Here is an 857825-nt window from a genome sequence, read left to right as displayed (position 1 = left end):
CTATCTTGGTGGCCTCATAGGCGAGGATGGTTTTGGCTTTGTTTAAATCAGCCCCTTCAAGGGAATTGACCGTTTCTATCTCTTCCATGGGAAGAAAAGTAAATAGTGCCAGAAAACGGGCCACATCGGCATCATCTGAATTGACCCAGAACTGGTAGTACTCGTAGGGAGAGAACCGTTCTGGATCCAGCCAGACAGCTCCTTTGTGGGTCTTACCCATTTTAATGCCGGCTGCCGTGGTGATCAGCGGAAAGGTTATGCCGTAGGCCTGTTTTCCGGTCATCTTCCGGACCAGGTTAATGCCGGCAACAATATTGCCCCACTGGTCGCTGCCCCCCATCTGGAGAAAGCAGTCGTAATCCCGGCTCAAACACATAAAGTCATAGGACTGCAGCAGCATATAGTTAAACTCGATAAACGTCAGGCCGTCTTCAGCCTCCATGCGCGCCTTGTAACTCTCGGCCTTGATCATCCGGTTGACGGAAAAATGACGTCCGACATCCCGTAAAAAAGGGATGTATTTCAAATTATTGAGCCAGTCGCCGTTATCCACGAGCAATGCCTTGTCATCGGAAAAATCAATAAACCGTTCCAACTGCCCCCGGATGCCGGCTTTGTTTTCCTCAATCTCTTCGACTGTGATCACCTTTCGCAACTCGGTTTTCCCGGACGGATCGCCTATCATGCCTGTTCCGCCGCCCACAAGGGCTATGGGCCGATGCCCGTGGCGCTGCATATGGGCCAGAGCCATGATACAGACCAGACTGCCGACATGGAGACTGGATGCGGTAGGATCAAACCCGATGTAACAAGTCGCCCTATTGTTCTCCAGATAGTCTTCAAGTTCCTCTGTATGCGTCGTTGCCTCTACAAATCCGCGCTCTTTAAGTACCGATAAAACACTCATTCCCGTTTGAATTCCTTATTATTTCTTTGTGTATTCAACTGCTCTGGTTTCACGTATGACAACGACCTTAACCTGGCCGGGAAAGGTCAGATTTTCTTCAATCTGACGCGCAATATCCCTGGAAAGGAGTACGGCGTCTTCGTCGTTAATTTTTTCACTTTCAGTAATCACTCGAATCTCACGCCCGGCCTGGATTGCGTAAGTATTGGTTACGCCGTCAAACCCGTTGGCAATGTTTTCAAGATCTTCCAAGCGTTTCACATAATTTTCAAGGCTTTCCTTCCTTGCGCCGGGCCGGGCACCGGACAATGCATCCGCCGCCTGAACGATGAAATCGTATACAGTTTCAGGCATCCGGTCTTCATGGTGTGAGGCAATTGCATTGACCACACCTTCAATTTCACCGTACTTTTTGGCCAGCTTGGCACCGATAATGGCATGGGCACCGTCAACTTCATGATCCACGGCCTTACCGATATCATGGAGCAGCCCCATCCGCTTGGCCAGCTTTATATTGAGTCCCAGTTCAGCAGCAATAACACCGGATAGGAATGCCACTTCAACGGAATGCTGGAGGACATTCTGTGCATAGGAGGTTCTGAACTTTAGTTTGCCCAGCACCTTGATCAGTTCAGGATCAATACCGTGAACGCCAAGATCAAAGGCTGCCTGCTCGCCCGCCTCTTTTATGGCGGCCTCGACCTCCTCCCCGGCCCGTTCGACCACATCCTCAATGCGTGCAGGATGGATACGCCCGTCGGAAATCAGTTTTTCAAGAGAGAGCCTTGCAACCTCCCGGCGGACCGGGTTAAATCCTGACAGGATAACGGCTTCAGGAGTATCATCGATGATAAGATCAATACCGGTAGCAGCTTCAAGCGCCCTGATATTCCGCCCTTCCCTGCCGATAATCCGGCCTTTCATTTCATCACCGGGCAGATGAACAACAGAAACGGTCCGCTCGGCCACATAATCCCCTGCATAGCGCTGGACCGCTGTGGAGATAATTTTCTTGGCCTCTTTATCCGCCTTTTCCCGGGCTTCGCTGGTAATTTTTTTGATCAGCTTGGCCCCTTCATGCTTTGCTTCATCCTCCATGGCCTTAAGCAGAAGTTCTTTTGCCTCGTCTAAAGTGAGGCCGGAAACTTTCTCAAGCTCACGCTTGGTCTCCTCAAGTAAATTCTTATATTGCTCCTCCCTGCGGGTCGCCGTCTCCAGCTTCTTACGGGATTCTGATTCATTCCTTGAAATTTCTTGTTCTCGCCTTGAAAACTGATCTTCAACACGGTCTAGCTTTTCACTCTTTTTGGCCAATCGCCGTTCTTCCTTTTTAAGCTCCCTCCGGGTCTCCTCGGTCTCTGTATCAAAAGTGCTTTTCATTTCCAGCAGTCTTGAACGGGCTTCGAGCTTAGCCTCTTTAAGAAGAGTTTCGGCTTTACGGCCGGCCTCCTCAACTATCCGCTTCTGTTCTTCTTCTATATTAAGATTTTCCAGGGTCACCTTTTTTTTAATGATGAAAAAGGCGACGGCAGAACCGCCAAGAAGGACAACCAGTATTGATGCGAGCATCACCATAAGGTCCATTCAATTATTCTCCTCAATTTATCGGTATCTATGATGTAACGCATTACTTTATAAAAATTATGGAATGGGATAATGCGTATGGGGGAGGGAGTCTGGAAGAAATCAATCGTATAACAAATACCCCCCACAAACTGCCGTGTTGCTCTTAAGGCTTTGAACCAAGGGTTCAAAAGGTGGGGTGTCCAATAATACCTTTAGGCTTTTCCTTACTGTAGAGGAACCTGCTCACCAGTATCAGCGTGAACTCCCTTTTACTAATGCGTTAGGACAAAGTCTGTATTACAATCACGCACATTGCAGGGGGTTGTTGTCATATGGGATAAGTAAATTTTATTTATTCAATTTCCTCATCTATTTTTTTCAATAAGGATGAAATTCTCTTTTCAACATCGCTTTCAAGTTCGGAATACTGAAGCTTTAGTTCGTTAAAATCCTTAGATAAATTCATGGCAGCAAGAAGTAAAATGGCCATTTTATTTTTACCGGTGGTTTTATTCTGGAACGCTCCTTCCGCTTCCTTAATGTATTCCTTTACATGTTCTGCAACGATTCCGGGGTTGATCCTCTGGCCGGTGTCCGGCTTGAATTTAAATTCTTCCCCGAAAAGCTCAATTTTAACAATTTCATCCAAAGAGATCCCTTTATCGCGTCTTTATGCTACACGCTTGGCAGCCCGTCACTGCTCAGGTTGTTTGAAAATCCGTCCAGTTTTTCAAGAAGCCCGTCTATCTTTGACTTTACCAGGGTTTCTTGCTCTGCGTAGATTTCTTCACTCCTTGATTTCTCGTCCAGTTCCGTTTCCAGCGCTTGTATTCTGGAAACCAGCTTTGTATTTTCCTCCTGAAGGGACTGGCAGAATTCAATTAAAAAATCTACCCGGATGTCAATATCGTCAAACTTGTTTTTTATACCCTCATTACCCAATTTCATAGTCTCATAAAGTCATTTATTGGAATTCAGTATAGTTCACATTCTTAAAGAAAGTCAAGGTAATTCATTTTGCCTTTCCATGAAGAGTTTTTCCGCATGGCCCAGTTGTTCCAGGGTATTTACCCCCATCACCTGATCTGAATCATCAATTGCCAGAACACGGGTGACGGCGTGTTGCGAGGCGGCTATTTCCACCAGGTCCGTCAAATAATATTCGGCTTGATTATTATTGGTTCCGATCAATTTAATACCGTTTTCAAGGAAATTGCGGTTAAAACAATAGATGCCTGAATTGACCAGTTGTATCGTTTTTTCAACGTCGCTGGCATCGGCTTCTTCCCGGACCGCCACAAGGCCTCCCCGGCTGTCCAAAATGATGCGGCCATATCCTTTTGGCTCATTTACCGTCACCGCCAGAAGAGTAAGATGCGCATTGGACGAGATATGGGTACGAACCAACTTATCAATAGTCGCGGCACAGATGAGGGGAACATCCCCGCAGAGCACCACAACACTTGACACCTTATCGCCAAGGTCTGGGATGGCGGCCTTTACGGCATCACCGGTTCCCAGCAACTCCCTCTGCATGGCATAGCAGACCCGATGGGATCTGGAGATTTGCTTTTTAACCGCGTCGGCCTGATGTCCAACCACAACGTGAATATGATGCGGCGACACCCCCTTGGCAGCCTCAATCACATGATTCACCATGCTCTTTCCGGCAACAGGGTGAAGCACCTTGGCCAGATTGGATTTCATCCGGGTGCCTTTCCCGGCTGCCAGAATGATTATTGCAACATCATCCATAGTAAACATTTTCCGTATTCAATATTCAAAGAAAAAGGGGATGCCGTTTTACAGGCATCCCCTTATATTTTGCGTCAACCGGACAATTCAAACCGCCCGGCCATGTGCTATTGGCTTACGGCAGATTCTGCCAGAATGGTCACTTTATCCGGCAATACTTCTGCAAAGCCGCCGCTGACAGTAATGGAATGCTCCTTACCTGCGGTGTCTTTATACCGGACAGTCCCTTCCTTCAGGGAGGTCAGGAAAGTGGTGTGGCCCTTGAGGGCACCGAATTCACCTTCGGTACCCGGTGCAACCACCATCTCCACTTCTTCACTGACCACTGCCTTTTGTGGTGTAACTACTTCAAGAAATAGTTTATCAGCCATGATAATCCTCCCAATGCTTATTTAAGCTTTGGCTTTCTCGATGGCGTCTTCGATGGCACCTACCATGTAGAAAGCGTTCTCAGGCAGATCATCATGTTTACCTTCAATAATTTCCTTGAATGATCTAACTGTGTCTTCAACCTTTACGAAGATACCGGCCATACCGGTGAATGTTTCAGCAACATGGAAAGGCTGGGACAGGAACTTCTGAAGCTTTCTGGCCCGCTGTACGGTAGTCTTGTCTTCGTCGGACAGCTCGTCCATACCGAGGATGGCGATGATATCCTGAAGTTCTTTGTATTTCTGCAGGGTCTGCTGAACAACCCGGGCTACATTGTAATGCTCTTCACCAATGTAGGCGGCATCCAGGATTCTGGAGGTGGAGTCAAGCGGATCCACAGCCGGGTAGATACCCAGCTCGGCGATCTGACGGGAAAGTACAACGGTACCGTCCAGATGGCCGAAGGTGGTGGCGGGCGCGGGGTCAGTCAAGTCGTCGGCAGGTACGTATACGCACTGGACAGCAGTGATGGAACCTTTGTCAGTGGAGGTAATACGTTCCTGCAGTTCGCCCATGTCAACCGCCAGAGTCGGCTGGTAACCAACGGCAGAAGGCATACGACCCAGGGTTGCAGACACCTCTGCACCGGCCTGGGTGAAACGGAAGATGTTGTCAACGAAGAGCAGCACGTCCTGGCCTTCTTGATCACGGAAGTATTCCGCGCAGGTCAGGCCGGAAAGGGCTACACGGGCACGGGCTCCGGGAGGTTCAGTCATCTGACCGTAAACCAGGGCACACTTGGGAAGTACGCCGGAGTCCTTCATCTCGTGATAAAGGTCGTTGCCTTCACGGGTTCTTTCACCAACGCCTGCAAATACGGAGATACCGCCGTGCTGCATGGCGATGTTGTTAACCATTTCCATCATGATAACGGTCTTGCCAACACCGGCGCCGCCGAACATGCCCATTTTACCGCCACGGGGGAAGGGAACCAGAAGGTCGATAACCTTTACGCCGGTTTCCAGTACCCGGACAGAGGTGTCCTGCTCGGTAAAAGCAGGCGCATGTCTGTGGATGGGAAGGGTTTTTTCCATGGAGATGTCGCCCAGGCCGTCAACGGGGCGGCCCACAACGTTGAGAACCCGGCCCAGGGAAGCTTCGCCGACGGGCATCATAATGGGAGCGCCGGTGTCTTTTACAACCATGCCCCTCTGGAGGCCGTCGGTTACGTCCATGCCGATGCAGCGGACAACATTGTCGCCCAGGTGCTGGGCAACCTCGATTACCAGGTTGTCTTCCATGTCCCCGATGGTGGGGTTGGTTACGGTCAGAGCGGTAAGTACCGGAGGAAGTTTGCCAGGTTCAAACTCAACGTCAACGACAGCGCCGAGAACCTGTGAAATTTTACCTATATTTTCAGCCATTTTTTTCTCCTGTAAAGCTGTTTAATTATGCGTATAATCTATTTGATTTACCCTTTAAGTGCTTCAGCACCGCCCACAATATCCATGAGGTCTGCCGTAATGGCTGCCTGACGGGTTTTATTGAAGAGCATCTGCAGTTCGCCAACCATGTCCTCACATGCCTTGGTGGCATTTTCCATGGCCCGCATACGGGCGGCATGTTCAGAGGTTGAGGTCTGAAGCAGTGCGTCATATATCTGAATGAAAATGTTCTTGGGCAGCATTTCACCCAGCAGTGCATCAGAGGAAGGTTCGCAGATGTGTTCCGGAAGGAAGGGTGCATCGGCGTCAGCCTCTTGTTCTTCTCCCACCATGTCGTTCAGGGACGGAATGGGAAGGATCTGTTTCACTGTGGGGATCTGTTTTGCCATACCCTGGAATTCAGAGTAAATCAGATATACTTCATCAACAGCTCCTTCAAGGAAACTGTCAATCAGTGTCTGGCCTGAGCCGGAAGCCACTGAGAATTCCACATTGCCGCCCACAACCCCGATGTATTCATCGGCAATTGCAAGCTCCTGCTTTGCGGCCCAGTCGCGCCCTTTTTTGCCGAAGCAAACAAAGGAGACTTCCTTGCCTTCAAGCTCAGATTTGAGCATTTTTTCAGCTTTATCAATCAAATTGATATTAAAACCGCCACACAGCCCTCTGTCCGAGGTACAGAGGAGCAGGGCCACCTTTTTAACTTCTTCTTTAGGCACCAGAAGGGGTGAGGCATCCTCACCGGCCTTGCCGGCAATGGAACCCAGAACTTCCGCAAATTTGGAGGCATAGGGCATAAATGCCTCCATGGCGTTCTGGGCACCGCGCAATCTTGAAGTGGCGACCATTTTCATGGCAGAGGTAATCTGTTTAGTCTTTTTTACAGAGACTATTTTCGATTGTACTTCTTTTAAGTTTGCCATATGATCTACCTTTTCGCCTATTTATTAATTATTTTCCGATATTCAGTTTAACACGAACTAATTTTAAAATTAGACGGTTTCCTTGAATTCTTCGTCATAGGCTTCCAGGCATGCTTTCAGCTTGGCTTCGACTTCGTCGTCGATTTTCTGCTTTTCTTTCAGGCCGGCAAATACTTCGGGGAACCGGTTTTCAACGAAGGGATAAAGGCCTTCTTCGTATTTTGCAACCGCTTCTCTGGGGTATTTGTCAATATAGCCCTTGGTACCTGCATAGAGAGCAGTAACCATTTTTTCCATGGGAAGGGGCTGGAACTGGGGCTGTTTCAGCAGTTCAACCAGTCTTTCACCACGGGTCAGCTGTTTCTGGGTGGCTTCGTCAAGGTCGGAACCGAAGGCGGCAAAGGCCTCCAGCTCGCGGTACTGGGCCAGATCCAGACGCAGGGTACCGGCAACCTGTTTCATGGCTTTAACCTGGGCGGCACCACCAACCCGGGATACGGAGAGCCCAACGTCGATGGCCGGACGAATACCGGCAAAGAACAGGTCCTTGTCCAGGAAGATCTGACCGTCGGTGATGGAGATAACGTTGGTGGGGATAAAGGCGGAAACGTCGCCTTCCTGGGTTTCGATGATGGGCAGTGCGGTCAAGGAACCGGCACCCAGCTCATCACTCATCTTGGCGGAACGTTCCAGCAGGCGGCTATGGTTGTAGAAAATGTCGCCGGGGAAGGCTTCACGTCCGGGGGGACGTCTCAGCAGCAGGGATACCTGACGGTAAGCGGCGGCCTGTTTTGAAAGGTCATCATAAACGATGAGGGAATGCTCGCCTTTGTCACGGAAGTATTCGCCCATTGCGCAGCCGGCGTAGGGTGCCAGGTACTGCATGGCAGCAGACTCGGAAGCGGAGGCCACAACAACGGTGGTGTATTCCATTGCGCCGTGCTCTTCAAGGGCAGCAACAACCTGGGCAACCGTAGATTTTTTCTGGCCGCAGGCAACGTAGATACATTTGATGCCGGATTCTTTCTGAGCGATGATGGCGTCAACCGCAACGGCAGTTTTACCGATCTGACGGTCGCCGATGATCAGCTCACGCTGGCCACGGCCAACAGGGGTCATGCCGTCAACAGCCTTGGCACCGGTGTAGCAGGGTTCGTGCACACCCTTTCTGGCGATAACGCCGGGGGCAACCAGTTCCATGTTCATGTAAGTATCGGAGTTGATGGGACCCTTGCCGTCAACGGGCTCGCCTGTGGTGGTTACAACGCGGCCCAGCAGGGCTTCGCCAACGGGAACGGAGGCAATACGGTCGGTTCTTTTTACAACGTCGCCTTCTTTGATCTGCTTGTCATCACCCAGGATGGCAACACCGACGTTGTCGGCTTCCAGGTTGAGCGCCAGGCCCAGGATGCCGCCGGGGAACTCAACCAGTTCCATTGCTTTAACTTTTTCCAAACCGTAAACGCGGGCAATACCGTCACCCGCAGACAGAACAACACCTGTCTCACTCAGATCAACTTCTGCATCAAATCCTTTAATTTGATCTTTGATAATCTGGCTTATTTCTTCTGCTTTAATTTCCATTAGACACTCTCACCTTTTTTTAAAGTTTCCCTCATATTGAGCAACTGGGTTTTTACGCTGCCGTCAAGTACAAGATCGCCGATTTTTGTAACGATGCCGCCGATGAGGCTTGAGTCCTGTTTCACATTCAGCACGATGGTCTTGCCGGTCTTTTTAGACAGACCGTCTTTGATCTTGTCGATATTTTTCTTGGACAGTTTTGTAGCCGATGTAACGGAAGCTTTGACAATACCGTTCAGCTCGTCTGCCATCTCCCTGTAATAGGAAGCGATATCCCTTAAACAACCGATTCTACCCTTATCAAACAGCAATATCAGAAAGGATTTCATGATATCGGAAAAAGTGGCGGAAGCGATCACGGCCTCCAGCAACTTTTTTCTGTCGTTTTTGTTGATCAGGGGGTTGACCAGGGCCTGTTCGAATCCTTCTTGGGCGTCAAAAAGCCCGACCATTCCGGTCAGCTCTTTGTTGTATTGCTCTGCCTGGCCGTCTTCCTGGCCGATCAGCAGCAATGCCTTGGCATAACGCCTTGAAACCGCGAGATTTTTCATTATGCCTCCACCTTTTTCAAGTATTCGTCAACAAGTCGATCCTGATCCTTCGCTTTGATGGATTTTTTGATGACTGCCTCTGCCTTGTCCATTGCTTTTTCAACGATCTCCTGTTGAAGAACAGCTTTGGCAGCTTTGAATTCCTGTTCGATATTCCGTTTGGCCATATCTTCCAGTTTATCAGCCTGCGCCCCAGCTTCTGCAATGATTCTCTTTTTGGCTTCCTCACCCTGTTTGATGTAATCTTCAACAATCTGTGCAGATTCCTGTTCAAGATTTCTGAAACGGGTTTCGTATTCAGCCAGTTTCTTTTCCGCGTCTGCTTTTTTCTGCTCCAGCTCGCTCAGTTCTTCTCCAATATCCTTTGCACGGGTAGAGAAAAACTGGGACACCGGTTTCTTGGCAATAAAAAACACACCTACGGCAAGGAGGCCGAAGTTGAGCACCTTCCAGGTATCTTCAGTGATCCAGGTATTGTGCACTTCACCGTGGCCGCCTCCGGATGATGCCAAGGCCACGGCCGCAGCCCCGCCCACCAGCGCCATTACCGTACCGGAAACTTTAAGGTGTTTCTTCCAATTTAATTTTTTCATCAGCACGCCCTCCCAAGAATCTTCTCACCGATGGCTTTTGCATAGGCATCCACCTCGGCTTCCAGGGCTTTACGGGCCTGCTCGGTCTCTTCTGCCACCTGTTTCTTGATCTGGGCAAAATTGGCCTGAGCTTTCTTGTTGATCTGCTCGATTATTTCCTTTTCCTCTGCAGATGCCTCTTCAATGAATGCCTCTTTTTTCTTGAGACCTTCACCACGGGCCTCTTTCAAACCATTCTTGTAGGCATCTTTCTGGGTGCCGAGATCCGCCGCAGCTTTTTCAACGCCGTTTTCAAGGCCTTGTACTTTGGCTTTTCTCTCCAGAATGACATTACGGATTGGTTTGTAAAGAACCGTGTTGAGGACAAAAAGCAGGATAAGGAAATTGATCATCTGATATACCGCTGATATATCAGGAATCACAGTTATCATAAAATTCCCTCCGCCAGTTAATGATTACTAAAAAATCAACCACTTATATCCTAGCGGCCGAATTCTTCCGAATTCGACCTAAATTCTTGAATGATCGAGACTTGAGTACCATCCGGCACACCATTTGTCAACATTGAATCAGAAATATTTTCAAGGTTTGAAAACCCCGGAATCAGGGACTTTCAGCCTGTATCTGCCCGAAAAAAAAACAATAAAAATTGTAAAGATTTTTGATTAGTTCAATAAAAAAAACTTAACGAGGCGTAATAAAAAATAAAAACGTAATTTTGCCCCTTCGGGATCGGGTTCAGGAGCTAGTAAACTTTCTCATACTGATGTTCAGTAGAATGCCGAATCCGACCATATTGGTGACAACCGAGGAACCGCCGTAGGAAATGAGAGGCAAGGGCACACCGACCACCGGCATCAGCCCCATGACCATGCCGATATTAATGAAAATCTGCCAGAATATCATGGCCGTGATCCCGAATGCCAGGATGGAGCCGAACATATTCCTGCAATTGTAGGCAATATTCAGTCCCCAGAACAGGAGGACAAAATATAACAGGAGAAGTACCACACATCCCGCAAACCCCCACTCCTCAGCCAGGACGGACAGGATAAAATCCGTGTGCTGCTCGGGCAGAAAATTCAATGCATTCTGGGTGCCTTTTAAAAATCCTTTACCGGTGAGCATGCCCGACCCAATGGCGATCTTGGACTGTATAATATGGTAACCGGCCCCCAGGGGGTCCCGGTCAGGATCCAGAAACGTCAGGATCCGCCCCTTCTGGTAGTCTTTGAGCCCGAAGAACCAGACCAGGGGAACAATGGGCAGTCCCACCCCTGTAAAGGTCAAAATTACTTTTTTCTGCACCTTCACAAACAGGGTAATCGTTCCGGCAATGAGCAGCAGAAGAAGGCCTGTGCCGAGGTCCGGCTGGTTGACGATGAGCCCGAAGGGGATCAAACAAAGCGTAGCCGGTTTTATAAGGTTGCGGAACCCCAGCCCCTCCTGGGAAACACTGCCGGCATAAACGGCTGCCAGGCTGATAATCAATGAAATTTTCATCAGCTCAGAGGGCTGCATCCGTATGGGCCCCAGCACCAGCCACCGCTGGGAGCCGCCCCCCACCTTCCCGAAAAGATAGGTGGACACCAATAGTCCGACACAGAGGACATAAAAAAAGAGATGGAGCTTTCCGAGTTCTCGGAAATCCACCACCAGGCTGACCAGGATAATAAAAAACCCGGCCCCCATCCACACCGCCTGTTTTTTAAACAGACCGTGGAGGACAGCACCGTCCGCACCTGCCGTAACCGCTGAATAAAGAATCATCATCCCTGCGGCGCAGATCAGAATGATGACACCTAAAAAACCCCAATCAAAGTTCTCAATTAACCGGCGGTCAAACATAGCTACTCCTGTTGGTCTTTGCCGTGCTCCGACAGCATGGCCATGGCCGGATCAGGCGCTCCCAGGTAAGAACGTATCAGCTCCCCGGCCACAGGAGCAGCCGCACTTGACCCGTGCTCTCCATGCTCAATCATGACGGAAACCGCAACTTTCGGATTTTCAGCCGGCGCATAGCAGACAAACCAGGCATGGTCCTGGAGGGTCCGGCCCAGCTTTTTATTATCGAATTTTTCTCCGGCCTTTCGGCTGAACACCTGGGCGGTACCGGTCTTCCCGGCGATAGTGATATCTTTGAGCCGGATACGCCTGGCCGTTCCCCTGCTTCCATGCACCACCTTCAACATCCCCTTTCTCACCAGGGCAAGATTCTCCGGAGACACCGGCAGGCCGCCTGTTATTTCAGGCTCGATTTCTTTAACCATTTTCCCCCGGTAATCCCGGACCGCCTTCACGATACGCGGCCGGTAGAGGGTCCCGCCGTTTCCAACGGCAGCGATGAACACGGCCATCTGCAGGGGCGTCACCAGGTTAAACCCCTGTCCGATACTGATGGACAGGGTTTCCCCGGCCTGCCAGGATTCCTTGAACCGCTTCTTTTTCCAGGCCGCGGTGGGGATCAGTCCGTCCCGCTCGTGGGCCAGACGGATACCCGTCAACCGGCCCAGTCCGGCCCCGTTTGCGTACTGGGCCAGCTTATCCACCCCGAGCTCTTCGCCGGTTCTGTAGAAAAAAACATCACAGGATCGTTCTATGGCCCCCACCACATCAAGCTCCCCGTGTCCGTGCCGGTTCCAGCAGTGGTAACGCCGATTTCCGAACTTATAAAACCCGGGGCAGAAAAATGTACTGCTCCGGTCAATGACCTTCTCTTCAAGCCCAGCCATTGCCGTTATAATTTTATAGGTGGAGGCAGGGGGGTATTCCGCCTGGATGGCCTTGTTATTCATGGGCCTGCCCGGATCGTCCATGAGGGCCCGCCATTTTTTGCTGGAAATTCCCCCGATAAAATCGTTCTGGTCAAAACTGGGGGTGGAGGCCATAACCAGCACATCTCCATTGGACGGATCCAGGACGACCACCGCACCGTCCTTGCCGGCCAGCAATTCTTCGGCCCGCTGTTGCAGTTTTAAATCCAGGGTAAGATACAAATCTTTTCCGGGAACGGGATCCACGGTCTTGAGCACCTTGATCACCCGGCCGTTGACATCCACTTCCACCTGCCGGCCGCCCCGCTTGCCCTGAAGAAAGGGTTCGAAACTTTTCTCCACCCCGTATCTGCCGATGGAATCCCCGGTTTTAACATTGGGATATTTCCCGCTCTGCAACTCTTCTCGATTTATTTCCCCCAGATAACCCAGCAGATGGGCCGCTGTTTTTTCATATATATAATGTCGGGTGGGCTCGATATCAATATAGACACCGGGCAGATCAAACTGATGGGACTCCACCATGGCCAGCAGATCCCGGGAGATATCCCGTTTCAGGACCAGTGGCTTGTAAAAAGCTGACCGGCCGGCCTTTTTGATACTCGCCATAAGCTCATCCTGGGGTTCGCCGGTGAGTCCTGACAAATGCGCCACCGTCTCCTTTACCGGTTTGGCATCCTCCAGCACGATACTCAGATCAAATGCCGGCCGGTTGTCCACCAGCAGGGTATTGCTGCGGTCATAAATCAGCCCCCGTGAGGATTTAATGCTTTTGAGCCGGACACAATTAGTTTGGGAAAGCCGCCGGTACTCTTCCCCCTTGATCATCTGAAGATAAACCAGCCTGAGCAGCAACAGGGAAAAAACCAGGACAATACAGAGGCTGGCCCCCATAAGCCGCTGCTTGAGCCAGTCCCGGTCCGGGTTTCTATTAATGTCGCCCATACTATTTACTCCCTGTATCTGCGTGCCAAGGAACGCCTTAACTGCCGGAGGAGAACGATCCAATTCTGCCGCATCACATTCATCAGCCAGACACCCGCAGGGATGCACAGACTTCCCAAAACCATCTGCTCAAGCACCAGAGAGTAATCAACCCCCAGCCACCCGGCCTGCCCATGGGAGACAAACACCGAAAAAAGAACAAGTCCCTGCTGAATGCCCACCGCCGCAAAACTCACCGCCATGATAAACAGGGCGCTGCGATGAAAAACAAACTGCCGGAACAATTTAACAATGAGGTACACCCAGAGGTAGGAAAAAATATGGATAAAAAAAGGCCCGCCTGAAATGCTGTCCATGACGGTACCCAGCACAATAATGGCGACCACAACCCCGTAATGGGAAAAGGCAAGGCTCATATGCAGGACCACAATCAACAGAATATCGAAGCCATGGGAAAAGAGAACCGTTCCCGGTAGAACAATGGTCTGGCAAAGAATCAGGGTAAGGGCGGCAATAAAAAAAAAGGTTAAATTCATCATACCCGCAGGGTGAGAAAATTAATGACCATTTTTATAGACAAGCACTTCTTCAAGTTTATCGAAATCCACACTGGTCTCAATAATAATATCCTGGAACAACTGAGAGTGGACTTTTTTTACATCAAGGACCCGGCCGATTTTAAGGCCTTTGGGGAAAACCTGGTCCATCCCCGAGGAAACGATCATTTCACCGGGGTTTACCTCGTCCTTGCGCAGGGCATATACAAAGGAGCAGGTATCTTCATTATTGCCCTTGACCATCCCCCGGACCCTGCTATTCTGCACCAGGGCATCCACGGCTGAATTGCGGTCAGTAATAAGCAACACCCTTGAAAAACCTGTGGAGACTTCGATGATCTGCCCCACGATGCCTTCGGATACCAGCACCGGCGCCCCTTTTTCCAAGCCGTCTGCGCTGCCCTTATCGATCATGATGGTCTTGAACCACGGGGAGGGATCCCGGGCAATGACCTGTGCCGCTACGTAGGTGGCCGGTACAGATCCGGTGAAATTGACAAACTTCTTCAGCCGGGCATTTTCCAGTTCAAGTTCTTCATACCTGTTTTGGATTTCAATGGCCCGGGCCAGTTCCCTTCGCAGTTCGTGGTTTTCCTCGACCGCCAGGACCGCAGCGAAATAGGTGGTCCACACCGACTCCCCGAATCCGACAACCCGGGTCACCACATACTGGAAGGGCGAGGTCAGGGAAATGGCCAGACGCTCTGCTCCGCTAACCGGAAGGGACTGGCGGCTGGTCATGGTGATAACAGTGAAATTCACCGCAATAAACAGCCCCACACCGATGATAATCAACACCCGCCTGGAAAACATCTATCTTAGCTGATGACCACTTCTTTAAGGATTTCAATGCTGTCAAGGGATTTCCCGCACCCCAGTGCCACTGTGGACAGGGGATCATCCGCTACAACGATGGGCAGGCCGCTTTTTTCCTGCAGCAGCTTATCCAGGTTTTTCAAAAGTGCCCCGCCCCCGGTGAGCACAATGCCGGAATCCACGATATCGGCGGCCAGCTCCGGCGGGGTCTGTTCCAGGGCGATGCGCACAGTTTCGACAATGGCGTCGATCTGCTCTGAGATAGCCACCCGGACCTCTTCGGAATCAATGGCCAGGATTTTGGGAATACCGGACACCAGGTCACGGCCCTTGACTTCAATGGTCTCCAGGTGCTCTGTATCGGGATAAGCATTGCCGATGGTGGTCTTGATAATCTCGGCGGTTCTCTCCCCGATGAGCAGATTATATTTGCGTTTGATATGCTGGCTGATGGAGGAATCCATCTTGTCTCCGGCCACCCGCAGGGACCGGGTATAGACCACGCCGGCCAGGGAAATCACAGCTACTTCTGTGGTGCCGCCGCCGATATCCACAACCATGTTGCAGGTGGGTTCGGTAATGGGCAGTCCCGCCCCTATGGCGGCCGCCATGGGTTCTTCAATGAGGAAAACCTCCCTGGCACCGGCAGACTCAGCACTTTCCTTTACCGCCCGCTTCTCCACCTGGGTGATGCCCGAAGGCACGGCAATAATAATTCTGGGCCGTACCAGAGTTTTTCTATTATTATGAACTTTCCGGATAAAATGCTTGAGCATGGCCTCTGTGACGGCAAAATCGGCAATAACCCCGTCCCGCATGGGGCGGATGGCTACAATATTGCCCGGCGTACGCCCCAGCATCCGTTTTGCCTCAAGCCCCACGGCCAGCACCTTGTTCTTGGACCGCTTATCCGTTCTTACCGCCACCACAGAAGGCTCGCTCAGTACGATGCCCTTCCCTTTCACGTAAACCAATGTGTTTGCCGTCCCCAGGTCAATGGCAAGATCATTGGAAAAGGCACCGAGCAAAGTATCAGTTATAAAGTTCATTTGTCCTCTTTCACACAAAAGTTGGGTTGAAATTCCACATCATTTGGATAAAACATTATTAAAAGATATTTGCTAACAAACTTATGGTTTTTTTACAAGAATAAAAGTGTTTCACAGCCGTTTATTTCCTTCCTTTTTGGTTCGCTGCCGCCTGGTGGATCAGATCATGGATAAAGGGCCTGAATTGCCTGATTCTCACATTCTCCCTTGAAGGGTGCACCCGGTTGGTCAGCAACACCACCATCAGGCCGTCCGCGGGGTCCATCCAGATTGAGGTGCCGGTGAATCCCAGGTGCCCCACGGCCCGGTCTGAGAAATGACGGCCCGCCGATGAATTTTCTTTGGCCGGCGTATCAAAACCGGCCACCCGGCCCATGCAGGGCCGTTTTTTGAAAAATATTTTGATCACCTCAGCATCAGGCACCCGCACCGGGCGCCCCATGGCAGCCGACAACACACTGCTGCCAAGCCGGAACACAGACTCCCCGTCACCAAAGAGCCCAGCATGGCCTTCCACACCTCCGGCGGCCCAGGCATTTTCATCTTCCACCTCGCCTTTGACCAACCGTCCCCTCCAGGGGCATCTGGAGGTTGCCGCCACGGCTCTGCCCCCTGCCCGCTCCGGCTCGCCCCCGGGGAAGTAAAGGCCGTCAATTCCCAGGGGATTAAAAACCGTTTCCCGCACAAGGCGGTCCAGGCGCATCCCTGAAATTGTTTCAAGGGCCCATGCAAGCAGGATGAACCCAAGATCGCTGTATACCTCTTGCCGTCCTGGGAGATGATCCAAGGGCTCATCCAGAACCCTTTGCCTTATGGCCGCCCTGGCCCCGTCAACAGGCCATGGGCAGGACCGGCCCAGCATTTTAAAATACGCCCGGTGCGCAGGCAGGCCGGAGGTGTGGCGCAGCAACATATCAATGGTGATGTCGGCCTTGTCCGTCCCCTCTGCCCCGGGCAGGATCTGCCCCAGAGCGGTATCCGTATCCATCTTCTTTTCCCTGATCAGCTCAGCTGCGGCCAGGGTTGTGGCCAGGGGTTTGGTCAGGGAGGCCAGGTCAAAAACGGTCTCCAATGAAACAGGTTCTCCCGTGGTCAAATCCGCCTGCCCGTAAGCACCGTGAAACATGATCCTATCCGGCGTCCCCCACACCAGCACGGCCCCTGGAAAGATTTGTTCCGCCACGGCCTTTTCCATGGCCAGGTGAACCCGGTGATATTCAGTTTGCCCCGACATCACACATCCTCCCAGGAAATCCGGACCCGGTCCGCATCCAGCCCAACAGGACGCCCCATGGGCATGGCCAGATTGATACTGCCGTGGCCTGCAGCCAATCCCATGCAGACCGGAATCCCCTTGGCGCCGAAAATCTCAGATATGATCTCCGGGATATATTCGGGATTGGCACATTCTTCAAATGAACCTGTCACCACGCCTTTCAGGCGGTCAAAGCACCCGGCCATCTCCATCTGGGTCAGCATGCGGTCTATTTTATATGCCGGTTCCCCCACATCTTCAATAAAAAGGATGCCCTCCCTGAAATCCGGCTGGAACCGGGTGCCCACCAGATGCACCAGGGTGGCCAGATTACCGCCCACCAGCCTTCCGACCGCCTTTCCCGGCACCAGACATTCTCCGGTGCCGGATTCTATTGCAGAAAGTCCGCCGGTCACCGCCCGGAAAAATCCGTCCAGGGTCTCCTGTCCAGCCCTGGCAAGGGAAACCAGATTGGGGCCGTGTACTGCAGCCAAGCCGGCACGGTCCACAAGGCCTGAAATCAGGGAAGACGCATCGGAAAATCCGACGAACAGTGTCGGATTGGCGCGGATCATATCCCAGTCCAGATACTCTAGTATCCGCATGGCACCGAATCCCCCGCGTACCGAGAGGATCCCTTTGACCTCTGGATCGGCAAACAGATCATTCACCACCCCGGCCCGTTCCCGGTCGGCCCCGGCAAGATACCGGTGTTGCCCGAAAATCCCCCCGGGGACCTTCACCTTGAACCCCATGGATTCAAGGCAATGAATCCCTATATCAAACAGGCCGCGGTCAAACCGGGCCGAAGGGGCGGCCACGGCCACCATGTCTCCTTTCTCCAAAAAAATTCCCATATGCTATTCCGTCAACCCCATATATGCATTGTAATTATACGATTATTTTAAAAAATGGCGGTTCACCGCCCCCATGCCTTGACAAGCCCCCCTTGAATTACATACAAGAGTCAGTACATACGCGGTTTGCAGCCCGATTCTATACATTTTCACACGAGAAAGGGGTAATTAAATGAAAAAAATTATCATTGGCGGTCTGGCTGCCCTCATCGGGGTGGCAGGTATATCTCAATTTTTCTTTTCTTTTTTGGGCGTTATGGCAGGTGCCCTGCCCGCTCTCCTGATACTGGGCGGAGCACTGGCCTTTTATCTGGGTTTTACCGACGTTCAGGAAGCCAAAAAAGATATAATGCCCGAACCCGATCCGGACATCCCGATGACGTCCGATGCCACAGCCCCATCCGGAACCGCTCCTGAAAAGGATGCACCCGGGGCTGCCCCGCCTGCCGCGCCGCAGTTCAAAGGTAATGCCGAAACCCTGGTATTCCACAGCATTGACTGTAAGTTTGCCCAGGGGAAAAAATGCACAGCCGAATTCGCCACCCGGGAAGCGGCCCTGGACCAGGGGTATAAACCCTGCAAGGTCTGCAACCCTTAAATTTTCAGCCCCGATTCTAAGGCAGATAGTCCTCCCTCACCGGTGAAAACACCTCCAGGGCGACGCTGTCTTCCAGAATCTGCGCCCGGTGTTCCACACCGCCGCCGATACACCAGCTGTCCCCCGGTCCCGCCTCAAAGGTCCGGTCGCCGATATGGAGAATGATTCTGCCGGAAACCAGAAACCCGGTCTGCTCCTGGGGATGGGAGTGGACCGGAAGTTCTGCCCCCCGGGCCAGTTCAAACCGGGTCATCAGTGTGTTTTCCCCGTAGACCAGGGTCTTCATCCTGATACCCGGCACCGGTTCCGTAAACCCTTGTTTATCATTCTGTACAAACATCGATTTTTCCATTGGTTGGTTGATTAATTTCTAACTTATGCCCGAACCCGAATCCGGCAATGGGAGATTGAAGGATTCCCGGTCGAACACAGGGTTTCATTATCCGCTATTGCTTTTACGGGTATCATTATTATAATACCCACTAAACTTGCAAGCGAGATCTATAATTTAATCCCAACCCATAAGCAGACATATGATATCCCATACAGATTTTACCCCGATGATCCTGGCCCCGGCCGGTGACAAAAACTCATTTCTGGCCGCCATTGCCGCAGGCGCAGATGCCGTTTATTGCGGATTGAAAATATTCTCAGCCCGGATGGAGGCGGACAATTTTTCCGTTGAAGAACTGGGCCGCCTCACCCGGCTGGCCCATTCAAAAGGGGTGAAGGTTTATGTCGCCATGAATTCCATTATCAAGGAATCCGAAATTGACAAAACCAGACGGATACTGGCCAAACTGGCTAACTTTGCCGATGTGGATGCCCTGATCATCCAGGACCCGGCCGTAGTCCGGCTGGCACAGCAGGCAGGCTATGAAGGGGAATTCCACCTTTCCACCCTGGGCAACTGCACCCACCCCGAGGGACTTGGGGCGGCCGCCAAAGCCGGATTCTCACGGGTGGTGCTTCCCCGGGAATTCAACCTCGACGAAATCAGGGCCATGGCCAGTGCTGTTCCTGGGGGTATGGATCTCGAAGTATTTATCCACGGCGCCCTTTGCTATTCGGTTTCAGGCAGATGTTACTGGTCCTCCTGGTTCGGCGGAAAAAGCGCGCTGCGGGGGCGGTGCGTCCAGCCCTGCCGCCGGATGTACGAACAAAAAAACCAGAAGCAGCGCCATTTCTCCTGTATGGATTTTTCCGTCGATGTCCTTGCCAAGGTGCTGCGTGAAATCCCGGAAGTCACCACCTGGAAAATAGAGGGCCGCAAAAAAAGTCCCCACTATGTTTATTACACGGTAAAGGCCTACCGCATTCTCAGGGACGATCCCAAACGAAAAAAAGAAGCCCTTTCCTGGCTGGATTATGCAATGGGCCGGGAATTCAGCCATTACAACCTGCTTTCCCACCGGGTGATGAATCCCCTGGACCACGGGTCGGAAACCGGATCCGGTCTTTTTCTGGGCCGGGTAAAAAATCCGGCAGAGCCATATATTAACAGTCGGGAGGAGCTTTTCACCGGAGACCTGCTGAGGATTGGTTACGAAGATGACAATTTCCACGATATCCAGCGGGTGACCCGTGCCGTACCCAAGAAAGGCAAATTCTTCCTCTCCAAAAAGGCAAAGGGCAGAATAAGGAAAGGGACGCCTGTATTTATGATCGACCGGCGGGGCAGCGAACTGGACGCCGTGATCAAGGACCTTGACACAGAACTTGCCGCCATTGAACCGGTCAGCGTACGTCCGGTAACGGATAAAAAAAAGAACGCCCCGTACAGCCCTGCGGCCAAACCCACAGGGGGCCGCTCCCGGAAAAAACGCCCCCCCTTTGAGATGGAAGTATTCCGGGGCAGGACCCGTCCGGGCAAAGGGTACAGGGATACGGGCCTGTGGATCTCCGCCGGGGGGTACGGCATCAAGCCCGCCGGCCGGACCTGGCTCTGGCTGGATCCCCTGCTATTCCCCGAAGAAGAGGAACTTTGCCGCCGCTATGTGGCCGCAGCCGTCAGGAAAGGCGCAAGGAACTTTGTCCTCAACGCCCCCTGGCAGATTGAGATGTTCAGAAATCCGGGCAGCCTGAACCTCTGGGCCGGCCCCTTCTGCAATATCACCAACGCCAGAACAATTGGATTCCTAAAATCACTGGGCTTTGCCGGCGCCGTTGTCAGCCCGGAACTGGATAAAGAAAATTTCCTTGAACTGCCCCGGGCCGCCTCCCTTCCTTTGGGAATAGTGGTCCGGGCCAACTGGCCCCTGGCCGTCTCCCGGATTGTTTCCCCTGCCCTTGACCTGGGCAAACCTTTTTTCAGTCCCAAGGGCGAAGGGGCCTGGACCTCCAAATCCAATAACACCTATTATACCTACCCGACCTGGATGCTGGACCTTTCCGCAAAAAAGGAAGAACTGGCCCAGGCCGGATACGCCATGTTCGTGAATTTGAACGAAAGAATCCCCAAGGGTGTCAAAATAAAAAACCGGCCCGGGCTGTGGAATTGGAACCTCAAACTCTTATAGGGGGGGCACACCTGGGAAGCGGACTTCATAAAAGATCATGGATTAATTGCTGATAAATCCACGCGCCAGGTGGCTGTCCACATAGCGGGCCAGGATCTCTGCGGTCTGGGAGGGAGGTCTCACGGCCAGGTAGTGGTCGATGATGGAATGGGCCAGTTCATGGGCCAGTATACCCTCGTGGAGATCCCGGACATTGAGGTAGACCGTATTGGTCTTGAAACGGTACCAGGCCCTGAGACGGCATTCCCCGGAATAGATCCGTTCATAGGCCCGCTTCAGCGAGGCGGTGCCACTGTGGAGGTTGACATTCACCGGCGCAAACCGCTTTTTCATGTCCAGGATTTCCGCCGCGCGCTCAAAGACGGCATCCACCTTCTCCCGGACCATCTCTTCAAGCTGCTGGCCGGTAATGGTTTCAAGGGCCAGGGGCCGGTTCCATTTCACCGGGCCGAATTTAACGCTGGTGTGAAACCGCTCAAGGTCTTCCCTGGATTTATATTTGATAAGCGTAAACCGGGTAATAATGATTTTCCATGGGCTGAGCGCCAATCCTGTGCCCGCCCATGCCGACCGCTGCGGCCCGGTTCCCATAGCCAGAAAAACAGCAGCGACCAGTATCAGTCTTGAAAGAAACCGCACGGGCAGGGACAATTTATTGGTCCAGATGAAACAGCTCTCTGATTTCCGCCCTCAAAAGGGAAATTTCCCTGCCGGCCTTTCCCCCCTTTTCAACAGCCGCCTCTATTTCCCCCAACCGCTCATCAACGCGGGATACCTTTTGATGCATGGACAGGACCATATGGTTCAGTGCCGAGGAGAGATCGGTGAGCTGGTCCTTTTTCCTCAAATTGATATTCACGCTTAGATCGCCGGCGGCCACCCGCATGAGGTCTTTTTCAAACCGGAACAATGGGCCGGCTATCCTGTGGGAAAAATAAACCATGACGACCACGGCGCCCAGGGAAATCAGCCCCAAAGTGATCAGGTTGGTCAGGATCACCGAGGGCATGATGGCCTGTCCCGTACTCCTGATCTCGAGCCGGGAATTAGCATAGGAGGAGGTCAGGGTATCCTGTGATAAGGCCAGCAGCAGGGCCGTTGACAGGAGAATACCGGCCAGAAGGACCAGGCAGAATTTAAGAATAAAGCCCGTCTGGAATTCTTTCTTTATAAAATAGGTGCGCCGTTTGTACAGACCCTGCTTCCCAACTGCCTCAGCCACGTTACCGTCCTCATCGTATTCGGGTTAAAGGCGTTTCTCAAACACCTTGATTTTCGCCTCTTTTTTCAGCCGTGAGACCCACTGCTCCATTTCTGCTGTCTGTTTTTCCTCTTTGAGAATATCCGCGATCTTTTTTTCAACCCGGTTCAGGGGCGGCATATTTTCTTTGCCGGTCTTCAATTCCTGATACCGGGCTTTAATTTCCCCCTCGCTGACCAGGGTCGTCTGGCGGATCTCCTCCATCTTTGCCGCCATGAGGTTCTTGATAAGGGTGGCTTCCCAGTATTTCTCAATGGCCGCCATAAACTCGGGCGCCTTATCCAGGTTCCGGTTCACCGCCTCCTGGATGAGCACCTCCTGGCGAATGAGCCGGTCCAGAAAGTCCTTCCTGGCCGCTGCTGTACATTTATACTCCCGGTCATACTCCAGTTCCCGGGCCAGCTTGGCCTGATACTCCCCCTGGGTCAACTTGTACTTATTGATTTTGGCCACCACCTGCCCGGCTTCGGCGGTCTGCTCCGGGGAACAGCCGCATATATACAATGAAGCAATCAGGCAGCCCGCCGCACAAAACAGGGGCCATATTGTCATCGTTGGTTTGGATGGCTTTGTCTTCATGGGGTGTCCCTCCCGACTAGTGATTCACGTCACCATTTATCTAAAGGAGCCGACGGGAAAGGTCAAATTAGGATGGTGTTAGCAAAAATAATTACTGCCATTTTCGCCTAAATCAGATGAATTCTTACGCCACGAAACTAAATCTTCATAATTATCACACAAAGTGAAAAAATTTTAAGTCAAGCCAAGGTATTTTCCCCTCAAACAGGGATATACTTTTCCTAAATCTATGAAAAAAAATCTCTATTAAAAAAAGAAAACACGGTAACACACTGAATAATCAATCAAAATGAATCCTGCTTCAATCTTAATTTCCGAGTAATAACCGACTAATAAATCAGGGATATAACTGCATCGTTCCTAAGAAAAGCCACACCCCGGGCGACCGGGGGCCGGAAAGCCATGGGTCTCGCTGAACAAAAGAGGGATGAGCAGGGCAACCCAAATTAAATACGCCCAAAATCCAAAAACCTTTAGCGAATCGAGACAGCCGGGCCGCCTCATTAATTTTTGCAGCATGTTCATGAAACACACTTGTTTTAAATTGCAGTCACTAAAAAATTAACTGAGGAGAAGAAAAGCAAATGAAGAAAGTTCTTTTAACCCTTGTTGCAGCATTCATGGCTGTGACGTTCAGCAGTTCCGCCTTTGCTGCAGTAAGCATTGCAGATGCAGATCTTTATGCGGTTGTCTATGACACCACCGACGGAGGTGTTGAGATGGCCATCAACTTGGGGAACGCGTCCACCTTTGATTATGGTACCAGCAGAGATCTTGGTGTGAGCTTTAACATCAATGAGTTTAACGGAGCCGAATGGAGTAGCCTGAATGTGGGCATGTTTGCCGCCGGTAAAGATTCTGTATTTGACCTGACGATTTTTGATACTGTCGATAATTCTATCTTTTATATGGGCAAATCCCAGGCAGGTTATCCCGATTCCAGCACCAACCCCTCTATCATGACCAATTTTGCCAATAATGCTGCAGGTATTTACGGTTATCATAATGCTGCCCCTGTTTCCACTGGTGTGAATAACGCCAACACCTCATACAACGCTTTGATGAACCAGGGTACCGCTGGTTTCTATAGTGGGCTCAATGACAGCTCTGCAGGTGAAATCTCTCTTAACGCAAATGACTCCACCGATATGTACCTGTACGAATATACCCGTTATGTTGGCGGCGGCCAGGATATTTTCACCGCCCCCCAAGATTATCTGGCAAAATTTACCTTCACCAATGACGGCACCATAGGCACCATCTCCATGGAAGCCGCTCCTGCGGTTGTTCCCGTACCGGGTTCCGTGCTGCTTCTGATTTCCGGTCTCCTGTCCTTTGTCGGCCTGAGCAGAAGAAGAGCCGCTTAAGTTGTACTCTAAAACGTTAAACAATCAGGAAAATCAAAAAATAGGAGAAACAAAAATGCTTAAGAACATTATTAAAGGAGCCGTTATCGGTGGCGCTGCGCTGACCATGATGGCCACCGCCGCCCAGGCTCAGACTTACCAGATTAACATCTACGGCGCATCTGCACAGTACAAATTCTGGAACGATGCGGCTCCCGAATTCTTAAAATCACAGGGGTGCGCTGAAGGTAATATCTACACCGCCAAGTCCGCAAAAGGTAAAGTGGCCGGGGTTGACCGGGACACCGGTATCTCCGTATGTGTGGGTTCCGGCGGCGATGCCATTGATGGAATGACCGGCGCAGGGTTTACCCACAACGGTGTTGCCGGCAATTCCCTGATCGTCCGTTACACCTCCAAGGCTTCCTATGACGGTGTCCGCTCCATTCTCGGCGATGTGGACCCCTCCCTGGTTCCCACATCCGACCAGGGCTGCGCTACAGGCGAAAGACTCCAGGCCGGCGTTGCCGGCAATGACTGGAAGGCCTATGGCGCCACCGCTGAAGATGACGACGTCGCCAGCGTAACCTGTCTGCCTGTAACCGTGGGCGCCTCTGACGTATCCGCCAGAACGTTTCAGCAGAGCTCCAAAGGGATGAAAGAAGGCCCCCTGGGAGGCGATTATATTGAACGCAACATCCAGTACGGCGTAAACCTGGGCGATCCCGAAGATGAACCCAATCTGTATACTGCGGCCCAGCCCATCGTTGTGCCCTTCGGTTTCTTTAACAATGTGAACAACACCGCATTCAACAACATGACCCGCCTCATGGCCACCTCCATCTACTCCGGCACTGTAAACAACTGGGGCCAGTTTACTGATCCCATTGATGGGGACGGCAAGTACCTGCCTGAGGCAGACGGCGGCGTACGCCCCGTGGATCTGCCCATGGTTGTCTGCCTACGCCATGCCGGTTCCGGCACCCATGCCACCCTGGACGCAGCCATCATGCGCGGTGTTCCCCTGGTAAAACAGGAAGCGTTTGACGGTGCCTGGTTCGTGGGGAAAGGGTACAACACTACAAACTACTACCAGGAAGTATCCAACGCAATCAGCGAGTACAATAACAATGGCAACATCAAGATCTTTTTCAACGACGGTTCTTCCGACCTGGTGAGATGCGTAAGAGAATTCGACGGAGCTGTCGGTTACGCAGACTACGACAAGTGTAAAGAACCCTCCACTGACCCCACCAGTTCCTGTTACAACGTAGACCAGATGACCTACAATGGTCAGGAAGGTACTGCAGACAACATCCGTAACGGTAAGTATGAATTCTGGGCAGCCCAGTACCTTTACTACAAAAATGCGGATACTGCTAAAGACCTCATTGACGATCTGGTTGCTTTCACTGCTGACAACACCCTGATTCCCGATTCCAAACAGCCCTACTGGTCCTCCAATGCGGCAATGGAATGGAAAAAGGCCGATGACTTTGCCTGGCCTGTTAAAAAATAAGCCAGGAATTAACTTGAAGAATATGCCGGGCATTGTGTGATTGGTTCGGCATCTCAAAGCAAGCGGGTCTGCGCAGGCAGACCCGCTTGCTTATAATGTAAACCTCATGATGCAAATACAGTTTTAATATGCTGTTAATGGTTTCGTAATATAAAGCTGAAAGATCTTATCTTCAGAAAATATCGGGATGGGAATAGATGGGACTGACGAATAGAAAAATGTTGTTGGGAAAACACCGTTGGAAAACCCGCTGTCTTGGACTGGCAACCGGTATCCTGGTTGCACTGGCAGTGACAGTTGCCGGAACGGAAACCGCAGTTGGCAAAACCATACAGCAGGGGGATACCGTTTTGGTGAATTATACTTGCAGGGCGCCAGGATACGGGATATTTGACACAACGGACCCGGCGGTGGCAGACAATGCAGCAGAAAAAAAAGCCCGTATCTTCATTGTCAATCGCGCTTTTGCACCGGTGCCCATGGTGGCCGGACATCCTGTGGCTGAAACCCCTCCCAATGAAATTGAATTTTTTGCCGATGCCGTCCTGAACAGGCTGTCCAAAATCATCGTGGGCAAGCAGACCGGAAAATCCTATGCAATAAACCTTGAGGCGGACATCCCGCCAAACCTTCAGCAGAGCCAGCGGTATTTAAATTTTAACAAGGTTGAAAGGTCTCCCCGTAACAGGACCGCGGAAAAAGAGAAAATTTATCCCTTTCTCAGAGGCCGGGCGTTAAAAACCGGCACTGTACTCACTGACCACACAGGCCATGACTTTGCAAAGATATACGGAATAGAGGGAGACACGGTCTCTTACAGGATGATCAACGCGGAAGGCTTGAGGCAGCCCCATACGGTTGGAGAATCCTTTTTCTCAGAAGATGGTGACGATATTGTCATGACCATAGAAACTAAAATCGGCCTGCCTGTCAGAAGCGGCGGCCTGCTCGGACAGGTGTCCAGAATTACCGATGAAAAGATTGTTGCAGATTTCGCCCATCCCTTTGCAGGCAAGACCCTGGCATGCGATGTGGTGGTAAAGGAAAGGGTCCGATAATGCAATCAAATATACGAAGAAAAATGCAATGCATGGGCATGGTGGCTGTTTGCTGTATCCTTATTTTTTTGTGCGCATGCAAGAGTGTGGACATGAATCCGGAACCGGTATCAACCGGTGCCAATGGCGGAGCCCAAACCGCTGTAGCCCCCCAGGCCCGGCAGAACCAAACAGACCATGAAAAGCAAAAGGCTGAAGTATTTAAAAAAGTCCAGGCGGCCATTGATGAGGCCAGGCGGGAGGGAAGAACCACTGTAGATGTATATTTGGACGAAGACCCGGAGAAAGTTCAGACCATGGACCTGGTCAGGATCGCCTACCTGGCCCGGATGGAAGACGGAAGGGAAATACCGCCACAGGCGGATGCACGGACCGATGGGGCGGGCAGAGTTGTAGAAACCCTTATTGCAGGAGAGCCGTCAAGAATCCCCGGCCTGGGAAAGGCTATTTTGAATATGGGCCTGGGAAAAAAGCCGGTAACCATTCCTGCGGAAGATGCCTTTGGAGCGTATAAAGAAGATGAGCTTCTAGAATTTCATTCTGTACGCACGTTTCCCGTGGTCATGGACCTTGATGCCAAAGCCTATGAAAACCGGTTTGGAAAACGCGCCTCCATCGGAGAGCGTGTGAAGTTGAATCCCTATTTTGATTCCCGGGTGACCGGCGTTCAGGACGGGACCGTCCGCATAGAAAATTTTGCCCGAAATAATTATAAGGAGAAATCGGACATCGGCATAACGACGGTGACCGTGGATTCAAAGATAATTACCCTCACACTGGCCCCCGTCATCGGTGCTCCTTTCAGCGCCGGTCAAAAAAAGGGGCGGATCATTTCCAAAAATGCTGACAGCTTTATCGTAGACTTCAATCCCCCCCTGACCGGCAAGGCCATCCAGGTAGATCTGGAGGTCATGGAGATCATAAAACCGTCTTTGTATCAAGATGCACATATTACCTGGATTGATGACCATGACAAGGGTGTTGATACAGCATTGGCAGACAGGAAGAACAAAGTCCTGGTGTTGTATGCAGATTGGTGCACCTGGTGCAAAAAGCTTTTAAACCAGACATTTAATGATCCAAGAATCGGAATGCTCAAAGACAGGTTTGTCTTTGTAAAGGCCAATTCCGACGAAGACCGGAGCCTGAAAGAACTATACGACCAAACCGGTTTTCCCATGGTGGTCATCACGGACTATAAAGGGAAGATATATAAAAAATTTGAAGGGTTTAAAAATGCACAATCCATGCTAGGCATTCTTGAACAGATCATGAATGCGGGACCTGTTGACGCTGACTCTTAATGAATTCTGAAACTCTAATGGAACAAAACAAAGTGGCCGGTTTGAAATCTGCAGTGTGCGTCCTGGCAATATGCCTGGTGCTAATTATTTCATTACCCTTCCAGGGGCGTTGTTCAGAGCCCGGGGAGGCAAGGTTTGTAATTTACTCCTTTGCCATTGAAGGAAACACCTTGCTGGAAAGGGAGACCATGATCTCGGCGTTGGAGGAGTTTACCGGAGACGGCAAGGCTGCCCAGGATGTTGAGCAGGCAAGGGACGCCCTGGAACGCGCATACCACGGCGAAGGGTTTCCAACTGTGCTGGTCAACATACCTGAGCAGACCGTGGATAACGGGGTGATCCGTTTAGAGGTGATTGAAAGCCGGATAAAACGGGTGCTGATATCAGGAAATAAGTATTACACCATGGAAAAAATCAAGGATGAACTGCCAAGCATCCGGCCGGGTAAGGTATTATATCTGCCCAAGGTCAGGGAGGATCTGGGTCGGCTGAACGGCAAGGCTGGCATTTTTGCAGAGTTGGTATTGATTCCCGGCAGGGAACTGGGAACCATAGATGTCGAACTGAAGGTCAAAGATGAACTTCCGCTGCATGGCAGTTTGGAGCTTAACAACCGCTCGACCCATTCCACCACGGATTTCAGACTGAACGGTGCCATCCGCTATGACAATCTCTGGCAGAAAGACCACTCTATCAATGCGCAGTTCCAGACCTCTCCTGAAGATACCCAGGAAGTACGTCTGTTTTCCGGATCTTACGCCATGCCTGCACCGTGGCGTCGTAACCACATGCTGATCGGTTACTATGTGAACTCCAACAGCGATACTGCCAGCGGGGAAGGAATAAATGTCATCGGCAAGGGCCAGATTGCCGGCCTGAGGTATATGATTCCTCTGGGTGGGACACCGGTCTACAGCCATAATCTGACACTTGGGATGGACTGGAAGGATTTTAAAGAGACCACCCTGGATAGTACTGTTCCCATTGAGTACATGCCGTTGACTTTTGGATATGCGTCCTCGTTGTACGGTAAAACAGGGACCACTCAGTTCAGTGCCGGCGTCAATCTGCTGTTAAGAGAAATTCTTTTTAACGACATGGATGAATTTGAACGTAAACGAACCGGGGCGACGGGCAATTATGTGTATATAACGGCAGGTGTGGAACGAAGACAGCAGCTGCCCAAAGGTTTCTCACTATTTACCAAAATCGATGGCCAGCTTGCAGACCAGCCCCTGGTCAACAATGAACAGTTTGCCGCCGGCGGCGTTAACAGCGTCAGAGGGTATAAGGAAGCTGAAATACTTTCGGATAACGCACTCCATGGCACCCTGGAACTATTCACCCCGAGCCTGCTCAAGAAGATGCCCCTGGTGCCCTATGCATTTTATGACTTGGCCTGGCTTTCAAAAAGGGAAGCGTCGGAGGATGACATGCCCCACGGTTTTATTCATGGTATCGGACTGGGGCTGCAGGGTGCCGTTTCCAAGGGCTGCCTGGAATATAAACTGGACTGGGGCATGGCCCTGGAGGACACCGACGATACGGATTCCGGCGATCACCAGTTTTATTTCAAAATTGCATATCGGTTTTAACCCAGGTGCCACAAGAAAAGGACGGGACAGATGAAATATATAGTACACCATAAAATCAGCAGGCTGATTATACTATTTTTATGCACCCATTTGGTAATCCTGCCGACATGGACCGGGGCAAAGTCTTTTGGCTCACGGTCAGCCGCCACCAACCTTCCCGCGGTGGGTTCGGGACAGCTGCCTGTTTTGAATGACCCGGCCAGCCAGATTGCCAACAATGGCGGCGCATGGAACTATACTGAAAACCAGGCAAATCATTATGCCCAGATTACCCAGTCCGCAGACAGGGTGGTGATTAAATGGGATTCCTTTGACGTGGGCACTGATGCGCATATCCATTTCAAACAGCCGGAAAGCGGCACCGCACTGAACAAAATAACTGCCCAAAGCAGCCCCAGCCAGATCCTCGGTCAGATGACGGCAACAGGGAGTCTCTATCTTGTCAATCCCAACGGGATCGTATTTGGAAAAAACTCACGTACAGACCTTAACTCTCTGGTGGCAAGTTCCCTGGCAGTCCAGGACTTCTACGATACACTGGGGGAGAATAACGTGGGGGAGCCTGTGGGCGCCTGGTCCTTTAAAGCGGAAGACGGAACCACACCCGGGCCCGTTGTCAACCAGGGCACCATCACTTCCAGAAACGGGGGAAGGATTCTGCTGTTGGGCGGTAACGTGGAAAACAGCGGCACCATATCATCCGAAGGCGGCAATGTGACCCTGTCCGCCGGCAGTTCATTTGCCTTTGTTCGAGATAACGATCTGGATAGTACGCCGAACCCGGATTATGCCGGCAATGTGACAAATACAGGCAATATTTACGCCGATGTGGGAACCGTCGGTATCTACGGGCAGATCGTCCGCCACGAAGGCGTGATCCGAGCCCTGTCAACCTTACGGCAGGGCAGTTCAATCCGCCTGGTGGCTGCCTCTGATACAGATGCAAATGAAACCGGCAAGATCATCACCGGACCGGACAGTGTGATTGACTCGGGTGTGGAGGAACTGGATGATGAATTTGTTATTGACTCCCCCTTCCTCGGCCGGGAGCTTGAGATAACAACACCCGAAGATCAGGATGATCCCATCATCATATCCCATTCCGGAGGTATTGTTTCTCCCGGTGGAGAGGTAACGGTTGATGCCGGGGACGGTGGAAGTATCTACCTTGCCCCCGGTTCAAGCATAGACGTCAGTGGGTCATGGATCACAAAAGAGGCCGAGGACCTGGTGTATTCGGTGCAGTTAAACAGCCTTGAACTCAGGGACGAATTCCTTCAAAAAAACGGCATCCTCAAGGGTGAAACCGTTTACTTTCTGCTCAATGAAGGGGTGAGCATCGGCAATGTGAGTGAGCATCTCCTGAACCGGGTGCTGTCGGCCAAGGAATACAGCGGTGCCGGAGGCCTCATATCCCTGTTGGCAGGTCACGGGGATGTTATTGTTGATAAGAATGCTAGTATCGATATTTCCGGCGGCGGTGTTGAGTACCTGAGCGGTTCTGTCCGGACCACCAAGCTGATGTATGATACGGACCTGTATGACATCTCAGATGCACCGGATTACCTTGAATATGAAAAAGCCATCAATGTATCTGATTCCTTTAGCGACGATAACTGGGACTATGTCGACGGGTTTAAAGAGGGTTCCGATGCCGGAAAACTCAACATAGAAGCAAAACGTGTTGCCTTTGAGGGAAACCTGTCAGCCGGGTCGACCCGGGGCAGGTACCAGGTCTTGAGCAGCGTCGATTACGATGACCTGGGCTATCTTCACTCCATGGGGAATGTTATTCCCCAGGCCGGCGCCCTAAGCGTCCACGGAGATCTGAACGGGGTGAGCTATGAGGATATTGACCCATTGGTGAACATGATCGTCATTAAGGATGCCACCCCTGGATTCGGCACAGCCATTGACCCTGAGAACCCGCTGTTTCCAGCGAATAGAAACGGGGAAACATGGCTGTCCGACGATCTGCTGAGCGGATCAGGACTGGGGCGGGTCAGTTTGGGTGCGACCACCGCCATAATCACCGAAGCCGATACGGAGATTTCCCTTGTCCCCGGTTCTGACGGGTATCTGAATTTCACTGCCAGACGGATTTTCCACCAGGGGGATATCCGTCTGCCGGGCGGTGATGTGAGCTTAACAATCATCAGCAACACTTCGTCGGAGGATACGGTCCTGGATGATCCGGAACGGATTGAACTGGCTGCGGACAGCAGCATCAGCACTGCAGGAGAGCAGATCAACAATTATCTGCTTTACTGGACCCACTCCCCCCCCCGGATTTACGGACAGATGGATGCCGGCAGCATATCCCTTGCCGACCAGTCCATGCATGGTGAAGGGGTGGTGGTCAGGGACGGAGCCGCCCTGGATGTCAGCGGCGGATACATGCTCGGCAGGGATCTTTCCTTAACAGATTCCGGGGATGCCGGATCTTTGACAATCAGCGGACGGGCCATTGCTCTGGACGGGGATATTTCCGGATATTCCATGCTGGGAAAAGATGGCGGCACAATTAACCTCCACGCCTGGCAGACCACGGTGGTGAAGGGCCGAGCGCCGGAGACTGCAGCGGGCTATTCCCACGAAGATCCCATGGCATACCAGAAGCAGTTGATTCTGGGCGATGACTTTCTTGACGGTGCGGGTTTCACCCATATTACGCTTTCCGCCTATACGGACCTTGACGTTGAAGCCGGGGCGACACTGGCTCCTTCCCTGATCAAGCAGCAGGTAACAAGGGGTGTTGTGAAAAAGGTGGATATGTCAGGCTCCAAAAGGGATGATGTCGGCGGCTCATCCGTCACCCTTAAGGCAGCGGATCGAAGCGATATCGTCCTGGATATTACCGGTTCAAATACAGCCGCTCAGACAGAGGAGGATACACCCGACGATAAACTAACCATCGGCAAGGGGGCCTCGGTCAGCGTTGCCCGGGGCGGCGACATCACTGTCAGCGGGTATAAGGTGGATGTATCAGGCCTGTTCCAGGCACCGGGCGGCCGGATTGCCATTGAGGCCAACTCAGGCAGCGGACTGGTCAGCCCTGAATTAACAATCAACAGGGACGCCCGGTTTTATGCCAATGGCTACATTGTTGATACCGGGTCCAGAATCAGGAACCAGATTGTCTTGTGGGACATTAAAGACGGCGGCGATATCACCTTTTCCTCTGACGGGTCACTTGAAATCCAGGAAGGGGCAGTGGCGGATGTATCCGGAAGTGATACCAATACCCTCTATCTTGTTTCCGATGACCATAGAATAGAATCCGTCTATACCGGAGCATCAGAGCCGGGAAGTATTACCCTGGCATTCAAGAATGCCGTGGATGAAAACGGGCTTTCAACCATCCAGGGACGCTTCATAGGGAATAAAGGGATGGACCGGCTCAGGGGCGGGGAATTTAATATATACAACAACAATGATAATGCGGTGTATGGCCTGCCTGCCGGCCTGATTCCCGGCATAGAAGCAAACGGATTTGATAACTTGTATATACGTTCCGGGGGGGGGCTTTCCTTTTCTGGCCCCCAGACGATTAACATGGGACGGGGAATCCGCATTGACAGCCCTGTAATATACGGCAGCCCGAATGCCCGGATCACCATTGCCGCCCCTTGGATTCAATTGGAAAACAGCAACACCTACCGGCCGGGAAATATTGAAACCGGCACCGCAGCCCTGGCCATCAACGCCGATTCTATTGATATCACCGGCGATATTGCTTTGGCCGGTTTCAGAAATGTGAATTTAAGTGCCCGGGAAGATATTCGGCTGGCTGATAAATTGTATCGAACACGGTCCGGTGATGAAGACTGGGATGGTACTGCCCGAAGTGTCTGGTCGGGGAAACTGTCAGGCGCCGATGCCCTGACCCTGACGGCGGCAAGAATTTATCCTGTGATGGATCCGGCGTACGGTACACCCTCTGCGTTTAAATTAAAGGCAGTGGATACCATCACCGTGCTTCCCTCCGGGGTCACACGGACCGATCCCATTTATTCTGCCCTTGGGACACTGACCCTTGAGGCTGAAAACATTGATCACAAGGGATACCTTGCTGCGCCGCTGGGCCGGATTTACCTGATTGCAGATACGGATAAAGGCAGGGTGTATCTGGATGACCAATCCGTCCTGACAGTTGCAGGACAAACCCTGGTCAACTACGGCAGTATTGATGCCTCAAACCTGGAATGGTACGGGTTTGACACATCAAGCGGCAGCGCCACAGCAGATACGCTGATTGAAACCTATCCGGAAACGGTCATTGACATCCGGGGATACGAAGTGATCGGTCAAAAAGCATCGGTGATCGACATCAGCGGCGGCGGAGGCATATTCGGTTATACATTCCAGGGCAGTACAAAAGGCTCTAAAAATCCATTGAGCGACGCCAAACGGTATGTGATCCTGCCCGGTGGGGCCGGAAATCTTCCCGGGGAAGCCATTTACCTGACTGAGAACGGCCTGGTTCCCCAAGGATTATACACCCTGCTGCCTGAATCTTATGCCTTCATGGACGGTGCCGTGGTGATTGAATTCCAGGATGGCATTGATCCGGGAACCATACTGGCGGAGAGTAACGAGGGGTATGAAATTGCGGTGGGATTTATGGGGGACAAAAATTCGGGCCGGGTCAGCACCGATGCCGGGCTTTACACGCTCCGATATGCCACCGATGTCCGGTCTGAAGGCCAGTTTGTTACAGCCGCCCTTGAAACCGGCCATGCGGGAAGTGCCGCTGTAAACGGTTCGCAAACCAATATACTCAACAGCCAGATACGGGCACAGGCATTGCCTGGCGATTATCTGGCTGGCGCCCTGACACTGGCCGGCAACCATGTAATTATCGGAAAACGCCAGGCGGACCTGGGGAAATCGTTTACCTTCTCGACCCGTCTGCAGGACGATCCGGAGCTGGCAGATCTTTCCGGCACACTGTATCTGGACGCAACACAATTTTCAGATGCCGGGCTGCGTGAGCTCACCATTGTATCTGAACAGGAAGACGGGAAAATTGAACTTGAGGCGGGCAGCCTGTTATCCGGCACACAACTCAGCCTATTGGCCCAAGGCAATATTGAAATAGGTGAAAACGCAGCAATTGAAGGCTACGGCGATTCAGCCCTGATCAGGCTGACCTCTGCCGGCGGAGAAATTAACCTGGCCCAGGGGGCGCATATCCGGTCAGACCGCATGGTTTCCATTGATACCCAGACCATGGCCGTGGCCGGCGAAATTGAAACCCAACACCTGGCTGTGGCATCTGACCGGCTATATCTTTCAGAGGGCAGTGCCGGAACACAATCCCTGGACGGGCTGGTTCTTGACCAAGGGTTCTGGTCCGGCTTCAAGGATATGAATTCTGTCAGTCTCACGGGCCGCTCTCTGATCGGTTTTAAAGGACATATCGAATTGGCTGCAACATCATCAATTGTACTTGACAGCCCCGAGGTAGTGGGTCTGACAGGGACAACGGCAATTACAGCCGGGCAGATTGCCCTGGTAAATTCCGGAACCGATACGGCCGGATGGAATCCCGGCGGCATCGACCCTGCAGGCAAATTTACCGCTCTGGCCGATGAGATCCTGATCGGCCAGGGAAATATTCAGCTGAGCAATTATCAGTCCGTAGACCTGAATGCCCGGGGAAACCTTGTTTTCCGAGGCCAGGCAAGGGTTGAAACCGAAGGGGATATTGAAACGACCCAGGGCGTTTTCAGCACCTCGAATACCGACCTCAACATATCCGCGGCCAGGGTGACAGGCACCTATATCAGCCATGCGGATGGGAACAGCCTGAAATACGATGCCCTGGATTTCAAAGTGGATGCCGGTATCGGAAACATTACCATCACCGGCAGCGGTGCTGCGGCTGCCGGTTTAAACAATATCGGAGGCAAACTCTCATTTGTCGGCGGACGTATTGAAAATTCAGGGACCGTTGATCTCCCTTCAGGGGTTATTTCATTCCGCGCCACCGGAAACGGCCCCGATGACGGTGTCTTTATGATGTACGGCGCTCAGGTCTCGGCAAACGGAAGTGAGGCCGACGGTATCTACTATGATGGCGGCATCGTCTACTACGAGGCGGATAACGGCAATGTCAAACTGGCGTCAGGCTCAGTGACCGATGTCTCTGCAGACCCTGCAGGAGCTGACGGGGGATTGGTGTGGATCAACGCCGCCCAGGGAAGCTTCTCCGGCGGAGGAAAAGTATTGGGAACGGCTTCAAATGGAACCGGGGGATCGTTCTGGTTGGATGCAGGCTCACTGGAACAGAACGGAGCTGCGGTCACTGACATCTCCTCTGTGCTGGGCAACCTGAACATGGCAGGAGCAGACAACCGCGCCGGGCAGATTGACCTGAGGGTGCGCAGCGGGGATGCCTTTCTGGCTGATAATGTCGCCGCCCACGAGTTCCGGCTGTCCCTGGACCAGGGCAGTCTGAGCGTGGATGCCCAAATTGATGCCTCCCGGGATACAGGCAACGGCAGGATCGAACTGTACGCCGGGAATGACCTGACATTATCAGAAAATACACGGCTTGTGGCCCAAGGTTTGGCTCAAGACAGTCCGGGCGGGAAAATCATATTGGGCAACGCCACAAAACAGGGCGGGTCCATGGATTTAGGCGGGGCGGTGTTTGACGTTTCCACAAGTGATGGAACCGGCGGCAGCATTTACCTGAGGGTGTCCAGAAATGACGGCAATGACGGCATCAACCTGGTGCCGGATGCTTTATTCACCGGCGCATCGTCTGTGGTGGCTGAAGGGGTGATGTTCCATGATAATCTGAATTTTTCAGACTGGAAATCCAAGGCCAATGGATTCATGGCTGCAACCGGAGGATCGGTGAACGCCATATCTATTATCCCGGGGATGGAATATCAGACTCAGGGAGATTTAGCCCTTTCGGGCATGGATATGACCGGCTGGCGTTTTGGCGCCGGTAAAACAGCCGGCGCCGTGACATTCAGGGCAGGAGGAGATCTATCCATCAACGGCGATATCGTGGATCACCCGACAGACCTTTGGGATCTGCCGCTTGTTGCACAGAGCACCACCATCAGCCTGGCGGCCGGATCAACCCTTTCCAGTTCAGACATCTTTGCCGTGGACACCGGCACAGGTCATTTAAGTCTTGGGGACAAGGTGCTTGTCTATACGGAAAGCGGAAATATCCATTTTGCATCGGGCGGGACGACCACCATAGGCAACATTGAAGCCAATGCCGAAACAGCCAAAGATTATATGACCTATTTTAATATGAATTATAATCTTGGGTCCTATTCCGGAGAAATAAGGGGATATACCGGAGAGGATCTTGTCCTTGACGGGGGGGTGGTCCAGACCGCCACAGGAGATATTGAACTGAATATCAATGGCGGAGTGAAGCTGGTGCGTACCAAAATCAGCGGGGATTATTACACCGGCAGCATCCGCACCACGGGACGGCCGATTACTGCCGAAGACGAACCTGAGCTTGCCGATAACGGGAATCTGAACCCCTTCTGGGTATTAATATTTGGGGAGGATTTCTATAATAACATTTTTGCAGAAAAGCGGCAGACACTGGTCCCCCAGGGATTTCACAACGGTGGAAATATAGATGTAAACGCCAGGGGCGACATTAAGGTACAATCCGTCTACGGGGGATCTTTTATCTCACAGATTACGGATGGGGCCTGGGATGATCATTCCGGACAGGCCGATTTCAGCAACGATACGGCTCCCGGCGCCGATTTTCCAGTTATTTCGGCCGGAATCACCGAAGGAATATGGTCGGCTAATTTCAATAACCTGTCTGCGACCCAGGGCATTGCCGCCATGGGCGGGGGAAATGTCAATATCAACACCGCAGGTGCATTTTTTGCTGCTGCCGGCACCTTTGGTGCCGGCAGCCTCACCGTGGCGGCCCAGGGCGAGATAGACGGGCGCTTTCTCAATAAGGAGGGCACCCTGGAACTGTCTACCATGGATAATTTCGGAATGATGGAAGGCAGTACCGGCCAGGTGATCGAAGTCTTTGATTCCCAGGTTCAGGTAACGGCCCAGGGAGATCTAAAACTCGGGTCGGCGGTAAATCCGACCATCACCGGGGACTATTACGGGGCTGAAAACAAGTGGGACCTCCAATACAGCCAGACGGCCTCCCTTTCACTTTCGGCCAGAACAGGGTCTGTCACCCTCACCGGTAATCTGGACGACGGCCTGGAACTGGACGCCAGCGTGGACGTTCGGGAACGGGTCCATGTACTGCCGCCCAGTCTATACATAAACGCCGGTTCAGATATCGTTCTGGGCAGTACCTTTTACCTGCCGCCCATAGCGTCGGGTCAGATGAGCACCGAAACCGGCCAGATTACCCTTTATGCCGGTCGGGATATCAGGTCCCAGGGTACGAGTCAAAACGGAATTTATCTGTATAACATGCATCCGGACGATATCTACGGCAATCACGATGCAAACAAGGCCATTGATGTGTTTAATGTCGCCGCCCTCCACGGCAATCCCATTGACCGGGAACAGGACTACCTGCCGTCGGTGGTATCTGCCGGTAACGATATCAGTAATATTATTCTGTCCCTGCCCAGGGCGGCCACCATCACTGCCGGCAACGACATTATTGATACCAGAGTGACCGGCCAGAATATCCGTTCTACCGATATTACAAGTATTACCGCCGGACATGATATCATGTTCACAACGGAGAAAAGCGATTCAACAAATTACAGCGAGAAGTGGATCATGGTCGGCGGACCGGGCCGGACCATTGTCCAGGCCGGAAATGCCATCAACCTGGGCACGTCCTTGGGAATCCAGTCCATTGGCGATTTTGACAATCCCGCTTTATCTGACGGGGAAACCGAACTGGTCAATGACCTGGTCGTTATCGCGGGAATTGACGCCCCCCTGGAACTTGAAACGATCCGCGAATTGTTTTTAGGCAATTCAGAGGTTGCCGGGGATGGCCCGGAAGGATTTGTCCTGGGGGAGGACGGGCTCATGCAGGTTGTGGATAAGATCAGGGAGCGTACAGAGGCCGGGGACAAGGCCCTTGCCGATCAGATTCTGGCCGATGCCCGACAATTTTTGATTGCCCCTCTATGGTCCGGAGCATCCGGTACCGGAGACATCAGCCTGATCAATTCGAAAATATACTCAAGCGGCGGAGCTGGGAATATTTATGCAATTGCCGCAGGCAAAATCGATGTCGGTGTTTCCTCCATCCCGGCGGCCAAGGGGGAAAACGCCCCGGATACAAGCGCAACTGATGATGCTTCCGGGCTTTATACGACATCCGGCGGAGGCATCCATCTGCTGACCTATGGGGATGTCAATGTGAACGAATCCAGGGTGATGACCTTTGACGGCGGGGATATCGTGGTCTGGTCGGACCAGGGAAACATCAATGCGGGTATGGGCTCCAAGGCGGCCACTGCATCCGGGAAATTTAAAACCGTTGAGGTCAACGGCGTAAAGAAACGGGTGTACATCGCCCCTGCGGTGGGCAGCGGCATCAGGGCCACCGCCACCGATATCGAGCGCGCGGGGGACCTGTATATCATCGCCCCTTCCGGCATTATTGATGCCGGGGAGGCAGGAATTGCTGGACAGAATGTCACCTTGATTGCAGATCAGGTCATAAACGCCCAGAATATTGAAGCCAGCGGAAACAGCTTTGGGTTTACCAAACCATCGGAATCGTCTGCAAATGTGTCCGGTCTTTCAGGGGGAAGCGGACTGGCTGATGCAGCCATGCTGGACGAAGAGTCCAGCGCATTGGCATCCAGCCAGGACCGGATGAATGAGGAAACGCCCGAGGGGTACAGCATGGAACCCAGGTGGGTGGACGTTGAAGTGGTGGGATTTGAAGAAGATGAAGAAGAGAACAGCTGATACTATTTTAAACAGGAGTCGGAGGAAAACAGTGGGTCAAGCAAGGTTGGGGAAAACAATGTGGCTGTCACTGGCGATGATGCTGGTGACCTGGGCGGTTCTGGTCTCTGGTGCCCACGCCTGGTGGAATGAAGAATGGCAGTACCGGAAAAAGGTAAGTCTGAATACCACGGGTGCCGGAGCAGATATTCAACAGAATCTCATGGAATTCCCGGTTCTGATCCGGCTCCATTCAGGGAATTTCGACTTCACCCGGGTTAAAGAAAACGGGGAAGATCTCAGGTTCGTCAGCGGAGACGACACGACCCTGCTTAAATATCATATCGAAAGTTTTGATTCCATTGACGAAATTGCCCTGGTCTGGGTCAAGGTACCAGCACTTTCAGGGAGTGCGGCCCAGGAGGCGGTCTGGCTTTACTACGGCAATGAAAATGCTGTTGCCGGCGGGGACAGCAAGTCGAGTTTTGATGCAGTCTACCAGGCGGTTTACCATTTTAATGAATTCGAAGGAACGCCTCAGGATTCGGCCTCCTTTGCCATGCACTCAACAGAGTACACCGGCGGTCTGGGCCTTGCCGGGGCCATCGGCAACGGGGCCACCTTCAGCGGCGCCGGCAATGTGATGCGGGTCCCCGAGAATCCTGCCTTTAATTTTTCAACGGGGTTCACGTTTTCCACCTGGATAAAGATGTACCAGTCCCAGGAGGATGCCTGGCTCTTTTCGAGAAGGGTCGGCGATGTGGGGCTGGTCTTAGGAATAAGGGGCGCCAATGTAGTGGTCCAGGTCAATGACGGGGACCAGTTTCTGGTCACCGATGATGCGGCGGAGTTGCCCCTGGAAGGATGGCACCATTTGGCCATTACCATAGCTCCCAAAGGGGAGATTGCCATCTATATTGACGGCAGCCAGGTCCATACCGCCCACACCGAGGCCAGCCTGGCAAATATTACGGGCGACATCCGTGTGGGCGGCGATGCCCTGGGCGGACATTCCTTTGCCGGTGACCTTGATGAAGTACGAATCTCAGGCATCGCCCGTTCGCCGGGATGGATACGGGGCATCTTTGCTTCCCAGGGTGCCGGGGCCCAGCTCTGCAGCTACGGGATTGAAGAAATCAGCGAAGGGGGCAGCGGCATGCCGGTCTTCTACCTGGCTACAATCTTTAAAAATATCACCCTGGACGGCCTGGTGGTCATTGGGCTGTTGTTGCTGCTGGCAGCCTGTTCCTGGGTGATCATGCTCAGCAAAGGATTTTTTCTATGGGCAACCGCCCGGGGGGACCGGCAGTTCCTGGAATCCTATAATCAGACCCAGGATCCCGTGGCAGTAGATACTGGCACGAAAAAAATCAACGGCTCCGGCATCTTCCGGATATATGAAGCCGGATGCCGGAGCCTGAATCTTCAAAATACAAAAGTCTGCGAAAATCCGGACGCGCCCCCTGAAAAGGCATTGGTCAGCCCCAAGATGATTGAGACCCTCAAAGCGACACTGGAAAAGGGACTGATTGACGAAAGCAAGCGGATGAACTCCTGGCTGGTGGTGCTGACCATGTCCATTTCGGGCGGTCCTTTTCTGGGACTGCTGGGGACGGTGTGGGGGGTGATGAACACCTTTGCCGCCATGGCCGAAGCCGGTGAAGCCAACATCATGGCCATCGCCCCGGGGGTGGCATCGGCCCTGTCCACAACGGTATTCGGTCTCATCGTGGCCATCCCTGCCCTGTTCGGCTACAGTTACCTGGTAAGCCGGATCCGGGATATTACCGCAGATAACACGGTGTTTGTCGATCAGTTTGCCCTTAGGGTCGATGCAGTGCACGGAGGCGAGTCGTGAGACGGGAATTATACCAGAACGAAAATTTTGACGACATCAACCTGAGCCCGCTGCTGGATCTGGCATGGACCCTTCTGGTGGTGTTCATCATCGCGGTGACGGCATCGGTCCAGGGAATCAAGGTCAATCTTCCCAAGGCCAGCAATGTGCCCAGCCTGGTCAAACCCAAAACAAAGGCCATCACCATTGACGACAGAGGTCAGCTTTATTTGGATGCCTATCCTGTGACCATGGCGGAACTGGAGCAGAACCTGCGGGCACATAAGGCCGTAGATCCTAATTTTCCGGTGGTAATCAAGGGCGATGCCAAAATTTACTACCAGAATGTGATGGATGTGCTGGATCTGATGCAGAAGCTTGAAATCTCCCAGCTGGGCCTTGTGACCCAGAAACTGGTGAAATAGACCATGGCTGATTCTGAGAATTCCGGCGGGAAAAAAGGGTTTAAAAACAAAACCCTGATTATCGGTGTTTCCTGCCTGGTGATGCTGTGCCTTCTTTTTTCGGCATTTTTTGTGTTGAAACGTCTGCTCAAAGATGACGGGAAGCGCAGAAAGCGGCAGATCCAGCGGGTCACCCTGGTCAAACCGCAGCCTCCGCCCAAGATCAAAGAGAAACCGCCCGAACCGGAGATTGAGAAAAAAGAGGAAATTGTGGAGCCTGAGCCCGAGGAGGCTCCGCCTGAAGATGATCATACCAGTGACGAGCCCCCGCCGGGAGAAGACCTGGGCCTTGATGCCGACGGCTCCGGTGGCGGAGATGGGTTTGGTTTGAAGGCCAAGAAAGGGGGGCGCTCACTCATCGGCGGCGGAGGCGGGGGAAAAAAATCACTTATGCGCAGATATGCCTGGTATACCCGGATTCTCCAGGATGAGATCCGGGAGAAGGTGAACAAGTATCTGGAGGATGTGGAGCGGCTGCCCGGGGGTAAGCACAGGATCATGCTGAAGCTGAAACTGGATGACGGCGGGGGGATGCTAACCTGGGCCATTTACAAATCATCCGGAGATACGCTGGTTGATGAAGCAGTAAGAAAAGCCATGGCTGGATTCCGGGTGAGTGAGGCACCGCCCGGGGATATGCCGAGAACATTAAAAATTAAAGTGACATTTAAAAGCTGAGACTAAAAATGAAGCCGTGCAAGATGGAGGTTGGGTTGAAACGAAAAGGTGTGGTTCGCAGGCTCCGGGTGCTCCCGGTATGGGTGATATTAATGGTGGCACTGTCGTGGGGCACAGGTGTTGCCGGACAGGCAGGGGACGGTTCGGATATGAACACCACAGAGGCGCTGATTGAATTGTTAAAGGCCAAAGGGGTGATTGACGAGGCGGAAGCCAAAGGTTTTTTAGAACGGCACAAGCTTAAGACCAAAGCCAGCCAGCAGGTGATCGAGATTCTTCCAAGGAAAAATAAAGACGCCTATATGAAAGAATTGACTGAAAATGTAACCCAAAATGTGACGAGGCAAATTAATGAGGTCAGGAAGGATTCAGTATCTTCTAACCAGTATCTTGCGAGACGATCGGTCCTTTTGGAACAGGAGGTGGAAAAACTTTCAGACGCATTGGAAAAGGAAAAAACGGTCAGGAGAAATTCCTGGTCCGAGCGGATCCGGTTCGGCGGGGATATCCGGGTTCGGCATGAATCCGTCCTGCTTGACAGTGATAATGCGTTGAATATTGAGGATAAAAACAATCCAGGGACCTTCATGAATACAACCAATGATAAAAACAGGCAGCGTATTCGCCTGAGAGTCGGCATGAAGGCTAAAATCATAAAAGCAAAAGATGTCAGTGAACTTTTTGGGTTGAGGGAGCATGAGAAAATACATGTCGGGGAAGTGGATGCGGAGATCCGGGTGGCCACCGGCAGTGTGGGGAATCCCGTATCGACCAATCATACCCTTGGGGATGATTCAGACAGCCGCTCGGATATTGTTTTGGACCGGGCCAATTTAAAATGGTCCTACAAACCCAGGGAAGAGGTGTGGGGAGGAAAATTCCCCCAGGCGTCCGCCACCTTCGGTATAATGGAAAACCCCTGGTTCACTGCTTCTTCATTGGTCTGGGACAGTGACCTCGCCTTCGAAGGTGTTGCCTTGAATTTTAGAACCGATACCGTAAAAATTAATCCCTTTAAGGCATTTCTAACCATGGGATATTTTCCCATTCAGGAATCTGAATGGAGCCAGGATGATAAATACCTGTTAGGTGCCCAGGCCGGTATTTCCCACAAGCCTTTTTATGGATGGCAATATAAACTGGCTGCAGCGTATTACGATTATTACAATGTGGAAGGGAGCCCTTTCACAGGCGATCGTTTCGAATCTGATTTAAGGGAAATGCAGCATATGACACCCAAATTCAGGCAAAAGGGAAACTCTGATTTTCAGATGGACAATACAAATGAATCAGAGAAATATGACGGTTTGGGTCTGCTTGCTGATTTTGAGCTGCTGAATTTAACCGGACAGCTTACCAACACCTTCTTTTGGCCGGTCCATGTGACAGTATACTGGGATTGGGTAAAAAATTTAGGATACGATTCAGCTAAAATGGCCGAAAAGTCGTCGCTTGTCAGCACAACAGCAGTGTCTGCTGCAGATATAGAAGAGGCATCGGGGGATACAGGTTACCAGCTGGGGCTTAGGGTCGGATACCCAAAGGTCAGGGACCGGGGACAATGGAGTCTCTCTCTGGCCTACCGCTATGTTGAAAGCGATGCGGTGCTGGATGCATTCACGGATTCAGACTTTCACATGGGCGGTACAAACAACAAAGGGTTCATTTTTGAGGGGGAACTGGGGCTTTTCAAAAACGTGTGGCTAAAAGCCCGGTGGATGAGTGCCAATGAAATTACCGATATGCAGGAAGACGAACTTCTTCACCTGGCCCCCCAGGACGAAGACCTTGCAGTGGATACCTTTCAGCTGGATTTGAATGCGGCCTTCTAAAAGGAGAGCATTATGCTTGAGAAATTATTAAAGACCATAGTGGCCCTGCTGATGTTAGCGGGACTGGCTGGAAGCGCTTATTTCTGGAATGAAACTCAAAAGCGCGACACGGAAATTGCCGCATTGAATGATGATATTGATGCAGTAAAAAAAAGGATGCGGGCCACCCAAAAAAAGTATACCCAGGAAAAGGCGAAGCTGGGTACCTGCTTGCGGATGAAAATGGCCGAGGAGTCAAAGCGGATCAAATTCCAGAAACTGGCCGAGGCCATGGTCGTGGAAAATCAGGCACTGGCTGCACGAAAGGAGGCCGCCGAGAATAAATATAAAAATGCTGCAGCGGTATATGCCCAAAAATTAGAAGCATTGAACGCATATAAAGAAAAGCTGACCAAGCGCTACGATACCCTGGTGGAAAAATATAAGGCACTGGCGCTGGCGGACCGGGAAAAAACCGGGGAAATCCGCATGTTGGAGGGGGATAAAAAAGGGTTGGAATCGGAGATGGCGGCACTTGAAAAACGCCTTGAACGGAACCGGAAGCATAATGAACGCCTGTGCGTGATTACCGAAGAGCTGACCGAGAAGTACAGGGAAAAGACCAAAAACAGTGCCGATCCGTTTACCAAGCTGGGGATGATTGAGATTGAGCATATGCTTCAGGAATATATTAAACGCATTGACAAGGAAAAGTTGGTGGCACAATGAAACATCTGTCAAGGATTTGTTTTTGCTGTTTGCTTTGTACCTTTTTTTTCACGGCCCCGGGCCAGACTGCTGCCCGCGGGGGCAGGCTCAGCATAGACAGCCGTGGATTTGTCAGTTTTAAGGCGGGCAATGACTCTCTTCTCAAACTCCTTGGACAGCTTGCGTCGGCTGCAGGGGTGGACATTTTTCTGCCGAACAAAATACCTGGAATGCCCATGGCGGGCTCCTTTGACCATGTCTCGGTCAAAGATGCGCTGGACCGCCTGTTGAGAGGGTATAGTTATGCGGTTATATATTCAGGTGCTGCAAACGGCCAGGTGCGTTTCTACGGGAATGATAAGTTACCATTTCAACCCATTTCCGTGGCTCCAGATACACAGGGGCAAGCTCAAACCGGTTTCGGGACAGGGACAGCTGCACGCCGTGAAGGATCACAGTTTTCTGTTAAAGAGTCAGGCGATGAATTAACCTGGGTCCATGAAATTGAGGATATGGCCGTTTCCCCTGAGACAATGGACACCAATACCGCCCGTGCTGTTAAAGCTTTGGAATCTCAATCATCAAAAAATAATATTTCAGCTGTACCTGTTTCATCATCGACAGAAGACGCAAGTACAAAAGAAAATGAATCCTCATCCTTCGCGCCAGAGGCCTTCGGCACCAACGTTCATGCGGGCACTTCATCCGATGACGATTCCTCTGAGGTCGAAAACGGAGTGTTGACTCAAGCAGAGACGGGGACTTTATTTTCAAACAGTTACGATAATCTGAGCGATGCTGAAAAGGAAATTGTCAGGCTCGGATATCAGATCGCACAACTTGAGGAGGAGATTGAAAGCGGCAGGGCCGATGCCCTTTATGAGCATTGGGCGGCTTATATGGACCCTAAAAATATCTACAACCATCGCAAGGAACTTGAATACAAGCAAAAACAGCTGGAAGAGCTTCTGGCAAATCAATAGATAATAGAAAAGAACAATGAAAGGAAAAATGATGGTCAAAAAGGGAACCTGTAACGGGGTTTTGTTTCTTGTAATTTTAATTATTTCCGTCCTGGGGGCCTCGCTTTGTTCGGCGTCCAGCCTCTGGGCCAGCGGCGGTAAGGTGGGTTATATCAACCTGCAGCGCCTTGTAAAAGAATCCAAAATGGGCAAGGCCGCCTCAGCCGACATTGACCGGCTCCGGGAGCAAAAGCAGGCGCAGATCACAGAGAAACTGCGAAAGATCAACCAGATCAAAATTGATCTTGAAGCCAATGATGAACTGCTCAAGGACGAGGAAAAAAAGGACAGGATCGATTCTCTCAACAGTTTGATCAAAGAGTACAAGCGGATGGTGGCCGACGCCAAAGAGGCAATCAAAAAGCAGGACCGGGATCTTGTGGCCGAAATTCTGAAAAAAGCCGACGGCGCCCTTAAAAAAGTAGCCAAGAAGAAGAAATACGATATTATACTCAAGGACCCAAACGCCATCGGATTTCTTAATCCCGATGTGGATATCACCGATGCCGTTCTCAAGGAACTGAATAAAGGATAGTAATCTTGCTTTTTTTTTCAGGGCTGATCATCCTGGTCAGCCCTGTATTTATTCCTGCCGGTTTTAATTTATTCTTTTTCTTTCTGGATGTTGCCAAAACACATGAATGTACTGGTGCAGGCTTCCTGGAAACAATCCGTACGGTCATGCTTGGCCATTTTGTCTATGGTTGCGCATTCTTTTTCCGCATTGGATTTTGCCACGCTGAACAATGCCTTGCCGTGTTTAAAGGTGACAAATTCCCCGTCCGACGAGGCGGGGTACATGGCGCAGCCGGTTGTCAGCATGATCATCACACATAAAATTATCCTCATCTTGATATCCTTCTCCATTTTCATTTGAGTCGCCGCAGACTATTAACAATAAGGCATTTTATAGCCCAATGGGCCCGAAAAAACGAATTAGGAATTAGTGAGTAAGTTGTTAAAGGGAAAATCAAGGATCCCCCGCTGCCGGCGGGGGATCCAAAGCGTCCTGGTCCGGTTCAGAATTAAATTCCGGGATCAGGGTTTGATGCGGATTGACGGGTAGATGCCAGCATTCTCTCCGGACCGGTAGGGCTGAAGGGTGTTAAAGGCAATCTGCTGGTCATCCTGGGCATGGCCGCTGAGTTCGCCATCATAATTGCAATAGGCGCCGTTGGCTTCCAGGATATGCTCAATGCGTGACGCAAAGGCGTCGACAAACTCTTCACCAGAGCCGGTAAAGGTCATGTTGCCGATGGTTTCGCTTCCCCGGATACCCTTGACTTCATCCAGTGACAGGCTATTGGTGGGCAGGTCGTTGGCGGACCGGATATGCCCCCAGACCAGCCTGTTTTCCGGTATATCCAGGGGTTCGTTAATATCGATGATGGTATGTGGCATGACAATGCAGCCCTTGCCGATGGTGAGCCTGGCATCTTCCTTTCCATATAGGAAGGAGTTGAAGCCCACAAAGGTTTTCAGGCCCACAAAGGCATTGATGATTTTGCCGCCGTGGGCCGTCACATTCATCCCTTCAAGATGGGAATTGACAATATAGGTATTTTCCTGGGCATTGGATCCGTTGCCCATCCGGGCATTGTCCAGATAGGCCCGCTGGGAAACCAGGACATTTTCTCCGATCTCCGATTTGGGCTTTATCACCGCATACCGGTTGACGGCGGAGCTTTCCGGCGCCTTGATGGGTTCTATCTCCATCACCTCAAAAAGCCGCTCGTAATCGGCTTCCTTTTCGCTTACAAAGTCATAAATGATCCCCCTGGGCTGATGGGAATCATTGACGCCGATATAATCGTCCAGCACCCCTTTCTGAAACCGGAACTTAAATTCAAAATCATCGCTCCTGATCCAGACGGTCCCGGGATCAATTCTCCGGTGAAACAGCTCCCCGACCTGAACATAGGAAAATTCACCCACGATGCATGAATGAAGGTTCATCAGGTCCACCGTGGAAAAGGGACCGAGAAAACAGCCTTCCAGGGTGGAGCCGTGGATATTGGCATAATGGGCAGAAACGGTATTCCGGATACCGAATTCCTCCGGGCATTCAGGGTTGTGCGAATTGGAATGGACCAAGGTCTTATACAGAAGGCTGTCACGGATAAAAATAATTTCATCCTCGACCAGGGGAATCTGCTTGGCACATTTGATGTTATCCCCTTTCCGCTTCAGTTCATCCCCCCTCACATCACTTTTATAGATGGCGGACCGGCTGACAATACATTTACCCAGAAAATAACTGCCGGCAATATTGGAATTTTTAAAGTGAAAATAAATGGGATGATGGGCGGTGATCCCGTAAAAGGCATAAAACTTGAGCATCTTCTCATGGTCAAGGGTGTTCATCACAAAATCTTCCGTATCGAACTCAAACTCTGCAAGATTCACGTTGACCCGGCTGATAATTCTATCATTAAGACGACTTAACTGACTCATTTATTTACCCTTATCTATTATCTAAATTTATATTAAGAAAAAGGTATACCATAGGGATACCCAGGTGACAAGCACCGCATTTTAAAGGGGTCCGATTTTTATTTGGCAGGCAGAATCAATTGGAAAAGAGATCCTTGCAGAACGGGCTTCCCTCAGATACCCCCAGAGTTAATGCCGGTAAACAACCGGGTGTCCTTCGGGATCAATATCAATACCGATGGTATCATCTGTTTTAAATCCCAGCCGTTTGAAATCCTTAATCATCTCGTCATGGCGCTTGGCATGCCAATAGGCCGACCAGAGGGGATTTCTCACCGTATCAATGCCGTAGGCATCATGGCTGCAAAGATTAAGGCGGAACTTGTCCCGGGCGATGAGGGTATCGGCTTCAGCTAGAAAAATGTCTATTTTATATAAATTGTTATGAAGCGCCTTTGATACTTTTTTCTGGTATTCGGGGTAATCGTCAAGATAATGATTGGCGATTTGGTAAATATCACCGGTGTCATGGATGGCATAGCCAAGGATGGCAAACCGCTGATGCCTCAATGCAAATGATTCAAGGGCTTCTTCGTAGGCACCCACCGCATCCAGTATTTTCTGCACACCGGCCTGGGGGGCATTTTCCTGGATAAAATCCTCGCACAAATCGATGATTTTCAGATAAAAGGCTTTATTGTCCATGACGTAAAGGGGGCGCTCCCGGTAGCTTCTCCGTTTGCGGATCCGCCGGATACCGTCCAGACGGATGGAGGCCTGGCTCTCCTTTTCCTCCAGGGTTTCAATGTTGGAAATATCCTTGGCCTGCACCACATAGATATCCCCTTCAACGGAAACAATGTACTCGATCTCGCACTTGAAGCCCAGGCACTCCTGAATTGCCTTGGAAAGCTGCACAAGCTGCCGGTCATGGGGCACCTTTGTGATATGGGGATCTTTTTGGACCTTGTGGTTTCGGTTCCGGCAATATCCAAACTCCCAGTCCTCACCGATCATCTTTGCCATAACACTGACGCCGTTGACAAAGGGCATAACGATGACCCCCATCTCCTGGAAATCGATTTCCGGCGCATGGTTGAAAATCTGTTGACGGCGGATGGAAAGCCCCCTGGCCTCCCGGGCCATCTTGATGATCTTGTTTCGGGCATAAATAATACCGGCGGTATCCGCATAGGTCTCAAGCGAATCAAAGGTGCCCCCCTTGAACTCCGATTCTTTCGGATGGGCGCTTCTGGCGATCACCTTATAGCTTTCGCGGTGGGTGTCCAGAAAAGTTTCCAGCTCAGAGAAGTCCTCTGTTTCGAATTTTTCCGCAGGCACATGGATAAAATCGGGAATTCGAAATCCATTTCCAATGAGTTTTTCCAGAAGCTTTGCTTTTTCAGGCAATTGATACTCCGTGTTTCATCTTGACTTTTAGAACAAATTAAATGATCATGCTTAGGACCATCTGGGTAATAAACAGAATTTAACTTAATAATATTGGTAACATATGCCCACCGTAAAATCAAGATCCGCCGTTGACCACACCGATCGACTCAACCACCAAAACGAGACAGCACAAGTGATGACTCCCCATCAAACTGAACTTGAACCATCGGAATTGTCATTGAAAATGATGAATTTCATGATGATGTTTGTCTCTGAAATAGCAATGTCGGTTACCCATGATATGAAAAACTATCTGGCCATTATTAATGAAAATGTAGGATTTCTTGAAGATCTGTTCCAGAGGGACCTCCAGCGTACCCTTGCCCAGGATCTTGATAAAACCGTCACAAAAAAAATTAAAACAGAAATTGGCCGAAGTGATCAAATCTTAAAAAAGCTGAACCGGTTTGCCAATAATCTTGCCCCGGGACGGGTGGTGACAGACCTTGAAGCCTCACTTGACCTGGTGATTGACCTTTGCGCCGGAATTATCAGAAACCACGGTGCTGAAATTCAGATCACGCCGCCTGAAAACAAAATTTTCCTCAATGCGCCCCCGTTCTTATTGAACTTATTGTTGTTCAGGGCCGTAAAAACAAGCCTGGCAGCAGTGGAGGGGAATAAAACGCTGAACATTTCCTTTGGTTCAACAGACAGTGGCAACCGGGTCTTTTTTATGGTCGACCGGTTGAAACAGGACGGTCTGGCAGCCCCATTGGCCGCACCGGAAGAAATTGAATTGATGCAGTTTCTGAAGATAAGGCCAGTTATGGATATCAAAGACGGCTTTGCCATTGAGTGGACCGGTTGAGAGAAAACCATTGGATCGAATCCCATGCCTGGATGGCAACCGGGCAGATACAGGGGAAGGAGTAAAAAATGTCCGAAAAAGTATTGCTTGTTGACGATGAAAAAGAGTTTCTGGAAATCATGTCCCTGCGCATGTCAGGCATGGGAATGAAGGTGACGACTGCCGGGTCCGCTGCAGACGCCCTGGACATCCTGGCAAAAGAATCCTTTGATGCCATTGTAATGGATTTCCAGATGCCGGAAATGGATGGACTGGAAACATTGAAAAACATCAAGAACAAAAGCCCGGAGCTTCAGATCATCCTGCTCACCGGTTATGCCACCGTTGAAAAAACAGTTGAAGCCATGAAAATCGGTGCGGCTGATTTCCTGGAAAAGCCGGCGGACCTTGAAACCCTCTCCCAGAAAATAAAACAGGCCAAAGCCGACAAAATGCTGATCGTTGAAAAACAGACCGAAGAAAAAATCAAAGATATCCTCCAGCGGTACGGAAACTAGGTCACATCCCGCGGCCGTATTTATCAAAAGGATGACCCGTCAGAATGTATAGGTCCGAGCTTCCCTGTATTCATTCACTCATGAACAATCCGCTGGATTTTGCCCATCTCCTGGATGAAATCCCCATGGGGATACTGATTCTTGACAAAGACCGGCGGGTGGTCCATTTAAACAGGGCATTCCAGGCCTTGTCCGGATTTTCCGATGACATGGCCTACGGCATCCAATGCAGGCATATCCTGAGAAGCGCCGCCTGCATCACGGGCTGCCCGGTAAAATCCAGCCCCATAAAGAGCCGCTCTGTTTCATGCGCTACGGATATGATTAACCTGGACCGCCAGAAACTGCCCATCAGGATAACTGCATCCCAGATTCTGGATACAGAGGGTCAGGTCACCGGCTATATTGAGACCATTGAAGATCTGAGAAGCATTGGCACCAATGACCCGGGAAAAAATGTGGCTTACAGTTTTGCCAACATCATTGGCAGAAGCCGAAAAATGGAAGAAATTTTCCAGACCCTGCCCATGCTGGCCCAGAGCGACACTTCCATTCTCATTACCGGTGAAACCGGGACAGGCAAAGACCTGGTGGCCGAAGCCGTCCATCAGACCTCCCAGCGCGCCGTGGGGCCTTTTATAAAAATAAACTGCGGGGCCCTTCCGGCAACACTTTTGGAATCAGAACTCTTCGGCCATAAAAAAGGGGCCTTCACCGGAGCAGTTGAAAATAAGCCCGGACGGTTCAAACTGGCCCACAACGGCACCATTTTCCTGACAGAAATCGGAGACCTCCCCCTGCCCCTCCAGGTCAAACTGCTCACCTTTCTGGATGACAAGGTGGTCTACCCCCTGGGGGCCACCAAGGGGTTTAATGCCGATGTCAGGATCATTGCCGCCACCCACAGAAACCTGGAAGAGATGGTGGCGTTGGGCAAATTCCGCAAAGACCTGCTCTTCCGCCTGAATGTCGCCAGGATTCATCTGCCGCCACTGCGAGAGCGGGAAGGAGATATCCGCCTGCTGCTGGATCACTTTTTCAACAGCTACGCGGCAAAAAACGAAAAAGATCTTACCGGATTCTCCCAGGCCGCCCTGACCTGCCTGATGAATTACACCTATGAAGGCAATATACGGGAGCTTAAAAACATTGTGGAATATGCAGTAAACGTCGCCCAGGGACAATTGATCCAACCGGAAAACCTGCCGGCCTATATCGTTGAATCAGGCCCGGCATCCGCCTTCCCCCCCTCCCCGTCCGCCGGTAATTCAGCCCCTTCTCCGAATCCCCGTTCTGTGTTGACTCCGCCCGGGACTGCACCGAAACCGGACCAGACCACATGGGCATCGGTGGAACGGGAAATGATCATGGACGCCCTGCGCAAATCAAAGGGCAAAAAGGCCAGGGCCGCCCAGCTCCTGGACATGAGCCGCAGTACCCTGTGGCGAAAACTCAAACAATTTGGAATTGAGTAACCCCCATGCCCGTACATAAAATTGCCATACCTGTTCACGGTGACGACATCATTCCCCGGTTTGATCTGGCTACGGAAGTGGTGATCCTCCAGACAACGGACCGCTCAACTGTCACCAACAAGCAGATCATCGTACTCCCCCAATCATCTGCCGATGAGCTCTGCCGGCTTCTATTGTCGGAAAATATCAATACCCTTATTTGCGGCGCTGTTGAAGGCGAATACTATGAATTCCTGGAATGGAAAAAAATGAAAATATTCGACGCTGTGGTGGGTGACTGGCAGCAGGCCTTTGAACGGTGGCAGAACCGCGCGCTGTCGCCGGGGGACATTCTTTCCACCCGTATGGTTGAGGGAAACCTGATTTAGCATTCAGTCATTTCATTTTGTTTCATTTTGTTACAAATTATTTCCAATAATAATGTTTTAAAACGTTTCATTTAGTATCATATCATAAATCATTTCGAACACCATCCCTTCACCACAGGGGCGTTACGCCACTTGGCATACTCCTTGCTCATAAGCTAACCGTATTACGGCCAGAGCCTGGGCACCATTGGGTTGTCCATAGATTGATAACAAATTTGCAAGCGTAAGCCATGCCGGTCATTGCCATTACATGCGGGCTGCACACGGCCCCAAGACAATTAATAGAGATCCTGGCGGAAACCTACGGAGCCACGGTCTGCACCGACACCGACCTTGTGGAAGCAACCAGCCTTACCCAGGGGCTGCCCGACGATCTCATTTTCAAGGTGGTCCACGGTAAACCCGTCCCCCATAATGAGTTTACCCATGACCGTGAGCGCTGCGTCTCAGGCTTGAAAAAGACCCTGTCCGACGCCATTGCCAGGGACAATTGCATTTTCATCGGCATTATCAGCCACCTGATCCCCGCAAGCATCTCACATGTATTCAAAATTTTATCCACGGCCCCGCAACCGGTCCGCATCCGGCGGGCCGTGGAAAACGGCAGGCTGTCCGAGTCTTCGGCCGAATCCATTCTTGAAAAGGCGGACCGGCGGGCCGAATGGTGGGTTAAAAACCTGACCGGCAAACTGCCGCTGGATACCAGCCAGTATGATCTGGTGATCGCCCACGAAGATGCCTATACCAACCATCTGAATATGGACGAAACGCTTGCCAGGTACCTGGCCGAACAAATTAAGGCCGCCCTTGCCGCTCCGCCCTTCAATCAGCCAGCCCCCAATAAAATATCGGACTTCTGCATCAACTCAAATGTGGAAGTGGCCTTGTCGGCCTTTGGCACGGGTCTATTGGTGGACACGCAATCGGGAAATGTTACGGTTACCCTTGACAGAAAAGTCATGAATCTGTCAAAAATTCAACAGCAAATCATGGCCGCCGCAACCGCAGTGCCGGGGGTTGAAACCGTAAAAACAAAAATCGGCCCCAATTATTATAAAGGCAGCATAGTCAAAAATTTTAATATCGGTCCGCCCCGGGGATACCGGAGCAAGCCATAGAAACATCGGAGACTTCTTTGCCGTCACAGGAAAGGGGTTCCAAAAATAAAGGTAAAATCTACTAATTAGTACTACAAAGGAGCGTAAGCCACAAATGACAACCGAAAGCGCAACACCATCAAACGTGGATTGGAAACGAATCCTATTTATCCTTATCGGTGTAACATTATTTGCCATTGTTAATTTTTCACCCCCATGGCCCGATGCCGTGGATCCCCTAGGCAAGCATTTTACCCTCAGCCAGCAGGGCAAAGGTGCCATCGCCATATTTCTTCTGGCCGGTACATGGTGGGTATTTGAAGTCGTGCCCATCGGCGTAACCAGCCTCACCCTGGGGGCCATGCAGGTGCTGTTTATGGTCCGCCCCGCTGAAAAAGCACTCAAGGACTTCATGACCCCTTCCGTCCTCTTTATCTTCGGCTCCCTTGTCATCGGCATGGTATTCACCAAGACCGGGCTTACCAAGCGGCTGGCTTACAAGATGCTGGCCATTGTGGGGGAAAAGACCTCAATGATCTACCTGGGATGTTTTGTGGTAACGGCCGCCCTGACCCATATCATGGCCCATACGGCCGTGGCCGCCACCATGTTCCCGCTGCTCTTAACCATCTACGGCATGTACACCGAGGAAGAAGGCCCCACCAAATTCGGCAAGGGCCTGTTCATGGGGATGGCCTTTGTGGCCGGTGCCGGTTCCATCGTCACCCTGCTGGGTGCTGCCCGGGGTGCTGTTGCCATCGGTTTCTTCAAAGACATCGTGGGAAAAGATATTTCTTTTTTCGAACTGTCCTATTACATGTTCCCCATTGGCTGGGCCATGACCTTCATCCTCTGGGGATTTTTCATGATTTTCTTCAAACCCGAGAAAAAAGAAATCCCCGGGCTGAGGGAAAAGGCCAAAAAGCTGAGTGCAGCCATGGGAAAAATCACCGGCACCGAGATACTGGCGGCCCTCATCATTTTTTCCTGTATCGGCATCATGTCCATCAAACAGTTTATACCGGCCATTGCCCCGCTGGATAAAAACGCCATCATGCTCATCGCAACCGCCCTTTTCTTTGTCGTTAAAATCCTTGACATAAAAGACCTTGAGTCAATCCCCTGGAACATTATATTATTGTTTGGAGGGGCCATGAGTATTGGGTTCTGCCTCTGGGAAACAGGTGCGGCAGAATGGCTGGCCATCAACTGGCTCAGCATGTTCAAGGAATCCCACTGGTTTGTCTTTGTCATGAGTATTGCCTTTTTTGTCATGATCATGACCAACTTTATCATGAACGTGGCAGCCATCGCCATCTCCCTGCCCGTTGCCCTGGTCATCGCGCCTTACCTGCATGTGGCACCTGAAGTCATCCTGTTCAGCGCCCTGGTAACCGCCGGTATGCCGTTTCTGCTTCTGGTCGGCGCAGCCCCCAATGCCATCGCCTATGACTCCAAACAGTTTACCACAGGGGAATTTTTCATGTACGGCGTCCCCGCCAGTATTATCCTGATGATCGTTGTGGCCGGTGCCATCTGGCTGTGGGGTCTCATGGGAATGCCCATTACCCTGGCAAGCTAATTGCCGAAAGGAAGGTATGAAATGAAAGCAAGAAACGTCAGCGAATTTATGATACCCCTGTCGGATTATGCAACGGTTTCCCAGGATGCCACACTGGCCGATGCCATCAGGGCATTGAAGGCGGCCCAGTCCGATACCAAATTCCGCCATAAACACCGTGCCGTACTGGCCCTGGGCAAAGGCGATACAGTGGTGGGGAAACTCGGCATCCGTGAAATTCTCAAATCCTTAGAACCCAAATACCGTCAGTTCGAGCACTCGGAAGATGCGGGCTGCATCGGGCTGTCCAGATTCGGCTTCAACAATGATTTCCTCACCTCCCTGGTGGACAAGCTGGAGCTCTGGGATGAAACCATGGAGGAATTGATCGCCAAAGCCGGCCGCCTGAGGGTGAAAGATATCATGTATTCGCCCTCCCAGGGCGAATACGTCGACCAGGACGCACCGATTGCAGAAGCCGTTCACCAGTTCATACTGGGCTGTCACCAGTCGCTTTTGGTGCTGGACGGGGATACGGTTGTGGGCATCCTTAGGCTTGCCGATATCTTTGACCTGGTGTGTGAACTGACCGAATAAATCCTTGCCGGCCGGCCCCGCCAGCGGGCCGGCCGGTCCATTTTTCACCGCATCACCTCAACCCAAATGATCCGCAGTGATCCGCCAGTGGCCCGTCAGCGGTCCAGCACCTCACGGATCACCGCACACAGGGCGCTGGCCGAAAAGGGTTTTTGAATAAATCCGGCCAAGCCCTTTTCTCTGGCCCTTTCCTTACTCATTTTTTCGCTGTACCCGGTGCACAGGATAACGGGGATGTCATTGCGGAGGGCCATGACTTTATCGGCCAGTTCGTCCCCGGTCATCCGGGGCATGGTCACGTCGGAAATAACCAGGTCAAAGCCGCCCGGATCACGGGAAAACGCCTTGAACGCCTCTTCACCATCCTTGAAAACCATTACAGAATAGCCGTATTTTTTCAGGATATATTCCCCGAATGTCCGTATGCTCTCTTCATCATCCACAAGCATGATGGATTCGGTGCCGGTCAATTGTTTTGATTCCGGCAGCCTTTCCCTGGGTGTTTTTTTCTTTTCAACCACCGGGAAGCGGATGGAAAACCGGGTCCCCTCGCCGGGAACACTGCTGACACTGAGTTCGCCGCCGTGCTCGTCAACGATGGCATGGACCAGGGCCAGGCCCAAGCCGGTCCCTTTTTCCCTGGGTTTCGTTGTAAAATAGGGTTCAAAGGCCTTTTCCAGGGTGACCGCATCCATGCCGTGCCCGGTGTCGGCCACCTTCAGTTCAAGGTATTTTTTCCCCTTTGCATCGACCTCATCCAATGCAATGGTCAGCTCGCCCCCTGAATCGGCCATGGCATGGGAGGCATTGGTACACAGATTCATGATCATCTGATGCATCTGGGTAGGGTCGGCCATGATCGCTGCCGTTGAATTGATGACCTCCCGTATTTCAATGGTGGCCGGAATGGTGGACCGGATCAGTTTGACCACCTCTTTTGCAACGATGAACAGAGATAGGGGCTGCTTTTCCGGATCGGCCCTTCGGCTGAAGGTCAGAATCTGATGCACCAGCTCCGCTGCCCGGGAAGCCCCTTTCACTATATTTTTGATATCCACCATGGCCTCGTTGGGCCGCTTGAGATGCATTTCCGCCAGCTGGCTGTACCCGTAAATTCCTGACAGAATATTGTTGAAATCATGGGCAATCCCCCCGGCCAGGGTTCCCAGGGCCTCCATTTTCTGGGAATGCTGAAGCTTTTTTTCCATTTCTTTTTTCTCTGATTCAGCCTGAACCCGGGCGGTAATGTCCCTGACGATGCCGATGCCGTACCACTGGCCCTTCATCTTCACCGAGGACAAAGAGACTTCAATGGGAAACTCCTTGCCGTCCTTTTTTAGGCCGGACACCTGGATGTTGCTGCCGACCAGTCTCCCGCTGCCCTCTTCCCTGAACCGGTGGAACCCATTTTTAAAATCAGAATAGTATTTCTCCGGTGCCAAAACCCGGTGAAGGTCTTTTCCCAGAATCTCACCGGCCTCATATCCGAAAATTTTTTCAGCCGCCCGGTTCCAGAACGACACCCTGCCCCGGCTGTCCATCATAATAATGCCATCCCGGGCAGATGCGGTAATCTGCCGGAGTTTTTCTTCACTTTCCGCCAGGGCGGCCACCGCCTCCTTTCTTCCGGCAAGTTCGAATCGCAGTTCCTGTGTCCGCTCCCGGACCACCCGCTGCAGGGACCGGTTCCATACCAGCTCCAGCAATGTGCCGCCGATGACAACGGCTAAAAGAATCAAAAAGGGACGGCTTCCGATGAAAGAATGGCCCTCCATGCGGATCCATCTGTCCAGGACAGCCTTGCTCTCACCCGGATCTATATCTGCCAATGCCTTCCCAAGTATGGCGGCCAGCACGGGCCAGTCATTTCGCACAGCAAATGAAAGATAGCTATGGTACCCGCTTTCCCCGGCAACCCGAAGATTGGTGATTCCCTCCTTCTGCAGATAATAGGTTGCCGTTGCCAGGTCGCCCACCATGGCATCCACGGATCCGAAGGAAACCATCCTGAGACAGGCGGCGACCCCGGGCCCGGGATAGAGGCGAATCTCTGGATAATCCCGTGAAAGATAGTCCTCCCATACATACTGGGAAACCACGGTGGCCTTTTTCCCCCGAAGCTCGGCAAGGTTCACAGGCCCCATCTGGTCCTCTCTGACAAAAATCAGACCGGGCAAAACAATATGGGGTTCGGTAAAATTCAGGTATTCCCTGCGCTGGACCGAGGGAGATGCGGCAGAAAGGACATCCACTTTTCTGTGTTTCACCGCCGCTATCACAGCGCTCCAGCTTGACAGCTTCACGACCTTGAAACGGATACCCAGCCGGTTTTCGACCAGGCCCGCAAAATCCGCAGCCAGCCCTTGAAATTGCCCCCGCTCATCTATCCATTCAATGGGAGGGAAATCCGGATCCGGGGCCAGGCGAATCTCAGGGTGGGCCTTAAGCCATGCCTTTTCTTCCGGGGTCAGCCAGCCGGCATTGCCGCCCAGTCCGGAATTTCCGGCGCCGCCGGTCAAGGGAAATAAAAAGGTCAGAACAACAATCATTACCCACATTTTTCCTGGGATTTTGATCATATTTTTCTCCCGTTAAAGGATACGGGCACCCCCGCTGGAATCGCCCGGCGAATATGATTTCAGGATTCGCTACAGCTTACAGCAAATCACTGAGAAATCGCAATGCAAAACCGCCCATGTTGACATAAAAACATGAATATAGTACTTTTTGCGCCTCATAAGAAAGGCTTATAAAAGCTTTTGAAAGGAGATACCCCATGAAGATAGTGATTATCGGTGCTGGCCAGGTCGGCTACAACATTGCAAGCCGCATGGCACAGGAAAGCAAAGATGTCACGGTGATAGACCAGGATCCAGGGGCCACCCGCAGAATCACAGAAGACCTTGATGTGCATGTGGTGACAGGGTCGGGCTCAAGCCCGGCCGTGCTCAAGGAAGCCGGCATTAAGGATGCGGACCTCCTGCTGGCGGTGACGGACAGCGATGAAATCAATATTGTGGCCTGCCTCATTGCCAACCGGATCTCTCCGCTGACCCGGAAACTCATCCGCCTGCGAAATGAGGAGTTCATCCCCTTTCACGCCACATTTAAAAATGAAACCCCCAGCATCGATACCATTATCAACCCGGAAGTCGAAGTGGTCAAAACCATCCGCAAACTCATGGAGGTGCCCTGGGCCAAGGATATCGGAGATTTTCTGGACGGGAAAGTCAAATATGTGGGTATCCGCATCAACCCCTCCTCGCCCATCGCCGGTATGCCCCTGTCCAAGTTCTATACGGCTTTCGGCGACGACCGGCCGCTGATCGCCGCCATTATCCGTGGAAATGAGGTCATCGTTCCCCGGGGCAAAGACAAGGTAAAAGCCAATGACCTGGTCTACTTTGTCTGTGAGACCCGCAGCCTTGAAAAAACCCTTAACCTGCTGGGCATCGGCCTTACCCCCGTACGAAAAGTATTGATCGTGGGTGGGGGGCGTATCGGGGTCCAGCTTGGCCGGGCCCTTGAACAGGAAAAAATCCAGGTCAAAATCATTGAATCCAACCTGGACCGCTGCCATGAACTTTCCGAGCAGATGAACAGGGCCGTCGTCCTCCATGGGGACGGGTCAGACCAGAAGCTTTTCATGGAAGAAAACATCGGGGAGATGGATGCAGTGGTCTCGGTTACCGACGACGACGAAACCAATATCCTGGTCTCCCTGCTGGCCAAAAACATGGGGGTGACCAATACCATCACCCGTATCGGCAAATCCGACTACTACCCCCTGCTTTCCACCATCGGCATTGAAAAGATCGTCTCCACCCGTATCTCGGCGGTCTCCTCCATCCTCCAGGATATCCGCCAGGGCAACGTGGTATCGGATATCTCCATTTTCGGGGAACGGGGGGAATTCATCGAAGCCATCGCCCTGGAAACATCGGATATCACCAAACGGCCCCTCAAGAAAATGACATTTCCCAAAGGGGCGCTGCTGGTCTGCATCATCCGGGATGACACTGTCATCATCCCCAAGGGGGACAGCCAGGTCGCCCCGGGGGACAGGATCATCCTCTTTGCCGTCCAGCATGCCGTCAAAAGGCTTGAAAAACTGCTCACCGTTAAACTGGGGTTTCTCTGATGCGCTGGCCATTTATACTTAAAATCATCGGTATCCTCCTCTTTGTCCTGGGATTATCCATGGCCGTGCCCCTGGGCTGCAGCCTTTACATGGGAGACGGGGCACACAGGGGCCACGGCATTGCAATGGGGCTGACCATGGCCATGGGCATGGTACTCACCCTGGCCTCGGTCAGAGCCCAGGGTCATACCTATATCAACCAGAGGGAAGGCATGGCCGTGGTGGCTTTAGGCTGGCTTTCCGTAGGATTGTTCGGCGCCCTGCCCTTTTTCATGGCCCCGGATTTTGCCAATTATACCGATGCTTTTTTTGAATCCGTATCCGGATTCACCACCACCGGTTCTTCCATCATGACAAACATCGAGGGGGCAGCCCCCAGCCTTCTGCTCTGGCGCAGCCTCATCCAATGGCTGGGGGGCATGGGGATCATTGTACTCTCTTTGGCCATTCTCCCCTTCCTGGGTGTGGGCGGCATCCAGCTTTACAAGGCCGAAGTGCCCAGCCCCGTCCCGGACAAGCTTGCACCCAGGCTGTCGGAATCGGCCAAAATTCTCTGGATGGTCTATGCCGGCATGACCCTTTTGCTGTGCGTATTTCTCTACCTCGGCGGCATGCCGCTTCTGGAATCGGCCTGCCACGCCCTGACCACCCTGCCCACGGGGGGGTTTTCCCCAAAAAACGCCTCTATTGCCCATTATGATTCAGCCTATTTTGACTATGTTATCAGCGCTTTCATGATCCTGGCCGGCATCAATTTTTCCCTCCACTACCAATTGCTCAGGGGCCGCCCCCTGGCCTTCTGGCGGGACAGTGAATGCCGTTTTTTCCTTGGCATGGTGGTGCTGCTCACCGTCTTTGTCACCTTGAACACCCTGGGACCGGTGTATAATACCCTTGAAGAGGCATTCCGGTTCGCCACCTTCCAGGTGGCCTCCATTGTAACCACCACAGGATTTGCCACGGCCGATTACGAACAATACCCGGGCTTTTCCCAGGCCATCATCTTTTTCCTCATGTTCATGGGGGCATCGGCCGGCTCCACCGGCGGCGGCATGAAATGCGCCCGGATCATGGTCTGCTGCAAATACTGCTACCGCGAGCTGTTCAAGCTCATCCATCCAAGATCCATCAGCCATATCAAGGTCAACAACACCATTATCCCCGAGGATCTGCTCAGGTCCATCTTTGGCTTCCTGGCCCTGTATATCCTGATTTTTGTTGTGGCCGCCATGTCCCTGGCCGCCATGGGGGTGGACCTGGTTACGGCCTTGGGCGCCACTGCCTCCTGCCTCGGCAACATCGGCCCAGGATTCGGCACCGTCGGGCCGGCGGAAAATTTCGCCCACCTGCCCCAGCTGGGCAAATGGCTGCTCTCCTGGTGCATGCTGGCCGGCCGCCTGGAAATATACACGGTGATCATCCTGCTGGTTCCGGAATTCTGGAAAAAATAATCCCTTACGGATTGAAATTTCCAAATTTCTTTTATATGACATATAGAAGGTTGTTTTGAGCCTTGACCAACACTGAATTTTTCTGAGCAACACATGATCTGAACACCATCCGGCCTGAATCGACAGGGCGAAGCTATGCCTGCAGGCCGGACCCTCCACCCCAAAAAAATGCCTTTACATTCTCCCAAAAACGTATTGACGCGCTGATGAACACGACACGTCACACTCACCAATCCCCCGAGATCTATCCGTTCTCCTTTGCACCTCCTTTTCCAATCACCACCATCCCATTACACCTGTATTAAGATTGATTTGTATTTTTAACCAGACACCATTAACCCAAAACACCTGAGTCGCCCATTACCCAGTACCCAACCACAATGACATCCCACCGCTGATCCCACACAGAGCTGCCTGTTCCTGATTCTGTTCTGAGACGCGCCGTTGCACTTCCATCTCCGCCGACGACGTACCGCCTCCTTGCATAATCGCGACTTCAAACAGGGGAACACGCATCTTCACCCATTCCCTCATCCATACAATAAACATCGGCCTCCGGCCTTTGTTTTTGCCACTTCAAAACAAAGCCAAGGGAACCCCCTCGCCCGCCCCGGCCAAAGGGACCTTATTGTCCGCTGCCGGCACCTGGCTGTGGGACTGGTGACAGCTTTGAGACATCCCCCCTGCCCGAGAGTCAACAGGCCCGAATCATAAGAGGAAAACACCTATGAGCATCAAAATCAAAGAATTCAAAAACCAAAAATTTGAAGTCCTGGAACACGAAGAGGTTCCGGGTTACCGAACCGTTTTCCACATCATTCTAAGTGTGGCTGTTATTTATTTCATCTTAATCTTCGCCCATTGAATTGATAGACAGATAAGGAAAGGACCTGAATATGAAAAAGGAATTGACGATATTTGACAAACCGGAAAATGTACGACGGCTGAGAAGAGGATTTTTCATAGCGCTGGTGCTGGTGCTGCTGGCCGAAGCTTTTGTAGACATGCACGGGGAATTCCATGTGGAGCATTATTTCGGCTTCTATGCCGTATACGGCTTCATCTCCTATGTTTCCCTGATTTTTGTTGCCAAATTCCTCAGGAAACTCTTAATGCGAAAGGAGGACTACTATGACAACTAATCTTGTTCCTCCTGCATTTATTCTGATATTCGGCGCCCTGCTTGTCCCCTTTCTCAGGGGAAAACTCAAACAGGGATATATGCTTTTCCTGCCTGCGGCAGCCCTGGTTGTTCTGATGAGCCTGCCCCTGGGCGTACACTTTACCACCCAGTTTTCCGGGTTTGACATCATCCTGGGACGCCTGGACAGGCTTTCAAGGATATTCACCCTTATTTTCATTATCATGGCCTTCCTCGGCGTGCTTTTTGCCCTGCAGGTGGACGACAATCTCCAACAGGTGTCTGGCCTGGTTTATGCCGGCGCCACCCTGGGCGTGGTCATGGCGGGGGACTGGCTTTCGCTGTATGTATTCTGGGAAATCATGGCCGTGGCCTCCACCTTTCTGGTCATTGCCTCACGGACAAAGGAGTCGCGGGAGGCAGGATTCCGGTACCTGCTGGTTCATCTGGCAGGGGGGCTTTTCCTTCTGGGCGGCATCATTTTCTATATCCATAAAAACGGCACTGCCGCATTCGATTATGTGGGGCTGTCCGATCTGGGCTCCTGGCTGATCTTCATCGGCATTGCCCTGAACGCCGCCGCCATTCCCCTGCATGCCTGGCTGCCCGACGCCTACCCCATGGGCACCCCGACATCCACGGTATTTTTAAGCGCCTTTACCACCAAATCAGCGGTTTACCTGCTCGTACGTACCTTTCCGGGCACGGAACTGCTCATCATCATCGGCGGCCTCATGGTGTCCATGCCTATTTTTTACGCCGTTCTTGAAAACGATATCCGGCGGGTGCTCTCCTACAGCCTGATGAACCAGGTCGGCTTCATGCTGGTCGGGGTGGGTATCGGCACGGAACTGGCCCTGAACGGGGCGGTGGCCCACGCCTTCTGCCATATCATTTACAAGGCCCTCCTATTCATGGCCGCCGGCTCAGTACTCCAGATGACGGGAAAAATCAAATGTACGGAAATCGGCGGGCTGTACAAAACCATGCCTTTGACCTGCCTGTTCTGCTGTGTGGGGGCGGCCTCCATATCCGCGTTTCCGCTCTTTTCAGGCTTTGTATCAAAGTCCATGATCGTCTCCGCCTCCGGCCATGAAAAGATGTTCATGATATGGCTGGTGCTGCAGTTTGCCTCCACCGGCGTTGTGGACCATGCAGGGATCAAGGTGCCCTTCTTTACCTTTTTCGGCCATGACTCCGGCATCCGGGCCAAGGAACCGCCTAAAAACATGCTCCTGGCCATGGGCATTGCCGCAGCCCTGTGCGTGGGCCTGGGCGTATTCTACCAGCCCCTGTATGCCCTCCTGCCCTTTCCGGTCCATTATGTCCCCTATACCGGCGCCCATGTGGTGGGGCAGCTCCAACTGCTGCTTTTCGGGGCCTTTGCCTTTACCCTCCTGATCCTATCGGGATACTACGTTCCTGAAATCAGGAGCCGGAACCTGGACGCAGACTGGATTTACAGAAAAATCGGCAGCCTCTCCTACACTGCCATGGACAAGGTATTCAACAGCCTTAATTCAGCCAGTGAGGGTGTCCTCATGGCCATGGTTAAAGGTGTCAGCGGATTTGTCAGGGAGTCGGCCACCCATGTAAGTATGTTTTCAGCCGTTAATTTCTGGCTGATCCGGGGCTACCGGGGCCGCCACCTGGCCTTTAAAAAAGAGCAGCTATACCATGACCTCACCCACGGCACCTTTCCCATAGGAATCGGTGCGGCCATTGCGGTTTCATTTGTTATGCTGATTTTTGCACTCACATAAACGCCCCTTTTAACAGCAGAAAGCGGCCCCTGGGTTCACCTCAGGGGCCGCTTTTTTTTATGAATGAAAGGCGATATGCCCGCCATGGGTGTCGGCCAGTTTTTTGAGCATATTGGCCAGCCCCGTCGCAAGGGTGTAAATGTTTTCAACGGGCAGGTTTTTATCGGCCGTATTATCAAAAAAAAGATTTAAATCCGATTCAAGACCGTCCTCCGGGTAGTTGTAGCAGATGAGCATGGGCAGCAGAGGCAGCGGATGAATCACCAGGGCAATATCTGCCTCATAATGATTTTTTACCGGTCTGCCGTTAAACAATTCAATGATGTCTTCAAAAAAGGTGGGGCTTGCGTCTGCCACCTGCTTTAGGGACCGGATACATTGATGTTCAAAAAACCTGGCCCAGTCCCCGGCGGTTTCAAGCTCCCTGAAAGGCACCCAAGTCTGGGTGGGCGTCAGCCCTTTGCCGGAAAGGATATACCGCATCACCGGCGGGGCGATCCAGGGATTGACATGGATATCGGTTGAGATTTCCCCATTTGCATCTACACTGAAATCCTTGCCGAGAATTTTCAGGGTCAGCCGCCCCTTTGAAAATTCGGCACCCAGCAGATGGGCCCTGGCCTCAATGTCTGTCTGCCTGATTTTTGCCTTCAGTTGCTTCATGGCCTCGTCATAGCCCTGCTCCAATCGGGATTCGCGGCGGTTATTCCCTCCGCCATAGGTCTTCAAGGTTTCTTCATCGATATGGGGGCACTCCTCCAGGGGACTGCGCCCCTGGAAGACGGCTGCGGCAAAGGCCAGACAGGTGGGTTTGTTGCACTTCCGGCAATTGGTTTTCTCAAGCAGTTTGAATACGTCCATGGCGCTGTTGAATTTCTCCATATCAGGCATCCTTGTTTTCTTTGTCAATATCCACGAGCCGGCCGGCCAGCCGGGCCCCGGTCCCGGCCAGGGATTCAGGATCCAGGTAATGCTCAGCCTGTCTTTGAAAAAAAACCTGGCAATAGGCAGGAAATTCTTCGTCTCCATCGTTGAATGCCATGAGCAGCTGTATCCTGGGCAGGGCATCAAAGGCCATGGACAGGTCATATGAGGTATCAAGGCTGGCATCGTATCCGCCGATGGCCCGGCCTGCGGCATAGAGGTCGTCTAACCTGCCCGAAAACCGGTTCACAATCCTGTTGAGGGTATCGGTTTGAAAATAATTGACGTTGTTAAAGGCCGACTGCTTCTTAAAATCCCTGAAGGTGCACCATTCCGCATCCGAATGAATCCGCTCAGGGCATAGAAGGAGGTACTTGAAAAGAATAACACTGGTGATGTAATCTGCGGTTTCTCCATCCTTATAGAAAACGCCGGCAGAGGAAACCCCGTAGATACGATCCAGAAAACGGACCTGACAGGTCTGGCCGTCAAATTCCAGGCCGAGCCGGGGGGCCGCCGCCTTCCAGTCCACTGTGTCAAGCTGCCTGCAGTATTTCCGGTAATGTTCCTGATAGACTTGCGACGATATAGCCATTGCAGTTCTCCTTGTTTGAATTGACAGGACACCATCCTTATCCCGGCGTCAAATTAACCTTATGGCAGGCCGGGCGCATCACCCATTTGGGGGATATATCCATTTTTTTAAAAAAATTTTGGGAGACACCGCGGAAGAAACGTTGACATTCGGTAGTACGGGCCATATGATCGGGCTAAAATAGATCATCCGGGAAGTATCATGAATTCGAATTCTCAAAAGAAACCCATTGTCATCGGATGCCACCGCCTGAAAGTCCGCGCCCAGGGACAGGGCCCCCTGACCCATCCGCCCGAAACCCTGGAAAAAAGTATGATGGCCGGTTTTGACCTTTCCATTGAGGTGGAATTTTTATTCCCCTATATCAACGCCGTGGCCGAAGATTCAAGGCTGTACGACAATCCTTCCCGTGTCAGCTTTCGCCTGGGGCAGGTTGTCTGCGTTCTCTACCCCCAGAAGGGGGTCGCCTCCCCCATCACCGACATTGAGGACGCCCGGGCCTTTCTCAACCGCCTTCTGGAATTTCTCAATGAAATCAACCGCAGAAAAGAGAGAATCATCCCATGGCACCGGCGGTTCAGACAGACCAATATGATCCGGATTCTGAAACTGCTGCCCATGACCAACTGCAAGGCCTGCGGGTTTAACACCTGCACGGCCTTTGCCGCCATGCTGGGCAAACAGCAGGCCCTGCCCGAGCAGTGCCCGTTCATCAGGCCGCCTGTTCGCGAAAAAGCCGACTTTCCCGTACACGACCAGGAGGGGAACCTGGTATCCACCATCCCCGTTGATGTTGATTACTCCGGAAACAGATCGGCCCTGGCCGCTGCCAACCGGCAGATCCGGGAACTGGAAGACCGACTGGCCCGACATGCCGAAGCCCGTCAGGCCCGGCAGAAACAGGCCAATGACGGACTCTCCACCCCCTTGAGCCGGCGGGAGATACAGGTACTTGAAATGGTGGCCAGGGGGGCGACCAATATGGATATCAGCCGATCCTTAAGCCTCAGTCCGCACACGGTGAAAAGCCATATCACCCATATATTCAACAAACTTGGCGTGAACAGCAGAACCCAGGCCTCTGTATGGGCCTCCCGTCATGAATTCGTCTAACCCCGTTATTTCAACCGGTGCAATAGAAAAGCGGCCTTTGGGAATGATACCCAAAGGCCGCTTTATCGTTTTACCGCTGGTGTCCAGTCACGGTTTCTTCACCGTCAATGGACACGGGAAGGTCTCACCCGATGGCCGGATGGCTGGCCAGGGCGTCCATGAAACGCTGGGTATGCTTTCCCATACGGTTTTTGAATTTTTCCACCACCTTTTCCATGAACCGGTATCCGATGCTGTAGTCCGATTCAAATACCTGGAGCAGCTGCGCGGAAGACAGCGTGATGACAGCGCTCTCCTCGGCGCAGATGGCCGTGTAGGTGGACGGGGAATTTTCCAGAAGGGAAGAGAGGCCGCAGGTCTGGCCGGCGGTGAGTTCGTCCAGCGTCAGGGCCTTGCCCGATGCCGCCCGGCAATTGATGAAAATTTTACCGGAAACCAGCATATAGATCAGACTCTGTTCCTGGCCCTGGCGCAGAAGGATGGCTTCCTCGCCGAAATTTTCAAGCTGGGCCACGGCCGCCACCTTTTCCAGAACATCTTCCGGCAGGTCTTTCATGAAATTTATCTTTTTAAGGTCTGCAATTTCAACCATTGTTATACCCTTGTCCGTAAAATGAATTAATATGTCGGCGTCAGCTGGTTAATATCATCGATGCCCTGTCTAAGGTCGGGCCGCTCTTCCAGGGTTTTCATAATCATCCTGGCCCGCTTGTCCATGGTCCGCTTGTACTGGCCGGCCACCCCGGTCATAAAATGGTAGGCCAGTTCAGGGTTGGTCTTGAACCGCTCCCGGAGGTCCGGGCCGTAGAGGGTGATCACTTCGCAGGGTTCCTGGCATTCCGCTGTATAGGAGGCCACTGCGCCCTCCATAAGGGCTGAGGAACCGAAGGAGCGGCCGGACTGCAGGTTGTCCAGCACCACGTCGATATCATCGTTTAGGGCCACTTTCAAGGCCACCTGCCCCATGATCATCATATAAAAGGTATGGATATCCTCCCCCACCGAAAACAACCGGGTATGGGTGCCGTAAATATTGAGCTGGGCCTCCTGGCTGATGATCTCAAGCAGGTGGTCGGGCACCCTGCTGAGCATGTTAATCCGTTTCAGATCTTCTATTTTTACCATCTTGCTTTTTTCCTCTAGGTTAAAATAAACACCAGGATAATAAATGAAACTGCGATTGCCGCCCCCATGCCGATGGGCAGGGTTTCCTGCAGCACATCGTTGTACAGGCGGTTCTTTTTAAGCTCTAGCCGTTTTCTCTTCATCCCCGACATCAGCCAGACATTCACGGAGAGAAAAAGGGCAATCCGGGCACCGGCATCCTTAAAGAACCGGGTGGCCCATGCGATCACCCGCTGGAAAACCGACTCGCTTTTGGCATTCATGGGATTCAGGGTGTTGGCCAGCAGGGCGTAAACGCCCCGGCCGCCTTTGCGGTATACCCAGTCGGCATCCAGGTTGACGGCCCGCTGTTCCGCAGGGTAAATCCCGCCCAGCAGCAGCAGGGCAAATGCCAGGGCTGAGAAAAAGAGCAGTTCGGTCTGGGTCAGCACGTGGGAGATGGTATAGGGCTGGTAATCCGTGGCAAAGGGGAGCACCCGGTAGAGGAACTTGGGAAAGGTCCCGATGAAGATGCACAAAAAGGCAGCCATGCCCATGGCAATGAGCATATTTTTGGGCGCTTCCTTGACCCTGATGCCAGAGTCATGGCCGAAAAAGGCAAAGAAGGGAATCTTGATCCCGGCATGGTGAAACACGCCGGCAGCCGCAAAGAGCAGCACCAGCCATACGGCCACCAATGCCCCCTGTCCGGGCAGATGGGAATTTTCAGCCACAGCGGACATGACCATGGATTTGGATACAAAGCCTGAAAACAGCGGGAAGGCCGAGATGGACGCGGCACCGACAATGCAGAAGGCGCAGGTCCAGGGCATGCTTTTATACAGGCCGCCCAGGTCGGTGGCGTTGATTTTGCCCGTCCGGTACATCACCGCTCCCATGGACATGAACAGCAGGCCCTTAAAAAGGATATCGTTGAATGCATGGGCCACGGCGCCGTTGATGGCCAGTTCCGTGCCCACGCCGATACCCACGACCATGAACCCGACCTGGTTGATCAGACTATAGGCCAGTACCCGTCTCAGGTCATTTTCAATTACCGCGTAGAAAATGGGAAAGGCTGCCATGCCCACGCCGATCCAGATCAGCAGTTCGGTGCCGGGATAGAGGCGGGCCAGGGCGTAAACCGCCGTCTTTGTGGTAAATGCGGAAAGAAACACCGTGCCGCCGATGGTGGCTTCGGGATAGGCGTCGGTGAGCCAGGGGTGGACCAGGGGCCAGGCACAGTTAATACCGATGCCGAAAAACATCAGGTAGGAGGCCAGGCCGTTGAGGGTAAAGTGGGCCATTTCCAGGGAACCGGTCTGGGAATAATGGATCACGATGCCGGCCAGCAGCACCAGCCCGCCGAAGGCATGGACCATCAGGTAGCGGAAACCGGCCGCCTGGGCCGCCTTGGTCTTCCGGCTCCAGATCAGCATGACAGAGCCCACAGTAAGGGATTCCCAGAACACAAAGAAGGTGAACAGATCCCCGGCAAATATGGTACCCAGGGCGGCCCCCGCGTAAAAGAAGCCGGCCACAAACTCCACGTTATCCTTGAAGTTCAGGATATAAATGGTGGTGATGAATGCAATGATGTGGAAGATGTACCCGAAGACCAGATTCAGCCGGTCGATGTTCAGGAGCACCAGGTTGAAATCCCCCATGGTCCAGGCCAGGTGTTCACCCATGGGCAGATTCAGCAGGTTGATAAACCCGACCACAGGGATGAGCATCATGTAAATTGATTTTGCCTTCCCCCTGAAAAGGGGAATCAGCAGTCCGCCCAGCATGAAAATCAGGGCGGGCATGTGGCTAATTGTCATAATAGTTCTCCTTCCGCTTCACCAGGGGACGCAGTATGTACTTGGACACCAGCACCAGCAGCACGCAGGCCACAAACCCGTAAATAGAGTAGAAGCTCCAGTATTTTTCCCATTCATATTCCACATGGCGGTGGATGACATGGTTTTCAGAGAGCAGAATATAAACAATGTCAATGAAGAGCAATGCAACCACGGAGGAGAAAAAAATGCGCAGCAGTTTTTTCACATTGTCCGGGTTGTCGAAGATATGTTGTTTTTCAGCGGGGGTTTCCCCGTTTTTTGTATGATTATCCATGGTCGGTATCTACCTAAAAGTTCAGATTAGTCCTCAGAAACAGGGTTGAGACAGAATATAGCCCATATAGACGCATGCCAGGGCGAATACCACCAGAAAAACCGGCCGGTATCCGGGCACTGCATCGTGTTTCAGCTCCATGAGTTCTTTGTGTTTGTGATCTGTTTTCACAGCGGTTAACCTCCGATAAATCCTTTAACGGCAAGGGATGCCAGGTCCAGGAAGGGCTGGGGCGCAAAAAAGAGAACAAAGGAAATCAATGCGGTGATCACCAGGGGGACCACACACATCATGGGTGCTTCCTCGACCTTCCGTTCAAACATGGCCTCCTCCGGGGTGCAGAAAAAGGCCTTGTAAAAGATGGGCATAAAATAGGCAGCATTAAGCAGGGATGAGGTCAGCAGCACAAAGAGCATGACCATCTGGTCCCCTTCAAGGGTGCCCAGCACAAGATACCACTTTGAAATAAACCCGCCGGTGGGGGGCAGCCCGATAATAGACATCGCGCCGATGAGAAAAGCGCTCATGGTCACCGGCATGCGGTAACCGATGCCCACCATCTGGGAGATGTATTTTTTGCCGGTGGCGACAAAGACGGCGCCGGCAACAAAGAAGAGGGTGATCTTTCCGAAGGCGTGCATGGCGATGTGAAGCATGCCGCCGGTAACCCCCTTGGGGGAAAGCAGGGCCGCGCCCAGAACGATGTATGAAAGCTGCCCGATGGTGGAATAGGCCAGCCGCCGCTTGAATTCATCCTGGGACAGGGCGATTGCCGATGAGACCAGGATGGTCACCGAGGCAATGCAGGCCACCAGGGTACCGAACTCCATCCAGTTGAGCAGTTCAAGCCCGAAAATACCGGTAAGCACCCTGATAATGGAGAAAACCCCCACCTTTACAACGGCCACGGCATGGAGAAGGGCCGAAACCGGGGTGGGCGCCACCATGGCTGCGGGCAGCCAGGAGTGGAAGGGCATGATGCCGGCCTTGGCAAAGCCGAAGACAAACATGAGCAGCAGGACCATGGCCTGGGGCCGGGGCATTTCATTGGTGAAAATGCCTGAGGCGGTAAATTCCAGGGTGCCGGTGACATGGTAGCAGTAAATCATGGCCGGCAGGACCAGGCCGATGGAAGTGCCCAGGATAAAGGTCAGGTACCTGCGCCCTGAAATCCTTGATTTGGCATCCTGATGATGGGCAACCAGAGGATAAGTGGCAAGCGACAGAATCTCATAAAAGAGATAGAGGGTCAGCAGGTTGGCGGAAAATGCCGCCCCGATGGTGGCTGAAATGGCCAAAGCGAAAAAAGAGACAAACCGGGTCTGCCCGTGTTCGTTCAGGCCCCGCATATACCCGATGGAGTACATGGAGGTAATCAGATACAGGGAAGAGGCCACCAGAGCGAAAAGCATGCCCAGGGCGTCCACCCTGAAAGCAATATCCGCCCCCGGAGCAATCTTAAACAGGGTCAGTACCACCTGGTTCCCTTTGAGGATCGCCGGCAGCATAGAGACCACAATCAAAAACTTGATGGCGCCGGCAACAAAAGTCCAGGCCTCCCGGACATTGGGCTTTTCCGATGAGGAGACCAGAACCGGAATCACCAGCAGAGAGACCAGCACAGCCAGAAGAGGTTTAAACGACGTTATTAGTTCCATGTATTCCTTAGCCTTTTATCAATTTATATTCATTCATTATTCTAGTTGAGCAGGGGGGTGATCACCGTATCCACAATGGTGCCGGAGTAAAGTCCGACCACCACCAGGGAGACACAGACAATCCCCAGAACGGCCAGTGAGGACACCGGCGCCTCTTCCATGGCAACGGCGGCATGGCCGTGATCACCGTGGCCCTCTGACATGGGCTCGAAAAAACAGACTTCAAAAACCTTGAAGAAAAGCACGGCACAGATCAATGATGAGATCAGCAGGGCCGCTGCAAAGTGGTATGCTCCGGCTTCAAAGGCACCCAGAATCAGGTACCATTTTGAAAAGAACCCGCAGGTGGGGGGAACCCCCACGATGCTGAAGGCGGCCAGGACAAACCCGCCCATGGTCCAGGGCATCTTGGCGAACAGCCCCTGGAGGTCCGATATGTCCACCCGGTCCAGCTTGTACACCATATTGCCCACGGCCAGGAAAAGGGCAAAGGTCATCAGGGCATCATTGAGAATATGCAGGATGGCGCCGGTCATTCCCAGGGTGTTCCCCAGCCAGGCGCCCCCCACCATGTATCCGATTTCACAGACAATGATGTAGGTGAGCATTTTCTTGAGGTTTTTCTGGGACAGCGCCATGATGCCGCCGGCCAGGACGGCGATGGTGCCCATCCATACCACGCCTTCGGCCAGGCTCAGGGTATTGAAGATATAATCAAAGCCGAACACCGTGATCATCAGTCTTACCATGGCATAGACCATCACCTTGGTCATCAATGGGGCCACAATGCGGGCAAAGCCCACGGGGGCGTAAGAGTACGCATTGGGCAGCCAGACATGGACCGGAAACAGGGCCATTTTGATAAATACACCCAGGATGCAGAGGATGAATGCCGCCAGCATGGTGGAGGACTCGGCCATGGCCGGCATCATGGATGCCACATCGGCCATGTTCAGGGAACCGGTCTTAATATAGATATAGCCCACCCCGAGCAGGTAGAAGGAGGCGCCGATGACCCCGATGAAGATATAGTTCAGGGAGGCCAACGCCCCCCGGTCCTTGTCTCCCAGGGCGATCATGGTATAGGAACTCAATGAGGTGATCTCAATGAGCACATAAAGGTTAAACAGGTCGCCGGTGGAGACCACGCCGGTAAGCCCCACCACAAAGAGCAGATACATCACATAAAAGGCACCGGTCCGGTCCGAAGTTTCCTGGCGTACATTTTGATAGCTTGCCACCAGGTTTAAAAAGGCGATGCCGGTAACCAGGACCAGGACCATGGCGTTGAGTGCGTCGATGCGGTACTCAATCCCCATGGGCGGTGCCCAGCCGGCCATTTTGTACTGGATGGGGCCGGAGGTGAGTACGATGCACAGGTCCCCGATGGCCGCACAGCAGGCAATGCCCAGAGCCATGAGGGCAATGGGGTAGGTAAACCGGTCTTCCACCCATGCGGTGATCCCCGCGAAAAAGGCCCCAAGCAGCGGAGCGATGACAACGATTGCTGGATAATTATTCATGATTTACTTTTCCGATAAGCGCATTCTGAGTTCATCTTCTTCCAGGGTCTGGTACCGCTGGTAAATCTTAACACACAGGGCCATGGCCACACCAAAGGTGGCCACGGAGACCACGATGGCCGTGAGCATCAGTACGTGGGGCAGCGGATTGATATAGTCTGCTGCCTTGATGGCGGCATGGGCCGCTCCGTGGCCGTGGTCCCCCTGGATAATGGGGATGGTGGCGTCATGCTTGAATCCGATGGACACATAGAACAGGATAATCGCCGTCTGGAAAATATTCATGCCCACCAGTTTTTTGATCAGATTGTTCTTGGCGATCATGGCATAAAGCCCGATCATCATGAGAACAATGTAAAGCCAGTAATTGTATTTTGCCGCGATAAGGGCCAGAAAGTCAGTCATTGTGCGCCTCCTTTACAATCCTTCGTCGTGTCTGCCTTCGGAGACGATGTTAATATAAATGATGGCCATTACCGCAGTCACGGCCATGCCCACCCCGATCTCAACCCCCAGCATGCCCAGGGCCCGGATATGGTGCTCACCGAAAATGGGGGCGTACTTGGAATAATCCAGGAAATTGCCCCCCAGCAGCATGGCAATGGCACCGATGCCCACATAGACCAGGACCCCGAGGGCTGAAAAGATGCCGAGGAATTTCTCGCTCACCCGTTTCAACAGGGTTTTCAGGTTATAGGAGATGGCCAGGAGAATCAGGCTGGAACCGAAAATAACACCGCCCTGGAATCCGCCCCCCGGGGAGAAGTCACCGTGGGCCACAACGTAAAGGGCGTAAATCTGAATAAAGGGGATCAGAATCCGGCACACGGTTTTGATGATGGTATCCGAAGGCACCCAATCCCTATCCATATCCTCAAACTCTTTTCCGACGGCCACGTGCCTTTCCGGATTCTTCACATGGAGGACAACCCCTGAAGGCACATGCCGGTAATACTGCTCCTTTTTGGGCCTGAAATCCCGAAGCAGCAGGAAACAGGCAAGCCCGGCGCAGAAGACCACGGCCGTCTCGAACATGGTGTCAAAGCCCCTGTAGTCAGCCAGAACCGCAGTGACCAAGTTGGGCACCTCGGTTTCTGCCACCGCATGTTCGATGTAGTGGTTGGAAAGATGCAGGGATGCCGGTGAGTTGGGATCCCCCCAGTTCGGCAGTTCGCCGGTGCCGTATAGCAGAAGCCCGCCGGTGAGGCAGACCACAATGAAGCCTAATAGTCTCAATCTTTTGTCCTCCTGCTGGTTCTAAATACCGCTGCAACAAAAAATACGGTGCTCACGCCCGCCCCCACCGATGCTTCGGTAAAGGCCACGTCAACCGCCCCCATTACCGCCCAGAGCAGACACATCATAAAGGAATAAGCGCCGAATAAAATGGCGGTTCCCAGAAGGTCCCGGACGGAAATAGCGGCGATGGCACAGAAAATAACAAAGGTCAGTACAATCAAATCAATGGGCCAATACATGGTTATTCCTTTCCTTGGGCCAATTCACCGTTGCTGGTCTGCCCCTGTTTACCCTTTTTGGTCCAGGGCCGCAGACCTGCCCGCATGCCGGCATCCACGATGGAATGGGTGGCGGTCGGGCTGGACATGAAGACAAAAAAGACAATGAGCATCATTTTGACGGACAGCAGAACTGCGCCCCATGAAAAATGGTGGAGGTTGTACAGGGCAAGCCCGGCCACCATGGCCATAATCCCCAGGGTATCCAGCTTGCCGGCCGGATGGAGCCTGGAATAAAAATCAGGCATGCGGATGATGCCCACGGCGCCGCCCAGGAAAAACATAAATCCAAACAGCAAAAATATGATAACAAGTATATTCATGAAAACTCCTTATCTCTCCGGGATTAATCCATGAAGGATTCTTCGTAGAGGCCTTTTCTTTTATGGAAGTACCTGGACGCGGCAATGATTGCCACAAAGTTCAGAAAGGCATAGGCCAGTGCAATGTCCACAAACATATCCACCCGTTCATACAAAAAACCGATGAGCAGCAGCAGGACAACGGTTTTACTGCCGATGGCATTCACCCCGATGAGCCGGTCCAACACCGTGGGACCGAAGAGGCAGCGGTACAAAGACAAGAACATGAGCAGGCAAAGCCCGAGGGCGATGCATAGAAAAAACGTATTCATTATTTTTCTCCGTAAATATCAGCCACCTTGTCCAGCATGGTGCCCGGAAGGGCATCGGCAGACGGCTTGTCAATGGCATGCACCCTGTAGGTTCCGTCGGATCCCGTGGTCACGGTAATGGTACCGGGCGTCAGGGTGATGGAGTTGGCAAGGGTGGTAACAGCAAGGTCCGATTCCAGATCGGTTTTGAAATTGGTAATATGGGGGTCAATCAGATCCTCCATCCGGGGATGAAAGACCAGATAGAGCAAATGGAAATTCGCCTTGATGATTTCAATCACCAGCCAGGGAATATAGGCGGTGAACTTAATAAAAATCCTGATATGGCCCAGGGTGATGGCTGGGAAGAGCAGGTCGTGGAAGAACCAGGCCACAAGAATGCTGGAAATCACCCCCAGGCTGAGCAGCAGCGCGGAAAAATTCCCCGATAACACCACCCATGTTGCAAACATGAGGATAAAGGTGATCAAAAATGAAAAAACAGAAAACGAGGGTTTGGTTTCAGGGGCCGCAGCAGAACTGCCGTGGCCGGGATTGGATTGCGTCAATGCAGGTCTCCTTGATCAAATGAGTCGTGTTGTCACGTGCAGTGATACTACCGGTCAACACCGTAAATGCCGCGGAACTTGTCATAGAGCTTTGATAAGGTGCCTTTCTTTCTCGGTTCCGTGCTGTTCTCCACAGGTGCGTCGCTCCTGCCTTCCAGCTTGAGCCTGTGGGCATAGGCTGCTTTGATGGTTTCGATGAGGGTGTCCATGTCAACGGGTTTGGATAAAAACTTGAAGGCATTGTACTTGCCGCTTTCAAGGGCGTTTTCAACGCTGCCGTGGCCGGTGAGCACAATGCAGGGAAGGGTCGGCTGGAGGTCTTTTAAACGTTTTTGAACCTCAATGCCGTCAATGCCGGGCATCTGAAGGTCAACCACGGCCACATCAAAGTCTTCCTTTGATGCCGCTTCAACCCCCTCTTCTCCTGAAAAGGTTGTCTTTACAGTAAATCCATCCAAAACCAGTCGCTTGGCCAAGTATTTCAAAAAAGTCTGTTCATCGTCTATGAATAGGAGTTTCATAATAACCCTTTGCAACCTAATTACGTGTTTTTTCTCTAAACTTCAGATCTGTTCACATGAACAAAACCTGAGTTTAGTACCAAAACCCCTAATGGGAGTCAAGGCGTTTCTTTCCAGCGCTATACCTATTTATTAAGGCGATTCCGGGATTTTCCCAATATGCTAACCCTCTGCATTTACTTTCAATTTCACCTTATTATTTATTTTCCACCTTGCCTTTACATTTTTTTTACCGTTTGTCAACCGGGAACAAGAGGCAGGGATAGACAGATTTATCAGCAACATTTCTGGAGATGGATCCCATCCATCTCTCCACAATGGCATTGCGTTCACTGGTCCCTAAAATGATCATGGAGGCCTGGTATTCCCTTGCCGCCTTGAGGATTTCCTTTTCAGGATCACCCACATAGACATGGGGCTTGGCATCGATGCCGGCATCCTCAAACTCGTCACAGAGATCGTCCAGCCGCCCGCGCTCAAACTTTCTAACCTTCTGCACCTCGTGGGTATCGGAACTTTTCAAATCTTTTTCACTGACCACATGCATCACATGGAGCTGGCCGATAACCCCGGACAAGCCCTTGAGGCAGTCCACCGCCGCCTGGGAGCTGCTGGACCAGGAAGTGGCCAGCAGGGGCCGTTTAAATATTTCCTCAGGCACCACCTGGTCTTCAACCATGTGCTTGAACACCAGGATGGGGATATCCACCCGCCGGGTCAGCTCCGTAATATCCGAGCGGGAATAAAGCTGCTCCAAGGTGCCCTTGTGGGAACGGCCGATGACGGCCAGGTCCGGACGTTCTTTCTCAATGACCTTGAGGATTTCGGGAATCAGGCTGGAAACCTCAATATAGGCCCCGACCTCCATGCCCATTTCAAACAGGTTTTCCGCCCAGTCAATGAACCGGATATTGGCGGTTTCCTTGAGTTTGACCTCCTCCTCTTTCAGATATCCGGATCCCCGCTTCAAGGCCACCTTGTCGCGTTCTATCACGTTGAGAAAGACCACATGGTCAAGGTCGGCATTCCGCAGGCTGAGCAGGGAATTTAAAGCGTCGTAGCAAAGCTCCTCAAATTTGGTTACAAACAGCAGTTTTTTTATCTTCATGATCTCTCCTCACCGGCCCTGGCCAAGCCCCGGCCGTGTCCGGTGGTTTTCCGGCGAACCGGTCTTGGTTATCGGAAATCTTGCGCAACCGATCTTTTTTACCCGATCTTTTTTTTCAGGGCCTGGACCAGTTCTTCGGGTTCCACCGGTTTTTCAAGGTAGATGTCGGGTTTGGGCACCTCACCGTTGAACTCTTCCAGCGCCTTTTGCGATTTCAGAAAGGAGCGCAGGGCGATACCGGTAAACATGACCACGGGAAGATCCTTCAAGGACTCGTCGGTTTTCAACTGGCGGTAAAGGCGGATGCCGCTGCCCCGGGGCATGAGTACATCCAGAATTACCAGATCCGGCGATTCCGCTTTTATTTTTTCCAGCCCCTCCACCCCGTCATGGGCGACCAGGGGGCTGTACCCGTTTTCCTCCAGCACTGTGACCACGAATGACCTTACGTCAGGATCATCATCTACCACAAGTACCTTTTTGTTCATTATTTATCCTCCTTGGCCGGTTTCTAAAGTTTCCTGCGCAACGGTTTCAAATGGAAGTCGAATGGTGAAACGCGTGCCTTTTCCCAACTCGCTTTCTGTATCAATCCGCCCTTTATGTTCTTCCACCAATTTTCCTGTAACCAATAGCCCAAGCCCCGTGCCCTTGCCCCCTTTGGAGCTGAACATGGGGTCAAAAAGCCGCGACATTGTATTGTCATCCATACCGCAGCCGTTGTCCCGGACCTCCAGACAGAGGGTATTGTCGGGCTCTGTATAGGTGCGGACCTCAATGAGAAAATTCTTGGACGTATCTTCATCCTCAAGACAGGCATCCATGGCGTTGGAAACCAGATTCAGCAGGGAGCGGTGTATGGTTCTGGGGTCCGCCGTCACCTCGCCCAGGTCCGGCGCCACATCTGCCTTTATTTCAATATCCTTGCCCTTTGCCGCATCGTAAACCAGATTCACCACATCCTGGACAATCTCATTGGGAAAACAGGGCTCAAACTCCGGTTCCCGCTCCTTGGAATAGGTGAGCAGATCCTGGGTCAAATCCGACACCCTGGCGATATTTTTCTTTATGGTGCCCCACCCGTCCTTGAGCTTCTCCATATTGTTTTTTTTCATGCCCACATCCACCACATAGGAACCGCCCTTGAGGCCGATGAGGATATTTTTCACATAGTGGGCCAGGCCGCTGACGGTCTGCCCCACTGCGGCCAGCCGTTCGGACTGTACCAGTTCATTTTCCAGCCGCTTGATTTCGGTCAGGTCCTGAAAAAAATTCACAATACCCACAAATTCGCCTTTTTCATGGAGCACGTTAACCGCATACCGTACCGGGAACTGCCCGCCCTGTTTCAGGTTCAGGGTCATTTCCTTCCAGGGCATCTCTCCCTGCCGCTTTTCTTTTTCGGCCTCGGCCTTAAACATCTTGGCCAGGTCGGGCAGGTAAAGGTCTTCTATGGTCATCTTGTTCCGCACATCTCCGGCCGGTACATCAAAAATCCGGGCGGCTTCGGGGTTGAATACCACGATCTTCCATTCACGGTCAAAGGCCACGATGGCATCGTTGGAAGAGTGGATGAGCAGCCGCTGAAAACTGGCCCTCCGGCGGATCTCCTCTGTGGCTTCCGCCACTTTCTGTTCAAGGTTCTTGGTATACCCTTCCAGCTGTTCCCGGATATGGATCTTGGTTTTGGCCCGCTCCAGGGCAATGGCCAGGGCCTCGTCCCGTACCGGTTTGTTAATGAAATCGCTGGCCCCGTACTGCAGGGCCGTGATGGTGGAGTCGATATCCCCGTGGCCGGTGACGATGATGACCTCTTTTTCCCCGTCAAGCTCCTTGATTCGCTTGAGCAGTTCCAGTCCGTCCATCACCGGCATTTTGATATCGGTGACCACAATATCCGGCGCCTCCTTTTCAAGCACCTCAAGGGCCTGTTGCCCGTTTCCTGCGGTCACGACCTCATAGCCGTCGCTGCGCAGCGACATGGCCAGCAGGCGGACAATGATATCTTCATCATCGACAATCAGTATTTTATTGGCAGACATAAGCTGTTTTTTGCTCTCCTTTTCAGGCTCAATTAATGGCTGGAAATCTGATGGTGAACTCCGCCCCCTGGCCCTCCACGCTCTGGATCTCAATGGTCCCGGAATAATCCTTGATGATCCCGAAACTGATGCTGGTGCCCAGGCCGGTACCCTTGCCGGTTTCCTTGGTGGTGAAAAAAGGTTCAAAAATTTTGCGTTTCACCGTATCGCTCATGCCCACCCCGGTGTCGGCAACGCTGACACACACCTTGCTGGCTTCATGCCAGGTTTTTATGGTCAGATTTTTGTCCACCTGGCCGTCGGCCTTTTCCGCCTTTTCGTCCATGGCGTCGATGGCATTGGTCACCAGGTTGATAAACACCTGCTCCAGGCGGTTATGCTCGGCCCGGATCTGGGGCAGGTCGTCATTGAGATCCAGGTTGACCTTGATGGAGTGTACCGTAAGCTGGTGGCCCAGCACCTTGAACACATCGTTTACCGGGTCGTTGATATCCAGTTTTTTCAGGCTCCGCTCCGATTGGCGGGCAAAATCCCGGACATGCTTGATCACCCCGGCCGCCCGGGCCACATTGTCTATGATATCCTTGGCCATCAGCTTCAATTCGTCATCTGGGATATCGATTCCCTTTTTAATCATCTTGAGCATGAGATCGGCACAGATCTGGATCACGTTCAGGGGCTGGTTGATCTCATGGGCCATGCCGGCCGCCATGGTGCCCAGGGTGGCCAGTTTCCCGGCCTGGATGAGCTGGGTTTCCTTTTCAACGCTTTCGGTGATATCCGTGGAGGATGCAATGAGCACGTCCCGGTTGGAATAGGTGGTATTCACCACCTTGGTATTGGCAAAAAACGTTTCCCCGGATTTTTTCAGGTGCTTTTTCTTGGCAAAGAGAAGGGCCTGGCCCCGGTTCAGCTCTCTGAGCCCCATTTCCACGGTTTCATCGTCCCTGTCGCAGATATCCAGAAAGGGCTTTCCCAAAAGATCGGTCTTTGAATATCCGTAATCCGCCTCCACCCTGTGGTTGATATCCAGAATCTCAAGGGTCTGGGAATCAATGATGAAAATGGGATTGGGATTGTTGTTAAACAGCGACCGGTATTTTTCCTCTGATTTTTTGTACTTTTCATGGAGCTTGACCAGTTCCTGGTCCTGGAGCGCGATCTCTTTCTGGGCGGCCTTGTCCTCGGTCCTGTCCCTCAGGGTCTCAATGGCTCCGATCACCTCTCCGTCCGGGGATTTGATGGGGGCGGCCGTAAAAAATATCCATTTGCCCTTTTCCCCGATGTGGGGGAAAAACTCTTCAGCCTCCAGGGCCTCTTTGACAATCATGGACCACCGCCAGGAACTGCCGTAGTATTTTACGATCTCTTCCTCATCCAGGCCGTCCACCACGATATCGGCCAGGGTGGGCCGCTTGGCCGATCTGAAGGGCACCCACTGCCGGTCCGTGCCCACCAGTTCATAGGCATTATGCCCGGTGAGCTCCTCGCAGGCCCGGTTCCAGTGGGTCAGGATATGTTCATTGTTAATGATGAAGGTGGGAATCATGCTGCCCTGGATCACCTGGGTGAGTTCCTTTTCCATCTCCAGCAGCTCTTCCCGCTCGTTTTTAAGGAATTCCGTCTTTTTCTCTGAAATCTCAGAAATACGGCTTGAAAAGGTGTTAAAAAGGCAGGCCAGGTCCCCCCGGCAGACATCCTTGTCTGAGATTTTCTCAAGCACCCGGGCTTTTTCTTCCTCGGTCTTCAGCAGTCCGATAAAGGCTACAGCATGAAAGGGATCCAGGTCTGCAACCTGCACGCCGCGCCCTTCCAGCTCCTTTAATATGGGGGCAAGGCTTTCATCATTTTTAAGCTTGAGCACCAGATCCATCCCTTCCAGCTCCAGGAGGTCCGAGTAGGTCCTGGTTGTCGGGATATTCAAATTTGCGGCACAAACCGTTCCCTGATTCCTCACCAGGGGGTCGGCCACCATCAGCACCCGGCAGCCCAGGGCGGACAGCACAGGGTCCGACAGCCGGTTCAATATTTCGCAACAGGGATCGTTGCCGCCGATAATGCCGATCTTCCGTTGGTTCAGGTCAAGGTCCATGGATGACTCCTTTAATTTCTCCTTATTCGTATATTAGAAGAAAAATACCACAGTGACAACCACAAAGGTAGGGATGAGAAAGACCAGGGAATACTTAAAAATATAGCCGAAGAAACTAGGCATTTCCACCCCTGACTCGGAGGCAATGGACCGCACCATAAAGTTGGGGGCATTCCCGATATAGGAACAGGCGCCGAAGAATACGGAACCGGCCGACACCGCCTTCAGGTAGATGGCATTCTCGGTCATGAGCAGGGGGACGGACTGGGCTTCGGGCAGGCCGGCATAGAAGCTGCCCAGGGCGGTGTTAAAGAAGGTAAGGTAGGTCGGCGCATTATCCAGAAAAGCCGAAAGCATCCCTGTAACCCAGAAATAGTGCCAGGGATCCTGGACCGCGTTGATCAGGAAGGCAAAGGCCCCCTTGGATCCGGCTTTAAGCAGAAGCAGGCAGGGAATCATGGTGATGAAAATCCCGATGAACAGATAGGCCACTTCCACAATGGGAAACCAGGAAAACTCATTTTCCTCCCGCAGGGGCCTGGGGGTGGAGGCCAGGGAAGCGATGCCAAGCACAATGAGCAGTCCGTCCCGGAGCCAGTCCTGGGTGGCCCGGTGAATGCCGAAGGTGGATACCTCCCCCAGATCCAGGATGCCGCTCATGAGTACAGCCCCCACCACTCCCCCCAGAAAGATAAAATTATAGGTACCCACCAGTCGCAGGGGAGCTTTTTCCCCGTCATCCGGCGGTGCCCCCCCTTCTTTTCTGTAATAAAAGGAATCCAGCAGAAAATAGCACACCAGCAATACCCCTGAGGCCAGCAGCATATGGGGCAGAATTTTCATGGTCCAGAAAAAGCTGACCCCGTGCAGGAATCCCAGAAACAGGGGCGGATCCCCCAGGGGCGTCAGCGCCCCCCCCGCATTGGCCACAAGGAAAATGAAAAAAACCACCATGAAGGTTTTGTTCTTGCGGTGGGCATTGGCCCGGATAAAGGGGCGGATCATGAGCATGGCCGCCCCGGTGGTGCCCATCCATGATGCCAGCACCGTGCCGATCAGAATAATGATAGTATTCACCACCGGGGTCCCCCGAAGCGTCCCCCGAAGCAGGATGCCGCCGGACACCGTGAACAACGCCCAAAGCAGAATAATAAAGGGCACATAGTCGGCCAGTATAATATGCAGGATTTCATGCACGGCCTGCCCTTTGTAGGCGGCCACAAAGGGGATGGCCAGACAGGCGGCCCAGAAAGCTGAGATCTTGCCGAAATGGTGATGCCAGAAAGTGCCTGCCACCAGGGGCAGCAGGGCAATGGACAATAGCATGCAGGCAAAAGGGATGCAGGAATACAGGGGCAGGGTCTCCCCTAAATTCACGTGGCCGTGGCCATGCCCCCCTTCATGGGCCTCCTGGGCATGGTCGGTCTGAACGGAAGCGGCTTGGGCATGGCCCTCCCCTGGATGGGGCTGCACCTCAAGGGTGTATGTGCCGGCGTCATCTCCTTTGGCCCCCTCGGCCTGGGCCGCAAAACAAAAAAACAGAGAGATAAAAACGATTAAAAACGAAATGAGTGCTGCATGTTTATCCAACTTCATGATCCAATCCCCTCGTTTTTCGGGTGCGATACTAAACTGAATCAAATCGTAACCGGACAATAAACACTAACAGGGCAGATATGTCACAGGCGTTAGGCTAATTGACTAATAAATATAAGTTTAATTGTCAAGCTGAAACCCCTGCACCAGACCGGCAGGTTCGTTCCTTACGCCTTTAACAGTTCAGCCAAGGCCTGGCGGGCATAGGCGGTCATTTCATTGAACCAGATGGCGATCCCCCCCTCTTCAATCCTGACAACCTTTCCCTTTAACTTGAACGGAGGCGTTTTGCCCGGAATGGAAAGTACCACCCGTGCCGGCATGCCCGGCCGGGCCCCGACTCCGGTGTTGACAAACACCCCTGCGGCACTGAGATCCCGCGAATGGGACTGGATGAGTTTGTCATCAATGACGACATCAATGTCCACTTTTTTTTTCGCCCTGGGAAAGGAACGCATATCCTTATGCTTGAGGGACCGGATATATTGAAGAACGCTTTCCTGCTGATCTGCCGTCAGCGCACCGGCCTCCTGTAGAATTTCATCCAACATGACTCATGCCCCCATTCCATGGATGGTTAACTTTTACGACCGCTTTTCTGTTTCCCCGTTCATATTCAATACCAGATCCGCCCCCTTGCCATCAAGTACCTTTCTCACCTTCGCCGCCAATTGAGCTTTGGAAAAGGGCTTGGCGATAAAGTTGACCCCATCGTCCAGCACCCCGCGGTGGGCGATGATGTCGGCGGTGTAACCGGACATGAAAAGCACTTTCAGCCCCGGTCGGGCCGCCTGGAGTTTTTTCGCCAGCCTGCGGCCGTCCAGCTCCGGCATGATAACATCCGAAAGCAGGAGATGAATCTCATCTTCATTCTCTGCGGCCCGCTTTAGGGCGGTTTCGGGCCTGCCGGCCGACAATACCCTGTAGCCAAGTTCTTTGAGCATGACGGTCCCCAGGTCAAGGATATCCGGATCGTCTTCAACCATTAAAATCAGTTCGCCTTGACCGGCCGGCATTCCTTCGGTCCGGCCGGAGCCGGCATCCGCGACCTCTCCTTTGTAGCAGGAAAGATAAATCCTTAAACGGGTACCGTTTTCCGGCTCACTATCCACATCTAAGTATCCATTGTTTTGCTTCACAATTCCGTAAACCGTTGCCAGTCCGAGGCCGGTGCCCCGGCCCACGGCCTTTGTAGTGAAAAACGGTTCGAAAATTTTGTCCAGGGTTTCCGGGGCCATGCCTTTTCCGTTATCGGCCACGGCAATCATTGAATACTCCCCCGGGATGGCGCCTTCATGGGCATCACAATAAGCCCGGTCAAGCCGCACCGCCTTGGTTTCAATGGTGATCCTGCCGGTGTCCGGAATGGCATCCCTTGCATTCACGCATAAATTGGCCAATATCTGATCGATCTGTGAGGGATCCATCTTCACCGGCCAAAGGTCCCGGCCGGGGGTCCATTCAAGGCGGATATTTTCTCCGATGAGCCGGCCCAGGATCTTTAACATGCGTTCAATGGAGTTGTTCAGGTCAATCACCTTGGGGGAAACGGTCTGTTTTCTGGCAAAGGCCAGCAACTGCCTGGTAATATCCGTGGCACGCTTTGCCGCCGAAAGGATTTTTTCCAGATTGCCGTACAAGGGGTGGTCCTTGTCCATTGTCTCCATGGACAACTCTGAATAACCGATAATAACGCTGGATATATTATTATAATCGTGGGCCACTCCTCCGGCCAGGCGCCCCACGGATTCCATTTTCTGGGCCTGGAGCAGCTGGGCTTCCAGTTTTTCTCTCGATTTCAGGCTTTTTTGAAGTTTCCTGTTGGCATCGGTGAATTCCTTTGTCCGTTCAGCCACCCGCCGCTCCAGCAGGGCATTCATTTCCCTTGCCTTTCCCTCTGCCCGTTTCAGCAGATTATTGAGCATATAATCCCGCCGGGAAAAAAGTTCCAGGGCATAGCAGACCATCATCCCCAGCAGGTTAATGCCGAACATATAAAAAAACTCATTCAGGATCACTTTGGCCGGCACCTGGAAAAACAAAAAGACGGCAGCGGAATACCCAAAAACAATCAAAGTACCGGCAGCGGTGGCCCATAAAAAGGTCAGGCGGATAAAGGCGTAGCAGAAAAAAAGGCAAAAGATAATCCCCACAAAATTGTGCGCCGGATATTCAGGCCCCGATGCAACGGAGATCACGGCAAACCCGCCTCCGGTTACGATAACGTAAAAGGCAAACAGCGGCTGCCAGTACCGGGCGTAAAATCCAGGGATGTAAAAAGAAGAAAAAAAGCCTGTGGTAAATACCAGACAGACTGCCGCCAGGACCCACAGCCAGGCCCCTAGATGGGCCGGATCAAAAACAAGGCCGTCCCATAGTCCCACAAGACCGTAAAAAAAAACGGCGATAAGGTGGCAGGCCCGCCCTAGAGACAGATTGGCCCTGAAATAATCGGCTTTGAACGCGGTTTCCAGCCCTGGGTCCAAAAATAGCAGGGTTAGGGGATTAATCTTAAAATCAATCCCGTCTTCTTTGCTGTTCCGGCTGAATAATCTGTACAAAGCCCCTCCCCCAGGTGGGCCGCCACCGCCCATGGGCAACCGCGGCTGACACCCCATTCACCGCGGCGGTGATGACCCGATTCAAATACAGATTTTGTTCTCAGAAGTTTTGCGGCATACAGGCAGAATAATAACGGAAAACAGGGCAAATGGCAAAAATATAATCCGCCAATTTAAGGCGAAGTATCAGGCTTTCCCGGGCTGCGACGGCATGTTCACGGCAGAGAGTACGCTGCGCGAGGTCACTGCCACCAGAACCAGGCTGCCACCGGCAAGGGCCGATGGGCCCGGCAGTTCACCCAAAAAAAGAAAGACCCACAGGGGATTGATAAAGGGTTCAATGCTGCAGACCAGCACGGCCTCCAGGGCAGGTACATTTTTGATGGCATAGGAAAAAATCGCATATCCTGCGCCGATGGACACCACCCCAAGCCCAAGAAGGCCCAGTCCGTCCGTTATTCCGGGCATCTGTCCGAACATGAAGGGAAGGCAGCACACGGCTGCAAAAAAATTACCCAGTCCAAGGGGCCAGGCCGTGGACCCGTCCTTGTTTTTCCGTAGAAAAAGCATGGTCCCGGCAAAGAGCAAGGCGCCCAAAATCCCCAAAAAAATTCCCCACCGCCCTTCCATGGACAGATCATCCATGAAAAATAGGCAGACCCCGGCCACCACAAGCACCAGCGTCACCCAGTCAATGGCCCGGGTCTCTTCCTTGAGTACCCAGGGTGCCAACACCGCGACATAAGCGGACGCCGAGTATTGAAGCACGATGGCATTGGCGGCCGTTGACAATTTTGTGGCCCCCACAAAACAGATGCAAAAGGCCCCCAGACAGAAGGCCGCCCCCAGGGTATACCTGTCCCAGGTTACATCAACGCTTTTTCTGCAGACCGCAACAATAAAAACCCCGGCAATAAGGCTGCGCCACCCGGCAATTGCCAGGGGGTGAAGGGACACCATCTTGATAAGAATTCCGGAAGTGCTCCAGCACACCGCCGCAGCCATCAGCAGCAATATTGCCGCATAATTCTTTTTCATCTCCTGCGCCCCCTTTAATTACGCCATGTGTTAGCCTGGCAGTAAGATACAATGGGGTATAAAAAAAGGACAGTCACAAAACTCTGATTTTGTATTCATTACAATTATGATATTGAAGGAACTGTACTTATTGTCTCGGATAGAAACTGTACCCTTATTCCTGGAACACGGCAGTATGAAAAAAACACCCAAATACCAAAAAGTAGCCGACCGCCTGGTCAAACTCATTGAAGAAGGGGTTCTGGGGCCGGGCGCCGCCCTGCCCTCGGTACGAAAACTCAGCCGCCAGTGGAATGTCAGCATTTCCACCGTGCTCAACGCCTATTACCGGCTGGAAGCCCGGGGGCTGATCATTCCCAAACCCAGGTCAGGCTTCTATGTCAGTCCCCGGCTGCCTGCCACCCCCCCGGAACCCGGCCTGTCACGGCCGGCCCCCGACCCCTCCACCGTGGGTATGCGGGAACTGATCCCCCTGATCATCCTCAGGGACACCACCACCCCCGGCCTGGTCCAGCTGGGTGCGGCCCACCCGGCCGAATCACTCTGCGCCACCGGCAAACTCAACCGCCGCATGGCTGCAGCGGCCCGGCGCATGGGCGACCGGGCAGGCTGCTACCTGCCGCCGGATGGTGATCCTCGGCTCCGCCGCCACATCGCCCGCCACGCCATCAATGCAGGCTGCAGCCTTGAGCCCGACGACATCATGATCACGGCCGGCTGCGGCGAAGCCGTCTACCTCTGCCTCAAGGCGGTCTGCCGGCCCGGGGATACCGTTGCCGTGGAATCCCCCATCTGCTTTGACGTCTTCCAGTATATGGAAAATCTGGGGCTCAAGGCCCTGGAAATCCCCACCCACCCGAGGGAGGGCATCAGCCTTGAGGCCCTGGAATTCGCCCTGGCCCACCATTCGGTCCAGGCCTGCATTGTAATCTCCAACTTCAACAACCCCCTGGGCTCGTGCATACCTGACAGCCGGAAAAAAGAACTGGTCCGCCTGCTGGCAGCCAGGGAGATCCCCCTCATTGAAAACGATATCTTCGGGGACATCCATTACGGCCAGCGGCGGCCCGTCACCGCCAAATCCTTTGACACCCGGGGCATGGTTCTCTGGTGCAGTTCATTTTCAAAAACCCTCTCTCCGGGCCTCCGGGTGGGCTGGACCGCCCCGGGCCGGTTCAGGGAACAGGTCCAATGGCTTAAGTTCAGCGCCAGCCTGGCCACAGCCACCCTGCCCCAGGCCGCGCTGGCCGACTTCATGGCCGACGGCGACTACCGCCAGCACCTGCGCAGAATCCAGCGCATCTACCACCAGAAAATGACGGAACTGAGGCAGGCCGTATCCCGATTTTTCCCTGAAGATATCCGAATCACAGATCCTGCCGGGGGCTACCTGCTCTGGGTGGAACTGCCTGAAACGGTTGATGCCCTGGACCTTTACCAGGCGGCCCTGACCAACGGCACCGCCATCACCCCGGGCCACCTCTTCTCCGCAGACCGAAGGTACACCAATTTCATCCGGCTCAACGCAGCCAATTGGTCGGCCAAGGCCGCACCGGCCATCCAGCGCCTTGGCAGAATTGTTCAGGAGATGATATGAAAAAACTCAGGAAATACGGGCCAGGGCCACGGTAATATTATCCTTACCCCCCCGGTCGTTTGCGGCCCGGATGAGCTGTGCTGTTTTATCCGCCAGCCCCGCTCCCGACGCCAGGAGGGCCTTAATCTGATCGTCCGGGACCATATCGGTGAGACCATCCGAACACAACAGGAAAATATCGCCGGCATAAAGATTGCCCCTTAACACGTCCAGGGCGATTTCTTTTTTTATGCCCACAGCCCGCGAAATGACGTTTCTGAATGAATGCCGGTCGGCCTCTTCCCTTGTAATCAAGCCCTGTTCCAATTGTTCCTGGACCAGGGTATGGTCTGATGTCAATTGCTTTAACTCTCCGTTGCGGAGCCGGTAGGTCCGGCTGTCGCCGATGTGTCCCAGCACAAACCGGCCAGGGCTTACGGCCAGTAATTCCGCGGTGCACCCCATCCCCTTGCAGCCGGGATTGTGGTTGGCGTATTTCAGTATCTGCTCATTTGCCATTAAAAACACCGACTGGATATTGGTATACTGCAAGGCTTCCGTCACCTGGGGCCGGGAAAAAATTTTTTTGGCCGTATCAGCGAACATCCGGCTGGCAATGTCGCCTGCTGCCGAACCCCCGATTCCGTCGGCAACCAGGCAGAACCCTCTGCTTTCGTCAATCACCAGTGCATCTTCATTTTTTTTCCTGCACAGGCCCTGGTCTGTCTTTCCGGAAAATGAAAATTTAGTCATCTTTTAAAAATCTCTCTGCCATGAAATTTACAAGATTTGATTCATCATAGGAAATGTTCAGCCTGCTCTTGAGTGCTGACAGGTCATCATTAATTTCTTTGCCGGAGTGATATCTTTTATCTTTGTCTTTTTCAAGACACTTCATGACGATCTCGTTGAGCCCTTCCGGAATATCCTTCCGCACCTCAATAATGGGTTTGACAACGGTTTTGGGAAGGGCGGTCAGGGCTTCAATCTCATTGTTGAATTTATACAGCCGCTGGCCGGACAGGATTTCGTAAAAAATGATGCCCAGGGCATAGATATCGGACTGGTGATCGGTTTCTTTTCCCAACGCCTGTTCAGGGGAAAGGTAGGACAGCTTCCCCTTGATGACGCCGGCCTGGGTGAAGCTGGGTTCGGACCGGGCTTTGGAAATGCCGAAGTCACTGATTTTAACCTCCCCTTTAAAGGAAATGAGCATATTCTGGGGGCTCACATCCCGGTGGACAATATTCAGGGGTTCCCCTGTATCTTCATTTTTCTTGGTGTGTGAATAGTATAGGCCTGCACTTATTTTCTGGATGAGGAAAACGGACAGATCAACGGGCAGTCCTTTTTTCTCGTGGGCCAGGATCTCCGCCAGATTTTTGCCGTTGACGTATTCCATGGCGATAAAATTGGAATTATGCGCTTTGATCAAATCAAATATCTGTACGATATTCGGATGACGCAGGATGGCAGCCAGCCGCGCTTCCCGGATGAACATATCCACGAAATCCTGATTTTCCACCAGATGGGGCAGTATTTTTTTTATGGCCACGGTCCGTTTAAACCCGTCTTCCCGGGTGTAATCGGCCAGGTAGAGTTCTGCCATCCCGCCGGTTGCAATTTTCCTGGTAAGGCGGTAAGGGCCTACGGTTTCGGCATTTTTAAAGGCTTCAAGCGCCCTCTGCCGCTTTTTCTTAAGATAAATGTCCGTAATGACAATGATGAGAATAACGCCCAGGATACCGGTTATCCAGAGTATCATCAAAAAACGGTTGGCCTGATTTGCCAGACTGTCCAGCTGGGCGGCATCAATGGCGAATACGATTTTTCCTATTTTTATTCCGGAATAGAGAATCTCCTTTGTAAAACCGATCACCTGATTTTCCTTATAGGAGAACCGGTCGATTGACACATTCTCAAGTTTCTGCAGGTGGAGGACCGCCTGGGGCAGGCTGAAGGTGTTGCCGATGAGGTCGGGGTCGCTGTGGGCAACAATTTTTTCGGCGTGGTCGAGAATGGCCGCAAAAACCGGATGGCTCTTCTTTTCCAGTTCACCGACCGCGACATTAAGGGTAAGAAAATCTTTTTCCAGGAGGGGGGAGTTTATTTTTTCCCCCATGTTATGGGCAACGGTGGCCCCGCCTTCAAACAGATTGCTGATCTGTTTTTCCCGGTTGTTCACGATAAAAAAATGTCCCACCCCCATGATCAGGATAAAACATACCAGATAAAGCACCACAGGCTTTTTATTCCTGGCCATAAAGGATATTGTTGTTTTAGCCGATGCCTGCGAGGGCTTTGCCCATGTAATGGTGGCCGTTTTTTTCTCATCCGAGGACATAAGACTTCTCCAAAAATGACTCAAGCTATTGTTCGGTTTCCAGTTTTGTGATGATCTTGGCAGACCGGGCGATAATACGCCGCTTCAACCATTCAAGTTCTTCAACCGTGTTTAGATTTTCAAGCAGCACCTCTTTGTATTCTCGTGAGTAATTTTGTATGACCGGGAAATCCTCAAGCTTTTCCCCGCTGCATATGCGCTGCGAAAATGATGATTGACGACTGCACATGGGACAGAAAAAACGCGCCCCCTCTTCTGAATTTATTTCAGGTTCCCCAGGGGCAGATACGGAATAGGCTTTTGACTTCCACCACGCCAGGAAATCCTGGTATCTGACCAGGCCAAAACTGATGAAAATAGCCAACACCCCCATTGCGGCAACCATAAAAAAAATTTTCCGGATGAATCCGATGCCGTTGGCGGCAAGGGAGATGAAGACCTCGCCGACACGGGTCCCTGAAAAGGTAATATCCGAAGAAAAGTTCATGATCTTTTTATTGTTGGTATTGGATATTTTCCAGTAAATCACGCCGTCCTGTTCCCCGGACTGATCCCTGTTCAGGGTGAAAAACTGATCCTGGTCCGTATAGGCGATCAGCTTGTTCTTATGGTCGATTATGGAGGCAAAGATCACTTCAGGTTTTTGTTTGATATTCTCGATTCTCTGACTCAAAAGGTCGAATTTTTTTTCCAGCAGGGGAAGGCCTGACTGGCTGGAAATATCTTTTGAGATGGCCACCCCTGTTTTTATCAATCGCTGTTTCTGCCGGGTTTCGGCCAGATGGATCCCCAGATAAAGAATAAAGCTGATGATAAACCACACCCCAAGGAATATTAAACAGCGTTTGCCGGTAAATTTTGCCTTCCACTTACCGTATAGAATCATCGTATTCGCATCCTCCCTTTATGCCCGCTCACCTGCGGATTTGAGATGGTAAACAGGCCGTTACTGACGGGTGGCAGTTAAATGGAGCTTGAACAGAGCAATTCATTTTCACCTATATAAAAATGCGCGGGATGTCAAGGTGTCTGTATGATTAAAATCCCCTTAAACCATTGGGTTATATTTAACCTTTACCTGGCGTCAAAAGGATTGTATTGTCAGAAGATCAGTGTTTGTTTTACCCCAAATCCGAGTTAACCGAGTGCTTATAACTGGATGAATTATGAAATACAGCCGGTTTGCATCTATTCTTTTTTTCGTACTCTTTTCCTGTGCCGTAAGTAAACCACAGGTTCAGCAAGGGCCTGTTGCCTATCGCTCTGCTTCCTATGCCATCCTGGAAGCAGATGGGAAACACTCCTTTTCAGATATGGCCCGCATTGTTTACGGCGATGAAAAAAAATCGTGGAAAATAGAAGACAGCGGAGTTATCCGCGAAGCCACCCCGGGAGGATTGATCGCGCTCCCCTTAAAGGAGAAAAACCGGGGCGGAATTTACGAAAACGGGTATCAGAGCGTGCCAATATTGTGCTATCACAAATTCGGGGAAAAAAAGACCTCGGAGATGAATACCCCTGCCCGGGTTTTCAGGCAGCAGATGAAATACCTCAAAGAAAACGAATACCGGGTCATCTCTCCTGAAGCACTCCTGGATTTTCTCGAATACCGGCGTCAGATACCAAAGAAAGCGGTGATGATCACCATTGACGACGGGTTCCGGTCAGCTTACGAAGTCGCCCTGCCCATTCTAGAGGAGTTTGGTTACACCGCCACAGTTTTTGTATATACCGATTATATCGGAGTCTCTAAGAAAGCCTTGTCCTGGGCGGATCTACGCATATTGAAATCCAAAGGCTTTACCATCGGCTCCCATTCGGTTTCCCATAGTAATTTGATCGTCAGGGACAAGGGGGAAACCCGGGAGGCCTTTTTAAAACGAAGAAAAAAAGAAATCTTTTTATCCAAACAGATCATTGACAAAAAACTGAATCAGGAGACCCGTTTTTTTTCTTTCCCCTATGGAAAGTATGACTCGGGCATCATAAAAATGGCTCACCAGGCCGGCTATAAACTTGCCGTCACGGTTGACCGGGGAAGCAATCCTTTTTTTACGAATCCCCTTGCATTAAAGCGGGATATGATATTAAAAAAAGACATGGCGTCATTTGTTTCAAGGCTGAAAACATTTAATAATCTTTCGTTAAAATAAAGGAAAATGAATATGAATAGAGCCGTTTTATTTATTCTCATCTCCTTATGGCTGGTTTCAGGGTGTATTTCGCTCTCTCCGGAAAAAGAAAGATCTGCTGCGCCCAGTCCGGCGCAGCAGTACATCGCAAAGGGGGTTGCCCTTGAACAGCAGGATTCTCTGCCCAAAGCGCTGGAACAATATGAACTGGCATTGACGGTTGAACCCGACAACAAATTGGCCGCAGATCATAAATCCCGGGTTGTAACCGAACTTCAGGACAGGGCCCGGCAGCATTATGAAAATGGACTGGCCTTTGATGAACAGGGAAAATATGAAGCGGCAAGAAAAGAGTATTTAGCCGCCCTTCAAAACTGGCCGGACCATAAACTAGCCAGGGAGAAACTGTCCCCGGGCGGTGTGACCAAAGAATCAAGCGACTATATTGTTCACGAACTTGGGCCGGGAGAAAGTGTCTCAAAGCTGGGACTGATTTACTACGGCGACCTGAAAGCCTATCCCATTATCGGCAAATTCAACAATATGAAAGACGTGACCCGGGTGCGCATCGGCGATAAACTAAAGATACCGGCCACTGAAGCGTTTCCCCTTGCCAGCCTCCAGCAGAAACAACAGGCATACCTTGATTCCAAACGCGCAGAAAAAAAGCTGTCCGGGCAGCCAGATACCGCCCGTACCGAATATGAACAGCCGTTGACAGAAGAAAAAACGGCGGCACCTGAATCCGAGGAAACGCAGGAGGAACCCGCCCCCGAGGAAAAACAGGCGGAACCCGAACCCGAGGCCATTCCCGATATAGCCTCAAAAGCGCCTGTGTCCCCGGCAGCGCCAGTGTCGTACGACAAAGCCCTTGCACTGTTCAACAAAAAAAAATATGCCCAGGCCATCCCGCTGCTTGAGGCTGCCCAAACCGAGGCGCCTGACAATGAGGCCATCAAGGATCAGCTTTTCAAGTCCCATTTTCAGCTGGGCTTATCCCGCTACGATGCGGAAAAGTATCTGGCCGCAAAATCAAGTTTTGAATCGGCCCTTTCACAGAATGCCGACTGCGACAAATGCCCGGATTATATCAAAAAATGCGAGGATACGTTCAAAGAAAAGCATTACAATCTCGGGATTCATTATTTTGGCAAAGAGCAGTTGGAAAAAGCCATTAATGAGTGGACCAAGGTACATCAAATTGATCCCGGCTATAAAGAGGTCAGCGCAAATCTGAAAAAAGCCCAGATGCTGCATGAAAGGCTGGAAAGTATTAAAAAGGGCAGCGCCCAATGAACCAGCCCCTGGCCATAATTGTTCAGCTGGTTCATATCCACGGCCCGCTGAAAGGGGGCATCCAGGAATTTGACGGCAGCGAGATTACCATTGGCCGCCATCCCTCATCAGACCTTGTCTTTCCAAAGGACCTTGTCGTCATTTCCCGCAACCACGCCCGGATCCAACGGGAGGGAAACCGGTTTAAAATAATTGACACCAGTACCAACGGCACCTTTGTCAACGGCAGCCGGGTCACAGAGGCCTGGCTGAAAAACGGGGATGTGATCTTCTTCACCGAAGGGGGACCGAAAGTCAGTTTCCTGACCCGGGAGGGCGTACTGGAAGATTCAAAAAAAGACCAGGGTATGGCCTCTGGGCCTGCAGCATCGGTTCCCCCATCCTCTGAAGCCTTGGAACCCAACCCCCCCGCTCCGTCCATTGAACCGAAGCCGCGAATTATACGCCCCCCCCGCCTTGCACCGGAACCTGAGCCCATGGAGGCGGCGCCCTCCCCTGCGGCCCAGGGGCCCCATCAGCCCATAAGCGGCCACGCCCCCGTGGATCAGGCGGCGGCCCCTGGTGTGCATCAGCCGCCGCCCACGGTGACCCCGCCTCCGGCCCGGCCATCCCCAGCACAGCCGCCTGTCCCCCCGGCCGGCAGGACGGCACCAGACCACATCCAGGTGGCGCCGGTTAAAATACCTTTGGTGATCCAATATGGCGCCCTTTTAAAATCATTTTCCGAACTGCCCATTACACTGGGAAAAGGGGCGGATTGCGACCTTGTTATCGATCACCCCTCTATTTCAGGCCCCCAGGTCCAGATTTTTTTCAGCCAGGGCTGTTACATGGTTAAGGACCTTACCGGTAAACGCCATGTACTGATAAACAGCCAGCCCTTACCGTCTCCGGTCCCCCTGGCCCCGGATGACCAGCTTTTTCTAACAAAAACCGGACCGGCATTCACCTTTCTTGAAGGAGGGCGCATGATGGAAATCGATCTCCCCAAACCGCCTCAAAACGCAGCAGCAGACGATACGAATCAAGATGCCCAGCAAGAGGAGGCCGCCCCAAAAGAAAAGTCAAAATCCCTGTTTGGGAAATTATTCAGGTAAGATGGTTTACGCCTGGCCCAGGCCGGATAATTGGTTTGAAATAACAGGTATTATAAATTGACTTTTAAATGAAAAATTTATAAAAAATGGGAATGTGTTCAATATTGTTTTTTTCCCTTTTCTCAATTTTCTGATCTGGCCTGTTCCGAGCACCATCATTCTTTCTGTTCTGATTTTTCTGCGACTGAGTACTCTGTAAGTAATTGATCGTCCATATAACGCATTAAAACAAAGGGGAGATATTCCCTGTTAATTATCCTAAGGAGGATTTAACAATGGCTTCGGATGCTTTTTTGGAAATTGACGGTATCAAAGGCGAAAGTACGGATAAAGAATACAAAGACCAGATCGAGATTCTTTCTTACAACTGGGGCGTTTCCCAGATGGCCTCGGGGACAGCCAGTTCCAGCGGCGGCGGCACCGTGGCCCGGGCGGATTTCCAGGACCTGAGTGTTGTCAAGGAACTGGATTCGGCCTCCCCCCTGATCAACAAGGCCTGCTGGAGCGGCACCCATATTTCGAAAGTGACCCTCCGGCTCAACCGGGCCGCCGGTGAAAAAAGAGTGAAATACATGGAGTACAAGCTTGAGAACGTGGTGATCTCCTCTGTCAGCATCGGCGGTGGCGGCGGCGGGATCCCCACCGAGTCGGTGACATTCAACTACGGCAAACTCACCACCACCTACACCAAGCAGGCCCGCCCCGGCGGCGGCGGTGCCGGTGATGTGCCGACGGCATATGATCTTGAGCAAAACTGCAATATTTAATCGGCTGTTTTTTCGGAGAAACAGCTCCCGGGGACAGCAAAGGTATCATCCCCGGGAGCGTTGCACCATTGTTTTAGATGTTTACCCGCTTTGTATAATTGCCACCGCCGTCCCTCAGGCCGTTGCCGGAAAAAAGGGGCGGTGAAGGCACCGTATCCCCCCCCCGGGAGGGATAACAGCCATAGGGTTGTTATATTTCGGTTTTTATACAGTCACATATTAGGGTGATCCTATGCTGACGCAGGACAATAAAGAGTTTTCAATTGAAACCCCATTAGGTGAAAATGCCCTTCTTCTGACCGGTTTTACCGGCCGGGAAGGCATCTCTGACCTGTTTCAGTTTGATCTAACGCTGATTTCCGAAGAGCAGTCCGTCAACTTTGAAAAAATCGTCGGCCAGAATGTCACCATCACGGCTGTGCTTGACGAAGCCTATCGATTTATTAACGGAGTGGTTTCCAGATTCAGCCAGGAGTTCAGCGGCAGCAAGGATCAGGGGATTTACCGGTATGCGGCCACCATTGTTCCATGGTTCTGGCTGCTGACCCGGACAAGTGATTCCAGGATATTCCAGAAAATGTCTGTCCGGGAAATCATTGAAAAAGTCTTCTCCGATAATCAGTTTGAAGATTACAGGATGGACCTGACCGGTAAACTCCCAAAACGGGAGTATACGGTCCAGTACAATGAAACGGATTTCAATTTTGTTTCCCGGCTTCTGGAAGAGGAAGGGATTTTTTATTTTTTCGAGCATGAGCACGGCAAGCATACCATGGTCATCGCGAACCATGCCGGGGCCAACGCATCCTGCTGGGACAAGGAGGGGTTCAACTTTTTTCTCAGCGGCCGGGAAGATTTCACCGACCAGATTGAACAATTGACATTGAAAAAGCAGATCCGGTCAGGGAAATATACCCTTAAAGATTATAATTACGATATTCCCGATACGGACCTGGAAGTCACCTATGATACCACAATCGGTCTGGGCCCCGGTATAAGGGAGCGGTATGATTATCCCGGCGGATATGAAAAAAGGGATGCCGGGGACAGCCTGGCAGCCATCAGAATGGAAGAAGAGGAAGCCCGGGTGGCCACCTTAAGCGGGACGGGCAGCTTCAGGGAGTATACGGCCGGGGCCAAATTCACTCTCAGATGTCCGGAACAGGATGTAAAATGGAACAACACAAAATACCTGCTGACCCGTGTTGCCCATAGAATGGACCAGGAAGCGACATATACCAGCGGTGTATCCGCCGGTCCGGGAATGAAAATATATGAAAACCAGTTTGAATGCATCCCCCATGACGTCCCTTTCAGGCCCCCCCGGAAGACGCCTGTTCCTGTCATTAAAGGGGTACAGACCGCCGTTGTGGTTGGGCCGGCAGGGGAAGAGATATATACGGATGAACTGGGCCGGATAAAAGTCCAGTTTCACTGGGACAGGGAAGGCGAGTTAAATGAAAACTCGACCTGCTGGCTGAGGGTGGCCCAGTCCATGGCCGGACTGGGCTGGGGGGCAGTTTACCTGCCCAGGATCGGCCATGAAGTCATCGTTGAATTCCTCGAAGGCAACCCGGACCGCCCCATTGTCACGGGCCAGGTTTACCACGGGGTAAACACCCCGCCCTACGCCCTGCCTGACGAAAAAACAAAGACCACCTTCAAATCCAACTCCAGCCCGGGCGGAGACGGATTTAACGAAATCCGGTTTGAGGACAAGGCCGGCGAGGAACAGGTCTTTATCCATGCCCAGCGCAACCAGGATATCCGTACGAAAACAGACCGGTATGAATGGGTCGGCAATGAAAGTCACCTTATCGTTCAAAAAGACCAGATTGAGGCCATCTATGAAAATAAACACCTCTCTGTTCTGGGGAACAGGAATGAAGCGGTTGACGGCTCTTATTCCCTGGAAACCGGCGGGGATATTCAGGAAAAGACCGGCGGCAACCATGCCCTTGATGCCTCAGGAGCGATCCACTTAAAGGCGGGGATGACAATTATCCTGGAAGCAGACACCCAGATCTCCCTCAAGGTGGGCAGTAATTTTATCGACATCGGTTCATCCGGTGTCACGATCCAGGGCACAAGTGTAATGATAAACAGCGGCGGGGCGCCTGGGTCGGGGATGGGATCAAATCCTGAACCGCCTGAAACCCCAAGGGAAGCAGACACGGCAGTACCCGGAAAGAGCGCGAAAATTCTCATGAAACCGCCTCCGCCGACGTCCACCCCCCAGGTCCAGGCCTTAAAGGATGCGGCGAAATCCGGAAAACCGCTGTGCGATACATGACCGCAATAACCCAGCGCCCGTGAGGCACTTAAGAAAAAACGACCATGGCATCAGTTAACATCGATAAAATTGTACATCAATTATGGCCGCCCGTGGAAGGACAGGCCCCGCTCCATGTTTATGCCCTTGTGGATGCCGCCAGAAGTGAAAGCATCTATCCCAAACTCTCCCAGGTTAAATCTGACTGTATCTGCCTTCACAGGGGAGACAGGGCCCGGGAACTTGCCTGGGTGTCACCGTACCTTGCCCGGGTTCGGGAACAAGATCCCTTTTTCCGTTGGCTGTTGGAAGAGGGATGGGGAAAAAGCCGTGCCACCTTTGTCCGGTCCCGGGCCTCCCTGAATGAGCTGGTGCAACATTTTCGGACCTGCCTGACCGTATATGATGAAAAGGGGAAATCTTATTTTTTCCGCTTTTATGACCCGAGGGTGCTCAGGACCTATCTGCCCATCTGTAATGAAGAAGAACTCAACACCGTATTTGGCCCTGCGCAACGCTTTATTGTGGAAGATGCCGATCCGTCCGTATTATTGAATTTTCACCGGGCAGGAAACCAGTTGCAGCAGGATAAGGTATCCCTTTCCTGATCCGTCTTTTTTTTGGAGGAAACCATGCTGAAGATCCGCAATGAACAGATGAAAATTTTCCGGCAGGTGGCGCTGCGGAACTTTGAGGACGGTATGGTTGAACACTGCCTGGACTTTGCCCCCCAACACAGCCTGGCTTTGGGCGAAAAAGGAATCCGCAAGGTTGTTCAACTCGGCATCAGCCAGGCTGAAGCATACGGGTTTACCAACTATGGGCCGGTACAGTTCTACATTGAAATGATGTTCATGCTGGGCAGTTATTTTGATACGGACTGCCAGCTGCCCTGGGCCGGGCAAATTCTTGCTGACCCGGGTATTAAAAACCAGGAAAAACGGGCGGACAGGCTTTTTGAAAAAACCATGGACTACCTGGAAAGGGTGGGCGGGCCCAACCGGGAATATGCCGTGGCATCCCTTGGGCGTGCAAGCGGAGAAGCGTTTGAATCGGCATGCAGAAGCAGCGGTCCCCTTGAAACAGATATATTGCCCCGGCTTAAACACAACTTTCCTGAAAAATGCAGCTATGTCGGAGACACCGCCCTGATGGAGCTGATTGCCAGGGGTAAAAAAGAGGCTGCCACCTATTCAGTTTCAAGCGATCCAGGCATTATCTGTTTTATTTTTTTCATGTTTATGATGGGAGAAGGATTTGCACGGGATCCGCTGTATCCCTGGTGCGGTGACACCCTCAACGACGAGACCGTTGATGATCCAGAAAAACGGCCGGAGATTCTGTTTAGAAAAGGCCTTGTTTATATCAATAAAGCACTGGAAAACCTTGGCAATAAGGGGAGGTAAGCCGGACCATGTCGCTGAGCGGAACGAAAAAACCAAAAAAGCCAAGCACGAACAAAGGCGGGTCAATATCCTCGGAAAGCCAGTCATGCGAAAAAATCAAATATAAGCTGGTTGATTTTGTGGAGGTGGTTACCCGGGGATCCAAAAAGATGTGGGTTGAGGGGCTCACCGATGCCCCCGGTGAGACAAAGGTTTTCAACGGTAAGGTGACACGGCCGAAAATCCAGAATAAAGACTACAGGCAGTATATCAATCTGAATCCGGATACCGAAGGCGGGGATAAGCGCCACCCGGAATACGGCCGTAAGATAACATTCAGGGCCCGTGTTGAACGGGAGGATAAGAAAAAAGACAAACTGAGCGGGATTCAGGTTTTACTGAAGCGGAAACTGACCAAGGCGGCCAACAGGGCGACCTCTGATGATAAAATCTGGAGAAACGATGAATTAACCGGGGCCCAGAAAGATGGATTCGGCGCCAAAGCCGGGCCGGACAAAAAGACAATAACGACGGGGAACGACGGATGGACACCGGAAATTTCCTTTTACACCTCGCAATACGGGGGAGATCAGTTTGAAATAAGTGCTGAACTGAAACCGGCGCCCAATATTGACATCTCAGGCAGTTCAAAAAAAATAAAGACCAAAAAAATCGAAGTATGGCGCAAATTCTGGTATCAGATGACCTATGCCAATAATTTCGCCGCAAAAGAGCCTAAGAAGGCAGCAAAAGCCTTTGCCAAGGTATTTGCCGAAATGGTCCTTGCCAATGAGAAAAAATTCAGAAAAGAGGATTTTGACGCCGATTTCCAAAACCGGACCTTTTATAAAGAGTACCAGCTAAAAAAAGGGGGGCACGCGACCAACATCGTTGCCAATGTGGGCACCGGAAATATCATTCAATTCAGAAACAAGGCCAAGCTGAAACTAAAAAAAGAAAATGAACACCCGGTGAAGGACAACCTTATTGTCTGCGAATTCCAGTGCGACCCGCTAAATGAGGCCATGGCCTCCCCAATACACAGCTTAAAGGCAAACGGGGGCAAGGTCACCTTCCCCCTTGGAAATATAAAGTACAGCCCCATTGTATCAAAACCGGCCCTGGCCGCAGGCGCAGCCCTGGTGATCGAAGGTGAGTGGAGCAGGACCCAGCGGCCCTGGGCAAAAGGCGGAAGCATTGCCGACGGATGTGTTGAGGTCTACCACGGACGGGAAACCACCTATACCGTTAAAGTGGACCTGTCCAAGGGGGCAACCGGCAATCCGCCGGTGCCCACCCAGACCGCGCCCGTCTATATCAAACTGAAGGTAAGGTGGGGCAAAGCATGGGCAGGCTGGGCTGACCCGGCCGGTATTGTCGCAACCTATGTCCCTCCGCCGTCATCCTCGACGTCAAACAAGAATGAGATAGAATTCAACAATACCACAGCCCATGAATTCGGTCATAAGGTGGGGCTGACCCCCAGAAATGCCGCCACAAAACTCCCGTCACTGAAAAATCATCCCAAGCAATATGTGGCCCATGGCGGTTCCGGTTCCCATTGCCGCTCAGCCGTGACCAAATATACCATGGGCAAATGCAAAGGCTGGTCTGAGAATCAGTTGACATTTCAAACAAAAACCAAGACGGAACCGTCAACCACCAGAAACGACCATGAGGTGACGGATCCGGCTAATTTTGACAAGCTGGTGGGCCAGGCCATCAAGGTAAACGGGACCAACAGAACACTGAAGGGGGTCAAGGGAAAGAAACTTGTCTTTACCCAGAAATTTCTCTCGGCAAAAGACCAGGTTGTCAAACACAGCATTAAAACAAAAATAAAAAAAGCCGAAACCACGGCCAAAACGATCCACGAGGTGGTGGATGCCAATGCCTTGAAAAAGGTTGAAGGGCTGGATGTTTTCGTCAACGGGGTGAAAAAGACCCTGAAAAAAGTCAATCCCGGCAACAAACTGGAATTCACCTCCGGTTTCACCAGTACCAAAGATGCCGCCGTGGAATTTAAAATTCAGACCACCATAAAAAATGATCCCACCAAAAATACAGATACCTATGAACTGGACGACCCAACTGATTTTAAAGACCTGGGCCCGGGCAGCACCGTCTGGATTGCGGGGGTGGAACGAAAGCTGAAAGCCGTCAATGGCAGCCGGCTTGTGTTTGAAGATGAATTTGATGCCCCTAAAGGCTCGGATGTTAAGAAAAAAGTGAACTGGCAGAATGCCGGTGAAAAGGAACCGGAACCCGAGGACAGAGGCAGTGTATGTATCATGTTCCATAGAACGACGGACAAAGAGAGCAGGGACTTTTGCAAAATGTGCCAGCCCTGCCTTCAGCTTGCAAAGATGAAAACGCTGTAACAGGACGGTGCCGCAGATGCAGGACAAGCCAGAATCAACCCAGGTGCACACTGGACGGAGAAGACTATGGTTTCAATAGAGGACATTGTCAAGGAAATCCTTAAATTTAATGAATCAGAATTTTTTGATGCAGATCAAGCCGTTCATGACTCCCGTGAATCCCGGTTGCTGGATGTGGACTATACGGGGATGGCTGTGAATGCGCCTGGAAAAATAGACACCAGGATACGGGGGAAAATTCCCCTTGTTATGGCGGTCCGCCTCAGCGGTGACAGGGATTGGGAGATGAGACTGGGAGCCAATTGCCAGGTGGTGGGAACCAATATGGCAAACGGTGCGGTCTGTTTTGCAGAGGCATTTATCCAGGATGAGCAGGAGAGAAGCCCAGAACCGGAAAAAACCGAAGAATCAAGGGGGCCGAAACCGCCCGGGCTGGCCCTGGCCCTGGCCCAGCTCAGGGAAATTGATGCCAAAGAGCGGCTGAATATCCCCTGGGAACCCGGAAACTGGACCTTTGGACTTATTTATTATGACTGGGCGTCAAATACCGTGCCCGTTGAATTGACTGGAGAAGGCCCGGCCCAGTATATGCCGACCCGGCCGATATTTCCGGACCCCTTCCTTGAAGGGGGCGGCGAAGCCCCCTGTTACCTGCCCATTGATAAAACCCCCCGGCCGCCGGCCTACGGCGTCTCCTTCACCTATGAACAGAGCAGCGACCCTGGGTATCCTTTTTTTTATGTTTACGGATCCTTCAGGTTTGCATTGAGAGTGTTTCACCTGCCCGACGATCAGGTGACCCATGATTACCAGGGCGCTGGCCCCCAGAATGTCGCGGCGGTCGTTCCTGTGACAATGGCTGTCCTGGGCGTGGACTGGGACAAGCCCCTGACCTTTGAATGGGGCGTCCCCGTCTATGGAAATCCCATGGATCTGGGAACCGTATTCCAGGGATATTTTTCCATTGATGCCGATGAAAAAGGAAAGATACGTGAGCTGCCCCCCGGGGACTATGTTTTTTACATCATCGCCGACGGCGGTATCTATGGTCCCCATTCTTTCCGGATATCCTGATTAAAAGTTTAAAGGGGCATTATGATTAAAGGACGCTGCATTTTCATACAATTGATTTGGCTGCTGGTCTGGGCAGCCCTGGTTTTTGCCCGGACGGATGAAAGCATTGAGCCATTGATGGCATTCAGTGATGATGAATTTTTCAGTTCCGATTCTCTGGTGCTGCGGACCCGGGAAGCAGGGCTGCTGGATAAAGATTTTTCAGGGGTGGCGGTCAGTGCGCCCCAACACATATGGACCACGGATGTGGATTGGCTGCCCCTGGTCATGGCCATTGCCCAGAGCGGGGACCGGGACTGGGAAATCCGCCTGCCTGCAAACTGCATTCTGGCCGGAACGAACATGAGGACCGGGGCTGTCCGGTTTGCAGCGGCCTTTGGCCATGAAACAGGAAACAAGACCCCTATAGACGGCAGCCCGGATCTGGACGGCCCAAAACCGCCGGGGCTTGCATTGAGGATGGCCCAAATGACCCGGCTGGATGCCCGGCGGCTGCAAATGGACTGGGATACGGGGACATGGTCTATCGGGGTAATTAATTTTGATCAGGCGTCCAACACGGTTGTGGTTGAACTGCACGGGGACAGGGAGCCTGTCCCCCTAATGTCAACGCCTGTCCATCCGGAGCCGGCTTCCCGTGCAATTGGGGGAATGCCCTGTTATCGGCCCACAGCCAAAACCCCAGATCCCCCTGAATACGGACTCAGGTTTTCCAGTGAATATTCAATGGAGGGGAATACACCCCGTCTCAATATATTCGGCGCCTTCACCCTGTCAATCCACGATTACCACCTGGCCGGGGAAAAAAGCATGCACCATCTTAAAGACGGCGGCCGAACCGACATTGCAGCCGTCATTCCGGTTACCCTGGCAGTTGTCGGGCTTAACCGGGAGGCCCCTGTCCGCTTTGACTGGGCGGTGCCGGTGTATGGAAAACCGCTTGCACGGGGCATGCTCGGCCGGGGGTATTTTTCCATCAACGCCCTGGCCGGGGGAGAAAAGGCTGTTTTTCCTCCGGGAAAAAACCTGTGCTACATTATCATGAACGGTAAGATTTTCGGACCGGAACCCATTAAGGTGACGGACGCCAACCGGAAAACAAAATAAATCTTTCGAAAGGACATTATTCAATGCCGAAACAAGTCTGTGCAGGCGCCATGCTTCAATGCAGCTTCGGTACAACCCCCAGCGCCCTTGCGGTCACCCCTGAAAAGGGAGTCTCCAGCACCACGCCCATGGCCAACATCATGGATCATCTGCCCTTAAAGAATATCGTATCATTCGGCATGTGCAACACCCAGTCCAATCCGGCCGTTGCCGCCGCCACCTCCGCTGCGACCACAGCCGCACTCGGTGTATACACCCCGACGCCTGCGCCCTGTGTGCCGGCAACGGCTTCTCCCTGGAAACCCGGCGCCCCCACCGTGCTCATTGGCAACCAGCCTGCCCTGAACGATACCGCCACCCTGACCTGCACCTGGGGGGGGACCATCACCATTCAAAGTCCGGGGCAGACCCGTATTGACCTTCCCTGATCCGGGGCCGCCAAAAGGTTACCGGACAGGGGCTTGGCCGCTGCACCATTGACTATTCCAGCCTGAATTCAAATCCTGTTTTACCCAGGGCCACCTCAACCTTGCTCACGGGTTCCCCTTTGGCCATGCGTGACAGAAGCTCCCGGCTCATCTCGGGCAAAAGGGTGTTGGTCAGGATATGGTCCACATTCCTGGCCCCGGAGTCCACCTCGGTGCAGCGTTCGGCAATGGCGTCGATGATGGCGTCCTCATACCTCAGTTCAATCTGCCGGTTGCCGGCCATGCGTTTGACAATCCGCTGGAGCTTGAGCCGGATAATCAGCTTCATATTGTCGTCGGTGATGGGGAAATAGGGCACGATTTTCATCCGTCCCAGAAAGGCCGGTTTAAAATGGGCCTGGAGATCAGGGGTGAGCATTTCCGATAAAACATCCGGTTCAGGTATGGATTCCTGGCCCAGGCAGGCCTTCATAATCAGATCCGTGCCCAGGTTGGAGGTCAGTATGATCAAGGTATTTTTAAAATCAATGACCCTGCCCTCCCCGTCTTCCATATATCCCTTGTCAAATACCTGGTAAAACATTTCCGTGACATCGGGATGGGCCTTTTCCACCTCGTCCAGAAGCACCACGCTGTAGGGTTTACGCCGGACCGCCTCGGTGAGGACGCCGCCCTCGCCGTATCCCACATACCCCGGGGGGGACCCTTTGAGGCTGGACACGGTGTGGGCTTCCTGGAATTCTGACATATTGATGGTGATCATATTCTGTTCACCCCCGTAAAGCATATCGGACAATGCCAGGGCGGTTTCGGTCTTACCGACGCCGGAGGGGCCGACCAGCATGAACACGCCTGTGGGCTTGGAGGGGTCTTCGATGCCTGCATGGGCGGTCTGAATCACCTGCTCAATGGCTTCAAGGGCATGGTCCTGGCCGATGATACGCTCCTTGAGGCGGCGGCTCAGGGAGAGGACCGTTTCAATCTCATCGGTGAGCATGGACCCTGTGGGAATACCTGTCCATCCGGAGATGACGGCAGACACCGTATCGCAATCCACGGCAATATGCACCAATGCCTCCTCCTTTTGAATCTCTTCAAATTCTGCCTCCAGTTTGGCCAGCTGGCTTTGTTTATCTTCAAGCCCCTCATTGTCCTGGCTCTCATGGCGGTCCCGAATGTCGGCGTGGATCTCCCGGATACCTTGAGCCACAGCCATCTCCTTTTCAAACTGGGAGCCAAGGCGGTCCAGTTCCTGTTCTGCCCTTTCTTTTTCTTCGGCGATCCGGGCAAGCCGCTCACCATGATCCCTGCCCAGGGCGGTTTCCTTTTCCAGAATGGTTTTCTCCCGGTCCAGCTGGTCCATATACCGCCTGGCATCTTCAATGGCCGCAGGCTCTGTTGTCAGCCCGATGGCGATCCTGGCGCAGGCCGTATCCAATACGCTGACCGCCTTGTCCGGAAGCTGACGGCCGGAGATATACCGGGATGAGAGCCGGACCGTTTCCTGGAGCGCCTCATCGGTGATCATGACCTGGTGATGTTTTTCCAGAAAGGGCGCAATGGCCCGCATCATGACCATGGCCTTTTCCTCGTCCGGCTCTTCAATTTTTACCACCTGGAAACGCCGGGCCATGGCCGCATCCTTTTCAAAGTATTTTTTATATTCCGCCCAGGTGGTGGCGGCGATGGTTCTCAGCTCTCCCCTGGCCAGGGCGGGTTTCAGCAGGTTGGCCGCATCGCCGGAACCGGCGGCCCCGCCCGCTCCGATGAGGGTGTGGGCTTCGTCAATGAACAGAATAATGGGAACAGGAGAGGCCTTGACCTCGTTGATGACCGATTTAAGCCTTTCCTCAAATTCGCCCTTGATACCGGCACCGGCCTGGAGCAGCCCTAAATCCAGGGTGTGTACGGCCACCCCCTGGAGCACCGGCGGCACATCCCCCTGGGCAATCCTCAGGGCAAACCCCTCCACAACCGCAGTTTTTCCGACCCCTGCCTCGCCAGTGAGAATGGGGTTGTTCTGACGCCGCCGGATCAGGATATCCACCATCTGGCGGATTTCAAAGTCCCGGCCCAGCACCGGGTCAATTTCCCCGGCCCCGGCCTTTTCGGTCAGGTTGATGGTGTATTGGGCCAGGGCCTGGGCGCTGCCGCCCGGGCCAGATGCGGAAACGCTGCTGTCCGGCACAGGGCCGGCAGCTTCCCGGGCGCCCTGCTCCTGGTCTTCAACAGAGCCCGATGTCAGCTCCATAAAGGATTCCTGCAATGTTTCAACCGATATTTTTTCAAACAAAGACGAACTGGAGACCAGGCTTCTTGCGGATTCCGGATTTGACAACAGGGACAGCAGAATATGGCCCGACCGTACCGAGGGGGCGGTGAAATCAACCGAGGCCGTAAGCCAGGCCTGTTTTATCATTTCCGGTATCCTGGGGGACAGGGCCGGAGTCCTTGCATTCCCTGTTTTAAATTTTTCCATGACATCGGTGAGATCCCGGATCAGGTGGGATTCGTTGACTTCAAAATACTTAAGAATTTTGTTGAGATCCGTATTCTGGATATCAAAAAGTTTCAGGAAAAAATGCTCCAGTTCCACATCATAATGGGTACGGGACAGGCACAGCCCTGCCGCGGATTCCAAGCTCTTCCTGCATGCGGTATTCAGTTTGCCGATAAGTGATTTTAGATTGGATACTGCCATCCTTGCTCCTTTCCTTAAGATTAAACCTGGCTTTTTTCCCGGCCGGGTGGTGGCGCGGATTTTTTAACCTGGCGGAGATCCGCCTCCTGAAAGGTAATGTACTGATCTTTGTCAAACCGATGTTCAGGGGACGCCGTCCAGGTGGTCCAGCCAAGACAGGCCCGTTCCGGTCCGGGTTCCCCGAGTCTGCATCCCGGGACATCCTCTTTTTTCAGAAATATCCTGAGTTCAAATTCAAACTCCACCCCCACCATGAAACGGGTCAGTGAAAACACCGGACCAAGGAGGTCGCCTGAGGGGATAAACCGACGGTAGTCCCTGTATGATACGGGTCCGAGGTTGACCCTGAATTTGGTCTGGCATTCTTTGACACGGCTGCCGCAGACCGCATCCAGCCCAAGGGAGGCATTGGCGGCCCCAAGGCGCGTGCAGTCCGCGTCTTCCAGGGGAACTTCCCTTTCCACAAATTGTTGCACCCGGGTGGGCGCCCCTGAAAAATATTCAATGGCGGCTTCAATTCCCGTGGCCGATGCCACGGGCAGGGAAAGCAGCCCCGCATAAAAGGTCAAGGATTCCCTGGGCAGCCCAAGAAGCCCGACCATCCCGGAAGTGCCAAGCCCGGCAAGGCTTAAAAGGTACCGCGACAGCCTGTCTCCGGCACCGGGGATGTAGTTTTCCGGAAACCGCTGTTTTTTCCAGGCCAGGTAAAACAGGGTAATCAGCCTGTGGTGAAAAAGATTTAAAAAATCGGTAAAGGTGTGGTCTTTTTTTTTAATCCGGTCCATGGCCAGCTGATTATACCAGTCGGGGAGGAGGCCCGAAGGCCCGATAAGGCCCATGAATGCCACCGCCATATCAGCGCGGCCGTTTTCCCGGTCCTTTTTTAAGCCGGCAATATCACTGGCCGGAAAGGAAAACCCAGGGTTGACGGAAAACCGCACCGGTTCTTTCTCAGGCTCCAGCGCCTTGCCAAGCGCCTCCTTTTCCGGGGCAAGCTTTTCCAGCAGGGCGGCGGCCCTGAAAAACGAAAATTCATAAAAGGCATCATAGAGCGTTTCCTCTATGCTTGTGCCCATTCCGGATATCAAATCAGGATCTGATTGCCGCTTCGTGGAGGCCACCGTTTTAATTCCTCTTTTTTCTGGATGGTTTTCAATACAAGCTGGGAAAAAGAATTCACGGACACGTATTGGGCGAAAAAGCGCTCCAATACGGCGCCGAAAAGATAAAGGCCTGACCCTACAAATTTATCCCCGTCCATGGTGATGGTAATTTCAACCCCCCTTGCAAAGGCATGACGGACCCGTTTGGTTACATGGCGGCAGGCCACAGAAACAATACCGCTGACCTGTTGTTTGGTGGTGGCGGAGCCCTGAAAATCGTAGAGGTTTAATATTTCCTTTAAGGCATCTTCCCCCCCTTCCACGATGGAGATGTAGTTCAGGGACAAATGGGAAATCATCCGCCATTGCAATGACCTGCCCATGAAGGGCCGGAGGGTGGGGGTGGGTTTGACCAGGCAGATGATTTTATCCGCTGGAGCGGCAAGCTCCATGGTAAAATCACCCCGTTTATCCCCGAAGGGCAGCCGTGAGGGCAGGTCCCTGTTGGTGCAGGTCTGGTGGATGGTGAGAATCTCTGTATCCGGATCTGCAGGGGTCATATTCAGATCGGTAAAAGAGAGATACACCTCTGTCCCCTTATCCTCCTTCTTCCCCGACGGCCTGCGCTGGCTGTGCCAGAACACATGTTTGGTTCCGGTCTCTTCAAAGGAAAGGTGGTGGCGGATGGAGTAAAAAGGCCGGTATTCCTTTTCAGTATCCCCGGACACCGTGGCCGGGGTCACCCGGTCCACGGTATAAACTTCAGTGGCATTGGCCCGCCTTAAATCCGGCACGACCCGGTATTCGGTTTTCCGGTGCTCCACCCGCATGGGTTCGGCAATTTTCTTGAACAGGTTAACGGCAGGAGCGGTATACAATGCAAAGGTTTCCGTATTCACCACCACTTCGCGTTTAACAGCCTCATCCAGGTAAATGTTTAATGAAATGGCTGTGCCTTTACCGCCTCCCCTGAGTGTCTCCAATCCTGCCAGGTCAAAATACAAAAACTTCTCCGGAAAGGTGAAGTATTCAAACAAAAGCAGATAGCCCGGAAAGGAACGTTTGCTGAAGGGCAGCATTTTGTCTTCCGGATCGAACCCCACAGGGCTGATGGCGCCGGCATCCAGTTGAATGCGTTGCTTTGCGCCCTTTGTATCCGTATAGGCGAGTTCAATGCCGCAGCTGTTGTTAAACAGCCTTTGGTAGAGGTGGAAAACATGCTGGGCCTGGCCGTTGAGGAAAAAACGCAGGGAATCACATTCCAGGTCGCAAAAATCAATATCATTTACGGTTTCAAGCCCGATATGGAGGCATTGAACGGCCCTGCCGGCCTCGGGACCGGGATCTTCAAGGGAGACGGCCCCTATTTTCACCGGCCACAGGGATACAGGGGAACAAAGGGTAAAGGTGCAGGGCACCCCCTTTACCGGCCGTGAAAACAGGGTGACGTCCTTTGGAATCCCGTACCCCTTCTCCGTGATGCTTTTTTCATTGGGCATAAACCTGACAATGGTCATGGACGGGATGGGGTTGTTGTAATGGGGATAGGTGATTCCCATAATGGATTCGGTAATCTCAGGAAAATCATCATCTATTTTTTTATGAATCCTTCCGCTGATATAGGCAAACGCCTCTATGAGGCGCTCGGTGTGGGGATCATGGCAGTTATCGGGCTCCAGTTGAAGGCGTCCTGCGATTTTCGGGTATTTGGCCGCAAACTGGGCCCCCATTTCCCGGATAAAGGTCAGTTCCCGCTCATAATAGCTTAATAAGGTATCGTCCATGTCAAGGTATCATCGCTCGATTTATATGAAAATGATTACAGCGGCCCGTCTCTTTCTCTTTGCAGGGGCCTATTTTGAAATCACGTACCGGCCCCGGTTCAGGTCAAAAAAAGTGTCAAAGGAGACCGGTTCGGACAAGGGTTCAATCACCAGGATTCCGGATATTCTGAAATAGACCCTCCGGTTTTTCTGCGCCTCGGTCTCAAGGCGCACAACAGGCCGCTTCAGCCGGGGTTCAAAGATTGAAATGGCCGCCTCGATCTCCTTGCACAACTTCTGCCTGGCCAGACTGGTTTCCGGATTCTCAGTTGAAAAATCCCTGATGCCGTACCGGATAACCGACTTTCTCAAATGGGTAAATGCAACCGGAATCCTGATGGGGCTGCACCGGGTATTTAAAAGATTTTCAATATCCCTGACCACAGCGTCCAGTATCTGTTTTTCCGATATAACCCTGAACTGGGCAGGCTCCCGTCCCGATTTGGGGTCATTATCCAGAAGCCTGTCCAGAAGGGATGCCGTAAGATTAACCTGATTTGTCATAAGTCACGGTCACCGGTATATTGTCCTTAACCCTGGGCTGGCGGCGGCAGCTCAGCCACCAGGCGCAGGGACACGGACAATTCGTCCAGCTGGAAATGGGGTTTGAGAAAACTGACGGCCCTGTACGCCCCGGGCTTACCCGGGATTTCACTGACATCGATCCGGGCTTCCCGCAGCGGATACTTGGCCTTCATTTCCTGGGACGCATTATCATCCAGCAGAACATAGTTGGAGATCCAGCGGTTGAGGTAATCTTCTGCATTCTGCCGGGTCATGAAACTGCCGATCTTGTCCCGCATCATGGATTTCAGGTAATGGGCAAACCGTGATGTGGCCATGATATACTGAAGCTGGGATGACAGCCGTGCATTGGCATTGGCGGCATCGGAATCGTATATCTTTGGCTTGTTGGCACTCTGGGTGGAAAAAAAGGCGGCATAGTCGGTGCCTTTGCAGTGAACCAGGGGAATAAAGCCCAAGTCGGCGAGTTCTTTTTCCCGCCGGTCCGTTATGGCAATTTCTGTCGGGCACTTCAACGCCACATCCCCCTCATCGGTCCTGAAGGTATGTACCGGAAGATCCTCCACAAGTCCGCCCCCTTCAACCCCCCTGATGGCGGCACACCAGGAATGCTTGGCAAAGGCATCCGTCAGGCGGGTCCCCAGCGCGTAGGCGGCATTGCCCCACAGGTACTGGCTGTGGTCGGTGCCGTCCACTCGTTCTTCAAAGTCAAAGGCTTCCACAGGCACGTTATCTTCTCCATAGGGAAGCCGCATAAGGATATGGGGCATGGCAAGGGCCACATACCTTGAATCCTCAGACTCCCTGAAGGATTTCCACTTGGCATATTCCGCACTTGAAAAAATCTTGGACATATCCCGGGGCTCTCCCAGTTCGGTAAAGCTGTCCATGTTGAACAATTCCGGGCCCGCCGCGGTGAGAAAAGGGGCATGGGCAGCGGCGGCCACCTCGGACACCTTGCTTAACAGGGCGATGTCCTGGGGATGGCTTGTGAATTCATAATCCCCGATCAAAGCGCCGTAGGAGGCCCCTCCGAACATGCCGAATTCCTCTTCATACACCTTTTTGAACAGGGCGGACTGGTCAAATTCAGCAGCCTTTTCCATATCCTTGAGCAGGTCTTTCTTGGATACGTTCATTACCCGCAGCTTCATTCTCTCGCCGGTCTCGGTTTTGTCCACCAGATAAGCCAGGCCCCGCCATGAGGCTTCCAGCTTTTTGAATTCTTCATGGTGCATGACTTCGTTGAGCTGGTTTGAAATCAGCTTGTCGATTTCGCTGATTCTGGCATTGATCATGGCCTCCGTATCCTTGGATACGGTGATTTCCCCTTCCATGATCTGGGATACGAATTCCCCCAAAAGATCCTTGGCCCATGCTTTCTGGCTGTCATCCCTTGCCAGGCGGCCGTCTGATATGATCTGGTCGAGCAGCCCGGCCTCCTGGGTGGTTTCCTGGGCAGCGGCGTCTTCGGGCTGGACCTGTTGTTCTTTTTCAGCCATTGGATGTCTCCTTTATTCTCCTAAGGTTACTCGTCTTTTTTCACTCCGGCTTCCCGGCCCAGTTTCTCAAGTGCATCCGTACTGGAAATAACATCCTGAAGCAATTCGTCCAGTTTGTCGTTTCCATCCAGTTTATTGAGCAGTCCTGTCAGCTTTTCCCTGGCTTCCACCAGTTTCCGTATGGGATCAATCTGCCGTGCGACCTTTTCCGGGTGGAAATCATCAAGGGATTTGAATTTAATCTCCACGGCCATGGACGAATCGTCTTCTGTCAGTTTGTTGTCCACCCGATAGGCCAGTCTCGGCGCCATTCCCTCAAGGACATTGTTGAAATTGTCCCTGTCAATCTCAATTAATTTTCTTTCCTTGAGTTTGGGAAGGGGCTCTTCGGGTTTACCGGACAGGTCCGCCAATACGCCTACGGTAAAAGGGATTTCTTTCATTTCAATGGCATCACCCACTTCAACGTCATAGGTGATCTGGACTCTCGGGGATCTCACCCGGTCCAAGGTGTGCTGTAAACTTTCCTTGGCCATCACAATCTCCTTTTGGTTTGGTTTATAGGTTTTTGTTTTTCATTGGTTATTCCATATCTCGGTTTGAATACTCCATGGCCTTGGTCACATCCAGGGTACACAACCGGGTTAATATCTCATGGGCCCGGTAGCGGTCGTCATCGGAACTGCCTTCGGCCGTGAGGCACTGGTAGAGTGTCCCCAGCGCCTCTGCAATCCAGATGGGGGATTCCCACCGCTCCAATTGCAGATCCTCAATCAGGGTATTCAATTCTTCGACAATGGGCCTGGCCAGATCCGGCCGGTTGGCTCGCAGGCAGAGCCGGGCCATGAGCAGGCGGAAATTGGTTTTATCACGGACCGACTGGGCGCTGCAGGATGCCCCAAGTAACTGCTCCAGGGCAGGTTTTATTCCTTTTGTACCCAGTTTCTTCAAGGCATCCTGCCAAAGGGCCTCCTCCAGCCCGGCACTGCCCAGCAGCCGGTTGACATGATAGGTGGCCACCTGGGCCGGGGGAACACGCCCCCCCTGCCCTTGGGCAGGCGGCGTGACGCCCTGGCGGATTTCCGGTACCTCCTGGGCCGCCCCGGAAATGTCCCCATCCGTCCCGTCCCGCGCCAAATCAGGTTCAGGTTCAGGTTTAGGGTCGGGATCAGGCTCGACCTGGCGTTTTTCCTTCACGGCCCTGGCGGCAAAATCATGACAGTCCTCCAGTGAAGATTTCAGCTCAGCCAGCCGAGGGGCATTCCTGCCGAATTTCTCATCCACAATGGCGTCAAGCGCCTGGAACAATTCCAGGCACCGGGCCGTCTGTTCAAACAGATTTTCATAAAAGGCCCTGGAAGATGCGGTCACGGCGGCGTCAAAGTCTTCCGCCGCAAGTTTGCCCTCGGCCAGCTGTTCGTCCCGGGCCTTTTTTTTGTCGTCAATCACATCGCCATATTGGTTCTGGGTATCTTTTTCATACCCAACCTGGCGGGACTCCTGCCATTTCACCCAGGAAAACCCCTGGCCAACGGCCGGGTCCGTCACCTGGATCTCCTTGATTGGGAACCAGAGCTTGTCATTGACAAACTCAAGGGGCCCCACCCTGTAGTCCAGATCCCCATCTTCAATTTCAGGATAGATGGAATCCCAAAATGCCGCCATCATCCGGTTAATGATGTCAAGGCCCAGGATCACCCCTTCAAATCCCTGGGTAACGGTGAGGGATTCCAGGAGCCAGGCCGCAATCTGCAGATCCTTTGTTTTTTTTGTCAGGGCATCAATGCACAGCGTCTTTACAGCCCCCCAGTCCGAAGTCTTTAACTCATGCTGCCAATCTCCCTGCTCCAGCACCTCATCTGCCCGCCTGGCCTCCTGGATCTCGTCATACACAGAGGTATACCGCAGGTTTTCTCCGGAGGGATTGTCCCCGGGAATCGGGATAAGAATGGCCTCTATATCCATGATTTTTTATCTCCTGATATTAATGTCTGCCGCCGGCCTCTGCCCGGAAAAGATCGATGAAATCAGCGGCCTTAAGGGGGCGGTTATAAAAAGCCGCCCTGGGGCGGTCCGTTACGCCGCCCAGAAAAACCGTGCTGGGCATTTCCGTTCGTTTAAAAAGCCCCCATCCGCCCTCCTGGCGGACAGCCCCTGTGTACCCGGTTTCCAGTTCAGTGACGGGGAGGATCATGGCCTCTTTGTCTTTTTCTTTTTTAAACCAGCCCATCAGCGTCAATGCCAGCCTTGATGATTCTTTCTCTTTTGTTTTGGGTCCGGCAAAACCAGGCCTTGAAATTGCGGTTTCAAATGCCCTGAAGGTTTCATGCCTTGCAGCCGCCACCTCTTCGAACCGCCTGAATACCGGGTCAAACCAGGTGAATATATTGTGCCACTGCCGCTCCCTGTCCTTCATCCGGAAGGTTGACATGACCAGCAGCGGATACGGCCGGCCCATGCTGTCGCTGCTGTCCCTGACAATCCCCAGGACAAGGTCTTCTTTTTTTATCCCCTTTATCCAGAACCGGAATGCACAGGTATTTGTCTTGGCTCCCAGAAATTTTTCCAGTTTAACCCCCTGCTCTATCCAGGCGGATAAGGCCCCCGCCAGGGGGGAGGCTTCCATGTTAATGCTGAAATAATCCCCAAAGGCAGGATGTTTCCCATGGGCGGTGATTGTCTGGTCCCGGCTTTTTTTGCCTATTCCCAGCATCTTGTAATCTCCATGGGGGTTTTCCCCGGGGTTGCGCTTACCAGCCCGGCAACGGGTTCATGGTTGCTGAACCGGTATCTCACCTTTATAAATTTGATGCCCATGCGTTTGAGATCATCCTGATCATCCGGAAAATTTGCAGGCACAAAACTGTGTTGACCCTTGGGAAAATCCTTAAGAAACTTTGGAAATGACAACCGGCCGGTGTATCTTTTATTCAGTTCAAGGCTGCCCACATGAATGGAAAAACTGACTTCGCATTCGGAATCAGGCGCCCAGGAGAACACTTTTCTGACCGGATAGTTCAGATTTTCAAGCAGGGTGGTTTTATCGGCACAGATCAACTCCAGGCGGGTGGCATGGGGCTGCACCCGGGCCGTGTCGTTTGCACTTGTGGGAAGCCCGCTGATTTTAACCGAATAATTTGATTTAGCAGGCTTTGAGACGCTGACGCCCCGGGTAAGGAATTTGAAGAAATAAGGCCTCAGGGCCATGGTTTTACCGTCCAGTTTCTTCGGATAAAATCCCTTTTTCAGCCCCCGTTTGATAAAGGGGTGGCACGGCCCTTTTATAAACCGGGTAACAAAGCCCTCAGGGCCCAGGAGCATGGTATTTATATTGGCATCGTCGGATACATCGCGCATTTCCACGAGTACATTATTTTCCCATTTTTTCTGAAGTTCGCAGGCCGCCTCCTTCATGGCAAATTCATGGTAAAAATTTAAGGGGCCTTCAACAAGTTCCCAGACCGCTGAGGATGCATCTCCCTTGGCAGGCACCATCCGTTTCAATTTCTTAAATTCCCGCCTTGCCTTAAAAAACGCCGTGTCACTGGTGGCCGGATCTTCAGTATACAATTGGGTGGCCAGTTCAAATGCGGCACGCTGGGATGCGGTGGACGCAATCAGCATGGCCATGGAATCCTGATACGCCATAAATGATTTGGCGGCCTTGAGCATGGCCTCGGCATCCATGCGGCTGCTGCTATCCAGCCCGGGGGCCAGTTTGGATTTGATTTTTTTGGCGGCCTGCCCCAGCATGCCGGTTGAGCCGGCCTTCTGGGCCCGCAGCACCCCGGCCTGGTTGTGCAGCTGGTTGATATCCGCCACCAGCACCGCCCACCCGGGCAGGTTACCCCCCTCTGCAAAGGGCGCCACCTGGCCGGGGATCAGGTGAAGCAGGGAAAAATAGGGGCCTGACTTGTTGCCGGCATGGGTTGACACGGCCTGCCAGTCTTCCCTGCTGTTCATCATTTCCAGCCCGGTGCCGAATTGTGAAACAAAACTGATCCAGGATTCAAGATAGGCCGCCCGGTACCATATGTAAAACTCCCGTTTCAGCCCGGCCATGACCAACGGATCGGTGAGGGCGTTTTCAATTTCGGCAATAAATTGGTCAATGGATGTTTTGCCATCAAGGGTAAATGCCGGGGCGACCTTGGGGCTGCTTTCCTCCTCCGGTATGTTGCCCCAGAAATGGCCCAGGCTGTAGCCTGAAAGGTCCGGATCCGAATTGGCCCGGTCAACCACCCATTTCAAGGTGGCGCCCTTCATGGAAATAAGCCGGGCCAGCCATTTTTGCAGCCCGTTCATCCGCTGGTTCATGGCCAGGGTATCCTGTTGCCAGAGCAGGTAATGCAGATACAGGTCATTCATTTTAATCCTGACCTCCTCTGCGATGTCCTGGCGTGCCCCAATGGCGACGGTATTGAAACGGGGCTGTTTCATCTGCCGCAGTTCTTCAATGGGGCGCTGGACAAGTTTGGCCTTGATCACAGTGATCCTTTTGACAAGGTGCTCTATATACGGGATGGACTGCGCCACCGGCGTTACCGCTGAAAATCCCGCCATTTGGTCCGCCATTTGCTTATCCAGCGGATCGAGAAAGCGTTTTTCCATGAGTGTGCAGTATTTCTTTTTGAGTTTCTCCTCAACATGGATACTCTCATGCAGCCCCAAGCGGGGAATCCACCAATTCCCGTTGCTGGTTTCAATTTTTTTAATGGCAGCCCTGAATTGTTCAAGGGTTGAGACATCGGAAATCAGTTCCCCTTGAAGGATCTGTGGGCCTGAGAACTTTGCCGAAGCTGTTTTGATTGTGTGCAGATTCTTCACAAAGGAAAAGCTCAAAATGCCGCAGACGGCCAGGATAATGGTGGTCCAGGCGGCAAAACCAAGATTCCGTGTCAACCTTGCCCAGGCCGCTCCGCGCATGGTTTTTGTAAACATCCCCCTGTCCGAGGGCAGCAGGCGGGTGAAAAAATCATGCAGGAACAGCCCCCGGCTGGTGCCGGGCAGGACCTGTGCTTCCCCGATCAGTCCCATATCCTTTAAAAAATGGGAAAAGGGGGTGCCTTCCTGGCGGCCGGAACTGAAAAATATACCTCTGAAAAAGGGCGTTTCCTGATAAGGGTTTTCCTGGAACAGGGAATTGACAAATAATTCCAGGCCCGGCTTTATTTTTTCCAATTCATCGGGAAAGAGCATGAGTTCCGGGGAGGTTTCCCTGGCTTTCTGGAGTATGAGCAGACGGATATCCCGGATCCGTTCACCTACGGTTTTAAAACACTCCCCTAAAAGGGTGCCGGCGTTTTTTTCCAGCCCCGGGTTGACCATTCCCATGGCCTGCCCCAGGGCATCCTCGTCCAGCCCCTTGCAAAACTGGGTCATGCCCTGGATGAGGTCGCACTTGGTGACCATGACGTAAATGGGAAACTTGGCGTCTAAAACGCGCATCAGTTCATCCACCCGCGACCGGATATCCCGGCCGTATTCTTCCTGGTCCTGTGCCGGGGCATTGTTTAAAAAGTCGGCGGAAACCGTGACAATAAGACCGTTAAGGGGTTCTTTCTTCCGGTATTTTGCAAGCAGGCCCAGAAATTTCTGCCATTCGTCCCTGTCCTTGTCCTGGTCCACTGGTACAGCGTAGCGGCCGGCGGTATCGATGAGAATGGCCTGTTCGAAAAACCACCAGTCACAATTCCGCGTGCCGGATATTCCGGATACGCTTTTGACCTCCGAAAAGGAGGAGGAGAGATTGGCACTTTTAATGGCCGTTGTTTTTCCGGTGCCGCTCTTGCCGATGATCAGGTACCAGGGAAGCACGTAAAGGGGATTGCCCTGTTTTTTCAAATGGGACTTCTTCAGGGAATCCATGGCCTCCTTCCATTTGGCCTGCATTTCCCTGGAAAGCGCCTGCTCCTTTTTGCTCTTCTTTTTTAATGCGGCATTGTCCTGCTCAATGATCTGGCTGACAAATTTCTGTTCTTTTTTCCGCAGCAGCAGTTTGTAAATAAAAAAGGCGCCCAAAAGGATGCCGGCCAGGCCAATAAGGATGAATGCACATACCCACAGGGGCCATTTGGCCCAAACCACGGCGGCAAATACAGCAATGCCGACAAGGCCCAAAAGCGCGAGTACCAGAAAGATCTTGAACACAAGTGCAAACCGTTTTTTCATTATGGTATCCTGCTGATTAAAGTGTCACCGATATTGCCCAGAACAAATTTGTAGACCACGAACAACAGGCCGTAAACGCCCACGGGTATCAGGAACGCCAGGGCCGTAAGCAGTGAAAAAGGACTGGAACGATCCGTTTCCCTGGCCTCAGCCTCCAGATCATAGGCATCGGGGAAAAGGGTCATCCGGTCCAGGTCGGGAAGTTCCATTGCACTTCCGGTCAGAAGCTTTAAATTGGATATTCTCAGCTGATCCAGGAGCATATCGTCCCCCTGGTTATGGTACTGCCCGGTAAACCCCAGGGCCAGGCAGAGATAATAGACCTCCCTGACATGGTTTTGATGGGGGCCGATGGTATTCAGTTTCTGGAAAAACAATTCCCCTGCATCAGAAGTCTGGAAAAAGATGCGCTGAAGCTGTTCTCCCTGCCAGTAGCCCCGTCCCTCCCAGGCACTTTTCATTATGGTCTCATCCACCCAGGCAAAAACGGCAAAACGGGCAAGGTCAAAATCTTCCATATTCCCCCTGAAGGTTTCGAATAAGCCTTGGCTCTCCCTCACCAGGCGGTCCATGTGGGATTTTGCCTGGTCAAAGGGAATCTGTTCTGTGCCTGAATTTTTGGCAAGCATGATGGTATAGGTCATCATGTCCGTAAAACAATCTGCAAGCCTCATGCATCAGCTCCTTTTTACAATCATCAATTCTGCCGAAAGATCCTGGGGGGCGGTATCCCAGTACAAGGCCATGTTATTTCCGTTCTGCACCGGTTCCCACTGCTTGCCGTGGTGGTCAAGCATGAAATAGCTCGCCCCGGCCCTGCGCGGCAGTTCCTGGGGAACGGCCTCAAGGTGGGAGAGCCTTACCCCGGGCAGGGACTGGGCAATGAGTATGGGAAGCGATTCCCTGGCACTGAGTTTGGCAATGTGCTGCACGGCATCAATGATTGAAGGCGGGTCCTGTGCGGACTCAAGGACAAGATAAAACCGGTTTGCGCCTTCAAAAATGGCCGGTGGCAGCTCCGCCGCAAAATAGGTGCCGTCAAAATGAAGGGGAATGATGTATTCCGGGCCGGATGTAATTTCATCCAAAAGCCTTGTTATCAGCCGCTGGGCACCGGTGAAGCATTCCCACAGTTGTTTATGGTCATACTCGGGCAAAAGGCTGGTGCCGTCTTCCAGCTCGCCGCTCGCCGAAACCTCTGCAGAAAAGGAGGACAATTCCCCGATGATCTGCCGGAAAATGCCGTATACCGTCCAGGGCTGCCCCTGAACACTGCCTGTAATATGCGCCAGCAGGGGCACATACCGGTTCAGGGAGCGCAGGGTCATCATATAGACCATATCCCTTGAACCGAATTCAGCCGTATGGACGCCTTTCTTGCTTTTCACCGCCTCAAGCTGACGGGTTTTTGAAAACAGCTGGTCTTTGACTTCCTTGACAATGTCCCACAGGGTCCCGGATCCGGCAAGGGTGAGGCAGGGGGGGATAAATCCCCTGTCAATGGTGATGTCCTCAAGGTTGCGAACCAGCCGTGCAATGGGAATGATGTGATAGTCCCCCTGGTTGGCGATTTCAGTTTCCCAGAACACTTTGACAAGAAACATCATCTGCCTGACCTCTGCGGCCGGCCCGTCGCCGTGAAGATCCACATATTCCGTGGGGGTGCCCGAAGAGGCAAACCGGCTGGATACATGGGAGAGGTCTGTCAGGTCGTCTGCCACAGACACGTTCCCCCCCTTGATATCCCACTTTTTCAGGCCCAGGTATACCATGAAGGGTTTGCCCCTGTCCTCCCAGGCGGTTTCAAATGAGCGGCCCTGGACAATCCCATTCTCCCCTATGGTGACATGGGAATTGTCGGGAAAGATAAATTCCCCGGACTTGATGTCGAATACATAATTGGCAAGAACGCCTTCATCAATGTCAACACTGCCGACGCCCCATAGAAAGGGCGCCATGAACCTGTGCCAGGGTTCCATCAAAGACTGGATATACACATCGTTCAGCTGGAAATGATGGGGCTGGAGAAATAATCCTTGATGCCAGAAAAGCGGTTTTGCCATGCCTATTGCCCCTCGATTTTTTCAATCTGTTCAGGCCCCAGAAAAAGGGTGATGTTAAGGGGGCCGGGCTTTTGTTTCCTCTCTTTGGCAATAAAGCCTTTTTCCTCGATCACCACCGGAATCTCAACAAGCCGCGTAATGCGCTCTTTTACAATGCCGTAATACCCTGCCACCACCGCCAGGTATTTTGCATTTTCAGCCCGGTCCATCAGCAGGGCGGTGTCATCACCGGGGTTGACGATAACCCGTTTCGACGATGCCACGCTCCCGTCAAAGAGACGGCATTCCAGCAGCTTGTACAACCCGCTCTGGTCCCCTGACAACTGGTTGAACCCGTTGGGGTCCTTCAGTTGATAGACGCATACATACAGGGTGTGGGCCTTGCCGCTGTCCAGATTCAGCATGGGGTCCGCCTTTACCTGTACTTTTATGGCATCTTTTTCATAGGCCCACTGGGGCGGGGGAAGTTCTTTTTTCGCACAGGAAAACAGCGCCAGGGCAAAAGCCAGTGAAAGCAAGGTGAGTTTTTTCAATTTTACCTCCTCTTAAATTGATATTTTGCGGCAGTTTTTTTCAAACTCCCTTAAAAAAGATTCCATAAAGCGGCCTGATTCAAACCAGTTTTCAAATTTCTCATACTTGGTCTCATAGACCTCATAGTACCGGGATTTACGCATGGGGCTCAGCTTGGAGACATCTGTTTCCTTTTCGATTTTTGCAGGGGCCAGCTCTTCCAGGATCTGCTTGACCTTGGCATGGGCGGCTTTTTTGCTGGCTTCCTGGGATTCAAAGAATGCTTTTCCGATCTGCCCTATGTAAGTTTCAAGGGGCCGGGCCCGCTCGCTGCCTTCAAGGTGGTAACCGATGACCTGGCGGATGGTCTGGTCGGCATCCTGCTTTCCCACAAGGGTGGTGTTGATGACGCCTATCAATTGGTTCAAGGACTCAAAAACTGTGTTAATCGACTGTGCCAGACTCTCTAAAAGCGCCTGGGAATCGAATCCGGCCTCTGCAATATCCTTTCCCAAAAGCAGCTTGATCACCCTGGCCAGCACATGGTCATCAATGGGAATGGCCGCTGCCGTGTCCACGGCCTGGTTCCGGGCCGGGCTTTCAAATCCCTGGATCAGACGGTCCAGGGTTTCCAGGCGGTCTTCCGGGGCAAGGGCTGCCAGCCTATCCCCAAGCAGCGCCTCAATATGCATCCGGCTGCCCTCTCCATGGGCCTGGTAGGTTTTTGTAATTTCAGATTCCAGACCGGCGTATTCTATTGTCTGCTCCATAGGTTCAACCTTTTTGATGTTATTCTTTGGGCGGAATGATCATGGTTTTTTCCAAATCATCTTCCTCCTGGAAAAACTCCGGTTCTTCTGAAGGCGGGGAATCCGGTGTGAGAACCATTGTTTTCTCCATCTCGTCAAACCCATCTTCCCCCCCTGCCGGCTCCTTCTGCGGCGCCCCATCAATGACCATGGTTTTTTCCATGTCGTCAAAATCGCTTGATCGGGAACTCTCCCTTTCGGGGGGAGCTGTGGCCTGTCCCTGTTCAGGGTCCGTTAGGGGCAGCCGGTCCTCACCGGGTATGGTTGTGGCGTCTGCGGAAGAAAGAATAATGGTCTCCAGGGAATCCTCCTCTTCCATGTCCGCAGATAAATCCGGTGCTGCGTCCCGGGGCCGGGTTTCTGCCTGCCAATCCAATTTTACCTGCTTCAGGATATTGGCGATTGCCCTGCGGTCCTCCGTGACAGCCTCAGGCATGGTCGTCTCTTTGGCCCGGGGTTGGGGGATTTCTTCCCTGGGGATATCCCCTTCAGCCGGTGTTGAGGCATCTTTTTGTGCAAAAAGTTCAGCCTGAACCTCTTTTTTAATATGGGCGATATCCTCCGATAACCGCTGCAGTACATCGCCCAAACCGATCCCCTCGGGTCTGCCGAAAAGCCCTGCGCCGGTTAAAAGCGTTTTAAGCCAGGCACCGTGGTATGCATCAGGCACCTGGAACCGGTCAGGCGTATCAAAAATATGCCGGGCGTCGAACTCCGGGACAATTTCTATCAGCCTGTTATAATCCTTGAAAATCTCCTGGGGCCATTGGAGATCCCGCAGTCTGTCGAGGGCCTGGAAAACCATCTTGGTGGTTTGGATGTTGTTGGACAAAAAAACGTAGAACCAGAGCCGGGTAATAAAGTTAAGGTTGCGGCTCCCCCCCAGGGACACCGCCCGGGGCGTCTGTGATGAATTGGAAATAAAATCAATGATCTTTAAATCAAAATCCCAGAAAAATGGAAGCGACCCTCCTGGCCGAAGGGTAATCCAGATGCTTTGGATGGACAATTCTATCCGTGATTTAACCTCCCCCATGGGCGGCCTGGCAAGCAGGTGGACCACCTTTTCCATGAACCTGAGTTTCAGGAAGAGGACTTCAAGGAAAAAGCGCGGTTCCCCTTTGAAAAAATAGCCGTCCTCTTTGCGGTTCCAGAAGGCCTGAATGGCGCCTCCCCTGCCGTCCCCGCCATGGGGAGCATCATCCCCCCCGCCTGCCAGCAGGGCAAGGAAATCATCGGCCCGGATGGCTGCCGCTTCAAAAAAAAGCATATAAAAAGGATAAAATGATAAAAAGCCGATCCGCGATCCTGCTTTTTCGCCGGTGAGATAGCATTCCGGGTGGTCAGGGCAATCAAGGCAGGGAAAGTCCTTCGCAGACCTGAGCTTTGCGAAATCCTTGATCAGGCCAAACCGGTCCCTGACAAATGGCGGGTCGCCGGCGGAACGGGCGTATTGGTAGAAGACAGGCGGTTTCCCCGCATCATGGCAGTGGACACAATAAAGATAGCGGTTCAGCGATGTAAAGTAAGGTAAAAGACCGGCATTTTTCAATGTATTGTCGTCTGTGCAAAGAGCCAAAGGAGCGCCGCATTCAGGGCATGGCGGCTGGAAAAAACAATGTGCTTTTTTACAGAAAAAAAGAGGCTTGAACATGGGCGGAAGATCCGGGCGCAGGGGATCCGGAATAAAGAAGGCATGGTCTGCAGATGAATACAGGTCGAAGGTCTCCTGCCAGGCCAGGTCCAGTTCGCCGTTTGTCATTGGATGAAGGGGATCCCCGGTGACATGGTAGTGATCTTTTTGAACAAGCATCAGCAGCGGCCTGAACGGGGCGCAGCCGTTTACTTTGAGCCCGGCCTTGACCAGAAATGAAAAATCCTGTCCCTTTTCCTGAATGTGGAAAGGATGCGCATCATCTCCTTGATCAGATACAGGAAGGTCAACCAGAAAACCATTCTTTTCTGACTCGATGAACGGAAGCAATGAAATCGTTGTATCCATTTCTCCCCGCAATAAAGAGATCACTTTGGTTGAAATCAAATATGGGCATGGGGGAATCGGTGTGAGCGCGAGAAAAGAACTGTTTTGATTTGAGTGCTCCCCAGTATACGCAGCCCGAAGACCGTGGTTCAGCTTAGTATCGATCCTAAAAGAGGTTATCGTCTAACTTGGATAAAATCAACCCTTTTTATGAGCTTTACCAAGGTGTAACAAAGCAAATACCCCCCTCTTAAAGCGAAGGCAAATAAAAGAAGATAATCCGCCACCGGGGTCTTTTCTCCAAAAGATCAAGGGGTGGCGAAATCGCTTACAGGGCAAAGACACACCTAAAGCGGCAATTCCAAGGGGCAGGCATTATAGGCCTACACCACTGGAATACCTGACATCGCGATACAGCGATGCCAAAGAGAGTATTGAAAGCCATGGAAGCCGGGCAGAAACTCGGCAGCAGGTTCGTCATGGAGGGGTCAGGATCGCCCCTGTTCTTGCATTTTCTGCATCATTTCCATCATCCGTTTCATCTTTTCGGCATCCATGCCCTTGAAAGGCACCCGGGGAAACTGCCTTTCAAGCAAATACCTGCGGTAGTCGGCAACCGGGGTATCGTTCTGCCAATACCCGGTATACCGGGCGGCACTGACGCCCACAATGAATAATGCAGCCATGGCCAGCGCCACCCCTTTAGGTGAAACCGGCAGCCTGGGGGCGAGGGAAAAACCAATGACCTCATTTTTGGGACAGGCGTCAACACACTTCAGGCAGGCGGAGCATTCCATGGTATTGACCCGGGGCTTGGCAGTGATACGGATACGGCCGGGGCAGACGACTTCACATTTTCCGCAGTTGATGCATGCATCTGGATCCCGCCGGATCCGCCCGAGGCTCAACAGCCCCAGCAGGCCCAACAGGGCGCCGTAGGGGCATAAATACCTGCACCAAAAATGGGGAATGAAAACCGACAACACAGATAAAACCAGTATCACCGCCAGGGAGGGGCAGGAAATATGGGTGAAAAACGCCAGCATCTTTAGATCTGCAAACCGGTTGTAGGGGCTGTAAATAAATTGTTCAAGGGCTTTTACCGGCATGTTGACAAAGATGCCCCAGATAAAAAAGCCGGCTAGCAGGTATTTGGCCGGTCGCAGAATCAGGTCCGCCCACCGGGGAAATGCCAGCGTCTTTTTAATCAGGACCCCATTCAGCCTGGAGAGCATTTCCGACAGAAATCCCACCGGGCAGACCCAGGCGCAGAATCCTTTTTTAAAAATCAGGGCCGTGGTGCAGGCGATGAAAAAAATGACCAGTGCCGAGGGGTGAACCCGGTTAAATACCCCGGTGCACAAAAAATATTTCAGGCTGACCAGGGCGCTGATGGGCAGAAAGGCCTCGACACCGGGCGGCCTGACTACGGAAGAACTGGCACCGGCTTCAAGTTCTGCCACAAACCAATAAAACTGAATCCCCACATACAGCGTGATGAGGAAAAAAAGAAGCTGGACTGCGGCCCTTGGACGGAAAACTGACTTTATAAAATTTATCTTGGAGTTAGATCCTGTATGGGATTGCCCTTCCATTAACACCTCTGAAATCCAAATTTTTCATCCAACCGGAATATCCCACTGGCGGAATCATCCCTTGCCATTCATCATGGTTGGACGGATATAAACCAAGGACAATAACTCATGGATAAGGAAATTCAAGGGGCCTGTCCCGGCGGAGTATCAAAACATTTCAGCCCTGGCCAGCTGCTTTTTTTGTTTTTTTTTCTTGACTGGGTCCTGAATTTTAAGTATAAGCATCGGGCCTTGATTGAAGGCCATGTTCCCCAGTAGCTCAGTTGGCAGAGCGAGTGGCTGTTAACCACTAAGTCCGCGGTTCAAGTCCGTGCTGGGGAGCCAAACAAAAAACAAAAGGCTTTCACCGGTTTCGGTGAAAGCCTTTTTTAGTTTCAGCAGGCGCGTTATATGGTTCCCCTCACCGGATCAAAGCGACACCGGTGACCACCAGGGCAACACCAAGCAGCCGCTGCCAGTTAAACAATTGCACCGGAACCCCCAGCAATCCGTAATGGTCCAGGATAACGGCCATCAAAAGCTGACCGGCCACGACCAGGCTGAAGGTCAGGGTTGAGCCGAGCTTAGGCATCAGGACAATGGTGGCGCTGACATAAAACGCCCCCAAAAGACCGGCCAGCCATACTGCCCAGTGAAGGGAAAAGGCATTGCGGATGCTTTGAAACTCAACCCGGCCGGCAAGGGCATAGCAGAGAAGCCCCATGGTTCCCACGGCAAAAGAAATCAGTGCCGCGTAATACGGGTCCCCAAGAGCCCTTCCCATTTTTCCATTCAATCCGGCCTGCAAAGGCGCCATCATCCCCGCGACCAATGCCACAACCAAAAGTATCAATTCCACGATATGGTGCCCCTTTCTTTTTTTGCCTCCCCCTCAAACCAGGTAAATCATACACCATACAGACCGATGCCCAAAGCAAAAAAGGCCCTGGGCTGATTCAGCCAAGGGCCGTTGTGTTTTCGGGTGGCCGGGACACCAGGATCTGATATGGATCTGACGGCTTAATGCATTCTCTTTTCAGGATTGGCGGACCTTAAGTATCACCGGGCTTTCTTTGATGAACAGCGCCAGAACCATGTTGACAAGGGTCAGGCCAAGAAAGGAAAGCATGGCCGGCCATACCCCTGTAAAATTCATGAACAGGATGAACAGGATGCCGGAAACCTGGCCTGTAAAAAGAAGTAGTCCCTGGGAGATGGGTTCAGGGGCCGGGCGGGTAATCTCCGCACAGTATTGAAATCCCACCGGGGCCCCGGCCCCTAAAAGGAAAAACCCCATGGTGGAAGCGGCGGCCAGCAGCCAGCCATAATCCGTAAAAAAAACAAGGCCGGCTATGCCGGGTACAGTGCCGGCCATGGCCAGGCAGATGAATAGTTTGCGCCTTTTAAATTTATCTGAAAGCAGGGGCAGAATCACCGCGCCGATGATGCCGGCAACAAGCATGATGCCACCGATGATGCCGGTTTGCTCCATGGTCAGCCCCTTGGCCTGGCAGATCTGGTCAATGCAGGTGGACACGGCATTGAATACCCCAAGGCCGATAAAAAACAAGGAAAATATATAGGGCATGTCCGGTTGTTTTATAATATGGCGGATACTTTGGCCCACACTGAACTCTTTGTGGGATTCGATTTGCTCGGGCGGGGTCAGCGGTTTTTCCCTGAAAAAAACCAGGAAGATAGCCGCCCCGGCAACCGAAACCAGCCCGTAGGTCATAAGCATGCCGCCAATATCGTATTGTTCCGGGGTGCTGGTGACGATCATGAAAGGGGTGAGGACCATGACAATGATAATGCCTGCAAATTGGGCCAGGGTGGCCACCCCAACGGCAATGGCCCGCTCATCAATGGGAAACCAGTTTACGGCCACCTTGGTGGCGGCGTTGAGAATAAAAGGCTGGGCCACAGCCAGTCCGGTCTGGGCAGTGACCACCATGGCGTAATTTTCAGGAAAAAGGCCCTTCATCAGGCCGAACACACCGGTGAGAACCGCGCCGATGCTTAAACCGGCCTTTACGCCAAAACGGTCAATGGCCCAGGATGCAGGAATGCAGACCACAAGAAAAACCACCATAAAAATCAAAGAAAGAATATCAATTTCAAGGGCAGAGGCATTGTAGAATATCCGGGCTTCCCTGGCCACCGAGGCAAAGGCCAACCACTGAATCTGAATTATGGCTGTGATCAAAGAAAAAACCAGGAGAATAACCCACCGATACCCATATACATGGCATTTTGTTTCCTGCATAGTTTCCTCCAATTTCGGATGAAATAAAACTGACTGGTCAGTACAACCATACTTACAGGGAGGAACGCCCCTTGTCAACCTTAGGGCTGGGTGCAGAAAACATAAAGCGAGCTGCCCTTTGATTCCCATTTAAAACGTGTTGGATGGAGGCCGGAAAGCAAAAAAGGCTTTCGGCAGAGTGCCGAAAGCCTTTATTCTTAATGATGGTCGGGACGGCAGGATTTGAACCTGCGACCACTTGTCCCCCAGACAAGTGCGCTACCAGACTGCGCTACGCCCCGAACAAATGCAGGCGGGTTTTACCACTTTAACACCCAGGTGTCAACAAAGAATTCCAGGAAAATAAACACCCTGAAATCCCAGTTAAACGCATAGATATAAAAATACATACGTGCTATGCAGGGTGTTAATACGTTATTTGCTTTGTGCTTTTAGCCTCCCCCTTCTATTAAACTATCATGGAGTGTCTATTCAAAAAAAAAAGCAGAGTCAGATGAATGACCCTGCTTTTTTATATTATCTTATTTCTTGAATGAACTTGCTATTTTTTTCTGCTCACTCCGGCAAGTCCGAGAAGGCCTATACCAAAAAGAAGTATAGTGTTTGGTTCAGGCACTGCGGCCCTGTTAAATGTGAAGTTATCCATAACAAAATGGGTTCCGACCCCACCGTCAGAAGATGAAAAATCCGTTCCGCCATAAGAATTAAAAACAAGTTCATCTATCCCACTAAAATTAAAATCAAACCATGTGGGAGCATCAGTGTCGACCACAACAGTTTGACTGTAGAGCTCTGCACCGCTAAGAAAACCTTTTATTTCTATTGAGAGACCAGTATTCCATGCAGCAGTCAAATACGCACCTTCAAATGTAAAGAGACTGTCTGAGGCAGAAGCCACATTAGCCCATTGATTAAATGCTACAAAATCTCCAGAGACCTTTCCATTACCATATCCAGAAGCTGAGTTATTTGTATACCCAAATGCGTCCCAGTCAAATCCACCATACCCGTTGTAAATCGTACCGTTACTAGTACCGATATCATCAAATGTCAACACGTCAGCGCTTGCATTTCCGTACAATAAAAAACTGGCCATCAGAATCAATAATCCAAAACAAATTTTTTTCATAGCATCTCCTTAATTGATAATTAAGTCCACTTAGCCACCCAACGTAAACTCTCTTTAAGTTGCCTCACACAGGATTGCCAAGCAAACAACTCCTACACAATAATGCAAGATACATACCTCAATCAAAAACAAACCATAAAACATCTATATTTATTATGAATAATTCACACTCCACCACATAGAACAACATCTCACTTCTATGACATATATTTCATAATAGTAGCAAATTTTGTAATACACTTAATATAGGCCACACCAGACTAAGAATCGGAAAGTAACGTTTTGCCTTTAGCCGATTATCCATTGATCAACGACAAATATTTTTTTCCTTCAACGACAATTAAAACTCCCGTTCCCCAACCTGCGTAACCATTTAATTTCATTAAAAAATACTTGCAAAACAATTCTGATTATGTTTTTTAAGACCATCCTTCCGGAGGATAAGGCTATGCTGGAGAGCAACCTGAGCGCCGAGAAGGTGACTGAAGTATGAGGGGCCGTATTTTCCACGTACGGCCTTTCGCTTTTTGCTCTCATACTTTGGTCTATAATGCGCTAAACTCCGGGGGTTTGGGGGCTGGCCCCCATTATAATCCGGTAAAAAGTCCTTTTAATTACCATCACAAAACCCGGTTCTTCCATGGGTTAAGCCCTCTATCGATAGTATCCGTCCGATAGTGCTTGCTGACGGCATTGGTTCAATATTTTCCGCTTCCATCTCCTTGCTGATAGCACCGGCACCGCAGTTCAGGCCTCGATTGTATAAATCCAGTCGGATCATTTTAATAATCTCAACAATCTCCTGCCTGGTATATCTGGTCTCGATCATTATTCGGCCTCCATTTTAGCCTGTTCCATGCGATAGCTTTCCACATTCAATTCAAGGATGATACTGTGATGAACGAGTCTGTCGATGGCTGCTGCCGTTGTCATAGGGTCCTTAAAAATCTGTTCCCACTTAGAGAACGGAAGATTGCTCGTGATCATCAGGCTGCCCTGTTCATACCGTTCCGCCAAAAAGGTAAACAGCACTTCCATTTCTCCCCGGCTTTGTTGGACATACCCAATGTCATCTATAATCACAGCATCAAACCTGGAGAGGGATTTGAGTTTTTTGGTTAGCTCAAGATCCCTTTTGGCAATCAGCAGATCCTGGACGAGCTGACTGCATGAGATAAAAAGAACCTGCTTACCCTTTGCAATTAATTCATGGCCAATGGCACAGAGCAGATGGGTTTTCCCGCTACCCGGATTACCAAAGGCCAGGATGTTTTCACAGCGCTCTAAAAAAGCGCCGTTGACCAGGACACTTAAATGATTGGCAACCTTTAAGGGGAGGCGCTTTTTATCAAAATTCTCAAATGTCTTGGAAGATGGCAACTTGGATGCCCTCAGGTTACGTGATATCCGGTTCTGCCAGCGGACTTCGCATTCGAGACTCAACAATTGTAAGAGGTACTTTTCATATCCCCATGCCTCCGCCCTGGCCTGATCCGCCATTTCTTCATAACTGCGGCGCATGGTCGGCATATGGAGGCTTTTAAGATTGGTGTCTATCTGATCCCGATCATTGATCATGCCGCCACCCCCTTGAGCAATTGGTCATAACGAGTCAAATCAACTGCCTGGATATGAACATCATCCGGCCTGCTGACAGAGGCGTTGGACTCAATAAGGCGTTTAACAGCCTCTTTGCTGATTTCCTGATCCTCGTTTATTAGAACCATCAGGGCGCTGTCTACTGCCACCTCGCTTGTCTTTGCTGCCAGGTATAATATTTTCAGATACCTTGCTGCTGAGCTTTTAACGGTATAACGCTTTCTTAAATGATCGTAGGCAATCCGGAACCGGCTGGTGGGGAACATGGCATTACGATAACGATAATTTTCAAATGCCCCCGGTTTTTTGACCAGGCTGTCAATGATATGCCGGTAATTGATTTTATATTTGCCCTCACCCCGCAACCTTGGCAAAGTATCGACCTTTCTCTGGCCGTACCAGACCTCCAGGCATTCCATGTAGAGGCGGACCTGGATATTTTCTCCTATGAGCCTGCTGTCTACAGAGTAAACGTTGTGATTGACCCGAATGGTACTGCTGGGACCAACCTTTAAATCCATCTTTTTACATGCATCAAGCCGGCGTTTGGGCAACCGGTGTAGGAGATCCAGTTCTTGTGTAAACCGTTTCCTACGACCGGCATTTAGCTGTGCGAACAGTTTGGCCAGGAACAAGTCATATTCTTCCCGGTCTTTAAAATCCCGGTGTCCTCTCAGCATCAGGGCCTGGTCAACGGCTTTTTTGAACCGATAATTGCGCTGCTCCACGTCTCCATTTTCATTGGGGCTGGCAGGGTTAGTTTTGCAAGGAATGATACCGTAATGGTCAACAAGATCCTGATACCTGCTGGTGAACTCCTCAGGGTGACTTACCTTGTTAACAGCGGATGTCAGACAATCGGTGCGATGTTGCTGCGGCACACCACCAAGTTCCCATAGGGCATTTTGCAGGCCCTGGCTCAGGCTTTCGAAACTCTCTGAAAAACAGACTGTACCTGTCTCCCAATTGGAATAGGTCAAAACAAAATGGTAGATCAGGTGGTCAAAAGGGACGCCGCCTATAGTGACGCCCAGTTTATCCATGTGGGTGAAGTCTGACTGGCATAATTCGCCAGGCTTATGAATTTGAGCAAAAAAGATTTCTTTGGGCGGCCCCTCTGTAGCACGCCATTGCTTTATTCTCCGTTGCAGGGTCCGTAATTGTCCATCGGCGAACCGGCCGGGGTGTCTGCGTTGCAAATCCTCAAACAGTGTCTTGGCCTCCAGACCTGGATTTATGGTCAACATGCCTTTGATACCATCCCAGGTCTCCTCAAACGGATCTTTGCGTGTGCGCCATGTATGATCCGTTTTGAGTTCACTCGGCAACTTCCCGTGTTCACGGTACTTTCGAGCTGTTTTTTCATCCATTCCAGCTTTCATTGCTGCTATCCCGAAACTCTTCTCTGACTGAATCAACTTGAACAACCTCCTCACTTGCTGGTCCGTTACCATCCAAATCTCTCCTTCTGTTCAATTTGGATGTTTCTACCATTTTTTTTGATTCTTAAATTTCGGGAATTTTAATTGTCGTTTGGCGGGAATTATAAATGACGCTGATCAATCCATTTTACATGGCTATCATTTTTCCATAAACGCCCCCCCAATTAATATAAATAAATATAGCCGCTAAGAATAAAGCAATAAAGACTCAAACAAAAAATTCAAGCAATTTACAGGGAAGCCTTTTGAGGACCTTATGATTTCAATAAGGTTGAGCACCAATGGAATATACTTAGATGGATTGATTGGTATTCGCAATGGTGCGAGGAAATCTATTTTTATAAATCTACTGCTGGAATTGAAATGAATGTCGCAATAACAAAAAAGGCCCTTGGCTGAATCAGCCAAGGGCCTTTGTATTTTCGGGTGGTCGGGACGGCAAGATTTGAACTTGCGACCACTTGTCCCCCAGACAAGTGCGCTACCAGACTGCGCTACGCCCCGAACAAGACAGACGGGGTTTTACCACTTTCACTTTTGCATGTCAATAAAGAAATTTTAAACTAAATAAATTTAGTTTGAACTCGAAAATAATCTTTGCGTATCGTTCAATTTTTTTGATGCAAAATTTAAAAAAAAGTTCACAACTATTTTTCTCAGGTTACGATGGTCTTTTTTTTAAAAAAAATTTTTCTCCCATCATGGTTTTCAAAACCTAAACGCTGTTTTTATATATTATTACAGAAAGTTAAATTTCCCATCAAAATCGTAGGGTTTTCGTCCTTTCGTATAGACAGCCCCTTGACTTCTCAAAAAATACCTGCTAAGGCTTTGGCTTTTTCTTAAAGAAAAAAAGAGATAAGCAGTAAGTATAATTGAATAGCGATTGCTATTTTTAATAAATTAAATTTATGAAGTTTTGGAAGAATTTAATGACTGCACAAGTCTATAATAAGCAATATTTAGTTTTCGGTTGTGGCAACACGCTGTTCGGCAACGATGGTTTTGGCCCTGAAGTTGTCAACGAGATCAATGCGAGCCACACCTTTCCGGATTCTGTCCTGGTTCTGGATGCCGGCACCGGCATCCGGGACCTTATCTTTGATCTGCTGCTGGTGGACACCCCCCCGGAGCTGATCGTTGTCATAGATGCCGTGACGGTGGAAGGCCGCCGGCAGGGAGAAGTCTTTGAAATCGACATTACAAACGTCCCCAGGGAAAAACTGGCGGACTTCTCTCTTCATCAGTCCCCCTCCTCCAACCTGCTCCAGCAGCTTGCCGATCGGGGAACCCGTATCGAAGTTATTGCCATGAATACAGAATCTATTCCCAATGAAATTTGTCCCGGACTCTGTCCGGCGGCCAAAGAGGCTGTAAAGGAGGCCGCAGCCCTGACCTTGGAGAAATTAAAAAGCCGAAATGCTTTTAATTCATAAAAAACATATTAATCTTTTAAGCAAGAGAGGTGTGTATGGCAAGACAACCAAAAGGCTCCGTGCTCATGGCAGGGGGCGGAATTGCCGGTATCCAGGCAGCCCTGGATATGGCGGATTCAGGATTCTACGTTTACCTTGTGGAGAAAAGCTCGGGGATCGGGGGGGCCATGTCCCAGCTGGACAAGACCTTCCCCACCAACGACTGCGCCATGTGAATCATCTCACCCAAATTGGTTGAGTGCGGTCGGCACTTGAATATTGAGCTATTGACCCTCTCCGAGATCGAGGCTGTTAAAGGCGAGCTTGGAGACTTCACAGTAACGGTAAAGAAAAATCCCAGATACGTAGACGAAGAAAAATGTATCGCCTGCGGCCTGTGTGCTGAAAAATGTCCCAAAAAGGTGGATGACCTTTACAATGCGGGACTCAACAAGCGGAAAGCCGCTTACATCAAATACGGTCAAACCGTTCCCCTCAAATACGCCATTGACCCGGAAAACTGCATCAAACTCACCAAGGGGAAATGCGGTGTCTGCGCCAAAGTCTGTCCCACCGGCGCCATCAATCACGAAATGAAAACCGAGTACATCGACATCAATGTCGGCGCCCTCATCCTTGCCCCGGGCTTTGAACCCTTCTCCCCCAAGGGCATTGACTATTACGGATACGACACCATCCCCGACGTGGTCACCAGTCTTGAATACGAGCGGATGCTCTCCGCCTCCGGCCCCTTCATGGGCCACCTTAAAGCCTCCAACGGCCAGGAGCCCAAAAATATTGCATGGATCCAATGCGTAGGCTCCCGGAACAACAACTGCGGGGACAACGGATACTGCTCTTCTGTATGCTGTATGTACGCCATCAAGCAGGCGGTGATGACCCAGTCCCACATGGCAGACGGCAACGGGGAACAGTCCATCTTCTATATGGACATCCGGACCCCGGGCAAGGAATACGAGCGGTATTACGAAAGCGCCCGGGACGGAGGGGTTTCCTTTGTAAGGGCCCGTCCCCATACCCTGCTGGCAGGTCCCGGCGGCCAGGGCGTCACCATGAACTGGGTGGATGAAAAAGGCCAGACCCAGGAATCCTTCTTTGACATGGTGGTACTCTCCATCGGCCTTCAGGCACCCAGCGACGCCAAAGCCCTGGCCCAGACCTGCGACATTGAGCTGGACGATTACGGGTTTGCCAAAACCACCAGCTTTGATCCCTCCAAAACCACCCGTGACGGCATCTATGTCACCGGCAGTTTCCAGAGCCCCAAAGCCATTCCCCAGTCCGTTGCCATCGCCTCCACGGCAGCTGCCCGTGCCAAGGCGGCCCTGGCAGAGGCCCGGGGCACCCAGACCGTTGAAAAACGCTTTGTGGAAGAATTCGACATCTCAGGCCAGGAACGGCGCATCGGCGTTTTTGTCTGCTCCTGCGGCACCAATATCGCCTCGGTGGTAGATGTAAACGCCGTGGCTGAATACGCCAAAGCCCTGCCCCATGTCGTCCATGTGGAAAACAACCTGTTCACCTGTTCTTCGGACACCCAGGACATGATCGCCCAGACCATTAAAGATCATAGCCTCAATGCCGTGGTGGTGGCGGCCTGCACCCCCAGAACCCACGAGCCCCTGTTCCAGGAGACCCTCCAGAGCACCGGGCTGAACAAGTATATGGTGGAAATGGCCAATATCCGGAACATGAACGCCTGGGTCCATCCCAATGAACCTGAAAAGGCAACGGCCAAGGCCAAGGAACAGGTCAAAATGGCCGTGGCCAAGGTCATCCGGAACTATCCCCTCCAGGATATCAATGTGAACATCACCCCCAGGGCCCTGGTGGTGGGCGGCGGCCTCTCCGGCATGAGTGCGGCCCGGAACCTGGCCAACCAGGGGTATGAAACCATCCTGGTTGAAAAGGACGACCACCTCGGCGGCCAGGCCAACACCCTGCTCCAGACCTGGAAGGGCGAGGATGTGCCCGCCGCCGCCAGGGAGCTGGCCGATGCGGTAATGGCCCATGAAAAGATCCAGGTCAAGACCTCAACAAAACTCACTGCCGTATCCGGATTTGTGGGCAGCTTCACCGGTGAACTCACCTGCAACGGCGAGACCGAAGACATTGAATTCGGTGCCTGTGTCATCGCCACCGGTGCCCATGAGTACAAGCCTGCCGAGTACCTATATAAAGAGGATGACCGGGTGATGACCACCATGGACCTCAATGCCCGGATGCAGGCGGACCCCGGATTTGCGGACACCCTCAACTCCGTGGCCTTTATCCAGTGCGTGGGCTCCAGGAACCAGGAACATCCCTATTGCTCACGGGTATGCTGCACCCAGTCCATCAAAAAGGCCGTGCGCTTCAAAAAAGCCAACCCGGGGATGGATGTATTCATCCTCTACCGAGACATCCGGACCTATGCGGATAAGGAGGCCCTCTACCAGGAGGCCCGGAACCTGGGTGTGATCTTCATCAAATACACCCGGGATTCAAAACCGGTTGTGGAAAATACCGGCGGAGAACTGGCCGTCACCGTATTTGACCCTGTCCTCCAGATGAAGGTGCAGATCAACCCCGACGCCCTGGTCCTGGCTTCGGCCATTGTTCCCAATGCCACTTCGGGCTTTGTGGACCTGTTCAAATGTTCAGTCAATGCCGACGGATTCCTCATGGAGGCCCATCCCAAGCTGAAACCGGTGGATTCCACCGTGGACGGGGTTTTTCTGGCCGGCATGTGCCATTATCCAAAACCCGTTGACGAGGCCGTGGCCCAGGGCCGGGCCGCCGCATCCAGGGCTTCGGTGATCCTGTCCAAAAAGACCCTGAAGCTGGACGCCATCAAGTCCGCGGTCACCCATAACTGCGACGGCTGCGCCCTGTGCGTGGACATCTGCCCATACAACGCCATCGAGCTTGTGGAATTCAAGGGAGAGGACGGCAAGCGCCACCGCAGGATCAAAACCCAGGAAGCCCTGTGCAAGGGATGCGGTATCTGCGCGGCCACCTGCCCCAAAGAAGGGGTGGTGGTCAACGGATTTACCATCGGGCAGCTTCGCGCCCAAGTGGATGCCATCCTTGAAAAGGCCTGATGAATACCCCTTTGTGTACTTCGTGGTTCACGTACCCCCATATTATTTGCCACGAAGTACACAAAGGTCACCCAAATTCATAAATGAATGATAATATGCGCAAAAGCGTTTAAGGAGAATTATATATCATGCTTGATACCTTTGAACCGACCATCATCGGATTTCTCTGCAACTGGTGTTCCTATGCCGGCGGCGACCTGGCCGGCGTCTCCCGACTTGAATATCCCTCCAACATGAAGGCCATCCGGGTCATGTGCACCGGCATGGTCCATCCGGACCTGGTGCTGGACGCCCTGAAAAAGGGGGCGGACGGCATCATGGTTATGGGTTGACATCCCGGTGAATGTCATTACCAGGATGGTAATCATAAAGCAAAATCACGTATCTCCGTTGTCAAACTCCTGCTCCAGGATGCCGGCATCAACCCGGAACGGGTCACCATCGAATGGGTATCCGGTGCCGAAGGCCCCAGGTTTGCCGAGAAGGTAACCGAGTTCACCAACAAAATAAAAGCCCTTGGTCCCAATGGGTTTACCACCCGGGAAAAGGATCTTGAAGGGTTAAAGGAGGTGGTCACATGCCGGTAAAAGTATCCAGTGACTGGCTCAATTCCTGTTCAGGATGCGAGATTGCCATACTCAACCTGGGAGAGACCCTGCTGGATCTTCTGCCCCAGATTGAGTTCGTTCACATCCCCGTTCTCATGGACCACAAGCACCTGGGCCAGCTGGGGGACAAAAAGGAAATCGATCTTCCCAAGGCCACGGTGGGCCTGCTCTCCGGCGGCATCCGCAACGAGGAGCACCTGGAGGTGGCCAGGGAAATGCGCAAAAAATGCGACATCATCATCGCCCTGGGCACCTGTGCCACCCACGGCGGCATCCCGGCGCTGATCAACGCCTACACCAACCGGGAACTATTGGACTATTACTACACCACGGACAGCACAGACCCCGGGGCCCGAGTGCCGGACAAGGGCATCTCTCCCCTTCTGGAACGCTGCTATGCCCTGGATGAAAAAATCGACGTGGACATCTACCTGCCCGGCTGCCCCCCCCACCCCGACCAGATTGCCGCGGCCATTCTGGCCCTGCTCAACGGGGAGACCCCGGAGTTGCCCTTCAGGTCGGTCTGCGACACCTGCCCGGCCATCAGAAAGGGGAAAGGGTCTGTCACCGCCATTAAACGGTTCACGGACAAACCCGATTTTGACCCGGACCAGCCCATCGACCAGATGCGCTGCCTGTTGGAGCAGGGGTATCTCTGCGCCGGCCCCGTCACCCGAGCCGGCTGTGCCGGAGCCAACGGCGAAGCCCCCAGATGCATTTCCGCCCGGGTTCCCTGCCGGGGCTGCTACGGCCCGGTAAGGCAGGAGGGCAACCAGCTGCTGGACATGCTCAACGCCCTGGCATCCAACGGCATCGACATTGACAATATTCCGGACCGGGACAACCTGCTCCGGTTCTCTGGGGCCCACAACCGTCTGGTCCCCCATAGCAAAGGAGGCATTTAAATTGGGAAAAACCATTAATATACAGCCGCTGTCCCGGATCGAGGGGCACGCAAATGTAGAGATAAAGCTCAACGACCAGGGGGAGGTGGCCTCGGCCATCACCCATTTCAACTCCATCAGGGGGTTTGAAAAATACGTCCAGGGCAAACCTGCCGAAGAGGTCACCCGCATCGTCACCCGGATCTGCGGCATCTGCCCCTGGCACCACCACCTCTCCTCCACCAAAGCCGTGGATGCCTGTTTCAGCGCAGAGGTGGCCCCGGCCGGCCATATGCTCAGGGAATGCATGCAGAACATGGCCCACATCAATGACAAAATCCTGCATTTTTATTTCCTGGCCGCCCCGGACTTTGTCCTTGGCCCGGACGCCGATTACAAGGTCAGGAACGTCATCGGCATTGCCCAGGCCGCCCCGGACCTGGCCAGACAGGTCATCAAAATGCGCCAGCTGGGACAGATGATGATGGAAAAATTCGCCGGCAAGGTGATCCATCCCATTGCAGCCGTGCCCGGCGGTTTTGCCAAACCCATGTCCGACAGCCAGAGAAAAGAACTGGTGGAGGACACCAAAGAATTATTGGAATTTGCCAAGTTCTCCATGGCCCATGCCAAGGAAAACATCTTCCCCAACTACCTGGAAGAGGTCACCACCCTGGGCACCATTACCACCGGCTTCATCGGCACGGTGGAAGATGACGGGGCCCTGAATTTCTACGACGGCAAGATCCGCCTCATGCGGCCCGACGGCAGCTTTGATGATTTCGAAGACACCGACTACCTGGATTACATCGGCGAACATGTGGTGGACACCTCCTACGGCAAGTTCCCCTATGCCAAGTCCTGGGACGAAGGCTTCTCCATGGATCTGGCCGCCCCCAAGGGCATCTACCGGTCCAACTGCCTGGCCCGGCTCAACGCCTGTGACTATATTTCCACGCCCCTGGCCCAGGCCGAGCTGGAAGAATTCAGAAATCAGTTCGGCCGCCCGGCCCAGCACACCCTGCTCTACCACTGGGCACGGCTCATCGAACTGGTCTACGCCTGTGAAAAAACCCTGGAACTGCTTTCCGACACCGCCATCTGCGGGAAGGAGACCCGGTTCGAGGTCACCCCCAAGGCCGGCCGGGGCGTCGGTCATGTGGAAGCCCCCAGGGGGACCCTGATCCATGACTACACCACCGACGAAAACGGGCTCATTGAAAAGGCCAATATGATCGTGGGCACCACCCACAACCTGGCCCCCATCTCCATGAGCGTGGAGCAGTCGGCAAAACTGCTGATCAAAGACGGCCATGTGGACGAAACCATCCTCAACAAGGTTGAAATGTCAGTCCGGGCCTACGACCCCTGAGTATCCTGTGCCACACACCGCCTGGACGGCGCCAAAGCAATTGACATTAAAGTTGTTGATGCAAACGGAAACAGAATCAACTAATCCGGATCAACGTACCGGATTAAACTAAGACCAAAGGCGGGGGCCATCCCCCGCCTTTTTTTTATACCTTATATATAGGGTGCCATTTATTTCTTGCCAACCGGCCCCCAAAAAAGCAGAATGAAAAAACGACCGGATGACAGCGGGCTGAATTCGTAAAGGAGCCATGGAAAAAGGAGCGGGAGTATGGTATAGCGGCTCCATCACAATAGATGAAATAAGGATTTTTCCATGAAACCATATGATTTTTTCTCCCCCCGTCGCCTGGTCTTCGGGCCCGGCCGTATCCGCCTGTTGCCCGGTCTGGCCGCGGCCTTTGGCAAAAAACTGATCCTCGTGACCGGAAAAACCTCCTTTTTGGATTCCCCGGAATGGGACACCCTGGAAAAAGGATTTGCAGAACAAAAAATTAACGTCAACCATGTCACGGTATCAGGCGAGCCCTCCCCCGATGACATTGATCCCGTGGTCCGCCGGTACAGCGACCGGGGAATTGAACTGGTGGTCGCCGTGGGGGGCGGCAGTGCCCTGGACGCCGGGAAATCCATTTCAGCCATGATGGGCCAGGACTGCCCTGTGACCGATTATCTGGATGACATTGGCAAGGGTCCGCATCCCGGGAGTAAACTGCCATTTATCGCCGTCCCCACCACCTCGGGCACCGGCAGCGAGGCCACCAAAAACGCCGTCGTCAGCCGGCCCGGTCCCAAAGGCTTTAAAAAATCCCTGCGGCATGACAATTTTATTCCGGACATCGCCCTGGTGGACCCGGCCCTGACCCTGGCCTGCCCCCCCGAAATTACGGCGGCCTGCGGCCTGGATGCCCTGACCCAATTGATTGAGGCCTATGTATCCGTCAACGCCTCTCCCATGACCGACGCCCTGTGCATCTCGGGGCTCAACGGATTCGGCAACGCCCTGGAAACAGCGGTTAAAAAAAATCCCAAAGACCTGGATGCCAGAACCCGCCTCAGCTATGGGGCTTATCTTTCGGGGCTGGCCCTGGCCAATGCCGGCCTGGGCACGGTCCACGGCTTTGCCTCGGTGATCGGCGGATTATGCCGGATGTCCCACGGCAATGTCTGCGGCACCCTGCTGGCCGAAACCACCCGGGCCACCATGGATATTCTCAGGGAAAACGAAAAGGGCCGGCCGGCCCTGGAAAAATACGCCAACACCGCCCGGCTGCTGGGCCTGGCCCCATCCTCACAAAACCATGATGATGCCTGCCGCAGCCTGGTCGAGGGCCTGTACCGCTGGACGGAAATCTTCAAAATACCCGGGCTCTCCGCCGCCGGCATCACAGAGGAAAATCTCATGGGCATTGCCGGGGCCGCAGGCCAGAAAAACAATCCGGCCCCCCTTCCCCGGGAGACCTGCCGCCGGGTCCTTGAAGCCCGGCTGTGAACAGGCTGCGGATAATATGAGATGCCCTGAACAATAAAGGACACCCCCATGGAAAAAACAAGCCCCTTCCCCCTTGCGCCGCGCATAGCAGGCCCCTTGTTTATGATAGGGGCGGCGCTCCTTTTCACCCTCATGTCCGTACTGGTCAAGCTGCTGCCCGGAACATATTCAGTATGGCATATCGGTTTTGTCCGCTTTTCCGGGGGACTGGTGCTCATCCTTCTCCTGTTTTCAAACAAGGGGAATCCCTTTAAGGGGCATAATATCCCCTTGCTCATTTTCAGGGGATGCACCGGCACCATGGCTTTTTTAACCGTGGTGGCGGCCATGCGCATCCTGCCTTTGTCAACGGCATCCATCCTGTTTTATTGCTACCCGGTGTTTGCCGCTTTTTTTGGATTCATGGTATACAGGGAACGGATTAACACCGGCCAGTTATTGTGCATGGTCTCCCTGGTGGCAGGGGTGGGGGTGCTCTTTGATTTCGGGATCACCGGCAGTATGTTCGGCCAGGCCATGGCCGTTGCCAGCGCCCTGTTTGCCGGATTCACCGTTACCCTGATCCGGTCCCTCAGGGAACACAACGGGGTGGTGGTGATCTATCTTTATTTTTGTGCGGCAGGCACCGTGGTGACCCTTTTTCCCTGCATTGCGGACCCGGTCCTCCCGGCAACGCCCATGGAATGGATCATGCTTGGAACCATCGCTGTTTCCTCATTGGGGGCCCAGCTCATGATGAACCAGGGGTTCTTTTTCTGCAGGGGATTTGAGGGTGGGGTATATATGTCCACGGAAACCGTCTTCACCGCCATGGTCGGCATATTCATGCTAAATGATCCGGTATCCTGGCAGTTTTTCCTGGGCGCCTTCCTCATCCTGGGATCAGGCCTGGCCCTTAACCGGTTCTCAAGCTGAACCGTCCGGTTAAAAACCGGTCAGAGGAGAGAAAGATGATCACATCCTATGCATTCGGAAAAATGGAAATTAACGGAAAGACCTTCAGCTCAGACCTGATCATCTTTCCCGGCGGAGGAATCAGGGACAATTGGTACCGCCAATCCGGCCATCTCCTCACCCTGGAAGACCTGTCTGAACTAACAGCGGCCCGGCCAAAACTGATCATTGCCGGCACCGGTGCCTACGGGCGGATGACCCTGGCCCCGGGCCTGATCCGGGCCCTTGCACAACTGGGAACAGAAATCCGGGCAATGGAAACCGCTGCCGCCGTCAGCCTCTACAACCAGATAATTAAAGAAAGCAAAGGGTCAGGAAGAAGCACGACTGCCTGCTTTCACCTGACCTGCTGAACCGGATGCAGATGAAAACAAACCCCAATATCCACAAATTTAAATTCTGTCCCGGCTGCGGCAGGAAGACGCTGACCCCGGACGGCATCAAGGCCTTTGAATGCCCCGTCTGCGGATTCCAATTTTTTCTCAACTGCGCCGCCGCAGCCATGGCACTGATCACAGATGAACAGGGGCGCCTCCTTGTCACCCGGCGCGGCAGGGAACCGGCCAGGGGGAGCCTGGATCTGCCCGGGGGATTTGCCGAACCCGGGGAAGGCATTGAGGACTGCCTGGTCAGAGAGGTCAAAGAGGAATTGAACCTCACCGTGACCACACGGACCTTTTTTGCCTCCTTCCCCAACACCTATCCCTACCGGGGGGTGGACTATTTCATCACCGACATGGCCTTTATCTGCAGCGTGGACAGCTTTGAGGACATCAGGGCCATGGATGATGTGGCCCGATTCTCATTCATCTCCCTTCCGGATCTTAAACCGGAAAAATTCGGCATGGCATCGGCCAGGAAAACCGTTGAATCCTTTGTAAATTTTCAGCACATCCTTTCTTGATTTTGCTGATCCATATTGCTTATTCCGTTAATTTGTGGTTTAACCGGGACCATGAAAAAGAAAGATTACCGCTCTCCACGGAGACCTTCACAAAAAAAAACGGGCAACAATTCCAATCGCCAATCCGACCGCAGGGATGAAAGTAAAAGGGCCAGGCGCCCCAAGCTTCAGCCCGGTGTGGACAAGGGGCTGAAAAAAACCTTCGGACAGATCGGCATCCCGGAAAAGCTGCCCTTTACCCCGGATCCCTTTCAGCTGAAGGCCGTTGCGGCCATTGAAACCTCCGACTGCCTGGTAACGGCTCCCACGGGCGCCGGCAAAACCTGGATCGCCGAACAGGCGGCCAGAACCGTCCTGGAAAAAGGCGGCAAAGTCTGGTACGCCACCCCCCTCAAGGCCCTGACCAACTCCATCCATGCCGGATTTTCAAAAATCTTTGGCAAGGAACACGTGGGCATCCTCACCGGGGACATCAAGGAAAACACCGGTGCGGAGATTATCATCGGCACCACGGAGATATTGAGAAACCAGCTTTACGACGCCATGTACACCGGGGAAAACATGGCCTGCGACCTGATCATCCTGGACGAAGCCCATTACCTGGGGGACGCCGAGCGGGGGGTGGTCTGGGAAGAAATCATGATATACCTGCCCGTACGCATCCCGCTGCTCCTGCTGTCGGCCACCATCGGCAATCCCGACCAGATCGCGGGCTGGCTGGCCGAAATCCGGGGCAAACCCTGTGAAATCATCGAAAACAAGGAGCGGCCCGTACCCCTTCACCCGGTGTTTTTCCACCCCTCGGGCACCCTCTTTCCCCTGCTTGAAAAAGAGGAGGGACGCAGGCGCCCCAGGCTGCACAAAAAGGTTTATAAGTTTGTCAACGCCCGGCGCCGCCCCATGCTGGCCCCGCCGGGAAAACTGCCCAGATTTGCTGACGTCCTGGAGGTCATGGCCCATTTCGACCTGCTGCCCGCCATCTTCTTTTTAAAATCCAGGATGGAATGCGACCAGGCGGTGAAACTGTGCAGCGGCAAATTATTGAAAAGAGACCCGGAACGGAAACAGCGGCTGCTGGACCGGCTGGATGAACTGACCCGGGACAATCCCCATCTGGCCAATCACCCCCAGCGCAGATACCTGGAGGAAACCGGCGCCGCCGGCCACCATTCCGGCCACCTGCCCGCCTGGAAGGTGGTGGTGGAGACCCTCATGGCCGAGGGGCTGCTGGATGCCATGTTCGCCACCTCCACCGTGGCGGCCGGGGTGAATTTTCCGGCCCGCACCGTGGTCATCCTCAACTCCGACCGGTTCAACGGCAGGGATTTTCTGTCGCTCACCCCCAGCGAATTCCAGCAGATGGCAGGGCGTGCCGGCCGCCGGGGCATGGATAAGATCGGCTTCGGCATGGTTCTGCCGGGCAAATTCATGGACCTCCCCCTCATCGCCAAACTGGTGAACGCCCCTCCCCTGAATGTGGATTCCCAGCTTAAAATTGATTTTTCCATGGTGCTCAACCTGCTCCTCTCCCACACCCCGGACCAGATCAAAACCCTGCTGGAAAAATCCTTTGCCTCCTACCTTATTGCCGCAGGCAACGAAACCGGCCAAAGCGGTAAAAAGGCCAGAAAAAAATACGGGTATGAGATGGAACACCTCTGGCTGGACTTCATCGACCATATGAATTTCCTCATCCAGGAAGGATTTGTTACCCCCGAGGACAAAAAACCGGCCGCCCTCACCGAGGACGGAATTTGGGCGTCCAAGCTGCGCATCGATTCCCCCCTTCTGGTGGCCCAGAGCCTGAGGGACAACCTGATGCCGGAACAGGACCCGGCCCTGCTGGCGGCCATCATGGGCTCCTTTGTCAATGAAAAGGAGTTCAAGGACGATCCCCTCTACCAGGCGGCCCTGCCCAAGCGGCTCAAGGAAACCTTTATGAATATCCGGCGGGGCCTTAAACCCTTTGCCATCACCATGCTCAAAGCCGGCTTTCCGGCTCCCAACCTCTATATCCAGCCGGCCATCCTCCTCAATGCATGGGCCCACGACACCCCCTGGGACGAACTCATGCAGGGGTCGGACTATGCCGAAGGGGATTTTGCCCGGCTGATCCTGAGAACGGCTGAAAACCTGCGGCAGATGACCAAACTCACCGAGGATTTCCCGGTCATCGCCAAAACCGCCCGGGAAGCCATTGACATGATCCTCAAGGAACCGGTAGTAACACAGTATAATTAAAAATTCACATATAAGGAATCACCTATGAAATCCATTGTATCCGATAAAGCACCGGCCGCCGTCGGCCCCTATTCCCACGCCGTAATCCACGGCGGCATGGTCTATTGCTCCGGACAGATCCCCCTGGATCCGGCCACCATGGCACTCAAGGGTAGCACCATTGAAGAACAGACCGCCCAGTCCATGGCCAATCTGAAAACCGTGCTTGAAGAATGCGGTTCCGGCCTTGACCGCATCGTAAAAGCCACTATATTCCTGGATTCAATGGAAGATTTTGCAGGGATGAACGGGGTATATGAGGCGGCCCTGGAAGGCCACAAACCGGCCCGTTCCGCCTTTGAAGTGGGCCGGCTGCCCAAGGACGCCCTGGTGGAAATTGAATGTATTGCCGCCCTGAACGAATAAAAAGGACGACATGCCCGGCTGCCCGGGCCAAGGAGTAATAATGAGCGAAGATACTAAAAAAGTTATTTATTCAATGATCAACGTGAGCAAATTCCACGGCAAACGCCAGGTGCTCAAGGATATTTCCCTCTCCTATTTCTACGGGGCCAAAATCGGGGTGCTGGGGCTCAACGGCTCGGGTAAATCCTCCCTGCTGAAAATCCTGGCCGGGATAGACAAGGAGCACACCGGGGAGACCATCCTCACCAAGGGCTTTACCGTGGGCTACCTGGAGCAGGAGCCCCTGGTGGATTCGGACAAAACCGTCCGAGAAGTCGTGGAAGAAGGGGTCCAGGAGACCGTGGACCTGCTCAACGAATATGAGCAGATTTCGGAAAAATTCGCCGAGCCCATGTCCGACGACGAGATGGACGGTCTGATCCAGCGCCAGGGACAGCTTCAGGAAAAGCTGGACCACATGGATGCCTGGGACCTGGATTCCCGGCTGAAAATGGCCATGGACGCCCTGCGCTGCCCCCCCGGCGACACCAAGGTATCGGTGGTTTCCGGCGGTGAAAAACGGAGGGTGGCGCTGTGCCGCCTGCTGCTCCAGAAGCCGGACATCCTCCTTCTGGACGAGCCCACCAACCATCTGGACGCCGAGTCCGTGGCCTGGCTGGAGATGCATTTAAGCCGGTTCGAAGGCACCATCATCGCCGTTACCCATGACAGGTATTTTCTGGACAATGTGGCCGGATGGATACTGGAACTGGACCGGGGCGAAGGCATCCCCTGGAAGGGCAACTACTCTTCCTGGCTGGAACAGAAGCAGCGGCGCCTGGCCACGGAGCAGAAGAGCGAAAGCAAGCGCCAGCAGACCCTGGCCCGGGAGCTGGACTGGATCAATATGTCCCCCAAGGGCAAACGGAGCAAGTCCAAGGCCAGGATAAAGGCCTATGAAGAGCTGCTGAAAAAAGACGTCAAACAGCAGGAACAGGAGATGGAGATCTTTATTCCCCCCGGGCCCCGGCTGGGTTCCAAGGTCATTGTGGCGGAAAAGGTCTCCAAGGCATTTGAGGACAAACTGCTGGTGGACGATATGAACTTCGTCATCCCCGCCGGCGCCATCATCGGTGTGGTCGGCCCCAACGGCGCCGGTAAAACCACCCTGTTCAAGATGATCACGGGCAAGGAAACACCGGATCAGGGCTCCATTGAACTGGGCCAGAGCGTCAAACTGGCCTATGTGGACCAGGAGCGGGATACCCTGGATCCTGAAAAGACCATCTACGAGGTGATTTCAGGGGGCAGCGACAAACTGCTCATCGGCGGCCGGGAAATCAACGCCCGGGCCTATGTGGGCAAGTTCAACTTTTCCGGTTCCGACCAGCAGAAAAAGGTCAAGGACATCTCCGGCGGCGAGCGCAACCGGGTTCACATGGCCACCATGCTTCAGCAGGAAGCCAACCTCCTGCTGCTTGACGAACCCACCAACGATCTGGACGTGAACACCATGCGGGCCCTGGAAGAGGCCCTGGAAAGCTTTGCCGGCTGCGCCGTGGTCATCAGCCATGACCGCTGGTTCCTGGACCGCATCGCCACCCACATCCTGGCCTTTGAAGGGGACAGCCAGACCCTCTTCTTTGAAGGTTCCTACTCGGACTACGAAAAGGACCGCAAAAAACGGCTGGGCATCAAGGAAAACCAGCCCACCCGCATCAAATACCGGCAGCTGACCCGTTAGGCGACAGGCCGTCGAAAATAGATGAGGCACAGGGAATTTACTTCCTGTGCCTCTTTTATTTCGCTCTTTTCTTCAGGCGCCTTCTAACCGGCCCCTATTTTTTTCCATTTCCGCCGCCGTTTCCGCCTCCTTTGCCTCCGCCTTTACCGTTGCTGCCGCCTTTGCCGGATGATCCTTTGCCCGAGGTGCCTTTGCCGGCATTCCCTTTTCCGGAACTTGCCCCCCGGCCATCCCCTTTTGCACCATGTCCCTTGGACAGGCCGCCCTGGACATCCCTTGCAGTGGCCTGGCTGAATTCATTTGCATGCGTGGCTTTATGGTGGCCCAGCCCCAGGTTCCCGGGATGGATGCCAAGTGAATGGGCGATCTGGCCCCAGCCCATGCCATCGTCCCGCATGGCTGCGATCTCGCCCGCCGGTACCCCGCCGAGGTTATCCTCGGCCGCGGCCAGCCGGTCAAGGGCCAGGTCCCTGGCTGCAACTGCCGCGGCATAGGCGTCTGGATCCTGGTCCGCATCAATGGCTCCCAGGGCGCTTTCGGCGTCCGCCACATCATTCTGGGCCGTGTCGTAGTCGGCCTGGGCCTTATCGGCGCTGACCGCGGCCAGGTTTTCCGCCCGGTCAACCTGGGCCTGGCTGGTCAGGGCCGGAGAATCGTCATCCCCGGTTGGTTCCTCAGCCGCAGCAGGGCCCGCCCAAACCAGAGAGCAGGCCATTGCCAATAATAGTATACACATCCTTGCCTTTAATCCTGTATAATATGCCATGGGCACCTCCTTGTTTCTATACAGCCGTGATGAACCTGACGGACTCATCCAGGTCATACCTTTTTTTATTCAGTTTAATCTTTTCCGCCTGATCGAACCAGCTGGCCTTCAACATTGCCGGATCAATCCCCGGATATTGTTCCAAGAGATATGCCTTGATTTTTTTAGCCTTTTTCTCGGCCAGGGAGGGATTGTTCTTCTGGTAGGCAACGATGTGAATGACCAGATTCCTGTCCTGATCCAGAATTTTTCCCAGGCGGTTTAAAGAAAAGCGGGCCTCTTGGGTCAGGTCCAGAGAAAAGGGGGTGAACTCAACGGCATGCATGGCAAGGGTGCGGACACCGATCAAATAATTCCGAAAGGCAAAATCCCCGGCATGGTTCAGATGCCTTACCGCACTGACAGCCATGGCCCCCTCCCAATACTGTTCCAGGTAGATTTTCCACCCGCTTCTGGCTTCGCCGGAGCGGCCCAGTATATCCAGGATCAACGCCCTGTTGTACAGGGCAGATGCCTCCTGGGGCCGTTTTCCCAGCACCTGGCCGTAATTGGACAGGGCCGCTTTGTATTGCTTTCTTTCCAGCTGGGTATGGGCCAGGTAAAGCCTTGCATTGACATGGGCGGGATTGATTTTAAGCGCCGCCTCATAGCTCTGCCATTCCGCTTTTTTCGCTTTATTGGCGCCGTAGGCCACCCCCTGCCAGAAAAGGTAATCCGGATTGTAAGGATCAAGTTTCACCGCTTCATTGATATGCTTCAGTCCTTTTTTAACTTGGTTGTCGCCCAGGCAGTACCGGGCCATGTAGTAGTGGTTTTCAGGGGAATCGGGCTGTTCTGCCAGCGCTTGCTCAAAGGTTTTAATGCCGGTTTTATACGCCCTGCCGGCCAGATAATACTCCCCTGTGACGATATTCTTTACAACACAGGAGGTCAGCAGCAGGCAGATGCCGATGGCCAAAGAGATATGTCTCATCGAAATTCCCCCTCCCGACCCCAGGGCGACTGTTACATGCCGGTTGCCCTGGCCGGAATTCGCATTCTTAACTGTGTGATGGTTTATATTACTTTGCCAAAAATTACCTCAATCATCAACCCATTTAAAAGGAACTGCAGGCGTCGCCCCCCAATTTGGCTTGAATTCCCGGCACGCCTCTTATATGAAGGACAGGATTATCAACATCAAGGAGAGAGAGATGGCAGAACAGCGGGCGGCCCGGGATGGCCATACCCTGGGCATGATCCAGATTCACACGGCGGTTTTTCTTTTCGGTTTTGCAGGCCTGTTCGGAAAATTCCTCACCTGCAGCCCCCTGTACATTGTGCTGGGCAGGACCCTGTTCGGTGGGGCGGCGCTGTGGATCTATGCCAGGCTCGTCTCCGATACCAGACTGGGCGGTTTCGGAAAAACGGATCTTCTCTTTTTCACCCTCCAGGGCATCCTTCTGGCCGCCCACTGGGTACTCTTCTTCCTGTCCATCCAGGTCTCCTCGGTGGCCGTGGGCCTGGTGACCTTTTCAAGCTTTCCGCTGTTCGTCACCTTTATGGAGCCGCTGTTCTTCAGGGAGAGGCTGAAACCGGCGGATGTGGCCACGGCCCTGGCCGTATTTGCCGGCATCATCCTGGTGGTGCCGGAGATCGACCTCTCCAACCGGGTGACCCTGGGGGCGGTATACGGGGTGCTATCGGGCCTGACCTTTGCCATCCTGGGCCTGGTGAACCGGCGGAACGTGCGGGGCGGCGACGCCGTGGCCGTGGCCTTTTACCAAAACGCCTTTGCCGCCCTCTTCCTGACCCTCCCCGTTTTGATCACCGCTCCGGAACCGCCCGGCCTTGCGGCCCTGCCCAAGCTCATGGCCCTGGGGGTGATATTCACGGCCCTGGCCCACACCTGCTTTATCCGGTCCCTGGCTGTGATCCGGGTCCAGACCGCCAGCGTCATTGCCGGGCTGGAACCGGTTTACGGGATTATTTTCGCCTTTCTCCTTCTCAAGGAAATTCCGGCCGCCAGCACCCTGGCCGGGGGGGGGCTCATCATCGGAGCCACCATTGTTGCCGGGATTCTGAGTCGAAGATAACCCTGCCCGGATGCGTCCACCCGGGCAGAAGGGTTAATACCGGCCCAGTATGCGAAGGTACTCGGACTTTTCCTCCAGGGCGGCCATCATGGGGACCAGTTCCGCTTTAAGGATATCGGCCTCCAGGTCGGCATAGAACATGTATTCCCAGGGTTTACCGGGTACGGGCCGGGATTCCAGCTTCACCAGGTTGATCTTGTACCGGGAAAAAATCTCCATCACGGAGAACAGGGCGCCGGGGCTGTTGCCGGTGGAAAAAATAATGGAGGTTTTATTCACCTTCTTGGTTCCCTTGTATTCCCTGGCGATCACGGCAAACCGGGTATAATTCCTGGGGTTGTCCTCAATGGTTTCGGCCAGGACCGCCATCCCGAAAATTTCTGCAGCCATGGCCGGCCCGATGGCGGCAACGCCGGTATCACCGGCTTCCCGGATTTTACGGACGGCGGAAGCCCCGGCCTTTACCGGCACCCGCTTGGCATGGGGATATTGTTCCAGGTAATTGCTGCACTGGGACAGGGCATAATCCGGGGCCAATATGGTTTCAATGGTGTCCGGTGCCGTATCCGGCGGGGCAATGAGGGCGTGCTTGATCCGGGTGGTTACCTCGCCGATGATTTTCAGATCATATTCCTGGAGCAAATCGTAATTTTCATGGATGGAGCCGGACAACGAATTTTCCACGGGGACCACCCCGTATGCCGCCCTTCCTTTTTCCACTGCGGAAAACACCTCCCTGAAGCTTTTCACCGGCACCGGGGCGACCTCATCACCGAAATAGGAGAGGGCCGCCTGATGGCTGTAGGCGCCCTTTTCCCCCATGAAGGCAGCAGTCTTTTCCTCTGCGTCCGCCATGCCGGCAATCACTTCCGACTTTTTAAGATAATCGAAATCCATCTGTTTCCCCACCACCGGTGCAATGACGTAAATATCCCGGGTCAGGTTGCCGAACTGATCGGGATAGAGGCTCTGGGGGCCGTCGGACAGGGCCTTGTCCGGATTGTTGTGCACCTCCACCATGAGGGCGTCTGCGCCGGCGGCCACGGCAGCCCGTGCCATGGGCGCCACCTTCTCCCGGATGCCCGTGGCATGGCTGGGGTCGATGATGATGGGCAGGTGGGTGAGTTTTTTAAGCACTGGAATGGCCGAGAGGTCCAGGGTATTCCGGGTATAGGGTTCAAAGGTCCGGATTCCCCGCTCGCAGAGGATGATATTGGTGTTGCCCCCGGAGGCAATGTATTCGGCGGACATCAGCCATTCCTGGATGGTGGCGGCCAGGCCCCGCTTGAGGACAACGGGCTTGCTCATCTTCCCCACACATTTGAGCAGCTCGAAATTCTGCATATTCCGGGCCCCGATCTGGACCACATCCACATATTTTTCCATGAGGTCCGCCTGGGTGGGGGATGTCATTTCCGTGACCACGCCCAGCCCCGTCTTTTCCCTGACCTCTGCCAGAATTTTCAGCCCCTCCTCCTCCAGGCCCTGGAAGGAATAGGGGGAGGATCTGGGTTTATAGGCCCCGCCCCGGAAGAGTACGGCCCCGTATTTCTTCACCTCTTTTGCAATGGCCATGGCCTGTTCCCGGCTTTCCACGGCGCATGGGCCGGCCACCACAACGATGCGGTTTCCGCCCACCGATACATTGCCGATTTTCACCCGGGTATCTTCGGATTTGAATTCCCGGCTCACCAGTTTGTGGGCCGTTGAAATGGTGCGCACATCCACCACCCCGTCAAGCCCCCTGTAGTCATCAGGGGTCTTTTTTACCCTGGCCCCGGTGATGCAGATAAGCTGCCTGCCCCGGTCCGTGATTTCCCGGGTGATGCATCCGTCCCTGTCCAGTGCGGTTTCCAGTTTTTCCCGCTGGGGGTCTGTGATCTTGCTGTCAAGTTCAAGTATCATTTTACCTGTCTCCTTTTTATCCGTCTTTTTAGGCCATCCCTGTGTCTGGATGACCAATCAAATAAAAAAAGCCCCGGAGAGTCCCCGGGGCGGCAGGCCTGAAAACAAAAAAGGCCCCGGGTGGTCTCTTCGTCCACCCGGGGCCTTATAAATATCACTCTTTATATGGCGCTACACCGGATGAACGCTCCTAAAAAAGAAGAAGCGTCCAAAACTAAAAAAGAAAAGCTGTCCTTTATTTTCTGTCACAGCGGTGCGTGCCTTTAAATTCATGATTAAAATTATTTTTAAACGGTACAATGCGAATTCCCTGTTGTCAAGACAAAATTCACCCCAGCCCCGCGACATGAAATCTTAAGGTCAGGAAAGGCCCTTTTCTTTAAAAAAGGGTACATAGGCCTTGTCGGTTTTCAAAATATGCTCCCTGAGCCAGCGGGTGAGGAATTCCATCAGTTCCATGGACAGGGCTGCCTTTCCCTGGTTGAAATCCTCCTGAATCTCAACCACTTTTGCCACCAGATCCTGATGGATTTTCTTATGGGCATCTGTTTCAGGATAGCCATGGGCATCAAACAGCTCTTCTTCAAACCCGAAATGGTAAACCGTATAGTCGGCCAGGCGCTTTAAAATCTGCCCGGCCTCCCGGGCGCCGGCTTTCAGCTTCATGGCCCGGTGCAGTTCATTGACCATGGCCACCAATTCCCTGTGCTGCTCATCCACATCGGACAGCCCGATCATCATCCGCTCCCCCCAGGGCATGAGGTCTGGGATATCATGGGAACTGACTGCTGACGGGGAAAGGGTTGCGCTCCCCTCGGCGGCCACCTTGAAGACGCCGATCATATCCCGGAGGCGGCCGGAAAGCTCTGCCAGTTCCCGGGCGCTGTTCTTCATCCGCCCGCTCTGTTCGGTCATCCCGTCGGACACGTCCTTCACCCGTGAGATGTCCTGGGCAATTTCGCTGGAGACCAGGGAATTCTGAGCCACATTTTCGTTCACCTCTCCGATGCCGCCGGAAGCCTGTTCAATATTTTCGGCCACCTGGGCCGCAGCAGCCGACTGTTCTTCTATGGCGGCGGCAATGGCGGAAACGATTTCCCTGACCTCTGAAATCACCCGGTTAATCTCTTCCACATCTTTTACCGTGTCATCGGAGGCACTCCTGATGCCCTGGATTTTTTCTTTAATATCCTTGGTGGCATCGGCCGTCTGGGCGGCCAGACCCTTTATCTCGTTGGCCACCACTGCAAATCCCTTGCCTGCCTCGCCGGCCCGGGCCGCCTCAATGGTGGCGTTCAATGCCAGCAGGTTGGTCTGCTCGGCAATATCCGTTATCACCTCGGTGACCGCGGTAATATCCCGTGCCGAATCCCCGAGACGCCCCACCCTGAGGGTGGCACGCTCGGCACCGGCTTCGGCATTTTCAGACACCGACCGTGCCCGGTCGCAATTCACTGCCACCTCGTTGAGGGTCAGCTTCATCTGACCGGCCGCTTCGGCCACGGTTGCCAGGTTGCCCGCGGCCTGTTCACTGGCAGCGGCAACCGAGGTCATCCCCGAACTCATCTGGTCGGCGGCAGCGGCAACGGAGTTTGACCGTTGGGCCAGGTCCCCTGAGTCTTCGGCCATGGTTTCCGATACGGTCAGCAGTTCCCCGGAAGCCGCCGTCACGGTTTCGGAATTGGTCCCGATATCCACGATGATATGGTTCAGCCTGGAGATAAACCGGTTGAACCATTTGGCCAGGTCCCCGATCTCATCCCGGGTATCAATGTCGATGCGCCGGGTCAGGTCCCCCTCGCCCTGGGCGATATCCTTCAGGGCCTCCACCACCTGCCTGATGGGCCCGATGATCATCCGGGCCAGCACCAAGGCAATGATAAACCCCGCAGCAACGGCAATCAGGCTGACGGCGGTGATAACGGCCGTGGAGGTTGTGATCTGCCCTGCCATCTGTTTTTCCATCCCATCCTTTTCCCTAAGGCAGGCCGCCTGGACTTCGGCGGCGGTCTTTTCCATGGCAGACTTGGCGGCCTGCTGTTCACCCATCAGCCGGGCATAGGCCTTAAATGAGCGGGCATAATCATCCACCGCAGCCTGGATTCCATCCAGAACCTGTGTTTTTTCAGGATCGTCAATGGCCTCTTTTATGGCGGGTATGCCCTGGTCGATCCCCTGGAGTTTTTCAGTGATCTGCTGGAATAATTCAGGATCTTCATTCCGGATAAACTCCTTTTCCAGAATACGGACGCCCAGCAGCGTATTGGCAACCTGGTCGGCCCCCGACGAAAGCGCCATGATCTGGCCGGAGAGGATCCGCACATCCTCAATATAGAATTCCAGCAATTCCTGGAGTTCCTGGCTGAAACGGGTCACGGCCCGTTCCATATCCTGGGACGCCTTGATAAGGGCCTTGTTATTGTCTGCGGTTTTTTTCCTGAAATAGGTTTCAGCCGCCTCGATCAGTTTTTCCTGGGAGAGCCCCACATTTGAATGCCATGTTTTGGCCGTTTCTTCGTCCATCATTGAAGCCGAACCATCCAGCTCCTTTTTAATGTTGGCGTGGTACCGCTTCCACTGGGTAACCATGGAAATGCTTTGGTCCGCCGACCCCGCCAGCACCATCCGGTAACCACCGGCCTGGAGGAAATTCTCCTGTATCCTTGATGCCGCCCCCACCCGGATGCGCATCTGTGACATCCGGATGTCACTCTCTTCCATGAGCGCGTCGTATCCGGCTTTTTGCTCATCCCTGATCTTTGTGGCGATCTCCATGGCCGACCCGGCCTTATCATCCATCCCCGTCATGAGGCTGTCTTTCTGCCTGGCCATGTCGGCATATTGATCAACAGCCCCGCCGTAGGCTTCCAATCCATCTTCAATACGCCGGATACTTTTTTTCAGCTCCCCCTTTCCATTGGCCCCGGCGATCTTGGAAATTTCCGCCTTAATGGCGGTGATATCTGTTTTGACCTTTTCAAGGGTGCCGGCATCATTGGTAAGAATAAACTGCTTCTCATTCTGACGGGCATCTAAAATGAGATTGGCCATGGCCTGGAACCGGCCGGCCGCCGCCACCCGGTCCACCACACGGGTCAGTCCCATGCGGCCGGCAACGGCGAGCAATACGAGTAACACCAAAATAACGGCAAATCCACCCGCAATCTTTTTGGCAAGACTTATTCCTTTAAACATAGCGACCTTATATCTCCTTCCCGTTGGACTCTAAACAAAACATCGATTTCTGATCTTCTAAACGGCGTTGCCATCAGCGCTTCTTTGTCCATCCGCCGATGAGGTGGAGGTGGAGGTGAAAAATTTCCTGCCCCCCGCCCTTTTCCACATTAAAAAGCAGTTTATATCCGGACCGGTTCACCCCTTGTTCCTCAGCCATTTTTCCCGCAAGGGTGAAGAGACCGCCCACCAGAGCCTCCTGGCCGGGCTCAAGTTCATTGACACTCCGGATATGCTGTTTGGGCACTATAAGCAGGTGAACCGGGGCGGCCGGATTAATATCCCGAAACACTACGTAATCATCATCTTCAAATAAAAATTCGCTGGGAACCTCTCGGTTGACAATCTTGCAAAACAGGCAATCGTCAGTCATAGATTTCTCCTCATCCTTGTCAGGCAATTAAGGCATCAATTTCGTCCATCAGCCGCTCCATGGCTGAGGTGGCTTTATCCTGAAGAAAAATATCCGTCACGTTCCGGGTATACTCCGAGGGGACGGGATTGATTTCAATAATCGCGGCATTGGTTGCCTTGGCCCGCGGGGGAATCATATTGGCCGGGGCCACTGTGCCGGTGGTGCCGATGAGCACCATGCAGTCGGTCTTTTCTGCCGCCTCAAAGGAGCGGGCGGCGGCCAGTTCGGGAATGGGTTCCCCGAAAAAGATCACATCCGGCTTTAAGATCCCTCCGCAGGCGGCACAGGGCGGGGGCAGGCAGTTCATATCCACATCCGTCACCGGCACCCGGGAACCGCAGTCCAGGCAAAGGATCTGTTTGAGGGAACCGTGGAATTCATGCACAATGTGGCTGCCGGCATCCCTGTGAAGATTGTCCACATTCTGGGTGATCACCTCCTTGACCACTTCCCTTGCCTCAAGCTCGGCCAGGGCATAATGGGCGGCATTGGGCAGCACCCGGCCGAAAAGCTCATAAAATATGTCCCGGATGGCCACCCAGGCGCCTGCGGTATTTTCCATGAAATAAGAAATGTCAAAAGTCACAGGATCGTATTTGTTCCATAAGCCCCCTTCCCCCCTGAAGGGCGGAATGCCACTTTCAACGGAAATGCCGGCACCGGTAAACGCCGTGCAATGCCTTGCGTTGACCATGAGTTCAGCGGCCCTGCGGTATTCGTTCATATCAGATCCATGACCTCCATCGTGTTGGTCCATAATTCTGCAATGAGCAGCTTGTTCCTCAGCACCTCTCCTTTACCGGTAAGCACTTTTACCGCCTCACTGGCCTGGAGGGATGCAATAAAATGGGCGCAGAAGGAAAGGTTGCCGGTTTGGGTTTCGATTCCCCTGTCTTTGCGGAGATCCGGCACCTCCCCGTAAATCAGCTCAAATCCGGGATCGCCGGGGTATATCACCGTGACCTGGCCGGTCACACCGGCAATGGCCCCTGAAACCAGGGGAATCCCCAGATCCCGGGCCGCATCCTGAAGGGTAAACCTGGCCCGGATGGTATCCAGGCAGTCAACGGCCAGGTCCGCCCCCCGGATCATTTCGCTTATATTGGCGGGATCGGCAAAAACCGGGCAGATTGTCACATCAACCTCCGAATTGATTGCCTGCACCCGTTTTCCGGCCTCCTGGGCCTTGCCCTGGCCGATATTGTTTTCCCGGCTCAGGAACTGCCGGTTCAGATTGCTGGCATCAAATACATCGCCGTCAATAAGGACAAGTTCCCCAACCCCGGTCCGGGCCAGCAGTTCACAGACCCCGCCCCCCAGGCCTCCCAGGCCCAGCACAGCCACCCGGCTCTTCCCAAGTTTTTCCTGGTCCCCCCGGCTGAGGGTCTCAAAATTGCGGGCATACCGCTGTGGAAATTTCTTTTCAGGCCCTTCCGGCTGGGCCGAAGATTCTTCAGGGCCAGGCATTTTCGAGTCCCAGGCCATGGGTTACCCCCCTCCCACCGGCGGGAAGAGCCCCACCCGGTCGCCGTCCCGGATCACATCCCCGGCCCCCGCTTTTCTGCCGTTGATGAAAATCAATTTCACCTCTTCTTCGGGAATGCCGCAGTTTTTGATTAAATCGGCGACGGTGGTTCCGTTTTCAATCTCGAGCCGCCCTTCTCCGGGGTGGTATTGGGCCAGGGTGACAAAGAGTTTAAGGTCGATGCGGTTCATTATTGGGTTTACACTTTCCCTTCAGGCTGTTATCTATTGGCGGGCGCTTGTCCCAATGTAAAAGGGTTTAATGTAAAAGAATACAGCAAATTGTATAGGAGTTAAAGGTAAAACATTACCCATGGATAAACCGACAAACAATACAGCCGCCACCGGCAAGCTTTCTGTTGAGGATCTGGCCCGGAACCTGGCCAGCTTTGCCATTGACCGCACCGACCTCAAGGAACTCATGGCCGCCCTGCCCGGGGAAAACGACCTGAATATGACCACCCTGGAATATGAGCTGGGTATATTGAAAATTCTCAGCGTGGGCTGGGGGATTGCCTTTTACATGGCGGCCACGGACAAACACAAGGCCCCCCTCACCGAAACCTACTGGGAAATGATCCGGGAAATTTCAGAGAATATCTCCACCCTCACCGAAACCACCACGGGCACTAAAATCGATTATTTCAACATCCTCAGGGAACGGTTGGACACCTTTGTGGGACAGATGCAGGAAAACCAGGACGGGGCGTCCGAACCCACGGCAGTCATGGGGCCGGCCTTTGCCGCCGTCTGCGGCAGCCCCGGGGACCCCATGGCCATCCTCACCGGCACCAAAATGTTCACCCTGACCCTGGGGGCGGTCAAGGAATACCTGGCCGCAGTTAAAATTAAAGACATTACCATCCACTAGGATTCAGGACGGATATTTCCGCAGCAACATGCCAGCCATTCCCCCGCGAACATTCATCAACAGTATTATATGGGTCAACGGGATTCTATACCTGATCTCCCTTGTTTTTTCCGGTGCCGGACTGGGCCTGACCCTGAATCCGCTCAATGCCCTTTCCCCCTCCATTGAAGCACTGACCTTCCTGGGGGCGTCGGGCACCATCCCCATAGACCATTACCAGGCCTGGTGGACCCTGCTGACGGCCAACTGGCTCCACGGCAGCCTGTTGCACATCATTTTCAACATGATCGCCCTGCGCAACGTGGCCCCCCTGGTCATCCATGAATTCGGAGCGGCCAGGATGTTTTCCATTTACACCCTCACCGGGGCAGCGGGTTTTTACCTTTCCTACCTGGGTCGGGTGCCCCTGACCATCGGCGCCTCGGCAGGGCTTTGCGGCCTCATCGGGGCACTGCTCTTTTTCGGGAAAACCCGGGGGGGCACCTGGGCCGGCCAGGTTTTCGGGCAGACCAAAGCCTGGATTTTCAGCCTGGTAATCATCGGCTTTCTCATCCCCAACATCAACAACTGGGGGCACGGCGGCGGCCTGGCAGCCGGTGTTGTCCTGGCCATGGTCCTGGGATACAATGACCGGCGACGGGAAAATGCAGCAGATAAACTCCTTGCCTCAGGCCTCGGCCTGGCCACCCTCTTTTTCATCCTCCGGGCGGTGGTGGAAGGCGTCGGCCTCATCCTTTTCGGATAGGCCCGGGCACCGGCGTCCGAACGCCCCCTTTGCCCGTCATATCCGGCCATAGCCCCTGCTGCTTATGGTTGCATTTACTGAATTTTACACAAATTTTACACTGCTGCCTTGCAATGGGGCGGTGCTCTGCCTTATATGAGGCCAATGAATTTAACCATGAACCCACTTCATATAAAAATGCCACACATCGCAGTCGTATCCATCTCCGGTATTTTTCCGGGCGCTGACACGGCAGACCGGTTTATCACCAATGTCCTGGAAAAAAAGAGCGCCGTGATACCGGTGCCGGACCACCGTTGGCCGGCGCCGGTATCCGCCATGACCGCCCATGGCGGGCCGGTTCCGGACCGGGCGGCATCGGACCGGGCCGGACTGATAACGGATTTCAGCTTTGATCCCCACGGTTTCAGCGCACCGGCCGACCTGCTGGCCGGCCTGGACCCGGTTCACCAGCTGGTCCTATCCGCCGGCCGGAAACTCATGGCCAACGGCTGCCTCAGCCCGGAGACCAGAAAAAAAACCGCCGTGGTCCTGGCAGCCATTGCCCTGCCCACCCCCGGCGCAGACCGGCTCACAAGGGAAATTTTCTGTGCGGCCCGCCCCGCCCCCCTGTCCAGGACAGACGCCATGGCCGCGGCCATGGTGGGTACCCCCGCCAATATCCTGGCTGCGGCACTTGGACTTGAAGGCGGCGCCTATACCCTGGATGCCGCCTGTGCCTCCTCCCTGTTCGCCGTCAAGCTGGCCTGCGAGGCGCTTATCCACCACAGGGCCGACGCCGTAGTGGCCGGAGGGGTCTCCCGGCCCGACGCCCTATACACCCAGGTAGGATTTACCCAGCTCCAGGCCCTGTCCCCCACAGGAAGATGCGCCCCCTTTGATAAAACCGCCGACGGCCTGGTGGTGGGCGAAGGGACCGGCCTTGTGGTTCTCAAACGGCTGGAGGATGCCGTGGCAGACAAGGACACCATCCACGGGGTGATACAGGGCTGGGGGGTATCCAACGACATTGAGGGCAACCTGGTGGCGCCGGCTTCAGACGGCCAGGTCCGGGCCATGGCTGCGGCCTATGAAATGGCCGGGTGGTCCCCGGCGGATATCCAGTACATGGAATGCCACGGCTCCGGCACAGCAAAGGGGGACCAGGTGGAATTATCCAGCATCAGAGCCCTGGGCGACCATTTCGGATGCACCCGGGCCCCGCTGGCCATCGGGTCGGTGAAGTCCACGGTGGGACACCTGCTCACCGCAGCCGGCGCCGCAGGATTGATCAAAACCCTTTTGGCCATGGACCGCCAGACCCTCCCCCCCTCACTGAATTTTACCGATCTTCCTGAAGGCAGCCCGGCAAGGGGGACGGGCATCAACGTCCAGTCAGAACCGGCGCCATGGGAAAATCCGGGCAGGTCAGAAGCCCGCCGGGCAGGCATTTCAGCCTTTGGATTCGGGGGGATCAACGCCCATATCCTGGTGGAGGAATGGGGGCGCCGGCGCACGGTCCATCCCATACCGGACATGCCCAAGCCAAAAACCGTTCCCTGCGCCATCATCGGCATGGGCGCCCTGTGCGGAGCGGCAGACAATCTGCCCCGGCTTGCACAGGTGCTATCTGGAACACAAAAACCCATCCCCGCCCCGGCCGGCAGCCGCTGGCGGCGGTCCGACCACCTTACCGCCGAACAGCAGCAGGCGCCGGCCCTGTACATGAATGAAATCGCCATGGATCTGGGGGAATTTCAGATCCCCCCCAACCAGCTGGGAGATATCCTGCCCCAGCATCTGGCCATGCTCAAAGCGGCCAAGGAAGCGCTGATTGATGCCGGCATCTCTCCCCGGCCGGACCGTTCCGAGCCCCTGCGGCACACCATGGGGGGCGCCGTGGGAATTGATTTTGATTTCGGGGCCACGGATTTTTATCTGCGCTGGCACCTCCACCGCCAACCCGATGCGGTGCTGGACCGCCTGGGCCCCGGTCTGAACTTCGACCGGACCCTGGGCGCCCTGGGGGGCATCGTGGCCTCGCGTCTGGCCAGGTCCTTTAAGCTGGGCGGCCCCTGCTTTACCCTCTCCGGAGGCGAAACTTCCGGCATCCGTGCCGTTGAAATCGGCTGCCGCTCCCTATCCGCCGGAGAAACGGATATTTTCCTTTGCGGGGCCGTGGATATGGCAGGCGACATCCGCAGCGTCACAAAAAACCTGGGACTCTCTCCCATGGATCCGGGCATCCTGCCCTCGGAGGGGGCTTGCGCCGTGGTACTCAAACGCCTGGACCGGGCCCTGGCGGACGGTGACAGGATCTACGGTGTGGTGACAGGAACCGGCGCGGCCTCGGGCGATGGACCGGGCCAGTACGCCGCCTCCCTGACCCGGGCAATGGCAGATGCCGGAACAGCCCAAGGCGACATAGACCTGGCCGCCACATTGTATACCCAGGCCCATCCCATGGGCAGGACGGAAGATGAGGGGATCACAGCATCCGGAGTGAACGCTGAACGGTTCTGCCAGGCAGCAGCCATGGGCGGCACCGGCGCCGCCTCAGGGCTGTTTTCAACCATTGCCGCCTGCCTGACCCTGAACCGCCGAAAAAGGAACCAGGCCGCCGTGGGCACCCTTACCCCGGACGGCGCCTGTGCCCACCTGATCCTCTCGGCCCCGCCTGCCGAGGGCCGCCAAAAAACCTTAACTGATCCCGGGAACCCATCTGATGCCCGGGGCAAGGTGCCGGTATCACCGCCCCCCCTGGCCCCGGACCTGTTACAACACATCCGGGAAGAAACCCCTCCGGAACAAAGAAAACGGGTCGCGGCTGATCCCGAAACGCTTTCAGGATTGCCTGCTATTCTGGCCCACAGCCATGAGGCGGCCACCCGGGCCCATGAGCAGTTTCTTGAACTCTCAAGCCGGAACCTGGATGAAATGGCCAGGCAACTGGGTGCCATTGCCCGTTGCATGGACGATGCCCCCCAGGCGGATACAGGGAGCCCAGCCCCCATGGCGAATGCAGGCATGCCCCCCCGGCCCGTCTTCCTGGACAGGGACCAATGCCTGGAATATGCGGTTGGAAAGGCCGGGAATGTGCTGGGACCGGCCTTTGAAATCATCGACACCTATCCGGTGCGGGTCCGTCTGCCCGACGCGCCCCTGATGCTGGTGGACCGGATCATGGAAATAGAGGGAGAGATGCTCTCCATGACCTCGGGAAAAATCGTGACCCAGCACGATGTCCTGCCCGGTGCCTGGTACCTGGACGGTGGCAGTGCCCCGGTCTCCATCTCCATTGAGGCGGGCCAGGCGGATCTTTTCCTCTGCGCATGGCTGGGCATAGACCATTTGGTCAAGGGGACCCGGAAATACCGTCTTCTGGATGCCAAGGTCACCTTTCACCGCAGCCTGCCCCGGCCCGGGGAAACCATTGAATACCACATTGAAATCGACCGGTTCCTCCGGCAGGGGGACATCTACCTTTTCTTTTTCCACTACAAGGGGTATATTAACGGGCTGCCGCTGATTTCCATGCGGGACGGATGCGCCGGCTTCTTTACTGAAGCGGAGGTAAAAAACTCCGGCGGCATCATATTGAAACCGGAGGAACGGGAGCCCATGCCCGCTGTCAGAACCGTGACGCCCCCGGCCCCCCTGGCCAGGGAAGCCTACCACGACGCGCAGGTGGACGCCCTCCGCCGGGGAGACCTTGAAACTGCCTTCGGACCGGCGTTCAGGGAAAAAATCCCCGGCCGGAACCAATGGCTGCCAGGGGAACGGATGACCCTGATTCACCGGGTGCTGGACCTGGATCCTGCCGGCGGCCGCTACGGTTTGGGGCGGATCATTGCCGAGGCGGACATCCACCCGGATGACTGGTTTCTGACCTGCCATTTTGTGGATGACATGGTCATGCCCGGAACGCTCATGTACGAATGCTGCGCCCATGCCCTGCGGATCTTTTTCCTGCGCATGGGATGGATATCGCCGGATGAGGCGGCCCACTTCGACGTGCTGCCGGAAAATGAAAGCGACCTGAAATGCCGGGGCCCGGTGACCCGGGAGACCCGAAAAGCCAGGTACGACATAGAGATCAAGGAGATGGGGTACGGGCCTGAACCCTACGTTATTGCCGACGCCCACATGTTCTCCGACGACCTGGAAATCGTTTTGTATAAAAATATGGGAATGAAGCTGGCCGGGGTGACCGCCGAGGACATCCAGGCCTTTTGGAAACAATAAGATCATTGAATAGGGACCAATGAAGTACACCAAGGTATTTATCGAATCGTTCGGATACGAGCTGGCGCCCCACATTGTCACCAGCCAGGATATTGAAGAAAAGCTGGCCCCCTTTTACAACGCTATGGGCTTTGCCCCGGGGCAGCTTGAAATGCTCACCGGCATAAAGGAGAGGCGGTACTGGAACGAAGACCATACCCTGGCCGAACATGCGGCCGTGGCCGGCCGCAGGGCACTGGAAGAAGCCGATATCCTTCCGGAGGATGTGGGAGCGGTGGTTTTCTGCGGGGTGGGCCAGGACGGATTTGAACCGGCAACGGCCTGTGCCGTGGCCAGCGAACTTGGGGTCGGCCCCACGGCCATGGTCTATGACGTAAAATCCGCCTGCCTGGGCATGGTCACCGGCATGGTACAGGTGGCCAACGAAATCCAGCTGGGCAATATACGGGCCGGCCTGGTTGTCTCCTGTGAAACGGCCCGGCAGATCGTGGACGCCACCATTGAAGAGATCAACACCCGCAAAAATATCGATTTCTACAAGGAGACCATTGCCACCATGACCGGCGGTTCCGGCGCCGCCGCCATCCTGCTCACCGACGGAAGCCTTGGCCGGCCAGACACCCGGCGGCACCGGGTCCTGGGCGGGGTGCTGCGAAACAGCATCCAGCACTTCGGGCTGTGCCACTGGGGATTTGAAGCCAGCGGCATGCCCACCGACGCCAAGGTGGTCATGCGGACCCACGCCCAGGAGGTGCTGGACAACGGCACGGAACTGGCCGTGGCCACCTATGCGATGTTCAGAAAGGAACTGGATATCCCGGCGGACAAACCGGATAAGTTCATCGCCCACCAGGTGGGGGAAGGGCACCACCAGCGGTTCTACTCCACCATGGGGCTGGACCGGCAAAAGGATTTCACCACCTTTCCCTTCCTGGGCAACACCGGTTCTGTGGCCCTTCCCATTACCGCGGCCATAGCCGACGAACGGGGATTCATGGATCCCGGAGACCTTGTGGCCTTCCTCGGGGTGGGCTCCGGCCTCAACTGCTATTTCATGGGGGTGGAATGGTAAGCCGGATCATCAACAATAAACGGACATCCACCCGGGGATTTGAGGATCTCTATCCCTTTGAGGGAAAATATCTGGACATCGACGGGCACAAGCTCCATTACCTGGATGAGGGGGAAGGCAGCCCCGTGCTCATGGTCCACGGCAACCCCACCTGGTCCTTTTACTTTAGGAACCTGGTCACCGCCCTGTCCAACACCCACCGGGCCATTGTCCCCGACCACATCGGCTGCGGATTTTCCGACAAGCCCGGCGCCCATGAATACGATTATACCCTGGCCAGCCGGGTGGCCGACCTGACCCGTCTGGTGGACCGGATCTGCCCAGAGGGCAAAATATCCCTGATTGTCCACGACTGGGGGGGGATGATCGGTCTGGCCTGGGCCCTGGACCACCTGGACCGCATTGATAAAATTATCATCACCAACACCTCGGGCTTTCTTCTGCCCCGGTCCAAACAGTTTCCCATACGCCTGGGGCTGATCAAATACCTGAAATGGTTTGCCGTCCCCGCAGTGCTGGGGGGAAACTCCTTTTCCAGGGGCGCGGCCTGGGGAATGGGATCACAGACCCCCCTTTCCCCCCAGGTCAAAAAGGGGCTCACCGCCCCCTACAATTCCTGGAAGAACCGCATTGCCACCTTAAAATTTGTCCAGGACATACCGATAACCTGTAAAGACAAAAGTTACGGCATCGTGGACCGGGTGGGTAAAAACCTCCACCGGCTGGATCCCAGACAACTTCTATTTCTCTGGGGCACCCGGGATTTTGTATTTGACGTCCACTTTCTCAATGAATTCAGGCGCAGGTTTCCCGAAGCCCGGGCCCATGTATTTGAGGATGCCGGACACTATCTGTTTGAAGACAAACCCCGTGAGACCCTGGCGCTTATTCAATCCTTCCTGTCACTTAAGTAAGGACAAAGACGCACAGGGATATGTTAGGATCTGCCCATGCTCGGATTTCTGAAAAAGAAAAAAAAGACCGATCCTGAACCATCCGGGGAGGCTGCTGCTCCCGAAAAGACCGACGGCAAGGAGGCCGCCTCCACGCCCGCCCCCAAAAAGAAAAAAAAAGGCGGGGGGATAAAAAAATGGATTTTCATCGTTCTGGTGCTGGCGGCCTTCGGCGGTGCCGGATATTTTGTCTATGCAAAATATTTTGCCGCCCCGCCCCCGGGCACCCGGATCTACAGGCCGGTGCCCATGGCACATGTTCAGCTGCCCGAAGAAATGATGGCCTTTTCCTTTCAGCATTTCCCCGACCTTTACGATGCCATGGCGGTATACAATTCGGAGATGGATCTATTTGAAGCCGAAATAAAGCGCATTGAGGCGGTGGCGGCCAAGTATCCCGACCAGAAGAAAATTGCCGAGGGCCAAAAAAAAGTTTGGGTAAAAGGTAAAAATACGCTATCTAAAGCCTTTACCAAGCTTGAAAAGCCGGTAAAAGAGGCCTATGTCCTTTACCAGGTCAATCAGGCCAGAGGCCGGGAGCAGATTAAGGCCAAATCAGAAGAACTGGCCGACTCGGCCCGGGATGCCCTGAAGACAGCGCAGGAATTGACTGCCGTACTCAAAGAAAATGCCCCCAAGCCCCCGGAAGGATGGGTCGGCGGCACCATTTACAAAATTAAAAAGATCTTCCAATGACACGTTACAGCAATATTTCACTGGGGCTGACAGCCTCCGCCGAAAAATACCCCTATAAGCGGGCCGTGGTCTATCCCGCCGGCCGGGACAGGGCCGGCAGGGTCATGTACAGCCACCTGACCTTTGCCCAGCTGGATAAACAGTCCGATGCCCTGGCCTACGGCCTGGAAAGCATGGGGATTTCCCGGGGCATGCGCACCATTTTGATGGTCAACCCGGGCATGGAATTTTTTCTCACCGTATTTGCCATGTTCAAGGTAGGGGCCGTGCCCGTTGCCGTGGATCCGGGCATGGGCCTGGACCGGATGCTGCAATGCCTTCAGCAGAGCCGTCCCAAGGCCTTTATCGGCATAGAAAAGGCCCATGTGCTCAGAACCCTGCGCCCCGGATATTTTAAGACCGTAAAACACTGGATCACCGTGGGCAAACGGTGGTTCTGGGGCGGATACACCCTGGACCAGCTCCTGGCTGCCGGCCGGGACGAGCCCTTCCACCGTGCCCAGACCACCTGGGACGAAACCGCAGCCATTGCATTTACCACCGGTTCCACGGGCCCGGCCAAGGGGGTGGTCTACACCCACGGCAATTTTGAGGCCCAGATCCGCCAGATCCAGGCCCATTTCCAGGTCGGCCCCGATGAGGTGGACCTGCCCACCTTCCCGCTCTTTGCCCTCTTTGATCCGGCCCTGGGCATGACCGCCGTGATTCCGGATATGGATCCGACCAAACCGGCCTGTGTGGACCCCACCAAAATCATCGAGGCCATTGAAAACCAGGGGGTCACCAATATGTTCGCCTCCCCTGCCCTGCTCAACCGGGTGGGCAGCTACGGAAAGGAACACGGGGTGAAGCTGCCCTCCCTGAGGCGGGTGGTTTCGGCGGGTGCCCCGGTGAGCCCGGCCAACATCGAGCAGTTTTCCACCATGCTTTCGGAAAACACCCAAATCCACACCCCCTACGGGGCCACAGAGGCCGTGCCCATCATCTCCATCGGCTCCCATGAAATCCTGTCGGAAACCAAAAAGCTGTCGGAACAGGGTTTCGGCATGTGCGTAGGCCGGCCCATCTGCGACACCGCCATCAAAATCATCAAAATCAGCGACGATCCCATCACCCAGTTCCGGGAGTCCCTGGAAGTGCCGGAAAACCAGGTTGGTGAGATCATTGTCAAGACAGAACTGGCCACGGCCCATTATTTCAACAACCGGGAAGCCGACCTCCTGGCCAAGATCCCCGACCCCGACGGTAAATTCTGGCACCGCATGGGCGACCTGGCATGGAGGGATTCCAAGGGAAGAATCTGGTTCTGCGGCAGGAAAGCCCATAGGGTCGAAACGGGCAAGGATGCCCTGTACACCATCCCGGTGGAAGCCATTTTCAACAACCACCCCAGGGTATTCCGCAGTGCACTGGCAGGGGTCGGCCCCAGAATCAGCCAGATTCCGGTGGTGTTCATTGAGCCTGCTGAAAAAATCAGGGATACCAAAGCCTTTATCCGGGAACTTCGGGAACTGGCCAAATCCAATCCCCTCACCCAGGGAATTGAGCATATTTTCATCGAACCTGATTTCCCCGTGGATATCCGGCACAACTCCAAGATTTTCCGGGAAAAACTGTCGGTTAAGGCCAAATCCCTGTTAAAGATGTAATGACGATGACCACCGGGCGCACAATAAACAGATTTTCCCACGGTCCCGTCAAGCTGCTGGCCGCGGTTCTGATGCTTCAATGGCTGTGCCTGGGCAGCCTGTTTTGTGCCGGCGGGATCTGCCCCCTGACGGCAGCCCACGGGTTATCCACATCCTGCTGCCTGCAGGCCTCCCCTGGCGGAACCGGAGCACCCGCATTGCACACCGCCCCGGGCCGCCATGCCGGACAGCATTGCTGTGAGGAAAATACCTGCGCCCTCCCCGTACAGACTGCCGGCACCCCGACGGATCAGGTGCGGGCCAACCTTTTTGCACTTATTCCGGCGGCAAGCTGTCCGCAGCCGGATCTCCCCCAGCGTTACCTGTCAATGGCGGCCAGGCCCCGAAGCCTTTTGGCCATCCCCATATTTTTACTAAACCAGTCATTCTTGTGTTAACCCGGACTCCGCTATCCCATCTTTTGTCATTTTTTAATTGATCTCCAGCCTTTTAAACGGCCAGGGGATACCTGTATCACCCATACACGACAAACGGAGTCACCATGAATAAAAAACAATTTTCACGCCATTCCATGGTATTTATCATCATCACCATCGCAGTCGCCAGCTTCATCGGCGGCGCCGCCCTCAGTTCATTTCAGCTGGGCAGCAGTCCTTCCCCTGCCGGGCAGCCCGTGCCCTCGCAGATGGACAACCGGATCACCGCCCTGGAAGCGGCGGTAAAAAAAGCACCGGACACCCCTGCCGCCTGGATCGAACTGGGTAACGCCTATTTTGATTCCGACCAATACCAGGCATCCATTGACGCCTATGCCAGGGGGCTGGCGCTGGATCCCCTTAACGCCAACGCCCTCACAGACATGGGGGTGATGTACCGGCGCAGCGGCCAGCCCCAAAAAGCGGTGGACGCCTTTAACCGGGCCATTGCTGCGGACCCCAAACATGAGACCGCCCGCATGAACAAGGGCATTGTCCTGATCAACGACCTCAATGATACCAGGGGGGCGGTGGCGGCCTGGGAAGGCCTGCTGGAAATCAATCCCTTTTTCATGGTAGGGGGCGGCAAAAGCCTTAAAGAGGTGGTTGCCTCCTACAAATAAAGACATGGCTGCCCCCCTCATATACGGGGGGCAGCCGGAACTTAGAACTCAGGGTGCCCACGGTTATTGAAAGCATTTCCATCCAGGGGAAACCGGTTCGGGGCATCCTGAATCTTTTTCGATTCCAATTTTCGGCATCCAAAATCCCCGCCTTTCTTTTGATTGTATATCCCCTGCTGCGTCGGCAATTTTGTTGCAATTCAACCAAGCGATTGATACTATAATTAAACACCGTGCATCCCGCTTTTCTCTTGTAGATTTGATAACGATCCTGTCATTTTAGTTAATCCGGCCACGAAAGATATGATAATTATGAAATATCTAAATCAAATTATTCTTATCGCTTTCATTGTCTGCTGTACTGGGACACACCCTATTTATGCGGAATCCATTACGATTGCAGCCGAAGATGACTGGATCCCCTATGCCAGACAAGATGGTACGGGGCTGGCCAATGAAATTATCAGGGCGGCCTACGAAAGTATTGGAATCCGGGTCAAGTATGATGTAATCCCCTATGCCAGAGTTCTTCTTTATCTTGAAATCGGGCGGTATATCGGTGGATTCAATGTCCCGCTTGATAAAACAAGTGTCAGCAGGTATATCCTGGGGAAAAAACCGCTTTTTAACGCCGTCTCGGCATATTATGAAAATATAAACAACCCGTTAATTGCAAGAAACCGGGACCAGCTCACACATGGTGAAAAAATTGGTGTGGTGCGCGGCTACGGTTATGGAAACCATTACCTCGACTCCGTGGGAGAGGGGCTCATCATTGAAGAGGTGAGCAATTCTGAAATCTCCAATTTAAAAAAACTGGCTCTTGGGAGAATCGACGGTACCATCATTTACTCAAAAACGGCAGACATCCTGATAAAACAACTGGCCTTGGATACCAAAATACGGTTTGCTTTTATCAATGAATCGACGCCGATTTATCTTGCCTTCTCAAGGGCGCATCCAAAAGGGCAATATTTTGCCGATAAATTTGACGAGGGGATGATAAAAATACAAACAAATGGTGTTTATCAAAAAATCATGAACTCATACTGACAATCAAATTCCCGGAGGATATCCGGGATAATAACCGGGAATTTGATTAAAAAGCCCCGCCCTAATCCGGCAGAAGGTCGTAAAAGTAGAGCATGGCATCGGACCGGGTAATGATGCCGATAATCTTTCCGCCCTCCATCACCGGAAGCCTTCCGATATCGTGCTTTATCATGAGCCGTGCCGCTTCAATGGCGCTCTTGTCATGGGAAATGGTGATCAGATTCCGGCTCATGATGGACTTTACCGGAGCCAGCATCTGCTTGCTTTTGCGCACCTTTTTAAAGTCCCGCCTGGAAATCACCCCCACCAGATTGTCCTCGGCATCCACCACGGGCATCCCGGTGCAGCCGATGTCCCTGAGCAGCATGGCCACCTCTTCCACCGGAGTGGTGTCCACGACGGTGACCACGGGATAGGACATGATGTCAGAAAGCATCACCGAGGTATATTGGTTGCCCTTGAGCAGTTCCAGGATCATCTCCTTCACCGTATCCGGATTGGCGGACTTGAGCAGGGCCGATCCGGCACCGGGGTGTCCCCCGCCGCCCATGGATCTCATCATAAAGCCGATATTCACCTCATCCACCCCGCTGCGGCCGATGATCATGCACTTGTCCCGTTCCGTATCCTTGAAAATGCCAAAGGCCACATCCACGTTGACGATCTCCCGGTACATCTGGAGCACCATGGCCAGATTCTGGACCCGGCCGCTGATTTCCATCTCCGAAAGGCTCAGGGTGAACCCGTTGATCTCGCTGCGTTCGGCCCGCTGGATCATTTCAAAAAGGATGTCTTTCTGTTTTTTGCCGTAGGCGGGCTTTAAAAAGGTGGATAAAATATTCAGGTCTGCCTTGCGGTCCAGCAGGAATCCCGCAGCATAGGCGTCTTCCGCAAGTGTGGAGGGAAAAGACAGGTTGCCCGTATCCTCGTAGAGCCCCATGAGAAATAGGGTGGCCTGGATGGGGGTGAGCAGTTTGCGCTGTTTTTCCATCTCCTGGACCAGCATGGTGATGGTGGCCCCGGTTTCCCTGATATGGGTTTCGGCCCCTTCCATATCCCCTTTGACATGGTGGTCCCAGATAATAATTTCCAGATCCTGCGCTTTGGCAAGGGGGGCCAGGCGCTGATCCAGCCGCTCCCAGCTATGGGTATCCACCACAATGAGGGTCTCAACCCGGTCGATGTCGATCTCCTTTGGATCGTAGAGGTTGAACAGGTCCTTGTGAATGGATAAAAAGGCTTTTAAGTTGGCGTTAATGGAAGCCGGCAGCACCGGCTTGGCATCGGGGTAAACCAGGGTGGCGCCCACGAGACTTGCCAGGGCATCAAAATCAGATCCTTTATGGGTGGTGATAATCTTCATATTTCCTCATAATTTCATACAAACCTTAAGCAGGTATTATAACAACAGGCTTTTGAAAATCAACATCAAGCCCCATTTATAATACCGGCGGCCCGGAACCGGGCCAGTATCCGGTCGTGGTGGGATCCTTTCCAAAAAACCTGCCCGCAACCGGGGCAGCGTAGGAAATCATGGAAGTATTTTTGGGTTTTGGGCTCCAGAAGGTGGTAGACCTTTGCTTTTCCGACCGGTGCCAGGGGCCGGTTGCACCGGACGCATCGGGTAAAAAAACGATGGGGGGCGGGAGACAGGCCGAAAAAATGGAGGGTTTCCAGCAGCTGGGCCATGGGCAGGTTCTCCCGTATGCGCCGGGCAAACCTGTTTTTTTTCCGGAAAAGCAGCCGGGTGTCCCGGGTCAGGACGATACGGCCCTGGGCGTCCGCCTGTTCAGCGATCTGTCCGTCGGCCATGGCCCGTGCAAGACAGACATCAAACCCCAGCAAAATCATATACCGGCCCAGCTTCATCACATTGAGGTCGGCGATGAACCGGAACCGTTTTAAAGGCCGTGGCCGGAGCAATGAAGGCCGGAACACCTCAAAGGGCGGATCAATACCGGTGACCTCAAGTGTGCCTGGGGGGCCAGGAATAAAGTTAAAATCCACGGCCCCTCCGTTGAACCGGATCTCCCCCACCTCTGTATGGGGAACGCCCAAGGACTCTATGATATCCTTTACCGATGCCCGCCGCCGGATATCAGGCGTCCGCCACGGGGTCCGGTGCTTATGGCGGATAAAAAAGAAAAGGTCCTCGGAGAATCGGATGCGAAGTCCCGGAGGATGGTCGGGCGACAGGGCGTGTTGCCGTGGGGTTTTTCCGACATGCGTCATCTGCAGTTTCCCTTTTATCCCGTGGGGCTCAAAACGTGATTTTTTCCCGGCAATTGCCGGCAGATTGACCCCCATTGTGTTTCCAGTATCCACCTTGCAGCAGCAATAATAATATTTTCCAGGAAAAACGTCATATGAAAAATTATTCCCCGGTTTATCACTATATCCGAAAACAATATCCGGTTTGCTCTTCCCCCCCGCTGGCTGGGCGATTTTCATATCAGGCGGGTCACCCTTTTAGGGGGATTAAACCGGAATCCCTTGACATTGGTCATTTGATAGGAGAGAAATAAGAACAAAATTGAAAGCCGGTGTGCTGTCGACCCGGAGTTTCAATGTCATGTCACCCGAATAAACAGATTTCATCAGGCGGTCAGCGCCCTGGAATCAAAGGCTGGTACAATGCTTAAGCGAGAAAATCTTTCTGATAAACTGGTTGATATTTATGCCAAAAAAATCATTCACAACGAATTAAAATCCAACGACATTATCGTCGAAACACAGATTGCCAAAGAGTGGGGGGTCAGCCGCAGCCCGGTCAGGGACGCGCTTCACATTCTTGAACGGCAAAAATTAGTGGACAAGCATAAAAGCGGCAGTTATATCGTGAGGGAACTGACACTTTCCTACCTGAGGAATTTCCATGACATGGTCACCATGTTTTACCAGTATTCCCTCCTAAAAGCGGCAAAAAAACACACACCCAAAGAGTTGGCCTACCTACTTTCCCTCGTTGAAACGGTTGAAGCCAGTGTGCCCAACCAGGATTTTGACGCATACGTTGACGCCATTACCGGTATTGGCATGATTCTGCTGAAAATCGCGGACAACCTGCTCATCGAAGAGTTCGCACAGGAAATGCAGTCGGCCCAGGAACGTATCCAGTATTTTGCCATTTCCCTCTGCCCCGACCACCTTAATGAGACATCCAGACACATCCGGCAGGTCTATGAGCATCTGGCCAAAAACGACTCCCAAAAAGCGGCAGAAGCATTCAGCCGATTCTTAACCGCCATCACCGATGTCTTCAACCAGGCCTATGAGGCCAACACCGTATCCTCCTAAAAACACCTTTCCAGCACCAAATCCAAGCTCTTTTTTACCAGCAAATACAAATATATAACCTGTTTTTAACGCAAATTCAGCAACTTGCCCCTGCGCTATACAAATATTTACAAATTTAAAAACTTCTTGACATCTATAAAAATATCCTTTAAGTCCAAAATCAGTAGACGGTCGACCATCGACCATAGTAACGCCGTTATCTTTCCGGATAACACATAGATTGCGCTGACTAACTGACCTGACTCTCAACAGTGATTACAACCTGAACCTGAAAGTATTCTCCGGAAAACGGCTCAAAAGCGGGCAAACATTGGTCTTATTTATCGAAAAGGGGGCAATGATCCGATTAGAGAGAACAAAAGAGCATCAGGATTCAGCCGTAAAGGCCGTGTTAAACGGCCGGGGCTTTTCTACCCAAGACCTCCGTTACCGGGAAAAATATGTAGCGCTGATGGAAGCGCTCTTTCCCGTTGTTGACAATTCAGACATTTTTACCCGCATCGTGATGATATCCAACACCCTCTTTGGTGCGGAACGGGGGGCGCTGTTCTGGTTTGAGGGCGGCAGGTTCACCCGGACCCCCGTCATGAAATCAGGTGTCAACCTCACGGAACAAGAGGTGCTCAGCCCCCAGTTTAAATCCAATTTCAACCTGGTGCTCTCTGCATTCAAAGAGAGAAATTTTGTTAAAAAGGTGCTCAAGCCCGCCATCCGGTCTATCATCGAAGAAACAAAAGACTGGTCTGCCGTGGGGGTGCCTTTAAAGATCAGGGGTGAAATCAAGGCGGTGCTTTACCATGACCGTTTCCATTCAAAGGCCGGGCTGGACTTTTTTGCCGGGAGGAATAACAGCATGCCCGGCCTGATCATCCGCCACTTAAGCTCTTTTGTGGAATACGGGCTCAATCTCCAGGAGAAGGGGACGGGCCGCCGGCCCAGCGCAATCAGGAGAGTGGCACCGGCCCTTCCCGGTCACCCGAAAATCCTGTACCAGTCCCAGGTCATGACGGACCTGATCCATGAGGCAGACCAGGCCGCCAGATCTGATACATCGGTCCTGATTCTCGGAGAAACCGGTGTGGGCAAGGAGCTTTTAGCCCGCCGCATCCACAGCAGCAGCCTGCGCAGGGAAAATCCCTTTGTCACCATCAATGCCACCACCATTCCGGAGGGCCTGTTTGAAAGCGAATTGTTCGGCCATGAAAAGGGATCGTTCACCGGGGCGGAACGGCGGAAGAAAGGACTCATTGAGGTGGCGGACGGAGGGACGCTGTTCATCGACGAAGTCGGGGAAATGCCCCTTCACATGCAGGTCAAACTGCTCCGGGCCATCCAGGAAAAAACATTTTACCGGGTGGGCGGCACCCAGATCATTCATTCGGATTTCAGGCTGATTACGGCCACCAATTCGGATTTAATGCTGGAAGCCTGCGAGGGCCGGTTCAGAGAGGACCTCTACTACCGCCTGAACCTCTTTTCCTTCACCATACCGCCTCTGCGGGACCGCTCTGCAGATATCACGGTGATTGCGAATTATTACCTTGAGCACTACTCACGAAAATACAGCAAGGAAAACCTCTCCTTGGATGAAACAGCCAAGAATCTGCTGCAGGCCTATTCATGGCCCGGCAATATCAGGCAGCTTAAAAACGTGATTGAAAAAGCGGTGATCATGACCGCTTCCGGGGAACCGCTTCAACTGAGCATCGCTGCCAACAGTGCCAAGACGGACTTGCGAACCCCCTTTGCCGATACCCCAACCCTCAACGAAATCAACCGCAGATATATCCTGCATATACTGGATAAGACCAAGGGAAAAATCAGCGGTCCGGGCGGGGCGGCCGAATTGCTGAATATAGGGCGGACAACCCTGACAGCCAGGATGAAACGGCTGGGGATTAAATAATCGTAAATCCGTTATGATAAGGAGAATGATGCAGGTTAAAACCGACAGCCCGGGTAAAAAAAAATCGGGGAAAAAAACATCGTTTGTGAAGCTGTGTATTGTTTTACTGGTTTCCGGATGGCTGGGTACAGCCCTGGCCAGTCCGTCTGACACCTCACCCTTTACGGAAAAGGCAACCTCCCTATGGCGGCTGCAGGGGGACTGGCAAATCTTTCTGCCCTCGCTGAAGGTGGCACGGGGGGCAGACAAATTTGCAGTGGTGGCCAAAAACAGCAGCGGGTTTGCCGTCATTGACGGCCAGGGCGATCCAATCCCCTACGACTCCATTGGAAAAGGCACCCCGGTATTCAGTCCCGACGGCCGGCGCACCGCCTATACCGCGAAAAAAGACGGGAAATGGCACATGGTTGTGGACGGCGCCATGGGCCCGGGATACGACGCGGTAACCAGCCCACGGTTCAGCCGGGACGGGGCACGGTTTCTCTACATCGCACAGGCCAACGACCGTCAGCACGTCGTGGTGGACAACAAGGCGGGCAAAGAATGGGCGGGCATTGTCAGTAAATTCACCAGCCCCTGTTTCAGCCCGGACGCAAAGCATGTGGCCTATGTGGTCTATGAGGATAAAAAATTTAAAATGGTTAAAGACGGCCAGGCCGGCCCCGGTTACGATGCGGTAAATCCGCCTGTATTTTCCCAGGATTCCTCCAGGCTGGCCTATACGGCACAGGACCAGGGCAAATTCTTCATTGTGGACAACGGCGCCCCCGGCTCCAGGTTTGACAAACTGGGGATGTTCTCCTTCAGTCCGGATTCCAAAAAGCTGTGCTATGCCGCCCAGACCGGTAAAAAATGGGCCATGGTCAGCCAGGGGGAGAAGGGCCCGGCATTTGACCGGGTGGCCATGCCGATTTTTTCACCGGATTCAGCCACCCTTGCCTATCTGGGCATCACCGGCAAGGAGTGGACCATGGTGGTCAATAATAAAGTGGGGCCGTCCTTCGACGAAATCGCCGTGCTCCAGTTCAGTCCGGACGCCAGCCGTTACCTTTACAGCGCCCGCAAAGGCAAGGCCTGGCATCTGGTCTCCCCCGAAGGCCCGGGCGCTGCCTATGAGCGTGTCGGCCTGGCCAGTTTCAACCCGGACGCCAGCCAGACTGCCGCCGTTGTTCTTGATAACGGCAAGGCCAGCGTGGTGGCCAACGGAAACAAGGGCCAGGCCTACGACGCTGTCCGGCCGGTCATTTTCAGCCCCGACGGCAAGCGTATGCTTTACATGGCCAAAAAGGGCCACCAGTGGACCGTTGTGGTGGACGGCAAGGAAGGCCCGCTATATGACGGTGTGACCCTGCCGGTATTCAGCCCGGATTCCGCCCATGTGGCCTACCTGGCCAAAAAAGACCGGTTATGGCTGCTCAGCGTTGACCACCAGGAAGGGCGTGCACGGTTTGCCGGTGCCCTGAAAGGGGCGGGGATCGTGTTTGACGACGCCAAAAAATTCCATACCCTGGTGCTCTCCCCCGGACACCTGGAATTCTACCGCATGGACGTTACCATCCATGACAGTTAACCCTTTTGCCCACGGGAGCCCGGTATGCATATTCTGGTAGCATTCATCGTCATCGGCGCACTTTTCAGCCAGTTTTACCCCATGAGTGAAACGCCGAAAAAAGAGATCACCCTGTTGAGCAGCACGGACCAGGCCAGCGCCATCCGCACCCAGGTCACCCCCCAGAAGGAGTTCGCCAACCGGGGCATTACCCAGCAGTCCCACGACTTTTCCTGCGGCTCGGCTGCCCTGGCTACCCTGCTCAACGGCCAGTTCGGAGAATCCTTTTCGGAAAAACAGGTCATCAAGGGCATGCTCACCTACGGGGATGCCCAGCTCATTGCCAAACGCCGGGCATTTTCACTGCTGGACATGAAGCGCTTTGTGGTGAAGCTCGGTTACCAGGGCAACGGATACAAGGCCAGCCTCCAGGATCTGGAGGAGCTGGAACAGCCGGGCATCATCCCCATCAAAATTTTCAGCTACCGCCATTTTGTGGTGTTCAAGGGGATGGCCGGGGGCCATGTCTTTCTGGCGGACCCCTGGCGGGGCAACATCAGCTTTCCCCTAAAAGAGTTTGAAGAGGCCTGGTATGACCATATCGTCTTTTTGATTACCGACGGGGTGCCGGCTTCCTGGGGGGCGCTGCGCCTGACTGAGAATGAGTTGCGGATCGTGGATGAAGATGATGTCAGAAAACTGGCCTCCGATCCCATGTACACCCCGCGCCTTCCCGACCGGAGCATTCACAACGGCCCCGGCGCCATGGATGTGTATAAAAGAAACTAAAATCTAAAGAGAAAGGATCCAATTGCCGTGCATTTACTCAAACTGAACTCCTATCTTCCCCGGATGGCCGGCATGGCCGTGATCATGGCTGCCCTGAGTATGCTGATTCTCCCCATGGCCCAGGCCCAGGACAGCAAGGCTGATGCCCTTGAACAGCGGATCGAATCCATGGAAGCCGAAATCAAGCGCCTCAAGGAAGAGGCCGACGTCCGCAAAAAACTGACCCCCACGGAATCCGAACAGGAAGAAGCCGAAACCGAGGCCCTGTTTGCCGCCGGCCGGGAGTACGCCACCCTCAAGAAACACACCCTGGGCGTGGAATACCGGTTCAACTACGCCTATAATTCCTATGACATTATCAGCCAGGCCGTATCGGTGGAGGAACAGGTGGACCACACCCTGACCAACACCATATTTGCCGAGTACGGCCTTAGGGATAACCTGGCCGTGAACATGAGCCTGCCCATTGTCTACAAGTACGACCGGCTGGGACAGAGCGACGAGGACAGCGTCACCGACCTGGGCGACCTCTCCCTGGGAGTCACCTACCAGCCCTTCAAGTCCAGCGACACCTTTCCCACCACCCTGTTTTTCGGCAACCTCACCCTGCCCTCGGGCCGCAGCCCCTATGAAATAAACGTGGACAACGATATCTCCACGGGCAACGGGGCCTGGGCAGCAACTCTGGGGGCAAGCTTCTCCAAAACCCAGGACCCGGTGGTGCTCTTCGGCAGCCTCTTTACCACCTACTACCTGCCCATCAAGGACCTGAACCAGAACCGGGGATCAGATATCCTCAGGGAAGTGGAGCTGGGCTCCAGTGTCGCCGCCTCGGTGGGGTTTGCCTTTTCCCTCTCCTACACGGTGTCCATGAACATCAGCTACGCCTATACCTACACATTTGAAAATGACTATGAATGGGCCTACGGCGGCACCAGCTCATCGGGCACGGCCACCCATTCCACCTTCAGCCTGGGAACGGGCTGGCGGATCTCCCCGAAAACTTCGGTGAGTGTCAAACTCACGGTGGGCCTGACCAGCAACGATTCGGATTTTGCCTTTTCCTGCCGGATCCCCTTTAACTTCGACCTGTCAAAGAAAGAGGAATAATGACAGCCCCGGGCGGGTCCATTACCATCAAGGGTGCCAGGATGCTTTTCCTGGCCCTGATCTTTACTCCCGGACTGGTTTTATTTTTGTGTCCGCCCCCCGCCCGGGCCTCCATGCACGAGCAGCTGCTCATGGACGCCCGGTCACTGGCCCTGGGCAACGCCGTGACCGCTGACCCGCCCGGAATCATGTCCATGCATTACAACCCGGCCGGCCTCTCCAACATGGCCGAGGACTTCCAGGTCATCAATTCCTTCGGCGGCCTGAGCATCCATGCCGAATCCCGGTTTGGCTATGACGGCCCATTTGCCGATTTTCTCCCCGGCGAATACGTGGATCCCCTGGCCAACACCGCCGGTAAGGCCACGGGCTTTGTGCTGTACATCCCGGGATACGGAGACTCGGTCACCCTGCCGGCCACCGTGGCCCTGCCCACTAACGCGGGCATCTCCTACCGGGGCAAGGATTCCAAATTCACCTTTGCCACCGGCCTGTACTCGCCTCTGATCGGCGGGTTTGACCGGGCCGGGGCGGACAATCCCCTTCGCTACGGTACTAACAGCTACTATTGGCAGCATTTGATGATCTCTCCGTCGGTGAGTTACCAGGCCACCCCCACCCTCTCCTTCGGGCTGTCCGTGGGCCTGGGGTTCGGAGCCATGGGTATCTCAACCGACGTACGGCTGCCCAATATCATGGTGGCAATAACCGATATCCTGGGAAAAAACACCGAAGGCCTGGAGATCCCGCCCTGGACCGACCTGACCCTTCCCCCTCCCTGGTTCGCCGGTGGGCTTCACCCCTATGAAAGCCCGGCCTCCCTGGACTTCGGCGGGGTGGACAACTTTGCCCCCAGCTACAACCTGGGGGTGCTCTGGGAACCCTGGAACTGGTTTTCATTCGGCCTGGTCTACCACAGCCCCATCCGCCAGGAGATCACCGGGAATTATACCATGGCCTACTCTGAAAATTTCCAGGACATGGTTTCCTGGTTTGCCTCCAGCCCGCTTCTCATCGTCGGCTCGGCCATCCTGGACCTTCCCACCCAGCGCACGGCTGCCCAGACCGGCACATTTACCACGGACATGACCATCCCCAGGATGGTCCAGACCGGCATCAAGATCAAGCCCTTTAAATTCATCAGCATCCTGGCCGACGTCAACTGGGCCCAGTGGTCCATCCGCACAGAGGACAGAATCGTTTTCGACCAGGACCTCCAGGCCCTGCAGCTGGCAAAACTCATGGGATACACCCACGGGAACCGGGACTTTGTGCTGAAACGGAACCTCAAGGACAGTCTCAATTACAGTATCGGAGTGGAAATCTTTCCCACGGACTGGCTGACCCTGCGGCTCGGGTACCAGCGGCGGAACTCCTCGGTGCCCCTGGAGTACATCGACACCATATGGAACTTCCCGGACTGGGACGTTTACAGTGCCGGATTCGGCATCAACCTCACTAACGGGATGGTCATCGATGTGGGCGCGGCCTGGGCCAAATCCGAAACCCTGAAAGTCTCTCCGGGCCAGAGTGAGCATCTGAACAACACGGAATTCACCTATCCCATTTACAACCCCTACGCCGGCCTGGACTATGAACAGGATTTTGACATCTACCTCTTTGGTGTCTCCGTATCCATGCCCCTGTCCCTGGCCCACCACATGGCCGAAGAGACTTTCGGGCACCTGGGGCACCTTTTCTCCCTGCTCAATCCCTTTTGACCGGGGAAACCGCATTTCGCCCGGTTTACTTTCCATAAAGGCAAAAAATTAAAAATTTCAAAGACATAGGCAGAAGGTAGGGATTACATATACAATCTTATAATAAGTTGCCTTACACCCGGCCTTGAACGGGAAGGGGACGCCACTAAATCTCCGCAGGTCGTCCTGACCTGCTGCGAAGCGAGCGGTCTGCCGCCTGTGCCGTCCTGGCGCCGTCAGCCCTTCACGCCGCGGAGCCCCCTTCCCGCCCAAGGCCTGGACACCCAGATTTGCCAAATGCTCTGACAAATGCCAGGTTCGGCCCCATTAAAAACAATCCGAATTTACTCTGTTCCAAAGTCTGCACTGAGGGCCGGATGTGTTCCGTAACACGGCGTCAAAATGATCTGTTTTTAGAAAGCGTTATGCGCCGGAACGAAAAAATACGTTTTGTTTGAGGCGCAGCCGAGTTTAACGGATTGTTCGTGGAGGTGTATTACGATTTCTTAAACAGATCACTCGCCGCGTTCCGGGGCATCCGGCCCGGTCTCTCAATTTCTTATAAATTTTATAGACAATACACCGGTAAGATAATCCGTCGCAAACTTTATATCTGTTTGCCAGGTAACGGACTGCTCTATGGAGAAAAAGTGACGGTCAGCCGGTGGGCCGTGATACCGTCCAGGACCACGGGGCCGAATGAATTGCCGCCCAGGGAGATGTCCTCCATGCGGATGGAGCCGGAAAAGGGGAGGGAAAATACAAGGTGGGTGGTGCCGTTGATATCGGTGCCCACATCAATGCTTGCCGGCGAAGTGTCGAGGTTCCCCAGGCTGAACTGGCCGTCCATGGCCCAGGTTGATGGATCTTCGGCAGCGCCGGTGGCGGTCTGGCCGACGTGGATGCCGCTGAGGGACAGCATGCTGCCGGCCGTATCATAGGTGTAATCAAAGGAAGATATGTCCAGGGAGATGCCGGCGTCGAACTCCACCCCCGAGGACCCGTCCAAATGGTGGGAAAACCGCAGGGAGGAATCCGGAGAGAGGGTAACGCCGTTCAGGTCCAGGGCCCCCAGAGATTGACTGCAGAAAACAAAATCCTCGACATGGTAGGAGATAGGATTGGCAAAGGGACTCAGGTTCATAGACAGGATGGTCCGGCCATCGGCCGTGGTGCCCGCATCCATAATAAAGGGAATGCTGTCAATGTTGGATATCTTTACCCCGCCAGCGGCCCCATCATCCACTGAAAAGCCGTTGAAGGCCATCCAGTTAACAGGATCAGAGTCGGTATCGGAAATGGCAATGGTGTCAAAATAGACGGCGAACCGGGTGTCCATGACAACGGTGATGCCGGCCTGCCCCGAGATATCTGCAAGGGTATCCTCTCCGAGCAGTTCCATCTCGGCCCGGACCGAACCTGATGGGACTACAGCCACCAACATTACGATCAAAATCAGGAGTATTCGCACCAAAAAACATCTCCTTGCAAAGCGGGTAGGGGTAAAAACGCCTGTTAGAAGAATAAAAGGGGCGTGCCGGAAAAGCTTTTCCGGCACGCCGCTCTTTTTAAGGTGGGCTGCCATAATTTACATGGCACTCACCATTGAGCAAAGGCTTAATGGGCAGAAATGCTGACCAGACCGTCTACAGCGACTTGGGCACCGGCCACGTAGATGTTACCCAGGACAGCGTTGTTTGCCATATTCACGTCAGAACCGATGGCGGCAGTGGCTTCAAGGGAACCCATGGAAATATTGATGGCAGTGTCATCACCCAGCCATACTTCGTTGGTTGCATCCCATGTCAAAGCGGCAGTACCGTCGGCATCACCCAAGGACAGGATCACCTGGGTAGCGGACAGGTCGCCAGGATTGGCTGCCATGAGGCCGGCCAGTTTGTGCAGAACATGCTGTTTGTAATCGGTAGACAAAGCCAAATCTGTGGCCACACCTGTAGTGTCAAGAATGGTTGCCACATCAATGGCTACTTTACCATCAATCTTCAGATTATCGATGTCCAGATCGGCCAAACCAACATAACCGCCTGTTACGTCGGTATCAACATCATAAACAGTATCCATGCCGTCTGAATCACCCCACGCCAGGGATGCGATATTGATCTGATCGAGGTGAACCCCCATATCCAGTGTTACACCGGACTTACGGCCTTCTGTGGTGATATTCACAAAATTGCCGGCTGCGCCACGGACGACCATTCCCTGGATATCCAGGGTGCCAAGTTCCTGACCCAGAGTTTTTTCGCTGCCCAGTTCAAAGGTCATGTCCATGTTACCGCTGACCTCAAAGGTTCCCAGTCCGATACGGACGTAGGCAACATCTTCACCAGTACTATAGGTGTCATATTCAGAGCTGCTGGCAACGTCAATGGTCAGCACTTCCAGAGCAGTCTTATCAATCCCCACAGCAAAGTCATTATAGGCATTATAGGCGGCTACGTCATCAGAATCACTGGAAGTAGCAGCCGCACCGACCAGACCTGCGACAGCATCAGCGTATTCCGTTTGATATGTGGTGTTTGAAGGATCAGACTCAAGATTAGCCTTGGCAGTAGCGAAGGCTCCCGCGGCAGTCAATACAGCAGTATCAGAAGAAGAGGCGGCTCCGGTGGCTAACGCTAAAAATTTCACTTCTTTGTTACCGGAGTGGTCACTTCTCAGACCAACAAAAAATGACCCGTTCATGTCGCTGACACCGACCCAGCCGCCGTCTTCTGCGCCTGCTCCGTCAGTACCGTCTGAGTCGCCCCAGGCGATGGTGTCCACATGCAGAGCCACGTGGGTATCAATGGCGATGGAAACACCGGCCTGGCCGGTGACGTCGTTCATCTGGTCGTCCTGCATGGGGGTCAGGGCGAGGGCGGTGAAGGGGAACAAGAAAAGAGCTGATACGATTGCGATCAATTTCTTCATAGTTAATTCCTTTTTTTGAAAATCAGGTTTAAAAAAAGAATCATAGGCAACCCGACTATCCCTTATCCTGATATAGGTCCGGGACTCGTGGTTTTCCGCTGCCGCAGGGTTGTTTGCCCCGGCATTGGCTTTTTCTATGAAGGGTAACGCACTACCTTTTTACAACGCTGGTCCATCACCTCCTTTCATGTCTTTAATATGTATGTTGAAAACTGTGTAAAAATACAGTTTACCACCCGATTTTAAAGGAGACCCCGTTGTCCACTTCCAGGGTGACCAAAAAGGGCTCGTTGGCCAGGGAAATGACCATGGGACCTAAATTCTCCCGCTGGTGCGCCGTCCCTTTGATGGTGCCGGTGAAGGTCCCGATGGTGGTTGAGATGGTGCCGGTGACATTGTTGAACCCCATGGTGATGCTCTGCAGGGTTCGTCCGGAGGGATTGTCAATATCTGTGAATTTTGCCTCCAGCACAAAGTCTTTGAGCACCAGGTCCGAGCCCAGGTCGCCCAGGGAGACATTCTGCCAGTTCTGGTCCCAGCCCTGGCCGCTGCCGTTGTCCCAGTTCCCCATCTGCATGGCATCCATTGTGGTATAGGTGGAAACATTGAGGTTCAGGTCAAGGCGGGCCTCGTCAAGGGCCCCCCGGGTCAGGGTGAACTTGGAAAAGCCGGCTGCCGTGACCTCGGAAAGTTCGCTGTCCGCCATAATCTTCATTTCGGCCAGGGCCGGCGACGACAGGGCCACCATTAAATACAAACCGATGAATACCGTGAACACCCACCTGAGACTCAAGGGGGGGATGGTTTTTATAAAACTGACAATCCGGTCCATTGAAAAACGCCTCCCTGGTTAAAATAATGGAAAGTAAAACTCAGCTGTTTTTTGTGTTTCAATTGGTATTTTGCAAATGGCATACCGTCGCTTTTATTTTTTTTTTAACACCTTGAACTCAAAAGAAAATTATAGTTTGCTAAGTTTCCTATCCGGTCTGTGTTGGCAATATGGTGGCAACAAGTGAAAATATGTTGGAATCCATCAGGGTCTGGTTTCGGTAACGCTGACTTTGCCGTCCACCACTGCGGAGGTGCCGCCCATGTAGATTTCACCCAGCACCGGCTGGCGGGTCTGGGGGGCACCTGTGCCGATGGTGGAGGTGGCCTTGAGCATTCCCGGCCGGATATTGCCGCCAGGATCCATGTCAGAGAAGATGGTTTCCATGGTGCTGTAGGCGGCCACCGGGGCATTTTCAAATCCCTCCAGGGTGAAGACAAACCCGGTATCGGACAGGCTGCCGAGACTGGCGGCCAGGATGGCGGCCAGGCCGCCGAACACATCACGGCCCGTCAGGTACAGTGTACTTACCGATGATGTCATCTGGTCGATGTAAATCCCCGTCTGGTTCAGGCGGGCAATCCCGTTGAGGCCCAGTTTTGCCAGAAGATCCAGTCCGTCCACATTTAGACCGTCCAGGTTCAGGGCCCCGGTTAAATGGCCGCCACGCCCCCCTGGGGTGTCAGAATGGCTGCTGCCCCCATCGTCCGGGTCCCCCCATGCCTGGGGCCTGGTGTGAATATCACCGAGAAGGGCTTCCAGGGCAAGGGTCACTCCCGGAACAAGGTCCCGGGGAAGGTGCCCCCCCTGGCTGCCGCCATAGGTGATCAGCATCCGGTAACTGTCGGCATCCGTTTCAGGGTTGACGGCCTCTTCTTCCCTAGCAGGGGCTGCCGCAAGGTCGCCGGCCCCGATCCACCCCGCAGCCCTCCCGGTTTTCCCCGCTTCGGGGCCGCCCCAGGCATCGGTCTCAAGATGCAGGGCCGCGTAAACATCCAGGACAATTGAAACGCCGGCCTGGCCGGACGTATCCTGCATATCCTTCTCCTGCATGGGCGTAAGGGCCAGGGCAGCCAGGGGAAAAAAAACGGCGGCCATTGCAAAAAATCTGTTCATGGTCGGTTCCTCGGCCTTATCTTCCTTTTTTTAATTTGCCTTGGCTTGCACCAGGAATATTCCTGGATTCAGCCTATATCAGGTTGCACAGATGGAACATGGTCACAAAGCCCTTGATGGGGACCCGGCTGTTGTGCACCGCAAAGGTCGGCTCCTCTGTCCCCCTGAATCGGGATTTGGTAAAATCAATCCCCTTGAAATTATAGAGAAAATTGAGGCGGCGGAGGGTGAATTTAAGCATCCGCCGCAGGGCGGTGGATTCGCCTTCCATGGGCGCATCATACAGGGCCAGGGGGGAAAGCCCCAGGTGGATAAAAGGGATCCCTTCTTTTTTAAACTGCTGCATGGCCTTGACCATCAAAAGATAAAACACCCCCTGGGGAAAGGTTTCAGATGCCCTGCTCACATTGGGAACATAGGATATGACCCGGTTGTTTTCATACACCGGATCAAAGAAAATAAACCCGATCAGCTCGTCGCCCCGGTAGGCAAAAAACCGTCTCATCCCTTCGGTATATGCCATCTCCATGGGCCGGATCAAAAAAATGATTTCACGGCTTTTGCACCGCCTGGTTTCAAGCCAGGACTGGGAAAGGGCCCTGCAGGATGCGTCCTCCCGGCCCTCGGTCACCACAATCCCCTGTTTGGCGGCCCGGTTCACCGCCGTCCGGATCACCTGCTTTTTTTTGCCCGACAGGGTCCAGTCTGACAGGTCGATCACGGTTTCCTTTCCAAAGCAGGTGGCATAAAATCCGGTTTTCTTTCTCAGTTGCCCGGCCACCGCCGGCGACACCTGGATAAAAACCGGATTGGGATATTTTTTTAAAAATGCATCCAACAGCCGGTCCAGCTCCCCACTTGCACAGACCGGGTCGCCCAGGCAGACCGCGGTGCCCCATTTTTTCCGGTAGGCAATATACCCCGCCCCCTCAAGGTCAAAATAGCGCATCTTGGGCTGAAGGGCGGAAAAGGACATGGCATGACCGCCAAAGGCCTTTAGGTAGTGAATGCGTTCTGAAAAGGTAAAGCCCTTTGCCTCATCCGATGCCCATACCCCCGAGGGAGTCCGCCTGAGTTCTAGTCCCGCATCAATATTGAATGCCCCCATACTAGGCCCCCCCCTGTTCCGGTTTCACGGCCCGGACAGACCAGAACAGCGGCAGGCCGAACATATTAAAATAACGGGTCCGGTCAATGGAAAGACCGATTTTTTCAAGATGGCTGGGATAGTTGTATATGCTGTGGAAGGCATTTTTCGCAAAGACAGTAAACAGCAGGACCGCAAGATACCAATAAAGGTTTTGAAGGCTGCGGGTGAAAGGGCTGCCGCAGGGATAGCAGAAATCGCCCACCACGAAACCGCCCCCGGGTTTCACAAGTTCTGCCATATGGGTAACCACCTCCTGCATGGCGGTTTCTGAAAAGACGTTCAGAAAGAAATTGGCCACCACCTGGTCATACTTCCCCGGTTCGCTGACATCCAGGATATTGCTGTGAACAAGGCGGATGGGATGGTCAAACTCCCTGTTGCCGATATTCTTTTCAAGGTGCCTGAGCATGGTGGCGGACAGGTCCACCACGGTAACCTTTGCCCCGCGCATGGCTGCATCAACGGCATCCCGTCCGTGGCCGGCGCCGGCGAACAATACCCGCTGCCCGGGCCTCAGATGACTGTTCATTGCTATTTTTGTATTGTGGATCTGACGGCCGCTGTACAGGGTGCTTAAAAAATCGTAGGCCGGGCCGATAAATTTGTACCGGTCCTTTCTACCTGGGGTGCTGCCCGAAATCGCCGGGTCTCCAAAAATCACTGATCCTGATTTTTTTTCAACAAGGGGTGCAATGGCCATCTGGGATTTCCTTTTAATTGGGGTTGTATCATGGGTGGACTGCCGGCTTTTTAACCTGTCGCCCAGGAGATTATCCTTAAAAAGCCTGACTTTATGGCTATGCAATGGGCATACCAGAAACCACCGCCGCCCAACCTGCTGATTTAATGGCACAAAATAACACCGCCATCATTATTCCCAATAAATGATATGACAATATAGTGCCGACCCTGAAAACATATTGGAAAACCCATGTCCTGGTTCCGGCAGGCGTCCCCTGAACTTCAATTAAAATCGTACTATAAATAAAGATGCCGGTGATCCAGATAATACCGGGCCTTTGCCTTGGCCAGTTCGTTGAACAACACACCGGTTTCCAGGGCCGAGGCGTCGGTCTCAAGGATGCGGTTAAGCAGAAAGTCAAACCGCCGGGCATCATTGGTGCCGGCAGCAAGGAAACGGGCCTCGAAAAGGTCGATGAGCAGCATATGCCCGTCATCCACGGCCCTGGCCGCCCGGAACATTTTTGCGGCGTTTTCCGGACCGCAGTCCGGATCCAGGGCCTGGGGCACCATGGCGTAGTAGCAGCCCAGGAATGCTTTGGCCACCCCGTGGAAATAGGTGCCGTCCAGGCGGTCGGCCTGACGGACCATGGCGGTGGCATCGGCCATTTCCAGAAGTGCCAATGGGTCATCAAGGTTCAACATCACCCACATCCCCGTATTCAGCCCGGCCCAGCAGAGTGCCGGTGCCTGGTCCGGCCCCATTTTTTTAACAAGTTCATGCACGGGCACCCCCTCTTTCCGGCCCTGCCTGAACATGGAGTCCTGGGCCAATGCCTGCATGCCGTAGGCTTTTCCGGCAAGAAATAATTCCTTTGCATGGTCCGGATCTGTATCCTCCACAAAAAGGCCGTAGGCAAAATACATATAGGCGCAGTCGGCCAGCAGAACCGGGTTGTCAGGGGAGAGTCCGGCCATTCCCGAGGCCAGCAGAATACCGCCGGGCAGCCCCTCCAGGGCCAGTTTATAGCTTTTGACCCGGCCCATCTGGTTGATAATTTCAGACATGGTGGGCGCCCCGATATAATCCACCCCCAGTTTCATGCAGCCGCCGGCAATAAAAAGAAAGGTGATGAGGATGGATGCTGAAATTTTCCGCATAGCTATTTCTCCCTGGGGTATCAAATCTCCAGCAGGAGTTCCCGCCGGCCGGTTATCTCTAGTAAAAACAGGCTGATATCGGGCAAATACGAAATCAGCAACAATGCCGCCACAAGCAGCAGCAGAAAGGGAATCACGGTTTTATACAATTGGACCACTGGGATATTGAACCTGAGGTTGGCGATGAACAGGTTGATGCCCACCGGCGGGGTGAGGTATCCCACCTCAAGGTTGGCAAGAAATATGATGCCCAGATGCACCGGATCAATGTCAAATACCTCCGCTGCCGGTGCAATGAGGGGGGCCACCACCACAATGGCCGAAAAGATATCCATCAGGCAGCCCACAATGAGCAAAAACAGATTCAGCATCAGAAGGAAGACAACTTTATCGGGAATCCGGGAAATGATCCCGGCCATTATTTTCTGGGGAATCTGCCGGTCCACCATAAAATTGGTCAGGGCCAGGGCCGTACCCAGGATGATCAGGATCGCCCCCACCATTACCATACTTTTCACGGCGACTTCCCCAAGCTGGGACCCTTTAATTTCCCTGTAAATGGTGCACTCGGTGACCAGGGCGTATACTGCTGAAACGCAGGCGGCTTCGGCCACTGAAATCAGGCCGCCGTAGATGCCGATAAGGATCAGAAACGGCAGGGGCACCATCCATTTTATCTCCCGGATACTCGCCTTGAGTTCCCCCAGGCAAAATGGCTGGACCGGCACCCTGCGGCAGATCCCGTAAACCATGCCGAACCCAGAGAGAAAAGAAATAATCAAGGCCCCGGGCAGCACCCCGGCCAGAAACAGATTGCCGATATCGGTGCCCGTGACCATGCCGTAAATGATCACGGCAAGGCTGGGCACAAAAAGCACCCCAGAACTGCCCGAGGCGGTGATGATGCCCGTTGAAAATTTTCTGCCGTACCCCTGGCGGACCAGGGAGGGCATTAAAACCCCGCCAACGGCAACAATGGTGATGCCGCTGCCGCCGGTAAGGGCCGTAAACACCGTGCAGACCAAGACAGCCACAACCGCAGCCCCCCCGGGAATCCATCCGAACATGGCATTGGACAGCCGGATCAGGCGGTGTGAGGCATTGCTTTCGGATAATAAAAATCCTGTAAATATGAATAAGGGGACCGCAACGATTCCCGGGGCATTGGCCAGGCGGTTCATCTCAATAATCACATTGGCCGTGCTCACATCGGATACCAGGGCAAACAACAGGGCGGCACCGCCCCCGATCACGGCAAAGACAGGGGTGCCGCAGGCCAGTGCGGCCATAAAAAGAAGGATCAGCGCGGCTGCAGGCAATGGGCTCATTTCTGACTTGTTTTTCCTTGACCGGCCTGTGATGGGGATATCAGTGAAAGGATCTGAAGGAGGGCACGCACCGCCATCATGAAAAAGCAATAGGGGATGATGACCTTGAGGCACCAGTCCGACACCCCCGGGATCGCCGTCCCCCTGCCCTCTTCCACGGTCATGATCATGTATTCAACCGAGGCGGCCAACAGGACCAGGCACACCCCTGCAAAAAAAAGACGGCCCGCAATTGCAGGTGCAATTTTGTGTTTTGCACCGGCGAGATGATGAATCACATCAATTTTAATATGGCCGTTGTACTCCGTTGCCAGGGAGGCGCCTGCAAATGCGATCCACAGCACACACACCCTAAGCACCTGGTCAATCCATACAAATCCCATGGAGAAACAATACCGCAACAAAATCTGCCCGAATGAAAGAACCAGGATGGTTAAAAGCAGGAGCGATAAGAGTTTTTTTTCCATGGCAACCAGCCCCTGGTTGGCGGCACCAACGCCCCGGGTCAATGATAAAAGCGTATCAGTCGGCACGTGTTGACCTGTAATCGTCCAGGTGGGCCAAAAGCTCGTCAAGCAGGGAACGGGGGAAATCCTTACCGGCCATCTCATACCACACCGGTTTGACAAGGCGTCTGAATTTATCCAGTTCCTCTTTTTCCATACTGATTTTTTTGACCCCCGCCTTCGTCACCATGGCATCAAGGGCCCTTTTGCTGTCCATCCTCGATTTTTGCGTAAATTCCTTAAGCTCGTTGTCACGGATGGCCAGCAGCTTGTCCTGATATGTTTGCGGCAGTCTGTTCCAGGCCTCAATATTGATAAACAGCGCCACCGGGGAATACCTTATTTTCACCGGATTCACATATTTAATGGTCGTGTACAGCTGGCTGCCCAGAATCCATACCGCTGGGGCAATAATGGTATCGGCCATGTTCTGCCGGAGGGCCGGAGAGATTTCAAGCACGCCCATGGGGATGGGCCGCACATCCAGCCTGGCCAGCACCTTATGCTCCACCGGCCCGTACCAGGTCAAAAATTTTGCCTTTTTAAAATCTTCCACCCGGGCCATGGGATATTTGCTGGAATAGATCTGGTCAAAATCCTGGTCCGCCCATGCCGTAATGATGTATCCCCGCTTTCGGGCAAGGGCGTCAAAGGTCGGGAACATCCGTTTTCTGACATAGTCCACTTCATCGTAGCTGTTGAACATAAAGGGAAGCTCCAGGACAGACATTTCCGGCAGGACCATGACCACGCCCTGTCCGGTAAAGGCCGCGCCGTCCAGCTGCCCGATCTTCATCTTGTCGATATAGTCCCGGTCCTCCCCCATGATCCCGCCCCAATACCACCGGGGCGTGAGATTACCGCCGGTGGCCCGGGAAACGGCGGGGTGGATGATCTCGCGGATATGTTTTGCCCACCCCACATGCTTGGGGGCAAGGGAGGCAAGCTTCCAGGTCTGCCGGTCCGACTCGCCGGCACTGTGGCCGGGGGCCGGAAACGCAGCAACGAAAACAAGGCCAAAGAGACCCATAAAAAAATAAAAAGGTTTCATACCGCCCTAAATATGCAAACCCTGCACCAGGGCTTTCAGCAGATTACAGCCCATTGATTTTAAAAAGAATTTACAAAAACCGCCACCGGCATGGCTGCCAAAATATTCGCAAGGGATGAAAATATATGGTCAAACAGCCGGCCGGCGGACTGCAATTTCAATTATCCCAGGTTCGATTTGCAGTGTCTCCGTGGATGGGGTATGATACAGCAATCCCAGAGAATCGCGACAAAAAGACACCAGAAAACAAGGAGCATACAAATGGATTTGGAACAATACAAACAGGTGATTTCAGATGCTATTCAGAGCGAAATTGATGCCAGGCAGTTTTATGAAAAAATAGCGGCAGGCATAAAAGATGATGTCTTAAAACAGACCTTTGAGGAATTTGCAGGAGAAGAGGCAAAACACGAAAAGATCCTCACCCGCATCCTGAACCAGGAACAGGTGACCACTGCCCATTTCAACTGCAACAAGGATTTCAAGGTGGCTGAGACCATTGAACTGCCCCAGGTGACTCCGGACATGGATCTTAAGAACGCCATCGGCCTGGCCATGAAAAATGAAGAAATCGCCATGAAAAAATACACGGCCCTGGCCGAAAACTGTGAGGACCCTGAACTGAAGCTGGTCTTCCAGGATCTGGCCGCCATGGAACGGGGCCATAAGTTCAAGATGGAAGAAAATTTCGTGGATGTGGCCTATCCGGAAGTGTGGTAGGACCGCCTCTTTGTATTGCCGTGGCCTTGGCTCCCCATGGATTCAAGGCCACGACAGTCGTATTAGAGCACCCCGTCCAGTTCGTGTTTTAGGGAACGGTTCATGAGCCGTGCCACGGTTTCCTCCACGGGCCGGCCGTCAAAGAGTACCGAATACACCTCGTTGCAGATGGGCAGATCCACCCCCAGTTTCCGGGACAGATTGTACACTGACCGGGTGGTCTTCACCCCTTCAGCCACCATGCGCATTTCAGATATAATATCGTCCAGGGCCTTTCCCTGGCCGATCTGCTTGCCCACGGTGTAATTCCGGCTCAGTTCTCCGGTGCAGGTCAGCAGCAGATCCCCCACCCCGGCCAGGCCCGACAGGGTCAGGGGATCCGCCCCCAGCCGGGTGCCCAGGCGGTTCATCTCGGTCAGTCCCCGGGTGATCAGGGCCGCCCTGGGGTTCAGCCCCATGTTCATCCCGTCACAGATGCCGGCGGCAATGGCCAGAACATTTTTCATGGCCCCGCCGATCTGGGTCCCCACAGGATCGTCATTTACATAGACTCTGAAAGTGGGGCAGGAGAATACGGCCTGGACAAACTCGGCCACCTCCCGTTCAATGGCGGCGGCCGCCACCACCGTGGGAATCTGTGCTGCCACTTCCTTGGCAAAACTCGGGCCCGAGAGTACGGCAAAATTCTTTTTGGGCAGGTGGTCAATCACATTGGAAAGGATGTCCGTCATGGTTTCGTGGGTTTTGTTTTCAATCCCCTTGGAAGCCGTTACCACCACGGTATCCTTCCCCATAAACGCCTTCATCTGCGTGGCTACGGCCCGCATGCAATGGGAGGGCACCACCACAAGGACCAGGTCCTTATCCGCCACCGCCTGTTTCAGGTCATTGGTGGGTATAATGCGGTCAGGCAGGGTAAACCCCGGAAGAAATACCCGGTTTTCCCTTAAGTTTTCAATATCCGCCTTCACCTCGGGCTCAAACACCCAGAGATCCAGCCCGTATCCCTTGTCAGCCAGCAGTTTGGCCAGGGCCGTGCCCCATGAGCCGGCCCCGATTACCCCTATCTTCACGTTCTCAATATTCATTCGCCTTTTGAGAGATCCGGTGCGGATCCTTTCCTATCGTTTTTCTGGTAAATGGATTGCAAATAGCTGTCTATATATCAAATTTTGTCCGGTTTCAATACCGGGTTTCAGTACTTGGTTTTAATAAGGGGTTCCAATACCGGATTCCAACCGGTCCCCCAATTTATACGGCCAGGCCGCCCCTGACCTCCTCCACCTTTTCCCGGGAATAGAGAATCTCCACCAGTCGGAGGGCAAAGGCCAGCACCGTGCCGGCGCCCCTGGAGGTGATGCAGTTACCGTCCATTACCACATCGGCGTCCTGGGTGTTTCCCGAATCTATCATATGGGTAAAGCCCGGATGGCAGGTCACGGCCCCGGGCCGTACCAGGCCGTGGTGGTGCAGGACCACGGCCGGAGAGGCGCAGATGGCGCCGTAATACCGCTTTGACGCGGCCTGGGCCTTTAGCAGTTGTGCCAGCTCCGGGGAGGCCTTCAGGTTTTCCGCCCCTGGAATCCCCCCGGGCAGGGCAATGAGATCAAATTCTTTATCCATGCAGTCCGAAATCAGACAGTCTGCGATAATCCGGGTCCCCCGGGCCGCCAGGATATCCTCCTGATCCACGGATGCCGCCGTGACCTCAGCCCCGGCCCTGCGGAGCACGTCAATAATGGTGATGGCCTCCATCTCTTCTATCCCCTGTGCCAGGGGGACCAATACCTGTTTTGACATAGACACCTCCTTTATGAATGGGAAATTGTATGGCCGGTAAGATTTTCCCGGCCCCCGGGCGGTCCTGCGGCCGAAACCTAAATAATTTCAGCCTCGCCGCCCCCTATCCAGCCTACCTTTCCCCCGGCAAACCGGATCTTAAAATGATTATTTTTTTTATCCAGCACCCTCACCCGTGTGCCGGCATGGAGATCAAACAGCAATGTGGCCGTTTCCATGGTGCCGGAGCGGACAGCAACGGTTTCCCCAAGGATCACCGCCCGGTGCTCGGAGTTAAGACGCCAGGCCTCAAGCCCTGTGGTCGTCAAAAAGAGAAAAAACACCAGAGCCATGGCCGTGCCCGCACCTGAAAAGATATTTTTTTTAAGGGCCCGCCGTCCACCGGCCCAGGCAAAAAATACAAAAGAAGCGCCGATGGATAAAAACTGCAGCCATTTCAGGGAAACCAGCCCCTGCCAGAAAAAGAGGACGTCCCTGAAAGAAAACTTCTCATCGGCCTTGTCCCTGACCTGCTCCAATGCATGGGCCAGGTTGAAATTTAAATCAGGGTCATTGGGTGCCAGGCGCTTTGCCCGCTCGTACCATAGCACGGCCCGGCCCAGTTCCCCGGCCTTGAAATAGGCATTGCCCAGATTGTAGAACAGATCCGGGTTCTTTACCCCTGCGGCGGCAATGGCCTCAAAATTCTCCGCAGCAGCCCCGTATTCACCCGCCTGGTAGGCACGGGCCCCGTCAATAAAATGCCGGGCATGGTCCGCGGCCCCGGCCGGGGTGGGCATGAGACTCACCGCAGGCAAAAGGCATAAAAACAGGACCAGGGTTTTAATGACACTGCGGACGCCGGACAGGCAGCGGCCGGCGGTTTCTTTATCCATTGCAGCACCGCCGAACCGGGCGCCGTCCAGGGTATCCATGACCTCCAGTACCTGATCTGTAAACTTTGGATCATTCCCCGGACCGGACAGAATCTCCCGGGCCTCGGTCCGGGTCAGGCTTGCCCCCTCTTTCCCGCCTTTGGCCAGCAGGCCTGATGTCAGGGCAGACTGAAGCAGGCCTGAAAATTCAGGGCTGTCCACCCCGGCCTTTTCCGCCGCTGCCAGTTCTGATCTGGCCCGGACACGGTATTGTTCAGCAATGGTTTTTTCCCGGCCCCTGTATTGGAGGAAGGTTGAAAATCCGGCAAATCCCAGCCCAGGGACCAGCACCAGCGTTAAAAACCAGTGCAGGGGCAGATGGTCGTCGGGGCGGATACCGGAAATGTCCTCCCGGATGTCCAGTATGTCCTTATTTTTAAGGACCACCGCCTGTTTTGCCCCGGCCATCGGCCCAGCGGCGGTATCTGGTGCCCCCTGACCGGACTCAACCAGGGTGGCCGGTTCTCCCGGCAGCACCCTGAGCCCTATGGGAGCCGTGGAAATGGTCTTATAGGTATTGCTCTTCACATGAAAAAATACCAGGGAGAGAGGACCGATGGTCACGTCCCCGGGCTTTGAGGGCACCAGGGCCCGCTTGAAGATTTTTTTGCCGGCCAGCCCCTGTTCCGTGGCATTGATTTCTTCCACCGGACTGTCCTCATAAACCTTGAACCGGCCCTCGGGGAGATTTAAGGACGGCATGGCCGCATCCATGATGTTTCCCTGGCCCTGCACCGTGAGGGTGAGGGTGGCTGATTCTCCGGCTTTCATCTCTTCTTTATCCAGGGCGGCAGCCATGGTGAAGTCTCCCACAAGCCCGGAAAATGCGGTATTGCCTGTGTATTGGGGAAGGGGGGAAACCGCCAGGGTCACTGGGTTGGAGACCACCCGCACCGGCCTTGTGGGCGTGGTATTGAAAAAGGAGTCATTGAAAAAAGAATCAAAGGGATCGGCCGAGCGCCGTGAGCGTCCCACAGGCTCTTTAACCACAAATACAGCCGGTGCAATGTCAAAGGTACCGGGCGATTCCCCCTGGATCAGGTATTTGACTTCACTGACCATATAGGTCTGGCCTTTCACCTCTTCCCTGTACTTTTTCCACTGGGTCAGTTCCCTGGCCGCCACGCCTTCAAATCCCGGCGGGTCAAAGGAGGCGCCGGCAAACGCCCTGGCCGCGTAGAGTTTAAGGGTGTAAACCGTCTGCTGGCCGGTCACCGTTTCGGCATCCTCCAGGCTTGCCCGGGCGAAATAGGTGCGGGGTTGCCCCGCGGCCCCGGTATCTTTTGAGACAAGAATCCTGATCTCCCGGGTCATGGCCCGCTCCCCGCCCCGAACCACGGCAAGGGGGGGGACGGTCAGCACCCCTGTTTTTTTGGGCACCAGCATATACCGGTGGATCGCCTGGCGGGACCACTTGCCGTTAATGGCGTTGATACTGGTCTGCGTCCCCGAAGAGACCACCTCAAAATCCGTTATGGGCGACAGATCCACCTCGCCCTTGCCGCCGTCCACGGTAAGTTCCAAGGAGACGGCTTCTCCGGGGCTGATCCGGGTCCGGTCCACCTGGGCCGTGACCGTAAAACAATTGCCCAGGGCAGGCAGACAGAAAACAAGGCCGAGAATGAGTAAAAAACGGTATTTTCGTAAAGAATTTATCATCTTATCTCTGATTTTTGATTTGCTGTACGCATGTTTGACAGATGTTTCTTCCATCCTTATGCCAATGGTATCCATTTTACCAGTCTTTTTCTATTTTTGACGGGCCGCCGCTCTGGATGACGCCCCCCATACCGGGTTTGTCTTCCAGCCGGTTGAGTTTATTTTCCAGCAGGGTTGCCCCGGGTTGCCCCGGGCGCTTTTCTTTTTCTCCTTGGGATGCCTGTCCCGGTCCGGCCTTGGGATGGGCTGCATCCTGGGCATTATCCCCGCCCTGCTCTTTTTCCTGGTTTTTGGGCTCAGGAGGCGGGCCGGCCGGGTTCTGTTGTTTTCCTTCCGGCGGATTCTTTTCTCCCCCGGTCGGCTTCGTATTCCCCCGGGAACTATCCTGACCCGGCTTTTTTGAAACCTGTTCGGCCTGATTTTGCTTATTCCGGTCCTGGTTGCCCTTATTCTGCTTGTCGCGGTTTTGGTTGTCCTGGTCCTGGTCTTGGCCTTGGTCCTGGCTTTGGCCTTGGTTATTCCGGTCTTTTTCGTTTTGGTCTTTTTTTCCGGAATCCTTATCACCCGCCTGTTTTTTCTGTTCCTGCTCCTTTTGTTCTTCCAGCTTTTTCTTTACGAATTCCAGATTCTCCTTGGCCTGGGTGTCCTCCGGGAATTCCTTGAGCAGGGTTTCAAAATCCGTGACAGATTGTTCCAGGTTCCCCTGGCGGTACCGGGTATTGGCCAGATTGTACAGGGCATTTTTGCGCAACACCTTGTCCCTGGACCGGGACGCCTGTAAAAAATTGGTCTCGGCCAGATCATATTCCCCGGCCCCGTAAGCCGCAGCACCGATATTGTAGTAGAGCCGAAGCTCCTCGGGCCGGGCAAGCTGGGCATCAATAAAGGCCTTTTGGGCTTTCTGGTAATCTTTCTTTTCCCAGGCGGCCATTCCCTCCTTCACCGGAGATGAAAAAAGGCCGGCACGGGCAGGGCCGGGCAGGACCATGCCTGCGGCCAGTGCGAAAACCAGGATTCCCATGAGCATGCGCGGATCGCCCCCGGATTTGGCTGAAGCCGGCCTGTTTGCCAGCATCAGTTCAAGGAGCAGGAACAGGAGCGCCGGCACCAGAACCCATTGAAACCGCTGGGCCCAAACCTTTTTCTTTCCCTGGGTCAGCCCCCGGCGCTCCATGGTTTCAAGAATATCCTTGGTATAAATCAACTCCAGATCCATGTCACCGGCCACGGAACGGACATACCGCCCCCCTGTCATGGCCGTAATTTTTTTAAGCAGGGTTTCATCCACCTTGGAGAGCATGATATTGCCCCGGCTGTCTTTTTCAAATCCCCCTTCCTTCCTGGGGATGGGGGCGCCGGCCGGGTCCCCCACACCAATGGCAAAGACCCTGATCTTCTCCTTGGCAAGGGTCTGGGCCAGCTCTGTGAGGGCCTCGCTCCCCTGGGCTGTATCTTCACCGTCCGTAATCAGGATGATGGCTTTTTCCGTGTCGGATTCAGAATCAAATCCTTTGTAGCAAGTCATAAGCGCGGCCGTCAAATCCGTTCCCCCCACGGGCAGATAATCGGGCGTCAGGGCATCCAGAAAAATATGGAATGCCGGATAATCCAGGGTCAGGGGGCATTGGAGCATTGCCTGGCCGGAAAAGGCCACGAGTCCGGCCCGGTCCGAATGGAGCAGGCGTGTCAGGTCGATGATCTCCCGTTTGGCCCGGGTCAGCCGGGTGGGGGGGACGTCCTGGGCCAGCATGCTCCGGGAACAGTCCAGGGCCACCATGATATCCACCCCTTTCTGGGTGATTTTTTCCCAGTGAAACCCTGCCTGGGGCCCTGCCAGCGCAACCAGAGCCAGGCTGAGTCCGGCTGCGACAAGGCAGGCCTTTATCCATTTGCGGGTATAGGTAAACCCCGGCAGAATATAGGGAAGCATCCCGGGGTCGGCAAACCGGGAAAGGATTTTTTTGTGTCGCCGTATACCATAGACCAGCAGCCCAATCAGGGGCAATACCCCCCAGAGCAGAAAAAGATAAGGGGGATGGGAAAACTTCATCTTGCTTGAATTTCCATTATTAAATTCATTATACCCCGCATCAGGGGATCCGGATCAACCGGGTATTGGCCAGGATCAGGCAGGCCAGGTAGATCAGCATGCCGGCGCCCAGGAAAGGGGGAAACAATTCCTTGTACTCCACCCACTTGTCCACTTCCACCCGGGTTTTCTCCAGGCCGTCAATCATTTTATAAATATCTTCAAGCGCCTCGGTGTCCTTTGCCTTGAAAAACTGGCCCCCCGTGGTCCTGGCAATGGCATCCAGGGCCTCCCAGTCCATATCCACCTGCCGGTAGACATACTGCTGCCCGAAAAGGCCATCCACCAGGAAGGGGGCTTTACCCTTTGAGCCAACCCCCACGGTGTAAATTTTCACCCCCCTCTGGGCGGCGATCTTGGCCCCGTCCTCCCAGGCCAGTTCTCCGGCATTGCTTTTGCCGTCGGTGAGCAGGATGATGATATTGGATTTGGCTTTGACATCCTCAAGGCGCTTCAGGGAGATGCCGATGGCGTCTCCAACCGCCGTATTGGGTCCAGCCGCCCCGATCTTCAGGTGATCCAGCATAAAGGAGATGGTGTTGTAGTCCCGGGTCAGGGGCAGTTGGGTAAAGGCGTGGGTACCGAAGACCACCATACCGATGCGGTCCCCTTCCCGTTTGAGGATAAAGTCCCCAACCACCCCTTTTACCGCCCCAAGCCGGGTGACGATCTTGCCGTCACGCTTAAAGTCCAAGGCCCGCATGGATCCGGAAAGATCCAGGGCCAAAATAATATTTATCCCTTCGGTGTTGACCCGGACCTTACGGTCTCCGGCCTGGGGCCGGGCCAGGGCCAGGATCATCAGACTCAGGGCAACCGCCTTGAACAGCGGCAGACTCCGGGCCGCCCAAAGCCCCCAGGCTGCGGGGGAAGGGCCCATGCCTTCCAGGGAGGACACCCTGATATGGGGATCCGATTTCCGCCCCTGCCAGGCCCGGAAAAGCATCCAGCCCCAGGGCAGGGCCAGCACCATGAGAAACCAGGGAGAGGCAAACCGGAACATCAGCTGCCCTCCCCTGTGTTCAAGGCCTGTTTTTGCAGGGCCTGTGCCTTGGCCCGCTCCACGGACTCGATCAGCTCCCGCCCCCGGCCCAGGTCCTTATCCATCCGGGCCCGGTCCGGAACCAGGTCCGGTGCATAGCGGAAAGGGTCGCAGATATCCTGGAAAAGGGAAATCTCGGATTTCAGGGGGCCGGGCAGATCAGTAACGGATTTAAGCTGCTTGCCCAGTTCCTGGGTGGTCATTTCCAGGCCGTTGAAATCCCAGGTCGCCCCCAGATAACGTTTAAGGATCCGGCCCAGCTCAAAGTAAAAGGATTTTGCCCCCTTGACTGAATGCTCTGAGGAGGCCGTTCCCAGGCGCTCCAGGGCCCCTAGGGCTATTTCATAGGGCGGGATCACAGGAATTGCCGTAAGCTCGGATTTGGACTTTTTCTTTTTGAGCAACCGGCGCACCAAAATAAAAATAAGGGCGGCAGCGGCAAGGCCTGCGGCCACCCACAGCCCCATGCGGATCAGGGCGGGATCCATGCCCACCATCACCGGCGGCCGGATGTCATGGATATCTTCCATCATCACATCCGCCTTTCCCTGAGCCGGAAGTACCGGGTCAGGACCGTTGAAACAGCATCCGAGGTTTTGACATCCACCAGATCGGTGGATGCCCTGGAAAAAAGCGCCTCCGTCTTGGAATGTACTGCTTCTTTCATTTTACAGAACCACTCCCTGGTCTTTTTATCACCGGCATCCACCAGCCGGGCATCAAGGGTTTCAAAATCCCGGATCGCCACGATGCCCTCCCCGGGCAGGTCAAAGGCCCCTTCGTCGTAGACCCGCAGCCCCACCACCTCATGGCGGCGGCCCAGGATTTTCAGGCTCTTTTCATAATCCTGGGAAAGAAAATCCGAAAGGATAAAGGCAAAGCTTCTTTTTTTGGAAATCCGTGACATGAAATCCAGGGCGGCCCGGATGTCGGTCCCCCGCCCCTGGGGCACAAAGGTGAAAATCTCCTTGATCACCCGCCAGACATGGGCGGACCCTTTTTTCGGCGGAATATATTTTTCCACCCGATCGGTGAAGAATATCACCCCGACCTTGTCATTGTTCTTCACGGCATTAAAGGCCAGGACCGATGCCAGTTCCGCTGTTTTTTCAAGCTTGCGGCCGGACCGGGTGCCGAATGCCAAAGACGCGCTCATGTCGACCAGGAGCATGACAATGGATTCCCGTTCCTCCCGGTAGCGCTTCACAAAAACCTTGCCCGTGCGGGCGGACACATTCCAGTCAATGGATTTGACATCATCGCCGGGGGCATATTCCCGGACTTCCTCAAATTCAATGCCCGCGCCCCGGAATACGGACCGGTACTGCCCGGCCATCACCGTATTGACGGTTTTCCTGGATTTGATGTGGATCTGCCGGATTTTTTTTATGATATGGGCCGGAATCATGGCAGGCTGTTAGGGCACCTCCACTGAATCAAAGAGGTTGGCCACCACCTGGTCGGCGGTGATCTCCTCGGCCTCGGCCTCAAAGGAAAGCAGGATACGGTGCCGGAGCACGTCAGGTCCGGCCACCTTGATGTCCTGGGGGGTGACATAGGCCCGGCCGGCCAGAAAAGCCGTTACCCTGGCGGCCTTGGCCAGAAAAATCGTGGCCCTGGGAGAGGCCCCGAATTCGATATACCGCCCCGTATCCATGCCGTATTCTTCCGGCTTCCGGGTGGCAAATACCAAATCCACAATATATTCCTTGAGCTTTTCATCCACATAGATCTGGTTCACCAGCGAAGCCATCTCCGCCAGTTCTTCGCAGGTAATCACAGGAGTAATCTCATCTCCACCTGAAAAGCTTGTCTTTTTGAGGATTTCCAGTTCCTGGGCCCGGTCCGGGTAATCCACCAGGACCTTGAGCATGAACCGGTCAACCTGGGCCTCGGGCAAAGGATAAGTGCCCTCCTGCTCAATGGGATTCTGGGTGGCCAGAACCAGAAAGGGTGAGGGCAGCCCGTAGGTGGTGTCCCCGATGGTTACCTGTTTTTCCTCCATGGCCTCCAGCAGGGCCGACTGGACCTTGGAGGGGGCCCGGTTGATTTCGTCTGCCAGGATGATGTGATTGAACAATGGGCCTTTCCGGGTGATGAAATCCGTGGTTTTGGGCCGGTAGATTTCCGTGCCCGTGAGGTCTGCGGGCAGCAGGTCCGGAGTAAACTGAATCCGTTTGAAATCCGCCCGGATGGCTGCGGCCAGGGCCTTCACCGCTGAAGTTTTGGCCAGGCCGGGCACCCCCTCAATGAGGACATGCCCGCCGGTGAGCAGGCCTGTCAGCAGCCCGTCCACTAATTTTTCCTGGCCCACAAGGGCCTTGCCCACCTCCTGCCGGATCCGGCTGACTTTGAGGTGGGCCTGCTCAATGACTTTGGTAATTTCTTCCATATGCGCCTTTCCCTAAATTAGAACAGTCCATGGCAACCAGCTGGCACGCCGGCCGCCTGGTTACGATATTTTGCAGATAATATAGTCAGCCCTGTTCGGGTGTCAAGGTGGGGCGCATTCCCTGCCGGACGCCTGGAATCAGGCGTCCAGAAGCTGTTTTGAATATATGGATGAGGTGATTTTTATAATCTTTACGATATGTTCCCTTACTGATTTCTTATCCTTGAGGGGCGAATTCCGGAAGGTCATGATAATACCGGTGATGGATGCGATAAAGGACTGGGAATACAGCCGTGCGTCCTCCTCGCCCATGCCGTGGCGCTCAAGGAGCTTGGCAAACATGACGAAGAGCACCTTGGTCACGGATTCAAACTTTCCCATTACCGGGTGGGTGAGATTATCCTTGAGCATCAGATAGGTGATCATCTGAAAAGTGGATTCGTTTTCAATCAGGTGGTCGGCCAGTTTGACGGCAAAGTCTTCGATGCTGGCAGGTTCATCGTTTTCCACCAGCCGCTCGAACTCGGAACTGGCCGAAGATATATCCTGGAGAAAAGCCTCGTTGAACAGCTCTTCCTGACTGGGAAAATACCTGTAAATCGTTGCCGGGGAAATACCGGCTTCATCGGCCACCTCCCGCATCCCCACTTCATAAAACGGCTTTTTGGCAAACAATGCCAGCGCGGATTCGATCACAATCTGTTTTCTTGCCTGTTTTTCCCTTTCCTTCAACTCTGCAAATCTTGATTCAGCCACAGCTATAACCTTAATGTTTCGTTTGTTTTTCGTTGATTTTTTACATGTACCGTGTTTTCTTTACAATCCCTTAACATTTGTATTGCTTGCTGACAAGAAAAAAGCCCGTGGCCATTTTTTTTTACATTTACCGCCCTTAGTTCCATTCCGGCCCTGCCCCGGAGGGCCGTCCGGCCGATTCAACCGGATGAAGACAGAAGAATCATTGACGGTGGCGCCCCTGAAATGGTATAAGATGCTCCACCTTATATAGTAAAAAAGTACGGCATAGACACCGCAAAAAATGGATAATCCAATTAAAAGAGACCTATTTGATTTTGAGATCGGCTACCTGACCAAAAGCCCCTGCCAGAACTGCGAGTTCAGAAAGGAACTGCCCAAGTGCCATGCCGAATGCACCATCCTCGACCAGATTCAGACCCGCCTGGCCAGGGGGGTCTCCTCCCAATCTTCCCGATATGACAGTTGACTCCAGGCAGAACGCCGAACCTGGAATTTTCCATAAGGATTCCCGGGCGCTGGTTAAAAAACATTTATCCCCGGCTTTGTACCAGGCGCTGCTGCCGCTGAAAACCGCCTCCGGCTTCACCATTGAAAAAGCCGTTGCCTCGGGGGTGGCCAATATTGATTCCAGCATCGGCATATATGTGGGAGACAGTGAAACCTACCGGCTCTTTGACCGGATATTTACGCCCATTATAAAGGAATACCACGGGCTTGAAACCGCCCCGTCCCACCAGGACGCCTGCCAACCCGTTGACCTTCCCCTTCTGGACCCCGAAAACCGGTTCATACGGTCAACACGGATACGGGTGGCCCGGAACCTGGCCGCCCTCCCCTTTCCCCCGAACATGACGGCAGACCAGCGGCGCCAGGTGGAAAACCTGGCGTCCCAGGCCGCAGGGACCCTTCCCGGAGACCTGGCAGGCACCTATACCAAATTCTCAGACCTTGGGGCAGAAGCCTACCAGGAACTGTTGGCTGAAAGACTGGCCTTTCCCAAAGGAGACCGGTTTCAGGATGCCGCCGGCATCAACAGTGACTTCCCCCTGGGCCGGGGGGTATTTTTAAGTGCAGACAGGGGATTTCGCATCTGGATAAACGAAGAAGACCACCTGCGCATCATGGCCCTTTCCCCGGATTCGGATATTGCAGGGGTATTCAACCGCCTGGTCCGGGGCCTTGAAGCCCTTGGCCGCCAGCTTGACTTTGCACAGGATCCGGATTTGGGCTTTTTAACCGCCTGTCCCACCAACATCGGTACGGCAATGCGTGCCGGGGTTCATATCTGCCTTGAAAAACTGGAAAAGCGCCCGGCCCTGCTAAAAAGAATTGTTTCTTCCCACCACCTTCAAATCCGGGGGACGGCCGGGGAAAAAACAGCGGTGGACAACGCGGTCTTTGACATCTCAAATGCCCGCCGTCTGGGCGTTTCAGCCAGACAGATCGCCGAAGACCTCCACGCCGGCCTCAGGGCCGTCATCCAAGCCGAAAAAGACCTTTAAACCGCAACGCGTCCTTATTGAAAAATCAATTCGCCCCCGGAAAATCCAAGACCGGCAGCAAAGAGAATCATCAGAAAATAGGCCCCTGTAATCCTGTTGAAGCCCGGATTTTCAGTATCGTCTTTAATGGCGATGAACAGCATGAGTGCCGCAAGCAGTACGGCCAATACCATCTTTACAATGATCAGGGTCTCCCACTCTCCCCCATACTTGTGCTGCCAGTCCATGATCCCGGTCACCGCCGTGGGGAAGAGCCCCAGAAATCCGAGAATCACACAATGGTATGCCGTTTTGGCAAGGGGCTTGAATTTGGGGATCAGGGAGCAGAAACGGAACACAATGGCGCCGATTAACATGCCCATGGGAATATGGGTGAAGGCGGGGTGCAGGGGATGCATAAAGCCGATCTGGTTTAAATAGTTGAAAATCGTCTCAATGGTCTCAGTCATGGGATCACCTTTAATCTATAAAATGGTAAAGTAAAATAAGCTGCAACGACAAAATAGTATCCCCCTGCCGTCCGTGGCCCATGTGCACTCCCTGTGAATGCCCATAAAAGACGCCTTGCCTCTGGAACCCGGCAAAACAGGCGCCGGCCTTTTCCGGCAACGCTCCGGCCGGCTTTGGAACATGGGTAGTTATAAAATCCGCGCAGACACAAGTCAAGGGGCTAGTCCCTGATCTTCTCCCGCACGGCCCGGATGATCCCGGAACAGACCTGGTTGGCGTCTGCAACAATGGCCACATCCGCCAGCTTCATCATGGTGGCGTTGGGGTTTTTGTTCACGGCCACGATAAAATCCGCATCGGTAAGGGCGGCGGTGTGCTGGATGGCCCCGGAGATCCCGAAGGAAAAGAGTACTTTGGGCCGGATATGCTTGCCGGCCTGCCCCACCAGGGATTCATGGCCGATCCAGTTGGAATAGACCACCGGCCGGGTGGCGCCCACCTCCCCGTTCATGAGCCGTGCCAGTTCAAATAATTTTTTGAATTTTCCCTTGGAGCCCATGCCCCGCCCGCCGGTGATGACGATATCGGCCTTTTCAAGTCCGGCAGCCGTTGCCGGTTTATACGCAGACCGGACACACCGCACCCTGTCTTCCGGGATGCCTTCCGGCAGGTCCAGATTCACCACCTCTCCTGTTGCATCATAGTCGTGGGGCAATTCATGGAAGGTGCCCGGCCGGACCGTGGCCATCTGGGGCCGTGCCCTTGGCGTGACGATTCTTGCGATGAGGTTGCCCCCGAAACTCGGGGCAATCTGTACAAGCCGGCCGTTTTCATCGATTTCCAGATCAATGCAGTCCGCCGTCAATCCTGTATTCAAGGCCTTGGCCACCCTGGGGGCAATTTCCTGGCCGAACCGTGTGGCCCCCACCAGGAGAATATCCGGCTGTAACCTTTTTGCAAGGCCGGTGAGCAGAAAACTGTAGGTTTCAAGGGAATATTCCTTGAGCCGGGGCTGGTCCATGACATAGACCCGGTCCGCCCCGTGGGCGATATATTCCCCCACATACTCATCCACCCCGTGCCCGAAGACCAGGGCACAGACCCTGCCGCAGTTTTTTGCTGCCAGGGATTTTGCCCGGGCCAGAATCTGAAGGGTGACCCGGCTCCTGAAATAATTGCGGTAATCCCCCAGCACCCAAATATCTTTGTTTGTCGTCATACCCGCCACCTTTTGCCTATTCCCCCTTTAAATCCTTTCCCATGGCAGAACTGATAATTTTGCCATATTCCTTAAACAACCGGTCCACCACGGTTTTTGCCGTCCCCTTGAGCACACGGTTTTCCTTTTGGGCGGCCGGGGTATACACATCCACAATCCGGGTAGGGGAATCTTTCAGCGCATTAAAGCCCCTGCCCAGGCCAAGCCGGTCCGCATCCACAATCTCCACACTGGAGGATTCAAAGGCGGCCTGCACCCCGGCCAGGCCGGCATACTCAGGTGCACTGCCCCCATGGTCAATGGTGACCAGCCCCGGCAGATCCATCTCCAGGGTTTCAAGAAAATCATCCACATGGCGCTCCGCCGTTAGAACGGTGCCATCCAGGCGAATGTCTTTTGCCCACCCCACTGCCGGAATATCCAGTTCGCAGGCCAACTGTGGGCCCACCTGGGCCGTTTCACTGTCGCTGGTCTGGGCACCGCAGAGCACCAGGTCCGTGCCCGGTTCAAATTTGCGGATATATTCCCCCAGGATAAAAGAGGTCAGGCAGGTGTCCGCTCCGGCCATCCGCCGGTCCGTGAGCAGCACCCCCCTGTCCGCCCCCAGGGCCACGGCCTGGTGGAGGACTTCCTCGGCCATGGGGGGGCCCATGGACAATGCCGTGATCCGGATATCCTGAGCCCCGTCTTCCCTTTGGCCTTCCGGGGCCGGTTCCTGCCTCAACCCCAGTCCGGCCTCAAGGGCGGTGCGGGAAGACGGATCCATCATGCCCTGGGCCAGTTCCCGCTTCAGGGTCCCGGTTTTGGCGTTCCATGGCAGCTCGGACACCATGGGCACCTGCTTGATACACACAATTATATTAAAGGTTTTCTTTTCCATTGCTTTTTTCCCTTAAACTGGCGTCAACTGGGCTGGGTGAGCAGATGCCTTGCAATCACCAATTTCTGGATTTCGCTGGTGCCCTCATAAATCTGGGTCACCTTGGCATCCCGATAATAGCGTTCCACATCGTATTCCTTGGAATACCCGTATCCCCCGTGGATCTGTACGGCCAGGTCGGTCACGGATGTGGCCGTTGCCGAACAATGGAGCTTGGCCATGGAGGCTTCGGCGGAAAAAGGGCCGCCCCTGTCTTTGGCCGCAGCGGCCCGGTAAAGCAGCAGCCGCGAAGCGTCTATGGAAGTGGCCATCTGGGCCAGATAATTCTGGATGGTCTGGAATTTTGAAATGGGGGTGTTGAACTGCTGGCGTTCCTTTGCATAGGCCAGGGCGGCTTCAAATGCGGCCTGGGCAATGCCCAGGGCCTGGGCGGCGATGCCGATGCGGCCGGTATCCAATGCGGTGAGACCGATCTTCAGCCCCTGACCCGGCCGGCCCAGCAGGTTGGTTTCAGGTATGGCGCAGTCTTCAAAAAAAAGGGAGGATACCGGGTTGGCCCGCATCCCGCACAGATCTTCGATCTCACCCACAGAAAAACCGGGCCGGGTTTTCTCCACTATAAACACATTGGCTGCGGGCCGGCCGGCGGCCTCATCTTCCAAAAAATCAACGGCAAAGATCAGGACGATATCACAGACCCCGCCGTTGGTTACAAATATCTTGGTGCCGTTGAGCAGATATTCCCCCGCCACCTTCCTGGCCGTGGTCTCCACCCCCCCGGCATCGGACCCGGCGTTGGCCTCGGTGAGGCAGAAAGCGCCGATATGTTTCCCGGAGGCCAGGTCGGGCACCAGCCGCTCAATCTGCTCCCGGGTTCCAAAGGCCAGGATGGGATAAATCCCCACACTGTTATGCACGGTCACGCAGAGCCCCAGGGATGCCGACACCCGGGAAAGCTCCTCAACGGCAATGGCATAGGAGATGGTGTCCAGGCCGGCACCGCCCAGTTCCCGGGGCACCTGGAGTCCGAAATAATTCAAAGGGCGCATCTTTTCCACGATTTCTTCCGGGAACCGCCCTTCCCTGTCCATCTGCGCCGCATGGGGCCTGATTTCATTTTCCGCAAATTCCCGCACCGTCTTTCTGACCACCTGGTGCTTCATACAGGGATTAAAATCCATTGTTTACATGCCTTTGTAAGGTTTTCGGTTTCAAAACGGGACTATACCTTATTTCATTCCTTTTTCAAATCTTTTGGGGGAAGGATTTGAACACGGTGCCGATTCCTGTTACAAATTCAGATACAATAACCCACAACCCAAAGGAATTCGCCATGAAAATAAAAATCACCTATTGTTCCGTCTGAAACTACCAGCCAAGAGCTGCCGGTCTGGCAGACCTGATTAAAAACGAAACAGGCATTACCCCGGAGCTGGTTCCCGGGTCAGGCGGTGTCTACGACATTATCGCCGGGGAGACCCTGGTGTATTCAAAAAAAAATACGGGTAAATTCCCCGAGAACAATGAAATCGTCGACAAGATCAAATCACTGAAAGAGGGATAACGCTTCCCCTGAAACCAAAAAAGGCTGCCGGGTTACCCTGGCAGCCTTTTCCGGAAAAGGAAAAAAAGATGAAAAAACTATTTGTTTGAAATTTTACTATTGCAACTGTGATGCCACCCTCTAAAAAAATATCAAAAAAAAGGACAAGTATCGGATTTATCAACCAAAACAAACCATGGATTTATTTTAACCGAAATATTCCCCTGTCCCCGGCCCTGTCAAAAGTTCAAAATTTTGAACCCTCGACCAAGAGAAGAGCAAGGCCAAACAAGATAACTGCCTGATTTAATGAGGAAACAATCACAATTCACACCCATAAACCCACCCCAGACCACCGGGTTCACAATTTTGAACTTTTGCCATTTTAATGGCAATCCGTTTCCATTTTCACTTAAGGATATCTCTAATAATCAGGATTTTGGTTTGAGTTCAAGGCGCAGTAAAATTTTAACCAGAGGAATATATTGAATATTTCGAGGATTAAAATTTTACTGCAACGAAGAAATCGAAACAAAAGACGATTATTAGAGGTGGCCTTAAATCTTCGCTGTTGCATTTTTCAGCAGAAGGCTATTTAATTTCCCCGTTGCCAGGCATTGTCGAAAAATGCATCTGCACAAGAAAAGGGCTTTCCCAGAATAGAACCGCCATTGGCTGGTCCATGGAAGGGCACCGGGCAAAGCCGTATTTAAAATGGAAGGAGGAGCCGGCAGGGCAAATATGAATCCCCATGAATTCGACCTGGAAAGCTATCTGCACCGCATTAATTTCAGCGGTCCCCTTGATATATCCGCGGATACCTTGGCGAGACTGCATCACGCCCATTTTCACAGCATCCCGTTTGAAAATTTCGATATTCTGCTGGGGCGGGGCATTGACCTGGACCCGCAGGCCGTTTTCAATAAACTGGTTTTAAAAAAAAGAGGGGGATACTGCTTTGAACTGAACGGATTGTTCTTGCAGGCGCTGCTGGCCTTGGGATTCAATGCCCGGGCCCTGCTGGCCCGCGTGCATGTCACGGGGACGCCTTCGGGCCGCGGCCACCAGCTGGAACTGATTTCCATTGACGGCAGGGAGTGGCTGGCCGATGTCGGGTTCGGCGGAACCTCCCCCCGCATGCCCATGCCCATGGAATTGGACACCCCTGTCAAAAATGAGGGACAGACCATACGGCTGACGGACGGGGGAAAATTCGGCACCATGTTTCAGACTTTTGAAAACGGTAAGTGGAAGGATCTCTACAGCTTTGATCTGGGCCATGTATGTCCCGCGGACATTGCCTACGGGAACCATTATACCTCAACCAGCCCCAAGACATTTTTTACATTTTCCCGTGTTGCCGCGCGCCCCCTTTCCGGCGGCGGAATCACGTTGCTCGACAGGACATTGAAAATAACCACCAGCGGCAGGGAAGAGGTGGTGACGCTGCCGGACAGTCCAGCGTATCTTGATGCGGTAAAAAGGCACTTCAACATAGAACTTGATGCACCCTACCATGATCTGAAACCGCTGCCGCCGGGTTAGAAAAAAGAATACAGGCGCACCGGCTTAAATGGGCAGAGGTATTTAAAGGGCTTCAAATAATGCTTCGATCTGGGGGGCCAGCCGGTTGACGTCCGGATAGTCTATTCCGGTAAAAAGTACGCCGATCCCCTCTTCCGTTATTCTGGCCACGATGCCGGAATGTTTCACCGGGTTTTGGCCGGGCAACTGAAATGATAAGGCAATTTCGTCGAAAACATGATAATTTTCACGGCATTTTGACTTCAAAAAAATGCCTGTATCACTTATGTCCACGGCTTGTTCTTTGTAAAGACGGCCGTCAACAACGACATCGACAATACAATGACATGGGGTTCTCGGTGCATTGCGGCGTTCTTCCGGCGGGAGATATGCATTTTCTATGGCCATCGGTCTCAGATCCTTTTATGAATGCCCTTTCCAGAGTCAGATTAAAGATAGCCCTCTCAATAGCATTACGGAATATGGGTTGTAAATCGGGAAAACCCTGAATTTTTGAAAAAATTTGTTAAATCCCACCCGGCCCTTCCCGCGCCCCCCAGGATGATCCGCTGTATAATAAAAAATGACCCGGCGGGGGCCAGGTATCCGGGCCCTGGACGGAAAGAGGTGGTCAGGCTGATTCAAAAAACAAAAGAGGGCGGATAAGGAAATCCGCCCTCTTTTATTTATAACCCTATGACGGCTTAGTATCTGTAATGGTCCGGTTTAAAGGGGCCGTTCACAGGGACGCCAAGGTAATCCGCCTGCTCCTGGGAGAGCGTTGTCAGGGAAACAGAAAGGTTCTTGAGGTGAAGCCTTGCCACCTCCTCGTCCAGTTCCTTGGGCAGGGTGTACACCTTCGCCTCCAGCTCTTCCTTGGCCAGCTTGATCTGGGCCAGGGTCTGGTTGGAAAAGGAGTTGCTCATCACAAAACTGGGATGGCCGGTGGCGCAGCCCAGGTTGACCAGGCGGCCTTCTGCCAGGACAATGACCGAACGGCCGGAACCCAGAACCCATTTGTCCACCTGGGGCTTGATCTGGATTTTTTCTGCCTTGGGATGGTTCTCCAGGTAAGCCATGTCGATCTCATTGTCAAAGTGGCCGATATTGCAGATGATGGACTCGTCCTTCATCTGTTCGATGTGCTCGCCTTTGATGACATGGTAGTTGCCGGTGGCCGTGACAAAGATATCGCCCCGGGTGGCGGCTTCTTCCATGGTGACCACCTCATACCCTTCCATGGCGGCCTGGAGCGCACAGATGGGATCGATTTCGGTGACCAGCACAATGGCGCCATAGCCCTTCATGGAGGCGGCGCAGCCCTTGCCCACATCCCCGTAGCCGGCAATCACAACGGTTTTGCCGGCAATCATCACGTCGGTGGCCCGCTTGATGCCGTCGGCCAGGGATTCCCGGCAGCCGTAAAGGTTGTCGAACTTGGATTTGGTCACGGAATCATTGACATTGATGGCCGGGAAAAGCAGTTCGTTGCTGGCAGCCAGCTGGTAGAGGCGGTGAACCCCAGTGGTGGTCTCTTCGGAGACGCCCCGGATGCCCTCGGCAATCTTGGTCCAGCGCTGGGGATCCTTTTTATGGCTGACGGCCAGGCGCTCCATGAGGCAGCGTTCGTCGGCACTGTGGGTGGGATTGTCCAGGATGGCGGGATCTTTTTCCACCTTCACTCCCTGGTGGACGAAAAGGGTGGCATCCCCGCCGTCATCCACAATGAGGTCCGGTCCTGAACCGTCGGGCCAGATCAGGGCCTGTTCCGTACACCACCAGAACTCCTCCAGGGTTTCGCCCTTCCAGGCAAACACGGCGGCGCTCCCTTTTTCCGCAATGGCGGCGGCGGCATGGTCCTGGGTGGAAAAGATGTTGCATGAGGCCCAGCGGATATCGGCGCCCAGTTCATAGAGGGTGTCGATGAGCATGGCCGTCTGGATGGTCATGTGCAGGCTGCCCATGATTTTCAGTCCCTGCAGGGGTTTTTCCGGGCCGTATTTTTCACGGATGGCCATGAGGCCGGGCATCTCTTTTTCAGAGAGCTGCATATCCTTGTGCCCGTCTTCGGCAAGGGAAATATCCTTGACCTTGTATTTCAGGGAAAGGTCAAGCGCAATGGCGTTTTGGTCTGACATGGAATAACTCCTTATTATTTTGCTTAAAGCCCGGCCAGGGTCCTGATCTGGTCAGCTTTGTCGGTTCTTTCCCAGTAGAAATCCGGATCCTTGCGCCCGAAATGGCCGTAGGCGGATGTTTTTCTGTAAATGGGCCGCAGCAGGTCCAGCTGTTCGATAATGCCGGCGGGCCTCAGGTCAAATACTTCCCTGACGATATCGGCGGCACGGGTTTCATCAATTTTGCCGGTGCCCATGAAATCCACCATCAGGGAGACCGGTTCGGCCACGCCGATGGCATAGGCCACCTGGACCTCGCATTTGTCTGCAAGCCCTGCTGCCACCAGGTTCTTGGCCACGTAACGGCCCATGTAGGAGGCGCTTCTGTCCACCTTGGAGGGATCTTTTCCGGAAAAGCAACCACCGCCGTGGCTGCCCTGGCCGCCGTAGGTATCAACGATGATCTTTCTGCCGGTGAGCCCGCAGTCGCCCATGGGGCCGCCCACAACAAAACGGCCGGTGGGGTTGATGAAAAAGCGGGTATCCCCGTCAATCATGTTCTCGGGAATCACTTTTTTGATGACTTCCTTGATAATGGCGGCTTTCAGATCGTCATAGTTGACATCGGGAGAATGCTGGGTGGAGACGACCACGGTGTCCACTCTTTTGGGTTTGCCGTCCACATATTCAATGGTGACCTGGGATTTGCCGTCGGGACGGAGGAAATCCAGGGCGCCGTTCTTGCGGACCTGGGTGAGGCGCCGGGTCAGCTTGTGGGCGTAAATGATGGGCATGGGCATGAGTTCTTCGGTTTCATTGGTGGCAAAGCCGAACATCAGGCCCTGGTCCCCGGCGCCCTGCTCCTTGAACAGGCCGGTACCTTCGTCAACGCCCTGGGCAATATCTGCGGACTGCTGGTCGATGCTGGTGATCACCGAGCAGGTCTGCCAGTCAAACCCCATGTTGGAGGAGTTGTATCCGATATCCTTGATGGTGTTTCTGACCACTTCGGGAATGTCCACGTAGCAGTCGGTGGTAATCTCGCCGGCCACCATGGCCAGGCCTGTTGTGACCATGGTCTCGCAGGCCACGCGGCAGTTTTTATCTTCCGCCATAATTGCGTCCAGGATGCTGTCCGAAATGGCATCGGCCACCTTATCGGGATGGCCTTCGGTAACAGATTCAGAAGTAAACATAAATGACTTGTTCTCTGACATACCGTCTCCTTTTATTTATCTGTGAATTATGTGTATCAGTTCTTTGCACCAGGTACGTTGAAACAAATAGATTTTGAAACAATCTGCCTAAAATACCCCACATTAATAGGCCTTTATTTACCCTTTGTCAATGGTTGTCAAAATAATATATCAATATATGTTCATATTTGTATAACCACCATAAAAAGCCTTGACAATTCACTCCCGGATTTTATGATGCACCATACAAAACACAACACTCATCAAAACGGAGACCCTAATGAGCAAGACAAGAATTACCGGTATCGGTGCAGCCCTGGTGGATGTGCTCATCAATGAAACAGATGCCTTCCTGGAAACCTTGGGCAAGGAAAAGGGCGGCATGACCTATGTCACCGATGAGATCCAGCAGGAGATCATATCAAAGGCCGGCAGCGATCCTGTGATCGTCCCCGGCGGGGCCGCCTGCAATACCATCGTGGGAGTGGGCAACCTGGGAGGAGAGGCCAGGTTCATCGGCCGCAGGGGCAAGGACTCATTCGGTGAGACCTTTGAATCCCAGATCCGGGCCTGCGGGGTGGAGCCCGAACTGAGCCTGTCCGATACCGCCACCGGTAAGGTGGTCTCCGTGGTCACTCCCGACGCCCAGCGCTCCATGTTCACGGATCTGGGTGCATCCGTTGAACTGGACCCGGCAGCCGTGACCCCTGAACTCTTCAAGGACACCGCCATTGCTGTGGTGGAAGGCTACCTGCTGTTCAACCCGGAACTGATGAATGCGGCCGTAAAGGCGGCAAAGGCAGCCGGCGCCCTCATTGCCCTGGATCTGGCCAGCTTTGAGGTGGTGGCGGCAGCAAAGGAAATCCTGCCCGGCCTGATCAAAGAATATGTGGACATCCTCATTGCCAATGAGGATGAGGCCCGGGCCTATACCGGCCACACCGATGAGCAAAAGGCCCTTAAGGCCCTCTCCGCTGATGTTGAATATGCCGTACTCAAAGTGGGGAAACGGGGCAGTTACATTTCCCGGGCCAATGAGACCACCCGCATCCAGCCGGTAAAAGGAAAGGATCCCGTGGATACCACAGGGGCCGGAGATCTCTGGGCTGCCGGTTTCCTCTATGGCATTGCCCACGGATTTACCATTGAAAAGGCCGGTCGCCTCGGCTCGGCCTGCGGATATGAGGTCTGCCAGGTCATGGGGGCCCAGATTCCTGAATCCGCCTGGATAAAAATCCGGGCGGATATCTGATGGCGATCACCAAATAAAATCCCGGGGCTGCACGGCAGCAGCCCCATTTTTCCTTGACCCTCCCGGCCGTTCGCGCTATTCAGAATTAACCAATCACCCAAAATCTGCAAGGGAAACGGCAGCGACACCAAAAAAGGTGCCGCCGTTATTTATCTATGGAACGGATACGCCTGCTCATCGCCGGGCTCAATCGCCTGTTCAGGGAAAGCCTTGCCCATTTTCTGAACAGCCGGCCTGATATGGCGGTGGTGGGCAAAACCGAGTCCGCTGCAGAAACCTTGGAAACGGCCCAGGCCCTTGAACCCGGTATTATTATCCTGGACACCCGCCTGCCTGATACCGGCGGCATCGAAGCTGCCCGGCAGCTTATCGCCCTTCAGGGGAATATAAAAATCATTGCCCTGTCGGAATCCTCAGCCCCCCATTATGCATGGCGGATGATCAACATGGGGGTATCGGGCTACCTGCTCACATCCGCCCCCTTGGGTGAACTTGTCAAAACCATTCGGTCGGTGGCCCGAGGCGAACTCCGGCTCAGCCCGGAGATTGCAGGAATTGTGGTAAAAACCATGGCGGAACGGCCGTTCCCGGATAAAGCGGCAGGCAAATTATCAGGCCGGGAACGGGAGGTGCTCCAGCTCATTGCAGAAGGCTACAAACCCGGGCAGATTGCAAAAAAACTCTATATCAGCCCTAAAACCGTGCAGATCCACCAGGCCAGCCTGAAAAAAAAATTAAATCTGACCACCACGGCGGCCCTTACAAAATACGCCGTATCAAAGGGGATCACCCCCCTGGAAATCATTCCGCCCCGGTTCCCGGAACCCCAATAAGGTGAAATATCACTGGCCCACTAGGTAATTTTACCTATAAAAATAGGGCATTCCCTTATTGTTTTATATATTTTTATATTGTTTTATGGGAACATACCAGGGGATCCCAGCCGGCCCGGGAAATCATTCCAGGTACCTCCCCCGGCCACCTTCCCCGGGCAATAAAGGGCCGACGCCCTTTGCGCCCATCGCAAAACACTGCAGGAACCTTAATTCTTACGATGAGCCTGTTAAATCGCCTTTTCCTTTTCACGGCTCTTTTCCTGCGCAACAGGATAAGAAAGGAGACAGGGTCATGAAATACATGGTTTGTTTTTTGGGAATTATTTTTATAATGGCATGTACAACAGCCGTCTGGGCCGGGGATTCCCCATACCCGCCAGCTTCTGCGGACGGCTACTATGATATTGCCACCGGCCATAAATATATAAAAAACCAGGACAGCACCTATACTGAATATTCCAAAAGGGGAAAACTGCTGCGGGCGGATGTTCCCAGCACCTCTTCCCTGCTGGTTTCCGGCAAATATATATACGAAATGACCGACAGCCACTACCTCGTGTATGAAAAAAGGCAGAACAACACCGTCACCCAACAGGTCCTTCCCGCATCCAGCAACCATCCAGAAGGCTGGCGGTGCAAACATATGCTTTCCAGAATACAGGGGAATGAAATGTCCATTGCAGAGGCGTACGAGGCGGCGAAATAAAGGCATCCGCCTCCCCCGGGAGGTGGGAAGGCGTGGATGCCATGAGGGGGGGCCGGGCTAAAATTAACCCGGCCTTTTTTATTTAAAAATAATCTTATACACGTCCTTATAGGTTTTTACGAAATGAAATAAAATTCCCTCTTTAATATGCTCTGGCAATTTTTTATGGTCGCTGCTGCATCCGTCTGGCAGGATAATTTCTTTAATGCCCACCCGCCGGGCCGCAATGATCTTTTCTTTTATCCCGCCCACGGGCAGCACATCCCCGGTCAGGGTGATTTCGCCGGTCATGGCCAGGGGCCGGTCAATGGACTTGCCCGCAGCCAGGGAAACCAGGGCCGTGCTGATGGTAATGCCGGCACTGGGACCGTCCTTGGGGGTCGCCCCTTCGGGCACATGGATATGCAGAAAACTTGAATCAAAAAATTCTTCATCAATGCCGTAGGCTTTTGCATTTGCCCTCACATGGGAAAGGGCAATGGAGGCGGATTCCTGCATCACATCCCCCAGTTTTCCCGTGAGTTTGAAGCCGGGATTTTTTCCGTGGACCCGGACCGCCTCAATGGAGAGGGTGGCACCGCCCATGGCGGTCCAGGCCAGGCCGGTGACGATGCCCACCCCCCGCATCTGTTTTTCAGCTTTGAATATGGGCGGCCCCAGGAGGTCTTCCAGGGATTTGATATTGATCCGGATCTTTTTTTTCTTTTCTTTTAAAATCCGGACGATGCTTTTGCGGATGATCTTGTTGAGCTGCTTTTCAAGGGTCCGCACCCCGGCTTCCCTGGCATACCCCTCAATAAGGTGGCGGATGGTGGGATCGGTGATGGTGATGGTGGCAGCGGAAAGCTTATTCCGGCGCAGCAGTTTGGGCCAGAGGTGCTTTCTGGCAATTTCCAGTTTTTCTGCCGTGATATAGCCGGAAAGGTTGATCCGGTCCATGCGGTCCAGCAGGGGGCCCGGAATGGTGTCCAGGGTATTGGCCGTGCAAATGAACAGCACCTTTGAAAGATCCACCCGCAGGTCCAGGTAGTGGTCCAGGAATTCGGCATTCTGCTCCGGATCCAGGACCTCCAGCAGGGCTGACGCCGGATCCCCCTGGTAGGAGGCCCCGATCTTGTCAATCTCGTCCAGCATGATCACGGGATTGGCCACTTCGGTATCCTTCAGGGCCTGGACCAGCTTGCCGGGCAGCGCGCCCACATAGGTCCTGCGGTGCCCCTTGATTTCCGCTTCGTCCCGCATGCCGCCCAGGGAGAATCGGTAGAATTTGCGTCCCAGGGCCTCGGCAATGGATTTGCCAATGGAGGTCTTGCCCACCCCGGGAGGGCCGACGAAGAGGATAATGGAACCGGAGATATCCTTTTTATATACACCGGCGGCAAAGAACTCAATGATCCGCTCCTTAACGTCAGACAGGCCTGCATGGTCACGGTTCAATACCTGCTCAGCCCGTTGGATGTCAATGTTATCCTCGGAATATACCCCCCAGGGAAACGAGGTCACCCAGTCCAGATAATTCCGGGTCACCCCGTATTCGGAGGAACCGGTTTCAAGGATGGACAGCTTTTCAATTTCCTCTTCAAAGCGCTTGACCACATGTTCTGGCGGATCCAGGGCCTCGAACTTTTCCTTGAACTTGTCCACATCCGAGGTCTTGTCGTCCTTTTGCATCCCCAGCTCTTTCTGGATTGCCTTAAGCTGTTCCTTGAGGAAAAACTTACGCTTATTGTCGTCCACCTTTATGTTGATGTCCCGCTGGATCTTGGTCTGGAGCTTGGCGATCTCTATCTCCTTTTGAAGAAGCATCATCACCTTTTTCATCCGGGCAAGGATGGACTTGGTTTCCAGGATATCCTGAAGATCATCCCCCTTTGCCGTGGTGATGCCGGCGGCAAAATCCGTAAGGGGTGAAGGCTGGTCCGGGGAAAACCGTCCCAAATATTGTTTGAGATCTTCTGAATACAAGGGGTTCAGGGAAAGCAGCTGTTTAATGGCCGCGATAATGGAGATCCCATAGGCCTTGAGTTCATCCTCGCTCTCTTCCAGGGGGGAGAAATATTCCACCTGGACAACAAAGGGCGGTTTATCCGAGAGGAATTTTTTGATCCGGAACCGCTCCAGGCCCTGGGCGATGAACTGGATATTCCCCTCCACATCCACCACATTGAGCATCCGCACCACACAGCCCACTTCCGGGAAATCTTCTTTGTACACATATTTTCCCCGGACCTCGCTGAGGTAAGAGAGCCCCAGGAGGTTCTTGGATTCCTTGGACGCTTTCATCAGGGTCTCTTCCCATCTCTCTTTGCTGACGATCAGGGGCTGGACCTGGGCCGGAAGATGCGGCCGCCCCGTGATGGGAACCAGGTAAAGGATATCGGGCTTCACGCTCTGGGTGACCAGATCGCCCTTGGGTTTTCCGTTTTCTTCTTCATCAATCACGATTTCCGGTTCAATGGGTCTATTCTCATCGCTCATGGATCACCTCAATATATATCATTTTTCAGGTATTACAGATGTGTTAAAGATCGTACCCATATACTATAATCAAAAATAACGGTAAGACAATACCTCTTTTCAGCATCAGCCTTTCCATCCCCCGGGATAAACAAACAAAACCGCCCCGGAAAAATTTGCTTTTCCCCGGGGCGGTGTATGCTGAAGGTATACTGTTATACTGAGTTTTACTTAAACAATGTGGGATTCTGGTTGCAGGAACCGGCGCTTCCGGGACATCCCCCGCAACCGCCTGAACAATTGCATCCGCCCTCCCCTTTCCAGGTTTTGACAAGGCCCTTGATGACATAGGCAAAGGCAGCGGCCACAACCAGGCCAACGATAATATTTTCCATATCCATCTCCTTTATCCGAAAATAGCCGACCCGACCTGGTAGGTCACCACGGACAGACCGAATGCAAGGGCTGTATTGAAAACCACGGAAAACCCCGCCCATTTCCAGGATCCGGTTTCCCTGGCAATACAGACCACGGTGACAAAACAGGGGGCATAAAAAATGGTGAAAATAATCAGGGCAAAGGCCGTTACCGGCCCCCATCCGGGAGCGGCGGCCAGCCGGGTGCCCAGGGACCCGGTCTCTTCAGGGTCCACTTCGCCCAGTGAATAGGCCGTTCCCAGGGTGGAGACCACCACTTCCTTGGCCGCAAATCCGCCCACCAGGGCAATATTGGTCCGCCAGTCAAACCCGGCGAATTTTGATATGCCCTCCATGGCCACACCGATTTTACCGGCAAAGGAATTCCGCAGGCCGTCCTGGGCCGCTTCACCGTCAATGGCCCCGAGGGCGTCCTTGACAGCCAGGGCCTGGGCGGAAAGCCCGTCTTCACCTTGGGCCGCATCAATTTGGGCCATGATACCGGCAGGGGCCGCCTGGATAACGGCATCCCGTTTTGCCTGGTATGAGGCAGCCTGGTCTTTGTCAAGCCCGGGAAAGGTCATCATGGCCCAGAGCAGAATTGAAATCCCCAGAATCACCGTACCCGCCTTTTTCATATACTGCCAGGTCCGCTCCCAGGTGTGGGTGAGCAGGCCCCGGAGGGTGGGCAGGCGGTAGGGAGGCAGCTCCATCACAAAGGGGGTGGCCTCGCCCCTGATAATGGTGGACCTCAGCAGCCGTGCCACCAGCAGGGCCCCCAGCCAGGAGATCAGGGTGATGACCAGCATGACCCGGGCCTGGTTTTCGGAGAAAAAGGCCCCCACCAGCAGGGCGAACACGGGCAGTTTGGCTCCGCAATTCATGAAGGGCACCGTCAACAGCGTTGCCAGCCGTTCCTTGGGAGACTTCAGGGTCCTTGCCGCCATCACGCCGGGCACGGCACATCCGCCGGCAATGCCGCCGGAAACGATAAAGGCCATGACCGAACTGCCGTGGAGGCCGAACATTCTGAAAACTCGATCCAGCATAAAGGCCATTCGGGCCAGATACCCGGAGTCTTCAAGAAAGGAAATCCCCAGGAACATGAACATGATCAGGGGAACGAAACCGAGTACTCCGCCCACCCCGTCAATGACCCCTGAAACAATCATGGACTTGACCAGGCCGTCGGGCAGGGCCGCGTCAGCCATGCCGCCGATCCATCCGAACAGGGTTTCCAGCCATTGGGTCGGAAGCGCGGAGTAGGTAAAGGTAAAATTATACAGTCCCATGAGAACGGCCACCATGATCAGGGGGCCGACGAACCGGTTGGTGAGCACCCGGTCAATCTGGTCCGACCGCCGGATCCGGTTCCGGTCATGGGCATAGGTGACCACATTCTGTTTAATCAGGGCCGAGATGAACCCGTAGCGCTGGTCGGCAATCATGCCTTCGGGGTGGACATCCTGGGTCACGGCCAGGTGGCCGGCCACCCTGGCCGTAATCTCTGCCAGTTTCCCGGCCACACCGTGGTTTTCCCCCATCCCCTTCTCAAGTATCTGTTCGTCATTTTCAAGGTATTTGAGGGCCGTCCACCGGGCCGGATAAATCTGGGTCATAAACCCGGCGGAAAGAATGATTTCTTCCATTTCATCCAGGGCCGCATCAATGTCCGTCCCATAGGAGATTTTCAAGGGCCTGGGCGCCTCCCCGGCCTTGTCCGCAACGGTTCTCAATAACTCAGCCCGGCCCCTGCCCGCCCGGGCGACCATGGGAATCACCGGCACCCCGAGTACCGCGGACAATTTTTCCACATCAATTTTGATCCCCCGCTTGTCCGCAACATCCATCATGTTAAGGGCCAGGCATACGGGAATACCCATTTCCATGAACTGCACCGTGAGGTAAAGGTTTCGCTCCAGGTTGGAGGCATCCACGATATTGACAATCATATCCGGCCGTTCGTTCACCAGAAAATCCCTGGCCACCACCTCTTCAAGGGAGTAGGCTGTCAGTGAATAAGTCCCCGGAAGATCCACCACCTCAAAGGTGCGGGTATCGGAAATGCAGGTCCCCTGTTTCTTTTCCACGGTAACCCCGGGATAATTGCCCACATGCTGCCGGGCGCCTGTCAGCGCGTTGAAAAGGGTGGTTTTGCCGGAATTCGGGTTGCCGGCCAATGCAATTGCAGTCCCCATATCAATTCACCTCCACCTCAATATGATCGGCTTCGTTGTTCCGCAGGGTCAGGGTAAACCCCATGATTCTCAGGGATACCGGATCGTAAAGGGGGGCCCTGCCCTGAACCTTGATTTCCTTGCCCGGTACCAGCCCCATCTCCCGGATTCGCAGTCCCAGCTCTCCGGAGGCTTTCACCGATGCGATCACACCGGTTTGATCAACTTTCATTTGTCTTAAATTAATTGTCCCCATCACATTCTCCTGTTTGTTAAAACTTTGTTTTGGATAATAAAAGCGAAAGTTTTATACACATAACTTTTACCCAAGTCAACAACAATATTGAAAAGCCGAATTAAATAACCAATTGACTTACTAATTAAAGAAATATAATAAACATTAAGAATTTTAATGGAGATTAGCGATGACAAAAGAACTTGACCTTTCTGAAAGCCTGGAAGACTACCTGGAAACCATACTCGATCTGCAGACCACCAAGACCGTTGCCCGGTCAAAGGATATTGCGGAAAAACTGGATATAAAACGGGGCTCGGTCACCGGCATGCTCAAAAAACTGGCGGCCCAGGAATTGATCAACTACGAACCCTACGGCTATGTCACCCTGACCCCCAAGGGAGAAAAAATAGCCAAGGAAATCGAAAAACGTCACCTTGTTTTTAGAGAGTTCTTGTTCAAACATGTGGGCGTGGATGAAAAAACGGCAGACGAAACCGCCTGCCGCATGGAACATGCCATGACCAACGCCACCTTTAAAAAATTCAAGGCATTTATCGCCGGACTGGAAAAATAAGGTCTTAATTAATCTAAAATCCGGCATGCGGGGAAAAGGGCCCTTTTTCCCGCATTGACGCCAAATCTCGTCAGGCCGCTGCCACAGCCTTTTTCTTCTTTACCTGAATCCATACCCACCCGGCCGGTATGACAGCCAGTACCATTGCCTGTCCAACCAGGGTCTCCAGGGTGGGGAATATACCCAGCCAGGTGATCATGGGCCAGCCCTGCAGCCGGGAGGTGGGGATCATGGTTGAAACCTGCAGTTCCATAATTCCCTGCCCCGTGAACACAAAGGCCATGGCGAAAAGCAGCGCCGCCGTACCCCCGAAAAAAAGGCCGATGGGAAGCCGGATCGAAGCGTACCGCACCAAAAGGTAAACCGCCACAAGGCCGGCGGCCGCAATGGCCATGCCCGACCAGATGGCAGTAAGTTCCCCGGTGGTGCCGGCGATCAGTGCCTGGTAAAATAAAATGGTCTCCGCCCCCTCCCTGAATACAGCCAGAAAGGAAACCAGCCCCAGGGCAAACAGACTGCCTTTTCCCATGGCATCGTCCATCTTTTCTTTGATAAAGGCCTGCCACCGGTCCGCATCCTTTTTGGCCGTGAGCCAATAACTGACATAAACCAAGACAAAAGATGCAATAAGCATGGTCACCCCTTCAATGGCCTCCTGGCCGGCCCCGGAGGCATTGATCAGGGAATTCAGAGCCCAGGCCGCTGCCACGCTGGCTGCCAGGGCCCAGGCCACCCCGTGCCAGATAATTTTCACCTTGTCCGAGTAGCCGGACCGGCGCAGGTAAGCCACCAGGGCCGCCACCACCAGCATGGCTTCGATCCCCTCTCTGAAAAGGATAATAAAGGACTGCGTGGCCCGTCCCCAGAAGGTCTGCATCTTTTCCCCGGAGGAATAATGGTCCACCGCATAGGTGAGATCGGTCTTCAATTCTCCCCATGAGGCCATCAGTTTCGCCTTATCGTCCCCCCGCATGGCCTGGGAGATGAGCATGGAAAATTTGGATTCGATCTGGAGCATGAAGGCGTTGTCCTTGAGCCCCAGGGTAAATTCCATGCCCGTGGTTTCAAATACGTCAAAATAGAGCCGGGAAATCTTGTTACCCGTGATCACCCCGCTGGCCGGCGAATAGGCTTCCAGTGCGTTCTCCCCCTGCTCAATAATATAGGAAACCACAGGGGCGTAGTCCTCGGTCACACCCTGTTTGGGTTTGGCCCAGGCCGGAACGGTTAAGGCCGAACATGCCAACACAGCGGCCAGCAGGAACAATATAATAATCTGTCTCATCTTTTTTCCTTTGTCGCGTCTTTTTTAAGTCATGGAAATAAACCGGTCCACCTGGCGCCGGAACAGGGCTGACGACTCTGGGGAATGGTTGTTCCCGTACCGGATATCAATATACCGCTGGATGATATCCCCTGTGGCATCTGCCAGTTCCGGCTTTTCACTGCCAACACGGTCCATGTAAATTCCCGGGCACTCCCGCAGGCCCATGCCTGCATCCAGTTTTTCCATTCGGTTGCGGAACTTGACCCAGCTTTTGCCCACCCGGTCGATTTCGGCCCGGTTCTTCCACCAGGCCGCCCCCAGGTAAGCCATAAGGACCAGGGCCACGCCGGCCACGCCGGTGATCATGAGATCCAGCCAGTCCGAACCTTCCATGCCCACCCCTTTAAGGATGTCCATCTGGCGGTCCGGGTTATAATTGATCACCCATTTCTGCATATTGCCCAAAAGGGAGGACCAGTCGGGCAGGGTCCATTTGTCCGCCCTGGGGACCGCCGGCGCCGGCACCTTCCTGGATTCCGGGGACCGGTCTTCTTCCCTGATATTCAAGGACCGGTCGGTTTCAGCCTTTTTCATCTCCACGGCGGAGGCAGCTTTGGTCTTTTCCGCCCCGGGATCGGCTTTCTTTTCCTCAGGAGGCAGCACAATATCCTTGGGCTCCACCCTTACCCAGCCTTTGTTTTCATTCCAGACCTCCACCCAGGCATGGGCATCGGAGCGCTTGACAATGACAAAGTTCGTCAGGGCGATGATGGTTCCCCCCCGGTATCCGCTCACCAGCCGTGCCGGCACCCCGGCCGCCCGCATGAGCATGGCAAAGGATCCGGCCAGGTATTCGGCCCCGCCCCTTTTCTCCTCAAAAAAATAGCGGTCCAGCAGATCCGGCCCCGGCTGAATGATATGGCCGTCCTCATACCTGTATTCTCCCCCGGCCAGGATTTCATAGGCCCGGTGGAGAATCTCTTCACAGGTTTTATATTTTTCCCCCAGCTCCCTGCCCAGGGCCAGGAGCCTGGGGTTGGTGTTCTCCGGCCAGGCCAGGCCCCGCTGCCGCTGTTCACGGGTAAGCTGGACCCCGAAGGCATAATCCAGATAGGAGGTCATTTTAAACTTGGGTTCGTGGTCGTCGATCTTCCTGATACTCAGCAGCTGGAATTCACTGGAAATAAAAGCCTCGGGGGCAGGCCCCGCCGGCACGTCCAGGCCGTAGAGCCAGCGCCCCCCGTTGGGCATGGTCCTCAGGGTATAGCGCACCGGGTTCTTTTTATACCGCAGTTCGTAATCCAGCCGTTTTTTGGATTTAATGGCGGTTCTCAGCAGCTTTGTCCGATTGTCCCACCCCTCGGGAAGCGTCCAGGTCTCCCCGTCAAACTCCCAGAACACCGGGCCCCGCCAGTACATCCGGCTTTTAAAGGGCACGGCCCCTTCGAACTCGGCCACCAGTACATTCTGGTCTTCCTTTTTGGCCCGCTGGATGCCGCCGGGCTGAAGGGTTTTGACCTTGCCGAACTCCCCGTTGCCCCGGTCCATCATGGCCTTGATGGGCAGGCCAAAGGCCAGGCCCAGGTCCCAGAGGGGCCCGGGAATCCGGGGAAAGGTCATGAAAAGAAGGAGCATCAACGGCAGGCCCAGGAAAAACAGTTTCCCCGCCGACCGGACCAGAAAAATCTGCTTCAGCCCGGCGCCCTCCATGTGGATGGCCACCAGGCTGATTGTCAGGGCGAAAACCACCACCAGCATATGGATCAGGCTCATGAGGTTTTCCCAGTACAGGGCCCCCGCCGCCGCAAGGATGACGGCGGCAAATATCAGCAGCAGATAATCCCGCCGGGTTCGGGATTCCCCCCATTTGAGAAAGACCACGGCAATGAAAAAGCTGAGTACGGCGTTTCCCGTGAAGAACCCGCCGAAACTGAGCCAGATCCCGGCCGAGGTCCCGGCCAGCAGCAGGACGGAAACCAGTTTCCCCGGCAGCCTGGTCCGCCAGGGCCCGGCATAGTGGAGGATGCCGCCGGCAAGGGCTGCCCCCCCCACCCACAGGGGCAGCCGGACCAGGCTGGGCAGGGCAGCAAGGATCAAGGTGATCAGCACCCAAATATGGTAATAATTCATGATGCCCCCCCTTTTCCAAATCGTTTCCACTGCTTTTTCCCACCAGATTTTCCCTTCCCCTCCCCGCTTCCCTTCCTTATCCCATAGAGGGCCAGGGCCGCCAGACAGGTACCCAGGTGTTCTTCATCCCGGGCCGGTTCAATGCGGGTGCCCGGGATCTCAAGGCCGTATTCCAGATTTTTTTTATGGGTGTCCAGGATCCAGCGGCAGAGCTGGGAAATCCTGGCCTCGGTATCCTGCACATGGACATCCTCCCACCGGAACCAGAGGGCCGTATCCCCCCTGGCCCCGTCAAACACCTTTGTGTAAAGCTGGTCAAACCGGGCAAAGGCCTTCCAGTCCACCCGGGTTAAAGGGTCACCCGGCGCATACCGCCGCATATCCTTGAAGGTGCCGGATTCTGCCGACATATGGGCCTGGGTCCCGGAGGGCTGCTCGGGCAGGGGCTGGTTTCCGGCGGGGGCCGGATAAACCAGGGTTCCGGGCAGGTCCCCGGATATGAGCCGGGCCCTGAACACGCCCAGGGGAAACCCGCTGGAAATATCTGCAGGAGCCGGCCCCAGGGGCCCCCGCCTGGGAGCCTGCCGTTTCAGGACCAGTCGGACCCGGGCCCCTTTTTCAAGGTGAATCTCCTCCCCCTGTATGGCCCTGCCGGTTCTAGGGGCCAGGGCAAACCGGTTCCGGCCGCAGGTTTCCCCAAGTGAAAGGGTGTAGAGGGCCTCTCCTCCGGCAAAGACCGGCTCGGTGCGCCAGTCCGACAGAGTAAGCCCTGCCAGATTGACCCTTGTGGCATACCCGCCCACCAGTGCAATGGCGACCAGCAGAAAGGTCATGGCAAAGATCAGATTGTTTGAAAAATTCACGGACATGAGAAACCCGCAGAGAATCAGGCCGAAAAAACCCAGGCCCGGGGAACTCACCCCCAGGCGGATCTGTCCCGGAACCCGGGGCCGCCGTCGGAAAGACAAGGGCCGGTCCAAAAACTTTTTCACCGCCCCGGCCATTATTCCACATCCACCTTGGAAATGATCTCTTCTCCGATGCGGTCCGCATCCATTGTCCCTGCCAGGGGCACCAGCCGGTGGGCCGCCGCCGAAGGCAGCACCGCCTGGATATCCCCGGGGAGCAACAGGTCCCGGCCGTGGACAACGGCCCATGCCTTGGCCGCCTGCAGTATGCCTAACCCTGCCCGGGTGGACAGCCCGGTCTGGAAACTTTCGCTGTTCCGGGTAAATTCAAGGATGCGGTGGAGGTATTCAAGAACAGCCCTGGAGGCATTGACGCATTCCACCCGTGTCTGGAGAACAATCAGCTGTTCAGGAGAAAGCACCGGGTCCAGGTCCTCAATGATCCGGCGCCGGTCCTCCCCGGCCAGCAGATCAAGTTCCGCCGCCTTATTGGGATATCCCATGGAAATCCTCAGCAGGAACCGGTCCAGTTGGGACTCGGGCAGAGGGAAGGTCCCCGTCTGTTCGGTGGGATTCTGGGTGGCAATGACGAAAAAGGGCCTGGGCAGTTCCTTGGGCCGCCCCTCCACAGATACCTGGCGCTCTTCCATGGCCTCCAGCAGGGCGCTCTGGCATTTTGGCGTGGCCCGGTTGATCTCGTCGGCCAGAAGCAGCTGGGTGAATACCGGCCCCCGGCTGAAATGGAACGCCCCCCGGTTCCGGTCGTAAATGGACGCCCCGATGATATCCCCGGGGAGCAGGTCCGAGGTAAACTGCACCCGCTGGTAATCCAGCCCTAAAGTCTTGCCCAGGGTGTGGGCCAGTACGGTCTTGCCCAGGCCCGGCACATCCTCGATGAGCAGATGCCCCCGGGCCAGCAGGCAGGCCACTGCCAGCTTGATCTGTTCTTCCTTGCCCAGCACCACCTGGCTGAGGCGCTCCATCACCGGTGAAAAATCCGCTTTCTGCGGTACCAAATCCATTTTCATTTTCGTCTCAGTTTCCGTTTCTATATATCTGTTAAAATTCATAGGAAAACCCAAGGCTAACCCCCCAGGATTTCCATTGGACTTCGTTTAACCCAGTACTTCCCTGACTACCGTCTGAAAAATATGTTGTATCTGTCCCCGGATCGGTGTCCAGGGCACGGTAATTCCCGCTTAAATTCAGCTTCCATCTGTCAGAAAGCTTGTACCAATACCCCAGGGAGAAAAAACAGCCTTCTCCGTCTGCCCTGTGGCGGAAGCTGACCGGATGGGCAAAACTGGTCCTGAGGTTCCAGTCGGCTTCTGCTTCGTAACGGATCCTGTGGTATTCAAAACCGGCAGTAATCCCATGATGATCCCCCATGGGCACCTCTATATCAAAACCGATCCAGGGCCCTTTCCATTGTGCGTCGTACTCACTTTGAAGCCCTGGAAACGGTCCCAGGGGCATGGTATTTCCATGGGCGGAAACGACCTGCACCCCGTTGGTATTCTCAAGTTCCTGATTATGAAAGGAGTAGCCGGCAAGGGGAATGATCCGCAAAGGGGCAGGACTCAACCGCCAGGGGATGTCAAACCGGAACCCGACTCCCAGGCTGGCGTCAAACATAGAACCGCCGGTATCGGCATGGGATCTGGAAAATTCTTCTACCCTGTTGCTTTTTCCATAATCGGAATCCTGATTTTCCCCTCCTGCAATGGCACCGATCTCAATTCCCCCCCGGATATAAAGGTGCCTGGAATTGCTCCATCGAAACTGCCCCGAAACAACCGAACTGTGAAGGTTATCCCAGATGAGTTCCGACAAGATGTTGGGCTCGTTATCAGAATCGGCAATGGTCCAGAACAGTTTATCATTTCGGTATCCGGCATTCAGGGAAAACCGATTGGAATATTCGTGGGCATCCTTGGGCAGATGCGGTTTAACCGGAATGGTTTCACCCCCTCTCTTATCATGGGCCGGCAAAGGCTCCTTCCCGGCGGAAGGCTTCTTTGTCCGGTTAACCGATGCAATTAGGCCAGACATGGCCCCAGAGAGATCCATTGTTTGTTTTCTAACCGTTTCCCCGGCAGGAAAAAAGGACACGGTACGGCTGACGGGCGTGCCCGGATTCAAAACCAGGGTCATGGCCCGGGGCAGGCTGCCGGCCCAGATGCTTCCCCTGCAGGTAAACAGGATAAAAGCCAAACATAAAAAGCAATGGAAGCGGGCGGCCCCTTTCCCGTTCAGTACGTTCATTTCGTATGCCCCGTTAAACGGATTTCCTGCTCAAAGGACCGGCTGGAAATCAGGTAGAGGTAAGTAAAATCCCCGGCCTTGCCCCGTCGGGCCAGTTCCTGCTTTTCCAGGGTGGCGGCCAGCCAGGGGCGGTTGAGGGCGGCCACATCCAGGGGATGGGCAATGGGGGTTGTATTGGTAACCTTCAGGGCCGTGGTGTATTGCCGGCCGTCGGTCCAGGCGGCAATGGGCTCAGTGGTGATCCCCCTGTAGTCAAAGACCCGGACATGGCCCAGGGCCGCCATGTGCACCGGCCGGACATTCCCCTTTGGCTGGCGCAGATCAAAGGGAAGACGCAGCTGCTTTACAGCCACGGAGGTCATATCGATGAAGCGTTTGCGGTCATCTGCCCCATCTGCCGGCACACCCATGGCGGGCAGACCGGTCAGGGCCTCTCCGGCACCCTCCTTTACACCGACGGGGAAAGCCTCGACGCTTTCACTGGAATAATCAAGTTCGCTCAAACGATCCCGGGAAATGTCCTGGCCGTCTTTCGGCGCCGTAAGTACATGGGGGGTGATCAGCAGCACCAACTCGGTTTTCTTTTGAATTTTCTGTTGGTTTTTAAAAAAGAAACCCAGGCCGGGGATATCGCCGAGCACCGGCACCTTGGATTCGGTATCCGTATAGGAGGTCCGCATCATCCCGCCAACGGCCACGGTCATCCCGTCCTGGGCCAGGACCGTGCCTTCCAGGTTGGAGGTGTCAATGGTGTCGATGGGGACATTTTCCACAGATCCTCCCACCAGCAGGGGGATTTTCCCCCCGTTCACATTCACCGTGGAATTTTCATGGGCAATGCGCATAACCACAGAGCGGTCCGCATTGATTGACGGCAGGATGGTCAGGGTATTTCCCACATTCTCCTTCTCGGTGACCGGCACGGGGTATACATTATTCACCACCACTCCGGTGGTGGTGGTACTTTCGACCACCTGGGTCCTGAACCCCGTGGTAATAATGGTTTCCTCCCCAATGAACAGGCGGGCAGGATGGTTGTTTGCCGCCAGGAGCATGGGGGTTGCCAGGGACCGGATATTGTTGTTGTCCTGGAGCAGCTGCAGCCGCATGCGCAGATTCCCGGACAGGACCTGAAAAATCATGGTGGACCCTTCCTGGACATCAAAATTTCCCAGGCCCAGAAGGGTTCGTCCCGATGAAGTCGCCTCCTGATTCAGTGGGTTGGCGTTATGCCCGTCGTCGGGGCCGGTCTGCTGGCTGCCGGAAATCTGGGAAAGGTCAAATGCCGATTCAAACTGATCCGTCAGTTCCACCTCCAGCACCTTCATCTCCAACAGCACCTCGGGCACCTGCTGATCGGAATCTTTGATAATACCGGCGATCTCGGCCATGGCCTTTTCATCGGCCGTGCGCACAAAAAGCATATTATGCATCCGGTTTACGGTGACATAAATTGGGGCTTCGGTTCGCTGGGCTACCTGGCCCACCACCCCGGCGGAGATCAGCGAATTCCCGGCCACGCCGCTGCGGCTGAGCCGGGCCAATTGTTCCGGGGTCAGTTCCAGGCCCTGGACCCCCAGATCCTTTTCATTGGTTTTATTTTTACTGCTGCTCTCTTCATCATCATCGTCGTCGTCTTCCTCATCCCCCATTTTCCCCTCGTCATAATTGGAAGTGAACCGGGTATAGGTATTCGACACCACATAGTCGTCCCCCAGATGGCGGTCGGCTTTGCCCTTGAGTTCCACCCGGTCCCCGAACAAATCGGCAATGGTCCGGGCCGCGACCCCCACATTCATGTATTTTAGCTTGAACATCCGGGTGGGTTCGTCCCGGAACACCACAATGTCCCGCTGGTATTCCTCGGTGGTCATGACAACGTAAATCCCTGTTTTTGGATTGTGCCGGTACCATAGCCCTGCGATGCGGCAGACGGCGTCCACCACGTCGGTGACCCCCAGGTTCCGCACAAACAGGGTAACCATTTTTTCACCGGCTTCCGTGGTGGCCACAATATTTTCCCCGGTGAGTTCGGACACCACCCGCACCGCATCCTGTACCGTGGCGTCCTTGAACTCCAGTTCGGAAATTACGGGTTTGTTTTTTTTAACCGCTGCGGACGCCTTCAAAAAAGCGCCGCCGCCGGCAATACAGGCCAGAATGAAAATGCCATACAAAATTGAAAAAAACAGCCGTTTCCAGTATGTACCAAACAAGATCTACCTCTCCTCAATGGGTTTAAAATTAGGCAGCATGCCTTTTAACGCACGATGATCACGGTGCCCAGGGTGCCGGACTCCACCACCAGGTGCCGGCGGCTGATTTCCTGGATCCGGATCACCGAATCAATGCCCAGGTCGTGGAGGCCCACGGTATCCCCCTCCCGGACGATATAGACATCTCCGCCCTTGATCTCCAGCAGGGCCACCACTTCGCCGTTCCGGCCCTTGAGATGACCCTTGAGCTTCATTTTGGGCATTTCCTTGGGCTGTTCGGCCCGGGGCTTGAAACCGAATCGTTCCGGACGGGGCCGGGCAGCCGGCTGGAGCGGCCCTTCCTTTGCCCGTCTCAGCTTTTCCGACGCGCCAAAGGGATCCCGACGGGCCGTTGGGACGTTCTCTTCTTCCGGGGCCCCGGTGTATGTCTGGGCAAATCCATTGAATGTTGATACCACGGCCCTGCCGGCATCCACTGTCTTGTCCGCGGCCTTTGCGGCGGCCTTTGTTATTTTTTCTTTTACCGCGGCCGCTTTATCCGTCCCGGCACCATTACCGGAATCCCCCCGGGCCGGGGGCAGCCCGGCCAGACAGAGGCCCAGGCTCAGTACAGCGGCGGTTCTAATAATCTTCCCCATAAAATTTACATCCCTCCTTTTGACACGGCCATAACCGACTGGAACAGTGCCAGGTAGACAAAAAGCACCAGCAGCCCCACCCCCAGGATCATCACCGGCTCAATCATTGTGGCCATGAGCTTGACCCGGCCGATGAGTTCCTTCTGATAAAATTCCCCCACTTCCTGCATCACCGAATCCAGCTGGCCCGAACTTTCCCCCACGGCGGCCATATGCCGCATGAGTACTGGGATATGGGGCTGTTCAAAGGTTTTTGACAAGGGCCGGCCGTCCAGCAGCCCCTCGGCGGCCCGGCCGAAGCAGTCGGCCACGGCCAGGTTTCCGGTCACCCCCGAGGTCACCCTCAGGGAATCCATGGCCGTGACCCCGCTTTTAAGCAGCATGGCCAGGGTCCAGGCGGCATTGGCCATGGCCGCCAGTACCAGGGTGGAGCCCACCACCGGCACCCTTACCAATACCTTGTCCACGGCCCGTTTGCCCGGCACCGTGGTATAGGCGGCAAGGACGGCAAACAGCCCCCCGCCCAGCACAATGCCCAGGGGGCCGCCCCAGGTGAGAAACCAGTCCGAGATCCCCAAGAGCATGAGCATGGACCCGGGCAGTTCCGCATGGCGGGCCGCCAGAAAGGTGGAAAATTTGGGAATCACGTAAACGAGCATGAGTACAATCACGGCCAGAGAGGAGAGCAGAATGAAACAGGGATAAAACATGGCCGTGATAAATTGGAGCTTCAAATCCTTTGCCCGTTCCAGGTTTTCGGCCAGCCGTTCCAGGATGGCATCCAGGTTTCCGCTCTGCTCTCCGGAAGCCACCAGGTTGGCGGTCATGGCCGGAAACACCTTTTTTTCCTTTGCCAGGGCATTGGAAAAGCTCTCTCCCCGCCGGATTTCGTCGTTAAGCCGTTTAATCACCCGGCGCAGCCGGTGCTTGTCCTGCATATCGTGGCTGGCCTCCAGTGCCGAGACCAGCGTAAATCCCGCCCTGAGCATCAGGGCCAGCTGCCGGAAAAAAACAATAAGATCACCTGATCTCACCGGCATAAACCGGCTGGGCCTGAGCATGGACAGCCCCCTGCCGGCCATGCCAAGAAGGCCGCCGCCCAGGTCAGCCCCCTCCCCTTCCTTTGCCTTGAGCAGGAACACCGAGCGCGCCCTCAGGATCCCGGCCACTTCCTTGGGGCTCTCCGCCTCAAGGACGCCCTGCACCTCCTTGCCCGAGCCGTCCAGCCCGGTATAAGAGTATACCGGCATTTACCCCTCCTCCGGACGGTAATGGAGAAGGTCGGCCAGGGCCGCATCCCCGTTGAGCACCTTGGCCCGGCAGTCCTCCCACAGGGAGGTGAAACGGGTCGCCTTCCCCCGGATTTCCCGCTCCCCTGCCCCCTGGGCAATGGTCTCTGCCAGGCCCTTTCCGATCCACAGGGCCTCGAACAAACCGATGCGGCCCTTGTATCCCGATCCCAGGCAGAAGGAACATCCATCAGGCTCGTATAATTCCACGCCTCTGCCTTGATCCAGGCCCAGGATTTCCAGCTCCTCCAGGGTTGCAGCCCGTTTTTTCCGGCATCTGGGACAGAGCCGCCGGGCCAGGCGCTGGGCCAGGACCCCGATGAGGGTGGAGCCGATGAGAAACCGCTCGGCCCCCACATCGGCCAGCCGGGTTACGGCCCCGACGGAATCGTTGGTGTGGAGGGTGGAGAGTACAAGGTGGCCCGTCATGGCGGCCCGCAGCCCGATCTCCACGGTTTCCCGGTCCCGGATTTCCCCCACCAGGATCACATCCGGATCATGGCGGAGAAAGGAGCGCAGGGCCTGGGCAAAGCTGACCTTGGTGGAAACCTGGACCTGGGAGACCCCGTCAATAGTCTGTTCCACCGGGTCTTCCGCCGTGAGCACGTTGAGCTGGCCCACGTCCAGTTCCCGGATACCGGCGTAGAGGGTGGTGGATTTGCCCGACCCCGTTGGCCCGGTGACCAGGATCATGCCGTGGGGGCTGGCGATGGCCTTTTTAAAAGCGGCCAGCATATGGTTGGGCATGCCCAGCTGGGAGAGGGTGAGGTCCCCGGTGTCCTGGCCCAGAATCCGCATGGTGCAGCGCTCCCCCCACTTGGTCGGGATGGTGGCCACACGGATGTCTGTTTCGGGCAGATCCCAGCCCATGATCTTATATTTCATGGCCCCGTCCTGGGCCATACGCTGCTCGGCAATATCCAGGCCAGACAACACCTTGACCCGGTTGAGCAGGGCCTCTTCGTCGGCCTTGGTCAAGGAACGCTGGAACGCTTCCATCTGCCCGTCCACCCGCAGACGCACCCGCATCCCATCCTCTTCGGGCTCAAAATGGACATCCGTAACCCGGCGCAGGTAAACCTCTTTCATGATATCGTCCAGCAGGGTGACCGGATCAGCCGTTCCCCCTGCCCCCGCAGCCGCCGGTGCAGCCCCCCGCCCGGATGAGGCAAGCTGCGTCTCCCGGAACCGGGCAATGGCGGATTTCAGGGATTCGGGATCGGAGAGGCCAATCTTCCAGTGCCGGCCCGTGGCCTGCCGCACCCGGTCCAGGCTCAGCCGGTCATCGGGGTCTGACAGGACAAGCACCGGCTCATCCCCCTGGCGCTTCACCGGCAGCATGAGCCGTTTAAGCATGAGGGTGTGGGGCAACAGCCCTGCTGCCTCTGCATCAGCCACCAGGTCCCGGGGGTGGAAAAAAGCAAGATTACGGGTATCGGCCAGGGCCTGGTAGAGGGCGGTCTCGGGAAACCGGTTCTCCCGGGTCACCACCTCCAGCAGCTTTAAACGCTCCCGCTTGGCCCTGAGGCGCAGGCCGGAAAGATCCCCGTCCGGCACCAGGCCCACCTTTACGCCGGCATCAATGAGGGCGGTCTCGCTAACAGGCATAGTCCGCCACCTTCCACCCCCTTGCCGCATCCACCAGGCGGTCAAACCCCATGGGGTTGGCGCAGATGTCCAGGGCAGACTGCCGGGCGATTTTCTTTTCAAAAACCAGCCGGGCCAGATCCTGGTCCAGGGTCCACATGCCCTGGTTGGCCCCCGATTCCATCATGGAATACAGCTGCCTTGTCTTGGCCGTGCGGATGAGGTTGGCGCTGCCGTTGTTCACCCGGAGCATCTCCAGGGCCGGCACCCGGCCGCCCCCGCCAATGACCGGCACCAGGCGCTGGGCAATGACGGCTTTAAGCACCATGGAAATCCGGTGCCGCGCCACCTCCTGCTCCCCGCCGGAAAAATGGCCGATGAACCGTTCCACTGCACCCACGGCCTCCCCGGTATGGAGGGTGGAAAAAACCAGGTGGCCGGTTTCCGCCGCGGTGATGGAGGCCTTCATGGTCTCCAGGTCCCGCATCTCGCCGACCATGATCACGTCGGGGTCCTCCCGCAGGGCCGCCCGCACCGCCGAGGCAAAACAGGGCACATCCGCCCCCACCTCCCTGTGGTGGACCAGGGACGCCTTGTTTTCATGGATGAATTCCACCGGGTCCTCCACCGTGAGAATGTGGCAGTTGCGGTTCTGGTTGATCTCATCCAGGAGCATGGCCAGGGTGGTGGATTTGCCCGACCCCGTGGCCCCGGTGATGAGAACCAGGCCCGAGGGCAGGTAGGCCAAACGCTTGAGCACCTGGGGAAGGCCCGCCGCCGCCATGTCCGGGAGATCCTGGTTCAGGTAGCGCACGGCCATGGCGGGCCTTCCCGTTTCCATATAAATATTGAGGCGGAACCGGGTGCCGGCACCTGTTGTATAGCCCAGGTCCACCGTGGATTTTGCCTTAAATATTTCCCGCTGGGAATCGCTCATGATCTCCTGGACCATGGCGGTTATGGTTTCTGCCTCCAGGATCTCTTCGCCGTTGGCGGTGAGTTTTCCGTGGATCCGGTAGCCCGGCGGCCGGCCGGAGGTCAGGTGCATATCTGAAGCCCCCCTTTCAACGCAGAGGGCCAAAAGGGTGTCAAATTGACGGATAAAACGGGTCTGGTTCATTTTTAGATGGATACCTCTAAAGAAACGTATAAATCCCCGGGGTGCAGTTCTTTTACCTTGCCGTCCTTGGGAGGGGTTGCGTACAGATTCAGGTTCATGACGGAAACGTAAAAGGAAAGATCCTTGAGCCCCTGGAAAAAATCCTTAAGATACCAGAAGGGGGCCGCGGCCTGGATGAGCAGCAGGGGGCGGCCCAGCTCCGGATCCACCGGAGTCATGGTTTTACCATCCTGGTAGCGAATGCCCTTGACCGCCACCGAAAGCAGGGTTACCCCGGTGCGCTCGGCCAGGGTGGACACCTCCAGCAAAAGCTGCTGACGCACCTCGGCCGATGCCATGGGGGCAAAGCCCGTATCCAGTTCGTCAAACCCCTGCCGGGTTGCCTGGATCTGTTTTTCAATCCTGGCGATTCTGGATTCCAGGGATTTGGGAGAAGAGGAGGACCCTTTGAGATTATCAATGCGGGTCTGGGTCTCCACACGGTTTTTGCACCGGTTGAGCATTTTCTGTTTTTCCGCCAAACGGCCGGAACTGATGGGATAGAAGACAAAGGTGTAAAGGATAATGATGCATCCGCCGGCCAGGCCCTGCCACTGCAGCCGCTCGGACCGGCTCATGGCCTTCCATTTTTTAACCATTTTTCCCCCCTTTGGCCCCGGCACCTGCCCGGGACCGGACAATGTGAATGGCCAGGATATATCCGGAAAGCCCTATGGGCCCCGGCCCCTGAGTCAACTTGATATCCCCCACCTTGTACTTCCAGTCGGCCAGGGCCTGGTTAAGCTTTGTCCCGAACTCCTGGCCCTCGGTGTCCTTCAGGGCCCAGGCCTCCAGGTAGAAACCGGACCGGTCTTCATTTTCCATGAATTTATCCAGAACCACCCCGTCGGTGACGGCATTGCCGATGGCCTCCATCATCCCGGGCACCAGGTCCTGGCGGTATCGGATCACCGTATCCAGAATCTCCTGCAGCCGCTTCTGCTCGGCCAGTTCCTTTTCCTTTTCCGCCAGGGTCTCCTCCAGTTTATTGGCCCGGGAAATGGTGGACATGGCCTGCTGTTTCATCTTTTTGCCGTTTTGCAGCTCAATCTCGCACAGGTCCAAATCCCAGGCATATTTATCACCCTGGGCGCGGATGTAGCCATCGTATCCCCCGAGCCCGGCCAGAAGCAGAACCAGCAGGGCCCAGGGCCAGAAGTCCTTATCCTTCCACAGGGGCGGTTTGGGCTCCTGGGCCTCAATGCGCACCAGAGTGCCGGCAGGGGTCCGGCCCAAGGCATGCCGGGCCGCCCCTTCCATGGAAGACCGGATAGCAAAGTGGCAGGTTTCCGTATCCATATCCCCGCTGGCAGCAACCATGGCCAAACCCACCTCCCGGCCCTCCAGCCCCCGGTAAAAGGCCTCTGAAACCGGCGCCTCAAGCTCTGGATCCATGGCAAAAAAGACATGACCGGTTTTCGGGGTGAGACATCTCAGGACTTCCTGGGCCAGGTTTTGGGGATCAAAGGCCCCGCCCTGCCCCGGCTTGACGGTAAATGCCTGGATATGGCCGTCTTCCACCCGGACCAGGCCGGCCTGTTCCTGGCGGACATGGACCAGGACCCAGCCGCCCCCACCGGGCTGCCGGCCTGAAACCAGGGGGAGCACCGTTCCCAGCTGGGGATAAATCCAGGATAGAAAAATCTTATTTTGCTTAAAGGCCTCCTGCCACCGGCTCCTGATACCGTCGCCGATGCCGGCGGCCAGCCAGGCAAAGCGGCCGTCGCCCTCCCCCCCCTGGGCGCACCATCCCGTGGCCAGATCGTCATCCATTTCCGCCAGGATCTCCTGGGCCTGGAGGCATTGGGCCACCTGCTCCTTGGCCGCCAGCCCCCCGTAGACATCCGGCCCCGTGCCATCAGCCGAGGCCTCGGCCTCCCGGCGCTGCTCCGCCGTGATATGCCCGGCCCCCTGGAGCAAACTGCCCAAAGACCACAGTTCCCCCTGGCGGAAAAAAACCTCCTCCAGCTCCCAGCGGACCATTTCGGCCATCTGGGGCCTGGGCCTTGGCTTTTTGGGGTTTACGGGAAGGGAAAGCAGGTCCGAAGCCGCCGAAGGGGTGATGAGCACCGCGGTTTTGGGCAGCCGCTTTTTTTTGCCCTGTTTCAGCCCGGCCACCACCTCGGCCACGGCATCGCCCATCTCCGGCGCCGTGGAAACGGCAACAGCCCCCATTTTACAGTCCGGGCCCAGCCCGCAGGCCGCCACGGCCCCGTACAGGGCGCTGCCCGTGGTTTCAAATACCAGGATCCGTCCCGGCCTTTTTGGCAGGTTTAATTTTTTGCGGATGCGGGGCGATTTGTTTTTTTTCTTCTTTCTTTTCCCGCCGCCGCCCGCCGGCGCACGGAATTTGAGCTTCTTTAAAATTTTATTCAATATCCCATTCCAATTCCGGAATTATATTGCCCGGTACAACAGTAAAGTGCCGCCACTGAGTTCCCGTCTTGGGAAAGGGGGTGTCGGTACATGCATTAGCTGTTTCGTCGAATTCATAGAGTCGGTATCCCGCTCTGCCCTGGGGCAGGGAAAAGGCTGTCGACTCACTATTCATTGCAAATTCAAGCCGCTGCCGAGTGCCGTCCCAATTAAAAAAAAACGGACGGGAATCCTGTTCTGCAATGACACCTGAAACCCTGTGGGCAATTGTCATACATACGGACTCAGACAGAGCGGACAAATACCAGGTTTCGCCAGCCACAGTGCAGGATGCTTTATCGGTAAATGATGTATCCGTGCAGATCCCAACACCGTTGTACAATTGAATCCAGGAGCCGAACGTCCCGGAGTTGTCGCCGCTGTAGTCCTTTGTGGTGCAAGTAGATAAATCCCTTGTAAAATCAATGCACTTGTTGATCGGGTTGCCGTCAATATCAATTCCCCCCCAGACTCCGTTGATACCGCCGCCGTATTCCGTACCGGAACATGAGGCTGAGTCCTTTGTTGAATCCTCACATCCGGCTCCAACATGGCCGGGGGGTAACCATACCCCGCCAGCGACTCTGCATGCCCCATATGTATCCGCACCTTGAACAGATTCCCACACCCCAGTGCCGGAAGGCACTTCACAGGCTCTTCGGGTACTGCTGCTGCCGCTACTGCACTTCCAGCAAGGTGCCGGTGCATCAATATCAACGGGGAGTCTACCGTTGCCAGAAGCATCTGTAACTTCAACAAAATATTCATTCCCAGACACCAAGGGAGGTGGAGTATTCGGGGCAGCAATTGTATAATCTGGATAATCTTTTTCGTATATACCGGTACCTCCTGAGGCATTATCCAATCCTTGGCTGCCTACTGTTAAATCACCGGTTCCGACATCCACATTAAATTGCCATCCATAATTATCAGTTCCATCATCGTTACCCCAAGCATCGGGAAAGCGGGCTCCACCTGTCATGGACGAAGCAGAAATGTATGGGCCGTTCCACCCAACCCTAAGACCGTAAGTGGCACTATAATTGTTGGCCACATGACTACCTTGAGACACCAAATCACGAAGACTACCGGGCAACGACCCCATATCCGCCACATACCCCCGGACTTCCGGGGCACCGTTCACCGTACGGGAGACATCCCCGATAATGGCCCGGCGGATGGCGGCCAGCCGGTTCTTGGTGTCCTCAAACCGGACCTGGTTGTTATTATTGCCCACGGTATCCAGGGTCATCCAGGCCACGGTGGAGAGGATAGCCACCACCATGAGCAGCTCCAGGAGGGTGAAGCCCTGCTGGCTTTTCCAGACGGGAAGTTGTTTTTTATGGAAAGATGGTTTCATAGCTTTCAGGGGCGGCTACCTGGCCGTGGGGTAAAAATCCACCACAAGGATAGCCGGGCCTTTGGCATAGGAGTAAACATGGTATCCCAGGAACCTGGCGGCGCATTCCTCCTGGAGGCCGGATTTCAGTTTGGCCGCGGCCCCTTTTTCAACATAGACCGGAATGATCCGCCCTTCCCCGGACTCCACGAACATCCGATGCCCCACCTCGGGCATGGGGCTGATCCCGGCCATCTGCATGGCCGTGTACACATAGCTCATCTTTTTGGCTTCGGGGAAACGCTTCATTTTGGCTTCGAATGAGACAGGCACGGCCATCTTAATCATCCGCCTGCCCTGGCCGGCCACTGCCTTTTTTTCCTGTTCAATGAATTGGTCCAGCTTTATTTTCTTGAATTCCTCGTCCCTGGCCCCGGAAGCCGGGCTCCAAACGGTCGTCATCAGCACCAGGCATGTTGCCAGCCGCAGTATAAATTTTAATCTTTTCACTTAGGTCTCACTTTATATTCAGTTGAATGTCGTCACTGCTGCCGTAGGTCCCGTCAAGCCCCATGCTGACCAGGTGCCATTCTCCGGCTGATGAATCATAAAATAAAAGATAGGGCCGGCCCCATACCCGCCGCTCAGGCGCCCCATTATTGGGACTGCGGCACCAGTCCAGCAGGGTATTGCCCCCCACCTCTTCGGCCGGGTGTTCAAAGGGATCGGCAATGCCTTCCACATCCGGGATATTGGCGCCGGACAGGGGGCTGCCGTCTTCTTTCCCGTAGGGGGTCCCTTCCACCGTATCGTTAACCCCGGAACGGATATCCAAATACCCCTCCTGAAAACCGGCAAGATAAGGACCCCGCCAGCCCCGGCCCGTTTCAGGGTTCCAGTCTTCCAAAGCATGGCCGGAGTCCTCCAGGGGATTTTTAAATAATTGGTAAAAATTAGCCGGGGAATTAAACCATAGCGCACATTCGGAATCATTATTTCCGGCATAGCCCGGCAGCCGGGCATAGGAAACCTTGCCTCCCGATGCGCTTGTTAAATTAAAGGGCCCGGTCTTGGGGAAATACCCGGTGTCGGCCTTGAACTGCCGCAGGGCCTTGGCAATGGCCTGCATCTCCATGCGGGCCACCTGCTCCGCCGCCCCCTCCCTGACCCTGAAAAAGGTGGTGGCCCCCACCGAGGCAACCGCCGCAAGGATGGCCACCACCACCAGGAGCTCCAGGAGGGTAAAGCCCCTGCTGCCCAGGGGCATTATGGGGGGCCTATTGGACACAGGTTTTTCTGGCCGCATCCATAGGGGTTTTAAACTCCGCAGTGAATTTGCGGCGGGTCCGGTTTACGGCATCTTTTTCCGAAGCCCCGTTGTTCATCAGGGCGGCCATATAATTATAGGGCTCGGCTTCCATGCCCTCTTCAATCATTTTCTCGGCAAAGCAGGCAGCCTGGTCCGAGGCCATCCCGGTTTTGGCCAGGGCGGCCTTCATGGCATCCTTATCGCCGCCGCAACCGGATACCATGGCCGCGACCAGAGAGATCAGGCAGACGGCGCAAAAGGAACTTAGGGTCATCTTTGTTTTCAGCACAATACTTCTCCTTATCTTGTGTTGGATATAAAACCTCAGGCCCGGGGCCGGAACCGCCTTGGCCGGCCCCGGGTCTCAAATCTCATATACGGTTTCCCTCCCTGTCCATTAAGGAGGCCGGAGCGGAACCGGAAGAGACCTGTTTTCCGATTCCGCCCCGGCCGGGGTCACACGGCATTGCGGAGGCCAGCCAAGGGGAGGAGTGCCGTCCGCGGCCGGTGGGGTTTAGATGGTGTTACGGGTGCCGTCCCATTCGCCAAGCTCTTCTTCCTTGGTATCCAGGGCGCCGTCAACGATGGCGATGAGTTCAAACTGGTCGGCTGCGTCATATGTGCACAGCGTTCCGGAATCGCCTGAAGGCGCAGTGCCGTCGGCATTGCAAACACCCACCTGCCATACGGCAATAAACCGGTTGTACTGGTCGGGTTTCACATGACGGTATACGGGAACTGTAGTCATGCCGCCCAGAGAACTGGCATCAAACAGAGTGGAGGCAGGACCGACTCCGGTCAGAAGATAAACAGGTTCGCCAGTTGCAAACGGATTAGCGTCGCCGGGTTGTCCGGTCAAACGTTCTTTGCCACCGTTCCAAAAAGTTGCTTCGGAGCCGTCTACGAGTTCAGTGGAAATACCGCATCCGTTACCCCCAACGCCAAGGAAAATATTGCCTGCAACAACAGCATTCGCCCTGCTGCGGATCATCGCATTAACATCTGCGCACGTATTTGCGGAATCAGTACCATCAGCATCAAGACTGGTATCAATATACTGCATATGGGTCAGACCAGCATCGCCCATAATCCCAACAGCAGCAGCAGTTAATGGAGCGGTAACTGCATCAGCAGCATCCCAGCCAAGAAGACTGTCACCAGAAGTTGCGGTAGAACCTGCACGAACACCATCAGTACTGTCTGTTGCACCAAGCTCCATTAGCGAATCAAAATGGTTGGGCAGTTCATTCCGCTTAATAACCCTATAGGTCCGGATGCCCTTATTCAATTCATCCATCATGGCCACGTGGGCGGCGGCCGAGGCCCGGGCGTCGGTGTCTTTCAGGGCGATGGTGGCGGTGCCGGCGATGGCGGCCATGATGGCCACGACAACCAGGAGCTCAAGCAGGGTGAAGCCACTCTGGTTGGATCTTTTCTTGGCATTGTGCAGTCTTTTAACGGCTTTTTTAAACATGGTTTTAATCATTTTCTTGTTATCCTTAAAATTTAATTTGAAGGTGGGGGCCGTTCCAGGCCCGGGGATCGTTTACGACCCCGCTGTACAAAATAGAACTAGATGGTTTCGGCATCGATGGTCCCACACCATGGACACTCCTCCTTCTTGCGTCCGGGGCGGTTGCGCCCCGCAGGTGAGTTTCCTCCTTTTTAAGCTGTTGAGATCCGTATATTGACAATGCATCGAAGTTCACCTCCGCATGCCCCTTTCCTATTCACAGGCGGCCAGGGGGCCGCGCTCTGCCTTATTGGCGAAATCCACCACAAACCGGTACTGCTTGCCGCAGTAAACAATGACCTCCTTCTGCCCCCGGCGGAGAATTTTCATTTCCACCCGCAGATCGCTGTGGCCGTCGTGGGCAAACATATCGTGGTATAAGTGAACAATGCGGTTTAATACATCCTGGTTTGTGACAGTGCTCATTTCTCTTTCTTTCGCTTAAAGCATTTTAAGTTCAGACTAACTTTTACCTGCTTTATATCCCATTCCGGGATAAGTTTTGTGACAGGAATCACGGTTTATTAAAAAATTTTAATCTTTATATTTTCCCCGGTGATCCATGGGCGCAAATATACACGGGATGGCAGAAGGGGTTGTGACGATGATCACAATTTCCACTTTATTTTCCACTCTTCATAAAATTAGTGCTTGACTATAAATTTAGTTTATCCTAATTGAGTTACTCACCATGCAACCTGGCGATTTTTCATTTGCCGGGAATCAGATAAATTTTTCCAAGTTTCATTAATGATGAGGTGCCATGAATTATAAAGCAGCTACGGAACAATCCGGTATTAAAATTCCGGGGCTCCCACTGACCGAGGAAAAACGCCTGCTCTACTCCCCCCTCATGTACGGACTTGCCCCTGAACTGCAAAAGGAGCTGATCGGCATAGGGCATGTCAAATCCCTGAAACGGGGGGGACTGCTCTTCATGGCCGGGGATCCGGTGGGCCATGTTTACTGCCTCTTGTCGGGCAAACTCAAGGAATATTATTCCACCATCACCGGGGACATCTGCCTGAGGAAAATCCTCATGCCCGGCTCCTGTATTTCCATGCACATGGTTTTTACGGGGCAGGAGACCTATCCCTATACCGGCGAGGCGGTAAAGGCGGTACGGTATTTTACCTGGCCTGCAAAGCGGTTCATGAAACTGGCCGCGGCCCGGCCGGAACTGAGCCTCCAGGCGGCCCGGGTGCTGTCAGCCTATGCCGAGGAAACCTGCCGTCTGCACTGCATCTGCCGAAAACACCAGGCCGTCTCACGGGTGGCGGGCTACCTGCTGCGCCAGTGCAGCCCCGACCGGATCTGCCCTGCTGTCCCGGGCTTCTGCCCCAAAGCCAGGTGCCCCAGGCGGGCCAATATCCGCCCCCTGGAATTGACGGCCAACGACATCTGCCTGGCCAGGGAGACCTTTTCAAGGGCCCTGTCAAGTCTTCAGGATAAAAAAATCATCCGCATGGAAAGCGGGGAGGTGGAGATCATAGACGAGGAGGCACTCAAGGATATTTCAGGGATGTAAATTAAATCTGCTCTCCCGCCCAAACCGGGCGGTAACGCTTTGGGATACCCGGGGGCCATCCGGCCCCTGGGTGGTTTTATGCGGCTTCGTCCAGGGCCCGGTCGATGAGCGCAGAAAGCGCCTCAAAAGAGGCGGCGCCGGTCATGACCCGGCCGTTGACAATGATGGTGGGAGTGGCGTTGATGCCGGATTCAAAAGCGTCTCCCGTTTCCCGGTCCAGGCGGTCCAGGCGGTCTTCGTCGGCCATGCAGGCCCCGAACTTCTCAGGGTTCAAATGCATTTGGGCGGCGATCTTCAGGGCATCTTCCGGTGTGGGCTTTTCCTCCCCTTCAAAGAGGCGGTCCTGGTATTCCCAGAACAGGCCCTGGTCTCCTGCACACCTGGCTGCCAGGGCAAGTTCCCGGGCGCCGGGATGGATTTTCAGGGGAAAATCCCTGAAGACCCACCGAATCCGGCCCTTGTATTTTTCCTTAATCTTTTTTACGGTATCGTGGTTGGCCCGGCAGGAGGGGCAGAGGTAATCTGAAAATTCCACCACAGTGACCGCAGCGGTCTCCGGGCCCTGGACCGGACTGCCCTCAATGACCACACCGGCCACGGGAAATCTGGGTTTTTCCAGGGCAACGCTGACCCCGTATTTATCCCAGAGCCCCAGGGTGTGGTCCAGGATCTGCCGGTCCGCCCGCTTTTTTTCCAGCCAGGATTTGATTCCGGCCCGGACCTCTTCCCCGTTTCTGCCCCGGATACCCTGGCGGCGGTAGGTTTTGGATTTAAAAATATAATCCACCTCAGCCCGGGAAACAGGGGGCAGATGTCCGGTCAGTTCGGCCCTGAGCTCATCGGCGGTGATATTTTTCTCCCGGGCCTCTTTTTCCAGGATAATCCTGGCTATCCGCCCCGCCAGTGCCATCTGCTTCATATCGTGGATGGTCTTTTCCAGTTTATAGATCCGGGTGGCAAGGGGGCCCTCGATCTCATCCCTGGACACGGTTTCGCCGGCCACATCGGCAAGTACCGCCGGGGAGCGTTCTTTTGCCCCCCCCTGCTTCACGGCATGGGCATGGGATATCATGGTGTTGGACAAAAGGAAAAAGGCCAGGCCCGCCGCGGCCGTCTCCGACAGGCGACGGGGGTCGAACACCAGGGCGGCAAGGGCCGTCATGACCAGAAGGTTGGCGATGCAGAGCACACAGGGCAGTTTCATCTGGATGAGGATGACCACCAGGGCAGCCTCCACCCCGAGCCCGGCCATGACGGCGTGGAAAAGGAGACGGGGCCTGGACAGCCAGACCAGCCCCAGGGACAGGTAATACCCGATGCCCAGCCAAGGGATGGGTATGCCGAACATCCGGTACTGCACCGTATCCCGGCACCCGTCTCCGATCATGCCGCAAAAGGCGGCGATCCATTCCACCCGGGTTTCCAGGGAGGAGGCCACGGCCACGGCAATGCCGGCCATGATCACAATCCCCAGGACGCTTCGTTTATTTTTAGACATGGAAATCTTTGTATTTAAGGTATCCGGTTTTTCCATAATTGATATTTTCCCAGTCAATGGGCTTCTCCAGCATTGGCAACCATATCCCATCTATAATATTTTTTTGTGACAACAATCACGCCTGGCAGAAAAAAAGGCCTTAAAAGGAAAACCGGCATTGAAATCCATTAAAATTCAAATACCGGTTCATACCTTTTTTTCAAACGTCTATGTTTTTTTTATTACCGGAACATGCAGGCCCATTTATTGAGTTTATCCGGATATTCCAGGGGGCCGCAGTCCCGGTATGCGGGCAGCACATAAACGGCACTGTTTTTCAGGGCATTGACCCCGGCCAGCCGGGGATGCTTTGCAACGGCCCTGTTCAACGCCTTGTGCACGGCAGGGGCATCTCCTGTGATGACAATGATGTCGGGATTGACTGCGGCCAGGCTGCCCAGCTTTCTGATGGTAAAATGCCCCTTTGCCCTTTTGGCGTTTTTGGCCATTGCATCCCCAACATTTTCAGCCTTCAGGGGGGCAAGGAGGTATTTATCCGTATACCCGCCGGCAGCTTCCACCCGGAGAAAGCTTTTGCCCGTGCTTTTCTGGAAGGTGCCCGTAAGGATCACCACCCGCTTGCCCGGCGCCACCTTCTGCACATTCTGCCGGGCAATCTCCATATCCTTGCGGTATGCATCCATAACGGCTGCGGCCCTGTCCCCGGATACGCCCAGCAGGGAGGCCGTCTGCGTCACCGCGGCCTCAAGCCCCTGTGAAAAATCCACGGTGTCAATGGTCAGCCCCTGTCTGCCCTCAATCCCTTTGCGGATACACTCCGGGGAAACCCCGGGTTTATACAGGCAGTATTCCGGAGATTTTTCAATGATCACCTGGTGGATCTTCATCCGTTCCAGGGCATTGGGGACCGTTGAAGGCGACTTTTTGCACGCCTTGACCGGGCATCCCAGCAGTTGGGTCACTTTTCCCAGGTACCCTCCCCCTTCCCAGAGGGAATACCGGCCCACAAAAGCCCTTGGGGCCACCCCCAGGGCGGCGGCAATATCCATGACCCGCTCCCCGGCAATCAGGAGGTCCGCCTTTTTCAGGGGGGGATCGAATTTCTTTGCCCAAGCAGCGGGGGCGGCAGCAAGGAGTCCCAGACATATGACCGATACAATTATTTTTTTACTCATTTTTATTCTCACTTATTTTTTTAATTCGTTTATTTCTATCAGAACTTCACTGCCAGCTTGGCCACAAACTGGTATTTTTCAGACAGCTGCTCGCCGTTCAGGTCCCTGAGAACAAGGATGGGCACGCCAAAATCAAGGTGGACATTGGGCTGTTTTTTCAATTTAAAATGGACACCCGGGGTGATATATCCCCAGTGGCCGCCGGAATTTTCAACTGCCGCCCCGTGGTCTTCGCTTTTATCCTTCCAGATGCCGTTGTATTCCAGCTGGAGGTCAAACCAGTCATTGAGGGCCACGCTGGAACCCAGGTTATACTGAAAACAGTTCCCATATTCGTACTCCCGGTCCCCCTCGGAGGGGAAGGTGGCCATGATTGTCGCATCGATTCTCCAGTTGCGAATCATCCGGTTGGCTGCAATTTCAAATTTCGGATCCCAGGACCCGGTCCCGCACTGGAACCCCATGCCAAAGCAGCTCTCATCCTTCTTGGAATCATCCGGGTCGTCGGAATCCCCGGAAGGCATTTTCACGCCGGCACCCAGGGCCAGGTTGAACAGGCCGCCCTTTTTCTGGGACAGAATCTTATACCGGCCCATGAGAACCATATCACCAAAGCCGTCATTGGAACTGTCCACATTGGTAAGGGTGCCGGATTTCATCATTCCCCGGACCATATCTTTCTGCCAATAGGGAAGCATCAGCCGGACATCCATGTTGTCAAACAGACCGTATCTCAGGGTCAGCTGGGTCACCAGCCGCTCCTGTTCCCGGGGACCTGTACCTGCGGGTTTTCCCGTGTAATCGGCGATACTGCCGGAACCGCTGTAGATATCGTCCTTTTTAAAATACCTGGTTTTAAGAATGATGCCCATCTTCCCCCTGGCATAGACGCCGCCGTTGGTCATATTAATCTGGCCTATGGGCTTGGGGCCTTTGTAGCCGCATCCGCCACGGGCGCCGCCCTGGCCGGCAAATGCGGGTGAATAAAAGCAGATCAGAGCAGCCGCCGTTAACAGAATCAATAATTTCCTTTTCACAAGAATCTCCTTTTGAAAAAATTGCCCCTAAAGTTATTAACCACTAACTTTATTTGTCTCACCCCTGAGCAGGACGGGATATATACCCCGATATAAGGAAAGTCAACATTTTATTTCCATAACTAACTTTATAAGTGAATGGTGCAAAAAAATAAGCTGGTCAACTGCCTTTATATTGTCTATAGAATTCCATCACCCGGCTGACATAGGCCCGGGTCTCAGGATAGGGGGGGATGCTGCAATGTTTGTCCACGGCCGAGGTTCCGGCATTGTAGGCGGCCAGGGCCAGGGCCGTATTTTTATGGTACCGGACCAGCAGTTGCTTGAGGTGGCGGGTGCCGCCCATGATGTTCTGGACGGGATCAAATGGATTTGAAATATCCAGGGCGGCGTTGTTTGCAGGCATAATCTGCATCAGCCCCCGGGCGCCCTTATGGGAAACCGCCCCGGGCCTGAAGTTGGATTCCGCACGGATCACAGCCTTTATCAGTGCGGCGTCCACCCTGTATGCCCTGCCCGCCGCCTTGATGATGCCCTCATAGGATTGGGGAGCCGGGCTGAACCGCCTCTGGGTACCGTCTGCCATCTTAATAAAAATGGCAGGTACCGAAGGGACCGGAGGGGAGCAGACGTGCGTTACGCCATTGGCGTCAACATACCTGCAGATGGGGCCTTTTCCAAAACAGGGGGCGGCAGTGGACAGCAGGGCCAGCAGAGACAAAATGAGTAGGACGCTATTTTTCAACTGCCCCTGCCATTCGGCCGACATCCCGGGCCAGTTCCAGAGACTGCTTTTCATTGAGCCTGGGATCGCAGGTGGTCAGATAATTCTTTTCCAGATCACAGCTGCGTATCCCGCAGCTTCCGCCGGTGCACTCAGTGACATCCTCCCCGGTCATTTCAAGGTGAATGCCGCCGGGCACGGTTTTCTCCTGTGCGTGTATCCTGAAAAAGCTTTGGATCTCGGAAAAGATATCCCCGTATTTCCGGGTCTTGTATCCGGAATCCGAGGTAACGGTATTGCCGTGCATGGGATCGGAGATCCAAACCACCCTTCGGCCGGCATCCGCTATTTCCCGGATCAGGGGGGGGAGGCAATCCCGGATTTTATCTTTGCCGAACCGGGTGATCAACGAAAGCCGTCCCGGCTCGTTGTTGGGGTTGAGCATGCCGCACAGCCGGCTAATTTCCTTTGTGCTGTGGTCCGGTCCCACCTTCACCCCGATGGGATTGGACACCCCCCGCAGCAGTTCCACATGGGCGGAGTCAAGTTGCCGCGTTCTTTCTCCAATCCACAGCATATGGCCGGAACCGGCGTACCACCCGTCCCCGGCGGTCCCCCTTCTCAGCAGCCCGGCCTCATAGGGAAGAAGCAGGGCTTCATGGGAGGTATAGACCGGGAAAAATGCCCTGAATTCATCATTCCAGGCTTCCGGATTCAAAGCGGATAAAAATGTGGATGCATCCAGGGCTTTGAGGATGGCGAGGGTATCCCTGGCCATGGCATATCCCTTCAGGATGCGCCGGGGGTCGGGAGTCCTTGCCGCCAGGTCCAGGGCGGCATCATTAACAAGATCCCCCCTGTAGGACGGATAAACAATCCCGGCCACGGTCTGGGTGTCCGATGACCTGGGCTTGGCAAACTGGCCGGCCATTCTCCCGATTTTCACCACGGGCCGGCCCATGGCATTGCTGAGGGAAAAGGCCATTGAGGCAAGGGTCTTACATGTTTTAGAAATCTTCTTGGCATTGTTTTGGGCAAAATTTTCGGAACAGTCCCCGCCCTGGAGGACAAAGGCCTTCCCCTCCGCCGCCAGGGCCAGGTTCTCTTTCAGGATTCTCATTTCCCGGACAGGGACAAGGGGAGGCAGAAACTCAAGTTCTTGCTGGGCCTGCGCGGCCCCGGAAGGGTCCGCCCAGGCCGGCTGCTGCCTTGCACGATACTTTTTCCAGCTGTCCGGGCGCCAGCCTTGCACCCTGGAATAATCCGTCATAATGTTAAAATGGAGCGCCCATTCCGGATGTCCGCCCTCAACAGCCGGTATGGTTTCCGGGGTTTTTCCGATGGGTTCGAGCATGGGGCACCTCTTAAGCGGGAATTAGAAATTGCCGTATTCCGGTTTTGTGATGTCCTTTATGGCCACACATTCAATTTCAATCAGCCATCCGGGCCGGCAGACCGGGGCAAGGACCGTTACCCGGGGAATGTCAGGGTAAACCTCATCCAGGTATTGTTCGATTGTCCCGGCATCATTGACGTCCCTCAAATAGACCACCATCTGGGCGATGTCCGAAGGAGCGGCGGCGGCATCGGCAAGCAAGGCGGTTATATTTTCAAAGGCCCGTCCCACCTGCCGGTAAACATCCCCATCGTGGACCACATTGCCCCTATTGTCGATGCTGGCCGTCCCGGAGATGTATATATGCCGCCTGTCCCCGAAATCGACCGCCGTCCCCCGTTCAAAGGTGACCCCATATTCATGGGTGGGGTTGAGATGATCCGGGGCTTCAAGATGTTTGACCTGGTCCGGGCGGATGCCCCCCAGGGAGTAAGCATCCATGATGACATTGGTGTTGGGATCTGCCAGGCGGCCGTCGATGCCGGTGGAGGCGATAAAATGCGTATCCTTGGTCATATTGATGCCTTCAAAGTACGCTGTCCTCGCACCCACCACCCCACTGTAATTAAAGTCGATATCCTTTACAAACAACCAGGTCCGGATGCAGTTATCCTTGACGTTGAGTTTCTTTCCACCCAGAAATGACCCGAAATTGTTGAAGATCTCCTGGGTCTGGCATGCCGAATCCGGATTGCCGTTGGCGGATTTCAACTGGGTATTCCAGATATGGACATAGTCCCCCCTGCGGCAGACAAAACCGCCGTTTTCCCGGTCCACTTCCTTATGGACCATGCCGTTTCTTTCGTCCTTTGCCGCATACACCCAAGCAACCAGTTTCCGGCCTTCCAGGGGCGGCTGCTGGACAATGGATACGGCACAGCCTGAAAAATCGGTCACCAGTGTTTCACTGAGGGCCCTGAGTTTATCGTCCTGGTTGGCATAATCGCTTGTAAAAAGCCGGACGAAATTCACTGAACTGGTGGGGAATATTTTTTCTTCAAGATATGACTGAATACCGGACCGTATCTGGCCGACCTGTGCGTCAAAGGAAGCACCCTTTATCCCCTTGACATAAAAATGAAGCTCTTCAACATCATTTTTATGAAAGCTTGAGGCCTCAATGAAGGCATCTGATATTTGTTTACTGTGAAATTGCATAATTTAGCCTATTCGTTCTTCAGAATTTTTTAAGGTTATCCGTCTGGGCGAATTAGTTTTAAGAACATTATAATGAAAGGAATATTAAGAAATAGTTAAAATATCCAAAAAAAGTTAGATGTATCTAAAAAATATATCCACATGTTATTTATTGATACAAAGCACGGCCTTGTGCCCTGCCGGTCCGTGCTCGTTTTGCCAGGACCAGTCCATTTTACTGATGAGCTTTGAGGTCAGGCTCAATCCGAAACCGAAACCGGGGCTGCCGGAGCCGCCATCGCCGCCCCCGTCGGTTTCAAGGTTGATGATCGTGACCACATTGCCGGACTGGGTGACGGCCACGCTTCCCCGGGAGGTGTGGAGAAATGCATTCCTGACCAGGTTGGACAGAACGATGCGCAGGGGGGCTTCCGGTGCGCCGATGACAACCGGAGAGGTATTCAGGTCCAGACGAACCTCTTTTCCCTCCAAAAGATATTTTAAACTTTCAACGATCTCATTTAAAACAAGGTCAAGCTGTATTTCTTTTCTGGGAAGATCGCCGGTTGTCTTACGCCCCATCCAAAGCAGGGTTTCCATGAGCGTGCCCATGTTGTCCGCAGCCCTGGAAAGCCGTTTCAAGGCGTTTTTCTCCATTTCCCTTGCCCGATCTGTGTTCAGTCCCCCGGCTTTTTTAAGCACTTCTATGTTCTGGGCAATAACCGTGACGGGGGTTCTCAATTCATGGCTGGCATAATGCAGAAACTGCCGGTCCCGTTCAATGCGCTCCTGCTCAGCCCCTATCTTTTCCCTGATCAGCGCGGCAAGTTCATTGAGTTCCCGGTAGTAGAAATCCGGAAGGTCCTCGCTGACCCGTTGTTTGTCCAGCCCCTTTGCCCAGAAGCTTAGGGCCGCCATGGGGGTGGCGATCCGCCTGATAATCAACCAGAGCACCGTGGCCAGAGCCATGCCGATGCAGCAGCTGATAACAATCAGCACTTTTATGTTTTCATTGGAATTCCACCCGAAAGTGCCGGGGGGAGTGGAAAACCCGATCCACTGGCAGACATAATATATGATCCCCCCCTTGGGAACTGCCAGTATATAGTAATTGGGATCGGACCGGTTTAAAATACCGGACTCCTTTGTCATATACAATTTCCCCGTCGCCGGAACAGGTGATGGAAAGGTTCGTCTAACCACCGCGGGCACCTGTTTCCAGTCCCTTGTGATCATCAGGTTGCCGAAATAATCAACGCCCTTGGTGCTGTTTCTGGCCATGGACCTGTGGTAGGTGTCCACGCCGTTGACCATATTATCCGTGATCACCCGGATCACCCCCTGGCTGAAAAACCGGGCACTCAATAGGGAATAGCCGAGAATGAGCGATGCGCTGAAAAAAATAACGGCAAAAATAAAAATGTTTTTTATGGAAAACCGGCTTTTCACCGCCTTATCCCGCCGCCCCCTGGCACAGGGAAAATCCGTGTCTTGACACCGTGTGTATCAACTGCTGGGAAAAAGGGCCGTCAACGGCTTTTCTCAGATGATGCATGTGGACATTGAGACTGTTGCTCTCCGGTATGTCCTCCCCCCATAAGGCCCTTTCAAGCTCAGTCCTGGATACCACCCCCGGCGATGCCCTCAACAGGGCCTCCAGAAGCGTCCAAAGACTGGGCGAAAGCCGGATATCCATATTGCCACGGACCACGGTCCGGGCCTCAAGATCCATTTCAAGGGAGCCGCAGGCAAGTTTTGTGATCTGGCCGCTCCGGCGCTTGGACAGGGCAATAATCCGGACTGCTAATTCTTCAAGGGCAAAGGGCTTTATAAGGTAGTCATCGGTGCCGGCCCTGAACCCGTCGATCCTGTTGGCCAGACTGTCCCTGGCGGTGACCATGAGTACGGGGGTGTCAACCCCCTTTTGGCGGAGATGCCTGCAAATGTCCAGCCCGTCCATTTTCGGAAGGTTGAGATCCAGCAGAATCACCTGAAAATAATGTTCAAGTGCAAATGACAGTCCTGCTCTGCCATTGCCGGCGTGGTGGCATATCAGCCCTTCCATTTCCAGGTATTCACATATGGTTTCGGCAAGATCATAGTCATCCTCCACCAGGAGGATATTCAATTTAAATTCGTCTTTTCCAGCACCCATGCAGTTTTTTCAATCCCGTTGTCCATCAGGTTTATTGTTTTTATTCCAGCGTATCACTGATTTTAAAACTATTCTGTGACAGAAATCACTTGTCCCAAAGGGACGAAACAAACCAGCCTTTTTAAATCCAATCTGTGATCCAGGTCACAATTTATTACCCCATTTCAGTTAAATTTGCCCCATGTGCGATTTTTATGACACCACCAACAATATAAAAAGAGGACCCATGTTCAGATATGCAATAATATGCCTGGCAATATTACTGGCCACCGGATGCAGCCCCGTCACCCCCCTGATATCGGCCCAGCTGGGAGCCGGCAAAACCGTTATTTTCATTGTCAGCGACCGCAAAGGCATTGAGGCTGCCGTGGCCAAACAGCTTGAATGGCATTTCACAGGGGGGGACTATACGGTAGCAAACCTGCTCACATCGGAATTTCCCGACACTCCCCGGCCCGGCCGCCATATTGCCATATTCCTCAACGCCCTTTCCCGGGGCACCATCCCGCCGGACATCCTCGACACCCTCCGGGAGGAATCCGGCGACGGCCGCATTCCGGGCCATGTCTTTATCAGCACCATATCCGGCGGCTCAATTGATGCCGAGGAGAGCCTGGTGGACGGCGTCACCGCAGCGTCGGAACTGGAAAACGCTGAGTTCATTGCCCAGCGGATCATATTCAATATCCAAAAAAGGCTGGAACGGGGCCCGGGGATCGGCGACGCAGAAACCAAAGACTCTCCGCCCAAAAAACAATAGACGCACATTCCACTGATTTATTTGATACAGACACACCTTACCCGGTGGCTCCCGGTCTTGGGGTATGCAATGCTGTCGGCCACGGAAAACCCGATGGTCGCGGCTTTTTCCGGATGCCTTTTATGGGGAGTGGCGGTCCAGTAGCTTGCCGCATGATAGGAGAAGGCCCTGCTCATCTCATACTGGCTCCGGCCGTATTCGGCAACGGTTTCCAGCTCTTTGAATTCGGGCATCCGCCACCCGGAATGCCCGCCCAGTTCCAGGGCGCTGCAATAATCTCCCGCCGCCTGCCAGGACCGGTCCTTGCCGTCGTCGGCCTGCTGCCAGAGATAACCGGTTCGCAGATCCATTACCGTACCGTCACCGTTATCAATGAGAACCGCCGTCCCCTTTTCAGCCCCGGCGCCAGGGCAAGGTACGTCAAGGCCGTATTCACTGTAGCATGTTTTCTTGTCCGAGGCCGGAAGCATTGAAGGAAGCAATGCCCCCGTAAAAACCAGTGCCAATGCCAATACTTTGAATTCAATCGTCATCTTTCATCGTCCTTTGCTGTTAGATTTTATTATAACCAGAGACCTGTTGACCCGCCCATATCCCCCGGGCTGTCACCGGACACACTATATACCGGAATGAAATCGCTTTTGTGATTCTGGTCACAGAAATGATTTTCACAATCTATATACTCCAGCTAATTTTTTTAGGGCGGGCAGATTTTTTTCTGACCTGCCTTCAATCTGTAACAGCGGCTGCCCCCTGCAGGAAAAATGAGTCTCCGGGAAAACGAACCAGATACCAATAGAATAAAGCCCGGGCATGCCATGGCCTGCAAGGGCAGCCCGCCTTATCTTTAACGGAGAATGCAACATGAGAAAGATGAGTCCATTCAAGCGTATGGTACACGCTGCCGTTATCCTTGCCGTCTGCCTCACCATGGTCCTGGGCGCCCTCGGTGTGTCTGAGGCTAAACTCACGGAGCCCGATGTCCTCGCCTCCCTTGCGGACAAAGGGATTACGCCGAACCTCTCACGGGTGTCCCAGACCGCTGCCGACCTTCACCGGGCTGTGGAAAGGCTTTGCCAAACCCGTGATACAGCCGGCCTTGAAAGGGCCCGTGCCGCCTGGCGCAGTGCCCACCTGGCCTGGTGCCAGGCCGACCCTTTCATGTTCGGCACAGCGGCAAAATTAGAAAGGGAAATCGGCAGATGGCCGGCCAATGGCATTGTAATTGATGCGGCGGTAAAAAGTTCAGACCTGTCCCATATGCTTAAAAACGTCGACACCAGGGGATACTCAGGTGCCGAACACCTGCTGTTCACCCCCAGAGATGCGGCCGCGGCCACGGCGGACAAACGATGCGCCCACCTGCTGGACATCACCGGGGAAATTGAGCAGCGCACCGCCCAACTCCTGGAGGAATGGCAGGCAGACAAAGCCCAAAAGTTCAAACAGGCCGGGAACGGCAAGCCGTTCCTTGTCCCCGGTGACGCATTGAGCCTGATTCTGGCGAGGGTGCTTAATGTCACCGAAGTACTGCTCCGGGACCGGATCTCCGTTCCCAGCAATTTTTTTAAAAAACCCAGCCGGCCTGACACGCTGGAAGCCTGGGAGAGCCTCAGCACAAGGGACAGCTTCAGGGCAACAGTTCAAGGCCTCCGCCAGGCCTTTGTCGGAGACGGCAGTACAGGAATGGCCACCCTGGTGGCCACAAAAGACGGGCTTTATGAATCAAAGGACCCTGGCCTTGCCAAAGAGATCAAAAAGCAGTTCAGAAAAATTGACACCACCCTGTCCAAACTGGGGAAAAAGGACCTTGATCTCCATGCCAGGGTAAAAAAGAATCCCGCCACCCTGAAAAAACTGTACAACCAGTTGAATACCCTCCAACAACAGATTGTTGAGGCCGCACTGGTGCTGGAACTGGATGTCCGTTCCGGATTAGAGGTGCAGCTTTCGGAATAATAAAACCATATAATTTAATTATTAGGAGAAGGAAATGAAACATCCTTTATTATCCACAGCGGCGGGACCGGTCCTTGCCGCCCTCATCAGTGTAACCCTGCTTCTGGCATGCGCCCTGCCGGTACAGGCCGGCATCAAAGAGGGGGTCCAGGACTTTCTTTATGAAAAAAAGGCCTTTGACACAGTGGAAGATTACACGGAAAATGCCGTACTCCCGACCCTCTCACTGATGGTTGAAGAACTGAGTATTTTTAAACAGGCCTGCGACGGCCTGGAAAAAAGCCGCACCGATGAGGCCGTTGCCAAAGCAGCAAAGGCCTGGCATGCTGCCATGAACCGGTTCAACATTGCCTGGGTCTTCAATTACGGGCCAGGGGGCCACTATGATTTCCACAAACAGCTGGCCACCTGGCCCTTTGACAAATACCTGGTGGACTATTACCTCAAGGATATCAAAGCTGGCAAACTCAAGGTGGATGCCACCTTTCTCCGTACCAACAAGCATTCCGCCACCCGGGGGCTGCACACGGCAGGCTACCTGCTTTTCCGGAAGGGCAGCGCCCGGAAAGCAGCCGATATCACCGATGCTGAAATAAGTTACCTTGGGGCTGTCTGCCAGGCCCTTGTGGAAGAAGGCATCGACTATGAAGCCGCCTGGCGGGGCACCGCCAACCTGACTGTTGCCAAAAAAGAGATCCTGAAAAAAGCGGGCATTACCAGGCAGCGCCCCTCCTACGCCTGGGAATTTGCCAATCCCGGTGAAAAAAATAGCCGCTATGTTTCAGTGTCCGTTCCCCTCCAGGAAATTTTCCAGGAAGCCACCACCGTTGTGGAGGATATGATCCCCGCCATCGAAGAACTGCTGGATTATACCCCGGAAACCGCCCCCTACTGGGTGTACGTGGATCCCTATGCCGATATCCTGAGCCGGTTCCAGGGAGTTGAAGAGGCCTATTACGGCGGCCTTGAAGGATCCCGGGGGGCAAGCCTTTCAGACCTGGTGGCAAAAAAAGATGCGGTCCTGGACCGCCGGGTAAAGGCTGCCCTGGCCCATGTGAAAAAACGGATCCAGTCCATCAGGGACCTTAACGCCAACACCCCCAAAGAAACAAAGGAACTGATGATCCGCATCGCCGTGGGGGAAGCGGAAAAACTCATGGAGCGGCTCACCACGGCCACCCCACTCGTTACCGCAGACCAGGTGCTAAAGCCCTGGGCCGCCTATGTCCATTACGATAAATAAACGTTGAAGATATAAGGAAGAAACCCACCCATGAAACATATATGGAATATGATCCCCAAGAAAAAAACGGCCGCCCTTGGCCTGGCCTTGCTCACGGCAGTTCTGGGCAGCGCCCCCCCCCTTTATGCCCACAGGGCCATCGGCGGTATTCCCACCGGGCTTTCCGAGGAATATTTTTCCGGCGGCCGCAACGGCACGGTATTTTCAACCACGTCCAGGTGTTTTGAGCTTCCGGCCCCGGCCATTGCCGCCGACGAAAGACTCTCGGAACAATTTGCCCAAGGCGAAGCCATTTTCGAAGCCGACTATGTCACGGACCGGAAAGCGCCATACGGGGGCCTGGGTCCCATTTACAACAACAATTCCTGCCGGAACTGCCACCCCAACTATGCCCGGGGCCGCCAGGTGAAAAACTGGAACGAGCAGTTCGGCAATTCCTACCTGGCCTTTGTCCATACCCCGGAAGGCAAATTCGTCAAAGGGGTGAAATTCATGTTCCAGACCATGGCCACCCCGCCCTACAAGCCCCTGGCCCAATCCGTGGAACTCAAGTGGCACAAGTATGTGGATGAGCACGGCAATAAATACCCCGACGGCTCTCCCTACAACAAGGGCTCCGAATACGAGGGCACCCTGGTTTATCCCACGGCCAGAATCGTGGATCCCCTGATCGAACTGCCCAAGGGCCACAAGGTCAGCCTGGAAGGCACCATCGGCATCATCGGCACAGGGCTTCTGGATGCCGTCAAGGACGAGGACATCATTGCCGAATACAAGCGGCAGCAGGCTTTGGAAGGCCCGGTCAAAGGCCAGCACGGCCGGTGGATCACCGAGCCCTACGACGGCAAAAAGCATTTGGGCAAATTCACCACCCACAACGCCCGGGCCACCCTGATGAACGGCCCCGGTTTCAACGGGTCCTGGTCGGTTCCCAATATCACCCGGGAGGACCGGCCCAAACTATTCGCCACCCAGGAGTGGATCGACAAACAGGATGAGATGGGCCTGGACACCGACCTGCTCACCGCCCACCAGCCCGCTGAGATGAGCCGGGACGACCTGGACAACCTCATGGTCTGGTCCCGGGGCCTGGCCGTGCCTGCGGCAAGGGACCTGGACAAACCCATTGTGAAGCGGGGCAGGGAAATGTTTTATGAAGCCAACTGCCAGCAATGCCACAAGCCCTCATGGACCACCGGCAAATACGACTATATCCCCGGATATGAGAACCAGAAAATCTGGCCCTATACAGATCTTCTGATGCACGACATGGGCCGGATCAATGACGGCCTGAAAAAGACCTACCGGACCCCGCCGCTGTGGGGGAGAGGCCTGATGAGAAATGTGGTTGACCACTCGGACATGATGCACGACCTGAGGGCCAGAAATTTTGAAGAGGCCATCCTCTGGCATTTCGGGGAAGGCAAGGACTCCAGGGAGGCATTCCGAAAGATGAGTGCCAAGGACCGCAAAGCCCTCATCGAATTCTGCAAATCAATTTAATCCGGCCCGAACCGGATTAACCCAGCGCCGGACCGGTATTTCTCTCCACCGGTCCGGCGTTTTTCCATAGCCCATCTGCCGGACCACCTCGGTGCAGAAGGTCAGGCCTTTGATAATGAGTCCACGGCCCTCAGTAACCATCACCCAACGGCACCGGTCCTTGATCTGGTTGCGCCATGCTTAGCTTTTGCTAGGCCGGGAGTTTATTGCCTCCCGGATAATCTGGTCGATCTTTTCAACGGCATCGCACTGAGTTTCCTTGTTTTTCCTTAACATGATCATACAAAAACATATTGGAACAAACAAAATAATTTAAAATACTAAATATTGTTATGTTTAACTTATTTTTCTTGACATCATTATTTATTCGAGCTATTAGCCATTGCTAACAAAATTATTAAAAAACATACAATATTAGGAGAATATATGAACTCATCGCAAATTTCAAAGGCTTTGACCTCCCTTTTTTCCATTGGGCAGCCCGCCTTTGTCTGGGGCCCCCCGGGCATCGGGAAGAGCCAGGTGGTCAAACAGACCGCCGAAGCCATGGATCTCGAACTCATCGACATCAGGGCCATCCTCCTGGATCCGGTGGACCTGAGGGGCCTGCCCAGGATCAACGGAGAGGGGCTTTCCCAGTGGTGCGCCCCCGCCTTTCTTCCCCAATCGGGCAAGGGGGTGCTCTTTCTGGATGAACTCAACGCCGCCCCGCCCCTGGTCCAGGCGGCCTGTTACCAGCTGGTTCTTGATCGCCGCCTGGGGGAATATGAACTGCCCCAGGGCTGGTCCGTGGCCGCCGCAGGCAATAGGGAAACGGACAGGGCCGTCTCCCACCGCATGCCCTCAGCCCTGGCCAACCGTTTTGTCCACATAGATTTCGAGGTGGATGCAGACCAATGGCTGGGATGGGCCGCCGGGGCTGGGATAGCCCCGGAAGTCACCGCATTCATCCGGTTCCGCCCGGGGCTTCTCCACGATTTTGACCCCAAAACCGATACCAAAGCCTTTCCCTCCCCAAGGTCATGGGAATTTGTATCCCGGCTCATGGCTGGGCGGCCGGAAACGGAAATCCTGAAAGCCCTTGTCGCCGGGGCCGTGGGACCTGGGGCCGGTGCCGAATTCTGCGGATTCCTGGATCTGTGGGACCAGCTCCCTTCGGTTCAAACCATCCTTTCGGATCCGCGCGGGATCAAGATTCCTGAGGATCCGGCCGTGCGCTACGCCCTCTGCGAAATGATGGGGGCGGTCCTGACCCCCGAAAATGCGGAGGCTATCCTCTCCTGGGCCGCCCGGCTGCCCGCTGAATTTTCCGTACTGCTCATGCGGGAGGCCGTGCGCAGGGACGCCGGCGTGGTCAACACGCCTGCCTTTGCCGGCTGGGCAAAACAAAATGCTGAAGTGCTGGTGTAACCCATGGATGACAGCCCCAAAAAAGATGGACGCTCCGGCCCCGACCCAAAAGCCCGGGGAAAACTGCTGAGGGCCAGGGCGGCAATGGTCCTTGACCATCCTTTTTTTGCCTCCCTGGCCCTGCGCCTGGACCTCAAGGAAGACAGGCGATGCGCAACGACCTGGACAGACGGAAGAACCTTCGGGTACAACCCTAACTATATCAATATCCTTCCCCGGGAAAAGCTGGTGGGCCTCACGGCCCATACAGTGATGCATCCGGCCTGCGGCCACCACCAGCGGCGGGGAGAAAGGAATCCGGACCTCTGGAACCGGGCCTGCGATTACGCCATCAACCCCATCCTCCTTGAGGCCGGCCTCACCCTGCCTGACGGATTTCTCAACGACCCGGCCCATGAGGGAAAATCGGCAGAACAGATATACACCCGCCTGGCCGAGGGAGAGTCCGACACCGCCAAGGGAGAACGGGAGCCGGACAACGCCACTAAGGGAGAGCGCCCGGACACGGAAGAAACACAAGAGGACATATCCGGAAAATCGAACCCGGATGAGGCAAAAATGACGGACCGGGATACCCCCGATCCGGAAAAACCGGAACCCGGCCCGGCCGGCGAGGTCCGGGACGGCGACACCTCCCCCGGCGCAGGTAATGAAAGGGAAACAGACTGGGAACAGGCCCTGGTCCAGGCGGCGGCCAATGCCCGGTCCATGGGCCGACTGCCCAAGGGGGCAGAACGATTTGTAAAAGACCGGTTTTCTCCCGCCCTCCCCTGGACCGACCTGCTGGCCCGATTCATCCAGCAGTCCGCCCGTTCTGACTACACCTGGTCCCAGCCCAACCGCCGCTATATCCACCAGGACCTCTATTTTCCGGCCCTGGTATCGGACCAGCTGCCGGAAATGGCCGTAGCCGTCGACACCTCGGGCAGCGTGCGCCCCGAAGAACTTGAACGTTTCGGCGCCGAACTGTCGGCCATTCTCGCCATGAACCCGGCCCGGACACACCTCCTTTACACTGACCTGGGAGTAAACCGTCACCAAAGCATATCCCCCTGGGACCTGCCCTTTGATTTTACCCCCAAAGGGGGCGGCGGAACCGATTTCAGGCCGGTCTTTAATTTCATAGAGAAGAATCATATCACTCCCTTCTGCCTGGTCTTTTTTTCAGACATGGAATGCCGGCTATTTCCGGAACAGGCACCGGATTTTCCCGTACTCTGGGTAAAAACCGGAGACGGGGGGCATAAACCGCCTTTTGGGGACCTGATTGAACTAACTGAGGAAAAATGATGAAAATCAACTGGAAGATAAGAAAAAAAAGAGGCAACTACAGGCCTGTTCTGAACTACACCATGACATTGGAGCCCTTTGAAAAATCCCTGGCCATCCAGGCCGTATCCATCCAAAGCTTCATTCCCGAAATCCCCCGGCCCCATGAAAGCTTCTGCCTGCCCGGAAAGAATGAACGCCATCAGGCCTGGATTCCGGACCGGTTCCATTGCCTTCAGGTTCCTTATTTTAAATCCGGGGAAACCAGGGGATTCATCCGCCTGCCCTACAGGGCATCCGGCGAGTATCCGGAAGTGGAAGCCTCCTTCAGGGAATTGAGGGACAAATATGAAGAAAAGGTCTGCATTGCATACGGCCAGGCTCCCTTTGAAACCGGGGGGGAACTGGATATCAGTTCCCATACCCGGGAAGTGGTGGCGGCCAGGGTCGCCGCCGACCGCCTCCTTGCGGTTTTCAATTAGCTATCCACTCCAAACAAAACAGACCCATTAATTCAGGAGTAATCATGAAATCCAATTTCCACCTGGAAACATCAAAAAAGAACAGCGAATTCCATATCAACCTCCACGGCATATTTGACGGGGCCTCGGCCTTTGAACTCCTCGGCGTGATCCGGGACGGGGAAAAACAGGGACTGACCATGTTCATCGATACCAGCCACCTAAAACAGGCCCTTCCCTTCGGCCGGGCCATCCTTGAGTCCAACCTGCCCAGGAACGAAATGCGCACCAAACTCAACTTTAAAGGGGCCCGGGCCGGGGAAATCCTTCCCGAGGGATGCACCCTGCTCATCCAGGGCCATAAAAACAGCCATACGGGCGGCCATAAATGCACCGGCCAATGCAAAAACTGCCGGTGCCGCCGGGCCATATCCCAGGCCTCTTCGATAAAAGTATCCTAAACTTTAAGATCTGCGGCGGTCCAGTCCGGACCGCCGGTCGGGATTGACCCGACGTTCAAGCTTAAAATCCCGGGGGATATCCTTTTGGCGGCGCTGGTAGGTCCGCCGATCCTCCCCGGAGCGCCGTTCCGGACCGGTATAGGCCGGTTTGTCCCCTTCCGCAACAGCCTCATCTACCATGACCTTATACGAGGGCCAGAGATTGTCCTCCGGAATATCGATCCTGAAACGGTATTCCCGGCCGCAGAGCAGCCGAATTTCTTTCTGACCGCGCTTTGCCAGCCGGATATTGATTGCCATATCGCCGTACCCGTCGTGGGCCAGCAATTCCCGGTAAAGGGTGATAAATTTTTCCAGAAAGGCCAGTGGATCACTCATTTCAATATACTCCAGACATTAGCGTCCAATTAAAAAAAGACAATCTATACCCCGCCAGATTTTTTTTTGTGATGAAGATCACAAAACTGAAAAAAATCCCGGGTTAGGATAGCGGCCGGACATTTTCAATTTCCCACTATGAACATGAAAGGAGAACACCAATGGAAATGATTTCCTGGACCATCCCCCTGGCCATAATGACCGGATTGACTATTACGGCATACAAATACCCTGAGGCCTTCAGGAGCCGGGTTGCCTACCCCCTCCTGGCATTGTCCATACTGGCCATTGTCTTTGTTTCGGTCTTTAACCTGGGCAGCCTGGGGTCCAATGTGGGCAGCCTGGTGGAAGAGGTTACGCGGTCCGATGCGCGGACAGCGGTCATACAATTCTACGCCGGCCGGGTCAGGGAAAGATACAGCCTGCAGGTCACCACTCTCCTGGGGGGGATGACCGTAGCGGCCTATATCAGCCTGTTGATTTACCTGCCCGGAAAGCTGAACTTTAAAAAATAAAAAAACGCTTGACACTTTCACACAACGCTTCTATTGTTAGGCAAAACTAAACTTTACTCCACATCCAAACAGTCGGAGTCTTTAATAAACACATGAATAGACACGGAGAATATAATGAGCAAGGCATTGATTATCTACGGATCCACCACCGGAAACACTGAATTCACAGCAGAAACAATCGAATCCGTTCTTTCGGACAAAGGCTATGAGGTGACCCTGACCAATGTCACGGATGCGGAAGCCGGACTTCTCAACGACCCCTACGATCTATATCTTCTAGGCGCCTCCACCTGGGGGGATGCGGAAATCGAATTCCAGGAAGATTTCGAGCCTTTCTATGACAGCATGAACAACGCAATTGACCTGACCGGAAAGGCATTTGCCATTTTCGGGTGCGGAGACTCATCCTACACCTATTTTTGCGGGGCCGTGGACGCCCTGGAGGATAGGGTCAGCAAACTCGGGGGCAAGGTCATCTGCGAATCCCTGAGAATAGACGGCGAACCCGAAGAAGAAGAAATCGATGAATGGACCCAGGACGTGACCAATGCCGCATAAAAGACAGACTGCAGAAACCCGCCGGGAGAAAACGGTTTCCAAAAGCACCTTGAGGTCCCTGCTAAAGCTCATCGGCAACCTCAGCCGCACCGGCATGAAAGCCGGAAATAACGGAGACTTTAACAAAGCTTTCTTAAATCTTGAAGATGCCCTCTCCCTGTCCCGGGAACTGGATAAAAAATGCCTGGAGGCCAAGCTCCTGAACAATATAGGGATTCTTCATACCATGAACGGCAGATGGGACAAGGCCATGGCCGCCTATGACGAATCCATGGACCTTGTCTGCGACCATTACGGAACAGGCAATTTTCTATATAAAACCCTGCAGAAAAACATCGGTTACCTCTTTAACCTGGATGTTGCAGCCTAAACCAGAACAATGGATGCCCGGCCGGTTCCCTCAAGATGCCCAACCCACTGCCGGCCGGTGCATCACCAAAATAAAAGGATATAGACCATGTCCGGAAATTCATCAAAATTCTTAAACATGTGGGAAATTGAATCACATTTTAAATGCCCGGTGGCAGGCGCAATCCTGAGCGTTGAAAAGCACAGGGACATTCTGAAAAAATGCGGATACGATGTCTCCGGACTCAAATCCTATGAATATCACCAGCTCATCATGTCCCAACTCAATGACAGAAACCCGATCTCCGTAAAGGTCAACAATGTCATCCGCAGCCGTGCAAAGAAATGGATGGATATGATCGAGGGCATGGATGAGACGCAGATGCGCCGCCTGTGGGACCAAAACCTGGAATCCGGCCAGGTCGGCCCCCTGATGTACGCCATCGTCTCCTACGAAGACAGCAATCTGGATCTCCTCCAGGACGTATACGGCGAGGTTCATATGATGGCCCACGCCAACATGACCGGCATTTTCAAGGTACGCAAGGACCTGGCCGGCAACCGGGATGCCCTGGACCGGGAGAAAAAAAAGCTGAAGATAAAAACAGGGGAAAACAGGGATCTGGTAAAGCTAAGAAAAAAAGACACAAAGCGGATATCAGACCTTGAAACGGAAAACATCCGGCTGAAAAAACAGGTGGGGGTCCTCGAGCAGCGCCTGGCGCCGGAAACCCCGGCCAATGCCAACCGTATAAAGGGGCTTGAAGCCCGGGCGGCCGCCCTTGAATCCGAGCTTGAATCCGAGCTTGAAGCCCGGGCCCTTGTCCTTACCGATAAAAATGCTGAAATCCAGGCCCTCAGAATGGAACTGGCCCGGGTCCGAAATGAAAACCAAACCACCCGCCGGGAAATGGAAGCCTTTATTTCCGCCCTGGGGGATACGGCACCGCCCCCCTGCCGACAGACAGATTCAGGATGCAGAAAAGAGGCCTGCAGCCACTACCGCCTATGCGCCCGCCGGATTTTCATGATCGGCGGCATCACAAAAATGAAAGCCTATTATAAGGATATCGTTGAAAAAGCCGGCGGACAATTTGAATACCACGACGGGTACATCAAAGGAGCCGGAATGGACATTGAGGCCAGGGTCAAGCGTTCCGACCTGGTGCTCTGCCCGGTCAACTGCAACAGCCATAACGCCTGTATCCAGGTCAAAAAACTCTGTAACCAGCACAAAACCCCCCTTAAAATCCTCAGCAGTTCCAGCCTTTCCGCAGTCAGCCAGGCGGTCTTCTCCCAGGAAAAAACAACAACTCTCAACTAAGGCTCACCATTTTTTCCCTCTCCCCGCCAGGCAACAGTGCCGCCCCGGTTTCCCTTCCGGGGCGGCACTTTCTTTTTCCGGTTCTCCTGCCCTTTTGCTGCCTGCTCTCTGGACAAGGCAGGGAGTATTCTCTGGGCGATGGCCCCAAAACTGCGGCGAGAACAAATTGCCGGCCACCGACGACGACCGGCCACACCGCTTTACATTTCTATGAGAAACGCATCCTTGATCTCATCAAATTCCTTTATTTTCGCCACCAATTCCTCGGGCACATTGTTGTCCACCGAGAGGAACATGAGTGAGTCATCCGCCCCGTCAGAAACAATCATCTTGGAGATATTGACGTTGTATTCAGCCATCTTGGTTCCCACTTTGCCGATGACGCCGGGCACGTTCTTGTGGGGGGCGTAAAGCAGCCTGCCCTTGGGGTCCAGATCGAACCGGTACTCGTCTATCTTCACTATTCTGGGGTACTTGCCGTCAAACACGGTGCCTGATATTGAAAGGATGTTGCCGTCCTCTTCGTGGGCATTGAGGGTAATGAGATTGCTGAAGTTCTTGTGGCTCATCTTAAGACTTTCCACGATCTCGATACCCTTCTGCTCTGCAATGAGGGTGGCGTTCACGAAATTCACTGTTTCGGGAACGCTTCTTTCAAGCATGCCCTTGATGGCCATAAGAGAAAGGATTCTCACGTCCTCTTTATCCTCTATCTCGTTTCCGGAAAAGCTGATTTCGATTTTCTTCAGGCTGGTCTTGCTGATCTGGGAATAGAGCTTTCCGATCTTGCCGGAAAGTTCAATGAAAGAACGGAGTTTTTTGAATACCGAATCGGAAACAGAAGGGATGTTCACGGCGTTCTTCACCATCTCGCCCTTGAGGCCGGCCAGGACCTCGCTGCCCACTTCCATTCCCACCCTGAGGGCGGCTTCATGGGTGGACGCGCCCAGGTGGGGGGTGCCAACCATCGTATCGAATTTATAGATATCATTGGCATCCTGGGGCTCGTTGTCCCAAACGTCCAGGGCCACGGAAGCCAGCTTGCCGCTTTCAAGTCCTTTCACCAGGGACTGCTCATTGAAAAGGCCGCCGCGGGCAACATTGACAAGCCTGACACCGTCCTTCATCATAGCGATTTCCCTGTCGGCTACGATATCGATGGTTTCCTTTGTCCTGGGTGTATGGATGGTGATGATATCCGCTTCCTTGCATAACGCTTCCAGGGATGTCATCTTCTCAGCACCGTATTTTTCGAACCTGGAATCCGAGATATAGGGATCATAGGCAATGATCTTTTTGGGATCAAAGCCGGCCAATCTTTCGGCCACCAGTCCGCCGATCCTTCCAAGTCCGATGATACCGATCACCTTGTCCAGGAGTTCGCTTCCGGAAAACCGCTTTCTGTCCCAGCTTCCGGATTTGATAAACCTGTCGGCCCAGACGACATTGCGGGCGCTGGACAGCATCAGGGCCATGGTATGCTCTGCCGCAGAAACAATATTCGACTCCGGGGTATTGGCAATGATGACCCCTTTTTTGGTGGCGTAATCGATATTGACGTTGTCCAGACCGGAGCCGCCGCGGCCCACGATTTTCATGTTTACGGCCGTGTCGAGAAATTCCTCGTCAATGATGGTTTCACTGCGGATGACTATGGCATGATATTCCGGAATTATTTCCAGAAGCTCCGCCCTGGGCAGTTTATATTTCACGTCCACCTGGCAGCTCTCTTTAAGAACGGCAATGGCCTCTTCATCCATAAGTTCAGCGATAAGAATTTTACACCCGTTTAAGCCCATAGAAAAACCCTCCTGGATTTTAGAATTAGGATACGTCTATAATTATGGAAATCAATACCTGCGGACAAACGCCCCGATTTTTCCAATGGCGTCTGAAGCCTCCGCCAGAAAAGGGGCAAACCCTTGAAAGACATGGGGCATTCCCTCCCATACGTCAAGGGTCACATCGCACCCCTGCCCGGCTGCATGCTTTGCCAGCCGGGTGGAATCGTCAAGCAGGACTTCCAGATCACCCACCTGCAACAAGATCGGGGGCATGCCCCTGTAGTCACCAAACAATGGAGATGCATAGGGATCCGCCGGTTCAGCATTCCTGCCCAGGTATACCGGGATGAGCGCAGGTAAAACCGCCGGATTGATGATCGGGTCTACCAAAGCCCGGGATGCCAGCGAAGGGCTTCCACCGGTGAAATCGGTTGCCGGTGAAAGGGCAATCACTGCCGTTGGTAAATTCATTTCTGAGTCTTTGATTTTCAGGAGGGCGGCCAATGCCAGATTCCCCCCTGCGGAATCCCCCATTAAAAAAGCGGCCGAGGCGGGTGCCTGTCCGTCCGGCCCGTTTTCACGCATCCATTGGTAGGCCTGAACACAATCTTCCAGTCCGGCCGGGAACTGATGCTCTGGCGCCAGGCAGTAATCTACGGAAAGGACGACGGCGCCGGCCGCCCGGGAGATGCGTGACAAAAAGGCCCGGTATCCGGAAAGCGAACCCGAGACCCATGAACCGCCATGGATGTAGAGAATCCGCCGGTGCGGATCAGCACCCTCCGCGATCACCCATTCCATTGAAATGCCCCCTGCCTCTACCGGATACCACTTCCCCTGAACCATCGAGGTAGAAGGGTGAACTCGAAAATACTGGTCAATCAATTTGCGCCGGGCATCCATATCAATATCATTGATCAGCTCGAATGCCCGAGCGGCTATTGCCCTCAGATGCGCCAAAACTTTATCAATATTACCCACATGATCACCTATCGATTGCGTCTATAACTGAATCCGTTTTTATAACAAGATTTCAGATATTTCAGTATCAGGCAAGTAAAATCATTGTGATATTGTCACGCACCCTTGAATTTATAGGATTGCCGGTTAATGCCCCTGGGCCTTTGGGGTTTTGCGTTCATTGTCAATCTGGAAGGTCAGGGTGGCGGTGAGCTTCATCTGAAGGTAGTTGTCCCTGTCCGCTTCAGGGGCATCCTTTTTAATAAAGTAGCGTACAAACCACCGGCCCGCATGGGGGATGGGGATGGAAAGCCGGCTGCCTTCCACCGGGGTTTTGGGGTAGAAGTTGTCTTCGGCAAGGGTGGAGAATCCCAGGTAGGTGGCGTCCCAGGTCCCTTTTCCGGCATAGGGTTTGCCGTCCAGCATGACATCCAGTTCCAGGGGGTCACCGGGTTTCAAGGTGAAAATATCTTTCACCGGCACCAGTTCCAGGGGCAGGCCCACGGCAGCCGGAAATTCCTGGGACGGGGTTTTGCAGTTCACGTAGGTTTTGGCGTACTGCTTGGCAAAATAGCTTTTATGGACTTTTCTGGCCCTCTCTTTAATCCTGGCCATGGGTTTGATGGTGTGCCGTTCCCTGCCTTTTTTATCGGTGTAAACCGTATAATAGCCCGGGGTGGTTTCCGCGGTCAGGGTCCAGGTGCCCGGGGTGTTGTAATCCACCATATAGGAGTGGAGCCCGGTCTCGTTGCGGACCGCCATGGGGGTGGCGGTGCCGTCGGGGGCGATGACATTGACCCTGTTGAGCTTTTTCCCCCGGATGCCGTCGGCCACGGGTACATAATGGCCGTAGCAGAAGAACAGAGGCAGGGATTTGCCCGGGTCGGCAAAATAGCGGGTGGACTGGATATACAGGGAATGGGCCCGGACCTGGGGGGCGGAAAAGAGCAGGAGGCCGGCCGCCAGGGCCAGGGCCGGTTTCATTAAACTTTTGCAGAGGGGTACGCGTCTCATTTTGCATCCTTTTTTTACAGGGTTGCCTGAATAAAAAAGGTGCCGGATTCCCAGCGGAGAATTTCACTAAAGTTGGGGACAATGTGAAACATAAGGGGGAACCCGGCACCCGGGGAGTAAGGGATAAATGAGAGGTTATGTCCGTCTTACTCCATAGTCGTATTTACGAATCTGCCTATCGCTTTATTACAGGCCTTATTTACATATCCTGGGCGTTGATCCAGATCACCGCATCCCTGGAGCATTCTTTGCCCTTGTACTTGTAATCGGGATCCAGGCCCAGGGCTGCAAATCCCCACCAGCCGGCCTTGGGGATACCGAAGGTGAACACCCCGTTTTCATCGGCGAAAATGGTCTGGAGCACAAAGGCATCCTGGGGGGCTTTGGCCTTGGCTTCCTTGGCAAAGGCTTTTTTGGCCAGATCGGGCGCGTGGTTCAGGTATTCAATTTCGATTTCCGCGTTGGGAACGGGCTTGCCGTTGAACAGCACCCTGCCCTGGAAAACATTGCCGGTCCAGCGGTCATAGGGTTTGCACAGGGGAACGATTTCTGTGGGCAGCCCAACGGGCTCCATCCAGGCGCCGGGCTCTCCGCCAACGTTCACGATAACCTTGGTATTCTGTTTGATATAAGCGCCTTCTTCGGCTTCAAAATAGGGTTCCGGAACCAGGCAGAAGATATGGTCACCGCCCCTGGCGCTGTACTCGGTTTCAAAGGCTGCACCCGAATTGGTGAGGCTGGTCCAGGTGATGGGTTTGAGGGTAGGCAGCAGGTCGGTTTTCTTGGGCGCATTTTCGCCCCGGCTGCGGACCACAAAAAACTGCTCGGGTTTTCCCATATCCATGGTGTGGCCGGCCTCAAAGGGATGGGTGAAAACCAGGGCCAGGGGGATTTTACCCCCCTTGTCCATGGCGGCTTCCGGGGTGTAGATCATCTGGAAGTGGGCAAATGCAGGGGCGGTCATGGCCATGATGGCGACGCCGGCTGCGGCAGCAATCAGTTTTTTCATCTTTTTTCTCTCCTAGGTTATTTTATGGTTTCCGGCACAACGGTACCGGCTATTCGGTAATTTCCTTGCCGTCAACAACCACCTTATGGCCTTCACCGGCATCAAACACCACCTTGTAGGCAGCGGCGGGTTTGTCAAAGGTGTACTCACTGTCTTGGCTCATCTTGCCTTTGACCAGCACCTTGCCGTCCTTGTCTTCCACCCGCATCTCAACGCCCGAGGCAGAGGATCCGTCTGAAAATCCGCCTTCGCAGGTGATGGAGCCGTCTCCGTTGTCATAGCAGGAGCATAGGGGGGTGTGGGCCTGGCAGACCGGTGCACTTAAAATGCCAAGGGCCAGAAATGCCGTGATAAGCAGCTTAATTTTCATTACTCTCTCCTTAGTTAATTTAATCCAGCGTACAATTACAAAAAATACTAATTTTTGATATAAGATCATATTTGTTAGACATGACTTACTCGAAGGAACGGATCTTATTTTTCATGAAAACCAACCATTGTCAAGAACTTTTTTAAGAAAAGTTAGGAGAAAATAACTATCCCTGATCAGAGGACTGCCAGAAGAAAGAGGATGCCCATTGAAGCGACCCCGAGCCCGGCCAGGGATTCGAGACAGGATTCCATTCGGGCGGCGCCGGCACCGGCCGATACACCGCCTTTGACAAGGAGCCCTTTGCCGAATATCCCTGCAAGCACCACCGAGGAAAGGGTGGCGGCCATGCCCAGGGAAATGGAAAGACCCATGAGTACGCCGAAAAGGGTAAGATCCATGGAGATGCAGAACAGCATGGCCATGACCACACCGGGACAGGGGATGATTCCCATGGCAAGGGCGGAGAGAAGGGAGGGGGCGGTCATGCATTCAGACGCCTGCGCCCCTGGCGGAAAAATCCATTTTTTAAGGGAGCGGGCAAAGAGGAAGAGCCCGAGCAGGGCGATCAAACTATAGGAAAGAATCTGGGTGGCCCGGGTCACCGACTCCAGGGAAGATCCCACCGAGGCCTGGAAGATAAATTTTACGGCCAGGACCAGGAGTACCCCGGACATGCCGTGGCTCAAGGCCAGTACATTTCCGAAAAGCAGTCCCCGGACCACCCCGGGCCGGAATCCGAAAATATAGGAGAGGGCCACGGCCTTGCCGTGGCCGGGGCCGGCCGAGTGGACCATCCCATACACCAGGGCCGCCCCCAGCACCCAGACCAGGGGCATGGGATTATCCCGGGTCCGGGCCTCCCGGATCCATCCCGCCATTTTTGCCCGGATCTTCTGCTGGGCCATGGTGATTTTCATGAGAAAACCGGGTTCGGCACCGGCCTGGGGGGGGCGGACCGCCTCAGTCCTGGGCGGAGCAGCCCCTTCTTTTTTCTGGGTAAAGGGGTTGGCCCATGCAGTGGAGAACAGGGCCGTCGCAATCAGCATCGACAGCAGAAGAACAATGCCTGGTTTTTTCATTATTTTAACCTGAAATTCAGAAACACGGCCCAGGGATTGACCATGTCAAAGTAAATGGATGTGGATTTATCAATCTTTATGGCGTGGTTCACCTCAAATCCGCCGGCATTAACCAGGGTCACGGGTGATTTCTGTGCAAAATAAATATCCGAGTAATATTCGGTGTCATAGGGAGACACCACGATTTGCTTGGTTGTGGGAACGGCGCTGACATGGCAGGGGATAAAAAATTCATACCGCAGCTTTCCCTGTTCCAACACGGCATTGAACTTTGTTGTGAACGTCACCGGGAAGGGCCTGCCCTCTATGGAAATATGAATATAATACCCGTACTCGGCAATATACCCGAAGGCCTTTTCACGGATCACCGCCACCTCTTCAGGGCTCAGGCTGCCGTTTTTGTCCGTGTCAAAATCCTCGGCAATCATCACGGAAAACATTTCATCAAAGGTCCAGTTCACCTTAAAACCGGCCAGCCCCCTGTCGTCGAAACAAATGTCCATGCGCTGTTCTATAAAGACATGGGGATGGGCATTGATGACAGAGGGCATCACAAAAAGAAGACATGCGGCCAGTCCGGCAGCCAAGTGCCGGGCCATGGAAGTATAAAATCTCATGGCCCGGTTTTATAGTATAGTTTTCCTTTTTTTTCCACCCCGGCCGTGGCCGCAACACCTTGCCGATGCCGGCGGGCGGCCGGGTAAAAACCCCACCGCCCCCCAAAAAAAGATGATGCCTGAAATGGAATATCCATAAAATCATTTGGCTTGACAACCCCTCCATTCTATGAGAATTAGTCACCCCACTTTTTTTACACCCAAACAACAAACAAAAGCTACAATAAAATAAGTTAGGAAAGCAATCAAAATGAAGAGATACCGTATTGTACATAAGATATCCGGTGGGTTTGCCGTTTTACTGGCCTGTACCCTGCTCATAGGCGGGGCCGCACTCTATACCATGTTCATGGTGAAAAAAAAGATGGAAGTAAAGGATGGAATGGACCGGGTGGTCGCCGTAAGCGTCCAGGCCAGGCAGGCGGCCCAGCACTGGATGGTCCACAGGGAATCCCTTGCCCGGCAGGCCGAGAATGAAAAAAAGAGGGTTGAAGGGGATAAAACAAAGGACGGCGGCCCCCTGGCCCGGTATGACGGGTTAAAAAAGCAGATGGCCGACCTCAGGACCGGAATGGAAGGTTCAGGGCTTTCCTCCCTGGACAGGGCCTCCCTGGATCAGATTCTCAACGCCTTCCATGGCTATGATGCGGCATTTACATCCGCCCAGGAACAATTTATCCGGGGTGTATCCCTCATGGACCGGCTCAGGGAGCAATACCTGGCCATACTGGGCAAATCCCTCTCCCTTGAAAAAGCGGTGAAACGCCAGGAAAAAAAGCTGGAAAAAAAAGCCGCCGCCCTCAGGGAAGAAACAGCCGGCAGTACAGAAGCCGACGGCAACGGCCTTGCCCGGGCATTTGAAATTATGGACGGCATGAATCAGATATCCCAGCGCCGGGCATTTGCCGCCCTATTGATAAACAAACCCCTGGGCTTCCAGGAGATGGCCAAGGATTTTGTGCTTTACCAGGACGACACCAGCGGCCGGGGGCTGATATCAGACATGGAAAAACTGATGGGCATCGATAGGGCCGCCACCATGGGGGCCTCCCTCCCCCAGATAAAGCCCAGCTTCCCATCGGGGCGCGAGGCAAAGCTATTCGCCGGCATCACCCGTGATACCGGTATCTACCTGGAGACCTTCAAGGCCTACTTTGACCTGAATTTCACCATCCGGGACACCATGGAAAAAATGGATGAACAAAGCCGGAACCTGGAAAAGATTGTACAAGCCGTCCGGGAAGAACAGATGGAAAGGCTGGGTGCATTCCAGCGCAATGCCGCATTCTGCCTGGTGGGGCTTATCTTTCTGGCCCTGGCCGCAGGGGGAACGGCCAGTTTGAAAATCGTTGGAAATATTGTCCCCCCCATCCAGGCCCTGGCCGATATGGCCCAGCAGCTATCAACGGGAAACGCCGCAACCGATGACCGCAGGCGGGGCATCCTGGACAGGATCAAGGCCCGGGGCGATGAACTGGGGGATACCGGCAGGGCATTTTCGGCAATGACCGATTATTTTAAGGCCAAGGCGAATCTGGCTGCCGATATTGCGGACGGGAATTTACAGGCAGAGGCGGCAAAGGCTTCCGGCCAGGATATGATGGGGCATGCCTTTGAGAAAATCATTGAACGGATGGGCGCACTGCTCAGGGAGGTCAAATCATCGGCCTGCAAGGTGAATGAAGATGCGGCCAAGATCAATTCGGCCAACATGACCCTGTCAGAGTGGACCGGAAACCAGGCCCTATCCATCCAGTCCCTGCGGGAGACCGTCCGGGAAATCTCGCTTAAAAACACCGAGAATGACCGGATCGCCCGGGAGGCTGACCGCATTGCCGTTCAGTCGTCCACCCTCACCAGGGAAGGAAAAGAACAAATGGGAAATATGATTAATGCCATGTCGGATATTGACCGGTCCAGCCGGCAAATATCCGACATGGTCACCGCCATCCAGGACATTGCCGACCAGACCCGGCTGCTGGCCCTGAATGCCACCATTGAGGCGGCCAGGGCCGGGAAGGCCGGCCGGGGATTTGCCGTAGTGGCCGGAGAAATCCGCAATCTTGCGGCCCAGAGTGCGGAATCGGCCATGGAAAGCAGCCGGCTGGTGGATGAAACCCTGGAAAAGGTGGCCAATGGCAACCGGAATGTCGAAAATGCCTCGGCCGCCCTGGACCGGATTGAGGGCATCATCCGGGAGATCAATGGCGCCATGGGCCAGGCCAGAACCTCTTCCCAGCTTCAGGTCAAAGAGATCGAAAAAACCCTTTCGGAATTGGAAAATGTGGAGACCGTGGTGCAGAATACCGCAGCCAGTGCCGAGGAAACCGCCCAGATTTCAGGGTATTTGAAAGAGCAGGCCGGCCAGCTTGAGCAGAGCCTTGAAACCTTTAAAATGAAAGATCAATAAAAAATTAGCCTAATCAAACAAAAATATCTTTCTTTAATTTTGTTATTGATATCGTTTCCAGTTTATTATATCTAATGAAATCATTTTTCCAATAAAGATTAGTGGAGGACAAAATGCCCGGACAAAAAAAAACAATGTGTGGAAGAAAAAGATGCTGCAGGCTCAAGGATATCAAGCCCGGCCGGCGGGCCAGAATCCGCTGCCACCATGCCAGGGGGGCCGTTCGGCAGCGCCTGCTGGATCTGGGGTTTGTTCCGGAAACCGAAATTGAAGTGATCCGCAGGGCCCCCTTTGGCGATCCCATTGAATGCTGCGTTGCCAATTACAAGGTGGCACTCAGAAATTCCGAAGCCGGCCTCATCGAAGTCGAAAGCGATTAATCCAGATCCCAATAGAGATATAACCCAATGACAGATACCTCCCAATCCGGCCCCCAAAAATTATTGGTGGGCCTGGCCGGCCAGCAGAATGCCGGAAAATCAACCACATTCAACATGCTCACCGGCGCCAACCAGCACATTGCCAATTACCCCGGCGTCACCGTGGATAAAAAATCAGGGTCTTACCGCCACCGGGACATCCGGGTGGAAACCGTGGACCTGCCCGGCACCTACAGTCTCACCTCCTTTTCCCTTGAAGAGCGGGTGGCCCGGGATTTTCTTATATCGGAAAAGCCCGACGTGATCGTCAATGTGGTGGATGCCTCATCCCTGAAACGAAGCCTCTATTTTACCTTCCAGGTGCTGGAAATGGGGTTTCCCGTTGTGGTGGCCCTGAATATGATGGACGTGGCCCGACGCAATGGCACCAGTGTGGATCTTTCCGCCCTGGAACATAGGCTGGGCGTCACCGTCATCCCCACGGTGGGCCGCAAGGGCCGGGGAAAGACGGAGCTGAGAAACGCCATTGCGGACACGGCTGCCCGCAGGGCCCACCATCCCCTGCACATCACCTATGAAGAACTTGAACCCGCCATTGAGGCGCTGAAGCAGAGACTTGAAACAAGTCAATTGGCAGAAAACTATCCCACCCGATGGCTGGCCGTAAAGCTCATCGAAGGGGACAGCGAGGCGGAACGCATTGTCTCCCAAGGCCTGGGGGAATACTGCGAGCCCATCAAAGCCGCCCTGGAAATCCGGAAAAAATTCGAAGACAGCCATTATATGAGTGTCCCGGACTACATGGTGGGCTGCCGGGACCGGCTGGCCACGGATATCATCTCCACCTGCGTCGCCGAGGCAAAGGACGGCCGGGACAGAATTACCGAGGCCATCGATAAAATTGTCCTCAACCGATTTGCCGCCCCCCTCTTCCTCATTGCCACGGTATTTGTGATCTACCAGCTTTCCATCGTCAAGGGGTACGAGCTGACCACCTATTGGTGGCCGGTGCTGGCAAAGCTCCGGGCCATGGCGGCAGGCGTCCTGCCCGCAGCCGGCCTGCTGGAGGATCCCTATATCCGTTCCATGGGCCTGTGGATGGTGGATTCCGCCAATGCCCTGCTCAACTATATCCCCATTTTCCTCATCCTCTTTTCCCTGATCGCCATCCTTGAGGACAGCGGCTACATGGCCAGGATCGCCTTTATCCTGGACAAGCTCTTCCATGCCTTCGGGCTCCACGGCCAGTCCACCCTCCCCTATATCCTGGGCGGGGTTTTTGCCGGGGGGTGCGCCGTGCCCGGGATCATGGCCACCAAGGGCATCCCGGATGAACGGTCGCGCATGGCCACCATCCTCACGGTGCCCTATATGAACTGCCTGGCAAAAATCCCCTTTTACACCCTGCTCATCAATGTGTTTTTCGCCCCGTACAAATCCTGGGCCATGCTCTTTTTATCCACCATCACCATTTTTGTGGCCCTGCTGGTGGCCAAACTGCTCACCGCCACGGTGCTGAAACACAGGGAAACCGCCCCCTTTGTCATGGAACTGCCCAAATACCACCCCCCGACCCTCTTCGGCGTGGGCCAGCGGGCCGTTGAACGGACCTGGCAGTACATCAAAAAGGTGGGCTCCATCGTCATCGCTGTATCCGTCTGCGTCTTCACCCTCCTGCAGTTCCCCGGCATCTCCCAGGAAAAGCAGGCCAATTTTGAGGGGCAGATGGACAAGGCCGTGGCCACCTTCCACAAAAAAATCGCCCATACCCAATATGCCGACCGGTTCAGGGACGAGGCCGCCATCGTCTCCATGATCAATGTATACAACGATTTTAAAACGGCAAGGCTCACCACAAAGGGGGCTGAGGCTTCCAAGGCCCTGGCTGAAAAATTCCGGGCCGATTACCCGGAGCAGTTCAAATTCCTCAAACCCAAAAAGGACAAGGATGCAAAAGCGGTGAACAAGGCCCTGCGGGGACTGGTATCCAAACGCAAATCCCTGCGCCGCCAGATCAAGGAAGAACAGATCAGCACCAGTTTCCTGGGCATGGTGGGCCGCTCCCTGGAACCCGTCACCCAGTGGGCCGGGTTCAACTGGAAGATCAATGTGGCCATTCTCTCCTCATTTGCGGCCCGGGAATCCTCGGTGGCCACCATCGGGGTGCTTTACCAGCAGGGGGCTGATGAAAATAAAAGCCTTGAAGACCGCATGGGCGCCGAGGCGGGCCAAGGGGGACTCTCTCCCCTCCACGCCCTGGCCGTCATGGTCTTTTTCGCCCTCTACCCGCCCTGCCTGGCCGCCACCATCATGATAAAGGTCCAGACCGGTTCCTATAAATGGATGGTCTTTTCAATGGTCTTTCCCACCACCCTGGGATTCATCACAGCCTGTTTGATCTATACCGGCGGCAAGGCCCTGGCCCTCTCCGGCATCCAGATGATGGGCGTGTTCTACGGAGCAGTGGTGCTCACGGCGGTGTGTACGGGCCTGTTCAACTCCTGGAAAGGGCAGCCCCTGCCCGCCCCTGAAGAGGCCCCCGGGCTGCTCTAAAAAAACAAAGACGGGGAGTCCTGGCAATTGGTGCAGGCCTCCCCAAATCCATACATCACCAGCAAAGGAAAAAAGATGACCCGATTACCCCAAATCCAGACAGAATACAGAACACTGCACAACCTGCTCAATCTCAGCTATCTGCCGGCCATCCTCAATGCGGCCGTGGATATCGGCCTTTTCCAGGCCCTGGACGGTAATGAAAGCGATATTGACCGGCTCTGCGAGAAACTCAACACCGAAAAAGGAATCACGGCGGCACTGTGCAATGTCCTCATGGCCATGGACCTGATCCGGATCAGTCAGGGAAAATACCGGCTGGCAGCGGTGGCCCAGGAATTTCTGGTGGAATCCTCCCCGGTCAACCAGCTTCTCGGGATCCGGCAGTACTCCGGCAGTTCAGGGCCCTTTGACCACCTGGTTAATGCGCTCAAGGGCGAAATCCCTGAATTCAACCCGAAGATGTGGGCAAACAAAGCGGCGGCCCAGCGGATGGAACAGGGCGCCAAAGCCGGGGCCATACAGAATGTCGTGGAATTTGTCACCGCCCTGCCCGGATTTCAGAGCCTGCACAGCCTCTGCGATCTTGCCGGTAATATCGGCCATTATTCAGCGGCCATCTGCGCGGAAAACCACACCCTTACCGCCCATGTCTATGACCTGTCCGAGGTGGTGGCCCTGGCCCCCGGGCTCAGGAAGGGAAAAATTGCAGAGCGGATCCGTTTCCATGCCTGCGATCTCTCCCGGGAAATTGATTTAGGCCGGGGATACGATCTGTTTTTCGTCTCCCATTTTCTTTACGGCCACGGTGCCGAGAATACCCTGATACCGCTTCTGCGAAAGATCAACCAGGCCATGGCCCACAGCGGCTATTTCGTATCCCATCACATTTCCGGAGACGGGGACGGGCCCCTGGCCCTGCCCATGGCCATGGTCGAACTGATGACAAAAGCCATGGGATATCCCACCCACACGCTGCCGGTGGACCGGTTGAAAGGGGCCCTGGCCGAAGCGGGATTTGGCGAATTCATAGTCAAGGAGCCGGATCAAACGCTGGATTATCCCACAACCTTGCTGGCCGCAAAAAAGATAAAAGAATCAGAATAACCTGCTGCAGGGCAGCCGGAATCCCGCATCTCCGGCTGCCCCAGCCGATGGCGGTCTTTGGCCGCCCCCTCCTACCCCCTTGCCAGCAGCAGGCTTTTTCCCCCTTTTCCCCGGGGCCTGTCAGCGATGGAGAGCCCATTCTCCTCTGCCGCCCCGGCAATTTCCTCGAACCGGGCCCCTGAAACATGGAAAGGGGGCTCCACAACGAGGAACCTGCCCCCCGGTGCAAGGTGGGGGGCGGCCTGGGCAAAAAAGGCGTTAAAATCCGGGGTCTCGTGAACCATATAAAAAGCCAGGATGAAATCGGCTGAAACGGCCGGATCAAGGGCCAGGTCTGTTGAATGGCACTGATGGAGGCGGATGACATGGGACAAATTTTCAGCCTCTGCCTTGGCGCCCACCTTGGCCAGCATCTCTTTCTGGAGGTCCACCGCAATCATCCGGCCGCCCTCCCCGACCATTTTCGCCATTTCCAGGGAAAAGAACCCGGGGCCGCAGCCAAGGTCCAGAACGGTATCCCCGGATGAGATATAGGGGCCGACGATCTTCCGGGGATCCTGAAATAACCTGCGGATAAAATTATCCAGAAAAAATGAAATCCTGTGGCTGCATACATCGCCTTTAAATGCTGAATTATACATGGTGAATTCCTTTTAATATATTGTTTAGGTAGTATACACTTTAGGCAAAAAAAATCATCCGGCTGCGCCGGTTCTGCGAACCAGAAAATCCTCCACCCGGCCCAGAAAATCAAGAATCACCTTAACATCGTTCCCATCCAGGGCATGGAGGTATTCACTGAACCCCCCGTCCATGGTTTCATGCCAGTGGCGATGGGCCCAATAGGCGGTCTTTCCCTTGGCCGTCAGGGTCACCACCACCCGGGCCAGATTTTCAGGATCGGGGGATTTGACGGCCAGCCCTTTTGTTTCAAGCCGCTTTAGGTTTTGGGAGACCGCGCCCTTGGTCACGCCGAGGCACCGGGCCATGTCCGTCACCCCCATGCCCCTGTTGTCGCCGATGATTTCAATGAGATGGATTTCCGAATGGGAAAGGTCCTGGTCGGTTCCGAATTTTTTGGGCGCCCTGTCCAGTTTCAAGGCCAGTTCCATGAGGGACTGGAATTTACCGTGGATCTTGAGGATATCGTTCTTCATGGCAAAAACGTATACCAGCTAAACACACATGTCAACACAGGAAAAAACTTTTCCGTAAAAACAGCAGGCAGGCCGGGATCACCGGCCGTCGGATCCGGACCCCCGGCCTGCCCTCAGCATATCAGCAGCTGGGTATCAATAATAGGATGCCAGCTTGTAAATCCGCTCCAGGCGGCTGAGGAACCCGTCATTTACCTCGGGATAGTGGGCCAGCCCTTTGAAATATTCTTTTCCGTCCACTGCGGTCATGGGGCAGTCCACCTCAAAGCCCTGCTCTTCCAGCGCGGTTCGCCAGCTGTCTGTGTCCCCCATGAGGTCCTCTTCGGCATGGAGGCCGGCAAAATACATCATGGGGATGATTTTGATCCGCCGGTATTTGCCGGCAAGGTCCTCCCGGGCCATCCTGGCGAACACGGCCCCATGGTCGGGCACCCCTTCAACGGCAGCCACCCCCACATTGGGGTAGCGGTCGGCCAGCAGCCGTTCCAACCCCAGGTAAATGATATTGGCAGGATCCGCCGCCAGGGGGGTCCCGTGGATGGCCATCAGGTTATACCCCTCCTGGGGGCTTAAGAATTCGGGTTCAATGGCGTCAAGGATTTCATTTACAAACTCCCAGCGGTGGAGCAGGCTCTCTCCGAGGAAGACCCGCATTCCCGGAAAAAAGCTGCAGGTCTCCGCCAGCTGCTGGTACTCGGTTCCCGGAAAAATATGAAGGGCCTGGACCACGGCCTTGCGGTACCCGTCGGCCTCCACCCGGGCAAGGGTCTCCTGGAGGCTGGGCAGGCCGAGTTTTTTGCGGATGATCTCAGAGGTATAGGCCCAGTAGATTTTCTGGTCCGGGTAATGCTCGGCCAGTTTCCTGGAGAAAAGGTCAAGGGCGATTTTTGCCCGGCTGGTACTTCCGAAGGCGGCAATGACAATGGCCGGTTTGGGCTGCAGTTCAGGCAGCCTCATCTTGCGTGCGATATATCCGTTCTGGTGCATACAGTCTCCCTTTGTTTGGGGAAACCGTTTTTATTCCCGGATTAATGAAAACACCTTTTACCATGGATGCTTTGCAATTATTCAGGCAGGTCTTCTGACTTCCGGATCATTCTACTTGCTGCGCCTTCCCGACAGGTGTCAGTGACCAAATGCAGCCCTCGTCCCCGGTTACAGCGGCGGGCCCGTTCCGGAATTCAACCGGATTCCCTTTTCATCCCCGGAATGGGGAACCTGAATACATACCGGCGGTTTATAGGATGCAGCATCTGTTTTGTCAAGAACAACCCATGATTCCAAGTGAAAAGGCGGCGAATATGCCAGGTAGGCCTCCGGGTTCAAAAAAATGGGGGAATGATACGGGTATCAGCTAGTGCCCGGTAGGAATGGCGGCCTGAATCACCTGCCCATAGGACCCGTCTGCCTTCATTTCAGCCAGGGCGGCATTGAATTTTTCAAGAAGGGCTTTCCTCCTGGCCTTTTTGGCGAAGACAAGATAGGTCCCGTTCACTGCCACCGGCTTGGGCAGGGCGACCACCTGGTCCTGGATGCCCGTCTGCCGGATGATCAATTCTCCTGTCAGTTTAATGGAAAACAGGCAGGAGATATTTCCATTCAACAGCCTTTTAAAGGTGACATGGTCATTGACGCCGGCCCGGATCATTACATTCCCCTCTTTTCTGAAGCGGTCAAAGGCATCGCCGTAGCTCCATCCCTGTAAGACACCGATGGTTTTCCCTTTCAGATCGGAAAGGGTGTTGAAGCGAAAGGGGTGATCTTTTCTCACATAAATCAATACATTTTCCGTATAAAGGAGATCGGAATAATCGAAGATTTTCAGGCGCTCCCGGGTTTTATAAATCCCCCCGACCCCGGACAATCCATCCCTGCACATCTTCAGTGCCCGTTTCCATGGATAGGCTTTCACCGCCACCCTTCCCCCCATGCGCTTAAATACGGCAGCAATCAGTTCCGGGTAAATTCCGGCAGCCGCATTGTTTTCCTGGTACATAAAAGGGGGGTTGCCCTGGTCAACGGAAACAACAATCTTCTCTTTTCCAAGAGCAGTGGAAGATGAAAGAACACCTAAAACAACGCAGATAAAGGGAATTATTTTTTTAAGGACTATCATTCCGGTGTCTGGTTAACCGCTCCTCCCCAACCAAGGGTATTTTAAGACGCCATTAATAATTATGGAATCATTCCGGGGGCCCGGCAGGATTTAAACCTATCAATTTCCTATGTTTTCGTCAATCAGGCAAAAATTTTCGGCCAGGTGAAAGGGCCGGCCTCTATGGGCGTCCCGATCGGTAGAGGCGTTCCTGCACTGACCGGGGCGTGGTCTTATCCAGCACAACGGCAATGAGGATGATACCCATGCTGTTCACGGCCAGCCGGATCAGGGTATATTTCAGGCCGATGCTGGAGGCCTCAAAAAGGATCATGGGCAGCTTTGTGGTGGACCAGGCCCCGATGAATATGAAAATATTAATCAGGGAGGCCCCTTTTTTCAGGAGCACTCCTGCAATGGGGAAAGCGATATACAAGGGACCTGCTGCGGCAGACCCCATGACATAGGCCAGAACCGCCCCTCTTATGCCGGATCCCGGCCCCATGTGCGGCATGAGCTTCTCCCGCTCCACCCACACATCCAGCAGGCCCAGCAGGATAAAAATCGGCGGAATAAAGGTAATCAGGTCCAAAACCGCATTCCATTCAATGCTGAAGGCGGCAATCCCCTTATCGGGAAACACCAGGACCAGGCCGGCGTTCAACGCCAGCAGTGCCATTGCAAACCGATACCGTTTCATCACAGCAGCCATTACATCAGCACTCCCATCACGATTGCACAGACAACTGAATGCCCGAAGGCCAGCATTGTCCGCCGGATGGCGATTCCTTTGCCAAAATAATCGATTTCCATGGGGATGGTGATAATGCCCACCATCATCAGGGCGGTGATGAACATGGTAATCTGCATATATCCGGCCCCGGCCGCAAGCAGAGAGGCCGCCAGGGGATAGGCCACAAATGCGGGGATAAATACAATGGATCCCACCACTGCGGCAATGCCCATTCCGAGTATTCCGGAGGACTCTCCCAGCAGCCTGGAGATGGTGGACTCATCCAGAAACGCCAGGGATATTCCCATGAGAACAATGATGCACAAGAATTGCGGCAGGATATTCTCCAATGACTTCCAGGCCTTTTTCAGGGCCATGCGGGTCTTGGTTTTACTTTTCCTGAAAGAGAGCACAAGGCAGACGGCGGCCGCACCGTAAAGCGCCAGGGTAAACATATTCGGTTCCTTGACCTTTTTCGTTAAATGCCATCCTCCAGCTTGGGAGGTAGTGCATTATTTTGCGTTTCCCCCCTAAAGTCAAGGCGATAAAACCGGTGGCCGTCCGGGGCCCCCTGGACATTGGTCCGCGTCCCAGGGCTGGGGAGGGTTGGGGATTTTTGGAATGGCAGGCGTTCCGGCCGGGATAATCAATTAAACTTTTTTAAAATTTTTTCATAGGCATTGCTACGTTTCAGTTTTCCCAGTGCCCTGGAAAAAGTCTCAGACAATCCGCCATGGTTTTTCTTCTTTGAGAAACCTAAATAAAGCGGTTCCTTTGATACGACTGGAAATAACGGGGCAACCCCATTCTCAACGCCCATTTGCTTTACCAGCATTTCTATCACCCGGTTATTGCCAATTATAAGGTGGCATCTCTTTCCAAGAAGCGCCTTGATCAAAGAGGTTTCCGTTTCCAACCGATAAATATTGTCCAGCTTGGCGCTGTCAAACACCGGTCCATAGCTGTAATTCCGTATTGCCCCGATTTTAAGGGATGACAAGGCCCCAAGATCTCCATCATACGTGAGGGACGTATTGTTCAATTTGAAAAACTGATTGATTTCATATGCAAGAATATTGTTAGAAAAATGCATAAACCGTTCTCTTTCCGCAGTTTTAAAAAGATTCATCATGGCATCGGCATTTCCCGATTCCACCATGCGGAGGCATCTTGACCACGGGTATTGCTTGAACTTGATTCCAATATTTATATCCTCAGCAACGGCCTGAATAACCTCAATTATGAATCCCGTCTCATGGCCTGATTCATCCATAAAATGATATGGGGGGAAATCCTGGCCGCGAACGATGGTTATTAAGGATTGCGCATTCGCCACCTGGGTGGAAACGAACAACAAGACAGACACCAATAAAATGTGTTTCATGTTTTTATCCCTTGTGCACCTGTACTGCCTTGGTCTTTGCCCATGGCGGACTGCCGGTTAAGATGGAAGTGCCATAAGAACAGGGGAGACTCCCCTCTTTTACGAATTGCTCAGTCCGGCCGTAAAATTTTCATCGGTACGCCACTGGACATGTCTAATGTGCTGTGTAAAATTATGGATCATTGTAGATGCTTGCAACATTTTTTGCAACAATGAGGTCAAGGCGGCTTAAACGGCACCCCATCAACTTATGTGATCCGGAGAATTCAGTGAACAATATTTTTAACGGTATTCCAGAACAGATTCCCGAGGAAATCTTCGAGGATATTATCAGAACAGATAATATCAGAATCGAAAGAATCGTCTCAAAAGGGCAGAGCTCTCCGGAAAAGGGGTGGTATGATCAACCTGAAAATGAATGGGTAATGGTGCTTTCGGGCTATGGGATTATTGAATTTGACGATGGCCGAATAATCACCATGACCAAAGGGGACCACCTCAATATAAAGGCAAATGAAAGGCACAGGGTGAAAGCGACATCACCGGATGAAGCAACCATCTGGCTGGCCGTATTCTACACCCCATCCTGAAAAGCCAAGGATTTGACACACCTGGAAAAAAATGCCGTATGGCCCAAAAATTGTTAAAACACTTGCCCCCTGCAGGGTTTGTGGTTATCGGTTATACTCATTCGGGCCTGGGCTCCGCCCTTCTTTCAATGGTATAGTTGACAGGATACTCGGTTTCATATTCCAGGTATTCCCTGGTCTGATGGACCAGATCAGGAGAGACATAGTTCTTTGCCGCCAAAGTAAACACCGCTCCTTTCATACCCGGGTTATAAAAAATAAGGTTTTTTTCCAGCATTTTTCTTTCCATAGACACCTCCTTATCACATGCAGAGGGCAAGCATGCCATGGTAACACCATGCATAGACATTCCAGGAACAGATTCATTTTTAAGGTTAATAAGGACTTCGGGAGGGAAACGCTTTGCGTAATTTTGTTTTTTCGACCCAATTCCAAATCGGCTGGAATTTCAGCAGGGTGTCACCTATATCCATCATACCGCCGTGGAAAAAATTGTCAAGAATTGAAAAGGGTTGGACACATAACAAGAAAAATTCCCCTGTAATCCACCTTGTAATCCAATTGCAACCGACTTGCAACCTACTTGCAACCGACTTGCAATATTTGAACAATCAGCTTAATTAACAATGGAATCAACCGCAGCCCCCAAATGCCCGATTCCGGCGGCGGTGTAATTTCAATACAGAACCTGACCAGGGCGTTTACCGGTGATTGCCATGCACATTGACTATTTGAAAAACAGCCCCCATTTCGCAGAAGAACTAAACCGCCTTTGTTTCAATGAGTGGGGCTATTTGTTTCCGGGCTCCACATCAGAAGAATGGCTTGCCAGATTGAAGGATCGAATGAATGACAAGGCCATTCCTCTGGCACTGGTTGCCAGCAGGAAGGATGAATTTATGGGGACGGCCTCTTTGTTCCAGTGCGATATGGAAGACAGGCAGCATCTCTTCCCCTGGCTTGCCGCTGTCTTTGTAAAATCCGAATTCAGGAATCAGGGAGTGGGAACGCGGCTGCTCAACTCAATAGATGCGGAATGCCTCAAACTTGGATATGACCGCTATTACCTGTATACCGGCGAAGCCAGAAACTTTTATCTAAAGCGCGGATGGGCCGTGATCGAAGAACGCAGATACCATGGGGAAGAGGTTGTCGTCATGGGTAAAACCATCAATTCGCCGCCTGTGTAAAAGCGTTTTTACTCCGGCCCCTGAAAAACCGGCTGAGGGGTGAATACAACGGGGACACAGGGGTAACGCATTTAAGAACCGGAACAAAAAAAGGGATAGGAAAACATAGGCACCGGCCTTGAACGGTGACAGATTTCGGCTTGCGCTTTTTATTCCATGGATTTAAACTATAACCAGTCCGGCACAATGCGGCGATGTATCAAGAAAAACACCTTCAGTGCGGCGGCTCTCTTTTCAAGTAAAATCTCCAGGGACCATTCAACTCCATCTGATGTGTCGGGCTTGGCCTGACAGGCTGTGGGATATACATAAAAAGGAGAGGGCCCATGATACCATCAACAAGCCTAGGGCGCTTACACGAATTATTCTCCAACGTAGCCCATGATGAATGGGCATTATTTGCATGCGGCATTCTTGCCGGTATGACCCTGTGGATTATTTTCTACCGGCGATTCGTAAAGCAGTTCTTTCACCGGCTGGAAAAACGGATAAAAAAAGAGGTGCTAAACATACTTGCCCAATCTGCCGTGGGCGCTGTGATCATCTTTTTCAACGTATTGCTGGTCAACCACGGCGAGCTGAATCGTAATTTTCTCTTGGCAGCGGTTGGGCTGACCGGTTTTTTATTCGGCTTATGGGTGTTTATACCGGCGGAAAAGAGTTCCGATCAGCGCCTGGATTCCTAAGGGATGCCGGGGTAACGAACATGAGTTTTAACGAGGGAGGCTGCATCCATGATACAAGTTGATTTGCCGGCCGCATTTGCCATCGGCCAGACCTATGCCCTGCTTTCAAAAAACTATCTAAAGACGGAAGACCATCTATTCACCAGCAAGCCCCTGGGGATACTGAATTTCTATCTTGGCTGCGGCTTTGTGCCGGGCGGACTTTATCTCATCTCCGCATATCCGGCATGGGAAGCCATGTACAAAACAGCCTGGCTGGACACCCCGTTTAATAATCCCCCGGTGGCCTATTTTACGGTGATCTTTGTGATACTGATGATACTGCTGGGAAACATGGGGTATATTTTCGGCCATTGGTGTTACAAAACCGGCAAAGACAGCCTCGTCCCCCTGACAATGGGGGCGGGGTATGTTTTTACGGTATTGCCTTTTATCCTGGACTGGGGAGTATGGATGAAAATAGGCACCTATGAAGAGGTGGTCATAAAAGGGGGCGGGTACAGTTTCTGGGAGCCCCCGTTCTTCTTCGGTTGGGCCATTATCATGGCCTGGCTTGGTCTAACCACAATTGGGACCGGCATCTGGTTTAAAAAGAGAGCTGATACATTCCGCACCCGATCAATCCATATACGCTCCTCATCCTAGATGAGCCCAGCCGCTCCCTCTGGCAGGCAGTGGGGATTTGTGGTACAGTCAACCCACCGGTTTAACCAGACGCAAAAGGAACACATATGGAGCTTCACCGCCTGTCCGAATTGATTGTTGAATTCTATGAAAAACTCTCCTCCTGGGAGGAAGCCGTGGTCCGGGACAGCGGATTGACCACGGCCCAGGCCCATACCATTGAAATGGTAGGCCATTCAGGTCCCATCAAGATGAAGGACCTGGCTGAAAAAATCGGAGTGACCACCGGCACCCTCACCGTGGCCGTGGACCGGCTGGAGAAAAAGAACCTGCTCAAAAGAAAACCCCACGAAACAGACCGCCGTTCCTTTATCATTGAGCTGACCCCCGAGGGGGAAAAGGCCTTTGAAGAGCACCACAACTTCCACATCCAAATGACCCAGGAACTGGTCTCCGGCCTCAGCCCCGAGGATCAGGACCACTTTTCCCGGATCATCAAAACCATGCTCACAAAAATTTAATCCCCGGTCAAATCAAAGGATCCGTCAGAAACACCGCCGTGGCCGTCAGTCCGATCTGCTTTTTGCTCAGGTGGTTGTCCCTGGCCCGCCCGGCCAGGTATTGGCGGATCAGGGGGCGCAGCTCCTCTTCGGGCCGGCCGCTGACCCGGGTGAAAAAGGCCAGCTGGTTGTCCAGTTCATTTTCCAGGGGAATGGTCTGGTCCCATTCCACCACGTCGAAACAGATCTCCGGGAACAGCCCCCGGGAGAAAAGCAGATTAATCTTGTAAAGGATGCTCTGGGGCTTGTCGTCCAGGGGGCGGTCCATGATTTGTTTCCAGAGGTCCATGAGGATGGGATGCTGGCGCCGGGCGGCCCAGCCCCGGACGGCACAGCCTTTGGATGCGCATTGGATCATCTTGTCAAAGGCCTCTGGGGTGGCCACCCCCGGGGACATGAAGGCCACCACCAGGTCAAAGGCCTTTTCCCAGCCCCGGGCGGCGATATCCACATTGTGCCAGTCTTCCTGGATCAGGGTAATCCGTTTCTCCAGCGCCGGTGTCAGGTCCGCCCGGACCCGGTCCAGCATGCCCTGGGAAAAATCCATGGCCGTCACCCGGGCCCCCCGCTGTGCCAGTTCAATGGCCATCATGCCGGTGCCGCAGCCGATGTCCAGCACCTTCATGCCTTCAAACAGCAGCCCCTTGGATTCCAGCATGTTCAAGGCCTTTTCCATGCGCCGGTCCCGGACCTCCTTGGGGTTGGTGTTGTAGGTGGCCGAGGCCTTGTCCCAGTACTGGGGGGTGGAGAACCCCTTGTGCACCGCATAGGTGTCCCCTGCCCGGTCCCCGGTCCAGGCCTTTATCCAGAATTCATCATTAAATATATTATCCATTTATTTCCTTTGGCACTTCGGTGGTTTCCTTGCCGGCAAAAAGGCCGGTGACATCTTTTACCACAACATAGAGGGCCGGCACAAACACCAGGGTCAACACCGTTGCAGCAATGAGGCCGAAACTGATGGACACGGCCATGGGGATGAGGAACTGGGCCTGGAAACTGGTTTCCGTCAGCAGGGGAGCCAATCCCGCCACGGTGGTCACCGAGGTCAGCAGCACCGGCCGGAACCGGTTCTGCCCCGCCTCCATCACCGAATCATAGATACCCATCCCCGCCCTCACCTTTGAATTGATAAAATCGATGAGGATGAGGGAATCGTTGACCACGATGCCCGAGAGGGCAACGATGCCGAAGATGGAGATCATGGTGATGTCCAGGTCCATGATGAAGTGCCCCACAATGGCCCCGATGAGGCCGAAGGGGATGGCGGTCATGATAATCAGGGGCTGAACATAGGACCTGAACTGGCTGGCCAGCAGCACAAAGATGACCATGGCGGCAATGGGAAATGCCCGGATAAGGCTGTCGATGGATTCCTTGCTCCGCTTGGCCTGGCCCTCCAGGTCGTATCGGATCCCGGGATACTTATGCACCAGGCCGGGCAGGAAGTCACCCTGCAGGTCTTCCACGATTTTCCGGGCATTGGCCACGTCCTCGTTAAGATCTGAGATCACGGTGATCACCCGGTGGCGGTCCACCCGTTTGACAGCGGAATATCCCCGGCCCGTCTCAATATGCGCCACCTGATTCAGGGGAATTTCCCTGCCGTCCCGGGTCCGGATCCTCAACTGGTCGATGCTGGCTTCGGTTTCCCGCTCTTTTTGGGAATACCGGACCATGACCTTGATGTCGTTTTTTCCCCTCTGGACCTTGAGTACTTCATCCCCGTAGAACCCCTGGCGGATCTGGCCGGCAATATCGGCCATGGTGACCCCTAAATTTTCCGCCCCGGGTTTAATGTAAATCTGTTTTTCCATTTTCCCGGGGCGGAAATCATCGGTGATGTCGTAGGTGCCCGGGTATTTGGCGATTTCTTCCTTGAGTTCCTGGGCCGCCGCCTCCAGCTGGTCAAAATCCGTGCCCTTGAGGCGGATCTCGATGGGGTTTCCCCCGGGGCCGCCGCCGATGATATTGAAGGTGAGCTGCTCGGTACCCAGAATATCCCCGGCAAACTCCCGCCACTTGGCCGCCACTTCCGGGGCGGAGATATCCGGCCGCATGGCTGCCGGCTTGATCTCTATCCAGGCTTCCCCGCAATGGCCGCCGTATACCGGGGGTTTCCAGTCCCGTCTCGGAATGACACCCACCAGGGAAAAGGTGTTTACAATGAGATCTTCACCGTTTTTCACCCGGTCCCTGAAATAATCATTGAGTTTAAATGCCCCCTCCTCAATTTGTTTGATGGTATTTTCCGTATTGGCAAAAGGGGTGCCCAACGGATAGATGGTTTCGGAAATGACCCAGTTGGAGTCACTTTTGGGAAAAAAGGTAAAGGGGACATGGCCGCCGGCGATGAGCCCCAGGCAGACAATGAGGCAGCCGGCACCCATGGAAAGGGTGAAATACCGGTTTTTCACGCAATAGGCCAGCATGGGCAGGTAGAGGCCGTGGATGGTGCGGTTGAACACCTGCTCCACCCGGGTGCGCAGGGCGGTGTGGATAAAGAGGATATCCTCCTTCAGCCATCCCATGCGCAGAAAGGCCAGTTTCCCCGCCCGTTTTGGTTTCGGTTTTCCGGGCTTGAGCGCCCCCTCCAGGTGGGCCGGCAGGATGAGAAAGGCCTCCACCAGGGAAATGGTCAGGATGCAGATCACGGCCTGGGGCATGATGGAGATGAATTTGCCCATGATGCCCACGATGAACATCAGCGGGGTAAAGGCCACGATGGTGGTGGCCACGGCCATGACCACGGGCCAGCCGATCTGGTCCATGGAGTCCATGACAGCCTTTTTGGGGGATTTGCCCATGGAATAGTGGTAATAGACATTTTCCCCCACGATGATGGCGTCATCCACCAGGATCCCCAGGGTCATGATAAACCCGAACATGGAGAGCATGTTGATGGAGGCATCCATATAGGCCAGGACCAGGAAGGCACCCATGAAGGTGATGGGAATCCCCGAGGCCACCCAGAAAGCCAGTCCCAGGTTCAAAAACAGGGCAAGGACCACAAAAACCAGGATAAATCCCTGGAGGCCGTTTTTAAGGAGCAGGTCGATGCGGTCCTGAACCATGTCGGCCATATTGTACCAGTGGCCCAGGGAGATCCCCTTGGGCATCCGGTCCTTATTGGCCTCCAGGTACTGGAATACCCGATTGGATATGGTGATGGTATCCTGGGAATCGGTCCGCTTCACCACCACCATGGCCGCCGGCTTGCCGTTGAACCTGGGCTTGATGTCCCTGTCCTCGAACCCGTCCGTAACCTGGGCCACATCCCCCAGCCGGACAATGGTGCCGTCGGCCCGTGTGACAAGGGGGATTTCGGCAAATTCATCCCCTGTATATTTTTTCCCCTTGGCCCGTACCAGGAATTCACCACCAAGCGTCTTAATCTTTCCGCCGGGCAACTCCAGGCTGCCGGTCTTCACCGCACCCACCACATGGTCAAAGGAAAGCCCGTAGGCCCTCAGGGCTTTTTCAGACACTTCAACTGAAATTTCAAAATCCCTTACCCCCACCAGTTCAGCCTGGGAGATCTCATCGGTCTCCACCAGTTCGTCCCGGATCTTTTCAGCGGTATCCCGGAGGATCCGCTCCCCCACATCCCCGTATACGGCCACGTACACCGCCGGTTCATTGTTTTTTATTTCCACGATCACCGGGTCTTCGGCCTCCTCGGGAAAGGAATCAATGAGATCAATCTCTGTCCTGACCTCATCCAGCTTTTCATTGATATCCGTTCCGGCGGCCAGCTCCAGGGTCACGGAGCCATGGCCTTCGATGGCCGTGGAATACATGCTTTTCACATCTTCCAGGCTTTTGAGCTGTTCCTCAATCTTGACACAGATGCCCTCTTCCACCTCCTCGGGGGTGGCCCCCGGATAAACCACCGAGACATCAATCATGTCCAGTGAAAACTGGGGAAACATCTCCCGTTTCATGGAGATGGCCGTAAAAAGGCCGGCCACGATGAGAAAAACCATCACCAGGTTGACGGTGACCCGGTGTTCCACGGACCATTTTCCCAGGGCTCTCATGGTTAATCCGCCTCCGTTTTAATGGTGACCGCCATCCCCTCCCTGGCCACGGGCAGGGGGGAGGTGACGACCTGGTCACCCTCCGAAACTCCGTTACGGATAAATACATGGCCCTCGAATTTTCTGATCACATCCACACGGCGGATTTCAAGCTTATTGTCACGGACGGCAAAGAGGGTGTTTTCAGACCGGAGCAGGTGCCGGGGTAACATAAAGATATCGGCCAGGGTCTCTCCTGAAATCCGGCAGCGGACAAAGGTGCCGGGTTTGAGACTGGCCAGGGGGCTCTTGCCCAGGTCCCGGTTTTCCGGCCGCCAGATCTCAATGGGGCCGATCTCAATGGTGAGGGGAAGGGTCCTGGTCTTCTCATCCACCCGGGCCTTAATCCGGGCCACCCGGGCTGTCCACACCGGGCTCACCCCGCCTTCCAGGTTGGCAATGGTAATCTCGGCATCGGGCATTTTTCCGGCCTCAAACACCGGCCGAAGCCATCGTATCTCCTCAAAGGGGATCCCCACGTCCACATCCAGGGCACCGGCTTCATAGACCACCCCCATCACCTGTCCGGGGTTTACAAATTCCCCCATTTCCGCCTGTTTGGACAGGACAAAACCGTTGAACCCCGCCCTGATCTCAGACTTTTCCAGAACCAGGTCCGCCTTGGCCAATTCGTTTTGGGCCGCAGCCAGGGCTGCTTTTTTCAATGCCATCCGCGACGGACTCAGGGCCAGGCCGTTCTCCACGGACTGGAGCTGGCGCCTGGCCGCCAGGTACTGCTGCTCGGCCTTGTCCAGGTTCGCCTTGGAAGCAAACTGGCTTTTGCTCAGGGCCTTGACCCGCTCCAGTTCCTTGAGGCTCAGCTTCATATTGGTCCGGGCCAAATCCGCATCGGCCTTTAGATTCTCTATTTCACGGGTCAGATTCCGGATATCGGCCCGAGCCTGTTCCAGGCGCACCGCCGCGCCCTGCCGGTTCAGAAGAAAACTGCGCCGGTCAATGCGGATGAGGAGGTCGCCGGTGTGGATACGCCCCCCTTCCCGGAAGGAGGGATGAAGGTACTCAATGCGTCCGCCCACTTCTGCGGCAAGGTTCACCCGGGTTCTGGGGACGACGGTGCCAAAGGCGTCCACCACCATCGTATGATCCTGGGAATGTACCGGGGTTACATTTACCCCCGGCGGTACTTTTTCCACGGCTTTTTTATCCGGCGCCTCCCTGGCCATGAAAAGCCAGAGCGCCAGGCCAAAGGCAATACCAAGAACAATGAACACCCGTAATAGCCGGAACAGAAATGAACCCATAACGACAGCTCCCTTTGAATGGAGTTGAATGTTTTTATATGAAAACCGATTGGCTGTGTACAGCCAGTCTCTTATATACCACTGAGAATGCTTTGAAAAGACAAGATATTTTTAACTATATATCTTCGGGTATCCTGATCCCGTATTTTTTTACCCGCTTCCACAATGTGACCCGGCTGATCCCCAGCCGGCGTGCAAGTTCCGACTGGTTTCCCCGGGTTTGCCGGAGCTGGGCAATGAGGGCGGCCCTTTCCCCTGCGCCTTCCGGTGCCGGGGACTCAGAATCCAGGGACTGGCAGATGTTCTCGATCCGGAATGAAGGCGGCAGATGTTCGGCTCCGATCCATCCCCCCGGACAAAGTACACAGGCATACTCAATGGCATTTCTTAATTCCCGGACATTGCCAGGCCAATTGTACGCCGCCAGCAATTCCATGGCCCCCGCCGACACCCCCAGGATGGGCTTATTGCTCTTTTCATTGTTCTGCCGGATGAATTCATTGATAATCAAAGGGATATCCTCTTTCCGGCGGTTCAGGGGCGGACAGGACAAGGGAAAAACATTGATCCTGAAAAAAAGATCTTTTCTGAACAGCCCCTGGCGGACCATCTGCTCAAGGTTCCTGTTGGTGGCGGAAATAATCCGGATATCAACGGGGAATGGGGCATGCTCCCCCACCCGTTCCACCTCTTTTTCCTCCAGAACGCGAAGCAGCTTCACCTGGGTGGACAAGGGGATATCCCCAATTTCGTCCAGAAAAATAGACCCTGAATTGGCGGCCTCAAAACGCCCTACCCGGTTTTTATCCGCCCCGGTAAAGGCCCCTTTAACATGGCCGAACAATTCGCTTTCAAATAAATTTTCATTGAGGGCGGCGCAGTTAACCTTTATGAACGGCTGCCCCTTTCTCGGGCTGTTTTCATGGACAGCCAGGGCCACCATTTCCTTTCCCGTGCCGCTCTCCCCCTGGATCAGCACCGGGGCATCGGAATCTGAAACCTGGCGGATCAGGTGGAACATGGTCTCCATGACCGGTGTTTTTCCAAGGATGCCGTAAAATCCGTTCTCGAAATGGAGAATCTTTTTTAAGGTATCTATTTCTTCCTGTTTGCGCCTGAGTACCGTCATATCCGTCAGCACCTCCACGGCACCAATCATCTTGCCCCGGTCATCGGTAATGACAACCCCTTTTTTCAGGATATAAACGGCGTGGTTATCTTTATTGGTAATGGTACAGTTTTTCAGCTTGGACTCTCCCACCGTGAAAAGCTTGCAGAAGTCAGGCCCTCTGCCCTTTCCGATAATTTTACATCCCGTACAATTGAGGATCCTGCAGGACTGCCCCAGCAGTTCATCTTTAGGGTAGCCGGTGAGCTTTTCAACCGACGGATTGACCGCCCGGATGATGCCGCCGGTATCCACCACCATAATTCCATCCTGCAACGAATCCACAATGTTCTTCCAATACCGGGAAATGTCCATGGGCACCTGTGTTCACTTAGGATTAACGATTGATACCTTAACACCTGTTAAGGTGTTAACAGATTCCGCCGCCGTCCACAAGCCCCTTTTTCCTGTTATGGCCTGAATTTAAAGGAGAAACAATGCGGACAGCCTTTTTCGGTATGCATTTTGCTCTTTTTTGGCCCTGCAAGGAAACAAGGGCGTCCTGCTGCCCAAAAAAAGCAGAAAAATAATACTACGTTTGGATGAAAAAGGAGAATTGGATGAAAAAAAACAGGCAAGTGATAAAAACGATTTTTTTATTGGCATTCTTGAGTTGCTTCCTATGGGCCGGCCCCGGTTCTTCGCCCCTGTGGGCCGATACCGAGGTGGAGACGCTGAAAAAGCAATTGGCCCAGTTGACGGAAATGATGACCCAGGTGCAGCAGAAACTTGCGGATATGGAGGAAGAAAAAGCCGAAGAAGCAGAGGCGATGGAAGAGATGGATGAACGCCTCAACCAGGCCGAACTGCACACCGCCACAGACAAGCTCTCCCTGGGCATCGAATTGAGAAGCCGGGGGGATTCCATACATTATGACGATGTCCTGACAGCCCCCGCTTCCATGATGACAAATTTTTTCACACCCGTGGGAAGCGGCGGATTCAACGGTGCGACGGCCACCCAGATCCAGACGGCACTGAACAATATGGCAGCCACCAATACCATTCCCGCAGCCGAAAAAAGCGATGTGGACAATGACGCGATTTTCACCAACCGGTTCCGCATCAATATGAAGGCGAAAATCAATCCCCAGCTCAGTTTCGCAGGCAGGCTGGCCGCCTATAAAGTCTGGGGGGACAGCTCCGAAGTCCAGTATTACAACGGCAGCATGAGTAATATTTCCCTGGACGGGACCACCTCAAGCCTGCCCAGCGGGGACACCATCCACCTGGAGAGGGCCTATTTCAATTATAAGCACCCCCTTGAAAACCTGCCCCTGAACTTTTCCCTGGGCCGCCGCCCCTCCACCGACGGCCCTCCCCTTGAATACGGGGAATACAGCCTTGAAGGCGGGTCTCCCCTGGCCCACATCATCAACTGGCAGTTTGACGGAGCCTCCCTTAATTTCGGCCTTGAAGACCTGACAGGCATTCCGGGGGCGGCATTCAAACTATGCTACGGCGTGGGATTTGAAAGCGGCTTCGGCAACAGCAGTTCCATGTCGGCCACCTCCCCGGTGGACGATGTCAACATGCTGGGCTTCATTGCCACCGCCTATGACGACGACACCACCAGTGCCGTCATTAATGTGGCCCATGCCCCGGACATCACCGACGGGTTCACAGGCCAGACCGTCATGCCCTTTACCGTCACCCAGAACGCCGACGGCACCTATACCTTTGCCCAGAACACGGGATCCTATATCAGCCGCACCGAGCCCACAACCAACATCGGGGACTGGACCGCCGCCACCCTGCTGCTGAGAACCAATCTGTCCGAGAGATTTGACAAGGACATTGATTTATTCCTCTCTTTTGCCTGGAGCCATACCAGCCCGGAGCAGACCTCCCAGCATCCCTTTTACAATCTTCTGGGCTACGGCCTGCTGAATTCCAACGGGGAACTTGAAAGCCGGGACGGCTACAGCATCTACGCCGGCGCCATTTTCCCCATGCCCTACGACGGTCGCCTGGGCCTGGAATACAACTGGGGGTCAAAATACTGGTTTAATTTTTCAGGGGCCGAGGATTCCCTGGTGGATTCCAAACTGGGGGCCCGGGGCCACGTATTTGAAACCTATTATATTCAGCCCGTTTTCGCGGACAATTTTTTCGTGAAACTCGGCGGACGCTATTACAACTATGAATACACCGGCAGCGGCAATCCGTTAGGTGCGCCGGTCGCCATATCCGATGCCAATGCCCTGGACACCCTGTTCCCGGTTGTTGATAAAGTCTGGAATGTATACCTGTCAGCCACAGTTAAATTCTAAACACTTAATTCAGGAGAAAAACAAAGTGAAAAAAATCATCCTTTTTATGGTGCTCAGCCTGTCCATGATCTGTTTATCCGTTGCAGCGGTTTCCGCCGGCGACGGCAACTACCGCAAAGGAAAATATTCCTTTCGAAAAAGCTGCCGCACCTGTCACAGCGACAGCGGTACAGCAGAATCCCTAAGCCCTGACAGCAAAACCCAGGCCCAGTGGAAACGGGTGTTCAAGCCCAACAAGTATAAAAAACTGGAATGCGCGGCAGAATGGGAAAAACTATCCGAAAAAGACCGGAACAATATTTTTTCCTACCTTCATAAATATGCATTTGATTCGCCGACCCCGGCCAAATGCAAATAAGGGATAGACAGCGTTAAAGGAAATCAACCGTGCCGCCGGCATTGAAAAGCAGCGGCACGGCATTCCCCCCTTCCGATCCAGCCCCATCACACAGCCGTATTGCCCGAATACAGGGTTACCCCCGGCGGCACTTTATCCAGGGAGAATCCCTTGGGCTTGGTCATCCTTGGATCCTCATAAATGGTTTTCAGCAGCCGCTCCCTGTGGTCGGGGTGGGAAATGCTGGCAATGGCAAGCCCCTTATACCCCCAGGGCAGGTCGCGCAGGTCGGCGATGCCGTATTCGGTGACAATGACCACCCCGTCGTAGGCCGAGGCGGTGAGGGTGATGCCCGAGGGGCAGGCCGTCACGATCTTGGATTCCCCCTTATGGGTCAGACTTTTCATGGCGATCACCGGGGTGCCGTATTTTTTATGGCTCAGGGCCCGGACAAAATCGGGCTGTCCCCCCACCCCGCCGTAGTAACGGGAAGGATCAATGAAATCCGCCCATACATTGCCGGAAAGATCCACCCCGATGGCCGTGTTCACCGATAAAAACGGGGCGCAGTCCTGGACGGTCCGGGCCGCATTGGTGTAGGTGCAGGGCCGCATCTGGACCTGGGCCCGCATGTCCACATAGTCGTACAGCGCTTTTGAGCCCATGATCAGGCTGGTGGTGGAATAGCCGGTATTGATCTTCTTTTTCTTATTGGTGATGATGCCCCTCTCCTGGAGATACATGAGCCCGTCCCCGTACAGCTCGGTCTGCACCCCCAGATCCTTTACCCCGGACCGGGCAATCACCCCCACCACCGCATCGGGGATTTTGCCGATGCCCACCTGCAGGGTGGTGCCGTCCGCCAGAAAATGGCCGCAGATCAGTTCCCCGATCCGTTTTTCCTCATTGGTGAGCTTTTCAAAATCCGGTGCATCAAAGGTATACACGGGCCTGACACCCTCCTCGATGATATAGTCAATGTCCTGGGCCGGTATGATGCTCTGCCCGTGGGTGAAGGGCATGGAAGGGTCCACTTCGGCAATGACCAGTTTTGCGGTCTCAAGGGCCGCATGGACGGCGTCCACGGAGAGACCCAGGCTGAATTCCCCGGTGGCCGGGTTCTGCCGGACCTTCATGATCACCATGTCCATCTCGTACCCGCAGCCTTTGCCCATGAGCCGGTCCATATTGGCCAGGGTACAGGGCAGGTAATAGGCACGGCCCTGGTCTGCCGCCTGCCTGACATCCCCGCCGGAAAACATGGAATAGGCAATGACCCGGTCCTGGAGTCCCGCCTCAACATAGGGCACGGGTCCATGGAGAAGAATGTGGAACATGTTCATGAAGGGCAGTCTGCACTCCTCGTCTTTAATGGCACGGGTAAGCGCGTCTATACTTGCCGTTGGCGTAGCCGCATTGGAACCGATATAGCAGTTGATATGGTCCAGACGGCCAAGGCGGCGGGCCACCACCTCGCCGATATCTTCCAGTTTAATTGAAACCGGTTTTTCTTTCATAGGATTTACCTCTAATGGAAATAGGGTTCTTACTTATGGAGACCCCAAGTATATTCCCATCCCCTTCCCCGATCAACCCCGGATTGGATGGACCGGGGCCCAGGCATTATTTTATTTTCGAGCATAATCCTGCCGTGGCTCGGGGAAACGCTTCCGTTTCAGTATTCCCGCCCGTCCTCAACGGGAATGCAGTAAATGGCCTACCCTCTTCGCCGTCCTGGCAGCCGGCAGCCCATACACCAATACAGCGTTCTTCCGCACCACGGCCTATCCCCCCAGACACCCCGGACCTATTATCGTATTTCTTTCCCCTTGCATTCCCGGTACGGATCAGGATATTCTTCCAGTTCGATTTCCAGATTCAACTTCTTACTATTCGGATACAGGGAAAATGGAAAACATATTGTTCTAACTTTCACAGATATCTCAACAAACGGATTAATTTTATGTCTATACGGTTTATTATTATGGATTTTTTTTCATTTACCATAGCTGCTAAAAAGCTGAAAAAAAGAGGGGAGGTAATATGAGCATCACAAAAGCGATTGAAATTTTAGGAGACGCGTATCGTTTTTCGGCGGTGGATACAGATAAAGTGATAAAAGAATTACACTTGCCCAAACCCGCTGAAATTTTAGAGGTCGGAACAGGGATGGGCAGTCTGTCAATAACCCTTGCCTTGAATGGTTATAAAGTGATTACCGGGGAACCGGGGGATGATGACACCATTTACGCCAATCAAAACTGGCGTCAGAATGCAGAAAAAGTTCAAGTTGATCATCTGATTGAGTTTCACCCTTTTAACGCCAATGACATTCCATATGATGATCATACTTTTGATGCCATTTTTTGCCAGGGGACACTTCATCACATTGAAGAATCCCAACGGATAAAGGTTATTCAGGAATTTATCCGCACCGCCAAATCCAACGGAGTCCTCTGCTTTTTCGAGCCGAATCAAAAGTCGATTGAGATGATAAGAAAAAGTGATGCGTCACATCCCGACGCTGCCGATCCGAACAGGTATACAACCGATTGTAATCTGGTTTCCCAAAAAATTGAGGGATTAAATTTTGATGCGTTTATCTTTCATAAACAGTGAAGGCACATTGCAAAAAGCATTCGGCCCAAGCAGAGGGCCCCGCGGCTGAAGCCCCCTTATCCATTGATATGATATGGCACTGTTTTAACAGGAGGTGACCTTGCAAAAAGCCCCAAATATTACCCAGAAAGAGACTGTGGATCTTCTGAACAAATGCTGGATGACCCATGACGGCATGTGGTTTTTCCACTGCCTGCAAGAATTTGGGATTGAGGTGGCAAACAAGCTCAACAAATCAGCGATAAAGTCGCTGTCTTCAATTGAAATTAAACGGGTGAGAAACACCTTGGATTGCATTCAGCCGATTGAAGACTATGATGAATTTAAATCGTTTTTTGACGAAGCCGCCCAATTAATGATTCCTGAATTTATGAATGTGAGATTCACCTATCCTGAACAAAACAAAATGGCATGGGAATTTAATCAAAATAAATGCTTCGCTTACGCAGGGATTAAACGGCTGGGCGTTATTGAACGGTATGACTGCGGTGTTCTATACAGAATCAAATGCTGGTTAGATGCGCTTGGAATAACGCATCGGTTTATCCCTGGAATCGGCAAATGCCATATGCATGTCAACGGGAGCTGCTCGGGGGAAATTCAATTATTTCTTTGCTCTGAACAAGAGTAGCACTGTAGATTCAGACGGCCCCGATGCCACCCGAAGCAGATATAAAAGCCTGGACTTGATCTAAAATGAGATGTCAGTTAATCTCCAATTTTGTCGACTAAAAGATGCTTTCCATAAACATCTTGATAAAATGGGCTATCATGGAAAGCTTAAAACAAAGTGATCACCTGGAATATTTTTTTCCAGGACGGAGTTGATAGTACGAGATAACATGGGAATTTTTTACAGTTATAGGGTATGTAAAATTTCCAGTTATCACCACTTTTATACACATCAAAGACCAACGTAAGAGGCCAGAATGGAAACTGATGATAAATCGAAATGGATTAATACCATTTTGCATGAATTAAATTTAGTTGGTGATGAAGTTGCAATTAAAATTGTTGAAAATTGTGGTAGAGAATGCATTAAATCTTCAAACGATTACAGTAAAATTCTGAAAGTTCGTCAGTCTGTTAGTACTTTCTCAGACGATGATTTAATATTTGAAATTTGCCACCGCGAGCTATACCAAAACAAACCGACCATTCAGAAACAAGGCAGTGATATTGTAATAGAATATCAACAATGCTCGTGTGGTATGGTAACAAGTGGAAAAATAAACCATCCTTTTCTTTGTAACTGTACAGTGGGCTATACAAAACAAATATTCGAAACTATTTATAACCGTCCAGTAAAAGTAGAATTGCAAAAATCAATATTAAACGGAGATGATATTTGCAAACAGGTAATAACAATATAATGTGTATAAAACGCTGGAGAGGAACCAGGCTTACTGCGCGGCCTTTCGGAAGGGTTTTACATTAACAAATTTTGTCTCTTTTCAACTGCTTCCGGTGTTCACGCCCGGCGGGTGAAGGGCGGCGCTAACGTCTTAAACCACATAGGATTTAAATAATGTTCGATTATACGTTTTCACATTGGGTTACCTTTTTTACAGCGGCCTTTTTGTTAAATTTATCACCAGGACCAGACATGGCGTTTATCCTTGGGCAAACAGCCAGGAGGGGCATCTCTTCAGGCTTTTCGGCCATGTTCGGCATCTGGTCCGGCGCGTTTATTCATGTTCTTTTTGCCGCCTTGGGTTTATCTGCGATCCTGGCCACATCTGCCATGGCCTTCCTGGTTGTAAAATGGGCGGGAGCAGCCTATCTCATCTGGCTCGGAATCCATGCACTGTGTTCGAAAGGCGTATTAATCTCCACAACAGATCATGCCGCTTCCAAAGGTCTGCTAAAAATTTTTAAACAGGGGATTTTAGTGTCGGTATTAAATCCGAAAGTTGCGGTATTTTTCCTCGCTTTCCTCCCGCAATTCGCGGTGGAAGGCGCCGGCCCGGTCAGTGCGCAATTATTCCTTCATGGGTTTCTTATCATAGCTACCGCCGCCTTTGTTGAACCGCCTCTCATTCTTATCGGGGGAAAACTGACCTCATATCTCAGCAACAATAAAAAAGTATCCCGTTGGATGGATCGCGGGTTGGGGGGACTATTTATCGGCCTGGGCGTCAAATTGGCGACTACCGATAAAATGTAATCCCAATCACTTCAGAGGAACGCATCGTGAAACCGTATTTTATCCTTATTCTGGCATGTCTGAATATCATCTCCTGCACCGCTACCACGCAGTTTGACAGGGCAGTGCAGGACGCATCCGTGGTGGCGCCCAAGGATGTGTACGACAACCTGATACCGGTCCGGCCAGATAATCCCGACCTTATCTTTCACCCGGATGGCAACCGGGTGCTGGTGGTCATGTGGAAGAGCCGGAACAGTTACGAGCGCTTTTACAAGGGAAAAACCCGGACGGATGGCGCGGAAGCCTATGTCACCTGGGTGACAACCGCCCCCCAGGTCCGGGCATTCGGCAGGAACTACCTTAAGACCCACCCCGGCACAGAACAGGCCGCCCTTGAGCTTCGGCTCAAGCAGTACCTGGGGCTGAAACCGGATTGGACCTATGATGTGTTTATCGAACTCTGGGTGGATCCGGCCGACATGTTCCGTCCCTGCATGGACCCGGAAGTGGACGATAAAAAATGCGACCTTTCATTTCCGGATCCCCTGCCCCGGGTGGCCGGAATCTCGGACTATGCCAATTTCTACAAAAACCTATATTTCCAGGATTTCAGGACCCGCCCCGGGATCCCCTGGACCGGGCTGGGCTATACCTATGACTGGGGCAATCCCAATGCCCCCTTCGGGGCCAGCGAGTTTATCCTGAGGCCGGGCGCCCCCTACACCATCCACCGGGTGGTGGACACCCGGGCATACTTTACGGACATCCCCTGATGCCTGACAGGCCCCGATGTCCAGGCAGGGGGGGGCAAAGGGGCAGAGCGGCGTCGGAGGCCGGACTGTCATGGACGACAAAGGCCGGCCGGATCGCGCTTCAGCGGTCAGGAAGACCGCTGAAGTTTAGCGGCGCGCCTTTGCCCTGCCCCTGCCGGGTTCCTCCATACGTTCATGGGATCACCCTGCAAGCGCGGCGGTGGTCATTTGATTTTTTGGTTAAAATCTGGTAGGTTTGCCACCCTTTTGAATATTTAACCCGGCGGTCACAGCTACCCGCCTCAACAAAACTGGAGAATTAACTTGAACGAACTTCTCTGGGCGGCCATGCTGGCCGTCAACTTCGGATGCATCCTCATCGCATACCGTTTTTTCGGACGCACCGGGCTGTACGCCTGGGTGCCCCTGGCGGCCATCGTGGCCAATGTACAGGTCATCAAACTGGTGGACCTTTTCGGCATCACGGCAACCCTTGGCAATATTGTCTATGCCTCATCTTTTCTGGTGACGGATATTCTCTCGGAAATTTACGGTAAAAAGGACGCCAGAAAAGCGGTTTACATCGGTCTCTTTTCCCTGGTGGTGATGACGGGGCTCATGAACCTGGCCCTGGCCTTTGCCCCGGCAGCCGATGATTTTGCCCAGCAAAGCCTTTCCACCATTTTCGGGTTCATGCCCAGGATTGCAGGCGCCAGCCTCCTGGCCTATCTCATCTCCCAGACCCACGATGTATGGGCATTTGAATTCTGGAAAAACAGATTCCCGGCCAAACGCTTCCTGTGGCTGCGCAACAACGCATCCACCATGGCCAGCCAGTTCATTGATTCTTCCCTCTTCACCATTGTGGCCTTCTGGGGGGTATATCCGACCGGGGCGCTGATAGAAATTTTCTGGACCACCTATATTCTCAAATGGGTGGTGGGGGCGGCGGACACCCCCTTCATCTATGTTGCCCGCCGGTGGTTCGATAAAGGAAAGATACCGGCAGGCAGCTAAAGGTTACCCTGCTGTTTTCTTTGCTGCGGAAGCGGCCTTGGCAGGCTTTGCCGGCGCCTTTGACTTACCGGGGGCAGGTTTGGCGGCGGATGCCTTTTTTGCCGGAGCTTTTTTAGCCGGCGCCTTTGCAGCGGGCTTTTTAGCCGGGGCCGCCTCTTTTTTGGGTTTCATCCCCCTTAAAAGGGGCATGATCTCATCCCTGCGCTGGGCCAGGAGGAGGGATATTTCTTCCTGCTGGTTCTCGTCAAGGTTCAGGTCTGCGTCTCCGAGGAAATTAAAAAGATTGTCGGCAATATCCAGCATCTTGTCATAGGCGTCTGCCTCTTTCTTTGTCACAAACGTCATTTTTTCCTCTCCATTCCTGACAACAATATATTTGACGATTACAGCCATATTATCTCCTTGCGGTTCTCTCCTTCGGGTTCTGTTTCCGGTGATGGACCCAAAACGGGGCGTTCAACTCATTTGTACTATCTCATAATAAAAAAAGAGGCCCCGGTAAAGGATTTTCCTGAACCGGGGCCGTACTACAGCCTAACGCATTTTGTCTAACACATATATTCCATTTATACTTCGGGCCGGGGATAGAGCCCTGCCCGCTCAACGATCTCGGGTACTTTTTCTTCCCATTCAATGGCCATGACATGGAAACCGGCCACGCCATCCACCTCCTTGAGTTCCTGGATGTGCTCAACGCAGATGTCGATGCCTTCCTGGGCCTGCTTGCCCTTTTCCACACCCGAAAGCCGCTTGATGATCTCATCGGGCACGTCCATGCCGGGCACCTTGCTCTTCATATATTTGGCCATACCCACGGACTTCATGGGGGTCATCCCGGCCATGATAAAGGCCTTTTCCGTCAGCCCCCGGTCCACGGCCCTGCGGATCCATTCCTTGAACTTATCTATATTGTAGATACACTGGGTCTGGATAAATTCCGCGCCGCAGGCAATTTTCTTGGCCAGTCTCGGGATCCGGATCTCGAAGGGGTCGGCAAAGGGATTGGCGGCCGCGCCCACAAACATCTTGGGCGGCCGGTGTATATCATCCCCGCCCAGGAACTTGCCCTCGTCCCGCATATACCTTACGGTCTGGACCAGCTGCATGGAATCCAGGTCATGGACGTTCTGGCCCTGGGCACAGTCGCCGAAACTCTGGTGGTCGCCGGAGAGGCAGAGCATATTGTTTATATTAAATGAGGCCGCCCCCAGAATATCGCTTTGGAGCGCCACACGGTTTCGGTCCCGGGTCACCATCTGGAGAACCGGTTCCAGCCCCTCCAGTTTGAGGTGGACACAGGCAGCCAGCGATGACATGCGGGTCATGGCAGTCTGGTTGTCCGTCACGTTGACGGCATCCACATGGTCCTTGATCAGTTTGCCCTTGTGCCGGACTTCTTCCGGGTCACTGCCCCTGGGGGGACCGCATTCCGACGTCACGCCCAGGTGGCCTGCTCTCATCACCTTTTCCAGCCTGCTTTCAGTCTTTACCTCGCTCATATCTTCACATCCTCCCTGGTTACGGTTCTGGGGCCGCCAGCTCTGTCGGTGGACCAGTCTTTGATAGGGGTAACCACTTCATAGTCATCCATCTTGCCCAGCGCCTTTAGCCGGTCGACGATGAGCTGCCATGCGCAGTCCGTATCCTTGCCCAGCTCGCATTTGCCGTTGGTGGAACCGCCGCAGGGGCCGTTGAGCACCCGTTTGGCGCACCTGGACACCGGGCAGATGCCGCCGGTTCTCGCCAGGATACAGGAGCCGCAGGCCTGGCATCGTTCGGTCCACAGCCCCCGGTCTTCATTGGCCCCAAGGCAGACGGTGTTCACCCCGGGCAGAATGGGGGTGGTCAGGTATTTTTCTGCGGTAAACTGAACCCCCACCCCGCAGGCCAGGGAAACCACCGCATCGTAATCGTCAATACTGCTCCGGATTTCTTCTAAGTATTCATGGTCGCACTGGCGTTCAAGGGTCCGCTCATCAATCACTTTTTCATTGCCCTGGGTGATGAAATACATGCGCAGGGCAGATGCAAGCACCTCCACTTCCTTTTTGCCCCCGGCCTCGCACACGGTGACGCATTCGTTGCACCCGAGGATGAGAAGGCGGTCATAGCCCTTCACCTCTTCAATGATCTCTTCAATGGGTTTTTTCTCTGCTATTATCATACCTATACCTCATATCAGCGGTTAATAAGTCATCTGCTTGATCATGCGTCTCAAGCGGCCGCACTGCTGGCCGTTTTCTGCTTTTGCAGCCGGATGGGGCTGGGCCCCATTTCCCTTATGTGTTCCACCATTTCCGTGGCATACTGGGCAAAGAGCGGTCCTTCGCCGGAGGAGAGGTTGTACATTCTCACCCGGTCTCCGCCCACGCCGACCGTGTCCAGCAGCCGGGCCGCCTGCTCAATTCGCTTGCGGGCCCTGAAATTGCCCTGGTTGAAGTGACAGTCCCCTTCCATGCATCCGACGCAGAAGACACCGTCGGCGCCTTTTTCAAAGGCCCGGAGTACATGAATCAGGTCCAGCTTACCGGTACAGGGAAGACGGATAATTCTAAAGCTTGTGGGAATCTTCAGTCTCATGGAACCTGCCAGGTCCGCGGCTGAATACCCTCAGTAATTACAGCAAAAGGCCAGGATCACCGGATCGAATGTGGCCGGATCGAATTCTTTTGTCATATTACCCCCTCCAGCAGGGATTCCACCTTGCTGAGCAATGATTCGTCTTCATACCAGTTCAATTTTATGGTTTTGGCCGGACATTCCGAGGCGCAGACCCCGCAGCCCTGGCAGAGCGCCGGGTCGATATAGGAGACCCCTTCCTCATTGATCACCGGCACATGGTAGGGACAGGACCTGACGCAGACCAGGCAGGATGCGCAATGGGACTGGTCCACTTCCGCCACCACCGCCGACAGGGTCAAGTAATCCTGGGCCAGGAAGGTGGTGGCACGGGAGGCCGCGGCCATGGCCTGGGACACGGTCTCGGTGATGAGCTTGGGACCGTGGGCCGTGCCGCAGATGAACACCCCTTCAGTGGCGGCATCCACGGGCCGCAGCTTGACATGGGCTTCCATGAAAAAGCCCTCGGGGTTCCGCTGGGTCTTGATAATGGTGGAAAGTTCCTCGGTGTCCGAGGCTTTCACCCCGGCACTCAGCGCCACCATATCGCAGGAGGCCTCTATGTGCCGGCCCAGGACATGGTCCCTGAAGGTCACGGTGAGGCCTTCGTCGGCCTGGGCCACCTGGGGCGGATCATCCCGGTCAAACCGGGAGAAGATCACCCCCAAGTTCCGTGCCTGGGTGTAGAACTCTTCCATCATGGAATACATCCGCATATCCCGGTAAAGAATAAATACATCCGTCTCAGGGTTTCTTTCCTTGAGGGCGATGGCGTTCTTCACCGCATTCTGGCAACAGATCCTTGAGCAGTTGGGATTTTCCTCGTTCCGGGATCCCACGCATTGGATCATCACCACCCGGTCCAGGTTGTCGGCCCTGCCCTCTTCGATGAGATCGGCCAGTTCCAGCTGGGTGACCACATTATCGCTCTCGTTGTAGAGGAACTCCTTGGGTTTATACTCGTTGGCGCCGGTGGCCACGATCATGACACCGTGGTCTATTTTCACCTCTTTCATGGCGGGTCCCACCAGAACCTCGGTTTTAAAGTTGCCCTTGTAGCCGCCGAATCCCACCACCAGGGCCTGTTTAAGCACGTCAATCTTATCGTGGTTTTCCATGGTGCTGATCAGATCCTTGACAAAGGCCTGGATGTCGTCCCCCTCAATGGTGTGGTGGAGCCGGTTGCCAAGTCCCCCTAAGCGGTCTTCCTTTTCCAGGAGGGTCACATGGAACCCCTGATCGGCCAGGCCCCTTGCCGCCGTCATGCCGGCGATGCCGCCGCCGATGACCAGGGCCTTGTCAATGATGGAAATCCGTTTATCGTGCAGCGGCCCCAGGGTGGAGACCCTGGCCACGGCCATGCGGATGAGGTCCTTGGCCTTGGCTGTGGCCTGCTCAGGTTCGTGGAAGTGCATCCATGAATCCTGGTTCCGGATATTGGCCATCTCAAAGAGGTATTTATTGAGCCCGGCCTCCTCCAGGGTATCCATGAAAATGCCCTCATGGGTCTTGGGGGTGCAGGAGGCCACCACCACCCGGTTGAGTTTATGCTCGTCGATCACCTCCTTGATGGTCACCTGGGTATCCTGGGAACAGGTAAAAAGGTTCTCGCCGGTGTAGACCACATTGGGCAGGCTTTTGGCGTAATTCTCAATGGCATCCACATCAATGATGCCGGCAATATTGATGCCGCAGCGACAGACAAAAACACCGACCCTGGGTTCTTCACCCAGGACATCCCGTTCTTCGGGCATGGTCACGGTTTTGGTCAGTGTGTGGCGGGCCGGGGCCAGGTGGATACCGGCGGCACCGGCGGATCCCGACGCCTCGGTCACCGAGGAGGGGATATCCTTGGGGCTCTGGAAGGAGCCGGAGACATAGACTCCCGGCCTTGAGGTTTCAAGGGGATTGAATGTGGCGGTCTGGACAAACCCGTATTTGTCCAGGTTCACACCGATGCGGGAGGCAAGGGCCTTGCTCTCTTCGGGAATGGTGAGCCCCACCGAAAGGATAACCATGTCAAAAATCTCTTCCTGCATCTGTCCCGCTTCATCGGCATACTTGAGGACCAGGTTGTCCGTGCCCGGCTCCTCGGTCACCGAATGAATCCGGGATTTTACGAACCGCACCCCGTCCTGTTCTGCGGCACGGTTGTAGTATTTTTCATAATCCTTTCCAAAGGCCCGCATATCCATATTGAAGATGGCCGCATCCAGGTCTTTTTCCGAATGTTCCTTGGCGATCATGGCATCCTTGATGGCATACATGCAGCAGACCGAGGAACAATACCCATTGCCGCAGCGGTTGGTGTCCCTGGAACCGATACACTGGAGCCAGGCGATTTTTTCCGGCTCTTTTTCGTCCGAGGGCCGCACCAGATGTCCCATGGTGGGACCGCCGGCGGAGAGGATCCGCTCAAATTCCAGAGAGGTCATCACATTCTTGGACCGGTGGTACATATAGGTATCAGACATGCCGGAGGGATCAAAGGTGGTGGCGCCGGTGGTCATTATCACCGCGCCCACGCTGACATCCCTGACCACGGGTTGCTGCTCGTGGTCGATGGCCCCGGCCAGACAGGCCTCCACACACTGGTAGCACTCGGAACAGATGCCGCAGGAAAGGCATCGTGCCGCTTCCTGGTCCACCAGTTCCTTAACCAGGCCCTGGGTGACTTCCACAAAGTTGCCTTCCCTGCCCGCCACGGGGACATGTTCGGGTTTTACCCGGTCAAGTTTGGGTACATCAATGATCTCCGGTTTTTCAAAATCATAGTTCTTTTCCCGGCCCGCTTTCAGGTTCTTGCCGTTGATGAACCGGTCAATGGATTCCGCCGCCTCCTTGCCCGAGGCAATGGCATCCACCACGGATTTGGGGCCGTAATAGGCGTCGCCGCCGGCAAACACCCAGTCAATGGGGGTCTGAAGGGTCACGGGATCGGCCTCGTATCCGCCGGGCGGGGTCAGGCGGATTCCTTCCTTGTCCGCGAAATCCGTTTCCCCCATCTGGCCGATGGCCACGATGACATTATCTGCGTCGTGGGAGGTGAGCTTGCAGTCGTCGAACTGTGGGTTAAACCGGCCGTTTTCGTCGAATACGGCAGTACATTCCTGGAAGGCGACTTCTTCGACTTTGCCGCCGGTGCCGTGGAACCCTATGGGGCCCAAAGAGTTGACGATTTTCACTCCTTCTTCCAGGGCCTCTTCGATTTCGTAATCCCAGGCCGGCATCTCGTCCCGCTTTTCCAGGCAGACCATGGTGACATCGTCCGAGCCCAGCCGCCTTGCGGTAAGGGCCACGTCCACAGCCACGTTGCCTCCGCCGATAACCACGGTTTTGCCGGAGAGTTTTTCACCGTTGCCCATGGCGGCGTTTCTCAAAAATTCAGTGCCTTTCAGCACGCCGTCCAGATCTTCACCCTTGACGCCCAGCCCCCTGGACCCGTGGAGGCCTGTGGCCATGAAAACAGCAGAATATCCGTCGGATTTAAGGCTGTCCAGGGTGATGTCCGTTCCGAATGCCACCCCGGTCTTAATATCAACCCCCAGCTTTTCTATGACGGCGATTTCCTTTTCCAGCTCCGCCTTGGGCAGACGGTATTCGGGAATGCCCACGGCCATCATCCCGCCCTTGACGGGCAATTTTTCAAATACCGTCACCCCGTACCCCTTCTGGGCCAGGTAATAGGCGGTGGTGAGTCCGGCCGGGCCGGAGCCGACAATGGCGACTTTTTCGTCCCGTTTTTCCGGTACTTCAGGAATCCAGGGATCCTCCCCTTCAAAATCCAGATCCGCAAGATACCTGTGAAGGTATTGGATGGCCAGCGGCTGGTCCGCATCCCCCCGGGTACATACGGATTCACAGGGATGGTGGCAGACCCTGCCGCAGGAGCCCGGAAAGGGATGCTCCTGCTTGAATAGCTTCAAGGCCTCATGGTATTTTTCCTGCTGCATCAGGGCGATAAATCCCTGGATGGAGACATGGGCGGGACATGTGGCCTTACACGGTGCCATGGATCGTTTGGAGATTCCATAGGCGCCTGGGATGGCCTGTTCATATTGTTTAAAAATGGCTTTCCGGGGTGCCAGCCCCTGGTTGTGTTCGCTGGGAGTTTCCACCGGACACACCTTGGCGCATTCCCCGCAGGAGGTACATTTTGCAAGATCGACATAACGCGGACGCTCTTTTATCTTGGCCGTAAAGTTCCCCTGCTCTCCGTCCAGTTCCAAAAGTTCTGTGTTTGTCAACAATTCGATGTTCAGATGCCGGCCGACCTCGACCAGTTTGGGTGAGATTACTCACATGGTGCAGTCGTTGGTCGGAAATGTCTTATCCAGCCGGGCCATCATGCCGCCGATGGCGTAAGATTTTTCAACCAGATAGACATAATAGCCGGAATTGGCCAGGTCGATGGCGGACTGCATCCCTGCAATGCCCCCGCCCAGCACCATTACGGCTCCTGCCAGATCCTTCTGTGATGTTACCTCTCGAGTCATTCCATACCTCCTCACCGTTTTAACAGCCATTGGCCATTTTTCCGGCCCGTCACTTACCGGGCACGGATAATAACAAAAACCCGGTTACCGTATACCGGCAACCGGGTTTAAAATTTTAATCCGCCTGATTGAATGCATCCGTACCCTGGCCCGTTGTGGGACAAGATATAAACGGGGATCCTGCGGCCGCCCAAGCATCCTGTCCAATGCAGATGCCGGCCTTCGACAAAACTCCCCTCCGGTCTGTGACCGGTTTCCTGTCCGATGCAGATGCGTTTATTCTGTACGAACTTCACAAGTCTTATACGTCACCTCTCCATTTGATAAAGCGGGTCTACGCATACACATTGTTTTATTCTTTGGGCGGATACCCTATCTTACCTTTTTCGCTTGCGGATGCTCCCGGCCGGTATAGGAAGCGGTGTGATGTGAGAAACCGGGTTTTCATCCGGATGCGGCCAACGGTTTATCCTGAAATCTTCAGGGTCGAGGCTCAGGGAGGACAGGTCGCAGTGGCTCGTCCTTATGGATACAGGTATCAGGATTTTTTTGTTGGCATTCCCCAAGTTCTAAGTAGGAAAAACTATTTTCTTTGTCAAGAGTTATTTAGCCTTGTTATTTCCATACTTTTCGCCGATCCTCCCGTACGGCGCCCGTTACGGTCCGCTTTTCACGCCGGGCGATTTTTTCGAAAATTTTTGCAATAAGTGAAATACCTATAAGTTTCGAAGATCCGCCCGGTGGGATATGTATTCTTATGAATGGTGAAAGAAAGGATTTATTCCAAATATAAACGGTTAAAAATCAATTTAAGATAAAAATTCAATCCATCCGCCGTGATTCGGCCGGTGTGAGAAAGCGTCCGCAGAGAACGATAAGAACCAGTACAGGCAGCCCCATGGCAGCAGTAAGCATGAAAAAAGAGGAGTATCCCAGGCTGTCCACCAGGGTGCCTGAATATCCTGAGAACACTTTGGGGATCAACGTCATCAGCGAAGAAAACACGGCATACTGAATCGCTGTAAACCGGATATTGGTCAGGCTGGACAAAAAGGCCACAAAGGCCGCCGATGCCAGACCGGCGGCCAAATTGTCCGCAGAAATCACAAGATAGAGCAGGACAATGCTGGGCCCGGACTGGGCCATGGCCACAAAGAGCAGGTTGGTCAGGGCCGACAGCAGGGCCCCGGCAAATAGAATGGGCATGACGCCGTATCTTAAGGTCAGGCCGCCCCCGAGGAATCCCCCGGCAATGGTCATCAACAGGCCGAAGGTTTTCACCACGCCGGCAATCTGGGTCTTGGTAAAGCCCAGGTCCTGGTAAAAGACATTGGAAATTACCCCCAGAACGATATCCGAAATCCGGTAAAGGCCGATGAGTGCCAGAATCAGCCAGGCGGCGGCGATGCCGTAGCGGCTGAAAAAATCAGATACAGGTTCGATATAGGTCGCTCTGACCATCTCACGGTTCACCAGCCCTGCAGCGGCAAGCCCCCGGACAATGGCCAGGGCCGTTGCAATTCCGCCGGAAAGCCTTAAAGCTTCCACCAGAAACCCTGAAAGGTGCCCGTTTATCATCCAGCCGCCCAGCATGGATTTCAGCCAGGGGGCCGCATCCCGGGTCAGGTAAAACCAGCCCACAAAGCCGCCGGCCGCCAGAATAAAAAGCAGAAATGCCCTGGCATGGCCCCCGGCCTCCAATGGCGGCGCACCGGTGATTCCGGTTTCCGGCTCATGGATCACCAGGGTGGTGACCATCCCCACCACCATGACGCCGGCCATGATCCAGTAGGTGGCCTGCCAGGCCGGGTAATGGTAGAGACCCTTTGACGAACCGAACAGGTCTGCCAGAAACAGGGCGCCGGCACCCGCCACCACCATTCCCACCCGATATCCTGCGATATAGGCCGAGGCCATCATGGCCTGGAGTTCTTCTCCGGCCGACTCAATGCGGTAGGCGTCGATGGCGATATCCTGGGTAGCAGAAGAGAATCCCAGCAGTACGGCTGCCGCAGCCATGAGATGGAGGCGGGCCTGTCCGCCTGCAGGGTCTATCATTGCCATCCAGCCGATGGCCGCCATGATGGCAGCCTGGGCAGTCAGGATCCAGGCACGGCGCCGGCCCAGCCGCCGGGTCAAAAACGGGATGGGCAACTGATCCACCAGAGGGGCCCATACAAATTTAAAGGAATATCCCAGGGCGGCCCAGGAAAAAAAGGTCACCGCAGACCGGTCCACCCCGGCCTCCCTCAGCCACAGGGAAAGGGAGGAAAAAATCAAAAGGATGGGAATCCCCGCAGAGAACCCGAAAAAACACATGGTCACCACCCTGGGGTGGCAGACGGCCTGGAGTACAGGCTTAAAGGGAAATTTCAAAATCGCAGGAAACTCCGAAACATCTGGTGGGTTTATTCTTGTCTTTAAAGAAACGCCGGCATTGCTCCACCATCTCATCCACCTGGACGTCGATCCGGTCCTGGTTGAAATGGATCAGGCCCAGCTGCCCCACATTGGCCCTCAGGGCGAGATCAAGCACCTGGGAAACCGAAGAATGGCCCCAGCCTTTTTTGCCGTCGTATTCCTCATCCCGATACTCGGTATCGTGGTATAGGACATCCGCGTCCCTGCAAAAATCAATATAGTCGTCCAGGGACCGGCTCTGGGCATGGGCAAAGCCCAGTTCGTTGTCTGTAAGGAATACAAAGGTTTTCCCGTTCTCCGTAAATTTGTACCCCAGGCTGTCCTTTGAATGGGAGGTGGGGATGCTTTCAACGGTGATGGGACCGATGGAAAAGCGCCCGTTCAAGGACGGGTCAAACCGGATGTCGGCCCGATAATCCTTCAGGCCGACGGGGAAAAAAGGGTGTTTCATCACCTCGCCGAACACCGCCCGGGTATTGAGGCCGTCAAAGGTACGGTCCTGGACGATGATGCGGCAATCCTTGCATAGCATGGGATGAAAAAAAGGAATACCGATGATGTGGTCCCAGTGGGTGTGGGTCAGCAGCAGGTGAGACTCTTTTACCTTGCGCCGGACCAGGGATTTGCCCAGGCGGCGGATACCGGTGCCGGCATCGACAATGATGATTTCCCCTGATTCCGACTGGATTTCGAAACAGGTGGTATCACCTCCATACCGGTTATATTGGCTGCCGGATACGGATATGGACCCCCTGGATCCCCAACATTTTATTCGCATGTTCCCCCTGCATCCCTCAAGTTAGAATAACCCCACAACTGAGCACACTTTTATAGATATGGTATGAATCGGGCCTAAAATCAATATTTTTTTTAAGAATCATCCCGAATCCCCTTATTTTATGGGGTCGGACAGCCGGTTAAACCGGGTTCATTTTATGTTTGTTAATCATTTTCAAAAATAGTTTGAAAATATCAAACTTTTTGGCATACATATATTGACAATCATTATTTAATCTGCTTAGGAAGCAGGTATATCAACCCGTAACCAAATAACGAAAAAGGGGATGACATATGGCACAGCTTATCGCAGACAGGCGTGACGTGGACTTTGTATTGCACGAACAGATCGGGACAGTTGACCATGAATTGTTTGAGGAATTCAATAAAAAGACCATTGACCTGATTGTTTCCGAAGCCAGGAACCTGGCCGTAAAGGAAATCCTCCCCACCTTCAAGGAAGGGGATGAAATCGGCTGCACCCTGGAAAACGGGAAAGTCACCACTCCGGACTCCTTCAAACGGGCCTGGGAGCTGTTCTGTGAAGGCGAATGGCTGGGCATGTGCGATGATCCCGAGGTGGGGGGCCAGGGCATGCCCAAGACCGTGGGCTGTGCCGCCCTTGAATACATGGTGGGGGCCAACTCCGCCTTCATGCTTTACTACGGGATGACCCACGGGGCCGCCAAACTGGTGGAGGCATTCGGGGACGAGACCCAGAAAAAACTGTACATGAAAAAAATGTTTGCCGGCGAATGGGGCGGGACCATGCTCCTCACCGAACCCGATGCCGGTTCCGATGTGGGGGCGCTGACCACCACGGCCACCCTCAACGATGACGGCACCTATTCCATCCAGGGCACGAAAATATTCATCTCCGCCGGCGAACACGACCTCTGCGACAACATCATTCACCCGGTTCTGGCGCGTATCGAAGGCTCTCCGGCCGGCACCCGAGGCATTTCGCTTTTCCTTGTCCCCAAATACAAGGTCAATGAAGACGGTTCCCTGGGTGAATTCAACAACGTGGTCTGCACCGGCCTGGAAGAAAAAATGGGCATCCACGGCAATGCCACCTGCACCCTGTCCCTGGGAGACAAGGGACCGGCCATCGGCACACTTCTGGGCGAAGTGAACAAGGGCATGCCCGAAATGTTCCAGATGATGAACGAAGCCCGGGCCTTTGTGGGCTTGCAGGGATTTGCCGTGGCTTCCGCCTCCTACATGTACGCCCTGGATTATGCAAGAAACCGCATCCAGGGCCGGAACATGGCGGCGGCCAAAGGCGATTTCAGCAGCGTGGCCATCATCAACCACCCCGACGTGAAGCGGCAGTTGCTCAATATGAAGTCATACACAGAAGGCATGCGTTCCCTCCACTACTATTATGCCAAATGCCAGGACATTGTGGAAACCACCGAAGACGAGGCCCTCAAGGCCCAGACCGCCGCACTCATTGAAGTGCTCACCCCCATCGTCAAGGGCTATATCACCGACAAGGCCCTGGAAGTCTGCTCCCACGGGGTCCAGGTTTACGGCGGCTACGGATACTGCAGTGAATTCCCGGTGGAACAGCTCATGCGGGATTCAAGAATCTTCATGATCTACGAAGGCACCAACGGCATCCAGGCCATGGACCTTCTGGGCAGAAAGCTTTCCATGAACAAGGGCGACAGCTTTGCCTACTTCATTAATCAGATGAAGGCCACCATAGAAGAAGCCAAGGGCGTTGAAGGGGTTGAGGTATTGGCGGACAAGGTGGCCCAGGCCGTTTCCCGCCTGGAAGAACTGGCTGCGGATATCGGCGGCCGGTCAAGGTCCGACAAGGCCCTGAATGCTTATGCCTTTGCCCACCCCTTCCTGGAAATCACAGGGGATGTCACCTTTGCCTGGATGCACCTGTGGCGGGCCATGACCGCCGCACCCAAACTGGCTAAAAAAGCCGGTTCCCTGGACAGGGAGGCCGTTGCCGCCAAGGCCGCCAAAAACAAGGATGCCGCCTTCTACGCCGGCACCATGGCATCGGCCAGATTTTTTATTAATACCCTTTTGCCTGCAACCTATGGTAAGATGGATGCCATCCTGGAAGGGGACACCTGTGTAGAAGATATTCTAAACGTCTCCTTCGGTTCAAAGTAAACACACGCCGGCCCCGGGATGCCCGGGGCCGGCTGCTGAAACTTCGGAGGTATCACCATGCTTGAAACCATCAAAAAAAGCCTGCTCACCGGCGTTGGAATGGCCCTGCGGTCCAAAAAGGAAATCGAAACCCTGGCAAAGGAATTTGCGGAGCAATCTGAAATGAACCAGCAGGAAGCCAAGGAATTCCTGGATGACTGCCGGAAGCGTTATGACGACGCTAAATCTGATCTGGATACGAAAATTGAAAAAACCATCGAATCCATCCTAAAGCGACTGGACCTGCCCTCCAGGTCAGACATCGACGCGTTGAACAAGCGCATGGACGACCTGACTGCAAAATTAAAAGAAGAACAAGACTGATCTCCCGGTCTCTTCTTTACCCATGCTTTCCATTAAAACCGTAACACGGATCACCAAGCGGTACCGGCACCTGGTCCGGTACCAGCAGATCATCGGCATCATTCTCAAATACGGATTTGAGAACATCATTGATGCCATGAACATCAATTACTATATCGAGTCGGGGCTGCGTCTCATTCCCTTTGCCAAGCCCCATGAAAAGGTTGAAAAGCTTTCCCGGAACCAGCGCATCCGGATGATGCTGGAGGAACTGGGCCCCACCTTTGTCAAGATGGGCCAGGTGCTCTCATCCCGGCCGGACCTGGTGCCCGTGGACCTGACCCGGGAATTGACCCGGCTCCAGGACAAAATCCCCTCATTCGGGTTCGACCTGGTCAAACAGATCATCCACAGCGAGTTCGGCAAACCCTGGGACCAGGTTTTCCACTCCATGGAGGAACGCCCCTTTGCCTCAGCCTCCATCGGTCAGGTCCACCGGGCCATGCTGGACCGGGACACCCCCATCGCCGTAAAAATACAGCGCCCGGGCATCCAGAAAATCATTGAGGTGGACCTGGAAATCATCCATTACCTGGCCCAGGTGATGGAAAACAATATCGAGGAAATCGCCATTTTCCGACCGGTAAAAATCGTTGAGGAATTTGCCGCCACCCTGGAAAAGGAACTGGACTATACAGTGGAGGCCGCCAACATGGAACGGATGGCCGGCCAGTTTAAAAAGGACGACACCATCCGGATCCCCAGGGTCTACCGGTCCTGCTCGGGACAGCGGGTATTGAGCATGGAGTTTATCCAGGGTATCAAGGCCGACGACATAGAGGCCATTGACCGGGCCGGGCTGGACAGGAAACAGATTACCCGGGCCGGGGCCGATTTCATCATGCGCCAGGTCTTTGAATTCGGATTTTTCCATGCCGACCCCCACCCCGGCAATATTTTCATCCTCAAGGATTCAAAAATCTGCGTGGTGGATTTCGGCATGACGGGATTCGTGGACCAGGCCACCCGGGAATTGTTCATCGATCTTCTCCACGGCCTGGCCTCCAAAAACATACGGATGACGGCCAGGCTGCTCTGTGAGCTGGCGGAGTTCGATACCCCCCCCAGGATGGGTAAGCTTGAGAAGGATATTGCCCTGTTCTCATCCATCCACCTGTCCCGGGCCCTGAAGGAGATCCATCCCGGCCGCATGGTCCACCAGTTCCTGGAACTGTGTGCGGAGCACGGGCTGCGCATCCCACCGGACCTGTTCCTCATGATAAAGGCCTTTATTTCCATTGAAGGGGTGGCCCGGAAACTGGACCCTGAATTCGACATGGTGGGCCACGCCCGGCCCTATGTGCGGGCCGCCACCCTGAAAAAATATTCCTTCCCCAGGGTGTCCAGTGACATTGCCGGGATTGCCAAGGAAACCTTTGCCCTGCTCCAGACCCTGCCGTCGGATACGGCCCAGCTCATTTCACTGGCCAAACAGGGCAAGCTCAAAGCCGTGGTTCAGATGGACGGCCTGGAAAAACTGATGACCACCCAGGACCAGACCTCCAACCGGATATCCTTTGCCATCATCATCGCGTCCCTGATTCTGGGTTCGGCCATCGTGCTCAACTCGGCCATCCCCCCCCTGGTATTCGGGGTTTCCGTTATCGGTATTGCAGGATTCATCACGGCGGCGGTGATGGGAATCTGGCTGCTGGTGGCCATTATCCGGAAAGGGAAGCTGTGACCTGCCGGTACCGAAAGCCAATTTTGCAACCATTAGACGGCATGGGCTGCGACCCGCCGCTAACCAAAGGAATTGAATCGGCTACCGGTCTCCGTCATAGGGATACCAGTCGGATTCCCTTAGCCGGTCTACCTTGAGGATACCGATTTCGTAGGAGTTGGTATTAAATACCACCTTCCGCCCCTTAATTCCCCCCACATCCTCTGAAACGATTTTAATCTGCTTTCTGGTGAGGATATCCCTGGCGGTCCTTAGATTATCCCGGCCGATATCCATGGGTGAAATTTCCTGGTTAAAGGCCCCACCGAAAATCTGTGCTTCAAGGTGGGCGCGTTTTGACCCGTTTTCCATCATCATCCGGATTAAAACAGGAACAGCGATGTTGCCGTACAGGGCGGTGGTTTTCTGTCCGGTGCCGGCATGGGGGAAAAGAAAGTGGTTCATGCCGCCGGTTTTCAGCCGTTTGTCGTAAAGGCTGACGGAAACCGAAGAGCCAAGCACCGTTGAAATAACGGTGGGTTTTTCAGGCAGGTAAATAAAACCGGGCCTTAGGAAATAATCCAGAACAGCCGGTGAATCTGAATGTGTGGTCATTAAAAATTATCTATTTTTTTCAGGTTTTACGCCCTGGTTGTATCCTATTTGCAGCCCTGAATCAACCCCCCTTTTTTACCATTCTCACCCTCCCGTTTCACCTGAACTTGCCAATTGCCCGACGGCTGTGGTAATAAATGGATTTACACTGAAAATATAATGTAAAGATAGAGGATTGCAGTCATTTGTGGATATCCGCATCGGACATTTAAACATTCTTGACCATTTAATACTGGCCCCGGCAGGTGCCTGCGGGGAACCACCGGGTAACCGGCCGGCCGCTCCCAGGCTGACCGGTTCTGTGCCCGAAATCTATCTTCAGCCCCTGAATTCCTGGGAGCAGGTCGCCCGTGGCCTTCAGTCCGGAGATATCAACGCCGCCTTTATCAGCATCCCATTGGCCATGGCATTGTCCCAGCAAAAGCAGGATATTGCCCTGGTCATGTTCACCCACAGGGGGGGAAGCCGGATGGCGGCCGCCACCGGGGTGAAGCAAATCAAAGATTTCAGGGGAAAAAGCGTCCTCATCCCCCACGCCCTGTCCATCCAAAACATGCTGCTGCACCGTTTTCTGGATGCCAGAAACCTGATCCCGGAAAAGGCCGGCGACCGGCGGGGGGTCTGCGCCGAATCCATCCCCTCCTTTCTCATGCCGGAGATGGCAGCCAGGGACCATGGGGAGATTGCCGCCCTTATCTGTGAAGCCCCCTTCGGCACCGAAGCAATTGACCGGGGCGGTGCCAGGCATCTGCTGGCCACCCAGGATCTCTGGCCTGACCATCCCGGCTCCGCTTTTGTGGTGCACCGGGATCTTCTCAAGGGCCGGGAAGCCGATATAAGTGCCCTTGTCAGCTTTTTTTTCCGGTGTGCAGAATTTATAGACGCCCGCATCCAGGCCCAGGATGACGCGTTGGTTCCGCTGGCCGCAGACTTTTTGCAGAAACCGGCCGGCCTGGTCCGCCGGGCCCTGGCAGCGGCCTGTATCCGATATACACCGGAGCTATTGGTTCCCGAACCGGAGCTATTAAGCGTTATTGCCCGCTACATGGGAGAGAACATGGGCCTGCTGCCCGGCCCCATTGATATGGAAAATTTTGTTGTCCCAGGCTTTGCACGCCAAGCCCTTGAGGAGTTCAATTGCTGAAAATAGAAATCGAAAAACTGAGCAAAGCCTACCAGCGCAAAGGAGAAGCCCCCCACCTGGTACTCAAGGACATCTCCTTTGACATTGATCCCGGTGATTTCGTTATTATCCTGGGCGAATCCGGCTGCGGGAAGACCACCCTGCTCAACCTGATCGCCGGCCTTGAGCCCGCCACTTCAGGCACCATCCGGGTAAACGGCAAAGAGATATCGGGCATCCACCCCTCGCGGTCCATGATTTTCCAGCAGCCCGTGCTGATTCCCTGGCTCAGTGTACGGGAAAACGTAGCCTACGGCTGCAAACTCCGCAAAGACATCCAGGACCTGGATTACCGGGTCAGCCAGTTTCTGGAAATCATGGGACTGACCGGGGCGGCAGAAAGCAAGCCCCGGCATCTTTCCCTGGGCATGGCCCAGCGCGTCTGTCTGGCCAGGGCGTTGGTTGGCCGCCCTTCCGCCCTGCTTCTGGACGAGCCGTTCGCTTCATTGGACACCTTTACCCAGGCCCATATCCAGGAAGAACTGACCAATCTCTGGCTCTCTGAAAAATTCACGGCCGTATTTGTCACCCATGACATTGATGAGGCGGTCCGTCTGGGCAATAAAATCGTCCTTTTGGGCGGGGATCCGGCAACAGCGACCGAAATGATTGAAATAAATGCGGAATATCCCAGGGAAAGGCACCATCACCAGATAAAAGGATTCAGGACCAAAATACTGGAACGCTTTAAAAGCGCCTATCAGGTGAAGCGGAGGTTGATCTGATGCCTGAGATGACACGCAGGGATTTTTTGAAAACAACGGCCAAGGCTGCAGGGGCTGCCGCCGCAGGTCCTTTGTTCCTGCCCGGAGCGGGGCTGGCCAAGCAAAGCCCCCTGAAACTGGGCTACCTGCCCATCACCGATGCCACCCCCCTTTTGGTGGCCCACGGCCTGGGTTATTTTGCCCAGGAGGGGCTGAATGTGGAACGGCCGGTCATGGTCAGGTCCTGGAAGGTGCTCACCGAGTCCTTTCTGGCTGGCAAATTCAACCTGACCCACATGCTCTTTCCCATCCCGGTATGGATGCGGTTCAGGCAGGGGGTGCCGGTGAAGGTGCTGGCCTGGGACCATACCAACGGCAGTGCAGTGACGGTCCGGGGCAATTCCGGAATAAGGGGATTCAAAGACCTGAGCGGCAGACAGGTGGCTGTGCCTTCCTGGTACTCCATGCACAACCTGCTCATGCAGATGGGACTGCGGACCCAGGGACTGACCCCGGTCATCCGTCCCCAGTCCGCCCCCCTCTCCGACAGGGAGGTCAACCTGTTCATCCTGCCTCCGCCGGACATGCCCACCGCCCTCTTGGGCAAAAAAATAGATGCCTTTATCGTGGCAGATCCCTTCAACGCCCTGTCCCAGGAGAAATTCTCGGCCAGGATCATGCGTTATTCAGGGGATATCTGGAAAAATCACCCCTGTTGTGTTATCGTCACCCATGAAAATTTGATCCGTGAAAACAGTGCCATGGTCCAGAAGGCAATGAACGCCATTGTCCGGGCCCAGGCCTGGTGCATGGCCAATCCAATGGAGACGGCCCACCTGCTCAGCCGGGACGGGGAAGGCTATCTTCCCGTCCCCCAGAAGGTGCTGAACCGGGTATTCGGGACGATAGATAAACAGGAACTGGTTCACCCCCAGTGGGGAGTGGAACGGATCGGTTTCCAGCCTTACCCATTTCCGTCTGCCACCCGGTTTATAGTGGACCGGATGAAGGAGACCCTGGTGGAAGGCAGCACGGCATTCCTATCAGGGCTGGATTCAGGCGCAGCCGCCCGTGAGCTGGTGGATGACCGATTCGTGAGCCGGGCATTGGATGGCATCGGCGGAATCAAACGGTTCTGCAATTGTGACATTGAAAAACCATTTACCAGGGAAGAAATTGTTGAAATCAGTTAACCCATTTTCCCAGCGCGGATCTCGCCAGGCAGGCCTTAGCCCTTATTTCACCCGCATCTGGCTGGGGTGGAAATACGAGCTGGCCGGATTGGGAATCTTTGCAGGCCTCTGGGCACTGATTACCGGCGTCCTTTTCTCCCGTCCGGATTATGCCCAGTTTACCGGCTTTCTGCCCGGCCCCACCCTGGCGGCCCTGGCAGATGCCGCTGGTGACGGCAGATTCTGGCTCTCTGTATTCACCAGCTTGCGGCGGATCGTTGCGGGCATTGCCCTGGCGGCGGTAATGGGACTTCCCATTGGGATCATCGTAGGCTTTTATCCGCGGCTGAGGGGACTTTCATATTCCGCCATCCAATTTATCAGGATGATCAGCCCCCTCTCCTGGATGCCGATTGCCCTGCTTTTATTTACCAGCTTTGAATCTGCCGTATATTTTTTGATTGTAATGGCCACCATTTGTCCTATAATACTGAACACGGCCATCGGCGTCATGGACATCAATCCCCAGTGGATACAGATGGCCAGAAACCAGGGCGCCGACAATATTCAGATCATACGGACCATTATCGTACCCTACGCCGTTCCCCATATGATGACCAGCCTGAGACTGGCCCTTGGGGTGGCCTGGATTGTCCTGGTGCCGGCAGAATTCTTAGGGGTGTCGTCGGGACTGGGTTACCTGATCAACGACGCCAGGGATACTATGGAATACGACAAGCTCATGGCAATGATCATTGCCATCGGCATGCTGGGTTTTATACTGGACCGGACATTTCAAAAATTTCAGAGTATGCTCAGCCGGTCCTGGAAAGGGTAAACCCCCAATTTAAGAATAATAAACATAGATTTAAGTATACATATATCATTTAAGGAGCTTTTTTATGGCGGTAGATCCTAACATCAAAATTGTTGTGGCGGACGACTCCGGAACCATGCGGATCATGTTCAAACAGATCCTGGCAAAAGCCGGATTTACCAACCTTGTTATGGCCGTCAACGGTGCCGACGGTATTGAAAAGGTCAAAGCTGAAAAACCCGACCTGGTTATTTCCGACTGGAATATGCCCCAGGTGGACGGCCTGGACTTTTTAAAGGCCCTGCGGGATATGGAAGAATTCAAAACCCTGCCCTTTATCATGGCCACCGCCCAGTCGGACAAGGGACAGCAGCTGGCCATCATGGAAGCCGGCGGCAACGCGCACTGCCCCAAGCCCTTTGATGAAGCACAGATCACCCAGGCCATTGAAAAGGCGTTTTCCGGCGACTCCGGACCGGCACAGCGGGTGACCAAACAAAGAAGTGTCATCGGCGGACGGGTGGAGTTGAATGTGGCCCATATCCAGATCACGGACCACCTGGCCCTGGGCGCCCTGAAACACCGTATCCAGCAGGGGGAGGTTGAACCCCAGCATTTTGACCTGACCACCAGCCTCATGGCCGGCTGGAATCCCATCCAGGAAGGCCTGGAAAGCGGGGAAATTGACTGTGCATTTGTCCTGGCGCCCATTGCCATGGACCTATTTGCCTATGACTCCCCCATCCAGCTGGTGCTCTTTGCCCATAAGAACGGTTCCACCTTTGTACGGTCCCGGCACTACGATCATCGGTTCGACTCCCTCCAGAGCTTCTATAAATATAAGGTCGTGGACATCCCCCATAAAATGTCCGTCCACCACATGCTGGCCCACAAATTCCTCAAGGAACTGGGTCTCAAGCCCGGCGTTCCCGGCAAAAAGGCCATCAACGTCCGGTTCGAGGTTGTGCCGCCCATCAAGATGCCCGGCATCATGAAGGAAAATGAAGATGTGGCCGGATTCATGGTGGCGGAACCTGTTGCCACCAAAGCCATCAAAGGAGACATCGGCAACCTGGAATTCTATTCGGCCACCCGGTGGGAAAACCACCCCTGCTGCATTGTGGCCATGCAGAAGGATTTTATCCAGGACCACCCAGAAGCGGTCCAGGAATTTGTATCCATGCTGGTGGAAACCGGCGAGTACATTGAAAATGACAAAAACAGGGCCGCCCAGATCGCCGTTGATTTCCTGGATCCCCAGGGCAAATTGGGGCTGAACCCCCAGGTGCTCCAGAATGTATTTTCCCAGCCCATGGCCATCCGCTGGGACGGCCTATACCCGGAAGCGTCGGACCTGGACAAAATCCAGCGCTACATGCATGATGTCATGGAAATCGGCAAGATCATCGACCTTGAAAGCTTCATCGAAACCAGCTTTGCCAATAGCGCCTACAATATTTAGCACGAGGAGTTCCAATGAAAATCACAGATCCGGAAGTCATTAAAAACGGAGAAAAAGATTTGATCGCCTCGGTCCAGGAAGACCTGGATCCGGGGACGGTGAGGGAAATCCTCAAGGAAAGGCTGGCCATGGCGGCCATGGAACCCAAGGGCGGCAAGATTGTTGTCCATGACAATGAAATTGCATTCAGGCTGGACTTCCAGGTCAACCTCAGCGGCAGCCTCCTGTTTGACCGGAACGGCAATTTGATTGAAGAGCCGCCGGCAGCAGAGGCCGACGGGTCTGAACCGGAAGACGCCCAGGCGGCGGAACCCGGCACGGAACAGGCACCGGTGCTTGATCCGGCGGAAACACAGGCTCTGGAGGCGGATGTTGAAGAGGAAGACATACTTGAAGACCTCCAGGCCATTGCCCCGGACCAGGCGCTGACCGGCGATGAACCGGTCGACCTTGACGCCGGCGCCACAGATGACCTCTCCATTGATCTTCCTGATTATGATCTGGAGGATGAAGAGGAAGAGAATCTGGAAAATATCCTTGACAACGGGCTTGACGCGGAACCGGAGGATGATCTGAACACGGATCTGGCAGCCGAACTGGCGGCAGAATCCCTTGAAGACGAAGAACCGACGGCAGACACCGGCGGGGAGGGTGCCGACTCCGGAGACCTGGATGACGACATCAACGATCTCCTCAAGGAAAGCCGGGAATTCTGGGCCCAGAAAAAGAACTCTTAAGGGGAGTAACGGACAAATGACCCTGTCCCCGGTGAATATGGATTCACTCAACGAGATCATGGACAATGATGCAGAACTGATCCAAGAGTGTTTTGAGGATTTTCTGGCTGATTACCCGGGAATGATTGGGAACCTGAAATCAGCGGCGGCGGACCTGGATTTTGAGGAAATAGATAATACCGCCCATACGCTCAAGGGCACCCTGAGGTACCTGGCGGCAGAACCGGCAGCCCAGTCGGCCCTGGCCGTTGAAACCGCCGGCCGCCACCAGGACCCGGAGAACCTGGAGCAAAAAATTTCTGCACTTGAGGACCGATGCCGCGCCGTAATTCAATATATTAAAGAGTTTCTCGCCTGATCCCCCGCCCCGCAGCCGGTCCCCCAGGGGACCCGGCGCGGGGTTTTCTTCTGCCCGCCCCCTTCCCCCCAAAAATCAGGATGTCCAGTACATGGCCGATTCAACGGCCAGCACCAATCCTTCAATATCCTTTGGAAAAATATCTCCGATGTTTCCGATACGGAAGGTGGGCAATTCAGTGACTTTACCCGGATAAATCACAAACCCGGCTTCCTTGAGCCGGTTGTAAAACCGGTAAAACTCATACTCAGGATGGTCCGGACTGTAAAAGGCGGTAATAATAGGAGACTGATACGGCCCCGGCAGCAGGGGCGTAAATCCCAGGGATGCCATCCCGGTTACCAGGATCTGCTGATTGGTCCTGTAGCGTTCCCAGCGGCGGAGTACGCCCCCCTCCTGTTCCAGTTCATCAAGCGCGGCAGCAAAGGCACGGACCACATGGGTGGGGGAGGTAAAACGCCATTTGCCCTTTCCCTTTTCCATGGTTTCCCACTGGTCATAAAGATCCAGGCTCAGGGATCTTGAATTCCCCCGGGTCCGGGACAGGGCCGCTTCCCGGGCGATGACAAACCCGAAGCCCGGCACCCCCTGGATACATTTATTGGCACTGGAAACCAGGTAATCGGCACCGATTTCGGCCATATCCATGGGGATGCCGCCGAAACTGCTCATGGCATCGACAATAAATGATTTTCCGTGTTTCAGGACCACCCGGCCGATATCCCTGACCGGATTGAGCATCCCGGTGGTGGTTTCGCAGTGGACCGCGGCCACATGGGTAATTTGTTTGTCCTGTTCCAAAATCCGGTTCAGCGCCCCCAGATCCGGGGCGGCGGTATCCCCGGCATCCTGAATGGCCCAGGCCAGCCCCATGCGGTCAGCAATGGCGGCCATCCTGCGGCCGTAGGCCCCGTTGGCCAGGACCAGAAGCTTGCCCTCCTTGGGAACGGCAGTCCCGATACAGGCCTCAACGGAAAAGGTGCCGGAGCCCTGCATGGGAACGGCGGTATACCCTGGGCTGTCCGTGGCCAGGGAGACTAACTTTTTCCGTATATTTTCAACGATATCATTATACTCCCGGTCCCAGGTACACCAGTCCCGGAGCATGACGGATTTCACCGATGCTGTGGTGGTCAGGGGGCCGGGGGTCAGCAGCAGATAGGGTTTTTCAGGTATGGCCGTATGTTCATTCATCTTTAGATTTTCCTTAAGGCTTCATGGGTAAGTGCATTGGTGATAATATCAAAGGCCTGTTCCAGTTCCTCTTGTTTGACGGTGAGGGGCGGGGTCAGGGTGAGAAAACTGCCCCTGGACACCTTAAAGCTCAGGCCCTGTTCAAGGCAGGCGTACATGATCCGGTCCGCGGCCTGGGCTGCCGGCTGCCGGGACTGACGGTCAATGACCAGATCCGCACCAAAGAGCAGGCCCTGGCCCCGGACATCTCCCACCAATGGAAACTGTTCTTTTAAATAGCCAAGCCGGGCCATGGCATGGGCTCCCAGGCGCCGGGCCCGGGACAGCAGCCCATTCGCCTCAATTATATCCAGGGTGGCCAGGGCCGCGGCACAGGCCACGGGATTTTTCTCATGGGTATAGTGCCCCAGGGCCCGGTCCCCGGCCAGATCCAGATCCCCCCGGGCAATGAGGGCGGAAAAGGGAAAGATGCCGCCTCCCAGCCCCTTGCCCAATACCACCATGTCCGGCAATACTTCATAATTCTCAAAGGCAAACATCCTGCCGGTCCGTCCCAGGCAGACAGCGGTTTCGTCAAAAACCAGCAAGGTGCCGTGGCGGTCGCAGGACGCCCGTACCGCCTCCCAGTAGCCGGGCGGGGGCGGTACCACGTAGGTACACCGGATGGGCTCGGCCACCAGGGCCGCCACATCCTTTTCCTGGTCCAGGACGTAATCGATGTATCCCGCACACCGCAGCCCGCAGTTCCCGCAGTCGCCGTCGGGATTAAAGAGGCAGCGGTAAGGGTCGGCCGGGGGCAGGTGTTCGGTGCCGGGCATCAGCGGCCCCATATTCCGCCTAAAATGGGACTCGCCGCCAATGGAAATGGCATCAAGGGAGGCGCCGTGAAAGGATTCCCACATGGACAGGGTCTTATGCCGGCCCGTTGCCACCCGTGCCAGTTTCAGGGCCATTCCCACAGAGGAGGTGCCGCCCGGGGCAAAAAGCACCTTGTCCAGGTCCCCCGGCGCAAGTTCCGTGAGCCGTTCGGCAAGGGCCACGGCCCGTTCATTGGTGTACCTGCGGGTGCAAAAGGAGAGGCGGTCCATCTGTTCCTTTATGGCATCCACCACAGCCGGGTTGGCAAACCCCACCTGGTGCACGGAATTGCCGTGGAAGTCCAGAAAAAAACGGCCGGACAGGTCGCGGATTTCTGATCCACCGCATTGGGCCAGTACATTAATGCAGGGGGTGGACAGACTCTGGTGGAAAAAAACCTTTTCGTCCCGTTCCAACAGGGCCCGGGTGGCCCTGTCCAGCCCGCAAAGCCAGTGAGCCCGGTTGGGGGAAAGGTTGGAATCCCCCTCCGAAAGATCGGCGACCGGCAGACTGCCGGCCCCGCTTTTATTTAAGATCTCTGCCATGGAACGCCCATTATCCGGCCAGGGGCTGCGCCCCTGCAGCCAGGCGTTTGTTAATGTCATCAATGACCGGAATAAGATCCGAGGTTCGATCCAGGACATAGTGGACGCCTGCCGCCTCAAACCGGTCCCGGATCTCCTGGCTCCGCCCTTCCCTGTCTTCGGGATCAAGGGCTTCAAGATCGGCCGGGTTCAGCCCCATTTCGTTACCGGTTTTCACGATCCCCACGGTCCACATGCCTGCGTTGAGACCTTCCTCAATGTCTGCAACCGTATCCCCGACCTTCACCATGGCCTCCATGGGATAGACCCCCAGTGCAATGGCGTTGAGATAGCACATCCAGGGATAAGGACGGCCCGCAGGGGCATCCGAAGAACAAAAAACAGCATCCGGGGCATAGCCCTTTTCCCTGGCCGCCGGCACCAGCACATCCATCATCTCCTGGACGTACCCGGTGCAGGAACCGATCTTAATCCCCCGTTCCCGAAGCTCAGCCACAGTGTCCAATACACCGGGGATGGGATCGGCATGGTTGGCGATGGCAGCCACCATCAGGCCTGCCGTCCGGTCGTATAGGGAATCCACATCGGTTTCGTCGGGAAGGCGGGCGAACCGTTCCTGCCAGGCGGCGGCCACGGTATCCAGGGCGCACATTTTCCGGATATGTTCCTTTTTTTCAATGCCCATAAACCTCCGGGCGTCATGGACACTCACCTCAATACCCTGTTCCCTGAACACCTCCACAAACACGGCAGCCGGCCCCATGCACCCATAGTCAACGGCCGTTCCGGCCCAATCAAGTACAACGGCCTGCACCGGCCCTGTATATGGCTGTTTCCTTATAAATACCGACATCTTTTTTCCTTTCGTTTCTAGCCCAGGATCCAGGCCTGGGTCCTTTTTTTCAATTTCCTTGTTCCCAGCACATAAACGAGCCGTACAAGTATATTGGTACACACAACCAGCATCGACATGGCACAGGCCGGTGCAATGTCCCCGGCATCATCCATGTTGGCAATGGCCACCGAAGCCAGGGGAATATCCGCCGAATAGAGAAAGATCACTGCAGAAACGGTTGCCATGGAATTGACAAAATAATAGGAGCCCACCTCCAGTATGGCCGGCAGCGAAACCGGAACCGTCACCCGGAACAGGGTTTTATAAAAGGGGACACCCATGGAATCAGACACCTGTTCAAACTCGATATCCATCTGCTTTAAGGCCGTGGACGCCGTTAAAAACCCCACGGTATAAAAATGGACAATATTTGACAAGACCAGGATCCCCATGGTGGCATAGAGGAAGTTAAAGGGATTGGGAATAAAATTCCCCATAATGGTCCATCCTTTTGCGTTGAAAAAAAAGATATAGGATAGCCCGATGACAAGCCCGGGCAGGGCCAGGGGGAGAATGGACAGAAAATAAACCCCGTGCCTTGCCGTATCCGCAACCCGGATTTTTTCCACCAGATATGCCGTGGCAAAGGTAATCCCCGTCCCCAGCACTGCGGAATACAGGCTCATGCGGATGGAATTAAAAAAGGCGGCATAACCGCCCCCGCCGGTCCCTGAAAATTGGTAATGCCGCAGCCCCAGGCTCAGATCATAGGGCCAGACCTTGACCAGGGAGGCGAACATGGCCGTGGCATAAAAGGCCAGGACAACAAAGGCGATCCCCCCGCAAAAAAACAGGGCCCCATTGTCCCTGAGCCGGTCGGGCCGGTTGACCAGCGGCACGGATTTGGCGGCAATCATGGCAACCTGCCTTGCCTGGACCATGCGGTCAACAACAAATGCAATGGCCGTAGGAATCAGCAGCACCACCGATACCACAGCGCCCATGGCGAAATTCTGCTGGCCGATGACCTGCTTGTAGATATCAGTGGCCAGGATGTTGAAACTCCCCCCCACCACTTTGGGGGCACCGAAATCGGTGAAGGCCAGGATGAAACAGACAAAAAAAGCCGAAACCAGTCCGTATTTAACCCCCGGCAGGGTCACCGTAAAAAAGGTCCGGATCCGGCCGGCCCCCATGGCATCGGCCGCCTCGTAGAGCCGGGCATCGGTGACGGCCAGGGCAATACTCAGTATCAGCATGGCCTGGGGAAAGGTATACATCACTTCAGAGACAATGATGCCAAAAGGGCCGTACAATGGGACCTTAATCCCGGGCAGCAGTCCGAAAAAGCCCTTGGTAATTATCCCTTTGCGGCCGAAGAGGTAGATCAGTGCGATGCCGTTGAGCAGGGTCGGCGCAAACAGCGGCATCATGGCCACGGATTTTAAAATGCCTTTTCCCGGCATACAGGTCCGGGTCAGGGACCAGGCAAACCCAAATCCCAGGGGCACGGCAATGCAGGTGGTGGCCAGGGCTGTCAATAGACTGTTGAAAATGGAGCGGGACAGGGCCGGGGAGGAAAAGTATTCCGCGTAATTGGCCAGCCCCACATACCCTCCGTTGCCGTCTGTGAGGCTCTTGACCAGCAGGGTGCCCACGGGCAGCACCACGACGGCCAGCAGCCATACCAGGGCCAGGCAGATAAGCAGGCGTTTGAGCCCCTCTTCTCCCGTGATCCGGAAAATTTTCAACCGGGTTGCTGCGGGCAGACTGATGCTAACCATGGAGACGCCACTCCCCCGTCCCGCCGTCCCGGTTGGTGCCGCCGCTGCCGGGAAAGTCCCGGGGCACACTCCGCCCGTAAACCAGCAGCCGCTCAGGAGGGAAAATAACATGGGCGGGACGGTCCAGTTCAAGTTTCAATTTCCGGATGATCTCTCCGGCCACATCGGCCCTGACCCGGGGCAGCCCTTCCACTTGGAGGGAAAACTCCAGCCGGTAAAATGCCCCCCGGTATTCCATGGCCCGGACCACGGCTGAAAACCGGTTGGTTTCTGGACCTCCCAGGCCTGCCACCCGCACATCCTCCGGCCGGATGGCCAGGGTGGCCCGGTCGCCCACGGCCAGGGGGGCATCTCTATTTTCCTGCCCCGCGGTAAAATATTTCCCGGCGGTGACATAGATTCCTTTGTCCACCTTCCGGGCCTGCTCAAAAAAATTCATGGTTCCGATAAAAGAGGCCACAAAGGGGGTGGCAGGACGCTGGTAGATCCGGGTGGGACCGCCCGCCTGCACCAGCCTCCCCCGGTCCATGACCAGGATCCGGTCAGCCATGGTCAGGGCCTCCTCCTGGTCGTGGGTCACCATAATGGTGGTCACCCCCAACCGCTGCTGCAACGCCCGTATTTCCCGCCGCAGGCGAAGCCTGACCTTGGCATCCAGGGCGGATAACGGTTCATCCAGCAGCAGCAGGTCCGGGGAAAGCGCCATGGCCCGTGCCAGTGCCACCCGCTGCTGCTGGCCGCCGGAAAGCTGGCTGGGATATTTATGGCCCAACCCCTCCAGGCCCACAAGGGCCATGAGCTCTTCCACCTTGTCCTGCACCTTCCATTCTGCCAACCGGCCGTGGAGGCCGTAGGCTATATTTTTTGACGCCGTAAGGTTGGGGAACAGGGCATAGGACTGGAAAACGATACCGATATTCCGCTTGGAAACAGGGAGCCCTGAAACATCCCTGCCGTTGATCATAACCCTGCCGCCGCCCAGGGGCTCAAGTCCTGCTATCACCCTCAGGGCCGTGGTTTTGCCGCACCCGCTGGGCCCCAGGATGGATAAGAATTCCCCTTTGCCCGCCTCAAAACTAATCTGATCCAATGCCTTTACCGGTCCAAAGGTTTTGCTGACCCTGTCCAGTGTCAGATATGCCGTGGTCATCATCCCTTCCTTTATATTCCCCGGCAGGTATATCTGCCGGGGAATATGTTAATGTTACCCGTTACTTCGTATCGCTCTTGCCGTCATAGCGTTTAGTCCATTCTTTGAGGATACGCATCCGGTTCTTGGCCGCCCACTGGAAATCATTTGCAATGAGCTGGGCCGCGGGGTCCCTGGGAAAGCCATCGGGAATGGGTGCGCCGGTGTCATAGGCCGTCACAGGATAAACCTTTGCATATTCCTTCATCACCGGTTCGGAAATGGCCCAATCCAGAAAGGCCTTTGCCTCGGGCTTGATATGGGCCTTTTTGATCAGGCAGTTGGCCTCAACATCCCAGCCAGAGCCCTCTTTTGGGAATACTGTGAGTACCGGTTCCCCCTTGGATTTCTGCATAAATCCCCTGTAGGCGAATGAGAGTCCGATGGGCAGTTCTCCGGCACCGGCCAGCTTACAGGGCTTGGAACCGGAATGGGTATACCGGGCCATATTTTTATGCAGCTTGTCCAGATAGGCCCAGCCCGCATCCTCCCCCTTCATCTGGAGGATGGCGGATACCGTGAGAAACCCGGTACCCGAAGAGGCCGGGTTGGGCATGACCAAATTATGTTTGTACACCGGATTGAGCAGGTCTTCAAAACTCTGGGGAACAGGCAGATTCAAGGCCTTGCATTCAATGGTGTTTACACAGAATCCGGTCATCCAGGCCTTAATCCCAACCCAGTGGGGCACCGTATGGGTATCTTTCATTTTGGGCACCACCCGGTCAATGCCTTTGGGGGCATAGGGCGCCACCATTCCGGCCTGGTCGCAGAGCATAAGACTGGTGGCGGCCGTGCCCCATACCACATCGGCCCTTGGGTTATCTTTTTCCGCCAGCAGCTTTGCCGTTACAATCCCCGTGGAATCCCTGACAATCTTGACATCAATCTGGGGATGGCTTTGCTTGAGCAGGTCCAGATATCTTGGAATCTCATCATCCTCCAGGGCCGTATACACCAAAAGCTCCCCGGCACAGGCCTGGTGGGGCAGAAACAGACAGAACAGAGCCGTTACGGCCAGAATAAACTTTGGAACACCTCTCATTTTTCATCTCCTTTGCTAAGCTGTTTAAAAATTCTATTTTTCTCTTTTTCTTTTTCCGCAATATCCAGAAATGCGGATATCACCGCCAGTTCCCGGTATTCCGGTTGACACACAAAATACTGTCCTGCCGTAAGATCCGCACCGGTGAGCCGGATCTTTGCCAGGCGCGGATCCGGCCCGAACTCATCCTCCAGGGCGATGCCGAATCCCACACCGGCCGCCACCACCTCTTTCATGGCATCCCAGTTGTCCAGCTCCAGCATGATTTTCGGGCAGATATTCTCCTCATCTAAGCGCCGGTTGAAAATCTGCCGGGTCATGGATGGGCTGTGCAGGGCCACCATCCGCTCTCCGTGAAGGGCGCGGATATCCATTTTTCCCTTGGCGGCCCAGGGATGGGTTGAGGCAATAAAAAGCAGGATTTCCTGTTCACTGTATTTGAAATGATGAAGCCGGGGATCCGGCTGCAGGGCAGTGACTTCCGCCACATCCATCCGGCAGTCCAGCACCTCAGCCATCAGGCTTTCGGAATGGCCGATACTGGCCTTCACCCTTACGCCTGGATAACAGCCCATGAATTCGGCAATGAGTCCCTTTACAAAATAATGGCAGGAGAGCCCGATATGGATGCGGCCGGTGAGCAGATCCCCGGCCTCCTTAAGGCTGGCGTCCATTTCAGCCAGCAGGCCCAGCACCTTTCTGCCGGTTTTAACCAGTTCCACTCCCAGCTCCGACAGGTGGATCTGTTTGCCCCGCCGAAAATAAATCCCCACGCCGTAACGCTTTTGAAGCTCCCGAAGCTGAAGGGATACGGCCGGCTGGCTGATCCCCAGATACTGTGCCGCCCGGGAAAAATTTTTCTCCCGGTCAACGGCATCCAGAATTTTAATTTGGGCAATGCTGATATGGTCCATTGGGTCACGCTTTAAGTTGATGTTTCGCCCACCCTATTAGACCGGGATTAGGCAACGATTACCCAAACATTAATGTTGTATTAATAAAATTTATGAAAATTTATGGCTTCCAAAATAACGCTTATACTCCGTTGGACATCCGCCCCATCCGGCACCCCCCCATTCCTTTCCCATTCCGGTATAGTGGATTGCATATGCAAAAACGCTTCAGCCCCATTGAAAATTGGAAATATTTAGCCGGGTGTGGTATTTCATAAACCGCTGGGACATAAATTTCAGGCAGGGGAAAATAAAATGGAAAAAAGCGATAAAAGATACCAGGCATACCTGGACGTACTCAAAGAAGAGCTGGTGCCGGCCATGGGATGCACCGAGCCCATTGCCATCGCCTATGCCGCGGCAAAGGCCCGAAAGGTTCTGGGACAAATGCCCGACCGCGTGATCATTGAAGCCAGCGACAACATCATTAAAAACGTTAAAAGCGTTGTTGTGCCAAACACAGGCAATCTGAAAGGCATTGAGGCATCGGCCGTGGCCGGCATCGTTGCCGGCGACCCGGACAAGGTTCTGGAAGTCATCTCCTCGGTTGATGACAAGGGAAGGGATGCCATCCGCACCTTCCTGGAAACCAAAGAGGTCCGGGTAAAAAACGCCAGCAGCGGTTTTATCTTTGACCTGGAAGTCCGGGTCTTTTCCGGAGACAGTAATGCCTCCGTCCGTATTTCTCATTTCCATACCAATATTGTCAGCATCACCAAAGACGATAAAAAGATTTTTCAGGACACCCATTGCGACACCCTTGAAACCAGCAAGCTAACGGACCGGTCCTTCATGAGGGTGGAGGATATTCTGGATTTTGCCGATTCTGCGGACCTGTCCGACGTGGACGGGCTTATCCGCCGCCAGGTGGAATACAACACCCGTATTGCCAAAGAAGGCATCAACGGGGACTGGGGGGCCAACATCGGCAGCATTCTCCTGGAGACCTGGGGGGATAATATAAAGACCCGGGCAAAGGCCATGGCCGCAGCAGGATCCGATGCCAGGATGAGCGGCTGCGAACTGCCCGTGATCATTATTTCAGGTTCGGGCAACCAGGGAATCACCGCTTCGGTGCCCGTGTTTGAATATGCAAAGGAACTGGGAAAGGATGAAGAGGCATTGTTCAGAGCCCTTCTGGTATCTAACCTTGTCACCATCCACCAGAAAACCGGTATCGGACGGCTGTCAGCCTACTGCGGAGCCGTCAGTGCTGGCGTGGGCGCCGGCGCCGGCATCTGCCGTCTCCACGGGGGCGGGTACAAAGAGGTGGCGCACACCATTGTCAACGCCCTTGCCATTGTCTCGGGCATCATCTGTGACGGGGCCAAGCCGTCGTGCGCCGCCAAAATCGCTTCTGCCGTAGAAGCCGGGATCCTGGGCTTTCACATGTACCAGAAAGGCCAGCAGTTCTACGACGGTGAAGGCATCGTAACCAAAGGGGTGGAAAATACCATTGCCAACATCGGCCGGCTGGGACGGGACGGGATGCGGGAGACAGATAAAGAGATCATCCGTATTATGCTGGGGGACTAAGGCCTGCCTGCAACCGGGGCCCCAACCGGACCAATCCCTATACAGATTTTATAAAGCAGCCATAATACAGCAGCCGAATCCCTTGACTATCCCCGGGTTATAAAGGGCGGCGGCCGGGAGGATAGCTATACAAAAAAACTGCCAGCAGGGTTGCCCACAAGCGCCATTGACAAAAAACCGCAAGCTATCTATCCTTGCACAGGAGACTAAAGGAGAAAATACCTGGGCAAAACCATGATTATTGATCACATCATACCTTTCATTGATGCGTTCGCCTATGTGATGGACAAGTATGTGAATCTGAAGATCAAACCCGGGGAACCTTTTTATTCCAATGGCATGGAAACATTTTTCCAGGAGTCTGTAACCAGTGTGGTGGCACTGCAGGGTAAGGATCTCAGCGGATTCGTTTCCATCTCTTTCCCCCATGTTCTTCTTTTTGATGCAGCCTGCGAATTGTTGTCAGGAGATAAAAAAGAAGCAAGGGAAAGCTGTGAAAGCCTCGGGGGGGAAATCGTCAATATGGTTTCAGCCAGGGGGAAAGATGTCCTGAAAAAAAGTAAAGGCATCGTATTCAAGACATCCGTACCTTCCATTGGTAAAACGGGATTTAAAGACAGGCTGTCCAAAAAGAAGACCCCTGCAGTGGTTATACCTTTCCGTGTGTTGGGAAAGGAACACATTTATTTTTCTTTTCAGATTGAAAAAGAGTCAAGGAGTGCTTAGATGGGAAAAAATCACGATATCAATATTCTGATTGTCGATGATTCCAAGATGATGCGGACCATGATAAAAAAGAATTGTGTCATGGACGGATTTTCAAATATAGATACGGCTTTAAACGGTAAAGATGCCCTGACAATGCTTCAAAAAAAACAATACCAGCTGGTGACTCTGGATGTTGCAATGCCTGTGATGGACGGCTTTGAATTCCTTGAAACCCTGAGGCAGTTCGAAGAATTCAACGATGTCTTGGTCATGATGGTAACGGCAGAGGCTGACCGGGAGCTGATCATAAAACTTATCGAACTGGGGGCCAATGATTATATTGTGAAACCCTTCAGCAGCCAGACATTTACCAAAAAAGTACACTATATGCTGGAAAACAGGAACAGAAAAAAGGAAGAAATCCTGGCCGATCTCGACAGAGACAAAGAGACTCAGGAAGACCTTCTTTCCCAGGTTAAGGATCATCTGAGTTCCAAATCCTGGGAAGATGAAACCCCTGGGCGGGCAGAGTTCTGTCCCAAGTGCGGCACAAAGGCAATGGCGGACTCTAATTTCTGCTATAAATGCGGTAATCCCTTGACCCTCAAGAGCTAACCCGTTCAAAATGCCGATGTCACCTTTTGGCAGCCCCCATCAGTGGTGCAACCCTCATACCTAAGCTGACACACCAGCGAAGACGGCATCCAAGGCCGGCAGGCACAAATCCCGTCCCCCCCTGTCTAATCACGCCCCCGGGTGGGGCAGATATCATAGAGAAAACATTCGCCGCAACGGGGGTTTCTGGCATCACATATTTCCCTTCCCAGGTAGATAAGCTGGAGTCCGATATCATTCCATGACGACTCGGGAATGATGTCCATGAGTTCAAACTCCACCTTTACCGGATCTTTGCTGCGGCTCAGTCCCAGGCGCCGGGAAAGTCGGTGGACGTGGGTATCCACCACAATGGCCTGGACGCCGAAACTCACCGACCTTACCACATTGGCGGTTTTCCGGCCCACCCCGGGCAGGGATGTCAGCCCGTCTATATCCTCGGGGATCCCGCCCTGAAACTCATCCACAATCTTTCGGGCGCAGGCTTTGATGTTTTTGGCCTTATTGTTGTAAAACCCCGTGGAATAGATAATGGACTTGATCTCCTCCAAAGGGGCAGCGGCCAGTGAGGCCGGGTCGGCATATTTCCGAAACAACACCCTGGTGACCCGGTTTACCTGGGCATCGGTACACTGGGCCGACATGATGGTGGCAATGAGCAGCTGAAAAGGGGTGTCGTGATCGAGCTGGGTATTGACAACCGGGTAGCGGGCACTTAATCTTTCCAGAATAATTGAAACAACCTTAGCATCCATAAAGCAATATATATATGAACGAAAATAAAACCACAACAGGGATAAAGGCCCTGGGGCTCTGCTCCGGGGGACTGGACAGCATATTATCGGCCCTGGTCCTCCGGGAGCAGGGCATTGAAGTGACCTGGGTCAGCTTCGAGACCCCTTTCTTCAATGCAAAATCAGCAAAAAAGGCTTCAAAACAGACCGGCGTTCCCCTCATTGTAAAAGACATTACCCCGGAATACCTGGAAATGATGCGGGCCCCCCATGCCGGGTTCGGCAAAAACATGAACCCCTGCATGGACTGCCATGCCCTGATGTTTGCCCAGGCCGGAAAAATAATGGAAGAACAGGGCTTTGACTTCCTTTTTTCCGGGGAGGTCATGGGGCAGCGCCCCAAATCCCAGACCAAGAACGCCCTGCGCTATGTTGAAAAAAACTCTGGATATGACGGATACATCGTCCGCCCCTTGAGCGGGAAGATTCTGCCCGAAACCCGGGCCGAGCAGGACGGCCTGGTGGACCGGGAACAACTCCTGGACATCACCGGACGGGGCAGAAAGAGACAGATGGAACTGGCCGACAAATTCGGCATCACCGAATTCCCCTCCCCTGCGGGCGGCTGCGTGCTCACCGACAAGGGATTCTCCATCCGGCTGAGGGACCTGCTTTACGTCCAGAAAACCGAGGATCCTGTGCAGCTTCGGCTGCTCAACCACGGCCGACACTTCCGCCTCAGCGACAGCGCCAAACTGATTGTCGGAAGAAATAAGGGGGACAATAAGCGGATCATGGCCCTTTACGATCCTGACTGTCACATCCGGCTGCGCCATGCCGGCCTCCCCGGCCCCGACGCCATTTTCTACGGCAGTGCCGCCGAAGAGGATATCCTCCTGGCCGCCCGGATCACGGCCGGGTACACCAAGGCCCAGCCGGGCGATGTTTCTCTGGTCAGGGTATTCGAAGGGGATCAAACCCGTGAGGTAAAAGTCACCACCCCGGAATCCGGCGCCTTCCATGACCTCCTTGTGCCGCCCCCGACCTGATTCAGGAGCGTGTTTTTGCCTTGAGCTGTCCGCAGGCAGCGGAGATGTCATCCCCCTTGCTTTTTCTCACAATGGCGGTCATATTCCGGTCCAGCAGAATCTTTAAAAAACGGTTAATCCGGTCACGGGAGGGGCGCTTGAACGGTGCCCCGCCGTGCTCGTTGAATGGAATGAGATTGACCTTGGCCCGGATGGGTGCCAAAACCTTAACCAGTTTTTTGGCATGGGCGTCGCTGTCGTTGACCCCGGCCATGAGGATGTACTCAAAGGTAATCTTGTCACGGGATTTCATTTTATACTGCCGGCAGGCATCCAGCAGTTGTTCCATGGGGTATTTATTGTTGACGGGCATGAGCTGTGACCGGCTGTCATTGTCCACGGCATTGAGGGAAACCGCCAGGTTCACCTCTGTATCCTGCCCCAATTGTATGATCTTAGGCGCCAGGCCCGAGGTGGAGACAGTGACCCTGCGGGCGGAAAACTTCATTCCGAAATCCGTGTCCAGGATCACGCCTAAGGCCTGTAGCAGGTTGCCATAGTTGGCCAGGGGCTCACCCATGCCCATGAAAACAATATTGGAGAGTTTCAACGGATCCAGCCCCTTTTCCACCATCACATACCGCCTGGCGGACTGGACCTGGCCCACAATTTCCCCTGCGGTGAGATTCCGCTTGATGCCGGCTTTGGCCGTAAGGCAGAACCGGCAGTCCATGGCGCAGCCCACCTGGGAGGAGACGCACAGGGTATAATGGTCCTTTTCAGGAATCAACACCGTCTCCACATACTCGCCGTCCTGGAGACGGAAAAGAAATTTTTCAGTGGTGTCGGCGGAAACCTCCTTGTTTTCCACGGCCATGGCCCCGATGGTAAAATGGGTTTTCAGGGTCGCCCTCAGGTCCTTGCCAAGGTCGGTCATCTCATCAAAATCATCGGCCAGTTTCAGGTAGAGCCACTTAAAGATCTGCTTGGCCCGAAAAGCTCGAATCCCTTTATTCTCAAGCCATTCCCCCAGGTCTTCCCGGGTCAGCTCCAATATATTTTCCATTGTGTATTTCCTGTACTTTTTATTACTTTCTTGACATTACATGGATTATAGTTTAAAATCAATGATTTGATTTGATATTAGAAGGTGATCTATTTATGTTTGAAAATCTGAGCGACAGACTGGATACAGTCTTTAAGAAGTTGAAAGGTCACGGCACCCTTAACGAGAAGAACATCGAAGACGGTTTAAAGCAGGTCAGGATGGCACTTCTTGAGGCTGATGTCAATTATAAGGTTGCAAAAAATGTCATTTCAGATATAAAGACCCGAGCCCTTGGTCAGGAGGTAATGGAAAGCCTTACCCCGGGCCAGCAGGTAATCAAAATTGTGAACGAAGAGTTTACAAAGATGATGGGGTCTTCCCACCAGGATCTGAACTTTGCCAAAACAGGGGCAACGTCAATCATGCTGGTGGGCCTGCAGGGCTCCGGTAAAACCACCACGGCGGGCAAGCTGGCCCGGCATTTGCGCAAGCAGGGGAGAACCCCCTATCTTGTGCCCGTGGATGTTTACCGCCCGGCCGCCATCGACCAGCTCACCAAGCTGGGCAAGCAGATGGATGTGCCGGTATTTCCGTCCACAACGGAAATGGCGCCCTTAAAGATTTGCCAGGACGCGCAATTGGCTGCAAGGGAAGCGGGATGCGACACCCTCTTACTTGACACGGCCGGCCGGTTGCACCTGGACGATGAATTAATGGCGGAACTTGAAGGGATTAAAACAGGCATAAACCCATCAGAAATCCTCCTGGTGGCGGACGCCATGACCGGTCAGGATGCGGTCAACATAGCCGGAGAGTTTGACAAACGGCTGGACATTAACGGTTTCGTACTGACCAAGATGGACGGTGATGCCCGCGGTGGGGCCGCCTTATCCATCAAAGCCGTTACTGGTAAACCCCTAAAGTTCATTGGTGTGGGCGAAAAAACAACCGCCCTTGAGCCCTTCCATCCAGACCGGATGGCCTCAAGGATCCTCGGCATGGGAGACACCCTCTCCTTTATTGAAAAAGCTGTGGAATCGGTTGACATGAAAGAGGCGCAAGCCTTAGAGAAAAAACTGCGTAAAAATGCATTTACCCTTGAGGATTTTAAAAACCAGATGCAGTCGGTCCGGAAAATGGGATCCATTAAGGATCTTCTGGGCATGCTGCCCGGGGTAAATAAAAAAATGCTTAAGGACCTGAATATCAGCGACCGGGAGTTTGTCAGAATCGAGGCCATCATCAATTCCATGACCCCTGAGGAGCGTGAGAAACACGCCATCATCAAGAGTTCACGGAAAAAGAGGATTGCCGCAGGGTCCGGGACCACGGTCCAGGATGTGAACAAATTGCTGAAAAGCTATACCCAGTCCATGAAAATGGTTAAAAAGTTTAATAAAGGAGGCATGAGATCCCTGAAGGGCATGCTTCCGTTTTAAGGAGAAACAGACACAATGGCCGTAAAAATAAGACTCACCCGCAAAGGCACCAAGAAAAAACCCTTTTACAGAATCGTTGCAGCAGACATTGAAGCCCCCAGAGACGGCAAATTCCTGGAAGCCCTGGGCACCTATGATCCCTTGCAGGACCCCGCAGTCATTACCCTGAAGGAAGACCGGGTAAAATACTGGCTGGGAGAAGGTGCTGAGCCCACCACCACGGTGAAGAGCATCCTGAAAAAACAGGGTGTAACCGGCGCTGACGCGGCTTCCGCTTAATCTTGGTTGGGCATCGCGGCCCTGGCCAGGCTTTGGCCGTTCTATGGACACCTCTATACCATTGAAAAGGAGATGTTTTTATGAAAGAGCTGATTGAGTACATTGCAAAGGCACTGGTAGACAATCCTGACGATGTTCAGGTATCTGAAGTTGTGGGAGACCAGACTTCCGTACTGGAACTCAAAGTGGCAAAAGAGGATCTTGGAAAGGTAATCGGCAAACAGGGCAGATCCGCCCGGGCCATGAGAACCATTTTAAGCGCTGCATCCACCAAGCTGAAAAAAAGAACCGTTTTGGAAATCATCGAGTAGTCCATGACTGGCAGCACCTGGCTCACCATAGGCAAAATTACAGGGGCTCACGGCCTGGCCGGGAATCTCAAGGTCTGGTCATATGCAGACTCTCCGGACACCTTTGCCAAGGGGCGCAAAATTATGCTCCGGGACGAGGGCGGGGACAACGGCGGGACATTCACCATTGTCAAAGCCTCTCCCCGGAAAAAAGGAATTCTCCTGGTCCTCAAAGAGGTCAGCGACCGGGATACGTCCGAGTCCCTTGTGGGCAAGGAGATCCTCATGGACAGGGCCCAGCTGCCCGAACTCGAAGATAATACCTGGTACTGGGAAGACCTGACAGGGCTCCAAGTCACAGACCATGAACTGGGAAACCTGGGAAAGGTTGACCGGCTTTTTTCCACAGGGGCGGATGATATCCTGGTGGTTTTGGGAGCGGACAAGACAGAAGTCCTCATCCCCATGAACAGCCACTTTGTGGACGAAGTGAATCTGGACGCCGGTAAACTGACCACCACCCTGCCCGAAGGATTCATTACGGAATAGGCGGCTTCATGGAGTTTACCGTTTTAACCCTTTTTCCGGAATTTCTGGAGGCCTTTTTTGCCAACGGCATCATTGGCCGGGCCATTGAATCCGGCGCAATACAGGGCAAGGCCGTCAATATCAGGGACTTTTCCACGAATAAGCACAACAACGTGGATGACAGGCCCTACGGCGGCGGCAGCGGCATGGTCATGCAGCCGGCCCCCCTGGAAGCGGCCATTGAGTCGGCCAGACAGGGCAGCCCCGGCGCCAAGGTCATCTGCATGAGCCCCCAGGGCCAGCCTTTTAGTCAGGCCAAGGCCTGTGAGCTGGCCGGAGAGAATCAGGGACTGATTTTCATCTGCGGCCGGTACGAAGGGATTGACGAACGGGTATATGCCCGGCTGGTGGACGAGGAAATCTCCATGGGAGATTTTGTCATGACCGGCGGGGAAGTGGCGGCCATGGCCATGATTGATGCAACGGCCAGAATGCTACCCGGTGTACTGGGAAGCGATATGTCCTCCCAGTCCGATTCTTTTATGGATCACCGGCTGGAACATGCCCAGTATACCCGGCCGGAAGTCTATAAAGAAATGGCCGTTCCCGGGGTGCTTTTATCCGGGAACCATGAAAAAATCCGGCAGTGGCGCAGGCGGTCGGCACTTCAGAGGACCTTTATGAAGCGGCCGGACCTCTTTGATATCCATAAACCGGATAATGAGGAAAAGGCCATTCTCCGGCAGTGGTGCCGGGAGCTTGAAGGGATCATCAATGGCTGATTTGTATATCGCCCTGATTCACCATCCGGTGGTCAATAAAAAAGGGGATACCGTGGGATCGGCTGTGACGAACATGGACCTTCATGACATCGCCCGGGCGGGCAGGACCTTCGGGGTAAAAGGCTACTATGTGGTCACCCCCTATGAAGACCAGACCCTTCTGTGTAACCAGATAATGGACCACTGGGTAACAGGGGCCGGGGCAAAGGCCAATCCGGCACGCAAATCCGCCCTGGAGCGGGTTCGCCTGGCAGACAGCTTTGAAGGGGTATGCCAAGCCATTGAAGCAGAGACAGAAAAGCCCCTGGTGAAAGTGGCCACCAGCGCCCGGAAATATGAAAACACCGTCAGCTGCAGCAGCTTAAAACGGAATTTAAATGAAAATATGCCCCATGTCATCGTGTTCGGCACGGCGTGGGGCCTGGCGGAAGAGGTCATTGAGCAGTGCGACCATATCCTGGAACCCATACAGGGGGCAGGATCATACAACCATCTTTCCGTCAGGTCAGCGGCATCAATATATTTAGACCGACTTATAAATGGCTGAGATTCAGCCAAAAGGGAAGGAATTAGACATGACAAACGTAATTGCAAAACTTGAAAGAGAACAGATGCGCATGGACATCCCGGAATTCGATTCCGGCGATACCATCAAGGTCCACGTAAAAATCAGGGAAGGTGAAAAAGAACGTATCCAGGTATTCCAGGGCGTGGTCATCAAGAAGACCAAAGGCCTGGCCTCCGCCAGATTCACTGTCCGGAAAATCTCCGGCGGCATCGGCGTGGAAAGAATTTTCCCCCTGTACTCCCCTGCCATTGACAAAATCGAAGTGGTTACCCGGGGCCGGGTCAGAAGATCCAAACTCTACTACCTGAGAAACCTGCGGGGCAAAGCTGCCAGAATCAAAGAAAAACGCTTTGCCTAATTGCCACAAAAAAGACCTGTACCCGATGCGGCACTTCGAAGAGAAGGCCAATGCCGCCGGGTACAGATATATTGCAGGCATTGACGAGGCCGGCAGGGGACCCCTTGCCGGCCCCGTTGTCTCTGCAGCCGTGATCCTGCCCGAGGATTTTGTTTGCTCTGAGATAACGGATTCAAAAAAATTAAGTGAAAAAAAACGGGCCGCCCTGTTTCCCTTCATCAAAAAGAATGCGCTGGCCGTCGGAGTCGGCATTGCCGATCACCTGGAAATAGACCGGATCAACGTGCTCCGTGCCTCCCTGCTTTCCATGAAACGGGCGGCTGAAGACCTGACGCTTCCTCCCGACTACCTGCTCATCGACGGGAAATTCACCATTGATATGGAAACCGACCAGGAAGCCATTGTCAAAGGGGATGCCAAGAGCATTTCAATTGCAGCGGCCTCCATCATTGCCAAAGTGACCCGGGACAGGATCATGGAAGAGATGGCTGTAAAATATCCGGAATATGATTTTCACCGTCACAAAGGCTATCCCACCAAGGCCCACAAAGCCGCCATTGCAGCCCACGGCCCCTGCCCCATCCACAGGAAAAGCTTTAAAGGGGTGGCATGAGCCTGGCCGGCAAACAGCTGGGGCGGACCGGTGAAGACGCGGCCGCCCAATTCCTGGCGGCCAGGGGCTATACCATCATCCAACGGAATTTCAGTACCCGCCGCTTTGAAATCGATATCATTGCAAAGGACGGCGATACGCTTTGCTTTGTTGAAGTTAAGACCCGTTCAAATCTTAAAAAGGGGCTGCCCAGGGAGGCGGTGCTGCCGGCAAAGCAGCAGAAAATCATTATGGGCGCCAGCTTTTATCTGAAAAAACACAATTGCATCAACCAGCGGGTCCGTTTTGATGTGGTCGAGGTCCTCCTTGCCGGCGGACCGCCGGAGATCACCCTGATTCCCAACGCATTCCAAGGAGTTTAATAATGGCGGGCACCCTCTATATTGTGGCCACCCCCATGGGCAATCTTGAAGATATCACCTTCAGAGCCCTGCGGATACTCAAAGAGGTCGATCTCATTGCCGCAGAGGATACCCGCCATTCCAGGCGCCTCCTGGATCACTACGGCATCACCACCCCCATGACCGCCTGCCACGAGCACAATGAGGACCGGAAGTCCGAAGATATTCTGGACCGAATTGTCGAGGGCCTCGATGTTGCCCTGATCTCAGATGCCGGTACCCCCCTGATCTCCGATCCGGGTTACCGCCTGGTAAACCGTGCCGCCGCCCGGGAAATCAAGGTCGTACCCATCCCCGGATGCAATGCCGCCGTCACCGGCCTGAGCGCTTCGGGACTGCCCACGGACAGTTTTCTGTTCTGCGGCTTTCCCCCGAAAAAGCAAAAGGCCCAGGAAGCATTTCTGGATGGACTCGCCCAAGGATCCGCCACCCTGATTTTATACGAATCCCCAAAACGGATAAAAAAGCTGATTTCAAGGGCAGTCGACCGCCTGGGGGACCGGCATGCATGCCTGGCCAGGGAAATGACCAAGCATTATGAAGAATTTCTAAGGGCGCCCCTTTCGAAACTCCTCTCCGATCTCGAAGACCGGGACCAGATCAAAGGGGAATGTGTCCTTTTCATTCAGGGCGCTGGCAAAACTTCTGCCCCCCCCTCCCCCGATTCCCTTGAAGACCTGATCCGGGAACGGCTTAAGGAAAATCCCAAAACATCGGCCCTTGCAAAGGAGCTTGCCGGTAGATTCAACCTGCCCAGAAAACAGGTCTATGACGCCATCCTTGCCCTGAAAAAAAGCGGCGCCTGATCCCACTCTGAGCCCACCCCATTTTATGACCCGGGTTTATTATTTTCTAATTGTTAGCATTGTGTTAGAATACCGGCCAACATCTTGATAAATTAGGTAAAATAGCTTAAATACGGCAGCAAATTGTTAATGTTTAATTAGCAACACTAACCCGGAAACCGCTATTCATTTCTCCAGGTGGAGACCCTAAATCCCAACATAAAAAAAAGGACGTAAAACGCCATGGGCATTGAAATCTACTATGGTATCGTAGGTATGCTGATCCTGTTTGCCATTTTTGACCTGGTCGTGGGGGTGACCAACGATGCGGTCAATTTCCTCAATTCATCCATCGGTTCCAAAGCCGCCCCGTTCATCACCATAATCATTGTTGCCAGCTTCGGTATTCTGGCCGGAGTAACGTTTTCAGGCGGCATGATGGAAGTGGCCCGGAAGGGAATATTCCATCCGGAATTCTTTACCATGCCGGAACTGCTCACCATCTTCCTGGCCGTGATGATCACGGACATTCTTCTGCTGGACCTGTTCAACACCCACGGTCTGCCCACCTCCACCACGGTCTCCATTGTATTTGAACTCCTGGGTGCTGCCGTGGCCCTTTCCCTGATCAAAATAACGGCCCAGGCCAGCAACGGCCTTGATCTATGGGACTATATCAACACGGCCAAAGCCCTGGCCATTGTGGGGGGCATCCTGCTCTCCATTGTGGTGGCCTTTGCCTCGGGGGCTGTGGTCCAGCTGATATCCCGCCTGATCTTCACCTTTGACTACAAGGAAAGGCTCAACCGCTACGGCGCCGTCTGGGGCGGAATCGCTATGACCGCTATCACCTTTTTTATCCTGGTTAAGGGCTCAAAGGGAGCCACGTTCATGGACGCCCAGACCGTGGCATGGATAAAAGGCCATTCCTTAATCATTATGGCCGGCATATTTGCCGTTTCCGCCGTGATCTTTCAGATCCTGCTCAGCTTTAAGGTGAATATCCTCAAACCCATTGTTCTCATCGGCACCTTTGCCCTGGCCATGGCCTTTGCCGCCAACGATCTGGTGAATTTTATCGGGGTCCCCCTGGCAGGACTAAATGCCTTCCAGAGCGCCCTGGCCTCGGCCGACCCCATGACCGTTACCATGGAGGCCCTGAGCAAGAAAGTCCAGTCCCAGACCTTTATCATGCTCATTGCCGGTACCATCATGGTGATCACCCTCTGGCTCTCCAAAAAAGCAAGAACAGTAACGGAAACGGAAATCAGCCTGGGCCAGCAGGACGAAGGAATGGAACGGTTTGAATCGGTATGGCTCTCCCGCCGGATTGTCAACCTCTTTGACAGCCTGTTCAACTCCGTGAAAAACATCACCCCCCTGCCTTTGAGGGAAGCCGTGGCAAAACGGGTCACCCCATTGAACGAAACCACCCATGTCCACCATAAGGAAAAACCCTCCTTTGACCTGATCAGGGCCTCGGTGAATTTGATGGTGGCCTCGGCCGTGGTCTCCTTTGCCACCTCCCTGAAGCTGCCCCTGTCCACCACCTATGTCACCTTCATGGTGGCCATGGGCTCTTCCTTCTCAGACCAGGCCTGGGGCCGGGAGAGTGCCGTATACCGGATTACCGGTGTGCTGACCGTCATCGGCGGATGGTTCATGACGGCCCTGATCGCATTCGTGGTCTCCTTTATCGCCGCCAACATCATCTTTCATTTCAAGCTGCCCGGCATCATCGGCCTGATGGTCTTTGTGGCGGTCATGGTCTGGAAAAATAAAAAGCGCCACGAAGGCAAAGAAAAAACCAAGGAAGAGATCAATATTTTCCATCTTGAAAAGGTGGAAAACTTCCAGGATTCAGTATCCGACACCTTTGACCACCTGTCATACCAGCTCAAGGGCATCCGGGATTCTCTGGACGTTACCTTTGACGCCCTCTTTGCCGAAGACCTGGATATGCTGCGGGCCCAGCGCAAAAAAACCAAGCAGTTCCAGCTGGGCAGCAATATCATTATTGCCAACGTGTTCAAGGTGCTTCGGCTCCTCCAGCGGGAGGACAACGAGGTCTCCTACAACTATTACCAGATCATCCGCAGGCTGCAAAAATTCACCGACGGCCACCGGGATACGGTGATCCGCTGCACCATGCATGTGGCCAACCGCCACAAGGGCCTGCTGCCGGTTCAGATTGAGGAACTCAAGGCCATTAAAAAGGTGTTTATAGACATTCTGGACCAGGTGGAAACCGCTTTCAGCCACAAGGATATTGTGGACTGCAACCACATCGGGGCCCAGTTCCATTACCTGCGGGAACTGGTGGACGATTATAATGCCAACCAGATCCGGCGGATCCAGTCGACCTCGTCCAAAACACGGCTCAGCATCATGTTCTACGCCATCTCAGGCAATTGTGTAATGATGGCAAAACAGGTGGTGAAACTCCTTGAAATCTTCAACGAAGCCTTCCCCCTGGAAGATCCCCATAAATCCTGCCACAAGCAGGTGAACTAAGAATAAAAAAGGCCGGTATGACAGATCATCATACCGGCCTTTCAGTCTCTATTTCTGCCTACCGTCTCGTTAGGTCCTTATGGCTGTCAATCAGGCTGTCAACCACCTCAGGCTCGGCCAGGGTGGAGGTATCTCCGATGCCGTCGAACTCATCCGTGGCGATCTTGCGTAAAATCCGGCGCATAATTTTGCCCGACCGGGTTTTCGGCAATGCCGGTGCACTATGGATGATATCAGGGGTGGCAATGGGGCCGATCTCTTTTCTGACATGCTGCCGCAGCCCCTTGAGCAGTTCCTCGCCCCCGGCGGCACCGGGTTTGGGTGTGATAAAGGCATAAATCCCCTGCCCCTTAATATCATGGGGAAAACCGATGACAGCGGCCTCCGCCACCCCGGGATGGCTTTCAAGGGCACTTTCCACCTCAGCGGTCCCCATCCTGTGCCCGGAGACATTGATGACATCATCCACCCGGCCTGTAATCCAATGGTATCCGTCTTCATCCCTCCGGCATCCGTCTCCCGTAAAATAATACCCGTCAAACATCTGGAAATAGGTGCTTTCAAAGCGTTCGTGGTTGTTGAATACCGTCCGCATCTGGCCGGGCCAGGGTTCTTTCACGGCCAGAATCCCCTGGCAGGCACCGGAGAGTTCATTCCCCTCCTCGTCAAGCAGGACCGGGTTGACGCCAAAAAAAGGCAGGGTTGCAGATCCGGGCTTCTGGCCGATGGCATAGGGCAGCGGGGTGATCATGATCCCTCCGGTCTCGGTCTGCCACCAGGTATCGATCACCGGGCATTTTTCTTTGCCCACATATTTGAAATACCACTGCCACGCTTCGGGATTGATGGGCTCGCCGACAGAGCCCAAAACCCTCAGGGAAGTCAGATCATACTTTTCAACCCATTGTTCCCCCTGGGCCATCAGCGCCCTGATGGCCGTGGGGGCCGTGTAGAACTGGTTGACCTTCCATTTGTCCACTGTGGCCCAGAACCGCCCGGGATCGGGATAATTGGGAATTCCCTCAAATATGAGGCTTGTGGCCCCCTGGGAAAGGGGCCCATAGACAATGTAGCTGTGCCCGGTGACCCAGCCGATATCCGCCGTGCACCAGAAAATATCATTATCATGGTAGTCGAATATGTATTTAAATGTAATCCCTGTATATACCATGTACCCGCCCACATTATGCTGGACGCCTTTGGGTTTCCCGGTTGAGCCGGAGGTATAGAGAATAAACAGGGGATCTTCGGCATCCATCCACTCCACCGGGCAGTCCGGTCCCTGCCTTGAGACCTCATCCGCCCACCACAGATCCCTGCCCGGCTTCATTTCAACCGCAGTCCCGGTTCTGTGCACCACAAAACAGGTATCCACGGAATGGCCTTTTTTTTCGCATTGTGCCATGGCCCGGTCGGCATTTTCTTTCAGGGGAATGGCCTTGGCCCCCCTCATCACACCGTCCGTTGTGACAAGGACCCTGGAATCACTGTCAAGTATCCGGTCGCAAAGGGCGTCGGGACTGAAACCGCCGAACACAATGCTGTGGACAGCGCCGATCCGTGCACAGGCCAGCATACTGATGGCCAGTTCCGGCACCATGGGCAGGTATATGGCCACCCGGTCCCCCTTTGAGACCCCTTTGGATTTCAGGGCGTTGGCAAACCGGCAGACCGCTTCATGGAGATGCCTGTAAGTGATCTCACCATCTTCCCCGACATCGTTTCCTTCCCAGATAATGGCTGTCTGGTCCGCCCTGGACTCAAGATGCCGGTCCAGGCAGTTATAGGCCATATTGGTTCTGCCGCCGGTGAACCATTCAATGCGGACAGGCCCTTTGGACAGGCTGTAGTTAAAGTCCCTCACCTTGTCCCATTTTTTTTCCCAATAAAACGCCTGGGCTTTTTCAGCCCAGAATTCATCGGGATTTTCAATGGAATATTTGTGCATGCCTTTATACTCATCCAGGGATTTCACCCAGGCGTTCTTCCGGTGGTCATCAGGTGCGTGAAATACAAACTGGCTCATCATTTTCCTTTCAGCATTATCATAACAACGGAGACGGGCAGGGATTAAAGATCTCATCCCCTGCGGCCAAATTAAAAAACGATAGGATTAGGATAAATGACGAGTTGTTGTCAAGAAAACTATGTAAAAATTGTGTTAAAGAAAGAAATCGGGAACCCGGGATGCTTAGCAAACGGCACCGGATAGTATCCACCGGCACAACAAAAAAACGGCTTCCCCCTTTCGGAGGAAGCCGTTTTAATCTATATAATCTAATCGAATCTTATGGATTCAATTCAATTACATCTTGGAGCCTTCTGCATGGCTCTGCAGTTTAACTTCTACTTTTTCTTTCAGGCCGGCATAGTATTCTCTGAGGATAACCAGGACTTCTTCACGGCCGAAGTGGTCAACAACTTCTTCGTTGTTGGACAGGGCGTGACGCAGTTTGGTACCGGAGAGGATTACGCGGTCTTCTTTGCCGTGGGGGCAGGTTCTCATGGAAGCCATGCCGTCACATTTGTGGCAGTAGAAAGTCCAGTCGATTTTCAGGGCTTCGCACAGCAGGGCTTTGCCTTCTTCTTCGGGCTGGGGAATGATGTCGAAGATTTCCTGGGCTTCGAACAGGGTGTAGAAGTCACCAACACCTGCATGGTCACGGCCGATGATCATCTTGTTGACGCCGTAGTTCTGGCGGAAGGTGGCGTGCAGGAGGCCTTCACGGGGACCGGCATATCTCATATCCAGGGGATAGCCGCCGTTAACAACATGCTCGGGTACGAAGTAGTCCTGAATCAGTCTGTCGATACATTTGATCCGTACTTCTGCGGGGATGTCGCCGGGTTTCAGGTTACCGATCAGGGAGTGGATCAGAACGCCGTCACACACGTCAAGGGCGATCTTGCACAGATGTTCGTGGGAACGGTGCATGGGGTTTCTCAGCTGCATGGAAGCAACGTTGGCCCAGCCTCTTTCGTCGAAGATAGCGCGGGTTTCTTTGGGGGTCAGGTATACGCCTTTGAATTTTTCGGGGAATTCGCCTTCGGAAAGGACTTTTACGGGACCTGACAGGCAGAATTCTTTTCTGGCCATAACAGCCTGAACGCCGGGATGATCTTCCAGGGCGATCTTCCAGAATACGTCATCTTCAGACTCTTCGCCATGGCCTTTGTATACTTTCTCGCATTCCCATTTTTTTTCATCTTCGGTCATTTCGAATTTTTCTTCGACCTTCATGGTAGCGTATACTTCGCCGTCTCTTTCAAGGGCAATTTCGTCGCCTTCGTTGATTTCAGCGGCGTCGGCAGCAGCAGCGTCCAGCATTACGGGTACCGGCCAGAAAGTACCGTCGGCCAGCAGGAAGTCGGCGCAAACGCCTTTCCAGTCAGCCTTGGTCATGAAACCGTTCAGCGGAGAGAAACCGCCGATACCGAGCATGATCAGGTCGCCTTTAACCTGGGAAGAGATTTCGATCTTCTTCAGGCCGGCAGCTTTTTTAATTTCAGCTTCCAGTTCTGCGCCTTCGAGTTTGCAGCAAACAAGACCTTTACCACCGTGGGGTGCAACTAATTTAGACATATACTTCATTCTCCTTAATTATGGTTAAATTACCATTTATGGGTGTCAGATGTTTACCCCCATCTGACTTCAATTTTATTTAAAAATCTCATAAGATTTAATGATGATCAGGACATTTGTCAAGAGTTTATTCTTTTATATTTAAGAGGTCTGCAATCTCATCCATGGCCCCCACATGGAAGTGGGCGTCCAGCTTGGGGGACTTGAATGCCGCAAACCAGGTCCCGGCGCTGTGGGCGGCGTTCTGGTCATAGGTTGAATCCCCCACAAAGAGGATTTCCTTGGGGTCGAATCCCTGGGCATCCATGATTTTGATCAATTGGTCCGGGGCGGGCTTGGGGTGTTCCACATCTGCGGCCGTCACCACCATTTCAAATGAGGCGGTGAGGTTATTTTCCGCGAGGACCCCCTCCATGGTATTGGTCCGGTTGGTGGCCACCCCCCGGAAGAGTCCGGCCTTTTTCAGGTCCGCCAGCAGCTCGGGCAGCCCCTGCTCCATTTCCATATAGGGGATGAACTTGGCGTACCCGATTTCCTTGATTTTCAGATAGACGGGCCTGAGATCGCCCATCTCGGGAAAAAGGTATTCAATGGCGGCCTTGACCGTCATCATATGCACATTGATAAATTGTTCTTCGGTGAGGGAAGTCTTGCCGAATTCGGCAAGGATTGCATCGTAAAACTTTCGATTGGACAGGGCCGTGTCAAACATGACCCCGTCACAGTCAAATACCACGGCCCTGATCTTTGAAATATCCATATTACTCTGGTCCATTATGAATTACTGCCGCTTTTTTCAAAATAAATAGCGTATACCCTGACCTTTAGTCTCGGTTTCAGGGGATTGTCGGTTTTCAAGGTGAGGATATCGTAAAAATCATCAGCCTTATCTGAGAACGTGTTGATTTTAACCTGCCACTGCCGCTTGCCCTGCTCCGGAGCCACCAGCTTCGCCTTGATATTGGTATTGAATTTCTGGGTCATTTCCAGAATTTTCATATCGTGATTTTCCGCCGGCGTAATGGTGACAAGGGCTTCCAGGGATTGTCCCGGGGTGCCGCTGAGGCTGACCACGGCGGGTTTAACCTCGACGATGCTGATCACCTTGCCGGTGATGGTCAGATAAAACTGCCGTTTTGCCGGGTCATCGGTTTTCACCAGGATTCTCTTATTCATCCGGTTACCGCCGTATCCGTGGGTGTCCACACCGATCTTTATTTTTCCTTCCCCGCCCGGGGGAATCTGCTTGTCAAAGGCACGGCTGTCACAGCCTCAGGGAGGAAGGACACTGAGAATATTCAGTTCGGTGTCCCCTTCATTTTTGACGATGAATTCGTGGGTCAGTTTCTGCCCCTCGGAGGTGGGAGGGAACTCGTAATTTGAATCGGAGACCACGGCTTTGGGCGCAGCCCCTGCCAAACCGGTCCATAGCGCCAGCAATGCCGCCGCTATTAAACTAATGGATCTTGTTTTCATTTTTCTGTTCCGTTTCATATTATGGTTATTCCAAGGTGTATCCTATCACAAAATGAAAAACAAGTTACCAAATGGTTATTCCGCCCCCTCCAGCAACCTGTTTATCATGGGGCAAAGCGCCGGGTCATGGAGAATTCCGATCTCCCCTATCCGGTCCACCGGCACCGCCCCCATCAGGGAATTGGCCGCCATTACATTGGGAAGGGCGGCCAGCCGCTCTACACTTAGCGGTTCATGTTTTACCTTGTACCCCCGGCCGGCCAGGGCGCCTGTTACGGCCGCCAGGGTCACCCCGGGCAACACATGTGTGGATTGGGGAATAACCAGGGTGTTGCCCTCAAGGGCAAAAATACTGCAGGTATTGGTTTCGGAGACACTGCGGTCCGGATTGAGGATCAGCGCTTCATCGGCACCGTTCTTCCTGGCCCAGGCCCCTGCCCGCTCGTAAAAAAAATAATTCATGGTTTTGTGATCCGCAAGGAAAGTTTCCCTGGATTCCGGGAATACGGCCAGATCCAGTCCGCTTTTACCCAGGACCTCCAGCCGATGGACATAGGGCCGGATATAAGCGGCGGTATACACCCTATGCCCGGGCCTGCCGTCCGGGGCCATGATCAGCTTTACGGCCGCGGTCCGGCCAGCCAGCCCGTTTTCCCGGACCAGTTGGTCAATCACCCTGTCCCAGGTAATGTCGGGCAGGGGCAGGTCAAATAATTGATCCCAGGATCTTTCCATCCGCCGGATGTGTTCGGCCAGCAGCACCGGGCGCCCCCGATCCACACGGAGGGTCTCAAAGAGCCCGGCACCGTACTCATATGCCGGGCCTGCAGCCGGAACCACAGAGCGGTCTTGATCGGTCAGTTTCCCGTTAATCCAAGCCTTTAGAGGGGCGGTATCCGGTTTCGAGGATGCGCTGAGCAGGGTTTCCATGATGGTCTTTCCCTTGTCCAGGGTCTCCTGGAACTCTTTTTCGGGATCGGAATCGTAAACAATCCCACCACCCACGGAAAAAATCAGCCGCCCGTCAAAAACCGTGGCCGTTCGGATGGCAATGGAAAGATCCATGGTGCCGTGAAAGCTTATGTACCCGATGGAGCCGGTGTAGACATGTCGTTTTACCGGTTCCAGCTCATCGATGATTTCCATGGCCCTGATCTTGGGGCAGCCGGTGATGGACCCCCCGGGAAAGGTGCCCCGGATGAGGTCCACAGCCGTCTTATCCGGCTGTAATGTCCCCTTTACCACGGAGACCAGGTGAAAGACGTTTTCATAGGGTTCCAGCCGCTTGTGCTCGACGACCTCCACAGAACCGGCTTCCGTCACCCTGGAAATATCGTTTCGCATGAGGTCCACGATCATGGTCAGTTCGGCATCATCCTTTAGGCTTGAGGAGAGCTTCCGGCCATTGGCTTTATCGGCGTCAGGGTCGGCACATCGGGCAATGGTCCCCTTGATGGGACGGGTTTCCACAGCCCTGTCCGCCACCTGGATGAATCGCTCGGGGGAGGTGGAAACCACCTGGTGGTTGCCGGCATTGATATAGCTGAAAAAGGCGGCAGGATTCCGCCGGAACAATTCCAGAAAAAGGCTGTAGGTATCCCCGCTGAATCCGGTTTCAAACCGCTGGGAAAGGTTGGCCTGGTAGATATCCCCGGCCCTGAGGTATTGGATGACCTTTGCAACGGCGTCCATGTACTCATCCCGGGAAAAAGAGGAGGTAAACCCCCGGAAATCTATGGAAAATCCAGACGGTTCCCAGGGATAATCCATCCGGGCGAGAAAGGTCTCGGCACAGGTTCGGGCACGGGCCATATCCTTGTCCAAGACCGGTACGGACAAAGTCGTCTTGCCGGATCTTTGATCCTGGGTCAAAACAGCGGAAGGCAGATAAAGGCAGATATCGGGCAAAAACGTTTCCGCGCAAGTTCTGGGCAGCGCTTCGATCTGATCCTTGAGATCATAGCCGAAATAGCCGAACAGCCCTGCGGCGCAGGGCAGATCGGTCTGAAAATTACTGAGTGTCAGCCGGGCGACCAGGTCATTGAGCAGGTCGAAGGGATTCTGGGTAATCCGGGTTCTTGTGACCGTTCCATCGGCAGACCTTATCTCCAATGCCATGCGGTCCCGGTATCCGGTCAATTCCAGCCAGGGATCCACGGCCAGGCAATTATACCTGGCGCAGTCCATGTCCGAACCCGAAAGCAACACCACGGTGCCGGGGTCTCCGGCAAACCGTGCTGCTGCCAGTTCAAAGGGAAATCCAGGGGAAATTTCCTGGACGAAAATATCTGTTATTGCGGGGAGGTCAGGCAGCGTTCCCATCATCTGAGGAAGGGGTTCATCCGTTTTTCGTTTCCGATATTGGTTTCAGGGCCGTGACCCGTATAGACCATGGTATCTTCCGGCAGATCAAGCAATTTGGTCTTAATACTGGAAATCAAGGTGTCGTAGTTCCCGCCGGGCAGGTCTGTGCGGCCGATGGACCCCATGAAAAGGGTGTCACCGGCAAACAAATGGCCCGGGGTATACAGGCAGATTCCCCCTGGGGAGTGGCCCGGGGTGTGGATCACCTTTAAAGTAATCTCACCGAAGGAGACCTCATCCCCCTCTTTGAGCAAAAGATCGGCAGGGGGAGAATTCTCGGCGGAGAGGCCGAACATGGCGGCTGACCTGGAAAGTTCCACCAGCATGGGTTCATCCTCAGGGTGGCAGGCGATGTCGGCGCCGGTGGCTTCCTTCATCCGCTTGTTGGCCCCCACGTGATCAAAATGGCCGTGGGTGTTGATCAGATACTTTACTCTCAGTTCGGACTTGGCCAGGGCCATCAGTATCCTGTCGGCATCATCCCCCGGATCAATCACTGCCGCTTCCTTGGTTTTTTCACATCCGAGAATAAAACAATTGGCCATAATGGGGCCGACTTCAAGCTTCTGTATTATCACATCAACCTCCTGCTGAGGGATTAATGCCGCCCGAAAACCACAAATTTTATCGATGACGTCCTTGGGTTAAATTTCAATCCTGAACATACTTAAACCTATGTTTCCGGTTGAAATTTATCCCCCGCTTGTACTCGAAAAAAATTGCAGATTTTCAACCCCGGCATTGGTTATAAACTCTCCTGAATCCTGATCCGGTCCAGCACCCCGTTAATAAAAGGGCCGGAATCCCGGGTGCCGAATTTCTTTCCGATTTCAACGGCTTCGTTGATGGAGACCGAAGCGGGGATATCGGGCCGGCGTATCATTTCGAAGACAGCCAGGCGCATGATGTTACGGTCCACCACCGGCATCCTGGAAATTTTCCAGTTCTTGGCCCATTTGTTCAAGAGGCGGTCGATTTCGTCCTGGTCGGCCAACGCCCCGTTGACCAATTCCAGAAAAAAGGGTTTCACCTCCTCACTGATCTCCCCTTCATGCTCGGTACAAAACGCTTCAATACCCGTTTCGGGATCAGCACCGTTCACGTCCAGGAAAAACAGGGCCTGGAGCGCCAGTTCCCGGGATTTTCTTCTGTTTCCCATTTTTTATTTGCCCATATCCTGGCAGAGGTTGGCCATTTCAACGGCACCAAGGGCCACATCAAACCCCTTGTTACCGGCTTTGGTACCGGCCCTTTCAATGGCCTGCTCAATGGTTTCCGTGGTCAAGATGCCAAACATAACAGGAACCTCGGCATCCATGCTGACTGCGGCGATCCCCTTGGAGACTTCGGCGCAGACATAGTCATAGTGGGTGGTGGCACCGCGGATCACCGCCCCAAGGCAGATGACGGCGTCGTATTTTTTCTGGCCGACCATTTTCTTGGCCACCAGGGGAATTTCAAAGGCACCGGGGACTTTAAGAACGGTGATATCTTTGTCTTCGGCGCCGCTTCTGACCAGGGCGTCCACGGCCCCGTCAACCAGCTTTCCCACAATGAAATCATTAAACCGGGAGGCAATGATTCCGAATTTCTTCCCCTTGGCACTCAGGCCGGCTTCAATTAGATTCGGCATATCTTTTTATCCTTTCAAAATTACATATGAAGAAGGTGGCCCATCTTGGCCTGCTTGCATTTCAAATAGCCCTGGTTGTGGCAGTTGGCTTCCACTTCAATGGGCACCTGCTCCACCACGGAAAGGCCGTAACCTTCCAGGCCGATCATTTTTTTGGGATTGTTGGTCATCAGACGCATTTTCTTAACGCCGATGTCCACCAGCATCTGGGCGCCGACCCCGTAGTCACGCAGGTCCGCGTCAAACCCCAGCTTTTCATTGGCTTCAACCGTATCCAGTCCCTGGCGCTGGTATTCATAGGCCTTGAGCTTGTTAACCAGGCCGATGCCCCGGCCCTCCTGGCGCAGGTAAAGGATAACGCCCATGCCCTCTTCATCCACCATTTTCATGGCCCGGTGGAGCTGGTCCTGGCAGTCACACCGCTGGGAAGAAAATATATCCCCGGTCATGCATTCGGAATGGACCCGGACCAGGATTTCTTTTTCAGGGTCTATCTCCCCCTTGACCAGGGCAATGTGGGTGAGATTGTCCATATCGTTTTCATAGGCAATGATCCTGAACTCGCCGCCCACTTTGGTGGGGATAACGGTTTCAGCAGCACGCTTCACAAAACTTTCGGTTTTCATCCGGTACTTGACCAGATCGGCCACGGTGCAGATGCCAATGCCGTGTTTCTTGGCAAATGTCTCAAGGGCGGGCATCCGGGCCATGGTGCCGTCTTCGTCCATGATCTCGCAGATAACACCGGCGGGTTTGAGGCCGGCCAGCCGGGCCAGATCCACAGATCCTTCGGTCTGGCCGATTCTGACCATGACCCCCCCGTCGCGGGCCCGCAGGGGGAAAATATGTCCGGGCCGTGCAATGTCGGCCGGGGTGGTGTCATCGGCCACGGCGGTGAGAATGGTAGTGGCCCGGTCCGCTGCGGAGATACCTGTGGTCACGCCCCGTTTGGCTTCGATGGAAACCGTGAAACCGGTCTCAAACTGTGAGGTGTTGTTTTCCACCATCATGGGCAGATCCAGGCGGTCGGCAATGGAAGAGTCCAGGGAAAGGCAGATCAGCCCCCGGCCGTAAGTGGCCATAAAATTAATGGCTTCGGGCGTAACCGCCTCGGCCGCCATGGTCAGGTCGCCTTCATTTTCCCGGTCTTCATCATCAACGAGGATGACCATTTTACCGTTTTTAATATCTTCAATTGCCTGTTCAATGGTTAAGTGCGGCATATCTATACTTTCCCTATAAATTATAAAAATCCATTACGGGCCAGGAGTGACATGGAAATATCGGAATCATTGGACCCCGGAGAATTCACGCTCCCCCCGCCTGTGTTTAAAATTTTTCTGACATACTTGCCCAGCATGTCCGTTTCAATATTGACCTCGTCCCCCACCTGCTTTGTGCCGATGGTGGTAATCTGGGCGGTGTGGGGAATAATGCTGACCTGAAATCCGGTCTCCCAGCATTTATTGATGGTCAGGCTTATCCCTTCAATGGCCACCGATCCTTTTTCAATCATATCTGCGGCCAGGTTTTCCGGCACCGTCACATCTATGATGACAGCATTGCTCATTTTTTTTATGGCGCTGATGGTGCCGGTACCGTCAATATGCCCCGACACCAGATGGCCGTCGATGCGGTCGGACAGCTTCAATGCCCGCTCGATATTCACCCGGCTGCCCGGTCCCATCTTTTTAAATGTGGTTCTTGCAACGGTTTCCGGGGCCATATCCACACGAAACTGGTTGGTGCCAAGACTGACAGCGGTAAGGCAGGCGCCGTTGACGGCAATGGAATCGCCGATCTTGCTCTGGGAGAGGTCCAGGTCGCATCCGATAAGCAGCACCTTCCCCTCTCCATTGGATTCAATGCGCTTGATGGTGCCAAAACTTTCTATGATACCGGTGAACACGGGCGGTCTCCCTGATGGTTATTTTTGGTAATATAGCCGGTGACCAGGATATCAGAGCCAAAGCTCATTGTCGTCACCCGGGTCAATTCACAGACATCCTTGATTTTCTCAGGTCCTTCTCCGGAGAATACGGGAAGGCCGTCGCTGCCCCCTAGAATTTTGGGGGCGATAAAGTAGCAGACCTTGTTGACAATACCGGCTTTCAGGGCTGAGGCAGCCACCCGGCCGCCCCCTTCTATGAGGATGCTTGATATGGACATGTTTCCTAACTTAATCACAAGTTCATTTAAATCAAGCTTTCCGTCAATAAGATTCACCCGGATGATCTTCACCCCTTTGGCTTCAAGCCTTGAGGCTTTTTTGGCGTCCGCATGGGGACCCGCAACGATGATGGTGGGCGCCTGGGAATCCTGGGTAATAATTTTGGCATCTTCTTTCACTGTCAGCCGGGAATCCAGAACAACCCGGGCCGGGTCCACGGTGGTTTCCCCGGGTATCCTTGCCGTCAGCGATGGATTGTCGGCATGGAGGGTGCCGGAACCGATGAGGATGGCGTCGGCCTCGTGGCGAAGCCTGTGCCCGTACCCCCGGGAGAGTTCATTGGTAATCCACTGGGAATCCCCGGATCGGGTGGCAATGCGGCCGTCAAGGGTGGCCGCGCACTTGAGGGTGACAAAGGGACGTTTTTCATTCTGGTTGTACCAGATAAAATCTTCGATGAGGGTCCGGGCCCGGTCCTGTAGAATCCCGGTTTCCACATCAACCCCGTTTTCCCTTAAAAGATCAATGCCGCCGGCAGCCACGGGATTGGGATCTGTGCAGCCCACCACCACACGGGTGATGCCTGCAGACAAAATTTTCCGGGTGCAGGGCGGGGTTTTTCCGAAATGGTTGCAGGGTTCAAGGGTAACATAAATGGTGGAACCGGCAAGCCGGCCCGGCGCATGGGCATGGGCGTCGTCAATGGCCACCACCTCTGCGTGGGGCCCGCCGGCCTTGGGATGGTATCCGCGGCCGATAATATCGCCGTCTTTCACCACCACTGCCCCTACGCAGGGATTGGGTGAGGTAAACCCCTTTCCCTTGGCCGCCAGCTCCAGGGCCAGTTCCATATACCTGTTATCAGTCATGGTTCCTGTCCGTCGAGCCCAGCTGGTCCAGTTCTTCAGGGCGGCAGTCATCGGGCAGCATCCCCTTGAGTTCCTGGATAAAATCGGCCACATCCTTGAACTCCCGGTATACAGAAGCGAACCGGACATAGGCCACATCATCCACTTCCTTCAAGGCCGTGATAATCTTCTCCCCGACCACCTTGGATAAAACCTCCCGGTCCGCACCTTCACGAAGATCCCGCTCAATGGAGGCCACCATTTCTTCAATCTGATCCACACTGATGGCCCGCTTTTCGCAGGCTTTCTGGATGCCTTTGAGGATTTTTTCTCTGTCGAATTCCTCCCTGCGGTTGTCTTTTTTGACAATCATCACAGGGACCTGCTCCACCCGTTCATAGGTGGTAAACCGCTGGGAACATCCCTGGCATTCCCTTCTTCGCCGGACTTCAAACTCAATTTTGCCCGGCCTGGAATCAACCACCCGGGTATTCAGTTTTCCGCAAAAAGGGCATTTCATGTCAGCCTCTCAATTCTCAATTCAGGTACTCAGCCGGACCAGTTCCACACCGGCCTGGGCAAACATGTCCATGGAAAGGGGATCGTCATACCCTTCCTTGTAATATACCTTTTTTATACCTGCGTTAATAATCATCTTGGCACAGATGGAACACGGCTGGGTGGTGCAGTAAAGAACGGCCCCGTTAACGGGAATGCCGTGGAAAGCCGCCTGGATGATGGCATTCTGTTCAGCATGCACCCCCCGGCACAACTCGTGTTTCTCCCCGGAAGGGACCTTGAGTTGTTCCCTCAGACAGCCGGTTTCCCGGCAGTGGGGCACCCCCGAGGGCGCCCCGTTGTATCCGGAACAGAGAATCCGTTTTTCCTTGACCAGCACCGCCCCCACCTTTCTCCGGGTGCAGGTGGCGCGGCCGGCGACCAAATCGGTGATCCCCATGAAATATTCATTCCATGAAGGCCGTTTTCCGGGTGACTGATCCATAATATGATCCATGGCGGGTTCAGGAATCTGGGTCATGGCCAGCGTCCTAAGCGTAAAGGGGATACTTGCTGCAGAGGTCTTTGACCTCCTGGGCCACCCGGGCAATATTGGCGGCATCGTCCAGGATATCGCAGATGAATCCGGCGATGGTCCGGGTTGCATCTTCCTTCATCCCCCTGGAGGTGACCAGGGGCACACCGATACGGATACCGGAGGTCACAAAGGGGCTGCGTTTTTCATTGGGCACAGTATTTTTGTTTACCGTGATATTGGCCTGGCCCAGCCGCTCTTCAGCTTCTTTTCCGGTGATATCCCGGCTGGAAAAATCCACCAGCACCATATGGTTGTCCGTACCGTTGGAAACCAGTTTGTAGCCGCGGTCCATAAGCACACCGGCAAGGGCGGCGGAATTTTTCACCACCTGTTTCTGGTAGTCGGCAAATTCCGGGGAAAGGGCTTCTTTAAAGGCCACAGCCTTGGCCGTGATCACGTGCATGAGCGGCCCGCCCTGGATGCCCGGGAATATCTGGCTGTTGATGGCCTTGCCGAATTTATCCGAGGACAGGATCAATCCGCCCCTGGGTCCCCTGAGGGTCTTATGGGTAGTGGACGTAATGACGTCGGCAAATCCCACGGGGGAAGGATGGAGGCCGGTGGCCACCAGTCCTGCGATATGGGCCATATCCACCATGAACAGTGCATTGTGGCGCTGAGCAATCTCCGCAAACCCCTTAAAATCAATGATCCTGGGATAGGCGGAGGCACCGGCCACAATCAGTTTGGGCTGTTTGGCCTTTGCCAGGTCTTCCACCTGGTTGAGATCAATCATTTCTGTCTGGGGATCCAGGCCGTAATGGGTGAAGTCAAAAAGCTTGCCTGAGAAACTGACACCGGCGCCGTGGGTGAGGTGACCGCCGTTGGACAGATCCATGGCCAGGATCCGGTCTCCGGGTTTCAGCATGGCAAAATAGGCCGCCATATTGGCACCGGACCCGGAATGGGGCTGGACGTTGGCAAATTCCACGCCGAAAAGTTTTTTCACCCGCTCAATGGCCAGGTCTTCGGCCTGGTCCACAAATTCGCACCCGCCATAATACCGTTTGGCGGGATACCCTTCGGCGTATTTATTGGTCATGATGGAGCCCTGTGCTTCCATCACGGCCGGGCTCACCGTGTTTTCAGATGCAATAAGGTTCAGGCCGTACTCCTGGCGTTCAGCTTCGTTAGCCAGAACCCCGGCGATTTCAGGATCATTCTTCTCAATATAACTCATTTTGCGCGTATCCATCTCCTCACACGGTTATTTGGATTTCTGGGGTGTTCCACCGGGCTGATCCGCCCGGCTATACATCCAGGGATTTAATGCGGTCAAGGTGGCGGCCGCCTTCAAACTCAGTATTCAGCCACGTCTTGACCAACTCAAAGGCCAGGATGTCGCCAACCACCCGGCCGCCCATGACCAGTATATTGGAGTCGTTATGCTGCCGGCTCATCTGCACGGAAAAAATATCCGAACAGAGGGCGGCGCGGACCCCCTTATACCGGTTGGCCTGCATGGACATGCCAAGGCCCGTTCCGCAGAGCAGAATGCCTTTGGCATATTCACCTGATGAGACCGCACCAGCCACTTTTTTGCCGTAATCGGCATAGTTAACGGACGCTTCGCCATGGGTCCCGGCATCTTCCACGCCGTAACCGAGGTTAAACAAAAGGTCCTTGATCTTTTCCTTCAGTCCGAATGCGGCATGATCGCTGCCGATAATAATGGTCTTTTCCTTATCCATCCTGCCTGATCCCGATTAAAATTTAAGATTTTGCCTTGATGTAATCGATGGCATCCTGCACCGTCACAAGTTTTTCGGCGTCGTCGTCATCGATTTCAATTTCAAAGACTTCTTCCATGGACATGACGAGTTCAACAATGGTCAGGGAATCCGCACCCAGGTCTTCAATCAGGGATGCTTCCGGCACCACGTCATCAATATCAATATCCGGAATCTTTTCAGCAATCACTTTTTTAATTTTGGTTTCAACGGTCATGCCCGCACTCCTCTTTAAGGATTTATTCGTCTTCAGCACTGTCGTTTACGTTTCTATCCTTGTAGGCGCCGCACTCAGGGCAGGCGGTGTGGGGGAGCTTGGGCTCCTGGCACTCGGGGCATACGCTGACGGTGGGAGCGCTGGTTTTGTAATGAGTTCTTCTTTTTCTTCCTCTTGCCTTGGAGCTTTTCTGCTTAGGTACTGCCATTTGATTTTCTCCTAACTATATCTTTTTATTTACATTTCAATTATTTTTCACCAAAATAATAAAACAAACATATCTACCCCAATTTTCACAACCTGTCAAGAATAATAGAAATTCTTTTATTGCCGGAGTCCACATTTTATGGTAGATAAGGCGTCGATTTTACACCATTTATTTATACTAACTAACCGATCTATTTATAGAATATTGGAGAAAATATATGGATCCCATCATTACCCGTTTCCCCCCCTCCCCCACGGGCTACCTGCATATCGGCGGGGCAAGAACCGCATTGTTCAACTGGCTCTATGCCCGGAAAACCAATGGCAAATTCGTTCTGCGCATCGAAGACACCGACGAGGTCCGCTCCACCAAGGAGTCCGTGGACGCCATCCTGGAATCCATGGAATGGCTGGGCATGGACTGGGACGACGGCCCCTACTTCCAGACCCAGCGCCACGATATTTATAATGAATACATCGACCGGCTGGTGGAATCCGGCCATGCCTATTATTGCGACTGCTCCCCCGAAGAGGTCAACGCCATGCGCGAGGAGGCCAAGGCCAAGGGACTCAAGCCTATGTACAACGGAAAATGCCGGAACCGCGGGCTTAAAAAAGGGGAAAACACCGTGGTGCGTCTAAAAACCCCGGACACCGGGGTCACCGTGGTGGAAGACATTGTCAAGGGCAGCACCGCCTTCCAGAATGCAGAAATCGACGACTTTATCATCCAGCGGAGCAACGGGGTGGCCATGTACAACCTGGCCGTGGTCATTGATGACATCACCATGGGCATAAACACCATTGTCCGGGGGGATGACCACCTGGTCAACACCCCCAAGCAGATGCTCATCTATCAGGCCCTGGGGGCAGACATGCCGGTATTCGGCCATGTGCCCATGGTCCTGGGATCGGATAAATCCCGGCTGTCCAAACGCCACGGCGCCATGTCCGTGGGCGAATATAAAAAGATGGGATTCCTGGCCGACGCCTTGATCAACTACCTGGTCCGCCTGGGCTGGTCCCACGGCGACCAGGAGTTCTTTGAGCGGGAGGAGCTCATTGAAAAATTCGACCTGGAGCACCTGGGACGGTCCGCCTCCATGTTCGACATGGACAAGCTGTACTCCCTCAACGCCAAACACATCCAGAAAAAAAGCCCGGCAGAACTGGCCGCCCCCCTTCTGGACCACCTGGCCGAACTGGGAATAGACGCCCAAGACGACACCTTCACCCACGGGGTTATCGAAACCCTCCAGCCCAGGAGTAAAACCCTGGTGGAAATGGCCGAAGCCGCTCAATTCTACTATAAGGATGAGGTTGAATTCGAGGAAAAGGCTGCCAAAAAATTCCTCAAGCCCGAGGCCGCTTCCCTGCTGACCCGGTGCGCCGAGGGCATCGCCGCCCTGGACGAGTACACCCATGAAAATCTGGAAACCCTGTTCAAGGCCGTAATGGAAGAAACCGCCCTGGGCTTCGGGAAAATCGCCCAGCCCCTGCGGGTGGCCGTTACCGGCACCACCGTCAGCCCCGGCATATTTGAAATGCTTCTGGCCCTGGGCAAAGAAAAGACCGTTCAGCGCATCGAAAAAGCAGCCGCCTTTGCCGGCAGCAACGCTGAATAACTATACAGGATACACCATCCCGCAATACCCCACAAAGCTTGAGGCGCGGGAGAGATCGTAACTTGAGGCGTAGTCAAGACAGATTCCCTTGGCTGCGCCTATTTTTTTACAGGCCGCCACTGCGGCAGCCGCAGCCCCTGCGCAGCACATATTATGGTTGGACAGGCCCTGCTCAATAATGCCGGACACATCCATCCGGATCAACGCCCCTATGGCAGCGGCATCATTCTCCTCTTTCACCCATTCGACAGCCTTCGGCCCCCTTCCGGCCGGTTCAAACCCGAAATTGGGGCCGTAGTGGGTCATGTCCGTGGATCCCAGGATGCGGATGCGCCGCCCAAGTGAGGTTGCCCCGTCCACAGCCGCCTCGCCCATTAGGGCTGCAAGGCCCGAAGGCGGCACCCCGCATGCAACAAGCTTTGTATCGGGGAAAAAATGGCGGATAAAGGGATACTGGAGTTCCAGGGTATTATCATCCGGAAATCTTGACGGGGGAATGGATCGGATATCATGGCCGGTATCGGCAAGTAGTTTCCCCATATAAGCCGCCAGGTCCTGGTCGGCCTCAATCGGACCCACAGGGGTATCCACGGCACCGGACCCGAGGATAAATGCCTGGGAACCGGGGTGCATATGGGCCCCGAATAATACAATGGTATCCGGAGCCTCTGCGGTGGGGGATACCAGGGAAGCGATGACCCGGCAGGCAATGGCGCCGGAATAGACCCATCCGGCATGGGGAACGATCCCGCCGATATGTTCTCCCGGATCGGGTGCCGGATCCGAAAACTCACGGATGGCCGCCTCACATTCATCCGCCGATCCCGGGTACCATGATCCTGCAAATGCCGTGGGTTTTATTTCCATGATATCCCTCCTTTTACATCACTAACCTAGTTTTTCCTTAACCTTTGTTCTCAGCCATTCCAGCCAGGGTTCAAACCCCTCCTCGGTCTTGGCTGAAATTTCAAATACCGGCATCCCCGGGTGGACCTGCTTCATGTTTTCCACAGCCAGGGGCGCGTCAAAATCCAGGTAGGGCAGCAGATCGATTTTATTTAAAATGGCAGCATCGGCCACCTGGAACATCAGGGGGTATTTCAGGGGTTTGTCTTCCCCTTCGGTGACGCTGAGCACGACTGCCCGGGCATCCTCTCCGATATCAAACTCCGCCGGACAGACCAGGTTCCCGATATTCTCAACAATGAGCAGATCCAGGTCATCGCAGCCCAGTTCCCGGGCCGAGGCGTCAATGAGGTGGGCGGCCAGATGGCAGTCCCCGCCGAACTGGTCCGTATTGATCTGGGTGACCTTGGCGCCTGTCACCTCCAGTCGGTCGGCGTCGTTGGTGGTGCAGACATCCCCCACAATCACCCCCACCCTCACCCCGGGCATAAGCCGGGCCAGGGTTTTGCACAGGGTCTCGGTTTTTCCGGAGCCCGGAGACGACATCATATTCAGAACAAACACCTTCTGCTCTTTAAAAAAGGCGCGGTTTTTTTCCGCATCGGTCAGATTTTTTTCCAGTACACGTTTTTGAATATTTATTTCCATTGGATTTTCCTCGATTCTATCAGTCGTCGGCCAGCTCCATGGAGGAGATTTCAATTTCCCGGCCCGTCAGCATCTTCACTTCCCCGTCCCCGCAGTCCGGACATTTGAACATGGGGGCGTCGGTTTCCCATTCCTTTTGGCAGTTGAGGCATTGGATTTTCACCGGCACCTGTTCAACGGCCAGTTTCACCCCGTCCAGGGGGGTATCCTTGGTGATAATTTCCATGCAAAAGGTCAAACTGTGCTCCACCACGGCGGCCAGCTTGCCGATACGCAGGTTCAGAATCTCCACTTTGGGATTTTCAATATCATCGGGAATGGCATCCAGCGCAATCTTTACCAGTTGTTCGGCAATACCCATTTCATGCATAATCAGTTCCCCTATGACGTATTTCTATTTGGAAAGTTTTTCCATGGCCCGGTTAAAGCCAGGCATGGCTGCAGTAATGGTACGATCGTCAACGCAGAAGGCCAGGCGGAAATAACCGGGCCCGCCGAATCCGCTGCCGGGCACGGCCAGGATCAGTTCTTCCTGGAGTATCCTGACAAATTCCACGTCATCCTTTAAGGGAGATTTCACAAAGAGATAAAAGGTTCCCTTGGGCACGTCAAACTCGTAACCTGCACCCTGCAGTCCCTCTACCAGCAGGTCCCGCTTCCGCTTATAGGCATTGATATCCACGCTGGCGTCCTGGAGATCCGGCAGCACCCGCTGGATCATGGCCGGCGCATTGACAAATCCCAGGGTCCGGTTGGCCAGGGTCATGGCGCCCACCAGGGCGCCCCGGTACTGTGCTTCTGGATTCACCGTTACATACCCGATGCGCTCACCGGCCAGGGAGAGATCCTTGGAGTGTGAGGTGACCACAATGGACTCCTCGTAGAACTCAAACACCGGCGGCACCTCGGTGCCGTCAAAGATAATCCGGGTATAGGGCTCGTCGGAGACCAGGTAAATCACCCGGCCCAGTTCCTTTGATTTTTTCCGGAGCAGGTCGCCCAGGGCCGCCAGTTCCTCACGGGTGTACACGGCACCGGTGGGGTTGTTGGGGGAATTGATGAGCACAATCCGGGTCTGTTCCGTAATGCCCTTTTCCAGGGTATCCATATCCAGGCCGAACCCAGCCCCTGTGGCAACGGTTTTAAGCACCCCGCCGTGGTTGTCGGCGTAAGCGCCGTACTCCACAAAATAGGGGGCGGGCACCAGCACCTCTTCACCGGGGTTGAGCAGGGCCTTGCAGACGATGTTCAAACCGCCGGCCGCCCCGCAGGTCATAATAATATCGTCGGCGGTCACATCCTTGCCCTGGTAGGCACAAACGGTTTGGGCAATGGCTTCCCGCACATGGGGATATCCCGCATTGGGCATATAGCCGTGGAGACCGGGGGTGGTATCCTGTGCCGCCGCAGCCATGGCCGCCCGGAAGGCTTCAGGCGGCTCCAGGTTGGGGTTTCCCAGGGAAAAATCAAATACATTCTCCGCCCCGTGCTCCGCCTTGAGCCGGGCACCGGCTTCAAACATCTTCCGGATCCAGGAAGAGGTTTCAATTGTTTTTTCTATTTTTTTAGCAATGGTCATCCCTTTGCATTCCTTTCAGCAAAAAATTCCCTTTTGAATTCCATAAAACGATCTTCTTTTATTGCATGGCGTATTTTTGCCATGAGGTCAAGGTAATAATAGAGATTGTGAATGGTGTTCAGCCGGTAGGCGAGCAGTTCCTTTGCCTTGTACAAATGGCGCAGGTAGGCCCGGGTGTAGTTCCGGCAGGTGTAGCAATTGCAGTTTTCATCAATGGGCCGTTCGTCCGTGATGTATTTGGCATTGGGGATATTGATGTCCCCCTTGCTTGTGAACAGCTTGCCGTTCCTGGCGTTCCGGGAGGGCATGACACAGTCGAACATGTCGCAGCCCATGCCCGCCAGGGTCACCAGATTTTCCGGGGTGCCCACCCCCATGATGTACCTGGGCTTGTTACGGGGCAGCAGCGGCAGGGTATGGTCAGCCATCTCGTACATCACCTCGGTGGGTTCGCCCACGGAAAGGCCGCCGATGGCAAAGCCGGGAAAATCAATGGCCGTGATCTGCTCGGCGGAAAGGGAGCGCAGGTCCTTGTACATCCCACCCTGGACAATTCCGAAAAGGTTATTGACCCCGCCCTTTTCCTGCCAGTAGTCATACCCCCGTTTGGCCCAGGCGGTGGTCATATTCAGGGCGTCCACAGTCTGCTTTTCAGTGGCCGGCTGGGCAATGCACCAGTCCAGGGACATCATGATATCCGATCCCAGGATCATCTGGATTTCCACGGCCCGCTCCGGGGAGAAGAAATGGCGGGACCCGTTAATATGGGACTGGAAATGAACCCCCTCATCGGTAAACTTGGCCAGCTTGGCCAGGGAAAAAAACTGGAACCCGCCGGAATCGGTGAGCATGGGCTTGTCCCAGGCAATGAACTTATGCAGGCCGCCCATGGGCTCAATCACCTCGCACCCCGGGCGCAGGTAGAGATGATAGGTATTGCCCAGGATAATCTGGGCACCGCAGTGATCCAGGTCCTCCTTGGACACCGCCTTTACCGATCCCACCGTTCCCACGGGCATGAAAATCGGGGTTTCAATCTGGCCGTGGGCCGTGGTAATTTTCCCCAGCCGGGTCCGGTCCTCCCCCCGACCTTCCCTGCCGTTGTCCTTATACAAATCAAATGTCAGCATTTTATACTCTCTTTACTCAATAAACATGGCGTCACCGTAACTGAAAAACCGATATTTTTCATCCACGGCAAGCCCATAGGCGTCCAGAATTTTCTTGCGGTCGTAAAAGGCGGAAATCAACATGAGCAGCGTGGACTTGGGCAGATGGAAATTGGTCACCATGGCATCCACACACTTAAACCGGTACCCAGGATAAATGAACAGGTTGCACTGGCCAGCCCCTGCCGCCACCCGCCCGTCCTCACCGGCAATAAATTCCAGGGTCCGCACCGAGGTTGTTCCAACGGCGACCACCCGTCCGCCCCTGGCCTTTGTCTCATTGATCATCCGGGCCGCCTCTTGGGATACTGTAAAAAATTCGGAGTGGATCTCATGGTCCCGGATATCCGCCACCCTTACCGGCACAAAGGTGCCATACCCCACGTGCAGGGTAATCCGGGCCACCCCCACCCCTTTGGCTTGAAGCCCGGCCATGAGCCGTTCCGTAAAATGCAGGCCGGCCGTAGGGGCGGCCACAGCCCCGTCGGCCTCAGCATATACGGTCTGGTAATTCTTCTTATCCTTTTCAGCCTGTTCCGGATCTCCATACCGCTTTATATACGGCGGCAGGGGAATCTGGCCGTTTCCCTTCAGGCGGTCGATGAATGCCGGACCGTCTTCAAAGGCCACCGCCGAGACCCTTTCCCTGTGGGAGACCACCCGGGCCCGTATCCCCCCTTCCATGAAAAGCACGGTCCCCGGTTTGGGCCGCCGGGATGCCCTGAGCAGGCAGTCGCACTGAAACACCCCGGTCTCATCAAGATGCTTCATGCCGGCGGCATAATCGATGATCAGCACCTCCACCCGGCCGCCGGATTCCTTCTGCCCCATCAGCCTGGCCGGAATCACACGGGTATTGTTGACCACCAGCAAATCCCCGGGATTCAAAAAGCTCTCAAGTTCAAAAAACTTATGATGGGAAAACCGGCCAAGTTCCCGCTTTACCCGCAGCAGCCGGGACTGGCTCCTCTCACCGCAGGGCCGCTGGGCGATGAGTTTCTCGGGCAGGTGGTAATCATAATCGGACAATTGAAACATCAGGCCCCTCCCATGGCGAGGTAAACCACGCCCAGCCCGGCCAGCATCATGAAAAAGCCGAACCGCCTCAAGGTCCCGTCATCCAGGCCCAGCACCACAGCAACCATCTGCCGCATCTTGTCCGGACAGGCAAAATAGGGCAGGCCCTCCACAATCATGACCATGCCCATGACGCAAAAAAAGAATTTCATGGAAATTATTCCTTATCATTCCCTAGGGTTATCGTCCCAAAAGGTCCTTGTTTTATCTGTTCAGCCCCTATTTTGCAAGCACAAACCCGGTCAAGCTGAAAATACTTATAAAAATCGGCCGCCGGCGTTTCACCATCCACTTCCGCTCCCTGGGTAAAACAATTATATTGATTATTCAAAGTATCAAGGTTATAAAGGAAGGCTGTTAATATTTCAAGTAATGGAAAATATAAGGAATCAACAAAGATATGCCTTTTGAACCAGTGATCGGGCTTGAGGTCCACGCCCAGCTCAAGACCCGGACAAAAATCTTCTGCAACTGCTCCACCGAGTTCGGCCGGTCGCCCAACGCCAACACCTGCCCGGTCTGCACCGGCATGCCGGGAGTGCTCCCCGTCCTAAACAAACAAGCCGTCACCTTTGCCATCAAAGCGGCCCTGGCCACCAACTGCCAAATCAATGAAGAGAGCCGGTTTGACCGTAAAAACTATTTTTACCCGGACCTGCCCAAGGGCTACCAGATCTCACAATACGCCCAGCCCATAGCGGAATTCGGCCATCTTGACATTGAAACAGAGGCCGGTGAAAAGCGCATCGGCATCACCCGTATCCACATGGAAGAGGATGCCGGCAAGCTGATCCACGACCCGGCCCGGGCCAAAAGCATGGTGGACCTGAACCGCACCGGCGTGCCCCTCATCGAAATCGTATCCGAGCCGGATATACGCACGGCAGCCGAAGCAGGTGCTTACCTGCGCAAGCTCCACGCCATCCTCAAATACATTGATGTCTGCGACGGCAACATGGAACAGGGCAGTTTCCGCTGCGATGCCAACGTCTCCCTGCGCCCGGTGGGCCAGGAAGAATTCGGCATCCGCACCGAACTGAAAAATCTTAATTCATTCAGAAACGTGGAAAAGGCCATCCGGTACGAAATCGAGCGCCAGACCTATGTACTTGAAAACGGCGACAAGGTCATTCAGGAAACCCGGCTCTGGGATCCCAACAAAAACTGCACCGCCTCCATGCGGGGCAAAGAAGAGGCCCACGACTACCGGTACTTCCCCGACCCCGACCTGGTCCCCCTCATCGTGGACCAAGAATGGATCCAGGATGTACAGGCCACCATGCCCGAACTGCCCGATGAAAAAAAAGAACGGTTCATCAACGAGTACAAGCTCTCCGCCTATGACGCCGGCGTACTCACCGCCAGCCTGGACATGGCCAATTTCTTCGAGGAAACAGTGCACCCCCTTGAAAACATCAAACAGGCCGCCAACTGGACCATGACCAACCTCATGGGAATGCTCAATGCCAAGGGCCTGGATATTGCCGACTCCCCGGTAACTGCCGCAGACTTTTCCAAACTCCTTGCCCTCATGGAAAAAGGCAGCATCAACGCCAGGGCCGCCAAATCCGTTTTCGAAGAGATGGCGGAAACCGCCAAGGATCCGGAAGCCATTGTCAAGGAAAAAGGCCTGGAACAGGTATCCGACCAGGGCGAACTGGAAGTCATGGTGGAGGATGTCATCAAAGAAAACCCGGACGAAGCTGAAGCCTACAGAAACGGCAAAACCAAATTGTTCAGCTTTTTCATGGGCCAGATCATGAAAAAGACCAGGGGAAAAGCCGACCCCAAAATCGTCACCCCCCTGCTTAAATCAAAACTTTAGAGGTATAAAAGTGAATATGATCCATTCAATCCGTAAATATATGATAACGGCCGCTATCCTGGCCGCAACCGCCCTCCCCCTTTCCCCGGCCGTTGGCCAGACTGGACAAACGCTGGCTGTTCTGCCCTTTACCATCCATGCCGATAAAAACATGGATTATGTCAAACCCGGTATCTGCCGCATGCTCTACTCCAGACTCACCTGGCCCGGAAAGGTGGCCGTGGTCCCGCCGGCCAAAATGAATGACGCTCTGGACGAAATCGGCAGCCTGTCAGGCAATGAATTGATCAAAACCGTTTACCAGAAAGAAAAAACCGACTATATCCTCACCGGCACCATCACCGGGCTTGCCGGCGCCTTCAGTATTGACGCCCGGGTCTACGACATGACCAACAAACGGTTCATGGCCTTTTTCGAACAGTCCAAGAACGCCGACGAATTGATCAATAGGGTGGACCGCATCGCAGCCGCCATCAACCACCGGATCTTTGAAAGAACCACCCTCACCTGGGAAGAAATGGAACAGGAAAAACAAAAGATGCTCAACGACCTGAAACGGAAAAACCCGGAGCACCTCATGCAGGTCCCCCAGGGCTGGCAGCCGGAGGAAGAAGTCGGCTGGAAGGTCTGGAAATATCTATTCTAACCTGCTGCTATCCTTTTGCCACCTCTTGCCGCCGGGGAATCCGTCCTCCCCGGCGACGAACCACCATAAGCGTATTCAATAGCCGTTATCAAAATTACGTTCCGAAAGAATCTCAAATAAAGCTAAACATTCTTACTGAAGTATGAATAGATATGAATGTATGGCCCGCTCACTCATTCATCCCAATCCCGAGAATGTTACAATTAAGGAGTTAAAGGAAGCTTCTCGGGTTGGATTAAGTTAAACTTCTCAAATATGCACGGCCATACAATTCTTATTGACCGGCGTTCCAAGACCGAATGTTTGTCAAGCTCTTATGGTGGGAGATAGAGCTGTCAGGAACTGGATTAACTTTTTCAATAAAAAAGGTGCTGATGGTTTAATTGTGAAAAAGCGGCCTGGCCGAACTGCTATTCTAAAAGGAGATGAAGCAAAGAAATATGCGTATTTAATCGCAAACCCCAAAGAAGCTAACCGGGAGTTTTGGACTGCAAAAGCATTCCATGAATATATCAGCGAGGCCTATGAGGTCGAATGTAGTTATCAAACCGTGGTTCGTTTTTTCATGATCAGGGCTATGCTCTGAAAGTCCCACAACCTTTTCCGGATCGCAATGATCAAGAAAAACGCCAGAAATTCATTAAAGATCTGGATTTGTAATATAACGAAAAAAATATAGAAATATGGTTTCGAGACGAATCTGGATTTGAAGACGATCCTAGGCCAAGAAGGCGCTGGGATAAAAAAGGAAACAAATCAAAAGTTGTGAAAAACGGAGATCATCTGCGTATGAACGTAATGTGAATTAGTTTAGATAAAATCTGACAGTCCTCTTGAAAAAAAGAGGGTTACCGGTTTTGATAAAGGTGACCAAACCAAAATATCAAAACAAGGAGTAACCCTCATGCTGCATGGTAGCAAAAAAATCATTAAACACAAAGTAGGACTTTTAAATCTGGCAGAAGAACTCGGTAATGTTTCTCAGGCTTGCAAAATTATGGGGCTTTCAAGAGATACGTTTTACCGATATAAAAATGCCGTAGATGATAATGGTCTCGATGCTCTCTTTGATCAAAATCGCAGAAAACCGAACCTTAAAAACAGAGTAGATGAAGCAACGGAAGACGCTGTTGTTGAATATGCTATTGAACAACCCGCACATGGCCAGGTCCGTGCAAGCAATGAGTTGCGAAAACGGGGTGTATTTATCTCACCAAGCGGTGTTAGAAGTGTCTGGCTTCGGCACCAGTTAGAATGCTTTAAAAAACGCCTTATAGCGCTTGAAAAGAGGATGGCCGACGAGAAGATGATTCTGACTGAAACACAGGTCCAGGCACTTGAACGCAAAAAGCAGGATGATGCAGCCCACGGAGAAATTGAGACTTTCCACCCTGGCTACCTCGGATCCCAGGATACGTTTTACGTTGGGACGTTGAAAGGTGTTGGGCGAGTTTACCAGCAGACATTTGTTGATACATATTCCAAGGTCGCTTTTGCTAAACTCTATAACACCAAAACACCTATAACGTCAGCCGATCTGCTCAATGATCGGGTCCTCCCTTTTTTTGAAAACAACAAACTTCCAATGTTGAGAATTTTAACAGACAGAGGAACCGAGTACTGCGGTAAGGCCGAAAAGCATGATTATCAGCTATATTTGGCGATTAACGACATTGATCACACCAAAACCAAGGCACGCCATCCACAGACAAATGGGATCTGTGAGCGATTTCATAAAACGATATTACAGGAATTTTATCAGGTGACTTTTAGAAAAAAGATTTACACCGATATTCAAATGTTGCAAAGTGATCTGGACTCGTGGCTTTACTACTATAACAATGAGCGAACTCATCAAGGTAAAATGTGTTGTGGTAGGACTCCAATCGAGACCCTTGAAGAAGGAAGAACTATTTGTCAGGAAAAAATGATAGCTTAGATTTGACCTGACAGACACCTTTTCAAAACCGGTATTTGTCAGATCAAGTCTGAACTACTACACGTAATGTGACTGGTCTGCCCCAGGACTCGGGGATTTTTTGTCTTGGACAACGTCTCACTCAGACGCAGATACATTTCAAGCCTTTCTTGGAGAAGCTTCAGAGATGATTTCCTTTTCTCGGAAGCGCAATGTTTTAATTATGGATAATGCATCCTGGCACAAAAAGAAAACAATTGATTTTTACAATTTCAAACCAATGTTTCTGCCACCGTATTCACAAGATTTAAATCCAATAGAACAGATCTGGGATACTATAAAAGCACGATGGTTTAATAATCATGTCTGCCGTAAAATTCAGCAACTAATTGACGGATTGGACACAGCAATCCTTGATGTTATCGACAATCCAATGAGAACTCGGAAAACTACGTCAATTGGAAAGTTATTTTGAAAATCACTATATCCATAACACATACTTATCCAGCAACCCCCTTAAATTACAAGCCACGTTCGGCTTTTGTTAAGAGCCTATTTGTTCTACCGGTATCCCCCCTGGCTACCATGCAATACACCATTTTTCAAGCTTTTCCAAACTCTGACAAGGCCGCCGGCAGCCTCCCCCCCCCCCCCGACTACACACATAGCAGACTAACGAATTTTCCAGGTTTACAATTTTATAACCTTTCACCTAAAGGGCCGCCCTAAGCAAAAAAAGCTCGACAGAAACGCTTCTGCCGAGCCTTTTATTTTTCAGGCGGAGATGGTGGCTAAAATCGACTTTATTTTAGAAGTTAATCTGCCATTTGGCACCGTAATAAAAGATATCCGGATCACCTGTCTGTTTACCGTTGAATCCGCCGATTTCCGGGGTGATAAATACGCCGGGGGCAAGGAATATGGTAGATTGGACATACCAGGTCTCTGCATCATCTTTTGTGGCACCACCAACATCAAGTTCTGTCCTGGTGTATCCGTAACCAGCTTCTACATACAGCCCTTTTCTGATTTCATAACCGGCAACAATCAGGCCAGCAATAGCATCGTTATTTGTAACGCCTCTTGCGACGCCTGCCGCTCCAGCAGTTGCAGTATAAATATTACCATCACTCCACCGGGCAAAGCCAAGCCCGGCACCGTCCAGATCCCCGCCACCAGCGGCCGCCATAGTACTAGCGATACTGCCGCTAACAAGAATATCTGCCAGGTTGCCAACATTCTGCCCGCCCCAAATATCACCCTTGAAATAAGCTTTACCGACATTCAACCGGCCGCCCAGTGCAAGCACGTAGGACTCTACCTTGAATTCTTCGCCGTTGTCGAGCAAATCATAGGTCTGATAGCCGCCAGCAAGATTAATGTGGCCGCAGTCAAAATCAATCTTATACTTGGCTTGAATGTTAGGCAATTTAACCTGGGAATTCGGTTGATCATTGTAGTACGCAGCAGTTCCGCTGACAGCTGTACTTCCTGCGGTACCAATCGTAGTAGCATACGAATAAACCCTCAGCCGGGGCGCAACAGCAGCGATCTGAAAATTGCCGAATTTCAATCGGATCATGGGTTCCCGTTTTCCGTACAGCATACCAAAAAGACTCATATTTGTATCGCCGTCCTTACGGGCATAGATATTATAGACCTGATTAGAATACGGCATGAGAAGCGGGGTGTAATTCTGGCCGACCCCCAGAGAGCCGGCGCCGAAGTCCCATTCACCCCAGAGGATACGCAGGTTGATATCCGCATTCTTTGCACCAAACTCAAAACGGCCGGTTAAAGTATCACTGACCTTTATATTGGCGCCGACACGGGCATTACCATTGTTATCCATCTCAAAATTGTCCGTATTCGGCGTGCCAGTCAAAAACGGATTATTTTCAATATCCGAATAAAAAGTCGAAATCCTGGCACTGCCGTAAAAATTCCACTCGGCGGCGGCCCAGGCAGAGCCGGTCATAAGCAGCATCAACACTGCAATTGCCATTAGTTTTTTCATCTTTTCTCCTTTTGTTAAAAGTTGATCCTCTTCCCCGCCTGACAGACCACCGGTGGTCCTTTTAAACACCGGTGGTCCCTGAAGGAAAGACCAAACATCTGTTTGGTGAACATTGTTCAGGATCTACTTAATCAAAATTCGCATATCCTTGTCAACACCTTTAACAACATTTTTTTACATTTGACAAACATTGACAAACTTTCTGGAGACTGAACCATTAAAGATTGACTTGCACACAAAAAAAGGGCTGATGGTTTTATCAACCATCAGCCCTTTGTAAAATTCAGGCAGTGTTATCTGGGATAACTTCTAAATTAGAAGTTGATCTGCCATTTAGCGCCGTAGTAAGTGATCTCGCCGTCGTTGTTTTCTTCGTAATCGTAAACACCGATTTCGGGAGTTACGGTTACGCCGGGAGCCAGAGTGATGGCAGCCTGAACATAGTAGTTGGCAGCTTCATCATCGGCAATAGTTGCGTCATCAGAATCGGCTTCCACATAACCGTAACCGGCTTCCAGACGGAACATGTCGTTTACAGTGTATGCAGCAACCAGCTGGTAACCAGTTACGTCAGTATCAAAAACCTGAGTACCGTTCCAAGTGGCATAGCCATCGTTGGTATTGGTAGCAGCAGTAAGGCCGTCAAGATCAGTATCAACACCGATGATGTTACCGGCATTCTGACCGAACATGATGTTACCAGCCAGCATAACAGCACCGAAGGTAGCTTTAACACCGGCACCTATAACATAGGAGTCGATATCATATTCTACGCCGCCAGTAGTTTCTTTGTAGGTGTTGTAACCGGCTGCCAGGTCGAGGGTAATGTTATCGAAGGCGTGGGAGTATTTAACTTCGATGGTGGGAAGGTCAACTTCCTGGGTTGCGCCAGGGATTATAGCAGTAGTGTCCGGGGAAACAGCGGCAATTTTGAAATCGCCGAAGGTCAGCTGGATCATGGGAGCGCGGAGAGAAGTCACATCACCGGTATCGCCCATGCCGTCATCGCCGTACACCTGAGAAGAATAAGCAATATTACAGGGAGTCCATTCCTGGCCTACCAACAGTTTACCTGCACCAAAGTTCCATTCGCCGAACAGACGACGGAGAGTGATATCGCCGTCGACAGCTCTGAACTCAAAGTTACCAACGAGCTCATCGGAAACGGTGACGTTGGCACCTACACGGGAAGTACCCATGAGAGATTCAGCAATATTAGTTTCGCCGTTAGCACCGTTGATAACGTCAGTGGAACTGTAAAAAGTGTCAACACGGGCATCGCCGTAAAAAGCCCAGTCTGCTGCAAAGGCAGAACCGGTCATCATTGCAAATGCTGCAATGGCTACAATAAATTTTTTCATCTTTTTCTCCTTTTGAATTAAACACACTACCTGAAATCTGGTCCCAAGCCATCCTTTTAAAGGCCTGGAACCAAATATTTACACTCTTAAATCAATTTATAATTGATTTGTCAATTAATTTTTAAATTTCCAATTACTATTTTAATTTATAAGAGATAATGTTCGAGGTCTTATCCTTGGCCAGAATGGCCAGTTTTGTCCTGGTCACCGCTGAAACCACCAGTTCTTTTTCTCCGTCGCCGTCCAGGTCGGCAATGGCAAAATCGGATATCCAGCCCTGCACAGGGACTGTCTGAAACAATGGGGCCATGGCAATTCCGTTCCATGCCATCATCTGTATATGCCCCTCTTTGAATTTTTTGTACCTGCCGAAAGCACCTCCGCCGATCTCGGTATTTTTAATGACAAATGCCTTTTTCTTACCCTCTTCTCCGACATCATGGAATCTCACCCTCGGATTGAGATAGACCCGTTCCCTGTAGGTGGCATCGCTGTCAACCTTGGGCATGAGCCAGACATTGGCCGTCCCGCCGTATTTATTTGTGCTTTCCCATTCCATACTGCCGGAGTCGCTGATGGCCACAAGCCGCTGGTGGCGGTTGATGCTCAGGTATTCTTCTCCGCCTTCTGTCATTACAGGTCCCCTGGCCAAAGACAACACAGAAGTATTCCTCGGCACCCGGATTCTTTTTTCCTTGTCATAAGAGTTATTTCGTGAACTCATGATATAGATATTGCCGTCATAGGGATCTTCCCCCTTATCCTGGCCCAATAAAAGCTGGCTTCCTTCGGCTGTGGTCACCACCCGGTAGTATATGGACTGATCATCCTCCAAAGTGGCATATGTACTTCCGTTGTACTCAACCACGAAGGAGGCCATGGTGTCGCCGTGAACCGTCAGGGCCGACACAAAAATCTCCGGATATCCGTTCCCGTTGATATCAGCAATATCGATACCGACAATTTTCAAGTAAGAGGCATACTCCAATTCCTTTTCCAGGGCAAGGATGGTTCCTTCAAGGTGGTAAATCGAAAGTTTATCATCTGTGGCAGCAATCACCTGGACCCGACCGTCGCCGTTCAGATCGCCAGCATCCATGGCACGTATGGTATCTTTTAGTTTCAAGTGGGTGGAAAATCCCTGTCCGCCTCTCATAGCCATCATTCCGCCACCGCCATAGGTGCCAGGTCCGCCGGCGTACTGGAGTCCGCCGGGAGCCTGGGGCTGCTGATCTTGGGGCCGGGCGTAAAGTTTGTTGTCGATGCGGCGGTTAAACATCTTATAGTTAATATCCCCGGCAAAGGAGTTGACCAGAGGGATAACATCGCCCATGGTGTTGCTCTGCTCGAAGAATGCAAGGGTTTCCTTCTTGCCGGTTATGTCCACCATCTTGGCGTCCAGACTGACGCTCTCTCCGAAATTGGTAAGGCTGCCGAAGAGGACGTAATCCACGCCCAGGTCAGCACCGATTATTTTGGCCTTGGCTTCGGTGAGTGCCCCCTGGGTGGCGGCATTGGTCTTGGCTTTTGCCAGGGCCCTGTCAACGGTTTCCCGGTCCAGAACGTCCACCTTTCCGGCGTCGGAGAGCCGGGAGGTGAGCATGGAGAACAGGCCGTTCTGGAGAAAACCTAAGTCCTGCTGGGTATTCATTTCAAAGGGGAAGACCGCTACGGTTTTCGGGCCTTTGCAAACCCCGGTACCGGCAGCAGCCAGCACGATCAGGGCCGCCAATGCCGCTGCGGCCAGTCCTTTTGAAAAAGAGGGAGAAGGGGATCTAAACATGGATTTTCCTTACTTTCAGTTAACGTATAAAATATCACAGGCCCGCCAGCGGTCTGCCGGTGCCCTGCGGTTTTTGTTTATTGGGTTTCAGCGTATCATTCAAGCTGAGAATCGTTAAAAATTGTACCGGGTTATATACATTATCCACCGGGTTCACACAACCCTTTTAAAGAGCTTTTCCAGCCGGTACCGGTCAAAGGCCACCATGATGGGGCGGCCATGGGGGCAGTGCATGGGATTCTGGCATTCCATGAGATCGGCCATTAGCGCCTCCATTTCACTTTGGTTCATGGGCTGGTTGGCCCGGATGGCCCTGTGGCAGGCCATGGTGGTAAGGCAGGCATCCAGCCAGCCGTCCCGCTCTCCGGTTTCATTATCCACGCTCAGGGTTTCCACCATCTCCATGATCATCTGCCGGACCTGTTTTTCCTCCACCAGGACCGGCACGGCCTTGATGACAAAGCTTGTGCCGCCGAAGGGCTCGATCTCCACCCCCAGGCCGGAGAGTTCCTCCCTCACCGATTCCAGAATATCTGCCTCCCTGTGGGTCAGTTCCAGCACCTCGGGCACCATGAGGGTCTGGCTTTGAACATCCAGCCCCTCATGGCGTTTTTTCAACTGCTCGTAGACAATGCGTTCGTGGGCCGCGTGCTGGTCCACAAGAACCAGATGATTTTCCCGTTCCACCACAATATAGGTGCCCATGACCTGTCCGACAACCTTCAGAGGAGAGGGTTGGGACTGGGGCATGGCCGGCTGCTCCGGTTCGGGTGTGGGCCGGACCGGAAGTTGTAATTCGGGTTCAGATATAAATTCCGGCCCGGAAGGTCTCTCCTTCTTTATCGGCAGGGATGTTTCCCATTTAATCTCCTGCTGGGCCACGCCGGAAGGCGACCGGGAGGATGCGGGCCGGACCTGGTAAAAGGTTTTGGCCGCCACCTCGGGCTGGGCCGGCCCCGGGTCAGGCTCACCACCCGGGATATCCGCAAAGGTTACAGGGCCGGACATGGAATAGGCCAGGCTGTCGGACTGGGCGTCGGCCAGGGCCCGGGACACGGCCTGCCCCAGCACCTGGTACACCGGCTGGGGCATGAGAAACTTAATTTCCCGCTTGGTGGGGTGGACATTGACATCCACCTTATCGAAGGGCAGATCCACACAGACCACCCCCATGGGGTAGCGCCCTTTCATGATCCGTCCCCGGTACCCCTGAAACAGGGCGGAGACCAGCCCCCGGTCATGGACCAGCCGGTTATTCACAAAAAGGTAAATCCGGTTGGCCGTGCTGCGGGTAACGGCCGGGTTGGCACAGACCCCGGAAATCCGTATCTCAGATTTCTTGCCGTCAAAGGGGTATTCCAGGGGATAAAGATGGTCGGCGGCATCGCGCCCCAGCACCATCTGGGCCCGCTTAAAGAGGTCCTGGCCCGGGGGAAAATTTTTCACCAGCTTTCCATTGAGAAAAAGGCGGAATCCAATCTCCGGGTTGCCCATGGCCAGGCCGGATACGGCATCGGAAATATGGCCGGCTTCGGTACTCTCGGCTTTGAGGAATTTGCGGCGGGCCGGTGTGTTGAAAAAAAGTTGCTTGACCTCCACCATCGTACCGGGAGGCGCACCGGCATCAGCTACTTTGGCCAGTTTTCCGCCGTTGATGTCAATGCGGGTGCCCGTATCGTTGTCCCGGGTCCTGGAAACCAGGGTGAATTTGGACACCGATGCAATGGAAGGCAGGGCTTCCCCCCGGAACCCGAAGGTGGAGATGGAAAAAAGATCCTCCTTATCAAAAATCTTGGAGGTGGCGTAGCGCTCAATGGCCAGCATGGCATCGTCCCGTTCCAGGCCCATGCCGTTGTCGCTGATGCGGATCAGGGAACGCCCGCCCTTCTCGATTTCCACGGTGATCCGGTCGGCGCCGGCGTCCATGCTGTTTTCAACCAGCTCCTTGACCACCGATGCCGGCCGCTGAACCACCTCGCCTGCGGCAATCTGGTTGGAGAGAATCTCGGGAAGAATCCGGATTTTGCTCATGAAGCAGTATCTGTCCCTGGGGTTTTATCTTCCTTGACAAACCTGAGCAAAAATTCACTGTCCTTGGGACTTAAATCGAACCGGAACCCGGCCTCATCGGCCAGAACGGCCGGGGCTTTGGCTGGATCTTTTTTCCGCTGTTCGGAAATCCATTGTATGGCTTTTTTCAATGCGTCGCCCTGGGGCTGGACACCTGACATGGCTACTCCTTATTATATAATGTTAGCTCAATTCGGGCAGGGGAGCGTCAAGGCCGATACTCTGCTCGAAACCGAAACCGGCGCGGATCAGGGACAGCTCGTCAAAGTGACGCGCCATCATCTGGATCCCCATGGGCAGCCCCTTGGAAGAGACGGCCGCCGGCACGGAAATCCCGGGCACCCCGGCCATATTGGCGGAAAGGGTAAAAATATCACTCAGGTACATGGTCAGGGGATCCTCGGTATTTTCACCGATTTTAAAGGCCGGTGTCGGTGCCACAGGGGATAGGATGATGTCACACTGGTCAAAGGCCTTGGAAAAATCCTCCATGATCAGGGCACGCACCTGGGAGGCCCGGCCGTAATAGGCATCGTAATAACCGGCGGACAGGGCATAGGTGCCGATGATGATCCGGCGCTGAACCTCCAGGCCAAAGCCCTGGGACTTGGTCTTTTTATACATGTCGATGAGATCCTCCGGGGCCTTGTCCCTGTACCCGTATCTCACCCCGTCAAACCGCGCCAGGTTGGAACTGGCTTCGCAGGGGGCGATGATATAATAGGCCGCCACAACGTATTCACTGTGGGGCAGGGAAATTTCTTTGATTTCCACCCCCAGTTCCCGGAGGACCTGCTTGGCCTGCTCAAACATGGCAGCCACCTCGGGATCGATTCCCTCGACCCCGGAAAACTCCTTGGGAATACCGGCGGTCATCCCCTGGAGACCGTTCTTACGGAAAGCTTCCAGACCGGCCGTAAAATCCGGGACCTCTTTAGGTGCAGAGGTGGAGTCCTTGGGGTCATGGCCGCAGATGAGGTTCATCATCATGGCCGCATCGGGGACATCCCGGGTGATGGGACCGATCTGGTCCAGGGAAGAGGCATAGGAAACCAGACCGAACCGGGAAACCCGGCCGTAGGTGGGCTTGAGCCCCACAATACCGCAATGGGAGGCGGGCTGGCGGATGGAGCCACCGGTATCCGTGCCCAGGGAACCGGCACAGAACTGCGCGGCCACGGCAGCAGCGGAGCCGCCGGAAGAACCGCCGGGCACATGGTCCGTATTCCAGGGGTTCCTGGTGAGCTGAATGGCGGAGTTCTCCGTTGAGGATCCCATGGCAAACTCATCCAGGTTGGTTTTGCCGATCATTACGGCACCGGCCTTGTTCAGCTTTTCAACCACCGTGGCGTTATACCGGGGAATAAAATCCCCTAAAATTTTGGAGGCGCAGGTGGTTTTCACCCCGTTGGTGCAGAGCAGATCCTTTAGAGCCAGGGGGATGCCGGTAAATGCCTGGTGATTTCCCGCGGCAATGACCTTGTCCGCCGCTTCGGCCTGGGCCAGGGAATACTCCGGGTCCACGGTAATAAAGGCACCGATTTTTTCATCATGGGCGGCAATCCGGTCCAAAAAGGCCCGGGTCAGTTCTGTTGAAGATATCTCTTTGCCGGCTAAGAGCTTTTCAGCCTGGGCAATGGTCAGTTTATGAAGTTCCATGGTCTATCCTTAATGTTAAGCCGTCGGCTTTATACCTTTTATTTTACTACCCGGGGCACTGTATAAAAGTCATCATCCCGCTCGGGGGCATTGGCCAGTGTCACCTCCGGCCCCGGTGAAGGAAGATTTTTGTCTTCCCTGAGCACATTATTCATAAATGCCGCCCCAGACGCCGGGGTAACCCCTTCCACATCCACCTTCTGAAGGGTATCAATATAGTCCAGAATGTGGCTCAACTGGCCGGCCAGGGTTTCCTTGAGGTCATCCTCAATGTCCAGGCGCGCCAGATGGGCGATTTTTTCAACTTCATCTATGGATATCTTCATTTTTATTCCTTTTTTATGATCATGCCTTTGACCTTGGCATTTTTCAGCGTTTCAAGGGCATCCTGGGCGGCCTTGTAATCGGGGTAGGCGCCGGTCCGGATCCGGTACCAGGTGACCCCTTTTTTTTCACCCTTCACCCTGTAGACCTCAATCCCTTTTTTTTGGAGCCGGGCCATCTCCGAAGCGGCATCCTCAGCCGCCTTGAACGCAGCCACCTGTATGGTGTACTTTCCGGCCTGGGCAGCTGCCCCTCCCGGCGTCCCGGTTGCTGCCGGCTTTGGCTTGGCCCCAGTTTTTTTTGCTTTGACCTTACCGGATGCAGAAGATGGAGCGGGAGACGCGGGCTTTTGCTTTACCGTCCTGGGCGCATCCTGGTAGGCTGCCAGCAACTCAGAGTTTAAAGAGGCCATTTTTTTACTCAACTTCACCGGAACACCGTCGGGGCCGACGGCAGCCGGCGGTGCTTCAGCCTTTGGCACCGATTCCCTTTTGGGCTGGATTTCATCGGCTTTTCTGGCTTTGGGCCGCATCCCCACAGGTCTGTTGAGTACATCGTAAAATTTCAGGTCGACTTTTTGCTCAGCCTTTTCCAGGTTTCCCTGTTCCCGAACGATGGTTTCAAGCCGGGCCTGGAATTCCCTGGTATCAAATGTGACCGGGGAATTCCCCCGGCCCACCATCACTCCCAAGGCAAACATCCACAGGCCCGCAAAAAAATAGAGGCCGTATCTGAGGAATCGCTTCAGCACCTTTTGCTACATTCTCTCCGGTGCGGAAACACCCAGCAGACCGAGGCCGTTGCGGATGACTTTTTTCACTGCCAGCACCAGGGAAAGGCGGGCGGCGGACAGGGCACCATCCTCGGTAATAACCTTATGTTTGTTGTAATAGCCGTGGAAGGCCGCTGCCAATCCGTTCAGGTAGGTAAAAATCACATGGGGATGGAGGGTGGCCGCACTTTTTTCCACCTGCTCCCTAAACCCTGCAAGCTGCTTGATCAGCTTAAGTTCCTCGTCTGTGGTGAGCAGTTCCAGATTTTTTCCGACGGCAAACTCAATATCATCAATCAGGCCCTGCTCCTTGGCCTTGGACAAAATGCCGGTGATTCTGGCATGGACATACTGGACATAATAGACAGGGTTATCGGAACTTTTCTGTTTGGCCAGTTCAAGATCAAAATCCAGTCCGGAATCATAGCTCCGGCTCAAAAACATGAACCGGGCGGCATCCCTGCCCACTTCATCCACAATATCCTTGAGGGTGACAAACTCCCCTGCCCTGGTGGACATCTGAACCGGTGCCCCGCCCCTGAGCAGGTTGACCAGCTGGACCAGGATCACATCAAACTGTTCGCTTTTCCGGCCCGTTGCCACAACAGCGGCGTCGATTCGCTTGATATAGCCGTGGTGATCCGCTCCCCAAACGTCTATGACCCGGTCAAAGCCCCGCTCGAATTTTTCATCATGGTAGGCAATATCCGAAGCAAAATAAGTGGTCAATCCATTATTCCGGACCACGACCCTGTCTTTTTCATCTCCGAAATCTTCAGTCCTGAACCAGAGCGCACCGTCCTTTTCATAAATCAGATCTTTGCCTTTGAAATTTTCAATGGCAGTCTGGACCCGGCCGGAATCATAAAGGCTCTGCTCGCTGAACCAGTTGTCGAATTTTACGCCGAAACCCTCAAGGTCTTCCCGGATGCCGGACAGGATTTCACCGGCGGCAAACCTGGCACAAACCTGGATACCATCGGCCTCTTCCTGTTCCAGAAGCCCGGGCCCTTCTTTTTCCAAGACTTTTCCGGCCAGGTCCCGGATATAGTCTCCCTGGTAGCAATCCCCGGGGAATTCAACATCTTTGCCCTGGGCCTGCTGGAGCCTGAGCCACACCGAGGTGCCCAGGGTCCGGATCTGCCGGCCGGAATCATTAATATAGTACTCTTTCTGAACATCAAATCCGGCAAAAGAGAGAATGTTGCCGACGGAATCTCCCACTGCCGCCCCGCGGCCGTGGCCCACATGGAGGGGCCCGGTGGGGTTGGCGGAAACGAACTCCACCTGGACCTTTTCACCCTTACCCATCCCGGAAGCGCCGAACCGCTCATTTGCTTCCAACACCTGGTTCACCACAGGGTGCCAGGCGGCAGGAGACAAAAAGAAATTGATAAAACCGGGGCCGGCAATCTCGACCTTTTCAACCATGGCGCCAAAACCGTCTTTATCTTCCAGGGGCATTGAGTCCACGACAGCCTGGGCGATCTGCCTTGGGGCCATCTTCTGGATTTTTGCGGACACCATGGCAAAATTGGTTGAAAAATCCCCCTGCCCGGCATGTTTGGGGGTTTCGATTTCCATATCCGGCACCTGGTCCGAAGGCAGCAACCCGTCTTCAAACGCTTTTGTGGCAGCGCCAAGCACCATTTCTCTGATTGTTGTTTTCATAAAGGCTTAATTCTCGTGTTCGGAAGTGTCTTCAGGGGTGAACGTGGGGGTATCATCATCGGAATCGATTTCTTTCATCTCGTCTTCCTTGGTATCACCGTCTTCTTCCAGCAGGGCATCCAGTTCGACATCATCATCTTCCAGATGGAAATCCTCCTCCCCAGGGAAGGCTTCGGTATCATTATACTCAACCACAACCTTTTCGGCTTCGGGGTCGGTGAAAAAATCAGTGACATTTTCAAAGAGCTTTTCACACAAATCCCGGGTGGGAAAAAAGCTGCGCCGGCGCAGAGCAGCAAGAAAGGCATCAATGCCGTCTTCAACGGCCTGGGCCATTTCTTTCAAATCGTACTCTTCTTCAATCAGGGGCTGAACCACTCCGGGATCAACCTCACTGGACTCCATTACGGTGAGAATCCCGTCTTTTGTATTTTTCTCAAACCTGATTTTCTGCTTCATTATTATCTCCTGTTAAAATCTATTGACCTAAAACTTCTTAATATAGCTCAACTGCTTTCCATGTCAATAATTTATCCACCTACTAAACCACTCACCGGCAAAAGAAAGCAGACAGGCAGACAGATCTCCTAATTCTCCAGATCCAAACTTTTTGCGCAGCCCTCATTTTCCCCGTGTTTTCCTATTGACCACGCAAAATCAATCTGCTATATTGCGCTGGTTAATTTTTGGAGGAGTGGCCGAGCGGCTGAAGGCGGCGGTCTTGAAAACCGTTAGGTGTCAAAGCCTCGTGGGTTCGAATCCTACCTCCTCCGCCATTAACATGGAGAAGTGCATGAGTGGCTGAAATGGACCGCCTGCTAAGCGGTTGTGGGGGGAAACTTCCACCGAGAGTTCGAATCTCTCCTTCTCCGCCATAAAACAAATCAAGGCCGAAAGTTTGAATCAAACTTTCGGCCTTTTTTTATTTTGCCTCTTAAAAAAAGGGATCTTGGACAGATGCTTCCAAAATCCCTTTTTTGCTTATTTAACCAGCGGGACTAGAAAAACCAGGTCAGGGTGCCGATTAGGATGTCGATACCGTCGTTGGGCGCCCTAAGAGATGCATTGGAATAGTGCATATACCTGAAATTCAGATCCAGGTTATCAAACCTGAACCCGGCGCCGATGCGGTCTTCAAACTGAAGATTGGAGGATAGGTTTCTATCCCCTATAAAATACTCATCAAGGTAAGCCACCCCGATGCCGCCCTCTATATAAGGATACCAGGCATTGCCGCCGGGATTGAATGCATACTGAAACACCGGGGAGACGGCGATGGCATTAATATCTTTATTTCCGTCGTCCCAGCGGTTATAGGAGAATTCAAAATATCCGTCCACATAACCGGCACCGCTTTTAAGCCATTGGACGCCCCATTTTTTCACCAGGCCCACCCGGTAGATATCCGTACTGTTCTGGGCCTGTCCGTATCCCAGTGAAAGGCCGAATCCCGAATCCTGGGCCATTGCCGGGCAGGCAAAGGTCAACAGGCAGGCTATAATCATCACTGCTTTTTTCATCATTTTCCTTTCCTAAAAATGCTAACGATCAATTACTTGGAATATTAGATCCTTTTAAATTATGTTCAGATGGTCATACACTATTTGGCCTGAAAAATAAACTCTTATTCAAACTGCCGAAACCCTTTACATAAAAGGCATAAAGCACTAAAGGCAGCGGTGGTCTCCATTCGGAAACTAAACCGTCTTTACCCTTGACATAAAATTTAAGGAAGTTTATATCCTTCTATCAATTGAGAGGACAATCCGGCTGGTATTTATATAAATAGTAGAGATTACGGAACTTGAAACAGACTATCAAAAAAAACAGGGACCAGATTCTTCAAGCCTGGTTCCGCGCCACTATTGAGACCTACCCATCCCAATCTGCAAGGGTTCTGGGAAAAGACGCCAACCGCTTTGACAATCCGGTGGGCGCCGTTACCCGGGAAAGCCTTGAAGATGTCTTAAACCTAATCATTGAAGGTTTTGATCGCCAAAGCCTTGAAAAAGCACTCGACCCGGTGATCCGCATCCGGGCGGTTCAGGCATTTGAACCGGCTGATGCAGTCGGTTTTATATTTGCCCTGAAAACAATCGGCGGCGAATTCATTGATCCGGCTAAATCAACGGAATTCGACCGAACGGTGGACGAAATTGCCCTGGCAGCGTTCAACCGGCTGATGAAATGTAAAGAGGATATTTTCCTTTTAAAGGCAACGGAGAGCAAACGTCGCATCCACCGGGCCTTTGAAAGGGCAGGTTTAGTAGCAGAGCTTTCGGAAGAGGACCTTCTGGGCTCTAATAAATCTTAACATGTATGATGCGATCTATGGCGGGTCATACATACAATAATGAGGTGGTTATAACATGAATCAAAGGTACTTGATCCCCCTTACAGCTGTCTTTCTGCTTTTCCTTATGGCCTACATAGGGGTTGAGGGACTTGGGCTTCAGGTGGTCTTTGGTGTGATCTTTCCCTATCTTGCGGTTTTGCTTTTCCTGATCGGCTTTGTTAAGAAAGTCATGGGATGGGCTGCATCTGCCGTGCCGTTCAGGATTCCAACAACCTGCGGCCAGCAGAAATCCCTGCCGTGGATAAAACAGAACACCATTGACAACCCGAACACATCTGCAGGCGTTTTCGTGCGCATGGTATTTGAAATTTTCCTTTTCAGATCCCTGTTCAGAAACACTAAAGCGGCTTTTAACCGGAATGCGGACAACCGGCTTTCCTACTCCTGGGAAATTTTCCTGTGGGTTGGCGCCCTGGCATTCCATTACGCTTTTCTAACGGTCCTGCTCCGGCACTTCCGTTTTTTCACGGCACCGGTGCCCTCCTGCATCCAGTTTCTGGAATACATTGACGGCATCGTCCAGCTGGGCCTGCCCGGCCTGTTTGTTTCAGGTCCGGTGCTGCTTCTGGCCGCCCTTTTCCTTTTGGGACGGCGGATTTTTGATGCAAAGGTCAACTATATTTCCCAGGCAGCCGACTACTTTCCCTTGTTCCTGATCATCGGCATTGCCGCCACCGGCATTGCCATGCGCTACTTCACCAAAGTAGACATCATCGGAATCAAGGAATTGACCATGGGCCTTGCCACCTTCTCCCCGGTGATTCCCGAGGGCGTGGGCGGTTTGTTCTATGCCCATGTATTCCTGGTCAGCGTTCTCTTTGCCTACTTCCCCACGAGCAAGCTCATGCACATGGGCGGTGTGTTCCTTTCACCCACCCGGAACATGGCCAACAACACCCGGGCCAAGCACCACGAGAACCCCTGGAACTATGATGTGGATGTCCATACCTACGCTCAGTATGAAGATCACTTCAGAGACAAAATGATTGAAGCCGGCCTGCCGGTGGATAAGAAGGAGTAATAAATGTCTGACGAACTTACACCGGATGAAGCATTAGATAAAATAGACTATAGTCCCCGGTCGAAAGGCGAGCCGAGCAATTGGCTGGACACCACCAAGTCCGTTCAGATCAGGCCCGGCATGTACTGCTACGCGGCAAAGGCTGATAGCGTTAATACCCTCGGTCTGCCCAACGCCCGTGAATGGAACCCCCTTGACGACGACTGGAAGCTGCCCGAAGACTGGAAGGAAATCCTTCACAACGGCATCAAGGAACGGCTGGAACGGTTCAGAACCTTTAAGGTGTTCATGGACGTCTGCGTCCGCTGCGGCGCCTGCGCCGACAAATGCCATTTCTTCTTAGGCACCGGCGATCCCAAGAACATGCCTGTTCTCAGGGCCGAACTGCTCCGCTCCATCTACCGGAACGATTTCACCACCGCCGGCAAGATCATGAAAAAAATCCCCGGCGGCCAGCGCCTGCTCGGTGCCAGGGACCTGAGCCTGGAAGCCCTGAAAGAGATGTGGTATTACTTCTTTCAGTGCACCGAGTGCCGCCGCTGCTCCGTGTTCTGTCCCTACGGCATTGACACGGCTGAAATCACCATCATGGGCCGTGAGCTGCTTAACCTCATCGGGCTGAACATCGACTGGATTGCCACACCGGTTTCCAACTGTTACCAGACCGGTAACCACCTGGGCATCCAGCCCCATGCCTTCAAGGATATGCTGGAGTTCTTCGTTGAAGACATCGAAGACATCACCGGCGTGGACTGTACCCCCCAGTTTCAGAAAAAAGGGGCGGACATCCTGTTCATCACCCCCTCCGGTGACGTATTTGCCGATCCCGGCACCTATACCTGCCAGGGTTACCTGATTCTGTTCAAGTACCTCAAAGAAAAATACGGACTGGATGTGACCTGGTCCACCTACGCCTCTGAGGGCGGCAACTTCGGTTTCTTCACCTCCCATGAGACCATGAAACGGCTGAATGCCAAGATGTACGCCGAAGCCAAACGTCTGGGCGTCAAATGGATCCTGGGCGGCGAATGCGGCCATATGTGGCGTGTCATCCATCAGTACATGGACACCATGAACGGTCCTGCCGACTTCCTGGAAGTCCCCGTGAACCCCATCACCGGCACCCGGTTCGAGAATGCGGCCTCCACCAAGATGGTCCACATCACCGAATTCACCGCCGACCTGATCAAACACGGCAAGCTGGAACTGGACAAGAGCCGTAACGCCAACCGCATCATGACCTTCCACGATTCCTGCAACCCCGCCAGGGGCATGGGCCTCCTGGACGAACCCAGGTACGTGATTGAGAACTGCTGCGACAATTTCTATGAAATGCCGCCCAACACCATCCGTGAGCAGACCTTCTGCTGCGGTTCAGGTGCAGGCCTCAACGCCGGCGAAAACATGGAACTGAGAATGGCAGGTGCCCTTCCCAGAGCCAATGCGCTGAAGCATGTCCATGAAAAATACGGGGTCAACACCCTTGGCACCATCTGTGCCATCGACAGGGCTGCACTTTCCACCCTCTGCGAATACTGGGTACCCGATGTTGAGGTTGCCGGTGTTCACGAACTGGTGGGCAACGCCTTGATTCTGCCCGGTGAAAAGGAAAGAACCGAGGATCTGAGAATGGAACCCTTACCTGGCGTGGAGGAGGAATAACAATGACTAAAAACATGATTATTGCAGGACTTGCGGTTTTTGTAATCGCCGTTCTCTCCCCCTTCTGGTTTAACATGGCCACTGAAACCCAGGCTGCGCCCAAACCGGAACTTCTCGGCAAGGCCGCCCAGGCAAAAAAATGCGTCCTGGACAAATACGACATGCGGGCCAACCACATGTCCCTTCTGGACGAATGGCGGGATTCCGTGGTCCGTGACGCTGACCGCAAATACACTGCGGCCAACGGCCACACCTTCAACATGAGCCTGTCCACTGGTGAAAACTCCTGCATGGGCTGCCATGAAGACAAGGAAAAATTCTGTGACTCCTGTCACAATTATGCATCCGTAAGTCCCTATTGCTGGGATTGCCACACAAACCCCAAGGAGATTCAATGATGGAAAAGAGCAGAAGAAGCTTTTTGAAAGTAGCGGGTATCGCTGCCATCGGGTTGGGTGCTGCTCCGGCAATAAACTTTGCCGCATCTGATTCCCACGGTGCAGCCCATGCCGTGAAAGAAAAAAATGAAGAGGCCCTGCACGCTCACCGCTGGGGCATGGTTATCGATTTGAACAAGATGAACGAAGACGTGGCTGAGGCCATTAAAGAGGCCTGTCACAAGGCCCATAATGTGCCGGACTTCAACCACGAAGTGGATGGGGAAAAATTCCCCAACACCCGCCCGGTGGACCACCACCAGGAGATCAAATGGATCTGGTCCGAGGAATTCGATTCTGCCTTCCCGTACAAGGAAGATGAATTCCTGGCGGAAAAATTCCATCATCTGCCCATTCCGGTGACCTGCAACCACTGCAAGAACGCTCCCTGCACCCAGGCATGCCCCACCCAGGCGACCTTTAAACGGGAAGACGGCATCGTCATCATGGACTACCACCGGTGCATCGGCTGCCGGTTCTGCATGGCGGCTTGTCCCTTCGGCGCCAGAAGTTTCAACTTCCGGGATCCCCGCCCCTTTATCGAGGAAACAGATCCCAGCTTCCCCACCCGGACCAAAGGTGTTGTTGAAAAGTGCAACCTCTGCGCTGAACGCCTTGCCAAGGGCGAACGCCCCCATTGCGAAGAAGCCAGTGAAGGTGCCATTGTGATCGGTGACCTGGAGAATCCGGAATCTGAAATCCGTCAGCTGCTGGCCGAGAATTACACCATCAGGCGCAAGCAGTCCTATGGCACTGAACCCAGTGTATATTACATCGTTTAAGAGAGGCGAGTATGCTTGAGATAGCTATAAAAGGAAGTAAAAATTATTGGTTATGGATCTTGTGCCTGCTCGCCGTCATCGGCGCAGGGGCAATTGCCTACATCGACCAGTTCATGAACGGTCTGATGATCACCGGCATGAGCCGGGATGTCACCTGGGGATTCTATATTGCCAACTTCACATTTCTGGTCGGTGTTGCGGCTGGTGGTGTAATGGTGGTGATTCCCTATTACCTGCATGACTATGAGAGATTCCACAGGATCACCATCTTGGGTGAATTCCTGGCCGTTGGCAGTCTGGTCATGTGCCTGCTGTTCATCGTGGTCGACCTTGGTCAGCCCATCCGTATGCTCAACGTGATTTTCTACCCCAGCCCCAAATCGATGCTCTTTTACGACATGATCGTTCTCAACGGTTACCTGTTCCTGAACATCGTTGTGGGATGGAAGGTGCTGGAAGCGGAAAGAAACCAGGTGGCACCGGTATGGTGGACCAAACCCCTGGTCTATCTTTCCATTCCCTTTGCCATCGGCATCCACACGGTTACGGCATTCCTGTACTGCGGTCTTCCCGGGCGTGGATTCTGGCTCACCGCCATCCTGGCCCCCCGGTTCCTGGCTTCGGCCTTTGCTGCAGGCCCGGCCTTTTTGATCATCCTGTGCTACATCATCAAAAAGTTCACCAAGTTTGATCCGGGCTGGGAAGCCATTCAGACGCTGTCAAAAATTGTCTGCTATGCCATCATCGCAAACATCTTCTTCTTTTTCTGTGAGGTGTTTGTGGCGGTTTACTCCGGCATCCCCAGCCATTTGACCCATCTGAAGTATCTGTTCTTCGGATACCACGGACATGACATGATGGTGCCCTGGATGTGGACCTCTTTCATCCTCATGGGTACTGCCGCCGTATTCCTGGTGATCCCCAAGCTGAGATCCAACCCCACCCTGCTGCCCATCACCTGCGGCATGGTTTTTGTTGGCGCCTGGATTGACAAGGCCCTGGGTATGATCGCCGGCGGTTTTGTTCCCTCACCCCTGCACCATGTGACGGAATACGCCCCCACAGGACAGGAGATTCTCATTTCCCTGGCCGTCTGGGCCACAGGATTTTTGGTAATCACCATCCTGTACAAACTTGCAACAACCGTTAAAGAAGAGGTTCGTGGCTAAGCGTTACGCCCGAATCTTTATTTAATACCCAAAGGGGGCTTTATTCAAAAAATAAAGCCCCCTTTATTTTTCAGGCATATGAGTTATACCCGGATCATTCCCACCCCCACCCTCCCCCTGGAGGAACTGAAAAACAGGTTCCTTTCAGCCCTGTACCGTCCTAGAGACCTGTCCGGGCTTTTTGAAGAGGCCGCATCTGCAGCATCATCCAGCGAAACCGATGAAAAATATCTGAGACAGATCCTGACGGCCTGCAGGCGGTTCAACAGAAGAGACCATAAGGGCTACAGACAACTACAGAAGCTGCTGAGGGACAGAACCCGCAACACAGCCAATAGGTATACGGCAGCCGATGCATGGGCAGCAGAACTTGATCTAACGGAATGGCAGATGGATGAGGTCTTTCGTCAGGCCATCACCTTTCAGCTGACCTCCGGATGCTCCAATTACTGCCGGCGCTGCAATGAATGGGCCCTGCCCGGCGTCCGGGGGCATTTTTCCCGGGATGCCGTGGTGAAACTGCTGGGGGAACTGCTGGCCCGGGGGAATGATGATCTCGCCCTCTACGGCGGTTCAGACCCCCTGGACTGGACCGATCCGCCCCATGATCTGGGCCATGTTCTCGCCAGCATTCAAAACCGTCTTCCAGATCACCGGGACGGCCAGGTCCGATTCAGCATACTGACCAAAATTCCCAAAGGGAAACAGGAACTGGCCGTGCAACTGGTTAAACAGGGCATTCCCCTTTCCGTCAGCCTTACGGACCGGAACAGAGGGCGGATCGAAAAACTGGAACAGACGCTGGGCAGCAAACTGTCCAAACAGCACGCCACCTCAGACCTGCTCATCCCGGCCTGCCTGGATGAGGACTTCCAGACGGTGAAACCCTCCATCACCGATTCCTATGGTACGGAAATATCAACGGACGGCGCCTTCATCATCATCCCGGCCTTTACCTCCGCCCTTTATCCCTTTGGCCATAAAAAGATTCCAATAACCCGGGATACCCGATTCTTTCCTGTTAAAAAACTGGGCCGCCCTGCCCTGCTGGTAGATTATTTCAAACCCCTGGAGGCGAAGGGGCCTGATGGTATTTTCCATTTGGAGGGACTGCTGGATGTCCAGGTTGAAAACATCCTGCTGGACAATGGGGAATACGAACTGACCCCGCCGGGGATGCGCAGCATTAAGGAATATTTTGAAATTTTTGACGACCGGGCAAGGGTGCAGCGCAAAAAGATGACCCTTTCGGTCATCCGGCGGCTGAAAAAAGAATTTATCCGGAACGGGTCGTTTTCCGGGCTGCCCCCGGGAGTTAGACAGGCCTACCTGAACAAGATCGCCGCCCATTTGGATTTTACCCGGAAAACCAAGGTGGCTGCCGCCCGGGTATCTGCTGCTGCCTATCTCCTTGCCGCCGTCAGGGAATACCTCTCCGTCCCCACCCCTAAAACAGAGATCATCGGCCACTTAACCCAAAGGGAATTTAAACGGGTTAATACGGATCAGTGTTCGGCAGAGACCCGCCCCCTGTCAAATCTTTTCTCAGATCCGGCCCAGGATGCCTGGCAATTGTTCAGGTACCAGGCCCTGGCTCTGGTGCACGGTGAGTCTTCCGCCGCTGTGGATGAATTCATTGCCACCCAGCCGGCCCGGTATGACCCGGGCAATGACAGATTTATTCCCCAATTGGATTGCACCTCATCCTGACATGAATGATCTGATACACAAGGCCAGGCAACTCTGCGAAACCCTTGAAGGGCTGATTCACAACAGCCCCTGGGCTGACAGGGCCATGGAATTTATGACCACGGCGGGGCCGGTCCAGCTCACCGCACTCTTCCTGGTCTCTTCCATGGTCATGGTATGGCGGCTCAACGCCGTGGAGCAGAAGGGTTTTGAAGGCACCATGGTGGGGACCCTGATCATGCCCTATTGCTCGGGGTTTGCCAACCTGGCCTTTGCCTTTGTCATGGGGCGTTCCGGCGGGGCGGGCAGCCTGGTGCTGGAAAACTGCATCGTCAACAACGTCACCAATCTCACCCTTATACTGGGCATCACCGCCCTTTTCGGCGGAATGCGGGTCTATGGAAAATCCGGGGGCAACTCAAAGGACAAAACCGCCCGCATCGGATGGATTTCCCTGCTTCTGACCATAACGGCGCTGTTCTTTTTCACAGGCGCCGTCTGGACCCTGGCCCGGGACGGACAGCTGGACTTTTATGACGGGCTCATGCTCTGCGGACTCTTTGCCTTCTGGCAGGTGATCCATCTCTTTGAGGTGATGAAAAACAATGTCCGAAAAAAACAGCGCCTGCCGGCCTCACTTATCTTTGACCTTGCCCTGGCAGGGCTGGCGGCCTGGGCCTGCCTGTACAGCATTGAGGGGCTTGTGGCCTGGGTGACCGTCCACGGCAAAGGATGGCTGTCAATCAAAAACCTGGGCGTTCTCAGCGGCATCCTCATGGTGATTCCCAATGGACTGCTGGCCTTTTATTATGCCGGCCGGGGGCGGGCCGACATTGCCTACTCCTCCCAGATCGGGGACTGCCACATCTGTATTCCCCTGTGCATCGGGCTGTATGCCCTGTTTACCCCCATCAGCCTGCCGGCCAGCTTTATGCCCGGAATCATCGCCATACTGGCGGCGGGATGCGCCCATCTTGTTTTCACCACAGTGACGGGCCGGATCCCCAGGCTCATCGGCGGGGGGCTGGCCCTGGGATATGCCATTTTTATTTACAAAGGCGCTAGTTTTTAGATTTCGCTGATAATGGTCCGGTTGCGGCCCTGTTCTTTGGCCCGGTAAAGGGCCTGGTCAGCCCGGGAGATCCACTCATCCCGGGAAAGGGCAGCGGCCCCCTCTTCAGTGAGGCTGTTCTCTGCAATGCCGAAAGAAAGGGTGATGGAGAGATGTTTGCCCGTCACCGGCGCACCGGATCCGTCAATTTTTGTGAACTGATGGGCCTGGATTTTCTTCCTGATCCGCTCCACAATTTCAAGGGCGGTGGTGCCGTCGGTCTCATCGAAAATCATGAGAAATTCCTCCCCCCCGTACCGGCCGGCCACGTCGAAATTCTCCCGCATGGAGGATTTTAAAATACCGCCCACCTCCCTGAGGATCATGTCCCCCTGGAGGTGGCCCCAGGTGTCGTTCACCGCTTTGAAATGGTCGATATCGCAGAGGGCCAGGCTGGCAAAGGAACCGGCGCGGCGCTTGAACCGGCGGCAGACCCGTTCAACCTCTTCCTTGATTTTCCGGCTGTTGAACAGGCCGGTGAGGTTGTCGTTGACGGCCAGTTTTTCAAGCTGCCCCTTGATGAGGATGGTGGACAGGTAATTGCACATGATCCCGCAGACGCTGGCCTCGTAATCCTTTACCTGGGCCTCCTCGCCGGAGAAATCCCCGCCGAAAAGATATCCGCCCCCGAATGAATCGGGCAGAAAGATAAATCCCATGATATCGCAGCCCTGGCCCGGCACATTGATGGATGAGACGCTCCGGGTTTCAAAGGCAATGGCCTCATTGATAAATTTATAGTCCGGAGAGGAGAGGCAGAGCTGAAACCGTTTGCCCTCGTACAGGTCCGGCCGGAACCCGCCGGGGTCCGAAAGGCGGACCACCCTGAGCAGCAGGGAATCCTCCACGGCATTGGTGATCTTGTACAAAACGCTCACGTCAAAGGACATGGTCTTCTGCATGATCTCCAGGGGTTTGTCAAAGGCCTGGTCAATATCCAGCTCCCCGCCGGGGGCTGCCAGAAAGGAAGACAGCTCATTGAGCTTATTCAATACATGTTTGGCATCGGTTTCGAGTTTATCCATGTCATCTATTATAGCGGAATCCGGGCTGGACCTGAATCAGTTTTTTAGTATAGGGATGCTCCGGGCTTTTGATAATCTTTTCCGCGGTATTCACCTCCACGATATGCCCGTCCTGGATCACGGCCACCCGGTCGCAGAGATAATTGGCCGCGGCCAGGTTATGGGTGATAAACAAAAAGGTCATGTTGAACCTCTCCCGTATGGCGGTGAGCAGCCTGAAAAGCTGAATGGCAATGGTGGCGTCCAGCATGGAGGTGGGCTCGTCCGCCACCACAAACTGGGGCTCCAGGATGATGGCCCGGGCAATGGCCACCCGCTGGCGCTGCCCCCCTGAAAGCTGGTGGGGATACCTGGAATAAAAATCAGCCCCCGGGCGCAGCCCTACGGTTTCCAGCATTCTGACCACCTTGTCCCGGCGGCTTTCCCGGGTGCCGATGCCGTGGACCATCAGGGGCTCCATGACGGTCTCGGCCACTGAAAGGTGGGGATTCAAAGACTGGTAGGGATCCTGGAAAATCATCTGGACCTTTGACCGGAAGGCCTTGAGCCGTTCCCCGCACAGATCATTGACCGGCTTCCCTTGCAGCAGAATTTTACCACGGGTGGGGGACTCCAGTTTGACCAGCAGGCGTCCTGCGGTGGTCTTGCCCGACCCGCTCTGGCCCACCAGGCCGAGGATCTCTCCCTGGTTGATGGAAAGATCAATGGCATTAAGGGCAAGCACCCGTTCTCCCTTGGAAAACAATCGTTTCCTGGGATGGTAGACCTTGGTCACCCCCTTCATTTCAATCAGCGGCGTTCTGCCTGCGGAATATAGGCTCACGGCGCCTCCTCCTGGCCGGCCCGGCCGATCACCCCACCCTGGCAGCACAGGGCCCTGTGGGTGGGAGTAATCTCGATCCATTGCGGAAGGGCCGCCGTGCAGGCCGGCGAGCAGGCCGTGCAGTTCACCGCAAACCTGCAATGTCTCCCCTTCATGGTCAGGTCGGGCATCTCCTGCATCTTAGGCACCACAATATCATCGGCGTTGTCCAGGCTCAGATAGGAGCCGAGAAGGGTTCGCGTATAGGGGTGCCTGGGATCTGAAAAGACCTCCCGGGCCGGGCCGGTTTCAACGATCTGCCCCCCGTACATGACACAGATATCGTCGCAGATCGAAGCCACAACGGCAATGTCATGGGAAATAAAGATCAGGCCCGTGCGGATCCTGGCCTGGATGGCTTTCAGCCCCTTGAGGATCTGGTCCTGGACAATAACGTCCAGGGCCGTGGTGGGCTCGTCGGCAATGATGAGCCGGGGGGAACATGCCAGGGCCATGGCAATCACCACCCGCTGCTTCATGCCCCCGCTGTATTCATGGGGATAGTCCCGGCTCCTTTCCAGGGGGATTTCCACCAGTTCGAAGAGTTCCCTGATCCGCCGGTTGAGGTCGCGGTCCGAAATATCGGGCTCATGGGCCAGGATGGCCTCCCGGATCTGCTCATCCACCCGGTAGACCGGATTCAGGGCATTCATGGCTGCCTGGAAGATCATGGCCACTTCCTTTCCCCGCACCGACCGCCACTGGTTTTCGTTCAGCAGGGCCAGATTCCTGCCGCCGAACTCAATACTTCCCCCCATGAGCAGGCCATTGTCCGGCAGCAGGCCCATGAGGGCCATGCCCAGGGTGGTTTTTCCGCACCCGGACTCCCCCACAAACCCCAGGGGCCGCCCCTGCTCCAGATCAAAGGAAATGCCGTCCACCGCCTTGACCAGCCCCTTTTTTGTTTCATATCCCACGCTGAGGTTTTTAACGGAAAGCAACGCCATATCAGGACCCGTCCTCCTTTCTCAGCCTGGGATCCAGCACCTCGTCCATGGCCCGGCCCAGCATGTAAAAGGCCAGGGTGAGAAGGGAAATACTGATCCCCGGCGGAATCAGCCAATAAGGCGCCTGGAACATATGACCGGATTTCCATACCCATTGGAGCATCATGCCCCAGCTTACCTGGGAGGGATCCCCGAACCCCAGAAAGGAGAGGGCCGCTTCCACCAGGATGGCCGAGGTGACCCTGAAGGTCATGTACAAAAAGGCCAGGGGCAGGACGTTGGGCATGATGTGGCGGAAGATGATCCGCATGTGTGAGGCTCCGGCCACCCGGGAGGCCTCGATAAAGGGCCGCTCCTTGAGAGACAGGGTCTGGGACCGGATCACCCTGGATACGGCAGGCCAGCGCATCACGGCGATGATCAGGACAATGAGCCAGATATTGAACTGGCCGAACAGGGAGGCCAGGATCAGGAGAATCACCAGGGAGGGCATGACCATGATGATGTCTGCCGTCCGCATGAGAAAGGCATCCACCCAGCCTCCGGCATAGCCCGATACCATTCCGATCACCGTTCCCAGGACCACAGAAAAAAAAGCCGAGGTCAGCCCCACGATAAAGGCCACCTTGGCCCCTTCCAGAAGCTGGGCCAGAATATCCCGGCCCACATTGTCCGTGCCCAGCCAGTGACTAAGGCTGGGCGGGGTTGAAATCTTGATATTCGGGTCAATCCCGGTCATGGGGTCATACATGGGGCCCAACAGGGGCAAGAAAAAGCTGGCCAGGGCCATGACCATGAAGATGCCCAGGATAACCACCCCGGCCCTGCCCACGGCATTCTGGCTGAAAATCCGCCATCCCCTTGCAATCCGCCGGATATAATGGGTATTCAACACAGGCCGCGCCTCCTATCCAAAGGTGATCCGGGGATCCAGCCAGGCATAGAGCAGATCCACAATGAGATTGGCCGTGAGCACCACCAGGGCAATGAGCAGAAAACAGGCCTGGGCCAGGGGGTAATCGTTGTTGCTTACGGCGAAAATCAACTCCCGGCCGATGCCCGGCCAGGTGAATATCTGCTCGGTCAGGGCCCCGCCGTTGATGGAAAAGGCAAGGCTTAGGCCCACGCTGGTGATCACGGGAAGGGCCGCATTCTTGGCCGCATGTTTGTCACGGATATCTTTCTCGCTCAGCCCCTTGGCCCGGGCCGTGATAATATAATCCTCCCGGAGCACAGAAAGCATGGAAGAACGCATGAGCAGCAGGTACGCCCCCAGGTTGATGATGAACAGGGTCATCAGGGGCAGCACCATGTGGTGGATAAGGTCCAGCAATTTTTCCCAGAACGTGGCAGGCCCCACCCAGAGTTCCGGGGTCAGTACCCCTCCCAGGGGAAACAGCCCCAGTTTATACCCCAGGGCCCAGAGCAAAAGCAGGGCAAACCAGGGAATGAACAGGGTATAGCAGACCAGGGCGGAAATGGACATAAGATTGTCCAGCCGCCCCCCCTTGCGCCATGCCGCCACCTTGCCCAGGTAAACCCCGGCCAGAGCCGCCAGCACAGTGGAGGTGGTGAACAATAAAATGGTCCAGCCCAGCCTCTCCTTGATGATCTGGGCCACGGGCTCCCCGTAATGGAAAGAGACACCGAAACGGCCGGTAAAAAAATGCTTAAGATAAATGAAATATTGATCCCACAGGGGCCGGTCCAGCCCCAGCTGGGAGATCATATGCGCCATGTCCTCGGGGGTGAGCATGGGATCCACCACCTTTGAAACTGGATCACCCGGACTGAGGCGGAAGAGGAAAAAAAGCAGGGTAAGGATAATAAGAAAGATCACCCCGATCTCAAATATTTTGGCAATGATATATCCCGGTCTCATGGCGGCATCATTCCCCTCTTATGTTCCCCACGGTCGCTGACACTGGCCTATTCCACCGGCTTGACCACACACAGGGACCAGATGTTCCCGATGCCGTCCACCTTGGGCACCCATCCCCTGAACCGGGTGTTCATTGTGGCCTCGATAATGTGGGGATTATACAACGGCAGGTAGGGGATATCCTCAAGAATCATTTCCTGCATTTTAAAAATCAATTTCTTGCGGGCGCCCGTGTCCGTGAGGGTCCGCTGGAGATCGGCCATGGCATCGAACTCAGGATTGCTGTACCCGCTCATATTCCACCCCCTGGGCTTATCGTTTTTAGAGTAAAAAAAGGACCGCAGGTAATCGGGATCCAGATTTAACTTACCATACCCCAGCACAAAGGCATCAAAGTCATGCTTTCCCTTAACCGTGTCAAGCAGGGAATTAAAGGCCATGGGCCGGGAGAAGGCGGGCAGTCCAAGTTCCCTGAGCCATTCCTGGATCATGGTGCCGGCAAAGGCCCGCTTGGGATCATAATCCGCCGGCGGGGTGAGGATCACGAATTTCCCCATTTTGGTGCCGGCAGGGGTGATGATATCCGTGGGCGCAACAAGGTTGCCGTCGGCTTCCAGGGGCGGGGTTTCCCAGGAATACCCGGCCTCTTTCAAAATTTTTACGGCCTGCTGAATCCGCTGCGCTTTGGTTTTGCCCGCACCATATTGCCGGACCCCGGGGTTGTGCCAGAAATGGTTCCCCGATGGGATGACGGAACACATGGGCGTGCCGAAATTCTGGAGGATCCGGGTGAGGATGAATTCCTTGTCCACCACCGTTGCAACGGCCTGTCTTACCGCCTTGTCGTTGAACGGCGCCCGCCGCAGGTTAAACCCCAGGTAATACAGGGCGCTTTTTTTGTTAAAATAGAGATCAACATTATCCTGTTCTTTAAGATCATGGATATAGCCGGGCTGGATATCCCACCAATAATAATCGATATCCCCTTTTTTCAGGGCCAGGACCGCCACATCCGATGTCCCGTAGACCCTGAACATGACATCGTCCACATGGGGCCCCAGCAGATGTCCGCCCAGGGTCTCTCCCATACCGAAAAAATAAGGATTCTTCTTCATGAGAAGATAGGCCCCCTTTTTATACTCCTTAAGCATGAAAGGGCCTGTTCCCAGGGGATTGACCACGGCATGGTCCTGGAGTGACCGGAGGGGTTTTTCCCTGTCCAGGGCCTGCTGGGCAACTTGCGCCCATTCCTTTTTGGAGACAATGGGCGCGGTGAGCACCCTGGACATGAATATCGCCGACGGCTCTTTCAAATGGAAGACCACGGTATGGGCATCCAAGGCCTCGATTTTTTTTATTATTTTCCAGTTCGAATAATACCTGGGGACTTTGAAATCAAAAAACAATTGTTTGGTGAACAGGACATCCTCACTGGTAAACTCACTCCCGTCCGACCACTTGGCATGGCGGAGCTTGATGGTATAAGAGAGCGCCTCCTTGTCCACCACAGGCGGCTGGGCCGCCAGCCAGGGAATGATGTCAAGGGTTTCGGGATGGCGCCGGAACAGGGGCTGGTAAATCAGACTCAGAATTTTCCTGGAATTGGCATCGGTTCCCAGCCAGAGATTCAAAGACCTGGGATCTTCAGGCAGGCCGATCCTTAAAAACCGGGTATCCCCGCCCTTGTGGCAGGAAAAAAGCAATAGGACGGAAAAGGCGACTAAGAGGGCCGACAGAATAAATCCGGCCCAGTCCTCAGCGCCTCTCTTCAGTTTCCGGATGATCCACGGGGTCTTTATGGACACGGATTTCCTCCTCTATAAAGTCAACCACTTTTTTTTCAAGCTTCACATTGTCAAATTGATTAATCCTGGGTATGCCCCCCGGGCTGACCACATTGACCTCAATCAATTTGTCCCCGATGATATCAATCCCCACAAAATAGAGTCCGTCTTTCAGCAGCCGTGGCTTAAGCCTTTGGCAGATGGCTTTCTGGGCCTCGGTGACCCGGTGGCGGCAGGCGGTGGCGCCGGCATGGACGTTGGTCCTGAAATCCCCGGGACCGGACTGACGCCCCATGGCGCCGATGATCTCACCGTTAAGCAGAAGGATTCTGACATCCTCCCCCTCTTTCACGCCTTTGAGATATTCCTGGACCATGATGGGGGTCCGTTCCGGGTAGGGCCGGCCGGCCTGGACATAGAAATTGATCAGGGAATTGAGGTTTTCCGGATCCTGATTGCTGACCTTGATCACCCCCTGGCCGCCGTAGCTGTGAAGGGGCTTGATCACCATGTCGCCGCCGAATTCGTCGATGATTTTTCTCAGGCGCCAGGGGTCCCTGGAAACATGGGTATTGGGGATGATCTCCGGAAAGTTCAGAATATAGGCCTTGGAGCTTGCGCTGATCTGACCGTGGATGTCATTGACCATAAACACCTTATCGCTGATGGGGCCCAGAAAGGTCATGATCTCGTAATTCAGGGGGGGGTTCTTCCGTAAAAAGAGCACATCCAGGTCGGTGACAATTTCAAATATCAGCTCTTCACGGTCGAGACATTTTACCAGGGCCTGCCAATAGGCTTCGATGCCCAGGTCCGGGTCCACGCTGATATTCCTCATCCTGGCTACCACGGCATTATGCCGGATATACAGGTCATGGGGCTCCAGAAAAAAAACCGTGTATCCCCTCTGGTTGCACTCGTACATGATCTGGGAAGTGGTTTCCCACACCGGGTCGATCTGCCGTAAATCATCCATCAGAAATCCGATTTTCATTCCAACGCCTCCGGCCGACAATTATTCAAAACAACCAGGTACAGCCCCCTCTCCAGAACTTTGTAATGAATTAGGATCAATTCTTTTTATGCCATGGGGAAAGAGTTGTCAAACCGTTTTAAGGGAGAAATCCCTTTGCTCCCGGCCCCCTTTAGCCCGCCTTTTTGTTGACAAAAATCCCCTGGTGTACCATTTTATCTAGTTATAATCATGGAGGAACAAAATGGGAAACACGATTCTGGGAGATGATATCAATGCACGGGTCAGCCTGGACCCCCTTCTGGATTTCTGGAAAAAAAATTTCATGGGCCACGGCTACCTTGGGGACCTGTTTCACCGCCTGAAAGCTGGATTTGATAAAACCCCCGCCCTGCAGGGCAAAATAGACGACATCGGTATCATAAACGAACATTACGACCTTATCCAACCGCTGATGTCCGCGGTCTTTCCGCCGGCCACCTTTGAAAAGGAGATCGCCGGCGCCCTCACCCCCTGCACCCTTGAACCCTTTTTCGTCACCCCCGATTTCCAGCGCATATTCATAGATAATGACAATTTTTTCAAATCAGTAATTGAAAAGAATCCACGGGCTGAAATCGAAAAGAAACGGCTGAAAATCTATCTTCTCGTCCTTGAACGGATTTACGGCATATCCAGCAGGGATATTGCAAACCTGGACATCATCGCGCTGCCGGACCAGGAAACCGGGCTGCAACGGTATTTTGGGATTACAACCGATGCCCAGTTCATCAGAATCCGCCCCCTTGCCCCTCCGGCCAAGCTGTCGGCTGCCGATGAAATCCGGATTCAGGATCATATCACCGACATCGGCGTACTCAAAGAATACATCGATCTCACCCAATACGAATTTACCGGATTCACCCTGGTCCGTGCCATGGATGTGACGGAATCCCAGGTTATCTCCGCCCTGGAAAGGGATCTCATCGACCAGCAGTCCATTTTTTCCTCCGCCGGCATCAGCCTTCTGGAGAAACGGCTGCAGACCCTGTTCCAGAAGCCCCAACTGGCCATGGGCATCGGTGCGGTGCGGGGCGAACAGGTGATGATCATCAAAAATGACTGCAGCCCCACCATTGACTGCCTATTTTCCAATTCCGAACACATCAGCCTGGCCGACCTTGAAGGTTCCATCTGGATGGAGGCGGCCCTGGGCGACAAGGTGATGAGAATCGGGGACCTGGCCAAAAGAAAAAATATCCTGACATCGGAGGAACAGGCCCTTGCCGCAGGCATCCGCGCCATGCTCATCGCCCCCCTGACCTACCAGGGAGAGCCCATAGGCATCCTGGAAGTCTATTCGGCAACCCCCAATGACCTGGATCCCACGGATGCGGTTCTTCTGAAACAGGTGGCGCCCATATTTTCAGTGGCCCTTAAACGGGGGCTTGACGAGATGGATAAGCAGGTCCAGTCCATTATCAAGGAAAAATGCACGGCGGTCCATCCCTCCGTGGAGTGGCGGTTTGAGCAGGCGGCCCTCAGCCATATGGAACGGCTCCGCCTGGGTGACACCGCCTCGGAAATGGAACCCATCATATTCAAGGATGTCATCCCCTTTTACGGACAGTCGGATATCCGCGGATCATCCCTGGCCAGAAACAAGGGCATACAACAGGATCTTACCCGCCAGCTCGGCCTGGCCCTGGACATAATGAAAGCCGGTGAACAATTGCGGACCTGGCCCATTCTCAAGGAATATAAATTCCTGATTCAAACCCTTCTGGACCGAATTTCAAAGGGCATCACCTCGGGTGACGAAAGCGCCGTATACGGGCTGCTCAACCGGGAAATTTTTCCCTCCTTTGACGAACTGGGCACCCTGGGTCCCGAGGTGGACCGGGCAATTGCCGCCTATAAGAAGGCGCTGGATCCCGCCGCCGGGATGATCTACGACAAACGCAGGGATTATGAAGAAAGCGTATTCAAAGTCAATCAGGTTCTGTCAGCCTTTCTTGACCGGGAAGACGGACAGGTCCAGCAGAACTTCCCCCATTATTTTGAAAAACGGCAGACCGACGGGGTCGACTATATGATGTATATCGGGGCTTCCATGAATAAAAGCGGCCGCCTGGCCCCCTTCCACATCCAGGATATGACCCTGTGGCAGATCATGCTGGCCTGCGGCCTGGCCTGGCGGACCGAGCAGCTCAAGCCGGATCTAAAGGTGGCCCTGGATACCTGCCATCTCATCCTTGTCAACCACTCCCCCCTGTCCATCCGGTTCCGATTCGATGAAAAGCGGTTCGATGTGGACGGGGCCTACGATGTCCGGCAGGAAATCATCAAATCCCGCCTGGACAAGGCCCTTGTCAAGGGGACGGGAGAACGCCTCACCCAGCCCGGCCGGATTGCCGTGGTATACAGCACGCCGGAGGAGGGAAAGCAGATCCGGCGCCACATTGACTTTCTCACCACCCTGGGCAACCTCCGCAATGACATGGAACTGCTGGAACTGGACGACATGCCCGATGTCAGCGGACTCAAGGCCCTGAGGGTGGGGGTGGACCTGGCCGCAGCCCAGACCGGCAATATCATTGAAATGCGGGCCTGCTGAGCCCTGCAGCCCTTGAAAAAAGACATGCTTGACAATACCGATGAATTGTAATTGGATATCCAGACACCCTCAGTTGTTTAAGGATAAACCATGGCGGGACATATGTATTGCATCAATTTAAAGGGGATTGTTTTAGGCATTGCAGCAGTCTGCCTATGGTGCCTGATGCCGGCGCCCCAACCGGCCGCTGCCGGTGAAAACAGGATTTCCAACGATATGGGCATGACCTTTATCCGGGTGGAACCGGGCAGTTTCATCATGGGCAGCCCCATTACGGAGCCGCTCCGGGACAGGGATGAAATCCTACACGAGGTGACCATTCCTTCGGCCTTTTACCTCCAGGAAACGGAAGTGACCGTCAAACAGTGGCGGGCCGTCATGGGCACCCCCTGGATCGGCAAACGGAAAAGCGGGGAGGATATGCCCGTGACCCGGGTTTCCTGGTATGACTGCATCAAATATATTAAAAAAATAACCCTGAAAACAGGACAAAAACATCGCCTCCCCACCGAAGCCGAATGGGAATATGCCTGCCGGGCCGGTTCACAAACCGCCTACAGCTGGGGCGACACCATTGATTGTTCCAAGGCCATGTACGGCAACAACGTCAAAAAGAACAACAGCTGCACCCCGTTTTACAAGACCATGGACATTACACCGGATTCGCCGGCCCCGGTGAAATCCTTCCCCCCGAATCCATGGGGGTTTTACGACATGCACGGCAATGCATGGGAGTGGTGTGCCGATCCCTACCGGGATTACATGGCAGGCCCTGTCTCAGACACATATTCGGCAGCGGATTCAAATTCCCGCGTACGGCGGGGGGGCAGTTGGTACAAGCACGCCTCCTATCTGCGAAGCGCCAACCGCACCTACGCCCATCCCGCAGCCAAGTTCAAGACAACTGGATTCAGACTGGTACTTGAGGCGGATTAATGCGCAGACGGCTTCTGGACCTTTTAAAAGTATATGAAGAAGAGATCAGCCTGCTGCTGTGGACCATGGCACTGCTCTTCATTGTCCGAAGCTCGGGCATCATCCTGAACAATTACGCAGAAACCGCATTCCTCAAACGCTACGGTGTGGAGTTCATGCCCGTAGTCAGCATGGTCAATGCCGTGGCCACTCTCTTTATCACGGGATTTCTGACGGCCGGACTCAACCGTATCTCCGGTGCCAGGCTTCTCACTTACATATTTCTGGCATCGGGCCTTATTATCACCGCCATCCGCCTGCTTATCCCTTATGGATTTGAAGTGCTTTACCCCCTGCTTTTTATGCTTAAAAGCCAGTTTGAACTGCTCCAGGCCATGCTTTTCTGGAATATGTGCAATGACCTTTTCAACACCCGGCAGTCCAAACGCCTCTTTCCCCTGCTCACCGCCGGCGGGGTGGTGGGAATGATCCTGGGCTCCGTGTGCACGCCCTGGTTTGCCAAGTGGTTCAATCTGGACAACCTGCTCTACCTCTATCTTTTAACAACATTTACCGGGGCCGCCATCGTCCAGGCCATGGGCAGGAGTTATTCCGCCCTGATTTATCCGGAAAAAACCGGCAAGGGCGCCAAAAAGAAAAAATCCATGGCAGCGGAAATCCGGGAGGTATATCCCCTGGTCAAAAAATCAGCTCTCATGAAAATCGTCCTGGTCCTCACCTTTATGCCCAATGTGGTGGTCCCCATCATGAATTACCAGTTCAATTACGCCATTGACGACCAGTTTGCATCGGAATCGGCCATGATTGAATTTTTCGGGTATTTCAGGGGCGGACTTAACATGATCAGCCTCTTTATCCTGCTCTTTGTGGGCCGGATCTACGGCAGGTGGGGGCTGCCCGTGGCCCTGATGTTCCACCCCTTTAATTATATGATTGCATTTTCCGCCTTTCTTCTCCGGTTTGATGTGTTTTCCGCCATGTACGCCCGGATGTCCACCAACATCATCCGCACCACCATCAATGTACCGGCCAACGGGATTATCATCGGCCTGTTCCCCGAATCCTACAGAAATATGATCCGCCCCTTCCTGCGGGGCACCGTGGTGAGAATCGCCCTGTTTACCGGATCCACCCTGATCCTGGTCTCGGAGAACCTGTTTCACCCCAAATACCTGACCCTGGTGGCCCTGCCCTTTGTTCTGGCCTGGCTGGCAGCCCCCATTGTACTCAAGGCAAAATATTCAACGATTCTCAAGGATCTGATTTCCAACAATCTTTTAGATATTAAAAGCTTTTCCGTTAAAGAACTGGGCCAGATCTTCAACCAGGGGAAGGTATTGGAAGACCTGGAAAAATCCTTCCTGGCCGCCCGGGGAAAGGATGCCATCTGGTACGGGAAACTTCTGAGCAACTTTTCCCAGGAGAAACTTGACCACCACATCCTGAACAACCTGGAAGGGCAGGACGAGGCTACCCAGGTGGCCCTGATCAAAATGATTTCCGAAAACGCCCGGCCCAGGGCGGTAAAATCCCTGATCAGATTTCTGAATCCCCACCGGCCGGAGACCACCATTGCCATCCTGAAACTGGTAAGCCGGGAAGGATTCCTTGCCGTCAGGGGAAAAGACCTCACCCCCTATATTGAAAGCAGCCATCCGGTGGTCCGGGGCTTTGCCATGGGCTGCCTTTACTTCCAGAACCATGAAAAACAGATACCGGTGATCCGCCAATGGCTGGCCTCAAAGGAGATAAATCTAAGGCAGTCGGGCATTATCGCTGCGGGGTTAAGCCGGAAACATGAATACATCGACACCCTTCTGGCGATTCTTTCGGAAAAAGAGATTGACCCCATTATCCCCGATATCATCATTGCGCTCTCAAGATTAGGGGCCAGGGAACTGAATACGGTCATCTTTTCCTATCTCTCCCATGACCTCAAAGAGGTCCGACAGGCGGCCCTGGATGCACTGATAATCGACAATGACAGCGCTCTGAAACAGGCCGCCCTGATGCTGGGGGACATCTCAGAAGAGATCCATGAATTTGCCAAGGAAAAAATCAAAAATGCGGAATACCAGAACAACCGGGTGCTGGTGGAATGCCTCGCCCTGCCCGGCACCCGGATCCGGCGCGGGCTGTTCGAACTGCTGGAACAGATGGATATCAAAGGCTTTGACATCATTGTCTTTGCCAAGGAACAGATCGCCCGAAGCTATGCCTGCCTGGCCATGGGGGAAAATATCCGTGCCCTGCCCGGCACCCCGGTGCGGCGCCTGGCCGTTGAACACCTGAACCAGAAAAAAGAGCTCATCCTGGAAAACATCATCCGGGTCCTGGCCATCCAGGATAAAAGCGGGCGGATGAAAACCGCCTGGCGGGGGATTTTCTCCCCGGACACCCGGCAGCGGGCCAATGCCATTGAGCTGCTCAGCGACGTGCTGGACCGCAAAACCTTCAACGCCATGGTCCCCCTGCTGGAAAGCCCCACAGCCGAATCCGCCCTCAATGAAGGCAGAAATCAGGTCAAACTGCCGGCCCTTGATCCGGCCGGGAAAAAGGCCCTGGCCGCCCTGCTGGCCTCGGAGGACTGGGTGGATGTGGTCATGGCCCTGGACATCATCGGAGAAACCCGGGACATCATGGATATCCGCACCATGGCGGCATCCCTTGCCACCCGGGCCGACACTAGGATTTTAAAGGAACTTGAAATGGTGCAAGATCAATCTGAAAAAAGAGAAAAACACGGGAAACGGGTGAAATCCACTGAAATCTCCATGGGCGAAAAAATCCTGCTTCTCAAGGAGATTGAGATATTTTCCGGCCTCAGCGCAGCCGAGCTTGCCGCCATTGCAGCAGAGACAAAAGAACTGGATTATCCTGAAGAGGCAACCGTAATCCGCCAGAACGAGATGGGAGAAACCGTATTTTTGATCATCGACGGCAGGGTGGAAGTGATCAAGGAACTGGACCACGGTGAAGAGGTGGTATTGGACCATATCAGCGCAGGCGGCGCCTTCGGTGAAATGGCCCTTATAGATGATGCCCCGAGGTCCGCCACCATTCGGACCACAGAGCCCAGCCGATTCCTCATTCTCCACAAGCAGGAGTTCAAAGAAACCGCCATGGAATTCCCCAGAATATCACTGCAGATATGCTCGGTATTGAGTCAGCGTATCCGCTTTCTCCACGGCAAATTCCAATCGACGTAAACAAATTAGGATACCGCCTGCCCGACTATGGACTTTGAGGGCGGCCCCCGATGTCCGACGCGGTCATTCCGCCTTTTTCAGCTTCCGCTCAATGGTATCTGCCAAATCATCCCGCCCCCGCTCCCGGAGCAAGGGCACCATGGGCCGGTAAAACGGCGGCCGTTCCCGGATGGTGATATCGTACTGTGAAATATCCTCGGGCCGGACATCGTCAGCGGCAAAGGCACGGGTTCTATCCAGAAGCCCCAGGGCGGTGAGTTCGGTCATGGTACGCACGCATTTTTCGCATTTCCCGCAGTTGAGAAGGTCCGGTACATTGGCCAGGCAGACCCTGAAATTCTGGAAAGCCGCATCCCATTTTGACACAATCTTTATCTTTTCCAGCCGGGACAATTCATAGTCCCTGTGGCGAATGCGCAGACCGTAGGAGGAATACTCCGGGTCCAGCAGGGGATGGGAGCCGCAGGGATGCAGATTGGGGATGTCATAGGAAGAGCCGATGAACATGAGGCTGATGCGGCTGGCAAAGGAATGGGCCATGGCCGCCAGCACCGCCCCGAAAAAGGAATCCAGCCAAAGCTCCCGCTCATCGCAGAGATGGCGGATGTTGGTATATACCGGGATCAATGCGGTGCCGGCATCATCGGTGATCTTAGTAATGGCCTTGATGGCCCGGTCAAATACATGGTATTTGGCGCCCCGTGCCACCACCCCGCCGATATCAAAACCATGGAGAAAAAAGGAATCTTTCACATAGGCGGGATGACCCGTGGGATAATTCAGCCGGTTGAGCCTCAACGCGGCCAGGGAATCCATGCCGCCGGACATGACCATGCCGGCCCTGGGGGCGTCCGGGGCGGACACTGCCGACCGGGTCCCGGCCTCCACCGGGATGGGGGCATACCGGCCGCCGGTCCAGTGGGAAAGAATGTTCATGGCCACGCCGATACCCTCCTTTAAAAAGGGGCAGACCTCCCCTTCCACAAAGATCCGTTTTTCGCCCAGGTGGAGGGCCGGCAGCAGGCAGCCCACCAGGAAGGCATCGGGGTTTGCCGTAAACCCGCCGGCATATTCAGTCGTGGTTCTGATAAACAGGGTTTTATCCGGCCGTTCCGAGTCCTCAAACACCACATGCACTGATGCGGTAAGTGCCCCGGCCTCCGCGGCCAATTCAAAATCTAAAAGTTTCATCCCCCCTCCTTTCCGGCTGGTTTATCTGCAAAAGAAAGGGCATGATCCAGAATCATCCCGGCGATGTTCAGGCCCGTGGCCGACTCCAGCCCCCTGAATCCCGGGGAATAGTTGACTTCGCCGATAACGGGTTCCCTCCCGGGCAATACCATCATGTCCACCCCGGCCACCTCAAGGCAACAGGCCCGTGCAGCGGACACCGCCATCTGCTTTAATTCACCGGCCAGTTCCATGGCCCTGGCACGGCCCTGCTGGTGGACATTGGCCTTGAACTGCCCCGGCGCCGGGGTCAGGGCCATGGCACCGGCCACCCTGCCGCCAATGACCAGGGCACGGATATCCGTCCGTCCCTTGGGGGGCAAAAACGCCTGAACCACCAGCCCTTTCCGGGGGGTAAAATGGGCGTCCAGATAGGCCAGGGCCGCCTCATCCGTCTCAAGTTTGGCCACGCCCTCCCCGCCCATACCGTCCACCTGCTTGGCCACAACGGGGAAGCCCCCCAGCCGTTCCACTGCAGCAAAAAAATTATCCCTGCAATTGACAAAAACGCAATCCAGCACCTGAAGCCCTGCCAGGGAGAGCTGCTGAAGGCTGATAAACTGGTTCCTGGCGATGGCCACCCCTTTAATACCGTTCACCAGGGGAATATCCATGGCCGTAAAATGCCTCAGCAGCACAAATCCGTATTCGCCCATGGGTGCCCCCTGCCTGGGCATAACCAAATCCGGAAGCCCGGCCTTATCCCCCATAAACACACTGGCGCCGGCACGGTTCAAAACGCAGCCCATGCCGTAGGGATCTATGAGCTGAATCCTGTGCCCAAGTTTAGCGGCCTCTTCCTTGAACCTCATATTGGGGTGGAAGTCAAAGCCGTTCACGGTCATGATGCCGATGTTCACGACCCAGGCTCCTTCATGGACCCGGCCCCCGGCCCCTGAATCCAATCTGCCGGAACCATGTGCTCGGGCATCCAGACCCCCATCTCTTTTCCCAGCTTGTCGCTGAGATACGTGGTAATCTTCCGGGTGTTGTTCCGGATGGCGATCTTCTGGGTGGCCAGATTGTCTTCGGAAATAATGGAAAAGACCCTGACATCTGTTGCCCTTGCGGTGAGTCCCTCCAGGAGTTTTGCCCCGATGCCCATGGCCCGGTACTCCGGACGCACCGAGGTGTATCCCCGCTCCACACATTGGGAGAAATCAATTCCCGTCATTTTTTTTAACCGGTCGATGAATACCTGCCGGGGGTGCTTCAGGCTTGAGTTGCCTGCAATAATTCCCTTTTCAACCGCATAACCGATGAGGTAGGCCCGTTCCAAATTGGCCCGGACATGGGTAATGTCCACGGAACCGCCGGCATCCACCATGGCGACCAGCGTTTCCATGAGCCGGGGCGGGATCTCTTCAGGGCGCTTGAAAAAATACTCAAGCCGGGTGCCGGTTTCCCATATCTCGCCGGTCTCCCTGTCCTTGCGCAGGCGCAGTAATTTCTCCTTGCCATGGGCGGCCACCAGATCCAGCAACTGCCCGGGAGTCTGTGCGTCCCGCCACAATGCCCTCCCCGGTACCCGGGGCAGCGTATTATAGCTGAACAATTCGGCCGGTGCAGCCGTCGAAACATGGTGTGATTCGGCACCTTCATTTTTAAAGGAATGAACAATATTGGGATTATTGGCAATCCAGTCCCTGTCCGGCATATCCGGATCAAACAGTCCGCTGCCGGACACATGGTTCCAGAGCCCAAGTTTTGAGGCCCTCCAGAGCAGTTCTCTGGGCAACCCGCCGCCTTTCACCTGCCAGTTGACCATGGCGACGCCCTGATCAATAAATTGGGATACGCATTTCGCCACAAACCCGATGTCTGTTTGCGGGCCTATATCAATCGTCTTTTTCTTCACGGAATTATTCTTTTTGAACGCTATTCAGATTTTGGAGTTTCCTGGGCCGAACTCCCCCACCCGCTCAAACGGAACCGGTATTTATAGCCCAGTCCTTTCATGCACTGCCGGGCATGGTTCACTTCATCGACATAATCGGCCTGGTCCCTGACCAGTCGGGCATATTCCCTGGCCTGATTTTCACAATAGGCCTTGTCTTTAAGAAATTGTTCATGGGATTTTTCAGGGTGCTCGGCCGCATATCTGAGACACCCCGTAACAATCAGGCTCCCGGATGCAAGGATAACGACAGGTACAAAAATGCTTGCCAAAACGGCACTGAATTGTTTCATGGGACCTCCGTGGGGATTGACAACGGTTGGCTTTCTGTCGAAAGTCTATTTTACCTGCCGGATGAAGTCAAGACGGTATTTTCCGGGCCATTTTTGCACCAGGTATGGACAAATCCCCTGAAAAGATGTATTTACCTTTCCGTCTCTTCTCCACAAACTAAAAAAATATTGACAAATTAAAGATATAATTATAGAATTCAGAGTTTTTTAGACTTGATAAAAAGTATTGAGATAATAAAGGAGAGTTTAAACATGTACGCAGTAATCAGAACCGGCGGAAAACAATACAAGGTTCATGAAGACCAGGTACTGAGAGTTGAGAAGCTGGAAGGATCCGAAGGGTCTGAGATTGAATTCAACGACATCCTCATGTACTCCGACGGAGAAACCGTTACCCTGGGCGCCCCCCAGGTTGAAAATGCAGTAGTAAAGGCCCACATCATCGAGCAGGGCAAGGGTAAAAAACAACTGGTTTTCAAATACAAACGGCGCAAAGGTTACCGGAAGATGAGAGGCCACAGACAGCATTATACTGAAATCAAGATCGCTTCCATTTCAGCATAAGGTCTTTTAAAGGCATTATTAAGGTTTAACCTAAAAAGATATAAAGAGAGTAAGACATGTCACATAAGAAAGCAGCAGGCAGTTCCAAGAACGGTCGGGATTCAAACGCGCAGCGGCGCGGTGTTAAAAAATTCGGCGGAGAAAAAGTCACCGCCGGCAACATCATCATCAGACAGTGCGGTACCAAGATCCATCCGGGCAACAATGTGGGTATGGGCAAAGACTATACCATTTTTGCCAAAATGGATGGTGTCGTTACTTTTGAAAGAAAAGGCCGCGACAGAAAAAAAGTCAGCGTTTATGAAGCGTGAAATTTGTAGATGAAGCAATTGTCACCATCAAGTCCGGGGACGGCGGTGCCGGATGTACCAGCTTCCGCAGGGAGCGGTTCATTGAAAAAGGCGGACCTGATGGAGGAGATGGCGGCGATGGGGGGAACGTCATTCTCCGGGTAGACCCGGGAATGCGTACCCTGTTTGAGTATCGCCGCCAAAAGCTCCATAAGGCCAAGAACGGAGCACCCGGCCTCGGCCGCCAGAAACACGGCAGAAACGGCGCTCACTGCTATCTTGAACTTCCCCAGGGAACCCTTGTATCCAATGCAGAAACCGGGGATTCCCTTGTAGATCTCACCGATATCGACAGCGAGTTCATCATTGCCCGGGGCGGCATGGGAGGCCGTGGAAACAAACGGTTCGCCAGTGCCACCAACCGGGCGCCGCGGTATTCCCAACCCGGCCTTCCCGGAGAAGAACTGAAGATCCGCCTGGAGCTTAAACTGCTGGCGGATGTCGGCCTTGTGGGCCTGCCCAATGCCGGCAAATCCACATTGATTTCCGCCATGTCCGCCGCACGGCCCAAAATCGCCGACTATCCCTTCACCACACTCACCCCCACCATCGGCATGGTGGAAGCCCCATTCGGCGAACCCTTTGCGGTGGCCGACATTCCGGGGCTTATTGAGGGTGCCCACGAGGGAATCGGGCTGGGGATCAAATTCCTTAAGCACATTGAACGGACCGGTATCCTGGTCCATCTCATCGACGCAGGGGGAATTGACCCCGAAGATCCCCTGGTTGCCTATACCCTCATCAACAATGAATTGTCCATGTACTCCGACAGCCTGGCCGGCAAGACCCAGATTCTGGTCCTGAACAAGATAGACCTCACCGGAACGGACAACCGGGTCCAGGCCTTCAAGGCCGCCCTGCCCGACCGCAAGATCCTGACCATCTCGGCCGCCACCGGCGAAGGGGTAAGACAATTGGTCAGAATACTGGCTAAAAAGCTGCTCAAAGAACAGGCGAACAGCCAAACCGAAGATAAAAAAACAATACAAGATTAGGCCGGCCATGGATGCAGGACTTTTTGGAGGGACATTCAATCCGCTTCACAATGGTCATCTTGACATTGCCCAGTATGTAAAAGACCATTGCGGCCTGGACAGAATTTTCCTCTATCCCTCCTCTGTCCCGCCCCATAAATCCCAGGCCGGCCTGGCTCCGGCCCGGGACCGGATGAAAATGGTGACAGAGGCGGCAGCACCGCGGCAGGGATTTTTTGCCTCCGATATTGAGTTGCACCGACGGGGTCCGTCATTTACCATTGACACCATACACGAATTCCAAAAGGCATGGGGCAAGGAGATCAGGTTTCACCTTCTCATGGGCTCCGATGCCTTTTTCGACATCACCACCTGGAAACAGAATGACAAAATTTTCAAAACCGTTCCCATCATTGTCATGATCAGGGGGGAGAAAAGAGATGTCGCACCGTTTGCCTCCTATATTGACGAACGGATTTCAAAAGGCTACAAGTTAGAAGAAGACAATATTTTTATTCATGATTTTTTAAAACCCATCCGCATCTGCAACGTACCCAGGATCGATATTTCCTCCACCCAGATCCGGAACCGGGTTAAGCGGGGAGAGTCCATCACGGGACTGGTCCCGGAACATGTAGAGACACTCATCAGAACAAAGGATTTATACAGATGACATCCCTGACCCAGGAATACCGCCCCTATATTGAAGCCATCTTCGGCAGAAAACCCAAAAGCGTCACCGCCCTCCACGTAGAGGACCTCACCTCCTACACGGATATGGTGGTGGTGGTGGAAGCCGGTTCCCGGCGCCAGGTCACCTCCCTGGCCGAACATATGATAAAAACCCTGAAGGGCAATAAGATAAAAGCCCTGGGGGCTGAAGGGGTAAAAGAGGGGGAATGGGCCCTGCTGGACTACGGCCATATCATTGTCCATGTCTTCGAGTCCGGGGCAAAGGATTTTTATGACCTTGAAGGCCTGTGGAGCGATGCCCCCAGGGTGGATTTGGAAGAATTCGGCCCCCTGGCCCCCGAAGAAGATGACGAGGACGACGATGACTTCTAACCCCTCCCCGGTCAATATACTCATGATCCTGGACGGATGGGGGATCAATCCTTCCGATAAAGGCAATGCAGTGGCAGCCGCCCAGACCCCTTCTCTGGACCGGCTGGCAGCCGATTTCCCCCATTGCCGCCTGAACTGTTCCGGCCCGGATGTGGGCCTGCCTCCCGGGACCATGGGGAATTCCGAAGTGGGCCATATGAACATCGGTGCCGGGCGCATGGTGCCCCAGGACTTCGTCCGGATCAATACAGCCATTGAAGACAAGCACTTCTTTGACAACCCGGAACTGAAGGGAGCCATGGAAGCCGCCGTGTCCCGGGACTCGGCCCTCCATCTCATGGGCCTGCTTTCCGACGGCGGTGTCCATTCCCACATCACCCATCTTTTTGCCCTTTTGGAAATGGCCAAGGCCCAGGGGGTAAAAACGCTCTATATCCATCCCATCATGGACGGCCGGGATACCTCCCCCACCTCTGGCATCACCTTTATCCGGCAGCTTCAGGATAAAATCAAGGCCCTCGGCCTGGGCACCATCGCCACACTCACGGGGCGGTACTGGGCCATGGACAGGGACACCCGCTGGGACAGGGTCCAGAAAGCCTATGACCTGTACACCCGGGGAACCGGGCATACCCAGGAAGGCCTGACGGCTGAAGCCGCCATGCAGGCCGCCTACGACAGGGGGGAAACCGATGAATTTATCAAACCGGTATTCCTGGGGCAAGGGGAACAGGGTGTTATCCGGGATCAGGATGTGATGGTCTTCTTCAACTTCCGGGCCGACCGGGCCAAGGAGATCACCCGGGCCTTTACCGAAACGGAATTTAAGGGATTCAACCGGGGAATACCATTGGCCCTCTCCGCCTTTGTCGGTATGACTCAATACGATGCGACCTTCGGCCTGCCTGCGGCCTTTGGCCCACAGCACCTGGATAATATCCTCGGGGAAGTGCTCAGCCGAAATGGCATTCCCCAGCTGCGCATTGCAGAGACTGAAAAATACGCCCATGTCACCTATTTTTTCAACGGAGGCGATGAGGCTGTTTTCGAAGGGGAAGAACGGATTCTCATTCCCTCACCCAGGGATGTGGCCACCTACGATGAAAAACCTGAGATGAGCGCCGAATCCGTCGCCGCCGCCGCCTGCGAACAAATTGAATCCGGCAGGTTTCAATTCATTGTACTCAACTTTGCCAACATGGACATGGTGGGCCATACCGGCATTTTCGACGCGGCTGTCAGGGCCTGCGAAACCGTGGACAGGTGCGTTGAACAGGTGGTAAACGCCATCTGGAAGACCGGCGGCACCGCCTTTATCACCGCAGACCACGGCAACTCGGAACAGATGCTGGCCCCGGACGGCTCTCCGCACACCGCCCATACCCTGAACCAGGTCAGATTTATCCTGGCAGGACACCGGTTCAAGAACAGCGGCATCAGGGACGGCCGGCTCGGAGACATCGCCCCCACCATCCTCAAAGCCACTGGACTGGACCAGCCCGCCGAGATGACAGGAAAAAGCCTGATTACAACAGACCGCTGAATAAAAGAGAAAATATTATGCTTGACCAGATCACCGACTACATCACCGGACGCGAAATCGACAATGTGGGCGCAGAAGCCAGCCGCCAGATTTTTGAAAAATTTTTAGTGGAAGCCAAGGGGTTTGCCAAAGAAGAGGTCCGGGTGGATGTCCCCCTGACGGTTAAATTCAAAGGCGAAGACTACCATTCGGTTATAGACCTGATTGTATCGGTGGATAACCGTCCCGTCATGGCCGCAACCTGCGTTGCCGGCTCCATCGGCTCCTATGAGAGGGAAATTTTGGCCGGTGCCCGGCTGGTGGAGAAATACCTTGTCCCCCTTGCCGTTTCCACGGACGGCAGAGATGCGGTTGTCATGGATACCGTCACCGGCGAGACCAGGGGGACTGGCCTTGATGCCATTCCCTCAAGGCAGGCCGCAGAACAACTATTGAACGCCACCGAAAACACCCCTCTGGCTCCGGCCAAACGGGAAGGAGAAATGATTATCTACCGTTCCTTCAACCTCGAAAAAATCAATAAATAATAAAAAAGGCCTCAGCGGCAAATTAAATTTGCCGCTGAGGCCCTTCAACAGCTTTTATGCGTTAGCATATTGGGCCCGGGTAATTAAGCCCTGCTGACCTCTTTATTGCAGTGCTTGCAGACCTTTGCCCGTTTTTTGATGATTTCGGCGCAATAGGGACATTCCCGTGTAAAGTGGCGCTCATGGAGCTGGTCAACCGCCTTTGCCACCGCCTCTTTGAGAACCGGTGTGGGGAAATTATGGTTGAGCAGGTTCTCTGTGGCCTCGGGCCCGCCAAGTTCGCCGACCATATCAACCGCCTTGAGCCGAGCCTTGGGCGGGATATTTGGATCCAGGCAGATCTTGAGAATCTCGTCCCAGTCCTTGTTTATATAATAATCCGTGAGCAGAGAAAAGGTCTGTTTCATCAGCTCTTTCTGCGCTTCCTGCTGAATCAGTGCCGCATCATCCAGCTTGGACCCGGTGGCACCGATGGGACTGAAAACAGGCATGTATTCAAAATTTTTGGCGCCGGGCTCACAATAACACCGGTAGGAAGCAGGTGCTTCCATGGTATCCATGAGATGTTCCCAGCCCCCTTTATAGGATGAACACTCATCGTTAAAGCAGACAAACAGATAGGGGGTCTGCCATCCCAATCCATCGGAAAAATTGATGGGAGGGACTTCCCAGAGGGTCATCTCCTGATTGCAGTCGGGGCAGACCGGCTTTTCCATTTTAATATATTTTTCCAGAAGTTCTTCTTTGGTTTCAAACGCCATTCTTCAACTCTCCTTTTGGTAATCCGCATGTTCAGTTTACCAAAGTAAGCACAGGGGGATGGATGTCAAATCCGTCCCCCTGTTCTTGTGTAATTATTTAATTTTCAGGACGTCGATTATTCTATGGTTGCAAGGACATCGTCCTTGGCAACGGAATCGCCGGAGCTGAAATTGATGGCGGTAATTTTGCCGCTGGCCGTTGCCGGCAGGGCGTTTTCCATTTTCATGGCTTCAATGACCACAACGGTATCGCCTTCGTTCACCGTATCGCCCACATTCTTTTCATATTTGATGACCATGCCGGGCATGGGGGCTTTCACCGGGGTGCCTGCACCGGATGCTGCGGCAGGGGCAGGTTTAGGGGCCTCTGCTTTAGGCGCCGGAGCCGGTGCGGCAGGCGCAGCAGGGGCGGCAGGCGCTGCTGGAGGCGCAGGCGCCACTGGTGCTGCCGGCGCTGCCGGTGCGGCAGGCACTTCAGCGGCCAGAGCGGCATAGGTAATCACAGGAGATCCGCCCACCTCATCAACACCGACCTCAAAGTATTCCCCTTCGACAAAGACGTTGAAGGTCCGGGCAAACTCGCTTTTTTCAGGCATATCACCCTGAGGCTCAATGAGTTTGCCGGCCTTGGCCTTTTTAATGATCTCATCCTGTTTTTTTACATCGTCCAGGGTGATGGGTCTAAGGGAATCAGGCACCTGTTCCTTGCCGTATTTTTGCATGAGATATTTCTTGCCGGTGACAGGAAAGAGGGTGTAAAGGACCAGGTCCTCATCATCCATGGCCAGATCGCCGATCTGTTCCCTGGCCTTTTCCAGTTCAGGTTCAAGCACTTCGGCCGGACGGCAGGTGATGGGTTCCTCTCCGCGGTCATATCCCTTGAGGGCTTTTTTCTGAACGTCCGCATCAATGGGTACGCTGGTTTTGCCGTAAAGGCCGTAACACAGATCCTTTACCTGGGCGGTGATCATCTTGTACCGCTCGTCATCCGTGTCAAAGAGCACGTTGTTCACGGTCTGGGTGCCCACGATCTGGCTGGTGGGGGTGACCAGGGGAATCTGGCCCAGTTCCTTTCTGACCCGGGGCAGCTCCTTGTAAACCGCGTCGATCTTATCGAGGGCGTCCATTTCACGGAGCTGATTCACCAGGTTGGAGAGCATGCCGCCCGGGGTCTGGTGCAGCAGCACGTTGATATCGATCATTGAAACCTTGGTGTCGTCCAACAGGTGTTTGTATTTGGGCATGACATCCTTTTCCAGGGTGTCGTTGATGGCAGCCAGGCGCTTGATGTCAAAGCCGGTATCCCGGTTGGTTCCCAGGAGGCTCATGACCAGGGGTTCCAGGGCGGCATGGGAGGTCCTGTAGGCATAGGGGCTCATGCAGGTATCAATGATATCAACACCGGCTTCCACGGCCTTGAAATGGGTCATGGGAGACATGCCGGAGGTAAAATGGGAGTGCAGGTGGATCAGGGGTTTTACCTTGGCCTTCAGGGCCTTGACCAGGTCATAGGCATCGTAGGGGGACATGAGGCCGGCCATATCCTTGATGCAGATGGAGTCGGCGCCCATGGCCTCAAGTTCCTGGGCTTTTTTCACGTAGTATTCCAGGTTGTATACATCTCCGCCCAGGCGGGGTTCTGTCAGAGTATAACAGATGCAGCCCTGGAAATGGGCGCCGCATTCCTTGATCACGGGCACCACGGTCTCAAAGTTCCGGTAATCGTTGAGGGCGTCAAAGGTTCTGAATACTTCCAGGCCGTTGTCCACGGTCTTTTTCACAAAAAGCTTGGCCACATCATCGGCATAGTTCCGGTAGCCCACCAGGTTCTGGCCCCGAAGCAGCATGGAAAAGGGGGTCTTTTTGAAATAGCGTTTCAGGGTCCGCAGCCGCTCCCAGGGATCTTCCCCCAGGAACCTGTGCATGGTATCAAAGGTGGCGCCGCCCCAGACTTCCACGGCCCAGAACCCGACTTCATCCATCTGCTCGGCCACGGGGATCATGTCCTCGGTGCGGCCCCGGGTGGCAAACAGGGACTGGTGCCCGTCCCTCAGTGACAGGTCTTCGATTTTCAGGGGATTGGCCGCCTTGGGACGGTCTGCGGCGTAGTTCATCTCAACCATTTTTACTTCGTTGTGTTCGCTCATAGTGTCCTCTCTTATATAAACTATTTTTTTGTCTTTATTTAAACATTCTAAGCTGCATCATATTGCCGGCATTCATAATGGCCTGGCGGCCGGCAAGCCCCCAGACATTGATATTGGCCACGGGTTGCGGCCCGGCAGGCTCGGGAACAGGATCGGCGGGGGCAGGCATTGAAGCGGCAGCCGCCTCTTCCCCGGTTCTGATATACATGTATACGGCCGCCATGGCCGCAGCCAGTTTCTTGTTATCCATAAGTAAATTCTCCTGAGGTTAAACCGGGATATTTCCGTGTTTCTTGGCCGGGCGCAGTTCACGCTTGGTGGACAGGGCTTCCAGGGCGTCAATCAGACGGGGGCGGGTTTCAGACGGTACAATGACCGAATCCACATACCCCCTGGCGGCCGCGCAATAGGGATTGGAAAAAAGCTCGTTGTATTCGGAAATCTTCTCCTTGCGGGTGGTCGCGGGATCTTCCGCTGCCTTTATCTCACGGGCATGGATGATATTTGCCGCCCCCTCGGCGCCCATTACGGCGATCTCAGCGGAGGGCCAGGCAAAGGCCATATCCGCCCCCAGGTGCTTGGAGCACATGGCAAGGTAAGATCCGCCGTAATCCTTCCGGGTGATGAGCAGGAGCTTGGGCACGGTGGCTTCGGAGTAGCACCAGAGCAGTTTGGCCCCGTGGCGGATGATACCGCCCCACTCCTGGTTGGAACCGGGCAGGTACCCGGGAACGTCGGCAATGGTGAGCATGGGAATATTAAAGGCGTCACAGAACCGGATAAACCGGGTGGCCTTGTCCGAGGCGTCAATATCCAGGCAGCCGGCCATGACATTGGGCTGGTTGGCGATGATGCCGATGGTGCGGCCGTTGAGCCGTGCAAAGCAGATAAGGATATTCTTTGCAAAATATTCATGGGGCTCAAAGTACTCCCCGTTGTCAACAATGGAGGCAATCACGTTTTTCATATCATAGCCCTGGTTGGGGCTGTCCGGGATGATGGTATCAAGGGCCGGGTCCATGCGGCCGGGAGAGTCCCCGGTATCCACGATGGGGGGATCTTCCATGTTGTTGGCCGGCAGGTAGGAAAGGAGCTGCTTGATCCGGTTGATGCAGTCTTCGTCAGACTCGCAGGCAAACTGGGCCACGCCTGATTTTTCATTGTGGGCCATGGCGCCGCCCAGGTCTTCAAAGGAAATTTCCTCACCGGTGACCGCCTTGATGACGTTGGGGCCGGTGATGAACATATAGGAGGTATTCTTGACCATGAAAATGAAATCGGTCATGGCCGGGGAGTAGACCGCGCCGCCGGCCGTGGGGCCCATGATGGCGGAAATCTGGGGGATCACTCCGGAAGCCGCTGAATTTCTAAAAAAGATCTCACCGTATCCGGACAGGGCGTCGATGCCCTCCTGGATCCGGGCGCCGCCGGAGTCGTTCATCCCGATGATGGGGGCGCCGGCCTTCATGGCCAGGTCCATGACCTTGCAGATTTTCTTGGCCTGCATCTCCCCCATGGAACCGGCACGGGCCGTAAAATCCTGGGCATAGGCAAAAACCGTACGCCCGTCAACCCGGCCGTAACCGGTGACCACGCCATCCGCCGGAATTTCCTTGGTTTCCATGCCGAAATTGGTGCACCGATGGGTGACGAACATATCCACTTCCCTGAAAGTGCCGGCGTCAAAGAGCAGGTCCAGGCGCTCCCTGGCATTGAGCACGCCCTTCTCACGCCGCTTGGCCAGGGCTTTTTCACCGCCCATGCCCTTGAGTTTTTCTTTTCTCTGCTTCAAATCCTGGATCTTGTCAGAAATGACTCCCATAATTCAATCCCTTCCTTATATTTTTACAGGTCTACTTTAGTATTTTTAAAATCAGGTTTTACAAAATCAATCATCTAGGATAAACCGCCAGGCACAGAACCAGTCCTCGGGGTGGGCGTCGGGGGGACACCCGATGCATTCGGTTCGTATCCGCGGGTCTACGGCCCGGGCAAAATAGGTATATTCCACAAGTCCGGCCGACTTGCAGGGGTAATCATCAAGCCCTTTTCTCAGCCGTGCCTGCTGGACCCGGCATTCACTCATCTCAAATACAAAACTTTTCGGTCCTTCGTCAACCATTGTCTGCCGGTTTATAAAGGCATACATTCTGAAATTCAACGCTTTTTTCAATCCCTCCAGGCCGGGACGCTCCCCCAGGCCCAGGATATTTTTTATGGCATGGGCCTCGTAGGGGGAAAATCTCGTCCAGCAGGAATCGTTGCACCGCTTGGCATCGTTCATGCCGTGGTCGAATTCCACCGCCTGAAACCAGACCCCGTCATTGGCCAGCCAGGATTTGGCCACGGCCGGCAACAGCGTTTCCAGGGTGTTGTCATCCAGCTGTGCCAGGGCTTTGGGCATCCCGTTTTCAAGTTCAAACCCAAGGGCGCCGGATAAATGCTTCATGGCAATGCCCAAACTGTTCTTGGTGGCCTTGTCCAGGGCGGACAGCGCCCTTTCCATCCCCAACTGGTGCTGGACCTCATTAAACCACAGGCCGTAATGCACGATGATGCGGGTGAGCATGTCAACCACCAGGGCCTGTTTTTCGTCCCGGTTCAAATCCTGCGCACTACAAGATTCCTGATCAGTGAACGGAGCATCTGCCATGGAGAAACCTCCCTATGTTTGGATTGTCCCTGACGGGTAATTTTCCTACCTAATCAAGCCCCCGTCCAATTGTCAAGCGCCTTGTGCATATCTTTTTCCCTCCTGCGGCAATTACCGGAACCTGCCGGAGTCACAGGAAAAACCGTTGGGCCCAAAAAACACGATTCACCTTTACGCTTTTCGTTTAATGCGATTTTGCGTATCCGGCATATGTATCATATATATCAGACCGGGACAGACTGTTACCCCACCATCCTCCGGGCCTTTTACGATATTTTTACCTGACCGCCCGACCCGGCCCAAAAAAATTGATCAATTCCCATAAGTATTGTATGTAAATGATCAATAATAATAACCGAACCACGACGTGACGGAGGCATTCTATGGCAGCATATCTCGGAGCACTGGACCAGGGCACCACCAGTACGCGCTTTATCATATTCGACAAGAACGGGGCCATCATCGGCCTGGACCAGATGGAACACGACCAGATCCTGCCCAGACCCGGCTGGGTGGAACACGACGGACGGCAAATCTGGAAAAATACCCAGACCGTGATCCGGGGCGCCCTGGAAAAAGCAGGCATTACCGGAAAGGACCTGGCGGCCATCGGTATTACCAACCAGCGGGAAACCGTTGTGGCCTGGAACAAAAACACGGGAGACCCCCTGTACAATGCCATTGTCTGGCAGTGCACCCGGTCGGATAAAATCTGCCGGGAACTGGACAGGGCCCACGGCAAGGATGCCTTCCGCCAGACCACCGGCCTGCCCACAGCCACTTATTTTTCAGGCCCCAAAATCAAATGGATGATCGATAATGTTCCCGAGGTCAAGGCGGCTGTTGACAAGGGAGAGGCCTGTTTCGGCACCATGGACACCTGGGTGACCTGGAATCTTACCGGCGGCCCGGGCAAGGGGTCCTATGTCACGGACGTGACCAACGCCTCCCGGACCCTGCTCATGGACCTGAAAACCCTGGCCTGGGACCGGGATATCCTTAAGACATTCGGAATCCCGGAAACCTGTCTGCCCAGAATCGTCCCCTCTTCCGACCCGCAGGCATACGGCAGAACCGAATACAGCGGCCCCCTGAACACGGAGGTTCCCATCGGCGGGGCCCTGGGGGACCAGCAGGCCGCCCTTTTCGGCCAGACCTGTTTTGCCCCCGGAGAAGCTAAAAACACCTACGGCACCGGCTGTTTCCTTCTGTTCAACACCGGCAGCGATATCCGTTTCTCCCAGAACGGCCTGCTCACCACCCTGGGATACCAGATCGGGGACCAGGCACCGGTGTATGCCCTGGAGGGCTCCATCGCCTATGCAGGGGCGCTGGTGCAGTGGGTCAGGGACAACCTGGGGCTGATCAAGGAGGCCCCGGAGATAGAAGCCCTGGCCAACACGGTTGAAGACAACGGGGATGTGTATTTTGTACCGGCCTTTTCGGGACTCTTTGCCCCCTACTGGCAGTCCGATGCCCGGGGCGTCATCGCAGGGCTCACCCAGTTTGCCAACCGGGGACACATTGCCCGGGCCGTCCTGGAAGCGTCGGCCTTTCAGACCCGGGACATTGTGGAAGCCATTATCCAGGACCTGGGGGATGAACTGGATCTCAAATCCTTAAAGGTGGACGGCGGCATGGTGGCCAACAACACCCTGATGCAGTTCCAGGCCGATATTCTGAATACGGCCGTGACCCGGCCCAAGGTGGCGGAGACCACCGCCCTGGGCGCAGCCTATGCCGCAGGGCTTGCCGTGGGATTCTGGCCTGACACCGATGCCCTCAAGGAAAACTGGCATGTTCATACCACCTGGGAACCGGGCATGGCCGAAGAAAAAAGAGATAAATTCTACAAAGGATGGAAAAAGGCCGTGGACCGGACCTTTTCCTGGAAAGACGAAGATTAAACGTACAGACGGCAAAACAGCCGCTGCCCTCAAAGGCGGGCAGCGGCTGTTTTGTGTCCTGGAGTATCAGCCCTGGAGCCAGGACTTTATTTCGTCTTTCTTGGGCACCTTGCCCGAACATTTCACCTCCCCGTCAACAATCACCGAAGGGGTGCCGAACACCCCGTAGGAGGCGATCTGCATCATATCCGTCACTTTTTCCACATCTGCATCCGCCCCGAGTTCAGCCACCACTTCCCGGACCAGTTTATCGGTTTTCTTGCATTTGGCACAGCCCGGTCCCAGTACTTTTATTTCCATTATCCTGTCTCCTGAATCATAAAATCATATTAAACAAATAGCCGACCAATAAAATGCCGCAGGCCACCACAGCGATAAACACGCCGATGAGCCTGGGCTTGAGCACCTTGCGCAGGATCACCATCTCCGGCAGGGAAAGGGCGATCACACTCATCATGAATGCCAGGACGGATCCCAGGGCCGCCCCCTTGCCCAGCAGGGCCTCCACCACGGGGATGACCCCGGCGGCATTGGAATACATGGGCACCCCGATGAGTACTGAAAGGGGCACGGACCACCAGGCCCCCTTGCCCATGACCGATGCCATGACACCTTCGGGCACAAACCCGTGGATGCCGGCCCCCACGGCAATGCCCAGGATCACAAAAATCCAGACCCGGCCGATGATCTCTTTTACCGCATCCCATCCATATACCATGCGGTCCTTCCAGCTCATCTTTTCCTCTTCCATTTCCACGGCAGCGGCAGTGGCCTGGGTGACCCAGTCTTCAATATGGCCTTCCAGCTTCATCCGGCCGATGACCCATCCGGCGGTTACAGCCACAAAGAGCCCGGTTCCCATGTAAATGGCCGCCACCTTCCAGCCCAGCAAACCGTACAGCAGTCCCACGGCGATCTCATTGACCATGGGCGCGGCAATCAAAAAGGAAAAAGTCACCCCCAGGGGGACCCCTGCCGTGACAAACCCGATGAACAGTGGCACGGCGGAACATGAACAAAAGGGGGTGACAATCCCGAGCAGGGCCGCCAGCACATTGCCGGCAAATTCACTTTTACCGGAAAGAAAAGCCCGGGTCTTCTCCGGTGTAAAAAAGCTTCGGATGATCCCCACCCCGAACACCACCAGAACCAGCAGCATCATCACCTTAGGGGTATCGTAAAGGAAAAACTCGATGGAATCCCCAAGATGGGATCCCCGGTCAATGGGCAGAAGACTGTAGGTCAGCCATTTGGACAAGGCAGGCAGCTGTCTGTATACCAGCCACCACAGGGCCATACCTGCGGCGCCTGTGAGCAGATAACGCCCCAGATGTTCTTTTTTCCTTCCCATGGCCTCGGGAACGGCTTGTGTACTCATTATGAATTACCTCATGTTAGATGTTTTATTTTCCCACAATATCGTGGCGGTCGATTCCGGGCAGGGCCTCGTTGAGGGCCCGGATATCAGGATCATCATCCAGCCAGTTTTTGAGCTGCCCGATGAGATTGGCGGAATATTGCGATCCGCTCCCGTCGGCCAGGGAATAATTCACCCATAGTCCATCCTTGAATCCCCGGACCAGATCGGCATCCTCCAGAAGTTTAAGGTGTTTGCTGGCCGTGGGCTGGGCAATCCCTAACGCTTCCTTGATCTCACAGACACACAATGGGCGGACCTGGAGCATTTTCATTATTTTCACCCGGTTGGGATCGGACAAGGCTTTCATCACCCTGATAAATGTTTTCATATGATTCCCATCTCTTATGTTGATCCACGCTTACCATATAGCTAAAATGGAATATAGCGATTCATGAATATAATGTCAACATCCCCATCCAATAAAATTTCCCTTGACAATAAATAATTGGCGGGTTGTATTAAGGACATATTTTTGACGCGACCTAAAACAACCTGGGCAAAAATGGTATGACTAAAAGAATCAGCATCGGCTGCATCGGTCCCTCGGATTCGCTGGATCTCATAAAAGAGGTGGCCGCCCGGTATTTTCCCGGAATCACGCTGACCCCCTATGTGGAAGAAGAGATATCCATGGCTTTCAGGCCCCTTGACAAATGCCAGAATGAAAACCAGGGCATTTTGTTTTCCGGCATCGGCGTGCAAGTATCAGCCATGGCCAGGGGCGGTGTCCACCTCCCCTACGAGCATGTTCCCAGGGGCGGGTACAGCCTGCTCAGAACCCTGTGGGAGATGCTCAGCCATGACGGTTCTGTCAGCCGGATCAGCATTGATGTGGTGGAAGATGATATCATCAGGGACACCATCCGGGAGATGGGAATCCAACTCGACAAGATTCACTCCATGCCCTTTGCCCTGGCCCTTGAAGAAAAGGCATACCTGGACCGCCACAGGGAGTTATACCAAACAGGAAAAGCGGATGCACTGATCTCCGGTTTCGGGGCGGTTTACGACGGCCTGAAACAGGAAGGCCTGCCCGCATTCCGGCTCTACCCCAGCAGAATCCAGATCCGGGAGCGCCTGGACCGGCTCCTGGACAGAATCACCGCCAGGGACCTGAAATCCGCAGGCATCGCCGTACAGATCATCCGCCTGTCAGGGGTGAAGCGGGGCACCGGTTACGAATACGGCACCATGAAGACCCAGGGCAGATTCTACCTTGAACTTTTGGACTATGCCCGCTCCCTCCAGGGCAGCCTGTTCCACATGGGCAATGAATTCGTCATTTATTCGACACGGGGTGCCATCAGGACCCGGGTGCATACAGAACATTTCCAGACCCTTTTAAAATGGGGAGAAAAACGGCGGATCATCATCGCCTCGGGCATCGGCCTGGGCACAACGGCCTTTGAGGCTGAAAAATCCGCCCGGAAAGGCCTGGCCGAAGCAGTGGCCAAAAAGCAGAACTGTGTCTTTATGGTCAACCGGGAACAGATACAGGGGCCCCTTGGCACGGAAAAAGAACTGGCCTACTCCATGCAGGCATCGACGCCGAAAGACATTGACACGGCCGGGGAAATCGGTATCGCACCGGGGTATCTGGCCAAGATAAAGGCGCTTGTGGCCAAAACCGGCAGGGATACCTTTGACGCCCATGACCTGGCAGCCTGTTTGGATATCAGCCCCCGCAGCGCCCGGCGCATATTAAAAAAATTCACAGACGCCGGCTTTGGCCGCATTAAGGCAAAGGAAACCGCCGGCAGTGCAGGCCGGCCGAAAAATTTGATCCAGTTAAAGATATAACAGGTGGTGCGCAAGGGGCGCACCATTTAATTTTACCCAATTACGGTCATATTTATGACATGACCAAAAAAAATCAACCCCAATTTAAAGGAGAAACTCCATGTCCGACATCCCAGCCGCCCGTCCCCTGACGGAAGCGGAACTTCTCAACACCACAAACCGCATCCCCGTGTTTGCCAGACTCTTTCTGACGGTTCTGGTCATTGTCATGGTATCTGAAACCTTTGGCATCAAAAAGATCCCCATGGGTCCGGGTGCCGTCGTCCTGCTGCCCATGCTCTACGCTGTGATCATCGGCCTGCTCATCACCCCGGATCTGCTGGGGAAACCTTTGGCATTCCTGAAAAAAGCCGTGTCCAAGGATGAAATCGAGCTGGCCGGAGTCATGGTCATGATCTCCCTGCTGCCCCTGGGCGTGAAATACGGCACCCTTGTGGGGCCCAATATCGTTAAAATCATCCAGGCCGGCCCGGCTTTTCTCCTTCAGGAACTGGGTAATCTGGGCACCATTATTATCGCCCTGCCCATGGCCATGCTGCTGGGCATGAAACGGGAAGCCGTCGGGGCCACGGTCAGCATCTGCCGTGAACCCACCCTGGGGGTCATCGGCGAGCGCTACGGCATGAACTCCCCCGAGGGGACAGGGGTTCTTGGCACCTATATGATGGGCACGGTATTCGGCACTATTTTCTTCGGTCTGCTGGGCTCCTTTGCCACGGGTACAGGCCTCCACCCCTACGCCCTGGCCATGGCCTCGGGCATGGGATCCGGCTCCATGATGACAGCGGCCTCATCCTCCCTGTCCATGGCAGTTGATCCGGCAATGAAGGAGACCATCCTGGCCTATGCCGCCACCTCCAATATGCTCACCGGTGTCACCGGCATGTATTCGGTGATTTTCCTGGCCCTGCCTGCCACCAATTTCTTTTACAAAAAATTTGACGCCCTGAGAAACAGATAAGGAGGAGGACCCGATGGATATTGCAAAAACACTTAATCAGCTTAAAATGATGATCCTGGTGGGAATGATGATCCTGGCGGGACAGAAAATCGGCTTCGGCCTTTCCGTTGCCGAGGCCATCCCCGGTGTCATCCTTATTATTATCATTGCCATGCTCTCCCTGGTGATCAAGGACCTGACCCCCAAGCTCCAGTTTCCCGCCTTTGCCTGGGCCACCATGATCGCCCTGATTCTGAGCATGCCCTTCATGCCCACGGCCAAAATATTTTTGGATTATACGGGTAAGGTCCATTTTCTGGCCACCACCACCCCCATCCTGGCCTTTGCCGGCATCTCCGTGGGCAATAAAATCCAGGAACTGAAGCAAATTTCCTGGAAAATCGTTATTGTTGCCATGACCGTTTTCTGCGGTACATTTTTCGGTTCCGCCATCATTGCCCAGATTATACTCAAGTTCCAGGGGATCATTTAAATGGCAGCATCGAAAACCGACCTTAAAAATGAAGTCCTGAAAGCAACCGACCGGCTTGCCCCGGCCATCCTGGATGTCGGCGACTTTCTTTATACCCACCCGGAACTGGGATACAAGGAAACAAAGGCAACGGCCCATGTGGCCGGGCTTCTGGAAAAGGCCGGGTACACCGTTCAAAAAGAGATCGCCGTCACCGGGCTCACCGCCCGGCTTCCCGAAAAAAAACAGGGCCCCACACTGGCCCTGATGGGAGAACTGGATGCCATTGTCTGCAAGGACCACCCCCATGCCGGTCCCGGCGGTGCCGTCCATGCCTGCGGCCACCACATCCAGGCGGCAGTGATGGCCGGCGTGGCCATGGTGCTCAGGGAAATAAACGCCTTCCCGCAATTGGGAGGCAACCTTATTTTCATGGCTGTACCCGCCGAGGAATTCGTGGAAATGGAATTCAGGTCCCGGCTCAGGCAGGAGAGAAAGATCAGATGGTTCGGAGGGAAACAGGAACTGACCGCCAAAGGGGCCATGGACGATGTGGACATGGCCCTGATGATGCACGCCCTGAACCTGCCCCCGGGCAAAAAGGTCTTTTCTGCGTCTTCAGGCAATGGATTTATCGGAAAAACCATTAAATTCACAGGCAAGGAAGCCCATGCAGGATCCGACCCGGACAAAGGGGTCAATGCCCTGAATGCCGCCATGCTGGCCATAAACAACATCCATGCCCAGCGGGAAACCTTCAAGGATACAGACCGGGTCAGAATTCACCCCATTATCACCAAAGGCGGCGATGTGGTCAATGTGGTGCCTGCGGACGTCCGAATGGAAACCTATGTCAGAGCCGGAACCATCCAGGCGCTCAAGGCGGCCAATGCCAAAGCCGACCGGGCCCTGAAGGCCGGGGCGGCGGCCGTGGGGGCGGGAATTGAAATCCGGGACATCCCGGGCTACCTGCCCCTGGTCAACGACACGGGGCTGGAAACCATTTTCCAGGACAATATTGCCGCCCTGTGCCGGCCGGAAGAGACCATTCAGGGGGGAGATTTTTCAGGTTCTCTGGACTTTGGGGATATCTCCCATATCATGCCCGGGCTTCACCCCTTTTTCGGCGGAATTGAAGGCAGCCTTCATTCCAAGGAATTCCGGGTTGCCGATCATGATACCGCATTTTTGATTCCTGTCAAATCACTGGCCATGACCATCATTGACCTGTTGTGGGGGGATGCAAAGGCGGCCAGGCAGGTTCTTGAAAAATTCACCCCCCGGATGGATAAGCCAAGTTATCTGTCCTGGCTTGAAACCGTTGAAAAAGAAGAGATCATCGCTTTAAAATAATTCCAAACCAGGAGCGGCCCTGCGGGGCCGCCCCATCCATTTAGAACCGCCCTGCCCTCTTTGTATTACAAGGCCCTTTGCCGCATTATTTTTGCAAAGGCAGAATGATTTTCGAGACTTTAACCTAGTATGTATTGCTATGATTTCTTCCGCCGCCAACTGTCAATTCCGGTTCTTCTTGCATTTCGCGTCGCATGGAGATAAACTGGTGCCAAATTTCAACGGACGCATTCAGTTGGGATCACTTAACGTGAGGATCATGTTTCCATGGACCAGATCAATCCGCTGGAACAATACACCCATAAAGTATTAACCGTGGGCAACATTCAGGAACAAAGCAGGGATGTGGGACCGGTACTCCAAGGGCTGGGCATTGAATCTGTCCATGTTGACACGGCGGACCAGGCGGTCAGTACAATTGAAAAAGCGCCCAGGCCATTTTCCATCGTCATCTGCGACCAGCGCCTTGAGGGAATGACAGGCAGTGAACTGCTGGCCCATGTTAAAAAGAATACCCCGGAGACCATCCGGTTCCTTATCACCCGGTATTCAGACATGGAGACCATTATCAGTGCCGTGAATACCGGCGCCGTCCACCGCTATATCTCCATGCCCTGGAACGAGACCCAAATGGAAGATGCTGTCTCCTGGGGTACCCGCAGCTATGAGCACCATCTGGAAAGCAAAAAGCTATTTACCATGGCCAAGGCCCAGAACGGGAAATTATATGAGTTGAACTGCGAACTCGTTGAAGCCGCCAAGCGCAACGATACTGAGTCAAAAACCCTTGAAAGGGAAATCGCAGGACTGAAGGCCGCGCTCAGTGAAAAAAGTGCCAGCCGCCCCATGTCCCAGAAAAAAATTATCACCCTTATCCTCCATGCCATCCAGAATACCGACAAAGACCCCGGTGAAATGCTGAACGCCTTATACACCCAAAGCATTATGGATCTTTATTCCGCCTTCACCGACCTTGCGCTGCGCAACGGAATTGAAATGCCGGAACAGGCCCGCGGAGGTGCTGATGACTGATTCCGACCGGCCTAAAATTCTCATTCTTGAAGACAATGCCGCCACCAGCGACCGGGTCATGCAGATCCTTGAAGAGCGGGGCTGGGAAGCGGTCTGTGAGCATGTATCGAAATCGGCCCTGGAACGGCTTGAACAGGCAATGCCGGACTCCCCTTTCCATCTCCTTATCTCCAACTTCAGGCTGCCGAAAATGGAAGGGGATGACATCCTCAAACAGGCAAAAGCCATTTCGCCCATGACCCGGAGGGTGCTCACCGTTCCCTCTGACCAGCCAGATATGGTGATCCGGGCCATCAACAAGGCGGAAATCCATGCCTGCATCGTCACTCCGGCCACTGACCAGGAACTGGTGGACAGGGTAAAATGCTGCATTGAGGCATTTGACAAGGAAATGAAGCAAGAAAAGCTCCGCCGGGTGGTCACCCATCAGAACAAGCAGTTGTTCGTTATTGCCCAGCGGCTTAAAAAAAAGGCAAAAATCTGCAAAGAACGGATCAGTTCCCGGAAAAAAGAAAAACTCCGGCTCACCACGGTGCTGGCCGAGGCCAACAGACAGGAAAAGGATCCGGTGACCCTTGACCAGCGGATCAAGGCCCGGAACATTGAGATTGCCCCCGGCCCACTGAACCGGGATTTCCAGATTCTTTTTGAATTCATCCGGGTCTTGTTCGACCGCATTGCACGGCAGGCCGGGATAGCGTTCTCCCTTGAAGACCTACCGGCCATTCTCACTGAAAATGAGACCGCCACCACACCGGAAAATGAAAACGAAGCAGGGCAGCAGGAAGCAGACCCCACACGGGAAGAATTCGTCCGCCAGGTGCTCAGAACCACTTTTTCATCTCCGCTCACCCCGGCAATTGACACTTCGGATACCGAAGAGGCCCCTCCGGAGCAGCAAACCCTGGGGGACCTGGTGAGCACACGGATATCAGAAGACAGAGTTCGGGCCTTCATACGCCTGAAAGCTGAGCCTGTCCACCGGGAACTGCTCGACCTTGCCGACCTACTCAACCTGCTCCGCCAACGGCAGATCAGTTTCGGCATCATCGAAGACAGGGCCATTGAATCCTGGATGGCCGATGCCCTGCCCGGCCAGGATGAATTCATGATAGCCGAAGGGGCGGCCCCGGTGCTTCCTGTTGACGGAACTCTGACATATGAATTTCATACGGATTACACCAACCCCGGGAAAATCATGGAAGACGGCCGAATGGATTTCAGGGACAGGGGAGAAATCCCCTTTGTCGCCAAAGGAGATATTCTGGCCGTAAAAACCCCGGCCCAGGAAGGTGAGGAAGGCATGACCGTTACCGGTGAACCCATCACCGTGGACGAACCCGAGGATCCTGTCATGATTGCCGGAAGCGGAACAAAACTCTCCGAGGACGGCCTTACCGTCCATGCGGACCTGGACGGACAGCCCCACCTGGATCCCATGGGCGAGATCTCCATCAATCCGGAGCTGCCCGTAAAGGGGGATGTGGATTATAAAACCGGAAACATTGAATTCAACGGAAATATCGTGGTGGCAGGCACGGTAAAGGACGGATTCACCGTCAAAGGCGTGAGCCTCACGGCCAAAGAAATCCAGGGAGGCATCATCGACCTGTCGGGCGACCTTTGTGTCACCGACGGTATCACCGATGCCGATATTGTTTCCGTGGGCAATGTCTATGCCAAATTCATCAACAATTCAAAGGTGAACGCCTTTGGTAATGTAGTGGTACAAAAGGAAATCATTGACTCGGGCATTTTGCTATCCGGCGGTGTTGAAAATCCGACCGGCGTCATCATGTCATCCCAGATTACGGCCAAAGCAGGGGTGGATGGCGGCAGAATCGGCACAGATACATCCAAACCCTCCCGCCTGAAGGTGGGGGTCGACGACCACCTGGAAACACGAATCAAGGCGATTGATGACCAGCTTGACGCCTTGCGGAAACGTCAGGGAGATATCCGGGGTGAGATGAAGCGCATAGAAGAAGATGACCGTGAACTGTACAGCAAGATTATGGAAAAGGCCCAGGAACAGGAACAGCTTCAAGGACGGATCAATACCCTGAAAGCAAGTTTGGCCGACCTAAAACAGCAACAGGACCGGATGGGGCTGGACAGGGCCCTGAAGGATGTGAAAAAGCTTTCCGCATCCCTGAAAAGAACCGATGAGGAATTGACCGCCATATTCAATATCCAGGACAGCCATGCAAGGCAAATTGAAAAGTACAAGGCGACCATGGATGAGATCGAAACCGACAACAAAACCCTTGTCCTGAAAAAAAAGGGGCTCAGGGATTATTCAAAAAAAATGGAGTCACACCCCGCGGTAACCGTCAACAAAAGCATCACCCAGGAAACCGTGATCATGGGCCCCAACATTACCCTCACCCTGACCGAAGACCGCAAACGGTGCAGGATTCAGGAACAACAGATTGAAGAGGACGGGCTGCACCACTACCGGATGGAAATTTCGGAACTTTAGTCGCCGGATTCCTTAAAGGAGATCCACCTCAGGGCCGTAACGGTCTGCAAGCCCCAGATAGTAGTGTCCCTCGTCCTGCCGGCCCCGCTTAAGACAGCCGTTGCCGTAAACCCTGCATTTTTTAACCATCACCTTAAGCGCCGCATCTTTCTGGCCTTGGGAAAGCCCCTCATCCCGGATCAGATTTAAAATGGATTGAATCCGGTATTTATCCTGGGAATGGGAGGCGGAGAGTTGGTCGTCGTGCCCGCCGTATTTCACGGTGCAGGGGATATCGATGAGGTGAACAGGGGTATCCCTGGAGACCCTCAGCCAGAGGTCGTAATCCTCGCACACGGGAAAATCTTCATTGAACATCCCTTTGGTTTCAAAAAGCTGGCGCCGCATCATCACCGCGGACGGGCTCACCAGACAGAGCTTCAAAGAGGGCTTGAAGATCATGCCCGAGGGCTTTTTATGCTTCACTTTGGGATTCACCCTTCGGCCGTTGCGTATCCAGACTTCCTCGGTCTGGCAGATGAGCACACCGGGGTCGGCCAGCATAAAGTCCATCTGAACCGAAAGCTTTTCAGGGGTCCAGGCATCATCGGAATCCAGCAGGGCGATGAAGGCACCGCGGCTCTTTCTGATGCCCAGGTTCCGGGCAGCCGAGACCCCCTTATTGGGCTGGGTCAGCACTCTGATCCGCTCCCCGTATCCGGCCAGCAGTGCCGGCGTCTGATCCGTGGACCCGTCGTCCACCACAACCACTTCCACGGGGTTATACTCCTGGGCCAGCACTGAATCCAGTGCCCGGGCCAGCACGTGTGCCCGGTTGTATGTGGGAATGATCACCGATACCAGTCTGTTTTCCTCTGTTTCCATGGAAGGGGTTATACCACGCCGGACGATCCGGGTCCACCCGCCTTGATTTCGCGAAAAAACAGAAAGGTAGAACCATTCAATTTCCATGCCGGGTCGCACCATAAAAAAACCAGTGATCGCTTGCATAAGTTCTTTTTTTCCTTGCTTTTTTTTACCCGATAAAAAATAATGAATACTATTTATTTCTGGTGCGAGTAATCCTTGACATACGATATAAATTCACTTAACAAGGGTCCTTGTTTTTGGGTAGTTTTACCTGTTACTAAAGAGGATATTATGGGAAAAGGCAAATCAGTAACACATGTAATCGACAAGGAATGGTGTAAAGGGTGCGGCATCTGCGTTCATTTCTGCCCCAAGAAGGTGCTTGAACTTGACAAGCAGGGCAAAGTGGAAGCGGTTCGCCCGGAAGACTGTATCGCATGTATGCTGTGCGAACTTAGGTGCCCGGATCTTGCAATTCAAATCAAAGAAAATCAGGAAGGGGAAAATGACTAACACATCAAATATCAGGTTTGTTCAGGGGAATGAGGCCTGTGTTGAAGGTGCTTTGTACGCAGGCATTAATTTTTTCGCCGGCTACCCCATCACCCCGTCCACTGAAATAGCAGAACACCTGGCCGGACGACTCCCGGAAGTGGGCGGCAAGTTCATCCAGATGGAAGACGAAATCGCGTCCATGGGGGCCATCATCGGTGCCTCCCTCACCGGCAATAAGGTCATGACCGCCACATCAGGCCCCGGTTTCTCCCTTAAACAGGAAGCACTGGGCTATGCCTGCATGGCCGAAATCCCCTGCGTCATTGCCAATGTCCAGCGGGGCGGTCCCTCCACCGGCAACCCCACCCACGTCAGCCAGGGCGATATCAACCAGGCCAGATGGGGGACCCACGGCGACCATGCCATCATCGCCCTCACCGCATCCAACCACCAGGATGTATTCAGAATGACGGTGGAAGCCTTTAACCTGGCCGAAACCTATCGGACCCCGGTCATTCTTCTTTTTGACGAAGTCATCGGCCACATGAGGGAAAAACTGATTATCCCCGAGCCCGGAGAGATTCAGGTGGTGGACCGCCTGAGAACCTCCGTTCCCAAGGGCGTGGATTACCATCCCTACCTGCCCCGTGAAGACGGCCGGCTGCCCATGTCCGACTTCGGCGCGGAGCACCGTTACAATGTCACCGGTCTTTTCCACGACATGTGGGGATTTCCCAATAACGACCCCAAAGTGGTTTCCGAACTGCTGCGCCACCTGGTGGATAAAATCGAAAACAACTGGGAAAACATCTGCATGTACAAAGAGCACTGGCTGGACGATGCAGATTATGTACTGGTATCCTATGGTTCCTCTGCCCGGTCCGCCAAGCACATTGCCAGAAACCGCAGAAAAAGGGGCGTCAAAATCGGCGTGCTGGAACTGCAGACCATCTGGCCCTTCCCTGCAGCCATCGTTCGGGAAAAATGCGCCAATGCCAAGGCTGTGCTGGTGGTTGAAATGAACATGGGCCAGGTGGTCACCCAGGTGAAAAACGCCGTGGACCATCCGGAAAAGGTATTCCTGGCCAACCGCATCGACGGCCAGCTCATCTCGCCCAGCGACATCAAAACCGTTTTGAGAATGATCCAGGGAAAGGGGGTCTAAGATGACAGATACAAAAAGTTTTCAATTCCAAGAATATGTCAGGGGCAGATACTTTCCCCACATGTGGTGTCCGGGCTGCGGCCACGGCATTGTCCTGGGTACGCTTCTGCGGGCCATCCACGAACTGGAACTGGATAAAAACGAAATCGTCATGACCTCAGGCATCGGATGTTCTTCCCGGATCTCAGGCTATGTGGATTTCCATTCGCTTCACACCATCCACGGCCGGGCCCTGTCCTTTGCCACCGGTGTCAAACTCTCCAGACCCCACCTCAAGGCCATTGTGCCCATGGGCGACGGCGACTCCCTGGCCATCGGCGGCAATCATTTCATCCATGCGGCCCGCCGGAACATCGACATCACTGCCATTGTCATGAACAATAAGATTTACGGCATGACCGGCGGCCAGTTCTCCCCGCTCTCCGGTCCCGGCAAAAAAGCCACCACCGCCCCCTACTCCACCATCGACAACAACTTTGATATCGTTGAGCTGGCCCGGGCGGCAGGGGCCACCTTTGTGGCAAGATCCACCACCTTCCACGCCAAGGAAGCCAAAGACATCCTGAAAAAAGCCATCATGCACAAGGGCTTTTCCGTGGTTGAAATCATGTCCCAGTGCCCCACCTATTACGGCCGGAAAAACAAGGAAGGCGACGCGGCCCAGATGATGGAAGGCTTTAAAAACTATACCGTAAAAATCGGGTCCAAAAAGCTGGAAAAAGACCCCACCCTCATCCAGCGGGGTATCTTTGTGGAAGACACAGACCGTCCCGAATATTGTGAAGCCTATGACGAGATCATAAAAGTTGCAATGAAAGGAAAAGAATAATGGATATGGAACGTTCCAGACTTGTATTTTCAGGTTCAGGCGGCCAGGGAGTGATCACCGCAGCCATTATCCTTGCCAAGGCTGCCGCCATTTTTGAAGGCAGAAACGCCACCCAGTCACAAAGTTACGGGGCGGCGGCCAGGGGCGGCTCAACCCGGAGCGATGTACTGATCTCGGATACTGAAATCCTCTTTCCCAAGGTCGTACAGCCCAACATTCTGGTCAGCCTGACCCAGGAGAGCTATGCCAAATTCGCCCCGGTCCTGAGGCCCGGCGGCCTGCTGCTCTGTGATTCAAGATACGTGACCCCGGAGAAAAAAGTGGCGGCCCGCCATGTGGCCTTGCCCATGTTTGATACGGTGATGAAAGAAATCGGCAAACCCATTGTCTTCAATATCTGTATGCTGGGCACCCTCATCGGATTGACCCATATCGTTGAATCCGACTCCATTATAAAAGTTCTTGAAAGCACCATCCCCAAGGACTTTATGGAAATGAACAAAAAAGCCCTGGAACTGGGCTTTAGAATGGGAGAGTCCGCAGCCTAAACCGGCCCCATTTCCCAAAGCAAAAAGGCCCGGTCTCCTTTTTTGGAGATGCCGGGCCTTTTTCTGCTAGGGCCTCTCCCTTTTTTTGGGGTGGCTAAAACAATTACTCCTCTTCTTCTTCAGCATTGCCCATTGGCGGCCCGGCCGCCGGGAATAGGTCTTCCAGGTTCAGTCCTTTGATTTTTTTAAGACAGTCGGCCAATGCCTCATCCTCAGTATTGCCCGCCCCCTGGTGCTCAGGTTTGGCCACAATGTTTACCAGGTTGGGCACGGCAATGAACTCCCCTGCCAGGTGGCCCTGGATTTTTCTGTGAAGGTCAATATAGATCATCCGGCCGTTGCGGATAAGATTGTACCGGGTAACCTGGGTCAAAATATCGTCTACATGAAGTTCCATTTGCATTTCTCCTTTTTTTAAGGTAGACCTGCCATACTTTACGCCTGTTTTCAAGGGCTTTGTGAACCCGGCCAAGACATGGTATAAATTTAGCTTAAATGACAATTTAAGGAAGAAACCGATTCCCATGGTCACCCAGGAAAAAAAACAGGTTAAACAACAAGGGAAAAATAAGAAAAAAAACATCCAGGACCCTGCACTTATTGCCGACTGGCAGTCCCTTCACAGGGTATTTATCCGCCCGGAAGACGAAAGCAGTAAAAACACCCTGATCAAATACATGGAGCAGATTCTATTCGGACTCCATGATTTCCTGAACCGGCACGTGGGGGTCACCGAAGAAATCAGCCTGGCCGAACTTTCCCGGGGCTATATGGATGTGGAAATCAACCGGCACCCCCAAAAAAAACTGGCCGATGTCATTGAGGACATTATTACGGAAATTGCTCCCCGTGCCGTGAACGTGGCCTCCCCCTATTTCATCGGCCACATGACCGCCGCCATCCCCTTTTTCATGGTCCACCTCAAGGCCATCACCGCAGCCCTGAACCAGAACGTCATCAAACTGGAAACCTCCAAAGTGCTTTCTGTTCTGGAAAAACAGGTGCTGGCGAAAATGCACCGCATGGTCTTTAAACGGGAGGATGCCTTTTACCAGGAACACATCCAAAACACCCGCACCGCTTTAGGTTCGTTTACCACCGGCGGGACCACGGCCAACATCACCGCCCTCTGGGTGGCCAGGAACAATCTCTTTTCCCCCACAAAGAATTTTTCAAGTATTGAGGAAAACGGCATTTTCGAGGCCATGAAAGCCCACGACCTGGACCGGGTGGTGGTCATCATCTCCAAACGGGGCCATTTTTCCTTAAGAAAGGCCGGGGGAATTCTGGGCATCGGCAACCAGAACGTCCTTGCAGTGGATGTGGACAACAACCGCTCCATCGATATCAATAAACTGGAAGCCCTGATCAAGGATCTCAAGGCGGAGGGGCGTACAAAAATCGCCGCCATCGTCGGCATTGCCGGGGCAACGGAAACCGGAGTCATCGACCCCCTGCCCACCCTGGCCGACATCTGTGAACGGGAAAATATCCATTTTCATGTGGACGCCGCCTGGGCCGGGCCCGTGCTGTTGTCAGAACGCTACGCCGGCCTGCTTGCCGGTGTGGAACGGGCAGATTCCGTCACCATTGACTGCCACAAACAATTCTACATGCCCATGACCGCAGGCATGGTCTACTTCAAAGACCCCAAGGCCCTGGATGCCATTGCCTACCACGCCAGATACGTCAACCGTAAAGGGTCTGTGGATCTGGGTATCAAAACACTTGAAGGCTCCAGGGAAGCCTCATCACTGATTCTGGACGCCGCCCTGAAGATCATGGGTTCCAGGGGCTACGCCCTCATGATCGAACACGGCATTGAAACGGCAAAAGCCTTTGCAACAAAAATTAAAAACCGGCCGCGCTTTGAACTGATTTCCGACCCGGTTTTGAACATCCTCACTTACAGGGCCGTGCCCCCCTCCATCCGGGCTGAACTGGATGGGGCACTGGCCGCCGGGCTGACGGAGCGGGTCAGAGACCTGAACCGGACCCTGGATGAAATCAATATCAATATCCAGCGGATCCAGCGGGAAGCCGGAAAAAGCTTTGTCTCCAGAACCCGGCTCAGAATAACCCCGACGGATGAATACAACGTGGTGGTCCTCCGATGCGTGATCATGAATCCCCTGACCACCCCCGATATTCTGGACGACATACTGGATGAACAGGAAGAGATCCTGTCCGCCCTTACCTGGTAAAACTGCCGCCGAATCGGCAGCCGGCAAGGCCGCCAATTCACTTATAAATTTTTGTATATATCTTCATTGAAACCGATAAACACACGGTTTCCGGCTTTCAGGGTCGGCGCCCGGAGATTTCCCGATCGGCCCATGGCTGCTTTCAAAATCTCCTCCCGGTTTTCATCGCCGGGCTGGAAATCCAGCACCTTTTTCCCCTTGCCGATAAAAGCCTGGGCCTGGACACTGATCAGCTCCCAGGCCCCATCGGTGTCAATTTTTTCCTTTCTTGCATCGGCGGTCTGGTCCACCTCAATCCCATTTTCCTCAAAATACTTTTGAGCTTTCTTGCAGGACACTCAGCCCTTTCTGATATAGGCCCAGTCTATTTTCATCCGGTTATTCCTTTTTTTTGATTGTTCCCCTGACAGCAGAAACCGGCAGGTGTAGTTTAACGGCTATTATCATAGCCCAAAGACAGCGGATATCTCAATCCCCAATTGCCGGGATAGTTTTATATAAAAAAGATTTACTTTTGGAACCGTACCCTTTAGATTTTAAACATATATCATCAACCAGCTAAGACGTCACCAGGCCGCGGTACAAGGAGCCCCGACTATGGCATCGACACAGATTAACGGAATCAGCGGACAGATCACAGGAGTCAGTCTTTCATCATTTCTTCAAATGGTGGAAATGGAGCAGAAGACCTGCACCATCAATGTCATGACCAAACAAAACATCGGGCACATCTATTTTCACAATGGCGAAATAGTGGATGCCGGCAGCATGAATTTAAAACAGGCTGACGCCCTTTACGATATCCTTTCATGGCGTAACTTCATCATAGAAGTGGAACCCAATCCCTCCAGACGTGACAATGTGATCAACCTGCCCCTGCTGCAGATTATCATGGAAAGCGCCCGCAGGGCCGATGAAAATCAGCCGGACGAGCAACCGCAGGCGGTAGCGGACGAGAGCATCGCACTGAAAACCATGGTATCCAACGAATTCTGCCTGGAGGTCGGCGTCAGGTTGCTCATTGAAATGACGGGATTCGATATGGCTTTCCGAACCACCCTTGTGGGCATTGAAAATGACAGATACCTGCTGCTGAAGGTCCCGGCTCCCTTTGACGCCTTTGACCCTGACCGGATAAAGAATGGGGATATGATTGTAAAGTCTTTGTATAAAGGCACAATCTATGCTTTCCGCTCAAAAATGATGGCCGTGATTTCCACCCCCTCAAGGCTGATGTTCATCCGGTATCCGGAAAGTATTGAGCACCATGAGCTTCGTGCCCATAAACGGTTTAAATGCAGCATTGTCGCCCAGGCCGAGGTAATTGCAGGCGAAAGGGGCGGTATCATAGAAAACATCAGCCTGGGCGGCTGCAGATGCACCATTGAAACCCGCCCCTCGGAACCGATCCGCCCCAAGGACCTTTTGAATCAAACCATTCCCTTCCGGTGCCGGATTCCGGGCACCCCAGAAGAAGTCAAATTCACAGGGCAGGTGAAAAATGCCCAGAAGATATCCGACGAAATTGCCGTGGGCATTGAATTCATCTACGATGATAATTCAGAAGAAACCCGTAAAATCATCGAGGGATATATCAAGCTGATTGAGTATGCCAGCGATAATGTTTAAGCCCTTTTTTAATTTTCCATCCCATGCCTATAAAAATCAAAAACGGTTTAAACACCACTTATTTATTCAATCGCCTCCGTCCTATACCGGCGACTCCCAGGAGCCCCAAACCGAACAGAATAAAACCTGCGGGTTCCGGAGTTACAACCGGCGGCGGTTCAAAACCCGTTCCAAATATAAACCCATGGTAAGCTGCGGTATTATCAATCTGAAAACTGATAAGAAGTTTGGTTATTTGCGTTATATCCGTTGCCATCAGGCTCTGTATATCCGCTGTAATGTCATTTGCCAGAAAACTTAGATAAACACCGCCTGAGGAGTACCCGGAAAGGGCGTCATCGAAACTGCCTGAAAGATATACCGTGTCGCCGCCTTTTATGGAAAAGCTTCCGTCATAGGAGTATAAGCCGTTGTTTGCGGTAACCCCCTGGGACGCCTGGAGGTGGAAAAGGGTATCCGGGCCAAAGGTATGAAACTGGCCGCCGATGTTTATCCCGGGCACCAGTGAGGTGATTGTAATTTCCTGGCCCAATGTCCAGTTTTCATCCAGGGTATTGGAGGACTGGAACCCGTCTAAGTCGATGTAGTCTGCTGATGCGTTTCCACCAACTGCCAGCAAGATAACCAGAACCAGAAGCAACCCTAAACCATAGTTCTTTACAAATTTCATCTTCAGTCTCCCCTTCCCTTAAAACAATTGCTGCCTTCTTTTAAAGCCGACAAGGGCAATGAGCCCGGATCCCAGAATCAAAAATGCCCCCGGTATTGGTGTTGCTGCAATCCTTGCGTTTATAACCCCCGAATAGGACTGGTCCATCCCCGAATACACATATCCGTTCGAGAGAACCAAAAATCCTGAGAATGTTGCCCCGGATGGAAACAAACCGGCCAGTTCCCCTCCATTAATTGACAGGGGCCCAAAAATATTGAAGTCCACAAACAATTCTTCCGATGGGCTATCGCTCAACCCGCCTGCACCTCCAGAGAGCAGCGCGTCGCCGCTGCCGTCATTTAACAGCATATCGGTAAACAAAGTCTGTTTCCATATGAGGGAAAAGGAGACCGGATCACCGGTTTTCAATAATGATTCGTCAATCCCCTCTATTGTCCCTGCAAATCCTTCCATGGAAAGCACCCCAAGGTTCAGACTATTATTATAGTCATACCTGAACTCACCGGAAAAATTGATGACAGGCGCGGCAGTGGCTGTACCGGCCAGTAAGATGCCTGCCAGTAATAACCCAGTTAATAGTAACGTCTTAAAGTATCTCAGCATCGGGTAATCCTCCAATCCCTGTAATTGTATTTATGAAGGACGCTTTCAATCATGGAAAGTATCACATGCATCCGCGTATCCACTCAATAAACCTGCCCATGTATATAGCAAGCAGCATGCCACAATAAAAAAGAATTATCGAACTGCTGTATCGCCTCTATTACAACGATCGCGATCTTTATAGTAAAAGATTGATCAAAACAAATTGAAGCAAATATAGGAATAAAAAGTAATAATTTGAGAATAAAAATACCATTAAGTATATTTAATCCCTATTTAATTCTTATAATTCCCATATTTCAACAGGGAAGATTGGGGGATAATTATGAATGGACCCAAAATCAAGCCCCTGGGAAGAAATCACCAGGGGCTTGATTTCATCGGTTTCAGTGAATTAATTGTTCAAAATCTTCCTAGCACTTTCATCATTCACATCTGTAACATGGGGGATACCGGTTTCCCGGGCGGTTTCCCTGTTGCCGGAAAAAATCTCGTGGCGGGTGATCTGGTCAAGGGAAAATTTCCTGGCCCCGGCCATGAGTTGCTGAAGACCGCAGCCCAGCTTGTCGGCCTGGGTATAGAACCCTATGGCGCCGTAGGGGATATGCTTCATTTCCTCCTTGCCCAGTTTGTCGGCCAGGTCGTGGTAGCCGGCAAAAATCTCGTCGGCGGTCTTTCCCACCTCAAGCACGGTCTTGGGCAGTTCGTTCCAGTTTCCGTTGACTTCAGCCCGGCGTTCGGGATAAATGGCCCCTTCAATATTGGCCCCCAGAAATCCGGGAATCATGATGGCCCGGCCCATGCAGACCAGCTTGGTGTAGGGTGCGCCCAGGGCCAATGCCTTGAAGATATGATCTTCCAGGGCAAAGCCGCCGGCAAAGGACATGTCCACCACATGTTTCCCCTTGGCCGACAGGATGCCGGCATATTCATGGGCCTTGGCGTGGAGGTTAATGGAGGGAACGCCCCAGCTTTGCATCATGTTCCAGGGGCTCATGCCGGTACCGCCGCCGGAACCGTCAATGGTAAGCAGGTCCAGTTCGGCATCCGTGGCAAACTTGATGGCCATGGCCAGTTCTTCCATGCCGTAGGAACCGGTCTTGAGGGTGATCCGCTCAAAGCCCAGGCTCCGCAGGTACTCAACGGAATTCATGAAGTCTTCCTGGACCTGGGAAACCGTTGACAAATGGGTGGAACCCAGGCGGCTGTGCCGGGCAAAGGACTTGATGGCCCCCTGCTCAAACCCTTCCTGTACCTCCGGCAGTGAAGGATCCGGATCCACCACATATCCCCTCTCCTTGAGGAATATGGCATAATCCAGGTTTCTGACCTGGATCTCGCCGCCGATATTCTTGGCGCCCTGCCCCCATTTCAATTCAATGATGCATTTATCCCCGTATTTGTCCACCACGTATTCGGCAACCCCGTTTCTGGTGTCCTCCACGTTGAGCTGGACAATAATGGCCCCGTATCCGTCCCAGTATCTCAGATAGGTTTCTATCCGGCGGTCGAGTTCGGGGGCGCTTTCTATTTTATTCTGTTTGATTTCGCCGGAGCCGATTTTGGAATTCCTGTCGACCCCGACCACATTTTCGCCGATAACGACGGGAATGCCCACAAGGGCTCCGCCGATGGCAAAGGCGTCCCAGTATTTTTCGGCAATGAATGTGGAGCCCAAAGCCCCTGTCATCAATGGCATGCGCACCTTGGTCTTCCGTTTTTTACCAAAGGCGGTTTCAAGGCTGACATTGGGAAAGATACAATCATCCGGGCTGTTGGTCAGGTCCTCACCCATGCCCCGGGCCCCGTAGGCATACCCCTGTATTCTCAGGGAGTTATAGGAAACCCCGAGATGGGTGGTGTTGTTTGCTCCGGCCGTGACCAGGCCAAAACTCCTGGGGTACAGCAGTTTCCTGCCCACCATGCTGGACAGCCAGGTTTCGCATTTTCCCTTGCAGTCAGCCCGGCACAGGGTACAGAGGCTGGATTCGCATGCATTGCCGCGATTTTTGGTTCCCAGGGCATCATTCGCTTTAGAAAATCTCATTTCCATTGGACTACCTCTCCTTTCAAGATGACGCGTTAAAAGATGACGCTATAACCAACAGGTTCCGGGACCGAACCCGGAACAAGATGAATTTTCGGACAGGTAAAACTTATGGACATTAATATGGAAAGAAATTTATTGTCAACACATTATTATGCAGAACACATGGCGCAAAGCACCCGCTTACAGGCCGGAGATAATACTGTCAGCCAGACTTTCAACCGGCCGTCTGCAACCCGCAGCATCAAAAAGAGAACCTGATGCACCGCCTGCAGCGGCCTGCATATCGATGCATAAAAAATCCATAATCGAAGCATATGCAATGCCGTTTTCCGATTGTTTTGCCTCCTTTTTAAGGGTGGCGATGAGATTGCCTGCATCTTCAATGGAACAGGAGCGTTCCGACCGGCAGGGCAGTTCAAGGATGGCGACGCTCACGGTGATCAAAGGGATCCGCCGAATCACCCCCTCCCTGTCCTTGGCCGTGATATATCCATTTTCCATGGACGCTTTATCATAAAAACTTTCAGCATTTTTCTTGAAGGTCACGGCCAGTTGGCGCATTTCAGTTTCCACCTGTTCCCGGGAGCCGCCCTTTATGCCCATGAAAAAATCGTCTCCCCCCACATGGCCCACAAACCGATTCTCCGACACTCCGGCCTCCTTGAGCAGGTCGGAAAACATGAGGATAAGCCTGTCTCCGTTACGGAACCCGTATTGGTCGTTATAGGGCTTGAAATTGTCAAAGTCAAAATAAGCCAGATGAAAGGTATGGTCCATGTCGGCCAGGCTTTCGCTGAAATACTCGTGGATCATTGTGTTGCCGGGCAGCTTGCTTAAAGGGTTCTGGTTCCGGGCCATGGTCAGATTTTTATCATTGATGAGTTTAAGCAGGGCATTGGTGGAGAGCAGGCCCACATATTTCATGTCATCCACCATGATCACCCCCTCATTGTTGTTGTACCGGGTGTAGGTTTCAATGAGCTTTTCCACTGAAGAATGGATGTCGGCAATGGGAATCTTGGTAATAAAACGCCCCAGATCTTTGCCGAAGCTTGGATTTTCCAGCAGTTGCCTGCCGAATTTTGAAAAGATAAACTCTTTAAATGCCGACTCCCTGATCACGCCCACCGGCTCCTGGTATTCATTGACCACCGGGAAAAAGGTGGCGGATTCTTCCTTTCTGAACCGGTCCACAATGGAAATCATATCGCAGTCGCTGCTCACAGGGGGGATATGCCTGATTTCACCGGCAATGAGCGAACTGTCCTTGAACCGGCTGTTTCTTCGTTCGGATCTGGAAAGGGTCCGTATTTCAGGATACCGGGGCAGCATTTCATCCAGATTCAGGGTGGGGGCCTGGATGAAATACCCCTGGACCATGTCGCACCCGATGGCCCGGCACTGAAAATATTCCTCCCGGGTTTCCACCCCTTCGGCGATGACAAGGCTGCCCATGAAATGGGCGAAATTAACAATGGTGGAAACCACCAGCCGCTTCTTGGGATCGTTTTCCATATTTTGTATAAAAAAGCGATCGACCTTGATGTAGTCGGGTTCCGTATAATAGAGGAGCTGGAGCCCGGCAAAACCGGTGCCGCAATCGTCCACGGCGATTTTAAACCCCTGGCCGTGATAGGTTTCAAGTATCTTGGCCACCCCGCTGTTATCTTGGAATCTGTGCTTTTCTGAAATTTCAAAGCAGATATCATTCTGGGAGTATCCCATGGGGCCCAGCATATCCATGGTATTGCCCGGGGAATAATCCAGGGAATCAAAGAGCCGGTTATCCAGGTTGAAAAACAGTTTGGCCGGATTCCTATCCCGGAATCCGGCGAATTTCTCAAGGGCATTGCGTCTGAGCACCAGGTCCACCTGATGGAGCAGTCCGTCATCATAGGCGGTGTCGAACAATTGATCGATGGAAGTAAAACCCGCCGCCTCATGGCACCTGAGCAGCGCCTCAAATCCAAAGGTGTTGCCGGTGTGGATATTCACGATGGGTTGAAATGCATAATCTATTTTTTCCAGCCTGAGCGCCCAGTCCCGGTCCCCCAGGACCGGCGTGTCTGTCTTCCATATCATTGTTGAAATTCCTTATCTTTATTCAAAAACCGTCAGGAGAATAGATGAATAAGATGAGAATTGTATTAATAAAAAAACATTTTTCTAAAAAAATGCGTTTTTAAGAATGGAGGGAAGTCGGCCGGCTGTGTTAGTTGGAATGCATGGTAAAGGTTTTTATCATCTGTTTCCGGAACATGCGGATGTAATCGATGATATTCGGGGTCAGGGCCGGCGCCTTGTCATTCCAGTCCACATATACCATGGACACAATTTTATTATCCACAAATACGGGGAACACAGCAAACCCTTTGATCTGGAGGGGTGTGGCGATGCCTTTGACGTACCAGTCGGGGATCTGCTGCTTATAGGCTTCCCTGACAATATCCCTGATCACAAGATCTGTGCGGCGGCCGATGGCGTTGTTAAAGATATCCGGAGTCCGGTCTATTTTGAATCCCAGGGCTTCCTTAAAGGAACGGGGCCTTTTTTCGCCCCGGAGGAACCGCGGTTCCATGGTATTGTTAACCTTTTTCTTTATACTGATCACCACCTGGTTAAAATAAAAACATTTATCCATGGTTTCAATGAGGCGGGTAAAAATTTCATGGATGCTTAAATTTTCCCTTAATGCCTGCTCCACCTGATCGATACCGATGTCAAGCGCCTCCTTGTTTTTCACCCCGGCACTCATATCCACGGTTTTCTTTTTCACCACAGGATCAATACCCAGCAACTCGGCATGGCGGGTGACCTTCTCCCTGGACATGCGGACCAGGCCCAGCGCCGTTCTCATATCAATGCCGACGGCGAAACGGTATTTATCCGTCAGGGCGCCAGCCTCTTCGATGGAGTCCGACCCGTCCTCTTCCTGGGAAATATTGCACAATTCGTGGATATAGGCGCAAAGATACCGGGTCTCCTCCTTCTGGCTAAGCTTTGTGGCCTTGCCGGGCACCTGTTTTACCGGGCGCATGGCATCAACCACATCCTTTGGCAGGTTCAGTTTTAAGGCCATCACCCGGCCCAGGTCCGAATAGGTCAGCCCGCATATTCCCTTTGCCGCCTCATCCTTTGAAATGCGGTTTTCTTCAACGGCAAGCGCCACACGGATATACAGGTCCGGATCAAGCAGCGCCACCAGGTATTCCCCCAGTTCATAGACCATTGCGGAAATCTGGAGGGCATCCGAGGTCCTGTTCCCCCGCTCCCATGCAATCTGCCGGGCAACGATACTCCGCTGGAGGCCTTTGAGGGTTTTTTCCTTGAGGATCTCCGAATTGGCCAGATCCTTCATCATTTCAAAGACCTTGAGACCGGCCGCCACCTGGCGGACCTCATCGGTACCCAGGATAATCATGGCCTCGGATATGGTTGCAATGCCTTTTTTGGAAAACTGCCTGTAAAATGAGGAATTCACCAGTTTCAGCACCTGGGCGGTCAGCGCCATATCCTTGAGGATGACCTTGGCAATATCCCCGGCGGAGGAATAGGTCATGGTCAAGATCTGATTAACGTTGTTGATCTGGCTGGAAAAGGTTAGAAAGGCATCCCTTCCCTTCATTTTTTTATAGATATCGTTTAGGAAAACCTTGCAGTCATCGGGATCCGCACGAATAACCTCCCCGGCTTCTTCCGGGGCAGGTTCTTTTTTGGCCGTCAGCCCGCCTTTTTTGGTCATCAGCTCATCAATACAGATGGTATCCAAATCCATCCCGGCGTGCGAGGAGTCCGTGTCGCCCATCAATTCTCCCAATTAACGCTGTCTGCTCAAAGCATGTTTTGTTAAAACATACTTGAAAATAATAAAATTTAATTCGTATAATATGACCCATATATTAGACGTTTTGCGACATATTTTCAAATGTTTTAGGATCAGCCGAAAAACCGGAACAAACCATGGACCAGGAAACACCCCCTGAAAATACATTGGCGGCCAAATTGGAAAAAATGAAATCCGCCTTTTCCAACTATAATGTGGTGCGGATGCGCGAAGCCCTGCGCTACCTCTCCGGCCCCAAACTGAAACTCTTTATCCAGATTCCCTTTCTCATCCACGTCAATCAGCCCAAATATCCGGGATTTGTGCCGGGAAAACCCGAGGCCTGCGGTATATACAACTTTGAAAACTCAGGGTTCTGCAAAGAAGGGCTCAAGCAGGGGCAGATGCCGGCCGCTGCCCTTCCCCGGGAAAGTGCCAGCCAGGATCCCGGCATCCTGGGATTATACCATATCGGTTCCCTGGGCACCTTTACCCAGTCGCCCCAGTCCGACTTTGACTACTGGGTCATCATCGACAAAACCCGGTTTACCGAAAAACGGTATTACAATCTGGAAAAAAAGCTCAACCACATCGTGAAATATTCAAGGGAGGAATTCGACCAGGAAGTTACCTTTTTCATCATGGACCAGGCCGACATCAGCAGGGACTGCTATGCCGGATTTGATACCCCCGAAACCATGATTGCCCCGAAACTTTTTCTCAAAGAGGAATTTTACCGGACATTCTTGATGATTGCCGGGAAAATCCCCCTGTGGACCATCCTGCCCGGCAACATGCCCAAAGGCGCCTATACCCGCCTGGTGGACCGCCTCTCCCAAAGCAGGGAGCTTTCCCCGCTGTTAAAGGATTTCATAGATCTGGGCAAGGTTGAAATCCCGGAGCAAAAGGAAATTCTCCAGGGCCTTAGCTGGCACATCTGCAAGTCAAGGGAGGATCCGGTCAAGGCCCTGATCAAGGCCACCATGATACTCTCCCACAGTGCCGGGAAAGAGACCGATACCATGCTGCTCTGCGATGAGCTTAAACAGGGATTTTCAGACGCAGGGATTGATGATTACGAAGGGGATCCCTATAAAATTGTATTCGACAGGGTCCTATCCTTCCATGAGGCCCACGACCCGGAAGGCCTGAGCCTGATTAAAAACGCCATTTTCTTCCGGCTCTGCGAATACCCCAATGTAAAAATCCCGGAGCCGGGTTCACCCAAAAAGCAGCTGCTGGACCGGTATATCAGGACCTGGAACCTAACCCCGGCCCAGGTCCGCAAGCTGGTCTCCTACCCCGACTGGGCGGAAGAAGAAAAGAGGCTGCTGGATACCACCTTTATCAAACGCCTGGCCCAGATGTACCGCCAGGCCGATCAAGAAACACCACCAACAGATGACAGTCCTGACCCCATATTGGAAAGAAACCTGAAGATTCTCACCCATAAGGTACTGGAACGGCTGAACACCAGCCAGAACAAGATCCCGGCCAGTTCCAACTATCTGACCCGGCAGGCCTTTGAATTCTTCCTTTTCAGGGAGCAGCCACCCGGGGAATGGGCCCTGAGCGGGTACCTTGCAGGGGGCGCCCGGGAAATCACCCTGTACCGGTCCAGAACCCTGCTGGGCCTTGTGGGGTGGATGATCGAAAACCGCCTCTACCACAGGAACAAAGCCCATATTAAGGTGGATGTAAAACGAAAGCTCTTTGAAAGCCGTGATGATTCGGTATCTGCAGATGCCCTCTACCTGGCCCTGCAGCCCGTAAAGCCCCTGTCAGACGACGGATTTGAGCACCCGGCCCGGTGGACAAAAATTATGGTTCTCCTGACGGCCGGGGACACAGACGGGGGAATATCCAGGATTGAACTATTAGCGGTAAATTCCTGGGGGGAAATGTTCGAGGACCAATTGAGACTTGACACCACGGACAAGTTGACCCATAGATATAAAACCATTGCGGATAAAATCAACCAATACAAGGGGGAGGCCGTCCGGCTGTTTTTTTACCAGTTGTCGGAACGGCGTGATCCGGATGCTGTATACGAAATCAAGCAGTTGCTGGCTGCCAGATTCCTCACCAACCGCCCCGACACCCCCGTTAGGAAACGTCCCCTGCTGGACAAATTATAGGAAAATATATGGCCACCCCGTCAATCCTTGTGAGTACAGAGAATACCAAAGACCAGATCAATCTCCTGAAAATTTTAAAAAAAATAGGCTACACCAGCATTATTACCGCCCAGGGCGGAGAAAACGCATGGGAACTGCTCAAAGAGACGGACATAGCCTGCGTTATTGCCGCCTATGAAATGGATGAAATGTCCGGACTGGCCCTGCTGAAAATCCTGAGGAAAGAAGAGCGGCTGGGGGATATCCCCTTCTTTCTCACGGATGAGGCTTTCACCAAAATCAAGGTAATCAAAGCGGGGCAGGCAGGTGTCAGCGGCCTGCTGGTTATCCCTTACGACCCCAAGGTCATGAAAAACAAACTGACCATGGCCATGGGCAAGGTGAAGGATCCGGTGATCCAGAAAAGCGAACAGACCGTTGAACAAGGCATGGCGCTCATTGAGAAAAAAGAATACAAAAAGGCCCTCAAACTCTTTCAAGCCCTGGTCAGCAAAAAGGAAAACCCGGAATACTACTACAATATCGGCTACATCAAAACCGCCCAGAACAAACACCCCGAGGCCATTGAGGCCTTTTCCAAGGCCACCCAGCTGGACCGGCTTTTTGTCAAGGCCTATGAAGCCATGGCAAAGACCTACCGGGCCATGGGAGATGCCCAGAAAGCGGAAGAATATGCCCAGACTGCCGCAGAAATCTATATGGACACGGATAAACTGGGAGAGGCCGAAGAACTGTTGACCGAACTGCTGGAATCCGGTTCAAATTCCCTGAATGTCTTCAATACCCTGGGGGTCCTCCATCGGAAAAAAGGCAATATGAAAGAGGCCATGCAGCAGTATAAAAAGGCACTCAAGGTTCATCCGGACGAGCCGTATATCTATTACAATATCGGCCGGCTCTACCTGGACACCAAGAATACGACCAAGGCCAAGGCCTATTTCCAGGCGGCCCTGGACAAGGACCACGGTTTTGACGAGGCCAAACAGGTGATCAAGGCCATCGACCTGGGACTGATCTGACGATCATCACAGCCATACGGGGTGGATATCGTCAAAGGTATCCTTGGTGCACTGGACTACCGCGGCCATCCTGAAATACCGCAGGGCCATGCCGATATACCGGGTCAGCAGGTTCAGGTAGATCAGGTCTCCCCCGCTGACCTTCCAGGGCTCTGAATGGTAGACCCTCAGGGCCCCGATGATTTTCCCCCTTAAATTCACCGGCAGGGAAACTATGGCGCGTATCCCTTCTTGTTCCGCCTTTTCCGGGTATTGGAGCTGGTCGCTGTCCAGGGTATCCTCAATGATCACGGATTTAAGATTGGGCGCAAGCCTGATGCTCTGGTCCGTCAGAATCGGCCCCTTGTTGACATACTCTATACTCAGCCCCTCTGTGGCAAGGACCTCCAGGGCCTGTTTCCTTGGATTTACCGCAAAAATAGTGACCCCTTTTACCCCCATGACCGATACCATCATCTGGGTCATCCGGGATGCCATAAGCGTGGGGTTATTCTGGTCAAACACGGCATCCACGATCATTTTAAAATGCTCCAGTTCCAGTTTATTTTCTGATGCTGTCATTGTTAATCCTCCATATTCTTTAAATAAACTTGGATGAAAATGCTAGTTGACAATGTGAACGCCGATGCCGCCCTCAATATGGCGGACGATCTGTTTTGAAATACTGCGGCTGAAGAAATTCACGATATTGCCGGGATTCCGGTTGAGTACCACCACATCATACTTTCCCTCCTTCCAGAGCCCGATGATATCCGCAGCCACATCCTTTCGCACCGGCTTAAAAATACAGTTCACATGGTGGCCTGCAATCCCGTGGGCCATGAGCTGCTCCCGGACTTCTTCCAGGGCTTTTTTGCGCTCGTCCTGCTTAAGCTGGAGCACAGCGGTATTGTGAATCACTTTTTTCATCACAGGGGTGTCTTTGATATCCATCTCCGGTACCGGGGTGTATGCGTGAAAAAGGGTCACCTCCACCCCCTGCCGTTCCGAATACCGCTCACCCACAAAATCAACGGCCCTGCTATCGTTTGGGGTAAAATTATAGGGGATTAAAATCTTAACTGACATCCTGACCTCCTTTCATAAAAATAAGGTTGGTCGCGGGGAAAACCGTGCGGATGCGTGGACGACGGGAATGCCGCTGGCGGAAACGTTCAGGGCAAAAGCACATTGGGGGATAGAAATTCAGTATTTCTGTGAGGAACTACATGCTTATTTTATACCAGACCCAAGGGGATTTAACAAACAAATTGCAATAAATTCCAGACCTTGGTAGACTGAATTTAAGCATTATTTCTGACACTGCACATCATCTGGTTATTTTATCTCAAGCTCCCCCGCATGTTCTGCCGGCCATTCTTTTAATTTTTACCAATAAAACAAAAGGAGGCAAGATGGCAGTTTCAATCGTAATCAGACGAATGGTAAAAAACGAGGAAACCGCAGAGAAGCTTGCGCCCCTCATTGTACAACTCAGGTCCAAGGCAATGGTACAGCCCGGCTTCATCACCGGCCAGACTTTCAGTTGTCTGGACTGCGAAGGGGAGTACATGGTCATCAGCACCTGGGACACCCTGGAGGACTGGAACCGTTGGATGCATAATGAAGACCGCAAGGTCATTCAGCAACAGGTGGACGAGCTTCTGGGTGAGCGGACAGGCTACCGGTACTACGAGCCTGTGGTGGGCGGCATCACCCCCAAGTTTGATGTGAGTCCCTGACAGCTAACCGTAAATATTCCGGCACCGGGTCTCTTTTATGGCGAAGGACGCCCCAAGGGCGATAAGGGTAAAAACCAGCATGGCTGTAAAACCGTTGTGGTAATCTGCCGCCCCATAGATGCGGATTCCGTTTTCAATGGCCCCGTCCCAGGTCAGATCCGCAATGAAACCGAAGAGGGGCTGCATCAGGGCCGTGCCCACAAAACATCCGGTGTTCACCACACTCACAGCCATACCCGAGAGGTCCGGATGGATGATTTCCTTGGCGGCGGCAAAGGTGAGCACAAAGGAGGCCCCGGCAAATCCCAGGACGCCGAAGAGGACAAAGCTGTGGATTCCGGGCCGCCACGCGCCATACATGAAAACCAGCCAGGAAAGGGTATACAGGGCTGTACCGGCGATGACCAGGGGGCGGCGACGGCCCAGCCGATCTGAAAACCAGCCGAAAAACAGGGACCCTGCGGCAAAACTCAGAAGCATCACCGTCATGTGATCGGCAGCATATTCCCGGTTCAGGCCGTGGACATCCCGAAGATAAGGCACGCCCCACAGCCCCATAAAGGAATAAAGCGCCCCCACCATGCCCAATTGTACCCAGAATCCGGGCCAGATGGCCGGTACACGGACAACGGTGTTGAAATTTGTCAGCCAGTTCCGGGAAAGGGGACGGTCAGCGCTGTGCCCGCCATAGGCGTTGGGCGGACTGAATCCCAGGTCTTGGGGACGGTTTCTCACCACCACCCGCCCCAGCAGGGCGAGGACCAGGGAGGCGCATCCGATGCCGATGAACACCCTACGCCACTCAAACACCGTCAGGATCTGAGCCAGGGGGCCGGCGGCCAGCACCGAGCCCAGGTTGCCGAAAAGCAGGGTCACGCCGCTCATGAGTCCGAATACCCGTTCATGGAACCAGACGGAATTGTTTTTCATGATGGAGACAAATACCACCGACACCCCCAGCCCCACCAGAAAACGGCCGGCACAGGCCATTTCAAAGGAACCGGCAACGCCGAAAAGAATGGAACCGGCGCCGGCAATGATATTGCCGTAAACAATGGACGTCCGGGTCCCCAGGGTATCGGCGATGATGCCAGATGGGATTTGCATGACCGCATAAACAAAAAAATAAATGGCGGAGAGGGTTCCCAGACCGGCCCCTGAAACCTTAAAACTTGCCATTAAGAATTCAGAGACCACCCCGGGGGCCATACGGTGGAAATAGACCAGGATATAGGTCAGGATCAGTATGGCGAAAATCATCCATTTCGTAATCTCAAACCCCATTGCCCCCTGACCTGCCCCGGCCGTTCCAGCAGCTTTTGATTCCATCGGTCCCCCTTTTCAAAAATATATGATCTTGTCATGCCTTTTTTAAGGCAGTTGTACCTATAGTGCAGTTCTCCGGTCTTCGCATCTTTGATTTAATGCCGTCAACCACTTTGAGCAGGGCCCCTGCAACGGCCCGGGAGTGGAGAATTCGCCCCCGTTCAATCAATTCTTCCATCTGCCCGTTGGCGGCCGGTTCAAAATTTGTTTTTGGTGAATAGGTCATGGAATACCTCCTTATGGTCCTGGGTTGGAATTATTCCTATGGACAGAGTTTAGCCCATATAATATTCTTCAGTAAATTGGCAAAATCATTAATCTGATGTGCATTATTGCACATCACCAGACAGGAGGCAGCCCATGGGGTTAAACTGGGACGATTTGCGGTACTTTCTGGCATTGCACAGAAAAAAATCCCTGAACGGGGCGGCGGCGGAACTGAATGTGACCCACACCACGGTCTCACGACGGATCACCGCCCTGGAAGCGACCCTGGAAACCCGGCTGTTTCTGCGCACGGAGAAAGGCTCACACCTCACCCCGGCAGGGGAAAAGCTGCTCCCCTTTGCCGAACAGCTGGAAAACACCACCATGAACCTTGAAGAATCGGTTGCCGGCTGCAACAACCTGATCTCAGGTGCCATCCGCATCGGCGCCCCGGACGGCCTGGGCAATTGTTACCTGGCCGCCCGCCTGGGCAAGCTCCAGTCCAGGCACAGCAGCCTGGCGGTCGAACTGGTGCCCATTCCGGCCTATTACAGCCTTTCCAAGCGGGAAATCGATATCCTGATCACCGTACGCAAACCCCTCAGGGGAAATGTGGTCGTACGCCGGCTGGCCCGGTACCGCCTGGGACTGTTCGCCTCAAGGGCCTACCTTGAATCCGCTCCACCGGCAAGGTGCAAACAGGACCTTAAGCACCACACCTTTGTGGGCTATATTGATGACCTGCTTTTTGACAATGAATTGAACTTTATGGACGAAATCCTTCCAGGCCTGAATGTGGCATTCCGCAGTTCAACGGTAATGGCCCAGCTGGCTGCCGTTGCATCCGGTGCCGGCATCGGGGTGATTCCTTTTTTCATGTCAGCGGACCGTGACGATCTGATCCCGGTGCTGTCGGAAATCTGCATTGAACGATCCTACTGGCTCCAGGTGAATCCGGATTCAAGGCAGCTGGCCAGGGTCAGGACGGCAATGGATTTTCTTGTTGCCCAGGTGGCGGCTGACAAGGCCTTATTTATGAACGCGCCCTAAAGGCATCAGGCCCCTGGATGACCTGGAATGGCCCTGAACGTTTCTCCAACAAATATAGGACACAGGGAGTTAAAATGAAAAATTCAATAGGCACCCCCGATTCAGCACCCGCCAGATCCATCCTTTCCGTTCCCGGCCACAGGCCGTCCATGCATGAAAAGGCGAGATTATCAAAAGCGGATGTTGTCATGCTGGACCTGGAAGATTCCGTTCCGGCTGCAGAAAAGGCAAAGGCCCGGCAGGCCGTAGCGAAATCCCTGAATACGCTTGACTGGTGCAACAAGACCCTCGCCGTTAGAGTCAACAGCTGTGATACGCCTTTTTGCGTCAGGGACGTAATGGAAACAGCAGACGCAGCAGGAAAAAACATTGATTACCTGGTGCTGCCCAAGGTGAATTCAGCAGGGGACATCCATTTTCTGGACCGGCTGCTCACAGGCATTGAACTGGAAAAAGGTCTGGACAGGGAAATTGCCATGGAAGCAGCCATCGAAACCGCCCGGGGGATGGAAGAAATAAGGAATATCGCCCGGGCATCAAGGCGACTCCAGGCCCTCTCCTTCGGTGTAGCAGACTACACCGCTTCAGTGGGCGCCGGCCTGGCTTCCGTATCGGGCCACGGTGAAAATGAAGCGGAAATCTACCCGGGACACCGCTGGCATTTTCCCTTGAGCCGTATGGTCATGGCGGCCAAAGCGTCCGGGCTGGCCGCCGTGGACGCGCCCTTTGGCAATTTCAAAGATCTACAGGGGCTGAAGGCCTCTGCCCGCCGGGCCCGGGCGCTGGGCTGCGACGGGAAATGGGCCATTCACCCGGACCAGATCCCTGTCATCAATGAAATTTTCTCTCCGCTTCCCGAGGAAATCCATCGGGCCCGGATCATTCTTGAGGCGGCAGAACAGGCCGGACCGGGGCGGGGAGCCGTTGCCGTGCAGGGAAAAATGGTGGACCGGGCCACCGTCCGCCTGGCCAGGGAACTCATGGCCAGGGCAGGCGCATTGGGACTGGCAGATTAACCCGTTGCGGACCGGGGCTGCCGGGGAAAAACAATGGGGGATATCCTGGCCAAAGGCATTTAAAAAAAACGTTCATCCCGAGGAATGGGGCGGGCCTGATGTGTCAAGCAACCCGGATTCATCCGGCAGGCCGTGTGCAGGGCACAAGTCCCGGTTCCCACAACCCCCGGTCTCCGGATTCGGGAAGCAGCGCAATGCAGAATCCGGCTCCGGAATCCTCTACCATCCGAAGCCTCGCCTTGAATTTTTCGCCCCCGCCGGTTCTGAAAACATAGGGACGTGTGGTTTTTCCCGCTGCAAGGGTATGTGCATTGGCCAGGGTGAGTTTCTTACCGGAAATGGTCTTCCAGATGACAAATCGGCAATCCCCCTGCTCCGGGCGCCAATTGCTGCATCCATACCCTTTTTTCCCCTCAATGATGGCCCCCCCGCAGACCGGACAAACCGGGGCCGCATCATTTGCCGGTGCCGCCTCCTGTCTCGGTTCAAATTCAAAGGCGACCCTTAATTTCCCATCTTCCTGAACAATGGCAAGGGAGGCTGTAAATCGTTTTTTCTTTTTCGAAATAAACCCTTTAAAAGGGCCGGACCGCCGGTAACGAATCAGGTTCGCGGCCATTTTAGGGGAAATGCTCTTACCGGCTATCCGTTTCCAGATCACAAAACCGCAGGCCCGGTCTCCGCAGGAATAGGCTTTATACCTTTCGGTCACATCCTTTCCGCAGCCCGGGCATTTGCCCAGGGGTACCGACGCCTGGCCGGACAGACCCGGGGCCGTGCGCTCCGGGGTATATGAGGCCGTATCAAAAGAGAACCCGGCTAGTTCCGTCACGGATTGTTCTGTAAAGATTTTAATCCCTTCAAGGAAACGGGCGTCCTCTTCTTCCCCCAGGGCGATGCGGTTGAGGCCCATCTCCCACCGGGCCGTCTCTTCGGGGGAGGTAAGCCGTGATGACACCGGGCATTTGCGCAGGGCCTCCACCAGGAACACCCCCTTATCCAGCGCCAGGAGTTGTTTGCCCGCCCTGCTGATATACTGGCGTTTGATCAGGGTTTCAATGATCTGGGCCCGGGTGGACTGGGTGCCGATCCCCACCTCCCCCCGAAAGAGTTTCTTTTCAGCCTCCCCCTCCACATACCGGCCTGGATTGGTCATGTCTTTCAACAATGAGGCGTCGGTATATTCAGCCGGCGGCCGGGTCTGCTTTTCCTCAAGTTTTATTCTATCCAGTCCGGCCGGATCTCCCGGAACCAGAGGCGGAATCAGGTCCACGGCCTCTTTCTTTCCGGCCAAAGGCTTCCATACCCTCTGCCAGCCCGGTTCCAGAATGATTTTCCCCCGGGTGGCAAAGGTCTCGTTGTCCACCAGGGTCACCAGGCGGGTCACCTCAAACCGGCAGTCCGGGTGAAAGGCGGCGGCAAATCGCCGGAGTACCAGGTCATAGATCCGCTTTTCTTCGGCCCCGGCCCCTGCCGGCACAGGCTTGAGCGGAATCAGGGCATGGTGGTCTGTCAGTTTGGCATCGTTGAACACCCGCTTATTGGCCAGGGAAAGGCGGGCCGGGTCCATATGCTCGAACAGGCCGGCAGACACCGGTGCCAGTTTTTTAATGATTTCCTGGACCATATCGAGATTCTGGCTTCCCAGAACCCGGGCGTCGGTCCTGGGGTAGGAGAGGCATTTTCGATCCTGGTAGAGCTTTTGGGCAAGGTCCAGGGTCTTCCCGGCCGGAAACCCGAACCGCTTGTTTGCTTCCTGCTGGAGATCGGTAAGGGAAAATAAAAAAGGCGGGGCTTCGCGCTTGTTTTCACGGTCAAGGGATTTGACGCTGCCCGAAATTCCCTGCCGGTTCAACCGTTCATAGAGTTGTTCCGCCTGCTCCCGGTCAATGATCCTGTTTTCCTTCCCCTTGAAGCGGCGTCCGGTCCAGGCCCCTTTTTCGTTGGAAAATTCGGCCGTCATCACCCAATAGGGCTGGGGAACGAAATGATCCCGCTCTTTTTTCCGGTCCACCAGCAGGGCCAGAACAGCGGTCTGGACCCGGCCCACTGAAAACAGGTCTTTCAAACGGATGGTCAGCACCCGGGTGCAGTTCATGCCGATGAGCCAGTCCGAGACCTGGCGGTAATATCCGGCCCGCCAAAGCCGGTCATAATCTGCCATGGGGCGGACCTTTTCCATGGTCCGCCGCACCACATCGGGCACCAGGGCCTGGCTGGTCCAGAACCTGTAGACACGGGACCGGTCCTTGAACCCGGATTCAAGCAGAATGGTACGGGCGATGACCTCCCCTTCCCTTCCGGCGTCCGTGGCCAGGACCACCCGGCCAAATTTCTTTTTTCGCAGCAGATCCCGGATCACCCTGAACCGGGAGAATGTCTTTTTGACGGGCTTATATTGAAACCGCTCCGGTATCAGGGGCAGGGATTCCAGCCGCCATTTTTTCAGGGCGGGGTCGTAATCCTCAGGCTCATACAACTCCACCAGATGGCCCACGGCCCAGGTCACGGTCACCCCATTGCCCTCAAAAAAGCCGTTGCCCTTTTTGCTGGCCCCCAGGGCCTTTGCAAAATCCGCGGCCACGGAGAACTTTTCTGTAAGAATGAGGTCGGTCATGGGGGGGATCGATCAGGCCGTCAGCCCCTTTCCCTGATCCATGCCCAGCATGATGTTCAGGTTCTGGACGGCCGCCCCTGAGGCGCCTTTGCCCAGATTGTCCAGCCTGGCGGTGACCAGGATCTGGTCTTCATGGCCCGACACAAATATGTCCACACGGTTGGTATTGTTGCATCCCAGGGGCGATAAAAACCCCTGGTCCAGGTAATTCTCCGTGGGATCCGGCATCACCCTCACAAAGGGCTGTCCCCCATAAACCTGCCGCAGTTCGGCCCGCAGCCCGTCCGCATCTGTTTTCCGCTTTAACAGGCGGGTATGAAGGGGCAGATGGACCAGCATGCCCCTGTAGAAATCCCCCACACTGGGGGTAAAGATGGGGGCATTATCCAGCCCGGCATAGGCCTGCATTTCAGGGACATGTTTATGGGCCAGGGTAAACCCGTAGGGCCGTGCCGCCAATTCTCCGGCATCGCCGCCCGCCCGGTGGCGGGCAATGAGTTTTTTGCCGCCGCCGCTGTACCCGCTCACGGCATGGACCGACACCGGATAATCCCGGGGCAGAATCCCCAGGTCCACCAGGGGGCGGGCCATGAGAATAAAACCGGTGGGATAGCACCCCGGGTTGGCCACAAACCTGGCCCTTCTGATTTTTTCAGCCTGTTCCGGGACGGGAGACATTTCGGGCAGGCCGTATACCCAGTCCGGATGGGTCCGGTGGGCCGTGGAGGCATCAATGAAGCGGGTGGATCCGCCTTCCGCCAGGGCCACGGATTCCTTGGCCACGGCATCGGGCAGGCAGAGAATCACCAGATCCGCCCCATTGATAAACTCCCTTTTCACCTCCGGGTCCTTTCGCTTGTCCCCGGGGATCTCCAGCAGTTCAATTTCCTTGCGTCCTTCAAGCCGCTCCTTGATCTCAAGGCCGGTGGTGCCTTCCTGTCCGTCTATGAATACTGTGTACATGTCTGATTCCGTATAACAGCCATGGGCCGGCCGGGTCTTCCCCCCCGGGCCGCCCAGGACAAATAATAAAATAACGTCAATGGATTATATCGTCATATGACTTAAAGAGGCTATCCCTGGACGATGGGTTCAATGACAATCTCCACCCGCCGGTTCATGGCATGGCTGGAGGAAACGGGCTGGGTTTCGCCATACCCCACCGCACGGATCCGGCGGGCATCCACCCCATTGCGGATCAACTCATTTTTTACGGCTTCTGCCCGTCTTTCGGACAATTTCTGGTTGTACTCCTCGCTCCCTCTGGTATCGGTATGTCCACCCACCTCGATCATGGTCTGGGGGTATTTGACCAGGATATCTGAAATCCGCCTCAATTCGGAATAGGCTCCGGGTTTAAGATTGCTTGAATCATAGTCGAAATAGGCCTCACCCTTCAGGGTTGCCCTTAAAATATCCTGTTCCCGCCGCACACTGGCGGCTTCGGAGGCGGCAATGGCATTTCGCAGATCCTGCTCCTGCTGGTCCATATACCTGCCCACCTGGTTCCCGGCAATGCCGCCCAGGGCTGCGCCAATGCCCGCACCGATCAATGTGGCCTCTGTATCGCCGCCGATGACCTGTCCCAGCAGCGCGCCCACGCCGGCACCGACGCCGGCGCCCACGGCAGTGCCCTGCCCCTGTTTGGTCTCCATGCTTGCACAGGAGAAAATGCTTGCACAAAGCACCAGGGAACACAATGTGATTAGAATTTTTTTCATATTGCCGATCTCCTTATCCTTAAAAAAAGTTTACGCATCACGCCCTCCGACAAATACAGACACCGAAAAACTTCATATCTTCATTTTTTTTTAATCCGGCATTGGGCGTCATTTTATCGGGGTTGCGCAAATTACCTCCCCAATTAACTTTGCATTATACCCGAAATAGGCTCAAATAGTCCCGGGAAAAATTGTTACGCTTTGTTTCAAAATTGGAGAACCGGAACCCCAGCTGATGCAATTCCGGTTCAAAAAAAAGGGACAGGAAAACGATGCTGTTGGGCTTATTGATTCTGTCCGGAACCGCACCCCTCTTTACCGCCGGCCCCCTCTTCACAGTCAAGGCCGAGCCGGCCCCGGACTTCATTGATATCACTGCCCTCCACCACCCAGGAGCCGTCGCCGGCGACAACCAGGGGGACAAAAGAGATACCCGCCGACTCAAAGAACGTTTTAATTCTGGACAGAAGATCAGTGGACGCCTCGCATACCGCCAGTGTTTCTGTACCCGTCATTTCCTTGTACTGGGCATAGGTAAATTTATTGCACAAGGCATGGGCCGCCATATCACGGCTCTTGTCACCCAGTACCGGATAGATGATCATCTTCAGCCTCACCCCGGCCTCAAAGGCCACCTCTTCCATCAGCGGCAGCAGCTTTTTGCAATGGGAACAATTGGGATCGGTGATCACATAAACCGTTTCTTTGGCGCTGCCCGGCCCGAAGGTCATGGACACAAGGGCCTCCAGTTCAGCATGTCTGGCCTTGAAAAAGGCCTTTCGCTTTTCAAGGGCCAGAGCGTCCCTTTCCTGGGCATCCTGGCGCTCCTTTTCCGCAATATCCCGGAGGCCGGCCATGGTTTCCCGGGTAACGGCGTATTTCTGCCGGTACATCCGGCCGGCCACAATGAAATCCTTGCCCGCATAGACAGGGGCCAGGCTGCCGTCTATGGCCACGATGACTTCGCAAAGGCCGCTTCGTTCCTGTTTAAAAACAATCTTTGCCCCTTCGGACAGGGGGACCTGACCGGAAAGCCATTCAAGATTCACATGGTCGCAGGCCGGGCCGGCCAAGGCCGGAACCGCTGTGGAAAACAATATAAAAATGCACGCAACAATCCGATTAACTCTCATTTTATCATCCTTTCTGCATATAACGCCCTCTCACGCCTTTGTCTATCACATCCGGCCGCGTTGTTTCAAGCCAAACCAAGGCGCCGGCCGCTTCGCTGCCCAACGAACGGACCGGACATGAACGGACCGAACACCTTGACCTTGGAGAACCGGTTGGGCTATACTTCCTGCAGTCGTAGCATTCTCTTTTATATATTTCGATAGAATAAACCCAGGGGGCAATGGGCACCCTGTACAATACGGGCGAAGATTCCATGGTACTTGTGATCGGAGAAATCCTGTACGACCTGTTTCCCACCTATAGGCGCATGGGCGGGGCTCCCTTTAATTTTGCATTTCACCTGAAACAGCTGGGGGTCGACACCCGATTTGTTTCCCGGGTGGGCCGGGACGAACTGGGAGATGATATCCTGGCATTCGTCGCCGCCCACGGGTTTGACCCTGACGATATCCAGGTGGATGACCGCCGCCCCACCGGCCGGGTGGAGGTGGCCATGGCCCAAGACGGCTCCCACAATTTTTCCATACTTGAAAATATGGCCTATGACCGGATTGAAACCACTGGCCGGCTGGCGGCACTGTTCAGGTCCGGCCCCCGGGCAGCCTACTTCGGCACCCTGGTTCAGCGGACGGCCCGGAGCCGGGAAACGGTGAAGGCCATGATCAGCGCACTGCCGGCCCACACCCTGAAATTCTGCGACATTAACCTGAGGCCCCGCTGCTGGACCCGGTCCGTGGTGGATGAGAGTATGGCTGCCGCCGATATTTTAAAACTCAGCCACGAGGAACTGGATATTCTGGTACCGGACAAGGGAACGCCAATGGAAGAACGGGCCGCCGCCCTTCTCGGCCCCCCGGGCCCCGGCCGGGTCATGGTGACCATGGGAAGCCGGGGGAGTTTCTGGGCAACCGCCCGCGGCATCGCCCAGGCCCCGGAACAGGGAAATATAAAGATAAAGATCGCCGACACCGTAGGCGCCGGCGATGCCTATGCCGCAATGGCTGCCGCAGCCCTGCTCTCAGGAATTGAAGACCAGAGGGCCATGGCCATGGCCCACGAATTTGCTTCGGGCATCTGCACCATCAAAGGCGCCCTGCCCCCGGACCCTGAATTTTACACCCCCTTCATATCAAGGCTTCAACATGGCAAATAAAAATTTATATCTTCAAATGTTCAGCGTCCACGGCCTGCTTCGCGGCCATAACCTGGAACTGGGATACGATGCCGACACCGGCGGCCAGATCAAATATGTGGTGGAACTCTGCCGCACCCTGTCCATGCATCCCAAGGTCAGCCGCATTGACCTGTTCACACGTCTCATCAGCGACAAGGCATTTTCCTCGGACTACAGCCGCCCCGTAGAGGAGGTCAATGACAAATTCAGAATCGTTAGAATCCAGTGCGGCGGCCGGAAATACATTAGAAAAGAACTGCTCTGGCCCCACCTCAACGAATTTGTGGACAAAACCATAAAATTCATACAGCAGGAAAAACAGGTGCCAGACATCGTCCACGGCCATTACCCCGACGCCGGTTACGTGGCCAAGGAACTGGCACGGTTCTTCGGGGTGCCCTTTGTCTACACCGGCCACTCCATGGGCCGTTCCAAAAAGGGCCGGCTCCTGGGAGAAAATGTGGACATCAGGGAGATGAACCGGATGCTGAAAATAGACCACCGCATCCATACCGAAGAGACCATCCTCAAGTATACGGACCTTGTCATCACCTCCACCACCCAGGAGATCGAAGGCCAGTACGGGCTCTACAAAAACCGCACCCTTTCCTCCTACCGGGTGATTCCGCCGGGCATCGGCATTGACAAGTTCTATCCATACACCCACGATAACCTTGCATCGGGACAAGAACAGGAAGAGGCGCTGTTTGCAAGATCGTCACTGAAACAGGAACTGAACCGGTTCTTTCAATTTCCGGACAAACCCATGATCCTGGTACTCTGCCGGCCGGACAAGCGCAAAAACATTGCCGGCCTGGTCCGGGCCTACGGCAAGGACAAGGAGCTCCAGGCCATGGCCAACCTGGCGGTATTCGCCGGCATCAGAAAAGACATCTCCAAAATGGAGGACAACGAACGGGACGTACTCACCCGGATGCTCCTGCTCATGGACAAGTACAACCTTTACGGGAAAATGGCCATTCCCAAGAAACACGACTTTGAACATGAGGTCCCGGAACTCTACCGCATCGCCGCCCAAAAAAAGGGGGTATTTGTCAACCCCGCCCTGACAGAGCCCTTCGGTCTGACCCTGCTGGAATCCCTGGCCTGCGGCCTGCCCATCGTGGCCACGGAAGACGGCGGCCCCAAAGACATCATGGCCAACTGCAACGGGGGCATCCTGGTGGACCCCAAGGATGACTCAGCCATTGCCGGGGCCATCCGCAAGATTATCTCAGATCCGGATCTATGGAGTAACTATTCAAAGAACGGAATCATGAACACCCGCCGGCACTACACCTGGGAAAACCATGCCGCCACCTATATGGAAACGGTCAGGGACCTTTACCGGGACAACGAGGCGTCCACCCTGAACGTGAGGGTCCCTGTACACAGCATCGGCCGGCGGCTTTCGGCCCTGGACCGCCTCATCATCACCGATATCGACAACACCCTGCTGGGCGGCGCCCCCAAGGAGATCCAGAAATTCATCGACCTGATGCACACCCACCGGGACCGGGTGGGGTTCGGGGTGGCCACGGGCCGGAATCTGGATTCCGCCGCTGCCGTACTCAAGGAACACCATATCCCGGAACCGGATATCATCATTTCCGAGGTGGGCTCCAGGATCAATTACGGAACAGAACGCCACCATGACAAGGGCTGGGAAACCCACATCGCCAAAAACTGGAAACCCGAAACCATGGTACAGCGACTGGAAGACATCCCCTTTATCACCCCCCAGGAAAAGGAAAACCAAAGCCCCTACAAACTCTCCTATTACATGGCGCCGGGCAAGGACCGGCTGCCCAAGATCCACCATGTACTGACAAAAAACCGCTTTGTCTACACCCTGATCTACTCCCATGAAAAATACCTGGATATCCTTCCCTACCGGGCCTCCAAGGGCAAAGCCATCCGCTACCTGAGCTATAAATGGGAAATTCCCTTAAAACAATTTCTTGTCTGCGGGGATTCAGGCAATGACGAGGAGATGATCAAGGGAGATCCCCTCGCCGTTGTGGTGGGCAATTACAGCCCGGAACTGGAGCCCCTGCGGTCCGCCAGAAAAATATATTTTGCAGATGCCCCCTATGCCGGCGGCATCCTCGAAGGCATGGCCCATTATAAATTCCTGGAAAAATAAAGAGACAAGGAGAAAGGCATGGCATTAAAAAACAAAATCCAGCTCATCACCTATCCGGATTCTTTGGGGACCAACCTGCCGGAATTACACTATGCGCTGCGCAAATTTTTCTCTAAAGCCATCGGCGGGGTTCACATCCTCCCCTTTTACCCTTCCTCCTCGGACCGGGGGTTTGCCCCTAAAACCTATGATGAGGTGGATCCGGCCTTCGGGACCTGGGAAGATGTGGAAAAAATCGGCCAGGATTTTGACCTGGCCATCGATTTCATGGTCAACCACATCTCCCGGCAGTCCGAATTTTTCCAGGATTATGTGGAAAAGGGACAGATGAGCGAATATGCAGACATGTTCCTGAGCTTTGACAAGCTGGTGCCCGGCGGATTCGTGCCTGAAGAAGACCTTAAAAAGGTCTATACCCGGAAACCGCGCCCCCCCTACCAGCAGCTGGAACGGCCCAACGGCACCCTTGAAAAGATCTGGTGTACCTTTGACTACGAACAGATCGACCTGGATTACGATTCCCCCAAAACCCGGGAGGTCATGCGCAAATTTCTCATCCGCCTGGCCCGGAACCGGCCCAAGATGATCCGCCTGGACGCCATCGCATACACCACCATGGAACTGGGCACCAATTGTTTTTTTGTTGAACCCAAAATCTGGGAATACCTGGAGTGGTTTGATGACTATGCCTCGGCATTCGACACCGAGATCCTGCCCGAGGTCCACGAACATTACTCCTACCAGCTCAAACTGGCGGAAAAGGGCTACTGGTGCTACGATTTCGCCCTGCCCATGCTGGTGCTCCACGGCCTGTACATGTCCACTTCAAGGCGGCTGAAATCCTGGCTGCGCAAATGCCCCCGCAAACAGGTCACCACCCTGGATACCCACGACGGCATCGGGGTGGTGGATGTAAATGAACTGCTCAACCCGGACGAGATCGACGACACACTGAAAACCCTGTACGAAAGGGGCTCCAACGTCAAGGAGACCTATTCAGGACCGGAATACCAGAACCTGGACATCTACCAGGTCAACTGCACCTATTACTCGGCCCTGGGCTGCAATGACGACGCCTATATCACCGCCCGGGCCATTCAGTTCTTCACTCCTGGCATCCCCCAGGTTTACTATGTGGGGCTGCTGGCCGGGGAAAACGATATTGAACTGGTGGAACGGACCCGGCTGGGCCGGAACATCAACCGCCACAACTACACCCTCACCGAAATACGGGAGGATGTCCAGAAGCCCGTTGTCCAGCGCCTGCTCCGGCTCATGGAGTTCCGCAATTCCTACCCGGCATTCAATGGGGAATTCACCCTGATCAAGTCCCCGGACACGGAACTGATCGCCGAATGGAAACACAAGCAGCATACAGCCACGGCCCATATCGACGTGAAGGACTACAGGGTCACCATCACCTATACCGACCCTGTGGCCTCACGGGAGACCTCTTTCTCCCCATAACCGGCACCGGCCGGTCACTCACCGGAAAGCCGGGGATTTGGCCTGTCAAACACGTCCACCTTTCTCTGCTGAAGGAAACGGCAGCGGATCCTGGCGGCCTTGACCCTGGCCTTTTCCACGCTCTCCGCCGGAATTTTATTTGCCCTGTACCATTTATCCGGCGCCGCCAGAAAGCCTATCAGTTCTTTTTCCGCCTCCCCTGCATTTTTGCATGATTTCACCAGATGGGGGGTAAAGGCCGGACCGTATTTGCGTTTTGCAATTTCCCGGGTCTGTTTGCGGGCATTTTCCCAAAGGTTGTCCGGATCCAGGAGAATAATCGGCGCCAGGGGATTTTCATGGATTTTCATGGAGGTGATGGTGATGGACAACTCTTCGGCGCTGCCATAGCCGCCGGTGTTGATCACAGGCAGGTTGCTCAGTTTCTGGAGGTGGTCCTGGCGGGCCAGGCGCAGGCCTTCTTCGTATTTAATCAGTCCGTCACAGGTGGTCAGCGACGCCTGGTTCTCCCCCTCCAGTTCAATGGCAATGCCCACACTCATGATATTGTGCTGGCGGGCCAGGTCGTTGGCCTCCTTCATCAGGCCGGGGCCGCCGCCGTGGACAATGCCCATTTCATCCCCCAGGCGGATGGCCAGGCGGTTGATCAGATCCATGGTCAGCTTGTTGTCCGCCGCCTGGGTGTGGGACCCGTAAAATGCAAACCAGAACCTCACCCGGTTGAAGCGCTCCCAGTCGTCGGGTTCCATGAAGCAGCCGTGGTAAAAGGAGTAAAGCTTGTCAATTTCCGGATCGTAACGCATGAATTCACAGCGGGAATGGGATGCATGGCTCAGATTAATCATGTGTTTGATATAATCGTCCCCGAAACAGGGATTTTCCGCATTGATCAAAAAGGTGCGCAGCCCGCTCCGCCGCAGGGCGTCCACCACATCCCGGGCCGGGAATTGCCTGGCGATGAAAACCCTTGAGTTCACCCCGCCCAGCACGGAAAGCTTTTCTAAGGTTTCCCTGAATTTTTCATCCCTGCCGCAGGGCAGGTCCGGCTCATGTTTGCGCTGGGTACTTTCCAGAAGGCTGTTCCGGATAATTTCCAGTTGGGCCTCTCCCCCTGGATTGATGGCCATGGGCACCTGGACGAAATTCCCTTTATTGAGAATCAGCCCCATGGAGTTTTTGTCCATGACGTCGAAGAGGTTGGCCACCTCGGCATGGGTCAGCAGGTCGCAGAGCCGGTACCCCTCCTTGACCCGGGTTTTTTCCAGGGGCACGGTGAGGGGGTTCCGGCTCCTGAAAAACCGGATACGGATCCGGATATCCGAAAAGGAGACCGGGTGCTCACCAAAATGGTAAAGCTCCACCTGCCGGTCCCTAAAGGTACGGAAAGGATCAAGCACACGGGCCGGCAGATGGACCACCCCGGCTGTTTCAGGCGCCACCCGGGCATCAATGATCCCGTAGATATCCCCCAAAGAGATCTTCACCGCCCCCACAAAAAGGTCTCCGGGACTGAGGCATGCTTTTTCAAGGGCCATGGGGACCCTGGAACGGATGGTGTTCAGGGCGCTTCTCCCCTTTTTCACCACTGCGTTGAGGCTGGACCGGCTCATGGCCCCCGGTTCAAAACAGTATTGGTAAGGGGACAACGCCGCTTCTATATAATCGCAGGCCTTGCCGGTAAGGGGGTCGGTTTCCGTCCGGATCTCAAAGCCTTCGTAATACCCCCGTCCCTTGCGGTTACCCACAAAAAGCCGCTTGTGCAGGTAATGGCGGACATCCTGTATCCGCAGTTCCGGGTCTGTCACCACCAGGCGGCCGATCTCATCTCCCGCCTCAAACAGGTCCAGGGCATTGGAAAGCAAAGGATTCAGGTTCCGGATCACCCCGGAAAGCATAATACGGGAGCCTTCGATGCCGGGAGGCGAAGGCGTTCCTCCGGGCAGGTGGGTGTCCGTGAACAGCCCCATCTGGGCGTTGCCGCTCCTGCCGGAAAAAAACCAGGGTTTTCCTTCCTTCAAGGCGCCGGCAATATAATCCGACACACGGGGAAATATAAACTGGGCACCAATGCACTCCGGTTCAGGCGCCGTATCCGTAATCGCGTGAATGTAGCCGTCGGGGCTGATGATCTGGGGGATATCCATTGTATGTCCTATCTACTAAAATCAGGTTCCGTCAATCAGTTATTGCCAGTTTGATGCCGAGCAGGGCGAATACCGCCGCAAACGTCCGCTGGAGACGGGATATAACGCCCGGAGAATTGACCACATACCTGCCGAACCGGCCCGCTGCCAGGCCGTAAAGGATAAAGACCACAAGGGTCATGATCATGAATACGGCGCTGAGCCCCATCATCTGGAGAATGGGAGAGGGCCCGTCCGCAGAAACAAAAAGCGGTAAAAATGCCAAAAAAAATACGGATAGCTTTGGATTGAGGATATTGATCAGCACCCCTCTTTTGACAATTTTCCACAGCCCGGCACCGTCGCCGGGGGAATCAAATGCCAGCCCCCCTGTCTCCCGCCACATGCCCCAGGCCAGATAGAGCAGATAGGCGGCGCCGGCAAATTTGACCGCCTGGAATGCCAGGGCCCCCATGTGAAGGATGGCGGACAGGCCGAATATGCTGGCCGCCAGGTGGGGGATAATCCCTGCGGTGCACCCCACTGCTGCGGCAATGCTGGCCCGGGTCCCCAGGAACAGGCCGTTTGAAATTGTATAAATGACACCCGTACCGGGTATCAGCACCACCACCAATGAGGTTATGAGGAACTCCGTGTTGAGCATATTCACCTCTATCTCTTGAGAATCGATAAAGTAAAAACTTAAGATTCCCCGGGGAAAATTGCAATAGGCAAAACCGATTCCATGGAAATTACAGGCCCCTGAGTATTTATTATTGATCAACCCGGGATTTCAATGCATACTATTACGATAAGTATTTCCAGCCAGACAAAATAATTATAATCGCCATGCTATGAGGGGTGCCCCTCTTTTAAGCAATGCCTTTAAAGGAGAATGTTATGCTTAAATCCATCCGGTCGAAGCTTCTCGTCTTTTCCTTTTCACTCATCCTGGTTGCTGTGGTCCCGGTGGTCATTGCCGTCAATGTGCTGATCAACAAGTCCACCCGGGAAACCTATATCGACAATGTGGGCCAGCAGGTCAACGGCATCGAACAGATGCTTGAAGTCTTTTACAACGACCTTGACCGGAACCTTGATTCCTTTGCCGCCCATTCCAAAATCCTGAGTGCGGACAACAGCATTACCAGTTATGCGGACACCAGTGAAAAAAGCGCCATGACCCCCTCCAAAAACGGCGGCATTGAACAGGAGATTTTTGAAGAATTCAATAATTACGCCACTCACCACCCCGGCACCATGTATGTGTATCTGGGCACCAAGGACGGCGGGTATATTCAGTGGCCCGAGACCAATGTTCACAAGGGCTACGACCCCAGGAAAAAAGGCTGGTTCAACCTTGCGCTGCCCGAAAACGGAAAAATCCTGCGTACCGACCCCTATACGGACAGCATCAGCGGCTCAACAATCGTCAGTAATGTGCGATCCTTTAAGGACAAAACCGGCCGGGTATACGGGACGATAGGACTGGACGTCACCTCGGATAAACTGGCCGAAATCATGCAGGGGGTTAAAATCGGAAAAACCGGATATGCCATGATGCTCCACAAAAAAGGCCTGATCCTGGCGGACCCCAAGAATGCAGACAACAACCGTAAATATATCAAAGACGTGGGAATTGACAAAATGGAGACCGTCCTGGAAAAGGAAAAGGCCGATTTTGACACCCAAATAAACGGCATTGTCTATCACGTCAATTCCTTCCAGTCCGCCAACACCCCATGGGTCATCGTTATCCTCATTGAGAAAGCCGAATTGTCAGATGTCGCCGCTTCAATCAGAACAGTTGTACTGGGCATCACCGCATTGGTACTTATAGTGATTGGCGCCCTGACCGCTGTCATCTCCGGCAGGGTCGTCAAGCCCATCAACCAGATGGTGGAGGGGTTGAAAGACATTGCCCAGGGAGAGGGGGATCTGACCATGCGGCTGCCCACGGACTCCAGTGACGAAATCGGAGAAATGGCCAGGTGGTTCAATACCTTTGTGGAAAAACTCCAGGGCATCATCTCCGGTATTGCAGGAAATTCAGAAGAATTAAGCTCCTCTTCTTCCGCATTATTGACCATTGCCGGCCAGGTCTCCCAGGAGGCGGATAAAATGGCTGAAAAATCCAATTCAGTGGCAGCCGCAGCCGAAGAAATGAGCACCAATATGTCCTCGGTGGCCTCTGCCGTTGAACAATCTTCCACCAATATCGGCATGGTGTCGGCGGCGGCCGAAGAAATGAACGCCACCATCAGTGAGATCGCAGGCAATACTGAAAAAACAAGGCTCACCAGCAACGAAGCGGTGGACCGCACCCGCAGGGCATCGGAAAAAATAGGCGAACTGGACCGGTCTGCCAAACAAATCGGCAATGTGGTGGAAACCATCAATGATATTTCCGAACAGACCAACCTGCTGGCATTGAATGCCACCATTGAAGCGGCCAGGGCCGGTGACGCGGGCAAGGGATTCGCCGTTGTGGCCGGTGAAATAAAAGAACTGGCCAGGCAGACGGCCGAAGCCACCCTGGAAATCAAAGATCAGATCCAGGGCATCCAGGCCTCCACCCGGGAAACCGTTACGGAAATAGAAGGGGTCACAGGCGATATTTCCAGTGTCAACGAAATGATAGATACAGTGGCCGCGGCAGTGGAAGAACAATCGGTCACCACAAGGGAAATTGCCACCAATGTCGGCCAGGCTGCCCAGGGCATCGAGGAAATCACCGAGAATCTTACCCAGACCTCGGGCGTGGCCAATGATATCGCAAAGGACATCAGCGATGTGAACCATGCGGTTGCCGTTGTATCAGAAAACAGTACGGAAATCGACACCAGTGCCGCCAACCTGAGCACCCTTTCGGCAACCCTTGAAAAAACGGTAAACCTCTTTAAAGTATAGACGTTAAAAACCGGGCGGAGAGAATTCTCCGCCCCTCCCGCCAAATCGCCGCCTGGAGGGACACAGGATGATCCCGGCCTTGTTTGTGGTCCTTCCCCTTTGCGGGATACCGGTACAGATTTAAAATCACGAACAATCACCCGGTTCTGAAATGAACCCTTGGCAGGAGAAAAGATGAAGCAAATCAAGATATCCAATATTCCTGCAAGGCTGGCCCTGATGATTATTCTGGTGTTCGGCATCGTGCCGGCGGTGGGATTTACCCTCTACCATTACCAGAACCTCTCCCGGGGAATTGCCGAGGGCGAGGCCAGGGCGCTTGAGGCCCTCAGACAGGAGGTAAAAAGGGAAATTGATTCGGATATTTCCCTTTTCAATTCCTTTACGGCCATAGGGCGGACCCGGATGCGGCAATATGTCAAGGCGACATCGGAAACCATTTACGATATGATGTGCCATATGTATCGCCGCCATGGGGATTCCCTCCCCCCCAAGGCCGTCTCCGATCTGATCCGGGAACATATCAGGGGCATACGGCTTTTCGGGGGGCGGGGATATTTTTTCGCCTACGCCCTGGACGGCACCCTTGAGCTTTACCCGCCGGATATGGCCCTGGAAGGTTCCCAATGGTTCGATATGAAGGACGCCGACGGGAGAAAAATTGTTCAGGAAATCATCCAGGTGGCCAGAAACAAGGGGGAGGGATTTGTAGAGTATTTGTGGCCCTTTCCGGGAAAAAAGGAAATAAATAAAAAAAAGATTGCCTATGTCAAATTGTTCCCCCCCCTGGGATGGGTGGTCGGCACCGGGGATTACCTTGAGGCCTCGGCTAAGGAGATCCAAACCTATGTGCTTGAAGGCAACCGCCAGCAGAACCGTGAAAGGGATGGGGAGTTTTTCATATTTGACAGGCAAATGAAACAGCTCTCCGGCCGGCCTGACCACCAGGGACGGATGCTGCCGGACGACGCCCTGAGAACGGTGTTGGTAGAGGGCCAACGCCGGATTCTGGAAGGGAAAGGGGATTTCATCGCTTTTTCAAGGCTGGAGAAGGCTGGAGAAGCCCCTAAATCCATGATGGGGTATGCGCGTTATTACCCACCCTGGGGATGGACTGTGGGCAAGGTTGTGGATTCCAAAATCCACAAACAGCGGGCCAGGAAGCTGCAGAGAAAAGTAAAGCAGGAGATCATTGATGATCTGGTCGCAATCCTCTCCATAAACGGCTTTGCCATTTTTTTTGTTTTCCTGGCAGGCCGGCTTTATTCCAACCGGCTGGAAAAAAACCTGAGGGAGTTTGAATTCTTTTTCAGCAAGGCCGGAAAGGCCATGGAGCAGATTGACCTGGAACAGGTCCATTTCCATGAACTCAAAGGCCTGGGGAAGATGGCCAATGTCATGGTTTCCCAGCGGGAGAAAAGCCAGCAGGCCATACATAAAATAAATATAAAGCTAAGGGATGCCAACCGCAAATTAAAAGACATGGCCAATCTGGACGGCCTGACCCATATCGCCAACCGCAGATCCTTTGATATCGCCCTTGGACGGGAGTGGAAACGAGCCCTGCGCGAGGGCCATCCCGTTGCATTGGCAATGCTGGATATCGATTTTTTTAAACAATACAACGACACCTACGGCCACCAGAAGGGTGACCAATGCCTGGTTTCAATCGCCGCCGCACTGAAAGGCGCCGCCCGGAGGCCGGGGGACATCGCAGCCCGGTACGGCGGAGAGGAATTTGTCATCCTGCTGCCCAATACGGATCTGGCCGGCGGCAAAAAAATCGCCGAGGACCTCCGCCGTAAGATTGCAGCCCTGGAGATCCCCCACAGCCAGTCCCCCCTGGGCCGGATAAGCTTCAGCCTGGGGCTGGCCGCTGAAATACCCAGGCAGGATATGGCGGTGTCAACCCTTGTCAAACAGGCAGACCAGGCGCTTTACAGGGCAAAGGAAAAGGGGCGGGACCGGATCGAATCCGCATCATCCCAGCGGTAACGACTTTTTATCCAAAGGAACGTTAGGTTGCGTTACCAGATTGTTACCCGTAACAATTGCCATGCGCCCTGGTACAAGCGTCATTGGAATTTATTTCCTTTATTTTAAAGGAAAAAGGCCGGTCCCCAATGGGATGCCTGTGGCGGATTATATTTTATAGAGAATAAATTATGTATGGCATAAAGCGTGCAGGACCATATTGACGGTACTCAGATCAAGTAAAGGCATTTACTTACCTCCATATCTGAATAGCCACCTCACCGCCAGTCGGAGGCAGCCTGAAACAGCCTAGGCCGCCCCCGATTTTTTTTGCCCAAATCAAACAGGGGCGGCAAAAGGCTGGAGGGCCTGTGGATGTCCATTGGCATTTGCCCAAGGCTGTCACAGAATTGCCGGAACATCAGCCTGGTAATGGCATGGAAAATGCTTATTTTATTGCCAGAAAGGAGGCGCCAGCATCGCCTGGTCAGCCCCTGGCACAAACCAAAAAACAAGGAGGAGGAATCATGACAAATCAAGAGACATCCTGCCCCTATTGCGGCGATACCACAGGCTTTGAAATGCCTTTGGACTATGCACCGGTTTTTGTATGGTGCGAGTCCTGTAAGAAAAAATTCATCATCGAGCGTCTTGCAAAGGGATTTGAGGCCATGACCATAGAGGCGGCCCCCAGCTGCAGCGATCCGGACCGCAGGGCCATAGAAATGGGGGGCGGCCAGGAAGAATAAAACAAATGGGAAGTCTCCTTTAATGGGATCACACGGATAATACCTTTTTAAGATCAATCCCATGCTTCTTCATCCGGTGCCAAACCGTCACCCGGGTGACATTGAGCAGTTCAGCGGCCCTGGTCTGGTTCCCCTTTGTCTGGCGAAGCGCCTGAATTAAAGCGGCTTTTTCACCGTCGCGGCGGGTTTCCCTGCCTTGATCAAAGACAATCTGGGGGGCAGTCACCGAAGGCGTTGTGATGTTTCTTGGCAGGTGATCCAGGTGAATGGAACTTCCCTCCACCACGACAAAGGCGTACTCCATGGCATTTTTCAGTTCTCTTACATTGCCCGGCCAGTGGTAGTCCATGAACAATTCCATGGACGAGGCATCAAGGCCATGGACAGCCTTTCCGGTTTTTTCGTTCAACCGGCGGATAAAGGAGGTGACCAGCAAGGGAATGTCCTCCTTTCTTTCCCTCAGGGGGGGAAGGTGGATGGGGATGACATTGATCCGGAAAAAAAGATCCTGGCGGAACTCATTTTTCAATATTAATTCTTCAAGGTTTTTGTTGGTGGCGGATATGATCCTGACATCCACCTCAATGGGGGAGATATCGCCGACACGTTCAAACTGCCCGGATTCAAGCACCCTGAGAAGCTTGGTTTGAAGGGAGAGGGGAATGTCCCCGATCTCATCCAGAAAAAGATCGCCGTGGTTGGCGGCCTCAAAACGGCCCACCCGGTTGCTGTAAGCGCCTGTAAACGCGCCCCTGGCATGACCGAATAATTCACTTTCCAATACCGATTCATTCAAGGAGGCGCAGTTGAGCTGGATAAACGGCCCGTGTTTCCGTGTGCCGTACATATGGATGGCATCGGCCACCAATTCCTTGCCCGTCCCGCTTTCACCCAGAATAATGACCGGTGCATTGCTCTCAGAGGCTTTGCGGATCATGTCGAACACCGCCAGCATATTGGGGGATCTGCCAACGATCCCAGAAAAATTATTTTCATTGTCGCATTGCCGTGACAGGATATGGAGTTTTTCATCCAGCCTGGCCAGCTCTGAGATATCGGTCAGGGTTTCCACCACCCCCAACACCGTATGGTGCTCATCCCATAGCACTGAAGCGTTTTTTAATACCGGCAGAAAACTGCCGTCCTTGCATTTGACCAGGCAGCGGCATTTTTTCATATCCTGATGGCCCGGTTCAAACAGCTTGCACCAGGCGGTTTGTCCGCTTGTCTGCATGAACTGCTCGCAGGCATCGCATCCCAGCATGGTGCAGGGCATACCGATGGCTTCCCGGGAGGAATACCCCGTAAGACTTTCAAAGGCCTTGTTCACCATCAGTATTGACCCTTCAGGTCCAATAAACATCAAACCCTCATTGATGGTATTAACGATTTTTTTCCAGAAGGTATTCATCTGATGATCGTTCATGGGACACCTTTAATTTCCAGGAAACAAAGTGTTTAATCGACTGTTAAATCATTTTAACAGTTTTCTTAATACCATTTAACACCTTTACAGTCAATACGGCCCCAACACATTAAAAATAAAGCATGAAAACAAGATTTTAAAGAGATTCAGATTTTAACAGCCGATCAGGCACGACTGTTGCTGTTCAATAGTCCTGAGTTGGATCAACCAATAACCGGCCTTTCACATGGAGGCAATATGGCGGCAGACATTCTACTTGATCTCAGAGGGGTGACCTCCCCCCTGGATTTACTGAAATGCAAAAGCAGCCTTAATACCATGAAAAAGGGAGATGTGCTGGAAGTGCTGATTGAAGATCAGGAAGTGGTGCAGAATTTGACCACAATCATCGACAGGTCTGATGACCAGTTGATTTACAAAAAAGTGAGATCGGACAGCACCTGCCTGGGGATCAGAAAAGGATCAAGCCAATCACAATAAATGTAAATTAAATGAAGTACCCATAGTAACGACTCATTCAAGGAGGAACAATGAAGCTCAGTAGACGGAGTTTTTTTAAATTCGTTGGGGCATCTGGCGCCTCTGTCGTGGCAGCGCCATCTTCGGCTGACGCATGGCAGTCAAAAGCGCCGCCCGACCCTTTCGGATGCCTTGTGGACCTGACGCGCTGCGTCGGCTGCCGCAAATGCGAGGAAGCCTGCGCCCAGGTCAACCAACTGCCGGAGCCTGAACGGCCCGGCTGCCAGTGTACGGTGTTCGAAAAAAACAGGCGGCCGGACCACCAGGCGTTCACGGTGGTCAACCGCTATTTTACAGGCAAGCTGGACCCGTTTCACAAGCCCATGCCCACCTTTGCCAAGGTCCAGTGCATGCACTGCCAGGATCCGGCCTGTGTGTCGGCCTGTATTGTCGGTGCCCTGACCAAGGACGAGACCGGTGCGGTGCGGTACGACGTCACCAAATGCATCGGATGCCGCTACTGCATGGTGGCCTGCCCCTTTGAAATCCCGGCCTACGAATATTTTGACCCGGTAACCCCCCGGGTTAGAAAATGCACCTTTTGCTATGACCGCATCTCCGGGGAGGGCGGCCTTCCCGGGTGCGCCACCATCTGCCCCACCGAAGCATTGACATTCGGAAAACGGGCCACCCTTCTTACGGTGGCCAAAAAACGGCTCAAGGAAAATCCGGGCAAATATATCTCCCACATTTACGGGGAAAAGGAGGTGGGCGGCACCTCCTGGCTTTATATTTCATCGGTTCCCTTTGACAAGGTCAACCTGCCGCAGCTTCCGGAGACCCCGTCGCCCAAACTGGCCGAGACCATCCAGCATTCTTTGTTCAGTTATCTATGGTCCCCCATTGCCCTGTTCGGGGTGCTCGGGGCGTTCATGGCCCGTTTCGGCAGGTCCGAAGAAAACAAGCAACCCAAAGGAGGTGCCTGATGGATCATAAAAGCAGCCCCCTGAAAAAACCCTTATGGACCCCCGGGGTTCTGGTGATGCTGGTCTTCATGTTCGCCGGTTTCATCGCCGTCATTGCCAGGTTCACCGGCGGTATCGGGTATGTGTCCAATCTGTCCAATGCCAGGCCCTGGGGCATCTGGGTGGGCATTGATGTGGCCACCGGCGTGGCCCTGGCCGCAGGCGGATTTACCACGGCGGCCCTGGCCCATATTTTCGGACGCCATTACTATGAACCGGTGACCCGGCCGGCCCTTTTAACCGCCGCCCTGGGCTATACCTTTGTGGTCCTGGGACTGCTGGTGGATATCGGCCGGTCCTGGGCCATATGGAAGCCCATGTTCAACTGGAATACCAACTCGGTGCTCTTTGAGGTGGCCATGTGCGTGATGATATACCTGCACGTGCTTTACATTGAATTTCTGCCCATTGTGGCCGAACAATTCAAGGGACGGGTCAACCTCCCGGGCATCCTCTCCATTTTCAACGGGCTGGCCGACGGCATTCTCACCCTTGCCGACGCCATCCTGGACAAAATCATGTGGATATTCGTGATTTTGGGGGTGGTACTCTCCTGCATGCACCAGTCCAGTCTGGGCTCGCTGATGCTGGTGGCGCCCACCAAGCTCCACCCCCTGTGGTACACCCCCATCCTGCCGCTGCTCTTTTTAACCTCGGCCATTGCCGTGGGCTATCCCATGGTGGTCTTTGAAACCACCTTGGCCACCTCTTCCTTTAAAATGGACGGCGAGATAAAAATCCTGACCCCGCTGACCCGGATCACGGTGTTCCTCTTGGGCCTCTATCTGCTGCTCAAGCTGGGGGACATGACCGTCAGGGGCACCTGGGGATACCTTGCCCAGGGCACCTTCCAGACCAATTCCTTTATCATAGAAATGCTGTTCGGCGTCATCATCCCCTGGGTGATGCTGATGATCCCTGCCGTCCGGCAGTCCAGGAAAGGGGTGTTCACTGCGGCCGCCCTGATTGTGGGCGGCGTGGCGCTTAACCGCATCAATGTATTTATCGTCGGATTTACCGCGCCGCTGAGCGAAAGCGGGTATTTCCCCTCCCCGGGTGAACTGCTCATTACCCTGGGGCTGATTGCCACCCTCATGTTTGTCTACAGGATTGCTGTGACCTATCTGCCGGTGTTGCAGGAATCCAAGGAGGTATCCTCATGATAAAAAGAGTATTAATTCTGGCCTGCCTGGGGGTTTTGACAGCCGTCCCGGGTTGGACAAAGGCCTGGCAGGCACCGGACCAGGAAAGGGCCAGGGAAAGGGCCAAGGAAACCGTGCCCTTTATTAAGGAATACAAGGACGACTGCCAGATCAACCGGCGGATCTGCCTGATGGAAGCGGGGATCTCCCTGGACGACGTTACCGAGGTCTATTTCCTGCTGGACAGCCCCATCATTAAAAAACGGGAAGACCATTACCAGCCGGTACGCTTTGCCCATAAGCGCCACGCGGCCCTGGCCCAGGACTGCAGCAAATGCCACCATTTCAGGCCAAAGGATCCCAAAGCCCTTGAAACCACAAGGTGCTCTGCCTGCCACCAGGACAGTTTCAATAAGGATCATCCCGAACGCATCGGGCTCAAGGCCGCCTACCACCAGCAGTGCATGGAATGCCACAAGCAGGAGGCCAAGGGGCCTGTGGACTGCAAAGGCTGCCATCTCAAGCACGTGCCCGACCACAAGGAACTGGTGAATCTGCCGGACAACGCCGATCCCTTCCAGGTCACGGCCGAATGCCTGCGCTGCCATGATACCCAGGGCGAGGATATGCTCAAAACCGCCCACTGGCTCTGGCGGGGGCCTTCCCCCTACACCACCGGGCACCGAAAGGACATCCTCCACGGCAAGGGCACCACAGCCCTGAACAACTACTGAATCAGCCCCATCAGCAACGAGGCTCGTTGCACAAGCTGCCATGCAGGATACGGATGGAAGGATTCTTCTTTTGACTTTACGGACAAAACAAAAATAGACTGCCTGGTCTGCCACGACACCACAGGCACCTATAAGAAACATCCCCCCGGGGCGGGCATGCCCAAAAAGGAGGTGGATTTAAAAAAAGTGGCCCAAAACGTCGGACATACCAGCCGGGCATCATGCGGGGCCTGCCATTTTAACGGCGGCGGCGGAGATGCCATCAAGCATGCAGACATGTCCCGGCAATTGCTCAAACCCAACAGGAGCTGTGACATCCACATGGGCGGGTATGATTTTGCCTGTGCCGAATGCCATAAAACACGCAACCATAAAATTTCGGGCAGAAGTTCTTCCGTTCCTGCGGCCGAAGGGCCGGTGGACTGTATCGACTGCCATTCAGAGTCTCCCCATTACAGCGGCGGCCTGCTGGACCACCATTTAAACACACACTCCAAAACCCTGGACTGCAATGTCTGCCACTCCCCGGTATTTGCCAAGTGCAAACCCACCAAAACCTTCTGGGACTGGTCAAAGGCAGGGGACAAAAAACGCAAACCCAAAAAGGATAAATACGGCAAGCCCGATTACAACTGGAAAAAGGGTGAGTTCAAGTGGGAGGAATCCGCCGTGCCGGACTACCGCTGGTATTCAGGCCACATGGACCGGGTGCTCATGGGAGACAAGGTGGACATCAATGCAGAGGTGATCAACCTGACCTCACCTGTGGGCTCCATCAAGGACCCCTCCTCCAAAATCACGCCGTTTAAAATCATGAAAGGCATCCAGGCGGTGGATGCGGACCACGATTACATCCTGGTTCCCCATCTGTTTCCAAGAAACAAGGAAGACAAAACCGCCTATTGGAAACATCTGGACTGGGAAATAGCCTTCCAGGACGGAATGGATGCCGTGGGCCTGGAGTACAGCGGTTCCTACAAATGGAAGGAAACCTGGATGTACTGGCGCCTGGACCATGAGGTCATGCCCGCCGACATGGCGCTCTCCTGTGTTCAATGCCATGAGAGCCTCAAGGGGGACCAGACCTGCAACCGGTGCCACCAGGATCACCGGGAAGTGGATTTTAAGAAAATCGCCCATAAGGGCACCGATTTTTCCTATATGAAATCCATGGGCCGGGATGTGGCACACCTGATTGATAAAACCGATTACATCGACTTTAAATCCCTGGGCTACAAGGGAGATCCCATTATCCACGGCGGGCGGTTCAAACGGCTGCCCATGGGATATAAACAATAAACGGAGACATCATATGAAATCTTTGATCATCTATTCAAGTCAGTCGGGCAATACCCAAAAACTTGCCCAGGCGGTATACGATAATATTGAGGGAGAAAAACAGATCGCTTCCGTTGAAACAGCACCGGCCTCGGCCGACGGGTACGATCTTGTGGCTGTGGGATTCTGGCTTCAGGCCGGGAAACCGGATCCCAAAACCTTAAAATTCCTGGAAACCTTTAACAGCAACGGAAAGGTGTTTCTCTTTGCCACCCATGGGGCGGCCAAAGGCTCGGACCATGCCAGGAGTGCCATGGATCATGCCGCGGGGCTTTTAAAAGGCGCCCAACTTGCCGGCACCTATTCATGCCAGGGTGAGGTCTCCCCCAAAGTCCTTGAGAAGGTCAGGCAGAAGGAAACCCCGCCGGTATGGATCAATGATGCGGATGGGGCCAAGGGCCATCCCGACCAGGGGGATATCCGGGAACTGGTCGCAATGGTCAAATCGCTGTAAGTGCTAAATCCGTCCCATCTGGACACGACAGGCCTGTGCAAGCATTGCACAGGCCTGTCTTTATCTTTTGTCTCCTTATGCTCTATCCTATTATGCTATATCTTCGGGCTGCATGGGGATCTCCCATTTTTTCATATACTTCCATATTGAGGCCCGGCTCAGGGCCAGCCGCCGGGCCACCTCCGCCTTATTCCAGTCACACTGGTCCAGCAGATCAACCAGGGTTTCCCGGGTCAGCCCGGCAGCGGGCCTGGGACGGGGCAACCGCCCCGCGGTTTCCGTCACAGGCCGCCCCCCCCCTTTGAACTCACGGATTTCCAGGGGCAGGTCATCCGGGGTGATTTCCCTGCCCGAGCACAGGACAAAGGCATGCTCAACGGCATTGGCAAGCTCCCTGATATTGCCCGGCCAATGGTAATCCATCAATGTTTTCATGGCCCCAGGTTCAATCCCCTTAACATGGGCGCCGGATTTATTGTTCAGCCGGATGAAATGATCGGCCAGCAGGGGGATATCCTCTTTTCTTTCCCTGAGAGGCGGCAGGAAAATGGGAAAGACCTTGAGGCGGTAATAGAGGTCTTCCCTGAACTGCCCCTGGTCCACAAGGGATTTGAGATCCTTGTTTGTGGCGGTGATAATCCTGATATTGATCTTCCGTCTCCTGGAATCACCGACCCGTTCAATCTCTTTTTCCTGAAGTACCCGCAGCAGTTTAACCTGGATATAGGGGGAAATTTCGCCGATTTCATCCAGAAAAATGGTACCTGTATCCGCTTCCTCAAACCGTCCGGTTCTGTCCCTGGTTGCCCCGGTAAACGCGCCTTTAACATGGCCGAACAATTCGCTTTCCAGCAGGGTTTCGGAAAGGGCGCTACAGTTGACCGTGATCATGGGCCTGTCTTTTCTCTCGCCGATGGAGTGAATGGCCCCGGCCACAAGCTCTTTTCCCGTGCCGCTTTCCCCCTGGATGAGTATGGTGGCGTCGCTGGCGGCTGAGGCCTTGATAAAGGTGAATACATTCTGCATGACCTGGCTTTTGGCAATGATCCCCCCGAGGCGGTTCAACTCGCCAAGGCGCCGGCTGGCCTCTGCCATTTTCAGCCGTGCATTTTTAAGCTCCGTCAGGTCGGTCACCGCCTCGACCACGCCGAGGGCCCTATTGCCGGCATCCCTTATAATTCTGGCATTTTTCACCACCGAAACCGAGTGGCCCAGCTTATGGGTGATAAAACAGTCTACAGGCTCTACTTTCCCGAATTTTAAGATACCGCACTCCTCGAACCCTGTGGGGCATTCCTTGTCAAAGCACTGGCTGAAATTCAAAATCCTGCAGCTCTTTCCCATGACTTCTTCAGGGGCATATCCGGTTATTTTCTCCATGGCCCGGTTCCAGGATATGATACGGGCATTCATATCAAGGATAAAAACCCCGTCCCCGATGGCCTCAAGAACCATTTTAACCAATTGATTGTTTTTAATATCAGAAGAGAGATCTTTCATTGATGTGCCCCCCTTTTCAATAAGGGCGGCGCCACAGGTGGCGCCACCATGGTATAGGTGCCATATTAGGTAACGCAGATGGGGATTGTCAATTGTTTTTTTCGGGAGAACGCCCCCTTTTTCAAGCCAAATTATCGCTTAAATTACAGCCAGTTAACCTTCCACCCATCTTTTCTGACCGCCCGTCTAAGCGATTGGCACATTTATTGGTATTATTATTTTTAAATCCGATCTCATGCGCATTGGCCGGATAGGAAAGCCCAACTCAATGACCATAAAACAAAGGAGACCCGAAATGGCCAAATTCAACAAATACATGATGGTACACAGCAACCCCGGTATTGATTGCGAAGAAGTTCAGGCAAACTGGAGAAAACTGGCACAGGTTGAAGCCGGGACATGGATCAGAACCTACTACAACGAACAAAAAGGTATCCGCTACTGCCTTTGGCTGGCCCAGAGCGAAGAAGTCCTCAAGGATATCTTCACTGAAATCGGCATCAGCTGGGATTCAATCATGCACGTGGAAGAAACCATTCCCGATCTTTGGGGGGAAAAATGGGAAGAGCATATTGAAAAGGATGCCATTGCCGATACCCTGGGTAATTGATGGCCCCCATGAACAGTGCAGACCAGGCCCGCTGACTTGATCTGCACTGATACCTGATTCAAGCAAAGGAGAAAAGTCATGTATAAAAAAATACTCTTTGGCACCTGCCTGACCGACTATTGCAGCAAAATATTTAACCATGCGCTGACCCTTGCACAGGAAAATGATGCCAGGCTGATGATTTACTACGGCCTTGGCAAACTGAACCTGAACCAGGAGGATACGGTCCAGGCCATAAAAGCTGCCGAAGTCCAGGCAACGGAAGCCTATGTGGGCCGGATGGCGGCCAAAGGTTTTGACAACTACGCCATCAACGTGTCAGACGGGGATGTGGCCGGCGAAATGACCAAGCTTGCACGGAACGCGGGAGCCGATCTGATTGTCATGGGAACGGCCACCGATACCCCCCTTGCCATGGGTGAAAGCATAAACACGGGAACCCTTGGCCCCATCGTATCAGAAATGCTGTTGCAGGCCCCCTGCCCCGTTCAGGTGATTCCGCCCTCAATGCTTCCCGGACTGGCGGTGGGATAGAATCCCATTGAATATTCTGGACCATACCCATGGTCGCTTTTGCAAAAAGGAAAGATGGTTTTAAAATCCCGCAGCCTGCCCGGCCCACGAAATCGCGGATTTGAGAATCGTATCAGTAACGGCAAAAAAATAAAGGGGAACCAAAAATGTATGCACTGATTCATCAGCAAAGACTGGCGGGCAAGCCACAAAAAAGAGTGGTTTCAATCCATGCCAGCCGCAAAGATTCGGAAAGGGCCCTGGAACAGAGGAAAAAAAGACTTGGAAAAGATGAATGGGAATGCAATACAAGGGTTATCTGGACGGATAAGGCTCTCAAACCCGGGGATATCATCGAAGAAAACCAACGCCTTGTTTGGCGGTAATTCATATAATTTAGCGAGGTGATCAATGGAAAACCTGTCTTTTGCAAACACAGCCATCGTATCCTGCGGTACCATGAGCCTGGAACTGAACCATCTCCGGGAGCACGGCTTCCTAAATACGGATTACCTGTTTTATACCACCCCTGGACTGCACCAGGATATTCCTGAACTGGAAAGGCAGCTGATCAAATTCATCGGCAAGGCCAGGGAAAAAGTCAGGGATGTGATTGTGGTTTACGGGGGCAAGTACTGCTATGTCAATCCGGACAATCCCACCCGCCTGATGCAGACCATCATCCAGGAGCAGGGACTTCATGTGGCCCGGGTGCAGGCCACCCATTGCATGGGGATGCTGGCCAGCGACGAAGAGATGGCCAGCATCACCCAGGAGATGGCCGGTGGCGAACCGGTGTGGTTCATGACCCCCGGGTGGGTCAAATACCGGACCCAGGTGTTCAAGGGATGGGACAAGGGAACTGCAAATGAAAATTTCCCCCGGCACACCGGCGGTGCCATCGTTCTGGACGGCATCGGGTATCTGGACCAATACATGGCGGAGAAACCCGAAGAATTCCTTGAATACTGCGACTGGATGGGAATTCCCATGCAGGCCTATCCCATTACCCTGGACCGGTTCAAGGGACTGTTGACGGACTGCTTGAAAGGATTGTCCCCCCATTGATCCCGGCCATGACTCATATCAGCCCTAGCGTTTGGGGAGGCAGAGCTTACGCGATCAGACCCGATAGAAACAGGAAGGACCAATTGAACCGCTTTTTATTTTACTAAACGGGCAGAACCCGGCCGCGGCACGGGGGAACGATTCCGTTTCAGCATTCCCGGTCGTCCTGCCCGGGAATGCAGTGAATGAACAGCCGTCTTCGCCGTCCTGGCAGCCGGCAGTTCATTCACCACTCCATTGTTCCCCCGCACCACGGCCTAATCACCAAGATAAACCGAAACCAAATTATAAGGTTTCCAAGGCAATACCTTTCCCATTTCTTTTGTTCCGATTCTTAAATGCGTTAACCCTGTTTTGGGAGGACAGACTTGAATCCTGGGGATGAAATTGCTAAAATTATCCTCGACTCAGCGACCCGAGTCATCTTTAAGCTCAAAAACCGCGGAATATGATCCCCATTCCCAGCGGCATTGATATGGAAAGTGACAGATACCGGTTGAACCGCCCTCCCCCTATGTAATCGATACGTATTCCGCCTGGACCGCTAAACCTGTAATGCATGGAAAAAGGGGGAATATTATGCGCATCAGAACCAAATTAATCCTATTGGTATCCGGTATTGTACTGGCAATGGGTACCGTTTCAATTTCCATCTCCATCAATGCCACCATCCAGCAGGCCAAAACAGAACTAAAATCCACAGAAGCGACATTGTTCACCCATAGGAAGGAGACCCTTAAAGTCATTCTCGGCAATGCCTATACGGTCATCGATACCGCTTACAGGGAGGCCAGCGATATTGAAAAGCTGACACAATCCGTACAGGCGGAACTGAAAAATGTTGTGGGCCTGGCCTTCGGCACCCTCCAGAAAATCTATGAAAAAGCAGAGCTGACAGATGAAGATAAAAGGCAGATGGCCATTGAGGTGATTTCCGGCCTCAGGTTTGATCAGACCAATTATTTCTGGATCACCGGGCTTGACCTGACCATGATTGCCAATCCCCAATATCCCGAATGGGTGGGCAAAGATATTTCCAAGCTCAAGGATGTCAAGGGGAACCCCATATTCCCGGACCTTCTGGAGGTGGGGAAAAAGGATAAAGAGGCGTTTTTCGATTATATGTGGATGGAGCCGGACACCAAAAAAGAATCTCCCCGCATTGGCTATGCCAAGGTATTTGATCCCTGGGAATGGGCGGTGGGGGCCGCCATCCCCCTGAAAGTGGCGGAAAAAGGGCTTGAAAAAAGATCCAAAGAGACCATCAAAACCATGCGCTACGGTGAGGGCGGAAAAGAGTATTTCTGGATCCATGATATGAATGCCAAAATGGTGATGCACCCCATTACCCCCGAAATGGAGGGAAAGGATCTTGCCGGGATAACCGACCCCAAAGGGAAACACCTGTTCACTGAAATGGTCAATATATGTAAAAAAGAGGGAGAGGGATATGTGGAATACCTTTGGCCCAAACCCGGTGAAAAAGACCCCATTCCCAAAATATCCTATGTGAAACTATTCAAGCCCCTGGGCTGGATTGTGGGCACCGGCGTCTATGTGGACGATATCCAAAAAAGCCTTGCCGCCAAGGAAGAGGCCCTGAGAAAGCAGGTCAGGTCAAGTATCCTCATGCAACTTGGCATCATTCTTATCGTCGTCGCCGTATTCATCGTCATCACCCTTGTGGTGGCAAGAAAAATTTCCCTTCCTTTAATGAATACCAGCCTGATGCTCAAGGATATTGCAGAGGGTGAAGGGGATCTGACCAAACGGCTGGACGTGGTGTCCAAGGATGAGGTCGGCAGCCTCTCAAAATGGTTCAATGCCTTTATTGAGCGGCTCCACAATATTATTGTGGATATTGGGGCAAATGCACAGACCGTGACGGCAGCCTCCTCAGAGGTGCTCACCATGTCGGCGCAGATGTCCGAAGGCGCTGACGGATTATCGGGAAAGGCAACCTCCGTCGCCGCTGCTGCCGAGGAGATGAGTACCAACATGACCTCTGTGGCCGCTGCAAGCGAGCAGGCCGCCACCAATATCGGCATGGTAACCGACTCTGCAAGCCAGATGCAGAATACGTTGGGTGAAGTGGCCGACAATTGCCAGAAAGCAAGGGATGTCTCCGGAAAGGCTGAAGAACAGGCCGATGAGGCCTCTGCCCGGGTCGGCCTTCTAGGCGATGCCGCAAGGGATATCTCAAAGGTGACGGATGTCATCAGGGACATTGCGGAACAGACGAATCTGCTGGCCCTCAACGCCACCATTGAAGCGGCAAGGGCCGGGGAGGCGGGAAAGGGGTTTGCCGTTGTGGCAAGCGAAATCAAAGACCTTGCCGCCCAGACTGCCAATGCGACCAATGACATCAAAGGAAAAATTGACGGGATACAGAATTCCACCGGTGACACGGTGAAAGATGTCGAAAAAATATCAGGGGTTATTTCCGAAGTGAATGAAATTGTCACGGCCATTGCCGCAGCCGTCGAAGAGCAATCGACCATTGCCACGGAAGTATCTGAAAATATAACCCAGGCCTCCACCGGCATCGACGAGGTGAATACAAATGTGGCGCAAAGCTCCCAGGTTTCCTCTGAGATCGCCCAGGATATCGCAGATGTAAATGCCGTGGCTGGTGATATGCTCGGCCAAAGCGCCCGGATGAATCAATCCGCCAGGGAGCTGTCGGACCTGGCATCAACACTAAGGGATATGATCAGCGTATTTAAGGTGGCCAAAGACAAAAACATCGAATAACCCCAGGGTGCCGCATGGCTTAAGCGCCATGGGAAAAAAGGGCCGGCCATCCCTTCCGGGTATGGCCGGCCCTTTTAGGGTATAGGCGCAAATGGGTGCTTCAGTGTAGGCAAGGATATCTGGCACGATAATCTTCTAGGTAAAAAAACAAAGATTATAATCGATACCGGCAGCATCAAACTCGGCATACAAAAGCTTCAGCCGTTCATTGCCCGTCGCCACGGCAAAAGGTTTTTCCTCATCTTCCTTTCGGCTGCCGTAACAGGCCACACAGCGCTGAAACCTGAATTTGTTGCCAAAAGCGGTGATGTCGAAATCCACCATGAGAAAGCTCTGCTCATTTTTCCGGCCGGCAAAATGTTCAACGCCGGGAATGATTTCCACGCGGGTCTCAACCCTGATAGCGGTCCCCTCCTTTGCCATGTTGATATAATCATGGATGGTCAGAATCCCGCCGGTCACCTCATCGGATGCCTGCTCAAAGGCAGTGTCATAGCCGGCAACCATTTCTTCCAGGCTGAAAAACTTCTCCTGGAGGGGAACACCGACCGCTTCGAGTTTTTTATAATCCCTTTTCAGGTACCGGTTGGCGATCATAACGGCCTGGGCCACATGGGGACACAGGTTGTGGGGGCACCCCTTTGCATAGCATTTCCTGAAGCTGAAAGGCTTTTGATCCGCCAGCCCTTCAAACCGGCACAGGAATATATATGCCTGGTAGGAACAATCTCCCTGGGCAAAATTTACAGGAACGATTTCAAAGGTCGGATCAATGGTGAGATCGCCCCCCAGTTTCTTGAGATTGACCAGGTCCGACACCCGGTTGGGCAGATGGGTAATGGTATGCGTATCCATTTAACACCTCATAACATAAAGGGGTTGCATTAATAGACGAATATGGCGTCTGCCTCAATGGCTGCAATGTTGAGTTGACCGGCAGCCGTTACTTTCGCCCCCTCGGGCAGTTCATCCTCTCCGATGTTCCGCTCCTTGATGCAGGGCATGCAGACCAGCAGTTCCCCGCCCAGTTCCAGGAAATCGGTTACCAGCTTTTCTATGTTGGGGAACCCGCCGCTGGGCAGCATGTTTTTCCGGTATTGTTTCTGGGCCAGATAAACCCCGTTGCCCTGGAGCACCACAATGGCTTGAATATCCATGGCCAGGGCCGCGCTGGCCATGACAAAGGGCATGGCTGCTTTTTCCGGGTCCTCACCGCCGCAGGTGGCAAAGTACATGATTTTTTCCTGTTTTACTTCGGTCATTTTTAAATTCCTTTTAGTATATTGGGAGTTACACGATTATCCGGCTAACGCCCTATGCCTGACCTTCATCAAAAAGAGGACAAGGGGGCGGTAAAGCTGGTGGGTCCATTTGGCAAAGGGGACTTCGATGACCAGCATGGGTACGGCGATCATCAGATGGATGACGTAAAGGTAATAGGTGGTTAACGGCATTTCCAGCAGCCGGGTAAAATGGATCAGGATGCCGGAAAAGGTGGTCAGCCACAGGAGAATCAAAAAGGCCCAGTCAGTGGAATGGGTCTTGCTGTAAGGCCTTGCCGTCTTTTTCAACCGGCCGATCATGGCATAGGTGGTGCCGTAAAGGATGGCAAAGGTGGCATAATATCCCAGAAATCGGATGGGGTTGAAGATGGAAAGGATCTCATCCCTCTGGAACCAGCGGATCCCCCCAACCACCATGAGGAAGATGATGGAATAGCCGCTCATGATCAGCAGGTGGTTAATCCAGAGAATCTTCTTCTGACGGCCGCTCTCGGGGTCGTCGTCGCCTTCGCAGGAATTAAACCGTTTCTGGGTAAAAAAATGAATGATAAACTCTTTCATTTCGGCCATATAGGTTTTCAATGGCACCCCAAAAATCAGGACGGCCGGGTTGGCATCATCCTTAAGGCTGACCATGTACTGCCGGGGGTTGCCCATCACTCCCCTTGCCAGCCGGAAGGCGTTGGACAGCAGGAAAAAGGAGAGAACCGCCAGCATGATCAAATCAAGGATCTCAATGGTGGTATTGGGGGCAAATACGTTCAGAGCCACCCGGTCCGTGAGCATGGGACCGTGGAAAAAATAAAATCCCAGTCCCACGGCCAGGGCCACTACCAGGATGGAGGCGACCTCAAAGACCTTGGAGGTATAGAAGCGCTTTGATATGCCTGTCCAGTCGTAGATGGAGGTCAGATAGCGCCGCAGTCCCATCATCACTTCGCCCGGATCCGCATCCCTCGGACAGGTAGCTGAACAATCTCCGCAATAGTAGCAGAGCCAGGGTTCAGGGCTTGCGGCCAGTTTATCGGTGAGCCCCAGTTGCAGGTAACGGATAACCTTTCTGGGGAAGGGGGTGTTTTCGGTTGACAGGGAGCAGACCGCCGTGCAATTGCCGCAGTTAAAGCAGGCCGTGGCACTCTGGGCGCCGTATTTCCCCATCAGTTTCATTATATCGGGGTTTATTTTGGACGTCATGGGTATCTCTCTTTTATCTGATTTTATCTAGGGGGTCGGCGCGCCCTGGTAGGTGTAGTAGTCACCCTCTTTTCCCGCTTCAACGGCCATGCCGAATTTCTTCAGGCCCGACAGGTACACCAATACTTTTGAAGGGGGTTCGCCAATGGCCTGGGCGATCTGCGGCACAGTCATGGCGCTCTCCTTTATTTGGGTTTTGATCGCCTTCATGAGCTTATTGTCGGCTTTCATCCGCTCCCGGGCCTGGGAAATGGCCCCGGCCCGCTCCTCACGAAGCGCTTTTAATCTTTCCTTTTTGCTTTTCATCGCAAACCTCCTCAGGCTGCCAGGATGGCATCAACCATTTTTTCGTATTGGGACAGGGACCAGCCGTTGACATCAATGGCGTTCTCCGGGCAGACCGCCGTGCAGATGCCGCAGCCCGTGCACAGGGCCGGGTTGACCCGGGCCTTGCCATCATGGAGTTCAATGGCATCGTCCACAGGACAGGCCTCTCTGCACGCCCCGTGCCCCTTGCATCTGCCGGTATCCACCTGGGCCACAAAGGGATCCAGCTCCACAAATCCTTTCCCTAAAAGCGCAGAGGTTTTCACACAGGCGGCCTGGGCGGCGGCACAGGTTTCCGTGATATCCATGGGGGCCTGGCAGGTCCCGGCCAGAAGAATCCCGGTATTGGCCACTTCCACCGGCCGCAGTTTGGGATGAACCTCCTGTAAGAAACGGTCGGCGCCCACGGGAAGCTTCATCATTTCCACCAGGGATGAGATATTGTTGGGTTCCATGGCCGTTGCCAGCACCACCAGATCCACCTCCGCCTCGACCTCTTCATTAAAGGTCAATACGTCCTTCACACTGACGCTTACGGGGAATTCATTGTCCGGGGTATGGGCGACCACGGGCTGGGCATCGGGTTCATACCGCATGAACAGGATCCCGGACGAAGCGGCCTCATCATAAATGTCTTCCTGGAACCGGCCATAGGTGCGGATGTCCCTGTAAAAGTCAAACACATCCGTGCCGGGGCATTCTTTTTTGAGTTTAAGGGCCGCCTGGAGGGTGGCGCTGCAGCAGGTTCTGGAACAATACTCATTTAAATTACCGTTCTCATCGGGCTCATGGATCCCGGGAATCTGCCGGCTGCCCACGCAGTGGATAAAAGCCACACGGCGGACGGGGCGGTGGTCCAGATGGAAAAGGCCGTCTTTGATTTTGGCCTCTTTGAATGCACGTATGAAATCCGCCAGGGTGACGACCCGGTCCATATCGCCGAATCCAAAGGTGCCCTTTGCCGGTATGTGGGATTTAAAACCGGTGGCCATGACCACGGCACCGGTTTTCAGTTGGCAGGGTTCATTTGCCGTCCAGGTATTTCCCACATAGATGCCCCGGTTCTCAACATAGCTTCCCGGCTGCCATGCCCGGGTCACATCAAAGGGGACCTGGGAGACGGAGAGCTCGAAATTGCCCACAAAACCGGAAAATGAAGAAATTTCAGCACAGGTGTGTATGCTCACCCCATCCTGGCGCATCAGGTTGGCATGGAGTTCCCGGATCAGCGCTCCTGCATCCTGGTCATGGGGAGACAGCCTGTCCAGCCCGGCGGCATTGCCGCCCAGGAATACGGTTTTTTCGATAATAGACACCTCGAACCCCTGGCGGACAAGGTCCAGGGCGGCCCGCATGCCGGCCATCCCCCCGCCCACCACCGTGACATGGCGCTTCGCATCCACCCGGATGGGATCCAGTGCCTCTAATTTTTTTGCCTTGGCAATGGCCGCTTCAATGAGCTTGGTGGCCTTGGCGGTGGCCGGTTCCCCGTGGTGTACCCAGGAGACCTGTTCGCGGATATTGGCATGTTCATACAGGTAAGGGTTCATGCCGGACCGCTTAATGGCGCCCCTGAAAGTGGTTTCGTGGAGGCTGGGGGCACAGGACGCCACCACCACCCGGTTGATTTTACCGCTTTCGATATCTTTCTGGATGAGTTCCTGGCCCGGATCCGAACACATAAAGGAATTGGTGTGGACCTGCTCAACGCCGGGCAGGGACTTCACATTCTCTGCGACCTGCGCCACATCCACATGATCCGAAATGTTTCCGCCGCAGTGGCAGATATATACCCCGACTTTCTCCCGGCCCCCTGTTTTTTCCAGGGATTGGGCCTTTTGGGACGCATCGGCTCCTTTCAGGCCCTCTTTATTGTTAATAGGCATGTTCAAGGTTTCCTTTCATGTAATTGGCAGCTTCCATGGCAGCGGCACCGGACTCGGCAATGGTATCCACGATATCCTTGGGGCCTGCGGCGACGCCTGCGGTGAACACCCCGTCCATGCTGGTCATTGCCGGGGCGATCCTGGGCATCTTGCACTTGATGAATGCATCGGTGTCCGTGGCGATATCGCAGATGCCCTTGGGATGCCAGTCGGGCACAATGCCCAGGGAAAGGACCACCAGGTCATGCTCCCGGACAGCCAGTCTGCCGCCCTCCTCCTGGGCCTCGTACTTAAGGGCCACGGTCTGGTCATCCCCCTGGGCAATGGAGGCGATTTTACCTTTGACAAATTCAATGCCCATGGCCTTGGCGTTCTGGTAAAACTGCTCATATCCTTTGCCGAATGCCCGGATATCCATGTAATAAATGGTCAGATCCGCCAGGGGCAGGGCGCCGGACAGCAGCATGGCCTGCTTGATGGCATACATGCAGCACACCCTGGAGCAATAGGACACCCCCAGGCTTTTATCCCTGGAGCCTGCGCACTGGACAAAGGCGATGGATTCGGGTTCCTTGCCGTCGGAGGGCCTGAGCACCCGCATGTAGGGGCCGTGGGGGGCCAGAATCCGCTCCATCTGCAGGGAGGTGATCACATTCTCCACCTGTCCCTGGCCGTACTCCTTTTTCTGGTCCGCGGGGGTGAGGTTGAATCCGGTGGTTACCACAGCCGTCTTTGCCTCGATAATAAAGGGTTCCGGCTGCTGGAAATAATCGATGGCATCGGTGGGGCAGACCTTTTCACATTTACCGCAAAGGGAACAATGATCCGCATCAATCAGCGCCAGCTGGGGAATGGCGTTGGAAAAAGGGATATAGGCGGCCTTTCTTAAGGTCAGACTGCCCTGTTCATGATCCTCTACATACACCGGGCAGTTGTACTCGCACTGGCGGCAGCCGATGCACTTATCCGGATCCACAAACCGGGGCTTTTGGGTGGCGCTGGCATATACCATGCCGTCCTTCCGGGTCATGGCATCCAGGGTGCAATAGGTAAACAATGTGATATTCTCATGGTGGGATGCCGCGGACATCTTGGGGGTGGTGATACAGCTGGCGCAGTCCAGGGTGGGAAAGACCTTGGCCAGCCGGATCATTTTTCCGCCCACCGATGCATCCTTCTCAAGGACGGCCACCTTAAATCCCTGGTCGGCAAGGTCAAGCGCCGACTGAAGGCCGGCAATGCCGCCGCCGATCACAAGGGAATCAAATTTCAAAACTTTTTTTTCATTCATACCATGCCTCTCTTTAGGCTTAAACCATTGCCTCAGCCGGTTGCGAATCCTTGAAAACGGGGATGCCCAATTCCTGAACGATGTCGTTCATCTGGTTGATTTCGTTGAGGAATGCCCTGTTACACACCGTGCAGATGGAGGTCAGGCGCAGCCGCCGTATGTCAATCTCATTTTCCTTCATGAGTTTGTAGACATTGTCCAGCCGTCTGGCCAGGGCATGATAGGCCCCTTCATAAGGGCATTCCTCCCCGCAGGACATCACGATAATGCCGGCACACCCCTTCTGAAAACAATCCATATAAAAGCGTTCCGGGAACAGGACCGGCGCCCTGACCCGGAGGATATAGGTGTTTGCAGGGTAGGAAGAATGCGCCTGGCCCACGGAATTGGCACCCGGGTAGGCGCAGGCTTCCGTGGCAAGGACGATGATTTTGGCATCGGTTCCGGCAGTGTCCTGGGTGGTCATGGGAAGGCCCCCCTTATTTTTTCCGGGTAATGTAATGTTTGTCATATCCGTCGGATTCAAGGAATCCCAGATATTCATGGCCGACCTTCCCGGACCATGCCGGGATATCGTTTCTGGTGCCGGCATCGTTTGAAAGAATTTCCAAAGTCTGTCCCACCTGGACTTTGCCGATGCCTTTTTTGGCTTCAAGAAGGGGGCCGGGGCATGCGCTTCCGCGTGCGTCCACCTGACAATCGGCTTCAATGGTATTCAGGTCTGTCATGATAATTCTCCTCTGTTTAATTGGGGTTAAATGGGTAAACCTGTTCTGGTTTCGGGTTTACGGAAATCACATAGAGCAAAAGAGATGCCAGCCCCCCAACGGCCACCGCGGGCCAATGGTAAAGAATGGCCGAGCCCTTTGGCCATGGTCCTTTTGCCGGCATTGAAAATATTCTTCAGCCCTCTCCCCTCAATGGGGGTTCCACAGAAGGAACGTTAGGTTGCGTTACCTATTGGTTACCTGTTCCGCTGCCATCGCTGGGATGGGGAAAGGGTCTTCCCGGAGAACCCGGTGGATATGAAATGGGGCGGCACTTTAATGGTGCCGGTGTGTATAGGATGGGATGATTCAGGCCACAAATTCGGTGCCTGCAGTACCGGCCGCCGCCCCTTCGATATTTTCCAAAAAGGCAATCACGGCTCTTTTTCCCGGAAGGCCTGCAAACTGCATGGCCGCTTCCACCTTGGGTTTCATTGTCCCTTCGGCAAAATGGCCATCCGCCAAGTACGCCCTGGCCGCTTTAATGGAAAGCGTTCTTAGAAATATCTGGTCTGGTGTCTTAAAATTGACGGCCACCCCCTCGACATCGGTGGCAATGATGAAAAGGTCTGCGTCCACTTCCCTGGCCAGACGCATGCTGACCAGATCCTTATCAATGACGGCTTCAATGCCGCTGAACGCCCGGCCTTCCCGGATCACCGGAATCCCCCCGCCCCCGCAGCAGATCACAATAAAATCCATTTCCATGAGTCGTTTGATTTCACGTTTTTCAACAATGGTGACCGGTTTGGGAGAACAGGTGACCCGCCGGTAGCCCTTGGCGGTTTTCCGGAAGGGCCAGGAAACCCCTTTCACCTGTTTTTCTGTGTAAACCGGTCCAATGGGCTTTGTAGGCGCTTGAAATGCCGGGTCATCCTCGTCAACAACCACATAGCTGATCAGGCTGACCAGGAGGCTGGCGTCCAGCCCCATTGCTCTGAGTTCCGCTTCCAGGGCGGATTCAATCATGTAGCCGATTTGCCCCTGGGTCTGGGCCACCAGAATTTCAAGGGGCATTTGGGGCACCCTGGTGCAGCATTCCTGCTGGAGCAGCAGATTACCCACCTGGGGGCCGTTCCCGTGGGTGATGATGATACGATAGTCACGTGAGAGCCTGGCAATCTGCCTGACGGTTGCCTTCAAATTGTCAAACTGCTGAATCGCGGTTCCCTCCTGGCCTTTTTTGATCAGGGCGTTGCCGCCCAGGGCGACCAGCAGAATCGGTTTTTTATTCCCTGAATCCGTCATCTTTTCCCTCCGAGATACGCTTCCGGAGCTCTGCCTCCAGGGTCGGGGTGCCGTGGTCCTTGTATTCGTAGCGGATGCGGACGGCAGGTTTGTTAATCGATATGAACCGGCTCAGATCGCAGGTGGTGCCCAAAATGACCAGATCACAGTCCACGGCGTTGATCACCCTTTCCATTTCCGCTATCTGCGGCCTCCCGTACCCCACGGCGGGAAGCAGCGGGCCCATCTGCGGGAAAGCGGCAAACAGCGCCTTAAACGATCCGGAGAGCCAGGGGGCGGGATCAACGATACGGGCTGCCCCAAACCGCTGTGCCGCAATGGTGCCGGCCCCGAACCCCATTCCCCCATGGGTGAGGGTGGGGCCGTCTTCCACAACCAGCACCCGTTTCCCTTTGATTCGGTCGGGCTGATCTGCCGTGATCAGGGAATCGGCCTTAAGGATCACAGCCCTTGGATTGTGCAACCCAATTGAATTTTCCAGTTTCAAAATCGCCTCGGGCGATGCCGTATCCACCTTATTGATCACGGCGATATCGGCCATGAGCATATTGGTTTCCCCGGGGTGGTAGTTACATTCATCTCCGGCGCGGTGGGGATCAAACAATACGATACTCAGATCCGGCTTAAAAAACGGGGTGTCGTTGTTCCCCCCGTCCCAGATAATGACCTCAGCCTCCTTTTCAGCACTAGCCAATACCTTTTTGTAATCAATTCCCGCATAAATAACCGCCCCCATCTCAATGACCGGTTCGAATTCTTCCCGTTCTTCAATGGTGCACTGGTACCTGTCGAGATCCCCATAGGCCGCGTAGCGCTGAACCGGTTCCCGTCCGAGATCGCCGTAGGGCATTGGATGGCGGACCAGGACAGGCCTCTTGTTCATTTTTTTCAAAATCCGGTAGACCTGGCGGCTGGCCTGGGATTTGCCGCATCCGGTCCTGACGGCGCAAACCGAGATCACCTTTTTATTGGACTGCAACATGGTGTAAGGCGCAGCGATAACGACGAAATCCGCCCCAGCCGCATTTACCATGGAAGCCTTATGCATCACCTCTATATGGCTGATATCGCTGTATGAAAAAGAAACCAGGTCCACTTGATGTGATTTAATCAGGGAGAGAATTTGCGTTTCCGGATAAATGGGGATGCCATCTGGATACAGCCGCCCTGAAAGCGCCGGGGGATACCGCCGGTTTTCGATATTTGGAATCTGGGCCGCGGTAAAGGCGACGACATCATACCGCTTATTGTCCCTGAAATAGACATTGAAATTATGAAAGTCGCGTCCGGCGGCTCCCATGATAATGACCTTTTCAACCATGGCTGCCCTCCTTTTCCCTCAGTTTTAACGCCTTCACCGGTATGCCCGGTTCAGGCAACAAATAAGTGATGACGTTTCCGGCTGCCTGGCCAAATGTGCGGGCACTTAAACCGATTGATTCCGGCACAGAAAATGTCGATACCCGTTCCGGTCATAAAGGAAAGCAATCTGAAGCAGGTGGGGGGTGCAAATTTGCCTGAATGAACACTATATATAAAATACCATTCCTCTCCATGAAAAATCAATAAGGGCGTTCGGGGCTGGAAAGGCCTGTGGTGATTCAGTGGGCCCGTTCATTCGGCGGCCTGCCCGGACGCATACCCGAATACGGCCGCCACCTGGATGCTCCCCGGTTCCGGGCGCCTGCGGGATCATTGCATGGGCGGTCCTTTAAAAAATTTGATAAGTTCACCATTAAGTGGTAACGTGAGTCTGTCGAAACTTTCTGCGCGTCACGCATAGAACACCATCTCTATTCGCAGGTTTGGGAATACAGACCGTCTTAGCGATACTTCTTGATACGATGATTTCCCGGGAATGATAGAATCGTACATAACCAGGACTTCCAATGGAGGGAAAACCAATCAGCAGATACGATTTACCCGATTATTACCTTGAAAAATGGCAGAAAACCGTCGATCTGATGGCAAGGATTCTGGATGTGCCCGCCGGATTGATCATGAGGGTTGCGCCCAAAGAAATTGAGGTGCTAATCGCCAGCAACACCCGGGACAACCCCTACGAGCCCAATGAAAAAGCAGATCTGGATACAGGGCTGTACTGCGAAACCGTCATGAAAACACGTTCCCAGCTCTATGTTAAAAATGCCCTGGAGAGTGAACGTTGGAAAAACAATCCCGATATCGCTCTGGGTATGTATTTTTACCTGGGCGTCCCCCTGGTTTGGCCGGACGGCACAATCTTCGGGACCATTTGTGTCCTTGACAGAAAAAAACGTTCCATCTCAGATGATTTCCAGAAATTATTATGGCAGTTCAAGGGGTTGGTTGAAGCAGATTTTCAACTGATCCTCCAGGAAAGAGAACTTAACGCGTACAGAATCCACCTTGAGAATCTTGTTGAAAGGCGAACCAATACACTTAAAAATGAAATAGCAGAACGCAAAAAGGTCGAGGAAGAACTCAAATTGAGCGAAAAACGGCTCAAAGAGGCCCAGCGGCTTGCCCACATCGGCAATTGGGAGCTTGACCTGGAACAGAACCGGCTCTTTTGGTCAGATGAAATCTACCATATTTTCGGTATCAACAAGGAGGAATTTGAAACCAATTATGAAGGATTTTTATCCATTGTCCACCCCGATGACCGGGAAATGGTGGATGGGGCCTATTTGGAATCCATAACCACACACCGGCCCTACAAGCTGATCCACCGCATCATTCGAAAAAATGACGGCGAGATTCGTTATGTGCGTGAACAGTCTGAAGAAATCACCGATGACCGCGGCCGGCCGATACGGTCCATCGGGATCGTTCAGGATATCACCGAACAGAAAAAGGTGGAGGAGCAATTGCAACAGGCCCAGAAAATGGAGGCCATCGGCCTGTTGACCGGCGGCATTGCCCATGATTTCAATAATATTCTCACCACCATCATCGGGAATGCCAACATCGCCTTAATGGAAGAAGGGATTAACGAGGCGATTCAAGGAAATATCGAACAGATCGAAATTGCGGGAAACAAAGCAGCGGTTCTCACCCGGCAGCTTCTTACTTTCAGCCGGAAACAGGTAATACAGCCTGAAATTCTCGATCTGAATACCGTATTTTACGGGATGAAAAAAATGCTCAGGCGGATGATTGGTGAGGATATTGAAATCCTGATGAATCCAGCCCCGGATCTCTGGGATGTGGAAATAGATCAGGGACAGGTGGAGCAGGTGATCATGAACCTTGCCGTCAATGCCAGGGATGCCATGCCCCAGGGCGGGCAGATTCTGGTGGAAACAGCCAATATCGATGTGGACAACGTATATTGGTCCGGCAATAATGGGATCCGGGGCCCCCATGTGATGCTCTCTGTCACCGATACCGGCATCGGCATGGACCAAGAGACCCAGAAACACATATTCGAGCCCTTTTATACCACCAAAAAGGAAGGGGAAGGGACCGGGCTCGGCTTATCCACCGTCTACGGAATTGCCCAACAGAACAGAGGCGTGATCCGGGTTGAAAGCCGCCCCGGGCAAGGCGCTGTTTTCAGGGTCTGTCTGCCGGCGGCGACGGCCCACCGGAACAAACCGCCGGAACAGGCTAAAAACGCCAGGAACCTTTCCGATGGGGGCAATGAAACGATTCTGCTCGTGGAAGATGACCAGGCGCTGAGGGACCTTGCCAAAAGGGTGTTGACGCTTAAAGGGTATGATGTCCTGGAGGCGGCAGACGGGGAAGAGGCATTAAAGATCAACCGGGAACACGGCGGGCGGATTGATTTGCTGATTTCCGATGTGGTGATGCCCAAAATGGGGGGGATGCAGATTGCGGATTCCCTGGAAAAGGATCACCCCAGGATAAAGATCGTTTATATGTCAGGATATACGGACAATAAAATTGCCCTTGAAGGCCTCCTGAGCCCGGGGCGCAATTTTCTTCAAAAACCCTTTTCACCGGAACGCCTCGTCCGGATGGTGCGCGGTGTCCTGGATAATTAGTTCCCCCTTGACCATCGATCCAAAACAGACCAGCCGCACACCGTCCGGGAAACACCGCCCGGAGTCCTGGGCGCGCCCGGCCGGCAGAGCCGGCCACACGCTCTGCCGTGAAGGCGCCCGCTCCCTCCACACCACCCGACAATTCGTTAGTCAGGCGGGGATGCGCAACCGTACACTGGGGAAAAGATTTGCATCCGTATGGGGTAAAAACTGCGCTTTGACAAATTCGTCCATGAACCCCGTATTGCTGGAAAAATCAACATAGGTCATCTGGTTGGACAGGGCAACCGCCTCCCTGCGGTATTGGTCCGACACCAGTGCCATGAATGCGCCGGCAATGGAAGAGTTGCCCATATAGACGAATTTTTCCCGTTCAATGTCAGGCAGAAGGCCGATGGCAACGGCTTTTTCAATATCCAGGTACTGGCCGAACCCGCCTGTGATTATCAACTGGTCCACCATGGAAAAATCCATGCCCACCTGCGCCATCAAAATGGTAAATCCGGCATATACGGCGGCCTTGCTGAGGATCAGGCTTCTAATGTCCGATTCGGTGAAGATGATATCTTCATTTGCATCTGCCTGGTCTGAAAAGGCCAGAATAAAGGCGGGCTCGTCATTGATCCGGGTCATGCGGGCATGCTCCCGGTCGATTCTGAACTTACCGTCCTGGCCGATGATCCCTTTTTTCAACATCTCGGAGAGCAGGTCAATCATGCCGGATCCACAGATCCCCCTGGCAGGGCGGTCCCCCACGGTTTGGCAAACCGGATCAAAGGTATCGGCATCAATGGAAACCGCCTCGATGGCGCCCTCCTCGGCCCGCATGCCCCACCGTATCCCGCCGCCCTCAAAGGCCGGGCCTGCCGAGCAGGCAGCGGTCATGAGAAACTCTTTGGAGCCCAGAACAATCTCCCCGTTGGTGCCCACGTCAATAAAAAGGGTGAGGGCCTCCCGGTTGTGCATCCCCGTGTACAGCACCCCGGAGACAATATCCCCCCCTACATATCCCGCAGGGCCGGGCATGATATAGGTCCCTGCATAATGGGCCGCTTTAAGGCCGATTTCCCCTGCCTTGAGCACTGGGAATTCAGATACAGTGGGGGTGTAGGGTTCCCTGCGGATATACCGGGCGTCGATGCCCAACAGCAGGTGTACCATGGTGGTATTCCCCGCAATGACGATGTTTTCAATATTGGCATGGGTTTCAGGCAGGTCCGCCAGGGCCCGCTGGGACAGGTTGTTGATGGTTGAGACGGCCATCTTTTTCAGCTTTCTGACCCCGTTCTTTTCCGCGCAGACAATCCGGTTTATCACATCATCCCCGCAGGCGGCCTGGCGGTTATGGCCGGAGGCGCCTGAAATCACCTCGCCTTTTTCCATGTCCACCAGGTAGACCACAATGGAAGTGGTGCCCAGGTCCACAGCCATACCCAGGGACCGCAGGGCAGATCCGGCCGGCTCAACCCTCACGATTTCGTGGGAACACTTTTTCCGGAGCACGGACACGGTGATATGCCAGTCGGCCGCCCTTACCGCATCCGTCAGTTCCCGCATGACCCTGATCCCCGTACTCATGGTGTTCACATCGCATCCCACCTTGGACAGGGCTGTTTTCAGCCGTTCCAGGTCGCTTGTGGAATCATCCAGCGTCGGCGGATCAAGGGTCAGGGTATATTTCTTAACCAGGGGGGAGACCTCTTTTACAAGGCCGGTGAGCTTTTTCCTGGCCTCATCCCCCATGCCGGCAGCCCTGAGTTTCTTTTCAATGGTGTCCTCGGGGATCCTGACGATGGCATCCGCCGTCACCGTTGCCTGGCAGGCCAGAACAAAGCCCTTTTCCTTCTCCTTTGGACTGAGCATTGCCGTGTCGGGGCTGTCAACGGATCCGGACTCGACAATGAGCTTGCACTTGCCGCAGGACCCGTTGCCGTTGCAGGACGCATTGACATAGATATCCGCAAGTTTTGCGGCATCAAGCAAATGGGTCCCGGCCGCCACCTCCACTTCCACATTATTGGGCTGGAAAGCGACTTTCAATTTATCCGGCGGCCGGACCGCCTCCTTTTTATCAAAGCCTTTCCTGGAAAGGAAATAAATCGGGCACCCTGACCTGAATTTGCAGTAAAGGTTAGGATCCGGGCATTGCAGGCATTTTTCACACAATCCGGTATTATGTTTCATACAGACATAAGGGGTCTCTACTTCAGGATGGTTCTTACATCTTGCCATGTTTTTTCCTCCGCACAATCAGGTTGGAACGACATGTTAAAGGGCCTCATTCAACCACTTTTCAATCACTGACCGGGATTTAAGGCCGACCATTCTCTTGATCTCTTTTCCGTCTTTAAACAGAATCAGGGTGGGAATGCTTTGAACCATGAAATCTGTGGCAAGGGATTTTTGGGAATCAATATCAATTTTCATGATGGTGGCTCTTCCCTGGCAATTCCGGATCACCTGTTCAATTATCGGCTCCATCGTCCGGCATGGACTGCACCAGGAAGCACCGAAATCAGCCACGACAACCCCCTCTTTAATGCTTGCCAAGAAAACATTCATGTTCATTTTGCATATCCTTTATGGCTTTGTTCGAGTGAACAATTGTTCATAACAAATTCTGAACACCCTATAGACAAATAGACAAAACTATAAAATATTAAAATGATAGAGCATCAAATTCCATGCCAGGCATTTAACGCGGGCCTTATAATCAGATTTTACCCGCCGTAAAAGGGAAAGGCGCCTGTAAATTCATTGCGAAACGCCATTGAAACTGCGATGGCAGCGAAACCAATGCGCAACCCCATGGCGCCATGTAACGATAAGTAACGCATCGGGAGAAGGGTTACATTTCAATCTTAGCCCCAAAAAGACAAGATATCGCATCACCTATATTTATAATCCAGCGGCAGGGGATTGAAAAGGGAAAAGTCCAATCCTGCGGGGATTATTGCCTCTTGTATATTGCAAATCACTCAAAATAGAGGTAACGTTACAATCTAAAATTTTCATTATACTGCATATGGGATAACAGAATGAAAACACACGAATTATGGAATGTGGATTTTCTCAACCAGATCCTTGATACAATGGCCGAGGGGCTGTTTACCCTGGATGCCAACGGAACCATCACCGCCTGGAACAAATCAATGGAAAAGATCAGCGGCTATACGGCAGAAGAAGCCGTCGGCAAGACCTGCAGCCTGATCGAATGCAGCCGGTGCTTTGGTAAAAAATGCCCGGCCGACATCCATAAATGCGGTGTGGTGGAGCATGGAAAAACTGAGGCAAAAGAATGCTTTATCCGCCACAAGGGCGGCTATGATGTTCCTGTGATTAAAAACGCAAGACTGTCCAAGGACCGTGAGGGACATGTTCTCGGCATTGTGGAAACCATTACGGATCTGACGGAATTGCAAAAACTGAAACAGAGTGCCGAAGATGCCCAGAGAAAACTTAAAAAGGTGCATAAACTCGGCAATATCATCGGCAAAAGCACGGCCATGCAGAATGTGTTTGATGCCATCCGTGCCGCGGCAAGCAGCCGGGCCAACATCCTTATTCAGGGAGACAGCGGCACCGGCAAAGAACTGGTGGCAGGGGCCATCCATTACAACAGCGAAAATGCCGACAACCCCATGATCACGGTAAATTGCTCCGCGCTGTCTGAGACCCTGCTTGAAAGTGAATTGTTCGGCCATGTGAAAGGCGCATTTACAGGGGCCCACCGTGACCGCAAGGGCCGGTTTGAACAGGCGGACCAGGGAACCATTTTTCTGGATGAAATCGGGGAATTGACCCCGTACATGCAGGTAAAGCTGCTGCGGGTCATCCAGGAAAGGGAAATTGAACGGGTGGGGGATTCAAAAAAAATCAAAGTCGATATCCGTATTATTGCCGCCACCCACAAGGACCTTTTTCAATTAACCCGGGAAGGCACCTTTCGTGAAGATTTATTTTACCGGCTCAAGGTTTTTCCCATTCATGTGCCCCCGCTGAAACACAGAAGAGATGATATCCCGCTGCTGGTGAACCACTTCATAAAAAAGGGGAATGACCGGGAGAAAAAAAACATATCAAAGGTCAGTTCAGAGGCCATGAAAGCCATCATCGAACACCCATGGCCCGGAAACGTCAGGGAACTTGAAAATGCCATAGAACATGCCTTTGTCCTGTGTGAGACCGGCCGGATCGAATTAAAGGATCTGCCCATAGAAATCCGGGAAAAAGGACGCTCAAACAGCTTTCCCATGACCGATACCGGCGCCTTGCCCGGTACCCGCCCCCCCACCTATAATAAAAAAATCACAAAAGAAGAACTGATTCAACTGCTCGAAGACTGCCACTGGAACAAGGCGGAAGTGGGCAGGCGGATCAACAAAAGCAGAACCGCCGTCTGGAAATATATGAAAAAATGGGATATTCCCCTGCAAAAAACGAGCTAACCTGCAGATGCCATGGAAATAAAAAGGCCTGATCATGAAAACCCATTATATCCCTGAACACAGATTTCCCCTGGTTCTGACACCGCGGATCCGGGTGCTTGGCAATTATTTTTTCAACCTGGTGCTGATCACGGGCGCCCAAAAAAACGCCCTGTTTGAAACCGGGGTTTCCGGAATCACGGACAATGTCATTGCCCAGCTGGAAAAACTGGATATAGCGCCGGATTACCTGGTGGTCAGCCACCCCCATTCAGATCATATCACAGGCCTGCCCGGACTGATGGCGCGTTTCCCCGGGGCCCGGGTCCTGGCCGGCCGGGGGGCATCTGATTTTATTTCCCACCCCAAAGCCGGACCGGCCCTGGTCAAGGAAGACAGGAGCATCTCACTGGGCCTGGAAAAAATGGGTATCCGTCCCGGGCGCCCCAGCCTGGAAACCGTTCCGGACCTGGCAGCGGCCCGGGAAATCGAAACCGAGACCCGGCTGGACCTTGGGGGCGGCACCGTTCTGGATCTGATCCCGGTCAAAGGGCATTCCCCGGCCAACCTCATCGCCCGGATGGAACAGGACCGTGCCCTGTTCTGCTCGGACTCCCTGGGATTTTATTTTCCCGGCAGGGCCCTGTGGCCCCTGTTTTTCACCAATGCCCGGGATTACCTTGCCACCATTGATATGATCAAGGCGGCAGCACCGGCCATCATCTGCCCGGCCCACCAGGGTCCGATCACCGGCAGGGAGGCTGTAAACGCACCATTCCAGGCAGAAAAAGAAGCCCGCACCATGATCTCCCGGATCAGAAAAACCCGGCTGCCGGACGAAGCGCTCATCAAAGAATTATTTGGGGAATCATACAAGGACGAATTCGCCCTATACACCGAAACCAATATCATGAACTGCACCCGGCTCATGATCAGGCGGGCCCGGGAGTAGCAGCAGGAAGGGAGCCCGGCAGATAAACCCTCCCCCGGAAGCATTCAACGGAAACGATAGACCGGCCAGCCCATTTGCCTGGCATGGGCCGCAAGTTCAGGGGTGGGATTTACGGCGGCTGGACGGCCCAGGCAGGAGAGAAGCGGGATGTCCGAATGGTGGTCGGAATAGGCGTGGCAGACGCCCGGATCAATCCCCTTGTCACTGACAAATGCCCGGACGATTTCCGCCTTTTTTTCCTCGGCGCAGATGCCGCCCGCGCTTCGGCCCGTGGCCCTGCCCCGGCTGTCAAATTCAAGTTCGGTGCAGAAAAGGTAATCTGGATTCAAGGCCCCTGCCAGGGGTGCCAGAAGGTGGGGCGTGGAAGCGGAAACAAATATGATGAAATCCCCCCGCCGGCGGTGGTAGTGCAGCAGGCCCAGGGCACCGGCAATAAACCTTGAGGAGACAGTTTCCTCATACAGGACCCTGCCGGACCGCGACAGGGCCTCAGCGGTCCGGCCCCGATAGGTTGTCAGATATATCTCGTTCTGCCGGGTCAGGGAAATCCGCCCCGCCTGGAATGCCGCCCACCCGGCCGCCACACGGCCAAGTTCCCGGATATACCTGGGTGATCCCCGTTTTCCCGCCGGGTAACGGCGGAACTCCAGCGCCTGGGTATCCCCCCGGATCAAGGTATGGTCAACGTCAAAAAATGCCGCACTGCATCCCAGGGCTGATGCCGCCATCTGCTCTCCGTTTTTTCGATTATCATATCCACATCCCGCCACCTGCTGCTCCGGTATACCGGATTTTCAAAAAATCGGCAACATGGTGCGCCCCATGCAGCCAAAAGGGCAGGTTCAAGGGCTTTCCCGCCCCGGCCACCGCCATTGCCTCCCCCCATGTGACCGTGCAAAACGGCATTTGAATGCTAAGGAATTGAAAATCGATACATCTTCTGTTATTGACATGCTTAAAAAGCAACGGTGTTAAACCGGCCCGCAAAATCGGACCATAAAAGGAAAAGGTAACCAGATGTCCCACGCGCCCTTAAAAAAAACCGGCCTGAAAAAAGAAAAAATACTTGAGGCAGCAGGCATTGCCTTTTCCCAAAAGGGGTTCCACCAGGCCAAAATGGACGAAATTGCAGAAATGGCCGGCGTGGCCAAGGGCACCCTTTACTATAATTATTCCAGCAAATCCAAGCTATTCGCCGCCACGGTCACCCAGGGCCTGAACCAGATCATGGAAACCATTGAATCGGATCTGGCGTCCGACCTGCCCTTTCCCGAACATTTCCGGAGTATCGTCGCCACCATGATCCGCCTCTATGTGGCCAACGGGGAGATCACCCGGATCTCCACCAATGAAATCTCATCGGGCATTGACCACAAGGTGCTGGATGAAATCAGGTCCGTCAGGAAAAAATTCAACGATTTCATTGAAAACCAGCTGGAATACGGACAGAAAAAAGGGTATCTGCGCCCCCTGTCCCCCCACCTCTCGGCCATGGCCGTCATCGGCATCATCGACACCCTGTGCAGCCACCACCTTGAGCACCCGGACCGGGACAGCCTGGACAGCATCATCGATACGGTATTCACCATCCTCTCCGGGGGACTGACCCAGGCCCGTTGATCCCATTGGGCCGTCCGGCACAGGGGCTCAGGTATTCAATGCCCTGAACAGGGATTTATTCTTTTCGTAAAGCTGCTTAAAGACCCGGAACATTTCATCATACACCCCCGCGGCCATGGGATCCGGGGTATAGGAGGAAGGAATGCGGATCAGGTCCTTGGCCTGGGACACTGATGTGATGAGATTCAGCCCCAGGGCACAGACAATGGCTGCGCCGGCCGCCCCTACATTTTGAGAATCTTCAGGCACTCTGATTTCACGATCCGTCACATCGGCCAGGATCTGGCAGAGAACCCGGGATTTTGCCCCGCCCCCAACCAGGCGCAGGCTCTCCTGCCGGGGCACCTTTCGTTCAATGGCCTCCAGCATCCACCGTTTATGGTAGGCAATCCCCTCCAGCACTGACCGGATCATGGCCCGTTTCCCGGTGTTCAGCCCGATATTGAAAAACATGCCCCGGGCGTGGGGATCTTCCCTGGGGGAGCGGTTGCCGTGAAGCCATGGGGTAAAGATAAGGCCGCCGGCGCCGGCATCGACTTCCCCCACCTTTTCATTCATCAGATCGTAGAGCCGGTCGCTGTCCAGGGCTTTGGGGCTCTGGTTTTCCAGGTAGACCCCGATGGCATCCAGCGCCAGGTGATCCCTCACCCAATCCAGACAGAGCCCCGATGTTTCCTGTTCTGCAATATAATTATAGGATCCGGATACGGCCCCGCAGATGGAGGCGATAAAATGCTTTACATCCACCATCCGCCGGTCCACGTTGGTACTGACCCAGCCCGAGGTGCCGACATAGGCGTGGGTATCGTAGAGGTCGGTGCATCCGCTGCCAAGGGGGATGAGAGAGGCGTCCCCTCCCCCGTTGAACACAGGGGTTCCCTTGGCCAGTCCCAGATCCCGGGCCGCCGCCGCACAAAGCCCCCCAGCCGGTTCCGTGGCCGTTTGCACCGGGGGCAGGTGGCCCGGATCCACATCAAACATCCGGCAGAGCCGATTTGACCACCCCTCTTTCCCCGGCCGGGTACCATAAAGGAAGGTGAGATGGGCGGAATCACGGGTCATGGCGAGATTGCCGGTACAGCGAAGGGCCAGATAATCCCTGACGTCCAGCCACTTGTAAGCCCGTCCGAAGGCCTTAGGCTCATTTTCCCGGACCCAGTGGTATTTCCAGAGGGGATCCTTGGCCGTTCCTGCAGCCCCCCCCGTAATAAAAAGGGCGTTGAGCAATCTATAGGCGTTAAGATTCTCGATCCTTGGGAAACCCGAGGCGAACTTTTCCCTGAACACCGCTGTGGCCCGTCCGTCCATGTATCCCATGGGGTTCCTCACGGGAGCGCCCTCCCTGTCTACCAGGATCAGGGCCTGCATCTGGCAGCAGAAAGACAGCGCCGCGATATCCTCTTTTGCACACCCGGACCGGGCCAGCACCTGGTTTGTCCCCCGGCAAAGGGCCTCCCACCAGTCATCGGCCCGCTGCTCAGCCCCCCCGTCTCCCGTGGTGAGCAGGGGATACCCCACCACTTCAGATTCCATGAGCTCAAGTTCCCTGTCCAGACGGAACAGGCAGGTTTTGGCCCCGGTGGTGCCGATGTCATAGGCCATGAAATGATGGGACATGGAAGACCTCCTCTTAGCTTGGTGTCAGGGTGCGGCAGGGTTCCTCTACAGGTTCATATACTGACCGGTCAGTTTCGGTCAAGTTTTTTTCCTTGACACCGCCTTTTGAATTTGATTTAAAAAAAACTGACTGGTCAGTACAAAAACTTTTTAAAGGAAAATTCCATGAACTCCGAAACTGGCTATGCCATTCGCCAATATCATGATACCCGGGCCGTGCTGGCCCGCCTCAACGCCCTCACCGCCGGCCCCATCCGGCGGCTGAAAAAAGAGGCCCTGAACGCCTATATGGATTGGTTCGACACCAATTGCAAAAAATCAAAAATCAGAATAAACGAGGCCAAACAATTCATCCCCGGGGGGGTCCAGCATAATCTGGCCTTTAACGTCCCCTTTCCCCTGGTCTTCACCCAGGCGGCCGGCCCCTACCTCAAGGACCTGGACGGCAATGAATACATCGACTTTCTCCAGGCCGGGGGGCCCACCCTGCTGGGCTCCAACCCGGAATCGATAAGGAAGCAGGTCATTGATCTGCTCAACACCTGCGGCCCGGTCACCGGGCTTTTCCACGAATACGAACTCAAGCTCGCCCAGAAGGTGGCCCGGCATATGCAGGGAGTTGAAATGTTCCGCATGCTGGGCTCCGGCACCGAGGCCGACATGGCCGCCATCCGCATCGCCCGCCTGGCCACCAAAAAGAAATATGTGCTGAAAATGGGCGGGGCCTACCACGGCTGGTCCGATCAGCTGGCCTACGGCATCCGCCTGCCCGGCATAAAGCACCTGGAGGCCCACGGGGTGCCGAAAAACTGCTTTAAGTACACCCAGGAATTCTTTCCCAACGATATCCGGGATCTGGAAAAAAAATTGTGGCGCAACAAATTCCGGGGGGGCACCGCCGCCGTGATCATGGAGCCCATCGGTCCGGAAAGCGGCACCCGCCCCCTGGACAAAGATTTCAACGCCCGTGTCCGTGCCCTCTGCGACAAATACGGGGCCCTGCTCATCTTCGACGAAGTGGTCACGGCCTTCCGGCTGGGCATGGGCGGGGCCCAGGGCTATTTCAACGTCACCCCGGACCTCACCGTCTTCGGCAAAATCATTGCCGGGGGCTACCCCTCGGCAGGCGGCCTGGGCGGCAAAAAAGAGTACATGGCCTATCTGGCCGCCGGCATCCAGAGCGGCATCAAAAAAGCCCTGGTGGGGGGCACCATGGCCGCCAACCCCTTAAGCGCCGCCGCCGGCTACCTCACCCTGTGCGAAATCGAAAAGACCAACGCCGCTGTAAAGGCCGGCCGGGCCGGCGACCGCCTCACCCAAGGGCTGGACCGGCTGATCACCAAGTACAACCTTCCCTTTGTGGCATTCAACCAGGGCTCCATCTGCCACCTGGAAACCGTGGGCACCATGCTTTTTCACATCCCCTGGAACCGCCCCTGGAAAATCCCGGGCACCATCAAGGAAATCCATGCCAGAAAAGAAGTGATGGAGGAAATGGGGGCCGCCTACATGGCAGAGGGGATCGTCACCCTGGCCGGCTCCAGGCTCTATACCTCGGCGGCCGATACCGATGAGATCATAGACCAGGCCCTGGTCCGGTTTGAACGGGTATTTAAAAATATTGAGGGGGTATGATGGCCGGTTTGTATGAAAAAGAAAAAGGGATTGTCTGCCAGGGGGGGAAAACACTGCTGGAACGGGGCCTGGTGGAAGGCACCTGGGGCAACTGCAGCCTGAGGATCGACCACCGGCTCATGGCCGTCACCCCCTCGGGCCGGCGTTACGAAGAGATGGAACCAAAGGATATTGTGGTCATGGACTACCACACCCTGGAGGTGAAACAGGGTCCCAAGCCCTCCTCGGAAAAAAAGCTCCATGCCGAAATCTACCGGACCCGCAAAGAGGTAAACGCCGTCATACACACCCACCAGCCCCACGCCTCCACCGTGGCGGCGGCCCGGCGGGAGGTCCCCCCCATCCTGGATGACCAGGCCCAGATTCTGGGGCCCAGCATCCGCTGCGCCGACTATGCCCTGCCCAACACCAAAAAACTGGTCAAAACGACGGTAAAGGCCCTGGGCGGCCGGTATGCGGCGCTCATGGCCAACCACGGCGCCGTCACCCTGGGCCGGACCATGGAAGAGGCGGTTACGGCGGCCCTGGTCCTGGAAAAGGCCTGCAAGGCATTCATTGAATCCGAATTCATTGGCGGGGCCAAACCCATCCACAAAATCGAAGCCTGGATGATGCACAAGGTCTATCTGTTCATGTATTCCCGGAAAAAGGAAGAGAACAGATAGCGCCTACCGGTAACCGGCCATGATGCCCTGCAGGGTATCGTTACCCGGGCAGAGTTCCTTTGCCGTCAGGCTGTTCAGCGGAACCTTTGTGGTTTCCATGATCTCATGGGTATCCTTGAGTGCTTCGTTGACATGCAGGATGCCCGTAAGGATCTGGCCCTTTTCCCTGTAATGCTCCAGGGCATCAATGGCGGCCCGGCGGCTGGTGACCTCAAAGGAGTTATCGCTTTTGTGCAGATGGATGAGACCTCCGTCGTGCATGGCCACGGACTGGTCGTCCCCCTCCTCGTATTCCGTGGTGATCTCCGGCCGCATGGGGATGAAATCAAAGGTGGCCGTGGCCTCCATATGGTCCCTTACCCAATGGTAGCTCTTGGTGGATGAGGGGGTGTTGTTGAAGGTCACGCAGGGGGAGATCACATCCACCAGGGAAAAGCCCTTGTGGCGGATGGCCGCCTTGATCAGGGGGACCAGCTGGGCCTTGTCCCCGGAAAATCCCCGGGCCACGAATCCCGCCCCCAGCTGGACGGCGGATTCGCAGAGGTCAATGGCCTCAAAGGGATTGGGCAGCCCCTTGCGGCTGGCCGATCCCCGGTCCGCCGTGGCCGAGTCCTGGCCCTTGGTCAGGCCGTAGCATCCGTTGTTCATGACGATATAGGTCATATTGATATTGCGGCGGGCCGCATGGATGAACTGGCCCATGCCGATGGAGGCGGTGTCCCCGTCACCGGAGACGCCGATGTAGATCAGATCCCGATTGGCCATGTTGGCGCCGGTGGCAATGGAGGGCATCCGCCCGTGGACCGAGTTGAATCCGTGGGACTTGCCTAAAAAATAGGCCGGGGTTTTGGAGGAGCATCCGATGCCCGACAATTTGGCCACCCTATGGGGAGGCAGGGAAAGTTCAAAACAGGCCCGGATGATGGCGTTGGAAATGGAATCATGGCCGCACCCGGCGCAGAGGGTGGAATCCAGCCCTTCATAGTCCCGGCGGGTATAGCCCAGATCGTTCTTCGGCAGGTTGGGGTGGCGGAAAACAGGGCGGCGGCTCATGCAGCACCTCCTTTCATCTTTTGGGTCACGGCATCGCAGATGGAAACGGCATCCGGCGGGGTCCCGTCCATGTGGGCAATGGAAATCAGTTTATCCGGGGAGATGCCCGGCCTGCCGCCCAATTCATTGATCAGCAGGGTGCGCATCTGACCGTCCCGGTTCTGCTCGGCAACGAATACCCGGTCATGGCACCGGATGAATTCAGCCACCGAATCTGCGAAGGGGAAACTTGTGATGCGCATGGTATTCAGGGGAGTGCCCCGGCTTTCGAGCAGCGCCACGGCCTCTGTGGCGGCATGGGCAGTGGTGCCGTAGAATATCATGCCCGAACCGGCTCCCTCATCGTTGATTGAGATATCAGGTTCCGGCACCATGGTTTTGGCGGTTTCCCATTTTCTTTCCAGCCGCTCCATGCACCGTTTATAGGCGGCATTGTCCTCTGTGTAGGCGGCATATTCGTCATGGGAGGAGCCCCGGGTAAAATAGGCCCCCTTTTCCGGGTGGGTGCCGGGATAGGTCCTGTAGCAGACCCCGTCCCCGTCACTGTCCAGGTACCGTCCCCAGTCCCTGTCCAGCGCATCCAGCTGGGCCTCATCCAGGACCTTGCCCCGCTGGTAGCTGCGGGCATCATCCCATTCAAAGGGTTCGCAGACATGGTCGTTCATGCCCAGATCCAGGTCGCTGACAAGCATTACCGGGGTCTGGAGGGACTCGGCCAGGTCAAAACTCAATGCTCCCATTTCAAAACACTCCTTGGGGTCTTGTGGAAAGAGCAGCACATGTTTGGTATCCCCATGGGAGGCATAGGCGCAGGACAGGATGTCCGACTGCTGGGTCCGGGTGGGCATGCCCGTGCTGGGCCCGGTCCGCTGGACATCCACCAGGACCACCGGGATCTCCGTAAAATAGGCCAGTCCCAGCAGTTCATTCATCAGGGAAACCCCCGGGCCCGAGGTGGCGGTAAAGGCCCTTGCCCCGTTCCAGCCGGCGCCCACGGCAATGCCCAGGGCCGCCAGTTCGTCTTCGGCCTGGATCACAGCGGCCCTGCGGTTTCCCTCTTCATCCAGGCGCATCCTCCGGGTGAGCCGGTCAAAGGATTCCACCACCGAGGTGGAGGGGGTGATGGGGTACCAGCCGGCAACGGTGGCCCCGCCGTACACCGCCCCAAGGGCCGTGGCCGTATTGCCGTCCATGAGGATATGGTCGGTGAGTTTGTCGCTGCGGGCCACACAGAGCCCGCAGATCCCGTCAAAATGCGTCGAGGCATAATTATACCCCAGTTCCAGGGCCTTGATATTGGGCGCCGCCAGCTTGGGCTTTTTACTGAACTGTTTGGTGATGGAGTCGGTGAACACGGAAAAATCCATGTCAAAGAGGGCGGCCAGTGCCCCCACATAAATAATGTTTTTCAGCAGGGACCGAAGTTTTGGGTTCTCAATTTCCCGGTTGGCCAGCCCGGTGAGGGGCATGGGAATCACCGTGATATCCCGCCGGTTGAATTCCTCTGGCAGGGACCGGGTATCATCGTAGAAAAAATACCCCCCGGGCCTGAGATGATCATAGTCCTGTTTCAGGGTCTGGCCGTTGACGGCCACCACAAAATCATACCCCCCCCGGCGCCCGAGGAATCCCTGCTCGTTGATCCGAACCTCATACCAGGTGGGCAGCCCCTGGATGTTTGAGGGGAAAATATTTTTGGGGCTCACGGGTACGCCCAGACGGAACACCGCCTTGGCAAAGAGATTGTTGGCACTGGCCGACCCCGAGCCGTTGATATTGGCAAACCGGACCACAAAATCATTGACGCTGGTAAGTTTATTCATTTTGATCCTGCCTTTGTGGTGTTATAGGTGTATTTCTGCATGTCCCAGGCAGTTGTGGGGCATTTTTCGGCACAGAGTCCGCAGTGGAGGCAGACATCCTCATCCTTGACCATCACCCGGCCCGTGGGCAGGGCAGCCGAAACATAGAGGGACTGGGACCGGTTTACGGCAGGCACGGCCAGCCGCTGTCTCAGCTCCTCCTCTTCCCCGTTTTCCAGGAAATTGATACAGGTGGTGGGACAGACATCCACACAGGCGTCGCATTCAATGCACTCATCCATGTTGAATACGGTCTGGATATCGCAGTTCAGGCAGCGCAGGGCTTCCTTTTTGCCAGTTTTAATATCAAAGCCCAGTTCCACCTCCATCAGCCGGTCTTTAATGGATTTCACCTTGGGGGCCATGGGCACATCCTGGCGCAGGTCCACGGTCACCGCATTGTCGTAGGCCCAGTCCCTCAGCCCCATTTTCTGGGCGGCCAGACTGGTAAAGGGAGCCGGCCGTTCCTGTAAATTTTTCCCCCTGCAGTAAAGGTCGATGGAGACGGCGGCCTCATGGCCGTGGGCCACGGCTGTGATCACGTTTTTAGGGCCAAAGGCCGCATCCCCGCCGAAAAACACATGGGGCAGATCCGACTGAAAGGTCACCTCGTTTACCCGGGGCCTTCCCCGCTCGTCAAACCCGATGCCGGCATCCGGTTCAATCCAGGGAAACGCATTCTGCTGCCCCACGGCCAGAAGCACCTGATCGCAGGGGATAAACACCGGTTCACCGCCCTCTTTATCCGCGGGGGTAAATTCCATCCCTTTCAGCGCCCCTTTTTCAACAACGAACGCTTTGGGCGAAAGGAACTCCAGAATGGGGATATCCTCCCGGACCGCATCCTCTATTTCCCAGGGAGAGGCCTTCATCTTGTCCCGGCTCCCCCGGATGACGACCTTGACCTTCTCGCCGCCCAGCCGCCTTGCCGTTCTGCAGCAGTCCATGGCCGTATTCCCCCCGCCGATGACCAGGGTGGTCTTCCCCGCCTTTTTCACATGGGCATACTGCACCGCGGCCAGCCATTCAATGCCCACGAAAATGGACGCATCACCCGCCTGACGTCCCGGCAGGTCAAGGTCCCGGCCCCGGGGCGCACCGGTGCCGATGAAAATGGCGTCATGTCCCTTGGCCAGAAAATCCTTAAAACTGGCCACATAGGTATTGAGGTGGGTGGTCACCCCCATGTCCAGGATGGCGTTCACCTCCTCGTCCAGCACCTTTTCCGGGAGCCGGAATGAGGGCACCTGGCTTCTGACAAATCCGCCGGCCGCCCCCTGGTCATCGTAGAGGTCCACCTCATACCCCAGGGGCATAAGATCCCGGGCCACGGTCAGGGACGCCGGCCCCCCGCCAATGAGGGCGATCTTTTTCCCGTTTTTCTCCCGGGGGATTTGGGGAAAGGTCAGGTCTTTGCCCTCCTTATTGTCCGCACAGACCCGTTTGAGCCGGCAGATGGCCACGGCCTTTTCCTCCACCCTGCCCCGCCGGCAGGCCGGTTCGCAGGGCCGGTCGCAGATCCGCCCTAAAATTCCCGGAAAGACATTGGACCACCAGTTAATCATATAGGCCTGTCCGTATTTTTTTTGTGCAATCAGCCTGATGTACTCCGGCACCGGGGTATGGGCCGGGCATGCAAACTGGCAGTCAATCACGCGATGGAAATACTCAGGATTCTCTATGTCGGTCGGTTTCAATCCTCTTCTCCCCGTTTGAAAAAAGATATTCTGATTTATATTCGGACGCTTGATATCTCTATGTTTTAGCCCAAAACAGGGGCATTGAAAAGAACTTTGTTTTCACCGGCCCACCTTTGGCCGGGACCGGTGGACACTTTCCCCCGGAAAGGGTAGACTAAGGTCAGCGGGTCCACCATCGCGCCATGGAGGTGTTCAATGCGCCGTATCATCTGCAATGGCTTCATATACCTGGCAGTGGCTGCCCTTTTTTCACTTTCCGCCGGGCTGCCCAACGGATATCCGGTTTCCCCGGATACCGTAAAGGGGGTTTTTCTTCCTCCACAAAGCTTTGATGACAGAAAACTGGATGAATTTCTCCACTATGCCGCCCTGGCCGGGTTGAACGCGGCTGTTTTGCACGTAAAAGATCCCCGGGGAAGAATTTACTGGCCGTCACCCCACCCTGCGGCCGTAAAAATGAATGCCTTCCGGGGAGGGCCCAACGCCGGCCATGCGATCCGCCGCCTTAAAAATCATGGTATCCGGGTCATTGCCAAGGTGGATGTATTTGCAGACCACCTCTTTGCAGCATTTCATCCTGAAACCGGCATCAGGGACGCATTGACCGGCCGGCTCTGGACTGACCGGTCCGGCCTGCACTGGACCAATCCCTTTGACCACCGGGTATGGGCCTATAACACTCAGCTGTGCACAGAGCTTGCCCAGATGGGTTTCGATGAAATCCAGTTTGACTATATCCGGTTTCCCAGCGACGGCATACTCAAACGGATCATTTATCCCGAACCATACATTGGAATGACAAAGGCAGAGGCGATTTCCGGCTTCCTGAAAACCGCCAGAGACACCCTCTCCCCCATGAACATCACCATCTCAGCGGATGTATTCGGTCTCACCGCCTGGAAAAGGGCCGATTTCGGCGTCGGCCAGGTCATTGAAATGATCATGCCCCATATCGACGTGATCTGTCCCATGTTCTATCCCTCCCATTTCCCCCGGGGATTCATGGGCCTGGATTTGCCAGGGAAATACCCCGGACTGATCATGGAGAAAAGTATTGAACGGCTGAAAAAAAGAACCACCAAACCCATCAGGCCCTGGCTCCAGGGATTCTGGTACGACAGCAGTGAGATTATTGCCCAGCTGGCTGCGGTCCGGAAAACAGGCATCCCGGGCTGGACAGTGTGGCATGCATCGGGGAACTACGAAACAACCTATGGCGCACTTTCAAAAAAAAGCGGCGTGGTCTTTCCAAGGCCCCGGTTCTACCCTTCCCTTGACCGCCTCCAACAGCGCCCGCCCCACACCCAAAAAGGGAACTACGGCATTGTCAGCTATACCCATTACCAAAACGGGGTCAGCATCCTTACCATTGAGCCTCCCTCACCGCCCGGGAAGCCCAATTGGTCCAGCCCCTATTCGGTCTGCGCCACCCTGGATGAAGCGGTGATGGACCGCATACTGTCCGCCCGGGGAATCCACACCGGCTCCCATGCCGGGCGGCCGACAAAAATCCTCACCCTCGCCCGCCTGATGGCAATGGACCTGAAGGTCACCCCCAAAAGGGTGCGGCCCGGCTCCGTCCGCATCCACTGGAAGGGAGAGAGCCGCTTTTTCAGAGAGGGAGTCCCATCCGCCGAAACTTTTTTCAAACAAAATTCAAAAAACGATTGACAGGAAGAAAGAAGATCTGTATAAACCCAATTCTTGTGAGCCCAGGTAGCTCAGTCGGTAGAGCAGGGGACTGAAAATCCCCGTGTCAGCAGTTCAATTCTGTTCCTGGGCACCATACTTTTTTAGAATGCGCGGGTGTAGTTCAGTTGGTTAGAACGCTAGCCTGTCACGCTAGAGGCCGCGAGTTCGAGTCTCGTCACTCGCGCCATTTTAAAAAAGACCATGCGTCCCCATCGTCTAGCCCGGTCCAGGACACCGGCCTTTCACGCCGGCGACAGGGGTTCGAATCCCCTTGGGGACGCCACTTAGACTATCAAGGCTTTCAGTTTCTGCTGAAAGCCTTTTTTGCTTTTTGCCCTGCTTTCCCGGTCCGGCTCCGGCCCTTCAGATTTTTTCCCCTCTGGGTAATGGGGGGTGTCAGCAAGCCACAGAGCCCGCTAACCCGCCATTTGAGAACTTGTTGTACCTCCCCCCCTATTTGTGATAATTTCTTTATAAAGCGGCCGCTGTGACTCCGTCGTTTTTTTTGCGGTGATAAAACAAGTGACACCTGCCACAGACGCAGCTTTTCAACCATATTAACCCCCGGACTTTTTTACAACAGCGCATAATTTTACGAAAAGGAGATAATATGAAAAAGGCGTTTGCCATTTTGCTGCTTTCGAGTCTCTTGTCTGCAGGCAATGCCTTTGCCTTTACATTTAAACATGTAATGACGTTTGGATCGAGGGGAAGTGGTGAGGGGCAATTTAAATATGTAGAAGATTTTGCGCTGGCAAGAAACGGGCAGCATTTGCTGATTACAGATGCAGCAACGGCATGGGTCCAGGTGTTTGATAAAAAAACCGGGAGGTTTATTACCCGGTTCGGCGGTAAAGGGGATGAAGATGAAAACCTGGATAAACCGGAAGGGATATCTGTCGATCCGTCAGGCAATATCTGGGTGGCTGACTACAATACCGGAGAGGTTGAGATCTACACTGAAAACTATGAGTGGGTAAAGAGTTTCAGTGGATATGGATCAGGTCCAGGTGAAAATATCAGATCCGAATTCACCGACATCCGGGATGGGTATTACTATTTGCCCGAAGCAGGGAACCACAGAGTATCTGTATGGAATCTGGATACCGGATTTATCTTTTCATTCGCCGCCAAGGGGAGTGGCAGAAACCAGTTGAACAATCCTGAAGCCGCCAAGTTCAACAGTCATGGGGAATTGATCGTCAGCGATCTTAAAAACGACAGACTGGTTGTTTATGCTGTAGATCCGGCCAATAAAACAGCCCAGGTAATAAGAATCATCGGCAGTTCCGGATCCGGGAAAGGCCAATTGTTTGCCAATACCGGTATTGGGATCGATAAAGATGACAACATCTATGTTGGAGAACTCGGCAATAATCGGGTTCAGGTGTTCAGCAGGACCGGAAAGCATATTACCATGTGGGGAACAAAAGGCTCGGGCAAAGGACAATTCGGGAACATTCACGGCGTGTTTGTGGATAAAACAACAGGCTGGGTATATATCGCCGATACGGCCAATGACCGTGTTCAGGTTTATGCGCCCCGATAATTGATGGTTAATCATTGGGTTTCAGTATGAAAAATTTAAGTATCCGCGCTCAGCTATTGATGGGGTTTTCAATCCTTACTGCGATTATCGTCATCGTCGGCGGTGTTAGCCTGACCTTTGTCTATCAGTCGAAGTCGAATGTTGAAACCCTGTTGAATGTCACCTCGCCATTGGCATCGGAATCCGGCAGTTTGTTCGATGAAATAAACAAAAGCCAATCTCTTTTTAGAAGCCTCTTAAAGGCCAGTGACGAAACAGATATCCGCCGGATAACCAGAATATTAGAGAATTCGGATCAAAAGAAGGATAAGAGTTTTGAAACCATCATCACCTTGATCGAAGAGAGACGCGATCTCAACATTGATACCGGCTCACTGCGTCAGATCCGGCAAACCTATTTTGAGCAGACACAGCAAGTGGTTAAACTCAATCAAAACAGGTTGGCCCATGAAAAAACACTGCATCACCGGCAGCTTGAATTCAATCAGCAAATACATCGGCTTGAGACCTCCTTATCGGCCTTTGCCAACACGGCGTATTCTCTTATCGGAGAACAGGAGGAGGAAATCAGAACCACCATACAAGCCAGGGCAATGAAGATAGAAGAGATGGAAGAACGGATTTCAATCGTATTTAATCTGATTTTTCCTCAAGTGGACGCCGCAAACAAAATCCATGAATATATCATTCAAATACAGAGCCTATTGACATCTGCCCTCATTGAAAAAGATGCGGAGAAGTTAGCCCAATTGGAAAAAGAGATCGCTAAAGCATTCAGGAAAATCGAGAATCGGCTTAAGCGCATCAGAGCCAGGGTGGAGCTTCAGGAAGAACATGCCTGTTATCACCGGGTCGAAAACGCATTGGGGCAATTGACTCAAACCGCCCTTAATGAAGACGGATTGTTAACCGTTTACAATCAATACCTTGCTGCCGAAAAAGCGGTTGATGCCGCATTCGCCAGGCTGAATACGGAGATGGTAACGGTTCAAAAGATTCTGGGCGAGGTATTTGACACCACCCATACCATCGACAGAAAGGCGCAGAACTCTGTGCTGGACGGCTCAATCAGCTCCATCTTTGCCATCTGGATATCTATTTTTCTTGGGCTGGTGATCAGCATTATCAGCGGGATAATAATTTTAAAGGGCATTACCGGTCCCGTTGAACATATGAAAAATATGATCTCGGAGATCAAAGCGGGGAACCTGCGAAACCGGTTGAGATTAGACAGCAAAAACGAATTGGGAGTGATGGCCAATGAACTCGATGAATTTGTCGATGAACTGCAATTTGCTGTGGATACGGTGAACGCCACAATGGCAAGGATCGCTTCCGGGGATTTTTCCGAAAAAACAAAGATCCAACTGCAAGGCAATGATGAAGTCGGCCGCCTGGCAACGTCTTTTAACGTGATGTTAGGCCAGGTTCGTTCTTCACAGCAGGAATTGACCCATACAAAGAACTACCTTCATAACGTCATTCAAACCATGACGGACTCCCTGATTGTGATTGATACCCAAAAAACCATCAAACTCATAAATAAAACGGTGCTTGATCAGACAGGTGCCAGGAAAGAGGACCTTTTAGGCCAACACATCAGCGTTCTGCTGCCAGAGGGTAAACATTCCAGGATCAGTGAAAATGACATTGACCAACTATTTACGCTGGGAACAGTGAAGGACCTTGAATATGAATTTTCTGATCAAGAGGGCAGAAAAAAGACCATATTGGTATCAACATCCGTCATGAAGGGTGCCAGCACCCAGATTGAAGGGCTTGTTATTGTTGTCCAGGACATCAGCGAACGTAAAAACGCGGAAGCAAACCGGCTTAGATTAGAGCAGGAACTGCACCAATCACAAAAAATGAAAGCCATTGGGACCCTCGCCGGAGGAATCGCCCATGATTTCAATAATATTCTGGCCGGCATGATCGGTTTCACCCAACTGGCTTTGATGGACACAAAAGACAGGCCGTCAACCAATGAAATGCTTGGGCGGGTGCTTGAAGCCGGCGGCCGTGCCACGGATCTGGTCAGGCAGATTCTTTCCTTCAGCAGAAGCCAGAAAGGAGAAGTCAGCCTCTTCAGGCCGGTCGCCATCGTTAAGGAGGTGCTTAAGCTGATGAGGGCCTCCATACCGTCCACCATTGAAATCAAGCAGTCCCTGAATTCAAAAAGTTACATTCAAGCCGATGCAACCAATATTCACCAGGTCCTGATGAACCTGTGCACCAATGCGGTCCATGCCATGAAACAAAAAGGCGGGGTGCTTTCCATCAAACTCCAGGATGTTGTTTTGGACCAGGAAGACCTTTCCAGCCGCCCAGATATGCTGGCCGGTGAGTTTCTGAAAATTACCGTTGAGGATACCGGAACAGGAATGGCTTCGGATATCCAGAAAAAGGCCTTTGATCCGTTCTTTACAACAAAAGAAATGGGAGAAGGAACCGGAATCGGGCTTTCCACTGTCCATAAAATCATCACCGATCTCGGCGGATTTATCTCCCTCTACAGTGAACCGGACCAAGGGACCGCCATGCACATTTTTATTCCCATTATCTCAGCGCCCGAGGGGATTGAATCCGCGATTGCCATTGAACCCGCACAGGGAGGTACTGAACGCATTTTATTCGTTGATGATGAACAAATACAACTTGACGTGGCCAGAGAAACCATGAGCAGATACGGATACAGGGTAAAAACATTCTTAGACAGCACCCAGGCGGCTGACCACTTTCAACAACATGCCGACGCCTATGATCTGGTGATTACCGACATGACAATGCCCAAAATGACCGGAGATCTTCTGGTGAAAAAAATCCACCTTAAACGGCCGGATATCCCGATCATTATCTGCACTGGATTCAGCGAAATCCTTGATGAGCAGAAAGCCCAGGCATTAAATATCGATGCGTTTTTGTACAAACCGGTGATAATGGCCGATCTGCTTGAAACAATCAGGAAGGTATTGGACAAAAAAGAATAGGGATACCGTTTTTTCGCCTGCTTTTTAAAATGGTGCCGCCTCTCCTGGCAACCCACGTTGCGGGTGCGGGACCCAATGAGGCCGCCCTGCCGTCTACTCAGCAAGTATGACGGTACCATTCTGTCTGGCATCAACCAATAAATTCAAGGCCAGCTTTAAATACCTGATTTGCTTTGAGGTTTGGAAAGGTCCGCCCAACGGCCGCCCTAACAGCTCGGATGTTAACACCACCCTGGGAAGGGCCATGGACCGCATCCGGTTTTCAAAGGCTTTGACTGCAATGACCACCGTCGGGATACCGGCGGCTTCAAAACTTCTTGCGACATGTCCCACGGACATGTGGCAAACCGGTCAGACCGGCACCAGGACCACGGCATCCGCCCCCTGGGACTGCATGGCGTCGGTCCATCGGGGCAGGGTTTCCTTGATCAGCCGTTTCTGGGCGCAGGCCCCCACAAATGAAAAGGCGGCCGGGGTGAGGGACTTGAACCGCCCCTCCTCCTGAAGCGCCTTCATCGGCGCCAGGGGAAATGCAACGTTGTAATCCTTTTGGACGGCCCGGATATCATATCCGCCGTGGCGGACACGTATGCTATCCGCTGCCGTCCCAAAGGGAATCACGGAAAGCTGGGGCGGTTCCTTGATAAACTCCATGATCCTGGCCTCGGCCTCGGCCTGGGTCATCCCCTCGACGCCCAGGGGGGCGGGGTCGTCTCCCGCCACAAAATGGCCGCTGGAGGTCAACAGGGAAAGGGTGGCCTGGGACAGCGGTTTCTCAAGGGGAACAAAGGGGCCCTCCCCGTAGGTAAATCCCTTGAGATGACCGCCGCCGTAAGCCTCTGCCTGCCCGGCCATCACCCGTTGCTTCACCAAGGAAAGATCATCGTCGTCCACGGCGTTAATAAGGGCGGCGAAAAGCCCCCTGATGAAATCCGATGCCTGGTCTTCGGAAAAGTCAGACATGAACTTAAAGGAGAGGTCTGACCGGCTGCCGTAAAAAAATGATTTGATAAAGGCTTCAAAGGTCTCTTTTTCCGCCTGGCTCATGATAACCTCCTTGGCTGTTTTAAAAACCCATTATACAAAATTAATAATGGTTCACAACATTCTTTATTCAGGCAGACAAAACTTGGCGGATTCTTTATTGCAGGGGCAGGCCCTTTTGCTGCCAGGTCAACAGCAAAAGGGCCTAAAAAGGATTTGGTCGGAATAATCGCTTCTATCAATTGGCCGTTTTCAGTCCATAAATCAGATCCCCGGCCGTCGAGCCGGCATCGCCTTGGAGAAAAAGGGTCTTGGGGTCCTCATATAAAGTATTCTTCACACCGGAATACCCGGGATCAGCGTTAAAGTTGCAGACAATCACCCTTCCGGCCTCGTGGGCCGAAAGAATCGGCATTCCCGATATGGGCGTTCCCTCGCTCTCCATTGCCGCCGGGTTGACCACATCGCAGGCGCCAAAGACAATGGCCACATCCGCGTCCTGGAATTCCGGATTTATTTCATCCATCTCGCAGAGGTCCTCATAGTCCACCTCGGCCTCGGCCAGGAGCACATTCATATGTCCCGGCATCCGCCCCGCCACCGGGTGGATGGCAAATTTGACATCAGCCCCCCGTTGTTCAAGCAGGGCAGCCAGTTCCGCCACTTTGAACTGGGCCTGAGCAACGGCCATCCCGTACCCGGGAATAACAATGATCCTTTTGGCGGCAGCCAGGGCATTCACTGCCGTTTCCATCCGGTCTCCGGCGGGATCCCCATCAGGCATGCCGGGCGTGCCGGGTTCACCGGGCCTGCCCACAGGCATGTCCAGAAGATGGTCGGCCAGATGCTGAACGCTCTCTTTGGCATCCCCCATCAGCATGATGGTATTGCCGTTGCCATAGAGGGGATTTTCCACCCCGGAATATCCGGGTTCTGAATCCAGGTTGCAGCAGACCACGGCCTTCGATTCATGGGTGAGCAATATGGGCATGCCGGATATGGGAGATCCATCAACCTCAATGGCGGCCGGGTTGACCACGTCACAGGCCCCCACCACCAGGGTCAAATCGGTTTTACTGAACTCAGGGTTGATCTCGTCCATTTCAACGAGGAGGTCGTAATCAATCCCCGCCTCAGCCAGGAGGACGTTCATATGCCCGGGCATGCGGCCGGCAACCGGATGGATGGCGAATTTAACGCTTTTGCCCATGGCCATCAGCTTTCCGGCCAACTCAAGGAGGGCGAACTGGGCCTGGGCCACGGCCATCCCGTAGCCCGGGACAATGATCACCCTTTGGGCATTGGCGGCATGTTCCAGGGCCCTGGAAAAGCCCTCCCCTCTTTCTGCCCCCGCCCTGTCCACAACCGGCTGATTTTCTTCATGGCCCCATTTTTGTCCGGATTCATTCTTCTCTTTTTCTCCCCGCTCCTGCCTCTGCCCTGGCGGGACCGGTTGGGGCCGCCCCTTGGGTAAAAATACATGTAAAAGGCTGCGGTTCATTGCCCGGCACATCACATGGGTGAGTATGCTTCCCGAGGCCGCCACGGTGGCACCGCAGGAAATCAGCAGCTTGTTCTCTATGATCATCCCGCAGAAGGCTGCGGCGACACCTGCCGTGGCATTTAAAAAGGAGATGAGCACCGGCATGTCGGCCCCGCCGATCCGCATGGAAAAGACAATACCGAATAGGGCCGAAACCAGAATAAGAAGAAGATAAACAGCAGGCCTGCCGGTTTCGGGCATTACCATGGCCGCAATAATCAGCCCCAGGATAACCGATAGACTCATCAGGGTTACCCGTGTATGCCGGCTTAAAAACACCGGTGCCTGGCGCAGTTTATTGGCCAGTTTCCCGGCGGCCACCAGGCTGCCGCTGAATGTCAAAGCGCCGATGGCCAGGCCCAGAAGGCCGGAGATTTCATTTAAAACGCCCAGCCGGCCGGCCCCCCGCATCAATTCCGCAAAAGAGAGCATAAAAGCGGCCACCCCGCCGGCGCCGTGCTGAAAGGCCACCATGGCCGGAATCTGGATCATGTCCACCTTACGGGCCACCACATAGCCGGCAGATGATCCGGCCAGAAGACAGAATAACAAAAGCCAGGGGTGGTGGGCGCCGTTGCGCATCAGAATCAGCCCGGCGGCACCGGCCAGGGCCAGGGCAGCGGCCATGTTGCCCCGCCTGGCCGTATGGGGGGCGCCGAAAAGCCAGATCCCCAGCAGCAGCATCCCGATCACGGCAAGGTCGAAAAAGAGGGAGACAGCGGTATGGGTATCCATCATGGTTCCTGCCCCCCTTCCCCTTTATTTTTGAACATATTGAGCATCCGGTCCGTAATGGCGAATCCGCCCACAAGGTTAAATGCGGCCATGATAACGGCGACCCCGCCCATGGCCTGCTCGGCCGGTGTGGATCCAACGGAAAAAAGTATCAGAACGCCCAGGATGGTCACGGCGGATATGGCATTGGTCATGGACATCAACGGGGTATGAAGCAGGGGGGGAATCCTGGAAATCAAAAAATAGCCGAGCCCGAAGGAAAAAACAAATACCCCGGCCAGCAATAAGAGATTGGTCATTGGTATGCTCCGGAAGTTAAGATGTAAAACATTACCCGCAGACCATGCCGCCCGTGAAGGGACAGTGTCCCGCCCACAGGCCGCATGGCTGCCGGTTATCTTCATTAAAGGCCCATGGCCTTGAGGGTGCCGCTGTGCATGAGATCCCCCCTGTGGGTCACCAGGGCGCTGCGGACGATCTCATCTTCCAGGTCAAATCCGTCGGCCCCGCCCTTGAACAGATTCTCCACAAAATAGTAGAGGTTCTGGGAGTAGAGCCAGGAGGAATGGACCGGCAGGGAGCCCGGTATATTCTTGATTCCGCAGATATAAACCCCCTTGTGGACAATCTCCTTTCCCGGGTCTGTCAGTTCGCAGTTGCCGCCCTGGTCAATGGAAACGTCGACAATAACCGACCCCGGCCGCATGCGTTCCACCATGGGCCGGGTGAGAATATGCTGGGCCACTTCCCCGGGCACCAGGGCGGAAAGGATGACAATATCCGCATCGGCCACCAGGGGCGCCAGGGCTTGCCGCTCCTTTTCAAGCCATTGGCCGGAAAGGGCTTTGGCATATCCGCCCTCCCCCACCGCCAGTTCGGCTGGCAGATCAAACCCCACGACCTTAACCCCCAAACTTTGGGCTTCGGTTCTGGCATCGGGCCGGATGTCCACCGCCGTGACCGAACCGCCCAGGCGCTTGCCCGTTGCAATGGCCTGCAGCCCCACCACCCCCGTACCGACCACCAGGATCTTGGCCGGTTGGGTCATACCGATGGAGGTGCCCACCATGGGGATGAACCTGGGGAAATTGGCCGCGGCAATGATGATGGATTTATAACCGGTGATGGCGCTCATGGAGGTCAGGGGATCCATGCGCTGGGCCTTTGAAATCCTGGGAATCCCGTCCATGGTAAAGGCGGTGACCTTTTTGTCCATCATCCTTTTGACATCCCCGTGATTTGACGGGGCGGCCGGATGCAAAAAGGTGATAAGAATCTGCCCCTCTTGGAGCATATCAATCTCATGGCAGCCAAAGTCCTCGTTAAACAGGGGTTCCTTAACCTTCAGGATGATATCCGCACGCCCATAGACGGCTTCGGCATCCTTGGCGATAAGGGCGCCGGCCTTTGCATAGGCCTCATCATCGGCGAATGCGCCTTTTCCGGCGTTGGTTTCAACCAAGACCTCAAATCCCAGGTCTTTAAATTTTTCAACGGTTTCCGGCAGTGCTGCGACTCTGTTTTCATTGAACATGATCTCTTTGGGTATTCCGATTCGCATGGTATCACTCCTGTTTTTCTGGGTTAAACGCCTCCCTCTATCCCCTAGGCCGCTTTTCCAAGATGCCTGAGCCGGCTCAGCGATTCGTTCAGGGCATCATGGAATTTCGGCGGTTCGGGCGTTTTAAGGTATTCAGACAATTCCCTGATGGTCTGGTCAAAAAAGGCATTGATCTCTTCCCGGTCCAGGTCCCGGCGATCCACAATCCTGACCATGAGTTTTGAGAGAGCGTCCACGGCGAGTATCCTGACATCGTAATAAAGATCTTTTCGCTGAACGATTGAAAAAACCTCCCTGGCCAGTGCAAAACCCGGCGTATCAATGAATATCAAAGATTCTATGGCAGCCTCCCTGAGCCGCCAGTTCTGGTCAAACCGAAGCAGGCGGATTAATTCGCCCTGAAAATCTCCCAGCCGCCCGGCCTTGATCAGTCCCTCCAATTTTTCCAGAACCTGATCCCAGTCCCTTAGGTTGCCAAAATAAAATTTTTCCATCTTCACTCTCCTTGTATGTATTATTGTTTTTTTTGCAGGCCCCGGACGGCCCTTCCGCACAGGCAGGTCGTATGGGTGCAAGAGAAAGCCGGCCATCCGGGGCGCTGTTGATTCCTCTCCAAGAGCAAAGAGCATACCAGTTGACGAGAGAATAACTAAGCGTTCGAAATCATAGGACATCCTGCCCCGAAAGCGGAAAGAAAGAGCAAAAGAAACCCGGTGCAGTGTGCAACAGGTGTTGCAGATTGCACCGGGCTATGAAAAGGAAAGGACTTTCCCAGGTTATGCTTAATGAAGGTGAAGGCGGTTCATGATACGCCACAGGGTAGACCGGTCTATCCCCAGCAGCCTGGCAGTCTGGGTCTTGTTCCCCGCAGTCAGGTCCAGCACCTTTTCGATATGATTCCGGCTCAGCTGTTCAAGGGACTCAATATCCTGGCCGCCCTCAATTCCCACGGGCGGGGCCGGGGGATTGCGGATGACTTCAGGCAGACTGTCCATGGTAATTTCACGGCTTTCCTCAAACAGGGTGGCCCGTTCGATGATGTTTTCCAGTTCCCTGACATTTCCGGGCCACCCATAGGCCTCCAGGTGCCCCAGCACCGCCTTGGAGATCCGGTCTATATTTTTCTTATTCCGGGCGGCATACTGCCGTAGAAAATGGTGGGCCAGAAGCCCGATATCCCCCTTGCGGGCCCTTAATGGCGGCAAATCAATCATGACGACGTTGAGCCGGTAATAAAGGTCTTTTCTGAAATCCCCCCTGGCCACCATGGCCTCGAGGTCCTTATGGGTGGCCGCAATGATCCGGACCTCGACCCGCCTCCGTTCAAAGGACCCCACCGGCTGTATTTCACCGCTCTCCAGCGCCCTTAGAAATGTCTGCTGGAGCCCCATGCCGATATCTCCGATTTCGTCCAGAAAGATGGTGCCCCCGTGGGCGGCTTCAAACAGCCCCTGCTTATCGGAAACCGCACCGGTAAATGCCCCCTTGGTGTGGCCGAAAAGTTCGCTGGCCAGCAGGTTCTCATTGAGGGCGGCACAATTGACCGGCAGGTAAGGCTTGCCCGCCCGGCCGCTGTTAAAATGGATGGCCCTTGCCACCAGTTCTTTTCCGGTGCCGGTTTCCCCCCTGATCAGCACCGTGGTCTGTGAATCCTTGACATTGTTAATGGTTTTGAAAACCGTCATCATGGCTTCACTGGTGCCGATGATATTATCAAAGGCGTATTTTTTCTTAAGCTGCCGCTGCAGCCGCAGATTCTGCAGAAAAAGGGCCCGCTTTTCCAGGGTCTTTTGAACCACCAGGCGAAGTTCCTCCATATCAAAGGGCTTTAAAACATAATCTTCAGCCCCCTGCTTCATGGCGGCCACAGCCGTATCCACCGTTCCATAGGCCGTAATCATCAGAATGAGGACCCCGGGATCATACTCCTTGACAGCCTTGAGCAGTTCCATCCCGTCAATGCCCGGAAGCTTCAAATCGGTGATGATCAGGTCATAGGCCGTATCCTTGATTTTTTCCAGGGCGGTTTCCGCTCTGTCAACGGACTCGGCCTTATATCCCTGTTTGGAAAGAATGTGCACGAGCCCCTGGTTCATTTTGGGGTCGTCTTCGACGATGAGAATCCGGTAATTGTTCATATATGCCTCCTGCCTAGTCAACGGGCAACTCTACCGTAAAAAGGGTGCCGGTTTTGACCGCATCTGCCGAAGTCGAACTGACCACCCTGAGGTCCCCTCCCAGTTTCCGGACCATTTCATGGCTGACGAATAAGCCCAGGCCGGTGCCGCGGCCCTGCTGTTTGGTGGTGAAAAAGGGGGTAAAAATCTTGCCCAGCACCTGCCGGGGGATGCCGGGGCCGGTATCCCGGACCTCTATTTTTATCATTTTCAACACCTCAACATATCGGGTCTTCAGGATTAAACCGCCGCCTTCGGGCATGGCTTCGATGGCATTTGCAACCAGGTTGGTGAGGATGGCCTGGATGGTGCTGGCATCGGCATTGACCTTGGGAAGCCCGTTTTGCAGCTTGGTTTCCACGTCTATCCCGCTGGACTCACAATGGGGCCCGGCGATCTTCATCAATTTTTCCAATGTTTCGTTCACATCGGTTCGACACCCGTCGTGGCGGGAATGGCGGGAAAAATCCAGAAGGTTCCGTATGATCCGGCTTCCCTGGCGGATCTCATCCACCACGGTGGAAAGCCGCTCCTGAACGGTTTCCACACGGGTTTCCGGCTCATTTATCTCTTCCTTTGCAATCTGGGTGTACAAAAGGGCATTGGCAAGGGGGGTATTCAGTTCATGGGCCAGCCCCGAGGTCAACAGGCCGAGGGAGGCCAGCTTCTCCTTTTGTATCACCTGGAATTCCAATTCTTTTTCATACCGGTATTTGGATTTGAGTATGTTGACGATCCCCGTGGAAACCAAAAAGGCCAGGCAGGAGACAATCAATGCCGTAAGAATGCCGTAGCATACCGCATCCCGGCCCAGTTTCCTGATCCGGTCCAGAATTTCAGCCATATCCTGGTCGGCGATCACATACCACGGGAACCCATCCACCTTTTGATAGGCCTGGCGGACACGCTCTCCGCGGTAGTCCATGGTTTCGTAAAGACCGTGGGTGTTTCCCTGGATCCCTGCCATTGAAATTTTAGTTTTAAGGGCCTCCGCCCCAAACCGCGAGGCAGATAAAAAACGGCCTGTCCCATCAACGAGGTAAACCTCTCCGGTCACCTCAATCTTGCTTTTCCCCAGCAGGGCATCCACCCGCCTGAAATCAACCAGGGCACAGAGATGGCCGCACCCCTGTCTTGACGAATCCCGGATTGGAGAACAGATCATCAGCGCCGGAATCCTGGTTTCCCCACGGTCAAACCCGAACACCCTCCCCTTCCCGGCATCCCGGACATGGGCGAAGAACGGCTTCCCGCCGAATACAGGCTGGGCCCCGTCCAGTGTTGAGAATACCGGTTCCCCGGCTCTATTCAGCACCACAAAACCAAGGTAGGGTTCATAGGCGTCTTTCATCTGTTCAAAATGGGAGGCAAGCTTTTCCCTGTCATATCCGAAGATGCAGAGCAGGTTTGAGAGGCTGTTGATATCCCTGAGCCGTTCGGCGATGAAATCTCCGATTTCCGCGGCATTGCCCTGGGCCAGGCCTTTCAGGTAAGAGGAGGCCTTGTCTTCAATCAGAATCTGCCCCTGGGAGATCACCTTGAATCCCAATGCCGCCAAAGGCACCAGTGAGACCATCATAAATGCGGCAATGAGCAGCAGCCTGAGTCTTTCAAAATTCATGGGTCTCCTTATTCACAGTCCTGTTCCCGCGGCCGGTTCCGGGAGCCTCCCTGCCCCGCTTCTATTCCAGATTCAACAAAGGGGCCTGTATGAAGGGCCCATGTTAAACCATAACAACGGTAAAGTAAAAATGATTCTGGCCCCTTCCAGGCCGGTTGTCTGCGGCATTTTTATATTTCATGTCCATGATCAGTTTCCGAATTAAAGAATTGTATAAAACTGCCCCAGGAAGACTGGCGCGGCCTTCAAACCGGGCCACAAAGGAGGGGTAACATGATTGAATGATCGGGAAGGCGCCCTGTCGTATCGGGCATAAAAGCTATGTATTGGATCTGTTCAGAGGAACTTGCCGGAATTGAATGATAAATGCGCAGACCGGGTGTTTAACCACCCGCGGCCTGTTAGAAAAAAAGGGAACAGGCACGCGGGGCAGCAACGGCCTTTTATGGTTCAGGCCGGGTTAATCCAGGGTAATATCCACGTGGAGTTCATTGGCCAGTTCCTCCAGCTTGTCCCCCAGGGCATCCAAGGTGATGGTGTCAGGCACCTTGGCGTTGATCATCATGGCGTACATGGCCGTGCCGCTGTTCGGAGAGAATTTCTTCTTGGACCTCAGGGTTTCGATGTTGATCTGTTCGCCGGCCAGCAGCTTTGAAACCTTGTAAACAATACCGGCCTGGTCAATTCCTTCCACCTCAATGGTATGGTACCCGTTGCCGTTTTTGGCCTCCGGGCGCCGCCAGTCCAGGGGGCGGATAAAGACATAGATGTCCTTTTCACGCTCCAGACGTTTGCAGTCCCGGGAGAGCCTGTCCTGGAGGTCGTCCCCAGAGCCGCTGAGCAGCAGGATCAGGGTAAACTCGTCGGCCAGCCGGCCCATGTTTGAGTCTTCAAGGTTGCACTGGTGTTCAAAAATGATTTCTGAAATCTCTGCCACGATACCGGGGCGGTCTTTGCCGAATGCGGTCATGATGAATTTTTGTTCCACTGGCTTATCTCCTGTTTTTGTAACCCATTAAAGCGGATGGTAAAAGGGACATGCCCAGGTATATGAAAAGATCCGCGCAAAGTCAACGCAGTTAACAGGCTGTAAAGACATGCAATCCGCACCGCACAACCGTTTTTTTTAAGGGTTGGCGGTTTTCAGGGAAAGGGGTTGAGCAATCCCTAAATTTCAAAGGAGAGACTTGACCGTTTTGACTTATTTTTAAGAGATGAAAAATTTGTGCCGGTTTCCGGCAGAGAAAAAGGATATTAAAAGGGGGCCGGGCCGCCCGGAAAAGGGCCCGGCCGCCGGCGGATCACTCCACAGGGGTTGAATAATACCCGTTTTCAAAATTGACTCGCATCTCATGGTATTCCCCGCTGGTTTTCAACGCCGTGATGCCGGCATTGAATTTTTCCATGACCGCCCTGTTCTCAGGGACTTTCCGGCTCAGGATCAGATGGTATGTAGCAATGCGGACAGGCTTTTTATGGTGGGTGATGCGTGATACCTCATCCGCTGAAAAATTTTCTTTCAAGACTTTATAGCCGGCGGTTTTACCGGCTATAAATGCGTCTATCCGGCCCAGCAGCAACGCCTTAAAATTCAGATAATCGTTTTTTATCCGGATGACCCTGAAATCTCCGTATTCAACCGCCTGGTTAAACGCCTCGCCATAGTTGTACCCGATGGTGCCGCCCAGTACTTTCCCGTTCAGATCCACATAGGTGCGCCAGTCAAATCCGCTGTCTTTCAGATAAAAAAAGACATCTGCCTTTCCGTTGAATACGGGGTCCGAATAGTACATCTCCTTTTCCCGCTCAGGCGTTCTGGACCAGACCAGCGAACCGTCCACTTTTCCGTCTTTTGCGTCCTTATAAGCCCGTTTCCAGAAATTATCATACCACTGATAATCCACCTTTATACCGGCAATCTCAAAGGCCCGCTCCACCACATGGGAGGCAAAGCCCCTGTGGACCAGATTTCTGGAAAGATAAGGGGCCCACTCCCCGCTGGCCAGGGTGACCACGGTTTCGCCGGCATGAACGCCGGAAATGAGAAGGAGACTTGACACCAGGACCGTCAGCAGATGTTTCATGGGATTCACCTCTTCTGAAGCCACCGCATGGCTGCAATCATACTCATCCTCACCCGTTCCAGACTTTCGGCAAGTATACGGATTTCATTATCCGCATCCGTTGAAATGGGGGTTTTCAAGTCCCCACTGCTCATATTCTCCGTGGCAGCAATCACATTGTCCAGGGGGGTCAGCACCAGCCGCTTCAGACTGGCGCCGATGGCAAGGATCAGTATCAGGTTAAGAAGCACGATGGCAATAAAACTATTGACCAGGACACCGGTAAGCTCTTTTTTTGCGAACTGCTTGGTCACATAGACGGTCACCGAGCCCAGTTTCTTGTCCTCCACGCCGGGCATATAGATATCCTTTGATTTGACAAAACAATCCTGGCCGGGGCCGTCCTGGGACAGAAGCGGGGACGCGGGGCCCACATTCCAGGCGTTGTCCCTGCCTTTTCCAGCAATTAAGGTTTTTCCGTCAGTATCGTAAACCAGGATGCCCAGCACATTCTTATCCAGCATTTCAGATTCCATCAGGGATTCGATAACCTTCTTTTCAACAGCCCACATGGGGTTGGCCAGGTATTGGGACATCCGCAGGGATGTATTTTCACTGAAGGCCTCAAGGTCAGAGAACATCCCTGACCGTGTATTCAAATACTGAAAGGTCTCAAACCCCAGCAGGATGGTCAGGGACACCACCAGAAGGATGGTGCTGATGGTAAATCGAAGCGATTTTGTAAATTTTATTTTTTCTGATCCGTCCATTTTATTTTCCTTGTATGTATCTTTCTTGTATAACACACTAAATTTAATCAAAATTAGCCAATAAAAAACAGCGCATTTTACAATTTTAATCAAAAAAAACAAGAATAAATGCAGACGCCAGCGGCCAAGACTCAGAAATACTCTAAACTGCGTATATACCTTACCGGTATTGATCCGGCCGTGGCCGCAGTTCACCGGAACGGGGTTCAAGCCCGGCCCCGACGGGTTAAGCCCAAAATACATGGGCGATAATATAGGCCGGGACTGCTGGGATTCGACCACAGATTTTTGTAGGCGTATGAACCTACAGAAAGCGAATAGGATTTGCCATCCAAACCTACAAAAACACCTATATTTAAAATCAGATTTCAACCGATTGTAGAATTGCGCCAGCTTTATAAGACTATAGGCGATCAACTGGCGATAAATTTTAGGTATGACTGTCGGTATACCCATGGCTTAAATCAAAACTCGGAGGAAGCAAATGTCGTTGGAAAGCACCTACAGAGAGGCAATGGCCCTGAATGAGATCCAGGATATGTCCAAGCGCGAAGTCGAAGCGCAGAAGTTCTTCGAGAAGCTGAACAAATCCGAGCTGCCCGAAACCTTCAACTGGGCGGCGGAAATATTTGAAGGGATTCACGTCAAAGAACGCGGCGACCAGACAGCATTGATCTGGACGGACCTGGATACGGATGAAGAAGCCCAGTATACCTATACGGAACTGGCCGAAAACGGCAACAGGCTTTTGAACTACCTGCGTTCCCAAGGCGTGGAACAGGGAAATAACCTGTACATGCTCACCCCCATCGTCCCCCAGACATGGTTTGCCACCTTTGCCGGCATCAAGGCTGGCCTGGTATCCGTTCCCACGGCCACCACCATGACCGAAAGGGAGATCCAGTTCAGATTCGAAGCCTATCCCCCCGACTCCATCATTGCCTTTGAAGGGCTCACCGACCTTGTGGACGACGCCCTGGAAAAAGCAAACTGCACCCCCAAGGCCAAAATCGTCCTGGGTAAAAAAGAGGGCTGGGTATCATATGAAGCCATTGCCGACCAGGCTGTTGAGGCCGAAGCCGCCGTCGTCAAAAGCGAAGACGTATTGTTCTGCTTTTTCACCTCCGGCACAACCGGACTGCCCAAACGGGTGGGACATTCCGCCGTTTCCTACCCCTTAGGCCATATGTCCACGGCCGTGGTCATCGGCATTGAGCCCGGCGACGTCCACCACAACCTCAGTGCCCCGGGATGGGCAAAATGGGCCTGGAGCAGCTTTTTCTCCCCCTTTAACGTGGGTGCCACGGCCACCGGCTTTAATTTCACGGCCCTGGATATTAAAAAATATATTTCAAAGGTGGCCAAGTACAAGGTCAACTCCTTCTGCGCACCGCCCACTGCCTGGCGGGCCTTTGTGGGCCTTGACCTCTCCCAGTATGACCTGAGCGCCATGAAGTATTCCATCAGCGCCGGCGAACCCCTGAACCCGGAGGTCATCGACCAGTGGAGAGAGGCCACGGGCTGCGAAATCCGTGATTTCTACGGCCAGACCGAATCCACCTGCATGATCGGCAACCCGCCCTGGATGGAAAAGAAAATGCGCCTGGGCTCCTTCGGCTATCCCTCATACATGTACGACGTCATCCTGGCCGACGACGACGGCACCGAAATTACCGACCCCGACGTCACCGGACACATTGTTGTAAGGCTGTCCAACTGGCGGGCCATCGGCCTGTTCCAGGAATATATTGAAAACGAAGAAAAAACCAAGGAAGCCTTCAAGCACGGCCTCTACTTCACCGGTGACAAGGCCTCCTTCGACAAGGACGGATACTGGTGGTTCGTCGGCCGTTCCGACGACGTCATCAAATCCTCGGACTACCGTGTCGGCCCCTTTGAGGTGGAGAGCGCCCTCATCGAGCACCCGGCGGTCATGGAAACGGCGGTCGTGGGCGTCCCCGACCCCAAACGCCACCAGCTGGTCAAGGCCTTTGTCATCCTGGCCGCGGGACAGGAACCCTCCAAGGAACTGGCCCTGGAATTGTTCAAGCATACCATTGAGGTCCTGGCCAAATTCAAAATCCCCAGAATCATTGAGTTCGTGGAGGAACTGCCCAAAACCATTTCCGGCAAAATCCGCCGCATTGAGCTGAGGGAAAACGAAGAAAATAAAGCCGATGGCAAGACAACCGAATACTTCTACCATCAGTTCCCCGAACTGAGTTCCAGAAAGAATTAAGAGACAATTCCCACTGCCTCTCTGCCCGGAGAAGATGCCGCGCCTGCGGCCCCTTCTCCGGGCGTTTTTTTACTGAACGGCTTTACCTCCCTTTAGCCATTACCGATTGCACCGCCCAGGACAATTCCCGGATGGAATAGGGCTTTTCCACCACCGCGCTGACGCCCGAGGCGGCCGCAGCCTCCTTGGTCAGGATGTCGTGGTATCCCGTGCAGAGGATAACCGGAATGTCCGGCCGCACCTCGAGGAGCTTTTCCGTCAGGGCAATGCCGGTCATTTTTTTCATGTAAAGGTCGGTGATTACCGCATCAAATATCTCCGGCCCGGATTTAAAATCCGCCAGTGCCTGTTGGGGACAATTCCTGGCCGTCACATCGTAGCCCATATTTTCCAGAAGCCTGGATCCTGTTTCCACCAGCGCCTCCCGGTCATCCACCAGCAGCAGCCGCCCCTGTACCCATTCCCGGCCTTCCCCGCCGGCAGGGGGAATAGGGCCGTTGGCATGGGGTTGGGCCATGGGGAGGTAGACATGGAAACAGGTGCCCTCATTTTCGCTGGAATCAAACCGGATGCTGCCCCCGTGATTCTTAACGATGCCGTGGGTGGTGGCCAGGCCCAGGCCGGTGCCTGTCTCCTTTTCCTTGGTGGTAAAATAGGGTTCAAATACCCGATTTCTGATCTTCTCGGGTATGCCGCTGCCGGTATCTGAAACACTGATTTTCACATAGGGGCCGGGGGCCAGTTCCAGGAAAGGCCCCAGGTCCGTATGATCCACATCGATGCGCTCCACAATCACCTTGATCTCTCCCGGCCCATTGCCGATGGCCTGGTAGGCGTTGGTGCAAAGGTTCAGTATCACCTGGTAAATCTGGCCCGCTTCCCCGAAAACCTTCTCTTTACCGGGCACATCGGCTTTGATCCGGATGGATTGGGGCAGGGTCCCTTTCAATAATTGAACAATCTCCTTAACAATGGGCCGGACCATGAGCGGCGCCTTTTTTTGATCTGTTCTGCGGCTGAAGCTTAAAATCTGGGCCACAAGATCTGCGGCCCGGCTGCTGGCATTGAGCACCTCCTCCAGGTTTTTCCTGGCCTCTTCTCCATCGGGGATCGATGCTGCAGCCAGCTGGGTATATCCCATGATGGCGGAAAGGATATTGTTGAAATCATGCGCGATGCCCCCGGCCAGGGTGCCGATGGCCTCCATTTTCTGGGATTGGATGAGTTGCGCCTCCAAGGCCTTCTGCTGCTGCCGAAGCTGTGTGCGTTCCGTGACATCCCGGACCACATGGACACTGCCCGAAGGACGGTTTCCCTTGCCCGGCCGGATAAAAGACTGAAGTTCAAAATAACGGTCCAATGCTTGGTCGTAAACCGCGGACGGTGCGCCGCACTCCCCGTCACCGTGGCGTTCCAGCACCTCAAGGGCGCCATTGGCGGCGGAACGGTTGCTTAGAACGGGCCGGCCGGACCGGTCCCGGATAATAATGGCATCGGCAATGGCGTCAAAGGAAGTTTCCCAGTCCTGCCTTGCCTGGATCAGCCTGCGCCCCATGGCTTCCAGCTTGATAATATGGCCCAGGACCAGTGCACCGGCAAAGGCCGCCCAGACAGGTGTCGGGGGGATCCAGAATCGGCCGAAGGCAAAGAGCAGATAAGCGGTTCCGGTAAAAAGGAAACAGACCAGCCCCCCTGACGCCAGGGCCCAGGCGCTGTCCAGCCGGGCAAACCAGAGGGCGCAGAGCATAAAGGCCAGGATGATCCCCGCCCACTGCCACACCTTGCCCAGGGTCCGGATCTGGGAGCCGTCCAGCAGATTGGCCAGAACGGTGGCCTGGAGCTCCACCCCGGGCATCCGGTCCCTGTTCTGGCTGAAGCTTGTCAGATGATCCTGGTCAATGCCCGCGGCGGTGAGGCCCAGTACCAGGATTTTATTCTTAAAAAAAACCGGCGGATACTTGTTTTCCAGGATGTCGGAAAAGGAAAGGCTTGGAATGGTCCCCGGCGGCCCGTAATAATTAATCCCCCTGCCCCCCTCCTGTAAAATCGCCGCCATGCCCCCCCCGCCATGGCGGATCCCGCCGGCCATCCGGAACCGGCCGGCCGTGGCCGGCGGCTGGTTGGAAAGAAACCCGTCAAGGGCGGATGCGGCGGAGGGCAGCCGCTGCCCTTCAATGATCAGGGTGTGGAACACCTGCCTGACGACCCCGTCCATGCCCGGCTCCGTGTGGACATGGCCCACGGCGGGGCTGCCCAGGGTGGGGGAAGGCAGCACAAGGTGACGGCTGCGGTCCACATAGGCGGGCAGAATAATTCTGGGGTATTCTTCCAGGGCCGATTTAAGACGGGCATCGTCCTTGCCGGGCTCGGCCAGGATAATGTCGGCAAGGATGCCGTCGGCCTGGCGGGCCTTCTGGAGGAAATCGGCATAATACCTCCGGGAAATGGGCCAGCGCCCCAGCCGGCCGAGTGATTTTTCATCAACCGCAGCAATGAGGACCCGCTTCGGCGGTTCCTGGGCGCCCCTCAGCCTGAAAAAAAGGTCGTAGGCGTAGAAATCCATGCCCAGGAAAAGCCCCATGGCCTCGGCCAGTCCCAGCGCCATCAGGAATCCAAGCCCCATCACCAGGTGGCGGCTGCGGATATTTTTTGCAGCCCAAAGGGAGTTTTCTTTAGTACCCATCTATCTAACGCCCCTCACCCCCCCTAAAGAATGATAATCAAGGCCCCGACGATCCAGGTCATTATTGCCCCGGCTTCCAGGTAGGGAAATTCTTTTATTTCAAAGGTCTGGGCCGGGGTGAATTCGCCTTCATAACCGTCCGGATCAACCGCCCGGATCCGGACATAGTAGATGCCTCCCTCGCCGGGTCTGTCGAAGCTCACGGCCGGGGCGGTTGTTTTCTGTTCAAAAAGGATCTCCTTGAATTCCGGATCCTTTGCCATCTGGAAGTCATAGGTCATCTCCGACCCCATGTCCTGCCACCTCAATGAAATGGCATCCTCGTCCACGGCCGGCGCCTCGGCCTCCGGGGCCTTGGGCGGTTGGACATGGGTAAATGCCACCCCATCCGACCACAGCCCGGCAAACCCGTCTCCTGCAATGGAGCGGACCCTGAAATAATAGGGGCCGTACCCTTCCATCTCAAGACGCAGCCCCACACCGGTAATTCCCGTCGTCTCTTTGTACACGGCTGAAAAGTCAGGTACCCTGGCCACCTGGGCTTCATAGGAAACGGCATCCGCCACGCTGAGCCATTCCAGTTCAACGGTATCGGTTTTAAACCTGCTGCCGTCCAGGGGGGCCTGGATAAAGGGCGGCAGGGGGTTGACCCGTACTTCAAAGCCCCGCGGTTCAGACGCAATTCCCTCAAGCCCGGCCTTATTCACCGACAGGGCCCGGCAATGGTATTTTCCGTCGGGCAGCATGATTCTGGGAATGGGCTCACCGGCCTGCACCAGGGTTTCGGAGACCACATCCCTCATCTCCGGGTCCGTTGCCACCACTACCCGGCCGGCAGCCGCCTGTTCCGGGAGCACCAGGGAAAAGGTGAACGGCTGGGTCTGATACAAGGCCTTAACGCCCGTCAGGCCGGGCGGTTCGGGCAGGGGCTCCGGCGGGCGGGCTGCCGCCCCCTTTTTCACCCAGGTCCCCTGCCCCGGATCCACCACCACCTCTTTTCCCCGGCCTTTCACACCGACAATGCCGTCCAGCACCTCTGTCCGGGTCACATTTTCCTCATCCACGGAAACCCTGAACCGGGTCCCCCGGGCTGCGGACACTGCCGACGGGGTGTGGATTTCAAACCGGGAGTCCCGGCCGGTACTCTTTTTGATCCGCATCAGGGTTCTTCCGGCGGGAACAAAGAGCTGCCGGATCATATAATAGGGCTGGCGCTGCCTGGCGGTACGGATACTGATCCGGGTATCGGGCCGGAGAAAAAAGGAACTCCCATCTTCAAAGGTAATTTCCACGGCACTGTCCTTCCCGGTTTCAATCTCTGTGCCCTGGACCACGCGATCCCCGTATTTCAACACGCCACGGTTTTTGGCTTCAGGGGGCCAGACCCAAACATCCCCCTTTAAAAAGGTCACCGCCCCGTCCATGGGGATGCCCTTGAGCAATTTTGCCGGAATTTTTATCCGCTGGCCCGGATAAATCAGGTGGGGATTTTCCAGGCGGTTGAACCGGGCAACCGCCGGCCAATTGTTCGGCGCCTCAAGCCACACCTTGCAGATATTAACCAGGTTATCTTTTTGGGCCACCACCACGGTGGCAGATTTCTCACCTGGCTCGGCTGCGGACAGCATCCAGGGGATCAAAAGAACCAACAGGCTGGCCCCAATCACTTTAAACCGCAAATGTGTAAACATGGTAAACATCCCGAAAAGGTTAAAGATTCTAATATTGGATTCGCATTTATACCATTCAGAACCAGGGTTATACAACCCAGCATTCCGTCCCGGCGAAAAAGGGTATGGGAAACGGTGCCCCCCTTATTGGGAGGGCCACAGGGTATCAGCCGCCCCGTGCCTCTTGTTCAGGTATCTGGCAAGAACAAACAGATAGTCAGACAGGCGGTTTAAAAAAACCAGGATATGCCCGAGACTATCGCCCCCCTGATCTTTCCCGGGACCTTCCGGGGCAAAGGCAATGACCCTGCGCTCCGCCCTCCGGCAGACGGCACGGGCCGTCTGGGCCATGGCGGCGGACAAATGCCCCTGGGGCAGGATAAACTGCTTTAATTCCGGCAGTTCTTCCGACATGTCGTCAATGGCGGATTCCAGCTCTTTTGCCGGCGTTTCGGTAAAAGGAGGGAGAAAAGAGACAGACCGTGAACCCGGGGTGGTGGCCAGCCAGGCCCCGGCATCCAAAAGCTGCCCCTGGATGCGGTCGATTTCCAGCCCCAGCCCGGGATCGTCGATCTCCCAGGATGCCTTGACCGTCCCCAATAGGGAATTGAGTTCGTCAATTTCACCATAAGCCTCAATCCGGGGATGGGATTTCAGGATCCGCTCCCCGCTGAACAGACTGGTTTTTCCCTCGTCCCCCTTACCTGTATAGACTTTCATATCCCCGCCTCCAGAACAGAATTAATCCATTGATCATATTGAGCAACCGTCATATTATCCAGTTCACAAAGCATCCTACCCCGGGGGTATACACCCGTCAAGGGGCACCCGTCAAAGTAGGCCTTCTGCCCGGAAGGGCAAAAAGATAAAAGATACCGGCACAGACAACTCCCATACCGTGGCTTTCGGACATGGGAACAAAAGGGCGCGACCAGTGGGGGATTACCCATATGTTACACCCCAATTCCAAAACGACTTTGCCAAGAAGACAGAAGATGGTGCAAATGCTGATCCTTCGCCAGGGAGCGTCACCCATATACGTAAGCGCACCATAAAACAAAACCCCGCAGGCCACCCCGGATATTCCTCCGTAGTACCCCATACCGGGGCGGCCCACGAACAGTTGCATGCCAACGCCCATGGCCGTCAGGATATAAAGCCATATAAAACGGCAACGGCCTTTTGACTCTACCAGCCACCCTGCACCGGTAAAGACCGTCATATTATAGGCAAGGTGGCTGCCGGTAAAATGGACAAAATGGGCAGTGAACAGGCGCCAGATTTCACCGTCTGCAATTGCCCTGCGGTCGTAAATCAGCAATCGGGATAATTGCGGGCTCCCCCAGGCTGCCAAACAAATCAGAAGGATGACAAGCGTCACCAGCGGCGGCCTGGATATCATTGTTTCCGTATCCTCTGCCATACCCCGCATCCTCCCAAAAAGGCAAGTCCCGCCAGCAGTGTCGCATCAAGGCTTCCGCCGCCGGTATACCCAGGGCCATGGGATATCTGATACGCATCCGGCGCTGCCTTGACTTTTTCTTTAAACAATTGAAGCTGGGCGTCAAGATTTCTGATCAGGTCCGCGCTTGCATATTTAAAGCTTTTAATACTGTCCTTGCGAAGCTGCTCCGACAAATTGACCGGTGTGGCATTGCTTTTGATATGGCTTACCCCCGGCGCCCGGAAAAGCAGTTTCCGGCTTTGAATATCGTAAACCGTCGCATCCACCATGGTATGGGTGGCATTTTTCTCCCCGGGGATGATATATGCTCCGATGATGGTCCAATAGGTAATGGATGCAACGCCTTCATCGGTGAATTGTGTCTGATCATAGGAAAGCAGCGCCATTACATCAACGCCGTACATGGTACGAATTTGGTCCAGGTTGGCAAAGCCCCCCTCTTTTTGAAGATAGGCAGATGGGATGAGTTCAATGGATCCTACAAATTCGTAGCGATTAAAATGCCGGCGGACCTCTGCCATCAATTCCATTTTATCGGTTTCTGTCAATGCACGGCCCCTCCCGCTGTTTTCCGGTACAAATGCAATCCCCACCCTCAAGGGCAGGGACAGTCTGGGCATACCTGTAATTTTTACATGGTTCTCCTGATTCGGATAAAGATATTGCACCACGCTGCTGCTGTGGTGATGGGCAGACCGGACGGCACATCCGGACAGACCGGTAAAAACAGCTGCTGCCGATAAGATCAGAATTATAAATTTCATGCATCTCATTTTAGTATTCCTCCCATAGGTGAAAAGACTATTTTTTATATCAGGCCTTTGGTCCGAACCTGAGGTCAAACCAATCCAGGGATCCAATTTTGAATCCCCTGAAATTAAACAGAGCAAAGCCGGCCATCCCGCCCAGAAGGCCGCCGGCATGGCTGGCAGGCACCGGGTTCCCGCACATTCCCATATGCATGGCAGAAAACAGGACATTGCCGGATCCCACTTCATACACGCTTTTTGCAGCAACGGCGGCCAGGCTGAGAAGCGCCAGTCCCTGCAGGGATTTTTCCCTGGCCATTTCAAGGCAGAGCACAGCCATCAGACCGTGGCCGATGCCGGAAAGACCGCAGAAGCCAGGCGCTGCAGCCGCAGGTGCCAACTTTGTTACAAATATAAAACTGAAGAGACCGCTGAGGGCCAGATAGGCGCTCCGCCGGGCAAAGGATGCCCTCAGCCCGAACCAGAGCAAAAGGAATGCGCCGGCATCAAGGACAAAATGGTAAAGGCTGACATGGACAAAGGGGTGGAGGACCAGGGCGGCGGCCCCCATGATGCCGGACCGGCCCGGGTGGTAGACCAGCGGATTTTCAGCCGATCCATACAGCAGGTGGGAATTCAACACCAGAAGGCCCAGCGTAAAGACTAACAATTCGGCTATTTTATTTTTTTTCATTCTTTTTTCCTTATAACCGGCGGGGGGACGCCTGCCCCGATCGCTGCAGGCGCCCGCCAGGATCAGCATTCAGTTCTTTCCATCACTTGCGGGACCGGAACCGGCGGAGCAGGCAGGCCAGTCCCAGAAAAAGGGGTCCCAATGCCCCGGTGCCGATGCCGGGGGAAGGCTTATTGGCAAACATGGGTTTGGCAGATTCATCCCTGGACACCCGATAATCCTTGGCCGGGGCCTTGGCTCTGGCGGCCTGGGCCTTTCGTTCCTTTTCCACCCGTTTGGCATTCTTTCTCTCAATGCCGGCCGCCTCCATCTCCTGCTCAGAGAGAACCACCATGGAAGTGTAATCGGTGACCAGGGAATATTCAGTGGCCAGATCCACCACCGCCTCTTTGAGTTCGCCAGGATTCCCGGAGGCCCGGATGGTTTTCATAAGGTCTTTTATGGTGGACATGGCCCAGAGCCGCTCGATTTCCGGATTCTCCGTGTCGGTTTCCGGCAGGAGGGCCTGTGTGGTCCATACAGCCTCACGTCCGTCGATTCTGCCGCTCAGCTCAACCCCCACCCGCCCGGGTGAATCATAGGCGCCGAAGATCACGATCTGCTGGCCCTGGTAGAGGTTGCCTAGATCGCCAGGGGTCAGTTGGGTCACATTTTCCCCTTTGAACCGGACCCGGGTATCATAGAGGCTCTGGTGGACCATTTTGGTCTTTGCCTGGAGGATCCGGCCGATGAGGTCATCATGGGAAGAGATATTCATGGAAAAGCCCCCGGATGCCTCGGCCAGGTCCCCTAGCAGAGGCTGGTTGGCACTGTTGCCGATGACAAAGGTAAAGAGCCGGCAGTCGTGTTTCCGATGGAGATCCAGCAGCTCGGCATGGGTGGACGGCCCCACATTGGCCACCCCGTCGGTGACCAGGATAATCCCGTTGATCCTGTCGGCATCCAGGCCGCCGTAGGCCCGCTCCAGTCCGTCATAAAGGTTGGTGCTGCCACCGGCTTCCACGGTATCCAGGAGAACGGCAGCCTTCGCCACATTTTCCGGTGTAGCCGGGATAAATCCCCGGGTGATCTCTCTGGCCCTGTCGTTGAAGGTGATGATCCTGAACCGGTGGTCCGGGGTCATTTTCTTGATGGATTTCCTGACACCGGCCACCAGGGTGGAAATCTTAGAACCGCCCATGCTGCCGGAGACATCCAGGACAAAGGTCCAGTCGGCCCCTGCGGTGATGGGCGCAAGGTCCGCACCGGGGGTGATGACCAGCATGAATTTACCCTCCCTTTCCCCTGCTTCGCGAAAGGGCACCAGCTCCACCCGGGCCGGCACCGTGTCGTCCAGCCGGTAATAGAGCACAATATCCTTATCCAGGCTGCCGCCTTCGGGAAAATCCAGGCGGATATCATGGGCAGCCGTTTCTCCCTCTTCGCCCGCTCCTTCAGCGCCAGGTCCTGTGATCACCGCCTGGTTCTGGTAGCCGGGCATGCGGATATCCTTCACCGGAAAGGACGACTTCAGGGCGGCATGGAAGGAAAACCGCTCCTTCACCCGGGTGTCGGTTTCCCAGAAGGCGATGCGTTCCTCATCCACATTGCCCGCTTCCAGGGGATAGACATACCGGCCCACATTCAGGTCGATTTCCAGGGGCTGATAATAGACCAGGCGGATCCGGGTGTCGGCATTGGCCGCCACGGGATAAACCTTTACATCAAAGGTCTTGTAATCGTTCTTTTCGGCCACGGCCGCTTGGTTGCCCCGGGCTTTCTGGTCGGCATAGGTTTTCCTGGCCTGCTCCTTTTCCAGGACCTCGCCCACCACCTCTTTTCCGTTAATCCACAGACTCAGTTCCGACAGGCTGGCATCCTTGGGCACCGGAAAGGAGTAAACCGCCTCAAGGTCCCTGGTGCCGGAGTTGAAAAAGATCTGGTCCACCTCGGTCCGGGCAAAGCCGTTATTGATGGTGACATCCACCCGGTGGGATTTCATCCCCAGGGTCGAATCGCCTCCATCCACCGGCTTGAGCAGACCGGCTGCCGTTGAATTGGATGCCATACCGGCCAGGGCAATTAGGGCCATGATTGCCAAAACGGCCATAAATTTAAATCGTTTCATCACATTCTCCTCTATTTGGGGTTTCAAGTTCTGCCCCCTATAGATCAAATTGCGTGCCACACACAAACAACCTCCATAACCATATGAAATAAAAGAGAATTATAAGAAAATACACAATCACACCCTCCGTTCATCAAAATAAACATAGACATTGGAGGCATACATGGATATACATATTATGAATAAAGGAGCAGAATAATGCATAAATCCCTCACCCATGAACAGCGCAGTTTTTTTTCACAGATCAGGAACGCGGTTACAGCCAACCCATTCAGCCGGGAACGGACGGACATCGACCTGAGGATCACGGGGCTCCCCCGGGGAACGGGTACTGATGAACGGCTCGGGGGAATGGTCAGGGAAATCACGGCAGGGTTCAGCACCCTTGAAGGCGGCAAGGCGGATATCCGGCAGTACCGGGGGGAGGACAGCCTCATCCTGAGGGCGGCCGTCCTCTTTGTATTTTTCCATCTCTTTCTGGAACGGTTCGACCACCACATCCGGGCCCAGATTAAAGCCGGGGACACCCCCATCAAGGCAGGATTTGCAGACAAGGCCATTGAATTCCTCATGCAACACGGATTTGACAGGGAAATGGCCGTCTATTATTTTGCCCTGAGCTTCCAGCTGCGCCGGGCCTTTTTCTTCATAGACAAAAACATCAAGGGGCAATGCCCCTCCATGGTCCGTCTGAAGGCCTCTTTGTGGAACAATGTATTTACCAACAGCCTTGAAATCTACGATGCCCATCTTTGGAACCGGATGGATGATTTTTCCACCCTCATCCTGGGAGAAACCGGTACGGGCAAGGGGGCGGTGGCCTCGGCCATCGGCCGGTCAGGATATATCCCCTTTGACCCGGAGACCGGCCGGTTTAAGGAGAGCTTCAACCGTGCCTTCCTCTCCCTGAACCTCTCCCAGTATGCCGAGGGGCTCATTGAATCCGAGCTTTTCGGCCATAAAAAAGGGGCATTTACCGGTGCGGTCCACGACCGGGAGGGGATATTTGACAGGGCCAGCCCCCACGGGGCCATTTTCCTGGACGAAATCGGGGAGGTTTCCATCCCGGTTCAGATCAAACTGCTCAAGGTATTGGAAGAGCGGACCTATTTCCCTGTGGGCGGGTACGAGCCCAGGCAGTTCAGGGGGCGGATTATTGCAGCCACCAACCGGTCCGTGGAAGACATTGCCGGCGGAAAAATCCTCAGGCAGGATTTCTTTTACCGCCTCTGCTCTGACATGATCCTTATGCCGCCCCTGCGCCGTCGCTTCAAAGAAGATCCCAATGAAATGGACGAACTGCTCTCCTTTACCATTGAAAAAATTCTGGGCACCTCTTCCAGGAATCTGAACGATATGGTCAAAGGAGCGGTGGCCCGGCACCCGGGCCGTCACTATACCTGGCCGGGCAACGTGAGAGAGTTTGCCCAATGCGTGCGCAGCATCCTGCTCAACCACCGCTATAAAAGCATTCTCGACCCGGCACCCGGGGAATGGGAGGGTCCCGGCAACGGCTTCCACAGCCGGGTCCGGAAAGGGGAACTGGATGCGGCCGGCCTCATCCGGGGCTATTGCCACACCCTCTACCAGACCGCCGGCACCTACGGGGAAGTGGCCAGGATCACCCGGCTGGACTGGCGCACCGTAAAAAAACACATCCTGGAATGGGAAACAAAAAAAAGCGGTAAATAATGAACATAGAACTTGAAACAGATAGACTGACACTTCGCATGCCCCAGATGTCGGATCAACAGTTTTTCATCAACCTTTACGGGAATCCAGATGTTATGAAGCATATCCCCCCTAAAGGCCAACCGAGCACTAAAAACGAAGCCATACAAAGACTTGAGACCCTCATCGCCCATTGGAGGCAAAACGGATACGGGATGTTTGTTCTTGAGTTGAAAGCCCCCCGCTCTCCTGTGGGGTATTGTGGGCTGCGGTATCTTAAAGAAACCGGGAATTTAGAACTCGGCTATATCATTGATCGGCCCCATTGGGGTATGGGCATCGCATCTGAAGCCGCCATGAAATGCCTTAGGTTTGCAAAAGAATCATTAAACACAGACCGGATTATATCCGTTACCAATCCAGGTAATTCAGGCTCCCAAAAAATTCTTACAAAAATGGGATTCCAGCGGTGTGAAAATATGGATGGAATTTACCACGGCATGCACCACCATTTTTTTGTTCTTAAATTCAATTAAGTGGTTTCTTTTTACTCCCTAGCCCAGGACAATTGATTCCAGCGGGGTGAAGCGTCCCTTTTTTTTGCACCCCCATGGCTGCATGCCCCTGGTTTCTGAAACAGGGGCAGCCTAGGTGCAGGTTTGACGGGCCAGCCTGCCGATTTGAGCGACGGCACCCTTTAATTCATCAAGCATTTTTTCTGTGGGTTGGCTGCGGTGGTAATCCTCAATGGAGCAGATATCCTGGATACTTTCGTGCCGGAGTACCTGTGCTTTGAGGTCCGGGTCCAGCGGGACCAAACGTTCCAAAGCGGTCATTAAATCTGTGTAGGTATGGTTGTCGGGCAGCCAATTATAATAATCGGAGATGGCCATTACATACCCTTCAAGGGACATGGAAAGCAGGTTGTACTGGAGATCGGCTTTAAAACGGCTTTTCTTCCCTTTTGGGCAGGCGGCGGTGAAATACTGCTCACCGTTTCTCAACCAGATTTTCCAGTCCGGAACAGATGATGCGATCTGAACGGTCATTCTTAATCCTCAACTATTGTATTCAAGCGGTTTATCATAACTTCTGACCAGAATCGTCCACCACATCCTGAATTCCATCAGGGATTCGGCGTCTTCAGGCCTCTGGCAGTTGAAAAGGGTCAAGGAATACGCTTCTTCAAATTCCGCCTGGGAGAAAACCAGGTTCTCCTTGGCCAATTCTGCATTACACCCTTCCCTTCCATTGGCTTTAAGCAGCCTGTGGCGCAGGTTTTCATCCCCCAACCCCAGTTTTATGAAATTCAATGCGTTCTTAATGGTCACCCCTACCTCCTTTTGCGGACAAATATAGGAAAGAGGAACAGCAAATAAGGTGCCACCCCAGCAGACCGGCCATTCAAGGTCACCTGCAAAAGGAGCAGACGCCTTGCGCCCCCTGCTATAGGGAAAATCAAATCACAATTAAACTGCCATCAATTTGTCTCCACAATTTTACCGTAGCGGCCAACTCCATACGAAATTGTAATATTATTAGTTCGAATTTGTAATTAAAACACCCCGGCTGTATATTCCCCGGGTCCTTGCCCAGGGCAGCAAACCATTGCCAAGGACACCCTTTTGGTGCATAATCAACGGCATACAAAGGGAACCTCAGCTGATTGCCCACGAACGCCATACCATCTATTCCATAAAAAGGCGGCCAGAAAACAGTCTTCTTCTTTGCTTCAGTCACTCCTGAATCCGTCTTCTGCACATCAGCGGAGGTAATGCCGTTTCATTTAATCTTAAATCGAGGGAGAAGGCCTATGGAACCCATGAAAGACAGCCGCAACCTGCTGGAATGCCTTTACCACTGGGAAAAGCATGATCCGGACCGCAGATTCATGACCCAGCCCATGGGCGGGGGGGACGCCAACCTGAAATCCTGGACCTGGAAAGAGACCGCGGATGAGGCACGGCGCATGGCAAGCTATCTCAAGGGCCTGGATTTTCCGGCCGGGAGTCACATCGCCCTCTGCTCAAAAAACTGCGCCCACTGGATCCTGGCGGATCTGGCCATATGGATGGCAGGTCATGTCAGCATCCCCATTTTTCCGGTCCTTACCCCGGATATCGTGGCCTATATCCTGGAACATTCCGAATCAAAGCTGCTCTTTGTCGGCAAGGTGGATCCGGTATGGGAGGAGATGAAAAAAGGGGTTCCCGAGGGTATGCCCCAAATCGCCTTTCCCCTGGCGCCGGCCAGCACCCATCCCAAGTGGGATGATATTATCGCCGGCCAGCCGCCCCTGGCGGATCCGGTCCCCCGGGATCCCGATGAGATTGCCACCATCATGTATACCTCAGGCAGCACGGGCACGCCCAAGGGGGTGATGATGAATTTCGGCGCCATGAACGCCAGTGCAAAAGGCATCTGCAACTATCTGGACAGCCGCCCCCAGGACCGTCTCCTTTCTTACCTGCCCCTCTCCCACACCATGGAACGGTGGCTGATGGAATGCCAGGGGCTGTATATCGGATTTCAGCTGTTTTTCGCCGAAAGCCTGGACACCTTTCTGGCGGATCTTCAGCGGGCGGGCCCCACCCTTTTTCTCTCGGTACCCAGGCTCTGGCTGAAATTCCAACTGGGGGTATTTGAAAAAATACCGCCCAAAAAACTGGATCTTCTGCTGAGAATTCCCGTCCTCAGCGGCCTGATCAAAAAGAAAATCCTCACCGGCCTGGGCCTCAATCAGGTGCGCTTTGCCGGTTCCGGTTCCGCCCCCATCCCCAAGGAAATCCTGGAGTGGTACCGGCGGCTGGGGCTGGAACTGCTTGAAGGGTACGGGATGACCGAAAACATGTCCTATTCCCACTGCAGCAGGCCCGGTCAAATACGGGCGGGGTATATTGGCGCCCCTTACCCCGATGTCCAGCAGCGGATCAGCGAGGCCGGCGAAGTACTGGTCAAAAGTCCCGGAAATATGGTCGGGTATTATAAAATGCCTGAAAAAACCGCAGAGACATTCACCGAAGACGGGTTTATCAAAACAGGGGACATGGGGGAGCTGGACGAACTGAGGCGGCTTAAAATCACCGGCCGGATCAAGGAATTGTTCAAAACCTCCAAGGGAAAATTCGTGGCCCCGGCCCCCATAGAAAACAGGATCAACATCCATCCCCGGGTGGAGTCCTCCTGTGTGGCCGGTTCGGGCTGTTCGGCCCCCTTCGGGGTTGTCATGCTTTCGGCTGCATCCAGATCGGAACTGGCTGCCGCCGGGGGGAAGCCGGCGGTTGAAGCGGATTTAAAAGACCATCTGGCAACCGTCAACGATGCCCTGCTCCCCCATGAAAAACTGGCCTTCCTTGCGGTGGCAAAGGATGAATGGTCACCGGAGAACGGATTCCTCACCCCCACCATGAAACTGAAACGGGCCCGCCTGGAAGAAACCTACTCCAAATTCGCAGAGGAGTGGTTCCACCAAAGCAGACCCGTTGTCTGGGAGGCCTGAATCTAAATTGTCATTTCAGCCTTTGGGATCCTGAAAAACAGGGAATAGAGCACGGGGACCACAAGCAGGGTCAGCCCTGTGGCCACCAGCAGGCCGCCCATGATGGTGGCGGCCATGGCGGCAAAAAAAGGATGAAACAGCAAGGGTGCCATGCCCAGGATGGTGGTGCCGGCGGCCATGCACACGGGACGGAGGCGGCTGATGGAGGCATCCAGAACAGCCTGATACCGGGGCTTTCCCTCCCCCATGTCCGCCTTGACCTGGTCCAGAAGGACAATGGCGTTTTTCACCAGCATCCCGGTGAGCCCGAGAAAGCCCAGGATGGCCATGAACCCGAAGGGGAGGCCGAAGGCCAGCAGCCCCAGGGTAACCCCCACAAAGGCAAAGGGAATGCACAGGAAGATCACCGCCGCCTCCCTTACCCCGTTAAAGAGGCAGACCACCAGGAAAAACATGCCCAGCAGACAGACCGGAAACAAGGATTTAATGGCGGCCTGGCTTTCGGCACTCTCCTCCGATTCCCCGCCCCACTCCAGTGAGACACCCGGGGGCAGGTCCATGGATTCGAACATGGGGCGGACAATGGCCTCAAGCTGCTCGGCCTGGCCCCAGGCCGGATCACACTGCACCGTAATGGTGGGCATGCGGTTCCGGCGCCGGATCAATGGATATTCTTCGGTGAGTTCCAGCTTTTCCACCACCTGCTCCAGGGGGATGTATTTCCCGAGAGCGGAACTGAATACCTGCATCTGCCGAAACTGATCCACCGCGCCCCGTTCCGCTGACGGCGGCCTGGAAACAATGGCGATCATCTCGTCCTTTTCCCGGTAGAGTCCCACGGTAACCCCGGAAAAATTCCAGTCAAAGGCACTGCTGACATCGGCCCGGGTGATGCCGGTGCGGCGGCCCCGGGTTTCGGTGAATACCGGATTGAGGACTTTCACGGGCTGGCGCCAGTCATCCCGGATATTTACGGCAGAAGGGATTGTATGGAGCCTCTCCTTGGCCTGGTCCGCGACCTTGCGAAGGGCTGCGATGTCCGGTCCCCTGAACCGGGCCTCCACGGCATAGGGCACCGGCGGCCCCTCTTTAAATCGCTGGGCCTTGAATTCGGACTCTGGGAACTTTTCTGCAATATAGGATCTGATTTCCGGCAGCAGCCCTTCCACGGATTTATAATCATGGACTTGGACCAGAAGCTGGCCGTAGCTGGTGTTCGGAGACTGGTAATCGTAGTTGAGTACAAAACGCAGGGACCCCTCCCCCACAAAGGCGGTCACCTGTTCAACCCCCTCAAGGCTGCGGACATAAGCACCGATCTTTTCAAGATCGGCTTTCACTTCACTGATATGGGTGCCCTCTGCCCGCCAATAATCCACAAAAAACTGGTTCCGGGTGGATTCAGGGAAAAAGGACTTGGGTACGGCTTTGAATCCGGCCAGGGCTGCGGCCAGCATGGCAATCAAAACGGCCAGAGTGAGCCATCTGCGCTGGATGCACCCATGGAGTAACCGCCTGAATTTCCGGTAAAAAGGCGTATCATAGGGATCTTTACCCGTATCCTCAGACGGGTTTAAAAATTTTATGCAGAGCACCGGGGTGATGGTCAGGGCAAAGACCCAGCTCAGGCCCAGTGAAACGGCCAGGACAAAAAAGAGGCTGCGGCAGAATTCACCGGCGGCACTGGGGTTCAGCCCCACAGGCACAAAGGCCATCACAGCCACCAAGGTCGCCCCCAGCAGGGGCCACATGGTGGATTGAATGGCGGTTCGGGCGGCCTGGTCCTTTTCATCCCCCCGGGCCAGGCGGATGAGGTAGACATCGGTGACTACGATGGCGTTGTCCACCAGCAGTCCCAGGGCCAGCACCAGGGCCCCCAGGGAAATGAGCTGGAGGGTAACATCGGCCATAAACATACAGATAAAGGTGGCCAGGATGGTCAGAATCAGCACGGCGCCGATGAGAAGCCCGGCCCGCAGTCCCATGAAAAAAAGGAGCAGGATGATAACGATGGCAACGGCCTCGGCCAGGTTGACCATAAATTCATCCAGGGATTCGGTCACCCGTGAGGCCTGGAAGTTGATGATATCCAGGGACATGCCTTTGGGTTTCATGGATTCCAGTTCCTGGATGCGGTCCATCACCGCAGCGCCCATGCGCACCACATTGCCCCCTTTTTCCGTGGACACCCCAAGGCCAACGGCCGGATTACCGTTGAAAAGCATCTGATTGGAGGCCGGCTCCTTGTAGCCCCGGTATACCCGGGCGATATCCCCCAGCCGGAAGAGCTTGCCCCCGGCCCCGGCAATATAGAGGTCGGCAATGGTTTGTTCCCCGGAAATGTCGCCGGTGGTGGAAAAGCGGATATATTCAGGGCCATGCTTGACCTTGCCCGCAGGGGTTACCGTATTCTGGGACGCCAGGGTGGCAAAAATCATGTCCGGGGAAATCCCCAGCTGGGAGAGGCGGGCCCTGGAAAATTCCACATAGATGACCTCGGGCTGGTCTCCCCAAATGTCTATCTTGGCCACTTCATCCACCAGAAGCAGTTCTTTTTTCAGGTATTTGGCGTAATCCTTGAGTTCCCTGGGAGAAAAGCCCTTGCCGGACACGGCAAAATAAACCCCGTATACATCGCCGAAATCGTCATTGACCATGGGCGGGCCGGCCCCGGGGGGCAGATAGGCGGCGGTATCGCCGACCTTGCGCCGCAGTTCGTCCCAGATCTGGGGGATGGTCTCGGAATCGTACTCCGGCTTGATTTCCGCATAGACAATGGAAAGCCCTTCCTTGGAGATGGATTTCACATAGTCAAGCTGTCCCAGGCTCTGGACGGCCTGCTCGATTTTATCGGTGACCTCTTCCTCCACCTCCAGGGGCGAGGCCCCGGGATAGGCCGTGGCGATGAGGGCCGTTTTGATGGTGAAATCAGGATAGGCCAGCCGGCCCAGCTTCTGGTAGGTGATGATGCCTGCCACCGCCACGATGGCGGAGAGCAGGATACTGATAATCCGCGTGGAAAGTACGGCCTGTGCAAATTTCATGGTCTTTTACATCGCCCCCTGGGTTGCGGAAAGTTCAAATTTCACGGTTTCCCCCTGGCGGATGAAAGCGGCACCGCGGTCCACCACCAGGTCTTCCCTGGAAAGCCCGGACAATACATTCACCTCACGGGAGCCGGACAGGGTCTCAAAGGTTACGGCCCGGCGCTCCGTTTTTTGTGTTTCCGGGTTCACCCTAAAAACATGGGCGGTGTTTCCCGCCACCCCCATCAGGCTCTGGAGGGGCACGGCCAGTCCCCTTGACTGGTCCGTATTCCGGGCCGTGGCCACACGAATTTCAGCGGTCATGCCGGGGAAAATCATATCCCCGGGGTCCGGTGAGACTGAGAAGACAAATTCATAGGTGCCTGTGGCCTGGTCGGCCCGGCTGGAATATTCCGTGAGCCGGGCCGGGTATGGGCGGTCTCCTGCGGTGAGAAAAAACGCGGTGAAATTGGCACCCGCCTTCAGGGCCAGCACCCGGCGAACCAGGTTTTCAGGCACATCCACAGGGATTTCAAGCCGGGAGATATCGTCCAGCATCATCACCGGCGCACCGGCGGCCACCATTTCATGGGTATTGGGAATCCTCCGGGTAACCACCCCGTCAAAAGGGGCGGCCAGCCGTGTATCTTCCAGGCGGTCTTTGGCAATGGCCAGCTGGACGTTGAGTTCTTCAATGCCGGCATGGGCGGCCATGATGTCTTCTTTTCTGGCCCCTTTGGTGTCCCGGACCAATTGTTCTTCCAGAGCCGCCACCCTGGACTCAAGGCCCTGGACACTGGTTTTGGCCCGGTCATAGGCCTGCTCGGTCACGGCCTGGTTCTTATATAGTATCTCATGGCGTTCCAACTGTTTTCTGGCCAGGTCCAGGTCGGCCCGGGCCGCAGCCAGGTTGGCATTGAGGATTTTCACATCCTCGGGCCGGGCGCCGGTTTGCATTTTCAACAGGTTGGCCCTGGCGGATTTGAGCTTGCTTTGAACCACACTTACCTGGCGGCGGTAATCCCTGTCGTCCAGTTCAAGAAGGATATCTCCCTTATGTACCCGGTCCCCGGGATGGGCATGGATATGGGCCAGGGGAGCGGAAACCCTGAAAAATAATGTGGCCTGGGTACCTGCACGGGCCCGCCCGGGAAAAGAATCCAGGATCTCTCCAGTCACGGGCCTGGGCCGGACCACCCCCACGGTTTTCAAGGCTTTTTCCGGAATGTCAACCTGCCCCTTACCGGCAATTCCGGCATCCTTGCCCACTGCTGCTGCAACAAAATGCCTGTCCACAAGATCCCATTGCCAGATCAGCCCCACTGCCAGGCAGAACAGAACTCCGAAAACGGTCAGTTTCCATGTCTTCTTTGCTTTCATATCTTCGCGTCCTTTAACTCGTTGAACCAATTGATGGTATCCGGCGTGCCGTAGCCGCCTAAAAATGTTTCCAATACCAGCCAGGGGGCCTGCTTGGGCGCAATATCCCCGCTTTCCACGGCTTCCCAGGCCGCAAAAACCAGGCTGGTGAGTACTTTCACCAGCCAGACCACCGGCGGCTGTTTTAAAATCGCCCCTTCCGCCTTGAGCGCCAGGCAGAGCTGCCTGACCTGGGCCAGATGGTGTTCAAAATTTGCCGCCACCCTGGGGTCCTCATCTTTTTCCTTAAAGGGTTTACCAAAATAGGAGGAAACGTTGAGGCTGGCGCCCAAAGGCACCATGAGGGTGGCACAGCGGACCAGTTTATCCCTGGCACCGGCCGAAGAGTCAAACACCGGGCCCACCGCATCCTGAAGCTGTTTCCCGGCACTCAATTTCAATTCCGTTAAAAGGTCAGCCCTGGATTTAAAATAGCGGTACAGGGTTGCCCGGCCCACCCCTGCTGCCTCGGCGATTTCATCCAGCCCGGCATTGCTGTTCTGGGCGATACAGGCGATGGCCTCTTTGATGATTCGTTTTCTATTGGATTCGTTCATTTTATTTCAAACCATTTTATCTCAATTGATACTTTAAAGTCTCATTCAAGACAAAAAAATACAGGTCGATCCTTTCCAAGTCAACCTGGTTTTTTCATTAGGCGTAATTTAATCCATCGGAAGGATAATACAAGGCGGTTTTACATTTTTTTACCAATTGGCAACAGAGCGCCAACCGAATCTTTTCCTGACGCCCCCCGGCGCCCGGTTATCTTCCCTTTTCAATCCAGATAGGAACTTACAAGGGCGTCATAGGCAGGGCTCCGGCGGATATCCCTGACCGTATCCCAGATTTTTTCAGCAGTTCCGGGATGCCGGGAGAAAAACTGGTTGGACAGCATCAGGTAATAGGGATTGCGGCTCACCGGCGGACGAACTTTGACAATATTGGCGTAAAATGCGGGCCGGCGGGCAAGATAGACATCAAAAACGGTTTCCAGGCAGATATACCCCTGAAGCCGGCCGTAAACCAGCAGATTAGGAACATTGGCATTGATGGTGTCTTCCACAATGAAATTGTACCGGGGGATCATTTCGCCCGCAATACGCCATCCCGTGGGGACCCCGACCTTTCCTGTCACATTGACCAGCTCCGATCCGTCCCAGCCGATGGCATTGCCCTTTAACTTATAAAGGGAATAGGCATTATCACGGGTCCTGCGGCTGGGATCCACACGGCCGGATGTCATGGGAAATACCCCGTATTTTAGCCGTTCCGGTTTGAAACTGGCCGGGAATACCCCGTCCACAGTGTTATTTTCCAGGCGGCGGAGGCAATGGTTCCATGGCATCCGTATGAAACGGACATCCAGATTCAGCTTTTCGGCAACCATCCGGTATAATTCAATTTCAATCCCGGGTTTATCCGCCGCAAACGCCCCTCCGCCCCCCACGACATACCGGCCGTCCGGTGTATCATCCGTCGCCCAGACCAGGGCACCGGCCCATACCGCCTGGCCCCAGCAAACAATTGCCGCCGCCAGCACTGCCATCCATTTTAAACCCGGTTTCATTTACCTTTCACCCTTATGCCAATTGACTTGCCTTCTACTATACCAGACCCCATAAGAGAAATCATCCCATTCCCCGGGAAGATATTAGCCGGTTTTCTTGCACTCCCCCCATGAACATGCTAGTATTTGAAGCAATTCCGTCAAAATGGAGAATACATGGATCTGAATAGGGAACACCCGGGAAATACCGCAGCTGAGCCCCAAGAACTGGTGTCCGAATACCAGGGGCTGATGGCAGGGATTGAAGGGACGGGATGTGTTCTGGCCGATCCGGACCGACAGGCCCACCGGCCAACCGCTGCCCTTGACAATTGGATCATGGCCTATCTGAACTTCCGGGACAGTGCAGGCAAACCGCTGCCCCTGCCCTCACTATTTGACCGGGTTTCCAAATTTAACACAGCCCTTACCACCCGAATCATCCAGGACAGCATTTCCCGCCTGGAAATTCAGAATAGTATGGTACCGCCCCTGCCCTTCTGCTGGATCTCCATGGGGTCCGACGCCAGGGGGGAACAGGTGGCACGGACGGACCAGGATAATGCCTTGATCTACGCGGATCCCCTGCCCGGCGCAGAGAAAGAGGCGGACATCTACTTTGAAGCCCTGGCACGGGAGGTCACCCTTTCCCTGGACGGGTTCGGGTTCAAACTCTGCCCCGGAAACGTCATGGCCACGAACCCGGAATGGCGCCGCCCCCTGAACCGCTGGCTGGGGGCCCTGGACAGCTGGGTGGGATCCACAGATCCCGATGCCGTCCGCAAACTGACCATCTTGCTGGATTTCCGGCCCGTATTCGGAGACAACCGCCTGGCCGCCACCCTCCAGACCAGGGTATTTAGAAATTTTGAGCAGCACGGATCGGCCAGCCATTTCCTGGTCCGGGACGACCAGCTCTTCGCCCCGCCCAAAACCCGGTTCAACCGGATCCGCACCCGGCGGGAAAAGGGGTGCCCAAGATGCTTCAACCTTAAAACCCAGGCCATCGCCCATATGGTCAACGGGGCCAGGCTCTTTGCCGTCAACCACGGCATCCGCATCCCTGCCACCCTCAAACGGCTGACCCGGCTCAGGGATGAGGGGATATTGCAGCCCCAGGAATGGGAGGACTACACCCTTGCCTTCATTTTTCTGACACGGCTTAAGCTGATCTCCCACCTGGAGAGGCAGGGCCCCTCCCTGCCCGACAATTGCATTGACATCACCGCCCTGGAACCGGATACCAAAACAAAACTTGCGCTGGCCCTGGACGCCGTCACCCGGTTCCAGAAAAAAACGGCAGCCGCCTACAACCAGCCCTGGATGAATTTTTTCAATTGAGCGATTTTAATCCCCAAGGGAGACACCATGGACGACACCAGGTACAAGGACTATTTCAGATTATTTGCAGAGGTCAGCAAACAGATCCACGCCAATAAAAAGACCACGGATATCCTGGCCTGCATCGCCGAACACATCACCCGGCTCCTGGGGGCCAGGGGCTGTATTTTCTGGATACTGAACCAATCCAGGGAGGAGATTGAAACCAAGATCAGCCACGGCTTTGATTACCGCAGCCTCTCCCTCACCGACTATCCCACCCTCATGACCCTGTTCCCCATGGACGCCGCCGCCCCCATTACCATCACCGATGCCAGGAATGATAAACGGATTCCAGACCTGGAACGCCTGGGCAAACACCTGATCAACGGCATCACAGGGCGCTATTTTAATATCACCGGGCCCTACACCGGCCTTCTTGCCGTCTATTTCACCGGAAACAGGATACTGGATGGGGATGAACTGGAACTGCTCACCGCCCTGGGGGAACAGGGCGCCATTGCCCTGGAAAAAGCCCTGGGCTATGACCGGGAGATGCTGGACCTCTACGGCCAGATCATTCAAGGCTTTGCCCTGGCCATTGAGGCCCGGGACCCCGCCACCCACGGCCATTCCATCACCGTGGCCCGGCTGTCCCGGGAAACGGCCAGGCAGATGGGGCTGCCGGACCGGGAGGCCGACCGCATCCGCCACGCCGCCATCCTCCACGACATCGGCAAAATCGGCACCCGGGACCATATCCTGGATCGCCTGGGCCAGCTTTCCAGAAAAGAAATGCACCTCATCCGCCAGCACCCGGTACTCGGGGCGGACATCATCCGCCCCCTGGTCTTTTTATCTGATATTGAGCCCCTGATCCGCGCCCACCACGAATTGTTCAACGGCAGCGGCTACCCCGACGGCAAAAAGGGGGAGGAAATTCCCCTGGGCGCCCGGATCATCACCGTGTGCGACGCCTTTGAAACCATGATTTCCGGCCGGCCGGGCATACCCAAAAAAGACATGGCCACCGCCCTCGACGGACTGAAACAGGGGGCCGGCACCCGGTTCGACCCCAAAGTGGTCCAGGCCTTCTTCGACATGATACAGACAAATAAAAACATTCTGGACACCGGAGAATCCATTGACCACTGCCTGGACATCCTCAGCCAGAACATGGAGCGCCTGGCCGGCCAGAACCGCATTGAAAAAAAACTGGCCAACCCCTTTGCCAGTTTTTTTTAAGGGGGATTCCCAATCTAAAGTCCCAGCCCACCGGGATTCATAATCCCTTTGGGGTCCAGATGGGACTTGAGGGCCCTGAGTATCCCCATCTGCACCGGGCCCAGGTGACGTTCCATCCAGGGCGCCATCATCCGGCCCACCCCGTGGTGGTGGCTCAGGGAGCCGCCGGCCCGCTCAATGGCATCGATGACTGACTGCTGGTAGTCTTTGAATTCATCAATCCCCGTCTCCCGGGTGATGAAAATAAAATAAAGATTGGTGCCCTGGGCGTAAAAATGGGAGGCATGGGTCATGCAGATGGTCCGGGGCCGGGACTTGACCACGGCCCTCACCTCCCTGTGAAGGCGGTGGAGGTTGCCCCAGGTGGTGGAACATTCCAGGGTGTCGATGATCACCCCGAAATCGTTAAGGGCATCCCGCATGTAAGGATCGGAAAACCGGCCGTGGTACCATTTTTTCATGGGATAGCCCGTGAGATACATTCCTTTGTGCCGGCGGGCGGTCCGCCGCACCTGCCGGACCACGTTGGCGGCAAACCCTCTCTCGCCCTCCGCCTGGCCCATGACCAGGCAGCGGCGCCCCGGCGCCATCCCCCTGAACCTGAGGATCCTGTCCAGAATGCCCTTGTCCAGGCCGTACATCTGCATGGCCACATCGGTCTCTTCGGCATCGGAAATCCTGAAGATGGCGGGCATGCCGAACCGGCCCTGGGAAATCCTGCGGCCGGCCGCCACAGCCGCTTCAAACTCCGGAAACATAAAGGCAAACTGGCGGGTATTCCGGGGCATGTATTCGAATACTTTCAGGGTGACCCCCACCAGCACTCCGAAACAGCCCTCCCCGCCCTTCATGATCTCGTTCACCTTGGGGCCGGTGGCCGTGGCCGGATAGGGAAGGGTCTTGAAACTGCCCGCCGGGGTGACAAATTCCTGGGCAATAACCAGGTCGGCGGCATCCCCGTAAAGGGAGGAGGCCTGGCCGGCCCCCAGGGCGGCAATCCACCCGCCCACCGATGAAAACTCGAAACTCTGGGGAAAATGGCCGCCGGTGTATGCCCCTGACGCATTTAGGGTCTCCGGGGCCCGGTTGAGCAGGTCCTCGTAATCCGGTCCCATCATGCCCGGCTCCACGGTAATGGTCTGGTCGGCCTCGCTGAAGGATATGAGCCGGTTCATATGGGTGGACATCACCAGTGTCACCCCGCCCTTGGGGCAGTCCAGCCCGAAGGTGACAGAACTGCCGCCCCCGTATACATGGACCGGGATGTTGTGTTCATGGCAGATGCGGACCACGGCGGCCACCTCACCCTTATCCCGGGGATGGACCGCCAGGTCGCAGATATCTTCCACCCGGCCCAGGCGCAGTTTCATGATGTCTTCCATAGCCTTGCCGCTGGTGTATCTGAGCCGGTCATAGACGGCCGAGGAAACGTTTTCCCGGCCCACGGCCCCTTCAATGGCTTTGACAACCCCGGGATCCAGGGCCGGGGGAACATCCTGGTTTACCAGGGTGTCCCCCGTGACGGCGGTCCGTTGAAACTCACCGCCCTTAATCCCCAGTTCCTTCTGGATCACCCCGAGGAACCCTGGGCTGGGATTTTTAAAGGCCTCCGGGGCCCCCCATTTAAAAATAGACCTGAAAGACCGGGGAAGGGGTTCGCTTTCTATCCATCTCGGCGCCGGGCGCTGTGATTCTTCTTTTTTCATTTTTCCGGGTATCCTGTTATCTTTTGAATCTCTCTGTACAGGGGGGAAAGGGCCTTGTAAATTTTTTTGTAAACCCCCTGGTACAACTCGTTGTAAATTTTCACATTTTCCGGATTGGGAAAAAACTGCCTCGCCGGCCGGGCCATGGATGCCACCGCCTCTTCAATGGATGAAAAGGCATTGATGCCCGCCGCCGTCAGCAGGGCTGCCCCAAGGCCAGAGGTTTCATGGGTAGCGGCCCGGGCCATGGGCAGGTTAAAAATATCGGCGGCAATCTGGCAGATGGCGTCGCTCTGGGAGGCCCCCCCGGAAAGCGCCGCTTTTTTAACCCGTACCCCGCCGCGGTCCTGGATGCTCTCCATTCCCTCCCGCAACGCAAACCCCAGGCCTTCTATCACGGCCCGGTAGACATGGTCCCGGGTGTGGACGTCCCCGAACCCGATCATGGCTCCCTTGGCATCGGGGTGGTCCAGGCCCGGCCCCCAATAGGGCTGGACGATCAGCCCCATGGCACCGGGCTGTGTCCGTTCCAGGCATTGGTTGAGCAGTTCCTCGGGAGGGATCCCCATTTTTGCGGCGGTCTCCACCTCTTTTTGGGCAAATTCCTTTTTAAACCAGGAAATCATCCAGAATCCCCTGAATATTTCCACCTCCGGATTGTAGCATCCGGGCACCGGGGCCGGGTACGGGGGCATCAGGGGAATGGCTTCAAAATACTTTTCCGATGTGGTCTGAACCGTGGCCGTGGTGCCGAAACTCAATGAAGCCATGGTCTGGTCCACCACCCCTGACCCCAGGGTTTCGCATCCCTTATCCGATCCGCAGGCCACCACCGGGGTATGGGCGGCAATGCCGGTGACGCCCGCCGCTTTTTGGGTAATCCGGCCCAGTATCTGCCCGGACCGGACCAGGGCCGGCAGTTTTTCTTCTTCCACCGGGAAGAGTTTCCGGGTCAGGGACCAGGGACCGGCCCAGCATTGCTTTTTATAATCAAAGGGAAGGTGGCCGATCTGGGAAGCCGTGGCATCGGCGAATTCGCCGGTGAGCCGGTAATTGAGGAACCCGGACACCTGGAGGTACTTGTGGGTGGCCGCCCAGATATCGGGCTGGTTCTGGCGGATCCAGCTGCACTTGCCCTGGGCCTGGGCATCCATGACCTTTTTTTCCAGGCCGGCCAGTTTCAGCCCCATGTTAAGGGCCCCGGATGCGGCAAATTCGGGCCGGGCCCGGCGCTGGTCCAGCCAGACGATGGCCGGCCGTAACACCTCTCCCTTTTCATTGACATTGACCATGGTGGCCCGCTGGGAGGTCACCCCCACCCCGGCCAGGGAAGCAAACAGGTCGGGCACCGCCTTTTTCATTTGGCTGCAGGCACGGATCAGCCCCTGCCAGTAAATTTCAGGGTCCTGTTCGGCCAGGCCGGGGGCGGGGCTGACGTAAGGGGAATATTCCACCTGTTCCCGGGCCAGAAGCCGGCCCTTGAGGTCGAAGATCAGGGCACGCAGACTCTGGGTGCCGCAATCAATGGCAAGCAGCGTTTGTTGACCCATCTTATCCCTCCCCCGGCACCGGGGCATAGGCCCGTTTCCACAAGGCCCGGTAGTCCCGGATTTCTTTTTCCCAGCGGCTGTGGTCCCAGCCCAGATAGGGGCAGACCCGGGCACGGATATCATCCATGATATCCATTCCGCCCCGGGGCAGGAGCAGGCCGATACGGGTCCGGCGCAGCATCAGGTCCTCCAGCCGCCTCACCTGTTCAAAGCCGGCACTGAATTCCAGTTCTGCCCACAGGGTGGCGGTTTGTCCCACCGGCCGGCTATTCTCCCGGGTCAGCAGCTTCCATAACCGCCCGGCACGGTTACCGTGGCGGCCACGGAGCCGGAGTGCCCCGTTGCCGACCCCTGCCTCGGGCAAGCCTGCAGCAAAGTCAGGGCACCTGCATTTTTTTATCCGGCCGTTTCCCGGCAGATAGGCGGCAGCAGCCTTTAAGGCATCCCGTGCCAGAAGGCTGAAGGTGGTTAATTTCCCCCCGGTCACGGTCACCAGCCCCTTATCTTTCCAGACCACATGCTCCCTGGACTCACCGGATGCGGATTTTTTTCCCTTGCTCAGCACCGGCCTGACCCCGGCAATGGATGCCAGGGCATCATCCAGGTTCAGCCCAAGGTCGGGCAGGATAAAATCAAGGCCCTCAAGCAGGTAGTCGGATTCCTCCGGGGTGATGGCCGGATCCTGATCCAGGTCTCCGTTGAAGTCCACATCCGTGGTGCCCAGAACCAGGCTCCCTTCCCAGGGAAAAAGAAATACCGGGCGGCTGTCCCTGGGATGGGCAAAGGAAATCACCCGGGTCAGGGGAAAAAGTTTTCCCGGAAAAATCAGGTGGCTGCCCCGCAGGGGGCGGATGTGGAGCCCCTTGGCCGGTGAGGCATGGAGAATTTCGGCATGGGGGCCGGTGGCATTGATCACCACCGGGGTCTGAATTTCCTTTTCCCGGCCCGTGTCCCTCTCTTTGAGGCTCAGCGACCGGACCCGGCCCTGCCCGTCCCTGCCGATGGCCACGGCCTTGGTGTAATTAAGGGCATGGCCGCCGGCCTCGCAGCCGTCAAAAATCAGCCGGAGCACCAGCCGGGCATCGTCCACCTGGGCGTCCCTGAATCCCACCGCGGCATTGAGGCCCTGGGTCCTGAGCCCTGGAATGGCGCCGAGGGCGGCCTCCCTGTTAAAATGCCGGTGCTGGCGGGTGCCGGCCATGGCCGAATAAATTGAAAGGCCGGCCTTAACAGCCCTTTCCGACGGCCCCATATGGGCATACACCGGCATGATGAATTCCAGGGGATTGACCAGTCCGGGATAGAGGGCCAGCAGCCTTTCCCGCTCTTTCACAGCAGACCGTGTCAATAGGAATTTCCCCTCTTTGAGATACCGCAGTCCGCCGTGCACCATTTTTGAAGAGCGGCTGGAAGTCCCCCAGGCAAAATCCGCCGCCTCCACCAGCAGTGTCCTCAGCCCCATGGCGGTAGCCTGGAGAAATGCCCCGGCCCCGGTAACACCGCCACCGACCACCACCACCTCATAGGCAGGTCTTAAATCTTGGAATTTCACCGCAAGTCCTCCCACAATTCCCGTGCTTCGGCCATGGCCGATTCAACAGCGGCCCGGACCCATTCCGGCCCGTCTTCCAGGGCGGTTTTCAAGGCCCGGTAATAACGGTGACTGGCGCTCCGGCAGGCCGCCACATTGAAATACCACTGCCCCAGGACCTTGTATACCGGGGCAAAATCATTAAAAATCAATTTCAACACCGGATTACCGGCCAGGGTGACCATTTTCATCTGCAACTCCCAGTCAAAGCGGGCAAAGGATGCGGCATCGCCATTTTCCGTTGACGGGGCCTGGGCCAGCAGGTCCAACAGGGCGCCGGGATCCGTTTCAGCGGCCTTCCGTGCCATCCCCGGCAGCATCAGGACCCTGGCCTCAAGGATGTGGACGATCATATCGTGGGAGAGATAATTCCCGTACCGGGCCAGGGTGGTTAAAATGCTTAAGCCCCCGCAGGCAAGGTAATCGTTCACCCGGGTGGGGCGTCCGTGGGAAATGGTGATCCAGCCGTCTTTGGCCAGGCGCTGAAGGGCTTCCCGGATGGTGGGCCGGGTCACCCCCAGGGATTGTGCCAGGGCCCGCTCCCCGGGGAGGGCGTCCCCCGTGGAATAGGAATTATCCAGAATGGCTTCCAGGATCTGGTTTTCGGCATATTCGGCCGGTTTCATGGGCGATGTCCGGTTGTCCAGCAGGGGCATGGCAGTACCTCGTCTATTTTTTTGGGGTTCTGGTTAGAGGTCATACCAGTTACACATTAGACCTGTCAAACGAAAAGTAAAAAAAACATGGGGTTAGTCTTTTTTCACTGACTCAAATGGAATACATCGGAATGTCCGGAACGCCAGGGGGCCGGGAGAACAGACCGCTGCTGCAGCCAGTTTTCCGGGTTCCGGGTGCCACCTGAAAAACTGCCACCCTGCGGAGCGGTCTCTATCATCTTTAAAGGAAATTTCCACACGTTCTTTTGCATCAAAGGAAAAGGAATCCAGGGGGATGGACAGGCCCCCTCCCCTGGCTTTGATATAGGCCTCTTTCAATGTCCATAGATTCAGAAACGCCGCTTTACGGGCGCCCTCCCCTTCGGCGGCCCGGACCCGGGCCGCCTCTGACGGGGAAAAAAACCGGTCTGCCACTGCCGGATCCACACGGCGCCCAAGGCTCTCGATATCCACCCCGATTTCCCGGCCCAGGCAGAGTCCGCAGACGACGCCGCCCTTGCAGTGGGAGAGGTTAAAGCGGATATCCTTGAGCCCCGGCACAGCCATATCCGGATCCAAGGCGGGCTTGCCGTGGTCGTTTGCCGTAAAAACCAGCCTCTCCGGGGACAGGCCCGTATACTCTGAAACGAGATAGCGGACCAGGGCCCTGGCCGTCAGGCTCAGGTGCCCGGCCGTTTTATCCCGGAACCTTTCGGCCTTTTGTATCTCATCCCGGCTGAGCACCGACCGGTACAGGGTCAAAAGATCTCCGCGGTCAGTATCACGGGCCCGGGTATAAAAGAGGTGGACCCTGTCCGCTGAAAGCGCCTCCCTCACCTGCCGGCCCCCAGAATAGGCGTTACCATATTGCCCAGCACCCGGCCGGGCCCGGTCTCCTGGAATCTTTGGGCACCGTTTTCTGCCATATACCGTATTGACTCCATCCACCGCACCGGCGAAATTATCTGGCGGCAGAGAAGCTCCCGCATCCCGTCCGCCCCCCCGGAATAGGGCCTGGCCAGTACATTGGAAACCACCGGGATCTTAGGGGCAAGGAGTTCAAACCCGGCCAGGTAGGCACTGAATTCTGCGGCGGCGCCTTCCATGAGGGGGGAGTGAAAAGCCCCGGACACGTTCAATACCTTAAACCGGGCCCCGGCCATGGCCCCAAACAGCTGTTTTGCCGCCCCAATCCCCTCCCGGGTTCCTGAAACAACGGTCTGGGCCGGGGTATTCAAGTTGGCAATGTACACTCCGCAGACACCGGCTGCGGCCAGGCAGTCCCGGATCTCATCCGGGCCGGGGCCGATGACGGCCGCCATGCCGCCGTTTTCCGTCCGGTTCATCAATTCCCCCCTTTTTTTCACCAGCCTCAATCCTGTGGCAAAATCAAGGACACCGGATGCGGTCAGGGCGTTGTACTCACCCAGGCTGTGCCCGGCCACGAAGGCGGGCAGTTCTTCCCCATTCTCCCTGGCCGCCTCCCAGGCCAGGGCATTTACGGTGAACAACGCCGGCTGGGCGTATTGGGTGGACCGAAGCCGGTCATCCGGGTCATGGAGGCAGAGGTCCCGGATTGAATAGCCGAGAATATCCCCGGCCGCCTCAACCATGCGGGGGAACCGTGAAAAAAGTCCCCCGCCCATGCCCTTTTCCTGGGACCCCTGGCCGGGGAAAACCGCAGCATACCCCATTTTTAAAGCACCTCCCTTTTGATTTTATCCATATGTTTGATCTCATCCCCGAGCAGGGTCATCACCCGGTAGACGTTCATGGGCCGGGCCAGGATTTTATTCTGCCGGACAAACCCCGAGGTCCATGCCCCGGGTCCCAGATCAAATATTTTTACAGGTCGTTTTTCCTGCCCGGGCGCCCCTCCAAGCTGATGGTTAAGGGTTTTCAGGGCTTCCGGAAAAATAACAGGGCGGCGCCCGATATCCGTCAGATAAGAAGGAGAAACCGCCTTGACAAGGCGGCCGGTGCAACAGGAAATCACAGGGGTTTCGGGGACTGCCAGGCGGATTTTTGCAGCCGGCAGACTTTCTTCCATCCACCGGTCCAGGGCCGGTTCAACCCCGGGGGAATGAAAGGGGAACCGAACCGGCAGTTCCTGGTAACCGGTGCCGGTGTCCTCCAGACGGCGGATCACACGGGCCATGCCCGCCCGTTTCCCGGAGACCAGGAAATGCCGGGGGGCACTGATGCCGGCCAGCCAGACGTTTTCCCGGATGACCGGGTCATCTTGGTAGCGTTCCGGCCGGTCAGAAATCCCGGTCATGGCCCCGGCCGGGCAAACGGTTTCAAGGATGGCGGCCTGTTCCAGAAGCATGGCCAGCATATCCTCGGGCGGTGCCACTTCTGCAAGGGCCAGGGCCACAAACTCCCCCAGGCTTGTGCCCAGAAGGCAGTCCGGCTCAATTCCATAATGAATCAGGGTTTTGGCCAGGGCAAACTGAACCGAGAACAGAACGGGGTGTGAAATGAGGATATTGTCAAACCGGGAATTCTCCGGGACGCCCCCGCCGAAAAGGAAACCGGTCATGGACAGGGGCATTCTTTCCCCTGCTGCTGCGGCCAGAAAGTCCATCCATTGTCTGAACACAGGTTCGGTGCGGTAGATCCCGGCGGCCATGCCGGGGTACTGCGCCCCCTGTCCCGTAAATAAAAAGATATGTCTGTATCCGCTCCTGGCCATTTTCCGATTCCTCCCTTGGGGCAGGCCATGGTATCATAATCTCCCGCACAAGCCAAATGTATGAAAGGCCGTCCCATCGACACCCTTGGCAGTTATGGCAATCCCCCACCATCTGTGCTATGTTTCGGACAGTTGCGCCACTGGATTGATAATTATCATACAAAGAACCGATATCCCATGGACACAATTAAATCATTTATCGCATCCTACACCGCCCCCAAAGGCCTTACCCCCGAAGACGGCATCACCTATTGGCAGGAACGGATACTGCGGACCCTGCTCCTGGCGGCCTCGGGCCTGGGGGCGCTGACCTGGGCCCCCAGCGTCTACCTCTCCATCAAAGAAGAACTGTGGATGGTGGCAGGGGCCGACACCCTGGTGCTGGGATATGTACTGTTTCTGACCCTGAATCCCGGCCTCTCTTACAGGGCCAGGGCCGCCGGCATGTCAATTATCACCTATATTCTCGGGCTGATCCTCATATTTACCCTGGGCCCTTACGGGGGCGGCCCCTTGTGGATTTTTCTCTTTCCCATTCTCACTGCGGTCCTGCTGGGCCCCAGGGCCTCATCGTGGACCCTGGCCCTCAACGGGGCAACCGTTGTGTTCATCGGCTTTCTGATTCACCAGAACCGTCCGGAAATCATGGTCCGGTTCGGGTTTAAGGCCTGGCACCTGGTCCAGGAAAACCCTGATATGAAATGGGTGGTGATCTGCGCGAATTTCATGCTGCTCAACATACTGGCCACGGTCTCGGTGAACATGGTACTTAACGGACTACAGAAATCATTGTTAACCCTGTCGGTTTCCCGGAAAAAATACCGCAGGATTTTCGACAATATCCTCGACGTCTATTTTGAAACCAGCCTGGACGGCACGATTCTGGAAATTTCCCCCTCCATTGAACAGGTATGCGGATACTCCCGGGACGAACTGCTGGGCACCCCGATTCACCGGCTGTACCACAGGCCCGAGAAACGGCAATTATTTGTGGAGCACATTGTCCGGGAAACCCATACCCCGGAATACGAAATCAGGCTGAGGGACAAAACAGGGAAAGCGGCCGTCTGCTCCGCCAATGCGCGCCTGATCAGGGATAATCTTGGAGAACCCCAGAAAATCATCGGTATTCTCAGGGATATTTCAGAACAAAAAGAAATTGCCAAGCGGAAAAAAGAACTGGAGGAACGGTTAAACCGGTCCCAGAAAATGGAAGCCTTGGGGCTTCTTGCAGGCGGCGTAGCCCATGACCTGAACAATGTCCTCTCCGGCATTGTCACCTATCCGGACCTCCTGCTCATGGATATTGACGAAAACAGCCCCATGGGCAGAGGACTGCAAACCATTCAGGCCTCTGGTTTGCGGGCCACTGAAATCGTCCAGGACCTTCTGACCCTCTCCCGGCGGGGGGTGGTCAGCCGGGAAGTGGTGGATCTCAACACGATTGTCCGTGAATTTCTGCGCACCCCGGAATACGAAAAAATCCTGTCCTTTCACCCCAATGTGACCGTGACCACGGACCTTTCGGCAGGTATCTCCCGGCTCAGAGGCTCGGATATCCATCTGCAGAAAACTGTGATGAACCTTATATCCAATGCCGCCGAGGCCCAGCCCCACGGCGGCATCATCAGAATCACCACCGTAAACCGCCGCCTGGACAGGCCTCTAAAAGGCTATGGCCGGGTAATGGAGGGGGATGTCCTGATACTCTCCGTGGAAGACCGGGGTGAAGGAATCGCCCAGGAAGACCTCAAGCGGATATTTGAACCCTTCTTCACCAAAAAAGTCATGGGGCGCAGCGGCACTGGGCTGGGTATGGCCGTGGTATGGGGAACGGTCCAGGACCACGACGGTTATATCGATGTCACCTCATCCCCGGGCCGGGGCACCCGGTTCGACCTTTATTTCCCCGTTACCCGGGACCTGCCGGAGACGGCTTCGGGAGCTGTGCCTTTTGAGCGCCTTGCGGGACAGGGAGAACGGATACTCATTGTGGATGACGATGCCCACCAGCGCCAGATCGCATCCGGATTATTGGAACGGCTCAACTACACCGTATTTACTGCGGAAAATGGCGAAACCGCCGTCTCCCTTCTGAAAGACAGGGAGGCGGACCTGGTGCTTCTGGATATGATCATGGATCCGGGCATTGACGGCCTGGAGACCTACCGCCGGATCAAGGCATTCCGCCCGGACCAGAAGGCGATTATCGCCAGCGGCTTTTCCAGGACCCGCCAGGTAAAAGAAGCCATGGCCCTGGGCGCCGGCCAGTACCTGAAAAAACCTTACACCCTTGAAGAGATCGGCCTGGCCGTTCAAAGGGAATTGAGACGGAACTGATTTCCACGCCTCTTTGACGGATTGCGGGTCAGGCAATTTTATTGAGCAGTTCCAGAACCAGCTCCTTTTTCACCAGACCGTCGAACCAGTTATTGACGGCATCATCGGCCCCATTGTATGCGGCCAGAACCTGTCCGACCAAGCTTGCCCGTGCCGCATTGTCCCCCCCGGCCATCACCGCCTGAACAATGCCTTCCCCCGGTTGCCGCTCGTACCGGGCAATGATCTGGACCACCCCGCCAAAGGCCTCTGGGGTATGGCAGGACTGGCCGAAGCCTGCAACGGCAGCAATACTCTCCTTGTCCGCAGCATCCAGGCCCTGGATGGCCCACATCCCTGCGGGTGACCCTGAAAAATCATTTTCCGCCAGATGCCGAATGGTTTCGGAGGGAGAGATTCCTTCCAGCCCGGCCAGGCAGACCCTGGCAAAAAAGGCCGCCGTATCAATGGTGGCCTCGTCATTATGGGTCATCCGGGTCTGATCCCGCACCGCTTTGTCCAGGGCATGGGCATCGCCCCGGTGCCCCAGGACAATCGGGGCCATCCTTGAGGCACCGGCAATATCGTTGGACGCCGAACCGCAGGATTCAGGTCCCTTATCCCTGGCGATATTTCTGAGGGTGCCCTTGGTGGCCATGTCCATATACCCGGTATAATCCGAGAAAAGGACCTGCCAGTCGCTGAAAAACCGATCAAGGGCGAACCCGCCGTTCCGGGCAACGGATTCAAGCAGGGTAAGCGTCTGGTCACCGTAATGGGTGAACTCCCCCCTGGTTTTGGTGGAATGATAGGATCCGGGGGCAGGTGCCAGCAACCGGTCCACCCGGCCATGGCCGGATTTGATCTGATCTGTATCATATATCCAGTGAACCCCCAGCGCCAGTGAATCGGCTGCCAGGGAAGCCTTTACCATATCATGGGCATGATCTGTCATGGGGTCACCTCTTTTATTTTATCATCTTTACAAAATACAACTACCCAAACAATAAGTCGCATACATGTCATTGGGAAGGTCTGAGATAATCACCCCTCCTTTACCCCATGGGTGGCGGCAAACTTTTCGAACATCCGCACCATGCCCGTGGCCAGGTTGAATATCATGGCGCTGCCGCCGTTTTGATCGGCACTGCGGTCAAAAAACAGGGTCAGGTTGGAGGCCATGCCCTCCTCCGGCTTCCAGTAACAAACCAGCATGGGCAGCAGCGGCAGGGGATAGAGCACCAGGGAGATATCCGATTCATAGGCCCTGTCCATGGGTTCGCCCGAAAACATATCCACCAGATCCTCAAACAATGCCGGATAGGTATCGGCAATATTCTTTAGCGGCCCTTCCCCCCGCCGGGCAAAAAGATTATTCTTTTCCATGCCCCCGGCCAGCTCCCGAAAAGGCACCCAGTCGCCAGAGGGCTTGGCACCCCGGGCATCAAGCACATAATTCATCACCGGCATCACCATCCAGGGATTGACATGGAGATCCGTACGGAACCGGCCCGCGTTATTAATGGAAAACAGCTTCCCGAAAATCCTCAGGGTCAGCCATCCCCCCTTAAATTTTCCACCGGTCCTTTGGGCCGCCGCTTCCAGGTCGCATCCGGCCAAACGGGCCCTGAAAGCCGCCATGGCTTCCTCACGCTCTCTTTCCCCGGGCGGGCCCTCGTGGGAATGTCCCTGGTAACGGGCTATCACCTCCCTGGCAAGGGCCGGGCACCGATCCAAATTCTTCTGTCCTAAAAACACCTTTGAGGCAAAGGCCAGGCAGGTGGGCTCATCACATTTTCTGCAGTTGGATTTATCAAGAAGCGAAAACACTTCCATGGCATTTTTGAATTCCGGCATCTATCCTCCCGATTTGGCTTTTCAATCAGGCCGATTATGGCACAGCCCAAACCTCCAGTCATCCGATTTTTCATCCAGAACGGCTTTGCAGAAATGAAAGGTACCAATGTAATAAATCCACTATTTAAACTGAGCTATAACTCCTCAAGCTTGACGATGGTCTTGCAATTGTCGCATTTGTAAGCATAGTAAATATCAACTTTTTGCCCGTATCTAAATAAAATCTCATTTACAAATAAATCTGCATGCCATTTATCCACACTTCCTCGTGGGACTCGCACTGTCTGGAGCGCCATTTTTGTTGAGCATTTTTTGCACTTTTTGCTTTTAAACAATTTATTGAATAGCGCTTTGCAGCTCATGTGATAAGTTGCGACTTCACTCATTATAGATACCTTGAAAGTATTTGATGTTTCATTTCTATCAGAAATTAAAGGTTGTGATTTAAAATCGATTAATTGAAGATATAATATCCTCCTTCCTTAAATTGCAAGGGGAAAGCTATGCATTAAAAAGAGGAATGGCAGTTTGGATTTAGCAGGGCGGGTAATTCTCGCATGCTTCGTTCCCGGACGCCTGCGGCAGACAGCGACAGACTGTTAAAAAAACCCTTTCCTTGGCTCCCGGTACCAGCCTTTACAAACCCCGTGCCCATACTTATATTAGTCCAAATTTTTTAACCCATGCCACCCCAATATAAGGAGACACCGGTGAAGCAGACCATTGTGCTGGCCACAACCAACAAAGGCAAAACCAGGGAAATGCAGAATATTTTCAAAGACCTTCCCGTTGAAATAAAAAACCTATCGGATTTCGGCCCCATCCCGGAAGTCATTGAAGACGGGGAAACCTTTGACGACAATGCCTACAAAAAAGCAGCATTCACCTCTCGGATTTTGGGCTATCCGGCACTGGCAGACGACTCAGGACTCTGTGTGGATGCCCTGGACGGGGCCCCGGGCGTCTACTCCGCCCGGTACGCCGGTGAAAATGCCACCGATGCAGACAATGTTGCCAAACTCCTTGATGCCATGGAAAACCAGGAAAACCGCAAGGCTGCTTTTGAATGCGTTATTTCCATTGCCGTGCCCACAGGAGCCGCCCTCACCTATGAAGGACGGTGCGAGGGGATATTGACCCGGGAGCCGGCCGGTGACAACGGGTTCGGATACGACCCTCTTTTCTTTTTTCCGGAATACAACAAAACCTTTGCACAGCTGGGCATGGATGAAAAGGCCAAGGTCAGCCACCGGGGCAAGGCCCTCAAGGAAGTGACCCGGGAGATGGACAAAATTCTCGAATGGATCGACATCAATATGCCCCGGTTTAAAACAGTGCCCTGCAGTGATTCCGGCGAATAATCAAAGCGGGATAAAAATATCGGAGGAATAAGAATGGATGATTTCAAATCATTGGTAAAAGCCAACCGCTCCTGCCGCCGGTTTGACAACAGCGTAAAACTGACGACCCAAACCCTGGAGGAATTGGTAGACCTGGCCAGGATGACACCCTCGGCCGCCAACAAGCAGCCCCTGAAATACATGATTTGCTCAGATCCGGCCAAAAACGACGATATTTTCTCATGCCTGACCTGGGCCGCCTACCTCAAAGACTGGAAGGGACCCCAAAAGGCCGAACAGCCCACCGGCTACATCGTAATCATGGGCGACACCACCATTGCGGACAAATTCTGGTGCGACCACGGTATTGTCGCCCAGACCATGCTTTTGGGCGCCCGGGCCAGGGGGCTTGGCGGCTGCATCTTCGGTGCCATCAACATTAAAAGGCTCAAAGAGCTGCTGAATATCGGCGACCACCTGGAAGTTAAACTGGTCATTGCCCTGGGCAAACCCGTTGAAGAGGTCCGGATCGAAGACCTTGGCGAAGACGGAGACATCAGATACTGGCGGGACGAAAACCAGGTCCACCATGTGCCCAAACGAAAACTTGAAGACCTGATTGTGGGATCCTGGTAACCGCCGTGAAGGTACTATTTGTCAATCCGGCCTGCCTGGACAAGCGGGTCACCGACGATGATGCCCAGCAGGTGCCCATCGGCCTATACTACCTGGCCGCCGCCCTTCTGGACCAGGGGATGTTTGCCACCATTCTGAACCTGGCAGCAGACCATGCCGATCCACTGGCCCTGTTCCGGTCCGCCCTTGACCAGGTCAAACCGGATATCATTGGATTTTCCGTGACCAACCCCAGCCGGATCAATGCCGGGGCCTGTGCCAGGGCCGCCAGAAAAGCCCTGCCCAATGCACTTATAGTCTTTGGCGGCCCTGCCCCCACCTTTATGGCAGACCACCTGTTTGCCGCCTGCCCGGAACTGGACCTTATTGTCCGGGGCGAGGGGGAAACCAGCTTTACGGCACTGGCCCGGACAGCCGAAGCCGGAGCTGAACTGGACGAACGGCTTGACGCCATCCCGGGACTTATATACCGGAGTAAAAACGGGGAGCTGAAGGATACCGGCCCGGCCGAGCCCATTGGGGATCTGGACCGCCTGCCCCACCCGTCAAAATACTTCACATACAAACACCTTGCCATGTCCCGGGGCTGCCCGGGCAGATGCACCTTCTGCGGCTCTCCGAAATTCTGGGGCACCTCGGAGGTCCGCCGCCATTCCCCCCAATGGTTTTTTGAAGAGATCCAGGCCCTGGCCGCCAAAGGGGTCACCCATTTTTTCATCTCCGACGATACCTTTACCATGGACCGGGAGGCAGTGGCCGAACTCTGCTCAAAAATGATTGAGGCACGCCTGCCCATCACCTGGAACGCCATTTCCCGGGTGGACTATATCGATGAAAGGATCCTCCCGCTCATGCGCAGGGCCGGCTGCATCCAGATCAGTTTCGGGGTGGAATCCGGGGCGGATAAAATTAAAAAAATTCTGGGCAAGCCCGTGGACAATGCCGCCTGCGCCCGGGCCTTTGACCGGGTCAAATCCTACGGCATTCTGCCCCGGGCCTATTTTATCTACGGATCTCCAGGAGAAACAGACGCCACCATTGAAGAGAGCATCAGTCTCATGGAACGGCTGGCGCCCCTGAGTACGGTGTTTTACATGCTGGTGACCTTCCCCGGTACCCGCCTGTATGCCCGGGCCAGGGACAAGGGGTGGATCGATGAGCAGGTCTGGTTCCGTGAAATTGAAGACCTGCCCTGGTGCGAACTGGATCCCCAGATGGATTTCCCACAGGCCAAAGCCTGGGGGGACCGGCTGCGCCAGGCCTTTTTCACCAATATTGAAGAATTTGCAGAAAAAATTGAGCTGAAAGCGGACCCGGCACTTTCTCCCTTCCATGCCGATTTTCTCTCCCGGCTGGCCCTGACATTTTCCCACGGTGAATATGCCCAGGACCCGAGGATTCCCCATCCTGATAAAATTGCGGCACACCTGTTTGAACGGGCCCTGGAATACCACCCTGACGCCCGTGCCTATCTGGGTCTTGCCATGATTCTGCAGAAATCACGGCAGTTCCCAGCGGCTGTTGCCAGGCTGGAAAAGGGGCTGACACACTTTCCCGGACACAAGGACCTTTGCGTCTGCATGGGGGTGAGCCTCATGAACCTGGGCGAATTTCACCGGGCCCTTTCCTGCTTCACCCCCTTTGACAGCGACCCGGGACTGGTGCATTATATAGATATCTGCAAGAAACAAATCAATTCATAATTAGAGATAAAAAATGACAGAATCCAATTATAAACTGGCCAACCTGGCCAGGCAGGAACTCAAACGCAGCGCCCTGCGGCAGGAAATCCTGGTCTGCGACTCCCAGAAAGCCCTGGACATGATCCTGGAGGCGCCTTCTCCTGCCACCCTGGTTCAGTCCTTCCCCGACCAGGATCTTTACTACCTCATGCATAAAATCGGGGTCCACGATTTCACCCCGGTACTGGCCCTTGCCACCTCCAAGCAGTGGGAATACATCCTGGACGTGGAAGTCTGGGATGACGACCGCCTGGACACGGCCATGATAACCCAGGTTTTTTCCCAGCTTTTCAAGTCGGATCCCCAACGGCTCCTCCGGTGGGCCATAACGGAAAAAACAGACTTTTTCGAATACTATCTCTACCACAATCTCACGGTGGTGGTCCGGGAACACGACGAACCGCCCCCTTCCGATTACGAAGACTATATTACCCTGGATGACAAATTCTACTTCCGGTTTCCGGACAGGGCAGCTCAAACAACAGATGACGACGGAATTCTTCCGGAAGAAGCAGCCGAAGACAACCGACTCAACGACGAGGCGCCGGAACTCATCGAGACCATGCTCAAAACCCTGGCCCAGATGGATCTTTCCGTTTTCCACGGCCTTTTGCTCGAGACCCCGGCCCTGATTCCCGTGGAAACCGAAGAAGAACAGTTCCGGCAGAAAAATATCCGGTTGGCGGAAAAAGGATTCCTCCCCCCCCACGAGGCCGTGGGCATTTACCAGCCCATATCCGCCTTAAGGCAACGCCCCCCTGCCGAAACCGGCCGGGGCAAGGATATGTTACCAGATCCGGAAATCCCCCTGCCACCGGCATTTTTCACCCAGTTTATTGAAGGGGAAGGCCTCTTTGCCCGGGCCCTTCCCCTGGTGCAGGCCCAGGGAGGGGTTCGGGACCTGGAAAGCGAATTTGCCGCCCTGCTCAATAAAATCATCTCCGCGGACCGGGTGAAAATCCGGAACAGGGAAACCATTGAAAAAACCATGGACAAGGCCCTGGCATTCCTCAGCCTGGGACTGGAAGTCCTGCTTGGCCAAGAGGAGCCGAGCCTGGAAAAGGCGGCGGGCCTCATCGGCCGGTATTTTCTGGAAGATATTTTCAGGACCGGATCAAAAGAAGGCATTGCGCTGAGGACCCGTGCCAAGGCCTGGTATGAAAAAAGCTTTCTTAAGGAAAAGAATCTGCCATTGAGTTTCCTTGGAGAAGCATACCTGGGTGTTGTGGGCGGCCTCATGATCCCCCGGCCAATGTTCTTTGCCGACTACGCAGATAAGGAACTTTACCGCCATTTCAGGTCCTTGAAAGATATACGGGCCACAGACAGGCTCCTCACCGAGATCATCAGCCTGGACGATTTTTTGGGGAAACTTGCCGTGGATACAAGCCAATTCACCCAGGGTGTCCTAACATACAAAAGCATGATCCTGACCTTCTGGGCCCGGAGCCGCATGGGCCTGGACCCCCTAGGCCCCAGCCTTGCCCCGGCCCCCCTGGACCGGTTCAGGGAATTTTTTGCAGGCCTGTTTGAGGGGGGAAATACCATTTCCGACAGCCGGGCCCGGGACCTGGCCCTGTGGGCGGAAGAGGCACTGGGCCAGTCCGATGAACACCTGCCTGCACCTTTACAGCAGGTGCTCTACAGCCTGATACGGGAAGTGGAAGAGGAATACGGCAGCGTAGAGCCGGCCCGGCTGGATCCCAGGTTCATGCCCCATTTTCTGCTGGCCCTGGACGAATAGTGGCAGAGCCCCTGGAAAACAGCGTTCAAATACGCATCAGACAGATCCCGGAACTTATCCGGGATCTGTCTGCCGCTTTTATACCCGAGGCGTATCAGGCAATGCGGCCCCTGCAGTTTGACAAAGCCGCATTTACCTGCGCCTTTCTCACCCCGGAAGAACTGGCAAGGCTCAACGAATTCAAAGCATTAAAAAAACAGGTGGAATGGTTTTGCGGCCGATATTCGGCCAAATCCCTGGCAAAAGAGATTCTCATGCCGGAACAGGCTGAAAATCAGATAACCATCGCCTATATGGAAGAAGGGGCCCCCTATCTGACCGAGTTTCCCCGCCACTGCCTCTCCCTGTCCCACAGCGGCATCTACACCGCCGCAGCACTGGCAGAGATCCCGGACATGCCCATGGGAATTGACCTGGAAAAAATGGGGCCCCGGCCTGGAAGCGCCTTTATGAAAACCGCCTTTACCCAGAAAGAAATCCGGCAAATGGGCAACTCATCCCATGCTCTGTTTACCGCCTGGACCCTGAAAGAGGCCTATTTAAAATATATCCGCAAAGGATTCAACGAAAGCCTGCATCAGGTGGAAGTCCTTGGCGGCAGAATCTTTCACGGCGGAAGGGCGCAGGATCTGGACTGCCGTACCTGGGAGCTGGACGGGGGATATCTTTTAAGCGGGGCCTTCCGCCCCGGCACAGCAATCCATTTTTCAAAGGCAATTGTTTAGGCCACCTCTAATAATCGTCTTTTGTTTCGATTTCTTCGTTGCAGGAAAATTTTAATCCTCGAAATATTCAATATATTCCTCCGGTTAAAATTTTACTGCGCCTTGAACTCAAACCAAAATCCTTAATTATTAGAGATACCATACCCTTTAATCGTGGTCGAAGATATACCCCACCGACCGCCGGCTTTTGAAATAAACCGGTTTCTTGGGCTTGTCCTCAAAATATTTCCTGAACCGGACAATAAAATTATCAACGGTACGGGTGGAGGTGTCCCTGGCATACCCCCACCCGGCATTGAGGAGCATTTCCCGGGAGAGGGGGCGGCCCTTGTGGGCGATAAAAATCTTCAGGAGGGTGGCTTCCTGTTCCGTAAGGATGATTTCTCCGGCAGCACAATCGGCTGTAAATGTAATAAAATCAATATGATTTTTTCCGAATGAATAGGATGCCCCCTCAAACATGACATGTTCCCCCTTTTTCGGCGGCGTCTTTGGGGGTTCGTACCACTCCTTTTTCTTGAGAAGCCGGGCCACCCTGAGCAAAAACTCGTCCAGGTCAAAGGGCTTGGACAGGTAATCATCCACCCCGTACTGCAGGCCTTTAACCTTATCCTTGGTGTCCCCCCTGGCCGAAAGAATGAGGACAGGAATCTTTTCGTCTTCCCGGCGAATGGTTTTTAAAATGGAGAATCCGTCAATCATGGGCAGCATCACATCCAGAACAATAAGGTCCGGATGCCAGGACCGCCATTTTTCCAGCCCTTCAATGCCGTCGGGGGCCACCGCCACCTCATAGCCCTGGAGGGAGAGGTTTAATTGTATGCCTTCGGCAATGTGGACTTCATCTTCTATGACCAGAATACGCTTTTTTTCAGTCGCTTCCATAGTTTCTTTTCTCTGACACTGGCGATGCTCGCCCGTGGAATGGTAATGGTAAATTTGGAGCCCTGTCCTTTGCCCGCACTGGACACAGAGGCCCGCCAGCCGTGGATCATGGCAATGCTGGAAACCAGGTAAAGCCCCAGGCCAGACCCGGTGGTGCCCCCGGCGCTCCTGCGGCCGGCCTGGTAGAATTTGCGAAAAATCTTTTTGGCTTCCTGCCGGTCCACCCCGATGCCGTTGTCAATAAATTCAATGGTGATCTTCTGCAGAAAACTCCTGAATACAATGGTCAGACGGGGACGGCTGCTCTCATTGTACTTGATGGCGTTGGAGATAATGTTCATGAGCAGAATTTCAAACAGAAAAAGATTCACGGGATACTCGAACCGGGCGTCGCTTGGGTTTTCTATCCGGATCTCCAGGTCCCTGAATATAGAGGCATTTTTTTCGCAAAAGGCCTCCACCAGGGAAACCATGCTGTCCCGGGTCACTTCGGAACCGAAATTCTGGCTCTCAATCCGGGCCAGGTTGAGGATCCGGTTGATATTCTCTGTCAGCCGGTCAATGTCCTTGAGCATACTGGTACTGTATTTTTTGACATCTTCGGGCTCCATGGGATGCCGGATAAAGGTCTCAAGGTAGAGCCTCAAAGAGGTGACCGGTGTTTTCAGCTCATGGGTGAAATTATAGATAAAATTATGCTGGAGCCGGAAAAGGTTGACGGTTTTCTGGTAGTAAATAAAAGCCAGAAGGATTCCCGCCATGACCACGGCAATAAGCATGCTCAGGACCAGGATCGTCATCCCTGTTTTGGAGGGAAAAATGGACTGGGGGTCAATGCTGAATTTCAGTATGATAACCTCAAGTGCCGACCGGATCTCCATGTACAGGCCCACGGTGAGCACCAGAAAGGTGGCCAGGGCGATGATCGAACAGGCAAAAATAAATACCGGGTGGAGATACCACCTGGAAGGATTCAGAATCTGCATCTAACGGTCTTACTCGGTCAAGTCAGGCAATGCCATGGTAAAACAGACACCCTTCCCGGGGGCGGTGTCCAGTTCCACGGTGCCCTTCAGGGTCTGGGTCACCAGGTTAAAAAGAATGGACATGCCCAGGCCGGTACCGCCTTTACCCCGCATGGTGGTGAAAAAAGGATCAAATACCTTTTCCTTGTGCGCCTCAGTCATGCCGCATCCGTTATCCCTGTAAACGAATTTAACGCCATTGTCTTCCCGGGCAATCTCAATCTCCATTTTCCCCTCAGCCGTATCCGAGAACCCGTGGAGCAGCGAATTCATGATCAGGTTATTGAGAATCTGGGAAAAAGCACCGGGGTAGGAATTGATTTCAATATTATCGGCACAGTTTACCTCAATGGTATGGGCGGTCTTCTTGTACCTGGGCCTCAGGCTCAACAGAATTTCGTTGATATAATCCTTGAGATTGAAGCGCCGCCGGGTTTCGCTGGACTGGTCCACCGCCACCTGTTTGAAGCTGGAGATCAGTTCTGCGGCCCGCTCCATATTGATCAATATGGAATTGGAGACCTCTTTAACCGTCTTCAGATAGTTTTCGAGTTCGCTCCGCTTCAGTTCACCGGACTCATAAAGGCCTGAAAACTCCTTTGTTTTTGCGTCCAGGAAAGAGGCCGCCGTCACCCCCACCCCCACCGGGGTGTTGATTTCATGTGCCACACCGGCAACCAGTTCACCCAGGGCCGCCATCTTTTCCGACTGGACAAGCTGGTCCCGGGTTCGTTCAAGGGTGTCCAAGGAGATTTTCAGCTCCCGGTTGGCGGATTCAAGGTCCTGCTGATATCTGGCCTTGTCCGCAATAAATTTTTTGCGCTCAAACGCCTTGTTCACTGCGTGGTAGAGCACATTCATATCCTGGACCGGCTTGATGATATAATCCCAGGCGCCCAGGCGCAGTGCCTCAACCGCATCGGCAATATTACCGGCCCCGGACACAATGATAATAGGAGTGTTGTCATTCCTGTCCCGGACGTGGGCAAGCACTTCCAGTCCGTCCATAACCGGCATTCTCAGGTCGCAGAGAATAAGGTCGGGGGATTCATTTTCAACCTGATCGATCCCCACCTGCCCGTTTTCCGCTTCAATGACGACAAATCCGAAATCTTCTAGAAAACCGATCACAGAATCCCGGATATAGACTTCATCGTCAATCACCAAAATCTTTTTGCCGATATTTTCGCTCATCTCCAAGGGGTCCCCTAAGTTATTCAGCTCCGTTATCGTTTAAGGGCGTCCAGAATAAGACTCAGATCTCTGACCGGCTTGGTCAACACATTCTCCCTGGTCAGCCCCAATGCTTTGACCTCATCGGGAAGGGCATAATCCGCAGAACCGGTATGAATGACAATGTTCAGTTCAGGGCGGATTTTCCTTGCTTCCATGATAAATGAGTTGCCGTCTTTACCGGGCAGCCGGATGTCCACCACAGCGCCCTCAACCGGATGCTGCCTGACGATTTCCAAGGCGGCCTCGGTACTTTCGGCACAAAGCACTCTGCAACCTTCATCTTCCAGGTATGAGGCTATACTCTGCCGGATACTTTGCTCGTCATCCAGGACAATAAACAAACTTTCCATTTGAGGTATTACCCATCCTTAATAATCATACACCGTAATCATCCACCGGCACTGTCACCAGCACGGTCATCCGCTTCTGGATTCAACAGGGATTGAACCTCCTTTGCCAATGCAGCCACGGTGAGCGGCTTCATCATCAACCGTTGGATACCGGCATCGGCCAATCTTTTCCTGCTGATCGGAGTGGCATGGCCTGAACAGAGAATCACCGGCAAATCCTTTTTACGGGCCTGCATGTCCATGGCCAGTTCAATCCCTGTTTGGCCCGGCATCGTATGGTCGGTAATCACCAGGTCAATATGCCGGTAATTATCCTTGAAAAATGCCAGGGCCCGGGCAGGAGAATAAAAGGTTTCCACCTGATATCCCAATTCTTCGAACCCCTCTTTATACATGGCGACAATATAGGGATCATCGTCCACAATCAAGAGGCGTTCCCCGTCCCCGAGTCGGCCAGAGGGCAAACGGGCGGTCCCGGAGACATCCTCATCCTCCCTTTCCAGGGCAGGTAGATAGACCGAGAAACAACTGCCCTCACCCGGACGGCTGCTGACCAGGATATCTCCCCGGCACCCCTGGACAATGCCGTATACTGTTGCCAGCCCTAGACCGGTTCCCTTCCCTTCTCCCTTGGTGGTAAAATAGGGATCAAAGATACGGTCCACCACATCCTCGCCCATGCCGCAGCCCGTATCCTTTACTTCCAGCACCAGGTAATTTCCGGCGCCTCCGGGCAGGTTGGGGTGAGCGGCCATATCCTTTTGGGAAAGCTCAACCTGGCGTAATTCCACGGTCAACCGCCCCCCGCTCTCCTCCATGGCATGGTAAGCATTGGTACACAAATTCATCAGCACCTGATGAATCTGGGTCGGATCAGCCTGTACAGCATGGCAGTTTCGGTCAATTCTGTCAACTATAGTAATGGTAGAAGGTATGGAGCCCCTGAGGAGGGTCACCACTTCCTTGGCCACGGGATGAAGTCGGATTCGCCGTTTTCCCTTTTCGTCGCTCCGGTTCACCGTTAGAATTCGGCCCACCAGGTCCGCAGCCCGCAAGGCGGCTTTCTTAATTTTTTCACTGTGTTCAAACTGACGGCTGGCGGGATCTGCCGCCCCCATAATCATATCGGCATAGCCCAGGACCGGGCTTAGGATGTTGTTCAGATCATGGGCAATACCGCCGGCCAGGGTGCCGATGGCTTCCATTTTCTGCGCTTTCCGCAATTGCTTTTCAAGGCTTTTCCAGCGTTTTTCCGCATTTTTTCTTTCGGTGACATCCAGCATGGAAGCCACCTGCCGCCGTGTCCCTGGGATCATACCCAGGCTGACATAGACATACCGGCTGGTTCCTTGCCCCGCGGCAAGCTCCATCTCATAATGCAGTACCGCCCCCGACTCCGGACGCACCCCCTTGCCCGCCCGGAGGTGATTTTCCATGACAACGATATCTCTGGATGAGACAAACTCATGCCACTTCTTTTTCCCCTCTATGGTCTCCCGTTCCATTCCCACCATTTCGGCAAAATTCGAATTGACCATGGAAATCACATCATCCGGTTCAATGATGATGGCAGCGGCGCCGGCATACTCGAATACGGCTTTATACCGCTGTTCACTCTTTTCCAGCTCCAGCGACCGTTCCTGGAGAAGTACCTCCAGCCGCTGCTGGTATGCCTTGTTCTCTTTTTTCAGGCGGCTCTCCTTGAGGCATTTTTCAACGGAATGGGAGAGTACAGCCATGTCATCTATGGGTTTAAACACATAATCCCAGGCCCCCATACGAAGTGCCTGGACCACCGTATCCATGGTTCCCGTCCCGGAGGCGACCACCAAGGGCATATCCGGTGCCAGAGTACGAATGGTTTCAAGTACCTCAAGCCCTCCCATCTGGGGCATTTTCATATCCAGAAGTACGAGGTCCGGCCGTTTCCGTTTAAATACCTCAATCCCTTCACGGCCGTTTTCCGCCTCAAATACAACATACCCCTCATCTTCCAGATAGCAACGGATACTTTGACGGACAAAGGAGTCATCGTCTATGGTAAGAATTTTGTAAAAATTGGCCTGTTCCAAAACATCTCGCCTACGGACGAACCCGATCCGGTCCGCCTCAGGATTATTTATATGCTTGTAAATACCGGAAATTCCCAGTCATTTTCTACCATATTTTAAAAAAACAGTATATTATACCCTAAGTATGCGAATAATGTAAGAAAAACCGGAGATATACTCCATCTGTATCAGCACCCAGGCAGTTTAACCCGATACCGTTGCCGGAGTAGGGTCCAAATTCAAACCCAAACCCATGAAGTATGATGTAAAACACCCGGCAGTCCCGGGCCTGGATGGCGAACCAGGGCCCGGGAAAACCAGGGTTAAACGATTGCCGGAACAAGGGTTTCGGCAATTGCGGGCAATCAGGAGATAAAGGCGGCATCAACACCTTAAAAAATCGCCCGGCAGGCTTATCTGAAATTCCGGCCGCACAAGGGCCTGAATCCTGTGAAGCCGGAGGTCAGATAATGGCAATAAAAAACAAAAATCCCCGAACCGCAATAATTACGATCCGGGGATATCCCTTTTTTATCCATAAGATCTTCAACAGCCGCCGTCGTGCCGCGCACGGCCAGCCTTAAGCATCATCCGGCAGGTCTTCTGACTCACGGATCTTCCATCGACTGCGCCTTCCCGTTATTTCAACAGTGGCCTTTTGCAGCAAATGTCCCCGATTACAGCGGCGGGCCCGTTTCCGAATCTCACGGAATTCCCTATTAAGCCATGGGCACCGAACAATTATTTTCTCTCCCTTGCTATAAATCCCCCGGGGAAATGTCAAGGCTTTTTTTGGTCCCGGCATAAATCTGAACCCATGGGGGGGGGGAGAAAGAGATGGGTCATCCAGAGGTATGAGGCAGAGCCGGATACAAATAAAAAATCCCGACAGCCAGAAACCGTCGGGATAACTTTTTTTTGTTGGCTCCCCAGCACGGACTTGAACCGCGGACTTAGTGGTTAACAGCCACTCGCTCTGCCAACTGAGCTACTGGGGAGCAGCGTCTCCTCAAGAAGACTGGGAGGTTATATACCAGGCGCTTTTTTCTGTCAATAAAAAAGTTTCAAAAAGTTTGACTTTAATCTCCCTTATGATTATTCTCTAATAAGATTGACACCTTAGACCAAGAAAGGACGATCATGCAAATCAACAATATACAAGGTCTCAATGCATACACCGCGGTTCAGCCGCGCCAGGAAAACACCCAGGAAACCGCTCCGGTCCAGCCCGCAGAAACGGAACAAACCAGCCTGAACCAGGAAGCTGCCGTCGTGGAGATCTCCACGGAAGCCAGCGCACAGTTGGCAGCCGAGGAGGAAACCGCGGTTCAGCCGCCGGCGCAGACAACTGAGACAAGCCAGCCCCCTGGCCAGACGGAACAGACCGCCCCGGTAATTGACATCGTTGCCTGATCCGGCACATCATTATATAGTAACCGCCGTTTTACCGGAAACAAAGATTTGCTTTTACCCCGTGATCCGCTATGATTTGAATGAGGCACTTACCCCGTTGATGTTTATGATAATAGAACAGGACATTTGAAACATGATTACAGAAAACGGCATTGTTACCCGGATCGACAAGGATATGGCATGGATAAAGACCACCCGGTCGGCCGCATGCGAAAGCTGCTCCCAAAAAGACAGTTGCGGCACCAGCCACCACGGCGCCAAGGAAATGGTTGTCAGCGTTAAGAATACTTTAGGCGTCACCGCAGGAGACGCCGTCGTCATTGGCATGGAAAGCAGACCCATGATGGTTTTAAGCTTTCTGCTTTATGTCTTCCCCATCATATTGCTGATTATCGGCGCAGCCATAGGAGATTTCATGGCGCCGATGTTCGATATGAACAAATCCCTCCTGGCCATGGGCATGGGCTTTTCTTTTTTTGCCCTGGCCTTCATCATTATCCGCAAAAAGCAGTCCGCCTTTTCAGACAAGGCCGAATACAAGCCTTTTCTAGTTAGGAAAAGACCCTCTTCAGACACTGGAGACTGCCAGATTTCATAAAGAAATATCCGCTATTTTTTACTTGTAAATTTAAGATCAGTATACTATAAACCCTGCCAGTTGTGGGTTCGTCGTTAAACTCTAACCCTAAAATTAGTGAGAGAAGAATTATGACATCACAACGAGACCTTAAAGTAGCTCTATGGATCATGATCGTTCTTTTGGTCACAGGTATTGTTTGCTACGCATCCTTTTCATCCCCTGCTCCGGAAAATCCAGTGAGACTCATGTTTCAAAACCAGGCAGGCAAAGTTCTATTCACCCACCTTACGCACACAGACGCTTACAGCTTGGAGTGTCTGGACTGCCATCATAACATTGAAGATGATGACACCTACAACTGCAGTGAGTGCCACGAGGCGACCGGTGATGAAGATTTGCCGTCCAGGGCTGATGCGTTTCACGCCCAGTGCAAGGGATGCCATGAAGATTATGGTGCGGGTCCGGTAGAATGTAATTCATGTCATGCGTTGTAATTGAGAGGGTGATTTTTTTAATCATCCTTTTTTTTGGCCTGACTTAAGCTTTTTACAAAACAAGGACTAACTATGATTAAACGATCTTTTTTTGCTCTATCCAAACCCAGGCTGAACTATGACCTGCTCGATGCCGGTCTTAAGGCGCCTGAGACCATTCCTGTCCCTTCCAGCCTCACCCTTTTGCTGCCCGAAGAAATCGACAGTACCAAGCAGGCCTTGATAAAAAAGGGTGATGCCGTAAAAAAAGGGGAAAAATTAAAACTCTATGAAAACAGCCCGTCCTATGTACTGTCCCCTGCTGCAGGCACCATCCGACGCTTTGATTCTTACTCAGACGATTTTGGGAACACGGCTACCTACATCCTGATCAAAACGGATCCGGCCAAAACAGCCGACACCGACCGGGTTGAACTGGCGCCGGAAGAAGACCCTGGGTTTGCCGAGGACATTCTGGGGCAACTTCCCGGGGCACCGCCATTCGCCGCCCTGGCAGACAAAGAGCATCCCATCAAAACCATAGTCATCACAGGTGCGGATACGGATCTTCTCTGCGATACCTGCCAGTACGTCTGTGCAGCCTGTGCCGATGAAATCGTTGAAGGGGTGCAGATCCTCAAGAGAATGACCCGGGCCTCATCAATCTACCTCACCCTTCCAGAAGGCCTGAATACCCAATCCGATTTCGGCAGCGCCCAGGTGTTGAGGACCTCTCTGGAATACCCTGCCACCCTTCCGGCCATGATCATGAAGGATCATTTGGGCATGATTCTGCCCCCCGGGAAAACTCCGGAAGACTTAGGCGTCTGTTTTATCCGGGCCGAGGCCCTGGTTTCCCTGGCCCGAACCTTCAAAGCCAAAGAAGCCGTATTTGAAAAAATCGTCACCTTGGTTGACAAGGGCGGCAACCGCCATCGCTTCGCCGCCACCGTCGGCACCCCCTTAAGCAAAATTCTCAACCGGATAGATGTCCAGATCAACGATAGGGACCGAATTATCATCGGCGGCCCCATGCGGGGATTTGCCACCTATACCGCCCACCACCCGGTGGTCCCGGATATGGATACCGTCATCATCCAGGACAGGGAAGTGATCCCCGAGCTGTCAGACAATCCCTGTGTCAACTGCGGTGAATGCATCCGGATCTGCCCGGCTAATATTCCGGTTAACCTCCTTGTCCGCTACCTTGAGGCAGATGAATATGAAGAAGCGGCGGATAAATTTGACCTTGAGTCCTGTATCGAGTGCGGGCTCTGCGCCATTGTCTGTAAGGCCAGAATCCCCCTCTACCAATATATCAGGCTGGGTAAACACGAACTGGCGACCCTTCGCGCAGACGCTTAAAATGGAGACTGCCCATGAATAACACAAAATTAATCGTTTCCCATGCCCCCTTCTGGCATGATGGAGACAGTCTGTATCAGTTGAACCTGAATTATCTGCTGGCACTGCTTCCGGCAACTCTGTTCGGGATATTCAGGTATGGCGGCGCAGCCATCGGCGTTCTGGCCCTGGCCGTTTCCTCTGCCATGCTCTGGGAACTTGTCATGAACATCATTGCCAAACAGAATAAGTCCATCGGCAACCTGGAAACAGCAGTATTCGGCCTTCTTTTCGGCCTGATGCTGCCAGCCTCCGCCCCTTGGTGGATCGTCATGGTGGGCACCTTTATTATCGTGTTCATCGGGAAATTCATTTTCGGCGGCGTCGGCGCCAACCCCTTTCACCCGACCCTCGTCGGCATCGCCATTCTCATGATGTCCTGGCCGGTCTATTTTGATTTCGATGCAGCCTATGTCAATTACCAGTTTGACTATACTGCCCTGGCCCCATTGGCCGCCCTAAAGTATAAAGGCGCGGCAGTGACGGAACTTTTTTCCGTCCCAGGACTGCTCATGGGCAGCGAAGTGGGCGGTATCGGCTCATCCTTCGGTATCTGGCTGATCCTGGGCGGAATTTTCCTCATACTCAAAGGCTATACCCGGTGGGAAATTGTCGTATCCTTTATCGCGGGCATTTTTATCACAGGCGGCCTTTTTTACATGGGCAACTCAGAGGCCTATGCGTCCCCCCTCTTCCACCTATTTTCAGGCTACACACTCATCGGCGCCTTTTTTCTGGCCACGGAAAACTCATCTTCTCCCGTAAATAAAATTCCCATGTTGATTTACGGGTTCCTCGGGGGATTCATGATCATTCTCATAAGAAATATCGGGGCCTATGCCGACGGCACGGTACTGGCCATCCTGCTGATAAACCTTGTGAACCCCCTCATCGACAATATCAGACCAAAAGCCTTGGGAAAGGGAGTGAGCAATGCGTGATATGATTAGCCTGGTTGTTGTATTGACCGTCCTCACCGCAGTCTCCGGCGGTCTGTTGGCTGCGGTTAAAAACGGAACGGAACTGCGTATTGAGGAGCAGATCCTTAAATACCAGAAAGCCCCGGCCATCAAGGAAATATTGACCGACGTCACCAATGATCCCCTGGGAGAACGTTTTAACGTCACCTCCGGGGATACAGCCCTCCAGGTTTTCCCGGGGAAACTGGCTGACGGCGGAACCGCCGTTGCATTCGAGACCAAAGGCAAAGGCGGATACGGGGGCGATGTCGGCCTCATGGTGGGAATCAATACCGATACCGACCAAATCATTGCCGTCCGGGTTACCACCCATTCTGAAACCCCGGGCTTGGGCGCCAGGGCCAAGGACGATCCCTCCTTTGTCTCACAGTTTGCTGGCAAACCTCTGTCCGACAACCTGGGGCTGAAAAATGACAACGGCAGCATTGATGCCATGTCCGGTGCGACTTTTACCTCCAGAGCAGTTACTCTGGCGGCGATAGAGGCCCAGGATCTGTACAAAAAACTCAAACCTGAAATTCTAAAACAGATTCAATAAGAGGGAGGCATAATAATATGGCACAATCCTTGGTAAAAGAATTCACAAAAGGACTATGGGCTGAAATACCTCCTTTCAGGCTTGTTTTGGGGCTGTGCCCCACCCTTGCTGTGACCAAGAGTGTTGAAAATGGCATCGGCATGGGCGTTGCCACCACCTTTGTTCTGGTATTTTCAAACCTTTTGATTTCAATGCTGCGCAACGTAATCCCGGCCAAGGTCAGGATCGCCTGCTACATCGTCATCATCGCCACCTTTGTAACCATCGTTGAACTGGCCATGCAGGCCTTTACCTATCCCTTGTTCCTGAAGCTGGGTATATTCATCCCGCTTATCGTTGTTAACTGTATCGTTCTGGGCCGGGCCGAGGCGTTTGCGTCCAAAAACAATGCCGTCATGTCCATTGCGGACGGCCTTGGCATCGGCATCGGTTTTACCCTTTCACTGGCAGCCCTGGGGGCAGTCCGGGAAATCCTGGGTGCAGGCACCATCACCATCTGGGGCGGCACGCCAATATTTGACCTGACAACGATATTTGCCGGATTCCAGCCCTTCGGCTTCATGGTGGAAGCACCGGGCGCCTTTGTGGGCCTGGGACTGATGCTGGCAGCCATGAACCTTATCGGAAGCAAGTAAAGGAGACCATCAATGGAATATTTTGAACTTGCCATCGGATGTATTTTCATCAACAATATTCTCCTGGCCCAGTTCCTCGGCAACTGCCCCTTCCTGGGCACCTCCAAAAAAATGGAGACCGCAGTGGGCATGGCCATGGCCGTTATCTTCGTCATGGTACTGGCCGGCATCATCACCTGGTCGGTGGACACGTTTCTGCTTAAAGGCCTGGACCTGGAATACTTGAGAACAGTGTCCTTTATTCTGGTTATCGCCTCTTTAGTCCAGTTCGTGGAAATGTTTCTTAAAAAGAGTATCCCCGGCCTTTACGCCGGCCTGGGTATTTTCCTGCCGCTGATTACCACCAACTGCGCGGTTATGGGTGCCTGCCTTTTGAATATCTCAAAAGAGTACAGTTTCCTGCAGTCTGCGGCAGCCTCCCTCTTCTATGCGGTGGGGTTCGGCCTGGCCCTGATCCTCTTTGCGGGTGTCAGGGAAAGAATCAGCCTGGCCCGGGTGCCCAAACCCTTGCAGGATACCTCCATCGGTCTGGTGACCGCAGGCATTATCGCATTGAGCTTTACCGCCTTCAAGGGCATGGTATAGGCCTGGAATAAATATAAACCGATGAGCGTCATGTTAAAAAAATGGGATTTCATTTTAACACGCTAAACTTTATAAGGTGATTTTATGCTCCCAGCTTTATTGTTCATGTTAGGTATCGGTGCGGTGTGCGGCATCGTGCTCAGCCTTGCAGCCAAGGTCTTCTATGTCTATGAAGATCCCAGAATCGCCCAGGTCGAAGGCAACCTGGCCGGTGCCAACTGCGGCGGCTGCGGCTACGCGGGCTGCTCAGCCGCTGCCGAAGCCATTGTATCGGGCAAGGAACCCCCTTCGCTTTGTATCATCAATTCAAAGGAAGGAGTTGAAGCTGTTTCAGCCATCATGGGTGTGGATGCCGGATCGGCTGAATCCCCCATGTCCTACAATATGTGTGAAGGCGGCAACCGTGCCGCAGACAAATACCATTACATGGGGGTTTCCTCGTGCAAAGCCATGGCTGTCGTATTCGGCGGCAAACGGGTCTGCGGCGTGGGCTGCATCGGCCTTGGCGACTGCGTCAAAGCCTGCCAGTTCGACGCGGTGTACATGGGGCCCGACGGCCATCCCGTAGTCCGGGAAGACAAATGTGTGGGCTGCGGCGCCTGCCAGAAAGCCTGCCCCAAGGATATCATTGAGGTTAAAACCCTCACCGAAAAACTGATGAAGTTCAATCAGAAACACGATCCCCTGGCCCCCTGTGCACAGACCTGCCCGGCTGAAATCAATATTCCCAGATACATCAACCAGCTCAAAAACGGTCAGTACAAAGAAGCCGTCCAGACCATCCGCATGCGCAATCCCTTACCGCTTGCCTGCGGCCGTGTCTGCCCCCATCCCTGCGAGGACCAGTGCCGGCGAGGCATTGAGGATGAACCGGTCTCCATCAACCAGCTCAAGCGCTTTGTGGCCGATTATGAAATGAACACCGGCTCAAGGATACCCATTACCTGCGCCCCGGAAAACGGGAAGAAGGTCGCTGTCATCGGCGGCGGGCCTGCCGGACTTTCCTGCGCCTTCTTTTTGCGCCGCATCGGCTACAAGGTCAGTATTTTCGAAGCCATGCCCAAGCTGGGCGGCATGCTCCGCTACGGCATTCCGGAATACCGCCTGCCTAAAAAGGTGCTGGACTGGGAAATCCAGGGCATCCTGGACCTGGGCATCAACGCCTTCTGCCATCTGAAATTCGGCAAGGACTATGGCCTGGGTTCCCTCATGGCGGCTGGCTACAATGCGGTCTGCCTAGGGGTAGGCGCATGGAAAGACTATTCACTGGGTATTGAAGGCGAAGACCTGCCCGGCTGCTTCACCGGTATTGATTTCCTCCAGAGGATCTCCTCGGGCGAACAGATGGAACTGGGCAGAACCGCAGCCATCGTCGGCGGCGGCAACACCGCAGTAGACTGCGCCAGAACCCTGTTGCGAATGGGGCTTGACAAGGTATACATGGTTTACCGCCGGACCCGTGCTGAAATGCCGGCCAATGAGGTGGAAATTGTGGCTTCCGAAGAAGAAGGCATTGAGTTTGTATTCCTGGCCGCCCCCACAAGGGTCATCCCCGACGAAGACGGGAAATGCAAGCAGCTTGAATACCTCCAGATGAAACTGGGGGAACCCGATGCTTCCGGCCGCCGCCGCCCCGTGCCTGTTGAAGGATCTGAAACCCTTCTTGACGTTGAAATGGTCATTTCCGCCATCGGCCAGTCTCCGGACGCCTCTTTTAAAGAACAGGACCCCCACCAGCGGATGACGGAACTGGAACTGACCCGCTGGAATACCATAGACAATGATCCCACCACGCTGCAGGCTTCTGTGCCCTATATATTCACGGCGGGTGATGCAGCCACGGGTCCCGCCCTGGTGGTGGACGCCATCGGCTCCGGCCGCCGTGCCGCCCGTTCCATAGATCTCTTTCTCAAGGGGGAACCCGTGGAACCGCCCAAGGATTCCCTCCAGCAGAAACGGATCCATGAATCCATTTTCACCGAGGTTCCGGGCGTCAAACAGATCAAACGGGCGAAGATGCCGGAACTCCACGTCCACGAACGGCTGGACTCATTTGTGGAAGTGGACCAGGTTCTGCCCGAGGAAAAGGCACACAGGGAAGCGGAACGCTGCCTGAACTGCTGCCGTATCTGCTACAATCCGGATACAGATTTCCCCATTGCAAAATAAGCCAATTTAGTGCATACATTACAGGCCTGTCCGGTGTTGTACCGCCGGGCAGGCCTTTTTATATGGGGAAACGCTTAAAATGACAGACAGGCAAAAGAAAAAAAAGAAAACGGGATGGGGTAAACCGCTATTGCTGTTCTCAGCCATATTGGTTCTCGGCGGCTGCATTGCAGCCGGTACCGGCCTTTTGTGGATGAAATCCTTTATCACCACCCCTGCCGATCCAAAGGGAAAACCGGTTGCCTTCACCGTCTCCCGGGGCCAGACCATGGCTGCCATCGCCCAGAACCTGAAACACAGGGGCCTGGTTTCCGACCCCCTGCGCTTTAAACTCTACGCCCGGTATAAAAAGGCTGCCACATTGATCAAAACAGGGGAATACCAGCTTTCCCCTGCCCTCTCCCCGGACAAAATACTGGAAGCCCTGGTTTCGGGCAAAGTGAAACTCTACCGGATCACCGTTCCCGAAGGGTTAAACATGGAAGAGATTGCAGCCCTTGCCCAGGAAAAAGGCTTCTGCACCGCAGATCAATTTCTGACACTCTGCAAGGACAAGGCATTTATCAGGAAACTGGGGCTGTCAGGCATCACCCTTGAAGGCTACCTTTATCCGGATACCTACCTTTTTCCTAAAAACACGAGCTGCCGCAGCCTCATTGAAAAAATGGCCGCCACCTTTAAACAGACATTTTCAAAGGCATGGGAGGAGAGGGCAGAGGAATTGGGATTCACCATCCACGAAATCGTGACACTGGCATCCATCATTGAAAAGGAGACCGGTGATGCCGGGGAGCGGCCCCTGATTGCCTCGGTATTCCACAACCGTCTGAAAAAAAACATGCGGCTGGAAAGCGATCCCACGGTGATTTACGGAGTGGATGACTACCACGGCCGGATCCGCTATCGCCACCTGCGCAGGCTCACCCCTTACAACACCTACCAAATCAAAGGACTCCCTCTCGGCCCCATTGCCAACCCAGGGGCAAAGGCCCTTGAAGCAGCGCTGTATCCAACCCAGAGCGACTACCTCTTTTTTGTCTCCAAAAACGATACCACACACCAGTTCTCAACCAATTTGAGGGACCATAACCGGGCCGTGAAAAAATACCAGCTTAATCGCTGAACTGCCTGACATAGACGATAACCGCCCCGCTCCGGCCTTTTTTACGCCCATCCCATTGGTAGCTCAGCACGGTATTGTCCTTTTTCAATTCCTTTAACAGGTCTTCAATGACCTGGGGCAGGACCGGTCCCTCCTCGGAATGCAGCCCCCTGCCCACAATGATACGCAGGGTAAAATACCCCTGGCGTTTGGCCGTGGTGATGAAAGACCGGGCCTTGATTTCCGCACCGATGGCGGTAAAGCCATGGAGATCCAGATCGGCCTCCGGCCGGGGATATCGCTTGAGCCGCCGTTTCAGGGGCATGGGCTTGGGCGCATGCCGGGGAGTTTTGGCGGTCCTGAGGGACTCGTCCAGCAACCGGGAGAACTCTGCGTCACTGATATCTTCCCCAAGGGATTGGGTTTCCTCAGGTGAGGCGTCACCCCCGTCTTCCGGAATTTCATCTCCCTGGGAAAACCGGGCTTCATAGTCTTCTATAAAGGGCAGCCCGTGCTTATTTACCCGATTTGCCCGGTCGTCCTTCCCATGCGATGGCTTGCCTTTTTCAGCCGCCCCCTTTGCATCATCCTCCAAAAAGGCAGACAAAAAATCCGCATCGGATCCCAAAACGGGCAAGTCGTTTTTTTTCTTTGTTTTTCCTCGTTTTTTTTTAAATTTCTCTGATTTACTCATCCGGTTATCCTATCTCAACCCGGGCAGATTTTCAAGGCAGACGACCGGTTTGAGCGATTGACTTTGCCTAGTCTTCCTGATATTGTCCTCTCCATGAATATTGGCACCATTGTAGAATATATAGATCAGCAAAAAATTATTTCAGCGGTTATCCTCAGTGAGAAAAAAGGCAAGCTCCGGCTGCTCAACGAGAACAGCCGGGAAGTGAATTTTTCCGAGAAGCGGCTGTCGCATGTGTCCGAGGCCGTACTGGATATGGAGATGTCCAGAACAGCCATGGTAACCCGTTTGAAACAGGTTACGGCCAACCGCAAAAAGCTGTCTGAATCTATAGATATAAAGGATCTATGGGAAATCCTCCATGAGGAGCCCGAGGAAATCGATATTTCCGCAATGACCCTGTTCTGCTTTGATCCCCCACTGACGCCTGATCATGAAGCCGCCGTCATCCGTGCCTTTTTCAATGACCGCCTTTACTTTAAGTTCAACAAGCTCATTTTTCTGCCCTACACCCACGAGCAGGTGGAAACCCGGAAACGGCAGGTCCGTGAGGCAGAACGCCGGGAAGCCCTGATTCTAAAAGGGGCGGCCTGGCTGAACCGGCTCAAAAACCAGGACAACCGGCCTGAGCCACCGGAACCCCAGATTATTGAGATCCTGAAAAATTACTACTTATTCGGTAACGATGCGAATATGGCTGCCACGGCCAAGCAGATGATCAAAAAGTCGGGTTTAAGCGTGGTAGATCAGCTTTTTGGGCTTTTTGTCAAGGCCGGCATCTGGGATGTTGACGAAAACCTTGACCTGCTCTCTCTGCAGATTCCCGTGGCATTTTCGGACAGGGTTCTGGAAACGGCCACCCGACTGTGCAGAACCGCCACCAATGTCTTTGACAACCCCAAACGGCGAAATCTCACCCACCTGCCACTGATCACCATTGACGGTCAGTCCACACAGGATTATGACGATGCCATCAGCCTGGAAACCACGGACAACGGCTACCGTTTGGGAATTCACATCATTGACGTGGACGCCTATATCAAGAACGGCGACCCCATTGACATGGCGGCCCGCTACCGGGCATCCTCCATTTATATGCCCGACGACAAACTGCCCATGATCCCCCCCAGCCTCTCCGAAGACCTGTGCAGCCTCAAGGAGGGCAAAACCCGGCCGGCCATCTCCACCCTGGTCCACATGAACCGGTTCTTCGAGGTGCTGGATTATAAAATCATCCCCTCGGTCATCAATGTGCACCAGCAGATGAGCTACGCCGAAGCCAATCTCCTCAACGGGAAAAACGATCCCATTACCAGCCTGTACAAAATGGCCACCATTCTCAGGGAAAAACGCCTGAAAGCCGGAGCCATCCAGATCACCCTGCCCGAGGTCAATGTCTGGCTGGAGGATAACAGAGAAATCAGATACGCAAAGGTGGACCGGGAGAATCCTTCCCGGATGCTGGTATCGGAGATGATGATCCTGGCCAACTCCCTCATGGCGGAATTCTTAAGCAATAATGAAATGCCGGCCGTGTTCAGATCCCAGGCCCAGCCCAAGCAACGCATCTTAAAAGGCATTGAAACGGCGCTGTTGCCCAATTTCATGCAGCGCAAACAATTGAGCCGCGCCATCATAAACACCCATGCCGAACCCCACGCCGGTTTAGGGGTAAAAGCCTATGTAACGGCGACCTCACCCATCCGGAGATACCACGACCTGCTCACCCAGCGCCAGATCAAGGCACTTCTTGGGCTGGGCACCCCCTATTCCACCCAGAAACTGGATGAGATCCTCCAGGCCATTTCCATTCCCGTGGCCAACACCGGACGCATACAGGGGGCCCGGAAACGGTACTGGCTGATCAAATACCTGGAGGGAATGCGCGGCGCGACCTTTGAAGGCCTGGTCCTGGACTGCCACCGCGACCATTATAATGTCCTGCTCAAAGAATTCATGATGGAGGCCCGGCTGCCCGCCTCCGGCTTCAAGCTCAAACACGGGGACCTGATCCCGGTGACCATCCAGCATGCCGATGCCCGGCGGAACCAACTCACCCTCTTCACTGTATAACTACAACCATCGTTCCCCGGTTTCCGGCGTTTCCCAGCGCCATCTGAATTTCGCAAAACCAATATTACTTTTTAGTTCAAATTTGACAAAGTAATACCACCGCCTTACCTTTTGTCCAGATACCAGGGACTAGTGGAGGATCACCATGGACAGAAGACCGGACAAAAAACATGACTTCCGTCATACCCTTTTTCACTCACTTCAGACCACCACACTGCTTATTGCCAATGCCGGATTGCTGGGAGTCCTGGGCTGGTTCATGGCGGGGCCTGCAGGCATCAAAATCGCCATGATTGCCGTTGTGCTGGTGTTCGTTTTCACCCCCCATGTACCGGCCCATATCATCATGGGACATTTACGGGCCCGCCCCCTGACACCGGAACAGGCTCCCCGGCTCTATGCCATGCTGAATCTCCTGTCCCAAAAGGCAGGCCTCGCACGGATGCCCGCCCTCTACTATCTGCCCTCGCCCCGGCTCAACGCCTTTGCCGTGGACCAAGGAGGGGACATTGCAGTGGCCGTCACCAAAGGCCTGGTCACGGCGCTGACACCACGGGAAATGGCCGGCATCCTGGCCCACGAAATCACCCATATCAAAAATAATGATTTCCAGGTCATGGCCCTCTCCTCTGTTTTCGGAAGGCTGACCGGATACCTGTCCTTGGCGGGACAATTCCTTCTGGTGATCAGCCTCCCCCTGTTTCTTACGGGGTATGCCAGGGTCAGTCTGCTGCCCCTGGTGCTGATGGTCTTTGCCCCGATGCTGAGCATGCTCCTCTACCTGGCCCTGTCCAGAACCCGGGAGTTTGAGGCGGACCTGGGCAGCGCCCGGCTCCTTGACGACCCCGGTGCCCTGGCCTCGGCCCTGGCCCGGGTGGAGCAGTTCAACACCATGTCCGCAGGGTACAGGCTTCTTCCCCTCCCGGCCCGGCCGGGAGAACCGCCCCTGCTGCGGAGCCATCCCCCCACCCAAGAACGGATCAGGCGGCTGCAGCATCTGGCCCGCCAGTCCGCCCCCCATGGCACCCACGGAACAGGGCGGCGGATTACAGTCTACTGATCAGGCAATACCGTCAAGAATGGCGTTAAAATCGGGCGAGGGACGCATCACAGCAGCCAGCAGCGTTTCATCCGGGTGATAATATCCTCCGATATCCACGGGCCCGCCCTGGGCGGCCAGCAAATCGCCAAGAATCTTATCCCTGTTTCCGGACAATGCCTCGGCCACAGGGACAAAAACCCGCTTAAGCGCCCCATCCTTATCCTGCTCCGCCAGGGCCTGGGCCCAATAGAGGGCAAGGTAAAAATGGCTTGCCCGGTTGTCCGGTTCGTTCACCTTCCGGGAGGGAGACCGCTTTTCTTTAAGGAATCGGCTGTTGGCCTTATCCAGGGCCGCGGCCAGGACCAGCGCCTTGGGATTATCATTTTTGACACCAAAATCCTCCAGGGAAACGGCCAGGGCCAAAAATTCCCCCAGAGAATCCCAGCGCAGGTGATTTTCAGCCATGAACTGCTGAACATGCTTAGGCGCAGAGCCGCCTGCCCCGGTCTCGTAAAGGCCGCCTCCGGCAAGCAGCGGCACGATGGAAAGCATCTTGGCAGACGTCCCCAGTTCCAGAATGGGGAAAAGGTCGGTGAGGTAATCCCTGAGCACATTTCCGGTAACGGATATGGTGTCCAGTCCTGCCCTCACCCGTTCCAGGGTAAAATCCATTGCATCTTCCGGTGAAAGGATACGGATATCAAGCCCGGAGGTTTCATGGGCCTTGAGATACTGGTTCACCTTTTCAATGAGCCTGGCATCATGGCCCCGGTTCTTGTCCAGCCAGAACACTGTGGCAAGTCCGGTTACCCGCGCCCGTTCCACACCCAGTTTCACCCAGTCCCTGATGGCCTCGTCCTTGGTCTGACACATGCGCCAGATGTCACCCTTTTCCACTTTGTGTTCAAAAATCAGCCGCCCCTCATCGTCTGACACCCGGACGGTTCCGCCGGCTGTCATGATAAAGGTTTTGTCGTGGGAACCGTATTCCTCGGCCTTTTTGGCCATCAGCCCCACATTGGAAACATTGCCCATTGTCGCCACATCAAAGGCACCGTGCTTTTTGCAGTCATCAAACACCCGCTGGTAGATCCTGGCATAGGAACGGTCGGGAATGATGGCTTTGGTGTCGTGGAGGGCGCCGTCGGGTCCCCACATCTTCCCTGAGGATCTCAGGCATGCCGGCATGGAGGCGTCAATGATCACGTCGCTGGGCACGTGAAGGTTGGTGATTCCCCTGTCCGAGTCCACCATTGCCAGGGCCGGTCGTTTTTGGTAGGCGGCCTCAATATCCGCTTCCACCGCCCGCCGCAGGCCTTCGTCCAGGTCCTGTATCCTGGCCATCAGGTCACCTAACCCGTTGGCCGGATCCACGCCGATCTCCCCAAACAGCTTTTCATGCTTTTGAAACAGCTCTTCAAAGAATACGGAAACGGCATGGCCGAACATGTAAGGATCAGACACCTTCATCATTGTGGCCTTGAGATGCACGGAGAGCAGCAGGTCGGTTGCCTTTGCATCCTCAATCTCTGCCGCCAGAAACTGTCGCAAAGAACGGATTTTCATAACGGAGCCGTCTATAACCTCGCCGGCCTCCAGGCCCAGTCCCGCCTTCAGCCGGAGGGACTCTCCATCTTCACCGATAAAATCAATATTCACCGGGCCGGGCCTGTCCATCACCGCCGACACCTCTGTCCCGTAAAAATCATCGGCCTGCATATGGGCCACATGGGATTTTGATTCCGATGACCACGCCCCCATGCTGTGGGGATTCTCCCTGGCATAGGTCTTGACCGCCCCGGCCACCCGCCGGTCGGAGTTTCCTTCCCTGAGCACCGGATTCACGGCAGATCCCAATACCTTCGCGTACCGGGTTTTAATGTCCGCCTCAAGGTCATCCGCAGGATCCTCCGGATAGTCCGGCACATCAAACCCTTGACGCTGCAGCTCGGCAACGGCGGCCTTCAGCTGGGGAATGGAAGCAGAAATATTGGGCAGCTTGATGATATTGGCCAGGGGGGTCTTGGCCAGTTTTCCCAAATCAGCCAGATGATCGCCAACCCTCTGCTCTGTGGTCAGCTTTTCAGGGAAATTAGCCAGAATCCGGCCGGCCAGGGAAATATCTTTTGTCCCGATCTTGATGCCGGCGGTTCCGGCAAATGCGGTTACAATGGGCAAAAGAGACCGGGTAGCAAGCGCAGGCGCCTCGTCCGTAATGGTATAGATAATCTCGGGTGTTGTCATAGGGTCCTCTGCTGATTTCTTTGATTTATAAAAAACAGGCATAACCGAATCCTCAACCGGGAACGCCCCTGTTGACCGACGGCCAGACTATGTCCGCATTTAAAATAAAAAAGTCAGGTTAGCATAAAACCCGGCATCTTGACCATAGCAGATGCGAAAAAATCGCGCCCGGCAATTTATCTTCGCCAGTTTGATTTTCCCGTAACGACAAAAACAGGATCCGATGCAACCATTCCTGGAAAGTACTTGTCATCAGCGGGCCGAGGATACCCACGCACCGAGTAGGTGACAAGCCGAGTAAAGCATTCCGACGCCTTGAACCAGTCCAGCACGAGCCCCACACGCTCAAACTCATGGAGTTCCTCCCAGACCGTGATCGCTTTTTGAGGAAACCACCGGTTTGAAAATCCAACGACAAAGCGCCCGCCGGGCCTCAACACCCTTGCCACTTCTTTAAACACCATATCAGGACGGACCAAATATTCAACGGAAAGGGAGCAGACCACGGCATCAAAACGGCCGGATTCATATGGCAACAGAGGATCTTCATTGAGATCATGCACATCCGCTGCCGTCAGGATTGGGTTGTCATTCATTTCATTGGGATTCATCCCCAGCCCCCTGACCTCGGAAAACCGGATCTCTTCCGGGAGATGCGACACCCATCCGGACATCAGGTCCAGTACACGGTCACCGTCTGACAGCAGCGATTCGTAAATCAGGCAGAGATTCCGGCTGGCCATCGTATCGATGTGGTAAACGAAGCGATCAATATCATAGAAAAGAGAATCCGGCGCATCATCTTTTCTTTTGAACCGCCTGCCCAGAGTCGCCTCCCCGGAAAGGACGATTCCCCCCACCTGCATACCGGGCCCGTCCAGCGCCAGTCCCAGCCAGTCGGTGCAGGTTCCCCCCCGCTCCTCTGTGCCGGTGTCCCGGTTTGAAAAGTCCAGGCGAAGATCTATCGCTTCCCTTGCAAGGGGGTGGTTCAGGTCGATGGTCATCCGGCCCTTACAGACATTTGTGACCCTGGACGGAAGCCGGTTTTCCCGGAATACGCCCGGAACGCCCCGGAGCATGCCCCTCGGGTAATACCGGCCGGGCAGGACCGCCCCCCTGTGCACCTCCTGCCTGACACGGCTCAAGGGGAGATCCAAAACCAACTCCGGATCAAATCCGGGAACAATTTCCCCGGGTTGGGCAGATAGGAAAAATGGGGCTTGTGTACCCGAGTACCGGAGGACAGTTTCCAGCAGACTGCCTGGAAAAATATCACGATATAGATTCAGTCTATTGGCAAAATAAAGGTCGTTATGGGTAACCTGATTCTCTGTCCAGGTCATATTAATGGTAAGATCGGCCAAGTCGCAGTAATCCAATGGTTTCATATTTCACTCCAATCGGCCCAGGACATGCTTAAATTGGTAGATGCGGCACCGGTGTTTCATTACCGGCCAGCCTGCCGATTCCGGCAGTAAGAATAAGATAAAACAAAAAAAAGGCAGATCAACCGCCAATTTTCCCGTCGCCGTTTTTTAACCGCGCCAGCCTGAATCCAGCCTCCCTCTAGCAGGGAACCTTTACGTTTCCCACAAATAGGCTGAGGCCAGTTTCCCGAGTATGTTTCCGTTGAAGATACGCCGGCCCTGCCGCTGCGCCATGCCGTAACAGACATGCAGCGGCAGTAAATGTTCTTCCCTGGGATGGCAGTACCTGGCCGATGGGGCCTTCTCCCATTCCGCCAGAAGGGTATTCACCGCCCCGGGGGCAAGGGACGGATCCGAGAGGACCTGGTAAAGCCAGTTGTCAAAGGCGGTGTTTCTGTCATCGTCACCCTCCCTGCCGAATTCCGCCATGTTATGAAAAGAGAATCCGGATCCAAGCACCAGCAGGTTGTCAAACTCAATCTGCCCAAGCGCCTTTCCCATACGGATATGGGCCAGGGGATCAAGGCCTTTTATCAGGGACAATTGGACACAGGGGATATCTGCCTTGGGATAGATCAGTTTCATGGGTACGAACATCCCGTGGTCAAATCCCCGGGACGGGTCAAGGACGGGTGACAATCCGTTCTGTTCAAGGGCGTCATTCACCCGGGCGGCAAGTACCGGGTGCCCGGGGGCGGGATAGGTATAGGAATAGGTCTCCGGCGGGAATCCGTAATAGTCAAATAGGAGGTCTGGGGACGGCTGGGCCGTAACCGTGGGCGCATCCGCCTCCCAATGGGCACTGATTACCAGAACCGCCTCGGGCCTTGGGATTTCCTGGTGAATTTGCTTTAAAAACCGAATCAGGGCCCGGTGGCCGTCATGGCCCATCAAAGGCAGGGGGCCTCCCCCGTGGGGAATGTAAAGAATGGTTTGTCTGGCCATGTCGTCCTCCGGAGATAGTGATCCAGTTTACGATAATCCCCTGCAAACACGCCGGACCTGGAACCGGTCCGGCGTGTCGACACTCACATATTAATGCTTAAAGCTTCTCTGGCCCGTATAGACCATGGTGGCATCATTCTCGTTGCAGGCGTCTATGGACTGGTAGTCGTTGAGGGAACCGCCGGGTTGAATGACCGCTTTCACCCCCTGGCGGAGCCCCACGTCAATGCCGTCCCTGAAGGGGAAGAAGGCATCGGATATCATGGAGGAACCGATGAGGCCGCCCTTGACTTCGGCCACGTCGGCCTCGATTTCCGCCCGTTTGTCTTCATCGGCCATGTCGGCAAAGGCAGTGTTGTACCGCTCAAAGCAGTACCGGTCGCAGAGCTTGCGGTAGGCCTTGTCCACCGCGATCTCGGCCACGCCCACCCGGTCCTGTTCGCCGGTGCCGATGCCCACGGTGCAATTGTCCTTCACGTAGATCACGGAGTTGGAGGTGATGCCCGATTCCACCAGCCAGCCGAAGAGCATGTCCTGGTATTCCTGTTCCGTGGGCTGGCGGTTGACGGTAAAGGTCTCCCCCTTGTACTCGGTGGAGGCGATGGCCAGGTCTTCTTTTTTCAGGGTCTCGGGCACAAAGGACCACTGGGCCACAATGCCGCCGTCCATCAGGCTTTTGAAATCCACCACCCGGTCGCCGATAAAGGAGTGGAGCCGGTCCATGGCGTTGATGCGGATCACCCGAAGATTTTTTCGCCGGCCCAGGATATCGATGACCCCGTCCTCAAATTCAGGGGCCACCACGACTTCGGCATACTGGGCGGCAATGGCTTCAGCCGTGGCCTTGTCAACGGCTTTGTTCAGGGCGATGCACCCGCCGAAGGCCGCCACGCGGTCGGCCATATAGGCCTTGGCATAGGCCTCCTCCAGGCTGTCGGCCCGGGCCGCCCCGCAGGGGTTGTTGTGCTTGACAATGACGGCGCAGGGGGTATCCGTAAAATACCGAAGGATATTCAGGGAGTTGTCCGCGTCGGTGAGATTGGTTTTGCCCGGGTGTTTGCCGGACTGGAGCAGTTCGATGTCTGAAACAAGGTATTTGCCCGGGGTGATGGTCTGGGCATCCCCCAGGGCCAGGTTGCCGTTGACCAACCGGTACAGCGCCGCTTCCTGGCCTGGATTTTCCCCGTAGCGCAGCCCCTTTTCCACCTCGTCGATCACCCAGGAAACCTTTTCATAAAACAGGGTCTGCCGCTTGTCCCCGTCCACAAAGGAAATCTCCATATTCGGAGTGAAATGGTCATCCATGATGGTTTTGTACATCTGCTTTAGATCTTTGGCCATTTTTTATTCTCCTGCTTCATAACATGATTGAACTTCGTCCATGGCCCGGGCGCCCAGCCAGTCGGCAATGGTCCTGTCGTAGACGGCGGTGTGCTCAAAGGCTTTCTTTGACAATTCGTACCGGTCGGCAAGGGTCAATGCCCCGTCCTGGGCCTTTACCGTGTCAAGAATGCCGGCATAGGATGCCGGATCCACCACAGAGGCCACCCGGATAAAATTCTTGGCAGATGCCCGGATCATGGTGGGGCCGCCGATGTCGATATTTCCCCGGGCGTTTTCAACGGTGACCCCTTCTTTGGCAATGGTTTCGCTGAAGGGATAGAGGTTCACCACCACCATATCGATGGCAAGGGCGCCTGTCCGTTTCAGGTCATCCTGGTGGGCAGGATTATAGGTCTCCGTAAGCAGCCCCAGGTAAATTTTAAAATCCAGGGTTTTCACAAGCCCGCCCTGGGTTTCGGGCTGGCCGGTATAGTCGGACACCTGCCGCAGGCAGGTATCTGCCCTCTCCCCAAGGATTTCCTTTATTTTGGCGTAGGTCCCGCCGGTGGACAGGATAACCAGCTCAGGATTGGCATCCAGCATGCCCGGAATAAATGTTTCCAGGCCGGTTTTATCCGACACGCTCACCAGCATGGTTTGAATTTTTACCTTATCGTCAATTTTGTCTACCACGTTTTTTGCCATGGGCCGTCCTCATTTTATATTTTGGGTTGATCTATCGTTTGTTGGGCTGATATGTAAACCATCCCCCCAAATGCGTCAAGATCTGTTGGGTGAAGTTTTTCAGCTTACATAACTGCCTGCATCAGGGCGTTCAGCTCTCTTATCATTGATGCTGCCTGGCTGCGGTGTTCGGGCGGGACCATCAGTGCCGGGATTTCCCGGTTCCGGAGGAATATCTTTCTTGTATCAGAATCATTTATATTTTCAAAGGATAAATAGACCGCCCGTTCACGGCCAAGATAGCGGCCTGCCACGTCCAGAAAATTCCCGGAAAAGCCGTCTTTGTCCAGGTGCTCAATATACTGAAGCACAATGGTGGAGAGGCTCAGGGCCAGGGGAGGCATATCTGCCCACCCGGTTTCCCGGCAGGGCTTTTGGGACAACATGCTCCGGCACCCGAAGGGCCGTGCCTCATAAATGCGGCACCGCCCGCCCTCAAGCATGGGGCAGCGCCCCCAGGCGGGATCATTTTCCTCTTCTTCGACTGCCTCTCCTGAAAGGGTGGCCCTGGCAAATCCGTTGGTGGTCATGCCGGGGCGGTAGCGCTTGCCGGATCCGGTGGTTTCAAGGCATGAGGTTAGATGCGATATCCCGTTTTTCTCCAGATGTGAAAAAAGAAAGGACGTTTCCAGGCTTGTGGCTGTCACATTACAGGTGCAGCAGTCGTCGCAACCTTCATGGCAGGCCAGTTCAAACCCGCCTGCGGCATGGTCGAACAATTCATAGATCTTTTCCAGGGTATCAATTTTCCGGGTGTCAAATACATCGTCTTTCATGGGGTCTCCTTTACGCCCTTTCATCTATACTAGTTTAGGCGCCCGGTCAATTCCATCGGATTATTTAAGCTTTTTCCAACTTTTTCCTTGATTTTAACCTCCCGGGCCATCAAAATGAATATAATTCATTAAATAACCCACCATCAGGGAGGGTGTTGCCATGATCCCCGAAAAAATGAAATCATTTCTCAAGGAGACGCTGCCGGAACGCGTCAGGCAGCACCGTCTTATCTGTGATAACCACTTATGTTTTCTGGAGTTCGGCCCACTGGATGTGGAACGGCTCCAGCGCTTGGGCATCCGGGTGGACCGCCTGGGGCCCCGCCTGGTCGTCTGCATGTGGGACAGTGAAAGCCCCCTTGAAATCGGTGGATACCTGGTGGTGGACAACCTGGCCATGGGTGCCCCCTCCATGGGGGGAACCCGGATGCTGCCGGACATCACCCCGGACATCATCCACGACCTGGCCCGGGGCATGACCATGAAAAACGCCGCCGCCGACCTGCCCTTCGGCGGCGGGAAATCAGGGATCGTCTGCCCCCCGGGCATGGACGCCGGAGAACGCCGGGAAATCGTCAGGGGGTTCGGCCGCCTGCTTAAAAGGTATAAGGATATCTATATCCCGGGACCGGACGTGGGGACCAACGACGAAGACATGAGAATCTTTGCCGTGGAAAACGGGTTGAACAATGTGGTCTCCAAACCGGCGGACATGGGAGGCAACCGCATCGACGAACTGGGCGGTGCCGCCCGGGGCGTGGTGGCCGCTTTCAATGCCCTGATCGAACATCTCCCCCGTCTCAGGCAGCTTCCCCAGTTCAAACACATGGAACTGCCGCCCCCAGGCAGGCTGGATGTCCTTATCCAGGGATTCGGGGCCGTGGGGGCCAATGCGGCCCGGCTCTTCCAGGAGTTGCCAACGGAACAGCGGCCGGCAATAAAGGGAATCAGCGATGCCACAGGCTACCTCCTGGATTTAAAGGGGTTGGACTGGCAACAATTATTCAGCATGTGGAAGACCCTGGGACAAGTGGCCCAGGCCTATTACCACGACCAGGCCATGCACATCGGCGGCACAGGAAAGAATCACACCGTATTTTCCAACAGCCCGGACAATCTGCTCACTGAATCGGCCTTCTGTCTGATCCCGGCGTCCCCGGTATTCAATTATCTGGACGTTTCCACGGAGACCTCACCCTCCATGACCTGCGACCGCATGGGCAACTGGCAGATGATCGTGGAGGGGGCCAATACCTACTCCCCCAATCCCGAACGGAAAGCCGCCCGCCGAAGGATGGAACGCCGGGTATACCGGGACAGGGGCACCCTCATTGCCACGGATTACCTGGTCAACTCGGGCGGGGTGATCTATGCCGCCCACGAGCGGATTATTCCCACCCCCAAACACCTGTATATCCCCAAAGAACTGCTGGGAAATTCGGAAGGGATCTCCCGCTGGCTGGACCAAAACCGGGAGGCCTTTGAGGAACTGGCTGAAAAGCGGCAGGAAGCCGCAAGACAGAAGCTGGAAACCGTTATCCCCGGCAATATGGTGGAACTCATCGACGGCCTGTGCAAGGATGCGGACAGCCTGCCCTGCGAAATTGCCGAAGGCATCTCCGTGGGCCGCATCGCCGCCAAGGAAAAATCCAGGACCATCCGGGATGTCATGGGCGAAGCCCCGGTCATGGGCCTGGACAAAACCATTTCCGATGCCGCCGAACTCTTGGTGGCATCCCATGTTTCCATGGTCACCGTGGTTTCGGAAAAGGGCCGCCCCATGGGCATCGTCACCAACTGGGACATCACACGGGCCACGGCGTTGAAACTGCCCACCGACGCCCCCCTCACCAGAATCATGACCGCCGACATCGTCCACATCAGCCCCGAAGCCACCATTCTCAACTGCATCCGCATGCTGGAAACCAACGAAATTTCCGCCATGCCCGTGGTGGAAGAGAACCGGGTCATCGGCATCATCTCCGGCGACATCCTCGCCCGCCGCACCCTGTTCCGGCTGCTGCAGACGGAAAGCTGACGCGGCCCCATTAAAATGGAACTGGGGGCAGACCCGTTTCCGGATCCAGCCCCCATCAAATCCCCTGCTGTTCTTCTCCAGTGATGGTTTATCCGGCAAAAACGGCTCCGGCCGCCCCCACGCCAGCCCCGAGAACAGCAGAAAAAACAGCCATGGGGAATACGGCCTTGGCATCCCTGGGATAGACAATGATCATGATGGGAACTGCCGTCAATTCGGCAATGATCAGCCCCTTGAGCCAGGGCCGGACCTCCCAGGTCACAAAGGGAATGATCAGGCCCAGGGCCACCCAGTGAAAAAAGGCGGACAGACAGGAAAACCTGTCAAGTTTCCTGAGGATCATGGGCGTCACATCAATTATGCCGGCCACCATACCGATAACCAGTCCAATCCATATATTGTTCATCATACTGTCCATCTTTTCCCCTTTAAAGGCGGATATCGGCCACTTTCACAACCTTGCCGCTCACTTCAATATCCAAAATCTCAGATCCCCTGCAGGCCAAACCAACCCCCATCTCACTTGGCCGCCCCAGGAAGCGCCCCTGGTGAATGGTGATCCGGTCATCTGTCACCAGGCCGTGTTTAAAGAGATAGGCAGCCGCCGGGCCGGCAGCGCTTCCCGTGGCAATATCCTCCACACGGCCCTCATTGTCCCAGCTTCTGCCCTCAATGGCCTTCACATCCAGGACATAGACAAACTTCGCCCCGTGGGGTGATATCATAGGGGTTAGATCCGGCACCCTGAACCGCACCTTTTCAATGCCGGCCGCCACCGGCAAAATCACATAGGGCAGCCCCGTGGACACCACTTCCGCTCTGCAGCCTAAATCACCGGAGCCCTCCAAATTAAGCGCCGAGTACAATGGGCCGGCTTCATGGGAAGAGAGGGTTTTGATGAACCGGGGCTTTCCCTGGTGCATGGCGGCAAGGAAGTCCTCTCCAACCCGCCGGCTCTCCAGCGTCACCGCCTGTTGATTTAATTGTACCTGCCATTGGTGGACATCCTCACTGCCAAAGGTGTTATGTAAATGATAGGCAAGCCCCAGCAACGGATGGCCCGCAAAGTCCAGTTCTTCCTCCATGGTAAAGATTCTTGCTGAGAACCGGCCATCTTCATTCCTTAAAAAAATCGACTCAAACTGCCGCATCTCCCGGGTCCAGGCAAGCATCTCACCGGCGGTCAAATGGCCGAATTCCGAAAATATGGTCAACCCGTTTCCGCTCAACCGTTGGTCGGCGAAAACATCCACAAGCTCACACTTCAAAATTTATCCTCCGTCTCAATTCCGGCATAGGGGCCGTCCACCGGAAAGCCTCCGGCAAATCCGGTAAATGGATGCGCCGGCACTTTTAGATCTGGTATTTCATTATAAGGACGTCAAAGGGCAGGTGGTCAAAGGTCAACAGCTCGGCGGCACGAAACCCCAGCCCCAGATACCATTCCTTTAGCTGGGTATGCCTGGCAATAATTCCGATGCTCAGCACCTTGACCTGTTTCTCCTTGGCCATACCGATAATATGGTGAACCAGCCCGGCACCGATGCCGCAATGCCTGAACTCCGGCAGCACGGCCAGCCGGTTCAGATAGGCCGTATCCCTGTCCGGCTGCTCAAATGCAACACAGCCCTTGACAACCCCATCCTCTACTGCCAGAAAATAGGCCTGGCCCCGTTCCATATCCGACAGAATCCACGCCTCCGTACAGAACGATGGATGCTTGGCTGCATTCTTTGCATTCAAACCGAACGTTTCTGCAACATCCTTATTGGCGTTGCGAACCACAGCGGCAATAATTTCAGCGTCCTCTCTGGTTGATGGTATGATCTTCATATCGCTCTATCCGCCTTCAGATGAATTAAAAATTGGTCAACTGCCTTTTTGGATGGCAGTTGAATAAAATCGATATGGGAATACGCGTCCTTTTTCTTTAACGCTCCATAGGTAAGCTTTCTTTTCCGGTAAGTCTTGATTACCCAGAAAGGAATGCCTTCAATGGAGAAAAATGCATCCTTGAATGTTTCGACATTATCACTGAACAATTGTTCTTTGGTGATAATCCGTTTGATGGTTCGGGTAACTGCGCGGTAAAAGATAATATGGAAAGGCAGATCCAGAAAGATGACCGTCGTGGCTCTCTGCCATATTGCCCCCCTGACTTTGCCATAGTTACCTTCCACAATCCATTTATCTTTCTGTATACAGGTTTCGACATCCCTGACGAATTCTTTTCTCCGGGTCCAATTCTCTCCCCAGAAAAGCCCGTCAAGTTCGATATGAGAATATCCAAGGAAATTTGATAACGCTTTTGAGAATGTTGTTTTCCCGGAACAGCTCGTCCCGATCACTGCAATCCGTTTCATTATAATTCCTTTGCCGAACCCAGGCCCGCGGTTGTCCGGCGGGCTGGTGTCATCCATGGTATGGCACTCAGGACTGAAAAAAAGACACAGATCCCGGAACAAGATTTACATGGCCGACTGTATAACCATGCCCCCCGAAAAAAGCAACTCTTTTTCAAGGGAAAAACGCCCCGAACCGGCACTGGGGACAGGACAGGCGGTTCTAAGGACCTTCACCAATCCCATTCCCCAAAGCCCCCTATTGAAATTCACCCGGGAATCCCTTATCCTGATCATCACAACAGAATGCTTTCACCATATAATAAGGAGATACCATGGGCGCTGATGTTTTTTTCATGGACATGACAGCCACATCCCGGGAAAACCTTCCCCAGAAACTCGAACGCCTGGTCAATGCGGCAGGCCTGGGCAATATCCTGGAGGAAAAAGACCTCACCGCAGTCAAGGTCCATTTCGGCGAGCAGGGCAACACCGCCTTTATCCGGCCCCTGTATATCCGCAAGGTGATCCGGGCCGTCCGCAAGGCCGGAGCCGCCCCCTTCCTCACCGATGCCAACACCCTCTACGTGGGCACCCGGTCCGATGCGGTCTCACACATTAAGACCGCCGTGGACAACGGATTTTCCTACTCATCCATGGACGGGGCCCCTTTGATCATTGCCGACGGCCTTTTCGGGAAGAGCGAAACCGCCGTCCCGGTGGACCTCAAGCACAACAAAAAGGTGTATATCGGCTCTGAAATCATCAATGCCAATGCCATCATCTCCGTGGCCCATTTCAAGGGCCATGAACTCTCCGGGTTCGGCGGCACCCTGAAAAACCTAGGCATGGGATGCGCCTCCCGCCGGGGCAAACTGGACCAGCACTCCAACGTCAGCCCCAAGATAAAGCGGAAAACCTGCATCGGCTGCGGCCAGTGCGTCGAGCACTGCCCGGGAGCGGCCATCTACCTGGAGGAAAAAAAGGCGTATATCAATAAGGAGAGCTGCATCGGCTGCGCCGAATGCATTGTCCGCTGCCCCACCCAGTCCATCAACATCAACTGGAACCAGGATGTGCCGGTCTTTCTGGAAAAGATGATGGAATATACGGTGGGCGTGCTCAAGGACAAGGCCGGCAAGGCCCTGTTCATCAACTTCATCACCGACGTCTCCCCCAAATGCGACTGCCTGCCCTATGCCGAATACCCCATCTGCAAGGACATCGGCGTGGTGGCCTCCACCGATCCCGTGGCCATCGACCAGGCCAGCGCCGACCTGGTCAACGCCCAGCCGGCCATGGCCGGGTCCCTGCTCACCTGCAACACAAAGCCCGGGGAAGACAAGTTCAAGGGGCTCTATCCGGATGTGGACTGGGAACACCAGCTGGCCTACGCCGAGCAGATCGGTTTAGGCAGCCGGGACTACAACCTGGTCAAGCTGGAGACCCGGGCTTACAAAAACCCCGGGGCCCATTCCTGAGCCCTGTGAGCCGTCCATGTATCTGGCCAAAATAAAAAAAGGCAAGGGGTTCACCTATATGCTCAGGGAATCCGTCCCCGTGGAACAGGGCTTCCGGCACCGGGATATCTGCGGCCTGGGCCCCTGCCCCGGGGCCTGGATCGACTATCCCGGGGGCAATGCCTGGTACCTGAGCCCGGAGTTGGAGTCCCGGGTGGCCCAAAAGGCAAAAAGATTTGATGCCGACGAGTTTGAAACCCTATTTCTCCCCTTTCTGCGCCCGGCCGTCCGCCGGGCCACGGAAACCTTTGACCGCCGGACCTCCACCGGTTTTAAACGAATGGGCAAAAAAGAGAAGGAAGCACTGGCCCGGTCCATCCATGCCTTTGACAAACGCCGGGCCCATTACCTTAAATTCGGCAACATGGACCAGGGGCCGCTTATCAACATGCCGCCGGTGATCTTCCGGACCCTCAAGGACAAATCCCGGGATGAAATCGAGCAGTACTTCATGGCCCAGGAAAAATGCATCCGGCCCCGGGATCTCAAATCCTATGTATACACCGTATTGGACCTCCAGCGCTTCTTCCAGAGCTTCATGGCCAAACAGATGCCCCACGCCATGGACCAGGATAAGGTGGAAACCTATTTCATCGAGGAGATCTGCCTGCTCAACAAAGAACTCTTTGATCTTACCAGCAGCCTCCACGACTACCTGATCCGGTATGCCGTGATGTTCTTTGACCATACCTACGGGGACACCGTGCTCCTGGATGACATGGCAAGGGATTTCATGGGCCGGCACCGGATCTTCACACCGCCGCCGCGCCCGTCGGTGCCGGTATCCCAGGCCAGAACCCTTTTCGGCCTCTCCCGGGACGACCTGAAAACCATGGACAAACAGGGCCTGACCCGGAAGTTCAGGAAACTGGCCAGGCAGCACCACCCGGACATGGGCGGCGACCACGAAAAATTCGTGGAAATCAACGAGGCCTACCAGGCCCTGCTGGAAAAGATCAGGCCGAAAGCAACCTGACCATGGTGAAACTCATCCTCCTGGGCGTCCTCTCCGGCGCATTTTTCAGCACCACCTTCATCCTCAATGAAGTCATGAGCCTTGAAGGGGGCCACTGGCTCTGGTCCGCCGCCCTGCGCTACCTGTTCATGCTGATCTTCCTCAGCCTGATCACCCTGGCCAGGGGAGGGCCGGGCAAACTCAGGGATGCGGGGGCTTTATTTGCCGCCCACTGGAAATTCTGGATAACGGCGGGAGGGATCGGCTTCGGGGGGTTTTACGCCCTGATCTGCTTTGCCGCCGATTTTTCCCCGGGCTGGGTAATCGCTGCCACCTGGCAGTTCACCGTGGTGGCCAGCCTCTTTGTATTCACGGCCTTTGGCCGGAGATTTCCCCGGCGGGTCTGGCTGTTTTCATCGGTGATATTCATCGGGGTGATTTTGGTCAACCTTTCACGCATCGACAGCTTTAACCTGAATGAATTGATTCTGGGCGGACTCCCGGTGCTTGGAGCGGCTTTCTGCTATCCCTTGGGCAACCAGCTGGTCTGGGAAGCCAAACAGGGCCGCCACCCCAGGGTGCCGAAAATCGACGCCCCGGAAATGGATAATTCTCTGAACAAAATCCTGCTCATGACCCTGGGCTCCATGCCCCTGTGGATTCTTCTGGTGGTCCTCATCCGCCCGCCCCTGCCCGCCGCCTCCCAGATCATGAACACGGCATTGGTGGCCCTGTTCTCCGGGGTATTTGCCACGGGGATCTTTCTCTTTGCCCGAAACCTGGCGGCCACCCCCAACGAACTGGCCGCCGTGGATGCCACCCAGTCCAGCGAAGTGGTGTTCGCCCTGGCCGGCGGCCTGGTCTTCCTGGAGGCGGCCCCGCCGGACACCGCCGCCCTCACCGGCCTTGCCCTCATCCTGGCCGGACTCTTCTTTTTCATCAGATTCCAGGAATAACCGGATTCCAGCCAAAAAACCGGGGCTTGGGGATTTTCCCATTGAAATTCTTTTAAAAAGGGTTAAATTATCCCAGTTTATCACCATAAATGCATTATAGATACGCAGAGAGGATATCATGGCAAAAAAAGTTATTATCATCGGAGCTGTTGCACTTGGACCGAAAGTCGCCTGCCGCCTCAGACGCCTTGATCCGGACACAGAAATCACCGTCATTGACAGAGACAACCTCATCTCCTACGGGGGATGCGGCATCCCCTACTACATCGGGGGAGATATCACCGACATAGAAGAGCTGCGCTCGACCACGGCCCATGCGGTCAGGGATCCCGAATTTTTCAGAACCTGCAAGGGTATCAAGATCCTCCCCAGGGTGGAGGCCGTGGCCATCAACCGGGAAGAAAAAAAGGTGGTGGTCCGCCACCTGGACCAGGACAATGAAGAGGCCCTGGCATATGACAAGCTGGTCATTGCCACCGGCGCCACCCCGGTCCGTCCCCCCATTCCCGGTGCGGACCTGCCCCGGGTATTCACCGTATCCAATCTGCATACGGCCCGGGACATCAAGGATATGATTTCCAAGGGCATCGTGGGCAAAGCCGTGGTCATCGGTGCCGGTGCCATCGGCATTGAAATGGCCGAGGCCCTCACCGACCTCTGGGGGGTGGAGACCACCCTGGTGGAAATGGCCGACCAGGTCCTGCCAACGGCCATCGGCCAGAATATTTCCAGGATGGTGGAAAACCAGCTGGAGAAAAACGAGGTCCAGGTCATTGTCTCCCAGCAGGTAAAACGGATCCTGGGGGATGAGGAATCCGGGGTTACCGGGGTTGAAGTCAACGGCGACGTCATTGACTGCGACCTGGTGGTCATGTCAGCAGGGGTCCGGCCCAACACCAAATTCGCCTCGGATGCCGGCCTGGCCGTGGGCAACACCGGGGCACTCATCGTGGACCGGAACCTGAGAACCACGGATCCGGACATCTATGCCGGCGGGGACTGCATTGAAATGCGCAACCTGGTCTCCGGTGAGAACATCACCATGCCCCTGGGCTCCCTGGCCAACCGCCAGGGCCGGATCATCGCCAACAATATTTTTGGCCGGGCCTCCAAATTCAGAGGCACCGTGGGCACCTTCTGCATCAAAGTCTTCGACCTGGGGGTAGCCACCGCCGGCCTCACCGTGGCCCAGGCCAGGGCCGCGGGTTTCGATCCGGTCCACGCCCTGGTGGCCCAGTTCGACCGGGCCCACTTCTATCCCAACTCAAAATTCATGTTCATCCAGCTCATTGCCGACCGTGCCACCCGGAAAATTCTTGGGATTGAAGCCATCGGCGAACAGTCCGATGCGGTCAAGGCCCGGGTGGACGCCGTGGCGCCCCTGCTGCAGACCGGCATCGACGTGGACGAAGTCTGCGCCCTGGAAACCGGTTACGCCCCCCCATTCGCATCGGCAATGGATGTCATCAACAATGCCGGCAATGTCCTGGACAACATCCTGGAAGGCCGGAACACTCCCATTGATATGCTGGACTTCCTGGAACTCTTCCGCAAAGAAGATATCAAGGTAGTGGATTTGAGAAGCAAGTCAGAAGCCGATATTTTCATTGAAAAATACGGAGAAAGATGGCTCTCCATGCCCCAGGAAGAACTGCGGGACCGGTATGAAGAGCTGCCAAAGGATGAAGACCTTTATCTGCTCTGCGGCACCGGCGCCAGATCCTACGAATGCCAGACGGCCCTTAACCACAGAGGGTATGACCGGGTCAAGAATGTCCAGGGTGGCTATGCCGTCCTTGCCGTCACCGATCCCGGATTTATCCCTTCAGCAGAATAATTTTTCCTTTCCCTCCCGGTGTTTTACCGGGAGGGACTTCACTGCCGAGCCGGGGGAAACAGCGCCGATGTCTTTCCCGTGGCATAATAAGCGGCCAGCCCCACCCATTCCCTGGCCGCCTTGCTCAACAGGTTCAGGTTTCCTGCAAAATTCAATGTCAGTCCCCCCTCCCCCTTACAGGTATAATGGTCCACGGGATAGGGAATAACGGCCCAGCCCAGTTTTTCAAACACCCCCACGGCCCGGGGCATGTGGGCGGCCGAGGTGACCAGGATCCAATTCTGCCCGGGATGGGGAGCTGCCAGAATCTTTGAAAACCTCCCGTTTTCATAGGTATTCCGGGACTTCTCTTCAAAAATAATCTTGGAGATATCCACCCCCAGAATACCGAGCACCCGGCGGGCCACATGGGCGTCCTTGGCTTGGGGCCTGGCAATATCCCCGGATCCGCCGGTAAAAATATGAACGGCTTGGGGATATTGGTTCACCAGGCGGATGAACCCCAGGTACCGCTCGGCGGCCCCACGAATCTCCGGCTGATCCCAGAGGCTTGATTTATGGGCGTTTTCCGCGCCCCCCAGCATAATGATGCCGTCCACCGTTTCCGGCAGATCGGGGTTTACGGGGAACCGGTTCTCAAGGGGGGCATAGAGCCAAAGGCCCAGGGGCAGCACCGTCACCGTTCCCATGAACAGGACAAGGCCGGTAAATACCGCACCGGCCGCTTTGATCTTCCCGGCATACAAAAGAACAAGCCCGGCCAGGGCCATGAAAATCAAAATCATATCCGGTGACACCACCATCCAGATCAGCTTTGACAACCAGAAAAAAAGGGTATCCATATTCAGCCTTCCTGTATTCCGGCGATGAACCGGGACATGGACTTGAGGATTGTCTCCGGCTGCTCCAGGTGGGGAATGTGGCCGCAGTCCGCCGCCATGATGCCCTGGGCCGGGCCGGATGTGTTTTCAACGATGGAATCCACCTGGCCCGGGGACCCATACTGGTCATCCCTGCCCTGGATGGCCAGCAGGGGGCAGGTGATGGACGGCAGCAGGTATTCAAGGTTCCAGTATTTAAACCCATCCCGGCGCCAGGTGTCAGACCATGCCTTGAAGATGCCAGGGGTCTTTTCACCGTGGTATTTGGCGAGCCCCTTTAACCGCCCCGCCTCAAAGGCCCTGTCTGCCTCCCGGATTCCGGCAATGGTTTTTTCTTCCACAAAGACGTGGGCGGCCTCTGTGATGATGCCCATCAGCAGGGGATTTTGTTCAGCGCCGTAGATCAGGGCGATGCTGCCGCCGTCGGAATGTCCCACCAGCACAAAGGGGCGGTCCGGAATCAGGGCGTCAAGGACCCGGGGCAATTCATTGAGGGCATAGTCATGGAGGTAATGGATGGTTCTGGCCCCCTTGAGAGGGGAGGAACCGCCGTACCCGTTCCGGTCATAGACCAGCCCCGGACACCCGGTCCGCCGGCATAATTTTTCAGGAAACTCCCGCCACATGGGGATGCAGCCCAGCCCCTCGTGGAGAAAAACAAGAAAGGGGGCGCCAGGCCTTCCCTCAATCAATTTATAACGGATTCTTTGGCCGGAATCCATTTCCAGATATGTCAACTTCGCCTCCCGACACGCCCCTGGTCCCTTAATACTGTGAGCTGACCTGTTTATATTTTTGGCATGCCTTTTCATGGCCCAGTTCGCAGGCCCGGTCCAGGTCCGCCAGGGCCTGATCCATATTTTTATTGTGGTAATGGGTGCCCGATCTCTCAAAATAAGCCAAAGCATGATCCGGTTCAAGTGCTAAAAACCGGTTCCAGTATCCGATAATGGTTTCCCATTGCCGGTTGCGGGCATATAAATAATCAATCATCCGATAGGACTCAAAATGCCGGGGATTGATCTCAATGGATTTTTCAATATCCGAAAGGGCAGATTCAAACCGGTTCATCCGGCTCTGGGCCACCCCTCTCCAATAGTAGGATTCATGGTTGTCTTTTTTGAATTCAAGGGACCAGTGATAAAAATCAACGGCGGTGTCAAGATCCGTCTTAAAGGCATTGTGGCCCTGGTTTACAAGGCTCCGGCATGCCCATTGGGCCCATTTAATGCTGTCTGGATTGCCCGGGCGGATCGTTTGTGCGGCCTTCAGGCTCACAATGGCGTCATCGTAACGGTCCAGGGCAAAGAGAATCCTGGACCGCATCAGGCGGTTGTCCTCCATGGCCGGCCGCAGTTCAATGCTCCTGTCAATATGGTCCAGGGCGGTATCAAAATCTTTAATATGGTAGAGATGGACCTTGGCCAATTCGTAATAGAACACCCAATGTTCCCCGTATGCAAGCGCTTTGTTGAACAGCCGTACCGCCTTTTCCGGCTTGTCTTTGGCCGTTGCATACCGCCCCTGGTCATAATAAATGAACCCGTATAGCAGACAAAGTTCAGGGGTCATATCCCAGTAGGCCTCTGCATTTTTCGCCATGGACTCCATCTGCTTGTAGCTGCCGCCCCACCGGGGCAGTTTTGACAGGCAGGCCCGGGTATTGATCAAAAAGGAGTCGGGAAACAGGGAAAGGGCCGTCTTCACGGCCAGTTCTTCCTCATCACTGTTACCGCCGGCATCGTAAATACCCACCAGAAGCTCATGGGCCGGCAGCAGATCGGTTTTCAGGTTCAGGACCGAGTTGAGGTGCCCCAGAGCTTTGGCAAAATAAATGCGCATCCCTTCAATATTTTCTTTGGGGGTGGCGCTGATGTATTTGTTTCCCCGCTTCTCCCATGCCAATGCATGAGTATACCGGGCCGATGCCATAAAGGGGTAATAGGCCGACGGGGAGGCCGTGCGCCAGGCCTTCAGCAGGGGGGCATAGGACGGGAGGGTAAGGTCAAAGGCCCTGTAGGCGTCAAAAAGCAGATACTCATTGGACCGGTCCGCTTCAAAATCCTTTTGATACCCGTCCAAAATCCTGTTGAGGGCCTCAAACTGCCGGGATTCCAGCAGCGCCCTGATGGTGCAAATACCGTCGATATCCAAGCGTTTCACCGGCACCTGGAACCCGGGCAGATCCGACGGTCCCCGGGCAACCTGATACTCTCCGGCGCCGGAAATAAGATTCAGCAGTTTTCCCAAGGTCCCGCTGCCCGCATCTGCCGCGGTAAAAAAAAGCATCATTCCCGCCAGTACGATAATAAAGGATCGTTTCATTGCTCCCCCCTGGTTTGAATTTCTGTTACGATTCCTCGTGGGGTATGAAAAACACCGCATAGGACTCAGGCCCGGTGTTGATGGCCACGGAAGGCCCGAATCTTGTAATATAGACATCCCGGCAGTCAAAGGTTTCTTCAAATACATCCCTGAGCCGCCGGACCAGCCCCTTGTCCCCTGAATAGATAATGGACAGGGAAATGGGGCGCCCGGCCACATCCTCCCGTATCCGGTCGATCATGGAAAGGATCATGTTTTTCTGCTTGCCCATGAGCTTGGATTTGATCACCATTTTCCCCTGGTTCATCTCAAGCACCGGTTTGACACCCATGGCCAATCCGAAAAGGGCTTTCATCCCGCCTATTTTCTTATTTTTCCTGAGATATTTCAAGGTGGGAATGGCCATATAGGACTTCATTTCCCGGCAGGCCTGCCCGGCCACCCGGGCCACCCGGTCAAAATCCTTCCCCGCCTTCATGGCCTTTGCCGCCTCTATGACCACCATGCCCAGCCCCATGCTGCACTGGCCGGAGTCGATGACCTCCACACGGCATTTGCTTTTCCCCAGGTAGTCGCTGCGAATCTGTTCGGCAATACCATAGGTCTCAGATAAATATTTACTGCAGTGGATGGCCAGGATTTCATCGTAGATCTGGGTCATCTCCAGTAAATCCAGGGCATAGTCTTCGTACCTGACCGGGGCAGATGCCATGGTGGTGAATGTCCCGAATTGTTCGTAAAAGCCGTCCCGGCTGATATCCTCCCCGTCTCTGTAAGACCTGCTGTCCAGTATGAGATTGACCGGCATAACCTTGATGCCCAACTCCCTGATCACATCCTTGGGGATGTCCGCGGTACTGTCTGTCACAACAATTCTTTTCATATCTGCCCCTTTCCTGTTTTGATGAGAACGGATCAAGCGTTGAAGGGTTTGAAAACACAGAATAAATGATTCTTCTGTAAAAATAAGTAAAAAACTATATAAAATTATTCTTTATGTCAACGCCCTGTACGAATTTCGGGAATTCCGGGGAGAAATTGCCCTTGCCGTATCCCCGGAATCTGGGATATGGTAGCCCCAGGTTTTACGAACCACCAATTGCGTGAAGGAGTAGGAATGATTCCCTTGAGCCTTGCCTGTACAGCCCGGCGCCCTTTTCTATACCAGAATGACCCGGATGCCGTGGCCCTGGCCGCCCGGCAGATCCCCATGCCGGACACCTCGTTTTTTGTCCTGTCCGATACCCACCTTTACGACACCGGCCTGGGCACCTCTGGTGCTGCATTTCAGGATTACCTGAACCGGGACAGGAAACTGCTGGTCCTGAGCGATGATATCATCGGCGCTGCCGTTAAGGCGATTGCAAAGCAAAAAGCCGATTTCCTGCTGGTCTGCGGCGACCTGACCAAGGACGGGGAAATGGTCTGCCACAAAGCCATGGCAGCCCACCTGAAGGTGTTAAAAGAATCAGGAAAAAAGATTTTCGTGGTGCCGGGCAACCATGATATTTCCAACCCCGAGGCGGTCAGATTTTCCGGAGGGACCACCGCCCCCGTACCAACGGCCGGTCCCGGGGAATTTGAAACCATTTACCGCGAATTCGGATACGGAGACGCCATTGCCCGGGACACCCACTCCCTGAGCTATACAGCGGAACCGGTTGAGGGCCTGCGGCTTTTGGCGCTGGACTCCTGCAGGTACAAGGAGAACCGCCCCGGCCACCACCCCGTTACCGGCGGTGCCTTTTCAAAGGAAACCATGGCCTGGATCGAGCAGCAGCTCATTGCCGCCAAACAGTCGGGCAAGGCCACCATAGCCATGCTCCACCACGGAATCATGGAACATTATCCGGACAACAAAAAATTCTATGATGAATATATAGTCGCAGACGACGAAAGCGTGGCCGGCCTTTTAGGGGCCTACGGGGTATCTCTGGTCTTTACCGGCCATTTTCATGCCCAGGACATCACCCGGAAGAAAGTGCCCGGCCCCGACGATACGCCAACCCAAAAAAACCGGATGATTTTTGATATTGAGACCGGTTCCCTGGTCACAGCCCCCTGCCCCTACCGGAAAGTCACCTTTACAGGCGGGGACCGGGCAGTGGTCCAAAGCGCGGCAGTCACCGCCATCCCCTCCATGGGAGAGAAATTTGCGGCATATGCCGACCGCTATGTGTTTGACGGCACCCTGAAGCTGGCAGATACGGCCCTGGCCAAATACAAGGTGGGCAAAGAGCAGGCCGGCCTTATCAACCACCAGATTGCCAAGGCCTATATGGCCCATCTCAAAGGGGATGAACTCCCGCCCCCGGTCCCCCTGGACAAGGAGGGATTCGGGCTCTGGCTCAAATTTATCGCCTGGATGCAGGAAGACCTGATCCACGGCTGGTGGACCGACCTGCCGCCGGCGGACAACAACCTGGTCATCCACCTGGGCACAGGAAAAGTCTCCCCTGTACCCGCCTGAGCCCCGGGTACCCCAAATACAAAAGCCGGCCGCCTCCCTTTTAAGGAGGCGGCCGGCTTTTTATATTTGACTTTGCTTATAGGCCTATACCATCAGGCTCCAGAGCACGCCGGCAGCAATGGCCGAGCCGATAACCCCGGAAACGTTGGGGGCCATGGCATGCATGAGCAGAAAGTTGGTGGGGTCTTCCCGCTGGCCCACAATCTGGACCACCCGGGCGGAGTCGGGCACGGCAGACACGCCGGCAGCCCCCACCAGGGGATTGATCTTGGATTTGAGGAACAGGTTCATGAACTTGGCAAAGAGCACCCCGCAGGCCGTGGCAATGCAGAATGAGACGGCGCCCAGGATAAAGATGCCGACGGAACTCTTGGTCAAAAAGACATCCCCCTGGGTGGAAGCACCCACGGTGACCCCCAGCAGGATGGTGGCGATGTCAATCAACGCTGTCCTTGCGGTAACGGCCAGACGTTCGGTAACCACGGCTTCTTTGAGCACGTTGCCGAAGCAGAGCATGCCCAGCAGGGGCAGGGCCGCAGGCGCCAGGAAGCAGCAGAGCAGAAAGGCCAAGATGGGGAAGATCATCTTTTCCCGCTTGGAAACCTGGCGGGGCTCTTCCATTCGTATCAGCCGTTCTTTGCGGCTGGTAAGCAGCTTCATAATGGGGGGCTGGATCACAGGCACCAATGCCATATAGGAGTAGGCCGCCACGGCAATGGGCCCGATGAGTTTGGGGGCCAGTTTGGCGGTGAGAAAGATGGCCGTTGGCCCGTCTGCACCACCGATGATTCCGATGGCAGCGGACTCATTGGGGGCGAACCCCAGGGCCAATGCCCCCAGAAAGGTGATGAAAATACCAGCCTGAGCCGCCGCGCCCAGCAACATGAGTACCGGTCGCGCCAGCAGGGTCGAAAAGTCTGTCATGGCCCCGATCCCCAGGAAAACCAGGGGCGGGTAGATGCCCTGGGTCACCCCGAAATAGAGGTAGTGGAGTACGGAATTGCTCTCGTAGATCCCCAGGCCCAGGCCTTTGAAAATAGGGATGTTGCCGATGAGCATGCCGAATCCGATGGGAACCAGGAGCAGCGGCTCGTAATCCTTGGCAATGCCCAGGTAAATAAAGATCATGCCGATGATGATCATGATAATGTTGCGGTAGTCGCAGAGAAAAAAACCGGTGTTTTGAAAAAACTCTAAAAATAAAGCATCCATTCGACTATTATCCTTTGGTCCGTATCCGTGCCGTTCTAGTATGAAATGGTTTTTGTGAAAAGGTCCTGATCCCAGGTGAACATCCCTTGGCCGTCCGGTGTGATAATACCGGATTTCAAAAGCATATTCAGGTTGTCATGGGAGTCTTTCAGACCGGAGACCACGGCCAGGCGCAGGAGCCTGGGCAGAGAGAAATGGTCTTCCATGGTCCTGACCAGCAGGGCGTATTGTTTGGCAATTTCTTTCTGCTCGTCGGAGATGACCAGCACCGCACGATCTGTTTTCTTCCCCTTGGATGCAAACCAGTCTTTTATTTTCTGGGGATTTTCAATGAGGTCGATTCCCTTGTGCAGCTGGGATATGACCAGGGACAGCATGACCAGGCCGGAAAATACAATGGAGATTCCCACAACGGAAATCGCCCAGCCGTTATTGGCGTTAATTGCTTCTAAACCGTACAAAAGCCACCTCCTTCTCTAATACATCGCCGGGATGTCTATATCTGTAATCTGTTTGGCAAAGGGGGCGCGGTCGTCAAGGAATGACTGCCACCCCTCCATAACAGCCGCCGCACCTGGGGTGTCTTCCTGGATGAAATCAAGGAAATCCTGTCTCGGGATAATCCAGGCCGTCCCCCGCTCCAGCGCTGTAATGGTGGCAACATATCGTCCTTCCCGGCTCAAAATTTCCATGGCGGCAAAATCCCCGGGGGCATCCAGTACCACCCCTTTGTCTTCTTCAAGTGCCAGCAGCAGTGTTCCCTTTTCAAGAAGGAAAAAGAACTGGGCCTGGTCTCCGGCACAGGTCAGGGTATCACCGGTATGCAGTTCCCACTTCTGGAACAGGGATTTTATCCTGTCTGCATCCGCGGCGGCCAGTCCGCTGAAGACGACTGACTTATTTAATACATTGTCAAGAGTTTCCATAATACCCTCATTTTCATAATGATTCTGGCGGAATTTACTTAAAGAAAAGCATTCAATCATATTTTATCCGCTCTGTCGACCCCAAAAAAAAGGGCGCTTCCCAAAAGCACCGTAAAAACAGGGGTGGGGCTATGGCTGCAATCCCTAAAAACTTTAGGCGGTTCCCCATCATAATGGTTGACTGGAAAGCCTTTATTATCGTATGATCCATCCACATTTTTTTTACATAATCATTGGAGAAGAATATGAAAACAAAATTTTGGTCCCTTGCTGTATGTTTTACCTTTCTTTTCACGTTTTTTCTGGCAGCCGGCCCGGCCGCTGCCGCTGATAAGAAACTGAAAGCCGGCTTCATCTATGTTGGCCCCGCTGGGGACTACGGATGGACTTACGCCCATGATCAGGGCAAAAAATTTGCCGAAAAACAATTCCCCTGGCTGGAAACCGTTTCTGTCGAATCCGTCGCGGAATCCGACTCCATGAGAATCATCGACCGGCTGATCCAGCAGCAGAAATGCGACGTGGTTTTCACCACTTCCTTCGGTTATATGGATGACACGGTAAAAGCCGGTACCAAGTATCCGGATAAAAAGTTCATGCACTGTTCCGGTTTCAAACGCAGTGACAATGTGGGCACCTACTTCGGAGACCTTTACCAGATGTACTACCTGAACGGCATCATGGCAGGGGCGTTGACCAAATCCAACAAAATCGGCTATGTCGGCGCCTTTCCCATTTCCGAAGTCGTCCGCCACATCAATGCATACGCCATGGGCGCCCGGGCCGTTAACCCCAATGTGGAGGTGAACGTAAAATGGATCTATGCCTGGGTTGGACCGGATAAGGCCAAAGAAGCCGCAGAATCCTTGATTGCCGAAGGCTGCGATGCCCTGGCATTCACCGAGGACACCCCGGCCGTCATCGAAGTGGGCCAGGCCCACTGCGAAAAGGGCAAACAGATCATGACCTTCTCACACTACTCCGCCATGCAGTCCTACGGCAAGGACTCTGTTGTCTCCGGCCAGCTCATGGACTGGGGCGGCATGTATGCAAAAATCCTGGAAGACATCCACAACGGCACCTGGAACCCCAAGGCGCCCATCTGGTGGCTGGCCAAGGAAAAGGCGGCGCTGCTTGGCGGCGCAGTGGATATGCCCATCAATGAAAAATACGTTCCCGCCCTCAAGGCAGCCATGGTGGATACTGCCGAATTCGGCAAAATCTCCGCCTACGACCTGGTCATGAAACGCTACGCCCAGATGCAGCAGGGTGTGGAGGTATTTGACCCCTATGTCGGCCCCATCAAGGACAACAAGGGCCAGATCAAAATCAAGGCCGGAGAACGTGCCACAACAGAAGACCTGCTGTCCATCATGTACTATGTTGAAGGCGTAAACGGCAGCATCCCCCAATAACAGCAGCACCATTTAAGTTTTAGCCCATAAAGGCCGGGAAACCCTTTCCCGGCCTTTTTTCAAAATTAGAGTTTACAAGAAAAGATATGAAAAAAATTCAACGCCTTGAAATGGTCAATATCTGCAAATCATTTCAGGGAGTCCATGCCAACAAGGATATCAACCTCAAGGTGGATTCTGGAGAAATCCTGGGCCTGCTGGGCGAAAACGGCGCCGGCAAGACCACCCTGATGAATATCCTCTACGGCCTCTACCAGCCCGACGCAGGTGAAATCCGGATCAACGGAAACCCCATTAAAATCACAACTCCCCTGGAATCCATCAACCACGGCATCGGCATGGTCCACCAGCACTTCATGCTGGTCCAGAACCATTCGGTGATTGAGAACATCGCACTGGGCTACAAAGATACGCCATTTTTCTTTCCCAAAATTAAGATCCGGGAACGGGTGGCGGAATTCTCCAGGCAGTTTGATTTCAGCATAGACCTGGACCAGAAGGTCTGGCAGCTTTCCGCCGGGGAACAGCAGCGGGTGGAGATCATAAAAGCCTTATTGAACGGGGCGGACCTGCTGATTCTGGACGAGCCCACTTCCGTGCTCACCCCCCAGGAAATCAAGGAACTCATCGAAATCCTGCGCCGGATGAAGGCCGAGGGCCATTCCATGATCTTTATCTCCCACAAGCTGGATGAGATCATGGACATCTGCGACCGGGTCACGGTCCTTCAAAAGGGGCAGATCGTGGGCGGGGCAGAGACCAGTGACACGGACAAAAAAGGCCTGGCCCGGATGATGGTGGGCCGGGACGTGGTATTCAACATCGGCAAGGAAAAAATGGCCAGGGGGGACAAGGTCCTCGGCGTCAACAACATCCATGTCACCGGAGACAAAGGACTGCCGGCCGTCAAGGGCGTTTCCTTTGACCTCTATAAAAATGAGATTTTCGGTATAGCCGGCGTTGCAGGCAATGGCCAGCGGGAACTGGCCGAGGCCATCACCGGCATCCGGAAAATCGACAGCGGCGCGGTAAAGGTGGGCAGCCAGGATATCACCAACATGTCCCCCCGCAAGATTTACGACTACGGCGTCTCCCATGTCCCCGAAGAACGGATCCGCTTCGGCATCGCCCCGGGCCTTTTCCTCTATGACAATGCCATACTCAAGCAGCACCACCTGAAAAAATTCTCCAAGCGGTATTTCCTCAAATACAGCCAGGTGAAGAACCACGCAAAGAGCCTGATTTCAGATTTCAGGGTCTCCACCCACTCCATCAACAACCAGATCAGAAATCTGTCCGGCGGCAATATCCAGAAATTGATACTGGGCCGGGAAATCAGTGAACAGCCCCAGCTTCTGGTAGCCTCCCATCCCACCTACGGGCTGGATGTGGGGGCAACACAATTTTTAAGGGAACATTTGCTGACCCTGAGAAAACAGGGCAGCACGGTTTTACTGTTTTCAGAAGACCTTGAAGAAATTTTTGAACTCTGCGACCGGGTGGCCGTGATTTTTGACGGTGAGTTCATGGGCATCCTGGAAGCCGATGACGAAAGGCTATGCGACATCGGCCTGATGATGGCCGGTTCCAAACGTTTTGAGGATACGACACCTTCAACCAACCAAATTTAAAAAAAGCAGCATTATTTATCCATGATTCAGATTACCACAAGCGACCGGTTCAATATCACCCCGTTCCGGTCTTTTATGACCAATGTCGGCTCCCTGGGGGCCGGTATCCTGGCCATCAGCGTTGTATTTCTACTGGCCGGGGTCAACCCCCTGTTTGCGGTTTCCGAAATTTTCATGGGCTCCTTCGGCTCCATGTACGGAATCAAGGAAACCATCACCAAGGCCATTCCCCTCATCCTCATCGGAGCCGGCCTCACCCTGGCCTTCCGGGCAAAATTCTGGAATATCGGGGCCGAGGGCCAGCTGCTCATGGGGGCCATTTTCGCCACCTGGACCGCCCAGGCGCTGGGCAACAGCCTGCCCGCAACGCTCACCGTACCGCTGGTTTTCCTTGCCGGATTCATGGGCGGTGCCCTGTGGGGGATCATCCCGGCCATCCTGAAAATCAAATACGCCATCAACGAGGTCATTACCACCCTGATGCTCAACTACATCTGCGCCGAATTCATGACCATGCTCATCGTGGGCCCCTGGAAGGGCAAATCCAGGTTCGGGTTTCCCGGCACGGATAATCTGCCTGACGCAGCGCTCCTGGGTGTAATTCCGGGTTCCAGGATCCATTACGCCACCCTGATCCTGGCCGTCATCTGCGCGGTGGTTCTAACCGTTCTCATCTATAAAACCCGGTTCGGCTACGAGGCCCGGGTGGTGGGGGAAAATCCGGACGCCGGTAAATACGCCGGCATTAATTTTCTGAAAACCAGCCTCATTCTCATGGCCATATCCGGCGGCCTGGCCGGTTTTGCCGGCGTGGGCGAGGTGGCCGGCATCCACCACTATCTCGGGTATCCGGCATCGGTCTCCTCGGGCTACGGGTTCACGGCCATCATCGTGGCCTGGCTGGCCAAGCTCAATCCCCTGTACGCCATCCTTTCGGGAATTGTATTTGCCGGCATCATCGTGGGCGGGGACGCCATCCAGATCTCTCTGGGGCTGCCGGCGGCCACGGTTCAGATCGTCAACGGCATCCTGCTCATATTCCTGATCATGGGCGACTATTTCCTCCACCATAAAATTAAAATAAAATTCGGAAAATAAAGACATGGAAGAGATCATCATATCAACCATCCAAAGAACCATGGTGGCAGGCACCCCCCTGCTCCTGGCCACGACCGGCGAAGTCTTGTGCGAACGGTCCGGCATTCTCAACCTGGGGGTTGAAGGGGTAATGGCCGTGGGCGCTGTTGTGGCCTTCATCGTCACCATGACCACGGGCCAGCCCTGGCTGGGCGTTCTGGCCGCCGTGGGGGCCGGCATGGCCATCTCCGTTATCCACGCATTTGCCTCTATTTCCCTGCAGGCCAACCAGGTGGTGTCCGGCCTGGCATTGACCATGCTGGGCCTGGGCCTTTCCGGCATGCTGGGCAAACCCTATGTGGGCCGTCCCCTCTCCATCAAAATGGAGGATGTGGCCATTCCATACCTCTCGGACATCCCGTACATCGGCAAAGCCCTCTTCCACCAGAGCCCCTTTTTCTACCTGGCCATTGTCCTGGCCCTGGTGGCCTGGTTCTTCCTGGAACGGACCCGCCTGGGCATCCAGGTCAGATCCACGGGGGAAAACCCAAAAGCCACCGAGACCCAGGGGGTGAACGTCTATGCGGTGCGGTACTGGTCCGTGATCATCGGCGGCGCCTTTTCCGCCCTGGCCGGAGCCCATCTCTCCATCTCCTACTCAAAATCCTGGGTGGAGGGCATGACCGCGGGCCGCGGCTGGATCGCCATTGCGCTGACCATATTTGCCCTGTGGAACCCGGGCCGGGCCATCTGGGCCTCCTTTGTCTTCGGCGGCATCTTTGTGGCCCAGTACCTGATGCAGCCTTTGGGCATCTCCCCCAACTTCCTGGCCATGCTCCCCTATGCCGCCACCCTGATCATCCTCCTGGTGATATCGCTTCTGGATGCCAAGAAACTCAACGCCCCGGCCATGCTGGCGGCGCCCTACAAACGGGGGGAGCGTTAGGGTATTACGGTTCCCCCAACCGTTAAAGGAGAAATAAACCGATGAACATGGACGTTGGCAATTTAGAAGCACCTGTATTCAGGCCTCCTTCGGAGTGGGATTCATTATTGATCAAAGTCACCACCGGCTGCACCCACAGGTGCACCTTCTGCTCCATGTACCGGACAAAAAAATTCTCCATGCGCAAAGATATTGAAGATATCAAAACCGATATCCGCAGGGCCCGGGAAATGTTCGGGAACCGGGTTGAAAAAATATTCTTTGAAGACGGCAATGCCTTTGTTGTGAAATCCGATATCCTCATTGAATTGACAGAATACTGCCGTCAGCAGCACCCCAATTTACGAAAGGTCAGTTCCTATGCCCATGTCAAGGATATCGTAAAAAAATCTGATGAGGATTTAAAACGGCTTGCCGACGCTGGGTTCACCATGGTTTATGTGGGCATTGAAAGCGGGGATGACCAGGTGCTCAAAGAGTGCAACAAGGGGGCGACCCAGGAGGATTACGCCCTGGCCGCCCAAAAATGCCACCGGGCCGGAATTGACTGGTCCGGGATCTTCCTGTTGGGCCTTGCGGGGAATGACCCGGAAAAAAGCCGCAGCCATGCAATTGAATCGGCAAAATTAATAAACCGCATGGCACCACCCATGCCGAAAAAATGGTATATCTCCCCCCTCACATTGGAGATGACCCCGGGGTCGGAGATCCTCGCACAGAATTTGGAGAACAAATTCCAGCCCTGCACCTCCACCCAGATTTTAGAAGAATTGTATACCCTGATCGATCATACCGCCGATGACCTGACCGGCTGCATATTCAACACCAATCATGCATCCAATTACCTGAGTCTGAAGGGCGAATTGGGAAAAGACAAAAAAGAGTTTTTATCCCGAGTCCAAGCCGGCATAAAAGATCCAGCGGTCAGACGCCCTGAATACATGCGCGGCTTATAAATGCCCCCATCGTTTTCCAGTCTTCCGGCAACGCTTAATAGAATAGAGGGCTTTATTCCATACACACCGTTTTATAGATGTCACCGTCATCGGAAATCGTTACATAGAATTCATTAAATACAAAACAATTATAAAACCCATGTCCCAGTCGTTGACATGCAATTCTTGTATCTTGTTTTATCTTATCCCTGTCATAATAGTCTTTCTGTACCGCAAACAGCCATCTGTTAAAAAAAGCTTCTGCATCGTTATTGTTTCTAATCTTTCTTCCTGATTTATACAAAGCGCCATCACCGTATCTCCCCTGCCCGCCATTTTCAGAATTCGGATCAAAAAAACAATCACAATCAGGGAAGGCTTCATGATAACGGGTACAGAAATCCTTTTCATAAACCCGCCGGTCTATTGGATCCTTGTCACACCCCACAAGCAGGTTAATTGCAAGGATAATAACCAGAAGTAAAGTATATGTGCCTTTCATTAAACCTGCCGACAGGGAGATTATTATTTGACCAGATGAAAGTACATCGCTCTTCCGCCAGAGGTATAGCATCCGCTTTTAAACCGTGTAATTCTATTGCCCTCGGTATCGGTGACATATCCATCCGTACAAGAATTTTTACCGCTTTTCACCACGTAATAGTTCCCGGATTTCGATATTTTGTAACCTTGCTTTCGCGTTCCCATTTTCACCTTGCCGGATGCCGCATTTTTAGCACCGTCTATAAATGTACCGTCCCCGTTGAAATGGTAAATCCGATAATAATAATTACCGCTCCAATAATCTTTTTTGTCCGCGATGAATGTTCCGGATATCGTTGGCAATTTTCCTGTGCTTCCTTTATGGGCCGTTTTTACGGAACTGTTTTTGACCCGATGAAAGTACATGGCTTTTCCGCCTGAGCTATAGCATCCGCTCTTAAACCGTGTAATTTGGTTGCCCTCGGTATCGGTGACATATCCATCCGTACAAGAATTTTTACCGCTTTTCACCACGTAATAGTTCCCGGATTTCGATATTTTGTAACCTTGCTTTCGCGTTCCCATTTTCACCTTGCCGGTTGCCGCATTTTTAGTCCCGTCTATAAATGTGCCGTCCCCGTTGAAATGGTAAATCCGATAGTAATATTTCCCGCCCCAATAATCTTTTTTATCTGCGATGAATGTTCCGGATATCGTCGGTAATTTTCCTGCATTTCCTTTATGGGAGGTTTTTACGGAACTGCCAGCTCCAAGGGGCAATCCGCCGTTTGAATTCACGGGGTTCTGGTGAGATGCGCCTGGATAATACCAGGTATTCATGGCATGGCGGACCTGCTGCCTGGCCTGTTCCCGCCCCTTTAAAGACAGCCCTTGAAAAACGTAGTTAGCGCCTTTATATCTGGAGGCCACGAGGGAAGAGTCGAACTGATTACCGTTGCTGGTGTGCCCTGAATAGACGCGGGTTACAGCCGGATAACCTGAAATCTGACCCGGCTGTTCATTAACAAAATTCTGGAAAGGGAGTCCGCGCCGGGTCATTTCACTTGTCCATGCATCAAGCAATTGGCCAAGCGGTATTTCTTTGCTGGCCGAGGCGTATAATTCTATGAAAGCATCCTGAGAAGGGGATATGCATTGTTTGATGAGATCGTTTCCTCTTGCAGATCTGTTGTCATTCCATCCGGGGGGGCATTTAAGGCCTTGGGACATGTCGGCTGCAAACAAATACGAAGATAAACCCATTGATATAATGAATAACAAGATAAAAATTCTAGCAATTTTGTACATATTGCTCTCCTTAAATGCAGGATAGTAACGTTCTTTTTGTCAACCAACAAAATAATACATATCCGAAAGATTAGTTTCAGCTTGATACAGCATTTTGCTGTCGTAACAAGTTGGAGGAAGGTGAGTCAAGAAAAAAAATGCTTCCCCAAAATCAGCCCCCTGGTTAAACCGCATGTTTAGATTGCACCGTTTCTTATCAGAAAAACGAGAAATGATTTTTACAAGCCTTCACCATACACCACGGCCAGTTCTCCCCGGATGAGGCGCTCCTGGTAATACCGGCGCCGGGGTTTGCCCGAAGATGTCTTTTCAAGGCTCCGGGGGTCGACAAATACGACGGTCCCGGCAGAAAGGCCGTGGCCGCTGGAAACTGCTCCTTGGAGGATCCGCACGGCCGAGGACCAGAATGGGTCAGCGGCAGAGGATTGACCTTCCCCCTCCCTGATATGGTCGGGGATTTTGCGGTCGTCCACCTCGGCAATGACGGCCAGTTCCTCTCCCCCGTCCCTGGACGGTATGGCCACGGCAATGCAGGCCCCCAGGCGGACCGGGGCATCTGAATTCTGCACGGTAACCTCGATATCGCCGGGATAGTGGTTTTTGCCGGCAATGATGATAAGGTCCTTGAGCCGGCCTGTCACATAGACTTCACCATCCATGACAAAGCCCAGGTCCCCGGTACGCAGGAACGGGCCTTCGCCCGTATCGGCAAGGCAGGCACCGAAAGTGGCTTCGGATTCTTTCTTGAGCCCCCAATACAGGGCGGGGACGCTGGGCCCTTTGATCCAGAGTTCCCCCACCTGATTGGGCGGGGCGGCTGTGAGGGTGGCCGGATCCACCGTAATGATCTTGTGACCGCCCCCGGGGCCGCCGCAGCTGACGACCTTGCGTGCCCCCGGTTCATCCCCGTCAATAGGACGGACCCTGTGATCTTCAAGGGCTTCCGCACTTAGGGCGATCACTTTGGGCGGCTGGGACCGGGGTTTGAGTCCCCCCACAAAGAGGACGGATTCGGCCATGCCGTAGCAGGGCATAAAGGCCTGGGGCCGGAACCCCAAAGGACCGAATTTTTCATTAAAGGCGGCCAGGGTCTCGGGCAGCACGGGTTCGCCGCCGTTGCCCGCCGTTTCCCAGGAGCTTAAATCCAGCCCCCTGCATTCTTCGGCCGTGATCCGCCGGACAGAATAGGCATACCCGAAATTGGGGCAGGCGGAGTTGGCGATTTTGTAATGGCTGATGGCTTGGAGCCAGCGGACCGGTTTCATCAAAAAATCCATGGGGGACATAATGGTGGATTCGTATCCGAAAAAGACCGGCCCCAGGATATCACAGACCAGGCAGAGGTCGTGGTAGTGGGGGGCCCATACGATGGCGGGCTTGGTGGAATCAAGCCTGAGCATCTGGCCCATGACTCTGAGGTTGGCCACGGCATTGGCATGGCTGACGGCAACCCCCTTGGGGTGTCCGGTGGACCCGGATGTAAACTGGAGGTAGGCCACATCTTCCATCCCGGGTTTGGGGCCTGTGAAATCGGCTGCCGTATCATCGGTGACCGCCTGGAAGCTGACCGGAAGGTCCCCCAGGGTTTTGGCCATATCGGCAAACGGCTTGGTGGTCAGCACCACGGAAGCGCTGCAGACCTTGGCGGTATTGAGTATCCGGCCTAAAGGATTTTTACTCCTGGGATTGGGCAGGGGCACCGGCACCGCCCTTGCGCCGGCCAGGAGGCACCCGTAAAAGGCTTTGACAAAATCAAGTCCCGGCGGAAAGGCCAGCAGAACACTGGTGCCGGCCAGTCCCCGGTCGGTGAAATCTTGGGCAACGCCTGCGCTGAAAGCATAAAGCCGGGCAAAGGACCATTCCTTAATGGGGCCGTCCAGATCCCCGTTTTCCATGAACCTGAATGCCAGGTTGTCTGCATCCCTGACAGCCCGCTCCGCCAGAAAGTCAACAATTGTCATATGGATCACAAGCGTCCCCCTTTCATCGAAATGCTGATTTTTTTTGTACCGGGGCGTTATCCGGCCGTTCTCCACGCCAGGGACGGTTCAGCGGCAAAGGAGTGCCCCCCCTGCCGGCCGGCCGCCAATCTCTCAACGGGGATATTTATGGTGGTATCCTCCTCCCGCCGGCCGATTTCCCTGATGGTCTTTTTTAACAGGGCCTTGATCTCATCCTGGGGAATCCTTTTTATATTGGCGTACACCAGCCTGACCAGGCGGTCGTTGGACTTATCAATGGATTGCTTATTGTTCTCCCACCTGGAAAAGGTGGATTTGTTCACCCCGATGAATTCGGCAAAGGATTTGGCATTGAGCCCTGCATTTTTCCGCAGGAATTTGAGTTCTTCCCCGTTCAGATAGGTCCGCTTTTTTATCAGGCAGAGCCCGATGGCGGCCCCCACTTCTATGAGGGAGGGAATAGAGGCGACCTCTTCCCCGCATTCACATTTATAAATATCCACATTGCAGAGATAAACATTATCCAGACCGGATTCCGTATAATGGTAAACCTCCTTTGAGGCTGTCATCTCCTTGTTGCACTTATGACATTTCACAGCATCCCCTCCTAACATCCAGCAACTCAAGCTTCATGATGGCAATGCTCAAATATCTGGCTGATATACTCAGCCATATTGGGCAGTTTTTGGGGGCCGCAATAATGGGTTGAACGATTTATGAACGATATAATTGAAGCCCTCAAAATAGATCTCCATTATCGTACAAACTTGGAATGAAGCACAGTTTGGCCCAAGAAACAATGATTTTTTCTCCAATTTGACAAAAACCGGACAAAAAACCCCTGCCGGATGAATTCCGGCAGGGGTTTTTGTTTCTCATCTTCTATAGGGCGTGCCGCCGCCCCGGTAATAAACCGGGGCAGGAAGGTCTTTTCAGCCCGCAGCTGCAGGGCAGCTATTTTCCGGTGTAATCCTTGTGGGGGAAATAATGGGTGTGCAGCAATTTATGCGCTTTTTCACTGCCGGGCTCCCCAAGATATTCCTTATACAGCTTCTGGATGGAGGGGTTCAGGTGGGATTTGCGCAATGCCTTTCCTTCATCCTCGCTGTAAAGGGCCTGACGCCGCTTTTCAACCACTGAGAAATCGCCGTGGATCAGGGGCTGGCCCCCGCCGTTGATGCAGCCCCCCGGGCAGGCCATGATTTCAATGATATCATACTGGGCCTCATTGTCCCGGATCTGCTCCAGAACGGTGCGGGCCGCGCCCAGGCCGGAGGTGATGGCCAGACGGAGGGTGGTGCCGTTCAGGTCCACCGTGGCGGTCTTGATCTGCTCCAGGCCCCGGACAGCCTTGAAATCCACCTTGGCCAGCTGCTTGCCGGTGACGGTTTCATAGGCGGTCCTCAGGGCCGCCTCCATAACCCCGCCGGAAGCGCCGAAGATGACGGCGGCGCCGGTGGATTCCCCAAGGGGATGGTCAAAATCCTCGTCTTCCAGGGTGCCCAGGTCAATGCCCGCCTCCTTGATCATCTTGGCAAGGCCCCGGGTGGAAACCACATGGTCCACATCGGGCACCCCGTCGGGGGCGAACTCAGGCCGGGCCGCCTCGTATTTTTTGGCCAGACAGGGCATGACGGAAACCATGACAATGTCTTCGGGCTTTTTGCCCAGCTTTTCGGCGTAGTAGGATTTCACCACGGCGCCCATCATCTGCTGGGGAGATTTACAGGTGGAAGGGATATTGGTCAGATCCGGGAACTGGTATTCCAGGAAATTGATCCACCCCGGACAGCAGGAGGTGAGAATGGGAAGGTTCTCTCCCTTGGTCACCCGCTGGACGATCTCATTGGCCTCCTCCATGATGGTCAGGTCGGCGGCAAAATCCGTGTCAAAGACATCGTCAAACCCCAGGTCCTTCAGGGCGGCAACCAGCTTGCCCGTCACCGCCGTGCCCGGTGCCATGCCGAACTCTTCGCCGATGGCGGCCCGGATGGCCGGGGCGGTCTGGGCAATTACGTATTTATCCGGATCAAAGAGGGCATTCCAGATCTCCGGCCGGGCGCTCTGCTCAGTCAGGGCCCCTGTGGGGCAGACGGAAACGCATTGTCCGCAGTAAACGCAGGTGGATTCGGACAGGGGCTGCATGTCCGCAGGGGCCACCACAGCCTCGAATCCCCGGCCGAATCCCGTCAGCACGCCCACGGTCTGCACCTCGTTGCACATGGTTTCGCAGCGGCGGCACATGATGCATTTGTCCAGATCCCTGCGGATGGCCTTGTTTGAAACATCCAGGGGATAATGGGAGGATGCGCCCTGGTAGGGCCGGGTATCGATGCCGAACTCATTGGCCAGGGTCTGGAGTTCACAGTCCGTTGATTTGGCACAGCTCAGGCAGTTGAAGGGGTGGTCCGAAAGAATCAGCTCCAGCACGGTCCTTCTCGCCTTGATGGCCTTCATGGTATTGGTTTTGATCACCATGCCGTCCATGACCGGGGTGGTGCAGGCCGGGGCCAGGTTTCTGCGCCCTTCCACCTCCACCACGCAGATCCGGCACGAGGCGGTCCTGTTGACCATCTTGATATCGTGGAGGTCAAGATGACAGAGGGTGGGAATCTTGATGTGCAGTTTTTTTGCGGCATCCAATATGGTGGTTCCGCTCTCGACGGTAATCTTCTTATCGTTTATTGTAATATTGGCAACACTCATTGATTCTTCCCTTTCTTAATTTCTTGTGATGGCGGCAAATTTACACTTGGCAAAGCAGGCACCGCACTTGATGCACTGTTCCTGATCAATGACATGCGCTTCTTTCACAGCGCCGGAAATACATCCCACAGGGCAGACCCTTGCACAGGCGGTACATCCACGGCAGGCATCCGCATCCACCTCATAGGTGATCAGTTTCTGGCAGACACCGGCGGGACATCTTTTCTCCTGCACATGGGCCAGGTACTCATCTTCAAAATACTTAAGGGTGCTTAAGATGGGGTTGGGTGCGGTCTGGCCCAGGCCGCAGAGAGAGGTGTCCTTGATGGTCTGGGAAAGGGTTTTCAGTGTTTCAATATCTTCCATGGTGCCCCGGCCCTCGGTGATCTTTTCCAGGATCTCGAGAAGGCGCTTGTTGCCGATACGGCAGGGGCTGCACTTGCCGCAGGACTCTTCAACGGTGAACTCAAGGTAAAACTTGGCAATGCTCACCATACAGTCCTGTTCGCTCATGACGATCATGCCGCCGGAGCCCATCATGGAACCGATGGCAGAAAGGGACTCATAGTCAATGGGGGTTTCAAGGTCTTCCTTGGTGATACAGCCGCCGGAGGGACCGCCGGTCTGCACCGCCTTGAACTCCCGGCCGTCCTGGATGCCGCCGCCGATTTCATAGATGATCTCTTTGAGGGTGGTGCCCATGGGGACTTCGACCAGGCCGGTGTTGTTGATCTGCCCGGCCAGGGCGAATACCTTGGTGCCCTTGGAGGTTTCAGTTCCGATGCCGGCATACCAGTCGGAACCCCGGTTAATGATGGGGCAGACATTGGCATAGGTCTCCACGTTATTCACGCAGGAGGGCTGTTCCCAGAGTCCGCTCTCCGAGGGGAAGGGCGGTTTTGTGGTGGGCTCGCCCCGCTTGCCTTCTATGGAATGGATCAAAGCGGTTTCTTCGCCGCAGATAAATGCCCCGGCCCCGTATTTAAGTTCGATGGTAAAATCAAACCCCGAGTCGAGAATGTTTTCCCCCAGGAATCCGATCTCTTCGGCCTGGGCAATGGCGGTTTTCAGCCGGGCAATACATGAGGGATATTCCGCCCGGATGTAGATATACCCCTTGCTGGCCTCGATGGCGTAACCGGCAATGGCCATGGCTTCCAGCACGCTGTGGGGGTCGCCCTCCATGATGGACCGGTCCATGAAGGCACCGGGATCGCCCTCGTCGGCATTGCAGATGATGAATTTTTCATCGCTCTTATTCTTAAGGGCCATCTCCCACTTCAGGCCCGTGGGGAATCCGCCGCCGCCCCGGCCCCTGAGCCCGGCGGCCTTGACCTCGTCAATCACATCCTGGGGCTGCATATCGTTGAGGACTTTGCCCAGGGCCATGTATCCGTCATTGGCAATGTATTCATTGAGATTGTCCGGATCGATGAGACCGCAGTTTCTCAGGGCCACCCGCTTCTGTTTCTTGTAGAAGGGCATCTCACGGTCTTTGGCAATCTGCTGGTCGGTTTCGGGATTCACAAAGAGCAGCCGCTTGACGACCCGATTATTGATGATGTGGTCTTCAATGATGGCCTCGGCATCCTCGGGGGTGACCTTGACATAGAAGACATTGTCGGGGAAGACTTTGACAATGGGGCCCTGTTCACAAAAGCCGAAACAGCCCGTGATCTTTGCAGTCACGGTATCTTCAAGCTTGTGCTCAACGATGAGTTCATTGAGGCGGTCCAGCAGCTTCTGGCTGTTGGAGGCCTGGCAGCCGGTGTCGCCGCAGACCATGATTTCACGCTGCTTTCCCTTGTATTGATCCAGAAGAATTCGGGTATCCAGAAGCGGTTTTACCTTGGCGTGGATCTCTGTCAATTCCTGATAAGTTTTGATTTTTTCCATATTCGCTCCCCCTTAGGCTTCTTCTCTTACAAGACAATCTTCGATAATTTTTTCAACATCCTGGGGAGCCACCCGGCCGTAAACTTTGTCATTGATCATGACCACCGGGGCAAGGCTGCAGGCACCCACACAGCGCAGGCTGTCAATGGAAAATTTCTGGTCTTCGGTCACCTCTCCGGCCCGGATGCCCAGAATCCGCTCGAACTGCTCCAGCACCTTGTCGGCCCCTTTAACATAGCAGGCGGTGCCCATGCAGACGCTGATGGTAAACTCGCCCTTGGGGGTGGTGGTGAAAAAATTATAAAAGCTGACCACACCGGACACCTCGGCATGGTGGATGGCAAGGCGGTTGGCCACATGCTCCTGGACCTCCCTGGGCAGGTAGCCGAAAATCTGCTGGGCCCCGTGCAGGACCTGAATCAGGTGCCCTTTTTTCCTTGGATCCTTCAGGTCGATGTTCAGGTCATCGATGAACCTGTCCAGCTTTTCGTACAACTCGTCAGGCAATACTCTTTTCTGCTTTCCTGGATGTAATAATTCCATTCTTTTCTCCGTTATTATTCTTCTATTGTTTTTACCCGTTAAACCTTCCTATTACTCTCATTTACATACATATATTTACCCGGACCCTGTGTCGCATACGGGGCCTTCGGGATTCTGCTTCTCTTTTTGCCTTCTAATAAAAAACGATATCAGTTCAATTCCGAATAGAGCTGTGCCAATTCTTCAAAGGGTTCCAATGCCCTGGGCAGCAGTCCGTTTGCCCATGCCAGAAAGAGGCCGAAATTAAGCATGGGAATCTGGTGGGTTTTAAAAAATTCAACCCGGTTCATCATGAGTTTTCTTGTAATCATGCAGCCGCCGCAGTGGATGACCAGGTCATAAGTTTCCGGGTCCTCGGGCAACTGCCGTGAATAGGAAAATTCCAGCCTTGCCCCCACCAGCTGGCGGAAAAGCCTGGGGATTTTCACCCGGGCCAGGTCATCGGCCTGGCAGTGGTGGGAACAGGCTTCCATGACCAGCACCTTTCCATTTTCCCTGAGGTTCTCCAAAGCACAAAGGCTGTGGATAAACCAGGCCAGATCGGCCTTTTTCCGGGCAAAGAGAAGGGAAAAGGAGGTCAGCGGCTGATTTTCGGGGATATCCGCGGCCACCTTGTGAAAGGCCTGGCTGTCGGTGATCACCAGGGAGGGACGCATGCCCAGATTGTGATAATAATGGTAGAGTTCCCGTTCTTTGACGATGAGGGCGGCGCAATCCCTGTCCAGCAGGTCCCTTATGGTTTCCACCTGGGGAAGGATCAACCGGCCTTTGGGGGCGGCCAGATCCTGGGGGGCCACCAGCAGGACCAATTCCTGTTCATGAACCAGCCCCTGGACGGGAGTGATTTCTTTTTCCAGCTGCCGGTCAAAGGATTCAACCGCCCGTATCAGCTCCAGGGCCGCAGTGGGCTCCAGGTTATTCTGGACCACCTGCTTTTCCTCGGGGAAAAAACCGATTTTTTCCGGGTGGACGGGCTGATCGGCAAAGGTCAGGATGCCCAGCCAGGGCAGGTTCTGGTTTTCAAGCCATTGGCGCAGCTCTTTTTCATGGTTGGTGGGGGGCATATGGCCGGGACTGGCAAAGAGGATCATATGGGAAGCCATCATCTCCTGCCTGGCCTTTTTAACCCGCATCCCCCCCAGGTCTCCGGTATCGTCAATCCCGGCGGTGTCTGTGACAGCGCACATCCCGATTCGTCCCAGTTCGATCTTCCGGGTCACCGGATCCGTGGTGGTGCCGGGGGTGTCCGAGGCAATGGCCACCTCCTTTTGAAAAAGATTATTCAACAGGGAGGACTTTCCGGCATTGCGGATCCCGGCAATAACGATTTTATTTAATTCCGATAGGGGAGTGGTGGTCTTCATTCTTGCTTTCTATTTGTTTTATTTGAACCGGGCCTTTCCATGCCGGCTCTTCCCATTGTGGTTAAGGCCAGGGGAGAGGCCCATTGGTCCAGAAAAGGTTTTTCCAGTTCCGTATGGGTTTCAAGCCAGCTTTTCAGGGCCTCGATATTTTCCGGCGCTGCTTTCTGGATCTCGGACGCAAGCGCTTTTACCCGGTTATAGCCCAGGACATCCCTGAGGGTATTGAGTATGGCAGGGCTCTTTGCCAGGTTGGCCTCCATCTGTGCCCTGTCGGGAATAAGCCCTTCTTTGACTGCGGATACAGCGGTGTCCAGGGACCGGATCAGACGGGTGGCCAGTCGTATCATCTGCTCCGCAATAAAGGGCAGGTTGGCGTTGAGCTGCAATTGTCCTGTTTTAACGTAGTCGCAGATCAGCTGCCCGGCACTGGCACACTCCATGGACAGCCCCCGGATCAGTTCCAGCAATACCGGATTGGTTTTTACCGGCATGATGGTGGAGCCGTACTGGAGTTCCCTGTGGCGGATTTCATTTAAAAAACCTGAAGAGTAGAGCAGCAGATCCGATGAGAATTTAAACAGATTATCCGCGCAGAGGGCCATTCCCCTGGCCGTTTCCGCAAGGCTGTCCGAGTGGGCCACCTGGTCGCAGAGATTCTGGCTGCGGCAGAGGGGAAATCCCGTGATATTGCGCAGATGCCGCTCCGCAGCAAAAATGTATTCTTTGGGAGCCGAATACCCCGTACCGATTGCCGTACCGCCCAGGGGCACCGTACGCAGCCGCTCCTTGAGCTTATTCAGCCGCCACCGGTCCCGCTCCACAGGGCCGGCCCAGGCGCCGAACACCTGGCCCAGGGTGATGGGAAGGGCATCCTGGAGCTGGGTACGGCCGCAAAGGATCAGGGTTTCATATTCCCTTTCCTTTGCCACAAGGGCTTCCTGAAACCCGATGACACGGGTTTCAATTTTTTCTAAAAAATCAAAGCTTAAGAGGATGACCGCCGTGGGAAAGGTATCATTGGTGGATTGGAAACGGGCCAGGTCCTCAATGGGGTGTGCCCTGAACGTCCGGTCCGGATACAGGGTTTGATACTGTTCATTGACCAGAGCGGCAATGACCTCGCAAAGGTTCATATGCAGGCTGGTGCCGGCCCCGCCCTGGGCCAGGGGGAGGACAAACTGGTCATCCCAGCACCCGTCGGCCACCTCCTGTGTCACCGCTTCCAGAAGGGGAAAAAAATCTTTGGGATAAATACGGCGGCTTTCCTGCTGGGCCCTGAAGGCTGCCAGCTTCACCAGCGCATAGGCGCGGACCATCTGCCGGGGGGTGGGATCATCCCCCAGATGTTCAAGGGCCTTGGCGGTCTCTTCGCCATAATATTTATCTCTTGTGCCTGCCCTACCCATATCTGCCTCCTTTGGGAAGATGGCGGCTGTGCCCCCAAGGCGGCGGCTTTATGGCATCGGCCCGTTCGTAGCTGAGGCGGCGGCCGATCTTAGGCAGGGTTGCTTCCAGATGGGCCAGGGACTGGGCACAATTCTCTTCAATACAGATTTTGCCCGGATACAGCAGGTAGGATTTTTTAAAAAGACTGGGGGTGATATTGGGCATCAGCACATTGGCCCCGCACAACAGCATTTGTTCCCTTCCGTTTTCAGCAATGGAGCCCGCAGCCGTGGTGGCGGGGATATGTGCCAGGGGAAGGGCAAGGCGGAGCAGGGCCGTCCCCTGTAAGGCCAACGCCAGCCCCCTTGACGCCTCCCGGGCCAGGGGGGTATCCGGATGGGGGATAAAGGGGCCGATACCCACCATATCCAGCCCCAGGGACTGGCAGAGAAGGATATTGTCCAGCCGTGTCTGAGGCGTTTCACCGGGAAGGCCTGTCATGAATCCGGATCCCACCTGGAACCCGGCCGCTTTTATTCCCTCCAACGCCGCCAGCCGATGATCCAGTGTCTGCCCGTCACGAAGCCGTTGATGAAGTTCGGGATCGCTGGTCTCAAATCGGAGCAGGTACCGGTCGGCACCGGCATCTGAAAACCTCTGATATGCACGCCTGGACTTCATCCCGCAGCTCAGGGTGACGGCGGCCCGGCCCTGGGTCGCAGATTTAATGGACTCAACCAGCCGGCAGATCCGGTCCACGGTCCATTTAGGGTCTTCCCCGCCCTGGAGCACAAAGGTTTTAAATCCCAGTTTTACCCCCTGGGCAACGGTGTCAAGAATCTGGGCCTCATCCATCCGGTACCGGTGCACCTTTTGGTTCTCCCGCCGTATCCCGCAATAGAGGCAGTTTGAGGTGCAATAATTGGTAAATTCGATGAGCCCCCTCAGATAGACGGAGTCTCCATGGACCGTTTCACATACCTCCCGGCCCATGCGGTTCAACCCCTCCGGGGACCGGTGATGGAATAAGGCCTCTATCTCCCGTGGCGAACGGGCCTCGGGAATACCCTGTTTCTCCAAAGAACGCTTTGTATCAGGAGGGGGTATATCAAAGGTCTTTGGATTGGGCATGGTCTGGTCCTAAATAAAAAGATCTCTTTTCCCCGATTGGATCTGGGTAACGGCCTTATCCACCGTGGTCTTTATTTTCTGGCTTTGCTCTTTAGCCTGCATCTGCTCAATGAGGGCATACCCTTTTTGCCGAGTGTCTGGGGAGGCATAATCCTCCAGGTATTCGGCAAAGGACATGATTCCGTTAGGATGGCAGAAGGATTTGATCAGACCGGGTTTGGCAAGATCCATAAAATCTTTTCCCACCCGTCCCCTCCGGTAGCACCCGGTGCAGAAAGAGGGAATGAATTCCATCTGGATCAGATCCCGGATCACCTCTTCCAGCGGTCTGCAGTCACCCAGGGCGAACTGGCTGCCCTGGTCCTTATCCCGGTCCTGGTCTTCGGTGTACCCGCCGATGGAGGTGGCGGAGCCGGCACTGACCTGGCTGACCCCGTATTGAAAGAGTTCACTGCGGAGCTCAGCCTTTTCCCGGGTGGAGAGGATAATGCCGGTGTAGGGAAGGGTCATTCGCAATACCGCAATGAGAATGCGGAAGGCATCATCGGAGACCGCATGGGGCACCATGCTGCTCAGGGGGGCACCGTCGGCCGGTTCAATGCGGGGCACGCTCACGGTGTGGGGGCCGCACCCGAACATATTTTCCAGCCCCTTGGCATGCTGGAGCATGGCCATGACTTCCATTTTATAGTCCGCCAGTCCCAGAAGGGCCCCGATTCCCACATCGTCGATTCCCCCTTCCATGGCACGGTGCATGCAGAATAGCCGATATTCGTAATCGGATTTTGGCCCGGAAGGATGGTAATGTTTATAGAGCTTGGGGTCATAGGTTTCCTGGAAACAGATATAGGTGCCGATATTGCATTGCTTGAGCCGCCGGAATCCGTCCACATCCAGGGGGGCCACTTCCACATTGATCCTGCGGATATTGGACTGGCCTTCGTGGACGCTGTAAATGGTCTCAATGGATTTCTCAAGGTATGAGAGGTCATAGGCTTCACCAAAAAGCAGAACGATCCGCTTATGGCCCTGTTTCAGCATCAGGCGGGTCTGCTGGAAAATCTGCTCCTGGGTAAGCTTTTCCCGCTTCATCTCCTTGTTGTCTTTGCGGAAACCGCAGTAAAGACAATTATTGACACAATGGTTGCCGATATACAGGGGGGCAAAAATAACGATACGGTTGCCGTAGATGGATTGTTTTACGAAACGGGCGGTATCCATGATCCGTCGAATCTGGCCGGTTTCCTTAACTGCAAGCAGAGCGGCCGCGTCCTCAAGGTCCAGCCCGTTCAGCTCTTTTGCCTTATCAAGGATGGCCTCAAGCTTTTGGTCATCCGGGGGAGAGACCTGCGTCAACTGGTCTATCCGGGAATAATCTAAAAAATTGGGATAGGTCTGGGGCATAAACTGGTACTTTCTTTATATATTACTGGGCGGTTTGATTTGCGTTGCCGCTCTCTTTCACTTTTTAATTTGGGTATATTACAGACCGAGTTGATCTAAAGTCAACTAAAAGTCGACTTTGGGTCAACTTTTTTTAAAAAATTATAATATGCTGCAAAAAATAGAGATAAAGGCCAAAGATGTGTGCGGATTCTTGTGGAAAACGGAGAATAAAGCATAATCTGACTCAAACCACAATAGCTTTGTGGTGCTTAACAGAAAAAATATCGGTTTCGACCCGGAATCATCCAGGCCGTCTTCTGTAAAAGAGGCGCACCATTTCGCCTTCCCGGCGGTGGGGAAAGCATCAGATTTTTTGTAGTTCCGCCCGTAGGCAATGCCGTATTTTTTCATGCGCCCCCTCAAGGTGGAGGGCTTTACATCCAAGAGCGCTGCCGCCCCTTCCCGCCCCTCGACCCTGCCCCCCTGTCATACCAAGCACCTGACTGATGTGGGAGACAATAACCTCCAGGGTTTCAAGGTGACGGTTGGTGGCACCAATCACCCGGGTATTGATGCGGGCGGGGTTCCTGCAGTCACCCGGGAAACCGCCGGGGAGACCGCCCTGCCTCCAGGGGAAGCAATATCCGCCGGCGAGGCATTGAAGCTTTATACCATGGAGGCGGCATGGGTGCTTGGGTGCGGCCAGGCTTATTAGGCCGCAGTCGAAGCATTCCAACGCCCTTTGCGGCCCCATTTATTCTATAATTTGTGGGACCGCAGGCCCGCCATCGGTACAAAAGGTTACAAATCAGTTCTTCTGAAACCTGATAATCAATTGACATTTCAGGGCAGATTATTGATAATTCCCTACCGGTATCGCTTTCAACCCCCATACGGCCTTTAAGGAGAATCCATGAAACCAGCCAGTACGCTGTCAATTGATGAAATATCCAAAACATTCTTGACCACGGCCAGGAAAACCCTGGAAGCTAGCACCGGCCAGCAAGTCACCTATTCATCAACCATCCAGAAAATCCCCAAGGTCTCCATGAAACCGGACCTGACCTGCTTTGTGCAATTTGACGGGGATTACATCGGACTGGTTATCCTTAACTTCAGCGCCGATGCCGCCTTTGAGGTCTATAAGAAATACATGCTGACCATGGGCATGCCGGAAGAGGAACTGGCAGCCTCCATATCCGCGCCGGAGGTGGCCGATACCATTGGGGAACTGACCAACCAGCTCATGGGACAGCTCATAAGGGACGTGGAAGAGCAGTTCGACCTCAACGCCGTCATCGGCCAGCCCAAGGCCCTGACCCTGAACTCGGCCATCACCCTGGTCATTGACGCCTACTACGCTGAAAACAGACGCCTTTCATTTAAAATCGGCAACTATAGCTTCCGCATCGAAATTGCCATGGAACAGGCAGAATTCATCCAAGCGGGATCATAAAATCACAAGATAAAGACAGACCCAACCATGACATCCTTTAGAACAGCCATCGCCCTCTGCCTGGCCCTGAGTATTGTTTCCCCCCCCCAGGCCTTTGCCATCTCCATTCCAGATGAACAAAAACTGGGAAAAGAATACATGGAGATCATTGAAAACCAGGGCCTGATCATCCATGACCCCGTGGTCACCAAAATGATCAGCACCGTGGGACAGCACATCATTGCCGGCCTGCCGCCCCAACCCTTTCACTTTGACTTCAACATGATCAATGACGAGTCCTTTAACGCCTTTGCCAGCCCGGCGGCCAATATATTCATCCACCGGGGGCTGATTGCCTCCCTGGATACCATGGATGAATTTGCCGGAATCATGGCCCATGAGGTGGCCCATGCCGCCAGCCGCCATGTTTCCGAATCCATAGACCGGGCCAAACTGGTCACCATGGGCAGCCTTGCCGGCATGCTGGCAGGGGTGTTAGTCGGTGCCGCCGGCGGAGGCGGAGAAGCAGCCCAGGCACTGACTCTGGGAACGGCGGCCGCCGGCCAGTCGGCCATGCTTTCCTTTACCCGGGAGAACGAGACAGAGGCCGACCAGAAGGCTGTGCTTTTCATGGCCAAAACCGGTTACGACCCCAGGGGACTGCTATCGGCACTGAACAAAATCCGACAGTCCGACTACCAGGGCGTGGAAGGCATCCCCGATTACTTTAAAACCCATCCGGGCACGGGCAGCCGTATCGCACACCTTGCCAGCATCCTGGAGGATTACACCCCACCGGCGGATAAACCTGCGCCGCCGCCCAACTATGACTTTCAGATGGTGAAATACCGGGTCATCGGCCTCTACGCCGCCCCCGACACCCAGATGGAAAAACTGGCACTGATGCTGGAAAAAAATCCGGACAACCGGGCCCTGAACTACGGCCTGGGCATACTTTATGGCAGGACCAGCCGCCTGGATGATGCCCGGGCCCTGCTCAACAAAGCGCTGTCACAGGATCCCTTTGACCCCATGGTACTGCTGGAACTGGGGCGGCTGAACATCCGGTCAGGGGACTACGATTCGGCCATTTCCGTACTGGAAGGGGTGACCCGGGACGAGGTGATGGGAGATCTTGGGGTCTATTACAGATCCGTGGCCCAAATAGAAACCGGCAGATTGACGGCAGCCGAAGCAGGACTGCAGTCGCTTCTGGCCAAAAACAATCCCGGATTTGAAAAGGCCAACTACCACATGGCCAACATCATGGCAAAACGCCAGGACACCCCCATGTCCAGCTATTATCTGGGTGTTTACTATGCGGACACAGGAAATTTAAAAAATGCCGTCCTTCACCTGAAACGGGCCATTGACACCCTGGAAGATGAAAAACTAAAGGAAAAGGCCGAAAAGAAACTCAAAACGCTGGAAGAAAAGAAAAAGAAACGGAAAGGGCGGAGATGATCCCGCCCTTTCCCTGAATATATTCACTGTAATGGCTCGGCAGCCGCGCTATACCGTATCAAAACTCTTGAACTGCATGGTAAAGGTGCCCCTGCCCTGGGTGGCGGACCGCAGGGCCGTGGAGTAGCCGAACATCCTTGCCAGGGGAACAACCGCCTTGACGATCTGGATATCCCCTTTGGGATTGATGGATTCCACCTTGCCGCCACGGGCATTAAGATCGGCAATGGCATCACCCATATTGGCGTCCGGCACAAAGACTTCCACATCCATTATGGGTGCCAGCAGCCCGATTTTAGCTGATTTCAACGCCTCCTTGCAGGCCATTGCCCCGCAGACGGAGAATCCAAGTTCTGAGCTTCTGCCCTCTTCACAGGCGCCGCCGGCCAGCACGATCTCCACATCCACCATGGGATAGCCCTTGAGATATCCGCCTTCAAGACTTTCACGGATGCCTTTTTCAATGGCCGGCACATAGGCGCCGGGAATCTGGTCCTCGGAGACCTCCGACCTGAACTGCACCCCTTCCCCGCGCTTCAGGGGATTGAGTTCCACCGTGACATCGGCGTAATGGGATTTGCCCTGGATGTCCCGTTCAAACACGGCCTGGCCCTTGGCCGGCGCCGTGACGATCTCGCGGTAGACCACCTGGGGTTTGCCCACATTGACATTGGTATTGAACTCCTTGACCATCCTTGAAATGATGATTTCAAGGTGAAGCTCCCCCATGCCCGAGAGAATGGTCTGGCCGGTTTCCTCATCCTTGCTCACTTTAAGGGTGGGGTCCTCAATGAGAAATTTTTCCAGCACCGAATCCAGCTTTTCCTGGTCGGCGTGGGTCTTGGGCTCAATGGCAATGGAGATCACCGGATCTTCATATTCCATTTTTTCCAGGAACACCGGCTGATCCTGTGAACACAGGGTTTCCCCGGTACCGGAATTCTTGAGCCCCACAATACCGATAATATCGCCGGCAGAGGCTTCGTTGAGCCGTTCCCGCTTGTTGGCATGCATCTTAAGGATCCTGGACAGCTTCTCCTTGCGCTTAAGGGCCGGGTTATATACATCGGAACCCGCCTCAATCCTGCCGGAATAAATCCTGGCAAAGGAAAGCTTGCGGCCTTCGATCATGGAAACCTTGAAAATCAGGGCCGCCAGGGGACCGTTTTTTTCGGGCAGGAATTCAAGTTCCTCTTCGGTATCAGGGTGGATGCCTCTGACCGGCGGGATGTCCTTGGGACTGGGCAGGTAGAAGTCAATGGCGTCCAACAGGGGCTGAACCCCTTTATTTTTCAATGCAGATCCGCAGAGCACCGGCACAAATTCCCTGGCGATGGTGGCTTTCCGGATGGCCGCCTTGAGTTCCTGGACGGTGATCTCTTCCTCTCCCAGGTATTTTTCCATGATCTCGTCATCGGTTTCGGCAACCGCTTCAAGGAGCTTGTCCCGGTATTCGGCGGCCAGGTCTTCAAACTCAGGATCAATATCCCCTGCCGTATACTCGGCCCCCAAGGATTCATCATCCCAGATAATCTGCTGCATATTGATCAGGTCAATCAGACCCCGAAAACGGTCTTCGGCGCCGGTGGGCACCTGAAGCGCCACAGGGTTTGCCCCCAGCTTTTCACGGATGGAATCCATTGCCGCAAAAAAATCGGCCCCGGTCCGGTCCATCTTATTGATGAATGCCATTCTGGGCACCTCGTAACGGTCGGCCTGGCGCCACACGGTCTCGGACTGGGGCTCCACCCCGCCCACGGCGCAGAAAACGCCGATGGCACCGTCCAGCACCCGCAGGGCCCGCTCCACCTCAACGGTGAAGTCCACATGGCCCGGGGTATCGATGATCTGGATATTGGCCCCTTTCCATACACAGGAGGTAACGGCCGAGGTAATGGTAATCCCCCGGTCCTGCTCATCCTGCATCCAGTCCATGGTGGCTTCGCCGTCATGGACCTCGCCGATTTTATGGGACCGTCCCGTATAATAAAGGATGCGCTCGGTCACCGTTGTCTTGCCCGCATCAATGTGGGCCATGATCCCGATGTTTCTGATTTTGGATATATTTTTTTGTTTGCTCATTTTTCTAATACTTAGTCTCTTTTATGTCAGCTTATTTAACAATCAGCATATTGGTTTTAAAAAACGGGGACAGGCTGATATGGCCGCCCAAACTGGCTGCCTCCGACCCATTCACCAGGATCTTAACCCGTTTTATTTCCGGTATATTCACGGACAGGGTGTTGACCACAGCGTATACGGCCAGGTATTCGGACAGGGCATCTGTACGCCCCGCCGTCTCCATGGCCAGATCCACGTAGGCCTCTCCCCGCCCTGTAATAAACAGGGCACCCAGCCGGGTGCCCTGGGGCAAAACCGACTGCAGCCCCGGCTGTGAGGGGCCGGCCGCCAGGGCCTCCAAAAGGTTCCGGCCCATTTGGTGGGCGTCTGTAGCGGCCGGGAAATGCCTGTTCTCCGCCGTTAAATGGCTGCCGCCGGGCCCGGTAAAATACAAAAAAGCGTCAAACAGGGCCCGGTCCACGGGGGCATCTTCCTGCTGGGCGGGGCACCATACCGGCGCCAGCACCGTAAGAAGGGCAATCCCCATGACAAATATCCGGATCAGGGGTATCCGGCCTGTATTCAATCTTGCGTTGTTTTCCAAGGAGACGGTTTCCACGGGCAAAGGCCCTAATTTCTTAGATTTAAAATGCTATTTGATACAGTATTGCCCCCCGGGTGTCAAGATGGCCGCCAAGAAAAACCCCTTGCAAAAAAAAGCACTATTTAATAAAATCAAATGCCTTAAAACAGGCAGACACACCCCGGCACGGCCGGCCGTAATTCCGCCTACATCCGCAACCGTTTCACCAGGAGCCAGCATTGTTAAAATGATTCCCGGATTTGAAGCCATTGTTGAAGAAAGAATCAAGCAGGCACAAAAAGAAGGCCGCTTTGACAACCTCAAAGGCCAGGGGCGCCCCCTGAAATTTGATGATGCCAATGTGCCCGAAGAATTACGCATGGCCCACAAAATCCTAAAAAATGCCGGATTCCTGCCCCCGGAGATTGAACTGAAAAAAAAAATCTCCCGTACCCGGGACCTCATGGCCGGCCTGGATGAGGGCTCGCCTGAAAAAGCAACCTTAACCAAAAAACTCAACTACCTGCTGGTCAAACTGGACAGCGTCCGCAGGCCTTCTCCGGCGGCCGCACTGGTCAGGGACCGGTACAGAACCAACCTTATAAGAAAAATCTCATGAGTATTCGCAAAAAAGATAAAGACGGATTGTTTAAAAATATATTTGTAGCCTATTTCATTCTGCTGCTTCACGTATTTCTTCTGGCCGGCATCGGCCTCACCGTGGTCCTGTTCAAAGGGGTCTACCATTACCTGCCCTGGATCATGGGGGGAATTGCACTATTTGTACTCACCGTGGCCTGGATCATCTACCGCCGCATGCGGACCACATCATCCAGCCTCAGCGAAGTGCTCGGCATGCCCGAATTCCAGGACCGGGCCGTGGAAGTCCGACTCCTGGGCGGCTTTGCCTCCTTTGAAATCAAGGCCAGGCAGACCGGCAACCTGCTGCCGGAACAGACCGGTGTTCCCGGAGACCCGGGACATCCCCAGACCAAGCTCATTGAAAATGCTGTGGACCGGGCTGAACGGAAGATGCTGGAACTCAACACCCTCTATGAAAAAAACCTCATCACCAGGGAAGAGTTCGAGGCGGCACGCCAAAACATTATCCAGGGCTGAGCCGGAATATACAAACTGGGCCGGCCCCGGCCATCAAACCCAAAGGAGAAAACCATGAAAAAAATCAGGCTGGCCCTGTTGTCCGGCGGGGTGTCCACGGAACGGGAAGTCTCTTTAAACAGCGGCAACCAGGTGTTTGACGCCCTTGACAAGGACAAATACGAGATCACCCGGTATGACCCGAAATCCGATCTGCCAAAACTGATGGCAGACGCCCCGAAAATTGACGCCGCCCTGATCATCCTCCACGGCCCCTTCGGAGAGGACGGCACGGTTCAGGGGCTGCTGGATCTGCTGGATATCCCCTACCAGGGCGCCGGCGTCCTGGGTTCGGCCGCCGCCATGAACAAACTGACGGCCAAGGAACTTTACCAGGCCAACGGTATCCCCACACCGGCCTTTTTGTCATACGACACCCATGACTTTGAAACCGGGACCATTTCCATTCCCCATGCCGTTGAAACCCTGGGCCTTCCCATTGTGGTCAAGCCGGCATGCGCCGGCTCCAGCGTGGGCATGACCATTGTCAAGGAGGAAAAGGATCTGGATACGGCCATAAAAAAAGGCTTCGATCACGACGACACCCTGATTTTAGAACAGTATATCAAGGGGCTGGAACTGACCTGCGGGGTCCTGGGCAACCAGGAGCTTGAAGGGCTGCCCGTGATTGAAATCCTTCCCGGGGAGGATCATGAATATTTTGACTACCAAGCCAAGTATGTGGCAGGGGAAACCGAAGAGATCTGCCCGGCCCGTATTGATGCGGACCTCACGGCCCGGGTCCAGGACCTGGCCAAGCGGGCCCACAAAGCCCTCTTCCTTAAGGGCTATTCCCGTACGGACATGATCCTGCGGGAGGGTGAGCTCTTTGTACTGGAGACCAACACCATCCCGGGCATGACCGCCACCAGCCTCTACCCCCAATCGGCCAAGGAAGCCGGATACAGCTTTTCAGCACTGCTGGACACACTCATTGAACTTGCAATTGAAGAAAATAAACGCACAAATCTAAGGAGAGCTAAATGAAAATCCTCGTTGTAGGCAGCGGCGGACGTGAACACACCCTGGTATGGAAAATCTCCCAGAGCCCCATGGTGGACAAAATCTACTGCGCACCGGGCAATGCCGGCACCCGGAGTCTGGCTGAAAATGTTGAGATCAAAGCCGATGACATCGACGGCCTGGCCGCATTTGCGGCGCAGAATGCCGTTGACCTCACCGTGGTCGGCCCGGAAGCCCCCCTTGTGGCTGGCATTGTGGATGTATTCGAAGAAAAAGGACTGCCCATATTCGGCCCGTCCAAAGCTGCCGCACAGCTTGAAGGATCAAAAGTCTTCTCCAAAACCCATATGCAGAAATACGGAATTGCCTGCGCCAAGGGCAAAGCCTTTACCGATCCGGCCAAGGCCAAAACCTATGCACGGGCCCTGGGCGCCCCCTGCGTGGTCAAGGCCGACGGGCTGGCCGCCGGCAAGGGCGTGATTGTCTGTGCCACCATTGAAGAGGCCGAAGCAGCCATAGACGGCATGCTGAACGAAAACACCTTCGGCGACGCCGGGGCCCTGGTGGTGGTGGAAGAATGCCTGGCCGGCGAGGAAGCTTCCTTCATCTGCCTCACCGACGGCAAGACCGTCCTGCCCCTGCCCGAATCCCAGGACCACAAACGGATCTTCGACAATGACGAAGGCCCCAACACCGGCGGCATGGGCGCCTATTCCCCGGCCCCGGTGCTGGACCACCTCCTGCGCACCAAGGCCATGAAAGAGGTGATGATTCCCACGGTCCAGGGCATGGCCAAGGAAGGCATCCCCTTCAAGGGCTTCCTCTATGCCGGTCTCATGGTGGATCAGGATAAAATACGAGTCCTGGAATTCAACACCCGCCTGGGCGACCCCGAAACCCAGCCCATCCTCATGCGGCTGCAAAACGACCTGGTGCCCCTGATGGAAGCCTGCTGCGACGGCACCCTGCACAACCACAGTATTAAAATCGATCCCCGGGCCGCCATGTGCGTGGTCATCTCCGCCGGGGGCTACCCCGGTTCCTATGAGACCGGCCATGAAATCACGGGGCTGGATGGGGCCAACGCTGTAAAGGACACCATGGTATTCCACGCGGGCACGGCCATGGAGGGCGACAAGGTGGTGGCCTCGGGCGGCCGGGTGCTGGGAGTCACCTCCCTGGGCGAGACGGTTGAAGAGGCCATCAACACCGCCTACGAGGCCTGCGGCAAAATCTCATTCAAAGACTGCTTCATGAGAAAAGATATCGGCGCCAAGGCCCTGAAGCGGATGGCCGTCCCTCCCCAGGTAGGGGTGATCATGGGCTCGGACTCCGACTTTCCGGTGATGGAAAAGGCCCTGGTCATGCTCAAAAAATTCGACATCCCCTATTATGTCACCGTGGCATCGGCCCACCGGACCCCGGAAAAAGCCTCCCAGCTGGCCACCGAAGCCCGGGAAAAGGGCATCAAGGTGCTCATCTGCGGTGCCGGCCATGCCGCCCACCTGGCCGGGGTGATTGCTGCCCACACCACCCTGCCCGTTCTCGGTGTGCCCATTGATTCCTCGGCCCTCCAGGGCCTGGACGCCCTGCTGGCAACGGTGCAGATGCCTCCCGGCATCCCCGTCTCCACCATGGCCATCGGCAAATCCGGTGCCCATAATGCCGGCATCACCGCCGCCCAGATCATCGGTGTATCCGATCCGGCCGTGGCGGAAAAGCTGGCTGCATTCAAAAAAGAAATGGCGGACAAGGTCGCCAAAAAGGCCGAATCCTTTGCCTGATAGCGGCAACATCATCCGGGTGGATCCCCTCCGCCCGGATGCCGGCTCCATCCAAAGGGCCGGAAAGGTACTCGCCCGAAACGGGGTGGTGATCTTTCCGGCCCAATGCCTTTACGGGGTGGCGGCCAACGCCCTCAACCCCGATGCCGTGGAAAAGGTATTTCAAATCAAGCAGCGGCCGGCGGATAATCCCGTCCTGATCCTGATCAATGACCCATCCGCCCTCCCTGCCCTGGTGAAAACCATCCCGGACCAGGCCCGCCGGCTCATGGACCGGTTCTGGCCCGGCAACCTGACCCTGGTCTTTGAGGCGGCAGACCATATATCCCCCCGCCTCACCGCAGGCACCGGCAAGATCGGCATCCGCCTGCCCGGCCACCCCGTGGCCCGGGCCCTGGTCAATGCAGTGGATTTTCCCATCACAGGTACATCGGCCAACACCTCCGGCCAACCAGGCTGCACCCGCCCGGAAGAACTTCCGCCGGAAATAATCTCAAGTGCCGGCCTCATTCTGGATGCAGGCCCGGTAAAAGGAGGGCCCGGCTCCACCCTAGCAGATGTCACCTGTACCCCCCCTGCCCTATTGCGGGAAGGCGCGGTACCGGCAGCGGCCCTGTTTGACTCCGCCAAACGGTTCTGATGCCTGCCCGTCCTTAATTTCAAAGGCCACCACAGCAGAAATAGTATTGACAAATCCCATCTTTTCCACTAAAAGATAGACTTCCATGCCGGAGTGGTGGAATTGGTAGACGCAGAGGATTCAAAATCCTCCGGGCGCAAGCCCTTGTCGGTTCAAGTCCGACCTCCGGTACCAGCTTCCAAGAAGGCTTTCAGCGATTTTCGTTGAAAGCCTTTTTTATTGGAATTTGGGCCACTGTGCCCGGAATTGTGCCCAACTGATTTTTCAGATAATCTTCCTGCTTCTGGGCGGCAACCATTAAATCATCTTCGCTGACGATGTTGTACCGCTCAAAAACGGCCCTGGTTTTATGACCTGAAATCATCATTGCAACTCTTTCTGGAATACCCGATCTAACCATGTTACGCACTGCTGTTCTCCGCAGATCATGAAAAATTAAACCAGCCACTCCGGCTGCCTTGCATGCAGTTTTCCAAGACTTGCGGAAATCTTTAATCTGACCAGCACCGGTCCGGTTTGGAAATACATAAGGGGTAATCTTGTTCCCATCTTTTTGTTTTGCACGCTGCTTCTGAAATAGCTCAAAGAGTTCATCATCCAGATATATGGTTCGACCTTCTTTATTTTTGGTCATACCAATCTCCAGACAGGCCACCCTCTTCCCCAGATCCACATTGGACCATTTCAATCCGGTAATCTCAGAAACTCGCCACCCAGATTTATAACCAAAAGTAGCAACCCCTTTTAGATATGCTGGAAGATTATCCCTCAACGCCAAAAATTCACCATGCTCAAAGAACCCAGTCCGTACATTATTTTCTTCAAGCAATTTAATATGTGGCACCCTGTCTACAAGTGGTGGAGTTTGCTGCGCCCCAATACTCAGCATCCGTTTCAAAGCAGACAATTCTCGATTAATCGTGGCATTTGCAGCACCATCATTTAATCTACCCTCAATGTATGTGTTAATCCGGGGAGTAGTAATATGCGGCACACTCATATTTTCAAACTGGGTCTGTAAGCGCCGTACACTCCTTTCTGCCTTAACCAAGGACTTTTTCTGATTGATCTTGTAATCTCGTAAAAATCCTTCTGCCAGATCTTCAAATTTTACCTTTTCAAACTGCACCCCAGGAATTTTCCCCTGGGCAATTTCACCCTCCCTTCTGCTTAAAAGTTTTTTTGCTACCATCTTTTTGGTGCTCTCTGAGCTTTCCCGAAAGCACTTCCCCTGCCTGTAGTACTTAATCCAGTAAACATTTCCACGTTTATACACGCTTCCCATAGTATACCTCCATCGTTGCCTTGACGGGCGCAAGATGGAACAAACATGCTCCCCCAATGTCTCCAGTGAAATTAGACATGGAGAACATGATTTGTACCTTTGAATATCCCATCTGAAAATTATTAGATCAAGAAGAAAGAAAAATGCCCCCTGTATAAACAAGGGGCATTCTCAAAAGTTATATTCCTAACCTCTATCCTACTGAACAAGGAGCTTTTCAATAATCTCTTTTAGATTTTTCAACATCAAAAGAGTATGGGGGTTGTCCCTGAAATTAATTTCAGCAGCAGGAATTTTTGATAAAACCACATTTAACTGTTCGGGTTCATACATTTGTAAAAGATCCTGATCATAATTATCACCAATGACTAAAGCATCACCTGATTCCTGGAAATTTTGCTCAATGAGATTCAAATACGCATAGGCCAGATTCAGATCTTGCACCAGCCCGCTGCCATCATCGGCATAGAGTTTAAATATTTTTTCGTTCTCACTGTTCATAATTAAAGTTTCCATAAGATATTCTCCTTATTCTAATTTTTATGTTTATTTTCTTCGATAAAAGTTTCAACATCCTGGTGATCTACGAACTGTTTCCGACCGACCTGGACATATGGTAGTTGTCCGTCCCAGATTTGATTACGCCAGAACCATTCGGTGGCCCCGATATGGGCGACAAGTTCTTTGATGGAGTAAAGTCTTTTTCTGGGCACAGTCTGGGCACATAGAGTTGAAGACACTTGTCATTCCTCCGTTTTGAGAGGCGCAGGGGATATGCAATCCCCCGCTCCTCTGATTAAGGTTAAGCGTGGTTTAGCTCTTTTTCAGTGGATTTTGTGCCAAACGCAAGTGCGCTATAGTCCCGCCCCTCTTCTGCATATTCAGTCTCAGTGTTTTCAGGTTGGGTTGCCTCGAGTTCCTCCATATGCCGTTTGGCAAATTCGGAGACAGATTCGTAGGACTCACCCTCTTCTCCAGATAGAGTCCCTTTCAACTTTTTAGCGATGATTTCTTTGTAGAGTTCCGCTTCCCGTTCATAACCGACACCTTCACGGGCCAGTTCTCTGGCAACTTTGATGGTGGTACCGCTGCCAAGGAAGGGATCAAGGACAATTTCCCCAACGAATGAGAACATCTTGATGACACGACGGGCAAGTTCCTCTGGGAACACATTAGGATGACCCTCGCTTTTCCATACCTGGGGGATATCCCATACACTCGGGATATATTTGGCCCAATCTTCTCTTGTTAAAATTGAATCCAAGTTTACCTTTTCTGACGGGATCTTACGCTCTCCGTCTTTACGGAAGAGATATATGAATTCATGTCGATTGATGATTTTGTACTCGGCGTGTTTGGTCTCCTTGCCATATGCACGAGAACGATCCGTTGAATAAGCATGAGGGGCTTTGGCCCAGACGATCTGGCTCTCAAGAGTCACACCATGCTTTTTGAGGAATCTTTGGTAAAAATGCCCCGTAAGTTCCAAGTGAGCTTTTTTATCAGTCCCTTTTTTTCCTTTGAAATTGTGGATGTCATTGAGATTAAGTGCGACAACTCCACCTGGCATGATAACCCTGGCGCATTCGGCCATGACAGCCTCAATGTTATCCCAGTGATCATCAATGGAGTACCCCTGTTCATATTCCATACCCAGAAAGTATGGAGGACTGGTAAAAATGAGGCCCACAGACCCGTCCTCTTGCTCGCTCATATCTCTGGCATCTTTGAAATATACTCCGGAGATATCTGCATCAGAGATTGACACCTTTTTTTCCGGGGTCTTTTCATCTTCCAGAAGATAGCGCCGGATTGCCTTCTCCAGAAGGGTGGCAGACCATTCTTGGTCAACTGCACGTTTGGCCATATTGATCCGCTCTTCATCGCTTGAAAGGTCAAGCAGCGCCAGCCCATGGGACATGGAGAGTTTTCCATCGGCAATTTGCTGCCGTACCTCTTCGGGGTGCTTGACCAGTTGAGCCTTTCTTGAAAGTGTCGTGGCATCGCCATATCCCTTGATTTCGAGATGTCTGAAGCTACGGCCAAAGGTTGTATTCATCATGTTTATATGAAGCGCCTCCTCAATGGGATTGAGTGCTTTGCGCTTTTTATTGATCACATAAAACTGATGGGCCGCATCCTCAGGCACATACCCGTCATGGACTAAGCAAAGAACTTCCTTTTTACCCATTGCTTTTAGTGCTTCAATTCTTCTCCATCCGTCATTGTAGAAGCAAATACCGTCCTGGGTTCTGTTGACGTTGATGGGCACTATGAGTCCGTCTTTTCTGATGCTTTCTTTCAGGGATTCTATGTCTCCCAGGTCTTGCCTGGAGTGGTTGGGGTCTTTGGTCAGGGAGCTGATCAGTAAGGTTTCAATCTTTTTGTTGTTTTCTTCTTTCATTGTTTTCCTCCAATCAAAATAGTTAGTGGAGGGTGGCCACCCTTTCGGGTTCTGTTCTTGTTCCGCGGAGAACGTAAGAGGTGATCAGCGTCATTTATAATTCCCGCCAAACGACAATTAAAATTCCCGAAATTTAAGAATCAAAAAAAATGGTAGAAACATCCAAATTGAACAGAAGGAGAGATTTGGATGGTAACGGACCAGCAAGTGAGGAGGTTGTTCAAGTTGATTCAGTCAGAGAAGAGTTTCGGGATAGCAGCAATGAAAGCTGGAATGGATGAAAAAACAGCTCGAAAGTACCGTGAACACGGGAAGTTGCCGAGTGAACTCAAAACGGATCATACATGGCGCACACGCAAAGATCCGTTTGAGGAGACCTGGGATGGTATCAAAGGCATGTTGACCATAAATCCAGGTCTGGAGGCCAAGACACTGTTTGAGGATTTGCAACGCAGACACCCCGGCCGGTTCGCCGATGGACAATTACGGACCCTGCAACGGAGAATAAAGCAATGGCGTGCTACAGAGGGGCCGCCCAAAGAAATCTTTTTTGCTCAAATTCATAAGCCTGGCGAATTATGCCAGTCAGACTTCACCCACATGGATAAACTGGGCGTCACTATAGGCGGCGTCCCTTTTGACCACCTGATCTACCATTTTGTTTTGACCTATTCCAATTGGGAGACAGGTACAGTCTGTTTTTCAGAGAGTTTCGAAAGCCTGAGCCAGGGCCTGCAAAATGCCCTATGGGAACTTGGTGGTGTGCCGCAGCAACATCGCACCGATTGTCTGACATCCGCTGTTAACAAGGTAAGTCACCCTGAGGAGTTCACCAGCAGGTATCAGGATCTTGTTGACCATTACGGTATCATTCCTTGCAAAACTAACCCTGCCAGCCCCAATGAAAATGGAGACGTGGAGCAGCGCAATTATCGGTTCAAAAAAGCCGTTGACCAGGCCCTGATGCTGAGAGGACACCGGGATTTTAAAGACCGGGAAGAATATGACTTGTTCCTGGCCAAACTGTTCGCACAGCTAAATGCCGGTCGTAGGAAACGGTTTACACAAGAACTGGATCTCCTACACCGGTTGCCCAAACGCCGGCTTGATGCATGTAAAAAGATGGATTTAAAGGTTGGTCCCAGCAGTACCATTCGGGTCAATCACAACGTTTACTCTGTAGACAGCAGGCTCATAGGAGAAAATATCCAGGTCCGCCTCTACATGGAATGCCTGGAGGTCTGGTACGGCCAGAGAAAGGTCGATACTTTGCCAAGGTTGCGGGGTGAGGGCAAATATAAAATCAATTACCGGCATATCATTGACAGCCTGGTCAAAAAACCGGGGGCATTTGAAAATTATCGTTATCGTAATGCCATGTTCCCCACCAGCCGGTTCCGGATTGCCTACGATCATTTAAGAAAGCGTTATACCGTTAAAAGCTCAGCAGCAAGGTATCTGAAAATATTATACCTGGCAGCAAAGACAAGCGAGGTGGCAGTAGACAGCGCCCTGATGGTTCTAATAAACGAGGATCAGGAAATCAGCAAAGAGGCTGTTAAACGCCTTATTGAGTCCAACGCCTCTGTCAGCAGGCCGGATGATGTTCATATCCAGGCAGTTGATTTGACTCGTTATGACCAATTGCTCAAGGGGGTGGCGGCATGATCAATGATCGGGATCAGATAGACACCAATCTTAAAAGCCTCCATATGCCGACCATGCGCCGCAGTTATGAAGAAATGGCGGATCAGGCCAGGGCGGAGGCATGGGGATATGAAAAGTACCTCTTACAATTGTTGAGTCTCGAATGCGAAGTCCGCTGGCAGAACCGGATATCACGTAACCTGAGGGCATCCAAGTTGCCATCTTCCAAGACATTTGAGAATTTTGATAAAAAGCGCCTCCCCTTAAAGGTTGCCAATCATTTAAGTGTCCTGGTCAACGGCGCTTTTTTAGAGCGCTGTGAAAACATCCTGGCCTTTGGTAATCCGGGTAGCGGGAAAACCCATCTGCTCTGTGCCATTGGCCATGAATTAATTGCAAAGGGTAAGCAGGTTCTTTTTATCTCATGCAGTCAGCTCGTCCAGGATCTGCTGATTGCCAAAAGGGATCTTGAGCTAACCAAAAAACTCAAATCCCTCTCCAGGTTTGATGCTGTGATTATAGATGACATTGGGTATGTCCAACAAAGCCGGGGAGAAATGGAAGTGCTGTTTACCTTTTTGGCGGAACGGTATGAACAGGGCAGCCTGATGATCACGAGCAATCTTCCGTTCTCTAAGTGGGAACAGATTTTTAAGGACCCTATGACAACGGCAGCAGCCATCGACAGACTCGTTCATCACAGTATCATCCTTGAATTGAATGTGGAAAGCTATCGCATGGAACAGGCTAAAATGGAGGCCGAATAATGATCGAGACCAGATATACCAGGCAGGAGATTGTTGAGATTATTAAAATGATCCGACTGGATTTATACAATCGAGGCCTGAACTGCGGTGCCGGTGCTATCAGCAAGGAGATGGAAGCGGAAAATATTGAACCAATGCCGTCAGCAAGCACTATCGGACGGATACTATCGATAGAGGGCTTAACCCATGGAAGAACCGGGTTTTGTGATGGTAATTAAAAGGACTTTTTACCGGATTATAATGGGGGCCAGCCCCCAAACCCCCGGAGTTTAGCGCATTATAGACCAAAGTATGAGAGCAAAAAGCGAAAGGCCGTACGTGGAAAATACGGCCCCTCATACTTCAGTCACCTTCTCGGCGCTCAGGTTGCTCTCCAGCATAGCCTTATCCTCCGGAAGGATGGTCTTAAAAAACATAATCAGAATTGTTTTGCAAGTATTTTTTAATGAAATTAAATGGTTACGCAGGTTGGGGAACGGGAGTTTTAATTGTCGTTGAAGGAAAAAAATATTTGTCGTTGATCAAAGAGGAAAATAACGGAAAGAATTTGTGAATAAAATTACAGATAAACCGCAACAGTTTATTTGCGGTTTGTTTCTTCTAACAGGCTGTTTGGAAAGGAAAAAATCCAAGCGGGAAGTAGTTGGGATTTCAGGTTTCGTGGTTTGTTTAGCGTTTAACTACAATGAAATTATAATTTGGGTGGGAATCAAGACCCTTTTTTACGCCCTTTTTGAGAATTGTAGATACCTTTTAGCCAGTTTCTCCATCCACTGTCACTGGTCGGAATATGGTCTTCTTTTCCCCTATAGCTTTTTTTGAACTCATGATTTTTGAGTATCGCAGGCAAAGTAATTTCGGGAGATTGGTCTACAAGTTTTTGTGCCGCAGCTCTACAAAGCTCTATTGCCATCTCTTTTGGCGTCTTTTCTGAGGGTGCATTAATGTTGAATTGAGGTGCTTTTAGAGTCGCTGCCGTTAGAATTTCAGGATGGTGCTGTTCATAATTCTTAACATTTGAAGGATCGAACCGTAATCTTTGCATAGAGACTTTTTGTTGTTCCAGATCTCCGGTTGTCAGTTCAGCTACCAAGGCTGGATGAAATGAATCTTTATTTATGTGTACTGAATAAACGCTGTCATAGGCAACAAGTCCATTGTGTTTGATTAGATCGATTATACTGAAGGCATCCATCTCCCATTTTTCCATCAATTGCCCACCATGCATTGAGTTAATGGGAACAGGGGAGTCCATTTCAGAGAAATCAACACCGATAATTTTTTCTAAACCAAAGGCTTCAATTTCCTGGAGTTCTTTGTTTTCGAATTTCTGTTCCTCAATTGTCCTGGTCTGATAATAGAATTTCCTGGCGTATTTATTTATCAATTGATTCCTGTATGTAAGTTCACAATCGATACTGTTCCTTACCGCTGGTATCGCACTCAGAAAATCATCCAGGTTATTTTGAAATGACTTGCGTTTCCATGATAGATGGTTGCATTGAAATCCATTGAACTCATCTAATGAAAGGTCATTGGTTTTAACTGGGCTACTGTTGTACTCTGAAATATGGTCAACGTCCTCTTGAGTGTTGGGCCTAATTAGATCTCTGTTCAAAATGAGATTAATATACTCATACTCGTTATCCAGATAGAGTTTATCCAAATTCATATAAATTGACGTTGATGGAACCGCCCTAGGAAACGACTTGAATCCGTTTTCGTTCTCAATCTCCAGGATCAACGGAATTTCGTTTTCAGAAACGACAAAAGGATTTTTGGCTCGTAGTGTTTCAGAATACTCATTCAATTCCAACTCTGAAGGGATAGAATATTCAATACCTTTATCTTTGAGTCTGGGTAAAGCATCAATCAAATTAGAAGCAACCAGGTGATGTGCTGAAAAGTAAATACAGTGCTTGAGTTCCGGTTTTAAAATGTATGCTTTTTCCTGGTATTTATCCAAACATTTTTTTCGAAGAACTATAAGGCTCTGCATAGCCATATAACCTGGCAACTTTTTCAATGTTGTTTTCCTGCATTCTGGGCAAGTGAGCCCAACAATTCCGGCCTCATACTCTTCTGCTATCAGATAAATGTATCCCCAAAGCAAAACGACATCAGAAAATTGATCAAGGTCATATTCCTTCTGGCATTCTTTATTTTCACAGTTGAAAGGGAAAAGTGAATTGTGAGTTTTCATATCAACCATTTGAAATTCTCCCACGCAGACTGAAATTCGTTTCATCGTTGAAACACCTAAATTGATTTAAAACCAATATCAAAAACGAGAGGAGCATAGCAAGGTGAATATCGTAATACTGAGTCACCAATTGGAACCCTTGTTTGAATTAATCGTTGACGGAATAAAAACCCTTGTGTATGGCATGGATAGATCTTTTTCAGTAATTCTCTTTGCGTGTGGGATTCTAATTTCATTATCTTCTATCTCTCCACGCACGGATTCTAACTCAAGAGGCCAACCTATGGGACGTATCAAAAACTGGTTGATGGATATGGAAGATGATGCTCACCAGATGGGTTTAGAAAAATTCATCCGTAAACATGGCAGAGAACATGCACATGTTTGGCGTCAGGTTAATACCCCTTCCGAGAAGCACTCTTCTTTCGTTTTCTATAATACAGCAAATGATCTGAGTACTGCTGATTCATCCAATGAAGACTCTAAATCCATGGATGAAAATACGAGCACCGATGATATACCATTCTAACAGTCTATAAGGATTCTAAATAACTGTCCATAAGGACTTATCCATTTCATTTATGAAGATAGAAGGGTATTGCTGATTATAGGAAACCGCTAAAAGTCTCATTGCTCTAGTCATCCCAACGGATAGCAAGTTTCTTTCTTGTGAGATTACCGCATCTTTCTCATCAGGATCTGTGACGCCTTTTAAATGAGGGATTTGATCTCTGTCAATTTTTGCTATGATAACAATAGGGAACTCCAAACCTTTTGCAGAATGTAACGTCATCACTTTTACTTTTGTGTTGTCATGATTAAGATTTTTCCCTTTTGCGATTTCTGCTGGTATCCCGGATTGATTCAAATGATCATTTATCTGCTCAACAACCGTATTCGTTTTAGCCAACACGGCAACGGAATCATAATTTAACTCTAAAGTTTCCAGTGATAAATCAATAAAAGCCTTAATTTTTATAAGGTGCTCATTGTTGTTCGAACAACTTAAAAGAGTAGGCGTAGGACCTTCTTTTACCGGAATAAGCTCTCGTGTTTCGATATCTCCTTGCGAAGAACAATTTAATAATTGAGTGGAACAAGCTCCTATTTGTTTTGTACTTCGATAATTATATTTTAAGATGGTTGTCCTTCCGCGGATATCTAATTCTTCATCAATACGCTTCCATGAAAAACCTCTTTGATATATTGATTGACCAGCATCCGCGGTTAAGTATATCCCCTCTTTATTTTTACAAAGCTTTAAACATAATTTTATTGCAATTGGGGGCAAGTCTTGGGCTTCATCAATCACAACGGAATCAAATAAAATTTTTTCAGAACCATATCCTTCAAGATAAATATCTAAAGCCTCTTTCCGTAATAAGTTGTAGGTTTTCTTATTCTTTTGTCCAAGCACATCAACGTATCTATCGTGTAGATCCCATAAAAGTGTTCTGCTGCCCTTGTCTAAAGGAAGACCTCTACCAGTTCTATTCTCAGATAAGTATTCTTCTTTTGTTAATATATTTCGCCCTTCAAGGACCCAGTCAAATTCATCAATAATATAGTCAAATTTGAGTTTACTAACTATATTCATGATAGCATTCATATTCTGTTTCTGTTCTTGCATCAGAACGTGAATTGCTTCATTGAAAGCGTTATGCTTATCATCTGTTTGTGCCGGATTATAAACACCGCCGTTTTCGATAATTATTTGGCGGGCAATGGCATCCAAGCTACTGATGGTGACATTATCAGCCAGTTTATCCAACAATGGATACAGCAGTTGCTTAGAATGCTCAACTAAGGTTGTCGTGTATGTAACAAATAGAATTTTAGGAATATGTTCATCAAAGAGACTTGTTTGAGCATCAGGTGTTAATAAGTTTCTGATTCTGTAAAGGGCAACAAGGCTTTTTCCTGTTCCAGGCCCACCCTTTACTAGTGTAGGGCCTTTTAGGCTTTTTCTTGACACATTTTCTTGCTCTGGATCAAGTTTTAACAGAAATCCCTTTATCGTTCCTTTTAAGAGCTTATCAAGTTCTTCTGTTGATGGGAGATCATAAACAGGTTCTTGAATAATTTTATCAATGGGCTCTTGACCCCAATCAATTATTTTTTCTATGATCTCCTCTGGCAAATCTGCGTCAATTATGTCCACTGCCGTTTTGCAGAGAAGAATTTTACTCCAGTGTTCACTTGGTATCTCGAGCGCCTTTAAAAAATGTTCATCATAAAAGATTGCTTCGTCATCATTTTCATCCTCTACATGTTGGATCTCTTTTCTATTTTTTTCTTTGGCATCATCTTGTACATCCCAATGGGTTGTTGGTATTATTTGGAGCATTGAGGGAGAAGCATCTCCTCCAATAGTCATATCATCTGCGTTGAATATTAGATTTTTGTATGTATTGTCGTCTCGGATTCGAATATCCAATAACCGGACAAAGTTTCCCCCAATTCCATAAAAGATTCTATATCCATGTAGTTTATACCTATACAGGTTACTGTACTGTGGTTGTCCTTCCTTTATTTTTATCGACTTTCCTCTACCATTGTATGGGTCTGTTCGAAGTATTTTGTGAACAGTGGCTATTTTTTTTTGAACTTTTATTGGAAGCTTTGTAAAAATTTTTAACCAAGAAGCTGAGATTAACAAATCATAAGCCATGAATAGTATCCTCTATGCATGAAATTTATTTCATGCAAAACAAAGTTCACGAAAATTACAGTTCATACAAATCTTAATATTTTCTGTTTTTGAAAAGCTATCACGATCAATAGGAATATTGTCATCAATATTACTGCAGAACTGATACATCTCTTCAGAGTCCTTTTTAACTTTTTCAGGAAAATTGATTATATCTTTCTCTGCTAATTCGATCGGGTCTTCTTCAGGTGTGGCGTTAAGATATGCAATCTTTGGGAAGACTCTATCTTTCGGGATATTAAATGCTTCAGATGCCCAGTATGCATAACCAAGCATTTGATTTTTAAGTTTAAAAAAAGATTTTTTACCGGTTTTCCAATCGTAAATATAAACTGCGTCATTGGTTGGGAAAGAAAAGTCGACTTTGCAATAAGCTTTCATTCCTCCAATTCGAGTTTCTCCGAACCCTCCAGGCTCAATTACCCATTCATTCTTATGAGGGAGTGCTTCGGATAAAATAAATGAAAAACTATTACTTTTTATAAAGGTACTTATTTTTGAAAATACGTCTTCGAATAATTGATCGCTGAAATCTTCTTTGCTTATATCATAGTGATGTTCAAGGAAAGAGTGAGTTTTACAGTAAGCCTTTGTCTCATTGAGAATGTAATCCTTTAGACGTTCCGCATCTATATTAGATTCAACCTTTTGATATCTTTTCAAAATGGTTTTTATGATATCATGAACAATTGTTCCAGTTGATAGCGGAATGGATGTTAAATTTTTAAGTGCTTGAATTTTTTCTGGCGAATCCTTAGTGTCGAATCTCGAATAATATGTATAAAAGTATTTTCGTTTACATATGCGGAATGTCTCATATCGGCTTGAAGACCATCCAAGAATTTTAGAGAATGGATAAGATTTATTTTGATAAGAAATCATTTTTAAAGAACCTTGATTGATAAATACCATAAAACATAGCATTTCACGATTTACCATAGTGTATTGTCTACAATACTAAAATCTGTTAAGTCAAGTGAAACAGCTTTACAGATAAGCTCAATGGACAGTATTTTTTGTGCATATGAGGATTTTCTAATTAAATTGGTGAGTTCAACTTTATTCTTATCTGGAGAATTTTCTTGTTCATATTTCTTGATACCGAAACAACGGGAACCGAAGAAGCAGATAGGCTTTGCCAACTTGCATATAAGACAAGTGATGGGAAAATAGAAGTTGATGAATTATTCCATCCTGGACGTAAAATTGAAATTGAAGCAATGTGTGTTCACCATATCACAGACGAAATGGTTGCAGACAAACCATCTTTTAAGGACAGTCCTACTAAAAAAGAGTTAACGGCGCTGCTTTCTGATGATTCTAATTACGTTGTTGCACACAATGCAAAATTTGATATTGCCATGTTGAATAAAGAAGGCATCTTCACAGATAATGTGATTTGTAGTTTGAAGATAGCTCGATACTTGGATTCCGAAGGGAAATTTGAAAAATATAATCTTCAATATTTAAGATATCGTATGAAGCTGAATATTCAGGCGATAGCCCATGATGCTTTTGGGGATATACTGGTTTTAGAGCAGGTTTTTTATCGAATTTATTTTGGTTTTTATTTTGAATATTTTCCAGATGAAAAACTAAAACAATCAATAGAAAATAGTATCGAAATGGCTAAAGGGGAATTACCAAAACAGATATTATATAAATTCTTTTTCAAAGAGGCTTCAGAGAAAGCTCCTGAAACAATAGATCTTATTAATAAGAAAATGGTCGAAATTTCCAAAAAGCCATCTTTACTTCGAAAAATGTTTTTTGGGAAACATAAGGGAGAGCTTCTTGAAAAGATACCTAAGGATTATTTGAGTTGGCTGGCGAGCAAGGGGGATCTTGACGAAGACTTGGAATATACAGTCAATTATTATCTCAATTCATAGTAGATTGATTTTATGAAGAAATTAGCCTCAATAGTCTTTGCCGTTACAGTATTTTTAAATGTGTCGATAGCCTTTGCAGGCCAATATTCTGTATTGAGAGTTATTGATGGGGATACGATTCAAATTCTTCTAAATGGCAAAAAAGAAAAAATACGTATGCTAAATGTTGATACTCCGGAATCAGTTCATCCCGATCAAAGCAGGAATACAGAAATGGGAAGGAAGGCCTCAAAGTACACCAAGTCCCGTTTGGAAAAGAGGTATGTAGATCTTGAATTTGAAGGAAAAAAGCGAGGGAAATATGGCCGACTCTTGGCCTATGTGATTTTGGATGGACATAATTATAATCTGGAACTCGTTCAAAAAGGCTGGAGCCCTTACTATACAAAGTATGGTGAATCCCAAAAATATCACTCTGAATTTTTAGCCGCTGAAAAACAGGCTCAGAAAAAAAGATTAAATATTTGGTCAAAGAAAAAGAATAATAAGCCTGTAACTGCAAGGCACAACTATCATGGCAACGTTAAAAGTCATTCTTTTCATGGACCAAGCTGTCGCCATTATAATTGTCGTAATTGCACAAGAACTTTTACCTCCCGAGAAGATGCCATAAATGCAGGATACAAACCTTGTGGAATTTGTAGGCCTTGATAAATCCATCGGAACCAGTTAAACAAGTACCCCGTTAAAATTAATAACGGGAGCAACACACATGAATAAACTGGAACTGATACAGGCTGTTAAAGATAGAATAGGGCTGAATAAGCAGGAAGCCACTGATGTGGTGAAACTGTTCACCGATAGTCTCACTGAGGCTATGATCAAGGGGGAACGGATAGAGATCCGAGGTTTTTGTTCCTTCTTCATCAAGGAATACGCTGGTTACACCGGTAGGAACCCCAAAACAGGGAAAAAGGTCCAAGTGTCTGCCAAGCGATTACCCTTCTTCAAGCCCGGCAAAGAACTGCGGGAAAGGGTTGATTACCCGGCCAGGTAAGATATAAAGGGAAAAGCGAAAACAACCTGGTCTCAAGGGTGATATTATGATGTAATACATCTCTACACAATTTGAATTTTGGTTGTCACCTGGAGAACAACGTTCCTTGATTTTTTTAGCGACTACAGAAAATAATCGAAAGGTTCGTAAATGACTCAACTAAATTTGATTCAAATTCAGGAAAGGCAAAAGGCTATTCATTTTGCTTTAGAAAACAATCAAGTTTGTCCTTTTTGTGGTTCAGGCCTTATATCAGTTGGAATGGATAAAGACGGAGATATTTTTAATCATAATTGTGAATGTTTATTAGAGTTAGATTTGGCAGAATTTAGCCTTACTGAGAGCAACTTTATTCTTGACCAAATGTATCCAAGTGATGATAATTCCAATCAAAAAAGCCATAGTATTCCGATAGGCAACCAGACATATGTGAATTTTTGTCATCATTGCAAACAATTCGGAGTAAATAGCAACGACCCACAGTGCACAGAAGATCCTCCCTATAGATATCGATGTAGATTCTGCCACCATTCTTTAAGAACTCATAGTTCATTCGGAGAGGGAATGAAATTTGATTTTGCCCTGAAAAATATCACGTGGGGATATCGCGGTAAATATCCAGTATTATTCAAACGATGAATGCACAAAATTGGAGCTTCTGCACCTTTCTCCAGGGTAGAGAATTGAGAGGCTTGATTACCCATCCAGTTAAATTGTAAAATCCAGATCAATAACAATCTGACACCAGGGGGAGTTTGTCATTAACGACATCAGTGCCACGTCATTTGCATTCCAAGATGACGGAATCTATCCAGATAATGATCTCCCCCTGGTATTGTTGAAACAGGCCTTCATATCGACTGGGTCTATCTCCCCCTCCACCATTGAAAAAGTCTTCCATGAAAACAACTGGGTTAACTCCTGGCGTAACGGCCTGTATCCTTATCACCATTATCACAGCACTGCTCATGAAGCGCTGGGGGTTTATGGTGGGTGGGTAAAAGCCCAACTCGGTGGGCCGGGCGGGGAGATTGTCACTGTTGAAGCCGGGGATGTTGTTAGCATTCCTTCAGGCGTCGCCCATAAAAATATTGACCAATCACCAGATTTCAAAGTCGTGGGTGCTTATCCTATCGGTCAAATCCCAGACATGAAATATGGCAAACCTGGAGAACGCCCCGAAGCAGACCAGAACATCCAAAATGTTGACCTGCCTGAGTATGATCCTGTTTATGGAAAAACCGGGCCGTTGATGAAAGCCTGGAGTTAATATGACCGCAGTAAAAATCCTCTATGAACAACTGAGTTCAGAAACACTGCATGATGTCGTTGGAGAATTTGTTATTTGAGCCACAAGCGGTTTAATATCATAGCCAAAATATTCTGCTACCACCTCTTCTAAATTACTTATATCGATGTTGGGTACTTCCTCGTAGACACTGCTGCTGTATACCTCTAAATGAGTATCGCGGATAAATAAAAAACGATTGTCAACCACCATTGAAAAACGTAACTGGTTGCTAAATGGATAGGTGATTTTGGCGGAAAAACGGTTCTCAATGCTATGGCGAATTTCAGCTTCTGGCTTTGCTGCAATGTCTATTTCCATTTGTAGTTTCTCGATACCACGTTTGCGGTGGTAGATTGTAATTATACCATTTTTTATCTTTGTTCTAAAACGCATGCCGTAGCACTCATACTCAATGGGGGCTTCTGCGGGAAAAAGTTGAATAGATGGCCATCCATTGCCGATGTCAGCAAAGTAGCGCTGACCACTTATTTCAAGCCTAACCAGGCGGTGAATTTCTTGTCCGCCAATACGGGCTGAATGCAGGTGTGCATGCAGGCCGGCATCCTTGGCCGCTTCCAGGTAGCTCAGGGTTTTGTCTGAGCAGGTCCCGCCATATGCTGTTGTTTTAGGTTCCATGTTGTTGAGAAGATACAGGTTATGAAAAGGCTCTCTCTCGAATTTGTCGAGTAGTATATGTTGGGCCAATTGTACTGTCATCTGTGTGTCTCTCCGCGTTTAGCAATGGCGGTATCAAATGTTGGGTAGCTGTAAAAATAAGGATTGTCGGCGTCGTATGTAAATATTTGTTGCCAAATTTTCTTAAGTTCGACTATTTCCGTATTCCCGTTGCGGGTTAAATAATTCACTACCAATTTGCGTATGCCACTGCCCACATCAAATGAGGTCTTTTTGCGATTTGAAATTTCGGCAGGCAACAAGTGACCGAAAGTCTCCCTCAGCGCCACTTTGTTGTGCCCAGGAAGATAGAATTGTTTATGTTCTAAACCATCTGCAATAGACTTTACAACACGGTCTAAGTATGGGGAACGTGCTTCAATGCTATGTGCCATGCAGCACTTATCAAGTCGGCGAAGTTCGGTAAAGCGCATGTCAGCTATCAGCTTGGTACGGGTGGTTTGCCATTCTTTTTCTGGAAGTTGATCGTGGTAACCGGCAAAAAGTTCATCCGCTCCCTCGCCGGTTAGTACAACCTTGAGCCCCTTATTTCGTGCGGCTTTAGCTAACAAATAGGTTGCCAAGCCGTTACTAATAATTGATGGATTGTAGCTTTCGGTAGTGTAAACAATTTTGCGGATCAACTCACCTAACTGTTGTTCCGTAGGTAATGGTGTGTAGTGAACCAGTTTTAATCCTAAATAGGTAACGAGTATGTTAACCTTCGCTAAATCAGTACTACCTGGGTTTCCTAAAACTAAATAAGTGATGTCTTGGCGATGCTGTTGAGCTAAGGCTGCAATGATCGAGCTATCCAAGCCGCCACTCAAAAACACACCAAACTGTTGTTTTGGTATACGCTTAACCACTGCTTGTTCCATTGCCGTCGTCAGACTGAGGGAGGTACTGGCTGGCGGTTGGTGATTTGCGATTTGTGTTAGCTTGCCGGTGGTTAACTCTAATTGGCTTAAACCCAATGGTACTTGTTCGAACCACTCAATGTTTTGCAACGCTTTAAGTTCGCTTACAACGAACAGGTTGTTATTGGCTTGCCCATAAAATAACGGTTTTTTACCAATATGGTCGCGCAATAGGTAAAGAGTGTCAGTACCCAGTTGGTAGATTACACCTGAATAAAAGCCGTCCAACTCGTTCAGTACATGGCGTCCTAATTGAGCAAACATTGGTATGATAACGTGCGTATCGCAATGACTATCTATTTTCAGGTGGTGTTGTTTAACAAGTGCATCAGCATTGTAAATTTCACCATTAAATGCTCCGACCATATCGCCTTCCTTGTATGGTTGGCGGCCTGTGGCACTTTCATCATTGATAGCCAGGCGCACAAATCCTATGGCTAATTGATCGGTTCGCCAGCTATGTTGGCCATCCGGCCCACGATGAGAAATCCGAGGCAGGGCGTCTAACATGTTTTGCTCGGCAGAGTCGCCGTAGAATAGCACTATCCCGCACATAATTGAGGTTCTTTGCTGCCCCGTAACTGGTTGCGTAATAGCATTAACAACTCGCCCAGTCGGTTTAAGCCCGTGCCGTCTTCTGCGTCACCCCAGTAGCTGTCATTTCGGGTATGCTCGGCTATGTTACGTAGCTGAGTTGATAATAATAACTCTCTAAGCTCAGGGTGCTGGGTGAACTTGGCTGTAAGTGCTTGCCACATCACGTCTTCTTTTATATTGTGCCAGTCAGATTTAAGGTGCTTTTCCTCCATTTGCGTAGCTGTGGTCTTGGCTAACATCGGGCTCACCGCAGAACGCACACGATCCTGTAGTGCTGGGTCGCTAAATTTCTGTGCCTGATAAAAGTGTTCGACTGTACGCCAAATTTTACCGTAAAGATAAACGGCATGCTGTGAAAAATTAGAAAATTCTCCCCAAGTCTGATCGGAATGGTAAAAGTGGATTGGGATAGAATTATCATGTTCACGCCCCAAGGGCAGATAGTGACCAAGTTTGTCATTCTTACTCTGTAAGTAGTCGGCGTTTTCGGGGCGTACTTGTGGGTGAGTATTAACTACTTCCACAGCGATGTCAGCCTGTTCCAAAGCTCGTCGTTTTAACGGATTGTTGGACACTAAACGTACTTCCTTTATTGTCATTTTTTTTAGCACTTTAATCGCTGGTGTGTAATCACGAATGTCTTGTTCTAAGCCCATGGCTTCAAATGATTCTGCGGTATCTATTGCTTCTGTTTGCATCTTATGTACCGCTTGAATTTTTTTCGATAGACCTTGACCTCGGCCCTCCTGATATAAATGAAAAATAATGCCGCGTCCTTCGTGTGCCATGACTTTCATGGCTTCGCGCAATTGATCTGCGCAGTCGCAGTCTAATGCTCCAAATACTTCTGAGGCCAGACAAGAGGAATGCAATCTCACTATCGGCTTACTGCCTAATTCGTTAATATCCCCAACAGTAACCACTCGTAGTAATTCATTGCCAGAGTCATACATTCTAAATGTGCCGTGTGGTGTAGGGAGTTCACAGTATTTTTTTAAAGTCATTTTTATTCTATAGTCTCAACAGTTTTACGGTGTGCTTCTGCAAAGTGGATACTCTGCGGCACGATTTGATTTAAAAACTCGTAAATATGACGTTTGTTCATTTGTTTAACCCGAAGTTCTAAATTGGTGAGCGTGGATGTATTAAAGGACCGAGTTAGATATTCACATAATTCAGAGAGCTCTGGAAACTTTGATAGTGCCTGAGCTAAGCCGTTAATCCGATAAAAGCTATGCTTTAAACGCGAAAGGCGGGTATTGCGTGCCGCTTTGGTTGCTTCCCAAACGTCACTAATTTCGGAAGGGGTAAAGACCAGATTATGTTGCCTGTTTCTGCGTAAAAAACTTTGTAAGCCGGCGTAAAGTGCCGAGCCCATGATTTCATCCTGTACCTTATCTAAGGCTAAAATTTGTTCGTTTTTCACTCGTCCAATGTGTTGCACAGGGAATGGGGCTGTTTTAATATTTAACCCATGGTGATGTTTATTGATCATTGCCCAAACCATGTCTGAACGGCGCGCTTCTCGGCCATTAATTTTAGGAATTTGGTTTGGGGTTTGTGTTAACGCCTTGGGAGTTAGTATTAATGTGATGCCGCCCCGGTTTACTGTGTCTTTAGCCGCTGCCAATATATCTGATGGGTATTCGGGAATGATGCTACGAGTAAGCGGGTATCCCGTAACCAATAAAGGTGAATAAGTAAAAATGCGGGTGCGCGCTTCTGCTACTGTTTCGCCTTTATAAGCGGGTTCGAGCCAGAACGGCGTTTCGATATGGGCAGTATGTTTACGCGATAAGTCATAATAATAATCGGGGTACTTCGTTCGAAGTTTTGCATTTTCAGAACTGCGGTCTGGCAGCTCGACATTACTTGGTAATGTATCTAACCAGCGTAAGTTGTGCAGTAAGTCAACCAATTGGCCCCGTAAACCATTTAAGGGGGGATTGGGTGAGGATCCTTCATATTGACCAATCAAAACATCAACGCCTGATTGCTTAAATTTTGGTAGCCAGGCAAGATATTGCTTGGCACGTGCGTCTAACCGCATGTCGTCATCAAGAATCCAAGCAAAACTATTTGGCTGGGTTTCGCATTTTAAACCAACGTACTTTTGTAGCATGCTACGCGCATGTGCGATGCCCAGCTGGCCTTCCGGTCTGTTCATTAAGTCTGTACCAAACATACCGCTTTCGGCATCCTTTGCTTGTTGTGCCTCGCTGATTATTCGAACATTGCCTAATGGCCGTTTACTATGTGAAAGTACTGTTTTCAGAAAACTGGACGAGCAGCCATTGCACAGTATGTAGGTGCTTACCTTGGATAAAAACACACATCGCTCGAGTTCGGCAATGCTATTGAGTAATGGTAATATTTTATATGCATCACCAGTGATCACTCCAATATTTAGTATAAATGCTTCTGGTTGTTCAATTGGAGGCACCAAGGGCCATCTGATTGTTTGGGCCTGTTTCAGGTTACAGTCAAAACCAATCAATCGTTGGCGAAACGTTTGGTAACCTTTCATTTCTGGTAGATTTGTGGTGTGAAGAGATTGACGCATTAATTGCGTGAGGCGCGGATGGTCGGCATGATAAATTGTTAGATAAGCGCGCCTTGCCATGTGTTCGAAACCCAGTTCATTCCATGGCCTAATATCCGATCCATAATCAATCAATTTCACCTCATTATGGGTCTTGATTAGATTTTTCGGATGAATATTATTGCACACAATCCCCGCTTTGCTACAGCTGTGAAGCAAATCAATAACTTGTTCGCAGTCTCCCCCTATGAAGGGAACGCTCACTTCATAGGGGTAGGTAAGCACTAAGCTTTTGCCATCGGTAATGACTTCGTCTAATGCATATAAACCAGGCAGATTCTGCCATTTTGAACCATTCAGTTGTAAAAACTTTATTTGTTCTGTAGGTATGCGAGTTTTCCAATAATCAATACGTTTGAAAACGGTTCTGCCATTTGTCATAACAATGGCTTCGGATCCAACACCAAGAAGTTGTAACTTGTTGGTATTAAATAGCTTGTTAATACAATCCTCCGCTGACACAATGCGGCACTGCTTTATTTCTTGATATAGTGAGGGGTGTGGTGCTTGTAACAGTTCATCAAGACTGTCGTTATTCAGCTGGTGAGCACCTAATTCTGTCAGTATCGTTGATATGACATTTTTATTTTTGTGAGGAGATTGTTTCTTGGGCTCCCAGTCTTTTAATACCCATGTGCTATGACCGATATTCTTTTTAGCGACAAGTGCCGTAGCTATTTCAATACTCACTTGTTGAGCACATAAGTTGTAGCAGGTAATCCCCAGTTTGTTCACCAGTTTAAAAAAACTCGAAAACCCTTTTAAATTGGTACCCTTAGCTACTGTTAATACAAGGTTGAAGTCAACTATGCACTGGCTCGGCTGACAGATTCTCTCTATGGTTTTGCTTAATTGGCTGAGCGGAATAACGCCCAGTTCAATGCCAAGGGTTAATGCTATTTGAAAAGGTGCTGGTTTTGTTGCGTATTGCGTTAATGATTCTTCTGGTTGCCAGTTAAATAGGTGCTTCGCACGATCAAGGAACGCTTTACGTTGTGCAGCATGCATACGCCCATGATACTTTTGCCAAAATGCTGTCAAACCCTTTCTTTTTGCTGGGGAATTTGGAGTGCTAAGCCTTTGACGATCACTATCCGCATAATGGTTTAGCATAGGTTTATTTACGCTACAGTAGCGGAGACTATCTAATTCACCAAGTCGTATGCATAGATCTCGATCAGTGCAGCTTGACAGCTGCTCATCAAAACCGCCAGCCATCAGTAGGACGTCAAATGATAAGAATAGGTTAGAGCCTTGAATGCCTGGATTGCCGCGTAAAAACTGGTCTTCATTCAATGATTTAGGTGGTAAGTACTCTATTGGCGGTTGGCCACCACTTTCATAGCGGTAAAATCCCGTTGCCACCATATTACAACTTTTTAAGTTTGCTTCATCGAGGCAACTTTTGAGATAGTCTGGATGCCATTCATCGTCGTCGTCGAGGAACGCTATGAACAACAAATCGTTACGCTTTATTTGCTGTTTGCTTAAATGGTCAATTGCCATATTCCACGCACCACTGGCACCGTTGGTGTGTTTGTTTGATAAATATTGAATATTGCAATCAGTTAAAGGAAAGGATTCGACAAGCAGTCGATTGTGTTGTTGGGCTTGTTCTGGAGAGTCATCTACAACAATTAAATATTTCGGCGATCTTGACTGCTTAAAGACTGAGCGCAATGCTCGTTTTAATAGGATGGGTCTATTTTTAGTTGCAATAATTACTGCTATTTGGGCTGTGTTCAAACCATACTCCAGTATTAATGTAGAGCCAATTATAACTCTACATACAAGACCCCAATATATTTTAACTTCTTAATATTGGCCAATCTTCAATTAATTCAGCTCGAAAGCATTCCAAGTAATATCCTTCCTCAATGAGGAGGACGTTTTAAGATAGTGGCTTCCTTTTTGTCAAGGCAAGTATGAAAAAAGGATTTAAAATAAGAAAGCTGCATCATCCTCTTTATTTGTTTCTATTACGGGCCTTTTGTTTTTTATTCATAATCGTTTTGGTCCAGCGGTAACGAACAGGATCGATTGACAACAGATATTCTTTTAGTCCCTGTCTATTTGATTTGTCTGAAGACATGTAGATTTTACGTAAGTCTGCATCAACAGCATTTTCACTAAAACCACGCTCAACGGCTTTTTTGTACCAGGATTCCCCCAATGCATAATTGCCTGTTTCCATATTCACAGCGCCTAATAGAGTACAAGGCCTAAAATCTTTAGGTGTCAGAACGTGTGCTTTCTCCCCGAAGTCCAATGCTTCTGCCCATCTTTTCAAATCTCTTTTCACCCCACCAAAGGTCGTATAAAGGGCAGATTTAAGCTTGGGTTTTTTAATACGATCTAAATTGATTGTAGTGAGCAATTTTTCAGCGGAGATTGCTTCCCAACATTTTCGATAATGGCTACTTGCATTGACCGCAGACCATGGATCTTTATTCTTTTTGAAATTATTGGTATGAAACTCAGCCTCAAGCCAATGATAACGGGCTCTAAGTTCATCTGTGAAGTACTCTTCACCCTCTGTATTGAGCCAAATTACATCATCTTCTTTGAATCTAACCCCTCTCTGAGCACTACGGAGAATCTTCATTACCTTTGGAAAATCTTCTCTTTCAATAAAGTAGGTCAGATCATATTCTTCTCTTAATGAATACTGTTCATCCCTGGCTCGGTTCCTTTTCTTTAATCGAAGCTGAATAGCCTCATTTCTACGTTTCAACTCTTCATCTTTTAGTTTCTGCTCTGCCTGCTTACGGCGTTCAATCTCCTCATTAGATTTGCACCGCTCAGATTTTTCTGGATCAGCAGCAACTGCAAATTCCTCAAATGATATTTCCTTTTTCGCATAGCGGAGTAGAGCAAAAAGTCTTTGTTTCCGTAAATACTCTTGGCCAAAAAATGAGATGGGCTTATCTTCAGGTTCCAGGGATTGAAGCAATTTTGAAAGTCGGGTATTCGGTATCAAAGCGCTTTTGAGATCATCAACACGATATTTGATTGCCAGTTTTTTAGAATCTTCAGGGGACATTTTCATTCAGAACTCTACATAAGAAATTAAACAATATTGAAAACAGAAACTATACATCACGGGCTCATCGGTATCAAAAAAGGAATGTAGAAGCAATCATAATAATCAATTCTCTATTTTACCCTGCCAGTACCAATACCAAACTGTCCTCATTTTTTCATGGTTCTGGAGCATATATGGGCTGGCATGGAGGGCTCATCCAATCAGCACTGGTAAACACCTGATGGTTTGATACTGCTACTGTATTGATACCACTATACTCTAACGGATCTGGTGCTTGTTTCATTAGTGGGGTGAACACGTTAGAACAGGTGAACAGGTTAGAACACAGGAATTGGGGGAATCTCAAAATAAATCTCATATACATAAAAACTGAAAGTACGTGTTCTATAGTGTTCTACCTGTTCTACCTCATAAGTGCTAAACTCTGAAGAACTGCTTCAACAGTGCTTCTTAGAGTAAATCTAATCCATCTACAAGATCCAACCCTAACCAGCAACGAGTTCTTTTTTTACCCAGTTGCTTAGACTCGAAGCCCTTTTCTTTGAGTTTTCGTCCAAACGAAGTCTGTTTTAACTGGTATTCACCATTGTCTTCGCACCATTTGGCATAAGCCATATACAGGTGCTTGGAAGGAACATGCAGCTCCCGGCCTTCGGTGCAGCAATCAATAATAAAATCATTGAGCAGATCCATTTCATTACGGTATTCTTCTGTTGCTTCAGTGACCTCAGGGGGAGTGCCCAGGCCATATCGCTGCCATTCAAGACATCCCTCAATGGCCCAGTTTAGAATACCACTGTATTCGTCTTTAAGTTTATTGATTAAGTCTCTGTCCCGCTCTTTTTCAGGGATACAGACCTTAAATGGAACCAATTTTATTCTGCGCCAGATTGCATAATCATTTCCTTTGATGATTGGCTTATTATTGGTGCCCAGGAAAATTTTATGCTCGGGCTCAAATTCGAACCACTCCTGATGAAGAAAACGGGCGCTGATGATATCGTCACCTGTCATCTGCTTGATCAGGTTTTCAGCAAGTTTATGTTCTTTCTCTGATTCAGATGCCGTAACAAAACGGGAACCTTTCATTCTGGCAATGTCATTGGGGATGGCTCCCTTCTTTTTTACCAGTAGGGTTTCTGTGGCGGTGTGCTGGGAATAGTCCCCGAGAAGATTTCCAATGGTTCGCAAAAAGGTGGATTTACCATTAGCCCCACTGCCCCAGAAAAGAAAAAGGCACTGCTCCCCAACGTCCCCGGTGAGGGCATAACCAACAGCCCTTTGCAAGAATTTGATTAGGTCTTGGTTATGATCCATGATCCGGTCCAGGAATTCTTCCCATTGAGGGCAGGTTGCTGTATCATCGAAATAAACTGGAGCTACCTTGGTGATATAGTTTTCTTTTTTATGCTGTTGTAGTTCCCCAGTTCTCAGATCAAGGGTTCCGTTTTCACAATTCAGCAGGAAACGTTTTTTATCAAATTGATTTGGCCGGGCCGGAAGTTCAAATGTAGCCAAGGATACCATAGCATCAATTTTATTTTTTGCTTCTGATGAGGTTGCATGTCTGGCAATGTTCTGACGTTTATTATCATCTTCACAGTGTCTTGCCTCATCATAAATTTTTCTGACGGTTTTTTTTGCAAATTGTTTAACTCGATCCGTTTCATCTTCAGCCCACCGACTGTCATCCCATATAAGCCATTTTTTCCAGGCTTTGCAGTAGCATATTTCTTCACCAAAATTGTGAACAAGGCGCTCTGCATTTCCAAGGTCAGTGCAGTTAAATGTTGGGATGTCTATTTTAGGAGTAGATTTCGGCGCGGAGAAAGCAATAGCCTTTTCCAAAGTTATTTCACCATATGTTTTTCCAGTGGAAGAGTGGACTTCATCCCATTTCTCCCGGTAAAGCTCTGACTGCCTGAATAACCTATCCACTGTAACCAGATTACCATCAAAGTAATGGGAAAGTATCTGGCAAAGAGCGAGATCCGCTTCATTATGGGATTCATACTCATATTGCGTATACTGCCCATTCCATAATGATTTGAGCTTAGTCCCGTTTTTTTTATTGAAGAGTTTTTCAACAATCGTGCTGTCAGTACCAATGTTTCTTTCCTGGCGGGGGAAATGTTCATCCAACAACGAATCAAGCCCATGCTGACAATGTTTAATTTCCCATGGGCTATCACCAAACTTATTACCGGTAACTGTAAAAAAACGACCAGTGTCATAAATTTCGATTTTATCGTGCCGAAGCCCTCCAGCAGGAAGCTCTCCTTTAATAAATGTATGAAGCCCATTCCGAGAAGGACTGACCTCGGTATAACTATCCAGTTCACTGACATTTTTCAAAACTGTTGGAGCAAGTGTTTCATCGTTGAAACAGTCATCAAAATCAATCCCGATATACGGATCGTTTTTTGTAAAAACAAAACCAATGCCACTATAGCTGTCTTTCTGATAGGTACTGACGGCTTGTTCAAATGTCCCCCAGGTACTTGAATCATTAACTCTCGCTGGTTCTCCAGTTTTAGGGTCAACAGGTACTTTTTTTATTTTATTTCCTTGGGTGATTCCATTCCAGACTACCCATTGTGCTAAGAGGGTGAGTTCTTCTGGAATGTTGTTTAATTTAACCTCTTTATTATTAGCTACCATATTTTAAATCTCTCCTTTGCTTTATAAGATGGTCCCCCTCCATCTCTGTCTGAATCAATACTGGGAGGGGGACTTGGGGCAAAACTAACGGTCTTGCTGTGGTTTTAATTCTTTGATCAGTTTGAATATGTTGAGGGTGAGCAAACTGACTTCACAGCGGTCGAATTCTTCATGGTAAATTTTGCAATTATTTCTCAGGCAATCTTCCTCGAAGAATGGGCACTTTTTATTTGAGTCTTTTCTAAAATCCATATTATTTTTCCCCCTTTCCCGGATTGGCTATACTTTTCGCGGCAGCAGCCGGAAGGGTGTATCCTTCTTTCAGATATTCTTTGATGCCTATGATTTGACGAACGTGGCTTTCTTTAAAACGTCTGTAGGCACGCTCTCCACAAACAACACGTTCCACCCCCTGGATGTATCCGCGCTGTTCCCAGTTTCTTAATTGTTTGGGGGTGACGCCTGTAATTTTGGCTGTGTCCCCGATTGAAAAATCTTTTGGTCTTCGCATATAAATGCCTCCTGTATTTGAATTTGGAGAGCTTAAAAAATGTCTCCTTATACATAGGGAGGTTAGTTAAATACCTGGGTAGGGAATGGAAATCCGTATATATAAAGGACACTGCTGTGGGCATGCCCCCCAAAAACAGTACAATGTGATATGTTAGGATCTCCGAGCTAAAAAGGAGATCAAGATGAAAAAGAAACGCTATTCTGAAGAACAGATCGTCAAAATTCTGCTTGAAGCCGAGAAACAGGAAAGACCTATCGCTGAATTCTGCAAGCTGGGAGGATTCTCCGAGCAAAGCTATTACCGCTGGAAAAAGAAATACGGTGGCATGTCCGTTCCGGATGTAAAGCGGCTGCGAGAGTTGGAGAAGGAGAACGTACGATTAAAAAGGCTCCTGGCTGAACGGGACCTCGAAGTTGATGCTCTAAAGGCGGTGGTCTCAAAAAAGTGGTAAAGGTCCCGGATCGCAGGAAAGCCGTACATACTATGACGGAACGGGGCCTTTCAGAATACAAAGCATGTCTGTTTTTGAAGATAAGTCGGTCAAGCTACAGATACCAAGCAAACCCAAGGGATGACACTGTTTTGGTTATCTGGCTAAGAACATTCTCTGGTAAGTATCCGAGGCATGGGTACCGCCAGGCCCATATGCAGTTGGTCAGATCCGGGATGATCATCAATCATAAGAAAGTCGAGCGGCTCTGGCAGGAACAAGGGCTGTGCGTGCCGAGGGTCAGGCGCAAGAGGCGGCGTGGCAAGGGGACAACGCTGCCAATATCAGCGAAGTATCCCAATCATGTATGGACCTATGATTTCATGGAAGATTCCTGCCTTGAAGGGCAGCGGCTGAGATTTTTAACGGTGGTTGACGAATATACACGAGAAAGCCTGGCAATCCACATTGATACCTCAATACCATCTTCACAGGTGAAAATCGTTTTGCAGATTCTATTTGCAACCCGTGGGGTTCCAACATACATCAGGAGCGATAATGGGCCTGAGTTTATTGCATATAAAATCCAGGACTGGCTCAAAGAGCAAGGGGTGAAAACCAAGTACATTGAGCCAGGCAAACCATGGCAGAATCCTTTTGGAGAAAGCTTTAACAGCCGGTTCAGAGACGAATGTCTGAATCAGGAGGTCTTCTATTCCGTCCCGGATGCCAGGGCAATCATAGAGACGTGGCGCCAGTACTACAACACGAAAAGATTGCATAGCAGCCTGGGATATCAGACACCGGAAAACATTAGAAAGGAATGGGAACAATCTTATATGGGGGCTCTGCCCCCAAGCCCCCGGGGTTTAACGCCTACGGGCCATCCGGATGGGCCAAAGGAAAAGGCCACGCTATGAACATGGCCCATCCGTATTGGCACCTGCCGCAGTGCTCGGGTCGCTCCCCAGCGTTGCCCTATCCCCTGGGCAGGTATTTGAAAAGTAGCAAAGGAAGTGGTACACAACAACAATATTTTGAAAATTCGGAGCCTTCCTAACATTGCGGGTTGTACTAAAGAAGGGGGCAAGTCACTGTTTCATCGATGAAACAACCGATTTTAAATGACGGTCAAGGCAACTGACAGATAATGGAGGGGGGCTACGCGGAGGATCTTGATGATTGTGACACTGCTATTCGGCAAAGATACAGAATTTACAATCTGTCTCAGAGGTAGGTTTGTCATGAACAAAATATTTGCCGAACCATTTCCTTTTCAGGCTGATGGACCTGTAGCGGAAAACCTTATTGGGAGAGCCTTTCTTGAGCAAGTTCTCCCCGTAGGTCCATTATTAAGGGGCAAGAATATATCGGGTAGCTGTGGGGATATTGGGAGGAGTTACTATCCCGGAATTATAGACACATTGGACACCCCAAAAGCGTTCTATATTGATGAATTCTTAATAATTTTCATCAAGTATTTCTCTTAATTTTACAGCGATGTCTTGTTTTGAAAACGGCTTACTTATAAAATTCAACCCTTCATCCAATATACCCCTATGTGCAATTACATTTGCAGTATATCCAGACATATATAGAATTTTCATGTCGGGCAGGGACTGAAGAATTTTCTCAGCAAGCTCACGTCCGTTCATTGACGGCATTACAACATCGGTTACCAGAAGATCAATTTTTTTATTGGAAGAATTACCAATTTGTATCGCTTCTTTCGGTGTGCTTGCCGTCAACACTGTATACCCCAGTCGTTCCAGCATTGTTTTTGTCACTTTGAGAATTGGCTTCTCATCCTCTACCAGGAGTATTGTCTCAAAACCTTCTTGGGATTTTTCTTTTACAACAGCAGGTCCCTCGTCCTGACATTTCTCGTGTCTTGGTATATATAATTTAAAGGTAGTTCCTTGTCCGGGTTCACTGTAAACATTAATAAATCCGTTGTTTTGCTTTATAATTCCATATACGGTTGCCAGCCCCAAGCCGGTTCCTTTTCCCCTCCCCTTGGTTGTAAAAAAGGGTTCGAACAGTTTATCGACCGTTTCTTTATCCATACCGCAGCCATTGTCACTGACAGCGATGAGGACAAACTCACCAGGCGTGAAACCCCGGTGCTCCCTGCAGTAATCATCATCTAAGCAGATATTGTCCGTTTCAATGGTAACTTTGCCGACATCTTCTATCGCGTCCCTTGCATTAACGCACAGATTGGCCAGTATCTGATCGATTTGAGACGTATCTATTTTAACCGACCATAAGTGCTCTTTAGGGCGCCATAACAAATCGATATCTTCTCCGATCAATCTTTTAAGCATCTTGAGCATGCCTTCAATTGTATGGTTAGGGTTAAGGATTATCGGAGCAATTGTTTGCTTTCGGGCAAAGGCAAGCAGCTGGCGGGTCAAATCGGCAGAGCGCTGAGCAGCTTTTTTGACCTCACAAACTTTTGAGAACAAGGGGCTGTCTTGGTCAATATCGTCCTGTACTAATTCAACATTGCCAAGAATAATACTGAGCATATTGTTAAAATCATGGGCCACACCACCGGCCAATCTTCCCACTGATTCCATTTTCTGCGCCTGGATCAGCTGGCCCTGAAGTTCTTCCTTATCTTTCTCAGCTTTTTTCTGTTCGGAGATGTCTCTGAATTCAACTGTTCTGACATCTTTTCCTTTGTAAGGGATATTACGAGCTTCCAGTTGGATCGGGAATTCATCTCCATTTTTGCGCAGACCAATCGCCTCATAAGGCTTTTCATAACCGGAAAGTATATTTTCCATAACCATTGATCTTGATTGCTCGGCAATCAGCAGGAGACCATCCATTCCGGTCAATTCATCAGCTGAATACCCTGTCATTTCTGACAATCCCTGGTTGAACTCCAAAATAATACCCTTGTCATGAATGGCTATGCCGCCGAAAGAGGCATTGTGAAGAGCCTTGAACCGTGCTTCGCTTTCCAGGAGAGAGCCCTCAGCGGCTTTTCGATCAGTGATATCATGATAATTTCCAAGGATACCTCAAATATCAGGGTCATTGATCAGGTTGGTCCCGATGAATTCTATCCATTTATAAATACCATCTTTGCATTTGTATCTGCATTCTGTTTTTCTAACCGAATCCGGTTCCTTCATTAGGGTCTGAAAAAACAATTGTGTCGATGGAAGATCATCCGGGTGTATATTTTCCCATGTGCTTTTGCCCACAACTTCCTCGGGCTTCCAGCCGAACAGTTTTTCTATATTCGGACTTTTATATCGATTTGTGCCCTCCTTGTCTATAATGACAATCACGTCCCCTATGTTGGTAAACATTTTCTGTTTCAAGGCTTCACTTTGCTGGATGGTTTCCTCTGCCTGTCTGCGGTCAGTGATATCTGTTACAATACCCTCAATGGCAATCAATCCTCCTTTTTTATCCCATATGCCGACGTTTCGTTGGTGAATCCACCTTGTTTGATCTCCTTCAAAAAGGATTTTGTATTCGTAACTGGGGTCTAACTCTCCTTTCAACAGCAGTTGCCATTTTTCTTTAAAATATTCATGAAAATCTGGATGGATAATATCCTGGATTAAAATCGGATTGGCATACCAGCTCTCCGGAGGAAAGCCGAATATCGTTTCTGAGGCGGGGCTGACATATTCATATTCCCCGTCTGGCAAGGACATCCGATAGATCATGTCTTTTGCATTTTCTGTTAGCCTGCGGTACTTTTCTTCGTTGCTTTTTAGTTCGTTTCGCGTTTTTTGAAAATAGACTATCAACATTCCCAAAGCGACAATGAACGCAAGGACTGCTCCTATGAGATATCCCCAGGGAGCAAACCAGACTAAAGGTCTTAAAAAGGGATAGTCCAACTTGTGAACACCCCATAAGATAAATGCGATACCAACAATTGCGTTCTCTTTTTGTTCCAGATTTTTTGATTTAAGAAACAGTACACCTGTTGAAATATAAATTAAGGCTAAAAATGAAAATGTAGGTAACGTGATTAAAAGGAAGGAAAAGTTCTGTAGAATACTGATAATGATCCATCCAACAGTAACAACTGAAAGATAAATCCAGACTTTTGGAAATTTTTTATTAATATAGCAATATGTTCCCCATAAAAGCACTATGCCGCTTACAAGTGTGGTTATCTGATTACCAATCAAGAAAAAAGGGCTTTGATACCTTTTAATCAAGCACAGCATAAAAAGGAATCTCGTGCTATAAATCGCCCAGCTTAACGTCCAGATCCCTAAATATCTTTTATGATCCGTCAGGTATAGATAAAAGTAAGTGAACGATAGAATGATCGTTCCGATCATTGTAGCGATGACTGATGGAAACAACCAGGACATAGGCTCCGTTATCAATTCTTTTATAGGCGATTTTAGCTAATTATGGCCAACATGTTTGATAACCATACTAAGAATACGAATTAGTTACAAATATTTTGTTTAAGGCTCCTTACTGAATTACTTGTAAGCACAATATGGAATTGAGCCAGAATATTTTCAATCCCCTTCAATAGAAACGCCAGTCCCCGGTAGGTTTTTCTGGACAATAGAGTTTTTCCATAGACAGATTGGACACTCTATTTCATTCTTAAATTGTCTACCATGCGTGCTCAATCGTAGAAATCATAAAGGGGGCAAAACTAAACTTGCCAGATTCAGCATGCCCCCTTGGTAAATATTTGTTATCGCTTTAATCAAAAGCCATTTCTGTTTTCCACTCTTTCCATACATTGCCAACCAGATCAGGTCCTGGTTTCAGCGTTTTTTTCCCGGGTTTCCAGCCAGACGGGGTCGCCTCACCCCCTTTGGTTTCCCTGACAAGCTGGAAGGCCTGTACCTGGCGGATGGTTTCAGATACGTTACGCCCCACTGGCGGCGTCAGCACCTCATAACCCTGAAGCACACCATCGGGGTCGATGATAAAACGGCCTCGGTTTTCCACCCCGGCCGCTTCATTGAACACCCCATACAATCGACCGATTTTACCACCGGCATCGGACAACATGGGAAAGGGTATCCCTCCTTCAACCATCTTGGATAATTCGTGGTCATCCCACATTTTGTGAACGAACATGCTGTCAATACTCATTGAAAGAACCTCAACACCAAGCTTCTGAAGTTCCGCATATTTTTCGGCGACCGCCGAAATTTCAGTTGCTCAGACAAAAGTGAAATCACCCGGGTAAAAACACAGCAATGTCCACTTACCCAAGGAGTCGGACAGGTTGACATTGATAAAATTTCCCTTCTGGTATCCTGGCGCTACGAAATCCGGCACTTTTTCTCCCAAGGTGATCATTGGTCTCTCCTTTTCAATTGGTTTGCTTTTTTCCTCTGCGTCCTTTTCTACCGGTTCTCCTACCGGCCCTCCGGTTGGTCGGGCACACCCGACTTCTGCTTCTTCCGACATACATGCCTCCTTTGGTTGATTCCCGCAATAGCATATATCTGCTTGCAGGATAGTTGTTTTAGAATACTGCTTAGAGTTTTTTCTGTTCAAAAAAACGGAACAACAGGATAGCACCCACCGCAAAAACAAGAATCACGATCCAATGACTGATACCCAGGACCTGGGGCAGGGTTATTTTGCCATAATTCCCCAATGGAATAATGGCAGACTTCATCATGGGATATGCCCAGGCGTATAATGCGCCTCCAAGCAGCATTCCCAATATCCCCCACAACCCGTCGATCCGGCCCTCTCCAAGGGCGCCGACTGCGGTTCCGGGACAATATCCCAAAAGCCCCCATCCAACACCGAACAGGGCGCCGCCGACTAACTGGGCACCAACGGAGGTTGATTTAATACTGAGCTGAACCACGCCCATATCTTTGAGCAGGTAAATACCGACTGCTGCAACAACGATGGCGCTGAGCATGAATTTCAAAATGGTCATATCCAGTAATCTTAGGGCACCAACCTGCTTATCATACCTTAGTACATGTCCTTTCTGCAGCAGGAAACCAAACAGAATTCCGGTGATTATGCCGTAAACCAAACTCATTATTATTTCCTTTTATAGAGTAAATTGGCAGACACCAGGCCGCCTATAAAAAAAGCAGCCAGGGCGATAAACCCGCTGACGGAAAGCTGAGCCAGACCGCTCATGCCGTGACCGCTGGGTCAGCCGCCGGCCAGGCGGGCACCGAACAGGGCAACGACACCACCAAAAAACGCTACTGATGCCCGTTTTATCGGACTATTTCCGAAGTGTTCCTGCCACATGTCGGGAACTGCCTGCCACTTAAAATCGTTGGACAGCTTGGCCGCTGCAAAGGCACCCAGTCCAATGCCGATAACGAACATTAACTGCCAGTTGGGCAGTGAACCGGGACCGTATTTTCCTTTCTTGGCTGTAAAGTACGCAATGGTTGATGTATCGATGCCGATGGTCTGTTCCACAACCGATGCGCTGCGGGCAAAGGTGGTGGATGCACCGAAAAAATGATCGCCGATCCACACTGACAAAATCAGCAGGATACCGGTCAGACCACCAGCGATATATGGATTCCAGGTTTGTTTTGTCATCTGACCTCCTTTTTTGATGCCAAAAGAAGGCATCTTCATTAAATCCGTAAGAAATGGTCCGTCAGGCTTAAACCTGAACGGATGCATTTTTTAAGGTGGGGTTAAGCTTTATCGAAATCTTCTTTTCCAGCGCCGCATACCGGGCAGACCCAGTCTTCGGGAAGATCATCGAATGATGTGCCAGGTGCTATGTTATTATCAGGATCACCTTTTTCAGGGTCATATACATAACCACACAATGTGCATTCATACTTTTCCATGAAATATCTCCATATCGATTTTTAATGTGCAAACAACTATAGTTTAAGCTTTCCACAGGCCGTGAAGGTTGCAGTATTCCCTTGCAACAACTTTGTCAGCCTCTGTTTTAAATACTGCCTTTGGCGCATCGGAAGGCGACAGGAATTTTCTTTGAATCAGGGTTCCTTCATCTGTGATCAATTCTACCCACTGAATATAATGTTCTGGCGTCATGGGATGATCAACGGAACCCACCTTAACCAGATATCCGCCGTCAATTTTTTCAACGACTGGAACATGTTTTTCCTGGGCTGCATCCACCGTGTTTGAAACCAGTTTTGTCATGGATTGTCCGCAGCACATGACGGGTGGTTTCTCTGCGTGAAGTACCTGGACAATATTTCCGCACTTTTCACATTTGTATATCCCGTATTTTTCTGCCATTTACATTTCCTCCTTTATTAGTTTTTATGGTTCTGTAAAGACCGAGACTACTCTGCGTCTTCACCTACAGTAAAACCGCTTTTTCCCAGGCCTGTGGATGAAGACGTTCCTGCAATCTTGGCAAGATAGTTGCCGCCTAAATTTTCGATATGTCCCTGGACACTGTCGAAATAATTAAAATGGCTTTGTTCCTCATCAATGATTTGTTCAAAAATTTTCACACTGATGCTGTCGCCGTTTTCACGGCAGACCAGTGCAAACTGGTTGTAGATATCAATGGTGTCGTCTTCCAGAATGGAATCAAAAGAAAAAATTTTCTCAACGGACTGGCCCCTGTCAACCTTGCCCTCAAATCCGGTTACCGGCTCGCCCCCAAGCTCCTTGATCCTTTCGGCAAACATCTCGGCATGTCGCATCTCGTCAATGGCAATGAGTTTAATCTTGGCGGCCAGTTCGCCGTAATCCATATCATCTAGGTTGTAATGCTGATTCATATACTGGGAAATTGCCTGTAATTCCATTCCACGGGCCTGATTCAATACGTCAATAACGTTTTTCCTGCGTTGCTCTTTGGTTGTTTTTTCCATACAAATTTCCTTTATGGTAATCTTTTCGATTATGGTTGTTGTGAATGGCACCATGACTGTTCATATGTGCCAAGAAATCCTATTTTTAATTATACCTAAGCTGCTTTCGTGCAAGCCGGATCAACAGCCAGCCTGTAAGGCCCTGTAGAACAATCAGCCCAAAAGAAAGCACCATATATGTATACCCAAATTTTGTTATTACTGCGCTTGCCGTGATCACTTTATTCAAAACAAAATGGCCCATAACGACAAAGGCGACACCCGGGCAGATCAGCGCAAGGGTTACCGGTGTGTCCTCCTCATGGTTGAGCAGGGTTTTAAAGTAATTCATTCGCTTCATGACCGACCATCCTAAAAGAAAGAATACAATCTGAATGGAAAAAATAATGGCAAGCAAAATAAAATCCGAGGCGCCATGCCCCAGTTCGAGGGTATGCAGGCCATGGCTCAACCGCATTACTGCAATACCTGCGGTTGTTAATATCGGTATCACCACCCATAGTGTGGGCAGGGAGGATCGGGATACCCCTTGTTTGATCATGTCGTTCATGCCGATAATTAATTTGATCAAGCCTAAAAACAGCGCTCCTGTGGTAAAGAAAATTGACAGCAGATAGCTGGCCCCGATAACGATAGCGTTCTGGCTCATTGCCGCAGGCGCCGCCAGCCCGACCCCCACCATTGCAAAGGCAAAGCTGGGCAGCATCTGGCTAAGTGAGTTGTTGGCGGTGTGGTCGAAACTGCCGCGTTGCAGGACAAGGCTGAAAAAATCCAGATAAATCCTGCTGGCCCACACACCGATGATGGTGAACATAAATATGGAGACGGGAAAAAGCCACTCAATGACATTCCATAAACCCGGGGCCAAAATGGCTGCAAGAATAAAACAGACATTGATGCTCATGGCATAGGTCAAAGGCATGGCCATAAGCTGGGTGTGGGCGTTGGTTCCGATGATTTCTTTTTGTCCCCCGCTGGCCTTGAAAATCCGGTATTGAGCAAAATTTAAATACAGCCACCTGAAATGCAGCCAGGCAAAAATAATAATGCCGGCAAGCCCGATAAGAACCATACCTTTGCCTGCGGCACCTGCCTTTTGTACATAGGAGATCCAGTCTTCGTAAACGGGAATCGGCCGCCCCGGATGGGGAATCCAGAATAGAAAATACATAAAAAACGTAACCGCCATTCCCCCTGCGCCCAACGATGCCAAAAAGTGTAATGCAGACCAGTTATTTATTTGTTTCAAACTCAACCCCTTGTTTTAGTTTTGTGTTAAATTCGTTAGAATGTTAACTAACTCATGAAAAAATTTTAAATTACGTTTTTATGTTTTCAGTAATTTTTTTAACAATATGTTTTAACACCGCCATATTTTCCATGGAAATTTCCCGGCTCATGTATGTAATATTCTCTTTTGCCAACGGAATAAGCTTGTTTAGCAATAATCTTCCGTTGTCAGTAAGATATACAAGATTAGCTCGTCTATCGTCAGGGTCCACCCTGCGAATCACATAGCCGCCTGTTTCAAGTTTTTGAATTAAATTCAGTGCAGAAACCTTGCTTCGATCATACCGGTCTGCAAGCTTCTGTTGTGATATGCCGTCTTCCTGTGCCAGATGTACAAGAATTATCCACTGCTCATTGGTAACATTAAAACCTGCATCACGGAATCGTTTATTCAGGCTCTCTTTCATATATTTGACGCAGGTACACATCATCATGGGAAAAGAGTCATTAACATTAAATGTTTCATCGGATTTTGACATATGGTTCACATACTAACTAAATAGTTTTGAACACTAATATAACTTCCCTGACAATAAAAAGTCAATCATTCGGTTTTGATAAAAACACTATATTTCCCCGATGTTGTCAAACAGAGAGCAGCGTGATTGTATCATAACGTATCCAGCAATGCCTTAAGGTTCCTGATATCTTTTTCGTTCAGATGGCCCATGACGATATCCGCATCATTGATCCAAAACGGAACATTTTTTGCTGTACTTTCTCGAGAACAATAGAGTTGGCCTGACCTTGGCTGCTGAAGGTTCACTGAATACTGGCTTATCGGTGGGGAGCTTTGCATTGGTTATACCATCCTTGATAGCTGCCAGGTGGGCATTTGTTAAGTTTTTTCTGTAAATAAAAACAAGTAAAATACTCAAAGGTGAAAGGCGTTGAATAATGGTATGAAAAAGTTCCATTTGAAGGTCTGCGGTCCCCACCAATAACTGATCAAGTACACATGCCACCAACATAGGCATTTCCCGGGCAATTCATATAAAAGTCCCAGCGATTATTTCCCAAAGATCTAAATTCTGTCGGGATTCTGGTTTTTCAAAGGGGATTGCATAATCCTAATCCCCCACAATAGAAACGCCAGTACTTAGTGGAACTTTAGGGGCAATAAGTTTTTTTCATAGACAGAGTGGTCGCCCTCACCTTCTGATTTTTTTTTCATCGTAGCAAGACTTATCAATATCTATAATTTCGCTTTTCAAGTATGGTTTGGACTGATAATGGGTAATCCCCATAATCTTGCGCATCAGTATAGCCATTCGTTTGATGCTGACCTGGATATTTGTGAGTGCTTTATACTTGGAATCGCTGCTTTCAATGTTCATCATGAGTATTTCAGAAGAACCGGATATTACCTGTAACGGCTGGTTCAGTTCGTGACAGATAGCTCCGGCCATTTCTAATACACCCTGGAGCTTTTCTTGTTCAAGCAGCATCCTCTCTTGTTCTTTTTGCCGTGTGATATCCTGGATCACGCCTTCAACCTTACATGGCTTGCCTGTATTATCTTTTCGAAGTTTTGCTATTGATCTGATACTTTTTTGTTTTGACCCGCTAACTGGATGGATTTCAAATTCAAGATCATATGGTCTGTTGTTTTCTATCAGATCCATAAGTGCTTGATGAATCCTTTCTCTATCCGGAATACATTTTTTGACTTCATCTATTGTGAAATTTTTACTTTCAGTATTAAATCCAAAAATGCGTTTTGCTTCATCAGATCCCCAAAAAATTTCTGTTACGAGATCAAATTCCCAATTCCCTACCTGGCCCAATCGCTGAGCGCTCTTGTATCGTTGCTCACTTTTATGCAACTCCATCTCAGCCTGTTCACGTTCCATGATTTCTTTTCTTAATTCGATATTCGCCTTTTTCAGGTCCCCTGTCGTATTTGCCAGATTGATTGCTTGGTTGTGCGACTTGGCTAAAGACAATACCATGCCAAATAACAGCAGGCTGATGGTGATGCCAAGCAATAAGATGAAGTTCATGGAGCCAGTCTCGATGTTTTCCTCGAAATATTTAGAGGAAATAAAAGATAAAAGCCAATGATGGCCGGCATATGTCAGGATTGATTGTTCAGTGGCAAAATGGCTACCTTCAGGGGCGTTGTGAGGTTCTTCCTTGGCATCAGTTCTATATAGCAGGGCTTCTTTAAGTGGCTTCTCGCCATCAAAAATCTGAAGGTTGACATATCTCCCTTTTTCTTTCAATATGCCTTTCATGAAATCATTCATCCGAAAAGGACTATAAACATATCCTATTAGCGCATCATGCCTATGTTCCGGGGTTTCCAACGGTTTTCCTTTGCGGTAAATCGCCAAGTAAATGAGAAAACCCGCCTGTATATCCTTGACCGTTTCCTGGACCAGGGTGACCTTACCACTTAAGGCAGCTATTCCGGTGTCACGGGCTCTGATCATGGCTTCTTTACGAGTGGGTTCGGAAAACATGTCATAGCCGAAAGCCCGCTGATTTCTCCAATCAAATGGCTCCAGGAAGATAATCGAGGTGTATTCCGGTCGGTCCCCTTCGGGTTTGATGGTATATTGATGGAAACCCTCACTGCGAATCTGACGAAGGTGAGCCTCCTTTTCTGAAGGAAGAATTTGTTTGGAAAAACCGACCCCTTGAATTCCCGGATAATATTTATTAATCTGCAACTTTGTTACATAGGTTCGCCACTCCTCCCGAGATACTTCATCGGAAGCCTCAAAAAGACCGCTCCCCCCTCGAAGGAGAAATTCATAGGCCTGAAGGCGCTCATAGATTCCTGCTTCTATTGTTTTGACCCGAAAATTAAAACGTGCTTGAGCCCTTTTGATTGCTTCTCCCCTGACGAAATACCAGGCGTTGAAAGTGATCAGCAAAGACGGTAACAGAACAATCCAGGCGCTCCATCTGCTTATAAGGCCAAGACGATGAAAAGTCGAAAATATACCAGCAGTCCGAGTAGAAATCTGACCAGAAAGTTCCAGTGTATTCTTATCTTGGGTCATCAAGGTTCCTTTTATTTAACCACAATTTGTAATCAAATAATTTTCTTTAACCTGGCCAGGCTCTCTACTCCCCTTCCCGCAAAATTTGCTTTTTCCCAATAAGATGGATTCTCATTGGAAGCCTGACAATGATTATATTGATGCGGATGTTATCAAAAAACATGGTTGCAAATCAACATCCGAGCGTTTATACATTCTTTCCTCCATAATTGTTCAAATGTTTAACAATTACAAATTGTATTTGCAAAATTCCCTAAGAAGAACGTTATGTTAAAACACCAGAAAATACAAAAAATTTTAACCCAGATTCTGCATTTCTAATTTGATATTGCTCTAAAAAGAGCACCCTTTTATAATGATCTTGGAGAGTTAAGCGCAGACTGCCTGCGAAAAACAGATCACCAAAAGGGTGCATATGAAACATACCAGAAAAGGTAGGAATCGGAAAGTATTCAAACAGGGATCGGCTCATATTACTTTCACAGGAAAATCAGTAACTGCCAACGCCGGGATGGCAATGGTCAGCCGAGGATTCCAAGCATTCCATATCCCAGAACAATTGGAAGCCGCCACAGCAGATCTTGATCAGAATAAACGCTATCCGACACATGAGCTTTTACAGCAACTGATAGCCTTGAGAATTATAGGCGGAGAAGCGATTCAGGACGTCCGCTTGTTGGAGGAGCCTGCCATGAAAAGGATGTTTCAATGGAAACACATTGTCCATCCTACGTCTTATGGCCGGAGGCTGAAAACAATGACATGGCAACATAACTTGAACCTGGAAAAAATCAGCACTCACTTGAGTTCCCTTGTTGCCAAACCCGGCAAGAAATTTATAACTGTCGACTCATCGGTCTGTACTGTACATGGCCAGAAGGTTGAAGGCGCAGACACCGGATACAATCCGCATAAACCAGGGCGAAACAGCTACCATCCCTTGCTGGCGGTTGATATCAACTCAAGAGCTGTCATTGACGGATACCTCCGACCCGGTTCATGCGCTTCCAACGATGGCCTTGATGGTTTTGTCCGCAAAATTGTTTCAGAAGCGGATCTGCCTGCAGAAGATATTATATTCCGTTTCGATAAGGGTCTTACATCCGGTTCGATTCTCGATACCATTGAGGAACTGGGAGCTGGATATGTGGCCAAAGCAAAATTGTCCTCGACCATCATGGGTCAAATATCACGGATCAAAAATTGGCGAAGTATTGGTAATGGTCACTTTGCTGCAAATTTTTATCGCAGGCTTTCTGGCTGGTCCCGTTCAAGAAGATTTGCAGTAATTGAGCGCAATCTGCCAACCACTAAACCCAGTGAACAAATGCTGCTTTTCAATATCCTTGAAGGACGCTATGAGGTAGTTGTCACCAATCTCCGGCTTAAAGCGGAGAACATTTGGCGCCAGTACAACAAGGGCGCAATTGTTGAGCAGGTAATCGAAGAAATTAAAAATGATTTTGCTGCCGCTTGCATTCGCACCAATGAGTTCTGGGCAAACGATGCTTTGTTCCAGACCGGGCTGATTGCGTATAACCTACTTAACTGTATCAAGGCTCTGGCTCTACCCAAATGGTTGCGGGCAGCACGAATAAAACGGCTTGGTTTTCTTCTTATTCATCTGCCTGCCAATATAGTCGTCAGAGGCCGTCAGTTCTGGATAAAACTCAAACGAGACCATCCTATGAGGTTAATTTTTTATCGGGCCATGAAGGCCCTGGCGTAGAACCTATTGAAATTTGATTGATAAGCTGTGGATAAGTGCGCCAGATATTCATCAGAAATTCTGATTAGGAGACTGGAATCTACTTCTGGTCCTCTGGTTTTATCAAAAATCCAATGCCATTTTGCTTAACGGAAGTATTTCCTCATTTTGGAACGGATTTTTCACTGTTGTTGATGTCTGATGCAGAATCTGGGTTTAATGATTTGATCCGGTTTGTTCCTGAGCAATTATGGTATGATTCTCCCCCAATAGCATTGACAAAAGGGACGATCACTACTTTGGAAGTGTATCTGTTGAACCTTGAATAAGGGAGTGAGTACTTCTTTTTCCAGTTCCCTCTCCAGCCAGAATATAATGGTTTTGGTGTTTCATCGATGAAACAAAGATTTAATACTCCTCGGATCAGTTCACATTAGGGTTTCAATGTAACTGGCTGTATGATTTGTTTCTTTGAGTTAGGGTGAACACGTTAGAACAGGTGAACACATAAGAACACAGGTTGGGGGTAATTTCAAAATAAATTCTCATATAGCTAAAAACTGAAAGTACGTGTTCTATAGTGTTCTACCTGTTCTACTTTAAAAATGCTAATCCTCAAAGAACCCTTCCAACAGTACCTTTCAGCCCTAACACTCACTGCCTCCACAACCCTGGCTACGTGTTCACCCTGAACATATACCAATGGATAAATTGATTGCGTCAGCGTTTCAACGATGAAACACTTTTCCAATTCAATAGCGCTGGCCGGGGTATTGACCGCAGCAGTTTTTTTGAGCCGGACCAATGAATCATCCTGGAAATATCTGTGATCAAGTGTCCAGGTTAACATATTGTAATTAAAGAAGTATTGTAAAACACCAGTACCTCCCATCACCAGCACCCACCCAACAAAACGGAAATGGGGAATGAGTGCAGCAGAATCAAGAGACTGAATGGAGCGGATGCTGATAGGGGAAAAGATGCAGGGTTAAGTGTTGTGCAGAACTAATTTGGAAGGCACTGGTGGTGGATGGGGTACTGAGTGGCTTGGGTACTGGTAAGGTGAAATACTACGATTACGGTATATTACACTATGCTATACCACCATTACCACTATCTTCATTTTCCTGATCCAGTTCATTCTCCAGCCGACGGCGTTCCCGATCTTCATCAGCTAATTCTTCACTGAGACCACCAGCGAGGCCAATATCAAGCCAGTCAAACTCATCAAAAAAATCAAACATGTTAGCCTCCTCTATTAAAAAGGTATACTGGATTTGTCGTCGGTGATAACCGAGGGCTCATCTAATGGAAGGAATACGGCATTGTCTGGTAAACGCTTACGGAACCGATCAGGAATTTCACCTTGGCACCATAAATTATTCGTTTCGATGATCCGGCCATCAAAGAATTGGATTATAAACTTACGGCCACCAAACCCCCTTAGACCATCAGTTTCAGCCCGTATAATATAATGGCTTCCGTCAATGATAGCCCTTCTTTCAGCCATGAAGTCAGGATACTCCATTTTACACAGCCAAAACGAGCAGTCGTAACAATTATTCCGCAGATACGCTTCTGAGGCCAGGTGCCGGGTATAAGATTTTTCGCAGCACTCGCAGGTATATGTTTTAGCCATTTTCATGACCTCCTTGATTCAGGCCATGAATATCTTCAAGGTTTTTGCGGCACTTTCCGCATAACCCATGCGATGTCATGACGCCATCCTTTGCCAAAGCCAGGCTATACTTTGTTTTCGAGCATTCTTTTTCAGAAATAAGTGAATTACACCACGCACACACAATACGAAATTGAAACTTCATGTCTTCCTCCTTCATTTTTTAAACCTTCTGTTATGATTGGGTCAGATAATTGGATTTAGGGTTTGACCAGGGACAGGATCTGGCCCCCGGCTTTCTCGAATTTATAGACATCCGCTGTGCTCAATCCTTCTGATTTGGCTGCGGCGGTGAATGCATTGAGAACGTGGAAAAGAGTATCACCAGGTTCCTGCTCAAAAGATTTCTTGACGATATCAGCATCATTTTGAGAAAGGCCAAAACGCCTGCTGAATGTGTCAATGGAAGCAATGGGGTGCTCAACATGAGACTGGCGGGATAATTTGAACTCCTCCTGATTACGGATGGACCCGTCAATTACACCTGACAGGGTTTCAGGAAAATTCTCCAATCCCCGGTTACTGATGTGTTTGAATTTAGATACCTTCTGGGCAACAGAAATCAGGCCATTGGTGCAAACCAGACGATAGAAGAAAGCCTCAATGCTGAAAGCGATCAAGCCAACTTCACTATTGGTAAAAGCAATGCCTGGAACAATTTCATCTATAGGACCGTCGTGGCTGGAATTGACACCGAATGTTCTGTCAAACTCTGGAATTTTAAGCAGGAACATCCCATGGTCCAGGGAGAACTGAACCTGCATATATGGCTTGAAGCCCTGCTCGATGATTTGGGCCAGGATTTCCATGTTATCCAGGGGTTGGTATCGTTCAGTAAATACAGCACGAAGTGTATCTCCATTGAACCTGCAAAAGAACGTGTCCCGGCGTTGGCACTCCTTCTCAATCCAGTAATTCAGATTGCGGGCCTGTAAATCTTCAGGGCACCGGGACAGATACGAATATGGCACCCGAAGTCGATTGGACAAAAGGCGCTGAGCCGTGGGGGCAACATCTATCTGCTTGCCGGAAACCCACATTTTCTTCAGACTATCGAACTCCATCTCATGCACTGGCATGACTTCATCAAAGTGGTTGATTGAATCCTGATGGACTTCATTGATAACGGTTTCGAGTGTTGTGATCATGGTAATTCTCCTTTGTTGATTGATTTGATAGAATTTTTATAGGGTGAGCGGATTAATAACCGCACAGGGAACAGGTAATTACTGGCTCTTTATCGTTGCGGATGGTAATGTCATTGGCGAGAAAATGGCCGAAGGTGACGTGGTGCCCACAATCAAGCCGGAACTTCCTACCTTTCAGGCTGCGGATAATCTTTTTCAGCTCAACCACGTCCTGGTAAGCTTCTTTCTGCTGTTTGGTCATGATTGTCCTCCAATAAAAAAGGCCATCAAAGAGCGATTGCCCCCTGATGGCCTTCTAATTGTCGTTGATGGTCTATGAATAAATGACGTTGCACCGGCTTAAGCTGATTTCCCATGGGCCAAGATCCTCGCTGGATGAGAAACCGTTATTCAGCCAAAGCCCGCCGTTAAAGACCTTGGGATGATGTTCCTGATCGTAATGAATAAAGAGATTGCCGATGTACCGCCACATTTCCTGGCCGATAATGGGAAAGCCTTCCAAGCGGTCCAGTTTATCCCAGTCAGGTATCAGCATCTTATACAGGCCTATTAAAGCAGCCTCCTGGTGATCCGCTTCCTCAAAAATGGATTGAAGCTTGTGCTGCAGTTTTTCCTTGCTGGTGATGCCCTGTTCAGCCATGTGTTGACGGCATCTTTGGTCAAATGATTTTGTCGCGATTGCCATTGGTTCCTCCTTGATTTAGGCATAAAAAAAGACCTTAACTGGAATGCCCAGTAAGGCCTCTAATGTTTGATTTATGGGTTGTTTATTTGGATTAAAGCATGTGTTCCCTCAGCCGTTTAATGGCGTTAAAAGGGGCTAAATCGCCGCGTTCGAGGGTCTCTTTGACTTGGTGCTCGTCCAGAAAGATTTCACCGGTTTTATCAGCCCCTTGAAAGATTTCTAAGCCCACATACCAAAGGCTATAATTACGTGACAGGACATAGGTTTCCGGCCCTTCCCGATAAACATCCAGTTTATCTCCATAGCCGACATTCAGCTTATGAGTGTGTTGCCCTGAACGATCTCTGAAGGTGATTTCAAGGCACGGATTAAATCGTTTGGCATTGAGCATCGCCTCGAAATCTTCTTTGCTGACGCTGTAATTGTGAACTCTATGCATAGAACCTGGCCCTCCTGATCAATTCAACTTCACTGTCGGGTTTCGGCTCCCACAAAAGATCGTACTCAACCTGGAAAACATCCAAGATGCTTATGGATTTCAGCTGCTGATAGCTAACATACCCCCATTCGGCCATTTCAAGGTCTCCGTTCAAAATACAGAATCCGAACATAGTATCGACCTGGTCATATTCAACGATGAACCAGTGCGATTGCCCGATGTAGAAATGCGCCTGAACAATCTTATCTTCGATGGGGATGTGTTCCGTTGCATACAGTTCAGGGATGGTTGCCAGTTGTGCCTCGGTTGGTGTGTTTCTCATGATAATTCTCCTTATGTTGTGGCTGGTTTCAGCCGTTGAAATATTGGATAAAAGTAGACGCCTCAACACGGTTAAGGTCATCCAGTGATTTGCTGAAACGGTCTTTGGTTAACTGGTTCAGACCTTCTGTGGTTAGCCCTTTGGTGCCGGACAACCGAAAGATAAGATCCTTTTGTTTCTGACTGATCGGTTTATCTTCGGGAATAGGGCCGTGACGAGCTGCCCCTGAAGGAAGATTGTAATTTGGACAATCTGACATACCGGGTACATTGTTTCTGACTGTATGCCGGTGGGTTTTGATGAAGATCCCTGTAAGCCCCGCCACACGTACTGTTGCGTCTATGAGAGCAGATTTACTGGCCATCTTGATACTGGTGTTCAGGTTCCAGTTATCCTGACGTATGTGCCTGCCGCCGCTGCCTTCTGCGACCACTTTCCCGTTTAAAGTTCTCAGCTCACATCTCAGCAGCACCTGGATGATTTCCTGTTTATGCACACATGCCATCTCGTATTGATGAAGATTAGGGAAATGGGCAGTAAGGCCCATCACACCGAGAACCTTCTCAGCACCAGCTTTCCAGAGCATCAGGCCTGAGTAATGGCTTAAGTCTCGGCACTGGTGAACAATACCGGCCCTGGCATATTTGCAATGTTCAACAACATGCACCCGCCCGTAGTCTACGTCTGGCTCCAAGCGCTCCCTAATCCATTGAATCAGCTTCTGGTGGTTTTCCTGGCGGCGCTTCAAATTGGCCTCGAATGTGGATGTGGGCATGTCGAGCGGATTCGAGGGGAATGCAGAAATGCTTCCAGTTTCGGCCTGGCTCCTGTCGTCAGGTGGCCGGGTAAATTGTTTGATGATGTTGGTGTCACTGATGGATTTCATGACTACCTCCTTTGCTTGGGTTAAAAATACGAAAGGGCCTGCCCTGAATGGACAAGCCCTCGTTGTTGGTTTGGTGGTGGATGGATTCTCCCCGCTGAATCACAGGACCAGGGGGAGGGGGGAAAATGCGGCTAAAGGTTTTAGAGGAAGATGTCGTCTGCGGTGATGACTATGCTGCTGATCCGGTAAAGCCTGAAAGACCTATGGGTAAAGGCCCCCACCCCTATAATATACCAAATGGGTAAAGGTCTTCCCTCATAGGTGCTACCAGCCTGAGGGCATAGTTATGGAGGGTGGTGATGTCTGACCATAATGGGAGACATTTGGCTTATTCTTAGAGATCCATCAACCGGAAAGGGTCCTTAAAATATGGTGGGATACTAATGGGAAAGTTCGACCATGATAAAAACAACCTGATTTAAGGGTTTCCCTTATTGAATGTCGATCCTTGGCCTGATATAGAATGCATGGCACTGGTATCGATTCTGAAAAAAAGGAGGCTTCATGTATCTGTCTGAAGAGAAGCGAGCTGAAATCCGTAGGTGCCTCAAGCAACAAAAATTTCAGCCGGGGGCTAAGAAATCATCCCCCATCAAAACTGTCCCTAAATCCAAAATCTCCCAGATCCTTTTCGATGCAAGAGATGGTAGAGAACACTTCATTCCGTTTTAAACCATGACTTATAATTTCGATCCCGATAAATGGTATGATGATGAACTGTTCATGATTGAGACCAAACTGAAAACCGGACAAATAACACAGGAAGAATATGACCTGGTCGTATCAGAACTGGACAAGAAATATGAAGACATGTGGAAACGGCTGGATGGGACGTATAGGGTTGGTGGGGAACTTGGGGATTGATGCTGTATGCCAAATAAAAAACGAAAACTTGTTTCAATAAAAGTGAAAAAACAATGGCCCTAACTCAAATGCAAATTATCCAATCTCTTGGTGAAGCAATGGCTTGGTTTGAAAGAGAATTAAGCTGGGAAGTCCCTCCTACCGAGCTTAGACACCTTTGTGGTAGGATTGGGGAACTTTACGCAGCCTTGATTACCAATGGGCAGATGGCAACGGAAGTCAATCAGAAAGGATATGATGTTGTAAGCGGTGATGGAGAAAGGATTTCTGTTAAAACAACTGCCAAAATGAAAAACACTGGGCATATCAGTTTTAATTCCAACACGCTGGATGTTGTGGATCGAATCATGATCCTAAGGGTCAATACAGAAGAGATGCAGGTAGAAACGCTGCTAAATGCTCCAAGAACTGAGGCAGAAACTCTTATGGTACCAGGCAGAAACGGTAAATTAAATTTAGCCCTCAGCAAGTTAACTCAAGCAAAAAAATCAAGAGAAGACATATCATCTGTGAAAGAGGTTGAATTTGAGGGGTATATTATAAGGGAATTAGAAACTGGAGCAATTGAGCTTGAACAAGATGGAACTCTGTTGAGCCCCGTAAAACCAGTGCTTAGAAAATTGGCTAAAATATTGAATGTGGGTTTAATGAACAGCAACGGTAATTTTCTAAATACAAGGCAGTTGGGAAACCAAGTATTGAAAACCATCGGTGAACAAGGATAAAAAAAATAGCAGGAAGACGTTGTGATATTAAAAGGAATTGATGATAAAACCAATCTTACTAAAATTCAAAAATATGGCCATGATGCTGAAAAGCAGATGGCATTTTATTTAAAACGGGCATTTCAGGACAACTCTGATATTGTCGTTATCAATGATCTGCGAATCCAGATGGGTGATGATTTTGCTCAAATGGATCACTTAATCATCCATAGATTTGGTTTTACAGTGGTCGAATCAAAAAGTGTCACATCTAAAATTTCCATTAACGAACATGGCGAATGGATCAGGCACTATCGTAGCTCTTCTAAAGGAATGCCATCTCCTGTAAATCAGGCCAAGAGGCAAATAGATTTGCTTCAAAAATTCCTTACGACAAATTGTGAGCATCTTCTTAGAAAAATACTCATATCAAAAACTACATTGGCAGATTTTAAATATGATGTGTTGGTTGCCATATCTGATACTGGCATCATTAAAAGAGGTAAAAACACCTCTATTGCCGAAGTATGCAAAGCAGATCAAATAACTGAGAAGATAGAAGGACTTATTGACGGGTACGCAAAAACAAATGACAAGCTTTTTTCATTGAAAATGAATAGTCATTTCAGAGAATCCACAATTCAAAGAATATCCGACACCCTCGTTAAAGCACATAAGTCCAGCGCTCGAGCTGATGAATATCAGGAGCCCCCTGAGCTAAACAATGATGAAGATTTAACAAAATGGGCTCCAAAGGCCCCTGTTGATGAATCAGATAGCTCAGAAGAAAAGAAATGCTCCAAATGCAATTCTGTGAACATCAGTATATTATACGGACGGTATGGGTACTATTTCAAATGCAGAGACTGTGATGGTAATACTGCTATTAAACTAAAATGCAAAAATGATTCATGCAAAGTACGAATTAGAAAAGCAAAATTGAAATTCTATAAAGAGTGCTCAACCTGTGAAACTTCCGAGTTCTATTTTGAAAATGAAAAGGTTGAGAATGCGTTATGAACTGCTCGGGTTATTGGGATCTGAAAGAATAACTAAAAAGGAAATCCCAAACTGATTGATAGCTTGATTTCGATAATTGTTTATGTCTAAATGGCCGCGGCTTGTGTTGTGTGATCCAAAAAGTTCGCCCTTAAGATAGAAAATTTAGGAAATAATAGGTACGCAGAAAATAATGGAGCAAACTACTGGAGTAATAGATAATAAATCTTTTGGTACAGTTATCTCTAAATTAAAAGGAGACCTTTCTTCCGGATGCAGTATTTCGGTTCTTTCCTCCTTGTTTTCTTTATATGCATTCGCTGAATTGAAAAAAGAGCTTTCAAAGGTTGGTAAGTTTAAGCTTCTTGTTCCAACTCCCAAAGATTCCAAAACCTTCATTGCCAATCTGCCGGGGAGCCATCTGGACCGTCGCCTTAGAAACAGACTGGATATTAACCGCATTGCACGTGAGTGTTCAGAATGGCTGCAAAAAAAGTGTGAAGTGCGTCAGTTACCCTCTCAGGTATATCAAAATTTTATTCATTTATCTCACAACGGCAAAAAGAAAGACCTTGCCATAGTAGGTAGTTCCTCTTTTACCACTGACGGCCTGGGTATCGTACCATCAGAAACCCACCACATGAATACCTTCTTCCGAAGTCCTGAAGAGACAGATTCTTTGGTTGATTGGTTTGAGGGACTATGGTCTTTGGGTGGAAATAATTCTGATATTGGAACTACTATTCAAGAGGCTCTTGCCCTTTACTATACCGATAAAACACCTCAGCAAATTTATTTCCTCACTCTTTTTAATATTTTTAAAGAGCTAATTGGTGAACTTGATGAAGAAAATATCATTAAAACACAGACCGGCATAAAAGGAACCGAAGTTTGGCAAAAACTTTATAAATTCCAATGTGATGGCGTCTTGGGTGCAATCGATAAAATTGAAAGGTATAACGGATGCATCATTGCTGATAGCGTTGGATTGGGTAAGACCTTTGAGGCTCTGGCAATTATAAAATATTATGAACTACGGAATGATAGAGTTTTGGTCTTATGTCCCAAAAAGCTGAGGGAAAACTGGACATTATATACCATTAATGACAAAAGAAATATTTTGTCTTCCGATAGATTTAATTATGATGTTCTCAACCATACGGATTTGACTCGTGCGCGAGGTATGTCCGGGGAAATTAACCTGGAGACGCTAAACTGGGGCAATTATGATCTGGTGGTAATTGATGAGTCGCATAACTTCCGAAACAACCCGGCCCGCAAAGATAATGCCCTGACCCGATATGCCAAACTCATGGACGGGATCATCAAAGCTGGCGTGAAAACCAAAGTGCTGATGCTCTCGGCGACGCCGGTAAACAACCGGATGAACGACCTGAAAAACCAAGTTGCTTTTATCGTTGAGGCAAAAGACGATGCGTTTAAGACCAATGGAATCACCAGCATAGAACAGACGTTAAAAATGGCTCAGACACGCTTCAATGCATGGCTGAATCTGGACGACAGCAAGAGAACCACAGAGTCCCTGCTGGAGACTTTGAATTTTGACTATTTCAAATTGCTGGATCTTCTCACCATTGCCCGATCCAGAAAGCATATCGAAAAGTATTATGATGTAACGGAGATCGGAAAATTCCCCGAGAGGCTAAAACCCGTCAATATCAAAACTGACATTGATACAGAGGGACGCTTCCCGGCGCTTGAGAGTATTAACCGAGATATTCGACTGCTTAATTTGAGCGCATATGCTCCGCTGAAATATGTCCTGCCGCAAAAGGCTGAAGAGTACAGCCGCAAATATGACCGAAAGGTTGCTGGCGGTTCCGTGTTCAGACAGGTAGACCGCGAACAGAGCTTGATTCATTTGATGCGGGTTAACCTCTTCAAACGAATGGAAAGCTCAATCAACTCCTTCACCATGACGCTGGAAAAACTTCTCGGTGAAGTAACAGGATTGATCCAGAAAATTGCAGACCATGACAACAATACAGCGGTTGAAGAGTTTGATATCGAAGAGATCGAAATTGAAGATGATGCTTTCTCTCCTTTTGTTGTCGGCAAGAAGGTCAAAGTCCTGATTCAGGACATGGATACGGTACGCTGGAAGCAAGAGCTTGAAGAAGATCGGGAGATTCTGGAAAAACTGATTGCCTCTTCACAGTCAATAAAAGCCCCGCAAGATGAAAAGCTCAGGAAACTAAAGGAGCTTATTCGCTACAAAGTTGCCAACCCGATCAATCCGGACAATAAGAAGCTCATTATTTTCACCGCATTTGCTGATACCGCAAAGTATCTATATGAAAACACTGCAAAATGGGCACAGCGGGAGCTTGGAATCTATGCTGCCTTGGTTACCGGCTCCGGAGAAAACAAAACCGAGATGCCCGGCATACGCAAGGATCTGGCCGCAATCATTACGTCCTTCTCGCCAGTATCGAAAGAGCGTGAAAAGATCGATTCATCTCTCACTGCAGAAATTGACCTGCTGATTGCCACGGACTGTATTTCAGAGGGGCAAAACCTGCAGGACTGCGATTACCTGATCAACTATGACATCCACTGGAATCCGGTTCGAATCATTCAGCGTTTTGGCCGTGTTGATCGACTGGGCTCGAAAAATGACAAAATCCAACTGGTGAACTTCTGGCCCAACATGGAGCTGGATGAGTACATAAATCTTGAGGCCCGCGTTTCCGGTCGCATGGTTCTGCTGGATATTTCGGCCACTGGTGAAGAGAACGTCATTGAGTTTACCGATTCAGGAAAAATGAATGACCTCGAATACCGCCGGAAACAGCTCGAAAAGCTTCAGAACGAAGTGGTCGACATTGATGACGTCGAGGGTGGCATCTCCATCACCGACCTCACGCTGAACGACTTCCGCATGGATCTCAGCGACTACATAAAAGAGCATGAGAACCTGCTGGAACGGATACCATCTGGCGCGTATGCCGTGGCCACCATCGACGACTCGTTAAAAGATGAGTTCTCACCCGGAGTGATCTTCTGCCTAAGAAATGAAGGCGCTCAAACCGTTTCGGACTCCACCTATGCTTTGTCGCCTTACTATCTGGTCTATGTGAATAACGACGGTTCCGTTCTTTTACAGTTCACCCAGACCAAAAAGATTCTGGATCTGCTGAAGAAGATGAGCATCCATGGAAAGTCCGTTGATGGTGCAGCCACAACCCGTTTTTCCGGCCAGACACGCAATGGCTCCGATATGTCGCAGTATCGCAACCTGCTGTCCAAAGCAGTGCAGGCTCTGACCGGTGCCGCTGAAGAGCGCGGTGTGGAGAGTCTCTTCTCTCCCGGCGGCACCGTCATCAATAAAAACAGCTTTAAAGGCATGGATGACTTTGAAGTGGTCAGCTACCTGATCCTGCTGGGTGAGGAGGCGGACGATGAATAAGGCCATTGAAACTATCTGGAATGCCATCTCCTTTCCGGAGGCGGCTCTCCTGGGCAAACGGGTTCCTAAAAAGCAGTTCCTTGAAAGTGGTGAACTTGTCGCCAGCGATAAAAAGCTGTTTCGGGAAAACGTGAAGAACGTGTATTGGGAATACACCCTGAAGCCCTCAACCTGCCCGGTTCTTCCTTACAGAGACAATGAGCGGGAATACCTTGAGGTGGCGGTTTTGCAGGTCGAAATGAATTCTCAGAAAGGCCACAAACGAATCGCAGAAATTATCCACCGGGTCATCCCGTATCCATTGATGCTGGGCTTCTATACCGAAAGCGGAGATATAGCCCTGAGCATCGCTCCCAAGCGGTTTAGTCAGGCAGAACATGGAGCTTTTGTTGCCGAGCGTTTCTATACCACCGGCTGGATAAACAGTGAGACATTGAACGATCAAGAATCTGCCTTTGTCGCATCACTTGCATGGGGCAGTATGCCGCTTCAAACCTACGGCTCTTTATACAGCGCCTGGACGGATCGCTTCACGGGATACGAATGCTCGGTGTTGTCCGGAACCTTTACCATTGGCAAAGCGGTCGACCGGCTGGAACGGTTGACAAGGTGCCGGGAAATTGAATCAAGAATATCGGATCTGCGCGGGCAGCTGAAGAAAGCGGCTTTTAACCGGCAGGTTGAGCTAAATACACAAATCAAGAAATTTGAACAAGAGCTCAAGCAACTGGCTGCGAGCCTGTAATAAGAGAGGTTTAATCATGGAAAAAATGGATGGTAAAACAATGGACATCGTAGCCGAAAATGTTGGTAAGCTGAAGGAGCTGTTTCCGGAAGCCTTCACGGAGGGCAAGGTCGACTTTGAGGCGCTGAAGGAAGTGCTCGGCACATTTGTAGACGACCGCGATGAACGCTACAGCTTTACATGGAACGGCAAGAGCAAAGCCCGGATGATCGCCCAGACACCCAGCACCGGCACCCTGCGCCCGTGCAAGGAAGAGTCGGTGGATTGGGATTCTACCCAGAACATTTTCATTGAAGGCGACAACCTTGAGGTGCTCAAGCTCCTGCAGAAGAGCTATCACAAAAAAGTGAAGATGATCTATATCGATCCACCGTATAACACTGGCAAAGATTTTGTGTACAAGGATAACTTCAAGGACAACATCAAAAACTATAAAGAGATCACCGGTCAGGTGGATGGTGAAGGCCGTAACCTCTCCAACAATCCCGAAACCAGTGGGCGCTATCATACCGACTGGCTGAATATGATGTATCCACGTCTGAAGCTCGCCCGGAACCTGCTGAAGGATGATGGGGTAATTTTCATTAGCGCAGATGAGGAAATCACGAATCTTAAAAAAATGTGCGACGAGATTTTTGGCGAAGAGAATTTTGTTGAAAACATAACATGGAACAAACGAATACCAAAGAATGATAAGGGTGTGGGTAATATCCATGAATATGTTTTGCTTTATGCCAAAGATACATCGCTCAAACCCGAATTCACCATGCGCAAAGATGGCTTGGATGATATTTATGAGTTAGTTGAAAAGCTTAAAAAAAATGGAACCCCGATCCTGGAGGCCGAAGAAGAAATAAAGAAGCTTTACAAGAAGAATGCATACGACAGAGGGATTACTTTATACAATTCTTTTGACCATGAGTATCGTTTGTGGGGGAAGATCAATATGAGCTGGCCAAATGCGAATACATTTGGTCCTGACTACGAAGTAAAGCACCCTAAAACTGGACAGCCAGTTAAAATTCCTGATCGCGGCTGGCGCTGGAAAGAAGATACTTTTAACGAAGCAGCTAAAAGAGTAGATGGCAATTACACTGAAGTAACTGAACTTCCTGATGGCAGCTTCATGTGTGGAAAGATCTGGTTTTCGGCAAAAGATGATCAGCAGCCCAGCTCAGTCACATATTTAGATGAGGTCAACACCTTTCTCTTGAGGTCTATTTTATCAACAAAAAGTGATGGGGGAATGGAAGTCGAGCGACTATTTTCTGGCAAGAGCTACTTCTCCTACCCTAAATCCACGAGTCTGCTGAAAGTGTTGCTGTCATCATATGGCAATGGTCAAAATGGATTGATTCTCGATTTTTTTGCGGGCTCTGCCACTACAGCAGATGCAGTTATGCAACTAAATGCTGAAGGTGCTGGAGTCAGACAATTTATCATGGTCCAACTTCCAGAGGCTTGTGATAAGGGCACCGAAGCCTTTAAGGCTGGCTATAAAACTATTGCGGAAATAAGCAAAGAACGCATCCGCCGGTCTGCTGCCAAGATCAAAGAAGAAAATCCTGAATATGATGGTGACCTTGGCTTCAAGGTGTTCAAACTCGACTCCACTAATATCAAGCCTTGGGAAGTGGACTTTGATATGACGGAGCGCACCCTCGAAGACTTTATTTCCAATATCAAAATCGAACGCCGTGAGGAAGATGTCCTTTACGAGATCCTGCTCAAGTATGGCCTCGATCTGACGCTGCCCATCACGGAACACAACATCGCCGGTCAAAAGGTGTTCGATATCGGTATGGGAGCGCTGATCATCTGTCTATCGGATGCCATCTCGCTTGAGGTGGTCGAAGGCATTGCGAAGCTGAAGGATGAACTCAATCCGGAAATCATGCGTGTGGTATTCAAAGACTCCGGGTTCAAAGATGATGTGGTTAAAACCAATGCGGTTCAGATTCTCAAACAGGCTGGCATTGTTGATGTAAGGAGCTTGTAAGATGAAGATACAATTTGATCCGAATCTGGACTTCCAGAAGCAGGCCATAGAATCCGTCGCCGGGGTGTTTGAAGGGCAGGAAATCTGCCAGACCAATTTTACTGTGGCTCCTTTGCAGTACACAACCCAGCAGGTCATTCCCGGCATGGAAAACAATCTGGGTATTGGAAACCGCTTAAAGTTGCTCCCCGAGGACATCCACAAAAACATTCGCAAGATACAGCTGCAGAACGGGCTGGCCCCTTCCGAGAAAATGGACTCCATGGATTTTACCGTGGAGATGGAGACCGGAACCGGAAAGACCTATGTCTATCTGCGCTCCATCTTTGAACTGAACCGGCTCTACGGCTTCACCAAATTCATCATTGTGGTGCCGTCCATCGCCATCAAAGAAGGTGTTGCCAAGTCTTTAGAGATTACTGCCGAGCACTTTAAAGAGCTCTATGAAAATGTGACTTTTGATGCGTTCGTTTATGACTCCAGCAAGCTTTCCGACGTAAGGAACTTTGCCACCAGTCCGGATATCCAGATCATGGTAATCAATATCGATGCTTTCCGAAAAAGCTTCACTGATCCGGAAAAGGAGAACAAGGCCAACATTATCCACCGTTCCCATGACCGGATGACCGGCGCCAAGCCCATTGAATACATTCAGGAAACCAACCCCATTGTCATCGTGGATGAGCCCCAGAGTGTGGATACCACGTCAAAGAGTAAAGAGGCTATCCGCTCACTAAATCCGCTCTGCACCCTCCGTTACTCCGCTACTCATATCGACAAGCATCACATGCTCTACAAATTAGATTCCGTTGATGCCTATGAGCAGAAGCTGGTTAAACAAATTGAAGTTGCCGGAGTTGAAGTTAAAGACGGCCACAACAAAGCCTATATAAAGCTCTTGAGCGTAAACAATAAAAAGAGCCCGATCACCGCTAAAATCGAGATCGATTGCCGCATGAAGAACGGCAACATCAAACGAAAAGCCGTGGTGGTCTCAAGCGGTGCAGATCTGCTGGATGCAAAATACAGTGGCGGCCGTGACATTTACGATGGCTACATCATCGAAGATATCTATTGCGAAAAAGGCAATGAATACATCAGCTTCACCAGCAAGCCGGAGATCCTGAAACTGGGTCAGGCTATTGGTGAAGTTGACCCGGATGAATACAAGCGCCTGCAGATCCGCAAGACCATTGAGGAGCATCTGGATAAAGAGATGCGCCTGCGTCCTCAGGGCATCAAGGTTCTCAGCCTGTTTTTCATCGACAAGGTGGCCAATTACCGCTGGTACGACGAGGACGGCAATCCGCAAAAGGGCAAATTCGCCCTCATGTTTGAAGAGGAGTATGCCCGGGCAATCCGCAAACCAAAATACATCACCCTCTTTGAAGGGGCCGATTTGGATACTGCAGCCAATGGGGTACATGATGGGTATTTTGCAATTGATCCCAAGAAGGATTCTTCAGGCAATCAAAGGTTTAAAGAATCAAAACTGGGTAAAGATGATAAGCCAGCTTCTACAGCTGCAGATGGAAGTGCTTATCATACAATCATGAAAGCAAAGGAATGGTTGCTTAGCTTTGAATGCCCTTTGAAGTTCATCTTCTCTCACTCCGCCCTGAAAGAAGGCTGGGACAATCCCAATGTCTTCCAGATCTGTACGCTCAACGAAACCAATTCCGTTATCAAGAAACGGCAGGAAATTGGCCGTGGTCTTCGTATATGTGTCAATCAGGATGGTGAGCGGGTTCATGGTTTTGAGGTCAACACCCTCACGGTCATGGCCAACGAGTCTTATGAGAAGTTTGCCGAACAGCTCCAGAAAGAGATTGAGCAGGAAGAAGGCATTAAATTCGGTGTGGTTGAAGAGCACCTGTTTGCCAACATTGTTATTCCGATAGACGACTACAACAATGAATATCTGGGGGTCGAAGCCTCCAAGAAGCTGTGGGATCACTTGAAAACCACTGGTTACATTGATACCAAAGGTAAAGTTCAAGACTCCTTGAAAACAGCCTTGAAAAGCGGCGAGCTGGAACTGCCAGAGGAATTCAAAGAGCACGCCCCGCAAATTGCTGCAGTACTGAAAAAAGTTTCCGGCAATCTCAACATCAAAAACCGTGACGACAAGAAAAAGGTGTCACTTAATAAAGCGGTATTTTTAAGTCCGGAGTTCAAAGAGCTTTGGGACAGGATAAAATACAAGACAACCTTCAGAGTGGATTTTGACGTGGAGGCACTTGCCGCAAAATGTGCGGAAGAGATCAAAGCCAATCTTCAGGTAGGCAAAGCCAGGTTTATTTATCGCAAATCAAAAGTCGATATTGATCGTGGTGGCGTTCATGTCGAAGATGATCCCGGTGTCGCAAGTGTATATGACTCAAAATCCTTTGAACTCCCGGATCTGATCACCTATCTACAGAATGAAACCAACCTGACGCGCCGAACGATCGTTAAAATCCTCAACAACAGTGGGCGACTGGAGTCATTTAAGAACAACCCTCAGAAATTCATCGAGCAGGTGTCAAAAATTATCCAGCATCAGATGCGCCTCTTTGTGGTTGACGGGATTAAGTATCACAAGATCGGTGATGACCATTTTTACGCTCAGGAACTGTTCAGTGACAACGAGTTGTTTGGCTACCTTCAGAAGAACATGGTTGAAAGTCAGAAATCGGTCTTTGACCATGTGGTGTACGATTCCGATATCGAGCTGGAATTTGCTAATGCTTTTGAAGGAAGTGGTGACATTAAACTGTACGCCAAACTCCCGAGTTGGTTCAAAATCGACACCCCGCTGGGCACCTATAATCCAGACTGGGCTGTGCTGATTGAATTGGATGGCAAAGAGAAGCTCTACTTTGTTGTTGAAACCAAAAGCACCTTATTCACCGATGCGCTACGCCCAACTGAAAAAGCCAAGATCGCATGCGGGAAGGAGCATTTCAAGGCTCTGGGTAAAGAGGTTGAATTCACCGTCACCAACGCATTTGAAGATTTTTCAGGGAAGTACGTTTAATCTAAAGGGAGGGGATAGCTGATGATTCGGTCCGAATATCTTCGCTTTTTGAAAACACTCACAGGAGAAGGCGTTTCCGCTGAGGTGCGTAAAATAGCCAACCTTGTGCTGAATCATTTGGATACATTAATTCCGTTATCCACCTCACAAGGGCAACGCATTAAAAAGGTCGCGTCACTTGCCAAAGCTAACTGGGGAACAATCAACGCTGATATACAATCCACCCCACAGCAGACGACAACCCAGACCTGTCCTTTTATGCAACTGAAAAGCATTTCGGTTGGTCCATTCCGTGGGTTTGCCAAACAGGAGGATTTTGACTTAGCAAGTCAGCTGGTACTGATTTATGGGCCTAATGGAACGGGCAAGTCCAGTTTTTGTGAAGCATTGGAATTTGGCCTGTTGGGCAATGTAGCTGAAGCTGAAAATAAAAGATTCCGCAATCAGCATGACTATTTAAAAAATGCCCACACAAGCAGCTTTAAACCGCCAGCTCTTGTAGGACTCGACAGTCACGGGAAGGACATCGCAATTTCGGCAAACGAGGCTCTATACCGCTTTTGTTTTATAGAGAAAAACCGCATTGATAGTTTCTCCCGTATTGCCGCCCAGGCTCCGGCCAAACAAACCGAGTTGATCTCCACCTTGTTTGGCCTTGATGCCTTCACCGAGTTTGTCCGAAACTTTACGGATACGATGGACGCCAGATATATCGATCTTGAAGGTGTTAAAGCCAAAGAACTGGCGAAAAAGCGGGAAGTACTTGCTGGCTATCAACAGCAACTGAAGGCCACTATTCCTGAAGAAATCCAAAATATTGAAAAAGAAGAGAAGGAACTGGCACGAGAATATCGGGAAGACTGCGCATTCTCGGACATGGTCGCAGAGCTCAATGGAACCGAAGATAAGGCTGGTCTGACCAAGCAACTTGAGGAGGAACTGCAAAAACAGCTCCCGCAAAAAAATAATGTAACTGCCGCCAACCTTGAAGAGTTAACGCAGTCAATCGAAACCAATGTCAACGAACTTGAAGCAAAACAGGATGAGCTGTCAAAGGCCAGCCAGGAGGTTTCATTCAAACAGCTTTACGAGGCTGTAGCAAGGGTCCAGGAAAGCAGTACAGACCAATGTCCGGCCTGCCAGACACCGCTTACCCAAGTGAAAAGAAATCCTTTCGTTCATGCTGAAACTGAATTAAAAAAATTAGAACATCTGGGTCAATTACAGGAAGCGGTGAAGACCCTGCTGGATGATATTGCAACATTATTGAACAAATTATCGGCACTGATAAACATTTGCTGTTCTCGTAACCAAGAAAACAACCCGCTGATAGCTGTTCAAATTGTCAATGAAAAAGCGGCAACCATTAATTGGTGGAAATCACTGCTTCAAAATTTTGATGAGGGCATAACCCCGCATAAGCATCTTGAGAAACAGGTCAAACAGCTCGAAGACGACGACAAGGAGATTGATAAGACTGAAAAGGAACGTGTCGAAAAACAGGCCGAACTGAATCGGCTTCGTGGATTTGCTGAGAAAATTGTCAAATTGGAAACGCGCAGAGATACGGCAAACGGAACCAAGAAGAACGCCGAAGAAGCCATCGACAAATTTGATACAGAAAATGCCCAGCTTATTGCAGATGCAGAAGCAGAAAAAGCGCTTGTAGCTCAGAATCTGGTGATAGCAACTGCCTATGCGGCTTTTGTACAAGAGCTGGATGCTTACAAAAACGGACTGCCTGCTCAATTAGTATCAGATCTGGGCGAACAGGTTGTTGAACTATACAACGCTTTTAACCGGAATGACACAGAGCACGAGAAGCTGGCAAATATTCGCCTGCCGTTGAGTAAAAACCAGCGTCTTGAAATTTCGTTCAAAAGGGATTCTGAAAAGTATTTCGACGCATTACACATTCTAAGCGAAGGACACATCCGTTGCATTGGTCTCGCCATACTTACTGCAAAGAATCTTAAGGAAAACAGCCCTCTCCTGATCTTTGATGATCCAGTCAATGCCATTGACGATGAACATAGGCAGGCCATCCGTGAAACGTTGTTTGTAGATGATTACTTCACGGGGAAGCAGCTAATAATTGCGATACACGGCGAAGAGTTCTTTAATCGTACTCATCAAATTATCGGGAAAGAATCTGCAATGAAAGCTCACTCCTACCTATTTTTGGCCAAACAGGATAGCCATATCCGAGTAAATTCTCTTAGTCGCCCAAAGAATTATGTCCTGGCCGCCCGGAAACTCTATGATAGCAGTGAATATCGCGATTCACTCATGTCGGCACGTCGAGCTTTAGAAAATTTAACTCAAGTTGCCTGGTATCACTATGGGAAATATTGTGACAAATTAGATAAACCGATTAGCGTTGCAAGAAGATCTCCAAATCAACCATGGGACCTAAGGTACCTTGCTGATAACCTGAAAGCGAAGTTCAGAAAATCAAAAGCAGATATTCCCAACAAGGATAAAGTAATTAGCTCACTGTCTACTGTACTCGGCACTGATGCAAAACAACCACCGTGGACATATTTAAATAAAGGCACCCACGATGAAACCGATTTGCCAGAATTTGAACAGACAATCGTCAATCTAATAGTCACCGCACTGGAAGAGCTGGACGACGCACTGAAGAAAGAGGTTCAATGAAAATCCTCCACACCCATCAGACTGGAATTTAGGTCGTATATATTTCGTCCCAATTTTTTAACAGAAAGCTATGTCAAAATTTAAAATAACCTGAATCCGGAACTCGTGGTCCAGACTATTATTAATAGCCATGACTTTTTTTTAGCGCCCAAAAGCTCAAATCTGAGAGTCAAAGATTATTATCCATGTCAGAACTCCAGGCTATACTCTACTTTCTCAAGGATACAAACAGAATTTAAGACTTTTACCACCATTAAAAAAGGACCCAAAAAACTTTCCCCACATTGGCACTTCGTTATTTGTCCTCCCGGCTCGATTGTTAAGTCAAAACTATTGATATAATAGAATAATTAATATATTGGATCTTCCGATTCACAGAATCGTGACAAGATCCGATTACAACCATTACAGACCCTGTAACGGATCACAGGCACCTTGTCACACGCACTTTTTATTTTTGCTTTCCTGCTGCAGCCGTGGCAAAATTATAGGCTAAGATCTTGATGAAAGGAACGAGATGAGCGATAAAACCGTACCAAATGAGTGCTCAGACCCAACCCAGAGCCTTACTGTCCAAGTCCCTTGTCAGCTCGCGGAAAGGATTGAACGTTATGCACAGGAAAGCGACACTACGGTCGCCGGGATATTGATTGAGGCAGTGGATCATTTTTTGAGGAACAGAAATGAAAATAGCTCCGATTAAAGAAACCATCACCTCCAAAGAATTTGACAAGATTGATATCCGGGTAGGAACAATTGAACGTGTCGAGGATGTAGAAAAATCCGATAAGCTTGTCCGGCTGATTGTGGATTTCGGAGATCACAAAAGGAACATACTGGCCGGGATCAAACAGGAGCGGGAAAAACCAAAAGAAATAGAAGGCATCCAGGCATTATTCGTGGTGAACCTGGAGCCCAGAAAAATGATGGGAGAACTTTCTGAAGGAATGCTATTCGACATTGGTTATGCAGATGGAATTTTACCCGCGCTGTCTGTGCCCGAGAAACCCGTACCGAATGGAACGAGGGTTGGATAAAAAACCGGATGTTGAGGGTGTGCCCAGATTGTGCCTGAAAATGACCCTTTTCCCATAAAAAGCAGACCCGGAGGACTAAATATCCTCCGGGTTTACTGTGCCCTATCTTGTGCCCGTCAAGGTCAAAAATTTCCTCATATTTCCAAACGAAACCAAAAGTAAGTCTTGGAACCACCTGAAATATAAGGGTTTAATTTTATTAAAAATTTCAAAAATCCAATTTAGGGATTCAAAATCCTCCGGGCTTAGGCCCTTGTCGGTTCAAGTCCGACCTCCGGTACCAGCTTCAAGAAAGGCTTTCAGCGATTTTCGTTGGAAGCCTTTTTTATTTAAAAAAAGCCCTATAAAATAAGCGGCAAAAGCCGCCCTTCCTCCTCATTAAAATCTTATAATTTCTAAGGGTTTCCCCGATTGACACCCCTGCTTATCAGTGATTTGTTAAACGATACCCTGCAGTGCCACATAGTCAATGACGCACTATGGTAAGGTCAATCTATTTATCAATGAATGTGACCGGATGGGTGGCTGTCCTATGCCATGATTTATTTGATCTAAAGGAGGTTATATGCGTATCATCTATCTTTTAGTACTGTTAATGATCATTTCAGGATGTGCTGTTAAGCCGAAATATGTGGTGCAGACGGCAACAGGTTTGGAAGTTGGCTTGAACAGGGGGACTGGTAAAGAATACCGATTGGTCGATAGATACAATCGTGCAATCGGGAAAACAAAAGCAACAGAAAAAACATTGACCTTCTCATTGCCACCCTATACGTCTCCCAAGGTTTGCTACGCTGTCTTCGATGACAAGGGGGAGCCTTTGTTCGATGACAATACCGGTATAATGATAACGTCGATTTATGACTACAACCAAAAATTAAGACAAAAAAACCTTGCTCAAAAAAAACAGGCAGCCTGCGTTCGTAAACAAAAAGCCTGCTCCGATAGATTGCGTCATGCGGACACTGAACTCAATAAACATGAATTGTTCAACGGAAACACTTGCAATCTGCCTCCTCAACGCGCTGTCCCGCCATTCCCAAAAACGATCTGCGGAAGCAAGCGGCAATGCAAGGATTTAGCCCATGACTCGTGTATGAAAAACCTTGTTGACGCAGAATCCTGCGCAGCGGCACTGCTCAAGACAAATGTGCACAGCTCCATTACCAGTGTCAGTTGTGGCGCGCTTGTGGCGTCTCTCAATGGAGAAAAATACGGAATCGGATCTGGTTTGCAGGATATGTTTACCGGGTATCTGGATGAAACCACGAAAGAAAAAATTGAAACCGGAGAATACGGACAAGCAGCAGGAATAATCGCACTTAGACTTGCATTTACCTATCTGAGAACACAAAGCTGCAAAGATGAATTCTTTAATGCGGCCTATGCACCTATTCAAAATTGGAGATGGGAAAAGAATTATATTGAAAGAGAGCCCTATCGTGCTCAAGAAAAGTGTAATACGCTCATACACAAATACAACTCGGTGTTTAAAGAATTTAATGCCAATCAATCATGCATAGATGCATCAGAAAAAAAGATCCAGTCCCTGTCAAAATCGATTGAAAAAGCGAAAGCGAGCACCTCTGCTCCAAAGGTATGTAGTTTTTAGGGCCTGAAAAAGCCCCCTTCTGATTAAAAAAGCAGACCCGGAGGATAGGATATCCTCCGGGCCTAAGCCCTTGCGAGCCCAAGGCTCGGCCCAAGAATTCCAAGGGGTTTGGCGTTTCCTGCCAACCCCCTTTTTTTGCTTAAACAAATTGTGAGCCATAAAATATAGGGGGCATATATTCTGAGCCTGCCGCGACCGCCCACGGGCATTACGGAAAAAAGGTCCGGTGCTGATGCATATTTTTAGAATGCTGATTGACATTGGCGGCTGGCCGTGTGGTATAAAACACCTTAAAATCAATCATGCAGCCTTGAAAATGGGACCGAAGGGGATTTATGGACAAACCAGATTTTGATATTGCCCAGGAAATGGCATTTCAAGCCAATAAAGATATTTCGCAGCGGTCCATTACAGGCACCTATATTTATCTGGTGATATGGTTTTCCATTATCGTCCCCCATAAGTTTTATGAGAAAAGTCCGGAGATCTGTCTTTGGATGACAGTCATATTGATACTCTTTGCAGGCCTTAGGATCGGGTTGATTCTGAATTTCAACCGGATTTATCAAAAAAGCCCCCAGCTATGGAAGGTATTGTTTTATCCGACCATCTGGGTGGCCGCATTGGCCTGGGGTACATTCTCAGCCATGACATTCATCCTGCCTGAACTCAACTACATGTATGTGGCATTCGTTGTGGCGACTGCCGGCCTGACCGGCGGGGGCGTATCCTCATTGGTGCCGAGCAGACTTCTGACTCTCGGGCTGATCACAGGCTTTCTTGCTCCAGGGGGATGCCTCCTGCTTTTATCCCATGCCTATAACCTCTCTGTTGGTATTATATTTGTGGTTTACTGGATCGGGATGTATGCGGTCACCAAAAATCAACACCGGGAATACTGGCAGGGGCTTAAGACCTCTTTTCTATTTAAAGAATACGCTGTTGAACTGGAACAATTGAATACCCTGGATGGGCTGACAGGCCTGAAAAACCGGACGTTCTTTGATCAGACATTGAAACAGGAAATGAAGCGGGGTATCCGGTCCCGGTCCCGCCTGTCTTTGTTGTTTATTGATATTGATCATTTCAAAACAATCAATGATGCCCACGGGCATCTTGTGGGGGATGAATGCCTGCGGCGCATCTCCTCCCTGCTCCAAAAAACCATCAGGCGGGGGACAGATACGGTTGCCCGGTACGGGGGAGAGGAATTTGCCGTGATATTGCCGGATAATAACAGGGAACAGGCGCTTGTTATGGCTGAAAAAATCAGGCAGAAAGTGAAAAAAATGGATCAGCCATATGGGGCAACGCAGATTTCTTTAACGGTGAGCATAGGGGTCTCAAGTATCGTGCCGGAGCCTGGTATGTCCGAAGAGGAATTCATTGAGCGGGCAGATAATAATCTATACAAAGCAAAGCATAATGGCCGGAATCAGGTGTGGGGGTAATCCGGCGTGCACGGCCCGGCTCCCTGGAATACGGATGCCGGGGGAGCGTGAAGTTTTCCAGCGGCGGATGAAAAGACGCGCCGTTTCCCGGCGGGCCATGGACCGGCCACCACCAAGAAACCGTCAGAGATTAACTGAAAAAAGGTTGGATATTGGGTTTTGCCTGGTAGGCCACAGGTTGATTGGTGTCCAGGTACAATACACCGATGCCGCCGCCGCCCTTGCGGACAACCCTGCCCACATGCTTGACCGGTTTGTCATCGGGCCCCTGGAAGGCAAGGGTGAGCTTGTCGAAAATCGTATACTTTTCCGGCCGGGAAGATTGGATAAAGATACCTGATTCACTGATATTTTCACCCATTTCTTTATAAAGGCGGCCTTCCACCACAAGGTCCACCATGCCATTAAAGCTCATCCGGTGGGCATTCCGACGGTTTTTCAGGTCCATCAGGGTCATCTTTTTCTTTCCTTATTATATTTCGCCTAGGGTTATCAAAAAAATTGTATCAAATCTATAAACTTAGAGCAAGCCTGTCATAAAAATAATTATGGCAAACCATACCCGCCAGAACCGCCTTGGACAGAATTTTCGACTAAAGGCACCCCATGTCAACCAGTGGGGCCGATTGCAATTTTTCATTGCCCTTCCCTTTTATCCATTGCATCTCACCCAAGAGACCTATATAGTCTTGCAAATAACCCAAACCAAAAGCCGGAGTTCCGGCCACACACCCTTTTGCCTGCATATGCCTGAACAAGACAACACTGCACACTCCGGTTTTGACCTGGACACCCTTGATATCCCCAAGCTGCCCGACCGGGAGCCGGCTGAAAAGAAGAAAAAGAAAACGCAGCTTTCCGGAGAAGCCCCGGACAAAATCATCAGCCTGATTTTAAAAAAAATACGCAAGGACGATTCATTCCTCACCTTTACCAACCAAATCGGCGAAGTCAACCGCATACTGCAGCTCAAATATGCCTCTGCCAACGATATCGCCCAGGTTATTGTAAAGGATGCACCTTTGACCGCCAAACTGCTGAAACTGGTAAATTCCTCTTACTACGGCCAGTTCTCTCCAGACGGTATATCCACCATCACAGAAGCCATGATCATTGTCGGCACCGACCAGATCAAATTCATGGCGGCCAGCCTGAAACTTATTGAACTGATGCAGAATATAGGCGATTCAGCCCTGCTAAAGGAACAGATCCTGAAAAATTTCCAGCGGAGCATCATTGCCGGACAAATCGCCAAAAAAGGCGGATATGTCGGATCGGAAAAGCTTCAAGTCAGCGCAGTACTCTACGGATTCGGAGAGTACCTGGTGACGGCATGTGCCCCCAATACGGCAAAAAAAATCAGAGAGATCAAGGCCCGGCATAAAATTAACATCGACCGCGCGTCCCGGATGGCCATTGGTATCTCCTACAGGGACCTGGGCATCCTGGTGGCAGGGAAATGGCATATGCCCAAAATAGTAACCGATTCCATGAAGCCCATTACAACCTTTAAGGTAAAAAAAGGCGACCTGGCTCCCGAGGATTTTCTGCCCTTTGTATGCTCGTTTTCCGATGAATTATGCCGCCTCAGCCCCGGCAGCGATGATGGCGCCAACCAAAAGGCTCTGGACAAAATACGGCGGCGGTACAAACACCTGTTCGATATTGCCCCTGACACCCTTGAGGAAATCCTGCGGGCATCTGAGGAGCAAATCTTAAAACAGGCGGCCCTGTTGAATATTTCTCTTGAGAAGCCCAGGAAGGAAGCCGTTCCCTGCCTCAAGGATAAAACCCTGGTTGAAACCGGCACCGCCGCCATCTCCCGGATCCTGGAAACCGATTACAGCATCCAGGACATTTTCGAAACCAGCCTCAAATATCTCTCAGACGGATTCAGGTTTACCAACATCAATTTCTGCATCAAGGACAAGCGGACCGATTCAATGGTGGCCCGGTATGTCATCGGAACCAGGCAGGAAGCATTTCTTGAGGATTTCAAATTCAAAATAATTAAATCCGGGGACCTTTTCAACCAATCCCTGCACAACGACACCATCGCCATCGTGAAAGATGTACAGTCTGCTTCCCACGCGGCTCTGATCCCCATGTGGTTCAAAAAAAACGACTTTTCAAAGGCCTTTGCCCTGGTACCCATCGGCCGGGACAAAAAAATTGTTTCCATGCTTTACCTGGACTGGAATCCCGAAGAAGTCAGATTCTGTGATGACACCGAACATTACCTTCACACCTTCAGGGCACTGATCGTCCGGGCCCTGAAAAAAAGGTGATCAGAACCGCAACGGCCTTTTCCGGCACCTGGGGCCTCCGCCGGCGCCTCTGTCAAGAGGACGGTGCCAATGATTTAAGACTTACTGCCCCGGCCACCGGAATCATTATCCGGGCCCAGATCCCGGGGAGTGATGTCCGCAATCTGTGAATTGAGGTAGGGCTTTGTCCTGTATGTGGTCAGATTCATAAGATTTCGGGTCATTCCGCCCATTCTGTCCGCTGCCTCGGCAATGTTGCGCAGAGCCTTTTCAATTGTTTTATCCAGCTCCCCGTCATCCGCCAGCAGCTCACAATTTCCCGCAATGACCTGAAGGGGTTGGTTGAATTCATGGCAGACGCCGCCGGCCATTTCCAGCACCACCTGGAGCCGTTCCTTTTCCAGCAGTTCTTTTTCAGCCTTCTTTTTATCCGTGATGTCGATGAAGCATTCCAGGAGGACTTTTCTGTCGTCTATTTCCGTGGTGATCACGGTTTTCAAAACCGGCACCCGTTGCCCGTCATAGGTCAGGATCTCGCGTTCCGATTTATCCAGGTGCAGTCCCTGATCAATCACCGGGCAGTTTTTCTTATCCGCCGGACAGATGTAGTCGGTACAAATTTTCCCGGCCAGTTTCTCCAAAGCGCATCCAAAGACCGATAGGGCATGGGGATTGGCATCCACAATGGCCCGTGTGTCATAATCAATGACCACAATCCCCACGGGAAGTTTGGCCAGGAGTGCTTCCAGGCGGTCTGTGAGTTGTTTTTGCTTTTGTTCCGCCTCAAGCTGCAGGGCAAAGGCGGTGCTCAGCTTCCTGTACCCAAGGTGTATGCCTGCCATGCCCACCATGAAAATAACAAAATGGGAAAGCGCCAATTTCCGGATTTCCCCCCTTTCATAGGCCAGGTAAGGGGCCATGGGAATGGAAATACCGACCCCGCCCCGGATATCCCCGACCTTATACCCCTGTTTTGCATGGCATTTGAGGCATTCCTCTTTTGTGAACATGGGCTGAATCAGCCGCAGGTGGGGCTGGCCATTGATATCAATATACTCAAAAACCTCCTTTCCCCCCGATTCAAATGCCTGCAGGGCCGCTCTCTCCCAGGGGTCAGGCAAATTTTCCTCACGAAAGGGTTTAAGGCTGGTAATCCGCCCCTTTACGCCGTAGAGACCGGCATACTCATCCATCATCTGCCGGAGCATATAGGCCGGATTCATCAGGGTGAGCTTTTTCCCCGAAGGGGTGATGATGTTCTGCTCAGGGATATGGGAAAGGTGAGGATTGGGCGGGGTCCGTTCGTCGACTGGAACGTAAACCCCTCCGTGGGCCGTTGCCCAGAACCGGGCGGCCTGGTCCTTGTTGAAATGACTGCGCGCCTCTTTCACCGCCATCAAGCGGATGGTCTTACGTGTCTGAAATATATTCCAGGCCAGGGACGAGGCGATGACGGCAGCCCATACAACGGCCAGCATCACAGCATAAAACCTCATGCCACGGGCAAAACTGGCCGGCGAATTTGATTGTCCGGAATCCCTCATGTATTTATCCTGAAATTTTTTGATTTAGGAACACGCTGCATCCATAAAAAAGTAGTAAGACGGATGCACCGCCTTTGTCAAGAAAAGACTCGCCGATCCGTTATCCGGCTTTCCCTGTTTGATTTTTTAACGGATCGGGCATATATAGATGCTTGAAGGAAATATAATAACCATAAGGAAACACCATGATAAAGTCAGTATTAACCCTTCTTTCCATGCCTGTTCTGAGCCGGGCCTACGGCAGGATCGTCGCCATCCAAAAGCCCGGTTTTCTGGTCAAGGCATTAATCAGGCGATTTGCCGCTGTTTATAATATCGATATGAAAGATTACCGGGGCAGCCTATCGGACTACCCTTCCCTGCAAAAATTTTTTGTCCGGCCCCTGAACCCGGAAACCAGGCCCCTAACAGCCGATCCCAACGCATTTCTATCCCCTGCCGACGGTGTTCTGGCGGAACTGCAAGAGATCAACACCGATGCGGCCACCCAGGTTAAAGGCTGGCAGTACAGGGTGTCCCAGCTGACAGGTATGACCGAAGACTGGGAAAAGGGCTGGTGGCTGGCCGTCGTCTACCTTTCCCCATCCAATTACCACCGCTACCATTACCCCCTGGACAGCCGCCTGGACCAGCTCACCCATCTTGGCAACCGGCTTTTTCCTGTAAACAGGGCCGGGGTCAACCATATTAAAAACCTGTTTATCCGCAACGAACGGGTAACCGCCAGCTTCACCGCCAGGGAACATCGTTTCCATGTGGTGGCCGTGGGTGCCACCTTTGTGGGCTCCATTGAAATGACGGCCCATTCCGCACCGTTCACCCCCGGCCGGCGTATTCCCGTTAACAGGCAGGTCCGCCAGAATGAGGAAATGGGACGATTTAACATGGGCTCCACCCTTGTCATTCTCCTGCCCCGGGATATGGCGTCCCCTGCGGCAACCCCTGGGACAGCCGTAAAAACAGGCAGCCCCCTTTTCAGGATTGTTTAACCCCACGGCGTCAAAGCCCTCTGACCATTTTAAATTATAAGGACAGCGCATCCCGAATGTTTAAATTGTTTTTCCAAAAAGAAAAAAAAGTCGAGAAACTGATCTACGCCTATCTGGAAAATTTCAACCTCAGCTGCGAGGCATTCCAAAAGGCCATTTTTTCATGCATCAATGACCCCTATTGCGAGGAATTCAATTTCCTCAAGAATCAGACCCACAAATACGAGTCCAAAGCCGACGATATAAAAAACGAATTAAACAACCTCATGTACGGCAAAATCCTGATCCCAGACTCCAGGGAAGACATTATGAGGCTGATCTTGGCCCTGGACAAAATCCCCGGTATTATGGAAACCGTCCTGTCCATGATCAAATACCAGCATCTGCTGCTTCCAAATCATATGATACCGGATCTCAGGGACCTCATTGATGCCAGCATGAAGGCCTGCCGCATCATCCCCCTGCAGGTGAACTGTCTGGTGAAAAAAGAAAAAGGCATCCGGGAATTCATGAAGCAGGTGGACCAAAAGGAAAGCTATTGCGACCATATTGAGAAAAAACTGATTAAATCGGTGTTCAATTCAGATATGGATCCATTCCTGAAGCTCCAGCTCCGGGATCTCATCCTTAAGCTGGGCGACATTTCGGACCAGGCGGACCGGGTTTCCAAGCGAATGAATATTCTCGCATTAAAAAGGCAGGTATAAATGGTTTCCCTTTTGGGCGGCATTTTCATGGGCTGGGCCCTGGGTGCCAACGATGCCTCCAATGTATTCGGAACGGCCGTCGGGGCCAGGATGATGAAATTCTGGACCGCGGCAATCCTGGCGGCATTTTTTGTACTCCTGGGGTCTGTGATTTCCGGCCAGGCCGGTATTGAAACCCTGCAGGGCCTGACCACTTTCGAACTCTCCCAGGCCGTTATCGCCTCAGTGGCTGCGGCCCTGGCCGTGAGCATCATGACCCTGGCCGGCTGGCCCGTCTCCACCTCCCAGGCCGTGGTGGGCGCCATCATCGGCGTGGGCATCATGAACCACCAGCTGAACATTTCCGGATTGGGAAAAGTCGCCGCCTGCTGGTTCACCACCCCCATCGGCGGGGCCCTTATCGCCTTTGCCCTGTATAAGGTCTGTGCCTTTTTTTATAACCGGGTCAAAATGAGCCTATTCACCTCGGACCGGCTCATGAAAATCGGCTTTGTCATCTTCGGTTCCTACGGTGCCTATGCCCTGGGTGCCAACAATGTCGCCAACGTCACCGCCGTATTTGTGGGCGCCGGCAAACTCACCGTATTCCAGGCAGCCCTCATCGGCGGGGCCAGTATCGCCCTGGGTATACTGACATTTTCCCGGCATGTCATGGAAACCGTGGGGAACAAACTGGTGAAATTGGACCCTTTTTCGGCGTTAATGGTTTCCATTTCCCTGGGACTCACCATCCACATCTACACCCTCATCGGGGTCCCCGTATCCAGCTCCCAGGCCATCATTGGCGGGCTTTTGGGCATCGGGATAATCAAGGGCACCAACACGGTGAGCCGGGCCACCCTCAGGGGGATTTTCCTGGCCTGGTTTCTCACCCCCGTGATCGCCTGTGCCCTGGCCCTGACCCTGTTCTTCATTACCCACCTGGAATACGTGGGACCATAGCCGGCCGAGGCGTACGGATCAACTGAATATTTTTTTAATGCCGGCGGCAAAGCCACCGCCGGCGGCTGCCTTTTCGGCTTCGATTTCCGTTTTAAAGGTGTGAACAAGAAACTGAAAATCGTTTTTCTTGTCGTCGGGCTTACTGGATAATTTTTTGATGAATTTTCGGAATCTTACAACATCCTGAAATTCCGGCAGGGTCAAAAAAAGATTGATGAGCCCGAGGATGGTATCGTTGTTTATGGGCTTTTTGCCGAAAACAGAATACTCTTTGAGAAACGTGTTTAAAAACTGGGTATGCTGGGGCCTGAGCTGCCTGATCTTGGGCAGGGCCTGGATGGCGGTGCTGGGGGTTGTCTCTTTTACTCCATAGCAGATATTGTAAAAAACCGTTGCCTGATCCGGACGTATCAATTTCTCCTGAAGCTCTTTTTCATACCCCTCCTTGCCCAGTTCCTTGGGATTGCCCTGGGGCAGTGCCGCCGTGAAAAACCGGTTCAGCGGTCCGGGCCCCCCGCCTTTAAGGTCAACAAAGGCGCGAAGGATAAGCAATCTTTCCTTTCCGAATTTCTTAATGGGCAGTACGGCGTTGAGAATATTTTTGGCAGTGAATCCCTTTTCCTGGCAAATCACCTTGAGGATACCGAGCTGTTCGGCATTCAAGTCTTCCATGCGCTGGATCAGGACCTTAATATCGATCAGGGTGACGCTCTTTCCCTCGCACAGGATTTTTAAAATATTATACCGGGTGGAATCCGGTTCCACATTCAGCCCCTGGGCGATCTGCTTAAAATCGACCTTTTCCTCATTCAGGGACGGGATCACCAGCAGCTTCTTTTTTTTGACTTCCTCTTCACCGGACTCAGTCACCGCCTTTATAATTTCCCGGCGGGTCATTTTCCGGTTGTGGTTCCTCAATGGGGTGTTCTCATTGATATCGCTCATATGCCGCTCCCAATGGTGAAGTTAAGTTTCAGCCCTTAAACAGGCTCCGGATACCTGAAGCTGAACGCTGCTCGCTTTCAACTTCATCCCTGAAGGCCTGGAGAAGATACTGGAAATCTTTTTTTTGGTTGTCCGGCCTCCTGGACATTTTTTTAACCATCTTGTTGAACCTTTCGGAATCGGTTAGCTCCGGCAGGCTTTGAAGCAGATTAACCAGCCCCACAATATTGTCATCGGTAATATGCTTTTCCCCGAAGCAGACACCAGCCTTGAGGAACTTGCTGATTAACCGGCTATGCTGCAAGCCGAAACTCCGGATTCTTAAAAGGAGGGATATGGCGTTGCCGTGGGAGATGGCCGGCACTTCGGTGCACAGGGTGTAGAAGGCATCCACCTGGTCCGGGCGCATGGCCTTCTCCCTTAGCTCCTGTTCGTATTGTTCCCTACCCATTTCCTGGGGGCTGCCCTGGGGCAGTATCACTGAAAAAAAACGGTTAAGGGGACCCGGCCCAACCCGGTCCAGGTCCACAAAGGCACGGAGGGCAAGCAGTTTGGTGGTTCCGGTTTTTTTAATGGATTGGATGACATCCAGGATTCTTTTTGCAGAGAACTCCCGGCGCCGGCAAATCACCTCAAGGACATCCAACTGCTCGGGGGTCAGGTGTTCAATTCTCTGGATCATGGCCTTGATGTCTATGAGAGAAGCAGTCTTCTCACTGCAATAGGCCTTCAGGATCTCATATTTTTTGGAATCCGGCGCAAGGCCCAGGCCGTCCAGAAATTCCTCCAGAACCACCTTTTCGGATGCCAGGGAAGGAATCACCAGAAACCGTTTTTCGGTTGAGGCTTCAACCCCCGGCTCGGTCACCGCTTTAATGATTTCCTCCCGGCTCATTTTCCGATTCGGATCTTCCCGGGGGGCTATGTCATCGTCTTCTATCTCATTCATATGCCGCTTCCTGGCAGTGATTTTAGAAACCGCCGGGTCAAATAATGGTCAGTTCCCGGTCGGACCGGTTCAGGGTTTCCCCCTCGCCCTTTTCATTCACAATATAAATATCCTCGATACGCATGCCCACCTCGCCGGGGATGTAGATGCCCGGTTCAATACTGAAGGCCATGCCCGGCGCCAGCACCCGGGGGCTGTTCCCCCGGATAAAGGGTTCTTCGTGGACATCCATGCCGATGCCGTGTCCGGTGCGGTTGAGGAAATACTCCCCGTATCCGGCCCCCTCAATGATATCCCGGGCCGCCCGGTCCACCTCCCCGGCGGTGACGCCCTGGCGGACAGCGGCAGCCGCCGCCTCAAATGCCTTTTTTACAATGGCGTAAATCTCCCGGTTCCGCTCCCCCGGCTCCCCCAGAAAAAAGGTGCGGGAGGTATCCGAGCAGAACCCGTCCACCATGCAGCCGAAATCCAGGATGATTACATCCTTTTCGGTAATCACCCGGCCGTCCTTGTTGTAATGGGGCCTGGAATTATTGGCCCCCGAGGCCACGATGGGGGTGAAGGAGGGTGCCAGCCCCTGCTTGGCAAAGGCATCCAGGATATAATTTTTAATATCCAGTTCGGTGATGCCCGGCCGGATAAAGGATTTGAGCTCGTCCATGACGGCATCGGCACGGGCGCCGGCCGCCTTCATGGCCCGGATCTGCTCCGGGGTTTTAATGATCCTGCAGGCCGACAGCACCGGGCCGCCGTCCACAAACCGGCAGTCAGGAAACAGGGTCTGGAGCGCCATGAGATCCACGGCACGGACGGCATCGTTGATGCCCACGGCAGCCTGGGTCAGGCCATGGGCTGCAAACCCCTTTTCAACGGCCTGCTGAAAACTGCCGGCATCATCCCAGGTGTACATGGGGGTATTTTCCGGCAGGGCCGCCCCCATATCTTCCTGGTAGAGCCGGTTGGTAACGCAAAAAAGGTCTCCCTTCCGGGTGGCAAACACGGCCTGGAACCGTTCGCATCCCCCGGGGTTGAATCCGATGAGATAATTCATGTCCCCGGAGGGGGGGATGATCATGCAGTCCAGGCCGGCATCGGCCATGGACCGGGTCAATTCTTCGATTTTATCCGATAGTTTCATTTTAGGTCTTTCTGCTATAAAAATTGTTCCGCATTATGGCACGCCACCAGCCGATTTTCAAGGTGCCTGAGCTGGGGGCGTTCAAGGCTGCACAAGTCGGTCCGGTAGCGGCATCTCAGATGAAAGGGGCAGCCCGGAGGGGGATCCAGGGGAGAAGGCAGTTCCCCGCTCAGTCGAATACGGCCCATGCGCCGCTCCCGGTCCACATGGGGGGTGGCGGCCATGAGGGCCACGGTATAGGGGTGGAGGGGCTTTTCAAAAATCACCTTTTTGTCCCCCTGCTCCACCGGCCGTCCCAGGTACATGACCAGCACCTCGTCGCAGATGAGCCGGACCACGGAGAGGTCATGGGAAATAAAGAGATAGGCCAGGTTCATCTCCTCCTGGAGATCCATGAACAGGTTGAGGGCCTGGGCCTGCACCGACACATCCAGGGCCGACACCGGTTCGTCCGCCACCACGATGTCCGGATTGAGCATGAGTGCCCGGGCAATCGCGATGCGCTGGCGCTGCCCCCCTGAAAACATATGGGGATACCTATTATACTGTTCCGGGCTCAACCCCACCTTTTCCATGATAGCCAGGGCCTTTTCCTTTTTTTCGGCCCTGTTCAGATTCGTGTTGATGGTCAAGGGTTCCTGGAGGATGGACCCCACCTTCTTTCTCGGGTTCAGGGAGCCGTATGGGTCCTGGAAGACAATCTGGACCCTGGACCTCAGGCTTTTGCGCTCCTCCCCGGTGCAGGAATTCACATGGATGCCGCCGATGTGAAGTTCTCCGGCCGTTGGGGGCTCAATCATGGTCACCACCCGGGCCAGGGTAGATTTGCCGCATCCCGACTCCCCCACCACGGCCAGGGTTTTCCCCTTTTCAAGGGTGAAGCTCACCCCGTCCATGGCTTTAAGCGATGCCTTTTTCTTAATCAGCCCCCCCTGTTTTACTGTGTAATACCGGGCCAGGTCCTTTGAAACGAGAATGGGATTTTTTTCCATAATGTATGCGCACTCCTTAATTCAGGGGATAATGGCAGCGGATGGCGGCGCCCTGCGCTGTCTGTTCCAGGGTGGGGGAAAGGGTTTTGCACCGCTCCTGGGCCTGGCTGCACCGGGGATGGAAAAGGCAGCCCCCGGGCCGGTCGTACTTGCCCGGCACCACACCGGGGATCACGGGCAGGCGCCTGGAATCTTCATTCCGCTCGGGCAGGGCCGACAGCAGGGCCTGGGTGTAGGGGTGACGGGGGGCCTTGAAAATATTTTTGGCGGTATTTTTCTCCACCACCTGTCCGGCATACATCACCACCACATTTTCAACGGTTTCGGCGATCACGGCCATGTCATGGGTAATGAGGATAAGGGCCATCTGCCGCTCCTTCTGCAGGTCCAGCAGCAGATCCATAATCTGGGCCTGAATGGTCACATCCAGGGCCGTGGTGGGTTCGTCGGCAATGAGCAGGCTGGGGTTGCAGGCAATGGCCATGGCGATCATCACCCGCTGGCACATGCCGCCGGAAAGTTGGTGGGGAAAGCATTTGAGCCGGTCCTCCGGGGCAGGGATCCCCACCTGGCGGAGCAGCTCCAGTGCCCGTTCCTTCCGCTGGGCCCGGCTGCCCCCTTCATGGATTTTAAGGGCCTCCTTTATCTGGAACCCCACGGTGAAGCAGGGGTTGAGGCTGGTCATGGGCTCCTGGAAGATCATGGCCACCTCCTTGCCCGTGATGGCCCGCCGTTTTTTGGAAGCCATGGAAAGCAGGTCCCGGCCGTCGAATGAAAGGGTATCCGCCTCAATGATACCGGGATAGGGGATCAGGCCCATGAGGGCCAGCTGGGTCACGCTTTTGCCCGAACCGGATTCCCCCACAATGCCCAGGACCTGCCCCTTGCCCAGGGAAATGCTCACATCATCCACCGCCTTGAATCCGTCAAAATCCACCGATAGTTTTTCTATTTCAAGCAACTCTGTCATTATCGCACCTTTTTTAACTCTCTATTTCAACTACCTTTTTCAACTATCTCTTCATTTTGGGATCAAGGGCGTCCCTCAGGCCGTCGCCGGCCAGGTTGAACGCCAATACGGTAAGAAGAATGGAAAGGCCGGGGAAGGTCACCACCCACCAGGCCCGCTGGACAAACTGCAGGGCATTGGCCAGCATGGCCCCCCATTCAGGAGTAGGGGGCTGTGCGCCCATGCCCAGGAACCCCAAGGCCGCCGCATCCAGTATGGCCGAGGAAAAGCCCAGGGTGGCCTGGACAATGAGGGGGGCCATGCAGTTGGGCAGCAGTACGATGAACATCATCCTCAGCCGCCCTGCCCCGCAGACCCGGGATGCCGTCACATAATCCTGGGTCTTTTCCGCCATCACCGAGGCCCGGGTCAGGCGGACGTAATGGGGGAGCATGATCACGGCAATGGCCACGATGGCGTTCTGCAGGCTTGGTCCCAGCACCGCCACGATGGCCATGGCAAGGAGCAGGCTGGGCAGGGCCAGCATGATATCCATCAGCCGCATGATGACAATTTCAAAGGCCCCTTCAAAATACCCGGCCGTAAGGCCCAGAAGGATGCCCGTTCCCAGGGAGAGGGTGACGACGATCACGCCCACAAAAAGGGAGAGCCGTGCCCCGTAGATCAGGCGGGAAAGGATGTCCCGGCCCACATCATCGGTGCCCAGCAAAAATTTAGAACTCCCCCCGTCCTGCCAGAAGGGCGGCACCAGGATGGCATCCCGGTATTGCTCAAAGGGGCTGTGGGGGGCCAGAACATCGGCAAAGACGGCCACCAGAATGGCCGCCAGTATGAAATAAAGGCCGGCCACGGCGCCGCGGTTTTCACTGAAGTATTTCCAGAATTCTTTTAAGGGATGGTCCGGCCCCAGGGCGGTGCCGGCAGCGGTGGCAGCCTTAGCAGCGTCAGCGCCGGATGGTGCAATTGAATTTTCAGTCATGGGTCCTCCAATCAGGTGTGCCGGATACGGGGATTGATGATGCCGTAGAGCATGTCAACGCAGAGGTTGACCAGGATGATCATGGTGGCGATGATGAGGATCCCCCCCTGTACCGCCGGATAATCCCGCCGTGAAATGGATTCCACCATCCACTTGCCCACCCCGGGCCAGGCAAAAATGGTCTCGGTGAGGATGGCCCCGGCCAGGAGGACCCCGGTCTGTAGCCCGATCACCGTGATCACCGGAATCATGGCGTTGCGCAGGGCGTGGATCATGGTGATCCTGAAAGGGGAAAGCCCCTTGGCCTTGGCCGTGCGCACATAGTCGGCCTGGAGGACTTCCAGCATGGAGGAGCGGGTCATCCGCGCAATCACGGCCAGGGGGATGGTCCCCAGGACCACGGAGGGCAGAATCAGATGGCGCAGGGCCGACACAAGGGCCCCTTTTTCATCGGACCGCCAGGCGTCGATGATCATGAAGCCCGTATCCGCATCGATCCAGAACATGGCCGAAATCCGCCCCGATACCGGTGTCCATCCCAGATGGACGGAAAAGAGCAGGATAAACAATATCCCCAGCCAGAAAATGGGCATGGAATAGCCGGTCAGGGACACGGCCATCACCGAATGGTCGAATACCGATCCCCGCTTGACCCCGGCCAGTATCCCCACGGGCAGCCCGATGGCCACCGCAAATATCATGGCACAGATGGACAGCTCCATGGTGGCCGGAAACAGGGAGAAAAACTCCTTGAGGATGGGCTTTTTGGTGACAAAGGATTTTCCCAGGTCCCCGTGGACGACCCCTTTGATATATCTGAAATACTGGACATAAAGCGGGTCATCCAGCCCCATCTGTGCCTTGAGTCTGGCATGGCGGGCCGGATCAATGCCCCGCTCCCCGGCCCGCAGTTCAACCGGGTCCCCGGGAATGAGGTGGATCAGTGAAAAGGTCAGCAGGGTGATGCCGATAAAGGCCGGAAAAATATGGAGAAACCGCCTGAAAATAAATTGAATCATAATCTCAATGTTTTTGGAGGTTCATAAAAGCGAAGGGCCGGAAGCGTTGCCGCCCCGGCCCTTTTGTCTTATTTGAGGTCTACACCGTAGAAGATGTGCCCGCCAAAGGGATCGATTTTATAATCAACCACCTCTTTTCTGATGGGTTCATAGACCACGGAATGGCCGATGGTGACCCAGGGGGCCTGTTCCTTGAATATCTTCTGGGCTTCACGGTAGAGCTGGGTTCTGACCGCAACGTCGGAAGTGGTTTTGGCCTGTACCAGCAGGTCGTTAAAGGGCTTGTAGCACCATCTGGCGCGGTTGGCAGAGCCGATGGCATCGCAGCCCAGCAGCACGTTGAGGAAGTTGTCGGGATCGCCGTTGTCGCCGGTCCATCCCAGGAGCACGGTTTCATGTTCCCCTTCCTTCGAGCGTTTCAGGTATTCCCCCCATTCAAAGGAAACGATTTTGGCCTTGACCCCGACCTTGGCCCAGTCGGCCTGGATCATTTCAGCCATGCGGCGGGCATTGGGGTTGTATGGGCGCTGTACGGGCATGGCCCAGATATTGGTTTCAAATCCGTCCTTAAACCCGGCGTCGGCCAGCATCTTTTTGGCGGCTTCGGGGTCATAGGGATAATCTTTGATGCTTTCATTGTAGGACCAGATGGTCGGGGGGATGGGGTTGACGGCGGCCTTGCCGGCCCCCTGGTAGATGGCATCGATGATGGCCGCTTTGTTCACGGCCATGTTCAGGGCTTTTCTGACCTTAAGGTTGTCAAAAGGTTTTTTCTCGGTGTTGAACCCGAGATAGCCCACGTTCAGCCCTTCCTGCTCCATCAGATTTACCTTGGGGTCTTTTTTCATCAGGGCCAGGTCCGCCGGGTTGGGATAGGGCATGACGTGGCATTCACCGGCTTTCAGCTTGGCATAGCGGACAGAGGGATCAGGGGTGATGGAGAATACCAGTTTATCGATTTTGGCCTTGCCCTGCCAATAGGTGGGATGGGCCTTGTACCGGATCATGGAATCCTTCTGGTAGGAGACGAATACATAGGGGCCGGTGCCGATGGGCTGCTGGTCGAAGTTTTCAGCCGTTCCGGCCGCCATCATCTTGTCGGCATATTCGGCGGAGTGGATGGAGGCGAAATCCATGCCCAGGTTGGCGATGAAAGGGGCCTCGGGGCGGGTGAGCTTGAAAACGATGGTGTAATCGTCGGTTTTGGTCAGGGATTCAATCAGTTCATCCATGCCCATGGCTTCGTAGTATTCGTAACTTGCGCCGGATACCTTGTGGTAGGGATGGTTTTTGTCCGCCGCCCGGTTAAAGGTGAAGAGTACGTCGTCGGCGTTAAACTGCCGGGTGGGGGTAAAAAATGGGGTTGTGTGGAAATCCACCCCTTTTCTCAGGTGGAAGGTATAGGTTTTGCCGTCTTCGGAGACGTCCCATGAGGTGGCCAGGCCGGGGATGATTTTGGTGGTGCCCCGCTCAAAGAGCACAAGCCGGTCGAAAATCTGCCGGGAGGAGGCGTCAAAGGTGGTGCCTGCGGTGTAGTGGATGGGGGTAAACCCTTCAGGGCTCCCTTCGGAACAATAGACCAGGGTTTTGGCCTGGGCCGATGCGGCAAAAATGCCGAGCATCAGGGCGAAGAACAATGTTAAAACAGCCTTTTGCAATCTCATCTTGTTTCTCTCCTTCAGGTTAACAGTTGACACTGGGTTACGACGACACCTGCCCTCCGGAACCGGGCCGGCATGTAATAAACTTAAAATCGACTTTATACGCCTTCTTTCCGGGGCGCAAGCTAAATATTGGACATGCCCCGGCCGCCCGGTTGGGAAGGGAAGGAATTGGCCCTGGATTTTTTCTCATAAGTCAACTATACATCCATATGATCATTGACTAGAACGCCGGGGCCCGTACCCGGCATGACGGAGAGTAAGCATGAAGCATATTTTAATGGCCTTTTTTATCCTGATGATGACACTGACCGTGACGGCCCCGGACGCTGCCCGGGCAAAAGAAAATTTATCAACGGGCCAGACCGTCTATGTCCCGGCATATTCCCATATCTACAGCGGGAATAAGGAGGTCCAATCCCTTCTGGCCGTCACCTTGAGCATCAGAAATACGGATCCCAACCATCCCATTGAGATCCTCTCCGTGGACTATTACGATACAGAGGGCAAACGCATAAAAAAGCACATTGCAGCGCCTGTGACCCTCAATGCCCTGGGAACCGCCCGGTACGTCATCTCCCAAGGAGATAAATCCGGGGGTTCCGGCGCCAATTTCATGGTTCGGTGGAAGGCCGGCAAACCGGTGAATTTACCCATTATTGAAACCATAATGATCGGCTCCAGGTCTTCATTCACCTCCAGGGGCCAGGAGATATTTCCTTCCCGATAATGCCGGGTGACGCACCTTTGACAGGCCGCCCCGTTTTAATACTCCCGGGGGCGCCTGGATAAACGGATCAGCGGGCGGGACCTATTCAGGGTCGCCTGCCAGCCAGGCATTGATGGTATCTGCATAGACGATGTTCTGGCAGGGTTTGATCAGATGGGCCACCCGGGAGTCCCGGGCGCTGATCTCCTTAATGGACTCTATGAACTCCATGTTTCCGGAAAGGAAGATCACAGGGATATCCGGATTGTTCCGGCGGATGTGGGTATAAATATCCATGCCGTTGAGCCGTCCGGGCAGCAGGTAATCCAGGCTGACCAGGTCGAAATCCTCCCGGTCAAGGGCCTCCAGGGCGGCCTGCCCGTCTGCGGATACCCTTACCTCGTGGAAAAACGGGGCCTGGGTCAATATTTTCTCCTGGACCCCGGAGATGTCCGGCTCGTCTTCCACCAGGAGAATCTTTCTGTTCTGGACCACCTGCTTGTTTTCCATTCGCCGTTTTTCTCTGCGGGTGAGTTCCTTATTGACCAGGGGGATGGTGATGACGAAACAGGTGCCCTCCCCCTCTTTTGAGGTAAACCGGATCCGGCCCCGGTGCTTTTGGATGTATTTTTTAACATTGGCCATGCCGTAACCCGTTCCCCGGATCTCTTTATGGTAATGGCCCAAAAGATCCTTGCTCCCCTTGAGGGTAAAGGATGGGGCGTAGATCCGGTCATGGAAACGTGCCGGAATACCGCACCCGTTGTCCCTGATTTCGATGGAGAGGCCCTTTTTTAAATGGGCCGTTGATATCACCATCCGGGGATGGGGCTGTTTACCCATGGCATGGACCGAATTCTGGATGAGGTTGACCAGGGCATGCTCAATCATGCCCGGATCCGCAAGAAGATCGGGGAGATCGGGGGCAAGTTTCAGGGAGACAGCCACCCCTTCCAGATCTTTTTTCATGAGACTGAGCACCAACGCCAGCTTTTCGTTGATATCGAAAAACTCTTCCTTGGGCTCCTGGTCCCGGGCAAAGGCCACCAGGTTCCTTGTCAGGTTCCTTCCCCTCAGGGTCTGCTCAAGAATGATCCCAAGGGTGGACTTCACGGCCTCGTCCCGGCAGTCGATGAGGGACAATTCGGCGTTGCCCATGATTCCGCCCAGGATATTGTTGAAATCATGGGCCATTTTCCCGGCCACCTGGCCCACCAGGGCGTATTTTTCCTGCTCCGCAGCAAATTTCACCGCATCTTCCCGCTCCTTTTCACTCCGGCGGCGGTCGGTGATATCCCTCACCGTGGACAGAATCATGGTTTTCCCATGGAATTCAAAAAGGCAGGAAGAGAGTTCCACGGGAAAAATTTCATTATTCTTCCGGATGTGCAGGTACTCCGCCACCCGTTTTCCCTTCTTTTCAAGGGCGGCTCTGGACTCGGTGTGGATCCGGCTTTTGCTTCCCGTGTCCGGAATCAGCTCCCAGGGTGACATGGCCAGAAATTCCTCCCGGGTATACCCGTACATTCCGGAGGCGGCATTATTCACCTCCACAAAGTTCAGGAACCCTTCCCCGGAAAAGGGATGGACAAACACGGCATCGGTGATCACGTTAAACAGGGTTCTGAATCTTCTTTCGCTCTCCCCCAGGGCCATTTCCACCTCATGCCGCCGGGTGAGATCGGTGAAACAGGCCCGGATGGCCACCACCTCCCCGTCCTCACGTATGGGGGCGGCATGGACCACACCGAAAACACGGGTGCCGTCCTTTTTGACAAAATGGTTTTCAAAGGGGCCAACCTCAACGCCCTGGCGAAGCCGCTCCATCCATGAGAAGACCGTCCCGAGTCTTTCCCTGGGGATACGGTTTTTGATCTCAGGCGATTGTTCGGCCTCTTCACGGGTGTAGCCGAAATAGGCCAGTCCGGTCCGGTTGATATAAGAAAGGTTCAGTTCAAAATCCACTTCGACAATGGGAAGGGGCAGGAAATCCGCCATCTGCCGGAACCGTGCCTCGCTTTTCTTCAGTTTCAGTTCCATGGCCCGCTGTTCGGTGATATCCCTGGCCGACCCCACGGTTCCCACCATTTCTCCGGCATCGTTGTACAGCGGCGCCTTGTGCACGTCTAAAATCAGGTACCGCCCCCGGACAAAGCCCTCTTCAATAAAAGAGCCCGCTTTCCGGCTCTCCTTGACCACTTCGTCGGAATCCACACAGATATCACCGAAAGTATGCAGATAGCCCCGTTTTCTTTCCCCTTCGGCAAAGTAAAGGTCGTCCTTTCCAACGACATCCTCCGGACTGCCGCATTTGAGAAGGGTGTCGCAGATGGCGCGGTTGGCAAATAGATACCTATTGTTAAGATCCTTGGCCCAGATCATATCCGGGGCATTGTCCATCATCATCTGGAAAAGCGGGGCGCTGCCAATGCCGGGGCATGCTGTTGAGTTTAGATTAGATTTGTCCAATTTTTCCCTTGGAGCTGTCGAAATCAGATCATCGTTAATTTAGTAAAAGGCCACATTAGGAACCAGGTTTCTGCATATCGTATTTTCCGGCCAAAGGCCACAAAAAAAACGGGGGGATCCAGGAACAGGAGGATTTGGATTTGAAGGGGGGCAAATGCCACCCCGGGTCCCGGGAAGCAGCGCCTGCCCCGGGGGGCAGGCGCCCTATATCCATAGGGTCCCGATAAAAGTGCTTGTGGTCAATGCCACTTTTTCCCGGCCCACTTCATTGCCCCTAAAGTGCAGTCGAAGTTCAAACGGGCTGCTGTTTCTGGAGAGGCCGGGAAATCGGAAATCGCCGAAGGCATCCGTTGTCTGCCGGGCGACCAGGTTCTCTTTTTGGAGTAACTCGACCCTCACCCCTTCAACACACTCCTCCACGGCCCCTTTTCCAGTGGCCACACTGCCGGCGATAAAAAACTTGTTATAGAGATCCAGGTTTTTATAAAGGATCCCGGGAACCCGGGAGCCGGAGGGAGGGACAGAGCCGTCGGCCGTTACCAGCCCCTGAGACCGCATATATTCCCCCAGGGATTCATGGGGGATTTTTTGAAAGGTCAGGGCGCCGGTGGGGCACGCCTGGACGCAGCGGGGCTGCTGCCAGCCATTGTCCAGAAGATGGGCGCAGAAGGTGCATTTCTGGGGGGTCTGGTTTTCTTCATTCCACCAGATGGCCCCGTGGGGGCAGGCTGCGGCCAGATCTTTCCGCCCCCTTGATTTTTCCGGATCCACCACCACAATCCCGTCGGGCCGTTTATAAATTTCCCCCTTTGAACACCCGCTCATACATGGGGGATCCGGGCAGTGGAAGCAGGGCCTGGGCATATATGCCACGCTGATACAGGGGAATTGGCCCTGTTCTCTTCTGTGGATATTCATCCACCGGTGGCCGTGGCGGGGCTGGGCCAGGGTGTAAGGCTGCCAGTCATTATCGTAATGCTCATCCTTGCAGGCCAGAAAGCAATTGTTGCAGTTTTCGCATTTTTCAATGTCAATGGTCATGATCCATTTTGCCATGGTTCCACCTCTTTTCCACTGTTTACGCCGCCCAGGCCCGGACCTGAACCAGGCAGGAGTTGGGTGCGGATGAATGGGATCGTTTGATAATATGCCTGTCAGGGGTGAGCAGATTGATGCACCCGCCCCGGTCAGGGGAATTCCCGGGTTCTCCCAGGGGCTCGTACCGGGCCGACCCCTCGCAGGAATGGACCACCCCCGGCGGGATCCGCTGGGTGGGGAAGGCCGCACAGATCACAGATCCCCGGTCATTGAACACCTCCACCAGGTCATGGCGGCCGATCCCCCTTAACTTGGCATCCCCGGCATTGATTCTGACGATCCAATAATGGTGCCCCCCGATTTTCACCCGGTGGTCTTTGACATCGTTCATAAATCCGTCCTTGGCATCGAACATGGTATGAAAGCTGTACCGGGGATGGGGAGAGATGAGCTGGAGGGGGTATTTCTTCTTCAATTCCAGGCTGTGATACCCCTCCCATGAGGGGATGTACTTTGAAATGGGAGGCCGTTCCGGATCATCCGGTGCAAACCGCTTCAAACTTGAGGATTCAAATTCAAGCTTTCCGGACTGGGTCTGGAGGCCGGACCGCCACTTTTCAGTATAATCCGCCGGCAGGGGGGAAGGCTCGGGCACATCTTTTTTTCGTCCTTCCGCAAACCAGCGGTAGGAGACCGGGGCCTTGAGGGCGTCATCGGGGGGCGGCACCACATAATACCCCTTTTTGACGAAGGATTTCCAGGACATCACCTTTGGCAGGTCGCTGGCATCAAAGAGCCTGCGGCACCACTCAAGTTCGGTACAGCCCTCGGAGAATGGTGCGCCCAGGTCCAGGCGCTGGGCCAGTTCCAGGAAAATCTGGTAATCGGATTTGGATTCCCCCAAAGGCGCGATGCATTTGTGCTGAAAGGTGATGATCCTATGGTTCCACTGGGTAAACTGGTGGTGGCTGTAGCCGCCGGAATTAGCGGTTTCCCCGATATCCCAGCGCTCAAAATTGGTGCAGGCAGGGAGGATGACATCGGCGAATTTGGCCTCCCCCTCGAACCAGATGGACTGGTTGACCACAAACTCCAGGTTTTCGCTCTGATATCCCTTTACATAGCGGTTGGCCCCGGGCATGGTGCCGAAATGGGAGCCCCCGTATTTATAATACATTTTCACCGGTGCATGGCCCGGCGCCGGATATTTGAATTTTTTAAACTGCCCTTCAATGCTTTTGGGGTCGCAGGGGTATCCCTCGCAGGTTCCGTTGAGAAAGACCTCGGGAATCCGCAGCCTGGGGATGAGCTGGCTGACGGTATTCATGGTGGGAAGCTGGGGCATCTTCTGGTAGAGGTTGATCCGCAGCCCCGTATTGTCCAGGTCCCCTGACAGCCCCCCTTCCGCGTATCCGGGAAAATAAAAATGAATGTCCACCGGGGTGCCCTGCTGGAGTCCGCCCATGTTAACACCGGGCTTTCCCAGGCCCTGCATGGCCATGAGGCAGACCATGGACCGGGCCCACTCAATGCCGGTGGCGCTCCTGCAGGCTCCCCCGAATCCCACAAGGCCGCCAGGAGCCAGATAGGTCTTCTTCTTACCCCATTCCCGGGCCAGGGCCCTGACATCCCTGGCCGGCACCCCGGTCTCCTTTTCCTGCCATTCCGGGGTCTTTTCAATATTGTCTTCCTCGCCCAGGATATAGGCCTTCCACTTGTCAAATCCCAGGGTGCGCCCGGCCACATAGTCCTTGTCATAAAGATCTTCGGTGATCCAGACATGGGCGATGGCCAGACCCATGGCATTCCCCGTATCCGGCCGGGGGGCCAGCCATTTCCCCCCCAGCAGGGCCGCCGTATGGTTGTAATAGGGGTCGATGTGCACCATTTTGATGCCCAGTTCCTTTGCCCACAGCCGCCGCACGGTTCCCTCAAAGGCGCCGTACACCCCGTTGGTGGCTTCGGGGTCGCTGGACCAGAAGACGATCATTTCGCATTCCTTGAGGCAGTCCTCAATGGTGCCGTAGGTATCCGAGCCCCCGTTTCTCATGCTGTTTCCCCAATGGTGCATGGCCCCCCAGTACCAGCCTTCCCAGCTGTCGGGGTTGTGGGCCACCGGGCTGTACCCGATGGAATTCATGAACCGGGTCCGGGTGGAAAGCCAGTATCCCAGATTCCCCCAGGTGTGGTGGGAACCGCTGCCGTTCATGATGGCACCGGGGCCGTAAGTCTTTTTCATCCGTTTTATTTCGCCGGCAACCATGTCCAGGGCCTCATCCCAGGAGATACGTTCATATCCCGAGATGCCCCGGTTCTGGGGATTCCGTTCCCCATTGGGATCAAAATCCACCCGTTTCATGGGATACAGCAGCCGGTCCGGGGAATAGACCAGGGATCTCAGGGCCATCACATAGGGGGTGACGCTGCCTTTCCGGGGCGGGGTAAAGGTTTTTCCCCGGGCTTCAATCTGCCAGGAGGGGGCGTCGGTGTCATCAAACTCAATGGGGGTAATCCGGATGATCTTTCCATCCCGGACATAAACGAACACCGGTCCCCCGTTGGTATTGCTGGTATAGCGGATCTCCCCGTTTTTCAGCCGCACCCCGTAATCCCGGTCTGAATCAAAGGATTTAAGTCCATTCAACGCCTGCATGAATTGGATCACCTTTTTATCCGGGCCCTGGACATCCACCAGAAAATTTTTCATGGCATGGATCTGGACCAGGTGATTGCCGCTTCGAAGCATCAGTTCCACGGCAGTGGCGGCATCGATAAAAATGAGGCTCACATCCGCCCCCTCACCAACCCTCCTGTGGGACTTAACCTTCCCCTGCTTAAATATAAAGGTCCTTCCCATGGGGGCATTCCGGATCCGGATCTGGGCGGAGAAATCCATTTCCCCGATGCGCTGCCCAAAGGCGCTGTCCAGGAGGGGGCGGGCAAAAAACATGACCTTCAGGCCAAAGAGCATGAAGGCCAGCAACGGCTCCCCAATGATCTGAAGCAGGGAATGGGCGGCTCTTTTGAACATGGACATGGCGGAACTCCTTAGAACAGGGTAAATTGAATTTCCACTTTCACCCCTATTCAGAGCAAAATCCGTTCCATGTTACAGCCCGCTTAAAAAACCTTGTTGCCGCCACGGCACCTTCCTGGTAAAAATGAATGAGATTCCAGAAGGACAGGTAATATCGCACAGATTTACGGGATTTTAAATTATAGAAATGCCCGGCTTTTTTTAGAATCCGGTTGAAGTTAATTATCAAATATGGTTATTCTAATCTCCAAATAAGGAGATTTATCCATGAAATTTCCAAATACGGTAAAAACGATCCCCGCCACGGTGGACGATGCCCTCTTTTTTAAACAGGCCACCCTTTTAATCTGCAGCAGCCTGGACATTGAAACCGCACTCTGGCGGTGCCGGGAGTATATCTGCGACGTTCTCCCCGCCGATGCCATCTACCTGAACATATACGAACCCGCACTGGGGGGGCTGCGCTATGTGGCCAGGGCAGACGCCCGGGGAGGCAAACGGATGGACCGTGTGATCCATCTGCCCCAGGCCCTGATCCATGACATTGAAACCGGGCGGCGCCTGAAAGACCATATGATCATCAACCGGCCGGAGGAAGACCCCATGGGCCGGATCATCGGACGGGAACTGAACCTGGACGAATCCTCCTTTATCGCATTGCGGCTCAGGATAGAGGGACATCGCCTCGGGGTTATTGACCTCTTCGCAAAGGGAAAGGACCGGTTCACCCAGGACCATGCCAGGCTTTTTTCCCTGCTGCGGGACCCCTTTGCCATTGCCATGGCCAATGCCCTCAAGCACCAGGAACTGCATCGGCTGAAAGAGCAACTGGTCTCGGACAACCGCTATCTGAGCCATGAACTCCTGGCCAAAAGCGGAAATGAGGTGATCGGGGCGGACCAGGGGCTCGGCAGTGTGCTGGAAAAGGTCCGGCAGGTGGCGCCGTTGAAAACCACCACCCTGATCCTGGGGGAGACCGGTGTGGGCAAAGAGGTGATTGCCAATGCCATCCACAGACTTTCCCCCCGGAAACACCACCCCTTTATCAAGGTGAACTGCGGGGCCATCCCTGAGAACCTCATTGACAGCGAATTGTTCGGCCACGAAAAAGGGGCCTTCACCGGTGCGGTAAATCAGAAACGGGGACGGTTCGAACGGGCCCACAGGGGCACCATCTTTCTGGATGAAATCGGGGAACTCCCCCCCTGGGCCCAGATCCGGCTGCTCCGTGTACTCCAGACCCAGGAAATCGAACGGGTGGGGGGATCGCCGCCCATCAAGCTGGATATCCGGGTAATTGTGGCCACCCACCGGGACCTCGGGCAGATGGTGGCCCAAAAAAAATTCCGGGAGGACCTCTGGTTCAGAATCAATGCCTTTCCCATTATGATTCCGCCATTGCGGGAACGCAAACCGGATATTCCCCTGCTGGTGGACCATTTTTTAAAAAAGAAAGCCATGGAAATGGGTATCCAGGACCTTCCCCATGTGATGGAAACGGATATGGAGCGGCTCATGGCCCATGACTGGCCGGGCAACGTCAGGGAGCTTGAAAACAGCATTGAACGGGCCTTAATCCAGCACAGGCACGGCCCCCTGCATTTTTCCCCCCCGTCCATGTCCCGGTCCGTGCATATTGACCAGGGTATGCCCCATGCCCCCCGCCCCCAGGAAACAGTGGCCCGGCTGGATGAAGTGGTCAAGGCCTATATCGAAAAAATCGTGGCTGCGGCAGGCGGCCGGGTGAACGGAGAAAGCGGGGCTGCCGCCATGCTGGGGGTCAACCCCAATACCCTCAGGCACCGGATGAAAAAACTGGGTATCGTATACGGCAGGGCCTATAACAAACATAAGGAGGGGTGATGCCGGATAAAAGGTATGAAAAGCGGTTTGTCTCGGCCAGGGAAGCGGCCCGTGCCATTAAAAACGGCAACCGGATTTTTATCGGTTCGGGATGCGGAGAGCCCCGGCACCTGATCCGTGCCCTGGTAAACAATAATGACATCCGGGATGCCATGATCTTCCAGATGCTTTCATTCACCCTGGCCGAATACCTGGAAGATGAGGATTTTTTAAACCGGTTTTCCGTCAAACTTTTTTTTGTTCCGCTGGCCATGCAGGATGCGGCATTTGAAGGAAAAATCGATTATATCCCCACCTACCTCTCCCAGATCCCCACTTTTTTCAGGAGCAACCAGATCGGCCTGGATGTGGCCCTGGTGCAGATCAGCCCCCCGGACCGCTTCGGCGTGGCCAGCCTCGGGGTGTCGGTGGATGTGACCCTGGAGGCCGTAAAAAACGCAAAACTGGTCATCGCCCAGGTCAACCCACGCATGCCCCGGACCCACGGGGACGGTTTCATCCGGGTGGATGACATTGACTACCTGGTACACCATGAGGAAGATTTACAGGAAAACCGCGACGTCCCAATGGATGAAACCATCTGCCGCCGCATCGCCCAATACGTCAAGGAACTCATCGACGACGGCAGCACCCTCCAGGTGGGATACGGCCAGGTGCCCTATGCCCTGCTCAAGTACATCGACAATAAAAACGATCTGGGCATCCACACCCACATGATTGCCGATGCCTTCATCCCCCTGTTTGAAAAGGGGATCATCACCAATAAATACAAGAACTTCATGAAGGACCGGGCCGTGGCCACCTTTTGCATGGGCACCCGGAGGGCCTATGACTACATCGACAACAATATCCAGTTTTATTTCGGCACGGCCGACTTTGTAAACACCCCGGGCATTATCGGGCGCAACGACAATTTTGTCTCCATCAGTTCGGCCCTGGAAGTGGACTTTTCCGGCCAGGTCTGCTCGGATTCCGTGGGCCGGCAGTTTTTCAGCGGCACCGGGGACCAGTCCAACTTTGTCCGGGGCGCCACCCTGTCCAGGGGGGGATTCTCCATCATCGCCCTGCCCTCAACGGCAAAGGACGGAACGGTCTCCAGGATCGTCCCCACCCTGAGCGCCGGTGCCGGGGTGGCCACCCTGAGGGCGGACGTCAACTTTGTGGTCACGGAATACGGCATCGCCCAGCTCAAGGGAAAGAGCATCTACCAGCGGGTCATTGAACTGATCCAGATTGCCCACCCGGATTTCAGAACAGAACTCATGGCTGCCGCCAAGGAACACCACTATATCTTTGCCGACCAGCTTCCCCTGCCGGCGGAGGACCTGATGTTCCTGGAGTCCTATAAAAGCCGGTTCAAGCTGGAAAACAGGAAATATATGGCGGTCCGTCCCCTGCTCCCCTCGGATGAGATCGCCTATCGCAACTTTTTCTACTCCCTGGAAAAGGAAACCATTTTTCTGCGCTTTTTTCATTCCATCTCTATTTTCTCCAGGAAAATGGCCCAGGCGCACTGGGCCGAAATGGACTACCGCAGCTTCATCTCGCTCATCGGCCTGGTCAGGAACAGGCAGAACCACGAAATCATGGCCATCGGCACCTATGCGGAACTGGAAAAGGGCTGGGCCGAAGTCGCCTTTGTGGTCCGGGAGGATTTCCACGGCCAGGGCGTTGCCCACCACCTGCTCACGGAACTGGAAAAAATCGCCCGGGCCAACGGCTACAAGGGATTTGTGGCTACGGTACTTCCGGAGAACAAGGCCATGCAGCACATCTTCCTGTCCCACTATCCCCACGCCTTAACCGAGCCGCGCCCCGGGGACATGGAGATCAGAATGCCCTTTGATCCCCCGGCCTGAACAACCTATATGCCCCGAAATTCAGCCATGACTGATTTTCAAGGAAACGCCATGAACTCGAAACCGTTTTGGGTTTAACCCGGCCACGGCACGGGCGGGCGCTTCCGTTAAAGTATTCCCGGTCGTCCTGACCGGGAATACAGCGAGCGGACTACCGTCTTTGCCGTCCTGGCAGCCGGCAGTCCGCACGCCACTCCAGCGCCCGCCCGCACCTCGGCCTAGTCGCACAGACAAATTGATGCATCTTTCACCTTTCAAAGAATAGCGGCTATTATTGCAGAAACCGGAAAAATCAATTATATCTCAAAATAGGATCTATATTATCGCGGTTTGAGAAGAAGGTTAATATTAAAAATTATCTATAGGGATTCACCATTTGGATATAGGAGCTATAGTTTCGTACCTCATAATTTTCTCTATATTGGGATTTTCTTTCGTATCCACGTTAAAAGTAATAATTCTAACGATCAAAAGAGATACAAGCAACCCTGTTTATTGGGACAAATCCTCAAGAAATATTCTCGTTTTCATGCTCACTTGTTTTCTTATACTCATTATAGGCCTGATGGTTTTTATCATTTTAGTTTGTTTCTTTTCCGAAATAATAAAAGACGTACCGGTAATTTTTATTATGTTCGGGATCACAGGACTTCTGGTCTTCTATTTGTGTGGTGCCGGGTTGGTTATGGGATTAGGAAAATCTGTTGGTGCTTCAGATAAAAGGATGTCAATGGTACTCTCTGAGCTATTTAAAAATAATTCAAAAAAAACATAGCAAATCGTTTATAACGATGCAGCTTAAGCGGCCCACGTCGAATTTCAATTGTCAAACATCATGAAAGGCAAAGGAGCAACATGAAAGGCAAAGGAGCAACATGAAAAAACAAATCCATTTCTATCTATTTATTTTTGCGTGTTTTGCATTCTATGGATGTTTGACCCACGAAGAAATGATCGACAAATTTCTCCCAAAGCATGTTGACACTTTCGCAAAGCAGTCTATCCAAATGGTTAAAGGGAAAAAATTAGATAGCATTTTAGCTCGTTTTGACGAATCAATAAAAGGTGGACAAATAAATAATACTTTGTATTCCATCTTTGATTATATGGATAAGGGGGACATATCAGAAACAATCACCACCGGAGTTCATGTCAAAAAATTAAATAAAAATATCACTTATAACATTTCATACCAATTAAAATATCAGGATAATTATCAACTGGTTAACATCGTCCTTTTTGATGACGGGGGCGGATTAAAGATAAAAGGATTTCATGTAAACGCCCTTCCGGATTCCCTCGATAAATTGCACCGTTTCACTTTCAAAGGTAAATCTTTCAAGCATTACGTATTTTTTCTGCTTAATATTTCCTATATTCTATTTATTACCGTGGCTTTTATCGTTTGTTTGCGAACCAAAAACCTAAAAAGGAAATGGCTCTGGGCGATAGTTACAATTTTAGGTGTAGGAGAACTCCTTTTTAACTGGACGAGTGGAGCATGGAGTATAAAACCATTGAACATTGGTTTCAATATTTCTTCATTCATTCAACCTACGCCCTACATGGCATCAATACTTAAGTTCTATATTCCAGTTGGGGCCATCGCCTTTTTTATAAAAAAAGCGACCATCAAAAGAAAAAAGGCCGTTGAAGGCTAAAAAGCAATTACTGCAGCGGACAGCTTGGAGGGGGTTTAGCCTTCCCCTAAGTTGACCGACTCTGAACGAAACCGTTGTCCGGAGAAATGAAATGAAGTGGGTGTGGGGAATTTGTGTCGCTTTATTGTTTGGCAGTTCGGTTTGGGCCGGTGGGGCAGCCCCCCTGTGGGAGAAGTATATTAAGGCCAAAATCACTTTTCAGGAGGATCTGGCCGTCCTCTTAATGAGATCACATCCGGAGTTTGAAGGCCTGATTACAACTTCCCGGGACCTTCAGATTACCATGACAAAGATGCGCCAGCGGGAGTATTATTATGTGCTCAACACCCACCCGGACAAAATATCCAGGGATAAAGGAGCCGTTCAATGGGCAAATTTCAAGTGGACAAAAGCATATGAAAAGGCGCTGCAGGGAATTGACCCGGAATATGCTGAATTGATGGAGGCCGAAGCCGGATTAAAGGTGAAAAACCAGGGCCATCCGGACTGGCCTGCCGCAAGAGCTGCATTCACGGAAGTAATGAAGACCCGGGAATATAAAGAAATTCTCAAGGCGCTTATGGATAAGATCACCGGAATAGATGAAGGGTTAAGGATGACCAGATAGCCAGGCTTGGGGAAGCTGGCCCGGAGTCTTTGTGGAAGAAGAGTTGAAACAAAAAGGGGGGCATGGGTATTGCCGAAGCGAATGCCCCCCTGAATTGGTAATTTGAAGGATGACAGGATTATATCTCTGCCGTCATTTCTCCAATCCGGAGTCAAGGGGAAGCACCGGTCAGGATGCCGCTCTCTTCTTCAGGTCAAAATAAAATTTCACGGCCAAGGACAATGAGGCCAGCTTGGACCTGGCGGAATCCCCCCTTGAGGTGAGGATCAGGGGCATATCCCCGCAGAGGATGACGCCGGCCAGGGCCGCTCCGGACTGGGTGGTCAGGGTTTTCCAGAGTACGTTGCCGGCATCGATGTCCGGCAGGATGAGCACATCGGCATTCCCCTTTATCAGGCCGTTGTAATGCTTTTCTTCGGCACTGCCGGGGTCCATGGCCACATCAATGGACAAAGGCCCTTCAACAACGCAATCATCCCGGCCGGCAAACCGCTCCGCGATACGCTCGGCCTCAATGGAGCTTTCCACGCTTCGGTTCACATTTTCCACGGCAGAGACCACCGCCACTTTGGGAACCTTGATATTGAGGTTGTGCACCACTTTCAGGGCGTTTTCAAGGATGGCCACCCGCTTTTGTTCATCGGGATAGGTGTTCAGGGCGCCGTCGGAAAAGGCCAAAAGTTTGCTTCTGGTGGGAATATCCACAATGGCGGTATGGCTCATGACCTGGCCTTTTTTGAGCTGCCCGCTGGTTTTAAGATGCTTGATGACCCCCCGGAGGATATCCTCGGTGTGGATCAGGCCTTTCATGAGAATATCGATTTTGCCCCGGCCCAGCAGGTCAATGGCCTCGTCAATGGGATTCTCGGTATCCACGATGGTGTAATTGTCATTGTCAATGACCAGGTCGGTCTCATAGGCAATCTGGTTGATCTCCGTAAAATCACCAAGAAGGACAAATTTTGCAATGCGGAACTGCCCCTCCTCATTGGCCCTTTTGGCCGCCAGGATCACATCTTCGTTGTTGGCCCCGACAATGGCGATGGTGGGGGCGTAATTCTCCTTCACCGTGAGATAGGCCGCGTCAATGACATCATCCATTGAGGTCAGGGGCGCCCCTTTCTTTTTGAACCGGATCTCCCGCTTGAAAATATCTGTGTCGATGAGCTCGTCTTCCGCCCGCCGCTTTTTGGCCAGGGCGTCCCGCTCCGTTTCATAGTCCTTCAGGTTCTCCTGTTCGTAAAAGCCTCGGATCTGCCCGGCAGCCAATGCCTGATCTTCGAAATACCCCGGCATGACCACCACGGGGTAACGTCCCCTGATGTTCCGCCGGATCCGCCGCATCATGTCCCGGGACCGGGCAAGGCCGCCGGTGACCGCCATCACCCTGACATCGGCCCCGTCTGCGGTGAGGCGGAGCATGCCGCTGGCGATATTCCTGGCGAAAAAATCCTGGACCATGCCGATTTTCTTGCGCTGGGTGGGGGTGGCCCCCTGCTTTAAGAACCCGATCATGGCGTAAAAATCATTTGTCCCCACCAGGGAGAGCAGCCCCCCCCGCTCGGTCATGACCTGCTCCAGGTCTTTGACGGAAAACTCATTGGCCTTGATGGACTTGATCACCCGGTCAATGTCAATGGCCCCGCTCCGGCTGGTGGAGGGCAGGCCGGAATAGGCATCGATGAGCATGGTCACCCTGCCCCTTCTGTGGGCGGCCAGGGAGGTGCCGCCGCCCACGTGGGCGGTCACGGCATCCAATTGTTCAGGCTCCTGGTTCATCAAAGAGGCCACCAGCCGCCAGGCCGCCTTGTGGCTCAGGTAATGGCCGCCGGACCCATTGCGCTTGATTTTCACAAACCCGGTGATCCGGTCCACCACATCCAGTTCATCACAGACAAAGGGATCGGTTGTGGTCAGCAGCATATCGTTCTGGCCCCCGCCCAGCTCGGCCAGCTTCAGGCCCATGGCAATGCCCATGTTGCTGGCATGGGGGCGCAGGGGGCATTCCGCCAGGTCCCTGACCATCTCCGGGACCACCTGGTAGGTGCCGCTGGGAATCAATTGCAAAAAACCGCCCTGGCAGGCAATGCCGTCAAGGGAGGCCAGGCTGGTCCCCATGGCTTCCAGATGGCCGGCAACGGCACGCACCCGGCACTCTATGCTGTCCTCCTCATCCGGGGTAAGATGGATTTCCGATTTATGGATCTCTTCCAGCCCCTGGTAGATGGCAATCCGTGTCGATCCCGTTCCCGGGTTGATGAGCAGAAACCGCAGCTCCCCGTCCCGGGCCTCCTCGGCAAGATCCCCCCCGAGAAGGCGGCGCATGACAGGGGCTGTGGAATGGCCGGCCCTGTCCATTTCCAGCATCAGGGAGAGGGCACCGCCCAGAATGGTATTGATCCGGGGGGAGGCCGTGGATTTGAGCAGCACGTCAATCACCGACGCCAACTCGCTTTTCAGCACCCCCGGGTCACCGGCCATGGGCTCCTGTTTAAGGCGTTCGGTGAGTTCGGAAAACCATGCCTCGCTTGAAACGGCCAGCTGCCGTTCAAAAGCGGACATGGAAACACTGGTTTTGCCTATTTCAGCCACGGCTTCAAGGACTCTGTTACGAAGTTCCACGCTTACTCCTTATATTTTTTAATCAAGGCTTTAACGGATTCGGCATTGGCCAGGTGGCCGGTGTCCTCATTGTCACCGGCATCGCCTGCGACGATGCGCTTGAGCAGCCGCCTGACCAGTTTCCCCGTGGCGGTCCTGGGCAGTTCGCCGGTGATGACAATCTTTTCAGGCAGGGCAAACCGGCCGATCTGTTCAGCGATATAGGCCTTGAGTTCCTCAATAAAAAGGACTTCATCCCCCATCTCCCCCCTGGTGACCACAAAGGCCGTCAGTTTCTCCGCGGAGTCCCCCTGGGTGCTGACAATAACGGCCTCGTCAATGGAGGGGTGGGAAACGATCACGGATTCGATCTGGGAGGTGCCCAGATTCTGCCCCCTGACCTTGATCACGTCGTCCAGCCGCCCCATGAACCAGTGAAACCCGTCCTGATCGCAGCGCAGGCCGTCGTAGGTCTCGAAAAGGCCGCCAAACCTGGAAAAATATGTTTTTTTAAAATGCGCTTCCGCCCCCCGGGTGGGCCGTCCCATGGCGGGCCAGGATTTTGAAAAGACCAGATTGCCGCTGACATTGGTTTTGCAGACCTGACCAAAATCATTTATGATCAGAGGCTCCACGCCCAGGGCGCCGAATCCCAGGGAGCCGGGCCGGTTCAGCTCAGGCGAGGGATAGGTATGAATCAGTGAGGTGCCGCTTTTATTCTGCACCCACATATTCACTAAATGTTCAGGGCCACGGACCAATACCCCGGCGGCAAAATCCGCCAGCCTTGGGGACAGCGCCCCCCCGCAGCAGGCAATGACCGAGAACCGATTGCCGGTGTCCAGGCGGTTTTGCCCCAATTGATGCCGGAGATCCGAAATCAGGCCGGGCCGGCAGATCATTGCCGGGTTCCCCTCCCCTTCCAGCAGCGTTTCAATGGTATCAATCCCCTCATCACCGCCGGTGATGGCAATGCCGATGCCGTTGGTCAGCGGGCCCCACAGCCCATAGGCCTGGCAGGCACTTTTAGACGGGTCCAGGGTGTTGACAATTATTTCTGGCTCATCCCGGTCCAATGCCCTGTTAAAAACCAGATCAAAGGAAGTGCGGGCCTGGACCAGGAAACCGCCCGTGGCAAACACGGCCCCCACAGGCTGGCCGGCCAGGCGGTTTTCATATATGGCAAAGAGGGGATGGTCAGCGCGGGGATAGGCCGGCTCAACACGGCCGGACTCGGCCAGGGCGGTGTATTCCGGCAGGGTCGGCAGCTCCTTGATTTTTCCCCCAACGGTGATAATGTCCAGGGGGGCAAGCAGGGAGTGGACGGTTTGGGCATGTTCTTCACCAGCACCATGGGCGGCGATGACGAGCAGTTTGGCACGGGACTCCCTGACATCATCGGCCACCAGGGCGGCGGGCAGATGGCCGCCGATGGGGAGGTAGGTCACCCCAAGATAGGCCGCAGCAAGGGCGCATATAATAAATTCAGGGCCGTTGGGAAGATTCAGTGCAATGCAGTCCCCCTGTTTAAGCCCCCCCTGGTGAAGGGCTGCCGCCAGCTTGAGCACCTCCTCATTTAACTGGTGAAAGGAGTATGTCCTGGGGGCCTCCCCGGGCCCAGGGTAAAATTTAAGGGCCGTCTTCTGGCCCATTCCCTTTTCAATGATTCGATGGAGGGCATTTTCAGCAGCGTTCAGCCGCCCCTCCCCAAACCAGGACACCTCGCCCCTGGAGAAATCCTCCTGGACCACAGAGACAAATTCTTTCTGCCATTTCAGGTATTTGGCCTGGCCGGCCCAGAATCTGTCACCCTGCTCAAGGGTCTGCCTGTGGAGCATGCGAAATTCATCAAGACGCCCCGGCAGTTTCTGCTTTAAATCTATATTTTCCATGGTTTAACCCCCAAGTGTTAAAAGCTCCGTGCCGAATATCAATGCGCATCCATTGCACCGGAAAGAATAACTTAAAAAACGGTTAAACGGCGGCAGGCAGGAAGAAAAGACCCGGAACGATGTGGTGGAAAAAAAGACACGGCCCTAAAAAAATCCCCGCACATTATCAACAAAAATGCCCGGGGTGCCGTATTCCATCCTTTCGGGCCCGGATCCGTCTCCTCGGGATCCACGGCACCACGCTTTGAGGCAGGTCTTCTGACTTCCGGATCATCCGATGAACCGCGCCTTCCCGTCGGTTAAAACAGTGGCATGATTGCGGCTATCGTCCCCGGTCACAGCGGCGGGTCCGTGATGGAGTCACACCATCTTTCCTTTTCAACCGATATCGAAATTTCCAATACCTGTCACCACAAGCCGTGTCTGGTCATATCCGATCTGTTTTTGAAAGTCAATTCATCCCCTATTCTTTTGAGCCGGTCAAATTTCCGTTTTCAAATTCATGCAGACCTGATACCGTAGGCCCATCTGTTTCACAATACAGGAGATTCTCATGATCCATGTCCTTGCTTCCATAAAAGTCAAAGAAGAGTTCCTCGACGCATTCATCGATATTTTCAAAGCCAATGTCCCCCACGTGCTCAAGGAAAAAGGGTGTCTGGGATACGAGCCGGCAAAGGACCTGCCCACCGGACTTCCCATCCAGGAAACCGACAGCACAATCGTCACCATCATCGAAAAATGGGAAAGCCCCGAAGCCCTTAAAGCCCACCTGGCCGCCCCCCATATGGTGGAGTACCAGAAAAAGACCAAGGATATGGTGGCGGGCGTTTCCGTAAAAATTCTGGAACCTGTTTAAGCCGGGAATCTGCAACGGAGGTTTATATCCGAACCTGGCAGGGGATATGGTGATCTCGTACCATTAAGTGGTATCTCCGTGTGATATCTGAGGTCAATATCAATAAAATCATCATGTTATCCGGCTATAAATTGTATGGACTGATCGGATATTATTGCAAATGTGGAGATATCCTGCTTCGCATATCACGCAGATAGACGGAACCGGTCAACTACTTGTTCTATCATAAGGCATAAACTGTGAAGTCAATAATTCTTATTTTTTTATTCTTAGTAATCGCGACAATAGTATTTTTGAATCTCAAAGGTCGGAAGAAAGAAGTATGGGAAACAACTCCAGGTGGCCCATACACTGTAATCATTTCAGAAGATGGCTTAGCCTGCGAACATCCAAAACGTAAAAGAGAATCAATCAGGTGGAACCAGATAACTGAAATTCGACTTGTTACAACTGACGAAGGACCTTTACAACCGGACGAGTGGTATTTATTTCTTGGTGGCGAAATAGGATGCTCAATTCCAAGTGAGGCTAAAGGCTTTGACCAACTTTGGGATGTGTTTAAGACACGCTTTCCTGATATAAATTACGAGGAAATAATTAAAGCCAGTACAGATAATGCAGAGATAACTCTTTGGAAGAAATGATAGAACCACCCAATACACCGGATGCAAAAGGCCGTGGCTTTTTCTTTTTCTGTGGTTTGCGGAGGTAAGAGGCTCATACAAAGTTTTGTGGAAGCCTTTTGCACTCGGTGATCGGGAACGTTCTATAAAATGCCAGGGATGAAAAAGAGGAGGTATCATGGACACCCACAATACCTCCCCGTATCGCTGTTAACGCCTTGGTGTAAAATTACACGCCGGGAACGCCGTCGGTAAGGGCATCCGGCCAGCGGTTTTCGGCAACTTCATCGGTGGAGTAGTCGGGAAGCACAATGGGTGCAACCTTAGGATCGGTTACACCGGCTTCTTCCAGCTCTTTTTCAAAATTGACCACATGATCAAGTGACAGATTCTTTAACTCAACGCCTGCATTTACATATTTGGACGCATTAACCCCAGCCCTGCGGCCAAAGGTGATAATGTCCTGCAGTGAATTGCCCATGAGGCGGTTCTCGCCGTGGACGCCGCCAATGGCCTCGCCGGCTGCATACAATCCGGGCACGACAGTTTCGGAGTTGCCGTTTACATTGATGCCGCCGTTTTGATAATGCAGGGTCGGGTATACCAGCATCGGCTCTTTGGAGATATCGATGCCGTGGCGCTCAAACTGGATGAACTTGGCGGGCAGTTCTTTTTTCACCGTTCCCGGCCCGTGGAGTTCATCAATCATGGGCGAGTCAAGCCACAGCCCCACACGGCCTGTGGGCGTCATGATCCCTTTTCCCTTTTCCATGGCTTCGCAGATGAGCTCGGCAGATTCCACATCACGGGGCTCCAGGGGAAAACAGAACTGTTCACCGTCAATGTTTAATACATGGGCGCCCAGCCCGCGAACCTTCTCAGTGATGAGGAGCCCCACATTCTGCTCGGGGTAGGCGGTTCCTGTGGGATGGTATTGGGTCGAGTGAAGGGATTTGTTGCCAACCCCTGCCCTGTATGCCATGACCACCCCGTCCATGGTGGCGCCATAGTGGTTGGTGGTGGCAAACCCTTTAATGTGCAGGCGGCCGAAACCGCCGGTTGCAATGACCACCGCCTTTGCCCTGACAATGGAGAACTCCTTGGTTTCCATGTTCATCAAAATGGCGCCGGCGCATTTCCCGTCATCGTCCAGCAGCAGCTCAACGGCCGGGCTGAACTCCAGGGTGGTAATGAGATCGGATCTGTTGCGGACCTCATCACGGACCACCCGCATGATCTCCGCACCGGTCATATCCCCTGATGACTGCAGTCTCTTTCTTGAAGAGCCGCCGCAGTGACGGACAACGGTGCGGCCGTCTTCATACTTGTTAAACATCATGCCAAGCTTTTCCAGCCAGGCAATCGAAAGGGGGGCATCATTTGCCAGCGCCGCCACCAAATCACGCTGGTTGGTAAAATGGCCGCCACCAATGGTATCCAGATAATGGTAATAGGGGGAGTCCCCTTCATGGGTGGCGCCCTGGATGCCGCCTTCCGCCATCACCGTGTTGGAATCCCCGTGGCGGAGCTTGGTGGCAATAATGACCTTGCAGCCGCCTTCAGCGGCCATGAGCGCCGCAGAGGTGCCGGCGCCACCGCCGCCGATAACCAGGACATCGGTTTCATGGTCGACTTTTGTTAAATCCACTTTGTCCGGGCGGACAACGGATTTTGATTCAAGAAGGGCTGCAACGCCCTCCTGGTATGTGTCCCCCTTATTGGGACCCACAGCCACGGTGCGTTTTCCATCCTCCTGGTAATCGGGATGAAATTTGCTTAAAACCTCTTCTCTTTGAGCCATTGTAAGGGCGGGATAGTGCTCTTCCCTCCGGGCTTTTTCAAGGCGGGCGGGCCGGGTTGCCTCAACCCTTTTTATTAATTCCTTCATTTCTGGTGTATAAGCCATGGTATTCTCCTCAACTGGTTTTCTTAAACTTACAGGTTTGATGTATCTTTCGGAAGCCACTCACCGGCCGGGGCGAACTCCGGCTCTCTTTCCCGTTCTACATAGAGTTTTTCCAGGGCTTCCCTATCCATTCCATTAAGCTTATCCAGCATGGGGTCATACTTTCCTGCTTCAATGTCTTGTACACGTTTGGCAAGGTGTTCTGCCTGGGGCTGTATGTACCGCGCAAAAATCCTGCGGGCCAATTGGGCCACATGGTATTGGGGAATTTCCCCCATACATCTGCTGGCGCACAGGCCGCACTGAATACAGTCAAAGGAAAGGCGTGCGGCCTTTTCAATCTGCCCCTGTTTTATTGCAGAGATGTAGCCCAGTACGTCCACATCCATGGGGCATGCTTTTGTACACTGGTTACAGGCAACACATCTGAAAAGTTCCGGGTATAATGCATGGATGGTGTCTACACTTCCTTCCAGCGCCTCAAGATCAAAGGCCGCCCGATTGGCGGGAAAGAAAGGGATTTGCGCCAAATACATATCCGGTTCAACCACGGTCTGGCAGGCCAATCCGTAGTAGAGCTTGTAATCGCCGGCTTTGCGGTAAACCGTTGGGCAGGCACCGCAAATCCCCCCCCGGCAGCCTGAGCCGCGCAGGAATTTGAACCCGGCAAATTCCATGGCCTTCATTATTGTCAGGGTTTCAGGAACATCATATTGTTTCCCCATGACAAATATGGGGATGGTCCTGGCGCCCTCGGGTAAAATAGCCCTGTCCCCTGTGGCGATTTTTGGCGCTTTTGTATCTAGTTCACACATAATCATATCTCCGTTTCACCACCACTAAGCGGCCAGGTACTTTTTAATTTCAAGCAATTCCAAGGCTGCCGGTGCACTTAATTCAAAATGGCAAAGGTCTTTTTCCACACCAAGTGCCACTGCCAGCAGCTGACTAAAATAATAGGCAGGTAATCCATCCTGTTTGCGCAGGTTATACTCACAAAGGGGGCAACTGGTTGCAATGGCTTCCGCGCCGGCCTCTTTTGCACTGTCCATGATGACGCCCGATGTCCTGTCGGCGCCGCCTTGGGCCGTGAGAACCTGGTAGGAACCGCAGCACTTATCCGCTGCGGTAAATTGTTTTGCTTCAGCGCCGATGGCCTCGAGCATGCCTGTCATGAGTTCATAACTGCCATGGGGTTCGATGCCGACGGATGCGGGCCGCTGCAGGGTGCAGCCGTAATAGGGGGCAACCCTTAGCCCTTCCAGGGGCGTCACCACCTTCTCTTTGACGGCATCCCAGCCGATTTCATCTTTTAATAAGGTGAGGTAATGAACCACTTCGACTTCGCCAAAGTAGTCAATTTCCTCATCCATAAAGCGGTTAATGGTGTCACGCTTGACTTCATTGGTTCTCATGAGCGCGTTGGCCCGGGCCAGCGTGTTGTAACACATGGAACAGAGTGTAACTAGTTTTTTAGCCCCCTGCTCTTTTGCCCGTATCAGGTTGCGCACGGGGCCGACCATATGGATTAAGTCATCGTCGGTGAGCGAATATACGGCTCCGCAACAATTCCATCTATCAATTTCTTCTACTTCAACACCGAGTTTCTCAAGTGAAGCAACGGCGGCCATATCAAGGTTTTTGGCCTTTGTCTTCAGTGTGCACCCGGGATAATAGCTAATCTTCATTGTGCTCCTTAACTCGTAAACTTTCTAAACCCGGCAACAAAGGCCATCTGGGGCATCTTTCGTATATCTTCTTTGGGTATTTCTGAAAGATTGATCCTGTTTTTACTTTTTCTGAGAACCTTCTGCCTGAGGGCCTCCATAACTTCCGCAATATCAATACCCCTGGGGCACTTTGCCGTGCAGGCATGGCACGACGCGCATTTCCAATAGCTATTGATATCGGCGAGCTTATTCTCAAGACCGAATTGTATGAGGTGCATAACCTGCCTGGGCGAAAGGTCCATTTCTTCAGCCATTGGACACATCCCCGTACATGTTGCACATTGCATACACAATTTCACATTCTCACCGCTCAGCTCTTTCAGCTTTCTGATTGATGGAACAGAAATAGATTCTCCATTGATTCGTAATGTCATTTCTACTCTCGTTTTAGGTAAATTTTTTGTACTGATTCCTTAACTTACGCCCTACAAATAAAAAAAATGGCTGCCAGGTTGCTACTGGAGCAACCAACAGCCATCAACTCAATTTAACAACCTGTTCGAGAAAACTCAACATTGAAAATGCCTTAATCGTCATTTATAATTCCCAGCGAACGATAATTTAAATTCCTGAAAAATAAGACAATCAAAAAGGACCGGGAAATTGACCATGATCATAGACGCCCACTACCACCTCGACCCGAGAATCCAGCCCCTTGAAAATCTCCTGGCAAAAATGGACCGGCACGGGATCGACAAAACCGCACTCATCCCCAACATGTGCGATCCTTTTCCCCATCCCGACGAATTTCAACTGAGGCTGCTGCGGTTTCTGCTGATTCACCGCCCACTCCGGGGAATTGCCGAACGTCTGCTGACCCGGTTCACCCCCGAGGGGGATATCCGCCTGCCCTCAGGCCCGTTGAAAATATATCCGGCCCCGGACAATGCGCCGGTGGCCGCAGCCCTGGCCGAATATCCGGACAGATTCCTGGGATGGATCTTCGTTAACCCCCAGGGGAACCATGATCCCCTGGATGAAATGGACCGATGGGCAGGCTGCCCGGGGTTCATCGGCATCAAGGCCCATCCCTTCTGGCACCGCTATGCACCCGAGGCCCTGCTGCCCGTGGCGGAAAAAGCGGCGGCAAAGGGCATGCCCCTGCTGATCCATCCGGGGTTCGGAACGCACGGGGATTTCATGCCCCTGGCGAATGAACTGCCTGAACTCAAGCTTATCCTGGCCCATGCCGCCTTTCCCGGTTTCAAGGATGGATGGGAAACCATCCGGCATCGCCAAAATATCTATGTGGACCTTTCCGCCGATGCCTATGTGGATGAAGCAATTACCCGCAGCGCAGTGGACGCGCTGGGGGCGGAGCGCTGTATTTTCGGTTCTGACGGGCCTTTCGGAACAAAAGACCCGGACGGTTTGTTTGACAACGGTTTTATTAAAGGCCGGCTGGCCGTGATGTTTCCGAACCGGAGCATCCGGGAGCGGATTCTCGGGGGCAATTTTCAGGACATGATTTCCTGACCGGTGCGGATCAAAAATTTGATCTCAACAATGGACCTGCCGGATCTTCGGCGGCAACTTCGGGATATCCTACCAGAGCCAGCTGGATCCGATATTGAGCTGGTTCTCCACTTTTTGCACCCCTTGGGTCTCCCTGGCGATATTCACCACCGCCTCCTTTAATTTATTGGAGCCCAGGTCGCCGGTGATGGTGACTTGGCCCTTGTTGGCGTAGAGATGGATCTGGACAAAGCGGGTGGGTTTGTTTTTAATGATCCGGGCCCAGATTCTGGAGACGATGAGTTCGTCTTCCAGCTTCTGCCGGTGGGCCTCGGTTTCCTGGAAGGCCGGTTCCCGGGCGGCCCGGACAATCACATCCGCGGCCCCTTCCACACTGATCTGGTCCAGATTGACCATGAGGTCGAAACAGGTGTTGTCCGCCTGTTCCACCCCCCAGACCGCCCGGGCCCAGTGGTCCCTGTTTTTATCCATCTCAATGATGTGGGCAAGGGCCTCCTCCTTTGTGAACCCTTCATTTTCCATGGCATGGCTGATCCTGTAGTCCATGCCGGCCACCACCTTGACGGTGAGCAGGTTGGGCATCCCCTTGAGCAGGAGGTGGCCGCCGTAGCCGTGGTAGACCATTTTATTGTCCCGGCCTTTTTCAATGAGGGCGGCCCTCAGAAACCTGACATTGCTGATGATCCTATTGGTTTTCAGTCCCAGGGGGCCGGGGGCCTTTAAAATGGAATCGTTCAGGGCTTTCTCCGGCATGTCAAAGGCCCGGGCGGCTTCCCCTACGATGATCTCGCGGCTGATGCAATTATAGTCCAGCCGTTCTGCAACGGCCTGGGCAACGGCTTTTCCGCCGCCGAATGTTCCCCTTGAAATAGTAATAATGGCCATAGGGTTCAGTCTCCTGAGTCAAGTGCGAATGAACGGGCGTTTTGGGGGTTTTCCTTTTTTTTCATGGGGCTGTTTTTCAGGGAGGGTGCCCCCAGATTCCGGCTGATCAATGCCAGGGCTGCGGAAAGGACCAATAGTCCCATGATCAGAAAATAGGAAAGGTCGGTTTTCCCGGTGAGATCCCGGATCAGGCCGTTGAGCCAGGGCATGATCAGGCCGGCCGCGCCAAATGCCGTAAAGAGGCAGCCATAGTTGAGCCCGAAGTTGCGGATGCCGAAATAGTCCTTGCAGGCGGCCGGAAAAATGGTGAGGTTGGCCCCGTAATTGAGCCCGATCATGAACATCACCGCCAGCACGGCCATCCAGGAAGGTCCCCCGGTTTTCATCAGCAGATAAAGGGCGCCCACAACGGCGGCCTGGCAGGTGAATTCGGCAAAGAGCGCCGGCTGCCTGCCCACCCTGTCCGAGACAACCCCGGCCAGGATCCGCCCCAGGGTATTGCCGGCGGCAATGACCACCACGGCAAAAAAGGCCATCTCCCCCAGCACCTCCCGGCCCAGCTGGGCGGCCGTGCCGATGAATACCAGGCCGGCGGAAGCGCCGGAAAAATACATGACAAACATGAGCCAGAACTGGGCGGTGCCGAGCATCTGCTGCCAGGTGAACTCATGGTCACCCAGCCCCGGGCCTTGTTTTCCCGGATTTGAGGGAGGCTTGAATCCCATGGGCGGATTATAGATGAACCAGACCAGGCCCAGGGTGGCGATCCAGAGCAGCACCCCCAGGGCGATCATGGCCGGCCCGATCCCGGCATGGACAACGCCCTCCGGCGTTGTCACGGAAAAGGCCTTTAAGAGCCAGGCCGTGAGCGGGGCCAGGGGAAGGGGGGCCATGCCCGATCCGGCCACCACAATGCCTGCGGTGAGCCCGGTTTTCTCGGGGGGAAACCACTTGATGGTGGCCGGCGTCAACGCGGAATAGGCGCTGCCCACCCCCATGCCGGCCATGACACCGAAACCGGCCACATAGCCCATGAGGGACCCGTTGCTGACGCCTGCAATGATGCAGCCCAGACCCGCCAGAAGCCCCCCGCCCAGGATGATGGGCCGGGGTCCGAACCGGTCCTGGAGCCGGCCCGCCGGCACCATGACAAATGAGAAGACAATGGCCATGGTTGAATAGGGAAGCGCCTTGTCGGCATGGGACCAGCCCCAGGCGTCGGGAATCCCCGATTTAATGACGCTCCATACATAGAGGATGCCCAGGGCAAGGCCCAGGGCGGCCGAGGCAAAGGTGACAATCCATCCCCGTGAAAAAATGATGCTGATATGTGTACTGCTTGGATACATTAACTCTTTCCTAACCCGTTTCTTTTCAATTATATCTCCCCCGGCCCCAAGACCGGGGGGATATAACCTATGCTTTTACCGCGTATTGGGCAATGTTTTTTTTCAGGAATAAATTCAAGGATATACCGGGAGCCCTGGTTCAGTCCATGAGAATCCGGGCATCAACGGCATAGAGGGCGGCGCCCTCGCCCTTGACCGGATTGAGGTCAAGCTCCCTGATCCCGGGGAAATCCGTCACCAGCCTCGCCGTGCGGACCAGGCAGTCGGCCAGGGTCTCCGGGCAGACCCCGGCCTGTCCCCTCACCCCTTCCAGGATGGGATAGGACCGGATGCCCCGGATCATCTTTTCGGCCTCCCCGGGGGAGAGGGGAAATTCCGGTGTTGACAGGGAAAAGCGGACATCCTTGAGCACTTCGGCATGGATCCCCCCCAGCCCGAACATGATGAGCGAACCGAATTCCCCATCCCTGACCGCGCCGATGATGACTTCCAGGCCCCTGACCATCTCCTGGACCATCACCCCCCGGGCCCCGGGAAGGACCATGAGTTCATGCCAGGCCCCAAGGGCCTGGTCCATGGTGGTGATGTTCACCCGGACGCCGCCCAGATCGGTTTTGTGCAAAAGCCCCTCCACTTTCATGGCCAGGGGAAACCCGATGGCCCGGCAGGCAGCCTCAAGCTGGCCCGGCCCGGAGGCAACCTGCTGTCGGGGGAGGGTAAACCCGGCGGCATGGAGCACGGCTTTTGCCGCGGTGGAAGAGAGGGCGCCGGTCTGGTCGGAAAGCAGGTTTTCCAGGGCCTCCCGGTCATAGTCGGGAAGCTCCGCCCTCCCCCAATCCGGGCGGGGACGGTGGACCAAACGGCCCGCGGCCGCTCCGGCCGCCACCTCATCGAGGAAGTAAACCCGGCCCTGACGGGCCCATTCCTTTAATAAATCTTCACAGGTGGTGATGGAGGAGAGCACCGGCAGAATGGGAATGGGACAGCTCTTTTGTGCCGCGGCCACGGCATCGTAGATTTCACCGTTGTCCGATAAACCGGAGTTGCCGGAAATAAAAAAAATCATATCCAGGTGTCCGGCCTCTTTTTTCCCCAGCACCTCAAATACGGCCTGAAGCTGCCCCCCGGTCCTGGAGGGGAGGCAGTCAATGGGGTTCTCAAGGGCGGCCTGGGGGGGCAGCACCTGCCCGAGGGCGTCAAGGGTATTGCCGGAAAGCCTGGGAAGGGAGATGCCCTCCCGTTCAAGGGCATCGGCCAGCATCACCCCCGGCCCCCCGGCGTCGGTGACAATGCAGGCCCGGTTCCCCTGCGGCAGTCCGGACATGGCCATGAGGGCGCAGGTGGTTTCGATGAGTTCCGCCTTGCTCTTCACCCGGATGATTCCGGCCTTGTCCAGGAGGGCCTGGACCGTATGGTCTGCGGTGGCCATGGCCCCGGTGTGGCTGGCTGCGGCCCGGGCGCCGGCACCGGAGGCGCCGGATTTGATGCCTATGAGGGTGCACCCCTTCCGGATCAGGCTGCGGGCATGGGCCAGCAGTTTTCCGGGCTTGCCCACCGCTTCCAGGTAGAGCAGAATGATTTTGGCGCTCCGGGGGCCGTGGTTTCCATCCAGAAGGCCGAGCATGTCCTCCACACCCAGTTGGATGGAATTTCCCAGGTTGACCACATGGCTGAACCGGATTCCCCTGGCACCGGCCTGCTCCATGAGATAATCCACGGTGGCGCCGGACCCTGAAACCACATCCACGCATCCCGGCTGTAGCGGGGGGATGATGCCGGCAAACTTTCCCGAATAGGCCGGTGTGAGAAACCCCGAACAATTGGGCCCGACCACGGCCATGCCATGGGCCTCGGCCGTATGGAGAATCTGATCTTCCATTTTTTTCCCGGCTTCACCGGTCTCGCCGAACCCTGCGGTCAGGATAATGGCGGCCCTGTTCCCCTTTAGGGCAAGATGGTTCACCGCCCCGGGAACGGCCGGTGCGGGAATGGCGACAAGGGCCAGGTCCGGGGCTTCGGGCAGGGAGTCAATGTCCGGGAAGGCCGACAGGCCCATGATCCTGGACGATTTGGGATTCACCGGCCACAGCTGGCCACCGTAGCCCCCTTCCAGGATGTTTTTAAATACCCGTCCCCCTGGTTTTAATTCATTGTTGCTTGCCCCGATAACGGCAATGCTCTGGGGATAAAACAGACGTTTGAACACCCCGTCTGGCCGGTTACGCTCCTGTGACATCAGCTGTCTTTAAGGGTTATTACCCGGCAGGGTGCTTCCAGGATGATATACTGGGTATCTGATCCGAAAAAGAGCTTGCCCAGTTTGGAGCGTTTTCTAAAGGGCATGATGATTTCATCTATTTTGTTTTTTTCCGCATATTGCACCAGGGCTTCTCCAATGGGAAGTGAGGTGAGAACCAGTTGGGATTCGCATTTAACATTGTGGTTTTCAGCGGTTTCGGCCGCCTGTGTCTTCAGCCGTTTTGAGACATCTTCAATCACTTCTTCAGGTGTGTTTGACTGGTCTGAAATGGCGGAGACAAGTTCAATGGAGGCATCAAATGCTTTCGCATGGCTGAGCGCAAGATCCATGGCTGCGGAATCACCGGGGGTGTTTTTGCTGTATACCATAATTTTCATGCTGGAGTTTCTCCTTAAATATTTATATATTATAATGTTCTCTTGACATGGCGGAGATAAGCCTGATATGCCATACACAATACCACATTACATGCAAAATGCCATTTGTTTTTTATTATCAGATTTATATTCCTTAAATCCAGTCCCTTTTTAAAAACCCTAATAGTATAAGGAGGAGCCCATGAAAAGAATGACTGCAAAACAGATCGAGGTCGAGGCCGGGCGTATTTTCGGTGCAAAATGGAAAAATAGGGAAAAGGTCGGCACCCTCACGGAACAGCTCAGGGCCGCCATTGAGGCTGAAAAGGATCTGCCCGATAATAAACGGCAGATGGCCGAGTATATTATTGAGTGCGCCGGGGACCTGAATTAACCCCAACGCCTGGCAGCCGGTGCCAGGACGGCACCGGCTGCGGCATTGTTCAAAGGGGGATGTCAAATTGACATCCTGATTCCCATTCCTATCCATCTAAACCTGCATGGGAATATCCCCCAGGCTTAAATCCTTATCTGTTACAATATTCTTAATGGTCTTTTTTGCCCCGTCCTTTTCAATGTCCAGGGTAAAACTGCGGGCATCGCCGAGCTTGCGGAACCAGAAATCCCCGAAATTATCGGTGACGGCGGTGAAGGTTTCCCCGCTGTCATCATCGGTAAGGGAACAGGCGGCGCCGATGATCACCTCTTTTTCCACAGGATCGTACACCGTGCCCGCCACAAATTTTCTGGGCAGGTTTTTATAATAGACCCTGGATTGGGTCCCGGCCTCGGGGTTCAGGAACTCCGCATCCTTGATGAAGTCTGAAAACTCGGATTCCTCCCCGAACCTCAGGGCGTCGGTGGGGCACTGGTCCACGCATCTGGGGACCTCCCACTCATCGTCGTTGTCCAGAAGATGGCTGCACCCGGTGCATTTCTGGGCAATGTTCAGGTTTTCATTGAAATAAATGGCATCATGGGGGCAGGTATCCTTGCACAGCTTGCAGCCGGTGCATTTATCCGGGTGGATGAGAACCAGGCCGTCGCTGCGCTTTTCAATGGCGTCGTATGCACACTGCTCAATACAGGGGGCATCGTCGCAGTGGTGGCACATTTTAGGGATATAGGTCACCTTCACCTTGGGCACCTGGCCGCGCACCAGCTCGGTGATGCCGATCCAGAACTGGCCGGTGTCGGGCTGGGGCTTGGCATAGGGGCTCCAGTCATTGGCCACATGCTCGTCCTTGCAGGCAATCTGGCAGCAGTAGCAGCCGTTGCAGACGGATAAATCCAGATAAAAGGCTTTCATTATTTGGCACCTCCCTCAATCCACGCGTCAAATCTTAATCCGGCCGCAGGGTCATATTCCCGGTCAAAGGCCTCGGGGAAATCCCTGCGCCACTGGTCCATTTCCTTGCCGGACAGCCGCTGAACTTCGGCAAGATACCCCTGTACCACGTTGCCCACACAATTCTTGGATGTGATGGGGCTGGGGGTGATGGTGTTGATGGCACCGCCCCGTTCCACCTCGCCGATCTTGATGGGATCATGGCGGGCCCCGTGATCCACGGAAATGACGCCGGGCCGGATACGCTCGGTCACATAGGCCCCTGCCAGCACAATGCCCCGTTCATTATAAATTTTCACGATGTCCCCGTTTTTGATGCCCCGTTTGGCGGCTTCCGACGGATGCAGCCATACCGGTTCGTATTTATACCCGTCCGGGCCCAGAACCTTGCATGTGGGCGCTTCCCTCGTCCAGGTAATATCGTCGCACTGGGCATGGACCCGCCAGCGGCCGTGGTTGGACATCACCAGAAGGGGAAACATCTTTGCCCTGTGGCTGGACAGCCGTTCATCGTGGTAGTCGCTCTTTTCGATCCACTTGGGGATGGGGGGGCGTTCATTATCATCGGGAAATCGTTTGGCCAAACTTTCGGAATAAAATTCCAGCTTGCCCGTGGGCGTCCCCAGAGGATTTCTTTCCGGGTCTTCGTAAAATTTCCTGAATCCCGGGGGATCCTCTTCCCAGTCTTCGGCCGTATTATAAACCCAGTACCGTTTCTCGGATAGCTCCTCCCAGGAAACCAGGTCCTCGCCGCCCATGTACTCCCATACTTTCTTCTGCATATCGGCAATGGTTTTATTGTCCGTCAATTCCTCTTCCATGCCGAACTGCTTGCCAATTTCCACCACAATCTCAAAATCGCTTTTGGATTCGCCGATGGGTTCAATGGCCTTATCCGCGATCATAATATTGGGCTGCTGGGTGCCCTGGCGGATATTGGTGAGGATGTCATCCACCTCCATGAAGGTGTTTGCCGGCAGCACGATGTCGGCATAGAGACAGTCATTCTCAAACCAGGGATGCTGGGCCACGATGGTTTCCACCTGGGAATTCTGCATGGCCAGTTCGGTTTCGTTGCCGTAGTTCCAGCAGGTAATCCGGCAGGGGGTATCGGTCCAGATCATGCGGATATCCGTCCCCCCCTTTTCCTCTTCAATGGGAAAGGTATACTCGTTGAACTGATCCTGGACCAGGGCGTTCTGGGCGCCTGTGCCGCAGAACTTGATGGGGCCGTCACGGTTAATGGCATGCTGGATCAATGTTTTGGGGATCACCTGCTCCTGCCAAGCGGTCACCGAGGAGAAAACCGGCAGCGAGAGCCGTTCCTCAATTTCAGGATTCCAGAAAAAGGTCCCCCCCAGGCCTTCGGCCCTGGGCATGCCGAAATAGGTAAGCTGATGCTGGTGAACCCCGGGGCCGCCCAGGCCCTGCATACCGAGCAGGATACATTCCAGCCGGGCCGGTTCATGGGCAAAGGCCCCCCGGATCATTCCGCCGCCGAAATAATGGGCAATGGAGGTTGTCCTTTCGGCAAACTCCCGGGCCAATGCCTTGATGGTCCATTCGGGAACCCCGCATTTTTTGGACGCCCATTCAGGCGTCTTGGGCACCCCGTCCTCTTCTCCAAGGACATAGGACTGGACCTTGTCAAAGCCGACGGTGTGGGTTTCCACATACTCCTTGTTATAGGTCCCCTCCTTTATCCACATATAGATGATGGCCAGCTGAAGGGCCGCATCCGTGTTGGGCAGCACAGGAATCCATTTATCGGCATGGACGGCGGCCCCGTAGTTGAGATCCGGGCAGATGTAGACCTGTTTGATGCCCACCTCGGACCAGAAATAACAGAGACGGCTGGCAAACTGGCCGGTGAATCCCCAGGGGGTGGTTTCGGGATCACATCCCCAGAACAGCACCATGTCCGCATGCTCGGTGGTGTCCTTAACGATATTTGCGGCCGGATACATGATGCCCTGGGCCCCCTGGCCCCAGACATGCTTGGCCCCCCAGTACCATCCCTCCCAGGAATCAGGATTTCTCACCTGGAGGGTAAATCCCCCCAGATTATCCAGAAGCACCCCGGCATGGCCGTGGGGGGTATTGATGGTTTTGCATTCTCCGTGCCCGTCCCCCTGGAGCAGGACGGCGTTGTGCCCGTAAGTCTTGTGCACCCGCCGGATTTCGTCGGCCACAAGCTTTGCGGCTTCATCCCAGGAGATCCGGACAAATTTGCTCTTGCCGCGGTTCTGGGTATTCCGATCCCCCTTGGGGTCCCAGTCCACCCGTTTCATGGGATATTTGATCCTGTTGGGGGAATAGACCCGTTTTTTATAGGCCAGGGAAAAGGGCCCGGGCAGGGATTTCCAGGAAGGCGTTATGGACTTGCCGTCCCGTTTGATCTCCCATTGGCGCACATCTGCTTTGTCATATTTCCATCCATAACGCATGGGGCGGACCCGAACGATTTTTCCTTTCAACACGTCCACCATGCCCTCTGCACCGCCGCCGAAATAGCCGCCAAGTCCCAAAGACCTTAAAACAGTCTTGTCCTTTGTTTTAATGGGCTTCATTGACAATTGCCTCCTCATACCTTTGTATGGTTCTCACCTGGGATTCATACACATGAATCAATCGTTCACCTGAATACACCGGTCCGAATTTCAATACCGCCTCGTAAAACCTTAACTCTGCCAGGATTTTTCCGTCTTTGTGAAAATAGTGGTGTCAGCGTAAATCATCCGAGATGAAATTCAGAATTTATCTCCACCGACGAAAATAGATTACATCCATATTTTTATGCAAGATTACATGCAATTATCCGCTTGTCAACTTTTTTTCAAAAAAATCCATAATTTCCCCCATGCATTTTTTCCTTGACTTCCACAATCATTGTGAATAATGATGGAAAAAATTGGATGCCAAACAGCTCATTTACAATCCCTTAGATCAATCTTTTCACTATGTATTGATCTTAATTTTTTCAGGAGTCAGATTGTATGAAATATTGCATTATGACCACATAGCCGTTAACCAGACGATATAGAAAAATAATCAATAAGTCCGCAGCGTTACTTTTGATTTTGTTTTTTAACCGGGAAGATGGACGAAGGGGACCTGGTATTTCGTACGTCTTGCCACTAAATAACGGGAGGTTTACAGATGCAGACTAAGAGAATCATCACCTTTATGGCGCTGGCAGCAATTCTAGTGATCTTCGGGGGAGGGGCTGCGGTTCAGGCAAAGACGATAAAGCTGACCTACGCCAACTTTTTTCCGCCCTTCCACGGCCAGTCCATCCTGGCCGACTCCTGGTGCAAAGAGGTGGAGAAACGGACCAACGGCGCCGTCAAAATCGACTACTACCCGGGCAGCACCCTTGCCAAACCCCAGCAGATCTATGACGCCGTGGCCCAGGGCGTTGCGGACATCGGCATGACCGTTCTGGCCTATTCCCGCGGCCGTTTCCCGATTCTGGGCGCTGTGGACCTTCCCTTTGGCTACCCCGACGGCGTCACCGCCACCCGCGTGGCCAATGCCGTCCTGGAAAAATTCGATCCTGAAGAATTCAAGGACACCAAGGTGATGTTCCTCCATGCCCACGGCCCCGGATATATCAACACCGTTAAAGACCCCATCCACTCCCTCGAGGACCTGGCCGGCAAAAAAATTCGCTCCACGGGCATGAGCACCATACTGGTCAAGGCCCTTGGCGCCTCTCCCGTGGCCCAGAGCATGCGGGACGCCTACCAGAGCCTGCAGAAAAAAGTGGTGGACGGCTGTGCCCATCCCCTGGAAGCCAATAAGGGCTGGAAGCTGGGCGAAGTGGTCAAGTACTGCGTGGCTGAAAATTCGGTTGCCTATACCACGGCCATGATCGTCACCATGAACAAGGACAAATGGGCCATGCTCACCCCTGAGCAGCAAAAAGTCATCCTGGACATCAACAAGGAATGGCAGGTCAAACACGGCCAGGCCTGGGATGATATTGACAAGGCTGGCAAGGCCTTCTTCCTGGAAAAAGGCGGAGAAATCATCACCCTTGCCCCGGCCGAATCAAAACGGTGGAAGGCTGCGGTCCGCCCCGAGCTGATGAACTATGCCGAAAAATTAAATAAAAAAGGACTCAAGGGAACTGAAGTTGTAAATTTCATCATTGATACACTGGCTGCATCAAAATAGAGCCCCCTTCCGGCCCCAGGGCCGGATAACCCCATTTGGCACGGGCGGGGGCTCCGGAAACGGCAGACGCTTTCCGGAGCCCCCGCCCAGCCGAGTCAACCCCGGTTGCCACCTGCTTTTCTATAAGGATATTTATGAAAAAAATATGGGTACTCATGGATAAATTGCAGGAAAAAATGAAAGTGCTTGCCGCCATCTGCCTCATGGGAATGTGTGCGGTCACCTGTGCCGATGTTTTCCTCCGGGGGGCATTCAATATCCCCATTTACGGGTCTGAAGAAATTGTGGCCATATTCGCGACACTGGCCATTGCTTTGGCGCTGCCCTACTCCCATATCAAGGATGTTCACATCGGTGTTGAAATACTGGTGCGGCTGCTGTCAAAAACCGTTCAGGACAGATTGAAAATAGCTACCCTGACCTGTTCTCTGGCCATCATGGGAGTGCTCACCTGGCGTATGTTCATCTATGCCGGCTCCGTGGCCGAATCGGGCGAGCGGTCCATGAACCTTGAGCTTCCCATGCATTATCTGGTCTATGTGCTGGCCTTTTGTTTCCTGATTTTCGCTTTAATGATCTTAAGGGATATCACCGCCCGCTTTTTAAAGGAGTAAAAATACGATATGAGCCCCACCACCGTCGGTATCATCGGTATTGTGACCATGCTTGCCATTTTTATGACCAAGATGCCCGTGGCCTATGTGATGACCATGGTCGGCTTTATCGGTTTCGGTTACCTGATTTCCTTCTCCGGCAGCATGACCATGCTGCCCAGTAACTTTTACGACTCGTTCTCTTCCTATGAACTCACAACCATCCCCCTGTTTGTTCTCATGGGACAGCTGGCCTTTAACGGCGGCATCAGCCGGAAATTGTACAATACCGCATACAGCTTCCTGGGCAATGTCCAGGGCGGGCTGGCCATGGCAACGGTATCCACCTGCACCGCCTTTGGCGCGGTCTGCGGGTCCAGCCCGGCCACGGCAGCCACCATGGCCACGGTGGGGATGCCGGAAATGAAGCGGTTCGGATATGCCGACTCCCTTGCGGCAGGATCCGTGGCCTCGGGCGGGGGACTTGGGATGATCATGCCCCCCAGCGTGGTGCTGATCATCTACGGGATTCTGACGGAGCAGTCCATCGGGGCACTTTTTGTATCCGGAATTTTCCCGGCCTTTCTCATGACATTTCTCTTTATTATCTGTGTCTGGGCCACCTGTAAGCTGGATCCGACCCAGGGCCCCCGGGGGGAAAAATTCACCCTGTCCCAGAAGATCCGGGCCCTTGCCGGCCTGGCCGACACCCTGGTGGTCTTCCTCCTGGTCATGAGCGGGCTGTTCTACGGTTTTTTCACCCCGACCGAATCGGCAGCCGTGGGCGTCCTTGGGGTGCTCATCGTATCTGTCATGCGCCGGCAGCTGACCTGGAAGGCCTTTGTGAAATCCCTGTACGAAACCCTCCAGACCTCCACAATGATCATGTTCCTCATTGCCGGTGCCGTTATCTTCGGTAAATTCCTTGCCGTTACCCGGATTCCCTTTGAGGTAGCCACCTGGGTGGGCGGATTTGATCTTCCCCCCTTCATGATCATGGGCATTATCGTGCTGATCTATTTTGTGGGCGGATGCTTCATGGATTCGCTGGGACTGATCATGCTCACCATCCCCATATTCTATCCCATTGTTGTCAACCTGGGATACGACCCCATCTGGTTCGGGGTCATCATCGTGATGGTAACGGAAATGGGCGTTATCACCCCCCCTGTGGGAATTAACGTCTATGTGGTATACGGCGTATCCAGAAATGTGATCGGAGACATCTCCCTGGAATCCATTTTCAAAGGGATCCTCCCCTTCCTGCTGACCACCGCCGTGGGCATCGTCATCCTGATTCTCTTTCCCCAGATCATTCTGTTTCTGCCCAACCTGATGTATTGACAGGGGTAAACACGGAGCAACCGCTTACTACAGGTAATCATATTATGGCATATCCCTATACCGGCATCATCCTGGCAGGCGGGCTGAGCACCCGGCTCTCCGGCAGAAACAAAGCCTTTATTGAAATCAACGGTAAAAAGATTATAGACAACACCTATGGCATATTTAAGGCGCTTTTCCAGGAGATCATCCTGGTAACCAACACCCCTGAGCTGTACCGGGAATGGGATTTTAAAATTGTCTCTGATATTTACCAGGTCAGAAGTTCCATGACAGGACTGCATGCGGGCCTGTACCATGCCTCTTTTCCCTTTGCATTTGCCGTTGCCTGCGATTCCCCCTTTCTTGAGCCCCGGCTCATTGAAGCGGTGCTCTCCCACATTACCCCGGAAACCTATGTGGTGGTTCCCCAAATGCCCAAAGGATATGAGCCCCTATGCGCCGCATACTCGAAAAAATGCGTTAAAGACCTGGAGGACTGCCTTGAAAATGAAACCTACAGGATTGTTGAAATCTTTGACAGGGGGCCGACCATACGGATACCCGGGTCCCGGCTCAAATCATTCGATCCAGGCCTGCGTTCTTTTTTCAACATCAACACCCCCGGAGACCTGGAAAAAGCCAATGATGAACAAGACGCACTCTGTCCCCAATAATGCCATCAAAGATAAAGTATTATGACTGTTTTCTGGACAATTTTTGAATCGGTAGGTGTGCTTCTCGGCCTGGGCGCCCTTGGATTTTATATCATCGGAAGAAGGATCATGCCGGGAAACGTGCTGGGCTTTTTGTCCCCCCTGGCCCTGGATATTGCCCTGCCCTGCCTGATCTTTATCAGTATCATTAAAAATTTTACCCTGGAGGCCTTTCCCAATTGGTGGGCCATCCCCCTTTGGTGGATATTTTTCACCATCCTGGCCCTGGCCCTGAGTCTGGCAGGCATGCTCATCTCACAGCCCGGCACCCGACGTGAATTTGCCATCAGCCTATTCTACCAGAACGGTATATTCTTTCCCCTGGCCATTATTACCGGCCTTTTCGGCCAGGACAGTACCTTTCTGGTGATGCTTTTTCTCTTTATTTCATTTCACCCGGCCCTGTTTTTCAGTACCTACCGGTTTTTCTTCAACAACCGGACAAAGGAAGAGGTCAACTGGAAACGGATCATCCACCCGGCCCTTATCATGACCCTGGTTGCACTCATTATCCGGCTTTTGGGCGCCCAGCGCTTTATTCCCGGATTCATCACCACCCAATTTTCCCTCATCGGCGCCATGGCCCTTCCCTTGGTGATGATCATCCTGGGGGGTAATATCTTTATGGATTTCAAAGAAAAAGGAAGGATTCAGACAGGGGAAATTTTCAAATTCGTATTGGTAAAAAACTTTTTATTCCCCCTGTTTTTTTTGGGTGTACTATTGGTAATCAGACCATCCTATCCCATCGCCATGATCATCTTCCTCCAGAGCACGGTGCCGCCCATCACCGCCATACCCATCGTCACCCAGCGCCAGGGCGGTGATTTTGCCATCACCAACCAGTTCATTGTGGCCAGCTATCTGACCCTGCTTATCTCCATCCCCCTGATGTTTTCTCTTTTTTCCGCCTACTTTCCCGCGCCGTAATCGCGGTCCACGGCCGTTGGCAATCGGCTCCTCAAAAGCCGCTTACGCCCCCTCCCCGCCCAAGGCCTACACACCGGGGTTCAAACAGCATTATCTGACATTTCAAAATTACAACAAAAAATATGAAAAGGCGTCTATTGAATCGATTGGCTTTCTGAAAAACTAAGGCTGCTGTAAATTCTTTTCATTCTCCTGAAAAGGAAATTTAACAGGGCATTAAATTTACTCTTGCATTTCGCTGTTTGGGATGTTTAATCTTCAACAGTCTTGATTTTCGTAATTAATCCAGCCTGTCTTCATTTGGTTGGATAACATTCAAATTTTCAAGATATACGGTTAGTGGTTGGATAATAAGGGGATATACAGAACCACACATCATATTGTTCTCTTAAAAAGAATATGAGGTTTTTAAAAACAAAAATATAAAAAACGTATCATAATTTTGTGTGTACAGTTCAAAAAAGGATGGATATTCGTTATTAGTTAATATCAATTAAGCTTAGGGATTCTCAAGTGACAGATATATATAAATTAGGAGCTAATGAGCTTAAGATTACAAAACCGATTTCTGTTTGGAAAAGAGAAATTGATATACCAAGAGAACAACTATTTGCTGGGTTAGGTAAGATCGGTTTAAAGGGAATCTCGTTCGATTGGGCCGGTGTTGGTGAAGCTGCTATTGAAACGATTAATGGATCAGGTTTCGCAAAAAAACCAGGAGAAATTGCCTTTCTATTAATTTATAAATCACTTATCTCAACCATTTTTAATTTAGCTAAAGAATATGAGGATTTGTACGATGGCAAATTTGATAGTTCAACTTTTGAGAAAGTATCAGAAAAATTTGAAATCGAATTTGAAAAGATAGAAATTACAATTGATCGTAGCTTTTTTAATCGACCGGGTGAATCAGAATTTTTAAACAAAATAAGGCCACTACTAAAAAAATGGTTTATTGACTTTGGAGTCAAACAAAACGATGCTCATTTGATTTCAAATAGATTTAATGACTTTTTCGTTTTTGCTTTGAATGACGAATGGAACAATGATCAAAGATATCAATCTTTATTGGATTTTTATAGTACGCCATTTATAAAAGCTACTGATGAAAGTAGAGGGTGGCAACTATATAATCAATGGCTTAAAAAACAAATTAAAGATCGAATGTTTGCAGAACATTTTGGCCTTGAACAAATTTATATCCCTCTTAGGGGCTATCACGAAAGTAAGGTTGATGGGGACATCCTAACAGAAAAAATTGTTTTTGACCTTGAAACAGATTTTAATGAGTGGGTTAAAAATTTTTCTAAGAAGTCATGTATTCGTTTTCTAAGTGGAGGGCCGGGGTCTGGTAAATCATCATTTGCCAAAATTTTTGCTTATAGAATCGCAAATACCACCGATATTACAACAGTTTATATACCACTACATATATTTGACATAAATGTCACTTTAATTGATGGTATGGAAAAATTCGTTAAGTATAATAGGTTTATCCATCAAAATCCTTTAGACCCTAAAATAGGGAAGAAAAGACTTTTGATAATTTTTGATGGTTTAGATGAAATTGCACTTCAAGGCAAAGCAGCTCAGGATAGAGCTAATTCTTTTGTAGAGGAAATTTTACTTCGCATACCTGATGGAAACAAACAAGGTTTCAAACATCAAGTGCTAATCACAGGACGTCCTATAGCAATACAGTCAATTTACAATCAGCTTACTCAGGAAAAACAAATTACGCATATTCTGCCTTATTATTTCGAGAGAAAAGACCATCATGCTGGCCCCTTAAAATTGCTTAAATTGGATCAACGAGCATTGTGGTGGAAAAATTATGGGAGATTAACAAAAAAAAATTTTACTTCTGTACCAGATGAAATCTCAGAAATATCCATTGATGAAGTAACTGCCCAACCCCTTTTAAATTATTTAGTTGCACTAACTTATATTAGTGGACAGGTTACTTTCTCTAAAGACACCAACCTAAATGAAATTTATAGAGGTTTGATTAAAGAGGTATATGAGCGACAATATGAAAGTGGTCGTAAAACTGTTGGAGAACTAAAGGAAAATCAATTTGTTAGAGTTTTAGAAGAAATAGCGTTAACCATGTGGAAAAACGGTGAACGACGAGCTCACATCTCAAATATCTTGGAGCATTGTGATAATAAAAAAGTAAAAAAACACATTCAAATATTCAAAGAAGGGGCTAAAGCAGGCATTACAAGACTACTCACAGCCTTTTATTTTAGACAAAGTGACTATAAGATTCACGGAAACGATACATTTGAATTTACCCATAAGAGTTTTTCTGAATATTTGGTCTCAAAAAGATTATGTCGTTTTTTAAGGGATGTTCAATATGAGTTCGATTTATGCGATGACGACCCAACCAGAAAATTTGAGATAGAAGGAATTCTCAAAAAATGGTTAAGTTTTTATTCTCAAACCACTTTAGATTCAGACATTCTCAAATACCTAAAAAACGAATTTAAACTCATAGAAGTGGGGAACTTGATAAAATATCAGAAATCAATAAGTAAATTGATCTCTTATGTTATTAATCATGGTTTACCTATAATAGCCATGTCAGAAGATTTGCACTTTAATGATCTAATAAAATTATTTAAAAATTCAGGAGAGGCACTTTTAGCAGTCCATTTCACTTTAGCTTCAATTACAAAAAAAATCAGTGACTTTGAAATAATATCATCCTCGGCATTCGGTAATTGGATGAACCTACTCAGAACCCAAAGAGCAGAGAGTAAAAACACAATTGGTTTTCAGTCTCTTGGATATATAGACCTTCAAAATCAAAACATTGCTTTTCAGGATTTTTATGGAGCAATGCTATCTCATACAAATCTTGAGCGAACGAATCTCATGGAAGCAAATATGGTAGAAGCTATATTAACTGAAGCAAACCTTAAAAAGGCGAACCTAACAAGAGTGAAAATGGATAGGGCAAATCTTAGCAAAACCGACCTCTCTCAGGCAAGCCTCAATAAAGCAAGCCTCATGGAGGCATCTCTCCCAGATGCTATTCTCAAAAAGGCAGATCTCCGTAAAGCTAATTTACGTTATGCTAATCTAGTAAGGGCTGACCTATCAATGGCGAACCTTGAGGAAGCAAACCTTGAAGGTGCAATTCTTATTGGTGCAAATCTCACTGATACAAACTTTAGTGAGGCAAATCTTCGAGGGGCTTCCATGGACGCGGCAAATGCCCTTGGTGCGAATATGGCTGGGGCGAAACGATAGTTTGTTGGTAGAAAAGGTGAAGAAAAGTGGTCAGGTCTTTATTTGACCCTTGAAGGAAAATTCAACAATCAACATGCACCGGGTTTCACCGGTGATGTTGTAAGTTCTTTTTTGGGAGTGTGGAATAAGGCTGATTAAATTTTGGAAAGCCTGTATTCCCTTGATATTATGCATGATCGCATTTTGGCAATCCACAGCCGTTTTTCAGAAATGATAATGGATCTATATATATGAAAAAGAAAAAACAAAGTAAAAATCGACAAAAAAAACATGAGAAACGTAAAAAAAGCAGTGCGATCAAAAAAAAGAAAGCTATACAACAAAAACAAAATAGAGCAAGGAAGAATGCTTCCATAAGTCCGGATCATAATCAGGAAATGATCGATTTTCCAAATGCTTCATTTAGTGGGGAGTCTATCGACGATAGTTTGAAGGAACCTAATATTGAACTAAAAAAGCTTTTTTCAAAATATAATGCAACGGACATCTGGCTATCGCTTGGTGTTTCTGAACTGTGGCTACCCAATATAGGAAGCCCTGTAAAGCACTGGTTCGCATTAACAACATTTGCTTCAATGGGCTCTGATCAATTTAACCCAAAAGTAAAAATAGATTCTTACGCCAACTTCAAAGAGTTTATTGAAAAGGTGTATGAGGTTCTGCCGAGTTTTATTATGCTTGAGGATTACCTCCCAGAACCAGATTGGGGGGATATAAAAACACTAATACAAGGAACGCCATCTAATATTTTTTATGGTGGTCCTGTAGAGCGAATTGTTGATTTTGTTGAAGCCTTTAAAATATGTAGTAGTTCGTATGAAAATGCTATAGCCGATCTTGTTATAGCTCAGAAAATTCAAGATTATGTAATTTCAAACATTAACAGGAAAGATATTGGAAATATAGCAGGTATCTCACCTGGAGACATTTCAACACCATCAGAGTCTTTTTGGCAGCAATGTTATACTTCTTTAGCAACAACTAAAGATAACTTCTGCGATAATTGGAAACTTACCCCTGATTTGATAATTAAGCAGGGTGCAGTCAATTCTGTAAAAAACATGACGGAATTCAGTGATTTAGTTATGACTGGGGGAGTGTTACCCGCAATTTTTATTGACATTGCTGGTGAGTTGTATCCCGTATCTTTGCGGTCCGCTTTGTCTGTGGTCGTTCAATTTTGGTCTGATCGTATAGATCCTAAGAATAGCAATATCGATATCACAGTAATTCGAAATATAGCACAATATTTAAAGCAACGAATGGATAAACGGAAAATCTTTACAGATCCATTTAAGCTTTTATCAAAAAATTCTCAACTTCCTTATACTTTTGCATCTGTAATTTTTTTTGAATCATGGATTGAGTTCGTTGTAGTAATTCATGAAAAACAACTAACTTCTTTGGTTCAGATTGAGCGGGATGTAAAAAAGTTAATATTGGGTGGCGGGGAGTGGGGCGTTCTTGTCAAAGAGTCAAACCAAGCACTCAAACTTTGTACATCAGGAGCTGTTAAAGACGTTCGCATTTTAGCTGTTGCAGTTTCAACCTCCTTAGATACACGATTTCACGAGCCTCCGAAGTTAGAATTATCGAAAATTGTTTTTCTTAATGATTTTGTAACATTATTTGATTCAATAAAAGATTTTTCAGAGCTCAGTCGTTTTTGGGACTATGTTGATGAAAGCAAAAATTTGATGCTGCCAATGTCTGGTCTTAGTGACAAGTTAGGATCTTTCCGCAACACTAACGAGATTTTGATTGATGGGGCAATAAACCCAGATATGCTCTTTTTAGATCCTCATACAGGATCTAATTGGCGCTATGAAGAACTAAGTGAGTTTTGGAAGAAAGCTCCTGTAAGCTTACCATATGGTGAGAAATATAACTGGACTATTATTGATTCAGAAAACCATCGTTTGAAATGTTTAACTACAAAATGCGGGTATTGGTATTCGTGGTACACTTCGATAGGGCAATGTGGAATTCATTTCCTTTTTCGAATAGAGGTAGATCTATATGATGAAACAAATAATCGCACTCTTGGACTTTTTGCTCATTGTCTTGCAGACTCCATATCTGAAAGAGCAGATTTAATTAATGAAGTTCCAATTTTTAAGAATAAAAGCATTGTTACTAAGTGTTTTCCGAATAAAGACGCTTTAATCTCAGAAGAAGGCGAAAATGGGACCGGAGATTATAGGAAAGAACTGTTTTCAAATTGGAGGGTAATAGATAAAAAGGATATGGTTGAGGTGTCTGTCGATGTGAATTTGTCTATGGTTTTCTCAAAACTGAAAAAACCTTTAGATGCATCCTTTGAGTCCTACTCCCTGATACAATGGCTCTCAAATGTTTCAAAAAGAATCGATCAAACCATTGATGATCAAGTCACTCTTTCTTTAGAAAAAACGAAAAATAGGCAGCACAGATTTTCTCTGACAACTGTTCAAAGAGAGGTCGATGCCCCAGACCATGCTAATCCAATTATTCCCGAAGATAGGCATTATAAAGGAGCTCGGAAAGATTTGGCAATAGTCTTAAAAGAGCAAGGGCTTAAACCTGGACGATTTGAATTAAAAGAAGCAAAGAAAATGATTGACTCTTCAAGAGATTCCTATAGAAAATTCATCCATCGAAAAATAGATCGATTTGAAAGAGATTCAATAATACAAATTTCTATAGAACTGATAGACTCCCACACTGCAAAATACCACGAAAAAATCAATCGATTAAGACATAGCCTTGAGCACGAGGTCGATTATGATAGAAGACAAGAACTATGGGAGACGAAAGATAATTATATCAAAGATACCAGGAATTTGCGCTACCTTCTGGAGTGCTCTGCAAGTTTGCAAACTTCTGGGGCAATAAACCCCACCCCCGATGATGTAGTTAAATTGATGGCAAATATTGATTGGTTATTTGTTCTATACTTAGCAAGTGATATTCTTCACAACGACTTGGAAGTTGCAGGGCTTGATATCAATGATTTTTATATCCCAGAAGTATTTTATTCTGAAAATCGGGAGGAGAAGGAACGTGCATTTGCATTAGAAATGTCTGAAGCTGAATTAGGGCTTGGATTGAATGAAAAAGATGAAGCAAATTTTATACGAAGCGTAAAAGAGGTTCAATCTACTCTTGATGATGCTTATATAAAGGACACAGGCTTCACTTTTACACATTTTTTTGAAGCACATTATGTATTATCTCATTGGCAAACTACGAGGGGAAAGTCTGATTTGGCTTTTCGCTATACAGCCAAGCCGAATGACATTATTAATGAGTTAGTCCGTGCAATAGATAATTTGGATAAGAAAAATGCGGAAAAACTTGTTTCTTTTATGACTCTTGACCCTCAAAAAATACGTCGTCTAATCAATAAAGATACAGTCGAATCTGATGTACCTGTTTGGGAACACAGAAAACGTGGTCATAGATATGCGATTCGCCCATTAGTCCCAACTCAAGACGGTATGAATCTTTCATGGGGCCCCACATTCGTAAATAAATCATTGAGTATATGGAAGGGCCAAATAGTTAATGGGTATTTACCTGCTGATTTTCAATGGGAAAACATTAAAATTGCAATTAGAAATATTAAAAAAGAAATAGAATCATCCCTTGAAACTAAAACTTATGAAGTTTGCTCAAGATTCGCCACGTATATTGAAAGCGGCATTGATTTTAAGAGACGTTTCCCAAAAGAAAGATTTGAAGACGTTGGTGATTACGACGTTTTAGCGTACTATCCCGATAAAAATAAATGGCTATTGATTGAGTGTAAATATAATCAACCGCCGTTTTGTATAAAGGATGCCAGAAGACTTCGAGAGCGTATTTTTGGTAGGGGATTCAAACGCGGTCAATTTGCCAAAATTGAACGTAGGCGTAAATTTGTTGAAGAAAACTTTGATAGGGTACGGACATTATTGAAATGGCCTAAGGCTGATTCAGATAGTTCTCTATCAATTGTTGAAATTTATGTGAGCCGGGATATTTACTGGTGGATGCGGTACCCTCCCTATGAAGTTTTGTCGCATTTCGTTCGTATTGATGCTTTGGAACATTGGTTGGAAAAAAACATAAAACTGTCCTAAAAAGAAATGGTCTCATTGTTTTTTGATTTCCGTTTATGTACGAGATGCCGCCTGGTGATCAGGACCTATGGCGTCGTTTACAAGAAAATACCTGTCCATCGCAACAATCTGTCATGACTGAAATTATTGACAATTTTGATGTTATCTTATTAGGTTTTCGAGCGGTACTTTTAAATTGTTTCCCAACCATGCTCTTGCTACGGGTCGCAAAAAGCGCGACCGCAGAAGAGCAGTGTTAAGAGTGTTGACTATGACTATGAAAAAACTCTATTGTTCCGAAAAACCCCATGAGCACTGGCGTTTCTATTGTTGGGGGTCGGAATTTTACCAATCCCCTTCAAGTTTTTACTGGAAATAAATTCCAACCCAATGGGTGGTCCCATTGTCGGAAATTTTTCCAAAATATCCCAGGGGAATGGACAAAGGGATAAAATTTTTCAGAAATGTTCTGAAAAACGCCCGCACCGGGGGCATGTGTACTTGATCTGTTATTGGTGAGGGGCGCTGAACTTCAAATAGCCCGGTTCAATACCATTAGTGCTTGGTCAACATTGGTAAGTTGAAAAAAAAATTATAAGCCTTTCCAGATGATGTTAATAATTTCATTATTGTTTTTCCGTATCCCTTCACAGGGTGAATGAACAACTGTAATAACATGATTAAGCATCTGAGTATCGACTTAAAACAAATTCAACCACAGAATGCTGCGACTATGAGAGAAATACATGAAGATAAATGAAGCTGACATATTTTTAAGTGTTTTTTCAGACATAACTTTTCCATACTTAGCAGCAGATCTTGAGTTGCTTGGGAAGACTCTGAAGAAGTCTGAGCGTAAATCCTTTATAAGATTCCCTCTTCCAATAAATCCCTTAAAACGATCAATAGTTGTAGCCAGCCTAAGAGGATTGTTACGCAACCTTGATGTCCCTTTTCCAACCGCCAATTTTTTGGCCCAATCGAATTCAATTGTTCAATCAGGCACTAAAAAAGCACTCTTAGAGATGGCTAAAACCCCTGGATTATTTGGTATCTATGAAACAGAAAATCATTTAATATGGGAGGAAGAGGGGCTCTGGCCGGTTGCATATTCTACATTATTCAAACAAATTATCGGTTTAATTGAGATATTCACGGCTGCTACAGATAAGCAGCGAAAATCAATAAATCCCTCACTCACCAACACTCTCCTCTCGGAATATCCACGTCAAATGCCAACACAGGTGCATTATGCTTTTGCTTCCCTTGGCGCATGGTTAGCGGGCGGTACGAACTTCCAATATTTTTCTCTCTTCGCGACACAGCAACAGCTCTCAGACAGCAACACGAATCGTAGTTATGCCCAAAAAATTGGCTACAATAATGCAGATTCCGATGCACTGGATAAAAGTGGAATAGTTGCACTACCGGCCAGCCTTGTTTTGCCTTTATTGATAGCCCAAGGGATAGATATGCCTATTTTCGGATCAATTCCTATAGATGAAGTCAATGCCGTCAATCTTCCCAATACATTAGATATCAATGAAAAGACAAAAAATAAGCTACCTGGGTTTATTCTTGATAAATACTACAGATCACCTTTTACAGCTCGTGTGCTTGAAAGTACAGGACTACTGGGTGCCAATACAGTACTACGCGATCATTATGCAGACTTTTATGCTGGAGTTGATCAGGTTGCTCTTATTCGCTGTAAACATTACAGCGCACCAGTGATTGAGGTAACAAGCCTAAATGAACTGCGTTCACTCGTAGACAAGATTCCCTCCATAGATAAAAATGGAGTGTTTTTTCGGGGACAAACAAGCTTCTATGAACTAGAACGCGAAGATCGGGTCAAAAGTTTGTTATTTGCTGATTCATGTAATTTGGAACCGTCATTGTTGACATCAGCTAGTAGGCATGGCTTTGACTATGATACCCTGCACTTTGCACTTCGACACTATCTCCAAGAACGCGTCTACTCTAACAATACATTGTCGAACAAGACAGCACGGCATGAATGGCGGAAACAACTATCCTCTCCAACATGTAAGATTGATTACGCTCTAATGGCCTTGGCTCAGCATTATGGGTTCCCGAGCCATGGTCTTGATGTTACTTTAAGCCTTGATGTGGCAACTTGGTTTGCAACACATAAATTCACATACAATGATAGAGGTAAGTCAGAATACAAAAATATAGTCCCTAAAGATTGGTCTTCCGAACCTTTACATTGGCCCGTGGTGTTCGCATGTCAGATGGTTACTCGCTCCACTAACCAATCGTTGCATGACTGTCACGAGCTTGCTGACTTTGGTTTTCGAGCAAAGCGACCAATCGCACAGCAGGCAAAATTCTTTCTTGGTGGACACTCTGATCACCAGAATCGTCTTGCAGAGTGTGTGATATGCGCTTTTCGTCTTCGGCCAAATGTTTATAATACAACTTCTACTTTTGAAAGATTGTTTCCAAAACCAGACGATGATCCGGCATATCGGGTGATACTCGATTTCGCAGCAGAACCAGCTTTTCATGCATTCGAAAAATACGTGAACAAATTTCATTAACTTAATAATATGGTTTGGGTAATGTGTAGGGCCTGGCGTCAAACTTCCTTGATTGCATTACAAATCTCAACAATCCAAATGAACACGGGCAAGCCGGTTATTTGAGGTGTTATGTGTCAAAAAATTATAAGTAGGAAAATATAGAACATGATTGATGGTATAGTAGAAGGCCTTGTCGATGCAGCTCATACATTTTCTATTAATATCTTTCGTGGAATTGGTTGGCTATTCTTTAAAATTATTACTTTCGGTATGTATCCATCTCAAAGCCAATTTAGGTATCGTGAGGAAACGTTTAATATTCATCGATTCATTGCAAGTACTATTGGATTCGCAATATCTGTGGCATATGCTTATCACCTTTTTAAAAAATACGGTAACTTGTTTGATAATTTTTTTTAAGGCTAACAAACAGCCACATAACCAATCGCTGAACTTGACCGGGTAAGTATCGCGGGTTTGCTGGTAGCGCTGTACAAGCGTCAGCCCCTCGGCCCGGCAAGTTAGCTCAACCGTTCAACCCAGGGGGCATGCCCCCCAAAAACAGTACAATGTGATATGTTAGGATCTCCGAGCTAAAAAGGAGATCAAGATGAAAAAGAAACGCTATTCTGAAGAACAGATCGTCAAAATTCTGCTTGAAGCCGAGAAACAGGAAAGACCTATCGCTGAATTCTGCAAGCTGGGAGGATTCTCCGAGCAAAGCTATTACCGCTGGAAAAAGAAATACGGTGGCATGTCCGTTCCGGATGTAAAGCGGCTGCGAGAGTTGGAGAAGGAGAACGTACGATTAAAAAGGCTCCTGGCTGAACGGGACCTCGAAGTTGATGCTCTAAAGGCGGTGGTCTCAAAAAAGTGGTAAAGGTCCCGGATCGCAGGAAAGCCGTACATACTATGACGGAACGGGGCCTTTCAGAATACAAAGCATGTCTGTTTTTGAAGATAAGTCGGTCAAGCTACAGATACCAAGCAAACCCAAGGGATGACACTGTTTTGGTTATCTGGCTAAGAACATTCTCTGGTAAGTATCCGAGGCATGGGTACCGCCAGGCCCATATGCAGTTGGTCAGATCCGGGATGATCATCAATCATAAGAAAGTCGAGCGGCTCTGGCAGGAACAAGGGCTGTGCGTGCCGAGGGTCAGGCGCAAGAGGCGGCGTGGCAAGGGGACAACGCTGCCAATATCAGCGAAGTATCCCAATCATGTATGGACCTATGATTTCATGGAAGATTCCTGCCTTGAAGGGCAGCGGCTGAGATTTTTAACGGTGGTTGACGAATATACACGAGAAAGCCTGGCAATCCACATTGATACCTCAATACCATCTTCACAGGTGAAAATCGTTTTGCAGATTCTATTTGCAACCCGTGGGGTTCCAACATACATCAGGAGCGATAATGGGCCTGAGTTTATTGCATATAAAATCCAGGACTGGCTCAAAGAGCAAGGGGTGAAAACCAAGTACATTGAGCCAGGCAAACCATGGCAGAATCCTTTTGGAGAAAGCTTTAACAGCCGGTTCAGAGACGAATGTCTGAATCAGGAGGTCTTCTATTCCGTCCCGGATGCCAGGGCAATCATAGAGACGTGGCGCCAGTACTACAACACGAAAAGATTGCATAGCAGCCTGGGATATCAGACACCGGAAAACATTAGAAAGGAATGGGAACAATCTTATATGGGGGCTCTGCCCCCAAGCCCCCGGGGTTTAACGCCTACGGGCCATCCGGATGGGCCAAAGGAAAAGGCCACGCTATGAACATGGCCCATCCGTATTGGCACCTGCCGCAGTGCTCGGGTCGCTCCCCAGCGTTGCCCTATCCCCTGGGCAGGTATTTGAAAAGTAGCAAAGGAAGTGGTACACAACAACAATATTTTGAAAATTCGGAGCCTTCCTAACATTGCGGGTTGTACTAAAGAAGGGGGCAAGTCACAGGTAAGAAAGAATTATGAATATAAGAGGTTTAAATTTGTTATGAGCATAGAATCTATATGTAAGCTGAGCTATATTAAGATCTGGTAACATAAATTAAAGAAAACGAGGTGATATGAGCGATCAACCAAGTGAGTATATTGAAACTCTTAAAATTCTAACCACTTTTTTATCCGAAAATATGATTGTTTTTTTGTTAATGCTCTTGGTTGATCAGCGTCATTTATAATTCCCGCCAAACGACAATTAAAATTCCCGAAATTTAAGAATCAAAAAAAATGGTAGAAACATCCAAATTGAACAGAAGGAGAGATTTGGATGGTAACGGACCAGCAAGTGAGGAGGTTGTTCAAGTTGATTCAGTCAGAGAAGAGTTTCGGGATAGCAGCAATGAAAGCTGGAATGGATGAAAAAACAGCTCGAAAGTACCGTGAACACGGGAAGTTGCCGAGTGAACTCAAAACGGATCATACATGGCGCACACGCAAAGATCCGTTTGAGGAGACCTGGGATGGTATCAAAGGCATGTTGACCATAAATCCAGGTCTGGAGGCCAAGACACTGTTTGAGGATTTGCAACGCAGACACCCCGGCCGGTTCGCCGATGGACAATTACGGACCCTGCAACGGAGAATAAAGCAATGGCGTGCTACAGAGGGGCCGCCCAAAGAAATCTTTTTTGCTCAAATTCATAAGCCTGGCGAATTATGCCAGTCAGACTTCACCCACATGGATAAACTGGGCGTCACTATAGGCGGCGTCCCTTTTGACCACCTGATCTACCATTTTGTTTTGACCTATTCCAATTGGGAGACAGGTACAGTCTGTTTTTCAGAGAGTTTCGAAAGCCTGAGCCAGGGCCTGCAAAATGCCCTATGGGAACTTGGTGGTGTGCCGCAGCAACATCGCACCGATTGTCTGACATCCGCTGTTAACAAGGTAAGTCACCCTGAGGAGTTCACCAGCAGGTATCAGGATCTTGTTGACCATTACGGTATCATTCCTTGCAAAACTAACCCTGCCAGCCCCAATGAAAATGGAGACGTGGAGCAGCGCAATTATCGGTTCAAAAAAGCCGTTGACCAGGCCCTGATGCTGAGAGGACACCGGGATTTTAAAGACCGGGAAGAATATGACTTGTTCCTGGCCAAACTGTTCGCACAGCTAAATGCCGGTCGTAGGAAACGGTTTACACAAGAACTGGATCTCCTACACCGGTTGCCCAAACGCCGGCTTGATGCATGTAAAAAGATGGATTTAAAGGTTGGTCCCAGCAGTACCATTCGGGTCAATCACAACGTTTACTCTGTAGACAGCAGGCTCATAGGAGAAAATATCCAGGTCCGCCTCTACATGGAATGCCTGGAGGTCTGGTACGGCCAGAGAAAGGTCGATACTTTGCCAAGGTTGCGGGGTGAGGGCAAATATAAAATCAATTACCGGCATATCATTGACAGCCTGGTCAAAAAACCGGGGGCATTTGAAAATTATCGTTATCGTAATGCCATGTTCCCCACCAGCCGGTTCCGGATTGCCTACGATCATTTAAGAAAGCGTTATACCGTTAAAAGCTCAGCAGCAAGGTATCTGAAAATATTATACCTGGCAGCAAAGACAAGCGAGGTGGCAGTAGACAGCGCCCTGATGGTTCTAATAAACGAGGATCAGGAAATCAGCAAAGAGGCTGTTAAACGCCTTATTGAGTCCAACGCCTCTGTCAGCAGGCCGGATGATGTTCATATCCAGGCAGTTGATTTGACTCGTTATGACCAATTGCTCAAGGGGGTGGCGGCATGATCAATGATCGGGATCAGATAGACACCAATCTTAAAAGCCTCCATATGCCGACCATGCGCCGCAGTTATGAAGAAATGGCGGATCAGGCCAGGGCGGAGGCATGGGGATATGAAAAGTACCTCTTACAATTGTTGAGTCTCGAATGCGAAGTCCGCTGGCAGAACCGGATATCACGTAACCTGAGGGCATCCAAGTTGCCATCTTCCAAGACATTTGAGAATTTTGATAAAAAGCGCCTCCCCTTAAAGGTTGCCAATCATTTAAGTGTCCTGGTCAACGGCGCTTTTTTAGAGCGCTGTGAAAACATCCTGGCCTTTGGTAATCCGGGTAGCGGGAAAACCCATCTGCTCTGTGCCATTGGCCATGAATTAATTGCAAAGGGTAAGCAGGTTCTTTTTATCTCATGCAGTCAGCTCGTCCAGGATCTGCTGATTGCCAAAAGGGATCTTGAGCTAACCAAAAAACTCAAATCCCTCTCCAGGTTTGATGCTGTGATTATAGATGACATTGGGTATGTCCAACAAAGCCGGGGAGAAATGGAAGTGCTGTTTACCTTTTTGGCGGAACGGTATGAACAGGGCAGCCTGATGATCACGAGCAATCTTCCGTTCTCTAAGTGGGAACAGATTTTTAAGGACCCTATGACAACGGCAGCAGCCATCGACAGACTCGTTCATCACAGTATCATCCTTGAATTGAATGTGGAAAGCTATCGCATGGAACAGGCTAAAATGGAGGCCGAATAATGATCGAGACCAGATATACCAGGCAGGAGATTGTTGAGATTATTAAAATGATCCGACTGGATTTATACAATCGAGGCCTGAACTGCGGTGCCGGTGCTATCAGCAAGGAGATGGAAGCGGAAAATATTGAACCAATGCCGTCAGCAAGCACTATCGGACGGATACTATCGATAGAGGGCTTAACCCATGGAAGAACCGGGTTTTGTGATGGTAATTAAAAGGACTTTTTACCGGATTATAATGGGGGCCAGCCCCCAAACCCCCGGAGTTTAGCGCATTATAGACCAAAGTATGAGAGCAAAAAGCGAAAGGCCGTACGTGGAAAATACGGCCCCTCATACTTCAGTCACCTTCTCGGCGCTCAGGTTGCTCTCCAGCATAGCCTTATCCTCCGGAAGGATGGTCTTAAAAAACATAATCAGAATTGTTTTGCAAGTATTTTTTAATGAAATTAAATGGTTACGCAGGTTGGGGAACGGGAGTTTTAATTGTCGTTGAAGGAAAAAAATATTTGTCGTTGATCACTTGGTCTTTACGTGTCGAAAGGCGATTTCAGATCTTATAAATAGATTAACAAGCCTAACATATAAAAAGGGAGAATCTCAAATTGGTATTGAGGCAACATCTCCCAAAATTGCAGATGCAACAGGAGCAAAACCGCATAGTGCTGTCGAAAAATTGACAATTAAAGAAGAAGGCAAAGATGAAATCGATCAGGTGGGGAAGGAGACAACTTGGTTTGGCAAAATGCATGCTGCTTTTAGCGAGGGAAGAATTGACGATGCAAAACGGGTATTCAAAGAATACGCACTTGATGAAAAGGATGAAATTAAGTTAGAAGAAAACAAAGCTTTTTTCCTCTATTTTTTATTTGAGAAGGGAAAAGACAACACAGCAATTTCTCAGCTTGAAGAATTGGCAAGGTCATCTAAAACCGAACAAACTAAACATAATACATTAACTTGGCTTTCTTTTTGTTTTCACGATAGTAGACAAACGAAGAAAGAAATACAGCTATGGAAAAATGCCATCAGTGAAATCACATCAGAACACTTGATTACTGATTCAATTGTAAACCTTTCTCGGGCATTGGATAGAGACGGTGATATTGAAGAGGCCAAAAGAATTCTAATCAAAAGGTTGACGTTAATTCAGGAAGATATTCAAAAATCGAAAATTTATGCGGCTCTTGCTATTATAGAAAAATCGTTAGGGAATAATAATCTTGCTGTCTATTGCAAAGATAAATCATTAGAATATGATGCAAATAATAGAGATGAATTATTTAATTCAGCTTATAGCGCGAGTGAACAAGAAATTGAGGAAATATCAATTAGCAATTACTTGACCTTGCTTCGTATAGATAAGGACAATTCTACAGCCCTAAATAATTTGGGAGTTAGAGCGCAGGAGGCTGGGTTAGCAATCAAGGCGGTAGAAAACTATAAAGAATCATCAAAGCTTAAAAATTCACTGGCAATGGCAAATGAAGGGTATTTGCTCTTAGATGCTGGTTTCACTGAAGAAGCAGAAAGAATTGCTAAAGATGCCTCCCTGATGGATAAGCCCCATGAAAATGTATATAGCCTGTTAGGTAGCATTGCGGAAAAGAAAAAGGAAGAAAATGAAAAATGGGATCGGTTGACTAAAAAATCTTTTGATAGGCAAAAACAGATTAGAAGTTATACAGAACAAATATATCTTGGATCTATTGATAGCCTTGATGGCGAATGGACGTTAGATACTGGAGAGAGCATAACTCTTAATTCCTCGAGCAAAATAATCAACACAACCTGGAAAGAGCCTATCGGAGCACTAAACCCAGAATTATATAAGGTTGAACTCACAGGGAGTATCTCTGGTTCAACTTTTAGCGGTAGATATAAAAGGAAAAAGGAAAGTGACGGTCAATATGCTGGACTCCTGTCGATTTCCAATAACAAAGACATTGCTTGCCTTGGTTTTGTCTCTGATGAAGGAAAAATACTCAATATAATTTCTGAGGACCAAAAGGATGATTTTAGCTTACGCATGAACAAAAAAAGTGCGTAAACTGGATAGAGCAAACACTCAACAATCAAAATGAAGACGGATAAACCGCTTATTTGGGTTGTTATGTGAAAAGAAGGTTACGTCATGTTTGAAACTGCAGATATAAAATCTGATGAACACTTAATAGATTTGGTTAATAGCGTACGTACAAAAATAAAGAACAATATTATCGAGGTTACATATCCTGAGGTTCTAAAACAAAGAAGTGGGAAAAAAATATGGGAAGATTTATATAAAGAGATTGATTCTCTAAACGAAAAGCTTCTTAAAAGTATAGAGAGTCGTGGTGGGATATATATTATATTTTCGGCAAAACCAAACGAAGAATGGGAACTGAAATATATAGGTCAGGTCAAATCGACTGGTACACGACAAAGAATACGTTCACATCTTATTTGGCGCAATAAAGATACTAAATCAGGTAAAAGTACAGGGTCAAAATTTGATGAAGTAATGTCAAAAGTTACTAAAGGTCATGATATAGCGTTTTCCTTTGTTGAGATTAATCCTGAATCTCTACGGCATTATGTAGAAGAAATATTAATTAATAAGTGCCAGCCATCATGGAACTACAACGGAACCAATCTTACTGGGCAAAATAGCAGAAAAAACCGCAGATATTTGTAAGCCACATAACAACGCCAATTCACATGGATGTTTTGCTACGCTACGCCCCAACCGGTAAGCATGGTCGTTCTTGAAGTAAGTCAACATTACAATTTGGACGTAATATTAGAATTTTATGGTTCTTCTTTCAGATATAGATCAAACTGGCAATGAATGCTTAATACCAGGAATAAAAATTGGAAATGATAAGATACCACAAAAAGTTGAAATAGACGATGTGGAGATCGGCGACTTATTGATTTGTTACACTGATGAAGAAATAGAAAACAAATCATTTAATAATCGGGTTATCCAGCAAATGACAAAAGGGATCTATGGTCATGTTGGAATAGTTGTGGATAAATATAGGGTTGTAGATGCTACAGGGAGTGGTGTTAAAATCAATCTCATTGAAGACTTTATAAAAAATTATACCCTCATCACTATAATGAGAGATAAGCACGTTTCATATGACCAGCAAATTGAAATTGTGGGATTTTTAAAAAGGCAAATCGGTAAACCTTACAATAAATCTGGAGCCGCATTACTTCCACTTTGTAGAGAAATTTACTGGAAAAGTCACTACTGGTTAAAGGAACCAAAACGATTAACATACAGGTTGCTTTATCCTTTGATCAAAACTTTTATTCGGCATAGATACAAAGCAGGATTTTTTAACCCAGAAAAATCGAAGTATTTTTGCTCTGAACTAGCATTAGCATCATTTAATAAAATAGGCCGAGCGGACTTTAATCATTGGATAAATCCACTTGTGATATCCCCGAACGATTTAATCAACCAAAATATTGGCTTCACGTTTCAAGGGTATTTAACAAAACATAAAAAAATATATCCACATGAAAACGATATACATGTTGATGAATAGGAGAAAGGACTGATCCGGGCATGGCCCATGGCCGGGGTCGGACCACGAAAGAAGGATGTCAATTAAGGACATAGGTCAAAAAACACCCCCTAAAACAGGCCTATAATCGCTTTTTCGGGGGCAAAAACAGCACTTTAAGAATACAAACAGATTTCAAACCAAAAAAATGAACCGGATAAACCGGTTATTTTCAATGTTAAAATCAATTTAATACCGGATTATCTGGCTTTTTAGAAAAAAATCTTGCCATTAGAAGGAAAATCAAGATAATCTCCAATTAACGTAATTCATTCTTGTTATATCTCTCAATATCTCTCAATGCGCTATTATAATTGCTTTTTAGCGTTTATTCATCTATAATATATTCTATATTCAGATATAAAACATCACTATGCACTACGTATTTCATAGTGCATATATCTATCAAGGGCAATCTCAACCCATTGGAGAGTATATGATGACCGGCAAGACTGAAACCAAATTCAATTTCACAGACCATCAGTTAACGAAAAAAGATATCATCAAAGATAAACGCTATTTTGTCTTTGACCTCAAAACGCCTGGTTTAAGGTGCTGCATTTCTCCAACTGGCACCAAAAGTTTCAGTTATCAGCGGTGGTCTAAAAAACATGGAAAACCCCTTACCAGGACAATAGGAAAATACCCGGCTGTTAGCATAATAGAAGCAAGGGAAAAGGCGAATCAACTTTCAATGCAAATTAATAAAGGCGTCAATATTCAGCTTGCTAAAAATGAAGAGAAAACCAACACCGTGAAGGAGTTCAGTAAAATATTCATGGAGAGCAAGCAGGACAAACGGCCAAATACTATTAAATTATATCAGGGGACATTAGATTTAGATATTATCCCCCAGATTGGAAACTATCAGATAGGAGAGGTTCAGGACCATCATATTGAATCTGTTCTCACAAAAAAGATTAATGATGGATTCCCAGCCAAAGCTCATACTGTTTATCTGGTTTTATCTAATTTTTTCAACTTCTGTGTAAAGAAAAAGCAAATTGAGAGCCACAAAAACCCCATGACAAGTGTTGATAAGCCCGCTGCACCTGAACCACGGGAAAGGACTTTAAATGATGCAGAAATGAAACTTCTGTGGGAGAATCTGACTGATAGTCCCTGTCACAATCTATTGAAGATTCTTCTATTAACCGGACAGAGGATCAATGAAACAAGGTTAATGGAGTTTGATCAGATCAAGTCTGAAAATGTAAATCTTTCAAGTGACCCGGATATCGATGATTGGAAAGAAATTCCGGTTTGGACTATCCCTAAAGGCAATGTAAAAACTAAAAATACCCATAAAATCCCCTTACCGCCACTTGTTCGTAGCATTATCAAACATATTCAGGATCAGGCTCGGACTGAATATGTATTTCCCGGAAGATCAGGGGAGCAGCCTGTCAATCCGAGCACCACGACACGATTTTTGCAAAAGTTCAGTAAAAAGCAGGATATTGATGTCCTTGGGAGTCATGACCTACGGCGTACGGTGAGGACCTACCTCCCCAAATTACGGGTTGATTTTATCGTGAGTGAGAAGATACTGAATCACAGATTGAAAGGGATGCCTGCGGTATATGACCTTCACGATTATCTCCCGGAAATGTATATAGCCCTGAAAAAATGGGAAAAATACCTGACAAGCAATGTCATTTCAGTTGATGAGGAAAGCAATGGGTAATTTCAGGGAAAAGTATCGAGAAAAGGAAATATTTTTTTATTGGAGGTTTGTTAAACGGTGCGAAATCAGCCTAAGGATAAAAAAACCTACGTATAAAATAAAATCTGTTCAATTATGGCTTTACTGTCAGAAAAACAATATTTCGGTTCCAAGGGATGTTGAATACGAATTTAAGGACTGGCTACAGAATAAATTTGAAAATTATTTTGAAAACCACAGCCCGAAAAAATCAACCAGAATGTGGGCAATCAAAAAGCTTATAGAAGGAGATCACGATCAGGAAGTAATAAAACTTGTAATAAGTTGGGCCAATAAATTTACTGGGGATATGCCGGAAGAGGATTCTTCCCGACTGAAGAAGATGTTCAGGATATATGATTATATTAATAGTGCCAGATCAAGAAATATCACAAAAACCAAGGCGTTTGATAAGTGCTCAAAGAAAATGGGTATAAAAGAAGATTCGCTTAGAAGAGAATTTTTCGCCTTCCAAAAGCAGATGAAGAAGCATGGTAACTTCAGAAAAATATTAGACAACTGGTCGAAATTACTGAGAAAATAAGTTTTCTTTCAACTATCACTACTTCAAAATCTGTTTATGCATATCTTATTCAGCATGAACAGATTTCTTACTTTTTAGCCGGAAAAATTTCGTTCGCTTTTAGACGAACAAAAAGTTTTGTTGGTCATCGATACCTTAAATTTTTAATGGAGGATTCTCAATGGGAGCTTTTCAAGATCTTACAGGAAGGAGATTTGGTAAACTTAAAGTTATGAAAACGGTTGGGAAAAATGGAGGGTCGTACAAATGGCTTTGCAAGTGTGATTGTGGGAATGAAAAAGTCATATTTGGAAAAAGCCTGTCAAGTGGAAAAACAAGATCATGCGGGTGTCTACAAAAAGAGATGTATGGACTAATCCTTGAACAAAGAAAAGAAAAAGCAAAGAGAAATAATCAACAAGCCAGACTTGGTAACAAGTTCAATTTAAGCTGGGAAAAAAGCGCAGAATATGTTGCACCATTAACCCTGAAATCAATCTTAGAAAAATTTCATAATATCATTTGAATTGGGAGGTTTATTATGAAAAAAGTTAAAAAATCATTGTCTCCATTCGGGTTGAATACGAATGATGCTGCTAAATTTCTGGGATGCTCAGAGGCTCTTCTACGAAAAATGAGGGGACAGGGTACAGGTCCAGCCTATAGCAAGCTGGGGGGAAAGAAGATTTCATATCCGGTCCCTGAGCTAAAAAAATTCATGAAAGACAATCTTGTGAAAACCGCCGGATAGACGGGATTGATACACAGAAAACAGTTTTCTAATTATTCAGATGGATCAGATTGCTTTCTGTGTATCAAAAACTCAACGATATGTGCGTGGAAATCAAATTCCGCTGATGACAAGATACGATGATATGTCTTTTTGCATCATGCACGCAGAAACTATCTATATGATGACTTTTTTAGAATCAGCGAAATAGCAAAAAAACCCACTGCCATGACCACAACCACAGATGGAGTAGAAAGTGGAACGAATCAAAGGAAAAATCATAAAAAGTAAGCTGTACTATTTTGACGTAGTAACAGTTAATTTCAAGATTTCGGAGGAAGAATTAATTGAAATCCTGCCTTTGGATAAGTTGATGGAAAACGGTCAGCCTTCAAGATATGGAAAAATGATTCATCCGGCAAGCCACAAAGGAAGATTGGCCGGTTATAAATCCAAAATTGTTGCCACTGTCTGCAATGAAAAATTCATAAGGATTCTAAAGGAAACCCTTAAAGAAAATGGACTGGAAGGCTATCTCACAAAAATAGAAATCTCCTGTGAATATTTTCCAATCATACTATCATTACTATATGCCCGGGAACTACAAAGAAGATTTGACGGGAAAATATACAGGAAATGGAGCAGGGACAAAGGTTTTACATACAAAATAGAAATTTCTGATTCCCATACAACCTATCTGGCAAAGGAAAAAGGGAAGACATCCAATAATTTTAACAAATCCTATGTATCGGACAGCAAAATATTACAGCGAGATAAAATCTATAAACCCTGCTTCAGAGTAGAATTCACCATATCTGGTACAGCCAATGTTAAACGAGTCCTCAAAATTAACGATATCCACGATCTAAAATCAGCCAAAGAACATTATCGGATTCTGTTCAAAAGATATTTCAAGATTCCAGCAATAGACAGAAAAAAGGTTTTGAATATTGCTTCAGAATATTATTCAGGGGTCAAGAAACCCATAGCCATTGCCAATGAAATAAATTCTTACCCAAAATTGCAAAAATGGTTGAAGGAAATAAAAGAGGATATCAAAAGAAATAAACATGGAAGGCGATATCGACTCAAGGAAGTAGAAAAGAAAATTCTATTGTATAAAAATAACCATTATTTTCTGTAAAATTGTCTTAACTCAAAAGTGAAGTTTTTGAGATTATAGAAGAAAATGTATAAAATAAAAATTGTTTAACCGTTGTTACATCGCTGTTTTTTTATCCCAAAGAATTTTTCACGTTGCTATAAAATTAAGGTGAGCCGCTATCTGTTTTTTCCAATGACTCAACTGCCACCAGAAGATAGTTCAGACAATTGGGAGATTAAACTTGATTTTAAAACAAGTCTTGTAATGCAATAGAACATTAAAAAAGATGTTTTTAGGGTACTTCAAAAAAATTATGATCCTGGTTATGTCGACAGTAAACGGGCTTTGTCTGCGCCACCTTTCCAAAGGATTTGAAACAAGCCATTAAAGTAAAGAGCACGCTCAAGATCTTGAATTCAATGGCAATGAGAATCTCCACGAAATTATTGCTGATGTTGTTAACGGTAAAACTGATATTTCTATAGATGACATCAATGATCGCTGTATACAGATGATGGAAGAGCAATATACAAAAAGAAGTTCGTACAGGCATCCTCAAAAGGTTAAAGGTGATAGAACGGTTGAATAGTATGGGCCGGAGTGTGCCCGATTTAAGTCGCACAGAGAAATTAACGCCACAGAAAAATCATGATATCCAGGTAATGATGAAAGATTTTATAAGATCAACAGTATTGAGGCTGAATCATCTAGATCAAGATTAAACTGGTAGCAAATTGTGCGAATTCACAGTTTTTATGAATAGGAAACCATATTCAGGATTGACTTTTAAATTAAGCAGTTGATATAATTCATCATCTAATTGGATTAATTGTCGAATGCTGCTCATTTTCAAGTGGAAAGGTTCTGTTATGAAGTACGAATTCATTGCACCAAATCAATGGCTCACGAAAGCAGGGGCGTTCCTATCGAAAAGCGGAAAACCAATTTTGCCTATTAAAGCTATATTAATGCCCATGCACCAGGCAAGTGTAAGCATAGAAAGATATAAGCAGGACAAAGATAAACCACAAACGATGGATCTGATAGGAAAGAGGCAGTTAATACAAAACATAGGATTAAATGTAAGAAGTGCTGATAAGGCATATTTTAATACATGGTCAAAAAACATAATTGAAAGCAATATCGATAATAGATCCGCTGTTGAATTGTTCAACGGCTGCAAAAATTGTCTTCAATCTTCACTTTCCCCTAATTCATTGCGAGAATACATTTCACCAAAACTAAAAGAATTAAGCGACTTAAATAACAGTAAAATTATCCATTCCATGGACACTGGAGGAATGATTAAAGAAAAAAATTTTAATATCGTTTTCGATTATTATAATGAATTTATGAAAATCAATTTAATGCACTACCCTGAAATTAAATCCTTGCCTATAAAACGCTGTAAAGAGTGTTTAGAAGCAACAGGGAGAACAGACTGAGCATTAAAATGTTGTTAAGCAAACCGCCATATTCACAAAAACATAAAAAGATTAAGGCTAATATGTTTAACCTATTAAATTTAAAGGAAAAATCATGAACCCTAAAGTCACACTGATGCTCGCTTGTTTTTTTATAACTGGATGCGCAATGACATACGAAACCCCTAAAATCCAAAATCAAAATTTCACAGCTCCTCATAATTCAAGTAAAACATTGATTGTAGAAAAAGCTAAACGTGTTTTACTTCTTGAAGGTTTTCAAATTCAGTCTATTGATGATAATTCTGGATTTATATCAACTTCCTTAAAAAATTGGAGACTCACACCAAATCAAGCAAACTGCGGCACTACAATGGGTATCGATTATCTTAAAGATAAAAGGACAAAAACAGAGGTAGCTTTTAACGTGATAGTGGATGATAAAACGATCACAATTCTGTCAAACATTCAAGGTGAATACAAGCCTGGAGCTGTAGATCAAGACATTACGCTGAGTTGTAGATCAAAAGGAATAATTGAGGCTCAGATAGGAAATAAAATATTAAAATAAAGGTCATGAAATTAAATCCTCCTACAGAAAATGATATTATTTGGCTGTTTTGATTGCGTCTGGCAAAGAATGAACTATTTTGCGATGAATCGTGATATTTGCATCTCACTGTATTCTACAATATTAGAAATTTTTAGGAATTATCAAACTAATGGCGACACATTACTAAAAGCTTTAATTTCTATAAATGATGAATGTCAGTTTCAATTTAAACGACAATTACCACTTCCATACAAACTAACTTTAGGGATTATTTAGAATCGGGGAGACAGAGAATCCCCACTACGAAAATGAGAATCTCGTAATTAAGAATAAGGAAATAATCTAATGATGGAGAAGAACAAAATTTGGTTTAATGTTTTCATTTTTGCATTTATTTGTTGCATAAATATTATTATAGCGAGTGATAGTAGAGCAGAGGGGGGCTGGTATAAAGTTAAATGGGGCATGACCATTGATGAAGTCAGAGTTGCGTTAAAAGAAGATTTAAGCGAACCGACACAACTAAAGTTGGAAGAATATAAATTTTCCGGTTTTACAATAGAAAAATATTCTTTTGATGTTTATATGAATTTCGATTCTCAAAAAAGACTTTCCAAAGTTCTTTTACGATTAGACAAAACAGAGCCAGATCAATATAAATGTTTTCTCTTCCTTGAAAATGCTCTTAAAAAAAAATATGGTGCCCCATCTTTAAGCAAACATCGAGACACTTCGAAAAATTTAGATGATTTAAATGAAAAAAGGGAATGGGTGACTCAGGATACATTGATTGTATTAAACCGCCTTGATATGATTATATGTAGAAAGAAATTTTCTGGAGTAAATTTAACATATCAAGCCCGTAGCAATACTGGGGAGAGTAAATTATAAAAATTATTAGAAACAAACCAAGACAGTTGTATTATTGTGTCATTTCGAACTTTTCGGTGATAGAAAATATTTTGGAAAAGTAAAATTATTCTGACACTTTCTGTTAAATCCATCAAAGATTTTTACAGATCTTATATGCTTCAGATGCGAATGTTTTTTATTAAGCCGCACATTTATACTATTATTTTTCAAGGTAGGGAAAAGCTAATAACTCTGATATTATAGATCTAATTTAAGGCCAGTTTTCAATTCTCAGAAGCATTTTCCCATTCAAGTTCTGTCATTTTAGCAGGAACAAGTAGTATTCCTGTACTACAATTATCAGGGAAATCTACAGATCCATCTTTATTCGCAGAAACTACAGAAATTTTAGGATTTTTACATGGTAATTTTTTTTTTACCCGGCCAAGTGCTGATTGTAAGGCTCCAATCCCTGCGGTCATAATCGTACCTCCCTACTATAAAATTAACAAAATCAGTAAAGTACAGCGTTGAAAAAAACAGAATATCTATGTCTAAAATTGGCATATATAAACTACTTTTTTGAATTTAGTTGACGGCTTTAATATGTACATATCAATAACGTTGAAATTTCAAAAAACAATGTATAATCAGCATGACGATAGGACAAGCCCCCGTCACCTGAGGAAAAGGGGACTCAAAAAAGTAAATGGTGCTCTGCTGCTCACTCAATTATTTTTTCCTTTATCATTTTCAACTCTTGCTCTATTTCTGTTATCTGAAGAGAATGTAGTCTTTTGTCCAAAACACGGCTTAAGATTTCTCCCTCAAGTGGTGACACTCTCCCTGTGGCAATTGATTGCAAAATAAATTCTGCTGCCTTTCCTGCTGATTCAACTGAATCAATTTTTGGCATTCCATCAAGTTTAATTGCAGAACTTTTTTTGATGCTGACAGTTCTCTCCATGATAAGCTTAATCATCTGGGGATGGCCATTCAGGGCCATGTCTACAGCTTGACGGGCAATTGCTCCGCTTTCTTCTTCAAAAATATTTTCTGCTGCGATGGTACATTTATTTTTGCTTCCCTTTGGTCTTCCTTTGCCAAACTTATTTTTTTTATGAAATCTATGGGGTCTGTTTTTAGACTCAGATTTTTCATATGCAGTTTTTTTATTGTTATGTCCCAGGACAAAACGATTCCATTTGCCGGTGGCCTTAGATCGTTTCACATGTTGACCACACCCACATTTACACAGAGGGGCAGTATCATCTTTATTCTTCATTTTACTTTACTCCATTTCAATTAAAGGGCGGCCCATGCCTTTCTTGCTTTCAAATATCCATCATGATCCCCGCAACGACTGAAATATATCATTTCCTCAAATGCCATTTCTTTTTCCTGAGTGCGGTTTTCAACCCGTTGTTCTAGGGTCTGGACAGGTTTGGGTTTTGCTTTGTTGTGGCTGAAGCTATTCAGGAAATCAGAAATTGTCTTGTAAATAGATTTAGGGCGAATTTCCATTTTGCTATTGCAGAAAAAACGCTTCTTGGTTTCTTCAATGAGTTCAGTTGTGGCCTCAAGGTTAGCCCCTTCAATGGCACTGACTATTTGAGCGTGTAAAGCTGAAGCTTTATTGGCTTTGATTTTGGATTGTCTTTCCTGATTTTGTGCAATAGCGCCTTTGCTTTCTTTGACATTCATGCCGTCACTGACCTTTGAATCCTGTCTTTGCTTATCCAAGTTCTCCATAGCAATAGCTTTGGCGTTCTGAGTTTGGCCTTGTGCTTGAATGCTTTCCACGTTTACCGTTGTTTGTCCTCTGTCTACCGTTACAGTCATTTTTAAATTCTCCGCAATTTATATATTTTATAGAATTCATTACTTTAACATATTAAGCCTTTTTAGTAATGATACATACATTAGTAATAATTTTAAATCAAGAGAAAAAAATCTATTAATTTAAGATGTTAGATGGCAAATTGTCACAACCGCAATTAAACTGTTGCTCTGTGTGCTGTTTTAAAGGATAGTGAGGAATGAATTATTGCAATGCAACGATATTGGAGTTTTAATCAAGCGGAATAGATTCGCTAAATGATCAGAAACGCACTATGCGCTACAGTTGAAAAGCAGATGTATTTTTAGTGCTGACATAGTGCAGTTAAAGTGTTTTTGGCATTATAGCACAAAAATACCTATATAACTAATTGATTTCATTATTTATTGAAGCTTGACCCGAAACTTAATTACAATAATCTCCAATTAACTTGATTATAGGACTATTATGGATTCAATCATGTTCTTTATCATTTTATCTATATTGGGCGCATTGGGCCTGGCGATTGGTGTTTTTTTTATATATCTAATCGTATTCAGGAAAGCAGGAAATAGTATTATTAATGAGGGGAAATTAGGCTATCCCTTTAATCTTGGAAGCCATTTTCTAAATAGGTTAAATCTTGTCTGGATTGGACTTGTAATGGTTGTTTTCTTTGGTGGTTTGGTATTTGTTATGATTCAAGAATTATATCTCCAATAACGTTGACTTCAGATATTCTTCACACACTCCGTTTTATATTGATCTGTACAATCCCCTGTTAGCAAGTTCTAGTTTGTAAAACCTTTTTTGGCAATAGGGAGGATCAACCAATGAATGGTGCCATTAGCTATAAAAAAATGATTCCAATTTTTCTTGTCTCCATATTATTGTTTTTTACGACAGCTGGCTGCCTTAAAAACAGATATTTAACAGAATGGCCACCTTGGGAGTTATATCCCAAGCCATTAGAAAGTTCGCTGCATGCTAAATTACCGCAAGATATAAAAATCATAGCGCCATCTTCTACTACCCCTGAGAGAATTAAAATGTTTTCAGGTAGTTGGCATGGGAGCCTTGGGAGAAGGGGTGGCCTTGACATGAAATTAGCTGTTGAAGAAATCAAGAAAGATGGAGACATTTATGTTGCAAATGTGGTCTATGCTATAGCCTCTGAGAGAAAAAAAATAGAGCCCACTGTTTATAGATTAAAAGGAATATTCGTTGACAATGAACTGCAGATTGGCTTGCCGGGTGAAAAGGAAATGGTCTTTTATCGTAAGGGTAGTCGTAGCTGGCTTATTAATGCAAAGTTGGTTAAAATTCACGGGTCATGGTGGGCGATTGGTTCATTGAGAAAACAAGAGTAATAAGTAAACATACTCAGGCAAAAGTATACATTTTTTTTCCCTCCCGCAGATCCGAGAGAATCACCTCCCTCTTTCAGAAAAGGAAATTAAACAGGGCAGAATCTTAATTTTTGCCCACAAGTTCAAGATATGGCCGGATACCATATTGGGGTTGGGGATCACGGTAGAATGAGGCCGCTTATAAGTATAGGGGTTTGATTTAATTCATTTTGCTGAAATAATTGTTTTTTGTTGTCGATTTATGTAACGTGGATAAGATCCTCAGAAAAATGAGTTCCGATGTTATCTGGTGATGAGTCCTCGGTGAAAGGATCTGATTTCAATCAGATACCATCAGTATCGTTAAACTTTCAATGCCTATGAATAATGCAAAAAACCATGACTGTCAGGAGCCTCTAAAAGGACGACTGGAAGGCCAAGAAACGCATCTCGGAAGGTTGTGATCAATCATATAAAAAGTCTGGCATAAGCAAACCGAACTAACAACTCAAATTTGGAGGTTATAGTGGAGCCAAACCAAGCAGCCCAGGATAAGCTCAGTTCAGAGAGTTATGATTTTATCGTAATCGGTTCTGGTTTTGGTGGTAGTGTGTCCGCACTCCGCCTGGCGGAAAAAGGGTATAAAGTCGCTGTGTTGGAAAAAGGCAAACGCTGGAGAACCGAAGATTTCCCTAAAACCAACTGGAATATAAAGAAAAACCTATGGCTTCCGGCCATCGGTTGTTATGGGTATCAGATGGTCACCCAGTTAAAACACGCCTTGATATTCCATGGCGGTGGTGTCGGCGGCGGCAGCCTGGTTTATGCCAACCAACTACTGGTACCGCCGGATGAAGTCTTCGAAAGACCAGAGTGGGGACCGGGAGATTGGAAAGCCAAAATGATGCCGTTTTATGAGAAGGCCAAAAAAATGCTCGGCGCCAATGAAAGCCCGCAGGTCGGACAAGCTGATAAATGTTTACGTGAAGTTGGTATCGAATTAACAGACACGGACACGTTTCATAAAAATGATGTAGGCATCTTTTTCGGCACTCCGGACAAAACGGTTCCAGACCCCTATTTTGGCGGCAAAGGACCGGAACGGACCGGTTGCACGTTTTGCGGCTCTTGTATGGTCGGGTGCCCGGTAGGAGCCAAAAATACCTTGGATAAAAATTACCTTTATCTGGCCGAAGGCCTTGGGGTGAATATTATTCCCGAAACTCTGGTTACCGGTGTCCAGCCGAATGGAGACGGCTATGATGTTTTTGCTGAAAAATCAACTGGGATTCGACACCCCAAAAAAATGTTTCACACAAAAAGTGTCGTCTTTTCCGGCAGTGTACTCGGAACTGTTAAGCTTTTAAACCAATGCAAACAAAACGGGCAGCTTCCGAATATTTCCGACCAACTGGGCAATTTCGTCCGCACAAATTCAGAAACGCTTCTCGGTGTTAAATCAAAAGATAAGAATACGGACTGGAATGACCAGATTGCCATTACCTCCGGCATTTATCCGGATGCCACCACCCATATCGAAATGGTTCGGTATAACAAGGGGTCAGATGTTTTGTTAAATCTTTTTACGGTGCTAACCGGTGGGGGCGGAAAAATCCCTCGTGGAATACGGTATCTCGGAAATATCCTCCGTCATCCCATACAATTTTTAGCCCTCTTGCTGTGGCCTTTTGGTAAAGCAGTATCTACAACGGTCGTACTGGTAATGCAGACAGATGAAAACTACCTGGAACTGGATTACAAACGCAGATGGTGGCGTTTGGGGGCAAAAAGCCTGAATTCTCAAGTCCCTGAAGGTTTAAGAAGGGCTCCGGCCTATATTCCCATTGCCAATAAAGTCACAAGCATTCTTGCAGAAAAAATGGATGGGATTCCCTTAAGTTCTATACCGGAAGCCGCTTTTAATTCACTATCCACAGCTCATATTTTGGGCGGATGCTGCATGGGTGAGTCTCCGGAAAAAGGTGTGGTCAACTTTAAGGGGGAACTTTTCGGATACCCCAACCTTTATGTGGCGGATGGATCAGTGGTCCCAGCCAATCTTGGAGTGAATCCCAGTTTGACGATCACGGCTCTGTCGGAAAGCATCATGGACCAAATCCCTGAAAAAAATACATAAAGATTTTAAAAACGATTAGGACGTGTACAAAAAAAACCATCAACGAAAAAAGTTTCTTTTTTACACGATGCCTAGCTGCATTCCCGGTCAGGTCGACCGGGAATGCTAAAACGGAATCGCGCCCCCGCGCTGCGGCCGGGTTATGCCCGCGCATCAAGAAACAATAAAAAGCGGTTCAATCGGCATCTCCTTTTTCTATCCTGTCTCAATGGGTAAGCCCAGGGGGCGGCGATATGATTCTTACACAATCCGATTGATTTTTTAATTGAACAATGAAATGATTATTAAATTCAACCTGTTTGGAGAATGCAGCCATAGAACCTGCCATAAAAAAAACAGACGATACCCATCAGATATTCAGGATTGCAGGCCTGGCGTTTTTACTGAATTTAGTTCTGGCTGTCATAAAGGCCGCCCTGGCTATTTATACCGACAGCCTTGCGATCACCGCCAGTGCCATTGATTCGGGAACGGATGCAGTGGCATCCCTGGTTATTTACGGCGGTATCCGGCTTTCGGCGCGTAAAACCCGATCTTTTCCCCTCGGCCTTTACAAGCTTGAAAACCTGGCTTCGGTGACCATTTCCCTGTTTATTTTCATTGCAGGGTATGAAATCGTCAAACAGATTTTTTCTTCCAGCGACAGCCCGCCGCACATTACCCCTGTTTCAATTTTCCTTTTGATCGCCAGTACCCTTGCCATATTTCTGTTCGGCCAGTACGCCCTTCACGTCGGCAAAAGAACCCAGTCTCCGGCCCTGATTGCAGAAGGCCGGCACCGCCAGGTGGATGTCCTGTCATCCATCGTGGTTTTAGTATCCGTTCTGTTCAGCTATTTTGACCTGCAGATCGATGTCATGGGCATTTCCATCGACCGGCTCGGTGCCGCATTGATTATTATCTTCATTGCCAGGGCGGGCTGGGACCTGCTCTCTGACGGCATGAGGGTTTTGCTGGATGCATCCATCGATTTTTCCACCCTTGATAACATCAGCAGCCTGATCCGCCAGGAACCGGCCGTGGATGAAATCAAATCCCTTATCGGGCGCAATGCCGGACGGTATCGGTTTATCCAGGCAACCATCACCTTAAATATCGGAGAGCTTGAAGAGGCGCATCGGATCAGTGAAACAATCGAAAACCGGATCTCAAGCCAGATCCCCAATATTGAGAAAATCATTATCCATTATGAGCCAAAGGTCCGAACCCATGACATTGTGGCCCTGCCCTTGTCCGACCAGAGCGGTCATATCAGCCCCCACTTCGGGGAGGCCCCTTACTTTGCCCGGGTTCATATTAACAGGAACAATCAGACCACGGATTCAAAAACCGTCATCGAGAATCCCCATTGCAACGTCATGACCGCAAAAGGGCTCCGTGTGGCGGAATGGCTGGCCGCCCAAAAAGTCACCCATGTGGGGATCAAGGAAGATGTCTCTCACAAAGGGCCGGGATACGTGCTGTCCAGTGCCGGGATAAAAATCCGGCAGATTTCATCCCGGAACCTGGATGACGCGGTCCGGGAAATCCTGTATAAGGACGATTGATCCCCCCGGCAGGCGCCACATGGAATCATCCTCTTTCTGATAAACGTTGCGATATGGAAACATACCCTCTCAATGGTGGTGATCCCTTTCCCGGCAGGTCACCCGTATGACGCAAAAAGCGGGGGGATGGCATCCTGCCTATGGTCTATTCAATGTTTTTCTATAATTCAACGGTGTCATCTTGTAATGCATTTTAAACTGGCGCCCGAAGTATGTGTTTGAGTTAAAACCGGATAGCTTGGCAACCTGTGAAATGGACAGGTGCGCATCGTGTAGAAGCTCGCTTGCTTTCTCCAGCTTGATTTTCAGAAGATATTGGGTAAAGCTGAGGCCGGAAAACCGGCAGAATAACGCATTTAAATAATCCTGGTTTAAGCCGAGTTCCGCGGCAACAAGTTTTCGGGTTATTCCATGCTGAAAGTGTTTGTTAACATAGGATTTGGCTTTTGCGAATGTTATATGTGCGCCCTTTGACCGCCTTTGTTTGTTTATCATTTCATCGATATGGGCCCATATCAGCCTGGTATACTGTTCCAGGAGAAGATCGCTTTCTGAGAATTTGATGCATTGTTCAAAAAGCATATAAAGCTCTTTTCTTACATTTCGGATGGGCAGCAAAAATCGATGCCTGTGGCGGAATAAATGGTCGTTGGTGAAAAAATCAATGGACTGATTTCTCAAGAGCATGCCACATGTCTCATAGGGTTTCCGGTTGGTGCTTTTTATAAACGCCCCGGGTTTGATCACCATTGCAGCCCCTTTTTGCAGCGCAAGGTCAGCCTCCTGTTTATTCCTTATAATTTTAAATTCCGCACAACCGGATGTGCAGAATACCAATCGATAATAAGGGTAGCTGAAAATAATTTGATCTTCGCGGAGCGGAGATCGTTCTGACACCATTTCCACCTGTTTTGGATATTGCGCCGCTGATATTTTATGGGCAATATCAATTTCCAGATCCTCTCCGGCTGAATTTTGAACCATGATATGTATCAAATCCAATCTAAATTATAATAGAAAATTGACATGATCATTTAATATTTTCAGTATGAAATTTCATTTCCCCGCTGAATCTTTCATCCATAATAATCTGGAAATTCTCCTAAAGTCAATTAATTAATACAGCGGTAGATTCCTTTAATTATAAAAATTTATCGTACAACGCCATCCGGACTACTGCTTCGCCAAATGAACCGCCCTGCCCCCATGATCCATCCCATTATTTGTATCAAAAACCAATATAAGAAGGGAATAAATATCACCAAATTTTTAAACATGATTTGTATGAAAACCAATATTTTGAGTGAGGTTTCCACCCTTTTTTATGGTATCGTCCTATTACTTTGCGGAATCAGATGCAGACCACTTGGAAAAACGCATCATTTCTGACTCAGGGTCAACCATCCGGCCGTGCAGGTTCAGGATGGGCGCCGGGACAACGGGTTGGTTCCCGATTCGGCAAGGGAAGGTGTCTATCCAGTTAACAGCTAACGGAGGGTGTCATGGGTATGGGTAAAAAGAAAATCGGGCTTGCAAACAAAATCTTTATAGGCATGATCGTCGGGTTGATTATCGGGTTCAGTTTTCCGGAATTTGGGGTCTCTCTTCATCCCATTGGCATGTTATTCATGAAACTGCTTAAAATGTCCGTCGTTCCTCTGGTTTTTGCCAATGTGGTATACGGCATCGGACAGATGGATGATGCGCGTAATTTTGGCAAGGCAGGCGGTAAATTGATGATTTATTATATGTTGTCCACATTTGCCGCCGCCCTGATCGGGGCATCCATCGGGCTGTTGTTCAGCCCCGGGACCGGCATCACCCTTGAGTCCGGGGCCGCAGCAGCCAAAGTTCAAACCATGTCGGGCTTCTGGGATACGATGTCCTCCTTTGTTCCCGGAAATATTTTCAGTGCCATGGCCAGTGGATCGCTTCCCCAGGTGATCCTCTTCGCCATTTTTACCGGAATCGCAATTTTACTGATCGGCGGGGAGACCAAAACAAGGCTGACAACAGCCTTCCATGACCTTTCAACCCTGATGCTGAAAATTATCATGATGGTGATGGAACTGGCCCCCTATGGCATTGCCGCGCTCATGGCCTGGACCGCCGGAAAATTCGGTGCGGATATCTTCGGCCCCTTTGCCAGATTTTTCGGCAGCGTCTATATCGCTTTGTTCCTTCAAGTGCTCTGCGTATACGTCGGGGTGATCTTCTTTTTTGTCAGGCTCAACCCCTGGTCTTTTATCAAGAAGGTTAAACCGGTATGGCTCACCGCGTTTACCCTCTGCAGCAGTGCGGCCACCATACCGGTCTCCCTTAGGGTTACGGAAGAGGACCTTGGCCTTCCCGCTAAAATCACCAATTTTTCAATTCCCCTGGGCGCCACCATGAATATGGACGGAAATGCCATATGGTTCGGTATCATGGGGGTGTTCGCATCCCAGATTATGGGCCTGGATATTACATTCAGCACCATTTTGCAGTTTTCTTTTATGGGCCTGATTCTGACCCTCGGCAGTCCGGGGATTCCAGGGGGAATTTTCGTTTCCACTACAATATTCCTGTCCTCCTTCGGCCTTCCCATTGAAGCCGGTGCAATGATGATCGGCCTGTTCCGGATATTGGACATGGGGATTACCGCCACCAATATGGTCGGCGATATTGCCGGTGCCACGCTGGTATCAAAGCTGGAAAAACTATTTGACGGGAAAACCTCAAAATGCTGGCAGGAGTAAATTTTCGCCATCTTTTCAATCCAGACAAAATTTAATTAACACAAGGAAGAATGATAATGCACTATTCCAATTCAATGCTTGATCTGATCGGCAACACCCCTCTTGTGAAGTTGGGTAAATTATCAGATAACGCAACCCTGCTTGCCAAATGTGAATTTATGAATCCTTTCAGCGTAAAGGACCGCCCCATGTTCAACATCATCAATCAGGCAGAAAAGGCGGGAAAAATCAAACCCGGAGATACCCTGATTGAAATGACCAGCGGCAATACCGGGATGGCACTGGCCTATATCGCAGCACTCAAAGGGTATAAAATCATTCTCTGCATGTCGGCCATCCAGAGCATAGAACGGCGCAAAGTGATGAAAGCCCTTGGGGCGGAACTGGAGTTGACGGACCCCTCCCTTGGGACCAAAGGGGCGAAAGACAGGATGAATGAAATCAGAAAGGCCCATCCGGAGTATTTTTATGTGGGCCAGCACATCAATATGGATAACCCCGATGCCCATTATAAAACCACGGGCCCGGAACTGTGGAAAGATACCGAAGGGGAAATCGATGTCCTGGTGGCAGGCCTCGGCACCGGCGGTACGATCTGCGGGGCGGGTAAATACCTTAAGGAACAGAATCCGGATATCCGCCTTGTGGCCATTGAACCCGAAAGCGCACCCTTTATTTCAAAAGGTGTTTTCACCCCCCACCGCATGATGGGGACGGCTCCGGGATTTGTGCCAGAAACCCTGGACAGGGAGATCATTGACGAGATCGCACTGGTCAGGGAAGAAGAGGCATTTGCCATGTGCAGGCAGCTGGCTGCAGATAACGGCATTCTGGTTGGCATCACCTCAGGGGCGGTTGCCTGTGTCCTGAAAAAAATGGCTGACAAGCCTGAATACAAAGGGAAAACCCTTGTGGGGATATTTGCGGATTCAGGAGAGCGGTATCTGAGTGTTGAGGGGTTGTTCAATTCATAAAAATTGATTGTTCGTTTCGTTTGCCCGGGGTCTATGGATGCCCCGGGCAAACGCATCTTTTCTGCTTTGCCAGGTTCGTTTTGACGCTGAAACGGCCTATCTTTTCATGCGTTTACTGCCCTGGACCGCCGCCGGCATGGTGCCGGCCCTGGTCAGTGTACTGTGGGCTCGGGGAGGCAGAAGGAGAAATCATACCCGTTGTTCCGGTTGCAGGCGGCACAATCGATATTCACCACCAGCCGGTCCCGCTTGATCCCCTTTTCCCGGTCAAGACCGACGGCCAGGGGGTTCCAGCAGTGCTCGCAGAACCGGGGGAGCACCAGGTAAAGGCGGACAATCTCCTGGGAATATGTTCCCCAGTTGACATCCATCCTCCTGATTTCATATTCTGAAATCCCTGTGATCCTGAGCTCTTCAAGATAATTTCTGAACAGGGAAATTGAAATGCCTGCCTTTTTCCGGGCCATGTCCTTCCCGGACCGGGTGTACATCCGGGTTTCCAGGGCGGCCGCATAGGTAAGTTCCTTGCTCAGGGTTCTAAGAATGCTGTTCCGGATCGCCATTCCCCTGAGTACGGATTTTTCAAAAAAATTGGCAAACCCCATGTGGCCGAATTTGATCAGGAAGTCGGCATCATTGACGATCCGGGTATTGATATCCCCCCGTTTTTTGTCGTTATGCAGGGCCAGGATGCTCTCCTGGACCTGCAGGGCCTCTTCCCTGGAAAAACCGGTCCTGGCAAGCAATTTGCAGGCAATCTGGGCCCCGGCTTCCTCTTCGGGGGCTTTACCGGCGTGGAATTTTCCGTTTTCAAATTTTCCGCAGTCATGGAAGAGCGCCGTAATCACCGGGAAAAGGGGATCCACCCCCTCCCGGTAAGAAAGCGTCATGGCCAGGGAGGCAACGTACACCGTATGCTGCCATAAAAAGCTGTCTTCCCTGGAATCATTGCAATACTTGAATTCCGATGTTTCAATCACCTTGCGCGCCGCCCGCATCAGCCCCGGGCTGCGGCGGTTCAGCAACTGCCGAATATTCTTGTATTGGCCGGTCGTGACACCTATTGCCTGTCCCAGGGGATAATCCTCCGGGACGGTTGACATGAGTTTTCCCGTTGTCAGCATAATTGTCACCTTAGTTTTAGGATTAGGCGGAAATCTTACCATGTCCCGGAATAATGCGGGATTTTGGCCCCGGGCCCGCCTTGGATTTATTCTGCATCTGCTTTACCTGTTCCACCAGGGAGGCCAGGGCCTTCTCCATGGCTTTGGGAAAGGCGTCCACGGCCTCTTCCAGTGAGGTGGCCGGCAACATGGACCGGACCGGGATGGGCCCTTCGGGGGAGACCATCTGGGTTTCTCCGAAATACCGCCTGGTACGGGACTCATCGTCTGTGCCGTCAATATGGATGGGGCAGAGCACCTTCAGGGTGGCGATTTTAAAATCAGTAATGGTTTCTTCGCGGTAGAGGTTGGTCTTGTCTACGGTAAAATCGTCGTGTTTAATCTCGTCGCTCATGGGACCTCCTAATATGCGTTTTTGTTAACATGTTGCCGCGAATGTGACGCAGCCCCTGATTAAATGTATTATTTTCCTCTGTCAGACCTTCATCAGATCGGGGAGAAACAAAACGATCTGGGGAAAGATGATCATCAGCACAATCTGACAGAAATCCGCTACCAGAAAGGGGAAAACCCCTTTGAAAACCGTTTCCATCGGCACATTGGTAATGCCCTTGATGATAAAGACATTCAGCCCCACCGGCGGGGTGATCAATCCCATCTCAGTCACCCTTACCATGAGGATGCCGAACCATATGGGATTGAACCCCAGGTCAATGACCAGGGGATAGAATACCGGCACCGTGAGCAGCACAATGGCCAGGGAATCCATCAGGCATCCCAGAACCAGCACCACCGCAAGAATGAGCACCACGATGACGTACCGGTTCACGGGCAGTGCGGAAACCGCAGAAGACAATTCGTAGGGCAGGCGGGTGATGGAAAAAAAGTATCCCAGTATCATGGCGCCCAGCACGATGAGAAAGAGCATGCCCGCAGTCTGCATGGTTTCGGCCAGGCTGCCGGTGAATTTCGCCCAGGTCATCTTTTTACGGAACAGGGAAAACAAAAAGGTGCAGAAGGCACCGATCCCTGCGGCTTCAGTGGGAGTGAACACCCCCAGATAGATCCCGCCGATGACCAGCAGGAAGAGCACGATGACTTCCCAGGTTTTCAGCAGGGCCAAGAACTTATCGGTCAGGGTGGTCCGGGGGCCCGGCGGCCCCAGTTCCGGTTTCATCCGGGTGAGGATCAAGATGGTGATGATATAGAACAATGCCTCAAGAATGCCGGGAATAAAACCGGCCAGGAACAGCTTGGCAATGGATTGCTCCGTTAAAATTCCATAAATAATAAGAATCACGCTGGGGGGAATCAGGATGCCGATACTCCCGCCGGCGGCGATGGAGCCGGTGGCCAGGGCGGAATCATACTTATACTTTTCCATTTCAGGCATGGCCACCCGGCCCAGGGTGGCCGCCGTGGCCAAACTGGAGCCGCTGATGGCGGCAAAACAGGCACAGGCCGCCACCGTGGCCATGGCAAGTCCCCCCCGCAGGCTGCCGAAGAGCTTATGCACCGCCCGGTACAGATCCTCGCTCATGCCCGCGGTAAAGGCAAAGGCCCCCATGAGGATGAACAGCGGGATCACACTCATCCCCTGGTTGGCAAAGGTGGTGTAGGGAACCGTCTTCAATACCCCCATGGCCACATCAACCCCTGCGATCCAGGCAAACCCCAGGAACCCCACAAGGCCCATGCAGATGCCGATATGCATACGAAGCAGAATCAGGACAATCAGCACGCAGATGCCGATAACGCCGATGGTGACCGGATTCATTCTTTAACCCTCCATTCCACTGGACCACCTGTCAAAAGGTCATGCAGCAGGATCAGTGTAAACGCCCCCATGCCCAGGGCAATGGGAATCACAAAGGGATAGGTGGCAATGAGGAGCACCGAAGAGGTCAGTTTGGATTCAAAGGTTTCCACCACATAGAGGCAGGTCTGCCAGGTAATCACCCCGAGAAAGGCCAGGGAAACCAGGGATACGGGGATATAAACCGCCTTTCTCACCCTGCGGGGGAATTTTTCCATGATGAATTCCACGGACACATGGGCGCGGCAGTATGCGCAATAGGCGACACTGAATGGAATCAGCACCGCCATCATGTACTCCACCAGTTCCAGGGCACCGGCAATGGGGGCATTAAGCATATAGCGGCAGGCCACATCCAGGGCCGTCAAAAACATCATCATCGCCAGGAACAGGGAACCGGTCCATTTCAGGGCGGTGGATACAGCGGCAATGGTTTTTTCCAGCCCCACCCTATTGTCCCCCGTTCAGTACGAAATCAAGGATATGGCGGGCATTGGCATGGCCCTGTTTTTCCATTTTCTCCACCCATTTATCCCAGATGGGTTTCCCCCCCTTCTCCAGCCACCGGGACCGTTCCTGGTCGCTCAGTGTAAAGATATTGCCGCCGTCTCCGCCAGCCTTGACCTTTTCCATGCCAGCGGTTTTCATCCGGTCGAAAAAGTTGCGGCCCCAGTATCTGGACCCGTATTCCCCGGAGACCGTTGCGATGGCATCCTGGATATCCTTGGGCAGGCTGTCCCATTTACGCTTGTTCATGGAAATGGAAAAATAAACGGCAGGAAAAGGCACTTCCGTATAGTATTTGGCCACTTCATAGAACCGCCATACATTGATGGCCTCCCAGGGGGCGCCCATTCCGTCGATGACGCCTTTCTGCATGGACAGGTAGTTGTCGGGCATGGGAATAAGCATGGGGGTGCCGCCCAGGGCCCGGACCATATCAGTGGGGGGACCACCGGTCATCCGTATCTTCATTCCTTTAAGGTCTTCAAGGGTCTTCACCGGCTTGTTCACGGTAATCAGGGTGTAGGGATCGCTGGTATAGAACAAGAGCACTTTTACATCCTTGTACTCTTTCTGGATCTCCGGGAACTTATCGTAGAGTTTCCACAGAATGGCACTCCCCTCTTCCGCTGTTTTAAAGGGAAGACCGGGCAGGCTGATAACGTCGGACAGAGGCGTCATGCCGGGCCAGTAGCCGTGGAAGCACCAGCCGATATCCGCGATGCCCATTTTGGTGGCATTCCAGATGTCCTTGCCCTTGGACAGGGTCTGGCCGTAATACCGCTGGATCTTGACCCTGTTCCCGGTGACCTCCTCTATTTTATTGAGCCAGGGATCCACGCAATTGATGGAGCTCAACCCCGTGGCCGGATTCTGGTGGGCAAACCTCAGGGTAATGGGTTTGGCAATACTCAATGTCGCTGCAAAAAGGAGCAGGGTAAAAACGATGATCACTTTTTTCATGACGGTCTCCTTTTCAATTAAACTTTTCTTTCATTCTCTTGATGGTTCTTGGCCTGCCCCTAAGTTGTCTGCATCACAAAGGAGTGGACGCCAATATGGGCCCTCCGGCAAAAGGAAGGCCAAAGCTGCTATACTGAAAGGATGGTGGTCCCGCTGTTGCCCATCAGGCCATAGGTCTGGGCCATGGCCACCTTGGGGTTCTCCACCTGCCGCTCGCCGCATCGTCCCCGAAGCTGGCTTGCACATTCGATCACCTGCCAGAGTGCCTGGGCTGAAAGGGCCTCCCCGTGGGAAGAAAATCCCCCGCTGGGATTGACGGCCAGTTTTCCGTCGATCCGGGTCTCGCCGTCCCGCAGCATCTTATCGGCTTCACCCTCGCCGCAGAAACCGCAGGTCTCCAGATAGACCAGGTAATGCCAGGAGCTGTTGTCCGGCAGTTCCAGCACATCGATATCCTCGGGGCCGACCCCGGCCTTTTCATAGGCCTGGCGGGAGGCGGAGTAGCTTTCACTCAGCATGGGCGCCTCGGCAACGGCCGGGCAGGAGAGTGCTGAAATACGGATGGTGGGATCCCCGTAAATGGCGCTCCCCATGGTGGTGGCGTTGATCTTCACCGGATTGTCGGCCTTGGCGATCAATTCCTTGTCTGCGGTAACAATAACAGCGGCGGCGCCGGTGCTCACCGGGCAGATCTCGTACAGCCTCAGGGGATCGCAGACATAGACGGAGTTGAGGACCTCTTCCATGGTATAGGCCTTTTTAAACCGGGCATCGGGATTCTTGGACCCGTACTCGCTCATGAGCACCTTGACCCTGGCCAGGTCCTCTTCGGTGGTGTCGTATTTTTCCATCCGTTTCCGGCATTCAAGGGCCCAGTAAATGGGGTTGGGCATCCCGCCCATCTTCCACCGGATCACATCCCTGTCCTGGACCGCATTGTCGGATTTTGCCGTCAGAAATCCCTTGGGGGAGACATCGGCGCCAAAGGCAAGGGCCGTATCGGTTTCGCCGGCGGCCACAGAATTGTAGGCCATTCTGATGGAGGCGGAGCCGGTGGCGCAGGCGTTGTACACGTTGACCACGGGGACCCCGGTTTCCCCGAAAATACTTTCCAGGTACTGGCCGGAAAGGTGGCCGGCATTGCCGCCGTAGATAAAGATACCGGCCATGATGGCCTGGATCTTCTGCCATTCGATATTTGCATCTTTTAAGGCACCGTCAACGGCAACGGCTGCGAAATCGGCGAATACCTGCTCGGAAAACCCCATCCACGGGTGTATCCCGGTTCCAATAATATATACATCTCTCATGGTGATTATCCCTTATTATGGTTGTCGTATTAAAAGGTTATAGAACCGCTTTAAAGGCCCAGGTGACCACTTCCTGCTTTTCCTCATTGACATAGAGGTCAAGCACCGTGGTTTCCATTTCCATCCCCACCTTAAGGGATTTCAGGTCGGTCTCGGTGATGATGCCGGTGATCTGGATTTTTTCCGCTTCAAATTCCACCAGGCCGATGCCGTAGGGGGTGATCTTCTTATCGGTTCTAAAGGGGGCGGGGCAGGGATAATATTGGACCGTATAGCTGGCCAGTTTTCCCTTGCCGGGCAGCAGGACATTTTCCACGCCCTCCCTTGAACAGCCGGGGCGGTGCTGGTAATGCTCCCTGGGAAAAAAGTAAGTGCCGCAGGAGGCGCATTTCGCACTCATCAATCTCACTTCGCCTGTGGACCAGTCCACTAAATTTGGAATCCGGGCGACCTTATTTGCCATGTTTTCCATTTTCTTATTCCTCGCTGACCTATGGTTAGTTTAATATGGTTAATTAAAAATGCCTGATGACAGCTCCACCGCCGGGCCCTGCAAACCTTACCGGCCGGTAAACTTGGGTGCCCGTTTTTCAAGGAATGCATTGACCCCTTCGGTTTTATCCTCCAGGGACAGGGACAGGGCATACATTTCATATTCATAGTCAAGCCCGTCCCTGAGGCTGGTCTGCATCCCCTTGTTGATGGCCTGTTTGGCCAGTTTCAGGGCTGCCGGGCTCTTTTTGGCGATTTTAGCCGCGATCTCCTTGGCTGCGGGCATCAGCTCATCCATTCCCACCACCCGGTTGACCAGCCCGATCCGGTCCGCCTCGTCGGCACGGATGATATCGCCTGTGAAAATAAGTTCCTTGGCCCGGCAGACCCCGATGAGGCGCTGGAGGCGCTGGGTGCCCCCGCCCCCCGGGATAATGCCCAGATTGATCTCCGGCTGACCGAACTTCGCCTTTTCAGAGGCGACAATGAGGTCACAGGCCATGGCAATCTCGCAGCCCCCGCCCAGGCAGAAGCCGTTCACCGCGGCGATGACCGGTTTACTCAAATTTTCCACAATGGAACCCAGGCGGACGATATTGTGGGCGGCAAAGGAGGTGGTGGCATGGAATTCCTTGATGTCCGAACCGGCCACAAAGGCTTTTCCCGAGCCGGTGAGGATGAGCACCTTTACGGCATCGTCTTCCTCCACATCCCTGGCGGCCTCGGCAAATTCCGCCCGTGTCTGTATATTCAGGGCATTCATGGCCTGGGGCCGGTTAAAGGTAATGACGGCAATCTTATCTTCTTTTTCGAGAATAATATTTTCGTAACCCATGGGCGTTTCCCCCCGTAATGAGATTAAATTCGTTTAGGATGATTGTTTGCGCATACCGTACTGGCAGAGTTTGCTCAGCGCCTTTACCCCGGAAATCAGAGAGGGGAAGACCGGCAGCTCTTTGCCCATTTCGTCCATGATGACGTTTTTATACTTGTTGTATCCAACGATCATGCAGACCACCACGGGCTTGCCCACTTCCCGGACGATTTTTTGGATGATCTTTTTCTGGACGGCTTCCTGGGTATATTTGAAACCGGCCAGAATCACCACGGCCGCGTCAATGTTGGGATCCCTGAAGGCATCGGGGAAGGTGGTTTCCAGGGTCTTTGTAAACCCGATTTTGGTCACCGAATAATAGAGGTCCACGGGATTGCCCACGGGGGTGTCGAACATATCCTTTAGCTTTTCCGTGGTTTCAGGGGTGAGCTTGGGCAGTTCCAGGCCGTGGGCGGCACAGAGGTCCGAGACATTGACCCCCACGCTTCCGGCCAGGGTGATGACGGCCACACGGTTCCCCCTGGGCAGGGGCTGGGTGGAAAAGACCTTGGCAAAATCCTTGAGTTCCGTAAAATCATCGGCCATGATCATTCCGGTCTGTTTGACGGCGGCTTCCACGATCTTGGCGTTGCTGGCGATACTGCCCGTATGGCTCATGGCCGCCTTGGCCCCGGCCTCGGTCCGCCCGCCGCTGAGGAAGATCACCGGCTTCTTGGCCGCCGCCTTTTTGGCGATCCGGGTCAGGTTCCTGCCGTCTGAAACCGTCTCCAGGTACATGGAGATCACGTCCACATCATCCTCGTTGCCGAAGTATTCCAGCAGATCATTTTCATTGAGGTCGCATTTGTTGCCGAATGAGCAGACGTGGCTGATATTCAGACTCTCGTTTTCAACGATATCCGAGGCCATGCCGGCGGCCAGCAGCCCGGACTGGCCGATGAGCACCACATTGCCGTCGGGGACCTTTTTGGTCATGGGGTAGATGGAGGTGACGATGTTCCTGGAGACAATCCCCGAGCAATTGGGGCCCATCACCCTGATATTGTTTTCTCTGGCAATATCCACGATCTGCTGCTGGAAGACCTTGCCCTCCCCCCCCATTTCGGCAAAACCGGCGGACTCGATGATCACGGCCTTCACCCCTTTCTGGGCACACGCTTCCATGGTGGCCACCGTCAGTTTCGGCGTGGGCAGGGCGGTGACCACCAGGTCCACATCACCGGGGATTTCTGTGACAGACCGGTAGACCTTATATCCCAGGATCTCGTCTGATTTGGGGTTCACCGGATAGACGTCCCCGGCAAAATCGCTGTCCAGAATATTTTTTACAATGACATACCCCAATTTCCCAGGGGTGCCGCTGGCGCCGATGACTGCTACCGATTTCGGTTTGAAAAATAATTCTATCATTGCCCTCTATCCTTCCTTTTCTTTGCTCTCAGGTATTTGGCGTTCTGCTGTTTGGCTCTCTGGTGTTGATCGGTTCTGTCCGCGGCCGGCACCTTACTCGGCCGAAAGAATGATCCTAGCATCCACCACTGCGGCCCCCGCTTTATAGGCAAAGACCGGATTCATATCGATCTCTTCAATCCCGGGTGTCCTGTCCACGAAATCCGAGAGCGTCACCAGCATATCCTGGAGGCAGGCCACATCTGCCGGATCCTGTCCCCTATAGCCCTCCAGCAGTTTTTTACCCTTTATTTCCCCGCACATCTCAACGGCGTCGTTTTTATCGATGGGGACGATACGGAAGGAAACGTCCTTGAGCACCTCCACCAGTACACCGCCCAGGCCGAACATGACCACAGGGCCGAAGCTGGGGTCCTTGATCATCCCCATGATGACCTCGGTTCCCATCTCGGCCATGGCCTGAACCGCCACCCCTTCGATGTCGGCATCGGGGTATGCCCCCCGGCAGGAGGCCATGATTTCATCCCAGGCCTGTTCCACTTCCCCTTTGTTTGCCAGATTGACCTTGACCCCGCCGGCGTCGCTCTTATGGGTGATATCCTTGGAAGAAATCTTCAATACCACCGGATAGCCGATTTCATGGCTTGTTGCCACGGCCTGTTCTTTGGAGGATGCAAGTATGGTCGGGGTGCAATTTATGCCGATTTCACCCAGGATGGTTTTGGCTTCAATCTCGGTGAGCACCGTCCTTTTTTCCGCTCTTGCTGATTTGATTATTTCCGGTCCAGTCATGGGTTCTCCTTTACACACAGGCTTGGGTTACTGGGCGGTGAGCCCGCCGTCCACATAGAGGGTCTGCCCGGAAACAAATCCGGAAGCCGCCGATGCCAGGTATACACAGGCCCCGGCCAGGTCCTCTGGAAGCCCGATCCGTCCCATGGGAACGGCGGAGGCATACTTCTTGGCCAGTTCCGGATTTTCGGCAATATGCTTGGTGCCCGGAGTGATGATCAGCGCCGGACCGATGGCGTTCACACGGATGCCCAGGGGCGCCCATTCCAGGGCCAGGGCCTTGGTGATCAGCTCAACGGCGCCCTTGGTGGCGCAATACCCGGAATTGCCCCCGGTATATCCCCTGATCCCCCGAACCGAAGAAAGGTTGATGACGGAACCTTCCTTCTGCTCCCGCATCACCCTTCCTGCGGCCTTGCAGGCAATCATGGTCCCTTTGACATTGACGTCAAAGAGCCGGTCCCAGTCTTCTATGGGGTATTCAAAGGCATCGTGCTTGATGTTCATGCCCATGGCATTGACCAGGATGTCGATGCGGCCGTATTTTTCCTTTACCTTGTCCACCAATGCATTCATGCTCTCTTCACTGGTGACGTCGCAGGAGATGGCAATGGCCTCCTTTCCCGATTCCTTTGTAATCTGAGCGGCCACTTCCTCAATGGCGTTCTGGTTGCGGCTCGCGACCACCACATTGGCGCCGTGGATGCCCAGTCCCAGGGCCAGGGCTTTGCCGATGCCCCCGGCACCGCCGGTGACGATGGCGATTTTTCCATCCAGTTTAAAAAAATCTTTCATAATATCCGCCTTTCTATTGATGACCCTTTATGTAAAATTAACATATAAAATTACATGTATTTTATAAGATACGTCCTTTCCCATTCCCTTTTTGCCCTGGAGGAATCAGGGGGTTACGATGAACACGAGGACTTCAGCGGGCTTTCCGTTGTTGATGACCATATCCCGCTCCTCGCCGGGGGCGATGTAGATCATCCCCCCCTCGTCGATCACATGGGATTCCCCGTCCTTTCCGTTGACGGTGATACTGCCCTTGGTGACGTAATAGACCCGTTCCTTGGGCGAGGGGCACATCTCGGCCCCCCCGTCGGGCTGAAAATAGGAATAACACACCGTTATCCGCTGGGAGTCTTCTTCGGTAAGTTTTTGAATTCCGTATACGCCTGAATGCTTGGCTGCCTCATAGGGGATGCCCTTGGCATCTTTAACACTGATCATTTTATGCCTCCTTTGCCATGAGGATTTCTCCCAGGTTGACATCGGTACGGGTGAAAATTTCGGTGGTATAGGTCCCATACCCCTCTTTTTCAACGGTGAGGGTATAGGATGCATCCTTTTCAAGGCCCTCAAATTCAAAATCACCGTAATCGTCGGAAACCCCTTCCCGTTTTTCCCCGTTGCCTTCAAGGGTCAGCCTGACCCCGGCGGCGCACTCCCCTTCGCTGCCGGCCAGCACCACTTCGCCGGCAAGGAATTTTTTGGGAATACCGGCGTAAAGCACCGAAGGGCCGGTGCCGAATTCCGGGTGAAAAGCGGCGGCATCCAGTGCCTTTGCCGCAAGGGAAATGTCACTGGATTCGTCGTCCAGGTCCCCGAAATACATGGCGCCGGTGGGACAGGATTCCACACAGCGGGGCTCCTTTTCCCCTTGGTCAAGTCTATGGGCGCAGAGGGTGCATTTCTGGGCGATCTGCTTTTCCTCATTCCAGAAAATGGCCCGGTAGGGACAGGCATTGACCACCTCTTTCTGGCCTTCTATCTTTTCCGGATCAATGACCACCACCCCATCCTCCCGGCGGTAGACGGCATTGTCCTTGGCCGCCGCAATACAGGGGGCCTCCCGGCACTGCATGCAGGGCACGGGGATATAGGAGAGTTTGGGCTGGGGGAATTTGCCCCGTTCGATCTCCTTGATCTGCATCCAGAACTGTCCGTTCAGGGGCTGGGCCGCTGACAGGGGCAGGTAGTCGTTTCCGAAATGCTCGTCCCGGCAGGCCAGAAAGCAATTGTAGCAGCCCGTACATCTGTTGACGTCGATTAATATACCTTTTCGTGCCATTTTCTTAACCCTCCCACTTTTCAATTTCAATGAGGCAGGAATTGGGCGTCATGCCCGGTGCATTCTGGGAAACCATCCGTGACGGCGTCAGGATATTCACACATCCCCCCTTGTCCGGGGCATCTGCATCCCCCGGGATCAGGGGATCATATTTGGCCGAGGATGCATAGCTGTGGATCACCCCGGGCTTCACCCGTTCAGTGACCACGGCGCAGCAGAGCACCCCGCCCCTGTCGTTGTAAAGCCTGACAATATCCCCGTTTTTAATGTCCCTTGCCGCGGCATCCGACGGATGGATCCTTGCCGGCCACCAGGCATACCCGTCTTTTTTAATGCGGTGGACGGGGATGTCGTCCAGCCAGTCCGTGTGCTTGTCATAATGGCAGTGGAAGGAAAATCTGGGATGGGGGCTGAGCAGCTGGAGGGAATATTTTTTAAAGATGTCTGACCGGTGCCCCTCAAAGCTTGGGATATATTTGGGGGAAACCGGCCGTTCCTCGTCGTCGGGGAAGTGCTGGCGGAGACTCTCGGAGGCAAACTCGATTTTCCCCGAATAGGTGCCCAGTTCATCGGCCTTGTCCGTTCCCCTTTTTTTATTGTTGGGGTCCGGGGTGTCGCATTCCCGTCCTTCGGCAAACCATCTCAGGGCCGGGGTGGGCTTGTAGTCCTCCTTGATATTGATGATGTGGTACCCCTTTTTGTTAAAGGTCTCCCAGTCCACCACCTTTGGCAGGTCTGAATGGTCGAAAAAGGCCTTTACCCATTCAAGCTCCGTCTTTCCGTCGGTGAATTCCTCTTTTTTCCCCAGCTTGTCTGCGATGAGGGTAAAGATCTCGAAATCGGATTTGGACTCCCACATGGGTTCCAGACATTTTTGCTGGCGGACCACGATCCGAAAGTTGCAGCCGGAGCTGGCATGGCAGGTGTAGCCGCCGCAGGCCCCCCATTCCCCCACGTCGTCCCGCTCGAAATTGGTGCAGGCCGGCAGGATGATATCCGCCATCCGGGTTTCGCTGTTATACCAGCAATCCTGGTTGATGACGAATTCAAGCTTGGGGCTCTGGTACATGCGGACCCACTTGGAGGTGTCGCTCATGGTGCCCATGAATGAGCCGCCGTATCTATAGAACATCTTGATTTCCGAGTAGCCTTCCATGGGATACTCAAAGTGCTTGAACTGCTGGTCCAGGGACTGGCCGCAGAACCCCTCGCCGTACCAGCTCACCGGGGGATCGAGGACGGCGTCGGGCAGGGTCAGCCGCCAGAGCCGCTGTTTGGTGGGGTTGCCCGGCAGCTTGTTGGCGATGCTGGTGGTGGAGACCCGGCCTTCAAGGTCGGCATAGGCCGGGAACCAGATATCCACGTCAGAGGGGGCGCCCATGGTGGTGCCCCAGATGCTGCGGCCCGGCTTGCCCAGCCCTTGCATGGCCTGGAGCAGGACCATCATCCTGGCCCACTCCGTGCCGAATGCGGTCCGGCAGGCCCCGCCTTCGCCCCCCCGGGAGCCCCCGGAGAGGATGGTCCGCTTGGCCGCCCATTTCCGGGCCAGGGTCCGGATCACCCGGGCCTTGATCCCCGATTCTGCCTCGGCCCATTCAGGGGATTTGGGGGTGCCGTCGGTTTCCCCCATCACATAGGGCTTGAATTCGTCAAAACCGATGGTCCTGTTCTTTACATATTCCTTATCGTAAAGGTCTTCGGTGATCCATACATGGGCGATAGCCATGGCCAGGGCCGTGTCCGTGCCCATGCGGGGGGCCAGCCACTTGCAGTCCATGGCGGCGGCCGTAAAATTGTGAAAGGGATCGATGACGATCATCTCCACCCCTTTTTCCTTGAGCCAGGTCCGCCACATGGCCGAATCCTGTCCCGTATAGGTGCCCCGGGTGGAGTCGGGGTCATTGGACCAGAATACGATCATTTCCGCATTCTGGAGGGCGTCCCCCAGCATATCATAGGGTTCTGGCATGCCCAGGCGCCAGTAAAAGCCGTAGGTATGGGTGGCGCCCCAGTGCCACCCCTCCCAGGAGTCGGGGTTGTCCAGGACCGGCGTGAATTCAAGCATGTTCATGAACCGGGCAAAGGGCCCCATTTTGTAGCCCACAATCCCCCAGTTGTGATGGGAGGAGGTCATGCCGCTGATGGCGGATCCGCCGTAGGTATCTTTTACTCTGGAGATCTCTTTGGCGATGATATCAATGGCCTCGTCCCAGGAAATCCGTTCGTAGGCGGATTTTCCCCGGTTCTGTGGATTGCGCTCTCCGTCGGGATCGAAATCCACCCGCTTCATGGGGTACTTGATACGCTCGTCGGAATAGAGGCGGCGCCGTTCACCGTGGACGTAGGGGGCGATATGGAATTTTTTGCGGGGCGAATATTTTTCTCCACCCGCCTCGATCACCCAGGGTTTAAAATCCTTTTCATCCGCGACCAGCGGCCGGATCCGCTGAACCTTGCCGTCTTTGACATAGACACTGACGGGACCTGCATTGGTGCAATTGGTAAAAACTTGTTCTGTCATCATTAACCTCCCGGCTTTCCCGGTATCCATCGTTTATTTCTTGGCATCTTACCCGCCCGGGTGTGATGCAATCCAATGATGCTCAGTTTTTTTATGACTACTATAAGATTTTTATCATGCCATCACAGTTTTCATAAAATATTACATGCAATTTTGTAGAACACAAGTTTTTTTTTCTTTTTTCTTTAAAACCTTATTTTTATATGGCCGCCTCTCCGGAGAATCCCCTTTATTTACAAGGTATTTTAAAGATTCCCACGACATGTGTTTTATTTGCCATTCAAAATAGAATGCTATATTGCATGTAAAAAGTGCTTGACATTCCCTTTTTTCCATTTATAAGAGAAAGGCAGGCCCCATTATCATAAACCATTCGTTTTTCCTTATAACGATGTTCTTTTATAAAGGAGGTTTTCAAGATGGCGGAAATCAAGACCAAGGATAAAACCGTTTTGCGCAGCCTTGGCCTCGGTGGTTTCTTCGGCGGCGGCGCCGAGGGAATGATTGATGTCAAAGACGGCAAAATCGTTCGCATCCGCCCCATGCGGTACGGCTGGAAGTACAAAAAAGAAGAAGTCCGGCAATGGACAATGGAGCGGAACGGCAAAACCATATCGCCCTCCTGGAAATCCCTGCCCGGCCCCTTTTCCCTGGCCTATAAAAAGCGGGTCTATTCCCCCAACCGGATCAAGTACCCCATGAAACGGGTGGACTGGGATCCCAAGGGGGAACGGAATCCCCAGAACCGTGGAAAGAGCAAATATGTGCGTATCTCCTGGGAAGAGGCCACGGATATCATTGCATCGGAAATCACCCGCATCCATGACACATACGGGTACAACGCCATCCTCATGCAGGGGGACGGCCACGGCGAATGCAAGACCATCAACACCCCCCACGGCCATTCCGGCACCCTCCTGGACAATATGGGCGGCTTCACCATCCAGGTGAGGAACCCCGATTCCTGGGAAGGCTGGTACTGGGGGGCCAAGCATGTCTGGGGCCAGGGGGTCCAGGGCAATATGTGGCCGGCGGCCAACATCGTCAACGATACCACCAAACATGCCGAACAGGTACTCTTCTGGGGATGCGACCCGGAAACCACCCCCTGGGGCTTTACCGGCCAGTTTGCCTCCCGGCTCTGTTATTTCTGGGCCGAGGTGGGCATCAAACAGGTCTATATCTGTCCGGACCTCAACTACGGGGCGGCGGTCCACGCCGACAAGTGGATCCCGGTGCTGCCCAATACCGACGCCGCCCTGCAGCTGGCCATTGCCTACACCTGGATCACCGAAAAACTTTACGACAAGGAATATGTGGACACCCATGTGGTGGGCTTTGAGCAATTCAGCGAATATGTGCTGGGGGACGAGGACGGGGTGCCCAAAAATGCGGAATGGGCATCCAAAAAATGCGGGGTTCCCGAATGGACCATCAAGGCCCTGGCCCGGGAATTTGCCGCCAAGGTCACCTCCATCGCCCACTATTTCGGGGGCGGTTTCATCCGCGGTCCCTTCTCCCATGAAAATGCCCGCCTTGAGGTCATCCTCCTGGGCATGCAGGGACTGGGCAAGCCCGGTGTCCACCACCACCAGCTCACCTATTTCGGGATGCCCCGGAAAGAAGGCCTGGGCGGCACCTTTTTCTGGAATCCGGAAATCGAAGAGCGCCTTTCCATACCGGTGATGTCTTCGGTGACGGCCTGGCAGGAGCAGGTGATTCCCAAAACACTGATCCACAAAGCCATTGAATCCGACGAGCCCATCACCTTCCACGGTACCGGCGCCATCGAAGCCCTGGCCCTGGACCAGTTCAACGAATACACCTATCCCATTCCCAAGGATGAAGGCGGGACTGAAATCCACATGATGTGGACGGACACCCCCTGCCGGATCACCTGCTGGAACGGGGGCAACGAGACCCAGCTGGCCATGAGAAACCCCAAGATCGAGACCATCGTGGCCCAGCATCCCTGGCTGGAAAACGACTGCATCTACGCGGACATCATTCTGCCGGCCAATACCTATATGGAGGTGGATGATTTTCTGACCAATATCCGCCAGGGCACCCAGCAGCCGAATATGATGATCGCGGACAAGGCCATTGAACCCATCGGCGAATCCAAGAGTGATTTTGAAATCGTGGTGGAAATCGCCAAAAAGCTAGGATACGAGGAAGAGGTCACCGGCGGCCAGAGCGTGAAGGATATGCAGAAAAAGATCTGGGGCTACATGGGCGGAGAAGAGCTGGTCCCCTGGGAAGATCTCCAGGAAAAGAAATACTGGATGTACAACACCGCCGAAAACTGGGAAGAGGATCCCGCCGGATTTGAACTCTTTGCCAAGAATCCCGAGGCCAATCCCCTGCCCACCCCCTCGGGCAAGCTGGAATTCTACTCAGAGGCCCTGGCCAAGAACTTCCCCCATGACAAGGAGCGGCCCCCGGTTCCCAAATGGATTGAAAAAAGCGCCATGCACGACGAACGCCTCTCCAGCCACCGGGCCAAGATGTTCCCCCTCCTGCTCATGTCCAACCACGGCCGCTGGCGGGTTCATTCCCAGTGCGACGACATCACCTGGACAAGGGAGGCGCCCACCTGCAAGGTCACCGGCCCCGACGGCTACAAGTACGAACCCCTGTGGCTCCATACCTCAACGGCACAAGAAAGGGGCATTAAAAACGGGGATATTGTTAAAATATTCAACGAACGGGGGATCGTCCTTGCCGGCGCCTATGTCACGGAACGGCTGCGGCCCGGCGTGGTCTACATCGACCATGGGGCCCGCCATGACCCCATCATCACTGGCGAAGTGGAACGGGGCGGTGCCATCAACACCATCTCCCCGGCCGGCATCACCTCGGAAAACTGCGTGGGACAGGCCACCAGCGGCTACCTGGTGCAGGTGGAACGGCTGAAGGGCGAGGAAATGGACCAGTGGCGCAGGGATTACCCCGAAGCCTTTGACCGGGAATACGACCCTGCGGCCGGATTGAGATTTGATGCATGGATTGAAGGAGGTGACAAATAATGAAAGCCTTTTATCTGGATTTATCCGTCTGCAACGGCTGCTACTGCTGCCAGATTGCCTGCAAGGACGAGCATGTGGCCAACGACTGGAGCCCCTATGCCAAGCCCCAGCCCGACACCGGGCAGTTCTGGATCGGGATCACCGAGCTGGTGCGGGGCCAGGTGCCCAAGGTGAAGGTGACCTATATCCCTAAAATGTGCCACCACTGCGACGATGCCCCCTGTATCGAGCAGTGTGCATATGACGCCATTGAAAAGCGCAGCGACGGCCTGGTTCTCATCCATCCGGATAAATGCACCGGCTGCAAGCTGTGCAAGGATACCTGCCCCCATGATGCCATTTATTTCAATGAAAACCTGAATATCGCCCAGAAATGCACCGGGTGTAGCCATCTTCTGGACAACGACGATGAGTGGGAGGTCCCCAGATGCGTGGACCAGTGCCCCACCGACGCCCTGAGGTTCGGGGAGGAATCCGATTTTTCAGACTTCATCAAGGACGCGGAGTTCCTGAACCCCGAGGCCGGGACCCAATCCAGGGTCTATTATAAAAACCTGCCCAGAAAATTTGTGGCGGGCACGGTGTACGATCCTGTGGAAAAAGAGGTGATCATCGGCGCCGCCTGTTCCCTTACCGATGCTGACAGCGGGGAAACCTTCACCGCCGTCACCGATAATTTCGGTGATTTCTGGTTCCGCAAGCTTGGGGATAACCGGACCTTTACCCTGGACATTAAAAAGAACGGGGCAAAAAAGACCATCGAGGGTATTATCACCGATAAGGACCTGAGCCTGGGTGATATTCCCATGTCCCTCTAACCCCCCGCGCCCGGGTTAAACCAACGCTGCCATTGGCATGAAGGCCTCTTCATGCCAATGGCAGTTTTTTTTACCACCGGGCTGGTGCATGGGCTGGTGAAGCCCGGCCCGCGAAATCAGGATAAATCGGAAGGATTCTGATTGAAAATGATGGGGAAAAGATTCTTTTTGGACATTGCGCTGTGTTCTTTGACCAGCTTTCTCGCCTTCCGGGTATCTTTGGCTTTGATGGCATTATAAAGCCCCTCGTGCTCATCAACGATTTCAAACAACCGTTTTGACTCCAGGTGTTCCGTCCGGAAGCGCAGAAAAATCCGCTGATAAATATCCGTATAAATATCCTTGAAATAGATATTTTGGGCCATCTCGGCAATGGCGGAATGAAAATTCATATCAAGGAGGAAAATATGGCGGTATATGCGGCTTTTCACGGATGAGGCGTATTCATTTTTCCTGAGTTCAATATGACGTAATCCCTCGGGGGTTGACAGTTTTATGGCTTTTTCGATGATTCCCAGATCAAGGATCAGCCGTATTTCATAGAGCGCCTCGGCTTCTTCCTGGGTCAGTTTATGAACGGAATACCCCTGGTTGGGGATAAAATCAAGATACCCCTCCTTGGCAAGTATGGACAATGCGTTGTTCACCGGAGTCCTGCTGACCCCCAGCTCTTTGGCCAGGTCGACGAATACAAGCCGCTGGCCGGGTACAATATCATAGTTGAGCATCATCTGCTTGATATTGTTGTACACCTTTAATGTTAGATTCTTTTGTTCAGCCATCTATATTCTCCTGCTCAATGCATTCAGGGCAAAATAGAGATCAAACCCACCGCAGACTGCCGGGCCGGGATTGGGGGATAAAAGCCCTGTCACGGGCAAAAAGCTTGTGCATATCACACAAGGCGCACCTGCATTCCCTCTGCCCAACGCAAGTTAATTTTACGGGGTATTAATAAAAACCGGTGGAGTTCAGTTTAATCATCTCTGCTGGTTTGCGGTACAATACACGATGTTATTTTTCCCTTAATGGCGCATTCTGCTTGTATGTAAAATAATGTTGCATTTTACATACAAGCAGAGTTATACCGCCATTGTTCTTTTCCATAATTTACTTCATATCACTATTAAATTTAACCCGTTTTCAGTGGGTGGCACACCTTACATCACCGGATTTTCTACCATAAAACATTTGCTTTTTCCAGCTTATTATCAATTGTTTATTATGTTTATTTACCGCACCTTCCGGCTGGATAGAAGCAAAAAAAGGGGGCAGCCGCGATTGATAAATACAGGGTGAACCGGTGCGGCATCCGGCCCCCCGCCCTTGGGCCTCTTTCCATATGGTTACCGTCCGGTTTCAAATCGGAAGGTTTGATCCGGGTCCACAAGTGCCAGCACCCGGACAATGCAACCGTCACCGCGGGTCCACCGCCAGGGAAAGGCCATGAAAAAGCATCGTTTTCCGGTGACCTCGTCAAGGTCTCCGCCCAGGTTTTCAATCCCGGGAATCCCCCCCTTGACCATCAGGGTTTTATGGGCCGGCTCCCAGTCCGGAAAATCTTCTTTGGGGTCCCGCCCGGTCTCCTCCTTATACTCTTTAATGAGATGGGGCTGGGAAGGACCCAGGCCGTGATCCACCAGTTTGGTGGCAATGGGATGGTCATTGGCCTGGCATCCGTATCCCACGCATTTGACCTTCTTGTCCACCAGCCATTGGGCACCGGCACCGGAAATACCGCATCCATAGGCAAAATAGTCGTCGCAGTCCGCCCATTTATGGTGGAAACCGGTATTGATCATCACCATATCCCCTTCCTGAATGGCCGGCGTGGCCTTTTCAAGGTCCTCGGGTGTGATCACCCCCCATTTCCCCTTGGGAATGGATACGGCCACCCCGGTGCCGAAAAGGCGCCACAGGGGATAATCGGAGATGCCGGGTGTGTTCTCAGTGACATGGATGGGGGCATCCATATGGGTGCACCGGTGCATGATCCCCTCCCAGTTGACCTGGTATACCCCGTCCTTGGCGTGGAATTTATTGACCGTTACATTGACCCCGGGTGTGGAGGGCCACTCGGGCATATGCTGATGAAAGGCATGACTTAGATTATAAATTTTAAGACTCATTTTTTATTACCCCGTCTATTTTCAAAGGTATGTTTTGCAAATTGGTCCCGGATGATCATCTGCCGGCATCGATGCGGCAGTTTCCGGAAGGATCGATCATGGCAACAAACCGGACCGGGCAGGCATCTCCATATTTGAATTTCCATGGTGTGGCCGCAAAGGTCGCCCGTTTCCCCGCCAGAGTATCCACATCCCCCCCCACCTGCTCAATGGTGGGGATTCCAGCCGCCAATAAGGTCTTATGGGCGATATTCCATTCCGGATGCTCTTTTTTGGGGTCTTTTCCTGTCTTCTCTTCATAGGCCGCCTTCAGGCGGTTCATCAGGGGGCCGCCCCGGTGGGGCCCCAGGGAAGTGGCCAGGGGGTGGTCCACCTGGGGGGTATCCACAGCCACCATCCGGCACTCTTTTTCAACCAGCCATTGGGCCGCGTCCCTGGTCAGCCCCGGAGACTCTCCGTAATATTCAAGGCTGTCGCTGTATTTATGGTGCCAGCCGGTGAGGATCACCACCACATCCCCCTGCTTCACCCCGGGGGACGCCGATGCCAGATCCTCTGCCGTTATGGTCTCAAAGCGCTGCTTTGGAATGGATAAAATGACACCATTGCCAAAGAGACGGTCTACCGGAACATCTGCCAGGTCTGCGGCACGCTGCACCATGTGAATGGGGGCATTCATATGGGTACCCGTATGCATTACAGTGGAAATCTTCCATGCCAGTACGCCGTGCTGGGCGTGCTTGACGCCCCGGGCCATTCTCACATCATCCTGTCCGGGGTAGGAAGGAACGCCATGGCCCCACTCATGGCTGAGCTCAACCAATTGCAACCCGGAATAAGGGTCAGATACCATCGTCATAAAAACCTCTGCTTTTATTTAGGGACCGCAAATTGTTCCACCTGCGGCCCGGGTGAATATTAATTGCCGGGCTTTCATCCGGTTCGGAACGCTGTCGAAAAGCCCGCTACCTGAAAAACACCGGGAGCTGCTGCAGCTTTGTCACCCCCCGATCTGAACCATTTTGGTCTTTAGGCCGTGTCCCTCAAAGTCCAGCCCGTGGGCACCCTGCTTCATTGACAAGGCCTTAAAAAACAGTTCCCGCAACCGGGAATCAGAACACCCCTCCCGCAGCCGGCGGACCAGTTCGACCTCATCGTCGGCCAGCAGGCAGGGACGCAGGGCGCCGGTGGCGGTCAGGCGCATCCGGTTGCACCGACTGCAGAAATGATCGCTCATTGAACTGATGAAACCGACCTCCCCGGGAGCCCCCTGGATCTTGAACCGTCGGGCAGGCCCGTCAAAAGGCGCCCTGACCATTGGAATCAGTTTCCCCAGCTGCCCCACTCTATTTTTCAGTTCTGTACCGGAAATAAAATATCCCCTGATGGTCCGGGGATCAGGTCCAATGGGCATGTATTCAATAAAGCGGACATGCAGGGGATATAAAAGGCTTAAACGGGCCATATCAACCACCTCATCGTCGTTGACGCCTTTCATCACCACGGTGTTGATCTTGACGGGGGAAAATCCCAGGGCCAGTGCGGCCATGATTCCGTCCCATACCCTGTGCCAGGCGTCTTTACCGGTGATCTGCTTAAACCGGGCCGTCCCCAGGGTGTCCAGGCTGACATTAATTCGGTTCAACCCGGCATCGCGCAATTCCCGGGCCATGGATTCCAGAAGTATGCCGTTGGTGGTCAAGCCAATATCCTTTATCCCGGGGATACGGGAGAGTTTTTCAATGAACCGGGTAACGCCCCGGCGGCACAGGGGTTCGCCTCCGGTCAGCCGCACCTTGGATATCCCCAGGTCAACTCCGATTTTGACCAGACGAAGCATCTCATCAAATGACATCAATCGATCTTTGGGCGGCAGAGGCGTCCCCCCGTGCCCGGGTCTGAAAGGGGCGCAATAGCAGCAGGAAAGGTTACATTGATCCGTAACCGATACCCGGAGATAATTTATCTGTCTTTGGTAGGCATCGGTCAAAGAATTTTTATTCAACGCGTTCATTTGCACACCTCTGCATTAGAATGACAAGACCTGAATGGATGAAATCTCTCCTTTGGCAAGGCGGGTTTTACCTTCGGGAATCGTGGCAACGGCCGTGGCGTCTGCCATGGACTGAAGGCGGGCCCGCTGCCCCAGGGAATCAAACCGCAGCCCCTGTTCGTCCGGGGTGGCGGCGCCGAAAATAAACTGGGTCCAATCCCTGGCCCGCCCGCGTATTTCTGAAGAGATCCTGGCCTTCATCACGGGCAGCCCCACCTGCTGTCTTCCCGACAGCACATGGAGGCCGGGAAGGGCAATCTGAAGAAACCCCATGAGATTGGACGGAGGGCCGCCGGGCAGAATAAATGCCGGAATGGCGGCGATCATACCGAAGCCAACGGCCTTGCCCGGACCGATGCGGATACGGTGAAAGGCTTTCTTCCACCCAAGGTCACTGAAAATCTTGGCGACAAGATCCCTGTCCCCGGTCCAGGCACCGCCGCTGGTAATCACCGCGTCGGAGGATGCCAGGGCCGCCTCCAGTGCCTTGCAGATTCTGTCCGGGTCGTCCTTTACTGTGACAAGGTGCGGTTCCATGCCCCATTTGCGGCAGAATGCGCCCAGGGTGACCATATTGCTTGCATATAATTTCCCAGGGGGAAGGGGCTTTCCCGGGGCCACCACCTCGTCGCCGGTGGAAATAATGGCCACCCGGGGCTTTTTGTAAACGGGGACTTCGCTGAACCCGGAAGCCGCGATGATACCGGCCCGGCCCGGTGTGATGGCGCAGCCCTTTTCCGCCACGCACTGCCCCTCGGCCACGTCGGTGCCTTTGGGCATGATGTTCCGGCCGGGCTCCGCCGTATTGGCCGCGCTCAGGGTGCTGCCGCACAGGGATGCAAACTCCTCGGCCAGCACGGCCGTGGCCCCCTCGGGAATCTGTGCCCCCGTTAAAATACGCATGGCAGAACCGGGAACCAGACGGGGCGGCGCCCCTCCGCCGGCCACCGAAGCGGTGCCGGCCAGGGCCAATTGAACCGGCGTATCCGGCCCGGCAGTGTCCAGGTCCTCAGACACCACGGCATACCCATCCTTAAGGGAGGCATTGATGGAGGGAGAATTAATCCCCGAGATCAGATTTTCGGCGATAATCCGCCCCGTGCTCCTTGCCAGGGGCACCATTTCTTTGCCCAAAGGCGAAATCGTGTCCACGGTGATACGCAGCGCCTCTTCAAACCCCATGGGCAGCCATGATATCATAGTTCATCCTCCCGGTTGGTAATCGTTATTTAGGTTCTATACAGCCGGCCGGCACCACTCCCGGGCCGCCGTCCCCCGGAGACTATTTGCCGAAACCGCACCGGGGATAGGTACAGGTTTTACATCCGAGACAGAGCCCCCCATGCCCGGTAGCCGCGATATCCGACCGCGACAATTTTTCCCCGGCAAGTATCCTGGGATACATCAGGTCGAACATGGTGGTAGGGGCAAACAATCCGCAGGCCGGGATGCCCAGGACCGGCACCCAGTCAAGATAAGCAACCATGAACATGGCGCCGGGCAGCACCGGTGTGCCGTACACCATGTTGCGGGCACCGGCCTGCTTTAGTCCGAAACGGGTACGGTCGTCGGGATCCACAGACATCCCGCCTGTGGTGATCAATACATTGGCGCCCTGTTCCACCATGCCGGCAGCGGCAGAGGCAATCATCCGGTCATCATCGGGCAAAAAGCGCACCGCCATCACCTCTCCCCCGAGGTCGGCCACTTTTTTCCGGATAATGGGTTCAAATTTATCCTTTATCCGGCCGTGGTAGACTTCATTTCCGGTTATCATCACCCCGGCTTTGGCCCGCATCATGGGTTGAACCCGGAGAATGGACTGTCGGGCACTTTTGGCAATGGAAACCGCTGCGGATACATGGTCCCGGGGAATCAGAAGGGGAATGGCCCGGGTGGCCCCCACCTGATCCCCCTGTTTTACAATGCTGTTGGAATGACGGGTGGCGCACATCACCACCCCAAGCATATTGAATTGTTCCAGGGCATCCACATCCACCTTGAGCAACCCGTCCCGGGCCGCCTTCAGGGAAATTTTGCCTTCCCTCGGGGCCTCGTCCCAGGCCACTCCCGCGCCGCAGAGCGCATCTGCCATGGTCACCGCAGCTTCGTCTTCATGCATCTCGTCTTTTTCCGGCGTTATGACATAAAGGTGATCCTTGCCCAGCCGCCGCAGATGATCCAGGTCGCGGCAGGTCAGCATATGTCCCCGATGGAAGGCAGGCCCCTTGAACTCCCCCGCTCTGATTTCCGTAATATCATGGGCCAATTCACGCCCCACCGCATCTTCGACATTCACGACTTGAATCATCCGGCTCCTCCCTTCCCCGGCCATCTTATAACAATTCTGCCGGATTGGTATTATTATTTTTAATTTTGGGCCTATACGGCAACGGATGCCAGGGGCTGAAAATAGCCTTCTCCGGAGCAGATCCGGCACAGGATTTCGCCATTTACATGGACCTCCCTTGCATCCCTGACCACCTGGCCGCATTGGGCACAGGTTGCGTGGGAACGCGGTGGCCCGGGCATTTCCCATTGGCCCAAATGGACAGAGACCCGCTGAACATCGAATAATTCATTTTCCGGCATTATTTTATACCCCTGCATCTGCTGCCGGTAGTGGTGCTCTTCCTCAGGTGCATACCGTTTTACCAGATCCCGGGACCGCTCCGTGGAGACAACACGGTAGGCATCACGGGTGTCCAGGTTGACAAAGGTGGCGGCATTGATACCAAAATCCCTGAATTTCATGGTTCGCCTCCCCAGCCGGCATCCGGTCACACTGCTGATGGCATCGGTGGCGCACCGGTCCATTTCAACATAAACCATTATTTTTTTTCTGAACGCATCGGACATGGGGTCGTCAATTCTGATCAGGCGGCACCCGAGCATGGCCATTCTCACACCGATCACCTGGCCGGCACACAGGTGCCCATGGGTCTTTGCAGACGCTTCCAGCAATGCTTTAAACGATCTCATCCCTTCTTATCCTCCCATGGAAACCGAATGGCAGTTTCTGCCATTCGGCGGCAGTTTTTTATTATTTTCGGATGGGCTCCGGAATTCACCATTTACAGAAAATTCACGGACCACCTTCATATATTTCTGAACAAGCGCCCTGGCATGGGGAGTCAATTTTGCGCCCCCGCCCTGTACGCCGCCCCGATGCGTTTTCACCAGGCAGGTCCCCATGGACGCTTCCATGTCCGAAATGGCACCGCGAATTCTGCGATAAGAGATATCCAATTGCCGGGCGGCATCAATGATGGAGCCTTTTTCGTCTATGGCGGCAAGCATGGCCAGCCGGCCTTCCCCTATGACAGGATGACCGTCTATTTCCAGCCAGACTTTCAGTCTGATGCGCCATCGGTTTTGAGAACCCATAATATCATATCTTTTCAGTATTAAATTTTTAATATAATATTACATGCAATCATATCGCTGTCAAATGTATTTTGATTCTTTAACTAGAAAAAAGACAGGCCCCAGGGCAATTTTATTGCCAATCATTTCTGAAATTGATACTTTTGGGCAGTGCGCGACCAATGGGCACAAGACTTAAAATCGAAAAAGAATATAAATAAATGGATAAAGAAAAAACTGTTTTTTTTGAAAAAATCGCCCCACTGAGGGATGAAATCGACCGAATTGATTCAGAAATCCTTTCCCTGCTGGCCCGGCGCCAGGAACAGGTAGAAGAGGTGGTGGCCCTGAAAAAGGCCCATAAAATGCCCGTCTACCACCCGGCCCGTGAAGAAGACCTGCTCTCGCGCCTCAGGTCACAGGCCGTAAAGGCGGACATGGACCCGGATTTCATGGAAGACCTGTACCGGGTGATCCTGCGCCAGTCCCGGCTCAAGCAGACCCGGAAAATGGAACTCAAATCCATCCGGCCCGAGGCCAAAATTCTTGTGGTGGGCGGCGGCGGACAGATGGGCGGCCTTTTTGCCCGGCTCTTTGTCCGGTCCGGTTATGAGGTCAGGATTCTGGACAGAGGAGACTGGGATAATGCGGCCGACCTATGCCGGGATATCGACCTGGTCCTGGTGTCGGTGCCCATAGAAAAGACCGAAACGGTGATCAACAGCCTGGCCCCCCTGATTCCTTCCCATGCCATTCTGGCGGACCTGACCTCGGTGAAGCAGGGGCCGGTTTCCGCCATGTGCAAGGCCCACAAGGGACCTGTGATGGGGCTGCATCCCCTGTTCGGCCCCACCTCCGATTCCCTGGACAAACAGATCGTGGTGACCTGCACGGGCCGGGATGACGCCGCCTGCAACTGGCTACGTGACCAGCTGGGCATATGGGGGGCCGTCATTGTGCCGGCAACGGCAGAGGAGCACGACCAGGTCATGGAAATCGTCCAGGCCCTGCGCCACTTTGCCACCTTCTGCTTCGGGGATTTCCTCTACCGCCGGCGGATTCCCCTGGAACGGACCCTGGAATTCTCCAGCCCCATCTACCGGCTGGAACTGGGAATGGTGGGGCGGCTCTTCGCCCAGGATCCCTCCCTCTACGCGGAGATCATCTTTGCCACCCCCGAGCGCCTCAGCCTGCTCAAAGAATACATTGACTCCTTCAGCCGCCACATCGATATGCTGGATAAAAAAGACAAGGCCGGATTTATCGATGAGTTCAATAAACTGGCCAGGTGGTTCGGTCCCTTCAGCGAACAGGCCATGCGGGAAAGCACCTTCATCATCAATAAGCTAATCGAAAGGTTCTAACCATCTTGTTAGCCTAAGCAAGCATTTACTTCTATTATATCGGCATTATCTTACCTGATATAGAGGGAAACCGGGTCTTTCCGGCCCGAATTCCACCACATCTATATACGAGGAGATAAAATATGGATACATCAGCCAATCACAACCTGGACCTGGATCCCGACGGCTACCTGGCAGATCCCGGCACCTGGAACGAAAAAGTGGCATGCATCCTGGCCGGCCTTGAAGGGGTATCCGACGACTGTCCCCTTAGCAGCGAGCGCATGGAAATCCTAAAATATGTCAGGGACTACTACCATAAATTCGAGGCATTTCCCATTATCCGGGCCGTGTGCAAAAACCTGGGGCAGGACAAGTCCTGCCAGTACGAACAATTTCCCGATCCTGTCACGGCCTGGAAAATAGCGGGCCTGCCCAAGCCGACACCGGAGGTACTGGCCAAAATCAGGCATTGATCCTGACGGCCTTTGGGCCGGCGGCCAACCTGTCGCCGGCCCTGCTTTGAAATCACCTCATCCCACTTGTATCTCCATGCCATTCTTGTTATCCTACCCCTAAAAAGATCAGGGGAAACAATTTATGCAAAAAACGCAAGGCATGGGAAATATCCTCCGGGCAATGATCTGCCTGCCTCTGTTGCTCCTGGTATTCCCCATGGAGAATGCCGCCCCGCAGACCTTAAAATTTTTCCAGACCGACAACCGGTACGAATACCGCATTGAGTTGCTAACCCTGGCCATGGATAAGACAATGGCCACGGACGGCCCCTATGAGCTTGAACCCTTTGAGGCAAAGATGACCCATAAACGGGGCCTGTCCCTCTTGGAAAGAGGCACGCTCATAAATATCGTCTTTTTGCCTGCGACAAGGGAGATGGAATCCAGATTTCTCTCCGTGAAAACGCCCATCCTTTTGGGCCTGCTGGGATGCAGAATTTTTATAATAAGGAAAAAAGACAGGGATGATTTTTCAAAAATAGCCTCATTGAATCAGCTGAAGACAACTTTTATGGCGGGTTTCGGAAATCAATGGGCGGATATGAAAATACTTGAAGCCAATCAGATCCCCGTCATCGGCACAGCCCAGTATGAAAACCTTTTCCACATGCTGTCAAGGGGGCGGTTCGACTATTTTCCCAGGGGCATCAATGAAGCCTTTAAAGAGGTCAAAACAAGGGAAGCCTCCCATCCAGACCTCATGGTGGAGCCCGGCCTGGCCCTTTACTATCCCTATCCGGTCTATTTTTATGTCAACTATAAGGATGTCCGGCTTGCCGACAGGATAAAAAGGGGGCTGGACAGGGCAAAAGCCGATGGGTCCTTCAGGCGGCTGTTTTTCAGATACCACAATGAAATCATCCGTAAAGCCGGGTTAAACAACAGGAAGGTATTCACCTTGACAAACCCCACATTGCCCGACGATATCCCCCGGCCCAATGTGGGATCATGGATGGATCCGGCCCTGGGAGCCGATACCATGAATTAGCCAGACGCCTCCTGCCTGGCCATCTCAATGAACTCACGGATTTCTTTTAGCACAAAATACCGGGTCATGGCATGGGCCAGTTCTTCGGGGTCAGGCGCCCGGCCCGTGGCCTGGGCGACGAATGCCTCCATGCGGTTCAGGGCCGCTTCAAGTTCCGGTGTAATCTCCATTATCCTTCCTTTCCGTACTGCTTGAGTTTTTTGAGCAGGGTTTTACGAGTAATGCCCAGGCGGCGGGCGGTCTCGCTCTTGTTGCCCTCTGCCGCGGCCAGGGTGGATAAAATGGCCTTTTCCTCCACCTTGGCCAGGCTGATATTTTCAAGGCCGGGTTCTGCGGCACTCAGTTCCGGATTATCATCGGCAATAAAACTGAGGTCCTGCTGCTGGAGATAATCGGCCCTGGCCATGACCACGCCCCGCTCCACGGCGTTCATCAATTCCCTGACATTGCCCGGCCACTCATATCGGATCAGGGTGTCCATGGCATCCGGGGTAAACCCCTTCATCTCCCGGCGGTTCTTTTTGGAAAATTCTTCAAGAAAATGCAGGGCCAGTTCCGGAATATCCTCCGGGCGGCGGCGCAGGGGGGGGATATCAATGGTCACCACGTTGAGCCGGTAGTAGAGGTCCTCCCTGAATTCCTTTTCAGCGGCCATGGCCTTGAGGTCACGGTTTGTGGCGGCAATCACCCGGACATCCACCGCGATTGTCTTGTCCGAGCCCACCGGCGTGATCTCTTTTTCCTGGATCACCCGCAGCAGCTTGGCCTGCATGGGCAGGCTCATCTCACCGATTTCATCCAAGAGAATGCTGCCCTTGTCCGCCAGGAGGAACTTGCCCTTCCGCTTTTTATCGGCTCCGGTGAATGCCCCCCGCTCATGGCCGAAAAGCTCAGATTCCAGCAGGGTTTCGGTGATGGCGGCGCAATTGATGCGGATGTAGGGAGCATCCTTGCGGGGGCTGTTGTGGTGAAGGGCCGAGGAGACCAGTTCCTTGCCCGTGCCCGACTCCCCTGTGACCAGCACATTGGCGTCGGTGGGGGCCACCATGTTGATGGTGTCCAGCAGGGCCTTCATGGCCGGGCTCTTGCCCAGGATGCCGTGGCCGGAGAACGCCGTTGAAAGCCGTTTTTTCAAGGACCGGTTCTCGGACTTGAGGTCAATGCGCTCAAACACCCGGTCGATGGTCAGCTTGAGCTTGTCAAAATCCAGGGGTTTGGTGAGGTAGTCATAGGCCCCTATTTTCAAGGCCTTTACCGCTGTATCCACCGATGAAAAAGCCGTCATGATGATCACCGGAAGCGACGGATTATAAGCATTGATCTGCTGAAGGGCCTCCATGCCCGACATCTTCACCATTTTCATGTCCATGAGCACCAGGCCGAAGGGACGTTCCTTCACCATATCCACGCCCACATCCCCGTCATCGGCCACATGGATCTCATACCCCCAGCCGTGCATCAGGGTTTTGAGCATGGTGGCGTGTGCGCTGTCGTCATCTACAACCAGGATGGTCTTCTTGACCGTCATCTTGTCTGTCCTTCTTCATTGGGAGTTTTTTTATTTTCCCTTCCGAGCAGCGGAAGGCTTATGGTGAATGTGGTGCCCCTGCCCGGTTCACTGTCCACCCGGATTTCCCCCTTGAGGTTTTCAATGATCCGGTGAACAATGGAAAGCCCCAGGCCGGTTCCCTGGGGCCGGGTGGTGAAATAGGGATCGAAAATCCTGTCCATATCCTCCGGATCAATGCCGCAGCCCGTATCCCGAACCTCAATTTCCACTCCAGTTTTATCGTCCCTCCCCGTTTTATCGGCCCTGTCTGAGAGGGTCACCCAGAGTTCCCCCCCTTTTGACATGGCGTTGACCCCGTTCATGTAAAGGTTGAGCAAAACCTGGTTGATCCGGTCCGGGTCCGTGGCCAGAAGCTCCAGGTCGGTCTTTATTTCCACATGGGCCTGGATATTCTTTTTTTCCAGATCATGGGAGACCAGCATCAGGGAATGGCGGATCAAGGGCTCAATTTCAACGGGCCGGATCTCCACGGCCAGGGGTTTGGCAAACTCCAGCAGCTGGGTGATGGAGCGGTTGATCCGTTCCACCTCCTGGACCATGATTCTGGCGGTTTCAGCATCGCCGGGCTCATTTTCATACCGCTTGGCAAAATAAGTGGCAAATCCTTTGATGGAGCTTAGGGGGTTTCTGATTTCATGGGCCACCCCGCCGGCCAGCTTACCGATGGCCGCCAGGCGGCGGTTGGTTTCCACCTCTTTTTTCAATTCCCGCAGCTGGGTCATATCCCGGAATAAAAAGATATACCCCTGCACCTCCCCCTCATCACTGAGAATGGGCGAGGCGGTCATGTCCAGGCGCAATTCCCCCTTTTCCTGGGAATTGAGCGCGACCTCACCTGTGGCCGGCGCCCCGGGCCCGGACAGCTGGGATGCCAGACGGATCATCTGGGGGTATGCGGTTTCCGGAATCCTGCCCAGAATGTCCCCTGCGGCCCGGTTGGCCGATGTCACCCTGTATTCGCCGTCAAGGGTCAGCAGCCCCGAGGGCATATTCTGGACCACGTTGTCGGAAAAGGCCTTGACCCGGTCCAGAGACGCCCTGGCCGACCGGTAGGCCTGGAAGGCAAACAGGCTGATGATGCCGGCGCACCCCAGGACGAAAAAGAGGATACCGCGGCCGATGATGGACCGGGCCATCCGTTTTTCAATCTTCTCCGCCCGGGCCATGGACAGGCCGGCAAAGATAAAATGTTCCTTCAGCCGGAATGTCCGGTGATTCATATGGTCCGGTGCCGGTTCAAGTTCCGGCCCGCCGGCCATGGCATGCCGCCCCCCATGCATGGGGTGGCCCCCGGGATGCTTGCCCCGGAATCCCATCCTCAGGGGCACAAACAGCTTATACACCTCAAGTACGGGCTCCCCCGCCACCTGCCGGGTGCGGTTGAATACCTCTGCGGGCTCCCCGGGCAGGACTGCCAGGTCTGCCCATCCCCCATAGACCTCCCCCACCCTTTCAGGATCGGAATGGGCAAGAATTGTTCCCTGGCTGTCGGTAATCATTATATAGGCGATATCGGGCTGCACCGCGGTCTCCGCCAGCATGGACTGGATGCGTCTCATGCCCCAGCCCATGGACAGCATACCGGTACGGGTCCCGGCCTCAAAGGTTCGGATCAGTGCCATTCCCCTCACCCGCATCTGTTCCCTGAGATGCTCCTTCTGCCTTCCCACCCGGTCCAGGGTCATGAAAGTAAACACCGGCAGCAGAACGGCCAGCACCCCGACCATCATCAGCGGAGAGACCAAATTTCCGGTTATTTTATTTAATCGTTTCATCATGGATAGTTTTTAAGCAAAGATGATACCAGCCTTGACACCGGGATCCGGCCGCCGGCCGCCTCCTGTAATATCCGGTGGCTGTATACTTTATACACACCTGTATACCCCACATTGGGTAAAAAGTACACACGACTTAAACCACCCCGGGGTATCCGCCATGGCCGGATACTTTTTACACACCCGGGAAAAATATCCGGGTAGAAAGGAAACAGGCATAAAATCGGGATTTTTTTGAAACGGCAGACAATAACGACAACATTCACTACAATTTCAGATGGTTATAAAAAACAACTCTTCAATGGCACACCCCTTGCTCTAATCATTGCCAAGATCAACGCTGATCAAAACTTAAAAAACAATAAATAAAGGAGACCTTATTATGAAAAAATCACTCATCACCTTAACGGCACTGCTTATTGTGGGACTGATGGCATCTTCCGCCTTTGCCTGGGGGCACGGACAGGGCAGACGGGGCGGATGCGGAGGCGAGGGCCGGGCCGTCTACAACAACCTGACCCCGGAACAGCAGACCCAGCTTCGGGAACTGCGCCAGCAATTTGTGGACGAGACCTATGAGACCCGTTCGGCCATGATGACCAAGCACCAGGAACTGCGCATGCTCATGGAAACCTCCAGTCCGGACAAGGCCAAGCTCCAGGGCCTTTCAGATGAAATCCTGGGACTGAAAAAAGTCCTGGCGGACAAGCGCATTGATTTTTCACTCAAAGCCAAGGACATCGCCCCCGAACTCAACTTCATGGCCTTTGGCGGCCGCCACCACGGCCGGGGCGGCTTCGGGGGCAAGGGCGACGGCAACCGCAGGGGAGGCGACGGCCCCTGCAACTGGGGAGCGGACTGTCCCAAGGCTGTCCAATAACCCATCCCTATACCCCGCACCACCACAAGTCACTTCGCCCCCCCGGGAAACCTTCCGGGGGGGCATATTCTTTTTCAGGGCCTTATTCCTCGGCCGCCACCCCGTTTTCCAAAATCCCGATGCCTTCAATCTCCACCTCGACCCGGTCCCCGGGCACAAGGTAAACCGGCGGTTTCCGGATGAATCCCACCCCCTCCGGGGTGCCGGTGAGAATCAGGGTGCCGGGCAAAAGCGTGCAGGACTGGGAGAGATAAGAAATAATCTCGGCCACTGAAAACACCATATCCCCGGTATTGCTCTTCTGCATGGTCTCGCCGTTGACCCGGGATTCAATTGCCAGGCCCTGGGGATTGCCGATTTCATCCGGGGTCACCAGTTCCGGCCCGCAGGGGCAGAAGGTATCAAAACTCTTTCCCTTTACCCACTGGCCGCCCCCTGCATGCGTCTGCCACCGCCGGGCCGAGACATCATTGGCACAGGTGTATCCCAGGACATAATCCAGCGCCTCTTCCTCGGTGAGATTTTTGGCCGCTTTTTTAATGACCACCCCAAGCTCGGCCTCAAAATCCGTCTCAGGGACATGGGCACAGCAGCCTGGGATGACAATGGGTTCCCTGTGGCCCACGACCGCGCCCGGGTTCTTCATAAATACCGCCGGGTATTTCGGCAGTTCCAGGCCGGTTTCCTTTGCATGACGCCTGTAATTGAGGCCGATACAGATGATGGCCGCAGGATCCGTAACCGGCAATATCCGCCCCACCTTTTCGCGGCGCCCGGTTTCTTTGAATCCAGATCGCCCGTCACCGGCCACAATGGACGCAGTCTCCCCGTCCCAGTCCGTGCCAAGCGCAACCCGCCCGTCTCCGTCAATAAACCGTATGATTCTCATGATCCACTACTCCTTTGATGGCTTTTCTTGCTTTTCCTCTCTTTTACTTTTATACCATGAAAAATGAAATCTATTTTTAAAGGCAGAAACCGTAAACGGGCGGATATTATCATGCTGATCCTGGCTTCCCAATCCATCTCAGCCACCCTGGAAAAACAGGGTGACGGGACCTGGGAAATCCGGGTAGCGGCCCCTGAAGCCCCAAGGGCCCTTAAACAGATCAGCGCATACGACCGGGAAAACCGCCCTCTGTTCAGGGAGCTTCAAAAGCTGCATCCCTCAACCTTTTCCGCCCCTGCAATCTTCTGCCTCATTGCCTTTTTGGGACTGATCCATTTTCTCTGCACCACCACCGGATACCACGACCGGGCTGTTTTTGCCTTGGGTGCCTCCCCCTATTTTCTGGAGCAGGGAGAAACATTCCGGGCCGTCACCGCCCTGTTCATGCACAGCGACACCCGCCACCTCATGGGAAATATGGCCGGCTTCATTGTACTGGGCAGCCCCCTGGTCCGGCTGACAGGAACGGGACCGGGCCTGTTCTTGCTGCTTTGCGCCGGGACCACGGGCAACCTCATTTCCGCAGGCCTGGGCCAGGGCCTGAGGCTTTCCATCGGGGCCTCCACCGCGGTGATGGGCGCAGCCGGCCTCCTTGCCGCAGGCCGGATGCTCTCCCCTTCCCGCAGACACATGTTTTCACCGCCGGCAGCCGTTCCCACCCTCTCGGCCCTCGCCCCCCTGGCGGCGGCCGCCACCCTGGTGGCCATGTTCAGCCACGGAGAACAAACCGATGTCTCCGCCCATTTGTTCGGGTTCCTTTCAGGGGTGATCATAGGCCTGGGGGCCCTTCCCCTGCTAAAGGTCTGTGAGGGCCCGGCAATGGAAAGAATCTGTCTGGCCCTGACCCTGGGAATTGTCCTGGCAGCGGCATTCCAGGGCGTTAACCAGGGGTTCAATTAACGGCATTCCCATATTTTCAATAAATTTTAAATCCCTTTTGATTCCTGCGGGATTGTGCTAAGAATTTTAATTATTCACCTAGGAAAAAGCGACATTTGCCACTGAGCCAGCCGATTTTCCTTGCCCTGCCCTATCTGCTCACGCTTTTTCGCGATCTTAACTATTTGTATTACCAACCCCAACGATCAGTATTTGGAGGACATCTATGAATGAAACTTCCCCCGGCATCCTGATACTCGGCGGTGGTGTCACGGGCATGGCAGCCGCCCTGGCCCTGAAGGACCAGGAATTCGCGGTGCACCTGGTTGAAAAACAGGACCGGCTGGGCGGCAATGCCGCCGGCTGGGCCTGCATGGCCACCGATACCTGCCAGAACTGCGGGGCCTGCCTGGCCCAGGAAATGGCAGACCAGGTCCGGCAAAGCCAAACCATCTCAGTCCACCTCAACACGGAACTCACCGGCCTGGACCGCACTGAACATGGGCTTGCGGCCACCCTCTCATCGGGGACCACCCTGACCGCTGCCAGGGCCGTCATGGCTACAGGCTTCTCCCCCTTTGACCCGGCACAGCTCCCCTCCTACCACGTCGGGGAATACGAAAAGGTGATCACCACGGCCCGGCTGAACCGGCTGATGAAAGAGGACCGGCTGGCCCAGGTGACGGGCAGCGCCCCGAAAATCGCCTTTCTCCAGTGCGTGGGATCCAGGGACCGGAAAAAAAACAGGGATTACTGCTCCCAGGTCTGCTGCAAGATATCCATGCGCCATGCCCAGAAAATTCGCCACCTTTTGCCGGAAGCGGACATCAGTCTCTTTTACATGGATCTCCAGGTTCTGGGCAAGGAAACCCGAACCATGGCCGATAACCTGGCCGGAGATATCCGCCTGGTGCAGGGAGTGCCAGCCGAAATCCTTGAAGACCGGGAAACAGGCCGGTTGACCATGGTGACCGAAGATCCGGCCACCTCCTCCAGGCAGTCCGCCGCCTTTGACCTCATCGTCCTTTCAGTGGGTCTGGTGCCGGCCCCGGAGACGGCAGCCCTCTCCTCCATCCTGGGTCTTTCGCCCAACCCCTGGGGTTTTTTTAATACCACGGAGGCCACCCGGACCAAAGAGGTCATTATCGCCGGCTGCGCCAAAGGCCCCCAGAATATTACCGCCTCTATCCAGGAGGGACGGATGGCGGCAGCAGAAATTATCCGGGACCTGAAAACGCCATCCCGGGATAAACGGATCGCCGTCATCGGCGGCGGCCCCCAGGCCCGGGCCGTGGCCGCTGCAACAATGGGCCAGGGCTACTCCACCTGCCTTTTCGGAAAAATCGACAGCCCGCCCCCCGGCGTTGAAGCCCTGGAAGAAGCAAAAATCATGGCCATTGACGGAACAGCGGGCCGTTTTTCCATATTTTACCAGTCAGGGGATACCAAGGACACGCTGTCCTGCAGTGCCATCATCGCCGCGGTTCCGCCCGAAGGGCGCAACCGTGCCAGGGAAACCGCCGGCGCTGTCTCCCTGGCCGCATTCACCGGTTTTGCCCCCCAAGAACGGCCGGACAACAGCCTGATCCTTCTGGACTATTACGGCCCGGAATCCAAGGCCGGAGCCAGGGCGGCCCTGCTCACGGCAATTGAAACCCAGGCCGCGGGAAAGAATGTGGACATCCTCATGAACAAAATGCTGGTCCACGGACCGGAAGGCCAGCAGGTTTATGATCGGGCACGAAGCATGGGAATCAATTTTCTCAGGTACGAGTCCCCGTCGGACCTCATCATTGAAACCGGGGATAAGGGCCTTGAAATTTCATTGAAAGAGGCCACCCTGCCGGGCATGGACCTCACCCTCACTCCCGAAACCCTGGTGGTGCCGGACACCCCCGTACCGGCTGCCGGATTCCCGGAACTGGCCCTGAGCCTCAGGCTGGGCCTGGATTGTGAAGGCTTTCTCCAGGAGGGCAATGTCAGACACCGCCCCGTACAAAGCCCGAGAAGGGGAATTTATTTTGCCGGCTCCGGCCATGACGACATTGATGGCGATGACCTGAAACTGGAAACCCGGACCATACTGGCGGACCTGGAGATCCAATCCGTTCCCGGGCCCGGAAAGGCCAAGGAAAGGCTCTCCATCAATACAAATATTTGCGCCAGCTGCCTGACCTGTTACCGGGTCTGCCCCCACAATGCCATCATCATCAATGAAAAGGAACAGCCCCAGATTATTGGGGAGGCCTGCTTTGAATGCCATGCCTGCCTGTCCAACTGCCCGGCCGGGGCCATTTCGTCCCAGGGACAGGAAAATGACGATTTGGCGGCAGGCGCCCAAAAAGGCCGCACCCTGGTCTTTGCCTGTGAGCGGTCTGCCGCATTGGCGGCCGCCAATGACCTGCCGCCCGGGATAGACCTTGTGGCCGTTCCCTGCGCCTGCCGGGTGAGTACGGATATGATTCTCAAGGCATTGGTCCGGGGGGTGGACCGGGTGGTGGTGAGCGGGTGCCACGAGGGCAACTGCCGGTCAATGGACGGCACCGCCATTGCCCGGAGAAGCGTGGCCCAGGTATCGGCATTTCCCGGTATCGACCAGGGAAAAGTCTCTTTCAGATCCGTGGCCGCCAATGAACCTGCCGCATTTATCAAAGCCGTATCCAGGGGCTGATCAAAGGGAGGATGAACCGATGACGAAACTGAATATGAACAAAGAATCCCAACTGGCCCGGTTTATGGATGAAATGATTCCGGGCGGCAATATCGCCGAATGCCTGACCTGCGGCGCCTGCAATTCGCGGTGCACCTGGTTTGACGGCCAGGGCGGGCCCATGCCCCGTCAGATGGTCCGAATGGCTGCCCTGGGGCTGGATGAGCAGCTGATTCAAAGCGGGATGCTCTGGGACTGCCTGGTCTGCAACCGCTGCACCGAAGTCTGCCCCATGGGGATTAAAATGGATGTGGTGGTCCGCAAGGCCAGGAGCCTGGCCGAGGACCGGATTCCCCAGGATATCCGCACCGGCATCAAAAAACGGCTGGAACTGGGGGATGTCAACGGCCTGACCCAGGAAGAGTTTGTGGAAACCGTTGAATGGGTATCCGAGGAATTTGTGGATGAAGTAAACGATGAAACCGCTGAAATCCCCCATGACAGGGCAGGGTCAAAATTTCTCTACCTGCCCAACCCCAGGGAACTGGGCATCAACCTGCTCCACCTCACGGCCATGGCCAAGCTTTTTTATGCCACCGGCGAAACCTGGACCATGTCCTCCTTCCATACCGACGTGACCAATTGGGGGTATTTTGTGGGCAAGTCCGATGTGGCAGAAAAAATCGCCCTGATGGTGGTGGAACCGGCTGAGGAACTGGGCATTGAAACCCTGATCCTCAGCGAATGCGGCCACGCCTATCACGTGCTCAAATACCTGCTGCCCGACATCATCGGCAGGCAACCCAATTTCTCGGTCATGAGCATCCCCGAACTGGCGCTGGCCTATGCCCAAAAAGGGATATTGAAGTTCGATCCCTCGGTCCACCCCTATAAAATCGCCTACCACGACCCCTGCAACATCGCCAGGAAATCCGGGGGATACGAGGCGCCAAGAAAACTGCTTGCCCTCTGCTGCGAAGGTGTGGTAGAGCTGACGCCCAACCGGGAGGACGGGATCTGCTGCGGCGGAGGCGGCGGCATACTCCAGGATTCCACCTCCACGAAAAAACGGATGATAACGGGCAAACCCAAAGCCGACCAGATGAAGGCCACGGGCCTATCCCACATGGCCACGGCCTGTCTCTCATGCCACCGGCAGCTGGGTGAATTGTCCAATCACTTTAAACTGGAGATGAAGGTGGATACCGTTGCCTCCCTGGCCTCGGAATCCCTGGTCCTTCCCTCCCAATAACCGGTAACCGAGCGTCTTTATAGATTAAAAGGGGCTGCCCGCTGCACGGGCGGCCCCGTTATTTTTGCCATGACCATTCTCATTGTCCCGGATATATTCGGCCGGACCCCGGCCCTGAACAGATTATCCGCCCGGCTGGCGGACAGGATGCCCCGGCCTGAAATCACCATCATTGACCCCTACGGAGACGGGCTGTTTTTCCGAAAGGAAGACCAGGCCTATGAACATTTTTCCACCCGCCTGGGCATCCCGGCCTACAGCCAAATGGTAAGAAACCGCCTTGAACGGCTTGCCCCCCCTGCCCTGGTCCTGGGCTTCAGCGCAGGGGCCGCCGCCATCTGGCATATGTCCGGCCAGGGACCCTGCCCGGGCGTTTCCCGGGGCATCGGTTTTTACGGGTCCCAGATCCGGCACCACCCCGATATCAGGCCACAATTTCCCATCCACCTGGTATTTCCCAAATCGGAATCCCATTTTAATGTGAATGAACTCATGGACAAACTGGACGGCCGGCCCGGGGTGACCGTGGAACAGGCGGCCGGCGGACACGGATTCATGAACGAATACTCCCGCCGGTTTGACCCCGGACTTTATGAATTTTTCATCCGGCAGCTACCCGCGGACCTGTCCCTACCCCAGACGTTAAAATCTTCTCCTTGACAAAGGCAAAGCGCCTATTTTATTAAATGTCATTCTACCCCTCCCATGTTCTTCCAATTCACGATTTTCGGGAGGGAAAGCATGCCCGGCATTATCCCGTGAAAAGCCGGTATGCCGAAGTAAACCAAGTGTATCGTTGTATTAAAGCCGTTTCACTAAAAACCGGCTGCTGATCCTTATCCTGATCTGCTTCTGATGCTTCTGAACGAATTCCGCCGATGGATCCCCAGCCATCAAATCAAGGAGGAAAGATGAAAAGAAAGGGTGTTTTCCGGCGTTGTACATGGCGTCAATGGTTCATTTTCGTAATGGTTTTCTTATTGTTCATTACCGGGGCGGCCGATGCCGGCATTCGCCATAACAAAAACAATAAACAGGTAAAATGGTGGCAGGTCACCCCTGAAGAGGAAGTGCCGTCCAAATTCTATGACTCCATCCTCTATTCTGAAATTGCCCCGAAACTCAGGGAAATCCAGAAAAACAGCCATAAACGGATCCGTGTCAAGATCATGGGCCAGTCCGCCGGCGGACGCAATCTATTTTTGGTCACCATTGCCGCCCCGGGTGAGGAAGGCCGGTTCGGCCATTATAAGAAGCTGAGAAAACTGATGCTTCGCGACCCGGAAAAAGCCCTTAGGAAAATCGACCAGTTCGAAGATTTCAAGGTGCCGGTTTTCATCAACGGAAGCATTCACGGGGATGAATATCCCGGTACGGACGCCTGCATCCGCCTCATTGAAAAACTGGCCTATGAAGACAGCCCTGAAGTTCAGGCCATTCTGGATAATGTAATCCTGTTGATCAATGTGGTGCAGAACCCCGACGGCCGGGTGCTCGGCACCCGGCAGAACGCAAACAAGATAGACATCAACCGGGATTTCATTACCCAGTCCCAGCCTGAAACCCTGGCCACTGTAAAAGTGATAAAGGATTGGAATCCGATGGTGTTTTTAGATCTCCACGGATTTGTAAGCCCCATGCTCATAGAGCCATGCACCCCGCCCCATAACCCCAACTATGAATATGACCTTTATTTGAAATGGGCCCTGGACCTGGCCCATGCCATGGAAAACGAACTGTATGAACAAACCGATGAAACAAATGTCATTATCCCCTATCTCGACTGGCCCGACGGATGGGACGACTGGTCCCCCATCTATGCTGCCATGTACCCCATGCTCCACGGCGCTTACGGCCACACCCTGGAGACCCCCCACGAAGATGAACGAGGAGTGGACGCCCATTTTGCAGTGGTCTGGGGCGCATTAAATTTCGTGGTTGAAAATAAAAAAGCCATGGTCAAAGACCAGATTGAGGTATACCGACGGGGCGCCCTGGATCTGCCCCAGGTGCTGATCCCGGAATACCTTCTGAGCCATACGGACTGGGAGCAATATAATGAAATGACTCTCAAGGAGTTCCCCGAAGCCTACTTGATCCCGGCCCGGGCGCCCTACCAGAAAAACCCTGGACAGACGACCGAATTTATCGATTTCCTGATCGCCAACGGTGTGGAGGTGGAAAAAGCCATGCGGTGGTTCAGGGCCAATGAGGGATGGTATCCTCCGGGTACCTACGTGGTCCGAATGGACCAGCCCAAACGCTCCCTGGCCAACACCATACTTGAGGACGGCATGGATGTATCCGGGATAGAGGGCCTGACATTCTATTCCCCACCGGCCGCCTGGAGCCTCCCCCTGCTCTGGGGAATTTCAAGGGATGTTCTTACAGAGGACCTCTCTGTCCCCACGGTTCCAGTATCCAAAGCAAGGCAGCCCCTAAGCTGCTTTGACTTCCGCTGGGGAAGGGCCTTTGCCGTTGTGCCCGATACCGCCCAGGCCTTTAAGGCCCTCAACGACCGTCTCAATGAAGGCCGCATGTTCTACAGGGCCGGAGAACCCTTCACGGACCGGGGCCGGGACTTTGGTGCAGGCACCATTGTATTCCCCCAGGATTTCTGGCTGGCCTGGCAACTGAAAAAGGAAGCCGGGGTGACGGTTTATTCTTTGAGAAACATGCCTGAGGTTCTTACTCCCATGACACCTCGAAAAATCGCTGTATATGGGGAACCGGGCATCACCGTCAATCTCTCCCATATGGGTTTTGACTGTGACAACATTTCCGGCGATGAACTTGCTGACGGCGGGCTGTCAGGATATGATGTGCTGGTGTTCGGCAATGACCGCTGGTGGGCCTGGAGCTTAAACAGTGCTGCCATTGCCGCCATAACGGGATTCATCAACGGCGGCAATGATTTTATTGCCATGGGTGGCGGCGGAAATTCCTTTACCCAGGCCCAGGGAATCCTGGGCGTGACCGTGGAATCCGCAACGGGAAACGGTATCGTCAATATTGATATAGACACGGACCATGCACTTGGGGCCGGATTTGAAACCGATGAATATGCATTTGTATACGACCCATGCTGGTATTCAAGCCTGGCGGAAGGGATAGAAGTGGCGGCCCGCTATAATTCGGAATCACTCTTTGTTTCGGGATACTGGCCGGGCTGGGAAACAAGCACGGCCGCCGGCATGCCAGCCATGGTTTTTTCGGAAAATCCGGACAACCCGGATCAGGATATCGTGCTCATGGGGTTTGACCCGGGATTCCGGGCCCATCCCAAACAGACGGTAAAACTGATCGGCAATGCCATTTTCAGCGGCCTGGACAATTAATCCTTAACCTTTAAACCATCTTCCCATTTCCCGGCCCGTTCCAAAGCCGGGAAATGGGGAAGCAAAGATTACAGAAACAAAGAGGACACCATGACCATTTTTAAATCCATATATCCGGCAATAATTATAGCCGTTCTTCTGGCGCCCCCCCTATGGAGCGCCGCGGAACTTCCACCGGAATTCGGCTCAAAGATTCCCGTATACGACACGGCTGAACCCGTTGACACAAGGTACACCCGGGAAGGGGTCACCGTCCAATTTTCAACAAAAGAGAATTTTAATGCGGTCCGCGGCTTTTACGCTGAACATCTCCAGGTTACCGGCTGGCGGGTCCTGGAGCGATCCGCCGGTAAGCCGCTTATTGCCGTGAATAAAAAATGCCGCCTCACCCTAAAGGAAACGCCGGAATCCCCCGGATTCATCATTGACCTGGCCTATCCGGAAGGTCGTGAGTAGATGGTCAGGGGCGACGAACTTTAGGCAATTCAGAAATCAAATGATATTTTTAGCATGGCCCGGGAAACTCCGCCGTCCGAGGAGAGTCCCAGGCTGGTTCTTCCGCCCATGAGCCGGTTCACGGGGCGGCTTGAAATTTCGCAATCCAACTCCTGGTCCAGAACATCGAATTTAAGGGCGATATTTGCCGGCCGGAATCCCGAGGAAAACGAAAGGGCCGGGGTCATGTCCGGGCCGAGCCCCCCCGAAAACACAAATTCACCGGATTTCTCTTTTTTCCTGTCGGTTCCGTTTTTCCGGGCAGCGCCTGGATTCTCCGTTTTTGAAAATGATTTCCTGAACTCAAATGAATACCGCTTTATGATCCCCTCCCGAATCCGGTCCACCCGTTTCCAGATGCGGGTTTTCTCGAGCAGATCTGCGGCAGCGGATATGGCCGCCTGTTTCGCCTTTTGGGCCATGGCGGCGTCTTGCTCCGGTGTCAATTCATATACGGGATTGAAGGGGGCCATGCCGGTTTCCTGGGCGGCGGCATAAACGGAGAAAAGTATTGCCCACATTGAAATGATCACGGCCGTCCCGGCGATTTTTGATGTTCTGGTTAAGGAGTTCATGACACCCTCCTTTATTTCCTGGGGACGGCCGGGTCTGAATCCGAATCAGGGACCGCCCCTGTTTTGGTGTTCAGCAACCATTGTTTCTTCCATTTTTCAATTGAGTTTTACCTTTCTGGTCAAGCGCGGGTTAATATCCATATTATAAACAGTTTCCCCCTGAGGCACAATATTTTTGCCGGGATTCAGGGCATCCAACGATAAAGATAAACCGAAAAAAAAGAAGAGGGAATTGGCGCTTCCTTTTGAGGATTTACCCCTGCCGCAGCCCCCAGCTAAACGTGAACCCATTATCAGATTTCCAAAGCAACCCGGGCAGTTGCATATGGATAATTGGGTCAAACCCGGAGCGGCTTTTGAGGTGCAGACGGCCATACCCTGAAGGGCAGAAACTGGACGGCAAAAGGGCGGTCCGAAGGCCTCGGGGCGGCCCAGGGCGGGCCGCGCAAATAAAGGGTTTTCTCCCCGCACAAGACCTATGCTGTGGCATCCAAGCCTTCCTCGCGCCCATTTAAATCCTGTCCAGTCCTAGATTATTTTCTGAATTCTATTCCATGCGGGCGAAGGGAGGTTTCCCTATATTTAAACCGTATATTTAAACCAAGGTCCGCCCTTCAAAAGCCAGGCAGGCCGGGCCGGTTTTGAAAATGTGGTTGGTCTCTTCGTCCCAGCGGATATCCAGATCCCCGCCGTCCAGGTGGATCACTGCCCGGCGGCCGGTACGGCCGGTGAGATGGGCCGCCACCAGGGAGGCGCAGGCACCGGTGCCGCAGGCCAAGGTTATGCCGGCCCCCCGTTCCCATACCTTCATTTTCACTTCGGATTCGGAAATCACCTGGATGAATTCCACATTGGTTTTTTCCGGAAACCGGTCATGGAGTTCCACGGCCCGTCCGGATGTCTTTACATTGACCTGGTCCAGGTCATCCACAAAGGTAACGGCATGGGGGTTGCCCATGGAGACACAGGTGACCTTAAGGGTATCATGTTCCGTTTCCACGGCCTCTTCCACGGCCCGGTCCTTTTCGCAGATAAAGGGAATCTTTTCAGGCCGGAGTTCGGGTGCGCCCATGTCCACACATACCGAGACCACCCTGCCCGCCTCGTCCAGCGCCACTTTGGGTACTACGGTGCCGGCCAGGGTCTGAACTTGCATCTCTTCTTTGACCAATATCCCTTTTTCATAGAGGAATTTGGCAAAGCACCGCATGCCGTTGCCGCACATCTCCGGCTCTGTACCGTCGGAATTGATGATGACAAAACGGATATCATGGGTGTCGGATTTTTTGGCCAGGATGATCCCGTCCCCGCCGATGCCGAAATGGCGGTCGCAGAGTTTTACCGCCAGGTCCGAATATGAGATATAGCCGGCAATGGCCCCCTCTCTGTCGTCCAGCATGATGAAATCATTGCCCAAACCTTCCATTTTCCAGAATTCCAGTTCCATATTTTCACTCCCTAATGGTTAAGCACAGCGGCTCAAGGTGGTAAGAATATCATCCCCCAGGACATTGACCTGCCAATTCCGCATGGATTCGATCTCTGCCAGGGCGGCCTTGTCGGCCGGGCCGTCAAAGGCAATGGCGGAAATCAGGCTGTTGTTGATGAGGAACCCCGGTTCCATGCCGATCTCCTCCGAGGCCTTTTCCCGCATTTTTTTGAGCATGTCGATGCGTTTGAGCACTTTGGGGGTCTTCCGGGGCATCCGGGTTCTCGGATAGGAGGGCAGCTCCCTGTGGGGGAGGTTCAAGGCGGTGTTAATGGCATCCACACAGTATTTTCCGTACATGCCCGCCTGTTTTTTGCTCAGGGCCCGGATGGAGAGAATGGCATCCACGGACCGGGGGCGCTCCTGGGCCATGGCCATGATGGACTGGTTGGACATGATCTTGAAAAAGGGCAGGTCCTTTTTCCTGGCCATCTCCAGCCGCACCTGGAGCAGGTGCTCCAATACGGCCAGGGTCCGGTTGTCCAGCTTGCCCGCCCCTTTGAACCGCTTGAACAGCGGCGGCTGGTGATTGAGTTCATACTTCACCTTTGCCTGGAGTTCAAACTCTTCCCGGGCCCATGAAAGGCGGCCGATCTCTTCAAGCTCTGCTTTCAGGCGGTCATGCAGCTCTTTTAAATGGGCCACGTCTCCCACGGAATAGGCCACCATCTCTTCCTCGAGGGGGCGTTTGGCCCAATTGGCCTTCTGGTATTTTTTTTCCAGGTGGATACCAAAATAGGATTCCATCAGGGCGCCCAGCCCCCGCTCTTTTATATTTAAAAACCGGCAGGCGATTTCCGTATCAAAAAGATTTTGGATCTCCACTGAAAGTTCCCTGTCCAGGCTTCTGACATCAAAGTCGGACCCGTGGAAAACCTTAATGATGTCCGGATTCTCAAGAATCCTTCCAAAGGATGAAAAATCGGAAACCTCGAAGGGGTCCACCAGCCAGGCCTGCCCGCCGGCAGCAATCTGGATCAGGCAGATCTTTTCCGTAAAGCTGTGCATGGAGTCGGCCTCCAGGTCCACACAGATAATTTTCTCCCGGCCCAGGTCCTCACAGACCGCGGCCAATTCTTCATCCCTTGTTATAAACTTATAATCCACTTAGTTTTCCCTTGATTGTTTAGAGCACATCTTTTAAAATTCCTTTTTTATATTTAAATGCTGTGAATTACAATGGTTAATAAATAACGGGAAAATAAAATAATGACGCAAATCACATTTCCGGATAATGCCGTAAAAGAATTTGATACGCCCCCCACTGGACTGGAGGTGGCCAAAAGCATTTCCGAAGGCTTTGCCAGAAACTGCGTGGCCATGAAGATAGACGGGCAGCTTATGGACCTGAGCCGGGTCATTGAAAACGACGCCGCCATCGCCTTTATCACGGCCAGGGACGACGAGGGCCTGGATATCCTGCGCCACTCCTCTGCCCATGTCATGGCTGAAGCCGTCCTCAACCTCTATCCCGATGCCAAACTCACCATCGGGCCTGTGGTGGAAGACGGGTTCTACTACGACATCGACATGCCTCCCCTCTCCGAAGACGAACTGGAAAAGATCGAGGCGGAGATGAAAAAAATCATCAAGGCCAAGGCCGGGTTCGAGCGGCGTGTGGTCTCAAGGGAGGAAGCCCTGGAACTCTTCAAGGACAATCCTTTCAAGGTGGAATTGATCAAGGAGCTGCCCGAGGGCGAGGATATCTCCCTGTACAAAAACGGCCAGTTTGTGGATCTCTGCCGCGGTCCCCACATCCCCAACACCGGGATGATCAAAGGGGTGAAGCTGCTGAAAATCTCCGGGGCCTACTGGCGGGCTGACCAGAGCCGGGAACAGCTCCAGCGCCTCTACGGCATCTCCTTTTTCGACAAGAAAAAGCTTAACCAATACCTGCATATGATCGAAGAGGCCAAAAAACGGGACCACAGGAAACTGGGCACCCGCCTGGACCTCTACTCCTTCCACGATGAAGCGGCGGGAATGCCCTTTTTCCATGCCAAGGGCATTGAAATGTGGAACGCCCTGCTGGACTATTGGCGGGTGGAGCACAAGGCCGACGGTTACGTGGAAACCAAGACCCCGGTCATGCTCAACCGCCAGCTCTGGGAAAAGAGCGGCCACTGGGAAAACTACCGGGAAAACATGTACACCTCTGTCATTGACGACGAAGAATACGCCATCAAGCCCATGAACTGCCCCGGCGGCATGATCCTCTACAAAACAAAAGCGTACTCTTACAAGGACCTGCCGGTGCGTGCCGGTGAAATCGGACTGGTCCACCGCCACGAGCTTTCCGGCGCCCTCTCCGGCCTGTTCCGGGTCCGGGCCTTCCACCAGGATGATGCCCATATCTTCATGACCCCGGACCAGATCGGTGAAGAGGTCCTGGGCGTACTGAGACTGGCGGAACGGGTCTACGCCCGGTTCGGCCTGACCTTCAGCCTGGAGCTCTCCACCCGGCCTGAAAAATCCATCGGCACCGATGAACTCTGGGAAGAGGCCACCAACGGCCTGAAGGCCGCCCTGGAAGACTACGGCCAGGACTATGTCATCAACGAGGGTGACGGCGCCTTCTACGGCCCCAAAATAGATATCCACATCAAGGACGCCCTGGGACGGACCTGGCAGTGCGGAACGGTTCAGCTGGACATGGCCCTGCCCGAACGCTTCGACCTCACCTATAAGGGCTCGGACAATGAAAAGCATCGCCCCATCATGATCCACCGGGTGATCTACGGATCCATGGAGCGGTTCTTCGGCATCCTGGTGGAGCATTTTGCCGGACGCTTCCCCCTCTGGCTGGCCCCGGTTCAGGCCATTCTCCTGCCCATCAACCAGGACCTGGCGCCCTATGCCCAGGAGGTCAAACACCTGCTTGAGGTCCACAATATCCGGTGCGAGGTGGACCAGCGCAGCGAAACCCTGAAAAAGAAAATCCGGGAAGCCCAGCTCAACTACATCCCCCTGATCATCACCATCGGGGACAAGGAGAAAGAAGACAAGGTCCTCTCGGTCCGCACCCTGGACGGCAAGGTCAAAATGGGCATGACCCACAAGGATTTCCTGATGACCGTGTCCAAACACATTAAAGACAGGGCCCTGGAAGACATTGTCCTCTAACCGGACAATCCCAAAAACAAGTAACAAGCCGGGGGGCAGGCCCATGCCCGCCCCCCGGCGCTTTCTTCTCTACTGGCTGCCCCTGATCGGGCTCTGCACCGCCATCATCTGGCAGTCCTCATTTCCCTCACCCATCAAAGAAGATCTCTTTGAATTCCAGGATAAGTGGCTCCATTTTACCGCCTATGCCGTGATGGCCTGGCTGGCGGCCCGGACCATGGACATGGAGCGGCCCGGCATCACCGGCATCCGCCTTTTTCTGGCTGCCGCCGGATTTGCGATTCTTTTCGGGCTCTCGGATGAAATCCACCAGTCCTTTGTGCCGGGAAGGACCGCCTCACTCTGGGACTGGGCTGCGGATATCCTGGGCAGCACAGCCGGTGCCGGACTTTTCATTAGAAGGAGACGGATAAAATGACCGATTTCTCAGATAAACTCATACAGATCCTCAACCACGGTTCCCTCAACCTGGCCCTCGGGATCGGATACGGCCATAAAATTTTCGATATCATGGACCAATCGGATACGGCCATGACCCTGGACGAACTGGCAGCAGCCACTGCACTCAGCCCAAGGTACCTGAAGGAATGGCTGGCCATCATGGCCACCGGGGAAATCATTGAACTGACCCGGACTCCGGAAGGTAAAGACGCCTTCAGCCTGCCCAAAAGCCACGGAGATCTTCTCTGCCGCCGGGCCGGCAATAACAACCTGGGGGTATACACCCAGGAGATCCCCCTGCTCACGGCCTGTGCCATGGAAGCTGTCCAGGAAGGGTTTAAAACAGGAGACGGGGTCCCCTTCTCCCAATATCCCGAATTCCAGGCATTTATGTCCGAACTCTCCGATGCCAAACACGAACAGGTGCTGGTCCAAGAATTTCTCCCCTCGGTGGACCGGGGCAGGCTGGTGGAAGCGCTTGAGACCGGCATCGAGGTATGCGACCTGGGCTGCGGCCAGGGCGTGGCACTGAACCTCATGGCCAAGGCCTTTCCCAATTCAAGCTTCACCGGAATGGACAACCATGGGCAGGCCATAGAAAGGGCCGAGGCCGCGGCAAGGGATATGGGCCTGGACAACGCCCGATTCCTGGTTCAGGATGCAGCCGCCGTGCGGGAACAAAAGATGCTGGCGCATAAATTCGATTATATCTGCGCCTTTGACGCCATCCACGACCAGTCCCACCCACTTGCCGCATTAAAGGGGGTGGTGTATATGCTCAAGCCCGGAGGGCTTTTTTCCATGATCGACATTAAGGCCGGCACCCGGATCCAGGACAACATGGACCACCCCATGGCCCCTTTTCTATATACGGTCAGCCTCATGCACTGTATGCCCGTCGGCCTCAACGACAAGGGCCGGGGACTGGGCATGATGTGGGGAAAAGAACAGGCCATGGACCTGCTCAAAGAAGCGGGGTTCACAAAGGTCCTTGCCGAAGAGATCCCCAACGATGCCTTCAACCTCCATTTCCAGTGCCGGACATGACCAACGGAGGTGCCCGAAGATGAAAATCACCTGCCTGCTGGAAAACACCACGGCCCGTCCCGGCCTCACCCCGGGCCACGGGCTGAGCCTGTTCATTGAAACCCGGGACCGGTGCCTGCTGTTTGACACAGGCCCGGACAATAGCTTCCTGGCCAATGCAGGCATTCTGGGTGTTGACCCGGCCCGGGCAGAGGCGGTTTTCATCTCCCACGGCCACTACGACCACGGCGGGGGCATTCCCTCCTTCCAGGAGATCAACACCACCGCGCCCATTTTCATGACCCAAAGGGCCATGGGGGATTTCTACGCCCTATCTCCGGGGGCACCGCCCAGGTATATCGGCCTTGACCGGGATGCCATCGACAGGTCACGGTGCACCTTCATCACGGCGGACATGACGCTTTCCGATTCAATGATGCTGTTCACCGGCTTTTCAGCCAGGGGATTCATCCCCGGCGGCAATGCCGCGCTATGGGCCGGCACCCGGGACAGGGCCATGGTACCGGACGATTTTTCCCATGAGATGGCCCTGCTCATACAAGAAGGCGGCACCAGCCTGCTGCTCACCGGCTGCGCCCATTCGGGCATCGGCAATATGCTCTCCACGGTCCTGGAACGTTCCGGTCTTCGGCAGATCGGCCATGTAATCGGCGGTTTTCACCTGTACAACCCCTCCGCCCGGGTGACAGAACCCGGCCACAGGCTCGACGCCCTTGCAAAAGAATTATCCGCCCATCCCCATACAAAATTTTATACCGGCCACTGCACAGGGCCGGATGCGCCTGCCCGCCTAAAAAAAATAATGGGAGAGGCCTTAACCACCTTTTCCACGGGATGGCAGATTGAAATTTAATTCCCTCAGCCCCGGCAACCTTAAATGAAGAGGCGATTGATGACGGCAACACATATCTGGAAGATGATTAAAGTCAGATACAGGCTCAGTGCAAAGGTTCAAATGGGCTTTGCAATGGGGTTCCCTGAATTTGTAATCGGAAAATGTGGCTTCCATACCCAGGATACCCAAGAATTCAAAACCCTGAAGCTGTCCCTTTCCCGGAAAGGCATTGTCCTTTCAGACACCATCCCCCTAAGCTGGTTCACCTCCTCGGTATTCATCCCCTGGGAAAAGGCGGTTAAATTCAGTCTCCCGGATACAACAGCGTCAACAGGCGATACCATGGACTCGCCGCCGTTGACTCAATTAAACCCGCAGCCCTTGGATGGCCAATACAGCACCCTCCACCTGGATGATCCCAGGGAAATCTCAATTGACCTGCCATGGTCAGACGGATTTACAGATTATGTAAAAGAAAACAAGCTGTTTGGGAGTTAATCTTTGGTCGCTCCTGATTTGAGGCGGATGCCCCCGGCCTTTTCCAGGGTGATCCGGCCCTGTTTGTAAAGACGGCCCACGGCCCTTTTGAACTCCTTTTTGCTCATTGAAAAAGCAGCCTGGATCTCCTCAGGACGGCTTTTGTCATGGCAGGGGCTGAATCCTGTCCCCGCTTCCAGCACTGCCAGAATTTTTTGGGCCGATCCTTCCACCGAGGCATACCCCGGCTGTTTCAGCGTCAGGTCCACTTTGCCGTCTTTGCGACGCTTCAGGACATACCCCCGGCATTGGTCCCCGATGGAGAGGTCTTCAAAGGTTTCGTTCTTATAGAGCAGCCCCTGGCCGGCCTGGTTGATCAGAGCAATATACCCGATGGGGGTGATACTGTGGATGATCAGGTCCACGGCCTCTCCGGGGGCCGGGTCCGCGGCCCCTCCGGGGCACAACTCATCCCACAGGGTGGAACCGTAAATCCGGTGGGAGGATTCATCCAGGCAGATCTTTACCAAATGGGTTTCACCGATTTCCATCCGTCCCTGCTGTTCGCTGCGGGGAACCAGAAGGTCCTTTTCAAGCCCCCAGTCCATGAAAATCCCGAAAGCGGCCGTATCCCTGACCTTGAGGGGGACGATATCCCCCACCACACCGGCCGGCTTCAAAGTGGTGGCCACGGGCCGGTCCTCGGAATCGGTATGGATAAAAACCCGGATCTTCTCTCCCACGCCAATGCCCTCGGGCACATATTTATTGGGCAGCAGTACCCGGTCCCGGCCGAAGCTCAAATAGACGCCGTAATCCGAAAGATTCTCCACGGGCAGTTCATGGAATTGGCCCACAACCGCTTCGGGATCCTGGGCCAAAAAGGGATGGGACTGCCTGGAGGATGATCGTTTTTGACTTTTTTGGCGTTTTTTTTCGGCAAGTTTCCAGGGTTTTATTATATCTGACATGGGCCTTCCTTATGGTTAGGGGTAATGGGCTATCATATCAGAGTTTACATGAATTTTGAATATTGCTATCCTGCTTGAAAATATTCAAACAGGAGAAGATATGAAAAAAATCATCCTTGTGACCCTCGGCATTCTTGCAATTCTCCTCACCATCTTCCTGCTCCGTCCCTCACCGGTTGCGCCGGTGGCATACACGCCTCCCAAGGGCCCTGAATTGACCGGGGTGCTGGCCCCCAACGCCCTGCTGCAGGATGCCGAACTGCTGGCCCAAGGAAAGATAAACGGCCCGGAAGAGGTGGCGGTGGACCGCCTGGGCCGGGTGTACGGGGGAACCGGAGACGGGGAAATCATCCGCCTTCTTCCCGACGGCACCCGGGAAATCTTTGCCGTCACCAGCGGCCGCCCCCTGGGCATGCAATTCGACCGCCACGGCAACCTCATTGTCTGCGATGCCGATAAGGGGCTGCTCTCCATTGACCCTGAAGGAAAGATCAAGGTGCTTGTCACAGGGGCCGGCGGCCGGCCGTTCAAATTCACCGATGCCCTGGATATTGCCAGGGACGGCACCATCTATTTTACCGACGCCAGCGATACCTTCCCCCAGAGAGAATACCTGTTTGACCTCATGGAAGCCAGGCCCCACGGCAGGTTCATGGCCTATGACCCGGCCAGCGGCAACACCAGGGTATTGTTAAAGGATCTCTATTTTGCCAACGGCGTGGCCCTGTCACAGAATGAAAATTTTGTTCTGATCAATGAAACTTACCGCTACCGGATCACCCGGTACTGGCTAAAGGGAGACAAGGCCGGCACCCATGAGGTATTTGTGGATAACCTTCCCGGATTTCCCGACAACATCTCAAGCAACGGGAAAGGCAGATTCTGGCTGGCGCTTTTTACGGTGCGCAACCCCTTGGCCGATAAACTCCACGCGTTTCCCTTCCTCAAGGCACAAATGGTCAAACTGCCCAGAGCCCTGTGGCCCCAGCCCAAACCCTACGGCCTGGTCCTGGCACTGGACGAAGGCGGAAATATCACCCAAAGCCTGCACGATCCCACCGGGACCCATTTAAAGGAAATAACCTCGGCCAAGGAATACAGGGGCCATCTGTATCTGGGCAGCCTGCATAATGACAGGATCGGAAAATACAAACTGCCCGGTGAATAATACCTCCGGTGCGTGCCTTTAGAGATTCGGAAACTACCGGTCGGTATTTATCAGGGGCCTCAGGGAGGCTGTCATGATAATAGCCGAGGCTGCCAGGGCCGCCAGCACCCAGAACACAATCCGG

The 857825-nt window shown here is 52.7% G+C and carries 766 protein-coding genes, 10 tRNA genes, 1 other RNA gene, 1 pseudogene and 5 riboswitches (2 of these 783 running past the window's edge); of the genes and pseudogenes, 335 read left to right on the top strand and 443 right to left on the bottom strand.

The window, feature by feature from the left end:
- From HUN04_25890 to HUN04_25795, 20 genes are all read right to left on the bottom strand, one after another.
- A protein-coding gene (locus HUN04_25890) for a tyrosine--tRNA ligase (protein WDP92972.1) crosses the window boundary here: on the bottom strand, nt 1-907 show its 5' portion. Its footprint begins 380 nt before the window's first position; 907 of the gene's 1287 nt are visible here — the first part of the coding sequence; it begins with the start codon at nt 905-907; its stop codon lies off the left edge, out of view.
- A gap of 18 nt (nt 908-925) precedes the next feature.
- Nucleotides 926-2491 (bottom strand): ribonuclease Y, encoded by a 1566-nt coding sequence (gene rny, locus HUN04_25885; protein ID WDP92971.1) that lies wholly within the window; start codon nt 2489-2491, stop codon nt 926-928.
- A 117-nt stretch (nt 2492-2608) separates the two neighbouring features.
- A non-coding RNA gene (gene ssrS / locus HUN04_25880) (6S RNA) lies at nt 2609-2797 on the bottom strand.
- Nucleotides 2798-2825: 28 nt separating this feature from the next.
- Nucleotides 2826-3122, bottom strand: coding sequence for a cell division protein ZapA (locus tag HUN04_25875; GenBank protein ID WDP92970.1), 297 nt, complete (start codon nt 3120-3122; stop codon nt 2826-2828).
- A 26-nt stretch (nt 3123-3148) separates the two neighbouring features.
- Nucleotides 3149-3421: a hypothetical protein gene (locus HUN04_25870; protein ID WDP92969.1), complete on the bottom strand. Its 273-nt coding sequence runs from the start codon at nt 3419-3421 to the stop codon at nt 3149-3151.
- A 54-nt stretch (nt 3422-3475) separates the two neighbouring features.
- On the bottom strand, nt 3476-4228 hold the full coding sequence (locus HUN04_25865; GenBank protein WDP92968.1) for an NTP transferase domain-containing protein: 753 nt from the start codon (nt 4226-4228) through the stop codon (nt 3476-3478).
- A gap of 107 nt (nt 4229-4335) precedes the next feature.
- Nucleotides 4336-4599 (bottom strand): ATP synthase F1 subunit epsilon, encoded by a 264-nt coding sequence (gene atpC / locus HUN04_25860; protein ID WDP92967.1) that lies wholly within the window; start codon nt 4597-4599, stop codon nt 4336-4338.
- 21 nt (nt 4600-4620) lie between these two features.
- Nucleotides 4621-6024 (bottom strand): F0F1 ATP synthase subunit beta, encoded by a 1404-nt coding sequence (gene atpD, locus HUN04_25855; protein WDP92966.1) that lies wholly within the window; start codon nt 6022-6024, stop codon nt 4621-4623.
- 47 nt (nt 6025-6071) lie between these two features.
- Nucleotides 6072-6968, bottom strand: coding sequence for an ATP synthase F1 subunit gamma (gene atpG / locus HUN04_25850; GenBank protein WDP92965.1), 897 nt, complete (start codon nt 6966-6968; stop codon nt 6072-6074).
- 69 nt (nt 6969-7037) lie between these two features.
- Nucleotides 7038-8552 carry a F0F1 ATP synthase subunit alpha gene (locus HUN04_25845; GenBank protein WDP92964.1) on the bottom strand — a complete coding sequence of 505 codons (1515 nt, stop codon included), beginning with the start codon at nt 8550-8552 and terminating at the stop codon, nt 7038-7040.
- Nucleotides 8552-9103, bottom strand: a complete 552-nt coding sequence (locus HUN04_25840) for a F0F1 ATP synthase subunit delta (GenBank protein WDP92963.1) — start codon at nt 9101-9103, stop codon at nt 8552-8554. Before HUN04_25840 ends, HUN04_25845 begins: the two co-directional genes overlap by 1 nt.
- Nucleotides 9103-9696, bottom strand: coding sequence for an ATP synthase F0 subunit B (locus HUN04_25835; GenBank protein WDP92962.1), 594 nt, complete (start codon nt 9694-9696; stop codon nt 9103-9105). Before HUN04_25835 ends, HUN04_25840 begins: the two co-directional genes overlap by 1 nt.
- Nucleotides 9696-10127 (bottom strand): ATP synthase F0 subunit B, encoded by a 432-nt coding sequence (locus HUN04_25830; GenBank protein ID WDP92961.1) that lies wholly within the window; start codon nt 10125-10127, stop codon nt 9696-9698. The genes HUN04_25835 and HUN04_25830 overlap by 1 nt, the downstream gene beginning before the upstream one ends.
- A 307-nt stretch (nt 10128-10434) precedes the next feature.
- The gene (rodA, locus tag HUN04_25825; protein ID WDP92960.1) at nt 10435-11544 is read right to left on the bottom strand and encodes a rod shape-determining protein RodA; all 1110 of its coding nucleotides are present in this window, start codon (nt 11542-11544) and stop codon (nt 10435-10437) included.
- Nucleotides 11545-11546: 2 nt separating this feature from the next.
- Nucleotides 11547-13415, bottom strand: a complete 1869-nt coding sequence (gene mrdA / locus HUN04_25820; GenBank protein ID WDP92959.1) for a penicillin-binding protein 2 — start codon at nt 13413-13415, stop codon at nt 11547-11549.
- A gap of 5 nt (nt 13416-13420) precedes the next feature.
- A complete protein-coding gene (locus HUN04_25815; GenBank protein ID WDP92958.1) occupies nt 13421-13954 on the bottom strand; it encodes a hypothetical protein in 534 nt (177 codons plus the stop codon).
- An 18-nt stretch (nt 13955-13972) separates the two neighbouring features.
- On the bottom strand, nt 13973-14785 hold the full coding sequence (gene mreC / locus HUN04_25810) for a rod shape-determining protein MreC (protein ID WDP92957.1): 813 nt from the start codon (nt 14783-14785) through the stop codon (nt 13973-13975).
- Between the two features lie 5 nt (nt 14786-14790).
- Nucleotides 14791-15837 carry a rod shape-determining protein gene (locus HUN04_25805; GenBank protein WDP92956.1) on the bottom strand — a complete coding sequence of 349 codons (1047 nt, stop codon included), beginning with the start codon at nt 15835-15837 and terminating at the stop codon, nt 14791-14793.
- A gap of 121 nt (nt 15838-15958) precedes the next feature.
- Nucleotides 15959-17071, bottom strand: a complete 1113-nt coding sequence (locus HUN04_25800; GenBank protein WDP92955.1) for a beta-lactamase family protein — start codon at nt 17069-17071, stop codon at nt 15959-15961.
- Nucleotides 17071-17949: an LD-carboxypeptidase gene (locus HUN04_25795; protein ID WDP92954.1), complete on the bottom strand. Its 879-nt coding sequence runs from the start codon at nt 17947-17949 to the stop codon at nt 17071-17073. Before HUN04_25795 ends, HUN04_25800 begins: the two co-directional genes overlap by 1 nt.
- A 172-nt stretch (nt 17950-18121) precedes the next feature.
- Here HUN04_25795 and HUN04_25790 point away from each other — a divergent pair, with 172 nt between their 5' ends.
- Nucleotides 18122-18547, top strand: coding sequence for a hypothetical protein (locus HUN04_25790; protein WDP92953.1), 426 nt, complete (start codon nt 18122-18124; stop codon nt 18545-18547).
- 16 nt (nt 18548-18563) lie between these two features.
- On the opposite strand, the gene HUN04_25785 is transcribed toward HUN04_25790, so the two are convergent.
- Nucleotides 18564-18887 carry a cupin domain-containing protein gene (locus HUN04_25785; protein WDP92952.1) on the bottom strand — a complete coding sequence of 108 codons (324 nt, stop codon included), beginning with the start codon at nt 18885-18887 and terminating at the stop codon, nt 18564-18566.
- Between the two features lie 193 nt (nt 18888-19080).
- Here HUN04_25785 and HUN04_25780 point away from each other — a divergent pair, with 193 nt between their 5' ends.
- Complete coding sequence (locus tag HUN04_25780; protein WDP92951.1) at nt 19081-21066, top strand: U32 family peptidase; 1986 nt, start codon at nt 19081-19083, stop codon at nt 21064-21066.
- A 42-nt stretch (nt 21067-21108) separates the two neighbouring features.
- On the opposite strand, the gene HUN04_25775 is transcribed toward HUN04_25780, so the two are convergent.
- The 3 genes from HUN04_25775 to HUN04_25765 are packed head-to-tail and all read right to left on the bottom strand — an operon-like array spanning nt 21109 to nt 22906.
- Complete coding sequence (locus HUN04_25775; GenBank protein WDP92950.1) at nt 21109-21717, bottom strand: hypothetical protein; 609 nt, start codon at nt 21715-21717, stop codon at nt 21109-21111.
- 1 nt (nt 21718) lies between these two features.
- Nucleotides 21719-22288 carry a methyl-accepting chemotaxis protein gene (locus HUN04_25770; GenBank protein ID WDP92949.1) on the bottom strand — a complete coding sequence of 190 codons (570 nt, stop codon included), beginning with the start codon at nt 22286-22288 and terminating at the stop codon, nt 21719-21721.
- Between the two features lie 24 nt (nt 22289-22312).
- On the bottom strand, nt 22313-22906 hold the full coding sequence (locus HUN04_25765; GenBank protein WDP92948.1) for a SurA N-terminal domain-containing protein: 594 nt from the start codon (nt 22904-22906) through the stop codon (nt 22313-22315).
- 359 nt (nt 22907-23265) lie between these two features.
- A riboswitch (cyclic di-GMP riboswitch) is annotated at nt 23266-23409 on the top strand.
- An 81-nt stretch (nt 23410-23490) separates the two neighbouring features.
- Between HUN04_25765 and HUN04_25760 the strand changes: the two genes are divergently transcribed.
- The 13 genes from HUN04_25760 to HUN04_25700 all read left to right on the top strand — a co-directional run bounded on the left by HUN04_25760 (nt 23491) and on the right by HUN04_25700 (nt 46677).
- Nucleotides 23491-24273 carry a hypothetical protein gene (locus HUN04_25760; protein WDP92947.1) on the top strand — a complete coding sequence of 261 codons (783 nt, stop codon included), beginning with the start codon at nt 23491-23493 and terminating at the stop codon, nt 24271-24273.
- A 55-nt stretch (nt 24274-24328) separates the two neighbouring features.
- A complete protein-coding gene (locus tag HUN04_25755) occupies nt 24329-25771 on the top strand; it encodes a substrate-binding domain-containing protein (protein ID WDP92946.1) in 1443 nt (480 codons plus the stop codon).
- Between the two features lie 197 nt (nt 25772-25968).
- Nucleotides 25969-26829: a hypothetical protein gene (locus tag HUN04_25750; protein WDP92945.1), complete on the top strand. Its 861-nt coding sequence runs from the start codon at nt 25969-25971 to the stop codon at nt 26827-26829.
- Nucleotides 26830-26921: 92 nt separating this feature from the next.
- Entirely contained in the window at nt 26922-28133 is a 1212-nt protein-coding gene (locus HUN04_25745; GenBank protein WDP92944.1) for a thioredoxin family protein, read from the top strand.
- A 17-nt stretch (nt 28134-28150) separates the two neighbouring features.
- Nucleotides 28151-29728, top strand: coding sequence for a ShlB/FhaC/HecB family hemolysin secretion/activation protein (locus HUN04_25740; protein ID WDP92943.1), 1578 nt, complete (start codon nt 28151-28153; stop codon nt 29726-29728).
- A gap of 30 nt (nt 29729-29758) precedes the next feature.
- Nucleotides 29759-39643: a filamentous hemagglutinin family protein gene (locus tag HUN04_25735; protein ID WDP92942.1), complete on the top strand. Its 9885-nt coding sequence runs from the start codon at nt 29759-29761 to the stop codon at nt 39641-39643.
- 58 nt (nt 39644-39701) lie between these two features.
- Nucleotides 39702-41480 (top strand): DUF2341 domain-containing protein, encoded by a 1779-nt coding sequence (locus HUN04_25730; protein WDP92941.1) that lies wholly within the window; start codon nt 39702-39704, stop codon nt 41478-41480.
- Nucleotides 41477-41884: a biopolymer transporter ExbD gene (locus HUN04_25725; GenBank protein ID WDP92940.1), complete on the top strand. Its 408-nt coding sequence runs from the start codon at nt 41477-41479 to the stop codon at nt 41882-41884. Before HUN04_25730 ends, HUN04_25725 begins: the two co-directional genes overlap by 4 nt.
- 3 nt (nt 41885-41887) lie before the next feature.
- The gene (locus HUN04_25720) at nt 41888-42601 is read left to right on the top strand and encodes an energy transducer TonB (protein ID WDP92939.1); all 714 of its coding nucleotides are present in this window, start codon (nt 41888-41890) and stop codon (nt 42599-42601) included.
- A 35-nt stretch (nt 42602-42636) separates the two neighbouring features.
- Complete coding sequence (locus HUN04_25715; GenBank protein ID WDP92938.1) at nt 42637-44433, top strand: putative porin; 1797 nt, start codon at nt 42637-42639, stop codon at nt 44431-44433.
- A 12-nt stretch (nt 44434-44445) separates the two neighbouring features.
- Complete coding sequence (locus HUN04_25710) at nt 44446-45141, top strand: hypothetical protein (protein WDP92937.1); 696 nt, start codon at nt 44446-44448, stop codon at nt 45139-45141.
- Nucleotides 45138-46103, top strand: a complete 966-nt coding sequence (locus HUN04_25705; protein ID WDP92936.1) for a hypothetical protein — start codon at nt 45138-45140, stop codon at nt 46101-46103. Before HUN04_25710 ends, HUN04_25705 begins: the two co-directional genes overlap by 4 nt.
- Before the next feature lie 16 nt (nt 46104-46119).
- On the top strand, nt 46120-46677 hold the full coding sequence (locus HUN04_25700) for an OmpH family outer membrane protein (protein WDP92935.1): 558 nt from the start codon (nt 46120-46122) through the stop codon (nt 46675-46677).
- 68 nt (nt 46678-46745) lie between these two features.
- Here HUN04_25700 and HUN04_25695 read toward each other — a convergent pair whose 3' ends face one another.
- The 3 genes from HUN04_25695 to HUN04_25685 all read right to left on the bottom strand — a co-directional run bounded on the left by HUN04_25695 (nt 46746) and on the right by HUN04_25685 (nt 49985).
- Nucleotides 46746-46991, bottom strand: coding sequence for a hypothetical protein (locus HUN04_25695; GenBank protein WDP92934.1), 246 nt, complete (start codon nt 46989-46991; stop codon nt 46746-46748).
- Nucleotides 46992-47180: 189 nt separating this feature from the next.
- Complete coding sequence (locus HUN04_25690; GenBank protein ID WDP92933.1) at nt 47181-48596, bottom strand: transferase; 1416 nt, start codon at nt 48594-48596, stop codon at nt 47181-47183.
- 168 nt (nt 48597-48764) lie between these two features.
- Entirely contained in the window at nt 48765-49985 is a 1221-nt protein-coding gene (locus HUN04_25685) for a hypothetical protein (protein WDP92932.1), read from the bottom strand.
- Between the two features lie 178 nt (nt 49986-50163).
- Between HUN04_25685 and HUN04_25680 the strand changes: the two genes are divergently transcribed.
- From HUN04_25680 to HUN04_25650, 7 genes are all read left to right on the top strand, one after another.
- The gene (locus HUN04_25680; GenBank protein ID WDP92931.1) at nt 50164-50838 is read left to right on the top strand and encodes a hypothetical protein; all 675 of its coding nucleotides are present in this window, start codon (nt 50164-50166) and stop codon (nt 50836-50838) included.
- A gap of 68 nt (nt 50839-50906) precedes the next feature.
- Entirely contained in the window at nt 50907-51335 is a 429-nt protein-coding gene (locus HUN04_25675) for a response regulator (GenBank protein ID WDP92930.1), read from the top strand.
- 44 nt (nt 51336-51379) lie between these two features.
- On the top strand, nt 51380-52810 hold the full coding sequence (locus HUN04_25670) for a sigma 54-interacting transcriptional regulator (GenBank protein WDP92929.1): 1431 nt from the start codon (nt 51380-51382) through the stop codon (nt 52808-52810).
- Between the two features lie 5 nt (nt 52811-52815).
- Nucleotides 52816-53178 carry a hypothetical protein gene (locus HUN04_25665; protein ID WDP92928.1) on the top strand — a complete coding sequence of 121 codons (363 nt, stop codon included), beginning with the start codon at nt 52816-52818 and terminating at the stop codon, nt 53176-53178.
- 230 nt (nt 53179-53408) lie between these two features.
- Nucleotides 53409-54296, top strand: a complete 888-nt coding sequence (locus HUN04_25660; GenBank protein WDP92927.1) for a cytidylate kinase-like family protein — start codon at nt 53409-53411, stop codon at nt 54294-54296.
- A gap of 94 nt (nt 54297-54390) precedes the next feature.
- Complete coding sequence (locus tag HUN04_25655; protein WDP92926.1) at nt 54391-55857, top strand: SLC13/DASS family transporter; 1467 nt, start codon at nt 54391-54393, stop codon at nt 55855-55857.
- 21 nt (nt 55858-55878) lie between these two features.
- Nucleotides 55879-56433 (top strand): CBS domain-containing protein, encoded by a 555-nt coding sequence (locus HUN04_25650; protein WDP92925.1) that lies wholly within the window; start codon nt 55879-55881, stop codon nt 56431-56433.
- Nucleotides 56434-56528: 95 nt separating this feature from the next.
- Here the strand turns inward: HUN04_25650 and HUN04_25645 are convergent, their stop codons facing one another.
- The gene (locus HUN04_25645) at nt 56529-59012 is read right to left on the bottom strand and encodes a transporter substrate-binding domain-containing protein (GenBank protein WDP92924.1); all 2484 of its coding nucleotides are present in this window, start codon (nt 59010-59012) and stop codon (nt 56529-56531) included.
- Nucleotides 59013-59209: 197 nt separating this feature from the next.
- Between HUN04_25645 and trkA the strand changes: the two genes are divergently transcribed.
- From trkA to HUN04_25620, 5 genes are all read left to right on the top strand, one after another.
- Entirely contained in the window at nt 59210-60574 is a 1365-nt protein-coding gene (trkA, locus tag HUN04_25640; protein WDP92923.1) for a Trk system potassium transporter TrkA, read from the top strand.
- Nucleotides 60574-62025, top strand: coding sequence for a TrkH family potassium uptake protein (locus HUN04_25635; GenBank protein ID WDP92922.1), 1452 nt, complete (start codon nt 60574-60576; stop codon nt 62023-62025). The genes trkA and HUN04_25635 overlap by 1 nt, the downstream gene beginning before the upstream one ends.
- Nucleotides 62026-62752: 727 nt before the next feature.
- On the top strand, nt 62753-62890 hold the full coding sequence (locus HUN04_25630; protein WDP92921.1) for a hypothetical protein: 138 nt from the start codon (nt 62753-62755) through the stop codon (nt 62888-62890).
- A gap of 31 nt (nt 62891-62921) precedes the next feature.
- A complete protein-coding gene (locus HUN04_25625; GenBank protein ID WDP92920.1) occupies nt 62922-63167 on the top strand; it encodes a hypothetical protein in 246 nt (81 codons plus the stop codon).
- Nucleotides 63157-64929 carry a Na(+)/H(+) antiporter subunit D gene (locus tag HUN04_25620; GenBank protein ID WDP92919.1) on the top strand — a complete coding sequence of 591 codons (1773 nt, stop codon included), beginning with the start codon at nt 63157-63159 and terminating at the stop codon, nt 64927-64929. Before HUN04_25625 ends, HUN04_25620 begins: the two co-directional genes overlap by 11 nt.
- Before the next feature lie 57 nt (nt 64930-64986).
- Here HUN04_25620 and HUN04_25615 read toward each other — a convergent pair whose 3' ends face one another.
- Both HUN04_25615 and HUN04_25610 read right to left on the bottom strand, forming a co-directional pair.
- The gene (locus HUN04_25615) at nt 64987-65811 is read right to left on the bottom strand and encodes a DUF3786 domain-containing protein (protein WDP92918.1); all 825 of its coding nucleotides are present in this window, start codon (nt 65809-65811) and stop codon (nt 64987-64989) included.
- A gap of 1 nt (nt 65812) precedes the next feature.
- Nucleotides 65813-66448 carry a DUF3786 domain-containing protein gene (locus tag HUN04_25610; protein WDP92917.1) on the bottom strand — a complete coding sequence of 212 codons (636 nt, stop codon included), beginning with the start codon at nt 66446-66448 and terminating at the stop codon, nt 65813-65815.
- 201 nt (nt 66449-66649) lie between these two features.
- On the opposite strand from HUN04_25610, the gene HUN04_25605 reads away from it, so the two are divergent.
- Nucleotides 66650-67561, top strand: a complete 912-nt coding sequence (locus HUN04_25605; protein ID WDP92916.1) for a hypothetical protein — start codon at nt 66650-66652, stop codon at nt 67559-67561.
- A 124-nt stretch (nt 67562-67685) separates the two neighbouring features.
- On the opposite strand, the gene HUN04_25600 is transcribed toward HUN04_25605, so the two are convergent.
- From HUN04_25600 to HUN04_25495, 22 genes are all read right to left on the bottom strand, one after another.
- The gene (locus tag HUN04_25600) at nt 67686-68153 is read right to left on the bottom strand and encodes a cyclic nucleotide-binding domain-containing protein (GenBank protein ID WDP92915.1); all 468 of its coding nucleotides are present in this window, start codon (nt 68151-68153) and stop codon (nt 67686-67688) included.
- A gap of 26 nt (nt 68154-68179) precedes the next feature.
- The gene (locus tag HUN04_25595) at nt 68180-68686 is read right to left on the bottom strand and encodes a cyclic nucleotide-binding domain-containing protein (GenBank protein ID WDP92914.1); all 507 of its coding nucleotides are present in this window, start codon (nt 68684-68686) and stop codon (nt 68180-68182) included.
- 14 nt (nt 68687-68700) lie between these two features.
- Complete coding sequence (locus tag HUN04_25590; protein WDP92913.1) at nt 68701-70491, bottom strand: Na(+)/H(+) antiporter subunit D; 1791 nt, start codon at nt 70489-70491, stop codon at nt 68701-68703.
- Nucleotides 70481-70786, bottom strand: a complete 306-nt coding sequence (locus tag HUN04_25585) for a hypothetical protein (GenBank protein WDP92912.1) — start codon at nt 70784-70786, stop codon at nt 70481-70483. The genes HUN04_25590 and HUN04_25585 overlap by 11 nt, the downstream gene beginning before the upstream one ends.
- Before the next feature lie 33 nt (nt 70787-70819).
- On the bottom strand, nt 70820-70957 hold the full coding sequence (locus HUN04_25580; GenBank protein WDP92911.1) for a hypothetical protein: 138 nt from the start codon (nt 70955-70957) through the stop codon (nt 70820-70822).
- Between the two features lie 5 nt (nt 70958-70962).
- On the bottom strand, nt 70963-72444 hold the full coding sequence (locus HUN04_25575) for a monovalent cation/H+ antiporter subunit D family protein (protein WDP92910.1): 1482 nt from the start codon (nt 72442-72444) through the stop codon (nt 70963-70965).
- 41 nt (nt 72445-72485) lie between these two features.
- The gene (locus tag HUN04_25570; protein WDP92909.1) at nt 72486-73967 is read right to left on the bottom strand and encodes a monovalent cation/H+ antiporter subunit D family protein; all 1482 of its coding nucleotides are present in this window, start codon (nt 73965-73967) and stop codon (nt 72486-72488) included.
- A gap of 3 nt (nt 73968-73970) precedes the next feature.
- Nucleotides 73971-74372: a cation:proton antiporter subunit C gene (locus HUN04_25565; protein WDP92908.1), complete on the bottom strand. Its 402-nt coding sequence runs from the start codon at nt 74370-74372 to the stop codon at nt 73971-73973.
- Between the two features lie 12 nt (nt 74373-74384).
- Nucleotides 74385-75203, bottom strand: a complete 819-nt coding sequence (locus HUN04_25560; GenBank protein ID WDP92907.1) for a Na(+)/H(+) antiporter subunit B — start codon at nt 75201-75203, stop codon at nt 74385-74387.
- Nucleotides 75200-75445: a DUF4040 domain-containing protein gene (locus tag HUN04_25555; GenBank protein ID WDP92906.1), complete on the bottom strand. Its 246-nt coding sequence runs from the start codon at nt 75443-75445 to the stop codon at nt 75200-75202. Before HUN04_25555 ends, HUN04_25560 begins: the two co-directional genes overlap by 4 nt.
- 2 nt (nt 75446-75447) lie before the next feature.
- Nucleotides 75448-75807, bottom strand: a complete 360-nt coding sequence (locus HUN04_25550) for a monovalent cation/H(+) antiporter subunit G (protein WDP92905.1) — start codon at nt 75805-75807, stop codon at nt 75448-75450.
- A gap of 23 nt (nt 75808-75830) precedes the next feature.
- Nucleotides 75831-76118, bottom strand: coding sequence for a pH regulation protein F (locus HUN04_25545; protein ID WDP92904.1), 288 nt, complete (start codon nt 76116-76118; stop codon nt 75831-75833).
- The gene (locus HUN04_25540) at nt 76118-76570 is read right to left on the bottom strand and encodes a Na+/H+ antiporter subunit E (GenBank protein WDP93408.1); all 453 of its coding nucleotides are present in this window, start codon (nt 76568-76570) and stop codon (nt 76118-76120) included. Before HUN04_25540 ends, HUN04_25545 begins: the two co-directional genes overlap by 1 nt.
- Before the next feature lie 143 nt (nt 76571-76713).
- Nucleotides 76714-77187 carry a response regulator gene (locus HUN04_25535; GenBank protein ID WDP92903.1) on the bottom strand — a complete coding sequence of 158 codons (474 nt, stop codon included), beginning with the start codon at nt 77185-77187 and terminating at the stop codon, nt 76714-76716.
- A 229-nt stretch (nt 77188-77416) separates the two neighbouring features.
- Nucleotides 77417-78295 carry a universal stress protein gene (locus HUN04_25530; protein WDP92902.1) on the bottom strand — a complete coding sequence of 293 codons (879 nt, stop codon included), beginning with the start codon at nt 78293-78295 and terminating at the stop codon, nt 77417-77419.
- Between the two features lie 98 nt (nt 78296-78393).
- Nucleotides 78394-78783, bottom strand: coding sequence for a response regulator (locus HUN04_25525; protein WDP92901.1), 390 nt, complete (start codon nt 78781-78783; stop codon nt 78394-78396).
- A 3-nt stretch (nt 78784-78786) separates the two neighbouring features.
- On the bottom strand, nt 78787-80337 hold the full coding sequence (locus tag HUN04_25520; protein ID WDP92900.1) for a response regulator: 1551 nt from the start codon (nt 80335-80337) through the stop codon (nt 78787-78789).
- 28 nt (nt 80338-80365) lie between these two features.
- Nucleotides 80366-82429 (bottom strand): PAS domain S-box protein, encoded by a 2064-nt coding sequence (locus tag HUN04_25515; protein WDP92899.1) that lies wholly within the window; start codon nt 82427-82429, stop codon nt 80366-80368.
- A 33-nt stretch (nt 82430-82462) separates the two neighbouring features.
- Nucleotides 82463-84025 (bottom strand): sodium:proton antiporter, encoded by a 1563-nt coding sequence (locus tag HUN04_25510; protein ID WDP92898.1) that lies wholly within the window; start codon nt 84023-84025, stop codon nt 82463-82465.
- Between the two features lie 167 nt (nt 84026-84192).
- Nucleotides 84193-84576, bottom strand: coding sequence for a PilZ domain-containing protein (locus tag HUN04_25505; protein ID WDP92897.1), 384 nt, complete (start codon nt 84574-84576; stop codon nt 84193-84195).
- Nucleotides 84577-84609: 33 nt separating this feature from the next.
- Complete coding sequence (locus HUN04_25500) at nt 84610-86586, bottom strand: response regulator (GenBank protein WDP92896.1); 1977 nt, start codon at nt 86584-86586, stop codon at nt 84610-84612.
- A gap of 186 nt (nt 86587-86772) precedes the next feature.
- Nucleotides 86773-87624 carry an EamA family transporter gene (locus HUN04_25495; GenBank protein WDP92895.1) on the bottom strand — a complete coding sequence of 284 codons (852 nt, stop codon included), beginning with the start codon at nt 87622-87624 and terminating at the stop codon, nt 86773-86775.
- Nucleotides 87625-87799: 175 nt separating this feature from the next.
- Between HUN04_25495 and HUN04_25490 the strand changes: the two genes are divergently transcribed.
- Nucleotides 87800-89221: a PLP-dependent aminotransferase family protein gene (locus HUN04_25490; protein WDP92894.1), complete on the top strand. Its 1422-nt coding sequence runs from the start codon at nt 87800-87802 to the stop codon at nt 89219-89221.
- 6 nt (nt 89222-89227) lie between these two features.
- On the opposite strand, the gene HUN04_25485 is transcribed toward HUN04_25490, so the two are convergent.
- Genes HUN04_25485 through HUN04_25475 form a run of 3 tightly spaced genes read right to left on the bottom strand, consistent with a single transcriptional unit; the run spans nt 89228 to nt 92430 of the window.
- Nucleotides 89228-89953 (bottom strand): Stp1/IreP family PP2C-type Ser/Thr phosphatase, encoded by a 726-nt coding sequence (locus HUN04_25485; protein WDP92893.1) that lies wholly within the window; start codon nt 89951-89953, stop codon nt 89228-89230.
- Nucleotides 89946-91544 carry a serine/threonine protein kinase gene (locus tag HUN04_25480; GenBank protein WDP92892.1) on the bottom strand — a complete coding sequence of 533 codons (1599 nt, stop codon included), beginning with the start codon at nt 91542-91544 and terminating at the stop codon, nt 89946-89948. The genes HUN04_25485 and HUN04_25480 overlap by 8 nt, the downstream gene beginning before the upstream one ends.
- Nucleotides 91545-91569: 25 nt before the next feature.
- Nucleotides 91570-92430: a hypothetical protein gene (locus tag HUN04_25475; GenBank protein WDP92891.1), complete on the bottom strand. Its 861-nt coding sequence runs from the start codon at nt 92428-92430 to the stop codon at nt 91570-91572.
- 280 nt (nt 92431-92710) lie between these two features.
- Between HUN04_25475 and HUN04_25470 the strand changes: the two genes are divergently transcribed.
- From HUN04_25470 to HUN04_25420, 11 genes are all read left to right on the top strand, one after another.
- Nucleotides 92711-93697: a polysaccharide deacetylase family protein gene (locus HUN04_25470; protein ID WDP92890.1), complete on the top strand. Its 987-nt coding sequence runs from the start codon at nt 92711-92713 to the stop codon at nt 93695-93697.
- Nucleotides 93698-93709: 12 nt separating this feature from the next.
- Complete coding sequence (locus HUN04_25465; GenBank protein ID WDP92889.1) at nt 93710-94972, top strand: tetratricopeptide repeat protein; 1263 nt, start codon at nt 93710-93712, stop codon at nt 94970-94972.
- Nucleotides 94969-96069 carry an FHA domain-containing protein gene (locus HUN04_25460; GenBank protein WDP92888.1) on the top strand — a complete coding sequence of 367 codons (1101 nt, stop codon included), beginning with the start codon at nt 94969-94971 and terminating at the stop codon, nt 96067-96069. Before HUN04_25465 ends, HUN04_25460 begins: the two co-directional genes overlap by 4 nt.
- A 275-nt stretch (nt 96070-96344) precedes the next feature.
- Entirely contained in the window at nt 96345-96836 is a 492-nt protein-coding gene (locus tag HUN04_25455) for a type VI secretion system tube protein Hcp (GenBank protein ID WDP92887.1), read from the top strand.
- A gap of 232 nt (nt 96837-97068) precedes the next feature.
- Nucleotides 97069-99129 carry a type VI secretion system tip protein VgrG gene (locus HUN04_25450; protein ID WDP92886.1) on the top strand — a complete coding sequence of 687 codons (2061 nt, stop codon included), beginning with the start codon at nt 97069-97071 and terminating at the stop codon, nt 99127-99129.
- Between the two features lie 44 nt (nt 99130-99173).
- Nucleotides 99174-99716, top strand: a complete 543-nt coding sequence (locus HUN04_25445; protein ID WDP92885.1) for a DUF4123 domain-containing protein — start codon at nt 99174-99176, stop codon at nt 99714-99716.
- Nucleotides 99717-99740: 24 nt separating this feature from the next.
- Nucleotides 99741-100514, top strand: a complete 774-nt coding sequence (locus HUN04_25440; GenBank protein ID WDP92884.1) for a hypothetical protein — start codon at nt 99741-99743, stop codon at nt 100512-100514.
- 8 nt (nt 100515-100522) lie between these two features.
- Nucleotides 100523-102874, top strand: a complete 2352-nt coding sequence (locus HUN04_25435; protein ID WDP92883.1) for a hypothetical protein — start codon at nt 100523-100525, stop codon at nt 102872-102874.
- Nucleotides 102875-102940: 66 nt separating this feature from the next.
- Nucleotides 102941-103948, top strand: a complete 1008-nt coding sequence (locus tag HUN04_25430) for a hypothetical protein (protein WDP92882.1) — start codon at nt 102941-102943, stop codon at nt 103946-103948.
- Between the two features lie 21 nt (nt 103949-103969).
- Nucleotides 103970-105055: a hypothetical protein gene (locus tag HUN04_25425; protein ID WDP92881.1), complete on the top strand. Its 1086-nt coding sequence runs from the start codon at nt 103970-103972 to the stop codon at nt 105053-105055.
- Between the two features lie 23 nt (nt 105056-105078).
- A complete protein-coding gene (locus tag HUN04_25420; protein ID WDP92880.1) occupies nt 105079-105483 on the top strand; it encodes a DUF4280 domain-containing protein in 405 nt (134 codons plus the stop codon).
- A gap of 52 nt (nt 105484-105535) precedes the next feature.
- Here the strand turns inward: HUN04_25420 and tssH are convergent, their stop codons facing one another.
- The 15 genes from tssH to HUN04_25345 all read right to left on the bottom strand — a co-directional run bounded on the left by tssH (nt 105536) and on the right by HUN04_25345 (nt 126269).
- A complete protein-coding gene (gene tssH / locus HUN04_25415; protein ID WDP92879.1) occupies nt 105536-108184 on the bottom strand; it encodes a type VI secretion system ATPase TssH in 2649 nt (882 codons plus the stop codon).
- A 20-nt stretch (nt 108185-108204) separates the two neighbouring features.
- Nucleotides 108205-109260, bottom strand: coding sequence for a type VI secretion system baseplate subunit TssG (tssG, locus tag HUN04_25410; GenBank protein ID WDP92878.1), 1056 nt, complete (start codon nt 109258-109260; stop codon nt 108205-108207).
- An 8-nt stretch (nt 109261-109268) separates the two neighbouring features.
- A complete protein-coding gene (gene tssF / locus HUN04_25405; protein ID WDP92877.1) occupies nt 109269-111071 on the bottom strand; it encodes a type VI secretion system baseplate subunit TssF in 1803 nt (600 codons plus the stop codon).
- A 69-nt stretch (nt 111072-111140) separates the two neighbouring features.
- A complete protein-coding gene (tssE, locus tag HUN04_25400; protein ID WDP92876.1) occupies nt 111141-111614 on the bottom strand; it encodes a type VI secretion system baseplate subunit TssE in 474 nt (157 codons plus the stop codon).
- A 26-nt stretch (nt 111615-111640) separates the two neighbouring features.
- Nucleotides 111641-113137, bottom strand: a complete 1497-nt coding sequence (tssC, locus tag HUN04_25395) for a type VI secretion system contractile sheath large subunit (protein WDP92875.1) — start codon at nt 113135-113137, stop codon at nt 111641-111643.
- 26 nt (nt 113138-113163) lie between these two features.
- Complete coding sequence (gene tssB / locus HUN04_25390; GenBank protein WDP92874.1) at nt 113164-113673, bottom strand: type VI secretion system contractile sheath small subunit; 510 nt, start codon at nt 113671-113673, stop codon at nt 113164-113166.
- Between the two features lie 46 nt (nt 113674-113719).
- Nucleotides 113720-115102, bottom strand: a complete 1383-nt coding sequence (gene tssA, locus HUN04_25385) for a type VI secretion system protein TssA (GenBank protein ID WDP92873.1) — start codon at nt 115100-115102, stop codon at nt 113720-113722.
- A gap of 19 nt (nt 115103-115121) precedes the next feature.
- Nucleotides 115122-115850 (bottom strand): type VI secretion system-associated protein TagF, encoded by a 729-nt coding sequence (tagF, locus tag HUN04_25380; GenBank protein WDP92872.1) that lies wholly within the window; start codon nt 115848-115850, stop codon nt 115122-115124.
- On the bottom strand, nt 115838-119308 hold the full coding sequence (locus tag HUN04_25375; protein ID WDP92871.1) for a type VI secretion system protein ImpL: 3471 nt from the start codon (nt 119306-119308) through the stop codon (nt 115838-115840). The genes tagF and HUN04_25375 overlap by 13 nt, the downstream gene beginning before the upstream one ends.
- Nucleotides 119308-119982, bottom strand: coding sequence for a DotU family type IV/VI secretion system protein (locus tag HUN04_25370; protein ID WDP92870.1), 675 nt, complete (start codon nt 119980-119982; stop codon nt 119308-119310). The genes HUN04_25375 and HUN04_25370 overlap by 1 nt, the downstream gene beginning before the upstream one ends.
- Before the next feature lie 3 nt (nt 119983-119985).
- The gene (gene tssK, locus HUN04_25365; GenBank protein WDP92869.1) at nt 119986-121371 is read right to left on the bottom strand and encodes a type VI secretion system baseplate subunit TssK; all 1386 of its coding nucleotides are present in this window, start codon (nt 121369-121371) and stop codon (nt 119986-119988) included.
- A 2-nt stretch (nt 121372-121373) separates the two neighbouring features.
- Nucleotides 121374-121904, bottom strand: a complete 531-nt coding sequence (gene tssJ, locus HUN04_25360) for a type VI secretion system lipoprotein TssJ (GenBank protein ID WDP92868.1) — start codon at nt 121902-121904, stop codon at nt 121374-121376.
- 12 nt (nt 121905-121916) lie between these two features.
- Entirely contained in the window at nt 121917-122654 is a 738-nt protein-coding gene (locus tag HUN04_25355) for a hypothetical protein (GenBank protein ID WDP92867.1), read from the bottom strand.
- A 19-nt stretch (nt 122655-122673) separates the two neighbouring features.
- Nucleotides 122674-124695, bottom strand: coding sequence for a hypothetical protein (locus HUN04_25350; protein WDP92866.1), 2022 nt, complete (start codon nt 124693-124695; stop codon nt 122674-122676).
- Nucleotides 124696-125162: 467 nt separating this feature from the next.
- Complete coding sequence (locus HUN04_25345) at nt 125163-126269, bottom strand: 4Fe-4S binding protein (protein ID WDP92865.1); 1107 nt, start codon at nt 126267-126269, stop codon at nt 125163-125165.
- Nucleotides 126270-126517: 248 nt separating this feature from the next.
- Here HUN04_25345 and HUN04_25340 point away from each other — a divergent pair.
- Nucleotides 126518-126593 (top strand) — tRNA-Asn (locus HUN04_25340).
- Between the two features lie 76 nt (nt 126594-126669).
- Here HUN04_25340 and HUN04_25335 read toward each other — a convergent pair.
- The 8 genes from HUN04_25335 to HUN04_25300 form a co-directional block, all read right to left on the bottom strand.
- Nucleotides 126670-127107 (bottom strand): DMT family transporter, encoded by a 438-nt coding sequence (locus tag HUN04_25335; GenBank protein WDP92864.1) that lies wholly within the window; start codon nt 127105-127107, stop codon nt 126670-126672.
- A 177-nt stretch (nt 127108-127284) separates the two neighbouring features.
- Nucleotides 127285-128514, bottom strand: coding sequence for an MFS transporter (locus HUN04_25330; GenBank protein WDP92863.1), 1230 nt, complete (start codon nt 128512-128514; stop codon nt 127285-127287).
- A gap of 204 nt (nt 128515-128718) precedes the next feature.
- Nucleotides 128719-128795 (bottom strand) — tRNA-Pro (locus tag HUN04_25325).
- A gap of 260 nt (nt 128796-129055) precedes the next feature.
- Nucleotides 129056-129643 (bottom strand): PEP-CTERM sorting domain-containing protein, encoded by a 588-nt coding sequence (locus HUN04_25320; protein WDP92862.1) that lies wholly within the window; start codon nt 129641-129643, stop codon nt 129056-129058.
- A 610-nt stretch (nt 129644-130253) separates the two neighbouring features.
- Nucleotides 130254-130472 (bottom strand): hypothetical protein, encoded by a 219-nt coding sequence (locus HUN04_25315; GenBank protein ID WDP92861.1) that lies wholly within the window; start codon nt 130470-130472, stop codon nt 130254-130256.
- Entirely contained in the window at nt 130472-131221 is a 750-nt protein-coding gene (locus HUN04_25310; GenBank protein ID WDP92860.1) for an ATP-binding protein, read from the bottom strand. The genes HUN04_25315 and HUN04_25310 overlap by 1 nt, the downstream gene beginning before the upstream one ends.
- A complete protein-coding gene (locus HUN04_25305) occupies nt 131218-132657 on the bottom strand; it encodes an IS21 family transposase (GenBank protein ID WDP93407.1) in 1440 nt (479 codons plus the stop codon). The genes HUN04_25310 and HUN04_25305 overlap by 4 nt, the downstream gene beginning before the upstream one ends.
- A gap of 454 nt (nt 132658-133111) precedes the next feature.
- Nucleotides 133112-133188, bottom strand: a tRNA-Pro gene (locus HUN04_25300).
- Nucleotides 133189-133616: 428 nt separating this feature from the next.
- On the opposite strand from HUN04_25300, the gene HUN04_25295 reads away from it, so the two are divergent.
- The 12 genes from HUN04_25295 to ettA all read left to right on the top strand — a co-directional run bounded on the left by HUN04_25295 (nt 133617) and on the right by ettA (nt 147785).
- The gene (locus HUN04_25295) at nt 133617-134120 is read left to right on the top strand and encodes a hydrogenase maturation protease (GenBank protein WDP92859.1); all 504 of its coding nucleotides are present in this window, start codon (nt 133617-133619) and stop codon (nt 134118-134120) included.
- Nucleotides 134121-134155: 35 nt separating this feature from the next.
- The gene (locus tag HUN04_25290) at nt 134156-137203 is read left to right on the top strand and encodes a CoB--CoM heterodisulfide reductase iron-sulfur subunit A family protein (protein WDP92858.1); all 3048 of its coding nucleotides are present in this window, start codon (nt 134156-134158) and stop codon (nt 137201-137203) included.
- Nucleotides 137204-137331: 128 nt separating this feature from the next.
- A complete protein-coding gene (locus tag HUN04_25285) occupies nt 137332-137790 on the top strand; it encodes a hydrogenase iron-sulfur subunit (GenBank protein ID WDP92857.1) in 459 nt (152 codons plus the stop codon).
- A complete protein-coding gene (locus HUN04_25280) occupies nt 137781-138716 on the top strand; it encodes a methyl viologen-reducing hydrogenase (protein ID WDP92856.1) in 936 nt (311 codons plus the stop codon). Before HUN04_25285 ends, HUN04_25280 begins: the two co-directional genes overlap by 10 nt.
- A gap of 1 nt (nt 138717) precedes the next feature.
- Nucleotides 138718-140151 carry a Ni/Fe hydrogenase subunit alpha gene (locus HUN04_25275; protein ID WDP92855.1) on the top strand — a complete coding sequence of 478 codons (1434 nt, stop codon included), beginning with the start codon at nt 138718-138720 and terminating at the stop codon, nt 140149-140151.
- 231 nt (nt 140152-140382) lie between these two features.
- Nucleotides 140383-141558 carry an iron-containing alcohol dehydrogenase gene (locus tag HUN04_25270; GenBank protein ID WDP92854.1) on the top strand — a complete coding sequence of 392 codons (1176 nt, stop codon included), beginning with the start codon at nt 140383-140385 and terminating at the stop codon, nt 141556-141558.
- 48 nt (nt 141559-141606) lie between these two features.
- Nucleotides 141607-142473 carry a DMT family transporter gene (locus tag HUN04_25265; GenBank protein WDP92853.1) on the top strand — a complete coding sequence of 289 codons (867 nt, stop codon included), beginning with the start codon at nt 141607-141609 and terminating at the stop codon, nt 142471-142473.
- 35 nt (nt 142474-142508) lie between these two features.
- Nucleotides 142509-142865, top strand: a complete 357-nt coding sequence (locus tag HUN04_25260; protein WDP92852.1) for a hypothetical protein — start codon at nt 142509-142511, stop codon at nt 142863-142865.
- Nucleotides 142866-142876: 11 nt separating this feature from the next.
- A complete protein-coding gene (locus tag HUN04_25255; GenBank protein ID WDP92851.1) occupies nt 142877-143416 on the top strand; it encodes an NUDIX domain-containing protein in 540 nt (179 codons plus the stop codon).
- Nucleotides 143417-143467: 51 nt separating this feature from the next.
- Nucleotides 143468-145657, top strand: a complete 2190-nt coding sequence (locus tag HUN04_25250) for a DEAD/DEAH box helicase (protein WDP92850.1) — start codon at nt 143468-143470, stop codon at nt 145655-145657.
- Nucleotides 145658-145681: 24 nt separating this feature from the next.
- On the top strand, nt 145682-146062 hold the full coding sequence (locus HUN04_25245; protein WDP92849.1) for a RidA family protein: 381 nt from the start codon (nt 145682-145684) through the stop codon (nt 146060-146062).
- Between the two features lie 40 nt (nt 146063-146102).
- Nucleotides 146103-147785 carry an energy-dependent translational throttle protein EttA gene (gene ettA, locus HUN04_25240; GenBank protein WDP92848.1) on the top strand — a complete coding sequence of 561 codons (1683 nt, stop codon included), beginning with the start codon at nt 146103-146105 and terminating at the stop codon, nt 147783-147785.
- 94 nt (nt 147786-147879) lie between these two features.
- Here ettA and HUN04_25235 read toward each other — a convergent pair whose 3' ends face one another.
- Together HUN04_25235 and HUN04_25230 are read right to left on the bottom strand one after the other, a co-directional pair.
- Entirely contained in the window at nt 147880-148551 is a 672-nt protein-coding gene (locus HUN04_25235) for a hypothetical protein (GenBank protein ID WDP92847.1), read from the bottom strand.
- A gap of 16 nt (nt 148552-148567) precedes the next feature.
- Nucleotides 148568-149524 (bottom strand): tetratricopeptide repeat protein, encoded by a 957-nt coding sequence (locus HUN04_25230; GenBank protein WDP92846.1) that lies wholly within the window; start codon nt 149522-149524, stop codon nt 148568-148570.
- A 220-nt stretch (nt 149525-149744) separates the two neighbouring features.
- Between HUN04_25230 and HUN04_25225 the strand changes: the two genes are divergently transcribed.
- Entirely contained in the window at nt 149745-150626 is an 882-nt protein-coding gene (locus tag HUN04_25225) for a DMT family transporter (GenBank protein ID WDP92845.1), read from the top strand.
- Between the two features lie 33 nt (nt 150627-150659).
- Here the strand turns inward: HUN04_25225 and aroF are convergent, their stop codons facing one another.
- The 6 genes from aroF to HUN04_25195 all read right to left on the bottom strand — a co-directional run bounded on the left by aroF (nt 150660) and on the right by HUN04_25195 (nt 157896).
- Nucleotides 150660-152531 carry a 3-deoxy-7-phosphoheptulonate synthase gene (gene aroF / locus HUN04_25220; GenBank protein ID WDP92844.1) on the bottom strand — a complete coding sequence of 624 codons (1872 nt, stop codon included), beginning with the start codon at nt 152529-152531 and terminating at the stop codon, nt 150660-150662.
- Between the two features lie 360 nt (nt 152532-152891).
- A complete protein-coding gene (locus HUN04_25215) occupies nt 152892-155726 on the bottom strand; it encodes a bacteriohemerythrin (protein ID WDP92843.1) in 2835 nt (944 codons plus the stop codon).
- 73 nt (nt 155727-155799) lie between these two features.
- On the bottom strand, nt 155800-156138 hold the full coding sequence (locus HUN04_25210) for a histidine triad nucleotide-binding protein (GenBank protein WDP92842.1): 339 nt from the start codon (nt 156136-156138) through the stop codon (nt 155800-155802).
- Between the two features lie 19 nt (nt 156139-156157).
- Nucleotides 156158-156904, bottom strand: a complete 747-nt coding sequence (locus HUN04_25205; protein WDP92841.1) for an NAD-dependent deacylase — start codon at nt 156902-156904, stop codon at nt 156158-156160.
- A complete protein-coding gene (locus HUN04_25200) occupies nt 156901-157647 on the bottom strand; it encodes a HesA/MoeB/ThiF family protein (GenBank protein WDP93406.1) in 747 nt (248 codons plus the stop codon). The genes HUN04_25205 and HUN04_25200 overlap by 4 nt, the downstream gene beginning before the upstream one ends.
- A 21-nt stretch (nt 157648-157668) precedes the next feature.
- Nucleotides 157669-157896 (bottom strand): MoaD/ThiS family protein, encoded by a 228-nt coding sequence (locus tag HUN04_25195; protein WDP92840.1) that lies wholly within the window; start codon nt 157894-157896, stop codon nt 157669-157671.
- A gap of 121 nt (nt 157897-158017) precedes the next feature.
- Between HUN04_25195 and HUN04_25190 the strand changes: the two genes are divergently transcribed.
- From HUN04_25190 to HUN04_25145, 10 genes are all read left to right on the top strand, one after another.
- On the top strand, nt 158018-158575 hold the full coding sequence (locus HUN04_25190) for a hypothetical protein (protein ID WDP92839.1): 558 nt from the start codon (nt 158018-158020) through the stop codon (nt 158573-158575).
- Nucleotides 158576-158603: 28 nt separating this feature from the next.
- A complete protein-coding gene (locus tag HUN04_25185; protein ID WDP92838.1) occupies nt 158604-159320 on the top strand; it encodes a rhomboid family intramembrane serine protease in 717 nt (238 codons plus the stop codon).
- A 156-nt stretch (nt 159321-159476) separates the two neighbouring features.
- On the top strand, nt 159477-163544 hold the full coding sequence (locus tag HUN04_25180; GenBank protein WDP92837.1) for a beta-ketoacyl synthase: 4068 nt from the start codon (nt 159477-159479) through the stop codon (nt 163542-163544).
- 19 nt (nt 163545-163563) lie between these two features.
- The gene (locus HUN04_25175) at nt 163564-164616 is read left to right on the top strand and encodes a 3-oxoacyl-ACP synthase III (GenBank protein ID WDP92836.1); all 1053 of its coding nucleotides are present in this window, start codon (nt 163564-163566) and stop codon (nt 164614-164616) included.
- On the top strand, nt 164610-165530 hold the full coding sequence (locus tag HUN04_25170; GenBank protein WDP92835.1) for an alpha/beta fold hydrolase: 921 nt from the start codon (nt 164610-164612) through the stop codon (nt 165528-165530). The genes HUN04_25175 and HUN04_25170 overlap by 7 nt, the downstream gene beginning before the upstream one ends.
- A gap of 36 nt (nt 165531-165566) precedes the next feature.
- Nucleotides 165567-166265, top strand: coding sequence for a hypothetical protein (locus HUN04_25165; protein WDP92834.1), 699 nt, complete (start codon nt 165567-165569; stop codon nt 166263-166265).
- Complete coding sequence (locus HUN04_25160) at nt 166262-167914, top strand: AMP-binding protein (protein WDP92833.1); 1653 nt, start codon at nt 166262-166264, stop codon at nt 167912-167914. The genes HUN04_25165 and HUN04_25160 overlap by 4 nt, the downstream gene beginning before the upstream one ends.
- Nucleotides 167914-168351 (top strand): hypothetical protein, encoded by a 438-nt coding sequence (locus HUN04_25155; GenBank protein WDP92832.1) that lies wholly within the window; start codon nt 167914-167916, stop codon nt 168349-168351. Before HUN04_25160 ends, HUN04_25155 begins: the two co-directional genes overlap by 1 nt.
- 104 nt (nt 168352-168455) lie before the next feature.
- Nucleotides 168456-169013 (top strand): tetratricopeptide repeat protein, encoded by a 558-nt coding sequence (locus HUN04_25150; GenBank protein WDP92831.1) that lies wholly within the window; start codon nt 168456-168458, stop codon nt 169011-169013.
- Nucleotides 169014-169325: 312 nt separating this feature from the next.
- On the top strand, nt 169326-170066 hold the full coding sequence (locus HUN04_25145; GenBank protein ID WDP92830.1) for a transporter substrate-binding domain-containing protein: 741 nt from the start codon (nt 169326-169328) through the stop codon (nt 170064-170066).
- Between the two features lie 61 nt (nt 170067-170127).
- Here the strand turns inward: HUN04_25145 and HUN04_25140 are convergent, their stop codons facing one another.
- Both HUN04_25140 and HUN04_25135 read right to left on the bottom strand, forming a co-directional pair.
- On the bottom strand, nt 170128-171429 hold the full coding sequence (locus tag HUN04_25140) for a CBS domain-containing protein (GenBank protein ID WDP92829.1): 1302 nt from the start codon (nt 171427-171429) through the stop codon (nt 170128-170130).
- A gap of 65 nt (nt 171430-171494) precedes the next feature.
- The gene (locus tag HUN04_25135; protein WDP92828.1) at nt 171495-172298 is read right to left on the bottom strand and encodes a hypothetical protein; all 804 of its coding nucleotides are present in this window, start codon (nt 172296-172298) and stop codon (nt 171495-171497) included.
- 402 nt (nt 172299-172700) lie between these two features.
- On the opposite strand from HUN04_25135, the gene HUN04_25130 reads away from it, so the two are divergent.
- Nucleotides 172701-173363: a GntR family transcriptional regulator gene (locus HUN04_25130; protein ID WDP92827.1), complete on the top strand. Its 663-nt coding sequence runs from the start codon at nt 172701-172703 to the stop codon at nt 173361-173363.
- On the opposite strand, the gene HUN04_25125 is transcribed toward HUN04_25130, so the two are convergent.
- Nucleotides 173304-173549, bottom strand: coding sequence for a hypothetical protein (locus HUN04_25125; protein ID WDP92826.1), 246 nt, complete (start codon nt 173547-173549; stop codon nt 173304-173306). The two genes, HUN04_25130 and HUN04_25125, sit on opposite strands and share 60 nt — an antisense overlap.
- A 151-nt stretch (nt 173550-173700) precedes the next feature.
- On the opposite strand from HUN04_25125, the gene HUN04_25120 reads away from it, so the two are divergent.
- The 5 genes from HUN04_25120 to HUN04_25100 are packed head-to-tail and all read left to right on the top strand — an operon-like array spanning nt 173701 to nt 180438.
- Nucleotides 173701-175269: a sigma 54-interacting transcriptional regulator gene (locus tag HUN04_25120; GenBank protein ID WDP92825.1), complete on the top strand. Its 1569-nt coding sequence runs from the start codon at nt 173701-173703 to the stop codon at nt 175267-175269.
- A 25-nt stretch (nt 175270-175294) separates the two neighbouring features.
- The gene (locus HUN04_25115; GenBank protein ID WDP92824.1) at nt 175295-176839 is read left to right on the top strand and encodes a PD40 domain-containing protein; all 1545 of its coding nucleotides are present in this window, start codon (nt 175295-175297) and stop codon (nt 176837-176839) included.
- A 24-nt stretch (nt 176840-176863) separates the two neighbouring features.
- A complete protein-coding gene (locus tag HUN04_25110) occupies nt 176864-177607 on the top strand; it encodes a C39 family peptidase (protein ID WDP92823.1) in 744 nt (247 codons plus the stop codon).
- A 27-nt stretch (nt 177608-177634) separates the two neighbouring features.
- Nucleotides 177635-178717 (top strand): hypothetical protein, encoded by a 1083-nt coding sequence (locus tag HUN04_25105; GenBank protein ID WDP92822.1) that lies wholly within the window; start codon nt 177635-177637, stop codon nt 178715-178717.
- A complete protein-coding gene (locus HUN04_25100; GenBank protein WDP92821.1) occupies nt 178717-180438 on the top strand; it encodes an outer membrane protein transport protein in 1722 nt (573 codons plus the stop codon). The genes HUN04_25105 and HUN04_25100 overlap by 1 nt, the downstream gene beginning before the upstream one ends.
- A 616-nt stretch (nt 180439-181054) precedes the next feature.
- Here HUN04_25100 and HUN04_25095 read toward each other — a convergent pair.
- The 10 genes from HUN04_25095 to dctP all read right to left on the bottom strand — a co-directional run bounded on the left by HUN04_25095 (nt 181055) and on the right by dctP (nt 191173).
- The gene (locus HUN04_25095) at nt 181055-181891 is read right to left on the bottom strand and encodes a hypothetical protein (GenBank protein ID WDP92820.1); all 837 of its coding nucleotides are present in this window, start codon (nt 181889-181891) and stop codon (nt 181055-181057) included.
- Nucleotides 181892-182034: 143 nt separating this feature from the next.
- Nucleotides 182035-183348, bottom strand: a complete 1314-nt coding sequence (locus tag HUN04_25090; protein WDP92819.1) for a hypothetical protein — start codon at nt 183346-183348, stop codon at nt 182035-182037.
- Nucleotides 183349-183390: 42 nt separating this feature from the next.
- Nucleotides 183391-183487: riboswitch (cyclic di-GMP riboswitch) on the bottom strand.
- A gap of 90 nt (nt 183488-183577) precedes the next feature.
- Complete coding sequence (locus tag HUN04_25085; protein ID WDP92818.1) at nt 183578-184180, bottom strand: hypothetical protein; 603 nt, start codon at nt 184178-184180, stop codon at nt 183578-183580.
- A 204-nt stretch (nt 184181-184384) separates the two neighbouring features.
- Complete coding sequence (locus HUN04_25080) at nt 184385-185296, bottom strand: hypothetical protein (GenBank protein ID WDP92817.1); 912 nt, start codon at nt 185294-185296, stop codon at nt 184385-184387.
- Between the two features lie 73 nt (nt 185297-185369).
- Nucleotides 185370-186404, bottom strand: coding sequence for a DUF2156 domain-containing protein (locus HUN04_25075; protein WDP92816.1), 1035 nt, complete (start codon nt 186402-186404; stop codon nt 185370-185372).
- A gap of 1 nt (nt 186405) precedes the next feature.
- Complete coding sequence (locus HUN04_25070; GenBank protein WDP92815.1) at nt 186406-187146, bottom strand: class I SAM-dependent methyltransferase; 741 nt, start codon at nt 187144-187146, stop codon at nt 186406-186408.
- Between the two features lie 278 nt (nt 187147-187424).
- Nucleotides 187425-188288 (bottom strand): hypothetical protein, encoded by an 864-nt coding sequence (locus HUN04_25065; protein WDP92814.1) that lies wholly within the window; start codon nt 188286-188288, stop codon nt 187425-187427.
- A gap of 20 nt (nt 188289-188308) precedes the next feature.
- Complete coding sequence (locus HUN04_25060; protein ID WDP92813.1) at nt 188309-189616, bottom strand: TRAP transporter large permease subunit; 1308 nt, start codon at nt 189614-189616, stop codon at nt 188309-188311.
- Nucleotides 189613-190149, bottom strand: coding sequence for a TRAP transporter small permease (locus HUN04_25055; protein WDP92812.1), 537 nt, complete (start codon nt 190147-190149; stop codon nt 189613-189615). The genes HUN04_25060 and HUN04_25055 overlap by 4 nt, the downstream gene beginning before the upstream one ends.
- Complete coding sequence (dctP, locus tag HUN04_25050; protein ID WDP92811.1) at nt 190139-191173, bottom strand: TRAP transporter substrate-binding protein DctP; 1035 nt, start codon at nt 191171-191173, stop codon at nt 190139-190141. The genes HUN04_25055 and dctP overlap by 11 nt, the downstream gene beginning before the upstream one ends.
- A 261-nt stretch (nt 191174-191434) precedes the next feature.
- Here dctP and HUN04_25045 point away from each other — a divergent pair, with 261 nt between their 5' ends.
- Entirely contained in the window at nt 191435-191893 is a 459-nt protein-coding gene (locus HUN04_25045) for a ferritin family protein (GenBank protein ID WDP92810.1), read from the top strand.
- 62 nt (nt 191894-191955) lie between these two features.
- Here HUN04_25045 and HUN04_25040 read toward each other — a convergent pair whose 3' ends face one another.
- From HUN04_25040 to HUN04_25000, 9 genes are all read right to left on the bottom strand, one after another.
- Nucleotides 191956-192981 (bottom strand): NAD(P)-dependent glycerol-3-phosphate dehydrogenase, encoded by a 1026-nt coding sequence (locus tag HUN04_25040; GenBank protein ID WDP92809.1) that lies wholly within the window; start codon nt 192979-192981, stop codon nt 191956-191958.
- Nucleotides 192982-193144: 163 nt separating this feature from the next.
- Nucleotides 193145-193693 carry a DJ-1/PfpI family protein gene (locus HUN04_25035; GenBank protein ID WDP92808.1) on the bottom strand — a complete coding sequence of 183 codons (549 nt, stop codon included), beginning with the start codon at nt 193691-193693 and terminating at the stop codon, nt 193145-193147.
- Between the two features lie 77 nt (nt 193694-193770).
- Nucleotides 193771-196266, bottom strand: coding sequence for a BatD family protein (locus HUN04_25030; GenBank protein ID WDP92807.1), 2496 nt, complete (start codon nt 196264-196266; stop codon nt 193771-193773).
- A 76-nt stretch (nt 196267-196342) separates the two neighbouring features.
- A complete protein-coding gene (locus tag HUN04_25025; GenBank protein WDP92806.1) occupies nt 196343-198316 on the bottom strand; it encodes a VWA domain-containing protein in 1974 nt (657 codons plus the stop codon).
- Between the two features lie 40 nt (nt 198317-198356).
- The gene (locus HUN04_25020; protein WDP92805.1) at nt 198357-199358 is read right to left on the bottom strand and encodes a VWA domain-containing protein; all 1002 of its coding nucleotides are present in this window, start codon (nt 199356-199358) and stop codon (nt 198357-198359) included.
- Entirely contained in the window at nt 199358-199930 is a 573-nt protein-coding gene (locus HUN04_25015) for a hypothetical protein (GenBank protein ID WDP92804.1), read from the bottom strand. Before HUN04_25015 ends, HUN04_25020 begins: the two co-directional genes overlap by 1 nt.
- On the bottom strand, nt 199930-200805 hold the full coding sequence (locus tag HUN04_25010; GenBank protein WDP92803.1) for a DUF58 domain-containing protein: 876 nt from the start codon (nt 200803-200805) through the stop codon (nt 199930-199932). The genes HUN04_25015 and HUN04_25010 overlap by 1 nt, the downstream gene beginning before the upstream one ends.
- Nucleotides 200806-200814: 9 nt before the next feature.
- The gene (locus HUN04_25005) at nt 200815-201789 is read right to left on the bottom strand and encodes a MoxR family ATPase (GenBank protein ID WDP92802.1); all 975 of its coding nucleotides are present in this window, start codon (nt 201787-201789) and stop codon (nt 200815-200817) included.
- 138 nt (nt 201790-201927) lie between these two features.
- Nucleotides 201928-202545: a TetR/AcrR family transcriptional regulator gene (locus HUN04_25000; GenBank protein WDP92801.1), complete on the bottom strand. Its 618-nt coding sequence runs from the start codon at nt 202543-202545 to the stop codon at nt 201928-201930.
- Between the two features lie 283 nt (nt 202546-202828).
- Here HUN04_25000 and HUN04_24995 point away from each other — a divergent pair, with 283 nt between their 5' ends.
- The gene (locus tag HUN04_24995; protein WDP92800.1) at nt 202829-203014 is read left to right on the top strand and encodes a hypothetical protein; all 186 of its coding nucleotides are present in this window, start codon (nt 202829-202831) and stop codon (nt 203012-203014) included.
- Nucleotides 203004-204050 (top strand): arginine kinase, encoded by a 1047-nt coding sequence (locus HUN04_24990; protein ID WDP92799.1) that lies wholly within the window; start codon nt 203004-203006, stop codon nt 204048-204050. Before HUN04_24995 ends, HUN04_24990 begins: the two co-directional genes overlap by 11 nt.
- Nucleotides 204051-204064: 14 nt before the next feature.
- Here HUN04_24990 and HUN04_24985 read toward each other — a convergent pair whose 3' ends face one another.
- From HUN04_24985 to HUN04_24970, 4 genes are all read right to left on the bottom strand, one after another.
- Entirely contained in the window at nt 204065-204499 is a 435-nt protein-coding gene (locus HUN04_24985; GenBank protein ID WDP92798.1) for a hypothetical protein, read from the bottom strand.
- Nucleotides 204500-204720: 221 nt separating this feature from the next.
- The gene (locus HUN04_24980; protein WDP92797.1) at nt 204721-205719 is read right to left on the bottom strand and encodes an electron transfer flavoprotein subunit alpha/FixB family protein; all 999 of its coding nucleotides are present in this window, start codon (nt 205717-205719) and stop codon (nt 204721-204723) included.
- A gap of 16 nt (nt 205720-205735) precedes the next feature.
- A complete protein-coding gene (locus HUN04_24975) occupies nt 205736-206599 on the bottom strand; it encodes an electron transfer flavoprotein subunit beta/FixA family protein (protein WDP92796.1) in 864 nt (287 codons plus the stop codon).
- Between the two features lie 23 nt (nt 206600-206622).
- Nucleotides 206623-207780, bottom strand: a complete 1158-nt coding sequence (locus HUN04_24970) for an acyl-CoA dehydrogenase family protein (protein ID WDP92795.1) — start codon at nt 207778-207780, stop codon at nt 206623-206625.
- Nucleotides 207781-207989: 209 nt separating this feature from the next.
- Here HUN04_24970 and HUN04_24965 point away from each other — a divergent pair, with 209 nt between their 5' ends.
- Entirely contained in the window at nt 207990-208163 is a 174-nt protein-coding gene (locus HUN04_24965) for a hypothetical protein (protein WDP93405.1), read from the top strand.
- 720 nt (nt 208164-208883) lie between these two features.
- Nucleotides 208884-209687, top strand: a complete 804-nt coding sequence (locus HUN04_24960) for an arylamine N-acetyltransferase (GenBank protein WDP92794.1) — start codon at nt 208884-208886, stop codon at nt 209685-209687.
- Nucleotides 209688-209729: 42 nt separating this feature from the next.
- Here the strand turns inward: HUN04_24960 and HUN04_24955 are convergent, their stop codons facing one another.
- The 3 genes from HUN04_24955 to HUN04_24945 all read right to left on the bottom strand — a co-directional run bounded on the left by HUN04_24955 (nt 209730) and on the right by HUN04_24945 (nt 213000).
- A complete protein-coding gene (locus tag HUN04_24955) occupies nt 209730-210074 on the bottom strand; it encodes a PilZ domain-containing protein (protein WDP92793.1) in 345 nt (114 codons plus the stop codon).
- A 296-nt stretch (nt 210075-210370) separates the two neighbouring features.
- On the bottom strand, nt 210371-211804 hold the full coding sequence (locus HUN04_24950) for an adenosylhomocysteinase (GenBank protein ID WDP92792.1): 1434 nt from the start codon (nt 211802-211804) through the stop codon (nt 210371-210373).
- 23 nt (nt 211805-211827) lie between these two features.
- Entirely contained in the window at nt 211828-213000 is a 1173-nt protein-coding gene (locus tag HUN04_24945) for a methionine adenosyltransferase (protein WDP92791.1), read from the bottom strand.
- A 259-nt stretch (nt 213001-213259) separates the two neighbouring features.
- Between HUN04_24945 and HUN04_24940 the strand changes: the two genes are divergently transcribed.
- The 3 genes from HUN04_24940 (at nt 213260) to HUN04_24930 (ending at nt 215773) form a co-directional block, all read left to right on the top strand.
- Nucleotides 213260-214231, top strand: a complete 972-nt coding sequence (locus HUN04_24940; protein ID WDP92790.1) for an adenosine kinase — start codon at nt 213260-213262, stop codon at nt 214229-214231.
- 155 nt (nt 214232-214386) lie between these two features.
- A complete protein-coding gene (locus HUN04_24935) occupies nt 214387-215064 on the top strand; it encodes a response regulator transcription factor (protein ID WDP92789.1) in 678 nt (225 codons plus the stop codon).
- A gap of 295 nt (nt 215065-215359) precedes the next feature.
- On the top strand, nt 215360-215773 hold the full coding sequence (locus HUN04_24930; protein WDP92788.1) for a hypothetical protein: 414 nt from the start codon (nt 215360-215362) through the stop codon (nt 215771-215773).
- Between the two features lie 78 nt (nt 215774-215851).
- On the opposite strand, the gene lon is transcribed toward HUN04_24930, so the two are convergent.
- The 4 genes from lon to HUN04_24910 form a co-directional block, all read right to left on the bottom strand.
- Entirely contained in the window at nt 215852-218251 is a 2400-nt protein-coding gene (lon, locus tag HUN04_24925) for an endopeptidase La (protein WDP92787.1), read from the bottom strand.
- 206 nt (nt 218252-218457) lie between these two features.
- Nucleotides 218458-218625, bottom strand: a complete 168-nt coding sequence (locus HUN04_24920; protein WDP92786.1) for a FeoB-associated Cys-rich membrane protein — start codon at nt 218623-218625, stop codon at nt 218458-218460.
- Between the two features lie 11 nt (nt 218626-218636).
- A complete protein-coding gene (feoB, locus tag HUN04_24915) occupies nt 218637-220844 on the bottom strand; it encodes a ferrous iron transport protein B (protein ID WDP92785.1) in 2208 nt (735 codons plus the stop codon).
- Between the two features lies 1 nt (nt 220845).
- A complete protein-coding gene (locus tag HUN04_24910) occupies nt 220846-221079 on the bottom strand; it encodes a ferrous iron transport protein A (GenBank protein ID WDP92784.1) in 234 nt (77 codons plus the stop codon).
- Nucleotides 221080-221248: 169 nt separating this feature from the next.
- Here HUN04_24910 and HUN04_24905 point away from each other — a divergent pair, with 169 nt between their 5' ends.
- Nucleotides 221249-221635 (top strand): metal-dependent transcriptional regulator, encoded by a 387-nt coding sequence (locus HUN04_24905; GenBank protein WDP92783.1) that lies wholly within the window; start codon nt 221249-221251, stop codon nt 221633-221635.
- A gap of 70 nt (nt 221636-221705) precedes the next feature.
- On the opposite strand, the gene HUN04_24900 is transcribed toward HUN04_24905, so the two are convergent.
- From HUN04_24900 to HUN04_24815, 18 genes are all read right to left on the bottom strand, one after another.
- Nucleotides 221706-222920 (bottom strand): FTR1 family iron permease, encoded by a 1215-nt coding sequence (locus HUN04_24900; protein ID WDP92782.1) that lies wholly within the window; start codon nt 222918-222920, stop codon nt 221706-221708.
- 24 nt (nt 222921-222944) lie between these two features.
- On the bottom strand, nt 222945-225032 hold the full coding sequence (locus HUN04_24895; protein WDP92781.1) for a DUF3488 domain-containing transglutaminase family protein: 2088 nt from the start codon (nt 225030-225032) through the stop codon (nt 222945-222947).
- Nucleotides 225029-226036, bottom strand: a complete 1008-nt coding sequence (locus HUN04_24890; GenBank protein ID WDP92780.1) for a DUF58 domain-containing protein — start codon at nt 226034-226036, stop codon at nt 225029-225031. Before HUN04_24890 ends, HUN04_24895 begins: the two co-directional genes overlap by 4 nt.
- Nucleotides 226036-226962 carry an AAA family ATPase gene (locus tag HUN04_24885; protein WDP93404.1) on the bottom strand — a complete coding sequence of 309 codons (927 nt, stop codon included), beginning with the start codon at nt 226960-226962 and terminating at the stop codon, nt 226036-226038. The genes HUN04_24890 and HUN04_24885 overlap by 1 nt, the downstream gene beginning before the upstream one ends.
- A gap of 37 nt (nt 226963-226999) precedes the next feature.
- Nucleotides 227000-228205, bottom strand: coding sequence for an omptin family outer membrane protease (locus HUN04_24880; protein ID WDP92779.1), 1206 nt, complete (start codon nt 228203-228205; stop codon nt 227000-227002).
- The gene (locus HUN04_24875; protein ID WDP92778.1) at nt 228202-230421 is read right to left on the bottom strand and encodes a DUF3438 family protein; all 2220 of its coding nucleotides are present in this window, start codon (nt 230419-230421) and stop codon (nt 228202-228204) included. The genes HUN04_24880 and HUN04_24875 overlap by 4 nt, the downstream gene beginning before the upstream one ends.
- A 44-nt stretch (nt 230422-230465) precedes the next feature.
- A complete protein-coding gene (locus HUN04_24870) occupies nt 230466-231059 on the bottom strand; it encodes a hypothetical protein (protein WDP92777.1) in 594 nt (197 codons plus the stop codon).
- A 5-nt stretch (nt 231060-231064) separates the two neighbouring features.
- Nucleotides 231065-232309, bottom strand: coding sequence for a type II secretion system F family protein (locus HUN04_24865; protein WDP92776.1), 1245 nt, complete (start codon nt 232307-232309; stop codon nt 231065-231067).
- Nucleotides 232310-233956, bottom strand: coding sequence for a type II/IV secretion system protein (locus HUN04_24860; protein ID WDP92775.1), 1647 nt, complete (start codon nt 233954-233956; stop codon nt 232310-232312). It lies immediately after the preceding gene.
- Nucleotides 233946-235055 carry a PilT/PilU family type 4a pilus ATPase gene (locus HUN04_24855; GenBank protein ID WDP92774.1) on the bottom strand — a complete coding sequence of 370 codons (1110 nt, stop codon included), beginning with the start codon at nt 235053-235055 and terminating at the stop codon, nt 233946-233948. Before HUN04_24855 ends, HUN04_24860 begins: the two co-directional genes overlap by 11 nt.
- Before the next feature lie 2 nt (nt 235056-235057).
- Nucleotides 235058-235693, bottom strand: a complete 636-nt coding sequence (locus HUN04_24850) for a hypothetical protein (protein ID WDP92773.1) — start codon at nt 235691-235693, stop codon at nt 235058-235060.
- Nucleotides 235686-237470, bottom strand: a complete 1785-nt coding sequence (locus tag HUN04_24845) for a hypothetical protein (protein ID WDP92772.1) — start codon at nt 237468-237470, stop codon at nt 235686-235688. Before HUN04_24845 ends, HUN04_24850 begins: the two co-directional genes overlap by 8 nt.
- Nucleotides 237463-238869: a prepilin-type N-terminal cleavage/methylation domain-containing protein gene (locus tag HUN04_24840; protein WDP92771.1), complete on the bottom strand. Its 1407-nt coding sequence runs from the start codon at nt 238867-238869 to the stop codon at nt 237463-237465. The genes HUN04_24845 and HUN04_24840 overlap by 8 nt, the downstream gene beginning before the upstream one ends.
- 15 nt (nt 238870-238884) lie before the next feature.
- Nucleotides 238885-239358 carry a hypothetical protein gene (locus HUN04_24835; protein ID WDP92770.1) on the bottom strand — a complete coding sequence of 158 codons (474 nt, stop codon included), beginning with the start codon at nt 239356-239358 and terminating at the stop codon, nt 238885-238887.
- Nucleotides 239359-239365: 7 nt separating this feature from the next.
- Nucleotides 239366-240115 carry a prepilin-type N-terminal cleavage/methylation domain-containing protein gene (locus HUN04_24830; GenBank protein WDP92769.1) on the bottom strand — a complete coding sequence of 250 codons (750 nt, stop codon included), beginning with the start codon at nt 240113-240115 and terminating at the stop codon, nt 239366-239368.
- 10 nt (nt 240116-240125) lie between these two features.
- Entirely contained in the window at nt 240126-240446 is a 321-nt protein-coding gene (locus tag HUN04_24825; protein WDP92768.1) for a hypothetical protein, read from the bottom strand.
- Between the two features lie 225 nt (nt 240447-240671).
- Nucleotides 240672-241643, bottom strand: a complete 972-nt coding sequence (locus HUN04_24820) for a prepilin-type N-terminal cleavage/methylation domain-containing protein (GenBank protein ID WDP92767.1) — start codon at nt 241641-241643, stop codon at nt 240672-240674.
- Nucleotides 241644-241883: 240 nt separating this feature from the next.
- Nucleotides 241884-242096 carry a hypothetical protein gene (locus tag HUN04_24815; GenBank protein WDP92766.1) on the bottom strand — a complete coding sequence of 71 codons (213 nt, stop codon included), beginning with the start codon at nt 242094-242096 and terminating at the stop codon, nt 241884-241886.
- Nucleotides 242097-242433: 337 nt separating this feature from the next.
- Here HUN04_24815 and HUN04_24810 point away from each other — a divergent pair, with 337 nt between their 5' ends.
- Nucleotides 242434-243198, top strand: coding sequence for a Crp/Fnr family transcriptional regulator (locus HUN04_24810; GenBank protein ID WDP92765.1), 765 nt, complete (start codon nt 242434-242436; stop codon nt 243196-243198).
- Nucleotides 243199-243274: 76 nt separating this feature from the next.
- Here the strand turns inward: HUN04_24810 and HUN04_24805 are convergent, their stop codons facing one another.
- From HUN04_24805 to HUN04_24770, 8 genes are all read right to left on the bottom strand, one after another.
- A complete protein-coding gene (locus HUN04_24805) occupies nt 243275-244732 on the bottom strand; it encodes a thioredoxin domain-containing protein (GenBank protein WDP92764.1) in 1458 nt (485 codons plus the stop codon).
- A gap of 185 nt (nt 244733-244917) precedes the next feature.
- Nucleotides 244918-245871, bottom strand: a complete 954-nt coding sequence (locus HUN04_24800) for an ABC transporter substrate-binding protein (protein WDP92763.1) — start codon at nt 245869-245871, stop codon at nt 244918-244920.
- Between the two features lie 38 nt (nt 245872-245909).
- Nucleotides 245910-246908 carry a transporter gene (locus HUN04_24795; protein ID WDP92762.1) on the bottom strand — a complete coding sequence of 333 codons (999 nt, stop codon included), beginning with the start codon at nt 246906-246908 and terminating at the stop codon, nt 245910-245912.
- Nucleotides 246909-247068: 160 nt separating this feature from the next.
- On the bottom strand, nt 247069-247494 hold the full coding sequence (locus tag HUN04_24790) for a lytic transglycosylase domain-containing protein (protein WDP93403.1): 426 nt from the start codon (nt 247492-247494) through the stop codon (nt 247069-247071).
- A 148-nt stretch (nt 247495-247642) separates the two neighbouring features.
- Entirely contained in the window at nt 247643-248902 is a 1260-nt protein-coding gene (locus HUN04_24785) for a 3-deoxy-7-phosphoheptulonate synthase (GenBank protein WDP93402.1), read from the bottom strand.
- 105 nt (nt 248903-249007) lie between these two features.
- Nucleotides 249008-250186, bottom strand: coding sequence for a hypothetical protein (locus HUN04_24780; protein WDP92761.1), 1179 nt, complete (start codon nt 250184-250186; stop codon nt 249008-249010).
- A 144-nt stretch (nt 250187-250330) separates the two neighbouring features.
- Nucleotides 250331-251614, bottom strand: a complete 1284-nt coding sequence (locus HUN04_24775; protein WDP92760.1) for a HAMP domain-containing histidine kinase — start codon at nt 251612-251614, stop codon at nt 250331-250333.
- 4 nt (nt 251615-251618) lie between these two features.
- Nucleotides 251619-252320, bottom strand: a complete 702-nt coding sequence (locus tag HUN04_24770) for a response regulator transcription factor (GenBank protein WDP92759.1) — start codon at nt 252318-252320, stop codon at nt 251619-251621.
- Between the two features lie 226 nt (nt 252321-252546).
- On the opposite strand from HUN04_24770, the gene HUN04_24765 reads away from it, so the two are divergent.
- Nucleotides 252547-253080, top strand: coding sequence for a hypothetical protein (locus HUN04_24765; GenBank protein WDP92758.1), 534 nt, complete (start codon nt 252547-252549; stop codon nt 253078-253080).
- A 17-nt stretch (nt 253081-253097) separates the two neighbouring features.
- On the opposite strand, the gene HUN04_24760 is transcribed toward HUN04_24765, so the two are convergent.
- Complete coding sequence (locus HUN04_24760) at nt 253098-253613, bottom strand: DUF1566 domain-containing protein (GenBank protein ID WDP92757.1); 516 nt, start codon at nt 253611-253613, stop codon at nt 253098-253100.
- A gap of 331 nt (nt 253614-253944) precedes the next feature.
- Between HUN04_24760 and HUN04_24755 the strand changes: the two genes are divergently transcribed.
- From HUN04_24755 to HUN04_24725, 7 genes are all read left to right on the top strand, one after another.
- Nucleotides 253945-255039, top strand: coding sequence for an imelysin family protein (locus HUN04_24755; GenBank protein ID WDP92756.1), 1095 nt, complete (start codon nt 253945-253947; stop codon nt 255037-255039).
- Nucleotides 255040-255073: 34 nt separating this feature from the next.
- Nucleotides 255074-256282: an Imelysin gene (locus HUN04_24750; GenBank protein WDP92755.1), complete on the top strand. Its 1209-nt coding sequence runs from the start codon at nt 255074-255076 to the stop codon at nt 256280-256282.
- Between the two features lie 30 nt (nt 256283-256312).
- Nucleotides 256313-257785, top strand: coding sequence for a thiol oxidoreductase (locus tag HUN04_24745; protein ID WDP92754.1), 1473 nt, complete (start codon nt 256313-256315; stop codon nt 257783-257785).
- Nucleotides 257786-258211: 426 nt separating this feature from the next.
- Nucleotides 258212-259195, top strand: a complete 984-nt coding sequence (locus tag HUN04_24740) for an AAA family ATPase (GenBank protein ID WDP92753.1) — start codon at nt 258212-258214, stop codon at nt 259193-259195.
- A 3-nt stretch (nt 259196-259198) separates the two neighbouring features.
- A complete protein-coding gene (locus tag HUN04_24735) occupies nt 259199-260485 on the top strand; it encodes a hypothetical protein (GenBank protein ID WDP92752.1) in 1287 nt (428 codons plus the stop codon).
- Nucleotides 260482-260946, top strand: a complete 465-nt coding sequence (locus tag HUN04_24730) for a hypothetical protein (GenBank protein ID WDP92751.1) — start codon at nt 260482-260484, stop codon at nt 260944-260946. The genes HUN04_24735 and HUN04_24730 overlap by 4 nt, the downstream gene beginning before the upstream one ends.
- Before the next feature lie 44 nt (nt 260947-260990).
- Complete coding sequence (locus tag HUN04_24725) at nt 260991-261386, top strand: hypothetical protein (GenBank protein ID WDP92750.1); 396 nt, start codon at nt 260991-260993, stop codon at nt 261384-261386.
- Nucleotides 261387-261389: 3 nt separating this feature from the next.
- Here the strand turns inward: HUN04_24725 and HUN04_24720 are convergent, their stop codons facing one another.
- Nucleotides 261390-261764, bottom strand: a complete 375-nt coding sequence (locus HUN04_24720) for a hypothetical protein (GenBank protein ID WDP88215.1) — start codon at nt 261762-261764, stop codon at nt 261390-261392.
- A gap of 161 nt (nt 261765-261925) precedes the next feature.
- Between HUN04_24720 and HUN04_24715 the strand changes: the two genes are divergently transcribed.
- The 4 genes from HUN04_24715 to HUN04_24700 all read left to right on the top strand — a co-directional run bounded on the left by HUN04_24715 (nt 261926) and on the right by HUN04_24700 (nt 264509).
- The gene (locus HUN04_24715; protein WDP92749.1) at nt 261926-262279 is read left to right on the top strand and encodes a hypothetical protein; all 354 of its coding nucleotides are present in this window, start codon (nt 261926-261928) and stop codon (nt 262277-262279) included.
- Between the two features lie 114 nt (nt 262280-262393).
- On the top strand, nt 262394-262837 hold the full coding sequence (locus HUN04_24710; GenBank protein ID WDP92748.1) for a flavodoxin: 444 nt from the start codon (nt 262394-262396) through the stop codon (nt 262835-262837).
- Between the two features lie 94 nt (nt 262838-262931).
- On the top strand, nt 262932-263207 hold the full coding sequence (locus HUN04_24705; protein WDP93401.1) for a tetratricopeptide repeat protein: 276 nt from the start codon (nt 262932-262934) through the stop codon (nt 263205-263207).
- An 87-nt stretch (nt 263208-263294) separates the two neighbouring features.
- Nucleotides 263295-264509, top strand: coding sequence for a DUF2325 domain-containing protein (locus HUN04_24700; GenBank protein ID WDP92747.1), 1215 nt, complete (start codon nt 263295-263297; stop codon nt 264507-264509).
- Nucleotides 264510-264709: 200 nt separating this feature from the next.
- On the opposite strand, the gene HUN04_24695 is transcribed toward HUN04_24700, so the two are convergent.
- The 7 genes from HUN04_24695 to HUN04_24665 all read right to left on the bottom strand — a co-directional run bounded on the left by HUN04_24695 (nt 264710) and on the right by HUN04_24665 (nt 271327).
- A complete protein-coding gene (locus tag HUN04_24695; GenBank protein WDP92746.1) occupies nt 264710-266308 on the bottom strand; it encodes a phosphoglycerate dehydrogenase in 1599 nt (532 codons plus the stop codon).
- A 51-nt stretch (nt 266309-266359) separates the two neighbouring features.
- Nucleotides 266360-267094, bottom strand: a complete 735-nt coding sequence (locus HUN04_24690) for an alpha/beta hydrolase (protein ID WDP92745.1) — start codon at nt 267092-267094, stop codon at nt 266360-266362.
- Nucleotides 267095-267400: 306 nt separating this feature from the next.
- A complete protein-coding gene (locus tag HUN04_24685; protein ID WDP92744.1) occupies nt 267401-268267 on the bottom strand; it encodes a DUF4198 domain-containing protein in 867 nt (288 codons plus the stop codon).
- 199 nt (nt 268268-268466) lie between these two features.
- The gene (locus HUN04_24680; GenBank protein WDP92743.1) at nt 268467-269276 is read right to left on the bottom strand and encodes a DUF4198 domain-containing protein; all 810 of its coding nucleotides are present in this window, start codon (nt 269274-269276) and stop codon (nt 268467-268469) included.
- Nucleotides 269277-269325: 49 nt separating this feature from the next.
- Nucleotides 269326-269646 carry a hypothetical protein gene (locus tag HUN04_24675; GenBank protein ID WDP92742.1) on the bottom strand — a complete coding sequence of 107 codons (321 nt, stop codon included), beginning with the start codon at nt 269644-269646 and terminating at the stop codon, nt 269326-269328.
- Nucleotides 269647-269822: 176 nt separating this feature from the next.
- Nucleotides 269823-270728, bottom strand: a complete 906-nt coding sequence (locus tag HUN04_24670; GenBank protein ID WDP92741.1) for a hypothetical protein — start codon at nt 270726-270728, stop codon at nt 269823-269825.
- A complete protein-coding gene (locus HUN04_24665) occupies nt 270728-271327 on the bottom strand; it encodes a DUF1007 family protein (protein WDP92740.1) in 600 nt (199 codons plus the stop codon). Before HUN04_24665 ends, HUN04_24670 begins: the two co-directional genes overlap by 1 nt.
- A gap of 268 nt (nt 271328-271595) precedes the next feature.
- On the opposite strand from HUN04_24665, the gene HUN04_24660 reads away from it, so the two are divergent.
- The 4 genes from HUN04_24660 (at nt 271596) to HUN04_24645 (ending at nt 277795) form a co-directional block, all read left to right on the top strand.
- A complete protein-coding gene (locus tag HUN04_24660; GenBank protein ID WDP92739.1) occupies nt 271596-273755 on the top strand; it encodes a hypothetical protein in 2160 nt (719 codons plus the stop codon).
- A 134-nt stretch (nt 273756-273889) separates the two neighbouring features.
- Entirely contained in the window at nt 273890-274135 is a 246-nt protein-coding gene (locus HUN04_24655; protein ID WDP93400.1) for a ferrous iron transport protein A, read from the top strand.
- Nucleotides 274136-274162: 27 nt separating this feature from the next.
- Nucleotides 274163-276688 (top strand): ferrous iron transport protein B, encoded by a 2526-nt coding sequence (gene feoB / locus HUN04_24650; GenBank protein WDP92738.1) that lies wholly within the window; start codon nt 274163-274165, stop codon nt 276686-276688.
- A gap of 75 nt (nt 276689-276763) precedes the next feature.
- Complete coding sequence (locus HUN04_24645) at nt 276764-277795, top strand: hypothetical protein (protein ID WDP92737.1); 1032 nt, start codon at nt 276764-276766, stop codon at nt 277793-277795.
- Nucleotides 277796-277866: 71 nt separating this feature from the next.
- Here the strand turns inward: HUN04_24645 and HUN04_24640 are convergent, their stop codons facing one another.
- The 7 genes from HUN04_24640 to HUN04_24610 all read right to left on the bottom strand — a co-directional run bounded on the left by HUN04_24640 (nt 277867) and on the right by HUN04_24610 (nt 283164).
- On the bottom strand, nt 277867-278436 hold the full coding sequence (locus HUN04_24640) for a class I SAM-dependent methyltransferase (protein WDP92736.1): 570 nt from the start codon (nt 278434-278436) through the stop codon (nt 277867-277869).
- A gap of 54 nt (nt 278437-278490) precedes the next feature.
- Complete coding sequence (locus HUN04_24635; GenBank protein WDP92735.1) at nt 278491-278952, bottom strand: MarR family transcriptional regulator; 462 nt, start codon at nt 278950-278952, stop codon at nt 278491-278493.
- A gap of 135 nt (nt 278953-279087) precedes the next feature.
- Nucleotides 279088-279939, bottom strand: coding sequence for a sirohydrochlorin cobaltochelatase (locus tag HUN04_24630; protein ID WDP92734.1), 852 nt, complete (start codon nt 279937-279939; stop codon nt 279088-279090).
- 66 nt (nt 279940-280005) lie between these two features.
- A riboswitch (cobalamin riboswitch) is annotated at nt 280006-280189 on the bottom strand.
- 117 nt (nt 280190-280306) lie between these two features.
- The gene (locus HUN04_24625; GenBank protein WDP92733.1) at nt 280307-281068 is read right to left on the bottom strand and encodes an amino acid ABC transporter substrate-binding protein; all 762 of its coding nucleotides are present in this window, start codon (nt 281066-281068) and stop codon (nt 280307-280309) included.
- Nucleotides 281069-281228: 160 nt separating this feature from the next.
- Entirely contained in the window at nt 281229-281759 is a 531-nt protein-coding gene (locus HUN04_24620; protein WDP92732.1) for a permease, read from the bottom strand.
- A complete protein-coding gene (locus tag HUN04_24615) occupies nt 281759-282235 on the bottom strand; it encodes a permease (GenBank protein WDP92731.1) in 477 nt (158 codons plus the stop codon). The genes HUN04_24620 and HUN04_24615 overlap by 1 nt, the downstream gene beginning before the upstream one ends.
- 191 nt (nt 282236-282426) lie before the next feature.
- On the bottom strand, nt 282427-283164 hold the full coding sequence (locus tag HUN04_24610; protein ID WDP92730.1) for a transporter substrate-binding domain-containing protein: 738 nt from the start codon (nt 283162-283164) through the stop codon (nt 282427-282429).
- A 269-nt stretch (nt 283165-283433) separates the two neighbouring features.
- Between HUN04_24610 and HUN04_24605 the strand changes: the two genes are divergently transcribed.
- The gene (locus HUN04_24605) at nt 283434-283754 is read left to right on the top strand and encodes a cupin domain-containing protein (GenBank protein WDP92729.1); all 321 of its coding nucleotides are present in this window, start codon (nt 283434-283436) and stop codon (nt 283752-283754) included.
- A gap of 97 nt (nt 283755-283851) precedes the next feature.
- Here HUN04_24605 and HUN04_24600 read toward each other — a convergent pair whose 3' ends face one another.
- Nucleotides 283852-284043, bottom strand: coding sequence for a hypothetical protein (locus tag HUN04_24600; protein WDP92728.1), 192 nt, complete (start codon nt 284041-284043; stop codon nt 283852-283854).
- A 427-nt stretch (nt 284044-284470) separates the two neighbouring features.
- Here HUN04_24600 and HUN04_24595 point away from each other — a divergent pair, with 427 nt between their 5' ends.
- The 4 genes from HUN04_24595 (at nt 284471) to HUN04_24580 (ending at nt 286775) form a co-directional block, all read left to right on the top strand.
- Complete coding sequence (locus HUN04_24595; protein ID WDP92727.1) at nt 284471-284944, top strand: GNAT family N-acetyltransferase; 474 nt, start codon at nt 284471-284473, stop codon at nt 284942-284944.
- Between the two features lie 326 nt (nt 284945-285270).
- On the top strand, nt 285271-285630 hold the full coding sequence (locus HUN04_24590) for a hypothetical protein (GenBank protein WDP92726.1): 360 nt from the start codon (nt 285271-285273) through the stop codon (nt 285628-285630).
- A 48-nt stretch (nt 285631-285678) separates the two neighbouring features.
- Entirely contained in the window at nt 285679-286275 is a 597-nt protein-coding gene (locus tag HUN04_24585; protein ID WDP92725.1) for a hypothetical protein, read from the top strand.
- A gap of 86 nt (nt 286276-286361) precedes the next feature.
- A complete protein-coding gene (locus HUN04_24580) occupies nt 286362-286775 on the top strand; it encodes a MarR family transcriptional regulator (protein ID WDP92724.1) in 414 nt (137 codons plus the stop codon).
- Between the two features lie 7 nt (nt 286776-286782).
- Here the strand turns inward: HUN04_24580 and HUN04_24575 are convergent, their stop codons facing one another.
- The 4 genes from HUN04_24575 to HUN04_24560 form a co-directional block, all read right to left on the bottom strand.
- Nucleotides 286783-287649, bottom strand: a complete 867-nt coding sequence (locus HUN04_24575; protein ID WDP92723.1) for a class I SAM-dependent methyltransferase — start codon at nt 287647-287649, stop codon at nt 286783-286785.
- Nucleotides 287642-290854, bottom strand: a complete 3213-nt coding sequence (locus HUN04_24570; protein WDP92722.1) for an efflux RND transporter permease subunit — start codon at nt 290852-290854, stop codon at nt 287642-287644. The genes HUN04_24575 and HUN04_24570 overlap by 8 nt, the downstream gene beginning before the upstream one ends.
- Before the next feature lie 2 nt (nt 290855-290856).
- Nucleotides 290857-292155, bottom strand: a complete 1299-nt coding sequence (locus tag HUN04_24565) for an efflux RND transporter periplasmic adaptor subunit (GenBank protein ID WDP92721.1) — start codon at nt 292153-292155, stop codon at nt 290857-290859.
- 115 nt (nt 292156-292270) lie between these two features.
- Complete coding sequence (locus HUN04_24560; GenBank protein ID WDP92720.1) at nt 292271-293638, bottom strand: sigma 54-interacting transcriptional regulator; 1368 nt, start codon at nt 293636-293638, stop codon at nt 292271-292273.
- 245 nt (nt 293639-293883) lie between these two features.
- On the opposite strand from HUN04_24560, the gene HUN04_24555 reads away from it, so the two are divergent.
- Nucleotides 293884-295596, top strand: coding sequence for a DUF3373 family protein (locus HUN04_24555; GenBank protein ID WDP92719.1), 1713 nt, complete (start codon nt 293884-293886; stop codon nt 295594-295596).
- The gene (locus HUN04_24550) at nt 295565-295954 is read left to right on the top strand and encodes a cytochrome c (protein WDP92718.1); all 390 of its coding nucleotides are present in this window, start codon (nt 295565-295567) and stop codon (nt 295952-295954) included. Before HUN04_24555 ends, HUN04_24550 begins: the two co-directional genes overlap by 32 nt.
- 86 nt (nt 295955-296040) lie before the next feature.
- On the opposite strand, the gene HUN04_24545 is transcribed toward HUN04_24550, so the two are convergent.
- A complete protein-coding gene (locus HUN04_24545; GenBank protein WDP92717.1) occupies nt 296041-297450 on the bottom strand; it encodes a hypothetical protein in 1410 nt (469 codons plus the stop codon).
- Nucleotides 297451-297976: 526 nt separating this feature from the next.
- On the opposite strand from HUN04_24545, the gene HUN04_24540 reads away from it, so the two are divergent.
- The 6 genes from HUN04_24540 (at nt 297977) to HUN04_24515 (ending at nt 302470) form a co-directional block, all read left to right on the top strand.
- Nucleotides 297977-298552 carry a class I SAM-dependent methyltransferase gene (locus HUN04_24540; GenBank protein WDP92716.1) on the top strand — a complete coding sequence of 192 codons (576 nt, stop codon included), beginning with the start codon at nt 297977-297979 and terminating at the stop codon, nt 298550-298552.
- Nucleotides 298553-298652: 100 nt separating this feature from the next.
- Nucleotides 298653-299183 carry a hypothetical protein gene (locus HUN04_24535; protein ID WDP92715.1) on the top strand — a complete coding sequence of 177 codons (531 nt, stop codon included), beginning with the start codon at nt 298653-298655 and terminating at the stop codon, nt 299181-299183.
- A gap of 298 nt (nt 299184-299481) precedes the next feature.
- Nucleotides 299482-299925, top strand: a complete 444-nt coding sequence (locus HUN04_24530; GenBank protein WDP92714.1) for a hypothetical protein — start codon at nt 299482-299484, stop codon at nt 299923-299925.
- Between the two features lie 155 nt (nt 299926-300080).
- Nucleotides 300081-300719 carry a LysE family translocator gene (locus tag HUN04_24525; GenBank protein ID WDP92713.1) on the top strand — a complete coding sequence of 213 codons (639 nt, stop codon included), beginning with the start codon at nt 300081-300083 and terminating at the stop codon, nt 300717-300719.
- A gap of 26 nt (nt 300720-300745) precedes the next feature.
- Nucleotides 300746-301474: a hypothetical protein gene (locus HUN04_24520; protein ID WDP92712.1), complete on the top strand. Its 729-nt coding sequence runs from the start codon at nt 300746-300748 to the stop codon at nt 301472-301474.
- A 303-nt stretch (nt 301475-301777) separates the two neighbouring features.
- On the top strand, nt 301778-302470 hold the full coding sequence (locus tag HUN04_24515; GenBank protein WDP92711.1) for a queuosine precursor transporter: 693 nt from the start codon (nt 301778-301780) through the stop codon (nt 302468-302470).
- Nucleotides 302471-302473: 3 nt separating this feature from the next.
- On the opposite strand, the gene HUN04_24510 is transcribed toward HUN04_24515, so the two are convergent.
- The 7 genes from HUN04_24510 to HUN04_24480 all read right to left on the bottom strand — a co-directional run bounded on the left by HUN04_24510 (nt 302474) and on the right by HUN04_24480 (nt 312784).
- On the bottom strand, nt 302474-302863 hold the full coding sequence (locus HUN04_24510; GenBank protein ID WDP92710.1) for a YebG family protein: 390 nt from the start codon (nt 302861-302863) through the stop codon (nt 302474-302476).
- Between the two features lie 173 nt (nt 302864-303036).
- Nucleotides 303037-303969: a methylenetetrahydrofolate reductase gene (locus HUN04_24505; protein ID WDP92709.1), complete on the bottom strand. Its 933-nt coding sequence runs from the start codon at nt 303967-303969 to the stop codon at nt 303037-303039.
- Entirely contained in the window at nt 303966-304634 is a 669-nt protein-coding gene (locus HUN04_24500; GenBank protein WDP92708.1) for a methylenetetrahydrofolate reductase C-terminal domain-containing protein, read from the bottom strand. Before HUN04_24500 ends, HUN04_24505 begins: the two co-directional genes overlap by 4 nt.
- A 50-nt stretch (nt 304635-304684) precedes the next feature.
- Nucleotides 304685-305050: a hydrogenase iron-sulfur subunit gene (locus tag HUN04_24495; protein ID WDP92707.1), complete on the bottom strand. Its 366-nt coding sequence runs from the start codon at nt 305048-305050 to the stop codon at nt 304685-304687.
- Between the two features lie 92 nt (nt 305051-305142).
- Complete coding sequence (locus HUN04_24490) at nt 305143-309585, bottom strand: FAD-dependent oxidoreductase (protein ID WDP92706.1); 4443 nt, start codon at nt 309583-309585, stop codon at nt 305143-305145.
- Nucleotides 309586-310407: 822 nt separating this feature from the next.
- On the bottom strand, nt 310408-311904 hold the full coding sequence (locus HUN04_24485; protein WDP93399.1) for an MFS transporter: 1497 nt from the start codon (nt 311902-311904) through the stop codon (nt 310408-310410).
- Between the two features lie 40 nt (nt 311905-311944).
- Nucleotides 311945-312784, bottom strand: a complete 840-nt coding sequence (locus HUN04_24480) for an MBL fold metallo-hydrolase (protein ID WDP92705.1) — start codon at nt 312782-312784, stop codon at nt 311945-311947.
- 293 nt (nt 312785-313077) lie between these two features.
- Between HUN04_24480 and HUN04_24475 the strand changes: the two genes are divergently transcribed.
- From HUN04_24475 to HUN04_24465, 3 genes are read left to right on the top strand one after another with little or no spacing between them, the layout of a single operon-like run.
- Entirely contained in the window at nt 313078-314922 is a 1845-nt protein-coding gene (locus HUN04_24475; GenBank protein WDP92704.1) for an acyl-CoA dehydrogenase, read from the top strand.
- Between the two features lie 57 nt (nt 314923-314979).
- The gene (locus HUN04_24470; protein WDP92703.1) at nt 314980-315285 is read left to right on the top strand and encodes a phasin family protein; all 306 of its coding nucleotides are present in this window, start codon (nt 314980-314982) and stop codon (nt 315283-315285) included.
- A 22-nt stretch (nt 315286-315307) separates the two neighbouring features.
- On the top strand, nt 315308-317008 hold the full coding sequence (locus HUN04_24465) for an AarF/ABC1/UbiB kinase family protein (GenBank protein WDP92702.1): 1701 nt from the start codon (nt 315308-315310) through the stop codon (nt 317006-317008).
- 81 nt (nt 317009-317089) lie between these two features.
- Here HUN04_24465 and HUN04_24460 read toward each other — a convergent pair whose 3' ends face one another.
- Complete coding sequence (locus HUN04_24460; protein WDP92701.1) at nt 317090-317602, bottom strand: chemotaxis protein CheD; 513 nt, start codon at nt 317600-317602, stop codon at nt 317090-317092.
- Between the two features lie 175 nt (nt 317603-317777).
- Between HUN04_24460 and HUN04_24455 the strand changes: the two genes are divergently transcribed.
- The 7 genes from HUN04_24455 (at nt 317778) to HUN04_24425 (ending at nt 324035) form a co-directional block, all read left to right on the top strand.
- A complete protein-coding gene (locus tag HUN04_24455; GenBank protein WDP92700.1) occupies nt 317778-318746 on the top strand; it encodes an ABC transporter substrate-binding protein in 969 nt (322 codons plus the stop codon).
- Complete coding sequence (locus HUN04_24450; GenBank protein ID WDP93398.1) at nt 318743-319510, top strand: ABC transporter ATP-binding protein; 768 nt, start codon at nt 318743-318745, stop codon at nt 319508-319510. Before HUN04_24455 ends, HUN04_24450 begins: the two co-directional genes overlap by 4 nt.
- Nucleotides 319510-320682, top strand: coding sequence for an ABC transporter substrate-binding protein (locus HUN04_24445; protein ID WDP92699.1), 1173 nt, complete (start codon nt 319510-319512; stop codon nt 320680-320682). Before HUN04_24450 ends, HUN04_24445 begins: the two co-directional genes overlap by 1 nt.
- Nucleotides 320600-321499, top strand: a complete 900-nt coding sequence (locus HUN04_24440) for an ABC transporter permease (GenBank protein ID WDP92698.1) — start codon at nt 320600-320602, stop codon at nt 321497-321499. Before HUN04_24445 ends, HUN04_24440 begins: the two co-directional genes overlap by 83 nt.
- A 64-nt stretch (nt 321500-321563) precedes the next feature.
- Nucleotides 321564-322940, top strand: a complete 1377-nt coding sequence (locus HUN04_24435) for an ABC transporter substrate-binding protein (protein ID WDP92697.1) — start codon at nt 321564-321566, stop codon at nt 322938-322940.
- 14 nt (nt 322941-322954) lie between these two features.
- Complete coding sequence (locus HUN04_24430) at nt 322955-323677, top strand: hypothetical protein (GenBank protein WDP92696.1); 723 nt, start codon at nt 322955-322957, stop codon at nt 323675-323677.
- A gap of 16 nt (nt 323678-323693) precedes the next feature.
- Nucleotides 323694-324035 carry an Hpt domain-containing protein gene (locus HUN04_24425; protein WDP92695.1) on the top strand — a complete coding sequence of 114 codons (342 nt, stop codon included), beginning with the start codon at nt 323694-323696 and terminating at the stop codon, nt 324033-324035.
- Nucleotides 324036-324110: 75 nt separating this feature from the next.
- On the opposite strand, the gene phnW is transcribed toward HUN04_24425, so the two are convergent.
- The 7 genes from phnW to HUN04_24390 form a co-directional block, all read right to left on the bottom strand.
- Nucleotides 324111-325229, bottom strand: coding sequence for a 2-aminoethylphosphonate--pyruvate transaminase (phnW, locus tag HUN04_24420; GenBank protein WDP92694.1), 1119 nt, complete (start codon nt 325227-325229; stop codon nt 324111-324113).
- Between the two features lie 2 nt (nt 325230-325231).
- Nucleotides 325232-326632 carry an aspartate aminotransferase family protein gene (locus tag HUN04_24415; protein WDP92693.1) on the bottom strand — a complete coding sequence of 467 codons (1401 nt, stop codon included), beginning with the start codon at nt 326630-326632 and terminating at the stop codon, nt 325232-325234.
- 10 nt (nt 326633-326642) lie between these two features.
- Complete coding sequence (locus HUN04_24410) at nt 326643-327485, bottom strand: phosphonoacetaldehyde hydrolase (protein ID WDP92692.1); 843 nt, start codon at nt 327483-327485, stop codon at nt 326643-326645.
- A 17-nt stretch (nt 327486-327502) separates the two neighbouring features.
- The gene (locus HUN04_24405) at nt 327503-329251 is read right to left on the bottom strand and encodes a putative 2-aminoethylphosphonate ABC transporter permease subunit (protein ID WDP92691.1); all 1749 of its coding nucleotides are present in this window, start codon (nt 329249-329251) and stop codon (nt 327503-327505) included.
- Entirely contained in the window at nt 329244-330401 is a 1158-nt protein-coding gene (locus HUN04_24400) for an ATP-binding cassette domain-containing protein (GenBank protein WDP93397.1), read from the bottom strand. Before HUN04_24400 ends, HUN04_24405 begins: the two co-directional genes overlap by 8 nt.
- A 61-nt stretch (nt 330402-330462) precedes the next feature.
- The gene (locus HUN04_24395; protein WDP92690.1) at nt 330463-331485 is read right to left on the bottom strand and encodes a putative 2-aminoethylphosphonate ABC transporter substrate-binding protein; all 1023 of its coding nucleotides are present in this window, start codon (nt 331483-331485) and stop codon (nt 330463-330465) included.
- Nucleotides 331482-332399, bottom strand: coding sequence for a LysR family transcriptional regulator (locus HUN04_24390; protein ID WDP92689.1), 918 nt, complete (start codon nt 332397-332399; stop codon nt 331482-331484). The genes HUN04_24395 and HUN04_24390 overlap by 4 nt, the downstream gene beginning before the upstream one ends.
- Before the next feature lie 294 nt (nt 332400-332693).
- Between HUN04_24390 and HUN04_24385 the strand changes: the two genes are divergently transcribed.
- The 3 genes from HUN04_24385 (at nt 332694) to HUN04_24375 (ending at nt 335297) form a co-directional block, all read left to right on the top strand.
- Complete coding sequence (locus HUN04_24385; GenBank protein WDP92688.1) at nt 332694-333974, top strand: serine dehydratase subunit alpha family protein; 1281 nt, start codon at nt 332694-332696, stop codon at nt 333972-333974.
- Between the two features lie 234 nt (nt 333975-334208).
- Nucleotides 334209-334700: a chemotaxis protein CheX gene (locus HUN04_24380; protein ID WDP92687.1), complete on the top strand. Its 492-nt coding sequence runs from the start codon at nt 334209-334211 to the stop codon at nt 334698-334700.
- Nucleotides 334701-335297, top strand: coding sequence for a response regulator (locus HUN04_24375; protein WDP92686.1), 597 nt, complete (start codon nt 334701-334703; stop codon nt 335295-335297).
- Between the two features lie 125 nt (nt 335298-335422).
- Here HUN04_24375 and nth read toward each other — a convergent pair whose 3' ends face one another.
- Nucleotides 335423-336052 carry an endonuclease III gene (nth, locus tag HUN04_24370; GenBank protein ID WDP92685.1) on the bottom strand — a complete coding sequence of 210 codons (630 nt, stop codon included), beginning with the start codon at nt 336050-336052 and terminating at the stop codon, nt 335423-335425.
- Between the two features lie 14 nt (nt 336053-336066).
- Here nth and HUN04_24365 point away from each other — a divergent pair, with 14 nt between their 5' ends.
- Nucleotides 336067-337080 (top strand): tRNA 4-thiouridine(8) synthase ThiI, encoded by a 1014-nt coding sequence (locus tag HUN04_24365; protein WDP92684.1) that lies wholly within the window; start codon nt 336067-336069, stop codon nt 337078-337080.
- Between the two features lies 1 nt (nt 337081).
- Here the strand turns inward: HUN04_24365 and rlmN are convergent, their stop codons facing one another.
- On the bottom strand, nt 337082-338125 hold the full coding sequence (gene rlmN, locus HUN04_24360; GenBank protein WDP92683.1) for a 23S rRNA (adenine(2503)-C(2))-methyltransferase RlmN: 1044 nt from the start codon (nt 338123-338125) through the stop codon (nt 337082-337084).
- Between the two features lie 95 nt (nt 338126-338220).
- Here rlmN and ffh point away from each other — a divergent pair, with 95 nt between their 5' ends.
- From ffh to HUN04_24305, 11 genes are all read left to right on the top strand, one after another.
- Complete coding sequence (gene ffh / locus HUN04_24355; protein WDP92682.1) at nt 338221-339546, top strand: signal recognition particle protein; 1326 nt, start codon at nt 338221-338223, stop codon at nt 339544-339546.
- A gap of 15 nt (nt 339547-339561) precedes the next feature.
- Nucleotides 339562-339825 carry a 30S ribosomal protein S16 gene (rpsP, locus tag HUN04_24350; GenBank protein WDP92681.1) on the top strand — a complete coding sequence of 88 codons (264 nt, stop codon included), beginning with the start codon at nt 339562-339564 and terminating at the stop codon, nt 339823-339825.
- 80 nt (nt 339826-339905) lie between these two features.
- Complete coding sequence (locus HUN04_24345) at nt 339906-340136, top strand: KH domain-containing protein (protein WDP92680.1); 231 nt, start codon at nt 339906-339908, stop codon at nt 340134-340136.
- 3 nt (nt 340137-340139) lie between these two features.
- Complete coding sequence (gene rimM, locus HUN04_24340) at nt 340140-340664, top strand: 16S rRNA processing protein RimM (protein WDP92679.1); 525 nt, start codon at nt 340140-340142, stop codon at nt 340662-340664.
- Nucleotides 340665-340672: 8 nt separating this feature from the next.
- On the top strand, nt 340673-341425 hold the full coding sequence (trmD, locus tag HUN04_24335) for a tRNA (guanosine(37)-N1)-methyltransferase TrmD (protein WDP92678.1): 753 nt from the start codon (nt 340673-340675) through the stop codon (nt 341423-341425).
- Complete coding sequence (locus tag HUN04_24330) at nt 341418-341972, top strand: RNA methyltransferase (protein WDP92677.1); 555 nt, start codon at nt 341418-341420, stop codon at nt 341970-341972. Before trmD ends, HUN04_24330 begins: the two co-directional genes overlap by 8 nt.
- A gap of 28 nt (nt 341973-342000) precedes the next feature.
- Complete coding sequence (rplS, locus tag HUN04_24325) at nt 342001-342351, top strand: 50S ribosomal protein L19 (GenBank protein ID WDP92676.1); 351 nt, start codon at nt 342001-342003, stop codon at nt 342349-342351.
- 25 nt (nt 342352-342376) lie between these two features.
- Nucleotides 342377-342964: a ribonuclease HII gene (locus HUN04_24320; protein ID WDP92675.1), complete on the top strand. Its 588-nt coding sequence runs from the start codon at nt 342377-342379 to the stop codon at nt 342962-342964.
- The gene (locus tag HUN04_24315) at nt 342961-343326 is read left to right on the top strand and encodes a YraN family protein (GenBank protein WDP92674.1); all 366 of its coding nucleotides are present in this window, start codon (nt 342961-342963) and stop codon (nt 343324-343326) included. Before HUN04_24320 ends, HUN04_24315 begins: the two co-directional genes overlap by 4 nt.
- A gap of 2 nt (nt 343327-343328) precedes the next feature.
- On the top strand, nt 343329-344171 hold the full coding sequence (gene rsmI, locus HUN04_24310; GenBank protein ID WDP92673.1) for a 16S rRNA (cytidine(1402)-2'-O)-methyltransferase: 843 nt from the start codon (nt 343329-343331) through the stop codon (nt 344169-344171).
- Between the two features lie 222 nt (nt 344172-344393).
- Entirely contained in the window at nt 344394-346664 is a 2271-nt protein-coding gene (locus tag HUN04_24305; protein WDP92672.1) for an inorganic phosphate transporter, read from the top strand.
- 58 nt (nt 346665-346722) lie between these two features.
- On the opposite strand, the gene acs is transcribed toward HUN04_24305, so the two are convergent.
- The 18 genes from acs to rpmF all read right to left on the bottom strand — a co-directional run bounded on the left by acs (nt 346723) and on the right by rpmF (nt 361989).
- Nucleotides 346723-348690, bottom strand: coding sequence for an acetate--CoA ligase (acs, locus tag HUN04_24300; protein ID WDP93396.1), 1968 nt, complete (start codon nt 348688-348690; stop codon nt 346723-346725).
- Between the two features lie 279 nt (nt 348691-348969).
- Nucleotides 348970-350247 carry a sulfate adenylyltransferase gene (gene sat, locus HUN04_24295; protein ID WDP92671.1) on the bottom strand — a complete coding sequence of 426 codons (1278 nt, stop codon included), beginning with the start codon at nt 350245-350247 and terminating at the stop codon, nt 348970-348972.
- 127 nt (nt 350248-350374) lie between these two features.
- Nucleotides 350375-351007 carry an HAD hydrolase-like protein gene (locus HUN04_24290; protein WDP93395.1) on the bottom strand — a complete coding sequence of 211 codons (633 nt, stop codon included), beginning with the start codon at nt 351005-351007 and terminating at the stop codon, nt 350375-350377.
- 14 nt (nt 351008-351021) lie between these two features.
- On the bottom strand, nt 351022-351423 hold the full coding sequence (locus HUN04_24285) for a hypothetical protein (GenBank protein ID WDP92670.1): 402 nt from the start codon (nt 351421-351423) through the stop codon (nt 351022-351024).
- A 96-nt stretch (nt 351424-351519) separates the two neighbouring features.
- The gene (locus HUN04_24280; GenBank protein ID WDP92669.1) at nt 351520-351723 is read right to left on the bottom strand and encodes a hypothetical protein; all 204 of its coding nucleotides are present in this window, start codon (nt 351721-351723) and stop codon (nt 351520-351522) included.
- 75 nt (nt 351724-351798) lie between these two features.
- On the bottom strand, nt 351799-354048 hold the full coding sequence (pabB, locus tag HUN04_24275; protein ID WDP92668.1) for an aminodeoxychorismate synthase component I: 2250 nt from the start codon (nt 354046-354048) through the stop codon (nt 351799-351801).
- Nucleotides 354045-354665, bottom strand: a complete 621-nt coding sequence (locus HUN04_24270) for an MBL fold metallo-hydrolase (protein WDP92667.1) — start codon at nt 354663-354665, stop codon at nt 354045-354047. The genes pabB and HUN04_24270 overlap by 4 nt, the downstream gene beginning before the upstream one ends.
- Before the next feature lie 167 nt (nt 354666-354832).
- Nucleotides 354833-355246 carry a transcription antitermination factor NusB gene (gene nusB / locus HUN04_24265; GenBank protein WDP92666.1) on the bottom strand — a complete coding sequence of 138 codons (414 nt, stop codon included), beginning with the start codon at nt 355244-355246 and terminating at the stop codon, nt 354833-354835.
- Nucleotides 355247-355249: 3 nt separating this feature from the next.
- Nucleotides 355250-355720, bottom strand: a complete 471-nt coding sequence (locus HUN04_24260) for a 6,7-dimethyl-8-ribityllumazine synthase (GenBank protein ID WDP92665.1) — start codon at nt 355718-355720, stop codon at nt 355250-355252.
- A gap of 20 nt (nt 355721-355740) precedes the next feature.
- Nucleotides 355741-356943, bottom strand: coding sequence for a bifunctional 3,4-dihydroxy-2-butanone-4-phosphate synthase/GTP cyclohydrolase II (locus HUN04_24255; GenBank protein WDP92664.1), 1203 nt, complete (start codon nt 356941-356943; stop codon nt 355741-355743).
- A 20-nt stretch (nt 356944-356963) separates the two neighbouring features.
- Complete coding sequence (locus tag HUN04_24250; protein ID WDP92663.1) at nt 356964-357629, bottom strand: riboflavin synthase; 666 nt, start codon at nt 357627-357629, stop codon at nt 356964-356966.
- Complete coding sequence (gene ribD / locus HUN04_24245) at nt 357611-358759, bottom strand: bifunctional diaminohydroxyphosphoribosylaminopyrimidine deaminase/5-amino-6-(5-phosphoribosylamino)uracil reductase RibD (GenBank protein ID WDP92662.1); 1149 nt, start codon at nt 358757-358759, stop codon at nt 357611-357613. The genes HUN04_24250 and ribD overlap by 19 nt, the downstream gene beginning before the upstream one ends.
- Nucleotides 358752-359258: a transcriptional repressor NrdR gene (gene nrdR, locus HUN04_24240; GenBank protein ID WDP92661.1), complete on the bottom strand. Its 507-nt coding sequence runs from the start codon at nt 359256-359258 to the stop codon at nt 358752-358754. The genes ribD and nrdR overlap by 8 nt, the downstream gene beginning before the upstream one ends.
- A 21-nt stretch (nt 359259-359279) precedes the next feature.
- Nucleotides 359280-359741 (bottom strand): cytidine deaminase, encoded by a 462-nt coding sequence (locus tag HUN04_24235; protein WDP93394.1) that lies wholly within the window; start codon nt 359739-359741, stop codon nt 359280-359282.
- Between the two features lie 46 nt (nt 359742-359787).
- The gene (locus HUN04_24230; protein WDP92660.1) at nt 359788-361029 is read right to left on the bottom strand and encodes a serine hydroxymethyltransferase; all 1242 of its coding nucleotides are present in this window, start codon (nt 361027-361029) and stop codon (nt 359788-359790) included.
- 55 nt (nt 361030-361084) lie between these two features.
- Complete coding sequence (rpiB, locus tag HUN04_24225; protein ID WDP92659.1) at nt 361085-361525, bottom strand: ribose 5-phosphate isomerase B; 441 nt, start codon at nt 361523-361525, stop codon at nt 361085-361087.
- A gap of 22 nt (nt 361526-361547) precedes the next feature.
- On the bottom strand, nt 361548-361781 hold the full coding sequence (gene acpP, locus HUN04_24220; GenBank protein WDP92658.1) for an acyl carrier protein: 234 nt from the start codon (nt 361779-361781) through the stop codon (nt 361548-361550).
- Between the two features lie 22 nt (nt 361782-361803).
- On the bottom strand, nt 361804-361989 hold the full coding sequence (gene rpmF / locus HUN04_24215) for a 50S ribosomal protein L32 (protein ID WDP92657.1): 186 nt from the start codon (nt 361987-361989) through the stop codon (nt 361804-361806).
- A gap of 217 nt (nt 361990-362206) precedes the next feature.
- Here rpmF and gltX point away from each other — a divergent pair, with 217 nt between their 5' ends.
- Complete coding sequence (gene gltX / locus HUN04_24210) at nt 362207-363613, top strand: glutamate--tRNA ligase (GenBank protein WDP92656.1); 1407 nt, start codon at nt 362207-362209, stop codon at nt 363611-363613.
- On the opposite strand, the gene amrB is transcribed toward gltX, so the two are convergent.
- From amrB to HUN04_24175, 7 genes are read right to left on the bottom strand one after another with little or no spacing between them, the layout of a single operon-like run.
- Nucleotides 363614-364480, bottom strand: coding sequence for an AmmeMemoRadiSam system protein B (amrB, locus tag HUN04_24205; GenBank protein ID WDP92655.1), 867 nt, complete (start codon nt 364478-364480; stop codon nt 363614-363616).
- A gap of 21 nt (nt 364481-364501) precedes the next feature.
- Nucleotides 364502-365167 (bottom strand): hydrogenase nickel incorporation protein HypB, encoded by a 666-nt coding sequence (gene hypB, locus HUN04_24200; protein ID WDP92654.1) that lies wholly within the window; start codon nt 365165-365167, stop codon nt 364502-364504.
- A gap of 19 nt (nt 365168-365186) precedes the next feature.
- Nucleotides 365187-365537 carry a hydrogenase maturation nickel metallochaperone HypA gene (gene hypA, locus HUN04_24195; protein ID WDP92653.1) on the bottom strand — a complete coding sequence of 117 codons (351 nt, stop codon included), beginning with the start codon at nt 365535-365537 and terminating at the stop codon, nt 365187-365189.
- Nucleotides 365538-365561: 24 nt separating this feature from the next.
- Nucleotides 365562-366746 carry a pyridoxal phosphate-dependent aminotransferase gene (locus HUN04_24190; GenBank protein WDP92652.1) on the bottom strand — a complete coding sequence of 395 codons (1185 nt, stop codon included), beginning with the start codon at nt 366744-366746 and terminating at the stop codon, nt 365562-365564.
- A complete protein-coding gene (tgt, locus tag HUN04_24185) occupies nt 366743-367876 on the bottom strand; it encodes a tRNA guanosine(34) transglycosylase Tgt (GenBank protein ID WDP92651.1) in 1134 nt (377 codons plus the stop codon). Before tgt ends, HUN04_24190 begins: the two co-directional genes overlap by 4 nt.
- A 12-nt stretch (nt 367877-367888) precedes the next feature.
- On the bottom strand, nt 367889-368953 hold the full coding sequence (queA, locus tag HUN04_24180; GenBank protein WDP92650.1) for a tRNA preQ1(34) S-adenosylmethionine ribosyltransferase-isomerase QueA: 1065 nt from the start codon (nt 368951-368953) through the stop codon (nt 367889-367891).
- The gene (locus HUN04_24175) at nt 368953-369144 is read right to left on the bottom strand and encodes a DUF2065 domain-containing protein (protein WDP92649.1); all 192 of its coding nucleotides are present in this window, start codon (nt 369142-369144) and stop codon (nt 368953-368955) included. The genes queA and HUN04_24175 overlap by 1 nt, the downstream gene beginning before the upstream one ends.
- A gap of 248 nt (nt 369145-369392) precedes the next feature.
- Between HUN04_24175 and gatB the strand changes: the two genes are divergently transcribed.
- From gatB to HUN04_24150, 5 genes are all read left to right on the top strand, one after another.
- Nucleotides 369393-370817 (top strand): Asp-tRNA(Asn)/Glu-tRNA(Gln) amidotransferase subunit GatB, encoded by a 1425-nt coding sequence (gatB, locus tag HUN04_24170; GenBank protein WDP92648.1) that lies wholly within the window; start codon nt 369393-369395, stop codon nt 370815-370817.
- 16 nt (nt 370818-370833) lie between these two features.
- Complete coding sequence (locus HUN04_24165) at nt 370834-371463, top strand: hypothetical protein (GenBank protein ID WDP92647.1); 630 nt, start codon at nt 370834-370836, stop codon at nt 371461-371463.
- Nucleotides 371464-371740: 277 nt separating this feature from the next.
- Nucleotides 371741-372049: a helix-turn-helix domain-containing protein gene (locus tag HUN04_24160; protein WDP92646.1), complete on the top strand. Its 309-nt coding sequence runs from the start codon at nt 371741-371743 to the stop codon at nt 372047-372049.
- 318 nt (nt 372050-372367) lie between these two features.
- Nucleotides 372368-373402, top strand: a complete 1035-nt coding sequence (locus tag HUN04_24155; protein ID WDP92645.1) for an IS481 family transposase — start codon at nt 372368-372370, stop codon at nt 373400-373402.
- Between the two features lie 100 nt (nt 373403-373502).
- Nucleotides 373503-373856 carry a transposase gene (locus HUN04_24150; GenBank protein WDP92644.1) on the top strand — a complete coding sequence of 118 codons (354 nt, stop codon included), beginning with the start codon at nt 373503-373505 and terminating at the stop codon, nt 373854-373856.
- A gap of 333 nt (nt 373857-374189) precedes the next feature.
- Here the strand turns inward: HUN04_24150 and HUN04_24145 are convergent, their stop codons facing one another.
- The 10 genes from HUN04_24145 to HUN04_24100 all read right to left on the bottom strand — a co-directional run bounded on the left by HUN04_24145 (nt 374190) and on the right by HUN04_24100 (nt 385497).
- Entirely contained in the window at nt 374190-375398 is a 1209-nt protein-coding gene (locus HUN04_24145) for a hypothetical protein (protein WDP92643.1), read from the bottom strand.
- A 314-nt stretch (nt 375399-375712) separates the two neighbouring features.
- Nucleotides 375713-376759, bottom strand: coding sequence for a hypothetical protein (locus HUN04_24140; GenBank protein ID WDP92642.1), 1047 nt, complete (start codon nt 376757-376759; stop codon nt 375713-375715).
- Between the two features lie 136 nt (nt 376760-376895).
- Nucleotides 376896-378542 (bottom strand): VCBS repeat-containing protein, encoded by a 1647-nt coding sequence (locus tag HUN04_24135; protein ID WDP92641.1) that lies wholly within the window; start codon nt 378540-378542, stop codon nt 376896-376898.
- Between the two features lie 153 nt (nt 378543-378695).
- Nucleotides 378696-380573: a DNA mismatch repair endonuclease MutL gene (gene mutL / locus HUN04_24130; GenBank protein ID WDP92640.1), complete on the bottom strand. Its 1878-nt coding sequence runs from the start codon at nt 380571-380573 to the stop codon at nt 378696-378698.
- On the bottom strand, nt 380570-380773 hold the full coding sequence (locus HUN04_24125) for a hypothetical protein (protein WDP92639.1): 204 nt from the start codon (nt 380771-380773) through the stop codon (nt 380570-380572). Before HUN04_24125 ends, mutL begins: the two co-directional genes overlap by 4 nt.
- Before the next feature lie 22 nt (nt 380774-380795).
- Nucleotides 380796-382271 (bottom strand): Asp-tRNA(Asn)/Glu-tRNA(Gln) amidotransferase subunit GatA, encoded by a 1476-nt coding sequence (gene gatA, locus HUN04_24120; GenBank protein ID WDP92638.1) that lies wholly within the window; start codon nt 382269-382271, stop codon nt 380796-380798.
- Between the two features lie 38 nt (nt 382272-382309).
- Nucleotides 382310-382597: an Asp-tRNA(Asn)/Glu-tRNA(Gln) amidotransferase subunit GatC gene (gatC, locus tag HUN04_24115; protein WDP92637.1), complete on the bottom strand. Its 288-nt coding sequence runs from the start codon at nt 382595-382597 to the stop codon at nt 382310-382312.
- Nucleotides 382598-382599: 2 nt separating this feature from the next.
- A complete protein-coding gene (locus tag HUN04_24110) occupies nt 382600-383346 on the bottom strand; it encodes an SPOR domain-containing protein (protein ID WDP92636.1) in 747 nt (248 codons plus the stop codon).
- A gap of 6 nt (nt 383347-383352) precedes the next feature.
- Nucleotides 383353-385038 (bottom strand): arginine--tRNA ligase, encoded by a 1686-nt coding sequence (locus HUN04_24105; protein WDP92635.1) that lies wholly within the window; start codon nt 385036-385038, stop codon nt 383353-383355.
- 6 nt (nt 385039-385044) lie between these two features.
- Entirely contained in the window at nt 385045-385497 is a 453-nt protein-coding gene (locus HUN04_24100) for a hypothetical protein (protein ID WDP92634.1), read from the bottom strand.
- Nucleotides 385498-385726: 229 nt separating this feature from the next.
- On the opposite strand from HUN04_24100, the gene HUN04_24095 reads away from it, so the two are divergent.
- Together HUN04_24095 and HUN04_24090 are read left to right on the top strand one after the other, a co-directional pair.
- Nucleotides 385727-385814, top strand: a tRNA-Ser gene (locus HUN04_24095).
- A gap of 7 nt (nt 385815-385821) precedes the next feature.
- Nucleotides 385822-385913 (top strand) — tRNA-Ser (locus tag HUN04_24090).
- A 123-nt stretch (nt 385914-386036) separates the two neighbouring features.
- On the opposite strand, the gene HUN04_24085 is transcribed toward HUN04_24090, so the two are convergent.
- The gene (locus HUN04_24085; GenBank protein WDP93393.1) at nt 386037-386558 is read right to left on the bottom strand and encodes an acyloxyacyl hydrolase; all 522 of its coding nucleotides are present in this window, start codon (nt 386556-386558) and stop codon (nt 386037-386039) included.
- 284 nt (nt 386559-386842) lie between these two features.
- Here HUN04_24085 and HUN04_24080 point away from each other — a divergent pair, with 284 nt between their 5' ends.
- The 8 genes from HUN04_24080 (at nt 386843) to HUN04_24045 (ending at nt 395226) form a co-directional block, all read left to right on the top strand.
- Nucleotides 386843-387352: an RsbRD N-terminal domain-containing protein gene (locus HUN04_24080; protein WDP92633.1), complete on the top strand. Its 510-nt coding sequence runs from the start codon at nt 386843-386845 to the stop codon at nt 387350-387352.
- 55 nt (nt 387353-387407) lie between these two features.
- The gene (dsrM, locus tag HUN04_24075) at nt 387408-388415 is read left to right on the top strand and encodes a sulfate reduction electron transfer complex DsrMKJOP subunit DsrM (protein ID WDP92632.1); all 1008 of its coding nucleotides are present in this window, start codon (nt 387408-387410) and stop codon (nt 388413-388415) included.
- Nucleotides 388416-388418: 3 nt separating this feature from the next.
- A complete protein-coding gene (locus tag HUN04_24070) occupies nt 388419-390077 on the top strand; it encodes a (Fe-S)-binding protein (GenBank protein WDP92631.1) in 1659 nt (552 codons plus the stop codon).
- Between the two features lie 2 nt (nt 390078-390079).
- Complete coding sequence (dsrJ, locus tag HUN04_24065; protein WDP92630.1) at nt 390080-390475, top strand: sulfate reduction electron transfer complex DsrMKJOP subunit DsrJ; 396 nt, start codon at nt 390080-390082, stop codon at nt 390473-390475.
- Nucleotides 390472-391296 (top strand): 4Fe-4S dicluster domain-containing protein, encoded by an 825-nt coding sequence (locus HUN04_24060; GenBank protein WDP92629.1) that lies wholly within the window; start codon nt 390472-390474, stop codon nt 391294-391296. Before dsrJ ends, HUN04_24060 begins: the two co-directional genes overlap by 4 nt.
- 11 nt (nt 391297-391307) lie before the next feature.
- Nucleotides 391308-392465 carry a polysulfide reductase NrfD gene (nrfD, locus tag HUN04_24055; GenBank protein WDP92628.1) on the top strand — a complete coding sequence of 386 codons (1158 nt, stop codon included), beginning with the start codon at nt 391308-391310 and terminating at the stop codon, nt 392463-392465.
- Between the two features lie 78 nt (nt 392466-392543).
- Entirely contained in the window at nt 392544-394175 is a 1632-nt protein-coding gene (locus HUN04_24050) for a hypothetical protein (GenBank protein WDP92627.1), read from the top strand.
- Between the two features lie 85 nt (nt 394176-394260).
- On the top strand, nt 394261-395226 hold the full coding sequence (locus HUN04_24045; GenBank protein WDP93392.1) for a sodium:calcium symporter: 966 nt from the start codon (nt 394261-394263) through the stop codon (nt 395224-395226).
- Here the strand turns inward: HUN04_24045 and HUN04_24040 are convergent.
- Genes HUN04_24040 through HUN04_24010 form a run of 7 tightly spaced genes read right to left on the bottom strand, consistent with a single transcriptional unit; the run spans nt 395223 to nt 402759 of the window.
- On the bottom strand, nt 395223-396290 hold the full coding sequence (locus HUN04_24040; protein ID WDP92626.1) for a GGDEF domain-containing protein: 1068 nt from the start codon (nt 396288-396290) through the stop codon (nt 395223-395225). The two genes, HUN04_24045 and HUN04_24040, sit on opposite strands and share 4 nt — an antisense overlap.
- A gap of 1 nt (nt 396291) precedes the next feature.
- Nucleotides 396292-397194, bottom strand: a complete 903-nt coding sequence (locus HUN04_24035) for an ABC transporter ATP-binding protein (GenBank protein WDP92625.1) — start codon at nt 397192-397194, stop codon at nt 396292-396294.
- On the bottom strand, nt 397110-398099 hold the full coding sequence (locus tag HUN04_24030; GenBank protein WDP92624.1) for an ABC transporter ATP-binding protein: 990 nt from the start codon (nt 398097-398099) through the stop codon (nt 397110-397112). Before HUN04_24030 ends, HUN04_24035 begins: the two co-directional genes overlap by 85 nt.
- A 1-nt stretch (nt 398100) precedes the next feature.
- Entirely contained in the window at nt 398101-398994 is an 894-nt protein-coding gene (locus tag HUN04_24025) for an ABC transporter permease (protein WDP92623.1), read from the bottom strand.
- Between the two features lie 12 nt (nt 398995-399006).
- Complete coding sequence (locus HUN04_24020) at nt 399007-399981, bottom strand: ABC transporter permease (GenBank protein ID WDP92622.1); 975 nt, start codon at nt 399979-399981, stop codon at nt 399007-399009.
- Nucleotides 399982-400028: 47 nt separating this feature from the next.
- A complete protein-coding gene (locus HUN04_24015; protein WDP92621.1) occupies nt 400029-401786 on the bottom strand; it encodes an ABC transporter substrate-binding protein in 1758 nt (585 codons plus the stop codon).
- Nucleotides 401737-402759, bottom strand: a complete 1023-nt coding sequence (locus HUN04_24010) for a glutathione synthase (protein ID WDP92620.1) — start codon at nt 402757-402759, stop codon at nt 401737-401739. Before HUN04_24010 ends, HUN04_24015 begins: the two co-directional genes overlap by 50 nt.
- 223 nt (nt 402760-402982) lie before the next feature.
- On the opposite strand from HUN04_24010, the gene HUN04_24005 reads away from it, so the two are divergent.
- The 3 genes from HUN04_24005 to HUN04_23995 all read left to right on the top strand — a co-directional run bounded on the left by HUN04_24005 (nt 402983) and on the right by HUN04_23995 (nt 409479).
- Nucleotides 402983-405334: a GAF domain-containing protein gene (locus HUN04_24005; protein ID WDP92619.1), complete on the top strand. Its 2352-nt coding sequence runs from the start codon at nt 402983-402985 to the stop codon at nt 405332-405334.
- A gap of 90 nt (nt 405335-405424) precedes the next feature.
- Nucleotides 405425-406270 (top strand): formylglycine-generating enzyme family protein, encoded by an 846-nt coding sequence (locus HUN04_24000; GenBank protein ID WDP92618.1) that lies wholly within the window; start codon nt 405425-405427, stop codon nt 406268-406270.
- Complete coding sequence (locus tag HUN04_23995; GenBank protein ID WDP92617.1) at nt 406270-409479, top strand: cyclic nucleotide-binding domain-containing protein; 3210 nt, start codon at nt 406270-406272, stop codon at nt 409477-409479. Before HUN04_24000 ends, HUN04_23995 begins: the two co-directional genes overlap by 1 nt.
- A gap of 63 nt (nt 409480-409542) precedes the next feature.
- On the opposite strand, the gene HUN04_23990 is transcribed toward HUN04_23995, so the two are convergent.
- From HUN04_23990 to HUN04_23975, 4 genes are read right to left on the bottom strand one after another with little or no spacing between them, the layout of a single operon-like run.
- Complete coding sequence (locus tag HUN04_23990) at nt 409543-410670, bottom strand: hypothetical protein (protein ID WDP92616.1); 1128 nt, start codon at nt 410668-410670, stop codon at nt 409543-409545.
- Complete coding sequence (locus HUN04_23985) at nt 410667-411569, bottom strand: RimK family alpha-L-glutamate ligase (GenBank protein WDP92615.1); 903 nt, start codon at nt 411567-411569, stop codon at nt 410667-410669. The genes HUN04_23990 and HUN04_23985 overlap by 4 nt, the downstream gene beginning before the upstream one ends.
- Nucleotides 411566-412567, bottom strand: a complete 1002-nt coding sequence (locus tag HUN04_23980) for a hypothetical protein (GenBank protein WDP92614.1) — start codon at nt 412565-412567, stop codon at nt 411566-411568. Before HUN04_23980 ends, HUN04_23985 begins: the two co-directional genes overlap by 4 nt.
- Nucleotides 412568-412587: 20 nt before the next feature.
- Nucleotides 412588-412899 carry a hypothetical protein gene (locus tag HUN04_23975; protein WDP92613.1) on the bottom strand — a complete coding sequence of 104 codons (312 nt, stop codon included), beginning with the start codon at nt 412897-412899 and terminating at the stop codon, nt 412588-412590.
- 252 nt (nt 412900-413151) lie between these two features.
- Between HUN04_23975 and rplU the strand changes: the two genes are divergently transcribed.
- The 7 genes from rplU to HUN04_23940 are packed head-to-tail and all read left to right on the top strand — an operon-like array spanning nt 413152 to nt 417922.
- Nucleotides 413152-413463: a 50S ribosomal protein L21 gene (gene rplU / locus HUN04_23970; GenBank protein ID WDP92612.1), complete on the top strand. Its 312-nt coding sequence runs from the start codon at nt 413152-413154 to the stop codon at nt 413461-413463.
- A 56-nt stretch (nt 413464-413519) separates the two neighbouring features.
- Entirely contained in the window at nt 413520-413774 is a 255-nt protein-coding gene (rpmA, locus tag HUN04_23965; GenBank protein WDP92611.1) for a 50S ribosomal protein L27, read from the top strand.
- Nucleotides 413771-414808 (top strand): GTPase ObgE, encoded by a 1038-nt coding sequence (gene obgE, locus HUN04_23960; protein ID WDP92610.1) that lies wholly within the window; start codon nt 413771-413773, stop codon nt 414806-414808. Before rpmA ends, obgE begins: the two co-directional genes overlap by 4 nt.
- Nucleotides 414809-414815: 7 nt before the next feature.
- Complete coding sequence (gene nadD / locus HUN04_23955; GenBank protein ID WDP92609.1) at nt 414816-415460, top strand: nicotinate (nicotinamide) nucleotide adenylyltransferase; 645 nt, start codon at nt 414816-414818, stop codon at nt 415458-415460.
- Nucleotides 415457-415852 carry a ribosome silencing factor gene (rsfS, locus tag HUN04_23950; GenBank protein ID WDP92608.1) on the top strand — a complete coding sequence of 132 codons (396 nt, stop codon included), beginning with the start codon at nt 415457-415459 and terminating at the stop codon, nt 415850-415852. The genes nadD and rsfS overlap by 4 nt, the downstream gene beginning before the upstream one ends.
- On the top strand, nt 415842-417395 hold the full coding sequence (locus HUN04_23945; GenBank protein WDP92607.1) for a 2,3-bisphosphoglycerate-independent phosphoglycerate mutase: 1554 nt from the start codon (nt 415842-415844) through the stop codon (nt 417393-417395). The genes rsfS and HUN04_23945 overlap by 11 nt, the downstream gene beginning before the upstream one ends.
- A gap of 17 nt (nt 417396-417412) precedes the next feature.
- On the top strand, nt 417413-417922 hold the full coding sequence (locus tag HUN04_23940) for a type I restriction enzyme HsdR N-terminal domain-containing protein (protein ID WDP92606.1): 510 nt from the start codon (nt 417413-417415) through the stop codon (nt 417920-417922).
- Between the two features lie 83 nt (nt 417923-418005).
- On the opposite strand, the gene HUN04_23935 is transcribed toward HUN04_23940, so the two are convergent.
- The 5 genes from HUN04_23935 to HUN04_23915 all read right to left on the bottom strand — a co-directional run bounded on the left by HUN04_23935 (nt 418006) and on the right by HUN04_23915 (nt 423483).
- Entirely contained in the window at nt 418006-418683 is a 678-nt protein-coding gene (locus HUN04_23935; GenBank protein WDP92605.1) for a zinc ribbon domain-containing protein, read from the bottom strand.
- 116 nt (nt 418684-418799) lie between these two features.
- Nucleotides 418800-420830 (bottom strand): pyruvate carboxylase subunit B, encoded by a 2031-nt coding sequence (locus tag HUN04_23930; protein WDP92604.1) that lies wholly within the window; start codon nt 420828-420830, stop codon nt 418800-418802.
- Nucleotides 420831-420864: 34 nt separating this feature from the next.
- A complete protein-coding gene (locus HUN04_23925; GenBank protein WDP92603.1) occupies nt 420865-421080 on the bottom strand; it encodes a hypothetical protein in 216 nt (71 codons plus the stop codon).
- Between the two features lie 18 nt (nt 421081-421098).
- Nucleotides 421099-422652: a methylmalonyl-CoA carboxyltransferase gene (locus tag HUN04_23920; protein WDP92602.1), complete on the bottom strand. Its 1554-nt coding sequence runs from the start codon at nt 422650-422652 to the stop codon at nt 421099-421101.
- Nucleotides 422653-422718: 66 nt separating this feature from the next.
- Nucleotides 422719-423483, bottom strand: coding sequence for a cytosolic protein (locus HUN04_23915; protein ID WDP92601.1), 765 nt, complete (start codon nt 423481-423483; stop codon nt 422719-422721).
- A gap of 383 nt (nt 423484-423866) precedes the next feature.
- Between HUN04_23915 and glpK the strand changes: the two genes are divergently transcribed.
- On the top strand, nt 423867-425390 hold the full coding sequence (gene glpK / locus HUN04_23910; protein WDP92600.1) for a glycerol kinase GlpK: 1524 nt from the start codon (nt 423867-423869) through the stop codon (nt 425388-425390).
- Between the two features lie 66 nt (nt 425391-425456).
- Here the strand turns inward: glpK and HUN04_23905 are convergent, their stop codons facing one another.
- Genes HUN04_23905 through HUN04_23895 form a run of 3 tightly spaced genes read right to left on the bottom strand, consistent with a single transcriptional unit; the run spans nt 425457 to nt 427138 of the window.
- The gene (locus tag HUN04_23905; GenBank protein WDP92599.1) at nt 425457-425690 is read right to left on the bottom strand and encodes a TM0996/MTH895 family glutaredoxin-like protein; all 234 of its coding nucleotides are present in this window, start codon (nt 425688-425690) and stop codon (nt 425457-425459) included.
- Between the two features lie 16 nt (nt 425691-425706).
- On the bottom strand, nt 425707-426768 hold the full coding sequence (locus HUN04_23900) for a permease (GenBank protein WDP92598.1): 1062 nt from the start codon (nt 426766-426768) through the stop codon (nt 425707-425709).
- A gap of 25 nt (nt 426769-426793) precedes the next feature.
- Nucleotides 426794-427138: a winged helix-turn-helix transcriptional regulator gene (locus HUN04_23895; protein WDP92597.1), complete on the bottom strand. Its 345-nt coding sequence runs from the start codon at nt 427136-427138 to the stop codon at nt 426794-426796.
- Between the two features lie 179 nt (nt 427139-427317).
- Here HUN04_23895 and HUN04_23890 point away from each other — a divergent pair, with 179 nt between their 5' ends.
- From HUN04_23890 to HUN04_23865, 6 genes are all read left to right on the top strand, one after another.
- Nucleotides 427318-428610 carry a hypothetical protein gene (locus HUN04_23890; GenBank protein WDP92596.1) on the top strand — a complete coding sequence of 431 codons (1293 nt, stop codon included), beginning with the start codon at nt 427318-427320 and terminating at the stop codon, nt 428608-428610.
- 100 nt (nt 428611-428710) lie between these two features.
- Entirely contained in the window at nt 428711-429571 is an 861-nt protein-coding gene (locus HUN04_23885; GenBank protein ID WDP92595.1) for a DUF3100 domain-containing protein, read from the top strand.
- A 13-nt stretch (nt 429572-429584) separates the two neighbouring features.
- Nucleotides 429585-430043, top strand: a complete 459-nt coding sequence (locus tag HUN04_23880; GenBank protein ID WDP92594.1) for a hypothetical protein — start codon at nt 429585-429587, stop codon at nt 430041-430043.
- The gene (locus tag HUN04_23875; protein WDP92593.1) at nt 430044-431375 is read left to right on the top strand and encodes an amidohydrolase; all 1332 of its coding nucleotides are present in this window, start codon (nt 430044-430046) and stop codon (nt 431373-431375) included.
- 267 nt (nt 431376-431642) lie between these two features.
- Nucleotides 431643-432407, top strand: coding sequence for a response regulator (locus HUN04_23870; GenBank protein WDP92592.1), 765 nt, complete (start codon nt 431643-431645; stop codon nt 432405-432407).
- The gene (locus HUN04_23865; protein ID WDP92591.1) at nt 432400-434889 is read left to right on the top strand and encodes a DUF342 domain-containing protein; all 2490 of its coding nucleotides are present in this window, start codon (nt 432400-432402) and stop codon (nt 434887-434889) included. Before HUN04_23870 ends, HUN04_23865 begins: the two co-directional genes overlap by 8 nt.
- Before the next feature lie 12 nt (nt 434890-434901).
- Here HUN04_23865 and HUN04_23860 read toward each other — a convergent pair whose 3' ends face one another.
- The gene (locus HUN04_23860) at nt 434902-435753 is read right to left on the bottom strand and encodes a glycosyltransferase family 2 protein (GenBank protein WDP93391.1); all 852 of its coding nucleotides are present in this window, start codon (nt 435751-435753) and stop codon (nt 434902-434904) included.
- Between the two features lie 276 nt (nt 435754-436029).
- Between HUN04_23860 and HUN04_23855 the strand changes: the two genes are divergently transcribed.
- Genes HUN04_23855 through HUN04_23840 form a run of 4 tightly spaced genes read left to right on the top strand, consistent with a single transcriptional unit; the run spans nt 436030 to nt 438775 of the window.
- Nucleotides 436030-436251 carry a 4Fe-4S binding protein gene (locus tag HUN04_23855; protein ID WDP92590.1) on the top strand — a complete coding sequence of 74 codons (222 nt, stop codon included), beginning with the start codon at nt 436030-436032 and terminating at the stop codon, nt 436249-436251.
- Nucleotides 436244-437398 (top strand): 2-oxoacid:acceptor oxidoreductase subunit alpha, encoded by a 1155-nt coding sequence (locus tag HUN04_23850; protein WDP92589.1) that lies wholly within the window; start codon nt 436244-436246, stop codon nt 437396-437398. Before HUN04_23855 ends, HUN04_23850 begins: the two co-directional genes overlap by 8 nt.
- Before the next feature lies 1 nt (nt 437399).
- Nucleotides 437400-438227, top strand: coding sequence for a 2-oxoacid:ferredoxin oxidoreductase subunit beta (locus tag HUN04_23845; GenBank protein ID WDP92588.1), 828 nt, complete (start codon nt 437400-437402; stop codon nt 438225-438227).
- Nucleotides 438228-438232: 5 nt separating this feature from the next.
- Complete coding sequence (locus HUN04_23840; GenBank protein ID WDP93390.1) at nt 438233-438775, top strand: 2-oxoacid:acceptor oxidoreductase family protein; 543 nt, start codon at nt 438233-438235, stop codon at nt 438773-438775.
- 103 nt (nt 438776-438878) lie between these two features.
- Here the strand turns inward: HUN04_23840 and HUN04_23835 are convergent, their stop codons facing one another.
- Nucleotides 438879-439172: a hypothetical protein gene (locus tag HUN04_23835; protein WDP92587.1), complete on the bottom strand. Its 294-nt coding sequence runs from the start codon at nt 439170-439172 to the stop codon at nt 438879-438881.
- 127 nt (nt 439173-439299) lie between these two features.
- On the opposite strand from HUN04_23835, the gene panP reads away from it, so the two are divergent.
- Nucleotides 439300-440979 carry a putative pyridoxal-dependent aspartate 1-decarboxylase gene (panP, locus tag HUN04_23830; protein ID WDP92586.1) on the top strand — a complete coding sequence of 560 codons (1680 nt, stop codon included), beginning with the start codon at nt 439300-439302 and terminating at the stop codon, nt 440977-440979.
- A 41-nt stretch (nt 440980-441020) separates the two neighbouring features.
- Here the strand turns inward: panP and HUN04_23825 are convergent, their stop codons facing one another.
- Nucleotides 441021-441317, bottom strand: coding sequence for a hypothetical protein (locus HUN04_23825; GenBank protein WDP92585.1), 297 nt, complete (start codon nt 441315-441317; stop codon nt 441021-441023).
- 259 nt (nt 441318-441576) lie between these two features.
- On the opposite strand from HUN04_23825, the gene HUN04_23820 reads away from it, so the two are divergent.
- The gene (locus HUN04_23820; GenBank protein ID WDP92584.1) at nt 441577-442608 is read left to right on the top strand and encodes a DUF4388 domain-containing protein; all 1032 of its coding nucleotides are present in this window, start codon (nt 441577-441579) and stop codon (nt 442606-442608) included.
- A 58-nt stretch (nt 442609-442666) separates the two neighbouring features.
- Here HUN04_23820 and HUN04_23815 read toward each other — a convergent pair whose 3' ends face one another.
- From HUN04_23815 to HUN04_23795, 5 genes are all read right to left on the bottom strand, one after another.
- The gene (locus HUN04_23815) at nt 442667-443278 is read right to left on the bottom strand and encodes a PEP-CTERM sorting domain-containing protein (protein ID WDP92583.1); all 612 of its coding nucleotides are present in this window, start codon (nt 443276-443278) and stop codon (nt 442667-442669) included.
- 18 nt (nt 443279-443296) lie between these two features.
- The gene (locus HUN04_23810; GenBank protein WDP92582.1) at nt 443297-443884 is read right to left on the bottom strand and encodes a hypothetical protein; all 588 of its coding nucleotides are present in this window, start codon (nt 443882-443884) and stop codon (nt 443297-443299) included.
- Nucleotides 443885-444278: 394 nt separating this feature from the next.
- Complete coding sequence (locus tag HUN04_23805; GenBank protein ID WDP93389.1) at nt 444279-445931, bottom strand: FMN-binding glutamate synthase family protein; 1653 nt, start codon at nt 445929-445931, stop codon at nt 444279-444281.
- Nucleotides 445932-446114: 183 nt separating this feature from the next.
- Nucleotides 446115-448016 (bottom strand): GGDEF domain-containing protein, encoded by a 1902-nt coding sequence (locus tag HUN04_23800; GenBank protein ID WDP92581.1) that lies wholly within the window; start codon nt 448014-448016, stop codon nt 446115-446117.
- A 130-nt stretch (nt 448017-448146) separates the two neighbouring features.
- Nucleotides 448147-449739, bottom strand: coding sequence for an HDOD domain-containing protein (locus HUN04_23795; GenBank protein WDP92580.1), 1593 nt, complete (start codon nt 449737-449739; stop codon nt 448147-448149).
- Nucleotides 449740-449894: 155 nt separating this feature from the next.
- Between HUN04_23795 and HUN04_23790 the strand changes: the two genes are divergently transcribed.
- Complete coding sequence (locus HUN04_23790; protein ID WDP92579.1) at nt 449895-451895, top strand: class I adenylate cyclase; 2001 nt, start codon at nt 449895-449897, stop codon at nt 451893-451895.
- A gap of 8 nt (nt 451896-451903) precedes the next feature.
- The gene (locus HUN04_23785; protein WDP92578.1) at nt 451904-452914 is read left to right on the top strand and encodes a tetratricopeptide repeat protein; all 1011 of its coding nucleotides are present in this window, start codon (nt 451904-451906) and stop codon (nt 452912-452914) included.
- Nucleotides 452915-452920: 6 nt separating this feature from the next.
- Here HUN04_23785 and HUN04_23780 read toward each other — a convergent pair whose 3' ends face one another.
- Together HUN04_23780 and HUN04_23775 are read right to left on the bottom strand one after the other, a co-directional pair.
- On the bottom strand, nt 452921-453475 hold the full coding sequence (locus tag HUN04_23780) for a GAF domain-containing protein (GenBank protein WDP92577.1): 555 nt from the start codon (nt 453473-453475) through the stop codon (nt 452921-452923).
- Nucleotides 453476-453517: 42 nt separating this feature from the next.
- On the bottom strand, nt 453518-453982 hold the full coding sequence (locus tag HUN04_23775; GenBank protein ID WDP92576.1) for a universal stress protein: 465 nt from the start codon (nt 453980-453982) through the stop codon (nt 453518-453520).
- A gap of 326 nt (nt 453983-454308) precedes the next feature.
- Here HUN04_23775 and HUN04_23770 point away from each other — a divergent pair, with 326 nt between their 5' ends.
- A complete protein-coding gene (locus HUN04_23770; protein WDP92575.1) occupies nt 454309-454635 on the top strand; it encodes an antibiotic biosynthesis monooxygenase in 327 nt (108 codons plus the stop codon).
- A gap of 3 nt (nt 454636-454638) precedes the next feature.
- On the opposite strand, the gene HUN04_23765 is transcribed toward HUN04_23770, so the two are convergent.
- Both HUN04_23765 and HUN04_23760 read right to left on the bottom strand, forming a co-directional pair.
- Nucleotides 454639-455919, bottom strand: a complete 1281-nt coding sequence (locus HUN04_23765; protein WDP93388.1) for an MFS transporter — start codon at nt 455917-455919, stop codon at nt 454639-454641.
- Nucleotides 455920-455995: 76 nt separating this feature from the next.
- Nucleotides 455996-456187 (bottom strand): hypothetical protein, encoded by a 192-nt coding sequence (locus HUN04_23760; protein WDP92574.1) that lies wholly within the window; start codon nt 456185-456187, stop codon nt 455996-455998.
- Nucleotides 456188-456321: 134 nt separating this feature from the next.
- Between HUN04_23760 and HUN04_23755 the strand changes: the two genes are divergently transcribed.
- Both HUN04_23755 and HUN04_23750 read left to right on the top strand, forming a co-directional pair.
- Nucleotides 456322-457218 (top strand): LysR family transcriptional regulator, encoded by an 897-nt coding sequence (locus HUN04_23755; protein WDP92573.1) that lies wholly within the window; start codon nt 456322-456324, stop codon nt 457216-457218.
- Nucleotides 457219-457292: 74 nt separating this feature from the next.
- Nucleotides 457293-458234, top strand: a complete 942-nt coding sequence (locus HUN04_23750) for a CoA ester lyase (GenBank protein ID WDP92572.1) — start codon at nt 457293-457295, stop codon at nt 458232-458234.
- Between the two features lie 118 nt (nt 458235-458352).
- On the opposite strand, the gene topB is transcribed toward HUN04_23750, so the two are convergent.
- The 4 genes from topB to HUN04_23730 form a co-directional block, all read right to left on the bottom strand.
- A complete protein-coding gene (gene topB / locus HUN04_23745; protein ID WDP92571.1) occupies nt 458353-460851 on the bottom strand; it encodes a DNA topoisomerase III in 2499 nt (832 codons plus the stop codon).
- A 12-nt stretch (nt 460852-460863) separates the two neighbouring features.
- Entirely contained in the window at nt 460864-461814 is a 951-nt protein-coding gene (gene argC, locus HUN04_23740; GenBank protein WDP92570.1) for an N-acetyl-gamma-glutamyl-phosphate reductase, read from the bottom strand.
- A gap of 110 nt (nt 461815-461924) precedes the next feature.
- Nucleotides 461925-462572 carry an OmpA family protein gene (locus HUN04_23735; protein WDP92569.1) on the bottom strand — a complete coding sequence of 216 codons (648 nt, stop codon included), beginning with the start codon at nt 462570-462572 and terminating at the stop codon, nt 461925-461927.
- A gap of 284 nt (nt 462573-462856) precedes the next feature.
- On the bottom strand, nt 462857-463705 hold the full coding sequence (locus HUN04_23730) for a thioredoxin fold domain-containing protein (GenBank protein WDP92568.1): 849 nt from the start codon (nt 463703-463705) through the stop codon (nt 462857-462859).
- 221 nt (nt 463706-463926) lie between these two features.
- Between HUN04_23730 and HUN04_23725 the strand changes: the two genes are divergently transcribed.
- Genes HUN04_23725 through gtfA form a run of 3 tightly spaced genes read left to right on the top strand, consistent with a single transcriptional unit; the run spans nt 463927 to nt 468493 of the window.
- Entirely contained in the window at nt 463927-464859 is a 933-nt protein-coding gene (locus HUN04_23725; protein WDP92567.1) for a hypothetical protein, read from the top strand.
- The gene (locus tag HUN04_23720; protein WDP92566.1) at nt 464849-467026 is read left to right on the top strand and encodes an HAD-IIB family hydrolase; all 2178 of its coding nucleotides are present in this window, start codon (nt 464849-464851) and stop codon (nt 467024-467026) included. The genes HUN04_23725 and HUN04_23720 overlap by 11 nt, the downstream gene beginning before the upstream one ends.
- 18 nt (nt 467027-467044) lie before the next feature.
- Nucleotides 467045-468493 (top strand): sucrose phosphorylase, encoded by a 1449-nt coding sequence (gene gtfA / locus HUN04_23715; protein WDP92565.1) that lies wholly within the window; start codon nt 467045-467047, stop codon nt 468491-468493.
- A 14-nt stretch (nt 468494-468507) separates the two neighbouring features.
- Here the strand turns inward: gtfA and HUN04_23710 are convergent, their stop codons facing one another.
- Both HUN04_23710 and HUN04_23705 read right to left on the bottom strand, forming a co-directional pair.
- Nucleotides 468508-470637 (bottom strand): LOG family protein, encoded by a 2130-nt coding sequence (locus HUN04_23710; protein ID WDP92564.1) that lies wholly within the window; start codon nt 470635-470637, stop codon nt 468508-468510.
- Between the two features lie 31 nt (nt 470638-470668).
- On the bottom strand, nt 470669-471280 hold the full coding sequence (locus HUN04_23705) for a LysE family translocator (GenBank protein WDP93387.1): 612 nt from the start codon (nt 471278-471280) through the stop codon (nt 470669-470671).
- Between the two features lie 236 nt (nt 471281-471516).
- Here HUN04_23705 and HUN04_23700 point away from each other — a divergent pair, with 236 nt between their 5' ends.
- The 3 genes from HUN04_23700 (at nt 471517) to HUN04_23690 (ending at nt 476249) form a co-directional block, all read left to right on the top strand.
- The gene (locus tag HUN04_23700) at nt 471517-473526 is read left to right on the top strand and encodes a methyl-accepting chemotaxis protein (GenBank protein WDP92563.1); all 2010 of its coding nucleotides are present in this window, start codon (nt 471517-471519) and stop codon (nt 473524-473526) included.
- A 174-nt stretch (nt 473527-473700) separates the two neighbouring features.
- On the top strand, nt 473701-475521 hold the full coding sequence (locus HUN04_23695; GenBank protein WDP92562.1) for a cache domain-containing protein: 1821 nt from the start codon (nt 473701-473703) through the stop codon (nt 475519-475521).
- Between the two features lie 506 nt (nt 475522-476027).
- Entirely contained in the window at nt 476028-476249 is a 222-nt protein-coding gene (locus HUN04_23690; protein ID WDP92561.1) for a hypothetical protein, read from the top strand.
- A gap of 28 nt (nt 476250-476277) precedes the next feature.
- On the opposite strand, the gene HUN04_23685 is transcribed toward HUN04_23690, so the two are convergent.
- Nucleotides 476278-477675, bottom strand: a complete 1398-nt coding sequence (locus HUN04_23685) for a sigma 54-interacting transcriptional regulator (GenBank protein WDP92560.1) — start codon at nt 477673-477675, stop codon at nt 476278-476280.
- A 237-nt stretch (nt 477676-477912) separates the two neighbouring features.
- Here HUN04_23685 and HUN04_23680 point away from each other — a divergent pair, with 237 nt between their 5' ends.
- From HUN04_23680 to HUN04_23660, 5 genes are read left to right on the top strand one after another with little or no spacing between them, the layout of a single operon-like run.
- Nucleotides 477913-478155: a sulfurtransferase TusA family protein gene (locus HUN04_23680; GenBank protein ID WDP92559.1), complete on the top strand. Its 243-nt coding sequence runs from the start codon at nt 477913-477915 to the stop codon at nt 478153-478155.
- Nucleotides 478156-478205: 50 nt separating this feature from the next.
- Complete coding sequence (gene hybA, locus HUN04_23675) at nt 478206-479120, top strand: hydrogenase 2 operon protein HybA (GenBank protein WDP92558.1); 915 nt, start codon at nt 478206-478208, stop codon at nt 479118-479120.
- Nucleotides 479120-480322 (top strand): Ni/Fe-hydrogenase cytochrome b subunit, encoded by a 1203-nt coding sequence (gene hybB, locus HUN04_23670; protein WDP92557.1) that lies wholly within the window; start codon nt 479120-479122, stop codon nt 480320-480322. Before hybA ends, hybB begins: the two co-directional genes overlap by 1 nt.
- Entirely contained in the window at nt 480319-482334 is a 2016-nt protein-coding gene (locus HUN04_23665; GenBank protein ID WDP92556.1) for a tetrathionate reductase family octaheme c-type cytochrome, read from the top strand. The genes hybB and HUN04_23665 overlap by 4 nt, the downstream gene beginning before the upstream one ends.
- 13 nt (nt 482335-482347) lie before the next feature.
- Entirely contained in the window at nt 482348-482827 is a 480-nt protein-coding gene (locus tag HUN04_23660; protein ID WDP92555.1) for a flavodoxin family protein, read from the top strand.
- 90 nt (nt 482828-482917) lie between these two features.
- Here HUN04_23660 and HUN04_23655 read toward each other — a convergent pair whose 3' ends face one another.
- Complete coding sequence (locus tag HUN04_23655; GenBank protein WDP92554.1) at nt 482918-484327, bottom strand: sigma 54-interacting transcriptional regulator; 1410 nt, start codon at nt 484325-484327, stop codon at nt 482918-482920.
- Between the two features lie 295 nt (nt 484328-484622).
- Here HUN04_23655 and HUN04_23650 point away from each other — a divergent pair, with 295 nt between their 5' ends.
- From HUN04_23650 to HUN04_23635, 4 genes are all read left to right on the top strand, one after another.
- Nucleotides 484623-484937, top strand: coding sequence for a DUF4242 domain-containing protein (locus tag HUN04_23650; protein ID WDP92553.1), 315 nt, complete (start codon nt 484623-484625; stop codon nt 484935-484937).
- A gap of 78 nt (nt 484938-485015) precedes the next feature.
- Nucleotides 485016-485471 carry a universal stress protein gene (locus HUN04_23645; GenBank protein WDP92552.1) on the top strand — a complete coding sequence of 152 codons (456 nt, stop codon included), beginning with the start codon at nt 485016-485018 and terminating at the stop codon, nt 485469-485471.
- Nucleotides 485472-485861: 390 nt separating this feature from the next.
- The gene (locus HUN04_23640; protein WDP92551.1) at nt 485862-486518 is read left to right on the top strand and encodes a DUF1638 domain-containing protein; all 657 of its coding nucleotides are present in this window, start codon (nt 485862-485864) and stop codon (nt 486516-486518) included.
- Between the two features lie 579 nt (nt 486519-487097).
- Nucleotides 487098-489272: a methyl-accepting chemotaxis protein gene (locus HUN04_23635; GenBank protein WDP92550.1), complete on the top strand. Its 2175-nt coding sequence runs from the start codon at nt 487098-487100 to the stop codon at nt 489270-489272.
- Between the two features lie 135 nt (nt 489273-489407).
- On the opposite strand, the gene HUN04_23630 is transcribed toward HUN04_23635, so the two are convergent.
- The 10 genes from HUN04_23630 to HUN04_23585 all read right to left on the bottom strand — a co-directional run bounded on the left by HUN04_23630 (nt 489408) and on the right by HUN04_23585 (nt 498589).
- Nucleotides 489408-490127: a hypothetical protein gene (locus tag HUN04_23630; protein WDP92549.1), complete on the bottom strand. Its 720-nt coding sequence runs from the start codon at nt 490125-490127 to the stop codon at nt 489408-489410.
- Nucleotides 490128-490156: 29 nt separating this feature from the next.
- Entirely contained in the window at nt 490157-490534 is a 378-nt protein-coding gene (locus tag HUN04_23625; GenBank protein ID WDP92548.1) for a DsrE family protein, read from the bottom strand.
- Between the two features lie 36 nt (nt 490535-490570).
- The gene (locus HUN04_23620) at nt 490571-491749 is read right to left on the bottom strand and encodes a 4Fe-4S dicluster domain-containing protein (protein ID WDP92547.1); all 1179 of its coding nucleotides are present in this window, start codon (nt 491747-491749) and stop codon (nt 490571-490573) included.
- 27 nt (nt 491750-491776) lie between these two features.
- A complete protein-coding gene (locus tag HUN04_23615) occupies nt 491777-492055 on the bottom strand; it encodes a winged helix-turn-helix domain-containing protein (GenBank protein ID WDP92546.1) in 279 nt (92 codons plus the stop codon).
- A gap of 11 nt (nt 492056-492066) precedes the next feature.
- Complete coding sequence (locus tag HUN04_23610) at nt 492067-493962, bottom strand: CoB--CoM heterodisulfide reductase iron-sulfur subunit A family protein (GenBank protein ID WDP92545.1); 1896 nt, start codon at nt 493960-493962, stop codon at nt 492067-492069.
- The gene (locus tag HUN04_23605) at nt 493952-495253 is read right to left on the bottom strand and encodes a CoB--CoM heterodisulfide reductase iron-sulfur subunit A family protein (protein ID WDP92544.1); all 1302 of its coding nucleotides are present in this window, start codon (nt 495251-495253) and stop codon (nt 493952-493954) included. The genes HUN04_23610 and HUN04_23605 overlap by 11 nt, the downstream gene beginning before the upstream one ends.
- Before the next feature lie 19 nt (nt 495254-495272).
- On the bottom strand, nt 495273-495719 hold the full coding sequence (locus HUN04_23600) for a hydrogenase iron-sulfur subunit (GenBank protein ID WDP92543.1): 447 nt from the start codon (nt 495717-495719) through the stop codon (nt 495273-495275).
- 13 nt (nt 495720-495732) lie between these two features.
- Nucleotides 495733-495981 carry a sulfurtransferase TusA family protein gene (locus tag HUN04_23595; protein WDP92542.1) on the bottom strand — a complete coding sequence of 83 codons (249 nt, stop codon included), beginning with the start codon at nt 495979-495981 and terminating at the stop codon, nt 495733-495735.
- Between the two features lie 348 nt (nt 495982-496329).
- The gene (arcC, locus tag HUN04_23590; protein ID WDP92541.1) at nt 496330-497268 is read right to left on the bottom strand and encodes a carbamate kinase; all 939 of its coding nucleotides are present in this window, start codon (nt 497266-497268) and stop codon (nt 496330-496332) included.
- Nucleotides 497249-498589, bottom strand: a complete 1341-nt coding sequence (locus HUN04_23585) for a GTPase (GenBank protein WDP92540.1) — start codon at nt 498587-498589, stop codon at nt 497249-497251. The genes arcC and HUN04_23585 overlap by 20 nt, the downstream gene beginning before the upstream one ends.
- A gap of 568 nt (nt 498590-499157) precedes the next feature.
- Here HUN04_23585 and HUN04_23580 point away from each other — a divergent pair.
- A complete protein-coding gene (locus HUN04_23580; protein ID WDP92539.1) occupies nt 499158-501257 on the top strand; it encodes a response regulator in 2100 nt (699 codons plus the stop codon).
- Nucleotides 501258-501407: 150 nt separating this feature from the next.
- Here the strand turns inward: HUN04_23580 and HUN04_23575 are convergent, their stop codons facing one another.
- Nucleotides 501408-503489: a DUF4445 domain-containing protein gene (locus HUN04_23575; protein ID WDP92538.1), complete on the bottom strand. Its 2082-nt coding sequence runs from the start codon at nt 503487-503489 to the stop codon at nt 501408-501410.
- Between the two features lie 36 nt (nt 503490-503525).
- Nucleotides 503526-503825, bottom strand: coding sequence for a thioredoxin (gene trxA / locus HUN04_23570; protein ID WDP92537.1), 300 nt, complete (start codon nt 503823-503825; stop codon nt 503526-503528).
- A gap of 470 nt (nt 503826-504295) precedes the next feature.
- Here trxA and HUN04_23565 point away from each other — a divergent pair, with 470 nt between their 5' ends.
- Entirely contained in the window at nt 504296-505705 is a 1410-nt protein-coding gene (locus HUN04_23565; GenBank protein WDP92536.1) for a sigma 54-interacting transcriptional regulator, read from the top strand.
- 34 nt (nt 505706-505739) lie between these two features.
- Nucleotides 505740-506636: an MBL fold metallo-hydrolase gene (locus HUN04_23560; GenBank protein ID WDP92535.1), complete on the top strand. Its 897-nt coding sequence runs from the start codon at nt 505740-505742 to the stop codon at nt 506634-506636.
- Between the two features lie 44 nt (nt 506637-506680).
- Here the strand turns inward: HUN04_23560 and HUN04_23555 are convergent, their stop codons facing one another.
- Nucleotides 506681-507364, bottom strand: coding sequence for an HAD-IB family hydrolase (locus HUN04_23555; protein WDP92534.1), 684 nt, complete (start codon nt 507362-507364; stop codon nt 506681-506683).
- Nucleotides 507365-507653: 289 nt separating this feature from the next.
- On the opposite strand from HUN04_23555, the gene HUN04_23550 reads away from it, so the two are divergent.
- Nucleotides 507654-508256, top strand: a complete 603-nt coding sequence (locus HUN04_23550; protein ID WDP92533.1) for a TetR/AcrR family transcriptional regulator — start codon at nt 507654-507656, stop codon at nt 508254-508256.
- Nucleotides 508257-508283: 27 nt separating this feature from the next.
- Here HUN04_23550 and HUN04_23545 read toward each other — a convergent pair whose 3' ends face one another.
- Complete coding sequence (locus HUN04_23545) at nt 508284-509873, bottom strand: carbohydrate kinase (protein ID WDP92532.1); 1590 nt, start codon at nt 509871-509873, stop codon at nt 508284-508286.
- 165 nt (nt 509874-510038) lie between these two features.
- On the opposite strand from HUN04_23545, the gene HUN04_23540 reads away from it, so the two are divergent.
- Both HUN04_23540 and HUN04_23535 read left to right on the top strand, forming a co-directional pair.
- Entirely contained in the window at nt 510039-511508 is a 1470-nt protein-coding gene (locus tag HUN04_23540; protein ID WDP92531.1) for an aminotransferase class III-fold pyridoxal phosphate-dependent enzyme, read from the top strand.
- On the top strand, nt 511505-512173 hold the full coding sequence (locus HUN04_23535; GenBank protein WDP92530.1) for a class II aldolase/adducin family protein: 669 nt from the start codon (nt 511505-511507) through the stop codon (nt 512171-512173). The genes HUN04_23540 and HUN04_23535 overlap by 4 nt, the downstream gene beginning before the upstream one ends.
- 3 nt (nt 512174-512176) lie before the next feature.
- On the opposite strand, the gene HUN04_23530 is transcribed toward HUN04_23535, so the two are convergent.
- From HUN04_23530 to HUN04_23520, 3 genes are read right to left on the bottom strand one after another with little or no spacing between them, the layout of a single operon-like run.
- Complete coding sequence (locus tag HUN04_23530) at nt 512177-513226, bottom strand: 2-oxoacid:ferredoxin oxidoreductase subunit beta (protein WDP92529.1); 1050 nt, start codon at nt 513224-513226, stop codon at nt 512177-512179.
- Nucleotides 513223-515049 (bottom strand): 2-oxoacid:acceptor oxidoreductase subunit alpha, encoded by a 1827-nt coding sequence (locus tag HUN04_23525; protein ID WDP92528.1) that lies wholly within the window; start codon nt 515047-515049, stop codon nt 513223-513225. Before HUN04_23525 ends, HUN04_23530 begins: the two co-directional genes overlap by 4 nt.
- Complete coding sequence (locus tag HUN04_23520; protein ID WDP92527.1) at nt 515046-516785, bottom strand: FAD-dependent oxidoreductase; 1740 nt, start codon at nt 516783-516785, stop codon at nt 515046-515048. Before HUN04_23520 ends, HUN04_23525 begins: the two co-directional genes overlap by 4 nt.
- 198 nt (nt 516786-516983) lie before the next feature.
- On the opposite strand from HUN04_23520, the gene HUN04_23515 reads away from it, so the two are divergent.
- From HUN04_23515 to HUN04_23490, 6 genes are all read left to right on the top strand, one after another.
- Entirely contained in the window at nt 516984-518459 is a 1476-nt protein-coding gene (locus tag HUN04_23515) for a hypothetical protein (GenBank protein WDP92526.1), read from the top strand.
- A gap of 39 nt (nt 518460-518498) precedes the next feature.
- Nucleotides 518499-518574, top strand: a tRNA-Phe gene (locus tag HUN04_23510).
- Nucleotides 518575-518590: 16 nt separating this feature from the next.
- A tRNA-Asp gene (locus tag HUN04_23505) sits at nt 518591-518667 on the top strand.
- Between the two features lie 18 nt (nt 518668-518685).
- Nucleotides 518686-518763, top strand: a tRNA-Glu gene (locus HUN04_23500).
- Between the two features lie 327 nt (nt 518764-519090).
- Nucleotides 519091-520029 carry a hypothetical protein gene (locus HUN04_23495; GenBank protein ID WDP92525.1) on the top strand — a complete coding sequence of 313 codons (939 nt, stop codon included), beginning with the start codon at nt 519091-519093 and terminating at the stop codon, nt 520027-520029.
- 26 nt (nt 520030-520055) lie between these two features.
- Nucleotides 520056-523019, top strand: a complete 2964-nt coding sequence (locus HUN04_23490; GenBank protein WDP92524.1) for a response regulator — start codon at nt 520056-520058, stop codon at nt 523017-523019.
- A gap of 351 nt (nt 523020-523370) precedes the next feature.
- Here the strand turns inward: HUN04_23490 and HUN04_23485 are convergent, their stop codons facing one another.
- From HUN04_23485 to HUN04_23440, 10 genes are all read right to left on the bottom strand, one after another.
- On the bottom strand, nt 523371-524066 hold the full coding sequence (locus HUN04_23485) for a hypothetical protein (GenBank protein WDP92523.1): 696 nt from the start codon (nt 524064-524066) through the stop codon (nt 523371-523373).
- Nucleotides 524067-524241: 175 nt separating this feature from the next.
- Nucleotides 524242-526284, bottom strand: coding sequence for an NAD(P)(+) transhydrogenase (Re/Si-specific) subunit beta (locus HUN04_23480; GenBank protein WDP92522.1), 2043 nt, complete (start codon nt 526282-526284; stop codon nt 524242-524244).
- On the bottom strand, nt 526281-526580 hold the full coding sequence (locus HUN04_23475) for an NAD(P) transhydrogenase subunit alpha (GenBank protein WDP92521.1): 300 nt from the start codon (nt 526578-526580) through the stop codon (nt 526281-526283). Before HUN04_23475 ends, HUN04_23480 begins: the two co-directional genes overlap by 4 nt.
- 104 nt (nt 526581-526684) lie before the next feature.
- Nucleotides 526685-527842, bottom strand: a complete 1158-nt coding sequence (locus HUN04_23470; protein WDP92520.1) for an NAD(P) transhydrogenase subunit alpha — start codon at nt 527840-527842, stop codon at nt 526685-526687.
- A 44-nt stretch (nt 527843-527886) separates the two neighbouring features.
- Nucleotides 527887-528336, bottom strand: a complete 450-nt coding sequence (locus HUN04_23465) for a hypothetical protein (GenBank protein WDP92519.1) — start codon at nt 528334-528336, stop codon at nt 527887-527889.
- Between the two features lie 288 nt (nt 528337-528624).
- Nucleotides 528625-529980, bottom strand: a complete 1356-nt coding sequence (locus HUN04_23460) for a sigma-54-dependent Fis family transcriptional regulator (protein WDP92518.1) — start codon at nt 529978-529980, stop codon at nt 528625-528627.
- Between the two features lie 13 nt (nt 529981-529993).
- The gene (locus HUN04_23455; GenBank protein WDP93386.1) at nt 529994-531598 is read right to left on the bottom strand and encodes a histidine kinase; all 1605 of its coding nucleotides are present in this window, start codon (nt 531596-531598) and stop codon (nt 529994-529996) included.
- Between the two features lie 502 nt (nt 531599-532100).
- Nucleotides 532101-532628, bottom strand: coding sequence for an amino acid-binding protein (locus HUN04_23450; GenBank protein WDP92517.1), 528 nt, complete (start codon nt 532626-532628; stop codon nt 532101-532103).
- Nucleotides 532629-532941: 313 nt separating this feature from the next.
- Complete coding sequence (locus HUN04_23445; protein WDP92516.1) at nt 532942-533724, bottom strand: transporter substrate-binding domain-containing protein; 783 nt, start codon at nt 533722-533724, stop codon at nt 532942-532944.
- Nucleotides 533725-533729: 5 nt separating this feature from the next.
- Nucleotides 533730-534473 (bottom strand): HAMP domain-containing protein, encoded by a 744-nt coding sequence (locus HUN04_23440; GenBank protein WDP92515.1) that lies wholly within the window; start codon nt 534471-534473, stop codon nt 533730-533732.
- Nucleotides 534474-534957: 484 nt separating this feature from the next.
- On the opposite strand from HUN04_23440, the gene HUN04_23435 reads away from it, so the two are divergent.
- Nucleotides 534958-536712: an AMP-binding protein gene (locus HUN04_23435; protein ID WDP92514.1), complete on the top strand. Its 1755-nt coding sequence runs from the start codon at nt 534958-534960 to the stop codon at nt 536710-536712.
- Nucleotides 536713-536794: 82 nt separating this feature from the next.
- Here the strand turns inward: HUN04_23435 and HUN04_23430 are convergent, their stop codons facing one another.
- The 7 genes from HUN04_23430 to HUN04_23400 all read right to left on the bottom strand — a co-directional run bounded on the left by HUN04_23430 (nt 536795) and on the right by HUN04_23400 (nt 546080).
- Entirely contained in the window at nt 536795-539395 is a 2601-nt protein-coding gene (locus HUN04_23430) for a CHASE2 domain-containing protein (GenBank protein ID WDP92513.1), read from the bottom strand.
- 23 nt (nt 539396-539418) lie between these two features.
- On the bottom strand, nt 539419-541023 hold the full coding sequence (locus HUN04_23425) for a FecR domain-containing protein (GenBank protein WDP93385.1): 1605 nt from the start codon (nt 541021-541023) through the stop codon (nt 539419-539421).
- A 186-nt stretch (nt 541024-541209) separates the two neighbouring features.
- The gene (locus HUN04_23420) at nt 541210-541785 is read right to left on the bottom strand and encodes a cob(I)yrinic acid a,c-diamide adenosyltransferase (protein WDP92512.1); all 576 of its coding nucleotides are present in this window, start codon (nt 541783-541785) and stop codon (nt 541210-541212) included.
- Nucleotides 541786-541882: 97 nt separating this feature from the next.
- Nucleotides 541883-542488, bottom strand: coding sequence for a rhombosortase (gene rrtA, locus HUN04_23415; GenBank protein WDP92511.1), 606 nt, complete (start codon nt 542486-542488; stop codon nt 541883-541885).
- Entirely contained in the window at nt 542464-543294 is an 831-nt protein-coding gene (gene rhlP, locus HUN04_23410) for a rhombotarget lipoprotein (protein ID WDP92510.1), read from the bottom strand. The genes rrtA and rhlP overlap by 25 nt, the downstream gene beginning before the upstream one ends.
- A 49-nt stretch (nt 543295-543343) precedes the next feature.
- Nucleotides 543344-543973 (bottom strand): hypothetical protein, encoded by a 630-nt coding sequence (locus HUN04_23405; protein ID WDP92509.1) that lies wholly within the window; start codon nt 543971-543973, stop codon nt 543344-543346.
- An 82-nt stretch (nt 543974-544055) separates the two neighbouring features.
- The gene (locus tag HUN04_23400; protein ID WDP92508.1) at nt 544056-546080 is read right to left on the bottom strand and encodes a VWA domain-containing protein; all 2025 of its coding nucleotides are present in this window, start codon (nt 546078-546080) and stop codon (nt 544056-544058) included.
- 198 nt (nt 546081-546278) lie between these two features.
- Between HUN04_23400 and HUN04_23395 the strand changes: the two genes are divergently transcribed.
- Nucleotides 546279-547772: a sigma-54-dependent Fis family transcriptional regulator gene (locus tag HUN04_23395; protein WDP92507.1), complete on the top strand. Its 1494-nt coding sequence runs from the start codon at nt 546279-546281 to the stop codon at nt 547770-547772.
- Entirely contained in the window at nt 547772-548287 is a 516-nt protein-coding gene (locus HUN04_23390; GenBank protein WDP92506.1) for a GNAT family N-acetyltransferase, read from the top strand. Before HUN04_23395 ends, HUN04_23390 begins: the two co-directional genes overlap by 1 nt.
- Before the next feature lie 111 nt (nt 548288-548398).
- On the opposite strand, the gene HUN04_23385 is transcribed toward HUN04_23390, so the two are convergent.
- From HUN04_23385 to HUN04_23375, 3 genes are all read right to left on the bottom strand, one after another.
- Nucleotides 548399-548800 carry a hypothetical protein gene (locus HUN04_23385; protein ID WDP92505.1) on the bottom strand — a complete coding sequence of 134 codons (402 nt, stop codon included), beginning with the start codon at nt 548798-548800 and terminating at the stop codon, nt 548399-548401.
- Between the two features lie 9 nt (nt 548801-548809).
- A complete protein-coding gene (locus tag HUN04_23380; GenBank protein ID WDP92504.1) occupies nt 548810-549082 on the bottom strand; it encodes a hypothetical protein in 273 nt (90 codons plus the stop codon).
- Nucleotides 549083-549209: 127 nt separating this feature from the next.
- A complete protein-coding gene (locus tag HUN04_23375; GenBank protein WDP92503.1) occupies nt 549210-549491 on the bottom strand; it encodes a hypothetical protein in 282 nt (93 codons plus the stop codon).
- Nucleotides 549492-549573: 82 nt separating this feature from the next.
- Here HUN04_23375 and HUN04_23370 point away from each other — a divergent pair, with 82 nt between their 5' ends.
- The gene (locus tag HUN04_23370; GenBank protein WDP93384.1) at nt 549574-551250 is read left to right on the top strand and encodes an AMP-binding protein; all 1677 of its coding nucleotides are present in this window, start codon (nt 549574-549576) and stop codon (nt 551248-551250) included.
- Nucleotides 551251-551252: 2 nt separating this feature from the next.
- Here HUN04_23370 and HUN04_23365 read toward each other — a convergent pair whose 3' ends face one another.
- The 4 genes from HUN04_23365 to HUN04_23350 all read right to left on the bottom strand — a co-directional run bounded on the left by HUN04_23365 (nt 551253) and on the right by HUN04_23350 (nt 557265).
- Nucleotides 551253-554294 (bottom strand): efflux RND transporter permease subunit, encoded by a 3042-nt coding sequence (locus HUN04_23365; protein ID WDP92502.1) that lies wholly within the window; start codon nt 554292-554294, stop codon nt 551253-551255.
- A gap of 6 nt (nt 554295-554300) precedes the next feature.
- Nucleotides 554301-555656: an efflux RND transporter periplasmic adaptor subunit gene (locus HUN04_23360; protein ID WDP92501.1), complete on the bottom strand. Its 1356-nt coding sequence runs from the start codon at nt 555654-555656 to the stop codon at nt 554301-554303.
- Nucleotides 555653-556252, bottom strand: a complete 600-nt coding sequence (locus HUN04_23355; GenBank protein WDP92500.1) for a TetR/AcrR family transcriptional regulator — start codon at nt 556250-556252, stop codon at nt 555653-555655. The genes HUN04_23360 and HUN04_23355 overlap by 4 nt, the downstream gene beginning before the upstream one ends.
- Before the next feature lie 221 nt (nt 556253-556473).
- Nucleotides 556474-557265 (bottom strand): transporter substrate-binding domain-containing protein, encoded by a 792-nt coding sequence (locus tag HUN04_23350; protein WDP92499.1) that lies wholly within the window; start codon nt 557263-557265, stop codon nt 556474-556476.
- A gap of 156 nt (nt 557266-557421) precedes the next feature.
- Here HUN04_23350 and HUN04_23345 point away from each other — a divergent pair, with 156 nt between their 5' ends.
- Together HUN04_23345 and HUN04_23340 are read left to right on the top strand one after the other, a co-directional pair.
- Nucleotides 557422-558585, top strand: a complete 1164-nt coding sequence (locus HUN04_23345) for a hypothetical protein (protein WDP92498.1) — start codon at nt 557422-557424, stop codon at nt 558583-558585.
- Between the two features lie 27 nt (nt 558586-558612).
- Nucleotides 558613-559809: an HD domain-containing protein gene (locus tag HUN04_23340; protein WDP92497.1), complete on the top strand. Its 1197-nt coding sequence runs from the start codon at nt 558613-558615 to the stop codon at nt 559807-559809.
- Between the two features lie 14 nt (nt 559810-559823).
- Here HUN04_23340 and HUN04_23335 read toward each other — a convergent pair whose 3' ends face one another.
- From HUN04_23335 to HUN04_23305, 7 genes are all read right to left on the bottom strand, one after another.
- Nucleotides 559824-561515 (bottom strand): FAD-binding oxidoreductase, encoded by a 1692-nt coding sequence (locus HUN04_23335; protein WDP92496.1) that lies wholly within the window; start codon nt 561513-561515, stop codon nt 559824-559826.
- Nucleotides 561512-563065: a carbohydrate kinase gene (locus tag HUN04_23330; GenBank protein WDP92495.1), complete on the bottom strand. Its 1554-nt coding sequence runs from the start codon at nt 563063-563065 to the stop codon at nt 561512-561514. The genes HUN04_23335 and HUN04_23330 overlap by 4 nt, the downstream gene beginning before the upstream one ends.
- A gap of 1 nt (nt 563066) precedes the next feature.
- Nucleotides 563067-564617 (bottom strand): glycerol-3-phosphate dehydrogenase/oxidase, encoded by a 1551-nt coding sequence (locus HUN04_23325; GenBank protein WDP92494.1) that lies wholly within the window; start codon nt 564615-564617, stop codon nt 563067-563069.
- Nucleotides 564614-565282 carry a GntR family transcriptional regulator gene (locus tag HUN04_23320; protein ID WDP93383.1) on the bottom strand — a complete coding sequence of 223 codons (669 nt, stop codon included), beginning with the start codon at nt 565280-565282 and terminating at the stop codon, nt 564614-564616. Before HUN04_23320 ends, HUN04_23325 begins: the two co-directional genes overlap by 4 nt.
- A 123-nt stretch (nt 565283-565405) precedes the next feature.
- Nucleotides 565406-566149: a 4'-phosphopantetheinyl transferase superfamily protein gene (locus tag HUN04_23315; GenBank protein WDP92493.1), complete on the bottom strand. Its 744-nt coding sequence runs from the start codon at nt 566147-566149 to the stop codon at nt 565406-565408.
- A complete protein-coding gene (gene fabD, locus HUN04_23310; GenBank protein WDP92492.1) occupies nt 566146-567006 on the bottom strand; it encodes an ACP S-malonyltransferase in 861 nt (286 codons plus the stop codon). Before fabD ends, HUN04_23315 begins: the two co-directional genes overlap by 4 nt.
- Nucleotides 567007-567008: 2 nt before the next feature.
- Nucleotides 567009-568007 carry an acyltransferase domain-containing protein gene (locus HUN04_23305; protein ID WDP92491.1) on the bottom strand — a complete coding sequence of 333 codons (999 nt, stop codon included), beginning with the start codon at nt 568005-568007 and terminating at the stop codon, nt 567009-567011.
- A gap of 177 nt (nt 568008-568184) precedes the next feature.
- Here HUN04_23305 and HUN04_23300 point away from each other — a divergent pair, with 177 nt between their 5' ends.
- The gene (locus HUN04_23300; protein WDP92490.1) at nt 568185-570347 is read left to right on the top strand and encodes a response regulator; all 2163 of its coding nucleotides are present in this window, start codon (nt 568185-568187) and stop codon (nt 570345-570347) included.
- Between the two features lie 28 nt (nt 570348-570375).
- Here HUN04_23300 and HUN04_23295 read toward each other — a convergent pair whose 3' ends face one another.
- Nucleotides 570376-571281, bottom strand: a complete 906-nt coding sequence (locus HUN04_23295) for an ADP-ribosylglycohydrolase family protein (protein ID WDP92489.1) — start codon at nt 571279-571281, stop codon at nt 570376-570378.
- A gap of 89 nt (nt 571282-571370) precedes the next feature.
- Nucleotides 571371-572183, bottom strand: a complete 813-nt coding sequence (locus HUN04_23290) for a DUF3786 domain-containing protein (protein ID WDP92488.1) — start codon at nt 572181-572183, stop codon at nt 571371-571373.
- A gap of 710 nt (nt 572184-572893) precedes the next feature.
- Between HUN04_23290 and HUN04_23285 the strand changes: the two genes are divergently transcribed.
- Genes HUN04_23285 through HUN04_23265 form a run of 5 tightly spaced genes read left to right on the top strand, consistent with a single transcriptional unit; the run spans nt 572894 to nt 578370 of the window.
- Nucleotides 572894-573544: an XTP/dITP diphosphatase gene (locus HUN04_23285; GenBank protein ID WDP92487.1), complete on the top strand. Its 651-nt coding sequence runs from the start codon at nt 572894-572896 to the stop codon at nt 573542-573544.
- A gap of 33 nt (nt 573545-573577) precedes the next feature.
- A complete protein-coding gene (locus tag HUN04_23280) occupies nt 573578-574159 on the top strand; it encodes a nitroreductase family protein (GenBank protein ID WDP92486.1) in 582 nt (193 codons plus the stop codon).
- A 5-nt stretch (nt 574160-574164) separates the two neighbouring features.
- Nucleotides 574165-575862 carry a radical SAM protein gene (locus tag HUN04_23275; protein ID WDP92485.1) on the top strand — a complete coding sequence of 566 codons (1698 nt, stop codon included), beginning with the start codon at nt 574165-574167 and terminating at the stop codon, nt 575860-575862.
- 13 nt (nt 575863-575875) lie between these two features.
- Nucleotides 575876-577645, top strand: a complete 1770-nt coding sequence (locus HUN04_23270) for a hypothetical protein (protein WDP92484.1) — start codon at nt 575876-575878, stop codon at nt 577643-577645.
- Nucleotides 577645-578370, top strand: coding sequence for a 4'-phosphopantetheinyl transferase superfamily protein (locus tag HUN04_23265; GenBank protein ID WDP92483.1), 726 nt, complete (start codon nt 577645-577647; stop codon nt 578368-578370). Before HUN04_23270 ends, HUN04_23265 begins: the two co-directional genes overlap by 1 nt.
- A 147-nt stretch (nt 578371-578517) precedes the next feature.
- Here the strand turns inward: HUN04_23265 and HUN04_23260 are convergent, their stop codons facing one another.
- From HUN04_23260 to HUN04_23235, 6 genes are all read right to left on the bottom strand, one after another.
- Nucleotides 578518-579255 carry a response regulator transcription factor gene (locus HUN04_23260; protein WDP92482.1) on the bottom strand — a complete coding sequence of 246 codons (738 nt, stop codon included), beginning with the start codon at nt 579253-579255 and terminating at the stop codon, nt 578518-578520.
- Nucleotides 579219-580241 (bottom strand): HAMP domain-containing histidine kinase, encoded by a 1023-nt coding sequence (locus HUN04_23255; GenBank protein WDP92481.1) that lies wholly within the window; start codon nt 580239-580241, stop codon nt 579219-579221. The genes HUN04_23260 and HUN04_23255 overlap by 37 nt, the downstream gene beginning before the upstream one ends.
- 9 nt (nt 580242-580250) lie before the next feature.
- Nucleotides 580251-581474: a response regulator gene (locus tag HUN04_23250; GenBank protein WDP92480.1), complete on the bottom strand. Its 1224-nt coding sequence runs from the start codon at nt 581472-581474 to the stop codon at nt 580251-580253.
- 32 nt (nt 581475-581506) lie between these two features.
- Complete coding sequence (locus tag HUN04_23245; protein ID WDP92479.1) at nt 581507-581866, bottom strand: response regulator; 360 nt, start codon at nt 581864-581866, stop codon at nt 581507-581509.
- Between the two features lie 38 nt (nt 581867-581904).
- Nucleotides 581905-583938 (bottom strand): response regulator, encoded by a 2034-nt coding sequence (locus tag HUN04_23240; GenBank protein WDP92478.1) that lies wholly within the window; start codon nt 583936-583938, stop codon nt 581905-581907.
- 554 nt (nt 583939-584492) lie between these two features.
- A riboswitch (cobalamin riboswitch) is annotated at nt 584493-584670 on the bottom strand.
- Between the two features lie 169 nt (nt 584671-584839).
- Nucleotides 584840-584915 (bottom strand) — tRNA-Asn (locus HUN04_23235).
- A 142-nt stretch (nt 584916-585057) separates the two neighbouring features.
- On the opposite strand from HUN04_23235, the gene HUN04_23230 reads away from it, so the two are divergent.
- The 10 genes from HUN04_23230 to mltG all read left to right on the top strand — a co-directional run bounded on the left by HUN04_23230 (nt 585058) and on the right by mltG (nt 593817).
- Nucleotides 585058-585330 carry a hypothetical protein gene (locus HUN04_23230; protein WDP92477.1) on the top strand — a complete coding sequence of 91 codons (273 nt, stop codon included), beginning with the start codon at nt 585058-585060 and terminating at the stop codon, nt 585328-585330.
- A 133-nt stretch (nt 585331-585463) separates the two neighbouring features.
- Nucleotides 585464-585928, top strand: a complete 465-nt coding sequence (locus HUN04_23225; GenBank protein ID WDP92476.1) for a SoxR reducing system RseC family protein — start codon at nt 585464-585466, stop codon at nt 585926-585928.
- Between the two features lie 110 nt (nt 585929-586038).
- On the top strand, nt 586039-586404 hold the full coding sequence (locus HUN04_23220; protein ID WDP92475.1) for a cytochrome c3 family protein: 366 nt from the start codon (nt 586039-586041) through the stop codon (nt 586402-586404).
- A gap of 72 nt (nt 586405-586476) precedes the next feature.
- Nucleotides 586477-587748: a 4Fe-4S dicluster domain-containing protein gene (locus HUN04_23215; protein WDP92474.1), complete on the top strand. Its 1272-nt coding sequence runs from the start codon at nt 586477-586479 to the stop codon at nt 587746-587748.
- 14 nt (nt 587749-587762) lie between these two features.
- Nucleotides 587763-588728, top strand: a complete 966-nt coding sequence (locus tag HUN04_23210) for an RnfABCDGE type electron transport complex subunit D (protein WDP92473.1) — start codon at nt 587763-587765, stop codon at nt 588726-588728.
- A complete protein-coding gene (locus HUN04_23205; GenBank protein WDP92472.1) occupies nt 588721-589305 on the top strand; it encodes an RnfABCDGE type electron transport complex subunit G in 585 nt (194 codons plus the stop codon). Before HUN04_23210 ends, HUN04_23205 begins: the two co-directional genes overlap by 8 nt.
- A 17-nt stretch (nt 589306-589322) precedes the next feature.
- Entirely contained in the window at nt 589323-589940 is a 618-nt protein-coding gene (locus HUN04_23200) for an electron transport complex subunit E (GenBank protein ID WDP92471.1), read from the top strand.
- 12 nt (nt 589941-589952) lie between these two features.
- Nucleotides 589953-590525, top strand: a complete 573-nt coding sequence (locus HUN04_23195; protein WDP92470.1) for an RnfABCDGE type electron transport complex subunit A — start codon at nt 589953-589955, stop codon at nt 590523-590525.
- A gap of 84 nt (nt 590526-590609) precedes the next feature.
- Nucleotides 590610-592694 (top strand): RnfABCDGE type electron transport complex subunit B, encoded by a 2085-nt coding sequence (locus HUN04_23190; GenBank protein WDP92469.1) that lies wholly within the window; start codon nt 590610-590612, stop codon nt 592692-592694.
- Nucleotides 592695-592773: 79 nt separating this feature from the next.
- Nucleotides 592774-593817, top strand: coding sequence for an endolytic transglycosylase MltG (gene mltG, locus HUN04_23185; protein WDP92468.1), 1044 nt, complete (start codon nt 592774-592776; stop codon nt 593815-593817).
- On the opposite strand, the gene HUN04_23180 is transcribed toward mltG, so the two are convergent.
- Nucleotides 593807-594490: a Smr/MutS family protein gene (locus HUN04_23180; protein ID WDP92467.1), complete on the bottom strand. Its 684-nt coding sequence runs from the start codon at nt 594488-594490 to the stop codon at nt 593807-593809. The genes mltG and HUN04_23180 overlap by 11 nt on opposite strands.
- A gap of 93 nt (nt 594491-594583) precedes the next feature.
- On the opposite strand from HUN04_23180, the gene HUN04_23175 reads away from it, so the two are divergent.
- A complete protein-coding gene (locus HUN04_23175; GenBank protein ID WDP93382.1) occupies nt 594584-596563 on the top strand; it encodes an RNB domain-containing ribonuclease in 1980 nt (659 codons plus the stop codon).
- A 145-nt stretch (nt 596564-596708) separates the two neighbouring features.
- The gene (locus HUN04_23170; GenBank protein WDP92466.1) at nt 596709-597623 is read left to right on the top strand and encodes a M48 family metalloprotease; all 915 of its coding nucleotides are present in this window, start codon (nt 596709-596711) and stop codon (nt 597621-597623) included.
- On the opposite strand, the gene HUN04_23165 is transcribed toward HUN04_23170, so the two are convergent.
- The 6 genes from HUN04_23165 to HUN04_23140 all read right to left on the bottom strand — a co-directional run bounded on the left by HUN04_23165 (nt 597624) and on the right by HUN04_23140 (nt 605064).
- Nucleotides 597624-599849 carry an NADP-dependent isocitrate dehydrogenase gene (locus HUN04_23165; GenBank protein ID WDP92465.1) on the bottom strand — a complete coding sequence of 742 codons (2226 nt, stop codon included), beginning with the start codon at nt 599847-599849 and terminating at the stop codon, nt 597624-597626. It lies immediately after the preceding gene.
- Nucleotides 599850-600025: 176 nt separating this feature from the next.
- Nucleotides 600026-601237, bottom strand: coding sequence for a class I SAM-dependent methyltransferase (locus HUN04_23160; protein WDP92464.1), 1212 nt, complete (start codon nt 601235-601237; stop codon nt 600026-600028).
- A 192-nt stretch (nt 601238-601429) separates the two neighbouring features.
- Nucleotides 601430-602221 (bottom strand): dioxygenase, encoded by a 792-nt coding sequence (locus tag HUN04_23155; protein ID WDP92463.1) that lies wholly within the window; start codon nt 602219-602221, stop codon nt 601430-601432.
- Nucleotides 602222-602311: 90 nt separating this feature from the next.
- Nucleotides 602312-603562 (bottom strand): IMP cyclohydrolase, encoded by a 1251-nt coding sequence (locus tag HUN04_23150; protein ID WDP92462.1) that lies wholly within the window; start codon nt 603560-603562, stop codon nt 602312-602314.
- 3 nt (nt 603563-603565) lie between these two features.
- Nucleotides 603566-604249 carry a hypothetical protein gene (locus HUN04_23145; protein ID WDP92461.1) on the bottom strand — a complete coding sequence of 228 codons (684 nt, stop codon included), beginning with the start codon at nt 604247-604249 and terminating at the stop codon, nt 603566-603568.
- A 104-nt stretch (nt 604250-604353) separates the two neighbouring features.
- The gene (locus HUN04_23140; protein ID WDP92460.1) at nt 604354-605064 is read right to left on the bottom strand and encodes a hypothetical protein; all 711 of its coding nucleotides are present in this window, start codon (nt 605062-605064) and stop codon (nt 604354-604356) included.
- Between the two features lie 160 nt (nt 605065-605224).
- Between HUN04_23140 and HUN04_23135 the strand changes: the two genes are divergently transcribed.
- Nucleotides 605225-607102 (top strand): CBS domain-containing protein, encoded by a 1878-nt coding sequence (locus HUN04_23135; GenBank protein WDP92459.1) that lies wholly within the window; start codon nt 605225-605227, stop codon nt 607100-607102.
- Nucleotides 607103-607190: 88 nt separating this feature from the next.
- Here HUN04_23135 and HUN04_23130 read toward each other — a convergent pair whose 3' ends face one another.
- The 4 genes from HUN04_23130 to HUN04_23115 all read right to left on the bottom strand — a co-directional run bounded on the left by HUN04_23130 (nt 607191) and on the right by HUN04_23115 (nt 609465).
- On the bottom strand, nt 607191-607520 hold the full coding sequence (locus tag HUN04_23130; protein ID WDP92458.1) for a hypothetical protein: 330 nt from the start codon (nt 607518-607520) through the stop codon (nt 607191-607193).
- Between the two features lie 10 nt (nt 607521-607530).
- A complete protein-coding gene (locus HUN04_23125) occupies nt 607531-608370 on the bottom strand; it encodes a PhzF family phenazine biosynthesis protein (protein WDP92457.1) in 840 nt (279 codons plus the stop codon).
- Nucleotides 608371-608455: 85 nt separating this feature from the next.
- Nucleotides 608456-608935, bottom strand: a complete 480-nt coding sequence (locus HUN04_23120; GenBank protein ID WDP92456.1) for a GNAT family N-acetyltransferase — start codon at nt 608933-608935, stop codon at nt 608456-608458.
- Complete coding sequence (locus HUN04_23115; GenBank protein WDP92455.1) at nt 608932-609465, bottom strand: adenylate kinase; 534 nt, start codon at nt 609463-609465, stop codon at nt 608932-608934. The genes HUN04_23120 and HUN04_23115 overlap by 4 nt, the downstream gene beginning before the upstream one ends.
- A gap of 314 nt (nt 609466-609779) precedes the next feature.
- On the opposite strand from HUN04_23115, the gene HUN04_23110 reads away from it, so the two are divergent.
- From HUN04_23110 to HUN04_23095, 4 genes are all read left to right on the top strand, one after another.
- Nucleotides 609780-610925, top strand: a complete 1146-nt coding sequence (locus HUN04_23110; GenBank protein WDP92454.1) for a DUF362 domain-containing protein — start codon at nt 609780-609782, stop codon at nt 610923-610925.
- A gap of 16 nt (nt 610926-610941) precedes the next feature.
- Nucleotides 610942-611940: a J domain-containing protein gene (locus HUN04_23105; protein ID WDP92453.1), complete on the top strand. Its 999-nt coding sequence runs from the start codon at nt 610942-610944 to the stop codon at nt 611938-611940.
- 2 nt (nt 611941-611942) lie between these two features.
- The gene (locus HUN04_23100) at nt 611943-612875 is read left to right on the top strand and encodes a multidrug resistance efflux transporter family protein (protein ID WDP92452.1); all 933 of its coding nucleotides are present in this window, start codon (nt 611943-611945) and stop codon (nt 612873-612875) included.
- A 118-nt stretch (nt 612876-612993) separates the two neighbouring features.
- Nucleotides 612994-614712: an FAD-dependent oxidoreductase gene (locus HUN04_23095; GenBank protein ID WDP92451.1), complete on the top strand. Its 1719-nt coding sequence runs from the start codon at nt 612994-612996 to the stop codon at nt 614710-614712.
- Between the two features lie 38 nt (nt 614713-614750).
- On the opposite strand, the gene HUN04_23090 is transcribed toward HUN04_23095, so the two are convergent.
- The 4 genes from HUN04_23090 to HUN04_23075 are packed head-to-tail and all read right to left on the bottom strand — an operon-like array spanning nt 614751 to nt 618801.
- Entirely contained in the window at nt 614751-615554 is an 804-nt protein-coding gene (locus HUN04_23090; GenBank protein ID WDP92450.1) for a YdcF family protein, read from the bottom strand.
- Between the two features lie 2 nt (nt 615555-615556).
- Nucleotides 615557-616315 (bottom strand): alpha/beta hydrolase, encoded by a 759-nt coding sequence (locus tag HUN04_23085; protein WDP93381.1) that lies wholly within the window; start codon nt 616313-616315, stop codon nt 615557-615559.
- Between the two features lie 43 nt (nt 616316-616358).
- Nucleotides 616359-617918: a tetratricopeptide repeat protein gene (locus HUN04_23080; protein WDP92449.1), complete on the bottom strand. Its 1560-nt coding sequence runs from the start codon at nt 617916-617918 to the stop codon at nt 616359-616361.
- Nucleotides 617919-617943: 25 nt separating this feature from the next.
- Nucleotides 617944-618801, bottom strand: coding sequence for a DegV family protein (locus HUN04_23075; GenBank protein ID WDP92448.1), 858 nt, complete (start codon nt 618799-618801; stop codon nt 617944-617946).
- 234 nt (nt 618802-619035) lie between these two features.
- Here HUN04_23075 and HUN04_23070 point away from each other — a divergent pair, with 234 nt between their 5' ends.
- Entirely contained in the window at nt 619036-620388 is a 1353-nt protein-coding gene (locus HUN04_23070; protein ID WDP92447.1) for a metallophosphoesterase, read from the top strand.
- Between the two features lie 84 nt (nt 620389-620472).
- On the opposite strand, the gene HUN04_23065 is transcribed toward HUN04_23070, so the two are convergent.
- From HUN04_23065 to HUN04_23055, 3 genes are read right to left on the bottom strand one after another with little or no spacing between them, the layout of a single operon-like run.
- Entirely contained in the window at nt 620473-621600 is a 1128-nt protein-coding gene (locus HUN04_23065) for a sodium ion-translocating decarboxylase subunit beta (GenBank protein ID WDP92446.1), read from the bottom strand.
- Nucleotides 621601-621635: 35 nt separating this feature from the next.
- Nucleotides 621636-622061 (bottom strand): OadG family protein, encoded by a 426-nt coding sequence (locus HUN04_23060; protein WDP92445.1) that lies wholly within the window; start codon nt 622059-622061, stop codon nt 621636-621638.
- Nucleotides 622062-622076: 15 nt separating this feature from the next.
- Nucleotides 622077-622526 (bottom strand): cyclic nucleotide-binding domain-containing protein, encoded by a 450-nt coding sequence (locus HUN04_23055; GenBank protein ID WDP92444.1) that lies wholly within the window; start codon nt 622524-622526, stop codon nt 622077-622079.
- A 245-nt stretch (nt 622527-622771) separates the two neighbouring features.
- Between HUN04_23055 and HUN04_23050 the strand changes: the two genes are divergently transcribed.
- The 5 genes from HUN04_23050 to HUN04_23030 all read left to right on the top strand — a co-directional run bounded on the left by HUN04_23050 (nt 622772) and on the right by HUN04_23030 (nt 628551).
- Entirely contained in the window at nt 622772-623941 is a 1170-nt protein-coding gene (locus HUN04_23050; protein ID WDP92443.1) for a BMP family ABC transporter substrate-binding protein, read from the top strand.
- Between the two features lie 86 nt (nt 623942-624027).
- Nucleotides 624028-625572 (top strand): ABC transporter ATP-binding protein, encoded by a 1545-nt coding sequence (locus HUN04_23045; protein WDP92442.1) that lies wholly within the window; start codon nt 624028-624030, stop codon nt 625570-625572.
- A gap of 21 nt (nt 625573-625593) precedes the next feature.
- Nucleotides 625594-626670: an ABC transporter permease gene (locus tag HUN04_23040; GenBank protein WDP92441.1), complete on the top strand. Its 1077-nt coding sequence runs from the start codon at nt 625594-625596 to the stop codon at nt 626668-626670.
- Nucleotides 626671-626674: 4 nt separating this feature from the next.
- Nucleotides 626675-627595 carry an ABC transporter permease gene (locus HUN04_23035; GenBank protein WDP92440.1) on the top strand — a complete coding sequence of 307 codons (921 nt, stop codon included), beginning with the start codon at nt 626675-626677 and terminating at the stop codon, nt 627593-627595.
- 41 nt (nt 627596-627636) lie between these two features.
- Nucleotides 627637-628551, top strand: a complete 915-nt coding sequence (locus tag HUN04_23030; GenBank protein WDP92439.1) for a radical SAM protein — start codon at nt 627637-627639, stop codon at nt 628549-628551.
- Between the two features lie 52 nt (nt 628552-628603).
- Here the strand turns inward: HUN04_23030 and HUN04_23025 are convergent, their stop codons facing one another.
- From HUN04_23025 to HUN04_22970, 12 genes are all read right to left on the bottom strand, one after another.
- Nucleotides 628604-629032, bottom strand: coding sequence for a hypothetical protein (locus HUN04_23025; GenBank protein WDP92438.1), 429 nt, complete (start codon nt 629030-629032; stop codon nt 628604-628606).
- A gap of 23 nt (nt 629033-629055) precedes the next feature.
- Nucleotides 629056-630321 (bottom strand): hypothetical protein, encoded by a 1266-nt coding sequence (locus tag HUN04_23020; protein WDP92437.1) that lies wholly within the window; start codon nt 630319-630321, stop codon nt 629056-629058.
- 218 nt (nt 630322-630539) lie between these two features.
- Complete coding sequence (locus tag HUN04_23015; protein ID WDP92436.1) at nt 630540-632291, bottom strand: fatty acyl-AMP ligase; 1752 nt, start codon at nt 632289-632291, stop codon at nt 630540-630542.
- A gap of 47 nt (nt 632292-632338) precedes the next feature.
- On the bottom strand, nt 632339-632878 hold the full coding sequence (locus HUN04_23010) for a helix-turn-helix domain-containing protein (GenBank protein WDP92435.1): 540 nt from the start codon (nt 632876-632878) through the stop codon (nt 632339-632341).
- Between the two features lie 358 nt (nt 632879-633236).
- Nucleotides 633237-634988 carry an iron hydrogenase small subunit gene (locus tag HUN04_23005; protein WDP92434.1) on the bottom strand — a complete coding sequence of 584 codons (1752 nt, stop codon included), beginning with the start codon at nt 634986-634988 and terminating at the stop codon, nt 633237-633239.
- Nucleotides 634989-635003: 15 nt separating this feature from the next.
- Nucleotides 635004-636884 (bottom strand): NADH-quinone oxidoreductase subunit NuoF, encoded by a 1881-nt coding sequence (locus HUN04_23000; GenBank protein WDP92433.1) that lies wholly within the window; start codon nt 636882-636884, stop codon nt 635004-635006.
- 12 nt (nt 636885-636896) lie between these two features.
- Entirely contained in the window at nt 636897-637427 is a 531-nt protein-coding gene (locus HUN04_22995; GenBank protein WDP92432.1) for an NAD(P)H-dependent oxidoreductase subunit E, read from the bottom strand.
- A 149-nt stretch (nt 637428-637576) separates the two neighbouring features.
- Complete coding sequence (hydF, locus tag HUN04_22990) at nt 637577-638791, bottom strand: [FeFe] hydrogenase H-cluster maturation GTPase HydF (GenBank protein WDP92431.1); 1215 nt, start codon at nt 638789-638791, stop codon at nt 637577-637579.
- Nucleotides 638788-640197, bottom strand: coding sequence for a fumarate lyase (locus HUN04_22985; protein ID WDP92430.1), 1410 nt, complete (start codon nt 640195-640197; stop codon nt 638788-638790). Before HUN04_22985 ends, hydF begins: the two co-directional genes overlap by 4 nt.
- Nucleotides 640190-641308: a [FeFe] hydrogenase H-cluster radical SAM maturase HydE gene (gene hydE, locus HUN04_22980; GenBank protein ID WDP92429.1), complete on the bottom strand. Its 1119-nt coding sequence runs from the start codon at nt 641306-641308 to the stop codon at nt 640190-640192. Before hydE ends, HUN04_22985 begins: the two co-directional genes overlap by 8 nt.
- Nucleotides 641309-641317: 9 nt before the next feature.
- The gene (gene hydG / locus HUN04_22975) at nt 641318-642712 is read right to left on the bottom strand and encodes a [FeFe] hydrogenase H-cluster radical SAM maturase HydG (GenBank protein WDP92428.1); all 1395 of its coding nucleotides are present in this window, start codon (nt 642710-642712) and stop codon (nt 641318-641320) included.
- A gap of 141 nt (nt 642713-642853) precedes the next feature.
- Nucleotides 642854-643105 carry a hypothetical protein gene (locus HUN04_22970; GenBank protein ID WDP92427.1) on the bottom strand — a complete coding sequence of 84 codons (252 nt, stop codon included), beginning with the start codon at nt 643103-643105 and terminating at the stop codon, nt 642854-642856.
- Here HUN04_22970 and HUN04_22965 point away from each other — a divergent pair.
- From HUN04_22965 to HUN04_22955, 3 genes are all read left to right on the top strand, one after another.
- Complete coding sequence (locus tag HUN04_22965; protein ID WDP92426.1) at nt 643104-643409, top strand: hypothetical protein; 306 nt, start codon at nt 643104-643106, stop codon at nt 643407-643409. The genes HUN04_22970 and HUN04_22965 overlap by 2 nt on opposite strands.
- Nucleotides 643410-643607: 198 nt before the next feature.
- Nucleotides 643608-644150: a DUF3334 family protein gene (locus tag HUN04_22960; GenBank protein WDP92425.1), complete on the top strand. Its 543-nt coding sequence runs from the start codon at nt 643608-643610 to the stop codon at nt 644148-644150.
- 27 nt (nt 644151-644177) lie between these two features.
- Nucleotides 644178-645593, top strand: coding sequence for a M48 family metalloprotease (locus HUN04_22955; protein ID WDP92424.1), 1416 nt, complete (start codon nt 644178-644180; stop codon nt 645591-645593).
- A gap of 48 nt (nt 645594-645641) precedes the next feature.
- Here the strand turns inward: HUN04_22955 and fusA are convergent, their stop codons facing one another.
- Together fusA and HUN04_22945 are read right to left on the bottom strand one after the other, a co-directional pair.
- On the bottom strand, nt 645642-647675 hold the full coding sequence (gene fusA, locus HUN04_22950; GenBank protein WDP92423.1) for an elongation factor G: 2034 nt from the start codon (nt 647673-647675) through the stop codon (nt 645642-645644).
- 31 nt (nt 647676-647706) lie between these two features.
- A complete protein-coding gene (locus HUN04_22945) occupies nt 647707-648258 on the bottom strand; it encodes a GerMN domain-containing protein (GenBank protein ID WDP92422.1) in 552 nt (183 codons plus the stop codon).
- A 226-nt stretch (nt 648259-648484) separates the two neighbouring features.
- On the opposite strand from HUN04_22945, the gene HUN04_22940 reads away from it, so the two are divergent.
- The 6 genes from HUN04_22940 (at nt 648485) to HUN04_22915 (ending at nt 652956) form a co-directional block, all read left to right on the top strand.
- Nucleotides 648485-648856 carry a DUF1992 domain-containing protein gene (locus HUN04_22940; protein WDP92421.1) on the top strand — a complete coding sequence of 124 codons (372 nt, stop codon included), beginning with the start codon at nt 648485-648487 and terminating at the stop codon, nt 648854-648856.
- Entirely contained in the window at nt 648853-649356 is a 504-nt protein-coding gene (locus tag HUN04_22935; protein ID WDP92420.1) for an SHOCT domain-containing protein, read from the top strand. Before HUN04_22940 ends, HUN04_22935 begins: the two co-directional genes overlap by 4 nt.
- Nucleotides 649357-649410: 54 nt before the next feature.
- Nucleotides 649411-650382 (top strand): D-alanine--D-alanine ligase, encoded by a 972-nt coding sequence (locus HUN04_22930; GenBank protein ID WDP92419.1) that lies wholly within the window; start codon nt 649411-649413, stop codon nt 650380-650382.
- The gene (gene purD, locus HUN04_22925; GenBank protein ID WDP92418.1) at nt 650379-652142 is read left to right on the top strand and encodes a phosphoribosylamine--glycine ligase; all 1764 of its coding nucleotides are present in this window, start codon (nt 650379-650381) and stop codon (nt 652140-652142) included. Before HUN04_22930 ends, purD begins: the two co-directional genes overlap by 4 nt.
- Nucleotides 652135-652782, top strand: coding sequence for a threonylcarbamoyl-AMP synthase (locus tag HUN04_22920; protein WDP92417.1), 648 nt, complete (start codon nt 652135-652137; stop codon nt 652780-652782). The genes purD and HUN04_22920 overlap by 8 nt, the downstream gene beginning before the upstream one ends.
- 87 nt (nt 652783-652869) lie before the next feature.
- Nucleotides 652870-652956, top strand: a tRNA-Leu gene (locus HUN04_22915).
- A gap of 16 nt (nt 652957-652972) precedes the next feature.
- Here HUN04_22915 and HUN04_22910 read toward each other — a convergent pair.
- The 3 genes from HUN04_22910 to HUN04_22900 all read right to left on the bottom strand — a co-directional run bounded on the left by HUN04_22910 (nt 652973) and on the right by HUN04_22900 (nt 656471).
- On the bottom strand, nt 652973-654067 hold the full coding sequence (locus HUN04_22910; protein WDP92416.1) for a site-specific integrase: 1095 nt from the start codon (nt 654065-654067) through the stop codon (nt 652973-652975).
- A 198-nt stretch (nt 654068-654265) separates the two neighbouring features.
- On the bottom strand, nt 654266-654583 hold the full coding sequence (locus HUN04_22905; GenBank protein ID WDP92415.1) for a hypothetical protein: 318 nt from the start codon (nt 654581-654583) through the stop codon (nt 654266-654268).
- A gap of 286 nt (nt 654584-654869) precedes the next feature.
- Nucleotides 654870-656471, bottom strand: coding sequence for a ParB/RepB/Spo0J family partition protein (locus tag HUN04_22900; GenBank protein WDP92414.1), 1602 nt, complete (start codon nt 656469-656471; stop codon nt 654870-654872).
- Nucleotides 656472-656699: 228 nt separating this feature from the next.
- Between HUN04_22900 and HUN04_22895 the strand changes: the two genes are divergently transcribed.
- The 3 genes from HUN04_22895 to HUN04_22885 are packed head-to-tail and all read left to right on the top strand — an operon-like array spanning nt 656700 to nt 659103.
- Nucleotides 656700-658139, top strand: coding sequence for an IS21 family transposase (locus HUN04_22895; protein ID WDP93380.1), 1440 nt, complete (start codon nt 656700-656702; stop codon nt 658137-658139).
- On the top strand, nt 658136-658885 hold the full coding sequence (locus HUN04_22890; protein WDP92413.1) for an ATP-binding protein: 750 nt from the start codon (nt 658136-658138) through the stop codon (nt 658883-658885). Before HUN04_22895 ends, HUN04_22890 begins: the two co-directional genes overlap by 4 nt.
- The gene (locus tag HUN04_22885; GenBank protein WDP92412.1) at nt 658885-659103 is read left to right on the top strand and encodes a hypothetical protein; all 219 of its coding nucleotides are present in this window, start codon (nt 658885-658887) and stop codon (nt 659101-659103) included. Before HUN04_22890 ends, HUN04_22885 begins: the two co-directional genes overlap by 1 nt.
- Nucleotides 659104-659594: 491 nt before the next feature.
- Here the strand turns inward: HUN04_22885 and HUN04_22880 are convergent, their stop codons facing one another.
- A complete protein-coding gene (locus HUN04_22880) occupies nt 659595-661097 on the bottom strand; it encodes a hypothetical protein (GenBank protein WDP92411.1) in 1503 nt (500 codons plus the stop codon).
- 94 nt (nt 661098-661191) lie between these two features.
- Between HUN04_22880 and HUN04_22875 the strand changes: the two genes are divergently transcribed.
- Nucleotides 661192-661617, top strand: coding sequence for a hypothetical protein (locus HUN04_22875; GenBank protein ID WDP92410.1), 426 nt, complete (start codon nt 661192-661194; stop codon nt 661615-661617).
- A 15-nt stretch (nt 661618-661632) separates the two neighbouring features.
- Here the strand turns inward: HUN04_22875 and HUN04_22870 are convergent, their stop codons facing one another.
- Both HUN04_22870 and HUN04_22865 read right to left on the bottom strand, forming a co-directional pair.
- A complete protein-coding gene (locus HUN04_22870) occupies nt 661633-663759 on the bottom strand; it encodes an ATP-dependent helicase (protein ID WDP92409.1) in 2127 nt (708 codons plus the stop codon).
- 30 nt (nt 663760-663789) lie between these two features.
- Nucleotides 663790-664737: a PD-(D/E)XK nuclease family protein gene (locus tag HUN04_22865; protein ID WDP92408.1), complete on the bottom strand. Its 948-nt coding sequence runs from the start codon at nt 664735-664737 to the stop codon at nt 663790-663792.
- A 143-nt stretch (nt 664738-664880) separates the two neighbouring features.
- Here HUN04_22865 and HUN04_22860 point away from each other — a divergent pair, with 143 nt between their 5' ends.
- The 5 genes from HUN04_22860 (at nt 664881) to HUN04_22840 (ending at nt 667957) form a co-directional block, all read left to right on the top strand.
- Nucleotides 664881-665690 carry a DUF3820 family protein gene (locus HUN04_22860; GenBank protein WDP92407.1) on the top strand — a complete coding sequence of 270 codons (810 nt, stop codon included), beginning with the start codon at nt 664881-664883 and terminating at the stop codon, nt 665688-665690.
- A gap of 12 nt (nt 665691-665702) precedes the next feature.
- Complete coding sequence (locus HUN04_22855) at nt 665703-666341, top strand: thermonuclease family protein (GenBank protein WDP92406.1); 639 nt, start codon at nt 665703-665705, stop codon at nt 666339-666341.
- 61 nt (nt 666342-666402) lie between these two features.
- Nucleotides 666403-666687: an integration host factor subunit beta gene (locus HUN04_22850; protein ID WDP92405.1), complete on the top strand. Its 285-nt coding sequence runs from the start codon at nt 666403-666405 to the stop codon at nt 666685-666687.
- A 150-nt stretch (nt 666688-666837) separates the two neighbouring features.
- Nucleotides 666838-667326 carry a hypothetical protein gene (locus HUN04_22845; GenBank protein WDP92404.1) on the top strand — a complete coding sequence of 163 codons (489 nt, stop codon included), beginning with the start codon at nt 666838-666840 and terminating at the stop codon, nt 667324-667326.
- A gap of 199 nt (nt 667327-667525) precedes the next feature.
- On the top strand, nt 667526-667957 hold the full coding sequence (locus HUN04_22840; GenBank protein WDP92403.1) for a hypothetical protein: 432 nt from the start codon (nt 667526-667528) through the stop codon (nt 667955-667957).
- A gap of 21 nt (nt 667958-667978) precedes the next feature.
- Here the strand turns inward: HUN04_22840 and HUN04_22835 are convergent, their stop codons facing one another.
- The 7 genes from HUN04_22835 to HUN04_22805 form a co-directional block, all read right to left on the bottom strand.
- Nucleotides 667979-668695 carry an arylamine N-acetyltransferase gene (locus HUN04_22835; GenBank protein WDP92402.1) on the bottom strand — a complete coding sequence of 239 codons (717 nt, stop codon included), beginning with the start codon at nt 668693-668695 and terminating at the stop codon, nt 667979-667981.
- Entirely contained in the window at nt 668692-670083 is a 1392-nt protein-coding gene (locus HUN04_22830) for a hypothetical protein (protein WDP92401.1), read from the bottom strand. The genes HUN04_22835 and HUN04_22830 overlap by 4 nt, the downstream gene beginning before the upstream one ends.
- 32 nt (nt 670084-670115) lie before the next feature.
- Entirely contained in the window at nt 670116-671174 is a 1059-nt protein-coding gene (ribA, locus tag HUN04_22825; GenBank protein ID WDP92400.1) for a GTP cyclohydrolase II RibA, read from the bottom strand.
- A gap of 2 nt (nt 671175-671176) precedes the next feature.
- Complete coding sequence (locus HUN04_22820; GenBank protein WDP92399.1) at nt 671177-674518, bottom strand: glycosyltransferase; 3342 nt, start codon at nt 674516-674518, stop codon at nt 671177-671179.
- A 220-nt stretch (nt 674519-674738) separates the two neighbouring features.
- Nucleotides 674739-675821, bottom strand: coding sequence for a hypothetical protein (locus HUN04_22815; protein WDP92398.1), 1083 nt, complete (start codon nt 675819-675821; stop codon nt 674739-674741).
- Nucleotides 675822-676268: 447 nt separating this feature from the next.
- On the bottom strand, nt 676269-678479 hold the full coding sequence (locus HUN04_22810) for a hypothetical protein (GenBank protein ID WDP92397.1): 2211 nt from the start codon (nt 678477-678479) through the stop codon (nt 676269-676271).
- A gap of 253 nt (nt 678480-678732) precedes the next feature.
- The gene (locus HUN04_22805) at nt 678733-678990 is read right to left on the bottom strand and encodes a MerR family transcriptional regulator (GenBank protein WDP92396.1); all 258 of its coding nucleotides are present in this window, start codon (nt 678988-678990) and stop codon (nt 678733-678735) included.
- 184 nt (nt 678991-679174) lie between these two features.
- Here HUN04_22805 and HUN04_22800 point away from each other — a divergent pair, with 184 nt between their 5' ends.
- From HUN04_22800 to HUN04_22790, 3 genes are all read left to right on the top strand, one after another.
- Nucleotides 679175-679444 carry a transposase gene (locus tag HUN04_22800; GenBank protein WDP92395.1) on the top strand — a complete coding sequence of 90 codons (270 nt, stop codon included), beginning with the start codon at nt 679175-679177 and terminating at the stop codon, nt 679442-679444.
- Between the two features lie 32 nt (nt 679445-679476).
- The gene (locus tag HUN04_22795) at nt 679477-680343 is read left to right on the top strand and encodes an IS3 family transposase (GenBank protein WDP92394.1); all 867 of its coding nucleotides are present in this window, start codon (nt 679477-679479) and stop codon (nt 680341-680343) included.
- Nucleotides 680344-680601: 258 nt separating this feature from the next.
- Entirely contained in the window at nt 680602-680913 is a 312-nt protein-coding gene (locus tag HUN04_22790) for a hypothetical protein (protein WDP92393.1), read from the top strand.
- Here the strand turns inward: HUN04_22790 and HUN04_22785 are convergent.
- The 13 genes and pseudogenes from HUN04_22785 to HUN04_22725 form a co-directional block, all read right to left on the bottom strand.
- Nucleotides 680884-682350, bottom strand: a pseudogene (locus tag HUN04_22785) (response regulator). The gene HUN04_22790 and the pseudogene HUN04_22785 sit on opposite strands and share 30 nt — an antisense overlap.
- Before the next feature lie 105 nt (nt 682351-682455).
- The gene (locus HUN04_22780) at nt 682456-683628 is read right to left on the bottom strand and encodes a PAS domain S-box protein (protein WDP92392.1); all 1173 of its coding nucleotides are present in this window, start codon (nt 683626-683628) and stop codon (nt 682456-682458) included.
- A 499-nt stretch (nt 683629-684127) separates the two neighbouring features.
- Nucleotides 684128-684526 carry a redoxin domain-containing protein gene (locus HUN04_22775; protein WDP92391.1) on the bottom strand — a complete coding sequence of 133 codons (399 nt, stop codon included), beginning with the start codon at nt 684524-684526 and terminating at the stop codon, nt 684128-684130.
- Nucleotides 684527-684595: 69 nt separating this feature from the next.
- Entirely contained in the window at nt 684596-684847 is a 252-nt protein-coding gene (locus HUN04_22770; GenBank protein WDP92390.1) for a redoxin domain-containing protein, read from the bottom strand.
- A gap of 70 nt (nt 684848-684917) precedes the next feature.
- On the bottom strand, nt 684918-685442 hold the full coding sequence (locus HUN04_22765) for a YeeE/YedE family protein (GenBank protein WDP92389.1): 525 nt from the start codon (nt 685440-685442) through the stop codon (nt 684918-684920).
- A 2-nt stretch (nt 685443-685444) separates the two neighbouring features.
- Nucleotides 685445-685966: a YeeE/YedE family protein gene (locus HUN04_22760; GenBank protein ID WDP92388.1), complete on the bottom strand. Its 522-nt coding sequence runs from the start codon at nt 685964-685966 to the stop codon at nt 685445-685447.
- A 101-nt stretch (nt 685967-686067) separates the two neighbouring features.
- On the bottom strand, nt 686068-686226 hold the full coding sequence (locus tag HUN04_22755; GenBank protein WDP92387.1) for a rubredoxin: 159 nt from the start codon (nt 686224-686226) through the stop codon (nt 686068-686070).
- 43 nt (nt 686227-686269) lie between these two features.
- A complete protein-coding gene (locus HUN04_22750) occupies nt 686270-686650 on the bottom strand; it encodes a desulfoferrodoxin (protein ID WDP92386.1) in 381 nt (126 codons plus the stop codon).
- A 47-nt stretch (nt 686651-686697) separates the two neighbouring features.
- Nucleotides 686698-687237, bottom strand: coding sequence for a bacterioferritin (locus HUN04_22745; GenBank protein WDP92385.1), 540 nt, complete (start codon nt 687235-687237; stop codon nt 686698-686700).
- An 85-nt stretch (nt 687238-687322) separates the two neighbouring features.
- The gene (locus HUN04_22740) at nt 687323-688486 is read right to left on the bottom strand and encodes a hypothetical protein (protein ID WDP92384.1); all 1164 of its coding nucleotides are present in this window, start codon (nt 688484-688486) and stop codon (nt 687323-687325) included.
- A 70-nt stretch (nt 688487-688556) separates the two neighbouring features.
- A complete protein-coding gene (locus HUN04_22735) occupies nt 688557-689006 on the bottom strand; it encodes a MarR family transcriptional regulator (protein ID WDP92383.1) in 450 nt (149 codons plus the stop codon).
- A gap of 204 nt (nt 689007-689210) precedes the next feature.
- Nucleotides 689211-689498 carry a hypothetical protein gene (locus HUN04_22730; protein ID WDP92382.1) on the bottom strand — a complete coding sequence of 96 codons (288 nt, stop codon included), beginning with the start codon at nt 689496-689498 and terminating at the stop codon, nt 689211-689213.
- Nucleotides 689499-689678: 180 nt separating this feature from the next.
- On the bottom strand, nt 689679-691538 hold the full coding sequence (locus HUN04_22725; GenBank protein ID WDP92381.1) for a CHASE domain-containing protein: 1860 nt from the start codon (nt 691536-691538) through the stop codon (nt 689679-689681).
- A gap of 415 nt (nt 691539-691953) precedes the next feature.
- Here HUN04_22725 and HUN04_22720 point away from each other — a divergent pair, with 415 nt between their 5' ends.
- On the top strand, nt 691954-693267 hold the full coding sequence (locus tag HUN04_22720; protein WDP92380.1) for an IS1380 family transposase: 1314 nt from the start codon (nt 691954-691956) through the stop codon (nt 693265-693267).
- A gap of 1070 nt (nt 693268-694337) precedes the next feature.
- Here the strand turns inward: HUN04_22720 and HUN04_22715 are convergent.
- The 9 genes from HUN04_22715 to HUN04_22675 form a co-directional block, all read right to left on the bottom strand.
- Nucleotides 694338-694490 carry a hypothetical protein gene (locus HUN04_22715; protein ID WDP92379.1) on the bottom strand — a complete coding sequence of 51 codons (153 nt, stop codon included), beginning with the start codon at nt 694488-694490 and terminating at the stop codon, nt 694338-694340.
- A gap of 14 nt (nt 694491-694504) precedes the next feature.
- Nucleotides 694505-694885, bottom strand: coding sequence for a hypothetical protein (locus HUN04_22710; protein WDP93379.1), 381 nt, complete (start codon nt 694883-694885; stop codon nt 694505-694507).
- Complete coding sequence (locus HUN04_22705; protein WDP92378.1) at nt 694878-695084, bottom strand: hypothetical protein; 207 nt, start codon at nt 695082-695084, stop codon at nt 694878-694880. The genes HUN04_22710 and HUN04_22705 overlap by 8 nt, the downstream gene beginning before the upstream one ends.
- A gap of 40 nt (nt 695085-695124) precedes the next feature.
- Nucleotides 695125-696078 (bottom strand): DUF932 domain-containing protein, encoded by a 954-nt coding sequence (locus HUN04_22700; GenBank protein ID WDP93378.1) that lies wholly within the window; start codon nt 696076-696078, stop codon nt 695125-695127.
- A gap of 46 nt (nt 696079-696124) precedes the next feature.
- Entirely contained in the window at nt 696125-696313 is a 189-nt protein-coding gene (locus HUN04_22695) for a hypothetical protein (protein ID WDP92377.1), read from the bottom strand.
- Nucleotides 696314-696385: 72 nt separating this feature from the next.
- A complete protein-coding gene (locus HUN04_22690; protein WDP92376.1) occupies nt 696386-696757 on the bottom strand; it encodes a hypothetical protein in 372 nt (123 codons plus the stop codon).
- A 91-nt stretch (nt 696758-696848) separates the two neighbouring features.
- Nucleotides 696849-697196: a hypothetical protein gene (locus HUN04_22685; GenBank protein ID WDP92375.1), complete on the bottom strand. Its 348-nt coding sequence runs from the start codon at nt 697194-697196 to the stop codon at nt 696849-696851.
- Entirely contained in the window at nt 697189-697518 is a 330-nt protein-coding gene (locus tag HUN04_22680) for a DUF2958 domain-containing protein (GenBank protein WDP92374.1), read from the bottom strand. Before HUN04_22680 ends, HUN04_22685 begins: the two co-directional genes overlap by 8 nt.
- Nucleotides 697519-697546: 28 nt before the next feature.
- Nucleotides 697547-698404 (bottom strand): hypothetical protein, encoded by an 858-nt coding sequence (locus HUN04_22675; GenBank protein WDP92373.1) that lies wholly within the window; start codon nt 698402-698404, stop codon nt 697547-697549.
- Nucleotides 698405-699127: 723 nt separating this feature from the next.
- On the opposite strand from HUN04_22675, the gene HUN04_22670 reads away from it, so the two are divergent.
- From HUN04_22670 to HUN04_22620, 11 genes are all read left to right on the top strand, one after another.
- Entirely contained in the window at nt 699128-699268 is a 141-nt protein-coding gene (locus HUN04_22670; GenBank protein WDP92372.1) for a hypothetical protein, read from the top strand.
- 53 nt (nt 699269-699321) lie between these two features.
- Nucleotides 699322-699993, top strand: coding sequence for a hypothetical protein (locus HUN04_22665; protein WDP92371.1), 672 nt, complete (start codon nt 699322-699324; stop codon nt 699991-699993).
- Nucleotides 699994-700014: 21 nt separating this feature from the next.
- Nucleotides 700015-700992 (top strand): NERD domain-containing protein, encoded by a 978-nt coding sequence (locus tag HUN04_22660; protein WDP92370.1) that lies wholly within the window; start codon nt 700015-700017, stop codon nt 700990-700992.
- A 172-nt stretch (nt 700993-701164) separates the two neighbouring features.
- A complete protein-coding gene (locus tag HUN04_22655) occupies nt 701165-704401 on the top strand; it encodes a DEAD/DEAH box helicase family protein (protein WDP92369.1) in 3237 nt (1078 codons plus the stop codon).
- Nucleotides 704394-705146, top strand: coding sequence for a DUF4391 domain-containing protein (locus HUN04_22650; protein WDP92368.1), 753 nt, complete (start codon nt 704394-704396; stop codon nt 705144-705146). The genes HUN04_22655 and HUN04_22650 overlap by 8 nt, the downstream gene beginning before the upstream one ends.
- 16 nt (nt 705147-705162) lie before the next feature.
- Nucleotides 705163-707145 carry a site-specific DNA-methyltransferase gene (locus HUN04_22645; GenBank protein WDP92367.1) on the top strand — a complete coding sequence of 661 codons (1983 nt, stop codon included), beginning with the start codon at nt 705163-705165 and terminating at the stop codon, nt 707143-707145.
- A gap of 1 nt (nt 707146) precedes the next feature.
- The gene (locus HUN04_22640; GenBank protein ID WDP92366.1) at nt 707147-710164 is read left to right on the top strand and encodes a DEAD/DEAH box helicase family protein; all 3018 of its coding nucleotides are present in this window, start codon (nt 707147-707149) and stop codon (nt 710162-710164) included.
- A 21-nt stretch (nt 710165-710185) separates the two neighbouring features.
- A complete protein-coding gene (locus HUN04_22635) occupies nt 710186-712825 on the top strand; it encodes an AAA family ATPase (GenBank protein WDP92365.1) in 2640 nt (879 codons plus the stop codon).
- Between the two features lie 683 nt (nt 712826-713508).
- Complete coding sequence (locus tag HUN04_22630; GenBank protein WDP92364.1) at nt 713509-713862, top strand: tRNA-binding protein; 354 nt, start codon at nt 713509-713511, stop codon at nt 713860-713862.
- Between the two features lie 565 nt (nt 713863-714427).
- On the top strand, nt 714428-715474 hold the full coding sequence (locus tag HUN04_22625; protein WDP92363.1) for a hypothetical protein: 1047 nt from the start codon (nt 714428-714430) through the stop codon (nt 715472-715474).
- 335 nt (nt 715475-715809) lie between these two features.
- Nucleotides 715810-716925: a GGDEF domain-containing protein gene (locus HUN04_22620; protein WDP92362.1), complete on the top strand. Its 1116-nt coding sequence runs from the start codon at nt 715810-715812 to the stop codon at nt 716923-716925.
- A gap of 130 nt (nt 716926-717055) precedes the next feature.
- Here the strand turns inward: HUN04_22620 and HUN04_22615 are convergent, their stop codons facing one another.
- Nucleotides 717056-717382 (bottom strand): PilZ domain-containing protein, encoded by a 327-nt coding sequence (locus HUN04_22615; GenBank protein WDP92361.1) that lies wholly within the window; start codon nt 717380-717382, stop codon nt 717056-717058.
- Between the two features lie 289 nt (nt 717383-717671).
- Here HUN04_22615 and HUN04_22610 point away from each other — a divergent pair, with 289 nt between their 5' ends.
- Nucleotides 717672-719213, top strand: a complete 1542-nt coding sequence (locus HUN04_22610) for an HDOD domain-containing protein (protein ID WDP92360.1) — start codon at nt 717672-717674, stop codon at nt 719211-719213.
- Between the two features lie 74 nt (nt 719214-719287).
- On the opposite strand, the gene HUN04_22605 is transcribed toward HUN04_22610, so the two are convergent.
- Nucleotides 719288-720736 (bottom strand): DUF3365 domain-containing protein, encoded by a 1449-nt coding sequence (locus HUN04_22605; protein ID WDP92359.1) that lies wholly within the window; start codon nt 720734-720736, stop codon nt 719288-719290.
- A 185-nt stretch (nt 720737-720921) separates the two neighbouring features.
- Here HUN04_22605 and psd point away from each other — a divergent pair, with 185 nt between their 5' ends.
- The 3 genes from psd to HUN04_22590 are packed head-to-tail and all read left to right on the top strand — an operon-like array spanning nt 720922 to nt 723374.
- Nucleotides 720922-721725 (top strand): phosphatidylserine decarboxylase, encoded by an 804-nt coding sequence (gene psd / locus HUN04_22600; protein WDP92358.1) that lies wholly within the window; start codon nt 720922-720924, stop codon nt 721723-721725.
- 56 nt (nt 721726-721781) lie between these two features.
- Nucleotides 721782-722432, top strand: coding sequence for a DUF47 family protein (locus HUN04_22595; protein WDP92357.1), 651 nt, complete (start codon nt 721782-721784; stop codon nt 722430-722432).
- A complete protein-coding gene (locus HUN04_22590; protein WDP92356.1) occupies nt 722433-723374 on the top strand; it encodes an inorganic phosphate transporter in 942 nt (313 codons plus the stop codon). It abuts the gene before it with no gap.
- An 18-nt stretch (nt 723375-723392) separates the two neighbouring features.
- Here HUN04_22590 and HUN04_22585 read toward each other — a convergent pair whose 3' ends face one another.
- The 8 genes from HUN04_22585 to HUN04_22550 form a co-directional block, all read right to left on the bottom strand.
- A complete protein-coding gene (locus tag HUN04_22585; GenBank protein ID WDP92355.1) occupies nt 723393-724319 on the bottom strand; it encodes a hypothetical protein in 927 nt (308 codons plus the stop codon).
- 28 nt (nt 724320-724347) lie between these two features.
- A complete protein-coding gene (locus HUN04_22580; GenBank protein WDP92354.1) occupies nt 724348-725268 on the bottom strand; it encodes a hypothetical protein in 921 nt (306 codons plus the stop codon).
- Nucleotides 725269-725305: 37 nt separating this feature from the next.
- Nucleotides 725306-726406 carry an aminopeptidase P family protein gene (locus HUN04_22575; GenBank protein WDP92353.1) on the bottom strand — a complete coding sequence of 367 codons (1101 nt, stop codon included), beginning with the start codon at nt 726404-726406 and terminating at the stop codon, nt 725306-725308.
- A 14-nt stretch (nt 726407-726420) separates the two neighbouring features.
- On the bottom strand, nt 726421-727398 hold the full coding sequence (locus HUN04_22570; GenBank protein WDP92352.1) for an ABC transporter ATP-binding protein: 978 nt from the start codon (nt 727396-727398) through the stop codon (nt 726421-726423).
- 16 nt (nt 727399-727414) lie between these two features.
- Complete coding sequence (locus HUN04_22565; GenBank protein WDP92351.1) at nt 727415-728368, bottom strand: ATP-binding cassette domain-containing protein; 954 nt, start codon at nt 728366-728368, stop codon at nt 727415-727417.
- Between the two features lie 43 nt (nt 728369-728411).
- Nucleotides 728412-729347, bottom strand: coding sequence for a dipeptide ABC transporter permease DppC (dppC, locus tag HUN04_22560; GenBank protein ID WDP92350.1), 936 nt, complete (start codon nt 729345-729347; stop codon nt 728412-728414).
- Between the two features lie 11 nt (nt 729348-729358).
- Nucleotides 729359-730366, bottom strand: a complete 1008-nt coding sequence (locus HUN04_22555; GenBank protein ID WDP92349.1) for an ABC transporter permease subunit — start codon at nt 730364-730366, stop codon at nt 729359-729361.
- 68 nt (nt 730367-730434) lie between these two features.
- Entirely contained in the window at nt 730435-732030 is a 1596-nt protein-coding gene (locus HUN04_22550) for an ABC transporter substrate-binding protein (GenBank protein WDP92348.1), read from the bottom strand.
- 262 nt (nt 732031-732292) lie between these two features.
- Between HUN04_22550 and HUN04_22545 the strand changes: the two genes are divergently transcribed.
- The gene (locus HUN04_22545) at nt 732293-732757 is read left to right on the top strand and encodes a DUF3124 domain-containing protein (GenBank protein ID WDP92347.1); all 465 of its coding nucleotides are present in this window, start codon (nt 732293-732295) and stop codon (nt 732755-732757) included.
- An 81-nt stretch (nt 732758-732838) separates the two neighbouring features.
- Here the strand turns inward: HUN04_22545 and HUN04_22540 are convergent, their stop codons facing one another.
- The 3 genes from HUN04_22540 to HUN04_22530 all read right to left on the bottom strand — a co-directional run bounded on the left by HUN04_22540 (nt 732839) and on the right by HUN04_22530 (nt 739214).
- Nucleotides 732839-735205, bottom strand: a complete 2367-nt coding sequence (locus tag HUN04_22540; GenBank protein WDP92346.1) for a PAS domain S-box protein — start codon at nt 735203-735205, stop codon at nt 732839-732841.
- A 204-nt stretch (nt 735206-735409) separates the two neighbouring features.
- Nucleotides 735410-736261, bottom strand: a complete 852-nt coding sequence (locus tag HUN04_22535; protein ID WDP92345.1) for an oxidoreductase — start codon at nt 736259-736261, stop codon at nt 735410-735412.
- A 22-nt stretch (nt 736262-736283) separates the two neighbouring features.
- On the bottom strand, nt 736284-739214 hold the full coding sequence (locus HUN04_22530) for a molybdopterin-dependent oxidoreductase (GenBank protein ID WDP93377.1): 2931 nt from the start codon (nt 739212-739214) through the stop codon (nt 736284-736286).
- Nucleotides 739215-739547: 333 nt separating this feature from the next.
- Here HUN04_22530 and HUN04_22525 point away from each other — a divergent pair, with 333 nt between their 5' ends.
- From HUN04_22525 to HUN04_22510, 4 genes are all read left to right on the top strand, one after another.
- A complete protein-coding gene (locus tag HUN04_22525; protein WDP92344.1) occupies nt 739548-741143 on the top strand; it encodes a sigma 54-interacting transcriptional regulator in 1596 nt (531 codons plus the stop codon).
- Nucleotides 741143-743002, top strand: coding sequence for a GNAT family N-acetyltransferase (locus HUN04_22520; GenBank protein WDP92343.1), 1860 nt, complete (start codon nt 741143-741145; stop codon nt 743000-743002). The genes HUN04_22525 and HUN04_22520 overlap by 1 nt, the downstream gene beginning before the upstream one ends.
- An 875-nt stretch (nt 743003-743877) precedes the next feature.
- On the top strand, nt 743878-744663 hold the full coding sequence (locus HUN04_22515; GenBank protein WDP92342.1) for a hypothetical protein: 786 nt from the start codon (nt 743878-743880) through the stop codon (nt 744661-744663).
- A gap of 223 nt (nt 744664-744886) precedes the next feature.
- The gene (locus HUN04_22510; GenBank protein ID WDP92341.1) at nt 744887-745270 is read left to right on the top strand and encodes a hypothetical protein; all 384 of its coding nucleotides are present in this window, start codon (nt 744887-744889) and stop codon (nt 745268-745270) included.
- A gap of 168 nt (nt 745271-745438) precedes the next feature.
- Here the strand turns inward: HUN04_22510 and HUN04_22505 are convergent, their stop codons facing one another.
- Nucleotides 745439-747832 (bottom strand): butyrate kinase, encoded by a 2394-nt coding sequence (locus HUN04_22505; protein ID WDP93376.1) that lies wholly within the window; start codon nt 747830-747832, stop codon nt 745439-745441.
- 62 nt (nt 747833-747894) lie between these two features.
- Nucleotides 747895-749763, bottom strand: coding sequence for an AMP-binding protein (locus tag HUN04_22500; GenBank protein WDP92340.1), 1869 nt, complete (start codon nt 749761-749763; stop codon nt 747895-747897).
- Between the two features lie 230 nt (nt 749764-749993).
- Nucleotides 749994-750193, bottom strand: a riboswitch (cobalamin riboswitch).
- Between the two features lie 123 nt (nt 750194-750316).
- Here HUN04_22500 and HUN04_22495 point away from each other — a divergent pair.
- Together HUN04_22495 and HUN04_22490 are read left to right on the top strand one after the other, a co-directional pair.
- The gene (locus HUN04_22495) at nt 750317-750622 is read left to right on the top strand and encodes an antibiotic biosynthesis monooxygenase (protein ID WDP92339.1); all 306 of its coding nucleotides are present in this window, start codon (nt 750317-750319) and stop codon (nt 750620-750622) included.
- Between the two features lie 239 nt (nt 750623-750861).
- Nucleotides 750862-751266 carry a hypothetical protein gene (locus HUN04_22490; protein ID WDP92338.1) on the top strand — a complete coding sequence of 135 codons (405 nt, stop codon included), beginning with the start codon at nt 750862-750864 and terminating at the stop codon, nt 751264-751266.
- 208 nt (nt 751267-751474) lie between these two features.
- Here the strand turns inward: HUN04_22490 and HUN04_22485 are convergent, their stop codons facing one another.
- Genes HUN04_22485 through HUN04_22470 form a run of 4 tightly spaced genes read right to left on the bottom strand, consistent with a single transcriptional unit; the run spans nt 751475 to nt 755255 of the window.
- On the bottom strand, nt 751475-753151 hold the full coding sequence (locus HUN04_22485; protein ID WDP92337.1) for an FAD-binding protein: 1677 nt from the start codon (nt 753149-753151) through the stop codon (nt 751475-751477).
- Nucleotides 753152-753180: 29 nt separating this feature from the next.
- Complete coding sequence (locus tag HUN04_22480) at nt 753181-753966, bottom strand: 4Fe-4S dicluster domain-containing protein (protein WDP92336.1); 786 nt, start codon at nt 753964-753966, stop codon at nt 753181-753183.
- A 24-nt stretch (nt 753967-753990) separates the two neighbouring features.
- Nucleotides 753991-754839, bottom strand: coding sequence for a heterodisulfide reductase, subunit B (locus tag HUN04_22475; GenBank protein WDP92335.1), 849 nt, complete (start codon nt 754837-754839; stop codon nt 753991-753993).
- Nucleotides 754840-754847: 8 nt separating this feature from the next.
- Entirely contained in the window at nt 754848-755255 is a 408-nt protein-coding gene (locus HUN04_22470) for a 4Fe-4S dicluster domain-containing protein (protein WDP92334.1), read from the bottom strand.
- A gap of 235 nt (nt 755256-755490) precedes the next feature.
- Between HUN04_22470 and HUN04_22465 the strand changes: the two genes are divergently transcribed.
- Nucleotides 755491-756357 (top strand): amidohydrolase, encoded by an 867-nt coding sequence (locus HUN04_22465; protein ID WDP92333.1) that lies wholly within the window; start codon nt 755491-755493, stop codon nt 756355-756357.
- Nucleotides 756358-756426: 69 nt separating this feature from the next.
- On the opposite strand, the gene HUN04_22460 is transcribed toward HUN04_22465, so the two are convergent.
- The 4 genes from HUN04_22460 to HUN04_22445 form a co-directional block, all read right to left on the bottom strand.
- Entirely contained in the window at nt 756427-757242 is an 816-nt protein-coding gene (locus HUN04_22460; protein ID WDP92332.1) for a cytidylate kinase family protein, read from the bottom strand.
- Between the two features lie 5 nt (nt 757243-757247).
- Nucleotides 757248-758591, bottom strand: a complete 1344-nt coding sequence (locus tag HUN04_22455; protein WDP92331.1) for an OFA family MFS transporter — start codon at nt 758589-758591, stop codon at nt 757248-757250.
- Between the two features lie 139 nt (nt 758592-758730).
- Nucleotides 758731-760827: an acetate--CoA ligase family protein gene (locus tag HUN04_22450; GenBank protein ID WDP92330.1), complete on the bottom strand. Its 2097-nt coding sequence runs from the start codon at nt 760825-760827 to the stop codon at nt 758731-758733.
- The gene (locus HUN04_22445) at nt 760827-761228 is read right to left on the bottom strand and encodes a universal stress protein (protein WDP92329.1); all 402 of its coding nucleotides are present in this window, start codon (nt 761226-761228) and stop codon (nt 760827-760829) included. Before HUN04_22445 ends, HUN04_22450 begins: the two co-directional genes overlap by 1 nt.
- 181 nt (nt 761229-761409) lie before the next feature.
- Between HUN04_22445 and HUN04_22440 the strand changes: the two genes are divergently transcribed.
- The gene (locus HUN04_22440; protein ID WDP92328.1) at nt 761410-761601 is read left to right on the top strand and encodes a hypothetical protein; all 192 of its coding nucleotides are present in this window, start codon (nt 761410-761412) and stop codon (nt 761599-761601) included.
- A 96-nt stretch (nt 761602-761697) separates the two neighbouring features.
- Here HUN04_22440 and HUN04_22435 read toward each other — a convergent pair whose 3' ends face one another.
- On the bottom strand, nt 761698-762516 hold the full coding sequence (locus HUN04_22435; protein WDP92327.1) for a 4Fe-4S binding protein: 819 nt from the start codon (nt 762514-762516) through the stop codon (nt 761698-761700).
- Nucleotides 762516-765116, bottom strand: coding sequence for a molybdopterin-dependent oxidoreductase (locus HUN04_22430; GenBank protein WDP93375.1), 2601 nt, complete (start codon nt 765114-765116; stop codon nt 762516-762518). The genes HUN04_22435 and HUN04_22430 overlap by 1 nt, the downstream gene beginning before the upstream one ends.
- 625 nt (nt 765117-765741) lie before the next feature.
- Between HUN04_22430 and HUN04_22425 the strand changes: the two genes are divergently transcribed.
- The 25 genes from HUN04_22425 to HUN04_22305 all read left to right on the top strand — a co-directional run bounded on the left by HUN04_22425 (nt 765742) and on the right by HUN04_22305 (nt 795177).
- Nucleotides 765742-766734, top strand: coding sequence for a TRAP transporter substrate-binding protein (locus HUN04_22425; protein ID WDP93374.1), 993 nt, complete (start codon nt 765742-765744; stop codon nt 766732-766734).
- 134 nt (nt 766735-766868) lie between these two features.
- Complete coding sequence (locus HUN04_22420; protein WDP92326.1) at nt 766869-767348, top strand: TRAP transporter small permease; 480 nt, start codon at nt 766869-766871, stop codon at nt 767346-767348.
- Nucleotides 767349-767357: 9 nt separating this feature from the next.
- Nucleotides 767358-768671: a TRAP transporter large permease gene (locus HUN04_22415; protein WDP92325.1), complete on the top strand. Its 1314-nt coding sequence runs from the start codon at nt 767358-767360 to the stop codon at nt 768669-768671.
- A 44-nt stretch (nt 768672-768715) separates the two neighbouring features.
- The gene (locus HUN04_22410; protein ID WDP92324.1) at nt 768716-769327 is read left to right on the top strand and encodes a molybdenum cofactor guanylyltransferase; all 612 of its coding nucleotides are present in this window, start codon (nt 768716-768718) and stop codon (nt 769325-769327) included.
- Between the two features lie 21 nt (nt 769328-769348).
- Nucleotides 769349-770296, top strand: a complete 948-nt coding sequence (locus HUN04_22405; GenBank protein WDP92323.1) for an AEC family transporter — start codon at nt 769349-769351, stop codon at nt 770294-770296.
- Nucleotides 770297-770809: 513 nt separating this feature from the next.
- On the top strand, nt 770810-773557 hold the full coding sequence (locus HUN04_22400) for a pentapeptide repeat-containing protein (GenBank protein WDP92322.1): 2748 nt from the start codon (nt 770810-770812) through the stop codon (nt 773555-773557).
- Nucleotides 773558-773787: 230 nt separating this feature from the next.
- Nucleotides 773788-777660: a hypothetical protein gene (locus HUN04_22395; protein ID WDP92321.1), complete on the top strand. Its 3873-nt coding sequence runs from the start codon at nt 773788-773790 to the stop codon at nt 777658-777660.
- 725 nt (nt 777661-778385) lie between these two features.
- Nucleotides 778386-780206, top strand: a complete 1821-nt coding sequence (locus HUN04_22390; GenBank protein WDP92320.1) for an FRG domain-containing protein — start codon at nt 778386-778388, stop codon at nt 780204-780206.
- A gap of 147 nt (nt 780207-780353) precedes the next feature.
- A complete protein-coding gene (locus HUN04_22385; GenBank protein WDP92319.1) occupies nt 780354-780608 on the top strand; it encodes a hypothetical protein in 255 nt (84 codons plus the stop codon).
- A 190-nt stretch (nt 780609-780798) separates the two neighbouring features.
- Nucleotides 780799-781068: a transposase gene (locus tag HUN04_22380; protein ID WDP92318.1), complete on the top strand. Its 270-nt coding sequence runs from the start codon at nt 780799-780801 to the stop codon at nt 781066-781068.
- Nucleotides 781069-781100: 32 nt separating this feature from the next.
- Complete coding sequence (locus HUN04_22375; protein WDP92317.1) at nt 781101-781967, top strand: IS3 family transposase; 867 nt, start codon at nt 781101-781103, stop codon at nt 781965-781967.
- 531 nt (nt 781968-782498) lie between these two features.
- On the top strand, nt 782499-783938 hold the full coding sequence (locus HUN04_22370) for an IS21 family transposase (protein WDP93373.1): 1440 nt from the start codon (nt 782499-782501) through the stop codon (nt 783936-783938).
- Nucleotides 783935-784684, top strand: coding sequence for an ATP-binding protein (locus HUN04_22365; GenBank protein WDP92316.1), 750 nt, complete (start codon nt 783935-783937; stop codon nt 784682-784684). The genes HUN04_22370 and HUN04_22365 overlap by 4 nt, the downstream gene beginning before the upstream one ends.
- Nucleotides 784684-784902, top strand: a complete 219-nt coding sequence (locus tag HUN04_22360) for a hypothetical protein (protein ID WDP92315.1) — start codon at nt 784684-784686, stop codon at nt 784900-784902. Before HUN04_22365 ends, HUN04_22360 begins: the two co-directional genes overlap by 1 nt.
- A gap of 388 nt (nt 784903-785290) precedes the next feature.
- Complete coding sequence (locus HUN04_22355; GenBank protein WDP93372.1) at nt 785291-786736, top strand: hypothetical protein; 1446 nt, start codon at nt 785291-785293, stop codon at nt 786734-786736.
- An 84-nt stretch (nt 786737-786820) separates the two neighbouring features.
- Nucleotides 786821-787363: a GIY-YIG nuclease family protein gene (locus HUN04_22350; GenBank protein WDP92314.1), complete on the top strand. Its 543-nt coding sequence runs from the start codon at nt 786821-786823 to the stop codon at nt 787361-787363.
- Nucleotides 787364-787478: 115 nt separating this feature from the next.
- Entirely contained in the window at nt 787479-788228 is a 750-nt protein-coding gene (locus HUN04_22345) for a hypothetical protein (GenBank protein WDP92313.1), read from the top strand.
- Between the two features lie 454 nt (nt 788229-788682).
- Nucleotides 788683-789933, top strand: a complete 1251-nt coding sequence (locus HUN04_22340) for a site-specific integrase (protein ID WDP92312.1) — start codon at nt 788683-788685, stop codon at nt 789931-789933.
- Nucleotides 789926-790495 (top strand): hypothetical protein, encoded by a 570-nt coding sequence (locus HUN04_22335; protein WDP92311.1) that lies wholly within the window; start codon nt 789926-789928, stop codon nt 790493-790495. The genes HUN04_22340 and HUN04_22335 overlap by 8 nt, the downstream gene beginning before the upstream one ends.
- Nucleotides 790496-790655: 160 nt before the next feature.
- Complete coding sequence (locus HUN04_22330; GenBank protein ID WDP92310.1) at nt 790656-791000, top strand: hypothetical protein; 345 nt, start codon at nt 790656-790658, stop codon at nt 790998-791000.
- A 15-nt stretch (nt 791001-791015) separates the two neighbouring features.
- Nucleotides 791016-791225, top strand: a complete 210-nt coding sequence (locus HUN04_22325) for a helix-turn-helix domain-containing protein (GenBank protein WDP92309.1) — start codon at nt 791016-791018, stop codon at nt 791223-791225.
- 235 nt (nt 791226-791460) lie between these two features.
- Nucleotides 791461-792348 carry a hypothetical protein gene (locus HUN04_22320; GenBank protein ID WDP92308.1) on the top strand — a complete coding sequence of 296 codons (888 nt, stop codon included), beginning with the start codon at nt 791461-791463 and terminating at the stop codon, nt 792346-792348.
- Nucleotides 792349-793178: 830 nt separating this feature from the next.
- On the top strand, nt 793179-793754 hold the full coding sequence (locus HUN04_22315) for a hypothetical protein (GenBank protein WDP92307.1): 576 nt from the start codon (nt 793179-793181) through the stop codon (nt 793752-793754).
- A gap of 94 nt (nt 793755-793848) precedes the next feature.
- Complete coding sequence (locus HUN04_22310; protein WDP92306.1) at nt 793849-794304, top strand: hypothetical protein; 456 nt, start codon at nt 793849-793851, stop codon at nt 794302-794304.
- A gap of 327 nt (nt 794305-794631) precedes the next feature.
- Entirely contained in the window at nt 794632-795177 is a 546-nt protein-coding gene (locus tag HUN04_22305) for a hypothetical protein (GenBank protein WDP92305.1), read from the top strand.
- 245 nt (nt 795178-795422) lie between these two features.
- Here the strand turns inward: HUN04_22305 and HUN04_22300 are convergent, their stop codons facing one another.
- The 3 genes from HUN04_22300 to HUN04_22290 form a co-directional block, all read right to left on the bottom strand.
- Nucleotides 795423-795620 carry a hypothetical protein gene (locus HUN04_22300; GenBank protein ID WDP92304.1) on the bottom strand — a complete coding sequence of 66 codons (198 nt, stop codon included), beginning with the start codon at nt 795618-795620 and terminating at the stop codon, nt 795423-795425.
- Nucleotides 795621-795862: 242 nt separating this feature from the next.
- Nucleotides 795863-796423 carry a hypothetical protein gene (locus tag HUN04_22295; protein WDP92303.1) on the bottom strand — a complete coding sequence of 187 codons (561 nt, stop codon included), beginning with the start codon at nt 796421-796423 and terminating at the stop codon, nt 795863-795865.
- Between the two features lie 20 nt (nt 796424-796443).
- Nucleotides 796444-796980 (bottom strand): hypothetical protein, encoded by a 537-nt coding sequence (locus HUN04_22290; GenBank protein ID WDP92302.1) that lies wholly within the window; start codon nt 796978-796980, stop codon nt 796444-796446.
- Between the two features lie 445 nt (nt 796981-797425).
- Here HUN04_22290 and HUN04_22285 point away from each other — a divergent pair, with 445 nt between their 5' ends.
- The 4 genes from HUN04_22285 (at nt 797426) to HUN04_22270 (ending at nt 801990) form a co-directional block, all read left to right on the top strand.
- A complete protein-coding gene (locus HUN04_22285; protein WDP92301.1) occupies nt 797426-797680 on the top strand; it encodes a hypothetical protein in 255 nt (84 codons plus the stop codon).
- 110 nt (nt 797681-797790) lie between these two features.
- On the top strand, nt 797791-798327 hold the full coding sequence (locus tag HUN04_22280) for a hypothetical protein (GenBank protein ID WDP92300.1): 537 nt from the start codon (nt 797791-797793) through the stop codon (nt 798325-798327).
- Nucleotides 798328-798832: 505 nt separating this feature from the next.
- A complete protein-coding gene (locus tag HUN04_22275) occupies nt 798833-800443 on the top strand; it encodes a GMC family oxidoreductase (protein WDP92299.1) in 1611 nt (536 codons plus the stop codon).
- A gap of 326 nt (nt 800444-800769) precedes the next feature.
- A complete protein-coding gene (locus HUN04_22270) occupies nt 800770-801990 on the top strand; it encodes a cation diffusion facilitator family transporter (GenBank protein WDP93371.1) in 1221 nt (406 codons plus the stop codon).
- Between the two features lie 138 nt (nt 801991-802128).
- Here HUN04_22270 and HUN04_22265 read toward each other — a convergent pair whose 3' ends face one another.
- The gene (locus HUN04_22265; GenBank protein ID WDP92298.1) at nt 802129-802974 is read right to left on the bottom strand and encodes a helix-turn-helix transcriptional regulator; all 846 of its coding nucleotides are present in this window, start codon (nt 802972-802974) and stop codon (nt 802129-802131) included.
- 524 nt (nt 802975-803498) lie between these two features.
- On the opposite strand from HUN04_22265, the gene HUN04_22260 reads away from it, so the two are divergent.
- On the top strand, nt 803499-804728 hold the full coding sequence (locus tag HUN04_22260) for a dicarboxylate/amino acid:cation symporter (protein WDP92297.1): 1230 nt from the start codon (nt 803499-803501) through the stop codon (nt 804726-804728).
- 56 nt (nt 804729-804784) lie between these two features.
- Nucleotides 804785-805702, top strand: coding sequence for a cysteine synthase A (gene cysK / locus HUN04_22255; GenBank protein WDP92296.1), 918 nt, complete (start codon nt 804785-804787; stop codon nt 805700-805702).
- A 152-nt stretch (nt 805703-805854) separates the two neighbouring features.
- Here cysK and HUN04_22250 read toward each other — a convergent pair whose 3' ends face one another.
- The 14 genes from HUN04_22250 to HUN04_22185 form a co-directional block, all read right to left on the bottom strand.
- A complete protein-coding gene (locus HUN04_22250) occupies nt 805855-806826 on the bottom strand; it encodes an HD domain-containing protein (protein ID WDP92295.1) in 972 nt (323 codons plus the stop codon).
- Nucleotides 806827-806848: 22 nt separating this feature from the next.
- Entirely contained in the window at nt 806849-807220 is a 372-nt protein-coding gene (locus HUN04_22245; GenBank protein ID WDP92294.1) for a cytoplasmic protein, read from the bottom strand.
- An 81-nt stretch (nt 807221-807301) separates the two neighbouring features.
- Nucleotides 807302-808603 (bottom strand): TRAP transporter large permease, encoded by a 1302-nt coding sequence (locus tag HUN04_22240; protein WDP92293.1) that lies wholly within the window; start codon nt 808601-808603, stop codon nt 807302-807304.
- Nucleotides 808600-809091, bottom strand: a complete 492-nt coding sequence (locus HUN04_22235) for a TRAP transporter small permease (GenBank protein ID WDP92292.1) — start codon at nt 809089-809091, stop codon at nt 808600-808602. The genes HUN04_22240 and HUN04_22235 overlap by 4 nt, the downstream gene beginning before the upstream one ends.
- A gap of 1 nt (nt 809092) precedes the next feature.
- Entirely contained in the window at nt 809093-810109 is a 1017-nt protein-coding gene (locus tag HUN04_22230) for a TRAP transporter substrate-binding protein (protein WDP92291.1), read from the bottom strand.
- Nucleotides 810110-810237: 128 nt separating this feature from the next.
- A complete protein-coding gene (locus HUN04_22225; GenBank protein ID WDP92290.1) occupies nt 810238-811419 on the bottom strand; it encodes a hypothetical protein in 1182 nt (393 codons plus the stop codon).
- A gap of 37 nt (nt 811420-811456) precedes the next feature.
- Nucleotides 811457-811891: an OB-fold domain-containing protein gene (locus HUN04_22220; protein ID WDP92289.1), complete on the bottom strand. Its 435-nt coding sequence runs from the start codon at nt 811889-811891 to the stop codon at nt 811457-811459.
- A gap of 87 nt (nt 811892-811978) precedes the next feature.
- On the bottom strand, nt 811979-812746 hold the full coding sequence (locus HUN04_22215) for an enoyl-CoA hydratase/isomerase family protein (GenBank protein WDP92288.1): 768 nt from the start codon (nt 812744-812746) through the stop codon (nt 811979-811981).
- A 33-nt stretch (nt 812747-812779) separates the two neighbouring features.
- On the bottom strand, nt 812780-814156 hold the full coding sequence (locus HUN04_22210; GenBank protein ID WDP92287.1) for a CoA-binding protein: 1377 nt from the start codon (nt 814154-814156) through the stop codon (nt 812780-812782).
- A 93-nt stretch (nt 814157-814249) separates the two neighbouring features.
- Nucleotides 814250-814948 (bottom strand): acetate--CoA ligase family protein, encoded by a 699-nt coding sequence (locus HUN04_22205; GenBank protein WDP92286.1) that lies wholly within the window; start codon nt 814946-814948, stop codon nt 814250-814252.
- Between the two features lie 27 nt (nt 814949-814975).
- Complete coding sequence (locus tag HUN04_22200) at nt 814976-815743, bottom strand: glucose 1-dehydrogenase (protein WDP92285.1); 768 nt, start codon at nt 815741-815743, stop codon at nt 814976-814978.
- Nucleotides 815744-815848: 105 nt separating this feature from the next.
- Nucleotides 815849-816181: a cupin domain-containing protein gene (locus HUN04_22195; GenBank protein ID WDP92284.1), complete on the bottom strand. Its 333-nt coding sequence runs from the start codon at nt 816179-816181 to the stop codon at nt 815849-815851.
- A 1-nt stretch (nt 816182) separates the two neighbouring features.
- A complete protein-coding gene (locus HUN04_22190) occupies nt 816183-817022 on the bottom strand; it encodes a carboxypeptidase regulatory-like domain-containing protein (protein WDP92283.1) in 840 nt (279 codons plus the stop codon).
- A 4-nt stretch (nt 817023-817026) separates the two neighbouring features.
- Nucleotides 817027-819546: a molybdopterin-dependent oxidoreductase gene (locus HUN04_22185; protein ID WDP92282.1), complete on the bottom strand. Its 2520-nt coding sequence runs from the start codon at nt 819544-819546 to the stop codon at nt 817027-817029.
- 416 nt (nt 819547-819962) lie between these two features.
- Between HUN04_22185 and HUN04_22180 the strand changes: the two genes are divergently transcribed.
- Entirely contained in the window at nt 819963-822572 is a 2610-nt protein-coding gene (locus tag HUN04_22180) for a molybdopterin-dependent oxidoreductase (GenBank protein ID WDP92281.1), read from the top strand.
- Nucleotides 822572-823390 carry a 4Fe-4S binding protein gene (locus tag HUN04_22175; protein WDP92280.1) on the top strand — a complete coding sequence of 273 codons (819 nt, stop codon included), beginning with the start codon at nt 822572-822574 and terminating at the stop codon, nt 823388-823390. The genes HUN04_22180 and HUN04_22175 overlap by 1 nt, the downstream gene beginning before the upstream one ends.
- 116 nt (nt 823391-823506) lie before the next feature.
- Here the strand turns inward: HUN04_22175 and HUN04_22170 are convergent, their stop codons facing one another.
- From HUN04_22170 to HUN04_22135, 8 genes are all read right to left on the bottom strand, one after another.
- Complete coding sequence (locus tag HUN04_22170; GenBank protein ID WDP92279.1) at nt 823507-824172, bottom strand: GntR family transcriptional regulator; 666 nt, start codon at nt 824170-824172, stop codon at nt 823507-823509.
- A gap of 564 nt (nt 824173-824736) precedes the next feature.
- On the bottom strand, nt 824737-825519 hold the full coding sequence (locus HUN04_22165) for a cyclase family protein (protein WDP92278.1): 783 nt from the start codon (nt 825517-825519) through the stop codon (nt 824737-824739).
- Between the two features lie 55 nt (nt 825520-825574).
- On the bottom strand, nt 825575-826378 hold the full coding sequence (locus tag HUN04_22160) for a cyclase family protein (GenBank protein WDP92277.1): 804 nt from the start codon (nt 826376-826378) through the stop codon (nt 825575-825577).
- 141 nt (nt 826379-826519) lie between these two features.
- Complete coding sequence (gene moaA, locus HUN04_22155) at nt 826520-827509, bottom strand: GTP 3',8-cyclase MoaA (GenBank protein ID WDP93370.1); 990 nt, start codon at nt 827507-827509, stop codon at nt 826520-826522.
- Between the two features lie 39 nt (nt 827510-827548).
- Entirely contained in the window at nt 827549-828772 is a 1224-nt protein-coding gene (locus HUN04_22150; protein WDP92276.1) for a molybdopterin molybdotransferase MoeA, read from the bottom strand.
- 82 nt (nt 828773-828854) lie between these two features.
- The gene (locus HUN04_22145) at nt 828855-829883 is read right to left on the bottom strand and encodes a molybdopterin-binding protein (GenBank protein ID WDP92275.1); all 1029 of its coding nucleotides are present in this window, start codon (nt 829881-829883) and stop codon (nt 828855-828857) included.
- A 71-nt stretch (nt 829884-829954) separates the two neighbouring features.
- Nucleotides 829955-830554 carry a formylmethanofuran dehydrogenase gene (locus tag HUN04_22140; GenBank protein ID WDP92274.1) on the bottom strand — a complete coding sequence of 200 codons (600 nt, stop codon included), beginning with the start codon at nt 830552-830554 and terminating at the stop codon, nt 829955-829957.
- A 6-nt stretch (nt 830555-830560) separates the two neighbouring features.
- Nucleotides 830561-830959 (bottom strand): LysR family transcriptional regulator, encoded by a 399-nt coding sequence (locus HUN04_22135; GenBank protein ID WDP92273.1) that lies wholly within the window; start codon nt 830957-830959, stop codon nt 830561-830563.
- Nucleotides 830960-831159: 200 nt separating this feature from the next.
- On the opposite strand from HUN04_22135, the gene tyrA reads away from it, so the two are divergent.
- The 3 genes from tyrA to HUN04_22120 all read left to right on the top strand — a co-directional run bounded on the left by tyrA (nt 831160) and on the right by HUN04_22120 (nt 833787).
- A complete protein-coding gene (tyrA, locus tag HUN04_22130) occupies nt 831160-832302 on the top strand; it encodes a bifunctional chorismate mutase/prephenate dehydrogenase (protein ID WDP92272.1) in 1143 nt (380 codons plus the stop codon).
- Nucleotides 832303-832424: 122 nt separating this feature from the next.
- Complete coding sequence (locus HUN04_22125; GenBank protein WDP92271.1) at nt 832425-832757, top strand: TusE/DsrC/DsvC family sulfur relay protein; 333 nt, start codon at nt 832425-832427, stop codon at nt 832755-832757.
- Nucleotides 832758-832881: 124 nt separating this feature from the next.
- Nucleotides 832882-833787: a transporter substrate-binding domain-containing protein gene (locus tag HUN04_22120; protein WDP92270.1), complete on the top strand. Its 906-nt coding sequence runs from the start codon at nt 832882-832884 to the stop codon at nt 833785-833787.
- On the opposite strand, the gene HUN04_22115 is transcribed toward HUN04_22120, so the two are convergent.
- Genes HUN04_22115 through HUN04_22105 form a run of 3 tightly spaced genes read right to left on the bottom strand, consistent with a single transcriptional unit; the run spans nt 833784 to nt 837132 of the window.
- The gene (locus tag HUN04_22115) at nt 833784-833957 is read right to left on the bottom strand and encodes a hypothetical protein (GenBank protein ID WDP92269.1); all 174 of its coding nucleotides are present in this window, start codon (nt 833955-833957) and stop codon (nt 833784-833786) included. The two genes, HUN04_22120 and HUN04_22115, sit on opposite strands and share 4 nt — an antisense overlap.
- Complete coding sequence (locus HUN04_22110; protein ID WDP92268.1) at nt 833957-835315, bottom strand: sigma-54-dependent Fis family transcriptional regulator; 1359 nt, start codon at nt 835313-835315, stop codon at nt 833957-833959. Before HUN04_22110 ends, HUN04_22115 begins: the two co-directional genes overlap by 1 nt.
- Entirely contained in the window at nt 835312-837132 is a 1821-nt protein-coding gene (locus HUN04_22105) for a PAS domain-containing protein (protein ID WDP93369.1), read from the bottom strand. Before HUN04_22105 ends, HUN04_22110 begins: the two co-directional genes overlap by 4 nt.
- Before the next feature lie 382 nt (nt 837133-837514).
- Here HUN04_22105 and HUN04_22100 point away from each other — a divergent pair, with 382 nt between their 5' ends.
- A complete protein-coding gene (locus HUN04_22100; protein WDP92267.1) occupies nt 837515-838012 on the top strand; it encodes a periplasmic heavy metal sensor in 498 nt (165 codons plus the stop codon).
- A gap of 82 nt (nt 838013-838094) precedes the next feature.
- On the opposite strand, the gene HUN04_22095 is transcribed toward HUN04_22100, so the two are convergent.
- On the bottom strand, nt 838095-838901 hold the full coding sequence (locus HUN04_22095; GenBank protein WDP92266.1) for a fumarylacetoacetate hydrolase family protein: 807 nt from the start codon (nt 838899-838901) through the stop codon (nt 838095-838097).
- A 63-nt stretch (nt 838902-838964) separates the two neighbouring features.
- Here HUN04_22095 and HUN04_22090 point away from each other — a divergent pair, with 63 nt between their 5' ends.
- The 6 genes from HUN04_22090 to HUN04_22065 all read left to right on the top strand — a co-directional run bounded on the left by HUN04_22090 (nt 838965) and on the right by HUN04_22065 (nt 847536).
- A complete protein-coding gene (locus tag HUN04_22090; protein ID WDP92265.1) occupies nt 838965-839861 on the top strand; it encodes a rhomboid family intramembrane serine protease in 897 nt (298 codons plus the stop codon).
- Nucleotides 839862-840066: 205 nt separating this feature from the next.
- The gene (locus tag HUN04_22085) at nt 840067-842511 is read left to right on the top strand and encodes an FAD-dependent oxidoreductase (protein ID WDP92264.1); all 2445 of its coding nucleotides are present in this window, start codon (nt 840067-840069) and stop codon (nt 842509-842511) included.
- 19 nt (nt 842512-842530) lie between these two features.
- Complete coding sequence (locus HUN04_22080; protein ID WDP92263.1) at nt 842531-843742, top strand: (Fe-S)-binding protein; 1212 nt, start codon at nt 842531-842533, stop codon at nt 843740-843742.
- Nucleotides 843743-843811: 69 nt separating this feature from the next.
- A complete protein-coding gene (locus tag HUN04_22075) occupies nt 843812-844402 on the top strand; it encodes a hypothetical protein (protein ID WDP92262.1) in 591 nt (196 codons plus the stop codon).
- Nucleotides 844403-844653: 251 nt separating this feature from the next.
- A complete protein-coding gene (locus HUN04_22070) occupies nt 844654-847080 on the top strand; it encodes a hypothetical protein (protein WDP92261.1) in 2427 nt (808 codons plus the stop codon).
- A 90-nt stretch (nt 847081-847170) separates the two neighbouring features.
- Entirely contained in the window at nt 847171-847536 is a 366-nt protein-coding gene (locus HUN04_22065) for a hypothetical protein (protein ID WDP92260.1), read from the top strand.
- 29 nt (nt 847537-847565) lie between these two features.
- On the opposite strand, the gene HUN04_22060 is transcribed toward HUN04_22065, so the two are convergent.
- From HUN04_22060 to HUN04_22045, 4 genes are all read right to left on the bottom strand, one after another.
- Nucleotides 847566-848150 (bottom strand): hypothetical protein, encoded by a 585-nt coding sequence (locus HUN04_22060; GenBank protein ID WDP92259.1) that lies wholly within the window; start codon nt 848148-848150, stop codon nt 847566-847568.
- 96 nt (nt 848151-848246) lie between these two features.
- Nucleotides 848247-848441, bottom strand: coding sequence for a hypothetical protein (locus tag HUN04_22055; protein ID WDP92258.1), 195 nt, complete (start codon nt 848439-848441; stop codon nt 848247-848249).
- 304 nt (nt 848442-848745) lie between these two features.
- Nucleotides 848746-849597 carry a diaminopimelate epimerase gene (locus HUN04_22050; protein ID WDP92257.1) on the bottom strand — a complete coding sequence of 284 codons (852 nt, stop codon included), beginning with the start codon at nt 849595-849597 and terminating at the stop codon, nt 848746-848748.
- Between the two features lie 18 nt (nt 849598-849615).
- Nucleotides 849616-850746, bottom strand: coding sequence for a ribonuclease D (locus HUN04_22045; GenBank protein ID WDP92256.1), 1131 nt, complete (start codon nt 850744-850746; stop codon nt 849616-849618).
- Between the two features lie 102 nt (nt 850747-850848).
- On the opposite strand from HUN04_22045, the gene thrS reads away from it, so the two are divergent.
- The 5 genes from thrS to HUN04_22020 are packed head-to-tail and all read left to right on the top strand — an operon-like array spanning nt 850849 to nt 855583.
- The gene (thrS, locus tag HUN04_22040) at nt 850849-852762 is read left to right on the top strand and encodes a threonine--tRNA ligase (protein ID WDP92255.1); all 1914 of its coding nucleotides are present in this window, start codon (nt 850849-850851) and stop codon (nt 852760-852762) included.
- 43 nt (nt 852763-852805) lie between these two features.
- Nucleotides 852806-853180, top strand: coding sequence for a VanZ family protein (vanZ, locus tag HUN04_22035; protein ID WDP92254.1), 375 nt, complete (start codon nt 852806-852808; stop codon nt 853178-853180).
- The gene (locus HUN04_22030) at nt 853177-854250 is read left to right on the top strand and encodes a class I SAM-dependent methyltransferase (protein WDP92253.1); all 1074 of its coding nucleotides are present in this window, start codon (nt 853177-853179) and stop codon (nt 854248-854250) included. Before vanZ ends, HUN04_22030 begins: the two co-directional genes overlap by 4 nt.
- A gap of 19 nt (nt 854251-854269) precedes the next feature.
- Nucleotides 854270-855103, top strand: coding sequence for an MBL fold metallo-hydrolase (locus tag HUN04_22025; protein ID WDP92252.1), 834 nt, complete (start codon nt 854270-854272; stop codon nt 855101-855103).
- Between the two features lie 39 nt (nt 855104-855142).
- The gene (locus HUN04_22020) at nt 855143-855583 is read left to right on the top strand and encodes a hypothetical protein (protein ID WDP92251.1); all 441 of its coding nucleotides are present in this window, start codon (nt 855143-855145) and stop codon (nt 855581-855583) included.
- On the opposite strand, the gene HUN04_22015 is transcribed toward HUN04_22020, so the two are convergent.
- On the bottom strand, nt 855580-856533 hold the full coding sequence (locus HUN04_22015) for a hypothetical protein (GenBank protein WDP92250.1): 954 nt from the start codon (nt 856531-856533) through the stop codon (nt 855580-855582). The two genes, HUN04_22020 and HUN04_22015, sit on opposite strands and share 4 nt — an antisense overlap.
- A 100-nt stretch (nt 856534-856633) precedes the next feature.
- Here HUN04_22015 and HUN04_22010 point away from each other — a divergent pair, with 100 nt between their 5' ends.
- Nucleotides 856634-857701, top strand: coding sequence for an SMP-30/gluconolactonase/LRE family protein (locus HUN04_22010; GenBank protein WDP92249.1), 1068 nt, complete (start codon nt 856634-856636; stop codon nt 857699-857701).
- Between the two features lie 33 nt (nt 857702-857734).
- Here HUN04_22010 and HUN04_22005 read toward each other — a convergent pair whose 3' ends face one another.
- On the bottom strand, nt 857735-857825 hold the 3' end of the coding sequence (locus tag HUN04_22005; GenBank protein ID WDP92248.1) for an MFS transporter. It continues 1145 nt past the right edge of the window; 91 of the gene's 1236 nt are visible here — the last part of the coding sequence; its start codon lies off the right edge, out of view — the gene reads right to left on this strand; it ends in the stop codon at nt 857735-857737.

This window comes from Desulfobacter sp., from assembly GCA_028768525.1.
Lineage (GTDB): Bacteria > Desulfobacterota > Desulfobacteria > Desulfobacterales > Desulfobacteraceae > Desulfobacter.
This window is presented reverse-complemented; position numbering and strand designations above follow the sequence as displayed.

Coding starts and splice junctions, on each gene's coding strand:
- HUN04_22935 (WDP92420.1), top strand. CDS start 648,853: ATGAGTATTCGCAAAAAAGATAAAGACGGATTGTTTAAAAATATATTT.
- HUN04_25045 (WDP92810.1), top strand. CDS start 191,435: ATGGATTTGGAACAATACAAACAGGTGATTTCAGATGCTATTCAGAGC.
- HUN04_24675 (WDP92742.1), bottom strand. CDS start 269,646: ATGAAAATTAAGCTGCTTATCACGGCATTTCTGGCCCTTGGCATTTTA.
- HUN04_25480 (WDP92892.1), bottom strand. CDS start 91,544: ATGTCCTCGGATGAGAAAAAAACGGCCACCATTACATGGGCAAAGCCC.
- HUN04_23220 (WDP92475.1), top strand. CDS start 586,039: ATGACATCACAACGAGACCTTAAAGTAGCTCTATGGATCATGATCGTT.
- HUN04_24395 (WDP92690.1), bottom strand. CDS start 331,485: ATGAGAGGTGTTCCAAAGTTTATTCTGGCCGTAACGGCTCTGTTCTGT.
- HUN04_22495 (WDP92339.1), top strand. CDS start 750,317: ATGATCCATGTCCTTGCTTCCATAAAAGTCAAAGAAGAGTTCCTCGAC.
- HUN04_25430 (WDP92882.1), top strand. CDS start 102,941: ATGGTTTCAATAGAGGACATTGTCAAGGAAATCCTTAAATTTAATGAA.
- mltG (WDP92468.1), top strand. CDS start 592,774: ATGACAGACAGGCAAAAGAAAAAAAAGAAAACGGGATGGGGTAAACCG.
- HUN04_24545 (WDP92717.1), bottom strand. CDS start 297,450: ATGAAAGAAAAACCGGTTTCAATTAAACTGGAAGATATCGGCGAGGTG.
- HUN04_22105 (WDP93369.1), bottom strand. CDS start 837,132: ATGAAACGATTAAATAAAATAACCGGAAATTTGGTCTCTCCGCTGATG.
- HUN04_24995 (WDP92800.1), top strand. CDS start 202,829: ATGGATAATCCAATTAAAAGAGACCTATTTGATTTTGAGATCGGCTAC.
- HUN04_23430 (WDP92513.1), bottom strand. CDS start 539,395: ATGGGTACTAAAGAAAACTCCCTTTGGGCTGCAAAAAATATCCGCAGC.
- HUN04_24880 (WDP92779.1), bottom strand. CDS start 228,205: ATGAACGTACTGAACGGGAAAGGGGCCGCCCGCTTCCATTGCTTTTTA.
- HUN04_25835 (WDP92962.1), bottom strand. CDS start 9,696: ATGAAAAAATTAAATTGGAAGAAACACCTTAAAGTTTCCGGTACGGTA.
- rimM (WDP92679.1), top strand. CDS start 340,140: ATGACTGGCAGCACCTGGCTCACCATAGGCAAAATTACAGGGGCTCAC.
- HUN04_24035 (WDP92625.1), bottom strand. CDS start 397,194: ATGGATCGAGATTACTCCCACCCACAGGGCCCTGTGCTGCCAGGGTGG.
- HUN04_25490 (WDP92894.1), top strand. CDS start 87,800: ATGAAAAAAACACCCAAATACCAAAAAGTAGCCGACCGCCTGGTCAAA.
- hydE (WDP92429.1), bottom strand. CDS start 641,308: ATGCCCAATCCAAAGACCTTTGATATACCCCCTCCTGATACAAAGCGT.
- HUN04_22535 (WDP92345.1), bottom strand. CDS start 736,261: ATGGCAAAATGGATCATGACCATTGACATTGAAAAATGCGAAAACTGC.
- HUN04_25175 (WDP92836.1), top strand. CDS start 163,564: ATGAAGTACACCAAGGTATTTATCGAATCGTTCGGATACGAGCTGGCG.
- HUN04_22195 (WDP92284.1), bottom strand. CDS start 816,181: ATGATCAGTGTTAAAGATGCCAAGGGCATCCCCTATGAGGCAGCCAAG.
- HUN04_23465 (WDP92519.1), bottom strand. CDS start 528,336: ATGGAAAAATTTTATTTTGGCAACCTAAGGGACTGGGATCAGGTTCTG.
- HUN04_23405 (WDP92509.1), bottom strand. CDS start 543,973: ATGAAAAAAAATAAAATAGCCGAATTGTTAGTCTTTACGCTGGGCCTT.
- HUN04_22855 (WDP92406.1), top strand. CDS start 665,703: ATGAAGAAATTAGCCTCAATAGTCTTTGCCGTTACAGTATTTTTAAAT.
- HUN04_23815 (WDP92583.1), bottom strand. CDS start 443,278: ATGAAATTTGTAAAGAACTATGGTTTAGGGTTGCTTCTGGTTCTGGTT.
- HUN04_24955 (WDP92793.1), bottom strand. CDS start 210,074: ATGGCCATAGAAAATGCATATCTCCCGCCGGAAGAACGCCGCAATGCA.
- HUN04_24865 (WDP92776.1), bottom strand. CDS start 232,309: ATGCCGGTATACTCTTATACCGGGCTGGACGGCTCGGGCAAGGAGGTG.
- lon (WDP92787.1), bottom strand. CDS start 218,251: ATGAGCGATGAGAATAGACCCATTGAACCGGAAATCGTGATTGATGAA.
- HUN04_24415 (WDP92693.1), bottom strand. CDS start 326,632: ATGGCAGAGATCTTAAATAAAAGCGGGGCCGGCAGTCTGCCGGTCGCC.
- tssH (WDP92879.1), bottom strand. CDS start 108,184: ATGGCAGTATCCAATCTAAAATCACTTATCGGCAAACTGAATACCGCA.
- HUN04_24870 (WDP92777.1), bottom strand. CDS start 231,059: ATGGGGAAGATTATTAGAACCGCCGCTGTACTGAGCCTGGGCCTCTGT.
- HUN04_22640 (WDP92366.1), top strand. CDS start 707,147: ATGAAGATACAATTTGATCCGAATCTGGACTTCCAGAAGCAGGCCATA.
- sat (WDP92671.1), bottom strand. CDS start 350,247: ATGTCTAAATTAGTTGCACCCCACGGTGGTAAAGGTCTTGTTTGCTGC.
- HUN04_22515 (WDP92342.1), top strand. CDS start 743,878: ATGAAAAAACAAATCCATTTCTATCTATTTATTTTTGCGTGTTTTGCA.
- HUN04_25750 (WDP92945.1), top strand. CDS start 25,969: ATGGGACTGACGAATAGAAAAATGTTGTTGGGAAAACACCGTTGGAAA.
- HUN04_25800 (WDP92955.1), bottom strand. CDS start 17,071: ATGTCGGGGCAAACTGAATATCACCGGGTTCACCTGGCCATGGAAAAG.
- HUN04_24680 (WDP92743.1), bottom strand. CDS start 269,276: ATGAAAAAACTGATTGCTGCCGCAGCCGGCGTCGCCATCATGGCCATG.
- HUN04_23535 (WDP92530.1), top strand. CDS start 511,505: ATGATGGCCGGTTTGTATGAAAAAGAAAAAGGGATTGTCTGCCAGGGG.
- vanZ (WDP92254.1), top strand. CDS start 852,806: ATGCCCGCCCCCCGGCGCTTTCTTCTCTACTGGCTGCCCCTGATCGGG.
- HUN04_22365 (WDP92316.1), top strand. CDS start 783,935: ATGATCAATGATCGGGATCAGATAGACACCAATCTTAAAAGCCTCCAT.
- HUN04_23790 (WDP92579.1), top strand. CDS start 449,895: ATGGACCAGGAAACACCCCCTGAAAATACATTGGCGGCCAAATTGGAA.
- HUN04_24155 (WDP92645.1), top strand. CDS start 372,368: ATGCTGCATGGTAGCAAAAAAATCATTAAACACAAAGTAGGACTTTTA.
- HUN04_23780 (WDP92577.1), bottom strand. CDS start 453,475: ATGACAGCATCAGAAAATAAACTGGAACTGGAGCATTTTAAAATGATC.
- HUN04_24540 (WDP92716.1), top strand. CDS start 297,977: ATGAGCATCACAAAAGCGATTGAAATTTTAGGAGACGCGTATCGTTTT.
- HUN04_24840 (WDP92771.1), bottom strand. CDS start 238,869: ATGAAACCATCTTTCCATAAAAAACAACTTCCCGTCTGGAAAAGCCAG.
- HUN04_25620 (WDP92919.1), top strand. CDS start 63,157: ATGACAACTAATCTTGTTCCTCCTGCATTTATTCTGATATTCGGCGCC.
- HUN04_24565 (WDP92721.1), bottom strand. CDS start 292,155: ATGGGTTCATTTCTGTTCCGGCTATTACGGGTGTTCATTGTTCTTGGT.
- tgt (WDP92651.1), bottom strand. CDS start 367,876: ATGCTGACATTTGATTTGTATAAGGACAACGGCAGGGAAGGTCGGGGG.
- atpD (WDP92966.1), bottom strand. CDS start 6,024: ATGGCTGAAAATATAGGTAAAATTTCACAGGTTCTCGGCGCTGTCGTT.
- HUN04_23945 (WDP92607.1), top strand. CDS start 415,842: ATGACTTCTAACCCCTCCCCGGTCAATATACTCATGATCCTGGACGGA.
- HUN04_24070 (WDP92631.1), top strand. CDS start 388,419: ATGTCTGACGAACTTACACCGGATGAAGCATTAGATAAAATAGACTAT.
- HUN04_25195 (WDP92840.1), bottom strand. CDS start 157,896: ATGAACCGCATCGACCTTAAACTCTTTGTCACCCTGGCCCAATACCAC.
- HUN04_25790 (WDP92953.1), top strand. CDS start 18,122: ATGAAAAAAATTATCATTGGCGGTCTGGCTGCCCTCATCGGGGTGGCA.
- HUN04_25655 (WDP92926.1), top strand. CDS start 54,391: ATGACAACCGAAAGCGCAACACCATCAAACGTGGATTGGAAACGAATC.
- gatA (WDP92638.1), bottom strand. CDS start 382,271: ATGGAACTTCATAAACTGACCATTGCCCAGGCTGAAAAGCTCTTAGCC.
- HUN04_23180 (WDP92467.1), bottom strand. CDS start 594,490: ATGAGTAAATCAGAGAAATTTAAAAAAAAACGAGGAAAAACAAAGAAA.
- HUN04_24530 (WDP92714.1), top strand. CDS start 299,482: ATGGAAACTGATGATAAATCGAAATGGATTAATACCATTTTGCATGAA.
- HUN04_22220 (WDP92289.1), bottom strand. CDS start 811,891: ATGGAAAACATGGCAAATAAGGTCGCCCGGATTCCAAATTTAGTGGAC.
- HUN04_22605 (WDP92359.1), bottom strand. CDS start 720,736: ATGAGGGATTCCGGACAATCAAATTCGCCGGCCAGTTTTGCCCGTGGC.
- HUN04_25140 (WDP92829.1), bottom strand. CDS start 171,429: ATGAAGATTATCACCACCCATAAAGGATCTGATTTTGATGCCCTGGCA.
- HUN04_22695 (WDP92377.1), bottom strand. CDS start 696,313: ATGACCAAACAGCAGAAAGAAGCTTACCAGGACGTGGTTGAGCTGAAA.
- HUN04_22010 (WDP92249.1), top strand. CDS start 856,634: ATGAAAAAAATCATCCTTGTGACCCTCGGCATTCTTGCAATTCTCCTC.
- HUN04_22140 (WDP92274.1), bottom strand. CDS start 830,554: ATGAGATCGTTTAAAGCATTGCTGGAAGCGTCTGCAAAGACCCATGGG.
- HUN04_24960 (WDP92794.1), top strand. CDS start 208,884: ATGAATCCCCATGAATTCGACCTGGAAAGCTATCTGCACCGCATTAAT.
- HUN04_22955 (WDP92424.1), top strand. CDS start 644,178: ATGACATCCTTTAGAACAGCCATCGCCCTCTGCCTGGCCCTGAGTATT.
- HUN04_24695 (WDP92746.1), bottom strand. CDS start 266,308: ATGGGCTTAAACGGGTGTAAAATTCTTATCGCTGAACTTATGGATGAA.
- HUN04_24940 (WDP92790.1), top strand. CDS start 213,260: ATGAGCAAGACAAGAATTACCGGTATCGGTGCAGCCCTGGTGGATGTG.
- HUN04_23835 (WDP92587.1), bottom strand. CDS start 439,172: ATGGAACTTCATGTAGACGATATTTTGACCCAGGTTACCCGGTACAAT.
- panP (WDP92586.1), top strand. CDS start 439,300: ATGGTCACCCAGGAAAAAAAACAGGTTAAACAACAAGGGAAAAATAAG.
- HUN04_22995 (WDP92432.1), bottom strand. CDS start 637,427: ATGGAATTATTACATCCAGGAAAGCAGAAAAGAGTATTGCCTGACGAG.
- HUN04_25570 (WDP92909.1), bottom strand. CDS start 73,967: ATGAATAATTATCCAGCAATCGTTGTCATCGCTCCGCTGCTTGGGGCC.
- HUN04_25145 (WDP92830.1), top strand. CDS start 169,326: ATGAAATATCTAAATCAAATTATTCTTATCGCTTTCATTGTCTGCTGT.
- HUN04_23580 (WDP92539.1), top strand. CDS start 499,158: ATGGAGGGAAAACCAATCAGCAGATACGATTTACCCGATTATTACCTT.
- HUN04_24945 (WDP92791.1), bottom strand. CDS start 213,000: ATGTCAGAGAACAAGTCATTTATGTTTACTTCTGAATCTGTTACCGAA.
- HUN04_22830 (WDP92401.1), bottom strand. CDS start 670,083: ATGTTAGACGCCCTGCCTCGGATTTCTCATCGTGGGCCGGATGGCCAA.
- HUN04_23755 (WDP92573.1), top strand. CDS start 456,322: ATGGGGTTAAACTGGGACGATTTGCGGTACTTTCTGGCATTGCACAGA.
- HUN04_22625 (WDP92363.1), top strand. CDS start 714,428: ATGCGTATCATCTATCTTTTAGTACTGTTAATGATCATTTCAGGATGT.
- HUN04_25075 (WDP92816.1), bottom strand. CDS start 186,404: ATGGGGGCATTCAATATTGATGCGGGACTAGAACTCAGGCGGACTCCC.
- HUN04_23890 (WDP92596.1), top strand. CDS start 427,318: ATGACTAAAAGAATCAGCATCGGCTGCATCGGTCCCTCGGATTCGCTG.
- HUN04_25635 (WDP92922.1), top strand. CDS start 60,574: ATGCGCTGGCCATTTATACTTAAAATCATCGGTATCCTCCTCTTTGTC.
- HUN04_24345 (WDP92680.1), top strand. CDS start 339,906: ATGAAAGAGCTGATTGAGTACATTGCAAAGGCACTGGTAGACAATCCT.
- HUN04_23190 (WDP92469.1), top strand. CDS start 590,610: ATGCTCCCAGCTTTATTGTTCATGTTAGGTATCGGTGCGGTGTGCGGC.
- HUN04_25535 (WDP92903.1), bottom strand. CDS start 77,187: ATGAAACTCCTATTCATAGACGATGAACAGACTTTTTTGAAATACTTG.
- HUN04_25615 (WDP92918.1), bottom strand. CDS start 65,811: ATGGAGAAATTCAACAGCGCCATGGACGTATTCAAACTGCTTGAGAAA.
- HUN04_24005 (WDP92619.1), top strand. CDS start 402,983: ATGGGAAACACGATTCTGGGAGATGATATCAATGCACGGGTCAGCCTG.
- HUN04_25695 (WDP92934.1), bottom strand. CDS start 46,991: ATGAGGATAATTTTATGTGTGATGATCATGCTGACAACCGGCTGCGCC.
- HUN04_23305 (WDP92491.1), bottom strand. CDS start 568,007: ATGGCCAGGAGCGGATACAGACATATCTTTTTATTTACGGGACAGGGG.
- HUN04_24665 (WDP92740.1), bottom strand. CDS start 271,327: ATGGCCCGGCACTTGGCTGCCGGACTGGCCGCATGTCTTCTTTTTGTG.
- HUN04_24715 (WDP92749.1), top strand. CDS start 261,926: ATGGAAATGATTTCCTGGACCATCCCCCTGGCCATAATGACCGGATTG.
- HUN04_22815 (WDP92398.1), bottom strand. CDS start 675,821: ATGAAAATGTCCCCTGAAGATTCTAAAAAACTGGCAATCAAATATCGT.
- HUN04_25150 (WDP92831.1), top strand. CDS start 168,456: ATGAATAAAAAACAATTTTCACGCCATTCCATGGTATTTATCATCATC.
- HUN04_22620 (WDP92362.1), top strand. CDS start 715,810: ATGGACAAACCAGATTTTGATATTGCCCAGGAAATGGCATTTCAAGCC.
- HUN04_23350 (WDP92499.1), bottom strand. CDS start 557,265: ATGAAACCGGGTTTAAAATGGATGGCAGTGCTGGCGGCGGCAATTGTT.
- HUN04_23820 (WDP92584.1), top strand. CDS start 441,577: ATGGCATCGACACAGATTAACGGAATCAGCGGACAGATCACAGGAGTC.
- HUN04_25440 (WDP92884.1), top strand. CDS start 99,741: ATGCTGAAGATCCGCAATGAACAGATGAAAATTTTCCGGCAGGTGGCG.
- HUN04_22385 (WDP92319.1), top strand. CDS start 780,354: ATGATTGATGGTATAGTAGAAGGCCTTGTCGATGCAGCTCATACATTT.
- HUN04_24750 (WDP92755.1), top strand. CDS start 255,074: ATGAAACATCCTTTATTATCCACAGCGGCGGGACCGGTCCTTGCCGCC.
- HUN04_23795 (WDP92580.1), bottom strand. CDS start 449,739: ATGGGCGACACGGACTCCTCGCACGCCGGGATGGATTTGGATACCATC.
- nrdR (WDP92661.1), bottom strand. CDS start 359,258: ATGAAATGCCCTTTTTGCGGAAAACTGAATACCCGGGTGGTTGATTCC.
- tyrA (WDP92272.1), top strand. CDS start 831,160: ATGGATAAAGAAAAAACTGTTTTTTTTGAAAAAATCGCCCCACTGAGG.
- HUN04_22315 (WDP92307.1), top strand. CDS start 793,179: ATGAAGTACGAATTCATTGCACCAAATCAATGGCTCACGAAAGCAGGG.
- HUN04_22225 (WDP92290.1), bottom strand. CDS start 811,419: ATGAGAGATGTATATATTATTGGAACCGGGATACACCCGTGGATGGGG.
- HUN04_24575 (WDP92723.1), bottom strand. CDS start 287,649: ATGGATAATATATTTAATGATGAATTCTGGATAAAGGCCTGGACCGGG.
- HUN04_24830 (WDP92769.1), bottom strand. CDS start 240,115: ATGCCCCTGGGCAGCAGGGGCTTTACCCTCCTGGAGCTCCTGGTGGTG.
- HUN04_24735 (WDP92752.1), top strand. CDS start 259,199: ATGGATGACAGCCCCAAAAAAGATGGACGCTCCGGCCCCGACCCAAAA.
- HUN04_25710 (WDP92937.1), top strand. CDS start 44,446: ATGCTTGAGAAATTATTAAAGACCATAGTGGCCCTGCTGATGTTAGCG.
- HUN04_25265 (WDP92853.1), top strand. CDS start 141,607: ATGGAAAAAACAAGCCCCTTCCCCCTTGCGCCGCGCATAGCAGGCCCC.
- hybB (WDP92557.1), top strand. CDS start 479,120: ATGGATCATAAAAGCAGCCCCCTGAAAAAACCCTTATGGACCCCCGGG.
- HUN04_24745 (WDP92754.1), top strand. CDS start 256,313: ATGAAACATATATGGAATATGATCCCCAAGAAAAAAACGGCCGCCCTT.
- tagF (WDP92872.1), bottom strand. CDS start 115,850: ATGCTGGGAATAGGCAAAAAAAGCCGGGACCAGACAATCACCGCCCAT.
- HUN04_23525 (WDP92528.1), bottom strand. CDS start 515,049: ATGAATAAACTTACCAGCGTCAATGATTTTGTGGTCCGGTTTGCCAAT.
- HUN04_23175 (WDP93382.1), top strand. CDS start 594,584: ATGAATATTGGCACCATTGTAGAATATATAGATCAGCAAAAAATTATT.
- HUN04_24165 (WDP92647.1), top strand. CDS start 370,834: ATGATCCATTCAATCCGTAAATATATGATAACGGCCGCTATCCTGGCC.
- HUN04_22565 (WDP92351.1), bottom strand. CDS start 728,368: ATGACAGAGTTGCTTGAAATAGAAAAACTATCGGTGGATTTTGACGGA.
- HUN04_25165 (WDP92834.1), top strand. CDS start 165,567: ATGCTCGGATTTCTGAAAAAGAAAAAAAAGACCGATCCTGAACCATCC.
- HUN04_22185 (WDP92282.1), bottom strand. CDS start 819,546: ATGATGACAGAACAAGTTTTTACCAATTGCACCAATGCAGGTCCCGTC.
- HUN04_23735 (WDP92569.1), bottom strand. CDS start 462,572: ATGAAAAAAATTCTAATCACATTGTGTTCCCTGGTGCTTTGTGCAAGC.
- HUN04_23925 (WDP92603.1), bottom strand. CDS start 421,080: ATGGATAACAAGAAACTGGCTGCGGCCATGGCGGCCGTATACATGTAT.
- HUN04_24100 (WDP92634.1), bottom strand. CDS start 385,497: ATGAAGCAGAAAATCAGGTTTGAGAAAAATACAAAAGACGGGATTCTC.
- HUN04_22500 (WDP92340.1), bottom strand. CDS start 749,763: ATGGAAAATATAGATTTAAAGCAGAAACTGCCGGGGCGTCTTGATGAA.
- HUN04_25435 (WDP92883.1), top strand. CDS start 100,523: ATGTCGCTGAGCGGAACGAAAAAACCAAAAAAGCCAAGCACGAACAAA.
- HUN04_23480 (WDP92522.1), bottom strand. CDS start 526,284: ATGATGGATACCCATACCGCTGTCTCCCTCTTTTTCGACCTTGCCGTG.
- HUN04_23345 (WDP92498.1), top strand. CDS start 557,422: ATGGATCTGAATAGGGAACACCCGGGAAATACCGCAGCTGAGCCCCAA.
- HUN04_24850 (WDP92773.1), bottom strand. CDS start 235,693: ATGGTTAAAAAATGGAAGGCCATGAGCCGGTCCGAGCGGCTGCAGTGG.
- HUN04_25110 (WDP92823.1), top strand. CDS start 176,864: ATGCATATTCTGGTAGCATTCATCGTCATCGGCGCACTTTTCAGCCAG.
- HUN04_23320 (WDP93383.1), bottom strand. CDS start 565,282: ATGAAACCGGCCGAATATGCCGAAAACCAGATCCTGGAAGCCATTCTG.
- HUN04_22590 (WDP92356.1), top strand. CDS start 722,433: ATGGTTTCCCTTTTGGGCGGCATTTTCATGGGCTGGGCCCTGGGTGCC.
- ettA (WDP92848.1), top strand. CDS start 146,103: ATGAGCGAAGATACTAAAAAAGTTATTTATTCAATGATCAACGTGAGC.
- HUN04_23115 (WDP92455.1), bottom strand. CDS start 609,465: ATGAAACGGATTGCAGTGATCGGGACGAGCTGTTCCGGGAAAACAACA.
- feoB (WDP92738.1), top strand. CDS start 274,163: ATGACAGATACCTCCCAATCCGGCCCCCAAAAATTATTGGTGGGCCTG.
- tssB (WDP92874.1), bottom strand. CDS start 113,673: ATGGCCAAGGAAAGTTTACAGCACACCTTGGACCGGGTGAGATCCCCG.
- HUN04_24890 (WDP92780.1), bottom strand. CDS start 226,036: ATGGCCGGGGCGGTGAAAAAGTTTTTGGACCGGCCCTTGTCTTTCCGA.
- HUN04_24500 (WDP92708.1), bottom strand. CDS start 304,634: ATGATAATAGCAGAGAAAAAACCCATTGAAGAGATCATTGAAGAGGTG.
- HUN04_24255 (WDP92664.1), bottom strand. CDS start 356,943: ATGCCGCACTTAACCATTGAACAGGCAATTGAAGATATTAAAAACGGT.
- HUN04_22360 (WDP92315.1), top strand. CDS start 784,684: ATGATCGAGACCAGATATACCAGGCAGGAGATTGTTGAGATTATTAAA.
- HUN04_25445 (WDP92885.1), top strand. CDS start 99,174: ATGGCATCAGTTAACATCGATAAAATTGTACATCAATTATGGCCGCCC.
- HUN04_25005 (WDP92802.1), bottom strand. CDS start 201,789: ATGGAAGAAATTACCAAAGTCATTGAGCAGGCCCACCTCAAAGTCAGC.
- HUN04_25830 (WDP92961.1), bottom strand. CDS start 10,127: ATGATAACTGTGATTCCTGATATATCAGCGGTATATCAGATGATCAAT.
- HUN04_24105 (WDP92635.1), bottom strand. CDS start 385,038: ATGAAAACAACAATCAGAGAAATGGTGCTTGGCGCTGCCACAAAAGCG.
- HUN04_22465 (WDP92333.1), top strand. CDS start 755,491: ATGATCATAGACGCCCACTACCACCTCGACCCGAGAATCCAGCCCCTT.
- HUN04_25035 (WDP92808.1), bottom strand. CDS start 193,693: ATGTCAAAACAGGTATTGGTCCCCCTGGCACAGGGGATAGAAGAGATG.
- HUN04_23070 (WDP92447.1), top strand. CDS start 619,036: ATGATTCCCTTGAGCCTTGCCTGTACAGCCCGGCGCCCTTTTCTATAC.
- HUN04_23710 (WDP92564.1), bottom strand. CDS start 470,637: ATGGATATCCCCCAGATCATCAGCCCCGACGGCTACATTCACGCGATT.
- HUN04_23035 (WDP92440.1), top strand. CDS start 626,675: ATGGAAGAGATCATCATATCAACCATCCAAAGAACCATGGTGGCAGGC.
- HUN04_22120 (WDP92270.1), top strand. CDS start 832,882: ATGCAAAAAACGCAAGGCATGGGAAATATCCTCCGGGCAATGATCTGC.
- HUN04_22345 (WDP92313.1), top strand. CDS start 787,479: ATGGTTCTTCTTTCAGATATAGATCAAACTGGCAATGAATGCTTAATA.
- HUN04_23045 (WDP92442.1), top strand. CDS start 624,028: ATGAAAAAAATTCAACGCCTTGAAATGGTCAATATCTGCAAATCATTT.
- HUN04_22585 (WDP92355.1), bottom strand. CDS start 724,319: ATGAGCGATATCAATGAGAACACCCCATTGAGGAACCACAACCGGAAA.
- HUN04_23110 (WDP92454.1), top strand. CDS start 609,780: ATGGGCGCTGATGTTTTTTTCATGGACATGACAGCCACATCCCGGGAA.
- HUN04_24505 (WDP92709.1), bottom strand. CDS start 303,969: ATGAGCGAGGTAAAGACTGAAAGCAGGCTGGAAAAGGTGATGAGAGCA.
- HUN04_22970 (WDP92427.1), bottom strand. CDS start 643,105: ATGAAAAAATACGGCATTGCCTACGGGCGGAACTACAAAAAATCTGAT.
- HUN04_24555 (WDP92719.1), top strand. CDS start 293,884: ATGAAAAAAAACAGGCAAGTGATAAAAACGATTTTTTTATTGGCATTC.
- HUN04_25495 (WDP92895.1), bottom strand. CDS start 87,624: ATGAAAAAGAATTATGCGGCAATATTGCTGCTGATGGCTGCGGCGGTG.
- HUN04_25205 (WDP92841.1), bottom strand. CDS start 156,904: ATGAACGAATACCGCAGGGCCGCTGAACTCATGGTCAACGCAAGGCAT.
- HUN04_22310 (WDP92306.1), top strand. CDS start 793,849: ATGAACCCTAAAGTCACACTGATGCTCGCTTGTTTTTTTATAACTGGA.
- HUN04_23005 (WDP92434.1), bottom strand. CDS start 634,988: ATGAGTGTTGCCAATATTACAATAAACGATAAGAAGATTACCGTCGAG.
- HUN04_25760 (WDP92947.1), top strand. CDS start 23,491: ATGAAGAAAGTTCTTTTAACCCTTGTTGCAGCATTCATGGCTGTGACG.
- HUN04_23850 (WDP92589.1), top strand. CDS start 436,244: ATGACTAACACATCAAATATCAGGTTTGTTCAGGGGAATGAGGCCTGT.
- HUN04_23470 (WDP92520.1), bottom strand. CDS start 527,842: ATGCGAATCGGAATACCCAAAGAGATCATGTTCAATGAAAACAGAGTC.
- dctP (WDP92811.1), bottom strand. CDS start 191,173: ATGAAACCTTTTTATTTTTTTATGGGTCTCTTTGGCCTTGTTTTCGTT.
- HUN04_22145 (WDP92275.1), bottom strand. CDS start 829,883: ATGATTCAAGTCGTGAATGTCGAAGATGCGGTGGGGCGTGAATTGGCC.
- HUN04_25475 (WDP92891.1), bottom strand. CDS start 92,430: ATGATTCTATACGGTAAGTGGAAGGCAAAATTTACCGGCAAACGCTGT.
- HUN04_23370 (WDP93384.1), top strand. CDS start 549,574: ATGAAAGACAGCCGCAACCTGCTGGAATGCCTTTACCACTGGGAAAAG.
- HUN04_22215 (WDP92288.1), bottom strand. CDS start 812,746: ATGGGTTACGAAAATATTATTCTCGAAAAAGAAGATAAGATTGCCGTC.
- HUN04_23935 (WDP92605.1), bottom strand. CDS start 418,683: ATGGCGTTTGAAACCAAAGAAGAACTTCTGGAAAAATATATTAAAATG.
- HUN04_22070 (WDP92261.1), top strand. CDS start 844,654: ATGAAAAGAAAGGGTGTTTTCCGGCGTTGTACATGGCGTCAATGGTTC.
- HUN04_24900 (WDP92782.1), bottom strand. CDS start 222,920: ATGAGACAGATTATTATATTGTTCCTGCTGGCCGCTGTGTTGGCATGT.
- rpmA (WDP92611.1), top strand. CDS start 413,520: ATGTCACATAAGAAAGCAGCAGGCAGTTCCAAGAACGGTCGGGATTCA.
- HUN04_23860 (WDP93391.1), bottom strand. CDS start 435,753: ATGGAAACAGAGGAAAACAGACTGGTATCGGTGATCATTCCCACATAC.
- HUN04_23620 (WDP92547.1), bottom strand. CDS start 491,749: ATGACGTCCAAAATAAACCCCGATATAATGAAACTGATGGGGAAATAC.
- HUN04_22865 (WDP92408.1), bottom strand. CDS start 664,737: ATGGTAAATCGTGAAATGCTATGTTTTATGGTATTTATCAATCAAGGT.
- HUN04_25555 (WDP92906.1), bottom strand. CDS start 75,445: ATGTATTGGCCCATTGATTTGATTGTACTGACCTTTGTTATTTTCTGT.
- trkA (WDP92923.1), top strand. CDS start 59,210: ATGAAGATAGTGATTATCGGTGCTGGCCAGGTCGGCTACAACATTGCA.
- HUN04_22705 (WDP92378.1), bottom strand. CDS start 695,084: ATGAAGGAGGAAGACATGAAGTTTCAATTTCGTATTGTGTGTGCGTGG.
- HUN04_24460 (WDP92701.1), bottom strand. CDS start 317,602: ATGACCACACATTCAGATTCACCGGCTGTTCTGGATTATTTCCTAAGG.
- HUN04_22725 (WDP92381.1), bottom strand. CDS start 691,538: ATGACCCAAGATAAGAATACACTGGAACTTTCTGGTCAGATTTCTACT.
- HUN04_25660 (WDP92927.1), top strand. CDS start 53,409: ATGCCGGTCATTGCCATTACATGCGGGCTGCACACGGCCCCAAGACAA.
- HUN04_25520 (WDP92900.1), bottom strand. CDS start 80,337: ATGTCTGCCAATAAAATACTGATTGTCGATGATGAAGATATCATTGTC.
- glpK (WDP92600.1), top strand. CDS start 423,867: ATGGCAGCATATCTCGGAGCACTGGACCAGGGCACCACCAGTACGCGC.
- HUN04_24380 (WDP92687.1), top strand. CDS start 334,209: ATGATTATTGATCACATCATACCTTTCATTGATGCGTTCGCCTATGTG.
- HUN04_22930 (WDP92419.1), top strand. CDS start 649,411: ATGAAAAAAATCAGGCTGGCCCTGTTGTCCGGCGGGGTGTCCACGGAA.
- rodA (WDP92960.1), bottom strand. CDS start 11,544: ATGTTTGACCGCCGGTTAATTGAGAACTTTGATTGGGGTTTTTTAGGT.
- HUN04_22910 (WDP92416.1), bottom strand. CDS start 654,067: ATGGGAAGCGTGTATAAACGTGGAAATGTTTACTGGATTAAGTACTAC.
- HUN04_23775 (WDP92576.1), bottom strand. CDS start 453,982: ATGTCAGTTAAGATTTTAATCCCCTATAATTTTACCCCAAACGATAGC.
- HUN04_24885 (WDP93404.1), bottom strand. CDS start 226,962: ATGGATTTGGTACCGCAGAAAGCGGATTTTTCACCGGTGATGGAGCGC.
- HUN04_23930 (WDP92604.1), bottom strand. CDS start 420,830: ATGAGCGAACACAACGAAGTAAAAATGGTTGAGATGAACTACGCCGCA.
- HUN04_25120 (WDP92825.1), top strand. CDS start 173,701: ATGATCCGATTAGAGAGAACAAAAGAGCATCAGGATTCAGCCGTAAAG.
- HUN04_24480 (WDP92705.1), bottom strand. CDS start 312,784: ATGCGAATAAAATGTTGGGGATCCAGGGGGTCCATATCCGTATCCGGC.
- tssK (WDP92869.1), bottom strand. CDS start 121,371: ATGGCAAAACCGCTTTTCTGGCATCAAGGATTATTTCTCCAGCCCCAT.
- HUN04_25270 (WDP92854.1), top strand. CDS start 140,383: ATGAAACCATATGATTTTTTCTCCCCCCGTCGCCTGGTCTTCGGGCCC.
- HUN04_23080 (WDP92449.1), bottom strand. CDS start 617,918: ATGAAACGATCCTTTATTATCGTACTGGCGGGAATGATGCTTTTTTTT.
- HUN04_24585 (WDP92725.1), top strand. CDS start 285,679: ATGATACAAGTTGATTTGCCGGCCGCATTTGCCATCGGCCAGACCTAT.
- HUN04_25100 (WDP92821.1), top strand. CDS start 178,717: ATGACAGCCCCGGGCGGGTCCATTACCATCAAGGGTGCCAGGATGCTT.
- HUN04_23530 (WDP92529.1), bottom strand. CDS start 513,226: ATGAGCCGCCGCCCTGTTTTCCGCCACCCCAACCTGCCGAAGAACGAT.
- fabD (WDP92492.1), bottom strand. CDS start 567,006: ATGGGGTATGCTGCGGTTTTCCCCGGCCAGGGGTCCCAGGAAAAGGGC.
- HUN04_23455 (WDP93386.1), bottom strand. CDS start 531,598: ATGATGGTCTCACTGGTGCCTTTGGCGGCATTGGGATTCAAGGTGATC.
- rrtA (WDP92511.1), bottom strand. CDS start 542,488: ATGGCAGAGGATACGGAAACAATGATATCCAGGCCGCCGCTGGTGACG.
- HUN04_22755 (WDP92387.1), bottom strand. CDS start 686,226: ATGGAAAAGTATGAATGCACATTGTGTGGTTATGTATATGACCCTGAA.
- HUN04_23785 (WDP92578.1), top strand. CDS start 451,904: ATGGCCACCCCGTCAATCCTTGTGAGTACAGAGAATACCAAAGACCAG.
- HUN04_24560 (WDP92720.1), bottom strand. CDS start 293,638: ATGGACATTTCCCGGTATTGGAAGAACATTGTGGATTCGTTGCAGGAT.
- hypB (WDP92654.1), bottom strand. CDS start 365,167: ATGGAAATAAATATTCAAAAACGTGTACTGGAAAAAAATCTGACCGAT.
- HUN04_24690 (WDP92745.1), bottom strand. CDS start 267,094: ATGGAATGGGTGATCGCGGAGGGTGCTGATCCGCACCGGCGGATTCTC.
- purD (WDP92418.1), top strand. CDS start 650,379: ATGAAAATCCTCGTTGTAGGCAGCGGCGGACGTGAACACACCCTGGTA.
- HUN04_23290 (WDP92488.1), bottom strand. CDS start 572,183: ATGCCGGAATTCAAAAATGCCATGGAAGTGTTTTCGCTTCTTGATAAA.
- HUN04_24550 (WDP92718.1), top strand. CDS start 295,565: ATGTATACCTGTCAGCCACAGTTAAATTCTAAACACTTAATTCAGGAG.
- HUN04_23770 (WDP92575.1), top strand. CDS start 454,309: ATGGCAGTTTCAATCGTAATCAGACGAATGGTAAAAAACGAGGAAACC.
- HUN04_22765 (WDP92389.1), bottom strand. CDS start 685,442: ATGAGTTTGGTTTACGGCATAATCACCGGAATTCTGTTTGGTTTCCTG.
- HUN04_23215 (WDP92474.1), top strand. CDS start 586,477: ATGATTAAACGATCTTTTTTTGCTCTATCCAAACCCAGGCTGAACTAT.
- HUN04_22455 (WDP92331.1), bottom strand. CDS start 758,591: ATGTATCCAAGCAGTACACATATCAGCATCATTTTTTCACGGGGATGG.
- HUN04_25080 (WDP92817.1), bottom strand. CDS start 185,296: ATGAACAGATTTTTTGCAATGGCCGCCGTTTTTTTTCCCCTGGCTGCC.
- HUN04_23805 (WDP93389.1), bottom strand. CDS start 445,931: ATGAGATTTTCTAAAGCGAATGATGCCCTGGGAACCAAAAATCGCGGC.
- hydG (WDP92428.1), bottom strand. CDS start 642,712: ATGCCCCAGACCTATCCCAATTTTTTAGATTATTCCCGGATAGACCAG.
- dsrM (WDP92632.1), top strand. CDS start 387,408: ATGAATCAAAGGTACTTGATCCCCCTTACAGCTGTCTTTCTGCTTTTC.
- HUN04_25755 (WDP92946.1), top strand. CDS start 24,329: ATGCTTAAGAACATTATTAAAGGAGCCGTTATCGGTGGCGCTGCGCTG.
- HUN04_23150 (WDP92462.1), bottom strand. CDS start 603,562: ATGGCCAAAGATCTAAAGCAGATGTACAAAACCATCATGGATGACCAT.
- HUN04_22555 (WDP92349.1), bottom strand. CDS start 730,366: ATGATTCAATTTATTTTCAGGCGGTTTCTCCATATTTTTCCGGCCTTT.
- hybA (WDP92558.1), top strand. CDS start 478,206: ATGAAGCTCAGTAGACGGAGTTTTTTTAAATTCGTTGGGGCATCTGGC.
- HUN04_25460 (WDP92888.1), top strand. CDS start 94,969: ATGAACCAGCCCCTGGCCATAATTGTTCAGCTGGTTCATATCCACGGC.
- HUN04_23425 (WDP93385.1), bottom strand. CDS start 541,023: ATGCTGTCCGCAGCCGAGCCAGGTGAGAAATCTGCCACCGTGGTGGTG.
- HUN04_24590 (WDP92726.1), top strand. CDS start 285,271: ATGATACCATCAACAAGCCTAGGGCGCTTACACGAATTATTCTCCAAC.
- HUN04_25625 (WDP92920.1), top strand. CDS start 62,922: ATGAAAAAGGAATTGACGATATTTGACAAACCGGAAAATGTACGACGG.
- HUN04_23280 (WDP92486.1), top strand. CDS start 573,578: ATGGATGATTTCAAATCATTGGTAAAAGCCAACCGCTCCTGCCGCCGG.
- HUN04_23300 (WDP92490.1), top strand. CDS start 568,185: ATGGACACAATTAAATCATTTATCGCATCCTACACCGCCCCCAAAGGC.
- HUN04_22230 (WDP92291.1), bottom strand. CDS start 810,109: ATGAAAAAAGTGATCATCGTTTTTACCCTGCTCCTTTTTGCAGCGACA.
- HUN04_23680 (WDP92559.1), top strand. CDS start 477,913: ATGGCGGCAGACATTCTACTTGATCTCAGAGGGGTGACCTCCCCCCTG.
- HUN04_23140 (WDP92460.1), bottom strand. CDS start 605,064: ATGAAAGACGATGTATTTGACACCCGGAAAATTGATACCCTGGAAAAG.
- HUN04_25735 (WDP92942.1), top strand. CDS start 29,759: ATGAAATATATAGTACACCATAAAATCAGCAGGCTGATTATACTATTT.
- HUN04_24990 (WDP92799.1), top strand. CDS start 203,004: ATGACAGTTGACTCCAGGCAGAACGCCGAACCTGGAATTTTCCATAAG.
- HUN04_24385 (WDP92688.1), top strand. CDS start 332,694: ATGGAAAAAAGCGATAAAAGATACCAGGCATACCTGGACGTACTCAAA.
- HUN04_22020 (WDP92251.1), top strand. CDS start 855,143: ATGACGGCAACACATATCTGGAAGATGATTAAAGTCAGATACAGGCTC.
- HUN04_25545 (WDP92904.1), bottom strand. CDS start 76,118: ATGAATACGTTTTTTCTATGCATCGCCCTCGGGCTTTGCCTGCTCATG.
- HUN04_24910 (WDP92784.1), bottom strand. CDS start 221,079: ATGGGGACAATTAATTTAAGACAAATGAAAGTTGATCAAACCGGTGTG.
- HUN04_25540 (WDP93408.1), bottom strand. CDS start 76,570: ATGTTTGCAACATGGGTGGTGTTATCGGGGAATTTTTCCGCGCTGCTG.
- HUN04_22440 (WDP92328.1), top strand. CDS start 761,410: ATGAAAAGAATGACTGCAAAACAGATCGAGGTCGAGGCCGGGCGTATT.
- HUN04_25455 (WDP92887.1), top strand. CDS start 96,345: ATGGCTTCGGATGCTTTTTTGGAAATTGACGGTATCAAAGGCGAAAGT.
- HUN04_22165 (WDP92278.1), bottom strand. CDS start 825,519: ATGAGTCTTAAAATTTATAATCTAAGTCATGCCTTTCATCAGCATATG.
- tssE (WDP92876.1), bottom strand. CDS start 111,614: ATGACAAATCAGGTTAATCTTACGGCATCCCTTCTGGACAGGCTTCTG.
- HUN04_24285 (WDP92670.1), bottom strand. CDS start 351,423: ATGAATAAGAGAATCCTGGTGAAAACCGATGACCCGGCAAAACGGCAG.
- HUN04_22030 (WDP92253.1), top strand. CDS start 853,177: ATGACCGATTTCTCAGATAAACTCATACAGATCCTCAACCACGGTTCC.
- HUN04_23705 (WDP93387.1), bottom strand. CDS start 471,280: ATGCTCAACACGGAGTTCCTCATAACCTCATTGGTGGTGGTGCTGATA.
- HUN04_22390 (WDP92320.1), top strand. CDS start 778,386: ATGAAGATAAATGAAGCTGACATATTTTTAAGTGTTTTTTCAGACATA.
- HUN04_24980 (WDP92797.1), bottom strand. CDS start 205,719: ATGACGACAAACAAAGATATTTGGGTGCTGGGGGATTACCGCAATTAT.
- HUN04_24050 (WDP92627.1), top strand. CDS start 392,544: ATGAGTTATACCCGGATCATTCCCACCCCCACCCTCCCCCTGGAGGAA.
- HUN04_22210 (WDP92287.1), bottom strand. CDS start 814,156: ATGATAGAATTATTTTTCAAACCGAAATCGGTAGCAGTCATCGGCGCC.
- HUN04_25295 (WDP92859.1), top strand. CDS start 133,617: ATGACTGCACAAGTCTATAATAAGCAATATTTAGTTTTCGGTTGTGGC.
- HUN04_22580 (WDP92354.1), bottom strand. CDS start 725,268: ATGAATGAGATAGAAGACGATGACATAGCCCCCCGGGAAGATCCGAAT.
- HUN04_22180 (WDP92281.1), top strand. CDS start 819,963: ATGGCGGAAATCAAGACCAAGGATAAAACCGTTTTGCGCAGCCTTGGC.
- HUN04_22805 (WDP92396.1), bottom strand. CDS start 678,990: ATGCGAAGACCAAAAGATTTTTCAATCGGGGACACAGCCAAAATTACA.
- HUN04_24060 (WDP92629.1), top strand. CDS start 390,472: ATGATGGAAAAGAGCAGAAGAAGCTTTTTGAAAGTAGCGGGTATCGCT.
- HUN04_23145 (WDP92461.1), bottom strand. CDS start 604,249: ATGGCAAAAAACGTGGTAGACAAAATTGACGATAAGGTAAAAATTCAA.
- HUN04_22205 (WDP92286.1), bottom strand. CDS start 814,948: ATGACTGGACCGGAAATAATCAAATCAGCAAGAGCGGAAAAAAGGACG.
- hydF (WDP92431.1), bottom strand. CDS start 638,791: ATGAAGACCACCACTCCCCTATCGGAATTAAATAAAATCGTTATTGCC.
- HUN04_24435 (WDP92697.1), top strand. CDS start 321,564: ATGGCGGTAGATCCTAACATCAAAATTGTTGTGGCGGACGACTCCGGA.
- HUN04_24620 (WDP92732.1), bottom strand. CDS start 281,759: ATGGCTGCTGTGATGAAACGGTATCGGTTTGCAATGGCACTGCTGGCG.
- HUN04_25785 (WDP92952.1), bottom strand. CDS start 18,887: ATGTTTGTACAGAATGATAAACAAGGGTTTACGGAACCGGTGCCGGGT.
- HUN04_23360 (WDP92501.1), bottom strand. CDS start 555,656: ATGAAAGCAAAGAAGACATGGAAACTGACCGTTTTCGGAGTTCTGTTC.
- HUN04_25645 (WDP92924.1), bottom strand. CDS start 59,012: ATGATCAAAATCCCAGGAAAAATGTGGGTAATGATTGTTGTTCTGACC.
- HUN04_22900 (WDP92414.1), bottom strand. CDS start 656,471: ATGAAAGAAGAAAACAACAAAAAGATTGAAACCTTACTGATCAGCTCC.
- HUN04_23195 (WDP92470.1), top strand. CDS start 589,953: ATGGAATATTTTGAACTTGCCATCGGATGTATTTTCATCAACAATATT.
- HUN04_23840 (WDP93390.1), top strand. CDS start 438,233: ATGGAACGTTCCAGACTTGTATTTTCAGGTTCAGGCGGCCAGGGAGTG.
- HUN04_25180 (WDP92837.1), top strand. CDS start 159,477: ATGAACCCACTTCATATAAAAATGCCACACATCGCAGTCGTATCCATC.
- HUN04_24445 (WDP92699.1), top strand. CDS start 319,510: ATGCCTGAGATGACACGCAGGGATTTTTTGAAAACAACGGCCAAGGCT.
- HUN04_25745 (WDP92944.1), top strand. CDS start 26,922: ATGAATCCGGAACCGGTATCAACCGGTGCCAATGGCGGAGCCCAAACC.
- ribA (WDP92400.1), bottom strand. CDS start 671,174: ATGACTTTAAAAAAATACTGTGAACTCCCTACACCACACGGCACATTT.
- HUN04_24895 (WDP92781.1), bottom strand. CDS start 225,032: ATGAATTATTACCATATTTGGGTGCTGATCACCTTGATCCTTGCTGCC.
- HUN04_24625 (WDP92733.1), bottom strand. CDS start 281,068: ATGATAGTCCTTAAAAAAATAATTCCCTTTATCTGCGTTGTTTTAGGT.
- HUN04_25090 (WDP92819.1), bottom strand. CDS start 183,348: ATGAAGAAATTGATCGCAATCGTATCAGCTCTTTTCTTGTTCCCCTTC.
- HUN04_24705 (WDP93401.1), top strand. CDS start 262,932: ATGAAAGCCGGAAATAACGGAGACTTTAACAAAGCTTTCTTAAATCTT.
- HUN04_23595 (WDP92542.1), bottom strand. CDS start 495,981: ATGACAGACCTGAATACCATTGAAGCCGATTGTCAGGTGGACGCACGC.
- HUN04_25130 (WDP92827.1), top strand. CDS start 172,701: ATGCTTAAGCGAGAAAATCTTTCTGATAAACTGGTTGATATTTATGCC.
- HUN04_24475 (WDP92704.1), top strand. CDS start 313,078: ATGGCACAGCTTATCGCAGACAGGCGTGACGTGGACTTTGTATTGCAC.
- HUN04_23585 (WDP92540.1), bottom strand. CDS start 498,589: ATGGTTGAAAAGGTCATTATCATGGGAGCCGCCGGACGCGACTTTCAT.
- HUN04_22795 (WDP92394.1), top strand. CDS start 679,477: ATGACGGAACGGGGCCTTTCAGAATACAAAGCATGTCTGTTTTTGAAG.
- HUN04_24655 (WDP93400.1), top strand. CDS start 273,890: ATGTGTGGAAGAAAAAGATGCTGCAGGCTCAAGGATATCAAGCCCGGC.
- HUN04_24230 (WDP92660.1), bottom strand. CDS start 361,029: ATGGATACGCGCAAAATGAGTTATATTGAGAAGAATGATCCTGAAATC.
- tssG (WDP92878.1), bottom strand. CDS start 109,260: ATGGGCACAAGCATAGAGGAAACGCTCTATGATGCCTTTTATGAATTT.
- HUN04_22835 (WDP92402.1), bottom strand. CDS start 668,695: ATGACAGTACAATTGGCCCAACATATACTACTCGACAAATTCGAGAGA.
- tssF (WDP92877.1), bottom strand. CDS start 111,071: ATGGACGATACCTTATTAAGCTATTATGAGCGGGAACTGACCTTTATC.
- HUN04_25210 (WDP92842.1), bottom strand. CDS start 156,138: ATGACTGACGATTGCCTGTTTTGCAAGATTGTCAACCGAGAGGTTCCC.
- HUN04_22295 (WDP92303.1), bottom strand. CDS start 796,423: ATGAAGAATAAAGATGATACTGCCCCTCTGTGTAAATGTGGGTGTGGT.
- HUN04_22240 (WDP92293.1), bottom strand. CDS start 808,603: ATGAATCCGGTCACCATCGGCGTTATCGGCATCTGCGTGCTGATTGTC.
- HUN04_22340 (WDP92312.1), top strand. CDS start 788,683: ATGATGACCGGCAAGACTGAAACCAAATTCAATTTCACAGACCATCAG.
- dppC (WDP92350.1), bottom strand. CDS start 729,347: ATGACTGAAAATTCAATTGCACCATCCGGCGCTGACGCTGCTAAGGCT.
- HUN04_23000 (WDP92433.1), bottom strand. CDS start 636,884: ATGGAAAAAATCAAAACTTATCAGGAATTGACAGAGATCCACGCCAAG.
- HUN04_22050 (WDP92257.1), bottom strand. CDS start 849,597: ATGGAACTGGAATTCTGGAAAATGGAAGGTTTGGGCAATGATTTCATC.
- HUN04_22510 (WDP92341.1), top strand. CDS start 744,887: ATGAGATCACATCCGGAGTTTGAAGGCCTGATTACAACTTCCCGGGAC.
- HUN04_22025 (WDP92252.1), top strand. CDS start 854,270: ATGAAAATCACCTGCCTGCTGGAAAACACCACGGCCCGTCCCGGCCTC.
- HUN04_24760 (WDP92757.1), bottom strand. CDS start 253,613: ATGACGATTGAATTCAAAGTATTGGCATTGGCACTGGTTTTTACGGGG.
- fusA (WDP92423.1), bottom strand. CDS start 647,675: ATGAGCAAACAAAAAAATATATCCAAAATCAGAAACATCGGGATCATG.
- HUN04_22790 (WDP92393.1), top strand. CDS start 680,602: ATGATTGTGACACTGCTATTCGGCAAAGATACAGAATTTACAATCTGT.
- HUN04_23040 (WDP92441.1), top strand. CDS start 625,594: ATGATTCAGATTACCACAAGCGACCGGTTCAATATCACCCCGTTCCGG.
- HUN04_23615 (WDP92546.1), bottom strand. CDS start 492,055: ATGAAAAGCAAAAAGGAAAGATTAAAAGCGCTTCGTGAGGAGCGGGCC.
- mreC (WDP92957.1), bottom strand. CDS start 14,785: ATGTTTTCCAGGCGGGTGTTGATTATCATCGGTGTGGGGCTGTTTATT.
- HUN04_23635 (WDP92550.1), top strand. CDS start 487,098: ATGCGCATCAGAACCAAATTAATCCTATTGGTATCCGGTATTGTACTG.
- HUN04_24810 (WDP92765.1), top strand. CDS start 242,434: ATGAATTATAAAGCAGCTACGGAACAATCCGGTATTAAAATTCCGGGG.
- HUN04_22475 (WDP92335.1), bottom strand. CDS start 754,839: ATGAAGATTAGCTATTATCCCGGGTGCACACTGAAGACAAAGGCCAAA.
- HUN04_23725 (WDP92567.1), top strand. CDS start 463,927: ATGGGCACCCTGTACAATACGGGCGAAGATTCCATGGTACTTGTGATC.
- HUN04_25700 (WDP92935.1), top strand. CDS start 46,120: ATGAAAGGAAAAATGATGGTCAAAAAGGGAACCTGTAACGGGGTTTTG.
- HUN04_23400 (WDP92508.1), bottom strand. CDS start 546,080: ATGAAACGATTTAAATTTATGGCCGTTTTGGCAATCATGGCCCTAATT.
- HUN04_23760 (WDP92574.1), bottom strand. CDS start 456,187: ATGACCTATTCACCAAAAACAAATTTTGAACCGGCCGCCAACGGGCAG.
- HUN04_24780 (WDP92761.1), bottom strand. CDS start 250,186: ATGCAATTTCACAGTAAACAAATATCAGATGCCTTCATTGAGGCCTCA.
- rplU (WDP92612.1), top strand. CDS start 413,152: ATGTACGCAGTAATCAGAACCGGCGGAAAACAATACAAGGTTCATGAA.
- HUN04_23605 (WDP92544.1), bottom strand. CDS start 495,253: ATGAATGAAAAAAAAGTTTTGAAATTTGATTCCCTTGTGATCGGCGGC.
- HUN04_24725 (WDP92750.1), top strand. CDS start 260,991: ATGAAATCCAATTTCCACCTGGAAACATCAAAAAAGAACAGCGAATTC.
- HUN04_24045 (WDP93392.1), top strand. CDS start 394,261: ATGGAATTTATGACCACGGCGGGGCCGGTCCAGCTCACCGCACTCTTC.
- HUN04_22480 (WDP92336.1), bottom strand. CDS start 753,966: ATGTGTGAACTAGATACAAAAGCGCCAAAAATCGCCACAGGGGACAGG.
- HUN04_24000 (WDP92618.1), top strand. CDS start 405,425: ATGGCGGGACATATGTATTGCATCAATTTAAAGGGGATTGTTTTAGGC.
- mutL (WDP92640.1), bottom strand. CDS start 380,573: ATGAGCAAAATCCGGATTCTTCCCGAGATTCTCTCCAACCAGATTGCC.
- feoB (WDP92785.1), bottom strand. CDS start 220,844: ATGGGGACTGCAATTGCATTGGCCGGCAACCCGAATTCCGGCAAAACC.
- HUN04_24805 (WDP92764.1), bottom strand. CDS start 244,732: ATGGAAAAACCGGATACCTTAAATACAAAGATTTCCATGTCTAAAAAT.
- dsrJ (WDP92630.1), top strand. CDS start 390,080: ATGACTAAAAACATGATTATTGCAGGACTTGCGGTTTTTGTAATCGCC.
- HUN04_22265 (WDP92298.1), bottom strand. CDS start 802,974: ATGGTTCAAAATTCAGCCGGAGAGGATCTGGAAATTGATATTGCCCAT.
- HUN04_22410 (WDP92324.1), top strand. CDS start 768,716: ATGGCATATCCCTATACCGGCATCATCCTGGCAGGCGGGCTGAGCACC.
- HUN04_24485 (WDP93399.1), bottom strand. CDS start 311,904: ATGTGTTTTTTCGGGTTCTCTGCGGGGATTCCCATCCTTTTGATTTTT.
- rsfS (WDP92608.1), top strand. CDS start 415,457: ATGACATCCCTGACCCAGGAATACCGCCCCTATATTGAAGCCATCTTC.
- HUN04_25345 (WDP92865.1), bottom strand. CDS start 126,269: ATGGAAGGGCAATCCCATACAGGATCTAACTCCAAGATAAATTTTATA.
- HUN04_25250 (WDP92850.1), top strand. CDS start 143,468: ATGAAAAAGAAAGATTACCGCTCTCCACGGAGACCTTCACAAAAAAAA.
- HUN04_23490 (WDP92524.1), top strand. CDS start 520,056: ATGAAAAATTTAAGTATCCGCGCTCAGCTATTGATGGGGTTTTCAATC.
- HUN04_25740 (WDP92943.1), top strand. CDS start 28,151: ATGGAACAAAACAAAGTGGCCGGTTTGAAATCTGCAGTGTGCGTCCTG.
- HUN04_24685 (WDP92744.1), bottom strand. CDS start 268,267: ATGAGACGCGTACCCCTCTGCAAAAGTTTAATGAAACCGGCCCTGGCC.
- HUN04_24400 (WDP93397.1), bottom strand. CDS start 330,401: ATGACCACGGCATATCTGACACTGGACAGGGTCAGCAAAACCTTTGGA.
- HUN04_23295 (WDP92489.1), bottom strand. CDS start 571,281: ATGACAGATCATGCCCATGATATGGTAAAGGCTTCCCTGGCAGCCGAT.
- HUN04_24030 (WDP92624.1), bottom strand. CDS start 398,099: ATGGCGTTGCTTTCCGTTAAAAACCTCAGCGTGGGATATGAAACAAAA.
- HUN04_23610 (WDP92545.1), bottom strand. CDS start 493,962: ATGCCTATTAACAATAAAGAGGGCCTGAAAGGAGCCGATGCGTCCCAA.
- HUN04_23905 (WDP92599.1), bottom strand. CDS start 425,690: ATGGAAATAAAAGTACTGGGACCGGGCTGTGCCAAATGCAAGAAAACC.
- HUN04_23880 (WDP92594.1), top strand. CDS start 429,585: ATGGATATTGCAAAAACACTTAATCAGCTTAAAATGATGATCCTGGTG.
- HUN04_25030 (WDP92807.1), bottom strand. CDS start 196,266: ATGATAAATTCTTTACGAAAATACCGTTTTTTACTCATTCTCGGCCTT.
- HUN04_24710 (WDP92748.1), top strand. CDS start 262,394: ATGAGCAAGGCATTGATTATCTACGGATCCACCACCGGAAACACTGAA.
- HUN04_24365 (WDP92684.1), top strand. CDS start 336,067: ATGAACGAAAATAAAACCACAACAGGGATAAAGGCCCTGGGGCTCTGC.
- HUN04_23540 (WDP92531.1), top strand. CDS start 510,039: ATGAACTCCGAAACTGGCTATGCCATTCGCCAATATCATGATACCCGG.
- HUN04_23160 (WDP92464.1), bottom strand. CDS start 601,237: ATGAAACCATTGGATTACTGCGACTTGGCCGATCTTACCATTAATATG.
- HUN04_23600 (WDP92543.1), bottom strand. CDS start 495,719: ATGACCACCCAGGACACTGCCGGAACCGATGCCAAAATCATCGTCCTT.
- HUN04_23065 (WDP92446.1), bottom strand. CDS start 621,600: ATGGATGCTTTATTTTTAGAGTTTTTTCAAAACACCGGTTTTTTTCTC.
- HUN04_23165 (WDP92465.1), bottom strand. CDS start 599,849: ATGACAACACCCGAGATTATCTATACCATTACGGACGAGGCGCCTGCG.
- HUN04_23640 (WDP92551.1), top strand. CDS start 485,862: ATGGAAAACCTGTCTTTTGCAAACACAGCCATCGTATCCTGCGGTACC.
- HUN04_25170 (WDP92835.1), top strand. CDS start 164,610: ATGGTAAGCCGGATCATCAACAATAAACGGACATCCACCCGGGGATTT.
- HUN04_24730 (WDP92751.1), top strand. CDS start 260,482: ATGATGAAAATCAACTGGAAGATAAGAAAAAAAAGAGGCAACTACAGG.
- HUN04_24790 (WDP93403.1), bottom strand. CDS start 247,494: ATGGCAGACGGTACCCAGAGGCGGTTCAGCCCGGCTCCCCAATCCTAT.
- HUN04_24570 (WDP92722.1), bottom strand. CDS start 290,854: ATGAGAGCCCTGGGAAAATGGTCCGTGGAACACCGGGTCACCGTCAAC.
- mrdA (WDP92959.1), bottom strand. CDS start 13,415: ATGGGCGACATTAATAGAAACCCGGACCGGGACTGGCTCAAGCAGCGG.
- HUN04_24920 (WDP92786.1), bottom strand. CDS start 218,625: ATGGAAAATATTATCGTTGGCCTGGTTGTGGCCGCTGCCTTTGCCTAT.
- HUN04_22460 (WDP92332.1), bottom strand. CDS start 757,242: ATGGCCATTATTACTATTTCAAGGGGAACATTCGGCGGCGGAAAAGCC.
- HUN04_23750 (WDP92572.1), top strand. CDS start 457,293: ATGAAAAATTCAATAGGCACCCCCGATTCAGCACCCGCCAGATCCATC.
- HUN04_22890 (WDP92413.1), top strand. CDS start 658,136: ATGATCAATGATCGGGATCAGATAGACACCAATCTTAAAAGCCTCCAT.
- HUN04_22060 (WDP92259.1), bottom strand. CDS start 848,150: ATGAACTCCTTAACCAGAACATCAAAAATCGCCGGGACGGCCGTGATC.
- HUN04_22710 (WDP93379.1), bottom strand. CDS start 694,885: ATGGCTAAAACATATACCTGCGAGTGCTGCGAAAAATCTTATACCCGG.
- HUN04_24320 (WDP92675.1), top strand. CDS start 342,377: ATGCGGCACTTCGAAGAGAAGGCCAATGCCGCCGGGTACAGATATATT.
- HUN04_22135 (WDP92273.1), bottom strand. CDS start 830,959: ATGGGTTCTCAAAACCGATGGCGCATCAGACTGAAAGTCTGGCTGGAA.
- HUN04_22305 (WDP92305.1), top strand. CDS start 794,632: ATGATGGAGAAGAACAAAATTTGGTTTAATGTTTTCATTTTTGCATTT.
- HUN04_25375 (WDP92871.1), bottom strand. CDS start 119,308: ATGAAAAAACGGTTTGCACTTGTGTTCAAGATCTTTCTGGTACTCGCG.
- HUN04_25065 (WDP92814.1), bottom strand. CDS start 188,288: ATGCGGAAAATTTCAGCATCCATCCTCATCACCTTTCTTTTTATTGCC.
- HUN04_23865 (WDP92591.1), top strand. CDS start 432,400: ATGACTGATTCCGACCGGCCTAAAATTCTCATTCTTGAAGACAATGCC.
- HUN04_25510 (WDP92898.1), bottom strand. CDS start 84,025: ATGAAGTTGGATAAACATGCAGCACTCATTTCGTTTTTAATCGTTTTT.
- HUN04_25485 (WDP92893.1), bottom strand. CDS start 89,953: ATGACTAAATTTTCATTTTCCGGAAAGACAGACCAGGGCCTGTGCAGG.
- HUN04_24785 (WDP93402.1), bottom strand. CDS start 248,902: ATGACGGATTATTCCAGGGTGCAAGGCTGGCGCCCGGACAGCTGGAAA.
- HUN04_25515 (WDP92899.1), bottom strand. CDS start 82,429: ATGGACCTTGACCTGAACCAACGGAAGATCGGCATTATCGGCGGCAAC.
- HUN04_22665 (WDP92371.1), top strand. CDS start 699,322: ATGGCCCTAACTCAAATGCAAATTATCCAATCTCTTGGTGAAGCAATG.
- HUN04_23095 (WDP92451.1), top strand. CDS start 612,994: ATGGCAAAAAAAGTTATTATCATCGGAGCTGTTGCACTTGGACCGAAA.
- nadD (WDP92609.1), top strand. CDS start 414,816: ATGGATGCAGGACTTTTTGGAGGGACATTCAATCCGCTTCACAATGGT.
- gtfA (WDP92565.1), top strand. CDS start 467,045: ATGGCATTAAAAAACAAAATCCAGCTCATCACCTATCCGGATTCTTTG.
- HUN04_25465 (WDP92889.1), top strand. CDS start 93,710: ATGAATAGAGCCGTTTTATTTATTCTCATCTCCTTATGGCTGGTTTCA.
- nusB (WDP92666.1), bottom strand. CDS start 355,246: ATGGGAAACAGAAGAAAATCCCGGGAACTGGCGCTCCAGGCCCTGTTT.
- HUN04_23485 (WDP92523.1), bottom strand. CDS start 524,066: ATGAGCCAGGCGGAAAAAGAGACCTTTGAAGCCTTTATCAAATCATTT.
- HUN04_22395 (WDP92321.1), top strand. CDS start 773,788: ATGAAAAAGAAAAAACAAAGTAAAAATCGACAAAAAAAACATGAGAAA.
- HUN04_22525 (WDP92344.1), top strand. CDS start 739,548: ATGAAATTTCCAAATACGGTAAAAACGATCCCCGCCACGGTGGACGAT.
- HUN04_22685 (WDP92375.1), bottom strand. CDS start 697,196: ATGCATAGAGTTCACAATTACAGCGTCAGCAAAGAAGATTTCGAGGCG.
- HUN04_22505 (WDP93376.1), bottom strand. CDS start 747,832: ATGTCCGCTTTTGAACGGCAGCTGGCCGTTTCAAGCGAGGCATGGTTT.
- HUN04_23565 (WDP92536.1), top strand. CDS start 504,296: ATGAAAACACACGAATTATGGAATGTGGATTTTCTCAACCAGATCCTT.
- HUN04_25720 (WDP92939.1), top strand. CDS start 41,888: ATGGCTGATTCTGAGAATTCCGGCGGGAAAAAAGGGTTTAAAAACAAA.
- HUN04_25630 (WDP92921.1), top strand. CDS start 62,753: ATGAGCATCAAAATCAAAGAATTCAAAAACCAAAAATTTGAAGTCCTG.
- HUN04_25575 (WDP92910.1), bottom strand. CDS start 72,444: ATGGAACTAATAACGTCGTTTAAACCTCTTCTGGCTGTGCTGGTCTCT.
- HUN04_23695 (WDP92562.1), top strand. CDS start 473,701: ATGAAGCAAATCAAGATATCCAATATTCCTGCAAGGCTGGCCCTGATG.
- HUN04_25805 (WDP92956.1), bottom strand. CDS start 15,837: ATGAACTTTATAACTGATACTTTGCTCGGTGCCTTTTCCAATGATCTT.
- HUN04_22670 (WDP92372.1), top strand. CDS start 699,128: ATGATTGAGACCAAACTGAAAACCGGACAAATAACACAGGAAGAATAT.
- HUN04_22425 (WDP93374.1), top strand. CDS start 765,742: ATGGCGCTGGCAGCAATTCTAGTGATCTTCGGGGGAGGGGCTGCGGTT.
- HUN04_24970 (WDP92795.1), bottom strand. CDS start 207,780: ATGGATTTTAATCCCTGTATGAAGCACCAGGTGGTCAGAAAGACGGTG.
- HUN04_25610 (WDP92917.1), bottom strand. CDS start 66,448: ATGGCTATATCGTCGCAAGTCTATCAGGAACATTACCGGAAATACTGC.
- HUN04_23355 (WDP92500.1), bottom strand. CDS start 556,252: ATGAACGAATCCAATAGAAAACGAATCATCAAAGAGGCCATCGCCTGT.
- HUN04_25060 (WDP92813.1), bottom strand. CDS start 189,616: ATGAGCCCATTGCCTGCAGCCGCGCTGATCCTTCTTTTTATGGCCGCA.
- HUN04_25565 (WDP92908.1), bottom strand. CDS start 74,372: ATGACTGACTTTCTGGCCCTTATCGCGGCAAAATACAATTACTGGCTT.
- HUN04_22595 (WDP92357.1), top strand. CDS start 721,782: ATGTTTAAATTGTTTTTCCAAAAAGAAAAAAAAGTCGAGAAACTGATC.
- HUN04_22110 (WDP92268.1), bottom strand. CDS start 835,315: ATGACGGTCAAGAAGACCATCCTGGTTGTAGATGACGACAGCGCACAC.
- HUN04_24580 (WDP92724.1), top strand. CDS start 286,362: ATGGAGCTTCACCGCCTGTCCGAATTGATTGTTGAATTCTATGAAAAA.
- HUN04_22870 (WDP92409.1), bottom strand. CDS start 663,759: ATGGCTTATGATTTGTTAATCTCAGCTTCTTGGTTAAAAATTTTTACA.
- HUN04_24330 (WDP92677.1), top strand. CDS start 341,418: ATGGCTGATTTGTATATCGCCCTGATTCACCATCCGGTGGTCAATAAA.
- HUN04_22175 (WDP92280.1), top strand. CDS start 822,572: ATGAAAGCCTTTTATCTGGATTTATCCGTCTGCAACGGCTGCTACTGC.
- HUN04_24905 (WDP92783.1), top strand. CDS start 221,249: ATGACAAAAGAACTTGACCTTTCTGAAAGCCTGGAAGACTACCTGGAA.
- amrB (WDP92655.1), bottom strand. CDS start 364,480: ATGGAAATAAAACCCACGGCATTTGCAGGATCATGGTACCCGGGATCG.
- HUN04_25370 (WDP92870.1), bottom strand. CDS start 119,982: ATGAGGCTTGCAGATTGTTTTACGGACATGATGACCTATACCATCATG.
- thrS (WDP92255.1), top strand. CDS start 850,849: ATGACGCAAATCACATTTCCGGATAATGCCGTAAAAGAATTTGATACG.
- HUN04_24135 (WDP92641.1), bottom strand. CDS start 378,542: ATGTTTAGATCCCCTTCTCCCTCTTTTTCAAAAGGACTGGCCGCAGCG.
- HUN04_22280 (WDP92300.1), top strand. CDS start 797,791: ATGAATGGTGCCATTAGCTATAAAAAAATGATTCCAATTTTTCTTGTC.
- HUN04_25605 (WDP92916.1), top strand. CDS start 66,650: ATGAATTCGAATTCTCAAAAGAAACCCATTGTCATCGGATGCCACCGC.
- HUN04_24660 (WDP92739.1), top strand. CDS start 271,596: ATGAAGAGATACCGTATTGTACATAAGATATCCGGTGGGTTTGCCGTT.
- HUN04_23990 (WDP92616.1), bottom strand. CDS start 410,670: ATGAAACTTTTAGATTTTGAATTGGCCGCGGAGGCCGGGGCACTTACC.
- HUN04_25845 (WDP92964.1), bottom strand. CDS start 8,552: ATGGAAATTAAAGCAGAAGAAATAAGCCAGATTATCAAAGATCAAATT.
- HUN04_22570 (WDP92352.1), bottom strand. CDS start 727,398: ATGGAAAAAAATCCCATTCTCGTTTCAAAGGACCTGGCCCGGTATTAC.
- HUN04_22080 (WDP92263.1), top strand. CDS start 842,531: ATGACGAAACTGAATATGAACAAAGAATCCCAACTGGCCCGGTTTATG.
- HUN04_22545 (WDP92347.1), top strand. CDS start 732,293: ATGAAGCATATTTTAATGGCCTTTTTTATCCTGATGATGACACTGACC.
- HUN04_25260 (WDP92852.1), top strand. CDS start 142,509: ATGATCACATCCTATGCATTCGGAAAAATGGAAATTAACGGAAAGACC.
- HUN04_23630 (WDP92549.1), bottom strand. CDS start 490,127: ATGGATACGCATACCATTACCCATCTGCCCAACCGGGTGTCGGACCTG.
- HUN04_25450 (WDP92886.1), top strand. CDS start 97,069: ATGCTGACGCAGGACAATAAAGAGTTTTCAATTGAAACCCCATTAGGT.
- tssA (WDP92873.1), bottom strand. CDS start 115,102: ATGGATATAGAGGCCATTCTTATCCCGATTCCCGGGGACAATCCCTCC.
- HUN04_25330 (WDP92863.1), bottom strand. CDS start 128,514: ATGCAGGAAACAAAATGCCATGTATATGGGTATCGGTGGGTTATTCTC.
- HUN04_22690 (WDP92376.1), bottom strand. CDS start 696,757: ATGGCAATCGCGACAAAATCATTTGACCAAAGATGCCGTCAACACATG.
- HUN04_23690 (WDP92561.1), top strand. CDS start 476,028: ATGACAAATCAAGAGACATCCTGCCCCTATTGCGGCGATACCACAGGC.
- HUN04_23205 (WDP92472.1), top strand. CDS start 588,721: ATGCGTGATATGATTAGCCTGGTTGTTGTATTGACCGTCCTCACCGCA.
- HUN04_22575 (WDP92353.1), bottom strand. CDS start 726,406: ATGAAACTATCGGATAAAATCGAAGAATTGACCCGGTCCATGGCCGAT.
- HUN04_24740 (WDP92753.1), top strand. CDS start 258,212: ATGAACTCATCGCAAATTTCAAAGGCTTTGACCTCCCTTTTTTCCATT.
- HUN04_25680 (WDP92931.1), top strand. CDS start 50,164: ATGACTCCCCATCAAACTGAACTTGAACCATCGGAATTGTCATTGAAA.
- HUN04_24950 (WDP92792.1), bottom strand. CDS start 211,804: ATGTCAGACCAAAACGCCATTGCGCTTGACCTTTCCCTGAAATACAAG.
- HUN04_23800 (WDP92581.1), bottom strand. CDS start 448,016: ATGATATGGAAGACAGACACGCCGGTCCTGGGGGACCGGGACTGGGCG.
- HUN04_24010 (WDP92620.1), bottom strand. CDS start 402,759: ATGAAAATCGGATTTCTGATGGATGATTTACGGCAGATCGACCCGGTG.
- HUN04_23645 (WDP92552.1), top strand. CDS start 485,016: ATGTATAAAAAAATACTCTTTGGCACCTGCCTGACCGACTATTGCAGC.
- trxA (WDP92537.1), bottom strand. CDS start 503,825: ATGAACATGAATGTTTTCTTGGCAAGCATTAAAGAGGGGGTTGTCGTG.
- HUN04_23270 (WDP92484.1), top strand. CDS start 575,876: ATGACAGAATCCAATTATAAACTGGCCAACCTGGCCAGGCAGGAACTC.
- HUN04_22450 (WDP92330.1), bottom strand. CDS start 760,827: ATGTCACAGGAGCGTAACCGGCCAGACGGGGTGTTCAAACGTCTGTTT.
- HUN04_23940 (WDP92606.1), top strand. CDS start 417,413: ATGCTTGACCAGATCACCGACTACATCACCGGACGCGAAATCGACAAT.
- HUN04_25315 (WDP92861.1), bottom strand. CDS start 130,472: ATGATCGAGACCAGATATACCAGGCAGGAGATTGTTGAGATTATTAAA.
- HUN04_25585 (WDP92912.1), bottom strand. CDS start 70,786: ATGGATAATCATACAAAAAACGGGGAAACCCCCGCTGAAAAACAACAT.
- queA (WDP92650.1), bottom strand. CDS start 368,953: ATGTTTCAATTGTCCGATTATGATTACCACCTGCCCGAGAAACTCATC.
- HUN04_24985 (WDP92798.1), bottom strand. CDS start 204,499: ATGACTGAGACCATTGAGACGATTTTCAACTATTTAAACCAGATCGGC.
- HUN04_22285 (WDP92301.1), top strand. CDS start 797,426: ATGGATTCAATCATGTTCTTTATCATTTTATCTATATTGGGCGCATTG.
- HUN04_23625 (WDP92548.1), bottom strand. CDS start 490,534: ATGACCGAAGTAAAACAGGAAAAAATCATGTACTTTGCCACCTGCGGC.
- HUN04_24700 (WDP92747.1), top strand. CDS start 263,295: ATGTCCGGAAATTCATCAAAATTCTTAAACATGTGGGAAATTGAATCA.
- HUN04_25665 (WDP92928.1), top strand. CDS start 52,816: ATGCCCGTACATAAAATTGCCATACCTGTTCACGGTGACGACATCATT.
- HUN04_23055 (WDP92444.1), bottom strand. CDS start 622,526: ATGGAAACTCTTGACAATGTATTAAATAAGTCAGTCGTCTTCAGCGGA.
- HUN04_22335 (WDP92311.1), top strand. CDS start 789,926: ATGGGTAATTTCAGGGAAAAGTATCGAGAAAAGGAAATATTTTTTTAT.
- HUN04_24430 (WDP92696.1), top strand. CDS start 322,955: ATGAAAATCACAGATCCGGAAGTCATTAAAAACGGAGAAAAAGATTTG.
- phnW (WDP92694.1), bottom strand. CDS start 325,229: ATGAATGAACATACGGCCATACCTGAAAAACCCTATCTGCTGCTGACC.
- HUN04_22645 (WDP92367.1), top strand. CDS start 705,163: ATGGAAAAAATGGATGGTAAAACAATGGACATCGTAGCCGAAAATGTT.
- HUN04_25600 (WDP92915.1), bottom strand. CDS start 68,153: ATGGTTGAAATTGCAGACCTTAAAAAGATAAATTTCATGAAAGACCTG.
- HUN04_24235 (WDP93394.1), bottom strand. CDS start 359,741: ATGGATCAGTCACCCGGAAAACGGCCTTCATGGAATGAATATTTCATG.
- HUN04_24305 (WDP92672.1), top strand. CDS start 344,394: ATGGGCATTGAAATCTACTATGGTATCGTAGGTATGCTGATCCTGTTT.
- rpmF (WDP92657.1), bottom strand. CDS start 361,989: ATGGCAGTACCTAAGCAGAAAAGCTCCAAGGCAAGAGGAAGAAAAAGA.
- HUN04_22715 (WDP92379.1), bottom strand. CDS start 694,490: ATGTTTGATTTTTTTGATGAGTTTGACTGGCTTGATATTGGCCTCGCT.
- HUN04_24140 (WDP92642.1), bottom strand. CDS start 376,759: ATGAAAAAATTTATTGTAGCCATTGCAGCATTTGCAATGATGACCGGT.
- HUN04_23845 (WDP92588.1), top strand. CDS start 437,400: ATGACAGATACAAAAAGTTTTCAATTCCAAGAATATGTCAGGGGCAGA.
- HUN04_22770 (WDP92390.1), bottom strand. CDS start 684,847: ATGTCGGAAGAAGCAGAAGTCGGGTGTGCCCGACCAACCGGAGGGCCG.
- HUN04_24770 (WDP92759.1), bottom strand. CDS start 252,320: ATGGGTGCTGGAAAAGACGAATTTAAATTGAATATCCTCCTGGTGGAG.
- tssC (WDP92875.1), bottom strand. CDS start 113,137: ATGGCTGAAAAAGAACAACAGGTCCAGCCCGAAGACGCCGCTGCCCAG.
- rpsP (WDP92681.1), top strand. CDS start 339,562: ATGGCCGTAAAAATAAGACTCACCCGCAAAGGCACCAAGAAAAAACCC.
- HUN04_24315 (WDP92674.1), top strand. CDS start 342,961: ATGAGCCTGGCCGGCAAACAGCTGGGGCGGACCGGTGAAGACGCGGCC.
- HUN04_25650 (WDP92925.1), top strand. CDS start 55,879: ATGAAAGCAAGAAACGTCAGCGAATTTATGATACCCCTGTCGGATTAT.
- HUN04_23385 (WDP92505.1), bottom strand. CDS start 548,800: ATGACCGTTCAGATCGCATCATCTGTTCCGGACTGGAAAATCTGGTTG.
- HUN04_24635 (WDP92735.1), bottom strand. CDS start 278,952: ATGAAGAACGATATCCTCAAGATCCACGGTAAATTCCAGTCCCTCATG.
- trmD (WDP92678.1), top strand. CDS start 340,673: ATGGAGTTTACCGTTTTAACCCTTTTTCCGGAATTTCTGGAGGCCTTT.
- HUN04_22115 (WDP92269.1), bottom strand. CDS start 833,957: ATGGAGATTACACCGGAACTTGAAGCGGCCCTGAACCGCATGGAGGCA.
- HUN04_23895 (WDP92597.1), bottom strand. CDS start 427,138: ATGAAAACATTTATCAGGGTGATGAAAGCCTTGTCCGATCCCAACCGG.
- HUN04_22730 (WDP92382.1), bottom strand. CDS start 689,498: ATGTTGGTGGCATGTGTACTTGATCAGTTATTGGTGGGGACCGCAGAC.
- HUN04_24145 (WDP92643.1), bottom strand. CDS start 375,398: ATGAAAAAACTAATGGCAATTGCAGTGTTGATGCTGCTTATGACCGGC.
- HUN04_24855 (WDP92774.1), bottom strand. CDS start 235,055: ATGAACCAGACCCGTTTTATCCGTCAATTTGACACCCTTTTGGCCCTC.
- HUN04_23475 (WDP92521.1), bottom strand. CDS start 526,580: ATGACCAATCTCTTATTGCTGGCCGGGGTATTTGTTTTTTCCTTCGGG.
- HUN04_24670 (WDP92741.1), bottom strand. CDS start 270,728: ATGAAAAAACCAGGCATTGTTCTTCTGCTGTCGATGCTGATTGCGACG.
- HUN04_22885 (WDP92412.1), top strand. CDS start 658,885: ATGATCGAGACCAGATATACCAGGCAGGAGATTGTTGAGATTATTAAA.
- HUN04_22880 (WDP92411.1), bottom strand. CDS start 661,097: ATGGTTGATATGAAAACTCACAATTCACTTTTCCCTTTCAACTGTGAA.
- pabB (WDP92668.1), bottom strand. CDS start 354,048: ATGATGGGAACGCTGCCTGACCTCCCCGCAATAACAGATATTTTCGTC.
- HUN04_25070 (WDP92815.1), bottom strand. CDS start 187,146: ATGGCCATTGCACCCCTTGTTGAAAAAAAATCAGGATCAGTGATTTTT.
- HUN04_25025 (WDP92806.1), bottom strand. CDS start 198,316: ATGAAGTTTTCCCATCCCCCTTATCTTTTTCTGCTCTGGGGGGTATTG.
- HUN04_22650 (WDP92368.1), top strand. CDS start 704,394: ATGAATAAGGCCATTGAAACTATCTGGAATGCCATCTCCTTTCCGGAG.
- HUN04_23245 (WDP92479.1), bottom strand. CDS start 581,866: ATGGAAAGTTTGTTTATTGTCCTGGATGACGAGCAAAGTATCCGGCAG.
- HUN04_22300 (WDP92304.1), bottom strand. CDS start 795,620: ATGACCGCAGGGATTGGAGCCTTACAATCAGCACTTGGCCGGGTAAAA.
- HUN04_25780 (WDP92951.1), top strand. CDS start 19,081: ATGATATCCCATACAGATTTTACCCCGATGATCCTGGCCCCGGCCGGT.
- HUN04_22735 (WDP92383.1), bottom strand. CDS start 689,006: ATGTCAAAATCCGATGAAACATTTAATGTTAATGACTCTTTTCCCATG.
- HUN04_22420 (WDP92326.1), top strand. CDS start 766,869: ATGAAAAAAATATGGGTACTCATGGATAAATTGCAGGAAAAAATGAAA.
- HUN04_22745 (WDP92385.1), bottom strand. CDS start 687,237: ATGGAAAAAACAACCAAAGAGCAACGCAGGAAAAACGTTATTGACGTA.
- HUN04_23975 (WDP92613.1), bottom strand. CDS start 412,899: ATGAAACAATTCAGTGCCGTTTTGGCAAGCATTTTTGTACCTGTCGTT.
- HUN04_22780 (WDP92392.1), bottom strand. CDS start 683,628: ATGCTGTGCTTGATTAAAAGGTATCAAAGCCCTTTTTTCTTGATTGGT.
- HUN04_23395 (WDP92507.1), top strand. CDS start 546,279: ATGCATAAATCCCTCACCCATGAACAGCGCAGTTTTTTTTCACAGATC.
- HUN04_25595 (WDP92914.1), bottom strand. CDS start 68,686: ATGGTAAAAATAGAAGATCTGAAACGGATTAACATGCTCAGCAGGGTG.
- HUN04_25200 (WDP93406.1), bottom strand. CDS start 157,647: ATGCCTGGCCCTGAAGAATCTTCGGCCCAGCCGGAAGGGCCTGAAAAG.
- HUN04_22200 (WDP92285.1), bottom strand. CDS start 815,743: ATGAAAGATTTTTTTAAACTGGATGGAAAAATCGCCATCGTCACCGGC.
- HUN04_24820 (WDP92767.1), bottom strand. CDS start 241,643: ATGATTAAAACCATGTTTAAAAAAGCCGTTAAAAGACTGCACAATGCC.
- HUN04_25115 (WDP92824.1), top strand. CDS start 175,295: ATGATGCAGGTTAAAACCGACAGCCCGGGTAAAAAAAAATCGGGGAAA.
- HUN04_23575 (WDP92538.1), bottom strand. CDS start 503,489: ATGGCAAGATGTAAGAACCATCCTGAAGTAGAGACCCCTTATGTCTGT.
- HUN04_25505 (WDP92897.1), bottom strand. CDS start 84,576: ATGTTGGATGAAATTCTACAGGAGGCCGGTGCGCTGACGGCAGATCAG.
- HUN04_24930 (WDP92788.1), top strand. CDS start 215,360: ATGAAATACATGGTTTGTTTTTTGGGAATTATTTTTATAATGGCATGT.
- HUN04_22775 (WDP92391.1), bottom strand. CDS start 684,526: ATGAGTATTGACAGCATGTTCGTTCACAAAATGTGGGATGACCACGAA.
- HUN04_23340 (WDP92497.1), top strand. CDS start 558,613: ATGGACGACACCAGGTACAAGGACTATTTCAGATTATTTGCAGAGGTC.
- HUN04_23650 (WDP92553.1), top strand. CDS start 484,623: ATGGCCAAATTCAACAAATACATGATGGTACACAGCAACCCCGGTATT.
- HUN04_22015 (WDP92250.1), bottom strand. CDS start 856,533: ATGTCAGATATAATAAAACCCTGGAAACTTGCCGAAAAAAAACGCCAA.
- HUN04_22160 (WDP92277.1), bottom strand. CDS start 826,378: ATGACGATGGTATCTGACCCTTATTCCGGGTTGCAATTGGTTGAGCTC.
- HUN04_25530 (WDP92902.1), bottom strand. CDS start 78,295: ATGAAGATAAAAAAACTGCTGTTTGTAACCAAATTTGAGGAGCTTTGC.
- HUN04_23885 (WDP92595.1), top strand. CDS start 428,711: ATGTCCGACATCCCAGCCGCCCGTCCCCTGACGGAAGCGGAACTTCTC.
- HUN04_23660 (WDP92555.1), top strand. CDS start 482,348: ATGAAATCTTTGATCATCTATTCAAGTCAGTCGGGCAATACCCAAAAA.
- HUN04_22845 (WDP92404.1), top strand. CDS start 666,838: ATGACTCAACTAAATTTGATTCAAATTCAGGAAAGGCAAAAGGCTATT.
- rhlP (WDP92510.1), bottom strand. CDS start 543,294: ATGAAATTTATAATTCTGATCTTATCGGCAGCAGCTGTTTTTACCGGT.
- ffh (WDP92682.1), top strand. CDS start 338,221: ATGTTTGAAAATCTGAGCGACAGACTGGATACAGTCTTTAAGAAGTTG.
- HUN04_25525 (WDP92901.1), bottom strand. CDS start 78,783: ATGAACAAAAAGGTACTTGTGGTAGATGATGATCCTGACGTAAGGTCA.
- HUN04_22675 (WDP92373.1), bottom strand. CDS start 698,404: ATGAAATCCATCAGTGACACCAACATCATCAAACAATTTACCCGGCCA.
- HUN04_25160 (WDP92833.1), top strand. CDS start 166,262: ATGACACGTTACAGCAATATTTCACTGGGGCTGACAGCCTCCGCCGAA.
- HUN04_24935 (WDP92789.1), top strand. CDS start 214,387: ATGGAACGGATACGCCTGCTCATCGCCGGGCTCAATCGCCTGTTCAGG.
- HUN04_24425 (WDP92695.1), top strand. CDS start 323,694: ATGACCCTGTCCCCGGTGAATATGGATTCACTCAACGAGATCATGGAC.
- HUN04_25125 (WDP92826.1), bottom strand. CDS start 173,549: ATGGTCGATGGTCGACCGTCTACTGATTTTGGACTTAAAGGATATTTT.
- HUN04_24640 (WDP92736.1), bottom strand. CDS start 278,436: ATGTATAATTCAGCATTTAAAGGCGATGTATGCAGCCACAGGATTTCA.
- HUN04_23765 (WDP93388.1), bottom strand. CDS start 455,919: ATGGGGTTTGAGATTACGAAATGGATGATTTTCGCCATACTGATCCTG.
- cysK (WDP92296.1), top strand. CDS start 804,785: ATGCACTATTCCAATTCAATGCTTGATCTGATCGGCAACACCCCTCTT.
- HUN04_25705 (WDP92936.1), top strand. CDS start 45,138: ATGAAACATCTGTCAAGGATTTGTTTTTGCTGTTTGCTTTGTACCTTT.
- HUN04_22095 (WDP92266.1), bottom strand. CDS start 838,901: ATGAGAATCATACGGTTTATTGACGGAGACGGGCGGGTTGCGCTTGGC.
- HUN04_25865 (WDP92968.1), bottom strand. CDS start 4,228: ATGGATGATGTTGCAATAATCATTCTGGCAGCCGGGAAAGGCACCCGG.
- HUN04_25215 (WDP92843.1), bottom strand. CDS start 155,726: ATGTTTAAAGGAATAAGTCTTGCCAAAAAGATTGCGGGTGGATTTGCC.
- HUN04_23685 (WDP92560.1), bottom strand. CDS start 477,675: ATGAACGATCATCAGATGAATACCTTCTGGAAAAAAATCGTTAATACC.
- HUN04_22960 (WDP92425.1), top strand. CDS start 643,608: ATGAAACCAGCCAGTACGCTGTCAATTGATGAAATATCCAAAACATTC.
- gltX (WDP92656.1), top strand. CDS start 362,207: ATGGATCCCATCATTACCCGTTTCCCCCCCTCCCCCACGGGCTACCTG.
- HUN04_23255 (WDP92481.1), bottom strand. CDS start 580,241: ATGCAGATTCTGAATCCTTCCAGGTGGTATCTCCACCCGGTATTTATT.
- HUN04_22325 (WDP92309.1), top strand. CDS start 791,016: ATGAAAAAAGTTAAAAAATCATTGTCTCCATTCGGGTTGAATACGAAT.
- HUN04_25135 (WDP92828.1), bottom strand. CDS start 172,298: ATGACGCATGTCGGAAAAACCCCACGGCAACACGCCCTGTCGCCCGAC.
- HUN04_24595 (WDP92727.1), top strand. CDS start 284,471: ATGCACATTGACTATTTGAAAAACAGCCCCCATTTCGCAGAAGAACTA.
- HUN04_23810 (WDP92582.1), bottom strand. CDS start 443,884: ATGCTGAGATACTTTAAGACGTTACTATTAACTGGGTTATTACTGGCA.
- HUN04_25425 (WDP92881.1), top strand. CDS start 103,970: ATGATTAAAGGACGCTGCATTTTCATACAATTGATTTGGCTGCTGGTC.
- HUN04_22075 (WDP92262.1), top strand. CDS start 843,812: ATGACCATTCTCATTGTCCCGGATATATTCGGCCGGACCCCGGCCCTG.
- HUN04_24615 (WDP92731.1), bottom strand. CDS start 282,235: ATGTTTACCCTGGCGCTTTACGGTGCGGCCGCCGTCTGCCTTGTGCTC.
- HUN04_25470 (WDP92890.1), top strand. CDS start 92,711: ATGAAATACAGCCGGTTTGCATCTATTCTTTTTTTCGTACTCTTTTCC.
- HUN04_24040 (WDP92626.1), bottom strand. CDS start 396,290: ATGGATAAACTCGAAACCGATGCCAAACATGTATTGAATAAGCTCAAT.
- rlmN (WDP92683.1), bottom strand. CDS start 338,125: ATGGAAAATATATTGGAGCTGACCCGGGAAGACCTGGGGGAATGGCTT.
- HUN04_25245 (WDP92849.1), top strand. CDS start 145,682: ATGAAATCCATTGTATCCGATAAAGCACCGGCCGCCGTCGGCCCCTAT.
- HUN04_22615 (WDP92361.1), bottom strand. CDS start 717,382: ATGACCCTGATGGACCTGAAAAACCGTCGGAATGCCCACCGGATGAGC.
- HUN04_24440 (WDP92698.1), top strand. CDS start 320,600: ATGGCATCGGCGGAATCAAACGGTTCTGCAATTGTGACATTGAAAAAC.
- rplS (WDP92676.1), top strand. CDS start 342,001: ATGACAAACGTAATTGCAAAACTTGAAAGAGAACAGATGCGCATGGAC.
- HUN04_23875 (WDP92593.1), top strand. CDS start 430,044: ATGGCAGCATCGAAAACCGACCTTAAAAATGAAGTCCTGAAAGCAACC.
- HUN04_24800 (WDP92763.1), bottom strand. CDS start 245,871: ATGAGTAAAAAAATAATTGTATCGGTCATATGTCTGGGACTCCTTGCT.
- HUN04_25230 (WDP92846.1), bottom strand. CDS start 149,524: ATGAGACATATCTCTTTGGCCATCGGCATCTGCCTGCTGCTGACCTCC.
- HUN04_23090 (WDP92450.1), bottom strand. CDS start 615,554: ATGGATACCCTTTTTTTCTGGTTGTCAAAGCTGATCTGGATGGTGGTG.
- HUN04_22190 (WDP92283.1), bottom strand. CDS start 817,022: ATGGCACGAAAAGGTATATTAATCGACGTCAACAGATGTACGGGCTGC.
- HUN04_25225 (WDP92845.1), top strand. CDS start 149,745: ATGGCAGAACAGCGGGCGGCCCGGGATGGCCATACCCTGGGCATGATC.
- HUN04_22380 (WDP92318.1), top strand. CDS start 780,799: ATGAAAAAGAAACGCTATTCTGAAGAACAGATCGTCAAAATTCTGCTT.
- rpiB (WDP92659.1), bottom strand. CDS start 361,525: ATGGATAAGGAAAAGACCATTATTATCGGCAGCGATCATGCCGCATTC.
- HUN04_23720 (WDP92566.1), top strand. CDS start 464,849: ATGGCAAATAAAAATTTATATCTTCAAATGTTCAGCGTCCACGGCCTG.
- HUN04_25730 (WDP92941.1), top strand. CDS start 39,702: ATGTGGCTGTCACTGGCGATGATGCTGGTGACCTGGGCGGTTCTGGTC.
- HUN04_23105 (WDP92453.1), top strand. CDS start 610,942: ATGTATCTGGCCAAAATAAAAAAAGGCAAGGGGTTCACCTATATGCTC.
- HUN04_25675 (WDP92930.1), top strand. CDS start 50,907: ATGTCCGAAAAAGTATTGCTTGTTGACGATGAAAAAGAGTTTCTGGAA.
- HUN04_24190 (WDP92652.1), bottom strand. CDS start 366,746: ATGACCATTGCTAAAAAAATAGAAAAAACAATTGAAACCTCTTCCTGG.
- rny (WDP92971.1), bottom strand. CDS start 2,491: ATGGACCTTATGGTGATGCTCGCATCAATACTGGTTGTCCTTCTTGGC.
- HUN04_23025 (WDP92438.1), bottom strand. CDS start 629,032: ATGAAAGGCACATATACTTTACTTCTGGTTATTATCCTTGCAATTAAC.
- HUN04_22550 (WDP92348.1), bottom strand. CDS start 732,030: ATGAGATTGCAAAAGGCTGTTTTAACATTGTTCTTCGCCCTGATGCTC.
- HUN04_25795 (WDP92954.1), bottom strand. CDS start 17,949: ATGGGAATTTTTTTGGAGAAAGGAGACATGGTGGCCGTGGCCGCCCCT.
- HUN04_22530 (WDP93377.1), bottom strand. CDS start 739,214: ATGCTCTTTGGCCTGAAGGTCATGTTTTTTGCCCGCCCCCTCCTGGAC.
- HUN04_23335 (WDP92496.1), bottom strand. CDS start 561,515: ATGAAAAAAGAAGAATCACAGCGCCCGGCGCCGAGATGGATAGAAAGC.
- HUN04_23445 (WDP92516.1), bottom strand. CDS start 533,724: ATGAAACATCTGCTGACGGTCCTGGTGTCAAGTCTCCTTCTCATTTCC.
- HUN04_25590 (WDP92913.1), bottom strand. CDS start 70,491: ATGACAATTAGCCACATGCCCGCCCTGATTTTCATGCTGGGCGGACTG.
- HUN04_22415 (WDP92325.1), top strand. CDS start 767,358: ATGAGCCCCACCACCGTCGGTATCATCGGTATTGTGACCATGCTTGCC.
- HUN04_22940 (WDP92421.1), top strand. CDS start 648,485: ATGATTCCCGGATTTGAAGCCATTGTTGAAGAAAGAATCAAGCAGGCA.
- HUN04_24020 (WDP92622.1), bottom strand. CDS start 399,981: ATGAGACCGGGATATATCATTGCCAAAATATTTGAGATCGGGGTGATC.
- HUN04_22630 (WDP92364.1), top strand. CDS start 713,509: ATGAAAATAGCTCCGATTAAAGAAACCATCACCTCCAAAGAATTTGAC.
- acs (WDP93396.1), bottom strand. CDS start 348,690: ATGAGCCAGTTTGTATTTCACGCACCTGATGACCACCGGAAGAACGCC.
- HUN04_24815 (WDP92766.1), bottom strand. CDS start 242,096: ATGAGCACTGTCACAAACCAGGATGTATTAAACCGCATTGTTCACTTA.
- HUN04_24280 (WDP92669.1), bottom strand. CDS start 351,723: ATGAAAACAAGATCCATTAGTTTAATAGCGGCGGCATTGCTGGCGCTA.
- HUN04_23435 (WDP92514.1), top strand. CDS start 534,958: ATGTCGTTGGAAAGCACCTACAGAGAGGCAATGGCCCTGAATGAGATC.
- HUN04_22655 (WDP92369.1), top strand. CDS start 701,165: ATGGAGCAAACTACTGGAGTAATAGATAATAAATCTTTTGGTACAGTT.
- HUN04_25870 (WDP92969.1), bottom strand. CDS start 3,421: ATGAAATTGGGTAATGAGGGTATAAAAAACAAGTTTGACGATATTGAC.
- HUN04_22250 (WDP92295.1), bottom strand. CDS start 806,826: ATGCTGACAACGGGAAAACTCATGTCAACCGTCCCGGAGGATTATCCC.
- HUN04_22810 (WDP92397.1), bottom strand. CDS start 678,479: ATGGTAGCTAATAATAAAGAGGTTAAATTAAACAACATTCCAGAAGAA.
- HUN04_25255 (WDP92851.1), top strand. CDS start 142,877: ATGAAAACAAACCCCAATATCCACAAATTTAAATTCTGTCCCGGCTGC.
- HUN04_23130 (WDP92458.1), bottom strand. CDS start 607,520: ATGGACAGTATGATGAACAATATATGGATTGGACTGGTTATCGGTATG.
- HUN04_24525 (WDP92713.1), top strand. CDS start 300,081: ATGTTCGATTATACGTTTTCACATTGGGTTACCTTTTTTACAGCGGCC.
- argC (WDP92570.1), bottom strand. CDS start 461,814: ATGTACACAGTATTCATAGACGGACAGGAAGGCACCACCGGCCTTGAG.
- HUN04_22470 (WDP92334.1), bottom strand. CDS start 755,255: ATGACATTACGAATCAATGGAGAATCTATTTCTGTTCCATCAATCAGA.
- HUN04_24470 (WDP92703.1), top strand. CDS start 314,980: ATGCTTGAAACCATCAAAAAAAGCCTGCTCACCGGCGTTGGAATGGCC.
- HUN04_23260 (WDP92482.1), bottom strand. CDS start 579,255: ATGGAAGCGACTGAAAAAAAGCGTATTCTGGTCATAGAAGATGAAGTC.
- HUN04_25190 (WDP92839.1), top strand. CDS start 158,018: ATGGATAAACCGACAAACAATACAGCCGCCACCGGCAAGCTTTCTGTT.
- HUN04_23655 (WDP92554.1), bottom strand. CDS start 484,327: ATGAAAGATCTCTCTTCTGATATTAAAAACAATCAATTGGTTAAAATG.
- HUN04_25815 (WDP92958.1), bottom strand. CDS start 13,954: ATGATGAATTTAACCTTTTTTTTTATTGCCGCCCTTACCCTGATTCTT.
- gatB (WDP92648.1), top strand. CDS start 369,393: ATGCCTTTTGAACCAGTGATCGGGCTTGAGGTCCACGCCCAGCTCAAG.
- HUN04_22150 (WDP92276.1), bottom strand. CDS start 828,772: ATGATATCATGGCTGCCCATGGGGTTTGAAGAGGCGCTGCGTATCACC.
- hypA (WDP92653.1), bottom strand. CDS start 365,537: ATGCATGAAATGGGTATTGCCGAACAACTGGTAAAGATTGCGCTGGAT.
- HUN04_23050 (WDP92443.1), top strand. CDS start 622,772: ATGAAAACAAAATTTTGGTCCCTTGCTGTATGTTTTACCTTTCTTTTC.
- psd (WDP92358.1), top strand. CDS start 720,922: ATGATAAAGTCAGTATTAACCCTTCTTTCCATGCCTGTTCTGAGCCGG.
- HUN04_23030 (WDP92439.1), top strand. CDS start 627,637: ATGAACATGGACGTTGGCAATTTAGAAGCACCTGTATTCAGGCCTCCT.
- HUN04_22800 (WDP92395.1), top strand. CDS start 679,175: ATGAAAAAGAAACGCTATTCTGAAGAACAGATCGTCAAAATTCTGCTT.
- HUN04_23920 (WDP92602.1), bottom strand. CDS start 422,652: ATGGGAGTCATTTCTGACAAGATCCAGGATTTGAAGCAGAGAAAAGAA.
- HUN04_22435 (WDP92327.1), bottom strand. CDS start 762,516: ATGAAAGCCTTTTATCTGGATTTATCCGTCTGCAACGGCTGCTACTGC.
- HUN04_25015 (WDP92804.1), bottom strand. CDS start 199,930: ATGATGGAAGATATCCATGACATCCGGCCGCCGGTGATGGTGGGCATG.
- ribD (WDP92662.1), bottom strand. CDS start 358,759: ATGACTGATAACAGGTATATGGAACTGGCCCTGGAGCTGGCGGCCAAG.
- HUN04_22965 (WDP92426.1), top strand. CDS start 643,104: ATGCGCCCCCTCAAGGTGGAGGGCTTTACATCCAAGAGCGCTGCCGCC.
- HUN04_24375 (WDP92686.1), top strand. CDS start 334,701: ATGGGAAAAAATCACGATATCAATATTCTGATTGTCGATGATTCCAAG.
- HUN04_24125 (WDP92639.1), bottom strand. CDS start 380,773: ATGTCAGGTGTCCAGCCCCAGGGCGACGCATTGAAAAAAGCCATACAA.
- HUN04_22350 (WDP92314.1), top strand. CDS start 786,821: ATGTTTGAAACTGCAGATATAAAATCTGATGAACACTTAATAGATTTG.
- HUN04_24975 (WDP92796.1), bottom strand. CDS start 206,599: ATGGAAAAGAAAACCTTTAATATAATTGTGTGTATCAAGCAGGTGCCC.
- HUN04_22520 (WDP92343.1), top strand. CDS start 741,143: ATGCCGGATAAAAGGTATGAAAAGCGGTTTGTCTCGGCCAGGGAAGCG.
- HUN04_24465 (WDP92702.1), top strand. CDS start 315,308: ATGCTTTCCATTAAAACCGTAACACGGATCACCAAGCGGTACCGGCAC.
- acpP (WDP92658.1), bottom strand. CDS start 361,781: ATGACCGTTGAAACCAAAATTAAAAAAGTGATTGCTGAAAAGATTCCG.
- HUN04_25235 (WDP92847.1), bottom strand. CDS start 148,551: ATGGCATATTATACAGGATTAAAGGCAAGGATGTGTATACTATTATTG.
- HUN04_23230 (WDP92477.1), top strand. CDS start 585,058: ATGCAAATCAACAATATACAAGGTCTCAATGCATACACCGCGGTTCAG.
- HUN04_23730 (WDP92568.1), bottom strand. CDS start 463,705: ATGAGAGTTAATCGGATTGTTGCGTGCATTTTTATATTGTTTTCCACA.
- HUN04_25840 (WDP92963.1), bottom strand. CDS start 9,103: ATGAAAAATCTCGCGGTTTCAAGGCGTTATGCCAAGGCATTGCTGCTG.
- HUN04_22245 (WDP92294.1), bottom strand. CDS start 807,220: ATGAGCGACGAGATTAAACACGACGATTTTACCGTAGACAAGACCAAC.
- HUN04_25355 (WDP92867.1), bottom strand. CDS start 122,654: ATGGAGCAGACAATAGAATACGCCGGTCTGGAATCTGAAATTACAAAA.
- HUN04_22985 (WDP92430.1), bottom strand. CDS start 640,197: ATGGGTAGGGCAGGCACAAGAGATAAATATTATGGCGAAGAGACCGCC.
- HUN04_24495 (WDP92707.1), bottom strand. CDS start 305,050: ATGAGACTGAAGATTCCCACAAGCTTTAGAATTATCCGTCTTCCCTGT.
- HUN04_24755 (WDP92756.1), top strand. CDS start 253,945: ATGAGAAAGATGAGTCCATTCAAGCGTATGGTACACGCTGCCGTTATC.
- HUN04_22055 (WDP92258.1), bottom strand. CDS start 848,441: ATGGGTTCACGTTTAGCTGGGGGCTGCGGCAGGGGTAAATCCTCAAAA.
- HUN04_23550 (WDP92533.1), top strand. CDS start 507,654: ATGTCCCACGCGCCCTTAAAAAAAACCGGCCTGAAAAAAGAAAAAATA.
- HUN04_24410 (WDP92692.1), bottom strand. CDS start 327,485: ATGTCGGTATTTATAAGGAAACAGCCATATACAGGGCCGGTGCAGGCC.
- HUN04_25155 (WDP92832.1), top strand. CDS start 167,914: ATGACGATGACCACCGGGCGCACAATAAACAGATTTTCCCACGGTCCC.
- HUN04_22100 (WDP92267.1), top strand. CDS start 837,515: ATGAAAAAATCACTCATCACCTTAACGGCACTGCTTATTGTGGGACTG.
- HUN04_25320 (WDP92862.1), bottom strand. CDS start 129,643: ATGAAAAAAATTTGTTTTGGATTATTGATTCTGATGGCCAGTTTTTTA.
- aroF (WDP92844.1), bottom strand. CDS start 152,531: ATGATACTTGAACTTGACAGCAAGATCACAGACCCCCAGCGGGAAAAA.
- HUN04_24390 (WDP92689.1), bottom strand. CDS start 332,399: ATGGACCATATCAGCATTGCCCAAATTAAAATTCTGGATGCCGTTGAC.
- HUN04_23135 (WDP92459.1), top strand. CDS start 605,225: ATGATCCCCGAAAAAATGAAATCATTTCTCAAGGAGACGCTGCCGGAA.
- HUN04_23210 (WDP92473.1), top strand. CDS start 587,763: ATGAATAACACAAAATTAATCGTTTCCCATGCCCCCTTCTGGCATGAT.
- HUN04_22065 (WDP92260.1), top strand. CDS start 847,171: ATGACCATTTTTAAATCCATATATCCGGCAATAATTATAGCCGTTCTT.
- HUN04_25280 (WDP92856.1), top strand. CDS start 137,781: ATGCCGGTAAAAGTATCCAGTGACTGGCTCAATTCCTGTTCAGGATGC.
- HUN04_24600 (WDP92728.1), bottom strand. CDS start 284,043: ATGGAAAGAAAAATGCTGGAAAAAAACCTTATTTTTTATAACCCGGGT.
- HUN04_22125 (WDP92271.1), top strand. CDS start 832,425: ATGGATACATCAGCCAATCACAACCTGGACCTGGATCCCGACGGCTAC.
- HUN04_25010 (WDP92803.1), bottom strand. CDS start 200,805: ATGATTCCGGCCCATATCATAAAAAAAATCCGGCAGATCCACATCAAA.
- HUN04_24260 (WDP92665.1), bottom strand. CDS start 355,720: ATGCCGAATCTAATTGAAGCCGGCCTGAGTGCCAAGGGGAAGAAATTC.
- HUN04_23855 (WDP92590.1), top strand. CDS start 436,030: ATGGGAAAAGGCAAATCAGTAACACATGTAATCGACAAGGAATGGTGT.
- HUN04_22635 (WDP92365.1), top strand. CDS start 710,186: ATGATTCGGTCCGAATATCTTCGCTTTTTGAAAACACTCACAGGAGAA.
- HUN04_22375 (WDP92317.1), top strand. CDS start 781,101: ATGACGGAACGGGGCCTTTCAGAATACAAAGCATGTCTGTTTTTGAAG.
- HUN04_25185 (WDP92838.1), top strand. CDS start 158,604: ATGCCAGCCATTCCCCCGCGAACATTCATCAACAGTATTATATGGGTC.
- HUN04_25350 (WDP92866.1), bottom strand. CDS start 124,695: ATGGATACAACGATTTCATTGCTTCCGTTCATCGAGTCAGAAAAGAAT.
- HUN04_23390 (WDP92506.1), top strand. CDS start 547,772: ATGAACATAGAACTTGAAACAGATAGACTGACACTTCGCATGCCCCAG.
- HUN04_23085 (WDP93381.1), bottom strand. CDS start 616,315: ATGGATTCCGGCCAAAGAATCCGTTATAAATTGATTGAGGGAAGGCCT.
- HUN04_25040 (WDP92809.1), bottom strand. CDS start 192,981: ATGAATATTGAGAACGTGAAGATAGGGGTAATCGGGGCCGGCTCATGG.
- HUN04_25690 (WDP92933.1), bottom strand. CDS start 48,596: ATGAGTCAGTTAAGTCGTCTTAATGATAGAATTATCAGCCGGGTCAAC.
- HUN04_24720 (WDP88215.1), bottom strand. CDS start 261,764: ATGAGTGATCCACTGGCCTTTCTGGAAAAATTTATCACCCTTTACCGG.
- HUN04_23365 (WDP92502.1), bottom strand. CDS start 554,294: ATGAAATTTGCACAGGCCGTACTTTCCACGCGGATTATCAGTATCCTG.
- HUN04_22330 (WDP92310.1), top strand. CDS start 790,656: ATGGGAGCTTTTCAAGATCTTACAGGAAGGAGATTTGGTAAACTTAAA.
- topB (WDP92571.1), bottom strand. CDS start 460,851: ATGACCGACCTCATTCTTACAGAAAAGTTCTCCGTGGCCGCGGATTTT.
- HUN04_24175 (WDP92649.1), bottom strand. CDS start 369,144: ATGAAATTCTTTTTTTGCGTCATGGGCATGGTCATGATTGTGGAGGGC.
- HUN04_22170 (WDP92279.1), bottom strand. CDS start 824,172: ATGGCTGAACAAAAGAATCTAACATTAAAGGTGTACAACAATATCAAG.
- HUN04_23075 (WDP92448.1), bottom strand. CDS start 618,801: ATGAAAAGAATTGTTGTGACAGACAGTACCGCGGACATCCCCAAGGAT.
- HUN04_25670 (WDP92929.1), top strand. CDS start 51,380: ATGTATAGGTCCGAGCTTCCCTGTATTCATTCACTCATGAACAATCCG.
- atpC (WDP92967.1), bottom strand. CDS start 4,599: ATGGCTGATAAACTATTTCTTGAAGTAGTTACACCACAAAAGGCAGTG.
- HUN04_22405 (WDP92323.1), top strand. CDS start 769,349: ATGACTGTTTTCTGGACAATTTTTGAATCGGTAGGTGTGCTTCTCGGC.
- arcC (WDP92541.1), bottom strand. CDS start 497,268: ATGACGGATTCAGGGAATAAAAAACCGATTCTGCTGGTCGCCCTGGGC.
- gatC (WDP92637.1), bottom strand. CDS start 382,597: ATGAAGATATCCATAGATGAAGTTGAAAAAATCGCCCATCTGGCGCGC.
- HUN04_24610 (WDP92730.1), bottom strand. CDS start 283,164: ATGAAACACATTTTATTGGTGTCTGTCTTGTTGTTCGTTTCCACCCAG.
- HUN04_23155 (WDP92463.1), bottom strand. CDS start 602,221: ATGGCCAGACAAACCATTCTTTACATTCCCCACGGGGGAGGCCCCCTG.
- HUN04_24085 (WDP93393.1), bottom strand. CDS start 386,558: ATGAAAAAAGCAGTGATGATTATAGCCTGCCTGTTGACCTTTGCCTGC.
- HUN04_23120 (WDP92456.1), bottom strand. CDS start 608,935: ATGAAGATCATACCATCAACCAGAGAGGACGCTGAAATTATTGCCGCT.
- HUN04_25420 (WDP92880.1), top strand. CDS start 105,079: ATGCCGAAACAAGTCTGTGCAGGCGCCATGCTTCAATGCAGCTTCGGT.
- HUN04_22750 (WDP92386.1), bottom strand. CDS start 686,650: ATGGCAGAAAAATACGGGATATACAAATGTGAAAAGTGCGGAAATATT.
- HUN04_23700 (WDP92563.1), top strand. CDS start 471,517: ATGCTTAAATCCATCCGGTCGAAGCTTCTCGTCTTTTCCTTTTCACTC.
- HUN04_24290 (WDP93395.1), bottom strand. CDS start 351,007: ATGGATATTTCAAAGATCAGGGCCGTGGTATTTGACTGTGACGGGGTC.
- HUN04_23495 (WDP92525.1), top strand. CDS start 519,091: ATGAAAAAGGCGTTTGCCATTTTGCTGCTTTCGAGTCTCTTGTCTGCA.
- HUN04_23420 (WDP92512.1), bottom strand. CDS start 541,785: ATGAAAGTCTATACAGGTAAGGGGGACGAGGGAAAAACCAGTCTGTTC.
- HUN04_22445 (WDP92329.1), bottom strand. CDS start 761,228: ATGAAAATTATGGTATACAGCAAAAACACCCCCGGTGATTCCGCAGCC.
- HUN04_23440 (WDP92515.1), bottom strand. CDS start 534,473: ATGGACGGATCAGAAAAAATAAAATTTACAAAATCGCTTCGATTTACC.
- HUN04_23250 (WDP92480.1), bottom strand. CDS start 581,474: ATGAGCGAAAATATCGGCAAAAAGATTTTGGTGATTGACGATGAAGTC.
- nth (WDP92685.1), bottom strand. CDS start 336,052: ATGGATGCTAAGGTTGTTTCAATTATTCTGGAAAGATTAAGTGCCCGC.
- HUN04_25085 (WDP92818.1), bottom strand. CDS start 184,180: ATGGACCGGATTGTCAGTTTTATAAAAACCATCCCCCCCTTGAGTCTC.
- HUN04_23995 (WDP92617.1), top strand. CDS start 406,270: ATGCGCAGACGGCTTCTGGACCTTTTAAAAGTATATGAAGAAGAGATC.
- atpG (WDP92965.1), bottom strand. CDS start 6,968: ATGGCAAACTTAAAAGAAGTACAATCGAAAATAGTCTCTGTAAAAAAG.
- HUN04_23545 (WDP92532.1), bottom strand. CDS start 509,873: ATGTCCCATCATTTCATGGCCTATGACATCGGCACCACCGGGGCCAAA.
- HUN04_23870 (WDP92592.1), top strand. CDS start 431,643: ATGGACCAGATCAATCCGCTGGAACAATACACCCATAAAGTATTAACC.
- HUN04_24630 (WDP92734.1), bottom strand. CDS start 279,939: ATGCACCAGAACGGATATATCGCACGCAAGATGAGGCTGCCTGAACTG.
- HUN04_23200 (WDP92471.1), top strand. CDS start 589,323: ATGGCACAATCCTTGGTAAAAGAATTCACAAAAGGACTATGGGCTGAA.
- nrfD (WDP92628.1), top strand. CDS start 391,308: ATGCTTGAGATAGCTATAAAAGGAAGTAAAAATTATTGGTTATGGATC.
- HUN04_23460 (WDP92518.1), bottom strand. CDS start 529,980: ATGAACAATTACCGGATTCTCATCGTCGAAGACGACCCCAAAATGAAC.
- HUN04_23900 (WDP92598.1), bottom strand. CDS start 426,768: ATGAGTACACAAGCCGTTCCCGAGGCCATGGGAAGGAAAAAAGAACAT.
- HUN04_22085 (WDP92264.1), top strand. CDS start 840,067: ATGAATGAAACTTCCCCCGGCATCCTGATACTCGGCGGTGGTGTCACG.
- HUN04_23225 (WDP92476.1), top strand. CDS start 585,464: ATGATTACAGAAAACGGCATTGTTACCCGGATCGACAAGGATATGGCA.
- HUN04_25020 (WDP92805.1), bottom strand. CDS start 199,358: ATGTTCCGGTTTGCCTCTCCCTGGTTTCTCATGGTGCTGGCCCTGCCC.
- HUN04_23170 (WDP92466.1), top strand. CDS start 596,709: ATGGACAGAAGACCGGACAAAAAACATGACTTCCGTCATACCCTTTTT.
- HUN04_23555 (WDP92534.1), bottom strand. CDS start 507,364: ATGGCGGCATCAGCCCTGGGATGCAGTGCGGCATTTTTTGACGTTGAC.
- HUN04_23100 (WDP92452.1), top strand. CDS start 611,943: ATGGTGAAACTCATCCTCCTGGGCGTCCTCTCCGGCGCATTTTTCAGC.
- HUN04_24645 (WDP92737.1), top strand. CDS start 276,764: ATGACCCGATTACCCCAAATCCAGACAGAATACAGAACACTGCACAAC.
- rsmI (WDP92673.1), top strand. CDS start 343,329: ATGGCGGGCACCCTCTATATTGTGGCCACCCCCATGGGCAATCTTGAA.
- HUN04_23915 (WDP92601.1), bottom strand. CDS start 423,483: ATGGCAGATGCTCCGTTCACTGATCAGGAATCTTGTAGTGCGCAGGAT.
- HUN04_23020 (WDP92437.1), bottom strand. CDS start 630,321: ATGTACAAAATTGCTAGAATTTTTATCTTGTTATTCATTATATCAATG.
- HUN04_25310 (WDP92860.1), bottom strand. CDS start 131,221: ATGATCAATGATCGGGATCAGATAGACACCAATCTTAAAAGCCTCCAT.
- HUN04_22610 (WDP92360.1), top strand. CDS start 717,672: ATGCCTGAACAAGACAACACTGCACACTCCGGTTTTGACCTGGACACC.
- HUN04_23560 (WDP92535.1), top strand. CDS start 505,740: ATGAAAACCCATTATATCCCTGAACACAGATTTCCCCTGGTTCTGACA.
- HUN04_22290 (WDP92302.1), bottom strand. CDS start 796,980: ATGACTGTAACGGTAGACAGAGGACAAACAACGGTAAACGTGGAAAGC.
- HUN04_22090 (WDP92265.1), top strand. CDS start 838,965: ATGAAATCTATTTTTAAAGGCAGAAACCGTAAACGGGCGGATATTATC.
- HUN04_22680 (WDP92374.1), bottom strand. CDS start 697,518: ATGAGAAACACACCAACCGAGGCACAACTGGCAACCATCCCTGAACTG.
- HUN04_25765 (WDP92948.1), bottom strand. CDS start 22,906: ATGAAGACAAAGCCATCCAAACCAACGATGACAATATGGCCCCTGTTT.
- HUN04_23330 (WDP92495.1), bottom strand. CDS start 563,065: ATGGGTCAACAAACGCTGCTTGCCATTGATTGCGGCACCCAGAGTCTG.
- HUN04_24405 (WDP92691.1), bottom strand. CDS start 329,251: ATGGTTAGCATCAGTCTGCCCGCAGCAACCCGGTTGAAAATTTTCCGG.
- HUN04_24765 (WDP92758.1), top strand. CDS start 252,547: ATGTTCAGATATGCAATAATATGCCTGGCAATATTACTGGCCACCGGA.
- HUN04_22260 (WDP92297.1), top strand. CDS start 803,499: ATGGGTAAAAAGAAAATCGGGCTTGCAAACAAAATCTTTATAGGCATG.
- HUN04_25550 (WDP92905.1), bottom strand. CDS start 75,807: ATGAATATACTTGTTATCATATTTTTGCTGTTTGGATTTATGTTTTTC.
- HUN04_22905 (WDP92415.1), bottom strand. CDS start 654,583: ATGGAAACTTTAATTATGAACAGTGAGAACGAAAAAATATTTAAACTC.
- HUN04_22485 (WDP92337.1), bottom strand. CDS start 753,151: ATGGCTTATACACCAGAAATGAAGGAATTAATAAAAAGGGTTGAGGCA.
- HUN04_23515 (WDP92526.1), top strand. CDS start 516,984: ATGCGCCGTATCATCTGCAATGGCTTCATATACCTGGCAGTGGCTGCC.
- HUN04_22850 (WDP92405.1), top strand. CDS start 666,403: ATGAATAAACTGGAACTGATACAGGCTGTTAAAGATAGAATAGGGCTG.
- HUN04_24510 (WDP92710.1), bottom strand. CDS start 302,863: ATGGCTGTAATCGTCAAATATATTGTTGTCAGGAATGGAGAGGAAAAA.
- HUN04_22720 (WDP92380.1), top strand. CDS start 691,954: ATGAAACATACCAGAAAAGGTAGGAATCGGAAAGTATTCAAACAGGGA.
- HUN04_24860 (WDP92775.1), bottom strand. CDS start 233,956: ATGCCTGTTAGCGAGACCGCCCTCATTGATGCCGGCGTAAAGGTGGGC.